Here is a 922,746-nt window from a genome sequence, read left to right on the forward strand (position 1 = left end):
GCGCGACACCGGGTCGGCGATGGGCAGGTTTGTGTCGACCGTCGGCACGTTGTGATCCTCGGTCGCGATCGTCAGGTCCGGCCGGTGGACGGGCCTGCCCGCGAGCCGCAGACCTTCGAATGCCTGCGGACTCGTGACCTCGTGAACGAGGTGGAGATCGATGAAGATCAGATCGGGGTCGTTGCCACCGTTCGCGTCTCCGCGTACGACGACGTGGTCGTCCCACACCTTCTCGGCGAGAGTACGAGGCTTACTTGCGCTGTTCGTCATCACTGCACTCATTCTGGCTGTAGCACTTGTGGTTTCGGGTGGGGTGCGGCGAGGGTCGGCGGGCTGTGCCGTCTCTCGCGTGCATCTCACGATGTGGACCGCTAGTATCGTCCTATGGGAAAGGATAGCGCACCGGAACCGCAGAGCGGAATCGGTGTCCTCGACAAGTCCGTGATCGTATTACGGGCCGTCGCGCAGGCTCCGGCCAACCTCACGGAGCTCTGCGAGCGCACCAACCTGCCAAGGGCAACGGCCCATCGGTTGGCAGTCGGCCTGGAGACGCATCGCCTGCTCGCACGCAACGCCGCCGGACGGTGGTACCCCGGGCCGGCCCTGGGCGAATTGGCGTCGAGCGCGCACGATCCCATCCAGGAGGCCGCACTCATGGTGCTCCCCCGACTGCGTGAGATCACCGGCGAATCCGTTCAGGTCTATCGCCGTGAAGGCTCCGAACGCGTCTGCATCGCGGCCATGGAACCGCCAACGGGACTGCGCGACACCGTACCTGTGGGCACCCGCTTCCCGATGAGCGCGGGCTCGGCGGCCAAGGTCCTGCTCGCCTGGGCCGAACCGTCGACTCAGCGGGCTCTTCTGCACGACAGCGTCTTCAGCGAACGTGCGCTCTACGAGATCCGCCGACGCGGCTGGGCGCAGAGCGCCGGCGAGCGAGCCGCGGGTGTCGCCAGCGTCTCGGCACCGCTGCGCGACGCCAACGGCGATGTGGTTGCGGCGATCTCGGTCTCCGGGCCGATCGATCGAATGGGCCGACGCCCGGGCGCGCGGTGGGCGGCCGATCTACTCGCCGCCGCCGAGGCCATCCAGAAACGGTTAGTGCCAACCGCGCGAGGCTGATTCGGTTAGCGTCTGGGCATGGGAACAAACCAACGTCAACAGATCGTCATGTCCGACGCCGAGATCACCGACTTCGTCGAACGCAGTCGCACAGCAACTCTCGCGACCCACGGCGCCGACGGCGGCATCCACCTCGTCGCCATGTGGTACGGCGTCATCGACGGCGAGATCTGGTTCGAGACAAAGGCCAAGTCACAGAAGGCGGTCAATCTCGGCCGCGACGCACGCTGTTCGGTCCTCATAGAGGACGGCGACACCTACGACACTCTGCGCGGCGTCGCATTTGAAGGACATGCGGAGATCTACGACGATCCCGACCATTGCCACCGCATCGGCGTGAGCGTCTGGGAGCGATACACCGGCCCCTACACCGACGAGATGAAGCCCTTCGTCGACCAGATGATGCACAAGCGCGTCGCTGTGCGGCTCGTCCCGGCGCGCGTTCGGTCCTGGGATCACCGGAAGCTGGGCCTCGACCCGATGCCGGTCGCCGGGTCGACGGCGGTCATCGACACCTCATCGACCTCACCAGCCTGACTGGCGCATTCTGATCGGCGCATTTCGATTGACGCTCTCGATGGTGCGCAATAAAAGGCGGCAACGAAAAAGTGCACCTCTCGGAGGAGAGGTGCACTTTTTGTTGTAGCCCCGACGGGATTCGAACCCGCGCTACCGCCTTGAGAGGGCGGCGTCCTAGGCCGCTAGACGACGGGGCCAAGACTCGATATTCAGTTGTAAAAGCCAGGGTTTGGTGTCCCGGCTTTCGCTGGGGTACCAGGACTCGAACCTAGAATGGCGGTACCAGAAACCGCTGTGTTGCCAATTACACCATACCCCAAAGGTCTCGTTCTCCGTGAGGAAAACAACCTGCGATAGCCTAGCAGAGGCCGACCGGGTTACTACAAATCGCCTGGTCAGACCCGCTAAATGGCCACCTGGCCCACCGCCGAGCGGAGCCGCGCGAGGCTCTTGTCGCGTCCGAGCAACTCCATCGACTCGAACAGCGGCGGGCTGATGTGCGATCCGGTGATCGCCACCCGCACGGGTCCGAATGCCTTTCGTGGTTTGAGCTCGAGTCCGTCGACCAGCGCCGTCGTCAGGGCTTCCTGGATGGCATCGGTATTCCACTCGGCAAGCGAGGACAGCGTCGAGATCGCGGCGTCGAGGACCGGCGCGGCGTCGGCGCCGAGGTTCTTTGCTGCCGACTTCTCGTCGATCGCGAACTCGTCATCGCTGACGTAGAGGAACGAGATGAGCGGCCATGCCTCACCGAGAACCTGGATGCGGGTCTGTACCAGTTCTGCGATCGTGGCGAACTGCTCGTCGTCGATCGGATCGGTGAACAATCCCTGGGTGACCAGGTATGCCTTGAGCCTCGCCGCGAAGTCGTCGAGTGCGAGCATGCGGATGTGCTCGGCGTTGATCGCGTCGGCCTTCTTCTGATCGAAGCGTGCCGGGTTGGAGTTCACGTCGCGGACGTCGAATTTGTCGATCATCTGGTCGAGCGTGAACACGTCGGTCTCGTGGGAGTAGCCCCACCCGAGCAGGGCGAGGTAGTTGAGCAGACCCTCCGGGAGGAACCCGCGGTCGCGATGGTGGAAGAGGTTCGACTGCGGGTCGCGCTTGGAGAGCTTCTTGTTGCCCTCCCCCATCACGAATGGCAGATGTCCGAATTCCGGGACGCGCTCGGCGACTCCGATCCGGATGAGCGCCTCATACAGCGCGATCTGGCGGGGCGTCGACGAGAAGAGGTCTTCACCGCGCAGCACGTGGGTGATCTTCATCATCGCGTCGTCGACGGGATTGACGAGCGTGTAGAGCGGGTCGCCGTTGGCGCGGGTGAGTGCGAAGTCGGGAACGGTGCCGGCCTTGATGGTCGTCGGCCCGCGTACGAGATCGTTCCAGGTGATGTCGTCGTCGGGCATCGGAAGGCGGACAACGGCTTTGCGTCCCGCTGCGCGATAGGCCTCACGCTGTTCGTCGGTGAGGTCGCGGTCGAAGTTGTCGTAACCGAGCTTGGGGTCACGCCCTGCCGCGCGGTGACGTGCCTCGACCTCCTCGGGCGTCGAGAACGCCTCGTAGGCCTCACCCGCGTCGAGGAGTTGCTTGACGACGTCCTTGTGGATGCCGCGACGCTCCGACTGTCGATAAGGCGCGTACGGGCCCCCGACCTCCGGGCCCTCGTCCCAGTCGAGCCCGAGCCAGCGGAGGGACTCGAGGATGGCGTCGTAGGATTCCTGGCTGTCGCGCGCGGCGTCGGTGTCTTCGATCCGGAAGACGAAGGTGCCCTTGTCATGACGCGCCTGGGCGAAGTTGAACAGCGCGGTCCGCACCATTCCGACGTGCGGTGTGCCCGTCGGCGACGGACAGAAACGGACACGGACTCCCTGCGCGCTGCTCATGGAGGTCAGCGTATCGAATGGGTACCGACCGCCGACCGCCTGCTCAGTCGCGGTGGCGACCGAGGAAGTCGACCAGCAGTCGATTCACCTCGGCCGGCTGCTCGAGATATCCGAAATGCCCGGCCTTCTCGACCTGCGCATACTCCGCTGTCGGGATCGCGTCGGCCACTTCACGAGCGAGCTCGACAGGAAGCCGTCTGTCGTCGCTGAATCCGACGACCAGCGACGGGACGGCGATGCGTCGGTACGCGTCGAGTCGGTTGGGCTCGTTCGTGTGGATTCCCAGTTGCGCACGCATGCCGGGCGTCATCTTCTGCTGCGAGAACATCATGACGTCGAGCCAGTCGCGGGTCGTGCGATCGTCGGCGAGTGTGTGCGCCGAGAGATTCAACTCGGCAGTGATCGCTGCCTCGTACTCGGGCGGCAGCTCGACCCCGTTGTCGTAGAGCGCACGCTCGCCCACCGAGAAGGTCTCCTGCAGAACGGTGGTGCGCCCATAGGTCGCCATCATCACCGCGCCGCGGACGAGATCCGGTCGCGCAAGCGCAAGCTCCTGCGTGATCCGTGCGCCGAGAGAGGTTCCGACGACGAATGCCGGTGCAATGCCGAGCGATTCGATCAGGCTCGCGGTGTCGGCGACCATGTCGTCGAGAGTGAAGCCGTCGGCACACTCCGACGATGGCGCGATCCCGCGGTTGTCGAATGTGACGACCTCGTACCCCGCTTTCACAAGCGCGGGAACCTGATTGGCCTTCCACACCCGCCCGGGGCTGCCGCTGCCCATCACCATCACGACGGCGGGACCCGTCCCCGTGCGCTCGTAGGCGATCTCTATTTCGTTGACGTGTGCGACGCCCGATCCGCTCACGGCTTGTCGACCACCGGATTGCTCAAGGTGCCGATGCCCTCGACCGTGACCGAAACACGTTGTCCGGCAACCATCGGACCGATTCCCTCGGGAGTTCCGGTGAGTATCACGTCGCCCGGGAGCAGAGTCATCACGCGTGAGACCCATTCCACCAGTGCGCCGACGTCGTGAAGCATCAGCGACGTGCGACTGCGTTGACGTACCTCGCCGTCGAGCTCGGTGGTGATCGCAGCGTCGGACGGGTCGAACGTGGTCTCGATCCAGGGTCCGAGGGGGCAGAAGGTGTCGTAGCCCTTGGCGCGCGTCCATTGGCCGTCGATCTTCTGCTGATCGCGGGCGGTCACATCGTTGGCGACCGTGTAACCGAGGATCGCAGAAGCGGCGTCGGCAGCCTTCACGTCCTTGCACGGACGTCCGATCACGACGGCGAGTTCGCCCTCGAAGTCGACACGTTCCGACGACGGCGGACGCACGATGGGCACCTCGGGTCCAACGATGGAGGTGTTGGGTTTGAGGAAGATCACAGGACTCTCCGGCGCTTCCGAGCCCATTTCGGCGGCGTGTGCCGCGTAGTTCTTCCCGACGCAGATCACCTTGGACGCGAGGATCGGCGCCAGCAATCGGACGTCGACCAAAGGCCACGATCTGCCCGTGAACGTCGGTGTACCAAAGGGATGTTCGGCGATTTCCTTGGCGATCGAGGAGCCATCCGACTCTTCGATCGAGACGAAAGCCACACCATCAGGACTCGCAATTCGGCCAAGACGCATACCAAGAACACTAGCGCACGCATCGCGTCCACTCTGTGGGACGTGAAATTGAGCCGACGTCGCATCAGTCTTAGAATGTGAACATTGCATCTCATTATTTGAGAGTCGTTCGAGATGCGCGACGACGCCACCTGGCCACCGCTGCCAGGACACACCCGAGGGAGGTCCGCGATGACGACCACGTCCACCATCACCAACACCAGGCGCTGGACCATGCTCGCGTGCTCGCTCATCGCCGCGATGACGACTGCGGTTGTCGTGGGAGGTGTCGCCTACCTCATTCCCGCGCTGCACACCCAGCAGGGCATGTCGCTCGCCCAGGCCTCTGTGCTGGCCACGATCCCGACGATCGGCCTCATGATCGCGATCGTCGGCTGGGGCACGCTGCTCGATCGATACGGCGAGCGGACGATCCTGCTGATCTCGGTCTCCATCACTCTTGTCGGCACATCCGCTGCCGCGATTACCGCGGCCGCCCAGGCGTCGTACGTCGCGATCGCGGCCTGTCTGTTCATCGCCGGAGTGGGTTCTGGTGCGGCCAACGGCGCGAGCGGACGCATCGTCGTCGGATGGTTTCCTCCCGAATTGCGTGGCACGGCAATGGGAATTCGGCAGATGGCACAGCCGCTGGGGATCGGCGTCTGCGCACTGACGATGCCAGTGATCGCCGCACGACACTCCGTCGCGGCCGCGCTGGCGGTGCCCGCTGTCGTGACCGCAATCGGTTTGGCTGCCGTCGTGTTCGGTGTGATCGATCCGCCCACACCGTCGACAACCGGCGCCACCGCCTCAGCGCAACGTCGAAACCCCTACCGCGAGAGCTGGTTTCTGGCGCGGGTCCACGCGGTCAGCGTCTTGTTGGTGATCCCGCAGCAGATGCTGTGGACATTCGTACCGACCTGGCTGATCGTCGCGCGGCACTGGTCACCCGCCGCAGCGGGCATTTTGGTGACGATCACCCAGGTGATCGGCGCGTTGGGCAGGATCGCGGCCGGTCGCTGGTCGGATGCCTGGTTGTCACGGATGCGGCCGATTCGGCTGATAGCGCTCGGCGCGGCGGCGGCGATGGCGCTGCTCGCCGTCGCCGACTGGCTGCACACGCCGTTGGCGCCCGCATTGATGATGATTGCCTCGGTGATCACGGTCGCCGACAACGGTCTCGCATTCACCGCGATCGCCGAATATGCAGGGCCGCAGTGGAGTGGCCGCGGACTCGCTATCCAGAACACCGCCCAGTACCTGGCAACGGCGGCGACCACACCCCTCTTCGGACTTCTGATCGGCGCCGCAGGATTTCCGCTCGCCTTTCTCGTCAGCGCTGTCGCTCCCGCTGTGGCGACCCCACTCATCCCGAAAGACGCAGTGCCGCAGGAGGAGTTGGTCGCCTGACTGCGCGACACATTTCACCACCGGGTGAGACACTCATCGATGCGAGGATGCCTGCGCGAGACTCGCATTCACCAAACCTGCGGCCTGCTGCGCATCGGGAACGACGACGAGTTGACGGCTTCCGTCGGTTCGAGTGATCAACAGGGCCGAGCCTGACCGCAGGACGATCCCGCGTACCCCACGCAACCGCCCGTGCACACAGAGCCGCTCACCGTAACCGCCGAAGTCGCGCAACGCGTTGACCTGAGTGACCTCAGCACGCACGACGTCACTCATCGGGACGGTCATCCGGGGCCATCCGACAACGCCCCGCACGGCGATCCGCTCCCGATCAACAGTCACGCGGGCAGACCACAGGATCGCGCCGGCCAACGCGGCGATGACACCCGGCAGCAACAACCATGGCTCCCGCAGGAGCACCGCGAGCATGACAATCGACACCAGCACAAGGCCGAGGACGACCAGCGAACCCGCCGACGTCGATACCCGACGCTGCCACAAAAAGCGCTCTCCCACTGCGAGTTCGGCCATCGGTAGTTCGCCGACCGGCACAGGTGCTGCCTGCTGGGTCGGGCGCACCAGCGCAGCGGTGATCAGACCCACGACCAGTCCGATCACTCCCGCGACAGCGAGTTCGATTGCCGGAACACCGATCTCGTACACCGTGGCGGTACCGCGTTGGGAGCCAACGCTACCCACGATCCCGAGCACCATGAACACGGTCAGTCCGTTGACGAGTGCGAGCGCCAGTCGTAGCAGCCTACCGTCACGTATGAACCACCCCGCCGCACCTCCGAGAACCGCTCCGAGAACCGCAATCACCACCACGGAGGCGACGACGCCGATCACACTCATCGTGCCGTCGACTCCGTGTGAGTTCCAATGCGTAGCAATCTCTTTCGGCAGCTCCGCGCGCCAGATACGCAAGAGCACCAGCGCGACGGCGAGCACCGCGATCGACGGAAGCGTGCCCAACAGGACCGCTGCCACCCTCCCCGAACGGCGTTGAGACGACGGATGGTTCATGACATCCTCCTGGTGATTTCGACGTTCAGTTCCGCTGGCCCGACTCCGAAGCGGCGGGCCGCGTCGACGAGTCGGTCCAGCGCATCAGCGAGTTCGGCATTGCGCGGCGCATCGCTGGAGACCACAGCACCTCGGCCCCTGCGAAGCTCGACCAGTCCTTCGTCGCGCAATTCTTGGTAGGCGCGCAACACGGTGTGGATATTGACGTCGAGCGATGCAGCGAGGTCGCGAGCGGACGGAAGCCGCTCACCCTGGGCCAGCTCTCCCCGCGCGATGCCGCCACGTACCGACGCGGCGATCTGGGTGAAGATCGGCGCGCGATCTGCGGTATCGATGCGGATGAGCACGCCCCAATCATATAGTTCTAGTTCAAATAGAACAACTATCTTCGCCGCGTCGATCTGCCGCGCGCTGCGCTGCGCAGAAAGTTACGTCCCGTGGGTCGCTCGTATGTACCGGTACATGCGGATGTCCCGAGGGGCGCGGTTTTCTGCGGGTGAAAGTAGCGGGTGAGAGTATCTGCGCGGGTTGAGCCAGTGGCCACAAACGACTCGGGCCGGAACCCGAAGGTTCCGGCCCGAGAAGAGGACAGCTGACTAGAGACGATCCAGGATGCGCTTGCCGATCTCGCCGGTCGACAGCGTCGCGCCGTCGCGGTCGAGAAGATCGTCGGCGACGGCCTTTTCGACGCGGCGCGCCTCGTCGGCGTATCCGAGGTGATCAAGCAGGAGCGCCACCGACAGGATTGCCGCGGTCGGGTCGGCCTTCTGCTGGCCTGCGATGTCGGGGGCACTGCCGTGCACCGGCTCGAACATCGAGGGGTTGGTGCCCGTGGCGTCGATGTTGCCCGACGCCGCCAGGCCGATGCCGCCGCTGACCGCTGCCGCGATGTCGGTGATAATGTCGCCGAACAGGTTGTCGGTGACGATCACGTCGAACCGGCCCGGATCGGTCACGAGGTAGATCGTCGCGGCGTCGACGTGGCAGTAGTCGACGCTCACGTCGGGGTACTCCGCGGCGACGGCGTCGACGGTGCGACTCCACAACGATCCCGCGAACGTCAGCACGTTGGTCTTGTGGACCAGCGTCAGATGCTTACGACGGTTGGTCGCACGCTCGAAGGCGTTGCGCACCACTCGTTCCACCCCGTAGCGGGTGTTGACGCTGACCTCGGTCGCGACCTCGTGCGGGGTGTCGACGCGGATCGCTCCACCGTTTCCGGTGTACGGACCCTCCGTGCCCTCGCGGACCACGACGAAGTCGATGTCCGGGTCGCCCGCCAACGGCGAGGTCACCCCCGGGAAACGATGCGACGGCCGCAGATTGACGTGATGGTCGAGCGCGAACCGCATCTTGAGCAGCAGGCCGCGTTCGAGCACTCCCGAGGGCACCGACGGATCGCCGATGGCGCCGAGGAGGATCGCGTCGTGCTCACATAGCGACGCCAGATCGTCGTCGGTGAGCAGTTCTCCGTTGCGGTGGTAGCGACGAGCACCGAGGTCGTACTCGGTGACCGCCACGTCGGGCACGAGCGTCGTCAAAACTCCGAGTGCCTCGGAGATGACCTCCGGGCCGATGCCATCTCCGGCGATGACCGCGAGTTTCATGACAGATCCACCTGCTCGATCAGAGTGGAGTCGACAGCGTTCGAGATCTCGGCGACCACGGCGTCGTCGACCTTGGTGCTCACGCGCAGCATCATGGTCGCGCCGCCGCCGTCGGCGTCCTGCGAGAGCGCCGCGGCGAGGATGTCGATACCCGCGTTTCCGAGCAGCGTGCCGATCTTGCCCAGCGAACCGGGCTGGTCGACGTAGCTGACGAGCAGGTTGAGGCCTTCGGCCCGCAGGTCGAAGTTGCGGCCGTTGATGTTGACGATCTTCTCGACCTGGCGCGGCTCTGTGATGGCACCCGAGACGTTCTGCACAGAGCCGTCGGCGTAGACGGCCTTGACGTCGACGACGCTGCGGTGGCTGGGACTCTCGGTGTTGGTGACGACCTCGCTGGTCACGCCACGCTCGGCAGCAACCGTGGGTGCGTTGACGAAGGTCACGGGCTCGTCGAGTGCGGCGGAGAAGAGTCCACGAAGGGCAGACAGCGCGAGGACGTCGACGTTGCTCGACGCGAGCTCACCGCGAACGTCGACGACGATCGACGACGGCAGTTCGCTGCTCAGGGCACCGATCAGGACGCCGAGCTTGCGCGACATCTCCAGCCACGGAGCGACCTCTTCGTCGACGGCTCCACCGGTGATGTTGACCGCGTCGGGAACGAAGTGACCTGCAAGCGCGAGACGCACGCTCTTGGCGACGTCGGTACCTGCGCGATCCTGCGCCTCACTGGTCGACGCACCGAGGTGCGGCGTGACGACGACCTGCGGCAGCTCGAACAGCGGCGAATCGGTGCACGGCTCGGTGGCGAAGACGTCGAGGCCCGCGGCACGCACCTGACCCGACGTGATCGCGTCGGCGAGAGCCTGCTCGTCGACGAGTCCACCGCGGGCGGCGTTGACGATGATCACGCCCTTCTTGGTGCGCGCGAGCTGGTCGGCGCCGATCAACCCGAGGGTCTCCGGCGTCTTCGGCAGGTGCACGGTGACGAAGTCTGCACGCTCGAGCAGTTCGTCGAGGCTGACCAATTCGATGCCCAGCTGCGCCGCACGCGCGGGCGAGACGTAGGGGTCGTAGGCGATGACGTGTGTCTCGAACGCGGCGAGACGCGCGGCGACGAGCTGGCCGATGCGACCGAGCCCCACGACGCCGACCGTCTTGTCGAAGATCTCGACGCCGTTGAACGACGAACGCTTCCAGGTGTGCTCACGCAGGGTCGCGTCGGCGGCCGGGATCTGACGTGCGGCCGAGAGCAGCAAGGAGACCGCGTGCTCGGCGGCGGTGTGGATGTTGGAGGTGGGGGCGTTGACAACCATCACGCCACGCGCGGTCGCGGCAGGTACGTCGACGTTGTCGAGACCCACGCCTGCGCGGGCGATGATCTTGAGGTTCTTGCCCGCCTCGAGCACCTCCTCGTCGACGGTGGTGGCGGACCGCACGAGGATTGCGTCCGCGTCGACCACTGCCTCGAGGAGCTTGGGACGGTCAGGGCCGTCGACCCACCGCACCTCGACGCCATCGCCGAGCGCTTCCACGGTCGAGGGGGCCAGTTTGTCGGCGATCAGGACGACCGGACTGCCAGCTGAGGTCACAGTGAATTCTCCGTAGATCGGTTACACAGGAATCGAGACGCCGAAGACGTGTCGACATGTCGAGGGACGTGATCGAAGCGCCAAGGACGTACGGGACTCAGCTTAGAGGGGCGTCCGAGGCGCCTGAACAGCCGGTCTGCGTCGTCGAAGCACTTACTCAGGAAACACCTGTACATTGTGATCGTCATTACGCGGCTGGCGATCGTCAACACGAGTCATCACGAGCAGGTTGCAAAGCAACCGCATCTGGATTCCATGTGCAGATCGTATTGGCCGCTGACCGTTACGGTGTGCATGACCCGCCGCTCAGGCGGGACCGGTGTTAACAAGAGTGGAGCATGTGAATGATGAGGAAGCTGACAGCGATGCTGGCTGTTCTCGCAGCGGTATTGCTTGCCGGCTGGGGGTCCGGTAGCGCCACTGCTGCCCCGGCAAAAATCTACCTCGGCGGCGGCTCGGGAATCCTGGTCCTCAAGGGAGGCAACAGCGCGGCCGCCTGCACCCTCACCACGATCGGCAACGCCAAGACCGGCGAGTTGATCGGTATCACCGCGGGCCACTGTGGCAAGCCGGGACAAAAGGTGGTCTCCGAGACGTTCCAGAGCCGCGGCCAGGCGGGCACCATCACCTATTCGGATCCCAAAGAAGACGTGGCGATCATCGAGTTCGACAGGAGCCGCGTCGTACCGCTGCGCACCGTGAACGGTGTGACGATCAACCGCATCGACCCCACGCCCCTCAGCTTCCCCACCATCGCGTGCAAGCAGGGTCGCACCACCGGCAACACCTGCGGCATCGCGTGGTTCTCCGACGGTGACGCTCACTTCTCACAGATCTGCGTCATCGAAGGCGATTCGGGCAGCCCCGTGGTTGTCGGCGACCGACTCGTCGGCATGGTCAACGCGTACTACTTCGTCGGCTGCATCGGACCGGAGACCGGAACGAACATCGGCCCCGTGCTCGATTACGTGAAATCGACCAGGTACAAGGGTTTCTCGCTGATCTGATCGACTGATCCCAGAACCGACGCAACACCCCGAGGCAAGCAATTTGCCTCGGGGTGTTGCGTTTTCGCGTGAACGACTTCAGGTCGACGCCGAGCGCCACCGGCACAACGACACCGGCCCGGCTCCCTGACGGGAACCGGGCCGGCGCTGAGTGCTTTGAATATCAGGCGGTTTCGGTGATCGGACGATCCACCCAGCTCATCAGGTCGCGCAGCTTCTTGCCGGTGACCTCGATCGGGTGCTCGGCGTTCTTCTTACGCAGATCCTCGAGCTCCTTGTTGCCGCCCTCGACGTTGGCGACGAGGCGCTTGACGAAGGTGCCGTCCTGGATGTCGGAGAGGATGGCGCGCATGCGGTCCTTGGTGTCGGCGTCGATGACGCGCGGGCCCGACAGGTAGCCACCGAACTCGGCGGTGTCGGACACCGAGTAGTTCATGCGGGCGATGCCACCTTCGTAGATCAGGTCGACGATGAGCTTGAGCTCGTGCAGCACCTCGAAGTAGGCCATCTCGGGTGCGTAGCCCGCCTCGACCATGACCTCGAAGCCGGTCTTGATCAGTTCCTCGGTGCCACCGCAGAGCACAGCCTGCTCACCGAAGAGATCGGTCTCGGTCTCTTCCTTGAAGGTCGTCTTGATGACACCGGCGCGGCCACCACCGATGGCCGAGGCGTACGACAGTGCGAGCGCCTGTCCCTCACCCTTGGGGTCCTGGTCGACGGCGATGAGGGCGGGAACGCCCTTGCCGTCGACGAACTGACGACGCACGAGGTGGCCGGGGCCCTTCGGGGCAACCATCGCGACGGTGACGTTCTCCGGAGCCTTGATCAGGCCGAAGTGGATGTTGAGGCCGTGGCCGAAGAACAGCGCGTCGCCGTCCTTGAGGTTCGGCTCGATGTCCTCGGTGAAGATCTTGGCCTGCGAGGTGTCGGGTGCGAGCAGCATGATGACGTCGGCCCACTCGGCGGCCTCGGCGTTCGACATGACCTTGAGGCCCTGCTCTTGCGCCTTCTCGCGCGACTTGGAGCCCTCACGCAGGCCGATCGCCACGTCGACGCCGGAGTCGCGCAGCGACAGCGAGTGCGCGTGGCCCTGGCTGCCGTAGCCGATCACAGCAACCTTGCGGCCCTGGATGATCGACAGATCGGCATCGTCGTCATAGAACAATTCGATCGCCACAGTTGGATTCCCTTCGATATCTACTTGTGCCCCAGTCGAAGTGGTCTCGAGGCGGGGGCTCGTATGTTGTCTTACGACAGGTTGTTTTCTTCAGAACGTCAGCGGTTGGCCGACATGCTCTTGGGTCCTCGACCCAGTGTGACCGCGCCGGACTGCGCGATCTCGCGGATGCCGTACGGATCGAGCATCCGCAGCAGGGCCTCCAGTTTCTCCGACGTTCCGGTCGCTTCGACGGTCAACGACTCGGGCGAGACGTCGATCACCTTGGCGCGGAACAGATTCACGACCTCGATGACCTCACTGCGCACCGAAGCGTCGGAGCGCACCTTGACCATCATCAGTTCGCGGGACACCGACGACGCCGGGTCCTGCTCGACGATCTTGATCACGTTGATCAGCTTGTTGAGCTGCTTGGTGACCTGCTCGAGTGGGAAGTCCTCGACGGAGACCATGATGGTCATTCGCGAGACACCCTTCATCTCGGTCGGGCCGACAGCAAGTGATTCGATGTTGAATCCGCGGCGCGAGAAGAGCGACGACACGCGTGCGAGGACACCGGGAAGGTCCTCGACCAGAACGCTCAGGGTATGAGTACTCACTTCCGACCCTCCTGGCCGAGATTGGTCTGCTGGTTGACGATTTCGTGGATGTCGGCGACGTCCTCCGCGGCCGACTCGTCGTCGTCGAAGAGCGGCCGGATGTCGCGTGCGGCCATGATCTCGTCGTTGCCGGTACCCGCTGCGACCATCGGCCAGACCTGGGCGTCGGCGCCGACGATGAAGTCGATGACGACCGGGCGGTCGTTGATCTCACGCGCCTGGGCGATCACGTCGTCGACGTCGGCTTCGTTCTCGACGCGGAATGCCGCGCAGCCCAACGCTTCCGCGAGCTTGACGAAGTCGGGGATGCGTCGCGAGTGGGTCGAGAGGTCGGTGTTGGAGTAGCGCTCCTCGTAGAAGAGCGTCTGCCACTGACGGACCATGCCGAGGTTGCCGTTGTTGATCAGTGCCACCTTGATCGGGATGCCCTCGATCGCGCAGGTGGCCAGCTCCTGGTTGGTCATCTGGAAGCAACCATCGCCGTCGATGGCCCACACCTCGGCGTCGGGATCGGCCATCTTGGCGCCCATCGCCGCGGGAACGGCGTAGCCCATCGTGCCGAGACCACCGGAGTTCAACCAGGTGCGCGGCTTCTCGTAGGAGATGAACTGTGCTGCCCACATCTGGTGCTGACCGACGCCCGCGCAGTACACGGCGTCGGGGCCCGCGAGCTGCCCGACGCGGGAGATGACGAACTCCGGCGACATCGAACCGTCGGCGGGACGGTCGTAGCTCACCGGGTAGGTGCGGCGGATGCGGTCGAGGTAGGTCCACCACTCGGTGAGATCCTGCGACGTGTCGCTGGTGGCACGCTCGTTGCGCAGCGTCTCGATCAGATCGGAGATGACCGCCTTGCAGTCGCCGACGATCGGGACATCGGCGACGCGGTTCTTGCCGATCTCGGCAGGATCGATGTCGGCGTGGATCACCTTCGCGTCGGGCGCGAACGACGCCAACTGTCCGGTGACGCGGTCGTCGAAGCGTGCGCCGAGAGTGATCAGCAGGTCGGAACGCTGCAGTGCCGCAACGGCTCCCACAGTGCCGTGCATGCCGGGCATGCCGAGGTGCTGCTGGTGCGAATCCGGGAAGGCACCGCGAGCCATCAGCGTGGTGACAACGGGGATGCCGGTCAGCTCGGCAAGCTCGAGCAACTCGGGCGACGCGTTGGCCTTGATCACACCGCCACCGACGTAGAGCACGGGGTGCTTCGCGGCGTTGATCAGTCGAGCTGCCTCACGAACCTGCTTGCCGTGCGGCTTGGTGACCGGACGGTAGCCGGGCAGATCGATCTGCGGCGGCCACGAGAAGGTGGTCTGCGCCTGCAGGATGTCCTTGGGGATGTCGACGAGAACCGCTCCGGGACGGCCACTCTCGGCGATGTGGAACGCCTCGGCCATGACCCGGGGGATGTCGACGGCATTGCTCACCAGGAAGTTGTGCTTGGTGACCGGCATCGTGATGCCGGAGATGTCGGCCTCCTGGAACGCGTCGGTACCGATCAGTGCCCGGCCGACCTGGCCGGTGATCGCCACGACGGGCACCGAGTCCATCTGCGCGTCGGCCAGCGGCGTGACGAGATTGGTCGCACCGGGACCCGACGTCGCCATCATGACACCGGCGCGGCCGGTGACCTGTGCGTAGCCGGTGGCAGCGTGACCAGCGCCCTGCTCGTGACGAACGAGAACGTGGCGCACCTTCTGCGAGTCCAGGAGGGGGTCGTAGACCGGCAGAACAGCGCCGCCCGGAATACCGAAAACCACCTCGACGCCGAGCTCTTCGAGTGATCGAACCACCGACTGCGCGCCGCTGACCCGCTCGGGTGCGACGGTGTTCTGCGGCACGGCGCGGAGCGTGCCCGCCGCCGGTGATTGTTCGCGCAGCACGTTGGCTGCGGTGCCATTACTCTTGGCTGCGGGCTCGGTTGTGGCATCGGCCCCGCTGGCGGCGCGTGCTGTTGGTGCGCTCACTGCACGGTCCTCACATCTTCTGTTCGGCGTCCTGCGACGGACTGGGATTCGATTGATTTGTGATTGCGCATGGAGATCGGTTCACCATGTCGTTGACAACAAAAAACCCCCGACAGCAAGGCTGTTCGAGGGTGGCGCGTCGATGCTTGTTGGGTCTACGAAGTGACCGATCAGGCGACGACGCGCCGGCCGATTACTACGAGAAGATCCTTGTGCATCACGTCGTTCACGGTAGGGCTGTGCACATCACTGAGTCAAACTACGGACACTTGAGTCCCACATCGTGGGAATGCACTGCATGGACGGGCCATCTCGCGAGGATGTCACAATGGGGTCGTGCCTTCGTCTGACCAGCCGACTTCCAGCGACCTCCCCGACGACGTTTCCCCGAGCGAGGACCTGTCTCGTGAGGATCACCTGTCCCACGAGGACTCATCGGCAGAGGACGCAGTCGAGTTGCCACAGGCATTCCGGGTACAGAAGCTGGCGTACTTCGCAGTGCCCGCGGCGTTCGTCGTGGCAATCATCCTTGCGGGCACGTCGCTGGTGTGGCTCGGCTGGACGCTGATCATCCCGATCCTGCTCGCCCTGTGGATCGGACGAATCCGGACCGTCGTCACCGAGGACGGGATCACCGCGGTCGGCACGTTCCGCACCAGGCACATCGCGTGGTCGGACATCGCGGGCCTGCAGTTCTCCAAGTGGGGACCCGTGCGCGCGGTGTTGTCCGACGGATCGAGGGTCCGGTTGCCCGCGCTGATGTTCCGCGACCTCCCGTTGCTGTCGGCGGCGAGTCGCGGCCGCATCCCCGATCCGTACGCCGCGGCCGCAGCAGCAGAATCCTGACATCACCAGCGCTGCTGGCCCGGCCGGATCCCGGCCTTCGCGTTAAGGTTCTTCAGGTGGCAAGCCCCACTGTTTCCGCCCACGACATCGACGACCTGATCAACGCGGGCGAGCTGGCCCAGACGTCTGAATACCTGGCCAGCCTCCCCCACCACGACGTTGCGGCCATTCTGGACAGACTCCCCCGCGAGCACAGTGGTATCGCCTTTCGACTACTGCCCAAGGACGTCGCCGTAGACGTCTTCGACGACCTCAGCCCGCGGTCGCAGCGTCACCTGATCGACGACCTCGGCACCACGGCGGTCGCCGAGGCGTTCGACAATCTCGATCCCGACGACCGCGCAGAACTACTCGATGAATTGCCCGCGGCCGTCGCCAAGACGTTGATCGCGGACCTGACGCCCGAAGAACGTGACGCGACCGGCGTCGTCCTCGGCTATCCGCGAGGTTCGGTCGGCAGGCGGATGAGCCCCGAAATAGTCCATGCCTACGTCGACGAACCGGTCGCCGCGGCTCTCGCACGCGTCAAGGAGCGCGGCTCCGAGGTCGAGACGATCTACACCATCCCGGTGATCAATCGCCATCGCGTCCTCGAGGGCGTGGTGAGCTTGCGCGATCTCCTGCTCGCCGAGCCCGAGACCCTCGTCGGCGACCTCATGCGCAAGCCCGTCGCGGCCAACGCCGACGACGACGCGGAGTCGACCGCACAGCGCTGCGTCGACCGCGGCATCCTCGCGATGCCGGTCGTCGACAGCGAGAACAGGGTCGTCGGGGTGCTGACCCTCGACGACGCAGTCGAGGTGATCGAGCAGGCCCGCGACGTCGACGAGGCACGTGCGGGCGCAAGCGAACCACTCGACGAGCCGTACCTGCTCGCCTCGGTCTTCTCCATCACGCGATCACGGATCGTGTGGCTCTTCGTCCTTGCCATTTCGGCGATACTCACGGTCAACGTGCTCGAGATCTTTGAGGCGACGCTCGACGAAATGGTGGCTCTTGCCCTGTTCATCCCCTTGCTGACCGGTATCGGCGGCAATACCGGTTCGCAAGCCGCAGTGACGGTCACCCGAGCCCTGGCCGTCAACGACGTCACACCTCGCGACGTCGTCCGGGTCGTCGGCAAGGAGTTCCGAGTCGGACTGACACTCGGCGTCAGCCTGGGGCTCGTCGGATTCGTGGTCGCGGGCCTGGTCTACGACTTCCGGATCGGCACGGTCATCGGCGTGACCATCGTGTCGATCTGCACCATGGCCGCGACGGTCGGCGGACTCATGCCGCTGATCGCCAAGTCGATCAAAGTTGACCCCGCGGTGTTCTCCACTCCGTTCATCTCGACCTTCTGCGACGCAACGGGCCTGCTGCTCTACTTCATGATCGCCAAATCGGTACTGGGTATCTGAACCGCTGCAGCTGAAGCGCTGGGCGGCCGGCACGACCGGGCCGTCGGCCGACATCTGTTTTGTTCCCGCACGTCAGCGGGGAGTACCGTTGATGAGCGAACCCGCTTCGCCACGCCCATCGGAGTGACGACGCGAGTTGGCTCAGCCCAGTCGAACCCGGTGCGGACCCGCCGAGGTGTCAGGCCAGACGAACGTTTCCGATCGCACACGAAGACGGTGAGCGAATATTCGCGTCTGGTGTGGCGTTGAGACGTCACAGCGCCGTAGTCGGCGCATCGCGAGTCCACACGGTCCGCCCCGCGCGGACACCGAACGATCGAGGAATTCCCATGCCAGCCCTGAGGTCGCGAACCACCACCGTCGGACGAGAAGCAGCCGGAGCCCGCGCACTGTGGCGTGCCACCGGCATGACCGATGACGATTTCGGCAAGCCGATTGTTGCGATCGCGAACTCGTACACGCAGTTCGTGCCGGGCCATGTGCACCTCAAGAACGTCGGCGAGATCGTGGCCGACGCCGTGCGCGCTGCAGGCGGCGTTCCCCGTGAATTCCACACAATCGCCGTCGACGACGGCATCGCGATGGGTCACAGCGGCATGCTCTATTCGCTGCCTAGCCGCGAGATCATCTCCGACTCTGTCGAGTACATGGTCAACGCGCACACCGCCGACGCCCTGGTGTGTATCTCGAACTGCGACAAGATCACTCCCGGCATGCTCAATGCCGCGATGCGCCTGAACATCCCGACGGTCTTCGTCTCGGGTGGCCCGATGGAAGCGGGCAAGGCCGTGATCGTCGACGGTGTCGCGCAGGCGCCAACCGACCTCATCACCGCCATCTCGGCGTCGGCGAACAACGACGTCAACGATGACGGCCTCACCGAGGTCGAGCGTTCGGCCTGCCCGACGTGCGGTTCCTGCTCCGGTATGTTCACCGCCAATTCGATGAACTGCCTGACCGAGGCACTCGGTCTGTCGCTGCCGGGCAACGGCTCGACGTTGGCGACACACGCCGCGCGTTACGACCTGTTCAGTCGCGCGGGCACCACCGTGGTCGAGGCGGCCAAACGCTACTACCGCGACGACGACGATTCGGTCCTCCCTCGCAGCATCGCGACCACGACGGCCTTCCGTAACGCGATGGCGCTCGACGTCGCGATGGGCGGCTCGACCAACACCGTGCTGCACATCCTCGCCGCCGCTCAGGAGGGCGAGGTCGCCGACTTCGATCTCGATGTCATCGACGAGATCAGCCGAAACGTGCCGTGCCTGTCGAAGGTCGCACCCAACTCGGACTACCACATGGAAGACGTCCACCGCGCCGGCGGCATCCCCGCCATCCTCGGCGAGCTTCGTCGTGGCGGACTGATCGACGACACCGTTCCCACCGTGCACTCGAAGACCATGGCCGACGCCCTCGACGACTGGGACATCCGCGGCGGCAAGGCCACCGACGCCGCGATCGAACTGTTCCATGCCGCACCGGGTGGCGTGCGGACCGTCGAACCGTTTTCGACGAAGAATCGGTGGAGTTCACTCGACACCGACGAAGAGGGCGGTTGTATCCGCGACGTCGAGCACGCGTACACCGCAGAGGGTGGACTGTGTGTGCTGCAGGGCAATCTGGCCGAGGACGGGGCCGTGCTCAAGACGGCAGGCATCAGCGAAGACCTCTGGCATTTCGAGGGTCCCGCACGCGTCGTCGAAAGCCAGGAGGAGGCCGTGCAGGTCATCCTGTCCAAGACCATCCAGGCCGGTGAGGTGCTCGTCGTGCGCTATGAGGGTCCTTCCGGCGGCCCCGGCATGCAGGAAATGCTCCACCCGACCGCCTTCATGAAGGGCACCGGCATGGGCAAGAAGTGCGGGCTGATCACCGACGGCCGGTTCTCCGGTGGCTCGTCGGGTCTGTCGGTCGGCCACATCTCGCCTGAGGCCGCCGCTGGCGGCGTCATCGGTCTGATCGAAGACGGCGACCCGATCCTCATCGACGTCAAGACCCGCGCGTTGAAGGTGCTCGTCGACGACGACGTGCTCGCCGAGCGTCGCGCCAAGATGGAGGCTTCCGAGCGTCCATGGCAGCCCAAGGATCGCCAGCGCACGGTGACGACAGCGCTGCGCGCCTACGCCAAGCTGGCCACGTCCGCTGACAAGGGCGCTGTTCGCCGGGTCGACTGAGCGTCCGGCGAAGACCGCCGACCAGAAGGGCCCGACCAACTGGTCGGGCCCTTCTTCATTACGTTCTGTAGTTATAGCGGGGCTGTCTCTATTGCGGGGCCGTCAGCTCGGGTTGCCCGGAGAGGTGAACGGGTCGGTGCCGTTGCAGAAGATCCAGATCACGCAGGCGACGGCGATCCCGATGACCAGCCACAACACAGAGCCGACGAACGGTCTGCGAGCCCAGCCACGCGGATAGTCCAGCGAGTAGAGCCCCGGCCCGGTGAGGATGATGGCTGCGGCGGCCGCGGCCATCATGAGTTCGAACTCGACGCCGTTTGCGCTCGCGAAGAACTCGAATCCACCGCCGATGGTCGTCTTGAATGCGGCCGCCAGCAGCGCCACGGCGAGAATCGCCGACGCTCCGATCGGCGTGAGCAGCCCGACGATCACCATCAGACCGCCGATCGTCTCGGCGAGCGCGATGCCCGCCGCCAGCGGCTTGGCGGCATCGGCTGCGAACCCGATCGCGGGGTTCGCGGGGTTGAGGAGTTCGTTCTGAAAGCCGTCGAGGCCCGTGCCGTTCCACCAACCGAACAGGCGCGACAAGCCGTGCGCCATCGCGACGACACCGACGGCCACGCGTAACAGCAGCAGCCCGAGGTCGAGGGTGCCGCGTCGCGCGCGTGGCTCCGCGACCGCGACCGAGTCGTCGTGGTCGGCGTGCACCTGCGCAGGCGCAGGGTCGGCGTGGGCAGTGTGGGCGTGGGCAGAGTGGGCGTGCGCACTGTCGAAGGCGGCCGTATCGGCGGGTTCGGGGGTGGCAGGGTCGGACCCGGGGTTGCCCGTGTCGATGATGGCCGTGTCGTGGCGCTCCGGCGAGCTGTCGGCCGAGGGATCGGCGACCTCCGCGTACCCGCGCGTGGGCTGGGGCGTTGGAGGTACAGGCGTTGCAGGTACAGGCGTTGCGGGTACAGGTGTTGCGGGCTCCTGTGCCGCGGCGGGACTCTCGAAGCGCTCGGTTGTGGCGTCGTCGCCGCGTTGCGGCGCGGGCCTGCGGCGCCGGCGCTGTCCTGTCTCCCCCGCGGGCGGCGGCGGGGACGCCACCGAGGGCGGCGTCGACGTGCCTGCCCGTGGCGTCGTCTTCCCGGTCGGCATGTTCTTCGCGGCCGACGGGGTCGCAGAGAACGGGCGGGTGTGCACCTCGTCCGGATCGAGATCGTCAAGTTCGTCGACGCGAGTCATACGTCCGCGAGAATGCCTGTCGTAGAAGGCATCTCGGTCGTCGGCCGGGCGTTGCTGGATGGGGATGCGTCCGGTCGTCTCGTCGTACGGACTCGCCGAGTCCCCGTCGGAACCAACGTAGGGTTCGCTGCTGCCGGTCTCCGCGTTACCGGCCGCCACGCGCCCGGTTCCGGTGCCGCGCCCGTGATCGTCGGAGCCCGACGCCGCTCCGGAGACGTCGTCGGCAGGAGTCCGGTCGTCTCGTTCAGTCACACAGTCGACTGTAGAGCGTCGTCAACGGGCCACCTCCCAACAGCGCGCGGTGAGTCGTCGACCATCGCCTACTGTGGTGTGCATGCGAGAGGGGCGGAACGAGCGGCACCGAACCGCCAGATCCCGGCGGGTGCGCCTGTGGGCACTGCTGACGGGCGCAATGATGCTGGTGGCCGTCGCACTCACCGGGTGCGCCGATTTCTCCGCTCAGGACCGCGACCGCTCGGCAGGCGAATTCTCGGCCAACAACGACTCGCCCCGCAAGCAGCAGCAGACGCCGACACCCGAGCCCAGCACACCGCAGAATCAGGGTCCGCCGCCGACCGGCCCGTGCGTCGATCCCGACCCGCAGGTCATCGCCACATGTCTCGCGTCGACCGGAGGACTGATGCCCGGCGACGATCAGGCAACCACAACGGTCGTCGCCGAACGCACGACAGGCAAACTGATCACCGCAAAGCGATACGGACCGCAACGAGCGATCGCGTCGTTCGACGTCGACGGTTCGGGCGACGGCGGACTCGTCGACTTCGCGTTGTCTCCGACGTACAGCCAAGACCGCCTCATCTACGCGCTCATCACCACCCCGTCCGACAATCGCGTGGTCCGCATCGCGCCGGGCGACGTCGCCAAGCCGATTCTCACGGGCATTCCGAAGGGCGCCACCGGAAACATGGGAGCACTGTACTTCCGCTCCCCCACCGAGCTCCTCGTCGCGACGGGCGACGCGGGTGATCCGTCGGCGGCAGCAAACCCTGCGTCGCTCGCGGGCAAATTGCTCTCCGTCACCTCGTTCGGGTCGGGTGCGAATCCGCCTCCCAAGGTCGTCGCGTCCGGCTTCGGATCGAACGTGGCACTGTGCCACAACGACAGCGGAGGGCTCTACGTCGCTGATCGCACCGCGACCGAGGATCGCTTGCAGATCGTCGAGTCGGGCGGACCCAAGGTGCTGTGGACGTGGCCCGACAAACCCGATGTCGCGGGTTGCGCTGTCTCGTCCGGTCAGATCTTCGTGACCACCACACGCACCCAGCAGATCCTCGCCCTCACCGAACCGACTCGCGACAAGCCGACGATCACTCCGCCCGCTGTCGTTCTCGAGAAGCGTTACGGCGCTTTGGGCAGGATCGTCAGCTCTGCAAGTGGCGCAATGCTTTTCGCCACCGTCAACAAGGCGTCGGGTAACCCTGTCGGCACCGACGACCGCGTCGTGCGCTTCATCCCGCCCGCGTCGTCGGAGAACCGGACTTAGGGTTACGAGCCGCGTTCACCGTCACCCGTTCGTCGTACGGATTTCGCGATACCGCCGATGAGCGGCGTCGGCGCACTCTACGCTGCCTTCACCACTGATCATTCAGCGAAAGGCACGGCCCATGCGTCGTCGCGGTCTGGTTCTCGTACTCTCGTTCATTTTCACCCTCGCCTTTGGGTCTGCCGGTGTAGCGGCCGCGGCGCCGGGATTGGGGTCATCCGATTTCGGCAGTCTCGGAGGCATTCCCGGCCTGCCGGGCACCTCGGCCGGCTGTTCGGCGGAACTCTACAGCCCTGGCGATTGGCGACTCGGCCCGAAGGAGTTCGCGACGGAAGCGCCCGTCGGACCCCAATTGGCCGGCTACAAGCGCCTCGGCAACTTCACCGACGGCAAGGACTTCCTGACCAAGTGGTGGGACCCGGACGCGAAGCCCAAAGCAAACTGGCGCTATCCGGAACAACAGGGTTACGTCATCAGGAACGGCAAGCCCATCAAGCACCGCGCCGCGCTGGACGTCGGCAAGAGCATCGACCGATACGGCGGTGAGGGCGGCAACTTCTTCGCCCCCACCGGCACGAGTTACATCAAACGGTCACTGCCGCCGTCGAATCTCGTCAACAGCTCCAGCCCACGGTATTGCAACTACCACGTGTACCGCGTGGTCAAGCAACTCCCGATCTACACCGGACCGATCGCACCGGCCTTCGAACAACCTGGTCTCGGCACTCAGTACGAAGTGGTTCCACAGCTTCTGCCGAGCCGCCCGGAGTGCGGGACCGATGTCAACGTCGGCTGGCTGCTGTGCGCCGGATACCTGCTGCAGACGTTCCCGCCGGTGACAACCGGATGACCGGTATCGACAGCGGGCTCGGCGAATCGATGACGACACGCATCGTCGAGCTCGGCCGTCGTATGGGGGCGGTCGCCGACGACCTCCCCGAGCTGTCACACCTGCGCGACGACGGTGTTCCGTCATGCTGGCAGCAGGACGGCGTGTGGCATCTGACGGTCAGAGAACGTGCACGCATCCTCTCCGACCGACAGACCACCTCTGCCCACGAGTTCCTCTTCTTCGTCGCCGAACAGATATCGGAGGCGATGTCGCGGCGACTGCACCCGCCCGGCACCCCTGATTTCCGCAGGGTGTCGTGGCAGGCGCAGTACGACATCCTGCACGGCGTCGACCCTGAATGGGCCGACACGTGGCTCACTCAGACGCGGTCACGACTGGTCGACGCGGGCGTCGACGACGATGTGCTCGCTCTTCTTCCGAACGCGAGCTGATCGGCCCGGACCTCGTCAGGAGCAGGCCGCGATGACCAGCTCTTTCACACGGGCCGGGTCGGCCTGACCGCGCGTCGCCTTCATCACGTCGCCCACGATCTTGCCTGCGGCCGCAACCTTGCCGCCACGGATCTTGTCGGCGATGTCGGGGTTGGCGGCCAGTGCCTCGTCGACGGCCTTCTGCAGTGCGGAGTCGTCGCGCACCACCTCGAGCCCGCGGTCGGCGACGATCTGCTCGGGTTCGCCCTCGCCGTCGAGCACCGCGACCGCAACCTGCTGCGCGAGCTTGGTGGTCAGCTTGCCCTCGTCGACGAGTCCGATGACGGTGGCGACCTGCGCGGGGGTGATCGGTAGGTCGGCCAGCTCGGCGCCGCGCGTATTGGCCTGCTGCGCGAGGAATGACACCCACCAGCCGCGCGCGGCCTCGGGAGCGGCACCCGCCTCGACGGTCGCGATGATGAGGTCGACGGCGCCGACGTTGACCAGGTCACGCATGACCTCGTCGGACACACCCCACTCGGTCTGGATGCGCGCGCGTAGTACCCACGGCAACTCAGGCAATGCGCCTCGGATCTCGGCCACCCACGCCGAATCCGGTTGCACGGGAGGCAGATCGGGCTCCGGGAAGTAGCGGTAATCCTCAGCGGTCTCTTTCCGACGCCCCGCCGACGTGGTGCCGTCGGATTCGTGGAAGTGGCGCGTTTCCTGCACGACCTCGCCGCCGGACTCGAGAACCGCTGCCTGCCTTCGCATTTCGTAGGTGACGGCGACCTCGACACTCTTGAGCGAGTTGACGTTCTTGGTCTCGGTGCGGGTGCCGAACTCCACGGCATCCTTGCGCATCAACGACACATTGGCATCGCAGCGCAGCGACCCCTGATCCATGCGGACGTCCGAGACGTCGAGTGACTTGAGTAGGTCTCGCAACGCCGTGACGTAGGCACGGGCGACCTCGGGGGCACGTGCCCCGGCACCGGTGATCGGCTTGGTCACGATCTCGACGAGCGGCACGCCGGCGCGGTTGTAGTCGAGGAGTGAGTGATCGGCGCCGTGAATGCGGCCGTCGCCACCCACGTGCAGTGACTTGCCCGTGTCCTCCTCCATGTGGGCGCGCTCGATCTCGACACGCCACGTCGTTCCGTCGGAGAGCGCGACGTCGAGGTATCCCTCGTAGGCGATCGGGTCGTCGTACTGCGAGATCTGGTAGTTCTTCGGCTGGTCGGGATAGAAGTAGTTCTTCCGCGCGAAGGTGCTCGACGGCCGGATCGAACAGTTCAGCGCCAGCCCGATGCGGATCGCGTATTCGATGGCCTTGGCGTTTGCCACCGGGAGCGAACCGGGCAGGCCGATGCACACCGAGCACACCTGGGTGTTGGGATCGGCGCCGAACGTCGTCGGGCACGCACAGAACATCTTGGTGTCCGTACCGAGCTCGACGTGTACCTCGAGTCCCATCACGGGATCGAACTTCTCGATGACCTCGTCGTAGTCCATCAGTTCGGCGGTCGCGGCAGTCATGGCGTCCAGTTTATGCGTGCGCGCATCGCCGGGTCGGTCGGGTCGTGTGCATCGATAGGCCGCGCGGGGCCATCAACCGAAGATGACCCGCATTTCCTGATACTGGGCTGCCGGGACCTGCTTGTGGTTGGCCAGCGCCTCGTCGAATGTGGTGCGCTCGATCTCGGTGCCACGCAGCACCACCATCTGACCCCAGCCCTTGTCGGCGACGAGATCGGTCGTCGCCATGCCGAGTCTCGTTGCCAGGACGCGGTCGAACGCCGTCGGCACCCCACCCCGCTGCACATGGCCGAGGACCGTTGCGCGGGTCTCGATCCCGGTGCGCTCCTCGATCATCGGCGCGAGAACCTCGGCGATGCCGCCGAGTCGGGGGCGGTTGAAGCCGTCGAGCCCCTTCGTCGAATGTGCGGTCTCCATCTCGGGCAGCTTGAAGCCCTCGGCGACGACGACCATCGGCGAGCGACCACGGTTCTTCACGCTCGTCACCCAGGCGCAGATCTGATTGAGACTCTCGGGGTGCTCCGGGATCAGAATCGCGTGTGCGCCGCCCGCGATGCCCGAGTGCAATGCGATCCACCCCGCGTGACGGCCCATCACCTCGAGCACCATGCAGCGCTTGTGCGAGTTGCCGGTGGTACGCAACCGATCGATGGACTCCGTCGCGATCTCGACCGCTGTGTTGAAACCGAACGTGTAGTCGGTCGCTGCGATGTCGTTGTCGATGGTCTTCGGCACGCCGACGATGTTGATGCCGTCTTCAAAGAGCCGCTGCGACGCGGCGGCGGTGCCGTCGCCGCCGATGGCGATCACTCCGTCGATCTCGAGGTTCTTGAGGACCTTCTTGATGTTCTCCGCGCCGCCGTCCGGCTCGGAGTACGGCCCGAATCGACTGGTACCGAGGATGGTTCCGCCCTCGTGGCTCAGACCGCGCACACGCGCGCGGTCGAGCTCGATGATGTCGCCGTAGACCAGTCCGTACCAGCCGTCACGAAATCCGACGAACTCCTGCCCGTAGACGGTCTCTCCCTTGAGAACCGCGCCACGGATGACCGCATTCAAACCAGGGCAGTCGCCTCCGGAGGTGAGAATGCCGTATCTCTTCGCCATGTCTCTTCGTGCCTTCCGCCGTCCGAGGTCCCGCTATCGGTCTGGGTGATCGGTGTCCAATCTAGTTGGCCGTCGTCCCGTGCGCCGAGCGACAGCGAATGCCGCACAGTTGGGGTTCGTCACTTCACACCATGCTCGTAGGCGTAGACGACGGCTTGGGCACGATCGCGCAGGCCGAGTTTTCCCAGCAGCCCACTCACGTGCGTCTTGACGGTCTGCTCGGTGACGAACAGCTCGCCTGCGATCTCTGCGTTCGACTTTCCCTCAGCCACCAATTCGAGCACTTCACGCTCACGTGGAGTCAGCGATGCGAGTTCCGGTGACCTGGTGCGTCGCTCGCGACGCGAGGTCACCTCGGCGATGAGTCGGCGGGTGATCGACGGCGCGAGCAACGCATCGCCCGCCGCGACGACCCGCACAGCCCGGACGAGCTCGTCGGCGGGCGCATCCTTGAGCAGAAATCCCGACGCCCCGATCCGCAGCGCTTCGTACACGTAGTCGTCGATGTCGAAGGTCGTCAACATCAGCACGCGCGTCTTGCCCGCGGCGCCGTTCGCCGGAACGCCTGCGCCCGTACCGGATTCGACGCCCGCCTGACTCGCCAGAATGCGCTGCGCCGCCCACAACCCATCGCGCCTGGGCATCCGCACATCCATGAGCACCACGTCGGGGCTCACCCTGGCACACAGTTCGACCGCCTCGACGCCGTCGGCGGCATCACCGAGCACCGAGAAGTCGGGTTGGGCGGCGAGTAACGCCGAGAATCCTTGTCGGACCATCGCCTGGTCGTCGACGATGACAAGCGTGATCGGCACCGGATGCACGCTACCTTTCTGTATCCGATGAATGTGTATCTGAAGAATCTGTATCTGATGAAGCTGTATTTGATGAACCAGCGGGGTCCGATGAAGTGATCGCGCGCTGGTTTCCGGTGGGAACCCACGCGCGGACGGCGAATCCGCCGTCAGGGGTGAGCGCGGTGACGAGTGATCCGCCGACGCTGCGCGCCCGATCCGTCATACCGGGGATACCGGCGCCGTTGCCCGCAAGATCCAGCGGCGGTTCGGTGCCCGGACCGTTGACGACTGCGAGCTCGAGCTGACCTTGCGCACCGTCGCGCAGCCAGATGTCTGTCCGCGCTCCCGGCGCATGGCGGGTGGCGTTGGCCAGGGACTCCTGCACGATCCGATACACGGCCAGACCCGACGCCTCGCCGACGTCCGTTCCGGGCGTCGCCAGATGCAACTGCACGTCGGCTCCTGCCCGACGTGTCGCCTCGACCAACGACTCGATGTGTTCGAGCCCGGGGTTGGGCGCTGTCCGCGCACTCGACTCATTCGAGGTGTCGTCGGGTTCACGCAGCACGCCGAGAAGCTGGCGCACCTCGTCGAGCGAGGTGCGCGCCGCGACGGCGATCGCGTCGAATTCGGCCGCAGCGGCGTCGCTGACGTCGGGCAGTCGATACCGAGCGGTCTGCGCCATCACCACCACCATCGACATCCGGTGGGCAACGACGTCGTGGAGGTCACGCGCGATGCGTGCACGCTCCTGCAGGACGGCCGCCTCGGATTCCGCCGCCTTGGTCTCCTGGGTGCGCTCGGCCAGCTGCCTACGAGATGCCAGCAGCCCGCGCACAAGGGCGATGACGATGGCACCGAACGTCAGACCGAAGATCCATCCCGGCCGCTGGTCGTCGGGGGCCGAATTCGTCATCACCAACGTCGACGCCAACCAGATCACCGGCAGCCACCGGAGCGGGCATCGGAGTGCGGCCATGAACGACAGCACCAGGATCGCGATGATGTGCGTCACCTGGATCGACCATGGCCACCCGTTGACGGTGGGAACCACCGACCCGATGATCATCGCCGCGAGCAACGAGATCGCCCATCCCACAACGGGAGCCGACCATGCCAGCGCGACCGGCCATGCGATTGCCGCGGCAACCGCCGGCATCGCGTACGCCGGGACGTCGTGCGTCAGGCTCGACGTCGGCCACGCCACTGCGAACAGCACTGCGGCACACAGGAGGAAGAAGACATTCATGCGCGACGAGAAGTAGCGTCGTAGATCGGGATCCGACAGCGCTGGAGTAGCGCGCACCTCGTCGACGAAGGCGGAACCGGCCTTACGGAGCCCGGTCCGCACGTGCTTCATCATCAGATCACCTCGACGTCCACCGTAGGCGAGCACGTTCCCGATGTCCTCATACCTAAGAGGGAGATCGGGATCGCTCCGGGGTAGCAGGTCGACGACGGCGGGCACTGCGAATGGACTGTGGGACAACCCCACTCGCGGCCGATGTGGGGTTGTGCTCTGCATTTCTAGCGTCGATCACATGACTTCGAGCCACCGACTCCCCCGCAACACCCAGAGACGTCGACGCTGGTCAGCCGCACTCCTGCTCGTCGGCGTCGCCGCGTTCACCGCACTGCCGATGACGCCAGCAGGCCACGCGACCGCGCAGTCGTCGACCATCCAGTCCACGTCCAATAGTGAAGTCTCCGACGGCGGAACCGGAGATCCCGCTGCGGCTGCGGTCGTCCGACAGCTTCTCGATCGCAACGGCGCGGGAGCGATCGCGGCGCTCCCGTCCGACTTCGCATCCAGGATGGGGTACTCGCCGGTGCTCGACGGCGACGATGCGAGCAATCCCGGCGGCGATTGCTCGTCACCTGTACCCATTCCCGCGAGGTTCGAACCACTGTGCCGCACACATGATTTCGGCTACGACATGCTGCGCTACGCGGCGCGGGTCGGAAATCCGTTGGGCCCCTGGGCGCGACTGGGTCTCGACACCGCCCTGGTGACGCGGATGCGCGAAACCTGTCACGATCCGCTGTGTATGGGTGCGGCGGAGCTGGCACGGGTGGGGGTCGGACTCAACACCTGGCATGAAGGCGACGGCCCACCACAGGACCGCGGCAACGTGCTCGCCGCGACGTCGTCGGCCATCGGGCACCTCGTCCACGACGATCCCGATGGCAACAGCGACGTCGAACGCGATGGCACACAGGCATCGTCGGGGGCGACACGATGACGATCCCGGGAACCGATCGAGCACTCAGCGCACCTGCACCTCCTCACCCGGCGATCGCCTGGGCGATTGTGCTCGCCACCGGGATCGGGCTCTGGCCGTCCCCGCTTCCGCGGACGCCGTGGCTCGCAGGTGTCGTCGTTGCCGGGTGCGCAGCCATCGTCGTGAGTGCCACGCTGGTCGGACTGAGACTGTGCCATCGTTCCCGGAGTGCGACTCGATGGTCACCGCTTGTGGCAGCGTGCACGTTCCTTGTGGTCGCGGCTACGGCGAACATGTGGTGGCAGAACGGAATTCGCGGCGAGCTCGGCTATGCCCCTGTCGGCATCGAGTGGGTGGTGTTGCTCGTCGGACCGACAGCCGCGGTTGTCGCCGCGATCGTCTGGCTGCCACGCCTGAGCGCGCTGGCCGTCGCAGGCGCTGTCTCGGTTGCCGCCGGACTGCTCACGCCCGTCTCGGGCTCAGCGTCGGCGTCGACGTTGAGCGCACCGGTATCCAGCGCACGCGACGCGAATGCCCTTGTCCAGCAATGGGTCGACGCGGGCGGCCGCGGTGACGACGCGGTGTTGATCGCGGTCCCGACGGGCTCGGGGTGGATCGACGCCGGCGCGGTCACGGCGATCGGTGAGCGCGTCGGCCGGATGCGCACCATCACGCCCCGCTACGCGTCGTCGCAGTCGTGGCGGGCATTCGTCACCGACCGGGGTGCGGCCGGACGCGCGTCTGTCGCGGTGGTCACGGCAGTAACAGCAACGCTCGATTCTGTTCCCGCACAGCATCGTCCGCGCATCATCCTGTACGGCCAGAGCCTCGGAGCGATCGGAGCGGAGACGGCACGGGTCTGGGCCGACGATCATCGACCCGGCACTGTCAGGGCCACCGTTCTCTCCGGGGTTCCCGCAGACACCATCGCGACGCACGCGCACGGATCGCCGCGCATGGTGGTCGCCAATGCAACCGACCCGGTGACCACGTGGTCACCGGCGGCGATCTGGCGCGCTCCGTCTAGACCTTCCGAGACGGTCACAGTCGGCAGACCGACCCGACGCGTTCCGTGGCTTCCCCTGGTGACGTTCGTGCAGAACTCCGCCGACCTGCTGGGGTCGCTCGACGGCCCCGCAGGCGTCGGCCACCGGTACTCCGGTCCGGATCAGGCGCACGGCCTGCCCGAAACCGATCAGACGATCGGACCGCGGGCGGCCTCGTACGCTGCGCCCACCCGGTAGAGCCGGTCGTCGGCGAGGGCCGGAGCCATGATCTGCAGCCCGACGGGCAGCCCGTCGTCGACCGACAGCCCGGACGGCACCGACATCGCTCCGACACCAGCGAGATTCACCGGGAGCGTGCACAGGTCGAACAGGTACATGCTCAGCGGATCGTCGACCTTGTCGCCGATGGGGAACGCGGTGGTCGGCGTCGTCGGCGAGACGAGGACGTCGACGCTCTCGAAGGCCGTGGCGAAGTCGCGCGCGATCAGCGTGCGGACCTTCTGCGCCTGGCCGTAGTACGCGTCGTAGTAGCCAGACGACAAGGCGTAGGTACCGATCATGATGCGGCGCTTGACTTCTGGACCGAATCCGGCCTCGCGTGTCAGTGCCATGACCTCTTCGGCGCTGTGCTTGCCGTCGTCGCCGACGCGCAGCCCGTACCGCATGCCGTCGAAACGAGCGAGGTTCGACGACACCTCACTGGGGAGGATGAGGTAGTACGCGCCGAGAGCGTAGGTGAAGTGCGGGCAGGAGACCTCGACGACCTCGGCGCCACGCTCGGTGAGCGTTGCGACAGCCTGCTCGAACGACGCGAGCACGCCGGGCTGGTAACCCTCCCCCTGGAGTTCGGTGACCACGCCGACCCGCACACCCGTCAGATCGCCGGACGCGCCCGCGCGTGCAGCGCCGACGACATCGGGCACGGCCACGTCGATCGAGGTGGAGTCGCGCGGGTCGTGTCCCGCGATGACCTCGTGGAGCAGCGCGGTGTCGAGGACGGTGCGCCCGCATGGGCCACCCTGATCCAACGACGACGCGCAGGCGACGAGTCCGTAGCGGGACACCGTGCCGTAGGTCGGCTTGACGCCGACCGTCGCGGTGACCGCGGCGGGCTGACGGATCGAGCCACCGGTGTCGGTGCCGATCGCGAGGGGCGCCTGGTACGACGCGAGCGCCGCAGCGCTGCCACCACCGGAACCGCCCGGGATGCGTGTGGTGTCCCAGGGATTGCGGGTCACCTGATAGGCGGAGTTCTCGGTGGAACTGCCCATCGCGAACTCGTCCATGTTGGTCTTGCCGAGGATCGGGATGCCCGCCGCACGCAGCCGCGCGGTCACGGTCGCGTCGTAGGGCGGGACCCAGCCCTCGAGAATCTTCGAGCCGCAGGTAGTGGGCGCGTCGGTCGTCGTGAACACGTCCTTGAGTGCGAGCGGCACGCCGGTGAGCGGCGATGACGCCTCTCCTGCCGCAACGGCGTCGTCGGCGGCCTTGGCGGCGACGAGCGCCTCGGAGCTGCTCACATGCAGGAATGCACCGAGTTGGTCGTCGATCTCGGCGATGCGGTCGAGGTGCGCCTGGGTGACCTCGACAGACGAGAGCTCACGGGAGGCGATCTTCTCGCCGAGCTCTGCGGCGGACAGTCCGGTGATATCGGTGGCGGCGCGGGTGGCCGGTGTCTGAGAACTCACTGTTCCTCCCCCAGGATCTGCGGAACGGCGAACCGGTCCTGCTCGACGGCGGGCGCACCGGAGAGCGCCTCTTCGGTGGTCAGGCCGGGCTTGACGACGTCTTCGCGCAACACGTTGGCCAGCGCCGCCGGGTGGGCGGTCGGCGGGACGTCGTCGGCAGCGACCTCGGAGACCTGCGCCACATGCGCCAAGATCGAATCGAGCTGTTGCGCATAGAGATCGAGCTCGTCGTCGCTCAGCGCGAGTCGCGACAGCCGCGCCAGGTGCGCGACCTGTTCACGCGAGATCGTCGACCCTGCGTCCTCCGACCCAGATCCGTCAGACATTTGAAGAGATCACGTCCTTCCTCACCAGCAAAACCACCGGCATCGGCAACAGCGCACCGACAACCCCATCAAGCCTAGGCGACGACGGTCTCGGCCGAGTCGACGCGGTACTCGACGACGATCTGGCACGGCGAGGCCGGACCCCGACGCTCGTCAGTGAAGCCACCTCTTGAGGCGACGAGTGATCCACGGCAGCACCAGGTACACCATGAGCGGGGTGTTGATCAGCGTCGCGATCAACGTCTTGAGCACCAGTGGCATCCCACCGAGATGGGGAATCACCAGGAAGTTGATCAGCAGCGACATCGGGAAGAATCCCAGCCAGATGGTGACCGCCTGCTTCCACCGCGGCGGCGGCGCACCCATCACCCGGACCGCGTTGGTCAGCGTCGACTGTGGCTCGAACCACCCCTCGATACCCGAGAGGCGATGCGTCGCATACTCGACGGCCACACCCTCACCGCGAGACAACCACGCTTTGCGCACCGGCGAGGAGTTCCAATCCTCGAGCGCGTCGTCGTCGGCGAAGCGGTAGACGACGTAGTACTCGTCGGGTTTGCTGCTCGACCGCAACCATCCGCCGCCGAGAAAGCCGGGGAACGTACGGGCCAGCGCGATCCCGGCGTCCGTCCAGGTGACGAAGTCGTGTTCACGCCCGGACTCGATGCGTCGCGCGACGGACGTCGTGACGTGCTGTGTGCCGGGCGCGTCGTCGTGATCGGGAACCGAAACCATGTCCTCCATCGTGGCGGCAGCACGCGGCCGATGCCATCCGAGCACGCCCGCGGCCACGGTGCGACAATGTCGCACGTGTCATATCTGCTGCGCGTGTACCTCGAGGACCGCCCCGGCAGCCTCGGACTGCTCGCCGTGCAGCTCGGGTCCGTCGGCGCTGACATCCTGTCCCTCGAGGTCGTCGAACGAGGTGACGGCTACGCCGTCGACGACCTCGTCGTCGACGTCGCGCCCGGCTCACTTCCCGATGCGTTGATCACCGCGGCCGAAAGAGTCACCGGTGTGCGCGTCGACTCCATTCGTCCCTACAGCGGACTACTCGACACCCACCGCGAACTCGAGCTCGTCGACCAGGTGGCCACCGCCGACCACGACCGGCTACAGGTCCTCGTCGACAACGCGCCACGCGTACTGCGCGTGTCGTGGGCGATGGTCGTCACCCGGGCGGCGGGTGGTGTCCTCGCACTCTACGGCAGCTCCGGCGCACCCGAGACGCCGCTGACCAGCGCTGACTGGCTTCCGCTCAGCGAGGCCGCGCAACTCGACCCCGACGCCGACTGGGTCCCCGGCGCCTGGCAGGACATGGACACGCGAATGGCAGCAGCCCCGCTCGGCGACGGCCGAAAAGCGGTGCTGCTCGGCAGGATCGGCGGCCCAGACTTCCGACCGTCGGAGATCGCGCGCCTCAGTTACCTCTCGGGCATCGTCAGCACTGTGCTGCGCACCGAGTCGTAGCCAGGCGGCATTCGGCGGGGATGCCGTCACCGTAACGACGACGCGTCACTCGCGAATTGTCATGCGCGACAACTTGTCTCCGTTGACCGTGTAGGTGAATGTCGACGGACCGTTGAATCCGTCTCCGCCCACAGTCGCGATGACGACGGTGTCGGCACCGGCCGTCGTAGCCTTCGTGACGTCGAGCGTGACGTTCTTGCCGATGAATTCGTTGTCGCTCCAGCCGGTGATCGCGTCGGGTCCGGTGAAGACCCGCCCCCAATCGTCGACGGAACCGTCCGGCGTGAAGGCGTCGAGGAACGCCTGCAGATCACCGGCATTCGTCGCGTCGATCGACGCGGCGACGGGCGCGGGTAGCGAGGTGGTCATGTCATCTCCCTTGATGAATCGGGTCGGGCAGGCACCCGGACACGCGAGCAATCCGTCGGCGCCAGGTGAGGAAGTACAGCCAGAATCCAGTCTGACCGGGTCAGCGCGTGGTGTACCCGCCGTTCGCGAAGATCGTTTGTCCGGTGATCCAATGCCCCTCTGTCGCAAGGAAGGTCACGATCGGCGCGATGTCTTCGATTCGGGTGAGCCGGTTTCCCATCGCCTGTGACTTGTGGAATTCCACACGCTCCGGTGTCTCTTGCGGATAGAAGAACGGCGTGTCCATCGGTCCGGGGCCGATGTTGTTGACCGAGATGCCGCGATCGGCGAACTCCTTGGAAGCCGCGCGGGTGAAGTGCTCGACAGGCGCCTTACCGCCGGCGTACGTCGAGTAGCCGTCGGTGTAGGCCGCGAGCAGAGACGTGACGATGGTGATGATCGCACCGTCGTCGTTGAGCCGCTTTCCTGCTTCCTGCAGGAAGAAGTACGCAGCCTTCGCATTGATGTCGAACATCGAATCGTATTCGGCCTCAGTCGTTTCGACGATGGGCTTGCGAAGCACTTTGCCCACGGTGTTGACCGCGATGTCGACGCCACCGAATGCGCCGACGGCCTCGTCGAAGAGCGCGGCGACCGCGGCAGGAGCGGTGAGGTCTCCCTGGACAATGATCGCCTTGCCGCCCAGTTCTTCGACCGCGGCCGCGGTCTTCTCCGCCTCCGGCCTGCTGGCATCGCTGTTGTAGTGGACGGCGACGTTGGCGCCGAGTCCCGCGAGATCGCGCGACACGAGTCCACCGAGATTCTTCGCACCTGCCGCCACGACGGCACTCTTGCCGTCGAGAGGGCGAGTGAGAACGGATGAGCTCTGATTCTGCGTCATGCCTCCGACGGTAGGAATCCCAAAACTCCAATTCAATCGGATCTTCCTGGACCTTACTCAAGTAAGATTTGCGCTATGGCTGAGTTGGACGACGCTGCCGCGCTGGACACCCGGCGACTTGAACAGTTCGTCGCGGTCGCGCAGGCCGGGACTCTGGCTGCGGCGGCGGAACAGATGTTCCTCACCCAGCAGGCGCTATCGACGGCGCTGAGACAACTCGAGCGCGAGGTCGGCGTGACGTTGTTCGACCGGACAGGTCGACGCCTCGTGTTGACCGCCGCAGGCGAGAATCTCCTCGAGGGTGCGCTTCCACTGCTCGCGGGCGCGCGCGAACTCGCACGGTCGGTCCGACGTCGAGCCGCGGGCGTCCCCGACGCATTCACCATCGGACACTCGCCCGCCCTGTCGAGCGACGAGGTCTTCGCGCTCGTCGAACCCGCACTGCGGCTGCATCCCGCTGTATCGGTGACGCTGGTCAAGACATTTCCCGATCGATTCACCGACCAATTACTGTCGGGCGAGCTCAATGTGGTGTTGCGCCGAGGCGTCGAGACACCACCGCAACTGACGTCGTCGATCGTCACCTACCACCCGTTGCGGCTGGCGATGGCAGCAGACCACCGCTTGGCCGACGCGGACACCGTCTCGGTGAGCTCGCTCCTAGACGTGCCCATCGTGGTGTGGGCACCGGAACGGCATTCCTTCTACACCGACTTTCTGGTCGCGCACCTGCGCGGCGGCGGCTTGGAGCCGACGTTGCGCATCTGCCGCGTCCAAGGTGCGCCGCCCGCGACGGCGGTGCTCGTCGACGACGACGCTGTCGCATTCGTGACCGATCCGGTGGGCACGAGTCACGAAAATCGAGTCATCGTCAAGGATTTCGACGATCCGCCGCTGACCCCTGTGCAGGCGCTGTGGCTCCCGCACACGGTTTCGGAGTTCAGGACCTCACTGCTCAACTCGGCTCCGCGTCGGACTCCGGAAGGGCAGCCGCCGGCCCCTCCCCCGTCTCCAGCAGGTGCTTGAAACCGTCTTCGTCGATCACGGGCACCCCGAGTTGTTCGGCCTTCGCAGCTTTGCTGCCCGGGGAATCGCCGACGACGACGTAGTCGGTTTTCTTCGACACCGAGCCCGACGCCTTGCCGCCGCGCGCCAGGATTGCTTCCTTGGCGCCGTCGCGGGAGAAGTCCTGCAGCGAGCCGGTGACGACGATGGTCTTGCCCTCGAGCGTGCGCACGATGGACTCATCGCGCTCGTCTTCCATCGAAACCCCTGCGGCACGCCACTTCTCGACGACTTCGCGATGCCAGTCGACGGCGAACCAGTCGTGAATACTCTGCGCGAGCGTTCCGCCGAGTCCCTCGACGTCGGCGAGTTGCTCGGGCGTCGCGTCTTCGATCGCCTGCAGCGAGCCGAATTCGGTTGCGAGAGAACGCGCCGCGGTGGGTCCGACGTGGCGGATCGACAGCGCGACGAGCACGCGCCAGAGCGGAACATCCTTGGCGCCTTGCAGATTGACGAGCAGACGCTTGCCGTTCGCCGAGAGTTTGCCGTCCTTGGTGGTGAACAGGTCGACCTTGGCGAGGTCGTCGGCGGTCAGTGAGAAGAGGTCGCCCTCGTTGACGATGACTCCGGAACCCAGCAGCGCTGTCGCTGCTTCGTACCCGAGCGCTTCGATGTCGAAGGCGCCGCGACCCGCGAGGTGGAACAGCCGCTCACGCAACTGCGCGGGACAGGATTTCGCGTTGGGGCAACGGATGTCGGCGTCGCTGTCTTTCTCGGGCCGCAGCGTGGAGCCGCATTCGGGGCAGCGCTCCGGCATCACGAATGCACGCTCGCTGCCGTCGCGCAACTCCACCACGGGCCCGAGTACCTCGGGGATCACGTCGCCTGCCTTGCGGATGGTGACCGTGTCGCCGATCAGCACACCCTTCCGACGGACCTCGGACTCGTTGTGCAGCGTGGCACGCGAGACCGTCGAGCCTGCGACCAACACCGGTTCCATGAAGGCGAATGGGGTGACGCGGCCCGTCCGGCCGACGCCGACCTTGATGTCGAGGAGCTTGGTGGTGGCCTCCTCGGGCGGGTACTTGTAGGCGATCGCCCAGCGAGGTGCACGGGAGGTCGAGCCAAGCCGACGCTGCTTGGCAAAGTCGTCGACCTTGACGACGATGCCGTCGATCTCGTGCTCGACGTCGTGCCTGTGCTCGCCCCAGTACGCGATGCGGTCGAGGATCGCGTCGGCTCCCGACACCTTGGTTGTGTGCGTCGACACCGGTAGTCCCCACGCCCCGATCGCGAGGTAGGCGTCGTGCAGAGACTTGGGCTTCCAGCCCTCGGTGTGGCCGAGTCCGTGACAGATCATCCTGAGCCGACGCTTCGCAGTGATCTGCGGGTTCTTCTGCCGCAACGAACCCGCCGCCGAGTTGCGCGGGTTGGCGAAGGGGGCCTTGCCGTCGTCGACGAGTGATGCGTTGAGCGCCTCGAAATCCTCGACGCGGAAGAACACCTCACCGCGGACTTCGAGCACGTGCGGTATCGGGTACTCGTCGGTCGCGGTCAGCCGCGCCGGGACGTCTTCGATGGTGCGGGCGTTGAGCGTGACGTCTTCACCGGTGCGTCCGTCGCCGCGGGTGACGGCGTGGTCGAGCACGCCGTCGATGTAGACCAGCGCGAGCGCGACGCCGTCGATCTTGAGTTCGCACAGGTACTCGGTGCCGACACCGACTTCTTCCTCGACCCGCGAGACCCACGTACGCATCTCGTCGCCGTCGAAGACGTTGTCGAGCGACAGCATCCGCTCGAGGTGGTCGACCGGGGTGAACGCCGTGGAGAATCCGCCGCCGACCAACTTGGTCGGAGAATCGGGCGTTGCGAGCTCGGGATGCGTGTCCTCGAGTTCTTGCAACTCACGCAGGAGACGGTCGAACTCGCCGTCGGAGATGATCGGCGCGTCCTTGACGTAATAGCGGAACTGGTGGTCGCGAATCTCTTCGGCGAGCTTCGACCACTGCTCACGCAGGTCTGCGCTGGGGTCCCTCGTCGTGGGATCCGTGGTTCCGACGTCTTGTGCCACCCTCAAAGACTATCGAAGGGCACCGACACGCCCTCCCGCTCGGCTACCGTCGCCTATCGTCGACTCATGCCGCACCCCATCGTGTTCGACGACGCCGATCCGCTCCTCGGCCGGGTGCGCGCAATCGCACTCGCGCTACCCGACACCACCGAGGTGGTCGCGCACGGCCGTCCGACGTTCCGCTGCGGGAAGATGTTCGGCACGTACGGCGGCAGCATCAAGGGCGGCGAACGCCACGACCAGTCGTTGCTGTTCATCCCCGACGACGCCGAACGCGACGCCCTCGTCGACGATCCGCGGATCTTCCTGCCCGCGTACGTCGGCGTATACGGCTGGCTCGGAATGCTTCTCGACAAGAAGACCGACTGGGACGAGGTCGCCGAGCTTCTCGATGCGAGCTACCGTCACGTGGCGCCGAAGAAGTCGTTGGCCAAGCTGCCGCCGCTCTGAGGCGTCGACTCGGCTGTCGGACCGACCCACCGAGCTGAATGTGTGTCGAATCCGAGGATGTGTGTGCTGCAGCGCCCACATCTTTCGAAACGACACACATTCAGGTGAGCGCCGGACCCCACACCAGTCCCAACGCCGCCAGCCCCCACGCGGCCGTCACAGCGCCTGCGGGTCCTCCGACAGCAGTTCCCCTGCGCGTGCACAGATGCCGAGGGCCGTGCGTGCCCAGGCAGGCGAGGCTCCGGCCAGACCACACGTCGGAGTCGCGATAACGTTGTCGGACAACACTTTTCGATCCAGTCCGATCCGATCGGTGATCGCGGCCAACCCGCTCGCGACCGTCTCGGCGCGGGCCCGTCGGTCGGCTCGCTGAGCCGACACCACACCCGCGACGAGGACATCGCCGCGTTCGATCAGCTCACCGATCCCGTCGAGGGTCTCGGTGTCGAGTACGTCCGGCCCCGACGAGATCGCGGCGTCGAGCTCCACCGAATGTCCGACGCCGCGCAACCGTCCGATCAGATCCCAGCGTGGCGCCCCGCAGTTGTGCACGATCGCCGGTCTACCCACCTGTTCGACGATGCCCGCGAGCGCGTCCACTACCTCGGGGAGTGGGATCGCGCGGATCGGATCGAGTCGGGTCAGCGGGGTCACCGTGCCGTCGAGGACGGCTCCGATCAGAGGTTCGTCGAGTTGCACGGTCACCTGCGCGCCCAGACGTCTGGCAACCTCCGCGGCGTGCTCGCGCAGTCCCTCGGCCGTCGACTCGACGACGTCATGCCACGCGCCCGCATCGCGGAGCACCTTGTGCCCATTGGGCAGCTCGACCGAGGCGGAGAAGGTGAAGGGTCCGCACACCGCGACCTTGACCTGACGCCCGGTACCGATGAATCCCGCTGTGTCCCAAAGCTCTTCGAGCGCGTCGAGGTCGAATCGCAGGTAGTCCGACGCCGCACGGGTGACGGCCGAGGGTCGTGCCGCGAGTCGGTAGCCCCACGGCCCCGCGTCGATCGGCATGTCGACGAGCAAAGTGCCCATCCGGCCGACCATGTCGGCTCCGATGCCACGTGCGGGCAACTCCGCGAGGTAGGTGAAGTCGAGTTCGCCGCCCACGATCGCCGCGGCCTCAGTCGGATCGGTGCCCGGCATCGAGCCGACACCCGTACCGACACCGGTCGGCAGCGACGTCATCACATCACCGGTCAGTGCGCACTCGACGACGCACCCGCGACCGCCGCGTCGCTGCGACGCACGTGCGAGGTGCCCGCGATACGACCCGAGCCGACGACGAGATCGCCTCGCTCGGCGTCGGGCAGGTACAGCACGGCTGCCTGGCCACGCGCGACGCCGGTCAGCGGCTCACGCAACTCGATGTCGATCCCGGGGCGTCCATCGTCGCCGGTGACCGGTGTCGCGACCGCCTGCGCGAGTCCGCCGTGCGCACGCACCTGCACGATGCACTCGATCGGGCCGCTCGGCACATGTCCGGATGTCCACACGGCCTTGGTGGCACTGATCGACCAGACCTGCAGGTTCTCTGCGGCCCCGACGGTCACGGTGCCGGACTCGGGGTCGATGTCGGTGACGTAGCGCGGACGCCCGTCCGCGGCGGGTGCGTCGATCCCGAGACCCTTGCGCTGGCCGATGGTGAAGCCGTGGACGCCCTCGTGGTCGGCGAGACGTTCGCCCGAGTCGGCGTCGATAACGGCACCGGGACGCACACCGATTCGTGCGCCGAGGAAGGCTCTGGTGTCGCCGGTCGGGATGAAGCAGATGTCGTGTGAGTCCGGCTTCGACGCGACGGACAGGCCGCGCCGCGCCGCCTCGTCGCGGATCTGCGGCTTGGAGGTGTCGCCGACCGGGAACATCGCCCGCGACAACTGCTGCTGGGTCAGAACCGCGAGCACGTACGACTGGTCTTTGTCGTCGTCGACGGCACGACGCAGTTCGCCGTCGGCGAGTCGCGCGTAGTGACCGGTTGCCAGTGCGTCGAAACCGAGCGCAACCGCCTTTTCGGCGAGCGCGGAGAACTTGATCTTCTCGTTGCAGGTCAGGCACGGGTTGGGTGTTTGGCCGGCTGCGTACGCCTCGACGAACTCGTCGATCACGTCATCCTTGAACTTCTCCGCGAAATCCCAGACGTAGAACGGGATGCCGAGAACGTCGGCGGCGCGTCGCGCATCGTCGGCGTCCTCACGTGAACAACATCCGCGAGAGCCGGTGCGCAGGGCCCCCGGCGCCGTCGACAGCGCGAGATGCACGCCGACCACCTCGTGGCCCGCATCGACGGCACGTGCTGCGGCGACGGCCGAATCGACTCCTCCGCTCATGGCTGCCAGTACGCGCATCAGTTCCCCTTACCTGCGGGAGTCGAGACCAGTCCGGCGACGCGGGCGCGGTCGACGACCTCGCCGATGATCTCGGCGACCGACGCGATGTCGGCGTCGGTCGTGGAATGGGAGAGGGAGAAGCGCAGCGACCCGCGCGCGTCGGCCATGCTGACCCCCATGGCGAGCAACACATGGCTGGCCTGGGCAACGCCTGCGGTACATGCCGAACCCGTCGAGCACTCAACACCGTTGGCGTCGAGGAGCATCAGCAGCGAATCCCCTTCGCAGCCCGCGAAAGACACGTGCACGTTGCCGGGTAGCCGACGATCGTCGCGAGGCCCGTTGGCGCTGGCTCCATCGATGGACAACAGCACGTCGAACAGTCGATCACGCATCGCTGAAACCTGCGGCAGCGTCTCGTCGAGAGTGTCGACCGACCGTCGCAGTGCAGCAGCAAGGCCGACGATCCCCGGCACGTCCTGGGTGCCCGATCGCAGATCCCGCTCGTGTCCGCCACCGTGCTGCAACGAAACACACTCGACGTCGCGCCCGAGAAGCAGCGCGCCACATCCGTACGGTCCACCAAACTTGTGCCCGGCGATACTCATGGCGGAGAGCTTGCTGCCCGCGAAGTCGACGGGGACGTGACCGGCCGCCTGCACGGCGTCGGAATGCACGGGGACGCCGAACTCGATGCCGAGAGCCGCGATCTCACTGACCGGCTGGATCGTTCCGACTTCGTTGTTGGCCCACATCACCGAGATCAGTGCGGTCTGCGCCGCGTGCTGCTCGAGCTCGGCACGCACGTGCGCAACCGACACCGCGCCCTCGGCGTCGACCGGGATCACGACGAGTTCGGCGCCGTCGTTGTCGGCCAACCACTGCGCGGCGTCGAGCACGGCGTGGTGCTCGACCGCGGACACCATGATTCGACGACGCTGCGCGTCGCCTCTCCTACGTGCCCAAAAGATGCCCTTGACCGCCAGGTTGTCGGCCTCGGTGCCGCCGCTGGTGAAGGTCACCTCCGACGGCCGCGCACCGAGTGCCGACGCGACGGTCTCGCGGGCTTCTTCCAGGTGACGCCGGGCACGACGACCCGAACCGTGCAACGACGACGCGTTACCCGGCTGGAGATAGCAGGCGGTCATCGCCTCGAGTGCCTCCGGCAGCAGAGCTGTCGTCGCGGCATTGTCGAGGTAGACCGGGGCGCGGGATGACGTGGACATACGCACTCAAGGATAAACGCGCGAACACCCGTGACCAATTCCGTCGTGCGGAGCCGAGTTGCACCGGACCGGTGATCAGCGGGCGACCTGGCCGACACCGAGTACCCCGCCGGGGTCGTGCTGGAGCGCGAGCGCCGCCAGCCAGGCGGCCGTCTCCTCGTCGTAGCAGGACCGGACGCGCTCGGGGTCGGCGCTGGCGGTGAAGTTGGGAAGTCGTCCGCCGGTCGCCCACTCCGACATGTCGCCGATCAGCCGGTCGGCGTGCCCGGGCACGATGTCGGCGATCGGTGGCACCAGGACGCCGACGACGTGCATATTGAGCGCGGCGTCGCGGTGGCAGACCGCACTGTCGGGTCCGCGTTGCTCGGCGAACGCCCCTCCGAGCAGCCTCAGTTCCACCAGCAGTAGCGGCGAAGCGACCTCGGGCCCCGCGTGGTCGAGCAGCGTGCGCACCGCGTCGTCGGGCAGCCCCGACAGCAGCATGCCGTTCTCGTACGCAGGCTTCGGGTCGGTGGGGTCGGCATGGATCATGCCGACGGCGGCGTAGGGCATCGTGCCCACCGCGTCGAGAATCGGGGTCGCCACCGCGCGCATCGGCGCGAAGGTCGACGCCGCAGTGTCAGCATCGGCGACGCTGGCGTAGCGCACGGCGACAGTGAGCTTGCCCGCGAGCATCGGCGGAACCCCCGGCATGTCGGGCAGCCGCAGGAGCGCGATCGACGTCGACGCCTCGCGAGGAAGATCCTGTGTCCATCGTTGCCATGCCGCGAGCACCGCCGCCGCGTCAGCTCCGTCGAAATAGACTGCGCCGCCATAGAATTCCGCGATCGGCAGTAATTCGATCTCCAACTCCGTGACGATGCCGAGCGTGGCCTTCCCGCCGCGGCAACCCCAGAACAGATCGGGATCTGCATCGGCGCTGACCCGCCGGAGGCGCCCGTCACCGGTGACCATCTCGATGGCGCGCACATAATCCGACGACACCCCGACCGACCGGACGAGCGGCCCGATACCGCCGCCGGACAGAAATCCCGCTACGCCAACGCCCGGCGCCGATCCGCACAGCGGCGCAAGTCCGAACTGCGCTGCCGCCTCGATGACCCGCTGCCAGCGCACGCCTGCACCGACCCGTGCTGTCCTCGTTGCGGGGTCGATCTCACACGTGTCGAGCGCACCCGTCCGGACCAACAACGACCGTCCGTCGATCGGCGTCGCGCCGTGTCCAGTGCCATGGACGGCAACCGTCATGTCGTTAGCCGCGGCGAACGCGACTGCCGCGGCGACATCGTCGCTGCCTGCCGCGTCGACGACCGCCCACGGGCGCCTCGACACCGAGGCGTTGAAGCTCACGGTCGCGTAGCCCTCCTCGGTGGGACGGAAGACATTTCCGCGAATCCTGGCGCGCAAACCCGCGATGTCGGCTTGGTCGATCCCTGTCGGTGTCTGGGTCATGGCGATGCTCCTCGAATGTGCACGTGGCGACCGGCTGATCCGGCCGCACTCACACGATGTCGGCACACCCTTGGGATGATCTTGCGGTCTTCTTGGAGTGCACACCAGCCGATGTCCATCGTTCAGCGCACACCAATTCGTGCAGGTCAGACAATGCGCCCAGCGGTCGCCGCCGAAGCGAGTGCGCTCATGCCGGCAGCAGCAGCGAGCGCGGAGATATCGGCGAGCTCGCGCTCACGCCGCGCTCCTGCGGGCGCGCGGGATGCCGCGGCCATCCGACACCGCAGTACCCCTGGCGTACTGGCCTGGGTCTCGGACAATTCTCGCGCACGCCCGAGCGCTTCGATAGCGGCGTCGTCGTCGCCGATCAGGAAATACAACTCCGCGAGGGCGAGGTCGACCGGGCCGATGCACCCGACCTGCCCCACGGTGGCGATGCAGCGCGTGAATCGACCGAGGTACTCGATGAAGGGCTCTGCGCGATCGGTCAATTCGAGTTCGACGACGACGCCGGCCAGGATCACTGCCTGCGCGAGCGACGTCCACATCATGGGTTCTCGCTCCACCAGCCAGGCGTCGATCATCGTGATCGCGAGGTCGACGTCTCCGTGGATACCCGCAACGGTGGCGACGCCCGAGGCCAGCAGCGTCGCAACGGAATTGCCCGGCGCACCGGACACCACGGAGCGCACCCACTCCAGGCGGTCGCTTCCATCGATTCCCAGGACGTCGTCGACGATCTGCTCGAACATCCCCTCCTGCGTTGCCATCGCCATCATCGCGAGCGCACCACTACCTGCGACGTAGAGTTGCGTCTGCTGGTGGACCGCGTACGCCGTCTCGAAATGCGTACGCGCACGGTCGAATTCACCATGCCACACCGCGATGGCCGCCTCCATCCACCGCAGTTGTGCGCGCAGTATCGGTAGGCGCATTCGTTCGCTGCCGACGATCCCGCGCCGTAGGTGCCGTTCGGCGGCGTCAAGGTCGCCGAGTGTCATCGTCGCCATCGACAGCACGGAATCGACGATCACCTCATCGAGCGCCGATGACGCATGCGGAAGTTCGCGAATGGCGACACCGAGTGCGACCGCCTCCTGTGCCCGATCGGCGACACCGGAGTACGTGAGCAGGCGCGCGACCATGACGTCGGCGAGCACGTCGGAATCATCGAGCCGGCGCGCGAGCACCTCCGCACGGGCGAGAAGCGTCGCAGGAATCGCCGCGTCGCGGTTGTAGCAGGTGCCAACGGCCAACGCGCCCAATACCCGTGCGCTGCTCGCGGCGTCGCCGTCGGTGAACTCACCGACGGTCGTCAAGATGTCCTGGAGCGGGCCGGTCTCGGTTCCCGGCGCAACCCACGGCCATCCCCCGCCGGACCTGATCAACGTGGCGGCGAGACGTCCAGCCGTCTGCGGACTCCCCGAACGCATCGCGTCCGTCAGCCGTTCGCCCACCATCTCGAGCACCGTCGCGACGTTTCCGGCACGCAAATGGGCGTCGAGCAGGTCGACGAGCAGGGCATCACGCATTGCGACGTCGGCCACCGCCTGATCGGACGCCTCATATGTGCGTAGAGCGGCATCGAGCCAGTACGCGGCGTTGATCGAATCCCATCGTGACGTCGCGTCGGCCGCGACTCGACGACACGCCTCGATCACGTCGGCGACCTCGGCCAACGGCAGGGCTCGCAGGAGATGACCGGCCCGCCGCGCCAACGAAGCCGAATCCGTCGACGGCGCGAGCACGTCGGCTGTCCGCAGGTGAATTCTGCAGCGCCGCAACGTTTTGATGCCCGCCATCGCTTCTTCGCGCAGCAACGCGTGCCCGAACACGGCACGCCCGTGTCCAGCGTCGGTCACCACTATCCGCTCGTCGACGGCGTCGTCGATGCAGTCGGCGACCTCGTCGACATCACGGTCCATCACCTGAGCGAGAAGAGGGACGTCGATGTCGCCACCGCCGATGACAGCGGCATAGCCGACGACCTCACGTGTCGCGGGGTCGAGCGAGGCGAGGCGTCGATCGAGTACCGAACGGACGGCAGCCGGAACGACTTCTCGGCGTTGCGAATCCGGCAGCCGCGCATACTCTGTGACGAAGAGCGGGTTACCGCCGGTGCGGTCGACGAGCTCGTCGAGCTCGCCCTGCGAGAGCTCGACGTCGGATATCTCTCGTACCAATGCCGTGACCTCGTGGCGTGCCAACGCGGGAACATCCACGACACGACCCCCTGCCCGCACCATCGCCGAACGCAGGCGAGCGATCGCAGGCCCGCCCTCCTCGTCTCGCACCGTGACGACCACCCGCACCGCCACCCGCTGCAACGTGGTCAGGTAGACCAGCAGGTCTATCGACATCGGATCCGCCCACTGCGCGTCGTCGACGATGACGGTGACCGGTCGCGATGCAGCGCGTGACTCGAGGAGTGCCTGTACACGTTCGTACACAGCGAACCGTGCGGCGTCGGCGTCGACGCCGGGTGGAACCGACAACACCGAGTCGGCGTCGGCGTTCAGTCCGCGGCACAGTTGACGCATCGGCCACCACGCCGGAATGCCCTGGGAATCAGGACATCTCACCCACACGACGACGTCGCCGTTGGCCGACGCCATTCGAGCTGCCTCTTCGGCGAGCCTGGTCTTCCCGATCCCTGCCGCACCCCACAGCGCGAGCCATCGCGTGATCGGACCCCGGTCGTCGACGAAAAGCGTTGCCAGCGTGCGCCTCTGCGCATCACGTCCGACAAGGGTGCCTTCCGGCTCGGCCGCCACTCCTTCAACGGCGGCAGTGACGTCCGGAGCCCCGGCGTATGCGTCGCGTGCGCCGACCCCTGGCGCAGCAGGATTTTCGGCATCAGAGTTGTCGGCATCGATCCCGGTGATCGGCGAGGGCACCGTGCCGGCCCCCGACCAGCGGGGCGCGCGCGGCCACGCGGCGATTTCGGCGTCGTGGCGCAGAATGGCGCCCTGCAGATCGCGCAGTTCGTTGCCCGGGTCGAGGCCCAGTTCGTCGTCGAGTCGTCGAACATGCTCTGTGTAGGCCGCGAGCGCATCGGCACCTCGGCCCGCACGGTAGAGCGCCATCATGTGCAACCAGACAGCACGATCGCGGAGCGGATCGAGCGCGCGCAACGCCGCTGTCTCGGTGAGCGCCTGACCGGTGTCGCCGTGTGCGAGCAGCGTCGTGATGTGCGCCTCCGTGACGGAAAGTCGAGTTTCGGACGCCGCAACGGAATCGGCGCCAACCCACTTCTCGTCGGCCATATCTGCCAACAGGGGTCCACGCCACAGTCGGCGTGCCTGTTCGCAGAGTTGCAGTGCGTCATGCCAACGAGCGCCGTCGACCTCGTCGCGAATCCTGCGCGCGAGCGCGAGGTACTCGACAAGGTCGACGGAGTCGTCGGCGATGGTCAGTCGATATCCGGGATTGACCCTCTCGATGGGCGACGGCCCACCGGACTCGCCCCGCAGCGCGCGCCGCAGATTGGAGATGTAGGCCTGCAGGCTCGTCGTTGCGGCGGGCGGCGGATGCGTGCCCCACACCGAATCGATCAGCCGATCAACCGACACCACCGCGCCGCGCGCAAGGATCAACGCGCCCAGGACGATTCGCTGCTTGGGCGATCCCAGGTCGACTGTCTCGCCCGCGCGACGCACCTCGAGGGGACCGAGGATCAGATACTCCCGCATCTCTCCCCTCACACCTGTGGACCGGAATGTCGGAAAAACGGCGATTTCGAGTGTACGACCGGCATCGCAACGATGTTGGCTGTCTGAGCCGGATCGACCGACCCGACAGCATCGACACTCGCACGCGCCGACCGCATTGCCACGATCACCACGACCGCACCGAGTGCCGCGATCGCGGCGCTGATCCACAACGCGCGGCCGAGCGCGTCGACGTAGGCGGCGGGCTGTCCGCCGTTCAAGACCGACACCGCGGGAAATACCGCACCCAGTGCTGCCACGCCGAGCGCGATTCCCGACTGACGGAAGACATCGTTGACACCGGCGGCAAGACCCGCGTCGTCGTGCGCTGCCTCGGCCAACACCACCCCGCTCATCACGGGATTGAACACACCCGCACCGACGCAGGCCACGAGAAAGCCGGGCACCATGATCCAGCCACTGCTGTGCTCGCCGGCACGCGTCATCCAGACCAGTCCGGCGGCGACCGCGACCAGGGCCGTCGAGAGCAGCACCCAGGGCGCGACGCGTCCGACGACGCGATCGGTGAGACCCGCGACGACGAGCATGACCATCGTCCCCGGCAGATACACGAGGCCCGCGGCGATCGCCGACATCCCGAGCACCCCCTGCAGGTAGATGGTCACGTACACGAACACGGCGAACATCGACGCACTGATCGCGAACGTCGCGACCTGAGCTCCCGTAAAGGCAGGGTTGGTGAACATGCGCAGCGGCAGCATAGGTTGCGCGACAACGGATTCGACGACGATGAACGCAACGAGCGCGATCCCGGCGATGCCGAATGCGCTCAGGGTGACCGCATCCGCCCAACCGCGCGCGTTGGCTTCGACGAGTCCATAGGTCAGCGCACCCAGCGCGAGAACAACGCTGAGCTGACCCCAGACGTCGCCCCGTCGCGGACAACTACTCGCGGACTCGTCGATCCAGCGTGTCGCGTAGACCATTGCAATCCCCAGCGGAATGTTGACGACGAAGATCGCGCGCCAGTCGATCCAGTCGGTGAGGACGCCGCCGAGCAGTGGCCCCACAGCGAACGACGCTCCGATGGTCGCCCCATAGGCCGCCAATGCCTTGGTCCGTTCCTCTTTCCCGGGAAATGCGTTCGCCAGCAACGCAAGTGACGAGGCAAACAGCAGCGCGGCGCCGAGCCCCTGGCCGACACGAGCGGCATTCAAGGTGCCGATGTCACCCGCAGCCGCACAGACCGCGGACCCGATGGTGAACACCACGGCGCCGACGACGAAGACGCGGCGTCGGCCGATGCGGTCGGCCCATGCACCTGCGCTGAGAACGATCGTCGCCAACGCCAGCGTGTATCCATCGATCACCCATTTGAGCGAGGTCATCCCCGCGTCGAACTCGCGTGCCATCGCGGGGAGCGCTGTGTTGACCACCGCGATGTCGAGCATGAGCATCGCGGTTGCCACACACACCACGGCGAGCGTCACGCGCTGGACCGGCGTCCACCTCGGCTTTACAACGTCGGCGGGGCTGTCGGGCCGCCAGCTGGAGCCGGTTGCGTGAGCGTGTGCTGTACGAATGTGTGGCCTGTGACTGCGTTTCGTCTGCGCCATGACTTCTGCCTTTGTGTCGATCCTTCAGGGACGACGACAGAGTGCGATGACGCGCTTGGCGATCCCTTGTCGACTTCTTGACGCGGGTAATTACGGCGCAGATGTGGTTGGAGCGTCGACGCTCAGAACTCAGTCACGTTCGAGGTAGAAGTAGAAATGGCGGCCGCCGATGAGGCCGCCGGTGCCGTTCATGATGCCCATCACCGTGGTGTCGTCGACGCGCTTGAAGTGGTCGATCACCGGCTGGCCGTCGTAGACCATCGACGCAGTGACCTCGCCGCGGAACTCGATGGTCCACAGCGACGCTTCACCCTTACCGACGCGGGTGTTGGAATACAGCTCACCCGATTCGTTGCGACATACCAGCGGTTGCACCTCACTGAGCGAGATGAAGTTCTTACCGTGCCAACCGATCTTGGTCAGTAGCCCGTTCATCGCATGCCCGGTGGCGAACTCGCCACCGCGCCAACTCCCGAGCATGTCTGCCGGTCTGAGTGTCTCCAGGTCGGCCCAGACCGCGTCGAGGTCGGCGTCGGCGATGGTGCTGCGAGCGGCACGCAGCTCAACGAACCGCGCCCGTGCGGCCTCGCGGCGTGCGTCGACAGCGTTCTCGGTAGGTGTCTGCGAACTCACGGTCACGAAATCTCCCCGACGGCTGGGCGCACCGATACACACGGCGCGGCTTTTTCTCACCGTATCGGATCGAGCGATCGGGTGTGTCCGCAGTCACCGGCGCGAGTGCCGCCGTTCGTGCCCGTCGCCAACTCACGGATGAGCGTGCGCGGGAACCCCTCCGACGAGTTCGGCGCAGCGTTCGGCGAGTTCACGGCGGTCCGAACCGGGAAGTTGAGACTCGTGCACCTGGACGCGCACCGCGAGACCGCGGGTGCGCAGCACGCGTCGCAGCGTGTCGGCGGGCGAATCGTCGCCGATGAAACCTGGTGCGGCCGTGACCATTCCGGAGACTTCGAATTCAACGTGCAGCGGAATGACAGGCACTCCGGCGTCGATCGCCGCCTGGAAGAACGCGGGTCGGAAGTCACCGCGGGCACGTCCGCACCACGTGGTGCCCTCCGGGAAGACCGCCACCGAGTTGTCGGCCTGCAGTTCTGCCACCGCCCGATCGACGGTTGCGGGCAGGGTACGCAGCGAGCCGCGGTCGATCGAGATGATTCCGAGCCGCCGAGCGAGCGTCGACACGACGGGCATCGACATCACGTCGCATTTGGCGACGAACCGAGCCGGGTTGACGACGGCGACAGCGAGGATGTCGAGATATGAGATGTGATTGGAGACCACGAGCCCACGGGTGCTCGCGGAGAACGGTCGACGATCGTCGATCACCACTCGAACCCCCACCGACCACAGCAGGGTTCGCGCACTCGTGCGGATGTATGCCCGACGCAGGAGGCGCGGCAGGAACACCATGAGCGACCCCACCAGCAGGACGACGGCCGTCGATGCCGCGAGCAGCGCGACCCGAATCGCGACGACGAACACATTCGCCGGGGCGAACGGATTGTCGGCGTGGCAGAGGTCACCGCACGGGCTGGCCGGGTACCACGCGTGACGAGGAGTACCGGTCGCAGGTGACGTGGAGTCGTGGGCGGGAGCAGGATGCACTGTGGGCGCCACTGTCTGCGTTGACAGTTGTCCGGCGGACGTCGGAGGGCTGATGATCGCTGCGGCCGTCATACGAACCTCACTCTCGGGGAGATACTGCGAGTCGCGCGCCTGTCGCACGAAGTCTGTCGAGGTAGCGGGTGTTGGCGTGTTCGCGGTCGATGATCGTGACGAAGTCGCCGACGTCGAAGATCTCGTCGACCGCCGGGTCACCGCACACCGTCGCGCCGAGGCGTAGGTAGGCACGCAGCAGCGGCGGGAGGGTGAGAGTCGACGGTGGCTCGATCTCGCCGAGGGTGCGGCCGTCGATCAGTGGGGTGTGCAGCGGGAAGGTTCGCCACGGCGCCCGGTGGCGGGCGAGCACGTGGTCGCGGACGCCGCGCAGCGTCGAACCCCGCAGTTCCTCACCGGGGCCACCGAGCGGAACCGAGACGCAGCCCATCAGGTAGCGGTAGTCCGCATCGTCGAGGTATCGCAGCACCGCGGCCCAGAGCAGCGCGGTGATCGCGCCGTGGCGATGGCCCGGCGCCACGCATGCGCGACCCATCTCGACGACCGACCCGCCGATCTCGTTGATCTCGGTCAGGTCGAACTCGGTTGCCGAGTACCAGCCGCCCGCGGCGATGGCTCGCGGCGGTGCGAGCAGTCGGGCGCAGCCGAGGACGCCGTACACGTCGTCGATGGCGACGAGGTGCTCGGCGAAGTCGTCGACGTGGTCGGCGTCGCGGCGGGTTGTCGGGTCGCCGATCTGATCGGAGAAGCCCGGCTCTGCGGCGAAGACGTCGTAGCGGAGCCGTTGGACGGCGTCGATCAGCTCCGGGCACTCGGTGAGGACGATCCGCAGGCGCCCGGCATCGACCAGGGTGCGGCTGTGTGCAACACCGCGGGTGTCCAGTACGTCTGTCATGCCCCAGATGAAAGCCAGTCGCAACGACCGGCCTGCTACGTGCGCGTGACGTGTCGGGGCGCGCTCGGTGAACAGAAAGCAGCGATCCCCGGCCCAGGTGGGTCGGGGATCGCTGTGGGTGGTTTCGACAGGCTCAACCAGCGGGCCCGCTGATCGAGCGATTAACCGCTGATCGAGCTTGTCGAGATCACTTGCGCTTCTTGACCTCTTCGGTCAGCTGCGGTGCGACGTTGAAGAGGTCGCCGACGATGCCGAAGTCAGAGATCTCGAAGATCGGTGCTTCCTCATCCTTGTTGACGGCGACGATCGTCTTCGAGGTCTGCATGCCTGCGCGGTGCTGGATGGCGCCCGAGATGCCCAGGGCGACGTAGAGCTGCGGCGACACGGTCTTACCGGTCTGACCGACCTGGAACTGGCCCGGGTAGTAGCCCGAGTCGACGGCGGCACGCGAGGCGCCGACAGCGGCACCGAGCGAGTCGGCGAGTTCCTCGACGACGGAGAACTTCTCGGCGCTTCCGACGCCACGACCACCGGAGACGACGATCGACGCCTCGGTGAGCTCCGGACGGTCGCCACCGACGTTCGGCTCGACCTTGGTGATCTTCACGCCACCCTCCTGCGCCGGGACCTCGACGTCGACGCGCTCGCCCGCAGCAGCCTGCGGTGCGGCCTCGACGCCACCGGGGCGCACGGAGAAGATCGGGGTGTCGCCCTTGGCCTGCGCGTCGACGGTGAACGCGCCACCGAAGATCGAGTGGACGCCGACAGCGCCTTCCTTGACGTCGACGACGTCGGCGAGCACGCCCGAGCCGAGACGCACGGCAAGACGGCCTGCGATCTCCTTGCCGTCGGCGTTGGCCGCGACGAGGATGCCCGCGGGCGATGCCTGCTCAGCGACCGACGACAGGACGTCGACCTTGGGGCTGATCAGGTAGTTGGCGGCGTCGTCGGACTCGGCGACGTAGATCTTCTCGGCACCGGCGGCCTTGAGGTCGTCGATGATGCCGTCGGCGCCACCGGGTGCGCCGACCACGACGGCCGACGGCGTACCGAGTGCACGAGCGGCGGTGATCAGTTCGTTGGTCACCTTCTTGAGGGCGCCCTCGGCGTCCTGTTCGACCAGAACGAGTACTTCTGCCATTGTTTTGCTCCTGGATGTCTGGTGGCCTGCGGCGAGTCTGTCGACTGCGCGGGCCGGTGAGGTGGTCTCGGTGCGTTCGGCGCCTAGATGATCTTCTGGCCGACCAGGTACTCGGCAACCTTCACGCCGCCGTCGCCCTCGTCGGTGACACGCTCACCCGCGGTCTTCGGAGGCTTCGGGGTCGAGCTGGTGACGGTCGTGCCCGCATTCTCGAGGCCCACATCGGAAGGCTCGACGTCGATCTCGGCGAGGCCGACGACCTGAACTTCCTTCTTCTTGGCGGCCATGATGCCCTTGAAGGACGGGAAGCGCGGCTCGTTGATCTTCTCGTTGACGCTGACGATCGCGGGAAGCTCGGCCTCGACGTGGTAGATGCCGTCGTCGGTCTCGCGCTCACCCTTGAGAGACTCGCCCTCGACGGTCAGCTTGCGCAGATGCGTGAGGTGCGGCAGTTCGAGGTACTCGGCGATCATCGCGGGGATCGCACCGACGCGACCGTCGGTGGCCTCATTACCTGCGATGACCAGCTCGACACCCTCGACGGTGCCGAGTGCGCGGGCGAGCACGTACGCGGTCTGAACCGCGTCCGAACCGTGCAGCGCATCGTCCTTGATGTGGATGGCCTTGTCGGCACCCATCGACAGTGCCTTGCGGATGGCTTCGGTGGCACGCTCGGGACCTGCGGTGAGGATGGTGACCTCGCCTCCGTTGGCCTCCTTGATCTGCAGCGCTTCCTCGACCGCGCGCTCGTTGATCTCGTCGAGCACGGCGTCAGCGGCCTCGCGATCGAGCGTGTAGTCGGTCTCGGAGAGCTTTCGCTCGGACCAGGTGTCCGGAACCTGCTTGATCAGAACGACAATGTTTGTCATGGGTCTACGTCGACCTCCTGCGTCGGGTTCGGCAACTTACCGGCGGGTAAGGCCATCGGTCTCCACCCACTTTAGCGTCTCCTATTTTGCCTTAGAACATCGCCTACCTCACACTATGGCGGCGTTCGAACGGGCGGGATGCGACAAGTGCGGCCAGGCGAAGCGACTGCGGCACGTTCTTGGGACGGCCCCGGGTACTAGTCTCATGGGGATGATCGACGCACAGGGCTCGACAACGGACCGTCGGCCGACGGCAAACCTGGACGCATTGGACACCGATGCCCAACTCGCACTGACCGGCGAGCGGACGGTTCCCGGCATCCCGGCAGAGAACTACTGGTTCCGGCGCCACGAGATCGCCTACCGGTTCATCGCGGAGTCGTGCAGAGGGAAACAGGTTCTCGAGGCAGGCTCCGGTGAGGGCTACGGCGGCGCAATGCTCGCCGCCGCGGGCGCGACGGTCACCTGCGTCGACTACGACGCGTCGGCCGTCGAACACACCCGCAGGCGCTACCCGGAACTGACGATGATCGCCGGCAACCTGGTAGATCTCCCCCTGCCAGACGAGTCGGTCGACGTGGTCGTGAACTTCCAGGTCATCGAACACCTGTGGGACCAGGCCGCCTTCATCGCCGAGTGCCGTCGAGTGCTGCGTCCCGGCGGGCGTCTCCTCGTCTCGACGCCCAATCGCATCACCTTCTCGCCGGGCCGCGACACCCCGCTGAACCCTTTCCATACGCGTGAACTCGACGCCGCCGAGCTCACCGATCTGCTGACCGATGGCGGGCTGGAATCCGTTGTGATGCACGGCGTTTACCACGGCGCGGGCTTGGCGGAGTTGGACGCGAAGTGGGGCGGATCGCTGATCGACGCACAGATCGAGCGAGCCTTGGCGGGAGAGGACTGGCCCGCCGACCTCGTCGCCGACGTCGCCGCGATCTCCGCCGACGACTTCGTCATCCTCGAAACCTCCCCCGACAGTGCAACCGCAGACAAGGCCACCACAGACAAGGCCACCGCCGACATCGACGCGTCGCTCGACCTCTTCGCCATCGCGGTCCGACCCTGACGACCCCGGCACACCCGATGACCATTTCCTCACCCCGCACTGCGAGGCACCCACAGAGCAGCGGTAGCGCCGTGCCCGGCCAGTTCACCCTGGTGCTGCACTCTCACCTGCCGTGGCTGGCCAACCACGGTCGCTGGCCGGTCGGTGAGGAGTGGCTCTACCAGTCGTGGGCGGCGTCGTATCTTCCGGTCTTCGCCATGCTCCGACGTCTGGCCGCCGACGGATTCACCGATCAGCTCTCGCTGGGCATCACACCCGTGTTGGCCGCCCAACTCGACGACCCGCACTGCCTTCGCTCGATGCACGAGTGGCTCGCCGACTGGCAACTGCGGGCGGTGGCGGCCGCAGACAATCCGGACCCGATCCGACGCGAGCTCGCCGGGCACGAATTCCGATGTGCGGCAAGGGCGGTGGGCGACTTTGAACGCCACTGGCAACACGGTGCTAGTCCACTGATCCGAACACTGGCCGACAGCAACGTCGTCGAAATCCTCGGCGGCCCGCTCGCCCATCCGTTCGCTCCCCTGCTCGATCCGAGGTTGCGTCGATTCTCGCTCGCCGAGGGGCTTGCCGACGCTCGATCACGATGGGGTACTGCGCCGCAAGGGATCTGGGCGCCCGAGTGCGCGTTCACGCCGGGAATGGAGTCCGAGTATTCCGCTGCGGGCGTACGACATTTCATGGTCGACGGCCCCGCGCTGCACGGCGACACCTCGCTCGCGCGACCCGTCGGGGACTCCGACGTCCTCGCCTTCGGCCGCGACCTGACCGTGAGTTATCAAGTGTGGTCGCCCAAATCGGGATATCCGGGCCACTCCGCCTACCGCGACTTCCACACCTACGACCACACGACCGGCTTCAAGATGTCGCGCGTGACCGGCAAAACCGTTGCGGCGCACAATAAGAAGCCCTACGACCCCGACCGCGTCGCGCCGGTGATCGATCGCCAGGTCGACGACTTCGTCGAACACGTTCGCGCACGCCTGATCTCGGAATCGGAGCGGATCGGCCGACCCGCGCTGGTCGTCGCAGCGTTCGACACCGAGTTGTTCGGGCACTGGTGGCATGAGGGACCCGCGTGGCTCGAACAGGTGCTTCGACGCCTCCCCGAAGCCGGGGTGCGCGTCGGGACGATGGCATCCGCAGCGGCCGATGGCCTTGTCGGAGAAACGGTTTCCCTCACCGACAGCTCGTGGGGTTCCGGCAAGGATTGGCGTGTATGGAACGGGCCGCAGGTCGAGCACCTCGTCGAACTCAACGCAGAGGTCGTCGAGACAGCACTCGACACCGTCGACAAACTTCTCGACGCGGGGACGGGTCGTGATCGCGTTGCCGATCAGATCATCCGGGAGACACTGCTGACCGTCTCGTCGGACTGGCCCTTCATGGTGTCGAAAGACACCGCGGCCGAGTACGCGGTGCGTCGAGCCCACACCCATGCGCACGCCACGCGTGAGATCGCCGACGCCGCGCTACGCGGACGCACCGAGCAGGCAACGCGTCTCGCCGCCAATTGGAATCTCGCCGACGGCCTGTTCGCCGACCTCGACGCCCGTCGGCTCCGCGGAGACGAGCGCGCATGAGAGTGCTACTCGTTTCCTGGGAGTACCCACCGGTCGTGGTGGGTGGGCTCGGCAGGCACGTGCATCACCTCGCCACCGAGCTCGCCGCCATCGGGCACGACGTCGCGGTTCTGACGCGCAAGCCGTCGGGTACCGACGCACTCACTCACCCGACCACCGACACCGTCGTCGAGGGCGTGCGGGTAATCGCCGTTGCAGAGGACCCGCCAGAGTTCGAATTCGGGCAAGACATGATGGCGTGGACACTCGCCATGGGTCACGCCTTCGTCCGCGCCGGACTCGGCATCCTCACTGCAGGCATCCTCACTGCAGACTCGGACTCGCGCTGGACGCCCGAGGTGGTGCACGCCCACGACTGGCTCGTAGCGCACCCGGCGATCACGCTCGCCGAACTGTTCGACGTCCCCCTCGTCTCGACGATCCACGCCACCGAGGCGGGCAGACACAGCGGCTGGGTCAGCGGACGAACCAACCGTCAGGTGCACTCGGTCGAGTGGTGGCTCGCCAACGAGTCCGACGCTCTCATCGCCTGCTCGGCGTCGATGCGTGACGAGGTCACCAGACTCTTCGGGCCTGGGCTGCCCGACGTCCAGGTCATCCACAACGGTATCGACGTCGACACCTGGCCATACGCCGAACGGGCACGCACGCAGGGACCCGCGGAGTTGCTGTTCGCCGGGCGCCTCGAATACGAGAAGGGCGTGCAGGATCTTCTCGCCGCGCTCCCCCGGATCCGACGCACTCATCCCGGCACCACGCTGACCATTGCGGGCGACGGCACTCAGTACGACTGGCTCGTCGATACCGCTCGCCGCCACCGGGTGTCGCGCGCGGTGCGGTTCCTCGGCGGCGTCGGCCACGACGAACTCGTCGACCTGATGCACCGGTGCGACGCGATCGTGTTGCCCTCTCGGTACGAGCCCTTCGGCATCGTCGCGCTTGAAGCCGCCGCCACCGGTGCGCCTCTCGTGGTCTCCACTGCGGGCGGACTCGGCGAGGCCGTCGTGGCGCCGGTGACAGGCCTGACGTTCACTCCGGGCGACGTCGCGGGTCTGACCGCTGCCGTTCGGTCATCCCTGTCCGATCCGGTGCAGGCTGCTGCACGCGCACGACGCGCCCGGGCGCGCTTGACCGCCGAGTTCTCCTGGCGGGAGGTGGCCGAACGCACCAGCGGCGTCTACCTCTCCGCAAAGCGTCGAGTCCGCCATCCCGTCGGACGCCCATTCATCGCCGAAAGGCCGCTCCCGGAACGCGATCCAGGGCAGGCCTGAGCAGACGTGTCAGGCGCCGGGCCCCTGGCGGGCTTGCGCCTTCTTGCGTTCGATGTCGGCAAGTGCGCGTTCGAGTTCGGCGCGCTCCTCGGCATTCGTGGCCCAGTCGTCCTTGCGGTTCTTCACGACGCGCGCGGGCGCGCCCACGGCGATCGAGTAGGCGGGGATCACGCCCTTGACCACGGCGTGCGACCCGAGCACGCACCCTCGCCCGACGATCGTGTTGCGCAGGACCGAAACCTTCGCGGCCACCCAGGTGTCGGCGCCGATGCGGACCGGACCCTTCACGATCCCCTGGTCTTTGATGGGCAGCGTGATGTCGTCGGTCTTGTGGTCGAAGTCGCAGATGTAGCACCAGTCGGCGACGAGCACCGACCCGCCGATCTCGAGGTCGAGGTAGGAGTTCACCACGTTGTTGCAGCCGAAGACCGTCTTGTCGCCGATGCGCATCGTGCCCTCGTGACAGCGGATCGAGTTGCCGTCACCGATGTGAACCCAGCGTCCGATCTCCATCCTGCTCAGTTCCGGCGTCGCATGGATCTCGACGTTGCGTCCGAGGAAGAGCATTCCCCTGAGCACGATGTGCGGGTTGGCCATCCGGAACCGCGCGAGCCGGTAGTACCGAACCAGATACCAGGGGGTGTACGCCTTGTTGCGCAACACCCAGCGGAGCGAATCGAGGGTGAGGAATCGTGCCTGGCGCGGGTCGCGGCGTCGACCTGCTCGCCACCGCGACCGATACGAGGCGTTCCACATCGTCGTCATGACGACTCACCATAATCGACGCCGCTGCCGGCTTCGGCGGCGGAGCCGCGGCTTCAGTGGGCAGCGGAGCCGCCGTGCGAACCAGCGGCGAAGCGTCGCACGATAGGCTCAACTGCTGGCGTCCCGGTGCAGTGCCGGAGACCGAACATGACGGGAGCAGGATGGCTGTGGTTGGCCCCCGGATTCGGGTACCGCGACGGGTTCTGGCGCCGCTGGCGCTCCTGCTCGGTGCCGTGGTGGCACTCAGCGCCTGCTCGGACGGGCACATCGACGTCCGTTCGGTGGCGAGCCCCGGCTGGGCCAGCTACGGCGGCAACGGCGCGAACTCGAACTACACCTATCCGTCGATCCCCGACGACCTCACCCTGAGCTGGACCCGCCCGACAGGCGGCCCGGTGACCGCACCTCTCACGCTGTCCAACCAATCGAACGTCAACGTCACCGCGAATACCGCCAACGGTTGCAACCTGCTCGCCCTCGATCCCAACTCGGGGCGTATGAACTTCTGCAAACGGATGCGTGCGGGCATCGAGGGAAATTCGACGCTGCTCGACCAGTTCGACCAGCCGTACGTCGGTGAGGAGACCACCTTCGTGGCGTTCAACGCCGGCGGCGCGATCCGCTGGCGGATGCCGGTGATCGGCGTACCGCTGTCGGCCAAGTTCGCGGCGCCCGGCGAGGTACTCGTGGTGACCACCCAGGGTCAGATCCTGATGCTCAACACCCAGAACAGCGACTTCACCGCACCCGAGGTGCGCCTGCGCCCCGAGGCCGACCCCGGCGACCCGCTCTGGGGCTACGGCGACTGCGTCAGCAACGGCCCACGCTGCGCCGTGCCCGCACCGCCCGCCGTCGACGAACAGCACAGCCGGTTCTTCCTGAACTTCTGGCCGACGGGTGCGATCGCGTCGCAGATCCGCGGCTTCTCCTACGCGAAGCAGAACGACGGTCGTGTTGTCCGGGAGATCTGGCATGCCGACGTTCCCGGCGGTGTGATCGGCGCACCGACACTGTCAGCCGACGGCAACACCCTCTACACGTTCAGCCGACTCGGCCAGGTCGTCGCGCTCGACGCCGCCACCGGTAAGACCAAGTGGACCTACGACAACGGCGGCTACGGATTCGCATCCATGACCGTCTCCCCCGACGGCCTGATCATCCCGACCGGTGTCATCGGCGCCCCGCTGACCCTGCTCCGCGACCGCGGCGACAAAGCCGAGCAGGTGTGGCAGCGCAAGGATCTCGCCGTGGTGAGCCTGTCGACCCTCACGTCATCGAAGACCGCGTGGACCGTCGTACGCGATCAGGGCAAGAACTCGCTGTCGCTGGTCGAGGTCGACACGTCGAACGGTGCCACGAAGCGCACCGTGGCGATGCCCGGCGCAGAGGGATTCACGACGGGGGTCGCGGTGTCGCCGTCGGGACAGATCGCCACGGCCACGAACATCGGCGAGGTGTTCTTCTTCGACTCGAAGAAGAACATCGACTGATGACAGCCACCACGCCGGACTGGGTCGCGACGTCGATCTGGTGGCACGTGTACCCACTCGGTGCACTGGGCGCCGACACGACCGGCGTCGACCGGACCTGCCGACGCCCGCTGTCGGCACTCATCGACTGGCTCGACTACGCAGTCGCGTTGGGAGTCAACGGGATCGCGCTCGGTCCGATCTTCCAGTCCGCGACCCACGGCTACGACACCCTGGACTACTTCACCATCGACGAACGACTCGGCGACCGAGCCGATTTCGACGCCCTCGTCTCCGCATGCCGGTCGCGCGGCATCAGGATCATGCTCGACGGTGTGTTCAATCACGTGTCACGCCAGCATGATCGAGTTGCCGACGGTTCGAGCTGGGCGCGTCGCCAACGTGACGGCACCGTGCGCACCTTCGAAGGTCACGACGATCTGGTCGCGCTCGATCATCGCAATCCCGAGGTCGCCGACCTGGTCGTCGACGTCATGTGCCATTGGCTCGACGCCGGCGCCGACGCATGGCGTCTCGACGCTGCCTATGCGGTCCCATCTGCCTTCTGGCGCACCGTTTTACCCCGTGTGCGTGGGCGATTCGCCGACACCTACGTGCTCGCGGAGGTCATTCACGGCGACTATCCCGGATTCGTCTCCGACAGTGGTGTCGACTCGGTAACCCAGTACGAGCTGTGGAAAGCCGTGTGGAGCAGCATCATCGATGCCAACATGCACGAACTGCAGTGGGCGCTGACACGCCACGACGAGATGCTGACCACGTTTGTACCGTGGACGTTCGTCGGCAATCACGACGTGACCCGCATTGCGACCCGACTCGCCCAGCGTTCCGCTGATCTCGCCGTCGTGCTCCTGGCCACCCTGCCCGGCACCCCTGCGATCTACTACGGCGACGAATTGGATTGGACCGGAACGAAAGAAGAACGCGTCGGCGGCGACGACGCGATCCGGCCGCCGCTGCCGCAGACACCTCCCGACGACGCGGCGCTGCCCGCAATCTACCGACTCCACCAGCGGCTGCTGGGACTTCGACGCCGCTTCTCCGACATCGAGCACGCGCGCGTGCAAACACTCGACGTGAACCAGGGCCTACTGGTCTACCGCGTGCACACCGAACAGCCGATCACTGTGGCACTCAACGCCGCTCAAGCACCCGGTGACGTGACTGTCGAGCTGGGTACCACCGGCCACCTCGAGTCTGAAGCGTCTCATCGCGAGGGCGACTCGATCCACCTCGAGCCGGGCGGCTGGTACATCGCCGGTACCGAGCTCTCGCAGGACAAGTCGTAATCACATCGCGGCCGCGCAGAAAGTTACGCCTTGTGGGTCGCTCGCATGTACCGGTACGCGCGGAGGACCCGAGGGGTGTGGTTTTCTGCGCGCGACTAGCGCGCCCTGGCGCCGGCCTCGCACAGGAACCCGACGCCCTTGCGGCCAATGCGGGTGAGCACGAGCGCCAGTGATCGCGACCCCTTGAGGCGCAACCGCTTCCGCAACGCGTCGGGGTCGACGTCGAGTCCGCGGACGAGGATCTCCAACGTTCCGCAGTCGTGCGCGGCGAGGGTCTTGCGCAACACCTTCTCCGACGTCGAAACCTCCTCGATGACCTCGAATCCCCTCTCCCCCAGCGGCACCTGCTCGCCGGTGAGGTATGCGATCTGCGGGTCGAGTTGCCGCAACCCGTGCCGCGCGGCGTACTGACGCACCAGTCCCGCGCGGACAACAGCGCCGTCTGGGTCGACAATCCACCGACCGACAGGACCGTGTTGGTCGACGTCGTCGGGCTCGTCGTCGGTGACCTCGAAACCGCCCACAACGCCGTCGCTACCGGTACGCAGCACCGTTGCCCGTGTTCGGTCGACGATCCCCGGTCCGCTCCAGAGGCAGGCTTCACGGACACCACCGTCGAGCGAGGTGATCTGCACTTCCCCGGTGAAACCGAAGCGGTTGCGCAGCGCCCGATAGTCAAGCCCCGGAGCACATTTGACGATCACGACGCGACCCGAGTAGGTCATCAAGACGTCGGGAAGCGGCGGCGTGAGTTGATCGAGCCGGAAGATCCGTCCCGCACCGGACCGTCGGGCAGGGTCGGCGATCACCACGTCGGCCGTCGACGTGGGGGTCAGTGCATCGGCGACGAGAAGCGCAGTCGGAGTGGGCAACTGACCGAGGACGCGCCGATTGTGTTGCGCCATGGACAGTCTCACGTGATCGAGGTCGCTCCCGATCACGCCGGCGATCCCATCCTGTGATGCGAGTTCGACGACCTCACCGCCGATCGAACACGTGATGTCGTGGATCACCGCTCCGGGGAAACGCTGCGCGATCTCGGCGGCGCGATGTGCCGCAACCACACTCGGCGTCGCCTGCTGAAGAGCATCGTCGGTGAGCAGCCACTGATCGGCGTCGCGCAGTTTGCGCGCAGCTCTGCGGCGATCACGCACCGTCTCGATGAGCGCGGCGTCGTGAGGCGCGTAGCGTCGTCGCGCCGCTTCGACGTCGGCGATCATCGACGACGGCGTCAACGCCATACCCGAGACGACGTCGAGCGCCTTCTCGCCGTAACGACCACGAAGGAAGGCGACATCGTCGAGCGTGAATTCGTATCCCACAGTCGCAACTCCCCTGGCGCGTGCCGGTTCCACAGACACCTTGGCACATGAGCGGTGAGCACAGGCGCTCGGGCATGCCCGATATTGACTATTAGGTAAGGCTAAGCAACTATGAGGCCGTGAACAGGAAGAGAATCGTCATGGTCGGCACACTCGTCGGGGCGGCGGCCGTCATCGGAACCGCAGTCGGTGCAGCGAATGCGGAGGCCAAGGTCGCAGAAGGGCGCTACAACTTCTGCGTGAAGACCCAGTACGGAAGCTCCGTCGACGAGCGATGCAACGAATACAGAGTGGTGGGCAACCAACTGATCGGCCCGGCCAATCAGCCGCTGCAACTCATCGACACCCCCAACGGTGCCGTCGCCGTGATCCCACCCGCCAGCGGGCTGGTCATCACGAAGAACGCCAACGGATACAAGATCGTCAACACGATCCTCGGCATCCCCGTCGCGACGTCGCAGTTGACGCCCCTGGGCTGATCCGCCACGCCGCGCCGGGAGCCCGAGCCGCAGTCCGCAGATCACCCGCCGATCACTTCGGCTTGTACCCGCTCACTACCACGTTGTAGAAGAACTTCGGCGGCACAACCTTGCGCAGGACGTTCTCGTCGAGCCAGGTCATCCGCTTCCACCCGCCGAAGGCGAATCCGGCCCAACCCCAACCGAGCTTCTCCGACGGCACGGCGGCCTCGAAGGTGCGGACGGGCCAGCCGAGCATCGCGGCGGCCAACTCTTCGGTCGCGGTCTCGACCCGGGCTGCCCCGGCCGAACGCGCGATGTCTGCCAACTCGTCGGGATCGAAGGTGTGGATGTCGACAACGGCCTCGAGCGCCGCCGCGCGCGACGACTCGTCGAGCTCCTCCTGCGGTCGACGCCACGCCTTGAGCGGGCCGAACTTGGTGACGTGGGTGGTGGCCCACCAGGTGGCCCGGCTCATCCACCGGGCGTAGAAGTCGCCGATCGTCGACGGCTCGCCCGCGAACACGAAGCGTCCGCCCGGCTTGAGCACACGAAGCACTTCGCTCAACGCCTGCTCGACGTCGGGGATGTGGTGCAGCACCGCGTGACCGACGACGAGGTCGAAGGTGTTGTCGTCGTAGGGAATACGCTCGGCGTCGGCGACCCGGCCGTCGACGTCGAGGCCGAGGTTCTCCGCGTTGCGCAGCGCGACTTTGACCATTCCCGGCGAGAGATCGGTGACCGAGCCCTTCTTCGCGACACCGGACTGCAACAGGTTGAGCAGGAAAAATCCTGTGCCACAACCGAGTTCCATTGCCCGCTCGTAGGGCAGCGACTCGTCGGCGGCAACGGCGTCGAACCTGCCACGCGCATAGTCGATGCACCGTTCGTCGAAGCTGATCGACCACTTCTCGTCGTAGGTCTCGGCCTCCCAGTCGTGGTAGAGCACCTGCGCGAGCTTGGTGTCTTCCAGCGCGGCCTTGACCTGCTCCTCGGTGGCATGCGGATTAGGCGCCGGATCGACGTGATCTGCTGCCGACTCGTTCTCCGTGGTCGTCATGTCTCCTACTTTCGCCCTATCCTGTGTCGTCGCGACGGCTCTGGCTGTCGCGACAGCGATTCCTACTCGCCGGTAATGACACGTTGCCGTTGAACCCTACCCGCCGTCGAATGCAGGACCAGCGGTCACTTCCCGGTGAACTGCGCCTTGCCCGGCCCGTTGGCGATGAACGAATCCATGCCGATCTTGCGATCGTCGGTGGCAAAGAGCGCCGCGAACTGCTGTTCCTCGATCTTCAGTCCGGTCTCCAGGTCGACGCCGAGCCCCTGGTCGACCGACCTCTTCGCCGCTGCCAGCGCCAGGCTCGCGGCATTACGGAACTGCCCGGCCCACGCCAGTGCTGCGTTGTAGACCTCGTCGGGCGCGACGACCTCGTCGACCAGGCCGATCCTCAGCGCCTCTTCTGCCCCGACGAAGCGGCCCGTGAAAATCATGTCCTTCGCCTTAGCGGGGCCGACGAGACGCGCCAGTCGCTGCGTGCCGCCGCCGCCGGGAATCACGCCGAGGAGCGCCTCGGGGACGCCCAGCTTCGCGTTGTCGCCCGCGATACGACGGTCGGCGCCGAGCGCCACCTCGAGCCCGCCACCGAGTGCGTATCCGGTGATCGCGGCGACGGTCGGCTTGGGGATCTCGGAGATCGAACCCAGCGCACGCTGCAGGCGACCGGCCACCTTCGACATCTCGGCGAACGTCATGTCGGTCATCTCTTTGATGTCGGCGCCTGCCGCCAACACCTTGGGTCCGCCGTAGACGACGACGGCCTTGATGTCGGAACGGTCGGTCGCCTCGTGTGCCGCCGCCTCCAACTCGGTCTGGACCTGCCGGTTCAGCGCGTTCATCGGCGGACGGTTGAGCAGGATCGTTCCCACTCCCGGATGGTCGTCAGAGGTCTCTAGGGTCACGAACTCAGGCATGTGTCGAAGGCTACCGTCCAGCGACGCCCAGCCGTGATGTGGGCCACCGCCGAGACCCGACGACCTACAGTTGGTGCATGGCACCTTCGCCGTCCTCGAAGTCGTCGGCCGGCGAACCCGTCGAACTGTCCGTTGGTGAGCGCACGATCCGACTCTCTAGTCCAGACCGCATCTACTTCTCCGAACGCGGCGAGACCAAACGCGACCTCGCCGACTACTACACCGCGGTCGGCGACGGCATTGTGCGGGCGCTGCACAACCGGCCGTGCATGTTGCACAGATTTCCCAAGGGGGTCGACGGCAAGAAGGTCCACCAGAAGCGGGTACCCGCGGGCGCTCCCGACTGGCTGAAGACCACCGAGATCTACTTCCCGCGCTTCGGCCGCACCGCCGACGAACTCTGTGTGACCGAACTGGGCAGCGTGATCTGGGCGGTGCAGATGTCGACGGTCGAGTTCCATCCCTGGAACTCACGATGTTCGGATCCGGAGCTGCCCGACGAATGGCGCATCGACCTCGACCCGATGCCGGAGTGCACCTTTGATCGCGTGCAGCGGGTGGCGCACGTCGCGCACGAGGTGCTCGACGAACTGGGTGTGCGCGGTTTTCCCAAAACGTCCGGCGGACGTGGCATGCACATCTACGTGCGAATCGAACCGGAGTGGAGTTTCAACCAATTACGCCGCGCCGCATTGGCTTTCGCGCGCGAGGTCGAGCGTCGAGCACCCGACGAGGTCACCACGACGTGGTGGCGCAAGGACCGCGACCCCGCAGCGCTGTTCGTCGACTACAACCAGAACACGCGTGACCACACCATGGCTGCCGCCTACTCGGTACGCGGCAATCCGCGCGCGACGGTCTCGGCGCCGATCCTGTGGTCGGAGGTCGACGACGTCGCACCCGACGACTTCACCATCGCGACGATGCCTGCGCGCTTCGCCGAACTCGGCGACCTGCACGCGGAGATCGACGACGTCGCCTATCGCATCGATACCCTGCTGGAATGGGCCGACCGAGACGAGGTCGACCGGGGAGAGACCGATCAAGAAGAGACCGGCCCCACCGACGACCCGGACGTCGTCGACCTCGACCGCTGAGACCACGCACGCAGTGGGTTCAGGCGGTAGCTCTCAGAGCGTGATGTCGGGAATCGGTTGATCGGCGAGCGTCGCCATGTACGCGTCGGAACCGGAGAAACTCAAGCCGCTCAACCCATGCCCAGCGCTTACCTCGGGTTCGATCGTCTCGATCGTGCGCTCTGCGGCCAGCAGCTCGTCGACGGTGTCGAACCGCGCGACCTCGGTCAGCTGAGACCAGGTCGGCGGCAGCAGGAAGTGCTTGCCATCGGACCAGGCCACGAGAGCGTCGGCCGCGCCGGCCCACCGCGCGACGTCGGCCTCCGACGTCGCGTCGTCGGCGACCTGCCCCTCGGGCATGGCTGCCAGGAAGAAGCGGGTGTCGTAGCGTCGCTTCTCGTTCTTCGGTGTGATCCAGTGCGCGAGCGGACGCAACAGGTCGGCACGCAGCGTGAGGTCGTGGGCGCGGAGGAACTCGGCAAACGAGATCGTCTTGTCGACCAGCTTGTGGCGTTCGTCGCGCAGCGTCGCCGGGTCGGCGAACGAGCCGTCGGGCCGCGACGCGAGCAGCACACCGCACTCCTCGAAGGTCTCGCGAACCGCCGCGCAGACGAGGGCCTGGGCGAGCTCTTCCGTGGTGCCCAGCTGCTGCGCCCACCAGTCCGCGCCGGGGCCGGTCCACGCGAGATCGGCGTCGGCATCACGGGGGTCGACGCCGCCGCCGGGAAAGACCGTCATCCCACCGGCGAACGCCATCTGCTTGACCCGACGCTGCAGAAAGACCTCGATACCGCCGTCGGCGTCGCGCGCCAGCACGACTGTCGCAGCGTCGCGCAATGGCGCGACGGTCCCCGCATGGTCTGTCGCGGCCTCTGTATCGGTCATGTCGATCTCCTGCTCTGTGCCAACTCCTACGTGGGCCAACTCCTACGTGGGCCACAACCTGTGGTCCGCGTCACCGAATCGACACTATCGCTGCTACCCGACGGCCCGACGGTGGGATCCGGCACGACGCGAACGACGCGCGAAGAAGCGGGAGCCGTCCTTGGTCAGCGTGATCTGCTGACGGAACGTGTCGGAGAGGTTCTTGCTCGTCAGCACATCCCCGAGCAGGCCCTGCGCGACGACGCCGCCTTCGGAGAGCAGCATCGCGTGGGTGAAGCCGGGCGGGATCTCCTCGACGTGGTGCGTGATGAGCACGGTGGCAGGGGCATCGGGGTCCTGCGCGAGGATCGACAGCCGGTCGACGAGCTCCTCCCGACCGCCGAGGTCGAGGCCCGCGGCGGGTTCGTCGAGGAGCAGCAGCTCGGGGTCGGTCATCAACGCGCGGGCGATCAGCACTCGCTTACGCTCGCCCTCCGACAGCGTGCCGAATCTCCGGTCGGCCAGATGCTCGGCGCCCATCGACTCGAGCGATTCGACGGCCTGCGCGCGATCGACGTCGTCATAATCTTCACGCCACCGACCGATCACCGAATAGCCCGCCGAGATCACGACATCACTGACGACCTCGTCGTCGGGAACCCGGTCGGCGAGGCCGGGGCTACTGACGCCGATTCGCGTCGACAACTCGCGAACCTCCACCCGGCCGAGTGGCTCGTTGAGCAGATACGCGGTGCCCGACGACGGGTGCAGTTCGGCGGCGGCCATACGCAGGAGCGACGTCTTGCCCGCACCGTTGGGGCCGATGATCACCCAGCGTTCGTCGAGCTCGACTTGCCAATCGATCGGCCCGACAAGCGTCTTGCCACCGCGCACGAGTGTGACGTCACGAAAATCGACGAGCAGGTCCGGGTCCGAGGATGCAGTGTCACTCACCCGTCCCATCGTGCCCTACCGGGCGGCCTCCCGGATGCTCGGACGCGAGAGAACATGTCGAGGTTTTCCTCGACGTGTTCGCCCACACCGAAACCGCCCACAAAAGGGAATACCTTCGACGCCGTACTCCTTGCCCTTGGTATGTCCGTTGATCTGTCCATCCTCGACCTCGCCCAGGTCGGTCGCAACGAAACCGTCGCCCAATCCCTGGCTGCCTCAACAGAAATGGCCACCAAAGCCGAGCTGTGGGGCTACCGGCGAATCTGGTATGCCGAGCATCACAACATGCGCTCGATCGCGTCGTCGGCACCCGCCGTTCTCATCGCGCACGTCGCCGCACACACCTCGACAATCCGCCTCGGCGCCGGCGGCGTGATGCTCCCCAACCACGCGCCGCTGACGATCGCCGAGCAGTACGGCACCCTTGCCGAACTGCACCCCGGCCGCATCGATCTGGGTCTCGGTCGAGCCCCCGGCAGCGACCAGCAGACCTTCACCGCGCTGCGTCGGGACATGGCATCGGCCGACCGCTTCCCGTCCGACGTCCTCGAACTGCAGGGGTATCTGCGTGGCGAATCGCGCATTCCCGGAGTCGGCGCGACGCCCGGCGCGGGCACCGACGTCCCGCTCTACATCCTCGGTTCGTCGTTATTCGGTGCACAACTCGCCGCCGCGCTCGGACTGCCGTATGCCTTCGCATCGCACTTCGCTCCGCAGGCCCTCACCGAGGCCGTCGCGCTCTACCGTGACCAGTTCCAGCCGTCCGAGGCACTCGCAGAGCCGTACGTGATCGCGGGTGTCTGCGTGATCGCCGACGACGATCCGGATGTCGCGGCAGCGCAGCTCCGCCAGGCCAAGCGCCAGCGAGTGACCGCGCTTCTCGGTCGAGGCGGTCGGCAGTTCACCGACGACGAGGCCGACGCGATCCTGGAGATGCCGCAGGGCAGGCAGATCGATTCGATGCTGACCTACGCGGGCGTCGGCACTCCCGCAGAGGTCCGCGACTACCTCGACTGGTTCGCCGGGCACGCCAACGCCGACGAACTCATCGTCGCGTCGATCGCTCCCGACCGCGACGTGTGGCTGAGCACGCTCGGTCACCTCGCGCCGGCGGTACAGCCCTCCACGCAGCCGGTCTGATCGATCGCGCGTTTCAGGTCATACACATCTTCGCTCTATGTATGATCAACCTCATCACGCCGAGGCCGAGCCCGGCCCGGCGGGCGATGAGGAGTCAGGATGTCCGACCTCAAGGTCCGCAGAGTCAAGTTCGACCTCGCCGGAGACGACATCCCGTTCAACTGGCATCCACAGCGGCCCGCCTTCGCGATGCAGTGCAACGTCGTGTCGTTCTTCGCGCCCGGCTTCGAGAAGCTGATCGTGCGTCGACACGCGAGGCACTGCCGTTGATGCGCGATCCGGAGATGGTCGACGAAGCAACCGACTACGTCAAGCAGGAGGGGCAGCACACTGCTGCGCACCTGGCCCACCTGCGGGCGCTCATCCGACGGTGGCCGGGACTCCGGCACACGATGGACGAGGTCATCGCCTCCTACGACCGGTTACTCGAGACCAAACCACTCGCCTGGCGTCTGGCCTACGCCGCGGTGGTGGAGGCGACCTTCACGCCCTACTTCCGCGTGTTCCTCGATCACGACGACAAACTGTTCGAACCCGGGGATGAGCGCATTTCCTCACTCTTCATCTGGCATTTCGTCGAGGAGATGGAACACCGCAGCTCCGCGTTGCGGGTGTACGACGCCGTCCACGACAGCTATCCCTACCGGCTCAAGACCATCGCAGGTGTGGTCAAGCACTTGAACGAGATGTTGAAGATCGTCGGCGACGGCTTTCGTGAGCACGTGCCCGTCGGTGAAGGCGGCGAATTCGCCGACCTGGTCCCGGCCGGGGTGACCCTGCGGTCGATGGCCGCCGTGTGGCGATTCAACCGGACGCATACGGAATACGACACGACCTACGCCGACGTACCGATGCGCGAGATGATCGAGATGTTCGTCGGACTCGTGCGATCACAGGCGCCCGACCACGATCCGCTCTACGAGCGACTCCCCGACTTCGCGGCCCGCTGGTTCCGACGCTACGACGAGGACCCACGGGCAGCCGCCCGCTGGTATTCGGTCGGCGTCGGTGAGATCGCCAAACGTGTCCCCGACGGCCAGGGCGACGTCGTCGACGTAACGTCGACGGCCTGACCCCTGCTTACTGTCGCGGTTCGAGTAGTGCGAAATCCGCGAAGTCGAAACCCGGCGCGACGACGCAACTGACGAGCGACGCCTCATCTCCGACCGCACGCGCGCGTTGCCAATTCCCAGGCGGGACAAAGGCTTGCGGACGCTGCCCTAATTCGACGTCGGGTCCGACGACCACGGTCTCGACGTCGTTCGGCACGTTCCCGTCACCGCCGAGGTCGAGTTCCACCGGGGCGCCACGATGGAAGAGCCACATCTCCGCACCGCGCACCGTATGCCACGACGACTGCTCGCCCGGCAGCAACACGAAATAGATCGCTGTCGCAGCCACGCGCGTGCCCTCATATCCCAAAGGCAGTGCGCCACCGGGGATCTCGACGCCGCTACGCCAGGTCTCGCGATACCAGCCACCCTCGGGGTGGGGCTGCAGGTCGAGTGCTTGTGCCCACTCGGGTAGCCGCGACGCGTCGCTCATTCGCCGATCACCTCCGCGATCACGGTCACCGACCCGGGCGCGATCTCGGTGAAGCCGGCGTCACGCACCGCAACTGCTCGCTGCTGAGCGTCGGCGGCGAGCAGATCCTTCCACCGATCTCGATCGGCGAGGCACACCGACAGCGGACATCCCGCGTCGCGCCATTGACGCGCCGCCTGCTCGTCGAGGAGCTTCACGGCGAGCATCGACCCGTGGCCGACCTGCGCCGCCAGTTTGCCGACGGTCATCTCGAGATCGGGATTCACCCAGAGGCATACGCCTGCCCCACCGGGCGTCGATGGCAACGCCCCGTCGACGTCGGTGCCGCCGATCTGCAGGCGAGAGATGCGTCGGTCGACGTCGCCGACCCGTCCGGGAACGAACGCGCGCGCATGGGCATCACCCTCACTCGCCGTGACGCCCCACACCTCTTGTGCCGCAAGCCAATGCGCGCCTCGGGCACGGCGCGCGATCTTACGGATGCGCGCATCGCACCACGCCGTCATCGGCTCCGACCACGGACCGTCGGCGCCCGATCGGTCGTCAAGGCAGAGCAAGGCGACAGACCGCGCTGCCGCCGTGAGCAACTCGGTGCGGTCGGGCGGGTCGGACTTCTCGATCCGCAACACCATCTGCATCGCGAGCACGTCGGCGGGATTATCGGGATCGTCGGCGCCGCCCACATAGTCGACAAGACGTCGATAGGCGTCGTCGAAGGGATCGACGACGGACTCCGTAGACGTCATGGCAGCGGGACGCGCCGCAAGACTCCGTCCGCGGCGTCTGCGGCCTCGATTTCGTCGCGGGTCACGCCGAGGATGAACAGCACCGCGTCGAGGAACGGGTGGTTCAACGCGGCGTCGGCGACCTCGCGTAGCGCGGGCTTGGCATTGAAAGCGATTCCGAGGCCCGCGACCGAGAGCATGTCGATGTCGTTGGCTCCGTCGCCGACGGCGATCGTCTGTTCCATCGGCACGCCGACCTGGTCGGCGAATGCCCGCAACGCGCGTGCTTTGCCGGGGCGATCGATGATCTCGCCGATCACCCGACCTGTCAGCCGGCCATCGACGACTTCGAGGGTGTTGGCACGGACGAAGTCGAGTTCGAGGTCGTGCGCGAGGCCGTCGATCACCTGACGGAACCCGCCGGACACCACACCGCAGCGATATCCGAGGCGGTGCAGCGTACGGATCGTGGTGCGCGCACCGGGTGTCAGTTGCAGCGAACCCGCCACCTCGTCGAGAACGCGCGCATCAAGGCCCTCGAGTGCCGCGACGCGTTCCCGTAGCGATTCCGCGAAGTCGAGTTCACCGCGCATCGCAGCCTCGGTCACCGCGGCGACCTCGGCCTCGCGACCCGCATGTGCGGCGAGCATCTCGATGACCTCGCCCTGGATGAGCGTCGAGTCGACATCGAAGACGACAAGCCGCTTGGCGCGTCGTGCGAGTCCGCCTCGCTCGATCGCGATGTCGACACCGTGCTTGGCCGCAACGCCCGCCAAACCCTTGCGAAGGTCGGCGTCGGCAGCGACGCTGTTGCGCCCGCCGACGCTGACCATCAATTCGAGGCCGGTCACCGGATAGTCGGCAACACCCCGGATCGAATCGATGTTGCCGCCCTGGCCTGCGAGTTCGGCCGCGACCGCTCGGAAGGCTCTGGCGGTCACCGGACTTCCGAGCAAGACCACCGCGTGAGTCGACGGACGGTGCCCGGCCGGCGTGCCGCCGACCTCGACGATCACATCCATGCCGATCGAGCCCATCGCCTGCTCGACGACGTCCTGAACCTCTTCGGGGTCGGTGTCGACCGAGACCATGACCCCGAGCGTCAGGCGGTCGTTGATGACCACCTGCTCGACATCGAGCAGACTCACCTGCTGCGCCGCGAGCGCTCCCATGAGGACCGAGGTGACGCCCGGCTTGTCCGGGCCGGTGACCGTGATCAGGATCGGTGTGGATTGCTCCATCGAGGCGTTGTGAGGAACGTGATCAGCGATCGCGGTCGCCGGATGCCTCGTGGCTGCCGGTGGTCAGCGGATCGCGACGAACGTCCTCGGCCACCCTGCTCTCATGCCCGTGGCCACCACCGACGTGCGCTTCTTCACGCATTCGGTCGACCATGTGCGGGTAGTGCAGTTCGAACGCGGGACGCTCCGAACGGATGCGGGGAAGCTCGGTGAAGTTGTGGCGCGGCGGCGGGCAGCTGGTCGCCCACTCGAGCGAGTTGCCGAAGCCCCACGGATCGTCGACGGTCACGACCTCGCCGTAGCGGTAGCTCTTGAAGACGTTCCACAGGAACGGCAGCGTCGACAGGCCGAGGATGAACGCACCGATGGTCGAGATCTCGTTCAGGCGGGTGAATCCGTCGGACGGGAGGTAGTCGGCGTAACGGCGCGGCATGCCCTCGTTACCCAGCCAGTGCTGGACCAGGAAGGTGGTGTGGAAACCGATGAAGGTCAGCCAGAAGTGCCACTTGCCCAGTCGCTCGTCGAGCATGCGTCCGGTCATCTTGGGGAACCAGAAGTAGATACCCGCGTAGGTGGCGAACACGATCGTGCCGAACAACACGTAGTGGAAGTGCGCGACGACGAAGTAGCTGTCGGAGAGGTGGAAGTCCAGCGGCGGGCTGGCCAGCAGAACGCCGGTGAGGCCACCGAAGAGGAACGTCACGATGAAGCCGACGGAGAAGAGCATCGGCGTCTCGAACGTGATGTTTCCCTTCCACATCGTGCCTATCCAGTTGAAGAACTTCACACCGGTCGGCACTGCGATCAGGAACGTCATGAAGGAGAAGAACGGCAGGAGAACCGCGCCCGTGACGTACATGTGGTGCGCCCACACGGCCACCGACAGTGCAGCGATCGCGAGCGTTGCGTACACCAGACCGGAGTAACCGAAGATCGGCTTCCGGCTGAAGACAGGGAACACCTCCGACACGATGCCGAAGAACGGCAGCGCGATGACGTACACCTCGGGGTGTCCGAAGAACCAGAAGAGGTGCTGCCAGAGGATCACACCACCGTTGGCCGGGTCGTAGAGGTGCGCGCCGAACTGTCGATCGACCTCGAGGCCGAGCAGCGCGGCGGTCAGCAGCGGGAAGATCAGCAGGATCAGGACGCTGGTCACCAGGATGTTCCAGGTGAAGATCGGCATGCGGAACATCGTCATGCCGGGTGCGCGGAGACAGACGACGGTCGTGACCATGTTGACCGCGCCGAGGATGGTGCCCAGACCCGACACACCGAGACCCATGATCCACAGGTCGGCGCCGACGCCGGGCGAGTGCACCGCGTCGGTCAGCGGCGTGTAGGCGGTCCAGCCGAAGTCGGCAGCGCCGCCCGGGGTCAGGAAGCCGCCGATGGCGATCGTCGAACCGAACACGAACAGCCAGAAGCCGAAGGCGTTCAGACGCGGGAACGCCACGTCGGGCGATCCGATCTGCAGCGGGAGAACGAAGTTGGCGAAGCCGATCACGATGGGCGTCGCGTACATCAGAAGCATCACGGTGCCGTGCATCGTGAAGAGCTGGTTGAACTGCTCCGTCGACAGGAACTGCATGCCCGGACGGGCGAGCTCGGCGCGCATGAGCAGCGCCATCAAGCCGCCGATCAGGAAGAACGCGAAGCAGGCGGTGATGTACATCATGCCGATCAACTTGTGATCGGTCGTGGTGATCAGCTTGTAGATGAAAGAACCCTTGGGCTGATAGCGCGCAGGGTACGGGCGCGCTGGCACAACCTGGGTTGTGGGCTGGTCTACCGCGGTCACAGATCCTCCTCTAACCGACCGTGAGCTCGGGACGGCAACGAACGAAAAACTACCGCTGGCAATCACACACCGAGCGCTGGTTACCGATCGTAGCCCCTTCACCCCGGCTGGGCCGAGTGGGTCCTACGATCTGTCGTACAAATTCTCCAGAGCACCCCAAAAGAGCATGTCAGTGACCATATTCGGGCGCCGACACGACGTGTCGCACGGCTGATTCCACACCCTGCACCGACGTCGCGCGAACCCGCACGGTCTGCCACGAAAGACGGCTGCGCGGCGGTGCTAGGTTGATCTGCGTGTCAGGCGGTAAGCAGAGTGCGGTCGGTCGAGGTCGTACGCGCAAGGTCAGCGTCACTCTCGGCGCCTTCGTCGTGGCGGGTGCGCTCGCGGTGGGGTTGTCGGGTTGCTCCGACGACAACACGGCCTTGACCACGCCCGACGGCAAGACCATCAGCACCTCGACGACGCGCATCGCCGACGTCAACGTGGTCTCACCCGACCGCGATTACAGCAAGACGTGCCTTGCTCCGACGGCGTCGGACGACCCGCAGGCCGACGTCAACCGGATCGTCGTCACCGATCCCTCGCTCCTCGACGCGATCTGCGCACTGGGCATCGGCTCCAAGGTCGTCGCGGTGACCTCCGCACCCAACAGCGTTCCCGCCTACCTCGGCCCACAGCTGACATCGGTACCCACGATCGGCACCTCGCCCGACGCCGCGACCGTCGGCACAGCCGCACCCGACGTCGTACTGACGACACCAGACACGGCTGCGTCCGCCAAGGCATTCGGGTCCACCAGGGTGGCCACCATCGAGCCCGGCGACTGGCGCGCACAGTTCACCGAGGTCGCAGACGCACTCGGCAGGGCGTCGCAGGGACCGCGGCTGCTCGACGAATTCGACACGGAAGCCCGCAAGACCGGCAAGCGTATGGATGCCGCCCACTCCCGGGTGTCTCTGGTCCGGTTCGGCAACAACTCGGAAGTGATCGCGGGAACCGACAGCTTCGCAGGCCAGATCCTCTCTACCGTGGGGGTGCAGCGGCCGGCGTCGCAACGCACTGCAGGCACCACCGTCCTCACCGACAAGAACTTCAAGGACGCCGACGCCGATCTCATCTACGTTTCCTTCGAGGGTTCGGCGGGTCTCGCACACGGCAAAGAGGTCTTGCTCAGCGACCGCTGGCTGGACATGGGTGCGCCGACCTGGAAGCGGGTCCTCATCGTCGACGACGACGTGTGGTACCGCAGTTCAGGCCTTGCCGCCGCGTGGCTCGTGCTGAACGACGTGAAAGGTTCACTCAATGGCAACTCCGGAAGCTACTGACTCCTCACCCGACGCTCTGACCGCCAAGGCACAGGCGCTGCTCGCACTGCACCAGCCCGGTAACCCCGTCGTGCTGCCGACGGTCTGGGATGCATGGTCGGCACAGATCGCCACCAACGCCGAGTTCTCCGGCCTGACCGTCGGCAGTCATCCCGTCGCCGACTCGATCGGCAAGTCCGACAACGAGGGAATGACGTTCGACGACCTCCTCACCCGTGTCCGGCAGATCACCGCCTCCACTGATCTTCCGGTGTCGGTCGACGTCGAATCGGGGTACGGCGAAAGCGCGTCCCGGCTCATCGACGGATTGCTCTCGGTGGGCGCCGTCGGGCTCAACATCGAGGACACCGTGCATTCCGAGGGCAGGCGTCTGCGCAGCGCCTCCGAGCATGCCGCGCTCATCGGCGAGTTGCGGGCCGCCTCCGACGCCGCGGGAGTTCCCGTCGTGATCAACGCCCGCACCGACCTGTTCATCCGCGCCGACGGCGACGAGTCCGACCGCGTCGAACGCGCGGTGGCACGCCTGCGGTTGTGCGCGGACGCGGGCGCGAGCTGCCTCTATCCCGTCGGCCGCCACACCGACGACGTCTACCGCACGCTCACCGCCGAACTGCCGCTTCCGGTCAACGCGATCGGTAACCCTGCGGCCGATTCCGGACGAGCGCACTACGCCGAGCTCGGCGTCGGCCGCATCAGTTTCGGACCGTTCTGGCAGGCCAACCTCGCCGAACGTGCCGCCGAGCTGTTGACCGCGTGGCACTGAGCGCGTCTCTCGCATTCGCGCCCGAGATCGACCCAGACTGATCGCAACTGTTCCCGCCGGTGCGTGGCGTCGGCAAGGCTCGTCGCATGACTGTCACCGACGAGTACCTGGCCAACAACGACGCCTACGCCGCCACGTTCACCGGCCCGTTGCCCCTGCCGCCGAGCAAGCACGTCGCCATCGTCGCGTGCATGGACGCACGCCTCGACGTCTACCGCGCGCTCGGCATCAACGAGGGTGAGGCACACGTCATCCGCAACGCCGGAGGCGTCGTCACCGACGACGAGATCCGTTCGCTCGCCATCAGCCAGCGGCTGCTCGGGACAACGGAGATCATCCTCATCCACCACACCGACTGCGGCATGCTGACGTTCACCGACGACGAGTTCAAACGCGAGATCCAGACCGAAATCGGTCAGAAGCCCGAGTGGGCGGCCGAGGCGTTTCCCGACGTCGAAGAGGACGTCCGACAGTCGCTCACACGCATCCGGAACAGCCCGTTCATCACCAAGACCAGTTCGCTGAGGGGATTCGTCTTCGACGTCGCGACCGGGCGGCTCGCAGAAGTGGACTGACGGCCACTCACGGCCAGCCGGGCGCCGACTCGACGGTCCCGTCGTCTATCGCGGCGACCAGTTGGGCGTGGTCTCTCTCGGTCTGGTCGGCGTATGCCTGTGCGAAAGCGACCACGGATTCCTGGGTCTTGTCCGACTTGCCGAAGTACTCGTTGATCGCCCTCGCGTCACCACTGCGCGCGTGGGCACGGGCGAGAACATGGCCGCACGCAGTGGCGAAGGTCGCGAGCCGTGGCGCAACCGATTTGCCGTCGGGAATGACCTTTCCGTCACGGAACTGCCTGATGTAGAAATCCCAGTCGCGGATCGTGGACCATCCGAGAAAACTGTCCGACGCACTCTGGATCAGTCGCTGCCCGTTGACCACTCGCTGTCCGTGATTCGGGTACACGCTGGGCCCGAGGAACTTCTCGTACACCGACGGCGCGGCCTGTTTGATCTGGAAGAACAGCGGGTCGCCGGTCTGGTGCTCCTCGTTGAGGGTGAGATAGACACGCATCCCGACGCTGCCGACGCCCACCACCTGCTGCACGACGTCGACGAGATCGAAGCGACGCAGCAACGCCGCGATGTTCTCCCGGATGGAGCCGTAGTAGCCCAGCAGGACGTCGTTGAGTACATCGTCGAACTGCTCCAGCTCGTGCGTACGGTACGGCGGGTCCTCGGTGATGGTCCGTCTGCCGTCGACGAGGTGGGTGAACTTCTTCGACGCTCCCCTGTTGCTCCGCTTCGCGGCGCGTTTGGTGAGGTACTTGTCCAACTGGGCGCCCTCATCCGGAGCCAGGTACCCCACCAGGTCGTCCGCGGAGACCTTTGCCGACCACACGTCGAGGATCGGCCAAGTCGCGTAGGTGGCGATCGAGTCGCGGTAGCCGGTGAATCCTGCGCGAACCGCCTTGACCGCCGTCTTCTCGTCGATGCCGTTGTCCCGGGCGAGGACGACGAGGCTCGCGACAAAGCGCAGCAGGTCCCATTCGAACGGCCCCGGCAGCGTCTCGTCGAAGTCACGGAGGTCAAAGGCGAGTGTCCGCTCGGGCGTGTTCCACATCCCGAAATTCAGCACATGAGCGTCGCCGCACATCTGCACGTGGATGCCGGTGTTCGGCCGCGATGCGAGGTCGGCCGCCATGACGGCCGCGGCTCCCCGGTAATAGGTCCACGGCGACGCCGCCATCCGGCCGTGCCGGATGGGGAGCAAGCGTTGATCGCGAATCTCGTTCTGCGACAGGATGGTGTGCAACGCGTCGTGGCCGCGTGTTGACGGGTCCCACTCTCCCAGCGACGTCCTCGGCACCTTCTTGCGTGCCGCCTTGCCCACCGAGCCTTCCGTAATGGCGTACTCGGTCGGTCCGGCCGCCAGCGCCGCGGACTGTGTTACCAGCTCGCCGTCATTGGTGGGTTGGGACGGGAAGTGTGGCGAGTCGGACCCGGGCGATCCGGACTCCTGGGTGGAAGCGTCGGCTGCGTCCGTCGGAGAGGTCATGCAACCAGTGTGGCGCGTGAGGCGGCACCGCGCGCAGCTTCCACCACTCTCGACCACGACGTGTCGTGGTCGGCCGCTAATCTCGAACCATGTCCGCCATTCCCGATGGGTACTCCGACCTGCCCGAAAACCCCCGCCGTCTCGTACACCCCGCCTTCTCGACCACCCTGGCGCGTCTCGACCACGCGTGCGCATCATGCTGAATTTGAATGTCCATCACGGCGACACGACGTAGCGCGCCACAGGCGCCCGGCTGGCACACACTCTGGCGGCCGGGTATCGGCATGGCCATCTGGCTCGATACCGACGCGGAGCTGCCAGAAGAGCTCGCACAACTGTTGGCGGGCAAGCGTTTTCGACGCGACATCGGGATGATCGCGGCGACCGGACGCCGTGAGTTCGTCGCCGCGATCACACTGGGAACGTCATCGGCGGTCGCTGCGCTCGACGCATCCCGCTCGACGCCCGTGGCGGGCGACGTCCGCTGGTACCGGATGATGCTCGACGGCGTGCGCCGGTTCGTCGCCGCAGGCTCGGTCGCCCCCGTCGTCACTGATCTGGGTGGCGAGACCGTCGTCCGCTGGACGCCCATTCCCACTGCGGCGTGGCGCAGTTGGATGACGGTGATCACCGCCGGCGCGCCGGATGCCCTCACCCACAACGGCGGGGCGGAGGCGCTCGCCGACTTCGCGAGCGAACTGGTCGACCACGCATGCCGCGCACGTCTCGCCGACTCGGCAGCACGGCTGGGCCCCGCGCGGCCGTCGACGCCGGTGCTCGCAGCGCTGGTCGACGACGCCGCGGCACCCGACGCCGCCCGCAGACCCGCCGCGCACACAGCGTGGAACCAGTGGGCGGGCAGCGCACCCCAGGACGAGTCGCTGCTGGTGTTCCGGCTGTTCGAACCCGCGGACCTGCCCGATCCAGACGACACCTTCGGCGCATGGGACGACGAACCCCCTCCCGATCCGCGCTGGCGACTCCAGGTGTGCCGCCGCGCACCCGACGGCCACACCGAACCCGTTGCGCCACACCGCCTCGACGCACACGAGCTCGACCAGGTGACCACCGAACTCGCGTCTGCTGTACGCGCGTTCGGCGAACTCGCGAAGGCCGATCCCGACCGCAACACCCTCGACTTCCTGCTGCCGACAGACAGCGTCGAACATCTGCTGGCGTCAGGCACCGCGCTGCTCGCCGATGCGGGTTTTCCCGTGCTCCTGCCCCGCACGATCGCCGACGTACGGCCCTCCCTCGGAGTACGCGCGGCACCGGTGTCAGGCGGCGGCGCACCCGCACGCATGGTGGGGCTACGCGAGATGCGCGAGTTCGAATGGCGCCTCGCTCTGGGCGACGGTCCGGACGCGATCACGCTCACCGATACCGATCTCGACGAATTGTCCAGGCAGAAGGGCGATCTCGTTCGAGTGCGCGGCGTATGGATGCGCGCGGAAGGTGCGGCGTTGACGCGTGCCGCCACCTTCATCCGTACCCAACGGGCGCTACGCGCGTCCGGCGAGCCCGCCGACATGGGAGAGCTGTTCGGACTCGTGACGGGCACCGCGGACACGCTCCCCGTCCCGGTCGGTTCCGTCCGCGGCCTCGGCTGGCTCGACGACGTCGCCGCCGGCTCGATGCTGCGAGCCCAACCGGTCCCCGCGCCACGGGAACTACGAGCTGTTCTCCGCCCCTATCAGCAGCGCGGACTCGAGTGGTTGGCCCACCTGAGCGACCTGGGCATCGGAGGCGTACTCGCCGACGACATGGGACTCGGCAAGACCGTCCAGGTCATCGCCCTGCTGTGTGCCGAACGCGACGGCGCGCCGACCGACCACACCCCGACGCTCGTCGTGTGCCCGATGTCGTTGGTGGGCAACTGGTCTCGCGAGTTGAACCACTTCGCACCGAGCCTGCGGGTCCACGTCCACCACGGCGCCGATCGTGCCCGCAGCGCCACCTTCGCGTCGACGATCGCCGACGTCGAGGTGGTGATCACCACCTTCGCGATCGCCACCAGGGATCGTGATCTGTTGGCCGCGCAGCAGTGGCGACGCGTCGTGGTCGACGAAGCGCAGCATGTGAAGAACGTCAGAACAGCCGCGGCGAAAGCGTTGCGTGCCATCCCCGCCCGTCACCGACTCGCACTGACCGGCACACCGGTCGAGAACCGTCTCGAGGACCTGCGCGCGGTGATCGACCTCGTCAACCCCGGCCTACTCGGTTCGGCGTCGACGTTCCGGGCGCGGTTCGCCGAACCCATCGAACGCGACCGGGATCCCGATGCACTCCGACGACTCAACCGCGCCACCAGACCGTTCATCCTGCGCAGGGAGAAGACCGACCCCTCGATCATCAGCGACCTCCCGGAGAAGACCGAGATCACCGTGCGCGCGAACCTCACCGTCGAACAGGCTGCGCTCTACCGCGCGATCATCGACGACCTCATGGTCGCGCTACGCGACAAGCAGCAGCGTGCCATGCGCAGGCGGACCGTCCTCGCCGCGCTGACGCGTCTCAAGCAGGTGTGCAATCATCCGGCACACTATCTCGGCGACGGTTCACCCATGATGCGGCGAGACCGCCATCGCTCGGGGAAGCTCGAACTGCTCGGCGACATCGCGACCACGCTCGTCGCCGACGGCGACAAAGCGCTCGTCTTCACCCAGTTCGCGGCGTTCGGAGAGATGCTGGCGGCGTGGTTGTCCGAGCAGCTCGAGACTCCGATTCCGTTGTTACACGGGGGTATCGGCCGCGCTGATCGCGACCGGATGGTCGCGCAGTTCCAAGGCGACTCACGGGGTTCCACACAGGAATCGGCGGCCGACTCTCCCCCGATCCTCGTCGCCACGCTGAAGGCGGGCGGCACCGGATTGAACCTCACCGCCGCTACCCACGTCGTGCATGTCGACCGCTGGTGGAACCCCGCTGTGGAGGATCAGGCAACCGATCGCGCCTACCGCATCGGCCAGCACCAACGCGTCCACGTTCGACGATTCGTCTGCGTCGGCACCCTGGAGGAACGCATCGACGACATGGTCGCGAAGAAACGCGAGCTTTCGCGACTGACGGTGTCGGCGGGCGAGAACTGGATCGGCGACCTCGGCGACGATGAACTGTTCGACCTCTTCCGCCTCCGCGACGAGGCGGTCAGCGAATGAGACACCTCATCTCCACACACGACATCTCCACACACGACCGGTTGAGGCAGACGCGATGAGGCGCGGGACGGTGCCGGTCCGCGGTTACGCGGTGACCCGCTGGTCGCGCGCCTTCGTCGACGTTGTCGAGGGCCGCACCGACATCGCCGACGCCACCGGGACGCAGCGCTCCGGCTCGGTTACCGAGTCAGCGGACAGCCGACGAATCAGCAAGGCGCGACGATACTTTCGCGACCGCCACGTGCATCGCCTTTCCATCCGCCCCGGCCAGGTGACCGCGTCGGTCGAGGGCAGCCAACTCGACCCGTTCGACGTGATCCTCTCGATGCGTACGGTCGACGTCGACACCGTCGCCACACTGCTCCGCAGCCGTGCGGGTGTCGCAGAGGTGATGTCGGTGGCGCGTGGCGAACAACCGCCGATCGTCGGAGAGTTGCTCGGGCCGACGGAGTCAGCCGACGTCGCCTCGCAGTGCAGCTGTCCCGACGAGGCGGTCCGGTGCATTCACGTGCTGGCCGTCGCCTACGAGGTTGCCGCGGAGATCGACCGCTCCCCGCTCGCCCTGTTCACGGTCATGGGCACCGACCTACCGTCCCTGCTCGACGCCCTCGGCAACAACAGCGACACGGATTCCGACGAGTCTGCCGCCCAGGGCACGTCAGGCGTCGGAGATGAAAGCGACGGCGATGGGAGCGACGGCGATCCGAGCACCGAGCACGAGACCCTCAGCGCCGTCGACTTCTTCGGGACGCATGCGCCGCTGCCGCCGCTACCTCGGCCGACACGCAGCAACCCGCTCACCGACCTCGACGGCACGGCGTTGCGCGCGGCCTTACGGGCGTCAGGGGTAGCTCCCGGCGATATCGCCGAAGCCGTCGACGAACTCGGCGATCTCTACGACCGGCTCGTGCAGGAGTAGCCGCTGTTCGGCCGGCCGCGGGCATTCATGCCTGGACGTAGGCGTCCGCGTACTCCTCGCTGGGGGCAACGGGCTCGATGATGTCGAGCAGGACGCCGTCGGGTGCGGCAATGATGAAGTGTCGCTGACCGAAGTCCTCGTCGCGAAGAGGCAACACCACATTCACCCCCGCCGAGCCGGCCAGCCGATTGTGGACGCCGTCGACGTCGCCGACTTCGAGGTTCACGATCACTCCTCGCGGAAGCTCACCGTATCCGCTCGGAACCGTCGGGTGATCGTGAGCAAGGATCGCCAGTTCGTAGTCGCCCAGGCGCAGGCTGACATACCAATCGGATTCGAAGGTCGTCTCGAAGCCGATGAGGTCGCGGTAGAACGACGCCGCGGCCTCGACATCGCGCGACATGAGGACAGGATACAGGCTGGTGACGGCCATTGAGCACTCCTATACATACAATGTGAATGTAACGAGATCAGCTTACATACTGTCTGTACGTAAAGGAAGAGTGTCATGCCCCGTGCCTCTGCGGCCGCCGCTGCTCAGACGGCCCAACGCATCCTCGACTCAGCGACTGAACTGTTCGCCACCCGAGGCTTCAGCGAGGTGTCCCTCGACGACGTCGCCCGCGAAGCCCGGGTTACGCGAGGAGCGGTCTACCACCACTATCGAAACAAGGCCGGATTGTTCGGCGCGGTTGCCGCTGCGCTCCAGTCCGACGTCGCACGGGCTGTCGTCGCGGCGGCGCAGGATGCGGGCACGCAGCCGAGCGAGCAGCTCCGGGCAGGATCACACGCGTTCCTCGATGCGATCACGGACGGTTCCGCCGGACGCATCCTGCTCATCGATGCCCCGGCGGTGATCGGCTGGAAGGAATGGCGTCGACTCGACGCAGCGAACTCGGCAACACACCTGCGCGAAGCGCTACGTGACGTCGGAGTCGCCGAAGATCTTCTCGACGCATCCACCGCACAACTCTCAGGTGCGATGAACGAAGCGGCTCTGTGGACGGCGCAGCACACCGACACCGACCTGGCACGCGAGCGGTCCCATCTGGCGCTGGACAGACTGCTCGCCGCCTACCTGCCCTGAGGCCATTGCAACCCCGCAGCGCACGCCACGAAAAGAGGCCCGGATCTGCAGAAACTGCAGATCCGGGCCTCTCGCCGGTCTTTGTGGACCGTCAGCCAGATCAGGGTGTCAGAAGTCCCAGTCCTCGTCCTCGGTGTTGACCGCCTTGCCGATGACATACGAGCTACCCGACCCGGAGAAGAAGTCGTGGTTCTCGTCAGCGTTGGGCGACAGCGCCGACAGGATCGCGGGGTTCACGTCGATGTCGTCGCGCGGGAACATCGCCTCGTAGCCGAGATTCATCAACGCCTTGTTCGCGTTGTAGCGGAGGAACTTCTTGACGTCCTCGGTGAGCCCGACCTCGTCGTAAAGCGCTTCGGTGTAATCGGATTCGTTGTCGTACAGGTCGAACAACAACTCGAAGGTGTAGTCCTTGAGCTCCTGTCGACGCTCGGGGGTCTGCGTCTCCAACCCGCGCTGGTACTTGTACCCGATGTAGTAACCGTGCACGGCCTCGTCGCGGATGATCAGCCGAATGAGGTCGGCGGTGTTAGTGAGCTTGGCCCGACTCGACCAGTACATCGGGAGGTAGAAACCGGAGTAGAAGAGGAACGACTCGAGCAGCGTCGAGGCGACCTTGCGCTTGAGCGGATCGTCGCCACGGTAGTAGTCCATGACGATCTGCGCCTTGCGCTGGAGTTGCTCGTTCTCCTCCGACCACCGGAACGCCTCGTCGATCTCCTTGGTGGAGCACAGCGTGGAGAAGATGGAGCTATAGCTCTTCGCGTGCACCGACTCCATGAACGCGATGTTGGTCAGCACCGCCTCCTCGTGCGGCGTGGTCGCGTCTGGGATCAGCGACACAGCACCGACGGTGCCCTGGATGGTGTCGAGCAGCGTGAGGCCTGTGAACACGCGCATCGTGAGTTGTTTCTCGTACTCCGTCAACGTGTTCCACGACGGGATGTCGTTGGAGACAGGAACCTTCTCGGGCAACCAGAAGTTACCGGTCAGGCGATCCCACACCTCCGCGTCCTTCTCGTCGGGCACCCGGTTCCAGTTGATGGCCGAGACCCGGCTCACCAGCTTGATGGGTGCGCCGTCTGCGGGACTGTGCGTGCCTGCGGTCATGATGGTCGCCTCCTGCGGCGGGGTTAAGGGTTGTGGAGGTGTGCGGGGTGTGGTGGTTACAGCATGCAGCTGACGCAGCCCTCTACTTCGGTACCCTCCAACGCGATCTGACGCAGACGGATGTAGTAGAGCGTCTTGATCCCCTTGCGCCAGGCGTAGATCTGCGCCTTGTTGACGTCGCGGGTGGAGGCGGTGTCCTTGAAGAACAGCGTCAGACTCAACCCCTGGTCGACGTGCTGTGTGGCGGCGGCGTAGGTGTCGATGATCTTCTCGTAGCCGATCTCGTACGCATCCTGGTAGTAGTCCAGGTTGTCGTTCGTCATGTACGGCGCCGGGTAGTAGACGCGGCCGATCTTGCCTTCCTTACGGATCTCGATCTTCGCCGCGACCGGGTGGATCGAACTCGTCGAGTGGTTGATGTAGCTGATCGAGCCGGTCGGGGGCACCGCCTGCAGGTTCTGGTTGTAGATACCGTCGCGCGCCACCGCGGCCTTCAGCTCACGCCAATCGTCCTGCGTCGGGATGTCGATCTCGGCCTCGGCGAACAGCTCCCGCACACGGTCGGTCGCGGGCACCCACGCCTGATCGGTGTACTTGTCGAAGAACTCGCCGCTGGCATACGTGGACTTCTCGAAGCCTGCGAACGACCTACCACGTTCGCGCGCAATCGCATTCGACGCCCGCAGTGCGTGGAACAGCACCGTGTAGAAGTACATGTTCGTGAAGTCGATGCCCTCGTCGCTACCGTAGTAGATGCGTTCGCGGGCAAGGTAACCGTGCAGGTTCATCTGGCCGAGGCCGATGGCATGCGAATCGTTGTTGCCCTTCTCGATCGAGGGCACGGAGGTGATCGCCGTCTGGTCGCTCACCGCGGTCAAGCCGCGGATGGCCGTGTCGATCGTCTGCCCGATATCGGGAGAATCCATGGTCTTGGCGATGTTGAGTGAACCGAGGTTGCACGAGATGTCTTTGCCCACATGGGAATACGAGAGATCATCGTTGTAGGTCGACGGAGTCGAGACCTGCAGGATCTCCGAGCACAGGTTGGAGTGGGTGATCTTTCCGTCGATCGGGTTCGCCCGGTTCACCGTGTCCTCGAACATGATGTAGGGGTAACCCGACTCGAACTGCAGCTCGGCGAGGGTCTGGAAGAACTCACGCGCCTTGATCTTGGTCTTGCGAATCCGACGGTCCTCGACCATCTCGTGGTACTTGTCCGTCACGTTGATGTCGGCGAACGGCACGCCGTAGACGCGCTCGACGTCGTACGGGCTGAACAGGTACATGTCGTCGTTGTTCTTGGCGAGTTGGAAGGTGATGTCGGGGATGACCACACCGAGGCTCAGCGTCTTGATGCGGATCTTCTCGTCGGCGTTCTCGCGCTTGGTGTCGAGGAAGCGGTAGATGTCGGGGTGGTGGGCGTGCAGGTACACCGCGCCCGCACCCTGCCGTGCGCCGAGCTGATTGGCGTACGAGAACGAATCCTCGAGCAGCTTCATGATCGGGATGACACCCGAGCTCTGGTTCTCGATCTTCTTGATCGGCGCGCCGTGCTCACGGATGTTGCTGAGCAGCAGCGCGACGCCACCGCCACGCTTGGACAGTTGCAGCGCCGAATTGATCGCTCGCCCAATGGATTCCATGTTGTCTTCGATGCGAAGCAGGAAGCAACTCACCGGCTCGCCGCGCTGCTTCTTGCCCGAGTTGAGGAACGTGGGTGTCGCAGGCTGGAATCGGCCCTCGATGATCTCGTCGACCAGCGCACGCGCCAGCGACGTGTCGCCGTCGGCGAGCGTCAGCGCGACCATGCACACGCGATCCTCGAAGCGCTCGAGGTAGCGCTTTCCGTCGAAGGTCTTGAGCGTGTAACTGGTGTAGTACTTGAACGCCCCGAGGAACGTGGGGAAACGGAACTTCTTGCCGTAGGCGTGACCGAAGAGCAGCTTCACGAACTCGCGGTCGTACTTGGCGAGCACCTCTGGCTCGTAGTAGTTCTCCTCGAGGAGGTAGTCGAGCTTCTCGTCGAGATCGTGGAAGAACACCGTGTTCTGGTTGACGTGCTGCAGGAAGTACTGATGCGCAGCCTCGCGGTCTTTCTCGAACTGGATCTTCCCGTCGATGTCGTACAGGTTCAACATCGCGTTGAGCGCGTGGTAGTCGAGCTCGCCCGGGTCGTGATCGGCCGGGCCGGCGTGTACGCCCGACACACTCGCCGACGTAGTGGTGTCCGGGACTGTGGATTCCGAGACGGATGCGGTAGGCGACACGAAGAGACTCCTCGGAGATGGGGTGCGTGTGGAGGTGATGGAAGGTTGCCGGATGGTCGAGACGATAGTGGGCGCTACCGACACTCAGGCGCGGACGTTGACGGCCGTCTCGGGATCGACGAAGGCGTCGCTTCGCGAGAAGTCGACCAGTCCGCTACGGACGCGGTCGACGTCGTCGGAAGTGCCCATGAGCTCGAATCGGTAGAGGTACGGAACGGAGCACTTACGGGAGATGATGTCGCCCGCGAGGCAGTACTCCTCGCCGAAGTTCGTGTTCCCCGCGGCAATGACGCCACGGATCAGCGAACGATTGTGTGTGTTGTTTAGGAATTTGATGACCTGCTTCGGCACGAAACCGTTGCTTCCCGTCGACGACGGTTTGCCGCCACCGTAGGTGGGACAGATCAGGACGTAGGGCTCGTCGACCTCGAACACGGCACCCCCTCGCCGCTCGCCGTCGAGGACCGGGATGCGCGCGACGCGCATTCCCAGCTTCTCGACAAACCGATGGGTGTTCTCCGACACCGATGAGAAGTAGACGATCAGCGGTGACTCGAGAGACGTGTGCGGACTAAGAGATGGTGCTGTGAGAGACATTCGATCCGGCTTCCCCTTCGGATCGTGATGCGGAGGCTTCAGGCTGCGCGTGTTGCCAGAGCTTTGATGCGATCGAGACGGAAGCCCGACCAGTGCTCATCGTCGGCGACGACGACGGGGGCCTGCAGGTAACCGAGAGCCATGACGTAATCGCGAGCGTCTGCATCCTGGGTGATGTCGACGACCTCGTACTCGATCCCCTGCTTGTCGAGAGCCTTGTAGGTGGCATTGCACTGCACGCAGGCCGGCTTGGTGTAGACGGTGATGGCCATCAGATTGCTCCTCGGTCGTGGTGACGTCGTACTGCCTCAGGTGATTCTCCAGTGTGAAGATAGTGATCTGGGTCACCGACCTCACCGCCGTCGCTGAGGGTTACAAGCGATCCCCGTCGTCGGCCTTGCTGGTGTCCCAAACACTACACCTTGTGTCTGACATTTGGTTGCACCACTAGAGCTTGTAATCACATTGATGAAAGTCGCAGGTCGCGGGCCTACACGATCGTGAACTCCGGCGTGTCGCCTCGCGAAACGCAACGGCCGCCCTGGTCGGGACTCACACATTTGTGATTCTTCCGACACGGGCGGCCGTCACAGACTCTCGCCGATCAGCACCTCATACAGCTACGGCAACCTCGGATCCCAGTACCCGCACGGCGTCGACGGCCCCGTCGATGACCTCGGCGGGAAGTCGGCCCGAGTCGCCGAGCTGGCTTCCGGATACTCCGAACTCCACCTCCTCGACGACCTGCCCACCCGCGATCTTCACCGACTTGCGAATGTCCTCACGCGACCACGCGCCCCCGAAGCGCCCCAGCGCCACCCCGATGACACCGACCGGCTTACCGGTCAGCGCGCCCGAACCGTAAGGCCGGGACAGCCAGTCGATGGCGTTCTTCAGCACCGCGGGAGCCGACCCGTTGTACTCGGGCGTGACGATCAATACGGCATCCGCGGCGGCGACCCGCTCCCGGAGCGCGACGACCTCGGGATCGAGTACGCCATCGCCCGAACCCGGCGCGTAGTCGATGTCTTCGTTGTAGAACGGCACACGACCGATGTTGTCGACAACCGAGAACTCGATGCCCGCGGGGGCCTTGTCGACGACGGACTCAGCGAGCTGCCTGTTGATCGACGCCGACCTCAGGCTGCCGACCAACACCGCGACCGTGACGTTGGCGTTCTGTGCTGTGATGTCGTGATCTGGCACGAGACTTCTCCTTTCCATGGCGTTACACTTGCTTGGTAAACCGGACCGCGGTCCGATTTGTTCCACCAGATTCGATCCGCAGTGCGGATCCGTCAACCGTTAGGCTCATCACATGCGTAAAGAGGTCGAGGGAGGACCACGGTCACTGCAGTTGACCCAACCCGACAGCGTCGAACGCGCTGACGCGGCACGTAATCGGCGATTGCTGCTCGCCGCAGCGAAGAACCTCATCGACAACCACGGCGCCGCCGCGGTCACCATGGATGCGGTCGCGCGCGAGGCAGGCGTCGGCAAGGGCACCGTGTTCCGGCGGTTCGGTAGCCGAACCGGGTTGATGTTCGCCCTCCTCGACCACTCCGAATCGGAGCTACAGCAGTCCTACCTCTCGGGCCCCGCACCACTCGGACCGGGCGCCGCTCCCCTCGAACGCCTCCTCGCCTACGGTGCCGCGCGGTTGAAGATGAACGCGGCTCACCTCGACATCCTGCTCGAGGCAGATCTACCGGGGACCGAGTTCTGGAGCCATCCCGTCTCCCAGGCATCGAGCATGCACGTCCAGATCCTGCTGCGGCAGTTGGGTTTCCCGGATCCCGTCGAGGTGACGGCGATCGCCCTGTTGACTCCGCTCGGCGCCACCGCCGTCAAGCACCTGACCGAGGTCGTCGGCCTCGACCTCGAGACGATCATCACGCAGTGGCAAACGATGGTGACCTCGATGGTCGGCGGCTTGCCAGTGCGCTGACGATCACACGCCGCCACACAATCGACCTCGCCGCGCGCGACGCCACGATCGGCCCTAGCCTGTTCATGGTGGAAGGGAAGACAACGTGAAGGCAGTCATCATCGGTGCAGGCATGGGCGGCATGAGCGCCGCCATCGCCCTGAAGCAACTCGGATTCGACGTCGAGGTCTATGAGCAGGTGACCGAGAACAAGCCGGTCGGCGCCGCGATCTCGGTGTGGTCCAACGGCGTCAAGTGCCTCAATCACCTCGGACTCGAGGAAGAGACCGCGGCGCTCGGAGGCATCGTGGAGACCATGAGCTACATCGACGGCCACACCGGCGAGACGATGTGCCGGTTCAGCATGCAGCCGCTGATCGACGAGGTAGGCCAACGCCCCTACCCCATCGCGCGGGCCGAGCTGCAGCTCATGCTCATGAACGCCTACGGATTCGACGACATCAACTTCGGCATGAAGATGGTGTCCGTTGCAGACGGACCTGACGCGGCCACAGTACATTTCGCCGACGGCACCAGTGCCAGCGGCGACATCGTGATCGGTGCCGACGGCGCGAAATCGCTGACTCGCGAATATGTTCTGGGCGGTCCGGTCACGCGACGCTACGCGGGATACGTGAACTTCAACGGCCTCGTCGCCACCGATCCCGCCATCGGCCCGTCGACCGAGTGGACGACGTACGTCGGTGACGGCAAACGGGTTTCGGTCATGCCGGTCGCGGGCGACCGCTTCTACTTCTTCTTCGACGTCCCGATGCCCGAGGGGCAGCCCTTCGAGCGGGGAACCGCCCGCGAGGTGCTCACCAAGGAATTCGACGGCTGGGCACCAGGGGTGCAGACGCTCATCGAGAAGCTCGATCCCGCAACAACGAACCGCGTCGAGATCCTCGACCTCGACCCGTTCGACACCTGGGTCAAGGGCCGCGTGGCGGTACTCGGCGACGCCGCGCACAACACCACTCCCGACATCGGGCAGGGCGGCTGTTCGGCGATGGAAGACGCCGTGGCCTTGCAGTTCGCCTTCCGCGATCATCCCGACGACGTGTACGCCGCGCTCGACGACTACCAGGCCGCGCGTGCCGAGCGCGCGGGCGACCTCGTCCTGCGTGCCCGCAAGCGCTGCGACGTGACACACGCGAAGGACCCCGAGAAGACAGCGCAGTGGTACTCCGAACTCCGAGAAGAGGACGGCACCAACATCATTCGCGGCATCGTCGGCAACATCGTCGGCGGTCCGGTCACCTGAGCACCCAGCAGCGGGTAACCGCGGGGCGCTCTAGCCGCCGGTCTGCTGCGCGCTCTCCGGCGGGTTGACCGCGATGCCTGCCGGATCGGGAGCCACGCCGTCGTGCGCGACGAGCGCGTTCTCGCGCGAGAGCGTCGGCCCCGCGACGAGCAGTGAGATCACATCCCACGGAGCGGGTGTCGGCGATGCGCCGAGTCGCAGAACCGACCCCGTCTTCGCGTCCGGCACACCGTAGCGCACACCGGTATCGGCGACGTAGAAGCGCGATTCCGCACGCGCACTGTCTGATTCGTTGCCGGTGACCTGAACGTAGGCGCCCGACCCCGGTCGCACGTACACCTGGTCGACGCCGGGACCCGATCCGTCGGCGCTCGCGACCCGCACCGGTTTCGACCCGTCCGGCAGCGGCAGCGAGTCCCCGACGAGAAGCGTTGTCCGAGCGGCGTCGGCGTCAGCACCGCGCACCCAGGCCCGGCACACGGTGCCCTCGCTGGGTGTGACGAGATGCGGTGTCGTCGTGGGGAAATCGGCGATCGGCAATTCGTCGCGCATCGGTGTCGATGCGACGACGCCCGGCGCGACGGTTGCCACGGGCGCGGCGTCGTCGCGTTCCGCGAGTCGGAGAATCTCTGCCGCCGCGGCACTGATGGGCTGCACACCACCGCGCAGCACCACGTAGTACTCGACGACACCGTTGGCCGCGGATGTCTTGATGACCGAGCCGACGCGTGCGTCCCCGGCCCACAGTGAACCGACACCTGCGGGTGAACTCATTTCACCCTGCCCCGGAATGTCGGGGAGCGTCAACGGGTCGACTTCGGGAAAGGTGTTGAGTAGTCCGCGACTGATCGGCCGCGGCGTCCGGCCCTCGAGTCCCAGCGCCCGCAGCACCGGAACACTGGAGGTATCCACCTGCGCGCGAACGGGTGTCGGGTGGCCGTCACGGTCGAGTTGGTAGATCAGGAACACACCCGAGCCGTCGGTCACGTACAGGGCGTCGTCGGCGCCTGCGGCGCGGATGTCCGTCCCGAATACCGGTTCGCCCGCGACGACCGACAGCGCTCCGGCCGCCGCGCGTCCCGACCCCGCACCGATCCCCGACGTCCCATCGGCCGCACTCGCATCGATACTGTCGCATACCGTCCACGCGGAGACGCGCGAGACCGGCAGGGCCGACGGCGCACCGGGAATGCCGAGCAGCGGACCGCGCGGGTAGCGGGCCAGCTTCTTCTCCGACGCCGACGCCGGCTTCTCGTCGCTGCCAGTGATGAGTCGTGCCGACGCCAGGTTGAATACCGGGTGCACGGTGCCGTCGATGACGACGTAGGTGCCGCCGGTTTTCGCCGCGATGATGGTCGACTTGCCAACGGAGCCTTGCGGACTGACAAGGCCCCACACCGCAAATCCCGCGAGCACGAGCACGCCGAGAACCGCCCCGACCGCCAGCGCACGCCCCTGTGATCGCATCGGATCGTGCAACATGCGCACATCTCGACGGATCAGCGCGTGATCGAGGCGCCGCAACAGGAATCTGTATCCGTTGACCTGCGCTCTGGTGGTCAGTTGACGCGCCATCGCTTCCCTCCCCCACTTCGTCACCCGCGCACTCCCGCGGCACCGCCTGTGTCAGGGGACTTCTCACGTGACACGTAGCGGCACAACGTCGCGACGGCTGGCCGGCGCGGTAGTAGCCTAACCGAACCAGACCCGCGCAAAACCGACAATCCGACGTTGCACCTCGCCTGTGGACAACGCACGATTCGACGCACAGCGGCGCGGAAAACGCTCTACTACTGGGTGATACGTATATGGGGCCGCCGGTGCGCGGGCTGGTACCGGGTGTGGCGAGAGGGGAGCAGGTACATGGCGTTCGACACGGGGCCGTCCGCACGATCACGGCTACCCGGATTCGCGACACTGGTCGGGATCGAGGCGCTGCTGGCAGCCGGGTTCGTCGGCTGGTGGGTCGCGGGCGGCCGAGCGGGGGTCGCCGCACTCGGCGTGGCAGCGCTCGTGGCGTTGACGCTTGTCCCGATAACAGGCCGACAGTCTCTGGCGGGCAACATGATCCGTCGGCTCGGCTTCTACTGGTCCCGAGCCAGACGTCGACTCCCCGAACTCGCACCCGCCCCATTCGACGTACCGACATCTGGTCGCCGACAGCGCGTCTCGCCGACTGGTCTATCCACAGAAGATGGCCCTCTCGGTGTCCGCTGGGCAGGGGGCACGATGATCACCGTCCTGAGGGTCTCCCCCGCACGCTGCACCCCGACGTTCCTGTCCCCCTTCGGCTGCGAAACGGCAGAACCAGAGCTGCCGCTGGCGACACTCGCCGGGTGCATCAACCCCTTCGACATCCCTCTCTCGTCGATCGACGTGATCAGTCACGGTGTCCGAGTCGGCGGAGCGGGACAAGCGGCCGCTATCTACGAACGCACCCTCGGCCCGCTTCCCGCGACGACGCACCGCAGCACCTTCGTCGTCCTGCGACTCGATCCAACCCAATGCCCCAGCGCGGTTGCCCGCCGCGGCGGAGGCGCGACCGGCGCGCTGCGGACCGCGACCATCACCACGCGGCGGGTGGCGCGTCGACTTCGCGAATGCGGCCTCGTCGCCACCCCGCTCACCGCAGGCGAGATGGATTCGCTCACAACGCAATTGACGCATGGCTCGGAGCTGAGCTCGATGAGAGAAGGATGGTCGCAGGTCATGGCGGGACGAATCCGCTTCCGCACCGCGACCATCGACCCCCGCGAGCTACCGCGCGTATTCGGTACGGCCTGCCCGGCAGCGCTCGCGACGACGCTCACCCTCACTCTTTCCCACGGACAGGACGGCAACCTCCGGGTGCGCGCGCTCATGCGCGTCGACGACGTCCCGGACGCCGGACGCGTCGTCGACACCTGGCCGACAGGGGCGACCCCGCTCGACGGACGGCAGTTCGACGCCCTCGCGGCGTCGCTTCCCTATGCCGCCGCGCATCGGGTGCACCGCGGACTGCACGCGACGTCGGGCGCACAGGCACACGCCCTGCTCGGCGCTCTGCGGATTCAGGTGAGTGGCTGCGGCCAATTGATCGGCGCCGATCACACCGGTCGTGCCGTCACCTCGCGACTGTTCGGCCCCGGCATATCAGAGGTCTCCCTGGTCGGCGATACACGCCTTGCCGCACAGGTCGTGCTGCGGATCGTCGCGACCGGAGGCCGAGTCGTGGTGCACACCTCGCGTCCGGATGGATGGCAGCACCTCGTCGCGCGCGTCGGCGATCATCGAGTCCTGACATTCGCCGACCCCCACGGTGGTCGTGACGGCGGCGGCCGGATTCACCTCTTCGACGGTGTCGCGCCACGCCCCGTGTCGGCGGGTACGACAAGGATCGTCGTCACCCACGATCAGGGGTCGGACAACGAATCTGCCACTACTGCAATCGAATTGAACACGGTCGAAGTGAGACAAGATCGGACACAACCGCACGACGTGACGCTGCGAACATCCGATGCCTGCGTCCGCGTCACGATGGTCGCGACGCCGGAGGAGTCGAGCTTCACCGGCCCGCTGCCCGTGCAGCCGATGCCCTACCCCGGCCGTCCCGAACGGTCCGGACTACTTGTCTGAGAACAGCTTCGCGTCGGGCAGCGGTTAGTGCCGCAGCTATCCGCGCCGCAGCTATTCCTCCGCGAACGACCCCGCGGGGTCGTTGACCGGAACTCGTGCGCGGAAGAACAGCGCCCGACTCGACGACGCTCGCACGACGACATCCGGGTCATCGTCGGGAATCCACGCCGCGTAACCCGACGGGACCGACAGTGGCGTGTCGCCCGGCAGCCGTGCCTCGATGGTTCCCCCGAGCGCGGCAAGGATCTGCGGACCGGGCATGTCGAAGCAGATCGACGACGGTTGGTGAAGGCCCGTACCCTCCAACTCGACACGCGAGAGCCGGAATTCGGGCGCAGGCGTCAAGTAGATCCGCTCGGTGCCGACGGTGCGGATTCTCGGCTTGAGATCGTCGGCGTCGACCGGGGTGAAGTCGAGGACGCGGAGCAGCTCGGGCACGTCGATGTGTTTGGGGGTGAGGCCACCACGCAGCACGTTGTCGGAGTTGGCCATGATCTCCACTCCGGTACCGCTCAGGTAGGCGTGGAGTACCCCGGCGGGCAGGTACAGTCCTTCGGTTGGCGAGAGGTGAATCCGGTTGAGCAGCAACGACGCGAGGACACCCGGGTCGTTGGGGTAGATCTCGCCGAGCTCGAGTGCCGTACGCAGTTCCGGGCCGAACCGCGATCCCGCGTTCAGCGCATCGACCGCTCCCGCGAGTACGGCGGGAACCACGGTGCGCAACCGTGATTCGGGCAAGGTGAGCCACGTGGTGAACACCGCGCGCAGCCCTTCGGCGTCCGGTTGGCCTGCCAGCAATCCCAGGTACGGGTCGAGCTCCGAGACCTGCAGTTCGCGCAATAAGTCGATCGTCTGCGCCGGATCGCGGAAACCGGCCAGCGCGTCGAACTCGGAGATGGCGACGATCAGCTCGGGCTTGTGCGAGGCATCCTTGTAGTTGCGCGTCGGCGCATCGATGGGTATCCCGGCGGCCTCTTCACGCTCAAATCCTTCACGGGCCTGCTCAGCACTGGGGTGAGCCTGCAGCGACAACGGTTCGTCGGCGGCAAGTACCTTGAGCAAGAAGGGAAGTCGGTTGCCGTACCGATCTGTTGTCGCGGCACCGAGCGCCTGCTGCGGATCGTCGTCGATCACGTCGAGCAGCGTGCCATCCGGCCCGCCGTCGGCGCCGAGGACCGTTGCAGGCCCCTCCGCGTGCGCGCCGAACCAGAGTTCTGCCTCCGGATGCGGCGAGGGAACCGGCTTCTGACGCAGCGACGCGATAGCCGTTCTCGACCCCCAGGCGTAGGGGCGGACCACCCCGTCGAGCAGTTTCATCAGTCTCCGATTCCGGTCAGGCGCAGATACACCGCGGCGATGTCGACACGCAAAGCGAGAAGCACATAGCCGACCAGGTCGGCGGGTCCGTCTGCCAGATCCTCGGGACCGACAGGTCCTGCGGGATGCGTAGCCGGATCGGCACCGTCGACGTCGCCGAACACCGCCTCGGCATCCGGAATGCCGACAATTCTGCGCTCGGCATACCACTGCTTCGACGCCGTCGTGACCGCGAGCACCCGCGGCGGTTCGGCCGCCAACGGTCCGTCGATCTGCGGGTCGTGAAAGATCGAGTCGACGGCGGACGCGCCCCCCGCACTCCACGACTGCAGCGAAATGCTCGCCACGGCGTCGATATCGGCTGTGCCGCACACCTTTCCGGACAATGCGAGCAGCGACTTCGCGTTGCGGGCGGCGACCACCGAGGCTGCCGGGCCGTCGCCGGTCCACACGACCCGACGATCTGCCAGCCGAGCTGCCAACATCTTGGCGCGGTTGTGGAACGTTTCGCGGGCGGGATGGTCTGTCGCCGCCTCGTCGTCGAGTGCGTCGGCGATGTCGCTCACCAGCGGCGCCGGACCGGTGAACCGCACATCGGACAGCGACGCGAATACCGCCAGCAACGTCGCGACGTACACCGCGAATCGAAAGCGCGGGTCGACGCGCAGACGAGGCGAAAGGTCGATTCCGCCGCCGCCCAACGCATCTCGCAACGGCCCCTCGATGGGTGCTGCGACGACGACCTCGGCGCGTCGACGCTGCGCACGCGCCGCGGCATCGGCGAGCGCCATGTCGCCCGCGTCGTCACCGGCGACGACGACCACGTCGAGCGGGCCGACCCAGCCCGGCAGGGCGGGTGCAGACACGATGGGCACGTCGACACGGGTTGCCACGCAGGCCACGACGAGCGCGACCGCATCGCGGGCAACACTCGACGTTCCGTGCACGATCACAACGCTTCGGGGCCGTAATGCCGCCAGTGGCTCGAGTACGCCCTCACGCATGGCCTCGGCAACGGCACGCACCTGCGCACCGGTCAACGCCGCCGCCTGCAGTAGACCCTCGGAGTCGCCCGCAATCAGGTCGTCGACATCATCGAGGTCGGCGGCATCCGTACGCATAGAGTCAGCCTAGCGACGCATGGCGTCGCTGCCCACACACAGCCATATTCTGATCCACCAGATCTCGCGGGCGCGTCAGTCGACCGGGTCTGGCAGCACACGAAGGTGCCCCCGCCTGCCAGGACGCGGCTTCACACCCCCGCTACGACGCGCGGCGTCGGACCCCGAACGCACGTCGGGGCTCGGGCGGAGATCGGTCGTAGACGTACCTGCGCGGTGACGGCCTGCCCGAACGTCGTCGAACGCCTCCTGGTCGAAACCCGGCGCACGGCCCACGGCACCCGCGATGCCGCGCGCACCGACCTCGCGCCCACCGACTTCACGTACAGCCTCGGCAAGGGCCGTCAATTCGTAGTCTTCGGCGACCGGCGCCGAGAATCCCCGCTCGCTGCGGAGCATTTCCCACCCGCGCGGCACGGTGATGCGTCGTGCATGCTCGTCACACAGATCCCACGAGTGCGGCTCATCCGACGTGGCGAGAGGACCGATGACCGCCGTCGACTCGGCGTACACAAAGGTCAGGGTCGCAACCGCCGACCGGGAGCAAGCCGGGCGGCAGCATTGTCGGGGAAGCTTCACAGCAGAAAGATTAGTCCCACGCCCCGGCGAACGGTGTTTCGACACGCGGCTCGAGGTCTGACATGGGATGCGAGGGCCGACACGCGGCGCGGACGGCCCGACACGCGGCCCGACGCCTCCGAGTCGACACCGGTGGGTGGAGACTTACAATCTCGGCATGCGTATCGAACGGCGGCGCGCAACGCGCGATCGAGGCCAGGGTTCGCCGGTGCGCTCCTCGGAGAACCGGGTGTCCGATATGCGGCTCTCGGCTGTGCACGCAGCGCGTCGAGCACGCCGCGACCGACGGGGCCGGGGGCTGCGCTCCCCGCTGTTGCCGCAGGGCGTGCCTGCGTGGCGCAGCAAATCGGACGAATTCGACACGGTTGTCCTTGAGGCGTTCGCGGAGATCGACGCTCGCTGGCACGACGAGCTCTCCGGACTCGACATCGCCGTCGACGAAATCCCACGTCTGCTGCCCCGCGACCCCGAAACCGTGCAGTGGCCCGACGAGGTGACCGCCGACGGAGCCGTCCCGCTTGCGCGTCTGATGCCCGCGGGGGTCGATGTCCACGGAGCGCCGACCAGGGCGCAGATCATCCTGTTCCGCCGGCCGCTGGAGAGCAGGGCGAAGAAGGGCGAGGACCTACTCGATCTCGTTCACGAGGTCTTGGTACAGCAGGTCGCAACACACCTGGGTCTCGACGAGGACATCATCGACCGGGGACCCGAGTAAACCGTCAGATGATGCCGCGCTTGAGGCGGCGACGCTCACGCTCGGAAAGGCCGCCCCAGATCCCGAAACGCTCATCGTTGTGCAGGGCGTACTCGAGGCACTCGGCCTTCACCTCGCAGCCCTGGCAGATGCGCTTCGCCTCACGAGTGGAGCCGCCCTTCTCGGGGAAGAACGCCTCCGGATCGGTCTGCGCGCACAGCGCGCGATCTTGCCATTGGTCTTCGATTGCGTCGAACAAGCCCTCGAAGTCGTTGGGCACCAAGGAAAGATGACGGCGCTGCAAGTTCTCGTCAGCGCCAAGTGAAACCTCGGGCGTCCCGATCTCAGGTGTCCCGATCAATGAATCATCAACGGGCCCAAGGGTTGTGTAGTTCGCATCCCCACTCAACGGGGACGCGATCTCTGAATGTCCGTGTGGTTCAAGGGGATTGCCGATCGCGTTGTCGAATGCCATCGTCGGCGCCTCCTGCCTGGGAAGTCGTTGTTCTCTGTCGTCACAGCGGCGCGGCATCGGTGCCACACCACCACTCATACCCGTACATTCTCGATCTTCACCAAGTGTCCGGCGCGATCTGGCACCACCACGGTGTCCGATCAACCTTTCCGAATTCGAACAAGTGATCGAACTTCGTTGCGGTGCACCGATTCTCGATCTCGAACCAGAAATGACACTGATGTGATTAGACACGCCAGAGACGTGTCCGGTCAAGTTGAATCAAAATATTCCTTAATACCATCGACCGACAAGAACTCCCCGTAAGACACGAGTTGTGTTGCGCGGACACATCAATGTCACATCAGATGCGAATGGCGGGCGCGGCGTCGTGGTCCATGATATCGACTCGATCCCGACTCACTAGAGTGGGTCGTTGTGAAGGTGACGGTACTCGTCGGCGGTGTCGGCGGCGCACGATTTTTGTCCGGGGTCCGCGAACTGCTCGGTCCGACGCCGTTTCCGGTTGCCGCGGGCGACTCGGCATCGAGCAACGGAAACGAGATCACCGCGGTGGTCAACGTCGGTGACGACGCATGGATGCACGGCGTGCGCATCTGTCCCGACCTCGACACCTGTATGTACACGCTCGGCGGTGGAATCGACCCGGAGCGCAGTTGGGGTCGAGCCGACGAGTCGTGGCACGCCAAGGAGGAACTGGCCGCATACGGCGCAGACCCGGACTGGTTCGGACTCGGCGACCGCGACCTGGCGACGCACCTGATCCGCACCCAGATGCTCGATGCGGGCTACCGGCTCGCCGATGTGACCGCCGCACTGTGTCGGCGATGGCAGCCCGGCGTGCGACTACTGCCCGCAACCGACGAACGACACGAGACACACGTCGTCGTCGCCAAATCCGATGGGAGCGAAGGCGAACGCGTCGCGATCCATTTTCAGGAATGGTGGGTCAAACACCGTGCGCAGATCCCGACCTTCGGGTTCGCACAGGTCGGGTCGGACGACACCGCACCGGCACCAGGGGTCGCCGAGGCGATCGCCGACGCCGACATCATCCTGCTCGCGCCGAGCAATCCCGTGGTCAGCATCGGGGCGATCGTCAGCGTTCCCGGCATCCGGAGCGCGTTGCGCACCACGTCGGCGCCAGTGGTCGGCATCTCGCCGGTGATCGACAATCGTCCGCTGCGGGGAATGGCCGACGAGTGCCTGTCGGTCATCGGCGTCGAGTCGTCCGCTGAGGCCATCGCCGCCCACTACGGAGCCCGCAGCGCCAACGGCATCCTCGACGGGTGGCTGATCGCCGAGGGCGACACCGCACACGTCGACGGCATCGCCATCGGGACGGCACCGCTGCTCATGACCGACCCGCAGACCACTGCCGTGATGGTCCGTGACGCGTGCGCCCTCGTCGGCGTCGACATTCCGCGGGCTGCGCACCCCGACGCGGCCGGAGACGCTCGATGATGGCCGACGCCGGCGCAGCGTCGCGAAGCGGAGCACTCCGCGACCACCGCGCCCCCGCGGCTCTGGAGATCATCCCCGTCACCGGTCTGCCCGAGTTCGACACCACGACCGACCTCGCAGCGGAGATCACACGCCGCGCCCCGTGGTTACGCGACGACGATGTCGTCGTCGTCACCAGCAAGGTGTTCTCCAAGACCGAGGGTCGGATGATTCCGGCGCCCACCGACCTCGACGAGCGTGATGCGCTGCGGCGCAAGCTGATCGACGCCGAGTCCGTGCGCGTCCTCGCGCGCAAGAACCGCACGTTGATCACCGAGAACAAACTCGGCCTCGTGCAGGCCGCCGCGGGCGTCGACGGCTCCAATGTGCCGACCGACCAGATCGCTCTACTCCCCGAGGACCCCGACGGCAGCGCACGACTGTTGCGCGAAGCCATCGCGAGACTCACGGGTCACCACGTCGCGGTCATCGTCACCGACACGATGGGCCGTGCCTGGCGTACCGGACAGACCGACGTCGCGATCGGTGCGTCGGGAATCGCCGTGAGCCACCCCTACGAGGGCGGCGAGGACTCGTACGGCAACCCGTTGATCGTCACCGACATCGCCGTCGCCGACGAGATCGCGTCCGCCGCAGATCTGGTGAAGGGAAAGCTCGACGGCGTTCCGGTTGCGGTGGTGCGCGGGCTTCGCGTGCACGACGACGGATCGACTGCCGCGCGACTCGTGCGACCGGCCGACGAGGACCTGTTCCGCCTCGGCACCGCCGAAGCCATCACGCAGGGCAGGGTCGAGGCGATCCTGACCCGACGATCTATCCGCGACTTCTCGTCGGAACCCGTTGCGCCCGAAGATCTCCGGGCCGCATTAGCCGACGCGCTGACAGCGCCGGCGCCCCACCACACCCATCCGTTCCGTTTCGTCTGGGTGCGATCTCGTGAGCGTCGAGTCCGTCTGCTCGACGCGATGGGACACGCGTGGCGAGCCGACCTCTCGTCGGACGACAAGTCACCCGAGTCGATCTCCAAGCGTGTGCGGCGCGGCCAGATCCTCTACGACGCACCAGAACTGGTGATCCCGATGCTCATCGGCGACGGCGCGCACACCTACCCCGACTCACGTCGCAACGCCGCAGAGCACACGATGTTCACCGTCGCCGCAGGCGGTGCGGTCGCGAGCTTGCTCGTCGCGCTGTCGGTCCGCGGGCTCGGTAGTTGCTGGGTGGGATCGACGATCTTCGCGCCGGAGGTCGTGCGTCGCGAGCTCGACGTCGACCCCTCGTGGGAACCGTTGGGCGCCATCGCGATCGGATACCCCGCCCAACCGCAGCAGCTACGCGAGCCGGCTCCGACCGACGAGTGGGTGATCGAGCGATGAGCGCTGATTCCCTTCACTCATCGGCCGTCGAACTTCTTCGGTCATGGAATGCGCAGGCGCCCGAACAGGATTCGCTGCGACACGCCTATCTCGCTTTCCTCGACGCGCAGCCGGATGCGTGTCTGCGCCGCAGCGTTCCCGGACATCTCACCGCGTCGACAATCGTGTTCGATGCCACGCACGCCCACGTCCTTCTGACGCTGCATCCGCGTGTGGGCAAATGGATTCAGCTCGGTGGGCACTGCGAAGAGTCCGACGACTCGATCGCCGACGCCGCACTCCGCGAGGCGCGCGAGGAGTCGGGAATCGACGACCTCACACTCGGCGCGCTGGCCCAACTCCACACCCACCCCATCACCTGTTCTCTCGGCGAGCCCACCCGACACCTCGACGTGCGCTTCGCCGCGGTCGCGCCGTCGCAACCGGGTGGCGGGCTTCCCCACTTCGATATCAGCTCGGAGTCAGACGACCTGCGCTGGTGGCCGGTAAACGCGCTACCCGCCGACGACGGCACCGAGATCGAATCCCTCGTCGCCGCCGCGCTGGCGCAGCTCGAGGCCCGACAGCAGCGTTGAGAGCAGAGGGTTGAGAGCACCCTGCCGCGGGCATGCGCTTTAGATGCGGATGCCCTTGCCCACGGTGACCACCTCGCCGTTGCTGACGGCGAAACGATCGCGGTCGGCGGCGATGTCGACGCCGACCTGCTGGCCGTCGGAGACGACGACGTTCTTGTCGAGAATCGCGTGCCGCACGACGGCGCCCTTGCCGATCCGCACACCGGGCATCAACACACTGCCCTCGACGATCGCGCCGTCTTCGACGTGCACGTTCGCGGAGATCACCGACTGCGACACCGTCCCACCCGAGATGATGCTGCCGCCGCCGACGACGGAATCCTGCGCGGAGCCACCCTGCACGAACTTGGCGGGCGGAACATTCAACGACTCGGCGCGGATCGGCCAGTTCTGGTTGTAGAGATTGAAGACGGGGTGCACCGACACGAGATCCATATGGGCGTCGTAGAACGCGTCGAGCGTTCCGACGTCACGCCAGTAGCCCTTGTCGCGTTCCGTGGCCCCGGGAACCTCGTTGTCCTTGAAGTCGTACACGTAGGCGGCCTTGCGGTCGACGAAGCTCGGGATGATGTCGCCACCCATGTCGTGATCGGAGTCGGCATCGGCAGCGTCCTTGATGATCGCCTCGACAAGCGCATCGGTGGTGAACACATAGTTGCCCATCGAGGCAAAGGTGACGTCCGGATCGTCAGGTGTCCCAGGCGGATTGCTCGGCTTCTCCAGGAAGCGGGTGATCTTGCCCGAGTCGTCGGAGTCGATGACACCGAAGGCCGACGCCTCGACGCGCGGCACCCGGATACCGGCGACTGTCACCTCGGCGCCGGACGCAATGTGCGCCTCGACCATCTGCGACGGATCCATTCGGTACACGTGATCGGCACCGAACACGACGATGTACTCCGGCTGTTCGTCGAAGATCAGGTTCAGCGACTGGTAGATCGCGTCGGCGCTGCCCGTGTACCACCGCGGACCGAGACGCTGCTGCGCCGGAACGGGCGTGATGTACTCGCCATGAAATCCTGATGTCCACCAGGTTTGCGAGATGTGACGGTCGAGTGAGTGCGACTTGTACTGTGTCAGCACGCAGATTCGTTCGTACCCCGCGTTGACCAGATTCGACAGCACGAAGTCGATCAGCCGGTACGCACCACCGAACGGAACGGCCGGTTTGGCGCGGTCCTTGGTCAACGGGTACAGGCGTTTTCCCTCGCCACCGGCGAGGACGATTCCGAGAACGTGCGGCTGCGATCTCACACTCCCAACTTAACCGCCAACCACCAGTGGGGCCATACGAATCGCGGGTCCGTTCTCGAGCGATTCCACACGCGAATGGCGAAGTCGGACGCATGGCACTAGCGTCAGGACCCATGAGGGTGGCGATGATGACGCGGGAGTATCCACCCGAGGTCTACGGCGGCGCCGGAGTCCATGTCACAGAACTGGTCCGGCATCTCCGAAGTCTCGTCACCGTCGACGTGCACTGCATGGGCGTTCCGCGCGACGACGCCTTCGTCTACTCCCCCGACCCCGCGCTGGCCGACGCCAATCCGGCGCTGTCGATGCTCTCGACAGACCTTCGGATGACGCAGGGAGCGGCCGACGCCGACATCGCGCACTCGCACACCTGGTACACCGGTACCGCCGGGCACCTCGCGGCTCGCCTGTACGGCATCCCACACATCCTCACCGCCCACTCCCTCGAACCGTTGCGGCCATGGAAGGCCGAACAACTCGGCGGTGGTTACCAGGTGTCGAGCTGGTCGGAACGCAACGCCGTCGAGTACGCCGACGCCGTCATCGCGGTCAGTTCGGGCATGCGCTCCGACGTGGTGAACGCCTACCCGCGGTTGGACCCCGAGCGAGTTCACGTCGTGCGCAACGGAATCGACACGACGCTGTGGTACCCGGTCGAGGAGCCCTACAACCAGGAGTCGACGTTGGTGCGGCTGGGGGTCGATCCGTCGCGTCCCGTCGTCGCGTTCGTCGGGCGCATCACGCGCCAGAAGGGCGTCGGGCATCTCATCGCCGCCGCACATCACTTTGATCCGGCGATCCAGCTCGTCTTGTGCGCGGGCGCCCCCGACACCCCCGAGATCGCAGCACAGACCGAGGCCGCCGTCGCCGAACTGGCTGCCGCACGCGACGGAGTCCATTGGGTGCGAGAGATGCTCCCGCTACCCCGAATCCGCGAAATCCTCACCGCAGCAGATGTTTTCGTGTGTCCTTCGGTGTACGAGCCGCTCGGGATCGTCAATCTCGAAGCGATGGCATGCCAGACGGCCGTCGTCGCGTCGGCCGTCGGTGGAATCCCGGAAGTGGTGCGCGACAACGTCACCGGACGACTCGTCCCCTACGACCCCACCGATGCTGTCGGTTTCGAACACGGAATCGCCGAGGCCGTCAACGACGTGGTGGGAGATCCGGCGGCCGCCACCGCGATGGGCGTAGCAGGACGCGAACGCGCAGAATCCGAGTTCTCGTGGGACTCCATCGCCGAACAGACGCTCGACGTCTACCGGTCGACGCTCGCCTGACACACCGTGACCGTCACCGCGACGGTGACCGGGGTCGTCGTCGATCCCGGCGCGAATGTGTGTGCGGCGCGCTCGATCTCGTCACGATCACGATGAAAGGCCGTCGGCCCCATGGACACGAGGTCGGCGATGGTCGACGCCGTCACGTCGCGACGCTCGCGAACCACCGTCTGCTCGACGGTCTCGAACCGCTGACCGACCGCGGCGGACACGGCGTCGGACTTGTCGGCAGACACCGACAGCATCGACATCGGCTCGATCAGTTCGGCGAGATGGTCCGGTTGCGGGGTGACGATGATCCACCGCCCACCGTCGCGCAGAATACGGGCGGTCTCGTCGACATTGCGCGGAGCGAACACCGACAGCACGACGTCGGCGCAGTCGTCGACGAATGGGAGGTCGCGCCAGACGTCGGCGACGACTGCACCGGCTCCGGGAATTCTGCGCGTCAAAGCGCGGGCACAGTATTTCGAGAGATCGACACCGACACCGCGAGCGTGTTCGACGCTGCCGAGTGAGGCCGACAGGTAGTGGCCCGGCCCGGCACCGAGATCGACGATCACCGGTGAACCCGTGTGGACCGATTGCGCCTGGGTGCCCCGAGCTGCAGCCGCATCGGCGACCGCGTTCACGACAGGATCGAGGACACCTGCGTCGTGAACGCGCAGGCGTGCTGACACCATGTCGGCGGTGTCGGACTTGAGCGAACCCGATCGACCGTCGAGCAGGGACACGTACCGCTGCTTGGCGATGTCGAACGAGTGCCGGAGCGAGCAGAACAGGCGTCGGCCCGGTTCATCGAAGGTGAGGGACTCGCCGCAGACCGGACAACGGAGCAGGTCGACAAAGTCGGTGATATCGCCGTCGGGCCCCGTGCTCCATGGTTCGGCTCGCGACTCCTGAGTCAGCCGGTGACCCCGCGCAGTTCTTCGCCGAGCGCTGCGGCTTCGTCCGCGGTCAGTTCGACGACGAGACGGCCGCCACCCTCGATAGGAATGCGGACAACGATCCCACGCCCCTCCTTGGCTGCTTCCAGGGGTCCATCCCCAGTACGTGGCTTCATCGCCGCCATTTCGCAAACTCCCTTCAGAGTTCTCTCGCCGTGGTGAATTCGACGACAGCGCACGGCTGCCGTGTTAATGATACGTGTTCACTGAATCGGCCCGACCGACGGACGCGAAAACCCCTAGTCGCGGTCGTTCTCCGACGGCGAGTCACCGGCGTGCGTGGAGTCGTAGACCGACCTGCTCTCGGTCGACACCGGCTCCGCGCCGTCACGTGCCTGCAGGGTGAGCACCACCGCACGCAGTTCGTCGATCTCCGCGGCAAGCCGCTCGAGCGCCCAGTCGACCTCACGGGGCTTGTAGCCGCGCACGGTCTGGGCGAACACAAGTGACCGCACATCGTCGCCCGCGATGCCCGCGGCGGGCAGGCGGGTCAGGGTTGTCTCGTCGTCGATCGGCGGCAGTTCTTCTCCACGACCGAACACGAACCACACGACAGCGAACACGGCGGCCACGACCACCACCATGATCAGCAGGTAGAGCAACAGCGTCTGCATGGAGAGAAGTCTATGACCGCCGTGGCGACGCTCAGGTCAGCTGGCCATCTCCTCGGCCGTCGCGTCGTCGCCGCGAATGGTGTTCATCGGCGGACGGTCCTCGAGATAGAGGTCGGTGGTGTGCGGAGTGAAGGTGCCGTCGGGCTCCGCGGTGAACTGGGTGAGCCCTGCGCCCGAGTCCTCGATGCCACAGCGTCGCATCAAGGTGCCGACGATCTGCCTGCTCATGACGCCCAACTCGATGAGCGGGCGGTTGCGATGCGTGCGGACGCCCAGGTTCACCTGGCCGATGCCGGAGAGTCCGTAGAGGTCGTAGGTGTCGATCAGCAGCCCGATCTCCACTCCGTACCCCGGCGCGAATGGGACGGCCGAGAGCAGCTCCCTCGTACCCGCGTACTCGCCGCCCAGCGGCTGGAGCACGGCGGTCAACTCAGGTTTCTGCGATGCGAGCAACGGCCGGGCCACCAGTTCGGTGACTCGCCCGCCGCCGTTGGCGTCCTGGGTGGCTCCGGTCCGCAGCGGACGTCGGTAGTAGCCCTTGACCAGGTGGATGTCCGGGTTGACGAGCAGCGGTCCGAGCATCTTGGGCACGAACATCGGGTCGGGATCGATGAGGTCGGAGTCGACGAAGGCGATGAGGTCGCCGGTGACCGCGGCGATGGACCGCCACAGCACCTCCCCCTTGCCCTTCACCGGCTCGAGTTCCGGGACGGCCTCCTCGCGGCTGATGACCCGGGCGCCGGCGGCGATGGCCCGCTCGGCGGTGGCGTCGGTTGACCCGGAGTCGAGGACGACGAGTTCGTCGACCAGCGTGCCGAGGAGGGGCCGGATCGTCGCGATCACATCGGCGACGGTCTCCTCCTCGTTGAGCGCCGGCAGTACGACCGACACGGTGCGTCCCTGCTTGGCTGCCACGAGTTCTTCGATGGTCCAGTCCGGCTGTTCCCACGTGTGCGTACTCGACCATGATTGCTCCTCGCCGATCGCGTCGGCGGGGGTCGGCCACATGGCTGTGCGGTCGCGATTGTTTGAAGCGGTCGCCCTGTGGCGAGCTTGGGTTCGACGTACCTGTTCGGTCATGCGAGTCCCCTGACTGTTCGGGCGGGTGGCCGTGTTCCCGCTATTGCAGCGACCATGTCGACGACTCGACGTGTGGCGGCGACCTCGTGGACGCGGAAGATTCGAGCTCCAGAAGCGGCGCTCAACGCTGTCGCGGCCAGTGTCCCCTCCACGCGCTCGTCGAGGTCCACACCCAAAGTCTCCCCCACGAAATCCTTGTTACTCAGTGCCATCAGCACTGGCCAGCCTGTATTAACAAGATCTTTTACGTGGCGTAACAGGAGCAGCCCGTGGTGAGTGTTTTTGCCGAAGTCGTGTGTCGGGTCGATAACGATTGAGTCGCGAGCCACGCCCTGCGCTTCGGCCGCTTCGGCCGCCCGGGTCACCTGGGCGATCACCTCTGCCACCACATCGGTCGGTTTCTCGCCGTAGGCGACGCGATGTGGACGTGTCCGGACCGCCATGCCGCCGGTGTGGGAACACACGATTCCGGCACGCCGCGCCGCGGCCACCTTGACCAGATCGGGATCGGCACCCGCCCACGTGTCGTTGATGAGGTCGGCCCCGACAGCGCACGCGCGATCGGCGACTTCGGCGCGCCAGGTGTCGACACTGATCAGCAGATCCGGGTAGCGCTCACGAATCCACTCGACCATCGGCACGACACGCTCGGTCTCGGTCGCGGCGTCGACTTCTTCGCCCGGCCCGGCCTTCACACCACCGATGTCGACGATGTCGGCGCCCTCGGAGACGACCTGCCGGATGCGTGCCTTCGCCGCGTCGTCGGAGAACGACGATCCACGGTCGTAGAACGAATCGGGCGTGCGATTGACGATGGCCATCACCAGGGCCCGATCGGCGGGCACCGGCCTACCGCACAGGGTCGCGTTCATGGGAGCCAGCGTAGCGATCGCCGCGCGTCACGGATCGACGGCGACCGCCGGCACTGGCGCGTTGTGCGCCTGTTCAGTTCTTGGGCACCGCGGCTTTCGCCACCTCGTCGGCATAACCGTCGTAGTACTTGACGTAACCCTCCGAGCGGCCCTTGAGCACGTAGAGCGGGTCGTCGCCGGTGTCGGAGTAGCTCTCGTCGCGAAGTTCGACCTTGCGGTTCTTGAACGTCGACGTGGCCTCGAGCTGGTCGACGACGCGGACGAACAGCGGAATCGCGTACGGGGGCAGGGCGTCGTAGAGGTGCGCCGCGAGTTCCTTGCCGTCGAGCTCACCTCCGTCGCGCAGAGTAATCGCCCCCATGCCCGCTTTGCCGTCGGTTCCGGGGACCTCGGCTCCGAAGACGACGGACTGGCCGACCTGGGAGAACCCGTCGAGTCCAGCCTCGACCTGGGTTGTCGCCACGTTCTCACCCTTCCAGCGGAACGTGTCGCCGAGGCGATCGACGAAAGCGATGTGGGAGAAGCCCTGATCGCGGACGAGGTCGCCCGAGTTGAACCACTCGTCGCCGTCCTTGAACGCGTCGCGGATGATCTTCTTCTCGGTCTCCGCCGGGTCGGTGTATCCGTCGATCGGGACGCGGTCGTTGATGCCGGAGATCAGCAGTCCGATTCCGCCACGCTTGACCTTGGTCAGTCGGCCGTCGGCGTTGCGCTGAGGCTTGCCCTCGTCGTCGTACTCGACGATCGCATACGGCAGTGGGCAGAACCCGGCTGTGCGCTCGACGCTGAAGGCGTTGACGAAGACCAGGTTGAGTTCGCTCGCGCCGTAGAACTCGACGATGCGCTCGATGCCGAAGCGTCGCTGGAACTCGTCCCAGATATCGGGGCGCATGCCGTTGCCGACGATGAGCCGGACGTCGTGCGAGCGATCGGTTGGCTTCTCGGGCTGGGCGAGGAGGTACCGGCAGAGCTCACCGATGTAGCAGAACGCTGTCGCGCGATTGCGGATCACGTCGTCCCAGAATTTCGACGCCGAGAAGTGCTTGCCGATCGCGATACACGCGCCGGCCGCGAGGACAGAAGAGAGCGAGACGCTGAGCGCGTTGTTGTGGTACAGCGGCAGCGGCACGTACATGGTGTCGCTGTGCTTGAGCCGAACGGCAAGCCCACCGATTCCGGAAAGGCTTGCAAGCCAACGGTTGTGGCTCATCACGCTCGCCTTGGGCATGCCCGTGGTGCCCGACGTGAAGATGTAGAACGCCTCGGTGGATGCGGGCAGTTCCGCGGTGATCGAGGGGTTGGTTTCCGGTTTCTGGTCGGCTTCCTTCTCGAACTGCTCGAAGTCGTAGACATGCGACGGCAGCACGTCGGCACTGATGGACTCGAGTGCCTCGCTGCATTCCGGGTCGAAGACCAGGACGCGCGCGCCGAGAAGCTCCACGCTGTGTTCGAGCACGTCGCCGCGCTGGTTGTAGTTCAACATTCCGGCGATTGCGCCGAGCTTGACCGTCGCGAGCATGAGCATCAGGTCGGTCGGGCAGTTCTTCGACAGGATCGCGACGACGTCGCCTTTGGTCACGCCGTCCTCTTGAAGCACCCCGGCGTACCGGTTCACGTGACGATTCGCTTCGCCGTAGGTGATGGTCTTGCCCTCGAAGCGGATGAACGGGCGCTCCGGATGGTCTGCAGCACGCTTGGCGAAGATCGACCCGATCGTGCGCTTGGCGTCGGGCGGCCGCCTGATGAGGCCCGGGGCGGCCTTGATCATGCCGACGGCGTCGGGAGCCATCTTGGCGACACCCTTCAGCAAGTCTGAGATTCCGACGACCTTGGTGGCGTCACCTGACATCTATTTCCACCCTCCGCTACGTGTGCCAACACGCGTCAAAACGTGTTCTTCGACACCTTACCGCTCAGTAGCAAACGCGATGGCGGCCGGCACCGTGTCCGCCACTTTCAGCCTCGCCAGTGACCGCTCTGACACAAACCCCTGGCCCTGCAAACGTCGCAGCCAGTCGAACAGCGGCGCATAAAAATCGAAGGGATCGCAGATGATGACCGGTTTGGCATGCATCCCGAGGTAGCCGCCCGTCCAGGTTTCGAAGAACTCCTCCAGGGTGCCGACGCCTCCCGGCAACGTGATGAATGCGTCTGCACGGTCGTCCATCAGTTGCTTGCGCTGTCGCATCGTCTCGGTGACGACGAGTTCGTCGGCATCGAGGTCGGCGACCTCGCGCTCCATCAGCGCCCGCGGGATGATGCCGATCGTCGAGCCGCCTGCCGCGCGTGTCGCCGACGCGACCGCGCCCATCATCGACACGTTGCCGCCACCCGAGACCAGGGTGTGTCCCGCGGCGCCGATGGCGGTCCCGAGGTCTGCGGCGAGGTCGAGGTAGCGCTCGTCGACCGGACCCGACGCGCAGTACACGCAGATCGCGGTCATCGGGTGGGAGTCGCGTCGACGATGATCTTCACCGCTTCCTCGGGTGTGTCGACGACGTGGAACAGGTCGAGGTCGTCGGAGGAGATCATCCCGCCCGCGAGGAGACGGTCGCGCATCCAATCGACGAGCCCCGCCCAGTGCTCACGTCCGAGCAACACGATCGGGAAGCGCACCACTTTCTTGGTCTGCACCAGGGTGAGCGCCTCGAAGAGTTCGTCGAGCGTGCCGAATCCGCCGGGCAGGCACACAAACGCCTGCGCGTACTTGACGAACATCGTCTTGCGCACGAAGAAGTACCGGAAGTTCATCCCGAGATCGACCCACGGATTGAGATGCTGCTCGAACGGCAACTCGATGTTCAGGCCGATGGAGCGCGAATCAGTATGTGCGGCACCGCGGTTGGCGGCCTCCATGACACCCGGACCACCTCCGGTGATGACCGCGTAACCCGCCTCACCGAGCGCCTTGCCCAGTCGGACACCGAGGTCGTACTCCGGCGTTCCCTCGGGGGTCCGAGCCGACCCGAACACCGTCACCGCCTCGGCGACGTCGTTCATCGCGTCGAAGCCCGCGACGAACTCGGACTGGATGCGCAGCACCCGCCAGGAGTCACGCATGGTGCGTTCTGCTCGAAGCGTCTGATCGCGTGGGTTCACCCACTGCAGCAGCCGCCGATCGGTGGTCTCCGGTCGCTGCAGATCTCGTCGGATGCGCATCGGTCCGACGTAGCAGGCACCCTCCTCGTCGATCACCACCTCGCCGCCTGGCATGTCGCCGCTCGCGTCGGAGTCGGTGGCGCCTTGCGGCGTGCTCGGCACAGCGTCGGACGAAGCATCTTCAGGTACGGATGACATGCAGGTCACGCTAGCAAGCCTGCAGGTGTCACCGATGCTCACTCGCGCATGCGCACTGCCGCCGCGAGGGTCGCTGCGGGTGGCGTAGCCGGCTCGAGACCGCACCTCGTCTGTGACGATCTACCTTCTGCACTGCCGAAGGTGCCGAGTGACAGATGAGGTGCGGACCATCGATGGTCGCGTCGAATGTGGCGCCGACGAATCCGCGACCGCCGTCAGACCAGCGGCGGCGACAGTTGCGCGAAGCCCTCCTGCCGCCGGTACGGGAAGTAGGGATAGGGCGCCTCGCGCTCGGAGACCGCGTCGAGGCGGGCCACCTGGGCGTCGTCGAGTGACCAGCCGACGCTGCCGAGGTTGTCGGCCAACTGCGTCTGCGTGCGCGCCCCGATGATCACGCTCGACACGGTCGGCCGACGCAGCAACCAGTTGAGCGCCACCTGCGGAATGCTCCGGCCGGTCTGCTCGGCGATATCGGCAAGTACATCCACGACGTCGTACAGGAGGTCGTCGTCGACGGGAGGTCCCGCGTCCGCGGTCACCGACAACCGGGACGGTCCGGTCGGCGTCACCCCGCGACGCAGCTTGCCCGTCAGCCGACCCCAGCCGAGTGGACTCCACACGATCGCGCCGACATCCTGGGCCACTCCGAGCGGCATCAGCTCCCACTCGTAATCACGACCGATGAGTGAGTAGTAGACCTGGTGTGCGACGTAGCGGGCACGCGCACGCCGCTCGGCAACCGCGAGTGACGACATCAATTGCCACCCACTGAAATTCGACACTCCCAGATACCGGATCTTGCCCGCACGCACGAGGTCGTCGAGGGCGTCGACCGTCTCCTCGATCGGAGTGCGGGCGTCGAAGGCATGGAGTTGGAAGAGGTCGATGCGATCGGTGTCGAGGCGTCGAAGTGCTGCGTCGACCGCGCTGATAAGGCGTGATCGCGACGTTCCGGCGTCGGTCGGCCGCGTTCCGGTCGGAAGTGCGGCCTTCGTCGACACGATCACATCGTCGCGTCGCCCCTTCAACGCTGCGCCGAGGATCTCTTCCGACGCCCCGTCCGAGTAGACGTCTGCGGTGTCGAACAGTGTCACGCCCGCGTCGAGGCACGCGTCGACCATCGCCCGCGCCTCGTCGACGTCGACACTTCCCCACGCGCCGAAGAAGTCGCCGACCCCGCCGAACGTCGCAGCCCCGAACCCGACCTCAGAGACGACGAGCCCGGAATTCCCCACGGTGCGATATTCCATATTTCCTCCTTAACGGAACCATTTTCCCGTTAAGAACGTAGCGCATGCCGACCCTTAACGGAACCCCTGTTCCGTTAAGGGTCGTCGGTGAGTACGCTCTACGAATGGTCGACACCACGACACCGCGTCCGGAAGGTCGCACAGCACCACCGCGGCCGGGCGGTCGCACAGCGGCGGTCCGGGCCGCGGTGCTCACCGCGACGGAGGACGCACTCATCGACGCGGGCTTCGCGGGTATAGACCTCAGCGCGATCGCCGCTGCGGCAGGTGTCGGCAAGACAACGGTCTACCGACGTTGGGGTACGCCCGAGGCGTTGGTGGCCGATCTACTGGGAGAGATGGCGACACAGTCCGTATCTGCAACGCGCACAGGCAATCTCGCCGACGACCTACTGGCAAACGCACGGCTCGTCGTCGACACGCTGCGCGATCGGAGGCAGGGCCCGCTGTTCGGCGCGCTCATCGCGGCGGCCACCGGTGACGACCGCACGCGCGAGGCGCTCGCCGAGTTCTACCGCACGCGGGTGAGAGAATGGGTGAGCTGCGTCGACGACGCGATCGGCCGGGGCGACATCCCCGACGACACCGACACGTCTGCGGTGATCCGATCCGTGTCGGCGCCGCTGTACTACCTGATGCTCACGGGCGTCCGCACGCCGACCGAGCACGATGCGCGAATGGCGGTCGACGCGACACTCGCCGCACTCGACGCCGGGGCCTTCACGGCAGACACGGTCAGGACAGATACGCCCTGAGGAGATCGGTGACCTCGGCGATCTGGGCCACGGGCACGCGCTCGTCGACGCGGTGCGCGAGGTTGGGATCACCCGGGCCGAGGTTGACGGCCGGGATTCCGAGTGCCGAGAACCGCGACACGTCGGTCCAGCCGTACTTCGCACGGAACCGCCCGCGAGCGGCGTCGACCAGCGCGGCTGCGGCGGGATGGCCGAGGCCAGGCAGCGCGCCGGGCGCGGCATCGGTCAGTTCGAGTGTGATCATCTCGGTGTCGAGATCTTCGGCGAACACATCGCGGACGTGGTCGAGTGCGTCGTCGACGCTGCGGTCGGGTGCGAATCGGAAGTTGATGGTCACCGAGGCGCTGTCGGGGATCACGTTGCCCGCCACTCCCCCGTCGATACCGACGGCCGAGAGGCCCTCGCGATACTCGCAGCCGTCGATGTTGACGTAGCGCGGCTGATAGTTCGCGAGCGTGGTGAGCACTCCGGCCAGTTTGTGAATTGCGTTGTCGCCCATCCACGATCGCGCAGAGTGGGCACGGGTGCCCGACGCGGTGAGCCGAACACGCAGGGTGCCCTGGCATCCGGCTTCGATCTGCCCGGCAGTGGGTTCACCGAGGATCGCTACGTCGCCCGAAAGCCATTCGGGCAGTTCGCGTTCGAGAAATCCGAGCCCGTTGTACTCGGCTGCGATCTCTTCGCAGTCGTAGAAGATGAGCGTGAGATCGTGCGACGGATCGTCGAGAGTTGCGGCGAGGTGGAGGAAGACGGCGTCGCCCGATTTCATGTCGACGGTTCCGCAGCCGTGCAGTACGTCGCCCTCGGCATCGTCGACGGTGCGTCGACTCGGCAGGTTGCCCGCGACGGGCACGGTGTCGAGGTGGCCCGCGAGGATGACCCGGCTCGGCTTACCGCGATTCGTGCGCGCGAGAACGCGATTGCCGTGTCGGAGCACCTCGAACCCGACCGTCTGCTCGCGGAGAGCCTTCTCGACGGCGTCGGCGATGGCCGATTCGTTGTGCGACTCGCTCTCGATGTCGACGAGCGCTGCGGTCAGCTCGACGGGATCGGCGTGCAGGTCGAGGTCGGCGACGGCGTTCTCGGTGGTGCTCACCTCTCCAACTTATCGCGCGTGCGGCCGCCACCCGACTTTCGCATTCCGGCTCACAACCCGTTCGGTAGCAGGCACCGAGCACCGGTGGCATGGTGGACCGCATGCTGGGAACCGTCATCCACGCGCCGTTCGACGTGCGCTTCGAGGAGCTCGATCGGCCCGCGATCGTCGAGCCGACCGACGCGATCATCCGCCTGTCGGCGACCTGCGTGTGCGGGTCGGATCTGTGGACCTATCGCGGCATCAACGAGATCACGCATCCGGTCCCGATGGGACACGAGTACGTCGGCGTCGTGGAGGAGGTCGGGTCGGCGGTGACAAACGTGAGGCCAGGGCAGTTCGTGATCGGCTCGTTCTTCGCTTCCGACAACACCTGTGACATCTGTCGTGCCGGATATCAGACCGGCTGCGTGCATCGCGCACCGGTGCGTGGCGCGCAGGCCGAGTACCTCCGCGTCCCGCTTGCCGACGGCACGCTGGTCGCGACGCCCGAGGTTCCCGACGACGAGATCGTGCCCGACCTCCTCGCAGCGTCGGACGTCCTCGGGACCGGCTGGTTCGGTGCCACCGCAGCTCAGGTCGGGCCGGGCAAGACCGTCGTCGTGGTCGGCGACGGCGCCGTCGGACTGTTGGCCGTGCTCGCTTCGGCGCAACTCGGCGCCGAGCGGATCATCGCGATGAGCAGGCATAAGCAGCGCCAGAAGCTCGCTCTGGAGTTCGGGGCCACCGATATCGTGGCCGTACGCGGCGACGAGGGCGTCGCGGCGGTGAAGGAACTGACGAACGGACTCGGCGCGCACTCGGTGATCGAGGCAGTCGGCACGCAGCAATCGATGACGCAGGCCATCGATTCGACGCGCCCGGGCGGACACGTCGGCTTCGTCGGGGTGGCGCACGGGGTGGAGATTCCCGGCGACCAGCTCTTCTACAAACTCGTCCACCTCCACGGCGGCCCGGCGCCGGTCCGTCAGTACCTGCCGGATCTCATCACGCGCATCATGAATCGAGACATCAACCCGGGCAAGGTCTTTGACCTCACGCTGCCACTGAGCGGCGTGGCCGAGGGCTACGCCGCGATGGACGAGCGGCGGGCGATCAAGGCCCTGCTGCAACCCTGAGGCCCACACTCTGTCCGAAAGGTTCATGTGTGGCCGGCGGCTGTCGCATAGTGTCGCGGCCATGAGCGAAGACATCACGCCACGACCTGTTCTCAACGCCATCTCGTTCGTCGTCGCCGACATGGCGGCGACGGTCGAGTTCTACTCGCAACTCGGCCTCGAGTTCGACCCCGACGCCGCGAACGCCCCGCACGCGCAAGCCACCGTCGCAGGTATGCAGATCATGTTCGACACGCGCGCCGTCGTGCTGTCATTCATGCCCGACTGGTACGTGCCAGAGGGAGGCCACCGCGCAGCTCTCGCGTTCGAATGTTCTTCGCCCGCAGCGGTCGACGCCGAGCACAGTCGCCTCGTCGACCTCGGCTACCGGTCGCTGCTCACCCCGTTCGACGCGGTCTGGGGACAGCGTTACGCGGTCATCCTCGACCCCGACGACAACCCGGTGGATCTCTACTGCGCCCTGAGCTGAGCCGCGGCGGCCACCGGTGGCACGAACGCTGTCGGAGACGCACCGGCCAGCGCGACGAAGTCGCGAAACATATGGGCGTAGTCGGCGTATCCGGTGCGATGCGCCACCGCCGACAGATCCTCATCACCGAGCACACTCATCGCGTGCCGCATCCGGAGAATCCTGCCTAGCGTCTTGGCCCCATACCCGAAGTACTGCAACGACATTCGATGCAGGGTCCGCTCGGTGACGGACAGTTCCGCTGCACACTCGGCGACCCCGACACGACGACGCAGCATGTCGACGAGGTGCCGTGACCAGGGCGGCGGGGCCGCGTGCCGATCAGCGGTGCACAACTCGGTCAGCGTGGCGACCTCGTCGTCGGAGGCTTCCAACAGCTCACACCAGCGCTCGACTCGTGGTCGCTGCCAGAGGGTGTTGGCCTCGACCCGCTGATCACGAAGTTCGACCGCGGGTACCCCGAGCAGACCCTGCGCGTGCCCGGGAAAGAATCGGAGCCCGACCATCTCATGCGGTTGATGTGCGACAAAGACATTCGGACGAGTGTCCGGGCCCGCGAACAACAGGCCATCACCGGTCCAGATGACATCCATGCAGCCGTCTGGCAGAACCGTTGCTTCGCCGATGTCGACGGCACTTCGCCACGCGTGCACTGCTGCGACTCGCTCGGCCGATGACGTCATTCGTCCAGTGTCGCCCACGGCGAGCGACGGTGTCAGCCCGCTGGACACGCTGCCATCGCTCTGGACACAAGGCCCTGCCAGCTTGGGACGAAAGACCCTCTCCCCCAAGCCAACCGAGGTCGAACATTGGACACGTAGACCACTCGTCGAGGAGATGATGTTCGATGTCCATCCGCCGCACGCACACCGACAACCCGCAGCACCCTGCCGCCATCGTCGGGTTCGCGATCTTCCTGATCGGCTTCGGCGCCGCACCGCTCGCCCTGACGGCGCTTGCGTTCGGGAGTGGCACTGCCGCTCTCGTCGCCGCGATCGTGGCGGTGATCGGAATGGCGATCGGGATCGGCATCGTCTCGGCGATGACACGACGCCTCCAGCACAGCCGCGCTGCTACCGGATGCGACGTCGAAAGAGGAGCAGCACTACCTGGAGGTCTACCGCCACCAGGTCGCCTAGCCTAGCGCACGCACGCGAGGTCGAGGTCCCGGGTTGGGCGGGGCGTCGACCTCGCTGCGCTTTCTGCGGTTGACCGTCGGATCTTGCCCTAATCAACCACCGGACTGTGACCTGGATAACACTAGGATGTATGCGTCGTCGAATCGAGGAGATGGCGCCATGACGGCCTTCCACAGATCTCACGTGTCACACGGCAATCATCCGATGGGTGTTGTCGCCTTCGTTCTCGTGCTGGCGGGCTTTTTGTCGCTGGCAATTTCGCTGACCATGTTGGCGACGGGTGAAACCACTGCCGGCATCGTCTGGGCGGTGGTGATGGTCGCGGCATTCGCGGGTGGCGCGGCCGTGCTGATCGCGCTGAGCCGACAGATGTATCACAGCGCGTTCTTCCCGGTGAACACCGAGCACGACCGCGTCGAGTACGACCACATGTATCACCAGCACTGATTCCGGTCGATGCAGGCGACCTGGCCCAGCCCGTGCGGAGGTCGCCGGTAAACTCCTGCCCGTGACGACGAATGGCGCTTTCGCAACAGGCATCGCAACCGTGACCAACGGGGGGTCCGCCGATCCCGGCGTTGTCCTCGACGTCTGGTATCCGGACCCCGAACTCGCAACACCGGATCTGGCCGATACCAAGATCCTCGAGGGCGACGACATTCCCGCCGACCTGAACGATCTGGTCGGCCTCGACGAGGCACGCGGCGTCAAGATCGTCGCGGTCCGCACCTCCATCGCTGATCTGTCGGTCGCCCCGTCGGACGCCTACGACGTCTACCTGCGCCTGCACCTGCTGTCGCATCGACTCATCGAGCCACACGAGGCGAATCTCGAGGGCATCTTCGGCCTGCTGTCGAACGTCGTCTGGACCAACTTCGGGCCGTGCCCGGTGGAAGGATTCGAGAAGGTTCGACGACGCCTTCGCGCGCGCGGACACGTGACCGTACTGAGCATCGACAAGTTCCCCCGGATGGTCGATTACGTCGCACCAGGCGGAGTCCGCATCGGCGACGCCGACCGCGTGCGTCTCGGTGCACACCTCGCCCCCGGCACCACCGTGATGCACGAGGGATTCGTGAACTACAACGCGGGAACGCTCGGCTCGTCGATGGTCGAGGGTCGGATCTCGGCGGGCGTCGTCGTCGGCGACGGTTCGGACATCGGTGGCGGAGCGTCGACGATGGGCACGCTGTCGGGCGGCGGCAAAGAGATCATCTCGCTGGGCAAGCGCTGCCTGCTCGGCGCGAACTCCGGTTGCGGCATTGCCCTCGGCGACGACTGTGTCGTCGAGGCAGGGCTGTACGTGACCGCAGGCACCAAGGTGACGGGTCCCGACGGCGCGTCGATCAAGGCACGTGAGCTCTCCGGGCAGTCGAATCTGCTGTTCCGTCGCAACAGCCTCACCGGCGCCGTCGAGGTGGTGCCGTGGAAGGGCGACGGCATCGCGCTCAACGAGGCGCTGCACAAGAACAACTGACCCGGGGCTGCCGAGTCGGCATTGCGGACGCCTTCGTGGTGGCGTGTGATTTCGACTCGGCAGCTCGCTGCGCTCGCGGCCGGCTCAATCAGCGGGTGAGGCCGGCTCAATCAGCGGGCGGGGCCGGTTCGATCGGCGGGTGGAGCGGCTCAATCAGCGGAGCGGCGTCGGGCCGGGTTGTGGATGTTTGTCGAACGTAAGGATGTGGGTGCTGCAGCACCCACATCCTTACGTTCGACAAACATTTGCCGCGGGAGTGGGCGGATAAGGCGCCCAGTCGGCGGGTCGGGCGGACTTTCAGGCGGTGAGTCGCGCTGCGGCGGCGTCGATGCGCTCGTCGGTGGCGGTGAGGGCGAAGCGCACGTGGTTGACCCCGAGCGGTCCGTAGAAGTCCCCGGGGGCCGCCAGGATGCCGCGCTCGGCAAGCCACGCAACGGTGTCGCGGCAGCCCTCGTCGCGGGTGGCCCAGAGGTAGAGCCCGGCCTCCGAATCGTCGACGCGGAAACCCGCCTCGCGCACCGCGGGCAGTAGGCGCGAGCGGCGCAACTGGTAGCGGGCGCGCTGGGCCTCGACGTGCGTGTCGTCGGAGAGCGCGGCGGTCATCGCTGCCTGGATCGGGAACGGCACGATCATGCCCGAGTGTTTGCGCACGGCAAGGAGTTCGGCGATCAGGTCGCGGTCGCCTGCGAAGAAGCCCGCGCGATACGACGCAAGGTTGGAGATCTTCGACAGGGAGTGGATCGCGAGCAGCCCGGTATGGTCGCCGTCGCTGACCCGGGGGTCGAGGATCGAGACGGCCTCGGTGTCCCAGGACAATCCGAGGTAGCACTCGTCGGACGCGAGGATCGTGTCGTGCTCGCGGCACCACGCAACCACCTTGCGCAGGTGGTCGACGCCCAGCACGCGGCCCGTCGGATTCGACGGTGAATTGATGAACATGAGCGCGGGTGCCGAGCTGCCCATGACCGGGCCGATCTGCAGCGTCGAATCTGCTCGTGTCACCGACGCACCCGCGAGCAGGGCGCTCACCTCGTAGGTGGGGTAGGCGACCTCGGGGATCACGACGTTGTCGCCAACGCCGATACCGAGCGCCGAGGTCAGCCCGGCGATGGCCTCTTTGGTTCCGATGACCGGCAGAATCGACGATTCGTCGAGTCCTGTTGCGCCGTACCGTCGTGCCAGCGCGTCGACGGCAGCCTTGCGCAGCTCAGGTGTGCCGACGGTTGTCGGGTAGCCGGGGAAATCCGACGCCGACGCCAACGCCTCGCGGATCAGCGTGTCGACGGGATCGACGGGCGTACCGACGGAGAGGTCGACGATGCCGTCCTCGTGAGCAGCAGCGGTCGCCTTGGCCTCGGCGAGCGAATCCCAGGGAAAATCGGGTAGCGCCTCACTCACACGTGCCCGACGGGCCGTTCGCAAGTCAGTCCTCGCCCTCGTTCATCGGGGGGAGTTCCTTGATGAACGGCGGGTCGTAGTCGGTCTTGCCCACCTTGCTCGCACCACCCGGCGAACCGAGGTCGTCGAAGAAGTCGGCGTTCGCGCTGACGTAGGGCTCCCACTCGTCGGGAACGTCGTCCTCGTAGAAGATCGCTTCCACAGGACACACCGGTTCGCAGGCACCGCAGTCAACGCACTCATCCGGCTGGATGTACAGACTGCGGCCACCCTCGTAGATGCAATCGACAGGGCACTCCTCGACGCAGGCCTTGTCCATCACGTCCACACAGGGCTCCGCGATGATGTACGTCACCACTCTCTCCTTCTCCGCATAACGTTCATGTGTCCGCTCGCGCCCGCGTGTGCTCACGCGGCGGCAGACCTAGACGCGAGGGCTGATCGCGTCGCATGCGCACACCGTCGACCTCCCCCGAAGCAGGCGCGGAGCACACACGCATCGTCAACCTTATCTGCCTGGCCCAGCCCGGGCCCACATCGCCCCGTGCTATCGCTCACATCTGTCCCGGTCAGGGCAACTCGGCACGACGAAGATCACAGTTTCGACGCTTCCTTCCCTCAGCGAACTCCGATGGGTCGGTTTGCGTTCAGCGTGACGCCAACCCTCCCGCGGCGCAGAGGTCGGGAGCATCCTGTTCTGGTGAGTCTGATCATCGCCCGGAACGGGGCCCAGCAGATCAGCGTGGGATTGGCGATCGCGCACTGTCGACGCCGCTGATCACCCGCCGATCCCCGACCCCTCTCCACCTTCGTCCGGAGTGCTCATGACCTCGACCCTCGATCCCGTGCACCGTGCCGCGACACGACCGACGAGCGCCACCCTTCCCACCAGACTTCGACCCGCCGACCTCCTGCGCATCACCGATCAGGGCGTCGCGGACGTTCTCGACGGTCGATACAACCACCTACTGCCCCCGAGCTGGGACCCCGTCGAACGCTGGTCGACCCGCCTCGAATCCGACGACGACCTCGACCTCTGGCTGATCAGCTGGACACCCGACAGGTCGACGGACCTGCACGACCACGCCGGCTCGCTCGGCGCACTGACCGTGCTCTCCGGCGCGCTGCGCGAGTACCGCTGGACCGGCAACGACCTCGCACTGCGCATTCTGTCCGCGGGCGACCAGGCGTCGTTTCCCCTCGGTTGGGTCCACGACGTGCAGCATCACGCCAGCGCACCTCCGCTGCGCGGCCTCAACCAGGCGCACGCAACCTCGCACCGCCTCGGCTCGGTGAACGAGCCCGGCCCCACGCTCAGCGTGCACGCCTATTCGCCACCGCTGACGGCGATGTCGTTCTACGAGGTCACCGACGCGAGCCGGTTGCGACGCACGCGCACAGAACTCACCGACGAACCTGAATGACCCCGATAACCTTGCGATGTGCCGATGACGATCAATGACCTCCTGCTGAACGCCCGCGAAAGCCTCCAGCGAGTCGACGCCGCGGATCTGCCCGCCGAACTCGAGAGCGGTGCAGTCCTCGTCGACATCCGGCCGGCCGCGCAGCGCGCCGCCGAAGGAGAGCATCCCGACGCCCTCGTCATCGAGCGCAATGTCCTGGAGTGGCGCTGCGATCCCGCCAGCGACGCCCGGATCGACGAGGCAGTCGATCACGACGTGCGGTGGATCATCCTGTGCTCGGAGGGCTATACATCGAGCTTGGCTGCGGCATCGTTGCAGCAGTTGGGATTACACCGCGCCACCGACGTCGTCGGCGGTTACCGCGCGATCATCGCCACGCAGTCAGCCGACTGAACTCTTCAGCGCCGCAGAACTTCCCAGCGCCGCAAGACTTCCCGGCGCAGCAAGCTCGCTCACGCGACGGCGGGCCAGGGGCGACCCGACGGCCTGGCGTCTGCCGCGAGTCCGGTGACCGGGTTGGCGAGCGCGGCCACGTGCTCGGCCAGCGACGCGTCGATCCAGTTCTCGGCGTCGAGCACATAGGGCGGCTGGGCCGTGATCCGCTCGGCGAGAACGTATCCCGACTCGGCGGTGATCTCGGCGAGAGTGGTCAGGTTAGGCCACGGGCGTTCGGGGTTGACATGGTCGGGCGTCAGCGGCGACACGCCGCCCCAGTCGTCGATGCCCGAGGCGATCAGCGCCGCGCACTCCTCCCCCGATACCAGGTTTGGTGGCGCCTGCACCCGCATCCGCGGTCCGAGCACGATGCGCGCTGTCGCCACGGCCGCGAGGAACTCCGTCATCTCGGCGTCGGGCGTGCCACGCATCGCGGTGTCGGGCTTGGCGCGGAAGTTCTGCACGATCACCTCTTGGATGTGACCGGCACGCGCGATATCGGCAAGTGCGAGTAGCGATTCCGCGCGTTCGGTCAGACTCTCGCCGATGCCGACGAGAATGCCCGTGGTGAACGGAATCCGCAGATCGCCCGCATCGCGCAGCACCTGCAGCCGGACCAGCGGGTCCTTGTCGGGGCTGCCGTAGTGCGGTTGCCCCTTCTCGGTGAACAGCCTGCGCGAAGTGGTCTCGAGCATCATGCCCATCGACGGCGCCACCGGTCGCAACACCGCCATCTCCTCGGCGCTCATCACGCCGGGATTGAGATGCGGCAGGAGGCCGGTGTCTTCGAGGACGGCAACCGCCGCTGCGCGAACGTAGTCGAGCGTCGACGAATATCCGCGTGCGGCAAGCCATTCGGCGGCCTGCGGCCAGCGATCCTCTGGCCGGTCGCCCAGCGTGAACAGCGCTTCTTTGCAGCCGAGCGCCGCCCCTTGGCGCGCGATCGACAGCACCTGGTCGATCTCGAGAAACATTCCCTCGCCCGCCCGGGCCAGTTTGCCCGGCACGGTCACGAACGTGCAGTAGTGGCACCGATCGCGGCACAACCGCGTCAACGGCACGAATACCTTGCGCGAGTAGGTGATCTGCCGTTCCCGACCCACCTCGGCGAGCCCTTCGTCACGCATCGCCGACGCGACCGCCGCCACTGCGGTGAGGTCGTCGCCCGACGCCGACAGCAGCGCCGTTGCCTCGGCGAGCCCGACGTCGCCGCCCGCACGCACCACGTCGAGCGCCTCACGTGCGGTCATCGCCTTACCTGCAGTCATGTCAGTTGTCATCCACGCTCACCCCTCGCGGATCTCGACGACATACGGCTCTACATCGAACGTACCGTTTCTCTCTCGGAACGAGACGGCCGTACCAGGCCACAGCAGCGTCAATCTCCCGCTGTCGGGATCGACGTACCAACTGTTGCAGCCGGTCAACCACACCGTCGACGATGCGCGGTCGTCGATCTCGGCGGTGTAGGCGGCTTCGGCGTCCGCGGTGACCTCCAACGATCGGATGCCGTCGGCGGAGAGCACATCGAGCGCGCCGAGAACGTAGCCGAGTTGGGTCTCGATCATGTAGATGGCGGAGTTGTGACCGAGCGCGGCATTGGGGCCGTCGAGCACGAACATGTTGGGAAAACCGTGAACGGTGGTCGACGCGTACGACGTCATCCCGTCAGACCAGTGCGTGTCGAGCCGTTCGCCGCGGGCGCCGGTGATGCGCGTGGAGACCGGGGGTCGAGCGGCCTCGAATCCCGTTGCCATCACGAGCAGGTCGAGGTCGTAGCAACGTCCGCTCGCGGCGCGAGCCTTGGATTCGCGCACCGTGTCGAGCGCGCTCGGCTCGAGGATCACGTTGTCGCGCACAAGCGTCGGATAGAAATCGTCGCTCAACAGGATGCGCTTGCATCCGATCTCGTAGTCGGGGGTGAGGATCGACCGGAGTTCCGGATCACCGATCTGAGAATGCAGATGAGTTCTTGCGCGCGAACGGATCTCGTCGATATCCGGGTGCAGCGCGAGTCGCTGACGGAACGCGGCATCGGCGTCGCGCAGCAGTTGATCGCGCACATCATCTGCGACGGCGGGATCGAGGTAGGTGGCGCGTTCTTCGACGGTGTACTGCCGATCGTCGCGAGGCACGACATACGGTGGCGTCCGACAGAATACGACGAGTTCTTCGGCCTTCTCGGCGAGATGCGGAGCGATCTGCACCGCGGACGCACCCGTACCCACCAGACCGATGCGCGCACCGTCGAGCGGCAGGTCGTCGCGCCAGGCGGCGGTGTGGACCACCTCGCCGGTGAACGAGTCGAGTCCCTCGATGTCGGGGATGCGCGGCTCCGACAGCCGCCCCACGGCGAGAACCAATGCACGGCAGGTGATCTCGCCGTCCGACGTCATGATCGTCCACCGGGCCGCTGCGGGATTCCAGGTGGCGTCGAGTAGCTCGCAGCCGAGTCGGAGTCGGTCGTCGAATCCCTCGTCGATGACAGTCCGTTCGAGATACTCGCGGATCTCGGCACCGCTGGGATAGACCGACGACCAATCGGCAGGCGGACGGAACGAGAACGAGTAGAGATGTGCCGGAATGTCGCAGGCAATGCCCGGATAGGTGTTGTCGCGCCAGGTTCCCCCGACGGCGTCGGCACGCTCGAGAACGACGAACGACTCGCGGCCACGTCGGGCGAGTCCTGTGGCCATCCCGATCCCGGCGAACCCCGCACCGACGATCACCACATCGACGTCGAGCTCTGCGACAGTTCGACGGTCAGGCGTGCTCGAGAGGTCGGCAGTCACCCGCAGGCCCGCACATTCTCGTTCTGCGGCAACGCGATTCGACGCCCCTGCGGCGGTTCGCCGTAATCGGTACGTCGCTGCCGGGGCAGCCGACCGACCGTCTGAGCGATCTCCGCGATGTCGTCGACGGACAACGTCCGACCGGCCTCCTGGCCGGATTCGGGTGAGAGCTCGCCGTCGAGCAGCAAGCCACCGATGTCGTCGGCGCCGCCCGCGAGGACGTCGAGGACGACGTCGCGATCAAGCTTGGTCCAGGCGACCTGGATGTGGTCGATGTGTCCGAGCATCATCAGACGCGCAACCGCGTGGACAGCTCGGGTCTCACGCACGCCGACCGAGTGGGTGGCCGCGTCGGCGAGGTGAGGTGGTGCGTTCTCGGGCAGCAACGGCATGACGATCAACTCGTGGAAGCCGCGGGTTTCGTCGGCGATGCTGGCGAGCAGTCGCAGGTGTGCCACCACCTGTTCGGGCCTCTCGACGTGGCCGTACAGCAGCGTCGCGGTGGAGAACAGCCCTGCACGGTGGGCAGCGCGGATCGTCTCGACCCACTCCGCTACCGGCTGCGGCGCACCTGCGGGATGCAGTGCGGCCCGCACCTCGTCGTCGAGGATCTGTGCCGCGGTGCCCGGTACGGACCCGAGCCCCGCGTTGCGTGCCAGCTCGAGGAACTCCGGGACGTCGAGGTTCATGCGCTCGGCGCCGTCGCGAATCTCGGGTGGCCGAAAGGCGTGCAGGTGCATGTCCGGCGATGCTGCGTGGATTCTTTCGATGATTCGCAGGTAGACGTCGCCGCGATCGTCGCCCGGTACCGCACCCTGCATACAGATCTCGGTGGCTCCGAGCGACCAGGCCTCGGCGACGAGCGCCTCGATCGAGACGGCCGAATCGTCGGCCGCGACAACGGCGGTGTCGAAGTTTCGATTCACCACGAAGGTCATGACGTCGGGATCGGTGACGTCCCTGCGGGCGGCGTCGGCGACTGCGCACAGTTCGAGCAGTTCGTCGCCATCGGCGCCGAGCAAGGCCACCCACTCGGCGTCGGTCACCGACGCCGCGTCGGCTCGCACAGCGGCCAACGCCGACCGAACCGATTCGACTGGGGCGGGGCGGTCACTCGCCCACGCGCGCAACACCATGCAGAACACTCTAACGATCACGCTTACCGCTTCCCCGGCGGACGCCACCCAGAAGACTCAGCGGCGGACGCGGGACCGGGTCAGGCCTCGGCCTCCGGCAGCCGCCTCGACCAGAGCAACGCGACGGGTGCGCCGAGTCCGATGATCACGAGTAGCAACGTCGCGAGTGTGGTGCTGCCCTGCAGCGCGAGCATGACGTCGCCTCCCGGGCCGCCCATGCCCGCCACGGCGAGCACAATCAGCCACGCCACCAGAGGGCCGTACCGCAGCGGGCCGTCGGTGTACTTCGCGGCCAGGCACAGCAGCAGGCAGTTGAGCAGGCCTGCGGCGATCGCAGCGACCGGTACGGGTGTTCCGCCGAGGCGCAGGTAGACGAAGCCGACCGAGAGCAACCCGACGATGAATCCATCGAGGATCAGGAATCCGAGGAGCACACGATCGGCGACACGCATCACGCCACTCCGTCAGAAGCTTGGTCCAAGAAGAAGAGATCCGCAGCACGGCGTCCCGACGTGAGGCGGTCACGGCTCGACCGCAGCACGAAGTGTTCGTCACTCATGATCGGTTGCAGAATGTTGTTGCTGAGCGCGTACTCGGTTCCCGACGGCGCAACGGTCACCTGCGTGGCATGAGCACGCAGGCCCTCGACCTTGCGGTCGTACACGGCGCTGATGTCGATCGCGGCGTCGATCTCGTCGTCGGCGTAGCTGGGCAACTCCCCCGCCTCGGGTATCCGCCATCCGTCAGGAACGCTGCGCGCAGAGGCCAATCCCTGGTGCAGCGCGCTGTGTTCGGTCACCGACTCCCAGACGATGAGCTCGCGCCCGGTTCGGGCCTCGACAAGCGGTATCGCGGCCATCGACGCCGTGTGGACCATCTTGTGGTCGGGGTGGCCGTAGGTGCCCGCCATGTCGTAAGTGACGAGAACCTGCGGGTCGAAGTCGGCGATGACGTTCGCGAGAGTTGCGACGACATCGTCGAAGCGCGCTTGGGCGAGCGCACGCGGGTGCTCCGCCGACGGCGAACCGGCCATCCCCGAATCACGCCAATGCCCCGCTCCGCCGAGGAACTCCGGACGCAGTGGCGCGGCGCCCTCCGGGGTGAGCGCGGCCAGCGCGTCGGTCAGTTCGCGGATCCGATAGCCGCCGAGCTGATCGGCACCTCCGTCGGCGACCAACTGTGCCCATTCGTCGCCGATCACCTCGCCCTCCTCGCCGAGCGTGAACGTGAGAACGCGCACGTCGACGCCGTCGGCGAGATACCGCGCGATGGTGCCACCGGTCATGATCGTCTCGTCGTCGGGGTGCGCGTGAAGCAGCAACATACGACGATCGGATCGCTGGTCGCTCACCGGAGGTTCCATGTGCTCGCCGAGCCGAAGATCGAGACCTGAATCGGTCCGGACAGCGGAACGTCGGTCACCTTGCGCGTCACACCCACCATCATGCTGTCCTGATAGAGCGGCAGATAAATCGACTGCGCTGCGAGCAGGGGCTCTGCCTCGGTCAGCTGAGGCAGCGGGTCGTCGGATGCCATCGCGTCGCGCGCGAGACCGATGAGCACGTTGTCGCAGACCCCCGAGGGGTTGGACGCGTAGACGTCCTGATTCGACGACTGCTGCTGCTGGTCGGGAGCGTCGCTGGTTGGTGTCGGCGGCGTCGAGAGGCTCGGTGCCGTACCCGGCTTGGGCTGATCGCAGTCGACCTGGGACGCCAGTGCAGCGGCAGGCGGCACGCCGAGTCCGGTCCAGCCGACGGCCATGTCGACGCGCGATTCGGTCAGGGCTACCCCGTACAGCTCGTTATTGGGCAGCGAGACCACCGCGGCACGGACACCGGCGTTGCGTAGCTGGTCGACGATGTTGGCGGCAGCCGCGGTCGACCTCGCGTCACCGCTGATCGCACCGACGCGCACGGCCAGGTCGCGCCCGTCCTTCGAGAAACCGGCGACACCGTCGGGTACCGGCGACATCGTCGACGCGGGGTCGGGTGGTGTCGAGGAGGACGGCGCTCCCGACGAGGGGGAAGCAGAGCTGGTGGCCGGTGCACTCGAGGGAGCCGACGAACCGGCGGACGACGTCGACGTCGGGGTGGCCGCCCCACGCCGGTACCCCGCGGAGGCGAGCAATTCGTCGATCTGCTCGGCACCCGGGCGCTGACGGTCGACCGCGAAGTATCCCGGATCCGACGGCGCGAGAACGGTGTTCGCGTACGGCGTGACGACGGTGTCGCCCGCGCCCGCGTAGGTGACGACCGCCGGGTCGATCATTCCCAGGATCGCTCGACGAACCGCCACCGAATTCATCACCGGGGTGCGCGCGTTGACGCTGATGCTCAACGCTCGTGACGTCGCCGAGCGCTGCGTCGCGATACCCGGGACGGCGGCGAGTTCTGCGCTACTCGCAGGCCCGGTGGCCAGCGTCGCGAGCGACGAGTCGCCCGAACGTACGGACTCCACCATCTGCGACGCCGTGCCCGCCCTGCGCAGCACCACCTGGTCGAGGATCGACGGTTTCACCCAGAAGCGGTCGTTTCGGATCAGGCGCACCTCGTCGCGGGTGGTGTCGATCGAGAAGACCGAGAACGGACCCGCCGACACCGGCTTTCCGCTGTCCATACCGGTTTGGAATCCGGCGGGGGCGCCCTTCAGCACGTGACTGGGAAGCAACCAGGTGAACATCTCTCGCCACGCCGGGTAGGCACGCGCGAACTTGACCGTCACCACCTTGCCGCCGCTGCTCGACTCCACGGAGTCGATCAACCGGTAGCCGGCGGGAGCGACGACGTTGGGCTGTCGCGACATCTGTTGCCACAGGTAGCTGAAATCGTCGCCGGTGACGGGCAGGCCGTCGGACCACTGCGCGTTGGTGTGGATCTTGTAGGTGACCGTGAACGGCTGCTGTGACGTGACCTCCGCCGAGGTGAGCAGAGCTTCGGAGCGCTGCCAGACGACGCCGTTCGGCGTCTGAACCGGTTCGAACGCACTCGGCAGCGTCATCGAGGCGATCGCCGTCGTGACAGGGCTCTGATCGGCGGCCAGGTGCGGATTGAATCCCTGGCCGACCGAGTCGGTGGCGACGTAGATCGTCTTCTCCGTCGGGTACTCGGCGGGGGTCTGCGGTGGCGCCTCGGTCTCGCGGACCGGGGGCGGCGGGTCGGACATACACCCGGCCATCGTCGCCACCACTACAGCGCTCAGCACCGCCAACAGGAGGTGCCTACGCCGTCGAGAACGGTCATCCGCTCGCGCCCGCATCGGCGGCCTCCTGCCGGTCACCCACTCACCCCCACCATCACGTCCCGATGTTCACCCAGTACTCACCCCGACACTCGCGAGGTCGACTAGCCGGCCGCCTGATCACGCGACTTGGCCCGCGAACGCTCACGGGCACGCGTCGACGAATCGAGGTGCACCTTACGCACCCGCACGACCTCGGGGGTCGCCTCGACACACTCATCCGCGGCGCAGAACTCCATCGCGCCCTCGAGCTCGAGGTGCATCGGCTTGGCCAGCGTCTCCATCACGTCTGCCGACGACTGACGCATATTGGTCAGCTTCTTCTCACGGGTGACGTTGATGTCGAGGTCTTCCGCACGCGGGTTGATGCCGACGACGTGGCCCTCGTAGGTGTCGTCGCCCGGATTGACGAAGAACGTTCCGCGATCGGCGAGCTGGATCATCGCGAACGGCGTCACGCTGCCCGCGCGGTCACTGACCAGTGAACCGGTGTGGCGTGCGCGGATCTCGCCCGCCCAGGCGTCGTAGCCGTCGAACACGGCGTTGGCGATGCCGGTGCCGCGGGTCTCGGTGAGGAAGTCGGTGCGGAAGCCGATCAGGCCGCGAGAGGGAACCCGGAACTCCATGCGGACCCAACCGGATCCGTGGTTGTTCATCTGGTCCATCCGACCCTTACGCGCGGCCAGCAACTGAGTGACCGCACCGAGGTACTCCTCGGGCACGTCGATCGTCAGGTGCTCGAACGGCTCGTGCACCTTGCCGTCGACCTTGCGCGTGACCACCTGCGGCTTGCCGACGGTGAGTTCGAAGCCCTCGCGTCGCATCTGCTCGACGAGGATCGCCAGGGCGAGCTCACCACGACCCTGGACCTCCCAGGCGTCGGGGCGATTGATGTCGACGACGCGCAGCGACACGTTACCGATGAGCTCGGAGTCGAGGCGGTCCTTGACCATGCGCGCGGTGAGCTTGTGACCCTTCACCCGTCCGGCGAGCGGTGAGGTGTTGGTGCCGATGATGACCGAGATGGCAGGCTCGTCGACCGTGATGCGCGGCAGCGCGACCGGGTTCTCGGCGTCGGCGAGGGTGTCGCCGATCATGATCTCGGGGATGCCGGCGATGGCCACGATGTCGCCTGCGACGGCCGACTCCGCGGGACTGCGCTCGACGCCGACGGTCGCGAGCAGCTCGGTGATCTTGGCGCGCTCGACGACGGGCTCCGCCGTGCCGTCCTCCTTGGTGATCTCACGCATCCAGGAGACGGTCTGGCCCTTCTTGAGGGTGCCGTTGTGGATGCGGACCAGACCGAGGCGGCCGAGGAACGGCGAGGCGTCGAGGTTGGTGACGTGCGCCTGCAGCGGAGCATCCGCGTCGCCCTTCGGCGCGGGGACGTGCTCCATCAGGACGTCGAAGAAGGGGTCGAGGTTCTCGCCCTCGGGGACCTCGCCGTTCGCGGGCTCCACCGTGCTGGCGATGCCTGCGCGGCCCGACGCGTACAGGACCGGGAGGTCGAGGACCTGCTCGGCAGCGGCGGCGGCTTCGTCGTCGAGGTCGGAGGCGAGGTCGAGCAGCAGATCGTGGGTCTCGGAGACGACCTCCGAGATACGTGCGTCGGGACGGTCGGTCTTGTTGACCAGCAGGATGACCGGCAGCGATGCGCTGAGAGCCTTGCGCAGCACGAAGCGTGTCTGCGGGAGCGGACCCTCGGACGCGTCGACGAGCAGCACGACGCCGTCGACCATCGACAGGCCGCGCTCGACCTCGCCGCCGAAGTCGGCGTGACCGGGGGTGTCGATGACGTTGATGACAACCTCGGTGCCGTCGGGCTGACGACGATGCACCGCGGTGTTCTTCGCGAGAATGGTGATGCCCTTCTCGCGTTCGAGGTCTCCGGAGTCCATCACGCGGTCGACGAGCTCGGCACGCTCACCGAACACTCCGGACTGGCGGAGCATCGCGTCGACCAGCGTGGTCTTGCCATGGTCGACGTGCGCGACGATCGCGACATTGCGGAAGTTGGGGACAGCGCTCACTGAGCTCTCTTTCATCTTTTTCGACGTCCCGAAGGCATGTGCGGGCCGTCGGCGATCCGGTTTCGGGCACCGGATGTGGACTCTACGACGCTCAACAGGGTATCTGCTCGGACCATGAGAGCGCGATCACACAGGTGGGAGTGGGTTTTGCGGTGCTCTTTCGGGGGTCGCCGCCGTCACCGCTACCGACCACCCGCCTGGACCAGGATCGCCCCCGCGACGGCGAGGATTCCGAGCAGCTCTGTGAGTGCGGGGACCTGCCGTAACGCGATGAAGCCGACCACCGCGGCGGTCACCGGCAGCAGTGCGAGCAGCACGGCGAATCGTGCCGGACCCACCGACCGTAGGACGACCTGATCGAGGGCATACGGAACCGCTGTCGACAGCACTCCGAGTCCCAGCGCGAGCAGGATGAGCCACCACACGTTCTCGCCGGCCTTCACCGCCGGCACGACGGTCAGCGCCAGCGGCGAGGTCACGATCGCCGCGACAACGAAACCCGTTGTCAGATCCTCGATCCCCGCTCCGCGCACTGCGACGCGACGGCCGAGCAGGATGTAGCCCGCCCAACACGCGGCGGCCACGAGGGCCAGCACGACGCCGAGCACACTCCCCGACCAGTGCACATCGACGATGAGTGCCACGCCGATCACGGCAGCAAACAGTGCCGCGACATCGCGCCTCGTGCGTGATCCGGCCGCCGCCACCGCGATGGGACCGAGAAACTCCAGTGCGACTGTCGTGCCGAGTGGTAGGCGATCGAGCGCGAGGTAGAACGCGATATTCATTGCGGCCGTCATCAGGCCGAACACGCCCGCAAGGCGCAGTCGCGACCACTGCCACGCGGCGCGGCCGGGACGCACCACGATCAGCAGGACGAGCGCGGCCCCGGCGATACGCAACCACGCGACACCCGCGGGCGACACCGCGTCGAAGAGGTCTATCGCGATGGCGGCACCGAGGTACATCGACGTGCCACCCGCGAGCATCAGCGCGGGAGCCAGCCAGCGGACGTCACGCGTGGCGCGGAGCCGCTCGACCCGTTGCCGTCGCTGTTGCGTCACAGCCGACGAACCTACTCCGCGCTGCGGTCACCGCGCACGGCAGTTTGTGCCGACGCGGACTCTGTCAGGACGAGCCGGATGATCCTGCCGAGCCCGTCGTCAGTCCGTTCGACGGCGCCTTCCGCACGCATCCGCTCGCCGGAGCCTTCCCGGCGAATCTGTCGGCGAGCCAGTCGTACGCCTCGTTGTACCCGGCAACTCCACCCGCTATGTGGCCCAACGCAGTTCCTCCGAGTACCGGGAAGGCGATATTCCGGTACTCGAGCGACTTCGGGCCCTTGGCGCACCACTCGGCGAAGAGTGTCTGACCTTGCGAAGCGGGGACGGTCGGGTCAACTGGATTGCTGGACAACAGGATCGGGATGTCGGTGGGCTTGTGCATACCGACCTTCTGCTCGTTCACGCGCGCGGCAAGCGCCGGGGTGGAGTCGATCAGCTCTCCGATCGTCTTACCGCTGGCCGTCCACGTACTCGTCTTGGGTGATCCGATCAGGGTCGTCGCCACGATGCACTGTCCGCGAACAAGATTCATCACACGCTTACCCTCCGCGTTCAGTAGCGGGGGAATCTGTTGTGCCATATCCGGATACAGCGCCATCGCCGCGTCGATCGCCCAACCGATCGCTCCCCCGAGGCGCTGACCGTCGAGGTGATTGAGCAGACTGCGCAGATCGGTTGGCGCCCCGCCCGCGTAGATCCCGACAACGTGCTCGGCGAGGTCGGGGGCGTAGTCGTCGATCAATTCTGCCGCGGCCGCCGTGGCGGCACCGCCCTGCGAATAACCGGCGAGTGCAACCTTTGTCGCGGGATCCACGCCCGGCAGTTGCAGTGCGGCGCGGGCTGCGTCGATCTCCGCATCGCCCTGATCGACCCGCATCGCGAACGTATGGACGCCCGGCGTACCCAATCCGATGTAGTCCGTGCTGACAACGCCGTAACCCCGTGCGAGCAGGTTGTAGGTGATGAGAGCTTCGATCTCGGCCATCGGTCCGCCGGGAGGCGCCACGGTCGGCGAAGAGATCAAACGTGAAGGCGCACACTGGTCGCCCATACCGTGCGCGCCCGGCCCGTAGGACACGAGCGGCCGTGGTCCCGGTCCGGTCCACGGACGCGACGGCGCGAGGTAGTAGCCGCTCACCGCAACCTTCTTACCGAGAGCGTTCGTCGACACGTACATGATCTTCGTCGCCGACGCCGGGATCTTCCCTGCCCGGTTCGGAACGGTGATGAACGTCGACATGGACTGTGTCCGAAGCAGTGTGCCCGCTGCGGGAAGCGGACCGGCGGGCGGCGTGTAGAACGGGTCGCTGCCGTCCGACGATCCCGCCGAGCCACTGTCGGCCGACCCGGACGACCCGAGGGGGGACGCCACGGCGCGTCCGGAGTCGAGCATTCCGCACATTCCGGCCAGCGCAACCGCCGCCGTCATGGCCAGCGCGCAGCCGATGGTCGCTACCGATCGGCGCGCGCTGCTGCGAAGCCGACCCGTACGCCGATACGACATCGCTCCCTCGATTCCCGGTCTGGAACACCCGATTCGGCCCGTCGCCACCGTGGCGGGATAGACGCAAAGCGCGCACCCGCCTGCCTCACGACGCAGCAGTGTAGGACAGTAAACCGCGCATTGACTGGGTCCGCTCGGCGATTACCGAATTGTCATCTACCGAGCCGACAGTCGCCTCAATCGCGCTGGCGTAGGAGCTCAATCGCTCTGGCGCAGGAGCTCAGTCGCTCTGGCGCAGGACCTCGCACAGCTCGGGCACCCACGCGGTATCGGCAGGAACCAACTGGTTCGAGGCGGCCATGTCTTCGAGTTCGTCGACGCTCACCCAGACCAAGCGGGAATGCTCGACGGCCCTCGGCACGCCGTCGACGATCCGTGCCCAGAGCGCGACAAGTGTCAGGTCGTGGGCGAGTTCGACGGTCTCGGCGAGGAGTGCGCCGACCTCGACATCGATCTCGAGCTCCTCCCGCAGTTCACGACGCAGCGCGGCCGCCAGCTCTTCGCCGGGCTCGACCTTGCCACCCGGAAGTTCCCACAGACCCGCAACCTGAGCCGGATAACTCCTCTGCGCCAACAGAAGTCGACCATCGGAAGAGGTGATGGCACCCGCGACGACGGTCCGCATGCTCACGTGCCGATCACCGCAACGTGTTCGGGACGCAACCGCAGCGCGACCGAATCACCCACGCGCACACCGTCCAGTGACACCGCGTCGATTTCTCCCGCCGATGTCGACACCCGAACTCTCTGGCCTGCCGGGAGATCGGCTACCACGACGACCTCGCCACGGACCGAAGCGGCGTCACCGGACGCATGCTGCACTCCTGGCCGCTCCGCGACGAGCGACTCTGCACGAAGTCCGAGTTCGCCTGATTCCCAACCACACTCGATGCCCAGTTCTCTCGGGTCGACGAGGCCCAACGGTGTGCTGATGGCGCCGTCGGTTCGTCGCGCCGGAATGATAGTCGTGCATCCGAGGAACTGCGCGGTCCACGCGTCGACCGGCCTTTTCCACAGTCGCGCAGGTGGACTCGTCTGCACGATGTCGCCCGACCTCATCACCGAGATGGCGTCTGCAACGAGCGCCGCCTCGGTGTGATCGTGAGTGACCAGGATCGCGGGAGTCTCGGTCGCCCGCACCGCGCGGCCGATGTCGACCGCGAGCTCGTCGCGCAATCTGCGATCGAGCGCGGCGAGCGGCTCGTCGAGCAGCAGCAGTCGGGGATGCGGCGCGAGAGCGCGCGCCAACGCGACGCGTTGCGCCTGCCCGCCGGACAGTTCGTCGACAGCACGCCGTTCAAAACCGGGCAACTGTACGAGTTCGAGCATCTCGGCAACACGCTCGGCGATCTGTGACCTGCCCATGTGTCTGGCCTTGAGTCCGTATGCGACATTCGCGCCGACGCTCCTGCCACCGAACAATTGTCCGTCCTGAAACACCACGCCGAAGTCCCTGCGGTGCGGCGGCACGCGGACCAGATCGGTTCCGTCGAGTCGAATGCTTCCTCGCTCAACCTCTTCAAGACCTGCGATGGCTCGGATCAGCGTCGACTTTCCACACCCCGATGGACCGAGCAGCGCGCTCACGAGCCCGTCTGCCCCGACGCTCCAGTCGAGACCGTCGATCACCGTGTGCGAACCGTAGGAGATGCGCACGCCCTCGAGTTCGAGTTTCACAGCGGTGCCCCCGACCGCGGCCTGAGCGCTTCGACGGCGACCATCGCCACGGCCGTCGCCACGACGAGCAGCATCGACGCGGCCATTGCGGTCGCCAATTGTGTTGCGCCGGGACGGTTCAGCGCGGAACCGATCAATACGGGCAGCGTCGTGGTGTCGGCGCGCGCCAGAAAGCTCGTCGCACCGAACTCGCCGAGCGCCATCACGAACGCGAATCCTCCTGCGGCAGCCAACGACCTGCCGATCGCGGGAAGGTCGATGGTGCGCAGTACCCGCAGCGGGCCGGCTCCGAGCGTCGCGGCAGCAGCACGCGCGCGGTCGGGAACGGCGTCGAGCGCGGGCACGATGATCCCGATCACGACCGGTATGGCGATGAGCGCCTGGACGCAGGGAATGATCAACGGCGAGGACGATGTTCGCGCGGGGAGCTCCGACAGCACGATCAGATAGCCGAAACCGAGTGTGACAGCGCTGATCCCGAGCGGGATGAGCGCCAGGATCGCACCGACCGTCCGCGCGGCGCCGCGCGCGGTGTGCAGCGCGGTCGCGGCCATGACTCCGACGACAAGCGCGATCAGCATCGCGAGCAACGCGGAGAGAAACGAATACCGCAGCGTCGCAAGTGGTGTGACACCGTTGACCGGGTCGGCCAGAGCGCGATAGCCGGCGAGTGTCCACGCCCCGTCACGGCCCGGGCGTACCGAGCGGACGGCGAGCACCACGATCGGAACGACCAGGATCAGGACCGTCCAGGCCCACGCGAGGGTCGCCGACACTCGCGCCCACCCCTGCAGTCGACGACGCCGCGGCGCGCGCGTGCTCGTGGCGAAACTTCGCGACCGCGCCGTGACGAGGCGCGTCAACATAAGCGCGACAACCACGACGACGATCTGCAGCAACGACAATGCCACCGCCTCCGGAATCCGGAAGTAGCCGATGGCCTGTTGGTAGATCTCGGTTTCCAGCGTGCGCAGCGTGCCGCCACCCAGGATGATGATCACGCCGAAACTGGTCGAGCAGAACAGGAAGATCAATGTGGCGGCGGCGCCGACGCTCGGCAGCAGGGCGGGAGCGATCACGGTCCGCCACGCACGAAACCGACCGGCACCCAACGTGCGTGCCGCGTCCACGACACGAGTGTCCAGCCCGCGCCACGACGCGCCGACCACCCTGACGACCACCGCGACGTTGAGAAAGGCGTGCGCGGCCAGCACCGCCCACCATCCGGAACCGATGTGCGCGAACGCGAGTGGGCCGTCGAACAACGCTCGAAACGCGACGCCGACCACCACCGTCGGCAAGACGAACGGCACCGTCACGACGACGCTCAGAATCATCGCCGACGCTCCCCGCAGCCTCGACGACAACCAGACGATGGGTACGGCAACCAGCAGCGCCAGCGCCGTCGACGCGGCCGCCTGGGCGAGTGTCACCCCCAGCAGATGAGCCGCGTGCGTTCGCGTGAACAACTCCCCCAGCGACGCCGATCCTGTTGCGGCGTCGCCATTCTGGGTGATCGCGCGCCACACGAGCGCGGCGACCGGCCACACGAAGAGCACCCCGAGAAACACCACGGGCACCGCCGCGAGCAGCCAGCGGCCGAGGCGGTTGCTGTTCAGCGACCGACTGCGCTGCGCCATTGCTGAAGCCACGTCTCCCGATTCTGCGCAATGTATGCGGGCGGTAGATTCACCGTCGACTGCGGGATCGGTGCGCGTTGTGCCCAGCCGTCAGGCAACGGCGTGTTCTTCTGCACCGGGTACACGAACATCGACGACGGAAGCGCCTTCTGCACTGTAGGACTCAGCATGAAATCGACGAGTTTGCGGGCGCCCGCCACATTGGGAGCCCCCTTGAGTACGCCGACGTACTCGACCTGCCGAAAGCAACTGTCGAGCAGCGCACTCGTCCCCGGCGTCGCTGCGGGCGACGAGGCATACGACAGCACTATCGGCTTGTCGCCCTTGCCTTCTCCCGCGGTGAAGAGCTGGTTGTAGGCGATCTCCCAGCCCGACACGATCGTCGCGCCCCCCGCGGACACCTGCTTCCAATAGTCCTGCCAGTTGTCACCGAAGACTCCGACCGTACTGAGTAGGTACGCCATGCCGGGCGACGACGTGCCGGGGTCGATCAGTGCTGCCTGCTTGGCGTAGGTGGGATCGGTCAGGTCGCGCAGACTCTTCGGCGGAGTCTGCCCCTCGCGCCGGTACCACTCGTCGTCGATGTTGAGGCAGACGTCGCCACGGTCGACCGCGGTCAACTCGTTGTTCGAATCGGGCACCGCGTACTGGTCGGCGCCGTCGGCGAGAGCGGGTGACGCGTACGACTCGAGCGCCCCGGCCTGAATGGGACGAGTCGCGAACGTGTTGTCGATCCCGTACACCGCGTCACCCTTGGGCGAACCGGGCGTGAGTGACACCGTCGACGCCAATTGGCCTGCGTCGCCGCTCTTGACGACCTTGAGGGTCTGCCCGGTCTCCTTCTTGAACTCGTCGAAGACCGATTGCGGCAGATCGAAAGAATCGTGGGTCAGCAGCGTGACCTGAGAACTCGACGACGAATCGTCGCCGCACGCGGTCAACATCGACGCTCCGACTGCGACGACCGCTGCGGCAACGGCACCGGTGCGCACCAGCCTTCTGCGCTTACTCCCCTGCCAGCGGGTGCGTCTCATTACGGTCCGGTCTGTCACCAGCGCTCCTCATCTCCGGGCGATCCACACATCTCCTGGTGCTCCTCGCGTGCGAGATTGGCGCCGTCCGACACACCGCCACCTGACACAAACGGAGGTCGGGCGACACCACTGCGTAAAGACACACCACCGAGAAGACCGATCTTGATCGAACTTCTGTCGATCTAACCAGGTGCATCGCGGACATTCCGAGGACCAGCGGGCAGCGCCGGTCCCTTCGTAACATTCGTAACAATTGCATCACCTGTACCAAGAATGCGGCACTCGCAGCGTTAGGCTCCCCTGGACACCGCCCCATCGCCGGGGCTTAGAATGACGCGCCGGCGTTTCCGGACAGGACGCCCGGGTAGGGTCCCCAGTGCACCGAGATTCAGTGCTCGATATCCATAGCGCTCGATGAGTCCCAGTGCCCGATAACTACACCGACAACCGATAGGACTCCGACAAGTGCGTCTCTCAGCACTGACCAGTCGCGCCCGCATCGCAGTGGCCGCAGCAACGGTCGCCGTCGCCGCTTCGCTCGCCGCCCCGAGCCTCGCGCACGCGGCACCTGCGCCCACCCAGGCCACGAAGGTTGACCAGCGCACGCTGGATTCCCTCGGAGCCTTCGCGCCCGCGATCATCGGCTCGGTCACCACCCCCGGACCGGACGGCAAGCTGAATGCGCAGCTGTTGCAGCAGGCGCGCGCGATGGCCGACCAGCCGGGACTCCCACCACAGGTCGCCGCCACCTGGCAGAAGATCACCGACTTCCTCGGCGAGCCCGGCCGCCGGCAGGTCGCCCGGATCGAGGCCGCAAAGCCCGGCGACCCGGAGATCCCGCAGGGTCCGAACGCACCGAAGATTCAGGAGTTCCTCTACCCGACGCTCGGCTTCGGATGCATGCCCGGCGGTGGCAACTCCCTCGGTCGCGCACTCGTGACGGCGGGTCCGCAGAAGGCGCCGGCCCCCGGCCCCAAGCGCGGACAGGCCGGGTACGTCTACACCAGCCTCGGCACCGGTCCCGCAATCAACAACCAGGCCCGCAAGCTGCTGGTCAGCTGGATCAACATCGACAACGGCCGCACCGGCCAGTTCCAGCTCAAGCGCAACGCGTTGATCAACGCGACCGACGGACCGGGCACGTTCACCGGGATCGCATCCACCGGTAAGGGACGCGTGATTTCCACGATCTACGGCGACGTGACCACCAAGACCAAGGGCAAGGTGCTCAGCTGCACCATCATCCCGACGATCGGGCTCGCGATCATCTGATCCGATCCGGGTAGCACTCTCGGCAAAGGCCGGGGAAGCAACACATGCTTCCCCGGCTTTGTCGTTTCCGGCACCCGAGATCCGACCGTCGGATCGCATCGCTCGGGGGCAGCGTCGGGGATCGCGTCGGGGTCGCATGCACATCACAGCTCGGACTCGCGACTTGCAGAGCCAACCTCAACCGTGGTCTCTTGTAACTCTAGAAACATCTGTCACATCAGCACCACGCTACGACGCGTGGGCTGATGGTCGTGTCGAGGAGAAGCATGCTGATGTCGGCTCAACCCACCGCAACCGGTCGCCGCGAGCAGAACCGCCGTCGAATCCGCGTGGGCGTTGCAGGAGCGGTCACGGCAGCCGCGATGCTGCTCGTCGTCCCGGCGACGGCATCGGCGGCACCCGCATCGCCCACCCCGCCGACGACGCTGGCTCCCGATCCTCAGGCGCTTGGCAGCGTTCCCCTCGACCACGAGCTCGCAGAAGCAGTCAAAGTACTCAAGGCCGCAGGCGTCGACCAGATGGCACTCAAGGCGGCCGAGGCCGTGAAGTCCTCGCTCGGGCAACTCTCCACCGCCGACATCGAGAGCAAACTCAACACCCTCTCCGTTGCCCTCGGTGGCGCGTCGGCCTCGCGCGACGTGAGCGCCACCGGCGTCGCACCCCATCCCGTCGCCGGTTCCGACGTCGGGTCCGTTCTCAAATTGCTCGGCATCCAACCGTTCTCGCCCGCCATCGCACCGTTCTGCGCGACGCCGACCGAAGACAACCCGCTCGGGCTCGTGACAGGCGCCGCCGGTGCGGCCCCCGGACCGTGGCCCGCCAAGGATGAGCCGATGAAGGTCGTCGAGCCCCTGGCGCCGCTGCTGAAACTCATCCCCGGCATCACGTTGCCGGAGAAGCTGAACCTCGTCGACAAGGGTGAGACCGCATTCGCATTCGTCCCGGCCACCATGGGCACCGGCACGGCCGACGACGGCCAGATGCAGGTCGCGTGGTTCAACACCTCGACCCTCCAGGGCGGCTTCGAGAAGCTCGCCCCGGTGACGGATGCACGCGCGAAGGCCCTGCAGCCGTTGCTGTCCGGTGTGCGCCTCGCACCGGTCAAGACCGGAAGCGGCACCGTTCTCGCCGCCATCTACGGAACCTCGAACAACGCGGGACGCTCGTGCTTCTTCCTGCCCGCAGTCGGCGTGGTGAACGCCAAGTGACCACGTCATCTCGGCGTCGGAGGCCACGGAGGCGAAATCACGCATCGGACAGATCACTTCGGGTAGCGACGTGCGCAGCCTTGGTCAGCGTGAGTCTCGCAGCAGCACCTGCCCTGGCATCGGCCGCGCCACCACTGTCGGGCGGTAACACGCAGTCCTCATCGGACACCGCCAAGACTTCCGGCGCCACAACGAGTGTCGATGCCACCACGACCACCGGGGCAACCACAGCCACCGCGGCGTCGGCAGGTTCGGTGTACTCGCGCCGGTCGATCCCGCAGCCGGATCTGGTGCCCGGCGCGGCGAATGGCACCGTGTTCACCTACGCGACAACCGGAGCAGATCACAAGCCTCGACAATCCAGTGGTGTGCTCCTGACCCCCTTCGGTTCCGTTCCCGCAGGCGGATTCCCGGTGATCGCCTGGGCACACGGCTCGCGTGGATTGGCGGACGGGTGCGCACCGTCGGTGCGGCCGACCGTCGCCGATCTCGACCAGGCACGCGCATGGCTGTCGCGCGGATACGCTGTGGTGAGCACCGACTACGCAGGACTCGGAACCGCCGGCACGCCACAGTATTTCGACACAGACGCAACCGCCCGCAATATCGTCGACGCCGTGCGCGCCACCCAATCGTTACGCAGCGATGTCTCGCGTCGCTGGGCCGTCGTCGGTCAGGGGCAGGGTGCTGCGGCCGCCGTCACACTCGCTCGAATCGGCCAAACACTCGGTGGCTCCACTCTGGACTTCCGCGGTGCCGCCGCATCGTCGATCCCGGCCCAATTCTCGTCGCTGCTCACCAAACTCGGCCCGGGTACCGTCAACCTGCCCGCCGGGCTGACGGCCGACGCCCTCTACACCCTGAGCGCCATCAGCAGCGCACGCCCGTCCGTCGACGTCGTCGACTACCTCACCGAGAGCGGCAGAAGCTGGTTGAACCGCGCCGCGCAACTGTGCGTCGCCGATCTGACCCGCGAGGTCGACGGCATATCACTGGGATCGCTGTTCTCCAAACCACTTTCGGGAAACCGCGAGCTCGCAGGCGTTCTCGAGGCAGCCTCGGTGTTGCCGGTCCGTGGGTTCACCCGACCGGTGATGATGACGCAGGGCCTCGTCGACCCGTCCGTGATCGTGCCCCTGACACTGAACTACATCAACGACGCCCGGATGGCCGACAGGCAGGTCTCCCCGCGACCGTATCTGACCCTGTCTGCCGACAGCGCAAACCGGATGGCCGACAACGACATCCGGTCGTTCATCGCCACCACCATGCGCTGATGGCGGACCGACAGCGAGCCGCGTCGGCGAGTTTTCCTCTCGCCTACGCGGCGGCGTCGGCTGCCGCGAGCGTCGCGGGAGCATTCGGGACACGACGCACCGCGGCGCTCACCAAGCCGATCCCGCTCGTGCTGCTCGCGGGGCGAGCACTGCTGCGTCGACAGGAACGACACCACACCGGTCTCGGCATCGACGACGCGCTACTCGCCTGCGCCATAGCGTTTTCTGCGGCAGGTGACCGCGCGATGCTCGTCGAAGAGTTCACGCCGACCGACACCGAAGCCGATCGCGTGGCAAAAGACCGTCGACTCGCCACGGGTGCAGCGCTTTTCGGCGTCGCCCAACTCAGCTATTGCGCACTGCTGTGGCGCCGCGGTGCCCGGCCGACGGTCAAGGCGTTCGTACCGAGGATGGCGGCGCTGGGCGAGTCGGCTGCGATCCTGGCCGCCAACCGACCTCGCCCCCTGCTCGTGCTGGCGCCGTACGGCACCTCGTTGGCGTCGATGTCGACCCTCGCGGGCACTCTCGATACCCCGCAGCCTTCGGCTCGCATCGGCGGGCTGTTGTTCCTCGCATCAGATTTCACGATTCTCAACCGCCGCCACCTGATCGCGGGCGCCACGGTGCGACGCCTCAGCGAAGTCTGGGTTCTCGCAAGTTATTTCGCGGCACAGCATCTGCTCACCGATGCCGTCGACATCGCCAGGTCAGCCGAGACCGACTGAATTCAGACCTAACTCGACTGACCTAACTCGACTTGGCCCGCTTCGTCGCCTCGAAGCGCGAGAGATCGTCTGCCGCAACGGCATCCATCTCCTCGAGTTCGAGACCCTTCGTTTCACGCACCTTGGCCCTGACGAAGAAGTACGACGCCGCGGCACAGAACGCGAAGAAGCCGTAGACCCACCCGAGTCCGAGGGTCGAGCTGGCCTCCGGGAAGAGCATCGAGATGGTGAAGTTCGCCAACCAGTTGAAGGCGGTACACACACCGAGCGCGACCCCGCGGATTCGGTTGGGGAACATCTCGCTGAGCATGACCCACATGACCGGACCCCACGTGGCGGCGAACGCGATCACGAAGAGGTTGGCCCCGATCAGCGCCACGACACCCCAGTGCCCGTTGAGCGTCAGGCAATCGGAATTGGTGTTCCCCGGGGTGCACTGCGTATCGCCGACAGAACCGGTCTCCTTGTAGTGCGACTGCGTGAACGCAACGCACGCCATGATGAGCCCGATGAACATGCCGACCGAACCCCAGAGGAGCAGCACCCGCCGCCCGATGCGGTCGACGAACAGAATCGCCACGAACGTCATTACCACATTGATCGCCGACGTGATGACCGACGTGGTGAACGCGGAGTCGGTGCTGAAGCCGACGGACGTCCACAGGCTCGTCGAATAATAGAAAATGGCGTTGATACCGACGAACTGTTGGAAGATCGCCAGCCAGATACCCACCCAGACAAGCGGATGCAGGCCGAACGAGGGACCGCGCAGATCCGACAGCTTGGCCGACGATTCACGCTTGACGGTCAGTTTGATCTCTTTGACACGGTCGAGCGGATGCTGCTCCCCGGTGACCTCCTGCAGGATGCGGGCGGCCTCCTCGTCGCGATTGTGCCCGACGAGATACCGCGGAGATTCGGGGATCAGCAGCGCGAGAATGCCGTACACCACCGCGGGAATGACGCCGACCAGGAACATCCACCGCCAGGCCTCGAGCCCCCACCACAACGTGTTCATCGGGTCACCGCCGGGCGCGGCCTGCTGAAAGAGCTTGTCCGACAACAACGCGGCGAAGATGCCAAGCGTGATGGCCAACTGCTGCATCGACGCGAGCGCCCCGCGATAGCGCGCCGGTGCGATCTCGGCGATGTAGGCGGGAGCGATCACCGACGCGATACCGATGCCGAGTCCGCCGATCACACGCCAGATGAGCAGATCCCATACCGTCTGCGTGTAGGCGGTTCCGATGGCCGATGCTGCGAACATCACCGCACCGAGAACCATCACGCGTTTGCGACCCCACACGTCGGCGAGACGACCGGCGAACCACGCACCGACAACGCAACCGAGCAGCGCGATCGCGACGGCGAAGCCCTTGAACAGCGATCCCAGCCCGAAGGTGTCCTGGATGGAGTCGACGGCGCCGTTGACCACGGAACTGTCGAAGCCGAAGAGGAATCCGCCGACGGCCGCTGCGACGCTGACGCCGATGACCCGCGCAGTGTGTTGATCAGATGAAGGGGCAGAACGAGCTTGTGACATTGCCTGACCTCGCCTCGATGCTCGGTTCGCGGGGCCCCAGCGCCCCAGACGTGATTTTCACGTTACCCAATGTTGTTCAGCGTGAAGGCGTTTTGCACGGCACCACACCCGAAACCGTGACAGGGCGACGAGATCGAGCTCAGATCGTGACAGTCGGGCGTTCAGAAAGCAGTTGCGGTGCCGCGGCACGTCGAGAACTGCGGGTTGACCATCGGCAGGAACGCAATGGCCCCGATCTTCTGTCGAATGACGAACGAGACCGGCCCCGCACCCGGATGAATGTCGATCTGCCAGGAGATGTTTCGTGCCCGGCTCGGCGCACTGACCACACCCGTGCGGCCTGTCGCCAGGTTGCGCCACGAGACCGTGACGTCCATGGAGTACTCAACGAGTCCTACCTTGCTGCGATCGGTTCCGATGAGTTCGATGGCCGGGGGCGGCAGGCCGTCCGAGGGGAACCGGATGCCGCTGAAGACATCGACGTGGATGCGCAACGGCCCCAGCGGCCACGGATTGGCGCTGTCGCACCTCAGCGAGGTCACGAAGTTGGGGTTGCTGTATTCGGGAATCGCCTGCGCACCGCCGACACCGACCGTCGTCAGTCCCGTGACGGCGACCACTGCTGCACCCACGAGCGTCGCGACCCGGCGCATCGCGACCTTGCTTGCACCGACTACCCCTTCGCGCATGGCGCCAGTGTAGAAGTCCCTAGGATGAAGCCATGGCAAAACTGCAGATTGCCCAGGACCCAGCCGCAGACGAACTGCTGTCGACCGACCCATTCGCACTGCTCACCGGCATGTTGCTCGATCAACAGTTTCCGATGGAGCGCGCGTTCGCCGGACCCGCGAAGATCCGGGACAGGTTCGGTTCGCTCGATCCCGAAGCGATCGCCGACGCCGAACCAGAGGCCTTCGCCGACCTGTGCGCCACACCGCCCGCCATCCACCGTTACGGCCGCTCGATGGCGGGTCGGGTGCAAGCGCTCGCCCGCGTCATCGTCGACGAGTACGACGGAGACACCGCGCGGCTGTGGACAACGGCAACGACCGGCAAAGAACTGTTCGACCGCATCCGTGCACTGCCCGGGTTCGGCGATCAGAAGGCGAAGATCTTCACGGCACTACTCGCAAAGCAGCTCGACGTCGCCCCGCGAGGCTGGACCACGGTCGTCGGCGACTACGGTAAGAAGGGATTTCGCTCGGTCGCAGACGTGACCGACCCCGACTCACTGCAGAAGGTTCGGGACTTCAAGAAGGCCGCCAAGGCAGCGGCGAAAGCAGGCGATCAGGCGTCGTCGAAAGGCTAGGGTGTCGTGGTGGTCGAAGAACGTGGCACCGACGCCGACATCGCCCCTGTGGACATCCGCTCGGCCGTCGACCTGCCGTTCCGCCTGGGATTCGCGATAGCAGGTGTGGCACTGACCGCCGCGGAATCGGCAGTCACCATTGCGCGAGTGACTGCGACGAGTGTCCAGCACGAGATCGGACAGGCCATCGGTGTCTCCGGCGCCGAACTCGGCGGCGCACGCGCTCCGCTCGCGCTGCTGGCTCAACTGAGCGATCTGATGTCGCCCGACCGCCCACTTGGCAGGCTTATCGCGCCGGGAGGTCCGCTCGAGCGGCTGGTGACGCCCGGCGGCGTGGTCGACCGCCTCACCGCCAAGGACGGACTTCTCGAGAAGTTGACGGCCCCGGGCGGGATCTTCGACCAGATCACCGACGAGAACGGCATCCTCGTCCGGCTCACCGCCAAAGACGGGCCACTCGACCGGCTCACCCGAGAGGGCGGAGTCGTCGACCAGTTCACCGAGAACGAGGGCATCCTCGAACGCCTGACGTCCGAGGGCGGGATCGTCGACCAGCTCACCGCTCCCGGTGGCGTGCTCGAGAAGGCGACAGAGCCCGGTGGCGTCCTCGACCGGCTCGCGGCCGACGGGGGTCTTCTCGACCAGCTCGTCGGCGAGAACGGAGCGGTCGAGCGAGCTATCACGCCCGGCGGCACGCTCGATCGCATCACCGAACTGACCGAGGTCATCGCAACGCTCGCACCGAATCTCATCGCGATGCAAGACACCGTTCACGAACTCGCAGAGACCGTCGACCTTCTCAACCAGACGGTGGCACCGCTCGGCGGGCTCGCCGACCGGCTGCCGAAGCGGCTCACACGTGGCTCGCGGAATTCCCTTCCGAGCGGCCACGATCCATCGCGGGCGCCGCACGACCAGCTCTGACGCCGCTGGTCCTGACGGCGTCGAGCTGGTCTATCGCTTCGGACAGCAATGTCAGGTAGTCGTCGACGTCGGGGGCGATTTCCGGCGACGTGGTCACGGCGATGGTGACTTGATCGGCGATTCCGTGCACGCCGTGCGTCAGCCCCTGCACAGGAGAGAGCGCAGGGAATCCCGTTGTCGCGAGGACGGGTCTGCCATCGAGCATGAGGTCGCCCGCACCACGGTTCACCGACGACACGACGGTGACTCCGGTGATGCGCTCGGGAACTGCCGTTGGGTCGAAATGGCCGATGCCCCAACGAGTCAACGCGGCAGGAGTCGCGGCGGTGGCCGCACGCGACGCGACGCGCGCCGGGTCCTCGTCGGCGCGGCGGGCGGCGTCGATCTCGCCGGCGATCAGGCGAGCCCGCTGCGCAAGATCCGGCTCGTCGACGTGGAGGTCGACGCCGACGTTGCGGAAGTCGTTGCGGCGAGAGTTTTTCCGGCGGAAGTTGTCGCGTGATGGCCGCTTTGAGTTCCTCGCAACGGTGAGCTCGATAACGAGGCGGCCGTCTGGGTCACCGAGGAACGTCGGCAACGCCAGCGAAATCGCAACCAGCGCCCCGACTGTGACACCACGATCACCGATGCGCAGAGCATCACGCTCCACGGTGAGCGTGCGCAGGGTTCGGTCCGTGCCCGGTGCACGGTTCAGCCGCGAGAGCGGCACTCCTGCAGCCTGTTGCGGTGGAGCCGCCCGATATCGTTGCCAGGCAACGAATCCTCGAGCGATCATCCACGCGAACTGCGCGGGTAGACGCGCCGCACCGATGACCGCACCGGCGACGCGCAACGTCGAATCCGGAAGTGCGCGTATCGGATACGCGCGGTTCGCTGGTATCGGCGCCGCGGGTCCGAAGAGGTCGCGCGTGATCGCCGCGGTGCGTCGACCGTCCCCGAGCGCGTGTGAGACCTGCAGGGCGACGACGACCCCGGCACGAACGCCGCCGCTCGGACCGGCAGAGGCGTCCGAAACCTCGACGCCAGAGTGCTCGGTGCCCGGAACGCCCGACACGTGAGCGAAAAGATGTACCCGCCAGGCCATCTCAGTCGGATCGAGCTGCTCGGACATTCGGTCCGCCAGGATGTCCAGACAGTCCTGCCAGGTGCGCTCGGCGTCGTCGACGACGAACTGGCTCGGCAGAATGTCGGCGTGTACCCAGTAGGGCCGATCGAGAGTGAACGGGATATCGAGGACGCGCAGTCTCAAGTCTGCGACGTCCGCCGCCCTCATCGCGATCCACGCTGCGAGTTCACCGGCGTCGCCCGGACGGTCGTCGGCGAAGACGTAGACGACGAACTGGTCGTTGGGGATGATCGGTGCCATCCAATACGGCACCACATCCGCGGCCGACATCCGTTGCATCCGGCGAGACCCGGTCAGCTCGTGGGTGTTTCGAAGTGGACGAGGCCCTGGACGTGCACGTCAGAACCGTCCACAGCCGACCGGATCAGCTCGATCTCGGGTCCGAGCACGGCGGCGACCTCGTCGTAGGAGTAGGTCGGAGGAGCCGTCACGGTGACCCTGATGAGTTTGCGGCCCCTGTCGTCGAGCGCCTTGGCCGAGACGTCGTCGAACATCGTATGTGTCGCGAGGTCCGCGGCGACCGCGTTCGCGATCAGTTTGGGTGCGACGACCAGGTCGCCGTCGTCGTTGCTGCCTGCGAGTTCGAGGTCGTCGACCTTGCTCGGGCGAATGGCCGTTGAGATCAGCGACCATCCCCAGATCAATCCGATGAGGACGATCCCGAACAGCACCAACGTCCACCAATCGGTGCCGTCGAGGCGTGCGGGCCAGCCCGAATCGAGGTGGTCGGCCCACTCCCGAACCTTGGGCACATCGAGTTGCCACAGCACTGCACCCACTCCGACGACGAGGCAGATCAGACCGATCAGCCCTGCCGTTATCCGATGAAATGACGCGGGTCCGCGGTTCATCGCGATGCCCCCTTCTTGTGTCGGGTGACAACCTTGAGCTTCACGCGCAACGGCTTCTCCAACGACGCCGCGACACCATCGAGCGTGTCGTGCAGCGCCGACTCGTCGACCTCGGAGTCGGTGGTCACGAGCACCTTGGCGCGCCGTCGTCCGACGACCGTTGTCGCATGTTCGACGCCCCGCACCGACAGCGCGGCCGTGCTGAATCGGCGTGCGACATCGCCACGTCGAGTCCAGAGGACCTCGAAATCGCCGAGACTGACGTGCGTGCGCCTGCGCGGCGCCAATGCCGTCCACAGCAGGAGAAGGCCGACGATGATGAAACCGATTGCGGCAGCCCACATCCAGTCCTGCCACGTCGCGCCGTCGAGCCAGTCGGCAGCGGCCTGAAACCACCGGGTGCCCGAGATCCAACCCACTTCGACGAGCAGGTCGTGGATGGCGACCGCGACCAATGCAAGCAGTAGGACGCCAATGATCACCCCGGACACAACGGATTTCGGCCCTGCCGAGGGATTGAAGACCTTGCCCTTGTGCGTGTCAGCGGTATGAGCGCGGATCACGGCACGTGCATGCTTGTCTTCTGCGTGCTTGCCTTCTGGGGTCTTGGCCTCTGGCGTGGCGTCCGGCGCGGCCGTGCTCATGACTCCTCCTCGCTGGGTTTGGTGTCCTGGTCTCGATCGCTGTTCTGGTCCACACGATCCGGCGAATCCCCGGACTCAGCCGACGGATTCGGGATCTCGACGAACCCCGACTGGCGACGCTTTGCCTGCGTGGCCGTCACGATCTCGGCGACCGTCACATCGACGCGTCCGGGACGCACTCCGGTCAGTCGGGTGACCTCGGCGGCGACGTGATCACGAACCTCCGCGCACACCGAGGCAACCGCACACGGCCACTGCAGTGAGATGGTGAGCTTGATGACCGGCGCGGTCTGTGACATGTCGGTCGACGCAGACGGATAGCCGCCCGCAAGCGGGTTGAGCGAATTCAGTACCGACGCACCCTTGCCGTCGGATTCGATCACACCGTCTACCCCGAGAGCGGCCCGCTCGGCAATCTTCTCGCCGACGCGGTCGTCGAGAATCAGACTGCCGCGCGCCCCTGGGTCGGACGAGTCGGCGGCCTCTGGAGACAGTGCGGGCGCTGCCGTGCCGACCGCCGACTTGCCTAGGTCGCCGCGGGTGACGGTGACTGCATCAGCCACGGTTCCGACTCTTCAGCACATGGCCGAGATCGAGCACACCGTCGCGGTGCAGCCCGATGACCAGTCCCACCGCTCCGAGGACGATGGCCAGGATGAAGCCGGTGAAGCCTCCGGTCGTTGCCGCGATTGCGAGGAGCAATCCGACAATGAGACCGACGACAGCGTTGTTACTCATCGTTGTTCACCTCTGTTGATCGAGTTGGATTTGCCTGCGCCGATGTACTCCCGACGGGAATGTCACCAACGGGAATGTCGCCAACGGGGATCTCCCCTGCGGCCGTATCCCCGCCTGATGTGCTCTCGGGGGCGTCGTGGGACTCGGCGGGTCCCACCGAAACGTCCTCGACGACGACGGAGACCGGCACACCCGCTGCTCGCGATGCGGCAGTGACAACGTCGTCGGCGACCGCGCGCAGGTCGTGGTTGATGTCGACGATGATGTGCACCTCGCCGGAGTCGTCGGACATGCGCACACCGCTCACCCGGCTTCCGGGCAGATAGGTTGCGACCTCGCCGAAAACTCCGGCGTGCAGACCCGTGACCCCGGGAACCGCCTGCGCGGCCGCGGCGACCTGCTGCGCAACCGATCCCGCTTGCGAGGACTCGGATTGAGAAGACTCAGACATCACTGGACCCGCGGCGTGCTCGACGAGTCGTCGTCGTCATCGTCGCCGAAGTGGATGTCGTGCACGGTGACATTCACCTCCGTCACTTCGAGACCGGTCATCTGCTCGATCGAGGTGATCACGTTGCGTCGGATGGCTGCTGCGAGTTGGTGAATCGCGACGCCGTAGTCGGCGACGATCGAGACGTCGACGGCGGCCTGCCGCTCCCCGACCTCGACGTTGATGCCCTGTGTGGTGCTGGTGCCCGTGCCCGGGATCACCTCGCGGACCTTGCCGACCATGCGCTCGGTCGCGCCGCCCACGTCGTAGACGCCGTTGATCTCGCGGGTCGCGATGCCTGCGATCTTGGCGACAACCTGGTCGGCGATCGACGTCCTGCCGCGCTCTCCGGCGGGCGCCACCTTCTTGGAGGCATCAGCCAGTGCGACGGCGCTGCTCTTCGCGCCCTCGGTGCCGGTGGTGCCCGACTGGTTGGTTGCGGTTCCTGTGGCTGCGTTCTCGGCCATGACGCTCCTCTTTCCTCATTCTCGTCCCATGTGGACGGTCAGACGACGGGTCCCGACGACCTCGAACGCTCGCGCCGACCTTTCGACGCGCCGTCCGGCGGTAACCGAGACGGGGGCGGTGACGGCGGGATCTTTGACCCGCTTCCTCATCGCGCCCGTATAAGGTCAGTCGTAGTGAATCCGATATCTGCACGCGTGAATTCGCGTGACGCCGGACACAGTGACGAGTCACCGACAGCGGCGGGCCGACACACGGGCGCGCCGGGTGCGACGCTGCGCTCCGCGCCCGGTCCGTCAGCTCCCTCTCCTGCCGCTGCGTTGAGCGACTTCTCCGAGGATGAGCTCGCTGCCGCTGCGGCAGCAGGCGACGCCGAGGCGTTCTCGGTACTCGTCGCAAAACTCTCGCCCTCGCTGCTGCGCTACCTACGCCGCATGGTCGACGATCCGCAGACCGCGGAGGATCTGGCCCAGGACACACTCCTCGACGCATGGCGCGGACTACCCGACTTCGCTTTTCGCAGTTCGTTCAAGACGTGGATGTTCGGGATTGCGCATCGCAGAACCGTCGACCACTGGCGTCGACGCCGAGACATTCCGACCGCGGAAGAACGGTTCGCCGACCTCACCGACCCCCATCCCCTCCCTGCCGACGACGTGCTGCACACCTCTCTCGTCGATGCGCTGCGTCGAGAATTGACGACACTTCCGGAGACATCGCGCGCCGTATGGTGGCTGCGAGAAGCCGAGGGACTCTCACTCACCGAAATCTCACGGGTCTTGCAGATCTCTGTCGGCTCGGTCCGCGGGCACCTACAACGAAGTAGGCGGTACCTCGCGACCCGCCTTGCCCCCTGGCGGCCCGACGCGACCAACGACGAGCAAGCCAGCACAGGCACGACCAGCACAGGGACGGGTCCGATGAGAGGAGGACAACGATGACGCGAACAGGCAGGACGACCCGCGGCGCGGGTTCTCCCGGCACCGAATTCGACGACCGCTACGAGATTCTGGACGACGACTCCGACGAGACCGACGCCTGGCTCGTGGAGGCCAGCCGCCGACTCGAGGAGCCCGACCGTGACATCGCGCAGCTGATCTCCTCGATCACGGGAAAACTCGGTCGCGTACGACGCAACGGCCGCCTCCTCGACACCGATGAGGGCACGGTGCGAGTCAACGACCGCGTCGTCAAACAACTGCTCGCCACACGCGTCCGACATACGCTCGGCCGACTCGTTGTGCTGGTGGAACTCGACGGCCCCGACGGCATCGAGGCCACCCACAGCGCCGAGAGCACCGACGGCCAGCAAGCAGAGGGCAGCCCGAAAAACGGAGTCAGCCGGGTGCGTATCGGACTCATCGCCCGCTATCACGACGATCTCGTCGCCGATTCCGATCGCGTACGCGAGGTCGTCGCGACCGTGCTCGCGTCCGTTCTCGGCCCCTCGACCACCACGACCGCACGCCAACACATCGACGTCCGGTGGCAGGATCTGTACACCAGGAATTGGATCGACTGACCCCGGGCATGCGCGTGTTTTTCTCTCGCGAGTGGCACGAGCGTCTATATGCTGAGCGCGGCGGGTTTCTTCGTCACGACCGTCACAGGGAGCGCCGCGTTCTGGGCAATCCCGTTCTAGGTAGTCCCGTTGTAGGGAAAACTGCTCTTTGGGCAGTGCTGCTGCGTCATCGAGATTGCTGCGTCACACGAGATATCTGCGGGGGCCGACGCCGACAGAAAGGTCGACATGGCGGACGAAGAAACTGGTTCGGACGAGGTAGCCGCACGGAAGCCGACAGCGGAGGCAGAAACGGCGACCGGCGACACGAGCGCATCGGCCTCGACCAGCGGCGAGACGGCTGTCGACGATCCCGGTTCGCCGACCTGGGCACTTCCTCGAGGGACCGTGGTGCTGCTGACCATCGCGGGCATCGTTGTCGCGGTCTTGGGTATCAAATCGATCGGATCGATCGTCGGGCCCGTGTTCCTCGGTTTGATCATGACTGTCGCTGTCGCACCGGTGCCCGGCTGGTTGCGGCGCAAGGGCTGGCCCAAGTGGGCGGCGTTCCTCGCAACGGTCCTACTGGTCTACGGGATCATCCTCGGACTCTTCGGTTCGGTCATCTACTGCGTCGCACGGCTCGCGACGATACTTCCCCAGTACAGCGACAAGTTCAACGACCTCATCGACGACGTCCAGAAAGCACTGTCCGACCACGGCATCGGCGAAGACAAGGTCAACGACATGCTCTCGCATATCGACGCGGGCAAGGTGTTCGACGTCGTCGGCGACGTCGTGTCGAGCACGGCGAACGCGGCGTCGGCCCTCATCCTGGTGCTCACCGTCCTGCTGTTCATGGCCGTCGATTCGATCAACGCCGATGAGCGTTACGACGTTCTGAAGAAGGTTCGCCCCGACGTGGCGCACGCATTCCAGACGTTCGCCTCGGGCACGCGAAACTATCTCGTCGTCTCGACGGTGTTCGGCCTCATCGTGGCCGTGTTGGACACCGGCGCCCTGTGGCTGATGGGCATTCCGCTACCGCTGCTGTGGGGCCTGCTCTCGTTCATCACCAACTACATCCCGAATATCGGCTTCGTACTGGGAGTCATCCCGCCCGCGATCCTGGCACTCCTCGACGGAGGCTGGACCCTCGCGCTGTGGGTGATCGTCGTCTACTCGGCGATCAACTTCGTGATCCAGTCGGTGATCCAACCCAAGTTCGTCGGCGACTCCGTGGGCCTCACCACGACGGTCACGTTCTTGTCGCTGATCTTCTGGGCCTGGGTGATCGGTCCGCTCGGTGCGCTTCTCGCCATCCCGCTGACGCTGCTGTGCAAGTCGCTCCTGATCGACATCGATCCGTCGACCCGCTGGGCCGACGTGCTGGTCTCCTCGGGCCGACCGACCACAGACGAGGTCGAGGACGCGCGACGGCACAACGATCGGGAGGAACGCATCCGCGAGGCAGAGGAGCAGACTCTGCGTGCGGGCGACGGCGGCGAGAGCACGGCCTGAGACAGGGTCATCTCCGAGTCACCGATCTGACCACACCGGCTCTCGCTTGGCGAGAAAGGCCGTCATGCCCTCCTGCGCATCGCACGTCATCGCGTTGGTGGCCATCGTCGAACTCATCGAGCGGTACGCCTGCGGCTCGGACTCGTCGATCTGCCGGTAGAAGGCACGCTTGCCGATCGCCAGCGTCGACGCGCTCGACGACGCGATCTGCAGCGCGAGATCGCGAACAGCGCCGTCGAGAGCATCGGGTTCGACGACGTCGTTGACCAGTCCCCAGTCCGCGGCTGTCGCTGCGTCGATCGGTTCTCCGGTGAGTAGCATTTTCATCGCCCGCTTGCGTCCGATCGCCCTGGTCAGGGCAACCATCGGGGTCGAGCAGAACAACCCGATCCGTACTCCCGGCGTGCTGAACGAGGCAGTCGTGGACGCCACCGCGAGGTCGCAGGTGGCCACCAATTGGCAACCTGCCGCGAAAGCCGGCCCGGCGACCTGCGCGATCACCGGTTGGCGGATCTCGTGAATGGTCGTCATCAGCTCGACACACGTCGCGAAGACCGCTTCCTCGTCGTCGAGCGTTCTGTCGACGAGTTCAGTGAGGTCGTGTCCAGCGGAGAAGGCCGGCCCTTCTGCTCGAACGACGACCACCCGCACGCCCTCGTCCCGATCGAACTCGCGCAGCGCGGTTGTGGCTGCCTGCATCGTCGACGTCGAGAGAGCGTTGCGTCGACGTGGATCGGTCAGCGTGAGGTAGCCGATCGGTCCGTCGTGAGACACGGTGACCGTCGTGGAATTGATTTCCGACATTTCGCCCTCATTTCTCTACACGCATTATTGAGCAACTCGACGATATCTGTGCGCCGGACCACAATATGGAGGTGATCTGTCTCACAGTATAGGCGACCGCTAAACTCGCTAAATAACACAGCAAAACGCCGCAGTGCGCAGGCATTTCACATGAAAATGTCAGATTTATCTTCGCTAATCCTCGCTGCGCAGGTCAGAAAGTCGATGTGACCTTTCCGTGATCACTCCGTAAGGTCGCCGTTGGTCCAAATTCGAGTCACCCGACACCCACTCAATTCGTCCTTACCGGGTGACTGATAGGAGGAACAATGACCACGCGGATGAAGAAGACCGCCCTTCGTGCCGGAATCATCGGCGCGCTCACACTTGCTCCGTTCGGCGTCGCGACCGCGACCGCCTCCGCAGACGGACACGACTGGGATGCCGTCGCCAACTGCGAGAGCAGCGGCAACTGGGCAACCAACACCGGCAACGGCTACTACGGCGGCCTGCAGTTCTCGCAGAGCACCTGGGAGGCCAACGGCGGTAGCGGCAGCGCGTCCAACGCGTCGCGCGACGAGCAGATCCGCGTTGCGGAGAACGTGCTCGCAACTCAGGGACCGGGCGCATGGCCCGTGTGCGGCCAGTACCTCTGATCCTGAGGTCTGCCCACCTGCTGTGAGGACCTGATCGGTTCTACGGTTCTGTAAACGCCCCGCGATTCTGCGGACGCCCGTGGTGTACCACGCGCGTTTGCCAGATCGCGGGGCGTTTGCGCGTCTGACAGCACGCCAGCCACCGTCAAGGCGGCTACGATTCGCGACATGGATGCCGGGCACGGGTCGTCGGAGAGCACTCATCACGTGTCCGACGCCGACCATTCGACGTTGTCGATGTCACTGCTGATGACGCCCGACATGGCCAACTTCACCGGAAACGTCCACGGTGGCACGCTGCTCAAACTGCTCGACGAGGTCGCCTACGCGTGCGCGAGCAGGTACTCACGTCGATACGCGGTCACGTTGTCGGTCGATCGCGTCATCTTTCGTGAACCGATACGCGTGGGCGAATTGCTCATTCTTTCGGCTTCGATCAACTACACCGGACGTACCTCGATGGAGGTCGGTATCAGGGTCGAGACCGAGAACATCCATACCGGGATTCGCCGCCACACCAACAGTTGCTACTTCACCATGGTCAGCATGGGCGACGACGGACGTCCGCACGAGGTGCCACCTCTCACGCCCGAGACCGACGACCAGAAACGACGCTTCGCCGAGGCAGAACTCCGCCGCGCCGCTCTGCGCTCCGCGCGTGACGGATGACCGCGACGGCTTCGACAGCACCACCATCGAACGTACGGTGCCCAGCGGTTGACGCTCACTGCGAGTGGCCATAGCGTCGAAGCCAGGTCGGGTCGTAGGGAACACCGACCACCAGCCCTCAGGTTGTAGCCCCCAACCCGAGCCCCCAGCCCTGGCGGTGATCAATGCACCACAGCAGAACCGAGAACAGCACGCGATGAGAGTCGCGCTGTTCGCAACCTGCTTCAACGACACGATGTGGCCGAACACCCCACGGGCAACCGTGCTGCTGCTCGAACGCCTCGGTATCCGAGTCGAGTTCCCCGTCGAGCAGACATGCTGTGGGCAGATGTTCACCAACACGGGCTACGCCGACGAAGCCATCGGCGGTGTACGACAGTTCGTCGACGTCTTCTCCGGATACGACGCGATCGTCGCCCCGTCGGGTTCGTGTATCGGATCGGTCCGCCACCAACATGCGGCCGTTGCCGCGCGAACCGGCGACACCCGGCTGTGCCTCGACGTCGACGAGATCACACCACGATTCTTCGAACTCAGCGAGTTCCTCGTCGACGTCCTCGGCGTCACCGATGTCGGTGCCTACTTTCCCCACCGGGTCACCTACCACCCGACGTGTCACTCCCTACGGATGCTGCGCGTCGGCGACAAACCTATTCGGTTGCTGCGCAACGTACGTGGCATCGACCTCGTCGATCTGCCTGCCGCCGACCAGTGTTGCGGCTTCGGGGGCACCTTCGCGATGAAGAACGCCGACGTCTCGGTGGCGATGGGGGCAGACAAGTCCAGGCATGTCCGCGACACCGGGGCCGAAGTTCTTGTCGCAGGGGACAACTCGTGCCTCGCGCATATCGGAGGGCTCCTCTCCCGCGAACGGGCGGGTGTACGCACCATGCACCTCGCAGAAATCTTGGCGTCGACCGAGGAGCACCCGGCATGAGCGAGACAGTTGAGTCCGATCAGCACGCCGAGCAGGAAGCGTTGAGCCGGCACGGTTTCGGTCTCGGACATCCGCACGTCGGGGTGACCGAGACATTCGTCGGGATGCCGAAGTTCCCGAAGGCCGCCCGTCACGAGTTGGCGAATACCGTCCAGCGTCGCAATCTCGAACACGCGACGTCGACCATCCGGCACAAGCGCGCAGCGGTTGTCGACGAACTCGCCGATTGGGAGGAGTTGCGGCTGGCGGCGGAGGCGATCAAGAACCGCACGCTACGCCACCTCGACGCCTACCTGTTGGAGTTCGAAGAGAAGGCGACGGCCGCTGGCGCACAGGTGCATTGGGCGCGCGACGCGGACGAGGCCAACCGCATCGTCGTCGATCTGGTCCGCAGCACTGGCGCCTCGGAAGTGGTCAAGGTCAAGTCGATGGCCACTCAGGAGATCGAACTCAACGAGGCGCTTGCCGCCGCGGGCATCGACGCGTGGGAGACCGATCTCGCCGAACTCATCGTGCAACTCGGCAACGACTGGCCGAGTCACATCCTCGTGCCCGCAATTCATCGAAATCGCAGCGAGGTCCGTGAGATCTTTCTGCAGAACATGGCGAAGGTGGGACGCCCCGCACCCGACGACCTGACCGAGGAACCGGCGCGGCTGGCCGAGGCGGCGAGAGTACATCTGCGTGAGAAGTTCCTACGCGCCAAGGTCGGCATCAGCGGAGCCAACTTCGCGATTGCCGACACCGGCAGCCTTGTCGTCGTCGAATCCGAAGGCAACGGACGCATGTGCCTGACGCTGCCCGAGACCTTGATCTCCGTGGTGGGCATCGAGAAGATCCTGCCGACGTGGGCCGACCTCGAAGTATTCCTGCAGGTACTTCCTCGCTCCAGCACCGGCGAACGCGAGAATCCGTACACGTCGGTGTGGACAGGCGTCACCCCGGGCGACGGTCCGCAGAACGTGCACATCGTCCTCCTCGACAACAACCGCACCGGCGTCTTGGCCGACGAGGTCGGGCGCGCCGCGCTGCGCTGCATTCGGTGCTCGGCGTGCCTCAACGTGTGTCCGGTCTACGAGCGCACCGGCGGGCACGCGTACGGTTCGGTCTACCCGGGTCCTATCGGCGCGATTCTCACCCCTCAGCTCCGCGGCACGGCGTCGAAGATCGATCAATCGCTCCCCTACGCGTCAAGCCTGTGCGGTGCGTGCTTCGACGTGTGTCCGGTCCGAATTCCCATACCCGACATACTCGTTCATCTGCGCACCCGCGTCGTCGACGAACATCGGAAGGGGCTACCGACCGCCGAGGCCGCAGCGATGAAAGCCATGGAGAAGGTCTTCGCCGATCACCGCAGACTCGAGGCCGCCCAGAAAGCCGCCACAGCGAGTCACCGCTTCTTCGGCAACCGGCGCACGCTCGGCGCGCTGCCCTGGCCGATGACTCCGTGGTCGAGTGCGCGTGACACCCCGGTTCCACCCGCTGAGACGTTTCGCGAGTGGTGGAAACGCGAGCGCGACAACACTTCTGGAGATGAAGCACGATGACCGCCGCCCGTGAGGAGATCATCGGTCGGGTCCGCGCGGCCCTGGCCGACGTACCTGCCGACGACGTCACACCCGTCGACTGGGCCTACGGCCGACCCTCGAGCACAGGCAATCTCGGCCTCGTCGACCGATTCGCCGAGCGCGTCGCCGACTACAAGGCCGTTGTCGAACGCGTCGATCCAGCACACCTGTCGGATCACGTGAACGCCCTGCTGGAGAACCTCGACGGTCCGGTCATCGCCGACGCCGTCGTCCGCGATCTGCTGTCTGGGGTAGACCCGGCGTGGCTGTCCGATGACGATCTCTCCCCCAGTGAACTCGACGCCGCGTCGGCGGTGATCACCACCGCGGCGGTCGGCATTGCCAACACCGGCACCATCGTCCTCGATCACGGTGCGGGACAAGGTCGTCGGGCCGTGTCACTCGTACCCGATGTTCACCTCTGCATGATCCGCACCGATCAGATCGTCAGCGACGTTCCCGAAGCAGTGGCCCGCTTGATCGAGCAGGGTTCGGCGACCCGCGCCCAAACCTGGATCAGCGGACCGAGCGCGACGAGCGACATCGAACTCGACCGCGTAGAGGGCGTCCACGGCCCGCGCACACTCCACGTCATCATCGTCGAGGCGTAGTGGTCGGCAGCGAGATCGGTTCCTGCCCGGAATCCATCGGGCCCTGGCCGGAATCCATGGCCGGTCGCGGCGGTTGGTACTAGGCATGTCGCCAGATACGCGAAAGATCCGTTTCGGAGTCAACCTGTTGGGAACCGGCACGGGCGATCAGTTCCGTGCGCAGGTGCAAGCCGTCGCCGATTCCGGCGCCGACGTCGTTCTCGTACCCGACCACCTCGGCCTCATCGGGCCGATGCCCGCACTCGTCGCGGCTGCCGCGCAGGCACCAGAGCTGCGGATCGGAAACTTCGTACTCAACGCGCCCTTCTACAGTCCCGCGCTGCTCGCGCGCGACCTCGCAACCGTCGATCAACTCAGCGGTGGGCGGCTCGAGATCGGTCTCGGAGCTGGCTATGTGAAAGCCGAATTCGACGCCGCGGGAATCCCGTTCGGCCGTCCCGGCCAGCGAGTCGATCATCTCGAGGAGGTCGTCGACCATCTGCACATCGCCTTCGACGATCCCGCGCAGGCGCCACCGTTCGTTCAGCCGCATCCGCCGATCATGGTCGCGGGAATCGGCGACCGCGTACTCTCGCTCGCCGCACGCAAGGCCGACATCGTCGCGTTCTCCAACCTGCCGACCGACGACGTGCTCGCCGACCGCGTCGCCCACGTCCGCAGCGAGGCCGGTGAGCGCTTCGACGCACTCGAACTCAACGTGATCCTCTTCGACCTGGCCGTTGGGCGCGAACCCGATGTCACCGCGCTGCGCGGGGCAAACCCCGACCTCGACGACGCCGCACTCCGCGGATCGGTGAACATCCTCCACGGCAGCGCTGCGGAGGTCGCCGACAGGATCAACCACCTCAACGAGACCGCCGGAATCTCGTACTTCACGTTCATCGAACCCTCGCAAAAGGATCTCGACGCACTCGCCGAGGTGATCGGTCTCGTGCGCGGCTGACCGGTCAGTCGATGAGTCCCTGACGACGCGCGCTGGCGACGGCGGCGGTCCGGGAGCCGACGCCGAGCTTGGTGAAGATGTGCACCAGGTGCGACTTCACCGTCATCTCGCTCACGTGCAGCGCCTTCGCGATCTCGCGATTGCTCCGGCCCGTCGCCACCTGTGCGACGACGTCGATCTCGCGTGGCGTCAGCACGGTGTCGGGCGTGGCACGCACCCGCGTCAACAGTCGGGTCGCGACCGACGGCGACAACGCACTCTCCCCCGCCGCCGCTGCCCGTATCGCGGCCAGCAGTTCCGCGGGCGCGGTGTCTTTGAGCAGGTACCCGCTCGCCCCTGCCTCGATGGCGGCGAGGATGTCGGCGTCGGTGTCGTAGTTCGTGACGACGAGAAGGTGCGGCGCCCGCGGCAGGGCGTGAATCCTCCGGGTTGCCTCCACTCCCGACATCCCCTCTCCGAAGCGGAGATCCATCAGGACGACATCGGGTTGTGGGGATCGGGCGGTGTCGGTGCACCAGGCCACCGCGTCGTCGGCCTTCGCCACCTCGCCGATGACGTCGATATCAGCGGCGTTGGCGAGCAACGCCGACAACCCGGCCCGCACGATCGGATGGTCGTCGGCAAGTAGAACGCGGATCACCGGCCGCGCTCCTGCACCGACCGCGCGGCAGCAGGCGCCACGGTGGGAAATGACACAGCGGGAAATGACACGGCGGGAAATGAGACGGCAACGGTGGTACCCGCGTCGTCTGAGGTGATGTCGACCTGTCCGCCGAGAGAGTCGACGCGCCGTCGAATAGTGCTGAGCCCGTATCCCTCCGACGCATCGGCCGCGAAACCCGTACCGTCGTCGACGATGTCGAGGTGCACCTCGTCGGCGGTGTACGTGAGGGTGAGATGCAGCGTGCCTGCGCGAGAATGGCGGACCACGTTCGACACCGCGCCCTGCGCCACACGGACAAGCGCCGCCTCGGTGGGCATGGCGAGTGGTTGTGCGTCGCCCTCGATGAGCACGCTGACGGTGATGCCGTGTCCCGATGCGTCCGCGGCGACTCGTCGGAGTGCATCCGCCAGCGAGGAGCCGTCGAGGGGCGCCGGGGACAGTTCTGCGATGAGGCGTCTGGTCTCGGTCAGTGCGTCACCAGCGGCGTTGCGCGCCAACGCGATCGACGACGCCGCTTGTTCTCCGGTCGACTGTTCTGCCGCGTGCAACAGGAGTTGGATACTCGACAGGCTCTGCGCGACGGTGTCGTGGATTTCGGCAGCGAGCCGTTCACGTTCCTCGGCCCTGCCGATGGCCTGTTGCTGATCGCTGAGATCGGCTCGCGCAGCGACCAATTCGTCGATGAGTCGCTCCCGCTGTCGTGCCTCGGCGAAGAGCTGTGCGTAGCCCGCGGAGATCACGACGGCGACACCCGCACCAAGCACTGGCCCGATGATCGCGGCCGCCGACCATCCGTTGTGCAGCGCGTAACCGACCACCGCGACACCGGTAGCCAACGTGACGGCCACCAAGCCGATGCGTCGACCGAGCAGGTGCAGGTAGAGGAAGAACAGGACGAAGACGAGATACGTGGCCTCCGCGGTGAGTGCCAGTTCGACCAGCCACACCGCGGTGAGTACGGCCAGCCACACCAGCGCACGCCGACGATTGCCCACCACGAGACCGCCCGCGAAATAGACCGCGAGCCAGACCGCAGCGACGATCGCCGCCGCGACGTCGGGCGGAGTCGCGATCAACGCGCGCACGATCACCACCACGGTCAGCGCGACGGCGAGCAGGTGCAGACCCCACCGCAACGCAGCGACAACGGGGGTGAGTGGGGACGGGTGCATGTCGTTCAACGATAGCCGCGCTGGTTGTCCACGCATCCATCGAAAGGAGTAGAGGGTACGTACGGAGGACGGAACCGATGCCATCCCGACAGGCGACGCGCGGGCGGCGTGTGCGGCCGAGCATGAAGTTGTCACCACACATCGACGCTGCGCTCCGGACGATCACACGGGGCCCGGGTACGCAGCGACGGAAAGGACTTCTCGATGTTTGTCGCGCTTCGCGACCTGCGGCGTGCCCGTGGACGGTTCGCTTTGATAGCGCTCGTCGTCGTGCTCGTTGCCGTACTCGTCACGTTCCTCAGCGGACTCACTGCGGGCCTACGCCACCAGAACATCTCGGCGGTGCAGCACCTTCCGGGCAACTCGGTGGTGTTCTCCGACACCGGAACCGCACCCTCGTTCGACGAATCCTCGCTCACCGCAGCGCAACTGGCCGCATGGCGCTCGGCGCAACCCGACAGTGTTGGAGTCGGGATATCCCGGGCGCGGATAGCGCCATCCACCGCGCCCGACTCCCCTGTGCCCGTGGCGCTCATCGGTACCGACCGCGACTCGCCCACACCGGGGAGCGTCGAATTGAGTTCTTCGGTCGCAGAAACGCTGCACGCGAGTGAGGGCACGTCCGTCGAACTCGGCGGTCGACCACTCACCGTTGCGCGGATCGTCGGCGACGACTGGTACGCACACAGTCCCGTCGTGTACCTCTCGCTCGGCGATTGGCAGCAGTTGTCACCGCATGCCGGCGCCGCCACGGTTGTCACCTTCACGGCGTCGAACGGTGCTGACACATCGGTCGCACGGGCGACACAGACGACGGTCATGAGTTCCGATGATGCGCTCTCGGCGCTGGCGTCCTACAAGGCCGAGAACAGTTCACTCACGTTGATGACCATCATGCTGTTCGTGATCTCGGCGTTGGTGATCGGTGCCTTCTTCACGGTGTGGACGGTGCAGCGCATTCCCGATATCGCGGTCCTCAAGGCGTTGGGCGCGTCGACCGGTTCACTCGTACGCGATGCGCTGGGTCAGGCCGCGATGGTGCTCGTCGTCGGGGCCGCGATCGGAACGGCCATCACTGCCCTGGTCGGCGGATTCCTCGGCGGAATACCGTTCGTGCTGACCACCGCCACGACCCTCCTGCCCGCTGCCGCCATCATCGCGCTCGGCCTGATAGGCGCCGCACTGGCGCTCCGATTTCTTGTCACCACTGATCCACTGACCGCACTGGGAGGTGCTCGATGAGCACGATCGTCTCAGCCAAATCTGTTCCTGCCCTTGACATGTCGGCAGTGACGCTGACCTTTCCCGACGGCGCCGGGCGTGTGCGAGCGCTCGACGATGTCAGCCTCGCGGTAGCGCCGGGCGAGATCGTGGCGATCACCGGACCGTCGGGTTCTGGGAAGTCGAGCCTGCTCGCCGTTGCGGGCAGTCTGATCCGACCGGATTCGGGACGTGTTTCGGTTGCGACCCGGTCCGGTGACACCGTCGAACTCAATGGTCTCTCCCGTGGGGAGGCCGCACGGGCTCGTCGCGAGCACCTGGGCTTTGTGTTCCAGCAATCCAATCTCATCGCGTCGCTGACCGCGGTCGAACAATTGGAGGTCACCGCTCATCTCGGCCAGCGATGGTGGTCGGGACCGAGCCGACGCCGCGACGTGCGTGAGCGCTCCCGACTACTGCTCGACCAGGTCGGGCTGGCCGATCAGTCACACAAGCTTCCCGCGCAGCTCTCCGGCGGCCAACGTCAGCGCGTCAACATCGCGCGCGCACTCATGAACACGCCGTCGCTCCTGCTGGTCGACGAACCGACGTCAGCGCTCGACTCGGCACGCGGTGCCGCGATCGTCGAACTGCTCACCGCGATGACGCGGACCCACGGCGCGGCGTGCGTTCTGGTCACCCACGATCCGACGCACCTCGACCGGATGGACGCCGTCTACGAGATGGTCGACGGACGGCTGCGCAGCGTGACCAGCGATCAGGACGTCGAGCCAGGCGTCGGATCGTCGGAAGCGGGACCGTCGTCGCTCAACGGCGTGGGGCTTGTGTCGTTGCGCGGGACGGCGATGTCGAGTGCGCTCACCGCGATGCCGTAGGGCAGAAAGCGGACCCGACGGGTGGGGTCGGTGTTGTGCTGGTTTGCCCGCAGGGCGTCGAGTTCGTTCGCGAAGACCTGCTCGACGCGTGCGCCGCCGTCGGCGTCGGTGACGAAGACCGCCCAGACGCCCGAGCCGGACTTTCCGGTCGTCTCCGGTTCGGGTGCCGCACGGCGCGCGGGCTGCTCGAAGACGGTCGACCACGCCACTCCCGACGACGGTGAACCGAGGAACTTGCCCACCATGTCGCGCAGGCCGTCGCCGGCCTCGCGTGCGAATCGATCGAAGTCCTCCGGATCAATGCCGAATGGATTGTTGCCTGCCATCGTCTACCTCCCTGCGAGCACCCGGCGAACACCGGACTGCCCTCCAGTGTGACGACGATGCCGGTTGCGCGCCACAACGTGGGCAAACCCCCGCTGATCGAGCTACCCTCGCTGATCGATTGCCCCCCGCTGATCCAGCTGCCCCCCGCTCATCGAGCCGACCCCCTCGCTGATCGAGCTTGTCGAGATCACCCGCCGATCGAGCCCCACCCGCCGATCGGGCCCCACCCGCTGATCGAGCTTGTCGAGATCACCCGCCGATCGAGCCCCACCCGCTGATCGAGCTTGTCGAGATCACCGCGGCGCGAGCGCCTCGATCGTCCAGGTGAGGTCGCCCGTGGTCAGCGTGGAGCGCAGCCGGACGTCGAAGGCGGAGTGGAGCAGCTTCCAGACCTGGCGGGCCTGGGGAAGGTCGATCGATTTGTAGTGCGACACCACGATCTCGCCGGTCGGGGCGAGCCACCCCTCCTGCAGTCGGCGAACCGTCGCCAGCGGGTCCGGGAGGTAGTAGAGCATCTCGGAGAACACGATCGCGTCGAACCGCGTCTGCGAGGCCGTCGGATCGACGTCATCCGGGGTAAACGTACTGGCGTCGGCTTGCACGAACGCGGCGCGGTCGAGCCCCTTCGCACGAGCCTTTTCGACGGCATCCTCAGCGGCGTCGACTCCGAGGAACTCGGTGTAGTGCGCGGGCGAGAGACGCTGCGCCAACAGCCCTTCGCCGCAACCGAGTTCGAGCACACGCGGTCGGGGCGTGGTGCGCAGACAGTACCCGGCAACTACGTGGAAGCGCGGAGCCTCCTGCTCGTTGGCAAGGTAGTCCCAGTCGCCGCTGCGGTATTCGTCGTCGCAATCGGCGACGCCGTGTGCCGACGTGTACGGCCGCAGATAGCTCGAGACGAGTCCCACGCCGCGGGCCGCCTGCTTCCGCGCACCGCCGACAATTCCCTCGCGCGCCGCACCCATCGCCAGCCCTGCCTTCGTTTGTAGGACAAATCCGACGAAATGCTACCGGGCATCTAGGCGCGACGGATGTGTGCGGCGCCACAGGATCGCGCTCACCAGCGGTAATCGAGGAACTTCCCGTCGAAGGTGACCACCACGCGGTCGCCGTCGGGGTCGGGCCTCCTGGCGACGTCGACCTTGAAGTTGATGGCGCTCATGATGCCGTCGCCGAACTCCTCGTGGATGAGCTCTTTGAGTGCGGGACCGTACACCGCGAGCGCCTCGTAGAAGCGGTAGATCGTCGGGTCGGACGTCAGTTCGTCGTCGCGCGTCCGAGCGGGTTGTAGCCGAAGGCTCTCTGCGACGCCCTCACCGAGACCGAGTATCTCGCAGACGATTTCGGCCTTCTCGGCAGGTACAGGATGCTTGCCGAGTAGTGCGGCAACGGTCCACACAAGTGGGGCCTCGATGCGCTCGGCGATCTCGGCCCATGTCAGACCGGCACGCAGTCGCGCTGCGACGATGAGTTCGGCGGCGTCGGATTTGGACATGATCGGTGGGTTCAACGGTCGCTCCCTTGCTGGTGATACGGATGGTTGGTCGAACGGATGGTTGGTCGATCTGATGGTCGGTCTATTGCGAGGTGCGGTCATGAAACGACGTCGGCGTCGCCCAACCACGCGCGCAGGCGGTCCAGTGGCCATGTCGTCACAATGCGGTCGGCGTCGATGCCGAGTTTCTCTGCGCGCTGGGCGCCGAGTGCTTTGAATTCCAGTTGGCCGGGTGCGTGTGCGTCGGAGTCGATGGCGAACAGGCAGCCGAGATCGCGTGCCAAGGTGAGCAGGTCGTCGGGAGGGTCGACGCGTTCGGGTCGAGAGTTGATCTCGACGGCGGTGTTGGTGTCACGGCACGTCGAAAACACTTGGTGCGCATCGAATGTCGACTGCGGGCGCGTACCGCGCCCGCCGGTGATGAGCCGACCCGTGCAGTGCCCGAGCACCCGTACGCGAGGGTGTTCGACTGCGGCCACCATCCGTCGGGTCATCGGAGCCGCGTCCATCTTCAGCTTCGAGTGCACCGACGCTGTGACGACGTCGACGCGCTCGAGCATCTCCGCGGATTGGTCGAGTGCGCCGTCGTCGAGGATGTCGACTTCGATTCCGGTCAACACGGCCAGGTCGATGTCGCCGCGCGCGTTGAACTGCTCGATGACGCCGATCTGGGCATCGAGACGCTCCGCCGAGAGTCCGTTGGCGACGGTCAGACGGGGTGAGTGATCGGTGATCGCGAGCCATTGTTGGCCGAGAGCGCTTGCCGCCGATGCCATTTCGTCGATGGATGCACCGCCGTCGCTCCACGTGGTGTGTGCGTGGAGGTCGCCGCGCAGCGCCTCGTAGAGCAGGTCGGCTGCGGGGTCGGCCATGGGATCGGCTCCGACCTGCAACCCGTCGAGATAGTCGGGAAGCACCCCCGACACGGCCTCGTCGATCACGGCTGCAGTCGTCTTGCCGATGCCCGACAACGCGGTCAGCGAACCCGCCGCGGAGCGTCGTCGAATCTCGTCATCACCGACCTCGACGACCGTCGCGGCCGCGCGCCGGAACGCCTCGACTCGGTAGCTGCTCTGTCTGTCGCGCTCGAGTAACCACGCGATCCTCGTCAGCGCCTGCGCGGGATCGATCGGCGCGGCGAGCGGGATCAGTGAGCGCATTCCCCGACAGTAGCCTCGCCCGACCCAGCAGCGCACTCTCGAACGAATTCGACGCCCACTCAACCGCTTTTAGCGCACAGTCGACCGGATAGAGCGCACAGTCGACGGGATCTAGCCGACCGTGATGGCGTCGAGCCGTTCGCGGATGAAGTCGCCGCCGATCACCGGTGGCCTGCCCGCAATCTTGCCGACGGGAGGGTCCAGGGGTGTCACGACGGCGTCGTGGTCGAGTTCGTAGAAGAAGATCAACGAGACGAGGTCCTCCTCCGGGGCGTCGGCCTGCGGCGGCAGCACGCGGTGCCTGCCTGCGGGCCAGCGGCCTCCCGACCAGTACTCGAGCAGGTCGCCGATGTTGACCGTCAACGCAGACGGGTCGTACGGCGCATCGGCCCAACCGCCCTGCTCGCTGTAGACCTGCAGCCCGCCCGCGCCCGGCTCGCGGTCGAGGATGGTGACGGTGCCGAAGTCGGTGTGCGGGCCGATGCGGTACTGACCGGGCTCCGGCTCACCGATGTCGGTCATGGGCGGATAGTGATTGATGTTCGACGTCCAGGTGGCCGAGCCCGCGAGGTCGCGAAACGGGTTCTCGCTCCCGGACAGTCCCAGCGACGCCGCCATCAGGGCGAGCAGGTCGTCGGAGAGCTTCTTGCACGCCGCGGTCCAGGCGGTGAACAGCTCACGCAGTCGGGGCGCCTCGGCGGGCCAGACGTCCGGCGCGAACCAGTAGTCGTCCACCTCGGGAATGCCGACGCGGGTCTGCGCCCCCGAGTTGTAGGTCTCCTTCAGGTCGGGAGGTGTCTCGGTGCCCTCGGAGTAGCCATTGGCCTCCAGGCCCGGCCCGATCCAGCCTCGACCACCGACGCCGACGGCGTACTGCCCTTTCACCTCCGGCGACATGGCGAAGAACTCCCTGGCGGTAGCGCGCAGCGCTGCTGGCAGCGCCGGATCGATTCCGTGGCCCGTCACCAGAAGGAACCCCGCCTTCTGCAGCGACTCGTCCACCGCGGCGCACACGGCCTCGGCGCCTTCGCCGCCCGCGTGCCACTGCGCGAGGTCGACGGTCAGGATCGGACTCGACGTCTCCCCGCTCACCGCAGACTCCCCGTGTCGGAACGTGCCGAGTTCACTCCGGCGTCGACGACACCGATGTCCTCATTCCAGAGCGCGGGATTCCCGGCGATGAAGTCGGTCATCATCGCGACGCACCGCTCGTCGTCGAGAATCGTCACGTCGACGCCGAGGTCGCGCAGCCACTCCTGCCCACCGTCGAAGGTGCGGTTTTCCCCGATCACCACCGCACCGATACCGAACTGCCGGATGAGCCCACTGCAGTACCAGCACGGCGCCAGCGTGGTGACCATGATGGTCGACGAATAGTCGCGCTGCCTGCCCGCCACGCGGAAGGCGTCGGTCTCGCCGTGCACAGACGGGTCGTCGTGCTGCACGCGACGGTTGCGTCCCTCACCGAGGAGGGTGCCGTCGGCGCTGAACAGCGCGGCCCCGATCGGGATCCCCCCTTCGGAGAGGCCGAGTTGCGCTTGTCGGTAGGCGGTGTCGAGCGCAGCCACGGCGTCGAACGCGGACGTCGTCCCATGTCGCGAGAGCATGATTCGACTGTGCGCGGCTACGTCGTCGTGTTCAACCGACAGTCCGTCGTGTCGCGCGCCGACCTCAACGTGCATATCGTCTATCCATGCTTCAACGGCCGGCGTCGACGCTCTCGCTCCGACAGATCATCGACGACTACCTCATCGACGCCGATCCGCACGTGCTCACCGCACACGATCGCCTCGAACGCCCCGTGATCTGGGTGCATTCGAGCGAGATCTACGAGATAGGCCCCCTGCTCTCGGGCGGTGAACTGTTGTTGACGACCGGACTCGGATTGGCTGGCCTCGACGCGGGCACCCGCCGCCATTACGTCCGCGAGCTGGCTGAACGTGGTGTGGTGGCGCTCGCGTTCGAGATCGGACGCAGCTTCGACAGCGTTCCCGACGAGATCATTCGGGAGGGATCCGCGCGGCGGCTGCCGATCGTCGAGCTACGTCGTGTGGTTCCGTTCATCACGATGTGCCGCACCTCCAACACGGCCATCGTGTCTGCAGAACTCGCCGACCTGCGGTTACGTGGCGAGCTCGACACCACCCTGCACGACGACATGGCCTCCGGCGGTGGCGTCGCCAAGATGCTCGAACACGTCTCCGACGCCGCGCACTGCCCGATCGTGTTGGTGGGCACGGGAGGTGCACTGATCGCCGCGCACGGCGTCGACGACGATCGATCAGCGTGGCGGGCCGTCGACGGTCAAATCGCATCGGCGCCGATCATCGCGCGCGGACGCGAGATCGCACGGTTGATCGCAGGTCCGGGTGCCACACCGATCCCCGGCGAACGCGCCGCGATGCTCCTCGACTGTGCGGCGGGTCCACTGACGTCGGCACTCGTACGTGGAGGCATTGGGCGCTCCGCGGTGGCGTCGCGGCTCATCGAGGAATTGTTGGCGTCGCGCCCGATTCGACGAGCCGATCTGTTCGCTCGTCTGTCGGGTTCGGGCGCTCCGGTGTCGCAGTCGACTCAGATCGTGCCGGTTGTCGTCGAGTCTCCCGATTCACGCATGGCCGAGAGTGCGCTCAGTCGTGCCGCGGCCACGCTCGGCGGTGTGGTCTTCGAGACCGTCGACGCCACCGTGTACGGCCTCGTCGTGATGCCGACTCCCACCGGTGACCACGACGCCGTCGACTGCGTCCGCACGGCGTTCACCGACATCGGTGCACACGCCAGCCGCGTGACCGTGGTCGTCGGCCAACCGTGTGCGACCGCTGACGCCGGGCCAGGGCCAGGACTGTCGCTATCGATCGGAGACTCGCTGCGTACCTGTGCCGAAAGACTGGGCAGCGCAGTCGAATCCGTGCAGACCAAGAGTGTTGCCGGGCGCGTGTTCACCGCAAGGGCTCTGGCCGTCGACGCCGCGGCAAGCACCATGTCTGCTGCGGCACGCGACGAACTGATCGACCTCATCGATCCGCTCGTTCGCCACGACGCGGCGTCGTCGACGCATCTTGCACACACACTAGAGGTGCATCTGCGCAACGGCTGCAGTGCAACTCGCTCGGCGCAGGCCTTGCACATTGGACGCCAAAGCCTTTATCAGCGTCTCGACCGTGTGCGCGAGGTGCTCGGATTCGACCCGACAGACCCCGAGATGTATGCATCGATTCTGTTGGCATTCAGCGCTTTACGCGCCGACGGCGCCGGGACCCGCACGCCGAACTGACCGACGCGGGCCCTGCTCCGAGATGAACCTCGGAGCAGGACCCGCGTCGGCGTGACAGCGAGAGGCTGTGTCGTCAGACGTATGTGCGCTGCGACTCCTCGACACTCTTTCTGGCCAGAACCACATACCCCACGAATGCGATTGCGAACCCGACGAACGCACCGATGTCACCCAACTCGGGAACCGCGCGAACCGCGTACCCGACGAACTTCTCCTGATTGCAGAACAGCAGGACCGATCCGACGAGCGCGATGACGAACGCGGCGAGTCCACCCCAGTTCACGTAGCGCGTGTCGTACAGCAGGTCCAACGACGGACGCTTCTTGCGCAGCAACCGATCGGCGAAGACCACACCGAGCCACGGACCGATCCAGTAGGCAACCAAGAGCAGGAATGCCTCGTACGACGCTGCGGCGTCGGCAAGTGCCCACCAGGCCACCAGGAATCCGACGATGCCGAACAGCACTGTGACCAGCGCGCGCTGCGTGTTCATCGGCAGCTTGAATCCCATGGTCACGAACGCCATCGATCCGGAGTAGACGTTGATCGCGTTGGCCGCGACGGCGCCGACCGCGATGGCGAGCAACGTGAGATCCGCGACGAGCGTCGGCAGGTTCGCGGTGAATGCGGCGGTCGGGTTGTCCGACGTCGCCGGACCGATCGTCACCGACGCCGCGCCCACGAGCATCAGCACGGTGCACGAGACGAACAAGCCGAGCGACGCGTAAAGGCCCGTGTGCACCCGCGACACTGTCGGCGGAAGGTAGCGCGTGTAGTCGGCGGCGTAGGGCGTCCAGCCTGCGGTGTACCCGAACGCGGCACCGACGGTGAGCCAGAAGCCCGCCATCGAGAAACCGCCGCCCGACGACGGGGGCGCGTCGAGGTGCGACTTACTGAAGATGATCACCGCGGCGATCAAGAAGATCACCGCCAGGATCGGCGCGGCGATCCGCTCGAATCGCTGCACCAGGTTGTGCCCGAAGAACGCGAACGCGGTCTGCACGATGACGATGATGATCAACCCCACGAGCGGGGTGAATCCGAACAACGACGACAAGGCGAAAGCGCCACTGGCACTGTTGGTCGCGAACCAGCCGACGCCGCACATGACTGCCATGAACGTCGCGGGAAGGATGTTGCCGCGATATCCGAAGGCGAGCCGACCGAGCACCATCTGCGGCACCCCGTGCAGTGGCCCGTCGGCCGACAGCAGGTAGTGGGCAACCGCGGCGAGTCCGTTGCCGAGCACCACCGCGGCCACGGCCTGCCAGAACGACAGACCGAACACGGCCACAGCGAGCACGCCGACGAAGATCGTGGCGAATTCGAGGTTGGGTGCCGTCCACGTCCAGAAGAGCCCGCGCGGCGACCCGTGGCGGGCCTCCACCGGAATCGGCTCGTTGCCACCTGGCTCGACGGCGAGGACTTTGCTGCCGTAGTTCAACTGCGTGACGGCGGCATCGTCGTCGGCGGGTGCGTCTGTACTCATGGCGGATACTGTGCTGCGTCGCGTCGGGAGCGGCAACCGACGGATTGTCCGTTGCACCCACCCGCAGGCGCGACATTTCGACGGTCGAGCATCGATCGACCCGACGCCGAGCTCACTCAGTCGACGCAGGGAATGGCCGAACCGCTGCTCACGGCTCCGCCCGAGTCTGGCGCGGGACCGTCGAGCGACGCCGTCGTCTCGTCGTCGGCAGGGTCGCTCGTCGACGTCGAACCGGAAGACGACTCGGCAGACGGTGACGCTGCCGAGGCGCTGGACGTGGTCGACGCCGCCTTCATACCGAAGGCTGTCTGGATCTGGTCGCGCACCTTTGCGGTGTCGATGATGTTGACGTCCTGGCCGTCGACCGTGTCGTACCGCTCGACCGGAAGCGTGCGGAAGCTGACGCGCTGGCCGCTCGGTGCGAGCATCTGCTGCCCCCACGACGTGAGGTCCCACCCGTCGGAGAGCACCACGTCGTTATTGAGGGCTGTGCTGAGTCTGTTGAGTTTTCCGGGGTCGGTCAGCATTCCGGTGCTCTGTACCTGATGCATCACCGAGAGGAGGAACGCCTGCTGTCGGTGGGTACGGTCGAGGTCGCCGTTGTCGAGTCCGTGGCGCTGCCGCACGAAGGCCAACGACTGCGACGCGTTGAGGTGCTGGCGCCCCGCGGGGAACCGAGCGCCCGAATACGAGTCGCGGACAGAATGATTCAGACAGACGTCGATACCGCCGAGCGCCTTGGATATGTCGTAGAAGCCGACGAGGCTCACTTCGGCGAACCGATCGATCGGCACCCCGGTGAGCTGACGCACCGTCTCGATGGTCTCGGCACGACCGGCCTCACGTCCACGTGATTCGAGGGTGGCCTGATCGGTGATGCCCTGCGCCGTCAGTTCGTCCTCGACCATCGCCTTCTTGCGGCCGTACGCCTCTTTGATCTTGGCCTGGCTGACATCGAGACCGTCGACATCGACGAGGTCGTCGCGCGGAATCGAGAACGCGACGATGTTCTTCCTGTCCGCGGGGATGTGCACGAGGATCAGGGTGTTGGTGTTGTAGCCACCCTCGTCGCCATCTCCGGCATGAAGCTGCTTGAGGACGTCGGGTGACAGATTGTTGCCGTCGCGGTCCTTGCGGGTGTCGAGACCCATCAGCAGGATGTTCTCGGCCCCGCCGCTCGACGCCGGTCCGCCGGCCAATGCTGCCGACCTGCCGAACCCTCCGGCGACGTGTGTAACAGTGCCCCACGCGAGTCCGACGACGCCGAGGATCGCGACCGAACACATCGCGACCGCGATCCGCCCGATTCGCACCGCCGACGACCGGCGCTGGGCGCGGGCCGCTTGGCGTCGGCGCGTCGAGCGGGTGCGGGACGGGCGGGTACGGGACGAGGCGCGAGCGTCATCGTTCGCGGCGGACCTGCGCGTGCGGCGCGAGGTGGTGACCTGCGGAATGGGCTGGGTGAGATCGTCGACCGGCTCCCACCGCGTTCGCGGTTCCGGTCGGGGCGGCGCTTGCTGCCTTACGGCCGGACTCGCAGGGATACGCGACCGTCGTGCAGCGACTTCGCCCGCAGTCAGGCGCCGACCGTCGGAGCCACGGAAACCACGGTCACCGGAGGGTGCGCGGCGCGCGCGATAGCGCGACGTTCCCTCCTGCTCCACCGGTTCCGCCCTTTCTCGATAGTTCACTGCCGCACCCGTGATCGGCATCACAGGCCAACATCACTGGTCGGCATCAATGGTCTTGGGCGGACTCCCCCACCTCGACTGGGTCACCGTAGTGACACCGTCTGTGAGAGCCCTGAGTACTCGACGTTCCGGACGGATCGGACACTGAAACACCCCTGGTGAGAACACATTTCCGCGCTCACAGCTACCTGGCAGCGCAGCCTCAGCCGCACCTCAGCACATCGGCCGCACCATCGTGTTCGTGACCCCAGCCTCCCCAGCCGCAGCTGCGTTTCCCAACGGCACCTCCCGTCTCGCCGCACCGCAGGGAACAGACGACCTCGAGATCGGCGCCGACGGCAATCGCCTGCCCCGCGCGACAACCCGTGATCGTGTAGCCCTCGCTGCACTCCTCGTCGGCACCGCTGTGCTCTACCTCTGGAACATCACCGTCAACGGAAACGCCAACTCGTTCTACGCGGGTGCGGCGTGGGCGGGGTCGCGCAACTGGGAGGCCGTACTTTTCGGATCGGTCGATCCGTCGAACTTCATCACCGTCGACAAACCCCCGGTGTCGCAATGGATCATGGGGATCTCCGGACAGATCTTCGGATACTCGTCCGCGAGCATGCTGATCCCCGAGGCGATCATGGGAGTCGCATCGGTCGCTCTGCTCTACGCCACGGTGACCCGCATCTCCGGCAGGACAGCGGGACTCATCGCAGGCGCAGCCCTTGCGCTGACTCCCGTGGCGGCCATGATGTTTCGATTCAACAACCCCGACGCCGCGATGGTCCTGCTGATGACCGCGGCCGCCTACTGCACGGTGCGAGCGACGTGTCGGGCATCACTGCGCTGGCTCGTACTGGCCGGTGTTGCACTGGGTTTCGCGTTCCTCGCCAAGATGCTGGAAGGATTGATGGTGTTGCCCGCGCTGGGCGTCGTCTATCTGTTGGCCGCCCCGACGACGCTTGGTCGGCGCATCTGGCATCTTGCGGTCGCGGCGCTCGCACTCGTCGTGGCATCGGGATGGTATGTGGTGCTCACGCTCCTATGGCCGGCATCGTCGCGCCCGTACCTCGCTGGTTCGACGGACAACAACTTCATGAATCTGGTGCTCGGCTACAACGGACTCGACCGCATCCAGGGTCGCAGCCACGCGGGCGGTCCCACCGATGCCGCGCTGGATGAATTCATGCGCCAGAACCCCTCTCTCGCACATGGTTTCGGCGGTGGAATGTTCGGTAGCACCCCCGGCATCGGCCGACTCTTCGCCGGAGAGTTCGGAGCGGAAATCTCGTTCCTACTGCCGTCAGCGCTCATCGCGCTGGTGGTGGTGCTCGCTCTTCGCGGCCGTGCACCACGCACCGACCTCGTGCGCGCAGGCGCGCTGCTGTTCGGACTGTGGTTACTGCTCGACGGAATTGTGTTGTCCTACATGAGTGGAACGGTTCACCCCTACTACTCACTCGCGATCGCGCCGCCCATCGCGGGACTGGTCGGAATCGGGGTCGTCGAGGCGTGGCGCGCCCGCGACTCGGCGACCGTGTGGCGCGCGATCACCGCGCGTGTGGGACTGGCAGCAATGATCATCGCGGGCGGCGCCTGGGCATTCGTGCTACTCGACCGCGAATCGTCGTGGCTTCCCTGGTTGCGTTGGGCGGTACTACTTGTCGCCGTCGCGGCCGCAGTACTTGCTGCCGTGCCGACACGCGCTCGTCGGCCCGTCGCTCTCATCGCGGCCGGATGCGGTGTGCTGGCCGTCCTCTCGGCTCCGGCCGCGTTCGCGATCAACGGCGACGCAGTGGCACACACTGGCGGCGGGCCGTCGGTACTGCCCGGGCACAACACTTCTGGGCGCGACACCTCTGGGCACGGTACTTCTGGCCACGGAACTTCTGGGCACAGCTCTTCCGGACACAGCACAGGCGGCGGGGGTATGGGAACCGCCCCGGATTCGCCCCAACTCGACCGTCTGTTGCAATCGAGTTCCGCGCGCTGGGCTGCGGCCACCAACAGGACGTCGAGCGCAGCGTCGCTCGAACTCGACGCCCGCGTCCCGGTCATGGGTATCGGCGGATTCTCCAACGATCCGACGCCGACGCTCGCGCAGTTCCAGAAGTATGTGGCCGACAAGGAGATCGGCTACTACGTGGTGACCACCCCGCGTGAGTCCGGAACCGAAACACACAGCGCGACGACCACGACCGACGGGTTCGGCGGCGGACAACGCGCGAGCGGAAGAGGCAGTTCGGTTACCGCACCCATCGGGAAGTGGGTCACAAGCCATTACGCTGCCCGCACCGTCGGCGACTACACGGTGTACGACCTCAGCGCGCGGCCGGGCACAGGCACGACGTCGGCGTCGGCGGACACCACTTCGGCACAACAGAACTCCGGCACCGCACGGCCGGAGACACATTCGACGACCCGTCGTCGTACCCATCACCTGGCACAAAGCTGAGGAGAACACCGTTGTTTTGTCAGCAAATTCAGAATTTCGCACTGACCATGCTCTCAGTAGCGGACGGCAGTGTGGTCTCGTGAACAGCAACACGCCCGACGAGTCCGACACCTCACCGATCGAGGGACCCCACCCGGATCAGGGACGCCACGGAACCGACCCAGGCACCGCAACCGACCCGGGGACATCGTGGCAGGGCGCACCCTACGAGAATCCTTACACAGAGCCTAATCCCACCGCCGGGCAGTTCTCTGCCACTCATCCCAACGGAGGGCGGTTCCCCGGCGCATACGCGAGCGCTCCGACACCCCCGGCGCCTGCCCAGCGATCCCGCGGGATCGCCAAGCCGCTTGTCGCGACGGCGGTGCTGGCCGGACTGGTCGGTGGCCTCGTCGGCGTCGGAGGGTATGCCCTTCTCGACAACGGCTCGTCGTCGAACGCTCCCGTCATCGCGTCGGCACCCGCCGCGGCAACCAATGCCGCTGACGCGCAACCCGGTTCGGTCACCTACGCCGCACAGGTGGCGTCGAAGTCGACGGCAGACATCAAGGTCGCAACCAGCAAGGGCACAGCGGTCGGTAGCGGCATCATTCTCTCGCCGGACGGCTACGTCCTCACCAACAATCACGTGGTGTCGGGCGTCGGCAGCGGCGCCAAGATCCAGGTGACCACCCCGGACGGAAAGACCTATCCCGCAAGCGTGAAGGGCACCTCTCCCTCGTACGACATCGCGGTCATCAAGCTCGACGGCGCGTCGGGGCTCACCCCCGCGAGCATCGGCGATTCCGGGTCGCTTCAGGTCGGCCAGCAGGTGGTCGCCGTCGGCAGTCCCGAAAACCTTTCCAACACTGTGACGTCCGGAATCGTGAGCGCACTGTCGCGGACCGTGACCGCGGGTGACGAACAGGGCAGCTCGGTCACCGTCTACAACGGGCTACAGACCGACACTCCGATCAACCCGGGCAATTCCGGTGGGCCACTGGTGAATCTGCAAGGACAGGTCATCGCTGTGAACTCGGCCGTCGACACCGGACAGAGCAGCAGTGGCGGCCCGCAGGCATTCGGCCTCGGCTTCGCCATTCCGATCAACACGGCAAAGCGCATCGCGAATGAACTGATGCAAGACGGACAGGCCACCAAACCTGTTCTGGGCGTGTCGGGTTCGCTCGCATCGAGCAACGATGCGGTCAACGGAGCCAAGGTCACGTCGGTGCAGTCGGGCGGTCCGGCAGCCGATGCCGGCATCAAGAACGGTGACGTGATCACCAAGATCGGCAACGCCACCATCGGCAACTACGCCGACCTGATGGCGCAGATCCTCACGCACTCCCCCGGTGAAACCGTGCCCGTGACCGTCAGTTCCGGCGGACAGACCAAGACCGTCCAGGTGACACTGGGCAGCACCGTCGACAAGGAACAGACGACGATCTCCGAGCGCGGCAGCGGCTCCGACGGAGACGGCTCGGACGGAAGCGGTTCCGGTCGGCAGCGCGAGGGCGGTCGCCTGCCGTTCGGTTTCGGGCTGCCCTGATAGCCGCCGCGGCCGGCTGTAGCGTCCCCGCGCTCTGACTGCGCGACGCCCCCCACGCTCGATTTTCCGGTTGCCCAGACGCGCGGATTCCGCGCGTCTGGGCAACCGCAAGCGACGGGCCGGGTAACCCGCCAGCTGTTGCGCGCCGGTTCGTCCTCCGAATCGGGTAAGTCGTCGGGCTCATCGTGAGATCCTCGGCCCATGCGCCACACGCGGATCACGACCCTGATCGCCGTCATCGCCGCGGCTCTCGGCGTGGGCATTGTCGGAGCGGGCACTGCCGACGCCGCCGTATACCGTCGCGCCACTCTCAGCGGGTGCGGCATGCCTGCCACGCCGGTCGACATGTGGACGCGTGCGGGCAACTACAAGACCGTGATCGCGCTCTCCGGACTGCGCGTGACGGCGGCGGCCAGCGGATGGAAGCTGAGCACCAACGTCGGCGCCATGGCCGACAGCGGCGTCAACGTGGTAGCGCCCGCGGGCGGTCTCGCGAGCTTCTACACCGACTGGAACGCCCGCAACAGTCTGAGCAACATGGGCTATCGCTACCGGTGGACCTGCCGCCTCGACACTTTGGTCGCAATGCTCGACCGACAGGGGCTCGACGTCGGACCGCGACACAAGTACGCGATCATGGGAATCTCGATGGGCGGCAACGCCGCACTGATCTACGGCGCCTATCACCACGCACGCATCTCGCACGCGTTCTCGATGTCGGGGTACCTGAATCTGTCGGCACCGGGTATGCGGGAAGCCATCCGGCTCACACTCCTCGACGCCGGGCTCGAGGCGGGCGTCGGTGCGTTCAATTCCGACGACATGTGGGGTCCCCCGTGGAGCACACGGTGGCTCGACAACGATCCGTTCGTCCAGGCTCCGCGCTTACGTGGACTGAGTGTGCGGGTGGCTGCCGGATCGGCCATCTGGGGCAATCGCGACACCAACATCTCCAACTCGCTCAAGGGAACTCCGCTCGAGGTACTCGCCCAGGCACAGACGCGCGCGTTCGAATTCGCGGCGAGTCGGGCTGGTCTCCCGATCACAACCGACTATCCACGTGTTGGCACCCACAGTTGGGGCTACTGGGAGGAAATGGCCTGGCGCGCAAAGAGCGCCGGCTGGTTCAGAGACCGCTGACTCGCGAACCTCACGCGGCGTCGCCGGTCGGTGTGAGGTGAGCGTTACCCGAGGACACGCGCGCGGTAATGATCACGCAAAAGTGTTCCGATGAACTGTTTTCGAACCCATTCGGGACCACCTATTCGGAGACACCTCATGCCAGACCTCTTCTCTCCCTTCACCCTCAAGGGCGTCACCCTGCGCAATCGCATCGTGATGTCGCCCATGACCATGTACTCGTCGCACGACGGGGAGATGGACGATTATCACGTGAGCTACCTCGGCGCTCGCGCGTCAGGTGGCTTCGGGCTGATCTTTCCGGAGCAAATCGCCATCACCCCCGACGGTCGAACCACCACGGAGTGCGCGGGAATCTGGTCCGACGATCAGATCGACGGCCACCGTCGGGTGACCGACATCATTAAACGATTCGGAGCCGTGCCGGCCATCCAACTCGGCCACACCGGCCGCAAGGGCAGCGAAGTGGCACCACACAAGAGCTACCCCGGATTCCCGGGCAACTCGCAGCTACCTGCCGATCACCCCAACGGTTGGCAGTGCATTGCGCCGTCGGCCATCCCGTACGGCGGCGACCACTCCTGGCCCGTCCACGAGCTGACCGTCGACGAGATCAAGGCGCTGCATCGCAAATACGCCGACGCTGCGCGCCGAGCACTCGACGCGGGCTACCAGTGGCTCGAAATGCACTTCGCCCATGGCTATCTGGGCGCCGAGTTCTTCTCGCCGATTGCCAATCACCGCACCGATCAGTACGGCGGTTCGCTGGAGAACCGGGCGCGATTCCACCTCGAGGCGCTCGATGCGGTGCGCGAGGTATGGCCCGATGAGTATCCGCTCACCATGCGGCTCGGCGCAGACGATCTCAATCCGGCGGGAACCCAGTTCGACGATTCGCTGGTCGCGATCGGATGGATGAAGGAGCACGGACTCGATCTCGCCGACATCTCTCTCGGCTTCAACACCGACGAGATGATCGATCCGCCGATGGGCCGCGAAGCATTCATGGTCGAGAAGACCAACCGGGTGCGGACTCAGCTGCAGATCCCCGTCGGTACGAGCTGGAATCTCGGCATTCCCGAGACCGCAGATCAGGTCATCCGCGACGAACTGGTCGACCTGGTATTCCTGGGTCGCCCGGCGCTGTCCAATCCGCACTGGCCGGTGTGGGCCGCACGCGAACTCGGCCACCCGACGCCCTTCGAACTGGTGCCTGACGACTGGCGGTGGTGGCTCGAGAACTTCCGCGGGTACGACGCGAGCATCGGTCTACCGCCCGCAGCGGAGCCTTCCGCGCGGCTGCGTTCCGCCTGACCCGCTCGGTGGTCGCCGACAGCGTCGACGACGTCGTCGGCGACCGCCGCAAGTCACGCGTAGCGACGCGCGATCTCGACCACCTGCCCGCGATAACCGCCGCCGAACACCACGGCGTGCATGAGGACCATCGACAGGTAGTGCAGCGGCACGCGTTCGCGCCAGCCGTCTGCGAGCGGATACGTCTGCTGATAGCCCTCGAGGATTCCATCGAGATACGGAGCACCGAACAACGCGAGTGCCGCGAGATCGGTTTCCCGATGGCCGACGTGCGCTGATGGGTCGATGAGGACACACCCGTCCGGCGACCACATCACGTTGCCCGACCACAGATCGCCGTGGAGGCGTGCGGGAGCGTCGTCGGTATCAAAGTCGCCCTCCCGCAAACGTTCACAGAGCTTCTCGACGATGCCGGCGTCGCCACCGCGCAAACCACTGTCGGGCAATAGCGGCATCAGTCGTCCGTCGGCGTACATCTCGCCCCAGGTGTCGTGAGCCACCAACGAGAGTTCGAGCAGGTGCTCGTTGGGCCCCTGATATCCGGGGCCGTCCCAGCCGGGAGGGCCCTGCCCCCAGCGGGCGGGACCGTCGAGGCTGTGGGTGGTGGCCAGTCGTCGACCGAAATCGGTTGCGGCATCGGGACTCGGCGAACTCGATTCGACGCGGCGCTCGGTCAGCGTCGACTCGTCGGTGGATACGACGTCGACGATGCTCGCGCCACCGGCCGGTACGGCGTCGGCGAGCCACCGCAGGCCGGCCACCTCCCAACGCGCGGGCCGTCCGGAGGTGTGCTTGGTGAATGTCGAGGAGGCCATGACTCCTTGATACCCCGGTATCGCGCGTGCGGAGATCCAGCGGGCATGGAGGCTAATGCGCGCCGTCGGTGTGCCACGCGCCGACGCTGGCCCAGGTGCGGGAGCGCGCCTCGTCACCCACGAGATCTGCCTGCGTGATGGTGAGTTCGGTTGCGCCGGCGTCGAGGTACTCCTGCAGACCGGCGAGAACCGTCGACTCGTCGCCGATGAGGAACAGATCGCCCGCACGCTCGTGACCGGACGCCGCGATGATGCGCTGATACGACGGAATCCGGTCGTAGAACTCACCTGCGGAATACGCTGCGGCACGGGCAGCGTCGACGTCGTCGGTGATGACAGCGGGCACAGCGGCGATCACGCGGGGTGCGACACGTCCCGCCTTCCGAGCCCTCGCCGCGATCGTCGGCACGATGACTTCGCGAATTGCCCTGGGACCAGCCAGGAATGGCAGTGTTCCATCTGCGAGTTCGCCTGTCGCCTGAAGCGCCCGCGGGCCCATCGCTGCCACGACGAGAGGAATCGGTTTATCGACGCCCGCCACGCGAGTGCTGATCGGCGGAGCGGAGATCAGGGTGTCACCGTGAAACGGCTCGTCGGAGCCGTCGAGCAGGGAACGGAGCGCGGTCAGATAGTCGCGGAGCGCAGGGATCGTCGGACCCGGATCGACTCCGAATGTCGGTGTCGTGAACGCCGGAGCACCGAGTCCGACGCCGAGCTGGAATCGGTTGCCCGTCGCAGCGGCGGCGGTCTTTGCGGCACCAGCGAGGTGGATCGGATGGCGCGGGTGAATCGGGACGACCGACGTGCCCACCACGATGTCGGGGATCTGCGCGCCGACGAGCGCGGCGAGTGTGACGGCGTCGTAGCCGAACTGCTGGGCGAACCAGACCGAATCGATGCCCGCTTGGTCGGCTTCCGTTGCCAGTTCGATTGCCCTATCGACGACGTTGGTCGTCGTCGAGTCAGCGGCAAACGTCGATAGCGACACTCCGATACTCATGCATCGAACAAGCCTCGACTCTTCGGGAAGATTCCGCCTACCGCTTTATCGCCCAACGTGATTGGAAACGCTGCTCATCTACGCCGGCTCGCGCAAGATGCCGAAGTGGCGAACCGAACCGGAGACGCCCGGAAGTTCCTTGACCGGCGACCACGTCTGCATCCCGTCAGAACTGTCGGAGTAGAAGTACTTGCCCTGCTTGTAGGCGTCCAGATAGATCCGCCATGCACCGCTGGGCAACTGTGTCACGGCAGGACCTTCCACGAAGGTGCCCCAGTTGCCGGGAGTGACGAATCGGTACGGACCGTACAGCGACGACGACACCGCGTGCTGCACAACCTTTTTGGTCTCGTTCTTGGTGAACGCGTGATACGTCGAGCCGACCTTGACGATCGTCGTGTCGATGTGGTCGGCACCGAGTCCATTGAGTGGAATCGGCGGACTCCACCACCGCAGCGAGGGGTCGAGAGCGGTCATGATGTAGGGCACGAATCCGCCGCCCGTCGACATCGAGAAGACGACGTTGACCCGTCCACCTTCGACGAACCAGTCGGGTGCCCACGCCTTGGTGGTGAACGGCGAGAGCGAAGGACCGTCCGAGGAGCCCGCCGAGCCGGACGATCCCGGTCCGCTCGACGAACCGAGGCCCTTACCGTCGCCGGTGCCGGGAAGGAACGCGCAGCACAGCGGCACCGGCACGTTCCGCACGAATGTCCAGTGGACGCGGTCACTACTGCGCGCGAATCCGATGTTAGCGCCGTCGACCGTCGTGTAGGTGACGTAGTAGAAGCCGTCGGTGTGGCGGAAGATGCTCGGGTCACGCACGCGCCCGGTCGGCGGGCGGTACGCGGGCTTCGCCAGTGGAGTGAAGTCGGTGCCATTCGACGACTGGTAGACGTCCATGTACAAGTCGCTGGTGTTGCTGAACCCCACCATCGTGTAGCGCCAACCCGCTGCGGCGCTGGTGCCGGGGCCGGAGAGCAGCAGGCCGATAACGGCGAGCAGCACCACCGGCAGAGCGGAGAACATCGATCGCATGCGGAAGTTCACCGGTGCAGTATTGACCAGGTCATCGCGCGGGTGCACGCGCTCGAGCGGCTTCCGACGAAATCGTTATGGAAACTGCGCTTGGTTGGATACGGAAAGTCGTTGACAGCAGATCGCGGCGGGCGCCGGTCATTCCCGGTTGAGGGCAACCGCTGACTGCACCAGGGCGACGAATGCGTCGTCGTCCAGAGTGTCGTTTTCCTTGATGTCGATGGCGCGGCGAGTCCCTGCGGTGAGGCTGGCGTTGAAGACCTTCGCCGGATCTGGCAGCGACGCTCCCTTGGCGAACGTGAGCTTGATCTTGTCCTTGTAGGTCTCAAGGGTACAGATCAGGCCGTCGAGCGAAAACGTCGGAACGCCATCCGGATTGGAGGGTTTGCGCCATTTGACCTCTTCGGTGATGTCGGGGTCGGCCCGCATGATCAGGGTGCGCATCTCGTGTGCCCGCGATTCGCGCCAGTCGTCTGCCATGCAGGTCACCGTAGTCGGTGCGCCAACGGGTTTCAGGTACTCGGGTGTCACTGCTTCGTCAGGTCTTGGGCGAACATGACGATGATCCCGCTCGGCCCGCGCACGTAGGTGAGCTTGTAGACGTCCTGATAGTTGGCGACGCCGCGCAGCGGATGGCATCCGTGCCGCGCGGCGATTGCGAGGGCGTCGTCGATGTCGTCGACGGAGAACGCGACACGATGCATGCCGATCTCGTTGGGCAGCGTCGGCGAGGTCTCGATCGCGTCCGGGTGGATGTACTCGAAGAGTTCGAGGCGCCCCGAGCCGTCGGGTGTGGCGAGCATCGCGATCTTCGCGTGGTTTCCGTCGAGTCCTACTGCGGTGTCGGCCCATTCGCCGCTGACCTCGTCGCGTCCGAGGACGGTGAGGCCGAGATCGGTGAAGAACGCAACTGCGGCGTCGAGGCTTTCGACCGCGATGCCGACGTTTTCGAGCGAGATGGGCATGTGGTCGAGGGTAGCGGCGGCGCGCCCGACCACCCCACTAATGGGCGATTGTCCTTGCGAGGAACACGAGGTCGTAGCTCCCGACGTTCTCGCGCTTGAACTCCACGAAACCTTTCCGCTCATAGAGTCGGATGTTCGCGACGCTGTGCTCGCCGGTGAACAACTCGACTCGCGTGACCGATGGTGGCACCCAGTCGTCGACTGAGGCGAGCAACCTGCTGCCGAGGCCTCGTCCCTGCAGATCGGGGACCACCGTCAGTCGGCCGACCTCGGCGACCTCGCCATGCACCGAAAGTCTCAGCGCTGCAACGAGCCTCGCGCCCAGCTTGATCCCCAATGCAGTCACGTGGGGCAGCTCCAGTTCAGCGACGAGGTCGTCGACGGACTGCGTCAGCGCGGGAAGCGTCAGGTCGTCGTGCAGTTGAGCCTCGGTGACGTATGCCGCTCGCTGCAGGGTCAGCAACTCGCCGGCGTCGTCGACGCCGAGTCGCGACACGTCAGCCACGACGAGTTCCGATGTTCGTTTGGAGCTCGCGGATCGTCGAACCGAGAATGCCGCGCGCGAGCAAGCCCTGCCCCAGCGGACCTGACGAATCAACGCCGAGTGCCGGGAGCTGACGCAGGGCTGCCCGCTCGTCATCTGTGAGTTCAGCCAACTGCCAACGTATTTCGTCGTCGACGGCTGACGGGTTGTCGCGGTGTGACAGGTCGACTGCCTTCACCGCGTACGCGGCGGCTCCGAGTGCGTGGGCACCCATGTGTGCCACCGCCGATGCCTGCGCCACTGCTCGTGCCGCGGCGGCGCCCGCCGGCGTGCTCGCTGCGCCCGCCGCCTTGACCGCGACCATCCGCTTGGCGATCTCCTCCGCACTGGTCCCGAGTCCCGCGCTGTAGGCGCGTGTTCGCGCAAGGGCGTCATCGATGTCGGTGCGCGCAGGGTCGTCGGCCTCGAGAAGCGGGAGCACCCGCTCGGCGCATGCGACCGCCCACCTGGCCACCAGTCGACGGTCGGTTTCGCTGAGTGTTTGAATCGATGTCACGGGTTTCCTGATGCGTCTCGGACCATCCGAAGTATCGGGTATGGCCTGCCCTGGTCATCGAGTGCGCTGCGCTCGAACTCGACGAACCCACGGCGACGGTAGAACCCGACCGCGTCGACGTTGTCCTCGTTGACATCCACACGGGTGATTCCGCAGTCGTCGACGGCTTGGGCGAGAAGCACGCTGCCGACACCGGTTCCCCGGTGAGCAGCGTCGACGAACAGCATCTCGAGGGTGTCCCCCGCTGTACCCGCGAAGCCGACGACCTGACCGTCGACTTCTGCGACGACCAGCCGCACGTGCGGAAAGTAGTCAGCTACCAGGTGCTGCTCGATATCGTCTCGGTCCGCCGGCCGCAGAAAGTGATGCGTTGCATCGACCGCGCTACGCCAGACTTCGACGAGCCGCGGATAGTCGTCCGGGACCGCGGGCCGTGTAGTCACGAAGCGGCCCCGAGCACCGCGCGAAATCGCCTGTCGTGCGCAGCTATGGGCATGCGAACAAAGTACGCGGCCGGACCGCGCCGCATGCTGCGGCGTCGTAAAATGCCGCGGCGTTTCAAAGTACAGCGCGGCCCAGCCGGTCTCGGTTCGGCGGACTCAGGAAAGCGCGGATCGGACGATGTCCGCGATCCTCTTCTCCGTGAATTCGTCGAGGGTGTCGAAGTACCATGCCGCCGGCATCAGCGTTCCGTCGATGCCGCCACCCGGGTTGAGCGTGACCTTCTCGGTGAGGGCGAGGTTGATGCGTTCGTCGTTGCGCAGCGTCACCAGCGCAGGCGAACTCGCCGACTTGGCGTACGCGGGCATGCCGTACCAAATTCTCGGCCTCAGCGTTGGCGCGGCGGCCATGATGACCTCGTGCGCCCGCTGAACCAGCGAGCGCTCAGGCTCCTTCATCTTCGCGATCTTGTCGGCAACCGCCGCGAGGTTCTTCTCATCCTTCGATGCCATGTCATGTCCTCTCGTCAACCGATGTCACACATCGGCTGTGAAGTCGGCGCACTGGTGCGCCACACCCCATCCGGACATGTCCCGAGTGAGTCGGGCCTCTCCGCAATGATTCAGGCATCTGTGCCTGGAAGTGCAGTCGGCAGGATCCCCCTGCCGCGAATCAGGCTAACTCACCGCCGCGGGTGGGCGCGAGTAAGTGCGTGGCCGAGCCAACGATGTGAGGGACGACGGCGATAGCCGTCACTCGAGAACGCAATCCACCCCGACATCGACGCATGCTGCTCGCAACCTCTTGTCCCTCGTCCACAGCGTCGCGCCGTCAACGAGAATCGCCGAACCCAGCAGCCCGGCGTCGACCGGGCTCAGCCCGCGGCCCCAGAGCTTTCGACTCTCGACGAGATGCAGCAGTTCGGCATGAGTCAGGACCGGAAACTGGACGAGATTGCTCAGCAGATCGATGATTACGTCTCGGTTAGCGATCGATCCCAGTGCGAGTTCTTCGACAACCAGTGGGTGACAGCCGATCTCATCATCGGCAAGCAGGCTCGGCAGACGCTCGTCCTTGGCGTGCAGATGGTCAATCCAGACCGACGTATCAACCAGGATCATCCGGCCGACGACCGACGACGCGGAGCCGCCTGAGCTGCAGGATCGGTGCCGCCGAGCGCAGCAAGGCGGCGCGCGCTTTCGATGCGGATCAAGGCCTCCAGCCCATCACGAATGAGCGCCGCCCTTTCATGGACCCCGGTCAGCTCGGCTGCTTTGGCCAAGAGTTCGTCGTCAAGGGTCACCGTGGTGCGCATGCCGCATCTCCAATCGCATCAAAATATGTCAATAATGATGCCATCGCGGATGCGCTGTCGCCACATCTCCACACCGCGCACCGTCACCGTGTTTTACGGCGCGCAAGCCGTAGAACGTTGAAGCGGAATACGTCAGACGTTAAACCGGAACTCCACGACGTCCCCGTCGTGCATGACGTATTCCTTGCCCTCCATGCGAACCTTGCCCGCGGCCTTGGCGGCCTGCATCGAGCCGGCGGCGTCGAGGTCGTCGAACGAGACGATTTCGGCCTTGATGAAGCCCTTTTCGAAGTCCGTGTGGATGACGCCCGCAGCCTTGGGTGCGGTGTCGCCCTGGTGAATTGTCCACGCGCGTGACTCTTTTGGCCCCGCGGTCAGGTAGGTCTGTAGGCCGAGCGTGTGGAATCCGGCCCGCGCGAGCGAGCGCAGGCCCGGCTCGTCCTGCCCGATGGAGTCGAGCAGTTCCTGGGCGTCGGCCTCGTCGAGCTCCAGCAGTTCGCTCTCGACCTTGGCGTCGAGGAAAACCGCATCGGCAGGTGCGACGGCGGCCTTCAGTTCGGCCTTGCGCGCGTCGTCGGTCAGGATCGACTCGTCGGCGTTGAACACATAGAGGAACGGCTTGGCGGTCATCAGGTGCAGTTCGCGCACCGACGACAGATCGAACGAATCCTGCTGCGAGAACAGGGTTTTGCCGGAGTCGAGGATCTCCTGGGCCTTCTTCGCGGCGTCGAGCACCTCGGCCTGGTCCTTGTTCTTGCGCGCTTCCTTCTCGAGCCGCGGAATGGCCTTCTCGAGTGTCTGCATGTCGGCGAGGATCAGCTCGGTCTCGATGACCTCGATGTCGGCGAACGGGTCGACGCGGCCGTCGACATGCACGACGTCGTCGTCGGCGAAGACACGGACGACCTGACAGATGGCGTCGGCCTCGCGGATGTTGGCCAGGAACTGGTTGCCCATGCCCTCGCCCTCGGAGGCGCCCTTGACGATGCCCGCGATGTCGACGAACGACACGGTTGCGGGAAGGATGCGCTCGCTGCCGAAGATCTCGGCGAGGCGGTCGAGTCGCTTGTCGGGCAACTCCACCACGCCGACGTTGGGCTCGATCGTGGCGAACGGATAGTTCGCCGCGAGGACGTCGTTACGGGTCAGCGCGTTGAAAAGGGTGGACTTGCCGACGTTGGGAAGTCCGACGATGCCGAGGGTGAGACTCACGGGTGTCCAGTCTACGGTGACGCGTCGGCGTCGTTTGCGTCGCCACCACCGGCGTCGGGTGGCTCCTTGTCGTCGGGCACCCCGACATTCTCGGTCACCGGGGCGCCCTGTGGCGGCAATGCCTCCCCGGCCCGCTCGGCTATTCGTTCGTTGAGGTACCGCAAGACGACGGTGAATGTCGCAGCGGCAGGCACCGCGAGGAACGCACCGGTGATGCCGAAGATCGAACCGCCGAGGGTGACCGCGAGCAGCACGATGACGGCGTGCAGGTTCATCGACTTGGCCTGCAACCACGGCTGCAGGACGTTCCCCTCGAGTTGCTGCACGGCGATGATGATCGCGAGAACGATCAGCGCGGTGGTCAGGCCGTTCGACACGAGCGCGATCAACACGGCAAGGGCGCCCGCCACGAACGCGCCGACGATGGGGATGAAGCCACCCATGAACGTGATCACCACGAGCACCCCGGCAAGCGGCACCTGCAGGATGAAGAGACCGATGCCGATGAACGTCGCGTCGACCAGGCTCACGATGGCCTGCGTGCGGATGAAGCCACCGAGGGTGCTCCACATACGACGCAGCACTTCGCTGATGTGTGTTGCCGACGGGTTCCCGATGGTGCGGTCTATCCACGGGGTGAATTTGGGTCCGTCCTTCAGGAAGAAGAACACCAGGACGATCAGGGTGAATAGGGTGACGAGCACCGAGGTCGCCGTCCCGACCCCACTGAACACGCCCGAGGCGATGGTGGCCGAACTCGACTGCAGTTTGCTGACGATCGCGTGAACGGCGTTGTCGATCTGCTCGTCTCGAACGTTGAGCGGCGGACCCTGCGCCCATTGCTGGAGCCGCTGCACACCGTCGGTGGCGCGGTTGGCCAGTTCGGGCGCCTGCGCAACCACCGAGGGAACGATCAGGCCGATCACGGCAGCGACAATGCCGATCGCGACCAGCATCATCACCAGAGCGGCCGCCGCTGGTGGGACACCTTTTCGACGCATCCATGCGACGGGCGGCCACAGGACCGTGCAGACGATGATCGCCAAGAGAACTGGCAGAAGGATCACCCACAGCTTGCCGACCACCCACAGCAACACCCACACGGCAGCCACGACGAGCACGGCCTGCAGTGCGACGATCGCCGACTCGCGTAGGCCCTCCCGGATCACCGACATCCGGGAGGGGTGCGTGCGTTCGCCAGTCGCTCCGGAGTCGGTCGCGGTCGCGGCGGGCGTTGGGTCAGCGGGTGTGGATTCAGGTGTCGCAGGTACGTTCTCGGACGAAGCGGTCACGCGATGATCCTCACATGAGCCGTCGCCTCACGCGAAAGGCTCCCTCCCTCACGCGGTTCAGTGGCGCGCGAAAGTCCGCTTGAGCCAGCGCAGCAGCGCGTTGATCGCCTCGATCTCGGCGAGCATGGGGGTCAAGATCTCCGGCGGCACCGGAACGTCGTCGTCCGCGGTTCCACGTCGAGGACTTGCCGTCGCAGAAGCTTCCCCGGCGGACGCGACGCCGCCGTCCGCGCGGGCCATGCGAGTCGACGACGTGCCGTCGAGGTGGGCGAGGTCGTCGACGCTTGCACTCGGCTCGGACAGCAGTTGCTCAACGAGAATGCTGTCGACCGTCTCGGCTCCGTACAGTCCGCGCAGTATGTCCAAACCCCACTCGGGATACTCCGCGAGCGGGAGTTCACGGTTGCGACCTCGATGTCGAAAACCGCCGAAGTGTGTGCTCATGCCGATCATGGTGCCACCGAAATGTAATCTACGTCACGTTTTTGTCGGTATTCCGATGGTGTCGCAGCGATGGCCGATTTCCGCCAGAAACCGATCATCGCGCCGTGTCAGAGTGGACGAGTGAGCACCTCGCCGACGACCCCTGACCTCGACTTCGACACCTTCTACCGAGCGTTGTCGGCTCGAGATCGACGATTCGACGGCCAGTTCTTCGTCACCGTGCACACGACCGGCATCTACTGTCGCCCGTCGTGTCCCGCCCGGACACCGCTACCCGCCAACGTCTCCTTCGTCCCGACCGCCGCGGCAGCCCAGACGCGCGGCTTCCGCGCGTGCCGACGCTGCGCACCCGACGCCGTGCCCGGCTCACCGAGATGGAATGCCAACGCCGATCTCGGTGCGCGAGCGATGCGACTCATCACCGACGGCGTGGTGGAACGAGACGGCGTCGACGGCCTCGCCGCGGCACTCGGCTACTCCCCTCGCCATCTCACCCGGGTGCTGAACGACGAACTCGGCGCAGGCCCCCTCGCGCTTGCCCGCGCACACCGTGCGACCAACGCACGCATACTCATCCAGCGCACGACGATGCCGATGGCCGACGTCGCATTCGCCGCGGGATTCTCGAGCGTGCGGCAGTTCAACGACACGATCCGCGAGATCTTTGGCCTCACGCCGACGCGATTGCGCGCGCTCCGCGGTAACGGCGCCACCGATCCCGATGCTCATGCCGAGGGCGGAGTGATCTCGTTACGGCTGCCCTACCGCGAACCCTTCGACGCCTCCTGGCCCGCAACACTCTTGGGCGCGCACGCCGTCGACTCGATGGAAGAGTTCACCGGTGATCCCGCGGGAGACTGGACGTTCGCCCGTGTCCTCACCCTCCCGCATGGGTATGCCCTGGTTCGGATCTCACCGGGATCGGGGCCCAAGCGGCACGGTAATTACCTACGAGTCGATCTCTTACACCTCGACTCCCGAGACCTCGGCGCAGCGGTGTCGCGTGTGCGTCGACTCCTCGACCTCGATGCCGACGCCGCTGCAGCAGAAGACGTGTTACGACGCGATCCGCGCCTCGCCCCCCTCATCGATGCAGGCCCCGGCATCCGGTTGCCCGGGTCACCAGACCCGGCAGAGGCTCTGATCCGCACGATGATGGGCCAGCAGATCAGCGTCGGCGCGGCACGCCATCACGTGGGAGCGCTGGTTTCGGCGCTCGGTGAGACCACCGGGTGGACTGACGGTCCCGGACGTGCGTTCCCGACTGCGACAGCGATTGCCGAGCAAGGTCGGTCGGTGTTGCGCGGCCCGCGTGCGCGCGTCGACGCCATCGTCGCCGCAGCGTCGAAGATCGCGGAAAATTCGGTGGAACTTCACCAGGGGGTCGCTGCGTCTGAGTTGCGTGCTCGTCTCCTGACTCTGCACGGGGTCGGGGTGTGGACCGCCGACTACGTGACGATGGTCGTCACCGGCGACCCCGACACCCTGCTCCACCACGACCTCGTGGTGCGGCATGCCGCGAACGATCTCGGCATCGACCTCACCGTCACTCAGGAATGGGCACCGTGGCGCTCCTACGCATCAATGCACCTGTGGCGCCATCGGCTCGGACAGCAGCTCGGCACGGTCGCCTGACCTGCCGATCCGGCGTGTCCGCGCATCGAACTGCAACGACACGCGCCAGGAGGCAACCATGACAACACTCGACGCCGTACCCACCGACCCCGACACGACAGCCACAGAGCCGTCAACAGTTGACGCCCCAGCGGCCGAATCATCAGCGACCGAGTCATCAGCGGCCCACGCGACCGTCGCGACGCCGACGGGTCGCTTCACGTTCGTCGTCGACGACGCGGGCGCGGTGTTGGCGTCGGGTTGGACCGACGACGCCGCATCACTGTTGCCGTCGATCCACCGCGCGTTGCGACCGGCGTCGTCTCGGTGGTCGCAGGAACTCACCGCCGTGAGCGACGCGGTCGAGGCCTACTACGCGGGCCAACTCGACGCGATCGACGCGGTGGCGGTCCGACAACGTTCGGGCCCCTACGTGGAGAAGGTCTGGGAGTCGCTGCGCGCAGTAGCGCCGGGCAGTCCCACGACGTTCGCCGAACTCGCCGAGGCTGCTGGACACCCGACGGCGATTCGCGCCACCGCCACCGCCTGCGCGAGAAACGCGGCCACGCTGTTCGTTCCGTGCCACCGTGTACTCCGCCAGGACGGCACGGTCGCGGGTTTCCGCTACGGCAAGCCGCTCAAGCAATGGCTGCTCACCTACGAGGACGGCGGGACCCCGACGTTCTGACCACCACGGCCATGAACTGCGAGCCCTGAACTGCGACGACGGAGAATTGTCGGTACCGGACGGCACCATCACTGTCATGCTGTCCGTCACTGTCGCTCTCTTCGTGGGTCTGTTGCTCGGTGCCGTGCTGGGTTGGCTGGCCAACGCGTCACGCTCGGCCGCGGCGGTATCGGCGGCACGCACCGAGGCCGACGCGCTGCGCAGCTCTCAGGAGCTCGCAGCGCGATCGCTGTCGGCGGCAAGCGAAGACGCCGCGCGCAGACAGTCGACGGCGATCGGCACACAGGTCACCCACATCGTCGAGCCGCTGCGCGGGGTGTTGGGCCAGTTGTCGGAAGAATTGCGCAGGGTCGAGCACAACCGGATCGGTGCGTATTCGGGTCTCGCCGAGCAGGTGCGCGGCATGCACATCGCCTCACAGCAGCTCTCGAACGAGACCCGCGCGCTGGCCAACGCCCTGCACACGCCGCACGTCAGGGGCCGCTGGGGCGAACTGCAGCTCGAACGGGTCGTAGAGCTGGCAGGTATGAGCGAGCATTGTGACTTCAGCACGCAGGTGTCGGCCGAGTCAGACATCGCGGGCCAGGTCCGTCCGGACATGGTGATCCACCTGGCGGGCAACCGCGACATCGTCGTCGACGCGAAGGTTCCCCTGCATGCGTACCTATCCGTCGCGGACTGCAGCGATCCGGACAAACAGGCGGCACTCCTGGCCGACCACGCGCGGGCGGTCAGAGCACACATCACGCAGTTGGCCTCGAAGTCGTACTGGACCGCGTTCGCGAACACCCCCGAGATGGTCGTGCTGTTCGTACCCGGCGACCCGATCCTCGACGCTGCGGTGCGTGCCGACCCAGCGCTCATCGAGTACGGCTTCACGCGCAACGTCGTGGTGACGACCCCGACCAGCCTCGTCGCGCTACTGCGCACAGTTGCTCTCGGGTGGCGCCACGACGCCCTCGCCGCCGACGCCGCAACGATCAGAGAGCTCGGCGTCGAACTCCATCATCGACTCGGATCGGTCCTGAGCCACCTCGACCGAACAGGCGCCTCACTGCGTCGGGCGGTTGAGTCGTTCAACTCGACGCTCGGCGCCGTCGACAGCCGCGTCGGGGTGACGGCTCGCAAATTGGCGTCGCTCGAATCTCTCGGAATCTCCTCCGAACCGGAACGGCCCAGCCCTGTCGACGTCGGGGTGCGCCCCACTCCCGGAATGCCCGTATCGCAGTCCGACAACCCCGACCCAATACCCGACGAACCAGACGCGCGCGCAACATCGAGCACTGGTTAAGGGAAATCCGGGGATCACCCGGTACCGTCTAGGAGTGCCTTTCCCGCAGCGAAGCCGCTCCGCGGTGCCCGTCGACCAACAGTCGGTACTGCCCAACGTCAGGGGTATCCCCTGGTGGGGCGCCGTTCTGGTGGCCGCGGCCTTCACCGCTGTTGGCGCGATCATCGACGCCAATCAGAGCGACGCACTGGGTTCGGTCTTCAATTTCTTCTACCTCGTCGGCTGCGTCGTCGCTGTTCTCGCCGTACGCAGACGGGCGCTCTTCACCGCCGTCGCGCAACCGCCGCTGATCGCGTTCGGAGTGGGCGTGGTCACTCTGTACGGCCTCAACGCCGACGAGGCGTCGGGTCTCAAGAGCCTGATCTTCAAGGTCCTCCTGCCGATCGCCAACGACTTCCCGTGGATCCTGTTCACCTTCCTCGTGACGCTGGCACTCGGCGTCGGCCGTTGGTACATCACGCGCGGCCAGTCGCTCACCGATTCGCCGGCACCGAAACGTCGAGCACGCCCGGCAGGCACCGAGCACACGTTCAATAATTCGGCGTCGAAGGACTCGACGCCGCGCACCGCGCAAGCCGGGAAATCCAAGGCCGCGAACTCAAAGGCCGGGAACCCGAAGGCCACGCGTTCGACGCAGCGGGGCGCACCGAAGTCAGACGACGGACAACAATCGGACAGCACTCAGCGTCGGGCGAAGGCTGCTCGACCGGAGTCCGACGCGACACCACGCCCACGCAAAGCGCCCGCACAGGCACCGTCGAGCGACGACCCCCGTCCCCGCCGCCGGGCCTCCGGAGAACCGGGCGAGCGCAGCCGGGGTGAGCGAAACCAGACTGAGCGCGGCGCAGGGCGTGAACGCCAGGCCCGCGACGGCCGCGAGCGTCCGGCCACCGACGACGCCGCGCGCACTCGGACGCCGCGGCCCGCACCGCCACAGGACCCTCGCTCGCGCGCGACTGCCGGGCAGGTACAGCGCACTGCTGCGGGCGAGCAACTCGACGGTCAGCCCGTCCGTGCTACCGCCGCCGCCGATCTCGATCGGTATGAGCCCGCGACGCGATCGTCGGGTTCTGCCGTCTACCAGACCACTCGCGCCCGCAACCAGCGCTGAGCCTCACGCCCCTCTGTCGGCAAGCCAGTCGCCGAGTAGTCGCGCCGCGTCGTCGACCAACGACGGCCAATCCATTGCCTGCTCGTCGGCGCCGTCGCTGACCACTTTGACCAATTGGCACCGGACGTCGAATGCGGCCGCGACATATGCGACGGCACAGCCCTCCATGTCGACGAGGTCTGCGTGCTGGGCCAGGCTTGCGCGGCGTAGCGGGTCGGCAACAAAGGTGTCGCCCGAGGCGAGTACCGAACCGTCGCCGTCCGGAACCTCCCACCGATCGACGATCGGATATCCCATGGCACGCAGTTCCGTCGCGCTGATGTCGTGCTCGACGACCACCGACGGCAGAAACAACCCCGCGTGATGATCGTGCAGCGCTCCCGCTGTACCGATGTTGACGACGAGCCTCGTCGACGGCGCCGATGGGTCGGCCAGTGCGCGGGTCAATGCGGCAGTCGCGCGCATCTTGCCGATCCCCGTGACGAGCAGCCGCGCACCGGGCGGCACGTACTTCGCCTCGGCGTGGGTGGCCGAGACGACGAGAATCGAGGGATCGAAGTCGGGGTGAAGCGGCGTCGAATTCATCGGTCGCCTCCTGCAAGGGCCAGCGTCGCCCGGGCCGCATCGCCAAGCGCCACACCGTATCCGGGTCCGTGTCGAACCGAATGCACCGCCAGGGGATGCATCTGGTGTAGCGGAATCCGTTGTCGCCAGCCGTCGGTCAGTGGATGTGTCCGCTCATACGATTCGACGACGCTGTCGAGGTGCGGGCAGCCGAACAGCGCGAGCATCGCGAGGTCGGTCTCTCGGTGTCCGCCGTGCGCAGCGGGATCAATGAGGACTGCACCGTCGGGCGTCCACACCACGTTTCCACCCCATAGGTCACCGTGCAGGCGTGACGGCGGAGCACCGTCGTCGAACGTTCCGGAGGCGATGAGATCGCAGGCTTGTCGAGTCGACTCTGCGTCACGCCGCGTGACATTGCCTGCGGCGATTCCCGCTTCGAGGAACGGCAGCACGCGCGCAGAGGCATAGAACTCGCCCCAGCGGTCAAGCTCGACGGTGGGCAGGGGCAGCTTCCCGATGAATTGCCTGCCGTCGTAACCATCTGGCGGAGAACCGAATTGGGCCGCGCCCGCATCGTGGGTGCGGGCAAGCATGTGGCCGAGATCCTCGGCTGCCGCGACGGTCGGGCGTGTGGTCGTCAGTCGTTCGAGTTCGATGTTGTTCGCGGACACCGAGATCACGTCGACAACCCGCGCTCCCCCTGCCGCCAGCCACCGCAACGACGCCGCTTCGGCTGCGAAGAAGTCTGGATCGTCGCCCGTCGCAACGGTTTTGACGAAGGAGTTATTCACCCGCGGTCCGCTGTCGTCCTCGACTTCGCGCGTCCTGTTCCGACCGCGTCTCGAGTGTCGTGCCTGCAACGCGCGCGAGGTGGTCGAACTGATTGTTGGCGATGCGCATGACGATTTCGTACGGCAGCGCGAACTTGCGCGCCCACCAGTACCCGAACCGCGTGTCGAAGGAGGTGTAGACCATGAATTTGTTCTTCCGTACACCTGCGAGAATTTTGGCCGCGGCGGTTTCCGGACTGACCGAGATGCGGTGAAAGTGGCCGATGGCCTTGGCAACTCGCGGATCGTCGCGGTCGACTCCGACAATGCTCACGGTGTCGACCAACGGGGTCGCGACAGCGCCTGGGCACACCAGCGAGACACCGATGCCGTGTCGGCGCAGATCGAACCTCAACACCTCGGAGACACCACGGATACCGAACTTGCTCGCGCTGTACGCGGCGTGCCACGGAAGCGCGAGCAGCCCTGCCGCCGACGAGACGTTCACGAGGTGCCCGCCTTGGCCGCGTCGAACCATCTGCGGCACAAAGGATTCGATGATGTGAATCGGCCCCATGAGGTTGACGTCGACCATCGACCGCCAGTGCTTGTGCTGCAGATTCTCGACGGTGCCCCACACGGAGATACCCGCGATGTTCATCACCACGTCCATCACACCGACCTCGGCGTCGACCTGACGCGCGAACGCCGACACCCATTCGTAGTCGGAGACATCGCCCGCGAGGTGAAAGAGCACCGCGCCGCCTGCAGCGGTTATCTCCGCGACTACCTCGTCGAGTGGCTCGGCGTGCAGATCGGTCAGCACCAGTTCGGCGCCCTGAGCCGCCGCTGCTTCTGCCGTCGCCCGGCCGATTCCGCTCGCCGCGCCGGTGATCAGCACCTTACGACCACGCAACGACGGCACCGGAGTCTTCATGACGAGATCACGGATACCCATGGTTTCCAACAGTAGCCGCAGGTTCAGCGGATGCGAGTGCGGACCGACCGATCAGCCAAGCGGTGTATCGACGCTTATCCGATGGGCAGTTTGCCGTCGAACAACCCGTAGATCACGTCGAGCATCGCGTTGAGCACCTGCGCCGACACGTCGGGCCCCTCGGACAGCAGCAGTTGGGTGATCTCTTTCGGGTCACCCGACTTCAACAACTGCTGAACGAACGGAATCACCAGCGAAAGACCGCCATCGGAGCTCGGCGCACTCGACGGCGGGGTCGCGGGCGGCTTGTTGAGCGTGTCGGCCGAAGGCGCTGCGGCGCCCGGGCTCGCATAGTTGAGGATTCCGTTGGTGATCGCCATCGCGTACTTCAACTGGCCGTCACGACCGGCGAGAGATGCTGCTTCGGTCGGGTTCGAGAGGTTACCCATCTCGATGAACACGGCCGGTACCGTCGTCAGGTTCACGGCGGCGATGTCGGACCGGGTCTGGATGCCGTCGGCGACACCCGCGTAGTTCGCAGGCGGGAAGCCAGCCTTGACGAACGCGTCGCGCATGATGGTCGACGCCTTACGTCCCTGACCGCCCTGCACCGCGTTCGCCTTCGCGTCGGGAAGGGGAAGCGTGGGAACGATCATGTGGAAGCCCTTTTTCGCAGCGTCGGCGCCTGCCGTCGTCGAATCGGCGTGGAGGCTGACGGCGACCGCGGCACCCGATCGGCTCGCGGCAGCCGCGCGCTCGTCGACGCATCCGCCCCACCCGGTGTCGTCGGGTCTGCTCAGTACCACTCGTGCACCCTGGCTTTCCAGACCGGCTTTGACCAGTTGCGAGATCTGCCAGTTCACTGTGTGCTCAGCAGCCCCGTTGACGCCGGTGGCGCCGGTGGTCTGGCAGTCTTTCTTGCCGCCGCGGCCGTCGGGCACCTGGGCCGACAGACTGTGGCCCGCGGACCCACCCTGATGTCCTGGATCGAGGAACACCGTTTTGCCGGCAAGGGAGGTGCCGGTCGCCGACGGTGCAGCAGGCGCAGCCATCGCGGTTCCGGCCCCTGTCGTAACGGTGACGGTTGCGGTAGCCGCAAACGCGAGCGCAGCGGCAGCAGCAGACACACGGGTCCGCAGGTGTCGTTTCTGGGTCATCACGGTTTCGGGCACGCTCGGCTCATGCCGGGCGAACCTCACTCCTTCCACACGCAACACTGGTCACAACAGTCACATCTTTAACAGCTAAGCAGCAGAGTGTGCAATGGGGAAATCGGTGACCTGGGGCGATGAGATTCGTTAGGCACCTGTGACGTCCCTGCAATCGGTGGGACTCACTCCTACCTCAGGCAGAGTCGATCAGTGAGCGTCGGGCAGGTGACGAGTGATGTGCAGGATGCCGTACTCGTCGTCGGCCGTTTCGGCTGTCGCCAGGATGGACTCGAGTGCCTCCCGTGCGGCAACACGATCCATGCCTGATCCGATCGCGACGATCCTGGTTCGGGACTCCTCCCCCGACCAGCCGTCGCGCGTAATGCGCACAAAGCCGCCGACGCCGTGGACGACGTAGCGCTCGGGATATCCCGGCAGATCGAATCGGACCACACCCTTGATGCGATAGCACCCGGCGGGAGGCTCGTGCAGCAGCGCTGCGAGGCGTCGCGGATCGACGGCGTCGGCGGTGTCGAGTTCGACCGACTGGTAGGTGTCGTGCAGGTGCGTATGCGCCTCGTGCCCTTCAGGCTGTTCGGCGTGGGCGTGTTCGGCGTTGGCGTGCTCGGCGTCGGGGATCAGCATCTCGTCGAGCGTGAGCTGGCGTGGCTCCGTGACGTCTTCGACTTCGCGCGCAAGTCGATCGAACAGCAGCGCCGGATCGATCCGCCCTTCGGCCACTGCGACGACGGGCGCGGACGAATTCACCTCACGGACCGCGGCCACCAACTCCGAGAGCGCCGCAGCGTCGACGAGGTCACGTTTGTTCACGACGACCAGATCGGCGATGGCAATGTGCGAGTCGACTTCGGGGTGCCGCTCACGCAACTCCACAAAACCGGCGGCGTCCACCACGTACACGAGTCCGCCGTAGCGCATAGTCGGGTCGTCGAGTCCTGCGACGAGCCGAACGAGCGCCTTGGGTTCGGCGATGCCACTCGCTTCGATCACGATCGCGTCGAGCCCGGCCTCCGGTCGCGCGAGTTCCACCAGCGCGGCGTCGAGCCCCTCACGGTCGACCGAGCAGCACATGCAGCCGTTGGACAACGTGACCGCTCCGTCGGCCTGACCCGCCACCAGGAGTGCGTCGATGTTGATGGCGCCGAAGTCGTTGACGAGGACACCGAGCCGTGCCCTGCCCGCGACTCCCCCATCTGTGGTCTCGCCGGCCCCTCCCGCGCGGAGGAGATGATTGAGCACGGTCGTCTTGCCCGCACCGAGAAAGCCTGCGAGCACGACGACGGGCACCGCCTCGGCAGTCATGCGGATGAGTCGGCGAGTCCGTCGAAGCAGTCGGGGCAGACCACTGCCAGCTCGCGTCCCAGCCGATCCGGATAGTTGTCGACGTTGCTCGTCGGCCTACCACACTCGCGGCACCTGCCGACTACAGCGGCATCGTCGGAGAAGTCGACGGTCATACGCTTGTCGAAGACGTACAGCGAGCCCTCCCAGAGGCCGTTGTCGCCGTACTGCTCGCCATAGCGGACGATGCCGCCGTCGAGTTGATAAACCTCCGAGAAGCCGCGCTTACGCATCAGCATCGAGAGCACTTCGCAGCGCACACCGCCCGTGCAGTAGGTGACGACAGGACGATCCTTGAGGTGATCGAGAGCGCCACTGTCGAGGAGCGGAACGAAGTCACGCGTCGTCTCCACGTCCGGTACGACCGCACCGGCGAAACGTCCGATCTGCGCCTCGATCTGATTGCGTCCGTCGAAGAAAACGACGTCGTCGCCGCGCTCGGCAACCAGACGGTGGACGCCATCGGGGTCGAGTCGTTCGCCGCCCCCGATGACGCCATTCTCGTCGACATCGAGTTCATCGGGCGCACCGAATGTGACGATTTCCGGCCGAACCCGAACGACCAGCTTCGGGAAGTCGTCGCCGACACCTTCCGACCATTTGATATCAACATCCCGGAATGCAGGATATTCACGCAATTTTCTGACGTAGCGTTTGACGCTGTCCAGCTCGCCACCGACAGTGGCATTGATACCGTGCGGGGACACGATGATTCTTCCGCGAAGATCAAGCGATTCGCACACGGCTAACTGCCACAGGCGTATCGCTTCGGGATCCGGGAGTGGCGTGAAGACATAGAACAACACGATCTTGGGGGTCGACACAGTGCAAGGGTACGGTCGGCGCCGCGCGCGTTTTCTAGCGGTTCCCGCATTCGCCGCCGCAGCGCTACTCGCCGTTGCGATCACCTCGTGCGGACTGAACACCAGCACCACTCCCTCGTCGATCGTGTTACCGCCAACTGACAACCTGTCGACAGAATCGGATTACCCGAGCTCATCGACCACGATCGCCACCCAAAGCCGTACTGCGACGTTTCTGCCAACCGGGACAATCGGCCGGGCGATAGCGACCGCACCACGCGCCGACAATTCGCGTTATCACCAAGGTTCGACGACCCCACGTGGTCCGGTCATCGAGACGTCGGGGTTTCACTTCACCAGCCCGGATAGAGCTGTCAGTTGCTCCACGGAGATCAATGTCGACGCTTCTCGTCGTGCACTGACATGCCGGTCAAATGACGGCCAGTCATCGGCGCCACGCCCGGCTCGCACACCCCGTTCCTGTGTATGGGCTGAGGATCTCGTCGTCCTGACGGACGAGCGCGCCCAACAGGGCGGCTGCGAGAATGAGCACCCTGTTTTGTATCGCAGTGCAATCGTCGACTACGGAACGACCATTTCGGTCGGCAGATTCTCGTGTCTGATCGATACCCCTGGAATCTTCTGCCTGCAGTCGGACTCGCAATCCGGATTCTCGCTCAGCTCAAAGGGTTTCGCTCCACTCAACGCCGCAGACAAGGCTCCCGGATCGCTTTCGAACTCCGCGGGGATCGAATCTCCGATAGCTACGACTACCGAGCCCGAGCAGCCCGACAACGACACCCCCGCGTCTCCGACGAATTGAAGTAGGCATTGCTTGATCAGCAATGCTCAGTAGTGACGCAAACCGCATTTCGACGCGTGAAGCCTTGCGGCCACTCATACTCACGGCGTCGGCTCGATTACTGATTCCAAGTATTCAAACAAAAGGTGTATAAAGAATGTATATACGTTCGGGGTTCGACGAGTCATGACTTCAGAGTCGAGCCGAACGTACAGCCCGCTCGCCCACAAGAACAGCAGTATGTCGCAGTAAGATCGACCCGCTGCGCCCGTAGGTCCACAGCACAACCCGGAGGGGAAAATGGCAAAGAAGGAAATCGTCCAGGTCATCGATGACGTCGACGGGAAAGTACTCGACGAGTACGAAACCGTCCGCTGGAGCCTCGACGGCAAGAGCTACGAGTTCGATACATCGTCGAAGCATGCCCAGCAGTTCCGGGATGGCCTGGCGAAATACATATCATTTTCTCGCGCAAGCGGCTCGCGCAGCCCCAAGCGGGTTGCGCAGAACGGCGCCGGCGCAAGAAGCAAAGAGCAGACGCAGGCAATTCGCGCATGGGCAACCAAGAACGGCTTCGAGGTCAGCGACCGCGGTCGAATCCCGCTGAATGTGCTCGAGGCATTCGAAGCAGCACACTGACGTCGAGCGGCGCGTCATATCGACTGTCGCGCCGCATTGAATCGACACTTGTATCGCCACTAACGAGTAGGGCGTCTACGCAGCATCGGCGGCGTAGACGCCCTACTTGCGTCGACGGCGGTGAGCCAGACGACCAGCTCGTCGGACAGCCGGTGCGTGACATGAACGGGATGTTCGGGAGCGCCACGGCCTCACCGCTGCGCATGTCGCGTCCACGGGCGACAAGCGAATTTGGTTCCGCCTACGCGCATGGTGTAGTTTCGCCTTTGCGCTTGGGACGGATTTCACTGGGCGCGCATTCACGAATACGGGGCTATGGCGCAGCTGGTAGCGCACCACACTGGCAGTGTGGGGGTCAGGGGTTCGAGTCCCCTTAGCTCCACCGAGAAAACCCTCTCCGACCTGATCGGAGAGGGTTTTTTGCTGATTGGTCGTCGTGTTCGGTGTGCAGTCTGGGGCTTCGCGGTATTGAATCGCCCATATGTCACATGGCGAGACTCCCGCCGAGAGCAGGCGTGGCGCCGTCGTCGTGTTTGTGCTCGTGTCGTTCGCCGTCACGTGGCTCATCTGGCTACCGATTCTGATCACAGCTCGGACCGACGGTCTCGGCTCCATGCCGTGGACGTTCTTCCTCGGATCGGCCGGACCCGCATGTGGTGCCGTCGCCGCAGCGATGTGGGAAGGCGGCACGCAAGGGGTGCGGCAGTGGGCACGGCGAACGTTCGCGGTGAACTTCCGGCCGATCTGGTGGCTCGTCGCCATCGGGATGCCGGTGGCCTACGGAGTGATCGCTTATGTGGTGAGTGCGATCGTTACCGGGGAGTGGCCGGATCTCGACCAGTTCGGCGCCACCGAGAAGTTGCCGGGGCTCGCCTGGCCCATCGTGATGGCGGTGTGGATTCTCACCTTCGGCGTCGGAGAGGAAGCCGGATGGCGAGGTTGGCTGCTCCCAACACTCTCACGCCGGATGTCGATCTTCTGGGCGGCGGCCGTGGTGGCAGTGGTCTGGATAGCCTGGCACCTTCCGGCGTTCTACTTCAATCCGACCTACATGGAGATGGGGGCGGGCATCGTCGGCTGGATGCTTGCTCTTTTCTGCGGGTCGTATCTGCTGGCGTGGATGGCGGTGGGCGCGAACTGGAGCATCATTCCGGTGCTGATCTGGCACGCCGGATTCGACCTGCTCACCGCGGCCGATCAATCGGCCGGGATCATCGCCTCCACGATCAGCGCCATCGTCATGGTGCAGGGCGTCCTCTGCGCGGTGTACCTGTGGCGACGACGACGCGACGCTCACCGGCGCTGCACTGCGTAAGTTGCAGTGGGCCAATGACTCAAGCCCCGCTCAGCTCCACGGAAAACCCTCTCCGACGCGGCTCGGGACGTCGCGTCGGAGAGGGTTTCCGTACAGCTCTGCGCTAGCTGGGTAACAGGCGGATCAGGGCTTTTCGATCAGCTTGTATTCCGAGATCAGCTTGCCGACTTCGTTCTCCTGGAACTTGCCGTACAACTTCTCTCGGAGCAGGTGCGGGCCAGGTAGCTTGACCTCTTCGCCGTCCCGCAGCCGTGAAGTCGCGTTCAGCAACTCCCGGACGTCGTAGGTCGATCCATAGACTTCCGGCACGCCACGCTCGATGTCGAGCAACGTGTAGACGGCCTCCATCGGCGTGCGAACCGAGTACTCCGTGGTGAAGATGCAGTCTCGGCTCTGACTCTCGGAGAACTGACCGATGAACGCGAAATTCACTGCTCCCTCGGGCACCACGGACGGGCGGTCACCGTGCTGGCGTGGCATGAAGAACGCCGTGACGTACGGCATCATGCACGGCACCGCCTTCGCTGCCGTTGCGGCCAACTCGTCGATCTGATTGGTCGGCACACCCATGTGGTAGAGCCACTCGCGCGTGATCTCCTCGCCCGTGCACTCGGAAATCGACTTCTTGACGTAGTCGCCCGGGGTGTCGGAGAACAGCGCGTACACCCACACGACGATCTGGTCGGACGGCTGCTGCTTGAAGTGCGGTTGGCGGTTGACAGTCCAACTCATCAGCCAGCTCGAGTCCCGGGCAGTGACGATGCCGCCGGTGACCACTTTGCCGCTGAATGGGTCGCGTTCACAGATCTTGTGGATGTACTCGGGGATACGTTTGTCCAACGTGGATCTCAATGCGGGTGCGCAAGGATGGGCCAGCTGGTGGATGCGGGGCGACTCTTCTGCTTGGTGGCGTGCCTGGCGGTCGCTAGTCGGCCTGAAAGAATCTGGTGATGAGGTCTGCTGTGGCGCCCCAGTCTCCGTGACGAAGAAAATGACTCAAGTCGACCTTTACGAAGACCGCTTCTGCGGCGAAATAGGTTGTGTCGCCGACAGTACCGTTGGCTTCGATGAAGAGCGCGCGGTCGGTTTCGTCGACGAGGGAGGCGGTGATGTGCACGGGGGTGTGCAGTGGGACCGGGCGTCGATACTCCACGGTGAGGGTTCGGGTGACTGCGGGTGTCTCGGCGATCCACAGGGTGAAACCCATGATGTCATCGCATGCCGCTGAGATGGCTCCGCCGTGGGCGAGTCCCGGGGCTCCTGAGTGGCGCTCGTCGAATTGCAGGTCGGCGTAGACGTGGTCGCCGTGCAGGTGTACCTCGAGGTGCAGGCCATTGGGGTTGTCTTCGCCGCATCCCATGCACCATGGTGCGTGTGCTGGTAGTGGTTTGTCGCCCCTCATAAGTGACCTTTCTGAGCCTTCAATCGGTACCGCCACTGGCAGTTTCGCTCTGTTACCGACGGTATTGTTGTGCAGTCAGGGGTTCGTGATTTTGGCTATATAGGGAGTGGCCAGGTGGAAACCATCGATTCCGACGATGTTGACCCGAGGCGGGTTCGGTCGCGTCAGCGTTTGTTGGATGCTGCGGTGACCTTGCTGAACAGTGGCGGGGTCGAAGCCGTTACCGTGGAGGCGGTCACTCGACTGTCTCGTGTTGCTCGCACCACCTTGTATCGTCACTTCGAGAGCTCCACAGATCTGGTGGCGGCTGCCTTCGAGCGATTGTTGCCTCAGGCCGAGACCCCCGAGACGACGACGTCGATCCGTGATGACCTGCTGAAGCTGATGCAGCGGCAGGCTGAGCTTATTGAGCAGGCACCGCTGCAGTTGACGACGCTGGCATGGTTGGCAATGCTTCCCGAGCAGCCCCGGCAATCCGGGCAATCCGACGGGGATCAGAACGCGCTCGCGCCACTGCGTCGTCGAGTCGTCGAGCAGTATCGAGAACCATTCGATCGAGTTTTGACGAGTGACGTGGCCACGGCGGAGCTCGGCGACCTCGATTTGACCATGGCAGTCACTCAACTGGCGGGCCCCCTTGTCTTTGCCAAGCTCACGGGCATTCGGTCGATGACCGTTGGCGATCTCGAACAGCTTGTCGACGATTTCCTCATGGCCCACCGGCGACACCAAACCTCCTGACCTCCTTCCCCATCTATGGTACTGCTAGTACCGTAACGATACCGTCGGTTTCGTAGACGGGCTGGGTCGAGGGTGAGGTGCTGCGTATGGTGGTCCAACGTCCAAGTGGTGGGCGCTTGGCGGCGCGCCGGTTGGCGGAACGCAGCGAGTACAGCACGACATTGGGGCGGTTGGCACGGTTCACCTTGGCGCACAGATTCCTCGTCATCGGGGCGTGGGTGGCTGTGGGTATCGTCTTGGCGATACTGTTTCCCCAGCTGGAGACGGTGGTGCGGCAGCAGTCTGTTGATCCGATCCCTGCTGGGGTTCCATCGTTTCAAGCACTCGATCAGATGGGTGGTGCGTTCGGTGAGAAGGGCGCCAAGACCACTGTTTTCGTGACCATGGAGAACCCGAACGGGTTCACCGACGTGGCGCGGGAACGCTACGACATGCTCGTTCTGCAGTTGCGCGAAAATTTCGACGATGTGCAGTCAGTGCGGGATTTGCTCTCCGATCCGACGACGGCCGGCCAGGCCTTGAGTGAGGACGGGCAAGCCTGGTACTTGCCTGTCGGGGTCACCGGAACTTTGGGAGGGCCAACGGCCACGCATGCTGTGGAGACCGTGCGCCAAACCGCGCAGCGCGTGTTTGACGGTACGGACACCACTGTCCATGTCACCGGGCCGACGGCCACTTTCAGTGACCAGATCGTCAGTGCTGAAAGCGATTTAGTCGTGATCACTGTGGCGACGGTGGCGCTTATCGCGATCATTCTGTTGATCGTTTACCGATCGCTGTTCACCGCGCTGGTGCCGTTGTTGGTGATCGGTGTCAGCCTCGGCGTGGGCCGCGGGGTCTTGTCCGCACTCGGCGAACTCGGTATGCCGGTATCGCAGTTCACCGTCGCGTTCATGACCGTCATCCTGCTCGGAGCCGGGGTCGACTACTCAGTCTTTTTCATCAGTCGCTATCACGAACGGCTACGCCAGGACGCTACCACTGAGGTTGCGCTCGTGGACGCGACAGCAACTATCGGACGGGTCATCCTGGCTTCAGCTGCCACGGTGGCGCTGGCCTTTTTGGCGATGGTGTTTGGTCAGCTGAGCGTGTTCTCCACCTTGGGTCCGGCATGCGCGATCGCCATCCTCATCGGATTCCTCGCCACGGTCACCCTGCTACCACCGGTGTTGCTGTGGGCGGCGCGATTCGGCTGGGGCGCACCCAGACGAGATCTGACCCGAAAGTACTGGAATCGCGTCGCCGTGCTCGTCGTGCGGCGTCCTGTGCCTCTGCTGGCACTAACCCTGGTCGGGCTAATCGTGCTTAGCGTCTTCGCGATGGGCATCCAGATCACCTTCGACGATCGTGAGGGGCAGCCCGCGACAACCGACAGCAACGAAGGCTACGCGTTGCTCGACCGTCATTTCCCTCAAGACGTCACTATCACTGAGTTCCTCGTTGTAGATGCACCGATCGATCTCCGTACTGCCAGCGGGCTGGCCGATCTTGAGCAAATGGCCTCACGTGTATCCCAGATCCCCGGAGTGACTCGAGTCATCGGTGTTACCCGTCCCACCGGGGACAAGCTCGAGCAAGCCGAGCTGTCCTGGCAGAACGGTCAGATCGGGGACCGGCTGGCGGGTGCGGTCGACGATGGCCAGAACCGCCGAGGTGACCTCGAACAGCTCCGTACCGGCGCATTCCAACTCGCCGACGGGCTTACTCAGCTCGACACCCAGGTACGCACCAACTTGGCCCCCCTGGCCGGCATCCTCGATCAGGCAAGCACAGCAGGGCAGCAAATTCAGCAGTACCAGCCGATACTCCGCCAACTCGCCGCATCTGCACCAGCGCTCGATCGCGCTTCTCAGAATGCCCCACAGCTGGCCGCGCTCACCCGCCAAACATCTGCAGCCCTGGCAACAGTGACCTCGATCCTGCCCATCCTCGATAATGCGCCCTGGTGCACCCAAGTCCCGCAGTGCGCAGCTCTGCGCGCGCAGACCCGCAATCTCGACGCCCTACTGAGCAACGGGACCCTCGACCAGATCGCCACGCTGTCAACACAACTCGCGCAGCTGGATACACCGATCTCAACAGTCACCGACCAACTCACTTCCACCGTCAACTCACTGGGCTCCACGCTGGGAAGCATCAGCAGCCAAGACCTTCCCGGCAAGCTCACCCAACTGCAAACAGGTATCAGTCAACTCGCGGCGGGATCACGCCAACTCGCCGCCGGTGTATCCGCGCTGATCGACAGCAACCTTCAACAACTCGCCGGGATGGCCGCGCTAGCCACACAACTACAAACCTCCGCCCGCGAGACCGCCGGAACAAACTCAGCAACCGGCTTCTACCTCCCACCTCAGGCCAACGCAGACCGCCGTTTCGTCGACGTCGCTCGCCAGTTCGTCTCGCCCGACGGCCATACCGTGCGCTACGCAATACAAACCAGCTTCGACCCCTACAGCACCGAGGCCATGCAACTGGCCGACACAATCACCGATGTCGCACTCGCCGCCAGACCGAACACAACCCTGCAGGACTCCAACATCGCGATAGCCGGGTTCCCCGCCATCAACGCCGATCTGCAACGTCTACTCACCGAAGACTTCCGACTCCTAGCGTTGGCCACCCTCACCATCGTCGGCCTGATCCTGATACTCCTACTCCGAGCACTCATCGCGCCGCTATACCTTCTGGGCACCGTCATACTCAACTACACCGCGGCACTGGGTATCGGTGTCCTGATCTTTCAACACATCCTCAAAACCGATATCGCCTGGCCCGTACCACTACTGGCCTTCATAGTCCTCGTCGCGGTCGGCGCCGACTACAACATGCTTCTTATCTCTCGCCTACGCGAAGAATCCCAAAACAACATCCGCATCGGCGTCCTGAGAACCGTCACCAACACCGGATCAGTCATCACCTCGGCCGGCCTCATCTTCGCTGCCAGCATGTTCGGACTCATGGCCGGATCCATCTCGATCATGACCCAGGTCGGACTCATCATCGGCATCGGCCTGCTGCTCGACACCTTCATCGTCCGCACCATCGTTGTGCCGACCATCGCCACACTTGTCGGCAGAGCAAGCTGGTGGCCGAGTACCCGAACCGACACGCATCCAGTGTCCCGCTAGTACGCACGCACGTGCCGAGATCTGACCGGCCCCGCCAGTCATCCAGCCATCGCGCCCACCTCATCGACTGACACCCGCTCGACGGTCGGCCGCGGCAACCACACCCTACCGTCGCGGATCAGTGCCCAGACCACGTCAACCAGACGTCTAGCGAGAGCGATGAGAGCGTGGACGTGGGAACGCTTCTCGCGTCGTTTGCGCTGGTAGAACTCGCGGGACGGGCCGTCGCGTTGCGAGCTGTTGAGTGCGGCCATGTAGAACACCTTGCGAAGTCCTCTGTGGTAACGCTGGGGTCTACGCAAGGCTCCCCGGCGGTTACCGGAGTCGTGCGGTACCGGAGCAAGACCGGCGTAGGCGGCGAGTCTGGCGGGCGAGCCGAACGAAGTGAGGTCGCCGCCGGTGATCGCGACGAGCTCAGCGCCGCTTCGGGTGCCGATGCCTGGCACGGATTCGAGAATCCGTGCGTGACGGTGGCGGCGGAACACCTCGGTGATCTGCTTATCCAGGTCGGCGATCTGACGGGTCAGCATGACCAACGAGGTAGCCGCGTGTTGCACCAGTAGGGCTGTGGTCGCCTCGCCAGGCAGGGTGACGGTCTGCGCGGCCGCCGCGGCACGGGCTTTGTCGATCATCTTCGGGATCGTGGGTCGGCGGACGCCGTGACTGCGCAGGTGGTCGTAGATCTCGTCGTCAGAGACCGCAGCGATCGCAGATGGCGTGGCGAAGCGGGTGAGGAACGTTAGACCGGTCAGTGTCGAGTAGTCGAAACACCGTTCTAGTGCAGGGAAGATGCGGGTCAGCAGGCCGCGCAGGCGGTTGATGCCTCGCGTACGTTCAGCGACGAGGTCGTTGCGATGTCCGGTCAGCAGGTCGAGTTCGATCGCGACGTCGTCGGGCGCCGAGACGGTGGCGAGATCGCCACGTAGGCGGGCTGTCTGGGCGATCACGACCGCATCGCGGGCATCGGTCTTGCCCTCACCCGCGAACGCACCGGTCATGCTGTGCACGACCCGGCCGGGCACGTAGCGGATCTGCTGGCGCCGCGCAGCCAGCACACCCCTCAGCAGCGCCGATTCCGGTGCGGTCATGTCGATCGCCCACACCACGAATTTCATGTCGGCGACCCGGTCCATGAGCGCTTCGATCGCCGGTTGATCGTTGGGAAGCCGCCGAGACCACAGCACCGTTCCCGCCTCATCGACCGCGGCGGCGTGATGCGCATGCCGACCGACATCAATTCCTACCCAGATCTTTTCGTCCATACTGTCCTTCCGTGTGCGGTTGGCTCGTCAGGGTGGTTTCGCCGGCACACCTTTACACAGCGACAAGTTCGCGAACACATCTCAATCAGCGGCCGAAACGACCCGTCACGGTCCGGGGTGACCTTCCACGCCAAGCCACCAGCGACAACAGGTGATTGTCGAGCCACGCCCCGAACCGCGGACGAACGTCCGAGGCGACCGCCCCGGACGTACTCCAACGTAAAGGTGACTGTGCACGACTCCCACTTGGTCTTGTCGATATCACCGGCGAAGACGTCCGGGTGGCCGAACGCCGGATCTTTCGCGGCGATGCGCCGCCACAGATCCCAGGCCGGCGCCGGTCCGCGGTCCAGTTTGGCCGGAGTCTGATGGTCACCCTCGTCGGAGTTCTCGGTGAGAGATCCGATGGTCATGAAGACCAGGTCGTTCTCCCCGAGATCGACGCTGCCCTCCTCACCCTTGGTGGTGTAGTGAATCTTGGTGGCTTGCTTGCGCGTGCCATCGATCGTGAAGTCGACGTCGGTCACGGTGGTGGAGAACCGGAACGTGACGCCGTGATCGAGCAGCCATTTGTAGAGCGGGAGCACCAGCGACTCGTACTGGTTGTACTTGGTGAACTTGAGCGTCGAGAGGTCCGGCAATCCCTTGATGTGGTGAATGAACCTGTGTAAATAGAGCTTGAACTCCAGTGCACTGTGCCAATTCTCGAATGCGAACATTGTGCGCCAGTACAGCCAGAAGTTGCTGTTCAAGAACTCCTCACTGACGACGTCCTCAATGCGCTTGTTCTCCATCTCCTCTCGGGTGGCGAGGAAGATGCGAACAATGTCCTTTTGGGCCTTGTCGGTGAGCTTGAACTTGAAGTCCGTGCCTGCGTCGACACCCTGCTCCATGGTGACACGCCGCAGCGAGAAGTTCGGATCGTCATTGTTCAGCCAGAAGTACTCGTCGAGGACACTGGCATCGTCCTGCTCGATCGACGGAATCGAGCGAAACAGATCCCACAGACACTCGAAGTGGGTCTCCATCTCGCGTCCGCCGCGAATGACGAACCCCTTCTTGGGTTCCTTGATGCCGTCCAGCGCGCCACCAGGCAGATCGAGCTCTTCGAAGATGGTGATCTTGTCGCCGGACATTTGCGCATCCCGGATCAGGAACGCCGCTCCCGACAGGGAGGCGAGCCCGGCGCCAACGAACCACGCGGTCTTGTCCTCGACTCCGTCAGGCTTGCGCGGTCGTGCGAAAGCCTCATAGTTGCCGGCACTGTAGTGCATTCTGAATGCCTTCTCTCTGTTGGTCAGTGGTCGTGACGGCAACATGTTCAGCGGCAGAGCGGTCGATCCCACGTTCCCGAAGAAGCTGTGATCGATGCCATTCATTGTCGTCACTCTTGCGAAATCCCGACAATTTCCAGGACCATTTTTCAGGCTAGTCCCAAACCGAGTGCCGCGGTCGGAAAGGCACGAACCTGTGCCATCCCGTCTCGATTCCCACGTCTCACCATGGCAGCTTTGTGATCTGAAGAGCGATAGGGGTGAAAAGTGTTCTTCTCTGCTATTTTTCGGTCCCACTTCGTCAGTCGCTGAAGTGATCCCGGCAGGTGCTGACTCCTATGCGAACCGACCTCGTCGCAGAGCGTCGCCGATACGACGACGGCGGGACGACCGTCGAGTGCCCCTAACGCGGCCTGCGCGCATCACAGCCGCGCGTTGGCGAAGGGCAGACGCCCATGGTGGCGACGGAACGCAGCAATCATCGCGGTCTCGATAGCGGCGGCATCGGCGTCCGGGGTCTCACGCCACGCGACGAGAAGATCGCCATGATCGGCGAGCTGCCAGATGCGTCGGCCACCTGAGTGCGCGACGGGTGCACCCGCCCCGTAGCGACGATATTCATCCAGCCGTCGACGCAGCCCGCGTCGGCCGCTCCTGCCGACGTTCGCCTTGCCGATGTACATCACACGGCTTTCGGACACCCAACGGTCTCGGAGATCCGCGACAGGCTCGGTGCCATCGATGCCTTTGAAACGGCCGGCCGGTGATACATCGAGGAACTGCGGCGGGGCGTCAGTAGGTCGCACCACTACGTAAACGCCTGGCCCACGCGGCACATCGGCGCTCGGCAATTCGGCGAATCGAACCCAGCCCGAGAATGGGGAGAGATCGAGCTCTGGCGGAAGGTCACCTACGACCCGGGACTCTCTCATCCGAGCAGTGAACCATCGGCGGTTTGCCGCAGTAGTCAGCCCTGGCGGCCCTTGTACCGAGGGTCCTTCTTGTTGATGACGAAGATGCGCCCGCGACGTCGCACCACCTGGGCGCCGGGCTTGTTCTTCAGCGAGCGAACCGAGTTGCGTACCTTCATGTCACTATTGTAAACGATAGTCGTTTTCATTAGATTAACGCTCCCGTCGCGGGGCGAAGCCCACGCGAAGACGATCGTGTGGATTTCACTATTTGGGATTTCGATATCGCTTAGTGAGACTTTCGGCTAGTCTTGTGGCAGGCGATCCACCCGATGCACGCCTTCCCGGTGACCATCCGCATCACCTCCCCCGTTCAGTTCCCGAGAACAGGAGCGATGTGCGATGCCGCATTCCTCGACAATGCCCACAGTCCCGATCGAGTCAGCAGCACTCCGAGGAGTTCGAGGCTCGGCGATTCGCGACCTCCTCGAGGTCACCGAGCAACCCGGAGTGCTGAGCCTCGCAGGCGGCCTTCCCGCCACCGACCTCATCCCGGGCGACCGCATAGCCGACGCCGCTACACGAATGATCGGCCACCCAAATGCGCTGCAGTACACAACCAGCCGCGGAGTATCGCTCTGCCGCGATGTGGTTGCGAGCGTCGAAGGCGTCGACCCACACCGAATCCTGCTGACGCACGGATCTCAGCAGGCATTGTCGCTGCTCGCTCAGGCACTGGTCGACCCCGGAGACGTCGTTGTCGTCGACGATCCCGTGTATGTCGGTGCCCTACAAGCGTTTCAATGCGTCCGCGCCGAGATCGTGGCCCTGCCGATCACGAGTGACGGTACGAACGTCGGAGCACTTTCGAGGCTCCTCGAACGTGGCGTCCGGCCGCGAATAGTGCATACGGTGAGCAACTTCCACAACCCCTCAGGAGCAACCGCGAGCACTGCGACCCGCAACAGTCTGGCCGATTTGGCCGAGACATACGGATTCTGGATCGTCGAGGACGATCCATATGGACGCTTGGCGTTCGACGGGGCTCCGCCCACACCGATTCCCGGCGATCGCACGATTCGGCTGGGCTCTGCGTCGAAGACACTGGCACCGGCGCTGCGCGTTGGCTGGCTGAACGCGACACCCGCTGTGGTGGATTTAGTGGAACGACTGAAACAGTCTGCAGACCTGTGCGGATCGACGCTCAACCAACTCATGGTGGCCGACTTGCTCTCCGACACAACGTGGTTCGACGCCCACATCGACACGATCGCTTCGGCATACGCGTTCCGCGCACACGCCCTGACGTCTGCTCTCGACGACGAGCTCGGCGATTCGGTCGAATACACCTCACCCAGCGGCGGCATGTTCTGTTGGGTGCGACTGCCCGGTGTCGACACCAGCGAGATCCTGAGTGTCGCACTGTCTTACGGCGTCGCGTTCGTTCCGGGTTCGGCATTCGCCGTCGATGCCGATCTCACCGACAGTGCACGACTCAGCTTCGCGACCCTGCAACCCGACACACTTCGCGAAGCAGTTCGACGACTACGCACAGCCATCGACGACGCCGCCGAGCTTCGCGAATCTCGCGCTACCTCTGGGGCCTGAGGCCGTTCCGGCTTTCATCCGTCGCCCTAAGCAGATGTGCCCAACCACGTCTGCCCCGCCACCGAGTGTGGTGGCGGGGTGTAGACGGGTTGCGGCACAACCAGGTTCGACGTTGCGTCCGGATAGTTCAGCGTGTCGGCCTGGTCGCCGCGGCCGGTTAGGCGGCGTCGGCCAGCGGTGGGCCGAGGCTGTCTGGCGGGTCGGCGCCGTGGGGCGCGATGGGGCCGGCTGGTGGAGCTGGACCCGTTGGCGCTTCCGGATCTGTGGGCGGCTCGGGGTCGAGTTCGAGTGGCCTGGAGAGGTTCCATCGGATGTCGACCCGCCTGCTCAGGAGCGAGGTATCGCCGACAGGCACCCTGCCCACCAGTGCGAGCTCGATCCGCCCGCTGGGCGGGTTGGGCACCAAGTGCGGCAACACAATCCAGGTAACGGTTGTGTCTGTGTCGATCCCGGTACCAGCCGCGCGTGCTGCGGCTGCAGCAGCGTCGTTGCTGGTGTGTTCGGCGGCGAGGTAGTCGTGGAAGTCGGCTTTGACGTCGGCGATGCGGTTGATGCGTTCGGGATTCTCCGGCATACCCGGTTTGGCGTTGAGCCGCCAGGCGACGCGACCGGTGTCGGGTCCTTCGGTGATCATGCGGGTGGTGAACTGGCCGGGTTTCGTGCCGACTCTGCGGTTGTGCACATCACAGGCCGGGACGAGTTGATCGATATCGGTGAGTCCGCCGTCGGCCCAGTCTTTCGCGGCGTGATGCATCTGCACCCGTGACGCGGGCTGGTTACAGCCGGGTGCCGAACACATCTTCCCGCCGGGTGAGGCGAACGAGGCCAACCGTTGCCCGAGCGACGCGATCCGCTTCGACCGACCGAGGTAGAGCGGGACACTGGTGTGGTCACCGAACACCGCCAAATACTGACTCGCTCCGGCAGAGGCGGCCATGTTGATCACGTCCTGAATGGGCAGCAGTGTTCCGGACGTGGTTTGTGCGATCCCCGCCTGCGCTTCCAACTCGTGCAGGCTGGTGGTGACGATCACCTGAATCGGCAACCCCCGATGCGTGTTACCCAGCATCCCCGACTCCAACACCTGCCCGAGCAGTGCGGAGAAGGCGTCGTGGTTGCGTTGCGCAGGCGAGCGTTCATCACGCAGCGCGGCCGCCGCGACCTGCTCGGCATTCGCGGTCGCGATCGGACCGACCGGCGACTCCGGATCATCCGGGTTGTTCATGCCGGGTTTGGCCCACGAGTCGAGCACCGTATCGAGTCGGGCGCGGGCGATCGGATCGAGATCGGCGGTCAACCGTGACATGAGTTGCGCGTTCTGTCGGTTCACCCACAGACGGCGTCGACGTTTACGGTCCTTCGAGGTGGTGAGTGTCCCGTCCGGATCGAGATGCGCCAACAATCGTGACCCGAGGTTGGTGATTTCGGCGGGCGTGAACTGGACCGCATACCCGGCCATCTGCGCTTCGGCGGCAGCTTTCGTCTCGGCCGACACCTCACCGGGGATCGCCTCCAACACCTCCAACACCGCACGCACGTGCGCGCCCGCGACCCGACCCTCCGCCACATACCCAGCCAACGTCGGGCACGACGGTGGTAGTCGGTCACCGCAGATCGTGGTGAACGATCCGGTCGCCGCGATCACCCGATGCCGCGCCGCCGGGTCACCAATGTGCAGACCGTGCCCCATAAAGTTGCGAACATCGCGGAAACCCAGGGCGCGGGGTAGATCGCGGTCGGAGGCTTCCACAATCAACCGATCCGTGACAGCGCCCGCGGTCCGCAACGCCAGGCGTTCGGCCTCCACAGTGGCTTCGACCAGCGCCGCGTCGGATACCAGCGACACATCGACGGCAGCCAACTCATCCAACACCGACGCCAAGCGCGACAGCTTCTCCGCCACCACCGCATCCGCAGAACCCACCGCAGCAGAGGCCAACACAGACGACCCCACAGCCGAAGGCGCGCCACCGTTTTCGCTGTTGTTGCGATTGCTGTTGCCGTTCACGTGCCGCCACCCCCGCCCCACGTCATGTCGAATATGTGTTCTACATTACCCGACAATACCGACAGCGTCGAGGAAATCTCGAACACAAGATCGACTTGTGGATATTCACCGCGCCAGACGCAATGCGGACCCACTCCGCTTGTACAACAACATGATTCGTGTGACCGACTCAGCCGACTAGTTGTAAGACCCGGCCAGGTTGTGAACGTGTAGGCGTTCGATCGGGGTGAGGCCGCCGATGCCGCTGTGGGTTCGGTGGTGATTGTAGTGGTGGAGCCAGTCGTTGTAGGTCGCCGCCCGGGCCCCATCAGAGGTGTAGAGCTGTGCGTAGGCCCATTCCGAGGCCAGGGTGCGATTGAATCGTTCGACTTTGCCGTTGGTTTGCGGCCGGTAGGGGCGGGTCCGTTTGTGCCTGATGTCGGGGCCGAGAGCTTCAGCGAAAACCCTTGAGCGGTAACAGGACCCGTTATCAGTCAGGACTCGGGTGACGGTGATGCCGTGAGCGGTGAAGAAGTCGTTGGCACGGGTCCAGAACCCGGCGGCGGTCTCCTTGCGTTCATCGCCGAGGATCTCCGAATAGGCCAGACGTGAGTGGTCATCGACGGCGTGATGCAGAAATGAGTAGCCGCGGCCCTTCTTGTTGTTGTGCCGATTGCCGATCGTGCGCCCGAGTTGGCGATGTCCACCGCCGTCGGGGATGCGGCCGAGCTTCTTGATGTCGACGTGGACCAGATCACCAGGATTGTCGTGTTCGTAGCGGCGGGGGCGTGGCGCGCGCACCGGCAGGCCGGTGGCTTGGTCGAGATGGCGTAGCAACGGCATCCGATAGCGCGCCAGGACTGCCTCCACGGTCGATTGCGCAATGTGTAAATGCGCCGCGATCCGGGCGGCTCCCCACCGGTGGCAGAAGCGCACCTTGATGATTCGTCGTTCCCGCCGCCGCGCGAGCCGGTTGGCGGATCGGTGGGGGCGGCTGGAGCGATCGGTCATCCCGGCCGCACCGGCCTGCCGATAGCGGTCGGCCCACTTCTTGGCCGTAGCGGGTGAGCAGTTGAACCGTTCAGCAGCTCGCCGCAGCGTCCAGCCGGACTCCACGACGCACTGGGCCAGCGACAGACGGCCACGTTCGGCCAGGAAGGCATTACGGTGTGTCATGAGGGCCTCTTGGTAGTCGGCGTGTGTGTGGTAACCCCACCGATACCGGAGGCCCTCACCTGTTCACAGACGCCACGCCGTTCACAACCTCCCCGGGTGTTACAACTAGTCGATCGAAAAGTCCATATGCGCTTAAGGCTCCCGTCGGATCGCTCATCTGCATACATCAGGTCGCCGACATCACACGCCCGAGGAAGTCCATACTGCCGCAACAAGATTCGCCAATACCCAAACCCGCCACAAACAGAACGAGACCCCTTCGACGCGTCGTCGAAGGGGTCTCGCTCAAGCAGTAGGAGTGTCAGCTCAGGAGAACTTCGCCTTCAGCTTTTCGACGCGCTCTTCGCGCTTCTCCTTCTTCTCAGCCTTCTTCTCGTCGTGGAGCTTCTTACGAGCGGCCTCGGCTGCAGCCTCTGCAGCGTCCTGCTGAGCCTCGAGCTCGGCCAGAACCTCGTCGAGCGGGCGACGCACGATGGCACCGTCGTACTTGGTCACCAGGGCGTCGAGAGCTGCGGTGTCGGCCTCGTCGGTCTGCGCGATGATGGCGTTGCCGCCGGGGCGAACAGTCTTGCCGAACTCCGTGATCGCGTCGTCGAGGTCGTCGGAGCGGCTGGCATCAACGAGCGCGCCGCCTGCGGCACCGAGACCGAATCCGAGCAGAACACCGAGTGGGCCCCCGAGCACGCCGATCAGGCCCCCCTGATAACAAGTGATACCCAGGGTGCCACCAAAACGACAGCAATCGCGCGATTTCGCGCCATTGCGCTCTCGCGTCGCGTCGTCGCAACGTGTTTGAGATCTGCGACCGTTGCAGCGGGGTTGCGACAGCATGGCGCTACCCCGACTATTCACTCGCCTTGCCGAGCAGGGCGTCGAGCCATCCGGTTCCGTTGAGAATTCCGTCAACAGGCACGCCTCCGGAGAGCACTGTCGGTGTGGCAACCTGCCCGCCGGTGGCCTTGGCCAGTTGATTCTCCGACTCCTCAGCCGCCTTCTCGCCCTCGGCGACCTTGGCCCCGTCGGCGATGCATTTCTGCGTCACCCCGTTGGCGCCCTGCTCGGCCGCGACCTTCGCCAGGTCGGCGTTCGACTTATCGGAGTCGCCACCTTCCTTCGGCTGATCTGCGAACAGCGCGGAGTGGAACTTGAAGAAGACCTCTTTGTTTTCGCCTGCGCCAACACATTGCAGTGCGCCCGCGGCACGACTCGAGTAACTACCCGACGCCGACTGACGATTGAGGAAGTTCAGCATGTGGTAGCGAACCCGAAGCCTGCCCGCATCGACGGCGCTGACAATCGCCTGACCCGACTGCTCCTCGAACTGCTTGCACACGGGGCACATGAAGTCCTCGAAGACGTCGATCGTCGTCTTCGAGTCGGGAGCACCGATGATCAACGCGGCGTTGGAATTGAGGACCTGCTCGTTGGCTGTTCCGCCGTGATCGCGATTGCGGTTCCACAGAACGCCGCCGACGACCAGAGCGATCACCACCACAACGGCGATTCCTAGCAACACATACGTCGAGGTGCTCGACGTCGCGCGAGGCTGGTGTTTTGACGTCGATGCGGGTGGCTTACGCCTGTCAGTCACAGATCATCCTTCGTGTGGTCGCCGTGCCCTCCCATGGAGCAGGTGTGCAACACCGATCAGCAGCGTGGCACCACGGGCGAGCCTAACGCACCAGCAATTGACGACAGCACCAACGAGTCACGACAGTGCGGCGTCGACGACCTCCTGCGCTTGCTCCTGAACCTTCGCGAGGTGGTCGACACCCTTGAACGATTCGGCATAGATCTTGTACTTGTCTTCGGTACCCGACGGTCGTGCGGCGAACCAGGCGTCCGCGGTGGTCACCTTCACGCCGCCGATCGGCGCGTCGTTGCCCGGCGCTTTCGTCATCACCGCGGTGATCGGATCCCCGGCCAGATCGGTGGCGGTGATCTGATCAGCGGAAAGGTTCGCCAGCACCGCCTTCTGTTCGCGCGTGGCAGGCGCATCCGTTCTGGCATAAGCGGATTCGCCGTACTCCGCGGCCAGCTCGCGGTAGCGCTCCGACGGCGTCTTGCCGGTCACCGCCAAGATCTCCGACGCCAACAACGCCATGATGATGCCGTCTTTGTCGGTCGACCACGGACTGCCGTCGAACATGAGAAACGACGCGCCTGCACTCTCTTCGCCGCCGAACGCGATACTGCCATCGAGCAGGCCGTCGACGAACCACTTGAATCCGACGGGCACCTCGATCAGTTTTCTGCCGATACCGGCGACGACTCGGTCGATGAGACTCGAACTCACCAGCGTCTTCCCGACCGCGGCATCGGGCGACCAGTTCGACCGATGCGTGTACAGATAGTCGATCGCAACGGCCAGATAGTGATTGGGGTTCATCAACCCGCCGTCGGGGGTGACGATGCCGTGGCGGTCGGCGTCGGTGTCGTTACCGGTCGCGATGTCGTAGGAATCACGCGAATCGATGAGCGACGCCATCGCGTCCGGCGATGAACAGTCCATCCGGATCTGGCCGTCGGTGTCGAGCGTCATGAACGAAAACGTCGGGTCCACAGTCGGATTCACGACGGTGAGCTTGTCGAGGTTGTAGCGGAATCCGATGGCAGCCCAATAGCCGACCGATGCACCACCGAGGGGGTCGGCACCGATGTGAACCCCTGCGTTGCGGATCGCCTCGAGGTCGACGACCGACCCCAGTCCGTCGGTGTAGTTCATGACGAACGAATAGTCGTGCACCAAGTCGTCGCGTCGGGCCTTCTCGAACGAAATCCGTTTGACCCCATCGAGTTTCGCCGTAAGCAGCTCGTTGGCGCGGTTGGCGACCCACGACGTGATCGTCGTATCGGCGGGTCCGCCGGTCGGCGGGTCGTACTTGAAGCCACCGTCACGCGGCGGATTGTGCGACGGGGTGACGACAATGCCGTCGGACTCGACACCGGGATTGGCAGCGTTGAAGGTGAGGATCGCACGGCTGACAGCAGGGGTGGGCGTGTAGGTGTCGTCTTCTGCGGTATAGACGGTCACCCCGTTGGCGACCAGAACTTCGAGTGCGGACTTCCACGCGGGAATCGACAGTGCGTGCGTGTCGAACCCGATGAACAGCGGGCCGGTGATACCCGCGCCCGTGCGGTACTCGACGATCGCCTGTGTGATCGCGAGGATGTGTGCTTCGTTGAAAGCCGAGTCGAGGCTTGACCCCCTGTGCCCCGAGGTACCGAAGACGACGCGCTGCCCGGGATCATCCGGGTCGGGCACCCTGTCGTAATAGGCGCCGACGACAGCGTCGACGTCGATGAGGTCTTCGGGCTGAGCCGGAGTGCCGGCACGAGGAGAAGCCATAGTCCTAGATTGTGCCCGAAACCGGCGCCGCCGTCAGTCCCTTGTTCCGTCAGCGGCATGCTGGAGTCGATGACTCCGCGACTCAACGTGCTCGTCCTGCCCGGTGGCACCGACGACAGCTACCGACCTTTCCGAGCGACCCAGGGAACAGCACTGAGGATGTACCCGTTCACGTGGTCGATCCGCGCGCGGTTCGGCAGCGCCGTCGACGTACGGCAGGTGCGCTACCGCGTGTACGGCTGGAACGGCGGCCAGGCAAGTCCCTTACCGTATGCGCGAGCAGCGCTCGATTCGATCACGCGCGACAACCCCGACGTTCCCGTCGTACTCATCGGACACTCGATGGGTGGACGCGTCGCGGCACACCTCGGCGCCGACCCACGGGTCACCGGCCTACTCGCGCTGGCCCCGTGGTGGCAGCATCGCGACTGGCGTCAGATCCGTCGAGGCGCCCACGTGCGCGCCATCCACGGCGACGCCGACACACTCACCTCAGCTCGACGCACCGCCGAAGGCATAGCCGAACTGCGCGACGACGGTTACGACGCCACGTTCGTCTCGGTGCCGGGGGGTCGGCACGCGATGCTCGACCACATCTCCCTGTGGCAGGGTTCGGCACTCGACCTCGTCGGTCGTGCGCTCGCCGAGGGCGCGTAAGTCCATCGGCTATCGCGGAAACCCGATGCGCGCTGCGCACCGGGCATCGTCCGGTTGTCCCACGCGGTACCGTGTTGCGCATGCCGAGGGCGGGTAGGCGGAAAACGATGTCGGAGAGTCGAATTCTCGATGCTGCATCGGAAATTCTGGAAACCGGCGAGCACTACGCCGACATCCCCGTCGAACGCATCCTCGAGGTCGCCGACGTCTCGCGGTCGACGTTCTACCAGTGGTTCCCCGACAAGACCGCGCTGATTCTGCAGCTCACCGCTCCCCTGCTCGCAGAGTTCGTGGCCACGGCCGACCGCTATTGGAAGGAACCGTCGCAGGCACGTCCGGAGGCCCTCACCGACGTCATCGTCGAACTCCTCGCCTCAGCCCGCCGCTACCGCGTGATCTGGCGTGCGTACCTCGAGACGACCAGCACCGACACCCGCTTCGGCGACAACTTTCGACGAGGCCTGCAGAACTACACAGCCGATATCGCCGAACGAATCCGCACCGAACAGGCCGCGGGTCTCGTGTCCCCCGACATCGAACCCGACCAGACTGCGCGATTCATCGTCGTAGGCATGCAGGCAGGCTTCTCCGACGTCATGCAACTCGCCGACGACGCCCAAGACCACGCATTCGCCGCAGCCATGGCTCGATCGTTCTGGCTCACCATGTACGGCGACGGCACCGCACAAAAAAGCCTCCCACCTGAGTAAACAGGTGGGAGGCCTTCGTGGAGCTGCCGGGAATTGAACCCGGGTCCTCCGTCGCTTCGGTAGGGCTTCTCCGTGTGCAGTCCGCTATATCTCTACTCGGATCTCTCGGTCACGCGAACAAGCCGAGATGACGATCCCAGTCGCTGTGAGTTGTCCCGTTCACTCCCGCGACCGGAGTGGACGGTGAGCTCCCCGAGATGATGCCGGCACCGGGTAAGGGAGCAAAACCCGGGCCGACAGACACGCAGTCGCTGTCAGGCAGCGAGTGCGTAGTCGCGCTGATTCTTATCGGCGCTTAATTGGTTGCCGCGACGCTTAACGGTGGTCTCTGGCCTGCACCGACACGCTTCCCCCACCTCGACGCACGTAGTCGAAACCGATCAGCCCCGAGATGGTTCCACCGGAAACCGGCGGAAGCTCCACTATAACAACCTGCGGCTCGCTGTTCATTCCCTTTTCTCGGCGGCTCGGTTCAAAGCGCCCTCTCACGCGCCGAGCGCTGGTCCGATCACCCGCCAACTGTCGCGCATCTCGGTGGCGAACAGCGACCACGTGTGCGCACCCTGGTCGAACACTCGGTACGTGTGCGGTACTCCCGCGCCGTTCAGTGCCGCGGCCATCTGGTCGGTGCACCAGCGCGTTCCCATCTCCACCTCGGCAGGTCCGGCCAGCAGCGACGGCGCGCCAACGGGAGCGCCGTCGGTGCGTCCCGGTAGGCCAGACGCCGCGCCCGGGTAGATCGCCTTGCCACGCAGCCGCGTCGGGTTCCGCGATGGGTCGTGATCAACCCATGCGGGCGATCCGGGAGGTCCGAACATGTTCAGCGCGTTGCCACCACCGATCGAGGTCGTCGCCAAGACGCCTGCGGTCGCGGGTGGCGCACTGATGGCGGGGCAACCGCTGTACGACGCCGCGGCACGATAGAGCGATCCGCCGCGGCCGGCGATGTCGAGCGCGGGACCTCCGGAGAGCGACAAACCTGCGATCGCGTTGCGGCCGTTCGCCCGCAAGGGACCTGCGATGGCGGCCGGTAGTTCGCGCAGCAGATAGGTCTCCCACTTGTTGACGCCGAGCGCAGGGTCCGGCCGCTGCCAGTCGGCGTACCACGAGTACGGCCCACCCAGTGGCGACACCACGGTCACGTTCTTGCGAGCAAAGAACGATCGGTAATCGGTCTGCTTGAGCCAACTGTCACCTTCGACGCCGCCTGACCGTCCGTTGAGCAGGTAGAAGACAGGCGCCGAGCCGTCGCCTCGCGGTCGCAACACCTGATTCGGGATCACCTTGCTCATCGACGGCGAGTACACGTAGACGATCGACAGTTGGTCGTCGACCCGGTCGATCCGCACCACCGCCGCCGAAGCAGGAGCCGCGACCGCGGTACCCGTGAGCGCTGCCCCCGCAACCGCTATGACAACGGCCAGCAACGTGGCGACGATCGACGTCCCGCGTCGAGAACGCCTCGGCGTCTTCACCGGTCGCCATGCTCGCGTCGCCTGTGACGCCTGTGGCTTATGTTCCGTTTGTGGTAGTCCCCTCGTGATCACCCGGCATGTCTACCGACACTCACAGCAACCTTCCAGACTTGACGCGCCGCTAACGGTCAGTCGTCACCGGATCGCGACCCAAATGAGCGTCCCCAGACACCTTCGAGCCGTTAACGACACCGCACCTCGCGAAGTGATCACACTCAGCGGATCTCGAGGACCACCGTGTCGTGCACGCCGACAGGTACCGACAACTCGCCGTGCTGCGCCGTGAAAGAGCGCCCGGTCCACGCGTCCACACCGGTCACCGACGCATCGCCAACGAGTCCGATGCTTCCCAACGACACCGACAGCGTGCGCGCATGATCGGCGCGGTTGGTCAGCGAGATGACCAACCCCTTCTCGCCGATGGCCCGCGACCACACCTCAGGGTCGTCGTCGACCATCGCACCGGCGACGACTCGCGAATCCTGGTCGATCGCAATGATTGCCGCGTTACGCAACGTGTCGAGAGTCTGCTGCGACATGTTCGTCAGGTCGTTTCCCGCGATCAGAGGCGCAGCCATCATCGACCACATCGAGATCTGAGTGCGCTGCTGCGCGGGTGTGAGCCCAGTTGATCCGACGACCAGCATGTCCGGGTCGATGAACGAACCCGGCTTCACCCGTGCGGTCAACGGCCCCGCGGCGTCGACGATGTTTACGATGCCCTGATATCCCGACGATCCATTCGCGGTCGACCATGCGGGCGTGACGTCGTTGGTCACACGCGTCGTGGTTGCTGTTCCGCCCCAATCGAATTCGGCACCGGGTACCGATCCCGCGACGCCGCTGTTGGGATTGATCGCAAACACGATTCGACGGTCCGTGTCGCGCAACGCATTTCGCATCGCGGTGAACGATGAGACCTGATCGTCGTGAGAAGTGTCGGACGAGCACCAGTCGTACTTGAGATAGTCGACGCCCCATCCGGCGAATGTCTGGGCGTCGGTTGCCTCGTGGCCACCGCTGCCCGTCGCGCCCGGATACGTGCCCTGGAACTGGGTGCAGGTCTTATCCCGTGCGCCTGAATAGATCCCGAAAAGTAGGCCACGCTGATGGAGGTAGTCCCCAAGAGCGGCCATACCCGACGGAAATCGAACCGGATCTGCCTGCAGCCTGCCGGAGGCGTCGCGCTGCGGAGCAGCCCAGCAATCGTCGACGATCACGTACTTGTAACCGGCATCGCGCAGTCCCGACGACACCAGCGCATCGGCCTGCGCACGGATGATCTGCTCGGTGATCCGACATCCGAAGGTGTTCCAACTGTTCCACCCCATCGGCGGAACCCCCGCAAGCCCGGGGATCGCGGGTCCGTCACCGCCGATCCGACCCTCCTGCTGCGGCGCGCACGCGACAGCCGCCAACACAGCGATCACCGCCACGACGGCGGCAACCACCGGGAAGCGCGCTCCACGAGACGTCGACGTCGCGGTCACATGCCCTTGACGCGACGACCCAGCTCGCGTTCGACCTCACGCTGCGCGGTGCGTCGAGCAATGTCGTGGCGCTTGTCGTGTGCCTGCTTACCGCGTGCGAGCGCGAGCTCGACCTTGACCTTGCCGTCGTTGAAGTACAGCGACAGGGGCACCAAGGTGAGGTTGCCGTCGCGGATCTTGCCGATCAGATTGTCGATCTCACTGCGATGCATGAGGAGCTTGCGCTTGCGCAGCGGCGTGTGGTTCGTCCACGAACCGCGCCCGTACTCGGCAATGTTGAGGCCACGCAGCCACACCTCGCCGTCGTCGATGGTGGCGAATGCGTCGACCAACGACGCCTTGCCCTCCCGAAGACTCTTGACCTCGGTGCCGACCAAAGCGACACCGGCTTCGTAGGTGTCCAGGATGGCGTAGTTATGGCGAGCCTTCCGATTCGACGCAATCACGTTGCGCCCCTTCTCCCTCGCCATCACTCAGCCCTTTCTGTCGCTAATCGTCGGCCAGCCGTCGCTCCGAGCCTCCTCGCTACAGCCCGCTATTACTCACGAACATAGACACGCAGCGTGACATACGCCGTCGCGCCTGCCAACACAATTCCGGCGAGGATCAGCCACGGCGACACGAACAACACGTCGCCCGCGGTGATCCTGGCCAGGATGTTGACGCCGTAGAGGTCGTTCAACGCCTTGTCGAAGAAGAACACCTTCGCCGCGAACAGACCGGCTATCGCCAGCAGCGAACCGATGAACGCCGAGACCACCGCTTCCAAGAGGAAGGGTAGCTGCGTGTACCAACGGGTCGCACCGACAAGCCGCATGATCGACACCTCTGTCCGCCGGGTGAACGCCGCGACCTGAACTGTATTGACGATCAGTAGGATCGCCGCCACCGCAAGGACCGCGGCCACCGCGAACGCCGCGTTGCGCACACCGTCGAGCACGCTGAAGATGCGTTTCACCAACTCTCGCTGATCTAGAACGCCGTCGACGCCCAGATCCTTCCGGTCGGCATATTTGTCGAGCACGGCACCGAACTGGCTCGCGTCGCTCATCCGAACCTTGAGCGACGCGGGGTTGGCGTCGGGCGAGATCATGTCGGCGATCTCGGGTGCGCTCTGCTCGAACGCCGCCTTCGCCGCCTTGTAGGCGTCCGCCTTGCTGACGTAGGTCACCGAGCCGACGCCCGGCTCGTTCTCCAGGTTGGTGCGCAGCGTCGAACACGGTGCGCGTTGGCAGTCGGGGTCGGCCGCACTGACGTCGTCGTTGATGTAGAACTGCATCTCGACGCGGTCGAGGAAGATCTTCTGACTCTTGTTCGCCATCTGGATGACCAACAATCCGCCACCGAGCATGCCGAGGGTAATGGCAGTGGTGAGGATCATCGCGACCGTCATCGTGACGTTGCGGCGGAGACCGTTGAGGACCTCTCTGATGATGAAGTTCGCTCGCATGCTGGTGCTACACGTCCTTTGGTCTGTGTGGTGCGCGGCTCGGTGGTACGCGGACTGACGGGCGTCGAAGCGGTCGGTGGCGCGTAGTCGCACTCACCCCGGATCGACGGTCAGCCGATGCCGTACACGCCTTGTGCGTCGTTGCGGACGAGTCTGCCGTTGTCGAACTCGAGTACCCGACGTCGCATCGCGTCGACGATGTGCCGATCGTGCGTCGCCATGACGACGGTTGTTCCGCGCCGGTTGACGCGGTCGAGCACGTCGACGATCTCCTCGCTGGTCTCCGGATCGAGGTTGCCAGTGGGCTCGTCGGCGAGCAGGACCAGTGGCCGGTTGACGATCGCGCGCGCGATGGCGACACGCTGCATCTCACCGCCCGACAGCTCGTAGGGCATACGGTCCTGCTTGCCCTCGAGACCCACGTACTCGAGGACCTCCGGTACGACACGGCGAATGGTCGACGGCTGCTTGCCGATCACCTCGAGCGCAAACGCCACGTTGTCGGCCACCGACTTCTGCTGCAGCAACCGGAAGTCCTGGAACACACACCCGATGGATTGCCGCAGCTTCGGCACCGTGCGTCCGCGAAGGCGGTTCACGTGGAAGTCGCCGACGTACACCTCACCCTTCGTCGGCCGATCCTCTTTGAGCAGCAGCCGGAAGAACGTCGACTTGCCAGAACCAGAGGGGCCGATGAGGAACGCGAACTCGCCTTTGTCGACCTCGAGATCGAGGTCGGTGAGGGCGGGTCGGCTGGATGCCTTGTACTTCATCGTCACGTTCTCCAGCTTGATCACGACAACAGAGTGTAACGGTGACGCCTGAGAGGTCTGTTCAGGTGCGCACCCGCGCGCCGACCCGCCCGGTCAACGCGACGGGACTGCCGTCGTCTCCTGCTGGTTGTTCCGGTTGTTGAAGAAGTCCGAGAAGCCGTTGCCACCGGTCGTGGTCGGTTGCCCACTCTGGGTGCCCGGAACGGCGCCTCCCTGACCGGGCTCTTCGCTCGGACTACCCGACTCACCCGAGACGCCCGACGGCACCGACGTCGAGGGATACGACGAGGACGGCGTCGAGTACGTCGTCTCCGGAGTCGTCTCGACCGACGTGCGGTGATGAGTCGGCTGGGGCGCAGGAGCGTCGACGATTCCGTACCGCTGCGAGGTGTAGCCGTAGACAATGACGCACACGATGAAAAGCACCGACACGATCGCCGTACTGGTACGGACCCCGGTGTGCGGAATGTGGTGCCAGTCGCGTCGGTGGCGCAGACTGTGTGGATTGCCGATCTCGTCCGTGCGCGGCTGCGGGGCCACCGTGCGATCCGCGTCCGAGTCGTCCTTTGCGTCCAAGTCGGCATTCGCGTCGCCGTTGCTGTTGCCGTTGCGTTTAGCGTTTTCCTGCTTGTCGGCGGCGGCTTCTGCCTGCTCGATCTTGGCGACGACCTCCTCGGCCGCTGCCTTCGCGGCGTCGTCGTCGGATCGACCCGCGCTGTGGTCGGGGCCGTCATGACGGTGAACCATCACTTGTCACCCCCCGACGATGCTTGCGCGTCGGCTTCGGAATGACCGCTCGGCGGCGCTGACCCCGCCTGCACCTCTTTACCCGAGGCGACGTTGATACCGCGGCGAGCCAGTGCGCGCACGATCCATGCGCGCAGCGCACGGCTGACCTCGAACTGTTTGCCGGGCAGAGTCCTGGTCACCATCCTGACGGTCATCGAATCGAGCTCGAGGTTTGTCACACCGAGCGGCGACGGCGCGTCGAGAAGCAAGTCGTGCCAGTACGGATCGTTGTAGAAGCGCTGGCCAACCTCGGATAGAACCTCGTTGACCACTCCGATGTCGGAGTCGGCGGGCACCGGAACGTCGACGACGGCTCTCGCCCAGTCCTTCGAGCGGTTGGTGGTCTTGATGACCTGCCCGTTGGGAACGGTGATGACCTCGCCCTCGGATGTACGAAGTCGGGTGATGCGCAACGTCACGTCCTCGACGGTTCCCTCGGCTTCACCGTTGCCGGTGACGGTCAGAGCCACGACGTCGCCGTATCCGTACTGCCGTTCGGCGACCACAAAGAATCCCGCAAGGATGTCTTGGACCACCCGCTGGGCACCGAAACCAAGTGCCGCACCGACGACGGCAGTCGGGCCGACCAGGCCTGACAACGGCACCTTGAACACCGTGAGGATGTGCAGGAACACGATGATGCCGACGACGACGACAAGCGTCCACGACACCACGTCGATCATCGCGCGGCGGTGCTTGGAGTCCTCGCTCTGCACAATCAGATCACTGTTGTGGAACTTGGCCTCGATACGGTCGTTGAACTTCTGCGCCGACCAGCGGATAAACCGCACGACGAGGATGCCGCCGAGGATCCAGATGACGATTTCGAGGCCGTTCGTGGCCATCCATCGGTAGAAGCGCCCGATCACCGACTCCGTCGCACCGGGTGCGAACGCGAGTGTGGTGAGGTCGGCCCGCGCCAGCACCGACGAACCTGCCCGCGCGAAGACCTCACGCATCGGCATCAGCCATCCGCCAGCGGATGCCGGCTTCGATGAACTCGTCGATGTCGCCGTCGAGAACCGTGGTCGGGTTGTTGTTCTCGACGTTGGTCCGCAGGTCCTTGACCATCTGATAAGGGTGCAGCACGTAGGAACGCATCTGGTTGCCCCAGCTCGATCCGCCGTCGCCCTTCAGTGCGTCGAGCTCTGCGCGCTCCTCCTGCTGTTTGCGGGCGAGGAGCTTGGCCTGCAGCACCCGCATCGCCGACGCCTTGTTCTGCAGCTGGCTCTTCTCGTTCTGACAGGTCACGACGATGCCGGTCGGGATGTGGGTCAACCGCACGGCCGAGTCGGTGGTGTTGACCGACTGACCGCCGGGACCCGACGACCGGTAGACATCGACCTTCACGTCGTTCTCGTCGACGTCGATGTGGTCGGTGGTCTCGACGACTGGCAGAACCTCGACCTCTGCGAACGAGGTCTGGCGTCGGCCCTGGTTGTCGAACGGGCTGATCCGCACCAATCGGTGTGTGCCCTGCTCCACCGAGAGCGTGCCGTACATGTAGGGCGACTTGACCGCGAAGGTCGCCGACTTCAAGCCCGCTTCCTCCGCGTAGGAGGTGTCGTAGACCTCGACGCCGTAGCCGTGCTTCTCCGCCCAGCGGACGTACATACGCATCAACATCTGGGCCCAATCGGCGGCATCGACGCCGCCCGCACCCGACCTGATATTGACCACGGCGTCGCGCGAGTCGTACTCGCCGGCGAGCATGGTCTTGACTTCCATCGCTTGAATATCGCTGCGCAGGGATTCGCGCTCGGCGTCGGCGTCGGCAAGCGCCGACGTGCGCGCCTCACCCTCTTCGGACTCCGCGAGTTCGTAGTGGACGGGCATGTCATCGAGTCGCTGCCGCAACTCGGTGACGCGACGCAGCTCCGCCTGGGCGTGCGAGAGTTCGCTTGTCACCTTCTGCGCGTGGTCTTGGTCGTTCCACAGATCCGGGTCGGACGCCTGCATCTCGAGCTCGTCGATCCGCCGACGCAACTCCTCGACGTCGAGGACTTTCTCGACGGTCGTCAGGGTCGAGTCGAGCGATTCGAGATCGGTTGCTACGTCAGGATGCACGGTTTACCAGGGTACCGACTGCTGATTGCCGATGTGCCCCCACTCCTCACGCCGACGGCGGTACCGAGGGCGGCACGTCGGGTGTCTGCATGGGAGGCAATTGGCCGAAACTCCACGTCGTCGCGGTCTTCCCCGGTTTGTAGACCACGGCCTGCTCGGATCCGATCTGCGGCCACGGTTCGCCCTCGGTGAGGATCATCGTTCCGTACACCTCGGTCGGGTTGGTTCCCGGACCGTTGATCGTTCCGGAGATGGTGCAGAACGCTTGCCCCTTGCTGTCGGGTTCGGCCTGATCACTCACGCCCGTGACGGTCAGCGTTCCTTGCGCGTAGCCCGCCGTGTTCCCACCGAATCCGCCGATCCGCTGTCCGCGGAAACGCATGATCATCGCGATCACGGCGACGACGAGCAATATGACGAGAATGACGGTCAACATGGCATCAACCCTACCGACCCGACCGGGCATTTCGGGCGGCGAACGCAGCGTCGACGGTCATCGTGGCAGCCATCAGTCCACAGTTTTCGCAACGCGGCCAAGCGTTACGCTGACCGGGTGCTTCCGACGCCCGGTTCCGACGCCACCGCCGACCTCGATTTCGCGCTCTCTCTCGCAGAGTCCGCCGACGCGCTGACGATGCGGCGCTTCGGCGCGATCGACCTCGAGGTCGACGCCAAACCCGACCTCACCCCGGTCTCCGACGCCGACCTCGCCTGCGAACAGATGATCCGCGAACGGCTCGCGGCTGTCTTCCCCGACGACGAGGTCCTCGGCGAAGAGTTCGGCGGTGACGCGGTCCTGACCGGTCGGCAGTGGGTCGTCGACCCCATCGACGGCACAAAGAACTTCGTGCGCGGCGTCCCGATCTGGGCCACGCTGATCGCTTTGTTGGTCGACGGCGTGCCGGTGGTCGGCGTGGTGTCGGCGCCTGCGTTGAGCCGCCGTTGGTGGGCCGCCACCGGTCACGGTGCGTTCGTCGCGTTCGACCACGGCGACGCGCGTCAGATCGCGGTCTCGAATGTCGCCGACCTCGCGTCGTCGAGCCTGACCTTCTCGAGCCTGTCCGGCTGGGCCGACCGCGGAGTCCGCGACAAGTTCATCGACCTCACCGACCGTGTCTGGCGCGTGCGCGGCTACGGCGACTTCCTCAACTACTGCCTCGTCGCCGAGGGCGCCGTCGACATCGCGGCAGAACCCGAGGTGTCGCTATGGGATCTCGCCCCGCTCGACGTGCTGGTCCGCGAAGCAGGCGGGCGGTTCACGTCACTCGACGGCTCACCCGGTCCCGGCGGCGGCAGCGCGGTCGCGACCAACGGACTTCTCCACGACGAGGTGCTCGCTGCGCTCGAGGCGTAACCCGCGGCGTCCTCTCCGGGCTACCTGCCCGCTCGGATAGTCCGTGCGCAATCCCGCGTGGCGACCGCCGACAGCTCCTAGCGTGTGCGTCTGAGACCCAACGCTCCAGGAGATTCGCGATGCCCAGCTTTCCCGCACTGACCCACGTGGCCATTACCGTCACCGACCTCGACGCCAGCACTCGTTGGTACACAGCGCTGTTCGACGCCGCGCCCGTCCTCGACGAAGATGAGGAGTCGGGCGACTTTCATCACGCGGTGTTCGCGCTCGCCGGCGGAACCCTCTTCGGACTGCACACGCACACCGGCTCGGCGGCGTCGGGAAGCTTTGACGAACACAGGACGGGACTCGACCACATCGCCTTTGCCGTCAGTCGTGCGGAACTCGACGACTGGCTGGTGCGCTTGGACGAGCTCGGCGTCGCGCACAGCGAGATCAAGCACGCGCACTACGGGTCCGGCATTTCTTTCCGCGACCCCGACAACATCGCGCTGGAGTTCTTTGCCCCTCCCGCGTGAGCCGCGACGAGGTCGTCACACCTGGGTCGCCGACTCCTCGCCGAGCACGACGAACTCGGTGCCGGGATCCTTCATCTCCTGCAACCGCGCGTAGTGAACGCTGGTCCCCGCGTCGGAAAGCACAGCCTGATGGATCGGGACGGCGACCCGCGGCGCCATCGCACGCAGGTAGTCGACCGACTCGCTGAGTTTCATCCACGGCGCGGCCGAGGGCAGCGCGAGCACGTCGATCTGCTCGAACGGAATGTAGAACGAATCTCCCGGATGCATGAAACGTCCTGGAGCCGTTGCTGTTCCGAGTACATACGCCACGTTGTCGACGACGGGGATCTCGGGGTGGATCACAGCGTGGCGTCCTCCGGTGAATCGCGCGGTCACCGCGCCGACGCCGACTTGGCCGCCCGCGAGCGCCGCGGTCCACTCACCTGCGACATCGTCGGAGTTGAGTTGCGCGGCGGTCTGCGGATCGGCGATACGGATCGCCTGGGGGTTCTCGCCGACGAGATTCGGCAGCCGCCCGACGTCGCAGTGATCGGGATGCTGATGAGTGATCAGGATCGCGTCGAGTCCGGTGAGTCCTTCGAAGCCGTGCGACATGGTTCCCGGGTCGAAGAGGATTCGCGTCCCGTCCAATTCGACGAGCACGCAGGAATGGCCGAAGTGGGTGATCTCCATGTGTCCACTGTGCTCTCACATATGGGTTTGCGCATTGATCCGAACGAACACCGAGTCACACGACCGAGGGAAACACACCCCATCCAGCAGCGGCGTCGACGATGCGGGCGACGCCGTAGACCAGCCACACACCGATCGCCACCACCAACACCGGCAGCAGTCGACGTAGGCGCAGTCGCCTCAATGCCCCCGGACCGGCGACGAGGCACACGACTCCGGCCACGACTGCAATCGCAGTCGCCGCCAGCGTCAACGGCCCGAACACGTTGTAGGTGAACGCCCCGCTCACATCACCGTGCATGAGGTGCACCCAACTGCGCGTGAGTCCGCAACCCGGGCACGGCAGACCCGTAATCGCACGGAACGGGCAGAAGTCGGGGCCGTGATCGACCGAGTCCAGTGGCCACACGATCGCGGTGAGCAATGCCGCCCCGCCGACGGCGACCACCATCGCCGGTCCGGCACGGCTTCGTCGGCCATCCGAACCCGACGGCGCAGCGGTATGGCGACCAGGGACGTCGGCGCGATCAGTTGACACGTGACCAGCCTAAACCGGCGGGGAGAACACTATGTTCGACGAGCGCGTGACAATCTCCTTACCGAGTAGTAAGGTTCGTACTTACTACCGAGTAAGATACTGCTCACGGTCAGTTCCAGCACCCGTGCGAAGAGAAATGGTTGTCATGACGACTCACACCGAACCCCGCGACACTTCCGCAGTCGGCAAGAACCCGCACAAGCGCAATGCCATCGGTACCGCCATGCGTGTGCTCACGACGGTGACCGGCTCCGACTTCGCGGAGAAGTACCAGATCCGTGAGCCCATCAACCGGATCGCCTACCAGGCGACCAAGACCGGCTTCCAAACCCTCGGCGCCGCCAACCGCGCGTTCAAGAAGGTGCAGGGCGGTTCCGGCGGCGCAGCGCGATTGAGCACCACGCCCAAGGACTACTTCAACCTCAACCCCGACGACGAGCAGCAGATGATCGCCGAGACGGTCAAGGAGTTCGCCGAGGAGATCCTGCGCCCCGCTGCCTACGATGCCGACGCCGCCGCGAGCGCACCTGACGACATCGTCAAGCGCTCCGCCGAACTCGGCATCACGATGATCAACGTGCCCGAGCAGTTCGACGGCGCAGCTTCCGAGCGTGGCGTCGTCACCAACGCCCTCGTTGCCGAGGCAATGGCCTACGGCGACATGGGACTTGCCCTCCCGCTTCTCGCCCCGAGCGGCGTCGCAACCACTCTCACCAACTTCGGCAGCGACAGCCAGCAAAAGACCTACCTGCCCGACTTCGCAGGCGAGAACGTGCCGCAGTCGTCCGTCGTGATCGCGGAGCCGCGCGCGCTGTTCGACGCATTCTCGTTGCAGACCAAGGCAACTCGTGTGCCGAGCGGCTACCGGCTCAACGGCGTGAAGTCGTTCGTGCCTGCCGCCGGTTCGTCCGAACTGTTCATCGTCGGAGCCGCGCTCGACGGCCAGCCCGCGCTGTTCATCGTCGAATCCGACTCCGAGGGACTGATCGTCGAAGCAGATCCGGGCATGGGTGTGCGCGCCGCGGGCATGGGTCGTCTGCTGCTGCAAGACGTCGCCGTCCCCGAGAGCGCACTCCTCGGCGAAGAAGCCGGTGAGGCAGCCCTGGCCGCGTATCGCGACGTCGTACGTCTGTCACGCCTCGGTTGGTCGGCGCTCGCCGCCGGAACCGGCAAGGCCGTCCTCGACTACGTGATCCCCTACGTCAACGAGCGTGAGGCATTCGGCGAGCCGATCTCCAACCGGCAGGCCGTCGCCTTCATGGTCGCCAACATCGCGACCGAGCTCGACGGGATTCGCCTGGTCACACTGCGTGGCGCGTCGCGAGCCGAGCAGGGTCTGTCGTTCGCTCGCGAATCGGCACTCGCACGCAAGCTGACCATCGACAAGGGCCTGCAGATCGGACTCGACGGCGTGCAGTTGCTCGGCGGTCACGGCTTCACCAAGGAGCACCCGGTCGAGCGTTGGTACCGCGATCTGCGTGGCGCAGGCATCGGCGAGGGCATCGTCGTCCTCTGACGGCGGCTGTCTTCCGACGACGAGACCGACCGAGAAAGCATCTGACATGGCAATCAATCTGGAACTCCCCCGGAAGCTGAACACCACGATCGACCAGGCCCACCAGGCCGCGGCCGAAATCTTCCGACCCATCTCGCGCAAGTACGACCTCGCCGAGCACTCCTATCCCGTCGAACTCGACACTCTCGCAAGCCTGTACGACGGCCTCGCCGAGACCGGCCAGGCCGGTGCGGGTGCCGACGGCGGGCGAAGCCAGGAGAAGAAGGCCAAGCCGGAGCGCGAGGGCGCAAATATCAACGGCGGCAACATGCAGTCGGTGATGAATGTCATCGAAACATGTTGGGGCGACGTCGGTTTGACGTTGTCGATGCCCTATCAGGGACTGGGCAACTCGGCCATCGCCGCTGTCGCCACCGACGAGCAGCTCAAGCGCTTCGGCAAGGTGTGGGCCGCCATGGCCATCACCGAACCCAGCTTCGGCTCCGACTCGGCCGCGGTGACAGCCACCGCCAAGCTCGACGGCGACGAGTACGTGATCAACGGCGAGAAGATCTTCGTGACCTCCGGTTCGCGCGCCACCCACATCGTCGTCTGGGCCAGCGTCGATCGCAGCCTCGGACGCGCGGCAATCAAGAGCTTCGTCGTGCCGCGCGAGCATCCCGGCGTCGAGGTGGTGCGACTCGAGCACAAGCTCGGCATCCGCGTCTCCGACACCGCCGTGATCCGCTTCGAGAACTGCCGCATCCCCAAGGAGAATCTGCTCGGCAGCCCCGAGGTGGATACCAAGAAGGGTTTCGGCGGGGTCATGCAGACCTTCGACAACACCCGTCCGCTCGTCGCGGGTATGGCCGTCGGTGTTGCGCGTGCCGCCCTCGAGGAGTTGCGCCGCATCCTGGAGGAGGCGGGCATCGAGATCGACTACGACAAGCCTGCCGAGAACCAGCACGCCGCAGCCGCCGAGTTCATCCGGATGGAGTCCGACTTCGAGGCCGCCTACCTGTTGACGATCCGCGCCACGTGGATGGCCGACAACAAGGAACCCAACTCGCTGCAGGCGTCGATGGCCAAGGCCAAGGCCGGCCGCACCGTCACCGATGTCACCAACAAGGCCGTCGAACTGACTGGCACGCTTGGGTATTCGGAGCGACTACTGCTCGAGAAGTGGGCCCGCGACTCGAAGATCCTCGACATCTTCGAGGGCACCCAGCAGATCCAGCAGCTCATCATCGCGCGCCGCGTGCTGAACAAGAGCAGCGCAGAACTCAAGTGAAACACTGACTCTCGACGGGTCACGAGCCCTGCGGCACCACCGTGCCGCAGGGCTCGACTCTTTCCCGACCGCCGACCGAGCCGCCCCACCGCTGATCGAGCCGCACCCACCGCTGATCGAGCCCCTCCCGCTGATCGAGCTTGTCGAGATCACCCCGCCGACCAGCTCACACCGCCCACGCGAGCGCGAGCCCGACGGCGCAGGCGGCAGTGGCCGCAGCCACCGAGCCCACCGCGTTGCACAGCGCGAGTCCGCCTGCGCGCCGCTCGGCCAGACGCACGGTCTCGACGCTCGCCGTGCTGAAAGTCGTGTAGCCGCCGCAGAATCCAGTGCCGACAATCGCCTGCACCTCCGGCGGCGCCCCGTGGTAGATCACCAACCCCGCGAGCACGCCCAGCAGCAGCGAGCCGGAGACGTTGATGATCAGCGTCGCCCAGGGGAACGTCGTGTTCCGCCAACGTTTGATCGCGCCGTCGACGACGAACCGCGCTACGGATCCGAGCGCACCTGCGATGAGCATCGCCAGCACCGTCACGACACACCGCCTCGCCGCACCGCATTCCTTCGACCCGCCGCACCCGCCACGACGATGCCCGCCCAGGCGCCGAGCACGCCGAGGACAACGCTGAGAACCGCATACGCAACCGCTGCCGCCGGTGCGCCGTGATGGCCGAGTTGGGTGGTCTCGAGCGCGAACGTGGAGTACGTCGTGAATGCCCCGCAGAGTCCGGTGCCCGCAAAGACACGCACATTACGACGCCAGCCGTCGTCGGGACCTACAAGTGCCAGGAACCCCAGCAACGCGCCGAGCACGAACGCACCGCTGATGTTGATCGCGAACGTCGCCCACGGCCATCCGGTGCCGACCGTGGGGAACGCCTCCTCGATCGCATAGCGCAGACCCGTTCCACAGATCCCGCCGAGAAAGACCAGTGCGATCGCTCCGAACTGCAGGTGCAGAGGACGGTCGGCCGGCGCGTCGGGATCGATGTCCGCGATGTCACTGCCCGATCTGTTGCGCGAGCCGCGCCAGGACGTCCGGATCCTCGATGGTCGACGGCACGGCGTACTCCTGGTGATCGGCGATCTGCCGCATGGTCTTTCGCAGAATCTTGCCCGACCGCGTCTTCGGTAGCGCGGCAACCACGGTCACGTCGCGGAACGTCGCCACCGGTCCGATCTCGTCGCGGACCTTCGCGATCAGCTCGTCACGCAGCGTGCCGGGATCGATCTCGACACCCGACTTGAGCACCACGTAACCACTCGGACGCTGGCCCTTCAGATCGTCGTGGATACCGATCACGGCGCATTCGGCGACTGCGGGATGCGACGCCACGACGGCCTCGATGCTTCCGGTCGACAGGCGGTGCCCGGCGACGTTGATCACGTCGTCGGATCGTCCGAGGATGAAGATGTAGCCGTCGTGATCGATGTATCCGGAGTCGCCGGTCAGGTAGTAACCGGGGAAGGCGTTCAGATACGAACTGCGATAACGCTCTTCGTCGCCCCACAATCCGGTCAATGTGCCCGGCGGCAACGGCAGTGCGATCACGATATTGCCTTCGACGCCCGCATCGACCACGTTCCCCTCGGCGTCGACGACACCGACCCCGAAGCCCGGGACGGCGACGGTAGCCGACCCCGCTTTGACCGGCATCGGTTGCAGCCCACGCAGATTGGCCGCGATCGCCCATCCGGTCTCGGTCTGCCACCAATGGTCGATCACCGGTACACCGAGCACGTTCGACGACCAGGCGAGCGTGTCGGGGTCAAGCCGCTCACCGGCGACGAACAGCGCGCGGAGCGACGAGATGTCGTACTGGTCAAGAAGTTTCGCGTCAGGGTCGGTCTTGCGGATAGCCCGGATCGCGGTCGGCGCGGTGAACAGCGCCTTGACTCGATGCTCGGCGATGACTCGCCAGAAGGCTCCCGCATCAGGTGTGCCGACCGGTTTGCCCTCGTACATCACCGTCGTCGCGCCGACGAGCAGCGGCGCGTAGACGATGTACGAGTGACCGACGACCCATCCGACGTCCGATGCGGTCCACCAGATATCGCCTGCGCCGATGTCATAGATGTTGGCCATCGACCAGGTCAGTGCGACAGCGTGCCCGCCGTTGTCGCGCACAACTCCCTTGGGCTTTCCCGTGGTGCCCGACGTGTAGAGGATGTAGAGGGGGTCCGCCGCCGCGACGTCGACGGGTTCGGTGAGACCGGCCGTCTCCATCTCGGCATCCCAGTCGAGCCAGGTGCGCCCCTCTTTGCCCGACGAGCCATAGTCAGCGGCGGAGCCCGCCACCTGCGGGCGATCCTTCACGATGACCGTCGAGACGGCGCTGTCGGAGAGGTCGAGGGCACTTGCCACCATCGGCAGATACTCGACGCTGCGTCCTGGCTCCAGACCGCCCGATGCGGTCACGATCGCCACCGGCTCGGCGTCGTCGATGCGTGTGGCGAGTTCGGGGGCGGCGAAGCCACCGAACACCACCGAGTGCACTGCGCCGAGCCGCGCGCACGCGAGCATGGCAATGGCTGCCTCGGGGATCATCGGCATGTAGATGATGACCCGGTCGCCGCGCGAGACACCCCGGCGGCGCAGCACGTCGGCGAATCGTGAGACCTCTACGAGCAGCTCGGCGTAGGTGTACTCGCGGATCTCGTCGACCATCGCGGAGTCCCAGATCAGCGCGAGTCGGTCACCGTGTCCCGCAGCGACGTGTCGATCGAGCGCGTTGTAGCAGGTGTTGAGTCGACCATCCGGGAACCAGCGATACATCGGCGCTGCCGAATCGTCGAGCGCGACCGTCGGTGGAACCGACCATTCGACGTCGGCCGCGGCCCGCAGCCAGAAGTTCTCCCTGTCGTCGACGCTGCGCGCAAAAGTGTCGTCGTAGCTAGCCATCGAACGCTCTTCTCGCGCTCAGTCCAGGTACTTCTCGACAACGTCGGCAGGCCTTGTTGCCGCGGCGTCGGGATCCTGGCCGGCGTCACGTTTGGCCTGACGCTGCCGCAACAGGTCCCAGGCCTGATCGAGAGATACCTCGATCTTCGACAGGCGCGCGTTCTCCTCGTCCGGCGTGATGTCGCCGCGCCCCACCTTGGCACGAAGTTCGTGCTCCTCGGCGATGAGGTCGTTGATGTGTTCGTGGATTTGCTTGTCGGTCGCCATGACCCCCACGTTAGTCCCGACGATGCGCCACGAGCCGCAAATGTCAGACCGCAGCCTCAAATGCCGCCACGATCTCTGACGAGATGCGACCGCGGTTGCTGATCTCATAACCGTTCTCGCGCGCCCACGCTCGGATCGCCTGCGTGCGCGGATGCGCCCGCTTGGAGGGGCGCTCGTTGCCCGAACCATTCGCAACGCGAGAAACTGCAAGATACTTCTGAAGCGATTGTGCGAATTCCTTCGCATGCGCAGGTGACGTGTCGAACTCGTACTGTTTTCCGTTCAGACCAAAAACAACGGTCACCGCTTCGTCCAATTCAGAACCGTCGAGATCGTCGACGAACCTGACTATCTTCTTTGTCGCCATAGTGGCGGTCCCCTCCCTCGTATTACGCCGGAACCCGACAACCCCGGCGGCACCCGTGACTCGACGCAACCCTTTAGTGACGAGCATCACTACACCAGGTCAGTGCACTGTGTTCGCACACGTCACGCTGCCGACCGCACGGTTCACCCCCCGGACGGACCGTGCGCCTGTTGCCCCTACAACTCTCAGCACACGCATTGTCATCGAATCGGAATGAGTATATCGAATCTCCGATTGAAGGTGCTCATCAACGCGTCGGATTGTCGAATTCACATAAAGCCAAAGTGTGCCGCTCGCATCGCAAAGTGAAAAATCGACGTGAGCCTAAGACTGCCACCACCGGCCGCTCCGGTGTCTAGTAAATCGGGTGTTGTTCATCTGCATCCACTGCGGGGAGGTGTGATGACAGCAATCTATTCCGACGCTGCGGCCTGCCACCGGGTCGCCGCGAATCGAGAAGCTGCCACCCGACGACGTCCCCCGAGATGCTCACGCTGGTCGAACTGACACGGGCCCGGGCCCTTCCTTCGACGCACCATCGAGTTGGGCTGCCGGCCGGGGTCGCCCTCAGTTCTGTTCGTACACTGCCGATTCCGGGGTGGACGGGCCGCTTCAGAGAAGGTACAGGCCAACGGCTCCGCGCGCGTCTCAAAGATCACGTGGCAACGGAACCTGAACATCCCGCACCCGTGGTGACGCTCGGCCCCGCGTCGCGCGATCATGACGCCGCACACGGCGCGGCGTCGGCCACAGATGCGAACTCGACTGTTGCTCAACAACAGTCGCCCGACGTGTCGACGTGGTGGAAGGTCATCGCCGTGGCCAGCCTGGTGACCGGCTAGTGGGGCGCGAGGTGCGCCGAAAAAGTTGTCCACAGATCCCTCTTGCCCGACCGCCGCCGTGCCGGTTTTGTCGGTACCCCTTCGTACACTTGTGCCCATAAGTTCGATCGCCGCGGAGGGGAGGTGATTCAGATGTCCAGTGTGTTGACGTTCACCGATCCGGATGCCGACGTCGCCACGATCAGATCCATGTCGCGAGAGGAGCTCACCGAGACCGGCCGGGAGTTGTTGCGCGAGTCCCGCAAGCACGAGGCCCGGACGGTCCTGGCGGGCGCGGCACTGGCTGAGCGGGTGTATCGCGAGCACCTCGCCGGTCGGTCCGAGACCAGTGTGTGGGGTTCGGTGATCGAGCATGCCGAGAAACTCGGGCGAGCCGAAGTCTCTTTGCAATTCGGTGTCTCTCGAAGCAAGGCCGGGAGTTGGGTGGCGTTGGCGGATCTCCTCGAGAAATTCCCGCTCATCCGCGCCGCCTATCTGAACGGCGACTACTCCACCAACCGGATCTCGATCATGGCGCGCGCCGCCCAACGTGGTGGAGACATCGATCCCGACTACATCGAGGGTGATGACTCGGAGATGTCGTTCGAAGAGATCGTCTTGGACTACGGTTCCCGCGCCACCACCGACCCAGTGCTGTCCCAACAGCTCGACGCCGCGTTGATTTCGATGAGCCCCGACAGTGTCACCGAGGAACGCGACACCATTTCCGAGTTGGTGGGTGACGTCACCATCACCGCAGAGGTGGCGGGCCACTCCAACCTGGATGCGGTCATCCCCGCCCACTATGGGGTGTTCCTCAAATCGCAGATCGACACGCTGATCGATGAACGCACCTGCCGCAAAGATCCCCGTCGGCTCGGGCCACTGCGGGTGATCGCGCTCGGGGAGATCACCGGCGTACCGGGAGCGCACCTCACCTGCGACTGCGGCCTCGACACCTGCCCAGCACGGGTCGCCCTGCTGACCGAGCCCGCCGACGCCGAGGACGCGCAAGCATGCGAAGCCCTGCTGCCCGCACCCGCCGAAGCAGTGGAGCCGGTCGCCGAACCCGGGGTTCCCGACCCGACCAATCCAGCTACCCCGACCGAGGTGCCGGTCCCGTTCGGACGAGCCCTGGTGATGCCCGATGCACCCGTGTTGACAGTGCTCATAGACCCCGACGGTGTGCTTGTACCCCGGTTACAGGGATACGGGCCGATCGATCCCACTTATGCGACCACCCTCGCCGATGTGGCGAAGACCATTCACTACCCCGAATCCGCACGTGCCGCCGGACCACTCATCCCGCAGATCTCCGACCGACCCCAAGCACCACCCGCCGATCCGACCGGCCACGGTTCTCACACCGTGCCACCACCTGGGGCATTGACCTATGCACCCAGCGCCACGTTGCGCGCCGAGGTGCTCGCCAATGACGCCTGGTGCCGATACCCGCTCTGCGGCATGCCCTCCTACCTGTGCGACCTCGACCATTGGCGACCCTTCAACCACACCGACCCCGAGGCCGGCGGCTGGACGGCACTCGACGACCTCATCCCACTGTGCCGGGCCGATCACCAGCGGAAACATCTTGGAGAGTGGGTACCGACGCTCCACACCGACCGCAGGGTGGAATGGCGTAGTCGGCGCAGCGGCCAGGTGATCGTCACCTATCCGCGGTGACATGGTTTCGCGATGGGAGAGAACCCAAATGGCACAAATGAATCCGGCCCCACCGAGACGATTTGCGTCGTCCCGGCGGGGCCGGTTCCTAGTAGCGGGGACAGGATTTGAACCTGCGACCTCTGGGTTATGAGCCCAGCGAGCTACCGAGCTGCTCCACCCCGCGTTGGTGAACACCACGTTACAGGTGCGTTCGGCGCAGATGCAAATCCATTGCGCCACCCCTTCTGACCTGCGGCGATGCGTCCAAAAGTGGCTTCGGCGAGCGTCGTGGTGACCGACGACACATTTGCCCGCATCACCCCGCCGACCGCACGCCCATCAGACCCGCGAGTTGCTGCGCGAGCGGGTTCAGATTCAGCTTGTCGGGGTCCTTCTTCGGCGTCGAGTCCCACGGCTGCGGGGTGTCGGGGTTGGCGGTCGAGACTCGTTGTGCGCCACGGACGGCCGTCGGGTTACCGAAGGGCACGGTGCAGCGCGCCTCGGTGTTGAACGGGAACTCGTCGTAATTGATGTCGAAAGTCGGCTTCTCACGTCGAACACGCGCGAGCATCGCGTCGGTCGACTCGTAGCCCTGCGTGCACGCCGGCGGGTTATTGGTCTCCAGGACGACGCCGAAGTGGATCTGACCGTCGCCCGGCGCCGTCGTATGCCCCTGCGCCGAAAGCAGACTGAGCATCGCGAAGGCGTTTCCGATGTTGTAGCCCGCGGGCTCGATGGTGCGCGCAACCTCGGAGAGTTGCCCGACCACCTTGCCGATGTCGCCACCGTTGCGCTGGATGAGTGTGGAGATCTGCGTGGCCGATGTCGTGCCCGTCGTCAGCAGCCTGCGCAGATCGGGATCCGACGACGCGAGCGTCGCGGTGATTAGATCAAGGCTGCGCGACCACGCCAGGATCTGATCCGACTGCGCCGCTTGCGTCGCGAGCACCGAGTCTGCCGAATTGATCAGCGAGATCACCTGCGGCAGTGAGTCAACCCCGGCGCGCGAGAGCTTCCCCAGCGAGTCGACGAGCCGTGTGAGGTTATCCGCCTGCCCGTTGAACGCCGCGCCGAGCTGGGTGATCACGGTGTGCAGATCGTCGATCGGAATCGACGAGGTGAAGTCGAGCGCCGACGACACGACGTCTTCGATCGGCGGCGGGACGGAAGTCTTGGTGATGACCGATCCGTCGTGCAGGAATGGTCCGGACCCCGACTGCGGTCGCAGATCGACATACTGCTCACCGATAGCCGACCGATTCGCCACCACGGCAACCGAATTCGCGGGAATGTCCGGCCCGGAGGATTCGAGGATCAGCGGCACGGTGACCCCGTCCGACCTGAGCGCCAGTGTGCCGACACGACCGACCGGCACGCCCATATAGGTGACCTCGGCGTTGGTGAAGATGCCGCCGGACTCCGGTAGATGAGCGTCGACCGTGTAGATCCCCACGCCGACAACACGATTGAGATGCACGTAGCGAATGCCCGCGTAGATCGACACCACAAGCCCGGCGATGATCAGCACAGCGATCTGGATTCGAGCGAGCCGACTCAGCGGTGGCATTTTCCCCGACCTCCCCAACGAACAATCGGCACCCGGCGAATCGAGCACTCGCGATTGTCACATTAGCCATCGGCATCGACGATGCTTGCATCGTGAAGGACCGATGTGATGGTCCCGTGAACCACGGCTTTCAGTGCGCCAGAGCACATTTGGGCGCACGATGAGACCGGCAAGACAGGACCCACAACGACTCTCGGCGTCGGACCGCTATGGTCCGACGCCGAGAATCATCGTTGCTCGAGGTCAGTTACCCGCGGGCAGTGACTCGTACTGCTGCACAGCCTTGTTCAGCCGGTCGAGTGCCTCGCCGTAGGCGGTGAAGTCGCCCTTGGTCTGCGCATCCTTGAGCTGGCCGAGTGCAGCACCGATCTCCTTCACCGCGGCCTCACGCTGAGGTGACGAAGGCCCCTGCTGGGTCGGTTGTGTCGGCTGCGCGATCGGCTGTTGGCCATCGTTGCCGACATCGACCGGCCCGTTCTCGGGTGTCGTCGCCTGGGCGGGCGAGATGCCCACCTGCTTGAGCGCCTCGGCCACCGTCGCCGCGTAGCCCACGCGGGCCTCGTCGCTGGCCGCGTTGAAGTAGACCAGCACGCGGTAGAGCTTCGGTATCGCGGAGTCGTCGGTCTTCGACTGCGTGTACATCGGCTCCATGTAGAGCACGCCGTTCTGTCCCACCGGAAGGGTGAGCAGATTGCCGTAGGTGACCTTGGTGGTGTCCTCGACCTGTTTTCGGTCGGATGCCACGGGTCCGGCGCTCTTCATGTTTTCTTGTGCCTGCTGCGGTCCGACGGTCTGCTTGGTCGTCGGCAGCGTCTTGACGGTGATCTTGCCGTAGTCGTCGGGGTCCGACGACGCCGTCATGTACGCCGAGAGGAATCGGCTGTTGAAGCCGTTCATCACGGTCGTCAACTGGAACTCGGCCTGCGGCCCACGCGGCGAGGCCGCGGTGAAGTAGTACGGCGGCTGGCTCAGGCCCTGCTGGGTCGCGTCATCCTTTGTCGGGTCGTTCGGGATCGACCAGAAGTCGTTGCTGCGGAAGAACGTTCCCGGGTCCGACACGTGGTAGCGCGACAACAGCGCACGCTGGATCTTGAACAGATCCTCGGGATAGCGCACGTGCTGCTTGAGGTCTTCCTGCTTGTCGAAGTCGCTGCGCGGCTTGACCGTTCCGGGGAAGACCTTCATCCAGGTCTTGAGTACCGGGTCATTCTGGTCGACCTCGTACAGGGTCACCTTGCCGGTGTACGCGTCGACGGTCGCTTTCACCGAGTTGCGCACGTACGACACCTGCTTGTTGACCTGCGTCCTGCCGGTCTGTCCGCGGTTGAGCTCCTGGGCGTCGGTCGTCGCATCCTGCAGCGACGTCTTCTGCGCGTACGGGTACGTCGCAAGGGTGGTGTAGCCGTCGACGATCCACTTGATCGACCCGTCGGCCATCACCGACGGATACGTCTTGGAATCCACGGTCAGCCACGGTGCGACCTTCTTGACGCGGTCGCGGGGGTCACGGTTGTAGATGATCTTCGAGTTGGAGTTGATCGCGTTCGACAGCAGGATGTTGCGTTCGGTGTACTTGACCGAATAGAGGATCCGGTTGAACCAGTTGCCAAGTGAGACACCCGAATCGGCACTGTAGGTGTAGTTCTTGCCGTCGAGGTCGTACTCGCGGTCGCCTTCTGTGGAGCCGACGATCGCGTAGTCGGGATCAACCTTGGCGATCAGCTCGCCGAAGTAGATGCGCGGCTGACTCACCTTGATCGGAGCATTGGCCTTGTAGTCTTCTGTCTGGTAATTCTCCAGGTCGCTCACCGCGAACACCGGCAGGCCACCACGGTCACTCTCGGCATCCGACGACGCTTCGTCGACGGTGTTCGCCTGCGCGGCAATGAATCCGTTGCCGTGTGTGAAGACGGTGTGCTTGTTGATCCAGTTCTGCTGGTTGGCGTCGAACTTGCTGGGATCGAGTTCGCGTGCGGCGACGATGAAATCGCGCTGCTGACCGTCGACGGTGTAGCGGTCGACGGCGAGCTGCGTCGGGAATCCGTAGAAGTTCTTGAGTTTTTGACGCTGGGTGAATGCGGGCTCGATCACGTTGGGATCGAGGACGCGGATGTTCGACAGCGTTGCGCTGTCATTGTTGACCGCGACAGGATCGGCCGGTTGTTGTGTCCAATTGCGTTGATATTCGACGTTGGTGCCGTCGACGAGGCCGTACGCCTGTTTCGTCGCATCCATATTGCGTTGGATGTATTCGAGTTCTTTCTGGGCCGCGTTCGGCTTGACCGAGAACTGCTCCATTGCCAGCGGCCAACCGACGCCCATGACGAGCGCGGTGAACAACATCAGCACGGTCGCGAGCGCAGGGACACGCAGATCGCGCATCACCGCACCCGCGAAGAATGCGACGGCACAGATGATCGCGACGACCATGAGGATCAGTTTCGACGGCAACACCGCGTTGATGTCGGTGTAGCTCGCGCCGGTGAAGATCTCCTGCTTGCGCTGACTCGACAACAGCGAATATCGATCGAACCAATACGACACCGCCTTGAGCACCAAGAAGGTTCCCGCGAGGACGGCCAACTGAATACGCGCGGCGTTGGTGATCGAGTTGCCTCCGCCACCGAGACGAATGCCGCCGAAGAGGTAGTGGGTGATCAGGCTGGCGAAGAAGGAGATCACCACGACCACGAACAGGATGTTGAGCACGAACCGATAGAACGGGAGGTCGAAGGCGTAGAACCCGACGTCGAGACCGAACTGTGCGTCGCGTTGCCCGAACTCGGTTCCGTGCAGGAAGGTCTGCACCGTGGCCCACGACCCCTGCGCGACGAGCGCGAAGATCAGTCCGATGAGGATCGGCGGGATGATCGCGTACCAGCGGATGTGGCCCATGATCGAGGCCCGGTACCGGGCCAGTGGGTCATTCGGACCGCTCGCGGGCACGAAAACCGGACGCGACCGATAAGCCAGCGCAACGGCTCCGAAGATCAGACCGCCGGCGAGGACGCCGACGATCAGGAAAAGCGCGATGCGTGTCCAGACGATCGTGGAGAACACCTCGGTGTATCCGACGTCGGACATCCACAGCCAGTCGGTGATGATGCTGACGAGCCGTGGCCCCACCAACAACACCACGAGGATGGCGACACCCACCCCGATGGCAATCTTGCTTCTGCGCGACAGTGTCGGCATGCCCGCCGGCCCGCGTACGCCCACTAACCCACTCTCCCAGTGCCATCGTTCTCGGTGCGATCGTTGTTCTCAGCGCGATCATTGCAGGGCGTACCCGGTTCGGTCATTTCGGACATCTCCGGGGCTGCCGCACCTCACAGCGCGATCGTGGCATTCACTGTACTGTCCTCGCGCGGGCGCCATCGGATCCCATGGTCCCGGTACGTCTTAGTGGCACACGAGGCAGTATTGACAGCCATGACCGACGAGCACACCGACCGCGGCCAGTTCTCCCCCGACGATCTCGGTCGCGCACTGCACGACATACTCGATCACGTCGAACTCGGCGGGTGGGGTCAACCGCCGCAGTTGTTCGCTCTGGTGCCGACGAGTCTGATCGCCGAGCAGAATCCCGGCCTGGTCGACGAGGACGACGATTCCGCGCTGAGTCCCGTAGCGCAGGAGCCACTCGAGGTCTCCGCGGGCGACGAACCGTACGCACAGCTCGAAGAGTTCTTGGCGACGGCGACGTGGAGCCCGCCGGTGGAAGGCGTGGCGCTGGTTCTGGAGATCGTCGTGTTGCCTCCGGATGCCGAAGGCGACCTCGACTCCGCATTCGAACCACTCCTCGCCGATCCCGCCGCGAGCGAGTCCGCAGCGCGCGCCGCGGCCCGCAAACATCCGTCGGCCCGCACGGCACGCCTGGCCGTTGGCGCTCTGCGCGGTGGAAAAACGCTGTCGCTGATGCGGTTACAGCCCGCCCCCGACGACGATCCCGATGCGCCGATGGAATTGCTCACGCATCCAGAATTGGCGTCGACGCTGCAGTCGGCGTTGGCTGCCACGCTCGACGACCGCGAGGCGCAGGGGTAGAACTCAGCAGCCTGGTCAGCGCCGGATCAGCAGTGGGGTGCGTCCTTGCCCGCGCGTACGTCGTCGAGTGCCGAGAGCGCGGAGTCGAGTGAGTTGACCTTGACCAGTTGCAAGCCGTCGGGAGCGTCGGACTTGGCTTCTTTGCAGTTGCGTTCCGGCACCAGGAATACGGTGGCTCCTGCTTCACGGGCGGCGAGGGTCTTGTGTGTGATCCCGCCGATGGGGCCAACTGTGCCGTCGTCGGTGATCGTCCCGGTGCCTGCGATGAACTTGCCGCCGGTCAGCTCGCCGGGCGAGAGGCGATCGATCACCGCGAGTGTCAGCATCAGACCCGCTGACGGTCCGCCGATGTCGCCGACGTTGTAGGAGATCTTCAGGTTGGGGTCAGCGTTGACCACATCCGGGGTGAGTCCGATGTAGGCGACGTCGTTGTCGTCGGGGCGAGCGGCGGCGGTGACCGTGACGGTTTGTTTGGTGCCTGCGCGATCGATCTCGATCGGGATCTGTGCACCCGGCTTCTGCTTACGTACGGCCGACTGCACGTCCTCCGAGGTCGAGACCGCTGCCCCGCCGACCGACAGGATCTGATCGCCCTGCCGCAGCACCTTCGACGACGGTCCGTCTGCGGCGACGGAGTCGACGATCAGCTTGGTCGGACGGTCGAGGTGGCGCAGCGCTGCTGCCGTCGCGGTGCTCTCCGACCCGGTCATCTGCTGCTGGTTCTGTTCCTGAACCTGCTGCGTGGTCTGGTCGGGCGGGAAGATCTGCTCACGGGGCTGCACGGTGTAGCGGCCCGAGACCCACAGACGGATCGAGTCGAACAGGGTGAGGCCGTCGCTGACCGACACCGTCGTGAGATTGAGGTTTCCGTCCGTCGGGTCGACGGGGGTACCGGTGATGTCGACGACGGGCTTGTCGTCGAGCTTGCCCAGCGTGTTGACGGTCGGACCTGGTCCGAGGGCGACGAAGGGCACCTGCACCGTTGTGCCGACGACGATGAGAATGAGTAGGAGCAGCGTCGTCACTGCGATGGTGGCGATTCGGCGGGAATGCTGCCGCACCATCGTTGCGGGACCTGTCATTCCGCCCACCATAATCGACGCCACGAGCGGGATATGCAGGCAGGCGTGAGCGGGCGCGCTTGAGTCGATGTCGCGCAGCGTCGAAGATCATTGAGCGAACTACGCTCAAGGCGAACGGCTCGCAGGTCACCCATGGTCGACTCGGACGGTACCGTGGAACCCATGAGTGATTTGCCCTTCGGTTTCTCCCCGTCCGGCGACGGTGACGACAACAACCGCGACAAGAACCGCGACGACAAGGGCAGTGGTGCGTCCGGCGGCGCCTCTGGTGGCGGCGAGTCCGCACAGAATCCGTTCGGCTTCGCGCTCGGCGGTGAGTCCCTCGACCCTGCGGCACTCGGCCAGGTGTTCAGCCAGCTCGGGAGCATGCTCAGCGGGATGGGTTCCGGGACCTTCGGATTCGGCGGTCAGGGCAAGGGGTCGGGGCCGGTCAACTACGACCTCGCGTCGAACCTCGCCCGCCAGCAGATCGGGAACTTCACCCCAGTCCTGGAGCGGGAGACGAACGCCGTCACCGACGCTGTGCGTCTCGCCGACGTCTGGCTCGACGACGCGACCACACTTCCCAGTGGCGTCAGCAAGTCTGTCGCGTGGACGCCGGTGCAGTGGCTCGAAGAGACCATGCCGACGTGGAAGCGCCTCTGCGATCCCGTCGCCCAACAGCTTTCGCGAACCTGGGAGCAGAATTTGCCTCCCGAGGCAGCGCAATTCGCTGGTCCGATGATGGGCATGCTGACCCAGATGAGCGGCATGGCCTTCGGCACCCAGCTCGGTCAGGGACTCGGCCAACTCGCCAAGGAGGTTCTCACCTCCACCGATATCGGTCTGCCCCTTGCACCCGAGGGTGAGGCCGTGCTGCTCCCCGAGGCGATCGCGGCGTTCGCCGAAGGACTCGAGCAGCCGGCACAGGAGATCGTCGTCTTTCTCGCCGCACGTGAGGCCGCACATCTGCGCCTCTTCACGCATGTGCCGTGGCTGCGCCAGCGTCTGTTCGCGACGGTCGAGGAGTACGCGCGTGGCATCACCGTCGATTTCAGCGGCATCACCGACCTCACCGCGAACATCGATCCGGCACAGCTGTTCTCCGATCCGTCGAAGCTCGAGGAGCTGATGAGTTCGTCGGCGTCGTTCGAGCCGACAACAACTCCCGAGCAGAAGGCTGCGCTGAGCAGGCTTGAGACTCTGCTCGCCCTCGTCGAGGGCTGGGTGGAACAGGTTGTGTCACAAGCACTTTCTGATCGAATCCCGAGCACGGCCGCGCTCACCGAGACCATGCGTCGACGTCGCGCGTCCGGCGGTCCCGCCGAGCAGACGTTCGCGACGCTCGTCGGACTCGAGCTGCGTCCCCGCAAGGTGCGCGAGGCGTCGGCCCTGTGGCGCCAACTCGCCGAGGCCAGCGACATCAACAATCGCGACGGCGTCTGGGCGCATCCCGATCTGATGCCCGACGCCGACGACCTCGACAATCCCGCGGGCTTCATCGACCGGGTCATCGGCGGCGACGTGGGCGGCATCGACGAGGCGATCGCCGAACTGGAACGCACGCTCGCCGAGGAGGCAGCGAAAGACTCCGGCGACGAGCCCGAGTCCGGGTCCGGCGATGACAAAAAGGACGACGGCAACGCCTGACGTGCTCGACATCTGTGCATGAAGGCCGGCGCGCTGCGTCGGCTGTGGATAACGTCGCGCTGCTCGGCACGCGCACGGATTCTGCTGGCAGAGTTGCCGCATGGCGCGACGTGCACGTGAACTGCTGACATCGACGGCGGCCGCCCCTCAGTCGATTGCAGCTGACTCGGATGAGTCTCTGCCGGTTGTCATTCCGGGCACCGTCGTGGTGATCCGACCGGGAAATCGGCTGCAGATCGGTAGTGGCCCCGACAGCGGCATCGTGGTCGAACTCGACCGCGAGGTGTCGGCGCGGCAGCTCGCCAACCTACTCGTGAAGCTCGAGAATCCACAGCGAATGTCCGACGTCGCGACCGATCTCGCCGCGACAGGCCTGACGCCCGACGACCTGTCCACCCTGCTCGAACATCTGGTCGCGGCGGGCCGTGCGTTGCAGGGACTCGCGGCGTCGCCTCGGCGTATCGACGACCGGCTGCGTTGTATCCGCGTCCACGGCTCGGGGCCGTTGGGCTCGCATCTCGCGACGTCCCTGGCCGACTCGGGTTTCTCCGTCACGCGGTCGAGCGGACGGCCGTCGCCCGAGCATCCGGTGTCGGGGTGGCCGACGGATCTAGTGGTGCTCACCGACTACCTCGTGCACGACACGATGCTCGTCTCCGGACTCATGGACGCGGGACGGCCCCATCTGCAGGTGCGGATGCGTGACGGGGTCGGGATCGTCGGACCGCTGGTGCTGCCGGGACTCACGAGCTGCCTGTCGTGCATCGACCTACATCGCGCTGACCGTGATCCCGAGTGGCCGATCGTCGCGGCGCAGTTGGTGCGGGTCGCCGGTCACGGCCGGCCCGCCACGGTTCGGGCGACCGCCGCCCTCGCCCATGAGCACATCGAGCAACTGTCCGTGGCGATCTGCGCACCCCTGGGCGCGCGACCACCCGAGCTGTTCGGGCGCACCGTCGAACTTCATTCCGAGCCGACGACGAGGATCGTCACCAAAACATGGGTTCCGCATCCGTTGTGCCGGTGCCAATACGACGTCGCCGCCGGGTGATGGGGCCTGATGGCTGAGGCCGATCCTCAGGTCGGTCCTCTATCCTGTGATGGGGAAAGGACACCATGACCGACATCACACGCGGGCAGCATCGTCGCAACGCACGGTTGGCGACGCTACCCATCGGTATGGCAGGTCGAGCGGCCGCTGGCTTCGGCAAACGGATGGTCGGAAAAGACAAGGACGAGGTCAACCAGGAGCTCCTGGAGAAGGCCGCCGATCAGTTGTTCTCGGTGCTCGGTGAGCTCAAGGGCGGCGCGATGAAGGTCGGCCAGGCCATGTCGATCATGGAGGCCGCGATCCCCGACGAGTTCGGCGAACCCTTCCGTGAAGCGCTCACCAAACTGCAGGCCGAGGCTCCCCCGCTACCCGCGACGAAGGTCCACAAGGTTCTCGACCAGCAACTCGGCACGAAGTGGCGTCAGCGTTTCCGCGAATTCTCCGACGAGCCCGCGGCATCGGCGAGCATCGGTCAGGTCCACAAGGGCGTCTGGTCCGATGGCCGCGAAGTGGCCGTCAAGGTGCAGTATCCCGGCGCCGACCACGCGTTGAAGGCCGACCTCAAGACGCTGTCGAGGATGTCGGGACTGCTGCAGAAACTCTCGCCCGGGACCGACGTCAAAGCAATGATGGACGAACTCATCGACCGCACCGAGGCCGAACTCGACTATCTCGGCGAGGCCGACAACCAGCGAGCCTTCGCGAAGGCATTCGACGGCGACTCCGATTTCGTCATCCCGAAGGTCATCGCGAGCGCGCCCAAGGTGGTCGTGTCGGAGTGGCTCGACGGCACACCACTGTCGAAGATCATCACCTCCGGCGATCAGGCCACCCGCAACGAGGCCGCCGCACGCATGGCGACGTTCGAGGTGAGCTCACCGTTCCGCGTCGGACTCCTGCACGGCGACCCGCATCCGGGCAACTTCTTCATTACCGACGACGGTCGCTTCGGTGTTCTCGACTTCGGCGCCGTCGGCCACTACCCCAACGGGCTACCTCCCGAAACCGGCCCCATCCTGCGGCTCGCTCGTGACAAGCAGTACGACGAACTGACCGAAGAGATGATCAAGGCAGGCTTCATCCTGCGGTCCCGCGCCGACCGGGTGAGCCCCACCGACATCGAGGCATACCTGAAGCCTTACGTCGACCCGCTCTACACCGAGTCATTCCACTTCACCCGTAAGTGGCTCCAACGCGCCGCGGGCAAGGCAACCGACGTGCGCGGCGACGTGTACAAGACGTCGCGAAACCTCAACGTGCCCAAGCAGTATGTGATGGTGTTCCGTGTCCTCGCGGGCTGCGTCGGCATCGCCTCGCAACTCGACGCCGAGGCCCCCTACCGGGCGATCATGGAGAAGTGGGTGCCGGGGCTCGCCGACTGAGTTTTCCGCGTGTCCGAATTGTCGTACCCACCCTGTAGCGTTGTTGTCAGATCGAACACACAAGCGATCACCGACATACCGGCGCAAAGGGGGGGCCATGACCGACATCATCGACGACCACGCCCCGACCTCACCGTTCCCTCACTCGCCGCTCTCGTTCACTCCCGCCGACATCGACACCATCGGTCACCTGTCCGGCGTCGAACTCAACGAGGTCGCCCGCACCACCCAACGCCTCGCACGCCAGGCCGAAGCACGCACCGCGCTCCTGGCCTACCGCATCGGCGAATCGATTGCCGACGACATGCTCGTCGTCGCCGCCACCCGACCGCACACACATCACGCCGTCGACAAAGCCGCGATCGCCGAAATCTCGTTACAGCTCGGCATCTCCCGATCACTGGCGCGCCGCTACGCCATCCTCGGCGCCCACCTCACCGACCTCCCCAACACCGCCACCGCATTCCTCGACGGCCGCATCCGGTTGTCCCGCATCGAAATCGTCGCCGACCAACTGTCGGTGCTCGACTCGTCGCTGCGGGCGAATGCCGAACCCCTCGCCCTCGAACTCGCCCGACGCACCTCCGCCGACTCCACCCTGCGAGATCAACTCTCCGAACTCGTGATCGCCCTCGACCCCGACGCCGCCGCGGACGCCCGCCACGACTTCGCCGACCGCAACCAAAACATCCACATCCGACCCGACACACACGGACACGTCACCCTCGACGGCTGCCTACCCGCCGAACAAGGCCTCCACCTCGCCCAGCGCATCTCCACACTCATCGACGAACGACTCTGTTCTGACGACCCACGCCCACAAGGCCGACGCCGCGTCGCCGCCCTCGCCGAAATCCAAGGCCTCCCCGGCGCCCACCTCACCTGCCACTGCGGCAATCCCGACTGCCCCGCCACACCACGTAACCCCGAAACACCATGCGACACAGCACCGTTCGACGAGGCCGACGTCGAAGTGGCCGCTGACAGCGCGACGTGCGAAGAGCAACCTGCCGAAGAGCCGACAGCCGAGCCCGCACAGCAGACGGCATTGGAGGTGCTCATCGATCCCGCCGGTGTCGAGGTTCCACGGCTCGTCGGCTTCGGAACAATCGACCCCGCCCACGCCGCCGAACTCGCGGCAGGCGTCATCGCACGGACCGTCGTGTTTCCCGACCTCACAACACTCACCACCACAGGGCCGCCGAGTCTCCCAGCGAACCTCACCTCGCCAGGGCTCAACCTCGCCGCGATGGCATCCAACCTCGCCTCATGGGGGCTGCCCGACAATCCCGCACCTCCCGCCGACCCCACCGGACACGGCGGCTACCCAGCCCCACCACCATGGGCGCTGCGATACCGACCACCCGACTGGCTACGCAAACAAGTCATTGCCCTGCACGGAGTATGCCGATACCCCGAATGCGGCAAACCCGCAGAACACACCGAACTCGACCACCTGGTCAAGTTCAACCACACCGACCCCCACGCCGGTGGCTGGACCGTGCTGTTCAACCTCGTCCCCCTCTGCAGACCCGACCACCAACGCAAACACCTCGGCTTCTGGACACCCACCATGCACACCGACCTCTCCATCACCTGGACCAGCACCCGCACCGGCGAAACCATCACCACATACCCCCGCTGACCACCTAGCCGCAGTGCATCGTCTTGTCGCATGAGCCCGATCCGTATGCCAGCCCGATCCGTATGACAGTCTGGGCCCATTTCCGGGGTCAACGTCATACAGATCACCGGACGCTCGAGCAGCACCCCGACACTGCACGCCGGCGACGTCTGTGTGCCGGTCGATCCGGCGACGTTGGCCGAACGACTGAACGCAGCGGGCTTCACCGACGTCGAGGTCGAGACGAACGAGTGGGCGGTTCGCTTTCGCGCGCGTCCCTAACTGTGACGATCCCTGACGGTGACCCACGCACCAGGTCGCAGGTCGCCCAGAACGCAACGCGGCCCCCGCCATCTGCGACGTCGTCTGTCGCATGAGGCGGGGGCCGCGTGGGTCGTGTCCGTCCATGTCAGGCCGCGGTCTTGCGCGGGCGGCCGCGGGGGCGCTTGCGCGCGATCACGGCACCACGCTCGAAGATCTCGCCGCCCCAGACACCCCAGGGCTCGGCACGATCAAGCGCGGCCTGCAGGCACTGCGCCCGCAGGGGGCAGTCGGCGCACATCGCCTTGGCGCGCTCGAGGTCACGAGGGTCTTCGGCGAACCACAGGTCGGCGTCGGCTTCCTGACACGGAAGGGTCGATGCACTCACTGCCGGTGAGGCACTCAGCGCGTTCCCGGCAGCGACCTCGCAGTCCGCCGAGATACAGGACTCCAGAACACATTCGACGGTCATCTGGTACTCCACATCTGTTCGAGGTTGGTCATCGTCTGTGGCGATGGCCCTCGGCCTCGACGTGATGGGAGTCGCCGATCCACTGGTGTGGTGGTTCGGTGATCCGTCACGAGAAAGGCCACGGGTCGCCTTGTGCGATTCACCCGTGGCCGTTGTGGCTGTCGAAACCCTCCTACGTGGAGAGGTCCCGAGTCAGTACGGGGAACCGCTGCATCGCTCGCTTCGCTGCGGCAGTGCTCGCTACCGGTGCTGCCGGTAGGAAACCGGTGGCACCGAGACACGGTGCGGGCTGCAGGTCTGCAGCACGCCAGGCGTGGTCACTGACGGCACATGCGCGCGGCGCATCATGCGTGATGCGATGAGCATCGGGCATCGCTGCGATCGGTTCGAAGAACACAGCAGATGCCGCGTCGTCGACGATCGTGTTCGCAATCACGATTGCGTTGGCGATTCCGTTCACTGATCCACTCCTTTCGGTCTCGATGGTTTCGCGAGGGGTCGTGGCACACATGAGTGTGCCGGTGACCTTCCCGTGCTGACGCGAACCAGACTATGCGGTTCGCTGTAGAGCACACAACCTATTTTTGACCTGCGGTTTTGACGAGTTCGATGACCTCTTCGCCGTACTCGTTGAGCTTGGCGGCACCGATACCCGAGATCGACACCAGCGCAGCGGAATCCGTCGGCCGTTGCTCTGCGATCGCGAGCAATGTCTTGTCGGAGAAGACGACAAAGGCTGGAACCTTCTTCGAGTCCGCTCGCGTACGGCGCCACTCCTTGAGTGCCACGAGCAGACCTTCGTCCAGGTCCGACGGACAGTCGGCGCACCGGCCGAGCAGAGTTGCCGTCGAATCGAGCAGCCGTGAACCGCACACCCTGCACGTCGGTCCCTTGCGCGGTGCTCGCTTCGACGCCGGCGCGATACGCGATGCGGGCGAGTCGTCGGGCACGAGGTCGGCGAGGAACCGCGAACGACGCCGTGCACGACCACCCTCGTTTCGTGCTGTCGCCCACGAGATGTGCAGATGTTCACGGGCTCGGGTGACGCCGACGTAGAAGAGTCGACGCTCCTCCTCGACGTCGTCGAACGATCCCTTGATTGCCTGGCTGATCGGCAGAGATCCCTCGGTCAGTCCGACCAGGAACACAGCGTCCCATTCCAATCCCTTCGCCGCATGCAGCGACGAGAGCGTGACGCCCTGGACAGTCGGTGGGTGCCGAGCCTGCGACCGTGCGTCGAGTTCTGTGACCAGTTCGGCCAACGTGAGTGCGGGATTGTCGGCGAGCATGTCGTCGGCAAGCCCGGACAACGCACGCAACGACTGCCAGCGGGCCTTCGCTTGCGCACCGGTCGGCTCGTCGTCGGACATGCCGAGTTCGCCGAGGACCGAGCGCACGACAGTGACGAGTTCGACATCGTCGCGGATGCCCCGCTGCGCCACGAGCGAGAGCTGCCGCATGGCCTGACGGACCTCTGCTCTGGTGAAGAACGCCTCGCCACCACGCACCTGGTACGGGATGCCCGCCTGGGTGAGCGCCTGCTCGTGATTCTCCGACTGCGCGTTGATCCGGTAGAGAATCGCGATCTCGGAGGCGGGTACGCCCGAGTTCATCAGACGCTTGATGGCCGATGCGACGGCCGACGCCTCGCTCGGCTCGTCGTCGTATTCGGCGAACTCGGGTTCGGGTCCGGCGTCGCGCTGTCCGATCAGTTGCAGTCTCGTCCCGGCGATCCGTCCGCGTGCGGCCCCGATCACCCGGTTGGCGAGGCTGACCACCTGCGGCGTCGACCGATAGTCGCGTTCGAGGCGCACGAGCGCGGCGTCGGGAAACCGGCGACCGAAGTCGAGGAGGTACTTCGGCGTGGCACCGGTGAACGTGTAGATCGTCTGGTTGGCGTCGCCGACGACGGTCAGGTCGTCACGGGGACCGAGCCAGGCGTCGAGCAGACCCTGCTGCACCGGCGTCACGTCCTGGTACTCGTCGACGACGAAACACCGGTAGCGCGAACGGAATTCGTCGGCGAGGCCGGCGTCGGACTCGATGATCGTCGTCATGTAGATGAGGAGGTCGTCGAAGTCGAGGAGGCGATCGCCGTCGGGTGAGACCTTGGCGTCTTCGTAGGCGGCAAACGCTTTGGCCACCTGCGCGGCGGGCGCGGGCGTCTCCCTGGTGACGCGGGTGACGGCGGCGACGTAGTCCTCGGGTCCGATGAGCGACGCCTTGGCCCACTCGATCTCCGACATCAGATCGCGCACCGTGTCGGTGGAGCTATCGAGTCCGGCTTTGCGTGCCGCACGTCCGACAAGTGGGAACTTGTTGTCGAGGAGTTCCCACGAGGCACTGCCGAACGCCCGCGGCCAGAAGTAACGGAGCTGACGCATCGCTGCAGCGTGGAATGTCTGCGCCAACACACTCGGGCCGTCAGCGCCGACCCCGAGCGACCTCAGTCGGCCGCGCATCTCCCCCGCAGCCCGCGCCGTGAACGTCACAGCGAGCACCTGACCGGGATTGACCTGCCCCTGATCGATCAGATACGCGATGCGCCGCGTGATGGTGCGCGTCTTGCCGGTCCCCGCACCCGCCAGCACACACACCGGACCGCGCGGCGCGAGGACTGCGGCCCGCTGCTCGGGGTCGAGTCCGTCGAGGATGCTGCGGTCACGTGCGGCGCGGGGCGGTGAGGGGCTGTCGGACACGGGTTCCACTATGGCACCCCGATACGACGCCGACGCGAGCCCGTTCACCGCTGTCCACAAGCGCGTCGGGCTCACGTCCGACACCTCATCGTCGACTGTGCGCTGCATCCGGTCGACTGGGCGCTGCATCCGGTCGACTGGGCGCTGTGTCTGGCCCACTGTGCGCCCTCGCCGTCGACTGGGCGCCGTGTTGGGCCGAGCGTGCACTTCGTCGGCGTCGAGAGCCGGTCGGGAACACGCGCCGACGAGTTCGTGTTGTGGATGCCATGAGCGAGACATCTGAGAATCAGACCCCCGCCGCGCTGACCATGTACACCACATCGTGGTGCGGCTACTGCGCACGACTCAAGACGGCCCTGCGCAGCTCGGGCCTCGAGTGGACCGAGATCGACATCGAGCGCAACCCCGACGCCGCCGAGTTCGTCGGCAGCGTCAACGGTGGCAACCATGTTGTCCCGACGGTCCAGTACGCCGACGGCACGACCGCCACGAATCCGTCGATCACCGACGTCAAGAAGAAGCTCGGCGTCTGAGACAGGCCCGGTCAGGCGGGCGTGCGGGCCCAGGCCTCGACCAGCGCCCGCGCGATGGATATCGAGCCGGGCAGCAGTAGCCGAGGGGCGTCCTCGCCGTCGGCGACGTCGGGTTCGGGCATGCCCCGCAGCCATTCGTCGCCGCGGTCGAGTGCCTCGAGCACTTCGGCACGCGTGAACCATTGCGCGTCGCCGATCTCGCCGTCGAGAAACTGCAGCGGTTCGTCGGGGTCACCGATCGCGGAGAAGCCGAGCATGAGTGATCTGGGGAAAGGCCACGGCTGAGATCCCAGGTACCGCGGCTCGCGCACGGCGATTCCGACCTCTTCGTGAACCTCACGGATCACGCACTGCTCCAACGACTCTCCCGGTTCGACGAAGCCCGCGAGCGTCGAGTACCACCGGTCGGGCCAGACGGCTTGGCGTCCGAGCAGGATTCGGTCGGCGCCGTCGTGGACGACGGTGATGATCGCGGGGTCGGTGCGCGGGAACTCGTCGATGCCGGTCTCCGGATTGCGACGCACCCAACCGCCACGCGCCGGGACGGTTGGCGAGCCGTTGACGGGTGAAAAGCGCGCTGTCGCATGCCAGTTCAAGATGCCGAGCGCGGTGGCGAGCAGCCCTGCCTCGTCGGCGTCGAGTCGGGATGCCCCGCGTCGGGGATCGGCGGTCTTGCCGTCGAGTCCTTCGACCCTGATCGTCCACAGGTCGGTATCAGTGTGCGCGAGGAACACCGCGTCGACCGGCGGCTCGTCTCCGAACTCAGAACTGTCGATCCACCTCAGCGCCCCGTCGGGCTCCACGGGGTAGCGACCGCCCGTATCGATGCGAAGTACGCGCGCTGTCGGCCAGCCCGCAAGCATGCGGTCGGGCTCGTCACGGACCTCGTCGGCACGATCGAACGTGCCCCGGGACAGCAGCGGCGGTTGGTCGAAGACAAAGGCGCCCATGGTCTCTGTTCTACTCGCTCGCCGGTGGCGAACGTCAGTCGCCCGCGCCCTTGCGGACGTACAGCAGCCGGTCGCCCGCCTCGATCTGCTCGACCTCGCTGTCGTCGACGCGGTGCAGCACACCGTTACGCAGCACGCCCAGGACGATGTCGCGGGTGTGGGCCGGCGAGCCGCCCGTTTCGGTCGGATCGACTTCACGTTCGGCGATCGCATAGCCGGCGTCGGGGGTCAGTAGGTCCTCGATCACCTCGACGACCGACGGCGTCATGGTCGCGATACCGAGGAGCCTGCCCGCCGTCTCCGACGAGACGACCACCGAGTTGGCACCCGACTGCCGCATCAGGTGCGTGTTCTCCGACTCCCTGATCGACGCGACGATCTTCGCGCGCGGATTAAGTTCGCGTGCCGTCAGCGTGGCGAGGACGGCTGTGTCGTCGCGGTTGGCGGCCACGACGATGCTGGCAGCGTGCGCGACACCGGCCAGCCGCAGGACGTCGGACTTGGTGGCGTCGCCGCGGACGGTCACGAGACCGTCGGCCTCCGCATGCTCGAGGACACCCGGGTTGTTGTCGACGACGACGATCTCGGACGGCTTGATGCCGTCGCCGATCATCGCGTCGACCGCGGTACGACCCTTGGTGCCGTACCCGATGACGACGGTGTGGTTGCGCACGTTGTTCCTCCAGCGCTGGATCTTGAGAGCTTGGCGAGACCGCTCGGTGAGCACCTCGAGCGTCGTACCGATCAACACGATCAGGAACAGCACGCGTAGCGGAGTGATGATCAGCAGGTTGAGCAGGCGGGCCGACGGACTGAACGGAGTGATGTCGCCGTAGCCGGTGGTCGACAACGTCACAGCCGAGTAGTACATCGCGTCGAGAAATGAGAGCGGGTTGTCTTGAACGTCGCGGTATCCACTGCGGTCGACGTAGACGAGAATGGCCGTGAAGAAGAGCGCGACGACAGCGAAGATGACCCGACGCCCGATCGCCCGTGCGGGACTCTGCTTGAGCTCCGGAATACGGACGACGCCGACGAGTGCGTAGTCGGGGCCGTCGGACAGCTCCTCGCCCCGCCATCGACGTCGGAATCCGCGTCCGCGCATCAGCCGAACCACCTTTGCTTCACAGGGTGTGAATCTAATGCATCCGCGAGGTGTATCACTGATCCGACTCTCGCGCGAGCAGCGCGACGAGATCGTCATGGTCGGGCAACACCTCGGGCTCGAGGGTGTAGTTGTGCCGGACGTAGTGAAACGCCGCACTGACCCGCTCGACCGGCACACCCGCGAGCTGCGCCCACGCGATCCGATAGGCGGCGAGCTGGATGTCGACGGATTCTCGTTGCGCACCACCGACGGTCGAGTCGTTCGACGCCCCGTCGCGCCGACCACCGGGCACCGCACCCGTCTTCCAGTCGACGACGACCCACGAGCCGTCGGGTTCTGCGAACACCGCGTCGATCCGGCCGCGGATCACCGTGTCGCCGATGACCGTCTCGAACGGGACCTCGACCTCGCTGGGATTGCGCGACGCCCACTTCGACGCCAGGAACGCGTCGCGCAGTGCGTCGAGATCGGCGTCCGGCGAGGCCGAGGAGTCGGCGGCTCCCGGTAGCTCGTCGATATCGAGTAGCCGCGTCGCACCGAACCACCGCTCCACCCATGCGTGGAATGCGGTGCCGCGGCGTGCCGTCGGATTGGGCCGGAACGGTGTCGGACGGCGAAGTCGTCGTGCGAATTCCCTTTCGTCCGAGTCGAGTTCGACGAGTTGACTGACCGACAGGTGCGTCGGGAGCGCGACGTCGACGACGGCTTGGTTACCTCGGTGGTGCTCGGCGAGCAGGGCGTCGACCTCCGCTCTCCACTGCGCGATCTCAGGGTCTTCCGCGATCTCAGGATCTTCGGCCGTCGCGTCCGACCCGGCGGCATTGCCCGCGGGTGCGTCGAAGAGCGCGGGAGCGCTGCGCGCGGCGACCGCGTCGAGGACGAGTCGTGCCGCGGCGTCGACTCCCCCGCGGCGCGCGCCCAACCGATCCGCGGGCCAGGACTCGCGAATGATCCGCTCGGCCAACGGGTTTGCCGCACCATCGTCCGGTGGCGGGGCGAGCTCGTCGATGCTGAGGCCGTCGGAGTCGACGGCAGGGTCGGCGATGGCGTCGGAGACGATGGCGACGAGCTCGTCGAAGAACTCCGACCCACCGCGCGGTTTGTCGCCGGTCTCGCTCCAGTGGTGCGCCGAGACGAGCAGGTCGTGGCGTGCTCGCGTCAACGCGACGTAGAGGAGTCGACGATCCTCCTCCAGCCTGCGCTCGTCGATCGCCTCCTTGTGCAGAGTCAGCGCCTCGGCGAGTTCTTTGCGGTTGCTGATGCCGGCGGCTGCGAGGTCGAAGGTCGGGAAACCCTCCCCCGTCCCCGGTTCCGCGAGGTCGCCACGCAGCGGCCCCGGCAACTCCTTGGCGCTGCGCATCCACGTCGTGTCGGCCCTCCCACCGGGGAAGATCCGTGCCGCGACGTGCGGCAGCGCGACGACATCCCACTCAAGTCCCTTGGCCGCATGCACCGTGAGGATCTGGACACGCTGCTCGGCCACCTCGATCCGGCCGGGTTCGAGTCCCTTCTCGATGGTCTCGGCGGTGTCGAGAAAGGCCAGCAGGCCGGGCAGATTGGCGCCGGGACGGTCGGCGTACGCGGTGACGTACTCGGCAAAGGCGTCGAGATGTTCGCGGCCGGTGATCGCGCCACGCATGCGACGGGCCCTGATCTGAGCCTCGATGCCGACGCCGATCGTGTTCTCGACGTCGGCGACGAGCTCGGGCAGCGGCTGGCCGATGCGCCTACGCAGCGCCTCCAACTGCGCGCCGAACGCCCGGATACGGGCGTATCCCTGCGGTGTGTACGCCTCCGGGTCGCCCGGATCGACGACGGCGTCGGCGATTCCGGCACGGTCGACGACCTCGGTCGGCAGCACGGCGTCGAGCGCGGCATCGAGTTCTTCGCGGCTGGTGACCGCACCACCGGACGCAGCGATGGCGTCGGCGGCGAGATTGGTGGCCCTCCGCCACAGTGCGGCGATGTCGGCGGCACCCAACTGCCAACGCGCGCCGGTCAGGAGCCGCATCGCCGCGGTCCCGGCCATCGGATCTGCCATCAACCGCAGCGTCGCGACGACGTCCTCGATCTCCGGTACATGGAGCAACCCGCCGATACCGATCACCTCGGCCGGAATTCCCCGACTCTCGAGTTCTGCCGCCAACGGTGCCGAATCCTCGTTGCGACGCACCAGGATCGCGACGGTCGGCGGGTCGACGCCGTCACGCTCGGCGTCACGGTAATGACGTTCGATGGCCTCACCCACCCATGCCCGCTCGTCGACGACCGTCGAGGTGAGCGCCATCGAGACGGTCCCCGACGGCGCGTCGGGTCGCGGACGCAGCACACTGACCGGAATTCCTCTGCGCCGCAACTCTTCCGACGTCCGGTTCGCAAGCTCGAGAGTGTGTGAGGGGTTACGCCAGCTCGTCAGCAATTCGAGTCGTTCCGAGGGCCTGCCGTCGGAGCGCGGGAAATCGGCGGTGAAGCGAGGCAGATTCGCCGCGGACGCTCCGCGCCAGCCGTAGATGGACTGGATCGGATCGCCGACCGCCGTAACAGCGACCGTCGGAATGCGTTCGCCTCCAGAGGCTTTCGTAGCCGCACCGCCGAACAGCGTGGACAACAGGATGCGCTGTGAATGGCCCGTGTCCTGATACTCGTCGAGAAGCACGGCCCGGAACGAGCGCCGCTCGCCCGCCGCGACATCCGGATTGCGTTGCACCAGTTGGGCGGCCAGCGACATCTGACTGCCGAAGTCGAGAGCGGACTGTTCACGCATCGCATCGCGCAGCGCTGCCACCATCGGCAGCAGTTCGCGACGCTCGTCGATGACCTCCTGGATCTTGATGAGGTCTTTGCTCGGCGCCGCACGCTGCCGCGGACCGGGCGGCAACGTATCGACCATCGACCGCAGATCGTCGCCCCACGCGGTCAGCGTGTCGAGATCGACGAGGTGTTCTGCCATCTCGCCGTGCAACCGCAGCACGGCCTCGGTCACGCCGGAGGGCACCTTGGTGGTGTGCAGCGGCCCCGTCCAGTTCGACACGATCGAGAACGCGAGTTGCCAGAGCTCGGTCTCACTCAGCAGCGTCGAACTCGGTTCGACGGGCAGCAGTAGCCCGTAATCGGCGATGAGCCTGCCCGCGTACGCGTGATAGGTACTCACCTCGGGGTCGGCGGAACGCAGCCGTGCGGCCAGCATGCCGTCGGGGTCCCAGTTCACCAGGGCGGGCGACCCCGCGAGCATCGAGAGTCGACGCCGGATGCGGGCCCCGAGCTCGCTGGCCGCCTTGCGGGTGAAGGTGAGTCCGAGGATCTCGTCGGGTGACACCAGTCCGTTGGCGACGAGCCACACGACCCGCGACGCCATGGTCTCGGTCTTGCCCGCACCGGCACCGGCGACCACGAGCAGCGGTTCCAGCGGCGCCTCGATCACCGCGACCTGTTCGGTTGTCGGTAGGGGCAATCCGAGCGCGGCGGCCAACGAGGTCGCGGAGACACGCGCGCGCCTCACATCGACGTCAGTCATCGATCACCGCCTTGCCACGCAACTGGGCGGGACAACTCGTGTGCAATGCACAGTGTCCGCAGCCGGGGTTGGGCGTCGCGTCGAACACCGGCCCGACACTCGCTTTGGCCGCCGACCGCACCACGGTGATCCACTCGTCGAGCAGTTCGGGCGTGAGCGGAGGTTGGACACGCTCGGCCGCGCCCGTCGACGCATTATTCGCCGACACGAACACCAAGCGGCCACCCCCGGGTTCGAGCGTGCCGTCGGCGTCGGGCGGAAACTGCGCCGCACCGCCGTGCGCAAGCGCCACCTGGTAGGCGGCGAGCTGTGCGTGCTCCTCGGCATCGGCGCGCGACACCGCGGTCTTCGCGGTCTTCACATCGACGACGACAGGCCTGCCCGCCGAGTCGGCCTCGAGCCGGTCGACGCGACCGCGCAACCGAACCGGTGGATCGTCGTCGATGCCGGGCACCGTGGCGTCGATGGCCGATTCGACACCACGCTCGCGCAGGTCATCGCGCGAAATACGCAGCCAGTCACGGAAATTGGTGAGCATCTCCTCGGCCCGTTCCAACTCGTGCGCCGAATACCACGCGGCTCCGGTGTCGACGCGCTCCCAGATGTCGCGCAGCGCGCCGGTCACCTCGGCCGGGTCGATGTTGCCCGCAACCGCTTGCACGAGCGTGTGCACCAGACTGCCCGCGATCGCGGGCGTGGCATCGCCGTCGCGCCCACCGTTGCGTTCGAGCAGCCAACGCAGCGAGCACCTGCTCAGACTCTCGATGTTCGACGGCGACAGCGTGATCGGCCCGTCGTCGGCGCGCCACAGCGGCGCATCGGTGCTCACCTCTGCCAGACCGAACCAATCACGCGGGTGCGCACCCGGGATGTCGGAATCGGCAAGTGTGGCAAGGAGTTCGGCGGCCGCCCTGGTGCGATCGTCGAGTTCTGGCTCCTGCGCACCGGCGATCACCACGGACCGCAGGGTGGCCACCAGCGACGGGAGCGAGAGAACACGGTCGACGCCGGGATCGAGTGCGACACCCTCGATGACCTGCGGCTCATCTGTGTCGGTGTCGGACGCGCTGCCGAGCGCCGCGGCGATTTCGGCGACGAACCTCGATGGCGATGCGTCGCCGCTACCGTCCTCGACCGCTGTGACGAGAAGTCGACGCCGCGCCCGCGTGCACGCGACGAGCAACAGACGCCGCTCGTCGGCCAGCGCCCCGGCACCTCGCGTGACGACGTCGATCCCGTCGGGTGCGACGCCGTCGAGCAGGTCGACGAGTTCTGCGGTGGCGAGCACGCTGCCCCGACTCCGCAACGAGGGCCAGAGCCCGTCGAGGACACCCGCGACAGCGACGACCTCCCACTCGCGGCCCGCCGCGGCGTGCGCGGACAGCACCGTCACGGAATCGGCTGCCGCAGAGGCGGTTCGGGAATCACGCGGGATCTGCAGCTGGCTCAGGTAGTGCACGAATGCCGCGGGACCGGCAGACGGGAGGGTGTCGGCGAAGTCGCCTGCCGCCTCGAACATCGCCATCATCGCGTCGAGATCGCGGTCGGCCTGCTCACCCGCGGGCCCGCCCCGGATCGCACTGCCGACCCACCGACGCTCGAGCCCACTCGCCTGCCATGCGGCCCACAGTGTCTCCTCGACGCCGCGTCGGGCACGATGAGCACGCAACGCCGCAGCGATCACATCGAGCGCACGGCGCAACGGCGCGGCTTCGGCGTCGGACAGCGCGCGCAGGTAGCGCTGCGCAACCTCGTCGTCGAGCAGCGCCTCCCGCAACGATGTCAGCGAATCACGTTGCGCCGCAGTCACACCCGCGGCGTCTCCCGCCGACGACGCAGCCCGTTCCGCCTTCTCGTCGCACCTGCGCACACCACGACGCAGCCGGCGCATCGCGCCCGGATCGGCGGCCCCGATGGGGCCGGTCAGCAACGCGACGGTGTCGTCGATGGAGAACGTCTCGTCGGGAGAAGGAGCTTCCTCAGCTGCGTCCGAGCGCGCCGCGACCGCGCACAGCACCGTCATCAGCGCCGCGACGGAACGTTGCCGGTGGATCGGCAGATCGGAGGTGGGCGTTGTCAGCGGGACGCCCGCGGATCGGAACGCTCGCCGCAGCGCGGGCAATGCGAGATGGACCGATCGCACAATGACCGCCATGTCGGACCACGGGACACCCTCGAACAGATGGGCACGACGCAGCAGGTCGGCGATGGCTGTGGCCTCCTTGGCTGCCGACGAGAACACCCTGACCGCCGCGCCGGCCTCGCCGTCCGCGGTTGCCGACGCGCGTGGATAGGGATGCGGCCGGGCACCGGGGAGCCGCGATGCGAGCGCACGGCCGACCTCGCCGATGTCGGGATGCGAGCGGAAGTTCTCGCTCAACACGATGTCGCGTTCAGACCCCGGATCGGCCAGTCCGTCGGCGAAACGCGGGCTCGCACCGCGGAATCCGAAGATCGATTGGTCGGTGTCGGCGGCGATGATCGTCGATTCGGTTCCGGTGCCGACGAGTCGGACCAGTTCTGCTGCCTGCGGGTCGAGGTGCTGCGCGTCGTCGACGATCAGGTGCCGGATGCGACTGCGCTGCCCCGCGAGAAGCTCGGGATCTGTCGCGAACGCCGACAGTGCCGACCCGACGAGCTCTGCGGCGTCGACCGCGGGCGCCGACGCACCGGGAGTCGCGAGCCCCACGGCCCCGCGCAACAGCATGTTCTGCTCGTATTGTGCGTATGCCCGCGCGGCGGCGATCCATTCGGGGCGGCGGTGTGCGCGGCCGAGCGACGCGAGTTCTTCGGGGCCGACGCCGCGTTCAGCGGCCCGCATCATGAGGTCGCGCAGTGCCTGCGCGAAGCCGTCGGTGCCCAGCGCGGGACGCAGCAACTTGGGCCAGTAGCCCGCACCGTCTTCGATATCGCCCGCGAGCAGTTCCCGCAGCACGACGTCTTGCTCCGAACCGGTGATCAGACGAGGCGGCGGATTGCCGTGAGCGCTCGCCTGCAACCTCAGGATGGCGAAGGCGTACGAGTGGATCGTGCGGACGAGGGGTTCGCGCAACGCGCCGCCTGCACCTGTTCCGAAGCCACCCGACGCCGCCAACACCCTGCGGGTGATCCGTTCGCGCAGCGCGACCGCCGCGCGCCTACTCGACGCGAGCACGAGGATCGACTCCGGATCCGTGTCGGCAGACAGCAACCGCGCGACGGCGGCGTCGACGACGAGCGACGTCTTGCCTGTTCCGGGCCCGCCGTGCACCCGCCAGGGTTGCCAGCTCGAGCCGTCGCCAGGGGCCGGTGCCTCACCGTCGATGACAGCCTGCACCTGCGCGGGCCAGACCCTCGGCTGCGCGGCCCCCTGCGCACCGTTGGGCCCGGTGGTCGATGCGACGAGATGGGTGCGCATAGCCGTGCCGCCACCCTGCCCCTCACGAGGGCGTGTGCGGGGTGTCTGCGTCCGGGACGGTCCCAGTCCCCCTTGTCGTCGAGCCACGAGTCCATCGAATCACGCGCCTCCGACACCCGTTCCGACGACTTCCCCACCCGGACGAGCAGTCGGGGTGGCGCACACCGAACGCATACGCCGCGGGGCATGATGAGTTCATGGCTCCGCTGCACACCTACGTCTTCGGCCCTCCGGACGGCCCGGCGGTCGTCGCACTGCACGGTCTCACCGGCCACGGCCGACGATGGGAACACTTTGCGTCGAGCAGCATTCCCGAGCTCCGCGTGATCGCTCCCGATCTCCTCGGGCACGGCAGGTCGCCGTGGCGGCCGCCGTGGGGACTCGACGACCACGTCGACGCCGTCGCCACCGCTGTCGAGACACAGCTCGGCGCCACCGAACCGTTCGTGCTGGTCGGCCACTCCTTCGGTGGTGCCATCGCCGTACGCCTCGCCGCGCGCATGCCCGACCGGGTTCGTCGGCTCGTCCTCCTCGATCCCGCCCAGGGCCTCGACCCGGTGTTCGCGCTCGAAGTGTCCACCGACAGCCTCGACAACTGGGACTACGCCAACGCCGACGCCGCGCGCGCCGCGAAGCTGTCCGAGGGGTGGGCCGACGTTCCGACCGACGACCTCGATCGCGAACTCGACGAGCATCTCGTCGACCGTCCACACGGCCGGGTCGGGTGGCGGATCAGCGAGCCCGCCGCGGCGACAGCGTGGAGCGAGATGGCGCGACCGTTCGTCCTACCCCCGCGTGGCGTCGGTACCGACGTAGTCGTCGCCGACCGCGTCGACCCGCCGTTCGTCGGTCGCGCATTCCTCGACGCCTGCGCGGCGGAGCGACCAGACGTCACCGTCCACCACGCCGACTGCGCACACATGGTGCCGTTCCTCGAACCCGACCTGTGCGCCAAACTCGTCCGCGAAGGCAAGTGAAAAGCCGTTGGCCCGGATCAGCGAGGCCGACGTCGAAGTGGTGCGCGATCTCGTCGCGGCCATCCCGGTAGGCCAGGTGAGCACCTACGGCGACCTCGCGGCCGCAGCGGGGCTCTCGTCACCGCGGATCGTCGGCTGGATCATGCGCACCGACACCGCGGACCTGCCGTGGCATCGGGTTGTTCCGGCGTCGGGGCGCCCCGCGGCACACCTGGCAGCGCGTCAATTGGAACGACTGCGCGCCGAGGGCGTACCCGTCACCGACGACCGCGTCGCGCTGCGCGACTGCCGCTGGGAGATCCCGACGTCGTGATGTACCGATCCGGCCGAGAGCGCCGCTAGAGCATCATCCGCACGATGTCGACGACCCGCGCGAGTCCCGGCAGCGCGCCGGCAGTCGAGCGTGGATGCAGGGCGTGTACCGCGAGCCGGAACATGGTGGCGCGCAACATCATCTGCGCCCATTCGGGTTGGTCGGACCACCGCTGCACCAGTTCATCGTCGGCCCCGCCCCACGCAAGCGAGTCGACGACGACGACCGCCGACGCCCACGGAGCCGGACGCCAGTAGGGCACGATGTCGGTGATGCCGGGGGCGGCCGCACCCGCGAAGAGGACAGTGCCGAACAGATCGCCGTGCACCACCTGCGACGGCACGTCGACAGGCTTGCGCAGCGTTCCGAGGGTTTTCAGCATGTCGACGCTGCGCTTGCCGTCGTCGGACGTGGGTTCGCTCATTCCGGCGGCGCGCGCCGAACGCAACGGCACGTCTTCCCACGCGGCGCGGTCGGCCGCGGCGAACACGTCGACGTCGGTGTGCGGCGGTGCCGGCTGCTGCAACAGGAAGCGTGGACGTTCGAGATCGGCGAGCACCTCGTGGAGGCGATCACCGACGGCGAGTACCTCGTCGTGTCGAGGTTCGGGAGACCCGGCGATGTAGGTGTCCGCGCGCCACCCCGATACGACGTACCGCCCGTCGGTCGCGCGGAACGGTCGTGCGACGCGCAGTCCCTCGACGTAGAGGTTCTCGCGCACAGACGCCGACCACGCTGCCCGCGCGTGGTCGGGTACGAGGGACAACACCACCTCGCCGACCCGCCAGCCACCCACCCAGGTGTCGCCCATGGCGATGGGCGGGTGAGAGGTGAGCCCGAACGTGTTGAGCACGTGATCGGGCGGTTGCGGATTCTGCACGTCTGCAGAGATTACCGAGCACAACGCCGTATGTGCTGCAGCGACGCGGGGCGCGCCGGGACTTGCGACGAACGACGCCTAGTAGACCGGCAGTTCCTTGTCGACCTGATTGGCCCACGCGGTGACCCCACCCTGAAGGTGAGTGGCGTCGGCAAAACCCGCACGTTTCAACGCGGCAAGCGCCTCGGCGGACCGGATACCGGTCTTGCAGTAGAGCACCGTCGGACGGTCCTGCGGGATCTGCGCGAGCGCCGTACCGGAGAGGATGTCGCCCTTCGGGACCAGCGTGGCACCGTCGATGTGCACGATGTCCCATTCGACGGGCTCGCGGACGTCGATCAGCGCCAGCTTTTCGCCGGCATCGAGACGCTCCTTCAGTTCGCGCGGAGTGAGCGTCGAACCGTCGGCTGCCTGCGCGGCCTCGTCGGAGACCACACCGCAGAACTCCTCGTAGTCGATGAGTCCGGAGATGCGTTCGCCCTCAGGGTCTTTGCGGATCTTGATGGTTCGATAGGTCATGTCCAGCGCGTCGTAGACCATCAGACGACCGAGCAACGGCTCGCCGATACCGCAGATCAGTTTGATGGCCTCGGTACCCATGATCGAGCCGATCGACGCGCAGAGAATGCCGAGAACGCCACCCTCCGCGCAGGAGGGAACCATCCCGGGCGGCGGCGCCTGCGGATACAGATCGCGATAGTTGATGCCGCGTCCGTCGGGTGCGTCCTCCCAGAACACCGACGCCTGGCCCTCGAACCGATAGATCGATCCCCACACGTACGGCTTGTGCGCGAGCACCGCGGCGTCGTTGACCAGGTACCGGGTCGCGAAGTTGTCGGTGCCGTCGATGATGAGGTCGTACTTCGAGAACAGTTCGATCGCGCCTTCCGGCTCGAGCCGTTCATCGTGAATGTTGACGGTGACGTACGGATTGATCTCCTGGATCGAGTCACGAGCGCTCTCGGCCTTCGGCCGACCGATGTCTGACTGTCCGTGGATGACCTGTCGCTGCAGATTCGACTCGTCGACGACGTCGAATTCGACGATGCCGATTGTTCCCACACCCGCTGCCGCGAGGTAGAGCAGCGTCGGGGAACCGAGTCCACCGGCGCCGATGACGAGCACCCTGGCGTTCTTCAACCGTTTCTGACCGTCCATCCCCACATCGGGAATGATCAGGTGCCTGCTGTAGCGGGCTACTTCGTCATTGGAGAGTTCTGCCGCTGGTGCGACAAGCGGTGGCAGGGACACGTGGACGCCTCCGTCTAGAAATACCGTCTGGAAAGGAAAACCGACTCATCTAGGCAACGACTCGTCCCACACGGGCATTCCCGACAGCCTCGACGCGTGGCGCTCACCTGTCGGGGAACGGCCACGGATTCGGTTTGCACACGAACGCCTTGTCGGCCTGCATGTCGGGGTCGAGCGCCATGATCTGAGAATTCGCGACGCCGAAGGACTGCTGCATCATCACCGGCGCCAGCGCCCCGTTGTGCTTGCACGGCTCGTGGTGCTCGTAGCCGATGCCGTGGCCCACCTCGTGATTGATGAGGTACTGCCGATAGGCGACGTCGTCGCCCTCGTAGGACAGCGCACCCCGCACCCACCGGGCTTCATTGATGGTCACCCGCTTGTCGGGTGGGTAGAAGCACGACGTCTCGAGTTTGATCTGGTAGCCGCACAGCTCTCGCGCGGTGCCAGGTGAACTGAGCGAGACCCGCAGATCCGGCTCGCCGTCGGCGATGCGCCGAAACGCCACCTTGCCGTCGCCGATCCAACTGCGATTGTTGGCGAGCGTGGCGTCGACCATCTTGCCGAAGGTGCGATCACTGCCGTAATCCGACGGCGCGACCCCATCCTCGACCTCGACTGTGTAGGTGTAGACCTGCGGTCCGGTGCCGATCTGCTTTCCCGCACCCGGGACGACGTGGAAGGTCTTCTTACCCTGCTGCGTGTAGGGCCCGCCGTCGGGCAGGGTTCCCGCGGGTAGCGACACGTCCTTGATCGACGACGTAGGAGCACCGACCGGCTTGGTCTCCTTGGTGACGTCGGTGTTGCGCTGGGCTGCCGGCGTGACGTCGGAACTCTGCGCGTCCGAACTCGACCCGTCGTCGCTCACGGTGACCACGATCAGCACGATGGTGAGGATGATCAGGACCGGAATCGCGTACGCGCGCCACCCGTACGTGGAGACGAAGCGACCGAGCGCGCTCTGCTTCTTCCGCTCTGGTTGGGCGTCGCGGTCGACCCTGGCCCGCCCGTTGTCGTCGGTCGGGTCCCACCGCGCCCGTAGCGGCTGATCCGGCAGCGGACGCGACCGCGGGCGGTGGCCCGGGTTGGACGTCACTCCCGAAGGGGGCGTCGTGCCTGTCCGGACCTTTTCGATCCGGGTGGTGTCCTCAACCGACGACCGCGACGCCCGCTGCTGCGAACGTGCCTCACGCGCCGCGTCCCCTGCCCTGACCCGACGTGTCGATGCGCCGCCCCGGCGGGTCGATCCGTTGTCCCGACGGGATAGGTCGACGTCGTCCCCCGACTGTTCGGGCCCACTGTCTGTGTGGCTCACACGGACAACTTTCTCACAGGTGCCCACGCAATCCCGGGAGGCCGACGGCACCCGGCCACCCCTGGGCCACCGGCACGACACCCGACAGTCGACAAAGGGTGCGACCCCGGTCACGTTGCCGAGCGGCCCGAGTACCCTATATCCATGCCACCTACCGCCAACGCATCGTCATCGGGTACCAGAAACGGGACCCGGATGCCCCGCAGCGCACGGCGGCGACAACTCCTCGACGCCGCCAGCGAGATCTTCGTCGAACGCGGCTACCACTCGGCAGGCATGGACGAGATCGCTGTCCACGCAGGAGTGAGCAAACCCGTTCTGTACCAACACTTTCCGTCGAAGCTCGATCTCTACATCGCGGTCGTCGACTCGCACGCCGAGAAGCTCGTGACCGACGTGAACAACGCACTGCTCACCACCACCGACAACCGGCAGCGTGTCCGGGCGGCAGTAGAGGCGTTCTTCAATTTCATCGATGAGGACAATTCCGGTTACCGGCTGATCTTCTCCTCCGACGCTCTGGATCCCGCGGTGATCCGTCGCGTCGAGGGCGCGACCGAGGCATGCGTCGACGCCGTCTACGGGCTCGTCATGCACGATTCCGGGCTCGACCCCTACCGTTCACGGATGCTCGCGGCCGGGCTGGTCGGCGCGAGTCAGGTCAACGCCAGATACTGGCTCGAGGCCAAGCGCCCCATCGCCAAGAGCGAAGCGGTCGACACCACGGTCGCGCTGCTCTGGGGCGGGTTGTCGCGCGTGCCGAAGCATGGCGAATCCGGCACCCCCGAACAGGCCGGGCACGCGTTCGAGACCGACGCCGCACCCTCCGCTGCCGAGTAACCCACGAGATCGGCCCCCTCCGGTCGCAATGACCGTCGGGGGCCTGGACCAGCTCCTGGGTGCGATCAGCTCCCGAATCCGACGCGTCGCGTCTCCGAGCTGCCGACCTCGACGTAGGCGATCTTGGTGACCGGGATCAGGAATCGCGAACCCTTGTCGTCGGTCAGCGTCAGCAACGCCTCTTTGCCGGCGAGGGCGGACTCCACGGCGGCCAAGGCCTTGTCGCCGCTGAGCGTCGACTGGATGGACAGTTCTCGCGGGCTGTCGGTGATGCCGATCTTCACTTCGACGGACATGGCCACCCTTCCGTTGGCGACGTCGCGCGGAAGTCGCGCGACTGATGTGTGAGGCGAGTCGTCGCGCGCGACTTCTCGTCTTGCACGACTCCGGCGCCCGATCACTCGAGCGCCGCAAGCCTTCGGCACAGTGCTAATTCAATGCCTTCGGCATAAGGCTAGTGCAGGGTCGCGCCACACGGACACCCGCTCCGCTGACAGCGAACGAACCCGAACGCGCAGCGGATCGGAACGTCTCAGCCGAGCCCGAGGTCGGCCATGCGTGCGCTGTGCCGGTCGGCGACGACGTCGAAGAATCCCGCCATGCCCTGCAACGACGCCGCGCCTGCGAAGAGCAGGTCGGTGACCTCCTCCTCCGCCGCGAGCACCCATTGCGCGTGAGTGATGGCCTCGCCGAGCAGGCGACGTCCCCACAGCGTCAGCGGCGACCGCAGCGAGGGGTTGGCGTCGATGGCTTTGCGCACCTCCTCGCGCGCGAATGCCGAACTGCCCGTCGCCGACATCACCTCGGCGACCACCGCGCGAGGTCCTGCGGGCAGAGCACCGGAGACCTCCGCGTAGAAGTCGGCTGCCAGTCCGTCGGCGATGTATGCCTTCACCAGCGCCTCGTACCAGGTCTTGGGATTGGTGACGCGGTGGTACTCGTCGAACACCCCGCTGTAGCGCACCACGGCTTCCGCAGGGTCGATGCCGCGTCGGCTCACCTGCTCGGACAGCCTCTCGAAGTGCGCGATCTCCGAAGCGACCATGCGTGCGATGTTGATGCGCCCCTGCACATCGGGCGCCATTGCCGTCTCGTCGATCAGTCGGTGGAAGGCGGCGAACTCGCCCGCGAGCAGCACCGAGTAGAGCTTGCCGATCGCCGGATCCTCCTGATCGACCGAGGTGACGGAGGCCGACTCAGAGGACGAGGACGGCCCAGAGGGTGACTCAGCAGAAGACTCGGATGAAGGCGCGGCAGACGACATGAGGCGATGGTAGGTCGGCTGCGATCGCTTCACCAAGTACACTTGACAACGGTGCACTGACGCGACCGTGACATCTTGGTACGCCGAGGACTCCCATGCACAACAGAATGGGATCATCCGGGCGGGATCGAGATCGTCGCCGCGACACCGCGTGACCTGTAGGCAACGATCCACACCGACCGCGGGGCACCAGACATTGCGCGCGCACTCATCGAGCCCACGCCTTCGCAGTTCGGACTACTCCGGAAGCGAAGACCTGCATGTCACCGCCGACAAATCGCGGTGATCTTCTCAGTGGAGCCTTTTCGTGCGTGCTGGAACAGATGCGAAAGGCACACAAGAAAACATGACAGAACCCGGCGTGCAGACGACCATCGTCGACGACACCCACACCTCTCCCACCTTCGCCGAGCTCGGCGTCGACGAGCACATCGTCGACGCGCTGATCGCGGACGGTAAGACCCACACATTCGCGATCCAGGAGCTCACCCTCCCCCTCGCACTGGCAGGCAGCGACCTGATCGGCCAGGCCCGCACGGGTATGGGCAAGACCTTCGGATTCGGCATTCCGCTGCTGCACCGCCTGATGCACGCCGAGGAGAGCGGCCTGCGCCCGCTCGACAACACTCCCCGCGCGCTCGTGATCGTGCCGACCCGCGAACTCTGTGTGCAGGTCACCGGAGATCTGGAGGTCGCGGCAAAGAACCTCACCGTCACGCTCCCCACGGGCGAGCAGCGCCCCTTCACCATCGCCTCCATCTACGGCGGCCGTCCGTACGAGTCGCAGATCGCCGAGCTCAACAAGGGCGTCGACGTCGTCGTCGGCACGCCCGGCCGTCTCCTCGACCTCGCGCAGCAGGGCCACCTGATCCTCGGCAAGGTCGCCGTCCTGGTTCTCGACGAGGCCGACGAGATGCTCGACCTCGGCTTCCTCCCCGACATCGAGCGCATCATGTCGGCACTGCCCGAGCAGAAGCAGACGATGCTCTTCTCCGCGACCATGCCCGGCCCGATCGTCACCCTCGCCCGGACGTTCTTGCAGCGTCCGACGCACATCCGCGCAGAGCACGCCAACGACTCCGCGGTGCACGAGCGCACCACGCAGTACGTGTACCGCGCCCACGCGATGGACAAGGCCGAACTCGTCGCACGCATCCTCCAGGCCGACGGCCGCGGCGCGACCATGATCTTCACGCGCACCAAGCGCACCGCCCAGAAGGTCGCAGACGACCTCGCCGAGCGCGGCTTCTCCGTGGGCGCCGTCCACGGCGACCTCGGCCAGGTGGCGCGCGAGAAGGCACTCAAGAAGTTCCGTACCGGAGAGATCGACGTGCTCGTCGCCACCGATGTCGCGGCACGCGGTATCGACATCGACGACGTCACGCACGTCATCAACTACCAGTGCCCCGACGACGACAAGACCTACGTGCACCGCATCGGTCGCACGGGTCGCGCCGGCCGTACGGGTATCGCCATCACACTCGTCGATTGGGACGAGCTGCATCGCTGGGAGCTCATCGATTCGGCACTCAAGCTCGGCGTGCCCGAGCCCGCCGAGACCTACTCGACGTCGGATCACCTGCGCGAAGAGCTCGGTATCCCCGAGTCGGCCACGGGCCGTGTCGCCGCGCCCAAGCGCGAGCGCCCCGAAGGCGAACGCGTCGAGCGCACTCCCCGCGCCGAGCGCACCACGAGTTCGCGTACGCGACGTCGCACCCGAGGCGGCAAGTCCGGCTCCAACGCGGCCGCAGCGTCGAACGGCGACAAGAACTCCTCGTCCGAGGCAGACAACGCGTCCGATGCAGGCAAGGCGACGGCGTCCAACACTGACGACGCGGCGTCGGCCGGGACCGGCGAGAGCAAGCCGCGTCGGCGTCGTCGTCGACGCGGAGGCGCAGGCCGCGGGTCCGACGCGACCGCCGCTCACGCAGCAGACTCGGCACCGGCGACCGCCACGGCCGACTAGGACAGCGCCGAGGTGATCCAACCGCGCCCGGGGCGCCCGTGACACGCATCGCCCCCGAACGACGCACCCGCGTCGACCTGGCGGTTTCTGCTGTCATCGTCGTGATCGTCGTCGTGGTCGGCATCATCGTGTGGTCGGTCAGTCCCGTCCGCCATACCGATAGCGCGCAGGCATCGGCGCCCGCACCCGACGTCGCGCGCGCGACGGCGGTCCCGCAGGGATTGCGTGTCGCGTGGACAGCGTCGTCGGACGCTACGCGTGTTCCCGCAGTCTCTCGCTCTGTCGTGATCACCGCCGACAACGGGGGTGACGGAACCGGCACCGTCGTCGGACATGACCCGACGACGGGCCGTGAACTGTGGCGATACGCCCGAGACCTCCCGCTGTGTTCCACCGCCGCGGCGTGGCCGGCGAGCACCGACGAAGTGCTGGGCGTGTACCGCAACTCGCGTGGGTGCTCGGAGGTGACAGCCCTGGCCTCATCGACGGGTCAGCGCAAGGGCGCACGCACCTCCGACGCCGACGACGATCTGAAACTCGTCACCGACTCGGGATACGTACTCGCGCTCGGCAGCCACCGGCTGGAGACGTGGGGATCGAATCTGGTGCGCGGCATCGAATACGGCCGTGTCACCGCACCGGTCAAGCCGGGGACGCAACCCGGCCGGGTCGACTGCAGGTTTTACTCCGGCACCATCAGCGGCGACCGTGTCGCAGTCATCGAACGCTGCAAGAACGACCCCGGTTACCGGCTCACTGTGCTCGGTGCGGTGCTCGACAGCGACGAGAAGGTCAAGCAGTACGGATCGTCGGTGATCACCGACACCGCCTCCGGTCCACCACCGGTGTTGGTTGCCATGAGTAGTTCGGGGATCGCCGTGTACGACGGCGGAGCCAACCGAACTCAGACCCCCGGTCAGGTCGCGGTGCGTCCCGGCGAGGCCACGATTCGCGTCTTCGACTCCGATGGCGTCGAAGGACCGGTGAGCACCGTGCAGGGGCCGGTATCACCGCCCGCGGACAGCGTCGCGCTGACCAGCGATGGACTCGTCACCTACTTCACCGGCGCAGCAACCGTCGTACTCGACGGCCAGACCATGCGACCCACCTATCAGGTCCCGCAGACGCTGGGGCCCGGCGAGACGATGGCCGGTGCGCTCCTGCTCCCGACACGGAGCGGCATCAGCGTTCGCGACCCTGCCAACGGCCGTGAAACAGGCTCCATCGCGTTCCCTCGCGATGGAGCGACCGCCACCACGAGCCTGCGGGTCCTCGGCAGCAACGTCGTCGAACAAACAGGCACGACGGTTCGCGCGCTGGTTGCCACCGACGCGAGCTGACGCTCGACTCGAATCGAAAGCTCAGCTCGGATCGAAGGTCCGCACGTCCTCGCCGGCCTCCCAGTGCTTCCAGAGGTTCTCGGCGAGCTCGCGATATGCCGTGGCGCCCTTGTTCTTTCGACCCCGCATGACCGACGCGCCCGACGCCGACGCCTCCGCGAACCGCACCGTCCGCGGGATCGGCGGCTCGATCACGGGCAAATCGTACCGATCCGAGACATCGGAGAGGACGTCACGACTGTGAGTGGTCCGAGCGTCGAACAGTGTGGCGACGGCACCCAGCATCGTCAGGTTGGGGTTGGTGATCTGCTGGACCTCGTTGACGGTACGCAAGAGCTGTCCGACGCCGCGATGTGCGAGCGTCTCGCACTGCAGGGGCACGATCACCTCGTCGGCCGCGGTGAGCCCGTTGAGCGTGAGCACCCCGAGCGAGGGCGGGCAGTCGATCAGGATGACGTCGAAATCCTCGGCCACCTCCGCGAGCGCCCGCTTGAGCGCGTACTCGCGCCCGGGCCGCATCAACAGCAACGCTTCGGCGCCCGCGAGGTCGATCGTCGCGGGAAGCAGCGTGACGTTGTCGGCTGTGTCGAGGAGAACGTCGGCGATCTCCTCGTCGCCCAGCAGCACATCGTGGACCGATGCCTGGAGTTGATCGGGATCGTGACCCAACGAAAAGGTAAGGCACCCTTGCGGATCGAGGTCGACGACGAGCACCGACGCGTCGAGGTCGGCGAGCGCGGCGCCCAGGGACTCGACAGTGGTCGTCTTGGCGACGCCACCCTTCTGATTCGCTACCGCCAACATCCGCGTCATGCGAACACTCTACGACCCGTCAGATCACAACGTCTCGAGCGCACCGGCTTGTCACACACAATTTCCATCGTGTGATCGAAATCAACGTCCCGGTTCGAAAGCCCCGGTTCGATCCGACATCCGTCCCGAGGACTTTCACTCACTCAGAAGCGTCGAGGTCTCCCGAGATCCAGCGCACCGACGCAGGGTGGAACAACAGCACCAGCGTCACCACCGCCGCGATAGCCAACGGGATCGCGAAACCCACCTGATGACTGGTGAACAGGTAGTAGGCAACCGGGAGAAGCAGAATCTGGGCGACCAACGAGATGGCCCGACCCCACCGACGACCGAGCAGCAGCGCGATCCCGCCGACGAGAACCCCGCCGAAGATGATTCCGAACCAAGCCGCTGTGCCGTATCCGCTGATCGCCGCCTCGTGGTGCCCCGCAGCCGCACGGATCACCAGGACGACAGCGAAGATGACCGCAATCGCGCCCTCGAGCGCCGTGATGGCCCCTGCCACGCGTAACTGAACCGGGCATACCTCGCCCGTGTTCGACGCCGTCTCGGCCTTCTCCCGTCCGTCTCGCGGTGCCGACTTACGCGCACTACGACCGGCCGGGTCCTGCTTTTTACTCACACGACCAGAGTATTGGGTGCACGGAGTACGGGGGCGCAGGGTCGGCGTTCGCTGCGACCCCATATCCTCGGGAGTCGTGCGCGTCATGCTCATCGTCAATCCCTTCGCGACCGCGACCACTGCCGCGGGTCGTGACGCGCTCGTCAACACCATCAGCGCTCGCGTCCCCGTCGACGTCGAGCACACCACGCACCGTGGTCATGCGGGCGAACTCGGCGCGCTCGCCCGAGAGCAGGGATACGACATCGTCGCCGTGCACGGCGGCGACGGCTCGGTCAACGAGGTGGCCAACGGCATCCTCGGATCGCCCACCGATTTCGATCCGAATCTTCCCCGCCCGGCGCTCGCGATCATCCCCGGCGGCAGCGCCAACGTCTTCGCGCGCACCCTCGGGATCGATTCCGACCCGCTGCGCGCGACGCGCCAACTGATCGACCTCGTCGACGCCTCGTCGATTCATCGAATCGGATTGGGGCACACGGATACTCGCTGGTTCCTGTTCAACGCGGGAATGGGCATGGATGCCGTGGTGGTGCACGCGATGGAGGACAAACGCCACGCGGGCAAAGCGGCAACACCCGGCCGATACCTGTGGACGACGGTCAGTTGCTTCATTCGCGGGTCGTCGAGCCAGCCGCCTTTTCGCGTGCAATACGACGGCCACGAGCCGATCGACGGTGTGCGGTTCGCCTTCGTCAGCAACACCACGCCCTGGACGTTCCTGGGCAATCACGAGATCCGCACCAATCCCGGCACCGACCTCTCCGCACGTCTGGGGCTGTTCGCGGCGACGTCGACGGGCGTACTGCGCAACGTCGGACTCGCCACGCGGCTACTCACCCAGCGCAACCCCAAAGCGCCGCACCTCATTCGCGACGACGACGTCGAGTGGGTGCAGTTCGACGCCGACGAGCCGATCGACGTCCAGATGGACGGCGACTACGTCGGCGCGTTCACGTCAATCCACTTCGCCCACCGCGAGTCCGTACTCGGCGTCGTCGCTCCGTAATGGAGGGCCGCGGGCTCGTTGCGCCGCCCGATGGCAAGCACATCGCCCCCGAGCAGCGCAAACTCGACGCCGTATCCAGCCTCATCTGACTCATCGGTCAGATGAATTTCGGGTTACGCGCAGGCAGACGCCAATAGTCGAGTGACCACGATCACGTATCGGGGTGCCAGAATGCGATCTATGCCACTAGCTGCGGAAACATATCGGCAATAATCGAACAACCGGCGTAGCATAGAACATTGGCACGGACGCGAGTGCACCACCCCCCTCCCGCAAAGGGCCACGGAGAGTGATATTGCACACGTGTCAGCGGAACACCATTGACTTCGGCTGGATTCGTGAAAGTATTCACAAGCAACAGCACGGAAACATTTGGTGTGTCTACGTGAACTGATGGTTACAGCCACAAGAAGCAAGATTTCAATGACGAGTGGTGCGCGCAACACACGCACCTGAAGGAGAAGGAATGGACTGGCGTCACAAGGCAATCTGTCGCGACGAGGACCCCGAGCTGTTCTTCCCGGTGGGAACCAGTGGTCCGGCTATCGCACAGATCGCCGATGCGAAGCTCGTCTGCGCGCGGTGTCCCGTCACCGCCGAATGCCTGTCCTGGGCTCTCGAGTCCGGTCAGGACGCCGGTGTGTGGGGCGGCATGAGCGAGGACGAGCGCCGAGCACTGAAGCGTCGTACGGCACGCACGCGGACCCGCAGCAGCGTCTGATCGACTCACAAGCAGTCTGATCGACCCACGGCCCCGAGATATCGGGACCAACAAAAAGACCCGGCCAACGCGCCGGGTCTTTTTTATTGCCTCACGTCGGCGTGCGGGCGTGCAGAGGAACAGCGATACGCGCCTGCGCTCCCCGACCTTCCGGGTTCGGCCCGAGTTCCAGCTCGCCGCCGAGCTCAATCGCGACGAGGGTCTGCACGATCTGAAGCCCCAAGCGCTCCGAATCGTTGATGGAGAAATCGGCCGGCAGCCCGGAGCCGTTGTCGCGCACCGTCACGACCATGCGCCGCACGTCGCGGTCGGCGGAGATCTCGATCCTGGCGTCGTCATGCACCTGAGCTGTGTCATCGCCGCGGTCATCTCCACGCGGGCGCGCGAAACCATGCTCGACGGCGTTCTGGATCAGCTCGGTCAGCACCATCACGAGCGGCATGGCCAGCTCGGCGGGGAGTACTCCGAGTCGGTCACGGTGGCTCACCGAGACCGGCGTCTCCCCGGCGGCGACGTCGACCATCGTGGGAAGCAGCCGCGAGACGGCCTCGTCCATGTCGACCTCTTCGTCGACGCTGCCCGAGAGCAACTCGTGCACGGTGGCGATGGCTGCCACTCGTCGAACCGCCTCGACGAGTGCCGATCGCGCTTCCTCGTTGGACGTGCGACGTGCCTGTAGACGCAACAGCGCAGACACCGACTGCAGGTTGTTCTTGACCCGGTGATGAATCTCCCGGATGGTGGCGTCCTTGCTGATGAGCGCGAGATCTCGACGCTTGACCTCGGTCACGTCGCGGATCAGCACCACGGCACCCGAACTCACCCCGCGCGGACGCAACGGCACCGCCCGGAGCAGCACGGTCGCCCGCCGCGCGTCGGCTTCCATGCGCATCCCGATGTCGGGGTACGGCCCCTCCGGCGGCGCGACGACGCCCGCGGCGACGTCGATCATGGTCGCGGCGTCGTGGGACTCGAACGGGTCGGTCAGCAATGACGTCGTGACTTCTGACAGCCGTCTCCCCGAGAGCTCCGATGTCCACCCCATGCGATGGAACGCCGACAGCGCGTTGGGACTCGCATAGAGCACGACGCCGCGCTCGTCGATCCGCACGAAACCGTCGCCCGCGCGTGGGGTCGAAAGGCCTCGCGGGTTGACCTCGAGGCGCGCGAACGTTCCGTCGGCAACCATTTGGCACAGGTCGTTGGCCGAGTCCTGATATGCCAGTTCGAGCGGCGACGGCAATCGCGGATGGGTGAGGTCGACAGCCCTGGTGAGGACACCGATGACCTCGCCCGAGAATCCGACGGGGACGGCCTCGCGACGAATGGCGACCGGACCGATCCAGGTGGGGTCCTCCTCGCGGAGGATGTGCCCTTCGTCGAATGCCCGCAGCGCCTGCGGGTTGGCGTCCGCACCGACGACCATGCCGACCTGATCGCTCGGGAACACCGTCGACGCGGTGTTCGGGCGACACTGCGCGACCGTCACCACCTCGCCGTTCTCGGCGCGCACGGCGAGCAGGAAATCGGCGAAGGAAAGGTCGGCGAGCAATTGCCACTCGGCGACGACGCGCTGCAGGTATGCCGCTGCGCGGTCGGAGAGTGTTGTGTATTCGGCGAGGAGATCGGCCAGCGTCGACATCGGTGACGGTGTGCGGCTACTCGTAGGTGGCGATGATGTCGCCTGCCTGGATCACGTCGCCCACCTTGACCCTGACGTCTGCGAGCGTTCCTGATTCCTCGGCGAGTACCGGTATCTCCATCTTCATCGACTCGAGCAGGACCAACGTATCGCCGATCTCGATGGGCTGACCAGGGGTTGCGCGGACTTCCAGAACACTCGCCACGATCTCGGCGACAACGTCTTCTGCCATGTGAACAACCTAGTCCACCGCTGTGACAGGGAGGGCGCACACCGCGGTGACAGACTGCCGGCAGGAGATCGCGGCACGAAAAAGCCCGGGCGGACGCGGTCGGTATGACCGTCGATCACGCTCCGGGCGTTTTCTTTGGCACGCAGCTCAGGCGTTGGGGCGCTTGCCGTGGTTGGCTGCGCTCTTCTTGCGTGCGCGCTTCTTGCGTCCGCGCTTACCCATGACGGGCCTCCTTCGTCTCCGATGTGCTCAGTGATTGTCCCACGTCGCACCCCGAATCCTGGAATCGGTACCGGTCAGACCTGGGTCGCTTCGACGAAAGCGGGATCACTCTCCCGAGGAATACCGCGTTTCACGCACGACGACGGTCTTGCGGATCTCGATGCGCAGCCGGTCACGCAGGCTATCGGGTGCACGATCTCCCCCGCACTTGCGGTTGATCAGCGCCTTGAGCTGACTCTCGATGCCGTAGTGCGCCAGGCACGACGGGCACTCGTCGAGGTGTTGCTGCAGCCGGGCGCGAGCTGCGGAATCGCACTCGTTGTCCAGCACCAGCCAGACGTCGGCAATCACCGCGGAGCAATCGAGTGAGGTGAATTCGGGATCGTCGGCGGGCGGTACCGGCGCGACGTCGGGAGTCGAGTCGCTCATCGTGCCACCCCACTCTCGGATGCGGGCTCACGGATGAAGCCTCGGTCACGTGCGACGTCTGTCAGCAGTTCACGAAGTTGACGTCGGCCACGATGTAGACGTGACATGACCGTTCCGATGGGCGTGTCCATGATCTCGGCGATTTCCTTGTATGGGAGACCCTCGACGTCGGCGTAGTAGACGGCCATCCGGAAGTCCTCCGGAAGCGCCTGCAGCGCAGCCTTGATCTCGTCGTCGGGCAGTGCGTCGAGCGCCTCGATCTCGGCAGAGCGCAGACCGGTCGACGTGTGCTCGGCATTGGCCGCGAGCTGCCAGTCGGTGATCTCGTCGGTCGGGTACTGGGCGGGCTGACGCTGCTTCTTGCGGTACCCGTTGATGTAGGTGTTGGTCAGGATGCGATACAGCCAGGCCTTGAGGTTGGTTCCCTCGCGGAACGAGGCGAATGCCGAGAATGCCTTGACGTACGTCTCCTGGACCAGATCCTCTGCGTCGGCGGGATTGCGCGTCATGCGCAGCGCCGCGCCGTACATCTGATCGAGCAACGGGAGCGCGTCACGCTCGAACCGTTCTGTCAGATCGGCATCGGTCTCCGAAGGATCGGCGCGACGAGGTGCCGCCGAACCCGCTGCCGAGGTCGAATCATCAGTTGTCGACGCTTCGGTTTCCGGCGCTTTAGTTTTCGACGCTTGTGAGGCGGTGTCGCTTGTCCTGTCAGCACCGCCGGCAGAGTCGGGGGACTCGGGAGAAGCCACGTAATTCCCTTCGCTGATGACTCCGATGCCGCCGGACCCGGTGAGGGGTCGCGCGGGCGCACCGGTGATGTCGATCAAGCTTACCGACCCGGGTCCTTCTCGCAGCTCACCAGGTCGTGGTTGCCCCGGTCGTTCGAGCAACGTCGCTCCCATCGGCAATCCACCTCCTCGATCTGTTGAATACGCTCAATCTGTTGATGTCGCGGTGTTTTTGTCGCGGTGTCGATATGTGGTGATCGCCCGCTGAACAGGGGTTGCGAGCGCCCTGACATTGTTGGTCAACAGGGCTGCGCCGACAATTGTTCCGCACATGTCCGATTTGTTCCGGCGTCCGCGTCCGCGGCACCGCTGACACATCTGGAGGTTCCGATGGCGGCGACACCCGCGCTCGCGGCGCTCAGCAGGGCCGATGTGCCGCACGAGGTACACAGCTACACCCACGATCGGAAGTCGCAGGCGTACGGAGCGGAGGCGGTGGATGCGCTCTCGACAACACTCGGGGTTGCACCCGAGCAGATCTTCAAGACCCTCGTCGTGGCATTGACCGGAGGTCCCGGCGGCCTGGCCGTCGCCGTCATCCCGGTGCCTCGCAAGCTGTCGCTGAAGGCCGTCGCGGCGGCACTCGGAGCGTCGAAGGCGGTGATGGCCGAGGCAAAAGCCGTCACCCGATCCACCGGTTACGTTCTCGGCGGTGTGTCGCCGCTCGGCCAGCGAACTGCACTGCCGACGGTCATCGACGCTTCTGCACTCGAATGGGACCGCGTCCTGTGCAGCGCGGGCAAACGCGGCCTCGAGGTGGAACTGTCGCCCACCGATCTGATCGCCGCGACGTCGGCCGTCACCGCCGACATCGCGGCCTGAGCGTTCCCCCTCTGTGTCTGCAGGCGTCTCTGTCGGCTCCTCGTGTCAGCCCCCGTGTCAGCCCCTCGTGACAGCATGGACTGCATGTGTGGACGTTTCGCGGTGACGACCGACCCAGCCAAGCTCGCGGCCGAGATCGACGCGGTCAACGAGGTGCCCGCGTCGCCGCCCCCCGCAGACGATCAGCCGAGCGACGATCGGGAGCCGCGCACGCTTGGCACCAACTACAACGTTGCCCCGACGTCGACGATCCTGACCGTCGTCGAACGTCATTCCCACGACGACCCGCACGACGATCCGCGGCTGCGCGTGCGGGCGATGCGGTGGGGACTCGTACCGACATGGGCCAAAGAGGTCGGCAAGGGGCCGTTGCTGTTCAATGCACGTGCCGAGACCGCCGCGGAGAAGAGTTCGTTTCGCAGCTCGGTGAAGTCCAAGCGCTGCCTCGTGCCGATGGACGGGTGGTACGAGTGGAAGCCCGGCCCCGAGAACAGCAAGGGCAAGCCGACGAAGATCCCGTTCTTCATGTCGCCAGAAGACGGGACACGCCTGTTCATGGCGGGGTTGTGGTCGGCCTGGCACGACCGTTCGAATCCCGACGCGCCACCCCTGTTGAGCTGCACCATCCTGACCACCGACGCCGTCGGCGACCTGCGCGAGGTACACGACCGCATGCCGCGCATCATGCCCTACGACAGTTGGGATGCCTGGCTCGATCCCGACCACCCCGCGCCGTCGGAGCTCTTCGCCCCGCCGAGCGAGGCAATCGCCGACGCGATCGCGATCCGCGAGGTCTCGCCACTGGTCAACCGCGTGGCCAACAACGGACCGGAGCTGCTGGCACCGGTCTGACGCTGGTGGCACTCATCAGTCGGGAACGAGTACGGCGGCGCCGTCGAATCGGCCAGCCTTGAGGTCGGACAGCGCCTGGTCGGCCTTCGACAGCGGGTAGGTGTGTGTCGTCGCTGCGACACCGTAGCGGGCGGCGAGCTCGAGGAATTCGCGTCCGTCGTCGCGGGTGTTGGCGGTGACCGAGCGGATCTCCTTCTCGTAGAACAGCTCTCGCTCGTAGTTCAGTGCGGGAATGTCGGACAGGTGTATGCCGGCGATCGACAGCACCCCTCCCCGGTCGAGTGCGCGCATCGCGACCGGGACCAGGTCGCCGACGGGTGCGAAGGTGATCGCAGCGTCGAGAGGGACCGGCGGGGCGTCGTAGGCACCGTTGACCGAGGCCGCTCCCAACGACCTGGCCAGCGCTTGTGCTTGTGCACCACGGGTCATGACATGAACCTCGGCGCCCTGCGCGATCGCGAGCTGTGCGCACAGGTGTGCGCTGCCGCCGAAGCCGTACAAGCCGAGACGACCACCCTCCGGCAGCGAGGCACGCTTGAGTGCGCGATACCCGATGATCCCCGCACACAGCAGGGGCGCGAGGGTGACGTCGTCGACGTTGTCCGGCAGGTGATAGGCAAAGTCGGCGGGGACAGTTGTGTATTCGGCATAGCCGCCGTCGACGTCCCACCCGGTGTATAGCGAAGCGGGACAGAGGTTTTCGCTCCCCCGCTTACAGTAGGTACACGTGCCGTCGGTGTGGTGGAGCCATGCAACCCCGACCCGAGCGCCCCGCTCGAAGCCCAGCGCCCCCTCGCCGGCCTCGACGACTTCACCGACCACCTCATGTCCTGGCGTGACGCCTGGCCGGTGCACCGGAAGGTCGCCTTCGCTCACGTGGAGATCGGTACGGCAGACACCGCACGCACGAACCCTGACCAAGAGTTCGCCCGCACCCGGCGTCGGGACTGGTTTGTCCACCAGCTCGAGCGGATGTTCGTCGACCGGTCCTGGTCGGGTGACTGACCACGCACGCATGTCTCCACCCTATTCCGGCCGCGCGGTGTGTACTTGCTCCATGAACTCTCTCCCCGAGAAGTGGCGCCTGCATCGTGGCGACGCCCCGGTGCTGGTTCGTCTCCTCGTGAGCATTGTGGTGGGCGGGGCGGTCGCGGCTGGGATCTGGTCGGAACGCCCCACCGCCGCACCGCTGGCGGGCTGGGCTATCGGCGCAGGTCTGTTCGTGCTGTGGACATGGTTGGCGCTGTGGCCGATGGACAACGAGGCAACCGAGGCGCACGCCAGCCGCGAGGAGCCCACGCGCTTCGGCGCGTTCGTCATCGTGCTACTGGCAGCTTTCGTGAGCCTCATCGGGATCGTCGAGGTACTGACAAGGAAAGACGCGGTACTCCTCTTCATCGCACTGCTATCGGTGGTGGCATCGTGGGCCGCCATCCACACGATGTACGCAACCCACTACGCACGCATGTACTTCGGCGGCGACGGGGTCAGTGAAAATACCCAGAAGGGTGACGGGCCGCTGATCGACTTCCATCAGTCGGAGTCACCGCGCTACAGCGACTTCGTGTACGTCGCGATCACAGTCGGGATGAGCTATGCGATCTCCGACACCGACGTCGGCTCATCGCGGCTTCGTCGGACACTGGTCTTCCACGCCCTGCTGAGCTACTTCTTCGGCACCGTGATCGTCGCGCTGCTGATCAACCTCACAGCGAACGTCGGATCGTAACGAGGAACCAAACCCTCTCTCCCAGACTGCAACTCAACGATAGGAGTAGGACTCCAACGGGTAGCAGTCCATCTCGCGCAGTGTGGTCAGCGTCGAATTAGGACGCAGGAGCGTCGCCTCGCCGTGTGGGTCGAAGTAGTAGCTGCGCGACGTCGCACAGTTTCCGCGATAGAACACCGACGACTGCAGATGCTCGGTGACCTCGTCGAGGAACGCGTCGTTGGCGGCGTCGGTCACCTCGAAGACCTCGGACTTGCGTCGACGCATCTCGCCGAACAGGCGCGCGATGTGCTTCATCTGCGCCTCGATCGTCGTGAAGTACGAGAGCCCGCTGTAAGAGTACGGACTGTTGAGCGACAGGAAGTTCGGGAAACGCGGAACGGTGATGCCCTCGAACGCCTGGAAACGGTTGTCGCGCCACCACTTTCCGAGGTTGCGACCCTCTCGACCGATCACGGTCATCGCGGGAAAGTTGGTGTCCCACAGGTCGAATCCGGTGGCGAGTACGAGCGTGTCGATCTCGTGTCGCGTTCCGTCGGCACTCACGATCGCGTCGGGTTCGAAGTGTCCGATGCCTCCGGTCTCCAGCGTGACGTTCGGCCGCGCGTAAGCCCGAAAGTACTTGTTGGAGAATGTCGGTCGCTTACACCCGAAGTCATAGTCGGGTGTCAGCGCTCGCCTGGTCGCGCGGTCGGGAACCTGGGCGCGCAGATGCGCCCGGGCCAGCAGTGCCGCTGCCTTGTTGCCCGGTTTGAATTGCTTGAAGTGCAAAACGCCGAAGACCATCAGCATCTCGAGCAGCGAGGTGTTCACCAGACGAGCAGTGCGTTGTGTGAGCGGCACCGTGGCGAACAGATTCTGCAGCGCAGCGGGAATGGGGAAATCGACCTTGGGCACCACCCAGATCGGTGTGCGTTGAAAGACCGTCAGATGCGCCGCGTCGCGTGCGGCTTCGGGAATCAATTCCACGGCCGTCGCGCCGGTGCCGATGATTGCGACCCGACGCCCGGTGAAGTCGAATCCGTCCTCCCAGTCGGCGGTGTGCAGCACCTTCCCTTCGAACGAGTCGAGCCCGGGAAAATCGGGGACGTGCGGTTGCGACAGGAATCCCGTGGCGGTCACGTAGTAGCGACAGGTGCGACTCGAACCATCTGCGGTGTACACGGTCCACAGCCGCGACTGCTCATCCCACTCAGCCTTCTCGACGCTCGTGCCGAACTCCATGTGCCGCTTGAGGTCGTACTTGTCGGCAATGTGCTCGGCATAGCGTTTGAGCTCCGCGCCCGGAGCGAACAGCCGCGACCAGAACGGATTCGGCTCGAACGAATACGAGTACGTCACCGACGCGATATCGACTGCGAGGCCCGGATAGTGATTGACGTGCCACGTGCCACCGAGGTCGTCTTCGCGTTCGAGAATCGCAATCGATTCGACGCCCTGCCGCTTGAGTTCGATGGCGCCGCCCATTCCGCCGAAACCCGCGCCGACGATGACGACCTCATGATCTGGCTGCACCACGATCCGACCTCACTCCCCGAAGTATCTGTGACCTACAAACACAGTAACCCAGGTCACTTCGGAGGCAAAGAGTGGCGGCTTACGGTCGACGGGAGCTCAGCCGATCGATGAGCCGTCGTAGAGGACGTCGAAGAACTGCGTGGCGACGAGCTGCTCTCCCTTCTTGCGATCGACGCCGAGTTGCCTGCGGTACTTGGCGACGTGCTGCAGCGACAGCGCCGAGTACAGCAGCGGCAGGTGATCCTTGCGCTGGTCGTAGACACCCGCCGCACCCTTCGCCGCCGCGCGATTCGTTTTCCAATGCGACGGATGCATCAGTACATCGCGGATTACGGCAGCCTTGATCATCTTCTTGCGTCCCGGCGGGACCACGACCAGCTCGCCCGGATCGAACAGCGCGGCGTCGAATTCCTCGGGTGTGGCGATGGTGCACCCGGCGGTGGGACGCGGATTGCACTCCACCATGTGGTGCACGCCGTCGTCGGTCACCAAGAAGTCGAAGCTGATCTGGCCGTGCCAGTTCAATTCACGCGCGATGGTTTGTGCCGCGTGCAACGACTCGGGAGAATCGACCGACTCGAATACGATTCCGCCCCGATTGTCGATGGCCAACGGGTGCTCATAGCAGGAATGCAGCACCACCTCGCCGTGGTGCACCACGCTCCAACTGCACCGGTCGACACCCTTCAGGTATTCCTGCACCAACCACGGGTCGTCCGCGGTGGGATGTACGGCGTCGAGACTCGTCTCCGCGGCGAGTGGACCGGTATTCGTGACGACGTCGAGCCCGCCGCGGCCGTAGGCGGCGCGCGCGAACCAGTGCTCCCAGTGAGCGGTGGCCGCCCGCAGTTCGTCATCGTTCGTCGCCGTGATCGATTCGGCCACAGGAAGATTCAACGACCGACACAGCTCGGCGAAGGTCACCTTGTCATGCACGCGATGCAGCGTCGAGAAGTCCGGAAAGAACAGCTCGAGGTCGGGGTGCCCCGCCAGCAACCGGTCGCGATGGTAGGCGAGGTAGAACACCTCCTCGAACATCGGCAACAACCAGGTGACGTTCTCGGCGTCGATGATGTCGACGATCGCGGCGATGAACGCCTCGGTCTCCTGGGTCGGCGCGGGCACCGTGAAATGCTTGGAGGCTCCGCGTGAATGGCTCCCCGGTGCGGAACTGAACGTATCGGCGGCAATTACTCGCCGCCCGGTCACGCCGAGCTTGTGAATTTCATCGACGGCAAACGGCATGCGCGACGTGGTGGCAAGAATCGTGGGATCGATGGCTGGCACGGATATACCGTAACGGTCCGATGCGGCTTGTGCGGCGATAGAGGACATTCCCGGCATGAATCCGACGGTGCCTAGCGGCCCTCCCCGATCGATCGGTAGATGTGTGTCGAATCGAAAGATGTGGGTGCTGCAGCACCCACATCCTTACGTAAGACACACATTCACCAGAAACGCACCCGATCCCGCTACGGAATACCGTGGGGTGCTTCGACGCTAGGCCTCGTATGACGCAGACGCCCGGCCCGATGCACTCTCAGAAATCCGCTTCCACACGGCCTGATTCCGTCGAAACACCTTCTGATTCCGTCGAAACACACTCCCTCGAAACGCACTCCGGTGGGGCACGTTCATTCATAGCGGCCATCGCGGCTTTCGCGGTCGTGATGCTCGGCACCACGCTGCCGACTCCGCTGTACTCGATCTACGCGAAGGACCTCGGCTTCGGCGTCACCACGACGACGATCATCTTCGCCGTGTATGCGGCCGGCGTGATCGTTGCCCTGATCTGCTTCGGACGCTGGTCGGACATCCTCGGCAGGCGTCCGCTGCTGATCGCCGGCGCGATCCTCTCGGCGATCAGCGCCGTCGTCTTCCTGACCGCGGGCCCGGTCTGGCAGCTCATGATCGGACGTGTGCTCTCCGGTCTGTCGGCAGGTATCTACGCAGGTGCGGCGACCGCAGCGGTCATCGAACTCGCGCCTGCGAGCTGGCGTCACCGTGCGCCCGCACTCGCGACCGCGGCCAACATCGGCGGCCTCGGCCTCGGCCCACTCATCGCCGGACTGCTCGCGCAGTTCGCCCCGGCGCCGCTGCGCACCGCGTTCATCGTCGACCTCGTCCTGCTTGCGATCGTGTTCGTCGGCATCTGGTTCATGACCGAGCCGGTGACCCGCAAACCGGGAGTTCGTCTGTCGGTTCAGAAGCTGTCGGTGCCACCGGAGACACGCGCGGTCTTCGTGCGTGCCGCAATCGCGGCGTTCGCGGGATTCGCGGTGATGGGCACGTTCACCGGCGTGACCCCGTCGTTCGTGTCGCACGTGCTCGGCATCCACTCGCCCGCGCTCGCCGGGGGCCTGGTGTTCCTGCTGTTCGGTGCGTCTGCCGTCGCGCAGATCGCCGGTCGCGCGATCCCCACCGAACGCGCACTGATCGCGGGTTGTGCGCTCCTGGTCGTCGGCATGGCCGTTCTGGTTGGCGGACTACTCGCGGCCTCGTTCACATTGCTCGTCATCGGCGCGTTGATCGCCGGTGCGGGACAAGGCCTTTCGTTCAGCAAGGGACTCGCCGCGGTCGTCGCCGCCAGTCCTGCAGACCGTCGGGCCGAGGTGATGTCGACGTTCTTCGTCGTCGCCTACGTCGCCATCTCCATCCCGATCGTCGGCGAAGGTATCGCGGCATCTCACTGGGGCCTCAAAACGTCGGGGGTCGTGTTCAACGTGGCCGTCGGCGTGCTCGCGCTCATCGCGCTGGTGTCGACCGCCGTCGCTGTGCGGCGCGAGAACGCCCGCGCCTTCGCCTGATTCCCTTCAGGTCAACCGCCGCCGGGTAAGGCAGTCTGCGGTCGGTCAGTCCTGGAGCAGTGAGCGTCGATCCGCGCCGACGCCCTCCCCCACCAGGGCTGCGACGAGGTCGGCGAACCGACGGCTGCTTGCGAGATCCTCGACGAGCACGACGGTCCCGTCATCGTCTGCGAGCGGAATGCACCAGTTGGGGTACTGATCGCTGTCGGTGCCCGGTTGGTTCTGAATCCGACGCTCCCCGACGGCGTCGACGAGTGCCACTCCGAGCAGCACCGACGGGCTTGCCGCGATGAGCCGGTACAGCGCTTCCACCGTTTCCGCGCTCGTCAGATCGGTGTCCGGATCGAGCAGCCCGCGTGCGCGCGCCAGGTCGAGGATGGCGTCGCGGTCGCGTGCGTCACGGGCGCGTTCCTCGGACTCGGACGTCTCGAGCAGGCCGAGTTCGGCGCGCAGGTCTATGTGCTCGCCCGCCAGGTAGCCCAGCGTCGGTGGCAGGTCATGCGTGGTCACCGAGGTGAGACAGAGTTCTCGGTACTCCTCCGGCGGGATCGGCGCATACGGCCCGTGCTCGAACCACAGAATCGACGTCCCGAGGATTCCGCGCTGCGCCAGCGCGGTCTGCACCGTCGGCTCGAAGACTCCGAGATCCTCGCCGATCACCACCGCACCTGCCCGCTGCGCCTCGAGAGCCAGGATGCCGAGCAGCGCGTCGTGGTCGTAGCGGACATAAGTGCCGCCTGCGGGACCCATTCCGTCGGGAATCCACCACAGCCTGAAGAGCCCGAGGATGTGGTCGACACGGAGGCCGCCTGCATGCCGCAGAACCGTCCTCAGCATGTCGCGATAGGGCGCATACCCGGCGGCTGCGAGTCGGCCGGGATGCCACGGCGGCTGATTCCAGCCCTGCCCCTGCTGATTGAAGCCGTCGGGTGGCGCGCCGACGGTCGCACCGGAGGCCAGTACGCCACCGAGCATCCAGGCATCGGCTCCATGGCGGTCGACCCCGACGGCCAGGTCGGTGATGATCCCGATACTCATACCCGACGACGTGGCCGCATGCTGAGCCGCGGCCAACTGCTCGTCGCAGATCCACTGCAACCACATGTAGAAGTCGACGCGATCGCTGTAGCGTCGACGTACCCGCTTGAGATATCGCGGATCGGACGTCTTGGCGGGCCAATTCGTCTCGTCATTCCCGAAGCGTTCGACGAGTACACACCAGGTGGCGAAACCCTTGAGCCCTTTGCCTTCTCGCTTGCAGAACCGCAGAAACGCGTGCTCGCGACGCTTACTCCGCGGAACGTCGTGGATCAGTTCGAGCACGTCGAGTTTCGCCCGATATGACTTGTTGCGCTTGATTCTCGACGGATCGAGGTCGTCGCCGAAGAATTCCTTCTGCAGTCCCTTGATCCATTTACGTTGCGGTTTCGGCAGGGCGTCGGCCTCGGGGATGTCCTCGACCCTGATGTAGAGCGGATTGACGAAGCGACGTGTTGCGGGCAGGTATGGAGATGCCTCGACGGGTGGGCGTGGTGCCGCGGCGTGCATCGGGTTGACCTGGACGAAGTCGGCGCCGTAGACGCTGCCCGCGACCTCGCACACCTGGGCGAGGTCGGCAAAGTCGCCGACCCCCCACGACGCTGCCGAACGTACCGAGTACAGCTGTAGCGCCAGCCCCCACCGCTGGGCACCGAGGAGATCGTCTGCGGTCGATAGCCGACGTGGCGTGACGATCAAGGGTGCGGTCGCGTTGACGTCGCGCGCCGGATTGGCCCCGACGATCTCGTGATAGCCCTGCGGCAGATCCGACGGCAACGCGAACGTCGCCCGCCCGGTGAGCACACCGTCGACGTCCCGCGGCTGGGTCCACACGTCGAGCTGTGTCGGCGCGAGCGTGTCCCCCGATTCCGTTCGGATACAGACCGCGACCGGATCGCCGTGCGGAACGTGCACAGCGAACGTCGCGTCATCTCCCTCGGTGACAACGGTGACCGGAGGCAGGAACGACCGCCACGGAGCCACATCGAGTTCTGCGAGAGACTGCTCGATCTCCGTATCGGTGGCTGCCGCGACGTCGAGCGAGGCGAGCACCGCAACCAGCGTGTCCCGCGAAACCTCGTGATACTCCTGATCCCAACCGGTGTAGCCGATGCTCACTCCGCAGCGCTGTGCGAGCTCGGCCAGCCGGTCACTCACCTGATCGGTCGTCACGTCTGCATCGTCTCACCGATTCGGCGAGCACGCGCGCTCACCGACAACCTTGCGCGACGACGCAGCACGCAGTTCAATTCTTGTGACCCCGATCACTGCACACTGGGAGTACTCATGGCCGACGACACGCTCACCCTCGACCCCGCAACCACAGCATTGGTGCTCATCGAATACCAGAACGAGTTCACCAGCGACGGAGGCGTTTTGCACGACGCCGTCGCCGAGGTCATGGACTCGACGGACATGCTGGCCAACACTGTCACTCTCGTCGACAAGGCCCGTGCCGCCGGGGTGACGATCATGCACGCACCCATCACCTTCGCCCCGGGCTACGGCGAACTGACCCGGCACCCGTACGGAATCCTCAAGGGCGTCGTCGACGGCAACGCCTTCGTGAAGGGCACGTGGGGTGCCGCGATCGTCGACGACCTCGCCCCGACAGAGGGCGACATCCTCATCGAGGGCAAACGCGGACTCGATACCTTCGCGAGCACCAACATCGATTTCATCCTGCGCAGCAAGGGAATCGAGACGATCATCCTCGGCGGATTCCTCACCAACTGCTGCGTCGAGTCGACGATGCGGTCGGGTTACGAGAACGGCTACCGCGTCATCACGCTCACCGACTGCACCGCCGCGACGTCGCAGGCAGAACACGAGAACGCGATCTCGTTCGACTATCCGATGTTCTCGCTGCCCGTCGAGTCGTCGGAGGTTCTCGCGGCGCTGTGACCAGGTCGCACGCGTAGGCAGCACCGCCGCGGCGATCAGAAGAACTGGTCGCTGCGGCGGATCAGCGAGGTCGCGACGACGCTGATCAGTCCTGTCAGCACCAGGTAGCCAGCGGCCAGCCACGGCGTGCCACCCGCTGCGCCGAGCAGCGCGGTCAGGATGAGCGGCGTAAGACCCGACGCGTAGATCCCGGAGAACTGATAGACCACCGACAGCCCGGTGTAGCGGACCGGCGTCGGGTACAGGCTCGCGAACAACGTGCCCTGCGCGCCGTAGAACAGGGCGTGCACGACGCCGAACACCGCCACGAGTCCCACCGTGAACCAGACGAGGTCGGCGGTGCCGAAGAGCGCGAACACCGGGTACACCGCCACCGAGTAGGCGATCATGCCCGCCAGATACACACGCTTGGGCCCGAACCGATCGGTGAGTACTCCCGACACCGGCAACAGCACGGCCATCACCAGCGCGGCGATCGTCACCGAGATCAGAACCGAAACCTTGGGCAGGTCGAGTTGTGTTGTCGCATAAGCGATCGCGAAGACACCCCAGGTGTTGAACGCCGACCCCTCACCCCAGCGAGCGAGCAGCCCGAGCACCGTGTTGCGCGTATACGGTCGATGCACCACCTCTTTGAGCGGCGCGGACGACTTCTGGGAGAGTTCGTCGACCTCCTGGAAGGCGGGCGTCTCGTCGACCTTGAGGCGCACCACGAATCCGATGATCACCAACACGATGCTGCCGAGGAAGGCGATGCGCCAGCCGTAGGCGAGGAACGCATCGTCGTCGAAGACCACCTGCAGCAGGGCGAACACCGCCGTGCCCAGTGCGAGTCCGAGCGCCAGACCGATCTGCGGAATCGAACCGAAGAAACCTCGACGCCCCCGCGGACTGTGTTCGACGGCGAGCAGCACCGCACCCGCCCACTCCCCTCCGAGCGCGAACCCCTGTACGACGCGGAGCACCAGGAGCAGGATCGGCGCGACGATGCCGACCTGCGCGGCCGTCGGCAGCACGCCCATCAATGCGGTGGCGAGCCCCATCATCACCATCGTCAGCGCCAGCGTCTTCTTCCGGCCGATCCGGTCGCCGATGTGACCGAATACGACGCCGCCGATCGGGCGCACCACGAATCCGACAGCAAAGGTCGCGAACGTCAGCAAAGTGCCGACGAATCCACTCTGGTGCGGGAAGAACACCGTGTTGAAGACCAGACTCGCCGCGGTCGCGTACAGAAAGAAGTCGTACCACTCGACGGTCGTCCCGAGCAGGCTCGCCAGCGCGACCGTCCGCAGCCGCCGTCGCCGTTCGTCGTCTGTCTCGTCTATAGACGGCTCCGTGCTCGCGGCGTTCGTCGATCCGACGAGCCGATCAGATGAGGTCGTGGGAGTCGCAGTCACGGTTGTTCGACGCTACGCACCACTGCGCCGATGTGCCCAGACCAAAAATCACGATGATCCCAACTGGGCACGATCCCGACGAGCCGTCACCGCGCGACGCACACCACGGGTACGTCGGCGCCGAGGCCGCTCAGCGCCAGCGACTGTGCTCGCGGCGAGTAGGTGAAGTCGGTGTGCTCGGTATGGTCGCCGGCGCAGCCATTCTGGATGACGATGTTGTCGACGCGTGCACCGGGACCAGGTGTCAGAAACGACGCCGTGTACGGCGTGGAGACCTCGTCGTAGATCGTGGTGAGGACCGTGTAGTCGATTCCCGGCAGAGTGTCACCGCCGCGGTTGAGTCGAGTGATGAACGCCGACCCCACCTGCTGATCGGCACCACCGGGGCCCGATGCCGCGCCGACCTCGGAGCTTATGTCGATGCCCGCCGCCTGCAGATCGTTCTCGAGACCGACCAATCCGTCCATCGTCGTGCCATGATTCGTCGCGACCATCGTCACCACGTGAGATACCTTGTTGCGCTGCGGATTCGACGCATCAGCACCACCGTGGAATTTCAGGTACCCGCGCGCGATGACACCGCCCTGCGAGTGGCCGACGAGATCGACCTGGCGCGCACCGGTCGCCCGCAGCACCCGATCGACGAAACCAGCGAGCTGCGCCGACGACTCGTCGACGTGCCCTGCGCCGTACTCGCCGCCATGCTGCCGTGCAGGTATTCCGCCACCATCGCGCGCAGACAGAATTCCGAGTTCTGGTGCAAAGACACAGAATCCGTGCCCAGCAAGCATCGGCGCAAAGCCCGCCCACGTCTGATACGCCGATTCCCAGGTTCCATGTACCAGAACGACGGGACGCGGATGGGCAGCAGATGGCCGGCATGCCCAGTTGTTCGCGCCCGGTGGATTCGCTTCGGGATTCGAGAATCGCGCCGCCGCACGGAAGTCGGACTGCACGGGACCCGTACCAACGGGGTCTGCACCGACGCTCGTCGCCGCATCCGCTGTCGGTGCGAGTATCGCTGCGGCCACGAGCACCGCAAACGCTGCCGCGACGACAGTCGACCCGATACGACGTGAACGAATCGGATAAATACGAAATCTGTTGCGTAACATTGATTCCCCCCGGAATTGACTCTTCTCAATCGGAAATTCGGGATTGAGCATAAGGGCAATCGGAGGTCGCCGGACCAGTCATGTGGTGGGTCAGTAGTTGAATGCCCAGTGTGTCGACGCTCGCATTGCGTACCCAGATTGTGGCCGCCGATACCAGCGAGCCGAAATACCGGGCAATCCGGAAATACCAAGCGATTTGGCGTGCCGATCACTACTCGAAGAGAACTCCAGGGTTGAGCAGCCCCGCCGGGTCGAGCGCAGTCTTGATCGCCTTCATCGTGTCGAGGTCTACGGCCGATCGGCCGAGTCCGGTCCACGCAACCTTCGCGCGGCCGATCCCATGTTCGGCGCTGATGCTGCCGCCATGCGCGGAGACAACTCGAAACACCCTGTCAGTCAACGATTCCACCGATTCCTCAGCGACGTCGAGCAGGTTCACATGAATATTGCCGTCGCCCACGTGCCCGAAAAGGATTGGCCGACAATCGTCGTCATCGGCAATCGCGGCGAGCTCAGCGAAGGCTGCAGGCAATGCCCGCAGGGGAACCGAGACGTCGAGCTTGACGACCGGCGTCGTCGTCGACCGTGCTATGGATTCGGTATGGCTTTCACGCACGAGCCACAGATCGCGCGCAGGCCCCGGTTCCACCACCGCATCGACGACGCCCGGCTGACCGTCGAGCACTTGCAGCACAACGTCTTCCGCGTCATGCGGACCCGAGACCTCCAGGAGGACATAGAACTGGGCGGGGCTCGACACGGGCCGTCGGACTCCGTGGTCGTGCACGAGATCGACACCTGCCTGAGTCATGATCTCCGCAGCCTCTGTGGTCAGCCCGGCGTCGGAGACGGCGTCGATCAAGGCGAGCGCCACCGATACGTCGTCGATGGCAGCGACGAACACGACAGTCGCACCGGTCGTCGGAACCAGGCGGACGAGCACGCGCGTGATGACAGCCAACGTGCCCTCACTCCCCGCGAGCAGACCCGGAACATCGTATCCCACATTGTCTTTCACGAGACTGCGCCACCGGCGCAGGATCTGTCCGTCGGCGCGCACGGCCTCGATCCCGAGTAGCTGACTGCGGGTGTTGCCATGCCGGATCATTCGAGTGCCGCCCGCGTTGGTCGCCACCATTCCACCGAGCGTTGCCGATTCACGCGACGCGAGGTCGACGCCGAACCGGAGACCGGCGCTCGACGCCCGCGCGTCGAGCGCCGCGAGTGTCACCCCTGCCTGCACGCCGACACTGCGGCCCACGGTGTCGATCTCGTCGATGTCGGTCATACGTGCGGTGGAGAGCACGATCGCAGGAGTCGACGCATCGGCGGGCGGAATCGACCCGCCGACGAGTCCGGTATTGCCGCCCTGCGGGCAGATCGCGATACCTTCGTCGGCGCACAGCCCGACGACCGCGGCGACCTCGTCAGCGGTGAGGGGACGAACAACCGCGACGGCGGAGCCGGTCCAGCGACCGGTCCAGTCGGTGAGGTAACCCGCCATCGCGTCGGCGTCGGTGAGGACGTGCGACGACCCGACTATCTCGCCAAGTCTCTCGCTGAGACTGCGCGAGACGTCGGGTCTGCCGCTTGCGGAATCGACGGGATCAGGAGCCACCTCCCGATTATGCGGGCTTGATGGCCTCCGCGATCGGCGTGGAGCCGTCGTTGAATTCGATGAACGTGCCGATAGTCGACGGCTCGGCGATCACGGCGGCCGCAACCTGCGCGACGTTGTCGCGGCTGGTGTGACCCTTCTTCCAGTCACCCTTGTGCGTGACGTCGATGCGGCCGGTGCCGGGGTCGTTCGTGAGTCCACTCGGCCCGAGAATGGTCCACTCCAGGTCGGTCTTCTTCAGATACTCGTCGGCCTCAGCCTTCGATTCCGCGTATGCGTAGAACGAATCATCCTCCGGCACACCGTGATCAGGGCCGGCCCCGAAGTAGGAGACCATGATGTATCGGTCGACGCCTGCCGATTTTGCCGCGTCCATCGACCGAATGGCCGCGTCGCGATCGACGGCGTAGGTGCGCTCCGGACTTCCGCCACCAGCACCCGCCGACCACACCACGACGTCCTGGCCGGCCAGGACCGAAGCGAGGCCCGCCGTGTCGAGCTTCTCGACGTCTGCGAGCAGCGGTTCCGCGCCGGTTGCTGAGACGTCGTCGGACTGGGCGTCGTTACGAATGACGGAGGTGACCTTGTCTCCCCCGTCGCTCAGGATCTTGGCCAGTCGCAGTGCGATCTTGCCGTGTCCGCCGATGATGATCACCTGGGTCATGAGAGTCCTCGATTCGTCGGTGAATGTGTCGCCATATCCAACGTACCGACGCCGACGGGTCATCCCGGCCGGAGCGCCGACGCCCTCAGGCGAACACCGTTCGCCGAGTTTACGATTGATTACTTAGCATCAAGCAACTATATTGATCGTGTCTGGGTCCCTTGACCGACTTCCCGTCATCTGGACTTTCGTAGGCCCCAGAAATCGAGCCCAGTCATCTATTGACCAACCGTTATCGACAAACGAAACCAATCGAGAAGGTGATCACGCTGTCCGACTCCACTTCGCTCGTCTCCACGTCGCTCGACGGAGCGGGCACAAAAGATGTCGCAGTGCTTCATCACCACCTTGTTCGCGTCACCCGCGCACTCCGCACCAGCGGAACCGGCAACCTCAGCGTCGGCACGGCATTGGCCCTCTGGACGATCAACGCCCACGGCCCGCTGCGCATGTCGGCGCTCGCCGAGCGTGAGGCGGTCGCACTGCCGACGGTCTCGCGCCTCGTCGCGAACCTCGAACAACTCGGGTACGTGACCAGGACACCCGATCCCGAAGACGGTCGCGCGCGCCTCCTGGTGGCAACTCCAGAAGGCGCGGATGTGATCACGCACGCCCGTACCAAAAAGGCGCAGTTACTCGGAGCCGCGATGGAGCGACTCGATTCGCAGCAGCAGGAGCGCGTCCACGCGGCCATCGAAGATCTCGCCGACGCCCTGGCCGAAGAGATCTCGACCTGACGGGCCCTCACGTCCCTTCGACTTCTCCACTACCGAGAAATCTCGACTACCAGCCATGACTTTGCAGAAGGATTCACATGACCACTGCGGTTAACGACGCCGGGTCCGCGCAACCGGCGCAGTCTCCCACTCACGATCCCCACTACAAGTGGATCGCGCTGTCGAATACGACGCTCGGCATGCTGATCGCGACGATCAACTCGTCGATCGTGCTCATCGCGCTCCCCGACATCTTCAAGGGCATAAATCTCAATCCGCTTCTCCCCGAGAACACCAGCTATCTGCTGTGGATGATGATGGGATTCCTCGTCGTCACGGCCGTGCTGGTGGTGAGCTTCGGCCGCCTCGGTGACATGTTCGGCCGTGCGCGGATGTACAACATGGGCTTCGCCATCTTCACCGTCTCGTCGATCCTGTTGGCGATCACCTGGTTCGACGGAAGCGAGGCGGCCATCTGGCTGATCTTCTGGCGCATCATCCAGGGTGTCGGAGGCGCGTTCCTGATGGCCAACTCGTCGGCCATCCTCACCGACGCCTTCCCGCCGAACCAGCGAGGTCTGGCGATGGGCATCAACGGTGTCGCCGCCATCGCGGGCTCGTTCCTCGGCCTTCTGGTCGGTGGTCTGCTCGCGCCGATCCAGTGGCACTACATCTTCCTGGTCTCGGTGCCCTTCGGCGTCGTCGGAACCATCTGGGCGTACCTCAAGCTGCGCGACACCGGCGTTCGCAAGCACTCGAAGATGGACTGGTGGGGCAACGTGACCTTCGCCGTCGGTCTGGTCGCGATCCTCATCGCCATCACCTACGGCATCCAGCCTTATGGCGGCTCCAACATGGGATGGGGCAACCCCTGGGTCCTCACGGGGCTCATCGGTGGCGCGCTCGTCCTGGCGATCTTCGTACTGATCGAGACCAAGGTCGCGAGCCCGCTCTTCGAGCTTTCGCTGTTCAGGAATCGTTCCTTCGCCTTCGGTAACCTCGCCAACCTGATGGCGTCGATCGGTCGTGGCGGTCTGCAGTTCCTGCTCATCATCTGGCTGCAGGGAATCTGGTTGCCGCAGCACGGCTACGACTACAGCCGAACCCCCTTGTGGGCTGGTATCTACATGGTTCCGATGACCATCGGCTTCCTCCTCAGCGCACCGGTGTCGGGCGCCCTCAGCGACAAGCTGGGCACCAAGTGGTTCACCACGCTCGGCATGCTCATCACGGCAGGCACTTTCGCCGCACTGATCGCCATCCCGGTCGACTTCGACTACTGGGTATTCGCGTTGATCCTGCTGATCAACGGCGTCGGCATGGGCTTGTTCGCCTCGCCCAACCGCGCGGAGGTCATGAACAGCCTTCCGATCACGTCTCGTGGTTCCGGCGCGGGCATGATGACGACGTTCCAGAACGCCGCGATGGTGTTGTCGATCGGCCTGTTCTTCTCGCTGATGATCGCGGGCCTCAGCCAGCACCTGCCGTCGGCCATGTACAGCGGCCTCACGTCCAACGGCATGCCGTCCGACGCTGCCAACGGGATCGCACACCTACCGACCGTCGGCATTCTGTTCGCGGCATTCCTCGGCTACAACCCGATCAAGGAGGTGGGCGGACAGGCACTGCAGGGATTGCCGCAGGCCAGCGTCGACCACCTCACCGGGCTCGACTTCTTCCCGCACCTGATCAGCGATCCGTTCTCCGACGGCCTCACCGCGGCGTTCACGTTCGCCATGATCTGCTGCGTGATCGGCGCGATCGCGTCGCTGTTCACCGGCAGCAAGAAGATGAAGGTCGAGTCGGTCGACGGCACTGCCGCGGAGTCGCGTAAGCCTGCCGAATCACTTGGCGAGGAGCTCGCCGCGGTCGCGGCCGACGCGAGCGAGATGCCCGGCGAGCTGGTGACTCCCGACTCGTCGCGTCGTTCCTGACGGCGCGCCCCGCCCGCGGGTCGAGCCCGATCCGCTGGTCGAGTTTGCCCCGCTGGTCGAGCTTGTCGAGACCCCCCGGGGCGCCTGGCTCGGTAGATGTGTGTCGTTTGTGAAGATGTGGGTGCTGCAGCACCCACATCTTTACGTTCGACACATATTTGGGCCGGAGCGGCCCCACTCCGCTGGTCGAGCTTGCCCCGCCGGTCGAGCTTCCCCCGCTGGTCGAGCTTGTCGAGACCACCCACCCGCCGGTCGAGCCACACCCGCCGGGTCGAGCCTGTCGAGACCACCCGCCCGCCGGCCGAGCTCACGCCCGCTGGTCGAGCTTGCCCCGCCGGCCGAGTTTGCCCCGCTGGTCGAGCTTGTCGAGACCACCCGCCCGCCGGTCGAGCTTCCCCGCTGGTCGAGCTTGTCGAGACCACCCGCCCGCCGGTCGAGCCACACCCGCCGGGTCGAGCCCGATCCGCTGGTCGAGCTCACACCCGCTGGTCGAGCTTGTCGAGACCACCCTCAGTCGTGGAACTCGTTCCTCGGGAGGCGTGCACGGGCGTCGGCCGACCAACGTGCCGCGCGGACCCGCAGGTTCCAGCGAGCAGGGGGCACGGTGAACTCCATCCACCGACCGTCGCCGAGCCAGAGCGCCCAGAGGTCCTCGTCGGGAAAGTCGCCCATCCGCACGTAGATCCGTTCACCCGCTGCGGTCGCGGTCAGCCAGCCCTGGTCGGTCGGGTCGTCGATGAAGTCTGCCTCTGCGGCGAGTACCGATTCCAAGTCGACGACGCGGTCGGCGCGACTCACCATTGCTCTCCCCCTTTGTTGATTCACGCTCGGTTGATCCGCTCGGCGCCCCCGCGCCGCCTCGATTTCCGACTATCAGATCGTCAGTCGTCGAGCCCCACGCTGCTCACCGCGGCCACGACCTCACGGCAGAACTCACGGCCCTCGCGCAACGGGACGATGCCGGTCGTGTGGACCAGGTAGGCAACGTTCCCGCGGGCAAAGACCTCGTACCTCAGCGCGCAGAACCTACGCTCCCCGAGATCGAGGTACGTCCCGGTCTGCAGCGATGCCCCCTCCGTCCGAAAGCCTCGAGGAGTGGTGACGACGTCGTCTTCGTCCCAATCAGGCAGGGCGCGGGCTTCGACGGGCGCGTGGTCGAGCAACGCACCGAGGTCGGTGTGATGGTCGACGATGAACCGGGTGAGCACGATCGCGATGGTGCCTTCGCAGCCGTTCCCCGCGACGAAGAGCCGCAGACATCCCGGCGACTGAGCGGCTTCCCAGGCGTCGTCGAGGTCGATGGTGATCTCGCCGGGCACCGACATCGGATCGGTGACCCGCCGCGCGGAGACCGCCATGCGGGTGAGTCGATCGAGGATCGGGACCGGCGCATCAGCTGCCGACCGTGCGGACTCCGCTGACCGACGCCGCCGTGTCGCAGCAGTGCTGCGCGGCGCGTTCGCGGCGTGCCCACCCAGTCGAGTCGACGTCGCGCCGGGCCGATCGCGGCGAGTCATCCGGGTGAAGAACTCGCCCGTTCGCGTGTCGAATTCACCCGTGCAGGCGCCGAAGTCGACCGGGTCGGCAACCCCCGTCGAGTCGTCTGCGCGCTCGGCAGGGGCCCCAACCTCATACGGATCCGCGGCCTGCACGGCCTCCGGTGTGTGGATCGGTTCGGTGAGCGCGGCCTGCTCGCTCGACCCGGCGGGGTCGGGCGTATCCGGGTCGGTCTGCACGAGGAGCCGGGTCACCGGTACGGCATCGCTGTCAACGGACACCGGACAATGGTACGCACGTAACAATCCCGGTGACCATCTCACGCGAGAGTTGGACGCCCCACACTGGTATTGAATCCGCTGAAATGAATCCTACTGTCGCGCTGGCGAATTCACGGGTGGGTCGTTTGCCGTACTCAGAAGCCCGATGAGCCGCCATCCGACTTCGACGATCGCGATGCCCGGAAGAGCATGTAGCCGCCGTAGATGGCCAGCGCGAAGAGTCCGATCCAGAAGAGTCCCTTGAGTACCGGGCCGATGATCGCGAGCGCAATCAGCGCCACGACGACGATCCCGAGAATCTTCCAGAAGCCCATTCCCGAGCCGTTGTTGTTAGTGCCGTTCGACGATGTGCTGGTGCTGTCATATGAAGTGGTCATGACTCCACGATGCGTGAGATCTGCGGGGAAATCACCTGTTCGGAGCCGATCTGGGGGAAAGATCAGGGGCATCCCCGAGCCGGCTGCGGTGCGGTGTAACTCCACCCCAACGACCCCGGATGCCGCCACGCGCACCGGTCTCGGAACCAGCCGATACAGATGTCGGCGATCAATTCTGCAGAGGCGCTGACGAGATAGCCGTGGGTGCAGTCGTCGAAGCGGTCATCGAGGCGCCACCGGTTTCGCAACGACCGCGGCACCGAGTAGCCGGCAAGTCGTGGATGCTCCATCAGGTCCGTCGAGAGTCTCACCAGGTAGACGCCGCCATGTAAGACGTGCACTTGAGCGCATTCCACGTCGGATTCAGGCGTGAGGGTGGTGTCGAGACCCGCGGGTCCGAGATCGAGTACGGCCGCGTTCGGCATCGCGCGCAGCTCTTCGATCAGCCACGTTCTCGCCTCGGCCCAGGCATGCTCAGCGGACGGCCCGCGCGACACATTGTGCGAAGTAGGGGTGTTCATGCTGCCATGCCTCGTTTCGGCGATCGGATGCGTTCTTACACGCGCACATGACAGTGAAGCACCCACCACTGACAGATTCGCCGAACACGCGTTCGGCAGCGTCGTGTCGCGGCTACTTCTTCTCCGGCTCGTCGCGACCGAGGGCCGCGTCGGTCTGCGCGTCCGCATAGCCGGGCTTCACGACCCAGTTGGCCTCCACGCCGTCGGCGCGCTTCTGCGCCTCGTACTCCTCGGCGATGTTCTCGTTGTCGACGGTGACCAGCGGCGACCCGCCGAATTCCCGATACAACGCGAACACGACCAGCACCAACCCGAGCGCGGCGCACACCCAGGTGCTACCCGGGCCGCTCGACCAGCCACGATCGACGACGTCGACGATCGCCCACACAACGCCGACCAGTCCGATGCCCACCAGCACCGCGAAGACACCCTTACCACGCATCGATCGCACCTTTCGCCTGCATGTTTCTGCCTGCACACTCGACCCCGATCGGTCATAGCCGATCCTGCCACGGCACCACGAGACCGGATGTGCGACGGCACGACTCGGCCGGCCACGGCAAAATGGCCTCATGCCGATTCCCGGATTCATCACCGAACTGCGCTCCCACGTCGGGCATATGCCGCTGTGGCTCTCCGGTGTGAGTGGAGTGGTCCGTGACGATCACGGGCGGATTCTGCTCACTCAGCGCGCCGATACCGGCGAATGGGCGGTCGTGTCCGGCGTGCTCGAACCGGGAGAAGAGCCCGCGCGCGCGATCATCCGGGAGATCGCCGAGGAAACCGCCGTCGACGCGGAGGTAGTTCGATTGACCAGTATCGACGTCACTCCGATGGTCACCTACCCCAATGGCGATCAGACGCAATACCTCGACGTGTGTTTCCTGGTCCGCCACCTCGCAGGCACGCCACGCGCAGCCGACGACGAGAACACCGACGTCGCGTGGTTCGCGCCAGATTCGTTGCCCGCGAACCTGTCCGAGACATCGAAGCTGCGCATCGAGAAGGCGCTAGCAGACACCGCGGAGACGTGGTTTCGGCGCTGAGTCAACTCCGCCGACATCGCGAGATCGCCGAGTCGGCCGCCGACTCACGCGTGAGGTCGATCACGCGCATCGGCCCCGACGCGATGCGTTTGTGATGCGGCGTTGTCCGACTGCTCGTGATCGACACCGGACGGTGACCTTCGGATCGGAATAGCGCCACGGTTGCTGCGCCTTGAAGCAGTTATGGCCGATTCAACGAACTCAGACTCATCGACTACTGACTCAGCGAAGACACCGACCAACGAGAACACCCTCGACATCGAGTCGGCCGCCGTCACCGCGCGGCAGGCCGTGGCCAACGAGTACGGCGAACCGTCGACGGTCGTCGAGATCGTGAAGGCCGAATTGCCACTCCCCGACCCGGGACAAGTCGTCATCGATGTCACGGCGATCGGCGTCAATCCCGCCGACGCCAAGACGGTGCGCGGAGTGATGGGCACCGACGAATCGAAACTTCCCATCCCCATCGGCAACGAACTCGCAGGTGTCGTCCGTGCGGTCGGCGATCCACTCGACGGTCAGACACCCAGCTTCGCGGTCGGCGACGAGGTCGTCGCGTACCCGATCTCCGGCGCCTACGCCGACCACGTCGTCGTCAACGAGAAGTCGGTCCACATCAAACCGGCAGGACTCGACGACGAACATGCGGCAAGTCTCCTGCTGGCAGGTGTCACCGCAGCCGACGCGATTGCCACCGCAGGCGTGCAGGCCGACGACACCGTGCTCATCCACGGCGGCGCCGGAGCCGTCGGCGTGATCGCGGTGCAGTTGGCAGGCAAGATCGGGGCAACCGTCATCGCCACCGCCGCGCCCGCCAATCACGACCATCTGCGCGAACTCGGGGCCATCCCTGTCGCGTACGGCGACGGCCTTCTCGAGCGTGTGCAAGCGGCTGCAGAAAATCCGGTCACCGTGGCCATCGACACGGTCGGCACCGACGAGGCTGTCGACGTGTCGCTCGCTCTGGTCGACGACCGCGACCGCATCGTCAGCATCGCGGCGTTCGGGCGCGGCGACGACGGCATCGTGCTGATCGACGGTTCCACGCCGCAGAGCAAAGAGAACCGCAGTAACGCAATCGACGGCCTGATCGCCGACGCGGCATCGGGCGCTCTGGTGACAGATGTCGCCGGGACGTATCCGTTGGACCAAGCCGCCAAGGCGCTCGACGACATCTTGTCGTCGCATCCGCGCGGCAAGTTCGTGTTGCTGCCCTGACCCCTTCAGATCCATCTATCTCGCCAGGGGTAGGCCTCGGCCACGACGCCGCGCATGCAGACCGAGCGTGCGCGGAATCCCCCGGCGATCGTGTTTCCCATTAGTTCCGTAGACGCGAAAGGTGTTCCATGACAGTCCCACTCATCACTCTCAACAACGGCGTCGAGATCCCGCAGCTCGGTTTCGGCGTGTTCCAGATCGAGCCGGAGAAGACGGTCGACGCAGTGCGCACTGCCCTGGACGTCGGATACCGCCACATCGACACGGCCGAGATGTACGGCAACGAGAAGGAGGTCGGTGAGGGCGTCAACGGGTCCGACGTCCCACGCGACCAGGTGTTCATCACCAGCAAGCTCAACAACGGATTCCACGCGTACGACGACGCGCTCAAGGCCACCGACCAGACGCTCGCCGACCTCGGCGTCGACGCCGTCGACCTGTTTCTGATCCACTGGCCGCTGCCGGAGGTCGGAGATTTCGTCGAAACGTGGAAGGCGCTCGAGAAGATCTACGCCGACGGCAAGGCGCGGGCTATCGGAGTGTCGAATTTTCAGAAGCACCACCTCGAGCGGCTGTTCGCCGAGACCGAGATCGTCCCCGCGGTCAATCAGATCGAGGTGCACCCCTATCTGACGCAGGACGATCTGCGTGCGTTCAACGCCGACCACGGCATCGCGACCGAGGCATGGTCGCCGATCGCACAGGGCGACGTCCTCGACGATCCGGTCCTGAAGAAGATCGCCGAGGAGAAGGGCAAGTCGACCGCCCAGGTCACCCTGCGGTGGCACATCCAGCGCGGCGACATCATCTTCCCCAAGTCGGTCACCCGCTCGCGCGTCGAGGAGAACTTCGACCTCTTCGACTTCGAGCTGTCCGGCGACGACGTCGCAGCCATCGACGGCCTCAACAAGAACAAGCGCCGCGGCCCCGATCCGGACACCTTCAACTACGTGCCCTGACCTGCGGCGCACGCCGGTTTCGCTCCCGCTCGGCCCACCAGCCGAGCGGGAGCGTCGTATTCACCGACCGAGCCCCACCCGCTGATCGAGCTTGTCGAGATCCACCCGCCGACCGAGTCCCTCCTCGCTGATCGAGCCCCTACTCGCTGATCGAGCTTGTCGAGATCACCCACCCGCCAACCGAGCCCCCTTCCGCTGATCGAGCGGGCGCGAGCGCAGCGAGCACCCGAGTCGAGATCACTCCCCCACCCCGAAACATCCCGCGCGCGCCGTCGCGCACAATGAGACGAATGAAGATCTCGCAGCGCGCCCAAGAGGTCGCACCGTTCTACGCGATGGACTTCGCGGGCAGAGCGGCCGCCGTCGAGGCGCAGGGCAGCCCGGTGATCCGGTTGAATATCGGCGAACCCGATTTCGGCGCTCCGCCAGCATTTCTCGCCGCGGCTCGCGAGGTCTCCGACGGCCGTCCGCTGACGTACACGGGAGCACTAGGCCTCCCCGAACTACGCGAGGCGATCGCCGACTTCTATCGCCACCACTTCCGCGCCGACGGCGTGACAGCGGAGCAGGTCGCGGTCACCTCGGGTGCGTCGGCTGCGTTGCTTCTCGCATGCGCGGCGCTGATCGATCCCGGCGACGGTGTGTTGATCGGCGATCCGTCGTATCCGTGTAACCGACAGTTCGCGCAGGCATTCGGTGCGCAGGTCAGCCTGGTGCCGACCGGCATCTCCGATCGATTCCAGCTCACTCCCGACCTCGTCGACGCCGCCTGGTCGGAGAGCACGCGCGGGGTGATCGTGGCGTCGCCGTCGAACCCGACCGGCACGTCGCTCCCCTACGACGACCTCGTCGAACTGTGCCATCGCGTCGCCGAGCGCGGCGGGTGGAGCATCGTCGACGAGATCTACCTCGGACTCTCCGATCCCGGCCCCGACGGCCGGCCGCCCCGCAGCGTCCTCGCCGACCCATCCGTCGGCCCCGATGTTGTTGTGGTGAACAGCTTTTCGAAGTACTTCGGCATGACGGGGTGGCGGCTCGGCTGGTGCATCCTGCCACCCGACATGGTCGACGTCGTCGAGCGCCTCGCGCAGAACTTCTACGTGTGTCCACCCACTCCCGCCCAACTCGCGGCGCTGAGCTGCTTCACTCCGGAATCCCTTGCGGTATGCGAAGATCGACGCCGCGAATTCGTCGCTCGACGACAACTCGTGCTTGACGCACTCACTGCGATGGGCTTGCGCGTGCCGGTCTTCCCCGACGGCGCGTTCTACGTGTACATCGACGTCTCCGACACCGGGCTTGGCTCGTGGGAGTTCTGCGAGCGCGCGCTCACCGAAGCACACGTAGCACTCACTCCCGGAAAGGATTTCGGCGTCGAAACGGCCGATGATCACGTCCGACTGTCGTACGCGGCGTCGACAGCCGATCTCACAGAAGGTCTCCGACGCCTCGCCTCATTCGTCGAAAGTCTGGCGCGATGAAGGTCGACGCCGCAGACCTCGACACCGCCGCACTCGACCACATCATCGACGCCGCGCCCGCGGACGGCGCGCTACCCGGCATCGTCTCAGGTGTCACCACCGCCGAAGACACGATCTACCTCAAAGCAGCAGGTCCACGGGCCGCGGGCCGCGACGAGGCACTGGCCACGGACGCCGTTCTCGCCCTGTTCTCCATGACCAAACCACTGACCGCAACGCTGGCACTGCAACTCGTCGACGACGCCCTCCTCGACCTCGACGCCCCCGCGTCGGAGTACGCACCCGACCTCTCCGAAATCGGCGCCCTCACCGGGTTCGACGGAGACACACCGGTGGTGCGCGCGCCACGTACTCCTGTGACCACCCGCCAATTGCTCACTCACACAGCGGGATTCGCCTACGACTTCTTCGACGCCGACTGCGCGCGGGCAGTCGCGGGCCTCGGCCTGCCCGACGTCGCGACGGCGACGCAGGCATCGCTGCAGGCACCGCTGATGTTCGATCCCGGAACCCGGTGGGAATACGGGACGAACCTCGATTGGGTGGGCAGGGTCATCGAAGGCGCCACCGGACGCCGACTCGGCGACGTCATGACCGAACGCCTACTCACACCATTAGGCATGCGCGACACCACTTTTCGTCGCGGACCGCAGATGCTCGAGCGAAGCGCGAACCTGCACGTGCGCACCGCGGACGGCCACCTCAAGGCCTTGCGCTCGCCGACCTCGCCCGACGAACCCGAACTCGACATGGGCGGCCAGGGCCTGTACTCCACCGCCGGAGACTTCCTCAAATTCATCCGATTCTGGTTGCGCGGCGGCCGATCCGACTCAGGGCAACAACTACTGCGCCCGGAGACCGTCGGCGACGCAATGCGCAACCAGCTCGGAGCACTCGAGATCACACCACTCCCGGGCGTCAACCCTCGCAAAACCAACGATGTCGACTTCTTTCCCGGCGTCGGCAAAGGGTGGAATCTCGTCGCGATGACGAACAATTCGCAGGCCCCGACCGGACGCAGCGCGGGCTCGATGGGCTGGGCCGGGCGGGCCAACCTCTACTTCTGGGTCGATGCCCGAAGGGGCATCGGCGGACTCTGGGCCACCCAGCTCCTACCGTTCTTCGACCCTGCCGCCGTCGCCGCGTCGCAGCAGTTCGAGCAGGCGGTGTACGACTCCCTGCCCTGATCGCGCCTGGGGCATCGAACCGCTGCGGGGCGTCGTAAATGTGTGTCGTATCGAAGGATGCGGGTGCTGCAGCGCCCACATCCTGCGATAAGACACACATTCATGCGCTGGCAGGTTCGACGATCAGCGCCAACTTCACGAGCCAGCGTCGGATCAGTGCCGCGACCCTCCCACCCCGGAGATCGTCCCAGGTCCAGCGCACGACCATGACGCCCATCGCGCGCAGCTCGTCTTCCCGACGCTTCTCGCGCAGCACAACCTCGGTCGCGTCCTCTCCCGGTTTGGGCAGCTTCCCGTACTTCACCTTGCCGTCGAACTCTCCGACGAGGCGCCCGCCCCAGTCGAAATCAGTACGCGCCACGTGCTCGCCGTCGACGTCGCGGAACGTGTGCTGCAGCCGCGCGGCGGGCAAACCCGCCTCGATCATCTGCGCCCTACTCCACGACTCGCCCGGATTCTCCGACCGCCCATCAGCGTGGTGCAACGCTCGGCGCGCAAGGCCCACTCCGCGACGCTTGCCGGTGAGCATCTTCGTCATGAGCTCCCGATCGGCACCGAGCCGCAGAGCCGAATCAACAACCGCGAGCGCTTGAGCGAACGTCGCTGCCCCGCAGGCGATGTCGACAGCCGTTCGTTCGATCGAAGTGACCAGCACGCCGTCAACCTCGACGAGCTCGTCGTCAGACAGCGTCGCGACATGGCGGTGATGGGTCGCGGTTCGAAATCCCGCACCACCCACCGTCGTCGAATGGACGCGCGTCAGCGTCGGCGAGAGCATCTCGAGACCATGCACCGCCGCGGCACTCTGGTGACTCAGCGCTGCGCGAGGTTCAGCTGCCTCTTCCACCCCCGCTTCCGATTCCGATGCGCCCGACTCGGCGGCCTCCGACTCACCCGAGCCGCGATCCCCCGCGCCCTCACCCTTCGCGGCTTGCACGGACGCGAGCGCGACGAGACGGTGGTGTTCGAGCCGCGTCCGATCGCCGCAGACGACGAACACCCCGCGGTGGACACGCTCGATCTCCCGTCGACGCAGCGACGCCCGCAGGTCGTTGTCGGTGTACCCGGCGGCCAGCACCGCGTTCCGATGAATGAGCCCGAACCGGTCCGCTGGATAACAAGCAGCCGGATGACGGGCAGTGGAGTTGCGCGCGGCGGAGGGTGAGTGCATGACATATCCGACGCACCCCGAGCCCGCCCGGTTCCAATTCCGCCCACATCCACCCCGCGCCGCGCTAGATGTGTGTCGAACATAAAGATGTGGGCGCTGCAGCACCCACATCCTTCGATACGACACACATCCTCAACCCGGCTCGACGACGCACCGCCCGCACCCGGGCCGCGCACCCGCCGCCCGCGCCCCGAGCGCCCGCCCCGCTGCCCGCAGCGGCCCACGCCCCGCGACCTGCCGAGACCGCCCGGTTCCAATTCCGCCCACATCCACCCCGCGCCGCGCTAGATGTGTGTCGAACGTAAAGATGTGGGCGCTGCAGCACCCACATCCTTCGACACGACACACATTTACAACCCGGCTCGACGACGACGCGCCGCCCACACCCGAGCCACGCCCCACGCCCGCCAGCAGCCACCCCACCCCCATCGCATGCCCGCTGCGCGATCGTGAATATGTGCCGCGTCTCACAGTGAGACGGCTGTGATGCACCTCACGCGGTTGTATCGAAAGCGCTCCAGTCCAGCCAGGTCGGCACAGCGCCGGCCCATACGAGGAGGCGCACATTGAGCAGGCAGAGCTTGACCAAAGCCCATGCGAAGATCACCGAGTTGTCGTGGGAGCCCACCTTCGCCACCCCCGCCACTCGGTTCGGTACCGATTACACGTTCGAGAAGGCCCCCAAAAAGGATCCGCTCAAGCAGATCATGCGGTCGTACTTCCCGATGGAGGAGGAGAAGGACAACCGCGTCTACGGTGCCATGGACGGCGCCATCCGCGGCAACATGTTCCGGCAGGTCCAGGAACGTTGGCTCGAATGGCAGAAGCTGTTCTTGTCGATCATCCCCTTCCCTGAGATCTCTGCCGCACGCGCGATGCCGATGGCAATCGACGCCGTCCCGAACCCGGAGATCCACAACGGGCTCGCGGTGCAGATGATCGACGAGGTTCGTCATTCGACGATCCAGATGAACCTCAAGAAGCTGTACATGAACAACTACATCGATCCGGCCGGCTTCGACATCACCGAGAAGGCATTCGCGAACAACTACGCGGGCACCATCGGCAGGCAGTTCGGCGAGGGCTTCATCACCGGTGACGCGATCACCGCGGCAAACATCTATCTGACGGTCGTCGCCGAGACCGCGTTCACCAACACCCTGTTCGTGGCCATGCCCGACGAGGCGGCCGCCAACGGCGACTATCTGTTGCCGACGGTGTTCCACTCGGTGCAGTCCGACGAGTCGCGCCACATCTCCAACGGTTACTCGATTCTGTTGATGGCCCTGGCCGACGAACGCAATCGTCCACTGCTGGAACGGGATCTGCGCTACGCGTGGTGGAACAACCACTGCGTCGTCGACGCCGCGATCGGCACCTTCATCGAGTACGGGACCAAGGACCGCCGCAAGGACCGCGAGTCCTACGCCGAGATGTGGCGCCGCTGGATCTACGACGACTACTACCGCAGTTACCTTCTGCCACTGGAGAAGTACGGTCTGACGATTCCGCACGACCTGGTCGAGGAGGCGTGGAACCGCATCGTCGACAAGCACTACGTGCACGAGGTCGCCCGCTTCTTCGCCACCGGCTGGCCGGTCAACTACTGGCGCATCGACGCCATGACCGACACCGACTTCGAATGGTTCGAGGAGAAGTATCCCGGTTGGTACAACAAGTTCGGCAAGTGGTGGGAGAACTACAACCGCCTCGCCTACCCCGGCAAGAACAAGCCGATCGCCTTCGAGGACGTCGACTACGAGTACCCACACCGGTGCTGGACGTGCATGGTGCCGTGCCTGATTCGCGAGGACATGGTGACCGACAAGGTCGACGGCCAGTGGCGCACCTACTGCTCGGAGACCTGTGCATGGACCGACAAGGTGGCATTCCGTCCCGAGTACGAAGGTCGCCCGACCCCGAACATGGGGCGCCTCACCGGTTTCCGTGAATGGGAGACGCTGCACCACGGCAAGGATCTCGCCGACATCATCAAGGATCTCGGCTACGTCCGCGACGACGGCAAGACGCTCATCCCGCAACCGCATCTCGATCTCGATCCCAAGAAGATGTGGACGCTCGACGATGTGCGCGGCATTCCGTTCGGCAGCCCGAATGTTGCGCTGAACGAAATGAGCGACGAGGAACGCGAAGCTCATATCGCCGCCTACATGGCCAACAAGAACGGGGCCGTCACGGTCTGATCCGCGACGGACGCACTCGCCGCGCCGGTCGAGCAAGCCCGAGCTTCGCCCGGCTCGGCGAGTGACCCCGAGCCCCGGGGTAAGGGCGTATCGAGACCACCTCCGCAAGCGTGGTCTCGATACGCCCCCGGCTTCGCTCGCGGCCCCGACCAGCGCGGACATCCCCATAAAGCCCAGGAGACTTCATGGCCGACACGCATCACATCAGCTTCGAACCCGTCGATATCGAGATGGAGGTCGCCGAGGACGAGACCATCCTCGACGCCGCATTCCGGCAGGGAATCCACCTCATGCACGGCTGCCGAGAAGGCCGTTGTTCGGCCTGCAAGTCGTACATGCTCGACGGCGACGTCCAAATGGACGACTACTCCACCTTCGCCTGCAACGACGCGGAAGAAGCCGAAGGGTACGTACTTCTCTGTCGCACATACGCATACAGCGACTGCGAGATCGAGCTCCTCAACTTCGACGAGGACGAACTCCTCGGCGGTGCGCCCATCCAGGACGTCACCACGAAGGTCGCCGCCATCGAGCCGATGACCCGCGACATCGTGTCGCTGAAACTCGACGTCGTCGAGCCGGAAACCGTCGAATTCAAGTCGGGTCAGTATTTCGACCTGTTCATCCCGGGCACCGATGAGAAGCGGTCGTTCTCCATCGCCACCACCCCGGCGACTCCGGATCGGCTCGAGTTCTTGATCAAGAAGTATCCCGGTGGTCTGTTCGCCGGCATGCTCACCGATGGCCTGTCGGAGGGGCAAGAGATCAAGGTGAACGGCCCGTACGGGTCGTGCACGCTGCGCAACGGGCACGTCCTCCCGATCGTCGCGATCGGCGGGGGCGCCGGGATGGCGCCGCTGCTCTCACTGCTGCGACACATCAGTGAGACAGGGCTGCACCGGCCGGTCCGGTTCTACTACGGCGCACGCACCGCGTCGGATCTCTTCCTTCTCGACGAAATCGCCACTCTCGGTGAGAAAATCGAGGATTTCTCGTTCACCGCGTGCCTGTCGGAGAGCACCGACGACGCACCTGACGGCGTCACCGTCATCGGCGGGAACGTCACCGACATCGTCAACGACAACGAAGCGGACCTCGCACGAACGGAGGTGTATTTCTGCGGTCCCCCACCCATGGTCGATGCAGCTCTCGCGCTGGCCGAGCAGCATTCGGTTCCGCGCGACCAGATCTTCTACGACAAGTTCACCAGCCCGGCATTCGACTCCTGATCACGACCATCGCGGTCGAATCAGCCTGAACGACAGGAACGAAAGGTATGTCCGCACCAGCTCAACCGAGGGAACGCAGTTTCCCCTCCATCGAATTCACCGACGCCGAGGCCGGCGCAAGGGAATTCCCGAGCAGCCGCAGCCGAAAGTACAACTACTATCAGCCCTCCAAGAAGCGGGCCACGATCTATGAGGACGTCACCGTCGACGTCCAGCCCGACCCCGAGCGTCACCTCACCCAGGGATGGATCTACGGCTTCGGCGACGGCCCGGGCGGGTATCCGAAGGAGTGGACCGCCGCGCAATCGGACAACTGGCATCAATTCCTCGATCCCAACGAGGAATGGGAACAGTCGATCTACCGCAACAACTCCGCGGTCGTCCACCAGGTCGATCTGTGCCTGCAGAACGCCAAGCGCGCACGGGCATACGACGGGTGGAATTCGGCGTGGCTCAAGTTCATCGAGCGCAACCTCGGCGCCTGGATGCACGCCGAGAGCGGCATGGGTCTGCATGTGTTCACCTCGATTCAGCGGTCGGCACCGACGAACATGATCAACAACGCGGTCTGCGTCAACGCCGCGCACAAGCTGCGCTTCGCGCAGGACCTTGCCCTGTTCAACCTCGACCTTTCCGAAGCCGAGGAAGCGTTCGACGGCTCGGCGCACAAGGAGGTCTGGCAATCGGCCCCCGAGTGGCAGCCCACTCGCGAGGCGGTGGAGCGGCTGACGGCGATCGGTGATTGGGCCGAGCTGCTGTTCTGCTCCAACATCGTCTTCGAGCAACTGGTTGGCTCGCTGTTCCGGTCGGAGCTCGTCATGCAGGTTGCCGCCCGCAACGGCGACTACATCACCCCCACGATCGTCGGTACCGGAGAGTACGACTACGACCGGGACCTCAACTACTCGCGCGCGCTGTTCCAGATGCTCTCGCGCGACGAGAAGTACGGCATCGACAATCGAAAGCTCTTCTCGCGGTGGATGTCTGAATGGGTGCCGCGCAGCCTCGACGCCGCCCGCGCCCTGCAGCCGATCTGGTCGCAGCCGGCCGACAAGTCGGTCACCTTCTCATCCAGTCTCGAACACGCGAAGACCAAGTTCGCCGACGTTCTGACCGCCATGGACGTCGATATCCCAGAGGAGCTGAACAAGTGAGCACCATGCAATTCGGAGCCGATACCGAGTTCTCCAACATGTGCGGTGTCACGCTCATGAACACGCCGATCGGTCGCATCGTGGCCGACGTCATGGGAGCCAAGGACGACGTCGAACTCACCGAGTATCCGTCGATGATCCGTGTCGACGGCGTCAACCGCCTCATCTTCGACTACGACGAACTGACCGATGCCCTCGGCCAGGACTTCGACGGGTCGATCTTCGAGGAGATCAGCTCCACGCACTACGGACGGATGGTGCACCTCGACGACAAGACCATCCTGTTCGCCAGCCCGGAGGACGCCGCCGAGTTCATCGGATTCGACCTCACCGCGTCGTCGTAACGCTTCGCCGCAGGCGCCGAGCCCGTCCATCCGGCGCCTGCGGCGGATCCATAGCGGCGACTCACGTTGCCGCACCGTAGTTTCCGCTACACCTGACAGCCCCAATCTTTACGACAGCCAGATCATCACGACAGCCCAGATCTCAGAGAGCGAGTGAGAAGATGTACGAGAAGAATGGCGAGAAGTACTTCATCGTCGACGCCCACGTCCACCTGTGGGACGGCCGCGAATCCAACCAGCGCAACATTCACGGCAAACAGTTCATCGACTGCTTCTACGACTATCACCGCAACCTGAGTCCCGAAGAGCAGGTGTGGGATTACGACACCTACTGCTACTACGGCCCCGACCGCCTGATGCAGGACCTCTTCGTCGACGGGCCCGCCGATCACGCGATCTTCCAGGCCACGATCCTCAAGGACTTCTACGTCAACGGCTTCGCTCAGGTCGACGATTCGCTCAAGCTTGCGCAGGACAACCCCGACAAGCTCACCTACAACCACGCCTACGACCCGCGCGACGGCGAGGACGGTCTGGTCCAGCTCCGACGCGATGCCGAGGCGATGGACCTCAAGGGCGTCAAGCTGTATACCGCTGAGTGGCATGGTGATTCACGCGGATACAAGCTCGACGACCCGTGGTCGCGGCGCTATCTGGAGGAGTGCCTGAAACTGGGCATCAAGAACGTCCACGTACACAAGGGCCCGACGATCCGGCCGCTCGACCGAGACGCCTTCGACGTCGCGGATGTCGACAAGGTTGCCACCGACTACCTCGATCTGAACTTCATCATCGAGCACGTCGGTCTTCCTCGCCTCGAGGACTTCTGCTGGATCGCCACGCAGGAATCCAACGTGTACGGCGGTCTCGCCGTTGCCATTCCGTTCATCCACACGCGGCCGAGGTACTTCGCGCAGATCATCGGCGAACTCCTCTACTGGATCGGTGAGGACAAGATCCTGTTCTCCAGCGACTACGCGCTCTGGACACCGCAGTGGCTCGTCGAGCGCTTCGTCGACTTCCAGATTCCCGAGGACATGACGGAGTACGCACCGATCACCGTCGAGCAGAAGAAGAAGATCCTCGGACTCAACGCGGCGGCACTGTATCCGCACATCTCGGTTCCCGAGGAACTGCGAATCCCCACCGATGCAGCCGATCCCGGCGTCGACGTCGCCGCTGGTGCCCAGGACACGCCGGCCGCGGAGGCGGTAACCGCATGACCGCGCTCGCACATCGCGGGCAGGCACAGGCATCGGGTATGCCGTTGTCGGACATCGTCATCGAAGCTCTCGACACGGTTGCCGATCCCGAGTTGGATCTGCCCATCACCGAACTGGGGTTCGTGCGCTCGATCAGCCTCGACGACGAGGGTGTCACCGTGCACCTGCGACTACCCACGTCGTTCTGTTCGCCGAACTTCGCCTACCTCATGGCATCTGACGCACTCGATGCCCTGGAAGCGATCGACGACATCGGACGGGTCCGCGTGATGCTCGACGATCACCACGACTCGGACAAGATCAACGCGGGCCTGGCCGCTCACGCGGGCTACAAGGGCACCTTCGGTGTCGAGGCGGAGCAGGATCTCGAGGAACTCCGACTCACCTTCTTCCGCAAGGCGCACACCGCCGCAATGGAACGTGCCGTGACACCGCTGATCTCGTCGGGCGTCGTCGACGTCGAGGGCTGCACGCACCTGCTGCTGCGCGACATCCCCGACGGACCGGAGAAGTACGCACTCTTGCGCAGACGAGTACAGATCGGACTCGGTGTCTGCCCCAACTGTCGGGTCGTCGTCGACGAGGAGGGGCGAACCCTGAGCGCCGACGAGGTTCCGATGCGTATGCGATTCGCACGATCGGTGCGAATTTCCATGGAGGGCAACGCACATTTCTGCCGCGGACTGCTCGCAACCCGCTACGCCGACGACGACGAGTGCGACGGAACCAGCGGGCCGGTCATCACCGACCTGCGCCACCACATGTTCGACGCATCACCAACAGCAACCATCACCGGGAGGTCATCATGAGAGCCGTACAGGTTGTCGGCTACCACGACAAGCTGCAACTCACCGAGGTGCCCGATCCAGTGGTGACCGGTCCACTCGACGTGATCGTCCGGATCGGTGGCGCAGGAGTATGCCGCACCGATCTGCACATTCTCGAAGGGCAGTGGGCCGAGAAGAGCGGCGTCGACCTGCCGTACACGATCGGGCACGAGAATGCCGGATGGGTCGAGGCGATCGGCGATGCCGTCACCAATGTGTCGGTGGGCGACAAGGTGATCCTGCACCCGCTGATCACCTGCGGCCTGTGTCGCGCCTGCCGTGCAGGCGACGACGTGCACTGCGAGAACAACAAATTCCCCGGCATCGACACCGATGGCGGGTACGCCGACTACCTGAAGACAACTGCGCGCAGCGTCGTGAAGATCGACGATTCGCTCGAGCCCGCCGATATCGCGGCTCTCGCGGATGCCGGTTTGACGGCCTATCACGCTGCCGCCAAGGTCGCACGGATGACGCGGCCGGGTGACACCTGCGTCGTGATCGGCGCGGGCGGGTTGGGACACATAGGGATTCAGGTTCTTGCCGCTATCTCCGGGGTCCGCATCGTGGTGGTCGACCGCAATCCCGATGCGGTGGCGCTGGCCGTCGAGGTCGGCGCGCACGAGGGCATTGTCGCCGACGGCACGCAGGTCGAGAAGGTGCTCGCGCTGACCGACGGCAAGGGCGCCGAAGCCGTGCTCGACTTCGTCGGTGAGGGCGGTGCGACGTCGGAGGGCATCGCGATGCTGCGCCAGGCGGGCAACTATTTCGTCGTCGGCTACGGGGAGAACATCAACATCCCGACCATCGACGTGATCTCGACCGAGATCAACTTCATCGGAAACCTCGTCGGCTCGTACAACGATCTGACCGAGCTCATGACCCTGGCGGCGGCGGGAAAGGTGAAGCTACACACCGTCACTTACCCACTGACCGAATACCAGCAGGCGCTCGACGACCTCGACGCCGGCCGGGTGCGCGGCCGCGCGATCCTCGTCCCCTGAGGTTTCGACAAGCTCAACCAGCGGGGACAGCTCAACCAGCGGGAACGCCCCACTCGCTGATCGAGCCTGTCGAGATCACACAGCCCAACCAGGAAACCCCAACCCCCACAACCCAATCGAAAGAGGTGCCAACATGGCCAAGGAGTTGCGCTACAACGCCGAAGCGCGACTGCGGCTGGAGCGGGGCGTCAACGCCCTCGCCGACGCGGTCAAGGTGACATTGGGTCCGAAAGGACGCAATGCGGTGCTGGAGAAATTGACCGGACCGCCGACGATCACCAATGACGGAGTCACGATCGCACGCGAGATCCAGCTGCGAGATCCGTTCGCCAACATGGGTGCTCAGTTGGTCAAGGAAGTCGCAATGAAGACCAACGGCGTCGTGGGTGATGGCACCACGACGGCCACCGTGCTGGCGCAGGCCATGGTTCGTGAGGGACTGCGCGCCGTCGAGCAGGGCGCCAATCCGATGCGGGTGCGCCGCGGTATCGAGCGCGCGGTGACCGCGGTAGTCGGGTCGTTGAACGACCAGGCCGTCCAGATCGGCGGCCGCAGCGACCTGGAACGGATCGCATCTCTGGCCGCAAGCGACGACGAGGTGATCGGCGACGTGATCGCATCTGCTGTCGAGCACGTCGGCAAGACCGGAGTGATCACGACCGAGGAGAGCGACACTCTCGGTCTCGCGGTCGACATCGTCGACGGCATCGAATTCGACCACGGCTACATCTCCGGCTACATGGTCACCAATCCCGAACGCATGGAAGCCGTCCTCGACAATCCCGTTGTCTTGTTGACCAACAAGAAGATCACGTCGGTGCAGGAGATCATGCCCGCGATCGAGGTGGCCAAGCGAGCCGATCGGCCGCTGCTCGTCCTCGCCGAGGATGTCGACGGCCCGGCGTTGCAACTTCTTGTCGGCGGCAACATGCACAAGACGATGCAATCGGTCGTTGTACGCGCTCCCGGTTTCGGGCATCGACGGATCGCCGAGCTCGAAGATCTCGCGGTCGCGCTCGGCGGCCACGTCATCGCCAAGGACACCGGCATCGAGTTGTCCGAGGTGTCGATCGAGCACCTCGGGACCTGCGATCGGGTGACGGTCACCGAGAACGAGACGACGATCGTCGGTGCGCACGGCGACCAGGCGTCCGTCGACGCTCGCGTGTCGCATCTGGAAGCGCAACTGCAGCGAGCTCGAATCGATGCAGATCGCGACGGTCTCGAACTCCGTATCGCGCGTTTGACCGGACGCGTGGCCGTGATCAGGGTCGGCGGCGTGACGAGCGTCGAACTCAAGGAACGCATGCTTCGCGTCGAAGACGCGTTGGCGGCGACACGCGCGGCGGTCGAGGCGGGCATCGTCTCCGGCGGCGGTACAGCGTTGGCACAGGCGCATCGCGCGCTCGAACCGCTCGAGGCGACCGGCGACGACGCCGTCGGCATCGACGTCGTTCGACGGTCACTCGCCGAACCGGTGCGCTGGATCGCCACCAACGCGGGCTACGACGGCGACGAAGTGGTGACCGTCGTGACGGGTCTGCCCCTCGGGCACGGCTTCAACGCGCTCACCGGCGAGTACGCGGACATGTTCGACGAGGGCGTCATCGATCCGTGCAAGGTGACCCGCGCCGCGCTGGAGAGCGCGGCTTCCATCGCCGCACTGTTGATCACCACCGAGACCGCGGTGGTCGAGGAGGTCATGGGCAATCCGGGCGCGATCCCCGCACCCGGATTCGGCGACCTCGCCGAAGGAATGGTGCGCCCGTCCAACATCTACTGACCGGTTGGTAGTCCCCCGAACTGGGCCGGTCGCGATCTGAACTAACCGTTCACGGCGTTGATCGCGGCCGGCCCTTCCCAACGCCGAACACACGCGCACACGACCGGCCGTCAACACATGTCCGTCAGACCATGTGTCGGCTACACTCGGAAGTGAGATATAGATCACAGAGGGGTTACCTACCACGTGATATCCCAGCCACCAGCCCAGGCTCCGACATCACGACACGTCGCCCGCGCCCGCGAGCGATTTCTGAGCGACGACGATGTCGATGTCGACGTCCGCGACGCGATCTTCACGTCGTGGCGACGTTCGCGCGCGCTCAATGTCGATGCCGACCGACTCGAACTCCCCTTCGTTCGTGAACCCAATCCCGAGACACCCCTGATCGCCGCGGCTCGGCCGGTTCTCGATCAACTCGCCAACGACCTCGTCTCCGAACCGATCAGCATCATCCTCACCTCGCCCGACGGCGTCGTACTCTCACGTGCCACCGCCAATCGGGGCCTGCAGCAGATGCTCGACGACGTCAGTCTCGCTCCCGGATACAGCTACAGCGAAGAGCACGCCGGCACCAACGGAATCGGCACAGCCCTCGAGACCCGGCAACCGACGCTGGTGAGCGGCTCGGAACACTACGCGGGCTGTCTCGGCCGACTCTCCTGCGCGGGAGTTCCCATCCTCAATCCCATCTCCGGAGCCATCGTCGGCGCGCTCGACCTCACGTGCCTGACCGAGCAGGAGCACCCGTCGAGTCTGTTGCTCTCGCTGGCGAAGTCGGCGACGTCGCAGATCGTGCAGCGCATGGTCTCGCAGGCCAGTGAGCGTGAATCCCGACTCCTCAATGCCTATCTCGCGACGTGTCGAAGGGCTCCGCAGGCGATGGTGATCGGGCTGTCCGGCGACGTCGTGTTGATGAATCGCAGGCTGCGCCACAGCATGAATCCGTCCGACCAAACCGCTCTCCTCGAGCTGGCCGTCGACCATTCCGTCGACGCCCATTCCCTCGACGCAGCGATCCCGCGGGTCAGTGCATTGCCCAGCGGGAGGGTGGCACGGCTGTCACCTGTCGACGAGCACTGCGACTCCGATATCGCGGTCTTCCGAGTTCACCTCGTCGACGGCAGCCCGACCCGACACGCACGCGTCACTCGAACCTCCGCCACCGCCCTTCCCGGCCTCGTCGGCCGAAGCTCATCGTGGCGTCAGTGCTGCGACAACGTCGCCGGGCACGTGCGCGCCGGACGCTGGATCGCGGTCTCGGGGGAATCGGGCTCGGGCCGCACAGCCGTACTCCGGGCCGCGGCCGAGCGCTTTCTGCCCGGCACGACGAGGGTGTTCAACGCCGACGACTTCGAGTCGCCGGAGACGTTCGACGCCCTCGAAGCCGAACTCGACACCGACGGCTTCGGGGTCATCATCCGTGGCCTCGACCAACTCGACGACGACACCGTGAACGCGATCTCCGATCTGCTTCCGGGTCGCGAGCACGCAGGCTGGCTCGCGGTGACGACGCTGCCAGACGCCGGGAACGCGGCGTCGGTGCTGCTGCCCTTCTTCGGGCACACCGTCGAACTCCCTCCGCTGCGGCATCGCATCGAAGACCTCCACGATCTGGTGCCGACGCTGCTCAAGCAACTGACCCGCGGACGTGAGTTGGCAGTCGCACCGAACGCGATGAACCAGCTCAGCAAGTACTCGTGGCCCGGGAATGTCACCGAGCTACGACAGATCCTGCGCGAGGTGGTCACCCATCAGCGCACCGGCACCATCGAGGCGGCTCAACTACCTCCGCGCTGTCGCTCGACGAGCAGGCACACCCTGACCAGGATCGAATCGCTCGAGCGCGACGCGATCGTACGCAGCCTCGAGGAGAACAACCACAGCAAGGCAGCGGCGGCCGCGGCCCTCGGCATCTCGCGGGCGACCATCTATCGCAAGATCAGGGAGTTCGGGATCAACACCTGACCGTGGGCGCACTCAGTGCCAGTCGCTGACCGCGACGTCGCGCGGTGCGGGTGTGCCCTTGCCCGACTCGATCAGCGCCTTGAGACTCATCAGGAACACGGCCCACTTGGTGCTGCAGTGGTTCATGAATGGCACCTGCTCGCGCCAGCCGTCGTGACTGAACATCACGATGGCGTAGTCGCCCTCCTGGCGAAGCGACCACGTGATGGTCGTGCCAACCCACTGGTCGGGGCCTTCGATCACGCGCCATCGCACCGACTCCGCCGGGACGGTCTCGAGTACCTCCATGTCGAATCCGCCGACCGGTGGAAAGCGGAATTCGAGACGTCCACCGGCCGCACCGTCACCGCGTACGTCTTCTGTCCACCAGCCCGCCAAGCCGTCGATGGTGGTCAACGCGTCGTAGACGTCTGTGGTGGTGGCGCCCTCGACGCCGATTCTGTGCAGGATGCTGCTCATCAGTTACTCCCTTGATCCTTGTGTTCTGGACGGTTCTCTTGTGGATCGTTCTGTTTTGGAAGTTGGTGTTCTGGTTTGCCCTGGTTGCGGGCCTGCTGCAGCGCCTCCGCGATGCCCTTGATGCGGTGGAGCCGGGCATCCCACCCGGCCCCGACGGATTCGAGCTGTGCGGCTGCCTTGGAAAGCTGAGCCCTGTCGACGTCGTAGCGTCGCTCACGTCCCGTGGATGTCGCTTGCACGAGCCCTACTCGGTCGAGGACTCCGAGGTGCTTGGCAACTCCCTGACGGCTGACCGGAAGCTGCTCACTCAACGACGTCGCCGTACCCCCGTCGTCAGCGAGAAGAAGGTCGACGATGCGACGGCGCGTCGGATCTCCGATCGCCGACCACAGTGCGTCGTCGACGTCGCCTACTGATCCGCGACGCGTCACGATGCGGCCTCCACACCGGCAACGTAGGTCACCAGTCGAGGCAGGAAGAAGCTCCAGCCGTCGATGTGTTCACGGAACTGCCGTTCGAGTTCTGCTTCCTCCCAACCTCTTTCACGGAATCCCGTCTCGGTCATCGTCAGCGTCGTACCACTGCCCGACGCGGTGAGGGCGAAGGTGACGAGCAACGAGTTGCCCGCGACCGGGTCGTCGCCGGGCTGGTGAGTCCACCGGAACGAGAACGTGCGTGGAGGATTCGACTCGACGACGGTGAACTGCTGCACGATCTCGCCACCATCGCCGGTACGGAACACCAACTCGCCGGGCGACCCCGGTTCGAGTCGGTATCGAGCTTCATCGGGCCACCACCGTGCGACATGCTCGGGCGAACTCACGACGTCGAACACGATGTCGGGCTCGGCGTCGATGTAGAGCTCTCGCACGAGGGTCCCCACCTCTGCGTCGGTCAGCTTGTCCATGGCTCCTCCTGCAACCTTTGGTTGCGTACGAATCTACGGCTCCTTGACTCAACACGCAACCATTAGTTGCATTCAATGAGCTGCAATGAATCAGACCGGGACCGTCCGGGGAGCCGGCGGAATCAGATCGAGATGAGGAGCCACAGGCGTCTCACTGCGGCGAAGCCATTCGACCGACTACCGTCAAAGAGGTGGACATCGTCGATCAGCGCGTACCCCTGTGCGTCGCTGCGCATCAACTCGCGGCCGCGGGCACGTCGCTGAGCACCGGCGGCAACCTCTCCGTCCGCGTCGGCGATCGCGTGCTCGTCACACCGCAGGGTGCACGCCTCGGCTCCGTCCAACCGGATCAACTGGTAGTCGTCAACATGGACGGCTCGGTGATCGAAGAAACCCGCTACCGCCCAACGGCAGAACTCGGATTCCACCTGGACCTCTACCGGTCGACCTCCGCTTCGGCGATCGCCCACGCCCACCCGATCGCGTCGGTCGCGGTGTCGACGATCACCGAGCTTCTCCCACCGATCCACTACGACGCCGCCATGGTTGGCGGCTCGGTACGAGTTGCTCCCTACGCGGTCTTCGGCAGCCCGGAGCTGAGCGAGGGCGTGGTGGCTGCATTGTTCGAGCGCACCGCGGCATTGATGCGCAACCACGGGTCGGTCGCGATCGGCGGCAACATCGAGACCGCGTGTGAGCACCTCGGCGTCGTCGAATGGCTCAGTGAGGTGTATCTGAAGGCCGTCAGCGCCGGGGCGCCCGCGATACTCAGCGACGACCAGCTCACCGAGGTCGTGGCCACCGCGGCCCGCCGGGCCTACCAGCCCTATCCCGGTCGCGACCGCTGAGAACGCAGCCCAACTCTGCATCGACTGAACCGATGTAATACCCAGGATATCTCTGCTGTACAGATGCAGGTGGTCCGATGATCATTGAGTCAACGACAACGCATGCAACAGCGGAGGTACGAGATGGTGGAGTTGGCTACGCCGGGGACCCAGACACCCGCGGGTACCGCGGCCACACAGGTCGAGGTGCTCGTCGTGGGCGCGGGCCAGGCAGGTATCGCGATGAGCGAGCACCTCACCGCACAGGGAATCAACCACCTCGTACTCGAGCGCGATCGCGTCGCCGAACGCTGGCGTACGTGGCGGTGGGATTCGTTGGTCGCCAACGGTCCCGCGTGGCACGACCGCTTCCCCGGACTTCAGTTCGACGTCGACGCCGACGCGTTCGCGACCAAGGACCAGGTAGCTGACTACCTCGGCTCCTACGCCCAGCGGATCAACGCACCCATCCGCACCGGCGTGGAAGTGACATCGGTCCGTAAGAAGCAGGGCGAGAACGGTTTCCACGTCGAGACTTCTGACGGACCGATCGAGGCGGACTTCGTGGTTGCCGCGACCGGCGCCTTTCAGACCCCGGTCATCCCCGCCGTCGTGCCGCGCGATGCACCGTTCCATCAGATCCACTCCAGTGACTATCACAACCCGCAGCAGCTCCCCGAGGGCGGCGTTCTCGTCGTCGGCGCGGGGTCGTCGGGCGTGCAGATCGCTGCGGAACTGCGCGCGTCAGGCCGCGAGACATACCTCGCCGTCGGACCCCATGATCGCCCGCCACGTAGTTACCGGGGCCGCGACTTCTGTTGGTGGCTGGGCGTTCTCGGAAAATGGGATGCCGCGGCACCTCCGGCGGGTGCAGAGCACGTGACCATCGCCGTCAGCGGCGCGGGCGGAGGGCACACCGTCGACTTCCGGCAGCTCGCCGCCGACGGGATCACCCTACTCGGGCGCGCGCAGGCATTCGACGCAGGCACCATGACGTTTGCCGCGGATCTGCGCACCAATATCGAGAACGGCGACGCAACGTACCTCGCGATGCTCCGAGAGGCCGACGACTACATCGAGCGCAACGGCCTCGACCTCCCCGCGGAACCGCAGGCCCACGACCTGGGCCCACTCCCCGACTGCGTCATCGACCCGATTGCGCAACTCGACCTCGCCGCCGCCGGGATCACGTCCATCGTGTGGGCGACAGGCTTCGCCTATGACTACGGATGGCTGAGGGTCGACGCCTTCGACGAGACGGGCCGCCCGGCACACCAGCGCGGCGTATCGGGCGAACCGGGAATCTACTTCCTCGGACTGCCATGGCTCTCACGTCGCGGATCGAGTTTCATCTGGGGCGTATGGCACGACGCGAAGTATCTGGCCGACCAGATCGCGATCCAGCGGGGCTACCGGGCTTACCGACCGGAGCGAGTCGACGCCGCCGCACCGTCGGACTCCGATGCGCTTGCCGCGCAGGCGGTTTCCTGAACTCCCCGTAATCCGCCAACCCGCAGTCCAGCCACTCCACACACTCAAGCACGGGAGCAACCCATGAGCGCAGCCGTCAGCCCTGACGTCACCCACACCCGCATCCGTCCCTTCAACACCCGCGAGACCTACCCGGAGCAGAACCTCGACAATGACCTGTGCCAGGCCGTCGTCGCGGGCGGCGTCGTGTACCTGCGCGGGCAGATCGGCCAGGATCTCGACACCCGCGAATCGGTGGGCATCGGCGACGTCGAGGTACAGGCAGAGAAGGCCATGAGCAACATCGCGATGCTGCTCGACGAGGCGGGCAGTTCGCTGCGCGACATCGTCAAGGTGACCGTGTATCTCACCGACATCCGTTACCGCGAGACGGTTTACCGGGTGATGGGCCGCTGGCTCAAGGGTGTGTATCCGGTGTCGACCGGACTGGTGGTCGACGCACTCGCGCGGCCGGAATGGCTCGTCGAGATCGACGCGACCGCAGTGCTCAGCGAGCCGAGCGGAGCGGCACGATGACGATGTCGCTCGTCGCGCGTGACCCCGCGAGTGGCGCATTCGGCATCATCGTCTGTTCGTCGAGTCCCGCCGTGGCAGCGCGCTGCGCCCACCCGCGGGCAGGTGTCGGCGTGGTCGCGTCGCAGAACGTCACCAATCCCGCACTCGGCCCCGCGGTGCTCGACCGGCTTTCCGACGGCCTCGACGCCGAGAAAGCGCTCACCGCAGCACTTTCCACGGAGCAACACCCCGAGTACCGCCAGGTGAGCGTCGTCGGCGCACACGGGCAGACCGCGCTACATTCCGGCGCGCGCAGCCTGGGAACCTACGGTGGCGTCGAGGGCGACCAGTCCGTGGCCGCCGGCAATATGCTTGCCGACCTGTCGGTGCTCGAGTCGCTGCTGACCGGCTACGCCGACAGTGTCGCCGACGCATTCGAACAACGACTGCTCGACGGCCTCCGCGCAGCGCTCGACGCCGGAGGCGAAGAAGGACCGGTGCACTCTGCCGGCCTCCTGGTCGTCGAGGACGTGCCGTGGCCCGTCACCGATCTGCGAGTGGATTTCGCCGACGATCCGCTCGACGACCTCGCTTCGCTCTGGCAGATCTGGCAGCCACAAAAGAACGACTACCGTGTCCGCGGCTTCGACCCGACGCGTGCGCCCTCCTACGGAGTTCCGGGAGACCTGTGACCACCATCGACACCACCCCCGACAGGTTCGACGCCGAACTCGGCAGCCGCATCGCGTCGGCGCACCCGGGTCTGATCGCGCTCTCGCACGACCTGTACGAAAATCCCGAAACCGCCTGGGAGGAAACCTATTCGGCGGCTCGGGTCGCCGACTCACTCGCCGACGGCGGCTTCACCATCGTCGAACAGTTCTGCGACCTCCCAACCGCCTTCACCGCAACGCTCGGAAGTGGCGACCTCCACGTCGCACTCTGCGCCGAATACGACGCACTGCCGGGACTCGGCCACGCCTGCGGACACAACCTCATCTCGGCGATCACCGTCGGTGCGGCACTTTCACTGGCACCGATCGTCGACGACCTCGGTCTGACGCTGACGGTCATCGGTACCCCCGCGGAAGAAGGCGGTGGCGGCAAGATCGAACTGCTCGAACGGGGCGGATTCGACGCTCAGCATGCCGCCGCGATGGTTCATCCCGGACCGGCAGATGTGGCACGCGCGCGGCCATTCGCCGTCTCGCACAGTCACATCGACTACCACGGCAAGTCGGCGCACGCTGCCGCCTACCCCGAACGTGGCGTCAACGCCGCAGATGCGTTCACCATCGCACAGGTGGCCATCGGCCTTCTGCGCCAACAACTTCCCGCGTCGGTACGCGTACACGGCATGATGACACGCGGCGGCGAGGCACCCAACTCCATCGCCGAGCACACCGAAGGGCGCTGGTATGTCCGCGCCGAAACGCTCGCCGAACTCGCCGAGGTCGAACCGCGCGTCATGCGATGCTTCGAGGCGGGCGCACTCGCCAGTGGCGCGACGCTCACGGTGACCCCGGAGTCCAAGCCGTACGCCGAGTTCCGCACGGACGAAGAACTTCTCGGCCGCTACGAGCAGCGCGCCCTCGCGGCCGGACGCCGTTTCGGCTCCGGACCAGACGCCACCATGGCGCGTGCGTCGACCGATATGGGCAACGTCTCGCAGGTACTGCCGGCGATTCACCCCTACATCGGCATCGACTCACTGCCCGCGGTCAACCATCAGCCCGAATTCGCCGCTGCCACACTCACCCCGGCAGCGGAGACGGCAATCGCTCAGGGCGCACTCGCTCTGGCGGGAACCGTCGTCGACGCCGCCGTGCTCGACTCGATCCGCGACAGGCTTCTGGCCAACGGCACTCGCACGACACACACAGAGGCACCAGGTGACCACTGACGCCGCGGGTGCGGTTCGCATCGAGCACGACCTCCTCGGCGATCACGAGGTACCCACCGACGCCTACTACGGGGTGCACACGGCACGGGCGATGGAGAACTTCCCGATCTCCGGCGTCCCCATCTCCACTCACCCCGACCTCATCGTCGCCCTGGCCGCGGTGAAACAGTCTGCTGCAGAGTCCAATCGCGAGCTCGGACTGCTCGATCCACCGATCGCCGAGGCGATCATCACGGCGTGCACCGAGATCCGGGGCGGAGCGCTTCACGAGCAGTTCGTCGTCGACCAGATCCAGGGCGGCGCGGGAACGTCGACCAACATGAATGCCAACGAGGTGATCGCGAACAGGGCGCTCGAACTGCTCGGGCACCGACGCGGCGACTATCACGTGCTTCACCCACTCGAACACGTCAACCTCGGACAGAGCACCAACGACGTCTACCCCACGGCCGTGAAGGTGGCGCTGGGAATCGCTGCCCGTGGACTCTCGGACGCGCTACGCGTACTGGCGGCCGACTGTGCCGACAAGGCAGTGGAGTTCGGTGACATGATCAAACTCGGACGTACGCAACTGCAAGACGCTGTACCGATGACTCTCGGGCAGGAGTTCGGCGCGTTCGCGGTCACCATCGACGAGGACGCCGACAGGATGGACGAGGCGATCTCGCTCATCGCCGAAATCAATCTCGGCGGCACCGCGATCGGCACCGGACTCAACGCTCACCCGTCCTACGCCGCGCAGGCATGCGAACGCCTGCGACAACTCACCGGCCTGCCGCTGACCACTGCGGGAGACCTGGTCGAGGCGACGTCGGATGTCGGCTCCTTTGTACAACTCTCCGGTGTCACCAAACGTGCCGCGGTGAAGCTCTCGAAGATCTGTAATGATCTGCGCCTGTTGTCTTCTGGTCCTCGCGCGGGCTTCGGCGAGATCGTGCTTCCCGCCGTTCAGGCCGGATCGAGCATCATGCCGGGCAAGGTCAACCCGGTCATCCCCGAGGTCGTCAACCAGGTGGCCTTCGAGGTGATCGGCAACGACCTCACGGTGACCCTCGCCGCAGAAGCAGGTCAGTTGCAGCTCAACGCTTTCGAGCCGATCATCGCGCGGGCGCTCCTGTCGTCACTGACTCATCTGCGCGCCGCGGTCCACGTCCTCGGCGAGCGCTGCATCCGAGGCATCACCGCGAGAGAAGAACGCATGCGCGCAGCGGTTTACGGCTCCGCCAGTATCGCCACCGCGCTCAATCCGGTTCTCGGCTACGAGGCGACCACCGCGCTCGTCGCGGAGGCCGTGGCAACCGGAGCGTCGATTCCCGATCTCGTCCGACGCTCCGGACTGCTCGACGACGTCGCTCTCGACACCGCGCTACACCCCGACAACCTGTGCCGGCCACACGATTCGGCGCGTCGAGACGTCAGCGGGAATGCTCGTCGACGACGAGATCAGGACACCGCAGCGCTGCCTGCAGATACTGCGTAACGGCGCTGCGGGCACTCGCGGCATCCAGCGCCCTGGTGCGGCCGACGAGATGGATGCCGCATCCGTCTTCGAGCGCCACCGCGCACCTGGCGACCAGTTCGCTGTCGACGTCGGCGAAGACACCCGCCGCGATGCCACCGTCGATTGCCTCGCGGTACAGCGAGGTCTCGAGGTCGAAGAGCGTCGACATCAGTTCGGCATGTGCGGGTGAGCGCGCACTGTAAAGGTGCAACTCATACAGTGCAGGTGACATCGGATCGTCGGGGTCGCAGATTCCGAGCTCGACGAGCCTTGTCAGCGCTGCCACCGGATCGTCGACGTCGGTGGCGGCGGTACGTCGACCCTCGTAGAACCGCGTGACCGCGGCCTCGTGCACCGCGAGCAACAACTCGTCGATCCCGGGAAAGTAGTAGGTGATCGACCCTGGCGACAGACCCGCCGCGTCGGCGACGTCCTTGATACGCAATCCCATGAGTCCGCGCGCGGCGATGGCACTCGTCGCGGCGTCGACGATCTCTGCGCGACGTGCGTGCTGATTGCGTGGACGTGCCATACGTCCCGATACTGCCGCCATGCACCGCGTCGGGGCAACTCCGCTGATTACATCGGTTCTCCCGATGAACCAATTCGGAAGTTCACGCCGTGAGATGTCCGCAACAGGGCTGCCCGACGGGACAAACCGCGATACCGTCATTTCATTCTTTGCGATTGACCTCAAAGAATGACACGAGTCGCCGCCACTGCCCGACGCCGACTCCACAGCCAACAACTGACTCACTGCGCCAGGCGTTTTCACGCCGCAGCACCTCTCGACGGAGATCCACATGCGCGACCATCGCTACGACATCCTTTTCGAACCGGTCCGGATCGGACCGGTCACCGCCCGCAACCGGTTCTTCCAGGTGCCGCACTGCAACGGCATGGGATACCGCGATCCGTCGGGCGAGGCGGCGATGCGGCGGACGAAGGCCGAGGGCGGGTGGGCCGTGGTCTGCACCGAGCAGGTCGAGATTCATCCAACGTCCGATATCGGACCGTTCATCGAGCTCCGCCTCTGGGACGACCAGGACATGCCCGCGATCGCGCGCATCGCCGAGCAGATTCACGAGGGTGGTGCGCTCGCGGGAATCGAGCTGGCGCACAACGGACTCAACAGCCCCAATCTGATCAGCCGCGAAACTCCGCTGGCACCACAGCATCTCCCCGTCGTCTCGTGGAATCTCGATCCGGTGCAGGCCCGTGCGATGACAAAGGCCGACATCGTCGATCTGCGGAAGTGGCATGCGGATTCGGTGCATCGGTCACTGAAGGCCGGCTACGACATCGTCTACGTCTACGCGGGACACGCAATCGGCGGTCTGCACCACTTCTTGTCGCGCCGGTACAACAATCGAACCGACGAGTACGGCGGCAGCCTCGAGAACCGCGTTCGACTCATCCGCGAGATCCTCGAGGACACCCGGGAGATCGCCGACGGGAAAGCCGCTGTCGCATGCCGCATCTCGGTCGACGAACTGCTCGGCGACGACGGCATCACCCGCAGCGAGATGGAAGACGTCTTCGGACTGATCGGCGAGCACCCCGACCTCTGGGACCTCGTGCTCGGAAGCTGGGAAGACGACTCGGTCACCTCGCGCTTCGGCCCCGAGGCCGAGCAGGAACCGTACGTCACCGGACTCAAGCAACTCACCACCAAGCCGGTTGTCGGCGTAGGCCGCTTCACTTCTCCCGACACCATGGTCCGGCACGTGAAGTCAGGCATTCTCGACCTCATCGGCGCAGCACGGCCGTCTATCGCGGATCCCTTCATGCCCAACAAGATCGAACGCGGCGACCTCGCAGATATCCGCGAGTGCATCGGCTGCAACATCTGTGTGTCCGGCGATTTCACCATGTCGCCGATCCGGTGCACGCAAAACCCCACAATGGGAGAGGAATTCCGACGCGGTTGGCATCCGGAGCGCATCTCGGTGAAGGGCTCAGACTCCTCGGTGCTCGTCGTCGGTGCGGGACCTGCGGGCCTCGAAGCCGCACGCGCACTGGGTAATCGCGGGTATCCCGTGACGCTCACCGAGGCGAGCCGGGTGCTCGGTGGCCGTGTGGCCCGCGAGTCGAAGCTTCCCGGGCTGTCCGCATGGATTCGCGTCATCGACTATCGGCTGCAGCAACTCGACCGTCTCGACAACGTCGAGGTCTATCGCGAATCGCCGATGAGCACCGAGGACATCCTCGAGTTCGGCTTCGACCACGTCGTGATCGCGACGGGGGCGTCGTGGCGAGGCGACGGCGTCGGTCGCTGGCACACGCATCCCATCGAGATCGATTCCAGCACTGCGGTCTTCACTCCGGACGACATCATGGCCGGGGCGCGGCCGGCCGGCAAGCGCGTCGTGCTGTTCGACGACGACCACTACTACCTCGGTGCCGTCGTCGCGGAGATGCTCGCGAAGGAGGGCTTCGCGGTCACGCTCGTCACCCCGGTGCCGCAGGTGTCGCAGTGGACCACCAACACAATGGAGGCTCACCGCATTCGCGCGCGGATCATGGAGGCGGGCGTCGACGTGCGCACCGACACCGCGGTGACCGCCGTCGACGCCAACGGCGTACAGACCGCATGCCGATTCACCGGGAGGACAGGGCATCTCGACGCCGACGCCGTCGTCATGGTGACCGCGCGCCTCCCCCACGACGAGCTCTACACACAACTGCACGAGCGCAGCGACGACTGGGCCGCGGCCGGAGTTCGCAGCGTCACCGGTGTCGGCGACGCCTGGGCGCCGTCGACCATCGCCGCAGCAGTCTGGTCGGGACGCCGGTTCGCCGAGGAACTCGACGTGCCGCGCAACGACGATCCGGTGCCGTTCCGCCGGGAGGTCACCCAGTTGTCGATCGAGCCGGTGTTCAGTACGCCGGTCTCGGTGTCCTGACGGACCCACGGATCACAGGAGTGGTGATGTACGCAGATCACATTTTCACCAACGCAGCGGTGTGGCAACCGGTCGGTATGCCACCGGCGACCACTGTCGCCGTGTCCGACGGCACCATCGTCGCGATCGGGTCGGACGTCGACCGTGACCTCGTCTCGGCGTCGACTGTCATCCACGACCTCGCGGGAGCAAGCCTGCTGCCGGGGTTCATCGACGCGCACGTGCATCCCGTGGCAGGCGGACTCGCAGCGCTGCTCTGTGATCTGTCCGAGCTCGCACACGATCGGCGAGGCTATCTCAACACCATCGCCGCCTACGTGGGCTCACACCCCGACGCTCCGGTCATCACCGGAAGTGGTTGGTACGGCGATGCGTTTCCCGGCGGTCTACCCACTCGTGCCGACCTCGACGAGGTCGTCGCCGACCGGCCCGCTGTGCTCTCCAGCCACGACGGACACGGCGTGTGGGTCAACAGTGCAGCACTGGCGAACGCCGGAATCGACCGGCACACGCCCGATCCGACGGGTGGGCGCATCGAGCGCGACGCCGCAGGCGAACCCACCGGCGTCCTCTTCGAGCGCGCCGCCGACAGTGTGCAGGCGCTCGCGCCCGAGATCGACGACGCCGTACTGCGCGAGGCATTGTTGACGGCTCAGCGTCGGCTGCACTCCGTCGGCGTCACCGGCTGGCAGGACGCGGGCGTCGACATCCCGGCATTCGGACTCTCCGACACACTCGCGACCTACCTTGCCGCCGACGAGGCGGGAGAGCTGACCGCACGGGTCTGCGGAGCGCTGTGGTGGGCAGCCGAACAGGGACTCTCGCAGATCGACGTACTCCGCGAACGCCGGGCGGTCGCGCGACACGGCCACCGGTTTCACGTCGACACCGTCAAGGTGATGCAGGACGGGATTTGCGAGAACTGCACTGCCGCAATGCTCGCGCCCTACTCCGACCTACCGACGGGCGCTGATCCCACCGGACTGTCCTTCATCGACCCGGCAGAACTGAACGAGGTGTGTGCACTCCTGGCACGCGACGAGTTCCACATTCACATGCACGCCGTCGGCGACCGCGCGGTCCGCGAATGCCTCGATGCGCTCGGTGCCGCGCGCGCGGCCAATCCGCAGTTCGATGCGGCACACCAGATCGCACATCTGGATGTGGTTGACCCGCAGGATATTCCACGGTTCGCAGCGCTCGGCGTGATGGCGAACATCCAGGCACTGTGGGCTCGCCGCGACATCGAGATCGTCGAGCGCAAGCTCCCGCTACTGGGCACCGACCGCGAGCGATGGCACTTCCCCTTCGGTTCGATCACCACGGCTGGTGGGACGCTGGCGATGGGCAGCGACTGGCCCGTCACCGACCCCAATCCGCTGTGGGCCATACACACCGCAGTGAATCGGACCGGTTCTGATGCAGATCCGCACGCCATCGGCACCGACGCTCGCACCGTGCCCCTCATCGCCGAGGAGGCGCTCAGTCTGCGGACCGCCGTCGACGCCTACACGATCGGCGCGGCGCGCGCCGCACACTGCGCACAACACGCCGGTTCGATCGAGATCGGAAAGGACGCCGACCTGGTCGCACTCTCGGGTGACATCTCAACGGCCCGGGACATCGGTTGCCTCACAGCACAACTGACGATGGTCGGTGGCGATCTCGTTGGCGGTAGCGCACTCGGCGAGGTCGTCGGCGGCAAGGCGCCAGCTCAATGAACAGTGTTGTCACCGAACAGATCTCGGCACAGTTCAGCGACGACCGCGGCACGCCGGGTCGGTCGCGCGGCAATCGCGTTGAGCAGGACCATCGTGAGCGCGGGCGTCTCGTCGGCGATGGGTATCGCCGCAACCTGGTGTCCGTCCAGCGCCATCGGTACGGCGGCCTGCAGGTTGAGCACCGTGTACGCCAACCCGCGTCCCACGAGTGCGCGGCACGTCTCGACGGTCGTCGAGCGGTAGCGCACAACGGGTTCGACGCCTGCGTCTGCAAAGACCTGCCGAAAGTAGTCGCGGCTATGCGGCAGGTCGAGTAACGCCATGGGTTCGTCGGCCAGGTCGGCGAGCCTGACCTTCCGCCGTTTGGCGAGTCGGTGCGAGCCCTCGACCAGCACGTAGGGCGGCACGCGGCGTAGTGGCCATCGCTTGAGTCGCGGGTCGTCGACAAGGTCGTATCCGATACCCATCTCGAATGTTCCGTCTGCGACGCCCTCAGCGAGGTCGGCCATATCGACCTCGGTGGTCAGCAACTCCAGATTCGGCAGCTTCTGGGCTGCCACGGACAACAACTCAGGAAGCAGGTACGGCGCCATGACCTCGAAGCAACCGATTGTGAGGGTTCCGGTCAACGATCCGCCCAATCCGTGTGCGACAGAACGAAGATCGGCCGCCGAGGCCAACAACTGGCGACTGGCGACGAGCAGTTGTCGACCCGCGGGAGTCAGCGTGATGCCCTTGGCGTGGTGACGCACCAGAAGCTGAATGCCCAGTGCGCCTTCAAGATCGGTCAGCGCAGTCGACATCGCCGACTGGGACAGATGCACCGCCGACGCCGCGCGGGTGATACTCCCCGCCTCGGCCACGGCGACGAAATACTCCAACTGACGCAACGTGTAATCAGCCACGACGACCTCACAGACGATCCGGACACGGCATCGGCTCCATCAATGCCGATGCGTAAGAACCCCGACTCTACAGAACCTCGCTTCATCTCGACGGCCATCTGACGCCGCGCGATATCCACCTCTCCGAGGAGTACCTCCATGACACTCTCGCATTCCGACCCGGGACGGACACATTCCGGACAAGTACGCCCCGGTCCCGCTCACCCCGACATCGAACCAGCAGGCCCGCACCTCCGACATTCGTTGCGCCGCTTCGACGTTCCGATCATGATCCTGTCGGCGCTGATCAGCCTCGACATGGTCGGCGAGATCTCGTCGTTCGGCGGCGAGACCTTCACGTGGCTCGTCGTGTTGGCGCTGCTGTGGATGGTCCCCTACGGCCTCGTCACCGCAGAGCTCGGTAGCGCATTTCCCGACGAGGGCGGATTGTTCGAGTGGGTCAAGCGCGCCTTCGGACGTCTACCCGCATCGATCGCCACGGTCATGTACTGGTCGATCAACCCGTTGTGGATCGGTGGGTCCCTCGCCTTCATCAGCACCGAAGCATGGAGCACGTTCATCCATCCGATCGGTTCGGGCACCGCGGGCGACTTCGTCTTCAAAACGCTCTTCGTCGTGGCAGCTGTCGCAGTCACCCTGCTGTCGATGCGGCGGGCACGTGCCGTGCTGCAACTGGGTACCTACCTCAAGCTGATCCTGGCCGCCGTGTTCCTCGTGACCACGGTTGTCTATGGAATTCAGCACGGATTCAACGGAATCGGCTCGGTCACCTGGTCGCCGACGCTCGGCGGCTTCCTCGGACTCGTCCCACTTCTCCTGTTCTCTCTGGTCGGCTTCGAGGTTCCCAGCCAGGCTGGCGGCGAGATGCAGAATCCGCAGCGCGACGTTCCGCGCGGTATCGCGATGAGTGGGTGCATCGGTCTGTTGGTCTACGCGCTCCCGGTGTTGGCTCTTCTGCTGGTGTTGCCGACTGACAAGATCACCGGCATCGGCGGTTTCATGGCAGCCCTCGACACCGTCTTCGGTGTCTACGGCTCGGCAGCGTCGATCCTCGTGAAGGTTGCGGTGATCGCGTTCATCATCGCGCTCGCGATCACGGGCGCCACCTGGGCGATGGCCGCGAACCGCGCGTTGGCTGTCGCGGCAGGCGACGGTGGCTTCTTCCCCTACTTCGCCAAGTTCGACGCGAAGACAGGTTCGCCGCTTCGGGTCGGCATCTTCACCGGAGTCATCGCCCTGGCGTTCATGATCGTCGGCGTCATCTTCTCCGGCGGCGACAGCGCAGCAACGTTCACGGTGGTACTCACCATCACCATCTCGACATCACTGATCGCCTACCTCTTCGTCTTTCCCGCCGCATTCCGCCTGCGCATCAACCATTCCGAAACGCCGCGGCCCTACGCCGTGCCCGGCGGCACGATCGGCATGGGCATCGCGTCGGGACTCGCGACGTTCTGGGCGGCGCTCGGAGTCTGGGTAACCGTGTTCCCCGGCACGCTGGAGAAGCTGTTCGGCCTCGACTACGAGTTCCTCGACACCTGGAACGTGTCCCGTGTCCGCTTCGAGGCGTTCACACTCGGAACGCTGGCGGTGCTCACCGTCATCGCCGTCGCCGGCTACCTCGCGGCGCGAAGGTCGCGCCGGAGCACGTCACTCACTGTCGAGCAGCGATGATCTCCGCAGCGCGTTCGGCAACACTCATGATGGTGCCGACGGGATTGACCGACGTGAGCGTGGGGAAGACAGAGGCATCGACGACGCGCAGACCGCTGACACCACGAACTCGCAGCGATGGGTCCAGCACGGCCATCGGGTCGTCGTACGATCCCATCCTGCAGGTTCCGGATACGTGGTAGACCGTCTGATGCGTGGCCCGCAGTGCCGACGACAGTTCGTCGTCGGACTGCAGGGCCTCGCCCGGGAACACCTCGCGCACAACCCACTTCGACATCGGTGCGGTCGCGGCGATGCGTCGTGCGGCACGAATACCCGCCACGAGCATCGCCTCGTCCACGCCGTCGGGGTCGGTGAAGTACCGGTAGTCGATCGACGGCGGAGTCGACGGATCGTCGTCGACGATCTGGACTCGGCCACGGCTGCGCGGTTTGGCGACGTTCGGCGCGATCGAGATGATCCGTTCAGGCATGTCGACGCCGTAGCTGACGGCGTGGTCAGCGACGGCCTCGACCGGGAAGTGCATGAGCACGTCTGGACGTGCGGGACTCGATTCGTCGACACGCAGCGCAGCACCCGCATCCCATCCGGTGGCACACGTCGACGGCACGTCTCGATCGGTCTCCCACACGATGAGACCTTCGGCGTGATCCATGAGGTTCTCGCCGACGCCGGGTGCGACGACGCGCACCGGCACTCCCGCCCGGGTGAGCACGTCACTCGGACCGATCCCCGAGCGCTGCAGCAGGGCGGGTGAAGCGATCGCACCCGCGCACACGATCACTTCGCGCGTCGCGAAGTGATCGTGTGCGCTACCGTCGCGCGCGACGGTCCGCACTCCGACAGCGCGGTCTCCGTCGAAGAGGATCGAACTGGCCAGTTCATGCTGCAGCACAGTCAGATTGGGCCGCTCGGCAAGTGCTGGGTGTAGATAGTGCACCGACGTCGACGATCGCAGGTTGGATTCGGGGGTATACCCGATGTCGAAGAAGCCGGACCCCTCACCCGTCTCGGCGAAGTCGGCGTCGTGGTTCCAGCCTGCTCGCGCCGGCAGATCGAGAGCCGAGCGAGCAGCGTCGACGACGTCGGCGACGTACGGATTGCGGTCGGCTTCTGCGACGGGCGCAATGGGCGTGACGAGCTTGTCGAAGCAACGGCCGAGCGTGTCGGCATCCCAGCCGTCGGCCCCCAGCGCGACCCACTCGTCCATGTCCGCGCGCAACGGTCGCCACGTGATCATCGTGTTGGCCGTCGCGCAACCTCCGAGGATGTGCATACGCGCCTGCCGGATTCCGGAGTTGCCGCGCTCCTGCGGCACGCTCCGGTAATCCTGGTCGTACTCGCTCTCGAGCATCTCCGCCCAGCGTCGAATCGACCGGGCGCGGGGTTCGTGCTCGTCACTCGGACCGGCCTCGAGGACCGTGACCGTCACCGCGGGATCCTCACTGAGGCGGGCCGCCACGATGCAGCCTGCCGTGCCGCCTCCTACGACGAGATAGTCAGGGGCACTGGGGTTGTCAGGCTGGCTCATGCCGCCGGCTCTGACGCCAGGTTCGCGCTCGCCAACGCCTCGCTCTTACGGGTGGTCATCAGGACGTAGTAGAGGGGGCAGATGACCGCGAGTCCGACAATCCACGAGATGTCGACGCCGCCAATCTCTTTCGCCAGCGGTCCGGTCCACAGTGTTGTCGACAGGAACGGAATCTGCACTCCGATACCGATTGCGTAGCACGCGATGGCGATCCAGTTGAATCGGCCGTAGACGCCGCCGTCGCGACGGAAGAGTGACTCGATGTCGTACTCGCCGTGGCGCAGGAGGTAGTAGTCGACGAGATTGACCGCGGTCCAGGGAATCAGGACGCACAGCAGCAGAGCCAAGAAGTTGGCGTAATTGGCCAGGAAGTCGTCTGCGCTGAGCAGTGCGGGCAACATCGCGAGGGCGAACAGCACGAGCGCGATGACTGCACGACTCTTCGCCTCAGCTCGCCATCGAGGAAAGATGTTCTGTCCCACGGTGATCGTCGAGAGCGCACCACAGTAGAGGTTCATGCCGTTGGTGACGCTGATACCGACGGCGAAGACGAGGAACAGCCCCGTCGAGATCCCATGGGTCAACGTGCCCATGCCTGTCAGGGTGTCGGAGTCGGGCAGTGCGGCGCCGATCAGCACACCGAGCAGCATCGGAAGTACCGACCCGAGAACGCATCCCGCATAGGTTGCCCAGAAGGCGGTCTTCACACCGGTGTCGCGCGGCAGGTAGCGCGTGTAGTCCGAGACGTAGGGCGCATAGGCGATCTGCCACAGCGCCGCCGCGGAGAACGTCGCCATGAAGCCCGCCCAGGTGAATCCGTCGGTGTGCCAGGTATCCGTCGGCAACCCGTTGACGCCGATCATCCAGATGAATGCGAGCAGAAGGGCCACACCTGCGACAACTGACAGCACTGCCGCCATCGAATGAATCAGCTTGTAGCCGATCATGGTCACGACGACGCTGATGGCACCGATGATGAAGATCGCCCAGTTGTCCGGCAGCCCGGTCACTTCGGCAAAGGCCTTGCCGCCGAGCACCGCGTTCGACGCGAAGAAACCCAGGTACATGAAGACGACGAGGACCACGACGAGCAGGCTGCCGAGCGAGCCGAATTGCGCTCGGGTCTGGAGCATCTGGGGCACACCCATCTGCGGGCCCTGCGCCGCGTGCAGTGCCATGACCACACCGCCGACGAGGTTGCCCGCGACCACCGCGATCGCGCCCGCCCAGAACGGCAGCCCGAACACGGTGGTTGCCAGAGCGCCGGTGATGATCGTCAGCAGCATGATGTTGGAGCCGAACCACACGGTGAAGATGTCGCGCGCCCGGCCGTGGCGCTCGTCGTGCGGAATGTGGTCGATGGTGCGGCGCTCCACCGACGGAGCTGCGCCCGTCGACGGCTGAGTTGACGTGTTCATCGGGAGATACCTCTGCTCTGTTGCTGTGTTGCCCAATGCGGGTGTGTCTGTGCGGGAGTCACGGGTGAGTGACTCGGAAGGAGTCGCGGCCACGGCGTCGGGGCTGTTCAGCAAGTATCGGGGTGACCGCTATCACCGGGAAAACAGAAACTTCCGGTCTTTTACATCTGGAGAACAGATGACCTTCGACGCCCTACCACTTCTCGGCGCAGACACAGAGCACAACCACCCCAGCACACCTTGCATCGACCAGCCCGATGTAGAAAGTCAGATAAATCGGCGCCGCCTGATCTATCGCACACCCGGAAACCCGGTCACGATGGAGTCATGACCGATCTACCCGACCTCACCTCCATCGACTGGTCCGCACGCGCCGGAGGGATCACCTTCTGCTCGGAGGCGTTCATCGACGGCCAGTGGGTTGCCGCGCAGTCGGGCGCGGCCTTCGACGTGGTGAATCCGGCGACGGACACCGTGCTCGCCTCCGTCGCCGCCTGCAACACCGAAGACGTCGACGCCGCGGTTGCCGCTGCGCGTCGCGCCTTCGACGACGGGCGCTGGTCGAAGCTGTCCGCCGGCGAGCGCGGGGCGATACTCATCCGCTTCGCCACCCTGATCGAACAGCATGCCGAGGAACTCGCGACGCTCGTGACGCTGGAGATGGGCAAGGCGATCCGCGATTCCTACGAGGTCGAAGTCCCCGGCGCCGCAGCCGTTTTCCGCTTCTACGGCGAGGTGGCCGACAAGATCCCGGGCGAGTTGCCCCCGACCGCCGACGGCAGCGTGGCCATGGTTCGCCGAGTGCCGCTCGGCGTCGTCGGCGCCGTTGTTCCCTGGAACTTCCCGCTCGACATCGCGGCGTGGAAGGTTGCCCCCGCCCTGGCCGCGGGCAACACCGTCGTTCTCAAACCCGCTGAGGAGAGCCCACTTTCGGCTCTCCGCATGGCCGAGATCGCCCTCGAAGCCGGCATCCCACCCGGCGTCTTCAACGTCGTACCCGGCCTGGGCGCCGACGCCGGTCGCGCGCTCGGGCTCCATCCCGACGTGCAGTGCCTGACATTCACCGGCTCCACGGAGGTCGGAAAGAAGTTCTTGGCCTACAGCGCGGAATCGAACATGAAGCAGGTCTGGCTCGAGTGCGGCGGCAAGAGCCCCAACCTTGTGTTCGCCGACTGCACCGACCTCGACGCCGCCGCAGAGATGGCCTGTTTCGGCATCTTCGGCAATCAGGGCGAGGTCTGCTCCGCCAACAGCCGACTACTGGTGCAGCGCGAGATACTCGACGAATTCGTCGACAAGGTCGTCGAGAAGGCCGCGGCGTATCGGCCGGGCGACCCGCTCGACCCGGTGTCGACGACGGGCGCCATGGTGACGCGCAAGCAACTCGACCTCGTCCTCGGCTTCGTCGCTCAGGCACGCGTGGACGGACGAATAGCACTCGGCGGCAACCGAATCGGCGACGTCGGATGCTTTATGGAACCCACCGTCGTCGTCGACCTTCCCGCCGATTCGACGGTGATGACCGACGAGATCTTCGGCCCGGTGCTGTCGGTGATCGCGTTCGATTCCGAGGAGGAGGCCGTCGCCCTGGCCAATGACACTCCGTACGGGCTCGCAGCATCGGCATGGACGTCGAATCTCGACCGCGCCCTACGGATGTCGGACAGTCTGCACGCCGGAACCGTCTCGATCAACACCGTCGACGCCCTCTCTCCCGGAACACCCTTCGGCGGCTTCGGCGCGTCGGGGTTCGGTTCGGACCTGTCGGTCCACGCGATCGAGAAGTTCACCGGACTCAAGACGACGTGGATCGCGCGCGGTTGAGGTTCACGTCCGCGAGGTAACTGACACGGCTGATTCAACAGTGGTGCAGTCCCGCTCACCCGTTTCCTTCCGGCTTATTGAATTCAATAAGCCGGAAGGAAACGGGTGAGCGTGCGGTTGGGCGTCGAATCAGCTTTGGCGCGCCAGCACCATGCGCAGGGCCATGCGCGCGTACGCCGTGCCCAAAGTGCCGGGATCGCGGCGATCACGGCTGGGGAACCAGCGGCACACGTCGACGCACAGCGACGAGATGGCGAGCACGACATCGTCGGGGTCGTCGGCCGCGAACTCGCCGGCCGCGACCCCTCCGGCGACGATGGTCGCGAGAATCGCTGTCGTCTTGCGTCGAACCGCGCTGATCGAGCGGTAGTGATCGGCGGTGAGCGCGCCCAGTTCGTACTGGACCACCTTGGCCAACTCGTGATGTTCGGCCTGCCACCGCGCGAAGGCGCTCACGACGTTCTCCAGACGAACGGCGTAAGGGTCCGACGGGTCGTCGACTTCGCGGAGGGCCTCGTAGACGCTGCGGTGTCCGTCGAGGGCGATCGAGTACAGCAGGTCCTCTTTCGACCGAAAGTGCGGGTACATCGCCGCGGCGCTCATCTTCAACGACGCCGCGATCTGACGGGTCGACGTGCCGGCATAGCCGAGTTGAGCGAACGACACGATCGCCGCATCGCGGATGCGCTGCGCTGCAGCAGACTCCCTCGTCGTCACGTCGCCGTCACCCCATTTCGCTCGTCGAATTCCCGTCGATGGTTGACCCCAACCGGCACACCAGGCAGTATAAGCGAGTGCTCATAAAATGAGCGACTGCTTAGGACGACGATTCCGTCACGTCTGATCGTGTGATCGGATCGTCGTGTCGAGCAGTCAGCAATCCGCTGCCCCAAGGAAAGTGTCATGGCCGAACCGATCTCCAAGCGCGACCTCGAATTCATGCTCTACGAGTGGCTCGACGTCGAGTCACTGACCGAGCGCGAACGCTTCGCCGAACACTCACGCGACACGTTCGACGCCGTGCTCGAACTCGCCGCCGACCTCGCGACCAAACGCTTCGCTCCGGTCAATCGCCTCGGCGACACCAAGGAGCCCTACGTCGGCGACGACGGTGCCGTCGTCTTGCCCGAGGAAATCCAGTCGGGCATCGCCGAGTTCATCAAGGCCGGCCTGGGTGCGGGCTCGTTCGACGAGTCGCTCGGCGGAATGCAATTGCCCACCGTCGTCAGTCTCGCTGCGCAGTCGTGGTTCCAGGCAGCCAACGCAGGCATGTCGTCGTACTCGTTCCTCACGATCGGCAACGCCAACCTGATCGCCGAGTACGGCACACCAGAGCAGATCGACACGTGGGTTCGCCCGATGGTCGAGGGGCGCTACTTCGGCACGATGTGCCTGTCCGAGCCGCAGGCCGGATCCTCCCTCGCCGACATCACGACCAAGGCGACACCGACCGACGACGGCACCTACCGCATCACCGGAACCAAGATGTGGATCTCGGCAGGCGACCACGAACTCGGTGAGAACATCGTGCACCTCGTCCTCGCCAAGGCTCCGGGCGGCAAGCCGGGAGTCAAAGGGATCTCGCTGTTCATCGTCCCCAAGTACCTGCCGGACGGCACCCGCAACGACGTCGCACTCGTCGGCCTCAACCACAAGATGGGCCAGCGCGCGACCACCAACTGCCTCCTCAACTTCGGCGACGGCACCTACGGAACAGCAGACGCACCCGTTCCCGGCGCTGAATCAACTCCGCCCGCTCACTCCGTTCCCGGCGCTGAATCAACTCCGCCCGCTCACTCCGTTCCCGGCGCGGTCGGCTACCTGGTCGGCGAGGAGCACAAGGGCCTCCAGTACATGTTCCACATGATGAACGAGGCGCGCATCGGCGTCGGATTCCTCGCAACATCACTGGGTTACGCGGGCTACCTCGCCTCCCTCGAGTACGCCAAGGTCCGCACTCAGGGACGGCCGGTCGACCAGAAGGACCCGACCTCCAAGCCCGTACCGATCATCGAGCACGCTGACGTCAAACGAATGTTGTTGGCGCAGAAGGCCTATGTCGAAGGAGCACTCGCGCTCGGCCTGTACTCCGGCAAGCTCGTCGATTTGCAGCAGACCGGAGACGCAAACGAGGCAGCCCGAGCGGGTCTGCTGCTCGATGTACTCACGCCGATCTCCAAGTCGTGGCCATCCCAATGGTGTTTGACCGCAAACGATCTCGCCATCCAGATTCACGGCGGCTACGGTTACACCCGCGAGTTCCCGGTCGAGCAGTTCTACCGCGACAACCGTCTCAACCCCATCCACGAGGGCGCGCACGGCATCCACGGACTCGATCTACTCGGCCGCAAGGTCGTCATGAACGGCGGCACGGGCCTGGAACTGCTCGCGAACACGATCACCCAGACCATCGACCGCGCGGCCTCGAACCCCGGCACCGCAGCGCTGGCCGACGAATTACGCAGGCGCGTCGAACGACTCGTGACCGTGACCATGCAGGTGTGGTCCGCAGGCGATGTAGCGGTCTCGCTCGCCAATGCCACCGCCTACCTCGAAGCCACCGGACACATCGTCATCGCCTGGATGTGGCTCGAGCAACTGCTCGCCGTCGCAGACAAGGCCGGAGATTTCTACGACGGCAAACGCGTCGCAGCGCAGTACTTCTTCACCTACGAACTACCGAAGGTCGACGCCCAGTTCGACCTCCTCGCGGCACTCGACCGCACGACGCTCGACGCGCGTCCCGAGATTTTCTGACCCACAACACATCCCCGCACGATCGACCCAGGAGAGACTTCATGTCAGTACTCGATCTGTTCAACGTCACCGACAAGGTCGTCGTCGTCACCGGCGCGTCGTCGGGACTCGGTGTCCGCTTCGCCACGGCTTTCGCGGAGGCGGGTGCCGACGTCGTACTCGCCGCCCGACGCGCCGACCGGCTGACCGAGACCGCTGCGCAAGTAGAGGCGCTCGGACGCAAAGCCCTGACCGTGGCCGCAGACGTCTCCGACCCCGCGGACTGCCAGCGCGTGATCGACAGCGCCGTCGAAACATTCGGCCGCGTCGACATCCTCATCAACAACGCGGGCATCGGTACCGCGGTACCTGCCACGCGTGAAACGCCGGAGCAGTTCCGTTCGGTCATCGACGTCAACCTCAACGGCTCGTACTGGATGGCTCAGGCCGCGGGCCGTGTCATGCAGCCGGGCAGCGCGATCGTCAACATCTCCAGCATCCTGGGCCTGACCACCGCAGGACTCCCCCAGGCCGCCTACGCGGCGAGCAAGGCCGCCATCGTCGGCCTCACCCGCGATCTTGCCCAACAGTGGGGAACCCGAAAGGGTATCCGCGTCAACGCGATTGCACCCGGGTTCTTCGAGAGCGAGATGACCGACACCTACGCACCCGGTTACATCGAGTCGCAGATGCCACGAGTCCTGTTGGGGCGCATGGGAGATCCCTCGGAACTCGCAGCCACCGCGATCTGGCTGAGCTCGGCAGCAGGCGGCTACGTCACCGGCCAGACGATCGCCGTCGACGGCGGGATCACCGTCACCTAGATCAGGTACCGCCTGCAACACCACTCATCGCGGTGGCGACCTCAGACCGTCGCCACCGCGATGAGTGTGTCGCAGTTGATCTCAGCGGGCCCCTCGGATGCCAGCCGTTCGAGGAACACCTGCCGCACCTGTGCGATCTGCTCGTCGTCGAGCGGCGTGAGTGCACCACGCATCCCCGTGCCCACGACCATCTTCCAGGCGAAGTCCGGCGTGCACTCGATGCGCAATCGGTACACCGACGTGTCGACCTTCTGTGCGCCCAACGTCGTGAACCATTGCGAGACAGACTCTTCGGTGTCGATATGACTGATCGGCATTCGACTTCCGCTGCGCGGCCCTTGATGTGAGGTTTCGCCTGCCACCTCCGCGACCGATGCGCGGTAGATGTCGCTGAACTCGCGAAGACTGTCGGCGTGCCAGATCGATGCCCCCATGCGCCCTCCCGGACGCAGCAGACTCAACACGTTACGCACGGCGTCGTCCATGTTCGGAAGGAAGAAGACTCCGAACGAGCACGCCACCACGTCGAAAGGTGTTGCGCAGGGTGGTGTTCCGGCCTTCAATCCCGTGACGTCGGCGACGACGCAGTCGATTTCCAGACCTTCGTCGGCGGCATTGGTACTCGCGATGTCGAGGAGCTCGGCCGCGAAGTCGACTGCGACGACGGTTCCCGCCGGTCCGGTAGCTCGAGCGGCGGGTAATGCACTCGCACCGGTACCCGAACAGATGTCGAGAATCCGCTCCCCCGGCCGGATGTCGAGTTCATCGACCAAAGCCTGACCGGCAGGCCCCCACAGACTCGGGCGCAACGCGTCGAAATCGGTGCCGATCGAATTGAACAAGCCGACCAACCTGGTTTCCGCAGCATGATCTGTCATGCATCCCACCGTAGTGACACCACACCCTTATCGACAATGGTTGTCAGCGAACGGCGAGGCTCGCTGATCGGCGAGCCACGATATTCACCGGTCGCCGAGCGCCGACTCGAGTCGGCCGACGAACTCCGCCTGCGCTGAGTTCAGTTTCACGCGCGCCTCGTCGAGGCCACACCACTGCGCCCGATCGACTTCTGGGAAGGTCTGTATACGCCCCGACCGCGGCGGCCACACCATCTCGAAGGTGTTGCTGACGACGGTCGACACGTCGAGGTCTCCCTCGACGGCGAAGGCGGTGACGACCTTGCCGCTCTTCTGGCGCACGTCGCCGAGCTCGATGACCTCGCCTGCAGGCGCAGCGTGCCCGGTCTCCTCCTCGAACTCGCGCCGCGCCGTGTCGAGCGGAGACTCGTCGGGCTCCGGCAGCCCCTTGGGCACCGACCACGCACCCTCATCCTTACGCGCCCACAGCGGACCACCCGGGTGCGCGATGAGTACCTCGACTCCCTCGAAAGAGCCGGCTTCACCGGCTTCGATTGACGCGGCAACGTCGATGCATCGGAACACCAGGAGCCCGAAACTGCGTCGGGGAGCGCGCTTGTCCACGCAATATATTCTGACGGAAACAAGGACGTCACACGATCGCGTCGTGTCCGAAACGCCCGAAAAGTAGAACAATGATCCGTGACCGTTCTAGACACGATCAAACATGGCAAGAAGGCCGCCCGCGCGGTCGACGACATCCCACCGCTGGCGCGGCTGTTCCCATTGGGGCTTCAGCATGTGATGGCGATGTACGCGGGCGCGGTGGCCGTTCCGCTGATCGTCGGCGGTGCGATGGTCGGCGCAGGGCAGATGCGCTCGGACGAGATCGTGCACCTGATCACCGCCGACCTCTTCGTCGCAGGTATCGCGACGATCGTGCAGGCGGTGGGATTCTGGCGCTTCGGTGTGCGCCTGCCATTGATGCAGGGCGTGACGTTCGCCGCTGTCGGCCCGATGATCACCATCGGCCTCAACCACGGCATCACCGCGATCTACGGCTCGGTCATCGCGTGCGGCCTGTTCATGATGCTCGTGGCGCCCATAGTCGGAAGGCTCATCAGATTCTTCCCACCACTGGTGACCGGCACCATCATTTTGATCATCGGCATCTCGCTGATGAGCGTCGCCGCGGGTTGGTTCGGCGGCGGCACGGCGAAGGGTGAGGACTTCGGTGCTCCCAAGTCCATCGCGTTCGGCTTCCTGACGCTGCTGATCATCATCCTGCTCGAGCGATTCGGGCCACCCGCCGTCAAACGCGTCTCGATCCTCCTCGGCCTCGTCGCGGGAACACTCATCTCGATTCCGTTCGGGATGACCGACTGGAGCCACGTCGGCTCGAGTTCGTGGTTCGCAGTGCCCGAGCCGTTCTACTTCGGCTTCCCCAGCTTCGACGTCAGCTCGATCATCGCGATGATCATCGTGGCGTTGGTGATCATGACCGAGACGACCGGCGACATCGTGGCCGTCGGAGAGATCGTCGACGAGAAGATCACCCCGCAGCGTCTGGCCGACGGCATGCGCGCCGACGGTGCGGGCACCGTGCTCGGCGGCATCTTCAACACGTTCCCGTACACGGCGTTCGCGCAGAACGTCGGGCTGGTGGCGATCACCAACGTCAAGTCGCGCCACGTTGCCACGTGCGCGGGCATTATCCTGGTGATCCTGGGTCTGGTTCCCAAGATGGCCGCGATCATCGAGGGCATTCCCCAACCCGTGCTCGGCGGTGCGGGTGTGGCGCTGTTCGGCATGGTCGCCGCCAGTGGCGTGCGAACCTTGACCAAGGTGAAGTTCAACAACTCCAACATCCTGGTCGTCGCGATCTCCATCGGCGTCGCAATGCTCACCGAGGCGAGCCTGTCGTACACCAACGACGACAAGATCCCCGTTGCGCTCGACCTCTACGGGAAGTTCCCCGACTGGTTCCAAACCATCTTCCACTCGGGAATCTCGGCGGGAGCCATCTGCGCCATCGTGCTGAATCTGGTCTTCAACTGGCGCAGCACATCTCCCGATCCCCTCGACTACCACAACACCGGTGAAATCGACGTCGCGGGCGACAACGTCGGTATATCGGGATCCGACGCACCGCGCGGAGCAGCATTCGACCCACGCGACGCGCTCGCCGCCGCGGACCCGAACACGAGTCCGCAGACGCTACGCATCCTGGCCGAGCACGACCCCGGGCTGCACCCGTTCATCGTCACCAACCCGTCGGCGCCGAAAGATCTGTGCGACGAGATCAAGGCTCTCGGCGACCCGAAGGTGACGAGCTTGTTCGACAAGTGGGACGACGTTACCGACGGCAAGTTCTCCAGCCGCGGACAGGACGCACCGGCCTGAGCTGCGGTAGGTCCAGCATCGGGGACGACGCTGGACCTACCGCAGTACTTTCTCGATGGCCTTGCCCCTGGCGAGTTCGTCGACCAGCTTGTCGAGGTAGCGGATCTTGCGCATGAGCGGGTCGTCGATCTCCTCGACACGTTTACCGCAGACGACGCCCGTGATGAGTTCTGCCCGCGGGTTGAGCTGCGCGTCGTCGAAGAATTCCTCGAAGGTGGTTCCGTCCTCGATGTGACGGGTGAGCGCGGCGTCGTCGAATCCGGTGAGCCAGGTGATGACCTGATCCAGTTCGGCTTTGGTGCGGCCTTTGCGCTCCACCTTGGCGACGTAGAGCGGGTAGACGTCGGCGAAGCTCGTCGTGAAGATGCGATGCATTCCTCGACAGTAACGGGTCGCTGTGCCGTCTCCCCGCGCCACGAGCGGATCAGTCCTATCGTTGGTGCATGTCAGACAGCCCCGATCCCGACAGCCCCGACGTCGACAGCACCGATGCCGACGACCCCGACATCCCCCACGAGCAGCCTCACGAGTCGGCGTTCGCTTTCGGCGACGCCACACCGATCGGCGAGACCGATCGCATCGCCCGCGAGAAGGCGATCTACGAAGCAGGCCGCCACGGGAACGACCTCAATCGTGGCCACGCGCTCGGCGGCAGCAACGGGACAACCGAGGGGCAATGACGCCGTCGGCTTGTCAGCGCAGGTGCACCGGTACCGTCGGCAAGTCCTGACGCGCCGCGATGGCTGGTGTCCGACTCGTCGGTAACCGTGTAGACACTGAAGACATGGAGATCCTGAGTAGTCGCATCCTGTTGCGGTCCCGCGATCCCGAAGCGCTGCAGCACTTCTACCGCCACAAGCTCCATCTCGCGATCGCGCGTGAGTACCCGGGCGGCCTGGTCTTCTACGCGGGCAATGGCCTGATCGAAGTACCCGGCCACATGAGCACCGACCTGCCCGACGGCCACGCGAACGGGGCCGCGCTGTGGATTCAGGTGCGCGACGTCGCCGCGACCCAGCGCGAACTGAGCGCAATGGGAGTCGACATCCGCAGGGAGGCACTGACCGAACCGTGGGGCCTCATCGAAATGCACATCGTCGACCCGGACGGTCGCACCCTCATCCTCGTCGAGGTACCTGCCGACCATCCGCTGCGATTGGACAACCGCTGAGTTGGGCATCCCGGCGGTGCAACCACGACATGCGAGACTGAACGCATGAGCATCTGGACTGCGCCCCTCGCCGACGGCCGAATTCAGGCCACCGTCGACCTGCCCGGCTCGAAGTCCATCACCAATCGCGCGCTGGTGCTCGCCGCGCTGGCCGACGGACCGTCGACAATCACCGGAACCCTGCGCAGTCGCGACACCAACCTCATGCTGTCGGCGCTCACCGAACTCGGGATCGGGGTGCGCGTCGATCCCGCCGATCCCACGACTGTCTCCATCGAACCGCTGCCGATGCATGCGGGCGAGGTGTTCTGCGGCCTGGCCGGAACAGTCATGCGCTTCCTGCCGCCGGTGGCCGCGCTCGCCTCCGGCGACGTCTCATTCGACGGCGACCCACAAGCCAGGCAGCGGCCACTCACCACCATCCTCGACGCTCTGCGCGAGCTCGGGGTGGGCGTCGACGACGACAGCCTGCCGTTCGTGGTGCACGGCACGGGCTCGGCCGACGGTGGCACGGTCACGATCGATGCGTCCGGGTCGTCGCAGTTCGTGTCGGGTCTGCTGCTTGCCGCAGCACGATTCGACAACGGGATCACAGTGCGACACGTCGGCGCGCCGGTACCGTCGACGCCGCACATCGACATGACCGTCGAGATGCTCGCCACCGCGGGGGTTGTCGTCGACACGTCACAACCCGATACCTGGCGCGTACCTCCGAGCGTCATCAAAGCCGTCGACGTCGCCGTCGAACCCGACTTGTCCAATGCCGCAGCGTTTCTCGCAGCGGCCGCGGTCACCGGCGGTGAGGTCAGCATCCCGCGTTGGCCCGCGACAACGACGCAGCCGGGTGCACAGATCGCCGACATTCTCGCCGAGATGGGTTGCACCGTAGAACTTTTCGACGGCGTGCTGACGGTGCGCGGGCCAGAACGCCTCACGGGGATCAGCCGCAACCTCCGCGACATCGGCGAGCTGACACCGACGATCGCCGCGGTGTGCGCGCTCGCCGATGGGGAATCCGTGTTGAGTGGCATTGCCCACCTGCGCGGCCATGAGACCGACAGGCTTGCCGCGCTCGCCACCGAGATCAACAGGCTCGGCGGTGATGTGTCCGAGACAGACGACGGACTGATCATCCGACCAGCGCCGCTGCATGGCGGACAATGGGATTCGTATGCCGATCACCGCATGGCCACGGCCGGGGCAATCATCGGCCTCGTGGTGCCCGGCGTCACCGTCGACGACATCGAGACCACGTCGAAGACGTTGCCCGACTTCCCCGGAATGTGGCAGCAGATGGTCGGACATCCGTGATCTACCGCGCGGCAAAGGCTTTCACAGTGTGTCCTGACGGAGGATGCCGGTGAGCCGCCGCGCGAGCAGCTACGACGAATCCGATGTGCGGATTCGTCCGGGCAAGGGCAGCCGACCGCGCACCAAGACCAGACCGACACACGACGACGCGCAGCATGCGATGGTCGTCTCGGTCGACCGGGGCCGGTGGGGCTGTGTGATCGACGGAGACCCCGATCGACGCGTGGTCGCGATGCGCGCCCGCGAACTCGGCCGCACGCCGGTGGTTGTCGGCGACGACGTATCGATCGTCGGAGATCTCTCCGGCGATTCCGGGAGCCTTGCACGCATCGTGAAAGTGGCGGAGCGTCGAACTGTGTTGCGGCGCACCGCCGATGACACCGATCCGTATGAGCGCATCGTCGTCGCGAACGCCGATCAACTCCTCATCGTCACAGCAATGGCCGACCCTCCCCCACGCACCGGATTCGTCGAAAGAGCGCTCGCGGCAGCGTATGTCGGCGGACTGTCGCCGATCCTGTGTCTGACGAAGACCGACCTCGCCTCCTCGGATGAATTCGCTGCGGCGTTCGCCGACCTCGACCTGCCGGTTGTGCGTGCGGGGCGCGACGATCCACTCGACGACGTGCTGGCGTTACTCACCAATCACCGCACGGCGCTCATCGGACACTCGGGGGTCGGAAAGTCGACGTTGGTGAATCGCCTTGTCCCCGAAGCGGAACGGGCCACCGGGGTCGTCAGCGGCGTCGGTAAGGGGCGCCATACGTCGACGCAGTCGGTTGCGCTGCCACTACCGGGCGACGACGACAAACCACGCGGCTGGGTGATCGACACACCGGGCATCCGCTCGTTCGGCCTGGCGCACGTCAGCGCCGACGACATCGTGAACGCCTTCGACGACCTCCACGAAGCGATCGAGAACTGCCCGCGCGGCTGCACCCACCTCGGTCCGCCCGCCGACCCCGAATGCGCACTGGACTCGCTGACCGGGCATTCGTACCGGCGCGCCATGGCCGTGCGGCACCTGCTGCGCGCGGTCTCCGGGGGCGACGCCGGCGACGCGGAGGCCCAGGGTGACCCCCGGGGCGACGCGGGCTGAGCCGGCGCGGGGTGGTCTCGACAAGCTCGACCAGCGGGCGGGCGGTGGTCTCGACAAGCTCGACCAGCGGTTTAAGGAGTTCGACCGGCGGCGTGCGGCGGGTGGCTAGTCGGGGACGCCGATGCTGACCTCGGAGGCCTTGACGAGCGCGAACACGCGCGATCCCTCGGCGAGACCCAGTTCCTCTGCCGCCTCTTTGGTGATCGACGACGTGACGATCTGGTCGCCTCCGTCGAGGCGAACCTTGATCGTGGCGTTGACGGCGCCGAGTGTCACCGACACCACCTCACCTGCGAGCTGATTGCGGATCGAGAGTTTCATCGCACACCTTCCCTGTCGTCTTACTGCCATGTCGTCGTGCTGCTGTCACTCACGCTGTCACATCGCCTGGCGGCCCGCACACCTCTCGGATGATGTCGAGGACCGCGCTCGCCGCGGTCGTGAGGCTTCTCGATTCCGAGTGCGCGACGTGTATGCCCCACATGAGATCACGGTCGACACAGTGGGCGAGTCCCGCACCTGACTCGGCGGCCGCAACGCTGGCGGGCACGGCGGTCACTCCGAAACCGCTGCGCGCCAACTGAATACCGAACACCTGGTCGGCGACCTCGATGACGGAATGCCGATTCGGGATCTGACGGTCGATGATGGTTCGCGTACCCCAGCCCGGCGGGTAGTCGATGACGCGCTCGTCGGCGAGATCGGCCGCGACGAATCGCCCCGCCAACGCAAGCGGGTGGTCGGGATGAGTAACCAACACCAGCGGCTCCGCGGCCAACGAATGGACCGTGATGCCCGAGAGGTCGTCGACGAGTCCGCCGATCAAGGTCAGATCGAGACTGCCGTCGCGCAACAGCCGGACATTACCCGTACTGCCCTGCGGACTCTGGCGCATGGCGATCGAGATACCGGGATGTCGGCGATGCACGACTTCGAAGGCCCCCGCTAGGTCGATCGTCGCGACGTTGACGAGCGCACCGAGCACCACTTCGCCTCGGATCTCGCCGCGCAGTCCCGCGAGCGCGTCGTGCACCTCGTCTCGCGCACGCAACGCTTCTCGGGCCGGGGCCATCGCCGCCCGACCGGCGTCGGTGAGCACCAGCACGGTGCGTGTGCGGTCGAAGAGTTTCACGCCCAACTCGCGCTCCAGCTTTGCGACGCCCGTCGACACCGCCGACTGCACCACATGCAACGATCGCGCGGCCGCGGTGAAGGTTCCCTGGTCACAACACGCGAGGAAATACTCGAGCTGGCGCAGCTCCATAGCTGACCTCCCGAGGTACCCGGCTGTCACATGCCGGGCTATCAACAAAAGTGATGTCCGTATCGAAATCCATCGCTTTCCATCATGCCGGAGACGGCTCACCATAGACGTATGTCCTCTTCAGAGTGCGCGCCTTCCACCTCGGCCGGAACGTCGGCAGACGACGATCGAGCAGCTGTGCCGAACGGGTCGGAGCTCACGCAACCGGGCGCAACCAAGCAGCCAACCAAGCGGCTCAGTCGGGTCGTCGTCCTGCTCTTCGCAATCACCGCCGGGTCGTCGGCAGGATGCCTTTATTACCTGCAGCCGCTGCTGCACGAGGTCGGCAACGACTTCCACATCTCGACTGCCGCTGCAGGTCTCGTCGTGTCGATCACTCAGGTCGGGTACCTCATCGGCCTGGCCCTCGTCGTTCCACTCGGCGACTTCGTCAATCGACGACTCCTCGTCGGCGGACTGCTCGTGGTGTCGTGCGCAGCGTTGGTGATTGCCGCGTTCTCACCGTCGTATGCGGTCCTGATGATCATGGTGTTCGCGGTCGGTATCTCGGCGTCGGCCGCACAGGTGGTGGTGCCGTGGGCAGCCGCGGTGGCCTCACCCGGCCAGCGAGGCGCCATCGTCGGCACGGTGATGAGCGGTCTGCTCGTCGGCATCCTCTTCTCACGCGTGTTCAGTGGTCTGGTGGCTCAGGTCGGCGGCTGGCGCACGGTCTTGGCGGTCGCCGCGGTCGTGCAGATCGCGATGGCGGCAGCCGTCTGGTGGTTCGCACCGCGCACCCCGGTCAACGCGTCGTCGACCAGCTATCCCCGCGTGCTGTCGTCGATCGTCACCCTGATCCGCAGCGAAAATGTCCTGCGCCACCGCATGCTTCTCGGCGGCCTGAACATGGCCGCGTTCAGCGGGATGTGGACAGCAATCGCGTTTCTGCTCGCCGGCGCGCACGGCTCGGAGTATCACTTCTCCGACGCCGCGATCGGCCTCTTCGGTCTGGCAGGCGTGGCAGGTGCCCTGGCCGCACCACGTGTCGGCAAGCTCGCCGATCGCGGGTACCTACGCCACACCCAGTACGGCGTCTGGGCCGTCGAACTCGTTGGTTGGGCGTTGCTCTACTGGGGAGCGCATCAGGTGATCGTGCTGATCGTCGCGCTGCTGGTGTTCGACTTCGGCGTCTAGGGAGTTCAGATCGCCAACCAGGCCGCCGTCTACTCCCTCGACGACGAGGCACGATCACGCCTGACGACCGCGTACATGGTTGCCTACTTCGCGGGTGGAGTCCTCGGTTCGGCATTCGGCGGTTGGGCGTACCAGACCGGCGGATGGGCGCTGGTGTGTGCGGCGGGCGCTGGAACAGCAATCGCCGGCATGATCCTGTGGGCCGTCTTCGCCCGCGTCGAACGCGACCACCCGGTGCAGGGCGTCGCGGCACACAGCCGCCTGCGCGCGAACGCTGCCAGCAGCTAGGCCCGACCAGCCCGACGACGCAACCGCCGGCGTCGACGCACCTCGCCGATGGCGGTCTTGAGACCCATCGCCTTGTCGAGACCGGCAAAGCGTCGCTCCGACGCGGTCTCGGGTGCGTCGTCGGCCGTATCACGCAAGAAGCGGTCGGGCAGTGCGAGCTTGTTGATGGTCCGCAGCGTCTTGAGGTACTGGACCCACAACGATCCCGTCGTATAGGGCAGGTCGTATTTGTCGCAGAGTTCGCGGACGCGTACCGAGATGTCGGCGAGGCGGTTGCTCGGCAGATCCGGATAGAGGTGATGCTCGATCTGGTAGCAGAGATTGCCCGACATGAATGCCATCGCCGGGCCGGCGTTGAAGTTCGCGGAGCCGAGCATCTGTCGCAGATACCACTGGCCGGGCGTCTCGTCGTCGAGGGTGTCGGCCGTGAATTTCTCTGCGCCGTCCGGGAAGTGCCCGCAGAAGATCACGACATAGGCCCACACATTGCGAATCACGTTCGCGGTCACGTTGGCGGTGAGCGTGTGCACGAAGTTCGGGCCGGTCAACGCGGGGAAGAGCACGTAGTCTTTCCCGACCTGCTTGCCGATCTTTCGCAGGAATTCCTTGATCTGCGGTATCGCAACCTCTTTGGACTTCTTGCCTGCGATGACGTCCGCGATCTCGAGATCGTGTAGTCCGATTCCCCACTCGAACCCGGCAGCCAGTAAGAGGTTGGTCACCGGCTGGATCGCATGCTTGGCCTCCCACGGTTCGTCGCGCGTGACGCGCAGCGTCTTGTAGCCGACGTCGTGATCCATCCCGATGACGTTGGTGTACTTGTGATGGATGTAGTTGTGCGAGTGCTTCCAGTGTGGCGACGCGCAGACCATGTCCCACTCCCACGTGGTGGAATGCACCTCGGGATCGTTCATCCAATCCCACTGGCCGTGCATGACGTTGTGGCCGAGTTCCATGTTCTCGATGATCTTGGCCAGCGCCAGCGAACCGGTGCCGAGCAGCCACAGTGAACGACGGTGCGAACCGAATAGCGCAAGCCGACCCGCGACCTCGAGGGCGCGCTGAGCGAGAATTGACCGGCGCAGATAACGCACATCGCGCTCGCCGCGATCGGCTTCGATCTCGCGCCGCAAGGCGTCGAGTTCGGCGCCCAAGGCCTCGACATCCGCGTCGGTCAGATGTGCGTATTCATTGATGTCGGTGATAGCCATTGCACTCCATTATGTCGCACGCCGCGTGTGTGCAACACCCACCCTACCCGCGAGTAACCGGAGGTAGCGTGGGGTCGCCGTATTCACGATCAGGCAGCGCGCGTTGAACGTTCTGTAACCACCGTCGGCGCTGCCGCACGTCCTCGACGCCGATCACGCAGCGACCGGATCGCGCTACGCAAGCCGCGTCGACGTCCACTCACCGGGTCGACGACCGACTCGAGGCGAACTCCCTCGTCGAGCTCGGTCTTGAAACGACGCTCCGACGCCGTCTCGGGAGCGTCGTCGGCGGTCGCCTTGAGGTACTTGTCGGGCAATGACAGCTTGGCGATCGTCCGCCACGACTTCGCGTACTGCAGCGGGAACGACCCCGTCGTGTAGGGCAGGTCGTACTTGTCGCACAGCGCCTGGACGCGGACGGCAATCTCGGCGAGCCGGTTGCTCGGGAGGTCGGGGTAGATGTGGTGCTCGATCTGGTACGAGAGATTTCCGCTCATGAAAGCGAGCAGGAATCCGCAGCGAAAGTTGGCCGATCCCAACATCTGTCGCAGATACCACTCGGCTTGGGTCTCGCTGTCGATGTCCTGCTTGGTGAATTTCTCCGCACCGTCGGGGAAATGCCCACAGAAGATGACCGCATTACTCCACACGTTGCGGATGACATTGCCCAGCGCGTTGGCGGTGGCTGCCTTGCCGTAGGCGCGGGCCGATGCCCGGACGTCGCCCTTGGTCACCGCGGCGGTTGCCGCAGCCGCAAGACCCGGATAGATCACGTAATCCTTGCCGACCTGGCGACCGATCTTGTTGCCGACGTCGGCGAGGTCGCGGCGGAACTGAGCTTTGGCCTCCGGTGTACGACGCTTCTTGCCGATCTCGAGATGCTGCGCGGCAACGCCCCACTGGAAGAAGAGCGCGAGCAGCGTGTTGTAGACGAGGTTGCCGTAGTTGAACGGACGCCACCGCTGGTCGCGCGTCACACGGAGCAGGCCGTAGCCCACGTCGTCGTCCATGCCGAGCACGTTGGTGTACTTGTGATGGATGTAGTTGTGAGTGTGCTTCCAGTGAGCCGAGGGGCCGGTGTTGTCCCACTCCCACGTGGTCGAATGCACCTCGGGATCGTTCATCCAATCCCACTGCCCGTGCATCACGTTGTGGCCGAGTTCCATGTTCTCGACGATCTTCGCGACGCCGAGCGCTGTCGCGCCCGCCCACCAGCACGAGCGACGCGTCGAACCGAAGATCAGTCCGCGGCCGACCAATTCGAGGCCGCGTTGGAAGCGGATGGTGTTGCGCAGATACCGCGCGTCGCGCTCCCCTCGGTCGGCTTCGATGTCGGCGCGGATCTTGTCGAGCTCACGACCGAGCTCTTCGATGTCGGCCTTGCTCAGATGTGCATACTCCGGGATGTCGGTGATCGCCACGGGCGTCCTCACTGGTCGCGGATGGTCAGGGTCAAACGTGCCGTTGCTGTGGCTACGTTCGCGTAACTTACGCAATCGTAGGTTACGGACGCCAGACTGTCCAGACGTGTTCAGTGTAGGAGCGCAGTGACCTTGATCGCTGTGGTCACGCAGTGGTCGCTACGCTGTGGCGCCGACGAGCGGCCCGCAATTGAACCCCAACCGCTGAGAGGCGATGTCCAGCGCGCGGCGATAGTTCTCGCGCTTGCGCCGATGGGTAAGCATGAATTGGGTCGACGACGCGAGCCGCAGCGGCATCCGAGCCCACCTGTCGAAGTCGACACCGCAGTTGGTGAAGACCTTCAGCGGCACCTCGTCGGCAATCAGCCCGATGTTGTACATCGCAAGACAGCAACTGATCCCGATAGCCGCCTGCGGATGTCGGCGTAACACCGCACCGATGTCGATTTGGTACAGCGGCACCGAATCGAGCTTGCCAAGGAAGGCGAGGTGGGTGAGGAAATACGCGGCATACGTGGAGAACTGGACGATGGCCGATCCGGTGTTGATGGTGAGTACGCGACCACCCTTCGAGACGTACGGATCGTCGTCGGCCGATTTCTCACGAATGAGGTAGCCGGTGCAGTTGACCACCCAACTCCCCGGAACGACGGACATTTCCTCACCACTACGAAACACCAACTGCGGCATGCCATCTCGGTCAACGACATCGGCGAGGTAGTCGGCGACAACACTCCTCAACGCAGCTGAGATCGCGTCACATTCAGATCGTGAGAGGTTGCCGTTCAGGAACCGCTGCGACTCGGGCATCGGACTGATCACATACCGCGCGCGGTAGGCAGCGGTCACCTGCTCATCGTTTGTCCCGTCGTACATGTCGGCGACTGAGCCGAATATCTGGCTGACAGGTTTGGCCGCCCACCATCTCCGCATTCCCGCGGGGAAAGTCGCGTCGCGGTTGTTGAAGTACGTCCCGACACCAGCCACCAGATGTACTTCACGACCGGGATCTCTGGTCGTGATCAGGTAGGCGGTGTCCATGGCGGTCTTGCCGCTGCCAATGATCCAGACCGGGGTATCGGTGTCGGTGAAGTCATCCTGGGAGAAGTCGAAGGAGTCGGGCGAGACCGACTTCACCTGCGCGCTACTCAGCGCGAGAGGCTGATTCGGAGTTACGTTGAATCCTTAGGCGTTGATCAGAATCGGCGTATCGACGACGAGCTCTCCACCGTCGGGGCCGCTGAGATGAACGCTCACGCCGTCGGCGCGTTCGTCGAATCGGTCCATCGTCCATCCGTAGTACTCGTCGAGCGCGATACGTTCGGCGAGTACGTCGCGGCAGTACCGCAGATGGTCGAGGACCTCCGGCTTCGTCGCAAGGTAGTCGGGCGGGCGACGCAACCTCCAGGCGATATCGCCGGCGGTGAAGAACTCATACGGCTGATGAAGTCGGACATAGGAATACGTGTCGTTCCACATGCCACCCGCGTCCGCACGGCGGTCGACGAGAACCACGCGAGCACCCGCGTCGAGGTATTCGGTTGCCACGGCGAGCGCATTCAACCCCGCCACTCCCGCGCCGATAATGCACAGGTCGACGTTCAGTAGCGCTCCAGCGCTGTTCTGAGAAGGCATGATTCACCCGAATTCGGAGTGCGGCGGTGAATCCGTCGCGTTCATCCGATTTTCGCCAGGGTTGCCACTCCACGGATAGCCCCAGCTTGTGGGGACAGTGACACTTGTGGGGACAGCAACGCTGTGGGGAAAGTGACGCTAGTGGGGATAGCGACGCTACTGATCGCCTTCTTCGGCGAGCAGTTCATACCCGAGTAGATCCTCGATCTTGCCCGCCGAGCTCGCGGCAAGCGGCTGCGTGCCGAACTCGTTGAAGCCCGCGCGCAGTGCAAGGCGTTTGCTGCCCTCGTTGGAGTCGGCCGCGAACATCGTCAGCCTGCGCAGACCGAGAACGTCGAAGCTGTGCCGCACCGACGCGGGGAACGCCTCTCCGAGCACTCCGGCACCACGCGCCTCGGGATGCGTGTAGAAGCCGATCTCGGCGCCGACCACCGGATCGATCTTGAACAGCGAGATGTCGGCGAGGTAGTGGTCAGTTTCCTTGTCGGCGACAGCCCAGGTGCAGGTCTCGCCGCGCGCGGCCGTCCACCATTTCCTGGTGCGCTCTGCCGCGGCATGTTCGACGGTCAGCGGGTCGGGCCGGCCGAACAGGTACTTGCGCGAGATCGGGTCGTCGAGCGTCTCTCGAATGCGCTCGTCGTCCTTGGCCTCCAGCGGCCGCAGCCGGAACCGCTCGGTTTCAAAAGTCGTTGCGTGCCAGACGGTCTTGGGTTCGAAACTCTCGCCGGCATGCCACTTGCCGCACCAGGCGTCGACGACGCCGCTGTTCATCTCGAGCCAATCGGGCAGCCGACCGACCAGTGTGAATCCTGCGGCGTGTGCGGCCCGCAGACTGGTGAGGTTGCCCTCGGCGGCCTCCCAGCGCACGACCTCGACGTCGCGGTTGTCGACGGCGTACTGCATCGCCAACACCATCGCGCGCCGCACGAGCCCCTCACCGCGAGCATCGGGGTGCAACCCGAAACCGATGTCGACAATGCGACCGGGTCCGCGGAGATCGATGCTGCCTGCAAACTGGCCGTCATGCTCGATGGCCCAGATCATCGACGTCCCGTTGCGCCATCCCTGCAGTGCATTGATGATGAACCGCTCGGCGTCGGACCGACCATAGGGCGATGGCATCTTGGCCCATCGCATCGTCAACGAATCGGTGGCATACCCGACGATCCGATCGACGTCGTCGGTCTGATGTGCCCGCAGCGTGATGGTGCCATCGGTCAGCACCGGAACATCACTTGTCGCGGTCAGTTCAATCAGTTCAGCTCGCACGCGGATCCCCTCCGTGGTCGACAGCCTCGCCCACAGAGCCTAACGTGTCGGCTCCCCCTGCGGCGGGGAACACCGTCACCGGGCTTCCCGCAGCCCTTCTGACCTGCGCATTCGCCGAGAGTCCCGGCGGTTTGTCACACATCGAGTGTGCAGTCGCCTGCAGCAGCGCTCACACACGTCTGGATTCGTTCGCCCGCGACATGTTCGTCGCCGGACCGCAGATCGCGCACGCAACCCTTGTCGAGCATGACCACGCAGCTCTGACAGATGCCCATGCGGCATCCGAACGGCATCAACACACCCGCCTGCTCACCCGCTTCGAGCAGGGTCGTCGCGCCGTCGACCTCCGCGGTCTGCCCGGTTCGCCCAAAGGTCACCGTTCCGCCCTGCGCGCCGACCGCGCCACGCTCGAGTGCGAATCGCTCGATGTGCAGGCGCTCGGAGGCATCCGCGTCGACGAACGCGGCCTCGACCATTTCCAAGAAGCCGCCAGGACCACACGCCCACGTTTCGCGCGACCGCCAGTCGGGGCTGAGCTCGTCGAGCGATTGTGCGGTGACCTTGCCGTCTGCCCTCGTGTACTGCACGTGCAGGTCGATGAGTCCGCTCTCGTCCATCTCGACGAGTTCGTCGGCGAACAGCAGATCGTCGGGCGTCGGCGCCGAATGCACCACGCGCACGTCTGTCGACTGGCCGCGATGCCGCATCATGCGCAGCATCGAGATGATCGGGGTCAGGCCACTGCCGGCGGTCAGGAAGAGCACTTTGTCCGGCAGTGGCTCGGGCAGGACGAACTCGCCCTTGGGTGCGGCCAATCGCACGACGGTTCCCGGCTCGAGCCCCTTGACCAGGTGCGTCGACAGGAAGCCCTCGGGCATTGCCTTGACCGTGATCGCGATGGTGCCCTCTGTGCGCGTCAGATCGGGTACCGACGTCAGCGAGTACGAGCGCCACGTCCAACGTCCCTCGACGAGGACTCCGATCCCGATGTACTGCCCCGGTGCGTAGTCGAGCGTGAATCCCCACCCGGGCTTGATGCGAATGGTGGCGGAGTCATCGGTTTCCGGAGTCACCGAGACCACCTGGCCGCGCAGTTCGCGCGCCGACCAGAGCGGGTTGGCCAGATGTAGATAGTCGTCGGGCAACAGCGGCGTGGTGATCCGCGCGACCGCAGCACGCGCCCACCGTGCTCCGCGACTACGCGCGGCCACTCCAGACACCGGCTCTTCAAACCGCTCCCGCAGCTCCCGCAGATTCACCGTTCCCACTCCTCGTCGTGCGACCGCGCGTTGGACGGGGAGCCCGCTGTCGGGACCCCGTAGACCTCACGCCAACACTCTAACCTACGCAACCGTAGGTTACGGGGTGAGCGGACTCGGGGGCTACCGCGTCAGAGCAGCTCGAGGAGGAACGGCAGCTCCTGGGTCGCGTACCAACCCAGGTCGTGGTCTTCCACATCACCGACGGCGAGCTCGGCGTCCTGGTCGCCCAAGTCCGCGGCGTCGATGACCACGACCGCGGTACGGACAGCACTCTCGGCGTCGGCGCCGTCGACCAACACAGACGCGATCGCCGACTTCGCGATCGGACCGGCGACCTTCACGACGGCGTCGTCGAGATCGGGACGCAATGTGGCGTCGTCGACGTCGGCGGCAACGACGGCCCGACGAGGCGGTAGGCGGGGTGTGTCGCCGGGCTTGGCAGTCGCCTCGTCGGCTTCGAGGTCGGCCTCGGCGTCGGGGTCGCCCGGCTCGGGGGCTTCTCCGGCCAACAGGCGCAGCGACGCACGCGCTGCCTCGCGGATGGCTGCCTCCGCCAACTCCTCGTCGTCACCGGCAACATACGACTCGCGCAATGCGGGAGTGAGTGCGAAACCCGTTCCGCCGACCGGCCGGAACTCCCCGGTCTCGTCGAGTTCGAGCAGCATGGTCAACGTCGCCGGAAAGTAGACCCTCACCGCGTGTTTCCTCCTACGACATCCTCAGCGCACTACCTGGATTCCGCTGCCAACACTAATGGGCGTCGGCGAGTTCCTCGAACGACTCGCGGACGTAATCGCCGATGAGCGCGGGGTCGTCGATCACACCACGATCGGCGGTGAACCCGAACTCGATCGACCCCGCGTACTCGCACACGCCGACCGACAACGCGCGACCTGCAACGAGGCCGGGCACGACGAACAGGTCGGATACCTTGTGCCCCAAGACATATTGCGGGGGAATCGGCACCGTGTTCATCGCGACGGGCACGTTGTACCCGCGGCGGTCGAGTGACCGGAACGCGCGCGAACTGAGCTCCGCGAATGGCACGACGCCCAGTTCACTCAGCAACGGCTGCGTCGACGGTGAGACCCGTCGTGACGATTGCGCGTAGCGATTGGCCAGTCCCGCGACCTGCGCGAGTCGGACCAGCGGATTGGACTCGCCCACGGGGAGGTCGGTGACGAACCGGGGCTCGTCGGTGACGATCCACGTCTCGGGTGACTCCTCCTGCGCAAGGACCCCGGACTGTCGGGCGCCGAGCGGAAGCACCGCGCGCACGGTGTCGCCGAACTGTCCCTCCGCGTCGATGGACAGCAGCCAATGACGCATTGCGCCAGTGATGATCGCCAGTTCGACGTCGTTGACGGTGCATTCGTTACGCTCGGCGATCTTTGCGACGTCGCGGCGCGGGACCGACGCCGAGACAAACGTGCGAGTCGACGACCCCGGCGCGTTCAGCAGACTCGACGGCGCAGAATCCGTGAGCTGCTGCACCAGGCGTCCTGCGCGGCGGACCGTTCCCACAACCACAGACCTCGCCTCGCCGAGCAGTCCGTTGCCGCCGATGACCGAGTCGATCAACTCCCCCGGACGCGCCAACGCCTCGGCCAGCGCACTGACCGCCAACGAGGCCGTGCCGGGCGGCGGGCCGGGCATCCAGACATCCACGGGCAACGGGGCGACGTCGGGCTCGTCGTCGCAGATGAGTTCGCTCATCTCGGCGCCACCGCCGTCGATCAGACACCGATGCGACTTGGTCAGGATCGCGAACCCGCCGTCCTCGAGTCCCTCGATCAGATACATCTCCCACAGCGGTCGGCTGCGGTCGAGGGGCCGCGACATCACACGGGATACGAGGTCTTCGAGATCGGCGATCGTTCCCGGCGACGGCAAGCCCGATCGGCGGATGTGGAAGTTGATGTCGAAATCGGGATCGTCAGCCCAGACCGGGCGGGCCAGACCGAGGGTGACCTCCAGGACCACCTTCCGGTACCGCGGCACGAGTTGCAGTCGGTTCTCGACGAGCCGCACGAGCGCCGGGTAGTCGAGTACGGGCGGTTCCGACTTCTTCCGTGCGCGGTTGGTCGCGAGATCCTTTGTCGCGGAACGCTTCTTGACGTTGGTTCCAGGAAAGATGATGACTGCACCGAGATGGTTGGTTGCACCCGCACCGTCGAGGAAATAGGAGATAGCCTCGCGCGGAGACAGCCGGTTCGCCACGCGATGATCCTAGCGCTGCGACCACCGTCGCCGACATCGTGATGGCGATACCCGACACGTCTGCCGGCTGCGGGCGGGAGGGTACTCATCCAAGTGTCAACACGACCAACTGCCAGCGGTACTCGACGCGGGTCGCCACCGGACTGTAGCGACCACGAGGCTGGCCCGAGACGCGAACGCGGCACGGTACGCGTTCGATACGCCCGGCGAACGCGCGCGACCTGCCCTGCCGCGAGTATGTCCCGAAGATCTCCGCGGTGCCCGCGTCGCACATCTGGACGTGGACGCGTCGAACCGTGGGTATGCACATGTCGTCACCCGCCGCTCTGGCCCGCGCGAGGGCGTCGATCTGGTCGTCGACCTGCATTCCGACCCGATGCTGCAGGTGAGACGCGGGTCGGCGACGTGAGATGACCTCGAAGATCATCGTGAGGGTGCCAACCGAGAACTCCCGTGCCGCGATGGCCGCCGCGCGGGTCGCTGTGCGGGGAGGCGACTCCTGGCGCTGCATGTCCGCGCCACTGCGAGCGGGAATCGCGGCGGGCGACTCGTCACGTGTTGCGTGGGTCACAGACCCGCATATCTCGTAGTCGGGGGCGGCCATTATCCGGATACGACTCGGCGCCGGACTCGCTTCGAGCGACGGGTGATCAGTGCAGGTGTTGGTCATGAAAACTCGGACGCACGCGAGGTACGTCCGGTTCCATGAACTTCAGAGAATTTTCTAGCGTCGACGTCGCTTGGACTTCGGAGGCTTCGCGCCCTCACGCTTTCCGCTGGCACGCGCGGCGGCTCGACGCTCGCGACGCGACGCGGACACGAGTGCCGGGTCTTCGAGTTCCTCTTCCTCCGAATGCACGGACGTGCCGCCGTCCTCGTCGGGACCCGAGTACGTCATCGGAACGTCGGCCTCGGTGCCGACACCGACGGCACGCAGTGCGGCCGGTGCCTCGCTGTTACCCGACGCACCGTTGCCCGACACACCATTGCCCGATGCCGATGCGCCTGCCATCGCGGGCTGGCGGGCGGCGGCCGCAGCGGCAGTTGCTGCAGCGGATGCGGGTGTGACGGTGGGAGCGGGCTCGGCTTGCACCTGCACGTTGTACAGGTACTGGAGGGTCTCCTCCTTGAGTCCTTCGAGCATGCCGGTGAACATGTCGTAGCCCTCGCGCTGGTACTCGACGACCGGGTCGCGCTGCGCCATGGAGCGCAGGTGGATGCCCTCGCGGAGGTAATCCATCTCGTAGAGGTGATCGCGCCACTTGCGGTCGAGAACGCTCAGCAGGATGGTGCGTTCGAGCTGTCGCATGGCGTCCTCGCCACCGATCGCTGTGATCTCCTCCTCGCGCTTCTCGTACGCCTTCTGCGCGTCGTCGACGAGGATCTCTTTGAGCTCATCGGCCGAGATGTCGTCGCGCTCACCGAATTCGTTCTCGCCCATAACTTCTTGCGGGTCGAGCTCGATGGGATAGAGCGCGCGCAGGGCGGTCCACAGCTCGTCGATGTCCCAGTCCTCGGCGTAACCCTCCTCGGTCGCGCCGTCGACGTACGCTCCGATGACCTCGGCGATCATCTGCATGATCTGCTCGCGGTGCTCGGTGCCCTCGAGGATGACGCGGCGCTCGGCGTAGATGACCTTGCGCTGCTCGTTCATCACTTCGTCGTACTTGAGGACGTTCTTGCGGACCTCGAAGTTCTGCTGCTCAACCTGGGTCTGTGCGCTGCGGATGGCCTTGGTGACCATCTTCGCCTCGATCGGGACGTCGTCTGGCAGGTTGACGCGGTTCATGATGGTCTCGAGCGCCGCGCCGTTGAAGCGTCGCATGAGCTCATCACCGAGCGAGAGGTAGAACCGCGACTCGCCCGGATCGCCCTGACGACCCGAACGTCCGCGCAACTGGTTGTCGATTCGACGGGATTCGTGGCGCTCGGTACCGAGCACGTACAGACCGCCGGCGTCACGCACCGCTTCGGCTTCCTCAGCGGCTTCCCGACGCGCGACGGTGATCGCCTCTTCCCACGCCGTCTCGTACTCGTCGGGGGTGTTGACCGGATCGAGTCCGGCTTTGCGCAGGCGGGTGTCGGCGATGATGTCGGGGTTGCCGCCGAGCACGACGTCGGTACCACGACCGGCCATGTTGGTGGCGACCGTGACCGCTGCGGGCCGACCGGCCTCGGCGACGATCTGCGCTTCCTGCTCGTGGAACTTGGCGTTGAGCACGGTGTGCGGAATGTCGCGCTTGGCGAGCTGACGGGACAGGTACTCCGACCGTTCGACGCTGGTCGTACCGATCAGGACCGGCTGACCCGCCTGGTGGCGTTCGGTGATGTCGTCGACGACCGCGGCGAACTTCGCCTCTTCGGTCTTGTAGATCAGATCGCCCTGATCCTTGCGGATCATCGGCTTGTTGGTCGGGATCGGGAGAACGCCGAGCTTGTAGATCTGGTCGAACTCCGCGGCCTCGGTCTCCGCGGTACCGGTCATTCCCGAGAGCTTGTCGTACAGGCGGAAGTAGTTCTGGAGCGTGATCGTGGCGAGTGTCTGGTTCTCCGCCTTGATCTCGACGCCCTCTTTGGCCTCGATGGCCTGGTGCAGCCCCTCGTTGAAGCGACGGCCGTCGAGCACGCGACCGGTGAACTCGTCGACGATGAGCACCTCACCGTTGCGGACGATGTAGTCCTTGTCGCGATGGAAGAGCTCTTTGACCTTGATCGCGTTGTTCAGGTAGCTGACCAGCGGCGAGTTCGCGGCCTCGTACAGGTTGTCGATGCCGAGCTGATCCTCGACGAACTCGACGCCCGCCTCGTGCACGCCGATCGTCTTCTTCTTGATGTCGACCTCGTAGTGGACGTCACGCTCGAGTAGCGGCGCAATGCGCGCGAACTCGGTGTACCACTTGCTCGATCCCTCGGCGGGACCCGAGATGATCAGCGGGGTCCTGGCCTCGTCGACCAGGATCGAGTCGACCTCGTCGACGACGGCGAAGTTGTGGCCGCGCTGCACGAGATCCTCGAGTGCGTGCGCCATGTTGTCGCGCAGGTAATCGAACCCGAACTCGTTGTTGGTGCCGTAGGTGATGTCGGCGGCGTAAGCGACCTTGCGCTGCTGCGGAGTCATCCCGGTGAGGATCACGGCGGTCTCGAGACCGAGGAAGCGGTGGACGCGTCCCATCCACTCCGAGTCGCGTTTTGCGAGGTAGTCGTTGACGGTGACGACATGCACGCCGTCGCCCGACAGCGCGTTGAGGTAGGCGGGCAACACACAGGTCAGGGTCTTGCCCTCACCGGTCTTCATCTCGGCGATGTTGCCGTAATGCAGCGCCGCACCACCCATGATCTGCACGTGGAAGTGCTTCTGGTCGAGAACGCGCCATGCGGCTTCGCGGGCGACCGCGAATGCTTCGGGCAGCACTTCGTCGAGTGTCTCGCCCTTGGCGATGCGATCCTTGAACTCGTCGGTCTTCGCCTGCAGGTCGTCGTCGGAGAGCGATGCGATCTCGTCTTCCAACGCCTCGACGTGCGATGCGATGGCATCGAGTCGCTTGACCATGCGGCCTTCGCCGACGCGCAGCAGCTTGTTCAGCACCGTGGATCGAGTCCCTTACTCATGTCGACTACTCACGAAATACGGCCTGTGCATGCGAGTGCATGAACGCAGGCCGTATTCCATGGTACCGACGTCGCCTGAAGGGAGCCTGATCGGTGCCCCGTGGCCACCGATCAGACGAGCCGGATCAGTCCGTAATCGAAGGCGTGGCGGCGATAGACCACCGAAGCCTGATCGGTTTCCTTGTCGTGGAACAGGAAGAAGTCGTGCCCGACGAGTTCCATTTCGTAGAGCGCGTCGTCGACGGTCATCGGGACGGCCGGGTGTTCCTTCACGCGGACGATCTGCCCTGGTGTGTGGTCATCGACGCCGTCGTCCCAGGTTTGCGTGCCGTCGACGGATCCGGGGTCACCGGAAAGCTCGTCGACTGTGAGTTGGTCGACTCGCAGCGGCGGTGCTCCCACCTCGGTTGCCTCGGCGACCGAGATCGGCCGACGGTTCCCGTAGTGCACACGTCTGCGGTCCTTCACCCGACGCAATCGGGACTCGACCTTGTCGAGACTGGCCTCGAGCGCGGCGTAGAAGTTCTCCGCGCACGCCTGCGCGCGGACGACAGGCCCCTTGCCGGTGGCCGTGATCTCCACCTGCTGGCACGCCTTGGACTGTCGCGGATTGCGTTCGTGATTGAGTTCGACGTCGAATCGGTAGACGTTGAGGTCGAACCTCTCGAGTCGCGCGAGCTTGTCGCGGACGTAGATCTGGTAGTGCTCGGGTATCTCGACATTCCGCCCGGCGAAGACGACCGTGGCGTTCGGCTCGGCCGGCTCGTCGGACTCGACTGTTCCGGGGGGCCGTACAAAAGCGAATTCTGCGTCGTACTCGTCGGTGGTGGCACCGACCTTTGATTCACGCCGACCTTTGCGATGGACGACTTGCGACATTCGACTACCTCCTGGGTGTGCTACCACAACCCGACCCCGTCTCGAGAACCTCGAGAGAGATCTGAGAGTTCGAAAGCCGTTGTGCGCAAGGAGATCCCGCTGTGACTCGCGTGAAGCACCAGACGATTCGCGGCTACTGAGGTCAGGAAATGGCTACTCATTCATGCCAACCGGCGGTTGACAACCACTGTCAGGGGCTTCACCTCCCGTATCGGGACTCGGCTACCTTCTGCACCCTTGACCGTAGTCGGAAGTTTGCCTGTTAGCCATCGTTATGTCGGCTCGTCACCACGTTGATTCGAATAAGGGACCAATGGCCCAGCGGTGCCCGCGCGACGTGTCCTCCACAGGCTCGAGTGAATCCACAGTTGTGAGTCGGATCGCTGCCGCGCCATGCTTTCCGTCCCCCGGGGCGTGCATGCTCGGCGCCATGTCAGGACTTGCCCAACGGCACGTCTGCGCGATCGCACGCGCGGGCGTCGACCTCATGATCCCGGTGACTTGTGGCGGTTGCGATGTTCCCGGGCCGCGCTGGTGCGCGCGCTGCGCGGCGCTTCTCGCCGACGCTCCCGTGGTGCTGTCCCCGAGGGTCCCGGTCGGAGTGGGGGTGTGGGCACTCGGGCGCTATCGCGGTCCTCATCGCAAGGCGGTGATCGAGCTCAAGGAACACGGCCGACGCGATCTCGCCGCCCCACTGGGGCACGCCCTGGGCGAGGCACTGTGCACGCTCGGCCGCTGGGGCGAGATCCCACCCGCGTCGCGGCTATCCCTTGTTCCCGCGCCGACCCGGCCGCTCGCGGCTCGACGCCGTGGCGGAGACACGGTCACAGCGATCGCCGCGTGTGCGGCCACCGAGCTCGGGCGATACGTCTCGGTGCGCCCGTTGCTGACCATTCGGGCGGGCGGGCGCGACTCCGCGGGACTCGACGCCAGGGCGCGACGTCGAAACCTCGCGCAGCGCGTCGGCATCCGGTCGCCGCCGACTCGTACCGACCGGTCGTCTCACACGGCGACGGTAGTGGTCGACGACGTGATGACCACGGGCGCAACGGCAGCAGAATCGGTCCGCGTACTCGCCGAGTATGGCGTGCGCGCCGACCTCGTCGTCGTCATCGCCGGCGCGTGAGGACGTCTGAGGCTCAGGGCAGCACGGGGATCGCGGTCGGCGACATGGCGGGCTCGACCTCTGTCCAATACCGATCGGGCTGTCCGTTGGTGCTGCCGAGACGCAATATCCCGCGTTGGTCGCCGATGTACACGTTGCTGGCATCTGCGGTGACCGCCCGGACGGGCGGTGCCACGTTTCCGCTGATCAAGCCGGACGCGGGAGCGCCGTTGATCGGCAACTGCACCACCGGGGAGTCGGAGGCATCGCGGGCGACCATGAGAGTCGACGACGTGGCCCACGACAGCGACACGGCCTGATTGCCGACGTTGTACGCGGCGATCCGCGGGTTGGCCAGAGTGACCTGGCCGTCCTCGTTGGTCGCGATGACCGCCAGCAGCACCTGTCCGCCGACGATAAGTGCGACACGGACACCGTCGGGCGACACCTGCAGTTCGGTGATCGGGCCACGGGCAATCGTCGCGATCGACGCGATCGACGCCACGTCGACCGTCGACACCACCTGACCGGAGTTCTGGGAATCGCGCACAACGCGAACAGGTTTGCCGTCGACGACCGCCCACACGGCGTCGTTCCCCTGGTTTCCCCCGAACGATGGACGCGTGATCGACGTACCCGAGGTGAGCGGGGAGACTTCACCGCCGTATGTCCCCAACACCAGTTGCAGGCCGGGCCCACCGCGGGAGGCGACGACCGCCGTCACCGCCTTGCCGTCGGAAGAAATCGACGCCGAGCGGACGTCGCGGCTGGTACCCAGCGATCCGCCCGACGGCGTGGTCCCGGTGTCGGTGACCTTGAGCAGCGCTCCGTCGCGCACGATGTTGAGCCCGACATCGGTGGTTGGCGTCGCGAGCGGGTCGAACGCTTTGACGTCGGCGGGCTGCCATCCGGCGCTGCGCTCCGGGACGAGCGGCGCTCCGTCCGCGTTGATCACATACGGTCCACCGATATCTGCGGCGTTGAGGGTCCAGATGATCTGCGCGGCAAGCGATGTTCGGTCACGAACTCCGAGGGTTCCGAGGCCCGTCAGTTCGACGCGGACACCGCCGCCGGAGATCTGCGCCGCCTGCCCGCGCAGCGCCGACCCCGACGGAAAGCCGTTGTCGACGCCGGATGCGAGGTCCTCTGCCGGGCCTTCGATCAACCTGTTGAGCAGAACCGTCGGGTCGGCGTCCTGGTTGCCGTACAACCACCGCGGGTCCGACACCAGGTGCTGATGGGTGCGATCGGTGAAGTACAGCGACACCGAACGGTAGGTCGCGACGAACCGGCTCCTGTCGATCATCGCGCCGTTGGGCAGCGGGCCGTCGATCAGCCACTGCTCCCCCACGCGAACAAGACTGATCGTGGTCTCGACCCGCCCGCTGGCAGGCAGCAGTTGCCCGTTGGACTTGAGCACTCCGACGTTGTCGCCGACCAGACGCATGCGCACCGAGTTCTGGCTGCGCTGATCGACGAACGTGTTGATCTCGTCGAGGATGATGGCGTCGCCGCGCTCGTCCCACTGCTGCGCCGACGGTGCCGTCAGGAATCGGCGGGCGGCCGCATGCCCATCCGTCGGCGACGCCGTGGCTTCCAAAAACGCACGTACGAGTGCCTCGGGATCCATATCCGACTGCGGAACCGGAACCGCGTTCGTCGGTCCCTCGCGCTTGAAGGATTCGATGGGCTGAGGCGACGAATTGTCGGGCACGCCGCCACACGCCGCGAGCACAATCGCCATCACCAGCAGCCCGACCAGTGCGGCAAGTCGTCGTGACGTAGCGGCGTGGACGCGCGCGTTCACCGTTGCTCCCTGTCGCTCGCGTCGGACCTGTCGTCGGTATCCGGCCCGGCGTCGGCGTCATGACTGTCGTCGGCGTCAGATGTCCCGGCGTCAGACGTCCCGGCGTCGTCGAGTCGCGTGGCACTCGTCCTCGTCGACGACTTCGCGGGCAGACTGCGGACCGGCTGGCCGACCGGTTTGAGCGGCAGCGGGCTGCCGAGAACCTTGTGTCCACGGATCAACGGGATGGTCAGTCGGAAGCACGCACCCTTACCGGGCTCGCCCCACGCGTCGAGACGCCCCTGGTGCAGGCGGGCATCCTCGATGCTGATCGCGAGACCGAGCCCGGTGCCACCCGACCGACGGAACCTCGACGGGTCGGACCGCCAGAAGCGGTTGAACACGAGTTTCTCCTCGCCGGGGCGTAGCCCGATGCCCTGGTCACGCACCGTGATGGCAACGGCGTCGCCGTCGGATCGCATGGTGAGCGTGATGGGTTTGCGTTCGCCGTGGTCGATGGCGTTGGCGAGCAGGTTGCGCAGAATGCGTTCCACACGGCGTGGGTCGATCTCGGCGATGACCGGTTCGGCCGGAAGGTCGAGGATGATCTCGGTTCCCGTGTCGGAGGCGAGGTGCGAGACCGTCGCGAGCGCTCCGTCGATCGGGATGGCCATGTCCATCCGTTCAGCGGCGAGTTCGGCCATTCCGGCGTCGTGTCGGGAGATCTCGAGGAGCTCGTTGAGCAACGTCTCGAAGCGGTCGAGTTCTTTGTCGAGTAGCTCGACGGATCGCTTGCGCACGGGGTCGAGGTCGTCGCGGCCCTCGTAGAGCACGTCGCTGGCCATACGAACGGTGGTCAGCGGTGTACGCAGTTCGTGGCTGACGTCCGAGGTGAATTGTCGCTGGAGGCCGCCGAACTCCTCGAGGTGGGTGATCTGCTTGGACAGACTCTCGGCCATGTCGTTGAACGACATGGCCAAGCGGGCCATGTCGTCCTCGCCGCGCACCGGCATTCGTTCCTTGAGGCGCCCGTCGGCGAAGCGGACGGCGATCCTCGACGCAGAGCGCACAGGCATCACCGCCTGCCGCGATACCAACCACGCGATGGCCGCGAGCAGGCCGAGCAGCACAACGCCGCCGGTGAGCAGCGTGCCGCGCACCAGATCGACCGTGTTCTGCTCGGTGGTCAGCGGAAACACCAGGTAGAGCTCGAGCCCGGGAACCGACGAGTTGGTCGGTGTGCCGATGACCAGCGCGGGGATCGATCCGCCGGTACCGTCGGCGACGCGCGTGTACTGATAGGCGACCTGGCCGCCCTGAACCATGTCGCGCAGGTTGCGCGGAATTTCCGAAATAGGGCCGACGCCGAACTGCGAACCATCGCTGCCCGAGCGAGGCACGATGAGCACACTGTCGAAGGTGCCGACAGTTCCCGACGTCTGGCTGGTGTCGACGTCGCGGTCGGTCAGCAACGACCTCGTCTGCCGGAGCCGGTTCTGCACGGAGGTATTGCCGTCGCCGCTCGCGAGATCGCGTTCGACGGCGACACGCGCACGCTCGACCTCTTCGGTCGCGGCACCCAACTTGACCTCGAGAAGCCGGTCGGTGATCTGACTCATCAGCACGAACCCGAGGATGAGGAGCACGACGAACGACAACGCAAGCGTCGATACGACGACGCGCAACTGGAGCGAACGCCGCCACATGCGGCCGAATGTCCGGCCTACGCCGCCTGCCGCGCGGGTGAACCGACCGAGAGTGCTGTTGACGCGACGTCGAGAACGACCGATCACGGCGGGCCGGCCTTGTAGCCGACCCCCCTCACCGTCAGGACGACCTCTGGATTCTCCGGGTCGGTCTCGACCTTGGCGCGTAGACGCTGGACATGCACGTTGACGAGTCTAGTGTCCGCCGGATGCCGGTATCCCCACACCTGCTCGAGCAGCACATCACGGGTGAACACCTGGCGTGGTTTGCGGGCGAGCGCCACCAGGAGATCGAACTCGAGTGGCGTCAGCGAAATGGGCACACCGTCACGAGTGACCTTGTGTGCGGGCACGTCGATCTCCACCGGTCCGATCGAGAGCAATTCGGCCGGCTCCTCGTCGTTGCGACGCAGGCGCGCACGCACCCGCGCGACGAGTTCCTTGGGCTTGAACGGCTTGACCATGTAGTCGTCGGCACCCGACTCGAGCCCGAGCACGACGTCGACGGTGTCGGACTTCGCTGTCAGCATCACGATCGGCACACCCGAATCGGCCCGCAACACACGACACACGTCGATCCCGTTCATCCCGGGGAGCATGAGGTCGAGGAGGACGAGGTCGGGACGAACCTCTCGAACCGCGGTCAACGCCTGCGTTCCGTCGGAGACGACGAAGGGTTCGAAACCTTCGCCCCGCAACACAATCGTCAGCATTTCGGCGAGCGCGGCGTCGTCGTCGACCACGAGGATGCGAGGCTTCATGACTTCAATGGTGACACTTCCGTGATCGAACCGTCGTGATTGACGCGCCGACGCGCGCTCGCGCGTTCTCACCGCCTCCCCGCCTACCATGCGATCGTGGGAGTACTCATCGCGGTGGAGGGGCTGGACGGCGCAGGAAAGAACACGCTGGTCACCGGCGTGGTCGACGAGTTGACACGACGAGGCGCCGCAGTGTCGACCTTCACATTCCCGCGATACGGCTCGTCGGTTTTCGCCGATGTCGCGTCGGAAGCATTGCACGGCGAGCATGGCGATCTGCGTCAGAGCGTCAACGCCATGGCGCTGCTCTTCGCGCTCGACCGCGCCGACGCCGCAACACAGATCCGCACGGCACTCACCGAATCCGACGTCGTGATCCTCGACAGATACGTCGCGTCGAATGCCGCCTACAGCGCGGGCCGACTGCGACAGGACGCATCCGGAGACGTCGTGCGCTGGGTCGCCGACCTCGAGTTCGGCAGATTCGACGTTCCCCTCCCCGACCAGCACCTGCTGCTCGGAGTGCCCGCGACCGTCGCGATGCAACGCGCACGCTCGCGTGCGGCACTCGACCCGTCGCGAGCACGTGACGCATACGAACGCGACGACGACCTGCAGATGCGCGTCGACTCCGTGTATCGACAACTCGCCGAGCAGAGCTGGGCGTCGCCGTGGATCGAGGTCGGCACAGATTCTGCAGATTCGGTGGAACCAGCAGGCCTCGTTGCGCGTCTGATGCTCGAATGACTGCACCAGTGAATGACGGTTCTGGGGCGGCCGCTCACCTCTTCGATAACGTCGAAGACGACACCATCGGCCAAGGAGCCACATGACCTACCCGCCCGGACCGGGACGCGGCACACCGCCGCCCCAGGGGCAGTACCCGACCTCGCAGCAACATCCATCGGCGCCGCAACCGTACCCGGGCGCCCAGCCATACCCGGGTGCCCAGCCATATGCGGGAGGACCCGCGTACCCGGCGGGCCCCACCTATCAGGGGCCGCATCCAGGCGCACAGCATCCGGGACTGCAGCAGGCCGCGCCGCCCGGGTGGGATTCACCGTTCGCGCAGATGCAGACCACCAAGTCCACTCTGAATCGGGGCCTGATCGCGGGAATCGTGGCGGGTGTCGTGGCGATCCTGACCCTCGGCGTGGTGCTCGTCGTCGCTCTCACGTCGATCAGCAGCGGTTCGACATCGACGGTTGCGACCGCGTCGCCCGGACAGACGGCACCCGGCGATTCTGATCAGGGTGGTGCGGGCACTCAGGGCGGCCCGAACGACGACTCTGCCGACGCGCCCGCAAATGACAAGCAAGCCGTGGCGGTCCGTGCGGCGATGCAGCGCTACCTCGACGCATACAACTCGGGCAACCTGGATCAGATCAAGGCCGCGACATGCACCGGGCTGCGCGACCAGGTTCGGACACCTCAGGGCAGGGGCACCGTGGTGCTCGACGGCATGTCGGCCGTACTCGTCAGCGGCGACGTCGCGCGCTCGCTCGTCGACACCCACGTGACCGACGGCGTCCGAGCCACCCAGACCAAGACCGCCAAGGCGACGTTCAGCAACGAGAAGGGCACCTGGTACTTCTGCCCCAACGCCGAGCCCTCGTTCAGCACATAAGGCACACGTGCGCACCGCTCCCACAACGAGCCGGGGGCGTCGACAACAGTTGTCGACGCCCCCGGCTCGTATCGGTCGGTTCCGGCTCGCATCACCCCTGGTGGGTCGCGAGCGGACCGATCAGTAGCGGTAGTGCTCGGGCTTGTACGGACCCTCGACGTCGACGTTGATGTACTCCGCCTGCTCCTTGGTGAGCTTGGTCAGAGTGCCACCGAGCGCCTCGACGTGGATCTTCGCGACCTTCTCGTCGAGATGCTTGGGCAGCCGGTAGACCTCGTTGTCGTACTCGTTGTTCTTGGTCCACAGCTCGATCTGCGCGATCACCTGGTTGGAGAAGCTGTTGCTCATCACGAACGACGGGTGGCCCGTCGCGTTGCCGAGGTTGAGCAGTCGGCCTTCGCTGAGAACGAGGATGGACTTGCCGTCGCCGAAGATCCACTGGTCGACCTGCGGCTTGATGTTGATGCGGGTCGCGCCCGAGTTCTCCAGGCCTGCCATGTCGATCTCGTTGTCGAAGTGACCGATGTTGCCGAGGATGGCCTGGTTCTTCATCTTCTTCATGTGCTCGAGCAGGATGATGTCCTTGTTGCCCGTCGACGTGACGACGATGTCGGCGTCGCCGATCGCCTGCTCGACGGTGACGACGTCGAATCCGTCCATGAGCGCCTGCAGTGCGTTGATCGGATCGATCTCGGTGACCTGCACGCGAGCGCCCTGCCCTGCGAGCGACTCAGCGCAACCCTTGCCGACGTCTCCGTAGCCGCAGATCAGCACCTTCTTGCCGCCGATGAGGACGTCGGTGCCGCGGTTGATTCCGTCGATCAGCGAGTGGCGTGTGCCGTACTTGTTGTCGAACTTGCTCTTGGTGACCGAGTCGTTGACGTTGATCGCGGGGAACGACAGTTCACCGGCAGCAGCGAACTGGTAGAGCCGCAGGACACCCGTGGTTGTCTCCTCGGTAACGCCCTTGACCGACTCGGCAATCTTCGTCCACTTGGTCTTGTCCTCGGCGAAAGTGGCACGCAGCAGTTCGAGGAACACCTTGTACTCGGCGGGATCGTCGTCGTCTGCGGGCGGGACCACACCCGCCTGCTCGAACTGCGCACCGCGCAAGACGAGCATGGTGGCGTCGCCGCCGTCGTCGAGGATCATGTTGGCGGGCTCGTCGGGCCAGGTGAGCATCTGCTCCGCAGCCCACCAGTACTCCTCGAGCGTCTCGCCCTTCCAGGCGAAGACCGGAACGCCCTTCGGCTCGTCGACGGTGCCGTGCGGCCCGACGACGATCGCGGCTGCGGCATGGTCCTGGGTGGAGAAGATGTTGCACGACGCCCACCGAACCTGCGCGCCGAGCGCGACGAGGGTCTCGATCAGCACTGCGGTCTGCACGGTCATGTGCAGCGAACCGGAGATGCGCGCACCCTTCAGCGGCGCGACGTCAGCGTATTCGCGACGCAGCGACATCAGGCCCGGCATCTCGTGCTCGGCGAGCCCGATCTCCTTGCGGCCGAACTCGGCAAGCGACAGGTCGGCGACCTTGTAGTCGATGCCGTTCTTGGTGTCCACCTGAGGTGCCTCGTTCTGCACCATGGTCATGTCATCCCCTTGTCCGTGAAATCGCATGTCACCGATGTGTGCCGCTGGGCACGCGCCTGTGTGAGGTGTCGCGCCGACTGTTCGCCGACGACCGATTGAGCGGGTACGCGAGATGCGCAACCGGGAGTCACTCCCCTACGAGGCTATCTAACACTTCAGACACTGCTGAGGCTGGCCACACCTCGGGAGCGAGCAACGCGGTGCCTGTGGTCCCGCGACGGCGAGGCTCACGCCTGCTTGTGGACGGCAACTCCTTCGACCTCGCCGCGCTCCCGCTTGCCGACCATCGAATGCCGCATTCCGTAGAGCAGGTAGATCGCCACGCCGATGGCCATCCAGATCACGAAGCGAATCCATGTCAGCGCCGACAGGTTCAGCATCAACCAGAGGCACGCCAGGATCGCGAGCACCGGAATGATCGGCCCTCCCGGCACGTTGAACCCACGTTCGAGGTCAGGCCTGGTCCGACGCAACACCAAGACACCCGCGGCAACGACGATGAACGCGAAGAGCGTTCCGACGTTGACCATCTCTTCGAGCTTGTTGATCGGGAAGAAGCCCGCAACCACGGCGACCACGACGCCGATGAGAACGGTCAAACGCACGGGGGTTCCGAACCGCGGACTTGTCTTGGCCAGACCGCGCGGCAACAGACCGTCGCGGCACATCGCGAACGCGACTCGTGACTGGCCGAGCATCAGGACCATGACGACGGTCGTCAAGCCTGCCAGCGCGCCGATCGCGATCACCTTCTCTGCCCAGGTGACCCCGTTCAACGCGAAGACGTCAGCGAGGTTCTTCGAGTCACCACCGCTGCTTGCGAGCTGCTTGTAGCTCGCCATACCGGTGACGACGATCGTGACGAGCACGTAGAGCACGGTGACGATCAGCAACGACCCGAGAATGCCCCGCGGAACGTCCTTGCGCGGATTGCGGGTTTCCTCCGCGGTGGTGGCGACGACGTCGAATCCGATGAACGCGAAGAACACGATCGACGCCGCGGCGAGCACGCCGTACCACCCGTAGGACGAGTCGCCGCCTCCTGTCATCAGAGAGAAGAGCGTCGAATCGACAGAAGCCTTCTCACCTGCCGCGTGTTCGGCAGGCGGCACGAAGGGTTGGTAGTTGGCAGTCTTGATGTAGAAGAAGCCGACGACGATGACGAGCAGCACGACGCCGACCTTGATCGCGGTGATCACCGCGCTGACACGCGACGACAGCTTGGTGCCGATGGCGAGTAGCGTCGTCACGCCCGCGACGATGAGGATCGCGCCCCAGTCGATGGTGTGTGAGCCGACTTCAACGGTTCCGCCGGAGAAGCCGAACACGCTGCCGAGGTAGCTCGACCACCCCTTCGACACCACAGCCGCACCGACCGCGAACTCCAGGATCAGATCCCAGCCGAGAATCCAGGCAAGGAACTCACCGAATGTGGCGTAGCCGAACGTATATGCAGACCCCGCAACGGGAACGGTCGACGCGAACTCGGCATAACACAGCGCCGCCAGCGCGCAGGTGATCGCCGCCATGATGAACGACAGCGAGATCGCGGGTCCCGCTTTGTCTCCGGCAGTCGACACGGTGATCGTGAAGATGCCTGCACCGATCACCACCGAGACGCCGAAGACGAGCAGGTCCTTCCACGTCAGGTCCTTGCGGAGTTTGTGGTCTGGCTCGTCGGTGTCGGCCATCGACTGCTCGACAGACTTGGTGCGTGTGAACGCATTGGCCATCAGTGGTTCTCCCCTGCATATCTGGTCAGCACTGTCAGGTCAGCATCGTCGACGCATCGTCCGCTTCTCGAGCGACGCAGGATCGGAGTGGACTGTCATCCCCCGACTCGACGGTGTTCTCACGCAACCGGCATTTCGGTTATCGCGGATTCACACGCTACCGACAATGCCGGGAATGTGAGGGCTTAACGCGAAGACGTGTCTGCTCGATCAGCACCGGGTTGAGCCGACCCGCGATCGATGTCGGGCTCGAGGTAGATGATCCTCGCTTGTGGTACGGCAGTACGGATTCTTGCCTCGGCGTCGTCAATGGTGTGCGCGACCGCCACGACATCTGTGCCCGCCGGGATCGCGATCTTGGCGGCGACGAGGAGTTCGTCTGGCCCGAGGTACTGGGTCTTCATGTGGATCACGCGGTCGACCCCACCGGATTCAAGCGCTTCGCGTAGGGCAGCCTCCTCCTCCACCGTCGCGCCCTCTCCGATCAGAAGGCTCTTCATCTCGATGATCAGCACGATCGCGATGACGCCGAGCAAGACGCCGATCGCCAGCGTTCCGATGCCGTCCCACACCGCATTACCCGTGATCATGGTCAAACCGACGCCGAGCAACGCCAACACGAGACCGATCAGCGCACCGGTGTCTTCGAGCAGAACCACCGGGAGTTCCGGGTTCCTCGAGTTGCGGATGAAACGCCACCACGACGCGCGTCCTTTGAGAGGTCGCGACTCGCGCATCGCCGTCGTGAAGCTGTAGCCCTCGAGGCAGATGGCGACAAGCAAGATGACGATCGCGACGATCGGCGATTCGAGGCCGTGATCGTTTGCGTGCGTGATCTTCTCGATGCCCTCGTAGATCGCGAACATCGAACCGAGCGTGAAGATCACCAACGCCACGACGAACGAATAGAAGTATCGAGCGCGCCCGTAACCAAAGGGATGAAGCTGGTCGGCTTCCTGGCTCGCGCGCTTCTGCCCGAGCAATAACAGCCCCTGGTTGCTGGTGTCTGCGACCGAGTGCACACCCTCGGCGAGCATCGACGACGATCCCGTGATCGCGAATCCGACGAACTTGGCCACAGCGATACCGGCGTTTGCAGCGAGCGCTGCGAGAATTGCCTTCTTCGAACCTTCAGCCGACACCGTGTTGTCCTTCCATCGGCGCCTCCTGCCATCGACGCCACTGCCCGTCCGTCGAACAGGCGTCGCCGGAGCCTCTTGTCGCCTGAGACTCTAACCGACTACGCCGCACCGAACATGCCGGAGTTTCACGCGGGTGGGTGTGGGACCACGCAGGCCCCACACCGCCCCGCCTCCCCCAGTCAGGACGCCCCTTCCAGGACGGCCGCATTCAGATGGAGCCGAAACCGCGCCCGATCGCCCCGTCCAGCTCCGACATCGTGTTCGACGCGTTCTGCACGCCGCGGTGGAGGCCGAACAGCTGATCGCGCGACTGGAGGAAGATGCGGTCCCAGTTCGCCTGCGCCTGTTCATACGACGCCTTGGCCGTGGTCGACGTCCAGCTCCCGTCGAGCGAGTGGACCTGCCGCTTGAGTTCGTCGGCGAGGTCGCTCAAGCGCGCGAACTCCGACTGGAGATTGCCGCTGAGGTCGCCGAGACCCGCGAAGTTGTATTCGATCTGTCCCATGTCTGGATTCCCTTCTTATCGCTCGAGGCCAGTGCTTTCGAGCATGGTTGTGTCGAACGTGAATATCGTTGTGTCCGAGATCGTTTGGTCGTGGCGGCTACGTCAGAGCCGCACACCTCCCGGCTGGAACCCACTCGCGACCTGAGCGTCGTTGTCCTCGTAGCCGGCGAAGCCGCTGCTGAGCTTGTTCCGGATGTCGTCGAGCGCGTTGTGCAACGCCAATGCCGACGAGTTCCAGTCGGCGTGGGTATCGGTGAAGGCCGCCGACGCCTTGCCCTGCCACGACGCCGCGCCGTTCGACGACGCCCGTGCGATGCGGCCGATGGTCTCCTGCATGTCCGCGACCACCCCCGCAACCGATTTCGTTGTGGCCATTGCCGATTCGACGTCGACCTTGACCGCCCCCCCGCTGTTGTCACCGAGATTGAGCATCCTGATCCTCCTGTGGTTGAGCACCGAATCACGGTGCCTCGCGGTATCCGCGACTCAGATACCGCTGGTGTGCACGACGATCGGAATCGGTTCCGATGTCGCTTCCCGCACGTATGGCCCGGAGTTCACCGGGACCACCAGCCGTCGGGAAGGGTCTCGATCAGCAGACCTACTGCCTGGCCGATGCGATGACCCGAACCCGGCGACAGCGTGGTCCACACCCTGCCGTCGGGAGATCTACTGGGACCGGCGATGATTCGACCGCGAGACGTGTCGATGACGCCGAGCGCTCCCGGGGACTGCGTGAGCAGGCCGTCGCGCCGGGAGACCGCGACGATCTCTGTACGACGCTCGATAGTCGCGAAAGCACGTGCCACAGTGCCGGAATCGCTCGGCGGCATACCCAATCGCGTCAGTGTTCGCGCAACCTCCCCGGTGGTCAGACAGCGCCCCAGGCGATCTGCGAGTTCGTCGCACGGACACGCGAGTGCACCGAATTCGAGCGGCTCCGCGGGCACTACGGACCGGTCAGCTCTTCCGTCGTCACCGCGATCCGTGCAATGCCGACGTACCAGCGCCGAGATTCCGGCACCGTCGTTGAGTTCCACGACCGTGATGTCGATGGTGTCGCCGCGCCTGACCGCAAAGACATGCTCGCCGTCGCGCCGCGCGAGACACCCACGGATGGTGTCGGATTCGGTGAATGTTCGTATCTCCAACTCTCGCTCAGGCCGGGCGAGTACTCGCAACGCCGCCACAAGCCACGGCGCTGGATCGCCGAGGTCGTCGATGAGTCGAAGCTCTGCGATACGGGAGTCGGCCACAATGTCCGCGGCGCGCGCACGCTCGGCGTCGTCGTCGATGGCGAACAGGTCGAGGACAACCGGCCAGGTGGTAACCCCGAGCCGCATACCGACTCTGCGCAGTGTCGCGACATCCACTCGTCCACCGCGAGTTGCTGTCCAGATCATCGCGTCGACACCTCCCCGAGGCGAAGAGTCTGCTCGAGATAGGCGGGATCTATTGTCGACGAGCCGGATTCGGCGTCGGAGTCGATCGTCACCTGCGAAGTGACCGCCACGCCCGCCTCAGCCCAGGTGGCCGGCGCCTCGTGGGCAATCCCGGCGCCGCCGATGGGCTCGCCGGAAACGGCGGCTACGGATACCGGGCGAGACACACGCTGCTCGTTCGTCGCGGCAACCGCGGGGGCGACGGGCGGTGGCATCGACTCTGGCGACACTGGCCGTTGCGTCGGTGTCGGCGCAGCGGCGGCCGCGGCCTGCGGAGCCGACGCGAGGGTCGTCGCCGCGTACCCGGTTGTGACCGGTGCTGGCGCCATGGTCGCGAACGGCATTCCGCCCCCGCCTACCTGCGTTGCCCCGGTCTGCGGTGTTCCTATCTGCGGCGTCCCCGTCTGGCGCTGCGCCTTTGCGGCGTCCGCTGCGCTGCGGGCCGCCGACTGCTCGGCAACCAGCGCAGCATCGGAGACCAGCAGCGGTGCGCGGCGATCGACATGCCACGGTTGCGCAGAGGGCATCGCAGCCTGCTCGTATGCCTCCATCACCCGAGCCGCGCGCATGCGCTGATCGTGTCGAGCACGCTCGGCATGGGCAGCAGCGCCCGTGATGACTGGCGCAACCGCACTCACCGACCTCGCAAGCTCGCTGAGTCCGTCGACCAGGTCGACCTCCCCCGCAGCGGGCATCGCCAGCCGGGCGACCGCTGCCGCCGCACCCTGCCCCTGCGCCAGAACAGCGTTCGACGCCGCAGTCGCAGCCGCATCGGCAAACCAGCCACCCAACGCGGCGAGCCGATCGAGCGCATCGCTCGCATGGGAGGATTGCCACGATCCGCCCAACCGCGCCAGGATGACGCTGTATTCGACTGCCGCGTCGCCCATCTCAGTCGCAACGACACCCCACGCGCACCCCGCCTCGATCAAGGGCGCAGGACCAACACCGGACGCGAGATCGGAGACGAGCCGATCAGTGGTACGTGCGTCCCAGACAACGCCGGTGAAACCGGTCACTGCACTTCTCCTTTCCCACCGAGAGGGTCACTGCTGCACCGTTGTTCGAGGGCAGCTCTGTCGTGCTGAATACTGTTGCGGGTGACGCGGTAGCGGCACTCAGATGCGCAGTCCTCGTGCGACTGCGTCGTCGGCGTCGGCGACCCCCGTCGCCTGCGCTCGCAATGTGGCGGCGAGTTTGCGTAGTTCGAGGACTCCCGACGCGGCGTCGGCGTCGAATCCACCCGCGACGGCATCGAAGGAGTTCGCGACCGCGATCGACACCTCGTCGCGACCAGCCGGAGTAACCGTCCGCCGGTCGGTGGTACCGATCAACGACCGTTCGACTCGATCGGCCAGCAGGTCGAGGTCTTTTGCGGCAGTGATGAGTTCGTCAGGATCGACGCTCAGTTTCGGATCGGGCACGGCACACCTCCAGGTGTCTCGGACGTTGGTCGTGAATCATTGGTCGTTGGCGAGAAGGTTGATCAACTCCGTGGCTCGATCTCCAGGTCGGAGTCGTGCCACAGGAGGCGGAGTTCGATGTCAGGAGTCGGCGATGGCTCGGGTTGATCAGGTTGATCGCCGATCACCGAGGGGGCCACCTCGCGCGACTCGCCGACCACCTCTTGACCGTGCTCTTCGGTGACGAGGTAATCCGGAATCTCGTGGTGCTCAGCGGCATCCGCCGCCCCGCGCGCCGCGCCTGCAGCCATCATCGGGGCCATCGATGCAGGCAAAGGTGCGGCGGTCGTACCGGTCGCCCGTGTTGTCTGCGACGGAGTGAGCGATGCCGGCTCGGTGGTCCCGATCCCGGCTGACATTCCCGGCCGTGCTGCCCCGAGAGGAGCCGATCCCGCACCCATGCCCCCAACGCCCAGACCCCCGACTCCCAGTGCCCCCGCACCCATTCCGGCTGCGCCGACGGTTGCGTCACCTGATCCGCCGCCCGGTCCCGCGAGATCGGGACCGCCACCGGCGGAAAGGTGTTCGAGCCGGGCGGCGTCGACGCCGTCGCCCGAGGCGATGCTGAGCATCTCGCTGACGGGTGTCATCAACGTAGAGGGCAGTTGTGTCGCTGTGGACACGCGTGGCGAGACCGCCTCGAGGATCGAACTGGCCAGCGCGAACGGTGACTGCGCCGCCGACGTTGCGGCAGTCGGCGGGGCGGTCACGTTGACCGGCGCGCCGTTGACGACCATTTGCGTTGTGGGGCCGAGCAATTGGGCCCGAGTCACCGCAACCGCCGCAGTCGCCTCGGCCAGCCCCTCCGTAGCGAATCCGACCGCTACGCCCTGACCGACCGGCGTCACAAGACCAGGTCCGAGGACCGCGATCTTGCCGATCGTCGCCGCGATGATGCCCTGGACGGCCGCGAGGCCCGCCGCCACGATCCCCGCCGCGGCCTGGATGTCGATCGACATCACCCCGCCCTGTGTCGACAGCGCGGCGCTGTCGGCACTTGCCTGCGCCGTTTTCGTCGTCGCACCCAGCGACGCCTGACCTGCCCACAACGTATCGAGCACACCGAGAGCCTGTGTGGCGGTGGACATCGCGGTATCGAGCACCGTCGACAATCCATCGAAGATCATCGACGGATCGAGCGGCGCGCCGGACAGGTCGCCGGTTCCGAAACCGCCCAGGAGATCGGTGATCGGTTTGAGCAGCATGCCGATGTCGATCGTCGGCAGCGGCGGAAGTCCCGGCATGGGCGGCAACGCCGGGAGCTGAGGAATCGGCGGCAGCCCGAGCCCGGCGAGTACCTCACCAACTGGCCGATCGAGGATCGGTCCGAGTGGCGTGGCGTCGATCATGTCCTGGATCGACATGTCGTTGATGGCAGGAACATCTGGAAGCGATGTATCGATCGCGCCGGGCGGGTGCGGCCCACCCGAGGCGGGTTGCGGCGAGGTCACAGCACCGACCGAATTGCTGCTGCGCCGGCCGCGTCGTTTGCGTCGAATTCAGCGAGTGCGGCTACCGTGCTCGCTGCGGTCGATGCATGGACTGCCGCGAGGCTTCCGACAGCGGCCAGATGGTTGGCCTGGGCGGTGATGAAAGCTGCCAAGAACTCTTGGCCGATGAGTCCGAACACCCCGATCATCGCAGCGGTATTCGCAGCAGCGTTGATCGTGCCCGCCGCGCCAACCGCCGTGCCGATAGCCACGTTGGTTGCCGCAAAGCCTTCCAGCACTTCAGGTGTCACCGTCACGTTGTCCATGTGGTCCCCTCGTTGATGCACGATTGCAGGTTTACAGTTGTCGGAGTCTGGGCGGTCTCGAGGCGTCGGGGATCTGACGGGCACTCGACCCGAAAGGTTCCATCGAATTTGCCGACGTCGCGTCGGTGTCGGTCATCGACTCTCGAGTTGCTCGGTGAAGGCCGCGGTGAACTCTTCGGTGAGCGCCGCACGCGCGGCGAACGCACGTTGAGCGCCGAGAAGCGCTGTAGCGACAATCTGTTCGCCCAGCCGCGTCTCGCCGAGGTCGTTTGCGCCTTCTGCCAGCCACAGACCGGTGAGCGCCCCCTTGCCGTCGACCTCAGCGGTCACCAGCCCGTCTGGCGAACTCTCCCGCACGCTCAATGCGGCCAGCCGATCTCCGAAGTCGGCGAGGTGGCCCAGTTGGGCCCGTGCTCGCGCTTCGAGTTCATCCATTGCACCCGTCATCGCATACCCCTCACACTCGACGCATCCACGACGCCGGAACGTCGTCGCGCTCGTCGTCGAGTTGCTCGGCGTGGGAGAGGTCGTCGGCTGTCGGTAAGCCCATCGCATCGACGACGTCGCGCGAGGCCCCGGCTTCGAGAAGCTCGTCGCGCCAACGGATACCGGCAGCCATCGCCGATTGCCTGCAGAGCCGCAAGATCTCGTCGGCGAGTACGTCGGGTCTCTTCTCGAGTTGCGATCGGTCGATGCGGACACGCGTTGGCAGACCCTGTGGTGTGGTCACCACCGTGATTGCGCCCGATCGTGATCGCGCAGAAGACATTTGGAATGCTGCAGGAACCTTTGCTTGTGGATCGAGGTCGCTCGTCGAACCCGAATCCTTGTTGCGCCCGAAGTCGTTGTGTTTCCCGAAGTCGTTGTGCTGCCCGAAGTCGTTGTGCTGCACTGCCATCTGATCCCGCACTCCCCCTGTGCCTCCGTACGTGACTCAACCGACCGCGCCCCTGACCTCAGTCGTCCGTCGCGTTGTGCGTTGAGATATTGCCACCCCTCGGGCCTCCCGGCCATACCCCGACGCGTGCTTGTGGATAAGTCATTCTGTCGGATTTTTACGTTTCAGAACGAACAAACGTGTAAACAACTTCGAGGGGATCGGTTCCGCCACCACGCGGCGCTGGTCAGCGACTCTCCCCAACGGCCTACACCCCGGGCCACGTGCCGCCGAACGTCGACGTCGGAGCCGCTCTCCGAGCGATCGACCGCCGAGCTAGCGACCCTCTGCGCTATCCACTTCAGCGCTATCCACCTCAGCGCTATCCACCTCAGTGCTGTCAACCTCAGCGCGATGCATCGCCGAGTCGCCGACTTGCGCATCGTCACTCTCAGCGCGGCCACCCTGGGGGCTATCGGCCCCTGAGGCACCTACCCTCGAGCTGCCAACGTGCGCGCCGTCGACCTGCGCGCCGTCGGTCGCGGTCGCATCAGCCGCCTTCAGGCGACGCAGTGCGCGCCACCGTCGTGTTCCCTCGATGAGCGTCGGGACCACCACGGTCAGCACCGACGCCACGATGATCAGTTCGAGATGATCACGGATGATCGGGACGGAGCCGAGAAAATAGCCGAGCACGATGATGCCCGCCGCCCAGACGATGCTGCCCAGAACGCTGAAGAACGTGAACACCGAGTGGCGCATCCCGCTGAAGCCCGCGACAACCGGGGTCAACGTGCGCACGATCCCGATGAACCGACCGAAGAACACCGTCAGCGGGCCGAACCTGTCGAAGAAACGGTGCGTCCTCTCGACGTAGGTCGGTCCGATCGTGCGCATCAGACGCCCCTCGAGCACGCCGCGCCCAAGCCGTCGACCGATCAGGAACCCACACTGATCGCCGAGGATCGCAGCCAACGGAACCGCCACGCAGAGCAGCCAGAGCGGGGCGAAGGGTTCCGGCTGAGCAGCGAAGACACCCGCGGTGAAGAGTATCGAGTCGCCGGGGAACACGAAGCCGATGAGCAGGCCGGTTTCGACGAAGATCAGCACGCACAGCCCGACGAGCCCGCCCGTGGTCAGAAACGCGTCGATGTCGAACGGATTCATTGCCCGCAAGCCTATCGACACCTTGACGCCCGCGATGTGGTCGAGTCCACTCGTTTGCGCTCACGTTAACTCGCTGCAACATGGTGGGCAGACAGCGCCTATCGGGTGTTAACTCGAAGAGAAGGCGTTGTGGTCACATGCCGCCAGCCCAAACATCACGCCGTTGTGATCACGCGAGGAGTCAGTCGTGTCAGAAGCCCCGACCCGAGTCGGCGGAATCAAACGTTCCGGCGGCTCATCGTCTGCGAATCTACGCCCCGTCTCTGACACTGAAATGCGCATCGAATACAAGGTCATCCACGGCTACCGGCGGGCTTATCGGATCGCGGGCAGCGGGCCGGCACTTCTCCTCATCCACGGCATCGGCGACAACTCGTCCACCTGGAACGAAGTCATCCCGATGCTCGCCCAGCACTACACGGTCATCGCACCCGACCTGCTGGGACACGGGCGGTCGGACAAGCCGCGCGCCGACTACTCTGTGCCCGCGTTCGCGAATGGGATGCGCGATCTGCTCGTTGTGCTGGGAATCAGCAAGGTCACCGTCGTCGGGCACTCGCTCGGTGGTGGCGTCGCGATGCAGTTCTGCTATCAGTTCCCCCGGTTTGTCGAGCGACTCGTCCTCGTGGCGGCGGGCGGTGTCAGCCGGGAGGTCAACCCCGCTCTCCGGCTGGTGACGTTGCCGCTGGTCAACAGCGCGCTCACAGCATTACGGGTTCCGGGGGTGCTGCCGGCACTCCGATTTGGTGCCAGCGTGATCGCCGCGACGCCGACGCCGCCGGGAATCCCCGACCTCCCGCACGATCTGTCACCGAAGCGCATGCTCAACGACCACGAGGATCTGCTACGCGTCCTCGGCGACCTCGCGGCGCCCACCGCCTCTGCGGCGTTTCTCCGCACCCTGCGGGCAGTGGTCGACTGGCGAGGGCAATCGATCACGATGCTGGACCGATGTTATTTGACCGAGTACCTGCCCGTTTTGATCGTCTGGGGCGACGACGACACCGTCATCCCCTATGAACACGCCCTGCTCGCGCATTCCGCGATCGGCCACAGCGAGATGTCGACGTTCCATGGCTCGGGTCACTTCCCCTTCCACGACGACCCGGAGCGCTTCGTGCAGGTCGTCATGGAGTTCCTCGAACGCAACGAACCTATGGAGTTCGACTCCCAGGTCTGGCGCAGGCTGATGACCGAGGGCCGCAAGAGCGCCGACATCGTCGGCGACGAACAGACCGTCGAGGCAGTGTTCGACGCCATCGACGACGAGCGCAGCGCAACCTGAGGTCGGCCAACCGACCGACATACGCCAAGTCGTTTACACCGCGTAGCGACACCTGTCAGGGGTCCGTGCGAGGATTGGCGCCATGAGTTTTCCCGACAATTCGAACCAGGAGGCCCGCGGCAACGGGCAGCCTTTCGGTTCGTCGCCGTACGGCGCTCCCTCACCGTTCGGCCCCGCCGCCTCCGGCGACCAGTTCCTCCCCCTCCCGTACGAGAACGGAACCCCGGGTTCGCCCCAATACGGTCCCGCCTACGGCGCCCAGGGATACGGCGCCCATGGATATGGAAGTCAGGGATATGGCGCTCAGGGATACGCGGTCCCCGGTTACGGATTTCATGCCGGTTACCCCGGCGCCCCGGACCCGATGGCGCCCTTTGGCCGTGACCCCTACACGGGTGAGCGCCTCTCGAACAGGTCCAAGGTCGCGGCAGGTCTACTTCAACTGTTCTTGGGCAGTTTCGGCGCGGGACGGTTCTACCTCGGATACACCGGGATCGGCGCAGCGCAGCTCGTGCTGACGGTCGTCGGGTGGGTCACGATGTTCATGTTCATCGGCATATTCATTCTGCCCGCGGTCGGGATCTGGGCCTTCGTCGACGCCATCATGATTTTCACCGGCAGTGTCCGCGACTCGAACGGATACAAACTCCAACCTTGATGCCAAGGTGAAGGTGATCAAATAGTGAGGATGGTGACCCAGTGAGCTACCCGGACGCACCTCGACCCGATCTGTCGAAGTCTCGCGGTCAGGAATCGGGCGCCCCTGGATGGAGCGGCGTCGAGATGCCGCCGACACCGGACCCCGGAAACTACGCTGCCCCACCGATACCGCCACCGCCACCGGGCGATCCGATCCTCGTCTCGATCGGCGACATCCACTGCACGCGCAGCGAGGTCATCACGCCTGCGGGCAACGCACCCCTAGCCGGATCGCGGTGGAGCTTCGTCGACATGTCACGCACCACCAATGAGATTCCGCAGTGGGCTCTCATCGTGGCAATCGTGACAGCCGTCTTGTTCTGCGGACTCGGTCTGCTGTTCCTCCTCGTCAAGGAGGAGCGCACCGTCGGGTTCGTGCAGATCACCGTCTCTGCCGGACCGGTGGCCTACACCGCCGCGATCCCGGTCACCTCCCGCGCGGCCGTCGCCGATCTCGGGGCGCGCGTCAACTACGCGCAGACACTGGCATATTCGGCGTAGCGGCACTCAGTAGCGGCACTCGACTGCCGGGGCCGGTCACTCATCGACACACCGCCGCTCCCGCCAACTAGTCGCCGCAACATCCTTGTGCGCCTTCGGTTGTCGTGACCCGCACGTCGCGGGTGATCGCATTGCGCGCCGCCAGCTCGTCGGCTGCCGGGTAGTCGACGCCGACGAGACACAGGCCCCGCGCCTCGGCGACCGGCACCTTCGCGCTGCGTTCACGCTCGCCCAGAAGCGCCCGACACCAGTCGACGTCACGCCGACCATCCCCCACCGACGCCACCGCGCCGACGAGCGAGCGCACCATCGACCAGCAGAACGCATCCGCGCTGACCTCGCCGATCAGCACGCCTTCTGCGTCGCGCGACCAAGAGAACCGTTGTAGATCGCGGATCGTCGTCGCGCCCTCGCGGCGTCGACAGAATGCGGCAAAATCGTTGAGGCCCAACAACACCGACGACGCCGCGTTCATCGCCTCCACGTCGAGCGGCCGTCGCCATGCCGCGGTGGTGCGCGCGAGCACCGGTTCGGCACCGAACACCGCGTCGGAGAGTCGGTACCGGTAGTGACGCCGCAGCGCCGAGAACCGTGCGTCGAAGTGTTCACTGACCGGCGCGGCCTGCTTCACGCGCACATCGTCGGGAAGCATCTTGGCGAGTCGTCCGACGAGGCGCCCGGGGTCGCCGTCGATGGAACGCGTGTCGAGCGCGGACACGGGAATGTCGGCGTGCGCGACCTGCCCGGTGGCGTGGACCCCCGCGTCCGTCCGGCCGGCGACGGTCAGCCGGACCGGTACCCGCAGCACCGTCGACAATGCGGTCTCGACGACCTCACATACCGTTCGCTGGCTGATCTGTCGCGCCCACCCAGCGAAATCGGTTCCGTCGTAACCGATGTCGAAACGCAGACGAACGGACCCGCCACCTGGTGTGGTGGCGGGTCCGTTCATGTCTGGCGTGTTCAGCCGTCCGACCTACTTGTCGTCGGCCTTGTCACCGTCGACGTCGGCGTCAGCAGCTTCGGCCTCCGGTGCGGTGGCAGCCGTCGACTCATCGTCGACAGCCTCGGCCACGGCCTCGGCGTTCTCGACCTGTGCCGGGGTTGCCTCGTCGGCGACGGCCTCGACGACGTTGTCGGCCTCGGCTGCCGGAGCAGCGGCCTTCTCGTCAGCGGCCTTCTTCGACGCAGCAACACGCGTGGCGCGGGTGGCCTCGGTCGACGCGGTGTTCTCGCGCACCAGCTCGATCACAGCCATGGGGGCGTTGTCGCCCTTGCGGTTGATCGTCTTGATGATGCGTGTGTAGCCGCCCGGACGGTCCGCGAAGAACGGGCCGATCTCGGCGAACAGCGTGTGGACGACGTCCTTGTCGCGGATGTCCTTCATGACCTCACGACGGTTGGCCAGCTTGCCGGCCTTGGCGTGGGTGATGATCTTTTCCGCGTACGGGCGCAGGCGCTTGGCCTTTGCTTCGGTGGTGGTGATGCGGCCGTGCTCGAAGAGCGAGGTGGCAAGGTTCGCCAACATCGCCTTCTGGTGGCTGGCCGACCCGCCGAGGCGGGCACCCTTGGTGGGCTTGGGCATTGTCTTCTCCTAGGAGGACCCGGCGATCGCTCGACGAGTCAGGTTTGGCAGTCGCAGCGACTAGAGCTGCTCGGTCTCCGCGAAATCCTCACCGGAGTCAGCGTCGAAAGACGCGTCGTCCGACCACGTTCCGGTTGCCGGGTCGTAACCGGCGACCTGCGACGGATCGAAGCTGGCCGGGCTGTCCTTGAGCGACAGACCCAGGGTGTGCAGCTTGACCTTCACCTCGTCGATCGACTTCTGACCGAAGTTGCGGATGTCGAGCAGATCAGACTCGGTACGCGCAACCAGCTCGCCGACGGTGTGGACACCTTCGCGCTTGAGGCAGTTGTACGAACGGACGGTCAGATCCAGATCCTCGATCGGCAGGCTGAACGACGCGATGTGGTCAGCCTCCGCAGGCGACGGCCCGATCTCGATTCCCTCAGCCTCGACGTTGAGCTCCCGAGCCAGACCGAACAGCTCGACCAGGGTCTTGCCCGCGGACGCCAGGGCGTCACGAGCGCTGATCGAGTTCTTGGTCTCGACGTCGAGCACCAAACGGTCGAAGTCGGTGCGCTGCTCGACGCGGGTGGCCTCCACCTTGTAGGTGACCTTCAGCACCGGCGAGTAGATCGAGTCGACCGGAATACGGCCGATCTCGGCTCCCGACGCCTTGTTCTGCACGGCAGGCACGTAACCACGGCCCCGCTCGACGACGAGCTCGATCTCGAGCTTGCCCTTGTCGTTCAGGGTGGCGATGTGCAGATCCGGGTTGTGCACGGTGACGCCGGCGGGCGGCACGATGTCAGCACCGGTGACGGTGCCCGGACCCTGCTTACGCACATACATGGTGACCGGCTCGTCCTCTTCGGAGCTCACCACGAGGCCCTTGAGGTTCAGGATGATGTCGGTGACATCTTCCTTCACGCCGGGGACGGTGGTGAACTCGTGCAGAACTCCGTCGATGCGGATGCTGGTGATCGCAGCGCCCGGAATCGAGCTGAGCAGGGTACGACGCAGCGAGTTACCGAGGGTGTAGCCGAAGCCCGGCTCGAGCGGTTCGATAACGAACTTCGACCGGTCGTCGGCGATGATCTCCTCGGTGAGGGTTGGTCGCTGTGAGATGAGCATTTCTTGATTTCTCCTTGTGGCCGACCGCTATTTGACGGCCTAGAAGTGGACCGAAACAGCTTGTGCTGCTTGGTTTTACTTGCTGTAGAACTCGACGATGAGCTGCTCGGTGAGCGGAACCTCGATCTGAGCGCGCTCGGGCACGTTGTGCACGAGGATGCGCAGCGTCGAAGGAACCACCTGCAGCCAACCCGGAACCGGACGATCGCCGACGAGCTCCTTGGCGATCTGGAACGGGGTGGTCTGCAGCGACTTCGGACGAACGTCGATGATGTCGTACTGGCTGACGCGGTAGCTGGGGACGTCCACGCGAACACCGTTGACGGTGAAGTGGCCGTGGGTGACCAGCTGACGTGCCTGACGACGGGTACGTGCCAGACCGGCGCGGTACACGACGTTGTCGAGACGGGTCTCCAGGATGCGCAGCAGCTCGTCGCCGGTCTTGCCGTTACGACGGTTGGCTTCCTCGTAGTAGCGACGGAACTGCTTTTCCATCACTCCGTAGGTGAAGCGTGCCTTCTGCTTCTCCTGCAGCTGCTGCAGGTATTCGCTCTCCTTGATCCGCGAGCGGCCGTGCTGGCCGGGCGGGTAGGGGCGACGCTCGAACGCCTGGTCGCCTCCGATGAGGTCGACGCGCAGACGACGGGACTTCTTTGTTGCGGGGCCGGTATAACGAGCCATGTTTTTCTCTTCCTCCCTTTCCCGCTAGACCCGACGCCGCTTGGGCGGACGGCAACCGTTGTGCGGCTGCGGGGTGACATCGGAAATGGTGCCGACTTCGAGGCCGGCTGCCTGCAGCGACCGGATGGCGGTCTCGCGACCCGAACCCGGTCCCTTGACGAACACGTCGACCTTCTTGACGCCGTGCTCCTGGGCCTTGCGCGCAGCGTTCTCGGCCGCGAGCTGAGCCGCGAACGGGGTGCTCTTGCGCGAGCCCTTGAAGCCGACGTGACCCGACGATGCCCAGCTGATGACATTGCCGTTGGGGTCGGTGATCGACACGATGGTGTTGTTGAACGTCGACTTGATGTGTGCGTTGCCGTGCGGGACGTTCTTTTTATCGCGACGGCGTGCGCCCTTCTTGGGGCCTGCGCTACGTGACTTCGGAGGCATTACTTCTTCTTCCCGGCGATGGTCTTCTTCGGGCCCTTACGAGTACGGGCATTGGTCTTGGTGCGCTGTCCACGGACGGGCAGGCCACGACGGTGGCGCAGACCCTGGTAGCAGCCGATCTCGATCTTGCGACGGATATCGGCCTGCACCTCGCGGCGCAGGTCACCCTCGACCTTCACCGAGCCTTCGATGTACTCACGCAGCTTTGTGACGTCTGCGTCGGTGAGGTCCTTGGCGCGCAGGTCGGGGCTCAGCCCGGTGCCCGCAAGGATCTCCTTGGAGGTGGTACGCCCAACTCCGTAGATGTAGGTCAGTGCGATCTCGAGCCGCTTCTCGCGGGGAAGATCGACACCAGCAACACGTGCCATGTGGCGGATTTCCTTTACTTTTCAGAGGTCTTCTCCCGGTCCGTCCCCTACTCTGCGAGGGGCTCCGGCCTCTGCACGAAGCGAGTTGTACTCGCTGCGCGGTGTCTCGCGGTGGTCCGCGTGACACAGTCCGGAGGTAGGCGGTGACGCGTCTGTCGCCGCTGGTGCTGGGAGGGCTTCACAAGTTCTGCTCAGCTCTGGTGTGTGTATTCAGTTGTGTGTTTCACCAAGCGATCTGGTGGGGTGCTCCGCGGTCGTACGACCGTGGACGTGATCAGCCCTGACGCTGCTTGTGGCGCAGGTTCTCGCAGATCACCATGACCCGGCCGTTACGGCGGATCACTTTGCACTTTTCACAGATCGGCTTGACGCTCGGCTGAACCTTCACGTCAATCTCTCCTGTTGTCGCCCGTGGGCACGACCGAATGGCCGCACCACACGAGGGTTGTCCCGGACCGGTCTCGGCCGGGAAGTCTTACTTGTAGCGGTAAACGATGCGCCCGCGACCGAGGTCGTACGGCGAGAGTTCCACGACGACCCGGTCCTCGGGCAGGATGCGGATGTAGTGCTGCCGCATCTTGCCGCTGATGTGGGCGAGAACCTTGTGACCGTTCTCCAGCTCAATGCGAAACATCGCATTGGGCAGGGGTTCGATAACCCGTCCCTCGACCTCGATGGCCCCGTCTTTCTTCGCCATGTCCTCCGCGATCCTCGGCGGTGTCGCGATCCGCTCGCAGGGCAACAAGTGCCCGGACGAACGATTCACCCCACTGCCCGGTTGAATCAGTGTTTATCCGTTAGTGTGTTGACACCCGCTCCGAGAGCGAGAGCCTGGCAGCGATGTCTCCGGCCGCGCTCATCGGGTAGATGGCATGCGCATACCGGCACGACAAGCGCACCGACGTTCAATCGTACGCGAACTGGCCTAACAGTCCAAACCCACGACGACTGCCGCCCAGACGCGACTCCGACAAATCGTCCGCTGGGGTGACCGCGGGATGAATACCGTCCGAAGAGTCCCGGATCGGGCGGCCACAGACCCCATCCGGCATCGGTCGACGATCACTCTGGATTGAGTGGACCTCACAACACTCGCAGTGGTCGGCATCATCGCGCTCGCGGCGCTGTTCGATTTCACGAACGGATTCCACGATTCGGCGAACTCCATCGCCACCGTGGTCGCGACACACGTCCTCAAGCCCAAGGTCGCAGTCGTGTGGGCCGCCGGGTGGAACTTCCTCGCGTTCTTCGTGATCGGAACCGCGGTCGCCGACACCGTCGGAGAGACGGTCAAGTCGCAGTACTACAGCGTTGCCGTCGTGTTCGCCGCCCTGCTCGCCGCCGTCATCTGGAATTTCCTCTCGTGGCACCTCGGGATTCCGACGTCGTCGTCGCACGCACTCATCGGCGGTCTCATCGGCGCCGCTCTGGTCAAGGGCGGCATCGACGCGATCAAGGCGTCGAGCGTCGAGAAGACCGCGGCGTTCATCGTGATCTCGCCACTCGCGGGTCTGTTGCTCGGCGGTGCGCTCATGCTCATCCTGCGCGCAGTCCTTTTCCGCGCACCCGTCCTGCGCACCGAGAAGCTGTTCCGGTGGTTTCAGCTCGCATCGTCGGGAGCCATCTCGCTTGCCCACGGCGGCAACGACGCCCAGAAGACGATGGGCATCGTCGCGGGCCTTCTCGTGTCGACCGGCCACCTCACCCAGACCGGTTCGTCGCTTCCGGTGCCCGACTGGGTGGCGCTGGGCTGCTATCTGTTCATCGCACTCGGAACACTGTCGGGTGGATGGCGCATCGTCCGGACGATGGGCACCGGCATCACCCGACTGCGCCCGGTGAGCGGCTTCTGCGCCGAAACGGGTGCGGCGATCGCACTCTTCGGCTCGACGGCGCTCGGCGCGCCGGTCTCGACAACCCACACGGTCGCAGGCGCGGTCGCGGGAGTCGGCACCACCAACCGCAACAGCACCGTCGACTGGTCGGTGTTCCGCAAGATGGTGGTCGCGTGGGTCGTCACCATGCCTGCCGCGGCAATCGTTGCAGCCGCGGTCTACGGCCTCACCCAACTGCCGAGCCTCGCGGCGTCGACCATCGTCCTCGCGGTACTCATCGCTGGACTGCTCGTGCTGTTGTGGAAATCGCTGCGCGCCGCGCCCACGGCGAGCGACGTCGAAGCAGACCTCGACAAAGAAGCCGAGGAGGAATTCCCGATGCTCGCGGGAGCCGGTTCGATCATTCCGAGCGGCAAGCCACGACGCCCTCACGCCCACACGACGGAATCGGATGGTGACGCCGACGCACCAGGTAAGGACGACGCCAAGGCCGCGAAGGAAGCCGAGCAGCGGAAACAACTCGAGGAGCTGAACAAGGTGACGGCCGACCAGGTCCCCGAGTTGTCCTGGTAGTCACGCGATCGGGCAAGGCGACGTGTCACGCTGAGGCATGGGCACCATCGACGACTATCTGGCCGAACTCGACGACGACACCGACTGCGCAGTGATCGAGCACATCTACACGATCGCCCGCGAGGTCGTCCCCGACGCCGAGCAGGGCAAGGGCTACGGCATGCCGGCTCTGACCTACCACGGCAAACCATTGCTGTCGGTGATGCGGGCCAAGAAGCACATCGGCATCTATCCGTTCAGCCCGGAAGCGGTCTCGGCAGCGGCTCCGCAACTCGAGGGCTTCGACATGGACAAGGGCACCATACGGTTCCAACCGTCTGATCCCCCGTCCGACGACGCCATCCGCGCCCTCGTCACCGCACGCCGCGATCAGATCGGGTGAGCCGAAGGGACATCCACCACCAGGGGTGCACCACAGATCCGCTCTACACCGCGCGCCAACCTGTCCGAATTTGGCAAGATCTTGTACATGCGTGCATTTCTGCTCCAGTCGGCACTCTCGGGTGTCGCGCTCTGGGTCGCCACTCTGATCGTGCCCGGCCTGAGCTTCCAGTTCCCCGACAACGCGTCGGGCTGGGAAAAATTCGGGATCGTGGTGCTCGTCGCCCTGATCTTCGGTGTGGTGAACGCCTTCATCAAGCCGATTGTGCAGCTCTTCTCGATACCCCTCTACATCCTCACCCTCGGTCTGATCCACATCGTGATCAATGCGTTCATGCTCCAGATCACCTCGTGGATCACGCACAACACAACGCACTGGGGTCTGCAGGTCGACAGCTTCTTCTGGGCAGCGATCCTCGGCGCGCTGGTGATCTCGATCGTCAGCTGGCTGATTTCAATGGTGCTCAAGGAGCCTGTGCGGTAGCTGACCGCGTGCGCCCAGCGTGTCGTCGAGCCTCGCCGGCACCGCGCAGGTGATCGTCTTGGGTACTGCTACGCCGAGATAATCGCGGCCAGTTGTTCGACGGGCGTCTCCGAACCGAGCACCTGAATCGTCACGTGATTGGCGCCCGCAGCAAGGTGCTCGTCGAGTCGAGCCTTCACCTGCGCTGGGGTGCCATGCGCGACGAGGGCGTCGATCAACGCGTCACTGCCCCCGTCGGCAATGTCCTCATCGGTGTACCCGAGACGCTTGAGGTTCCTGGTGTAGTTGCTCAGATGCAGGTACGGCTGGTCGACGGGTGGGCGACCCACGGCACGTGCCTCGTCGGCGTCCTCGGTCAGCACCACCTTGTGCTCGGGAGCGAGCAAGGCGTCGGGTCCGAGGATCTTCCTGGCTTCGGCGGTGTGCTCGGGAGTGGTCAGGTAGGGATGGGCGCCCAGTGACCGCTCGGCCGACATCCGCAGCATGCGCGGTCCGAGTGCGGCCAGCAGTCGACGGTTGGGCGGAACCTGCTTGCCGTCGAGAGCGTCGAGGTAGCGTCCGACAGCCTTGAACGGCGTCGTGTACTCCGACGTCGCCTCCGGATGCCCGGCACCGACTCCGAGGTAGAAACGGCCGGGGAAGTCGCGTTCGAGTGCGTGGAACTCACCGGCGATCACGTACGGGACGGAGTTCCAGATATTCACGATTCCGGTGGCGACGGTGATGTGTTCGGTCGCCTCGAGGATCGTGCGGATGGGGTGCAGATTCTTGGGCGATCCACCGAGCCAGATGGTCCCGTATCCGAGCTCTTCGATCTGGCGTGCCTCGTCTGGCGAGAACTGCTTGAACCAACCCCACGCGCCGTAGGTGCCGAACTTGGCGATGTGTTCTGCCTTGGTCTGCGCTGCCCTGGATGAAGCGGTCATGTTCACAGCGAACCTCATCTCCGCTCGCCGGTATTCCGACGCGTCGAAGTCGTCACCAGATCTTCATCTGATGTCCGACGTACTCGCCCAGCAGCGGGTGGGTGCGGCCGATCTGTGATGCTGGTCGGCATGCGTGCAGTGATCCAACGAGCAAGTCAGGCGAAGGTGACCGTCGACGGCGAGACGGTCGGCGAACTCGACATCGCGCCCGGCGGCTTCGGTCTCGTCGCGCTCGTCGGGGTCACCCACGACGACACTCCGGCACACGCGACGAAGCTGGCCGACAAGATCTGGCGGCTACGCATCCTCGACGGTCCGGACGGACGCGAGAGCTCCGCGGCCGACCTCGACGCTCCGATCCTGGTGATCAGCCAGTTCACCTCGTACGCCAACACCGCCAAGGGTCGACGTCCCTCGTGGAACGCCGCGGCACCCGGCCCGGTCGCCGAACCGCTCGTCGACGCCGTGGTCGCGGAACTGCGTGCAGCCGGAGCGACCGTCGCGACGGGTCGTTTCGGCGCGCACATGGAGGTGTCGCTGGTCAACGACGGCCCGGTGACGCTCGTTCTCGACGTCTGAGGGAGCCGCTGATCGGGTGGGCGAGTCGCCGACCACCGGATACCGTGGTTTGCATGGGCCGGATCACAGCACGACGTCGCGTTACTCGCGTCCGTCGCGGTGCGCAGGCAACACCGCGCGTCGACGTGCTGGCCGTCGAGGAGCCGTTGGAGATGCGAGTCAACGGCGAACGGCTCGCGGTCACGATGCGGACCCCGGGACACGATGTCGAACTCGCGTCGGGATTCCTCGTCTCCGAGGGCGTGCTGGTTCGAGCGGAGGACCTGCTCACGGCCCGCTACTGCGCCGGCGCCGGGAGCGATGGGGTGAACCTGTACAACGTGCTTGATCTCGCGCTTGCGCCTGGCGTCGCGTCGCCCGATTCGTCTCTGTCGCGCGACTTCACCATTTCGAGTGCCTGCGGGGTCTGCGGCAAGGACAGCATCGAATCCGTCACGACGCGTTCGCGTTTCGACGTCTCCGACGATCCGCTGATCGTCGACGCCGACGCCGTGCTCGATCTACCCGGCCGCCTTCGCGAGCACCAGAAGGTCTTCGCGAAGACAGGCGGGTTGCATGCGGCGGCTCTGTTCGACGGTCGCACCGGTGAGCTGCGTGTGGTCCGCGAGGATGTCGGGCGCCACAATGCCGTCGACAAGGTCATCGGGTGGGCGTTGGCACGCGACCTGCTCCCCCTGCGCGGACAGATCCTCCAGGTGTCCGGGCGTGCAAGCTTCGAGCTGGTGCAGAAGGCGATCATGGCAGGCATTCCGATGTTGTCGGCGGTCTCGGCGCCGTCGTCGCTGGCCGCCGACCTCGCCGAGCAGCAGGGGCTGACCCTTGCCGGGTTTGTTCGGGGCGAGTCGATGGTCCTGTACAGCCGTGCCGATCGCGTCTCGTGTAACGACGCGGGCTCCCATGAAGAATTCTCAATTGCGACCAATCAGAAAGGGACGTGATGAAGAGCTTCTGGTGTGGTGCGGTCATTCCGAATTGCGAGGCAACGTTCGAGGCGGCAACCGAGGACGAAATTCTCGACCGTGTCGCCGCGCATGCCGCCGACGACCACGGGCTCGATGAGCTGTCCCCGACAACAGTCGCTCGTGTCCGTGAAGTGATTGTTGATCAATGAGTTCCTCCGACCGCGCCAACACACAGTCTTTGGGGGCGCGAGTCGAGTCGGAGCTAGAGCGTGAAGTGGATGCTCTGATCCATTCGGCTCAGGCCCCGACGGTCGTATTCCAGCCCATCGCCCATCTACCGCAGTTGAGGGTCGTCGGCTACGAAGCTCTGAGCAGGTTCTCGGCGCAACCGCGTGTCAGCCCCGATCAGTGGTTTGCGGCGGCTGCCCGCATCGGACGAGAGGCCGACCTCAGTGCACTCGTCCTCGAAAAGGCACTGTCGACAAGGGCCTCGCTGCCGCGTCGGACTTTTCTGACGGTGAACATCTCCCCCGAGGTGTTGCTCTCCAATGCCATACAGAAATTGTTGGAGGTCGGCCCGCTCGACCGGATGGTATTCGAGCTCACCGAGCACGCCATCGTCACCGACTACGACCAGGTTGCTGCTGCCATCGCGAGAGTGCGCGAGCTCGGCGGATTCGTCGCTGTCGACGACGCAGGCGCGGGATACGCGAGCATGCACCACATCCTGACGCTGCACCCCGATTTCGTGAAGCTCGACGGTTCGCTTGTGGCAGACCTGCACCGCGATCCGGCGAAGTCGGCGCTCGTCGAAATGTTCGGCGAATTCACCAGCAGAATCGACGCCTGGTTGATCGCCGAGGGCATCGAGTCATCTGATGACCTCCATCGGTTGCGCCAGCTCGGGGTGCCGCTCGGACAGGGATACCTGCTGGGAAGACCGGCCGAGGCGATGACTGGAATCGATCCGCTGCTCAAGACGCGGACGCGCGATCTGTGCGAATCGAGAGAGACCGTGGCACCCTTCATCGAAGCGGGCCAGACGGCATCCGCCGACTCCGACGATGCCGTGTTGCGGACGATCTTCGACGCCAACCCGGAGGTCGCGGCAATAGCTCTGCTCGACGCAAGCGAGGCCCGATCCACCTCGCGGCCAGGTGCGGTGAGCGAGATGTCGCTCGGCACAACACAATGCGCGTCAATCGTGCCGCCGATCGACGAGAAGTGTTGCGACGTGCCATGACCCGGCCGAGGCACACGCGGTTCGACCCGCTCGTGTGCTGCGACGAGAACGGTCAGTACATAGGCATGGTGCCCATCGACGCACTGATCTCGTCGCTCGCTGCCCGCTGAGGTGGTCGACCACTCAGAGACGAATACCCGAATCCCCTTCGAACCAGTGCAATTCGCCTGCATCCGGGATCAGGCCGAGCGATTCACCGACCTTGAACTCGTGCCTGTGGTCGGCACGGACGACGATCCGTCCGTCTCGAACGGCGACGTCGGCCGAGCAGTAGACGAACTGCTCGGACCCCAGTTCCTCGACCAATTCGATACGCGCCGTTAGTGAACCGAGCGTCCCCGGACCCGTGACCTGCCACGATTCAGCCCGCAGCCCGACCACCAACCGCTGTGGCGCTGAACGGGGAACGGCGATCTCGGCGTCGCCGAGATGCGCACGGCCGGCGTCGATGTCGACGTCGATCAGACACATCTGAGGTGAGCCCATGAACCCGGCGACGAAGGTGTTTGCCGGGCGCGCGTAGATTTCGCGCGGGCTACCCACCTGTTGCAGAACACCTTTGCGGAGCACCGCGACACGATCGCCCATCGTCATGGCCTCGACCTGATCATGCGTGACGTAGAGCGTCGTCGTACCCAATTCACGCTGTAGTGCGGCGATCTGCGCGCGGGTGCTCACACGCAGCTTGGCGTCGAGGTTCGACAGCGGCTCGTCCATGCAGAAGACCTTGGGACGCCGAACAATTGCTCGTCCCATCGCCACTCGCTGACGCTGGCCGCCGGAAAGTTTCGACGGTTTGCGGTCGAGCAGCTCCTCGAGTTCGAGCATCGCGGCGACCTCGGACACGCGGGTTGCCGTGTCGTTCTTCGACATTCCGGCGTTGCGTAGCGCGAATCCCATGTTCTGCGCGACCGTCATGTTGGGGTACAGCGCGTAGTTCTGGAACACCATCGCCACATCGCGGGATTTGGGTTCGAGACCGATGACGTCCTGTCCGTCGATGCTGATGGAACCCGCTTCCACCGACTCGAGGCCAGCCAGCATACGAAGCGTCGTCGACTTGCCGCATCCCGACGGCCCGACGAGCACCATGAACTCTCCGTCTGCCACCTCGAGGTCGAGATGGTCGACGGCGGGCGACGCGTCAGGACTGAACTGACGCGTCGCCCCGTCGAATGTCACTACCGCCACGTCACGCTCCCACTGCGTCGATAATGGCCGAGTCTCTGTTGACGTGGCCGATACCGATTGTGCTGCTCATCATTTCGGCAACTTCGGCTTGATCTGGGTGTCGTAGATCTGTTGGATCTGCTTGTTCACATCGGCCATGGTGTCGTTGACGTCAGCGTTCTGCAGGCCGATCTTCTCGTAGCCCGTACCGATGATCTTGTCGCCACCGGGCACAAAGACGCGAGCGTAGTTCTGCGGCTTGGTCTTCGGCAACTGGTCGATCGCCGTCTTGAAGTTGGGGTTCTTGTCGAGGAAGGCCACCATCGACGGGTCGTTCAGCGCCGACTTCCGGACCGGCATGTACCCGACGTTCTGCGAGAAGTACGCCGTGTTGTCAGTGTCGGTGATGAAGTTGATGAACTTCAGCGCGTTGACCTTTCGCGCGTCGGAGATTCGCGCCGGGATCGCAAGGCCCGCGCCTCCCGTCGGGCAACCAACCGTTCCGTCGGGCGCAGGCAGGAACGCTGTGCCGAAGTTGAACTTGGCATTCTTGGTGATTCCCGACAGGTCGCCGGTCGATGCCACCGTGGAGGCGATGATGCCGGCGCTGAAATCGCCTGCGATGTCGTTGGATATCTTCGCGTAGCGCTTGGTGTTGATCGACTCACTAAGGTAGTTGGCGGCGGCGATCGTCTTGGGATCGGTGAACTTCAGATCCCACTCGTCGGAGTAGGCACCACCGAAAGTCCACGTGGGACCCTGGAACGTCCAGCCAAGGTAGTCGACGGCATTGCCCCAGCCGTGCGCCTGCTTACCGCCACCGACGACACCCTGGATACGCGGACCCCACTCGTCGAACTCCTGCCAGCTCTGCGGCCCGCGGGCAGGCAGTCCCGCCTGCTTCCAGACGTCGGCGTTGTAGTAGAACAGCGGTGTCGACCTCGCGTATGGCAGTGCCCACGTCTTGTTGTTCCACTTGTAGTCGCCCACAAGCGAATCGACGTAGTCGGAGGTGTTGACGTCCGCCTTGCCGAACAGGTCGTCGAGCGGCGCGATAGCACCGATGAGTGCGAAGTTGAACCACCACACGTCGGACAGGATGATGATGTCCGGCAGCGACCCGCCCGAGAGCGCGGCGTTGAACTTCTGCGCCGCTTCCTCGTAGTTCTTTCCGGCGTCGACCAGTTGGACCTTGATACCCGGATTGGCCTTCTCGAAGCGCGAGATCAACTCCTTCTCGACCGCCGTCGACTTGCCCGGGTGGTTCGACCAGAAGGTCAGGTTGTTGGCGTCACCCCCGTCGTCGGACCCCTCTGAACTCCCCGACCCGGCGCAAGCCGATACCGCCAGGCCTGCCGCCAACGTGACACCAGCCGCGAGAAAACCGCGGCGAGACAACTCGTGCATTCGTGTGCTCCTGTTCCCCACTGTTTGTCGTTCTCTGTCTGTCGCGCAGGTGGTTTCGACACCCGCCGATCGAGCCCTATCCGTTGATCGAGCTCCCACCGCTGATCGAGCTCCCCACCGCTGATCGAGCCGACCCCGCTGATCGAGCCTGTCGAGATCACCCACCCCGTCGATCGAGCCCCCACCGCAGAAGTGCACAGTGGTTTCGACACGGCAGCTCGCTACGCTCGCGGCCTGCTCAACCAGCGGAAATGCGCCGCTGATCGAGCCGACCCCGCTGATCGAGCTCCCACCGCTGATCGAGCCGTCCCCACCGCTGATCGAGCCTGTCGAGATCACCCCTTCACCGCCCCGGAGGTCAGGCCCTTGATCATGTGGCGCTGCAGGAGCAGGAAGACGACGAGCATCGGCAGCATGGCGAGGACCGTCGCGGCCATCACGGGCCCCCAGTTGGTCAGGCCGTCGTTGTTCTGCAACTGCGTCAACCCGACGGGCAGCGTCGCGACGGTGTAGTCGTCGGCCATCAGGAACGGCCAGAGGTATTCGTTCCACTCGTTGACGAGCGTGATGAGCGCGAAGGCAACCATCGTCGGGATCGACAGCGGCAACACCACACGGGTCAGTAGCCGGAAGTGACCGGCGCCGTCCATGCGTGCGGCTTCGATGATCTCCTGGGGTATCGACAGAAAGTGGTTGCGCATCAAGAACGTTCCGAATGCGACGCCCGCAAGCGGCAGGATGATGCCGAGGAACGTATTGCGCAGCCCGAGCTGTGCAATGAATGCGTAGTTGGTGATCGACGTGATCTGATTCGGCACCATCAGCGCGGCGATGATCACGATGAACACCAGGTTCTTGAACGGAAACCGCAGGAACACAAGCCCGTACGCGCTCAGCACCCCGAGTGCGAACTTCACGACGCCCAGGATCGAGGTCACGATCACCGAGTTCCGCATGAAGTCCCAGAACGGAACCGACGTCGTCGCCTCGCTGTAGTTCTCCGGGTGCCACACGGACGGCCACCACACGGCGGGCTGCACGTAGATCTCGGATCGATCCTTGAACGACGCCAACAGGATCCACACGAGCGGTAGCGCCACCAGGAGCACGACGACGACCATCGCGAGGTAACCGAACACCGTGGCAACGCGTTTGCGCCGCGCGTACGCCTTTGCGCGTTGGTCGGGGCCGGCGGGACTCGTCGTCGACGCCGCGTCACCCGACGTCGTCGACTCCGTCATCACGATCTCGCTCATGCCTGCGACCGATCCATCACGCGTACCTGCACAACGGTGACGACGAGCAGCACGACGAACATGATCGTCGCAACCGTCGCTCCGTAGCCGGCGCGGAAATTGCGGAACGTCTCTTCATAGACCTGGTAGACCATCGTCGTGGTGCCGTTGCCGAGCGGGCCTCCGCGGGTCATCACGTTGATGATGTCGAAGACCTGTAATGAGTTGAGCAGCACGGTGATCGAGAGGAAGAACGTCGTCGGACGAAGCTGTGGCAGCAGAACCCGACGGAAGTAGGTGAAGCGGCTGGCCCCGTCGATTGCTGCCGCCTCGTCGAGGTCGATTCGCTTCCCCTGCAACGCTGCAAGGTAGATCACGAACGCATAGCCCAGGTTCTTCCACACGTAGGTCACCGTGACCATGAACAGAGCCCAGTGCGGTTGCTGGTAGAAGTCCGGTGCCGACCCGAGGTGCAGCCGGTGCATCAGGTCGTTGATCAAACCGAAGCTCGGATCGAATACGAACTGAAACGCGATACCCACCGCTGCGCCGGAGAGTACGAACGGCGCAAACACAATGGATCGCACCAGGTTTCGGCCACGCAGCTTCCGGTCGAGCAACAGCGCCAACGCGAGTCCCAGTGCCATACTGCCCGCCACCGCCACAACGGTGAAGACCACGGTGTTGACGACGATGGTCCAGGTATCGGCGCGCGTGAACCATTCCGTGTAGTTCGAGAACCCGATGAAGTCGGCGCCGGGCGACGAAATGTTCCAGTCGTAGAACGACATTCGGATGTTCTCGATGAGCGGTCGATACGTGAACACTCCGAGCAGCACCAGATTGGGCGCTACGAGCGCGATGAACAGCGCGTAGCTACGCCACGACCGGGCGCGCGACGACGGAAGCACCCGCTCGTTGACTGACGACACCCGGGCAGTATTCAGCCCCGATCTTACGGATTGCGAACGAGATGATTGCCCGCCGACGTCCGGAAGGTGTCGCGTGGACCACGTCACATGAATTGGCCGTGAACACGACCGAACCGGGAGCTACTTGCGGTTGCCCACAGGCGCGGAAACCGCGCGTCTGGGCAACCGGAAAGAATGGGCAACCGGAAAGAATGGGCGACGCAAGAACGGGCACCCGGAAAAGTCAAGCAGGGCGCTGCGTCAGAATGCGTGGACCGTCGGCAGTAACCGCGACGGTGTGCTCCCAGTGGGCGGCGCGCGAGCCGTCGTCGGTGACGACGGTCCAGCCGTCGGGAAGTTCGGTCGTCTCGGTGGTGCCGAGCGTGAGCATAGGCTCGATCGCCAACGTCGAGCCGATCACCAACAACGGACCGTGGCCGGGATCGCCCTCGTTCGGCAGGAACGGATCGAGGTGCATCTCGCGCCCGATGCCGTGGCCGCCGTAACCGTCGACGATCCCGAAGCCGCGTCCAAAGGTCTTCTCCGCCTTGCGTGTTCCGGTCTCGATGGCGTACGAGATGTCGGTGAGGCGTGCGCGGTCGACCATTGCGGCGATGCCTGCCTCCATCGACAGCCGTGTCGCGTCCGAGAGGTCCTGGTCGGCCTGCGAGAGTTCGCCCACCCCGAAGGTCCACGCGGAGTCGCCGTGCCAGCCGTCGAGAATGGCGCCGCAGTCGATCGAGACGAGATCTCCCTCGGCGAGCACGACGGTTGACGACGGGATTCCGTGCACCACAACGTCGTTCACGGAGCTGCAGATCGAGCCGGTGAACCCGTGATAGCCCTTGAACGACGGGACCGCACCCGCGCCCCGGATCACAGACTCGGCCACCTCGTCGAGTTCGAGGGTGCTCACCCCGACCTTCGCGGCGTCGCGTACCGCGACGAGTGCTTGCCCCACAACGGCTCCCGCCGCAGCCATGGCGTCTAGCTCGCCAGGGCTGCGGAACGGAACACGTTTGGTCTTACGGAGCCTCATCGCGGATCGATACTCTAGGAGACCTTGACGCCGAGCGCGCTCAGCACTCGCTGGTGGACTTCGTCGACCTCGCCGACTGCGTCGACGGTCTTGACCTGGTCGCCGTAGTACTCGAGCAGCGGCGCGGTCTCTTTGTCGTACACCGCCATGCGGTTACGGATCACGTCTTCGGTGTCGTCGGCGCGACCGCGCGCGAGCATGCGATCCACGACGACGTCGGGGTCGACGACGAACGAGACAACAGCGTCGAGCTCGGTGTCCAGGTCGGCGAGGATCGAGTTGAGCGCTTCGGCCTGCTCGATCGAGCGGGGGAAGCCGTCGAGGATGAAGCCCTTCGACGCGTCGGGCTCGCTGAGGCGTGCGCGGACCATGTCGACGGTGATCTCCGGCGGCACCAGGTCGCCGGCGTCGAGGTACTTCTTCGCCTCGATACCGATCGCGGTGCCCTCAGAGATGTTGGCGCGGAACAGGTCGCCGGTGGAGATGTGCGGAATGCCAAGAGCTTCCGACAGCAGTTCTGCCTGAGTCCCTTTGCCAGCGCCGGGGGGGCCGAGAAAAACAAGTCTCACTTCAAGAATCCTTCGTACTTGCGTTGCATCAATTGACTGTTGATCTGCTTCACCGTGTCCAGACCCACGCCGACCATGATCAACACGGCCGTGCCCCCAAATGGCAGGTTCTGCACTCCCCCGCTGTTGCCGATCTCGAGGAAGAGGTTGGGCAGTACAGCGATGATACCCAGATAGATCGAGCCCGGGAGCGTGATGCGGCTCAGTACGTAGCCTAGGTAATCAGCCGTCGGCTGGCCGGGACGGATACCGGGGATGAATCCTCCGTACTTCTTCATGTCGTCGGCACGCTCTTCGGGATTGAAGGTGACGGCGACGTAGAAGTACGTGAAGAAGATGATCATGGCGAAGTAGACGAGGATGTACACCCAGCTACTCGGGTCGGCGAGATAGCGCGAGACCCACGACTGCCAGCCCGACTCGGTGCCGTCGGCACTCTTGGTGAGCTGCACGATCAACTGCGGCAGATACAACAGCGACGACGCGAAGATCACCGGGATGACGCCGGCCTGGTTGACCTTGAGCGGCAGATAGGTCGACGACCCGCCGTACATCTTCCGGCCGACCATCCGCTTGGCGTACTGCACCGGGATTCGACGCTGGCCCTGCTCGATGAAGACCACGCCCGCGATGATGATCAGCGCCGCGAGACACACGAGACCGAAGACCAGGCCGCCACGGCTGGTGAGGATCGCCCGACCCTCGGCGGGGATGCGAGCAGCGATGCCCGCGAAGATCAGCAGCGACATACCGTTGCCGATACCGCGCTCGGTGATCAGCTCACCGAACCACATGACGAGGCAGGCGCCTGCGGTCATGACGAGCACGATGATCGACAGACCGAAGATCGACTGATCGGTGAGAACGTTGCCGCACTCCTGCGGGAGCAGTGTGCCGCGGTCGGCGAGGGCGACGATGCCGGTCGACTGGAGCAGTGCCAACGCCACGGTGAGGTAGCGGGTGTACTGCGTCATCTTGGCCTGACCGGACTGGCCCTCCTTACGGAGTTGCTCGAACCGCGGGATGACCACGGTGAGCAGCTGCACGATGATGCTCGCGGTGATGTAGGGCATGATGCCGATCGCGAACACCGAGAGCTGCAGAAGCGCTCCACCGGAGAACAGGTTGATCAGCGAGTAGACCTGGTTGCCGCCACCGCTGTTGATGCGATCGATGCACGCGTGCACGGTCTTGTAGTCGACGCCGGGCGACGGGACCGTCGCGCCGAGGCGATACAGCACGATGATGCCGATGACGAAGAGGATCTTCTTCCTCAGATCGGGCGTCCGAATGGCCGCGACGAGGGGGGAAAACACTAACTCCTCCTAGGAACGACCACGCTCGGGTTGTTCGGGGGCCAGACGGACCCCACCCCCACGTGCTCGGCAATCGACGTTGATCGGTGGTTGCGTTGTGCGGCAACCCCAGAAACTCTACCGGCAGCCACGGCCGGCACTTCTGCGGGACCGCACCACCTGAAGTTTTCGGAGCCCGCTCGCCCGACCCGGCGCGCGTTGTACGTGCATGCACACCCGATGAGCTCGACGAACCGGCCCGCTGGCACCACAGCGGACGGCAGAACAGTGCTGCCGTCCGCTGTGGTCAGAAACGAACTCTTACAGTTCAGTGGTGCTGCCACCGGCAGCGGCGATCTTTTCCTTGGCCGACGCCGTGAACTTGTTCGCGGTCACGTTGACCGCGACGCTCAGCTCACCGTCGCCGAGGACCTTCACCAGCTGGTTCTTGCGAACCGCACCGGCAGCGACGAGCTCGTCGACGCCGATGGTGCCGCCCTGCGGGAACAGCTTGGCGATGTCGCCGACGTTGACGACCTGGTACTCGACCCGGTTGGGGTTGGTGAAGCCCTTGAGCTTCGGCAACCGCATGTGGATCGGCATCTGGCCGCCCTCGAAGGCTGCAGGCACGTTCTTGCGTGCCTTGGTGCCCTTGGTGCCGCGACCGGCGGTCTTACCCTTGGACCCCTCACCGCGACCCACACGGGTCTTATCGGTCTTCGCGCCCGGAGCGGGGCGAAGGTGATGGAGTTTGATGGTCATTGCTCTTAAACCTCTTCGACTGTCACGAGGTGTGCAACCACGTTGATCAAACCGCGGTTGATCGGGGTGTCCTCGCGGGTGACGGTCTGGCGGATGCCCCTGAGTCCAAGGGTCCGCAGGCTGTCACGCTGGTTGCTCTTGGCACCGATGGTGCCCTTCACCTGGGTGATCTTCAGCTGTGCCATGTCTTACACTCCCTGGCCTGCGCGCGCCCGGAGCATACCGGCCGGCGCCACATCTTCGATCGGCAGACCGCGACGTGCGGCGACCTCTTCGGGACGCTGCAGCATCTTCAGTGCGGCCACGGTCGCGTGCACCACGTTGATCGCGTTGTCGGAGCCGAGGCTCTTGGCGAGGACGTCGTGCACGCCTGCGCACTCGAGCACGGCACGCACCGCGCCACCGGCGATGACACCGGTACCGGGGCTTGCCGGACGCAGCATCACGACACCGGCCGCAGCCTCACCCTGAACCGGGTGGGTCACGGTGCCTGCGATCAGCGGAACGCGGAAGAAGTTCTTGCGAGCCTCTTCGACGCCCTTCTGGATCGCGGCCGGAACTTCCTTGGCCTTGCCATAGCCGACACCGACCATGCCCTGGCCGTCGCCGACGACCACGAGAGCGGTGAAGGAGAACCGACGTCCACCCTTGACCACCTTGGAGACACGGTTGATGGTGACGACGCGCTCGAGCTGGTTGCGCTCCTGGTCACGATCGCGTCCGCGGTCGTTACGACGATCGCGGCCACCGCGGCGGTCGTTGCCGCCCTGGTTGTTGTTGTTGTCGTTACCGGCGGGTCCGTTTCCGCCGTCACGCTGACGTCCGGGCATCAGAGGTTCCCTCCGGTCATGTTGGTCTTGCTGTTGTTGCTGGTCATCATCAGAACTGCAGGCCTCCCTCACGGGCGGCGTCGGCGAGCGCGGCGATACGGCCGTGGTAGTTCTTGCCACCACGGTCGAACACGACGGCCTCGACACCTGCGGCCTTGGCGCGAGCGGCGATCAGTTCGCCGACGCGACGAGCCTGTGCCGACTTGTCGCCGCCGGCTGCACGCACGTCAGCCTCGATGGTCGACGCTGCTGCGAGGGTCTTGCCCGCGAGGTCGTCGATCAGCTGCACGTGGATGTGACGGCTGCTGCGCTTGACGGCCAGACGCGGACGCTGCGGCGTTCCGCTGACCTTCTTGCGAAGGCGGAAGTGACGATTTCCGGTCGCGGTGCGACGACGGGTCGACACGTCCTTGCCGATGGGCTTGCGGACAGTTTTGGTTGCTGTATCACTCATGGCTTACTTACCCGTCTTTCCGACCTTGCGACGGATCTGCTCACCCTCGTAGCGAATGCCCTTGCCCTTGTAGGGGTCGGGACGACGCAGGCGGCGGATGTTCGCCGAGATCTGGCCGACTTGCTGCTTGTCGATACCCGACACCGAGAACTTGGTGGGCGACTCGACGGCAAAGGTGATGCCCTCGGGAGCCTCGATCGGCACGGGATGGCTGTAACCGAGCGCGAACTCGAGGTCGCGACCCTTGGCTGCGACGCGGTAGCCGACACCGAAGATTTCCATCTTCGTGGTGTAGCCCTTGGTCACGCCGTCGACCAGGTTGGCAACCAGCGAGCGGTTCAGACCGTGCAGTGCACGGTTACGACGCTCGTCGTTGGGGCGGGTCACCACGATGGTGTTGTCTTCCTGCGCCACCTGGATGGGGCTGGTGACAACGTGGCTCAGCTCGCCCTTGGGTCCCTTCACGGTGACCGTCTGTCCGTCGATGGAGACGGTGACGCCCGCGGGGATCTCGATCGGATTCTTACCGATACGCGACATTGTGCTTACCTCCCCTTACCAGACGTAGGCGAGGACTTCGCCGCCCACGCCCTGGTTGGCTGCCTGGCGATCGGTGAGCAGACCGGACGACGTGGAGATGATGGCCACGCCGAGGCCGCCCAGGACCTTGGGCAGGTTGGTGGACTTTGCGTACACCCGCAGGCCCGGCTTGGACACGCGGCGCAGTCCTGCGATGGAGCGCTCACGGCTGGGGCCGTACTTGAGGGAGACGACGAGGTTCTTGCCGACCTCCGCATCTTCGGTGCGGTAATCGGTGATGTAGCCCTCGCGCTTCAAGATCTCGGCGATGTTCACCTTGAGCTTCGACGACGGGAGGGTCACCTCGTCATGGAACGCCGAATTGGCGTTACGCAGACGTGTCAAGAAGTCTGCGATCGGGTCAGTCATGGTCATGGTTGACCGTCAACCTTTCTCGTAGCGGTTCCCATGCAGCGCCGATCGTCAGGATTTCTCCTGTGACCTGCGGTGGGCCTTCCACGAAGTGGATAGTGAATAGGTTCTCGCCGCCGGTGCCCTTGGCATTTCGCCAGCACCGGAGACTATTCAGTTGTAGCCGTGACCCGAGTGCGGACACGCGAAGGTGCACAGGCAACCGTTCTAGTGTAGAGAATCGGCTGGCCAGACCCAAATCGATGGCCGCAGCGACCTTTGCGTCACCGCACGCGATGCGGACGTACGACCATACCGAGAAGGGCTATCGCCGCCACGACGGCCGCGGCCATCATCGCCCACGCTGCGCCGTCGGCACCACCAACCGACGCCAACACCGCCCCGAGTGCGGCGACACCGAACGCCCCGCCGAGTTGACGCGACGCACTGAACAGGCCGCCTGCCGTACCCGCAGAACCCGCAGGAGCACCCGCTACGACGAGCCCGGTTATCGGCACGATCACCAGCGGTAATGCCGCTCCGGCTATCAGCATCGTCGCAATCAACGCCCACAATGGTCCGCCGACGAACATCACCGCGGCGATCGCGACAGAACCCACCACAGCCGCGGACTGGCCCAGCAACGCCGGCAACTGCGGCCCACGCGCGGCGACCACGCGCCCCACAACCGGGCCGAGGACGCATGGCCCGAACGTGTAGGCGATGAGGACGAGGCCCGCTCCCAACGGCGACAACCCGCGTGCGTTGATCAGATACAGGCTCGCGACAAACAGCGTCGACGCCATCACCACCTGAATTGTGAAGCCGTACAACGTTCCTCGCAGGATCGGCGGGATGCGGAGCAGACGCACGGGAATCGCCGGGGCGGCGCTGCGTCGATCCGACCAGTAGAGCAATCCGGCCGCACACACCGTCGGGATCAGCGCCCACGCCGCGATTGGCGATCGCTCCCCCGTTTCGATGATGACGACGACCACGAGCGCGAAGAACACCACCGCGAGTACCTGTCCGCGCACGTCGAGTCGGGCACCGCGGTCGCGTGCCTTCGGGTCAGCCGGAAAGTATCGACTCCAGGCCAGCGCGAGAACTCCCACCGGAACGTTGATCAGGAAGATCCACCGCCACCCACCGGCGGCGATGAGGATTCCACCGACGGTCGGACCTGCCGCGAAACCGCACCCGGTGACCAGCGCGTAGAGGCCGATCGCGCGGTGCCTGTCGGCTGGTTCTGGATTCATCCTCCCGATGAGTGCCAGCGTCGTCCCCGGGATCAGCGCGGCCGCAGCGCCCTGGAATGCGCGCAGGACGATAAGGATCAGCAGCGTCGGAGCGAGAGCGCACAACACGGACGTGAGCACGAAGAGAAATACGCCGACCCGGTACGTGCGCAAGGCGCCATAGCGGTCGGCGATCGCCCCGGAACTCAGCAGCAGTGCACCGAAGGTGACCAGGTAGGCGCTGACGACCCACTGTTGTCCGGCGACACTCCCACCCAGCGACCTGGCTATATCCGGTAGCGCGACGTTGAGGACAGTCGAGTCGACCAGCACCAACAGGTAGCCGAGCGAGACCCCGACGTTGCTGATGGTGCGACCACGCATGACCTCGCCCGAGCGGCGTCGTGATCTGGAGGGTTCGCGAGTTGTCGTTGGCACGGCATCAGGATGCTGCTGACGCCCGACGTCGATCGACCGGAATAGACGCAGGGAGTGTGCGGTTTTTCCGAACACCATCCGATGCGTCATGCCTCCCGGCCCCAAGCGAGGAGTAGCACTCATGGAAATCCGACACGTACGGACCTTTCTGGCGGTCGCCGAGCATCGCACTGTCCTCGGTGCCGCGGCTGCCCTCGACCTGGCCCCATCGTCGGTGTCGCAGCAGATCAGGGTGCTCGAACGCGTCCTCGGAGTGCAGCTATATCACCGCTCGTCGAGCGGGATGCGCCTGACCGACGCCGGACTCGTGCTGGCCGCCCAGGGCCCCGAGTTCCTCGACCGCTGGGCCAGACTCGGCCGTTCCGTCACGGCCGCGGCCACGACCGCGCCCCTGCGTGTCGCGAGCACCGAACACATGGTCGCCACACAGATCCCCGGCATTCTGCGCGAGTTCGGCAACCGGGTTCCCGGCAGTACCGTCGCCGTGGACACACTCAGTGACCCCACGCGCGTCGTCGACGCGGTGGCGTCGGGCAGCGCCGACGTCGGACTCGTACTCGACATGCACGACGACGCGGCCGACCGCTGGCTCCTGCCGGCGACGCAGCGCACAGACGTCTGCTACGCCGACCTGGTCCCCGTCACCACCGCAATCGCGATGGCCTCGGGCCATTCGCTTGCTCGACACAAGCGCCTCACCATCGCCGACCTTGTCGGCGAGCACATCCTGAGCGGCCCCCGACGGTGCGCGACACACCTCGGCATCGAGGACATGCTGCCCGAACCGATGGAATCCATGCCGAGCCTCGTTGTCGCCTTCAGTTGGGCGGCAAACGGCCTCGGAGTGGTGATGGCCCCGAAGTTCGCCATCGGCCGTACGTCGGCCGCCGGGCAACTCGTCGCGGTAGATCTCGACATCGCGCCGCACACATCCTGGATTCGGATGGTGTGGTCGCCCGAGCGTCCGGTCGTCGGCGACTTCCGCGACCTGCTGTACGCGGCAAGCGTCGGAGTCAACGGCGGTGACGAGGTCACTCAACCAGGTGAGATCGCCGCGGCGTCGTGACCCGCCTGCCGTCGAGGGCTAGGCTGCTGCGGTGAATTGGGAACTGATCTCCTGCGGCCTACGCGGCCACGAGACCTATCGTCCCGACGAGTCCGACCTCGCCGATCACCTGCACACCGAGACCAGCGTCGGCGACGCGTGGCGGTGCTTGCGCTGCGGCGATTACGCCGTCGGCTCACCACGCAGCAGCGGTCCCGCCGACCAGGCGCCGGAGGTTCCGCGCGGTCGGTTGCTGCGCGACCTGATCATCATGCGACTGCTGGCCGTCGAGCGCCTGATCCGCGGAGTCTTTCTCGTCATCGCAGGCATATTCGTGATCGAGCTGCGCAACAGCCAACAGACTCTGCACGAGAAGTTCGACGCCGAGATGCCGCTCCTCAAACCGATCGCCGACCAGATCGGCTGGAACATCGACGACTCCAAGGTCGTGCAGTGGATCGAGAAGGCAACCACGTTGTCGACGGCGACCATCGTGCTCGTCGGCTGTGCGCTGCTCGCCTACGGAATCAGCCAGTTCGTCGAGGCGTACGGCTTGTGGTTCGCCAAACGCTGGGGCGAGTACTTCGCGGTGATCGTCACCAGCATCTTCATCCCGCTCGAGGTCTACGAACTCGTCGAGAAGGTGACCGTGTTCAAGGTGCTGCTGCTCGCGATCAACGTCGCCGCGGTGGTCTGGCTCATCTGGAGCAAGCGCCTGTTCGGAGTCCGCGGCGGCGAGGCGGCCTACCGCGCCGAACACAGCGCCGAGAGCCTCCTCACCGTCGAGCGGGCGGCTGGCTGAGCCAGGCCGCGTCGGCGGCGGTCACCGAGCGCACCGCCACATCGCACACCAGTCGGTGGTGGAGGCTATATTCACGTCCGATGACTCACGCCGACAGTGATACGCCGCCACCGTTCGGCCACGCGATCCGTCCCGGACGCGTAGTCCGCCTCGCGGACGTATACGGCCCGGCAATCGACGACTTCGCTGAAGCCGTAGCGCCCGAACTGCCGGTGATCTTGGATTACCGCGGCCCTGACGAACGAACTGCACGGCAGGTCGCCACCGAGATCCTCGAGGCACTCGAATCCGCGCTCATCACCTTGTTTCCCGCCTGGCTACCGGGCAGGTCAACCGGAGAGCAACTCGACGTCGACGACGCAGAGACGCTGGCCCGGCGGCTGTGTACCGACGTCGGCCTGTCGACCGCTGTGGTTGTACCGCTCGCGCGGGCGGGCGCCGCCAACGAACGCACGACGCCGTCGGCGATTCCTGAACAACGGGCTGCCGTGTTGGTCGCATTGCTACGCCACTTCTACGGTCGGCCCGAGGTGGTGCTTGCCGTTCGCGCAAGCAGCGCGCTCTCCCATGATGCGCAGCGAACCGCGGCATCGGCGTGTGCGTGGCTCGCGGAGCATGCCAACATGACCGTCTGGCTCACCGCCGACGCATTACCCGAGGTGCGCCGGGTACCTGTGCTGCGCCTCGGGATTGCCTCATCCACCGCGCCCGTCCCGACCGACCCGTTGCGACCGATATTGATCGTCTCCCGACCGACGGGCGCTCCCGCTCCACACAGCGCTGCGGAGCAGGCGCTCGAATACGCACTGGCCCAACATAGTTGGTCAGCGGGACGCCTCTGGAATCGCTGCCCCACCGATCTCACCGCATTGTCGGGAGTCGCAAGAGTCGACGTTCTGTGGCCGGATGCGCGAGTCATCGTCGAAGTCGATGGCCCGGACCATCGTCGAGCCGACAAGTACGCGCGTGACCGTCGCCGCGACAATATGCTGCAGCGGCACGGCTACGTAGTGCTCCGCTACACCAACGAACAGGTTCTTGGCGACACGTCGTCAGTCGTAGCGGAACTGCGCGAAGTTCTCACCCATCACCATCCGACACCCAGCTCGCCTACTGCACCTGGACCTCATCTGAAGGAGTCACAGTGGACCACCCGAAGCTGACACCGAGCCAAAGCGCGGTGCTCTTCGTCCTCATGGCGGAGTCCACGGAGGTGTCGACTCCTCGCCTACGCGAGCTGGGCCCCAACCTCGACAAGCCTGGACGACAGAAGTTGACCGAACACGGCCTGATCGAGTCGCGCAAAGGCGAGCGCAATGCGCTCTACCACTCGCTCACCGACCGCGGGTGGGCTTGGTGTGCAGACGAATTGCGTGCAGGGCCGCCGGACCGCTCGTTGCCCCCGATCCGCGCGCTGTATGCCGTCCTCAACGCAATCGGGCGTCATCTCGACGCCGAAGACTTCCGACTGTACGAAGTCTTCGGCCGTCCGCGCCCCGTCGTCGAGGCCGCGCCGCCCGCGTCGTCGAAGGCCGCGAACATCGGCGCCCGCATCGTCGCCACATACAAGTCGCTGGCTCATCAGCGCGGCGCGCTCGTCGACGTCGCAGCACTCCGTTCGGCGCTACCTGACGTCGGCCATTCCGAGTTCAACGCTGCGATCCTCGTCTTGCAGGACCGCCCGGGCGTCAGTCTGATCCCTCAGGACGACCGCGCCCGTCTCAGCGAGGCTGACCGAGCAGCCGCTGTGGTGGTCGGCACGCAACCGTGCCACCTGTTCGCAGTCGAGGAGGACTGATGGACAACGACATTCGCCAGGCACTCGAGTCGATCCGACTCGACTGGGCCGACACCCCCGACGACGTATGGGGCACGTCAGGCACCTATCACGTAGCCGGCTTGCACGAGCAGGTCGCCGACGAGACGATGCGTAGTTTCGCCGACGCTCAGCGGTCGGAGTCAGCCAGCCCCATCGGCGTGGTGATCCGCGGCGTAGCGGGCTCGGGCAAGACGCACCTTCTCGGGCAGATCCGTCAACGCGTACAGCAGCACGGCGGCTACTTCTTTTTGGTGAGATTGCTCGACGGCAGCGACTTCTGGAAGTCGGTCACGGTCGCTGTGCTCGAGAGTCTCAATCGCCCCAGCCCGACACATCCGACACAGCTCGCGCAACTCCTCGACCACCTCGCCCGAGAAGCCGACGTGTCGGAGTCAACACGGGCAGCAGTCGTCGGTGAAGCGACGCTCACAGTGCCGGCACTCGAAGAGTTCGTGGCGGGCGTGTATCGGCGTCACCCCCATCGGCGACGGTCGCAGCACATCTTGCGCGCGCTGGTACTGACCGCCTCACAGGACTACGACGCGAGGGACCTCGGTGAGGCTTTTCTGCACCTTGATGTCGACGACGTAGACGAGTTGGCCGAGTGGGGTATCCGCAACGCGACCCTCGGCTACCAAGAAATGGTCCAGAACATCTCCCGCATAGTCGCGTTCGACGCCGCGGCAGTTCTGGGCGTCGACCAGATCGACACGCTCATCGAAGCGGGATGGTCGACCTCCGCTGACGAGAATTCCGTCGTGAACCAGGTGGCTCACGGCTTGATGGCCTTGCGCGAGAATATGAGTCGGACGACCACTGTTGTCTCGAGCATCACGGCGGCTTGGGAACACCTCGAGAGCAGGGTGATGCGCTCCGCAGTCGAACGCTTCCGCAAACCACCGATGCTGCAACGGCCGTCATCGGCCGACTTCGCGCGTGAGCTCCTCGCCAAGCGTTTCGCACCGGGTTTCGCCCAGATCAACTTCACGCCACCCCAGCCACATTGGCCTGTCGACGATATCGCGCTCACCGATGCACAGCGATATACCCCGCGCGAACTGATGATGGCCGTCGACCGGCAGGTTGCGGCGATGCTGCGCAGCGGCACGTTCGCGTCGATCACAACATTGAACGACACCGATACGCCAACACGCGAAGCCAACGACACCGCTCGTGAGCAGTCGACCGACGTCCCTTCCGGGAGCGATACGCTCGTGGCGACAACAGATGTCGGCGCGATCGAGAAGCGCTATCGCGAGTTGGTCGAGCAAGCCGACCCTGCCGTCGCGCTTGACCACACCACAGAGGATGTCATCGTTCCTGACCTGCTGCAGGCCGGGCTCGGCGCATGGATCGAAGCGCTACCCGATGAAGCCGGGAAGTGGCATCAGGACCCCAAGCCGGGGGCAAAAGCTCTGCTGCATGGGCGAATCAGTCATGTCATCGATCCGGCGACGGAGTCCGGAGAGTCATGGAGCTTCCGCGCTCTTGCCGCCACACATCCCCGTGCGGTGCAATCCCGCCTCACCAATGCCAATATCGCCTCTGGGCTCAGCCTCGGCGAGGTCGAGCGCACCCTGGTGGTGCTCAGGCGCCAGCCGTGGCCGACGGGACCCAAGACCGCACAGTTGGTCGATGAACTGCATCGGCGCGGCGGCCGGGTGATCGCCTGGCCAGACGACGACATCCGACGCCTCATGGCATTGGCGCAGTTGCGTTCTGAGCGACCAGCGCAGTTGCACGACTGGATCGTCGATCGTGCTCCGGCAGCCGAGATCGGCTTCCTCTCAGAAATTCTCACACCCGGTTTGACCAAGGCTGTGGCCACAAGCGTCGAGACGCCGGAGGTCGAAACACCGAAAGCCGAGACACCGAAGGGTGCATCATCGGGAGCCCACGCAGCAAAAACCGACGCATTCTCTCCAGCAGCGATCACCCCTGACGAGGCGAGTCCTGTTGTCACAGAGTCGCGTTCGTCCGGTGATCAACGCGCTGTCGACGTGCTGCCGATTGGCGTTCGATCAGTCGACGGCCAACCTGTCGAGACGCCCTTGGAGTCACTCCGCAAGCACGCCGCTATCTTCGCTGGTTCCGGTTCCGGAAAGACCGTTCTCATTCGACGGATCGTCGAAGAGGCGGCCCTGCAAGGTGTTTCGTCAATCGTCCTCGACATCAACAATGACCTCGCACGACTCGGGATGCCCTGGCCAGAAGGTACGCGAGATTGGAGTCCAACCGACCGCGAGGCGGCCGACCGCTATTTCGCCGACACAGAGGTTGTTGTGTTCACCCCCGGGCGGCGCTCTGGTCGACCGTTGAGTTTTCGTCCGCTGCCCGAATTCGCCTCGCTGGAAACCGATTCCGATGAGTTTTTCGCGGCGGTCGACTCTGCCGTCGGCGCGCTCCTCCCGAAGGCGCGCCCCACCGAACGCGGCGCGCGCGCATCACGCTCTGAGGCGGTGTTGCGACAAGCGATGGTGTACTTCGGTCGCCGCGGCGGCGGAAGCCTGCTGTCCTTCGTCGCATTGCTGTCCGAACTACCCGACGGGGTGTCGAATCTCGCCGACGCTCCGCGCCTCGCGATCGATTTGGCGGAGAATCTGAAGGCGTCGATGGCCAACGATCCATTGCTGGACGAAGCCGCGACACCCGCCGACCCGGGTGTGCTGCTCACCCCATCGTCGGGCTATCGCGCCCGTGTGTCGGTCATCAACCTCGCGGGACTCGGAAGTGAGTCCCGGGTCGCGAACTTCGTCGGGCAACTGCAAATGTCGTTGTTCGCGTGGATCAAGAAGCACCCTGCCTCCGATCGCCCCCTTGGCGGCATCTTGGTGATGGACGAGGCGCAGAACTACGCACCGTCGCAGGGCGTCACGACGGCGACGCACAGCACGTTGGCGCTCGCTTCGCAGGCGCGCAAGTACGGATTGGGGTTGATCTTCGCGACACAGGCCCCGAAGGGAATCCACGGCCGCGTCAGCGGCAACGCGTCGACTCAGTTCTTCGGAAAGCTTAACCACCCAAACCAGATCGAAGCTGCCAAGGAGTTGGCAAACAGCAAGGGAAGTCCGATCCCCGACGTCGGCCGACTGTCGACCGGAACGTTCTACACCGCGGTCGACGGTGGCCGCTTCGTCAAAGTCGACACCCCGCTGTGCCTGAGTTACCACCCGCAGAGTCCGCCCACCGAGGACGAGGTGATCGCTATCGCGCGCGCGTCGCTGGACTAGAAGCGCATGGGGATCTGCTGAGTCCGCGGCGGCGCGGCCCTCCAATGCCACCCGCCGCCGGGCGGGGCGTGCAATCGTGAGACATGGACACCACGCGACTCCCAGCCCTCGTTGACGAACTCATCGCCACGGCGCGCGACGCGCACAGTCGCCGCGCTGGGCACACGCTGCACGGCAACTCGGCGCGGCACCTGCGCCAAACCGTGATCGCATTGGCGGCCTCCACCGAACTCGGCGAGCACCAGAGCCCCGGCGAAGCGACGCTTCAGGTGCTCCGCGGCGACGTGACGCTCACCGCGGGCGCCGACGAGTGGCACGGCGTGGCCGGCGACCTCATCACCATTCCCGACGCCCGACACAATCTCCGGGCCAACGAGGACTCGGCGGTACTGCTCACCGTGCTGGCGAACTAGTCTCCGAACGTCGCGCTCCGAGCCATCGCCACCACCATCGCGCCATCCCGACGAAGACGATCACCCAGATCAGCAGCGCCACCCACGCCTCCCAGGTACCCATGGTCTTGATCCACGAGACCTGCCAGGCGATCCCCAACTGTCTGCTGGCCACCCCCCACATGCCGATGGGGAACACGATCGACCACAACGCGGTGCGAAATCCCGAATTGGTACCCGGCCTGCGCGCGTGCCAGATCATCAGTGCGACGAGCAGCGGTATCAACCACGTCCCGAAGATCCAACCCAACAGACAGAGCGTTCCGACGACGTCGTGCGAGACCAGCCGCTGCATGGCGCCCACACCGAGAACCTCTGCACCGGCGAGCACCGAAATCGCGCCTGCACCCATGAACACCCAGTAGGGGGCGACCTCGTCGTCCGCCGACAGGCCGATGATGATCAGCCGCGCGGCGACCAGCACCGCCATCACGACCAGTATCAGCACACCGGTCCCCCACCACAGTGCGGCAACGACCGCATACCAGTCGACACGCTCTTTGGCCGCGAGCGCCCCGAATGCCACAGCAATCGACTGGGTTCCGACGACCATCAGAAACCAGGTGCCGTTGACGTGTGTCCAGGGCAGCGGGGTCGTCGGCGCCGGGGGATGCTCCCGCGACTGCGCGGCGCTGAAGAACGCGGCGATCACCGCGGTGTAGCCGAGTATCACCCACGACACGAGTGCGACCACAGCAAATGTGACTGCGGCCCAAGTACTTCCCGCCGCCAACGATCGCGCCGCAAGCACCCCGCTCGCCGCGGTGAAGGCCAACACGGTGAACCCGTCGGTCGCGATCTCGCGCCGCACCTCGTTGACCACGCCCGAACCGGTGAACCACCCGGCAATTGTGAACACGGTCAACGCGACATATCCGACCACAGCGAAAGCAAAGAGAATCGCCGAAATGAGATTGGCCAGAGTGGCGTAGGTGCCACTACCGAGCGACGCGGCATTGTGCATTGCCGTCGACACGATGCCGGTCGCCATGACGAAAGTGAACTGGCCAAGGCTCGCGTGCGGTACGCGTCGTCGGAGACGGGTGGGCGAATCGGGCGATACCGCACGCGAAACGTTCACACTGACCGACCTTTTCACGTTGAGACACAAGGACCTACACATTGCGAATGTCTATACCCAATCGAAACACGCGGAGCACTCGGCGATAACGTCCGGCCGCGTGTCGACGCCTCAGCCGAGCCGCTTCGGCTATGCGGCGACGAAACCACACACCCTCACCTTTTCATCCGTATGGTGAATTCATGGCCCGATCTACTGCAGTTCAGGGCGATGCAGCCACAGCCCTGCTCAATATCGGCAAATTCTTTACCCGTTGGGACGAAACTTCCGACGGGAGAGTCGTTTTCCGTGACGGCGGCCGATCCGGCGACGTCTTCTACCGCGATCGGTGGAACCACGACAAGATCGTGCGGTCGACCCACGGTGTCAACTGCACCGGATCGTGTTCATGGAAGGTTTACGTCAAAGACGGCATCATCACCTGGGAGACTCAGGAAACCGACTATCCGTCGGTCGGTCCGGATCGTCCGGAATACGAGCCCCGCGGCTGTCCACGTGGCGCAGCATTCTCCTGGTACACATACTCGCCGACGCGGGTTCGCTACCCATACGCGCGCGGAGTTCTGGTCGAGATGTACCGAGCCGCCAAGGAAAAGACCGGCGATCCCGTGCTGGCATGGGCCGACGTCGTCGGAGATCCGTTGCGCCGCAAGTCGTATCAGCAGGCTCGCGGTAAGGGCGGCCTCGTCCGCGTGAGTTGGGACGAGGCCATCGAGATGGCTGCGGCCGCCCACGTGCACACGATCAAGACCTACGGCCCCGACCGATGCTCCGGTTTCTCACCGATTCCGGCGATGTCGATGGTGTCGCATTGCGTGGGGACGCGCTTCATCCAGTTGATCGGCGGGGTGATGACGTCGTTCTACGACTGGTACGCCGACCTGCCCGTCGCGAGCCCACAGGTCTTCGGCGATCAGACCGACGTCCCGGAGTCCGGTGACTGGTGGGATGCGTCGTATCTGATGATGTGGGGCTCCAACGTCCCGGTCACCCGAACTCCTGACGCGCATTGGATGGCGGAGGTCCGCTATCGCGGCACCAAAGTCGTATCGGTCAGCCCCGACTACGCCGACAACACCAAATTCGCCGACGAATGGCTACCGGCACAAGCAGGTACCGACGCCGCCCTGGCCATGGCGATGGGGCACGTCATCCTGTCGGAGTTCTTCGTCGCGAACACCACCGAGTTCTTCGACGAGTACGTGCGCTCCTACTCCGACCTTCCCTTCCTGGTGCACGTCGAGCAACACGAACACGGCCTCGTCGCAGGCAAGTTCCTGACCGCAGATGAGTTGGCGGGAGCCGATGAGAACGACTCCGACGCCGTGTGGAAGACCGTGGTACTCGACGAGCAGACCGGAGCAGCCACGGTTCCCAACGGCTCGCTTGGCTTTCGCCGCTCTGCCGCGGGCGAGGGCAGATGGAACCTCGACCTCGAGGGAATCACACCGGCGTTGACCCTTGTCGGTCGCGACGACGCCCAACTCGTCGAGATCGCTTTGCCGGCTTTCGACGCCCCGGATGGCAGCGGTTCGGTGCTACGTCGAGGTGTGCCGACCACCGTCATCGATGGCCACCGAGTCACCACGGTCTTCGACCTCATGCTCGCGCAGTACGGGGTGCATCGTGACCGAATGCCCGGCGAGTGGCCGTCCGGCTACGACGACGCGTCGACCCCCTACACGCCTGCCTGGCAGGCGGAGATCACCAGCGTGCCTGCGGAGGCAGCGATCCGGGTTGCGCGCGAATTCGCCACCAATGCAGTCGATTCAGGCGGACGATCGATGATCATCATGGGAGCCGGGATCTGCCAGTGGTTCCACGGCGACGCCACCTATCGGGCCATTCTCTCGCTGTTGATCCTGACCGGCTGCATGGGGCGCAACGGCGGTGGCTGGGCGCATTACGTGGGACAGGAGAAATGCCGCCCGATCACGGGATGGATGTCATTGGCCAACGGACTCGACTGGAGCCGACCGCCTCGCACCATGACGGGTACGTCGTACTGGTACATGCACACCGACCAATGGCGCAACGACGGCTATTCAGCCGCGTCACTGGCATCTCCGCTGTCGCGCGGCACGCTCGACCACGAACACACCGCCGACGCCATCGCGCAATCGGCGCGGCTCGGCTGGATGCCGTTCTATCCGCAGTTCGATCGCAATCCGCTCGACGTCGCAGACGACGCACGCCAAGCCGTCGACAGCGGCGATGCCGACTCCGCGTCGAGCTATGTGGCACAACATCTTTCCGACGGCACACTGACGCCGTCGATCAGCGACGTCGACGCCCCGGAGAACTGGCCACGGACGCTGGTTCTGTGGCGGTCGAATCTCATGGGATCGTCGGCAAAGGGCAACGAGTACTTCCTACGAAACCTACTGGGAACACACAACAATGTGCTCGGTGTCGAATCAGCCGACACTCCCCGACCCAAAGACGTTCGGTGGCATGAGAAAGCGCCGGAGGGCAAGCTGGATCTGCTGCTATCGGCGGACTTTCGCATGACGTCGACGACGCTGCTGTCCGACATCATCCTGCCCGCAGCCACCTGGTACGAGAAGAACGATTTGTCGTCGACGGACATGCACCCCTTCGTGCACGCCTTCTCCCCCGCCATCGATCCTCCGTGGGAAGCGAAGACCGACTTCGATCTCTTCCACCGCCTCGCCGCCGCGTTCTCCGAGCAGGCGAAGACGCACCTCGGTGTGCGGCACGATCTCGTCAGCACCCCCATGCAGCACGACACTCCCGGTGAGACAGCGCAACCCAAGGGCACCGTCGACGACTGGCACCGGTCGACGACGGTCGGCCATCCGGGAAAGAACATGCCTGCGTTCGCAGTGGTGGAACGCGACTACACCGCGATCGCCGACAAGCTCGCGACTGTCGGCCCACTCGCCGATACACTCGGCTTCGCCACCAAATCAGTCGCCTACGATGTCGCCGAACAGACGAAGATTCTGGCAGACAGCAACGGGGTGATGCTCGGCGGTGCGGGCGACGGTCGGCCGGCGATCGATACCGATGCGAAACTCGCCGAGGCAATTCTGCGGTTCTCCGGGACCACGAACGGCACTCTCGCCGTCCAGGGCTTCGAGAAACTTCAGAAGCGGGTCGGAAAGACACTCGACGACCTCGCAGAAGGCAACGCCGACAAGCACATCAGCTTCGCCGACACCCAACAGGCCCCGGTTCCGGTGTTCACCTCGCCGGAGTGGTCCGGGTCGGAAACCGGCGGTAGGCGATACGCCCCGTTCACCGTGAACATCGAGCGCCTCAAGCCATTTCACACTCTCACCGGTCGCATGCACTTCTACCTCGACCACGATTGGATGATCGACGTCGGCGAATCGATGCCCATCTATCGACCGCCACTGGACATGCATCGGTTGTTCGGCGAGCCACGACTCGGCCCTGACGGCGCGCAGCAGATCACCGTGAGATACCTGACGCCCCACTCGAAGTGGTCCATTCATTCGGAGTACCAGGACAACCTCCTGATGCTGTCACTGTCCCGTGGCGGTCCGACGGCGTGGCTGAGTCCCGACGATGCCGCAGCAATCGACGTGCACGACAACGAGTGGATCGAATGCGTCAACGCCAACGGCGTCGTGGTGTGCAGGGCAATCGTCAGCCATCGCATGCCCGCCGGAGTCGTCTATGTTCACCACGCGCAGGAACGCACGATCGACGTCCCGAAATCGGAGGCAACCGGTCGTCGGGGTGGAATACACAACTCGGCAACCCGACTCCTCGTCAAACCTACTCACCTGATCGGCGGATACGCCCAATTGTCTTATGCGTTCAACTATCTCGGTCCCGCCGGGAACCAGCGCGACATGGTGTCGACGATCCGTAAGCGCAGCCAGGAGGTGACGTACTGATGCGGGTGATGGCTCAGGTCGGGATGGTGATGAACCTCGACAAATGCATCGGCTGCCACACTTGCTCGGTCACATGCAAACAGGCGTGGACCAACAGGGCAGGCACCGAGTACGTCTGGTTCAACAACGTCGAAACCCGCCCGGGACAAGGGTATCCACGACGCTATGAGGATCAGGAGAAATGGCGTGGCGGCTGGCATCTGAACGGCAAGGGCAAGTTGAGACTTCGCACCGGCGGTCGGATGCAGAAGTTGTTGACGCTGTTCGCAAGTCCCGTTCAACCGACCATCTACGACTATTACGAGCCGTGGACCTACGACTACCAGATGCTCGTCGACGCCCCACTCGGCGACGACTTCCCTGTCGCGCGCCCGAAATCGCTGCTCACCGGTGACGACACGAAGGTCACATGGTCGGCGAACTGGGACGACGACCTAGGTGGCGCACCGGAATTGGGCGGGCTCGATCCAATCGTCGAGAAGCTGCGTCGTGAATCAGAAGATGCCGTCAAGTTCAGCTTCGAGCAGACGTTCATGTTCTACCTGCCCCGCATCTGCGAGCATTGCCTGAATCCCTCATGCATGGCGTCGTGCCCGTCGGGCGCCATCTACAAGCGCAGCGAGGACGGTATCGTCCTCGTCGACCAGGACCGGTGTCGCGGGTGGCGCCAATGCATCACCGGCTGCCCGTACAAGAAGATCTACTTCAACCACCGCACGGGCAAGGCCGAGAAGTGCACTCTCTGCTACCCGCGGATCGAGGTCGGGCAACCGACCGTCTGCTCCGAGACGTGCGTCGGGAGACTCCGGTATCTCGGATTGTTCCTCTACGACGTCGACGCTGTCACCGAAGCCGCCTCCACACCAAACGACACCGACCTCTACGAGGCCCAACTCGACCTGCTCCTCGACCCCAACGATCCCGACGTGATCGCCGGGGCGCGTGCCGAAGGCATTCCCGAGGACTGGCTCGACGCGGCACGTCGATCGCCAATTTACGCGCTGGCCAAGGAGTTCCGCGTCGCTCTGCCGCTTCACCCGGAATACCGCACCATGCCAATGGTCTGGTACGTGCCGCCGTTGTCGCCGATCGTCGACCTGCTCAGCGGGCAGGGCCACGACGCCGAGGACGCGGGCACCCTGTTCGGTGCGATCGACGCATTGCGCATCCCCGTGGAGTACCTCGCCGAACTGTTCAGTGCGGGCGACACCGCAGTAATAGATGGCGTCCTGCGCAAACTCGCGGCGATGCGCGCGTACATGCGTGACATCACGCTCGGCCGCGAACCCGACCCCGACATCCCCGCCTCTGTCGGTATGTCCGAAGAGCAGGTCTACGAGATGTACCGCTTGATGGCGATCGCCAAATACGAAGAGCGGTATGTGATTCCGACGGCCCATCTCGAGCAGGCCGAACAGCTCGACGAGATGGCGTGCTCACTCGACTACGAGGACGGGCCCGGCATGTACGGCTCCGGCGCCTTCGGCGAAGCGAGCGGAACCCCCACTCCGGTGTCGGTGGAGACCTTTCACGCGCTCAAGCAGCGCCAGACGACCGACACCGCGACCAGCTCACATCGCCTCGCCAACCGCACGAACCTACTGAACTGGGACGGTAACGGGTCGCCCGAAGGGCTGTTCCCCGACCGCCCCGCATCCGGCGACAGCAGCAACTCGAAGGCGTCGTCGTGAGGTGGCCTCGCCGCACGACTGCCGCCGATCATCGCGTGACGCGGCAGGTCTCGTCGTGGTGTCTGAGTTATCCCGACGATCAGTTAATCGACCGAATCTCGCTGCTGCGCAGGGCATTGTGTGAGCAGCCTGATCACCCTTCCATTCGTGAGCTGCTGACCTTCGTCGATCATCTCGAGTCGACGCCGCTTCCCACCCTGGTCGACGACTACGTCGACACATTCGACCTGTCACGCAAGCACACGCTGTATCTCTCGTACTGGACCGATGGCGACACGCGACGGCGTGGAGCCGCGCTCGGCGAGTTCAAAGCGCTCTATCGGAGCAGCGGCTTTGTCGTCGACCTCCACGGCGAGTTGCCCGACCACCTGCCGATCGTCCTGGAGTTCGCGGCGCGTGTCGACGCCGACGCGGGACAAGCGGTTCTGGAGAAGTATCGCCCAGCGCTCGAGTTGATCCGATTCGCATTGCGAGACCGTCGATCTCCGTACACGGCTGTGCTCACGGCGATCTGCTCGACGCTGCCCGGCGAGTCACCGGTGGACCGACAGGCTGCGCGCGCGATGACGCCGGCGCTCGGCGTCGAGGCCGTTGGCCTCGAGCCCTACGATTCGCGCCTACTGCCGCTGACCGCGACACATGCGAGAGGTGAGGCGTGATGGACGTATTCCTCTGGGGCGTGTTGCCATACGTCGTCCTGCTCATACTCATCGGTGGCACCATCTGGCGCTACCGCTACGACAAGTTCGGTTGGACCACGCGGTCATCGGAGCTTTACGAGTCGCGGTTGCTGCGGATTGCCTCACCGATGTTCCACTACGGCATCCTCGTGGTCATCGCCGGGCACGCGGTCGGTCTGGTCATCCCACAGTCCTGGACCGAAGCACTCGGTGTCTCCGAGACGATGTACCACTGGGGCGCAGGCTTTTTCGGCCTGCTCGCGGCGGCGGCCACACTGCTGGGCATCGGCCTGCTCATCTATCGACGTCGCACCACCGGCCCGGTGTTCATGGCGACGACCCGCAACGACAAGCTGATGTATCTGGTCTTGGTGTGCGCGCTGATCGCGGGAACCTACATCACAGTTGTCGGCGCAGTGGACCCCACTGGACCCGGGGTCAACTATCGCCAGACCGTCTCGCCGTGGTTCCGATCGATCTTCGTGCTGCAACCCGACATTCGCGCAATGGACGCAGCGCCACTGCGCTTCCACGTGCACGTCCTGATCGGTCTGGCCCTGTTCGCACTCGTTCCGTTCACACGTCTCGTGCACATGTTCACCGCTCCGATCCACTACCTGTTCCGGCCGTACATCGTGTACCGCAGTCGCGATCGACTGCCCACCCCCGGTGACCGCACGTCACGTCGAGGCTGGGAACCGGTGGGAGTCAAGGACCGCGACCGGTGAGCTACGCTCCACTCACTTGCGCTATGACCGGCAACACCTAGCTGAGAGGTTCGCACGTGACCACATCGTCGAATCGACGTCGTTCCCGAACTCGCCTGCTGACGACGGCTGTCGCCGCGATCGCCGCATGTGTCTCGCTTGCCGCGAACTCCGCAGGAACCGCGTCGGCCGCCCCTCAGCAACAGCTCGCCGACTACATCTCCGACGCCTCGCCCACCCCGGCCCGCGCCGAGACCTTCCTGCTCAACGGCGAGAGTCGCTGGCTCATCCCCACCGGCAACGGACCGAAGCAGACTACGTTCCCCGCGGCTTTCGCGCACAGCCTGTCGAATCCCGACGTGGCGCCCGCCGGTGCGAATGACTGGTCGTGCAAACCCCGGGCCGGCCGCAACCCTGTCGTCCTGGTCCACGGAACGTGGGAGAACGCCTACAGCAACTGGTCGATGATCTCCCCCGCGCTCCAGCAGGCAGGCTTCTGCGTCTACGCACTCGACTACGGAATACAGCCGCCCTCTCAAGGCGGTGGCGTAGCAGCAGCATTCCCCGGCGTGTACGGGACCGGCGACATCGTGAAGTCGGCAACCCAGATCAAGACCTTCGTCGACAAGGTGCTCGCATCCACCGGCGCAGCCAAGGTCGACATGGTTGGCCATTCGATGGGCGGGATCTCGACTCGCCAGTACCTGCGATTCGACGGCGGCGCCGCAAAGGTCGCCAACGTCGTGACTCTCGGCGCGACCAACAACGGCACAACGCTCAACGGCATCGGCACACTCGGACGCACCATCAACGATCTCGGCGTCGACATCCTCGGACCACTCGCACTCGGCGTCGGAGTCTCGGGAACCCAGCAGATCTACAACTCGCCGTTCCTGAAGAACCTCAACAGCGGCGGCGTCTACGCACTCGGCGACATCCGATACACGATCGTCGGCACCCGCTACGACGAGGTGACAACCCCCTACTCCAGCACGTTCTTCCCCAAGGGCACCAAGAACACCCGCAACATCACGCTGCAGGACGGCTGCCCCCAGGACACGTCCGACCACTTCTCGCTGAGCTATTCGCCCCGCGCGACGTCGATCGTGTTGCGCGCCCTCGGCGCCGACGTTCCGCTCGTCTGCGCACCGAACGCCTGGCTCGTCGGCTAGCGCTCCGCCCGCGGGCTCTCGGTCCGTATGACCGTTGATCCGTATGACATTCGCGCCCAGAATTCGGGCAGCGCGTCATACGGATCAACGCGACGGCGTCGCTGTCGGCACCTGAGTGGTCGGCCGCTGCGGCTGCTGCGCCTTCGGCGTCGGCGTCGGCGCGCTCATCGTCATCCCGAAGACGATCATCGACACGACGATCGCGGCTCCACCGATCACCACCGATCCCGCGACGGCACCGGCTGTCGCACCCGCCATGAGCCCCGGCAAACACCCGACGATGCCCGCGGCCAGCCCGACAAGGCAGCCGAGAACACCACCGAGAATCGTGCCGACCGACGTTCCGATGGCCATTCCGAGTGACAGTTCCGTGCCCATTCGAGTGATCGCTTTATCGAGTCTGTCTGCGCGGGCATCCGCGTCCGACGTCGCCGAGGTCGGCGGCGTCGAGGTGACGACAACCGTCGTCGTCTCGGCTGCGCGGTGCGGTGCCAGCGACACCGCTCGACTGATCGACGACGGATCGACGTGCAGTCGTGCCGCACCGCCCTGAAGTTCGACGCCCAGCTTGTAAACCCTCTGCGCCACTTCATATTTCAGTGGCGCGCTGGCGGCGACCCTGCCGTGCGGGTCGACGATCTGTATCTGATCGCCGGCCACTCGCAGAGCACCGGAACCGACAGTCAGGACCACGTCGTCGCCCTTCACTGCCGTGTGGAAATCTATCCGATTCGACGCCGGAGGTGGCGACGCGTCACCCCGACCCCCGTCACCGACGAGCCCGGCAACCACGCAGACCACCGTCGCCAAAGCGACCGATAACAAGAACACGAACAGCTTTCCTGACCGCGCGGTCAGAAACTCCCCCGAGCTTCGTACACCATGCTTTTTCATTTTATTCTCCCCCGAAAGCGCTACTTGGTTTTTCTGGTCGGCAGCTTTCGGCAATGGATCGTACGCCAGAATCAATCGATTCGCGCATTTGTGTCCGCCATCACGCAGCACCCTTCAAGACGCTCCACCAATCCGCAGAGGCACGCCGTTGCGGTAAATGGCTTACGACTTTCATCAAGTAGTAAATCCGTTGCGGTAGCTGTTCACGTGCACTAATGGTTAAATCGGACACTCTGTTCGTGATCTCCATCACATGAATATGACAACATTCAATGGCGCATTCATTCGACATCATTAATCGCACACTTCGGAGAATGAAACCGATTTAATGCCGATGATCTGCGGAAACAAGCACATTCACCGCTCACCTTCGATCACCTACTGATCGGTCAGTGAACACCTGTAATCAAGTTGAGCTTGAGGCTCGATAGACAACTATTGGTTGTGCAACCGGCCCCGGCGGGCTAAAAATGCATCACCACACCACGGAATCCCCGAGGTGGCCAATCGATGCAGAGAGCAACAATGAAGAAACAGACCAAGGGTGCAGTTGCTGCGGGGGGCGCGGCAGTTCTTCTTCTCGGAGGGCTCGGATCACTCGCGTATTGGAACGACAGCACGGCAATCGGCGGCTCGACCATCAGCTCAGGTCAGCTCTCGATGAGCAAAGACACGGGAACATGGACCGATCAGAACGGCTCCATCAATCCGACGTCATTCAAGTTCGTTCCCGGCGACACGCTCACGTACACAACGACGGTGAATATCAATGCGACCGGCGACAACCTGAAGGCGAAACTCTACGCCGATACATCGGGATTCACCTCGTCGGGATCTCTCGCTTCAGAAACGACGAAGACCATTTCAGCCAAAAAGAGTGGCGACGCATCGGCGACCGATATCACCCAGGGTGGAACGTCGCTGGCAATCAGCCCGACCGGCGGGGCGTCGGCCTACACGGTGGTGGTGACCCTCAAGCTTCCGTTTGCCTCGGCGACCAACTCGAGCCAGACGGACACGCTCAACCTGAACAACATCAGTCTGCACCTTGATCAGGTTCAAGGACCCAACCAGTCCTAAAGACCAGCGGGTCCTGCCCTCGGCAGTATCCGCTCTCGCGGCGCGCGAACTGGGGAGGGATTGCGCTGCAGGACTGACCGGGCACGACGGCCATTCGCGTTGTGCCCGGTCAGTCCCCCATATCCGACCAAGCAGTATCCGATACACAAGCGGAGAGAACGATGTCCATCACCAGTGGAAGGCATTCGTCACGTGTCGAATCATCTTCGACGCTCCGCCACGCCGCCGACGAACCCGGCTCGGACCAGAAGGGCGACTCCGACTCTGGTCCGCTGGACATGATCAGACTGACGCTGAGCTGGCTCTTTCTGTTCGTAGCCGTGGGATTGTTGGCGGCAGTCGTCGTCGTCCCACGTCTCGCGGGGGCGACGCCGTACACCATCATGACGTCGTCGATGCGGCCACACATGCCGCCGGGAACACTCGTGGTGGCGCGGACGGCTGACCCCGCGCAGGTGCATACCGGCGACGTCATCACCTACCAGTTGCGCTCCGGTCAGGCCGACGTGGTGACCCACCGCGTCGTCGGCGTCGGCCAGGACGGCCGCGGCGAACGGTTGTTCACGACGAAGGGCGACAACAACCCGACCACCGATCCAGCCCCCGTTCGCGCCGTGCAGGTCAGGGGAAAAGTCTGGTACTCGGTCCCCTACATCGGGTACCTGAACCAGGTCATCACGGGTCGACAGCATGTGATCGCTGTGTACGTGGTGGCGGGGCTCCTCCTCGCCTACGCGGTGTTCATGGTGCTGTCGTCTGCGCGCGATCGCCGACGAGCTCGCCGCGAACGCAGACGTGAGACCGCCTGATGCACAGCGCAATACGCATGTCGAAGTCATCCGCGCACCGACGCCGACGCATCACCTCACAACAGAGGATCGTCTTCGGATGTCTTGTGGCACTGATCGTCTCGGCGTTGATGGCGATATCGGTCCGGCAGTCCGGCGCATACTGGACGTCGAATGTCGCGGCATCGGCGTCGACCATATCCTCGGGAGCGCTGGTCCTGACCGCGGGCGGTAGTCACAACCTGGCACTGACGTCGCTCGGTGGGACAGCGCTGAGTCCCGGCAGTAGGAAGACTGTGAGCGTCACTGTCGCCAACGGCGGCGACACCACGCTCGGATACAAACTCACCAACGTCGCGACGTCCGATGGTCATCTGACACTGACGGCCTCGGCGATGCCGGGAACCGATGCGACGAGCTGCGACGGCTCGACTGCGACAACACTGCCGGGTACTGCACTCACCACATCGGGAAACTACCTGACACTGTCGAGCGGGCAGACACAATTGCTCTGTCTGCGTGGCACTTTGGATATCACCGCGGTCGCGGGTGCCACCTACACGGGGTCATACACGTTCGGAGCGATCCAGCAGCAATGATCATCAGGACCCTCCTCTCCTCACGCCTGCGCGCACTGTGCTCACTGGGCATGGTGCTAGGGCTTTGCGCGATCTCGACGATGGCGTCGTGGAGCGATTCGGCAAGCGTGACCACAGCGGCGTTCACTGTGGGATCGGTCGACCTCAAACTCAACGGACAGGATTCGTTGATGTGGACCGCGATGAACCAGTCCGACATGCAGCCCGGTAGTTCACGGGCAGCCAGCCTCACCGTCAAGAACTCGGGGGGCTACAACGTCACCTACAGTGCCATCATTGCTCCCGTGACCACGGGTGTGATGTACGACCACGGGGTTTTCCGTGTGTACTCCGGGGCGACTCCTGTCAATGGCAACGGCGTCGGAAAGTGTTCAGGCGGAACAGCAATCGGCACTCTCGAACCAGGACTGAGCACCACCGAATCGAGCGCAATCCCCACACTGCCGACACATACGGGCTACGTGCCCTGGCCGTCTTGGGTAGCAGGCAAGACATATCCCTGGATCGGTACGCGTGCGCTTGCCGCAGGCCAGTCGGAGACGCTGTGCGTCTGGTTCGCCGTCGACCCAGACGTGCTCTACACCGTAGACGAGAACGACGGTGTAACTGCGGGATTCACGTTCACTGCGACGCAGGCCAACTGAGATGCGCAAGATAGCAAGAGAACTCGTTCTGACTGTCGGAGCAGCCCTCGGCCTTCTGTGCATCGGGTTCGCCATCGCAGTGCATGCGTTCGGAATAGCACCACTGGTGGTCCGCTCGGGGTCGATGGCGCCGACCATGCCGATCGGTTCACTGGCACTCGCCACTCCCGTGCACGGTACCGACGTGCGTCCGGGCGACATCGTATCGATCTCTCGACCAGACGGAAGCCGGATCACACACCGCGTGATCAGCACCGCCGCGGCGTCGCAGGTGGCGGTAACCGCCTACCTGAAAGGTGACGCCAACCAGTACCCGGACCCGGCGCCCTACGTCATCGGAGATGCACATCGGGTCGTCGTGACGATTCCTCTCGCCGGCTACGCGGCGTCGTGGATGCAGACACCCGCGGCCCGGATTCTGCTCGGCGTTGCCTCAATGACACTGGTGTACCTGAATTTTCGACGACGCCGGGGTCCGGCTACGGATGATCCCGGCTCTGCTGGACACACACCCGGGGCTGGGCGCACCAGCGAGGACCGGGTTTCGGAGCCGCGCACGCGAGCGGCACGTCATCGCGCACGACACACCACCGCCACGGCGGGTGTCGCGTCCGCGGTGGTGGTGGCGCTGGCTACGCAGCAGGTCGGAGCCGCGCGTGCCGCATCGCTCGTCGACGTTGCAGTGATGTCCAGTTCGATCAGCATGGGCACGTTCGGAAACTCGATCCCCAATGTCCGCGGCGCCGTCGCAATCGCCACCACGTCAGGTGCGGCAGGCTGCAAGATCAGCTGGACCGCACCGTCATCCGGGTTCTCGGTGCGGGTGTCGTTTCTTCCGAAGGGCGTGGCGGTGCCGGCCGATCACGACCCGACGCCAACCACCTACCAGTCGGAATACACGCTGACCGCAGGCACGCTCAGCTACGTCGCGACCGCGCCGACAGACGTTGTCGGCACCGACACGACGGCCGCCAACGGACAGATCTTCACCATCCGCACGGTGCGCACGTCCGATCAGATGGTCTCGGCGAACTTCGCGTACGGCTATGTGTATCGCGCATCGTCGTCGAGCAACTACGCCTGCGGAGTGCGCTCGGCCGACGGCAACGCGAACTACACCTGGCCCGCAACGTCGTCGGGTGTGCAAAGTCTCGCACTCAAAGCCGGCGTCGCGGCGTCGACCTCGGGTACGACCAGCAGTTCCGCAGCGAGTTCGACGCCCAGCGGTGCGGCATCGAGTTCGGCAGCGGCACAGTCGAGTTCGTCGACGGTCGCGAAGTCGAGCGGCAGCGAGACGTCGAGCACGATGTCGGCTGCAGGGTCTTCGACGCCACCGTCGAGTTCCTCCACGTCGACGTCATCCCCGTCGACCACCACGGTCACCTCGACAGCCGTCGCGGTGTCGGGCACCACGTCACCATCGAAGGCGGTGAGCGCGTCTCTCACCGGGACGACACTCACTCTGACCGATACAGCCTCGGGCGCAACGGTGTTCACCGACGCAGTGCAATCGGGGTCGACGCTCACCTGGGATGCCACCGACGACGTCCTGACCATCCATCAGCCGGACGGCAGCAGCGTACTCGTCAAGAAGGTCGGCTCGGCATGGCAGGCCTACGACGTGACGACGACGACCGTCGCTCCCGCGAGCACGACGACGGCCACCCCGAGCAGCCAGCCCGGTACGACCTCGTCGACCGGCGCCGCGGCTACCACTGGGACTCCCTCCGGCTGACCTCGGGTCATCAGAAGTGTTCGATCCCAACGCATATCACGCCAGACCGTCACGTGCGTGACGGTCTGGCGTGAGGGTCTCTCTGCGGATAGCGGAGGTCACCTGTTCGCGCTCGCGGCAGCAGCCGCGATTGCCTCGAGCACCGGCGGGACGTCCAGTTCACCGGTGACTGCCTCGATCAGCGTCAGCGATGTCGGGTGCGCGGCAGCGTCGACGAGCATGCCGGTCAACTCGGCCTGTGTCGTCGCCCGATGGGTCCGCACTGTCGAGACGTCGCCGCCCAATGCGTACGGCAGCAGCGTCCACCGCCAGGGAGCGATGTCGTTGTAGTTCATCTCCGGACCGTGAATCGCACGCTCGACGGTGTAGCCATTGTTGTTGACGACGATGATCACCGCGGGGATACGCTGCCGGATGAGCGTGCCGAGCTCGGCAACCGTGAGCTGTGCCGCGCCGTCACCGATCAGCAATACCGGTCGACGATGCGGTGCCGCGATCGCCGCCCCGATCATGGCGGGTAGCGTGTAGCCGATCGACGCCCACAAAGGCTGGCCGATGAACACCGCACCACTCGGAAGTCGTTGCGCCGCAATGCCACAGAAGCTGGTTCCCTGGTCGGCGAGGATCACGTCGTTGCCGGTCAGCGCCGCGGCGACAGCCTCCCATAGCTCCTTCTGGGTCAGCGGTGCATGCGGATCGGGCTCGACGTCGCCCATCGACGTTGTAAGTGACACCGGCAGGTCAGGTCGCGGGGGGACGATCTCGGCCAGTACGGCCAGTGCGTCGCGCATCTCGATGCCCGCGAAGGTCTCACCACCGACTACCGCGGTGTGCGGTTGCAGATCGATGCGGACCGCGTCGTCGAGGCGCTGTGTGAAGTATCCGGAGATCAGGTCGGTGAAACAGACCCCGGCGGTGATGAGACACTCGGCGTCCTCGACCGCGGCGCGCACGTCGGGCTGGGTCGCGTCACCGAGGTACAGCCCGAGGTATCCGGAGCCACGCTCGTCGACGACGCGCCGCCCCCACAGCAACGACGCGTAGCGCAGTCCACCGACCTTCAGGAGATGATGCAGTTGATCCACCGCACCGGATCGATGGACAAAGATGTCGGCGAGCACGACCGGCGATCGGTCGGCGATCAATTGTGTCGCGGCGTCGGCGAATCGGGCGAGCTGGTCGACGTCCGTGCGATTGGCAGGTACTTCGAGGACAGTGGTGGGCGGTTCACACGACTGCTCGGCGACGTCGGCGGGCAGCGAGAGGTATCCGGGACGCCCCTCGGCCACCATCGCGGCGAGCACCCGGTCGATCTGTGCGGTGGCCGTGCCGTGCTGCAACATCTCCTGTGCCACAGTCACTTCCGCGGACATGCGCAGCATGTGGGTGAAGTCGCCGTCACCGAGTGAGTGGTGCGTCGCCCGTCCGGCTGCCTGAACCGCCTCGGTGGGTGCACCCACCAGGTGCAGCACCGGGACGTGCTCGGCGTACGAACCTGCCACCGCGTTGATGGCGCTGAGCTCACCGACTCCGAAGGTCGAGCACACCACCCCGACGCCGTTCATCCTGGCATAGCCGTCGGCCGCATAGCCCGCGCCGAGCTCGTTCGCGGTGCCCACCCAACTGATCGACGGATGCTCGTCGACGTGGTCGAGGAGCCCGAGGGTGAAGTCGCCCGGGACACCGAAGATGGTGTCGACGCCGAGATCGGCGAGACGGTCGAGGAGGTAGTCGGAAACGGTGTAGGTACTCGTGACGTTCATGTCCGCGCCTTTCGTCATCGCCGGGGAGCCCCTTGTGGCTCGTTCAGGAAGCGATGAACTCAGTTTTCGCGATCACGGACGTCCCACCCACCCGCCATCTGGCCGATGTTCGGGTGGATTGCGCGCTCCCCCGATCGGGGGAGGCGGGCTGCGACGGCGTCGAATCGATCAGTATGACGCCGAGCCCCGAAAACCGGCACATCCGTCATACGGATCATGCTGCCCCAACACGACGACGACCCCGCGTCCCACAGTGGGGACACGGGGTCGAGGTTTCGACAAGCTCAACCAGCGGCCGCAGCGCGCGCCGCCCGTCGAGCTACGTCAGCGGAGCTGGGTCACCAGCTCGACTTCTGCACGCCCGGGAGCTCGCCGGCGTGTGCCATTTCGCGCAGGCACACACGGCACAGGCCGAACTTGCGGAACACCGAGTGCGGACGGCCGCAGCGGTTGCACCGGGTGTAGGCCCGCACGGCGAACTTGGGCTTCTTGTTGGCCTTGTTGACCAGAGCCTTCTTTGCCATCAGTTGTCCTTCACGGAGTTGTCTTTGAACGGGAAGCCCAGCTGGCGCAGCAGCGCGCGGCCTTCCTCGTCGGTGGTGGCCGAGGTGACGACGGTGATGTCCATACCGCGCGGCCGGTCGATGTTGTCGATGTTGATCTCGTGGAACATCGACTGCTCGTTCAGGCCGAAGGTGTAGTTACCGTTGCCGTCGAACTGGCGGTCCGAGAGTCCGCGGAAGTCGCGGATACGGGGAAGCGCGATGGACACGAGGCGGTCCAGGAACTCCCACATACGGTCGCCACGAAGCGTGACGCGTGCGCCGATCGGCATGCCCTCGCGCAGCTTGAACTGTGCGATCGACTTGCGTGCGCGACGGATTTCCGGCTTCTGGCCGGTGATCAGTGCGAGGTCGGTGACCGCGCCGTTGATCAGCTTCGAGTCGCGAGCGGCGTCGCCGACGCCCATGTTCACGACGACCTTGACGACGCCCGGGATCTGCATCACGTTGGCGTAGTCGAACTCGGTGTTCAGCGCATCCTTGATCTCGGCGCGGTAGCGCTGCTTGAGACGCGGCTGGGTCTTTTCGGTGGTGGTCATATCAGATGTCCTTCCCGGTCTTGCGGGAAATCCGGACCTTCTTGCCGGTCTCCTCGTCGACGCGGTAGCCGACGCGGGTGGGATTGCCCTCGGAATCGACGACCATCACGTTCGACACGTGGATCTTCGCTTCCTGGGTCACGATGCCGCCCGACGCCGCGCCACGCTCGTTGGCCGACGCAGCGGTGTGCTTCTTGATGCGGTTGACGCCCTCGACCAGAACACGCTCTTCCTTCGGGAAGGCCTGAATGACCTTGCCCTTGGCGCCCTTGTCCTTGCCCGAGACGACGATGACGGTGTCACCCTTGTGAACCTTCATGTCAGATCACCTCCGGTGCCAGCGACACGATCTTCATGAACTTCTTCTCACGCAGCTCGCGGCCGACCGGGCCGAAGATGCGGGTACCGCGGGGGTCGCTCTCACCCTTGAGGATGACGGCGGCGTTCTCGTCGAAACGGATGTAGCTTCCGTCCTGACGACGGCGCTCCTTGGTGGTGCGCACGATGACAGCCTTGACGACCTCTCCCCGCTTGACGTTGCCGCCGGGGATGGCGTCCTTGACAGTGGCGACGATGACGTCACCAATGCCTGCGTAGCGCCGAGACGAGCCGCCCAGCACGCGGATGCACAAGATTTCCTTGGCTCCGGTGTTGTCGGCGACCCGCAGGCGAGATTCCTGCTGAATCACTCGTTAGTCTCCTTGACCTGGATGTAGTCGACACGGCGGATCCACCGAGGTGGGCCACCGCATCTGTACGCCGAATTTCCGACCCGACGCACACGGTCTGCTACCACCGGACACACGCCTGCCTGGGGTTTTGTTCCGATCTTGCGATCACAACGCACCACCGGGTGGGTTCGCGAGCCGATTCGCGACGCTCAACGCGCCGCAGGCAACCCCACAAGTGTAGGCGAACGCGCAGGTCCGGGCCAAATCGCTGCCGACAGGCATGACCACGACGGCCCCTTCGCCATCCTCCACGCCCGCCCGCGCTTTCGATTTTTCTCCAAGCCGCACCCATCTGCGGCGCTTAGTCGCGCGAAGCACGGTCAGATCCACCGGGCACAGGGCCACCACCACCGACCGATCGCCGCGCTTGACCGCGACGGTCACCTCACGAGGAGGCACAGTGAGCACCGAGGTGAGCACGACTCATTTCACAAGCGGGCATTCCACGGGCGGGCAGCACCCGTCTGCCGACGCGCAGAGCCGACCGCTCCCTCTGACCGCGGCGCAGCGCGGCATCTTCTTCGCACAGCAGCTCGACCCCGACACCCCGATGTCGGTCGCGGCCTTCGCCGAGTTCTTCGACGACGTCGACGCCGAGGTGATGGACCGGGCGGTGCAACTGACCGCGAACGAAACCGAATCGGGCCTGTTGCGTGTCGTCGACGACGAGGACGGCGAACCTCGCATCGTCGTCGATCGTGGCAGGGACATCAGGCTCGGGCTCGTCGACTTCTCCGACGACGACGAGCCGCGTGCGCGGGCTCTCGAATGGATCGACAACCACCGGTCGCGCAACGTCGACGTCTACACCGATCCGCTGCTCGAAACGTATCTGCTGCGTCTGGGCCCGAACCGCGCGCTCTGGTACTGCTGGGGCCACCACATCGCGTTCGACGGCTACGCCGCGATGTACATGATGGTCCGGGTCGCCGCCCACTACACCGCGATCACCGAGGGTCACGCCGCGCCCGCACCGTCGAGCGCGACGATGGCGCAGATCGCCGAGATCGACCGCGAGTACCACGCCTCCGATGCGTTCACCCGCGCACGCGACCACTGGCAGCAGCGCCTGCGCCCCGATGGAGCCGACGCTCCCGAGCCGACGTCCCTGTCGCCTGCGAGTGCACCGGCAGCGCCGGTCGCCATCGTCGAGAGCATCGAACTCGACGCCGACCTCGTCGCGGACATCCGTTCGCGCGCCGCAGATCACGGGGTGCGGGCAGCGTCGGTGATCACCGCGGCGGTCGCCATCTACCTGGCACGCCTCAACGATCGCGACGACGCCCTGCTGAGCCTCCCGGTGGCATGCCGCGACACCGACCTCCTGCGCACCTCGGCGGGCCTCACGTCGAACGTCCTACCCGTCGGCATCGAATTCGACGCCACGACGACCGTCGCCGACGCGCTGCGGATCATGAACTCCGACATCAAAGGCGCTGTGCGACATCAGCGTTTCCGGCACGAAGAGATCACCTCCGAGATCCTCGACGACTCCGACGGCAGGCGCGGATTCTTCGGGCCGATGGTCAACGTCATGCTGTTCTTCGAGCACATCGACTTCGGCTCGCTGCGCGGCGAACTGAACGTATTGTCCACCGGCCCCGTCGAAGACGCGTCGATCAACGTCTACGACGGCTTCACCGGCGGCATGCGACTCGACCTCGAGGCAAACCCGAATGTGTACACCGCCGACGACGTCTCGGTGCATCACAACCGCATCGTGGACTTCCTACGACGATTCGTCTGCGCCCCAACCGACCTGCCCGTCGTCGACATCACACCCATGACGGCCTCGGAGTTGGCGGCCATCGACGACGTCGCCCACGGCCGTAGCGTTGCGGCAACCGACTCGACGCTCATCTCGCTGCTCGACGCCGCGCTCGAACAGGGCACCGCCACGCACACCGCACTGATCGAACCCGGCGTCGAGACGCTGGACACCGCGACGTTCACCGCACGCGCACGCAGTGCGGCGGCCGGACTCGCCGCGCGCGGAATCGGCCCGGAATCGGTTGTCGGCGTTGCTCTTCCACGAAGTGCCGACCAGGTGGTTGCGCTGCACGCGGTCATTCGCGCGGGAGCAGCATTCCTGCCCATCGATCCCGCAGAACCCACGCAGCGCCTCGCGCACATCCTCGACACCGCCAAGCCCGCGCTGATCATCGCCGCACCCGGCTGGGCCGGAGCCGACACTCCGGTGGTCACCGTCGATGAACTGACCGAGCCATCACCGTCAACAGCGCGGCCCCGCGCACCCCGCCCCGATAACCCCGCCTACGTGCTGTTCACCTCCGGCTCGACGGGCAGGCCCAAGGGCGTCGTGATCGACCACCGCGCCATCGTGAATCGCCTGCGATGGATGCAGGATCGCTATCGCCTCACCTCAGACGACCGGGTGCTGCAGAAGACACCGGCAACCTTCGACGTCTCGGTGTGGGAGTTCTTCCTGCCGTTCGTCGCGGGCGCCACGCTTGTCGTCGCACGGCCCGACGGCCACCGCGATCCGTGGTATCTGCGCGACGTCATCGCCGAAGAGTCCATCACGACACTGCATTTCGTGCCGTCGATGCTGTCGGCATTTGCCGACGCGCTCACCCTCGACGAGTCGTTCACACCGGACGCTCTGACGTCGCTGCGACGCATCTTCACCAGCGGTGAGGCACTCACGCCCGCGACCGTCGGCTCGATCGGCGAGCTCACGTCAGCGCCGGTGCACAATCTCTATGGCCCGACAGAGGCGGCCGTCGACGTCACCTATCACGACGAATGCCGCAGCGACGCGGGCGATATCCCGATCGGTCGGCCCGTCGACAACACGTCGACCCACGTGCTCGACCATCACCTGATGCCGCAACCCGTCGGCGCGATCGGTGAGCTCTACCTCGGCGGCGTCCAACTCGCTCGCGGCTACGCGAGCCGTTCCGACCTGACCGCCGCACGGTTCGTAGCCGATCCGCGTCAGCCCGGCGCACGTCTGTATCGCACCGGCGACCTCGTGCGCCGACGTGCCGACGGCGAGATCGAGTACCTCGGTCGCGCCGATTCACAGATCAAGATCCGCGGTCAGCGCGTCGAGTTGGGCGAGATCGAGTCGGCGCTGGCGGCAGTGCCCGGCGTCCGCAGCGCGGCGGTCATCACGTTCGACGACGCGGCCACAGGTGGCGTCGAACTGGCAGGCTACGTCGCGGGCGCAGATGACCTCGACTCCCGCGACCTACGCGCCGAGCTGACTGATCACCTTCTCCCCCATATGGTCCCGACGACGATCACCGTGCTCACGGATCTACCGACGACCAGCAACGGCAAGCTCGATCGCGCCGCACTGCCGGTGCCGACTCGCACGTCACCGCAGAGCGAACGGATCGAGCCGGTTACGGCACTCGACGTCGCCGTCGTCGAGACGGTGTCCGCGGTGCTCGGTGTGCCTGGCCGGGTCTCGTTGTCCGATAACCTTTTCGACCTCGGCGGCAACTCGCTGTCAGCCACGAGGGTGAGCGCACGCCTCGCGCGCCGCACCGGACACCGACTGCCGCTACGCACCGTGTTCGACGCCCCCGACCTCGCCGCGCTCTGTCACGCACTGCGCGCAGCAGGAGTCGACGACGAGCTCACAGCCACCCAGCCCGTCGACGAGATCGCAGCGTCGACCGACGGACAGGTCGCGCTGTCACCCGCACAGCAGCGACTCTGGTTGACCGCTCGCCTCGACCCGGATTCTGCTGTCGCCTACCACATTCCGTTCAGCGTGCGTCTTGTCGGCGCCCTCGACGTCGACACTCTGCGCGCCGCGGTGAACGACGTCGTCACACGGCACGAGCCGCTACGAAGCACGGTGTCGGAGCACGACGGGCATGCCTTCCTCGACATTCACGCCCCCGACGACGCCGCCATCGACATGACTATCGACGAGGTCGACGAGGTAGATCGACGCGCCGCCGAGGTCGCCTCACAGCCGTTCGACCTCACGCGCGACTTCCCCATCCGCACACGGCTCCTGCGCACGTCCGCCGACGACCACACGCTGATCGTCGTCATCCATCATCTCGCGGCGGACGGATGGTCACTCGCCCCGTTCGCGGCCGATCTCGCCACCGCCTACAGCGCACGCGTCGACGGTCACGCGCCCGACTGGGAACCCCTGCCCGTCGAGTACTCGACAGTCGCGGCCACCGAACGTGCCGCGCTGACCACCACCGACGGCACAGACCTCGACTTCTGGCGCAGTCGTCTCGCCGATGCTCCCGCCGAAACCGAACTGCCGCTTGATCGTCCGCGCTCGGACCGCGCAAGTGTCGTGGGCAATGTCGTGACGATGAGGGTGCCCAGCGAACGTCACAGCGCGTTGACGGCGCTGGCCGCCGACAGCGACGCGACCCTCTTCATGGTCGTGCACGCCGCGGTCGCCACGCTGCTGCGCGGCTATGCCCGTTCCGACCAGATCGTCGTCGGCACACCCGTGTCCGGTCGAGGCGACGCCGACCTCGACGCTCTCGTCGGAATGTTCGTGAACACCCTCGCACTGCCGACGCACGTCGACAAGAACGCATCCTTCCTGGCTGTACTCGGCCAGATCCGCGACGCCGACCTCGACGCCTTCGACCACGCAGCGATCCCCTTCGATCACCTTGTTACCGAACTGAATCCACAGCGATCGGCACAGGTCCATCCGTTCTTCCAGGTCTCGGTCGCAGTGGACAATCGCGATGACATCACCATCGACCTCCCCGGTCTGAGGGCAACGGGCTCGCCGATCGATATCGCGACCACCAAGTTCGACCTCTCGTTCACCTTTGTCGAACACACCGACGAGCACGGGCAACCGTCCGGCATCGACATCGAAATCGGCTATGCCACCAGACTGTTCGACGCCGCGACCGTGACCGGCCTCGGTTCGCGACTGGGCAGGATCATCACCACGGTGACCGACGACCCGACACTCGCCGTCGGCGACATCGCCGTTCTCGACCAGAGTGAGCGGCTCGGACTGGTACCTGCGGTCGGCGCGGGAACCCGCCCCGTCGAACACTTCTCGTCGATCCTCGCCGCTGCGGTTCGCTCGGAGCCCGACCGAATCGCCGTGACCGACGGCGAGACATCACTCACCTATCGCCAACTCGACTCCGACGCCGAACTTCTCGCACAGCGCCTCCGTGACAACGGAGTGGGTCCGGAAGACTTTGTCGCAATTGCACTTCCACGGGGCGCGGAGTGGGTGCGCGCAGTGTGGGCGGTGACCCGATGCGGAGCAGCATGGGTACCGATCGATCCCGCCTACCCGCACGCTCGCATCGAGTTCATGCTGACCGATTCCCGCGTGCGCCTGCTGCTGAGCGACGCAGACTCGCTCCACAAGCTCGGCGACGCGGCCAACGGCATCACGACCATCACGCTCGACGAGATCCACGGTCCGGGCGGCGACACCCCAACGCCACAGCGCGACGACGCACCAGACCTCTCCGTCGACCAACCCGCGTACATGATCTACACCTCGGGCACCACCGGCACGCCGAAGGGCGTCGTCGTCAGCCACCGTGGTTTGGCGGACTTTGCCGCACAACAGGTGTCACAGTTCGGGCTCACCGCCGACAGCCGCACGATGCACATGGCGTCGCCCAGCTTCGACGCCTCGGTCCTCGAACTCCTCATGGCGTTCGCAGGCGCGTCGACGATGCGGATCGTCGGGCCAGATCCCGTCGCCGGTGGCGAACTCACCGATCTGATGCGCTCCGCGGGCATCACCCACGCGTTTCTCACGCCGTCGCTGCTGACCACCATGAATCCCGAGGCCGTGCCGGAGCTCGAGGTGCTTGTGATCGGTGGCGAGCATCCGAATGCCGAAGCGGTCCGTCGATGGGCGCAGACCACGACGATCTTCAACGCCTACGGGCCGACGGAGACGACGGTCGTGGCGACAGTCTCGGACCCGATCGTCGAGCAACCCACGACGTCGCGCTCACCCCGCGTCACGATCGGCAGGCCCATTCGCGGCGTCTCGACGGTCGTTCTCGACGAGCGACTCGTCCCTGTCGCACCCGGCACGACGGGCGAACTCTACGTCTCGGGAACTCACCTGGCCCGCGGCTACCACGGCGTGCACGGACTGACCTCGAAGCGATTCGTGGCCAATCCCTTTGGCGATCCCGGCGAACGGATGTACCGCACCGGCGACCTGGTGCGCTGGACCGCCGATCATCGCCTCGAGTTCCGCGGCCGCGCCGACGACCAAGCCAAGGTACGCGGGCATCGCATCGAATTGGGAGAGGTCGACGCCGCGCTCACCGCGCTCGACGCCGTGCAGTCCTCGGTGAGCGTCGTCGACGGTGAAGGTGCGACGGCGCGCCTGATCTCGTTCGTCGCGTTCGACGGGGTCGATGCCGGCCAGCACACACGCGCGGCGCTGCTGACCGAACTGCGAGAACGTTTGCCGCGGCACATGATTCCCTCCGCGATCATCGCTGTTCCCGAGATCCCCAGGACTCCCGCGGGCAAGATCGACCTGCGCGCCCTACCCGCGCCCGGCGACGCCGACACCGCACGCGAGTCCGAGCCTGTCGCACCTCGTTCCGACGCCGAGCGCATGATCTGCTCCGTGTTCGCCCGGGTACTCGACCGACCGGTCGCCGACGTCGGTGTCGACGACGACTTCTTCGAACTCGGCGGCAACTCACTACTGGCGACGCAGCTGGTGGATGCGCTCGGACAACACAGCGGCTCACGCCTGGCCGTGCGCGACGTCTTCGATCATCCGACCGCTGCGGAGCTCGCACTTCTGTGCGCGGACGCGGCACCCGCGGAACACGATCTCCTGCAGCACGATCCGACAACCGAGATGTTCTGCGGACCTGCTCAGCGGCAGCTCTGGTTCCTCAACACGCTCGGCGCCGACGACGATGCGCCCGACGCGTCGTACTCCATCGCCTTCGCACTCGACATGCGAGGCGCACTCGACGTCGACGCGCTCACCGGCGCGCTCCGCTGGGTGATCGCCCGCCACGAGCCGCTGCGCACCGTGTATCCCGAACGTGACGGACTGCCGACAGCGGTGGTCGCCGCGGGCAGCGACATCACGCTCGACGTCCAGGACCTCTCGGCGTCGCAATGGCGTGTAGCTGCGGAATCGCTCGCGCAGCGTCCATTCGACCTCACGCGCGATCTGCCCATCCGCGTCGCGCTGCATCGGCTCAGCGACTCCGCTGACCACCACAAGCTGACCGTCGTCGTGCACCACATCGCCGCCGACGGCGCGTCGATGGCGCCACTCGCGCATGACCTCGCGGGCGCCTACGCGGATCTGTCCGACGGTCGATCACCGTCGGCAGATCCGCTCCCCCTCGACTATCGCGATTACCTGCGGTGGCAGCGTGACCGGCTCGACGCGCGCCTGTCCGACCTGACCGCTTGGTGGCGCACCGAACTCGACGGTCTCGATCCCGCCCCGGTACTGCTGCCCGACGTCGCGCCCGCGAAAGACGCAGCAGCGCAACGCGGCGCCGACGTCGTCGAGGTGGCCCTCGGCCGCGATGTGCGTGCGCGCCTCACCGAACTCGGTAGCTCGACGACGACCGAGTTCATGGCGATGCACGCGGTGCTCGTCGCTCTGCTACGTCACCACAGCGCCGACCAGGACGTGCACACCAGCGGTTCCGACGCCGACATCGTCATCGGCACGCCCGTCGCGGGACGAGCCGATTCCCGTCTCGCGCAACTGGTCGGAATGTTCGTCAACTCGGTCGCACTGCGCACCCGCGTCGACGGCACGTGGTCGGCAGCCGAACTCGTCGACGAGGTGCGCCGATCCGACCTCGATGCCCTCTCCCACGCGGACATGCCGTTCGACGCCGTCGTGGCGGACCTACGTCCCCCTCGGACGGGCCGTCACCCGATCTTCACCATCTCACTGACCGTCGACGACGATCCGCTCGCGACAACGGACTCCGCGCTACGCGGGCTACGCACCGGGATCGAAGAAGTCGACACCGGCGCAGCGCGATTCGACCTCGAGGTGCAATCGCGCGGCGATACCCTACGTCTGACGTACGCGACCGACCTGTTCAGTCGCGCCCGAATCGAGTCCCTGGCAGTCGATTTCGTCGAACTCGCACATGCACTGATCGCGCACCCGGACCGCAGCGTCGACGACCATCTCGTCGCAACGCGGCCTGCGCGTGACGTCACGACGCCCGACCCGGTTCACCTCGGTGACCTGCTCGAGCTCACCGCCACCCGCCACCGTGATCTCATTGCCGTCGAGGACGGCGACGTCGCGCTGACGTATGCGCGCCTCGACGAGATCTCGGCACGATGGGCGAACGCTCTCCGGGCCGAGGGCGTCGGGCCGGAAGACGTAGTCGCTGTGGCACTCCCCCGGTCGTGGCGGTTCGTCGCCGCGCTCTGGGCCGTACTGCGCGCGGGCGGCGTGGTGCTCCCCATCGATCCGCGGTATCCGACCGAACGCATCGAGCACATGCTCCGCGACTCCGACGTCGCAGTCGGAATCACCGACACCGACGGGGCACTCGGAACCGCACTGCTCGACGCGTCGTCCGACCTGCACTGGTTCGACACCGGAGCACTCGATCGCGGCAGCGCGGCACCACCGGCTCCCGCGCCGCGTCGACCCGACGCCGCTGCGTACGTGATCTACACATCCGGCTCGACCGGCACACCCAAGGGCGTCACGGTGACGCATCGGGGCATCGGCGCGTTCAGCCAGAGTCAGCGCGACCGCTACGACGTTCATTCCGGCGATCGCACATTGCATTTCGCGTCACCCGGCTTCGATGCGACGTTCCTGGAGTTCCTCCTCGCCTTCGACGCGGGTGCGACGATGGTCATCGCGCCGCCGACCATCTTCGGCGGAGACGAGCTCGTCGAGTTCCTCGCCGAGCACGCGGTGTCGCACGCCTTCATCACACCCGCCGCGCTCATGGCAGCCACACCTGCGCCGCTGCCGCTGCTCCGGACGCTCGGCGTCGGGGGCGAGGCGTCGCCAGCAGAACTCGTGGCAGCCTGGGCACCGGGAAGGCGTTACGTCAACTGCTACGGCCCCACCGAGACCACGATCGTGGCGACGATGTCGCAGCCGTTGAGTCCCGGCGAGGCGATCACGATCGGCGAGCCGGTTATCGGTTGCACCGCACTGGTTCTCGACCATCGACTGAACCCCGTGCGCGACAACGTACCCGGCGAGCTGTACCTCGCAGGACCGGGAGTCGCACGCGGCTACCTCGGCCGTCCGGACCTGACCGCTGCACGATTCATCGCCGATCCGCGAGCGCGCGGCGGGCTGATGTATCGCACCGGCGACGTGGTGCACCGCACCACCGATGGGTCGTTGGTGTTCGACGGCCGCAGCGACAATCAGGTCAAGGTGCGCGGTTTCCGCATCGAGCCGGATGAGGTGAGCCACGCGCTGACATCACATCCTGACGTCGACGCCGCGCTGACACTCGTGCACGGAGAAGGCGCCGAGGCACGCCTGGTCGCCTACGTCACCACGACCCGTCCCGACTCACTGTCCGACCGCGAACTCATCGCACATGTTGCGGCGAGTCTGCCGCGGCAGATGGTGCCGTCGAGCGTCGTCGTGCTCGATCGATTCCCGTTGACTCCCAACGGAAAGATCGACAGTCGCTCGCTACCCGCACCCACCGCACCGGCGGCGGTTGCTGTGCGAGAGCTCGGTTCGACGGCCGAGCAGCGGGTCGCCGACGCAATGGCCGACGTCCTCGGCGTCGAGCGCGACACCGTTGGCGCAGATACCGACTTCTTCGCCGCGGGCGGAACGTCGTTGCAGGCAACGGCTCTCGCCGCCAAGCTGCGCAGCGACGACGGAACCAGGCTTCGCGTGCGGGAGATCTTCGATCGCCCGACGGTTGCCGCGCTCGCGGAACTCGTCGGCCGCGACGAGCACGTCGAGCAAGGGAGTCATTCCGCCACACTCATTCCTCTGCGCGGCAGCATCATTCCGATCGCGCCGATGCAGCGTCGACTACTATCGCTGGCTCGCACGCAGCCGGCGTCGACCGACTACCTGATGCCCTTCACACTGCGCCTGACGGGACCCCTTGACCGTCAGACGCTCCGCGACACACTGGTCGATCTCGTGTCGCGGCACGCCGGCCTGCGTACCGTCTACCCCTCCGAAACAGGCGGTACGCAGGTCGGAGGTGTTCTCGTCGGGGCCGATCGCGCGATCGGGCATCTGCAACCGCTCGGCTACAGCGACGACAGCGACGCGTCGGCATTGATCGAGCACCTGTGCGCCACCCCGATCGACATCTCGGCACAGCCAGGGATGCGCGCGCATCTCCTGACGCGGATCTCGCAGGGCACCACCAGCGAGCACATCCTCGTCCTCGTCATCCACCACGCCGCGGCCGACGGCGCCTCGCTGCCGATTCTGATCGACGACCTCGCCACGGCCTACTCCGAAAGACTCGACGGCCGTGACACCTTCTGGGAGGCTTCGGCTTTCGACTATCGCGACTACGCCGCGATCGTCACCGCGGCCGACCGTCGAAGTGAGAGGGAGGACGATCTCGCCTACTGGACGGGCCTGCTCGCAGGCGCCCCGGCCGACTGCGCACCAAAGCCGACCCGCCCCGCGCAGACCCATGCCGACGCACACAAGAGTTCGCCGTCGGTTGCCGGTTCGGTATCGATTCCGCTCGATGACGGGCTGCGCAACGCCGTGATCGATTGTGCGCGAGCCTATTCGACCACCCCGTTCACTCTGCTCCACACCGCACTCGCCACCCTCCTGCACCGACTCGGCGTAGGCGATGACGTGGTGATCGGCACGCCGGTGGCGAATCGGGGCATCGCTGAACTCGCAGATAGCCCGGACACCGACCTCGGCCGTGTGGTGGGAATGTTCGTCAACACGCTCGCCCTGCGCACTCGGCTCGACGGCACCGAACCCGTTCGCGACCTGCTCGCGCGGGTGCGAGACGACGACCTCGATGCGCTCGACCATCGCGACGTACCCTTCGACGACGTCGTCGCAGCGGTCAATCCCGACAGGTCGGTCGGCGGCCATCCGCTCTTCGAGGTCGCACTCTCGGTCCACGACTACGGGGCAGACGTCGCGCACGGACAGGTCGACCTCGCACCGGGGCTGTGCGGGGAAATCGGCGAGATCGGCGCCGCCCAGGCCAAATTCGGTCTTCAGTTCACGATCGCGCACCTGCACTCTCCCGACGCTTCCCTCGAGCTGACATTCGCCGCCGATCGGTACCGCGACCACGATGCCCACGACCTCGCCATCAGGTTCCTGCGGGTGGTCCGTGCGATCACCACCGACACCACGCGCGCGGTCGGCGACATACGCATCACCGATCCGCTCGAGGTTGCGGATGTCGCCCCCGCGCGCGGACCGGTCAGCGGCGAGCCGATGACATTCGGCGAGATTCTCGACGACGCCGTGTCACGCAACCCCTACGGCATCGCCGCCACCGACGGCCACACCAGCATCACCTACCGCGAGCTCGACGCCCGCGCGCACCGACTCGCACGAGTGCTGCTCGCCAGCGGCGTCTGGGAATCGGTCGCATGGGCGACGAGCGAACCTGTTGTGGCCATGGCCATTCCCCGGTCGATCGAGGCACTCGTTGCCATCTGGGCCATCGTGCGGACAGGAGCCGCCTACGTGCCCGTCGACCCGACGTACCCGCCGGAGCGGATCGCGCACATGCTCACCGACAGCGGTGCGCGACTCGTGGTGACCGACTCGGCGACCCGCGAGCGCATCCCCTCCTCGACGATGCCGACACTCGTCGTCGACGAGCAGTCGGTACTCGACCGGCTCGCGCGCACATCGGCGGCTCCCCTCGACGTGGCCGAGGCAGTACCCGCAGGCGTCGACCAGTTGGCCTACATCATCTACACCTCCGGCTCGACCGGGCGCCCGAAGGGCGTTCTGGTGCCGCACTCCGGACTACGTGCGGTCCGAGACGAGTTGCGGGCGAGGATGACACCGGACGAAAGATCGCGGGTGCTCCATTTCGCGTCACCGAGCTTCGACGCCTCGGTGCTCGAGTTCCTGCTCGCCGCAGCGGGCTCCGCATGCCTGGTCATCGCTCCGACCGATGTCTACGGCGGTAAACCGTTGGCGTGGTTCCTTACTCGGACCGGGGTGACCCACGCATTCATCACACCCGCCGCGGTGGCGAGCATGTCCCCGACCGACGTCCCGACGCTGACGTGCCTCGCGATCGGCGGCGAGGCCTACGGAGCAGATCTCGCGCGGCGGTGGTCGGCGGGGCGTCGGATCATGAATGTCTACGGCCCCACCGAGACCACCGTGATCACCACCTCGAGCGATCCGCTGCGCGCACACGACGAACTGACCATGGGCACACCGAACAACGGCGTGAGCGCACTCGTACTCGATGCGCGCCTGCATCCGGTGCCCGCGGGTGTCGTGGGTGAGTTGTACCTGATCGGGTCGCAGGTGACCCGCGGCTACCACCGTCGTCCCGGGCTCACCGCGTCGCGGTATCTGCCCGCCCCGATGGTCGCCGGAGACGAGTTCGCCGGTTGCCGCATGTACCGCACCGGAGACCTCGTCCGGTGGACGCACGACGGCAGACTCTCCTACGTCGCCAGAAGCGATGGCCAGGTACAGGTTCGGGGCTTCCGCGTCGAACTCGGAGAGATCGACGACGCGCTCACCGCCGACCCTCGTATCGATTTCGCGGTCACAGTGCTGGCCGGAGCCGGCCAGTCCGGGGACGACTCCGCGTCGACGGAGGGCGGCACCACCTTGCACAGCTACGTGACGCTCGCCGAGCGAGCCGCCCACGCCGGCACCTCGCATCGAACCGCTCTGGGCGATGACCTGAGAAGTTCCCTGCGAGAACGCCTTCCGCGCCATATGGTGCCTGCGACGGTCACTGTTCTCGACGAGATCCCACTGACCCCCGTCGGCAAGCTCGACCGCACGGCGCTCCCGGCCCCGGAGATCACGCGACGTGGGCGCGCCCCGCGCCCTGGCACCGAGACGACCATCGCGGCGATCTTCATCGAGGTACTCGGACTGCCGGACGACGAGATCGCCGCAGACGCAAGCTTCTTCGATCTCGGCGGAAACTCGTTGCAGGCAACGACCCTGACCGATCGTCTTTCGAGCGCTCTCGGCGTCGAGATACGCGCACACCAGGTGTTCGCGGCACCGACAGTCGCAGAACTCGCCTCACAGATCGACCCTGCGTCACACGAACCGGACAACGGCACCGCGGGCTCCCGCTCCGCCTGGGAGGTACTCATCCCGCTGCGGTCGGCGCCGCGCGAGTCTGCGTCAGCAAAGGCACCGCTATTCGTCGTACATCCGGCTATCGGACTCTCCTGGGCATTCGCATCGCTGCTACCCCACCTGGAACCCGACCGTCCCGTGTACGGACTCCAGCACCCGACGCTGTCCGGGCAGCCTGCGCCGTCGTCGCTTGGTGAACTCGCCGCGTACTACGCCGAACAGATCCAGTCGGTCGCGCCGTCCGGTCCGTACCATCTGCTCGGCTGGTCGCTCGGCGGGATCATCGCCCAGGAGATCGCGGTGATCCTCCAGGGGAGCGGAGAAGTCATCGGCGATCTCACGATCCTCGACTCGTACGTCCTGTTCGACCGACCCGACCTCGTCACCGAACCCTCCATTGGTGAGCTCATGAGCGAATTCGGCATCACCACAACCGATCCCACCGCTTCACCCGACGTCGACGACGCCTGGCACGCGGTGCGGTCGGCCGGCGGGATGCTCGCAGGGCTGTCGAGAGCCGAATTCGGCACGGTGCACCGCGTTTTCGAGCAGGCGGGCTCCCTCGCGAATCCGTGGCGTCCGCGAGTGTTCCACGGAGACATCACCTTCGTCTCCGCCACCAGGGCACCTCAGCGGGGTGCACGAGCCGTCGACGGATGGCGTCCCTACGTCGACGGGCACATCCGCAACATCGATGTCGACTGCACCCACGCTCGAATGCTTCTGCCGCACAACGTCGTCGACTTCGCGCATGCCCTCGCACCACAACCGCGTCGGACATCGAGGCATCGCATCGACGACGCGCCAACTGCGCGCCATCGGTGGCGCCACACCAGTGGCGTCACGTCAACCGAAGACATCAATTGAGGAGGAATCACTCATGACCAATCCGTTCGACGACGTCAACGGCGTGTTCCTGGTGCTGGTCAACCACGAGAACCAACACTCACTGTGGCCCCAGTTCGCGCCTGTCCCCACCGGCTGGCGCAGCGTGCACGGGCCGTCCGGCCACGACGACTGCCTGCGCTACGTCGAAGAGAACTGGACCGACCTGCGCCCGAAGAGCCTGATCGAAGCAATGGAAGGGAGTAAGCGTGCCGACCACGGGACGACACAGGATGACTGAACCCAGCACCACGGATACGCCCGATCGCGACAGGACAGACACCGGGTCGTCCGACACCGGGGCCACACAGAACGCACTCGAGATCCGCGGTGTACGAAAGGTATTCACCTCCGGACTGCTGCGCCGAGGCCGCGCTGTCGTCGCCGTCGAGGATCTCGATCTCACGATTCCGGCGGGCACCGTCCACGCTCTCCTGGGCCCCAACGGTGCGGGCAAGACCACCACCGTTCGCATGGTGGCCACTCTGCTGCGCCCCGATGCCGGCACGGTCACCGTCTCGGGGATCGATGCACTGCGCGAGCCCGACCGGGCGCGCGAAATCATCGGCGTCTCAGGGCAATACGCCGCTGTGGACGGCACCCTCACCGGCTTCGAGAACCTACGCATGGTGGCGCAGCTCTACGGCCATCGTCGACGCGACGCGTCTGTCCTTGCGCGCGACATGATCGCCGAACTCGGACTCGACGACGCCGCCGACCGACCGATGCGCACCTACTCGGGCGGCATGCGGCGACGACTCGACCTCGCCGGAGCGCTCATCAACCACCCGCGCCTCGTCATCCTCGACGAGCCGACCACGGGACTCGACCCACGCGGCCGTCGCCAGATCTGGGACCTGATCGCCGCGCAGGTGGATGCGGGAACCACCGTGTTGCTCACCACCCAGTACCTCGAGGAAGCCGACACACTCGCCGACGAGATCACCGTCATCGACCACGGAACAATCCGCGCGCAGGGCAGCGCAGACGAGCTCAAGAACTCCATCACCCCGGAAATTCTCACCGTCGAGTTCGACGGCGAGCCGACAGCTTCCGAATCCGCCGTCGTCGCAAGAACATTGGCGGCAATCGGCGTCGGAAACCCACATCGATCCGAAACAGGGACGTGGACGGTGCCCGTCGCCGACGGTGCTGCCGACATACCGGACGCCATCCGTGCACTCGACGCCGGAGGCACGCCGGTGCGCAGCGTCTCCGTTGCCGGACCAACACTCGACGACGTCTTCCTTCAACTGACCGACCACACCATCAACGCCGATGGCGACACGGCGACGAACCTCGAGACAAGGGAGCCCGCCGATGTTCACTGACACAGCAGTCATCGTCGAGCGCAACCTGCTCACGGTGCGACGCATCCCCACCCTGCTCGTCAGCGCGACCATTCAGCCGCTGATGTTCGTGTTCCTCTTCGCCTACGTCTTCGGTGCGACGTTCGGAGGACACTCCTACCGCGAGTACCTGATGGCCGGGATCTTCACGCAGACCGTCGTTTTCAACGCGGCGTTCACCACGGTTGGACTCGCCAACGACATGTCGGACGGAATCATCGACCGGCTGCGCTCGATGCCCATGTCGCGACTGGCCGTCATCGCAGGCCGGGTGGGCTCCGACATGCTGCTCGGCCTCGTCGGACTCACGGTCATGGTGATCAGCGGCCTCGTCATCGGCTGGCGGGTCCACGGCTCGCTCGCCGACGCGGCAATCGCATTCGGAGTGATCATCCTGTTCGCGCTCGCGATGGCATGGGTGGGTGCGGTCACCGGACTGATCGCGCCCAATGTCGAAGTGGCGCAAAGCATCGGATTCTTGTGGATGTTTCCGGTGACCTTCCTGTCGTCGGCCTTCATCTCGGCGGCAAGCCTGCCGGGGCCGCTTCGGACGATCGCCGAGTGGAATCCGGTGACAGCCGTCGCCACGACGAGTCGCGATCACCTCGGCAACGGCGCGCCGTCGAACTTCGTGCCACCGTCCGGGTGGGTCGCCGACCACGCGCTCGCCTACTCGATCGGCTGGAGCGTGGCGATCCTGGCGGTGTGCATGCCGTTGTCGCTGATGCTCTATCGGCGCGCGGCAAGCAGATGAGTCATCGGCCCGATGGTCGCGCCGATGTCGATCCGACACGACGCCGTATGGACCGAACCGCCACACCCGAGCTCGGGCGTGGCTACGGTGGTGGAGTGACATTGGGCCACGCAGCGACGGGAGACGACGACCGCCCCGCAGGCTCGACGTCGGAAGCCAGCACCCTTCGTGATCTGCTGACCGCCTCCTCCGGCGGCGACCGCGCAGCATTTTCTCAGCTCTACGACCTCACCAGCGCGCGCATCTACGGCCTCGCCCTTCGGGTGATCCGTGACGTGCACTATGCCGAGGAGGTCGTACAGGAGTCGTACCTGCAGTACTGGCAGAAGGCCGACCAGTATCAGCCGTCGCGCGGCTCGGTGATCACGTGGATGATGACGATCGCGCACCGGCGCGCCGTCGACCGCGTCCGCACCGAAGAACTCCAGCAGCGCAAAGCCGCCGAGTACGGCGCAGGCAACGCGAGCACCCCGCACCCGATCCCGCTCGAGGTGGTCGTCGACCGCGAGGAGACCCGCACCCTGCACACGTGCCTCGATCGGCTGACAGAGCTCCAGCGCGCCAGCATCGAGATGTCGTACTTCAACGGCATGACCTACCCCGAGGTCGCCGCGGTCATGTCCACTCCGCTGCCGACCATCAAATCCCGCATCCGCGACGGCCTCCGACGGCTCAAGAAATGTCTGCACGGAGAAGCCGATGGCTGACACCGACTGGCTCGATGACCACGTCGAGCTGTACGCCATCGACGCGCTGACGCCCGCCGAGACCGAACGCGTGCGCCGCGAACTCGACGACCTCAGCGCCGTCGAACTCCGGATCTACCTCGCACGCATCACCGACATCCAGTCGGCCATCACCGACCTCGCGAGCGGATTCGCACTCGCCGCACCCCCAGAGATGCGCACGACGGTCCTCGACCACGTGTTCAGCGCCGACGCCGAAGGGCCGAGCAGCACCGACACCGACCACCCAGGTACCTCCGACGCCGACCACCCAGGCGTCTCCGACACCGACCACCCAGACGTCTCCGACGGTGACCCCGCGACCGTTGTTCCGATCGACCGCGCGCGCAGCAGGCGCGGGCGTGTCGCAGTCGCGGTCGGCGCTGCAGCGGTCGCGGTGGCCGTCGCGCTCGGTGCTGGTGTACTGATCGGACGATCCACCGCACCGGAGCAGACGACGACAACCACCGCCCAACAGGTCTCCGACATCCTTGCCGCACCTGATGCGCGATCGACCGTCTCGTCGCTCGCCGATGATCGAGGCACCATCACCGTGGTGAGTTCGAAGTCGGCGAACCGCGCTGTCGCCGTAGTGCGCGACCAGCGCAACCCCATCCCCGCGGACCAGACGTTCCAGTTGTGGCTGATCGGCAAAGCGGCCACCCCGGTCTCAGCGGGCCTCGTCGCGGGTACCGGCTCCAGCGCCCCACAGGTGATCGATTCGCTCGACTCCTCGACGGTGCTCGCGGTGACGATCGAGCCACAGGGTGGATCGGCTCAACCGACGACCGATATCCTGACGCAGGTCGCGCTGTAGCGCGACACACGCCTGCGGGTCGACGTTTTAGAAAACGCGGCTTCGCAGACGTCACGAGTGATCGCAGGAGCAATGATGCGTCGACAACACCTGATCTGGCTGACCCTTGGGCTCACGCTGGCCGCGTTCCTCGGGGCGACGGCACCCGCGCAGGCGGCGCCGACGTCGAGCATCGTCAGTTCCACCGACGATTCACCCCAGCAGGTGACGCTGATGGTGCATTCGGCGTCGATGGATCGGATCGTCCCGATCACGGTGTTGACGCCGAAGAACCGCACGCGTCCCGCGCCGACGCTGTACCTGCTCAACGGCGCAGGTGGTGGCGAGGATTCAGCCACGTGGGACGCCCGCACCGACTACAAGAAGTTCTTCGCCGACAAGAACGTCTACGTTGTGACCCCGATCGGCGGTGCGTTCTCGTACTACACCGATTGGCAACGCGACGACCCGGTCCTCGGACGCAACAAGTGGCAGACGTTCCTCACCAAAGAACTGCCACCCCTGATCGACAAGCGCTTCCCGACCACCGGAAAGGTTGCCGCAGCAGGCATCTCGATGGCCGGCACCACGGTGTTCAACCTCGCGCTGGCGGCCCCGGGGATGTACCGCTCGATTGCCGCGTTCAGCGGCTGCGCTCGCACCAGCGACCCCGTCGGGCAGCAGTACATCCGCTTCGTCGTCGAGAACCGCGGCGGCGGCAACATGGTCAACATGTGGGGGCCGCTGAATGGACCCGGTTGGCGCGCGAACGATCCCTATCTCAACGCGGCGAAGCTGCGCGGCACCAAGGTCTACATGACCGCGGGCACCGGACTTCCCGGCAAGCACGAACAATTGTCCGACCCGTCGATCGACGGCGACGGGCTGGTGCTGGCGAACCAGGCTCTGCTCGGCGGAGCGATCGAGTTCGGCATCGATCAGTGCACACGCCAGATGGCCACGCGCCTCGCTCAGCTCGGCATTCCCGCCAAGGTCAACCTGCGCTCAGGCGGAACCCACTCGTGGGGCTACTGGCAGGATGACCTGCATCAGACCTGGCCGTCGATCGCCCGAGACATCGGGGCGTAAGACCTCACCAGAGGTCGAGGCTGGTGTAGCCGTCCTGGAGCGCGCGAGCCAGCAAATGGGTCTTCGTCGGGGCGGGACGGCCGGCGGCCGTGTACTTCGCGCGGATACGCGCGAGGTGGGTGCTCACGGTCGAGGCGGAAATGAACAGCGTCGCCGCAGCGTCTTCTTTCGACTCGGCACGCAGCCAGGTCAACAACACCTCGACCTCGCGGCGCGACAGCACCGGCCGGCGCATGGCGGCGACGTCGTGGCCGTGGCGGTAGTCGTCCATGCGGGCGATCTCGGTGCGAGCGGACGCGGTCGACGTCGCGACGCGATCAACTACGACGCCGGGCACAGGCGATGGCGCCGCGATAGGCCCCCCGGTCTGAGAAACTACGGTCACCAGTACGTCCTTACACATCATGTCTTTACGACAGCGATCCCCAACTCACAGCAAATAGTAAGGATTGGGTCTGACATGTCGGTAGTCCCCTAAATGGGGCCTTTGTTGCATTCGCAACAATCGGCGCTGGATTGCCGCACCCAAATGTGTGTCCAATCGAAAGATGTGGGTGCTGCAGCAGCCACATCTTTCGATAAGACACACATTCAGGCCGGGGAGCCATCACTCCGCCGACGGTGTGCCAAACTAGAACACGTTCTCGTTTGGCCGTCGCTGTCAGAAAGGGGCCTCATGCCCTCCCCGTCGACCCACACCGTCGCAGGTACCACGCTCACGATGCCCGTCCAGGTCAGAGATGCGCGGTGCATCGTCGCGGGATTCACCGCCGACGCCGACGCGATGGCGCGGGCCATAGCAGCGTCGGGCGCATCGTCACTCCGTCCACTGCGGATGCGCCCGGGCCGCGGAATGGTGATGCTGGTATTCGTCGACTACGTCGACGGAGATCTCGGCCCATACAACGAGTTCGGTGTGTGTTTGCTCGTCGAGAATCCGGCGCAACGTCCATCGCCCATCAATGCGCTCGGCTCGGTGTTGCGCGGCGATGCGCACGCATTGATTCATCGGCTTCCGGTCGACGGCGAGTTCACCCGTCAGGCAGGGCGCGGGATTTGGGGCTTCCCCAAGTTTCTCGCCGACTTCGACGTCGACCATGACAGCTCGCGCAAGCGCGGCAGCGTCTCGCACGACGGAAGCCTCATCGCAGCGCTCGAGACCGCACCGGGCCTGCCGGTCCCCGCGGGCTCAGGGGATGCGGAACTCACCGCCTACTCGTGCCTCGACGGAACGCTGCGATCCGTACCCTGGCGGCTGGGATCACTGAGCGGTGTCCGCGCACGGATCGGCGGCGCCACCCTGACGCTCGGCGGTCACCCGATCGCAGAAGAACTACGTGACCTGAAGTTGGCCCGGCACGCCGCCATGACGATGTCGGTGGCACACCTGGCCATGACATTCGACGACGCCACCGATCTCTGAGATTCGGCTCGCCGATCGCACCGGGCACGCGTCGTCGACTCAGCTGTTCCTAGACTGGCGTCATCAGCCCCACAGCCAAACGGTCCACAAGCCGAAAGGCGCCAGCCGAAAGGCACACGAGCCATGAGCAACCTCGAAGCACACCCGGCCGAGATCGACTGCCAGACCGAGGCCGAGAACGCCGATCCCGATCATGACGGATCGCTGCGTGTCGAAGTGCTCACCGCGCGCGACGTACCGCTCGGCGGGCCGCGTGCCATGACGGTGCATCGCACCCTGCCGCAACGGGAACGGTCGCTGATCGGAGCGTGGTGCTTCGCCGATCACTACGGCCCCGACGACGTCTCGGCCACCGGCGGCATGGACGTCCCACCGCATCCGCACATCGGATTGCAAACGGTCAGTTGGCTTTTCACCGGCGAGATCGAGCACCGGGACACCATGGGCAATCACGCGATGGTCCGGCCGGGCGAACTGAACCTGATGACCTCGGGACACGGCATTGCCCATACCGAGGTCTCCACACCCGACACCACGGTCCTTCACGGCGTGCAGTTGTGGGTCGCGCTTCCCGCCGGGGCCGCGAACACCGCACGCGACTTCGCCCACTACGCACCACCGGCGATCACCGTCGGCGACGTGACGGCACTCGTCTTTCTCGGCACCCTGCTCGGCAGCACGTCGCCCGTCGAGACGTTCACGCCACTGCTGGGCGCTGAACTGCGCATCCCGCCGGGAGCAGACGTCACGCTCGACGTCGACCCCGGATTCGAACACGGATTCCTCATCGACTCCGGTCGCGTGGAGATCGTCGATTCGACGACCGGACCGCTCGAGCGGACCGAACTCGGCTACGTCGGAGTCGGCGCCGAGACCATCGTCCTCGCCAACCGCGGCGACGACGACGCGCGGGTCATCGTGCTCGGGGGTGCACCGTTCGACGACGACATCATCATGTGGTGGAACTTCGTCGGGCGCAGCCACGAGGAGATCGTCCTCGCGCGCGAGGAGTGGATGGCGCACAGCGAACGCTTCGGTCAGGTGCAGGGCTACACCGGCGAGGTGCAACACCTGCCCGCGCCGACCCTTCCGGGCACACGACTGCGCGCCCGGGAGAACACTCCCGGGCGCGCATAGTCCAGTCCCGTTCGCCCAGTCTCTATCACTCAGTCGCCTGCCAGCAGACGAGCGAAGTTGGCGATCCCCGCCTCCTCGCCCGCGTGTACCCGCTGCTCGCCGCGATCAGCGTCCGACGTCTGCGACGCGGCGGCCTGCCGAACAGTTCCGGTGGGCATGAGCGCCACCAATTGTGTTGCGGCCCGGCGGATTCGGTCGGACAGCGTTGCCGTGTCGCCGGAGGTCGACGCCCAGTCCTCCGACGCCGCGTAGACGCCGGTCGGTACGACGACGGTGCGCAGGTAGCCGAACAACGGACGCAGCGCGTGGTCGAGGACCATCGAGTGCCGGGGACTGCCCCCGGTTGCCGCGATGAGGACCGGCTTGCCCTCCATCGCGTCGACGTCGACGAGGTCGAAGAACGACTTGAACAAACCCGAGTACGACGCGTTGAACACCGGGGTCGCGACGATCAGCGCGTCGGCGTCCTGGACGGACCGGATGGCGTCGCCGGCAGCACCGGTCGCGAAACCGGTTGCCAGCGAACGCCCGATGTCGACGGCGAGGTCGCGCAGGTCGATGATCTGCACGTCGACGTCTCCGCCCTGCGACCGCACGAGCGACGCGGCCTCGTCGGTGAGCCGGTCGACGAGCATCCTCGTCGACGACGGTTCGCTGAGCCCGGCGTTGACCGCGACGAGTGTCAGCGGCTTCATGCGTTCACCTGTGTTTCCTGCTCTGCAAGCTCCTCTGCGTCGCGCGCCGCGACGAGCGAGGCGTGCGTCGGCGCGTCGGGAACATCTGCCGGGCGGCCTTCTGCGAATCCCTTGCGGAGTTCGGGGAGCACCTCGCCGAGCTCGTCGAGCTGTTCGAGGACCGTCTTGAGCGGCAGTCCCGCGTGGTCGACGAGGAACAGCTGGCGCTGGTAGTCGCCGAAGGTGTCGCGGAACGAGAGCGTGCGGTCGATGAACTCCTGCGGGCTGCCGACCGTGAGCGGCGTCTCGCGACTGAAGTCCTCCAACGACGGTCCGTGCCCGTACACCGGCGCGTTGTCGAAGTAGGGACGGAACTCGTTGACGGCGTCCTGGGAGTTCTTCCTGATGAAGAATTGACCACCGAGCCCGACGATCGCCTGGCTCGCCTTGCCGTGTCCGTAGTGCTCGTAGCGCTCCCGATAGAAGTCGATCAGTCGCTTCGAGTGCTCGGCGGGCCAGAAGATGTGGTTGGCGAAGAAGCCGTCACCGTAATAGGCGGCCTGCTCGGCGATCTCCGGACTGCGGATCGAGCCGTGCCAGACGAAGGGCGCAACGTCGTCGAGCGGACGCGGCGTCGACGTGAACGACTGCAGCGGGGTGCGGAACTTGCCCTCCCAGTCGACGACGTCCTCGGTCCACAACCGGTGCAGCAGGTGGTAGTTCTCGATGGCCAGCGGGATGCCCTGCCGGATGTCCTTGCCGAACCACGGGTACACCGGGCCGGTGTTGCCACGACCGAGCATCAGGTCGACGCGGCCGTCGGCGAGGTGTTGCAGCATGGCAAAGTCCTCGGCGATCTTGACCGGGTCGTTGGTGGTGATGAGTGTCGTCGCGGTGGAGAGCTGCAGCTTGCTCGTCTGAGCTGCGATGTAGGCGAGCGTCGTCGTCGGCGACGACGAGAAGAACGGTGGATTGTGGTGCTCGCCGAGGGCGTACACGTCGAGACCGATGTCCTCGGCCTTCTTCGCGATAGCCACGGACGCCTTGATGCGCTCGTGTTCTGTCGGCTCGACTCCCGTCGTAGGGTCGGCCGTGATGTCGCTGACGGAAAACAGTCCGAACTGCATGTCATGCCTCCTGGAATGACGGATACGAAACCTTTCACTCGCCATAACCGGACCACGGTCCGGTTAATTCCCACGTGTAGTGCCGCCCCTCGTCGATGCAAAGCGATCGGTTAGTGTGGCCTTACAATTCGTCGTCAGGAGTAGCAATGAAGCTTCGGAAGTCTCTCGCGGCAGCCATGATCGCGGGCGCCGCACTTGTCGCTGTAGCGGGCTGTTCAGGTTCGGACAGCGCCAGCGATACCGTCGCAAGCGCCACCAGCAAGGTCACCGAGGCGACGAGCCAGGCCGCCGCGGCGATCGCCGGCCTGACCAATTCCGACGCCCAGGACATCCTCCGCAAGGCCGTCGACCCCAATACCTCGTCCGACGAGCTCGAGAAGGTCGTCGACACCAGCAACCCGGTCACCAAGACCGCGATCCAGGCGTACGCCAAGGGCGCGTCGGCAGCGGGCTACGGACCCGATGTGTACACCGTGACCGAGGTCAAGAAGACCGGCGACAACGCTGCTGATGCCAGCGTGGAGGTCAAGAGCCCGCACACGTCCAACCCCGCGAACATCACGCTCTCGTACGTGAAAGTCGATGGCGAGTGGAAGCTGTCCGGCAACGCCGTCACCCAGCTCACCTCGATGATGGGCCAGCACGGCGGCTGATTCGCCAGACGCCGCTGATTCGCCAGACGCCTCAGTACAGATCCACACACTCCGCGCCGTTCCGGACTCTTCATTCCGGGGCGGCGCGGTGTGCATCGGTAGACTCACTACGAGGAGGGCCGATGCGAACCGAACACCACACAGCGCCGATCGAACCGGCAGCAACCGACCGTTACGAGCGCTGGCCGCAGTCGAACGTGCTGGAGTCGATGTCGCTGCCCTCCGTTCCGGATGCTTCATCGACGCCGGATGCCCTGGAGGCGTACTCGGGGCCGGACGCCGCGCCATCTGGCCGTGGCGACAACGCGCCGCGATCACGACGCAATCCTGTGCCCATCGAAGGCCTCCGCGTGCGGACACGAGATACATCTCGCGATACCCCACTACCGGAGGTAGGCGACTACTGGGACCTCGCCCACGCTCAACGCGTGATCCTCACGCCGACGGTGATACCGACGGTCCATCCGGTACCTCTCGCCAGTCAGGTGCCCGCGCGACCGCGGACATCGCCGCTGACCACAGCGTCGTTGGTGACCGCATTGGCAGCGTTCCCACTTATTCCGGTGTTGGGCATCGGCGGGGTCGTCGGGCTCTTGTCGATGGTGCTCGGTGCCGCGGGCGTTCGCCAGATTCACCGACACCCGACCCGCTATCGAGGCAGTGGCCGCGCAGTCACCGGAATAGTCCTCGGCACGATCGCCGCGGTGATCGGCATTCCGATCATGCTGCTGGTGCTGGTGATCGCAGGCTTGTGAGTTGGTGCCGCGGCCAGTGAGATGGTGCCGCGGCCAGTGAGTTGGTGCCGCAGGGCGGGAGCGTCAGCCCACGGCCCGGAGCGAACCACCGGAGAACGGCAGATTGCGACCGAGCCAGGCGAGCACCTGATCGATCATCGCCCCCTGCTTGACGGGATCGCTGACCGTGGCAATCGACGGGAGTGAGTGAAGCAGTGCCGCGTAGATCGCGGCCTCCGACGACATACCGTTTCGCTTCATCACCTTTTCGTACGACGACATGCTCTCCGCAAGCTCGGCGTACGTCGCCGAATCGCCCCCCAAGCGAACAGCCGTCATCCACGGCGTCGCCTCAGCGCGCCGCTTCACGTCGTTACGCAATTCCGTCATCATTCGACCTCGAGCACCCCACGCGTCGACATCTCCGACCTCAGCCATCTTGCCTCCCAACGATGGCGTCGATCCTTTCGAACAGAATGCACCTAAGCGACTTGTTCGGAAGACGAACCACCGTACTATGTGACGAATTCCACTCGGATTTCGTGTTTCTACAAAACCCGATGCTACTGAGGCGTCAGCAGGTATCCAATGTTGCTGATGTGACTGGTGTGAAAGCGTTATATGCGTGTCACCGGTCGGCGATTACGTCGTCGTGTCGCAGCCTCTACAGGGGCGTCTGCCCTTCGCGCCGACTAATCGGCCTCCATCGCTTCGATGAGGCTCTTCGGGCGCAGGTCGGTCCAGTTCTGCTCGACGTACTCGAGGCACGCGGCCCGGCTGTCCTCTCCGAACACCTTGGTCCATCCGTCGGGGATGTCGGCGAATGTCGGCCACAGGGAGTGCTGGTTCTCGTGGTTGACCAGGACGAAGAATCGTCCGTTCTCGTCGTCAAAGGGATTCGTCATTGTCGCTTCCTTTCCTCACCATCGTCTTCGATGTTCGTTATATGTTGCTCGTGCGTGTTGCCCGCCAGTCGCAGAGCCAGGACCGGCCCGATGACAGCGAGTGCGTCCGCATTCGCCATGCCGAGGTGGTCGGCGTCGACGTCTACGTTGACAACGTCTCCGTCGACGTGTGGTTCCCACGACCGCGCGACAGCGGATGGGTCTTCCTTGTCGCGTGTCGCCGTGAACACCAGCAGCGAGCCGTCGAACCGGTCGGGGCGGAATTGCTCCACCAACTGCTCACCACCCGCGAAACTGTCCATCACCCACTGCACCTGCTCATCACGCAGCAGTCCCAGCGATGCGATCTTGTCCCGCACGATCGCTGCGACCTCATCGGCAGAGCTCGCCTCAATATCTTCCCCGAGATCGAATAGGTCGCGCCAGCCCCCCAGCAAATCGCCGACGAACTCGCCGCCGGGACGCACCCGCTCGGCCGACTCAGACCCGTTCACCTGGTCGACGGACACCGGCGCCGAGTCCATCACGCCGAGGAAGGCGACCTCCTCGCCTGCTTCCCGCAACGCCGTGGCCATCGCGTACGCGACATATCCACCGAGCGACCATCCGAGCAGGTTGTACGGCCCTTCCGGCTGCACACGACGGATCTCGGCGAGGTACCTCTGCGCCAGCTCTTCGACAGACGAGGCAAACGGTTCTCCGGACACGGCGTGCGGGTCCTGCAGGCCGTACACCGGCCGATCGGCCAGGTAGGGCACGAATCCGCCATAGAACCACGCGAGTCCGCCCGCCGGGTGCACACAGAACAGCGGAGGCTGTGAGCCGCGCGCGAGCTCGATGAGAACCTCACCTGCCGGCGCGGTGGCGCCTTCGATTCGGGCCGCGATCCCGCGCGGCGTCGGATCGTTGAACAACCAGCCGAGTTCGAGATGATCGCCGTGCACTCGCCGCAAGAGACCGAGTGCACGGGTCGCCGACAACGAATCGCCGCCGAGGTCGAAGAAGCTGTCGGTCGCGCCGACGTTCTCGACGCCGAGGATCTCGCCGAACACCTCGGCCACCGATTCCTCGATCGGCCCGACCGGGTCCACACGAACCCCGCTCGGGCGCTGCGGTTCGGGAAGCGCGCGCTTGTCGAGTTTGCCGACAGCCGTGAGCGGAAACGCATCGAGCACGGTGATGCTCGACGGCACCATATGGGCGGGCAACCGTTGCGAGAGAAAGTGCCGCAGCGTCGTCGACACGGATTCCTCGGGATCGCTGAGGGAATCATCGGGGCCCGGGGAATCGTCGAGCACGACGTACCCGGCGAGCGCTGTCGCCACCGCTCCCCCGACTCCGACGACGACGGCCGATTCGACCTTCGGATGAGCCGCCAGGGCCGCCTCGATCTCACCCAGTTCTATTCGCAGACCGCGAAGCTTGACCTGAGCGTCGCTTCGACCCGCGTACTCGAGTGAGAGTTCACCGGTCTCGTCGCGCTGCCAACGGACGACGTCGCCTGTGCGGTACATGCGTTCGCCTGCGGCGCCGTTCGGGTGCGCGACAAACCGCTCCGACGTCAGTCCCGGCCGATCGAGATACCCGCGAGAGAGCGGTAGTCCGGTGATGTAGAGCTCTCCGGAGACTCCCTCGGGTACGGGATGTAGGCGGGCGTCGAGGACTTCGAACCCTGTGCCGTTGATGGGACCGCCGAGAAGCACTCTGGCACCCGGCCACGTCGGCCGCGCGAACGTCACACTGATCGTCGTCTCGGTCGGACCATAGATGTTGTGCAGGCTGAGGTGGCCCGACCAACCGTCGACGATCGACGGCGGCACGGCTTCGCCGCCCACGGCGACCCCCGCCAGATCCGGCAGTGCAGCCGGATCCATGGTCGACAACACGGTCGGAGTGAGGAACGTATGTGTCACCGCACGTTCTCGCATGAACTGCTCCAGTGCCTCGCCACCGACCGCGTCCGCGGGGCGGTATGCGATCTGGCCGCCGAACGCTGCAGCGAGGAGGTACTCCAGCACCGAGGCGTCGAAGCTCGGCGACGCGAAGCCCAGCACAACCGGCTTCTCGACCTGCGGGAAGCGGGACGATTCCGCTGCGGCGTAGTTGGCCAGGCCGGAGTGCGTGACGCTCACACCCTTGGGCCTTCCGGTCGATCCCGAGGTGTAGATCACGTATGCCGTGTTGTCCGGTCGCACCGGCTTCAGGAGCTCGTTCGCGGCGAGCGACGTGGTGTCCTGTGACGAGATTGCGCGCGAGACGGCCGGGTCGTCGAGGTCGACCCAGTCGAGTCCCGGCCGCGTCGGCAGCGAGCGCGAGCGGGTCAGGCCCAGTACGGCGCCGGAATCCTCGACCATCGTCGCAACTCGTTCTGCGGGATAGTCCGGATCGATCGGCACATACCCCGCGCCGGTCTTGGCGACTGCCCAGATCGCGGTGAGCAATTCCGTGGAGCGTCCGATCGCCAGACCGACGAGCGACTCGGTCCCGATCCCACGTGCGATCAGCCACCGCGCGAGGCGAGTGGACTCGGCGTCGAGTTCGGCGTAGGTCAACTTCGAACCGGCAGCGTCGCTGACCGCTGTGCGCGGTCCGTATGCCGCTGCGGCTTCGGCGAACAGGTCGGCTAGCAGCCGCGGTCGTGCCCCTTCACCACCGTCGACCGGCGTGAACTGTGCCCTCTGTTCGTCGGTGACGAGGGTGATGTCGGCGGTGAGGCGTGTCGGGTCAGCGGCCATCTGGCGCAGGATCTCGACCAGCGCGGTGCTGAATACCTCTACCTGGTGATCGTCGAATGCCGCAGGCAGATACTTGAGCGTGAGCGAGATCCGCCCGCCCGGCAACGGAGCCGTCGCCATGTTGAGCGGGTAGTGGGTCGCGTCGGTGCCATCGAAGTCGAGGATCTGCAGGCCCCCGGTCTGTGCGGGGTCGGCGGTCGCGAGCGAGTCGCCGTCCACCGGGTAGGACTCGTGCACCGTGAGGGTGTCGAACAGCAGGGGGACGTCGGCAAGCGCCATCAGTTCGGTCAGTCCGATGTGCTGGTGGTCGAGCACGGTCACCTTCGCCTGCTGCAGACGCGCGAGCACGTCCGCGACGGGTGCGTCCGGGTCGACGTCGACGACGGCGGGCACGGTGTTGATGAACAGGCCGACCATCGACGCCACGCCTTCGAGATCTGCGGGGCGGCCCGAAGTGGTCTCACCGAATGTGACGACCCGGTTCCCGGTCAGTCGAGACAACAACACAGCCCAGGCCAGTTGCAGCACCGTGGCCACGGTTGCGCCCTGCGCCCTGGCGAGCCGCTCGATTCCGTCGACGATCTGCTCGTCGAGCAGCGCGGAGTGATCGCGCGGAAGCATCTCTCGAGCACCGGACACGCCGGGAGCCACGAGGGTCGGACCGTCGACCGGCGCGAGCACGCCCCGCCACGCCGCCCGAGCGGCATCGGGGTCGGCGAGCGCGATGCGGCGCGCATGATCGCCGAAGTCGCCACCACCGGGTTGTGTCCCGGTGTATGTCGACCCGGTCGCGTAGAGCGCGAGCAGGTCGGCGAGGACGAGCGGACCCGACCATCCGTCGATCAGGATGTGGTGATTGGTGACGATCAGGTGCGCGTCGTCGCCGTGGCGGACGAGCGTGAAGCGCATCAGCGGGGCGGACTCGAGATCGAATCCGCGACGTCGCTCCACGTCGGCGTACTGCTCCACCGCCGACATGTCATCCCCGGCCGACGACGCCGATACCTCGACGACCTCCCACGGCACGGCGACCGTCTCGGGGATCACCGTGACCACGGCGCCGCTCCTGCAACGCACGAACGCCGAGCGCAACGCCCTGTGGTGATCAAAGAGTGCTGCTGTCGCACGACGAAGCCGCTCGACGTCGATGTCCCCGCCGAGGTGGAGGATTCCCTGCACCACGTAGACATCGACCGCGTCGTCGCCCGCGAGCTCTGATTGGACGTGCAGACCCCTTTGGAGCGGCGTCATCGGCCAGACGTCGGCCGAGCCGAAACGGTGCGCGAGCTCGTCGAGGTCGTCCTGGGTCACGCCGGTACCGGGCACGTCCGAGGGCGATAGTCCCGGCCCGCCGGGCTGTCGCGCCGCGGCGGTGACCGCGGAGAGTTCGGCCGCCCATCGATCACCGAGATCCTCGATGTCCGACCGAGAGAATGCGCCACTCGGGAACAGCAGGTCGGCCGACAGTTCGCGGCCGCTGTCGGTCGTCGCGGTGCCGACGTTGACAGAGAGCGTGTTCATCGCAACCATGCGACCCGACACCGACGCGGGCAGCGCGGGTGCCGCGGGATCGGCGGTGAACGGCAACACCGCCGCGTCGTCGCTGCCGCGGACGCCGGCTCCGAGGTAGTTGAACGCGATACCGGGCAACGCGGTCTGCGCCAACCGTGCGTCACCGTTGCGCGAGAGGTTGTTGCGCAGCAGGCCGAATCCCAGACCGTGCTCGGGCTGCCCGAGGCGTTCCTCCTTGGCCGCCTTGACGGCGTGCACGACGTCATCGCCGGGGTCGACGACGATCGGGGCGATCGACGTGAACCATCCGACGGTGCGGGAGAGGTCAGCGGTGCTCGGCGACGAGCCGTGGGCGAGCACGTCCTCGTAGCGTCCGTGGCCTTCGACCAGGATCGATACCGGAGCATCGTCGACGATTCCGCGAGCACGCTGCCACGACCTGATCGCGCGCGCCAACGCACCGAGCAGAGCGTCGTTGACATGGCCACCGAACTGTTCGGGGACGCTGGTGAGTAGCGCCTCCGTGTCCGCGGTGCCGACGGCGACGGTCACCGTGGAGAGTGTGGCGAATCGATCTCGGTCGCGCTCGACGGTGACGCCGAGATCGGTGGGCTCGCGGTCGACGCGCGCCAGCCAGTAGTCGACCTCGCCCTCGTGCTCCGCGGTGCGTTCGGCCAGCGCGGAGTGCCACGCTCGTGCCGAGGTGACCTCGGGACGCAACGTCGCGACACCACCGCTTTCCGACGCCGCCCACGCCGTGATCAGATCCTCGATGAGGATCGGCCACGAGACCGCGTCCACGCCGAGGTGATGGATCGCGAGCACCACCCGCGCACCGTCGGCTCCCACGACGTGTGCGGCGGACACCAGGACCCCGTCGGCCGGTGACAGCTCACGCAGTGCGCGAGCATGTGCCGCCCGCACCGCGGCAGCGAATTCCGGGCTGCCGCCGGCTGCATCGACCCGCTCGCCGACGACACTCGGTGTGGCGTCGGATCCTGCTGTGGCCACCCATTCGCCGTCGACGTACCGCAGTGTCGACGACAACATCGGGTGTGCCGAGACAACCGTCGTGAGCAGTCGCCGCAGCCTCTCGGTGTCGAGACCTTCGGGCGCGATGAGTGTCATCGACTGCGAGAAGTCGGCGAAATCGTCTGGCTCGTCGGACAATTCGATCACCCACGCAGCAACCGGCGAGACCGGAACGGCACCCGTCGGCCCGTCCGGCAACTCGGCGAGCATCGGGAGTCGTTGTGCATCGGCTGCTGCTGCCACGGCAAGAGCGCGCACCGACTTGTGCTCGAAGATGTCGCGCGGGGAGATCGGAAGGCCTGCTGCACGTGCGGCCGACGAGAGCGTGATGGCGAGGATCGAGTCACCGCCGAGCGCGAAGAAGGAGTCGGTCATGCCGACCTTTTCGACCCCGAGCACACCGGCCACGAGGCCGGCCAGAGTCTCCTCGGCGGGCGTCGCCGGCACGACGTCGTCGCCGCCGACGCCGTCGATCGTGGGCTGCGGCAGTGCTTGTCGATCCAGTTTGCCGTTCGCGGTCAGCGGCAGACGATCGATCGGCATGATGATTCCGGGAATCATGTACGTCGGCACCGCGCGCGCAACCGAGTCGCGGACCTCGTCCACGTCTATCGAGTCGATCCGGTCTGCGACCACATAGCCGACGAGTTGCTCGCCACGTCCGGGGATGTCGACGACCGTTGCCGCGGCAGCGTTGATGCCGGGGGCAGCGGCCAATGCTGCCTCGACCTCGCCGTACTCGATGCGGAAGCCACGCAGCTGCACCTGCGCATCACCGCGCCCGAGATACTCGATGTCGTCGCCGATGCGGCGGGCGAGGTCGCCGGTGCGGTACATCCGTTCGCCGCCCGGATCGAAGGGGTCGGCGACGAACCGCGTGGCGGTGAGCTCCGACCGTCCCCGGTAACCCCGCGCCAATTGGCCACCCGTGACATAGATTTCGCCGACGACGCCCGGCGGGACCGGATGCAGTCGCGAGTCGAGGATGTGAATGCCCAACGAGCTCAACGGCCTACCGATCAGCGAGCTGTCGCCGTCGAGGACCGACGCTCGGTCCATGGGCCGGATGCTGACATGCACCGTGGTCTCGGTAATGCCGTACATGTTGACCAGTTGAGCTGTGTCCGAGGGGTTTTCGGTGAACCAGCGGTCGACCTGATCGAATGCGAGCGCCTCGCCGCCGAACACGATGTAGCGCAGGGCGAGATCAGGTCCGACGCGCCGTCGAGCGTCGATGAGTTGGTAGAAGGCGGACGGCGTCTGGCTCAGCACCGTCACCCCTTCGCGGCCGAGGAGTTCGACGAATGCGTCCGGGTCACGTGCGACGTCGCGGTCGACGATGACCAGACGCGCACCCGACGCGAACGGGCCCCACAGTTCCCACACCGAGAAGTCGAACGCATAGGAGTGGAACATGGTCCAGACGTCGGTCGGGACGAACTCGAAGTCGGTCGCGGTGGTGTCGATCAGGGTGAGCACGTCGCGGTGAGTGATCTGCACGCCCTTGGGCTTGCCGGTGGATCCGGACGTGTAGATGACGTACGCGCCGGAGTCGGGTTTGATGACCGGCGTCGGCGTGGGCAGACCGGTCCCCTCGCCCACCAGGTCGTCGACGTCGACGGCCGCGACGGCGTCGGGCAACTGCCCGAACAGCTCGTGATCGACGGTCGCGGCGTCGGTGATGATCAGGTCGATGGCGGCGTCGGCGACGATATAGGTCAGGCGTTGCACCGGGTTCGTCGTATCCAACGGGAGATAGCCCGCACCCGCCTTGAGGACACCCAGAATGGCGACGGCGAGGTCGACGGTGCGTGCCGTTGCGACACCGACGAGATCTCCCGCGACGACGCCGCGCTCGACCAGTGCCGCGGCCACTGCCGTCGACCGGCGGTCGAGTTCGCCGTAGTCGAGCGACTGTCCGGCCGCGCTGACTGCTGGCCGGTCATGGTGTGCGCGTACGGATTCGGCGAACAGGTCGACGAGGCTCAGGTCTGCGCGCGGCGTGTTCGTTATCGGCGCCGGAAGTGCGGCGAGCGTCGCCTTCTCGTGATCCGACAGCAGCACGACGTCGCCGATCGGCAGGCTCGGATCGGCGGTGCAGCCGTCGAGCATCCGGACGAACCGGTCGGCGATCGTGTCAACCGTCGAGCCATCGAAAAGGTCTGTGGCATAGACGATCTGTGCCGTCCACGGCTGACCGTCGGGAGCGTCGGCGATACCGAAGGTGAGGTCGACCTTGGCCGGGGTGTGCTGCGGCGCGATGGGCGAGATCTGCACTCCGGCAACATGTGTGGCGTTCAGTTCTGCCGCGAACTCCGGCAGCACCGACTGATGGAACGTGAGCAGCACCTGGGTGAGGGGCGCGAACGCTTCCGAGCGCACCGGGTCGAGACGATCGATCACCGCTTCGAACGGCACGTCGGCGTGGGCGAACGCGTCGAGGTCTGTGGTCCGCACAGACTCGAGTAGATCGGCGAACGATGCACCGGGGTCCACGTCGCTGCGGAGTACGAGGGTGTTGACGAACATGCCGACCAATGCGTCGAGATCACGTTGTCCGCGACCGGCAATCGGTGTTCCCACCGTGACATCGGTCGTGGCGGCCAGTCGGGACAGGAGCGCAGCGAGTGTCGCGTGCACGACCATGAACGGTGTCACACCGTGCTCGCGTGCCACCGCCGACACCCGGCCTGCGATGGCGGCCGGTATCGCGAACCCGACCTGCGCGCCCCGCTCGGAGGCGACGAGGGGTCGCGGACGGTCGGTCGGCAGTTCCAGCACATCCGGTACGCCTGCCAGCGCGTCCTCCCAGTAGGACAGTTGACGCGCGACCACCGACGTCGGGTCGTCCGGCCGCCCGAGCACCTCGTGCTGCCAGATGGCCACATCGGCGAACTGCACCGGCAGCGGCGCGAAGTGCGGTGCCGAGCCTGTCGCGCGCGCCGCATACGCCGCCATCATGTCGCTGACCAACGGGCCCATCGATTCGCCGTCGGCAGCGATGTGGTGGGCCACCAGCGCGAACACATACTCGTCCTGCGCGGACCGCCACACGCGGCACCGCAGCGGCTCCTCGACACTGACGTCGAAGCCGTCGGTCACCGCGGCCTCGAGCTGTGCGGCGGAGTCGACGACGCCCCAATCGAGGCGGTCCGACACGGTGTCGACGCCGCCGATGATCTGCACCGGAACGCCGTCCACCGCGGGGAACACCGTCCGCAGCACCTCGTGACGCTCGACCACGTCGACGACGGCTGCCCGCAGCGCAGCGAAGTCGACGTCGCCGCTGAGCCGAAGCAGCACCGGGACGTTGTAGGTGCTCAACGTGGGATCGAACTGGTTGATGACCCACATCCTGGCCTGCGCGAACGACAGCGGAATGCGGGCCGGACGGGGCACGACCGGCACGACCGGCGAGAGTCCCGGCTCACGCTGCGCCGCAAGCGCGGCGAGACCGCGCACGGTTGGCTGCTCGAAGACGTCGCGCACGGTGATGTCGGCGTCGAAGAGTTCGGAGATCCGCGCAGCAACGCGAGTGGCCGACAACGAGTTGCCGCCGAGGTCGAAGTAGCTCTCCGTGACGCCGATGGTCTCGCTACCGAGCACCTCGGCGTAGACGGCGGCGACACGCTCCTCCGCGTCGGTCGCCGGTGCGACGCTGCTGTGCTGCTGCGCTTCTTCGGCAGGCGTGGGCAGCGCGGCGACGTCGATCTTGCCTCCGGGCGTGTGCGGTAGAGCATCGAGCACGGTCAGACTCGCGGGAACCATGTGCGAGGGAAGCCGCGTGGCGATGTGGTCGCGGATGGCCGCGACATCGACGTCGGGTGATGCCACCACGTACCCTGCCAGCGCGCTCGCGACGGCGCCTCCGACACCGATGACCACCGCGGCGTCGACGTCGGGGTGGGAGGTGAGTGCCGTCTCGATCTCGCCGAGTTCGATCCTCAGCCCGCGCAACTTGACCTGTGTGTCGATGCGGCCGGCGTACTCCAATTCGCCTGTGGCGGTGATCCTGACGAGATCGCCCGTCGCGTACAGGCGCGCGCCCGGTGTCGAGCTGAACGGATTCGCGACGAACGCCTTCGCGGTCAGTCCGGGGCGTCCGAGGTAGCCGCGCGCGAGCGAGTCGTCGGCGCTGAGATACAACGCACCCGTGACGCCCTGCGGCACGCGGTGCAGTCGCGAATCGAGAACATACGCGGCGAACCCGCGTATCGGGCGTCCGATGGTCACCGGCAGCCCGCGCTCGACCACGGCCGCTGTTGCCCACACCGTCGTCTCCGACGGCCCGTAGAGGTTGAGCGTCCGGAGATCGGGATGAGCCGACGCCCACCTGTCGATGAGTTCGGGTGGGCACGCCTCGCCCGCCGATGCGAGATTCCTCAGGCTCGCACCGAATTGCGGGTCGACGGTGGCGAGCACCGTGGGGGTGATGATCGCGTCGGTGACGCCGCCGCGTTCGATGACACGGCCGAGCGCGTCCGACGCGTACTCATCGGCGCCTGCGATCACCAGGGTGTGGCCGAGGCCGATGCCCCAGAGCATTTCGAGTATCGACGCGTCGAAGCTCGGCGATGCGACGTGCAGCACCCGGACGTCGGATGCCGTTGTCGAGGTCCCGGAGATCTCCGCGAGTGCGTCGACGAGATTGGCGATGCCGCGCTGGGCGACGCCGACCGCCTTGGGGCGACCTGTCGATCCGGAGGTGTAGATGAGATACGCGAGATCGTCGAGTCTCACCGGTGCGCGGCGCTCGTCGTTCGTGACGGGACCGTCTGCGACCCCGGGTGCGATCAGGGCGTCGATATCCATCCAGGTGCACGGCGATTCTCCGAAGCCGGGGATGGTATCGCGGTCGCTGATCCCAAGGGTTGCACCGCAATCGGCCAGCATGAAGGCGATGCGGTCCTCGGGATACGACGGCGCGATGGGCACGTACGCTGCCCCGGTTCGGAACACACCGAAGACGGCGACAACCGAGTTGATCGAGCGGTTCATGCCGACGGCGATCACGTCGCCGGGTCCGACACCCGCGGCGATCAGCCTTCGGGCCACTCGATTGACCGCCTTCTCGAATTCGTCGTAGGTGAACTGCTGGTCACCACAGATCAGTGCGGGACGGTCCGGATCGATGACGCGGTCGTCGAGGATGTCGACGAGTACACGCGGCGTCGAGACACCGCCATCGGCCGCAACGCCATTGGTGCCCAACGAGTTCCGACTCCGCACCCCGAGTGACACCACCGTGTCGTCGTCGACCGCGAGGTCGATGTCGCCGACGGCGATCCGGGGGTGTGCCACCATCGATTCCAGCACCGTCAACCAGCGATCGGCGAAACCGCGCACCGTCGATTCGTCGAATAGTGCGCTGGCATAGATGAATTCGGCAGTCATGGGCGAGACGGCGCGTCGGTCTGCCACGCCGACCGTGAGGTCGAATTTGGCTGTTGGCGCAGCGATGTCCAGCGGTTCGGCGACCAGTCCCGCCGCCTCTATCTCGGCCCGCGGATCGACGTCGCCCGACACATGGGTGAAGGCGATCTGCACGAGCGGCTCGAATGCGGTGGAACGCGCGGGCGACAACTCGTCGATGAGATCCTCGAAGTTCACGTCGGCATGCGCGAAGGCATCGAGATCGGTGGTGCGCACCGACGCGAGGAAGTCCTCGACGGTCAGCCCCGGATCGACCTCGGTGCGCAGCACCAACGTGTTGACGAACATCCCGACGAGATCGGCGAGGGCGGAGTCGGTACGGCCCGTGATCGGGGTTCCGATGACGACGTCGTCGGTGGCGGCCTCGCGCGACACCGTGATCGCCAGCGCCGCATGGAGGACCATGAAGCCGGTGATCTCGTGTTCCCGCGCGAAGGCCTCGATACGGGTCGCCAACGCGTCGTCGACGGTCAGCGAGACCACACCTGCGTCGCTGTCGCGCACCGATGGCCGCTGCCGATCCCTCGGCAGGTCGGTGACGATCGGCAGTGCCGCGAGTTGCGTTCGCCAGTAGTCCATCTGGCTACCGATCGGGCTCGACGGATCGTGCACGCTGCCGAGGGCAGCCTGCTGCCAGAGCGCATAGTCGGCGTACTGCACCGACAGCGGGGCCTGCGCGGGCACGGCCTCGCTGGTGCGGTGAAGGTAGGCGGCGAGAAGATCGCCGACGAGTACCGGAACCGATCCCCCGTCGAACGCGATGTGATGAACCGTGAGTGCCAGCTCATGCTCACCGTCGGAGACCCGCAGTACCCGACCCCGGATCGGGAGTTCACGCGTGACATCGAATCCCGTTGTGGCAGAAGTGATCAGCTCATCACGATGAGAGGCGACACCCCAATCCACCTCGTCGCGTGCCTGCGCGGCGGCAACGATGTGCTGCACGGGGCCGTCACCTGCATCCGGGTAGATCGTACGCAGCACCTCGTGACGTTCGAGAACGTCGCCGACTGCTGCGGACAGGGCGTCGAGGTCGAGACTTCCCTTGAGGCGCAGCACAAGTGGAATGTTGTAGGACGCCGACGTCGGGTCGAATCGGTTGATGAACCACATGCGCGACTGCGCCGCGGACAGTGGTACCCGCGCCGGTCGTGCCACCGCTGTCACGCGGGGCAGCACCTGGTCGCGACCTTCGATCGCTGCGGCGAGTTCTTCGACGGTAGGCGCATCAAACACATCACGCACCGACACCGACACCCCGAACACATCAGCCACCCCAGCAGCCACCCGCATCGCCGACAACGAATTACCACCCAACAAGAAAAACGACTCCCCCAACCCCACCCGCGACACACCCAACACCCGCTCAAACACCTGCGCCACCAACACCTCCGACGACGACACCGGCGCCACAAACCCCACCTCCGGCACCACCACCGGCGGCAACGCCCGACGATCCAACTTCCCCGAACTGTTCAACACCAACTCATCAGTCACCACCCACACCGACGGACACATATAACCCGGCAACACCCCAGACACATACTCACCCACCACATCCACATCCACCGACCCCGGCGACACATACCCCACCAACTGCTGCCCACCACCACCATCAACCACCGCACACACCGCATGCACCACACCCGGCGCCGCAGCAACCACCGCCTCCACCTCACCCAACTCCACCCGCTGCCCACGCAACTTCACCTGAAAATCCGTACGCCCCAAATACTCGATCTCCCCACCAACACCCCACCGCACCAAATCACCCGTCCGATACAACCGCGAACCCCCACCACCAAACGGATCCGCCACAAACCGCTCAGCACTCAACCCCGCACGCGACGCATACCCACGCGCCACCTGCACACCACCCAAATACAACTCACCAGGCACACCAGGAGGCACCACACCCAACCGCGCATCCAACACATACGTGGTGGTGTTGCTGATGGGCTTGCCGATGGTGACGTGGTCGCTTCCCGTCACGTCGACGTCCGTCACGTCGACCGCGGCCTCGGTGGGACCGTACAGATTGTGAATCCTGGTGTCCGGCAACTGTGCGTGTGCCTCGAGTGCCACCGCGGTGGGCAACGCCTCACCGGACGTCAGCAGCCATCGCAACGACCGGAGTTGTGTAAAGCTCTGTGCCGGAACCACATCGAGGAACACCGACAACATCGACGGCACGAAATGCACCGACGTCGCCCGCGTCGCCCCGATCAACTCCGCCAGATACAACGGATCCGCATGACCACCCGGCCGCGCCACCACCACCTGCGCACCAGACATCAACGGCGCGAACAACTCCGGAACCGACACATCAAACGTCACCGGCGTCTTCAACACCACCCGATCGGCGTCGGTCAGTGAGAAACGGTCGATGCACCACCACAGGCGGTTGGCCGCGGAACGGTGCGAGACGGTGACACCCTTCGGCCGACCCGTCGACCCCGACGTGAACAACGTATACAACGCCGCATCACCCGACAACGACCCCAACCGCTCACCATCAGACACCGCAGCCACCGACACATCCACCGACCCCGACGCATCCACCTCAACCACCCGCACACGATCACCCAACTCCACCACCGCCGCAGGCACCGCACCCGCAGCAACCACCACCACACCCACCCCAGCAGTACCCACCATGTACTCCACCCGCTCCACCGGCGCCTGAGTATCCAACGGCACATACTGACCACCCGCAGCAACCACCGCATGAATAGCCACCACAAACTCCACCGACCGCTCCAACGACACCCCCACCGCCACCTCAGGCCCCACACCCACACCAATCAACTCACGCGCCAACACCGCCACCCGCGCACCAAACTCCGCATACGACACCACCCGACCCTCACACCACAACGCAGGCGCACCCGGCGACCGAACCACCTGCGCCGCAACAGCATCAGCAACCGTCTCGACGGTCGGCTCCGTAATCGGCCCGGTCGCGGCGGACAGGACGGCAGCCGTTTCGGCAGGCGAGATCAACGTCGTGTCGCCGACGGCGTCTGCCGGGGCCGCCGTCAGACCGGCCAACAACGCGAGGTAGCGGTCGGCGAACGTCGAGATGGTCGCGTCGTCGAACAGGTCGGTGGCATAGACGATCGAGCACTGCCAGTCATCGCCCGAAGGCGCGGTTGTCACCGTGAGCGCGAGGTCGAGTTGCGCCGGGACACTTGGGACGTCGACCGGCTCGACCTCGAGCGCGTCGACACGCACCGTGGGATCTGCGACCGCGCCCGCCTCCATCGAGAGCATGACCTGAGCCAGCGGCGCGAATGCCTCGGAGCGCACCGGATCCAGCGCGTCGACGATGGTCTCGAACGGAACGTCCGCGTGGGTGAAGGCATCGAGGTCGGTCACCCGGATCCGGTCGAGCAGATCGACGAACGACTCGGCGAGGTCGACCTCGCTGCGCAGGATGAGAGTGTTGACGAACATCCCGACGAGCGGATCGAGCACTGCGTGTCCGCGCCCGGCAACCGGTGTCGCGACGGCGATGTCGGTGCTTCCCGACAGGCGCGCGAGCAGTACCGACAGCGCGGCGTGGACAACCATGAACGAGGTGACGCCGCGTTCGGCCGCTGTTGCGGCGATTCGATCCGCGATCTCCGCGGGGATGGCCACCTGCATGCGAGCACCGCGATGAGTGGCGACTCGCGGGCGTGGACGGTCCGTCGGCAGATCGATGACGTCGGGGAGTCCGGCGAGCTCTGCGACCCAGTGGGCGAGCTGTCGCCCGACCACCGATTCAGGATCTGCTGGATCGCCGAGGACCTGGTGTTGCCAGATCGAGTAGTCGGCGAATTGCACTGCCAGCGGGACGAATTCGGGCGTCGCGTCCGCCGAACGTGCGACATACGCAGTGACCAGATCAGCGACGAGCGGACGCATCGACTCACCGTCCGCCGCGATGTGATGGGCGACGAGGGCAACGATGTGCTCGTCGGGGCCCACCGGTGCCACGCGCACCCTCAGCGGCAACGATTCGGTGACATCGAACCCGGTGCTCACCGCGTCGGCGAGCGCCTGTTCGTCCGAGACGACGGCCCAGTCGAGTTCCGCCGCGACGCGGTGCGCCGGGTGGATCACCTGCACCGGGGTTCCGTCGATGGCGGGGAACGTCGTCCGCAACACCTCGTGACGAGCGACCACATCTTCCACAGCGCGGCGCAGCGCGACGAGATCGAGCTTCCCGCGAAGTCGCAGGAGCGCCGGGATGTTGTAGGTGGCGGTCCCGGGTTCGAACTGGTTGATGAACCACATCCGCGACTGCGCGAACGACAACGGGATCTCCGACGGCCGTGGCGACACGGCCTCGATCGGCGCGAGACCGCGATCCCGAGTCGTCACGAGGTCGACGAGTTCTTCGACGGTAGGCGCATCAAACACATCACGCACCGACACCGACACCCCGAACACATCAGCCACCCCAGCAGCCACCCGCATCGCCGACAACGAATTACCACCCAACAAGAAAAACGACTCCCCCAACCCCACCCGCGACACACCCAACACCCGCTCAAACACCTGCGCCACCAACACCTCCGACGACGACACCGGCGCCACAAACCCCACCTCCGGCACCACCACCGGCGGCAACGCCCGACGATCCAACTTCCCCGAACTGTTCAACACCAACTCATCAGTCACCACCCACACCGACGGACACATATAACCCGGCAACACCCCAGACACATACTCACCCACCACATCCACATCCACCGACCCCGGCGACACATACCCCACCAACTGCTGCCCACCACCACCATCAACCACCGCACACACCGCATGCACCACACCCGGCGCCGCAGCAACCACCGCCTCCACCTCACCCAACTCCACCCGCTGCCCACGCAACTTCACCTGAAAATCCGTACGCCCCAAATACTCGATCTCCCCACCAACACCCCACCGCACCAAATCACCCGTCCGATACAACCGCGAACCCCCACCACCAAACGGATCCGCCACAAACCGCTCAGCACTCAACCCCGCACGCGACGCATACCCACGCGCCACCTGCACACCACCCAAATACAACTCACCAGGCACACCAGGAGGCACCACACCCAACCGCGCATCCAACACATACATCGACGTGTTGGCCACCGGAATCCCGATGGGAATCAAGCGATCTCGTGTGGTGACATCGGCGTAGCCGACTTCGACGGCGGCCTCCGTCGGGCCGAAGAGATTGTGGATCGACACGTCCGGCAACAATCGATGGGCTGCGGCAACGGTGGCAGGCGGCAACGCCTCGCCCGAACAGAAGACCCACCGCAGGGAGTCGAGTTCGCGAATACGTTGCTCGGGGACCACATCGAGGAACACCGACAACATCGACGGCACGAAATGCACCGACGTCGCCCGCGTCTGACCGATCAACTCCGCCAGATACAACGGATCCCCGTGACTACCCGGCCGCGCCACCACCACCTGCGCACCAGACATCAACGGCGCGAACAACTCCGGAACCGACACATCAAACGTCACAGGCGTCTTCAACACCACCCGGTCGCCCGCCGACCACGGATATTCGCCCAGTCCCCACCACAACCTGTTGAGCACGGAACGGTGCGAGACGGTGACACCCTTCGGCCGACCCGTCGACCCCGACGTGAACAACGTATACAACGCCGCATCACCCGACAACGACCCCAACCGCTCACCATCAGACACCGCAGCCACCGACACATCCACCGACCCCGACGCATCCACCTCAACCACCCGCACACGATCACCCAACTCCACCACCGCCGCAGGCACCGCACCCGCAGCAACCACCACCACACCCACCCCAGCAGTACCCACCATGTACTCCACCCGCTCCACCGGCGCCTGAGTATCCAACGGCACATACTGACCACCCGCAGCAACCACCGCATGAATAGCCACCACAAACTCCACCGACCGCTCCAACGACACCCCCACCGCCACCTCAGGCCCCACACCCACACCAATCAACTCACGCGCCAACACCGCCACCCGCGCACCAAACTCCGCATACGACACCACCCGACCCTCACACCACAACGCAGGCGCACCCGGCGACCGAACCACCTGCGCCGCAACAGCATCAGCAACCGTCTGTGCCGCGGGCACCTCGACCTGCGGCCCGACAGACCACCGTTCGACGGTCGCCCGCTCGGTGCTGTCGAGCAACGAGATGTCGGCAACCAACGACTGCGGTCGACCCGCGACGGTGCGCAGGATGACACCGAGCGCGTCGGCGAAGACGCGGATCTGCTCGTCGTCGAATGCGCTCGGCAAATACTTCAGGGTGATCGACAGTCCGCCATCGCTCATGGGCGACGTGACCATGTTCAGCGGGAAGTGGGTGGAGTCACTGACCACCACCTCGGCGATGTCGAGTCCTGTGCTCGACGGGTCGGTCGTCGAAATCGACTCGGTGTCAACGGGATAGGACTCGTGGACGGTCAGCGTGTCGAACAGGGCACCGTCGACACCGGCGAGCGCGATCAGCTCCGGCAGTCCGAGGTGCTGGTGATCGAGCACCGCGACCTTGGATTTCTGTAGTGCTGCCACCACGTCGGCGATCGGCATCGACGGGTCGACGTCGACGACCGCGGGCAACGTGTTGATGAACAGGCCGACCATCGACGCGGCGTCGTCGAGGTCGGCAGGTCGGCCGGACACGGTCTCGCCGAAAGTGACGACGCGTTCCCCCGTCACCCGTGACAACAACACCGCCCACGCGAACTGTAGAACCGTCGCCAGCGTCGAACCCTGCGCTCGTGCAACGGATTCGAGCCCGGAGACAAGTTGCGAGTCGACGACCATCATGTGGTTGCGCGGCAATGAGTGAGCGGTGGCCACCGCGCCGGGCGCGACGAGTGTCGGCCCGTCGACCACTGCGAGCACGTCACCCCAGGCCGCGAGCCCTGCAGCATGGTCGGCGCCCGCGATGCGCCGCGCGAAGTCGCCGAAATCGCGTGCCCCGGTGCGCTGTCCACCGGTGTACGTTCCCCCGGTGGCGTAAAGCGACAGCAGGTCTGCGAGGACGAGCGGACCCGACCAACCGTCGAACAGGATGTGATGGTTGGTGATCACGACCGTGACGCCACCCGAGTCACGAACCGCCACGACCCGTAGCAGCGGAGGCGCTGCGAGGTCGAATGGTGTGACGCGCTCGGCGGCGACCACCTCGTCGACCGCCGCGTGCCGCCGCGTGTCGTCTACCTCGCCCAGATCGATTGTGCGCCAAGGAACGTCGACCGACGGGTGCACGACGGCCACCACCGCACCGCCCGCGGTCTGCAGGTAACTCGTCCGCAGGGCGGAGTGGTGGGAGAACAGCCCTTCGACGGCGCGGCGGAGCCGAGTGTCATCGACGGGCGCAGCAAGGCGCAGAACGGCCTGTCCCACATACACATCCACGGCGTCGTCACCGCCTGCGTCGGCGAGCGCCGACTGCAGGAAGAAGCCGTGCTGCAGCGGCGTCAGCGGCCATATCGCAGCACCGGGATATGCCTCTACCACGGTATCGATATCGGCCTGCGTGATACCTGTGCCGGGCAGATCCGAGGGCGACGGCCCCGGATCACCGAGCACGGCAACCTCGGTGACGATTCCCTCGAGTTCGCGGAGCCATGCGGCGGCGAGAGCTGCGACATCGTGCTGGGTCAACACATTCTGCGCGTACAGGAAATCCGCGGACAGAGCACGTCCGTGCTCGCCTGGACGTACCGCGATGTTGACCGTGAGTACGTTCGTCGCAGGCATCATGCCGGACACGGTCGATGCCAGTGCTGGTGCGCGGGTGTCGACCGCGAACGGAACGTCGGTATCGACCTCGGTGACGCCCTGGCCGACCGCACCGAGATAGTTGACGCCGATCGCCGGAAGTTCGCAGCCCCACAACGGACTTCGCTGATCCGCGCGTAGTAGTCCGAAACCGATACCGTTGCCGGGTCGGGTCAGCCGCTCCTCTTTCGCTGCCTTGACGGCGTGAATCCCGTCGGTACCGGGATCGACGGCGAATGGCGCGATGGTCGTGAACCATCCGACCGTTCGCGACAGATCGGCCCGGCGTGGCTCCTCGGCGTCGAGGAGCACATCCTCGTAGCGTCCGTGCCCCTCGGTCACCATCGCGACGGGACCGTCTGCCGCAAGCCCACGATCGTCCTGCCACGAGCGCACAGCACGCGCGAGCGCGGCGATCAACACGTCGGCGGTGGTCGCGCCGAAGGCCGTCGGCAGGTCTGCGAGTACGGCCTCGGTCAGTTCCGGATCGAGTTCGACGGTCACCGGTGCGGGCGCGGCCTGACCGAGCGGAGTCGGGACGTCGAAACCCGGTGTGCGAAGTCCGACGCGAGGCATCCAGTAGTCGAGCTCGTCGTCGGCACGCACCGCGGTTGCCAGCGCGTTGTGCCAGGCTCGGGCGGAGGTCACCTCTGGCCGCAACGCCATCTGTGCGTCGGAGCTCATCGCACCCCATGCGGTGATGATGTCTTCGACGACGACCGGCCACGACACGGCGTCGACCGACAGATGGTGGATGGCGAGAATGACACGCGCGCCGTCGTTTCCGGACACGAGGACTGCCGCGATCACCCGCCCCGCAACGGGGTCGAGCTTGCCGAGGGCCGCCGCGTGCTCAGCACGGATCAGCGCCTCGAACTCCGTTGACCGAGTACTGACGTCGGCATGTACGGCCCGCACCTCTGCGCGCGAGTCGGGTGACCCAGCGACCTGACTCCAACCGTCGTCGGTGTGTCGGAGCTGCAGTGCGAGCATCGGGTGGACCGCCACGACGGCGTCGAGGACGGCCGCGAGCATGGCCGGACTCAGATCTGGAGGAGCGATCATCACCACGGACTGCGAGAAGTCGCGCAACCGCGCGGGCTCCCCTGCGGTCTCGAGCAACCACGCGGCCACCGGACTCAGCGGCACCTCGCCGGAACCACCGCCGTCCGGCTCGGGCAGGAGGGGCACGCTCGCCCGGTCGTCGCTGCCTGCGCGAGCCATTGCTCGAATCGTCTTGTGTTCGAAGATGTCTCGCGGCGACAGGGCCAAGCCCGCGTCACGGGCGGCCGACGCCAGTCGGATCGACATGATCGAGTCTCCGCCGAGCGCGAAGAACGAGTCGGTGACACTGACCCGGTCGATCCCCAGCATCCCTGCGACCACTGCGGCCAACTGACGTTCTGCGGTCGACGCCGGCTCGACGTAGTCGTCGCCGTCGGGGAGCTCCGGTGCCGGGAGTGCGCGTTTGTCGAGTTTGCCGACGGGCGTCAGCGGAAGCTCGTCGAGGACGGTGATGGTGGCGGGCACCATATGCGCGGGCAATTGCTGTTCAAGGTGTGCGCGCACCGCGGACAGATCGAGCCCGGCATCTGCCACCACGTAGCCTGCGAGCGCCGTGGCCACGGCACCACCCACGCCGATCACGACCGCCTCCGAGACATCCGGATACGACGACAAGACGGCTTCGACCTCGCCCAATTCGATGCGCAGACCTCGCAGCTTCACCTGGTCATCGCTACGCCCGGAATACTCGAGCTCCAGGTCGCCGTCCTCGGTGCGGCGCCATCGCACCACATCTCCGGTGCGGTAGAGGCGGTCGCCGCCACCGCCGAAGGGATCGGCTACATAGCGCGCAGCAGTCAGTCCTGCCCGGTCGAGGTAGCCGCGGGCAAGCGCGACACCACGGACGTAGAGCTCGCCGGGAACATTCACCGGAACGGGCTGCAACGCGTCGTCGAGGACCACCAATCCCACACCGCCGATGGGTCCGCCGATGCGCACCGGGTCGCCGACGCGGCGTCGGCTGTTGGCGACGGCGACCGACGTCTCGGTCGGGCCATAGGCATTGAAGAAGGCGACCTCGTCGGCCCACCGGTCGACGAGTCGCTGCGGCAGCGCCTCACCCCCCGATGCCAGGAGCTGCAAACCCGGGACGGCTGCGGGATTGATCGTCGCGGCAACGGTCGGCGTCATGAACGCATGCGTTACCCCGGCCTCGCGCATGAACTCTTCGAGCAATTCCCCGCCGATCGCGCCCTCGGGCCGATAGGCGAGCGTCGCTCCCCCGGTGGAGGCGATCAGCCACTCGAGGATCGACGCGTCGAAGCTCGGAGACGAATAGCCCATCACCACAGACCCTGCTTCCGCCCCGTAGCGGCTCAGGTCTGCTGCGTAGTTGTGGATACCTCGGTAGGTGACAGCGACACCTTTGGGCCGACCGGTCGACCCGGACGTGTAGATCACGTAGGCGAGGGCGTCGAGGTGACGCGGACGCACCAGCTCGTCCGACCTCAGAGGCGCCGAGGCGGGCTCAGCCGGACCCTGCCGAACGGCGACGACGTCGGAGACGATCGACCACGTCACCGAGGAGGGCAACTGCTCACGCAACTCCGATGTCGTCAGACCGAGGGAGACGCCCGAATCGCTCAGCATGTAGGTGATGCGGTCGGCCGGGTAGTCGGGGTCGATGGGTACGTACCCCGCACCGACCTTTGTCACCGCCCACAACACGGTGAGAAGGTCCACCGAGCGTCGAATAGCCAGTGCCACCAGCGATTCGGTGCCGACACCCTGCGAGATGAGCCACCGCGCGCAGGCATCCGACCGGGCGTCGAGTTCAGCGTAGGTCGCGACGGCGCCCGACCCGTCGGTGACCGCGGCGCAGTCGGCATACCGTGTGGCCACATCGGCCAGGACATCCGCCAGCAACCGCGGTGTTGCCGCCTCACTGCCGAAGATCGACGACATCTCGTCGTACTCTTGATCGTCGAGCAGTCGTGAGCGGCCTACCGGCAGCGCCGGTTGTTCGGTCAGCTCGGTGAGCAGTCGAACGAAACGGTGGGCAATCGACTCTGCGGTATCGGCATCGAAAATGTCTGTGGCGTAGACGAGTTCGCCAGACCAACCGTTACCGGTGTCCCTCAACCCGAACGTCAGATCGACCTTGGCCGGAATCTCGTCGACGTCGACCGGCTCCACGGCAAGGGCCGGAAGTCGTGCCGCGGCGATACCGCGTGCGGCGAGCTCGGGCATCGCGTTCTGATCGAATGTGAGCATGACCTGGCTCAGTGGCGCAAAGGATTCCGAACGTGGCGGGTCGAGCGCCTCGACGACGGACTCGAAGGGGAGGTCGGCATGCGCGAAGCCTTCGAGGTCCACACCGCGCACGCGATCGAGGAACTGGGTGAAGGTCAATGTGGGGTCGACGCCCACACGCAGGACGAGCGTGTTGACGAACATTCCGACCAGCGGATCGAGCACCGGCTGCCCGCGACCCGCGATCGGGGTCGAGATCGCGATGTCATCCGTCCCCGACAGTCGGGCGAGCAACGCGCTCAACGCCCCATGCACGACCATGAACGGGGTGACCCCGGACGCGCGTGCCAACTCGACCACACTCTCGGCCACGGTTGCCGGGACGTCGAATGACGCACGCGCACCACGCATCGACGCAACGGTCGGGCGCGGCCGGTCTGCGGGCAGGTCGAGCACGTCCGGCAGTCCGCGCAACTGTCGTGACCAGTAGCCGAGTTGGCGTCCGATGATCGAGTCCGTGTCGTCCGCGGAACCGAGAACGTCGTGCTGCCAGATGGCGTAGTCGGCGAACTGGATTTCCAGAGGCGCGAATTCCGGTGCGGCCCCGGCGGTTCTGGCAATGTAGGCCGTGATGAGATCCGTGACGAGCGGACGCAACGACTCGCCGTCCGAGGCGATATGGTGCATCACCAATGCGAACACCCACTGTCCGGGCGCCTGCGCCCACAGAGCGGCACGCACCGGCCAGCCCGTGGTCACGTCGAAACCCGTCATCGCGACGGTCTGCAGCTCCGACCACGAGTCGACGTCGCGCCACTCGAGTCGCTCATCGATCTCGTCGACACCGCCGATCACCTGAACCGGTTCGTCGTCGACTGCGGGGAACGTCGTCCGCAGCACCTCGTGGCGCTCGATCACGTCGCTCAGTGCTGCGCGTAGGGCCTGCACATCGAGATCGCCCTCCAGCCGCAGCAGCGCCGGAATGTTGTACGTCGGCAACGACGTGTCGAACTGATTGATGAACCACATGCGACTCTGCGCAAACGACAACGGAATTCGCTGCGGGCGCGGCAGTGCCACCACCGCGGGCAGACCGGCGGCACGCTGAGCCGACAGTTCGGCCAGACCGCGGACCGTCGGGGCATCGAACACGTCGCGCACGGAGAGGTCTACCCCGAGGGCGTCGGAAGCGCGGCCGACGATGCGGGCAGCGGCAAGCGAATTGCCGCCGAGATCGAACAGCGAGTCGGCGACGCTGACCCGTTCGAGATCGAGTACGTTCGCGACGATCTCGGCGAGCATCTTCTCGGTCTCCGTGCCGGGGGCGACGTACTCCGAGTCGACCACGATCTCGGGTTCGGGAAGCGCACGACGATCCAACTTGCCGTTCACCGTGAGCGGCAGACCGTCGAGCAGCATCACCACGTCGGGAACCATGTAGTCCGGCAGCAGCGCCGCGGCATTGGACCTGATCGCCGTCGGAGACACCTCGGCGCCCTCGCCGAGAACGGCGTAACCGACGAGTTGTTCGATTCCGTTCTCACGCGTCGTCACCGCAACGGCGACAGCATCCACCCCCGGGGTGGAGAGCAGCGCCGCTTCGACCTCGCCGAGCTCAATCCTGAAGCCACGCAACTTGATCTGGGCATCGGATCGACCGAGATATTCGAGGGTGTCACCGTGACGGATCGCGACGTCGCCACTGCGGTACATCCGTCGTCCGTCACCGGCGAACGGGTCCGCCACGAAGCGCACGCCCGTCAGTTCGGGGCGGCCGAGGTACCCCCGCGTCACCTGCGTGCCACTGACGTAGATCTCGCCGGGCGTTCCGTCCGGCACCGGCCGCAGGCGCTCGTCGAGCACGTGGATCTCGAGGCCCGGCAACCCGTCACCGACGTCCGATCCCTTTGCTGTCGAGACGAATTCGGGATCGAGCGCACGGAACGTCGAGTGCACCGTCGTCTCGGTGATGCCGTACATGTTCACCAGCACCGGCCCCGGGCGTCCAGCGCCAGCCATGCGATCGGCGTACCAGCGTGTCACCTGCGCGAAGTCCAGCGCCTCACCGGCGAAAACCATGTACCGCACCGACGATGACAACTCGTCGGAAGCGACAGACGTCTCGCCACGCGGCCGCACGGCGGCGGCGAGCTGATAGAACGCCGACGGCGTCTGCGACACCACGGTCACCGAGTGCGCCGCGAGCAGAGCCGCGAACTCCGCCGGGCTGCGCGTTGTCAGGTAATCCACGACGAGCAGACGTCCGCCGAACAGCAGCGGTCCCCACATCTCGAACACCGAGACGTCGAACGCGTACGAGTGGAACATCGTCCACACGTCGTATTCGGTGAAGCCGTAATGCTGTTGAGCTGCAGCCAACAACGCCACCACCGACCGATGTTCGACGACGACGCCCTTCGGCCTACCGGTGGAACCGGAGGTGAAGATGGCGTAGGCAGCCAGCCGCGGGTCGAGTGCGGCAGGCAATTCCCCCGACGCGTGACGCGAACGGTCGGAGAGCTCGGCCGTCGTGGTCAGGGCGACACCGAGGAGGTCGAGCGTCGCGTGGCCGCCCTCGCCCGAGATCACCACGACCGGGGCCGCGTCGTCGACGACCATCTGCAGGCGATCTGCCGGGTGCGAGGTGTCGAGTGGGAGGTAGGTCGCGCCGACCTTCAGGATGCCGAGGATCGCCACCATGACGTCGACGCTGCGGGCGGTCGCGAGTCCGACGACCGAGCCCTGTTCCACACCTGAGGCGACCAGTCCCACGGCCACGGCGTCGGAGAGCTCGTCGAGCTCCCGATAGGTCAGCTCGGCACCGGTGGTGTCGGTGACGGCGAGCCGACCGGCGAAGCGCCGCACCGCGAGTCGAAAGAGACCGGGCAACGACTGCCAGTCGTCCCCACCGAGTGTGTCGACGGCCGCCGCACGTATCTGCGCGAGATGCTGCTGCGTGAGGGCGGCCGAAGCGGCCGGGTCTGCGCCGGGTGTGGTCACCAATGGTGCGATGGTGGCTGCGACGGCGGCATCGGGGTCGATACCGCGTCCGGCGAACACCGTGGCCATCGGCGCAACGCGCGCTTCGAGCTCGCCGAACGTGAGCGTCGCCGGTGTGGACAGTGCGAGGGCATGCGGTTCGGTCCGTGCGGTTACCCCGATCAGATCACGTATACCGGGACGGCGACCCCACCCCGAGCATGTTTCTAGTGCGTTCGCGTCGATTCCCGTCACGGCTGTGTGGAGACCTTCCGGCTAGATGGGATCTATAGGGGTGGATTTGTCGCGCGCCGCGACCCTGTGTGCGCGGGCGTGCAACGAACTCAGTACATCGTCGAGCTCGGCGGGCCCAGCGGTGGCCAGTCCGGGAACCAACGTCATGAGTGCCATCGTCAGTGCCGAATCAGCATCGGGCACAACCGCGCTCAGCGCCGACACGTGCGTCGACAGATCACCGAAGCTGACCGCACAGACGTCGGGCAGGATCGCCGCATCCGGATCGCAGGTCACAGCATCTGCGATGAGATCGAACAGCGACGCCTGCTCATCACCTTCGGCGGGATCATCGGCCTGATCGGAGTCGATGACCATGCTGGCGTCGCCGACGACGCGCTCGGGGTCGTCGACGAGTTCGGCGAGCAGCCGGACGTATCGGGCGGCCATCCGCTTCACCGTCTCCTCGTCGAAAAGAGCTGTGGCGTAGGTGAACTGGGCACGCAGCGCCCCGCCGCGGGCCTCCCGCTCCGGATCGTTCGGGAAGAAGGTGAGCGCCAGGTCGACCTTCGCAGATGTCAATTCCTCGCGCACGGGCTCGACGGTGAGTCCGTCGAGACGGAGCACCGGGAATTCGACGTTCTGGAACGCCAGCATCACCTGGAAGATCGGGTTGTGCGCGGTCGGCGGCCGCGACATGATCCGTGCGACGATCTCGTCGAAAGGGATTGCGGCATGCGACATATCGGCGAGGTCGTCGCCGCGGACACGGTCGAGCAACTCGAGGAACCGCTCGCCGCCGTCGACCCGGGTACGCAGCGCAAGGGTGTTGACGAACATTCCGACGACGTCCTCGAGCAGCGGCTCACCGCGACCCGCGAACGGTGTGCCGATCACGATGTCATCTCGGCCCGAGAGCCGCGCGAGCAGCACCGCGAACACCGCGTGTGTGACCATGAACTGGGTGGTGTGGTGTTTGCGGGAGGTCTCCTCGAGCTTGGCGACCACGTCGGACGGGATCTCGAATTCGACTGCGGCGCCTTCGAAACTCGGTGTCTTCGGGCGCGGTTTACTCGCAGGAAGCTCGAGGATTTCCGGCAGGCCCGACAGCCGCTCCTGCCAGTAGGAGAGTTGGCGCTCCTGCTCGGACACCCCGTCGTCGACCACCGCAAGTCGTTCGGAGAGCCACATGCTGAAGTCGGCATACTGCACGGCCAGGGGCTTCCACGCGGGTTCTGCCCCACCGTGCCGTGCGGCGTACGCCGCCATCAGATCACGCGCGAGCGGCATCATCGATGCACCGTCGGCGCTGATGTGATGGACCACGAAGACGAGGACGTGCTCGTCCGGGGAGACCCTGAGCAGCACCGCCCGGACCGGTGGCCGCACGGTGATGTCGAAGCCGGCACCGGTGATCTCGGCGATCTCAGCGCTCAGGGAGCCCGCGACGTCGCGTACCTCGAGCAGCACATCGTTGTCGAGCGCGTCGGCGGGCATGATCACCTGCACCGGTTCACCGTTGATCATCGGATAGACGGTGCGCAGAGCCTCGTGACGCCTCCCGAGGTCGATCGTGGCACGGGTGAGCGCCGGGACGTCGAGGTCGCCGGACAGCCGCAAAGCCATCGCGACGTTGTACGCGGCGGACTCGGGTTCGGCCCGATTGATCAGCCAGAGGCCCCGCTGCATGCCGGACACGTGCACGAGTTCGGTGCGGCTGCGCGCGTGGAGCGCAGGCATGCCCTGCCCCGTCGGCCCCGACGTCAATGCCGCGGCGAGCGCGGAGACCGTCGGACGCTCGAAGAGCAGCTTCACCGGCACCTGGCGGTCGAGAAGCGCCGCCAGGCGTGCCGTGACCTTGGTCGCCGAGAGTGAACTGCCGCCGAGATGGAAGAAGTCGGCATCGGCGGAGACGCGTTCGAGCCCGAGTACCTGGCCGAACACACCTGCGACCACCATCTCCAGCTGCGACCCCGGCTGGCGATATGGGGCCGCGGTCCCGAAGTCGACCGCCGGCAACGACTTTCGATCGATTTTCCCCGATGTGGTGAGCCGGAACTCGTCTACGACGACGAGCGTGTGCGGCACCATGTAGCCGGCCAGTCGCGTGGCCGCATGCTCGAGGATGTGCGCAGGATCTGCGGACGCACCTTCGGCCAGCGTCGCGTAAGCCACCAACACATCGTCACCGTTGGGCGCGGGCACGCCGAGGCACACCGCGTCGGTGACGAGAGGATGGTCGACGATTGCCGCCTCCACCTCCCCCGGTTCGATACGCAGTCCGCGGATCTTGAGTTGGAAGTCGGTGCGTCCGATGTAGCGCAGATCGCCACGCATTGTGCGGATCACGCGATCGCCCGTGCGATACATCCGCTCACCGGGAGCGAATGGGTCGGCGACGAACCTCGACGCCGTCAGGTCGCTGCGGCGATGGTAACCCCGGGCGAGTTGGACGCCACGCAGATACAGCTCGCCGGGAACGCCCGTGGGGACCGGCCGGAGCGCGCGGTCGAGCACGATCGCACCGACACCAGGGATGGACAAACCGATCGACACCTCGTCGTGCTCGGTCATCGGTCCGGCCGCGGTGGCCCAGATGCTGACTTCCGTTGGGCCGTAGAGGTTGTGGAATCTGCGCCCCGCCCTCGCCCAGCGTCGCATCAGGTCTGGCGGGCACGCCTCCCCGACACTGATCACCCGACGCAACTTCGGCACCGCCGCCGGCTCGATGGTGCCCAGCGCCGATGGGGTCATCACCGTGTGGGTCACGCCCTGATCCCTCATCAGGGTGGCGAGTTCGTCGCCCCCGAACACCCCCGCGGGACTGATGACCAGGCGGGCACCCTGCCCGAGCGCCATCAGGATCTCGAAGATCGACGCGTCGAAACTCGGTGACGCGACGTGCAATACGCGCGACTCGCTGCTCACTCTCAATATCGTCTGCTGGTTGGCGACGACATTCGACAGTCCGCGGTGGCTCAGCGCCGCAGCTTTGGGACGTCCGGTCGACCCGGACGTGTAGATCAGATACGCGAGGTCGTCGAGATGCGGTGTGCGGACCAATTCCGCGTCGCCCAGCGGCGCACCGCTGTGGCCGGCAAGTCGGAACTCGGTGTCCTCGTGACCGATGACGAGCCAGTCCACTGCGTCCGGGAGGCGCGAGGCGCTCTCCTCGACGCTCAACCCGACCGCCGCTTCGCTGTCGGCGAGGATCTCGGCGATGCGCGCAGCGGGCAGCGCCGGGTCGATACTGACGAATGCCGCGCCCGAGGCGGCGACCGCCATCATCGAGAGCACCGACTGATGCGAACGCGGAACGCAGATCGCGACGATGTCACCGGGACCGACACCCATCGAGACGAGTTCGCGGGCGAGCTGATTGGATCGGGCCACGAGCATCGACCAGGTGATCTCCGACGTGCCGGCGATGGCCAGCGAGTGCGGGTCGGCCTGCTCGGCGCCCGCCCTGAAAAGGTCTCGCAGCAGTGCGGGCTCCGCGAGTGCCTCGACACCGGAAATCAGCTCTGCCCGGTCCTCGTCGGCGACGATGTCGATGGTCCCGACCGAGCGCGCAGGCGCGGCGACCATCGTTCGCAACACCAAATCGAGTTGTGCGGCAACGCGTTCCGCGGTGCGACGCTCGAAAATGTCAGCGGCGTAGGAGAGTTCGAGATCGTAACCACCCGAGTCAGCCTGATCGGTCACCGTGATCGACAGGTCGAACTTCGCGGCGGGCACCCGCGCGTCGATGAGTCGGGCCGATTCGTCGAAGTGATGCAGCGTGGTCGCGTGCCCCGGGTGCATCGTCAGTGCGACCTGGAAGAGCGGGGTGTGCGAGGCGGAGCGTTCCGGACTCACCGCGTCGACGATCCACTCGAACGGGATGTCGGCGTGCCGAACCGCGCGGGTCTTGGTCTCGTGGGCGCGCTCGAGGAGGTCGGCCACGGTGTCCACAGACGACACCGCGGTGCGTAGCACCACCGTGTTGACGAACATTCCGACCAGTTCCGCTGTCGCCGGCTCGTCTCTGCCCGCCACAGCCGTGCCGATCGAGACCTCATCGACCTCCGCCCACCGCGACAGCACGATCGCCAGCGCCGCGTGCACCACAGTGAACGGTGTGACGCCGCGATCTCGCGCGAGGCCCCTGATGCTCGTCGCGAGTTCGGCATCGATGACTGCATCGATGTAGCCGCCCGCCCCGGTCGGCAGGTGCGGCCGAGGGCGATCGGTGGGAAGCATCAGCAAATCGGCCATGTCCGCGAGCTCGGTTTGCCAGAACGACAGGCCCTCGGCGGCACGTTCGGTCGGCGACTCCAACTCGCCGAGGAGTGTGCGCTGCCAGATGGCGAAATCGGCGTACTGGACCTCCAAGGGTTCGAGGTCGGGCTTCGTGCCGTCACGAAGGTGCGTGTAGCCGACCACCAGGTCGCGGATCAACGGCTGTAGCGAGAACCCGTCGCCTGCGATGTGGTGCAACACGGTGACGACGACGTAGCCCTCGCGATCACGCAGGATGCGGATCCGGAACGGGATCTCACGTACGAGATCGAAGCCCCGTGCCGCCTCGGCTGCGATCAACTCGTCGAGACGATCCACCGCGTCGAACACCTCGGTGTCGAGGAACTCCATCGCCTCGGCAGTCGTGAGGATCTCCTGCACGGGCTCGCCGAGGTGGGAGCCGAAACGTGTGCGCAGCGTCTCGTGACGCTCCACGAGAAACTCGATCGACGCGTGCAATGCGTCGACATCGACTTCGTGACCGAGTCGCACGGCGCCGGGCATGTTGTAGGTCGCGGCGCCCGGGTCCATGCGATTGACGAACCACAGCCGAGTCTGCGCGTGCGACAACGGAATGACCGCTTCCCGTTCGAAGCGGCGTAACACCACATGTTCGGGCTCGCCACCGAATTCGGTCATATCTGCGATCCCACCGATGTCGACAGCCGAGAACACGGTGGTCAGATCAACCTGGAGATCTCGTTCGCTACGCGCGCGCGAGACGAGACGCGCGGCCATCAGCGAGTCGCCACCCAGCGCGAAGATGTTGTCGCGCAATCCGATCCGCTCAACACCGAGGAGCTCGGTGATCAGTGAGGAGAGCGCGAGCTCGACTCGCGTTCGTGGCGCGACGTACTCGACGGAGCGGTTCAGTTCGGGTACGGGAAGCCGCTTCCGATCGAGCTTGCCCGAGGGGTTCAACGGGAACTCGTCGAGTCGCATCGCAGCAACCGGGACCATGTGCGATGGCAGATGCCCGCGGCACCATGCCAGTGCGGCACTCTCGGTGACGTCCGTGCTCTCGGAACGGACGTACGCGACGAGCACGGGTCCCGCGGCGAGGTCGGTACGAGGCACCACCGCACTCGCATCGACTCCGGGCATGGCGTCGAGGACGGCCTCGATCTCACCCGGCTCGACGCGTTGTCCACGGATCTTGATCTGGAAGTCGGTCCGTCCGAGATAGTGCAGACTCCCATCGTCTGCCCACCTGACCAGATCGCCGGTTCGGTACATCCGAGTGCCCTCGGGCCCGAACGGGTCGGCGACGAATCGTTCCGAGGTCAGCCCGGCACGACCGACATAACCGTCGGCCAGTTGGATACCGGCGAGGTAGAGCTCACCCGCGACACCGACCGGCACCTGAGCCAAGGCGCCGTCGAGGACATGAACCCGAGTGTTGGCCACCGGCGTACCGATGGGCACCGGACCGTCGTCGCTGCCCACCGTGCACTCGGTGACATCGACCGCCGCCTCGGTGGGGCCGTAGAGATTGACCAGATCAGCGTGCGATCCGTCGATCACCCGCTCGGCGAGACTCCGCGGAAGAGCCTCACCTGAGGTGAACACGAACCGGACCGTCGACGGCAGAAGCGTCGAGTGCCCCTCGTTCGCCAGCACCTCGGTGTACACGTCGAGCATCGACGGAACGAAGTGCAGGACGGTGATCCCGCGCGAGATGATCAAGTCACGCAGATACGCGGGATCGCGGTGGCCACCCGGCTTGGCGATCACCAGCCGAGCACCCCGCCCGAGCGCCCAGAGCAGCTCCCACACCGAAACGTCGAAGGTGAACGGAGTCTTGTAGAGCACGACGTCATCGGTCGCGAGGCCGTAGTTGTCCTGCATCCAGGCGAGTCTGTTGATGACCGCCTCGTGGCTGACCTGCACGCCCTTGGGCACGCCGGTCGAGCCCGAGGTGAAGATGACGTAGGCGGCAGTTGCCCCGCCGCCCACAGTTCTCCTTGCGCCGTCGTAGATCCTGCCGTCGCCGAACCCACCAGGTCCGAACCCGACGTTGACGAGGTACTCGTCGTCGATCACCACTCGCGCGCCGACGGCATCGGCGATGAGCGAACGGCGCTGGTCGGGCTGCGTCGGGTCGACGGGGACGTACGCCGCGCCCAGGGTGAGTACCGCGTAGATCGCGACGACCTGGGCGGGCCCACGGTCGAGCGAGACGACAACGTGATCGCCCTGGTCGACTCCCGCCGAACGCAGCGTGGCCGCGAAGCGCCACCGCAGTTCATCGAACTCCCGGTATGTCCACTGATGGTCGCCGAACTCGACCGCGGTGGCCGTCGGTGTCTCACCGACCGCGGCCTCGAAACCGTCGAGCAGGTGGGCAGACGGCGTCGGGAGCGGCCGGAGCGGGCCTACGCCGAGGTCGAGGAGATCCGCGCGTTCGCCGGGGAGCAGCAGATCGAGGTCGCCGATGGGAGTGTCCAGGTGCGCCAGGACGCGATCGAGGAACGCGAGGAAGCGCTCGAGGTGGCCGCGCAGTTCGGCCTCGTCGTAGAGATTGGGGTTGCCGTGCAGGTCGACGCCGATCCGTGCGGTGGGACTCGCTTGGTACAGGTTGAGCCGCAGATCCTCGAGGATGCCCGACGCCAGGATGTGGTAGTCCACGGTCGCACCCGCCATCTCGACGGGCTTGTCGAAGAACATGATGTTCACGATCGGACCGAACGACGCGGTGTTGGCGTCCTGCAGTCCCGCGTCGAGGCGGATGTCTTCGAACCGGTAGCGCTGGTGCCGGAGCACACCGGTGAACTCGAGCTGCGCCTGGTCCACGAGGCCGCGCATCGACAGTCGCCTCACGTCGCGAAATCGCACGGGCAACATGTTGGAGACCATGCCGGCCGCACGCTTGATCTTTGCCGTGGCCCGGCCGGTCACCGGAAGGCTGAGAACGACATCGTCGGTTCCCGCCATCCGGGCGAGAAATGCCGAAAATCCGGCACTCAGTAGCACCGCAGGCGAACTGTTGAGCGACGCGGAAAGACGCTCAATGGTCTGCTGGCGCGCGGAATCCATCTCGGTGGCGGCAACGGCATTGCAGGGCGAGAGTGGAGCCGCTGCGGATTGCTGAGCGAGGGTGACTCGTTCAGGAAGATCATGGACGCGATCTGCCCAGTATTCGCGGTCAGCCTGGCGGCGGGTGCCACTGAGATACTTCTGATCGTCGGCAACCAATTCATCGAGCTTGGCGCCGGGTTTGGAGACGTATTCCGCACCCGTGACCGCCGCGTTGTAACGGTTGAGAATCTCGTATACCACGGTCAGCGCTGCGTATCCGTCGAGGGCTATGTGATGCGCACGCACGTACCAAAAAATGCGATCATCGGCGACGCGAAGAAGTGCACCGACGACGAGGGGGTCCGACAGCAGGTCCATATTGCCGCGATAATCGGAATTCATCCAGTCACGGGCGCGAGCGACCGGATCGGCTTCGCCGCGAAGGTCGACAACCTGCAAATGGTTGTCGATCGACTGGTCAACAACCTGCATCGGCACACCGTCGACCTCGACGATCCGCGTGAAGGCCATCTCGGTCTCACGACCTGCGTCGACGATCAACTGGCGAAGAAGTTCCTCATCGAGCGGCCGATCATCATCCCTGATGTCGATGTACTGCGCGACGGTTACCGAGTAATCAGGAGAGAGACTTTCCGCAAACCACATGCCGCGCTGCGCGGCCGTCAACTCGAGCAGCGGACCACCGAGGCCCGCTTCACGACGATCGTCCGCCGTGTGCTGTTGGCTCATATCCTCACTCCCGGGTTGTACCGACTCGCCCCGATCCCCGCTGGCTACGCCGGCTGGCTGCGGCCGGCCTGCCCTGGAAACCGATCCCGCCATTTACCCGACCTAGTCTCACCCAAGGTGTATTTCTACGGAAGGAAACGCTAGACAATTCAATCGAAGGAAGTAGTTCAGAATTGATTACCAGGGCGGATTAGGTGACAAAAATGCTTTCCCGACTTTGATCGCTCATCTCCACCTCGTCGTTACACATGTCCCCTGAACGGGGTAACTTTCTCGCGCATCGAAATCGATCTGCGGAAAAGTAGATCAGGTAGACATTCGACATGTAGTCTGCGCTCATTGCGGAATCCGGATCATTTTGGCGATCCGGAATGCGGTGGTGCGCAGGTCACGCCACCGGTACAGATGGTCATCACATGGGAGAGGAGTGCCGAATGGCACACCCGTTCCGCAGACACGTTGCCTCGCCGAGCACCGGCTCGGGCGCTCGGCATCGTGCGGCCCCCGAGGTCGCCATCACCGCCAATGGCCTGCGTAAACGCTTCGGAGACCACACCGCCGTCGAAGATGTCACCTTCGACGTCGAGAAGGGGTCGATCCTGGCGCTCCTCGGACCGAACGGTGCAGGAAAGACCACCACGGTCAACATGCTGTGCACCCTGCTCAAGCCGGACGACGGCTCGGCGACCGTCGCCGGTCACGACGTCGTGGCCGACGCCGCGGCGGTCAGACGATCCATCATGCTGACCGGCCAGTTCGCCGCACTCGACGAGTCGCTCAGCGGACGCGCCAACCTTGTCCTCTTCGGCAGGCTGATGGGGCTGACGAAGCGGGCCGCGCGCGAGAGAGCCGACGAACTACTCGTCGACTTCGGCCTGACCGACGCCGCCGAGCGCCGCGTCGGAAAGTACTCGGGCGGTATGCGACGTCGAATCGATATCGCTTGCGGCCTGGTCACCCGCCCTGAGGTGGTCTTCCTCGACGAACCGACAACGGGCCTCGACCCGCGCAGCAGGCAGGACGTCTGGCGGCTCGTCTCCGCACTTCGGGATCAGGGCGTCACGATCTTGTTGACCACCCAGTACCTCGAAGAAGCCGACTCCCTCTCCGACCACATCGTGGTGATCGACAAGGGCCGGGTGATCGCTTCGGGAACCGCGGCGGAGCTCAAGGCCGCGACCGGTGCCTCGCACTATCAGGTGACACCAACCGTTGCGGAGGAACTCGAACCCCTGCTCGCCTGCCTCGGCGATCTCGGCGCGACGCGAGCGAGCGCACAGTCGGACGATGCGACAGTGAACGAAGCCGACTCGATCTCCGTGTCCGTGCCGGCGCCAGAGGGTGCCGACACCTTGGTCGAGATCGTTCGTCGAACGACGCTCGCCGGAATTCGTCTGTCCGACATAACATTACGGCGCCCGAGCCTCGACGAGGTATTCCTCGCACTCACCGGTCCCGACGCCACGTCCGACAACGACCTCCACGAGGAGCACCCGTCCGACCGGAGCGCGAGCGCATGACCCAGGCAGCTCCGAAGAAGCTCACCGCTCTCGTCGCTGCACCCGAGTCGGGAACCGAGCCGCACGCTCGCGCACTGACACAACTCTGGGTGCTCGTCGGACGAGGAGTCGGCGGTATCGTCCGCAACGGCGAGTTCATCTTCGCGTTCGTCGCCCCGGTGCTGCTCGCGGTCTGCTTCTATCTGCCGCTGCGGTCCATCATGGACTCCGATCCGGGGATGGACTACGCACAGTTCCTGATGCCGATCATCGCGCTGCAGTCGGTGGGTTTCGTCGCGTCCGCCGCCGCCATGCGGGCCGCGAACGATGCAACGAAAGGCGTGCACACCCGCTTCCGTACCCTTCCCATGCGCTCATGGGTTCCGGTGTCCGCGCGACTGGGCACCAACGGACTCCTGCTGACTCTCTCGATCACGTGTGCCACCGCAACCAGCCTGGTCATGGGATGGCGCCCCCACGGCTCGGTGGCCGAGACAATCGGACTCTTCGCCGTTGCATTCGTGGTCGGGCTACTCATCGCAGCGGTCGCCGACGCCATCGGCCTGTTGTCCGACAGTCCGGAGGCGACGAGCCAGGCGCTCTCACTTCCGATACTGATCCTGGGCATGATGTCCACCGGCTTCGTTCCCGAGAGCCAGTTTCCCGAATGGATCGCCCCCTTCGTGCGCAATCAACCGATCTCGCAGTTCGCCACGTCGATGCGCGCACTCGGTGACGGAAGTGCCACCCGGGAGATACTCATGCCGACGGTCTGGTGGTGCATCGGCTTGGCCGCCGCAGCGGTGGTACTCGGCGTCTTCGGAGCCAGAAAGGCCGCTCGATGACCACTCAGATGCCGGTAGCGGCCCCTCGGTCCGAACGCTCGTTGCGCGCATGGGCATCGCAGAGCGGCGCGCTGACGTGGCGCCAGGTGTCGGTGATGGTCGGCGACAAGGGGATGCTCGTCCAACTCGTCGTGGTTCCCGTACTCACGCTGCTCATGTTCAAGGTGGTGCTCGGCGACGCGATCGGCGGTGCAACGGGACAGGACAGCTCGTACTCGACAGTGCCCCTGGTCATTCTCGTGAGCGCCATGTTCGGTTCCGTTGCCGCGGGCGTGCGTCTGAACTCCGAGCGCGGTACGGGATTGTTGACCAGGCTGTACGTCCTACCGATCCATCGCGCCGCAGATCTCACCTCACGGCTCGGCAGCGAGGTGGTCCGCATCGTCGTCGTGACCGGGCTCCTCCTCGCGCTCGGTACGGCCATCGGCTTTCGGATCACCGGCGGTGTCGCCTCGGTCATCGGGATCATCGCCGTCACGCTGATGTTCGGCATCGCTTACGCAACCCTGGTACTCGCACTCGCAGTGAGCGCAGGACCATCCGCTCCGCTTGTCCCCCTACTGTCGTTGATCTCGAGCGTGTTGATGTTCTTCAATTCGGGCTTCTCCCCCATCGACGCCTACCCGGGATGGCTGCAGCCGATCGTCGCGAACCAACCCATGACGCCGACGATCGAGGTGATGCGATCGCTGGCAAGTGGCGGACCGGTGGCGCACAACTTCGTCAAGGTGGCGATCTGGTCGGTCGCCATCATCGCCGTCTGCCTCATTCCGGCGCTGCGCGGCTATCGACGCGCAGCCACCGCGCACTGAACCCACTTGACCCACAGCACGCACTCGACCACGCAGCGTGCTGCCTCGCGCTACCGTCGGATTCATGACAACCGACAAAACCGGAGCCGAAACCAACGTCACCCACCTCGCGGACGAGAACCGCTATCAGATCAGCGTCGACGGCAGGGTCGCGGGCCTCACCGCCTACCGGGACCGCGATCATGGCGGGAGCGCCGAGCGCGTTTTCTACCACACCGAAGTGGGTCCCGATTTCGGCGGACGCGGCCTGGCCACAATCCTCGTCAAGGAGGCGCTCGACGACTCGATCGCCGCGGGCAAACTGATCGTCCCCGTGTGCCCGTTGGTCCGACACTTCTTGTCCGAGCATGCAGAGTATACGGACAAATCACGCAAGGTGACCACAGACGACATCAACTGGATTCAGTCGGTGACCACGTAGCAGCAATCGGGCCAAAAGTCCCTGGTCCGGCGTGCATCGTCGAACTTATTCTGAATGTGTGAGCGGGGGTGGACGACCGCTCACCGCGACGGTCGAGCTAGTCACCGGCCACCTCTCCGGGTGAATAGCAGCGCACCGATCACCGACCCGCCTGACCATGTCGTCAGGCGGGTCGAGTCGTTTCTGCCGTCGGCACACCGCCACATACCGACGACAATGGCCCGCCCCTGGAAAGGGACGGGCCATTGCCGACTGTGAAGTTGTATGGAGGCGGCTCTTACTTGGCCTTCTCCAGCACCTCGACGAGACGCCAGTGCTTGGTCGCGGACAGCGGGCGGGTCTCCATGATCCGCACGCGGTCGCCGACGCCGGCATCGCCCTTCTCGTCGTGGGCCTTGACCTTGCTCGTGGTCCGGATGATCTTGCCGTACAGCGCGTGACGCTTACGATCTTCCAGCTCGACCACGATGGTCTTCTGCATCTTGTCGCTGACGACGTAACCGATGCGCTCCTTGCGACGGTTCCGCTCAGCGGTGTTGGTTTCGGTCACCTTCTGGTCCTCACTCATGCGTCATCACCATCCGGTCCCGACGCCAAACCAAGCTCACGCTCGCGCATCACGGTGTAGATGCGTGCGATCTCGCGACGCACGGTCCGCAGACGACGATTGTTGTCGAGCTGGCCGGTGGCCATCTGGAACCGAAGGTTGAAGAGCTCTTCCTTCGACTCTTTGAGCCGGTCGACCAGATCGGTGTCGCTGAGATCACGAAGCTCAGCTGCTGCAACTCCGAGTGCCATCAGAACTGCTCCTCTCTGGTCACGATCCGGGTCTTGATGGGCAGCTTGTGCTGTGCGCGGCGCAGGGCCTCGCGAGCGGTCTGCTCATCGGGGTAGGTCATTTCGAACAGCACGCGACCCGGCTTGACCGGGGCAACCCACCACTCGGGCGAACCCTTACCGGAACCCATGCGGGTCTCGGCGGGCTTCTTGGTCAGCGGGCGGTCGGGGAAGATGTTGATCCACACCTTGCCGCCACGCTTGATGTGCCGGTTGATGGCGATACGAGCGGACTCGATCTGACGGTTGGTGATGTAGGCGCTCTCCAGAGCCTGGATGCCGAAGTCACCGAACGTCACCTTGGTGCCGCCCTTGGCCTGGCCCTTGAGGCTCGGGTGATGCTGCTTGCGGTGCTTGACCCGACGAGGGATCAACATGCCTCAGCCCTCCTGCTTTTCTGCTCCGGCGCCGGCGCCAGCAGTTGCCTCGGCAGGAGCCTCCGCTGCCCGACCTGCGTCGGTGCTGGTGGCCGTGGTGCCAGAGGCACCGCTGCGGCGAGGACGGCTGGGACGACGCGGACGACGATCTTCAGCTGCCGGCGCGGCTGCGGACAGCTCGCGCTTGCCACCGACGATGTCACCCTTGTAGATCCAGACCTTCACACCGATGCGGCCGAAGGTCGTCTTGGCTTCGTAGAGTCCGTAGTCGATGTCGGCGCGCAGCGTGTGAAGCGGCACGCGACCTTCGCGGTAGAACTCACTGCGGCTCATTTCTGCACCGCCGAGGCGACCCGAGCACTGGACCCGGATGCCCTTCACGTTCGGCTGACGCATCGCCGACTGGATCGCCTTGCGCATCGCACGACGGAACGCCACGCGGTTGCTCAGCTGCTCCGCGACGCCCTGCGCCACGAGCTGGGCCTCCGACTCCGGGTTCTTGACCTCGAGGATGTTCAGCTGGACCTGCTTACCGGTCAGCTTCTCCAGGTCGCCACGGATGCGGTCGGCCTCGGCGCCACGGCGGCCGATGACGATGCCGGGACGAGCGGTGTGGATGTCGACGCGAACGCGGTCACGCGTGCGCTCGATCTCCACCTTGGCGATGCCTGCACGCTCGAGCCCCTGCGAGAGGAGCTTGCGGATGGCGACATCTTCCTTCACGTACTCCGCGTACTGCTTGTCGGCGTACCACCGTGAACTCCAGTCGGTGGTGATGCCCAGACGGAAGCCGTGCGGGTTGATTTTCTGGCCCACTGTCAGGCTCCCTTCTTCTTCGGCTGACGCGACCGGCCGCGTGCGGACGATGCCTTCTCAGGAAGACTCTCGACCACAACAGTGATGTGGCTGGTGCGCTTGCGGATACGGAACGCGCGGCCCTGTGCGCGCGGCTGGAACCGCTTGAGCGTGGGGCCCTCGTCAGCAAAGGCGGTGGCGACAACGAGGGTCCGGCGATCCAGATCCAGGTTGTTCTCCGCGTTCGCGACAGCGCTTGCGAGAACCTTGTAGACGGGCTCCGACGCCGACTGCGGTGCGAACCGCAGGATGTCGAGCGCCTCGTCGACGTTCTTGCCGCGGACCAGGTCGAGTACACGACGGGCCTTCATCGGCGTCACGCGAACGAACTTGGCCGTGGCCTTCGCGGTGGGATTATCGGTCTGCGTAGTCATTACCGGCGCTTCGCTTTCCGGTCATCCTTGATGTGACCCTTGAAGGTACGGGTGGGGGCGAACTCGCCCAGCTTGTGCCCGACCATGTTGTCCGAGACGAACACCGGGACGTGCTTGCGACCGTCGTGGACGGCGAAGGTGTGACCGATGAAGTCGGGGATGATGGTCGAACGACGCGACCAGGTCTTGATGACCTGCTTGGTGCCTTTTTCGTTCTGCGTGTCCACCTTGGCAAGCAGGTGGTCGTCGACGAACGGGCCCTTCTTGAGGCTGCGTGGCATTCTCTAACTCCCTCCTGTGCTTATCGCTTGTTCTTGCCGGTGCGACGGCGCCGGACGATCAGCTTGTCGCTGGCCTTGTTCTTACGGGTACGGCCCTCAGGCTGACCCCACGGGCTGACCGGGTGGCGACCACCGGAGGTCTTGCCCTCGCCGCCACCATGCGGGTGGTCGACCGGGTTCATCACGACACCGCGGACGGTCGGGCGCTTGCCCTTCCAGCGCATACGGCCGGCCTTGCCCCAGTTGATGTTCGACTGCTCGGCGTTGCCGACCTCGCCGACGGTTGCGCGGCAGCGCACGTCGACGCGACGGATCTCGCCCGACGGCATACGGAGGGTCGCGTACGCGCCTTCCTTACCGAGGAGCTGGATCGAAGCGCCCGCGCTGCGAGCCATCTTCGCTCCGCCACCCGGACGCAGCTCTACAGCGTGCACCTGGGTACCGGTCGGGATGTTGCGCAGCGGCAGGTTGTTGCCGGGCTTGATGTCGGCGGCGGGACCGCTCTCCACCACGTCGCCCTGGGACAGACCCTTGGGCGCGATGATGTAGCGCTTCTCGCCGTCCACGTAGTGGAGCAGTGCGATGCGGGCGGTGCGGTTCGGGTCGTACTCGATGTGAGCGACCTTGGCGTTGACGCCGTCCTTGTCGTTGCGACGGAAGTCGATCAAGCGGTATGCGCGCTTGTGACCGCCGCCCTTGTGCCGGGTGGTGATCCGGCCGTGTGCGTTACGTCCACCGCGACCGTGCAGCGGACGAACCAGCGACTTCTCGGGGTAGTCGCGGGTGATCTCGGCGAAATCAGCGCCGGAGGATCCGCGACGACCCGGGGTCGTCGGCTTGTACTTACGAATAGCCATGAGTTCTCAGTCCTTCTCTGAAGTCCCGGTCAGCCGACCGGTCCTCCGAAGATCTCGATGGGCTTGCTGTCTGCGGTCAACGTGACGATCGCGCGCTTGGTGGACTTGCGCTGGCCGTAGCCTGCGCGGGTGCGCTTGCGCTTGCCCTGGCGGTTCGCGGTGTTGACGCTCGTGACGGTCACATCGAAGATCTGCTCGACGGCGATCTTGATCTGCGTCTTGTTCGAGTCCGGGTGAACCAGGAAGGTGTAGACGTTGTCCTCGATGAGTCCGTACGACTTCTCCGAGATCACCGGCGCCAGGATGATGTCACGCGGGTCAGCCTGCGTAGCCATGCTCAGGCCTCCTCTGTCTCATTGGCGACGGACTTGGCCGTCGACGTGTTCTGTGCGATGAACGCGTTGAGCGTCTCGACGCTGAACACCAGTTCGTCCGACTCGAGGACGTCGTAGGTGTTGAGCTGATCGGGAGCGATCGGCAGCACGTTCTTCAGGTTCGCAACGCTCTTCCACGCGGTCAGATCTTCGCGGCCGAGCACGACGAGGAACTTACGTCGGGTGCTCAGTGCCTCCAGGAACTGCCGAGCGCTCTTGGTCGACGGCGCCTGGCCTGCGACGAGCTCGGTGATGACGTGAATGCGCTCGTTACGAGCACGATCACTCAGCGCGCCGCGCAGTGCGGCTGCCTTCATCTTCTTGGGGGTGCGCTGGCTGTAGTCACGCGGCTGCGGGCCGTGGACGACGCCACCACCGGTGAACTGCGGTGCGCGGGTCGAACCCTGGCGGGCGCGACCGGTGCCCTTCTGGCGGTACGGCTTGGCGCCGCCACCGCTGACCTGTCCACGGGTCTTGGTTGCGTGTGTGCCCTGGCGAGCGGCGGCCTGCTGGGCCACCACGACCTGGTGCATCAGTGCGATGTTCGCGGGTGCGTCGAAGATCTCGGCGGGCAGATCAACGGTTCCGTTGGTCTTGCCGTCGGCGGTCTTGACGTCCAGCGTCAGCTTCGTTGTGGTTTCGGTGCTCACTTCGCACCACCCTTCACAGCGTCACGGACGACCACGATTCCGCCCTTACGGCCGGGGATGGCGCCCTTGATCAACAGCAGACCGGCCTCGGCGTCCACCTTGTGGACGGTGAGGTTCTGCGTGGTCACGGTGTCGTTACCCATGCGACCGGCCATCCGCATGCCCTTGAAGACACGACCCGGGGTGGCGCAGCCACCGATCGAGCCGGGGGCACGGTGCACGCGGTGCGCGCCGTGGCTGGCACCGAGGCCGGAGAAGCCGTGGCGCTTCATCGCGCCGGCAAATCCCTTGCCCTTGGAGGTGCCGGTGACGTCGACCAGCGCACCGTCGGCGAAGATCTCGGCGGTCAGTTCCTGACCGACCTCGAACTCGCTGGTGTCGGCGACGCGGATCTCGGCCAGGTGGCGACGCGGCGTAACGCCTGCCTTCGCGAACTGGCCCGCGACCGGCTTGGTCACCTTGCGGGGATCGATCGCGCCGTACGCAAGCTGCACGGCGGTGTAGCCGTCGCGGTCCTGGTTACGGAGCTGGGTGATGACGTTCGGGCCTGCCTGAATGACAGTGACCGGAACGACACGGTTGTTCTCGTCGAAGACCTGGGTCATGCCGAGCTTGGTGCCCAGAATTCCCTTGGTCGCGCTCTGATTACTCATGATTTCTCTTCGCCCCCGCCCTACTGGATGTTGACGTCGACACTGGCCGGAAGGTCGATGCGCATGAGCGCGTCGACGGTCTTCGGCGTCGGGTCGAGGATGTCGATGAGTCGCTTGTGAGTACGCATCTCGAAGTGCTCGCGGCTGTCCTTGTACTTATGCGGCGAGCGGATGACGCAGTACACGTTCTTTTCGGTGGGCAACGGCACCGGGCCGACGACGCGTGCACCCGTACGGGTCACGGTCTCCACGATCTTGCGCGCCGAAGCGTCGATCGCCTCGTGGTCGTAGGCCTTGAGCCTGATGCGGATCTTCTGTCCCGCCACGCTGTGTCCTCTTCCGTCAGTTGTTCTCGACAGACAAACACCGCGCACCTGGGGCCGACACCGGTCGGCGGGCACATAGATCTCCGCGTGAGTCGGGGATCGACGCTGTTCATCTGTCGTTGTACGTTGGCTCGTCGCTGGTACGAGCCGGTTTGCTCCGGCACCCGCGGTCGGGCGTGTCGTGACCGTGAACCGGATTCGGCGCACGCGTTACACGCCCTTGGTCCCGAACTCGGGGGCCTTGGGAGGTATTCACCCGATCGGGGCCGCAGTAAAACCACGTCCGCCGGTCAAGGCAACCCGACAAGTATGCACCAGGTCGGGGCCTCGATTCAAATCCAGGTCGGAGCCAGTGGATTCTCTCGCTAAGGGCATGCGACGATACCCACCTACTTCCCTACTTCTCACCGACCGATTGGGGAAACGTGGACATCAGGCTCGACGACCCGACCGCCCCCTACGTCGCCGACCTCCTCGAGCACCATCTCCGTGAGCTGCAGTCGGTGATGTCGGAGTACGCCTTCGCCCTCGACGCCTCCGGCCTGTCAGCTCCCGGCGTCAGCTTCTGGACAGCGTGGACCGTCGAACCGGACGACCAACAACTCGCAGGGTTCGTCGCCCTCAAAGAGCTGGACTCGACGCACGGCGAGGTGAAATCGATGCGCGCCGCTCCCGCTGCTCGGGGTACCGGCGTCGGCCGCGCGCTGCTGACGCACGTCGTCGACGAGGCCCGTCGACGCGGATATCAGCGAGTGAGCCTGGAAACCGGCACCGCGGAGCTGCACGTTCCGGCGATCTCGCTGTACCGCAGTGCCGGGTTCGTGTCGTGCCCGCCGTTCGCCGACTACCGGGCCAGCCCGCACAACCAGTTCATGACGCTGCCGCTGTAGCCGTTCATGACGCTGTAGCCGGTTGATGACGCTGCCGGCACAGGCAGTTCGTGCTCAGCCCGCCGACTTCGCGATCTCCGCGCGCGCCGCAGCCACCAACTCCTCATTGGTGTGTGCGTGTCCCCATAGCCCCCAGCCGCCAGGCACTGCCTCGGTGAGAAGCACCCAGGTGCGGTCTGCGAGCGAGTCGTCGCCCGCTGCCCGCACCACCAGATCTGTGAGCTGGGCGACGACGGCCACCTGCTGCTCGCGGGTGAGCGCGCCCGCATTGGTGAGCACCTGGACGCGGACATGATGCGCATTTCCGTTGACGTCGGAGAAGGAACCCGGCGGCAACTCGTGCACGAAGGCTGCGGTGTTGTCGCGGAACATCGAGAGGTCCGGAACTCCTTCGACGGCCATCACCGTCTTCGCGGCGTCGGCGGCCAGCTGCGCGGTGTCGGCGAAGGTTCCTGCTGGTGCGTAGATATCGATCATGGGCATGGCAATGCTCCTGTGCTCTCGGATGGGTTCTTGTCTCACGCGACGGGTACGGTCGGCCGGTCGAAGCGCGCGAGTTGGCCGCCGGTGATGCGTTGCTGGTTGTCGGGGTCGTCGAGCAGCGTGTACGGGAACACCTGCGCCGGCGCGCTGACCGCGTCGAGTCGAGAAAGCTGCTCGGGTGAGAGGTCGACGGCGAGTGCCGCGAGATTGCTCTGCAATTGCTCCACCGACCGCGGCCCGATGATGGGCGTGACGCCCTGTGCGGCGACCCACGCGATGGCGACCTCCCCCGGTGTCGCGCCCACCTCTTTCGCCACGGCGATGACCTCGTCGAGGATCGCGGTGCGCTGCGTCGAGTTCTCCGGCTGGAAGACCTTGCCGCCGAAGCCTTGCGCGCGGCCGGTGGCACCGTCGCGGTATTTGCCGGTCAGCACGCCACCGCCGAGCGGCGACCACGCCGCGAGCCCGAGTCCAAGGGCCTTGCCCGCCTGCACCAGCTCGGCCTCTGCGGTGCGTTCGACGAGACTGTGCTCGAATTGCAGCGCCGCGATCGGCAGGGTTCCGCGGATCTCGGCGATGGTGGCAGCGCGTGCCACGCGCCAGGCCGGGAAATCCGAGAGCCCCGCGTACAGAATCTTGCCTGCGCGCGCGAGGTCGTCGAATCCGCGCAGCAGTTCCTCCACTGGTGTGACGCCGTCGGAGTAGTGAGCCCACAACAGGTCGATGTGGTCGGTATTCAGTCGTCGCAGACTCTGCTCCACCGAACTCACCATCGCCTTGCGACTGTTGCCGGTCACGAGGATTCCGGCCGACGGGTCGGCGCGCTGGGTGAACTTGGTGGCGAGCACGAACTCGTCGCGTCGACCCTGCAGCAGCCGGCCGAGGATCTCCTCGGACTCGCCGAACTGATAGCTGTCGGCGGTGTCGAGGAAGTTGCCGCCCGCGTCGGCATAGGCATCGAGAATCTTCGACGACGCGTCCGGCGTCGAACCATGACCCCAGCGGGTACCGAAGTTGCCGGTACCGAGGATGACCTCGGAGACGCGCAGCCCCGTGTGCTCACCGAAGACCCGGTAGCACAGGGATCGGTCGCGAATAGCGTTGTCACTCATTGTTTTTCCCGTCCTGTCGAGATCTGTGTGTCGAAGTGATCGGGTCAGGCAACCGCAGATGCGGCTGCCGTTGCCGCCCGCTCGATGACGTCGGCGACGACGTCGGGGTGCGAGATCATGACGACGTGGCTCGATCCGGGAACCTCGGTGACCTCGGCGCCCGCTCGCTCGTACATCCACCGTTCGAGGTCGGGGTTGATGGTGCGGTCGGCGCCCGCGACGATCCCGTACGACGGCCGGTCCCGCCATGCTGCGGCCGCGGCCGGAGCGTCGAGCGCCTCAGCACGGATGGGCACCTGCGCGTGCGCCATGAAGTCGGCGTCGCGGGCTGGCAGGTCGGCGGCGAAGTCGGCGCCGAACTGCTCGGGATCGATCCTCAAGAACCCCTCGGCTCCGGCGATCACCGCGGTGCTCGCAGCCGGAATGCGGGCGTGCAGCGAGTTGGTGGACTCCCCCACATCGGGAACCAGAGCCGCCACGTAGACCAGTGCTGCGACGCGCGGATGCGCACCTGCCTCGGTGATGACCTGCCCACCCCAGCTATGACCGACCAGAACAAGCGGCCCGTCGACGGTATCGATGGCACGCAGCGTGGCCGCGACGTCGTCGGCGAGGCCGGTTTCCGGTTCCTGCACCACGGTGACGAGAAAACCCTTGTCCACCAACCGTTGATAGACCGGCTGCCACCCCGATCCGTCAGCAAAGGCGCCGTGAACCAGAACGATGTTGCGTACCGCGGATGTCGTTGCCATGAGAGTCCCCTTCGCGTGATGACACAGATGTGAGCGTCAGAGTTTTGATTGTGGTCGCAATCTAAACACAGAAAGATTATGCTCGCAATCAATAGTTCGGACGACAAGTGAGGTGAAGGCGGTGCGGGTCTCGAAGGCCAAGGCCGAGCAGAATCGACGCGACCTACTCGACGCAGCGGGAAAGCTGTTTCGCGAGAAGGGGATTCCATCGACCGGAGTGGCCGAGGTGGCGGCCGAAGCGGGGCTCACCCACGGCGCCCTGTACAAACACTTCGACAACAAGGACGCACTGGCGGCCGCCGCGTTCACGCAGGCAGCCACCGATGTCAACCAGCGGATTCGCGAATGGAAAGACGTGCACGATCCGTCGTACGAGGACTACCTCGACGTCCTGATCTCCACCCGGGTGCGCGACAACATGGCCGACGGATGCCCGATGATCGCGTCGGCGAGCGAGATCGGCCGACAGCCCCCAGCCGTCGGCGACAGCTTCGCCTCCGCATTCACCGACCTCGTCTCGCTCATCGAATCGTCACTGCCGGACACCATGTCCGACGACGCGCGCCACACCCTGGCGACCGCGACCGCCGCCGCACAACTCGGCGCGGTCGCCGTGGCGCGGGCGGTGGCCAAGTCCGACGATGCGCTTTCGCAGGAGGTCCTCGACGCCACGCGCGCAACTCTTGCCGACGCGGTTCCGGACTGAACACGATCGAGCGACGTCGGCCACCAAATGTGTGACATTTGCGAACCAATCGAGTCGGAATGTCGCCACGGGCGGTCCGAATCCGCGACACGTGATTAGCGTGGACGCAGGGACATCCACATCCGGCCCGCCCAGCCCTCGGGTCGATGACAGGTCCGCACATGAGTACGGTCATCCCCCCGCGCGCCGACAAACCCCCACACGCTGACAAACCCGTCGGGACGCCACGCGCCGTCACGCCGATGCCGACGTCGAAACGTCCACGTCCGAGCAACGTCACACTCAAGGTGACCATGGCGCTGACCGGCACGGTGTTCGCACTGTTCGTGCTGGTTCACATGATCGGCAACCTGAAGGTCTACACCGGCCCCGGCCACTTCGACGACTACGCGCACTGGCTGCGCACCCTGCTCGAACCCCTCCTGCCCTACGAGGGCATGTTGTGGATCTTCCGCGCGGTCCTCGTGCTCTGCCTGGTACTGCACGTCGGAGCGTCGTTCATCTTGATCGGGCGCTCCCACAAGGCCAAGGGTCGCTTCCGGCGCAAGGGCATGAGCATCAAACGACTCCCCGCGACGCTGATGCCCTACACGGGCCTGGTCCTGCTGATCTTCATCGTCTTCCACATCCTCGACCTGACGACCGGGACCCGACCCGCGGCCAGCGACCACTTCGTGTCGACCACCGAGACCAGCTCGCACGCTTATCACAACCTCGTCGAGAGTCTGCAGCGCTGGCCGGTGGCCGCGTTCTACATCCTGGTGATGGTGCTCCTCGGCACGCATCTCGTGCACGGGCTGTGGAGCGTCGTCAACGACCTCGGCGCGACCGGGCACCGCACTCGACGCCTCGGCGCTCTCGTCGCGCTCGTCGTCGCGGCCGCGGTGATGATCGGCAACATCTCGATTCCCATCGCCGTTCTGGCGGGATTGGTGAGCTGACGATGACGCACACCGCACCCGACGCCGCGACGTCTGATCTCGAGGCCGACCTCGACGACCTCCGCCGCATCGGCACCGACCTGACCGGCGGAGTCCCCGACGGCGACCCGGCAACCGCGTGGCAGCGTCGACGCGACGCCTACAAGCTCGTCGGCCCGCTCAATCGGCGCAAGTTCACCGTGATCGTGGTGGGTACCGGCCTGGCCGGAGCCGGATGTGCCGCAGCTCTGGGCGAACTCGGCTACAACGTGTCGTCGTTCACCTTCCACGACGCCCCGCGGCGAGCCCACAGCGTCGCCGCGCAGGGCGGCATCAATGCCGCCCGCGCACGCAAGGTCGACAACGACTCGGTGCACCGATTTGTCGTCGACACCGTCAAGGGTGGCGATTTCCGTGGCCGCGAGGCCGACGCCTTCCGCCTCGCGGAGGAGTCGGTGCGGGTCATCGATCACCTCAACGCCATCGGCGCGCCCTTTGCCCGCGAGTACGGCGGATCGTTGGCCACCCGCAGCTTCGGCGGGGTGCAGGTGTCGCGCACCTACTACACGCGCGGCCAGACCGGCCAGCAGTTGCAGGTCGCGGCGTCGCAGGCGTTGCTCCGACAGGTCGCGGCGGGCACCGTCACCCTCCACACCCGCCAGGAGATGCTCGATCTGATCGTGGCGGACGGCCGCGCACAGGGCATCGTCGTCCGCGACCTGGTGACCGGCGAGATCACCGCGCAGACCGCGCACGCCGTCGTGCTCGCGACCGGCGGGTACGGCACCGTCTACTTCCAGTCGACGCTCGCGCGCAACTGCAACGCGACGGCGTCGTGGCGTGCCCATCGTCGTGGTGCGCTGCTGGCATCGCCGTCGTTCATCCAGTTCCACCCCACCGCGCTGCCGGTGAGCGCGGAGTGGCAGTCCAAGACGACGTTGATGAGCGAGTCGCTACGCAACGACGGCCGCATCTGGGTTCCGAAGAAGGAGCACGACGACCGCCCGCCCGGCGACATCCCCGACGCAGAGCGCGACTACTACCTCGAACGCCGCTACCCCGCCTACGGCAACCTCACCCCGCGCGACGTCGCATCGCGGGCGGCCGTGACCGAGATCAACGGCGGGCACGGAGTCGGGCCCCTGCACAACAGCGTCTACCTCGACTTCGCCGACGCCCTTGCGCGCCTTGGCAAATCGACCATCTCCGAGCGCTACGGCAATCTCTTCTCGATGTACCGCGACGCCACCGGCGAAGACCCCTACGAAGTCCCGATGCGTATCGCGCCTGCGGCTCACTTCACCATGGGCGGCCTCTGGTCGGACTTCGACCAGATGTCGTCGATCCCAGGTCTTTTCGTCGGCGGAGAGGTGGGGTGGGGCTATCACGGCGCCAACCGCCTCGGCGCCAACTCGCTGCTGTCGGCATGCGTCGACGGCTGGTTCACCCTGCCCTACTCGGTGCCGAATTACCTTGCGCCCCTGCTCGGAGACGAACCGCTGCCACTCGATCACGAGGCTGTGCAGCACGCGGTCACATCGGTGCGTGATCGGATATCCCGGCTGATCGCGGTCGACGGAACCACCGGCCCCGACCGCTTCCACCGCAGGCTCGGCGAGATCCTCTATCGCGGCTGCGGCGTCATGCGCAGCGCCGACTCGTTGACGACGGCCATCGCCGAGATCCGCGAGCTGCGCGACGAATTCTGGTCCGACGTACGGGTTGTCGGCAGCGGCGCGCAGTTCAATCAGGAACTCGAACGGGCGGGCCGCGTCGCCGATTTCATGGAACTCGCAGAACTGATGTGCCTCGACGCGCTCGATCGCGACGAGTCGTGCGGCGCGCACTTCCGCGTCGAACACCAGACCGCGCAGGGCGAGGCGCTGCGCGACGACGAGCATTGGACCTTCGCCTCCGCGTGGGAGACCACGCCGACCGGGGAGCAGATCCGCCACCGCGAACCACTCGAGTTCAGTGCGGTGCCGTTGCAGACACGAAACTACAAGTGAGACTTGATCAGTGAGGATGCCGGCATGAGAATCACCATCGAAGCCTGGCGGCAGGCCGACGCCGACGACGACGGGCGTTTCGAGACTTACGTGGTCGACGACGCGACAGCCGAGATGTCACTGCTCGACGTCCTCGACCGCCTCAACGATCATCTCGTCGACGCGGGCGAGCAACCCATCGCCTTCGACTCCGACTGTCGCGAAGGCGTGTGCGGCGCCTGCGGGATGATGGTGAACGGGCGCCCGCATGGTCCGACACCCAACACGCCGTCGTGTCGGCAACACCTCCGACACTTCGACGGCGCGACGCACCTGCGCCTGGAACCCTTGCGCGCGAGCAGTTTTCCGGTCATCCGCGACCTCGTCGTCGACCGGTCCGCACTCGACAGGGTGATCGAAGCCGGCGGGCACGTCGCGGTTGCGGCGGGTCAGGCCCCCGACGCCGACGCCGAACTCGTCGACCACAACACCAGCGAGAAGGCCCTCGACTACGCGGCCTGCATCGGCTGCGGCGCGTGTGTTGCCGCCTGCCCCAACGGTGCCGCGCACCTGTTCGCGGGCGCCAAACTACTCCATCTGGCCGCGCTGACCCAGAGCAAACAGGAGCGTGGCAGGCGGGCGCACGCGATCACCGGGCAGATGGAACAGGACTTCGGCCCGTGCTCCACCTACGGGGAGTGCGCAGACGTCTGCCCGGCCGGGATTCCGCTCGACGCCGTCGCCGGGGTCAACCGCGAGGCGTTGCGATTCGGATTGCGCCGCAAGGCGAATTGAGCGTCACCAGATCCCGATGAGCTTCATCCACGGCGCGCCGATCGCGGTCCAGATGATGATGTTGACCACCGACATCAGGAAGCCGACGCGGAACCACTCACTGGTCTTGATGTAGCCCGACCCGTACATGACACCGGCCGGACCGGACGAGTAGTGGGCCAATCCGCCGAACAGGCTGCCGATGAAACCGAAGACCAGCGCACTGAACAGCGGCGGCGCTCCGGTGGCGACCGCCGCACCGAGGAACACGGCATACATCGCGACGATCTGCGCGGTGTTCGACGCGAACAGATAGTGCACGTAGAAGTAGACGAGCGTGAGGACGGCGAACGCCACCAGCCACGGCAGGCCGTCGACGCTGGAGGCCACCTTGTCGCCGACCCAGTCGATCACCTTGAGCTTGCGGAGTTCGTCGGCCATCGCGACAAGCACACCGAAGAAGATCAGCGTCTGCCACGCTCCGGTGTCGGTGACGATGTCCTTCCACGTCAGCACGCCGGTGACGAGAAGAATCGCGATGCCCGCGAAGGCGGTGGTCGTGGCGTCGACGTTCAGTTGTTTGCCAAGACACCACAGGATGAGCAGCAGCACGAACGTGGCGGCGAGAATCCACTCGTTGCGCGACATCGAGCCACTCTTCTTCAGTTCGTCGCGCGCGAGGGCGGGGGCCTCCGGTGTCTTCTTGAGCGTCGGCGCGTAGATCTTCGACATCACCCACGGCGTCGCGATGAGGCTGACGAGACCGGGAACGATCGCGGCGAGTGCCCAGTTGCCCCAGGTGATCTCGATCTTCATCTTCTCCGCGGCCTCCTGGGCCAGCGGATTGCCCGCCATCGCGGTGAGGAACATGGCGGAGGTGACCACGTTGACCTGCAGCGCCGTCAGCATCAGGTAGGCGCCGAGCTTGCGCCGCGAGGCGTCGGTCTTCGGCGTCGAGTCGACGAGTTCGGCGAGCGATCGCACGATCGGGTAGATCACTCCGCCCGCGCGTGCGGTGTTCGACGGCGTCGCGGGAGCAAGGATGAGATCGGCGATCCCCATCCCGTACGCCAACCCGAGACTCGACTTGCCTATTGCGCGCACGAAGATCAGCGCAACCCGACGCCCGAGACCCGTGACGATGAACGCCTCGGCGATGAAGAACGACGCGACGATGAGCCAGATGGTCGTGTTCGAGAAGCCCGCGAGCGCCTCTTTGGGCGTCATCGTCTTGGTGACCATCGCCAGCGCGAGCCCGATGATCGCCACCGAACCCGTCGGCAGCGGCTGCAGGATCAGTCCCAGGATCGTCGCGACGAAGATCCCGAGCATGTGCATGCCGTTGGCGTCGACGCCGGCCGGAGCCGGGATGAAGTAGATGATCACGCCGACGATCAGTGGAATGCCACCGCGCCACCAGGTCGGGCTGAGATGGAAGTGGTGCGGGTGTTCGGCGTGGTCGGTCGAATCGGGCTGGTCGCTGGTACTGGGCTGGTCTGGGGAATCGGACTGGTCGGTCGAACTGGGCTTGTCGGTCGAATCCGGGTGGTCTGAGGGCGGTGGGTCCTTCTCGGAAGGAGGCGTCACCTCATCAAGGTTCCTCGCCCGAGTAGCATCCGGGCAATGTCCGACGCCAAATCGTCATCTACGCCAACGCCCGCGACGCGCCCTTCTCTTTCGCCCACCTACGCGCTGCGCCGAAAACTGCCCGACAACGGGCTCGGAAAGGCACTCTTCTCCCTCGGGATGTCGGTGCGGGTGCCGTACTTCGGCACGATCCTCCCCTACGTCGACGAGATGCGGCCCGGATACTGCAGGGTCACAGCACCCAAGTGGTTCGGCGTCTACAACCACATCCACACCTTCCATGCCATCGCGGCATGTAACCTCGCCGAGGTCGCGATGGGCATGCTGATGGAGGCGACGACACCGACGACGCATCGATGGATTCCGAAGGGGATGACCGCCGACTACCTGACGAAGGCGACCACCCGCCTGTCAGCCGTCGCCACACTCGCCGAACCCGTCGACTTCGCTGTCATCGACTCCGGACGCGATGTGGTGGTGTCCATCTCGATCACCGACACGCACGGCGTCGAGGTCGTTCACTGCGAGATCACCACCTGGGTGACGCCGACCGCGTGACCTGGCGCTCCACTTGCCCTGCCGGGCCATGACGAAACTCCTAGGCTGAACAAGTCAAGCAACCGAGAGGACTGACTATATGTGTGGCATCTGCGGTGAAATCCGGTTCGACGGCTCGGCGCCCGACGCCTCTGCCGTCGACACCATGACCTGCTCGATGACCCGTCGCGGTCCCGACGGTTCAGGACTGTTCGTGAAAGGGTCGGTGGCTCTCGGGCATCGACGACTCAAGATCATCGACCTGTCGGAGCGCGGCGCGCAGCCGATGGTCGACTCCGAACTCGGCCTCGCAATGGTGTTCAACGGCTGCATCTACAACTACAAGGAACTGCGCGCAGAACTCGAGGGCAAGGGCTACCGCTTCTTCTCCCACGCCGACAGTGAGGTGATCATCAAGGCGTTCCACGCCTGGGGCACCGACTGCGTCGATCACCTCATCGGGATGTTCGCCTTCGCCGTCGTCGACACCGATTCCGGTGTGGTGACCCTCGCGCGCGACCGGCTGGGGATCAAACCGCTCTATCTGTCGGAGACTCCTGGACGTCTACGCTTCGCGTCGTCGCTGCAGGCACTGCTGCGCGCCGGTGATGTCGACACGTCGCTCGATCGCGTTGCGCTGCATCACTATTTCAGCTTCCACGCGGTGGTTCCCGCACCCCACACCATCTACAATGGCGTGCGCAAATTGCCGCCCGCCACAGTGCGCGTCATTCAACCCGACGGACGCAGCACCGAACGTCGTTATTGGGAACCGGTTTTCGCGCCCGATCCCAGCCGTGCCGACTGGGACGCGGTGCGCTGGCAGGACGAACTGATGGATTCGCTGCGCACCTCGGTTCGACGTCGCATGGTCGCCGACGTTCCGGTCGGCGTGCTGCTCTCCGGCGGAATCGATTCGTCGTTGGTCGTGGCACTTCTCGCCGAGCAGGGGCAGAAGGATCTCGCGACGTTCAGCATCGGATTCGATTCCGCGGGAGGCGAATCGGGCGACGAGTACGCCTACTCCGACCTCGTCGCCGAGACGTTCGGCACCGACCACCACAAGATCCACATCGGCACCGATCGCCTCCTGCCCGCCGTCCCCGACACCATCGCGGCCATGAGCGAGCCCATGATCAGCCACGACTGCGTCGCGTTCTATCTCCTCTCGCAGGAGGTCAGCAAGTCGATCAAGGTCGTGCAGTCGGGGCAGGGCGCCGACGAGATCCTCGGCGGTTACTCGTGGTATCCCCCGCTGCAGGGGATCGCACGCGAAGAGACCACCAAGGCCTACCGCGAGGTCTTCTTCGACCGCTCGCATGCCGACGTCCTGGCGCTGCTCAACGATCAGTACCTGCTCGGCGACAGCAACTACGACCCCAGTTGGGAATTCGCCCTCGCACACCAGTCCGCTCCCGGTGCGGATTCGGCCGTCGACGCCGCGTTGCGTCTCGACACGACGGTGATGCTGGTCGACGACCCGGTGAAACGAGTCGACACCATGACGATGGCGTGGGGCCTCGAGGCGCGCGTGCCGTTCCTCGATCACCAATTCGTCGAGCTCGCCGCGACATGCCCGCCCGACCTCAAGCTGAATCCGAGCGGCAAGGGTGTCCTCAAGGAGGCATCTCGAAAGTTGTTGCCCGCAGCGGTGATCGACCGCACCAAGGGATACTTCCCCGTCCCCGGCATTCGCCACCTCGAGGGCGGAGTGCTCGATCTGGTCACCGATACCCTGCGCGCGCAGTCGGCGAAGGACCGCGCGCTGTATCGACCGGAGACCCTCGACCGGTTGTTTGCCGATCCCAACGGCACGCGCACCACGCTCGATTCCAACGAGCTGTGGCAGCTCGCCGTACTCGAAATGTGGCTGCAGGCCATGGAAGACATCACGCCACGGTGAGCGCGGACGACATCACCGACACCGGAATCGTCGACGAGCAGGCCGACGCGACGACTCTCGTCAACTTCGACGATCGTGGGTGGCACACCTACGGGCCGTCGGTCTCGCCGGACGGCAGGGCGTTCGCCTATATCGTCGACGACGGCGCGGGCTATCCGCGTGCGGCACAACGTGTGTTGTCGCCCGAGGGTGTCGGCGAGCTGCGCTGGGTGAGCGTCCCCGCAACCGGTCCCGTCCGCAAGCTCGTGCACTCGATGGACGGCGAATGGCTCGCCGTCGAGTTGGCGCCGAGTGGCGGTGAGCACCACCAGGTCTGGGTTGTCACCACCGATCCCGACGACAACAGGTCGCATCGCATCGGCAGCAACCGTCAGGAGACCGAATCCGATTGGTCGAACAGGGCGACGCTCGGTTCACGACGTTCGTTCGGCACGGTCTCACTCGTGGGTTGGGACACCGATTGGGTGTTGATCACCGCGACGACCCCCGACGGCACGGCGTATTCGGTTCGCGCACATCCCGGTACGGGCGCGACCGAGATACTCGACGTCCGCGTCGGCGGCGCGCTGATCGACTCGTGGAAGGGCGCGGCGCTCCTGCGTGTCGGCCCTCGCGGATTCCGCGACATGCTGCTGCTCCGCCGTAACGAGGCTGAGGACGCGGCCGATTCGGACGAGATGTCGATGTCGACCATCCTGCCCAACGATCCCGGCTCGGTGACCGACCAGGGTTATATCCTCGACCAGGGATTCGACCACCCTTCACTCGTCTTCGTCGGTCCCCCACAGGATTCCAGTCGCGATCTCGACAGCGTGCAGGCTTTGGTCACGAGCGATTTCGACGCCAAGTTCCCCCGCCTGCTCGGCGTCGAGGTCTCCAAGACCGGCAAACGTTTCCGCGTCCTCGCCCAGCGCGCGGGCGCAGGACTCGACGAGTTCGCGGTCAGCAACGACCAGTCGACAGTCGCGATGCTCTGGAACGTGGGTGGCCGAAGCGAGCTGCAGATTCTCACGCTGCCGGATCAGACCTTGCACGATCCGATCCCGCTACCCGGCGACGTCGCGTCGGATCTGTCGATCAGTGCTGCCGGAACCATTGTCGCGCTGACGATTTCGTGCCCACAGCACTCGCCGCTCGTACACCTCGTGCACACGCCGACATCGTCGGTGACGCCGATCCGCGACGACGTGATCACAGGCACCGGCCCGTCGTCGGCGTTGCGTCCGGAATACCGCGAGTTCTCCGCGCGTGACGGAATGCCGTTGTCCGGATGGCTGTATCGCGCGAAGAGTACCGATGCGGGCCCACCTCCATGCCTGCTGTACTTTCACGGAGGTCCCGAGGCCGAAACCCGCCCCGACTACCAGTTCTTGTTCGGGCCACTGGTCGACGCCGGAATATCGGTGTTCGCACCCAACGTGCGCGGGTCGTCGGGTTACGGTCGCCTTTTCTCTCACGCCGACGACCGGTACGGCCGTTATGCGGGCATCGACGACGCAGCCGATTGCGCGGCACACATGTGTTCGTCCGGCGTTGCCGACCCCGACCGCCTCTACGTCTCCGGCCGCTCGTATGGCGGTTACCTCACGTTGGCGGCGTTGACCTTTCATCCCGAGGTGTTCGCCGCGGGCATCGCAATCTGCGGCATGAGCGATCTCGAGTCGTTCTTCCGGAACACCGAACCGTGGATCGCCGTCGCGGCGTACACCAAGTACGGGCACCCCGAATCCGATCGCGAACTACTCCGCGATCTCTCACCGATCCACCGCATCGACGACATCACCGCGCCGCTGCTGGTGGTCCACGGCGCACACGACACCAACGTGCCGGTCAGCGAATCCCAGCAGATGGTCGACGAATTGCGTGCCCGTGGCGGGATCGCCGAGCTCCTGATGTTCGACGACGAGGGCCACGAGATCGTCAAGCGCCATAATCAGCAGCGGCTCACCGAGGCTGTGGCGCAATGGATCACGCGTCACCCGTCTGCGGCGGCGGCACATCACGAAGTTCGTGACCGCAAGCAGGGGCACGTGCACCATGAGTAGCAAGATGACCAACCGCCTACTCGTCCAGCTTGCTGAGACCCGGTCGGGTAACGACCGCGCAAACGTGCTCGAGGAGATGCGTCGACTCATTCTTTCCGGAGGGGCGCCTCCCGGCACTCAGATCATGCCCGCCGACATCGCCGACGCGTTCGGAGTCAGCGCGATCCCCGTCCGTGAAGCACTGAAAACCCTTGTCGGCGAGGGGCTTGTCGATCACCAGCGTAATTCTGGATACCACGTCAGCCAACTGTCCCTTGCCGAACTCAAGGAGATCTACTTCGTTCGCGGAGTTCTCGAACAGGCCGCTCTCGCCCGGTCCGTCTCGAACATCACCGACGCGCAGATCGCAGCGGCCACCGAGTTTCACCAGGAACTGCTGACTGCGACGAAGTTCAACGACGGCAAGGCATTTCACGACGTGTCACGGCGGTTCCACACCACGCTGACCGCCCCCTGCGAGATGCCGCGCCTGCTCAACATGTTCGACGCGACGTGGAACCTCACCGAACCGTTCCAGGTGATGCGCTCCGTCGACGCCCCGACCCAGGCGAAGCTGAACTCCGACCACGCCGACCTGCTCGCCGCCTTCACCGCCCGCGACACGTCGGCCGTCCTTGCCGCCGCGAGCGTTCATCACGCCAGGCTCGAGGAAGCGATCATCGAGACAAGCGAATCACTCGGCGTGCGACCGGACCTCGCCTGACGGAACATTCCGGGACGTCGGCTCGGCTTCGGTGTCCGCCTCATGACCGGATGCCGCGACGGAGATGTCGGAGGTTGCCGACGCGACGTGGCCGGAAGAGACCTCGCGCGGAAAGGCAAGGCGTACCGACAGATACGCGAACACCGGTCCCAAGAAGTTCATCGCGACGACCGATACCCATGCGGCCCAGGGATTTCCCGCGTCGAACCCGAATCCACCGAAGAAGGTCGCAAAGTACGAGGCGAAGCCGAGGAACATGCCCGGGATCAACGCGAGCGCCCCGATCCTCCCGGAGAACATCAACGCCGAGTTGACCACGAAGATGATCACCGCAAGCACGAGGTTCTGCGCAAACCGCCCCTCCCCGGCGATCGTGCCGATGTGCGTATCGATGAGCACGATGACGAGTGCGAACGTCGACCCAACCGGCATGGTCAGCCACAAGCGCCTGGCGTTCGCCCAGGACGGACCGCCGAGCAAAAACGTTCCGGCCCAACCGATGAAGATCGCCCACGGCGGTAGGTTGAGCGCGGTCCCGCCGATGAACGCGGTCAGGCCCGCGAGGATGGATGCAACGATCTCGTGGGGAATGCGGTCACGCATGGACAACCTCCAGCAGTTCGGTGGTACGGGTGGTACGGGCGACGATGCGCCCGTCTTTGATGACGAAGCAGCGGTCCGGCCGATCGAGCAGCGCGTCGGCGACGCTGTGGGTCGACAGCACAACGAGATCCGCCCTTCGGCCCGGCGCGATTCCGTACCTATCCGCGATACCGACGATGTCGGCGGCGGAGTAGGTGGCCATGGTCAGCACCCTGGCGAGGTCGTCGGGACCGGACAGATGCGAGACCTGCGCGAGAAACAGGCCGATGTCGAGTAGGTCAGCATTTCCGTAGGGCGTGAAGGCGTTACGCACGTTGTTCGACGAGAAGGCGCATTGCACACCCGCGTCCCACAGATCGCGCACCGGAACCACACCTCGTCGAATGTTGTGGGTGTCGGTGCGCCCGCCGAGGTGAATGTCGGTCGCGGGCAGGGGAACCACCGCGACTCCCGCCGCCGCGAGGTCGGCGAGCACGGCGCGACGTTCACCGGCGGGTAGGCCAGCCAACGATGTCATGTGCCCCACCGCGACTCGCCCCGCCATACCGCGTGCTGCGGTGACCTCGGCTATCCGTGCGGCCAGACCGAAACGCGGATCGGAAGCGTCGTCGGCGAAGTCGGCGTGCATGTCGACTCTCACCCCGAACTCCTCGGCGAGGTCGAAGACCATATCGATGTGGCGGTGACAGTCGACGACGTCGGCTTCGTTGTACGTACACCCACCCACCACGTCGGCACCGCGCCGCAGTGCCTCGCGCATCAGGTCGATGGTGCCCGGCGCCTTGAGAATTCCCTCTTGCGGGAAGGCGACGATCTGCAGATCGATGCGCCCGCGATACTCGTCGCGCAGTTCGAGCAGTACCTCGACGCCGAGCAACCCGATGATCGGGTCGACATCGGGATGCGCTCGAATCAGACTGGTGCCGTTGATGATCGCCTGATCGATCACCTGCCGCGCACGGGCGGCGACGGCGTCCGGGGTGAATCGACTCTTGAGCGCGCCGGTTACTGCAATCGCGCCCGCGAGCGTGCCGTCGCGGTTGGGTTCCTCCTTGTCGAGGAGCGCCTTGTCGAGGTGCATGTGCGACTCGATCAAGCCCGGAATCACCACGCGGCCCGCACATTCGATTGTCTCGTCCGCCTCAGCCGTGCTCTGCGAACAGATCTCGCGGATGTGCCCGTCGTCGATCTCGATGTCGACGAGTGGGGCATCGTCAGACAACCGTACGTCGCGCAGAACCAGGTCCATTGGTCGCTCCTTCGGTGTTCGACGCCGCGTCGATCGGCGTCAAGATCTGTCTCCACCTTCGATCGGAGTTGTTTCCTCGCACTGCACGAGTCGTAACGCATCGGTTAAAGTTGGTCATACCAAGAGACCAAGTTCGACTGAAACAAGGAGAGCGCATGCTGCGTCGCGGACACACACTCAGTGCCAGCACTGCCGCCTACCTGGAGAAAATGGTGGTCGACGACCTCTCTCCCGGCGACAAGTTGCCGCCCGAGCGCGTACTCGCCGAGAATCTCGAGGTCTCCCGTACCACGATCCGCGAAGCACTCAGCGACCTCGAGCAGCGCAGGCTCGTCACCAGGACGCCCGGTCGCGGAACAGTCGTCGCGCCACGCTCGGCCAACGCCACTGCGCTATTGGAGACGATGAGCGACGACGCGGAAGAGGATCACGTCGCCGAACTGCGGATGCTGATCGAACCGCAGGTCGCGGGACTCGCCGCCGACCGGGCCACGGCGTCGGATCTCGTTGCGCTCGAATCAATCCTGGCGTCGACCCACACGGGCCTCAACCCCACCGAATCACTCGCCCAGGATGTCGCCTTCCACATGCAACTCGCTCGAGCAGCACGCAACCCGCTGCTGGTGTCGCTCTGCCAACTCAGTGCGGGGTGGGTCCAGACGGTCCGCGCGCGCTCGCACGCCACCCGCGAAGGTCGACGCAACTCCTACAACGGCCACCGCGACATCCTCGAGGCCGTACGCGCCAACGACCACCACCAGGCGGTCGCAGCCATGACCGCACACCTCGAAGAGGTCGTCCGACTCGTCGAACGGAGCAATCAGTGACGATTCAGAAAGCCGGGACTATGCAGAAAACCGGGACCGTGCACGCCGCGAGTGAGAACGTCATCCTCCCAGCGGGTTCAGGCCCGATCATCGGCGATGACTACCTCGACTGCCGACCCGACGACGTGTTCTGGGGCGATCTGCCCTGCGCGGCCGACACCGCCATCATGTCGATCGACCCGGGCACCAGCGTCACCATCGACACCCTCAGCCACGAAGGCATCCTTTCCGACCAGGGTCGTGATCCCCGCGCCTTCTTCGGTACGCACGGCGTCGACCCCGACATGGTGCTCGACGAGGCAGTCGCCCTGTGCGCCTCCGACCGCACGCATGTCCAGGGCGTCGACGGACCGCATGTCGTGACCGGGCCAATCGAGGTGCGTGGAGCGCAGCCGGGCGATCTTCTGGCGATGACCGTCGTGGAGACCAGGCGTCGAGTCCCCTACGGCGTCGTGTCGAATCGCCACGGTCGCGGTTCACTGCCTGGCGAGTACCCGCTCGGCGGTGCGACGTACAGCGCATTCGTGTCGGTCGAGGGCGAGGGCGACGATGCCCGCGGAGTTCTACCCCTGTCGACGTCGAATCCACAACTGGCCGCGCGCTTTCCGCTTGCGCCGTTCCTGGGCATCATGGGTGTGGCAGCCGCGGGCGACGTGCGACTCAACTCGATTCAGCCCGGTCCGCACGGCGGCAACCTCGACCTCACGCTCCTGACCGAGGGTGCGACCCTCTATCTGCCGGTGCAGGTTCCCGGCGCGCTGGCGTATGTCGGTGATCCGCACTTCGCGCAGGGCGACGGCGAGGTCGCGCTGACCGCGCTCGAGGCGTCACTACGGGCGACCATCCGATTCGACGTGATCCCTGCCTCCGACGTGACCGCGCGCTTCGGCGAACTCGTGGCACCGATCGCCGAAACCCGAGACTTCCTGATTCCGACGGGCCTCGACCCCGACCTCGACGTCGCCGTGCAGAATTGCGTGCGCTCCGCGATCTCGCTGCTGGGCGTGCGGTACGGCATGGAACCCGCGCAGGCCCTCGCCTATCTCAGCGCCGCAACGGATTTCAACATCTCTCAGGTCGTCGACCTGGTGAAGGGCGTGCACGCGCGGATTCGACGATCGGATTTCGCGCAGTGACCGCACCCGACGACCTCGACGCCGTCGTACGTCGATTCTGGGCAGCGGCAGCAGCAGACGACCACAGCGCCATGCACCGGTTTCTGTGCACCGACATCACCTGCGTCGCAGGCCCCGGGGTACTCCACGGTGTCGCCGACACCCTGCGTTCGGGCGCGCTCACACACGCCATCGGCAGCCTGATCGACGTCCATACCTGGAGTTGCGGAATCGATCTCGGTAGCGCACTCGTCGTCTACGACGTTCCCGAAGGAGGCAGGGCCGTGCAGTCGCAGGTGTGGCGACGTCACGACGCGACCTGGCGCCTCGTCACGGTCCACACGAGCACGCCGCGTCGCGGATTCGATTCGACGGTGTGGCGAGTCGTCGGCGATCCACTCATCGAGGCGGCAGCACCGGGACCGCTGACCGGAACGACGGTCGCTGTGAAAGATGTTTTCGCAGTTGCCGGTTTCCCCACCGGCGGCGGGGTACTGAACCGCCCCGGGTCTGTCGGAGGCTCTCGAACCTGTGAAGGATGGAGAGCATGGCAGCACCACGCAAGTACAGTGAGGAACTCAAGGACCGGGCCACCCGGATGGCATGTGAAGCGCGACGAGATCCCGATTCGTCGAGAGGTGCGATCAAGCGGATCGCCGATCAGCTCGGAGTCCATCCCGAGGCGTTGCGCAATTGGGTTCGTCAGGCCGAGATCGACGGCGGGGTCCGCCCGGGCACCACGAGTGAGGACGCTGACCGCATCGCGGCGTTGGAGCGGGAGAACCGTGAACTGCGGCGAGCGAACACGATCTTGAAGCAGGCTTCGGCTTTCTTTGCGGCGGAGATCGACCGCCCACAGCGTTGATCGTGGAGTTCGTCGCGGCTCACCGCGATGAACACGGAGTCGATCCGATCTGTGCGGCATTGCGCGATACGTCCGCCCAGATCGCTCCGTCCACGGTACGAGCCCACCTGAGCCCCCAGAAGACCGAGGCGCCTCGTGTGGTGCGTGACCGGGATCTCCTTACCCAGGTCCGCGCGGTGCATGCCGACAACCTCGGCGTCTACGGTGCCCGCAAGGTGCATGCCCAATTGCGCAGACAGGGCCATAGTGTTGCCCGCTGCACCGTCGAGCGATTGATGAAAGCCGATGGGCTGCAAGGGATAGCGAGACTCAAGACACGCAAGACCACGCGCAGCGAGGGAGCTGAAACACCCCGGCCGGCTGACCGGGTCAACCGTCAGTTCACCGCGGCGGCACCGAACGCGTTGTGGGTGGCGGACCTGACCTACATCCGCACCCACTCGGGCTGGGTGTACGCGGCGTTCGTCCTGGACGTGTTCTCGCGGATGGTCGTCGGCTGGCAGGTCTCGACCACGATGCACACCGACCTCGCATTGGACGCCTTAGACATGGGATTGTGGGCACGGTCGCGTGCCGGCCACGACGTGGCCGGGCTGATCCACCACTCCGACCGCGGAGTGCAATACCGAGCCATCCGCTACACCGAACGACTGGCCGAAGCCGAAGCGGTGACATCTGTTGGCTCCAAGGGGGATTCATACGACAACGCGATGGCTGAGGCGTTCAACTCGCTGTTCAAAGCCGAATGCATCCGTAACCCCGTGATGCGCCCGCGAGGCGGCTGGGCAGGTGTGGGCGAGGTCGAGATCGCCGTCGCTGAGTACGTCGAATGGTTCAACCACCGCCGCCTGCACGGCGAGATCGGACACGTCCCACCCGTCGAGTACGAGAGCGCCTACTGGTCGACCCACACCGTCACCAGCTACCGTGAGAACCCGGTCCCCGCAAACGCTGGAACCAACTAACCGAGCCTCCAGCAAACCCGGGGCGATTCATACCCGCATACGAACGGTCGGTCCCGGCCGCAACCGAGCACTCCGCGGCCGTTGCGCGGCTGCTGAACTCGGGTGCACACATTCGCGGCATCGCCCGCACCGACCAGTTCGCCTACTCGATGGCGGGCGACAACCAGCATTACGGAACACCTCCCAACGCCGCGGTCCCGGCAGCGCTTCCCGGGGGCTCGTCGAGTGGCCCGGCAAGCGCGGTAGCCCACGGCGACGCCGACCTCGGGCTCGCGACCGACACCGCCGGGTCGATCCGCACTCCCGCGTCGTATCAGGGGCTGTGGGGCCTGCGTTCCACGCACGGGTCCATCTCCACGCGCGGGTTGTTGGCGCTGGCACCGGATTTCGACACCATCGGCCTGCTGAGTCGCGACCCCGACCTTCTCGCACTGGCGACCACGACACTGCTCGACGCCCGGTCGACGACCGACATCGGTTCCGGCATGCCGACACTCGACGATCTCGACATCGACGACGGTGAACTCGCCCGCCTTGCCGAGGCATTCCGCGTACACCAGGCATTCCAGGCATGGTCTGTCCACGGCGACTGGATCACCGCGCATCCAGGTGCACTCGAGGGATCAGCGGCCGCACGTTTCGCCGTGGCTGCGGCCATCGATGCCGACGACGACGCCCGGGCCCTTGACGAACTAGCGGCCCTCGCAGCGCAGTTCGACGAGCAACTCGGCGATGATGTCCTCGACATTCCCGCAGCGGCAACGGCCGCACCCCGCCGTTGGGCATCCGACGCAGAGGTCGAGAAGACCCGAACGGCCACACTGCAACTGACCGCGATCGCGGCGGCAACCGGTCGACCCGCGGTGACGTTCCCGGATCGCGAGACGTCGGATGGCCCCATCGGACGCAGCCTCGTCGGTCCGCGCGGCAGCGACACCGCGCTCATCGCTCGGGCGATCGAACTCGCGTCCGCCAGTCCCGCCGCCACCCCCGATCAAGGAGGATTCTCGCGTTGCTGACCCGCATTCACGCGATCCCCACCGAACGCATGCACCTGTCATTGATGCTGGCGCTCACGTTCACCACCGGCATCAACGACGCCGTCGGCTATCTCGGCCTCGACAAGGTCTTCACCGGCAACATGACCGGCAACGTGGTGATCCTCGGCATGGCGCTCGCGGGTGGTTCCGGCCTGCCCATCCTCGGACCCGCAATGGCCCTTGCGGGCTTCATGATTGGTGCAGCTATCGGTGGGCGCACACTGCGACACGCCGAGCGTCGATGGACGCTTGGCACCACGGTCCTGTTCGCAACGGTCTCCGCGACGATGGTCGCCTTGGCCATCACGCTGTTCATCTCCGGCGACCAGCCCGAACATGCGGTGATGATCACGGTGACGACAATCGCGGCCACCGCGATGGGCATTCAAGCCGCCGCGGCGCGCGCCGTCGCCGTCAAGGACGTGACGACCGTCGTCGTGACCTCGACCATCACCGGCCTCGCCGCCGACTCCTTCTTCGGGTCCGGCAAAGGCGGTGGAACAGGTCGACGCACCGCCGCGGTCATCTCGCTGATCGCGGGCGCGGCACTCGGCGTGGTGTTGATGCGCGTCCACATGGGCACAGCACTACTCGTCGCGGGTGTGGTGATCGCCGTGGTCGCCGTCGTCGGTGCCGTCCACGATTCGCCCACCGGCCGAAGGCACCGCTCCGCGACGCACTCCGCCGCCAATGCGGACTGACGTGCGAATATATTCGGTGTGACGCGGAATATATTTGTGTGTTAATTGTCGGGTAACAAAGGGTTCTTAGTTTCGACTCAGGCACTTCGGAGACCACTCCGATGTCACCAATGCCCCGAGGAGAATCATGAGCGCTTCATCCGACGCGCAGATCGCCACCGAGCACCATAGTGCGGCGGGCGAAAGCATCATCAAGGTCGGCTACGACCAGCAATTGACGAATGAGGATCTGGCTCCGCTGAAAGAGCAGAGCTGGACCTGGTACAACATCTTCGCGTTCTGGATGTCGGACGTGCACAGCGTCGGCGGGTACGTATTCGCCGGAAGCCTTTTCGCACTGGGCATCTCGTCGTGGCAGGTGCTCGTTTCACTGTTGGTGGGCATCGTCGCCGTCAACATACTCTGCAACCTGGTGGCCAAGCCGTCCCAGCAGGCCGGCGTGCCGTACCCGGTCACCACGCGAATCTGCTTCGGCGTCAAGGGCGCCAATATCCCGGCAATCATCCGCGGCTCCATTGCCGTTGTCTGGTACGGAATTCAGACATATCTGGCATCGACGGCATTCGGTTTGCTGGCGCTGAAATTCTGGCCGGCACTCGAGCCCTACGGCGAGAACGGTTCGCACGCGTTCCTCGGCCTGTCACTACTCGGCTGGGCCGGCTTCGTCGTGATGTGGGTGCTGCAGGCGCTCGTCTTCTGGAACGGCATGGACACCATCCGCAAGTTCATCGACTTCTGCGGACCTGCCGTCTACGTCGTGATGATCGCGCTCGCGGTGTACCTGATCGCCAAGGCGGGCTGGAGCAATGTGCACTTCGATCTGTCGGAGGGCTCCGGTATCAGCGGAACGTGGCCGACCATCACGATGATGATCAGCGCATTCGCCCTCGTGGTCTCCTACTTCTCGGGCCCGATGCTCAACTTCGGCGACTTCTCTCGCTACGGCAAGACCTTCGGCGAGGTCAAGAAGGGCAACTTCTGGGGTCTCCCGGTCAACTTCCTCTTCTTCTCGATCCTCGTCGTGTGCACCGTCTCGGCGGGCGCCACCGTGATCGGTCGCGACGCCGACGGCAAGATCGTCACCGACCCCGTGCACATCGTCGACCAAATCGACAACACCACGGCCGCCGTTCTCGGCGTACTGACCTTCGCGATCGCCACCATCGGCATCAACATCGTCGCCAACTTCGTCTCCCCAGCATTCGACTTCTCGAATGTCGCGCCCACCAAGATCTCCTGGCGCATGGGCGGCATGATCGCGGCGATCGGCTCGGTCATCATCACGCCGTGGAATCTGTTCAACAACCCGAGCGCAATTCACTACACGATGGACACCCTCGGGGCCGTGATCGGACCACTGTTCGGCATTCTCATCGCTGACTTCTACCTCGTGAAGAAGCAGAAGATCATCGTCGACGACCTGTTCACCATGAGCCCCGAGGGCGCCTACCACTACCGCGGTGGTTGGAACCCGGTTGCGGTCATCTCGGTGGTGCTCGCATCGATCATCCCGATCTGCTTCGTCATCTGGGGCACCTCGTACGAGGCCAGCTTCACCTGGTTCATGGGCGCCGCAGCAGGTTTCATCTTCTACTACGCCGGAATGAAGTTGGCCTCGCCGTACTTCCTCCACGGCATGCACGTCCCGGCAGCGACCATCACGACCGACATGGAGGTCGCCGCCGACGGCACCATGCTTCCCGGTTCGCCGACGGCAAGCCCTGCCGCCGAAGCAAAGGACACAGCGGATTCGACGTCGAGCGCCGAGGCCGAACCTGCATCCTGACACCCGCCTCGTGGCGACACCGCATCCGACGCAACTGCGCGGATCGCGATGTCGCCACGAGGCTCTGGTCAACACCTCAGAACGACGCCACATGAGAAGGCAAGGGAGACAACCACACCGATGAAGTTGTGCGTCATCAACCCCAACACGACCGCGGAGATGACCGCGGTGATCGCCGCCGCAGCACGGTCGGTGGCACGGCCGGACGCCGAAATCGTCGCGATCACCTCCGAAGCCGGCCCCTCGTCGATCGAGAGCCACGTCGACGAGGCACTCGCTGTCCCGGGACTACTTCGGGCCATCAGCGCCAACCCCGACGCCGACGGATATCTGGTTGCGTGCTTCGGCGACCCCGGCCTCGACGCCGCTCGTGAACTGGCTGTGGCACCGGTCCTCGGGATCGCCGAGGCCGCAATGCATCTCGCCGCGCCGCTCGGCCGAGGGTTCTCGGTGGTCACCACATTGCACCGGACGATCGGACGAGCCGCAGATCTCGTGGCGCACTACGGATTCAGCACGCAGTGTCGCGGCATCCATGCGTGTGAGATCGCCGTGCTCGACCTCGAGACCAACCCCGACACCGCCGAGATCCTCGCGAAGGCATGCCGTGAAGCGCTCGCGACGGACGGTTCCGACGCCATCGTGCTCGGATGCGCGGGCATGGCCGACCTCGCGGCCGAACTCTCCGCCGACCTCGGAGTCCCCGTCATCGACGGCGTCGCCGCCGGTGTCGGGATGCTCTCGGCGATGGCCGCGATGGGCCTGCACACGGGTACCGCGTCCGGCGAGTTCGCCGCACCACCGGTCAAGGAGTACCGCGGTCTGCCGCCCGAGCTCGATCCGCGATGACCCCGCAGGTTAGGGTTGATCCCCATGACCGTCCCCGCCGATCGATCGGCGTCCGACCACGACGCTGAAGTCACCGAACTGGCCTTCGCGGCAGCTCGTGGCGACCGTCGGGCGCTCGAGCAGTTCGTGCGGGAGACACAGCGTGACGTCTGGCGATTCGTCGCACATCTCGCCGACCCCCGCGTCGCCGACGACCTGACGCAGGAGACCTACCTCAGGGCGATCCGCTCGCTTCCACGCTTCGCGGGCAATTCGACGGCCCGCACCTGGCTCCTCGCCATCGCGCGACGCGTCTGCGCCGACGACGTACGCCGCGCAATGTCGCGTCCGCGCATCGCGGGCGGCGTGGACTGGATCGACGCCGCGGATACCCGGCAGCCGCGCTCGACGGGGTGGGAAGACGTCGTCGACGTCAATCTCCTGCTCGACGATCTACCTCCGGAACGACGTGAAGCTCTCGTGTTGACGCAGGTCCTCGGGCTGTCGTACCAGGAGGCTGCCGAGGTCACCGGCTGCCCGGTCGGTACGGTGCGTTCGCGCGTCGCCCGCGCACGCGAAGCGCTGATCGGCGCGGCCAACACTCCTCATCGGGGTGAACGCACCAGCTGACCTGCAGGCGACGCCGGTCAGGACCTAAGCCTTATGCCTTTTCTCAGGCAGGTTTGCGTACCCTTGAGAACGGCGACGGACCGTTATCCAGCCGTATCGGCGCATTCGTGTCGCGACGATGTGGTCGGTCCTCACCCCAGATGACGAGCGAAAGAGATGTGAGGGACCTGTGGCCGACAAGCGTCGCAAGCCGATCGTTGACCCGCGAGCGGCAGAGAAGCGCCGTTCCCTGCTGATGAAGATCGGTGCAGCCGTAGTGCTGGTCGCCCTGGCCGTCGGAATCGGCGTCTGGGTGCTCGTCTCGAACGAGTCGGCCACCGGATCGTCGAGCAATGTCACCGTCGCCACCGACAACGCCTACCGCGTCACCACAGCACCCAAGGGCACCACCCCGCCCGTCACGGTGACGGTTGTCGAGGACTTCCAGTGCCCCGCCTGCCGCTCCTTCGAGACCCAGTTCGCCGGTGCCATGGAGCAGATCCGCAGCAATCCGAAGGTTGCCGTCGACTACATGCCGATCGCCATCCTCGACCGGATGTCGACCACCAATTACTCGTCACGCGCAGCCAATGCCTCGGCGTGCGTCGCGCAATCGACCGCAGGTGACGGCAACTTCGACACCTGGATCAAGTTCCACAACGCGCTCTACGCCCAGCAGCCCGAAGAGGGTGGTCCCGGCCTGACCAACGATGAGCTCAACTCGATCGCCAAGCAGGTCGGAGCGACAAACCTCAAGCAGTGCATCGGCGACGAGCAGTTCAGCGGCTTCGTGAAGGACACCACCCAGAAGGCGCTCAACTCGGGAGTCAACTCGACGCCGACCATCAAGATCAACGGACAGCCGGTCCAGCTCAGCACCCCGGATGCCCTCATTGCAGCGGTCAACGAGGCAGCGAACAAGCAGTAGCCGACCGACACCATCGCACCCGATACGCGAGGCACCAACCATGAGCACGACACACGCCGACGACAACGCGCACGTCCCCGTCGACACCGACAAGGAGTCAATCGACGCAACGCGCGCCGACGCCGACTCGGAGGTCGCCCGGTCCGACACCGGCGAACAGTCGGGTTCACGAGGTCTGACCGGCCTCGTGCACGTGAGCCGACCCACCGGGTGGGTGCTACTCATCCTCGGGGTCCTCGGATTCGTCGCGGCGTCGACGCTCGCCATCGAGAAGATTCACCTTCTGCAGAACCCCGACTACGTGCCGAGTTGCTCGCTCAACCCGGTCATCTCGTGTGGCTCGGTCATGGAGAGTTGGCAGGCGGGTCTGTTCGGGTTCCCCAACCCGCTGATCGGCATCGCGGCGTTCGCGGTGGTCATCGTCACAGGCGTGCTCGCCGTAGCCGGGATCGCCCTCCCCCGCTGGTACTGGCTCGGCATGACACTCGGAAGCCTCGCGGGCTTCGTGTTCGTCAACTTCCTCGCATACTCCGCGCTGTACAAGATCCACGCGTTGTGCCCGTACTGCCTGGTCGTGTGGGTCGTCGTGCCGATCATTCTCGTGCTGAGCATCAACCGTGTCATCGGCGACAGCCCACGCGGCCGCGAGATTCGCGGTTGGCTGTGGGTCGCGCTGCCCGTCTGGTACGCCATCGTGATCGTCGCCATCCTCGTCGAATTCTGGGACTACTGGCAGACCCTGATCTGACGCGGTAGACGCCTTCGGGAAAATCCTCGGGAACTGTCCGGCACCCGCAGACGACATACTTGTAGGAGTACGTGCGCGGCCGGCGGATCGTCGTAGACGGGTGGTCGCAAACGGTCGGGTCATCCCCGACGCCGCGGCGCGCGTATACGGACGAAGAGATCGAGGACGATGTGACCACGCTGGAATCCCGCACGAGCTCGACCGGAGAACCCGAGTCGGCCCACGCAGGAATCGCCGACGCCGGGAACGCACTGCAACGAATCCAGCTCGACGTGACGGGTATGACCTGCGGCGCGTGCGCAGCGAGGGTCGAGCGCAAGCTCAACAAGGTCGACGGCGTCAAGGCGTCGGTGAACTACGCAACGCGCGTCGCGACGATCGACGCCGCCAACGACGTGAACGCCGACACGCTGTGCGAGGTCGTCGACGCGAGCGGTTACGGCGCAAGCGTCCGCAGCGACACTCCCACCCCCATTCCCGACACCGATGGCGACGAGGCCAAACGCCTGTTCCGTCGACTCGCCGTCGCGCTGATCCTCTTCATCCCTCTCGCAGACCTGTCGATCGTGTTCGCCGTCGTGCCGTCGACGAGGTTCACGGGATGGCAGTGGCTGCTCCTGGCGCTGGCGCTACCGATCCTGACGTGGTGCGCGTGGCCCTTCTACCGCGTCGCCGCAAAGAACCTCCGCACCGGCAACGCGACCATGGAAACGCTTGTCACGCTGGGTGTTCTCGCCGCGGCCGGGTGGTCGCTCTACTCGATGTTCTTCGCCACGGACACCGAATCGGCGGCGTCGCAGGGTGTGTGGGCTGCCATCTGGAGCGCCGACTCGATCTATCTCGAGGTCGCGACCGGCGTCACCGTGCTCGTCCTTGCCGGCCGCTACTTCGAGGCGCGAGCACGCTCCCGTGCGGGCGGCGCACTGCGGGCATTGGCCGCGCTCGGCGCCAAGGACGTCTCGGTCCTGCTGCGCGACGGCACCGAGATGCGCATCCCCGCGGGTGAACTGTCGGAGGGCCAGCGTTTTGTCGTCCGTCCGGGCGAGACGATCGGCACCGACGGCCTGGTCATCGAGGGATCTGCCGCCGTCGACATGAGCGCGATGACGGGCGAATCGAAGCCGGTCGACGTCGAGCCGGGTGAACCTGTGATCGGCGGAACCACCGCACTCAACGGGCGCCTGATCGTCGAGGCCGCGGCCGTCGGACCCGATACCGCGTTCGCAGGCATGATGCGTCTGGTCGAGGAGGCTCAAACCGGTAAGGCCAACGCCCAGCGCCTCGCCGACCGTGTCGCCGGTGTCTTCGTGCCGGTCGTCGTCGCGATCGCCGTGGTGACGGTTGGTGCGTGGCTGCTCGCAGGCGGTCCCGTCGAGCGTGCGGTCGCCGCAGGACTGGCAGTGCTGGTCATCGCATGTCCGTGCGCCCTGGGTCTCGCCACGCCGATCGCCGTGATGGTCGCGACCGGCCGCGGTGCCCAGTTGGGCATCTTCCTCAAGGGCTATCAGGCGCTCGATACCTCCCGCTACATCGACACCGTCGTCTTCGACAAGACCGGAACCGTCACCGAGGGCGCACTGTCGGTGACGCAGGTGTACAGCGACGACGAGGCGCAGCTCTCCGATGAGCGCCTGCTTGCGCTGGCGGGTGCCGTCGAATCCGCGTCCGAGCATGCCGTCGGTTCGGCGATCGTCGCCGCGGTCGACGAGGCGGACCGCCTCGAGGTCACCGACTTCCGCGCCGAACCCGGACGCGGCGTTGTCGGAACGGTCGACGGGCATCGGGTCACCGTCGGGTCACCTCGCTGGGTGTCGCAGTCGGTCGACGACGCGGGTGGCGTGATTCCGGCGGCGACCGCTCGTCGTCGTCGAGACGCAGAAGCCAAGGGCGAGACCGCGATCTACGTGGCCGTCGACGACCGACTGAGCGGACTGATCGCCGTCGCCGACACCGTGAAGTCCAGTGCCGCACCCGCCATCGCCGCCCTGCAGGCCGCGGGCATGCGCACCGTGCTGCTGACCGGCGACAACTCCGGCGCCGCACACGCGGTCGCCGACGAGGTCGGTATCACCGACGTGGTCGCCGAGGTGCTTCCCGACGCCAAGGTCGACGCGATCCGCGAACTGCAGGAGGCTGGGCACTCGGTGGCGATGGTCGGCGACGGCATCAACGACGGTCCAGCCCTGGCCACCGCAGATCTCGGCGTCGCGATCGGTCGCGGCACCGACGTCGCGATCGGGGCTGCCGACGTCGTGCTGGTGCGCGACGACCTGCGGGCCGCCCCCGCCGCGCTGAGCCTGGCGCGTGCCACCCAGCGCACGATCCGAACCAACCTGATCTGGGCGTTCGGCTACAACGTCGCGGCCATCCCGATCGCCGCGGCCGGCGTGCTCAACCCGCTGATCGCGGGCGCGGCGATGGCCCTGTCGTCGTTGTTCGTCGTCTCCAACAGCCTGCGACTACAGCACTTCGGCGCACGGAAGTAGCGCCGGTCCACGGTGTCGGGTGCTATCCCGCGTTGCGCTTTGCGCGCAGCGCGGCAAGGTCGGTGACGTCCGACGCCGTGTCGCCGTCACGAGCGGCGTCGTCGACATTCGTTGCGGCACTGGGTATCTGACGTGCCACCCGGCCACGACGTCGTGAACTGACCCGCGCGGCAACGGCGAGCACGATTGCCACGACCGCGAGCGCGATCTGCACCGCGGGATACCACAGCGGCGCGGAGCCACTGAGATAGCCGACGCTCAAGACGACTGCGGCGACGGCACATGCGACGGACGCGGCGTGGAGGGCAACGACCACCCGGCTCATCTCGTCGGCGTTGCGACGACGCGTGATGCCGTCGGCGTTTCGACGACGCTGTGTGCCATCGGGTTCGGATGTCTGCGACGCCTCGAGGATCGTCGTGCTGAGGTCCGGCGCCAGGTCGGCCGCCGCGAAGTTCATGCCCTGTGCGGTGCTGTACCAGCGCTGGCATGCGGGGCACTGAGCGAGGTGCTCATCGACGCGCGCAGCGGGCACCGACTCACGCTCGCCGTCGATTCGCGCCGACAGCGACTCCCGCGCCACCTCACATCGCATGGTGTCATTCTCCTCGCGCGGTCAAGCCGTCGAACGTCTCGACCCGACAGACCAGATGGAGCCTGCTCATCGACGCGACTTCGACAACTCGTCGAGCATCGCGTTGTAGGAGTCGAGTTCGGTGTCCTCGTAGGTATCGGCATGACGATCGCCGCGGTTGGCCTCGCGCCGATCGACCTTGGCCCACTGCGCCACGATGGCCACGACGACCAGCACGACGGGCACCTCGCTCGCGCCCCATGCGATCGCGCCACCGAGCCACTGGTCGTGCAGTCGGTCGGTCACCCACGGCAACATCAGTTCGCTGTAGAACTTGTCGCCGACCACCGTCGACATCGTCATCAACGCGATGCCGAAGAACGCGTGAAATGGCATGACCGCGAACAACAATCCGATACGGGCGAGGAACGGGATTCGACGCGGCCCCGGGTCGATACCGATGATGACCCAGTAGAAGAGGTAGCCGACGATGATGAAGTGCACGGTCAGCAGCACGTGGCCCCAGTGATACCGGGTGAGGGTGCCGAAGATTCCGGTGAAGTAGACGACGTAGAGCGACAGTACGAACACCACCAGCGCCACGATCGGATTCGACAGCACCGCCGTCACCTTCGAGTGCAGCACGCGCAACAGCCATTCGCGCGGGCCGGGAGGCTCGTCGCCGTGAGCCGCCGGGAGCGCACGCAACGCAAGGGTCGCGGGCGCGCCGAGCACCAGGAGTACCGGCGCGAACATGTTGAGCGCCATGTGTTCTGCCATGTGCACGCTGAACATCGCCGAGCCGTAGGCACGCACCCCGGACCCCGTGACCACCACGACGACCAGACAGCCGAGCACCCACGAGATGGTGCGGCCGACCGGCCACTCATCGCCACGACGCCGCAGTCGGCGCACACCGGCCAGATACAGAACTGCTGCGGCAAGAGCGGCGACACCGATCAAGAGGTCGGGGCGCCAGAAGGTCGCCAACGTCCATGTCGTCGCCGGGCCGGGCAGTTCGTATCCGAGGAACACGTCCCATCCGGTGAACTTGTGTGCCAGCAGCCCCGGCGCGACGCGGGTGTCCATGACGGTCCAGCACGCGACCGCCGCCAGCATGAGCACAGCGCCTGCGCTCACGATCCGACGCCCCGCGCTGCTCTCGGTATCGGCGTCGCCCTGTGGCGAGACGTCGTTCTGCTTGGATGCACGGTAGGCGGAGACACTCGTCGCGAGTGCCACGGCCACCAGCACGATCATGACGATCGCGGCCAAGCCGAAGGCGGTGTCGAATGCGTAGCGCACCGGCAGGAGGAAGAGAGTCAGCGCCAAGCCGTACACGAGCGCAACGGCGTCGCTGATGACGAGGATGAGCGCGCTGCGCCGGGATACCACAGCCCGCGCGACGTCGGAGGTGATGCGCGGCGCGTTCGCCCACGCCACTCGGAACCCGAGTGACACCCCGACGGCGAGCGCGAACCCGATACCGAGACTGGTGTTGTAGTCGTGATTCGGCCCCTGCCCCGCGTTGCTCGCAAGCGGCAGGGCGACCATCGCGATCACCGCGGGTATGAGGAGGACGACGTGCATCATCCACCCGAGCGAGAACCTGATGAGCACCGCGATCACGGTGGCGCACACCGCCATCACGATCCACGCGACAGCGGCCTCGCTGACCCCGATCCCCTGCCCGAGGAACCCCTCACCCACCAATCGCCACGGGGTCGTTCCGGAGGCGTCGGCGGCGGCGACGCTGACCATGAGCCACGACAGCACGGCCCAGCCGATGGAGAGCCTGCCGAGCATCAGATGCGCCCGGTATCCCGTCACATCGATGCTGCCGTGCTCATCCGGATTCGACGCGGTGATGATGAAGACAAGGCCACCGAGGGTCAGTGCGGCAGCGAGAAAGCCGAGGAAATAGCCGACGACGTCGGCTGTGGCGGTGAAGGTACCCGGGAACGGGTCGCCGCTTTCGAGATGACGGGCGTTTCCACTGATGAGCGCGTAGATCACGACGCCCACCAGGGCCACGGCGAACGCTGCGCCGAGAATCACGGTTGGCCGGATGCGTGCCGCGTCGACGCGCGTTGCGCTGTCGGCCCGCGTTGCACCTTCGGCCTGCGTTTCACTGTCGGCGGCGGTCATCTCTTCCTCCTAGCCCGCCGAGAACCAGCGAGTACGACGTTTCGCTGGCCTGACGTCTTGGCCAGTCTACGACCCCGCGTCGTGGGTCCCGCTGCCCGGGCGAGCGCGGGAGGTCCGGGTCACACGCAGGTCAGCGGAGAACTCCGGGCACTGGCGGGCCGTTCGATCAATCGAGATGAGAAGGCATTCGTACGTTCTTGGCAGCCAGAAGTGTCGCGAGCGCCTGCGGGATCACGGCGAGCGCGAGCACTCCGAAGGCGAGCGACCACGATCCCGTCACATCGTGAATCCATCCGATGGCGATCGGGCCGGCTGCCGCGAGGATGTAGCCGACGGACTGCGACATCCCCGACACCTGGCCGGTCTGCGTGGCAGACGAACTGCGCAGCACCATGAACAGCAGCGCGAGGCTGATGGCCGCGCCCGGTCCCGCCATCACCATGCAGACCCAGAGCACCGTCGCATGATCGGTGAAGACCAGCCCGACGAACCCCGCCGTACAGACCGCGAGAAATGCGAGGGTCACCAGACGTTGGTCGGCGAACCGCCCCGCGACGATCGGAGCCACCAGCGACATGATGAGCGCGACCACCTGACCGATCGCCAGCACATTGCCCGCGCTCGACGGCGTGCTCCCGTTGTCGATCAGGTACTGCGGCAGCCATGCGCTGAACGTATAGAAGATGAACGACTGCGCCGCCATGTACACCGTGATCGCCCATGCGATCGGATTGGCCCAGAGGCCAGGCGCACGGGGCCCCACCGCGACCGTATGCACCCGACGCAGCTGCGGTACCCACACCGCCATCGCGACGACGGCCAACAGCGCCCACATCGCCAACGACGCCCGCCAGTTCTCGTCAAGGGCTGTGTCCATCGGCACCATGACCGCCGCGGTCACTGCCGCCCCACCCGACAGGGTCATCGAGTACAGGCCGGTCATCAGACCGGATCGATGCGCGAAATCGCGCTTGATGAGGGCGGGCAACACCACGTTGCACACACCTATTGCCGCGCCGAGAACGGCCGATCCCAGGAACAGCGTCGCCACAGAGGGTATGAGACGCAACAGGATTCCGACGATCAGCAACGCGAGCGACGCGAAGATGGTGCGTTCGATTCCGAATCGAGCTGCGATCCGTGGCGCGATGGGCGCGGTCAGTCCGAAGAACAGCACCGGCAGAGTGGTGAGCAGACCCGCTGTGGCACTGGAGAATCCGAGGTCGTCGCGGATCACGTCGATCAACGGCGCGACCGACACGACGGGCGGTCGCAGATTGGCCGCAACCAACATGATCGCCACAGCCGCGAGAATTGCTGCGCCGCCTCGCAATTCACCCGGGTTGAGCCTGATCGAATGTTCGGAGGGCGTTTCGGACGTCGACGGGGTCGGCGATGTGGACGTCCGGCTCATCGGCGCACGCTGCCCTCTGCCTCGGCCAGGTAATCAACGACTGCAGCACGTGCGGCCTGCTCGTCGCCGGCATCTATCGCGGCGACCACGTCACGATGGCCTGCCGGATGGGCGTTTGCCACGACCGACAATCCGGCGATGTCGGCGTGGGAGCGGTGCATCACTTCGAGAACACCCGAGTAGATCTCGATGAGCAGCGGATTGCCCGACGCCGCAACGAGTTCGGTGTGGAAGTCGATGTCGGCGCGCGCGTACGCGTCGATGTCGCCCGTCGCGAGGATGCCCTCCGCCGTGTCGAGCGCCTCGCGTAGTGTGCGTTTGGCGTCTGCGGTTGCGTCGCGTGCGGCGCCCGCGGCGGCCTCCGACTCCAGTGCACGACGAACCTGCAACACGTCGAGCATCTCCGACGTGGCAGTGCGGGTCATCGCAGCGGCAAATGTGTTAGCGCTGCGCACATACGTGCCATCGCCGCGGCGCGGCACGAGCATGCCCGAGTGCTCCAACGCACGCACAGCCTCGCGAATCGTGTTGCGCCCCACTCCGAAATCACGGACCAGCTCGGGCTCTGCCGGGATACACGCTCCCACGGGCCAGACGCCGTCGCGGATGAGCCGCTCCATCCGCTCCACCACCAGTTCGCTGGTGCGCTTGGGACGCTCGATGACCTCAGACATGAGCACATCCTAACATCCCATGTTTGCGCCTCAGTCAGCGGCGACCACGTCCCCGATCACCGCCGCGACCATCATCGTGGTGGCATGAGGTCCGCTACGGCCTGCGGCCGGGAGGATGGAACCGTCGACAACGCGAAGGTGCCCGACCCCTCGCACTGCGCCGAGCCAGTCGGTGCGCTCGCCCATCGGCATCGACCCCCAGGCATGTTGTGAGGTGCGCAGCACGGGGTCGATGCCGATCGAGTCGGCGACGACGAGCCCACCGAACTCCGACGACCTCAACATCTCGACCACCTCGTGCGCGGTTCGCGCCATATCGCGCAGTACCCGATCTTCCGGCCGGTCGAGCCGAACCCCGGCGTCCACGCCGTCGAGATACACCTCGCCCGGCGCACCCGGCGCCATCGCCGCCACTCCGACAGCTGGACCGGATAGCGTGAGACCTCCGACGTACCGCGCGAAATCGTCTCGGTAACAGCGGATCTCGAGCCCGTCGCCGGTGTGCACGACCGTCGGCAGCAACGGGCCCGGTTCGGGTTGCTCGCGGAGGCGATATCCGACGAGCACCTCGCGGTGCTCGTGTACGCGCATGTGCTCGCCTGCGACGCCCGACCTCAACAACACCGCGGCGCTGCCGAGGGTTCCGGCGCACAGGATCACCTCGCGTGCGCGGATGTCGCGACCGTCGCACACCACACCGACAGCCTTCGCATCGGCGAGCAACACCCTCTCGACCTTCACGCCCGTACGGACCCGCAGATTCGGCCGGTTCAGGTGGGGACGCAGGTAGGCGTCCGCGGCGGTCCGTCGAATCCCGACGACGCTGTTCGAGCGCACTCGATTGACCCCTACCAGCGGCCACGGGTCGTCGAGCTGTCGGGTCGAATATGTTTCTCCCCAATATTTCTCGAACGCGAGCGCGGTGGGCGCGAGATCAGCGTCGGGGAAGGGATGCACCCCCATCTTCTCGTCGACTTCGGCGTACGCCTTGTCGATGACATCGGGAGTCCACGGCCCCTGCCAGGCGTCGAAGTCGTCACGATGAAAGCGCATGAAGTAGGCGCCGTTGACGGCCGACGATCCGCCGAGTCCGCGCCCACGGACCACCGGCAATCCGGACGACTCACGATGCTGGGTGACATAGCGCTCGCCGTCGGAGATCGGCAACCTACGGAGGTCGAGGACACTGGCATCCGGCCACTCCGACGGGCCCTGCTCGAGCACGAGCACCGATCGCTTCTCGTGACGTGACAGTCGCTCGGCGAGCACGCACCCGGCGCTGCCCGCGCCGACTATCACGACGTCGACGCTGTCTCGGCTCGCAGTCGATGTGGGCACGGCACAGTCGAATTCGACGCCGCTACGGCGTCAGTACCGGACGCAACGCCGCGAGTTCACGATGCGTGACCACCCCTTGCCAGAGCCCGGTGCCGTACGCGAGATCGTCGAGACGTCGGCACAGCAGATAGCCGAACGGCCCCATGGTCGGCGCCACCGCCGGTTCCGCGGCGACGGAGCGAATCCACTCCACGACGCCTTCGGCGATCGCGATCTCGATGACGATCCGTCGGAATCTCGGTGAGATCAGCGCCAGCAGCAACGCGACGGGCCAATAGTGACGACACACCGCGCCCGCCGCCTGCAGCAGTCCGAAGAAGGTTGCCCGCGAGGTCATCTGTGCGGACACACGTGTGGCCTCCGGCAGTTCGCCCAGTCGTGTCCGGAGCCGATGCCCCACGCGGAGCAGGATCACCACCGCCACCGCGAGACCGATCCTGGTGTGCGTGAGCAACGCCGCCACCGCTGCGGCCATCGACATGGACATCACGACCGGAGCGACCGACTCGCCGTGACGCTCGGCGAGGAAGGCCGCGCCGGTGCCGTAAAACCGTCGTCGTCCGAGCACGGTGCGCATGCTGGTGCGATGATCGTGCGCGACCGTCGCGATCGGGTCGTAGCGAATACGCCAGCCGTTCTCATGCGTCCGCCAGCACAGGTCGACGTCCTCGGCGACGCGCAGCGATTCGTCGAATCCGTCAAAGGCGCTCGCACGCACCAACATTGCCGCACTCGGCACATACGCGATCGGAGTTCCCGGGACGACGCCCGCCTCGCTGGGCCCCATGTCGAGGGAAGAATGGCCGTTCTCGTAACGCTCGGCGAGTGATCGCTTGTGGTGGTCGCCGCCCTCGTCGTCGCGGTCGAGCCCGACGATGCGCGGCGCGGCGATCGCCACTGCCGGATCGGAGAAGTGACCGAGCAGCATCATCAGCCAGTCGCTGTGCGGGACCACGTCGGAGTCGACGAAGGCGATGAACTCGGTGTCGGCAGCAGCGGCGCCGGCATTTCGTGCGGCCGCCGGTCCGTGGTTCTCGTCGAAACGGAGCACGCGCACCTGCGGACCCTGCGCGACGATGGGAGTCCGCGAACCGTCGTCGACGACGATCACCTTGACGCCACCGACGGCGTTCAGGAGACGGTCGACGCCGGATTGGTTGTCGCGCACCGGAACAACGATCGTGACGTCGTCGGTCGACGGTCCGTGCATGGGGCGGGGGTTGGCCATTCCCGCGTCGAGGAGGCGTCGCGCCAGCGTTCGGGTCGGGCCGTCGCACACCTCGATGCGACCGTCGACAGATGTCATCCCGAGCGCGGCGTCGGACAGCCGCATCAAGCGAGTCGGCGAGCCGCCGACGAGGTAGCGCAGATCGCCGTGCCGGGCACATCGCAGGTCGATCTGGACCTGGAAGCCGTTCGGAAGGTCGCGGCTCGGTGCGGGCGCCGCGGGCGCATCGGTGGGTGCGTTCATCGCAGGCGCCCGTTCTCGGCGACGTCCCATTCTCGGATCGCGGCACCGAGTCGACTCACCAGTCCATCGACCAGCGCGGCACCCTCGTTCGCCGACGCCGTCGTCGGATCGCCCAGAACGCCGTTGGCACTCACCGAGGCCACACCCCCGTCACGCATCGCCGGTAGCAGCGTCGCAACGGGCTCACGATTGCCGACCACGACGCTGTCCCGACGCACGGAATCGGGCGAAAGGTGAAGCAGCACCGATGTTTCCGTCGTACCCGCGTGCGCGTCGGCTCCGTCGAAGGCGCACGGATACCACGCGACGTCGCGGCCCTCGTAGCGGAGCAGACCGATCGCGTCGACCAGAGTCGATGCGTTACCACCGTGGCCGTTGACGAACACGATGCGCTGCGCCCACCGGCAAGCGCTACGCCCGTACTCGACGAGCACACCGCGCAGCGCGTCGTGACCGAGAGAGATGGTGCCGGGAAAACCCTCATGCTCACCGCTCGCGCCGTAGCCCAGGGGCGGCGCGATGAGTGTCGACGGGTCGTCGAGGTTCGCGTGAACACGCGCCACCACCGCACTCGCGATACGGGTGTCGGTGTCGAGCGGTAGATGTGGCCCGTGTTGTTCGAGCGATCCGACCGCGACCAGGAGCGTCGTCGCAGAATTCTCCAGTTCCGGCCAAGTGCACGAACTCAAAGTCGCCGGACGCGTCATTGGGTCGACTTTACCGATGTGAAGCGCGCGAGGTAACCGCCGCCGAAAACTTTGTTGACCTATTTCTTCTGAGTGCGCATCGAGGCGTTCTGCGGACGTGCGCCCACGGTGATCGATCGCCCCCGGCCCTGCCTAGCGATCGCCCCCGGCTCTGCCGAACGATCGCTCGGTATGGCATTCTGAGGCCACGGCGTGACGCCCACCACACAGGTGGGCGCACCAATTCGAGTGGGAGGAATTCCATGAACGCACCGTCGACGCCCGACGCGGCAGGCCGGCCGGCATCCGCTTCGGCAGGCGCGCAGAACGCGGGCGCATCGTCGAAAAGCGTTGGTACAGGTGGTCCGCTGAACGGTGTACGGGTCGTCGAGTTCGCGGGCATCGGTCCCGGCCCGCACGCCGCGATGATGTTGGCCGACCTCGGAGCCGACGTGATCCGCATCCAGCGGCCAGGTCAGCTACCCGATCCGGCGCGCAACGCCGACGCACTCCTGCGGGGCAGGCGCGTCGTCGAGGCCAACCTCAAGGATCCGGCCGACCGGGAGGAGATCCTGCGACTCATCGGTAAAGCTGACGTTCTGCTCGAGGGTTTCCGTCCCGGCGTCATGGAACGACTGGGCTTTGGTCCGTCGGATCTGGAGTCGGTCAATGAGCGCCTCGTCTACGGACGCATGACCGGTTGGGGTCAGGAAGGCCCGCGCGCGACGCAGGCCGGTCACGACATCAACTACATCTCGCTCACCGGAATGCTGCACGCAATCGGTCGGGCAGGCGAGCGTCCGGTGCCGCCGATGAACCTCGTCGGCGACTTCGGCGGCGGTTCGATGTTCTTGGTGATGGGTGTCCTCGCGGCGCTCGTCGAGCGCGCGTCGTCGGGTCACGGGCAAGTTGTCGACGCCGCGATGGTCGACGGCGCTTCCGTTCTGGGACAGATGATCTGGGCGTTTCGAGGCACCGGTTTGTGGAGCGACGAGCAGGGCACGAACATGCTCGACACCGGCGCGCCGTACTACGAGGTCTACGAGACGTCGGACGGCAAGTACATGGCCGCCGGGGCTATCGAGCCGCAGTTCTACGCGGAGATGCTCCGCGGCCTCGGCCTGACCGATGCCGATCTTCCCGGGCAGAACGACGTCGCCAACTGGCCGAAGCTGAGGCAGATCTTCACCGAGACGTTCGCGTCGCGTACTCGCGACGAGTGGGCCAAGATCTTCGACGGAACGGATGCCTGCGTGTCACCGGTGCTCACGTTCGCCGAGGCGCCCGACGATCCGCATATGGCCGCCCGCGCCAACCTCGTGGAGATCGACGGAGTCCGCCAGGCACAGGTGGCTCCACGGTTCTCGCGGACCGCACCGTCGACCCCGCGTGGCCCCGATCGTGAGGCGGTCGACGCCGCCGCCGTCTGGACGGACTGAGCTCGACAGATCCGACCGCGCGCGATAACTAGAACGTGTTACAGTTCTGCCCATGGGACAGTTCGACGGCACAGTCGTCTACATCACGGGTATCGCGCGCGGTCAGGGTCGTAACCACGCCATCCGTTTTGCGCGCGAGGGCGCATCGATCATCGGTCTCGACATCGCCGACACCGTTGCCGACTACATCACCTACCCGCCGTCGACAGAGGCCGACCTCGCCGAGACCGTAAGGCTCGTCGAGGAAGTCGGCGGCAAAATCCTTGCCCGCCAGGGTGATACGCGCGACCTCGCCTTCCAGGAGCAACTGGTCGCCGACGGCGTCGAGCAGTTCGGCCGACTCGACCATGTCGTAGCCAACGCAGGCATCCTGTCGTGGGGCTTCACGTGGGAACTGCCGGAGCAACAGTTCGCCGACGTTCTCGACGTGAACGTCACCGGCACGTGGAAGACCTTGCGCGCCACCATCCCGGCACTGCTCGACAACGATGCCGACAACCGGTCGATCGTGGTCGTCTCGTCGGTGGCGGGACTCAAGGCCATGCCGATGCAAGCCGCATACAGCGCGTCGAAGTATGCGCTGACCGGCCTGGCCCAGACCACCGCGAAAGAGTTGGCGCCCAAGAACGTTCGCGTCAACTCGGTGCACCCGTACGCGGTCGACACCCCGATGGGCATCGCCGACACCTCCGCCATGCGAATCTTCGAAATGGGCGAGTACACACGCTATTTCATCTCGATGATGGACCACTTCCCCGTCGCCTCCACCGATGACATCAGCGACGCCGTGCTGTACCTGACCTCACCGTCGGCCCGCGCCGTCACCGGCGCCCAGTTCCAGATCGACATGGGCAACTCGAAGGTCTGAGCCGCGTCGGGCGTACGCTCCGCACTGCCGACTGGGCGCTCCAGACCGTCGACTGGGCGTCGCAGCGAGTGACGAACGTCGCTCCCCCACTTAGTTATTCAGCAAGCAGGTCACATCCGGCGCACAGTCGACACGACGCAGCGCACGGTCGACGGTCAGAGGCGCACAGTCGACTCAACGCAGCGCACGGTCGGCGAAATGCGGCGCACAGTCGGCAGTATTAAGCGCACAGTCGGCACGACGGAGCGCACAGTCGACGGGCAGAAGTGCGCGCTCGACCGTGCGCCCGCGTGCGGGTCAGGCGTCGCCGAAGGACCGCTCGAAGCCCGGCTGGATGATCAGGTCGTCGCGCGAGAGTTCGTGAACGCTCTTGTGGCCCAAGCCCATCACGACGCCGTCGAGTCCCATGCGGAGCAGGTCGAGCACATTCTCGACGCCCGCCTGGCCGTTGGCTGCCAGACCCCACAGGTAGGCGCGACCGACCATCACCGCGCGAGCGCCGAGGGCAACGGCCTTGGCGACGTCGCTGCCGCGTCGGATACCGCCGTCGAGCAGCACCTCGATCTGGTCTCCGACAGCGTCGGCGATACCCGGAAGAAGACGGATCGTGGCGGGAGTGCCGTCGAGGTTGTTACCACCGTGGTTGGAGACCGACAGCGCTGTGGCGCCGATGTCGACGGCGCGCTTGGCGTCGTCGAGCCTCGTGACGCCCTTGACCATGAACGGTCCGCCCCACTGCTCGCGCAGCCACTGCAGGTCGTCCCAGGTGGGCGGCGGGGTGTTCATCCACTCGCCGTAGGCGCCGAAGAACGTCGGTCCCGGCTGTCCCTTGCCCTTGGAGACGTTCGGCGCGGTCAGGTCCGGGATGATGATCTTGCCGTCCTGAATCCAGTCGAGTGCATAGCGTGGCTTGACCGCGATCTCCGGTGCCAGCCGCAGCAGCGCCTTGAAGTCGACCTTTTCCGGGATCTCCGGGCTTCCCCAGTCGCGACCGATGTTGAACACCCAGTCGGTGGTGACGATGAGTCCCTTGGCGCCTGCCTCCTTCGCGCGCATGGCGCGCGCGAGGATGTCGTCACGGCTGCCGAGCCAGTAGATCTGGAAGAAGATCTTGTCGTTGACTGCCGTGACCTCTTCGATCGGGTGAGATGCAAAGCTACTCAACCCCATTGCGGTTCCACGGGCCGCTGCTGCCCGGGCCACCGCGACCTCGCCGTCGGGATCGACGGCCTGCACGCCCGTCGGGGAGATCATCACCGGGAACGAGAGTTCCTGACCCATGACGGTGGTCGCCAACTCGCGATCGGGTTGGGCGCCGACAACATGTGGCGTGTACTCGATCTCGTCGAACGCAGCGACGTTGTCGTGGGTGGTGTGGCCACCCTGCGTTCCCGCTATCAACGACGAGTAGACCGACTTCGGCAAGCGCTTCTTTGCTCGACGCTGCGCCTCTTGGACCGTCTCGAACCAGGGGTTGCGCGCCCAGGGATTGCTGACCATGGTTGTGTTCCTACCTATTTCATCATGCCGCGGGCACGTTCGGATGAGCCCGGTGTCGGACCGAGCGGGGTGCGTGCTCGTGCTGGGTTGTTACAGCGAGAAACCCGCGAGCGGGTTCTCGTCGCAGTTCTTCGACGGCGGGCCGCCGACCGGCGCCAAGTCACCGTCGGGCCTGCGAGTCATCAGGGTCAGGGGCGTCCCACGCGAATGATCTTTGTTCGCAGTGGGTTTGGATCGCTCGCCGGCGAGCAGCTCCTCACCGAAACCCTGCACACATTCGGGATCGGGTCCCGCGAGCGGCAGACCCGTGAAGAACTTGGCCGCCATGCAGCCGCCGCGGCAGGCGTCGAAGTGCGCGCACTTCGTGCAGGCGCCGGCGTTCTGCGGCTCGCGTAGTTCGGTGAAGAGGTCGGAGTTCTGCCAGATCTCCTTGAACCCACCGTCAGAGACGATGTTGCCCGCGAGGAAGTTCTCGTGAATCGCGAAGGGACACGCGTAGACGTCGCCGACAGGATCGATCAGGCAGACCACGCGTCCGGCGCCGCACAGATTCAGGCCGGGTAGACCCCCGCCGCTCCCCGATCCGAATGCCGACAGATGGAAGAACGAGTCGCCGGTGAGCACGTTCTCACCATGTGCCACAAGCCATTCGTAGAGCTCGCGCTGCTGAGACGGCAGCGGGTGCAGGTCATCCCAGACGTCGGCGCCACGACCCGACGGACGCAGCCGCGTGATGCGTAGCGTGGCGCCATAGCGATCGGCGAGCGCCTTGAACTCGTCGAGTTGCGCGACGTTCTGCCGCGTCATCACGACGCTGATCTTGGCGTCGCGGAAGCCCGCATCGGACAGATTCTCGAGCGCCCGTACCGCCATGTCGAAGGAGCCCGGTCCGCGGACTGCGTCGTTGACCTCTGCAGTGGCACCGTCGAGCGAGATCTGCACGTCGACGTAGTCCGACGCCGCCAGCCGCTGTGCGACCGCCTTGTCGATACGTAAACCGTTGGTGGAGAACTTGACTCCCACCTGATGACTGGTGGCGTAGTCGACGAGCTCCCAGAAGTCCGGTCGCACAGTCGGTTCGCCGCCGCCGATGTTGACGTAGAACACCTGCATGCGCTGCAACTCGTCGATGATCGCTTTGCACTGCTCGGTGGAGAGTTCGCGGGGATCGCGTTTGCCCGACGACGAGAGGCAGTGCACGCACGCCAGATTGCAGGCGTAGGTGAGTTCCCAGGTGAGACAGATCGGGGCGTCGAGGCCCTTCTCGAACTGGTCGACGAGCCGACCGACCTTCGGCGGGCGGGCCGACGTCGCGATCGCGGTGGTCGCAGCGAGTTCAGTTGCGCTGGGCGGCAACTCGAGTGTGGTCATGGTGGCTCCTTGAAGCTTGCGTGGACGAGCAGGCACGAAGAGGGCTGGTCTTCTGCGGGCTGAAGTTCAGGCCACGCCAGAAAATCATTGTCGGAAGATCAGCGCCGACAGATCATCTCCGACGACGCGAGCGCGCCGAGGGCCTGGAGGTAGAGCGGTCGCGATGCGCTGTCGATGCCCGCGGCGTGCAGCGCGTCGTCGGCGCTGTCGTGATCGCGCAGGGACTCGACAATGCCGACCACCGCGAGATTCTTGAGGAACGAGAGCTTGCGGGTTCCGAAGTGATAGAGCAGCGCACCGAACGGCTCGGGCCGCAGCGCGACCTTCGGGTTGAGCTGCCACGCCTGCGTCGGGTCGAACGCGTGGGACGTCGGTACCGGATCACCGGTGGCCGCGTCGCGACCCCCGGTGACCGGAAGGGATGTCGGTGCGGACATCAGTAGACCCCGCACATCCCGTCGATCGACACCTCTTCGACGAGCGACTCGCCCACGAGTTCGGCGTCGACATCTGCCGGAACGCCGGTGGTTGCCGCAACATCCTGTGCAGACTTGGCTGACTGATCTGCCATGATCCAGACCTCCTTGTGTTGGTGAAGTGAAGTGGATCACGCCACACTATAATGGCACCGGGTGCAGGAAAACACCTGAAAGCGAAAACTATCCGGATGGACAGGTGAGGATGAACCCTTCGGACCCCACCCCGACCCGCGCTGTCGCTCCAGGCGGCAGAGCCGCAGGGTCACCGGGTCGCAGGCCGATCACGACGCGCGACGAGATCAGCACGATCGCGATCGACATGTTCACCGAGTCGGGCTTCGAGAACACCAGCGTCGACGACATCGCCGACGCCGCCGGCATCGCCAGGCGCACACTGTTCCGGTACTACCCGTCGAAGAACGCGATCTGCTGGGGCGACTTCGACGCACATCTCGACGAGATGCGCACCCTGCTCGCCGAGATCCCCGCGGACCTCCCCATCGCTGCGGCGTTGACCGACGCTCTGGTCTCGTTCAACGCCGTCGACGACGACTACCTCGAACACCACCGTCGTCGAATGTCACTCCTTCTGGGAGTACCCGCGCTGCAAGCACATTCGATGCTGATGTACGCGGAGTGGCGTCGTGTGGTTGCCGAATTCTGCGCCCGCAGACTGGGACTCGACGTCGACGACCACGTTCCGCAGACCATCGGCTGGATGTGCCTCGGCACCACCCTCGCCGCCTACGAGCAGTGGCTCGCACACCCCAACTCCGACCTCACCGCACTGATCGTGTCGGGCTGCGAGACCCTGGCCGACGGCGTGAGCGCTCTTCACTAAAGGCGCCCGCCGACTCCGTGTGCACATACACGTGTTTCAGACACACGCGAGCAAAGCTTTCCGCGCATCTGTCAGAAACACGTGTTTCTGCGTCACCGCCCACGTATTCTGCGCTGGCCTAACAACATCGTTCTTCCGGAGGTCGCAGTCGTGAGAGTCGCCGTATCCACCAGAGCGGCGCTCGCCGCGGCCGCCGCTGCACTGAGCCTGGCGGTGGCGGCACCGCTCGCCGACGCCGCTCCTCCCGCGCAAACGCCGGCCGCATCCCAATCCGGTTCCGCCGGAACGATTATCGGCACCCAGGCGCGTCCCGACGGTTGGCGTGGCGCCGCCCACGGCCTCGCGATCGACTACTGGACGCGCGGGGCAGACGGCAAGCCTGTGCCCGCCAGCGGCGGACTCCTACTGCCCGCGGGCAAGGCACCGGCCGGAGGCTGGCCCGTCGTCGCCTACACCCACGGCACGTCCGGCTACGGGCCGGGCTGCGGCGGTCAGAGCGGCCCGGACGCGAAGGCGGACAGGTTCACCTCCCGCCTGTTGGCGTCCGGCTACGCGGTCGTCGCGCCCGATTACGTCGGCCTCGGGCGCTTCGAAACCGGCGTGCACCCCTACCTGAACAACGACTCCGAGGGCGCGGCAACCATCGACCTCCTGCACGCGGCACGCGGCGTCGAACCGAGTCTCGCCAAGAAGTGGGTGGTAGCCGGTCCTTCACAGGGTGGGCAGGCCGCACTGGCCACCGCGCACATGCAGAGCAGGTACGGCGCGCCAACCGATTTCCGCGGCGCCATCGCCGTCGACCCCGAATCCGACGTCGAGAAGGTGATGGCCTTCCTCGGTCCGTACGTCCCGCCGGCGCCTGCCGTACTGGAGAAGGCCTACGGCTACCTGCTCGCCGTCCTCGCGGGCAATCGCGTCGCCGACCCGGCCGTCGACGTCAACAGCTACCTGTCGCCGTATGGACGCAGCCTCGTCGACAAGGTCGGCAACGGCTGCCCGGCCCCGACCGTTCCAGCGGGAACCGCGTTCGGCAGCCTGCTCGCCAAGCCGCTCGGTTCTCCGGAACTGCGTGCATCTCTCGACAGGTACATGGCGGTGCCGACATCGGGGTACACCAAACCGACGCTGCTCCTGTTCAACGCACTCGACCTCACCGTTCCCTCGCCGCTGCATGCCAAGCTCGAAGCCGACTTCGTCGCCAACGGCGTCGACCATCGGACCGTCCTGGGGACCGGTAGCCACACCGAGATGAACGCAGCCCAGTGGGCGGCGTGGGACGACTTCCTGCGGACGGCACTCGCCTAGTTCGCGCCAGACTCTCGCTCCCCGACGGTCCTGCCCCGACAAGCCGACGGTCCAGCCGATACCCTGGGCCGATCGGCTACGCTAGCCTGAACTAGAACGTGTTCTCGTTATGAGTCGAGAACGACAGCACGCAGGAGAGTCCGCGAGATGGCAGAACTGACCCCGCATGGATCACGCAGCGTGATCCTGACCGTGGCCGACGTGATCGACGAGACCGCCGATGCGCGTTCGATCGTGTTCGAGATCCCCGACGAACACAAAGACGCATTCACCGACTACAAGCCGGGCCAGTTCCTCACCCTTCGCATCCCCAGCGAGCAGACCGGCTCGGTGGCACGTTGCTACTCGCTGGCCTCCTCGCCCGCGACAGACGCGCTGCCCAAGGTGACGGTGAAGCGGACCGTCGACGGCTACGGCTCGAATTGGGTGTGCGACAACCTCGCCGCGGGCACCCAGATCGAGGTACTCCCACCGTCGGGGGTGTTCACTCCACGCACTCTCGACGACCCGCTGCTCCTCATCGCTGCCGGCAGCGGCGTCACTCCGGTGATGTCGATCCTCAAGACCGCCCTCGCGTCGTCGAGCGTCCCGGTGGTCTTCTTCTACGCGAACCGCAGCGTCGACGACGTCATCTTCTCGACGGAACTCGACGAACTCGTCGGCGCCAACGCGGATCGGCTGACCGTCGTCCACTGGCTCGAGACCGACAGGGGCCTCCCGACCGACGCCGCGCTCGCCGAGATCTTCTCGCCCTATGTCGGGCACACCGCATACATGTGTGGTCCCGGCCCGTTCATGGACGCGGTACACCGCGCTCTCGACACCGCCGGGTTCGCACACCACGACGTTCACACCGAGGTGTACAACTCACTGTCCGGCGATCCCTTCGCCGACCACGAGCTCGCCGAGGTCTCCGCCGACGAACAGGCCGCTGCGGCCACCGTCGAGGTCGAACTCGACGGCGAGACACACGAACTCACCTGGCCGCGGAGCCGATCGCTCATCGACATCATGCTCGACGCCGGGCTCGACGCCCCGTACTCCTGCCAGGAGGGCGAATGTGGTTCGTGCGCCTGCACATTGACCGAGGGTAGCGTCGAGATGGACAACGACGGCGCGCTCGACCCCGAAGACATCGAGGACGGCTACATCCTGGGTTGTCAGGCACACCCCACATCCGACCGACTGCGAATCGAGTTCTGACATGGCGCCAGACGTCTCCTCCAACCGTCTGGCACGCGTGCTCGGCGGCATGCTGCTCGGAATGGGTGCGTTGCACTTCGCCGCACCCAAACCCTTCGACGAGATCGTGCCACCCGAGATCGCCGGGGCACTCGGCACCGACGCCCGCACACTGACCTACGCGTCGGGTGTCGCCGAAGTCGGCATCGGCGCCGGATTGCTTGTGCCGCAGACCCGTCGACTTGCGGCGGGATCGGCTGCCGCACTGTTCGTCGCGGTCTACCCGGCCAACATCAACATGGTCCGCATGTGGTGGCACAAGCCTCCGGTGTACAAGGCGATCGCGATAGGCCGACTCCCCCTTCAGATTCCACTCATCGCAGCAGCCGTGAAAGTCTTCCGCCACTCGAAGTGACCACCGACGACCACAGCTTTCACCGCACCGACGACGACCGCCTCGACGCGCGGGCGCTGGTTCTGCTGACCCTTGTCGCGGCCGCGGCGGGCGTGGTCGCCGGCTTCGTGGGCGGCGCGTTCCGCTGGCTGCTCACCCGACTCGATGACTGGCGGGTCGACGTCGTCGACTGGTCTGATCATCACGGACCCGTGGGGTGGCTTGTCCCGCTGGCCATCTCGGCTGCGGCCGCGGCTGCCGCGACGTGGATTGCCATCAAGGTGCCACGCGCAGCGGGAAGCGGAATTCAACACGTCGAAGCCGTCGAACGTGGACAAGCCGAGCCACCCACGTTGATGGTCGTGCCTGCCCGCTTCGTCGGAGGGCTGCTGTCGATCGGCGTCGGTGGCCTCGTGCTCGGTCGCGAAGGCCCGACGGTGCACATGGCCGCAGCAATCGGCGCTGCGGCAGGACGTTTCGCACGCGCGACGAACGACGAGATCCGTGGCCTGCAGACAGTCCTGTCCGGCGCCGGTCTGGCCGTGGCGTTCAACGCACCGATCGGCGGCGCGATGTTCGTCTTCGAGGAGGTCGCCAAGAAGGTCCGCATCCGAGAGGTCGTGTGGACGCTTGCAGCGGTCGCGACAGCGGTCACGTGCTCACGCGTCGTCCTCGGTGACATGCCCGACTTCAAGGTCTCGAACGTAGCAGCTCCTGCTCTGGGTACGTTGCCGCTCTTCATCGTCTTCGGCGTCCTCGTCGGACTCCTCGGTGTCGGCTACAACTGGCTGATCAGAGCATGCCTGTCGTGGTTCGAAGCGCTGCACCGCATTCCGGCGGTTGTGAAGGCCGCGGCGATCGGCGCGACCATCGGCGCACTGCTGCTGGTCTCACCCGACCTGGCCGGTGGCGGCGACTCACTCACCCAACGCATCCTCGACGGCCACCGGATCGCGATCCTGTCACTTCTCGGATTTCTGGCCATCCGGTTCATCGCAGGCCCGCTCTCCTACTCGGCAGGCACACCGGGAGGACTCTTCGCACCGATGCTCGCGCTCGGCGCACTGTCCGGACTTCTCTTCGCCTGGTTGATCAACCTCTTCTCGTCCACCCTCGCCACCGAGCTCGCACTGCCCCTCGTACTGGTCGGCATGTCGAGCCTGTTCGCCTCCGTGGTCAGAGCCCCGTTCACCGGCATCATCCTGGTGATCGAGATGACGACGGTCACCAGCGCCGCCCTCCCGATGCTCGCTGCCGGTGCCGGCGCCGTCGTGATCGCCTCGCTCGTCCGCAGCCCACCGATCTACGACGACCTCCGCGAACGCATGCTACGAGCCGACAAAGCGGCCAAGCATCCACCCTCAACGCAGTAACAACCGGGGGCCCAGCGCTGCAGCAACCGTGGGCCCAGCGCTGCAGCAACCGTGGGCCCAGCGCTGCAGCAACCGTGCGCTCAGCGCAGCAGCAACCGTGCGCTCAGCGCAGTGACCGGTAGTGGGCCCGCGCCTCTGGATCGAGGTGTTCGACGGCGTATCCCAGTGCGGTACGGCCCATGTGGGCGGCGTGGTCGTCGAGGTAGGACGTGAGCGCCGTGGCGTCGACGCGCTTGCCCATCTCGCGCAGCATCCACCCGAACGCCTTCTGGATCAGCGGGCGGCGGTCGTCGATCACCAGCGGCGCAACCGCCGCAAGCGCCTGCGCATCGCCGTGTTTGATCCATGCGAAGGTCCCGATGATGCCGATCCGCTTCTCCCACAGATCATCTCGCGCAGCGAAATCCACCAGCACATCGACATCGCCGTGCTGCCACGACCATTCGCCGAGTATCGGATCGGCAGACGAGTCGACGAGGTCCCAGTTGTTCACCGCCCCCGCGGCCACCGCCGCCAGGTAGTCCGCGACCCACAGGTCGGCCTCCGCGGCATCGGCACGGTCGAATCCGTCACGCGCGCAGAACAATCCGGCCAGTCGCACCTCGTGGAAGCGCGAGGTGAGCAGAGTACGGACCTCGCCGCGACTGATCCCGCGGAACCGCTTGGCGATCGCCCGCAGTTGGGGCACGCGGACACCGAGAAACTCGTCATCGCCGCCGTAGCCGCCCGGATGCGCCTGGAAATACGACGCCATCGACGTGGCGCGCTCCGGATCGGCCAGTTCGTCGATCGCGGCGATCACGTCCTCGGCGGAACCTCCCGCGCCAGCTGTGCGAGGACTCACGCGTCGGTCACAAGCTCCGAAATCGGCGTCGGTGTCAGCAGTTTCGGACGTGTCTTCATCACGGCGCCCACCTTGCCCGCGCCGACGACCGCGGTGAGTATGCTGCCCCTGCTGTAGTAGGCGAGGAACTTCTTGCCGTCGTCGGAGACGATGTGGACGTCGTCGTCTGCGCGTGGTTCGCCGAGCACCTGGATCTTGACGTCGAACTGATCGCTCCAGAAGTACGGCACGGCGGCCGTCGCACCTTCTCCACCGGTGATGTCGGCGGCCACGACCGCAGCCTGCTCGACCGTGTGGTTCCAGTGCTCGACCCGTCGAGGATCGCCCGCATCGTCGAGCCAGTTGGCGACGTCGCCGACGGCATACACGCCCGGCACAGACGTGCGTCCCTGTGCGTCGCAAGCGATTCCGCCGCCGACCTCGCGGGGCGCGAGTTCGATGTCCGAACCGTCGAGGTAATCGGTCACCGGCGTCGATCCGATTCCGGCGACGACGAGGTCGGCGGGCAGGACCGACCCGTCGTCGAGCTTAATTTCGCGGACTGCGCCGCCCTCGCCCGCCACGATCTCGGCGACGCCGACTCCCGTACACACGGTGACCCCATTGGCCTCGTGCATCCGCGTGACGAGCGCTCCGATCCGCGGCCCCAGCGCGAGCGCGAGTGGTGTGGGCGCCGGTTCCACGATGGTGACGTCGATTCCCTGCGACGAGAGGCTTGAGGCCACCTCACAGCCGATGAATCCCGCGCCGATCACCACCGCGTTCTGCGCCGCATCGATGGCCGATCGCACCGCGAGCGCATCGGCGAAAGTGCGCAGGGTGTGCACACCCGACATCTCATCGGTGCCTGGGAACGTACGCGGCCGCAGTCCTGTCGCGAGCACCAATGTCTCGTATTCGACGACGCCGCGCTCGCCCTCCTCGTCGACCACCGTCACGGTCTTCGCGTCGGTGTCAACGGAACCGACGGTGGTACCGAGACGCAGCGTGATATCGGAATCGGTATAGAAGGCAGTCGGTTTGAGGTCGACCCGGTCGTCCTTGCCCAGCAGCACCGACTTCGACAGCGGCGGACGATCATACGGCGGGTGCGATTCGGCACCGATCAGCGTGATCGGCTTGTCGTACCCATCGGCGCGGAGGTTTTCGGCCACTCGGATCGCTCCGAGTCCCGCCCCGACGATCACGACACCCGATGTTGCGCTCATGAGATCCTCTCGTTCGGCACGGTCACACTCCCCGATAGACGGCCGTCGGCGAATGATGCCCCGCGTCCGAGCGATGCCTCTGCATCAGCGAGTGATGTCCCCGACGGGTGTGAGGTCGGCCAGTAACCAGTTCCCGTCGACATTACGCATGTGCGCCCACCGAGCAATAGGGGTTCTGGTCGGCGAATTCTCGTCGCTCGGCCCGGCAGAGTTCCCGAGCGTCTCGTCGACGAAGACCAGGACACGCGCGGCCGACGTGGTGTACGACGCAACACCCGCATCGACGACCTCGGCTCCGACGGTCAGCCCGCCCGCGACGGCGCCGGGCAGCACGGCGTCGGGACCGCGGACTGCGTACCGGGTTGCGAGTGGATCGGTCAGCCCGGCGGCCACCGTTTCTCGTTGCTTCTCCGACGCATTCGGTGCCACACGCAACGTCTGTTCGACGATCCGTTCGGTGGCCGTCAGCAGCGCCGTGCGCTCCGCGTCGTCCGGTGCTGGCCTGTCGGTGTACGCACGGGTCCACGACACCGCAGCGACAACCAACGCCACGACGACGATCAGCGACGCCGCGAGAAGCACTCTGCGCGCACGACGCGGCAGGCTGTGGTGGACGACGAGCGGTCTCATGCGGGCACCAGTGCTCATTTCACCACCACCTCGGCGGTCTTCCACGTCCCGCCGACGCGTTGCAGCGACAGGCGCACCGTGAGCACGTCGGTGTCCGGGTCGGCGCCGAGCAGAGCGGGATCGGAGGCCTGCGCGGTGACGAGCGCGTCGGCACGCGCCCCGTCCGACGTCGACGTCGGGTCGCTGATCAAGCCGGCCGCGATCACCCGCCCCGACATCCCGGTTTCGGTAGAGGACACCGCGGCGACGAGTGCATCTCGTGCCTTGCTGAGCCGATCATGCTCTGCGCCAGTACTGTTCGCGATGATCCGGTCGGCGTATCCGGCCGCGTCTTTCGGCGTTGCGGTCAGCATCGCCGTCACCGCTCCGCGTGCGGCGTTCAGCGCGTCACGCTGCCCGGCTGCGCGCTCGTCCTGCCGGTGATCGACCACTGCGAGGACGGCGATCGCCACCAGTCCGCAGACGATGAGCACTGCGGCACAGGCCAATCCGATACGCAGCGAGCGAGACCGGCGTCGGGCACGCGCGCGTAGCGCATCCGCCGCGGCGATCCGCGCGCGTCGCGCCGCCCGAGTTGCCTCGTCGACCCGAGAGGTAGCCGCCCGAACACGCTCGTTATCCGACGATCCCGGCTCGCCGTTCTCGGATTTCTTGATGTCGCTCACGCGAGCACCTCGACTCCGGTCACGAGCCAGCGACCGTCGATCTCGACGAATGATGCACTGACCGTTCGCTTCTCGGTGACCGGAGCGGCATCTGCACGAGTCGTGGTGACCATTGCGGTCATCAGCACCGTTCCGCTGTCTGCCTGCGCACTCGACACCGCGACGTCGCCGGGCCGCCATTCGACGGCCGTCACGCCGCCCTCGGGTGCGCGGCCGAGTTGCGCGGCAAAGCCTTCCGCGAAGTCGCCCGTGACGAGACTGCGGGCGCGGGCGCGGTCGGTCTGCCACGTCGCCGAGTGCACGGTGAAGACCGCGGCAACCGTCGACCCCGCCTGCTCGCGCAACTCGGTACGCGCCTGCTCGACGGCGCTGTCGTGTGCCACCGCGCGCGATGCCACAACGACGCCAGTCGCCACCGCGGCGAGCAGGATCGCAGCACACAGCACGAGGACGACGGCACGGCGTGTTCCAACAATCCGGGTTCCGATAATCCAGGTTCTGATAATCCGGGTTCCGATAATCCGTTGTCGGCGAGTCTCACTCGTTGGCTCCCGTGAATCCCCAGCGCTCATGTCCCCAGCGCTCGTCTCCCCGGCGCTCACGTTCCCAGCACTCATGGCAGGTACTTGACGGCGCTCACCTTGAGCGCCCCGTCGTCGGGCACGACCAACATCGTCAACCGGAACTCGCGCACCGGCGTCTGCTGCTGACCGCGATAGCTGACTGCGGCCGCGACGAGGACCGTCGCGTCGTCGCCGGAGCGCGCCGAGACCGCCGACGCGTCGACCGTCGCATCCCCGACAGTTCCGGTGCGTCGCACGTACTCGGTGTAACTGCTCGCAGACTGGGCGAATTCGTCGTGGAATCCACCGGTCGCGTGGTCGAGGATGCGCCGTGCGCGGGCGGGGTCGGCAGGATCGGCCGACAGCAGCAGCGACGCCACCTCGGTGGCGGTGTGCCGATAGTCGTCGTCGGTGTATGCATGCGCCGCCCGCACCCACGCGGCCACTCCGACGCCCGCCGCGACGACGGCACCGATCACCACCAGCCCGACGAGCACCCACCAGCTCCGACGCACACCGGGCCGCAGCCCCGCGTCGACCTCGGCGTCGAGCAGGTCGTCGAGCGCGCTTCGCAACTCGGCGCGCGCACCACGCTCGTTGTCGAGTAGCGTCCGATCGCTCACCACGGACTCGCCGACGGACACACCTCCCGACGCCGAACCCGAACCTGCGCGCCGCATCATGACGCACGCCCTCCCTGTCTCACACTGCGCGTATAGAGCCGCGCCGCTTGCTCACTGCCTCGTCCACTGAATCCGCAGACGCGGGCGTCGCATCCACCCTAGGGCGTCGGCACGGACTCTCACCAGATCATCGGCGCCAGGAACGTCGCCGCGAAGTGACGCACACTGGTCGGCTCGCGCCGCGAATCGTCCGACGATGGCATCTCCAGATACGAGATGACCAGTCGCACATGAATTTCCACAGCTTGAGCAAGATCGTCGGCGGGCATCTGCGCGCCCGCGTCACGCAGCACGGCAGCGATACGCGCCGTAGCGACCTCGACGAAGAGCGCACCGAGTTCGGCGGTGAGACGCTTCACGCCATGATCGGCGAGAATCAACCGGTTCAGGAGCGGATCGTCGGAGATCATCTGGGCGCCCCGATAGAACGCCTCGACGACGGCGTCGGACGGTCCGAGTCCGGCCACCGCGGCGTCGAGTGTGCGCATCCCGCGCTCGTACCGGTCGGCCGCGACCGCGTGCAGCAAAGCGTCCTTGTTCGGGAACCGGCGATACAGCGTGCTTCTGCTGACCCCGGCGCGCGCGGCCACCGCGTCGACGTTCGCCTGCGCGATCCCGGCAATCGTGAACTCGTCGGTCGCGGCGGCGAGGATCGCCTCCTCCTGATCCGCGGGACTGCGGGTGTTGCGACGCTTGCGCTGTCGGAGGTCGCGGGGCGGCTCTCCCGACCCGGCGGTCCCTCCCAGAGTCTCGGCAGCGTTCGACGCCGCCTCCCGCGGACCGGTCATCGCCGCCACAACGCAACTGGCAGCCGGTCCTTGGGAACCGGTAATGCGCTGTAGTCCATCGGCATCCGATAGTCGCCGGGCACCGACCACTCGTAGCCGCGCAGCAGTTGGTGCATGATCGTCTTGATCTCCATCTGTCCGAAGTACAGGCCGATGCACTTGTGCACGCCGCCACCGAAGGGCGCCCACGCCATGCGGTGCTGTTTGTCCTCGGCACGGTCGGGCCCGAACCGCTCGGGGTCGAATCGGTCTGGCTCCGAATAGATCTCAGGGTCGCGATGATTGGTCAGTTGCGAGATCGAGACCATCGTGCCCTCAGGGATGAAGAAGTCGCCGATGCGGGTGTCGGCGATCGCCGCCCGCGGCTGGGAGGGTACCGGCGGACACAGCCGCAACGACTCCTTCATCACGAGGTCGAGAGTGGTCAGCGAGCCGAGGTCGTCATAGCCGAGTTCGTTTGGCAGCTCGTCGGATTCGTCGCGTGCACGTTGTTGCCACTCGGGGTGTCGGGCCAGGTGGTACGCCATCTGGGTCATGGTGATCGTCGAGGTGTCGTGTGCGGCCATCAGCACAAAGATCATGTGGTTGACCACGTCATCGTCGGTGAAGCGTTGTCCCTCTTCGGTTTCGGCGTGGCACAGCACCGAGAACAGGTCGGGGGTCTCCCGCGCCCGTTTGTCGGCGATCGCGGACGAGAAGAATTCTTCGAGGACTCGACGCGATCGCAGGCCCTTCCACCAGCGGCCTCCGGGAACGGGTTTGCGCACCAGCGCGACTCCCGCGCGCACCGTCTCGATGAACGCCTTGTTGAGGCGGTCGGCCTCGTCACGGGGCAGTTCGACGCCGAGGAATACCTCGAGCGCGACGTCGAGCGTCAGTGCTTTGAACTCGTTGGCCAACAACACCTTTCCCGTGGGGAACCGCTGCATGCGATCGATGATCATGGGCGACATCTCCTGCATGTAGCCCTTGAGCGCCGTGTTGGAGAAGACCTGCTGCATGAGCAGCCTGTGGTGACGGTGCTCGTCGAAGTCGAGCAGCATCAGACCGCGATTGAAGAACGGGCCGATGAAGTAGCTCCATGCTGGTCCGTTGGCGAAGGCGCGGTCGCGGTTGCGCAGGATCTCGTCGGCGGCGTCGGCTCCGGACGCGACCACCACCCTCAGGCCCAGCGCGTTGATCCCGTAGATCGGACCGTACGTCGCGCGCCGCGCAGCCGAGTAGCCGAACGGGTCACGCCGCATCGACAGCACCTCGAGCATTCCGTTGCGGTCGGCACACGGCACCGCACGCAGTCCACTTCCCGCAGGCGCCGGAGCGATGATCGTCATGTCGCAGCCTTCCGTCCAGGTGGTCAGAGCAGGTGGATCTGAGCAGCTGGACCAGCTATACAACCGACCCGCACTCGAAGTGAGCGCACTGTCGATGTGATCCAGCTCTCACCTCATTGGAACAGATCGGCGCAAATGTCTCTATGGTTTCGCGAAGTCCGGCTCGACTCCGCGTCGACGCAGCACCTCGTGGCACCGGCGCACACGATCGTGCCACCACGCGACCCGCTCGGGATCGGCATCGGCGCCGGACAAGAGTTCGACGTCAGGGCCAAACCACCGCGGGGCGACGACGCCATGTTCCGGCAGGAACGGCTCGGCCACGTCGACGGTGAACAACGAGCCGGTGCCGAGTCCGCATGCGAGGTCGAGTCGGTCAAGCGCCGCCGCGGCAGCCACTCCCGCGGCCATCCCCGCCGCGGTGTCGAGTGCGCTGGACACCACGACGGGCAGTCCGATCTCGTCGGCCAACCGCAGTACCGCACGCATGCCGCCGAGGGGTGCCACTTTGAGCACCGCGACGTCGGCCGCATCCGCGGCGACAACACGCATCGGGTCGGCGGCCTTACGGATTGACTCGTCGGCGGCGATCGGTACGTCGACCGCCCGACGCACCTGGGCCAACTCATCGACGGTCGCACACGGCTGCTCCGCATACTCGACGTCGCCGATCGCACGGATCGACGAGATCGCTTGCGCCACAGACCACTTACCGTTGGCGTCAATCCGGACCCGAGGGATCACCGCACGCGCCGCCGCAACGCGGTCGACATCGTCGGACAGCGACTGACCGGGCTCGGCCACCTTCACCTTCGCCGTCGTCGCTCCCGGGTAACGCGCCAGGATGTCGGCAACCTGATCGGCCGCGACGGCAGGCACGGTCGCGTTCACCGGTACGGAATCCCGTTGTGCAGCAGGAGGTCCGAGGTAGGCGGCCTCGATACCGGCTGCCAACCACGCCGCCGACTCCTCATCGTCGTACTCGACGAACGGGCCGAACTCGCCCCATCCCGCCGGTCCGCGAAAGATCAGCGCCTCGCGGCGGGTGATACCTCGGAACCGTGTCCGCATCGGCAACGCGACGACCCGTGCGGTCTCGAGGATCTCGTCGACCGGGGGTAGCCGCGGCCCGCTCGTGGCGGCATCTGTGGCCGTCATGTCCCCGTCGTTCTTGTCCCTGCCGTTCATGTCCCCGCCGAGAGGAAGTCGCCTGCCAGACTCACGAACCGCGAGCTCTGATCGCGGTGCACCGAATGACCCGCGTCGATGATCTCGAACGAGCCGTCGGGAATTCGCTCGCTCAGCGACCGAAGATGCCGGGGCGGAAGGAAACTCCGTTCGCCGCCGGAGATCACCAGCGTGCGCGCACTCACGTCGTCGAGTGCCGCCCACCACTGTGGTGCGGCGACCGCAAACTCGGCATTGACCTGGTCGGTGACCGATCGGTCGTACCGCAGGAACGGCCGCGGATCGGCGAGCAACTGCCCCAGGCCGCGTATGCGTTCGCCGAGTGTCGCGTCGACCGCGATCTCCTCGGCGAGGTCGGCGTCGTCGCGGGGCATCGGCGGGACCTCTTCGAGCACGAGGCGTCGGACTCGCTCGGGCTGGTCCATCGCGACACGCAGCGCGGTGTGCGCACCGAGGGAGTGCCCGCCGAGGTCGACGGTGTCGAGACCGAGTTCGTCGAGGACGAACGCGACGTCGGACCGAAAGTCATTGAGCCCGTATGCCTGCTCGCGACTGCTCACGCCGTGCCCGCGCAGATCCATCGACACCACAGCGCGGCCGCGGCGTCGTAGTGACTTGGCGAACATCCGCCAGGTGGTGTGGTCGGAGGCCATGCCATGCACCAGGACCACCGGCACGCCGTCGTCGAGTGACCCCGACACCTCGACGGCGAGCGATTGCGCTCCGGATGTCGTGTGTCCGGACGTCGTAGCTCCGGACGTCGTATCGGTGTCGATGCGGGGCCGACGGAAAGTACGCACGTCTACCAAGAGTAGTCACGGGGCGTGCCACAGACCTGCGGGCGGCCGGTCACCGCCTACACGGCGAGGTGTAGTCGAGCCCGCGGATATAGGTCCGCCACTCCTCCGGGGTGATCGGGTCGGCGCCGTGAGCGCACTGTTCGTCGATGATCTGCGCCGGGCCCAGCGTCCAGGTCTCCATGAAGCCTCCCTGCCCTGCCGCGACGATGCGGTCACCGGGGAGGAAGCGGACGTCGTACACGCGTCCGGGATACGACCGCAGCACCACATCGGCCTGACCGTCGGCGAGGTTCCACACCCACACCTCCGAGTTGCTTCCGCCCGCGATCACCCGCTTGCCGTCCGCGGAGAATCCGGCACTGTAGAGCTGTCCCGCAGGTCCGGAAAGCTCGATCGTCCTGCGCGGATGGCGTCTGTCGGAGATGTCGGCCACCTCGACGTTGCGTTCCTCCGACGTCGCGACGATCGAGGTGCCCGCGGCGTCGAACCGTACCGAGAGCGCCGAGGCCTTGAACCTGATCGGATCGGGATATGCCTGCGGCGCAGCGGGATTGGAGAGATCGATGAGTCGCACCGGCCCCGTCACCGTTGCCACGGCAGCCGTACGCCCGTCGGGACTCAAAGACGCCCACGCGATCCCGCCTCCGGCATCGAACCTGGAGACGACACGCGGCGCCGACAACGTCGTGGCGTCGATGACCGTCAGACTGTTGCCATCGGTGGCGCCGGTGATCGCCAGGCCCGACTTCTCGCTGTAGTCGACGGTCTCGTTGAGCGTCGGTTGTGCTGCGACACTGCCGACGACGCGTGGCTGCCGGGGGTCGGAGTAGTCGGCGAACTGTACTGTCCCGGTGACCGTTCCGGTGGTGACCACGCGACCCGACGGAGACATCACCACCGCTCCCGAGTACACGAGTCCCTCGGCGGGGATCAGATCCGGCCCACCACGCACGATCGCGGATGGCTCGACGCGCCACTGCGTGATCCGACCGTCGGTGCCCGTGTCCGCCGCGACGATCGTCGTCGCATCGCGGTTCGCCGGTATCTGGTAGACGCTGTTGGAACCGACCGACGTCATGCCGAGGACCGGAGGCCAGTCCTGGACGCGCCCGTCCTCGCTCGACGAGACGATGTGATCGCCCGCGAAGACCACTGACACCGAGTTCGACGACCCGGTCAACACTCGAGGCGCCGCAGCCGGATTGGTGCGGTCGAACACCCGAATCGTGTTGTCGGCACCCGCGCCAATGACTTTCGTACCGTCACCGTTCAACGCCACCGCATTGACGTAGCTGTTGAAGCCGCCGAAACGCGCCACCGAGCGTGGTGCTGCGGGATTCGCGACGTCGAACTCCTGGATCACCCGACTCCGCAGCCCCGCGAGAAGTCGTGTCCCGTCGCGGGTGTAGACGAGTCCCTGCGCGAGTTCGTTGTCACGCCATTCGTCGAGTGGGATCTCGCCCGTCGGAACGATCGCGTCACCGTCGACCCGCCAGAGATCCACTCGACGATTCGCACTGCTGGTCGCGAGCGACTTCCCGTCCGCGCTGAACGCTGCCGCCCCCGCGACGCCCGCGACCTTCGGGGGCAACGGAAGCGACCGCCACGTCTGCCCCTGGGCCACCCACGCCTCGACGCCCCTGTCCGGAACCGACGCGACGACAAAACGGCCGTCCGGACTGACGGTGAGTCGGTTGATGTCTCCACCGACGTCGGGAAAGTCGTAGCGCCGCACCGGATGTGCGGGATCGGCGATGTCCCAGGCGGTGATCGTTCCGCGTCCGCCGAGTAGCAGCGTGCGGGCGTCGGGCATCAGTGCGACACCTGCCAACCGCCCGCCACCGCCGGGCGCACGGAACTCGGCGACCTTCGACTGCACCCCGTCGTCGTCGACTCTGAAGAGTCGGACCTGACCGCCCGCGCCGGCGGCCGCGATCAGTGAGCCGACGCGCGACATCAGTACCGAGCCCGGGTCACCGAGATATCGGGTCGGCACGCCGCGGCCCGTCGCATCGATCAGTCGCGATCGCGCCTCCAGTGTCGGTGATGCCTCGTAGGCGATCATCGCCAGTTGCGCCGCCATGAACGGATCGCGCTCGCCGAGTTCTGCCGACTGCACCGACAATTGGCGGCTCAGTGCCTCGTTTCTCGCATTCTCGGCAGCCTCACGCTGATGGACCGCATTCACACCCGCTGCTACGGCGGCGACGGCACCGATCACCGCGACGACCCCGAACACCGCGGCAAACAGTGCCACGCGCCGCAACTGAGAGGATCGACGCCTCTCGCGGTCGGCCTCTGCGGACCGTCGAGCAGTCGCGGCAGCCAGAAACTCGCTGCTGACCGGGTCGATCGGATCGCCGTCGGACTCCTGCGCCAGATGATCGAAGACCTCCAATCGCGGCCCACCGATCAGCATGTCGTCCGGCCTGCCGTCGGCGTCCCACGGCTCGGAGTACGCACGCAGTCTCCGACGCAACAGGAGTTGTTCCCGGTCGTCGTCGATCCACTCGCGCAACCGCGGCCACGCGGTCAGCAACGCCTCGTGGGTGACCTGCGCATGCGACGACGACACCGTCACGAGGCGAGACGCCGCATAGTTCTCCAGCACGTGCGCGGCGGGCGAATCCCCGTCCGCGGTCAGTTCGTCGAGCGGAACCCGACGTCGGGTCACCCCGTCCTCGTCGACGTTGACCATCGCGAGCAGCATGCGTCGCGCGATCTGTTGCTCGTCGGCGGACAGCTCTCCGTATACCTTCTCCGCCGCCTGCTCGACCGCGCCACCGATGCGCCCGGTCGCGAGGTAGTCGCGCACCGTCATCCGCCGACCGTCGGATTGGTCCCAGGTCGCGAGCAGCGCGTAGGAGAGCAGGGGCAGATCACCGGCTGCCGTCGACCCCGCCGCGGGTACGGCGTCGTCGAGGAGCATGTCGACGAGGTCGGGCTCGACCTCGACATCGGCGACGCGCGCTGGTCCGACGATGACCTCGCGCAACTGCTCACGCTGCATCGGCGGAACCACCAACTGGGAGTTCTCCAGCGTCTTGGGCACCCACGGCACGACGCGTCCGTAGAAATCGGCACGCAACACCCCGACGGGGACGATGTCGGAGCCCGGCGACTGCGCGGCGTCGAGGATCCGCGTGATCGCCTGCTTGCGCACGTCGTCGGAGTTCTGCGTCCACATCTCCTCGAACTGGTCGATCACGAGCAGCGCGGGCCGGTCGGTGTGCTCGTGCGCGGCCAGCTCGTCCATCGCGGCGTCGAGGGCCGCCAACGCGTCGTCGCCCGGCGTCATCACCGTGCACCGCCAACCGGCGAGCGGCCCCTCGTGGACGACCTGTGCAAGCAGACCCGCACGGACGAGCGACGACTTTCCGACACCCGACATTCCGACGACCATCACACCGCGCGCCATATCGCTGGCTTCGCGATCGGCGCTGCGCGTCGCGACGATGAGATCGACGAGTCTGGCCACGAGGACGTCGCGCCCGAAGAAGTAGCGATCGTCGGCAGCGTCGAACGTCGCGAATCCGCGGTACGGGGAGTCGGGCCGTGTGCGTCGACGGCCGGTCCTCCGCGCGCTGCGCTCGACGGCCTCCCACCAGGCGGCAACATCGTCGGGCTCCGTGACACCGCAGACGCCGAGAACCCTCTCGAACATCTGACGGCTCGCGCGGGTCGGGGCGTGCTGCCCGGCGAACCAACCGGCGACGGTCCCCAGTAATGCGTCGGCGTCGGCCGCGACATCACGCACACTCAGACCCGCTCGAACACGCAGTTCCGTGAGTGCGCGACCGAGTTCGTCGCGCGTCGTCACCGACTCCGGCCTCATCAAACCTCCTGCGCTTTTGTGCAGGTCAGCGTATCGACAGTCGTATCGACTTGGTGTACGGACGCGCCACAGACACCGCGCCGGAGGCACTGCGGTGAAGATAATTCAACCGTTGAGACGACACCTTGGTCGCACAATCACCGTCGGCCTCACGGCGCCCATTCGCACTCGGCGTGAACGAGGGAGTCCATGCACAAGACATCGTCAGTCCAGAATCGACCAGTACCTCTCCGTCAGATCGATGCCGATGCTGCCGCCCCGATACCGTTGCGCGCGCGCCTGTCCGCGCGCGAGGTCGAGGTGCTCGTGGCGTGGCTGCACTCGGAGTCCAAGGAGGAAGCCGCTCGACGGCTGTATCTGGGTGCGACGACCGTCAACACCCACATCTCCCGAATCCGGGCGAAGTACACCGCCGTCGGCAGGCCCGCCCCGTCGAAGGCCGCGCTGTTCGTCCGGGCCATCCAGGACGGCTACGTCGACCTCGCCGATTGGTGACGCCGGCTTCGGTGTCGGATCGCCGATCGTCGGTATGACGGATCGTCGGTGTTGCGGATTGTCGGTGTTGCAGATCGTCGGTATTGCGGATTGTCGGTATGACGGGTCGTCCACATTGCCGATCGTCCACATCGCCGATCGTCCACATCGCCGATCGTCCACATCGCAGAGCGTCGATGTCACGCCCGCGGCCGCGTTGGTGTGACGGGCAACCGCTCCCCATCCTCGGTCACGGGCGTGACATCGGCGTCGCACAGGACGTCCACGAGACTCTGACCGATCCGCGCGTCGCATCCCCTGAAAACGCGCGGAAGCATCGGTCACCTGTCGTGGAACCACCTGCTGTTCTTGGCCCGCCAGACCATGTCTTCCCAGTACGCCCACGTATGGGTGCCGGTACTCGGGAAGTCGGTTGTGACGGGGATCTTCTGTAGCGCAGCGGCGACCTCGAAGGCGCGCGTCTGTGCCAGCGCCGCGACCTCCAGCGGGGTTCCCTTGATCGACGACACCGCATCGGTGTTGTGGCGCCCCCACGTTGCCGAACCCGAGGCGATGCGGATCTTCATCCCTCGCATCCTGGGTAGCTGGACGAGCGGGTCGTTGCGCTCCCAGCGCGGATTCCACGGCGGACCCCACATTGCGTCCGCGCTCAGCGGTCCGACGCCCGCCTCGACACCAGCGTCGATGAGCGCGACGCGAATCGCCTCGCGCATGGTCGGCGCGGAAAGGTTGAGGTAGCCCGACATCGAGAAGATGTCGGAGACGCGGTTGCGGTGGTAGGCGCCGTAGATCATCGCGGCGTTGCCGCCCATCGAGATCCCCATCATGGCGTACTTCTGCTTCGGACCCACCGCGAGACCGCGTGCGTCGAGAGCGCGGATGATGCTGTCGAGGCGGCAGGTCCAGCGGTACCGGTAGGCGATCTTGCTTCCCGGGCTCTTGGCCTCCCAGTCGGAGTAGAAGCTCGCGAGGCCGCCGACCGGCTGGATGACATTCACTCCGGAATCCGCCATGCGCTGGATGTGCGTCTCGTGGCGCCATCCACTCATATCGCTCGTGGCGCGCAGTCCGTCGAGCGCGATGACCGTCTTGTAATTGCCCGAACGCGTCCACATGTCAACGGGGGTGGCAGGCATCCCGCAGCCGCCGACATAGAACCGTCCGAAGGATGCGGCATTAGCCGATCCAGCATTGACCAGTCCGACACACAGTGCCGTCGCCACGAGCACCACCAGAACGATCACACGTCGCACGGACATGACGGACCACCACGATCTCCTACGCACCGGTGAACCGTATTGCGACCGCCCACACCCGGGCCAGGCCAATCGGGCGTCGTGACCACAGGTCTCCGACATTGAGACCGGTCAGTTACCAAAGTGGCGGATGTGACTTGTGTTAACTAGAGTTACTCGTTTGGTTAGTTTCGATGACACCTCTGCAGTCGAGTCGACAACGCCGGAACACCGCTGATGTCCGCCGAACGCAGGACACGGATTCGCCCTTTTCCACCGCTGGACCGTGCCTGAACGTGGAAGATGATTCCCGCACGAGCCGCCGTAGGCCACCTGAACCCGGCGCCGTAGGCCACCTGAATTGGCGAGAGGCCAGACATGAAGTCTCGATTGCGGGAAACGTCGCTTCGGACGACGCCACGACCACGAACGAGCGGGAGTCGACGACTCGCCACACTCGCCATCGGTGCGGCGATCGCCATCAGCACGGCATTCGGAGGGGGTATCGCCACCGCCGCACCCAAGGTCGCGCCGCCACCGGCAGGGTGCGGACTCGACTCGGACTCCGGAAAGACCGACCCCCGATTCACGCTCTGGGACGACGTGAAGGGTGAGACGGGCGTCAAGCCGTTCAAGCCCGGCAACCTCGACGTCGTGACGCCCGCGGCGAAGTACCAACCCGACAAAAAGCACCCCAAGCGTTATGCGATACGCCTCGGCGGCGATCATCCCGGGCACGGCGACGACTACCTGCTGGTTCCGACCAATCGCATCAAGGGCATCGAATGCTCGTATCTGTGGGACGGTTCGCAGTTGAACCTCTGGTACTCCGCGTGGGCGGAGGCGCAGAAGTGGGTCGCCAAGGTACCCGCGAAACCCCTTGCCATTGGCGTGAATTCGGCGGAGGCGCGTGGCAAGGATCAGCTTCACATCCATCTCGCGGTGGCCAATCCCGCGACCGTGTCGGCGCTCAAGGCGATCAAGAACCCACAGCGGAACCTCGATAGGTGGACCACGACCAACGTGAACCTCCCGGTGAATGATCCGCATAAGACGAAGACGAGCGCGCAGTTCCGCATCGTGAAGTACACGGGCTCGCTGCCGAATCTGTTCCGAGTCCTGCACAAGCAACTTCCCAAGGGCGAGGCGATGTACACGCAGTCGATCGCCGTCATCGACGCCGGCACGCCCAACACGTACTACGTCCTCAACAGCACACCGAATCTGCCGGGCGTCTCACCAGCCCACGGAACCGGACTCGCCGACTATGTCTACGGGTGGGGCGTGTAGTCGTTCACGCGCTCGACAGCGTGTCGTCGAAACAGTTGGTCGACGGTCACGAATCGGTGACGAAGTGCGCCGAGAAGTGGCGATTTGCGACGCCACCCCGATACTGAGATGACCTGGCGCGGTGAACATTCCACGCCACGCAGCTCTTCGATACGAAGAAGAAGGAGGTGGTCATGAACAACGACACCGAGACAACAGATGACGTACACGATCACCTCCATGTGACCCAGTTCTGACATCCTGTCTGACCTTTCCTGGTCCACGGGTCATCCAGCGCGGCAACAACTCCCGACACGGCTGATAGCCACGCCCGGTACGCCGCACTCCTATCTGCCCGACCCCGCCACGGGGCCTGTCGGGCACCCCACATATCGACCTGCCAGCGCCGCGGATGTGCGCGATGGCGCGTTACCGCTCCGATGGCGACACATGGTCGACCCTTCACGAAAGGTGGTGGAACACATGCACAGTCACAACACCTGGGGAATCTCCGGCCCGGTCTTCCTCACCATTTTCGCCACAGCCTCCGTTGCATGCTTGGTCTGGGCGCTCTGCGACATCTACCGCGCACGACGCATCCGCCTCGACGATCCGATCGACCGACTGACACCCACCGAGATCGGCATGCTGGTGTCCGATCGCAACGCTTACCTCGCGGCGCTCACCCAATTGCTCACCCAGGGCTACATCGACTCCGACGGTCAGCCGAACCCGACGCCGTCACGCACGAAATCCCGACTCGATCAATTGTCCCGCACGACACTCGAGGCGCTCCGTAACCAGTCGGGAAAGCGCAAGGATGTGGCCAAAACAACCCGATCTGCCCGCGTCGACCTACGAAACGAATTGCGCGTACGCGGCTACCTCACGGAACCCTCGGCCCGAGGTGTCCGAATTGCGTTGGTGCTCTTCATGGTCATCGGGGTGATCAGGATGTTCGCAGGGCTGAGTAACGCAAAGCCGACCGGCCTGCTGGTCGCCGTCCTCGTCGTCGACATGGTGTCCCTGATGTTCGTGTCAGGGCTCCAGCAACGACGCACGATCCGCGGCGACAAAGCCCTGGACGCCGCGAGATCGAGGAACCGACACCTTCGACCTGAACTGCGGCCGGCCGTACGCACGTATGGTCCGACGGCCGCAGCGGTCGGCGTCGCGCTCTTCGGAATTCGCATCGTCGAGCTCATCGACCCCCTCTTTGCAGCGAACGCGACAGTGTCGAGGGGCCACATCGCAGCCTCGTGGGGCACGGGCGGCTATTTCGGAGGCGGTTTCGATTCGACGAGTAGCTGCAGTACGTCGAGCAGTTGCGGTTCGTCGAGCAGTTGCGGGGGCGGTGGCGGAGGCTGCGGCGGGTGAGCAAGTCACGCCCGCGTACCAGGCAGCACGATACGAGAAGGGCACGACACGAAAAGGAGCAGTCCCATGACAACTGAATTGCCTGCCGGAATCGGTATCGGTTGGCGTCCGGAGATCTCCGGGGTGATCGCACAACTGTCGGGCCTCGGATTCTGTGAGGTCATCGCGGAGTCGGTACCCGTACTCGACGACCCCCACTGCTGGCTTCCCGACCTCATGGCACTGAACGTCCCGATCATCCCGCACGGCGTGGGACTCTCACTCGGAGGTGCAGAACCCGTTACCGCACAGCAAATCTCAGTACTGACTCGCTGCGCCGAGACTCTCAACGCACCATTGGTCAGCGAACACATCGCCTTCGTCCGAGCAGGCGGTGTCGAGGCGGGACACCTCCTCCCGGTCCCACGTAGTCGCGAGGCCCTCGATGCGCTGACCGACAATATTCGACGCACCCAGGACTGCCTACCCGTGCCACTTGCGGTGGAGAACATCGCGTCGCTGTTCGAGTGGCCCGACGACGAGTACACCGACGCCGAGTTCCTTGCCGAACTCGTCGAGCGCACCGGCGTGTACCTCCTCATCGACGTCGCGAATGTCTATGCGTGCGCTGTCAATCGGGGTTCCGATCCCGCCTCGGACCTCGCAAGACTCCCCCTCGATCGGGTCGCATACTGCCATGTGGCAGGCGGCGAGCCCGACGGCCAGCTCTACCACGACACCCACACGGCCCCGGTGCCAGACGACGTGCTCGCCTTGGTCACACAACTCGCGGCAACAGGTCGTACCGGCGCGTTCCTGCTCGAGCGTGACGGGCACTATCCGCCGGCAACCGAACTCGTCGATGAGTTGAACGCCATCGCCGACGCCGCGGACGTCGACCGGCCGATGTGGAATCGCCCCTGGGAGAACGCATCATGAACGCGCGCGACACCATCGAATCGCACCCTGTCGAATCGCACCCAGACGGCATACCGACACTCGCCGAACGCCAGAGCGCTCTGGTGAGCGCGCTCGTCTCGGGCGGCTCGCCTCCGCCGGGATTCGACGTCGATCGTCTGAAAGCAACGGAGAATGCGTTGCTGCGCAAGCGATGTGGTGAAGTCGCGCGGCGGCTCCCGCAAGTTCGTGCACATCTCGGGACACAGTTCGACGACGCTTTCGTCGCCTGGGCACGCGGGCGGGCGCCGACCGGATCCTCGCGCGACGCAACCGGTTTCGTCGCACACCTGACCGACACCGGACTGTGGTCGCCACCCCGAGCGCGTCGTCGAATCCTCTGGCGGGGCCGAGGAAAATGAAAGGCGCCCGGCCACTTTCGTGACCGGGCGCCTTTCGTTGACTCAGTGAGTCAGATCATCGGTGAAACTAAATCACTTGATGATCTTGGTGACTCGACCCGCACCAACGGTGCGGCCACCCTCGCGGATGGCGAAGCGCAGGCCCTCGTCCATGGCGACAGGCTGGATGAGCTTGACGCTCATCTCGGTGTTGTCGCCCGGCATGACCATCTCGGTGCCCTCGGGGAGGGTAACGACGCCGGTCACGTCCGTGGTACGGAAGTAGAACTGCGGACGGTAGTTGTTGAAGAACGGGGTGTGACGGCCGCCCTCGTCCTTGGACAGGATGTATGCCTGGCCCTCGAACTCGGTGTGCGGGGTCGTGGTGCCCGGCTTCACGATGACCTGGCCACGCTCGACGTCCTCACGCTTGAGGCCGCGGAGCAGCAGACCGGCGTTGTCGCCTGCCTGAGCCGAATCGAGCAGCTTGTGGAACATCTCGATGCCGGTGACCGTGGTCTTGGTCGACTTCTCGCGGATGCCGACGATCTCGACTTCCTCGTTCACGTTGACCTCGCCGCGCTCCACACGACCGGTGACCACGGTGCCGCGGCCGGTGATCGTGAAGACGTCCTCGACGGGCATCAGGAACGGCTTGTCGGTCTCGCGAACCGGATCCGGGATCGACTCGTCGACAGCGTCCATCAGGTCCTCGACGGACTTGACCCACTCGGCGTCGCCCTCGAGAGCCTTGAGTGCCGACACCTTGACGACCGGAGCGTCCTCGTCGAAGTCCTGGGCGGCCAGCAGTTCGCGGACCTCCATCTCGACGAGCTCGATGATCTCTTCGTCGTCGACCATGTCGGCCTTGTTCAGGGCGACCAGGATGTAAGGAACACCGACCTGGCGGGCCAGCAGCACGTGCTCGCGGGTCTGCGGCATCGGGCCGTCAGTGGCGGCGACCACGAGGATCGCGCCGTCCATCTGAGCAGCACCGGTGATCATGTTCTTGATGTAGTCGGCGTGACCCGGGGCATCAACGTGCGCGTAGTGGCGCTTCTCGGTCTCGTACTCGACGTGGGAGATGTTGATCGTGATACCACGAGCCTTCTCCTCCGGAGCCTTGTCGATCTCGTCGAAGGCAGATGCCTTGTTGAGCTCCGGATACTTGTCGTGCAGGACCTTGGTGATGGCCGCGGTCAGGGTGGTCTTGCCGTGGTCGACGTGACCGATGGTGCCGATGTTCACGTGCGGCTTGGTCCGCTCGAACTTCGCCTTCGCCACTTGTTTGTCCTCCTGGACTGTGTTGCTCTACTGGGCGGATCCCAGCAGGGGTTTTCTCTTACGTTGTCCGCGTCGTACGAACACCCGTATTGCGTGCCCGCACGGGTCACATTGCGTGCCCGCGCGGAACACACTGCGTGCCCGCACGACGCGTGCGCCGTTGGCGCGCGGTCAAAGCCGGAGACCGGCCGGCGAATTACTCGCCGGTGGCCTTGGCGATGATCTCCTTCGACACGTTCGCCGGAACCTCGGCGTACGAGTCGAACACCATGGAGTAGTTAGCTCGGCCCTGGGTCCGCGACCGGAGGTCGCCGATGTAGCCGAACATCTCCGACAGCGGCACCTGTGCCTTGACGACACGTGCACCACTGCGCTCCTCCATGGCCTGGATCTGGCCACGGCGGGAGTTCAGGTCGCCGATCACGTCGCCCATGTAATCCTCAGGAGTCGTGACCTCAACGGCCATGATCGGCTCCAGGATGACCGGGCTCGCCATCTTCGCAGCTTCCTTGAGGGCCTGCGAACCGGCGATCTTGAAGGCCATTTCCGACGAGTCGACGTCGTGGTACTGACCGTCGAGCAGCGTGACCTTCAAGTTGACCAGCGGGTAGCCGGCGAGGACACCGTACTGCATGGCATCCTGCGCGCCGGCGTCGACCGACGGAATGTACTCGCGCGGGACGCGACCACCGGTGACGGCGTTCACGAACTCGTAGGTCGCACCATCCTCGGCATCCACGAGGGGCTCGAGCTTGATGATGACCTTCGCGAACTGGCCCGAACCGCCGGTCTGCTTCTTGTGCGTGTACTCGTGCTTGTCGACGGCCTTGCGGATCGTCTCGCGGTAGGCAACCTGGGGCTTACCCACGTTGGCCTCGACCTTGAACTCGCGCTTCATGCGGTCGACGAGGATGTCGAGGTGGAGCTCACCCATACCGCCGATGACGGTCTGGCCGGTCTCGTCGTCGAGCTGCACGGAGAACGTCGGGTCCTCTTCGGCGAGCTTCTGGATCGCGGTACCGAGCTTCTCCTGGTCGGACTTGGTCTTGGGCTCGATCGAGACGTTGATGACCGGGTCCGGGAAGCTCATCGACTCGAGGACGATGGGCGCGCTCGGGTCGCACAGGGTGTCGCCGGTGGTGGTGTCCTTGAGACCGATCATCGCGTAGATGTGGCCCGCGGTGGCGTCCTCGACCGGCATTTCCTTGTTGGCATGCATCTGGAAGAGCTTGCCGATGCGCTCCTTCTTGCCCTTTGTCGCGTTGAGCACCTGGGTGCCCGCCGTGATGTGGCCGGAGTACACACGAACGAAGGTCAGCTTGCCGAAGAACGGATGCGCGGCGATCTTGAACGCCAGTGCGGAGAACGGCTCGTCTGCGCTGGGCTTACGAGAGAGGATCTCCTCTTCGTTGCCAACGGCGTGACCCTCGACGCTCGGCACGTCCAGCGGGGACGGCAGGTAGTCGATGATCGCATCGAGCATCGGCTGAACGCCCTTGTTCTTGAAGGCCGAACCGCAGATGACCGGGTAGTACTCACGCGCGATCGTCAGCTTGCGGATGGCGCCCTTGATCTCCTCGACCGAGAGCTCCTCACCGCCGAAGTACTTCTCGAGCAGAGCCTCGTCGCTCTCGGCGACGATCTCGAGCAGCTTCTCGCGGTACTCCGCAGCCTGGTCGACGAGATCAGCGGGGATCTCCTCGATGGTCGGCTCTGCACCGATCTCGACGGTGCCGCGCCAGGTGATCGCCTTCTGCTCGATCAGGTCGACGACGCCGTCGAAGTTGTCCTCGGCGCCGATCGGAAGCTGAAGAACCAGCGGCTTCGCGCCGAGGCGCTCCTCGATGGTGCGCACGGTGAAGAAGAAGTCGGCGCCCAGCTTGTCCATCTTGTTGACGAAGCAGATACGCGGGACGTCGTACTTCTCGGCCTGCCGCCAGACCTGCTCGGACTGCGGCTCCACGCCTTCCTTGCCGTCGAAGACGGCAACGGCACCGTCGAGCACGCGCAGGCTGCGCTCGACCTCGACGGTGAAGTCGACGTGGCCGGGGGTGTCGATGATGTTGATCTGGTTGCCGTTCCAGAAGCACGTCACGGCGGCGGAGGTGATGGTGATCCCCCGCTCCTTCTCCTGCTCCATCCAGTCGGTGGTCGAAGCACCGTCGTGGGTTTCACCGATCTTGTAGTTGACACCGGTGTAGAAGAGGATTCGCTCGGTCGCGGTGGTCTTGCCGGCATCGATGTGGGCCATGATGCCGATGTTGCGGACCTTTTTCAGGTCGCTGAGCACTTCCTGTGCCATTCCGTTCCCTTCGGGAAATCTTGGGACTAAAGGCTGTCTTGTTTCTAGCCGCGGCTGCGCAGCCCACCCTCGCAAGCTCGGGTGGACTGGCCGCTCTTCGCTCCGCTCCGAGCGGCCAGTGCCCGTGGGCGGTTACGTCACCAGCGGTAGTGCGCGAACGCCCGGTTGGCTTCTGCCATCTTGTGGGTGTCCTCGCGACGCTTGACCGAAGCGCCGAGGCCGTTGGAGGCGTCGAGCAGCTCGTTGGCCAGGCGCTCGACCATGGTCTTCTCACGACGCTGGCGGCTGAAGGTCACCAGCCAACGCAGTGCGAGGGTGTTGGCGCGGTTCGGCTTGACCTCGACGGGCACCTGGTAGGTGGCACCGCCGACGCGGCGGCTCTTGACCTCGAGGGTCGGCTTGACGTTGTCGAGCGCGCGCTTGAGGGTGACGACCGGATCGGTGCCGGTCTTCTCACGAGCCTGCTCGAGGGCCTGGTAGACGATGCGCTCGGCAGTCGACTTCTTGCCGTCGAGGAGGATCTTGTTCACGAGCTGGGTAACCAGCGTCGAGCCGTAGACCGGGTCGTTGACGAGGGGGCGCTTGGGTGCGGGTCCTTTACGTGGCATCGCTTATCAGCTTCCCTTCTTGGCGCCGTAGCGGCTGCGAGCCTGCTTGCGGTCCTTGACACCCTGGGTGTCGAGCGAGCCGCGGATGATGCGGTAGCGAACACCGGGGAGGTCCTTCACACGACCGCCGCGCACGAGCACCATCGAGTGCTCCTGGAGGTTGTGGCCTTCACCCGGGATGTAAGCGGTGACCTCGACGGAGCTCGTCAGGCGCACGCGGGCGACCTTACGGAGCGCGGAGTTCGGCTTCTTGGGGGTGGTGGTGTAGACGCGGGTGCACACGCCGCGACGCTGCGGGCTTCCCTTGAGGGCCGCCGTCTTCTTCTTGGCGGTCTTGTCGTGACGGCCCTTGCGGACCAGTTGGTTAATCGTTGGCACTTGTGAGTTTCATTCCTCTGTTGTCGTCGTGTCGTGGTTTGTGCTCCGGGCAAGCGCTCAGAGTGGATAAATCCGATTCTGGTTGCTTCCACAACTCGCCCCACCGGCACTTCTGTGCTGGTCAGTACAGTTATTGCTACCCCGAGGTCGGGCGTGTCAAGCACCCGACAGCGGACTGGCTTGGTGTAGTCCGGCGCGCCTGGCGTGTGCCGAGGCCTTCTCTGGGAGAGAATGATCTCGATCCGATCGCCACCGGTAACCCGGCGAGGGCATGCGGACGTTGCCCGGGCAGCCGGGCACCGACGATCCACTCTACCGACCTGATTTCCACAGGTCAAAAAACGGATCCACAGTCCGACCTGCAGCTCTCCGGGAGCTGAACAGTCGGTGACGTATACGGGCTTCCAACGACCGTCAACGGTCTCTTGTTCCCGGCATCGTCGCTGGTAGGGACCCGATACGCGCGAGGGTACCGCTGCATCAGTGCGCGAGAAGAACCTTGAGCAGCACGACCACGGCGGCGAGCGCAGCCGTGAGGAGACCCGCGACGATCACCTTCATGCTGACCTCTTCTCCGCGCACACGCGCGACGACGATCGGCACGCTCGCAATGCGCAGCACCACGACCGCTCCCGCGATCCCGTGCGCCCACGCCGTCGGCAACACATCCGCCCAGCCGAGCGCCAAAGCGATAGCGGGAAGGATCGCCGACGAGATGATCGGCGTCGCATCACGCAGCTCGTGGCGCACGTGCCGACGGGCCGCGTCGCCCGGTCGCTCATGCGTGGGGGCCTGGGCGTCGGGGGCTGCCGAATCGTGGGCCTGAGCGTCCTGACCGTGTGCCTCCGGGATGCTGCTGCCCGCGACCAGGTCGGCGAAGACGTGGGCGACGTAGGTGGTGAGGCCGGTCCCGAGCACCAGCCAGGTCGCATCGCCGTTCTCGACCGCGTGAGCCGACGCCGTCACCAGCGCCGCCAGCACCATGATGTTGCCGTAGACGTACGCCGACAATCTCGACGCCGCGCGTCTGGGCGGAAGCGGGTCTCCGCGACGCCTGGTGAGAATTCCGCGCCACTCGGCGCGCGGGGTGCGTCGGGTCGGCCGGCTCTGCGAGGTCATGGCCCGATGCTGTCACGCCACGACAGACGCGGGCGCGAGTAGACGGATGCGGGGCATAACTGGCGTCAGCGTCGTTTCCCCTACTTTCTGCCCGCTGATCGAGCCCCATGCCGCTGATCGAGCCCCATCCCGGCCGGGCTGGATGTGTGTCGAATCGAAGGATCTGTGTGCTGGAGCACCCACATCTTTCGATACGACACACATTTAGCGTTATGGGCGGTTCCCCGCGCCTACTTCGCCTGCGGCAAACGGGCGGTGGCGCCCTTGCGGGCGGGGTTCGAAGGCGGGGGCACCATCGGCCCGATGTCGCCGTCGGGGGCGGTGTCGAGGTCGACCACGACCGGGGCGTGGTCGCTGGGTTTGGTGCCCTTGCGCGCGGCGCGGTCGACCCACGCGGCCTTCGCCCGGGCGGCCACATCGGCGCCGGCGAGGATCAGGTCGATACGCATGCCGAGGTCCTTGTGGAACATGCCCGCCCGATAGTCCCAGTAGCTGAACACCCGCTCGTCGGGCCAGCGATCGCGCACGACGTCGCGCAGCCCGAGTCCCTCGATGTCTTCGAGCGCCGACCTCTCGGCGACGGTCACGTGCGTGTGGCCGGCAAACGCGGCCGGGTCGTAGACGTCGGCGTTGGCGGGCGCGATGTTCACGTCGCCGCACAGCATCGTGTTCGACGGAGCGTCGACGCCCGTGCCGGCCGCGACGACCTCGCGCAACCGCTCCAACCACGACAGCTTGTACTGGTAGTGATCCGAGTCGGGTTCGCGGCCGTTGGGTACGTACAGCGAGTAGATGCGCACTCCCCCGCACACCGCCGAGACAGCGCGGGCCTCCGGCGCCGACGCGGGGTCGGGGAAGCCGGGCGCGCCGTCGAAGTTGGCGACAACGTCGTCGAGTCCGACCTTCGACAAGATCGCGACCCCGTTCCACTGCCCCTGCCCCACGTGCGCGAATTGGTAACCGCGCTCAGTGAATTCGGGGCCGAGGACGGTGTCGAACACGTCGTCGGAGAGTTTGGTCTCCTGCAGGCAGACCACGTCGGGTGAGCGTTCGTCGAGCCACGGCAGCAGTCGCGGGATGCGTTGTTTGACTGAGTTCACGTTCCAGGTCGCCACGCGCATACACACCACGCTAGTCAGGTCGTGGTGCCCGGATGCCGCCGACCTACGCCGACACCCGCCGATACCGCAGCACCGATCGCGCGTCGTCGGGTTGGCGCTCGCCGAGATCCTCACCACGGACGAAGCGACCCCAGATGGCGCGCAGTATCCGGCCGGCCTCGTCGACCTGCGACCACGTCGCACCCTCGAGCAACTGCGCACCCGCCCACTGTTCCTCGACGCCGAAGAGCAGGGGCAAATCGACGCAGTGCGCGGCGCCGAGCGCGTTCCCCGGTGCGTGCCAGTGCAACCGATAGTCGACGACGCTGCCGCCCGCCGCCGCGTGTTTACGCGCGAAGTCGGCGGTCGGTGCGGTGTAGACCTTGCGGGTGATCAGTGAGGTGGCGAAGCGTCGAATCGGTCTGCCCAACACCGGGAAGTGCGACGCCGTCTCGGCGATCGGAACGCCGGGGACGAAGAACTCGATCTCGTCGCGGGTGCAGCCGACCAGCAGGTCGATGTCGGGAGCCGACGCCGCCCACGCATCCTCGACGTCGGGCTCCGCGGGAAGCGGCTCAATCCCGTACTGCACACCCAACGGCATCGCTCCCGTCAGCCCGTACCGCGGCCCGTCGACGATCAGCTTCTGCTGCGTCGCGAGAATCTCGCCGATAGGCGTCTCGGCGTCGAAATGGCTTGTGCGCGCGAATACCTCGCGGGCCATGTCACTGCGGTTCCAGCGGATACCGAAGGGTGCGCTCTGCAGGATCGCCCGTCGAAAACGCCGGGCAGCGCGCGGCACGGTCATCAGGTGCGCCACTGCGTCGGCGCCTGCGGATTGCCCGGCGCAGGTGACCTGATCGGGGTCGCCACCGAACGCCGCGATGTTCTCGTGCACCCAGTCCAGCGCCGCGATGAGGTCGAGCAGTCCCAGGTTCGCCGGACGCTCCTGCGAGCCGTCCCCGAGGAACCCGAGCACGCCGAGCCGGTAGGTGACGGCCACAACGATCACGTTGTGCTCAGACACCAGCGCGCTCGGGTCGTGGTGCGGCTCGTCGCCCGCGCCGAGCACATACGATCCGCCGTGCACCCACACCAGCACCGGTAGCGGGGCGTCGAACTCCCGAGTGGGCCGCGTGATGGTCAACCGCTGGCAGTCCTCGTCGGCGACGAGACTGGTCGCCGGACCGCCGAGCATCATCGTCACGAGCGGACTGGACACCTGCGGGCACGCGGCTGCGGGGTCATCGCTGCGGTGCGGAACCGTCCACGGCGCAACCGGCTCCGGCGCCGCAAACCGATCGGCACGGGCGTACGGGATGGCCCGCGCACGAATGACTGGACCGTCGACCGTGCCGACGACCCGACCACGGGGCGCATCGAAGGTTGCGATCTCGGTGGACTCGACGTCGTCAGTGGATTCGACGTCGGCAGTGGATTGGACGCCGTCAGTGGATTGGACGCCGTCAGGTGCCGGAGTTGCCATTCCCCCACCGTAGTGAACAGTTCGGCCATGAACGGGTCGGTGCGCGCATCCGGCGACGACCCTGGCACGCAACCTTTCATTCGCGACGATTCTGTGTCATGTTGTGACCATCGACACATCGTTCGCCTCATCGGAGAGTGCGCCGCAACGCGCTGTGATCGCGCAGTCGTGGCGCCGCTCCGCGCTGTCCGGCGTCCAACCCGACAGCCCGCTCCCCGAGCTCGTCGACGACGCCTCACGCTCGGATGTCCTACTCGACGCCGCTCGCCCAGTTCTCGACGACGCCGCCGCACGCCTCGCAGACACCGGCACGTCACTACTGCTCGTCGACCATGAGTGCCGGATGGTCTCCCGCGTCTGCCTCGGCACCACCGTCGACCGTGCACTCGACAGGGTCGGCGCAACACCCGGCGTCGACCTCGGCGAGGAGACCGTCGGCACCACGGCGCTGGGCACGCCCGCCGAGATACGTCGGGGATTGGCCGTCAACGGACGCGAGCATTACCTGGAGCAGTTCAAGTCGCTCAGCTGCTTTGGCGCGCCCATCATCCACCCGGCCACCCGTCGCCTCGCAGGCATCCTGTGCATGACGGAGATCGCCGACCGCATGAACCCTCTTGCCGTACCCCTCGTGACCGGCATCGTCGGCGATATCGCCGACCGCCTCCTCGACCGCTCACGCGCCCAGCAGCGTCGGGTTCTCGACGCATTCCAGCGCGCGGCACCCCGTCGCGACGTCGCCGTCGCTGCGATCAGCGAAGACCTGCAACTCACCAATTCACGTGCGGCAGAACTACTCTCGCCGACCGATATCGCGGCATTACGTGCGGTCGCCGCCGACCCCGCACTACGGGAGACCACCCTGCAACTGGTCCTTGCATCCGGCGTCGACGTCGAGGTGCTCGCCACACCCGTCGTGGGTGCCCGCGGGGCGGCGCTGTTCGGTCTGCGACCCAACGCGTCGACCGCACGGCCGATGGTCCGCACCGACCTGCCGTCGACGCGACAGGCCACCACCGCGATCACCGGCGAACCCGGAACCGGACGCAGCACCAGAGCTCGCTCGATGGCCGGACCCGACGCCATGACCGTCGACGTCGCCGAGCTGTTGATCACCGGCGACCAGCCGGACATCGGCGCCCTGATCGGCGATTCACGACGCCGCTCACGCGCGCTGATCGTCGACGGCGTCGACCTGCTCGACGACAGGTCGCTCACCATCCTGGCGGCCGCGTGCCGCACGGCGGACAAGACAGCGCCGCTCGTCCTCGTCGCCGGGCCGCCGGATCAGTCGCGAACCACCGTCGCGGCACTGACTGCCAGGTGCGCCACGCGCATCGACGTCCCCGCGCTGCGCAACCGCACCTCCGAACTGGCCGACATCGTCGACGAGATGCTCACCGACATCGCCCCGGGAACAGCACCAGGTTCACCCCCGGTGCACTCGGTCAGCGCGCCGACGCTGGAGGCCCTCGTCTGCCAGGAGTGGCCCGGGAACCTCGTCGAACTGTCCTCGGTGCTGCGGCGGGCCGTGCGCTCGTGCGAGGCTCGTGGCGCGCGGGCGATCGAACCCGCCGATCTGCCCGCCGACCATCGCACGACCAGCCGGGCAGCCCACCTCTCCGGACGCGAACAAGCCGAGCGCGCAGCCATTCTCGAGGCACTCGACCGGCACACCGGCAACAAGGTGCACGCGGCCCGCGACCTGGGCATCAGCCGCACCACCCTGTACGCGCGCATCCGCGCACTGGGGATCTGAGGGCCGCCTCGCGCTAGGATGAACCCGAACTTATCGAGCGATAGTTAGGGTCCTCATGACGGCGTCGACCGCGGGAGCGGATGCTGACACGACGCCGCCCGGTTGGCGTCGCGTCGACCCACCGGAGCTGTCACCGATCCTGCAGGCAGCGCTCGAGGCGTTCTACGACAACGGATTTCATGGCACCTCCGTGCGGCAGATCGCCGCGAAGGTCGGTGTCACGGTCCCTGCCCTCTACTACCACCACAAGAGCAAAGAGGGCATCCTGCTGGCCCTTCTGGAGTACTCGACCGGCGACGTGCTCGCGCGAGCCCACGCTGCCAGGGCTGCTGCAGCGGGAGACCCGGTCACCGAGTTGGCCAACGTCATCGAATCGATCGTCCTGGTCATGACGGGTCGAGTCCGGCTGGCGGCTGTCGAAGGCGAGATTCGATATGCGAGCTCCGAGAACCGGTTGCGATATCGCGTGTTTCGCAAGGGGATCGAAGATCTGGTCCTCGACATCGTGCAGACCGGAACAGCCACCGGCGTCATGCACGTCAGCGACGTCGCCGAAACCACCAGAGCGGTTCTCGCCATGTGCCAATCGATCCCGCGATGGTTTCACGACGACGGGCCGCTGACCCCGCAGTTGGTGGCGGAAAAGTACGTCGACATTGCACTCCACACGGTGGGCAGCCTGCCGCGGGCCGACTCCGATTAGACGGGTCGACGCGCCGGCCCCCTCTTCGCGGGTCACCCGTCGGCACGGTCCCGACGTGTGTTCATCGCAGTGTTCAGTTTCTGGACACTTCGTCCCGCGCGAGCAGTGGCAGAACTATAGAGAGATCCGCGTCTATGACGCAGATCACGATCTGCACGCTCGAGCAGGAGGACGCATGACCGCTGTCGCACCCGAACTGGCAACCAAGGTCCGGGATTTCATCTCGACCGATCGACCGATGCTGATCGGAGGTGAGTGGGTCACCGCCGCATCCGGTGCGACCTTCGAAACAATCGATCCCGCCAACGGACGCACGCTGACATCGGTCGCCCGCGGCGACGCCACCGACATCGACCGCGCTGTCCGCGCCGCGCGCAAGGCATTCGACGACGGCCCGTGGTCGCGCATGAAGCCCAACGAGCGTGAGCGTCTGCTCTGGCGCGTCGGCGACATCCTCAACGAGCGCGCCGAAGAGTTCGGCCAGCTCGAAGCCCTCGACAACGGCAAGGCCGCCACCATCGCGACCGCCGTCGACACCGCCTGGTCGGCAGACATCTTCCGCTACAACGCGGGTCTGGCAACCAAGATCACCGGCAGCACCGTCGACGTCTCGATGCCGTTCGTGCCGGGCGGCGAGTTCCACGCCTACACGCTGCGCGAGCCCGTCGGCGTCTGCGGCCTGATCGTTCCGTGGAACTTCCCACTCCTGATGGCGTCGTTCAAGCTGGCCCCGGCGCTCGCGGCGGGCAACACCGTCATCCTCAAGCCGGCCGAACAGACCCCGCTGACGGCGCTGTTGCTCGGCGAAGTGTTCACCGAAGCGGGCTTCCCGCCCGGCGTCGTCAACATCGTCACCGGCTTCGGCGACGCGGGCGCCGCACTCGCCGCGCACGACGACGTCGACAAGATCGCCTTCACCGGTTCCACCGAGGTCGGCAAAAAAATCGTCGACGCGTCGAAGGGCAACCTCAAGAAGGTCTCGCTCGAGCTCGGCGGCAAGAGCCCCAACATCGTCTTCGCCGACGCCGACTTCGAGCAGGCCGTCGCCGGTTCGGTCGCAGCGTGGATGTTCAACCACGGCCAGTGCTGCGTCGCCGGAACGCGACTCTTCGTCGAACGCCCCATCTTCGACGACTTCACCGCCGCCGTCGCAGAAGCGGCGTCGAAGGCCAAGATCGGGCCGGGCCTCGATCCGACGACCGAACTCGGACCGCTCGTCAGCCAGGAACAATTCGACCGCGTCTCGGGCTACCTCGCTGCGGGCCTGGCCGACGGCGCTCGCGCACTGACGGGCGGAAAGCGTTGGGGTGACGAGGGTTTCTTCATCGAGCCCACAGTGTTCGTCGACGTCGAGCCCGATTTCTCCATCGTCCGTGAGGAGATCTTCGGTCCCGTCGTCGCGGCACTGCCGTTCGACGCCGACACGGGAGTGGCTGCGGCAGCGAATGATTCGATCTACGGGCTCGCCGCAGGCATCTGGACCACCGATCTGTCGAAGGCGCACAAGACCGCTCGCCAGCTCAAGGCGGGTTCGGTGTGGGTCAACCAGTACAACGGCTTCGACACCGCAATGCCGTTCGGCGGCTACAAGCAATCGGGCTGGGGACGCGAGCTGGGCCAGTCGGCGATCGAGCTCTACACCCAGACCAAGGCCGTCAACGTCGCGCTCTGATTCGACACCCCGATCCACCACTGATTCACAAGGAGAAATAGCCGTGAAAACCAAAGCCGCCGTACTGCTCGACGCGGGCAAGCCATTCGAGATCATGGAACTCGACCTCGACGGCCCCAAGGAAGGCGAGGTACTGATCAAGTACACCGCCGCGGGCCTGTGCCACTCCGACCTCCACCTCACCGATGGCGACCTGCCGCCGCGCTATCCGATGGTCGGCGGCCACGAGGGGTCGGGCATCATCGAGGAGATCGGCCCCGGCGTCACCAAGGTCAAGCCGGGCGATCACGTGGTCTGCTCGTTCGTACCGAGTTGCGGCACATGCCGCTACTGCTCGACGGGCCGACAGTCGTTGTGCGACATGGGCGCCACCATCCTCGAAGGCATGCTGCCCGACGGCACGTTCCGCTTCCACGGCGGCGGCCAGGACTTCGGCGGCATGTGCATGCTGGGCACGTTCAGCGAGCGCGCGACGATCAGCGAGCACTCGGTGGTCAAGGTCGACGACTGGCTGCCGCTGGACAAGGCCGTCCTCGTCGGCTGCGGCGTGCCGACCGGGTGGGGTTCGGCGGTCTACGCGGGCAACGTCCGCGCGGGCGACATCGTGGTCATCTACGGCATCGGCGGCATCGGTATCAACGCGGTGCAGGGCGCTGTACACGCCGGAGCCAAGTACGTCGTCGTCGTCGACCCTGTCGCGTTCAAACGTGACACCGCCGTGAAGTTCGGCGCCACACACGCTTTCGCATCTGCGGCAGAGGCTCAGGAGAAGATCACCGAACTGTCCTGGGGTCAGGGTGCAGACGCCGCGATCGTCACCGTCGGCACCGTCGACGAAGACGTGGTGTCCGCGGCGATCGGCTCCATCGGCAAGGGTGGCCAGGTCGTGATCGTCGGACTCTCGAGTCCCGCGAAGTTCACGGTGCATTGGCCCGGCATCGACCTCACCCTCAACGAGAAGACCATCAAGGGCTCGTTGTTCGGTTCGGCCAATCCGCAGTACGACATCGTCCGCCTGCTCCGCCTCTACGACGCCGGCCAGCTCAAGCTCGACGAACTGGTCACCCAGACCTACACGCTCGAGCAGGTCAACGAGGGCTACCAGGATCTGCGCGACGGCAAGAACATTCGCGGTGTGATCATCCACGACGACTGATCACCCCCTGGTGTCACGGGCCCGCCCCGCCGTGACTCCACCCCCTACCCGGCCCGGCCGCGACGGACACCCCGACGCGGCCGGGCCGTTCCATTTGAGGCGCCGATTCGGCGCGCTGCCGATAGCCTGCTGGGGTGAAAGAGCCATCTGCCACGTCAGCTACTGCGAATCCCGGTCCGAAGGCGACGCTGAATCTGCGTCGTATCGGGGTGGCCAGTTGGTGCGTACTCGGCATCATTGCCCTCGTAGTCGTCGCTGCGCTTGCGCTGGGTGCGGTGAGTGGAATCCTGATCCCGCTCGTCGTCGCGGTGATCATCAGCGTGGTACTCGAACCGCTCGTCGCTCGACTGACCCGCATGGGCGTGCCATCCACAGTCGCGGTCTTCCTCGCGCTGCTCGTCGCGATCCTCGTCGGCGCCGGGACGATCACGATCGTGATCTGGGGCGTCGTCGACCAGTGGTCGGACATCTACGGTCAAGCGCTGCTCGGCTGGCGCTCGTTCACACGGTGGGTAGGCGAACTCGACATCGACCCGCGGTGGCTCGAGGACGCGCGCACCGCGCTCGAGAGTCACACCCGCGAGGTGGGGCTCGGTGCTCTCGCATCGCTCAGTAGTACGTTCTATGGCGCCATCACGCTGCTGATCGGCATCTTCTTCGCACTCTTCTTCCTCTTCTTCGCGCTGCGCGATGCCGACCGTTTTCCCGCATTCCTGGCACGCATGACCGGCGCGGATCCGGCCGAGATCAACGGGGTCGTCACCGTGACCCGACAATCGGTTCGCGGCTACTTCAGGGGCACAGCGCTCACGGCTGTGCTGACGGCACCGATCTTCATGGTCCCGCTGGTGATTCTTGGTGTGCCGCTGGCAATTCCGATCTTCGTGCTCTACTTCTTCCTATCCTTCATCCCGTTCGTCGGCGCCTGGATCACCGGGGCGTTCGTGGTGTTGATCGCACTGGGTTCCAACGGCCCCACTGCCGCACTGATTCTCGCCATCACCTTCGTCATCTCCAACGGCACCGTGCAGAGCGCCGTCAGTTCGTGGGCACTCGGCTCGTCGTTGCAGCTTCACCCGATGGCCGTATTGCTCGCGACGATGGTGGCAGGCACCGCCGCCGGGTTGCTCGGCATGGTCCTCGGAGCCCCACTTCTCGCGGCGACGGTCAAGTCGGTGGAAGTCATCCGCACTCATCGCAGCGCTGCTGGGGACGTCGATTCCGGTGAACCCGACGCCGACGGTGATGTGGGCATTCCCGCGGCCGACGGAACCTGAGACGGCCGCCGGAAATTCGCAGCTCGACCAACTATCCTCACCGCATGCAGGCGGTCACACCCACCACGCGTGCCGCGATCCGAGCCGAAGTCACGCATATCGTGCGGCATCCCGGCGATCTCCTGTTGTCCGTGGCGTCGAGCGCAGCGATCGTGCTGTTCCTCTGGTACGTCGTCCCCCGATCGTGGTTCTTCACCTTCACCGGTCCTGAGGGTCTGCCGTATGCGCTCGCGGGATGGATGTACACCGACGCGTTCGTCACCAACGTACTGACCAGCGACCCGGAACGAGCTCTCGCCGCGATCGACGATCCCGCCGAACTCACCGCACTGCTGCGCGCGAAGGTTCTGGCTGTCTGGTTGATCATCGGTCCGCTGTGCACCGTCATCGCGGTGGCAATCGCGCTGACGCAACACACGCACTGGCGGTTCGCCATCGAGGTCATACTCGCGGTCGCGGTGGTGCCTTTCGGTGCGCTCGCGGTGAGCGGCCTGGTCGGCGTCACGTTTCCCTACCATCAGCGCTCTCTCCGGTGGCGCTGGCAGAACAGGCGGCGTTTCCGTCAGGTGATCGTCCGCTGGGGGCTGTTGATCGCCATGCCGAACCTGATCTTCCCGCTCGCGTTCGCCCTGATCGTCGTCGCTCCGGTCGCCATCTGGAAGCTCACGAACCGCCAGGGATGGGACACCGCACAGACCGACACCGAGTTCGCGCTGTGCGCGATGCTGGCTGTCCTGGTCACCGCGGCGATCTGGTACGGCGCACATCGGTTCGGTGTCTGGTGGGTGAGCAGGCACCGCGATCGTCTCCGCGAGTATCTCCTCGACGTCGAGCGGGGCTGATTTTGGTTGAATGGTGATATGGCCCACGTCACATCTGAAGACGGCACACCCATCGCGTACGACACGATTGGCGCCGGCCCCGTGGTCGTCGTGGTCAACGGTGCGATGTCGAAAGCGTCCGACGCCGCGCCGCTGGCGCAGGCACTCGCCGACGCGGGCTTCACCGGCGTCGTCTTCGATCGACGCGCCCGTGGAGACAGTGGCGACACCCGGCCGTACTCGCCGGAGCGCGAGGCCGAGGATCTGGCCGCCGTCATCTCCGCAACCGGCGGCAGAGCCGCCGTACTCGGGCACTCGTCGGGCGCGATCCTCGCACTGTTCGCCGCGTCGCGGGGCGTACCGATCGACCACCTCTTCCTCTCCGAACCTCCGTTCCGCTTCGGCGAGGACGACCCCGCAAACGACCTCCCCGACAGACTCCAACAGATGGTCGACGACGGCCGGCGCGCCGACGCCGTGACGACGTTCCAACTCGAAGGCGTCGGCCTCCCACCCGCGATCGTCGAGCAGATCCGGGACAGTCCGATGTTCGACGGCCTGCTGGCGATCGCACAGTCGGTGGTCTACGACGCGACGCTCGCGCGCGACCTCTCGCAACCGACCCCGCAGATGCTCACCATCACCATGCCGGTCACGATCCTCCTCGGCTCCGACACCTTCCCGCTCCTCGAAGCGGCCGCGCCACGCCTGGCCGAAGCGATCAGCGGCGCCGAACTCGTACGCGTCCCCGAGTCCGTGGGACACCGCCCCGACCCCGCCGCCACCGCCCACGTCATCGCCGCGCGGAAGAACTGACACGGGATCGACTGGGCGCCTTATAGCTTCGACCGTGCGCTCCAAACCGTCGACTGGGCACTCCAAACCGTCGACCGTGCGCTCTAGAACGCCGACCGTGCGCTACGCCGACGCTCCCGCGGAATCGCGTCTCCGACGCCGCGGCAGGATGAGCCACGCCGCGAGGCTCCCGACCACCAGCAGGACCGCGCCGAGCAGGAAGCCCGCCTGAAAACCCTCGCGCGGCACCGCGTACCCGCTGGCCACGGCCACCAGGACTGCCAGTCCGATGGTGCCGCCGAGTTGCCGCGAACTGTTCACCACGCCCGAGGCCACGCCGACGTCGTCGGGTGACACCCCTTCGGTTGCGACCGCTCCGATCAGCACCATCGAGCCGCCGATCCCGACAGCCGTCACCGCGGACGGCAGCAGGATTCCGAGCCAGAAGTCGAATTGCGCAGGCATCGTCGCGAACAGCCCGAGGCCAATGGCGGCAACAATACCGAAAGCCACGATCGCCATCCGCGCTCCGATGCGCGCGGAAAGTCGTTGTGCCACCGAGATTCCCACGACGACGAAGACGCAGAACGGTAGGAAGAGCACTCCCGTCAGCGCACTCTCGACACCCCATACGGTTTGGATATAGAGCGAGCAGAAGTAGAAGGCGGCGAGTTGCCCCGCGGCGACCATGAATCCGAACACGTTGGCGCCCAGCACGCTTCGTTTTCGCATCAGGCCCGGAGGCATCAACGGATGCGACGCCGATCGCTCGATCGCCACGAAGATCGCCAATAGCACTGCAGCGGCGACGAATCCGCCGACTGCCTGCCACGATCCCCACCCGCGATCGCCACCAGCGCTCACGGCATAGACAAGGGCAGCAACGCCGAGGGTCACGGTGACCGCGCCGGGAACATCGAGCCGCGTGGTACGTCCGACGTCGCGACGCGAGATTCCGCGCAGCGCAGCGACCATCGCGATGACGATGATCGGGACGTTGACGAGGAGAACCGCTCGCCACGACCACCACTGCGTGAGCACCCCGCTGAGCACCACGCCCAGCGCACCTCCCGCTGCACCGGCACCACCCCACAGGCCCATCGCCCGTGCGCGAACGGCTGGGTCGTCGATGGTGGCCACCAGCGCCAACGACGCCGGAGCCAACAGCGCTCCCGCGACACCCTGCACCGCCCGCGCGGCGACGAGAACCCCTGCGCTCCCGGCACATCCGCCGACGATGCTCGCCACCGCGAAGACGGACAACCCGACGAGAACCGAGGTTCGACGCCCCCACAGATCGCCGATCCTCCCGCCGAGGAGCATGAACCCTGCGAAGGTCAACAGGTACGCGGTGACCACCCACTGCAAACCCGCGTCGGTGAATCCGAGATCGGCGCGCATGGCGGGCAGCGCGATGTTGACGAGCGAAATGTCCATCGCCACAAGGAATTGCAGCAGGAACACGGTGGCCATGAGTGCACCGCGACCCTGCGCAACACGACCATGTGCAACCCGAGCCGTCTCCTGATCTGCCATTGAATCGCCTCTTCCCGCGGCTCGGATCTGTTTACGTACGCGTACGTTTACGTACTAGTACGTGATCGTAGCGTCTCAGCGTCACCTCGCCAAGAGCACGGCGATGGGATGATGGGACGATGCCTGCAGCCCGGTCCCTCCAACTCGACGAGATTGTCGAGGCAGCCATCCGCATCCTCGAGCAGGACGGTCCGCAGTCGTTGAGCATGCGACGCCTTGCCTCCGACATGGGCACCAAGCCGATGACGCTCTACAACTACGTTCCGAACAAGGCAGCACTGCTCGGTCTGGCACTCAACGACGTCGCGGCGCGCATCCCGTGGGCCGAACCGACGGGCGCTCCTCGTGACCGCATGATCGCCGTTGCGGTCGACATGTACGAGAAGATGCGCAGCATAGGGTGGGTCGTGTCGATCCTGCGCGAGGGCATCATCGTCGGCACGCCTGCACTTGCCCTCGCCGACGCCTTCCTCTCGGCCGCATCCGAACTCGGGCTCGACGACGGCGCAGCGCTGGACACCTGGCGAGCCGTCTGGTACCTCGTCGCCTCGGAATTGCAGTGGCAGGACACGCTTTCCAGGCGGTCCCCCGACGAGGTGTCATGGCACCAATCCATCGACGACAGCGACCTCACCGAGTTTCCGACGGTCAGCCGACTACTACCCGACTGGGCCGGCCACTCCGCCGACTTCGACATCCGCGACGCGATCACAGCACAGGTCGACGGCGCGCTCGCACAACGCAGCACGCGGCGTCGCGCATCGACACCGAGCGACTAGATCTCGAACTGCACTCGGGCGACCTGCTCGCAGACCTCCACGATCATCGCGCGGTAGCGGTTGTGTTCGGGATCAGCGTCGTAGCGCCGATAGGCATCGGTGTCGACCCAGTCGTTGGTGATCGCGAAACTCCAACCGCCAGCACGTAATCCCACATCCAAGCCGACACGGTTCGCCAGCAGGCCCGGTAATTGCAGCGCACCGATTCCGGCCAGCCCCTCGTCGAGTTGCCTGCGATCACTCTCGGCCGCATCGCCGTCCGCTGACCGCAGCCGACCCACCACCACGTTGCGAATCATGTAACGAATCTAGCCGCATCTCCCGTCCGATACAGAAAGCCCGACTGGCACAATGCGAGGTGTGAGCAGAGGTGACCGTCAGGTGTGGATCCGCATCCTTCGCTTCGTGGCCGCTGCCGTTGGCATCGCTGCGATCGCGTACGTCCCGGTCACCGCGTCCGACGGTTTCGGCTTCGCCAACTACTTCAGCTACTTCACAATCCTGAGCAACGTGGCCGCGGCGATCGTGCTCCTCGGCGGTGCACTGTTGGCACCAACCGGGTTGTGGTGGCAGTGGTTTCGCGGCGGCGTCACCACCGCGATGCTGATCACCGCGATCGTCTACGCACTTCTGTTGTCGGACATCGACGTCAATCTCTCCGGCGAGTGGACCAACACCGTGCTGCACCGCCTGATCCCGCTCGTTCTACTCCTCGACTGGGCACTCTTCCGACCCAGGTCGCTGCCCGCCCTGTCCTGGTTGACGTGGTTGGCTTTTCCACTCTTCTATGGCATCTACACCTTGACGCGAGGTCCCATCGTCGACTGGTACCCGTACCCGTTCATCGATCCACGAAGCCAGGGGTACCTGTCGATGACGCTCGGCGTGGTCGTCGTGTTCATCGGGATGACCGCGCTCTCAGCGGGCGTGTACTGGCTCGGCACACGCGGCACGAGCAACCGACTGCACGACGAGCCGGTCCGCTGATCTCACCTGTCCTGAGAGTCGACGTCGAGCGCATCGGTGACCATCTCCACCCAGGTGTCGACCACCTGCGCGCGGCGTCGTGAATCGTCCGACAGCGTGTCCGCGAGTCCGAGACCGCGAGCGAGGTCGAGCGTCACCTGTGCAGCACGGTGCGCCCGGGGATTCGTGCCATCGGGGTCGAGCGCGGCAACAGTCACCCGATGCGCCGCTCGGGCGAACTTGGCCTCCATCGGCAGAATCAGTTCGCGCAGCGCGGGATCCGACGCGGCCGCCGCCCAGATCTGCAACGAAGCCTTGAATTCGGTCCCGGTGTAAATACTCACGGCCTGTTCGACCGCGATCCGCACGCGCCGTGACTCGTCCGCGTCGGGCCGGATCAACGTGTCGGCGTTGAGGGTGAGGTCGTCGAAGATCTGCTCGAGCGTCGCCGAGATCAATGCCTCGCGTGTGGGAAAGTGGTGCTGCGCAGCACCCCTGGACACCCCCGCGCGCTGGGCGACCGCGGCCACCGTGGCCGACGCCCATCCCTCGTGAGCCAGAACCTGTATGGCCGAGCGCAGCAGCCGTTCCCGCGTTTGGCGCGAGCGCTCCTGCCGGGGTTCACGGTTTGCCGTCGTACGCGGAGACGTCATGTTCTCGTTGCCCCGGTGTCGGCTTGCGTGACGGTCAGATCCCACGGCGGCCGACGCTTCGACAGAAACGCTTCCATCCCCGCCCGTGCGTCGTCACCCGAGAACAATGCCGCCGATTCCTGCGCACGACGCTGCGCCAACCGCGCGAACTCGTCGCGCACCGTCGCGGTGGTGAGTTCCTTCGACGCGGCGAGTCCGACCGGCGACGCACGTCGGATACCGTCGAGGATCTCCCCCAGTGACTGCGCGAGAGCCTCTGTGCTGTCACAGGCTTGAGTGACGACTCCGATCGACGCCGCGATCGAGGCGTCGAACTTCTCCCCGGTCAGGAAGTATCGACTAGCACCTCGAGCCGTCATCTTCGGCACCAGCACGAGCGAGATCACCGATGGTGCAAGGCCGAGCCGTGTCTCGGTCAGCGCGAAGGTGCTCTTCGGTCCGGCGAGTGCGATGTCGGTGGCACCGAGCAGACCGAAACCTCCTGCCCTGACATGCCCGTCCACGTGTCCGATCACCGGTTTCGGCAGCTCGAGGATCGTGCTCATCAACTCGACCATCGACGACGTCGCCTCGGCAGACGCCTCCTCGGCAGAGGCGCCACGCTTGAGCGCCTCGCCGAGATCAGCGCCCGCACAGAAGGTTCCGCCCGCATGTGTCAGCACGACGGCCCGCACGTCCTCGTCGGTCGCCGCCCTCGTCAGCCCCGACGACAGTTGGGTCACGAGCGCGCGACTCAACGCATTGCGGTTGCCCGGCGAGTCGAGTGTGAGCGTCATGACGCCGGCGTCGATCCCGATGTGTACGACTTCGCTGTCTGTGGCGGTCATCGACCTGCGCCTTCCTGTGGTCCTCGGGCAGAGTTTGGTCTGATGTGAATGGCGGATCGGAAATAGAGGTGTCAGTACGACTTCGGCAGTCCGAGGCTGGTCTGCGCAACGAAGTTCAGCACCATCTCGCGACTGACCGGTGCCACACGCGCAATCCGTGCGAGCGAAAGCAGCGGCGCCACACCGTATTCGGTTGTCAGACCGTTGCCACCCATTGACTGAACAGCTTGGTCGACGATCTTGACGCACGCCTCGGCGGCCGCATACTTCGCCATGTTGGCCGGCTCGGCAGCACCCCAGTCGTCACCCGCGTCGTAGAGTGTGGCGGCCTTCTGCATCATGAGCTTGGCCATCTCGAGTTCAATCTTCCCCTGCGCCAGCGGATGTGCAATTGCCTGGTGCGCGCCGATCGGGGTCTTCCAGACCGTGCGCTCTTTCACGTAGTCGACGGCTTTGCCCAGCGCGAAACGTCCCATCCCCACCGCGGACGCCGCAGCCATGATGCGTTCTGGGTTCAGACCGGCGAAGAGTTGGCTCAGTGCCGCGTCCGGGGAGCCGACGAGTGCGTCAGCAGGCAGGCGCACATCGTCGAGGTAGAGCCCGAACTGCTTTTCCGGGTTCACCAGTTCCATGTCGATCATCTTGTATTCGAACCCCGGTGCGTCCGTGGGCACGATGAACAGCGCGGGCCGCAACTTGCCGGTCTTCGCATCCTCGCTCCGACCGACGATGAGCACAGCATCTGCCTGATCGACTCCGGAGATGTACACCTTGCGCCCGTTGAGAACCCAGTCCGACCCGTCGCGCGACGCCGTGGTGGTGATCTGGTGCGAGTTCGACCCCGCGTCGGGCTCGGTGATACCGAAGGCCATGGTGATCGATCCGTCGGCAAGCCCCGGCAGCCACCGGTCGCGCTGCTCGTCGGTGCCGAACCGCGCAATGATGTTGCCGCAGATAGCCGGTGAGACAACCAGCATCAGCAGGCCGGTGCCCGCCGCTGCGATCTCCTCCATCACGATCGACAACTCGTACATGCCTGCGCCGCCACCGCCGTACTCCTCGGGAAGATTCACCCCGATGAAGCCCAGCTTGCCTGCCTCCGACCACAACTCGTCGGTCTTTCGGCCCTCGCGGGCGCACTCGCGGAAGTAGTCCTGCCCGTACTTGGTGGCCAGTGCGGCCACCGAGGCACGCAGATCGGCCCGTTCGGCCGTTTCGACGAAGCTCATGCGGATGTCTCCTGAGGTGTGAGTGTGCTGGAATGCTCTGTGGCGCTGTCGCTGTCGGCCTCATCGGTGATGATCGCGAGCACGTCACCGACGGCGAGCTGGCGTCCCGGTTCGACGGCGAGCGTGCTGACAACACCGTCGGCGGGCGCCGCGACGGTGTGCTCCATCTTCATCGCTTCGAGCCAGATCAACGGCTGACCGGCTGTAACGCGGTCGCCCTCGGAAACCGCAACGCGGATCACCGAACCCGGCATCGGCGCGAGGAGCGAACCCGGTCGCGCGACTGCGCTGGGATCGACGAAGCGCGGTGGCCGCCGGAAGTGCACCGACGCCCCGGCTGTGTCGACGTAGACGTCGTCGCCGTATCGCGCGACGTCGAAGGTCCGTCGAATCCCGTTGTGGGAGAGAACGACCTGCCCTGTGCTCGCCGACACCACCTCGGTGTCGGCGAGGTCGGGAAGCTCGACGCCACCACTACGCGTGCACCGGTATCGGACCTCGTGCTCGACGTCGTCGTCGGTGCGGAAGATCTTGCGCGAGTACTGCGACGGCATGTTCCGCCAGCCTGCTGGCAGACTTCGTTGAACGCGGGCGCGTTCCCGGTTGACGGCCACCTCCGCCAGCGTCGCGGCTACAGCGGCCAGCGTCACCGTCGACTCGTCGGCCAGCGGCGTCGACAAGACGTCGAGGCCGATCTGCTCGAGATATCCGGTGTCGGTGTCGCCACTGACGAATGTCGACTCCCGCAGGGTGTTCACCAGCATGTCGCGGTTGGTCGTCGGGCCGTGGAGCGCCGCGTCGGACAGCGTTCTGGCGAGAATCGCAGCGGCACGACCACGTGTCGGCGCCCAACTGATGACCTTGGCCAGCATCGGGTCGTAGAACGTCGAGATCTCCGAGCCTGATTCGATACCCGCGTCCACACGCACGCCCGGACGGTCGAGTGGTCCGAAATGCGATTGTGCGTCGAGCTCGATGCGGTGCATGGTTCCCGACTGCGGTTGCCATCCCGCAGAAGGGTCCTCGGCGTAGAGGCGCACCTCGATCGCGTGTCCGCGAGTTCCGGGCTCCTCGACGTCGAGGTGCTCACCCATCGCGACGCGCAGTTGCCAGGCCACGAGGTCGGTCCCGGTCGTCAACTCCGTGACCGGGTGTTCCACCTGCAGACGCGTATTGGTCTCCAGGAAGTAGAAGCGACCGGTCTCGTCGGCGAGGAACTCGACGGTTCCCGCACCCGTGTAGCCGATCGCCGACACGGCCTTCCTCGCGGCGTCGTAGAGGCGTTCGCGGAGATCTCCGCCGATCCGTTCGACGAGAGGCGCGGGCGCCTCCTCGATCACCTTCTGGTGACGGCGCTGGATCGAGCATTCCCGCTCTCCGACAGCCCAGACCGCGCCGTGCTCGTCTGCGAGCACCTGCACCTCGATGTGATGTCCCCGTTCGACATACGGCTCACAGAAGACTGTCGGATCACCGAACGCCGACGCCGCTTCGCGTTCGGCGGCGGCAACCTGCTCGGCCAACTCGTCGACCGACCGTACGATCCGCATACCGCGTCCACCGCCGCCCGCAGACGCCTTGATCAGCAGTGGCAGGTCGCTCTCGGTGACGGCGGCAGGGTCGATGTCGCCGAGGACCGGCACGCCGGCGTCGGCCATCAACTTCTTGGCGTTGACCTTTGATCCCATCGCGTCGATCGCGCCGGGCGGCGGCCCGATCCAGGTCAGTCCCGCGTCGATCACCGATTGCGCGAACTCGGCGTTCTCCGAGAGGAATCCGTAGCCGGGATGAATCGCATCCGCGCCCGCGAGCTTGGCGGCCTCGATAATCTTGTCGCCACGCAGATAGGTCTCTGCCGACGTCGATCCCGGAAGCGCCACAGCGACATCGGCTGCGGCAACGTGCGGCGCATCGGCGTCCGGATCGGAGTAGACCGCGACGGTCCCGATGCCCATCTGACGACAGGTCGCGAACACGCGTCGCGCGATCTCGCCGCGATTGGCGACGAGTACCGAGGTGATCGTTGAATGTTGTTCTGTCATCTCACACCTCACATCCGGAAGACGCCGAAATTCGACGTCCCCTCGACCGGACCGTTATGGATCGCCGACAAGCACAGCCCCAGAACAGTTCTCGTGTCACGCGGATCGATCACGCCGTCGTCGTAGAGCATGCCCGACAAGAACGCAGGCACCGACTCGGCTTCGATCTGCGCCTCGATCATCTGCCGCATCCCCGCGTCCGCGGCCTCGTCGACCGTGCCGCCACGCGCCTCGGTCGCCGCGCGCGAGACGATCGAGATGACGCCTGCCAGTTGCGCGGCTCCCATCACCGCCGACTTCGCGCTCGGCCAGGCGAACAGGAACCGCGGATCGTATGCGCGCCCACACATTCCGTAGTGACCCGCCCCGTAACTGGCGCCCATCAGCACCGACAAATGCGGCACCTTCGAATTCGACACCGCGTTGATCATCATCGCCCCGTGCTTGATGATGCCGTTCTGCTCGTACTCCTTACCGACCATGTAGCCGGTTGTGTTGTGCAGGAACAGCAGTGGCGTATTCGAGCGATTGGCGAGTTCGATGAACTGCGTGGCCTTCTGCGCCTCCTGGCTGAACAGCACGCCTTGCGCGTTGGCCAGGATGCCGACGGGATAACCGTGGATGTCGGCCCACCCCGTACACAACGAGTTGCCGTATTCGGGCTTGAACTCGTCGAAATCACTGTCGTCGACGACCCGCGCGATCACGTCGCGCGGGTTGAACGGGATCTTGAGATCGGGTGGGACGATACCGAGGAGTTCTTCGGGGTCGTAGCGCGGTTCCCGCACCTGTGCGCGCGGTTGCCCACCGGCCTTGGTCCAGTTGAGCCGCGACACGATCCGACGCCCGATCCGGATCGCATCCTGTTCGTCTGCGGCGTAGTAGTCGGCCAGACCCGAAGTACGCGCATGCATCTGAGCGCCACCGAGGGACTCGTCGTCGCTTTCCTCGCCGGTGGCCATCTTCACCAGCGGCGGTCCGCCGAGGAACACCTTGGAACGGCCGTCGATCATCACGACGTGATCGCTCATGCCCGGGACGTATGCCCCGCCGGCCGTGGAGTTTCCGAAGACCAACGCGATCGTCGGAATCCCCGCTGCCGACAGCCGTGTCAGGTCACGGAACATCCGACCGCCGGGAACGAACACCTCTTTCTGCGTCGGTAGATCGGCACCACCCGACTCGACGAGCGAGATCACCGGGAGTCTGTTCTGCATGGCGATATCGTTGGCGCGCAACGTCTTACGCAGCGTCCACGGATTCGATGTCCCGCCCTTGACCGTAGGGTCACTGGCGACGACGAGACATTCGACCCCTTCGACGACGCCGATACCCACGACGACCGACGCTCCGACGTGGAAGTTCGACCCGTATGCCGCGAGCGGACACAGTTCGAGGAAGTCCGAGTCTTCATCGAGCAGCATCTCGATGCGTTCCCGGGCAGTCATCTTGCCGCGCTTGCGATGCCGCTCGACGTATTTTTCACCGCCGCCCGCGAGCGCCTTGTCGAGTTCACCGTGTATCTGGTCGAGCTTCTCCATCATCGAGTCGCGCGCGGCGGTGAAGTCGTCACTCGTCGGGTCGATCGTCGAACGCAATGCGGTCATCGTGTGCTCCCCTGTGCGATGTAGCCGAGTCGTTTTGCCGCGAGTCCGGTCAGAATCTCGGTGGTTCCCCCACCGATCCCCAGGATGCGCATGTCGCGATATTGACGCTCGACTTCGGTGCCCGTCATATAGCCGAGGCCGCCGAAGAGCTGAACAGCCTTGTCGGCAACCCACTCCCCGGTCTCCACAGCCGTGTTCTTCGCAAAGCACACCTCGGCAATGAGGTCGTCGTCGGAGGCAACCTTCCGGTTGACGACTCCCCGCGAGTAGGTCCGCGCGACGTCGATGCGGCGTGCCATCTCGGTCAGCGTGTCCTGCACCGACTGTCGGGCAGCGAGCGGCTTGCCGAAGGTCTCACGTTCGCGCGTCCAGTCGAGGGTGAGGTCGAGGCAGCGTTGCGCACTCGCGTACGCCTGCACGGCGAGTGCCGATCGTTCGGTCACGAAAGCCGCTGCGATCTGGGCGAAGCCGCTGTTCTCGGCGCCGACGAGGTTGGCCACCGGAACGCGTACGTCGACGAAGGCCAACTCCGCGGTATCCGAACTGCGCCAACCCATCTTGTCGAGCTTGCGCGTCACGGTGAAACCCGGTGTGTCCTTCTCGATCACGAGAAGCGAGACCCCCGAGGCGCCTGGTCCGCCCGTGCGTACCGCGGTGACCACGAAGTCGGCTCGCACCGCGGAGGTGATGTAGGTCTTGGCGCCGTTGACGACGAACTCGTCGCCATCGCGCTGTGCCCGCGTCGTCAGATGTGCGACGTCGCTTCCGCCGCCCGGCTCGGTGATCGCAAGGCTGCCGATCTTCTCGCCGGCGAGCGTCGGCCGCACCCATCGGTCGATCTGGTCGGGATCGCCGGCGGCGATCAGGTGAGGCAACGCGATTCCGTGCGTGAACAAGGAGGCGAAGACGCCCGCGGCACCACCCGCATAGTGGAACTCTTCGCCCAGGATCGACGCATCGATGAGATCGCCACCACTACCACCGAACGATTCGTCGATCCCCAGTCCGAAGAGGCCGAGTTTGGCTGCTTCGGAGTGTAGTTCGCGGGGAAGCAAGCCCTCGCGTTCCCACTCATCCTGGTAAGGCAGCACGTGCCTTTCGACGAATCCGTTGACCGCGTCACGCAGAGCGCGTCGTTCCGACGTCTCCCACTGCGGATCTATTAGTGGCACAGGTCAGTTCCTTTCCGATGACTCGGATGATGGCGCGGTAGAGGATGTCTCGGCGACGAAGCTCAGCGGAATGGGCACGGGTCGCGAACGCAGCCATTCGCCCATTCCCTTGGCTTGCGGATCGAAACGCACATTGTCGGCGACACCGCGTCCGAGCACACCCTCGATGACGAAGTTCAGCGCTGACAGGTTCGGCAGCCGGAAGCGCTTGACCTCGAGGTCGGCGATCTCCGGGAGAAGCTTCTTGATCAGGTCGACGTCGAGTGTCGCGTCGAGCCAGTCGAAGTGTTCCGGGTTGCGCACCCACACACCGATGTTGGCGCTGCCGCCCTTGTCGCCGCTGCGCGCTCCGGCCACCAGACCGAGTGGCGACGCCGCGGTGGGCCCGGGATCGTCGACGTCGACGACGCTGCGCGGTTCGGGTTCGTCTGCGGGCACCTGGGTACGCAGTGGACTCGGTTCGATGCTCTCGCTCACGCCGTCGGCGAAGGACACGCGATGGTCGACGAGCTTCGCGTCGACGTAACCCGGCTCGAAAACGCCGAACGGAGAACCCTTTCCGGGTGGTGCGAGCATCGTGAACCCGGGGAAGGTCGCCAGCGCCAGTTCGACTGCGGTGTTGCTGAACGCTCTGCCGACCTTCTCGGGATCGGTGTCGCGGGCAACGCAGCGCAGCAGCGCCGTCGCCTGTTCCTCGCTCTGCGCGTCGGGTCGGTCGAGTCGTGCCAACTCCCACGACATCTGCTCGGGCACCGACGCGAGCTCTGCGCGGAACTGATCGCGGAACAGTTCGGCCTTGTCCTCGATGTCGAGTCCGGTGATCGCGACGGTGATCTCGTTGCGGATGCCTGCGAGATGGTTGAGCGAGACCTTGACGGTCTCGGGCGGCGCCTCGCCCTTGACACCACTGATGGCGACTCGATCCTCACCGTCGGAACGCAGCGTGATGGTGTCGAGCCGGGTGGTCACGTCCGGTCCGAGGTAGCGAGGACCACCGACCTCGTACAGCAATTGTGCTGTCACGGTTCCCACCGTCACGGCACCGCCGGTGTTCGGATGTTTGGTGATCACCGACGTACCGTCGGACGCGACCTCCGCAATCGGAAATCCGAGGCGACCCATCCGGGGCAGCTCCGTGAAGAACGAGTAGTTGCCGCCCGTCGCCTGCGCGCCGCATTCGATCACGTGACCGGCGACCACGGCACCAGCGAGGGCGTCGAGATCGCCGTACTCCCAGTCGAATGCGCTCGCTGCGGGTCCGACGGTCAGCGAGGCATCGGTGATGCGCCCGGTGACGACGACGTCGGCGCCCGAGTCGAGCGCCGACTTGATGCCGAACGCACCGAGGTATGCGTTTGCCGTGAGCGGTGTGCCGAGTCCGAGATCGTCTGCGCGGTCGAGGATGTCGTCACCGTCGACGAAGGCGATCGATGCGTCGACTCCGAGCTTGTCCGCCAGTTCGCGCAGCGCAACCGCGAGGCCGTGCGGGTTGAGGCCACCCGCATTGCTCACGATCCGCACGCCCTTGTCGACGGCGAGCCCGAGGCACTCCTCCATTTGACGCAGAAATGTCTTGGCGTAACCCGTTTTCGGGTCCTTCAAGCGATCGCGGCCGAGGATGAGCATGGTCAGCTCGGCGAGATAATCGCCTGTCAGATAGTCGAGTTCACCACCCTCGAGCATCTCGCGCATTGCGCTGAAGCGATCGCCATAGAAGCCCGAGGCGTTGCCGATTCGGACGGGGCGGTTCGATCGGCTGGTGCTGGTGCGACTTGTGGTTGAAGTCATCGCTACTCCGATTCGGATGGTCGACGGTGCTGACAGTTCTTGTGCTCGGGCGTTCAGAAGGTTGCGGCGTTGCGCGGGGCACGGCCCGCTCCGGGAGGACCTGCGAAACACTGTGCGATTGCGGCCCATTCGCGGGCGCGCTCGCCGTCGAGTTGCAGGTCGAGGTCTGCGAGTGCACGTCGCTGGGTGACGAGCTGACAGAAGTCGACGGCGGGCCCGCGCACGGTGCCGTCGACGGCGTCGGGATCATCGGGTCCCCACGTCCACAGCTCGCCCGACGGAGCGACCAGTTCGATCCGGAAGGGCTGCTGCGGCGGTGTCATCCCGTTGACCGCATACGCGAAATCACGCGTGCGGACACCGATGTGAGCGACGTGCCGGATGCTGTCGGCCGGTTCGAGTTCGACGCCGAGCGCGTCGGCGATGTCGAGTCCGTGCGCCCAGGTCTCCATCATCCGTGCGGTGGCCATCGACGCCGCAGACATCGGCGGCCCGAACCACGGGATCTTCGCGCCGTCCGGGACGTCGACGAGTGCCTGCCCCAGTGCGGCCCGCGCGGCGCGCCAGTCGTCGAGCAACTCGGCCCTGGGGCGTGCGGCGCCTTCTTCGGCGGTCACATCGGTGAAGCCGTCGATGTTGCGCATCGCCTCTGCGATTACCTCGGCGAAGGCTTCGGGGTCGGTGGCCGCGAGGAGCGCCACCTTGTCCGTCCAGTAGAGATGCGCAATCTGGTGCGCGACCGTCCACCCCGGCGCCGGAGTATCGGTGTGCCACGCAGCGTCGTCGAGCGACGACACCAGCGCGTCCAGTTCATCTCCTGCGGCGGCGAGGTCAGCCACGAGATCACCCACGATCGACATGTAAGCAGCGTCACACAGTCGACGGTAAAAAGCAATCACGCTTGCTTGTTTTTGTCATCCGGCCAGTTCGGAGGCCCTGTCATGTCCCCGACGTAGGCTTGTCGACGATGAGTATTCGACCGCCCCGCATCAGTCGGCTACCAACTCCCCACCTCGAACCGTTGAACGCGCAGGATGTCGCCGTCGGCGACGCGATCGAGGCTTCTCTGATCGCCGACACCGACCTCGCTGGCGTCGACTTCGGCGACGTCTCGCTCACGACGTGCTCCGTGGTGCGCACGTCGCTCGACGACGCCGACCTCACCGGCGTCCGCATCGTCGACAGCAGATTCGACGAGGTGAGCAGCGCACGCGTGTTCGCGCCGCGCTCGATGCTGCACAACGTGCGCATCGAGAACAGCCGAATCGGCGCGCTCGACCTCTTCGGCGGAAAGATGCGTTCGGTGATCATCTCCGACTGCAAGCTCGGCCTGGTCAACCTCAGCGGCAACGAGGCCCGCGACGTGATCTTCCGGTCGTGCGTCATCGACGAACTGGACGTCTCGGAGGCCACGTTGACGCGTGTCGCCTTCGACGACACCACCGTCGCCTCACTCGACGTCCATCGCGCCACGCTGACCGACGTCGATCTCCGCGACCTGCGCGTGAACAACGTGCGCAATCTGGGAGGGCTTGCGGGCGCGACGATCACCGCCCATCAGGCCGTCGGGCTTGCCGAGCAGTTCGCCGCCCACCTCGGTATCGCCGTCGAATAGCGCTTTCTCAGCGGAAGTGGATGTCCGCGGCGCCGACGGCGAGCAGCGTGCCGTCGGGGCCCGTCATGCGCGTCGAGAACGTCGCGATTCGACGCCCCACCTTCAACGGCTCGACGTCGACGATCACGCGACTGCCGTCGACCGGCGGTGAGCGGAAGTACGCCACCGAGAGATCGCCGACGCGATACTCCTGACCGGCACGAGCCTTCTGCTGCCCCGCGAGCGAGCACGCCGCACCGACGATGGTGCCGATCACGCCACCGTGCATGGTGCCGAACATGTTTCCCATCCATGCCTCCGTGTCGACGACGAGTCGCAGGGCGTTCGACGGCGCGCCGTCGACATCGATGGTGGCGTTGAGCAACTCGGCGAGCGGACCACGGTCACGCTCTCCGCGAGCGATCTGCGCGACGATGGTCTCGCCGTCGAGATCATCCGGAATCGGTTGTGCAAGAACAGCATCGAGCGACGCGGCGTCCGGGATATCGTGCGCCAGCTCGGCGTTGTCGAAATCGTCCGGAACGGCTCGGCCCACGGCGACGTTGCGCGCGGTGCCGACACAGAAGTCCTCGGTGCCGTCGCCGACGCGGATCTCGGTGACACCGACCTTGGCGTCGTGCATCAGCAGTTGCGCGGTGCCGGTGAGGTGGTCGGTGAGTCCTGCCCGGCCGACCGTCGACAACACCAGGCGAGCCTGCATGCACGGCGAGTCTGTGGCGCGGTGATACGGGATGCCACCGATGTGGTCGAAAAGGACCGCATACGCGGGGAGGTCGATGAGTCCGCGATGGTCGGCGAATCGTGGGCCGAGTTGCTGCTCCGCAACGACCACGCCGTCGTCGATTCGCATCGCCCCGACGCCGAACGCCGCGACCGGATCGCGCACCACACCTGTCGTCGGCACGGCTACAGCATCGTCGTGCTTGTTGTCGTTCATGCGTTCACTTCATCACCCCGCATCCCGGGGCCGGATTTCGGCCCCGGGCCGCAGGGAGTCCGATCACACTCAGATGACCCCGAGTGTTCGCAGCCCGCGCGCGTAGTTGGCGACAACTTGCGACGTGATGTGCGGGATGTCGGCGTATTCGGCCGTCGCTGTGGTCACCTGTCCCGAACGAACCGCCGCGGCGAAAAGCGGCGCGTTCACCACACCGGCGTCGACAGGTTCGACCGGCTGTGCGTAGTTGTGCAGCAGCGGGATCAATGAGTGTCGACGTTGCTTCTCCGGCAGATCGGCAAGGGCGTCGGAGAAGAGTCGGTACCAGTGGTCGTAGTCGTCGACGAGTGCGATCTCTTCGCCGGACTCGGTGAGCCAGCCGACAAACGTGTCGAGGTCGATCCCGTCGGAGTGCGGATTGACGGCGTTGTACGTGACATGACCGTCGCCGACCGCGAGAGCCGAGATAGCCGCGGCCAGGAAGTCGACGGGCAGTGCGTCGTAATGCGCTGCTCCCCGACCGCCGTCGGCGTCGAGCCGGTAGAACGACCGTGGTGCGAGGCCTGTTGCCATGACGCTCATCAGCAGGCGCGTGAACATGTCCGGGAGGTTGAGCTGGCCGAGGTCGCTGTCGTCGGCCACGATCATGTCGCATCGGAACACGCTGACGGGCAGCCCGAAACGGTCGTGCGCGTCTGCCAGCAGCACCTCCCCCGCCCACTTGCTGTTGCCGTAGCCGTTCGCGTAGCCGTCGTGTACCACGCGCGTCGCGCTGAGTTCACGAATGTCTGTGTCCTCCAACAACTCCGCGGAGCCGACCTGGTCAGCTACCCCGACGGTCGAGATGTAGACGTAAGGCTTGCGAGTCGTCGTCAACGCGAGGCGGATGAGCTCTGCTGTTCCAGAAACGTTCGGGCCGAACAACTCCCGGTAGGACAGCAGATGATTGACCAGTGCGGCCGGGTCGACGATCAGGTCGACATCGGCGGCAAGCCGGTTCCACACCTGGTCGTCGAGTCCGAGATTCGGTGAATCCTTGTCACCCGCGAGAACTGTCAGGTGGTCTGGCGCCAACCGCAAGTAGTCGGCGCGCAGCGGGCCGTCGCCGACATCGAAGACCGCGTCGAGGCGTCGCCGGGCGGTCTCGTCGTCGGAGGCACGGACCAGACAGGTCACGTGGCCGTCGACGCGTGCAACGCGCCGCAACCACTCGACGGCGAGGTATCGACCGAGGAATCCGGTTGCTCCGGTGAGTAATACCTCGCACACGGTCTCGTCGGCGGCCGGCACGCTCGACGCTCCTACCAGTGTCGCCTCGTCGAGAAAGGCGTCGACGGTGAGCTCGTCGGCACGCAGGTGCCGCTGGTCGGCGTGCACGGTGTCTGCCGTGGGGCGCGCATCGCCCTCCCGTCCGTCGATGTAGTCGGCGATGGCCGCGAGGTCGGAGGACGGACTGGTCAGCACACCGACCGAGACCTGCGCGTCGAAGATGTCGCGAAGTGTGTTCCCGAGGGTGACGGCGGTCAGCGAGTCACCACCGAGATCGGTGAACTTCGAGTGCGCAGTCACCTCATTCTCGGCGAGATCGAGTGTGGCCGAGACGATGTCGATCAGCACATCGAGCGTCGGCCTGCCCGCCGCAGATGCCCGCGCATCGCGGAGCCGATCGGCGCGAGCATGTGCGAGATGCAGGTACAGGTCTTCGAGAGCGGGACCGTACGCCTCCTTGAGGCGAGGCCGCGCGAGCTTGCGAATCCCGGTCAACAGGCCGTTGGCCTCAGAGAACGCGGTACGTTCGACGATGATGTCGCGCGGGATCTCCACCGGCGCAAGGCCGTTGCGCTCCCCGATGTCTCGGACAGCCCGCAACAGCGTCGCGTGTAGTTCCCCGTCGTCGGAAGCGGCGTCGACGGCGTCATCGGTTGGCACGACGACGGCCAGCAGGTACGGGCGTGAACTATTGCCGTACACGTAGATCTGACGGATCGGCGGTGAGGTCAGCGCGCTTTCGACGCGCGCAACCGTCACGAACTCGCCCTGCGACAACTTCAACACGTTGTTCCGACGGTCGAGGTAGACGAGCTGATCGGGTCCGGTTTCTGCCATGACGTCGCCGGTTCGATAGAAGCCCTCGTCGTCGAACATTTCCGCGGTGAGTTCCGGTCGACGATAGTAGCCGGCGAAGATGTCGGTGGTCTTGACGAGCAGTTCGCCGCGCGGGTGCGGGGTATCGGTTGTGCGATAACCGAGTTCGGGAACGTCGACGAGCATGTAGTCGAGAACCGGCGGCCGGATCACCGCCCCGTTGCGGATGACGCCACCCGCCTCGGTCGATCCATAGCCCTCGACAAGCGGAGCGTCGAGCATGCTTTCGACGAAGTCGACGACCTCGGGCGAGATCGGCGCCGAGCCGGTCACGGCGAGTTGTGCGCGTTCGAAGTAGCTGCGCCGCATCGCGGTCAGGACGTCGGCGTGCGAATCCGTCTCGGCGCCCTCGATTTCGGACAGATACTGCTGGTGCAGCATCTCCCAGATACGCGGCACGAAATGCAGTTCGGTCGGCGCGACGGCCGCGAGGTCGTCGAGGAGCTCGGACAGGTCGGGCCGCGCGGTGAAATAGGCTGTTCCGCCGTTGCCGAGCGTTCGCATGAGCGTCGCTCTGCCCATCACGTGACTCATCGGCAGAAAGTTCAGGGTGACCCAGGCGTGGTCTTCGCTCGCGGCGTATTCGTCTGTGGCACGGTCTGTTTCGAGGCCGAATCCCTGTCGGATCAACCGAAGCACTGCGTCCTGCGTGTACATTGCACCCTTCGGGGCGCCGGTGCTGCCGGAGGTGTAGATCAGCAGGGCAAGGTCGTCGGGTTGTGCCTCGACGCTCGATTGCGGCGCCGCCTGGGCGTCGTACGCCGCCGACGGCTCGTCGTCGAATTGCACGAGGTGCACTGAGATTCCGAGCGGCTCCGCTACAGCGCGCGCACTCTCGACGGCATCGAGTGCGGCTTCGGAGACGTCGAAGACGACGAGATGCGTGAGGTCGGCGCGCAAGCCCTTCTCGATCAGTGCGGTGATTCTGGACAGCGAGTTCGTCGACACCGCAAGGACTTTGGCCTCGGTCTCGTCGAGGATGTCGGCGAACACGGAATCTGCGGCCCCTGATTGCAACGGCACCTCGACAGCGTGGAGTGGACCGAGAATTGCCAGACTCACCGCCGTGTAGTCGGCGCTGGTGAACCCCAGCGTGGCGACCCGATCACCGGACTCGACACCGGCCGCGTCACACAGGAGCGATGCGACAACCGAAACCCGACTACCGAGCTCACGGAAACTTACTGTGGACCAGCGTGATTCGCGATCCGCGTCGTGGAATCCGAGCGCGGGACGGTCGGCGTACCCCTCATAGAGAACTCGAAGCGCACCCTCGACCGACATCGCCTCCAGGAGGCGGGCAGCGACGTCGGAGTCGGGGCTCTGCGCCGACACCGCGGCAGCAGGATCGGTGGATAGCTGGGTGGACATCAACAACCTCCGAACAATGGACGATAATTAGACATGCGAAGTAATACATCTCCACTGTTCTCCCCTGAATCGACGTTCTGCCACGATCGGTGAGCCATCTCACCCGCAGATGCCGCGAATCCGACACTTCTGCGCCGTATGCGCGTATCGCGTCGACCCGGGGCGCGCGGCCGCAAGTCAGTCAGAAAGTAGGGGAAGGACTCTTTCCCCGACCCCCCGACGTTTCCCCGCGCAACGTCTCGAGAAAAGGTACGAGACCCGCGGAAGGATTCCTTCCCCTACTTTCTGCACGCAGGCACCGCGGGCGGCCAGGCCCTCGCCCCACCCCAAGCGCCCCCTGCCGCCGCGGGCCGCGCGCTGGTACCGTAGATCCCAACTGTGACAGAAGGGGCTGGTGATACCAGTGGGACGAACAATTCATCGCGCTGCGCTCGCAACCGCCGTCGGACTAGCGGCAGCGTCGACGCTCCTGGCCACGGCCGGATCCGCGCACGCGGCGCCGGCGGCCGATCCGCAGATCCCGGCGTCGTCGATCTCGCAGACCCCGAACGCTGGCATCGCGACCAGCGGCGACGTCCCGTTTGCGGCGTTCGTCGCCCCGATCGCGGCGGCGTCGCCCGACCCGGACACCCTGCGCGTATGGCTCGAGCCGATGCCGGGCAACGCCTGCACCGCCGGCCTGCGCTCAGCTGTCGTCGGGTTCGAGTGGCACAACACGGCCACCAAGAAGTCCGGGACCACCACATTCCCGGCGTGCAAGGAGGGCAAGCCTGCGCTCAGCCCCGCACTACGGACCGGGCCGGGACCGATCTCGTTCACCACGAGCGTCGTCGGACGCGGCGGCGCGACCTTCACCCTGAGTCCCGGAAGCGGCACCATCTCGCGCTGACCACCACGTCGCGAGGCGTCGCCACGCGTTGGTAGACAATTTCTCGAATCTGTATACCTCGTCGTAGAACAGGTTCTAGATTTGGCGCATGGCGCAGACCGTGACTGAACTCCTGATCGACCGTGACAACGACGACTCCCTCGCGATCCTGTACGACGACAGTCGCTGGACGTGGCGCGAATACCTCGACGACGCGCGGCGCACCGCGGCCACCGTCCTCGGCCGCGCCGACACCGAGCGCCCGATGCACATCGGCGTCCTGCTCGACAACAGTCCCGCGATGCTCATCGCGCTCGCCGCAGGCGCACTCGGCGGGTACGTGACGGTCGGGATCAACAACACTCGACGCGGCGAGGCTCTCGCCAACGACATCGTGCGCGGCGACTGCCAGATCCTGCTCACCGACGCCGAGCACCTTCCACTCCTCGACGGCCTCGACCTCCCCGGAGTCGAGGTCATCAACACATCATCCGCCGAGTGGCCCCGACTTCTCGCCGACGCGGGAGAGCTGACCCCGCACTCGGTACCGACCGCGACCGACCCCTTCATGCTGATCTTCACCTCGGGCACGAGCGGCAACCCGAAGCCGGTTCAGTTGGCGCACATGCTCGTTCCCTTCGCCGGGCCGCCCCTGGCCGAGCGCTTCGGCATCACGTCCGACGACATCTGCTACCTGTCGATGCCGCTCTTCCACTCCGCAGCGCTCCTCGGAGGCTATTGCGTCGCAGCCGTTTCCGGCGCGGCGATGGTGCCCGCCAGATTCTCTGCGTCACGATTCCTCGACGACGTCCGGCGCTACGGCGTCACCTACATGAACTACGTCGGCAAACCTCTCGCCTACATCCTCGCGACTCCCGAGCAACCCGACGACGCAGACAACACACTGCGCGCCGCGTTCGGCAACGAAGCCACCGACCGCGACATCGACGACTTCGCAAGACGCTTCGACTGCCAGGTCTGGGACGGGTTCGGCTCCACCGAGTTGGCGATCATCATCACCCGCGAACCCGGAACTCCGCGCGGCTCCGTCGGCAAGGGTTTCCCAGGCGTCGCCGTCTACAACCCCGCAACCGGAACCGAATGCCCACCAGCGCAATTCGACGACACCGGTGCACTCGTCAACGCCGACGACGCGATCGGCGAGATCGTGAACACCTACGGCGCAGGCATGTTCACCGGCTACTACAACGACCCCGCGACCACGTCGGAGCGACTCCGCGACGGCATGTACTGGTCAGGCGACCTCGCCTACAAGGACGGCGACGGATGGCTCTACCTCGCGGGCCGAACCGGCGACTGGATGCGTGTCGACGGCGAGAACATGACGGCGGGCCCCATCGAGCGAATCCTTCTCCGCCTGCCTGACATCAGTCAGGTCGCCGTCTACGCGGTTCCCGACGATCAGGTTGGCGATGCGGTCATGGCTGCCGTCATTCTCACCGACGGCAGTTCCCTGGCCCCCGACGAGTTCGCGCAATTCCTTGCAGCACAGCCTGATCTGTCACCCAAAGCATGGCCTCGGTACGTCCGGATCGCCGATGACCTGCCGACGACGGCAACCAACAAGATCGTCAAACGCCAGCTCAAACACGAAGGCTTGAGCGCGGGCGACGACACCCTGTGGGTACGCGAACCGCGCGGCACGGAATACCGTGCGGCGTCGCCCGCGAGCGTGTGACATCTCGGCGGTGACACCGATGCTTGCGGAGAAGTCCATGCTCTCCGAACTCGGCTACTACGCACTCTCGAAGCATCCGGTCAGCCCTGCCAACCTCGTCGATGAGGCGAGGTTGGCGGAGCGCATCGGGCTCGGCACCGCGTTCGTGTCCGAAAGATTCAACATCAAGGATGCCGCCGTCCTCAGCGGAGCACTCGGTGCAGCGACGACCCGCATGGGAATCGCTACTGCCGCAACCAATCACAACACCAGGCATCCCATCATCACCGCCACGATGGCCGCAACCCTCACCGAGCTGACCAACAACCGGTTCGCACTCGGCCTGGGGAGGGGTATCGCCGCGCAATGGCAGATCCTCGGAATCGACGACGTGACCGGTGCACAGTTGGCCGATATCGCCGACGTGCTGCGTCGACTCTGGCGCGGCGAGATGATCGTCGGCCACGACGGCCCCGCAGGCTCCTATCCACTGCTGAATCTCGGTGTCACCGTGGCGTCCGTGCCCATTCTGCTGGTGACCATGAGCCAGCGGACTCTCGAGTTGGCAGGACGTATCGCCGACGGCGTAGTCCTGCACACCTTTCTCGACGACGCCGCGACGTCGAACGCAGTTGCCACCGTGCGCGATTCGGCCAGACGTGCGGGCCGCGATCCGGACACGATTCGGATCTGGTCGGTGTTGGCAACCGTCGGCGACGAGCTCGCGGACGAGGACCGGCTACGCAGGCTCTACGGCCGTCTCGCCACCTACCTGCAGGGCTACCCCGATGCACTGATGCGCACAAACCGCTGGAGCACAGCGGATCTCGATCGTGTTCGCGCGACGTCGGCATTCTCTGACGCCACCGGACCCATCGACGCCACCGCGACGGCCGAACAGCTCGACGAACTCGCGCAGGCGATTCCGCAACATTGGGTCGCCGACAGCGCCGTCGGGTCGTCGTCCGACCGCGCCACAGCGATAGCCAAGCAGTTCGACCTCGGCGTCGACTCTGTCATCCTGCACGGTGCGACCCCGACCGAGCTGGCGCCGGTGATCGACGCTTACCGCGCGAAGCGCCCGCCTGCCATGCGTGAGCTGCCCGCGAATCCAGGACGGATGACACCGCGGGGAGCAGGCCAGTGACCACTCACCTACCCGCCGAAATACCCACGGACATCAGCAACGTCACCCCCGACTGGCTGACCGCTCTGCTCCGCGCACGCGGCTACGACGACGCACAGGTTGTCGAAGTCGACGCAACGCCCGTCGGAACCGGACAGATGGCGAGTTCGTTTCGCCTCGCGCTGCGCTATGCAACGCCGTGCCGCCTTCCCGACACAATGGTGGCCAAGCTGGCAACGGGACCGGCCGCCCAGCGCGAGTTCGGCTCCGGCGCTTTCCGAAACGAGGTCCGCTTCTATCGCGAACTCGTCTCGACCTTCCGGGTGCCGACGCCCGCGGTATTCGCAACGATCTGTTCCGATTCGGGAAGTGAGTTCGTCTTGCTCCTCGAAGACATCGCCGACGGTCGCCAAGGCGATCAGATCGCCGGGTGCAGTGCAGACGAGGTCCGATCTGTCGCGGTTGCGGCCGCCGGGTTGCACGGTCCGCGCTGGGACGACACAACACTGCTCGACGACTTTCCCCTCCCGACGCCGGACGATTGCGACGTGATGGAGTCACTCCTCGACCCGATGACCGACGTGTTCCGTTCACGTTTCACCTTGAACGCTGCGCAGTCGTCGGTCGTCGACTGGCTCGTCCGCGACGCAGGTCCGTGGATACGAACACCTGCTGAGCACTTCGCGCTCATCCACGGCGACCTGCGCGCCGACAACGTCATGCTCCGTGGTGACGGGTCGCTGTCAATACTCGACTGGCAGACGATCACCACAGGCAATCCGCTGCGCGACATCGCTTTTCTTCTCGCGACGAGTCTCACCCCGGACGACCGCAGAGTGCATGAGCGACGCATCGTCACCGACTACCACCACGCGTTGCGCGCATGGGGCGCTGCGCTGTCGACACCCGGCAACCAGTCGAGCGTCCTCGACTACACATTCGACGACTGCTGGCGCGACTACGTCGACAACCTCATCCAGGCTCCGCTGATCATCGTCTTCGGCGCCGCAGCGGCACAACCAACCGACAGAGGTGACACGATGTTCAGTGTGATGCTCGAACGCACGGCGGCAGCCGTCGCCGATCTCGACCCGGAGCGTCTGAGATGACCAGCCTGGTAATCGGGGCGAGCGGATTCCTCGGTTCGACGCTGACGCGTCGGTTGGTCGAATCGGGCGAAGACGTACGAATCCTGGTGCGCCCCAGCAGCGACACACGCACGATCGACGACCTCGACGTCGACCGACATGTCGGGGAATTGAATCACGCAGACTCAGTCGCCGATGCGATGTCGGGGTGTACCGACGTCTATCACTGTGCCGTGGACACCCGGGCATGGCTCCTTGACCCCGCACCGCTGTACGAGACCAACGTCGAGCTCCTCCGCTCCGTACTGGAGGTTGCTGCACGTATTTCACTGCGCCGCTTTGTCTTCACCAGCACGATGGCGACGATCGGAATACCCGAGTCCGGTCTTGCGGACGAGGCCACTGAGTTCAACTGGGACCGCAGGGCAACAGACTATGTGCGGTCGCGGGTCGCCGCTGAGCGACTCGCACTCAGCTATGCGCGTGAGCACGACGTACCGCTCGTCGCGATGTGCGTCTCGAACACCTACGGCGCAGGCGATGTCGTACCCACCCCCCACGGGTCGTTCGTCGCGGGCGCCGCACTCGGGAAGCTGCCCTTCGGCATACGTGGAATGCGTTGTGAGTCGGTCGGTATCGACGATGCAGCGGACGCGCTCGTCCTCGCTGCGGAGCATGGACGCAATGGCGAACGCTACATCGTTTCGGAGCGGTCGATCGATCTCGGCGAGGTCATCCGTGTTGCAGCGACAACCGCTGGACGTGCCGCGCCCAGACCTGTGCTGGGCCGCGCCGCGCTCTATGCCGCCGGCGCGGTCGGGTCGGCGAAGTCGACACTTACCCGTACCCCGGGCAAGTTGCGCATCGGTACGGTGCGTCTGATGCACTGCATTCCAGAGATGAGCCACGACAAAGCGGTTCGCGAACTCGGATGGCAACCGCGACCGGTCACCGAGGCGATAGCCGACGGCGCACGGTACTGGATCGAGCGTGCAGAGCAGCGTCGACGCCGCGCCGGCGAGCCCACCGAGCGACCGGCATGAGCGCCGCTCCGCGGAATTCGGGCATCAGCACAGGTACGCGACGATCGCCTCGACAAGTCCACGACGCCCCGCCTCGACGTCGGTGTAGGTCGACAGATTCGATTCCGACCACAACCCTCGCAGGGCACCTGGCAGAAATGACTGCACCCGTTGCGATTTGGTCGCGTCGACGTCGAGTCCGTCGAAGAAGCGCGCATACGCCGCCGCCCACCGCTGCTCCCATGCCGCCATAGCCGCCGCCGTTGCGGGATAAGATTTTTCGAGAGCCGAGGGGTCGCCCGGAAGCATCTGCCGCAGGTTTTCCACCGCGCGTCCCTCCCTGGCCGCGAGTGCGCGCCAGAATCGCTCGACCATGATCTCGATCCGCTCGGGCGCCGACATCGTGGCGTCGAGCGGATCGGGTGCAGGCTGCCAGACGTCGACGATGTGGTCGAGCACCGCGGCCCACAGTCCGTCGACGTCTCCGAACTGGTGCTGCATGGTCCCCCAGGTGACACCCGCCTGTCTCGCAACGAGATTCGCGCTCACCGGGTCTCCGCCACGGGCTGCGGCGAGCGCGTCGATCGCGGCGTCGATCACCTGTCTGCGGGTCTCGATACCCCGCTTGTTCAGCCGCGTCCCTTTGGCACTGACAACCATCTTTCGAATACTAGCGAATTCGACGGCCTCACCTCGGCCACGAAATCACGATCACATAGATCTATCTATGTCTTTCCCGGATCGCCACACCTCATAGAGCCCTGTATGACACTATTCGCTCAATGTGACCCCGGCCACATTGCACTTCGTTAGTCACCTGAGCCTTCTGCGGTGATCCGCCGGCTCAGCCCACCTCGAGATGAGGAAATCACATGAGTAAGAAGCGGACTCTCCTGACCGCGATCCTCGGCCTGCTCGGCGTCGTCTGTCTCGTCGTCGCGGCACTTCTGCCGACCGTCATCCGCAGCAACACCGCGCTGTTCCCCACCAATCTCGACCGCACCGCGGTACTGGCTGGTCAGGGCACACTCATCGACAGGGCATCGTTCACCACGGCAACGCCGGTCGCCACCACCGCCGACGTGCCCATCGAGATCATCACGCGTAACCAAAGCTCACCCGGTGCAACCGACGACACGGCGGCCACCACGACCACGGTGACCAGTCGCCGGTCCGACGTGGCAGGCCAGGCGGGAGTGTTCGGACTCGATACGTTGGCGGGCACGATCGATCGCACGACATACAAGGTCGCGTCGAGTCCCGAACCGACCCTGATCACCGCGCCTGCGACAACACCGTCGAACGAGTCCAGTTATGCCGGAACACTGTTCACCTTCCCCATCGGCACGGACAAGTCGGACCACACGCTCTATGAGCTCCGCGGGCACACCCCGATCACCATGAAGTACGTCAACGACACACGAGAGATCAACGGCGTCAAGACCTATCACTTCCGTGGCGAGGTCACAGGGGTGGACACCACACAGACGCACGGCGTCAACCAGCAGACTCAGATCACCATGCCCGCATTCAAGTGGGGCATCCCCGGCGGAGCCACGGAGCCGGTCACCATGAAGCTCTTCTACAGCAACACCCGCGACATGTGGGTCGAGCCGACGAGCGGCACCACCGTCGACACACACACCACCCCGCACGCGTATTACGCACGGTCAGCCGATGATTCGTTCAAGGTCGACGCGATCAACGCCGACCTACGATTCGACGACGCCACACTGACGGCGCTCGCCAACGACGCCAGGGACGCGCGTCAGACTCTGCGCACGACGTTCTTCTGGACGCCGATCGCACTGGGGATCGTCGGACTCCTTCTTCTCGTCCTCGCGGCCGTGGTCTATCTGCGTCGCCCGCGCAGGACTTACGACGATCCGCAATCGCACGGTCCCACCGCAACCGAACCGCCGCTCGTCGGTTCCGCGAACTGATCTCGTAGATGCCGAGTTGGTATGGGGTTTGTGCCGCAATCGGGCGCAAACCCCATACCGATCTTCTCGACACACTCACTCGGAGAGCAGACCGGCCAACTCCGCCAAACTGTATGGCTCCGTGTCTTTATGGTCGCGGTAGGCGACAAACGTCGGCTGGTGCGGATCGTATCGACCGATGAAACCCCCCGACGCCGTGAAGATCTGGCCGGTGATCTTGGCGGCGGCATCGCTCGCGAGGAATGTGTAGAGCTGGGCAACGTATTCCGGCGGTGCCGGATCGAGCGCCGCGTCGCGGGTGAAGTCGTCCAGTATGCCTCTCGCATGCAGGCTTTCGATGTGTCTGACGTAGTCCGGTCCCGACGACAGTCTCGACTTCGCTCCGGGCATCACGACATTGACGCGCACTCCGGAACTCATCAGATCGCCCGACGCGGCGAGCGCGAGAGCGTTCACGCCGCCTTTCGCCGCGGGATAGCCACTTCCGCCGAACGTTCCCAACGACGCGGCCGAGCCGGTCAACACGATCGATCCCGACCGCTGTCCGACGAAAACCCGTGCAGCAGACTGAGTCAGGAAGAAGGCGCTCATCAGATGCGCGTCGACCTGCTCGCGGAACTCGGCGGGCGTGATGGTCAGAATCGTCGACCCCGCGGGTTCGGCTATGCCGGCACAGTTGACGGCGATGTCGAGTGCGCCGAACGCATCGAGTGCCGCCGTAACCATGCGCTCGGCGACGCCCTCGTCGCCCGCTGACCCGCAGACACCCACCGCGTAGCCACCGCCACCCGTGATCTCGGCGACCGTGTCGTCGACGGCTCTCGCGTCGCGGCCATTCACCACCAGCGAGACCCCGCGCCCTGCAAGGGCATACGCGACGTTCAGACCGATCCCCCGCGTCGAGCCCGCGATGATCGCGACGCGCCCGGACAGGTGCGCGTCGATCGGGACGTCGGCCGCCATCAGATCTCGATAGCGCAGTGCGCGACCATCAGACCGGACTGCCGATCGGAGTGATAGGTAGTGACCGACCCCTATCGACGAACTCCCATGCGGCACCGGAACTGAATCGTGCGATGGCCACCTCGCCGGACTCCGACCGTTCGTCGTCGGTGAGCGCGAACGTGACCTCAAGGGCGTGGCCGGTGTCGGTGACGGCCTCGACGTTCCAGTGCGCGTCGACACCCGTGGCGATCGCCTGCAGTGGTTCGAGGTGCTCGGCGTCGAACAGTGTGAGCCAACCGCCATCGGATCGTGCGTCGGACTCATGCGGAATGGCCAGTACGACACCATCTCCGACGACCCGCGCCGTCACGCCGGTGTACTGCACGGGTCCGAGCACGGGGATCAGCGAGATCACGGTGGCCAAACCCTGCGCGTCGGGGGCGAGCGCCAATGCGCTGCGCAGTCGATCTGCCGCCAGGCCGGCGATACCGGTCAGCTGTTTGCGATAGATCTCGTCAACCTGTTCGGGGCTGTCGGCATAGCGACGCAATGACACGAGGAAGCCAAGGGCGAGCAACTGATGCTGCAGCGCAACCTCTTCCGCGATCCGGACGAGCGCGGTATGCGACCATTCGCGGAACTGGAGGTCGTCACACAGGTCTCCGCGATAGTCGACGCGCCCGTCCGTCGCGGTCGTGTCGATCGCGCTCAACTCGACGGATGCCGCTCGTCTGGTGAACATCTCCTCGGCGTCGGGTGGCAGTGGAAGCTCGTCGCGTTCTGGTTCGATTGTCACGGTCCATGCGCAGTGCGGGTGTTGGTCGGCCGGCCTGCGAGGCGGCCGGTGAATGGGCCTGATCCGCGCCCGACGATTCGTCGCGATGGCGGTGGCGTCGAAGGTCGGGTCCTCGATGTCGTGACACATCGCGGTCACGTAGTCGTCGCCGAGCGGCTCGACATCCATCAGTGCCCCACAGTGATTGAGCACGAAGGAGCCGTGGTACTCGTCGTCGATCTCGTAGCGGAAGTCCATGAACTGCGGCGGCGCACCGATGTCGAGTTGCAGGCATTTGAACATGTCGGCAACACCGTCGCCATCGACGCAGAGCGCGTCCCGCATGCGATGGGTGTAGACGGGGCTCGCGGCCATCCACTCCTCAATGGCGATCTGCGCCATTGTCTCCCGACCGAAAGCACTGATGAGATGGGCCATTCCGCTGCGGTCGATCAACTGACCGGACAGCAGGAGTTCAGGCACGATCGTCGCGAGTTGCGGAGCGGTGAGATCCGAGTACGTGCGGGCTGTTGACATCTCGTGAATCACCAGAACTCGACGGGCGCCTTGCCGAACGGATACCAGCCGGGCTGGTCGCCGGTGGCCTTTTCGATCCGCTTGAGCATCCCGTCGCTCATCGCGTTCTCCTTCAGCAGTTCGATGAACAGCGCCGACACATTGCCGTAGTCGAAGAAGTCACGCTGCCAACGGAATTGGAAGTTTCCGCCGTATTTGAACCAGCTTCCCTGAATGCCTTCGAGTGCGTACGGGGTCCCGTCCTCACGCTTACGGTCGTAGACCTGCTTCCACAGGCCGATCATCGAACCGGTGCGGTCGTCGATCACCCATTCCTGATACGGATAGGTCCACCCTTCGAGACCCTCCATCTCCTGACCGAGCGCGATCTCGCGGATCTCATCGCGGCCGACGGCCATGAAGTCCTTGTCCGGACCATAGTTCCAACCGTAGGTGGCGTCCTCGGTATAGAAGTCGGCCAGCGGTTTCCAGTCACCGGCCTGCTCGGCGACGATGTTCGCCTCGAGCCACCGTTCCTTCATCTCTTCGAGCTCTGCACGGTCGAATGCCATGACGTCACCTCTCGTTCGCTGTTCTTCAGGCACTGCTGTGTTCTCAAGTCGCTGTGTTCTCGGGTCGCGCTGTGTTCTCACGCTGTGCTGCGCTTCTCACGCCCTGCTGTCTTCGACGATCCGCAGGGCCTGGGTGGGGCAGTACTGCACGGCGGCTTCCACCTCGGCGCGTTTGCTCTCGTCGGGCTGTGGTTCGAGGATGTCGACGTGATCGACCTCGGCCTCGAACACGTCCGGTGCCTCCATCTGACACATGCCGTGCCCCTGGCAGATGTCGAGGTCGACCTCGATGCGCATGTCGCCCTCCTACTTCTGCCGTCTGCGGTAGCGCACCCGGCACGGCTGTGCGAGTTGCACCACCATCTTCGAGTGGTCGTTGCGGTAGGAATCCGACGGCTGGGACATCTCGAACTCGTAGTTCTGAAACAGCACCGAGAAGATCGCCTTGAGTTGCATGATCGCGAATTGTGCGCCCACGCAACGGTGTCGGCCGGCGCCGAAGGGAATCCACGTCCAGCGGTTGGCGAGATCTTCCTGACGCGGCTTCACATAACGGTCGGGGTCGAAGGCGTCGGGCTCGGGAAAATCGTCGGGCAATCGATTCGATACCGCGGGCGATACCGCAATCGTCTGCCCCGCACGAACTTCGAAGTCGTCGACCTGAAAGTCCTGCTGCACCAGGCGCATCAGGATGATCAGCGGCGGGTGCAGGCGCAGCGACTCCTTGAGCGCGTTCTCGAGCTGCGGCATCTGCCTGGTGTGAGCGAAGGTGTACTCCGGTCGCTCGCCCGCCGGTGTGTCGCGGTAGATCTCGTCGAGTTCGTCGTAGACGCGCTGCATGTAGTCGGGGTTGCGCAACAGTTCGATCAGGGTCCATGCGGCGGTGCCCTGTGTGGTGTGGTGACCCGCGAACATCATCGAAATAAACATCCCGGTGATGGTGTCGGCGTCGAAGCCCACCTGGATGAGCACGTCCATGAGGTCGCGATCATCCTTGTCCTCATCGGAGCTGTCATCGCGGCGCGCAATGCGCTCGTTCATGATGCTCTGGATGAAGTCGACGAGCTCCGCCCGCGCGGAGTCGCGCTTGCGGAAGCTCTCGATGTCGGCGTGCATGTCGACGTAGGCGATCGGGTCGGTGCCCTTCTCGAGGTCGTGGAACAACTCCGAGACCCGCTTGTCGAGTTGTTCACGGAACTTGCGGCCGATCAGACACGCCGACGAGGTGTAGAGCGTCAGTTCACCGAAGAACTCCAGCAGATCGATCTCGCCTTCGTCACCCCACCGGGCGATGATGCGTTCGACCTCGTTGGGAATCGTCACCGCGTGCTGCTTCATGTGCGGGCCCTTGAGCGCCGCGTTGTGGATCGCTTTGGATCGCTCCTCCGGACTCGCGTCGAAGACGACTCCCTCACCGAAAACCGGTGTCATGAAGGGATATGCCGCCGCTTGGTCGAGGTCCTCCTCGGGTGCGCGGAAGAAGTCCTCGTTGGCCGCGGCACCTGACACCAGCACCACCTCGCGGTCGGCGAGCTGGAACTGCCCGACGTCTCCGCACTCGTCGCGCACGCGCCAGAACAGTCCGATCGGGTCGGCTGCCAGTTCGTCGAGGTGTCCGTGCTCTCCGTCGCCACCGGACACTCGTTTCGGTGTCGTCAGTGTGCTCATTTCGTGCCTCCGGTCGTCTGGTCTCCGGTCATGTCTGCTCCCCCACCGCTCTTGTTGCGGGGGATGGCGCCCTCGGCCTCGACCTCGACGACGCGCATGTGCGCACCGCGCGGCATGCCGACGATCGCCGAGATCGCCTGGGCAATATGTTCTGGTGCAAGGAAATTGCCGTGTCTGGCAAGTCCGTGGGTGATCCACGAGTTGAGCATCTTCTCCATCACCTCGGGCGCGAGATTGAAACCCATGCCGGTGATGGTCTGGCCCGGACGGACGATGCTGGCGCGGACGCCCGTGCCCTCGAGTTCGAGTTGCGCTGTGGCAACCAAACCGTCGACGCCCGTCTTCGCCGCGACATAGGCCGACGACCATGGCCGTGGACGCACCGCGACGTCGGATCCGATGAAGACGAAATCGCCACGGCCGCGGTCGATCATCCCGGGGACGATGTTCCGATAGAGCCGATGTGCACCCACGAGGTGAATGTCGACCTGAGACGCGAAATCCGTTTCGCTCATCTCATAGGAGAGCCCGACGTCGAGGTCGCCGGCTCCGGCAACCGCGATCTCGATCGGACCTAGCGCTGCTTGGGCTTTCGCGACGCAGTCACGCACCGACGCGTCGTCGGTGACGTCGAGTGGGACGGCGACCGCCTCGCCACCGGCACCCGAGATCATGTCGGCGAGCTCCTGCAGCTTGTCGACACGTCGAGCAGCCAAGGCGACGGGATAGCCTGCGGCGGCGAGGTATTCGGCCGTCGCGGCCCCGATTCCCGACGACGCCCCCGCAATCAGTACGGGCCGACGCTCCGGATGAGGTATGTGTGCCATCAGCGCACCGTCACCTTCACCGGGAGTGACGCGAACCCGCGCACGTTCACCGAGTGCACACGTTCGGCATTGGAGATGTCGATGTCGACCGAGCGAATCGACCGAACAACCTCGGCGAGACCGATATTCGCCTCGAGCCGCGCGAGATGCGCGCCGAGGCAGAAGTGTGCTCCCATACCGAAACTCATCAATGCCGGGCTGCAGTCACGGCCGATGCGGTACGACGACGCGTCGTCGAATACATTCTCGTCGCGGTTCGCCGAGCCGACGAGGAGTAGTACCCGCTGCCCTTCTGGAATGACCTGCCCACCGTAGGTGACGTCTCCAGCGACTCTGCGCAGCACCATCTGGGTCGAATTGTCGTAGCGCAGTGTCTCTTCGGTCCACTGCGGCACCGCTTCGGGATCTGCGAGCACCTTGGCGAGCTCATCAGGATTGCGCCAGCCCCAGTACAGCGCGTTGGCAAGCAGTTTGGTGGTCGTCTCGTTGCCGGCGACCACCATGAGGACCATGAATCCGACGATCTCGTCCTCGGTCAGTGTGGTCTTCTCGCCGGTCTCGTCGTCGTCGATCTCGGCGGTGATGAGCGCGGAGACGAGGTCGTCGCCGAGGTTGCTGCGCCGCTCGGCGATGAGCGCGGAGTAGTACTTGTGCAACTCGAGGTAGGCGTAGACGGCCGCCTCGGGGATGTCGAGGACACCCTCCTCGCGGTGGAGCAACAGGTCGGACTGCTTCCGCAGGTACGCGCGGTCGGATTCGGGAACACCGAGCATTTCCGATACGACGTCCATCGGGAGCAGTCCGGCGAAGTCGGCGACGTAATCGAACTCGCCCTTGTCGAGGCACGAACTCCAATGATGGTGTGTCAGTGCGGTGATCCGGCCGGCGAGATCGTTGACCCGGCGCGGGGTGAAGCCCTTCGATACGAGTTTGCGGATTCGCATGTGCTTGGGATCGTCCATGGCGAGAAACGACATCGACTTGTGTGCGTCCGGTCCGTACGACGAGGGGTCCATCGACACGCCCCACGCGTTGGACAGATTTGTGCTGTCGCGGAATGCGTTTCGCACATCGTCGTGACCGGCAAGCGCCCAGAAATCCAGGTCCGAGTTGTAGTACACCGGCGCCTGCTCGCGCAGTCGTGCGTACGTCGGGTACGGATCCTCGTGGAAGTCGTAGGCATAGGGATCGAAAGGAATCTGCTGCTGCATCCCCGCGACCATTGCGGTCTCGGTCATCGATGAACCTCCATTGACGGTATGTGCATGTCGAGGGCGTGCCTTCAGGGCAGAGCCGCGCACCTGGCGCGACCCGCCTAGGGCTGCGCCGACAGGATCAGGCGTGCCGCGGCGACGAGCCGCTCGGATGTCTGTTCGTAGGTCAGATGTCCCATGCCTGCGTGGACGAGACCGCCCGCGTAGAGCATCTCCAGTGCGTCGACAACCGGACCGGGATGTTCGACGTCGACCTCGAGCGCCTGCGCGAGTCGTGTCCGGATGAAGCCACCGATCCGCAGTCTCAGGTGTTCGACGTCGGGGTCGGTACCGAGTAGTGCGACCGTGACCGCACCGCCGAGTTGCCCCTCGCCCGCGACCACGAGTGACACGTTGCGCAGGATTTCGGCGACCCGATCCTCTCGCGACAACGAGGCGTCGGCCTCCGGTACTCCTTCGGCCAGTCGGCGCCAAAAGACCTCTGACACAAGGTGGCTCTTCGACGAGAAGTAGGTGTACGCGGTCGCGGGTGCGACCCCTGCACGCTTGGCAACCACCCTTACCGTGAGGCCGTCGAAACCGTCTGCATTGAGCACGTCGACCGCGGCGTCCGTCAGCCGCGCAACCGTCTCGGCCTGCTGTGCGGTCAGTCGGCGACGCGTGGATTCCTGCGACACGGGGCTGGACATGTGACCGACGCTACACTAGGTTTGAACTCGAGTCCAGACACCTGTCCAGATAGTCTTCCAGTCAGCGTTGGAGCCCAGTTCATGTCTCTTCGTCCAGCATCAGCGTCGGATCTCCTGATCGACGGCAAGCTCATTCCCGGCAGCGGCGGCGTTTTCGACGTCATCAATCCGGCGACCGAGGAGGTCATCGGCCAGGCGGCCGACGCGACCGTCGACGATATGGACGCGGCCATCGCCGCCGCCCGCCACGCCTTCGACACCACCAACTGGTCGCGCGACGCCACCTTCCGCGCACACTGCCTGCGGCAACTGCGCGACGCATTGCTCGCCCACACAGACGAACTGCGCGAGCTCACCGTCGCCGAGGTCGGTTGCCCGGTGTTCCTCACTCACGGACCGCAGTTGGAGGGGCCCATCCGCGACCTCGGATACTTCGCCGATCTGGCGGAGAGCTACAAGTGGACCCGCGACCTCGGCGAGGCAAAGCCCATGGGAATCAAGAACACTCGCGAGATCCGCAAAGAGGCAGTCGGCGTCGTCGGAGCAATCACACCGTGGAACTTCCCGCATCAGATCAACTTCGCCAAGATCGGACCGGCGCTGGCAGCGGGCTGCACCGTCGTGCTGAAGCCGGCACCCGATACACCGTGGTGCGCCGCTCTGGTCGGCAAGGTGATCGCAGAAGAGACAGACTTTCCGCCGGGCGTCGTGAACATCGTGACGTCGAGTGATCACGCCCTCGGTGCGCAGTTGTCGACCGATCCGCGCGTCGACATCGTCTCGTTCACCGGCTCGACCGCCACCGGCAAGAAGGTGATGGCCTCGGCGGCCGAGACACTCAAGAAGGTCTTCCTCGAACTCGGCGGCAAATCGGCATTTATCGTGCTCGACGACGCCGACCTTGCGTCCGCGGTCTCGATGGCCGCGTTTGCCGTCGTGACGCATGCGGGCCAGGGCTGCGCGATCACCACTCGACTCGTCGTCCCGCGTGAGAAGCTCGCGGAGGCAACGGCATTGGCGCGCGACTCGCTTGCCGGCTTCGCAGCGGCCGACCCCACCGATCCCGGCACCATCTGCGGTCCCGTCATCTCGGCGACGCAGCGTGAGCGTGTGGAGTCCTACATCGAGCTCGCGCAGACCGAAGGCGGCACGATCGAGATCGGCGGCGCACGACCCGCCGACAAGGACAAGGGCTTCTTCGTATCGCCGACCCTGATCTCCGGCCTCGACAACTCGTCCCGCACGGCGCAGGAGGAGATATTCGGCCCGGTGCTCGTCATTCTCGGCCACGACGGCGACGACGACGCCATCCGCATCGCCAACGACTCCCCCTACGGCCTCTCGGGGGCCGTCTGGGGAACCGATCGCGACCGCATCAACAGGGTCGTCGACGGCGTCCGCACCGGAACGATGTCGATCAACGGCGGCATCTGGTACTCCGCCGACGTCCCGTTCGGCGGCTACAAACAATCGGGTATCGGCCGCGAGATGGGCGTCGCGGGCTTCGAGGAGTACCTCGAGACCAAGGCCATCGCGGAGCCTGCGTGATCTCGACAAGCTCGATCAGCGGGAAACAGCTCGATCAGCGGCTCCCACCGCTGGTCGAGCGGGCGCGAGCGCAGCGAGCACCCCGGTCGAGACCACCCACCCCAGCGCGAGCAGGCACGCCACCACCGCTGGTCGAGCGGGCGCGAGCGCAGCGAGCACCCGAGTCGAGACCACCCACCCCACCCCCAACCTCGAAGGAGACAGCAGCGCAATGACTTCCGCACGATTCACTGATCGCACCTACATCGTCACCGGAGCCGCGGGCGGCATCGGCGAGGCGTACGCCCGCGGCCTCGCCGCCGAGGGCGCGAACGTCGTGATCGCCGACCTCAACGACGACGCAGGCGAGAAGGTCGCCGCCGACATCGGCGGACGGTACGTCCACACCGACGTCTCCGACCCCGACTCCGCGCAATCCCTCGCTGCCGCAACGGTCGACGCGTACGGCTCCATCGACGGCCTGGTCAACAACGCGGCGATCTACGGCGGCATGAAGCTCGACTTCCTCATCACCGTGCCGTGGGACTATTACAAGAAGTTCATGAGCGTCAACCTCGATGGCGCACTCAACGTCACCCGCGCGGTGTACGGACACATGCGCAACGGCGGGGCCATCGTCAACCAATCCTCCACCGCCGCATGGCTCTACAGCGGCTTCTACGGCCTCGCCAAGGTCGGGATCAACGGGCTGACGCAGCAGTTGGCGACCGAACTCGGTGGCCAGAACATCCGTGTCAACGCCATCGCTCCCGGCCCGATCGACACCGAGGCGACACGCGAGACGACGCCCAAGGAGATGGTCGCCGACATCGTCAACCGTCTGCCGCTCAAGCGATTCGGCCAGCCCGAGGACCTGGTCGGGATGTGCCTGTTCCTGCTCTCCGACGAGGCCAGTTGGGTCACCGGACAGATCTTCAATGTCGACGGCGGGCAGGTCATCCGCTCATGACCACCGACTCCGCGTCCCGTCTTGGCTATGTCGGGCTCGGCAACATCGGGGGCCCGATGGCCGGCCGATTGGCGAAATGGCAAGGCGGACTGACAGTTTTCGACCTTTCCCCCGATGCTGTCGTCAAGGTCGTCGACCAGGGTGCACGCGCGGCGTCGTCGTTGTCGGAGCTCGCGGCGTCGTCGGACATCATCGGCATCTGTGTGCGCGACGACGCGCAGGTCCGCACGGTAGTGACTGACCTGCTCGAAAGCGCAGCGCGCGGAACGATCCTCACGGTCCACTCGACGATCAGCCCCGAGACCGCCGTCGACCTCGCTGCCGTCTGCGCCGAACGTGGAGTGACGCTGCTCGACGCCCCGATCTCCGGTGGCGCACCCGGCGCGGAGCAGGGCCGTCTCGCCGTGATGGTCGGCGGGCCGCGAGATGCCTACGTACGCCTGAAGGAACCCTTCGCGCTGACCTCCGACATGCTCGTCCACGCGGGAGACGACGTGGGTGCGGGCACCAAGATGAAGCTCGCTCGCAACCTGCTGCACTTCATCTCGTTCGCGGCAACCGCGGAGGCTTCACGGTTGGCGCAGGCAGCGGGCATCGACGTCGCCAAACTGGGCAAGGTGGTCCGCCACACCGACGCCATCACCGGCGGCGCGGGCGCGATCATGCTGCGCGACACCACGGCACCGATCGAACCCGACGACTTCTGGTACGGCATCTTCACGCACGTACGCGAGCTGGGCGAGAAGGATCTCTCGCTCGCGCTGAGCCTCGGCGACACTCTCGACGTCGAACTGCCCTTGGGGACAGAGGCACTCGCCGATCTCGCCACAGGTCTCGGCGTGCCACACAGCGAAGGAGAGAAATGACCGACGACGCAATCTCGACCCCGGACGCCCAGACCGAGCAACGCAAACGCGGGCTGGATCTGATGTCGCAGGTCTACGGGTGGGAAATGTCAGACGGCCCCGGCCTGCACTTCGCGCACACTGCCGATCAACTCTTCGCCGAAGTCTGGTCGCGGCCGGCGCTGAGTATCCGCGATCGACGGCTCATCCTGCTCGGCGCTCTCGCCGCGAGCGGACAGGTCGACGTCGCCGAGATCCAGGCGGGCGCCGCGCTCGGCAACGAAGAACTGACGCCCGAGCAGCTCGAAGAGATCGCGCTGTTCCTCTGCTACTACGTCGGTTGGCCGCTGGGCACCAAGATGAACATGATGTTCGGCCAGGTGATCAGCAAGTACCGCAAGTCGCAGAGTAGGCCGGGCTAGCCTCGAGGGATGACTGCGACGATCGCTTTCCGTGAGTTGACCGGCGGAGCGGGACAGACCAGCGTGATGTCTGCGTCCCCCGGCCCAGACCTCGCCGGCCATGGATATTCCGAACTCGAGTACGCCGCCAGCGGGATTGCCCGACGCTTCGTCGAAAGACCAGACGGTGAACTCGACGGTGTCGAACCTGCACCGTTCACCACACGCATCCTCGTACGTCGACCCGACGCCGCGCAGTTCAACGGTCACGTCGTCGTCGAATGGTTCAACGTCAGCAGCGGCGCCGACTCCGCACCCGAATACACCTACGTCGCACAGGAATTGGTGCGGTCAGGGACAGCGTATGTCGGCATCTCGGCGCAGTACACGGGCATCGCGGGTGGCCGAGATTCCGTCGACCTCGAAACGACGGGCGCGGGAACCGCAGGAGTCCAGGGCGATTCGCTGGAGGCGAAGGACCCGGAGCGCTATGCGGGGCTGCATCATCCGGGCGACGGGTACAGCTACGACATGTTCGGGGCGATCGCACAAGCCCTGCGCGACAACGATTCCGATCGGCACCCCCTCGTCGGCCTCGACGTGCGTTGGGTGACCGCGGCAGGCGAATCGCAATCTGCGATGGCGTTGACAACCTACGTGAATCGGATCGCACAGAAACACGATGCGATTGATGGGGCGCTGATCCACTCGCGCCCACTCGGACAACTGCCCCTCGGCGAGCCGGGCAGACCGATCGACATCTCCCCCGCCTACGCGGGGCCACCGCAACCGATCCGCTCCGACGCCACAACCCCGGTGTTCGTCGTACAGACGGAGACCGATGTACTCACCGACTTTCGCTATATCGAAGCGCGACAACCGGATACGGACGTCTTCCGCGCGTGGGAGGTCGCCGGGACATCGCACGCCGATCTCGTACAGATCGGCGAGTACGAAGATCTTCTCGGATGCCCGCAGCCGGTCAACCGCGGCCAGCAGGTGTTTGTGCTGCGCGCAGCGGTGGCGCATCTGCGCGAGTGGATCGAGAACGGAACGCCGCCACCGACTTCCGCACCGCTCGACGTCGACGTCACCGCCGCATCGCCGCACTACGTGCGCGACGACGTCGGGAATGTGCTCGGGGGCGTTCGCACACCATGCGTCGATGCACCGACCGAGGTGCTCAGCGGCGTCGTCACCGGCGACGTACCGCGCATCTGCGTGCTCTTCGGCTCCACCACACCGCTATCCGACGACGAACTCGCAACGCGCTATCCGACTCGCGACGACTATCTGCGTGCGTATGAGGCATCGACAGACGACGCCATCGCGCGCGGAGTGATCAGTCCTGCCGACCGGGACGAAGTTCTGGCCGACGCCCGTCCGGGACCGCTGACGCGCTGACAGGACTGTGCATGTCTGTGTCGTTTCCGATCGAAGAGAGCCACCCGTGGACTTCACGCTAGAAGACATCTCCGACGATGAGATCGCCCGACGCCGAGCGGTTTTCGAGCCGCTGGTCGCATCGGTGCGCGACCTCGTCGACGCCGTCATCCGCACCGAGGTCGACGACGAGGTGGTCGTCGACGCCCAGCGCACGGTGTCGGGCGTCGTCGACGCGCTGCGCGCCCAGCAGATGGACGGCGCCTACGGCGTGCGCTACACCAGCAACCTGGTCGGCATGGCCTGGGGCAACGCTGTGATGGGGATGCGCAACGCGATCGCACCGCCCGTGCATTCGACGCCCGACGGCGGCGGCGTACGTGCCGAGTTCACCCTCGGTGCCGCCTACGAGGGCCCACCGGGGCATGTTCATGGCGGAGTCTGCGCTCTGGTCCTCGATCAGGTCCTGGGTGAAGCCGCTGCCGCCGACAACAAGGCGAGTTACACCGGCACGATCGAGTTCCGCTACCTACGGCCGACTCCGTTGGGACAGTTGGTCGCTCGCGCCGAGATCGTCGAACGAGCGGGTCGCAAGAAGACAGTGCGCGGCACATTGTCGGATGCCCGCGGGATCACCGTCGAAGCCGAGGGACTCTTCATCGTTCCGAAGGACGTGCCCGAGTTGTAGTTCGCGACGGCGCTCGCGGCGTACGGTGATTTTGTGACCGACCCAGAAACCGGAACAGCAGACACGGCCGCCCACGACCACGACAGCCCGCCTGCACCGTTCACGGCTGCGGAAGCCGCGCAGGTACGGCAGTTCTGGCGCGACCTGGGGCTACCCGGGATCATCGATGTACACACGCACTTCATGCCTCGTCGGGTGATGGACAAGGTGTGGGCCTATTTCGATTCGGTGGGGCCGATGATCGGTCGGGAATGGCCGATTACCTATCGCGCCGACGAGGACGTGCGTGTCTCGGCGTTGCAGGCCTTCGGAGTTCGCGTTTACACGTCGATGATCTACCCACACAAAGCCGACATGGCCGAGTGGCTCAACGGCTGGGGCGCCGATTTCGCCTCGCACCACCCCGACTGTCTGCACACGTCGACGTTCTATCCGGAGCCCGACGCAGCGTCGTACGTCTCGAAGGCGATCGAGCGCGGAACGCGAGTCTTCAAGTCGCACATCCAGGTCGGCGACTACTCACCGCTCGACCCGAGCCTCACGAGTGTCTGGGCGCAGATCGCCGACGTCGGGGTGCCAGTCGTGATCCATTGCGGTTCGGGGCCGACGCCCGGCCGTTTCACCGGACCCGAACCGATCGCTGCGCTGCTGCGGCAGTTCCCGTCGCTTCCGCTGATCGTCGCGCACATGGGTACGCCGGAGTACGAGGCATTTCTCGATTTGGCCAACACCTACGAGAACGTTCGGCTCGATACGACGATGTCGTTCACCGATTTTTCCGAGGAGGGTGCGCCCTTCCCGGTCGAGCTCCGGCCACGCCTACTCGAACTCGGCGACAAGATCCTGTTCGGCAGCGACTACCCGAACATCCCGTATCGCTACACCGAGGCGCTCGACGCACTGGTGCGACTCGACCTCGGCGACGACTGGTTGCGCGGGGTGTTCTACGACAACGCGGCGTCACTCTTCGGCGTCGGCGCGTGAGGTGACCGGCTCGCTCAGCGCGATTGCGACGCCGCGATGCGGGCCTGCACCTCGGGTCGCCGTAGCGGCGGCACCGTCTTGGGTGGTTGACGACGCTCCGGGAGCGCGTCGAGCAGTGTTTCGGTTGCTGCCGTTACCGCCGCGACCGCAGCCTCGAACGCCTCGGCATTCGCGGCCGACGGGTGCCGGACTCCGCTGACCTTGCGGACGTACTGCCGGGCCGCGGCCTCGACCTCGTCGTCGGTCGCGGGCGGCTCGAGCCCGCGCAGCTCGGTGATGTTGCGACACATGGTGGCTCCTCTTCTCGGTTGGTGGTCTCGACAAGCTCGACCAGCGGGCCGGCGCTCGACCAGCTTCCCGCTGGTTGGTGGTCTCGACCAGCTTCCCGCTGGCTGGTGGTCTCGACCAGCTTCCCGCTGGCTGGTGGTCTCGACAAGCTCGACCAGCGGGCTGCGCTCGACCAGCTTCCCGCTGGTTGAGCGAGCGCGAGCGCAGCGAGCACCCGAGTCGAAACCACTCCCGCGGGCTCAGCGCGACACCCGCAAGCGGGTGGTCTCGACAAGCTCGACCAGCGAGGTGACCTCAGTCCGCGACGTGCACGACCGCTTTGCCCAGGATCCGCCCCTGGGCGAGATCCGTCAACGCCTGTGGGAGGTCGGCGAGTGGGTAGCGGACGTTCACCGGCGGCCGGAGCCCCGCCTCGATCATCTCCGTCAGCTCGTCGTGCAGCAGCGCGGGGACGTCTGGATGGGTGCGGACGTACTCGCCCCAGGCGGCGCCGACCACGGCGATGTTGCGGAACAGCACGCGGTTGAGCTTGACGGTCGGGATGCCACCCGCGGCGAAGCCGATCACCACGTACCGACCGTCGGGCGCCACCTGGCGCAGCGCCTCGTCGAAGACATCGCCGCCGACGGGATCGATCATGACGTCGACGCCCTCCGGCGCAACCTCCTTGAGCCGATCTCCCCAGCCGTCGGACAACTGCACCACGTGGTCGGCGCCCAGATCGCGCAGCATCTGCTCGGCGCCGGTGCGATGCACGATCGCGACGACCATCGCGCCCATCGCCTTGGCGACCAGAATCGACGCCACGCCAACACCACCGGCGGCACCGAGGACGCCGACGATCTCACCCGGCGCGGTCTGTGCGCGCAGTTTCAATGCGAACAGCGCGGTCTGGAAGTTGATACCCATGGCGGCGCCCTCGTCGAATGAGAGCTCGTCGGGCAGTCGAAGCAACTGTTCGGGTGCCGCAGTGACCTGTTCGGCGAACCCGCCGACGATCGACGCGACCAGGACACGGTCGCCCGCGCTGAATCCGGAGTCTGCGGGTGCCTCGCGCACCACGCCCGCGACCTCGGTCCCCGGGGTGTACGGCACGGGAGTTCTCAACTGGTACTTGCCCTGGCTCATCAGGAGGTCGGGGAAACACACGCCACACGACTTGATGTCGACGAGTACCTGGCCCGCACCGGGCGTCGGATCGTCGACCTCGGTCAACTGCAAACCGTCTGGTCCGGACTCTGCGGTGAGCACCTGTGCTTTCATGCTGCCAACCCTACGCGGAGCGAACGCTCGCACGGTTAGGATCTGGGACATGAGTGCACTCTCGGCGTCTCAGCCGACGTCAGCCCCCTCGGCCATTCGACTCAAGGTCGCAGACGACGCGCCCGGTTTCATGCCGCTCGACGAGGCGCAAACACTCTTCGAGATCGCCGGAGAGTATCTCTCCCAACCTGATTCGACGAAGCTCGGTATCGAGATCGGCACCTACTGCGGAAAGTCGACGGTGTTCCTCGGCGCCGCGGCCGAACGTGTCGGCGCGACCATCGTCACCGTCGACCATCACCGCGGTTCCGAAGAACACCAACCCGGCTGGGAGTACCACGACCCGACGCTGGTCGACCCGCACACCGGCACACTCGACACCTCGGCACGCTTCCGCCGCACGATGTTCGACGCCGATCTGGAGAAGACGGTGATCGGAGTGCTCGCACCGTCGACCGTCGCGTCGCGGATCTGGGGTTCACCCGCCGACTTCGTGTTCATCGATGGCGGGCACTCAATGGAGGCCGCGCAGAACGACTTCGACGGTTGGGCGCCCTGGGTACGGATCGGTGGCGCGCTGCTGATCCACGACGTATTCCCCGACCCCGCCGACGGCGGGAGGCCGCCGTACGAGATCTACTGTCAGGCACTCGCCACGGGCCAGTTCACCGAGGTGCGCGCAGAGGGTTCTCTGCGCGTGCTGCGTCGCGACACCGGCATCGTCGGGAAAAAGCTGCAGCGCTGATGCGCATCGACCCCACCACGCCGGTCATCATCGGCGTCGGGCAGTCCGGCGATCGCATCGATACGCCCGACTACCAGGCGTGGTCGAGCATCGATCTCGGCGCCTCCGCGACGCGAAATGCTCTGGCCGACACCGGTGTTGCCTCTGCCGTCGCCGACGCGATCGACGTGATCGCCGCTGTTCGCGAGATGGAGAACATGCCGCACGTGCCCAGTCCGTTGGGGCGCTCGAACAATTATCCGCGGTCGGTCGCGCGGCGTGTGGGCCTGACGCCCGAGCGAGTACTCGTCGAGGTCGTCGGCGGACAGTCGCCGCAGTCCCTGGTAACCGACCATGCCGAGACAATCGCGAGGGGCGGCGCCGAGTGCGTGCTCGTCGTCGGCGCCGAGGCCACATCGACGGCGCGGCACTTCGCCGACCGTGACGACCGACCCGACTTCAGCGAGGAGATCGACGGTCAACTCGACGATCGCGGACCGCATTTCGAAGACTTCATCGACATGACGATGGTCCGGCACCGGCTGACGTCGATGCCGGTCGCGTATGCGCTCGCCGAGAATGCACGACGCAACAGGCTCGGTGTGGGCGTCGACGATTATCGACGCGCGATGGGCAGCCTGTTCGCTCCGTTCACCGAGGTGGCAGCGGCCAATCCCTTTGCGGCATCGCCCGTGATCCGCAGCGCTGACGAGTTGGCAACGGTCACCGACGCCAATCGCGTTATCGCACAGCCGTATCCGCGCTTGGTTGTGGCACGCGATCTTGTGAATGTCGGCTCTGCCATCATTCTCACCTCGGCGGCCAACGCCACGAAGATGGGTGTACCACGCGAGAATTGGGTGTTCCTCCATGGACATACCGATCTTCGCGAACACGCACTGCTCGCCAGAGCCGACCTCGGCACGAGCCCTGCGGCCGCCATCGCGACGTCCGGAGCGCTCGAGATGGCGGGGATCGGCGTCGCCGATCTTGCGACCGTCGACCTCTACAGTTGCTTTGCCATCCCTGTCTTCAACATCTGCGACGCACTGGGATTCGACGTCGATACCCCGACCGGCCTGACGGTGACCGGCGGACTGCCCTTCTTCGGCGGACCGGGACACAACTACTCGAGCCACGCGATCGTCGAGACCGTCGAGCGACTGCGACGCCAACCCGACGCGTTCGGTCTCGTTGTCGCCAACGGCGGCATCATGAGCAAGACGTCTGTCGGCGTCTATTCGACGACGCCGACCACCTGGACACCTCGGTCAGATCGCCCGTTGCAGGCCCGCGTCGACAATGCCGACCCGCTACCCGTCGCCGAGTTCTTCACGGGCTCAGCAACTCTCGATACCTACACCGTCGACCATGGCAAGCGTGGGCCAATCGGTGTGGTCGTCGCGACAACGCACGACGACCACACCCGCGTGGCCGCACTCACCTCCGACGACGCACTGCTCGCGCTCCTCGAGGTGGGCAACCCGTTCGGCGTCGAGCTGACGATCGAGGCGACCGAGGGTGCCAACAGCGCCCGCCTGGCCTAGCTCACCGCGGCGTCGAGCTCGCGGAGATCGACCGGAGTAGCCAAATGCCTTGTCAGAAAGGCAATCTGGTGGTCGACGACCCTCTCGAAGGTCACCGGGTCGACCTCGGCGAAGATGCCGAAGTGATCGCACGGGTAATGCCGTACCTCCGCACGCGCCTTGAACGCGGCCTTCGCGGCGGCGTGCGGAGGTGCCCCCCGATCGAAGTCGGCGATCTGCACGAGCTTCGGCGCGTCGATCCGATCGACGTACTTGTCCGCCCGGTAGGACCCGAGTTCAAGCGACACCGATGCGTCGACCTCGTTGAGCCACGACGGGCCGGCAATGGCTTTGTAGCTCTCGTAGAAGCCGGAGCTGGTGAGAGCCGCTTGCTGACCCGGCCGACCAACGATCGGCAACATATGTGGCGCGCCACCGACTTTCGACGACGCCGCGCTCGCGATACCGTCGATACTCTGTCGCAGCATCGAGAAGACACCGACGTGTGGAAGGTGGTGACGTCCCGCGGCCAGGCCGCTGACCATGGGTACAGCGGAGATCACCGCGGCCACGTCGGTCCGGTCTGCAGCGGCCAACAGCACGTGACCACCCGACTGCGACAGCCCCCACAGCACCACGCGACCTGCGTCCACACCGGGTTGACCTGCTGCGGCGTCGGCCGCAGCGTGATAGTCGGCGATCTGACCCGCCATCGACACCCGTTGGCGGGGTGAGCCTTCAGACAGACCGAAGCCCCGGTAGTCGAAGGCGAACACCGCGAGACCTGCGTCGGCGAGGCGTCGAGCGAAGGGTTCGAGTCCCGAATCCTTGGTGCCCCCGAAGCCGTGTGCCATCACCACGACGGGAACACCGTCGGCCGTCGCGAACGGTGACGGTGCCGCAGGCGGGAAGAACCAGGCATGACAGTCGGTTCCATCGCTATTGAAGGTGACGTCTTCTCTGATCTGCTGGCTCATCGTGATCCCCCGTCGCTTATGGACACCAATTCTGTTGCGGTTTCGGCTGATTCCGTCGAAGGATCACCATTGTGCGGCGAACGCTCTGCGACACCCGCCCAACTCGGTGCACCGATTTCGGCGGCGCGTCGTCGACCTGCCGGTAGCTCTTTGGTGCGCATGTCGTGCTCGTACAGGAAGTAGTCGAGCTGCTGGGTGTGCCGCGCGCTGTGCACCATGTGGCCGGTGTAGAACTCCTGATCCTCGGCGATGACCCTGCGCATCTCGTCGACGGGCGGTGGCTGATACTGACCGACCGCGTACGCGCCGACGAGCCGCGCCTGACATTCGACGAACGGGAACAGCGTCGGTGTCGCCTGTGCGAAGCCAACGAACAACGCGTCGTCGACGCCCGGGTAGATCATCCGCTTGTAGAGATCGATCTGATTGCCTGGGGCACTGATGAAGTCGGGATCGAAGAAGGGGAACGTGATGTTGTAGCCGGTCGCGTAGATGATCACGTCGAAGTCGGCCGACGACCCGTCGACAAAATGCACGGTGTCGCCGTCGAGACGCGAGATATCACCCTTCGCCGTGACGTCGCCCGCGCCGAGACGGAACGGCAGCTCGACCGATTGCGTCGGATGCGCCTCGAAGAACTTGTGATTGGGTTTGGGGAGCCCGTAGTTCTCGGGACGGCCCGCGGTGAGGGGCTGGAAGACCTGGGCGATCTTGCGTTGCCAAGCGAACGGGATGTGCGGCGAGGTGCGATAGTACTTGTCGGCAGGCTTGCCACCCAGGTACTTCGGGACGATCCACGCACTCGAACGAGTGGAGATGGTGACCGAGTTTTCCAGTGTGCGCGAAGACAATTCGACCGCGATATCGGCAGCGCTGTTGCCCAGCCCGACGACCAGGATGCGCTTGCCGTAGAGATCGAGCGGCGTACGCGGATCAATGTACGAGTGCGCATGCATCTCGACACCCGCGAATTCGCCAGGGAAGTCGGGCAATCGAGGATCCCAGTGGTGCCCGTTGGCGACGACGAGAAGGTCGGCGTAGCGCGTCTCACCCCGCTGCGTCGAGAGTTCCCAACCGCCCCCGTCGAGGCGATGCGCGTGGGTGATTCCGTTGCCGAACTCGATCTTCTCTCGGAGTCCGAAGGCGTCGGTGTAGTCGTCGAGGTACTGCTTGATCAGGGTGTGGTGTGGGAAGTCGGGATAGTCATCGGGCATAGGAAAATCACGAAAAGACAACTGGTGCTTGGACGTGTCGATATGCAGTGACCGATACGCGCTGCTGTGGCCGTTCGGGTTGCCGAAGGCCCAGTTGCCCCCGACTCGATCCGATGACTCGAACGTGGCGAATGGCACGCCGTAGTCGGCCAGCATCTTGCTCGCGGTCAGTCCGCTGATGCCCGCGCCGATCACAGCCGTCTGCGGTGGACGTGCGCTCATATTGCCCTCTCGATAGTGGTGACGACGCGAGGAAGTCGCGACGACATTGCGGTCTAGTTGACAGATTCACAATTGTGTCTACTCCCCACCGTCTTGCTCGGTGAACACTTTGGCAAAAATGTCTACTTTCGTTGATAGAGTTCGCCGCAGATCCCCGCGCGACAGCGCGTCCGACAATCGAGCGGAGAAGACATGCCACCAGTGTTGACTGTCATCGGCGTCGGCGGAATGGGCGAGGCCATTGCGCGTCGCCTCGGATCGGGTCGGCCGCTGCTGATCGCCGACTACGACGCCGAGCACCTCGCCGACGTCGAGTCCGCGTTGCGTCGCGGCGGCTTCGACGTCACAGCGCAGGCGATCGATGTCGCCGACCGCGACCAGGTCGCCGCACTCGCCGACCGTGCGGCTTCGCTCGGCGAGGTCATGTCTCTGGTACACACCGCAGGCGTGTCACCGGCGCAGGCGACTCCCGAGCGGATCGTCGAGGTCAATCTGGTGGGCGCCGCATACGTCATAGAGGAGTTCGGCAGGGTGATCGCCGACGGCGGCGCCGGCGTGATCATCGCCAGCGTCGCGGCACATATCTTCGCCGACGCGGTCACCCCCGAACAGGGCACAGCACTCGCGACGCTTCCGGCCAGCGAACTGGCCGGGTTGCCGATGTTCGCCTTTCCCGACATGCAACCCGAGTTCGCCAGCGGTCTCGCCTACGGATACAGCAAGCGCGGAAACGTTATTCGGGTTCAGTCCGCTGCGCCGCTCTGGGGTGACCGTGGGGCGCGCATCAACTCGGTGTGCCCCGGCGTCACCGCGACGGAAATGGGATGGCGCGAGTTCAACGCCGAGTTCGCGCATTCGAGTTACGAGGCCATGATCGACAAGTGCGCAGCGGGCCGGTTCGGCACGGCCGAAGACATCGCGTCGGCCGCCGAGTTTCTCCTCGATCCGGTGCGCTCCGGTTTCATCACCGGGACCGATATCCTGGTCGACGGCGGTGTCGTCGCCGGCGTACGCAGCGGCCGCATCCAGTTGACGTGAACCGGGATTGACGTGAAGTAGGGAGGCATCGTGCAAGCAGACACCACCGGAACACCCCGCGCGGTCGAGGTTGCGTCTGCAACCGACCGGATGCTCGACGCCGCGGAAAGCCTGTTGGCAGACAAGGGAATCCGCGCCACCACAATGCAACAGGTCGCCGACGTCGCAGGCGTGTCCCGCGCCTGGCTGTACCGACATTTCCCCGATAAGCAGACCATGGTCGGCGCGACCATCGTCCGACTCAACGAGACCTTCTGGACCAACGCCCGCAGCGAGCTCGACACGATCGACGGTTTCGCCGAACAACTCATCGCGGGTGTGCGAATCGGACGTGGAGCTTACGACGACCCGGGCGCGTTGCTCCTGCGCCTACGCACCGCGGAGCCCGACGAGTTCGCTGCCTGTGCCGGGGCAGGCGTCGCGGGCCTCGTCCCCGACCTCGCCGACTTCTGGCGGCCCTACGTTGAGGCCGCGATCCGCGCGGGAGAGGTCGACTCGGGGCACGACGTCGACACCACATCGGAGTGGATCGCGCGAATCCTCATCAGCCTCGGGACCGTCCCCGGCGCGACGATCGACCCCGACGACCCACGATCCGTCGCGGTATACATCCACAATTTTGTGATGCCGGGGCTTCGCGCCCAGCCACGTGCGTGATTGGGTGACCATGCGGTCGATAGTCGGCCGTCACTACCCCCTTCAGGAGCGTGTCCCGTGAGCAGCGGATCATATTTCCCCGACGCCGAGGTCGACGAACTGTCGCCGCAGCTACAGAAACTCTTCGGCAAGGCATCCGAGCAACTCGGCTTCGTACCCAACGTCTTCACGGCGTATGCACACCGCCCCGAGCGATTCTCCGCCTGGTTCAACCACTTTCGGCAGGTCACCGAGCCGTCGGAGACGCTCTCGGGCGCAGATCGGGAGATGATCGCGGTGGTGGCGTCGGGGATCAACCGATGCACGTACTGCCTGGTGTCGCACGGTCAGGCGCTACGGCATGAGCTGCACGACGAAGCCAATGCCGACCGGATCACGTTCAACTGGCGTCACGCCGAACTCAGCGAACGGCAGCGCGCCATCTGTGCCTTCGTCGAGAAGCTGACGAGCGCGCCCGCGACCGTCGAGCGTTCCGACGTCGACGCTCTCGCCGCCGCAGGTTTGGGTCCCGACGACATCTGGGACGTCGTCGAGCTGACCGCGATGTACAACTTCACCAATCGGATCTCCTCGGCCCTCGGCATCGTGCCGAACGTCGAGTACCACTCGCTCGACCGAGGGCCGGCCGCCGGCTGAGGTGATCTCGACACCCACCGCTGGTCGAGCGGGCGCGACACCCACCGCTGGTCGAGCGGGCGCGGCACCCACCGCTGGTCGAGCGGGCGCGAGCGCAGCGAGCACCCGAGTCGAGACCACCCCACCGCGGGGCGAGTGATCTCGACAAGCTCGATCAGCGGAAGGCAGCTCGATCAGCGGGGGTCTCACCGCTGGTCGAGCGGGCGCGACACCTACCGCTGGTCGAGCGGGCGCGAGCGCAGCGAGCACCCGAGTCGAGACCACCCACTGCGGGGCGAGTGATCTCGACAAGCTCGATCAGCGGAGGGCAGCCCGATCAGCGGGCCTCACGACGAGCGGGCGCGACACCTACCGCTGGTCGAGCGGGCGCGAGCGCAGCGAGCACCCGAGTCGAGACCACCCACCACGGGGCGAGTGATCTCGACAAGCTCGATCAGCGGAGGACAGCTCGATCAGCGGAGGGCAGCCCGATCAGCGGGGGCAGCCCGATCAACGGGCCGCGGCGGGGGTGAGGCCCACCTTGCCCGCGAGCTTGGCCAGGTAGGCGGTGGCTCGTTCGACGCTGTCGTCGGGAAGTCCGTAGAGCACCGTGGTGACGCCGAGGTCGCGGAACTCCTCGAGACGTTCGGGGATCGGCTTGAAGTCCAGGACGACGATCTGCGGTTCGCCGGAGCGTCCGGCGTCGGCCCAGATCCGTCTCAGCAGCGCGACGGAACCGGCGATGTCGTCCTCGCCGGGCGTCGTGATCCAGCCGTCGGCGCTGCGAGCGATCCACGTGAAGTTCTTCTCGTTGCCTGCGGCGCCGACGAGCGTCGGGATCGCCCCCTGCGGCGGCTTGGGCCACGCCCAGCTCGTGCCGAAATCGACGAACTCGCCGTGATACTCGGCCTCGTCGACCGTCCACAGCTCGCGCATTGACTCGAGATACTCCCGCAGCATCGTTCGACGACGCTTCGACGGAACGCCGTGATCGGCGAGTTCGTCGAGGTTCCACCCGAATCCGACGCCGAGCATCAGCCGGCCGTCGGAGATGTGGTCAAGGGTGGCAAGCGTTTTCGCGAGCGTGATCGGATCGGACTGCACGGGCAGCGCGACGGCCGTCGCGAGCTTGATTCGCGAGGTGACCGCTGCTGCCGCAGCGAGCGTCGTCCACGGATCGAGGGTGCGCATGTAGCGGTCGTCGGGCAGTGACGAATCGCCGGTCTGCGGGTGCGCGGCGTCGCGGCGGGTGGGGATGTGACCGTGCTCGGGAACGAAGTAAGACGCGAACCCCGCCTCCTCGATGAGCGGTGCGACCACCTGCGGCTTGAGCCCACGATCACTGGTGAACTGAACGATCCCGAAATCCATACCGCAAGAATAGGCAGACCACTGGACACCTGTCTAGAACATGTTCTAATTTCTGCGGCGCCGGGAATCGACGCTCAGAGCACTCCTGCTTCGCGGAAGATCCCGTTGGCCTCACTGCTTCTCGTGACCGCATCGACAGCCAGGACAACCGCCGCCGACGTCCAGCAACTCTTCTCGACCGGCCAGCGCTTGCCGTCGTCGAAGACGAGTCCGGTCCAGTACGAGCCGTCGGGGTCGCGGAGATGCTGAATGGATGCGATGAGCTTCACGGCGTCCGCGGTGTCGCCCAGCGCATCGAGTGCGATTGCGAGTTCGCAGGTTTCGGCACCGGTCACCCACGGTCGGTGGTCGACGCACCGCGCACCGAGACCTGGTACGACGAACTCATCCCAGCGTCGAGCAATCATCTCCTGACCGGCACGACCGCGCACAGCGCCACCGAGCACCGGGTAGTACCAGTCCATCGAGTGCTCGGACGGCTTCTCGAAAACCTCTGGCCTGCACTGGAATGCGTCGCGCAACGCCTCGCGGGCGCGTACCCACTCGTCGTCGGGTTGCTCCACCTCCACCGCGATGCGCACCGCGCAGTCGAGCGCCTGAAAGATGCTGGCATTCCCCGTGATCAGCGCCTCGTCGAACATGGTGCCGGTCGCGTGATCGCCCGCCCAACGGAAGGCGCCGTCGGGCCGCTGGAAACGCAGGACGAGGTTGATCGCCGACCACACGACCGGCCACATGCGTTCCAAGAACACGACGTCACCGGTGATCTGGTAGTGATGCCACACGCCGACGGCGATGTAGGCGCAGAAATTGGAGTCGGTGCCGTGGTCGGTCACGACACCCGAGTCGAAGCGCAGCGGCCACGACCCGTCGTCGCGTTGCGTGTGCAGACTCCAGCCGTACGCGGCCTCCGCTTCCGCGTGAAAACCGGTGACACTCAACGCCATTGCCGATTCGATATGATCCCAGGGGTCGGTGCGTCCGCCGGGGAACCACGGCAGCGCGCCGGAATTCTCTTGCATGGCGGCGATGGCGGCGCCGGTGGCACGCATCTGCTCACCGGTCACAACACCGGCAATGGCGAGCGCACCGACGTGCGCCTGTGCGGTCATCGACCGGGAGATGGGTCGACGACGCTCGACGGCGGGGTCACGACGCCGCGCTCTCCGGCTTCCGCAGATACAACGCGACCGACTTGCCGATCACAGGGTTGAGAACCTGCTCGCCCACGCGGGTGAGAGCCGGTGCCGACATCATGTCCCACACCAACAGCTTGTGGTACGCCTGTACCAGCGGGTTCTTGTTATTGTCCACGCCCACAGCACATTTGAGCCACCAGTAGGGCGCGTGCAGGGCATGTGCGTGATCGGTTCCGGTCACCTCGAGGCCCGCCGCCCGCAGTTTGTCTGCAAGCTCGGAGGCCTTGTAGATACGGACGTGGCCGCCCTCCACCTCGTGGTACGCGTCCGACAGCGCCCAGCACACCTTCTCGGGCCAGTACCGCGGCACGGTCACAGCGCCGATGCCGCCGGGCTTGAGGATGCGCGCCATCTCAGCAATGGCAGCCTCATCGGACGGGATGTGCTCCAGGATCTCCGACATCAGCACGACGTCGAAGCTGTTGTCTGCGTACGGAAGTCGCAGAGCATCGCCGACCTCTGCGCGCGCCTTGGCGTCGGTGGGAACCTGACCTTCAGCCATCATCGCGTCGAACATCTCGGCCACATCGGCCATATCGCTCTCGGACTGGTCGAATGCGATGACATCTGCACCGCGACGGAACATCTCGAAAGAGTGCCTGCCCTGGCCCGCACCGATGTCGATCACCTTGGTGTGTGACCCGACGCCCAACCGGTCGAAATCAACTGTGAGCATGACTCCCCTTCTCCGAATCCATCGTTACCCCTTGCGAGTTCGCGTCCTCATTACGCACCCGCGCGAGAACCGTCTCGTAATGTGCCGCCGTCTTCGCTGCGACAGCAGCCCAGCTATAGCGATCTTCTACCCGCTCGCGCGCGGCCACACCCATTGCGGCGCGGGCGGATTCGTCGTCGAGCAGCGTTCCGATCGCCTGCGCGAGTCGCTCGGAATCGCGCGGAGGCACCAGCGTAGCCGACCTGCCATCGGTACCGACAACCTCGGGGATCGCGCCCGCGTGCGTGGCAACGAGCGGCGTGCCGCAGCTCATGGCCTCCACTGCCGGCAGGGAGAACCCCTCGTACAGCGATGGCACGCAGGCGACCTCGGCGGACGCGAGTAGCTCTGCCATCTCCGAATCCTCGAGCCCGGACACCACGCGCACCCGCGACGAGATGGCGAGGTCGTCGATCATCTTCGCCGACGGTCCGTCGGGGTCGAGCTTGGAAACCAGCGTGAGTTCGACGTCGCGCTCGGCGCTCAGCTTGGCGATCGCCTCCAGCAGATACGACACTCCCTTGAGAGGAGCGTCGGCGCTGGCGACGCAGACCACGCGGCCGGGCACACGCGCCGCAGCGGCCTCGGGCCGGAAGATTGCGGTGTCGACGCCGAGCGGGATGGTCGTGATCCGACCGGCCTCGATGTCGAAGGCCTTGCGGATGTCGACCTCGCTGCTCCGCGAGACCGTCAACAACTCCGGAATCCGACGCGAGACCCGACCCTGCATCCGCAGGAACGAATGCCACCGCCACGCACTGACCTTGCGCCACCCCTTGGCCGCCTTGACCGCCAACGAACGATCACGCGTGATCGGATGGTGGATCGTCGCGATCAGCGGATAGCCCTGCTTCTGGATCTGCAGCAGGCCGTAGCCGAGGCACTGGTTGTCGTGCACGATGTCGAAGTCGTCGCGACGGTCGGCGAGCAGCCGGGCGACACGAAGGCTGAACGTCAGCGGCTCGCCGAAGCTCGCCGTCCACATCGCGCCCACTTCGAGAGCGTCGATCCAATCACGGAACTCACTGGGCCGCGGGGTACGGAACGGGTCGGGTTCGTCGTAGAGACCCAGGCTCGGGACCTTGGTGAGTGTGACGCCCGCGTCGATCGCCGACTGGTCGAGCTCGGGATACGGCTGTCCCGAGAAGATCTCGACCTGATGCCCCAGCAGCGCCAATTCTCTGCTGAGGTGGCGTACGTAGACGCCTTGCCCACCGCAATGCGGCTTGCTGCGATACGACAGAAATGCCACGCGCACCTTGTGTTTCCACCTCTCCATTCACGGACCGACGACGGCCCGATGCTGCTACGGCTCGCCGCCCCATTCGACAACCGATCCGGCCGACTCGACGACGCCGCTGTCACGATCTCGATTCGGCTGCCTCTCGGGACGCCGATTCGAGTTCATCGATATGCACCAGTTTCACACGACGCCGCCCCGCCGACTTGCCAGCACTGCGTTCAGTGGCGTCGATGTTCTTCCAACCAGGGAGGTCGATGCGATGGGCGCCGCGGTCGGCCACCAGATCCGCGACGTCGTCTGCCGAGGTAGATGCCTGCGGCAGGACGCCCTCGACAAAGTCGGCGATCACCGATTCGGCAGTCTCCTGCCCGCACAGCCGGTTGCGCCCGATACCGCCTGTCGCGCCACGCTTGATCCATCCGGTCACGTACAGGCCGCGGACGATCTCGCCGTCGACACTCGACTGCACCCTGCCCTCGACGTTGGGTACCACGCAGCGCACCTCGTCGAACGGGACGTCGTTGATGGGCACTCCGCGATAACCGATCGCGCGCAACACGAGTCCGGTCTCGAGGTCGACGCCGTTGTCGGTCGGAACGATCGCGACGTTCTCGCCTGCCTCGGTGTAGACATTGCGCACGGCGTGCAGTTCTTCGACCTTCCCGTCGCCGGTCAGCTCCGTCGGCGACGTCAGGAAGCGGAAGACGATGCGCTTGTTGCCCTCGGTGGTGGGGCGCTGCGCGAACTCCTGCGCGAGCCGCAGTTTGGTCGCGATCGTCGAATCCAATTCGTCGTCGGAGTGCGCGGCCTCCGACACCGGGTCGAGTGTGAGCTCGTCCGGATCGATGATCACGTCGACGCCGTCGACCTCACCCAGCGCGAGGAACTCACTGTTGGTGTAGGCCGCCTGCGCGATCCCGCGTCGCCCGAGGAGCACCACCTCGCGAATGTTCGACTCGCGGAGCGCTGCGAGGGCGTGATCGGCGATGTCGGTCTTGGCGAGGTCGTCGGGATCGGTCACCAGAATGCGGGCGACGTCGAGCGCGACGTTGCCGTTGCCGACGACGACCGCGCGCTCGCCGGACAGATCGAAGCTGAGGTCGGCGAAGTCGGGATGACCGTTGTACCAGGCGACGAACTCGGTCGCCGACACCGAACCCGACAGGTCCTCGCCGGCGATACCGAGCCGCTTGTCCGTTGGGGCTCCGACCGCATAGATGACGGCGTTGTAGCGGGCGGTGAGTTCGTCGTGGCTGATGTGTTTACCGACCTCGACGTTGAGGAAGTAGCGGAAATTGCGCTTGGCCGAGGTCGCCGCGAAGGTCGACTCGACGCCCTTGGTGGCAGCGTGGTCGGGGGCGACTCCCGCGCGCACCAGCCCGTACGGCGTGGGTAGACGGTCGAACATGTCGACAGAGATCTGCGGTTTACGGACCAGTTCCTCCGCGGCATAGAACGCGGCAGGCCCGGCGCCGACGATGGCGACGCGGACATCTCCCGCGGGGAGCTTGGGGGCCTTCTTCGGGGGAACCAAGCCACCGTCGACGTCGTGATCCTTGTAGTAGTCAGCGTTGATCTGCAGGTAGGGCTCGTCACGCTCGTCGAGCTGGTCGTCGGGAATGATCGCCTCGACGGGGCACTCGTCGATACATGCCCCGCAGTCGATGCAGGTGTCCGGATCGATGTAGAGGCTCTCCGCGGTGAAGAATGTGGGCTCATCCGGCGTCGGGTGGATACAGTTGACCGGGCACACCGCGACGCAGCTCGCATCGTTACAACAGGGGCGTGTGATCACATGGGCCATCTGTGCTGTCCTCGAAGTCAACACGTAGAACGTGTTCTAGTTTTGTGGTGACTGTATCTTAACGACCACACCGTGAGCTACCCGATCGTAACCGTGGCGTGTGAGCCAGCCGACACAGCCGACAGAGGACATCTATTGACCCGCGACAACAGCCAGGCCACCGGCGCAGCACTCCCCGACCGCAAGGACGGCGCGCGCTTCTTCGAGGCGACGTACCGCGTACGGACCGGCGACGTCGACCAAGACATGCGCGTACGACTCGACGCCGTCGCCAGGTATCTGCAGGACGTCGCCAACGACAACATCGAGGCAACCGAACTCGGCGACTCGGATCCGTTCTGGATCGTGCGGCGGACCGTCGTCGACGTCATCAAGCCCATCTCGTGGCCTGCGACCGTCACCGCACAGCGGTGGTGCGGGTCGCTCTCGACACGGTGGACCAACATGCGCGTCCGGCTGACAGCCGAGCACCAGACCAATCGGTTCAACCCGGAACCACGCGAGTCCGGATTGATCGAGACAGAGGCGTTCTGGATCAACGTCAACGACCAGGGCATGCCGTCGCGAATCTCCGACGACGCGTTCGAGCTGCTCTCGTCGATGACCGACGAGCACCGCCTGCGCTGGAAGTCGCTGAATCCGGAGAAGGCTCCCGACGCCGAGGGCGCGTCGGCCGACGACCGCGAACACGTGTTGCGCAGCACCGACTTCGACCCGTTCAAGCACCTCAACAACGCCGCGTACCTCGAGGCGGTCGAGGACGAACTCGTCGATCATCTCGATCTGATCGACGGACCGCACCGCCTGGTGATCGAGTACCTGCGTCCGATCGTCCCCGGCACGCCGATCACGTTGCGGCGCGTCCGGGAACCCGAACGACTCCTCCTGTGGATGCTCATTCCCGACGACGACGGCGAGGACCAGGTCGCAGCCACCGTGTCGGTGACGAAGCGCTCAGCCGACCAGGCGGCCGGCGATCAGGAGACCGTTGATCAAGCGGTTGTCGATCGGGAGGCCGGCGATCGGGCCGCGGCGGATCGGTCAGTGACCGCCTGACACGCAGAACTCGTTGCCGGCGGGATCGGTCAGCGTGGTCCATCCGAAGCCACCACCAGGGATCTCCCGGTCGCCGAGCTTGGTGGCCCCGTTCGCGACGAGAGTGTCGACGATGGCCGGATAGTCGGGCGACGCGAGGTCGAGGTGGATGCGGCTCTTCCCGGGCGTCGGGTCGTCGACTTTCTGGAAGCCGATCGCGGGGCCGCCGTCACGGAGCGCGACGACGACGAAGAATCCGTCGTTCTCCGCGACGATCGTGCCACCGAGATTGGTGGCCCACCAGGTGGCGAGCGATATCGGCTCGAGCGTGTCGACAGTGATCATGGCAACCGAGAGAGTCATGGACTCACCTTAATCACGATCGGCGTATTAGTCGAACATATGTTTGCTTCTTGTTCATTTGGCGAGCCGTACGTCGAGCAGGTCACCGCTCTCCGACGCGACCACCAGGGCGCGCGAATCCGTGGGTTGCACGGCGATGGCCGTCGCCGGTCGGCCGAGTGCAATGCTGCAGTGTGCGCCCGTGCGTACGTAGACGAGGATGAGCGAGCCGAGCGTCGACGTGACAGCGATGGTGTGCGGGTCCAGCGCGGTGAGGTCGTCGAGCAGGCCGGGCAGCGGAGCCGTGAGGTCGGCGACGACACGCATCGAGCCGGGATCGTCGAGCGGTACCGCGACGACCCGTCCCGTTCGACTTGCCGTGAAGGTCAGGTAGAGGTCGTTGCCGATGACCACCGCGCCATTGGGGCTGATCCCGTTGACGGCCGGCGAGGTGGCCAACGCCGCGCGGGCCCTATCCGTCCAGCGTCGGTCGATGGCACCACCGGGCGCGACCCGGACAACTCCGAGCGAACTGTCGACGACGTATCCGAACCCGTCCGCGTCGAACGCCAGCCCGTTGGGCATCGCGAACCCGCGCGCGTAGACCGTCGGATTAGGTTGAGCTGCAAGCGGATCAAGCTTTACGACGACGCCGTTGCGCTCCGTGCCGAACGACAACTGGTCACCCGAGTTCACGTACAGATCACCGCCTGGACCGACGCGCAACGCGCCGGGCGCCCACACCGGGACGGTTGCGGTGCGCCGTCCGGAGCGGTCATAGCGTTCCACCGAATTCTCGTAGAGACGTGAGACCCAGAGGTTGCCCGAGGGATCGAACGTGAGATTCTCTGCCCAACCCGTCGGAGACGGCGAGGCAGTCCTGGTGGTGACCGTCGCGCCGGCACACCGGGTGCCCGGGGCCGCGTCGGCGACCGATCCGACACTCACGATCGCAAGTGCCGCCAGCGCCGGTACGAGCAGCGCACGCAAGAATCGAAACCCGGAGTCTCCCATGGGCATAGATCATGCCTCGGCGAGCGCGGCGGCGCCGGTCGGTCATTGCTGGCTGCCGTCGCGGCAGCGACTATTGACCACCGTTGAGGAGTAGTTCCATCAGCTTCGTCGGGGCGGCGCACGGGTCGGCAGCTGCCGCTCCGCCGATCGGTTCGACCCAGAACGTGTAGACGCCACGTGTGGGCGCGCGACTGGTCACGCCGCACACCCCTGGGCGCTTGGGGTCGCGTTGCGTGAACGCAGCCTGACTCACGATCCGGACGTTCTCGGTTGTGTAGCCGAGCCGCTTGGCGGTGTCTTTCTCGACGTTGAAGTCGCCCCATTCGAACCAGTTGAAGGTGACGTTCGCGGCGACCGGCCCGTCGACGATCCATCGGCAGATCGCGCCGTTGAAGGTGCCCCGAGCCGACGTTCCGCCGACCGCTTTGGCGATCTGAGCTGTCGAGAGCACCTGGCATTCGAGGGTCAACTTGTCGAATCGGTCGGTGTCGACGTTGCCGGGCTGATCGGCGTTGGCCTGTTCGGACGAGACTGCCTGGCCGTCGACGGTGCAGCCCGAAAGCGCACCGACAAGCACGGCCAGAGCGACAAGCAACGGCACGACGACGCGTCTCACGCGCCTCATGACGCACGCTCGATCGACATCGCGGAGAGCTCACGCGTGGCGTCGCAGATCTGTTGGGTGTCGGGGGCCTGCGCGCTCAGTGATGAGGTACCGGCGCTCACCGACCACTCGAAGAAGTCGGCACCGAAGGCGATTCCGATCTCGCAGATGCCTGTGTCGGATGCGATGAATCCCTTGTGTCCGTTGATCTCTATGTCTTTGGTCGACTCGCGGGAGAGTTGCTCGGTGGCGCGCTCACGTCCGATAGGTGAGCCGCGATACCAGTTGAACGATGCCACCGGTCCGGTGCGATCAGCGCTCGACGACCACTCACACACCGACGAATTGTTCACCGTGTTGGTCAGCGTGCCGAGTTTTGTGAGGTTGTTGACCTCCTCTGTGGTGACGCCTCCGCATTCACCGAAGAACGGACCCGACCCCGCCTTCGCCGGCGGCGCCGCAGCGTTGCCGTTGCTGTTGCCTCCCGAATCGTCGGAGTCCGACGAGCAGGCACTGCCGATCAGCGCGATCACTACCGCCAACGACACGAGGAAGCCACCGCGCATCAGCTTGTCGATCTCGCGTCGCTCGCGTTTCGTCGGCCGGCCGGCACCGCGATCGCGTCGTGGCTGACTCGCCAGGATCTCCTTGGCAGGCGGGGGTGGGCTCTTGTCGATGTAGCAGGCCGACGCCGCCGCGGGCGACACTCGCTTGGTGATCACCTGGGTCACCTCGACGATGCGCTCACGACCACCCAGCCGGAGGCGCACCTCGTCGCCGATGCTGACGTGCTGCGCGGGCTTCGCGGTCGCCCCGTTGACACGAACATGACCACCTCGGCATGCGTCCCCTGCAGCCGAACGTGTTTTTGTGAGCCGGATGGCCCAGATGTAGGCGTCGACGCGTGCGCTCACCGTCGGGGCCTCGTTGCCCACGAGTGAGCGTCACCCGTCCGCAGTCGTCCTCGCACCGGTTATGCCCTGCTCACTTCTGTCGCGTCAGCACGTAGTACCCGCCTGCGACCATTGCGACGCCGAGCACGATCGCCAGGAACCAATTCGCGAAGATTCCTACCAGGAGAAAGACCACGATGCCGGGTGACATTGCCACAAGGCTCATTCCGGGATGCTCGCGCACCACTTGCGAGACTGCCTTGCTCTTTGCGGGATCGATCGCCATGACTTCCTCCTAGCGTGCGCCACCGTCGACCGCTTGACTCCGGTGAGCGAGCGGTCGGCGACACATCGGGCCTAACCTGCTTCGATGGCTCCACTGTAGCCAACGGGGTTCTCGAGTCTGCCGACGTTTCAGGGTCAAATGGGGTTTTGCGGTCAGTCGTCGCGCCGGGGTGGTTCCACCTCGTCGACGTCGAGGTGTTGTTCGACGTAATCCGCGCTCGGAACGTCGTCGGCTTGTGGCGGTTCGACTCCCGCAAGGGGGTCGACGAACTCGTCGAGCGGCGCATCGTCGGCAAGCGATTCGCCGGGCTCGTCGTCGAGTGGCGCTTCGGGGTCGACGACGCCTTCGGGCAGGTCTTCGCCTGAGATCGGTCCGCTCATCGTCGTCTCCTCGTGTCGAGTGATCGGCCTCTTCCGTTGTAACAAACAGTCAGATCGCGTGGAAGGCTACTGTCCGCCCGCGGCGCTAACGGTCGACTGCGCTGACCCCGATGCGGCTTCCGAGGCATTCGCGTCGGGGGCTTGGGTGTCGGGGGCTTGGGTGTCGGGGGCTTGGAGGTCGGAGGCCTTGGTGTCAGAAGAGTCGGTCGTGGCTTCGGCACTCGGGGAGCTGTTCGACGCCGCGTCGGCCCGGTCGCCTGTGCCGTCGCTCGAACGGTGCTTGCCCACGTAGTCGCCGAGCGAGCGATGCTTGCCCACGTACCCCGAGGCGCCGAGACTCGACGAATTCCCCTGCGCGGCATCAGCTGTCGATTCCGGTACCGAAGGAGCGTCGAATTGCTTTGTTGCCGTGCTGCTTTCGTTGGCGACGATCGGTGCGCTCGACGCCGCCGGGGTCTCGGTGTCGGTCTCTGTGGGAGCAGTGGCCTCGCTTGTGCTGCTCGCACGCAGGGCGGTGATCTTCGACGTGCCGGCGGCGCTGCTCGACCCGCCGAACGGGCCCACCGACGGCACCCCGAACGGGAACGCGATCTCGGGGATGTCGACTGTCGGCAACAACTGTGCCGTGTCGACGTAGCCGAGGGTGATCACGGGAAGTCCCAGATGATTCGGCTTGACCTTGCCGTTGACCGTCACCGTCGGATTGAACGTCACCGACGAGCCGAGCCAGTGCACCACGATGGGCGCCTGCGTGCCGTAATCGCTTGTGAGGGTGAGCAAGACGGGCAGACCGTAAGCATCCGTCCGATCACCTCCGACGGTGAGCCTGGTGAAGTCCTTGCTGAGAGTAGGAGTTCTACCCTGCAGCAGGTCGCTGATCACGTCCGCGAAAACGCCCGCCGGATCCGAGAGCACCGCGGTCGGGTCGGTCAGTGCGAACTGAACCTCGGGAATCGTCAGGTTGTGCTTGGTCTCGTCGAGCTCGGAGTAGCGAAAATCGAATGTCCCCAGGACATTGCTGCATGCGCCGACGCCTTCGGCATAACCTGCGGTCAATCCTCCGTAGCAGCCAACCGACGCCACGCCCGGCACGCTGGTCAAGCGCGGTCCGTCGTGCCAGGCCGTGACATCTGTAGCATCCGTCGTCCATGCGTTCGCCATTCCGAGCACGGCGAACGACCAGGCAGTACGTCCATCTGTCGCCCCCGCGGTCGCGAGACTCACCGGCAGGTAAGCGATCGCCGTCGCCGTGCCCTCGCGACCCGCCAAAGCGAACTCGTAACCCGACCCCTTGACGACGGCCGATCCATGCGCCGTGTTGTTGCCGCTCGGGATGACGGAGATCTCGTCCGGCAGGACCACCGCGACCCCGAGCTTTGTCGCGGCGTCGCAGTTGGCGTTTCCTTTCGTCTCGCCGGTGGCGCAGACGTCGATGTTCCACACGCCCGCGACCGTCCCGGCCCCATCGACAATCGAATTGACGATGTCGTCGGCGACCCCGGCCTCAGCGTGCCCCGCCCCGACCGTCTGCCCGAAGCTCAGCGTGGTTGCGGCGGCCACCGCCACGGCGCCGGCGGCGGCTCGCTGACCGGCCTTGCGCTTGCGGCGTCGATCCTGCTTCTCCGCTCGACGAACTCCACCGCGCCCCGCACCGTTCACCGCCGATTGAGCCATGTGGCTTGCCCCCTCCGAGACATCGGCTCGAGTACCGTCCCCGAGCTAGGGAGGATTCAATCACCACGATTCGGCGAGAACGGACGGTTTCAAGAAAAGTGCCTCACCACCGCGTGCGGTCGAGCGGACGCCCCGACTCGCCGGCCTGCGCGTCGCATCCGAATCCGACCACCCAGCTACCATCGGCGAGCTCGACCTTGCCCAGCATCATCGGTTGCGGCAGCGCGGCGAGGAACTCGCCCAGCGCCGCGGGCGACAGGACCCAGCTCTCCCCTTCGATGACACGACCCGCATCGAGGTCGCGGATCAAACCCGGCTTGGGTGGCGTCGTATCCAGTGCCACAAGACGATACGACGGCGCTGTGCGTACTTCCCTACCCCAGCGCGCGCCGCGGTCGCTGAGCTCGTGCGTCAGCGGGCCACCAGCCATGTGCGCGCCGAACACGGCGAGCTCGACCGATGGCGCTACCCGCTCGGGCCACGTCGGTGCCGACGCGCCGTGCTGGGAGTCGGCTGCCGAAACCCGCAGTCGCCGAGCAAGATCGATGAGAACCGCGTCCTCGTGAGCACCCGCGAGGAGCGTGATACCGAACTCGGATCGGGTTCCGTCGGCTTCGTCGACGACGCCTGCCGGGACCGCCAATCCGCAGAGGTCGAACAGATTGCAGAAGTTCGTGTACGTGCCCATCCGGCTGTTGACGCCGATCGGGTCGGCGACGACCTCGTCGATCCGTGGGTGGAACGGCGCGGTCGGCACCATCAGTGCCGTCGCGTCACCCCATTGCTCCATCGCCAACGCCCTGAGCTCGGCGAGTCGACGTCGCGCACGGAGCAGATCGACGGCGGTGTAGCCGGATGCCTTCGACACGATTTGCGCCACAACGGGATCGAGTCCGATATCGTCGGAGTCCGCTGCGCTGTCGATGAACTCACCGACGGCGTCGTAACGCTGGGACACGAGGGCGTCGTCGTAGAGCAGTCGTGCTGCGGCGAGGAAGGGCGTCAGGTCGACGGTCTTGATCGTGAAGCCCGCAGCCTCGGCCGCGGCCACAGCCTCACGGAAGGCGTCGCGCCAGCGGTCGTCGAGCTCGGGGAGGTCGGCGGGCACCGCAATGATCGGAGCCTCGGGCGCTGCAAACCGACTCTCGCTGTCGAATGGCCGCTCGCCGGTTGCCTGCGCCATCACTGCGGTGGCCAGGTTCGCAAGCTCGAGGTCGGCGGCAAAGATCGTCGGGACGTCGTAGTCGGCACACGCGGGCACAATCCCGTCGGTGGAGATCGCGCCAACGGTCGGCTTCACGCCGACGATCCCCTGCAGACCTGCCGGAACACGGCCCGACCCTGCGGTGTCGGTACCGATCGCGATGTCGGCGAAACCGAGTGCGACGGCAACCGCAGAACCGGAACTCGACCCGCCGGAGATTCGATCGGTACGCCGTGAATCACGCACGGCGCCATAGGGACTACGGGTTCCGACGAGACCGGTGGCGAACTGGTCGAGATTGGTCTTTCCGATGACGACCGCGCCGGCCTTGCGCAGCGCGGCAACCGTGGGCGCATCTGCGTCGGGCACGTAGGCATACCCGGGACACGCTGCGGTCGTGGGCAATCCCGCGACGTCGACGTTGTCTTTTACGGCGAGAATCGCTCCGGCCAGCGGTCCATCGCTCGCCACGGATTGCTGGTAGTCGCTTGCGACGTCGGCCTCCGGGCGAAGGGTGATGAACACCTCGGGCCGGTCGGTGTCGCGGATCGCGGTGTAGATGTCGTCGATCTTGGTCATGCAACCTTCCCCTTCGGATCGGAGCTGTCGGTCTCATTCTGCTCGGTCGTCGTGAACTCTCCGGCCAAGGACCATCGTTCACGCTCTTCGGCGCGCGCGTACTCCATCGTCGTGCGGGACGCGGCAATGGCGTCGGCGTTGTCGGCGAGGAAGCGCTCGTGTTCTGCCAGTGAGAAGGTGCCCTCGGTGATGCGCACGCTGTCGCCGCGGCCCGCCGCGACGTCGGCCCGCATGTCCAGCAGTTCGTCGGCGCCGACCGGGTACCACTTGATGCGGTCGAAGAAGCGGAGCAGCCAAGGATGTTCGGGATCGAAGCCTGGAGCCTGCTGCGGATAGCGATGGTTCCAGACCTGCGTGGTGCGGCCGACGAACTGATAGCCGCCAGGCCCCTCCATCCCGTAAATACACAGGTAGGCGCCGCCGATGCCGACGGCGTTCTCGGGAGTCCAGGTACGTGCAGGGTTGTACTTTGTCGTGACCAGTCGATGCCGCGGATCGAGCGGAACTGCCACGGGCGCACCGAGATACACGTCGCCGAGACCGAGGACGAGATAGTCGGCGTCGAACACGATCCGATGCACGTCGTCGACCGAGTCGAGTCCGTTCATGCGCCGGATGAACTCGATGTTCCACGGACACCAGGGTGCGTCGGAGCGTACACCGAGCATGTATCGCTCGATCGCCTCGCGCGTGGCCGGGTCGTCCCACGACAGCGGCAGATGCACTGTGCGACTGGGCACTACGAGTTCCGACGCTGCCGGCAACTGGCTCTCACACTCGATGAGCCAGTCCCGCATGGCGAGCTGCGACCACTTCGTCGGATCTGCTTTCACCTGAAGCGATCTGATCCCAGGCGTCAGGTCGACGAGGCCCGCGGGATTCTCCGCTTCGATCCGCTCGGCGAGCGCGTGCACGCGGGCGCGAAGAGCGAGATCGAGGCGCATGTCGCCGTATTCGACGAGGATGTTGTCGTCGCCGCTGCGGCGGTAGGTCACCGACGTGGTGCCGTCGGCCGTCGTCGTGGTTCCCAGGATTCCGCTGTCGGAATCGCCTCCGCGAGAGAGCACGTCGACGAAGCACGCTCTGCGTGCGAGACCCAGTTCTGCCGGCGACGCCGCCTCCGCCGCCTTGACCGCGACGAACCGCACCGTGTCACCGGGCTTCAGCTGCCCGAGTTTCCAGCGCTCCGACGCCGTCACCGTAACCGGGCAGACGAACCCGCCGAGGCTCGGTCCGTCCGGACCGAGCAGGATCGGGGTGTCGCCGGTGAAGTCCAGCGCTCCAACCGAATACGCGTTGTCGTGAATGTTCGAGGGATGCAGTCCCGCCTCGCCGCCGTCGGTCCGCGCCCACTGCGGTTTGGGACCGACCAGGCGAATACCGGTGCGGTCGGAGTTGAAGTGCACCTGATAGTCGGTGCCCATGATCTCGGCGATGTCGGTGGGAGTGAAGAACTCCGGGGCCGAGTGCGGTCCGACCGTCACACCGAGCTGCCATGCATTCGTGAACGCGGGCTGCTCCTCGGTGAGAATCCGCGTCGGGTTCCCTGTCGGGAGACCCGCGCGCGCCAGAATGTCGCCGTCGGCGAGGACGCGACCGTCGAGTCCGCCGAACTTGCCCATCGTGAACGTGGAACGGCTGCCGAGGTACTCCTCAGCCTCGACACCCCCGGAGATCGCGATGTACACACGAAGCCCCAGGGAGCCCACGGCTCCGATGTCGAGCACACCGCCCGCCGGCACTGTGAGCGGGACCCATTGGGGCACAACGACTCCGTCGAGGGTCAACGCGACCGGAGCGCCGGTCACGGCAACCGTTGCCGACGTCGAGAAGCGCAGGCGCGGTCCGAGCATCGTCACTTCGAGCCCCGCGGCGTCGACCGGATTACCGACGGCCATGTTGGCGAGCCGGAAGGAAAGGTCGTCCATCGGACCCGACGGCGGGACCCCGACCTTCCAGTAACCGACGCGGCCGGGCCAATCCTGGATGGTGGTCATGGGTCCGGCGCGTAGCACGTCGACGCCGTCGAACTGTGTTGTCTGACTGTTCATCTCGTCTCCTGGCGGTCGGTACTCGGTCAGCCCCGCGGCCGCGTGACGATCACGCGGACGGCAGTCGGGTCGAATCCGTTGCAGGGGTTGTTGATCTGGGGGCAGTTGGACACGAGCACGAGGGTGTCGACCTCGGCACGGAGTGCGAGGCGCTTGCCCGGTGCGGACAGTCCGTCGACGATTCCGAGTGCACCGTCGGGGTCGACGGGCACGTTCATGAAGAAGTTGACGTTGCCGACGAGATCTCGCTTGCCGAGGCCGTGACGTGAGCCGCCGATGAGGAAGTTCTCGACGCAAGCGTGCTGATGCTTGGTGTGGTGGCCGTAGCGCAGCGTGTTGGACTCCTGCGAGCACGCACCGCCGAGGGTGTCGTGATTGCCGACCTCGTCGGCGACGATCGTCATCATCGGCTGCGACTCCTGGTCACGGATGACCGTGCCGGTCGTGAGGAAGATATTCCCCTGCGCGGCAATGGTTGTCTGCGCCGAGTAGCGGATCGAGTGGTCGTGACCGCCGTAGAACAGCGTGTCGACGGCCTGGTTGCCGTGGAGGTCGACGATGGTCGCAACGTCGCCCGCGGCAACGACTTCCGACCAGGGAGCGCGCTCTGCGACGATGCCGTCGTAGATGACGTCGCCAGGCACGAGCGCGAGGTCGGCCGCCGGGGCGGTGGTGGGATTGATCGTGGTGGTCATGATTGGTCCTTGCGTTCGGATGTGTTGAGTTCGGGGGTGGGGGTGGTGGTTTCGACACGGCATTTCGGCGGTCGAGCCGGGCGCCAGCCTCCCGCTGGTTGAGCCGGGCGCGAGCTTCCCGCTGGTTGAGCCGGGCGCGAGCGCAGCGAGCACCCGAGTCGAAACCACTGGCATTCCGCTGGTTGAGCCGGGCGCGAGCGCAGCGAGCACCCGAGTCGAAACCACTCGGCGTCAGAAGCGCGTCGCGCCGTACACGTCTTCGCTGTTGGCGACGGCGCGCTGGTATTCGGGGTCGCGGTCGGCGACGCCGGCGAGCAGCGCGTCGAGGTCGTCGGTGGCACGCCATGCGAGCACTTCGAGGGGTCCCGAGCGGAAATCCGCGCTTGGGTCGAGCGGGTGCGCGGTGTTGGCGATCGCCACGATGCACGGCAGGTGCAGAAGCAGGTCGACGCTCTTGCCTGCGCCCGCGCTCCCCTGGAACTCGAACGATCCCTCGTCGTCGACCTTCACTCCCTCGAAGAGCGAGAGCGATGGCGCCACATCGGTGGGCGTCAATCCGTTCTTGGCCGCAGCCAGCTTGAGGAGCTCACGCCCCGCGGGAGTCGTCGAATATGCCTCTCCGTGGCCGTATTTGGCGGCGTTGTCGGCGAGTGTGGTTGTGCCCGTGAGCGCGTCGTGGTGCGCGCTGGTGTCGTCGACGATGGTGGCGAGCACCCTGCCCTGATCGCTCAGCAGTGGGTGGCCGGTGGTGAGGTAGGCCTGCCAGGGCACCTTGACGGTGTCGGCGACGTTCAGGCGCTCCCACGGGGCGTCGACGCGCCACAGGAGCAGGTGTGCACACGCGTCACCGGTGATGTCGCGCAATCGGATTCGCGTTCCGCGGGCGAGCACCTTGGTGGTGTACCTGCCGCCGGGAACGGTCTCGGCCCAGGTGAGCGTCGACGAGTCGACGTCGGTGATCGTCGTCGGCCAGTCGGTGGCAGGCACCACGGGCATGGAGTCGGTGATGGCTCCGGCCTGTGCACGAGCATGCGCGCGGGCACCGGCGGTGGAGGATGTGGAGGTGGTGGTCGAGGTGGTCATGTCGACGTCCTTCGAGAATGAGCTGGCGAGGTTCCGGGCCGTCCCGGTGGTCGGCTGCACGGACTCGATACGGTCCGGCAGGGCGTCGTCGCTCGGTTGACAAATCTATCAGTTGATCGATATTGCGGCAATCGCTACGAGCGCTTCCGTCCGACGAGTGCGTCTTCGGGTTCCGGCGCTCCCGGCTGGCCCTTGACCTTGAGGTACGCGAGGAATCCGACGATCAGCGTCGCCGCGACGAAGAGGATCGCGAAGTACTGCAGTACCCAGTTGCCGCCGTCGGGGTCGTAGACCTCCGCGCGAGGCCAGGCGATGTTCACCATCAGCAGACCACCCATGACGACGGCGATGATGTTGACCGGGATGCCCCACTTACCGAGGCCGAAAACCGGTCGGCCGTGGCTCAATTCGGTTCCGCGCAGGCGATGGATGAGTGCGGGCACCGTGACCATCAGGTAGGCGAGGTACACGATGACCACCGACACGCTGGTGATCGCAGCGAAGACGCCCGCCTGCCCGAGGTTGACGAGCAAGATCAGAATCGCCAACGCCGAGACGACGATGCCGGTGATGACGGGAGTTCCGGTGCGCGGGTTGACCTTTGCCAGTGCTGAACCGAAGGGAAGACGGTTGTCGCGCGCCATCGAGAACATCACTCGGGAGGCCGACGCCTGAATGGCGAGAGTCGCGGAGAAGATCGAGATCGCGACGATGATCAGCAGCGCCTTACCGAGGACGGTGTTGAGTTGCGAGGTGATGACCCAGGCGATTCCCTGAGCCGAGAGTTCCGGCGCACCGAGTGACGGAGCGGCCATGAGCGCACCGATGATCATCAGACCTCCGCCGACGAACGAAACGAGCAGCGCGTTGATGATCGCCTTCGGCGCGGTGCGTCGAGGATCTTTGGTCTCTTCGGAAAGCTCTGCAGCGCTGTCGAATCCGTACATCACGTAGCAGGCCATGAGCATCGAAGCGAGGAAAGCCGGGAAGTAGCCGAGTCCCTGTCCGTGTTCTCCGGTGTTCGCGATCGCCGCCGCCGGGGAGCGTTCCGCCTTGATGAACATCGCGACGACGAGCGCCACGACGCCGATGATCTCGATGGTCACGCCCGTGACGGTGATCTTGCCCATGAAGCTCACGCCGACACCGCTGATGATCGTGCAGCCGATGATCGTGATGGTGCCCAGGATGATCGCATTCGTAGCACCCGAGACGGACGTGAGACTTGTGTCGTCGCCGACGAATTGGAAGCCCGACCAGATCTCGGGAAGCACGCTCTGCATCGCGATGGCCAGTGCCGCCACACTGACGATGTAACCGACGAGCATGAACCAGCCGGCAAACCAGCCGACTCCGTCACCGGCGAGTCGTCGAGACCATTGATAGACGGCACCGGCGACGGGGAACTTCCCGGAGAGCTCCGCGAAGACGAGGCACACGCAGAATTGGCACACGAAGACGATCGGCCAGGTCCAGAAGAACGCGGGACCGCCCAGACCGAAGCCGAGCGCGAACAGCGCGAACACGGTGGTGAGGATCGAGACGAACGAGAGCCGGAGGCGAACGCGGCATATCCTCCGATGCCGCGGTGCAACTCCTGCTTGTAGCCGAGTTGGGCGAGTGAGTCGGCGTCGTCGACGTCGCTCGAGGGCGAGGTGCCGGCGGGAGCCTTGGAGTCGGGTTGTGCGGTGGAGGTCATCGTGAGTTCCTTCGAGGTGAGGCTCCACATTGAGCGGGTTTATCTGCCAGTTGATAGATAACGCTCGAGCTTTTTCTATCGGGTGACAGATATGTTGCGGGGATGGAAACTCACGCTACGAGCGTGTTACGAGGTCCAGGTCGCTTCGACCCCACGCATTGCGGCCGGCTCAGATCGCGAAATCGCCGCGAATTGGTCGGACTAGACTCGATGACGCTATCGCCGCAACCCACGCCTCGGCACGAATGAAAGAGCTTCCAGATGAGTACTGCGTCCCGGCAAGGCCGAGTGGCGCCAGGCCCCGGCCGACCGCGCCTCGTCGAACAGCGCAGGCGAGGCGCCACCGCGCGTGAGGAAATCCTCGACGCCGCAGCCGAACTCTTCTGCCGCCACGGATACACCGGGACGTCGACTCGCATGATCGCCGAGGCCGTCGGCATCCGCCAGGCGTCGATGTACCACTACTTCAAGAACAAGGACGACATCCTCGCCGCACTGCTCGACGCCACCGTCGTCGGATCTCTCGAGCGCGCAAGAGAACTGCTCGACGACGACCGCGCACCCCTCGACCGACTCCTCGACCTCGCACGATTCGACGCCACACAACTCGTCGACGAACGCTGGAACCTCGGCTCGCTGTACCTGCTTCCTGAGGTGGGCGACGACCGTTACGCCCAATTCCGCACAGCGCGAAGCGAACTCGCCGCCGCCTACGAAACCCTCGCCGCCGCTGTACTCGACGACCCCACAGACACCCGCAGCCTGCTCCCCTTCCGCCTCGTCGAATCGATGATCATGCTCCGCTCCGACGAGCAACGCGACGAACTCGACGGCCGCACCGCCGCCGACCTCGTCGACACGATTGTGGGCGCGATCGAGATGCTGCTCACGCACAGCAGCCGCGCCTGACGCTCGGGAGGGTCGGCGCGATCGGCAGTGCAGACGCGCGGAGCCCCGGGCGGCATCCGGCGGCGTCGACGGCAGATAGGCTGACAGCCATGGCAGGGCACAGCATGGAGTTCGACCCGATCGCCGAGGCGAAGGCAAATTGGACGTCGGCCGGCTGGGGCGACGTCGCAGACGGGATGGTCGCGGTGACCTCCGTGATGCGGGCCCACCAGATCCTGCTGGCCCGCGTCGAATCGTCGCTCCGCCCTTACGATCTGACCTTCTCGCGCTACGAATTGCTTCGGCTGCTTGCCTTTTCGCGCAACGGTGCACTGCCGATCACCAAGGCCAGCGACCGCCTGCAGGTGCACGTCACCAGCGTCACCCATGCGATTCGACGCCTCGAGGAGGCGCAACTCGTTCGACGCCTCCCCCACCCCACCGACGGCCGCACCACGCTCGTCGAGATCACCGACTTGGGCCGCTCGACTGTCGAAGACGCCACCGCGACGCTCAACCGCGAGGTGTTCGCCGACGTCGGAATGACCTCGGACCAGATCAGCGGCCTCGTCGACGCGATCCACGAACTGCGCCACAACGCAGGCGACTTCTGAGCCTGGATCGCGCCGGACCTGCATCGCGCCCGAACGTCGTCGATCAGTATGACAATCTCGCCGGATTTCTGGCCTTCTCGTCATACTGATCAGGCTGCTGCCGCTTCGAGGGCCGCCTCTATCGAACTGATCACGTAGTCGGGCCGCTCTACTAGGTCAGACCACGTGAAGTTCAGTACCGTCCAGCCCTTGGCGATCAGGGCGTTGCGTCGAGTGCGGTCATGCTGAAGAGTCTTCGCGTCCCGGTGGTATGCGAAGCCGTCGATCTCGACGGCGAGCATCGCGGCGGGAAACGCGACGTCGATCAGGTAGTCGCCCTCCGCCGCGAAGCCGTTCGGCCGCCGATCGAGCCCACCCCGCCGATCGAGCCCACCCGCTGATCGAGCCCCACCCCGCCGATCGAGCCTGTCGAGATCACCCACCGGGCCCAGTGCTCTCGACCCGGATGCGCCGCTGGTCGGGGCCCGCGCCACCTTGCCCAACGCCCACCAAACACCACACCCGCACAGCGCGTACACAACTCGGTCGTCAGCGCGACGCCAAGACAATAATCTCCTCGGCGCCCCGCTCACGTCACGATTGTGTACGCACCCCGGCTCCAACTAGACCTTGCGACCCGTTGCACGCCAGCAGCCCGGCCGGGCTAGACGTGTGTCGAACCGAAGGATCTGTGTGCTGCAGCACCCACATCTTCCGATACGACACACATTTCGGGCTGCGCGTCATACTGATCCGCGGCCGTAGCGGGTTGCGCCGCCGACGGCGTGGTCTCGACAGGCTCGACCAGCGAGTCGGGCTCGACCAGCGAGTTCAGCTCGGGCGGCGGGTGGTCTCGACAGGCTCGACCAGCGGGATCGGCTCGACCAGCGAGGTCGGCTCGGCGAGTTCAGCGCAGGGTCGTGATGATCGCAGAGAAGTCCAGGTCGGAGTGCTGTTCGGCGAAGGAGCGGTACAGCGCGGCGGCGTGCTCGCCGAGGGGGGCGCGCGAACCGGTGTCGGCGATGGCGTCGAGTGCGAGGCCGAGGTCCTTGTTCATCAGCGCGGTGGCGAAGCCCGGCTTGAAGTCGTTGTTCGCGGGCGAGGTCGGCTGCGGGCCGGGGACCGGGCAGTTCGTCTCGATGGCCCAGCAGTTTCCGGTCGCGCCGGTGACCACGTCGTAGAGCGCATCGTCGGACAGGCCTAGCTTCTCGGCCAGCACGAACGCCTCGCCGACCGCGATCTGCTGAACCGCGAGCAGCATGTTGTTGCACACCTTCGCGGCTTGGCCGGCGCCGGACTCACCGCAGTGAATGATCTTGCCCGCCATCGGTTCCAGCGTCGGTCGTGCGGCGACGAACGCTTCCTCGGTGCCGCCGACCATGAACGCCAGCGTGCCGGCGACCGCGCCCTTCACGCCGCCCGAGACCGGGGCGTCGACCTGGGCGAAGCCATGATCGGCTGCGCGCGAATTGATTTCGCGTGCGTCGGCGACGGAGATCGTCGAGCTGTCGATGAGTAGCGCGCCCGTTGCCGTGGCGGGGAGGATCTCGTCGTAGAGCTTCTTGACGATGGCTCCGCTCGGGAGCATCGTGATCACGACCTCGGCGATGGCGACCGCCTCGACCGCCGTGGGAAAGGTCTGCACGCCCGCGGCTTCGGCGGTCTTGACCGCTTCGGGAACCGGGTCGTACCCGTGCACTGTGTGTCCGGCCTTGACGAGGTTGGCGGCCATGGGGCCGCCCATGTTGCCGAGTCCGAGAAAGGCGATCGTCGTCATTGTCGATTCTCCCTGTGTTGAAGTATGTGTGGTCAGGTGGAGTTGGTCAGGACTCGCGGAACCGTGCTGCCACCGACCTACCCACGACGACGCGCATGATCTCGTTGGTCCCCTCGAGTATGCGGTGCACGCGCAGGTCGCGGACGATTTTCTCGATGCCGTACTCGGTGAGGTAGCCGTATCCGCCGTGAAGCTGCAGGGCCTGGTCGGCGACCGTGTAACAGGCGTCGGTGACATAGCGCTTCGCCATTGCGCACTGCTCCACCTTGTCGTGCGCATTCGCGTCGAGAGACGACGCCGCGTGCCACAGCATCAGGCGCGAGGTCTGCAGCGAGGTGGCCATGTCGGCAAGGGTGAAGCGGATCGTCGGCTCGTCGATCAGGTTGTTCCCGAATGCCTTTCGCGACGCGACGTACGACGCCGCTTTGTCGAAGGCAGCCTGTGCCCCACCGAGAGACGACGCTGCGATGTTGAGCCTTCCCCCGTTGAGCCCGTTCATCGCGATGCCGAAGCCGATGCCCTCCTGCTCGCCGAGCAAGTTGGTGGCGGGCACGCGCACCTCGTCGAGGATGACCTGCGCCGTCGGCTGGGCGTGCCACCCCATCTTGTGCTCCTGCGCGCCGAAACTCAGCCCGTCGGAGCCTTTTTCGACGAGGAACGTCGAGATTCCCTTCGGGCCGTCGCCACCCGTGCGCGCCATGACGACATACAGATCCGACGACCCGGCTCCGGAGATGAACTGCTTGACGCCGGACAACACATAGTGGTCGCCGACCTTCTCCGCGCGCGTCGACAGCGCCGCGGCATCGGAGCCGGCGCCCGGCTCGGTCAGACAGTAGCTCGCGATGGTCTCCATACTCGCCAGGCGTGGAATCCAGTGCGCACGTTGCTCATCGGTGCCGTAACTGTCGACCATCCACGTGCACATGTTGTGGATGGAGAGGAAGGCGGCGACCGCGGGATCTGCGTAGGCGAGTTGCTCGAAGATCCGCACGCCGTCGAGTCGACGCAGTCCGCTTCCGCCGGCGTCCTCGTTGCAGTAGATGGCGCCCATCCCGAGTTGGGCCGCCTCGCGCAACTCCTCGACCGGGAAGTGATCGGTCGAGTCCCACTCGAGAGCATGTGGCGCAAGCCTTTTGGCCGCGAATGCCGCAGCGGTCTCGACGATGACGCGCTCGTCGTCGTCGAGACCGACCGCGGTTCCGGCCGGAGCGGTGGTGGTCATCGCCCTCAGTCCATCGTCGGGATGACGAACTCGGCCCCGTCCTTGACGCCCGACGGCCAGCGCGACGTGACCGTCTTGGTCTTGGTGTAGAACTGGATCGAACTCGGTCCGTGCTGGTTGAGATCGCCGAATCCGGAACGCTTCCAACCACCAAAGGTGTAGTAGGCCACCGGAACCGGGATCGGCACGTTGACGCCGACCATGCCGACGTCGACACGCGCGGTGAAGTCACGGGCGGCGTCGCCGTCCTGGGTGAAGATCGCGACACCGTTGCCGTACTGGTGATCCGACGCCAGAGCGAGCGCCTCCTCGTAGTCGCCGGCGCGCACGATCGAGAGCACCGGCCCGAAGATCTCGTCGGTGTAGATCGACATGTCCTTGGTCACGTGGTCGAAGAGCGTCGGGCCGATGAAGAAGCCGTTCGACAGATCGTCGTCGCCATAGGTCTGTTCGTCGCTGCTGCGGTCGCGGCCGTCGATGACGAGTTCTGCACCCTCCTCGACCCCCTTGCCGATGTAGCCCTTGACGCGCTCGAGTGCCGCTGCCGTGACCAGCGGGCCGTAGTCGGCCTTGGGGTCGAGGCTGTGGCCGACGCGCAGTGCGTTGACCTTGTCGATCAGCTTGGCGCGCAACCGTTCTGCTGTCTGCTCCCCGACCGGGACGGCGACACTGATCGCCATACAGCGCTCGCCTGCACTGCCGTAGCCTGCGCCGATCAACGCGTCTGCGGCCTGGTCGAGATTGGCGTCGGGCATGATGATCATGTGGTTCTTGGCGCCGCCGAAGCACTGTGAGCGCTTGCCGTTCGCGGCAGCGGTTGAGTAGATGTACTGCGCGATGTCGGAGCTGCCGACAAAGCCGAGCGCCTTGACCTCCGGGTGGTTCAGCAGTGCGTCGACGGCCTCCTTGTCGCCGTGCACCACCTGGAACACGCCGTCGGGAAGACCTGCCTGCGTGAACAATTCGGCGAGACGCACCGGGACCGACGGGTCACGCTCACTCGGCTTGAGGATGAAGGCGTTGCCGCATGCGAGTGCCGGCCCGGCCTTCCACAACGGGATCATGGCCGGGAAGTTGAACGGGGTGATGCCCGCGACCACGCCGAGGGGCTGGCGGATCGAGTGCACGTCGATGCCCGAGCCGGCACCCTCGGTGAACTCACCCTTGATCAAATGCGGTATGCCGATGGCGAATTCGATGACCTCGACGCCGCGCTGGATGTCACCGAGGGCGTCGGCGTGCGTCTTGCCGTGTTCGAGCGAGAGCGTCGTCGCGATCTCGTCGGCGTTCTGATTGACAAGGTCGACGAAGCGCATCAACACGCGGGCGCGGCGCTGCGGGTTCCACGCGGCCCACTCCTTCTGCGCTTCGACGGCGGTTGCGACAGCGGCGGCGACGTCGTCGGTGCTCGCGAGGGGAACGGAGGCCTGGACCGCGCCGGTGCTGGGGTTGAAGACGTCGGCGTGGCGTCCGTCTGTCACCTCGACGCGCGCACCGTCGAGGTAGTGCGGAATGGACGGTACGGATACATCAGCGGTCACCGGTGATCACCTGTTCTGGGTTGTGGAGGTTCGGATTGTGGACGTCGAGTGTCGTGACGCTTATGGGGCCGGGAGATGTGAGCCATCAGACCCTGTACTCACACATACTAGGACATCCAAGTAATTTCGTAAACGCCTTCCGACAAAGGAGCCGAAGAAGGCTCCGGTGCGCCCAAGTGGACAGTTAGGGTAGCCTTCGTTTGGTTGCGATCGCCCGTCGATCGCGCCCACATCCATCACGCGAAGAATCAAGGGAGTAGATCGTGTCCGTCGTCATCCTCTACGGCACCGAGACCGGCAACGGAGAGCTCGTGGCCGACGCCATCGCCGATGTCCTGGCTGCCGAGCACGATCCGTCGATCTACGACATGAGCGAGTTCGCCGTCGAGGATCTCGACCCCGACGACTTCCTCGTCGTCGTCTGCTCGACCTACGGCGAGGGCGAACTGCCGACGGGTGCCGAGCCCTTCGCCGAGGAGATCACCGAAACCACCCCGGACCTGTCCGGCGTGCGGTTCGGCGTGTTCGGACTCGGCGACACCATCTACGGCGAGACCTTCAACCGCGGCGGCGAGCTCATGGCCGAGCTCCTCACCCGCCACGGAGCGACCCAGGTCGGAGAACATCACCGCCACGACAACTCGTCGTCGATCAAGCCGGCGAAGGCCGCAGCCGAATGGGCGCAGAGCATCGCGAAAGTGATCGAGTCCGTCGACGCCTGAACGCCCCCGGACGCGCGGCGGCGTCGACTCCCGTCAGGCGACCCTGCGGATCGGCGAGGGTGCCGAGTCACGCAGTTGCGCTTCGCGTTCTTCGCCTCGCACCGCCGACGATTTCGCGAGCTCGACGACGGATCGGACCATCGCGGCGAGCACGATCCCGAGGAACAGCGCGGTGGGCACCGACACCTTGAGGTTCTCACCGAGGAGCACCACGCCGAGGGCCATCGCCACCGCGGGTTCCATCACGTTCATGGCCGGGAACGACGTCTGCAGGTCGCCCGCGCCAAACCCCTTCTGCTGGGCCACCACGGCTCCCGTTGCCACCAGAACCAGCAGGTAGATCTCAGGCTTGGCGAAGGTGTGGATGCCGTGGTGTATCGCCTGGTACACCACCGTCTTGACCAGGAGCGCCGACACTCCGAACAGTGTCCCCGCGGCCAGTCCGTAGAACAGCGCCCGGTAGTGCGGGGTGGATCGCTCGGCAAGGACGACACATCCGACGACGACCGCCGCGACCGCCGCGACGGCCCCCCACACCACCATGTCGTTGGGTCGTCGAAGCGACGGCTCGGGGCGCGAGATGAGCAGGAAGGTCGCGACACAGCCGACGAGAATCGCACCCCAGGCCCACTCCTTGGCCTGCGGATGCCGATGGTCGGCCCACGCTTCGAGCGGCAACGCGAACAACACCGCCAGCACGACGAGCGGCTGGACCAGCAGTATCGAACCCAATCCGAGAGCCGACGCCTGGAGCGCGAACCCGGCGATCGCGATCGCCGCTCCGAGCCACCAGCCCGGCGTGATGGCCCCCGACGCCCGAGAGGCACGCTGCCGGAGCACCGTACCCCCGGCGATGAGGAGTGCTGCGGCAGTAGCCAGCAGCGCGGGAAGCCAGGAATGCACGAAATCCAGGCTAACGGTGTCGTAGCGGCTTTGCGTCGGTGTCCCCCACTAATCTGAAGAGATGCGGGGCACACATCACGGCACTTCCGGGCACGACGACGCACGCGCGATCGCGTGGTTCCGGACCGAACTCGAGCAACTCGCAACCCTCGACGCCGAGACGATCACGAAGGTCCTCGACGCCGCGCACACCGACCACACGACCGTCCTGTCGATCATCGCCGACTGCCTCGACGAGGCCTACGAGTTCGACGCCCAGGCCGATGAGGCGTCGACAACGGGCGACGACGACCACGCGCAGTTCTGTCGGCAAGAGTCCGCGGCGTGGCGAGCCACGGTCACGGTGCTGCGTATCGCCGACGCCCGCCAGCGCGGCGATCACGACGCAGTCCGCTCGCGGAACATCGCATGAGCGCAGCACCCCGCACGCTGGTACTGATGCGTCACGGCAAGTCGGGTTACCCGCCGGGTGTCGCCGACCACGACCGCCCGCTCGCCGACCGCGGCCGTCGAGAAGCAGCGCTCGCAGGCGAGTGGATTCGCTCAGAGGATCTCCGAGTCGACGCCGTGCTCTGCTCGACCGCGACACGCACACGCGAGACGCTCGAGCGCACCGGCATCAGCGCGCCGACGACCTTCCTCGACGAAATCTACGGCGGATCACCCGTCGACATCCTGGAGGTCTTGCGGGTGTACGCGCCGGCCGATGCGTCGACCGTTCTCGTCGTCGGACACGAACCGGGCATGCCGAAGACGGCACTCACCCTCGACCCGGATGGATACATCGAACGGTTCCCGACCTCGGCATACGCCGTGGTAGCGGTGACCCTCGACTGGGATCGCCTCGGCCTGGACGCCGATCCCGATGCCGAACTCCTCGGCGTCCGGGTACCGCGCGCCGAGGCGTAGTACGTCACATCTGACTCGACCCGAGATGCCAGAAGTGCTATCAATGGATTGCGCAATTTATCAATCCATCATTTCATCGCCCACATCAATCACCGAGGAGGTCGGCAGATGACGACCAACTGGCCGCAACCGCTCTACGAAATCAAGGCAAATCTGTTCAAGGGACTCGCGCACCCGGTTCGGATCCGCGTGCTCGAGGTGCTCAGCTCCAACGGTGCTCCGACGCCCGTCAGCGAACTGCTCACGATCACGGGGCTCGAACCGACGACGATGTCGCAGCATCTTGCCGTTTTGAAGCGGCATCGCGTTGTGCACAGCGAACGCGTCGGCAACGCTGTCTTCTATAGCCTGGCGAACCCCAAGGTCGCGGACCTTCTCGTGACCGCGCGCGGCTTTCTCGCCGACACGCTCGGTGCTGAACGCGACCAACTCGATTCGATGGCTGCGCTCCCGCCCGTCGTCGCACAGTGAGCGCGACGGCCACAGGGCCGAGGCGCCGAAGCTCTGCGTGGCTGCATGCGATCGCCCCGCGCCGCATGCTGCGACTCATCCCCACCACCGGCGACTACGCCGGGCTACGTCGTTCGTGGAAGTCCGACGTCGTCGCCGGTGTCACGGTCGGCGTTGTCGCACTCCCGCTTGCCCTTGCCTTCGGTATCAGTTCGGGCGTCGGAGCGGCCGCCGGCCTGATCACCGCTGTCGTTGCAGGCCTCGTCGCCGCGATCTTCGGGGGGTCTCACGTGCAGGTCTCCGGCCCAACGGGTGCGATGGCCGTGATCCTCGCGCCGATCGTTGCGGCGCACGGGATCTCGTCGATCGCATTGGTGACGGTGATGGCTGGACTCATCGTGCTGATCGCGGGGGCCGTCGGTCTCGGGCGGGCTGTCACGTTCATTCCGTGGCCGGTGATCGAGGGGTTCACACTCGGCATCGCCGTGATCATCTTCTTGCAGCAGGTTCCCGCCGCGTTCGGCGCCGACGCACCGAAAGGCGAACGCACGCTCCCGGCAGCCATTCACGTTGTCACACATGCCGACTGGAGCGTCGCGCTCCAAACCCTCGGCATCGTCGCCGTGATCGCTGTGCTGATGGTCGGGTTGCCGCGCATCCATCGGAGCATTCCCGAGTCGTTGACCGCCGTCATCCTAGTGACCGTGATCGTCGGGTTCATGCACCTGGGGGTGCGGCGAATCGGCGAACTCCCCTCACATCTGCCTGCACCCGCGCTACCCCACCTCGACGTCTCGACCATGAAATCCCTTGCGGGAGCTGCTGTTGCCATCGCAGCACTCGCGGCGATCGAGTCGCTGCTGTCAGCGCGGGTCGCCGCAACGATGTCGCCGACCGGCCCATACGATCCCGACCGCGAACTCACCGGCCAGGGACTCGCGTCCGTGGCGTCGGGGATGTTCGGCGGCATGCCCGCCACCGGGGCGATCGCGCGGACCGCGGTCAACGTACGTTCGGGAGCACGCACACGTGTGTCGGCCATCGTGCACTCCGTGTTCCTCCTCGGAGTGGTGTACCTGGCAACGGGCCCCGTCTCACAGATCCCGCTGGCTGCGCTGTCGGGTGTGCTCATGGTGACGTGCTTTCGGATGATCTCGTCGTCGACGGTCCGAAAGATCATGCGTTCCACACGATCCGACGCGCTGATCTTCGCGATGACGGCAGTCATCACCGTGTGCTTCGACCTCATCGAGGCGGTACAGATCGGCATTGTCGTCGCAGCGTTCTTCGCACTGCGGCAGGTCGCGAAGCGGTCGAGCGTGACGCGCGAAGAGCTACCGGGACCAGCACAACCGGGCGATGAGGCCATCGCACTGCTCCGACTCGACGGAGCGATGTTCTTCGGTGCGGCAGAACGCATCTCGACGGCCATCTCGTCCGGCGCCCACTCCGACGCCACGGTACGGGTGGTGATCATCCGGATGTCGCATCTCGGGATGCTCGACGCGACAGGGGCCCACACGCTCGCAGAGATCGTCTCCGACCTCGAGGGTCGCGGAATCACCGTCATCATCAAGGGCGTGCAGGACGACCATCTCAAGCTACTCGAAGGCGTCGGGGTGATCGACGAACTCCGTCACGAGAATCATCTGATGACCAACCTCGACGACGCGATCACCCATGCCCGCGAACATGTCGCGAACGATCGGGTCTCTCCTGCGGGCTAGCCACCTGTGATGGGTGGCACGAACACGCACGGCACCGGACGCGGATGTGCGGGGTCGAGCGCGTTGAGGACGTGCGCGACCGCTCGACGGTCGGACACGATCGACAGATGGTCGGCGAAGTCGAGGTCGCACCCGTCCTGTAACTCGATGTTGCGTACCGACGTCCCGGGACCGCCCGGCAGAATTCCCACCCAGTAGGGCGTGACGATGTCGTCGAATCTGGTGACGATGTTCGTGTAGCGCACTCCGGGAAGGTAGGGAGTCGGCTGCCGAACGGCGTGGTTGAAGTCCAGATCGCGGGGCGGCGCAACGCAGTCGGGGCAGTTCGGGCGTTTCGGTGTCGGAACACCGAGCGCGCGTCGGAACTCGGCCACCGCCTCACCGCGAGCATCGTCGTCGTCGGGTCCCTGGCGCCAGTACGGCGCGAGTGAGATGTAGTGCGCCACATGGCCGCGTCCGCCGAGGTACTTCATCCAATAGGTGGGGATCTCGGTACCGAGTGAATGCCCGACGACGTCGACCTGGTCGCTGTGCGTCGCAGCCATGACCTTCGACATGAACGACGCGAGTTGCCATGCGCTGTCTTCTTTCGGGCCGAGGCCACCGAGCGCCGATGCGGGCCATTGCGTCGACAGGGCTCCGTATGTCATGGCGAAGACGCAGTAGCCCTCGGTGGCCAACACGGGTGCGAGCGTCGCCCAATTCGTCTGCTGTCCACCACCACTGCCGTGTACGAGGACGACGGGTCGGGGATGGCGCGGCGTCGGACGGCACGAGAAGTCGTTGGTGCCCGGCAGTGAGCCACCCGGGTGCGCGAGCTCTGCCCGTGCGCCGTCGAGAAAGTTGTAGGTGACAGGGGGCCGGGGCGCGGCGTCGGCCGATGCCGGGCCGAGCACGAGTGCGAGCACGGCTGTCAACGTCACCGTGATGGTCGGCCACACTGAGCGAATTCTGTTCTGCTGCATCAGGTCACCTCGAGGTCGAGATCGGTGTCGACAGTGGGCTGAGCGTCGAGGGGTACGAGATCCATGCGTACTCCGAGCAGTCGCACGGGGCGGTCGGCGTCGAAGCGGTCGAGGAGGTCGAGAACGACCGGCGTGAGTTCTGCGATGTCGAGGGTGGGTGCGGCGAGTTTGCGCGACTTGGTCCTGGTGTAGAAGGTCGACGTCCGCACGGTGACCGCGATCCGGAACGGTACGCGGTCTTCGTCGATCACCTGGTCGAGCAGTTCTCGTGTCAATTGTCGCGCCGCAGAGTGTTTCTCGGCCACCGATGTCAGATCGGCCGGGAAGGTCCGCGACTTGGAGTGCGAGCGCGCCTCCCACGGTTCTGCGGTGATCGTCGAGTCGCCATGGCCCCGGCACAGCACGTAGAGCCAATTGCCCTGGTGCGGACCGAATGTGGAGATGAGGTCGTCGCGCGGCGTCGCGATCAAGTCGTCGACGGTGTCGATGTCGTTGGCGCTGAGCTTCTGCGCGGTTTTGGGTCCGACACTCCATAGATCCCTGGTGGGACGCTGCCCCATCAGTTCGATCCAGTTGCGGTCGTCGAGCAGAAAGACCTTGTCGGGCAACGGTTGCACCGGCAGGAAGGTCGAGACGCCTGCGGGGTCTCGCGGAGGCAGACGGTCGGGCTTCTTCGCGAACTCGGTGGCCATCTTCGCCCGCTGTTTGTTGTCGCTGATCCCCACAGAAGAGTCGAGGCCGGTTGCGCCGAGAACCGCGGTGCGCATGCGGGTAGCGATCTCGGTGACCGCGGCGTCGTCGACGCCCTCTCTTTCGACGCCCTCTCTTTCGATGCCCTCTCTTTCGACGCCCACGTATGCCTCGTCCCAGCCCCACACTTCGACCGGATACCCGAGTCCGCGGATCGTGTCCATGACCTCCGCCGACGCGGCGTCGTATGCCTGCGTGTCGAGGGGAATGAACACGGCGTCGGGTAGCTTGCGGTGCGCGGTGCGCAGGGGCATGCCCGCGCGGACGCCGTGCGCGCGAGCCTCGTACGACGCACATGTCACGACCTTGCGCGGTTCCGACGGGTCGCCGTTACCACCGACGATGAGCGCGACATCGGCGAGCTCGGGACTCCGCAGACGCTCGACCGAGACCTGGAACTGGTCGAGATCGAAGTGCAGGAGCCACCGGAAGCGTTGCGGCCGGTCGGTGCTCACACGTCAAAGCCTACGGTCGCGCTGCGCACCGCGCCGCGAAACGTTCGCTGCTGGTCAGCCCAAGCCGGCGACGCGGACAGCGTTGCCGCCCAGCCCGACGTGCTGGCAACTGGTGCGCAGGGCGTGGGCGTTGTAGCGGACGATCGCGAGGTCGGTGGCACCGTCGTCCTCGGACGTCGGCGATGCCGGAGCCGGGACGGCGAAGAACGCGCTCGCCTTGCTGACGTACACGGCGAACAGGTCGCGGTCGCGTGCTGTGAAGGTGGGCAGGGCGTGGGCCATGACCCGCCCGAGCACAGCGCGGTCGCGGTGCAGTGGCGGCGGCACGAGGTTGAGGTTGCGGGAGGCCGTCGCACAGTTCGTCGGGTCGGTGAGTGCATGCACCGCAACAAAGAGGAAGGCCAGCCGCACCATGTCGACCTTCGCGACGTCGTTGCTGTCCCGGTAGTCGTCGACGATGCTCTGCAATGCCCGAACCGGCAGCACCACGGGAGCATTGTTGAGTTGGTCTGCGGCACTCTCGTCGTCGCCGATCGAATCGATGAGCATGCCGATCAGCACGTCGACCGCGGTCTCGTGCCGATCGACCGCCTGACGCAACGCTGCCGACGTCTCGTTGATCAGTCCGAAGCGTTCCGGCTCAGCGAGCAGAACGTCGAGTCCGGGTATGACGATGAGCTTTTCGACCTCGATCGCCTCGATCAACACCGCAGGCCGCAGGAAGGCGCGCGCGCGTTGCTGTCGTCGCGCACCTCGCCCCTGCCGCTGCGCTTCGGACGAGCGCGAACCCCTCGAACGCACCTGTCCTGTATGTGTGGACACTCCGATATCCGTAGCCGTCTCGGTCATGAACCCGCCCCCTTCGTCGACACTCGATCGGATGACAGATCAGCATGAAAAAGGGGCCACCACCGCCGAGCAGAGCGCACGCTTTAGCGAACACCGTCGTGGTGAAAGTGACCCCAAAAGCATCGCTACCAGCCGGTAGCTTACTGACCCGTAGGTAACGGTAGAACACGGCCGTAGGTCATGTCCACATCCCGACGTGACTGTCGACACATTCGTCCAAGCGTCTCACAGAGGGCCTTCGACCTGCGCAGATGCGAGGACTAAATAATTGCTGAACCAAACTTCATATTGAAATCAACGGATGATGTGCCGCGCCCGAGACGCCTCGCGTTACGACAACAAATCCGAGCGTCTGTCGTCCAGGTAGGTGAATCGCTCGCGCGCGTCGTCGAGCACTTTTCGCTCGACGTCGACGACCAGCAGTTCTGGTTCGCGCTCGGCACGCGCGAGCACCCGACCGTCCGGGCCAATGCCCTCGCTGAGGCCACCGTATGCGAGGTCGCCCTCGACGCCGCAGTAGTTCGCGTATGCCACATAGACGGTGTTCTCCAGCGCGCGGGCCGGGAGCAGCACCGTCTGGACGGCGTCGAACTCGGGCATGTTCGCGGTGGGAACGCAGATCACCTCGGCGCCACGGACCGCGAGGTCGCGCACCAGTTCTGGGAACTCGACCTCGTAGCAGATGAGCAGACCGAGACTCCAGCCGCCGATGTCGATCACCGGGGGCGGGGCGATACCCGCGGTCACGGCGTCGCGGTCGACGTCGCCGAACAGATGCGTCTTCCGGTGCGAGGCAAGGGAAATGCCGTTCGCGTCGACGAGTCTCACGGTGTTGTAGACGGCCGAGTCGTCGAGTTCTGCGCATCCGTACAGGATCGCGATCCGGGTGCGACGCGCGACGTCACCGACGGCGTTGCCGAGCCTGCCGTCGACGGGGTCGGCGAGGCGTCGCGCGGTGCTCGGCGCGATGTTGTAGCCGGTCAGGTACATCTCGGGCGTGATCAACAGGTCGGCGTCGAGTGCAGCGGCCTCCGTGGCAGCTTGCTCAAGTCGGTCGAGATTGCCCTCGACGTCGTCGGCGACAGAGTGGCACTGCCACAACGCAATTCGTAGTCGATCGGTGGTCATCCAAGTCTCTTTCTGCGATGGGACGCACTTCTGTGGCGGGACGGCGGTCACGGCCCTATGTCGATGGGTCCGAGTTCTGCGAACAGATCACCCGGCCCGGGATTGGACGGGTGCGAGGCGCCGCCGAAATGAGTGATCACTCCCCAGACCGCGTTGAGGCCTGTCTGCACCGCGCCCTCGACCCATGCGGGCGTGAACGAGACGTCGTCGCCCGCGATGAAGATGCCCCGCTCGGCGTCGGGCAGATTCTCTTGACCGTGAAAGTGGTTGTACATCCGGGTGTTATAGCGATAGTGGCCGGGCAGTGCGCCCTTGAACGCGCCGAGGAAGTTGGGGTCGTCCTCCCACGAGACGGTGATCGGGCGGCCGACGATGTGCGACGCGATGTCGAGGTCGGGGTAGATCTTCTTCAGTGCCGCAAGCGAGAGTTCGACGCGGCGGTCGACCGGATGCGGCAGCACTTTCAGTGCGTCGCTCATCCACGTGTACGAGAGGCAGATGACGCCGGGACGGTCGGGGCCGTTGTCGAACAGGTAGGTGCCGCGGGTGAGGCGATCGGTGAGCGTCATGCTCAAGACGTCACGGCCGGTCGCAGGGTCGGTGTCGGTCCAGAAGGGACGGTCGACCATGACGAACGTCTTCGACGACTGCATGTAGCGGGTGCGGTCGAGCGCCATCCAGAGGTCCTGGCTGAACAACGATTCGTCGCACTCGATCTCGGTCGACAACAGCCATGCCTGGCAGGTGGCGACCACGGCGGAGAACTCCCGCGAGTCGCCCCAGCGGTCGGTGACCTCGATGCGGTCGGGGCCGAGTCGTCGGATCGCGGCAACGCCCGCGCGTGGCGCGCCACTGTGCAGCGACGACAGGCTTGTCCCGACCGGCCAGTGCGCGATGCGATGGGGCGTGGCCGACCAGAGGCGACGCGGAACCTGTTCTGCCCCACCGACAATCAACCGCTGGTCGGTGTCACAGTTCGTCACGACGACGCGCAGGATCTCCAGCATCGAGTTGCCGAAGTCCGAATCCCACCCGCCTGTCCCGAATCCGACCTGCCCGAACAACTCTCGATGCCGAAACGTCGCGTTACCGAACTCTTTCGACGTCGCGAGGAAGTCGTAAAAGCTGCGGTCGTCCCACTCTCGGACGAGTTCGTTCCACATCGATTTGAGCGTGGCGGTGTCGCGAGCGCGGATCGCATCCTGCAGCGCAGAGAATCCCGCGATACGTTCGAGCGCCGAATCCCAGGCGTCGGAGATCTCGCGGTAGATCGGCGGTAGGTCGTCGAGCGTCTCGGCATAGAACGTCTCGCCACCGAGATCGATGACGGTGCTGCCCGCGGCCTCTGTCAACGGGTTGGGAAACGGGCGCGAGCGCAGACCGAGTGCGTCGACATAGTGGAAGAACGCGCTCGACGAGACGGGGAACCGCATGCCGCCGAGCTCGGCGACCTCGGGCTCTCCCGGCACGAACTGCTCGGAGCGCAGCCGGCCGCCGATGCGATCGGGCTCGTACACGACGGGCCGCAGACCGACCCTCATCAACTCGTACGCGGCGACCATGCCCGCCATACCGGCGCCGATGATCGCGACCTCCGCGCCCAGCGCGTCGTCGGGCACGCGACCGAGACCCGCGGGATTGCTGATCCAGTCGTCGTATGCGAACGGGAAGTCGGGGCCGAAGATGGTGACAGGTGCGTCTGGCTGCACGTATCAACCCTATGGTCTGGCGCGCTGACGTGCGGGACTTCTGCCTCGTGCGCACGGTCGGCGTGATGGAGCGCACGGTCGACGGTCTCGAGCGCACAGTCGACAGTGACCCAGGTCATCCAAGATCTGCGGGAACCGCAAGCGGGGCCGAGGCGACTACTCCTCACAGTGCCGTCGGAAAACCGGCGGCAGTGCAGCCATCCCGAGAAGGAAGTCACCGAAGCCGTGGTCAGCCCTCCACCCGTGGATTCCGCGCCAGACAAGCCAGCCGAGTCCGAGACCGTCGAACCCCAGACCGGCGAATCAGAAGCCGTCGAACCAGATCGTGATGCGCGAGGCGCGCGGCCGGCCCCGTCGGCGGCACAGCGGTGGCGTCCGCTCCTGCTGCGCTGGCATTTCTACGCTGGCATCCTGATCGGCCCGTTCCTGCTGGTCGCGGCCGTGACGGGCACGCTGTACGCACTCATCCCGCAGGTCGACCGGGCCGTCTACAGTCATGAGCTCACCGTCGACAATGTCGGCACACAGCGGCTTCCGCTCGGCGATCAGGTCGCTGCGGCGCGTCGAGCTCATCCGGAGGGAAGCATCGCGTCGGTGACGCCTGCACCGAAGGCCGACTCGACGACGCGGGTGACACTGAGCGTCGACGACCTGCCGTCTGACCGAACACGCACCGTCTTCGTCGATCCGTACACCGGTGATGTGCGCGGATCGCTGACCACGATGGGCGAATGGCTGCCCGTACGCACGTGGTTCGACGACCTGCACCGCAACCTGCACCTGGGTGTCGTCGGCCGCAATTACAGCGAGATCGCCGCGAGCTGGCTCTGGGTGACGGCGCTGGGTGGGCTGGTCCTCTGGATCGGCTATCGACGACGGACCCACAAGCTCAACCGTGTGCTCACCCCTGACCGCGATGCCCCGAAGCGTCGTCGAACATTGACCTGGCACGGGGCCGTCGGCACGTGGATCATCATCGGACTCGTCGCGCTGTCGGCGTCGGGGCTGAGTTGGTCGCGGTATGCGGGTGCGAGCATTTCTGAGTTGCGCACCGAACTGTCGTGGACGACGCCCGCGGTCTCGACGTCGCCCGCGTCGTCGAGCGAAGGTCATCACCACGGGGGTGATGCGACAGCCGAAGCCCCGCCGACGATCACGCCGTCGGACTTCACCGCCGTCGACAACACCGCCACGCAAGCGGGTCTGCGCGCACCGATGGTCATCACGCCGCCGTCCGCGGAGGGCGCGGCGTGGTCGGTGAACGAGAACAACCGCGGATTCCCCACCCGGTACGACGCGATCGCGGTGGACCCCAAGACATTTGCTGTCGCCGATCGGGTGAACTTCGCGCAGTGGCCGTTCATGGCGAAAATGACCGACTGGGCCATCAGCGCACATATGGGCCTTTTCGGCATCATCAATCAGATCATCCTGGTGCTCTTGGGAATCGGACTGATCAGCGTGATCGTCCGCGGCTACCTGATGTGGTGGCGGCGGCGTCCCACGAGAGGTGGACTGCCCAAAGCGCCGGGGCGAGGGTCGCTGAGTTCGCTCCTGCCCGGTGAGGCGGTTGCGCTCATCGTCGTGGTCGCAGTACTCGGGTGGTTTGCGCCGTGGTTCGGAATTCCGTTGGCGCTGTTCGTGATCGTCGACGCCGTGTGGGGCATCGTTGCTTCGCGCCGCGGTTCGGGGACCCCTCCGCACGGAAGCGAGCACGGCCCCTCCGATGAGCAACCGGCTACGGCAGCAACCGAGAGTGCCCGATGATCGACAATCTCGCACTCCGCTGGGTCGTCACGATCCTGTTCGCGATCTCCGCGGCGTTGACCGTGTACGCAATGGTGCGCCAACCGCTTCGCTGGCCCGCCTACGTCGGACACGTGCTGCACCTGATCATGGCCGTCGCGATGATCGTGATGGCGTGGCCGTTCTCGATGAGCTGGCCGACCACAGGCCCGACGGTCTTCTTCATCGTCGCTGCCATCTGGTTTCTGGCGACTCTCGCATTCCCGAGTTCTGTTCTCGCCGAACCGGAATGCGGGTGTGGCGATGTGTGCACCTGCGGGGCGAACTGTGGTTGCGTCCCCGCGACCGACTCGGTGTTCGGACGATCTGTCGCCGTCTACCACGCGGTCATGATGGGCGCGATGGCGTGGATGTACGCCGTGATGAACGGCAGCCTGCTCCCTGGGAGTACCTCGGCAAGTGCTTCGGGCGCAGTCGAATACACGTCGGCGCTCGGCGAGCTCGTGCTCGCCCACGACCACGGTTCCGGCGGCATGGACATGCCGGGAATGGACATGACCGGCACCAGCCAACCGGCGTACATCACTCCCATCAATTGGATTCTCACGATCGGTTTCGCCATCGCCGCCGTGGTGTGGTTGTACCGCTATCTCGATCGACGACGCCGCGCGGGCACGACGTCGGATGTACTCGCCTTCGCGGGCGACATCTCGCAGATCTGCATGGCCGCGGGGATGTCGATCATGTTCGGCGTGATGCTCTGAGCGTTGGGGGACGCGGCGTCGTAAAGGGTTCTGCGGGAACGTCGTTGGCTGGTGTGCGATCGTCTCGACCCGCTCGCGGCACCAGCATCACACCCACGAGACAGGCGATCACGAAGCAGCACAGCGTGATCGGCGGCCATGCGGACACCTCGACGGTGTCGGTCTGGACGTCGACTGCCCCGCCGAAGACCGACGAATACACCGCCGCATCCATGAGGAACCACACCACCGCCGCGATGCCGACCGCCGACACCCCGATCACGGCGTACCCGGCGCGAGCGTGCCGATAGCCCGGGCTGACTGCCCACAGCGCCAGCGCGACGAGGAGGCAGGCTGCCACCAGCGCGATGGCTCCGCCAAGACTCACGACGCCGCGCGCGGCAAGCTCTTCGGGTGCTCCCGAACGTGTGACGGCCTGGTCGGTCAGATCGGTCGACGCCGGAATGACCGACCCCTGCGCCCGAACCCACGTCATCGTCGTGGCAACGCCTCCCACCGTTGCCACGACGAGCAGCACGACCGACCAGCGGCGTCCGCTTGGTGGGGTTGGGGACGAGGTCACGGTGTCGGCTGCGCGGGGACGGCCGGAGCCTGACCGCCCGTGCCGTCACTCCCCTGGTTGCCGTCGCTCTGGTTGCTGTTTCCCTGAGTACTGCTGCCCTGGCTTCCGGAGCCCGCGTCGCTCTGCGTGAGATTCGGGGTGCCGCTGCCCGACGAGCCGTCCTGTGCCGCGCCTGCGATCCCGGCGACGTCGGTGATCAGCCACTTGCTGTCACGGTCGAGCGTGATGGTGTAGGGGGTGACGGTGTTGAGTCCCTTCGGATTCTGTGTGCTCGTCATGTGCGTGGAGACGAAGACCTGCACGATGAACTGTCGATCAGCCCTGATGTCAACGGTTTTCGCTGCTATCAGCTTCGCGGTCTGCACCCACTGGACCTCTTGGATGAGTGGTGTCAGCGTGTTCACCGCGACGTCGAAGCGCGAATTGAGTTCCGGCGCAGTGCCATTCTTGAGTGCTGCCGACCACGGTTGCAGGTTGTTGAAGTCGAATGTCGCCGCGCCGACCGCGTACCTACCGGCGACGGTCTCGGCTGTCTGTTTGTCGGCGGTCAGTTGGCGCTCGGCGGCGAGGTCGTCGGATCGCTGCACGAGGAGGTAGGCGAGCACGCCGACCGCGACTAGCGCGGCGACGCACAGCATGCTGACCGCCGCGACAACCGGGGGGCGACGCACCGTCAGGTACTCGGTCAACTGAGCTCGCGCGGATGGCTTTTCGACAGGAGACTCTTCGGGAGAAGGCTTTGCGGCGGGAGTCTTCTCGGCAGCAGCCTTCCCTGCGGAGGGCTTCTCGGCAGTAGCTTTCTCGGCGGGCGTAGCGGTGGTGTCATTCGCGCCCTCGTCGTTCTCCGGCTCGGCGTCGTTGGTCGTGGTGTGCAGGTCGGTTGTCATGGGCTGACTCCTTGTCGGCTCGGGCTGTCATCTCGGCGGGGTCACGGTTAGTTGCAGGCTGTCGCCGGGCAGGACCTTCATTGCCTGCTCCAGCAGCGTCGCGATGTTGATCTGGGCCAGCACCGAACCCGACTGCCGTGCGGCGGGGAGCAGTGTGTCGGCGATGCTGCCCAATGGGGGTGCGATGGTGTTCACGAACTCAGCGGACCGATTCAATGACGGTTTCCAGCGATCTCGGATCTTCTTTCCGCCGTCGGTGGAGACCGCGAATGGCTTGACCGCGGTCACGACGTCGCGGACGCTGGTGCCCGCGTACACGAGTTGGGGAGCAGTCGGACGCAGCGACGGGCCGATCCAGGCGCCGTCCTGCAGCATCGTCGTCGAGTTTCCGATGATCTTCTCGATGGCCGGCTGTGAGTAGATCATCGTCGCCGCGAGTACCTGCGCGGCTGGTGTGAGGCGTTCGACGTCGGACTCGGTTCCGGCGAGTGCTGCCGCGAGAGTGTCGACGAGATCGTTGACGAGTGTCGGGTCGACCTGATCGAGCAGCGTCTGTGTCGAGCCGAGGAGTTCCGGTACCGATGCCGGGACGTCGACCACGGTTGCGGTCAGGGTCTGACCACTACGAATCGTTTGGGCCGCATCGTCTTTCGGGGGGATGAGGAAGAGTCCCGACTCCCCGATCATCGATTGGTTCTCGATGACGAGTTTGCTGTTCGACGGTATCTGATGCGTGGCGTCGTAGGAGATCTCGATGTCGATGTCGTTGCCGCCGGTGTAGGTCACCGACGACACACTCCCGATCGACACTCCGCGGAGCAGGACAGCCGAACCGGCGTGCAGGCCATTGGATTTGGGTGCGGTGATGGTGACCGTCGTCTGGTCGGAGATGACCCGCATCTTCAGTACGCCCACCGAGAGGTAGGCGACCGCGAGGATGAGCACCGCAATGGTCGCCATGATGGAGAACATGTAGCGCGCCTTCATCGGACCGCTCCGATCATGCGCAACACCGCCGTCACCGACCGAGTTGCTTCCCGACGATCCCCACCCACGGTGATCTTGTCGACGGAGACCCCACCGTTCTTGGCGAACGGGAGGAGCTTTGTCTGCGTCACGTCGACGACCTTGCCGATGTTGCCGTTGAATTCGGTCGAGGACGCGGAGTAGCTGCGCAGCAGGGGCGTGATCTTCTCCAGGAACGGGTTGAGCTCGGCGAGCCTCGGCGTGAGCCAGCTCAGACCGATCGCGAGAGCGCTGGAACCCGCGACGAGTTTGAATCCCTCACTGATCGCGTCCATGACAGATCCCAGGGTGAACTGGCCCTGCGGACCCATCGACATCGCGAGAAGAGCTGGGTCAGAAGCTATCTGGCGGCTGGTTTCATCGAGTGTGTCGATCATCGAGTTCAGCTCGTCGGTGCCGCGTGCGAGATCCTGGATATCGTGGGCGCCGACGCGTGATGCTGCGGGGAGGTCGCCGTTCTCGATGTCGACGGACTCGTTGACCTTGCGGATCGAATCCTGCACTCGCATCACCGAACCGCCCGCCATGAAGTCGGCGAGATTGGTGATGATGTCTTCGATCTGGGGGCCGGGGTCTGTGTCGTGTAGACCGATGACGTCGCCGTCGTGCAGGAGGGGCGCGCTCGAGGATGCGGGCGGTATCAACGCGACGTAGATGTCGCCGAGCATCGTCGACTGTCGCAGTTCGGCTTTCGAGCCGCGCAACACCTGGGCTTGTGGCGTGATGCCGAGGGTCAGCCGCGCGGCGTTGGGGACGAGCTCGATGGATTCAAGCGTCCCGATCTGGGTGCCGCGTGAGAGCACCCGCGCACCCAGCGGGAGGTTGACGACCGAGGAGAAGTCGACGTAGAGCGTCGTCGAATTCGACGACGACGAGGTCAGTCTCGGCAACAGATTCGCGGGATTGGTCCCACGTCCGACCGCGACGACGACAACTGCTGCCACCACGGCCAGTACACACAGGACAAATGAGACTCCACGACGCATCATCGGCCGAGACCTCCCTGGATCGCAGCGCCCACGAGGCCGGTGAGATCGACGACCGCCGTCTGTCCGGTGCGGACGTCGCAGCTCCCGGCACCGCTGCGGTCGAGGAGTCCGCACAGCGCCGCGCTACTCGGGGTCCTGGTGAGCACCTTCGGCCCCGACACAGACACCGGAACCCCTCGCGCGGACCGGCTCATCATGGCCAACGCCGACGTCGCGATTCCCGGGATCTCACGCAGAAGCACAAGCAGGTCAGGGGTTTTGGCGACACCGAGATCGATCAGCGGTTTCGCGACGTCGGCGGTGTCGAGCAGCGGCGGTAGGAGGTCGCCGAGAAGATCGTCGATCGCGGGCGCGGCCTCAGACAATCCATTGAAGATATAGACGAAGTCTTCGATCAGCCTGCCCATCATGAACGTCAACGACGCCGAGTTGGTCCCGATATCGCGCAGATCATCCCAGTTCTGGGTGGTGACATCGGTGAGCGTCGCCAGATTGTCGAAGATCGAGCGCATCTGCGCGAGGAACTCGTCGGGTGCTGCCATCAGGCTCGACATGTTCTTGATGGACTTGTTGATGTCGCCGCCGGTCCCGTTGATCTCCCGCGAGGTGACCGAGATGAGCTCTCCCACCGGCTTTTTCGTATCTGTACCCACTCCCCCGACCTCGTTGAACATCGTCGTGAACGACTGGAACGCATCGCTGACCGAGATGGGCGTAAACGTCCGAGAGAGCGGAACACATGTCTGCGCGGCTAGTTCGGGGCCGCCGTGTGCGTCGGTGCCAACGAGTTCGAGACGACGGTCGGCGAGCACCGAGTTGTTGATCGCGACCACTTTGAGATCGGAAGCCAGCGGCCGGTCGTCGACCTTCATGTGCACTGTCACGTAACCGTTTTCGGGGTTCAGCGAGGTCACTGTTCCGACCTTGACGCCCCGGATGTTGACCGCATTTCCCGCATAGAGGCCGGCCGAGTCGGGTAGCTGGGCGCAGAGTGCACGCGCGTTGTTCGACGTCGACCTCAGGTAGACGACCACCGCACCGACAAGCAGCGCGACGACGAGGATCGCGGCGACCAGTGCGATCGCCCTGCTGTCGATTCGGCGCGCTCGTGCGGTCAACATGTGCGGCCCGCGATGGGTATGCAGATCGACGAGTCGTCGATCACCTGATCACCGAAGTCGAGTGTCACGCCATTGGGATGCATTGTGCGACTGAGCTTGTCGGCGATGCCGCGCAGCTGTGTGATCGCGACACTCATCTTTGCCGCGATGTCTTTGGTCTCGCCCGCGGAGGCGATGATCTTGCGCAGGGGCGGCTTGATGCGCGCCTGATACGGCTCGCCGAGGACGTCGCCGACGTAGAGCACGAGCGACGCGAGGGCGTCGTAGGTGATGATGCCACGATCCTTGTAGCCGATGATGAGCGGCAGTACGGCGTGAATGCGTTTGATCATCTCGACGAGCGTGGCTCGTTGTGCCGCCATGGCTGTGCTGTATTCGCCGCCGATGTCGGCGACGCTCTTGATCTGATCCTGCTGCTTGTCGAGCAAGCCCGTGAGGGTGTCGACGTCGGACATGATGCCGCGGATGGCGCCGGGCGCGGCGTCGAGGCTGTTGGTCAGCGCCATCGCCGTGCCGCGCATCGTCGGCGCGTCGATGCCCGAGGTGGTCTTGGCGGCGGAGTCGAGCACCTCGGAGATCGAGTAGGGCACGGAGGTACGCGAGACGGGAATCACTGAGTCGCCCAACGGTTTATCTCCTGCGGGCAGCAGTGCGACGTATGCTCCGCCGACCACCGTCAGCATCCGGACGTCGAGGGAGGTCTGGTCGCCGAGGAATACGGTGCGGTCGACGGAGAGCGAGACGTCGACTTTGTCGTCGGACAATGCGACATCGGTGACCTTGCCGACGGTCACGCCTGCGATGCGTACCTCGGTGCCGCCCTTGATGCCGCCGCTCTCCGACATCACCGCGTGCACGATCGCGCGCCCGGGAGGCGAGATATAGAGGACGCCGACGACGACCACCAGCACGGCCACGACGGCGACAACCCCGACGGCCCAGGAGATCTCGGCCCTGCGGGAGACCTGGTCGCGGACAGCGAAGTCGGATAGTCGACTCAGGCCTTGCACAACGTCACCTTCCCTCCGCCGAGCAGGACCTGCCCCATCTCCGGCAGCGCCACCTCGCCGCGCGAACACGTCGCGTCGAAGCCCAGGTGGCTCATCGACGCGTTCACGGTCGCCAGGAAGGTCGGCAACGCGCCGAGCACCTCGGCGAACTGGTTGGTGTCGGGGACGAGTTGCATGATGCGCGCAGAGACGTTGTCGTGGCCACCGAGAGTGAGGTCGAACAGGTTCGAGAGCAGGTCGACGATCGGCGGAAACACTCTGGCGCCGTTGCCGAATGCGGACTTCAGCAGATCGAGCTTGGTCTCGAGAGTGTCGAAGAGTACGCCGAGGCCTTTCATCAGCACCCCGATGATCTCGGACTTGCCCTGCAGCGCAGCGGAGACGATGCCGAGGTTGTTGACGACCGTGGAGATCAGGGCCTTCTTGTCGGTAGCGAAACGGGTGAGACGTTCGACGTCGGCGAGGACGTCGCCGAGTCCGACGCCGTCCTCGCCCTGGAGCAGATGGAGCATGTTGGTGGCGAAGGTGTTGAACACCTCGGGGTCGGCGCCCTGCAGCAGCGGTCGTAATCCGTTGAACAGCTTGGTGATGTCGAAGGAGCCACTCGTCTTGGCAACGGGGATCACCTGACCGGGGTCGAGTGGCGCCGCATCCGTTGGCGTGGTCGTGCTGACGGTCCCGTTGACCTCCGCTTTCTGTGCAACTTCTGCTTTGGTGACCGCGAGGTAGCGTTGGCCGACGAGGTTCTGGAATCGAATCGCGAGCTGATCGCGACTGGTGAGCCGATTCTCTTGGCGCACGGTGAAAGTCACCATTGCCACGCCGGTGGACTGGAGATCGATGTCGGTCACCTTGCCCACCTGGACGCCGCGCACGCGGACGTCGGCGTTCTTGTGCAGCCCGAACACGTCGGAGAACTCGGCGCGGTAGGTCTCGACGTCGCCGCCGACCGGCCGATTGATCGCCTGCACGATCGCATAGAGGGCGAGGATCACGACGGCCGCCACGAGCAGCAGTCGTTTCGTCGCCGACGACGCGTTTCTCACGAACCTCCACCCACTCTCGACAGCAGTTGGTTCAACGGTGCCGATGCTCCGGGCACGACGTCGAGGTGCGCGGTTACCGACAGGGTGGTTCGCCCCGTCGTCGGATCGGTGTGGAACGCATTGCCGAAGTGATCGATCAGCGTGCCGACCTGCGCGGGGGTGACACCCGAAAGTCCTTGCCCGAGCGGCGTCGTGAATGCGTTGGTGAGGTCCATGAACGCGCCGAACGGCGCGAGGCCGTTGAACAGTGATCCCATGCCGCCGAACAGATCTCCGATGTCGCCGATCATCTGCGCGACCTGCAGCACGTAACCGTGGTCGAGGAGGAGGGGGTTGGAGTTGAAGATGTTGAGTCCCTTGATTGCGCCCGCTGCCGCAGCACCGACGCCGCTGAACGCGTCTGCGGCAGTGGGTAAGAGCGCATTCAGACGTGTGCGCTGCCCTTGCTGCACCGTTTGCAGAGTGACGGTTGCCGCGGTCAGAAACGGTGACAGGCGAATCGTCGTGTCGCTCACCTGCTTGAGTAGGTCGCTGAGTTGTGGGGACAGCACGGGCAGGGTGAAGGAGCCCGCACTGCGCACGGTGGCCGTCACGGTGTAGTCCGACGGCGCCTGTGCGAGCGTGATGGTGCTGCCACTGGTGACCGACGAGCCCGAACCCGTCGGGTTCAGACGCACGGCGTCGGAGCCGAAGAGGTTGCGCGACACGAAGCTCACCGCCGTGTTCTCGGTCAGTTCGCCTATGGCGTCCCGGTTGACGCAGACCTCCATGCGCGTGACGTCGCGGCGTGAAATGTCGAGGCCGCAGACCTCTCCGACGGTCTCGCCGCGGATATCGACCGGGACGCCCTCCTGCACGCCGTCGGGAAGCGATGGGGCGTCGATGGCGAAGCGCACGGAGTCGTCGCCTCCGCTGAAGGGCTTGATGGCGACGAGAGCGACGACGGCTACAGCCACGAGCACGGCGAGCATGCCTCGCTTGCGCAGCGCGGCCGGGGAGAGTTCGCGTGCCCTGCTCATGCGAAGTTCAGCCCCGAGTTCAGACCCCAGAACATCAGCGACATCACCATGTCGGCCGCGACGATCAGCACGAGACTGGCGCGGATCGCCCGGCCGGACGCGATGCCGACTCCCTCGGGACCGCCGCTCGCGAAGAAGCCGTAATAGGTGTGCGCGATGATCACCAGGACCGCGAAGACGACGACCTTGATCGTCGAATAGACGACGTCGACCGGACTCACGAACGCCTCGACGTAGCGGTCGTAGGCGCCCGCGGAATTGCCGTAGACGACGCTGACGACCAGCCGCGAAGACAGATAGGCCAGGCAGAGCGAGATCAGATAGAACGGCACGATGGCGAGGACGCCCGCGATGACGCGTGTGCCCACCACGAACGGAATCGGCCGGATCGCTTGCGCCTCAAGGGCATCGATCTCCTCCGAGATGCGCATGGAGCCGATCTCGGCGGTCATCCGGCATCCCGCCTGCGCGGCGAACCCCACTGCCGCGACGATCGGGGCCATCTCACGCGTGGCGGCGTACCCGGTGATGAGGCCTGCCATCGGAGAGAGGTTGAGCGATGAGAGCGAGGTGACACCGAGGATGCCGATCATGCCGCCGACCGAAACACCAAGGATTGCAAGCACACTCGCGATCCCGCCGCCGACGAGGATCGAGCCGTTGCCCCAGGTGGTCTCGGCGAACGCCGCGAGGGTCTGGTTGCGATACGCGCGCACCGTGTGCGGCAGACCCGCGATGGTGTCGAGCACGAATGTCACCTGGCGGCCGATGTGCTCGAACGGGCGGCCCGCGTCGTCGGCGACTCTCTCCAAGCGCGGGAACTTGGTACTCGGGATGTAACTCCCGGCGCGTTGCGCCATGTCAGATCACCGCCATCTCAGATCACCTGCGGCGGGATGAAGAGCGTCGTGACCTGGGTGATGATCACGTTGATCACCATCGACGCGACGATGCCGAGCACGACGGCCGCGTTGACAGCGTCAGCGACGCCGCGGGCGCCCCCGGCGGCCTCGAGCCCCCGCCTGCTCGCGATGACCACCACGACGAAACCGAAGATGACCGACTTACCCAGGCAGATCCACAGGTCCGTGGTCGACGCGTAGCTGCCGAACGACTGCCAATACGAGCCCGCGATGACCCCCTGTCCGACGATCGCCACGATGAAGCTCGCGGCCACCGCGATCACGATGATGAGGATCGAGAGAACCGGGGCGACCAGCACCATCGCGACCATCCGCGGTGCGACGAGCCGGCGCGTGGGATCGATGCCGAGGACTCGCATGGCGTCGATCTCCTCGCGGACCGTGCGAGCTCCGAGATCCGCCGTGATCGCCGACGCCCCTGCACCACCGAGCAGAAGGGCGGCGGCCATCGGCGCGCCCTGCTGGATGACACCCATGCCGCCGACGGCTCCGGCCATCGAGGTGGCGCCGAGGTTGCTGGTGAGGCCGCCGATCTGCACCGCGATGATCACTCCGAACGGTACGGCCATCAGCAGGGCGGGCAGGACCGTGATGCTGAGCAGGAACCACGCCTGAACGGTCGCCTCGCGGACCGGAAACCTGCCGCCGACGATGTCTGTCGTCGCGATGACAGAGGTGCGCACGCCCAGCCTGACCGTGCGGACGAAGCCCTGCACACTCTGCGCCATCGGCACGCGCAACCCCCATAAACTCAATCAAGCACTTGTTTGGTTTTGGGACGTATTAGACATCCCGGTTTCATTCTTCGCGCCGAGGCGAGTATCACATATCCATGTGTCCGCTGTCACACCCCCATTCGTGGTTGCGCTGTCAACTGCAGAAACACAAGCTCGTCGCACGCTCGATGCTCGATACCGTCGATGTCGAGTGTTTGAGATCGTGAAACGTTGGAGTGAGTTATGGTTCACGAGTGTCAGAAGTAGGCTCAGCCTCGACCGCGGCGTCGACCCACGCGGGTTCGGCGATGACGATGCTGGGTGCGTCGCGTCGTCGACGCGCCGAGGAACAGGAGCGTCGGATCATCGACGCGGCGTCGTCGGAGTTCGTGCGCTCCGGGGTCCGTCGAGCCAACATCGACTGCATCGCCCGCGACGCAGGCGTCAGCCGCAGCACGCTGTATCGCCGTTTCCCCAGCAAGGATGCGCTCCTGGCCGAGGTCGTGCTGCAACTGCGCAGGGACTTCTTCTCCGAGATGCAACAGGCTGTTCGCGACCTCGACCCGCGCGAAGCGGTGATCGAGGGGTTCCAGGTGTCCATCACGCGGGCTCGCAGCAATGAACTCGTCACCCGCATACTCGCCGACGAGCCGGGCGCCGCCGACCTGATCATCGGATTCGACGGCCCGTACGTGGTGGAAATGGTCGGGCAGTTCAGTCAGAGCATCGTCGACTCCCTGCGTGCCGCGGGCGCCAACATGCCTGACGCCGACCTGCGGCTCGCGTCGGAGACGCTGTTTCGGCTGATCATGTCGTTCGCGCTCACCGACTCGCACACCGTCGACATCGACGACGCCGACGCGCTGCGCGACTACGCGTCGAAGTTCCTCGCCCCGATGTTCTGGTGATCTCGACAAGCTCGATCAGCGGGGGTTGCGCGCGATCAGCGGGGGCGTCGACTGGGCGCTCGAGACGGCCGAGTGGGCGTCTCGTCGCGTCGACTGGGCGTCTCGTCGCGTCGACTGGGCGCTCGCGCCGGCCGAGTGGGCGTCTCGTGGCGTCGAGTGGGCGCTCGAGCCCGTCGAGTGTGCGTCTCGTCGCGTCGACTGGGCGGCGCCGGGTTTCTATTGCGGACCCGATATGACCGCATTGGCTGCGATGCTCGGTTCGTCGAGTGATTGGCACTCGGCTCGAACCTCGAAGCGTCCCACCTGAAAGGCCACAATCATGGATTGGACACTGGAAGTCGCGTTTCTGCCCGTCACCGACGTCGATCGAGCAAAGGACTTCTACACCAGGATCGGGTTCAACCCCGACCACGACTCGTCCCCCACCGACGAGATCAGGTTTGTGCAGATGACACCGCCCGGCTCGCGCTGCTCGATCGCTTTCGGCCGGGGCATCGTCGACGCCGCGCCACCCAACGCCGGAACACTGATGCTCTGCGTGTCCGACATCCAGGCTGCGCGGAAGGAGCTACTCGACGCCGGCGTCGACGCCAGTGAGGTCGACGTCCAGTCGTGGGGCCACTTCGTCTACTTCGACGATCCTGATGGCAACCACTGGAACGTGCAGTACTTGCCCTACCGGTACGAGTGAGCGCCCGACGCATCGTCACGCAAAACGGCCCCGCACCTTGTGAGGTGCGGGGCCGTTTCGGTGATCTCGACAGGCTCGATCAGCGGGTTACCGCCGATCAGCGAGAGCGAGCTCGATCAGCGGGTTACCGCCGATCAGCGATGATCTCGACAAGCTCGATCAGCGAGAACTACAGCTCGATCAGCGGGTTACCGTCAGCGGTAGTCGCTGCCGAAACCGTAGTCGTCCAGCGGAACCGCAGCGCCGGCGGGAGCACCGAAGGTGCCGTCCGGGCTGTAGTAGGTGTCGTCGTAGGACGGCACCGCGTAGGCGGCCGCGCGGGCCTCCTCGGTCGGCTGGACCTCGATGTTGCGGTACCGGTTGATGCCCGTACCAGCCGGGATCAACTTACCGATGATCACGTTCTCCTTCAGACCGATCAGCTTGTCGCTGCGGCTGTTGATGGCCGCATCGGTCAGGACACGCGTGGTCTCCTGGAACGACGCCGCCGACAGCCAGGACTCGGTCGCCAGCGAGGCCTTGGTGATACCCATGAGGACCGGACGTCCGGCGGCGGGCTCGCCACCCTCGGACACGACCTGACGGTTCGCGGCCTCGAACTCGGCACGCTCGGTGAGCGAGCCGGGCAGGAACTCCGTCGAACCCGAGTCGATGATCGTCACACGACGCAGCATCTGACGCACGATGGTCTCGATGTGCTTGTCGTGGATCGACACACCCTGGCTCCGGTAGACCTCCTGGACCTCGTTGACCAGGTGCACCTGCACCTGACGCGGACCCATGACGCGCAGCACCTCGTGCGGGTTCGCCGAACCCTCCATGAGCTGCTGGCCCACCTCGACGTGGTCGCCGTCGGCGAGAAGACGCTCGGAGCCGTCGTCGTGCTTGAAGACACGCAGACGCTGACGCTTCGAGATCTTGTCGTAGACAACCTCTTCCGATCCGTCATCGGGGATGATCGTGATCTTGTAGAAGCGGTCGTCGTCCTCCAGGCGAATCCGTCCGGAGACCTCCGCGATCGGTGCGACACCCTTGGGCACGCGCGCCTCGAAGAGCTCCTGGACACGCGGCAGACCACCGGTGATGTCGTCACCGACGCCACCCTGGTGGAACGTACGCATCGTCAGCTGGGTACCGGGCTCACCGATCGACTGTGCGGCGATGATACCGACGGCCTCGCCGATGTCGACGAGCTTGCCGGTCGCCATCGAACGGCCGTAGCACATGGCGCAGACGCCGGTGCCGGTCGCGCAGGTCAGGACCGAACGGACCTTGACCTGGTTGATGCCTGCTGCGAGCAGAGCCTCGATGGCCGGATCGCCGAGGTCGTGACCACGTTCGACGATGACGTTGCCGTTCTCGTCGACCGCGTCGGCGGCCAGGGTGCGGGCGTACGCCGAGGTCTCGACGTGCGCGTCGCGGATGATCGAACCATCCGGCTGCTTCTCGCCGAGCAACACGTTGATGCCGCGCTCGGTGCCACAGTCGGTCTCGCGGACGATGACGTCCTGGCTGACGTCGACCAGACGACGGGTCAGGTAACCCGAGTCGGCCGTACGAAGTGCGGTGTCGGCCAGACCCTTACGAGCACCGTGCGTGTTGATGAAGTACTCGGCGACGGTCAGACCCTCGCGGAACGAGGACTTGATCGGACGCGGGATGAACTCACCCTTCGGGTTCGTCACCAGACCCTTCATGCCCGACAGGTTTCGCACCTGGGTCATGTTTCCGGTCGCGCCGGACTTCGGGATCATGGTGATCGGGTTGTCGTCCGGGTAGTAGTCCTCCATGGCCTTACCGACTTCCTCGGTGGCCTGCTTCCAGATCTCGACCAGAGCATCACGACGCTCGTCCGGGGTGAGGGCACCACGCTGGAACTTGCGCTCCAGTCCGTCGGCCCGCTCCTCGTAACGCTCGAGGATCTCAGCCTTGGCCGGCGGCACGAGCACGTCGGCCATCGACACGGTGACACCCGAACGGGTGGCCCAGTAGAAGCCGACGTCCTTGAGCTTGTCGACGGTCTGCGCGACGACGATCATCGGGTAGCGCTCGGCGAGATCGTTGATGATCGCGGCCTGACGCTTCTTCGGCATCTGCTCGTCGACATACGCGTATTCGACGGGGAGCAGCTCGTTGAAGAGCACGCGACCCAGCGTCGTCACGACGTCCCACGGCTGACCGAACTTCCAGCCATCCGGGAACTGCTCGGCCTCGATGTCGGCAGGCGGACGCTGATCGGTCAGACGCACCTTGATGCGCGACTGCACGGTGAGCGCACCGCGGTCGACGGCCATGATGGCCTCAGCCGGGCTCGAGTAGACGCCACGCTCGATGTCGTCGTCGGTTGCCGGGGTGTACTCGCCTGCCGCGCCCTCCTTGAGGGTGGTCAGGTAGTACAGACCGGTCACCATGTCCAGACGCGGCATGGCCAGCGGGCGACCCGACGCGGGCGACAGGATGTTGTTCGACGACAGCATCAGGATGCGTGCCTCGGCCTGCGCCTCCGCACTCAGCGGGAGGTGCACGGCCATCTGGTCACCGTCGAAGTCGGCGTTGAACGCCTCACACACGAGCGGGTGCAGCTGGATGGCCTTGCCCTCGACGAGCTGCGGCTCGAACGCCTGGATACCCAGGCGGTGCAGCGTCGGAGCACGGTTGAGCAGCACGGGGTGCTCGGCGATGACCTCTTCGAGGACGTCCCACACGGCCGGGCGCTGACGCTCGACCATGCGCTTGGCGCTCTTGATGTTCTGCGCCTGGTTCAGGTCGACGAGACGCTTCATCACGAACGGCTTGAACAGCTCGAGAGCCATCAGCTTGGGCAGACCACACTGATGCAGCTTGAGCTGCGGGCCGACGACGATGACCGAACGGCCCGAGTAGTCGACGCGCTTACCGAGCAGGTTCTGACGGAAACGACCCTGCTTGCCCTTGAGCAGATCGGACAGCGACTTGAGCGGACGGTTGCCCGGTCCGGTGACCGGACGGCCGCGGCGGCCGTTGTCGAACAGGGCGTCGACAGACTCCTGCAACATCCGCTTCTCGTTGTTGACGATGATCTCGGGAGCACCGAGGTCGATCAGTCGCTTGAGGCGGTTGTTGCGGTTGATCACACGACGGTAGAGGTCGTTGAGGTCGGAGGTCGCGAAACGGCCACCGTCGAGCTGCACCATCGGACGCAGCTCCGGCGGGATCACCGGCACAGCGTCGAGGACCATGCCCAGCGGCGAGTTGCCCGACTGCTGGAACGCCGCGACGACCTTGAGTCGCTTGAGCGCGCGCAGCTTCTTCTGACCCTTACCGCTGCGGATGGTCTCGCGCAGCGACTCGGCCTCGGCGTCGATGTCGAAGGTCTCGAGGAGCTTCTTGATCGCCTCGGCGCCCATCGCACCGGTGAAGTACTCGCCGTAGCGGTCCTGCAGCTGGTGGTAGAGCTTCTCATCGATGATCAGATCGCCCGGGGAGAGCTTCACGAACTTGTCCCACAGCTCTTCGAGAGCGTCGAGCTCACGCTGTGCTGCGTCGCGCATCCGCTTCATCTCGCGGTCGCCACCGTCGCGCACCTTGCGGCGCACGTCGGCCTTGGCACCCTCGGCCTCGAGCTCGGCGAGGTCGGCCTCGAGCTTCTGCTGACGCTCGTTGAGGTCGGCGTCGCGCTGATCGGCGACAGCCTTCTTCTCGACCTCCATCTCAGCCTCGAGCGTCGAGAGCTCGTTGTGGCGGAGCTCGTCGTCGACCGAGGTGATGACGTATGCGGCGAAGTAGATGATCTTCTCGAGATCCTTCGGCGCGAGGTCGAGCAGGTAGCCCAGGCGGCTCGGGACACCCTTGAAGTACCAGATGTGGGTGACCGGTGCGGCCAGCTCGATGTGGCCCATCCGCTCACGACGCACCTTGGCCTTGGTGACCTCGACGCCGCAGCGCTCGCAGATGATGCCCTTGAAGCGCACGCGCTTGTACTTGCCGCAGTAGCACTCCCAGTCGCGAGTAGGTCCGAAGATCTTCTCGCAGAACAGGCCGTCCTTCTCAGGCTTGAGCGTGCGGTAGTTGATGGTCTCCGGCTTCTTGACCTCGCCGTACGACCAGTTGTGGATATCGTCGGCCGTTGCAAGACCGATTTTCAGTTCGTCGAAAAAGTTGACGTCGAGCACTTGTTACCTTTCCAGAGCTCTGTCAATAAAGGGCCGTTGGCCGCCGGTCACGGAAACTCCGTGACCGGCGGCAGCGAGATCAGTTCGCGAGGTCGTCGACAGTGGCCGACTCGTTGCGCGACAGGTTGATGCCGAGGTTGGCGGCTGCGCGCTCGAGATCCTCGTCATCGGTGTCGTGCATCTGAATCGCCGCACCGTCGGAGCTCAGCACCTCGACGTTCAAGCAGAGTGACTGCAGCTCCTTGAGGAGCACCTTGAACGACTCGGGGATGCCCGGCTCGGGGATGTTCTCGCCCTTGACGATGGCCTCGTAGACCTTGACGCGGCCGACCACGTCGTCGGACTTGATCGTCAGCAGCTCCTGCAGGGTGTAGGCAGCGCCGTACGCCTGCATGGCCCAGCACTCCATCTCACCGAAGCGCTGGCCACCGAACTGGGCCTTACCGCCGAGCGGCTGCTGGGTGATCATCGAGTACGGACCGGTGGAGCGAGCGTGGATCTTGTCGTCGACCAGGTGGTGCAGCTTGATGATGTACATGTAGCCGACAGACACCGGGTACGGGAACGGCTCGCCGGAACGACCGTCGAACAGCATCGCCTTGCCGTCGCCGTTGACCATGACCTCACCGTCGCGGTTCGGAAGCGTCGAGGACAGCAGTCCGGTCAGCTCCTCCTCGCGGGCGCCGTCGAACACCGGGGTTGCGGTGTTGGTGTCGGGCTCGGCCGAGTACATGTCCTCGGGCAGCTTCGACGCCCAGTCGGGCACACCATTCGCGACGTTGATGTTCCAGCCGGTCTTGGCGATCCACCCGAGGTGGGTCTCCAAGATCTGACCGATGTTCATACGACGCGGAACACCGTGGGTGTTCAGGATGATGTCGACAGGGGTGCCGTCGGGCAGGAACGGCATGTCCTCCTGCGGGAGGATCTTGCCGATGACGCCCTTGTTGCCGTGGCGGCCTGCGAGCTTGTCGCCGTCCTGGATCTTGCGCTTCTGAGCCACGTACACGCGGACCAGCTCATTGACACCGGGTGCGAGATCGTCGTCGTCGTCGCGGCTGAAGACGCGGACGCCGATGACCTTGCCGGTCTCACCGTGAGGCACCTTGAGCGACGTGTCGCGAACCTCGCGAGCCTTCTCACCGAAGATCGCGCGGAGCAGACGCTCTTCCGGGGTCAGCTCGGTCTCGCCCTTCGGGGTGACCTTGCCGACCAGGATGTCGCCGTCGCGGACCTCGGCACCGATACGCACGATGCCGCGCTCGTCGAGGTCGGCGAGGACCTCGTCGGAGACGTTCGGGATGTCACGCGTGATCTCCTCGGCACCGAGCTTGGTGTCGCGGGCGTCGATCTCGTGCTCCTCGATGTGGATCGAGGTGAGCACGTCCTCCTCCACGAGCCGCTGGCTCAGGATGATGGCGTCCTCGTAGTTGTGACCCTCCCACGGCATGATCGCCACGAGCAGGTTCTTGCCCAGTGCCATCTCGCCGTTCTCGGTGCACGGACCGTCGGCCAGGACCTGACCTGCCTCGACACGCTGTCCCTCGTCGACGATCGGGCGCTGGTTGGCGCACGTGCCGTGGTTGGAACGGGCGAACTTGCGCATCCGGTAGGTGTCGCGGGTGCCGTCGTCTGCCATCACGGTGATGTAGTCGGCGGAAACCTCTTCGATCACACCGGTCTTGCCCGAGACGATGACGTCGCCGGCGTCGACCGCCGCACGCAGCTCCATACCGGTGCCGACCAGCGGCGACTCGTTACGGACCAGCGGCACGGCCTGACGCTGCATGTTCGCACCCATCAGGGCGCGGTTCGCGTCGTCGTGCTCGAGGAACGGGATCATCGCGGTCGCGACCGACACCATCTGTCGCGGCGAGACGTCGAGATATTCGACGTCGCTCGCGCCGACGAACTCGACCTCCGAACCCTTCTTACGGACCAGCACGCGATCGTCGGTGATGGTTCCGTTGAGGTCGAAGTTGGTGTTCGCCTGGCCGATGAGGAAACGATCTTCCTCGTCGGCGGTCAGGTACTGGATGTCGTCGCTGACGACGCCATCGACGACCTTGCGGTACGGCGTCTCGATGAAGCCGAACGGGTTGACCCGTGCGTACACCGACAGCGAACCGATCAGACCAATGTTCGGACCTTCAGGGGTCTCGATCGGACACATGCGGCCGTAGTGCGACGGGTGGACGTCGCGGACCTCGAGGCCCGCACGCTCACGGCTCAGACCACCCGGGCCGAGTGCCGAGAGACGACGCTTGTGCGTCAGACCCGACAGCGGGTTGTTCTGGTCCATGAACTGCGAGAGCTGCGACGTTCCGAAGAACTCCTTGATCGCCGCCACGACGGGACGGATGTTGATCAGGGTCTGCGGGGTGATCGCCTCGACGTCCTGGGTCGTCATGCGCTCACGCACGACGCGCTCCATACGCGAGAGTCCGACGCGGATCTGGTTCTGGATGAGCTCGCCGACGGTGCGCAGACGACGGTTGCCGAAGTGGTCGATGTCGTCGACCTCGATCGGAACCTCGAGGCTGTCGGGTCCGGCGACCTGCGAGAACGACACGGTGTGCGGGTCGGCATCGTGCAGGCGCACGAGGTACTCGACGGTCGCGGCGATGTCTTCGCGGGTGAGGACCGACTCGCCCGTCATCGGGTTGTCGGTGAGGCCCAGCTTCTTGTTGACCTTGTAGCGGCCGACGCGGGCGAGGTCGTAGCGCTTCTCCTTGAAGAACAGGTTCTCGAGGAGGTTCTCGGCCGACTCGCGGGTCGGGGGCTCGCCCGGACGCAGCTTGCGGTAGACCTCGAGCAGCGCCTCGTCCTGGTTGGCGGTGTTGTCCTTCTCCAGGGTCGACATCATGATCTCGGAGAACCCGAAACGCTCGCTGATCTCTTCGTTCGTCCAGCCGAGAGCCTTCAGGAGCACGGTGACCGGCTGACGACGCTTGCGGTCGATGCGCACGCCGACGGTGTCGCGCTTGTCGACGTCGAATTCCAACCACGCGCCACGGCCCGGGATGACCTTCACGGTGTGGAGGGTCTTCTCGGTGGCCTTGTCGATGGAGGCGTCGAAGTAGACGCCCGGGCTACGGACGAGCTGCGAGACGACGACACGCTCGGTGCCGTTGATGATGAAGCTGCCCTTGTCGGTCATGATCGGGAAGTCGCCCATGAAGACGGTCTGCGACTTGATCTCACCGGTGTTGTTGTTGATGAACTCCGCGGTGACGAACAGGGGCGCCGCGTAGGTCATGTCCTTGTCTTTGCACTCCTCGACGGAGGCCTTGACCTCGTCGAAGTGAGGGTCGGAGAAGGAAAGCGACATCGAGCCCGAGAAGTCCTCGATCGGCGACAGTTCGTGGAGGATGTCCTCCAGACCGCCGACGGGGTTCTCTTCGCCACGGGCGATGGCCTTGGCGCGCCACTCGGGGGAGCCGACGAGCCACTCGAAGGAATCGAGCTGTAGATCAAGGAGGCCCGGTACCTCCAGAGGCTCGCTGATTTTCGCGAACGATGCGCGGTGCGGCGCATTCGGGATGGTGGTTGAGGTGGACTGGCGATCGACTGCCAAGGTGCGTCCTTCCAACACGAGGGTTCTGCCTAGCGGTGTGTGCAACAAGCGCTAAGTGGCTTGGTGGGCCGTTCGCTGGTGACAACCTTCGATCGCGATCACCATGCACACACCAGAGGAGAATGTGGCCAGAAGGAGAATCGACAGATGGACAGGAGGCAGCCAGCGCAACGTCCAACTGTAGCAGAAAATAGACGCACTTTGTCAAGTAGCGTCTGGAAACGATTTCGCACTGGTGGCTGCCCGCGCTGCAATCGCTGGTCACAGATTGGCCCGCCAACGCCGCCACGTCAAGCGGTACGCGCCAATTTGTGTAAGAAAATTAGCGCCTCACCTGCGTGATGCCGCGTTGAGGGGTCAAAGCGCCGACTGTTCAGCATCACGACGCGCGTAGAACACGCGCTGGCCACATGGCCGCGCTGGGCAGTTTTGCACGACGAGGAGCCGCGCTCGGGCAACTCAGATATCTGCGACCTTGGCGATGAGCCACGAGTCGCCGTGCTTCTCCATGTTCACCTGGTAGCGCGGGGTGAGGCTCTGTGTCGGTACGCCGTTCTGGGTGCCGGACAGGATCATGTTGACCACGATGACAGCGCGGGAACCGTCGCCGCTGCCGGTGAGGTCGCGCACGCCGATCGCGTCGATCTGGCAGTCGGTGGTGGCTTTGGCCAGCTCCATGACCTGTTTGAGGGGCGCGACCTGCTTGTTGAACTGTGCGAGGGCCTCCCCTGTCAGTCCCGACCTCGCGTTGTTCGACCACTCGTCGAACTTCGTTCCGTTGGCGGAATTGGCGGTGCAGACCTTGGTCTGGGCCTGTGACACCAGTTCGCTGGTTGCTGCCTGGTCGATGAATGCCTTGTTCGAACCGATTGTCGCGCCCGGGTGGACTGCCAGCACGATCGCGGCGATCGCGAGCACGCCCGTGATGATGCCGAGAACCGTCAGCGTGCGGCGGCTCAGCTTCACAAACGACGACGGTGAAGCGCCCCTGCGTGGTTTCGAGCCCTGATGCGTCGACACCGGCGTCGTCGAACTCTGCGACGCTGCGGTGTTGGGTTTGATTGTCGAGACGCGGGCGACACGTCGGGTCTTCGCGGTCGGCCGTGCCTCCGCGACGTCGGAGTCGGACTTCTCGAGCGACGGGCCGGTGCCCGCGGTGGTTTCGGCGGCTTCCGTGGTTTCGGCGGCATCCGTTGTGTCAGCGGCCTCTGCCTTTTCGGCTGCGTCGGCGCTCTCTGCGCTGTTGTCAGCGACGTCGGTGCTCTCAGCAGCCTCGGTCGTCTCGACGACTTCGGCATCTGCGCTCTCGGCGGCCTGGGCGTCGACCGGCGAAGTCTCCGCGCCCTCGGGAGTCCCCGTAGTCTCCGGGGTCTCCGTGGGTTCGGGCGTCTGCGGGTCGCCGGCGGCCGAGGAGCGGCCGCGGCCGGCGACTCGTGGCCGGTATGCGGAGGGTCGACGGGACGGGCCGTTGCCCGGCTTACGCGGTGGGCGTGCCATCAGTTCCCCCCTCCCTGTTGCTGATTACCGGAGCCCGACTGTCCCGGCTCCTCTACGTTGATCCCGTCCAGCGGAGAGATGTTCGACGCCTTCCAGGTGCCGTCCACGTCCGTCATGGTGACCGAGAAGCCCATCGTCTGGGTCACGCCGGCCTCGTTGGCCCGCTTGGCCGTGGCGTCGACGTAGATCAGCACCTTGGCCGTGCCGGCGTCGGCGTTGACCTCGGTCGGAGCCGACCGCTTGAGCCGGGACGTCAGCGTCGCGGCTTGCGGCCCCGCCTGCGTGATCTGCTGATTGAGCGTCGTCACGTCCTGAGCGGTGATCTGCTCCTTGGCTTTGCCGGTCAACGAGCTGTCGACGCGACGCTTCCAGTCAGCGGTGTTCTTCGGGTCGACGGTCGTGACGTTGATGATCGCCTGCTCGGCACCCGACACCGCCTCGTCGCGCGCGGTCTGGATCGGCTTCTCTACGAAGTACACCTCGTACGCGCGGTAGCCGAAGAAAGCGACACACGCAGCGGCCACAAGCACCGCGACGATGGCGAGCACGCCGACGAGCGGGTGACTGCGCCACGTGCTGTCGTTCGCGTTCGTCGGCTCCGACGCCTGTGTCGGGTCAGTCATGGTGGTCATCGGGCGTCACTGTAGCGAGCACACCTGAGAGAGAGCCAATTCGATCGACACACATCGTCGACGACGCGGCGCTCCCGCCGGTCAGCCACCGAATCCGTCGGTGCCGAACCCACCCGGCTTCACCGGACGGACGCCCATCATCGCCGCCAACTGCGTGGCCAACGGCGTCAGGTTGAGCTTGTCCGGATCCTTCTTCGGGGTCGAATCCCAGGGCTGAGGTGTGTTCGGGTTCGCGTACTCCACGCGTTTGGCGCTGCGCACACCGGTCGGATTTCCGAACGGTACGTTGCAGGACGCCTGCGTGTTGAACGGGAACTCGTCGTAGCGGATGTCGAATGTCGGGTCCTTCTTACGGATGTTGTCGATCATGGCGTCGGTCGACTCGTAACCACGGGTACATGCCGGCGGGTTATTGGTCTCGAGCACGACGCCGAAGTGGATCTGCCCGTCGCCGGGTGCCGGTGAATGGCTGCCTGCCGACAGCGCCGACAGCATCGCGAACGTTCCGTTGGTCATGTAGCCGGCAGGTTCGATCGTGCGTGCAACCTCGGAGAGCTGTCCGACGACCTTGGCGATATCGCCGCCGTTCTTCTGGATCAGATTCGAGATCTGCGTCGCCGACGTCGTTCCGGTGGTGAGCAGTCGTCTCAGGTCAGGATCGGACGCCGCGAGCGTCGCCGTGACCAGGTCGAGACTGCGCGACCACGCGAGGATCTGATCGGACTGGTCGGCCTGCGTGGCCAGCACGACGTTGGCGTTGTTGATCAGCGAGATCGTCTGGTCGAGGTTGTCGACGCCTGCACGCGAGAGCTTGCCGAGCGAGTCGACGAGCCGCGTGAGGTTCTCGGCCTGACCGTTGAACGCCTTACCGAGCTCGGTGATCACCGTGTGCAAATCGTCGATCGGGATCGACTCGGTGAAGTCGATCGCCGACGACACGACGTCCTCGAGCGGTGGCGGAACCGATGACCGGGTGATCGTCGAGTTGTCGGCGAGGTAGGGCGAGCCGGTCGACTGCGGTTGCAGGTCGACGTACTGCTCACCGATCGCCGAGCGGTTCGCGATCACCGCGACCGAATCAGCCGGAATCTGCGGCGAGTTCGAATCGATGACGAGTGCGACGTTCACGCCGGTCTTCGTCAGCTCGAGTTTGCCGACACGACCGACCGGGATGCCCATGTAGGTCACCTCGGCATTGGTGAAGATGCCGCCGGAGTCCTTGAGCGACGCCGTCACCGTGTACGTGCCGATGCCGACCGTCTTGTCGAGTCGTGCGTACTTTGCACCCACGAACGCGATCGCGACCAGGCCGACGACCACGAACAAGATGAGCTGGATCTTCGCGAGTCTGCCGATCATCTATCCGACCCCCAGGAGTTTCAGCGGACCTTCGATGAACCTCTGGTCGCTCGACGCGGGTGCCGGGAAGTTCGCGGGCTTCTGCGCCGACGCCCCACTGCCACGCGGGACCGTCGCCGATGCCGGGTATCGGCCACCCGACGGTGGCGTGTTCGGACCCGGCGTCGCATTGCGAGCAGGCGGCAACAACGTGATCGTCGGCCAGCCGTAACGCGGGCCATTTCCGTTGATGTACGGGTTGCTCGGGTTCACCGGGACGCTGTGCCGCTGTGGCGGCGAGTACTTCGGCGTCCCCTGTCCGACGCCCAACGCCTCGAGCTGGTTCAACAGCCGCAGGTCGAGCGTCATGAACAGGTTGGTCGAGTCGCCCTGGACAGCAGGCAGCAACGAATCCGGGAACGGGTGCGTCAGCATCAGCGGTGCCGCGGTGATCAGATCAGGGGCAGCCTTCGCGAGCTCAGTGAGCACGGGACGCAGTGCCTTCAGATCTGTGATCAGCGCGTCGTGCGACCGTCCGAGAACGTCGGTGCCGACCTGACCGAGCTTGTCGAGCTTGGTCAGCAGGTCGACGAACTGCGGACGCTGCTCCTCGAGCACTGCCACACCTGCCGGCAGTTCCTTGAGGATGCGATCGATCTGCGTCGTCTGCGCTGCAGCCCTGTCCGACAACCTGTCGAGGCCGTCGATCGCCCCGAGAATGGAGTCGCGCTGGCGGTTGAGGCCTGCCATCAGCGAACTGGCGTTCTGGATCAAATCGTTGACCTTGTCGGCACGACCGTCGAGCGCTTTGTTGAGCTCTGTGACGATCGGTTCGAGCTGGTTGATGCCACCGCCGTTGAGCAGCATCGACAGTGCGCCGAGTACCTGTTCGATATCGGTTGCGGTCCGCGTGCGATCCAGCGGAATCGCCGCCGACTGGTCCTGACGCGGCAGCGACGCGCTGTTCGCGGGCTCGGTCAGCGCGACGAACTTCTCGCCGAGCAGTGACGTCTGCTGCACAGCCGCACCGGCCTGATCGGACAGATCGATGTCGTTCTTCACCTTGACGGTGACGAGCGCGAACCATTCGTTCTTCGGGATCTCGACGCTGGTCACACGTCCGACGGGGATACCGTCACGCTTGACCACCGACTGCGGAACCAGGTCGAGGATGTTCGAGAACTGGATCTTGTAGGTGCGCGGATTGTCGCCGACGTCGACGCCGCCGGGCAGCGGAATCGACTGAATCCCGTTCGACCCGCAACCCGCAACCGTCAGCACCGCGGTCAACACCGCCACCGCGGCGATGACCCCGCGCCACGCACGCGGAACGAACCCACCGATAAGCCGAGTCATCAGTTACCTCCCGACCGTGGCGTGGCCGACGGCTTCGCCGATGCCGGCGTCTTGGTCGCCGGGCCCGGGTTCGCCTGCGGGTCGGGTGTTCCGGGGACCGTTCCCGGTACCGGGTACCGCTGCAGCTTGTTGTTGCTCATGATGCCGAACGGCAGCACCGGCAGGATCGGGGTGAGCACGTCATTCGTGATCTGCTTGCCGATCGTCTTGCACTGGTTGATGAACGGCTTGAGCGTGTCGCTGAACTGATCTGCTGCGGGATTGCCCGGCAGCAGCGCACCGAGGTCGAGGAACTGGCACGTTGCCTGTGTCGGGTCCTGCAGGTCCGGCAGCGTGAGACGCATGGCGATCGTGCCCGACTCCGCGTCGTAGGCGTTGATCAGGTTGTTGATCGTCAGCGGCAGCACGGTCAGCGTCTCCTTGAGACTCTGCTGCGTGTTGACGAGCGCCTGGGTCGTCGGCTTCAGGTCGTTGACCGTCTCGCCGATCTGCTCGCGATTGTCGGCGACGAACGTCGCGACGTCGCCGAGCGCGATCGACAGCTTGTTCAGCGCGGCCGACAACTGCTGCCGCTCCCCCGCGAGGAAGGTGTTGAACGACGCCATCTGGTTGTTGAACTGGCGAACCTGGGAGTCGTTCTCCTTCAACGCCCCGACGAACACGTCGAGGTTATTGACGGTGTCGACGATGTTGCCGCGCGAATCCGAGAGGGTCGTCGTCGCCTTGGACAGATTCTCGATGGCATCGCCGAGCTTGGCGCCGTTGCCCTCGAGGTTCTGCGCACCGACCGCGACGAGGTCGCTGACCGCTCCGTCTTTGTTGGCTCCGTTGGGACCCAACGCCTTCGACAGCTTTTCGACGCTCTCGTAGATCTTGTCGACCTCGACCGGAACCATCGTCTGCTTCTCGGTCAGCGTGATGTTGCGCGGCGCCTTGGGGCCACCCGAGTACGCGGGCGTCAACTGGACATACCGGTCGGCGACCACTGACGGGATCACCTGAACCGCACGGACATCGGCAGGCAGGTCGACGCCACGGTCGACGGTCATCGTCACCTTGACGGTCTGGCCGTCAGGGGTGACCGAGTCGATCTTGCCGACCGGCACACCGAGAACCCGGACGTCAGAACCCTTGTAGATACCGACCGTCCGCGCGAACGTCGCGGTGATCTTCGTTGTCCCCATCGAGCTGAAGACCCACCACAGCGCACCGGCGACGATCAGCGCGAGGATCAACCCGAGCACGATGATCACGATGTGGCGTGGAGTAAACCAACGTCCTGGACCGGAGGTCTTGGACAGATCCGGGGTGGTCATCCGGTTGCCTCCGTTCCACCGTTGTTCTGGTTCGCCTGCTTGTTGGGCAGACGTGTCGTGTTCTGCTGCGGCAGTGCGGGCGGCAGGAGGTTGGTCACCACGGACTCGAACCACCGACCGTTGCCGAGCACGTTCGCGTACAGCCGATAGAACGGCGCCATGTACGTGATCGTGTCCTGCAGGTTCTGGTTCTGCTCCTTGAGCAGGTCGTTGACACCCTTCAGCGAGTCGAGCGCCGGACCGATCTGAGCTTGGTTGTCCTGGACGATCCCGCTCAGCGAATCACTCAGTGCCGTCGTCGTCTTCAGCAACGCCGAGATGTTCTTCTGGCGGTTGTTGAGCTCGTCGAGCAACTGGCCGGCGCCCGCGATCAGCTTCACGAACTCCTGGTTGCGATCGGCGAGGATCTTCGACGTGCTCTTGGTCGCCTCGAGTAGCTTCTGCACCTCTTGGTCGCGGCTGGCAATCGTCTGCGACAGACGCGTGACGCCTTCGAGCGCAGGTCCGACGTCGCCCGACGTTCCGGAGAACGTGTCGGAGATCGCCTTCATCGACGTCGCGAGCTGATCGGTGTTCAACGTCTCGACCGAGTCGGCGGCGTCGGAGAACGCCTCGATCACGTCGTAGGGCGACACCGTATCGGTGAGCGCGACGCTCGGGTCGGCGATCTTGCTGCCGCGGGGATTGAGCGACAGGTACTTCTGCCCCAGCACCGTCTTGATCTGGATCGACGCCTGGGTCTGATCGCCGATCCACGTGTTGTTCACGCGGAACTTCACGTCGACGCGGTTGCCGTCGAGCGACACGTCGCTGACCTCACCGACCTTGACGCCTGCGACCCGAACCTCAGCACCTGCGCGCAACCCGGCGGCCTCGGTGAACTTGGCCGTGTACTGGGCGCCCGCACCTACGAGCGGCAACGAGTTCAGGTAGAACGCCGACACCGCCATCATGAGCAGGATCAGGATGCCGATCGCACCGATACTGACGGGGCTGCGATGCCCACCAAATCGCTTGTGCCCCGGCTTCTTCTGGGCTGTTCCGTCTGCCATGCTCACCCCCCTGGCTGGTTGTCTTTCCAGCAACGGCTAGCCGCGCTGGTGTACAGGACATGGTTGATGTACGGAAGCGGAACGAGCGGCTGCGTCAGCAGCGTCGACTTGCCGTTTCCTGCGACGACGTCGATTCCGCACAGATAGAACTGGAACCACGAGCCGAATGTCGCTGCGCGCCCGATCTTCTGGAGCTTGATCGGAAGGTTGGTCAGGATCTGCGCGACGTCGTCGCGACGCTTGTTGACCTGGTCGGCCACCTGCTTGAGGCCTGCGATGTCGCCCTGGATGGACGGCCGCGTCGATGTGAGGATCGACGCCGTGACCGCAGTCAGGTTGGAGACCGACGTGATCGCCGAACCGACCGAACCGCGTTGTGCGGCAAGGCCCGTCACCAACTGCTCAGTATTGTCGAGGAGCGCGGTGAACTGCTCGTCATTGCGGTTCACCGTGTCGAGAACCTTGGTCAGGTTGGTGATCAGATCGCCGATCACGGCGTCCTTGTCGGCAATCGAGTTGGTCAGGTCGGCGGTATCGCTGATCAGACTCGACACGTTGCTCGACTCACCCTGGAAGACCTTGATGATCTCGTCGGAGAGCTTGTTCACGTCTTCGGGCTGAAGCTGCCGGAACAGCGGCTTGAAGCCGTTGAACAACTGCGTCAGGTTGACCGCGGGATGCGTGTTGTTGTCGTTCGGGTTCGCGCCGAAGGTGTGGCCCGGGTTCACCGTCTGCGACGCATCGCCCGCACCCTTCTCGACCGAGAGGTATCGCAGACCCGTGAGGTTGCGGTACTTGATGTAGATCTGCGCGCCCTCGGGCAACTGACGGTCGACGTTGAACGAGACCTGCGCCCGGTTCTTGTCGTAGACCTCCACGTTGCTGACCTGGCCCACACGCACACCGGCGATGCGCACGTCGTCGCCCTTGTTGAGCATCGACGCGTCGGAGAACACGGCCTTGTAGTCGTTGTCGGCCCCACCACCGATGTTGGCGATGGTCAGCGCGAGCAACGCAGTCGCGACCACGGTGACCACCGCGAAGACGATCAGCTTGGTCAACGGCCCCACAATGGACTTCATTTGATGTGCACCTGCGCTCCCTGCAGTGGCGCAGCACCGATCATGGTGGTCCAGGTGGGCACGTCGTCGGGCTCAGTCCCGCTGGCCGCGCCGTAGATCACCTTCAGCTGCGCCCGGTAGGTCGGATCGTCGAACGAGTTCTCGCGGATGGTCCCGACGGGGGTCTTGGTGAACTGCGGCTGCGGCAGCTTCTGGACGGCCGTCGGGCCGGGGTTGCGTGACGGCGGCTGGTACGAGCCGTCGGCGAGGCTACCGCCCGGGTACTGCGGGAACGGACGGCCGTTGGTCGGCGGGTCGTAGCAGACAGCCGGAGCGTCGGTTTCGAAGAATCGCGGCTCGTCCTGGTTGGGTAGGTACCGACCACGCGGGTTGACGAACTGCAGGTTCACACGCACACCGGGATTCTTGGTGCCCTTTCCGACGATCTTCTCCGATTCGGGGATCAGCGTCGCGAAGTTGTGGAAGGCGCAGACGAACGTCGGCGACTGCTTGGCGAGTCCGGTCAGGAACGGCTCCGAGTTGGTGACGAGATCGACGAGGTTGTTGCCGTTCTGCTGCAACCAATTGGTCGTGTCGGTCGACGCGGTTCCGAGAGTTGCGATCAGAGTCCGCAGATCTCCCTGACGGTCGACGATCGTCTTGTTGGTCGTGCGGAAGTTGTCGAGTGCGTCGATGACGTCCGGCAATGCCGTCGAATAGGTCTTCGAGAACGACGCGAGTCCCTGCAACGTGCCCTCGAGTGAGTCGAGGTTCTTCGGCGTCGACAGTCGGCCGAAGATCGTGTTGAGCTCTTCGAGCGTCGTACCGATCTGCTCACCACGACCCGACAGAGCCTGCGACAACGCGGTCAGGGTCACGTTGAGGTCCTGCGGCGGGATCGCGTCGAGGACGGGCAGCAGACGGTCGAGGAGATCCTGGACCTCTTTCGCATTGCCGCTGGTGTCGGTTTGGATCGTCGCGCCGTTGTCCAGCGTCTGACCCGCCGCCTGCTCGGGAACCTGAAGTGCGACGTAGCGCTCACCGAACAACGTCTTGGGCAAGATACGGGCGGTGGTGTCGGCCGGCAGTTGCGCGGCCATCTCGGGCTTGAGGCCGAGCGTCACGTTGACCGTGCCATTGCCTGCGGGTTCGACGTCGCGCACCTCCCCGACGAGAACGCCGCGTGCCTTCACATCAGCATTCGCGGGTAGTGCGTTACCCACCGAGTCGGTCTTCAGCGTGACGTCGGTGAACGTCGTGAAATCCTTGTTGAATTTCATGATCGTGAGCGTGAAGAACAGCGCGACCACGATGAAGAACACCAGTCCGAGCAACCGGCGACGAATCACTGTCATCGCCTAGCCCCCCACTCTCACAGTCGTCGTCGTCCCCCAGATGGCGAGGCCGAGAAAGAAGTCGAGCACGGCGATGAGGACCAACGCCGCTCGCACCGCGTGTCCGACGGCCACACCGACACCCGCGGGGCCACCACTCGCGTAGTAGCCGTAATAGCAGTGCACGAGAATGATCACGAACGCGAAGACCAGCACCTTGCCGAAAGACCACAACACGTCTTCTGGCGGTAGAAACAGGTTGAAGTAGTGGTCGTACGAGCCGCCGGACTGTCCGTTGAAGACAGTCGTCACCACTCTCGAGGCGAAGTACGCCGATAACAGTCCGAGCACGTACAGCGGGATGACCGCGATGAAGCCTGCGATGACACGCGTAGACACCAGGAACGGGATCGACGGGACGGCCATGGACTCGAGCGCGTCGATCTCTTCGGAGATCCGCATGGCTCCGAGTTGGGCCGTGAAGCCGCAACCAACGGTCGCCGACAACGCGAGACCTGCGACCAGGGGCGCGACCTCTCGGGTGTTGACGTACGCCGACAAGAAGCCCGTGAGCACCTGCGAGCCGATCTGGTCGAGCGCGGCGTAGCCCTGCAGACCGACCACGACGCCGGTGAACCCCGACATCAACACCATCACGCCGACGGTGCCGCCGATCACGGCGAGACCGCCGGAACCGAAAGCCACTTCGGCGAGAATGCGCAAGACCTCGCGCGTGTAGTGCACCAGGGTGCGCGGAATCCACGCGAGCGTGCGTCCGTAGAAGGACATCTGCTCGCCCGCACCGTCGAGCAGCTTCAGCGGTTTGCCGAGCTGCTTGCGCGCCTCGTACATGTAGTACTCGGGGCGGCTCTTGGCGATAGTCACTCCACCGGCCATGGTCAGCTCCCCTTCGGCGGGACGATCTGCAGGTAGACCGCAGTGATGATCAGGTTGGCCAGGAACAGCAGCAGGAAGGTGATGACGACGCTCTGGTTCACCGCGTCACCGACGCCCTTGGGTCCGCCCTTCGGGGTGAGTCCCTTGTACGACGCCACGACGCCCGCGATCACACCGAAGATGGCTGCTTTGAGGAGTGAGATCCAGAGGTCGGGAAGCTGGGCCAGCGCACCGAATGACGCGAGATACGCACCCGGCGTTCCGCCCTGGACGACCACGTTGAAGAAGTAGCCACCACCGATACCGACGACGGCGACCAGACCGTTGAGCAGGATCGCGACCAACACCATCGCAAGCACACGAGGTACGACGAGTCGCTGGATGGGGTTGATTCCCAGCACCTCCATCGCGTCGATCTCTTCGCGAATCGTCCGCGATCCGAGGTCGGCGGCGACGGCCGAGCCCGCGGCACCCGCGATCAACAGCGAGGTGACCAACGGCGAGCCCTGCTGGATGACGACCAGCACCGACGCGGCGCCGGTATACGACTCAGCTCCGAGCTGCTTGATCAGCGAACCGGTCTGCAGAGACACGATGGCGCCGAACGGAATCGCGATGAGCGCAGTCGGCAGGATCGTCACGCTGGCGATGAACCATGCCTGCTGAATGAACTCGCGCCACTGGAATGGGCGCACGAAAGTCTGGCGTGCTACATCGACGAAAAGCTGGACGATATTGCCTGTCTGGGCGAGTGCACCTTCACCGGCCCGCGCGATTCTGTCGACGCCACGCGTGGTGGCATTCGTCATACCTAAGAGCCCCCGCCGTAGTGACGCCCACCCTCGGGACGTTCCGACTCGAGTTGCTGAGTCTTCGCTTCCTCAGGCACAGCCCACTGTTGGGTCTGCGCATCGTCTCCGGCGTAATCGTTTCCGTACCCACCCTGATTGCGGTCACCGTGATCGATGACATCGGTGGAGGTGTCGACCATGACGTTTTCGCTACCGACCTGCGCCCCGCCGTCGGTGTCGGACCATTCGACGCCCTGCGTGTTGGCGGCGTGGGCGCGGGATTCCTCGCGGATCTGGTCTTCCTGCTCCATCGACTCACGGATCGCGCGTTGCGCGTTCTCCGGCAACGACGGCAACAACTCCAACACCCGTTCGCGGTGACGGGCCACGGCCTTCCGCTCGGGCATACCCGGATTCGGCTGCACCTGCGGAATGATCTCCGAGAAATCATCCTTCGTACCACCACCACCGATGCCGGCGGCCTGCATAGCCTCTTCCTGCTTCTGCACCGCCTCGTCCTTCTCCTCCGACATGCCGATCGGACCAAACCGATCACCGGAGAGGAACTGCTTGACCACCGGCTGCTCCGAGGTCAACAACTGCTCACGCGGCCCGAACATCACCAGCTCCTTACGGAACAACATGCCGATGTTGTCCGGAATCGTGCGGGCGATGTTGATGTTGTGCGTGACGATCAGGATCGTCGCGTCGATCTGCGCATTGATGTCGATCAGCAACTGGGAGATATAGGCGGTACGCACCGGGTCCAGACCCGAGTCCGGCTCATCACACAAAATGATCTGCGGGTCGAGCACCAACGCCCGCGCCAACCCGGCGCGCTTGCGCATACCACCGGAAATCTCACCCGGAAGCTTGTCTTCGGCGCCCGCCAGACCGACCAGATCGATCTTCTCCATCACGATCTTGCGGACATCGTCTTCCTTCTTCTTCGTGTGCTCACGAAGTGGGAACGCGATGTTGTCGTACAAACTCATCGACCCGAACAGCGCGCCGTCCTGGAACAACACCCCGAACAACTTGCGGATCTCATAGAGCTCCTTGGCCGAACACTGCGTGATATCCGTGCCATCGATCACCACCGAACCCTGCTCGGGATGCAACAGACCAATCAGCGTCTTCAAAAACACCGACTTACCGGTACCCGACGGCCCCAACAGGGCAGACACCTCACCCGACGGCAAGGTCAACGTCACATCACGCCAGATGTTCTGAGAACCAAAAGACTTGGTGAGCCCCTCGACGCTGACCTCAACACCCACTACATCCTCCAAGAAACTCGGGTCCCGAAGCGCGGCAGCCAAGGCAACACATCGGACGCAGGCGGCACAACGCAGGTGGACTCAACTGTGGTTGGGGTCACTCTAGCGGACAGTTCCCCCGTAGCCACACCGCCTCTCGGCGGTTCTCAGGTTTGGCCAATTACTGGCCGGTAACCTGACTGCCCAAGAGAGTATCCCATGCCACCGACATAACAAAAGTAGGTCGCCGGTCACATTGCACGGCAACTGTGGGCCAGACAGAGACAGCAACGAGCCCGGGACAGCAATGCTGTCCCGGGCTCGTATGAAGAGCGTGGCTGGGAGCCCTGAGAGCCCGTCTTACTTGACGGACACCTTGGCGCCGGCCTCTTCGAGCTTGGTCTTGGCGGCCTCGGCGGCCTCCTTGTCGACCTTCTCCAGGATCGGCTTGGGAGCACCCTCGACGAGGTCCTTCGCCTCCTTCAGGCCGAGGCCGGAAACGACCTCACGCACGACCTTGATGACCTGGATCTTCTTGTCGCCGGCACCCTCGAGGATGACGTCGAACTCGTCCTGCTCGGCAGCAGCCTCGGCGCCGGCAGCGGCCGGGGCACCTGCAGCGGCAACGGCGACCGGAGCGGCCGCGGTGACCTCGAAGACCTCTTCGAACTTCTTCACGAAATCGCTGAGCTCCAGCAGGGTCAGTTCCTTGAACTGATCGATGAGCTCGTCAGCGGTGAGCTTCGCCATGGTGGCGTCCTTCCTGTAAGTCCCCACGCGGGGCATCTTGTCTTGTTCAATCCCCGCGCGGGGGAATGCTTGTGTGCTGGCGGATGAGTACCGAGGTACTTATTCGCCTGCGGATTCCTTCTTCTCCTGCAGGGCGGCAGCGAGTCGTGCCACCTGCGACGCCGGCTGATTGAACAGTCCGGCGGCCTTTGCCAAGTTGCCCTTCATGGCACCGGCGAGCTTGGCCAGCAAGACCTCACGGGTCTCAAGGTCGGCGATCGTTTCGATCTCGGCAACGGACAGCGGCTTGCCGTCCATGTACCCGCCCTTGATGACCAGAGCCTTGTTGTCCTTGGCGAAGTTCTTGATCGCCTTCGCGGCCACCACCGGCTCACCTTCGATGAAGGCAATCGCGGTCGGACCGGAGAACAGCTCGTCGAGTCCCTCAACGCCCGCCTCAGCAGCGGCGCGCTTCACCAGGGTGTTCTTGGCGACGGAGTAGGTTGCGCCCTCGCCGAGGGAACGTCGCAGATCGGTGATCTGGGTGACGGACAATCCACGGTATTCCGTGACGACCGTCGCCGTTGAGCCCTTGAACTGCTCGGCGATCTCAGCGACTGCTGCGATCTTTTCGGACTTGGCCATACTTCGCCTCCTTCCTCATCACTCGAGTTGGTCAGAGTTCGGACCAGATACCCGCAAGGAGGGGCGAAACAAATAAACGCCCCGGCACGCAGATGGCACGGGGCGTAGTTTCTCGGCAGAGCGCCAGGCGCTCACCACTATTCCTCGTTCTCCCTGCGTGGGCCGCCGACCTCACGTCTTTCGACGCTGCAGTCGTCCTTCGATCGGAATCGCTCCCGATGACCGACGGTCTCTGGTTGAACCGATACGACGTACATGTGCACGTCACACCGAAGTAATAGGCTACCCGACCATGGGGAATGCATCCAAATCGTCCGCAGACGGTGTACCAGAACCCAATGTCCCAGAGCCCAACGCATCTGTTGTCACCGAACCCAACGCACGAGCGGCGATCGCGGCCGACGCCATTCTCGGCCGACATCTGAGGCACGCATGGTGGGTCCCCGGCACCCGCCTCGCGACGATCGCCTGGCCGCTCGGGAGACTACCGCTCGACGTCGTCCGCAGTCGCTTCGGATTCTGGCACTACTGGTGGCACGCACACCTTCTCGACCTCATCGTCGACGCCGCGATCCATCGCCCCACCGACGACATGTCCTACGACCCGCACCTCGCCGACGTCGCCAATCGACTGCTCCGCGGAATCCGGCTGCGCAACCTCGGCCGCTGGACCAACAACTACTACGACGACATGGCCTGGCTTGGTCTGGCGATCGAACGTGCCGACCGCCACCTCGAACTCCACCATCCCAAAGCGCTACGCACCCTGAGTAAACGCATGTACGACGCCTGGGAGCCCGAGCGCGGCGGCGGAATCCCGTGGCGCACCGTCGACACCTTCTTCAATGCGCCCGCGAATGGTCCGGCGACCATCCTGCTCGCGCGCACAGGCCACCTCGACCGTGCGCTGGCGATGTGCGACTGGATGGACACCGCCCTCGTCGACCCCGACTCCCACCTCGTGATCGACGGCATCAGGCCGCAGGGCGACGGATTCGAGCGCGTCACCGCCATCTACACCTACTGTCAGGGCGTCGTACTCGGGTCCGAGGTCGAGGCGGCACGACGCACCCGTGAGACCGTTCACCTCGACCGGATCGATCGACTCCTGACCGCGGTCGAGGCACGCGAGTGCCCCGACGGCGTGATCCGCGGCGCTGGCGGAGGCGACGGCGGATTGTTCATGGGCGTACTCGCGCGCTATCTGGCTCTGGTCGCCACCGATCTCCCTGCCGATCTTCCCGGGGCGGATGAGTTGCGTCGACGCAGCGCCGCACTCGTACTCAGCAGCGCCGACGCCGCGTGGTCCACGCGTGCAGAAGTCGACGACACCGTGGTCTTCAGCGCCGACTGGCACCAGCAGGCGATTCGGCCGACCAGGGGCGGTACCGACGCCGCATTCATCGCGGGAGCGGTCAATTCGTCGTCGGTTCCCGAACGCGATCTGTCGGTTCAACTGTCCGGTTGGATGGTGCTCGAGGCCGCTGCCGCAATAGATCTCGGCCTATCCGAACAAAATGTTCGCCCCTGACCTGCGATTATGGCACTGAGCGCCAAATTGACGCCCCCTAGTTAGCGTTCTGAGACACGACATGCACTATTGTCGAGGTCCGGAGTGATGTGGACCACATTTGGGTGGGGTTGTGGCTGTGCCACAACGCGGTTCGTGTCACTCCTACCGACACGATGAAGTGACGGCATCCGCGGCGGCACGCCCACCGGACAACGACCGGCTGACGCAGGTGCAGTGACCTCAAAGGCAGGCTGATGCACCATGGCGTTTCAGTTGAGACCGACAGCGGACGAGCACGCGGCGACAGAGCGCGCGCGCATCGAGCCATTTCCAGTTGACCCTTCATCACTGCGCCGATCCAGCACCGACACACCCGTCTTCGGCACACTCCCCCTCGGCGACCCCACCGGAGGCGCCAGTGCGATGCGCTGGCGCGAGCAGGTTGACGGCCCGCAGGTCTACCCCCGCGTCTCGATCGACCGCGATGTCACTCTGACGATGAGCGACGGCGTCGAGTTGCGGGCGACGATCGTTCGGCCCGCCACACGTTTCGGCGAGGTGGTCACGACGCCCTATCCGGCGATCATCAACATCAACCCCTACAACCGCGCCGCGATCGACTTCATCGACACCACGATGCACGCACCCGTCCTCGGAGGTGCCGTGCGCGCGGCTGCGCGATCGGTCGACGCGACAGGCACGGCACTCGAGGGGCTGACCACTCTGACCCAGATGCTCGCAGGCGGCGTGATCGACGTCTTCGGGATCAATCGAAACCTGGTGCGCAGCGGGTACGCCCAGATCATCGTCGACGTTCGCGGCACCGGCGCCAGCCACGGCAAATGGGAGATCCTCGGCCCGCGTGAACAGCAGGATTCCGTCGAGATCATCGACTGGGTCTCCGAGCAGGAGTGGTGCAACGGCAAGATCGGACTCGCGGGATGGTCGTACTCCGCCATCAACTCGCTGCAGGCCGCCGACAAGCGGCCACCCCAGCTCGGCGCGGTGTTCGCGGTCGAGGGCTGCGACGACATCGTGCGCGACATCTACATCACCGGCGGCATGCCCTCAGCCTTCATCCCGGCATGGCTGTCTGTGGTGAACATCCTGAAGTGGGTACCGAATCCGTCGACGCTCATGCGAGATGTTCTGCGCGGCAACCACTTCCGATGGCTTCGTGACCGCGTCGCGTCACCGGCCACTGAAATCCCTTCGCTCCTCTGGGGATTCCTCACCGCCCGCGACGACCGCATCTTCGACGACCCGTACTTCGACGCCCGCGATCCGCAGATCGACCGGATCGAGGCGCCGACGCTCACCGTCGGTGCATGGCACGACCTCTTCGGACGCAGTGCCACAGGCATTTACGAGCGCCTCAACCTCGAACCGGGCCGCAAGCAATTGATCGTCGGAGACGGTTATCACTTCGACGTCGGGTCCGGCTACGGCGGCAAGTTCGCGCCACCTCGTCTCGACGTCCTCGAACGCGCGTGGTTCGACCGCTGGCTCAAGGGGCACGCGAACGGCGTCGAACACTACGGACCGGTGACACTGCGCCAGCAGGGCGGCACGTGGACTGCTGGTCAGTCGTTCCCGCGCCAGGGCGTTTCGCCGCGTCGACTCTATCTCTCCAGCGAGTGTTCTTCCAGCGCAACACATTGCGTGCACGACGGCAGCCTGCAGTCCACCCCGTGCCCCGACTACGCCTCGCTACATGTCCGCCCGGATGTTCGCGGCCTCGTCTCACGCGACATGACGCAGGTGACAGCGGGCGCGACGATGGCCCTCGGCCGGCCCTTCAACGCCGACGCCCGATTCCAGGAGCGCGGTGCACTCTCGTTCACCAGCGCTCCCGTCACCCAGCAGACACCGATCAGCGGTTCGATGAATCTGCGGCTCAACGTCGCCACCACGGCACACGAGGCCATCTGGGCCGTCACCGTCAACGACGTCGCGCCGGACGGAACGTCGAAGGTACTGACCAACGGCGCCCTGTCGGCGTCGAATCGGGCGCTCGATCCCAGCAAGTCGACCTACGCCTCGGACGGCAGTCTCGTTGGCGCGCACCACTTCTTGTCGCGCAAGCGCAAACTGCCCGTGCCGCCCGACGCCCCGGTGCGCATCGACGTCGATCTCGTCCCGACCGACGCCGTCCTCGAACCCGGCCATCGGCTACGAGTCGACGTGTACGCGGCAAGTTTCCCGCGTTACCTGACCGTCGTGCCGGACCTGGTCAAGGCGCGCGGCCGCAGGCAACGCCTGATCCTCGACCCCGAGCATCCGAGTCACCTGACTTTCCTTGCAGGCGAAGGGCTCTGAGGCTCGTTCGTCGAAGAGGCGCGTTCATCGAACCCCTCACAGACCCGAATCCGCGAACACCACGCGGTAGACGAACTCGGCCTCCGGTCCGAGAACCAGCCCGACCAGTTCGGTCAGCGTCGTTGCGAACTGCCGACCATGGGCCGGGCCGTCCGAATCGTCGAGGTGATGCGCGATCTCGTGGAGCACGACCAGTTCACGCAGCGCCCAGCGCCCCTCCGCGGAGTCGGGGATGGCGATCTCACGCAGATCCGAGTCCAGGTGCCGCGCGTAGTGCGCCGAGCGGTGTCCGCGGCGCGCCCGCACCGTCACCGGCGTCGACGCGGCGTCGAAACGCTGCGCCACCGACGGCATCGACAGCACGCGACCGACGTAGTCGCGTATGGAATCGACCGAGCCGAACTGCGCCTCGACGGGCAGTGTGAGTTCCGTGCCCGCGAGCTGCACCGTGTGCGTACCGCCGGCACGCTCGAACAGCCGGAACACCATGCGCTCGGCCTCGTAGAACCGTTCACGTCGGGTGTCACGCGGCGGCACGACGCTCCCCGACCCTTCGCGCCCGGCGACCGCACATTCCGGGGCCGACCCCGCCGTGACTAGGCTCGACGAGGTCAGCACTTCGCACCTCGACACGCAGGGAGTCCACGCGATGACGCCGCGCTCGCACACCATCGGGAAGTCTGCCGCGATCGCGATCGTCGGCGCCGCGATCGTCGGGGGTGCACTGACCGGCTGCAGTTCGTCGTCGGGTGAGGTCTCCACGGTGTCGGCGGCCTCGACGTCGTACGTCGACAACCCGGTCGACCCCGCCCAGCTCAACCAGGTGCTCGACCGCATCGCCGCCACCGGACTGCCCGTCACCGGCCGTCACGACGCGACCGCCGCGCGGTGTCCGGCGGCCGGATGCAGCAGTGCCGTCGAGTCCGACCAGGTGATCCTCATGCAGTTTCCGAGCACCGGCCGCGCGCAGCTCTACGCGGGCGCACATCCGGGAGACTTTCAGGTCGTCGACCTCGTCATGACCTTTCCCGAAGGCACCGACGCCGCCCAGAACGCGCGCTACAAGGACGCCCTGCAGGGCGAGATGCGCTGAGGCGCGCACCCTAACCCTCGAGTGCCCCACGGGCAGCGCCGAACTCGCGATCGGCACCGATCTTCGCTCGACGCCCCGCGCGGTCGCCCGCCTGACGCGCGCCCTCCGAGTACCCGGACGACGCACTCGTCGGCCGCCAGGTGCCGCGCGCCGTCGACTCTGTCTTGTAGAAGCTGCTCACCTCGAGTTCCTTGTCGCGCAACGCAAGTGCGGTCGACGTCGAGCCCGCGGGAAGTTCGCGAGAGTCGTCACGCGCCACCGCCTCCTCCCGTGCGGCGTCGCGTGCCTCGGTCAGTCGCACGCCGATCCGCTCGGCGAACGCCGACTGAAAGTTCAACCGCGCGGTGATCGGGGCGAGCGGTTTACGTTCGACAACTCTCCGCGACCGCCAGCCCGTCCCCTTGCGCACCACCCGCGCCGACGTCTCGCCCCGGTAGTCGCCAGACCGCAGGTAACCGTCGCTCGCCGCGACCATCTGGATCAACAACGACGTGTAGAGCGCCTCGCATGTGTCGATGTCGGCCTCGTATCCGTACGCCAGCACGAAGGTGTTGTTGCCCGCGACGTCGACCGTCACGTCGTTGGCACGCGCGATCGCGACGAAAAGCTGCACGTACGTGCGCAATCCACGTTTTCCGGTCTCGCCGATCGCGACCTGTCTGGTGATCGGCGTCGTCTTTCGCCGTGCCGCTGGATCGTGCGCACGGGCGACCGCGAGGTCGATCGACGCCGACGTCGCCAATCGTTGCGCGGCCTGCATGAAGGTCTCGGCCTCATGCTCGTTGTCGGTGTTCTCGGCCTGCCGCAGCAACCCCGCGATCCGGGTGAGGAGTTTGTCGTCGCGCATACAGATCAGACTAGATCGACTGCCGTTTGGTTCCACTCCGCGCAGGATTTCTCGAATTCCTTGACTTTCCCAATAGGAAAGTAGACACTACTTTCCTATACGGAAAGTGGCTCACAGCACCCACGGCCAAGACCACCCACCGAGGAGACCCTCATGGACATCACTCCCGACCAGGCGCGCGAGGCGCTCGGGTCCGTCGACGGAGCACGTCGCCGGGTCGCCGACGACCTCGGCCTCCCCCGCAGCTACTGGTGGGCGATGGCAGCCTCATGGATCGTTCTCGGTGTCATCAGCGCATTCGCTCCCCAGTGGGTCACGACCGTCGCCACCATCGCGTTCGGCGCCGCGCACTCGGCGATCGCGTCCCGACTCTTCGACGGCCGACGCGCAAGTACGCATGTGCGCCCCGCCCGAAGCGTCGCCGATCGTCGCATCCCGCTGATCGTCATCGGCATGCTGCTGACCGCGGTCGCCGTGACAGTCGCGGCAGCACTGGTGCTCGACGCCGACGGCGCACGGCACCCGTCCATCGGGGCGGCGGTGTTCGTGGCGGTGATACTCGGCTTCGGCGGACCGCAGATCTTCGACGACATCCGCAGGCGAGTGGGCGCGTGAGCACACCGAAATTCGACGAGCTGATCCACCCGAGCACCCGACTGACGCTCGTCGCGACCCTCGCCGCCGCCGATTGGGCCGATTTCGGCTACCTCAAAGAACGGCTCGCCCTGTCCGACTCAGCGTTGTCCAAGCAGCTCGCCACCCTGGAATCCGCAGGCTACGTGAGCACCGAACGTCCGAGCACCGGCCGTCGACGCAGCGTCCGGGCCCGCCTGACTGACGCCGGACGCGAGGCGTTCACCGGCCACGTCGCCGCGCTCCAGGCCATCGTCGGCGGCACGCAACAAGACAGCGCGCAACAGGCCAGCACGGAATAGACCACGCCGCGCCCGACCCCGAACTCACCGAGCGGCGCTACAGCCCGAACTTGTCCTGCATCTCCCGCAGCGTCTCGGCGGACTTCATCAGTCCCTCGTGCTCGGCGTCGGACATCTTGATCTCGAGTCGGCTGCCCGCGCCGTTGCGGTCGATGAGCGTCGGGAGTGACAGACATACGTCGTCGAGCCCCTCGTACCCGCCCGTGACGGTCGAAATCGGCATCACGCGGTGCTCGTCGTTGAGCACCGCCTCGATGATGCGCGTGGTCGCGAGCCCGATGGCGTAGTTGGTCGCACCCTTGCCCTCGATGATCTTGTACGCCGCGTGCACCACCTCGTGCTGGATGCGTTCGCGCGCCGGTGCGTCGATGGCCTGGCCGCCCGGCAGGGGCTTCCACTCGAGCAACGGCACGCCGCCGACTGACGCCGAACTCCAGAGCGGGATCTCGGAGTCGCCGTGCTCGCCGACGATGTAGCCGTGCACGTTCTGCACCGCGACGCCGACGTGCTGCGCGATGAGGAACCGCAGACGAGACGAGTCGAGCACCGTGCCCGATCCGAACAGCTGATTGCTGGGCAGCCCACTGTATTTCAGCGCCGCATAGGTCACGATGTCGACAGGGTTGGTGACCATGATGTAGATCGCGTTGGGCGCAACCTTGATGGCGCCGGGCAGGATGTTCTTCGTCAGATTGATTGTGGCTTCGGCCAATTCGAGCCGCGACTGCCCGGGCTTCTGCTTCGCGCCCGCGGTGAACACGACGACGTCGGCGTCGGCACAGACCGACACGTCGTCGTCGCCGATGATGTCGGCGCGCGGCACGAATTCGAGTCCGTGCGAAAGGTCTAGGACTTCCGCGGTCACCTTCGACGTGTTGATGTCCATCAGCGCGATCGTGCGCGCGACACCGCGAATCAACGACGCGTACGCAATCGCGGTACCCACAGCGCCTGCGCCGATGATGGCCAACTTGCTCGGTCGGGCTTGTCTCACGTTCAACCGCCTGTGTCTCGTGCTGCCCCGAAATCCTGCCCCTGGTGCCGATTATCGTCGGCCGACGCCGCGCCCGCAGCCTGATCGCCGATCATTTCACTCGCCGTCCACACCGCAGTTTCGCGATGGGTATGACCATCACACTCATGAATTCGTCGCGATGTCCGTTTCTGGCATGCGAAATCGCCACGGAGAGCTTATGTTCTGCTGGTCTTGCGCATCGCAACGTGGCGTCGCACCATCACTTACCGGGGGAGCTCACCCATGCCTGAAGGCCATGACACCCTTGCCGAGGATCTTTCCGACGACGAGGCCCACCTCGCGAGACTCGGCTACACCCAGGAACTTCACCGCTCGTGGTCCGGTTTCTCGAACTTCGCGATCTCGTTCTCGATCATTTCGATCCTCTCGGGCTGCTTCACGTCGTTCGGACTCGGATGGAACAACGGCGGACCGGCCGCGATCGCATGGGGCTGGCCGATCGTCTCGATCTTCATCCTGCTGATCGGATTCTGCATGGCCGAGCTCGTCTCGGCATATCCGACGTCGGGCGGAATCTATTGGTGGGCAGCCAAACTCGGTGGCGCCAAGGCGGGCTTCTACACCGGGTGGCTCAACCTCATCGGCCTCGTCGCCATCCTTGCCTCGGTGGCGTACGGCGCAGCTACCTTCCTCGACCTCACCATCGGCACATTCAGCCAGTCGTGGCTCGACGGCTACAGCCTGACCCGAGTGTTCGTCATCTTCCTGATCATCCTGGCGTGCTCAGCCCTGATCAACATCTTCTCCGGTCACCTGCTCTCGATGCTCAACAACATCTCGGTCTGGTGGCACGTATTCGGTGCTGCCGCAGTCATTCTCATCCTCTTCCTGCTCCCTGATCAGCACGCGTCCTTCTCCGACGTCTTCGCCAAGACCGTCAACAACAGCGGCATCTTCGAAGGCAAGACGTCGGGCTTCGGCTTCATCCTGTTCGTGCTGCCCATCTCGGCGATCCTCACCCAGTACACGATCACCGGCTACGACGCCTCCGCCCATCTCTCCGAGGAGACCAAGGGCGCGGCCAACGCTGCGGCACAGGGCATTTGGCGTTCCATCGCCTACTCGGCCGTCGGTGGGTGGATCTTGCTGCTCAGCTTCCTGTTCGCCGTCCAAGACGCCGATGGTGTCTCCAAGGGTGGCGGCGCCGTCGCGACGATCTTCACCCAGGCACTCACCTCGAAATGGGCGGGCGTCGTCCTGATCATCTCCACCGCGGGCCAGCTCTTCTGCACCGCCGCGTGCCAGACGAGTGCGTCGCGAATGATGTTCGCGTTCAGCCGCGACGGCGCCGTGCCCGGCCACAAGCTCTGGTCCAAGGTCCGGTCGAATGGCATGCCCGCCAACGCCGTTGTCGTGACAGCCGTCATCGCCGCGATCATCACGCTGCCCGCACTGGTGCCGGTCGACATCAACGGCGCACCCGTACCCGTCGCCTTCTACGCGGTTGTCTCGATCGGCGTCGTCGGGTTGTACCTGTGCTTCGCTGTCCCGATCTACTTCCGCTGGAAGGCAGGAGACTCGTTCGAGGCCGGCTCGTGGACGCTCGGCTCCAAGTACAAGTGGATCGCACCGATCGCTCTCATCGAGATCGCGCTGACCTCGCTCGTCGCCATGTTCCCCACCTCGCTCGGCGGCATGCCGTGGGACGCGAGCTTCGAGTGGAAATACGTCAACTACACCCCGCTGCTCGTCGGCGGCGCACTGATCCTGCTCTACGGCTACTGGCACCTGTCGGTGAAGAAGTGGTTCACCGGACCGATCAAGCAGGTCGACGCCGCGCCCGTCGACGTCTGAGGCGGTGCGTGATTAGCCTCGAACGTGGCACAGTCACGCCGCGCACGCGGCCCGTCGGAAGAGGACAGCGTTGTCACTTCACGAAATCGAGTTCACGTCGGCCAACGGTCGCGACACCATCTTCGGTTGGGTCTACGAGCCCGCGACCAAGACGCGAGGCATCATCCACATCGTCCACGGACTCGGTGAGCACTCGCGCCGCTACCTACGGCTCATCACCAAGCTGCTCGACGCCGGGTTCGTCGTCGTCGCCGACGACCACGCCGGACACGGCAAGACGGCCATGACCTCGGGAGTCTGGGCCGACGCCGGAGACGACGCCGACAAGGTCGTGGTGGCTGATGAGCGCACCCTGCGCGACAAGGTGCGTGAGCTCTACCCCAACCTGCCCTACGTCGTCTTCGGGCACTCCTGGGGTTCGATGATCGCGCGCGGTCTCGTTGCCGACGGCGGCGACTGGCTCAAGGGACTCATCCTCTGCGGCATCGCCGCGCAGATCCACGGCATCGACGACGTCCTCGACCGCGACGCCCTCGCCGCGGAGTCCGACCCTACGTCGACGGCGACGGAGACGTACGCGGGGCAGATGTTCGAGGGATTCACCGCGCGCTTCGGCCCCGACGCCTTCCCCACGGCATGGGTGGCGCGCGATCCGGGCGTCGTCCGCGACCACGCCCGCGACCCGTTCAACAACTTCGGCGCACCCATGTCCGTGCGATTCATCCGCGGATTCGTCGATCTCTACGACGCCGTCAACGCCGACACCTGGTACCCGACAGTCCGCTCCGACCTGCCCATCCTCATCCTTGCCGGCGACGCCGACCCGGTCGCCAACTTCGGCGAGGGCGCCTACCACGTCGGCAATCAGCTCGCCGCGAGCGGACACGCCGACGTGCGCACCCGCATCTACACCGGCTACCGGCACGAGGTACACAACGAACCACCGATCCGCGACGAGGTCGCCAACGAGATCATCGCCTTCGCCGAGCGCGTCGTCGGATAGGCAGCGTCGTCGGATAGACAGCGCCGTCGGATAGGTCCCAACGCAAAAGCCCCCGAACGCCACTGGCGTTCGGGGGCTTCGAAACTGTTGCGCTACAACAGATGACGCTCTCAGTCCTGAGGAGCCTCGGTGAAGTTACGCGTCACGGCCGGGTCGACCGGGATGCCCGGGCCCGTCGTCGTCGAGACGGTCACCTTCTTGATGTAGCGGCCCTTCGCGGCCGACGGCTTCGCACGCATGATCTCGTCGTACGCAGCGCCGTAGTTCTCGGCGAGCGCGCTCGGCTCGAACGACGCCTTGCCGATGACGAAGTGCAGGTTGGCTGCCTTGTCGACGCGGAAGTTGATCTTGCCGCCCTTGATGTCGTTGATCGCCTTGGTCACGTCGGTGGTAACCGTGCCGGTCTTGGGGTTCGGCATCAGGCCGCGCGGTCCGAGGACACGCGCGATACGGCCGACCTTGGCCATCTGATCAGGGGTGGCGATCGCGGCGTCGAAGTCGAGCCAGCCGCCCTGGATCTTCTCGATCAGGTCCTCGGCGCCGACCTCGTCGGCACCGGCTGCCACGGCCTCGGCGGCCTTGTCGCCTGCGGCGAACACGATGACGCGGGCGGTCTTACCCGTGCCGTGAGGCAGGTTGACGGTGCCTCGAACCATCTGGTCTGCCTTACGCGGGTCGACGCCCAGCCGGATTGCGACCTCGACGGTCGAATCAGTGTTCTTCGACGACGTTTCCTTCGCCAGCTCAGCAGCCTCCAGCGGGCTGTAGAGCTTGTCCTTGTCGACCTTTTCGGCCGCGGCCTTGTAGGCCTTGCTGCTCTTGCTCATTGCTCTGTTCTTTCTCCGTATTGATGATTCGGGTTGGTGGTGTGTGGGCCGAGCCGGCCCTCCCACTCAGCGGCTTTCTAGCCTTCGACGGTCAAACTTGCGCGAGTTCGCAAGCTCACTCGACGGTGATTCCCATCGATCGCGCAGTACCGGCGATGATCTTCGCGGCCTGGTCGATGTCGGTGGCGTTGAGGTCTTCGGCCTTGGTCTTGGCGATCTCGCGGACCTGGTCCATCGAGACCTTGCCGACCTTCTTGGTGTGCGGCTCGCCCGAACCCTTCTGCAGACCGGCGGCCTTGAGCAGCAGCTTGGCTGCAGGCGGGGTCTTGAGCTTGAAGTCGAACGAGCGATCTTCGTACACGAAGATCTCAACCGGCACGACGTTGCCACGCTGCGACTCGGTCGCCGCGTTGTACGCCTTGCAGAATTCCATGATGTTCACGCCGTGCTGACCGAGCGCCGGACCCACTGGCGGGGCCGGGTTTGCCTGGCCTGCCTGGATCTGGAGCTTGATGATCCCGGCGAGCTTCTTCTTCTTGGGAGGCATCCTTGTTCCTTGTTTGTTTCTTGCAGATCCACGTCCGCTGGAGGCGTGGAAGCTTGTGTGTTGCTCCGTACGGAGCAGGTATCAGATCTTCTCGGCAGGTATCAGATCTTCTCGACCTGGTTGAAGCCGAGTTCGACGGGCGTCTCGCGACCGAAGATCGACACGAGCACCTTGACCTTGCGCTGCTCGGCGTTGACCTCGCTGATCGACGCGGGAAGCGTCGCGAACGGGCCGTCCATGACGGTGACCGACTCGCCGACCTCGAAGTCGACCTCGACAACCGCCGTTGCGGCCGCTGCGGCCTGCTCGACACTCTCGGCGCCCTTGGCCGTGGCCTTCTTCGCGGGAGTGCGCGGCAGCAGGAACTGCAGCACTTCGTTGAGACTCAACGGCGACGGCTTGCTGGTCATTCCGACGAAGCCCGTGACACCCGGGGTGTTGCGCACTGCGCCCCACGACTCATCGTTGAGGTCCATGCGCACCAGGATGTAGCCGGGCAGCACCTTGCGGTTGACCTTCTTCTGCTGGCCGTTCTTGATCTCGGTGACCTCTTCGGTCGGGACCTCGACCTGGAAGATGTAATCGCCGACGTCGAGGTTCTGCACACGGGTCTCGAGGTTGGTCTTGACCTTGTTCTCGTAACCGGCATAGCTGTGGATGACGTACCACTCACCGGGTGCGCGACGCAGTTGCTTGCGCAGTTCCTCGGCGGGGTCGACCTCTTCCTCGGCCTCGGCAGCGTCGGCATCAACCGCGGCGTCCTCGGCAGCTTCTGCCTGCTCGACGGCCTCTTCGCCACCGTCGACGGCTGCGGCGTCGTCCTGTGCGGCCTCGACCTGCGCCTCGGTGCCCGGATCGTCGGTCTCGTCCACGGTCGCTTCGCTCCCGGCGTCGGTGACGTCGGTCTCGACCGCGTCGGTCGGGTCGAACTCGTTATCCGGGGTGCTCACTGCAGCCCACGCTCCTCTTTCATGAAGTTGGTCGTCCGTCGGATGACCCGGTCGGGAGCGGGCTCACCTGAGTGAGCCCGAATCAGCCGAGGATCCAGAGAACTAGCTTGGCGAAGCCGATGTCGATCCCGAAGATGAACGCGGTCATCACCACCACGAACACGAGCACGATGATCGTGTACGTGATCGTCTCGCGCCGCGTAGGCCAGATGACCTTCTTCATCTCCGAGACGACCTGCTGCATGAACACCCAGATCCGCACAAACGGATTGCTGCTCTGCTCGGACGCCTTCTTTACCTTGCGTTCCTTGACGGCGACCGCGGATCCACCTTCGGAATCCGCATCACCATCTGTCGTGTCGACGGCACTCGCCGACGAGCGACGACCGCGTCCCGAACGCTTGCCCTTCGGACGAAGATCGTCCGACGACGCATCCGAGGCTGCGGCATCCGCGTCCTCGACGGCGTCGTCGCGGGTCTCGAGCTCCTCCGCTGCCGAATCGGCGGCGTTGGACTGCCCGTCGTTTTTGGCGCGGGCCGCTCGATCTCGCTTGCTCACCTTCGAGGTCCTCTCGTCAACGTGTGCCCTCTCCAGGGCAGGGGCGACAGGACTTGAACCTGCAACCTGCGGTTTTGGAGACCGCTGCTCTGCCAGTTGAGCTACGCCCCTTTGCGACTGCGTCGACTCGTACGAGTTCTGCAGTCGCCGGTCATGGTCGACCTGCCGGAACCAGCCTACCGATCCGAAATCGATGGGCCGTCGCCGACAAAACCAACGCGCCACCCTATGGGCGGCGCGCAAGTCAAGGGTAAACCTGACACTTCAGTGTAGAACACCCGCCCCGCTTAACCCAAAACACTTCCTGTAGCGATCCATCCCGACCTGCGTCGATCCGCGAATTTTCCGGTTGCCCAGACGCTCGGATTCCGCGCGTCTGGGCAACCGCAAGATTTCGGCCGACGTGGAACCCCACGGCATGGAACCTCAGGGCGCCCCGTAACGTCCGATATCGCATGACCACGCTCGCGCAGCATCTGTCGACGCACGACGGCGTCATCACTCTCACACAGGCTCGAGCGCTCGGCGTCAGCAGGCACGCGGTGCAGCGTCGACTCTCCGCCGGCACGTGGGTGCGTGAGGCGGAGGCGACGTTTCGCGCCGTCGACCATCCGCGCACATCGCGAGTACGAGTCCGGATTGCGGTCGCATCGGTCGGCAAATCCGCGGTGCTCGTCGGGTCGTCGGCCGCATGGTGGCAAGGCCTGACCAGCGCTTTTCCGTCGAAGATCAGTGTCGCCACCCAGGTCAAGGGCCGCCACGCCGGTGCGTCGTCGGGCGTTCTCGTCACGCATCGCCGTCTGCACGAACCAGACGTCGTCGTGGTCGATGGGCTGCGCGTGGCGTCGGTGGCAGCCACCCTGCTCGACGTCGCCGCCGCCGGCGACACCTCGACCGTCGACAACGCACTTCTCACCCACCGCGTCACCATCACCGAACTCGACGACGCGCTACGCCGCTACCCGCGTCGTCGCGGTTCACCCGAGGCACGACGACTCTTCGACGCACTGCGGTCCGGAGCGCGATCCGAGGCCGAACGCACCACCACCGCGCTGTTCGACGCGCACGGCATCACCGGGTGGACGGCCAACACCGAGGTTCTCGGGTACCTGCTCGACTTCGTGTTCCGCGACGCGCGACTCATGGTCGAGATCGACGGCTTCGCGTTCCACCGCGACGCCAAGACCTTCCAACGCGACCGGACCAAGCGCAACGCCCTACTCGCCGACGGCTGGCGAATGTTGAACTTCACCTGGGACGACATCACTCGACGCCCCGACGCCACTGCCCGCCAGGTCCTCGACGCCCTCGCCGCAGCGGCTGCCTAACACGACCCCGCGAGGATCTCGACGGCCTCGGTGTAGCGGTCGGGTCCCGCGGCGGCGTAGCTGAGTCGCACGTACGGACCGGTCGGCTCGGCCGGGAACCACTCGCGGCCGGCCACCACCGACAGCCCGCGCGCCAGCGCCCGCGCGGCGACCACGTCCGGGTCGGTGGGCACGTCCCCAGCGCCGACGTCGGGCAGCCGAACCCACAGGTGCAACCCGCCCGGCGGTGTCGTGGCCGTCAACGACGGTTCGGCGCGCAGCGCGTCGAGCAAAGCGTCGCGACGCGCACCGAGTCCGCGTCGCAGCCGCTGCAACGATGTGCGCCACGTGGGCCTGGTCACGACGTCGAGCGCGGCGAGCTGCAGGATCGGCGACACGTACAGATCGGAGAGCGCCAGCGCACTCTCGATGCGCTGCCGCACCGGGCCGCGCGCCATCACCGCCGCGACTCTGATCGACGACGACATGCTCTTCGTCAACGATCTGAGGTAAATGACGTGCCCGTTCTCGTCCGCGGAGACGAGTGTTCGCGGCACGGTGTCGATGCCGAAGTCGTGCGCCCAGTCGTCCTCGACGACGAAAGCCCGATGCGCCGCCACGACGTCGAGTACCTCGGCCCGCTGCTGGGCCGACCACTGCTCGCCGGTCGGGTTGGCGTAGTTGGGCTGGGCGTAGAAGACGCGCGCACCCGACGTCGCGAACGCGGTGTCGAGGTCGACGGCGCTCGGTGCGCCCCCGGTGCGGGCGACGGGAACGATCACCAGACCGGCCTGCCGTGCCGCCGCGATCGCACCCCAGTAGGTCGGCGACTCCATCACGATCGCCTCGCCCGGAGCGGCGATCGCCCGCATCGTCGCGGCGAGCGCGGCCTGCCCGCCCGAAGTGATCACGACGTCGGAGTCACGCCAACCGCCGGCACCGCCCTCGACCCCGGCAAGCTCGCTCACGAACCAGCGACGCAACTCCGGAACGCCCGCGACAGGCGGTCGCGTGAATGCCTCAGCCCTTCGCGACACACGACGCACCGCTGCCGCGACAGGTTCCTGCGGTAGCAGCTCGTCGTCGGGGTATCCGCCGTGCATGGCGATGGTGTCGTGCGGGACCATCCGCAGCGTCGACCCTGTTGCGGGGATTCCGGAACGTTCCGGCCCGAGCGCTGCGGTTTGCCACCCAATGTCGCGCCTCGGGGCGGAACGTCGAGAAGCGACGAATGTTCCCTCACCAGAACGTGTTTCGACGATACCGTCGGCAACGAGCGCCGCGAGAGCACGCTGGACCGTAACCGGACCGGCCCCGAACTGCTTGGCCAGCGCTCGCGTCGACGGCAGCCTCGATCCCGGCTGCTCGCTCTCGGCGAGCAATCTCAGGTGTTGCGCGATCCGCGAGCTGCTATCGTCAAACATGAGAGACAATAGTAGCGCTATCGCGTCGAGTTCGACGCCGCTATCGCACCGAACACCGTCGAGCGGTCTGGTCTGGGGCTTCGTCGGGGTGGCCGCGTTCTCGTTCTCGGTGCCGCTGACGCGTATCGCCGTCGGTTCCGGCGGCGACGCAGGACTCGACCCGCTGCTGGTCGGATGCGGCAGGGCCGTCGTAGCGGCAGCACTTGCCGTCATCGCGCTCGGAATCACGCGCACCCGCTTCCCCACCGCCCGGCAGTGGCTTCGCCTGCTCCCGGTCGCCGCGGGCGTCGTCGTCGGATTCCCGCTGTTCACGTCTCTTGCCCTGCGACATTCCGATTCCGGTCACGCCGCGGTGATCGTCGGACTACTTCCCGCGATGACAGCCGTCGTCGCGGTCACACTCACCCGCGAACGTCCCGGAGTGCGGTTCTGGATCGGCGCGTCCGCGGGTGCCATCGCAACGGTCACGTTCGCGCTCCTCGCGCACGGCGGAGCGTCGTCGAGCGGCATCGACGACGTCTACCTGCTCTGCGCGGTGGTGCTCGGCGCGGTCGGGTACGCCCAGGGCGGCATTCTCGCGCGCGAACTCGGCGCGTGGCAGACGATCTGCTGGGCGCTAGTGCTCGCGCTGCCTGTCATGGCGATGGTCTCTGCCCGCTCGATCCACCTGCAACCGCCGACGCACATCAGCGCGTCGCAGTGGGCGTCGTTCGGATATCTCAGTGCCGTCAGCATGTTCCTCGGATTCTTCGCCTGGTATCGCGGACTCGCGATCGGGCCGATGACCGTCGTCAGTCAGACGCAACTCGTTCAACCCGTCCTTTCGGTGGCGTGGGGCGCGTTGCTGCTGCGCGAGGGGGTTTCGCTCGGGGTCGTAGCCGGTGGCATCGCCGTGATTGCCTGCGCTGCGTTCACTGTCAGGAGTCGATCCCGCGACAGTTCCGTGCGCCGCAGCCCGATGTCCCGCCTCACTGTTCGTCGGCTGCGTATCGTGAGCTGATGACACAATCTGCGGGACAACGACGCGGTTTTGCCATCCTCTCGCTCGCCTCGGGCGCTCTCGGCGTGGTGATCGCCATCGTCTCGGCGGGCAAGCAATTCCCCGTCGGACTCATCGCGCTGGTGCTGCTGCTCGTCGCTGCGGGACTAGCCGTCGACGGCCTGTTCAACATCGGGAACCGACGCCTCGCCGAACTGGTCATCGCGGTGATCCTGGCTGTGGTCGCCATCGTCATCGTCGTGCTGCGCAGTTGGTGGTTGCTGATCGGCACGCTCGTCGTGATCGCGCTGTTCGCGATCGCCATCGCGGCGGCGTCGCGAGCGTTCCGCGTCTCGGTGCCGTTGCCCGTCGTCGCACCCCCGAGCGCTCCCGTGCTCATCTACAACCGACGCTCCGGCGACGGCAAAGCCGACCGGCTGCACCTCGCCGACGAAGCTGAACGTCGGGGTTACCGGACCATCGAACTGGTCAAGGGCGACGATCTGCGAGCCCTCGCCGAGGGCGCCATCGCCAACGGCGCCGATGCACTCGCGATGGCGGGCGGCGACGGTTCGCAGGCGGTCGTCGCCGACGTCGCGGCGACGCACGATCTGCCGTACGCGTGCATCCCGTCGGGCACCCGCAATCACTTCGCACTCGACCTCGGCGTCGACCGCGACGACGCCGTCGGAGCCCTCGATTCCTTCGTCGAAGGCGGCGAACGTCGCGTCGACCTCGGAGTCGTCAACGGACAGGTCTTCGTCAACAACGTCTCGCTCGGCGTCTACGGCGAGGCCGTCCAACGCGAGAGCTACCGCAACGCCAAAGCCAAAACGCTGCTCGACGTCGCGTCGCAGGTCCTCGGACCCAACGCCGACCAGCCATCGGTCTCCTGGCACGACCCCAACGGCACAGAACACGAGTCCGTCGCCGCAATCATGGTGTCCAACAACCAGTATCGCCTCGGGCACATCATCGGATCGGGTACCCGACCGAGCATCGAAGACGGACTGCTCGGCGTCGCAGTCATCGCCGACCCGACGTCGCGTCCCGGTTCGACACGGCTACAACACCTGTGGAGCGAATGGGTGGCGCCGACGTTCGAGATCGATTCGGACACGGACCTCAACGCGGGAATCGACGGCGAGGCCGCAACATTGACCGCGCCCGTGCGCTTCGAGATCCGCCACCAGGTGCTGCGCGCCCGCATTGCCCGCCAGCACCCCGGCGCCTCACCGTCGGCCGACGTGCCCGACGGCGCACTCGACTCGGTGCGCGCTCTCTTCCGCATCGCCCTCGGGCAGCCGGTCCATGTGGCGACCCATCAGGCTGCCTGACCACTCCCGCGCGCCGAGCGCCTCACCCGCTGGTCGAGCGCCTCACCCGCCGGTCGAGCTTCCCTCGCTGGTCGAGCCTGTCGAGACCACCGCCGTTCGAGCGCCACACCCGCTGGTCGAGCCTGTCGAGACCACCCGCCGGGCCGCAGGCGTCAGTTGAACTGCACGTGCGCCTGCGCGCGCCCGAAGATCTTGCGGTCGCCCTGCTTGGCGACGATGCTGATCACGCCGCGTCGAGTCTCAGGGTCGAGCGACTTGATCTTGCCCGTGAAGTCGACGTTCGCGTAGGTGTCGGGATAGACGTACACCGGGCTGGTGAAGCGCACGTTGTACTCGTAGACCGCGGCCGGGTCGCCGATGAACTCTGTGATGAAGCTGGCGCCGAGGCCCATCGTCTGCATGCCGTGCGCGACGACCGTCTCGAGTCCGATGACCTTGGCCAGCTCGTCGGAGAAGTGGATCGGGTTGGGATCTCCCGCGACACCCGCATAGTTGACCAGGTTGCCGCGCGTGAGGGTCTTGGTCATCGGGGTCAGCTCTTGGCCGACCTCGAGGTCGTCGAAGTTGATCGCCGAGTACGGCTTCGGCGCAACCACCGGGTCCGGATCGTTGTAGCGGTCGAACGGTCCGTGCACGCTACGCGGCAGCGTCGGCTCCTTGTCGACCTTCATCATGACGTGCTCGAGCTCATCGAGGACCTCGGGATCAGCGTCGACGGCGGCCCGCGCGACAAGGCTGGTGAATGTCGTCATGACCGGCTCGTCGTGCTGATTCCAGATGATGTTCTTGGTGACCATCACGTCCGCGCCACCCATCTGCCGGAACGACTCCAGCGAGACGTCGCAGATCAGTCGGTCGCCCACCTTGATGGGCTGGTGAAAGATCAGCCGCTGGTCGGTCTGCATGATCTGCCACAGGTCGTAGCCGGTGACGATGTCTTCGAAGAGCCGACGCTGCGCGATGATCCCGAGCACCGAGACAAATGTCGGCGCGGCGATCAGGGTGTCGTGACCCATCTCCGCCGCAGCCGCCTCGTCCCAGTGGACGGGATGTGCGTCCTGCACCGCGCGCGCGTGCTTGCGGATCTCTTCACGGCCGACCTCGTAGTAGTCATCGACGGTGTAGTTGAAGCCGACCATCGACTTGGTGTGCGCCGCGATCTCTTCCGGAGTCAGTTTCACACCGTTCTTCAACGCATCGATCCGTTCCTGGATCTCGCTATCGGTGATCTGTGACATCGGTGGGACTCCTCACGCTGCACTTGGCTGTACGTCCGACGGACGGAGGGCTGACCGCTCATCGTCGAGACGCATACTCGCTGGCAACTGTACTGAACTTGTTCATCTGAACGACAACTGCGGGCTGCCTCGTGTGAGACAGCCCGCAGTTGCACAAAACTTGTGGGTGCGCATCTCGCGACGACGCACAACGCCGAACTACGCAAACCGGATTCGACGATCCGATCGCGCACCGACAACCTGCCTGACACCGTCGTTCGACGACGCTCCGGGCCATCGGCCTCAGCGACAAATCAGCGCGACTCTTTGTGCGCCTGGTGCTTGCCGCAGTTCGGGCAGAACTTCTTGATCTCGAGGCGATCGGGATCGTTACGACGGTTCTTCTTGGTGATGTAGTTGCGGTGCTTGCACACCTCGCAGGCCAAGGTGATCTTGGGCCGGACGTCAGTTGAGGAAGCCACTGGGTTCGCCTTCTTTCGGATGGGTCTGGGTCGTCGGAGCACTAGGCGCCGCCTCGCCCGACCCGGGCCGCGCGACAAGCCTTACGTGTAGCGGTGGAGGGACTCGATCCCTCGACCTCACGATTATGAGTCGTGCGCTCTAACCAGCTGAGCTACACCGCCATGGTGACATGAACGCCGTCAGCGTGGACGCAGTCCTCGCGGTGGCGTTGCGGCGTCGGGCGTTCAAGTCCTACCGAGCCCCCTGACGGAATCGAACCGTCGACCTTTTCCTTACCATGGAAACGCTCTGCCGACTGAGCTAAGGGGGCGTTTCCGGCAGCCCTTGCGGGCGTCCGGAGAGCCTTAACGAGGTTACACACCGATGCGGCGGCTCACCAAATCGCTGCTCTCACAGCTCTCCGATGGACCGCCGACCAGACGTTCACCTCGTTGTGGCAGATGCAGGATTCGAACCTGCGTAGCTTTCGCGACGGATTTACAGTCCGCTCCCATTGGCCGCTCGGGCAATCTGCCGTGCTGTTTCCCACGACCTTCACGACCGTAAGAACAACGCCGAGAAGAATACAACGAACCCCTGTCTTCGACGCAAACCCGCAGGTCAGCCCGACGCCCCACGGCTGGTCGAGCGACCCGTCCGCTGGTCGAGCTTGTCGAGACCACCGCCGGCCGAGCGACCCGTCCGCTGGTCGAGCTTGTCGAGACCACCCGCCGCCCGAGCTGCTCCTCGCTGGTCGAGCTTGTCGAGACCACCCGCCGCCGGTCGAGCTGCTCCTCGCTGGTCGAGCTTGTCGAGACCACCGCCGGCCGAGCTACCCTCTCGCTGGTCGAGCGCCCCTCCGCGGGTCGAGCCTGTCGAGACCACCCGCCGCCCGAGCTGCACCCCGCTGGTCGAGCTGCACCCCGCTGGTCGAGCTTGTCGAGACCACCCCACTCGGCCCGGGCCCGAGCGGCGTCGGGCTACGCTGTGATCCATGGCTGATTCATCGTTCGACGTGGTGAGCAAGATCGACCGCCAGGAGGTCGACAACGCCCTCAACCAGGCCGCGAAGGAACTCTCGCAGCGCTACGACTTCCGCGGCACCAACACCGGCATCGACTGGTCCGGCGAAGAGACGATCGTCATCACCTCCGACGCCGAAGAGCGCGCCCAGGCGGCCCTCGATGTGTTCAAGGAGAAGCTGATCCGCCGCGACATCTCACTCAAGGCGTTCGACGCCGGCGAGGTCCAGTCATCGGGCAAGACCTACAAGATCTCGGGCAACCTCGTGCAGGGCATCGACTCCGAGCACGCCAAGAAGATCTCCAAGAAGATCCGCGACGAGGGCCCCAAGGGCGTCAAGGCTCAGATTCAGGGCGACGAACTACGCGTGTCGAGCAAGAAGCGCGACGACCTCCAGTCCGTCATCGCACTCCTCAAGGGCGAGGACTTCGGCATCGCCCTGCAGTTCGTCAACTACCGCTGAGCTAGTCAGATGCGCGGGCCCGCTCTCGCTCCGAGCCTCTCGCTGCGCTCGTCGATTCTCACTCGGCGACCCGCTAGACCCCCCGCCGCGCCATCTCCTGCAGGCGCCGGATGCGCTCCTCGGTCGGCGGGTGCGTCGAGAACATCTTGGCCATGCGGTCGGTGGCGCGGAACGGACTCTCGATCATCGCGTGGCTCTGCGCGGCGATGTCGGGCTGCGGGGGTAGCGGCGCCACCTGGATGCCGCCGGAGATCTTGGCGAGCGCCGACGCCAGCGCCAACGGATCGTTCGTGAGTTCAGCCCCGGACTTGTCGGCCTGAAACTCCCGCGACCTCGACACCGCAAGCTTGATCAGCGTCGCGGCAAACGGTCCGAGCAGAGAGATGAGGATCAGCGCAATCGGGTTCGGTCCGTTGTTGCGGTTGCCCGACATCCCGAAGAACATCGCGAAGTTCGCCAGCCCGCTGATGATCGCGGCCATCGCGCCCGCGACGGAACTGATCAGGATGTCGCGGTTGTAGACATGCGAGAGCTCGTGGCCGAGCACCGCGCGCAGTTCCCGTTCGTCGAGGAGTCGCAGGATCCCCGCCGTACAGCACACCGCCGCGTTCTTCGGATTACGTCCCGTCGCAAAAGCATTGGGCGACTCCGTAGGGCTGATGTAAAGCGCGGGCATCGGCTGCCGCGCCTGCGTCGCGAGCTCGCGCACCACCCGGTACATCACGGGTGCCTCGACCTCCGTCACCGGCTGCGCGTGCATCGCCTTCAGCGACATCTTGGCGCTGTTGAAGTACACGTAGCCGTTCACGGCGATCGCAAGGATCACCGACCCCCACAGAATCGTCGGACTCCGGAAACAGGCACCGATCGCGACGATCAACGCCGACATCGTTCCGAGCAGAAGTGCCGTCTTCACACCGTTTCGCATCAGATCCTCGTTCGAACTCGCCGCCGACGCGATGCCGGGGCTCTCAGTTTCTCAAACGATCCAGGGTCCGGTTGGGTTTCCGTGCGGCGTCGGCGAGTTACCCGGTGCGCGCGATCGTGTAATCGACCAGCGACGTCAACGCGGCATGCGCGGGCCCCTCAGGAAGCGCGCCAAGAACCTGCCCCGCCTCGTCTGCGTATCCGCGCAGGGTCGCGTTGGCCTGGGTCATGCCACGCGACTCGACGAGCAGGCCGAGCGCCTCGGCAACCTCGGCGTCGTCGGTCAGCGGCCTCGCGGCACCACCGTCGACGACGAGCAGCTCGCGCAACCTGTTCGACGCCGCGTCGTCGTCGGCCAATGCGTAGAGCACCGGCAGCGTGTGCACACCCTCACGCAGGTCGGTTCCGGGCGTTTTGCCCGAATCGCCTGTGGCTGAACGGATATCGATGATGTCGTCGGAGAGCTGGAACGCCGTGCCGACGATGTCGCCGAGTCGGGAGAGCCGCTCGACGTCGTCCAAAGTTGCACCGGAGGTCATCGCACCGAACCGACCGGCAGCCGCGATGAGCGAACCGGTCTTCTCCCACACCACCTTCAGGTAGTGATCGATCGGGTCGACGTCGCGGGCGCCGATGGTCTCGCGCATCTGACCCGTTACCAGCTCGGCGAAGGTCTCGGCGATGATCCGCACCGGGTCGGGCCCCAGCGTCGACACCAGGCGCGACGCGCGGGCGAACAGGTAGTCGCCGGAGAGGATTGCGATGCTGTTGGACCACCGCGCATTGGCGCTCTGCGCGCCGCGTCGCATTGGCGCCTCGTCCATCACGTCGTCGTGATAGAGCGTCGCGAGGTGGATCATCTCGACGACCGTCGCGGCCGTGATCACCTCGCTCGCGTCCGGACGCGGCCCGAACTGGGCGGCCAGGATCGCGAACATCGGACGGAAACGCTTGCCACCCGCCTTGGCCAGGTGGCTCGCAGCCTCGGTCATGACGTCGTCGCCGGATGCCAACTCGGACAGCAACAATTCCTCTACCTGGCCCAACGATGTCCGCACCATGCCAGCGAACTCTTCGGAACCCAGATCCAGACCCGCGAAAGTCGACTTCACTCCGCCGAGCCTAGTCGGTGGGCGCGTGTGGCGAGCGTGCCGGGAGGCCACATACTGGTCGAGTGACGAGCCAGATCCCCGAGAGCGCCGACGTCCTCGTCGTCGGCGCGGGACCGGGCGGGTCTGCCGCCGCCGCCCACGCCGCCGCCGCCGGACTCGACGTCGTCCTCCTCGACGCCGCCACCTTCCCCCGCGACAAGACATGCGGCGACGGCCTGACGCCGCGCGCGACCGCCGAGCTCATCGAACTCGGATTCGCCGACCGCCTTGCCGCCAGCCCCCACATCGACGGCCTCGAACTGCACGGCTGGGGAGCCACGCAGCGCGTGCCGTGGCCCGCGGGCCGCTTCCCCGCGTACGGCAGCGCCATCACGCGGATGGAACTCGACGACGAGCTGCGCGCACTCGCCGTCGCCCGCGGCGCCCGAATGTTCCAGGGCGCCAAGGCCGTCGACGTCGAGATGTCCGGCGAGCGCATCTCGACGGTCACCGTCGACGACGCCGACGGACCGCACACCGTCCGCGTGCGCGAGGTCATCGTCGCCGACGGCGTGCGCTCGACGCTCGGCAAGAAGCTCGGCCGAGAGTGGCACCGCGACACCGCATTCGGCGTCGCAGCACGCGCCTACGTGCCATCGACACGCGCCGACGACAACTGGATGGGCTCGCACCTCGAACTGCGCGCCCCCGACGGCGAGCTCCTGCCGGGCTACGGCTGGCTTTTCCCGCTCGGGAGCGCAGGGGGCGGGTCGGATCAGCACGACACCGCGAACGGCCTGCTGAACGTCGGTGTCGGTGCACTGGCGACGTCAAAACGCCCGGCGCACATGGCGTTACGGCCCATCCTCGACCACTACGCGCGCATGGTCGGCGACGAGTGGCAGATCACCGGGAAGCCCGCTCGCCTGACGTCGGCGCTGCTGCCGATGGGTGGCGCGGTATCGGGCGTGTCCGGGCCCAACTGGATGCTCATCGGAGACGCCGCCGCGTGCGTCAATCCGCTCAACGGCGAGGGCATCGACTACGCCCTCGAGACCGGCCGCCTCGCCGCCCAGCGCCTCGGCAGCCCCGACCACACCGTGCAGTGGCAGCAGACCCTCGTCGAGCATTACGGTCTGGCGTTCTCGGCTGCTCGACGCCTCGCCGGCGTGCTGACCGTCCCACGCGCGGTGCCGCTGCTCGGCCGACCGGGCATCCGATCGGCAAAGCTGATGTCGCTCGTCGTACGTGTGATGGGCAACCTCATCACCGACGACGACGCCGATCTGGTCGCCCGGGCCTGGCGTGCCGCAGGCCACGTCTCCACGCGCATCGACGACCGGCCTCCGTTCGCCTGAATCCACCCCGCAACTCCATGTCGAGGCGTCGACCATTGGTTTGAGACGTTTTGCGTGATACGTTCCATTGAGAATGTGTCATGCACCACAACGTCGACAAGGGAGCCCCTCATGCCTCTGCGGACCCTGCCTCTGCGGACACTGCCATCGCGGCTCTCCGGCACCATCTCCGCGCGCCGACGCGAGCGGTACCGTCGCCGCGACGAACTCGCCGCCGTCGATCCCGCCGACGACCCGCGCACGTACGCCCTTGAACTGTCGGGCAAGGAGTTCGTCTGGGCCACGACGCAAGCGCTCAGCTTTGCCCTGTTCCGCACCTACGCGGTGCCGTCGATCGGCGAATTGCTCTACAAGACAGTCCAATTCACCGACGAAACCCAGAAGCGCTACGACGACACGGTGCTACTCCTATCTGCACCCGTCGAGCACGGTTTCGCTCCGGGCAGCCAGCGGCACGCGGCGGTCCGTCGGATCAACCAGATGCACGGCCGCTACGACATCTCCAACGACGACATGCTCTACGTCCTCGCGACGTTCGTCGTCTGTCCACCCCGCTGGATCAATGCCTACGAGTGGCGCACACTCAGCCAACGCGAGATCGACGGGCTCACCAACTACTACCGCCTACTCGGAAAGCACATGGGAATCAAGGACATTCCCGACACCTACGCCGAGTTCGAGTCCCTCATGGACACCTACGAGCAACAGCACTTCGACTTCCGCGAAGGCTCCCGCGCCGTTGCCGACTCGACCCTCGACCTGCTGACCACCTTCATGCCGTACCGACTCCTTCCCGCCCCGCTCGTCCGACGACTCGCCCGCGCACTCATGGACGAACCCCTCCTCGACGCCTTCCACTACCCGCACCCGACACGCGCCGAGCGTGTACTCGTCGCCGCAGGACTCAAAGCCCGCGGCCTGGCAATCCGCTACTTCGCCACACCCCGCACCGAACCGGTCTTCGGCATCGACACCGCCGAGGTCCGCGGCTACCCGAACGGCTACCGCGTCGAGGACCTCGGCACCTTCCCCACGGGATGCCCTGTCGCGCACAAGAGCTCGGCCTAGCGCCCCCCGAATCCGGCCCGCTGACCGGGCCCCGCCCCGCTGATCGAGCTTGTCGAGATCACCCTCCCGCAGCCACACCGACCCGCCGCACGCCCGACCCGGCCCGCTGACCGGGCCCCGCCCCGCTGATCGAGCTTGTCGAGATCACCCACCGCGTGCAGTGGTCTCGACCTGGGTGCTCGCTGCGCTCGCGTCCGCTCGACCAGCGGAGCTGCGGTTTCGCCATCGTGCCCCCGTCCGCTGATCGGGCCCGCGCGACACCTTGCTCGACGCCCGCCAAACCGCCACACCCGCGGCGCGCGTACACAACTCGGTCGTCAGCGCGACGCCAAGACAATAATCTCCTCGGCACCCCGCTCACGTCACGATTGTGTACGCACCCGGCCGCCCTAGGCCTTGCGCGCCGTGCACCCCCAGCGATCTCGCCGGTCAGGTTCTGCCAGCGCACGTCGCTGAGCCCCGCGGCGCTCAAGAGCTGCGCCGAGCAGTGCCCGGCGGCTAAATGTGTGTCGAATCGAAGGAACTGTGTGCTGCAGCACCCACATCTTTCAATAAGACACACATCTACGAAGCCAGCACCCGTTCGCGCCCGAACCCGGCCCGCTGATCGGGAGCCCGTGCTACGCCCGCCAAACCGCCACACCCGCAGCGCGCGTACACAACTCGGTCGTCAGCGGACGCCGAGACAATAACCTCCTCGGCCCCCCGCTCACGTCACAATTGTGTACGAACCTGGCCGCCCTAGGCCTTGAGGCCCGTGTGCACCGCGGCGATCCCGCCGGTCAGGTTCTGCCAGCGTACGTCGGTGAACCCCGCGGCGCGGATCAGGTCGCCTAGCCCGAACTGGTCGGGCCACGCCCGAATCGACTCCGCCAGATACACGTACGCCGCCGGATTGCTCGACACCTTGGTCGCCACCGCGGGCAGCGCCTTCATCAGATACTCCATGTAGACGGTGCGAAACGGCCCGAAGGTCGGGGTCGAGAACTCGCAGATCGCAAGTCGCCCACCGGTTTTCAGCACACGGCTCAATTCTGACAGCGCAAGTGGAACGTCCTGCACGTTCCGCAGCCCGAACGAAATCGTCGCGGCGTCAAACGATCCGTCGGCAAACGGCAACGCCAGCGCGTCGGCCGCGACCTTGGGAACGTCGCGGTCGGCGCCCGCCTTCAGCATGCCCAGCGAGAAGTCGGCGGCGATGCACGTCGCTCCCGACTCCCCCAGTTCGACGGTCGAGACCGCGGTCCCCGCCGCGAGATCCAGGACCACGTCCGACGGCCCCAGCGCCAATGCCTTGCGTGTCGCTTTGCGCCACCGACGGTCCTGCGCGAAGGAGAGCACAGTATTCGTGATGTCGTAGCGCTTCGCGACGCCGTCGAACATGGCGGCGACCTCGGCAGGCGCCTTGTCGAGACCGGCGCGGTCGGTGATGGCCATGCCGACCACGCTACTACCCGGCCAACAGCTCCGAATCGGTCAGTCCGCTCTGCCCGGCGATCACCGCGCGGTAGTGCCCGACCAGTTGCTCGCAGATCGCAGGCCAGGTCCGATCGCGCACCGCCGCGAGCCCTGCCCGCCCCATCGCCGCGCGATGCGTGTCGTCGCGCAGCACGTCGATCACCTCGGGCAACTTCGCCGAGTACGACGCCGGCTCGAGCAGATACCCCGTCCGCCACGCCGACACCAGATCGCGCGGCCCACCGGCGTCCGGCCCGACGACCGGCAGCCCGCTGGCCATCGCCTCCTGGATCGCCTGGCAGAACGTCTCGTGCTCGCCCGCGTGCGTGAACACATCGAGGCTCGCGTACGCGCGGGCCAACTCGACGCCGCGTAACTCCCCGGTGAACACCGCGTCGGGCAGCAGTCGCGTCAACCTCGCACGCTCCGGTCCGTCGCCGACGATCACCACCCGCACCGAGTCGTCGTGCGCGAGCGATGCCAACCGCTCGACGTGCTTCTCCGGCGCCAACCGCCCGACGAATCCGACGACCAACCGCTCCCGATCACCCATCCACTCACGACGCAGCGCCTCGTCGCGCCGAGTCGGATTGAACAACTGCGTGTCGACGCCGCGCCCCCACCGATACAGGCGCGGAACACCATGTGCACCAAGCGATTCCAGTGTCGCACTCGACGGAACCAACGTACGGTCACACATCTCGTGCAGACGCTTGGTGTAGCGCCATGCCGCGCGTGAGGCCACGCCGAGCCGGTACGCATCGGCAAAACCCGCGATGTCGGTCTGGAACACCGCGACCGTCGGGATGTCGAGCCGTCGAGCAACGACAGCCGCGGCCCCACCCACCACAAACGGCGACGCGAGATGCACGACGTCGGGCTGAAAATCACGCAACGTCCGATACAGCACCGGCGCGGGCACACCCACCGGCAACGACGACACCCGCGGCACCTTCACCGACGGCAACAGATGCACCGGCGTGCGCCGACCCACCAGTCGCGGACCACGTTCGACGCCGCGCGCCGAGTCGGGAGCGATCACGACGGCCTCGTGGCCCTGACGTTCGAGGTGGTCGATGACCCGGAGAACCGAGTTCACGACCCCGTTGACCTGCGGAAGGAAACTCTCGGCGGCGATTGCGACGCGCATGCCGCAAGAATCAGCGGCCGAGGTTTCCGGCAACCTCGGCCGACGTGTCGGGTCTCGAAACTCCGCGTGAAGTCTCGGCAGCCGACGAGTTGGACTCAGCGCCAGTCGAAGACGCGTCGGCCTCGGCCTGCGCACCGGAGCTCTGTGCACCGTCGTCGTCCCGCGCAGCGCCGTCGGCCTGCGCACTGGCGCCCTCCGCGTCGGCCTCGCCCCGCGCACCACCGTCGGCCTGGGCACCAGCGCTCCCCGCGTCGGCCTCGTCGCGCGCGGCGCGCAGGGCGGCACGGCGTCGGCCCCAGCGTCGGGAGAACTCCGCGACGCCGAGCATAAGCGCACCGACGACGATCCAGCCCAGCACGGCCACCGACACCGCGGGCACGATCGACAGCACAGCGGTGCGCCCGGTCGGTTTCGCGAGGTCGGGGTTGGCGGTGCTGTAGTCGACGCGAATCCGCTGGCCCGCGGTCAGCTCCGTCGGATACAGCAGCCCGAGCCGCGGACTGTGCACCGAGCCGTCGGGCGTCTGGAAGTACGCGTTGGCGTGCAGCCGGTCGGCGTACACGACGTCGGCGGTGACCGTGGCCTTGTGCTTCTCGATCTCCGCGTCGTTGCGGAAGCACGCGACGATGAGAACCAGGCACATCGCGGTCACGACCATCCCGAGCGTGAGCAACACCTTCTGCACACGTCGCAAGATGGTCGGATTCATGGCTGCCAGGATAACCGCCGGGTCCGACGCCCCCGTCGGGCGCGGCTCCTCGCGCAGAAAACTACGTCCTGTAGGCCGTCGACCTGTACCGGTACACCCCGACCACCCCAGGGGTGCACTTTTCTGCGCGCACCCCAGCCAGCCCAACCCGCGCGGCCCACCTCAAAACCAGGCCCAGCCCGAAAGCCAGCTCCGACCCCTACCCCGCCACCCGCGCGGCGATGGCGGAGTGGACGTCGCGCAGTCGGCCGCGGTCGGTGACCACCTCGACGACCTCGATGCCCCCGGCGTCGTCCGGCAGCTCCTCGCCCAGCACGGCGGCGAGCTCGCCCAGCGACACCCGACGATGCGCCACCCGCATCCCGGCGCACAGGGCGGCCAGGTCGGTGCGGTGCGGCGTCCCGAAGACCCGCTCGTACGCCCCCGACAACGCGCCGGAGTCGAGCCGCGGATCGCCCTGCTCGAGCAGCCCGAAGATCCCACCGCCGTCGTCGTTGGCCACGACGATCCGCAGCGACGACGGGCGCGGCTCACCCGGCCCGATGATCAGCCCGGTCGAGTCGTGGATGAACGTCAGGTCGCCCATCAGAGCGACGGTCGACGCCGCGCCCCCGGCTAGCGCAGCGCCGATCGCCGTCGAATTGGTCCCGTCGATCCCCGCGACGCCGCGGTTCGACAGCACGCGCACACCCTCGGACACCCGACCCGCCAGCGCGACGTCGCGAATCGGATTACTCGCCCCGACCACGAACTGATCACCCGCCGACAACGCAGCACTCACCACGCGCGCGACGTGCAGCCCGGTCGGCGGCCCCGGTTCGTCGAGCACGGCGTCGACAGCTCCCAGCACGCGCTGCTCGAGGGCGGCGCACTCCTTGAGCCATTCCTCGCGCGGCTCGCCGCTGACCTCCGCGCGCGTTCCGGTCGCGTAGACATTGCCCGACACGTCCGGCCAGCGCGGTCCCGTGGTCAGCGCATAGACGCGCACCTCCGGGTCGGCCAGCAGCCTCGACACCCCGCGATGCAGCGTCGGACGCCCGCAGATGATCGCCTGCTGCGGCTTGATCGACCCCAGCGCCAGCGGGTGCAGCGGCGTCGTGGCGTGCGGCGCGGTCGGCTCCGCGACGGTCGGCACGCCCGCCAACTCCGGATGCACACCCGACCCGTGCCCCGAGATCACCACGGTGTCGAGCGAGAGATCGATCAGCAGCGGAACGTCGAGCTTGGCCACCGGTGCCTGTGTCCACGGCACGCCGCCGGGTCGTCCGGAGAACGCGCCGAGATCCTCGGACGTACTCGCGACGTCGGGCACCAGCGGCTCGCGCAGCGGAATGTCGAACTGCACGGGCCCGGGATTTCCCGTCCGGGCACCGCGCGCAGACGCCAACACACGCCCGACGGCCGAACGCCACTGGCTGTTCGCGTCGAGACCCTCCTCCGCGAGCCCGATGCTGATCGCCGCCCGCACCTGCGTCCCGAAGATCCCGAACTGCTCGACGGTCTGATTGGCGCCAGATCCCAGCAGCTCATACGGCCGATTCGCACTGACAACAACCAGCGGCACCCGCGCGTAGTTCGCCTCGAACACCGCGGGCCCCATGTTGGCGACGGCCGTGCCGCTCGTCATCACGATCGGCACCGGCTGCCTCGACGACACCGCCAACCCCAACGCCAAAAACCCCGCCGACCGCTCGTCGATCCGCACGTGCAGCCGCAGCCGACCCTCCCGGTCCGCCAGGTACAGCGCATAGGCGAGCGGCGCATTGCGCGACCCCGGACACAGCACGGCCTCCCGCACACCCCCGCGGATCATCTCGTCGACGATCACCCGCGCCTGCAACGTCGACGGATTCGGCCCGCCCGCCTCCGCAGGCGTGGAACTCGCCGCGCCCGGCATGGAGTTCGTCGACTCTGTCGAGGAATTCATGAGCTCCAGCCTATGTCCGCACCTAAAGTGATCTCCGATACGTGCCGTCGGCTCGACGGAAGGTTGGCAAGTGGGCTTCTACACCGATCACGTTCTGCCGCGCGTCATCAACGTGACGTGCGGGTCGTCGATGCTCGACCCTCTTCGACGCCGCGCCTGCACGCCACTCTCGGGTCGCGTGGTCGAGATCGGCTTCGGCTCCGGCCGCAACGTCGGCCTCTACCCGGCCGCCGTCACGTCCGTCGACGCGATCGAACCCTCCGACGTCGCGTGGAACATGGCCGTCGAGCGCGTCACCGCCTCGCCCATCCCGATCCGCCGCGCCGGACTCGATGGCCAGCGCCTCCCCTTCGACAACGACACGTTCGACGCCGCGCTCTCGACCTTCACCCTCTGCACCATCCCCGATGTCGACGCAGCACTCGCCGAGATCGCCCGCGTCGTGCGCCCCGGCGGCACCGTCGTCTTTCTCGAACACGGCACCGCGCCCGACGACGCGGTCCGACGCTGGCAGCGACGCCTCGAACCGATCCAGAAACGCACCGCAGGCGGCTGCCACCTCACCCGCGACATCCCGAAACTGTTGACCGACAACGGTTTCGACCTCACCGCACTCGACCAGTTCTACCAACACGGCGCACCCCGACCGTTCGCCGCACTCAGCCTGGGCAGCGCAACCGCCCCCTGACCCAAACCCCCGATCGCTCCACCCGGCCGCCCGATCACCCTCTCGCTACGCTCGACTAATGACCCGCTGGTTCCTGCTCGCCGCCTTCACGGTCGGCGTCAGTGTCCTGCTGGACCTCATCGACGTCGACGCCGCGCCGCTGTTCGCCGGACTCCTCGTCGCCGCACTACTCGCGATCGTCGGATACGCCCCGCGCCCACGCACGCCCGCCGAAACAAGCACCCAAACGGCCACCGCACCACACCCCGACAGCGCAACAGAACCCGCCGACAAAGCCACCAAACCCGACGCCACCGACCCGCCGATGGTCCCCCGCGCGGCGATGTTGGCGGCGCAGGGCACGGTCGGCGTCTACATCGGCACCATGGCCGATCCGACGACCATCTCGGGCCTCGGCTCCGCCTGGCTGCCGGTACTCGTCGTGGGGCTCGGCACGCTCGCGCTGTCGGTCGCGGGCGGCGCGCTCCTCGGCCTGCACCGCGAGGTCGACGCCCTGACCGGCTCACTCGCTCTGGTGGCCGGCGGGGCGTCGGGTCTCGTCGCGCTGACCCGCGATCTCGGTGGTGACGAGCGCGTCGTCGCGGTCGTCCAGTACGTCCGGGTCGCACTCGTGACCAGCACCATTCCGCTCGTCGCGTCGCTGGTGTTCCACGCGTCGTCGTCGAATGTCGTTGTCGCCCGGCCGACCTGGACAGAACAGGCCGCGGGCGTCGCGCTCCTCGCGATCTGCATCGGGGTCGGCCTCCCGCTCGGAAAACTCATCCACCTCCCCGCAGCGGGCCTCCTCGGCCCGATGGCCCTCGCAACGGCAGCAGAACTCACCGGGATTGCAGGCGACGCCGCCGTTCCCTCGGTCCTGCTCGCCGCCGCATACGCGGTGATCGGCTGGCAGGCGGGCCTCGGGTTCACGCTCCCCCGACTCCGCGCCATCGGCCGCATTCTGCCCGCCGCAATCGTGCTGATTCTCGCGATCGGCGTCGGCTGCGCGCTGCTCGGCGTGCTCCTCTCCTGGTGGACGGGCGAGTCGATGTTCGACTGCTACCTCGCCACCACCCCGGGCGGCATCTACGCGGTGCTCGCGGCAGCGACGGCCGCGGGCTCCAACGTCGCATTCGTCGTCGCAGCGCAGATCCTGCGCGTACTGCTCATGCTGTTCGTCGCGCCCTTCGCGGCACGCGCGGCCGCCCGCAGGCTCACCCCCTGAAACCCGCACCTGACCTGCGACGCTCCACCCTCACGACGGCGCAGCCCATTGTTACTGTGACCGGAGTCGCATATACATTGAACTCATGACCGGTGAAAGCCAGCCCGAAAACACCCAGTCGTCAGCCTCGACGAGCCCGTCCGAGGCACCCGATATCCGCGAATTCGACGTCGTCGTCTTCGGCGCCACCGGATTCGTCGGTGAACTCACCGCCCGCTACCTCGCCGAGCATGCTCCCGCCGGAACACGTATCGCGCTCGCGGGACGTTCCGAGACCAAACTCGCCGACACCCGACGCCGCCTCCCCGACGCCGCTCGCAACTGGCCGCTCATCGTCGCCGACTCGTCGTCGCCCGCATCGCTCGACGCCATGGTCGCCCGCACGCGCGTCATCTGCACCACCGTCGGGCCGTACCTGCGCTACGGCGAGGCACTCGTCGTCGCCGCGGCCACCGCGGGCACCGACTACGTCGACCTCACCGGCGAGGTCCCCTTCGTGCACTACTCCATCCAGAAAGCCCACGAGATCGCGGAGGCCACCGGAGCCCGCATCGTGCATTCGTGCGGATTCGATTCCGTCCCTTCCGATCTCGCCGCTTACGAGCTGTATCGCGGAGTCACCGACGCCGACGCGGGCGAAATGACCGACACCACCATGGTCGTGGCTGCGATGCGCGGCGGCGTCTCGGGCGGAACCATCGACTCGATGCGCGTGATCGCCGAGCAGGCAAAGGATTCCAGCGTCCGACGCCTCCTACTCAACCCACAGGCGCTCTCGGGCGCACCCGCCCAGACCCCGCGAGCCGCGCTGTCGTCGGAGCCGAGCGACATCGGAATCATCAACGCGCACAAGGTCGACGAATCGCTGCGCGGAACCCTTGCACCCTTCTTCATGGCTTCGCACAACACGCGCATAGTTCGACGCTCCAACGCACTCCTCGACGGCGCGTACGGCAAGGACTTCCACTACGCCGAGACCATGTCCGTCGGCGGCGTCCCGGGAGTGTCGACGGTCATCGCGGGCGCCGTCGGTATCGGGTCCGGCGCGTTCCTCGGCGCGATGTCGTTCACCCCGACGCGCGCGCTCCTCGACCGCGTGCTTCCGAAGCCGGGTTCCGGTCCCAGCGAAAAGGCGCGGGAGAACGGCTATTTCGTGATCCGCACCTACACCCGCACCACGACCGGTCGACGCTTCCGCTCCACCTTCTCGATGAAGGGCGACCCTGGATACAAGGCCACGGCCGTCATGCTCGGCGAGAGCGCACTGACACTCGCACTGAACCGCCACCAGTTGCCCTCGCGCGCAGGCGTTCTCACACCCGCCGTCGCCATGGGCGACGCACTGATCGACCGACTCCACACCGCGGGCGCGACCATCGAGGTCACCGAACTGCACTGAAGCCAAACAGCTGAAGCGAAAGAACTGCACCCCGACCCAACACCCGCACGGGGCCAAAGAACCGCACCGCCGCGGCGCCGACCCCTAGATCAGCCGCCGCTTGTGGCGCAGCATCATTCCGTCCGCCTCGTCGAACAGGGTCCGCAGCGTCCTGGCGTCCTCCGGCCCACACTGCGCCCACCCGAGCGCGACGCCGAAGTGCGGCACTCGTGCACGTAGATGTTCGACGCGCGATCGGAACTGCGAGACCTCATCCGGTCCGCCGCGCGCAACCAACGCGAACTCGTCGCCACCAACCCGGGCGGCCAAATCGCCACCGTCGAGCACCCACCTGAACGACTCGCCGATACCGGAGAGGTGACTGTCACCGACGAAATGTCCGTGAAAGTCGTTGATGCCCTTGAGGTTGTTGACGTCGATGAAGGCGACAATCACATGATCTCCCGACGCGAGGGCCTCGTCGACAAAGGTCTGTCCGCGCTCGGTCAGTCCTCGACGGTTGAGCAGACCCGTGAGCTCGTCGGTCACCGCCATATGCGCGATGGTCTCGGTGGCCGCCCCGAGGCGACGCTCGGTGCGTCGCCAGGTCAGCGCGATCACGAGCGCGAGCACGTCAGCCTTGAGCAACTGCACGGCTACGACGCCGAGCGGAGCGGCCTGCGGATAGCGCCACGCCAACAGCAGCGCCGCCACATTTAGCCCGACGATCAGCGCGAGCGCGATGCGCGGATACGGGACGAGTGCCCCGATCCCGACGATGACCAGCAGCGTTCCGATCGACGGGTAGGCGACGTGCGTGCAGAGCACGTAAGCGAGAGGATTCGCGGCAACGAGCAGCGCAGCCGCAGTGACCAGCACCGGAGCGGTGCGCGACGTGATCGCACCCGGCCGCCGCCAGATCATCCACGCGGCAACGCCGAGCACGACGGCCGTGACCGCCGCAACCGATGATGCAGGACGTGCTCCGGGCGTTGTGTCGAGCGTGACCTGCACAAACGTAACCACTGCGAACAGGAGTGCTCCCAGCGCGACGGTGATCGCCAGGCGGTCGTCGACCACCGAATGCCGGTCCATGCCTGTCAATCTCCCTGGTACTCATGACCCCTGGGATATGGACAACCCCCGACGTAGACGCCCCCGACCCTGGTACCTCGAAATGTTACGGCTGACCAGGCTTCAGCTCAATAAATAGCGAATCCAGCTCGGCACACAGACGGTCACCGTCGTGGAGGGTGCCCTTCACGAAGGCCTTGCGCCCTTCGCGCTTGTCGACCCAGGTGCGGCACGTCAGCGGCGTCGACAACGGTGTCAGCGAGCGGTATTGGACCGTCAGGTATGCGGTGCGGGTGACCCCGTTGATCGCGAGCGCCGACGCCATGCCGCCGAGGTCGTCGAATGCGACACCCACCTGGCCTCCGTGCGCCGCGTTGTTGCCACCGAGGTGAAACGGCCTGAAGGTGACCTCTGCGACCACTCCGTCGGCGCTCGCCGACGAGATCACGTACGGCGGGAGGGTGATGTTGCCGCGCGCAGGCAGGTCGACGCGGGTCCCCGCGGGAGTGTGCCACTCGTCGACCTGGACCTTCTCCAGTCGTTCGTTGAGGGCGGTTATCTGCTCGAGTAGCTCGTCGGTCTCCGCGCCCTCGGGACTCGCGTAGCGGGCGAGGTCCATGAGCCGTCGGATCTGCTCGTTGAGCTCGGCGTATCGGGGTCCGCCGCGGTCGGTCGTGACCTCGATCCTTGCGCGGAATCCGCCCTCGTGGGGCGACTCCTCTTCGGAGCGGATGTCCCAACCGTCGCGCGTGTCAGATGCCATCTGGCCACCGTATATGGCCGGTCAGCCCTCGTGCTTGTCGGATTCGGAACCGCTTGCGAGCTGGGTCGGACGGGGCGCTTCGCGCCGGTCACGCTGCCTGATCACGGCACCGACCACCAGGGCGACGACCACCGAGATCGTCACCCAGGCGACGATCACGATCGCGATCACCTCGAATGACATGCATCAAGGGTGCCAGATGGGGCTTCGCGAAGGCCACTCATCGGACAACTAAGGTCAATATTCATGACCTCCGGTGAGACCCAGCACGCATCAGACCAGCCCTTCGACCCCAGCCAGTGGACCACAGTCGAAGGCTTCGACGACCTCACCGACATCACCTACCACCGCCACGTCGGCACGAGCCGCGCCGACGGAATCGTGCGCATCGCCTTCAACCGGCCCGAGGTCCGCAATGCGTTCCGCCCCCACAGCGTCGACGAACTCTACCGCACCCTCGACCACGCTCGACGCAGCCCCGACGTCGGAACAATCCTGCTCACCGGCAACGGCCCGAGTCCCAAGGACGGCGGCTGGGCCTTCTGTTCCGGCGGCGATCAGCGCATCCGCGGACGGTCGGGCTATCAGTACGCGACCAGCCACGACTCCGACGTCGCTCGCGCCGACGCCACCGGGGTCGACGAGGCGCGCGTCAAGGCCGAGGGCGGCCGACTGCACATCCTCGAGGTGCAACGACTCATCCGCACCATGCCCAAGGTCGTGATCGCCGTGGTCAACGGTTGGGCCGCCGGCGGCGGGCACTCGCTGCACGTCGTGTGCGACCTGACCCTCGCCTCACGTGAGCACGCCCGCTTCAAGCAGACCGACGCCGACGTCGGCTCGTTCGACGCCGGATACGGCAGCGCCTACCTCGCCAAGCAGGTCGGCCAGAAGTTCGCCCGCGAGATCTTCTTCCTCGGCGAGGCGTACGACGCCGAGACCATGCACCGCATGGGCGCGGTCAACCGCGTCGTCGACCACGCCGACCTCGAACACACGGCCATCGACTGGGCACGGGCGATCAACGGCAAATCGCCGACGGCCCAGCGCATGTTGAAGTTCGCGTTCAACCTCACCGACGACGGACTGATGGGCCAGCAGGTCTTCGCCGGCGAGGCCACTCGCCTGGCGTACATGACCGACGAGGCCGTCGAAGGCCGAGATGCGTTCTTGGAGAAGCGTTCTCCGGAGTGGGACGCCTTCCCGTACTACTACTGAACCCGCACCCGCACGACTACTACGGCGCCGACCCGAACGGCTCGGGCGCGCCGAAGTAGATGCCCTGCGCGAACTGGAAACCCAACTCCTCGACGCCGGTGAAGTCGGCGTGGTGCTCGACGCCCTCCGCGACCGTCGAGATATTCATCGTCTCCGCCATTTCGCAGATTGCGCGCACCACAGCGCGGTCGGCTGGATTGTCGGCGATCGCCGAGATGAGCGCCCGATCGACCTTGACGACATCGACCGGCAGGTCCCGTACGTATCGCAGCGCCGAGAATCCCGAGCCGAGGTCGTCGATCGAGATGGTGCAGCCGCTCTCGTGTAGTCGTTCGACGGCACGCTGCGCCTCCGTGTCGAAGTCGATGACCTCGTTTTCCTGGACCTCTATCCAGATCTGACCAGGGCCGAGGCCGTACTTGTCGATCTCGGTGACCACGTGATCGACGATCGTCTCGTCGACGAGCTGCTGCCGCGAGAGGTTGATGCTGACGAACGCGTCGGTGCCGCATAGCGGTTGAATCGACTCGTGGAGCGCTCGGACAGCCTGAGTCACCCCGTTGCGACCGATGGGCAGGATCGTCGACGTTTGCTCGGCGACGGCGAGGAAGTCGCCGGGCAAGAGCACTCCGTCAGCGGTGACCCACCGCAGCAATGACTCGAACCCGACGGTTGCGCCATCAGCAATCCGCACGATCGGTTGGTAGAACTGTCGGAACTCTGCCTCCGACGAGTTGGTCAGCCTCACCGCGAGGTCGAGGTCGTCTTCGAGCCGCTCATAGACTTCGGGTCCGGCGATTGCCATGCGACGCTGCGATTCCAGAGCCAGGCAGAGCGCGGCATCGGCTGACCGAACGAGGCTGTCGGCCCCAACGCCTGACACCGAGGCACCTGACACAGATCCACTCGAGATGCCATAGGCGAAGTCGACGAAGACGCTCACCCCGTCGACTTCGGCTGTCGTGGCGGTGAGGCCCGCCTGTAGAGCGACGAGCAGGGCGTCGACGCCGGGGCCCTGCGGTAGCTGCAGGAGCCATTCGAATCGGTTGCGGGTGTCCAGACCGACGTCTCGCCCCAGAGATTCCACGAGTCGAGAAACCACCGTGCGCGCTGCCGCCTCGGTCTGCTCACGGCCGTAGACCGCGCACGCCCGGCGCTGTGGATCGGCGAGGATGGCGACGACAATCCCGGGAACGTCGTGCCCCCCGTACTTGTCCGCCGCCCTCTCCACGCGAGCAGTTTACGATTATCCAAGCGGGCAGGTGTGAATTGGATCCAAGTACCGCTATTCAAGTTCAATTGATCACCGCTTTGGTCTAGCAAATACGTGTTCTGATCTGCGGTTTTGCCGCCCGAGAATCGTGGCTTTCAGCCCTCCATCAAGCGCTTTTTCGTGGCCGTCCGTCCTCGGTTCGAGCCAATCAGGGGAGCCTCGACTAAGGTCGACGAGGTCAGATTCCCGGCCGGAGGACTTGCCACGTGACGTCGCCCGACCCGACGGACTCCTACGTCTCCGAGCCCCGCAGCGGACAGAAGACACCCCGCCGTCGACGGCGACTCTCCGGCCGTCTGATCAGTTGGGTGCTCGTGATTGTCGTTGTGGTCGTACTCGCCTTCGACGGGGTCGGTTATCAACTCTTCTATCGGGATCATTCCGACCCGCTACGCAAGGTCGACGCGATCGTCGTGCTCGGCGGCGAGCACGACGGCCGCGAAGACTACGGTCTACAACTCGCCCGCGAGGTCTACGCCAACACGGTGCTGATCTCCGACCCCTACCTGAACGACGGCTATCACCGGGGCGGCGCGGAACTGATGGAACGCGTCTGCTCGGCGAGCACCGAGTCCATCGAAGTCATCTGCTTCAACCCGGATCCCTCGACGACGCGTGGTGAGGCCATGTTCACGGAGCGGATGGCGAAGGAGCGACATTGGCGCTCGGTCATTGTGGTCAGCTGGCGCTACCACCTCTTCCGCGCCCGCTACATCTTCGGCCAGTGCTTCACAGGCGACGTCGTCATGCGGTCCGTGCCGCGCGACTACGGCCGGTCGATCCCACTATGGACGGCGACCTTCGCCTACCAGTACGTCGGCTTGGCCAAGGCTGCCGTCCTCGGCTGTTGACGTCGAAGTGCGCGAGTCGGCTCGCGCGAGTTCTGACGTGTAGACCAGAAATACGATGAGCAGCGACAGATCTGCGGTCGACACCGGAATGGTGATCGTCGAAAAGTCGAGCTGCAATGCGACCACCGAGAATCCGATGAATCCGCCGCCGTAGAAACCCCATTCCCAGCGGCGCGAACGCAGGCACTGATAACCGAGGTAGCAGCCGTAAATGAGCATCGCGACAAATGCCAGACCGACCAGAATTCCACCACGATAGACAGCGAGCAGGGGTGCGTTCGCGACGTAGTTGGTGGTGAATGACGTTTCAGGATCGATGAACTCGGCCAGTCCCCAACCTTTTCCGAAAACCCAGTGCCCGGCGACAGTACTCGGATACTCCTTCAGTGCATCCAGACGCGCACTCGACCCCTCGTCCTGGCTACCGAACGACGAGAACACGCGCTGGCGCAGTTGCGGCACCGCAGCCAGCGCGGCAAAGGTGGCCACACCGAGTCCGACGATGGCAAGCCGCTTGCGATTCGACATCGTCTGGAACACGAGCATGAGCACGACACCGACGATCACCGAGAAGAGACCCGCACGGCTCAGCGTGAGCAAAAGCGCCAACGCCAAAATCACACCGAGCACATTGCGCGCGCGCCCGTCGAACAGGACAACACACATGACCAGCGCTACGAAGAATCCGATTCCGGCGGCATTGGGGTCGATATACGTCCCCGCAAGCCGCTGCGTCGCACCTCCGGAGTGATAGACGAAGCGCAGCGCACTGGGGTCGTAGCCGAATAGCTTGAACGGCTTCATCACTCCCGGATAGACCAGCACCCCCGCTGCGACAATTGCGCAGGCGGCGCTGGCCACCACGTACACGCGACCGAACGTCCGTAGCTGGAGTCGCGGAAGGCGCAGAAGCGCGACGATGAGAATAGTTACCGTGAACCATTTCACATATTGGGCTATGTCGGCGAAACCGACGTAGGTTGCCAACATCGAGATTCCACTGACCACAATGAGAACGATCACGAACCAGTCCATTGTGGTCAGCGAGCGCATCTCGATGGGGTGGATCGCGGTCGCCAATATCACAGCGACAGCGAACGCCAATGTCAACGGAACGTGAACACCAGGTAAATGCGCGACCGGCATGAATCCGAGAACAGCGGCGAATGCCCAGAGAAACCAGGTCGGATGCGCCAGGCCAACGTAGGCACCGACAACGACCAGCAGTAACACGATGACAAGAAATGCGGGTTTGGTTCCCACCATCAACGAACCAAACGCCACCACGGCGGCGCTGAGCACCAACAGGGTGCCGAGGATCCATGAGCGCCTAGGTGATTCCACGAGCCACATAGTGACACACCCGATCGTGTAACACTGCGCTCGTCGCGATCGACCAATGTCTGAGGGCAATCCCACACAGCAATTGCCCAAGAACCATGATCCAATCAACTGTCCATTGTTCGACGGTTGAACGAAGCGCCTGCGCGGCGCTGCCCAGAGAAGGGAACCGGTCAGGTGCCACTCGGCGATTACTGGCGCATCATTGTGCGGTTTTGGTGGGTTCTCGTAGTGGGAGCGCTGGTTGGGGCTTTCGCGGCTTTCGCTTACAGCACGTGGATCTCTCCCGGAAAATACGAATCCACCGCTCGGTTGTTCGTGACCGCGGAGGGTGGAACGTCAGTCGGCGAGAGCTACCAGAACAACCTGTTCGCCCAGGACCGGGTCAACAGCTACGCAACAATTGCGACGAGCGATCAGGTCGCGCAGCGAGCCGCCGAAACTCTCGGCGGCCAGGTCGGCGCCGGGGACCTTCGTGGGAGCGTGACGGCCGTCCCGGTCAAGGACACCGTGATCCTGACGATCACCGCCTCCGCTGACGACGCGAAGCGAGCTCAGGCGTACGCCCAGGCGATTGCCAATTCCACGACCGCAGTGGTTCAGGAACTCGAGACGTCGCGTCGCGGCGACTCCCCTTCCGCGACAGCAGTTCTCTACGACGACGCGAGCCTCCCGTCATCCAAGAGCGGTCTGTCGTGGTGGCTCTGGCTCATCATCGGAGCGGTCGGCGGACTCCTGATCGGCGCACTCGTCGCCGTGGCGATCGGCATCTACCAACGTCGTCGCATTGACAGCGAGTCCGACATCGCCGACGCCACCGAGAAGTCCGGCATTCTCGCCGTGATTCCCACCGACCCGGAGCTCACCGACCATTCGTCACTGGAGCCCGCGACCGGACCGACGTCGGATGCGTACCGCCGGCTCGACGCCAACCTGCGATTCATCGCCTCGGGAAGTACTCGACATCGCACCGCGCCGTCGGCGATCACCGTCGTTGGTCCGACCCGCGGCGTCGGCACGACGACCACCGCGGTGAATCTTGCGTCGTCGTTCGCCGCGCGCGGGAAAACCGTGTTGATCATCGACGCCGACCTCGCCGATCCCACTCTCACCGCCGACCTCGGTCAGCGGCCTACCGAAGGCCTGACGACCGTGGCAGTGGGCGAGGTATCGCTTCACGATGCGACGCTGAGTCTCCACGACGGCGTCGACCTCCTACCGAGTGGGCCGGTTACGTCTGACCCCTGGGGCGCCATCGGCGGAGACGGCTTCGACGCTGTCGTTCAGTCCGCGATCCATTCCTACGACTACGTGATCATCGATGCCGGCCCGCTGTCCGCGTCGCCGGAACCCCTCACGATCGCCGCGCGCACCGACGGCGCACTGCTCGTGACTCGACGCGGCGTCACCACGAGGAAGCAACTCCGCACATCGACGAAGGCGATCGAGACTGTCAACGCTCCGCTGCTCGGCGTCGTGCTCACGTTCACGGCCAAGGTCACTCGCAAGCAGGCTGACAGCGCGGCAACGGACAACAACAGCGGTTCACCGACAAGCGATTTCACCGCCGAGCGGGTGTCGGCATCGAAGGTCGACGCAGCCGAGGTGCACGCGGACTCGTGAGCCCTGCCGCACTGATCTCGACCTTCATCACGCGCCGTCGCGCAACGTCTGCGCTCGCGGTCGGCCTGGTCTGCGTTCTCGCGATCGCAGTGTCGGGATGCGCACGATCGACCGACGACACCCCGCTGACGCTCTCGCCGGCGGCTGCTGCGTACCCCGCGTCACCGCTGCCATCGGCATCGCTGACGACGCCCCGCGACACCGGCAAACCGGGTGCGGTTCTGGCCGTCGAGGATCCGCCCCGCGGACCGATCAAGGCCATCAACAATCGTGACGCCGTCGTCAAGCGAATCATCTACCGCTCGACCTCTGGAATCGACAACTCCGCAACCGAAGTGTCCGGAATTCTCGTCGTCCCCAAGGGCACCCCACCCGCAGGCGGCTGGCCACTCGTCGCATTCGGCCACGGCAACTCCGGCATCGAGAGCACCTGCGGCCCTTCCGAATACGCCAATCTACTCGGCAACGACACCATCATCGAGGCGTTCCGACTCAACGGCTATGCCGTCGTCATGTCTGACTACCAGGGCCTCGGGTACGGCAAGGAAATCCATCCCTTCCTCGACGCGAAGACCTACGGCAACAACCAGATCGACGCCGTCAGAGCTGCACAGGCGATCGCGCCCGACGTGAGCAATCACTGGGTGTCATTCGGGGTTTCGCTCGGCGGCATGGCGGCGTGGGCTGCCGGAGACCGCCAACCCGACTACGGGAGCGACACCAATCTCGACGCGACCGTCGCATTGGTTCCCGTCGGAGATATGAGGGGCCTCGCCGACCGAGCCGCGCAGGGGACACTGACACGCGATCAATACCCGCTTCTCGTCTATGCACTCGACTCGCTGGCGAAAACATTCCCCGACCGTTTCAACCTCGACGACTACCGCTCCGAGCGGGTCAAGTCGGAGTGGGACACCTTGGTCCAGTGCGTTCCCGATTCCACCGGAGATCTGACGGCTACCCAGCGCGCCCTGAGTGAACTGACACCGCAAGACCTGATGCCCAAGAGCGCTGCTGCCACCACCGCGCTGCGCGATCAACTCGCCGACTACGCACTGCCTGTAGGCCGCACCAACTCACCCGTTCTCGTCATGTACGGCACCGATGACCCGCTCATCCCTCCGCAGTGGACGGAGCGTGTCATCGGAAAGTCCTGCGAGGCAGGTGAAAACCTCACAATCGTCAAACGCGTTGGGGATACCCACGCCGGACTCGATTCCGCGCAGGCAATTCCGTGGATGAAGGGCGTGTTAAACGGCGACAAACCCGAGAGCAATTGCGACAACCGCCCATGAAATCACCATCGACGCGGACCGTCGGCGAATACGCACATATCCTCCTGCGCGGCGGAATTGTGTTGATCTGTGCCGCAATCGCAGGCGGACTCGCAGGCTGGCTGGCAGCCGAGATGACACCGAAAACCTATGAGTCGCAAGCACGCTTGTTCATCGTTGCCCCCGGTTCGGCAACCGTGTCCGGCGCCCGCACGAGTGGTCTCGCCGGACAGCTACGCGCATCCTCCTATCGTGAACTGGCCACCAGCGACCAACTGTTGATGCGTGTCGCTGCCGCACAGTGGCCGGGTATCGATCCGGGGACTCCCCCTGCCGACCTCCGCGAGCGCGTCGTCGCGTCGATAGAACCGACGAATGCCGTGCTGACCATCACGACAACTGGGGATACACCACAAGCCGCACAACAACTTTCCGCGGCGCTCGCCGGAGAGATGCCCAAGCTGGTTGTCGAAGTCGACAACCTGAATGGCCGCGCACCCTACGAGCTGAAGACGATCGACGCCGCCACCGATATGGGCGTGAACTCGCCGAAGTTGCTCACCTATATAGGCCTCGGCGCCGCCATTGCCGTCGTGTTCACCGCGGTGGCACTCCTCGCATTCAGCCTGCTACGCAACAAAGTCGACGATGCGCTTGGTGCGTCGAACACCCTCAGAGCGACCCGAGAGTTGGAGAAATCGCAGTGAATCGCCCGACCGTACGCGTGCGGATGTTCGTGAGTTGGTTGGCGCTGGCCATCGCAGTCGCGGCAGCAGTGACCGCCTGCGGCTCCGACGAGCAGTCTGCGACGACATCACCCGGACGTCCTCCCGGCGTTCCGGTGGAAGTGCCACGCGCCACCGCCACCGGGCCCGGAACTGTGTCGTGGGCGCAAACCATGCCGATCCTCGACCGCCGGATCTCGGCGGCAACGAGTCTTGCTGTGCGCGTGGAGTACTCCTCGACCGATCGCGACAACAATCCGACCGTTGTCACCGGCGGCCTGTTCGTGCCGGCAGGCCAGGCACCCCAGGGCGGATGGCCGATCATCGGATTCGGCCATGCGACTGTCGGTGTTCTCAGTGAATGCGGGCCGACGCTGGACTCGAGCCTTCGTGGCGCGGCCGACCTCGTCTACGTTCTGCTTGCCCAGGGATACGCGGTGGCAGTCAGCGACTACCAGGGGCTGGGCACCCCCGGCGACGCAGAACCCACGCACCCGTACCTCGACGCGACAACCGAGGGACACAACATCATCGACTCGGTGCGCGCGATGAGGCAGATGTCGCCGTCGAATACCTCCGACAAGTGGGCGGGATTCGGGGTGTCGCAGGGTGGCCAAGCCGCGTGGGCGTCGAACGTTCTCGCCGCCTCCTACGGTAAAGGCCTCGACCTCGTCGGCAGCGTCGCCATCTCGCCTCCCGCCGACATCTCAAAGCTGTCGGATAAGGCCTGGTCGTCGAAGCTGACCAAAGATCAGTACGGGTTGTACCAGTGGTTGCTGTTGGCACTCAAGCACGAGAACCCCGACCTCGACCTCGACAGCTATCGGCGAGGCTCCGCCACCACGAACTGGAACGCGTTGTCGCAGTGCGCAGCCCGCTACAGCCAGGAGCGACAGCAGGCAGCTGATGCACTCACCGATGCAGACCTCCGTCCGGACTCCACCACGAGCCGCGAACAACTCGAACAACTCTTACGTGAGCGAGGCCTCCCTGAGGGCCTACCCACCGCCCCGATTCTGGTCATGTACGGCGGAAAAGACACCCTGATCGACGCCGACTGGACTACCGCCGTCATAGGCGCGAATTGCTCAGCGGGAGCCAATCTCGTCGTGTCCTTCCAACCCGATCGCGGACATGCCGACGTCGATCCCGGAATTGCCATCTCCTGGCTCGAGCAACGAATGCAAGGATCGAGGACCCCAGCGGGATGCACGAATATCTGACGCGACACGTTTCCACTCTCGTTGTATCGTTGACAAGTGAGTGATCACTCCGCGACAGCACCTGAGCAGTCTGTCGAAAAGAGCGCATCATCAGGTCGTCACCGCATGCCTGAAAACAACACGCACAATCCCCCACAGATGCGGGACCCGCAGGTCACCGAGGCTGAGGACACCACCGAAGCCAAGCCCTTTCGAGCACGAATTCGCGGCCTCGACGGTCCTCGCGGAATTGCGTGCATGCTTGTGCTGGCCCAACACGTCGGCGGCCACTATTCCCCGAACACGTTCTTTTCCGGCCACCTGCAGATATTTGGTCAATCACTGATCTTCTTCTTCGCACTCTCCGGATTTTTGCTGTATCTGCCAATTCTTCGCCGCCTGTTCACCGGTGGCCAGTCACAGCCTGACGTGGCGTCGTACACCCGACACCGAATACTGCGGGTATTCCCGGCATATCTGGTCATCTTCCTCGTAGCGAGCTACCTCATGCGGGCGGTATATCTGGAGAACGCTGCGGTCGCGGAATCAAGCGGGAAGTTCGCCGGAATCGGGATGATGACCGATCCGGCCATGATCACCGCCAACCTCACCCTCGTGCAGAGCTACATCCCGTCGATGCTGCAGACGGGTATCAACCCGTCATGGTCATTGACCATGGAGATCGTGTTCTACGTGGCATTGCCACTCATTGGCCTGCTGGTCTTCACGTTGCGCCGCCGATACGGGTGGAATCCGCTCTTGCTGGCCCTCATCGGCCCCGTCGTCCTGGTGATCCTGGGTACCGTCGGGAAGTTCTTTGCCCTGTGGCTCGCGAGCCGACTCGGCATCACCGACATCATCATGCAGAACTGGGGGCCCAACTGGGTTGCCGTCGTGCTGCGCAGCTTCATCGCTTCGTCCGACAACTTCGCATTCGGCATGATCGCCGCGATTCTGTTCGTCGGGGCAGAGACCGGACTCATCTCGCGTCGTCGCCTGAAACGAGTGCGACCATGGACCGGACTTGCCATCCTCCCACTGATTCCGATCACCTATGTGCTCATTGCCATGGGCTCGCCCTTCTCCAGCACCGCGACGGCCCTCGCATCCGGTTTGATCATCTTGTTCATCGTCATTCCCTTTGCGCGCGGCGAGGATTCAGCATTTGCCCGGGCACTCGACTGGGTCCCGTTCGAGTACTGCGGCCGGGTATCACTGAGCATCTACCTCTGGCATTTTCCCGTGCTGTTGGTCCTGGGCAGGTGGGGATGGATGCACGGCGACACCTGGTCGGGCCTGGCGTTCAATTTCGTTGTGGTCAGTGCGGTGAGCATCGCGCTCGCGACGCTGTCGTTCTACTTCGTCGAGAAGCCTGCGATCAATTACGCCATTCGGTCCCGACGTCGCTGACATGGCCCCGGTCCCGTGAGCGGCGGGGTGCGGGTGATCGGCATCCTGGTGGCCGCGCTGATGGTCGTGCAACTCGGCGGCGCCGTCGTCGGCTATCGCCTCTTCACCGATCCACCCGCACGGCCGCCCGTCCATTCAGACGCCATCGTGGTGCTCGGCGGTGAGCATGATGGCCGCGAAGCTTTCGGAATCGACCTCGCCCGTGCAGGTTTCGCGGACACCGTACTGCTCTCCAACCCGTATCCGGACGACGACCCCACGATGCGTGCGGCCTGCCAGTCGTCTGACCGCCAGATCACGATCATATGTTTCACACCGCGGCCGTCGACGACAACCGGCGAGGCCCTGTTCACTCGCGAACAGGCGCGCGCCCATCATTGGAGCCGAGTGACGGTCGTGAGTTGGCGCCATCATCTGTTTCGCGCCGGTGTGATATTCCGGCAGTGTCTCGGCATCGACGTACAGCTCGTCGCAGTTCCCCGCACCTACCACTTCTCGCTGGGGGCTTGGGCTTTCGTCTACGCCTACCAGTTCGCCGGAACCGCCCGGGCAGCACTCACCGGATGCCCGGCCGACTGACAAATCCTCACCTCACTCCGGCGAAACCCTGACTCACAACGACGTATACGAGGACGGCAACCGACGCTGCCGCGAGGATGTACAGCATCACGAGTGCCGCGGACATCAGTGTCGACAACAGCAACTGCGTGACCTCCGAATCGCGTCGTCGGGAACCCGAGTCCATCGATTGGCGACGGGCGCAACTCGTCGTTGCGTCGACTGCCGCTGCTACAACCAACGCGTAGGGCGCGAGAACGGCACATCCGCCGAGCACCAGAACGGAACGCACCTGGCCGGAGAACGGCAGCCCCCATGCTGCGCCTGCACAGGCAGCGGCGAGCACGCCGAGGAGTAAGACTCTGCCGAGCGCATCGGACTCGCCTCGCGACGCCGAAAAATACCACCACACCACTGCCGCAACGAAACCCGTGAGCAGCAGTCCCGACACTTCGACGATCATCGCTGCGACACCACCCGGCCGGCGACGTAGGCAATCACCGACGCAGGTGGAGTAATCGCAAGGACCACCAGCCCCTGCCAGATGGGGTAGTACATCAGCCCGAGCACTGCGGTCGAGGCAAAACCCGACAGCCCAACCGCGATTCCCGTCACGAAGAACTCCGAGCGCTGCCCGGACATGCGAACAAGCGCATAAATGAAGCAAGCACATATGGGCGCTACCGTCGCAATTACGATCGGCGACACCGGAAAGTACCGATCGATGAGATATCGCCCGGCCGCAGCGCACGCCGCACCGACACCTACCAGCACGGCCTGCCTTCGCATGGCATTCGTCACCGGCCCAGATCGCGATGCCACCACCGGGTCAGGCTACCCGATCTCGGGTTGTGCGGCCCGCCGAGCGCATCGCGTAGCACTTAATCGAAATAGTGACAGGAAACGTTACGCGTCCTATTTCACACCAATTCCGACTTGCACCATGAGCGTGAATCGTTAGGATTTACTGAGAGGACGCTCGGCGTTGATGAAGTCCTTAAAAGCTCGATCACGCATACGATCGATCACTCTGCACCAAATCCCGACCTTCAATGAATTTGCGCCTGCAACAAATTTCCGCCTGACCGTCAGCAGGTGTCAGTAACAACTACTTACCCGTCGGAGGACTTGTGGCCATTCGTCCTTTGCCTTCATCACCCCGTACGGATAGTCCATACCCTCGGTATCTTCGGGTGTTCCGCCCGGCCGCATCTCCCGGCGACCGGTCATGGCTGGATCGATATTCGTCCCGACTTCGCGCCACCGAGCTGATCATCGTCACGATCAGCGTGGCCTGCGCGACCGTCGCACGATATGGCGGCCCGGCGGCAGAATACGGCGCGCCCCGACTGCTGAATCCGGTGGGAGATATTAACCTTCCATTCATCGTGCTTCCATTGGCTCTCATTGCACTGTGGAGTATTGTCCTCAAGGTTTCGGGCACCTCCAGTCGACGGGTGATCGGCGCCGGACACGCGGAATACACCCGCATTCTCAAATCGAGTGTGATCGCGTTCGGCATCATCGCCATGCTCGACCTCGTCTTCAAGTTCGACGTGGCGCGCGGTTTCATCGCCATCGCCCTCCCCTTCGGCACTCTGGCACTGCTCATCGCACATTGGGTGTGGCGCAAAGCAATCGCGCGCCGATGGGGGAAGGGCGTCGACCAGCACCAGGTGTTGGTCGTCGGATCGAGTCGCTCGGCCACGCCACTCATCGAACACCTCTCGGCTCATCCCCGGCTCGGTTACCACGTGGTGGGGCTATGCGTTCCAGAGGATTCGTCGAAAGCGCATGCGTCGTCACTCGAAGTGGGCGAGCGCAAAGTCCCGATCGTCGGAACCTTCGACGACGCCCGAGAGGCCGTGGCACTGTGCGGCGCGACCACAGTGGCAGTCACGTCCGCCGAGGTTCTGGGTCACTCCGCCATGCGGGAGCTCTCCTGGAGCATGGAGGGGATGAACGTCGATATCCTGGTTTCCCCGGGCGTCACCGACGTCGCCGGACCTCGGATGTCGGTCCGCCCGGTGGCCAACCTTCCGCTTCTGCACATCGAGAAGCCTCAGTATCACGGCGCCAACCGCCTACTGAAGGCAACGGTCGACAGGGTCGGTGCCGCGCTTCTGCTCTTGGCCTTCGCGCCCGCGCTGCTCGTGGTGTCGATCGCAATCAAGCTCAACTCTCGCGGGCCTGTCTTCTACCGGGCAGAACGCATAGGACTCAACAACATTCCGTTCCACATGTGGAAGTTCCGGTCGATGGTCGTGGATGCCGACAGGCTGCGTAGCCAACTCGCCGACCAGAACGAAGGGAACGGGGTGCTGTTCAAGATCCGGGACGATCCGCGGGTCACCCGGGTGGGGGCGTTCCTACGCCGGTACAGCATCGACGAGATCCCACAGCTCTTCAACGTCTTGTTCGGTTCCATGAGCCTCGTCGGGCCGCGCCCTCCCCTGCGTGAGGAGGTCGACACGTACGACGATCCGACGGCGCGCCGCATGCTCGTCCGTCCGGGGATGACCGGGCTGTGGCAGGTATCCGGCAGGTCGGATCTGTCCTGGGAGCAGTCCGTGCGCCTCGACCTTTCCTACGTCGAGAACTGGTCGATCACACACGATCTGATGATCATGTGGAGGACGGCACGCGCTGTGATCTCCAGCGACGGCGCGTACTGAAACCCAGCCGACAGGCCGGTTTTCAGCGAGACTCTCCCATCGACGACAGCTCGGCATACGCTGCATACATTCGGTCACCCAGTTCCCGCTGACCGGCGCGGCTGTAGTGAATGATCTCGGTCGGCGACTTGCCCATCCCGGTGGGTCCCGGCACAAAAGCGCAGCTGTCGACTGTCCGTGGCAGGGTCCTGTGCACGTCGTCGATGCCCGCATACTCGGCGCGTCGACTCTCGATCTCCTCGGGAACCATCTGGCCGAGGACGAATGGAGCATCGCCGAAGCGAGACCGGAGCCCGGTGACAACGGACTCGAGTCGCGCTCGATAGGCATCGGGCGCCAGCAGCGGGACGTCGGACTCGCCCTGGTGCCAGAGAAACGCAGCTACCCGGGCGGATGGCCCCGCCGCCGCCAGTGCGCCTTCTATCTGCGTCACCGCGAACGTGAACAGGTTGACCCGCGCCGACGTATCAGCAGGGTCCCAGCTGTAGCCGTTCTTGGGATAGAACGACGTGTCACCACGCCCGCACGGAACGAGCAGCACCGGCCGACCGGTGTCGGCGGCCAAGCGTTCGCCGAACGACCGACCGAAACCGACGCCGCGCGCGGGCATCTCATGCAGTAGCGGGTCTGTGGCAAGCAGAATCTGTCCCTTACGTCTTCCGCACCCCGGCCATTGGTGTACGGGCAGCGTTCCCGGCGACATGTCATCCGGCTGGACTTCGTTGTCGCCCACCGCATTCGACTGGCCGAGAATCGGGACCACCAGATACGGGGAGTCGACCTGTGGCGCAGGCTCGCCGGCCGCCAGCAGCCGCAGCACCTTGTCCTTGGCTCGGCGCACCGCCTGTTCTCGTCGACCGGAATCGCCGTGACGCGCCAACTGATCGGGTGAACCCGGCGTCAGATCGAATGCGGGTGTGGCTGTGTTCGGTTCCTGCACGGTCTCATCCGATCAACAGTTGTTGGGGGCCGGCTTTCCGGCGAATCGGTCGAGCAGCCAAGGGATCACAGCATCGCCGTTGATGTCTCCGTGCCCCTTGCCCGGCTGCCGATCGATGGTGATCGTATCTCCCAACTCACACCCGCGCCGGATGGCGGCGTCGGTCCATGCGACGTCGATGAAGGTGTCGGCCGTCCCGTAGGTGATCTGCAGCGGTGCCGCGGAACGGTTCTTCGGCAGCGCGTATGCAGCCAGTACATCGCGCAACTGTTGTGCCGCAGCCGGATTCTGCGGACCGATATCGTGCGGTCCGAGGTTCTTGGCGATCTCGTCTCGCCGTTTGGCGAGCGACCTGTCGCACGCCGACAACGTGTTCCAGCCCTCGACAGCTGCACCCTTGCGGAAGTCGTCGCGATGGAAGTTCGGGTCCATACGCGCTCGGGATTCGACGATCCATTGCAGCACAAGCTGTTGGTCGCGGGTGAGGGTCCCGGCGAGCGCCTTGTCGACGAGCCCGGTGAGGTCTGCCGCAGGTACAAGCGCCGACGCTCCGAGCAGGTCGAGTTCCGGCGCATACGATGGCGCTGCATCTGCCGCCCCCCACACCGCACCGCCTCCCTGTGATCCGCCGTATGCCGCCCACCGCTTCGACGATTCCGGGAACACCGTGCGCAATGCACGCACCGAGTCGATCACATTGTGCCCCTCGGTGACGTTGTCGAGGTACGGGTGCACGCCCGGCGCTCCGAGCCCCTGGTAATCAGGTACTGCCACAGCGTATTTCGCACTTGTCAGGCCCAGCGCAAGCGCCGCGGCGCCATCCATACCCGAGCTGCTCGACGGCGCGCACGGCTGATTGATTCCGCTTGTCCCATGGCCGAACGCGATGATCGGCCAGCCCCCGGCCGGGGCGGCGCCGTCTGGTTTGAACACGGTCCCGGATACCCGCTGGATCACGCCGGAGGCATCACGCGAGGCGTAGAGAACGTGCACGGCATGGACTTTGGCGAGTTTCAGCCTGAGCGGAATATCGAAGACCTCGCGCGCCGAGATGACCGCGCCGGGAGCGTCGACGGTCTGGTGGATTCCCAGATCGTTGCTTCCACGATGAAGAAGGGGCCGCGCGATTGCCACCACTATGAGCAGCCCGAACACGGCCATGAGCACCACCACCGCGATGAGAAGGTTGCGCACCCATTTCCTCACGAAAACCTCACCACCGCTTCACCTCCGGGCCTGTACACAATGGAACCGTTCTCGCACTGCACGATTGTCTCGCCGTCGATGACCTGCTGCTCGGCAATCGGATACCCCACGTCGGGCAACCAAGCCTTCAGCATCTCGCCCGACAGCGAGTGGACTCCGGTTCGGGGTTTGTAGAACACCCTTGTGCCGCCGGGCGAATCGATGTCCTGCGTTGTGCCGGTGAACGCGCCTGACGGCGGGTAACCCAGGAGCGCAACGTAGTCGACCAGGACGGCAGGCACCGCGTAGCAGCCCGCTGACCCACAGATCACCCGTCCCGAGGCGTACCGCTGCACCGTTTGGGCAATTCCTCTGCGCGAAGTCGTCTGATACACGGGTGTTCTCGCCTCGCCGAGCATGCTTGCGGCTTCCGCAGCGGCCGAGCGCACCCGGTCGACCGTCGGATTGCTGATCGTGTCCTGCGCGACAAGCGATTTCACCTTGGCGAAAGCGAGTTTGGGCGTGAAGTCCGAGCGCACGACTCCGTATGATGTCTCCGCAGCAACCGTGGTGTAGCCGAAGTCCGTCGTCGACCCGTTGTCGACGTCCGAGACCGCACGATCCACCAGTTCGTGAATGAAGACCGGACCGCCGTAGGGCAGTTGAGCCCAGTCTGCTGCCAACTCCGTGATCAGGCCTGCCTGGCGCGATTCACTGCCACCCGGCCCCCCCGAGGGGTATCCCACCTCGGTGGCCCATATCTTTTGGCCACCGTCGCCGCGCTCGACCATCTCGGCACGAATGTCAGCGAGCATCGACACGAGCGAGTCCCTGTTGTCCGCGTTGACCGTCAGCCCGTTGGGGTAGCTGTAGGGATGCACCGACAACGCGTCGAAGTGTCCTCCGGCGCCCGCCCGATACATGCGATCGATGAACACTCGCGCATTCATGCTGACCTCGGTGTCTGGCGCCAATCCCACGGCACCCCCGATCACCAATGCCGTCGAATCCTCCGTCTTGATGGCGGTATAGGCGGCCCGCAGCATCGAGGTGTAGAACTCTGGGTCCGGTCCGGGACGGAAATAGGGCGTTCCGTTTGGCTCGTTCCAGATCTCGTACGCCTTGATTCGTCCCTTGTAGCGCGACGCCACGGTTCCCGCGAAATCGCCGTACTCGGCCGCGGTGTTGGGGCGATACGTCACCAGGTCGCTGTGCCCCGATGCCCATGCGGGCGTGTAGTCGATGATGCCCAACACGTCGATACCGCTCGACCTCAGAGCGTTCACCACGCGATCCAACGGAGCCCAATTGAACACTCCCTCAGCGGGTTCCAGCAGGGGCCAGGACAAATCCAAACGCACCATCCGAGCGCCGGAGTCGACAACCATCGCGACGTAGCGCCGCAGTTCGTCGTCGGATGCCCACAGCAACCGTCCGCCTCCGGAGAACGCCATTTCGGGCCTTGTGGGCGGCGGCGCCTGCACGTGCACCTTCTCCGAACCGTCCGTCTGATTCGACGTCCGCACCGCTCCACACGACACCGAGCTCACGACAGCGACCACCGCTGCGAGTGCGACGAGAAGGTGACGCGGGAGCGATACCCGGCTCACCGGATCTGGGATTTGACCGCCCAGAACGCCGGCTTCTTGGAGTTGTTGATACGCGTGACACCGAAGTTGTCTTCGACGTTGGACGGGTTGGAACCCGGATCCTGGATGCAGTGCAGGAACATCGGACCGATGTAGGGCCTCGACGCCCCTTCGCGCAGCGCACTTGTGAGGATCGCGCCTTGCGCTGCGTCGCTCACCGCACCGTTACCGGTACCTGTCGGTGCACCGAATTCGGTGATCCAGATCTTCTTTCCACCGTCGCCGTTGGCGCGCATGATGTCGTACATCTGAGCAGTCTGCGCCCACCGCGCATTCGGGTCCCGGTCAGCGGTGAACGGGAACGTGTACGGGTGATCGGCAACAGCGTCCATGAAGCCTCGCGCGCCCGCCGCATACATCTGCCTGAGGAACTCGACGGGTGGAGTCGTATATGCACCGAGGTTCAACGCCGTCGTACTCGCGAGTCCACCGCTGAGCACAGTCGAGGAAGGATCAATCGCCTTGATCCGCGGGTAGGCCGCGCGCAGTAGCGACGCATAGCGCGCGGGATCGACCGGAGTGAACATGTTGACGAGGTTGGGCTCGTTCCAGATCTCGTACGCATCGACCCTGTTGCCGAGATGACGCGCCGCAGCCGCAGCGAAGTTGCCGAACGCGGCCGCATTGGGCGGAGTGCCGGGTAGCCCGTTACCGCCGGCCCACGTCGGCGCGCCGAGCAGAATGATGTCGACCCGGAATCCGCGCGCCTTGGCGCCATTTACCAGTCGGTCGGTGTTGGACCAATCGAACTTTCCGGGCGACGGCTCGATATCAGGCCAGTACGCGACCATCCTCGACCACGTAGCTCCCAACTCCGATGCCGAGTCGTATGTCGCAGCCAACTGCGCATTCGACCTCTTCAGCGAATACCCGCCCTCGCTGAAGCCGAACTCGGCTCGCGGGAAGGCGTGTGCTTGGCCGGACGTGGCGGTCGTGAGGGCACCAACAACTGCGACCAGGAGCGCTATCACCATCATCGGCCGTGCCCAGCGAGGGGCCACACGGGAGACACCCCCCTTCTTCGACGCCGAAGGGCCTTCGTGATCTCGTCGTTCGATCGCCTTCATTGCGATATCCAGTCCTTGTTCGTGAATGTGAGAGGTTCGTGAATGTAAGGGGTTCGTGAATGATGGTGATTCCATGATCTCATCTGCCTGCGGGCACGGGGCTACGAGCAATCAAACCGAGCACGGACTCCTGCGGCACGCCCGCGTCCCACCGCGAGGCATTCCTTTCATACAGTTCCGACCCGTTCTTCGTCGAATAGTCGGTTTCCAGGAGAAACCGTCGACACTCGGCGATGAATTCGTCGTCAGAATCACACGGGTCGAGGCCCAGCACCGGCCCGAGTGATCCGATCGCGGCCGACGTCCCCACAACGGGGAGGCCCTTGGCTGCGGCCTCGAGGATCTTGACCCGCACACCGCCACCGGTCGAGACCGGCGCTATCAGCGCGCGGCACGTACCCAAGAACTCCTGTAGGTCGTCGACGAAACCGAGGTCCCGAACCCCGTCCGGATACTCCGGATCGGCAGCGCCCGGCTTCTTCGCCCCGATAATGCACAGTTCGGCGTCGCTGATGCCCTCAGAGATCTTCGGCCACAGTCGCAGGGCTGTGAGGAATGCTTCCTGATTGGGAGGCCAGTCTCTCGTTCCCATGAACACCAATCGCCTCGCGGTGCTCGTCAGATCCAATCGGGGCGCAGGCGGCAATGTCAGGTCGATCCAGCGCGCCAGTGGAACTCCCTGGTCCCGATAGAACTCGGCCTCTTCACGATCGTAGGTTCCGACGGCGTCCGCAGCCCTCGCCACACGGACCTCGTCCCGCAGTATTCGTGGCGCCTCCACACGTCCGACCCAGCCGCGGGTCGCCTTCCAGACCTCCGACTCGGTGTTCACCGTGTTGACCACGAACGGGGTCTTGCCCGCATGCCGAGAGCGAAGAAACGACTCGGCCATATAGCTGTGCTCGGCGATGAAGACATCCGATTCGCGCGAGTTGATCTCGGCGACAAGCGCTTCGACGTCGTAACGCACATGGCAGAGGCTCTGCATACGCCGCGCGCTACGAGCCAGCAGCGAGCGAGCACTGACGGGCGGCTTGGGCACGCGCGTAACGCTGCGGTCCTCAGCCGGGCCCGTCTCCCCGGATAAACACACTGCCTCGACGTCGTAGTGCTCGGACGCGATCCCGAGCAAGATGCGCGACAGTGCGATGTCGCCACCATGCTCGGTCGTCGGATCCTTGGAGAGCAGAAAAGTTACCCGCTCCATAGCACCCCCCTCTCGTTTTCAAGCTCTTCACGACGATGTCGACCGCCACGTTCCGGCGCTGGCGTCTCTGGGATGTCGCCCGATTCCAGTGGGCCAGAACGAGAGGCCCGGCTGAGGACCACGAGCAACAGTGCGTCGGCGACGACCGACGCGATCGCGCCCGAGACAGCACCCAGCCCAGCCATCGCCAAGACGGCCACCAGTCCGAGTTTGACCGGCGCGACAGCGCCTGCCGAGATGGTGCGCACGGCGTCGCGCCGTTGGAGATACAGCAGCGTCGTGTAGACGAAGTTGAACACTCGCAGGAACACGAACGCCGACATCACGATCATCGACACGGCCAGCTGGGTGGCCACCGGAGTGAACAGGAGCACCACGCCCACAGTCAGGAGTACGAGTGACGCCCCTGTTGCCACGACCAACACGTGCTTCTTGGGCGGCCCGGCGGATGCGTGTCCTCCTGCGGCTCGCAGCTTCTCGTGGTAGGTCACGCCGAACGATTGACCGATCTGTGCGACCGCCCAGGCGAATGTGCTCGCCACCGAGTAGTAGCCGGCCACATCGCTGTTCGTGAGGAATCCCAACAGCAGGATGTCGCCCTGGATGTACACCGCGTTGGCAAGGTGTTCGGTGAACAGCACCGCGATGATGCGCGGAGCGCCGGGAGCCTCCGGCGCGACGCCCCAGACCATCCGAATCGAGGCGCAGGCGATCACCAGATACGGTGCGGCATAGAGCAAACTGGCGCCGACCAGGCTTGGCTGCGGAGCCAGCATGAGGTAGCCCGTACCGAGCGCGATACTGGTCGTTTGCCGGATCGTATCCATCCGCATGACGCGGTGCGGGTCGCCGTCGCGGAAGGCACGGCTCTTGTAGGCGTTGAAGACGATCTCGCCGCCGCCGACGAGCAACGCGAACCATGCGAGGTAATTGACCGGGATGAGCGCCACTCCGGCGGCCATTGCCGTCAGACCGACCAGAACCCGGCCCGATCGTTCCGAAAGGAAGCGGGACTCACTCTCGCGAATGGCGCGGACACTGAACGGGTTGTCGACGGGGGCTGCTGCGATGGCGGCGAGGGCGAACGCCATGGCGTACTGCCCGTATCCGCCGATGCCGAGCTTGGCGATCAGGATCAACGTCCACAGCAGTCCGATCCCACGCCCGCCGTACGTCCACATCGCCGCGACGAGTGCCTTCGTGAGATGCGAATGCGACTGTGCCAGAGCGCGAGCCGCCGCGAACCGGCTCACCGCGACCACGTTTCCACGAGCGCTTCCGCGATCTGCTTGGGCGTGCGTTCCTTGCACAGGCGCACGAGCTCATCGTGGAGGGTTCCGATTCGGGCCGGGTCGTCGAGCAACTGTGTGGCCTGCTGAGCCATGAGGCCGGCGAGGTCGTCCGCTTCACCGGGGACGACGATGGCTCCGCCCTCTGCGCCGAGTTCACCGAGCGCGCCGTGATCGGTCGAAATGTACGGCGTTTGATGGGAAATGCTCTGTGCCGCAACAGCTGATGCCGGATATGCGATTCCGTACGGGCTGCGTCGCCCATACGGCATCAGCAGCGCCTGGATGGAGCCGAAGAAGTCTGCGAGCTCGTCCTCATCGAGCGTGCCGAGGACGGTGACGCCCGGTGACGACGGAATCGACTCCGTTCCACGGCCCGCGATGCGGACCTCGATGTCGTCGGGCAGCACCTCGCGGATTCGGGAAATATGTTCAAAACCCTTGCCTCGGTACACAATCCCGAAGAGCCCCACCGCACGCGGACGCAACGAGGGCTCGGGCAGTTCGACGCTCGTGGTGGTCGGGTGGTAGGTCCGCGCCACGGTTGCCCCGGGGAAGCGACCGCGAATCGACTCAGCGCCGATCTCACTGAGCGCAAAGTACTCACGTCGAGCGCCGAGGTACTTCTCGATCTGATGCGACACCGGGCGCGCACCGAAATGCAGGCCGTGGTTGAGCACCCTGCGGTCCGCAAGAAACTTCGTCCGAAACGGCCACCACACCAGGTTGGGCGGATCATGTACGACGGCCGTCGATCGCACGCCCAGACGCGCAGTTGGCCACAGGGATTCGACGGAACCGCCGGACAGCTCGCTGTGCACGATCACGTCGCGACCACCCGCACCGGCGATCGCCTCGACGATCTGTGCACGACGCGCGCGCAGTTGTCCGACTGTGTCCGATCCCGGCTTACCGTGGCGGATCTCGACGACGTCGGGGACCAGGTCACGGATCGCAGGCAACAAGAAATCAGCAAATGCGCCGACGCCACCCGCGGCCGTCTCCGGCGCAACATAGATCACCCGTAGTCCTGCGTTCACAGCAGCGGCATCCTCTCCGGTCCGACCGTCAGTACAGCAGCGGCCGATAAAACGGCCGGTACTGCAACGCATCGGGATCGCGCATAGAGCGAACCTTCGCAGGCACACCGGCAACCATCTCGAGGTCGTTCACCGACTTCGTCACCAGCGCGCAGGCACCAACCACCGCGCCTCGGCCGATGTCGACGTTCGCGAGCACGGTCGACCGACTTGCCAGCCACACGTAGTCGCCGATCCGCACCGGATTGAGAATCGGCGCAAAGGTGGGGCTGTTGGGATCGTGGTGCCCGGCGATGATCTGTGTGTCCGACGCGATGACCACGTTGTCGCCGATCAGAATGCCCGATCGAGCGTCGAACAGGCATCGGAATCCGATGGAGCAGTAGTCACCGATCCGCACCTGGTCGATGTCGAAGAAGAGGCAGCCACGGAGAATCGACGTCCCCTTCCCGATCTTCGCACCGAAGGCTCGCAGAAAGCCCTGTCGCACAGTGTGCGACGGGATGTGCGTGATCAACGAGTTGTAGAGCAGGATGCCGATCCTGTTGCGCGCCTTGCCCAACTTGCTGATGTCGTTGAAGTCGTAGCGCGGCGTGAAGTCGTCTCGCTGCGGCAGCGTGATCGTCGGGCCGTTCTGCTCAGAACCCGTTGATTCATCCTGCCGGGCGCTTTCCACCGTCATGCCATCTCTTTCTGCGCGTAGTGATTGACCATGGACTCTACGATTTGTTCGAAGGTCCGCGTCGGTGCCCAATTCAACTCGGTACGCAACCGCGTCGAGTCGCCGACCAGCACGGCGGCGTCGTTGGGTCGCCCGAGGTTGTCTGCCACCTCGACTCGCTCTGCCCAATCCTCGATACCGACGGAAGCGAAGGCGGCGGCAACGAAGTCGGCGACCGAATGCAGCGTTCCGGTAGCGACCACGTAGTCCTCGCCGCGTCCGGTAAGTGCAACCCGACGCATCGCGTCCACATAGTCGGGCGCCCACCCCCAGTCACGCTGAGCGCTCAGGTTGCCCAGTGAGAGCGTCTCGGGGCTTCCGGCACCGATCCGCGCGACTGTTTCCGCGATCCGGCCGGTCACAAAGGTGTTGGGGCGCTTGGGCGATTCGTGGTTGAACAAGATCACATTCGACGCCGCGAGCCCCTTGGCTCGATAGGCGACACAGAGTGTGTGACCGAGCGCCTTGGATGCGCCATACGGTGTGATCGGTGCGATCGGGGCCGTCTCGTCGATCGGAACGCGGCCAGATCCCGCGAACACCTCTGCGCTCGACGCGTTTACGAACGTGACGGGTTTACCCGACACCTCCTGAAACCGAAGTGCCTCGGCAACCGCAACAGCAGTGCCCATGGAGTTGGTGCGAGTCGTGCCAACCGGGTCTTCCCACGACCGCGCAACCGAAGACACGCCCGCCAGGTGAAAGACGTGATCGGGCCGCACAGCGTCGAACAGCATTCGCATTCTGTCGCCATCGACCACATCAGCGATGTGGACGCCCACCCTGTTCGCGATCAGTTGTTCAACGGTCTCGTCCCCGATGTTCGGCTCGCGGTGAACCGTACCGTGCACTTCGAATCCCTCGGACTTCAGCAACTGGCTCAGATACCAGCCGTCCTGGCCCTCGACACCCGTGATGAGCGCTATCGGCGCTGACGCACTCATGCGTACTGCACCAGCTTGTCGACGTGGTGCCGCATCTCCGAACTGAACATCTCTTCACTGAACTGGGACGTGTGGTTCGCGATCACGCGTGGATCCCATTCGATCTCTTCCAACGCGGACACCGCCTGAGCAATCGAGCGCGGATCGGGATTGTCGAAGTAGACGCCGGTCACACCTTCGACGACGGTGTCCAAGAAGCCACCCCAACGCAGCACAGCGCAGGGCTTTCCGTAAATCGCGCCCTCGAGAGGCGTGAGTCCATAGTCTTCGAGACTCGCCGCAACCACTGCTCGGCAGTGTCGATACAGCCACGACATCTGCGCGTCCGAAAGGTCTTGGAGAAAGGTCACATTCGGAAGGTCCTTTGCCACAAGCGCGTCGCGTTCAGGTCCACGACCTACTACGACGAGCTTGCGTCCGCTACCGGCGAAAGCATCGAGCACCTTGTCCACATTCTTGTAGGCCAACAATCGAGACACGCACAGGTAGAACGAATCCTCTTCTCGCACAAGTGGCTCGATCTCGCGGACCGTCTCCATCGCGGAATCCGGCAGTGCGGTGAGTGTGACCGGCGCAGGCAGTACGGCCGCGTCGAGTCCGTACACGTCGTTGATCCTGCCGGCGACGGCGCGTGAGATGGCGAGGTACTGATCGCACTGCGCTGCTGCTCTACGGTCCCAGCGACGTAGTGACGACGCCATGAGTGCCAGCGTCACCCGCTTTGCCAGTCCGGCCCCGTCACCGAGATACGCATCGGTCTGGTAGAGCCATCGGGCAGGCGAATAGCAGTACACGATCTTGCGCCCGGTCGTCTGAAATCCGTGTGCCCAGCCGCTGGAACTCGCGATCACGACATCTGCGTCGATCTTTACCGACCGTGCCGCAGGCGGCAGCGCGAGGAGTGCCGCTCGATGGTTTCGACGCAGCGGGCCAACGTGGTTGAGGAAGCTCGGCCGGATATCCATGGAGGAAAACTCCGGATACGTGCCATCCGCGTCGAAGAGGGTGGTGTAGATGGGCGCGTCAGGGAACGCTTTTGCCAGAGCCAAGACAACCTTCTCGGCGCCACCCCTTTGCGTGAGGTAGTCGTGGGCTATTGCGAGGCGCATGATTTCTTAGAAACCGCCATTCGTGGACGTTGACTTCAAGAGCGGAATACACAGTGTTCAGAACGGTTTCATCGTTGAAACCGCCGACCATCTCCCGATACACACCGCGCAAGCGTAACCCAGTCGTGGAGACTATTCGCTCCAGCAAGCGGCTCCGCCATAAAAGCCCGGCGCCCAAAATGCTTGACACGCGCAGCCGAACGAATCGGACATTATGGCCATCTACACGTGTCTATCACACCATTCGGCACGAGAATGGAGTTCGTTACCGCCATGTGCGCACCGTCACTATTTGGCACTGACATCGGCAAATGAAGTCCACACGCGACGCGTCGAACCAGCTCACCGCATGTTTCCATTGGGTGAACGGGAGGAAACTTCTTGGGTGCGACGCGCCGAGCGTTGCGCGCCCGATCGACGTCGCGAGCTACAAGCCAAACACAAAGCCCAGGCGCCGATACCGCAAGTTTTCTGTGAGGTTGAGTTCACGAATTCGCCACCCCAGGCCCACCTGAGCATACGAAACGTGCCTTAGGCATTAAGTCCATATCGTCGCTATAGTCGCGAATGTTTCAGGTTTCCTGATACGGTTTTGCCATCTCCTGTGACTACTGCCACTGCGCTTGCCGAGGTGGCGAAAATCGGTTGTAATTCAAGCGCGCACACTATGCAGACTCTCCTGTTGCTCCTGCTTAGTCCAAACCTTCAGACGCCGGATCGCTACGGCTGCTGGCAAGCATTGAGGTGAACACACGTTGAAAACCGCACTGATCACGGGCGTGACCGGCCAGGACGGGCTCTATCTCTCTGAGTTGCTGCACGAGAAGGGCTACGAGGTCTACGGACTGATCCGTGGGCAGAACAACCCCAAGCTGCCGGCACTGCGACGCAGCCACCCATACGTGAAGATCCTCAGCGGCAACCTTCTCGACCTGGCGAGCCTCATCAGGGCACTGGCAAAGGCCCAGCCCGACGAGGTGTACAACCTCGGCGCGGTGTCGTTTGTCGCGTACTCCTGGGACAACGCCGAATTGACCAGTGCGGTAACGGGTCTCGGTGTTCTCAACATGCTCGAGGCGGTGCGCTTCTACTCCGACGACTCCGGCAAGGACGTGCGCTTCTACCAAGCGTCGAGCTCCGAGATGTTCGGCAAGGTGCAAGACGTACCCCAGCGTGAGTCGACGCTCCTCTGGCCGCGCTCGCCGTACGGCGTCGCCAAGGTCTACGGGCACTACATGACGATCAACTATCGCGAGTCGTACGGCATGCACGCGAGCTCGGGCATTCTGTTCAACCACGAATCACCGCGACGCGGGCCCGAGTTTGTGACCAGGAAGGTCTCACAGGCTGTGGCGCGCATCAGCTTGGGCCTCCAGGACAAGCTGGTGCTGGGCAACTTGGACGCGAAGCGCGATTGGGGCTTCGCCGGAGACTACGTCGACGCCATGTGGCGGATGCTCCAGCAGGACGAGGCCGACGACTACGTCATCTCGACCGGAGAGACACACACGATCCGCGAGTTGCTCGACGTCGCTTTCGAGACCGTCGGCATCACTGACTGGGAGCGCTACGTCGAGACCGACCCCCAGTTCTTCCGCCCCGCGGAGGTCGATCTCCTCATCGGCGACTCCACCAAGGCACACGAGAAGCTCGGCTGGAAACCTCGCGTCGACTTCAAGTCACTGGTCCGGATGATGGTGGAGTCCGACGTCGCCATCGAGGCGCCCAGCCCCGCCGTCGCCATCTGACACCTCGTCGGCTGACACTTCGGTCGCCATCCGGCTCCGTCCAGTGCAGAAACCCGGGGAGGCAGCCCTTCCCCGGGTCTTGTGCGTTTCCGTGGGTAGTTTCGGGAGAAACGTCGACAACTCGGGGAAAGAACCCTTCCCCTACTTTCTGCACGGGCCCGAGCCCGCCCCAACCCAACCCGACGACGCGGCGGAAGCGTCGACGAACAGGCAGTCACGGCCAAGCGTCGGCCGCCGTGAGCGCTGTGGCCGCGAACCTCGACCTTGCCGACTCAGATCTCGCATCGCGCAGAGCGGCTGTCGAGCCGAACACGATGTCGACGTTCTGATTACGGAACCGCCCCGCGAGCCGTAAGCGTATAGTGCGCAGCCAACCTGAAAACCCTCTGTGAATCCGCCGATAGAATCGGCACATCATTTTTCAGTAACCCCCCATTAACTCGACCGAATCGGTTTTCGTATCTACTCTGTAGCTTAGGGGGGCAACTGACAGGAATCTGCCCGATGCCCGCATCACGTCTCCGCACCAGGTCTTTAACACTCTGTGCCGCAGCACTTCTCGGCACAGGTTTGGTCGCCACAGAGTTTCCCACCATCTCGCCGGCGGCGAAGTCTTCCGTTTCCCAGATTCGCACCGTCACATTGCCTTATACTATGGCGGCGGTTATCGATGAATCGTCAACTACCATAGGTATCGCCGACTCATCGCTGTACTCGATGAGCAGCGCCGACCTGAATGCGACCCTTGACAAAATCCAATCGCTGGGCGTGACAAGCGTGCGTGTACTCGTCCCGTGGGCCAGCGTCGAGAATCGTCAGGGCGTGTACGACTGGACCCAGCTCGATCAACTTGTCAACGCCGCACAATCCCGAGGGATCAGCTTGGTGGCGACGGTGGCCGCAACACCGTGGTGGGCAGGCAACATCATCAGCGGTCACACCGATCCGGCGGTGTACGCAGGCTTCACCACTGCCGTCGCATCGCGCTACAAGGGCAAGATTTCGGGTTACGAGGTGTGGAACGAACCCAATTCGACACTCTTCTATAGCCCCATCGATCCCGCTGCTTACACGGCAATGCTCAAGGCCGCCTACACCGCCATCAAGGCGGCGGACCCCAACGCCGTCGTGATCGCCGGCGTCGTCGGGGCGGCCGTTACGAGTGGCATCACGCTGAACCCGGTCGACTTCATCTCTCAGATGTATGCGGCGGGCGCGGCGGGATACTTCAACGCCCTCTCGTACCACCCGTATCAATACGACGCGTCGTACTCGAGCAACGACCACCCCGACGCCCCATCGCTGCAGATCGCGGCGATCCGCGCGCTCATGGCGCAGTATGGCGACTCCGCGAAGAAGATCTGGATCACCGAGTACGGACAGCCGACGACCGGCGCGTACACCGAAGCACGACAAGCCGCGTTCATCCGGGACTTCATCGAGACCTGGCAGAAGCAGGCCGGCGCCGGACCTATCTATATCTACGAAACGCGCGACACCAACACCGGGAGCAGTAGCACTGAGGAGAACTTCGGGCTCTTCCATACCGACTGGACCGCGAAACCCGCGGCCCAGGTCCTGGCCGAGCTCATCGCGAAGTACGCATCCGGATCCAATTCGGGCACACCTTCGACCGGCGGCGGAAACACGGGCGGTGGGAACACAGGTGGTGGAAACACGGGCGGTGGCAACACTGGCGGCGGAACCACGGACCCAGGGGCAGCGCTCAATGATGCTTTCCAGCAGATGATGGCCGCATTGGCTGCCCAGTTCCAGCAGATGCTGAACGACTTGGCAGCAGCACTGGGCAACGCGTACGGCGCCAATGCCGCCACGACCACAACTGTCACAAAGCTTGCCGCACAGGCAAGTAGCGCGTCGGCCACGACGACGACGGCGACAACAACGGCGGCGACAACGACCTCGACGGCCACCGCAACATCCACACCGACAGCGACAACCACACCGTCGGCAGCAACTCAATCGACGACACAATCCAAGGCGTCGTCGAGCGCAACCGCCACGCCAACGGCTACCGCAACACCTACGGCAACCGCAACGTCTACGGCCACACCCAAGGCAACCGCGACACCGACAGGCACAGCAGCGCCTACTGCAACCTCGACCTCAACACCCACGGCAACCGCAACGCCCTCGGCCACACCCAAGGCAACCGCGACACCAACTGCCACAGCAACGCCCACGGCAACGGCGACCGCTACCAAAAGCTCGTCGGGCACATCAACGAAAACCAACTGACCGCTGACTGCGGACGAAGGCTGGCTCAGCTCGCGAAGATCTCCGCGAGCTGGGCCATGTCTTCGACCCGCTCCTTGTGCGTCGGCGCCACCGGAGCCGCGAGGATGCATGTGACACCCGCCGCGCGGAACGCCGCGACCCGCTCGGCCACCAGCGAACGCGGACCGATCAGGCTCATCGCCTCGACCAGATCGGCGGGAACCGCCGCGGCGGCCTCGACCTTCTTGCCGTCTAGGTAGAGGTCCTGGATCTCCTTGGCCGCGTCGGCGTAGCCGTATCGCACGGCGAGCTGGTTGTAGAAGTTCTTTCCGCGCGCGCCCATGCCGCCGATGTACAGCGCCGCCTGATGCCGCACCATCTGCGAGGCGTTCTCGATCTGCTCCGCGTCCTCGGTCACTCGCGCGGTCGCCTGCACCACGATGCCCAGCTCTGGCAGCGACGGATCGCGCTTTGCCTTGCCCGCTGCCAGCGGTTCACCGAACGCGACGTCGACGTGCTCGGGGTGGAACAGGAACGGCTGGAACTCCTCGAACATCTCGGCCGCGACCTCAGTGTTCTTGGGGCCGATAGCAGCGAGCAGCATCGGAATGCGTTCACGCACAGGGTGATTGATGATCTTCAGCGGCTTGCCAAGCCCCGTTCCGCCATCCTCTTTGGTGAACGGCAGGGTGTAGTGCTTGCCTCGGTACTCCGTCTTCTCCCGACGCCAGATCAGTCGACAGATGTCGGCGTTCTCTCGCGCGCGCCCCACCGGGTAGTCGTACTTCACGCCGTGGAAACCCTCGATCACCTGCGGCCCCGACGCTCCGATGCCCAGCACGAAGCGACCACCACTGATGAAGTCGAGTCCCGCGGCGGTCATCGCCAAGTTCGACGGCGTGCGCGAGTACATCGGCAGGATTGCCGACTGCAGCTCCATCTTCTCGGTGCGCGCCGCGATGTACCCCAGCTGGCTCACGGCGTCGAAGCTGTATGCCTCAGGCACCGCGATCCGAGCGACACCGGCGGCCTCGAAGTCGACGAGGTTGTCGATGGTCTCGCGAAAATCGCCGGCGTAGTTGATGGGCATACCGAGCTTGATGGCAGAAGCGGTCATGGTTTCGGATTCTTCCACAGCGCTTCGACGCCGCACTAGGCCCGCCCGAGCGCTCGTTCAACCGTCGCCGCTCCGCTGGTCGAGCGCCGCTCCACTGGTCGAGCTTGTCGAGACCACCCCGTCGCTGGGAGTGGTCTCGACTCGGGTGCTCGCTGCGCTCGCGCCCGCTCGACCAGCGGGGTGAGGTTTCGCTCGTCGGCCGCACTCACCGCCGGTCGAGCGCCGCCTCCGCTGGTCGAGCTTGTCGAGACCACCCGCCCGCGGTCGAGACCACCCGCCCCGCGGTCGAGCGTCCCGCCCGGCGGTCGAGCCTGTCGAGACCCCCACACACAAAAATCGGACATTAGCTGCGCAAATGGTGTCTGCCCACGGTCGGTTCGGTGAACACTAGGTGAACACAGTGTGCGGGTAGGCAAACCCGCAGGTCACAAACTTACGGCAGTCGAACGTAATTTATGCGAAACCTTAAGGCGGGTCGCATGATATTGCCCATGAGCGGAGAGATGCTTGTCCTCGTGTTGCTGGTCATCACAGCACTTGGCTTCGACTTCACCAACGGATTTCACGACACCGGAAACGCCATGGCGACGTCCATCGCCACCGGCGCCCTCAAGCCCAAGGTTGCGGTCACAATCGCGGCCATCCTCAACCTTGTCGGCGCGTTCCTCTCGGTCGAGGTCGCGGCGACAATCACCAAGAACATTCTTCACCTACAAGACAAGTCCGGAAATCTGATCCCCGGCATCGACGTCAACCAAGCGCTGCTGATCATCTTCGCCGGCCTCGTTGGCGGTATCCTCTGGAACCTCTTCACCTGGCTCTTCGGCCTACCGTCGAGCTCGAGCCACGCATTGTTCGGCGGACTCATCGGGTCGGGCATCGCGGCGCTCGGCATGAGCGGAATCGACTGGCACGGCGTGCTGTCGAAGGTCATCATCCCCGCGCTCGCATCGCCGTTCATCGCTTGCGCGGTTGCCGCGGTCGGCACCTGGCTGATCTTCAAGATCACCGCATCGGTCCTCGTCTCCAAGCAGGAGAAGGGCTTCCGCAGCGGCCAGATCGTCACCGCCTCCCTGGTGTCGCTCGCCCACGGAACCGGCGACGCACAGAAGACGATGGGTGTCATCGCACTTGCCCTGATCAGCACCGGTCACCTGAGCGCGTCGTCGGTGTCACACGGCCTGCCGATCTGGGTCGTCGTCAGCTGCGCCGGAGCCATCGCACTGGGTACCTACCTCGGTGGCTGGCGCATCATCCGCACGCTGGGCAAGGGCCTTGTCGAAATCAGCTCGCCGCAGGGCATGGCTGCTGAAGCCAGCTCCGCCGCAATCATTCTCACCAGTTCGGCAGCAGGCATGGCGCTGTCGACGACTCAGGTCGCCACCGGCTCGATCCTCGGTTCCGGCGTCGGCAAGAAGGGCGCACAGGTTCGCTGGGCCGTCGCCGGGCGCATGGTGATCGCATGGGTCACCACCCTTCCGGCAGCCGGACTCATCGGTGCGATCTGCTACGGCCTCGGCCACCTGCTCGGCGACGTCCTCGGCGCGGTCGTCATCTTCCTCGTCCTCCTCGCGGCGTCGGGCTACATGTACTGGCGCGCACAGCAGAACAAGGTCGATTCCAACAACGTGAACGACGATTGGGACGAAGAGACCAACTCGATCATCCCGCCGGCCGGCCAGGACGGACCGCGTCAGCTCCCCGATCCGACAGCAATGACGTAGGCAACCAGAGACGACGACGGACGACAAAAGGAAAAGCTGAATCTCATGGACATCCTCGAATCGATCTTCAAGGTCTTCGCGATCGGTCTGGTTCTCGGCGCAGGTCTGCCCGCTCTGTTCGCTGTCGGCATGGTGTGCGAGTCGCGCGGCGAAGGCGGACTCAACGCCGACGGCACCACCTCGGCACCCAATCCGGCACTACGTGCACTCGGCTACGTCTTGTTCGCGATCGTCGCGGCCGTGATCGTGATCGGTCTGCTGTGGATTTGCCGCCAGACACTCAACTACTACTTCGATATCAAGATCTTCCCCTCGTGGGCATATAAGAAATAGGCCCCCGCGCCACTCGACACTTCGATTTCGAACCGAAAGGCATCATGGCCAACACCTCGCTGTTCGAGTCCGCCGTCAATTGGATTCGCAAGGGCTACCCCGAAGGCATCCCAGCCACCGATTTCCCGCCGTTGCTCGCACTGCTGACCAAGGTGCTCGACGAAGATCAGATCATGCGCATCTGCATGGAGCTCGCCGCCGAGCAGGGAATCGGGACTCCGCTCACCGAAGAGCAGATCTCCAACGCAATCGCCAAGGTCTCCGACCAACCGCCGACCGAATACGAGGTCAACCAGGTCGCGTCTCGACTTGCCGCGGTTGGCTGGCCGTTGGCAGCGGAGTCAAAGGATCAGGTCCACGATCTGAACTGACCCAACTGAGATCACGGTGAGCTGAGGCTGCTCAGCCATCACAAGTCACACCGGTCCGCGCCTGCCCCGAGCAGGCGCGGACCGCTTAGAATCGCAGACCAGAACGCGTAAGGCGTCTGTGTGTGCGAGAGGGGGACCGCGTGGCCGATCGGCCGCAATTTCTGAAGAAGATCATCGACTGGTTGCGCGCCGGATATCCCAACGGCGTCCCCACCGACGACTACATCCCCCTCGTCGCCCTCCTCCGCCGACAGCTCAGTGAAGAAGAAGTCGACGAGGTCTCGGGCGAACTCATCCGCGAGTCCGCGCCTCCGCCTGAACCGATCTCCAAGATCGACGCCGGGGTCAAGATCTCCAAGGTCACCCACGAGCTGCCCCACGAGGCCGACATCGATCGCGTCCGCACCTACCTCGAGTCACGCGGCTGGCCGTTCGACGACCACCCCCTCGACCCGCCACCGCCCGACGCCCCCGAGCCGGAGTAGCTTTGCTGCGGTGACCCGCATCCTGCGACCACTCCCCCTGCCGGCCGACGCGACGGTCCTGGACCTCCGCGACGAGCTGCTCGCCCTGGTCGAGCTCCCCTCCTCGCCGGCCGAACCATCCTCGCTGGTCGAGCCGTCCTCGCTGGTCGAGCCGTCCTCGCTGGTCGAGCTTGTCGAGACCACCCCCTCGCCGGTCGAGCTCGCTTCCCCGCCGGTCGAGCCCCCACCGCTGGTCGAGCTTGTCGAGACCACCTCGCCGGTCGAGCCCCCACCGCTGGTCGAGCTCGTCGAGACCACCTCACCGCCGGACGAGCCCCAACCGCTGGTCGAGCTTGTCGAGACCACCCCCGCCGCCCTGCCCGTGCCAACCGCAGACCCCGCCCACGCGAAGCGCCTCGCGGACGCTCTCGCCGCCGACACCCCCATCGACGACGCCATCTCGCTCGTCATCTCCACCTCGGGCACTACCGGCACCCCCAAGGGTGCGCAACACACGCCCCACACCCTCGCCGCATCTGCGGCAGCGACGCACAAATACCTTGGCGGGCAAGGTAATTGGCTCCTCGCACTCGCGCCGCACCACATCGCCGGACTCCAAGTTCTACTCCGCGCACTCGCAGCAGGTTTCACGCCGGGCGTCCTCGACGTCTCGTCCGGTTTCAACCCCGACGCCTTCGCCGATGCCCTCGACGCCCTCGACGGTCCGCGCCGCTACACCTCGCTGGTCCCCACCCAACTCCTCAAAGTCCTCGACTCCCCCCGGGCCACCGCAGCGCTCCGCGCCGCCGACGCGCTTCTCGTCGGCGGCGCGGCGACTCCCGCACCGCTCCTGCGTCGCGCCCTCGACGCCGGGCTACCCATCGTGCGCACCTACGGCATGAGCGAGACCGGCGGCGGCTGCGTCTACGACGGCATCCCGCTCGACGGCGTCACCATCACCCTCATCAATCCGAACCCCGAAGGCGTTGGGCGCGTTGCACTCTCGGGCCCGATGGTCGCCCACGGATACCGCAACCTCCCCGACCACCCGGCTTTCACACTCTCGCCCGGCGCAAGGACTTTCATCACCGACGACCTCGGCCGCGTCGACGACGGCGTCCTGAGCATCATCGGCCGCGCCGACGAAGCCATCACCACCGGCGGACTCACAGTGGTACCCCAGGTGGTCGAGGCCGTGATCCTCGACGACGACTCCGTACGCGAGTGCGCCGTCGTCGGACTACCCGACGACCGCCTCGGCGAGAAGGTTGTGGCTTTCGTCATCCCCTCTGACACAAGCAGATTCGACGCTGAGCGCATCCGCGGCGCCGTCGTCGAAAGACTCGACCGCTACGCCGCTCCCCGCGACATCATCGAGGTCGACGATCTCCCGCTGCGCGGTCCGGGCAAGATCGACCGACGCGCATTGCGCGCTCGCTTTAGTTGACCTGGGTTCAGGCGTGACGTCCCCGCCCGCGGCTCGTCGCCTTCGCCTTTACCCTTTCCCGGTGAAGTCCATGACGCCCTCCGTTGTGCCAAGCCTGGACAGAACAAGCCTCACACGCGGAGACTGAGGTCCTTAACCCCTACTTTCAAAAACGACGAATCCGACGGAATCCTGGGGAATCGATGTGAGTTTCGTCGCCTGGGGGGATTATTCTCGGTGTAGTTGGCGATCTCGGATAAGGTAGCATCGAGTAAATAGGGGGAGTTAGTTTGATGCACGTATTAAATCGTGCCCAGTTGACGCGTGGGGTCGTCGCACTGTGGCCGATAACTCTGGTGTGCGCCGTGCTAGGTGCGCTGGTGGGAGCGTTGTCGCAGACGGGGGACACCACGCAGTCGGCGGAGGCAATGGTTCGGCTAGAACAGCCTGCGAGCGTGTCTGCTGTGATCAGCGGACAGCCGACTTCCACCGACGATCTGCAGAGCTATGTCAGTGGCGAGATCGCGTATCTTTCGGGTTCGGGATTCCGCGACAGCGTGAAAGCGAAGCTGGGAACAGCGACCAATCCGACGATCAGCGCGGTGCAGAACAGTAATTCTGCCGTTGTGACCATCTCGTCGTCGTCGCCGACTGAAAGCGAAGCCCAACGCACCGTCGACACCGCGATCTCGACCTACCTGGATCACACGTCACAGCAGCTGCGAGATCGCAATACTGCGGCACTGAACTCGATCAATGCGCTGATCACCCAACAGCAGAACGCCGGTCGTACCGCGGGCATCCCAGAATTGCGGACCCAAGCCTCAGCGCTGCAACTGCAGATGGCAGCAGGCGCTCCCGCTTCCGTCGTTCAGCCCGCGACCGAAACCGAAGGAAAAGCGTCGAACTGGTCGGTCATGGCCATCATCGGCGGTGTAGTCGGAGCCATCATCGGGCTGGGCAGCGCACTGATCTGGCGCAACCGAAAGCGCTTCATCACGTCGGCGTCTGACGTCAGCGATAACGCCAAGACGATGACTCCCGTGATCGTGCCGCAGCGATCAGGAAGTGTTCCCTCGGACGCTGAGAAAGAGGCGGCCAGAAGCCTCTTCGCACAATTGGGCTCACCCGACAGCGGCACGATTGCCGTGGTTGGGCTATCAACCGGGTCAGGAGCACGTCGCGTCGGCGAACTACTCGCGGGCGCATCTGCGCATCACGACGCCGTGCAGGTACTCGAGTGTCTGCCGCTCGGCACCGACCCCGACCTCGCCGATCACCTCAGCCATGCCGACTACGTCGTAGTCGTCGCCCAGCAGTTTCTCGACCGCCTCCCGACGCTGGCATCCACTTTGAGTTTGTTGCCCGACCCCTCGCGAGGATTCATCGCCATCACGCGCCACCGATGGTGGCCGCGAAAGTCCGATACGCAAACCGACGAGACCACCGCGCGTCCGCCGGCGGTCGTCGACGGCGAGCAGTTCCAGACTGCGACCGATGCCACGACGAGCGGCGTCGTATCCGCACCATCCGCGTCGGCAGACTCTGCGGTGTCAAAGGACCACGTCACTTCTGACCGGAGCGACATCGATCCGCACGAAGAAGGCCCACACGAAGAAAAGGTCTCGCCCCACGCGGACGGCGACAACAACGACGACGACGCAGATCCCCGCGACACGTCCAACGGAGACGGAGAAGGCTCCAACGGGGCTGGTGTGCGCACGTTGCGTGACCGTGTCCGTACTGAAGTCGCAGCTGCAGATTCGATCTGATCGCAATGACTTCGCCAAGAATCTCACTCGTGTGCAGCACGATTGGTCGGCCGCGTGAATTCGGTCGATTACTCGACTCCGTCGCCAACTCGACGATTGCCGAAGACGTAGAGTTCATCGTCGTCGATCAAAGCGATGAGCAGGAATGCGCAGCCATGCTGACATCTGCGGGGCTTCCGGGCCCTGTCCATCCCGCGCGAAGCCCACGGGGAGTTTCGACCGGACGCAACGCAGGTACCCAAGTTGTCACCGCGCCCGTGGTCGCATACCCGGACGACAACTGTTGGTACAAGCCGGACACGTTGGAAGCCGTGGCTCGGATTCTCGACGAGCAGCCCGAACTCGCAGGGGTCAGTGGCATGCAGGTCACCGAAGATGGTCAGCCGTCGATGCAGCGGTGGCTTCGACGACCGACGACTGTCACACGGCTGAATTTTCCACGCACCAGCATTTCGAGCACCCTTTTTTTCCGCACGGAGGCGCTGCCGTCACGCGCTCCCTTCGATGAGAGCATCGGCGTCGGTGCACCCGGGCTCCGCGGCGCAGGTGAAGACTCAGACCTCGTACTTCGCCTCATCGCCGCCGGGCACTCGCTCTCCTACGAGCCGTCGGTACAGATCCTGCAGGACGATGATCGTCACGCGATCACCGAGGCATTCGTCGACAAGATGTTCAAGTACGGCGTCGGCAACGGCCATCTCTGGCGTCGTCACCGGCTGTCGCTTGCCCAGTTCGGATACCACGGCGCGCGCAAAGTGGTGGGCAGCGCGGTTCGCGACGTTCGGGGTGACCGAGTCCACGCGCGAGCCGATCTTGCTTATCTCAGGGGCGAACTCGTCGGCTACTTCGGTAGGGACAGGTGAGTTCGCAGAGTTCGCGGGCAGTCTGGTGGATATCGCCGACCGCCATCGCGCTGGTGGTTGGTTCGCTTTCACTGATCCCGACCGTATTCATCAGCGACCAGGAGTTCCGTGCCCTCTGGCGGTCTGCACGGACGCTCGATAACGCAACGGTGGCGATGTTCGGCTCAGGCGTCCTCGTGTTGGCTCTGGCCGCCTTGATCGGGATGACACTCGTACGGCGCCGGCCCGTGGCGCGCGGTGAGTGGCCCCCGATGCAGCCGAACACACTTGCTCTGTTGGTTCGAGCGAGTTCAGTGATGTTCGGATTAACAGTGTTCGGGTATCTCGGTTTCGGCTATCTGATCGCCAAATCGGGCATCACGCCTGCAGAACTCCTCAACGCGACAGCAGCAGACGGAACACCGACAAAAGATGCGATCGGAACAATCGCAGGGGTCACGACTCTCACCCAGTTCGGCGTGCCCGCGGTGGTCGTGGCCGCACTCGTACTGACACAGGGAAAGAGCAGACGCCAGATCGGCATCATCACGGCTGTGATGCTTCTCGCGATCGGACGCGCCTACGTTTTCTCCGAGAGACTCGCCGTGCTCGAGCTGGTTGTCCCGCTGGCTGTCATCGGTAGTGCGTATCTCGGGAACCGAAGCCGGCGCGGAAATGTCCTCGCCCAGTGGATTCCGCTCGCCTCACTTCCGGTGCTGCTTCTCGTTTTCGGATTGTTCGAATATTTCCGATCGTGGTCGTTCTATCGCACACGCACCTCGAACAGCTTCGTCCAGTTCGCCGCCGATCGACTCGCCGGGTACTACGCCACCGCGATCAACAACGGTCAGATCATCTACGACAACATGCGGTGGCCAGGGCGGGTGCCCTACGACACACTCGAGGTCGTGTGGACGGCACCCGGTATCCAACACGTGTACAGCACGCTGCCTCCACACCGCAGCGCCTTCCCTCTCGGTCCGTCTGATTACAGGCCTCTCCTCGCGCAGCACGGCAATCCAGAGTTCAACAATCCCAGCGGATATACCGGACCATTTACCGATTACGGACATTTCGGAGGCCTCGTTTATTTCGCGATCGCTGGCATAATTGTCGGCGTCACATATCGCGCCTTCTGCAACGGATCTCTGATTGGCATGCTCATGTACCCGGTGATGTTCACAGGATTGCTCGAAATGCCCCGCTACCTCTACTGGGCTCAAGGCCGAGCGGCGCCTGCTTGGGTGGGATTGCTTTTGGTCGCGTATCTCGCGACGAGAGTAAACAAGTCGAGAAAGCCGGGACCATCTGACGCCCCGGATTCGTCAACCTATCTGACCGTTTCTCAGCCAGAAGGTGTGACGCGATGAGGGCTTCGTGGCGGCGTGCCGTCCTACCAGTAGGTTTGGCGGTGCTCTTCATGATTACAGGATGCGGTTCGGCTGCCACTGCGCCACCGAATACTGACCACACCCAGGAACTGCAGAGCAGGTTCGACGCGCTGGCCCCCGGTTCGACGCTCCAATTGGACAGCGGAACGTATCGCCATTCCGGAGTGCTCAAGATCCGAGTGCCCAACGTGACGATCAAAGGTAACGGCACAACCCTTGCCGCCACGAATGATCTGACTTCGTCAGTCCAGGTGACTGCCGATGGCGTGTCCATCTCAGGAATCACATTCGGCGGCGCGACCAGTGGCACACGCCAGTCCGGACTCGATCAGCACAAGCTCGTGATAAGTGGCACGAATGACACCGTCCGCGACGTGAACATCCGCGGCTCCGCAGCGGCGGGACTCTTCGTCGACGGTGCAAAGGGATTCACCATCGACCGGGTAAACGTGTCGGACACACTCGCCGACGGCGTCCACATGACCAACGGAGCGAGTGGCGGCTCTGTGAGTAACGTGACGACCTCGGGCACCGGCGATGACGGGGTCGCCGTAGTGAGCTACGGCGACAACGGCCTGTGTTCGGACATCAAGGAATCGAACATCACCGTCAACGGAAACCGCTGGGGTCGAGGAATCACAGTTGTCGGGGGCACCCGCGTCGCGATCACCGGTTTCAACGTGTCCAACACCTCCGGCGCGGGCCTGTATATCGCGAGCGAAGGCAACCCCTACTACACCCAGTCGGTTTCACAGGTGTCTGCATCGAACGGACGGATAACGTCCGCCAATATCGGAACCGTTGTGCACGGTTCGATCCTCGTCTATTCGGGAAATGCCGGCCGCAGTGTGAGCAACGTGCGGGTGTCCGGTGTGACAGTGACGTCGACACCGGCAAAAGCGGGACGCGACGTCGCTGTCCTCGCAGACAGCGGCGGAACCGTCAGCAACATCTCTTTCACTCAGATCACGCTGGTCAATGACTCGGTTCAGCCCTTCGTCACCAATGCACCCCGTTCAGCCACATCCACCTCTGGCTGGACGCGCAACGGCACCCCGATCGAGGTTCCGTGACCGATAGCACGAGCAACGCGCGACTCTTCCACGTCACCGAGTCGTTCGCGAGCGGGACAGCAGCCGCCATCGGCGACTACGTGCGCAACTATCCCGAAATTGAGCACCACCTCCTGTACTCCACACGCGCCGAAGCAACAGTCGACACGGCGTCGTTGACCCAGTTCGCCTCAGCGACAGAGCTTCCGGCGGGCACCCCGAACCGAATCCGGTTCCTCAACCGCACCTTGCGCGAGGGGCGCCCAGCTGCCGTTCATGCTCACTCCAGTAAGGCGGGGGTGTATGTCCGGTTGGCGCTGCGCAACTCACCTCGCTCACCCATCGTCTACACACCACATTGCTACGCGTTCGAGCGACGTGACGTCCCCACCGTTGTTCGATCCGGATTCCGGTTCGCCGAATGGCTTCTGTCCTTCAACACCTCCGCAATTGGCGCATGTTCGCCGCGCGAACGCGAATTGTCACAATGGCCGATCTCGCGCCCGCGAGCCGTCATGGTGCCGAATGTGACGCCCGCGCACATCCCACGTCATCAACGAACGTCAGCAGAACGTCTGCGCATCATCGGCAACGGGAGGCTGGGTCCGCAGAAAGACGCACGCTTCTTCGCGGAAGCGGTGACAACCGCTCGACAGTCGGGTGCCGACGTCGAGGCTACGTGGATCGGCGGCGGCGACGAGGAGCACGTCGATTTGCTGCGCGCTGCCGAGGTCGATGTGACGGGATGGCTCAATCGTGAACAGGCGCTGAAGACGCTTGCCTCAGGTGATGTCTATCTCCACACCGCTCGATGGGAGGGATTTCCGATCTCCATCCTCGAGGCAGCGGCAGCCGGGCTTCCGGTGATCGCACGTGCTCAGCCGTATATCCATGGATTCGACATGCCGATGACGATCGAACGCCCGTCGCAACTCGGACGTCTGCTGAAATCTCTTGGCGATCCCGAAACCTACACCGAGCAAACCGAATTGACGCGACGTGCAATCGCCGACAACTCCGACGACGCGCAACGCACAGCACTGCGTCGACTCTACGATCCGCTATTTGAAAACATGACATGAACGAGATTCACATCAACGGCAAGTGGCTCGCGCAATCGTTGACGGGTACTCAGCGGTATGCCAATGAGATGGTCCGCGCGCTCTTGACGCTTGCGCCAGAACGCCGATTCGTCGTCGACGTTCCTGCCGACGCATCGGTTCCACAGTGGCTGACAGACAGCGGTGCCCGGGTGGATCGCTCTCGCTGGAGCGGCGTCGCTTTCGAACAGCTTCACCTACCGATCGCCAGCCGCGGCGCGCTTCTCCTCAATTTCGCCGGCCCTGCACCGCTGCTCAAACGCAAGCAGTTGGTGACGATGCACGACGCGACGCCGTTCCGGTTTTCGGCGACCTTCCGGCGGTCCTTTGTGGCCTTCTACGCTGTGATGTACTTCCTGCTGTCACGCACGGCAGCACATCTCGTCACGGTGTCCCGCTTCAGCGCGGGCGAGCTCGCCGAGTACCTTCGCGTTCCTGCCGAGCGCTTCACGGTGGCGCACTGCGCCGCCGACGGTTTCGACAAAGTCGCGGAGCGGGCGCCTGAGCTGGCGGACACAACGGACGTGAGCAGTTCTTTCGTCGTCGTCGGTACGCTGGCGCAACACAAGAACCTTCCCGACCCGGTCAATGCGCTTGTCTCCGAAGGCTATTCGACCATCGTCGTGGGCGCGTCCGGCAATCCCCAGGTCTTCAGCGATGCTTCCCCATTCGCGACCGGCGCGACAGTCGCCGGTCGTCTTGACGACGCCGAGCTCGCATACCTGTATCGCCACTGCCGCGCATTGGTCTTCCCCTCCCGATACGAGGGCTTCGGTCTCCCCGTTATCGAGGCGCAGACGTCGGGATGTCCCGTGATCTGCAGTGACGCCGCCGCGATCCCCGAGGTTGCGAGTGACGCTGCAATCTACTTCGCTCCCAACGACACCCAGGCCATGCTTGACGGTGTGCGCCGCATCTCAGAAGACAGTGGCTTACGCGCGAAGCTGATTCGCATGGGTCACGAGAACACGCAGCGATTTTCGTGGCACCTCTCCGCAGAGCGCGTACTAGAGGCCATTTCACCTTCGTCCCGCTGACAGCGCGGCTGACCGGCCAAGCCGGCAACCCGTCAGCGGAACGTCGCCAATGATGCGCGTACGTCGAGGCTCGGTCGTGGCGTGTCGTCGAGAACGCTACGCGCGCTGAGCCATTGGACTACGGCGGTCAACGTCACCGCGCACGCCGAGACGATTGCCAAAGCCATCGGGCCACCCGCGAACGCCGCCGCGATACCTGCGGGCACGGCCACTACCAGCACGGCGAACGCCGACCACGCGGCGCGGTCGATGTTGTCACTGATGACCAGCATCGTGATGTTCCCGCCCAACGCTGTTTTCGCGATCCCACCCGCGGCGAGGACCAGGAGCAACGGTCCCGCAGCGGCCATCGAGGGGCCGTAAGCCCACGAGACAACGGTCTCTCCGAGAATCGCCAGAAATGCAACGATCACGAGCGTCACGAGTGAACCGAGTGTGGCCACCGCCGCAAGTATCGACACCACTCGCTCACGATTCCCCAAGACCCACTCCCGCGCGACAGCCGGCGTCACGGCGAGGGATGCGAGACTCTCCAGAATCGTGACCTGCAGGGCCAAAGTGGCTGCGGCCGCATAGATTGCCGCGTCGTGCGGTGCGAACGCGAAGTTGGCGAGCCAGATCGTAGCCGGAAGACACACGAATGCGGAGAGGTCGAGAACGAAGAGTTTGGCGCCATGACGAATCGGATCGCGCAGGGCGCGCAATTGACCACGCGTCGTCAACGACACTTCTGCGCGACCCACGGTCAGCGCAATTGCCAACTGGATCGTGGCCACGGCGGTATATACGCCGAGAACCTCCGTCAGCGATGATTTGTCGAACGCGAAAAGTAGCAGAGCCACCGCGGGGAGCACGATCGTGCTGCGAATATGGTGAGTGGTCAACACGGCCATTCCCACCCGCCCGTGAGCGGCGAAGATATCGCTGAGGGTCAGCCGCATCGACTCGACGACCACCACCGCTACCGTGAGTAGCAGCACCGGCCAGTATTGCGAATCACCGCGTAGTGGCCACGTCGCGATCAGTCCGATGAAGGGTGCCGTGATCAACGACAGCACCGCGGTTGCGCGCAAGTGGTCGGAGGCGATTTGTTTGGCCTCATCTGCTGTCTTTGCCGCCGGTAGTAGCCGTATAACGTTTGGCCCCAACCCCAATCGACCGACCATGGGGCCGATCGACAAGGCTGCGAGGATCGCGAAGAAGACGGCGGCCTGCCTTGCATCGAGCGCTCGATACGCAACGATGGTCATCAAGAAGGTGCATAACAAACCTGCGCCGGCGGCTACGAACCGGAGGCTGAAACTACGGCGCACCTCGGTCGTGGGCTTCTCGGCGGCGGTCACCATGTATAGCCAGACAGGTGCATGAGCGGATTCGCTGTGTAAAGTGAGCACGCAGTTCTGCGCCCTGATCGGACGGAGGTGACCCGATGCCGCTGAAACGCCGATTCGACGCCCGCTGGGAGATCCCTCTCTTCATAGTCTCCATCGTCGCAATGATTGCGCTCGCCGTTTCGCTCATGAGGAAGGCGCTGGCAGACCGGATCGACGCCGACGGCGCTGTCGATTGCGGGAAAAACCTCTGCCATCTGTCCTTCGTCGATTTCCGCGACGCTACGTGGCGCCCCGTTTCCTGGTTCGTCATGGGCAACAATCCCTATGACACTCAGACGTACCTTCAACATTTCCCCAACTCTCTCGATTACCCGACGTACGCACCGGGCCATCTGTTGCTCTGGGCTCCCCTTGGATGGGCCGATTGGAATACCACCAGCGTCGTCGCTGCCGTGATCGGGATGACCGTGATCATCGCGACCGGTTGCTGGCTCGGATTGCGCGTGGCCGAGAACATCCCCGCGACGCTGATCCCGGCCGGACGCGAGGGCGCCATCAGGCGCGGGATGCTGGCGACGTGGGGAGTGATTCTTCTTCTGCTCTCCCGTCCGGTGAGCCTGGCCTACTACCTCGGTCAGCCCAGTATCGTCTACGTCTTGCTTGCAGTCCCTGCAATCATGGTGCGCAACAAGTACATCGGCGTGATACTCGTCGCATTGTGTTGCATGAAGCCACATATCGGGCTGGCCGTAGTCGTCGTTCTGATTGCGCAAAGCAGATGGCGACGAGCATTGCTCGGCGTCGGATTGAGCGCAGCCCTCTCCCTCGCCGCAGTTTTGGTGATGGCCGGCGGTGTCTCCGGAGTGCCGCGCTGGGTCGACAGCCTCGTCGGAAACATCAGCGAGTCGTCGTCGAGACGAACGGCGGATTGGCTCGATGAGCGAATCGATATCGTCGGGAGCCTCCAGCACGCCGGATTGGGCATTTCGACCGCGACCACAGTCGCCATCGCCATCGCAGGTGTTGTTGCCGCGTACTTCTTGGTTCGACGAACGTCGTACCGTTTCGAATCGATTTCCGTCCTGCTGGGCCTGACACTTGTCACGGTGACGCTCTACCACCTCAGCTACGACGCAGCGTGGCTGATCGCGCCGATCGTGCTCGGTTCTCTCGAAGTAGCGTCCGATCCCCGACTGCGCAAGCGACTTGCACCGGGATTGGCCCTGTTGTTCTTCGGGGCAGCCATTTCGCACTACTACATATTCGATCGGCTCGGTAACGAACTCGGTGTCGCGAACTTCTCCATCTGGCTGATGCGCGTGACGTTGTACGCGGGCGCGGTACTGCTGATCGCCGGACTGTGGACAGTATTCCGGACGCGGCAACACCCGCATTCGTCGGCGGATAACGTCGATCCTCGGGCTCATTCGACGCATGCTCACCCGATCTCCGCGGAGGCAAGCGACACCCCGGGCGCCGACATCGCCGCCACGTGATCGCCGGTACCCACCACGTCAAAATTCGCCTGCATCGTTTGAACCACCCAGGTGATGAACGCGACCTTGTCCGACGCCGCGACGCCCATGCCAGGAAAGAACTCCATCGCGGGCGCGTCCCGCCGGTCGAGGATGTCGGTGGGATGAATGAGCATCGACATCCCGACCCCGCGCGCCCTACATAGGCGCACCGCGGCACGAAAATAGCCGCGCGCAAGTCTCGGCGAAATCGAGTACAGCTGAATGAGGTACGAACCGTGCATGGGCACACGAGCAACCGGAAAGGTTGTGACCGGCAGTTCTACGATCTGACCACCTGCGGCCCGCAGTCGCTGGGGATGCAGACTCCATCGCGCCTGCCCGAATCCGCCGAACAGGTCGGCACGATCTTCTCGTTGTTCGTCTGACAATTCGGTGCTGCGGAAGTGCTGATACCGCGCGAGTGGACCGATCCACGTCGGCAGCACACTCGCGTCGTACTGATAGCCCCGCTCTATGAGCAGCCTGAACAACTCCGGAGTGTGGCTGTAGCCAGGCGCCCGAAAACCAACTGGCGCAGGGGCTCCTGCCGCCACGATGGCTTCGTGCGTCCTATCGACCTCTGCGGCAAGCCGCTGCGCGTCGTACCTCTGCAGCCACGGCTCATGTTCGTACGAATGGTTTCCCACTTCGTGTCCACAACGAGCAAACGACGAGACAGCTTCTGCGCCGTCATCGCGAGCCGCATCTGCGCCGATGACGAAAACCGTTGTGCTCTGGTTGAGTTCACCGAATAGCTCGACGATCCGCGGTACCGCCACGTGAAGATAGCTCGGTCGGGCTTCCCACTCGGGATCTCCGTGTGTCTTCAAGTACGACCACACGTTGTCAAGATCGACCGACACACTCGCGAGGGTTGTCGAGTTCATGTCATCCTTCCGGCACATAGGTCTGAAGTCGACCAGCGCGCGCCGCAACGTCTTTCGACATTGCGCGTACCTGGCTCTTCTCAATTGCTGCCATGGCTATGACCCCACCAACGCAGGCCGCAAGACCGACGATCACCCACACCGCCAAACCATCGCCTACACGGTCGCCGAGCAGCAGAAATCCGACGCCCGACGCAGCCAGGAGGGTCACCGCATCCATCACCGAGCCGACGAGGGTCGTCGAACCCCGCGCCAGCGCGAGCCCCATCTGCAGTTGCCCGACCACTGCGGTCACCACCACAAGCCACGCGAGCGGATCAGCGAGGAGCCCGAAGCCGACGTGCGACGCGACGGGTCTCCCCGCCACCGCCAGAATCGCAAAGCTCACACCGGCCAGACACGCAAGCGGAACCGCGCCGGCACTCCGTGAGGCAAACCACGTCGCTCCAGCGACTACAAACGCAACAGTCACGAGACCGACAAGTGCCAGACCGCCGATCTCGTAACTGTTCGACGGACGCGAGACAACCAACAACAGAACGATCGCGCTCGCCATGACGCCGAATACCGCCAACTCGCTTGCGGAGGTTCGCCGCCGCAAAAGCACGAATCCCAGGAGCGACGCCAGGGCCACAGACGCGCACACGGCACCCTGGACGAGGTACAGGGGCAAATGCGCTCGAGCGAGAAAAGCAAGTGCAAAACCCGTTACCTGACAGGCGAATCCGACGATATACACCGGATCACCGATCAGACGGGTGAGCCCACGAACGCCCGCTCCGGAAGGAGCGGAACGTCTTGCGCCCACACTCTGACAAAGCAACCCGGCTGCATAGGCCCCCACCGCTGCAGCAAGGTAGAAATAGTCGATTATCACGTCAACTCGAATCCGCCCCGTTCACTATCCCGAACTCGGGAATGTGGGTAGTCTAGCGCGCGTGCCGACCGTTCATCTAGTTGCCGGAACCCGCCCGGAAGCCATCAAACTGGCTCCTCTTTATAGTGAGCTTTGCGAACTATCGTTCGATGTGCAGTTCGTCGCAAGTGGGCAGCATCCGACAATGGTGAGGGACTCGCTGCAGGCGTTCGGCATCACCCCCGACCTCGCACTCGAGATCGACCGTGGTGACGGCGGTCTACCGACCCTTACCGCGGCGTTGATCACCGGCCTGTCCGACCTGTGGGCGGCGAAGCGTCCCGATCTTGTTGTGGTACAGGGCGACACCACGACAGCCTTGGCTGGAGCACTTGCAGCGTTCTGGGCAAAGATCCCGGTTGCACACCTGGAGGCAGGCCTGCGGTCACATGATCTCCACTCGCCGTTTCCCGAAGAGGCAAACCGCAAGCTGATTGGACAAGTCGCGGATCTGCACCTGGCGCCGACGCAGCGAGCAAAAGACAATCTCATTTCCGACGGAGTCCCCGAAGCCCGGATCTACGTGACCGGCAACACAGTCGTCGACGCCGTGATCCGCATCGCGGCAGATCTTCCAGAGGCCAGCGCAACCACTGGGCCCGTGGTTCTGCTGACAATGCACCGCCGCGAGTCCTGGGGCTCGCCCCTCGACCAGGTACTGAAGGCGGTTGCGCAGCTGCTGACCGAGTACCCCGACCTGGAAGTGATCTGCCCAACGCATCCCAACCCCTCTGTCCGGCAACAGGTTCACCAGGTACTTGGCGGACACGACCGTGTCACGCTCACCGAGCCACTCCCCTACGAGGCGCTCGTAGGAGTGATGAAAGCCGCTACGGTCATCCTCTCCGACTCCGGCGGGATCCAAGAGGAAGCACCCACGTTCGGTGTGCCCGTCCTCGTGGCACGGACGGTTACGGAACGAATCGAAGCGATCGAGCACGGGTGCGCCATCTCGGTGGGAACTGACACGAACACCATTCTCTCGACCGCACGCAAGCTGCTGGACAGCCCAGACTTGCGCTCCTCCATGGCATCTCGCGGAAACCCCTTCGGCGACGGACTGGCAGCATTCCGGAGCGCGAAGGCGATCGCGCAGTTATTCGATGCACGGGTCGAGCTCCCACCCGAGTTTTCAATGAACGCGCAGCAGGTCACATAACTCTTCGCAAACCGAAGAAACGTACATCACTCGTCGATCGGCCAATAGACGCCGCCATGGCATTCCGGACAGAGTGGTGTTAATGTGAATCCACCATTCGTTATCCGACACGGGGAAGTCGGATCATTCCTTGGGGGGAAGTATGGTCATTGAATCCTTTCCGGATCAGACCACGAGTGTCATTCATTCGGATGACATTCATTCGAACAGCGCCCAGAGCGTGGGTCTCAAGAGCCGTGGCCCTAAGAGCCTGGTTCAGACACGAACGCTCCATCTGGTCCTGCCGGCCTACAACGAAGAAGACTCTCTTCGACCACTTTTCGAGCGGCTACGCCGAACGGAGTTGCCAATCCACCTGAAGGCGTGGGTGATTGACGACGGATCGATCGATCAAACAGCCGCCATCGCCTCCGAAGGGCTCGAAGGACTCGATGTTCAGCTCGTAAAGCACCCGGTCAATCAAGGTTTGGGGCGGGCAGTCCAGACGGGCATCCGTGCAGCACTCCGGGTCGCCTCCTCAGACGACATCATCGCGATCATGGATGCCGACAACACTCACGATCCTGCGCTGCTCGATGCCATGATCGCAGCGATCGACGCCGGTGCCGACCTGGCTGTTTCGTCGAGGTTCACCCCCGGCGGCGACGACACCACAGCACCGCCTTTCAGGCGTCTGCTTTCGCGCGGAGCTGCGACCGTCTTCTCCCGGTTGATCGCGATCGAGGATCTCCACGACTTCACCTGCGGGTACCGGGCCTATCGAGTGTCACTGCTGCGCCGTGCAACTGAGTACTGGGGCGACAGTCTCGTCACCGAGCAAGGTTTCGCCTGCATGGTGGAGTTGCTGATGAAACTTCGGCATCTCCAGCCACGCGTCGTCGAGGTCCCGATGGTGCTGCAGTACGACCTCAAACAGGGCGCCTCCAAACTCAAACTCGCGCTGACGCTGCGACAGTACGCGAAACTCGTACTGCGCGAACAGATCACGCCTGTGCCTGATCTGGCAGCACGAAATTGATCTCCCAGAGTTCGACCGGCGTCACCGTCATCGGCGGAGGCATCGCCGGTCTGGTTGTCGCGTACCGGTTGGCCCAACGCAACGTTCCGGTGACCGTGCTCGAACAGGGCACGCAGCTCGGCGGACTCGGCGTTGAGGGCGAAATCGGAGGTCATCCGATCGAGCGCTTCTACCACTGCATCATGCCCAGCGACGACGCGTTGCTCGAGCTCCTCGACGACCTGGGCCTTCGCGAATCGATCGAATGGCGCTCCACCACCATGGGGATGCTGGTAGATCGTCACCGTTACCCGTTCAATACTCCGCTCGATCTGCTCAGGTTCCGCGCCTTGAGCATTCTCGAGAGAGTGAGGTTCGGTGCGGTGTCGGTGACGCTCCGATACCTCGGGCGAGGCAAAGACCTTGACCACATGACCACCGAGGCATGGCTATCGGAACTGTACGGCCCCGCTGTCTGGGCCAAGCTGCTCAAGCCCATGCTCGGCGCGAAGTTCGGGGATGCGTTCTCACTCGTGCCGGCTCGCTACATCTACGAGCGCCTGGGCAGAGAGAAGAACGTCGCCGTTCGCGGCTATCCGAGTGGCGGATACCGATCAATCGTCGAAGCGCTCTGTCAGGCGATACGCGACCGCGGAGGCATCGTCGAGACCTCCGCTCGGGTAACCGCCGTGACAGAGACCTCCAGCGGCGTCGAGGTAGCGCTGGATGACCGCGTGATCACCAGCGACTTCCTGGTGTCGACCGTTCCCATTCCGGTGCTCCATCAGCTCGCTGACGAGAGCCTCCGAGCAGCTCTTCCCCCGGCCGAGCACACTTATCAGGGCGTCGTCAACGCTGCGTTCCTGCTTCGCAAGCCGCTCGACGGACACTACTGGAGCCCTGTGATCGGTTGCGACACAGAGTTCGACGGCGTCATCGAGATGTCCGCGCTGTCCGGAACCCATCGCTACGGCGACCATTCGCTGGTTTACACAATGAAGTACACCACTCGAGACTCGCCTCTCTTCAGCGAGGATTCCGATGCGATTGCGGCCCGCTGGACAAGCCAGCTATGCGCCCTATATCCAGACCGGATCGCCAGCGACGACGTCCTGGCAGCCAAGGTCTTCGCCGCCCCCTTCGTAGAGCCGATCCCGTTTGTCGGTCAGTCACAACAGATTTCGGATGGCCATGTACCAAACACAAGACTCAGTATCGCCACAACCACTCAGCTCTATCCAGACGTCACGAGCTGGAACTCTTCGACTCGCCTTGCCGAGAGCGTCGCGCGACGAGTCGCAACGGCCGCAGTCTCGGTCGGCACGCCGTAACGTCACCACCCGCTTTCACGCACGTGTAGTGAGAGCGGCCGAGATACTCTCCATCGCTGGGGGGATCGCCTTCGCCGTCGCGATCAGCAACGACGTTCCGGTGGCGAAGTCCGTCGTCGAGCGCGTGGTGTTCGGTATCGGCATGGGGGCCTGCTGGGTGCTGCTGATGGCACGCGAGGATTCGACCAACCAACGGATACTCGGGCGTGGTCTCGAAGAGTTCGTTCGCGTGTTCGTGGCCACCGCCAAACTATTGGCGGTCGTCGCCGTGGTCGTACTCGTACTCGGGGTTCCGATTCCTCGCCAGACGCTTCTGATCGCAATCATCACCGGCTTCGTGGGGTGTATGACAGCGCACGCAGTGAGCTCGCTGTACATCGCTTCGCGGCGCCGACGCGACGGGGCGTCGTCGACGCGTGTGTTGATTGTCGGCGGCCCGGAGTCCGCGGTCCGAATGAGCGACACGATGACGAAGAACCCGTCGTTGGGCTACATTCCGGTCGGAACTGTCGAGCCGCCCGCTCCCGCCATCCAGGATCCGACGATGATCGAGGATCCCGGCTATATCGTCGATGCCGCCCTGAGTGCCGCAGCAGACTACATCGTCATCGCCTCGTCGACCCCGCTGGAAACAGAATGGCTGCGCGCGCTGCGTTTTGGCCTGTCCCAAGCCGGTATCGGCCTGTTGATCGCTCCGTCATTGGTCGGACTGGCACGTCCCAAGATCACCTTGGAATCCATTGCCGACGTCCCGCTCATCCACGTCGACGAGCCTGGCTACAGCAGTCGTTCCGGGTGGGGTAAAGCGCTGTTCGATCGATTCGTCGCCGCGACCGGACTTCTCATCCTCTCGCCGATACTGCTGGCAATCGCGATTGCTATCAAGGTCTCCGATCGCGGCCCTGTCTTCTACCGTCCGGAACGGATCGGCCGTGACGGCGAGTCGTTCCGAATGTGGAAGTTCCGTTCGATGTATCAGGACGCCGATAAGCGGCTGGCCGAGTTGCGCGGCAGCGGCCCCCAAGCGGATGACATGTTCTTCAAGATGAAGAAGGACCCGCGGATCACCCCGGTCGGCCGCATCATCCGCAGAACGAGTATCGACGAGTTCCCACAACTGATCAACGTGATCCTCGGCGAGATGAGTCTTGTCGGGCCGCGGCCACTCGTGCACGGCGAAGGACACACGTTCCCTGGGTTCGTCGAGCGACGCCAACTCGTGAAACCCGGAATGACCGGCTTGTGGCAGGTCTCCGGCCGCTCGGACACCACCGACGAGCAGCGTGTCGAGTTGGATATGTACTACGTCGAGAACTGGTCGATCGAGCAAGACGTCCGAATTCTCTTGCGTACCGTCGTCACGGTTGCCCGTGGCGAAGGAGCCTACTGACCTACGACCGACCGCCGAGCCCACTGCACAAGGGCACCGACTTGCGGCGACAGTTCACGATAGACGCGCTCGAAATCGGCTTTCGGTTGACCCATCGGGTCGAGGATGTCGAGGTGCGCGGAGTTGGTGTCGATTCGCCCACGTGCCGCCATGATCGCGTCGATACTCGGCGACGCGTCGGTCGTCGGGGTGTCGCCGTCGAGCACCGACACCAATTCGACGAACTCGATGAGCGTGAACATCCGCTTCCAACGGACCGGCAGCATTCGTTGACAGGCGGCACGATGCTCGCGAGTCATGCAGAGCACGATGTCTGCGGGCGCCAGTATGCGCGGTTGCAGATATCGGGACTCGAAACCTGTTGCATCGACGCGATTTTCGGCGAGTACTTCGCTGGCGAAGGGGTGCATCGCCTGCCCGTTGAGTGCTCCGACACCTGCGCTCGAAGCCGTCAACTCGACCCCTTGCTCTACGGCCACAGCACGGCAGATCCGCTCCGCCATCGGCGAACGACAGATGTTGCCGGTGCATACGAAAAGCGCGTCCATGCGCTCAGCCTATCGTCTCCGCATACGGGGTTTTTGATCGTAAATCTTGCCGCGTGGTCGTCGGTAAACTCGGATCTCTCGGACGATTACTCCCGTAGATTTGTGCGCGACTCACGTGTCTGTCGCTCGAACGTCCGACAGCATCAGTTAACCTCAACGCATGGCAACCATCCGCTCAGTCGCATTTGTTGATGATCTGGACGGTCGGGAGATCGACCTCGACGACGTCCACACGGTTCTCTGGTCCTGGCTCGGCGTTGAATATCAGCTCGATATTTCCAGCGCAAATCTCGACAAGGTCGAGAACGGCCGTGTCACCGTCGCCAAACTCCTTGAGGCTTCCACCAGGATCGGCGGCCGCAAGCAGTCCACGGCGCCTCGGGTGACCACCAAGAAGTCATCCGGCTCGTCCAAGTCGGCGGCGTCGACGAGCGATATTCGGGAGTGGGCAATCGAAGAAGGCTACGAGGTGGGCCCGCGTGGTCGGCTTCCCAAGGAAATCGTAGAAGCGTTCGAAGCCGCTCACTGAGCCATCACGCTCGGGGATCAGCTCAGATCCCCGAGCACGAACTTCCCAGATCCAACCGCCGTCCGACGTCGGCTCCGTGCAGTTTCCATGGTGAATTCCCTTGCCGCGCACCAAGTACGAAGCGTCCTTCCACAACAGGACTCCAGTGGAAAATCGCGACGTGTCTGCGTGGCACGACGTCGAAGGTGAATCGCAATAGCTTTCCATTGGCCAACCGCGTCGGTTGCCGGACAGAGAATGTCACCGGGTCGTCGTTTGTCACCCGCGCGGTGAGTGTGTACGTGCAACCCGCGCCGTATTTACCGGTTCCGCCGGGTTGCGCGACCGTCAAGGTGCGCACCGCGGCGTCAGCATGTGCAGGCATGACGCCGACCAACGCTCCCGCCGTAATCAGGGCAACGACCGCCGCACGGATCATCGAAACTGGTCGCGTAATGCGTGCCATTCACTCTCCCCATGCGTATCGGCGGTGCAACGCGCTCAGACTATCGACTATGTGAGACACATAGGGGATTCACAGCATTTACCGACGTCAGATCGGCTCGTCGTTATCATTACGCGGCAGAATCTATCGAGTGCGCGTCCCCGACTTCTTCCACGCCCTTGTCCTTCTCAATCTTCTGTTCGCCTGCGGGTTGTGGGCGCTCATGAGGCCATCGGGGCGTGCGTCGTTGGTGCTCGCAGGCGTCGCGGTCGCCTGGATTATCTGGAACGGCCCCATCGAGGGAGCCACCCTGATCGCATTCTCCTCGCGACACGGCGTCACCGAGTCCGATCTGCTGTCGCTGGTCGCATTCTGGATCGCCGGCTCCTCCTACGAGCGCATGCGCCGCAACTCGGCTGAGCCCACCCGCTGATCGAGCGCCTTAACCGCTGGTCGAGCGCCTTAACCGATGGTCGAGCTTGTCGAGACCCCCGCCGCTGGTCGAGCGCCCCACCGCTGGTCGAGCCTGTCGAGACCACCCCGCCGCTGGTCGAGAGCCCCACCGCTGGTCGAGCCTGTCGAGACCACCCGCCACCGCTCGAGCCCCCACCCCGCTGGTCGAGCCCCACCCCGCTGGTCGAGCCTGTCGAGACCACCTCAAAGATCGTTGCTCGCCGACCACCCGGGGCTCGGAGTCATAGGCGCCCACGGCTGCGCGCCCTGGCTCGCCGCCCGATTCGGCACCGACGCAGGAACATTCGACGCGCACGCCCGCTGGTCGGCAGTCGGATTCGGATAGACCGCAGCAAAGTCGTAGCGCGAGACGTACCACCCGCCAAAGACGTTGCCCCCAGGCGTCCGTTGCGATCCCCGCACTCTGACCGGCGGCGCGCTGGCCTGCTGCCGGAAGTCGATTTCAACCGGTCGCGGCGTATCAACCCGCGAGCTCCACGGCGACGCCCCGCTGCCGCTGCGCACCGACGAATACCCGTACCGGCACAACACAATTCGCGTCCCATACGCACTGTCTTCTCGACGCAGCGCCGAGAAGAACACAGTCCCGACCGAGGGCTTGGCATCCGACACCTTCGACGGATACACCGTGATCATCTGATCAATGTTCGACGGCGCCGCCTCGGAGAACCCCGGGTACCCCCAGCTCGTCGACTGCGCGGCGTTCGCGATCTCGAACGATTCGACGAAGGCGCGAACAAACGTGCCCTCGGGGCCCGAGAGGTCGAGCGCACCACCCGGGATCCACCGGAAAGTCGTGTTGAAGTCTGTCGGAACGTGGTCGCTGGGCGCGGGCGCCGCCGAGACTGCAGTCCCTGACTCGGTGGTCACTCCACATCCGACCAGCGCGAACAAAACGCACAGGGCGGCCGACATCGTTGCGATCACTCCGCGATGCTTCTGCGCCACGACGATCACCCCTTCGGCTTCGGCCTGGCCCCGGGTTGTCGGCTTAGTTGCAGGGTAGGCATCGCAACCGCCACGCATGGGCAGTGCCGCGCATCAGAAAGGCGAAGATAGTGCAACAGAATGGAGTAGCTGAGGATTCCTAGGCCGCCAAACGAATCGATAGCCTGCTCACTACCGCAGCGGCCGGCCTACACCGTGTAGCCCCTTTGGAGGACACCCTTGCGAAGCCGAGCAAACCGTTCGCGAGAACCTCAGGGCAGCATGCGAGTCGTACACGTGCGAAATGCTTTCGACCGGCGGTTTCCGTGTTGACAACATAGGGGCCCTATGACAATCTGAGTGCAATTCTTAGCTGCCGCTAAGGCGAGTCCACACCGCTGTGGGCGCCCCCCTGATCAGAGCTCACCCGGAGGCCTCATGGCTACTGCATTTGCGCCCACAGTCAAAACCAGATTCTCCTCAAGGATGCGTATGGGCGCTGCGGCCGTGGCAGTCGCGTCCGCTGCCGCGTTCACTCCCGCAGTTGTGCATTCAGCACCCATCGCCGCCGCAGCGCCTGCGGCGCAGGTTGCATACATCACCAAGGGTGTTCCTTACGTCGTCAAGGCGTCTGCTGCACCCACGGCGGCGGCGCAACCCCTCAGCAACTGCCAACCGAACAACTTCGGCTGCTACCTCGTTGAAGGATTGAGGACCGCCGGCCAGCAGTTCAGGCAGGGTGCGGCCTACTGGACGCGGGGCGTAGCCAGCGTCGTCGGCACCGTCACTTACGTAACCACTGCAGCAACCGGGCAGGTCTTCAAGGCCATCGGTCTCAACCGTATCGGCTCGATCTTCACCTTCATCGCGAACACCATTGCGAGGATCACCAGGGTCGGTCCGTACGGCACGTAATCAGATGTGAAAAATACTCGTCAGTTCACGTGACCACGTGGACTGGCGAGTATTTTTATGTGGATTTCGCGATTTGTGCTCATCATGCGCCGAAACTTCGACGGCGCCCTAGTGCAGGGAACTAACTTCAGTGGGACTCTCCCCGCGTCGGTCGACTCATGACGGCTCGACCGACGGTTCTAAGGCGACCGACGAGAACACAACGACTACGAGCGACATCTTTAGACGACGCAATCTCGTGATTGCCGGGGTAGCAGTGCTCGTCATCGTCGCGGCGTACTGCGTGTGGCTCGTGTTTCAGGCGCAGTCGGTCAAGAGCAACCTCGAGCAGGCCCGCACGCTGTCGCAACAGTCCAAAGATTCTCTGCTGCATGAAGACATGTCGTCCGCGTCGAAGCTGGCTGGTCAGGCGGAGCAGCATGCCCAGGACGCGAAAGACACCACTCACTCGGTGTCGTGGAGCGTGGCAGCAGCCGTGCCGTGGCTCGGCAGCCCGCTCAAGACCGGGCAACAGATATCCGACGTCGCCGCCGGCTTGACCTCCGAGGTCCTGAAGCCTGCAGCGCAGATGGGCGCCACCGTTGCGCCCGGTTCACTGCTCGCCGGCGGGCGCGTCGATGTGGCCAAACTACGCGATGAAGCGCCCCAACTCACAAAGATTTCCGCAGCCGCAACCCGACTCGATAAAGACGCACAAGCGATACAGAATCCGCATTATGTCTCTGCTCTCGATACCGCACGGTCTCAGGTGCAATCGCAAACTGCCGACATAGCGACCCTGCTGAAGAATACTTCGATTGCGGCAAACATTGGCCCTGCAATGCTCGGCGCCGACGGTCCGCGGTCATACTTCATGGCATTCCAGACGAATGCCGAGGCGCGCGGCACAGGCGGCCTCCTGGGCGGATTCGGCATCCTGCGATTCAACGACGGCAAACCGACAGTCGACGACCTGGGCGCCAACAGCGAGCTCAACAAGACGTTCACACCGATCTCCCTCGGGCCAGAGTACGAGGAACAGTACGGCTACACCAACCCGAGCACCGACTTCCGAAACAGCAATCAGAGCGCGCATTTTCCCTACGCAGCTCAAATCTGGAAGTCGATGTGGAAGCAGCAGTCCGGCACAGACGTCGATGGCGTCATCGCCCTGGACCCCATTGCGCTGAGCTACATCCTCGGTGCCACCGGACCGGTCAAGATGCCCGACGGCGAGGTGATCACCAAGGACAACGTCGTCGAACTCACGGAGTCGACGGCATACACCCGGTATCCCGATGACCAGGCAGCCCGTAAGCAGTACCTGCAGGGCATCGCAATCGAGGTCGTCAAGAAGGTGACCGGGCCCCTCGAGTCTCCGCAGGAGGTGCTGCGCGCGCTCGGGCGCGGCGTCGGCGAACACCGGATCTCCGTGTGGAGCGCGTCGCCCGAAGAGCAGGAGCAACTCGAGCAGACCCCGCTCGCCAACACCGTTGCCAACGACAGAGCTCCGCACGCGCAGTTCGTCGTCAACAATCTTGGCGGCAACAAGATGGACTACTACCTGACTCGCCAAATCGAGTACAGCGCAGAGGGTTGCACCCCCGGCACACGAAGGTCGACCGCGACTATCCGGCTGACCAACACGATCAAAGACACGTCGGGACTACCCGACTATGTAGTGGGCAAGATGGGATTTCTACCGGGCTTGGCCTCAGGCGTACCGCGCGGTTCGATGATCACCTCCGTGCGTCTCCTCGCCACTACGGGCGCCGAGGTCGTCAGTGTTAAGGTGAACGGCTCGCCCGTGCAGGTCATCGGCTCATCAGAACGCGGACACCCCACGTTTGAAGCCACGTTCGCCGTGCCACCCGGCGAGACCGCCGAATTGACGTTCGAACTGACCGAACCCAGCACGCCTGGGAAGGCGCAGGTCCCGGTACAGCCACTCATCGACAATCCCACGCCTAAGGTGTCTGTGCCTGAGTGCTCCGAATAGCGCGTAGCGAACAAAACGCGAAAGAACCAGCGCCGCCAGCACTCACAACTCGCTACTTGGTCTGAACGGAATATCCTCCTGGCATCCCTAGACGAGCGCGACCAACTCTGCGGCCCTTCCGAACGATCGGTAAATGTCGCTCAGCCACGCAAGCACCTGCCCGGAATGCGACGCCCCGTGAGACCACCTTTCCCTCCCCTAGGCGATCAGCGCTCCTCATGAGGCGATGTCACGGAAAGGAGCGTCGTACTTCGACGCTGTCCGCAGACCTTTAGCACCGCCGAGCGCTCACCCGTACACTTTGGCGCTGTCGACTCCGGGCTCGATAACCGACTTGCGATTCGTACCTCGGACTACGCACTATAGCTGCCAACCAAAAGGCATACACATGAATTGCAAAAGATACGTTAACTGCCCCTACACAACAACTAAAGTATCAAGACTAACCGACACTGAGATCTCCCAATCATCCGCTCGACTACACAACTTCGCGGTCACGCGGGCGGCCACTGCTCACTCTCGGAACAAAACGTACGGCTATAGTGCCAAAACCGACGAGCCTTCCTCGAATGCTGATCATTAGCGTCACGCGTAAGGTCCAACTTACTAAGCGCAGCGAAGACAAAGCTCCTAAGTAGAAACCCAGCCGACACGGTCCACTTCCACAGCTCTCTGCGAATTAGACCCGGCGAGGAGGTCACACAGTAGACTTCGTACAAGTTTCTCAACCATACCGTCGATAACTGGCTATCAACGCCACGCGTACTCTTGCCAACAGAGTGGTCAACACGAACGCGTCCATCAAGGATAACCGATAGCCCAGAACGCCTCACTCTCGTACAGAACTCGATATCCTCGCCATACATGAACCAGCGTTCACTCAACCCATTCATTCGGTTCCATGTATCGCGGCGCACGAGCATACACCCCCCCGTGACCCAATCCACCGCACGCACCTCACCGAGTACGTCATTCCGAAGTATGTAGTGACCGCGAAAAACTGGCACGAAACCACCGAGCCGAGATAGACCAGTTGCGTGCATCGCCATGCGCCACACAGAAGGATAGTATCCCGCAGTGGTCGTTGGCGCATTCTGCTCGCCCACCATGGGACCCACAATGGCAGACTGCTCGGAATCGAAGTCGGACACAAGAAGAAACAGATCCTGCAAAGACAGTGAAGCATCCGGATTGAGTAACAATACGAATGGCGCCGAAGCGCGTTCAACGCCTTCATTCACCGCTACGGCGAACCCGCCATTATTTGATCTCTCCACGATTACGCTCGGCGAACCAGACCCGATAGACGCAAATTGGGAGAGGGTATCGTCACTGGAGGCGTTATCGACCAATATAAACTCGACGCGCGGATCGCCAAGAAACGGCTTAACTGCCTCTTGGATGAGATGTCCGCTATTATAGCCCACTATGACAATCGAAACAACAGGATCGCGCTGCGAAACGTTCAAAACAGAACCACCTCGAATCAACGAAAAACGGTAACACCATTGGACAGAGCTCTCTCTTGGGACCGCCGACATACGACTCGCTCTAGGTCTGCGAAATGAGACCTCTTATTCCCGCCACCACGTCGCGCCACCTATACCGCGACAATTCGAACTCTGACGCGGCCAGCGGGATACTGTTGCCATCGAGGAGCTTATCAATCGCGTCTGAAATCTCAGAAACACTAGTTGGATCGACATAGAACGCGCTATTGCCACATGTCTCACGAAATACCGATATATCACTAACCAGACACCGCGCACCCAGCTTGAGGGCTTCGACTGGAGGCATACCGAACCCCTCCCCCAACGAGACATAGACAAACAGGGAACAATTCTCATATAACCATCTCAGTTCAGCATCAGAAACGTATCCTACAAATCGAATTTGACACCGCGAAGTGCGGGGATCAATCGCATTCAACGAATCTGCGCTCACACCGTCCGGCTCCCCGACTATAACAAGGTCAAACTCAGCCGAACTGGACGTCGATGCAAACGCCTTAACAAGAGACTCGAGATTCTTGCGTACATTCAGCCGGCCAACAGAGAGAACGAAAGGGCGACGGGAGTCATCCAACAAGTTCATCTCAGGGGGAGTCGGTGACGATTCCAGCAGATCCTCACCAACACCAAGACCAACCGGAACGACACCCCGTATCTTAGGGGAACTCGCTCTAATACGCTCCGCTTCAGTCCGAGTTGTCGCAACCACATAGTCTGCCCGATGAGCTAGCAATGGCATCAATGCGAAGTACGCACGCTCCTTGCGCGTGAACCATTCAGGACTACTGACAAACAACATGTCGTGTATAAAAACTAGGGACCTACGATCGCAACGGACCGCGAAGTTTTGGGTGACTATTGCATCTACGCGCCTCTTGTTGGCAGCTCGCGCGAGAAAAAGGGTTGACGACAGAGCATGCGGACGTACCCGGGTCGGAACCAACGTAACGTTATGCGGGAAATCCGATACGTCAACTTGACACCCCCTAGGAACCCACGTCCACGCGTAAATGACATCCTCAGGGTAAAGCTCTGCCCAATTGCTTAACAACTGCCGAACGGTCCGCCGCAACGATTCAGTACCGCCTCGGAACAACCAGTACGTATCCAGCATTATCCTCATATAGCACCACGCCCTCTATCGACAGAACGAACAATACGATGCGATTCAAACGGAACTTGCTCATTGCCCTCAGTAGTCCCGCTAGCCCGCCGCGGTCGTGGAATAGTCGGACCTCCGCTCAATGCAAAAAACACCGAGATCCACATTATTGCACCAGCACTGGACTCGTACGCGATAGAAGAGTAGAACTGGATGCTCACTATGACGATCAACGCCGACACCACTCCAGGCGTAATGCCGTGCCGAAATACACCCGATATAACCAAATAGAGCATTAAGCCAAAATAGACTGTCGTCGCTAGTATGCCGAAGGCAACGCTATAAAGAATGAATGCGGACTCCGCCGACGTCTTGAGCCCAAGATCCTGAAGAAGAGTATTAGATGGGCCGGCACCCGTGAAGATGAACTGCTTCCAGGTCGATCCGAATACTGACCAAGCCAAGCTTCGCGCATTGGCTGACCCACCATCATCCTCGATACGACTCATCACAGCATCAACAAGACCCCAGCTCGATGCAACGAAGTATCCGACTGCCATTACAACGGCGAGGATCCCCTTAGATCTCCAGGGCACGACAGCAATTAAGTAAAGCGATGCGACCAAGCCGCCAATTAAAGCGAGACGAGATTCCGTAAGCAGCAACGCGAGAATTATCGAAATGTAGCACGCGCCCGTCAGAACGGCACTTCTAACATACGCTAGAAATGGTAGACCGGCCGCCAGGAGCAACCCGAGATTTAAAGGATGGTCGGTCGTCCCCATTTCCCTACCAGATATTACTGGCCACCAATACTGCGACGAGAGGGCGCTTTCCCACGGTTGCTGCATGAACTTCATCCACACTAGGATCGACACAGCGCTTTCAAAGACGCACACGACAACGACCGCAATAGTCGCGCGCTCCAGGAATCTAGGCTCTTCACGCGCCGCTTGGTACAGTACGCAGAACAGGATATAGGGAGCCACTATTTGATTTACTATGAGCCCGCCCACGACGTGCGTGCCTGACGACAGGGCTACTAGAACGATCATCACAAAAACCAAGTGAAACACGACGTGCAGAGGAGGAAGTACACGTGGCGCGGTAATGTGATTCTTGATCGCAGGTCCACCGAAGCGAAGAATCACTACACAGCAACCTGATGCGATGACGAAAATCGAACCGACGTGCAAACTGGGAAGGCCATGTCCAACTCGAACAATTCCAACAACAGAAGGAATCGCCAGATAGAGTGCGCACGTTATAGCTCCAATTACTGATAAACGGTCGACGAAGACCATTCCAAACAGAATTCCCAAAACTACTGTGAGCGTCGCAACGATCATCTCTGTAGGCCCCCATCAACGCGCATAGAAATACACTGGTGGAATCTACTCGACGCAGCTGTCACTTGAGATATCGGCACTTCTGAATCTCCAACGAGATCGACATACTCTGGCACGCACATTCTCCCAGCTAGCCGCTGGAACGATCTGCGGCGGCCGGGTCATTCGAGCCGTACGAGTACCAGTAGCCGCTGCCCTCGGACGTTCGCTTTGCGTCTGTAAGCACTACGCCGACTACGGGAATTTGAGTCAGCGATATCAGGTCTATAGCGCGAGCAAGGCGCGCCGCGTTAGTGCGTCCCGCGCGAGCAACCAGAAGGGCGGCATCAACCCATTTAATTAGAGATATCGAGTCTGCAACCGGTAGCAATGGGGCCGCATCCACTATGACATAGTCGTAATTCTCTGCAAGTTGGCGCAGCAGGTCGCCCATGCGCTGCGTCTCAAGCAGCTCCGCTGGATTCGGGGCATGAGGACCGGAACCAATCACATCCAGACCTGGGTAGTGGCTGGCAGTTATAACGTCAGAGAGCCTGGCTCCGCCGCTCAGCATCGTAGTGATACCCACACTGCCGTTCGTTCCCAGCCTGTTCGAGATTTGCGGGCGACGAAGATCTGCATCTACCACGACTACACGATTATCGGATTCAGCAAGAGCTATCGCGAGGTTGATGGCCACCGTGGTCTTGCCCTCTGAAGCTTCGGCACTGCCGATTAAGATTACCCGTGGTGGAGAATCCACGTTTATGAACGCGAGGTTAGAACGAATCTTGCGAAACTCCTCGGTTGCATGACTAGATCCTGCGTGAAACTCCAAGATCCCCTTATCGCGTAACAGCGGATCAGTCGGAACACGGCCAAGCAAGGGCTTATCAACGATCTCAACTAGGTCCGATTCGCTACTGACACGCGAAGAAACTTTTGGCCAAATGATGACCCCAAGCGAACCAATGACTGCTCCGAGCAGTAGGCCTGCCAATACGTTTCGGTACGTCTGGGGTGAAGTCGCATCTGTGTTCGGCGTAGCCGGCGTCACCACTGTCAACTTAGCGAGCGGGCCTCCACCGTTGGATGGTGATTCAAGAACCGACACGTAGTCGACCAGAGCGCTCGACACCGCGTTAGCAAGATCTGCGGCCAAACTCGGGCTTTCCGCTGTCGCAGTGACATATACCAAGACAGTACTCGCAGAAGAAGATGCTGAAACATCGGCTTTCGCCGTAGTCCTATCTATCGGTAACGCCGAAGACTGCAAAGCCTTCGCAAGGACGGCATCCGACGTCGCTAGTTTCGTATACGAAATGACGCGTTGCTGCGAAGCCAACGAGCCCTGATACGCCGCTGCTGAGTTATCACCTACGCCCGAGGTTACGTACAGCGTCGCCGTTGACTCGTATTTGGGCGTCTGGAGCAGTGAAACTCCTAATGCGAGTACTGCACAGACAAGGGCACTTACACAAATGACTGCCCAGTTTGTCCAAAGTAGGAACAGTATGTGCCTGGCTGAGATAAACCCACGATCCCGTCTTGAAACTTCGGTCATTGTGTTCTCCTAATCCTTTGAACATAATCGTTGGGCATGATTTTGCATTTCAGCAGAATCTGTCATTAGGAGTACAGCCACCAATCAGCAGCCACACGACCGTGTACCTCAGGTAAGTCAAATATCACATCGTCTGCTGATGCAGCATTTAGCAGTTCGCCTACTATTGCAGCAGCAATCTGCTCTTTTTCCGCCTCGGCAGGAATAACGCTATGCCCGTGCTCTGTTAGCCATGTCGATATGCCGGTTTCCTCCGAGGCTACGACCTTGCACCCGTGTGCAAGTCCTTCGAGGATCGGTAGTCCGACCTGCTCCTTCCAGTACGGGTGCGGTTGCGACAGAAGCACTATCACGCTTGCCTCGCTGAGCCGCCGATGTATCTCGCTCCTTGTCGGCGATATCGCAACCTCAACGCTACTGTGTGCACTGGCCGCACCACGCACCTCCTGCTCATAAGCGCCCTGACCAAGCACAGACAACGTCGAAGAGGGGGCCTTGGCGAGAACTTCTCCCCAGGCGTCCAGCAGTCTTAGAACACCCTTCCGTTCGTCGAATGCACCTACGAAGATGACTGCATTTGCAGCTCGGGACAATGTCGTGCAGTGACATGGAGCCGGCAACTGCCAGATAAGTTCGCGCCGCCTGGCCAGTCGATGCCCAAAGAACGTCTCATAGTTGTCCAAGGACGCGTTCGTTCCGAAGACCGCGCTATCATCTGCCGACGATAGTGGATACCGTAGGATTCCGCAGATGGCTCGACTGAGTTGGCTTGGGAGTCGAAACTTCGCGCTGAGCGCATCGACAATATTTTTGTTCTCAATTGCGTAGTAGGCCACGCGCACAGGCCTCCGAAGAATATGGCGACGGACACCTAACGCTATCCGGTAAAAGATCAACCGAGCCCACGAGGCTACTGATAGGGGCTCGTTCAATTCCACCGCGTCGAATCTAGAATCAAGCAAGTGCTTGATGACGCGCATCGGAGACGCTTGCTCGACTGGTGCATCAAAATTTTCCGGGACTTCAAAATCATAACTTGATTTAAGGTAAAGCAGCTTTCCTGGCTCGCACTGACCAAGGATCTCAAAATGAAACGAGCGCACAGAGTCCCATACCCGTAGCAAATGTTTCACTTCTCGGCCTTCAGGCATTCTAGCTCCGTTCCGTCTTATTACTAATTCTCCAGATTGGAGATCATTGCGATAACGAGTACTCCACTCAATACATCGGGCTCTAGCTGCCGTGGCGGCCTTGCCAAGTGGTCCTAACGCGTCCGATCTCTAGCGAGACTAACTTCATCATCTTCGCCCAATCATTTGGATAGACTTTGTAGAAAGACATCACTCTACCTTGCAGCTTGAGCTTGACAAATAGTATGTTTAAGTTTCCAGATACGATGTTTCCAACGAGTGTCGCGATCGCAGCACCAGTTGCGCCGAGTGGTGGAACAAGAAGCACAACTAGCACAATGTTGCTCGCTAAAGCGATCAATAGGCTTACAGACCTGAGGACAGGATATCCTGCCCCAGATAGAGCTACGCCGGCTATCGAACCGGGATTCCCAGCGACTACCGCGAGCAGTAGGATCAGTGTGGCGGTTGTCGCAGACGCGAAACTATGACCGAACAGAATCGGAAGGAACACAGGCGTCGCCGCTGCAACTACAATCGATAGCAAGGCTACTAGCACAGTCGATGCAGACGACATGCGCGCAGCCAGGTCTGCACCCTTATCACTCGTCGAAGAGAAGCGGGTGTACAAAACGTCGCGCAGGCTACTGTTCACTATTAGAGGCAGCTCGCTCACGCTGGCGGCCACAGCATACAGACCGAGTTCGTACGCGCCACTCAGCGGCGTCATCAGCGTTTGGTCGAGCCTCGACAGAAGAATCCCAGCCACCGAACCAAGCCAAACGGAGGACCCGTACGCGAGTAGGCTCCGATGTCCGGCGTAGAACCACCGCTCGTTCGGTGACCTGCTGCTGGGAGGAGACTCAGCCCGTCGTCGCCCTACTTTGACGACGAACGGTATGTAGACCAAGAATGCGAGACCTACTGACGCTGCGATCGCTATGGACGCGCTCATGACCGTTAGGTTCCCGGTCCACCACAAAAGGGTCAGGGCTGACAGACGCCCCACCGCGACGAACGATCTCTCGGCGGTTATCAACTTCCAACGCGAGTATGCTGCGGCCACTGCCCTAAAAACGTTAGTGGCCAAGGCAGGGCCTATCGCAGTCGCTCCCCATGCGATAATTGTGGAGAGATCTCCTTGCCCGCCCGATAACCAGTTTCGTAGTAGCAGAACGCCGATGGTGGACACTACAATCGGCACTATAGTCAGCACAAGTGCGTGTCGAATAGCACTCGAAACAATTTCGGAGTTCCGCGCCACAAAGAAGGTCAGAGCCTCGGGCAGGCCGAACGAAGCGGCCGCCACAACGAGCAACAACGGCGCCGTTGCCGCAGCAACTTCTCCCCTCCCCTCTACGCCTAGAGACTGCGCGAGGATAGGCCCCGCAGCAAATGCTGCAATGGGAATTATCAGGTATCCGACTAGATTAACCGCCGTTCCGTAGATGAGCGACCTCGATGCGATATTTGGTTCGCGGTTCTCCCTCAACGCCGTTGAACTCACCTCCTCTGGGTGGACCGATCTGCGATTACAGCTTCGGACGCTGACACGATCTACTATCTTCAACTAATTGCTCAATGGTCTGCCGTTCGAGCGGAACAGCGCAGTCAGCGAGGCTGATTTCCGTTATCCCTTTGGTCCACGACAACCTCGTAGGAGGACTCATGCGCTCCTAATCTTATCTATATCGGTTTGATTATATAGGCGTCGGATCGTGCGATCATTGCCACCATTCGACACGTTGTCGACGGATAGTGCAACGCCTCCATCTCTGATCACCGACCAGAATACGACTGAAGATTTATAGACTTGTCGAACCTTCACTCCGGACCGCAGCGCACATCGATGAAGCCAAATATCATCGGCTGACGGTGCAATCTCGTATCCGGCGGTACCCCACCGTGCAAGTACGGTGCCCATTTTCGGCGGATATATCACTCCAGATGCTCCTGTTGCCAGAGCCGAGAACGATGCAGTTGCAGATCGCGGTCGGTCCCAGAAATCGTAACTCTGGATTTTTTTGCCAGAGTCATCGATCTTGATTCGGTGCGCGCGATAGCATGTGACGTGCTCCGGAGATTGTCTATATGCGATGAATAGGCACTTGAGCCACCATCGAGGAAGCAGAAAGTCATCGTCAACGGTACAAAACGGCAGAGACGATTTGTTCTCGTCAGTTTGCATGACGTAGGGCAAGTATTTCTTGTGTGGCCCGTAGTTTGCTGTTTTTGCAATCTCGAGCCCACGTCTCTGCAGCCTCCTCAGGGTGCTAGGAGGCGCCTCTAACAGTTGAGGCTCATCGAGCCATAGTATGACTCTCGAAGGTCTCTCTGTGCCCATGGCGATGGATTCAATTACGAGGTACACTTTGTGTGCCCGGGCACCATATGTCGTAAGATTCACGACAATGGGGACGTCCCCAGTTATACGCCGACGGCTAGTTCTGTTTCGGACAAATAGGTTTGCCGTCAGGAGAATTCTGGCTCCCCTCTGAGCGTTTAAGTACCACTGGGAGCCGAGCTCGGCCGCACCCTCAGCGGTTCCGTTTCGTAGGCCACAACGAACGTCAGAAATTGGCCGGAAAACTTCCGCCGCTGCCAAGCAAGTTCTTTTCAATAAGCCGGTTTGCGATGGAGTCATGGACACTATCCTCGTATTTTATAACAATTTCTTGGGCTAATTTTCTAGTTTCTCGAATGCATCTGACCCTCCGAATCAACGGGTTGCTAGTTTTTCCTTCTGTCCATCCGCTAGGTCGTGTTCTTCGCAGGCTGTTCGGAAATTTTTTAACTGGCCACACGCTCATCTTCGCCGCGGGCCAGGATGTCGAGCAGATAGTTGCCGTAGCCCGACTTGCGCAGCTTCTCGGCGCGCGTTGCCAGCTCATCGTCGGACAGATAGCCCTGCCGCCACGCAATCTCCTCGGGCACAGCGATTTTCAGGCCTTGCCGCTGCTCGACGGTGCGCACGAAGTTGCCCGCGTCCAACAGCGAATCGAAGGTCCCCGTGTCGAGCCACGCGGTGCCGCGCGGCAACACCTTCACCGCGAGCTTGCCCTGTTCGAGATAGTGGGCGTTGACGTCGGTGATCTCGTACTCGCCTCGCGCACTCGGCTGCAGGTCACGCGCGATCTCGATGACGTCGTTGTCGTAGAAGTACAGCCCCGGCACCGCGTAATTCGACTTCGGGGACGTCGGCTTCTCCTCCAACGACACCGCCCGCCCCTGCGCGTCGAAATCGACGACGCCGTAGGCCGACGGATTGGCCACCCAGTAGGCGAAGATCGCGCCACCGTCGATCGCCTCGAAACCCTTGAGCTGCGATCCAAGGCCCGGCCCGTAGAAGATGTTGTCACCGAGCACCAGAGCCACCGACTCGTTCCCGATGTGATCGGCACCCAACACGAACGCCTGCGCCAGACCATCCGGCGACGGCTGTGTGACGTACGAGATGTCGATACCGAACTGACTTCCGTCGCCCAGCAGTCCGGAAAACGCGGCCGAATCGTGCGGGGTGGTGATCACCAGAATGTCGCGAATACCCGCCAACATCAGCGTCGACAACGGGTAATAGATCATCGGCTTGTCGTACACCGGGACGAGTTGCTTACTCACACCCTGCGTAATCGGGTGCAACCGCGACCCGGTACCACCGGCAAGAATGATTCCACGCATACGAAGTTCCCTATCCGACGCTTGGCCGGAAGCCATCTCGCCGAGGCGACGTAATGCCTGAGTGAGCATCACCTCGCCGCTCTACGAGATCAGTCAGTACCGCCTCGTACTTGGCGCATACCAGGTCCCAGGTGTAGTGGGCGGCCTGTCGCTCACTCGCGGCGATTGCGATCCGCGTTCTGAGGCTGGCGTCGCCGAGAACTCGACTCACCTTGGCAGCGATATCTTTGGGTTCAGGATCCGAGAAGACAGCAGCATCGCCGAGCACCTCCCGGTTGTAGGGAGTGTCTCGGGCAACGATTGGTGCTCCGCATGCCATGGCTTGCACAAGCGCAGGGTTCGTGCCGCCGACGCTATGACCGTGAAAATAGACTCCAGCATTTGCCCACAATGCGTGTAAGCGCTGATCATTATTTACGTGGCCTACCCAGGATATGTTCGTGTTCTTCTCTGCAGCGGCCCGCACCTTGTCTTCGATCTCGCCGCCATAACCCGAAGATCCTACGATCACGACTCTCGATCTCGTGGCGATCTGCTCTGCCGCTTCTACGAACTGCGTTATGCTGTTTTCCGGCACAAATCTTGCCACGTACAGAACATACGTGCCACGCGGGAACTCGGGGTCTGGAGGGGCTTCATCTACACTAGTTCCGCCATACGGGATGAAGGTTCCTCCACGTCCAAACTCTACGTTCCATCGACGCCCGATCTCCAGGGCGTCGAATACGAGCTCATCCGCCCACCTCGCTGTCATACGGGCTCCCGAGCGGAAGACTTTTTTGGCGGTGGCCCCCCATTTGTCCCGGTCCCACTCGATACCATCTACATTGACTGCGGCTGGCACGCCCCGCGCTCGAAGGAGGGGTAGCCAGAATCCATTGGCAACATTCATGATCAAGGCAGCGTCGGGCTTCTCCCCTACGGCCGCGTGAATCGAACTTGTCAAGCCAAAGGTCAGAGTACTGGCGGACTTGGACTCGAGACCTCGTGTAAACACTTGTCGTATGTTTCCATGGTTGATATCGCCACCGTCTCCCGGTGAGATGCGTTCGACCCCATCTCGACAGTAAACGTCAACGTCCCAACCGTGTTCGGCCAGGTACGGGACTAGGTGACGCAAGAGCGTTTCGAACCCGCCATAGTAGCTGGGAAAGCCTCGGGTACCGATGATAGCGACTCGATTTCTCGTGCTCACCTCCGGATGTTCCTCTCGCTTTGGTTTGAATGCGTCGCGGGTGTCACCACGGTTTGTGCCATTTTTGTCATATCCGGTATTCCCATCCGGCCGCTTCCCATGCGGTGCGCGGTAAGCACATCCGACCATCGATTACCTTCTTGGTGCGAACGGCGAAGCCAGTCGCCACAGGGTCAAGGGCGACGAATTCGGGCCACTCGGTGAGTACCAGCATTACATCGGCGTTGCGGCACGCTTCAATCGCCGAGTTCGCGTAGTCAAGGGTGGGGAATAGCCTTCGAGAGTTCTCGATCGCTTTCGGGTCGTAAACGGTCACAGAAGCACCCTGCAGTTGAATTTGACCTGCAACGTTTAGCGCGGGCGAGTCGCGCACGTCATCCGATTCGGGCTTGAATGCGGCACCGAGAACTCCGATTCGCGTTCCGAGCAGAGACCCTCCGCAAGCTGTTCGAGCTAACTCGACAATTCGAGTTCGCCGTCGCATATTTACGTTGTCTACCTCGCGGAGAAAGGACAGCGCTTCGGCCGCCCCGAGCTCACCCGCGCGCGCCATAAAGGCCCTTATGTCTTTCGGCAGACACCCTCCGCCAAAACCGAGTCCGGCATTGAGGAATTTCCGGCCGATCCTCTCGTCGTATCCGATCGCATTGGCTATGGCTTGCACATCCGCTCCGGCCGCGTCGCAGACTTCGGCCATGGCGTTGATGAACGAGATTTTCGTCGCCAGAAAAGCGTTTGCGGATGTTTTGACGAGCTCGGCGGTCGGCGGATCGGTGGTAATGAAGGGCGTGCCATCCTCAATTATTGACCCATAGACTTCGCGTGCGACATCTTCCGCGCTACCGCCGATGAATCTGCCCAGCACCAGTCGATCTGGATGGAGCGTGTCGTTTACCGCGAAGCCTTCGCGAAGAAACTCTGGGTTCCAAGCGATCTCGACACTGATGTCCTTCGCAAGCTCGTCTGCACGTTCTGCCAGACGTGCAGCCGTCCCGACCGGGACTGTAGATTTTCCGAGAATAACCGCGTCGCGGGTCAAGAGCGGGACGAGTTGGTCGACGGCCGAATCCACGTACTGGAGATCGGCGCTGTACTCGCCCTTCTTCTGTGGCGTTCCCACAGCGATGAAGAAAACGTCAGCAAAATCAGCGGCTTCGTCGTACGAGCCGGTCACGCGTAGTTGACCGGTCTCAATGTGCTTTTTGAGGAGCTCCGGAAGTCCCGGCTCGTAGAAGGGAACCTCGCCGGCGGCGAGCAGTTCGCGCTTCTCTGGAACGACCTCTACGCCGAGGACTTCGTGACCCAGCTCGGCCATACACGCAGCGTGCGTCGCCCCAAGGTATCCCAGGCCCAGAACAACTAGCTTCATCAGTACGCCCCCTCTTTCGCCACAACCGCCTGTGCGGTGCGCCACAGAATCGCGATGTCCTGCATCATCGACCAGTTCTCTACATACGAGAGATCCAGCCGCACAGACTCTTCCCACGTCAGGTCTGACCGGCCCGACACCTGCCACAGCCCAGTTACTCCTGGCTTCACCAGCATCCGACGGGACACTCGACCGTCGTACTTCTCGACCTCGTCGGGCAGCGGTGGTCGAGGCCCCACTAGGCTCATGGAGCCGCCGAGCACGTTGAAGAGCTGCGGGAGTTCGTCCAGGCTGTATCGACGAATGAACTTGCCGACCCTCGTCACCCGCGGGTCGTCGCGCATCTTGAACAACACGCCTGCACCTTGGTCTAGGTGGGCGAGATTCGCCTTCTTTTGATCGGCGTCCTGCACCATCGACCGGAACTTCCACATGCTGAACGGTTCGTTGTTGAGGCCTACCCGCGTGGCTTTGTAGAAAATCGGTCCGCGCGAGTCGAGTTTGACCGCCAACGCCACACAGAGCATCACCGGCGCCGCGAGCAACAGCGCGAGGCTCGCACCGAAGCGGTCAAAGAAGCCCTTGCGGAACTTGTTCGCGCCCTCGTAGCGGGGCTTGTCGATGTGTAGCAGTGGCAGGCCGGCGACCGGGCGGACCATCATGCGTGGCCCAGCCACGTCCGTAACGCCTGGCGCCACAAGCATTTCGACGTGGATGCCTTCGAGGTCCCAGGAGAGGTCCTGCATTGCCTGATGACCGAGTGCCTCGGCGCTCGTAACCGCGACAGTGGTTGCTCCCGTGTGCAGCACAGCGTCGCGTACGTCGTCGAAGTCGCCGAACACAGGAATCATCTGCTCTGCTACTCGGAGTTCTTCGGGCGTTCCGCGTCGGCTCGGCGGTAGACACACGCCCACTACGTCGTATCCGAGTGTCGGGCTCTTAAGTAGACGCTCGACAAGAGGCTTGGACGGGCTGACCGCTCCCACCACCAGCACTCGCTCGAGGTTCTGCGACTTGGCGCGCTGCCGAATCAGGTCTTTACGCCACATCCAGCGCGTGAGGAGGAGTCCAAGCGTTCCAGCAGGTAGCGCGACCAGTAGAAAGCCGCGTGCGATGTTGAGTCGGAACACAAGATCAAGCATCGCCAGCACGCCGAACAATGACAGGCATGCAGTGATCACTCGGCTGTACTCCTGCGGTCCCGAGCCCACGATGCGGCGATCGAGCGACTGCGTCGCTCGTAGCGCGAGGAGCCAGCAGACGATCAGCGCGATTGACACTAAGGTCGCGGGCAGGCCCCATCCGCCATTCGGCTGCAGCGGGTCGTCGGATCCAAAGCGGAAGATCTGCGCGGCGAGCACAGCGACGGTCACCACGACTGCGTCGCTCCAGCTGACCCGTGTCAGGTACGCCGTCACCCATGCCCGAGGCGATGCGAAGGATGTCCTCGCCGAGGTGCGGAAAAACCTACGCGACCCGTTGCCAAATGAAAGCTCCCGTTCGGCGGTCATGACGCAACCCGGTCGCTAGACGAGCGCGGCGTCGACCGCCCGAAGCGGCCAGCATCGATCTCGACGCAACGAAGGAACACTTCCTTCTCCTTCTTGACGCGTGAGGTACTCACGACAGAACCAACCCCGACGGTGGAGCGCATACGTTCAGAGTGTTTCGCACGCGTACGAGAAAGATACGATGCTCGTAATTGCGACACAATTCGGGGGTCTCTTTTCGCTCGGTGTGCGTGTTTCATGGATGTAACTGCGGTCACAGCGTTGTGCGAATACTTCTGCACTACAACAGATCCCACTGACACTGTGAGCGCCCTGACCGTCACATGTGCGTGTTGCTTAAGTTGTTCGTGCATGTAAACCGCACGTGTACGAAACGGTGTCGGTCGCGTAATTCATCTGATCGGACTACACACTGTTCGGCACGTCCTTCAGTCCTAGGGGTTCACGGTTGGGGCACCGACTTCATCGATCGGTATCTATTGCTTTCGGTAACTAGACGTCATGGCGTGACCGCGCGGACATTGTCGCGCGCTTCGGACGACCAGCGAGTAGCCGCCGCGTCGTGCCAGCATCGTCAGCGGATAGAAAGCGATACTCGGCCGCGCCTGCATAGAAGCGTTGAGCGTGCACACGCTCGAGCAGAAGCATTCGTTGCGGCTTCTGATCCGCTCGGTGCTGGATTGGTGCGGCGGTACTCGCCGCTAGCCAGTCGACACACGCAGGCACCAAGCGATCAGCCCGGATGCGACGTGTGACCTCCCGACGATCGTCAGCGCGGTGCCCCGCGAATGTGAGTACACGTCGCGGTACGACGTTCTCACCTACGTCACGACACTGATCGACAGCACCGTCACAGCATCCGGCAAGCCGTGGACTCGACCTGCCCCTGTCCCCCCATGCTTCCCCCGGTTTACACCGAAGCATGATCCAACACCGTTCTGTGAACATCAGATGAAGAGATTTTCTTACGCGTACGACGCGACGCTGCGATCGATGCGAGAAACATAACCTGAGTCAACGCAGCACGCAATTCATACCTGTGAGTAAGGTAAGCGAGCTCACGCGCCAGCGCGGACCCTCAGCCCAATGACTAGCCCTGACCTGCGGACGGACGTGCGCGAGTGGATCGTCGACGCACGTCGGCTCAGACGAGACGAGCTGTTCGAAACGTCCGCGCGGAAGTAGAGGAATCCGCACGATTTCGATTTTCTGATTTTTCTTTGTGCTTCCCGCACAAGGGTTTGAAGGTGATCAGCAAACGTTTTTCCCACCACACAGCGATGGGCTCACACCCCACAGTCGGCTGATGTCGCCACCGCTCTGCCTCGGACCGCCACTGGCGTGCCTGCTTGGCTTGTGTGAATCTTGATTCAGTGACTGTCACACCGCAGCAACGCCGAGCAAGCATCGTCGACGCCGCCATCCGCATCCTGGATCGCGACGGCGCCGACGCACTCAACATGCGGCTGCTCGCCGAGGAGATGGACCTGCGGCCGATGGCGGTCTACCACTACGTCAGCAGCAAGGCCGAGTTGCTGTCGATGGTCATTGCCGAGGTCACCAGCAGGGTGAAGTGGCACAAGCCGGAGAGCGGCCCGCGTGACCGCCTGCTGGCTCAGCTCTACGACACGTATGCGGGCCTAGCCGCGATCCCGTGGCTACCCGAGCTCCTTCATCAGGGCGCCAGCACGGGTGTGCCGCCGTACGCGATGATCGACGCCTTCATCTCCACCGCCAACGACATGGGACTGAACGACGAACAGGCATACGACCTATGGCGAGCGGTGTGGTCGCTTATCGGGTTCGAGCTGCAGTGGCATGAGGTCAACCGCGCGTATGCCGAGAAGAAGTCGTGGCTGGAGACAGTCGATCCGGGCACCGTCGAAGAGAAGTACCCTGCCCTCGCGCGCGTGCTTCCGGTGTGGAGTTCGTACGCGGCGAGCTACGACGTGCGGACGCACATCGCAGCTCTCGTCGACGGGACCATCGCGCGGTATGCGGGTGAAGCGTCGGACGACGCGTGACGCCCGCGGCTCATCCAGAGCAGACTGCCGTGTTCTGTTGTGAGGAGAACGGGCTCAGCGTCGCGGTCTGCGACTCGGCCGCCTAGGAGGGCTGTTCACCTTACGTATTGACCGGCGTCGTCGGGATACTCCTGCGCGAGTGGTGCGATCGGCCCGCGTCTGCAGCATCATGTGACGGTCGTCGTCTGGAGGTTGCGCAATGGGTGAGCCGGGTCGCCTCGTCTTCTACTACGGTCCGATGGGCGCGGGTAAAACGACGCTCGCGCTGCAGACGCACTTCAATCAGGGCCAACAGGGCAGAGTCGGTGTGCTTATGACCAATCGCGATCGCTCGGGCCAGTCGCTGGTGACAAGTCGGATCGGACTTGTCGCCGACGCCGTGCTGATCGACGACGACACAGACGTCTTTGCGCTCGTCGAGGGCTTCCCCAGTTCGCGAATCGACTACGTCGTCTGCGACGAGGCGCAGTTCATGAGCGTCGCGCAGGTCGATCAACTCGCGCGAATCGTCGACGAGAGCGGTCTCGACGTCTTCGCCTACGGACTCCTCACCGACTTCAGATCAAAGCTGTTCGACGGCGCTGCACGTCTCGTTGAGGTGGCAGACGAGATGCACCGGCTGCAAGCCGTCGTGCTGTGTTGGTGTGGCCGAACAGCATTCATGAACGCGCGCATCGTCGACGGCGTGATGGTGCGGACCGGAGACGTGGTCGCCGTCGGAGATACTGCCGACGGACCGATGCAGTACCGAGCGCTGTGCCGGCGGCATTTCGTGGCGGGCCGGGTGGCGAAGTGAGTCGAGTACAACACACTGGGCACCGCTGCACGACACCGCGAAATGTTAAGTGCCAGAACTACTTGACAGTCACCGTCTTGCAACTCACCTGGGGATTGGTCCAGCCCTCACCGATATTGATGCCATACGCACAGACGGTTTGAGGCCGACGGCGTTTCGTGTAGACGGTGGTCTCGAACCCGTGGTTGCCGGTGATTCCGTACGCGGTATTGACGTCGGGTCGCGACTTGGTTGCCGTCAGGACGTTCGCGTAGCTTCCCGATTGGCCCGGTTGCGGTCCCACATTCATGTGGACGTCGATGTTTTTGCCGCTGCCACTCGGGTCAAATGCCCACCCGCGCACCTTGACTGCGCCAAAGCCGAGCGCTTTCACCTCGTCGGGGCTGCCGCGCGGGTGTGGATCAGCGATGCTGACCGTGCGACAACCGAGAAGAACATTGCCGCCGCCGCCGACATTGATCCCGCACAGACACACCGGCACGTTTCCCGATTTGCTCACGGCGAAGGTCGCGTCGAAGCCGTGGGTTTCCAGGCACGCCGATCGTCGAATTGACTTCCGGGCCAGCACTATTCAAGACGACGGGATGTTCCTCGGTGTTCGGCGCACCCGCCTGTCCACCGACGTGAGCATGCACCTGAATGCTTGCGCCGGCATCGTCGCGGTCGGGTGCCCAACCTCGTATCCGCACCACTCCTGCACGCGGCGACGCCACTTCATCGATCGACCCGATCGGATTGTTGGACGGTGGCGTCAGGTTCTTGGGACGCAGAAGACCGGTCAAGTAGGCCTTGCTCATCGATCCGATATGCGTGGCACCTGAATTCTGCGTCAGAATCTGCAACGACCCACCCTGGTCAGCGAGCACGATCGCGACATGACCCGCTCCCCCGGTGCCATTCGACAATCCCGAAACCCACACCGCGACATAACCTTTCACAGCCGGCGTCGATGGTCCGAGCTTGCTGTAGTGCGACGACGCCGCGCTCCCGTACAACTGGGCCGCGTACGCCACTCCCACCTGTTCACCTTCGTCTTTGCACTCCGACCTCTGAGCTGTGAACCCGGCCGGATCAGAGTCGGCGTGCACACCGTTGCTCGTCGTGAACACCGGCGACCTCAAAGCCCGATGAACCAATGACCGACGGATTTCGACGCTGCATCGCATTGCCGCTCGTGAGCGCATTCTGCTGATACGACGACGCGCAGTGGACCGTACGCACTCCTCCACGTTCGCTCTAGTCCGGCTCGGGCGAGTGCTCGAACCTCGGCACGTAATTGGTCGCCTATACCACTCGCCACCGACAATTTCGCCGCCTGAAACCGAGTTATCCACAGGCCTTCTACCAGCAGAAATAGCCCTTGATTCGAACGTCCATTCGTGTACCTTGGAGTCATGCCCGATTCGTCGCCAATAGCCGTTTTAACTGACTCTGTTCTTGCCGACCCCGTCTTCGCCGACCCTGTTTCCACCCACTCTGTTTCCGCCGCGCTGCGCGACGCTATCGCCGTGGTTCGCGATGCCGTGAGCGCCAACCACGACGACGCCACCCTCGCCTGCGAGACTATCCGCGCGTTGATCGAATTGCGCAACGTCACCGAGCACCAGCTCGCCGCACATACGGCCACGCTATGTAGGCTCGGCGTCGATAAACGCCAGGGCCGCAAGATGACTGAACTATTGGGCGAACTCGGAGTGGCTCCCGCCGACGCGCACCGATGGGTACGCATAGGTCGGGCCCTCGGCAGCCTCGGCACTGTCGACGGGTTCTCCGCAGACGGCGCGTTCTCGTCGGCACATGTCGACGCCATAGTGCGCGGACTAGCCCATATCGAGCAACGCAGCGCCACCCCTATCGATAGAGACGAGCGGCGGCAGTTCGCATCTTCGCTTGCCGCTCAGGCATTCTCGACAACAACACCGGCCGACATCTTTGAATACGCCCGCACAGTCGGCAATATCCGATCCGACGACACCGGCGGTCTGCCAGCCGCCGAAGACCGTTGCATCAACTCGGTGACCACCACCAAAGTCGACGGCCGACTCCGCGTCAAAGCCGATCTCGACGCCGTCGTCGCCGAGAAACTGATGACTGCTATCGACAAGTTCTCGGCGCCGCAACCGCAACCCGACGGCTCGCACGACCCGCGCGGTCCCGAACGTCGTTGCGCCGACGCGCTCGAGATCATCCTTGATCTCGCCGCCAACGGCGCGGCCACCGACGCATCGTCGAACATCAACGGCGACAACGTGATCACTCAACCGTTCGCCGGCCTGGCCTCCCCCACACAACTCGGATTGACCATTCCCGCAGCAACTCCCGAACTGTCGACGCTGCCGTTCATGGGCGCAGTCACCGAAGCCACCGCCCGACGTCTTGCCTGCGACGCCGACGTCACTGTCATGATCACCGACGGCGAAGAAGTCCCGCTGGCAGTCGGCCGCACCAAACGCCTCTTCACCCGCACCCAACGCCGAGCGCTGAAGAAGCGCGACCACAGCTGCATCAAATGCGGGGCGCCCGCCTCATGGACTCGCGCTCACCACATCACCCACTGGGCCGACGGCGGCGACACCGACCTCGACAACGGCTGCCTGCTGTGCAGTTGGTGCCACGACGACGTGCACCACCGCGGCTGGGACGTGGTCATGGGCCACGACCGCCACCCCTGGCTCATTCCACCGACCACCGTCGACCCCCAACGCGAACCAATCATGTCCTATCACCGACGCACCATGAACCTCGACAACCTGCCCGCCGCAGCATGACCGAGCCAGACACGAGCGAGCCCGGCGTCATCCAACCCAGCACGATCCATCTGAGCCTGGCCCACCGCCACCACCACTGACCCGACACCGCCCTCAGAGACCACACACCTCCGCACCCGAGACCACACCCCTGCGCACCCGCACCGCGGGACCGCGCACGAACCTTGAGAACTCCATACTTCTGCGCGGCAACACGCGGGGCAGCCTTCCGACACGCGGCTGGCTGCCCCACGAGGCCTTGCCGCAACACCGAGCGCTACCCGGGGCTTCACGCTTCACTCCGCGCATACGTCGTACGTCACAACACCTCGACGACGTCCGGTATGCGCGTTCGCGTAGAATTCAGTAGCACGCGATTGAATTTCGAGAAGGGCGCAAACCATGGCAGACACCGCGGCTCGACCAAGGGGCTGGCAGTACGTCCGCTATTGCTATGGCGCAGTGCTGCCGGACTCCATGCGTGCCTGGGTCGCCAACGACCTGGCAGGCAAGGGCGCCCCGATGCGCATGGTGGTCCGCTGGGCCATTCCCTGCATCATCCTGATGCTGCCGATGCTCTTCGTTCCTGCCGACTGGGGCGTCCGGTTCATCATGTTCTCTCCGATCCCCATCGCGTACATCTTCTTCTCGATCGCCCTGAACGTCATCTACCGCAGGCATCGACTCGAGCAGCACGGATTGAATCCCGATCTGGTCAAGCACAACGAGCGGGTTCGCAACGCCGACCTGTACGACGAGTACCACCGGAAGTACCGCGGCAGCGCTCGATAGATCCGCTTCGCCGAGGTGTTCACACTTCGGCGACTTCCGGCGCAACCGATGCCGCGCCTGCGGTGAGATCAGTGAGGGCCCGCTACGTCAGGTCGCCCACATCTCGACCGGCAACACCACGTCGTCGCGTCGGCTCACATGGGCACCGTTCTGGTGCTCGTCTTCTCCTCCTGGGTGGCGCGACGCTCAAGCTCGCGCACATCCCTCGCAGCCCACGGCTCGAAATCCGAACTGCCGCAGAACAAACTGGCCCGACCGATCATCGGGAGCCTGGTCGTCGGCTAGCCGATCTACTCGCAGGCAACCCCGTCGCCGTCACGATCGAGACTCGACGAGTAGCCCGGCTGTCCCTCGTACAACGGAGCCGCGCCGGCCGCTCGTGCTGCCGAGCAGCTTCCGTAGGACGCGCTACCGGCCCCGGAATCGGAGTTCGCGGTTGGCGTCGTTGTCCTCGGCCCCACCAGTCCGCGCGGCGTATTGGCCGAATCGTCGGTCTGATCGGCGACCTCGGTGGTGGTCTCCGTCGGAGATGGCGTGACTGTTGTGGTGCGCCAAACAGTCTCGTTCGACGCCGCCGTGGTGGTCTCGGTCAGCGTCGTCGTCGACGTCACGGTCGGTGCCGCCTGTGTGCTGTCGCCACCACCGCCGAGCGCCGCACCGATACCGCAACTGGCCATCATGAGAAACAGTGCCCCGACGCCTCCCCCGACAATCGCTTTGCGACTGATCTTCGACGACTGCCCCGTAGGAGCAGGTTGATAGGGATAGCGTCCGGTCATGGTCACCGCCTGTGATCGACAATAAGCCTGCACAGTCTGCACCCCACGACGGCCACCAACGCGTCCGATGGCGAGGTTCGACCGTTCGGACTACGCCACCCGGACTACTGCCTGCGGCCGCCGTCCGCGACAGGAAAGGTCCTGTCGCGGAACTCACCTCGGGAACGATGCACGCGGAAAGTCGCGTCCTCCGAACGACGTACTCGGCCATTCGGGAGGTGGGACAATCCTCTTTCATGGCCGACGATGACCAGGCTCCCGAACCGTTCGTGCTCCTGACCCACGGGGTCAGCGGAACCGAATCTGCGGTCATCCTCGACAGCGCGCGGGTCGTCGAAGTTTCCGGCGAGGGATTCAAGGGCGTCTTCACGACATATCCCGAACGACCAGCCCACGTCCGACGCCCCCGTAACCGTGTGGCGTACCGGTGGGGAAACATGACCTCCGGCATGGCCATACAGGCAATCTGGGCACTCTTCGGCCCCTTCGCACTGGTCAATGTTGCGGGGTGGATGTATCCGAAAGCCGCACAGGACAATCCGATCGCACAGTGCTGCGTCGTCGTGCTGCGTGCACTGCTACGACTACTCGGACTTGCCCTGACGGTCACGATGATCGCGCAGTTGACATTCCTGATCGACGGCGTGCTGTTTCGCCGGATGCACGACGGCGCCTGGCGCGACTGGGCCGTCCTCGGCTGCCTCCTCGCGATCTTCCTCGTCGGCGGCTTCGTGAGTCTGTACGGCGACAACGACAAAGACGTGGACGGGCCCACTGACTCGGCACCCACTGACTCCGTGCCCACTGATTCCGTGCCCGCGGATTCGGCGCCCACGAACCCAGCGCGTTTCAACGAATCGCCCTCGGCCACCGACCCCGCCGAGGTTCCGCTCATTGCGACCGATGCGTTCGTCTCGCCCTCGGACGGCAGGGCAACGGTGTTGATCACCACACACGCCGTTGCCGGAATCTGCACTGCCACAATCGTGTTGGGCGACCACACCGTACCGCGCGCCATCTGGGGACTCGTCGTCGCCATGCTCACTGCGGTCATCGTGGCCACAGCTCTATGCGTCGACCCTCGCGCGACATCGACGCCCGAATCGTGGACGAAGGCATTCGTGTCGTGGCCTGCGGTGCTCTGGGTCGTCGCATCGTCGACGCTTCTCGTCGTGACGAACTTCGCCGCGAAGCCACCGCACATCGTCGGCGATGCGATCACCTGGCTGTTCTGGCTCGACGCCGCGCTGGTCGGCGCAGCCATTCTCACGACCGTCGGCGCGCTGGTGCTACCGCGCAATCTGAAGGCGTGGTGGGGTGCCCGTGAGAAGCCGACAACTCCCTGGCTCAACGGACTACACGCTCCTCTCGTCGCTGCGATCGGCGTGCTGTGGGGAGTCGGGCTGGGCGTCGGGTTCACCCGACTGGCCGCGCTCGTCATCGATCACAGCAAACCCGATCACGAGAACCCGGTGCCGTTACCCGACTCGTACGCCAGCACTGCCTGGATGTGGGGAGTCACTGTCGTCATCTGGGGTCTGGGAACCGTCGTGTTTCTCGGCGGGGTAATCGTCGTCGACGGTCGAGCCCGAGCGAAGCTTGCTGGTCCACAACTGGCCGACCTCGAGTTGCTCGACACGTCGCCACGACGCTCCTTCGGCCGGCGCATCAGGTGGGGCGTGGCCTCCGCAAAGCTCCGCATCCCGGTCTGCGTTGGCACACTCGCTCTCTGCGCGATGATCGCGGGCATCGTGGCCACCGCCAGCACCAGCCTTGTCCGCCGCGGCGAAGGTCTGCAGTGGGTCGGCATCGGCGCACTCGGTCTCGTCGGTCTGCTGCTTCTGCGTGCGATGTTCAACGCCGCACAGAAACCACGAAAGGCAGGCCGATCCCTGGGCGTGCTGTGGGACCTCGCATCCTTCTGGCCCCGCGAGGCACATCCACTCGTGCCACCCGCGTACGCACCGCGCGCGATTCGCGACCTGGATCGATTCCTGAGCACGAGACGTCATCGGCGGTTGATCCTGGCCGCGCACAGCCAGGGCTCAATGATCATGTACGCCCTCGCGCACCGCATCACACGGGAGCAAGGCCCGGAACGCACACGGCTCTCGCTGTTGACGTACGGCTCGCAACTGGGGTGGGCATACGGCCGAGCCTTTCCCGCGGCGTTGAGCCATGAGACCCACCTCATACTGCGAAAAGCGCTGGACAACAGGTGGATCAACCTCGTCCGGTTCACCGACTACATCGGCGACGGCGTGGTCAGCTACACCGAAGACGGCAAACTGAAGCGCTACGCCAACGAATTCGTCGTTCCACGAGAAGTGTTCAGCGGGTGCTATCTAGTCAGAGAGAATGGTCGCATCGTCGAAGCCTTGCTTCCCGATCCATCACCCGACGACTACCCCCACGACGCCGTACACCAACACTCGGCGTACACGTCGGACATCACGTGGGACGTCTGGATCAAGAAGCTCGACCCTGGGCCTGGGGCCTAACATTGCGGGGTGCCCCCGATACCGCTGCCCCGACGCGACATTTTGCGTCTGGCCGCGCTGGGTGGACTCGCAGCCGTGGCGGCGTGCACCTCCACACCTGAACAGCCGACATCGCCTACCTCGCAGCGACAGTGGGGCGCATTCATTCCCGAGGTCCTCCCCCGCGAGGGCGTGGCGTCGACGCCGATCGCGCGACTCACCGAATTGGCGGGCAGCAGCCCACACTATCTGCACCGGTTCGTCTCCTTCGGCGACTCACTACCGACCGCAGACCTCGACGCCATCGCGGCGTCGGGTGCGGTTCCGCTACTGAGCCTGGAGCCATGGGACCCGGGCGGCGGCACTGTGCAGCCGCTGTTCTCGTTGGCACGCATCGCGTCCGGAGTGTTCGACGGCGAACTGCGCAAATGGGCGTCGAGCCTGACCGTCTGGGGCAAACCAGTCCTGCTGCGCTTCGCGCAGGAGATGAACGGCACCTGGTATCCGTGGTCGATCGGCGTCAGCGGCAACACCGCAGAACAGTATCGGGCAGCGTGGCTACGGATGCACTCGATCTTCGACGACGCGCACGCCGACAACGTCCGCTTTGTCTGGGCACCCAACGTACTCACTGCTGGCACAACCGATTTCACGTCTGCGTTTCCCGGCCACGACCACGTCGACTACCTCGGCCTCGACGGATACAACTGGGGCGACGGTTCCGGACATCGATGGCAGTGGCCCGAGGAACTGTTCCCCGACAGCCTGAGCACTCTGGCCCGCCTCGATTCCGACCGCCCGATCCTCATCACCGAGGTGGCGAGCACCGACGGAACGACACCCGACGCAAAGGCCGACTGGATACGACGCTTCTTCGGCATCGTCGAAGCCACCGATCGCCTCGAGGGAGCACTCTGGTTCCAGGTCGACAAGGAACGCGACTGGCGATTCAACTCGACGCCGCAGAGCCTCAACGCTTTTCGCGAGGCCATTGCCAAGCTTCAGGGCACTTAGCGGGCGGTGTAGTCGAATCGCTGCTCGTCGAGTCTGCTGACGAGCGCAGGCTCGAGAACCGTTGCGGCCGTGTTCGTCAGGTGTGAGTCGTCACGGTAGAACATGATCTTGTTGCGCGCCGGGAAGCACGTATTGCCTTCGCACAGTAGGTCGTTGACACCGATCGAGGTGATGTCGGTGTCCTTGCCACGCGCCTGGGCGTCGAGTATCGGCTCGATGCGGATGAAGCCGTCGAGTCCGAAATCGCACCTGTGCCAGTTGTCCAGCGCACCCGACATGCAGTCGGCGATCTGGAATCCCGGATACGGTGTGTCCTCGATGTACACCAGGCGTGCGCCGGTGGCGCGGAGTCTCGCGAGCGTGCGGTCCCACGCCTCCTGCGACGATGGGTAATCAGGAACGTAGGTCGACAGCGACGAGATGATGATGATCTTCGGGTGGAGTTCGTCGATCGCATCGAGGGAGGACGAACGCCAGTCGAGACAGTCCTGCTTGTTGAACGGATCCTGCTGGCGCGGTCGAGGAGTGAGATCCTGTGCGGGACAGGCGGCCTTGGTGAACTGGTGTATCTGCCAGCCGTGCGCATCACCGATGCTGCGGAGGGCCTCAGACCACTGCTCGGCGTGGCTGTCACCGAAAAGCGCCACCGGAATACCATCCGCGCGCCCGAAGACGCACGACCGCGTGGGGTTCTGCTGCCCTACCGGCACAAGACATTCGGTGGGCGATGGCCTGTCGTCGTATGCCTGGAACGGGTTGGGCGTCACCGGCCCACTCATCGTCGAGCGCGCCTGGCCGAACACGGCGTCGTAATTCAACGACGCGTGCGCGACGGTGTCGCGGCTCGCCGCCTTCACCACGAGGACACCGGCAGTCAGCGACACCGACAGCGCGACGACCAGTCCGGTGAGTCCGACAGAGATCGACGCCGACGCGTTACGACGGAGTTCGGCGTTGGCGATGATCGGTTCCTCGAAGTACAGCGTCGACAACGTCGCTATCACAAGCGATCCCACCGAAACGGCCACCAGCACCGGCCATGAGCGAATGCCGGTCTGCGCCTCGAAGATGACGAGCACGGGCCAGTGCCACAGGTACCACGAATACGACACGCGCCCGAGAAAGCGCAGCGGCGCAAGCGACAGCAAACTGCCGACGAGCGGCAGACCCGTACCGGCGAGCTGACCCGCGACAATGACGAGTCCCGCCGACAGCGTCGGCAGCAGCGCCGCGGTTCCGGGATAGGGCGTGCGCGAATCGATCAGCACACACGCCGCGACGATGCCCGCGAAACCCGCCCAGCCGAGCACGACGGCGAGCAACGTGACGGCGGGGTGGTCTCGACAAGCTCGACCAGCGGTAAGGGCATCTCGACCAGCGGTAGGGGCATCTCGACCGGCGGCGGGTGGTCTCGACAAGCTCGACCAGCGGGCCGGGTGGTCTCCACCAGCGGTAGGGGCATCTCGACCAGCTCGACCAGCTCGACCAGCGAGGGTGGCGAGCCACGGCGATGCGACGGCGATGAGTGCGCCCACGCCGAACTGCCAGATGCGGGTCTGCGTCGCCATGTAGGCGTACGCGGGGTCGGCTGCGGTTGTCTGGATGCACCAGACGAGCGAGACCACTGTGATCACACCGACGACCACACCGATCGAGACTCGGGGCGAAAGACGTCGGCGCAGAGCGGTTCTCGACACCGCAACGGCGGCGGCAAAGATGATCAACGGCCAGCCGAGGTAGATCTGCTCCTCGATCGACAGTGACCAGAAGTGCGTCGCGAGGCTGCCGTCTATCGCACCCGAGAGGTAGTCGGCGTTCTGCGCGATGAAGTGCCAGTTGGCCACGTTCGCTGCCGCGGCGAGAAGATCGAGCGACTGCTTGAACACCTTCAGTAGCGGCATCGTGATGATGGCGGCCACGAGCGAGACGACGATCACCAATGAGGCCGCCGGAACGATGCGGCGGCAGCGTCGAGCATAGAAACCCTTGAACGACACCGTCTTTGTCTGCTCGAACTCGTTGACGAGCAGCCGGGTGATGAGGAATCCGGAGATGACGAAGAAGATGTCGACACCCACGAATCCGCCAGGGATGAACGGGATACGCGAGTGAAACGCCACGACGACCAGCACGGCTATGCCGCGCAGACCCGCAATGTCGTCGAAGAACTGTCGCTTGGGAACCGCGGGGGTGGCAGGCGCGAGGATGTCGGTCAGTCTCACGTCGACCACGGGAGCATGATGTCGAAGACGCCCATCGCGAGCACCCCGATGAAGACGATCGCGAGCGTGTAGCCGACCACCTCGAACACAGTGATGCGGTTCCAATTGGGTTCGGTGGGGCGACGTTCCGTCACCTCGGGACGCTCAGGAGAGCGACGCTGAGGAGCCTGCGGCCCGAACTCGGGTTCACTCATGCCGCGCGCTCCGTGACGTCGGACGCCTCAGCAGTCGCGGTGGCAGCGCCTATCTCGTCAGACACCTTCGACGATGCACGCTGATGTGAGATGAGTATCTTGATGAACTCGGACAACAACGGCAGGGCGAGATAAGTGTAGGCCCCCACGAATCCGACGAGCATGAAGAATTCCCAGAGCCCGTATTCGCGCACGTCACGCACGAGGAGAACCCAGAAGAGCGCGAGTGATCCGCCGAGTGCGACAACTCCGAGCAGACTGATCGACCGCGCAAGTGAATTCGTCTTTCCGACAACGCTTGTGGGTACCCAGCTCTTCTCGCGTCCGGTGAGCTTGTGCCAGATGGCAACCGTATGCGCGAAGCTGTACGCCATCTGAATCCGCAGCACCTCGAATCGCCACCTGCTGCGCGACACCAACGGAAAAAGAACCACGTACACCCACAGTCCCAGCAGGAACGGAACGAGTTGCGCCGGATGCACATCGGCCGGATAGAACGCGACCATCACGATCCCCGGAATGAACAGCATGAAGACGTTCATGGCAGTCGTCAGGTAATAGAACACACCTGCCAAGGCCGCGAGGCGCTGCCGGATCGTCGGACGGACGGGAGCCGTGGTCAGCGCCGGATTCGGGAGGCGCGACAGCGATCCCATGCACCAGCGGTACTGCTGGTTGAGGAATCCGGCGAGATCCGCGGGACACAACCCCCGCGAGAGCACCACCGGGACGTAACTGACCCGATAACCGGCCTGCTGCAGATGCCGGCCCGTGTGCAGATCCTCGCTGTGGTCGATCGGCGCAAACCCGCCAACGGCCTCGAGTGCCGACCGCCGATACACCGCAGAGGTGCCGACACACGTCGCCGCATCGAAGCCGTCGCGTGACGGCAGCACCCAGCGGTAGAAGAATTCCTGTGTCGCCCCCGCGGTCCGCTGAATCCAGTTCATTGATTCGGTGGTGGCGAAGGTCTGCGGACTTTGCACCACCCCCACTCGCGGATCGTCGAGGTAGGGCACGAGATGCCAGAGAAAGTCGGGGCGCGGACAGAAGTCGGCGTCGAAGATCACGATGAGATGCCCGGAGCTGATGCCGAACGCGTGTCTGAGGTTTCCCGCCTTGCGTAGCTCACCGCGGTTGGGCCGGACGATGTAGGTGAAGCCGTACTCCTCGGCGAGGAATTCGACGCCTGGCCGCGCGGCGTCGTCGAGGACATAGAACTTGATGCGGCTCCCCCACGACAGGCGCGAGACGTTCTCGTAGGTGTTGCGCAGAATGGCGAGACTTTCGCCGCACGTGGGCAGAAAGACGTCGACGCGTGGGTACCGGGCGTCGTCCGGCTCCCAGGTCGCCGCGAGTGTCTGGTGCGAACGCCACTGCACGCGGCGTCGGGCCATTCCGGTGCATGCTGCGAAGACCACACTCGCCGCGTTGAGCGCGAGCACGATCAGCGCGGGCCAGAGCAGCGGGTGAGCCGTCGCGAAGACGAACAACGACGCGCCCGCGAGGACGAACGCGGCAATCAGGAACAGCTGGACCCACCTCATCTGCGGACCGAGATAGGCGTAGACCTCGCCGTCGCGCGGAACCGTCACCACATTGGGGTCGCGCAGAGGTGTGGGCGGAGTGCCATGACGGCGCCGCGTTGCTGCCGCGCCGTCACGCGTGCTGATCTGCACTCCCACGCGAAACAGAATCATGGACGGGGCACCCCCGCGCAAGCAGACGGCACCGTGTTCGCACGACCCGCTAGATTCTCCGTGTGAGAAAAGCGTTGGTCTTCGCGTGCGCGTGCGTGGTCACGCTGTGCGTGGCTACTGCCTGCGGAAACGACGCATCACGTTCATCAGTGACGAAGACCACACAAGCACGCGGTGACGTGCTCACGACGTCGCCCGGCCTGAACTCGTGGACGGCAGCGCTGCCGCCGCACACCCGTGTCACCCGTTTGAATTACACGTCGACGTCTGGAGTCGACGACTCGCAGACCGCGGTCACCGGGGCGGTGTTCGTCCCGGGTGGCTCATGGCCCGCCGGCGGGTGGCCACTGATCGCGTTCGCGCATGGCACGACGGGGCTCGCACGCGACTGCGGGCCGTCCGACCATCCGGACATGTTCGGCGAGGTCTCGCTGATCGGCTCGTTCGTCCGCGCCGGATACGCCGTGGTGACCATCGACTACCAGGGGCTGAGCACCCGCGTCGACGCCCCGCCGCACCCCTACCTCGAGCCGCGCACCGCCGCATACAACGTGATCGACGGCGTACACGCTGCCCGCTCGGTCGAGCCGACGATCGGGGCGAAGTGGGTCGTCGTAGGCCCGTCGCAGGGAGGCGCAGCGGCGTGGGCAACAGCCGAGCAGTACGGAAAGTACGAAAACTCAACGCAGACAGGCGAACTCGTCGGGGCCGTCGCGATGTCGCCGGTTCTCGACATGACCGGTTACGCCGACGCCGCAGCCAACGGCACACTCAACACCGCACAGCGATTCCTTTATCCCCTGATCGTCGTCGGGGCGTCGCGGGCGGATTCGCGCATCGACCCTGGCACATATCTTCCAGGACTCTCGACGCACGACGTCGACGCCAGGATGTCTTGTGCCAGCGGTCGGACCGCTCTGGCCGCACAGTCGCACAGCCCCGACGCGCAGGCATTGGGCTCTGCGGCGGCGCAGGACTCATCGGACGCTACTGCGCTGCTTCGAAACACTCTGCAGCGCTTCGCGTTACCGTCGGCACGAACAGACGTGCCCATTCTCGCGATTTACGGCAGCGCCGACGAGATCAACCCTGTGCACGTGACCGAGGCCGCACTTGCGCGAGCCTGCAGTCTCGGAGATAAGGTCGCGCGCGATCGGCGCGAAGGACTCGGACACTCGTTTGATCCGGGCCCCATTCTCGGCGAGTGGATTGGCGCGCGAATGCGTGGTTTGCACGTCCAGAGCGACTGTTGACCGACGGGCCGCTATTGTGACCCTTCGGGGCGTGGGCAAGAAGATGGAGTGGTTAATCGCATGGGAAGTCTGCTGAAGCGAATCTGGGCTTCCGCACCGATCTGGGCCTGGGTGGTCATGATCGTCTGTGTTGTCGTGCTGATCGTCGGACTTGTGGTGTCGGGGAACCGCACAAGCGGCGTCAGTTCGACTGCGTCGAGCGGTACGCCATCGGATGCTGCGCCGTCGAGTACCGCACCGACTGCGACCCCGGCGACGGTCGCGTTCATGGACAGCGCGAAGTCGTCGCCCAAGACCCCCAAGACCCTTGTGCTGCTCGGTGATGCAACGGGTGCCGATCAGCAGGGCTGGGCGCCGGCGCTCGGTTCGGCGATCAGTAAGGCACTCGACCGGCCGGTCGCCACCAAGTACTGGAACACCTCCACCGAGGCCTACGGACCCATGACCGGCCTCGGCGAGGGCACCAACGGTCCGATCGGTTACTGGAACGGCAGCACCGCGGGTAAGGGCCCCTCGTATGCGCAGGAGAACCTCGCGAAGCTGATCCGCCCCGAGGTCACACCCGATCTCATCCTGCTCAACTACGCGAGCTCGCCCGATCAGGGCACGCCGCTCGCCGCGCAGGTCCAGCCGTTGATCGACCAGCTCACCAAGAAGTATCCGAAGGCCAAGATCGCAGTGATCAAGCAGAGCGTCGAGGGCGCGTCGTCGGATCAGAGCGCCGGATACGCCGCCGCCATGGACGCCGAGGGCATCCAGGTCATCGACGTCCACGGCGCGTTCCCGTCCGATCAGGCAACCAAAGCCGTACTCACCGCGTTCGGGTTGTCGAGCCAGTAGCCGGGTGCGCTCCTGTGACGAGTGGGCTGCTCTAGCGCGTGCCTGCTGTGACGAGTTCACCGTGATCGAGCGTGTGGCCGGTGGTGCCCCGCGTCCGAGCTCACCGTCGGGTCTAGGGTTCTAGGGTGGCAACCCCAAAGCAGTGGATCGCCGGGGCGCGACCCCGCACACTCCCCAACGCGATCGCACCCGTCGTCGCCGGTGTCGGCGCAGGCCTGCACATCGGCGGCGTGAACTGGTGGAAGGCTGCGCTCGCCGCAGTTGTCGCGATCGCGTTCATCATCGGCGTGAACTTCTCCAACGACTACTCCGACGGCATCCGCGGCACCGACGACGAGCGCGTCGGCCCGATGCGCCTCGTCGGCTCTGGCGCTGCATCACCGGAGTCGGTCAAGCGCGCGGCGTTCCTGTGCTTCGGGATCGGGGCCGTCTGCGGTCTGGTACTCGCCGCGACGACGGCCTGGTGGCTCGTGATCGTCGGAGCGATCTGTATCGCCGGGGCGTGGTTCTACACCGGAGGGTCGAAGCCGTACGGCTACATCGGACTCGGCGAGGTCGCGGTGTTCGTCTTCTTCGGGCTCGTCGCCGTGCTGGGGACCGAGTACGTCACCGTCGGGACCGTCGACTGGGTGGGACTGGCGTGCGCCGTCGGGGTCGGCTCGCTCTCGACGGCGGTGCTCGTGGTCAACAACCTGCGCGACATCCCCACCGACCGCGAGTCGGGCAAGAACACCCTGGCCGTGCGCATGGGCGACGCCGCAACCCGACGCTTCTACGGCGTGCTGCTGCTGGTTCCGCTCGTGATGAGCGTCGTGCTCGTCGCGGCCACCCCGTGGGCGTTGCTCGGGCTGCTCGCCGCTCCCCTGCTGTGGAAGGCATACCAGGCGGTCCGCGCGGGAGCCGTCGGCCCGGGACTCATTCCGTCGCTCGGCGCCACGGGCATGGCCATGCTCGCGTGGGCCGTGCTCACCGCCGTCGGGCTGGCGGTCGGGTAGCGGGCGGGGCGCGGGCTGTCGGGGTGCGCGCGGGCGGCCAGAGCCGCAGAAAACTACAGCCCATGGGCGGTGCACATGTACCGGTACAGGCGAGGCGCCCCAAAGCTGCAACTATCTGCGCGAGTCGAGCTGCTCGAAGAACTCGTCGGACGTCAGGATCGTCGTCGAGCAGCGACCCGGGGCCCGGACCCCGACCGGACCGCAGAAAACTACAGCCCATAGGCGGCGCGCATGTACCGGTACAGGCCAAGCGCCCCAAAGCTGCAACTATCTGCGCGAGTTGATCTGCGCGAAGAACTCGTCGGACGTCAGGATCGTCGTCGAGCAGCGACCCGGGGCCCGGACCCCGACCGGACCGCAGAAAACTACAGCCCATAGGCGGCGCGCATGTACCGGTACAGGCCAAGGGCCCCAGAGTCGTAACTATCTGCGCGAGTTGATCTGCTCGAAGAACTCGTCGGACGTCAGGATCGTCGTCGAGCGCCGCCGCGGATTGAGGTGCACCCCGTTGTGGACGGCGCCCATGATCGTCGCCTCGACGTGGGGCCACCGGCTGACGACGTCGTCGTAGGTGAACGGCATGTACACGTAGTTGCCCGCGGCCTGCACCTGGTTTCGACGACGGTCCTCTTGGAAACTCTCCTTCTCGGAGTGAAACGCATAACCGTCGACCTCGACGACCAGCCTGTCTCCGATCAGCATGTCGACATGCCCGACGCCCGGAATGTGTGCCTGCGTCGTCAGCCGTACACCCTTGCGGCGGATACGAACCCGCGTGATCGACTCGATGCCCGACGCAGCCTTGGGGTCACACTCGCCGAGCAGTCGCCACACCGACTTCGGCGCACCGTCGAACGCCGAGTGGATCTCTTCGACGGTGGGCACGACGAGGTCGGACTCCACCTCGTCGTCGCCGTCGGACTGGCCGACGAGCGAACCCGCGCCACCGGGCTTGCCTGCGAGCGTGCCCGCGCCGCCGGACTTGCCCGCGAGCTCGCCCGCGTCGCTGGGTTTTCCGACGGGTTTGCCTGCGTCGTAACGATATCGGCGGTGGAGCACCGAGTCGGTGACGACGATCGTCTGCTCCTCGGTGAGGCATCGCAGTGCGTGACGCAAGGCGGTCACCGGCTCGTCGACCGCGGCGTCGACCCTCATGTGTCCGCCGTACTGGCGGCAGAATCGTCGGGGATGTCGACGATGCGCCGAGGCCGTCCCGCGCACGTGTAAAGCCTTGACGCGCGGCGGAATCCAGAACCCGTGCAGCTTGAGCGCCGCCACGCACGTGAGGCAGCCGCCCGCGCGGACCGCCTCGACGACCAGCGGGTCGGCACCATCGGTGGCCATCCAGCCGTGGCGCAGTCGCAGGAGTTGGCCCTCTTCGACGCCGCGTCGAACATCTCTCGGCGACATTCCGTCGCGGAGCAACGCGGCAACCCGGTGCACTCCGAAGTCATCCATGGCGACACAGTGTGCACCGGATTCGGGCACGCGCGGGAAATCTCTCCACAGGGTCGCGGGTCCGCGCAGAAACCTACGACTCAGGGGTGGTCCACCTGTACCGGTACAGGCGAACCACCCCTGGCGCGTAACTTTCTGCGCACGGACAGGCCCGAGATCAGACCCCGAGAGATCAAACCTCCGCGTCGACCTCCGGCAGGCTCGCCAGTACGGCGGCCTTGAGATCGTCTGCGCTCGTGGCAGATTCGACGACGGCCCGCGACGCCGGGTCGTTCACCTCCAGGATGCCCAGGAGTAGATACTCGGCGCGGAGCTGGTCGTTGCGCTCACGGGCGATCTCGACCGCAGCCCGGAAGGCGTCGCGGGTCTCGGACGCGAAGCGGGGTCGGCCACCGCGACCGCGCGGGCCGCGCCGTCCGCGACCGGGCTCCCAGGGGCCCCGACCGTCGGACTCGCCGTCGAACTGCCCGGGACCGAACTCGGCACCGAACGGCCCGTCGGGCCCGAAGGGGCCCCCAAACGGACCACCCGGGAACGGACCACCCGGGAAGCCCCCGGGCCCGCCGCGACGCGGGTCGAATCCCTCGCGCGGATCGAAGCCAGGGCCGAAGCCCCGACCGCGGCCCCTGCCATGACCGTGACCGTGTCCACGGCCCCGACCACGCGGACCCCCGCCACGCGGACCGCAATCGCGGCCACGCGGACCACGGCCACGCTCGGGTCGCTCGGCCCAGCCTTCGGAGAGGTCGTCTCCGAAGCGGTCGCGCACGGCGGCGCGGACCTTGTCGAGGTCGATCCCGATGCTCTTGAGAGCCTCGCGATCCTCCTCGTAGCGTTCGGCGGCGCTCTGCTCGGCGGCTTGCTCCTCGTCGGCGTCGTTTTCTTCGTGGTAAGCCCGCACGACGTCGCGCGCCGCGTCGAGCTTCAGACCCTGCTCACCGAGCAGCCCGAACAATGGCGAACGCGCGTTGCACAGCATGCCAAGGATGAGGTGGTCGTTGCCGAGCTGGCGATGTCCCAGGTCGGCGGCTTCTTGCGTGGCAAATGCCAGCATCATCTTGTCGTCTCGACTGAATCGTCCAAACATGATGGTTCTCCTTTCGGCCCTCTCAGGCCTCACGTTGTGAATGCTTCTGGTGCACGGCCTGGCGGCTGATCTGCAGAATCTCTGCAATCGCCTGCCAGCTCCAGCCCTTGGATCGAGCGTTCGCAACCTGTACTTCCTCGAGCCGGTCAGCCAGGGTCCGCAGTGCGCGGACAGCGGCGAGGCCGATGGCCGGGTCGTCGCTCGCGGCGGCTCCGGCCAGATCTTGCTCTGGTGTCGTTGGTTCGTCGTGCATGATGTCAGGTTATGTTGACACCACCCCGTTGTCAACAATTATTGACAACCAAATTCGACGCTACTCCTCGACGATCGCCTCGGTGATGTTCATCCGAGCCGCGCGAGCCGCTGGCACAAACGCCCCTACCAGGCACAACACGATCGACACTGCGACGAAGAGCAGAGTCGACGGTCGAGGCGAGTAGGTGATGTTCAGCGACGTCGTCGCGGACAGGATCTTGTCTGCCAAGAAGTGCAGGCCCGTACCCATCACGAGTCCGGTGACCGTGCCGACCACCGCTATCGCGCCGGCCTCGGCGACCACCATGCGGGAGATGAATCGACGCGACGCCCCCATCGCACGCAGCACACCGAGCTCACGACGACGTTCGAGTACCGACAACAACAGTGTGTTGAGCAATGCGATCGCGGCGGCCACCGACACGATCCACTGGATGGCGACAGTGAAGGCACCCGCCTGCTGCGCCTGCTGCTGGGTTGCCGCCAGCGCCTGTGCTCCGGTGTAGACGTATGCGGTCCCCGACCGCGGCAACGGATGCGCATCGACGATGCGCTGCAACTGCTCTTGCACCGCAGCGCGGTCGGCGGTCGGCTCGACGTCGATCTGTAGATACGTGTCGCCGGTCCGGTTGAACCACTGCGCGAGAAGCGGATTCGACATCGCGGCGGTACCGGAATCGATGGAGATGTAATCCACGATGTCGCGGACGACGAGATCGTGATAGCCGGTTGGTGTTGCTAGGCGCAGCGTCGAACCGATGTCGGCGTCGAGGGACCGGGCGAGCACGCTCGACAGAATGATTCCACGACCGTCGAGGACGTCGGAAAGTGCTTGCGGTGTCGTCTTTTTGGTGAACGGCGCCGTCGATCCGGGTTCGAGTCCCTGAACGAGAATCCGAGCCTCACCCACGTTGACGTTGGCCCACTGCGCTCCGACAACCCGCGACACTCCCTGCACCGCGCGCACCTCGTCGGCGATCGCGTCGGGTAACGCTGCGCCCGCGGGGATCTCGTCGCGCGGCGTCGAAGAGACGTAGAAGTCGGGGTCACCGAGCCCGTCGAGCGAATGTGAGATCGACGCAACGAGATTGTCGAGCGCACCCGACGTGCCCATTCCCACCGCGATCGCGACCGCAACGGTCATCAGCGTCGCCCAGGCACGACGCGGCGCACGTTCGGTGTTGACCGCGGCGAGTTGTCCCGGACCGCCGAACCGCCTCGCAACCGACACGACGAGCCGCACGAGCGGGCGGGTGAGCGCGAAGCAGACCAGCAGCGCCCCAACGGCATACACCGCGCCCGCGACGATGGCCGGGCGGCCCGGAACGTCGACGGCGATGAACCACGACCCGACGAGCAGCGCTACACCGGCGACCGCTGCCAACACGGTCAGCGGTCCGCGCTGCGGTCCGGTGTCGGCGACCTGTCCAGACACCATCGCCTCGACCGGCGACACGGCGAACACCGATCGCGCGGCGAGCGAGGTCGCGGCAACACAGGCAAGCACACACGCGATCACCGCGACGACCGGCGCATAGGACGGCAGGTGATAGTCGACGACGATCGAGACCGAATCCCGTTTCGTCGTCGGAACCCTTGAAATGGCCCAGCGGCCGGCGAGGATTCCGATCGGTACGCCGATCAAGCCGCCGACGAACCCGAAGACCGCAGACTCCGCGAGCAGGTCAGAGACCAGGTGAGATCGCTTGGCGCCCAACGCGCGAACCATCGCCAACGACGCCCGGCGTGACGCCACAGCCATATTCATTGTGTTGAACACGAGGAATGCGGCGATCACAAGGGAGATGAGCGACACGAGCAGCGTCGAATCACGTGTCACCGACCCGGCAACCTCAGCTTGTTTCGCGCGGAATCCCGGATCGACAACCACAGCACGCCCATCGACGACGCGCCGCACCTCGTCACGCAGCGTGCCGACATCGACGCCCGGCGCTGCGACGACGAGGATCGACGACACCTTGCCGCTCAGCCCGGTGAGGCGTTGAGCCAGGCCGAGATAGGCGAACATGAAGTCGCCGTTGTTGAGTCCCGCACCGTCGACGACCCGCACCACCCGGACGTCGACTCCGTTGACCGATAGTCGTTGCCCCAGAGACAAACCCGTACCCGACCCGACGATGACGCCGTCGTCGAGGTCGCCCGGGCTCAGCCCGGTGGCTGCGGCCTCCTGGACACCGCCGGCAAGGGCACGCGCACGAAAGTCAGATCCCACCAGCGCAATTCGCTTGTCGTCGACGACCGCGGTACCGCGAATTACCGGCACCACCGACTTGGCGTCGGGAACCTGTGCGCGGATATCTCCCGCAACCGACTCCTCGATTCCCGAGTCTGCGATCGACGCGACCTCGAGCTGTGCCGTGCCGTTGATCGCGGCGTCGAAGTCTCGGATCGATTCGCTCAGTGACCCGTATGTGCCGAGTACCGCGATCAACAGCGCCGACGAGACCGCGACCACGATGAGCGAGGTGACAACGCGCAGACGGTGATCACGCAGCTCACGCAGGTTCAGGACCCGCACACGCGTGAGCGCGGCGAACAGCTTAGTCACCATCGGTTGCGACCCTGCCGTCGCGTACGACGATCGTCCGATCGGCGACATCTGCGGCGTGCGGATCGTGAGTCACCATGATCACCAAGCGATTCGGCGCGTCGTGTGCAACCTCGGACAGCAGTTCGAGGACAGAGTCTCCGGTGTGGGAATCGAGGTTGCCGGTCGGCTCGTCGGCGAGGAGGATCGACGGCTCCATCATCAACGAGCGCGCGATCGCGACGCGCTGCATCTGTCCACCCGACAACTCCGACGGTCGGTGATCGATACGGTTGCCGAGCCCGACGCGGTCGAGAAGTTCGACGGCCCGCGGCTTTGCGCGTCGCAGCGACTGACTGTCGAGAAGCCTTGGTAGCGCGACGTTCTCCCACGCCGACATCGTCGGCACGAGGTTGAAGAACTGAAACACGAACCCGACGCGATGTCTACGGAAGGCCGACGCCGCGTTGTCGTCGAGGCTCGCGAGGTCGACGCCGTCGACCTCGATCGATCCCGACGTCGGGGTGTCGAGTGCCCCGATGATGTGTAGCAGCGTGCTCTTACCCGCACCCGACGGCCCGACGATGGAGACGAACTGCCCACCGTCGAGCGTGAGGTTCACCCCGTCGAGCGCGCGAACCCGCTCGTCGCCGAGGCGATACTCCCTGACCAGGTCATCTGCTTGCACCACGCATTGCGCCACGCGATCGATGGTATGCGACGCGACGTGCGGTGCATCACACCCCGACGTTGGCGATAACCGTCGCCATCGCATGCGTCGACGTGTGCGACAGCGACAACGACGGCTCGCGCCAGTTCTTGCGTTCGGCGACAGCAGCCAAGCTTCCGGTCAGCCGAATACCGGGCACCGGACCGTTCATCACGACCTCGATCTCATGCAGCGGGGTCGCGGCGTCGGAGTCGATCAGTGTTTTGATGACCGACTCCTTCGCAGCGAAGCGTGCCGCGAGACGCTGTGCGCGCGTGGACCCTTCGCATCGCGCGAGCTCCGCATCGGTGAAGACGCGCCGTAGATAGCGGTCTCCGAACTCCGTGATCGAGGCACTCACATCGGCGACGTCGACGAGGTCGCAGCCGACAACGAGGCTCATACTCCGGCAGCGACGAGGGTGCTCAGCGCCGAGGCAAGGCTGTTCACGCTGGAGAAGGTCGACTTCTTCAGAATCTCCTCGGGAAACTCGACGTCGTAAAGATCTTCGAGTCCCAACATGACGTTCACGGTTGCGTGTGACGTCAAGCCGACGGTGAATAGGTCGGTATCGTCCGACACCTCTTCTGCCGCGACCGTTAGTTTTCCATACTTGTCCAGTATGCACCGAATGTCGCTTTTATTGATTTCCATTGTTCCCTCCCGAGCCGATCATGATCCCCACCGATGATTAAGCTGCAAAACCTGGCGTTGCAGATGTCACATCGTGCTCGTATACTACAGGCGCATTGAAAAATGGACCACAGGGGGAAAGACGGGTCCGTGCATTTGGGGGATTTATCAGTCCGTGAATCCCGCTCCGTTTTCGCATTTTGGGAGGAATGTGTTGACCACAGGAGAATTGGATTCTGCATGCGCGTTGGACGCTTCGACGGTCGTCGAGGTCGCCGCTGCTGCTGCCGACGATGTCGATCGCAATGGACGCTTTCCACGCGAGGCTGTCGACGCACTGCGCCAGAACGGGCTCTTGTCGGCATCGCTGCCGGTAGAGTTCGGCGGACGCGGAAGCTCGATCAGCGAACTCGCAAGAGTGACAAGACAACTCGGAGCTGCCTGCAGCTCGACCGCGATGATTTTCGCCATGCACCACTCGCAGGCACTGACTCTTCGCTTCCACGCCGCGACACCCGCTGCGGCCGATCTGGCTCGCGAAGTCGCACGCACCGAAGCGCTACTCGCCTCCGCGACCACTGAGATCACCACGGGCGGTGACGTACGGTCCTCGACTTGCGCCGTACAGACAAATGGCGATCGTGTCCATCTCGAAAAGAATGCACCGGTCATTTCCTACGGCGAGTATGCGGACTACATCTGCACCACCGCACGGCGCAACAGCGACAGTCCGCCCGGAGACCAGGTGCTCGTCGTCTGTCCGCGCGCCGAGACCGAGCTCACCAAGACGTCGGAGTGGGACACCCTCGGCTTCCGCGGTACCTGCAGCCCCGGCTTCATCCTCACGGCCGACACCAGCGTCGATAACGTGATTCCCGTTGACTACTCCATCATCTCCGCGCACACCATGCAGCCGTCGTCGCACACGTTGTGGGCTGCGGCGTGGCTCGGCATGGCCGACGCCGCAATGGCCAAGGCGCGCACCGAAGTTCGTGCCGCCGCACGCAAGACGCCTGGCACAACGCCGCCCCAAGCGACTCGACTCGCCGACCTCCTCGAACTGCATCAGCGATTCGAGAGCTCGGTTTCCGACGGCATCGCACAATACGAAGAATTCCTCGCGGCCGGACACCTCGAACCGACCATCGGATTCTCGGTCACGATGAACAATCTCAAACTGACTGCGTCAACGGCCGTCGTCGAAATCGTTGCAGGTGCACTGACCATCTGCGGCATCAACGGTTACCGCGAGAATCACCGCGCCTCGATGGGGCGTTTGCTTCGCGACTCATACGGACCAGCACTCATGGTTTCCAACGACCGGATCCGGGCGAACAATTCGCAACTGGTCCTCGCACTACGGGGGTAATCCAATTGACTGACCAACTCGTCGTCGACCTTCCGGTCGCGCATCGCCAGTTCCGTGATCAACTGATCGCAGCGGGACATCTCATTCCCTCCGGGCTCGACGGCCTATATGGTCGCGGTGCCGAATACGAGGCTGCTTTCGCCGGAGTCGACCGCATCATGTGGCAGGCGGGCGTCGACGCCCACGGCGAGGAGAACATCACGCGCTTCCGGTTCCCGCCGATCTTCCCTCGGGAGGCATACGAGAAGACCGACTACATCGCGTCGTTCCCGCAGCTGACCGGGGCCATCTCCACCTTCACCGGCGGCTCGGCAGAGCACCGTTCGCTGCTTCTCGACCGAGAAGCCGGCCTGCCGTGGGACGGCCACCTCTCGTCGGCGGGCACCATGCTCGTCTCGGCGGCATGTCACCCGCTGTACTCGACGCTGCCGAACACGTTGCCAGAGGGCGGATCTCGCTACAACGTGCACGGATACTGCTTCCGCCACGAGCCGTCCGACGACCCGCTGCGCATGCAGGCCTTCCGCATGCAGGAGTTCGTGTACGTCGGCGACCCCGAGGGCGCGAAAGAACACCGCGCAACCTGGACGCGGGTGGCCCACGAGATCTTCGTCAAACTTCACCTGCTCGCCGACGACGTTCCCGCCAACGACCCGTTCTTCGGCCGTACCGGCAAGATGCTCGCGTCGAATCAGCTCGAGGAGAACCTGAAGACCGAACTCGTCGTGCGTCTGTACGGCGACCTCGACGACGGCACCGCCCTGCTGTCGTGCAACAACCACCAGGACCACTTCGGAACCGGTTTCGACATCTCCACCGCGGACGGCGAGCCTGCACACAGCGCGTGCGTCGGTATTGGCATGGACCGGATTACGTTGGCACTGTTTGCTATTCATGGGATCGACAGCTCCGATTGGCCTGTCGAAGTTCGCGCAGCACTTGCGCTCTAGTCCATGAAGATCGTCAACGCGCCGACATACCTGTCGTCAGATGCGGGCCCGCTCTTCGGCGTATATACCTACCCCGAGGACGGGCTGGTTCGCGGCGCGGTACTGGTGTGCCCACCCCTGGGGAAGGAACTCAACCACACCTGGCGCGGCTTCAAACGGCTGGCCGAGTTCCTTGCCGCACAGCGCCTGCTTGTCCTTCGAATCGACTACACGGGGACGGGTGAGTCCGCGGGTTCTCAAGAAGATCCGTCAGCCGTGGACCTCTGGGATGACAGCATCACCACGGCATTCGATCATCTCGTGCGAATGGGTGCCGGACCGATTTGCGTGATTGCACACCGCAGCGGCGCGCTCTTGGCGCCGTCCAACGAACGAGTCCAGCAGGGCGCGCATAGCCTCGTGCTCTGGGATCCGATCCAGCGCGGGCGACACTTCATCCGCACGCAGCAGATGCTCTACGCGGTCCTCGCTGAAGGCCAGGACGCACCGACCCCGGGTTCCGAAGAATTGGTTCACCTGGCCGGGCTGACGCTCCACCGCGATGCCGCGCGCGCGTTCTCGCGTAAGACCCTCGATCCGGCGGCAGTTCTCGGCCAGCGAAAGGGGAACGTTCTCGCGTTGATTCCGGACGACGAATTGGATTCGTCGCTGGCGCACACAATCACCGCTGCGGGAGGCACGGTCACAGGGCTGAGCGATCAAGCCCCGTTCATCCAGGCAACCGAAGCACTTCTCATCGATTTCCCGGAGGAACTCGAACACATCCAACAGTGGGTGTCCCGACACATGCCCACGCAGCGAAGGCGAGTCGAACCCGTTCCGGTCACCGAGGCGGTTGTGGCAACGACGCCAGACGGTCGCGCGATACAGACACGGGTGCGCACGACCCGCGACGGCATCGTTGTGTGGGATACCGCTTTGGCAGGTACCCACGGAACCGCCGACCGTGTACTCATCCCCCACCCGATCGGCCACGACATCCGCAGCGGCCCAGCCAGGTTGTACCTCGAGCTCGCGAACGACGTCGCGGCCCGAGGAGGCCGTACCGTCCGTTTCGACAGGCGGGGCGTCGGAGAGTCCGGCACGACGTCAACCGACGACACGTTCGTGAAGTTGTTCACGCGTTCATACATCCGCGACGGTAACCGAATTCTGGACGAGCTCAACCTCTCTCGGATTCACGTCATCGCTCACCTGGGGATCTGCGCCGGAAATTGGATGTCGGCGCACGCCGCGATCGAGACAGCACATCGACAGTCGGCGCGATCGCGAACCGTTGCCGTGATCGCCAACGTCAACCGGTGGGATGTCTGGCCCAACGTGCCCCTACCGTTCCTGCATGGGTCGAACTCGGCTGCAGCAAAGCTGGAACTCCAGCGGCAGCGGGTGGTCTTCCGTGGAATACGGGACCTCACTGACGTGTCCGGAAGGATTCGGTCCATCCGCCTGCGTGCCGCGTTAGCGCGATTGCGGGTCTTCCAGATGCCGGAGACGATGATCGCTCATGTGCAACGCGCTGGTGCCGACGTTCGACTCATCCTCGCTCCGAACGACTATCGGCAGTTCACACGTCTGGGTGGGCCACGAGCGCTAGCCCGCCTCGGCATCTCGATACCCGTCGCCGATCTCGCCTACGGCGATCACAGCGGCTACCACATGCCGACACGAGAGCTCTTGAAAGCCAACGCACTTCGCGCTCTCGGACTGCACGACAACACCTCGAGAGAGATCGCCGGCCCCGAGTCGGCGTGACGCGGCGATCAGCCCGTCCACTCCCCCGTCCGGTAGAACTCGTCGAGAACTGCGGTCGGCGGCGCGAGGTCGAAGCCTTGCGCCGCGACCCAGTCGTCGTCGAAATAGGTTGTGGCGTAACGGTCGCCGGAATCGCACAGTAGCGAGACAACGCTGCCAGCACGGCGCTGTGCGACCATCTCCGAGATCACCTGCGCGACACCCCACATGTTGGTTCCCGTCGACGCGCCGACGCGACGCCCAAGGCGATCCGACAGATGGCGTGCGGCCGCGATCGACGCGGCGTCGGGTACGCCGATCATGCGGTCGATGACCTGCGACACGAACGACGGCTCGACGCGTGGCCGACCGATGCCCTCGATCCGCGAGCCGGTTTCCGACCGCAGCGATCCGTCACCGGTTTCGTACGCGGGCAGGAATACCGAGTTCTCCGGGTCGACGACGGCCAGCCACGTCGGATGTCTGCGGTAGCGCAGGTAACGACCAAGCGTCGCCGACGTTCCGCCCGTACCGGCACCCACCACGATCCACGTGGGCACCGGATGATCCTCGGTGGCCATCTGCGCGAAGATCGACTCCGCGATGTTGTTGTTCCCACGCCAGTCGGTTGCACGTTCGGCCATCGTGAACTGGTCGATGAAATGTCCGCCGAGTTCGCCCTCGAGCCGCAGCGCCTCGTCGTACACATCCGACGCACGCTCGACGAAGTGGCAGCGACCGCCCTCGCGCTCGATCAGTGCTGTCTTGGCGGGTGACGTTCCCGACGTCATCACGGCGATGAACGGCACCCCGATCAGATGCGCGAAGTACGCCTCACTGACCGCCGTCGATCCCGACGACGCCTCGATCACCGTGGTGCCCTCGGTGATCCACCCGTTGCAGATCGCATACAGGAACAGCGAACGGGCCAGCCGATGCTTCAGCGAACCCGTGGGGTGTGTGCTTTCGTCCTTCAGATAGAGGTCGACGCCGACCTCGGTGCCCGGAGCACCGTTGCTTCCGTCGTCGATCCAGCGCGACCATCCCGGAAGCTCGCAGCGCAGCAGATGCGTATCGGCACTGCGCCGTGCGTCGGCCTCGATCAGTCGCACGGCGTTGTCGGCCCAGCGTCGATCTGTGCGATGGTCGACGGATCGCGCCGGGTCGAGAGTCGCACTCATCGGGCGTTCGGCGGGTCTAGGGGCTGTGTTTTAGAGCTCATTTGCCGTCTGCCCCACGCAGGCGCGTCTGGAGGTCGTCGTGTTTACGACGACGCTCGGCGTCGACCGCGGCGATCTGGGTGTTGACGCGTACGCGCAGTTTCTTGAACAACACCATGCCCAACGGAAGCGCGATGAGGACACCGAACACCGCGGCTACCAACAGCGGCACAGTGACGCCCGCGAGCGCACCGATTCCCATGATGATCGCGGCCACAACCACCACCAGTAGCAGTCGCGCCACGGTGTAGAGAAGGATCGAGACGAGCAACGTTCCCATGCCCACACGGCTCTGACCTGCGATGTCTGTGTTGTCTGGTTTGTGCGTACCCGCTTGAGTGGGCTCCTGCTTGTCGGTCACATGTTCAGGATACTTGGGTGCATAATCGGTGTTTGCAGGTCACAGGCACCTTTTGACTCTCTTTACCTCGTAATGACGGTTCGAGTACCTGGGCGTTTTGCGTGTATTCATGTCTCAACGCGCAATCACCGCGCGTCTTTGGAAGAGAAACCCGAAGGGGAGAACAATGACCGCTCTCAGCCCTGGTGTAGCCACCGTCATCACCCCCGGCCTCGCAAGCCAGCACACACTGACCCCCGGCCAGGTTGCCGCGATGTTCAACGTGAACCCCAAGACCGTCGCACGGTGGGCGAGCTCGGGCATTCTCGGGTCGATTCGTACCCCCGGCGGCCATCGTCGTTTCCGCGAGGAGGACGTTGTCGCACTTCTCAATCGTCGCGTCGGATAGCCACCACGCGCCGCTGGGCTCACCGATCTCCCACACCGGGGCGCGTATCCTGGTTGATGGGAGGTTGCCATGACGTTTCTTTTGGCCATCGTCGGCTTGGCCGCGATCGGTTTTCTGTTGTGGCGCGCGTTTGGGCCCGCTCTGGCAGAACGACGTGACACGACGACGGGGAGGCCGACGTCTCGCAGCCACGGACCCGTAGGGCCCGACGACGACGTGGATTTCCTTCGCGATCTCGACAGGCGCACGCGAGGACCCAACGACGAACTGTGACGCACCCTGCACCGGGGATGCACGACGCACACCTACACGGTGTGGTTACGATTGCGGTCCGTAGCAGACACAGCGCCAGGGGGAATAGCGTCATCGACATCGACACGTCGGGCGAGTTCTGAATCATGACCACTCGCCCGGGCACGGCTCCCGACGGCGACGACAGTTTCGCCGCCAAACTAGCCGAACTGTTTGAGCATTCTCGCGATGAAGACGGCCGACGGTATACCGGTAAGCGGATCGCGGAGAAGGCCAATCAGCACGGCCACTCGTTGAGCGACGCCTACATTTCGCAGTTGCGCACAGGTAAGGCGCGTACGCCGTCGTTCAAGACAGTGGAGGCCATCGCGAGCGCCTTCGAGGTCAGCGTGACGTACTTCCTCTCGAATCCCTCCGAGGACCTCGACCGTGTGCAGCGGCAGCGCGACTACGTCGAGATGCTCGCCACGACAGAGACACATCTGTCCGGAGTCGACCTGGCAAGCCTCTGCCCCGACACCATCGACGTCATGATCGATCTGCTCAAAATGGTTCGCGCACAGGCGTTGTCAGAGCGCAGCGCGCGGACAACCGGTGGCCACCGCTCCGCGTAGCGGGCTACTTCACCGTTCCGCGTAGGCGGGCTACTTCACCGTTCCGCGTAGGCGCGCGTTACCTCACCGTTCCGCGTCGGCGGGCTCTGTCACAGGCCGGCGTAGGAGTGCAGGCCGGAGACGACCAGGTTGATGATGAACAGGTTGAACAGCAGCGCCACGAATCCGGCGACGTTGATCCATGCCGCGGTGCTGTTGCGCCATCCGGCAGTTGCGCGGGCGTGCAGGTAAGCGGCGTAGATGATCCACGCGATGAACGAGACGGTTTCTTTCGGATCCCAGCCCCAGAAGCGGCCCCATGCCGACTCCGCCCAGATGGCGCCGAACACGATTCCCAGGCCGAAGAGCGGGAACCCGAACACCACACACTTGTAGGCGAGACGGTCGAGTGCCTCTGCGGTCGGGATGTGGGCAACAAGTCGACGCAGTCCGCCGACGACGCCGCCACCGGTCTCGGAGACGGTCTCGGCCGACGCTCCCCAGCGCATCTTGACCAGGTACAGAATGCTGGCGACGCCGGAGACGAGTAGCACGCCCGAGCTGATCGAGATGATCGAGACGTGGATGGCAAGCCAGTACGACTTGAGCGCTGGAACAACGGGCGCGGCCTGCGTGTAGAGCCATCGGCCCGCGATGAACATCAGCAGGGTGACCGGGAGCAGCACGAAAGCCAGTAGCGGGCGGGTGATCTGCTTACGCAGGATGACGAGCCCGGCGACCACGCACGCGGCGCAGGTCAGCGAGATGAACTCGTACATGTTGCCCCAGGGGGCGCGGTCGGTGGCGAGTCCGCGGGTGACGATCGACGCGATGTGCGCGATGAGTCCGACGAACACGACCGGATAGGCCATGTTGCCGATCTTCTCCGACAGCGTGCGCGGAGCGGGACCCTCGATCTTGCCGGGGGCGCGCTGCGTCGTCGAACCGCCTCCCGCTGCGACCAGTTCTTTGGCCGCGGTGAGCTTGCGGGAGCGTGCTCCTGCGAGTGCGGCGAGGAACATGAGCATCGCCAGGACGTAGATGGTGATCGCCGTACCAAACAGAAGGTCGGAGTAGCGCGCCAACGTTTCGTCGATCTGGTCTGTTCCGTTACCCATCGCTGGCCCTATCTCTACTGCTGCAGTCTGCTGGAAGCGTCCGCGACTACAGGCGTCGTAGTCTCCTGTTGTCGTCGGTGAGCAGGCCGCGTGCCTGCTCGTCGAAGCCCTCGCCCCAGCCGGCCTGGTCGGTGCGAGCCAGTCCGGCAATCTCTACTACCGTACGTCGTCGGTCGCCGTTGTCCGAGTCGGGCACCAGACGCGCCCAGATCCTGCGTCGTTTGACGATCAGCGAGACCACCAACCCGACCAGCATCACGATCGACGACACGAGCACCCAGGTCTGCGCAGGATCGTGCGAGACCTGGACGGAGATCCAGCGCTTGTAGCCGTCGAAGCTGACCTTGGTGCCGTCGGGGAGGCTCGCGCTCTCGCCGATCTTCAGGTTCGCCTGGGCCTCACGGTTGAGCCTGCCCTGGTGCATCATCGTGGGGTCCAGCGAATAGGCGTTCTGCGCACGGCCGGTGTCGAGGCCGGTGTCGCCACGGTAGATGCGGATCGCGACCTGCGGGTCGTTCGGCTCCGGCGACGAAGAACTGAGCAGCGTGCCGTCGTAGCTCGCCGTCGGCGCGAAGAGCCCCTCGAGGGCGATCTGATTCTTACGGCGGGTGTCCTCGTCGGGATACAGGCCAGCCGGGGTGTCGAAGCGCGCGGCGCCCGACGACAGCATGGTCTGCATCACCTCGGGGATGAACAGGGCGGTCTGCGTGCGCTTCTCCCCGTTCGGGAAGGTCACCGTGAAGGTCGGCGCGAACCCGTTGCCCAGCACGTACACGCGATCGCCCGAGACGCGCAGCGGATCGTTGACGCGCACCGAGCGCTCCTGCCACTGCGACGACGGTGTGCGCGGGTCGGTGGTGTAGCGGATCTTTGCGTCGTACATCGACGGCTGACCGTTGGGGAGGAAGGTCGCGGAGAAGTCGTCGACGCGGATGCAGAACGGTGAGAGGTTGGTGCCGTCGACCAGCGCGCCCGCACGGAACGAGTCGTAAACCGCCGTCGACGTGTTGCACAATCCCTGCTCGCCGTCGGCGACGAGACTGCGCGTGCCCTCATAGCCGTACACCTTGCCGACCGCGATGGAGACGAGCAGCGCCAGCAGCGCGAAATGGAAGACCAGATTGCCGAATTCGCGCAGGTATCCCTTCTCGGCCGACACTTCGACGCAGCCGTCCGGATATGCCTTCGACGGCTCGCGCACGGTGATCTCGCGTCGCCAGCCACGCAGGTTGCCCGAGATGCGTTCGGCGAGTTCGGCGGGCTCGCCGTCGACCGTCTCGGTGATGTGTCGCGGCATGCGCGACAGATTGCGGGGTGCGGCAACGGGTTTGGCGCGAAGACTCTTGGCGTGCTCGATGATGCGCGGGGTGAGGCAACCAACCAGCGAGATGAACAGCAGGACGTAGATGGCCGTGAACCACGCGCTCTTGAAGACGTCGAAGAGCTGGATCTTGTCCATCCACTCGCCGAGCCAGCCGTGGTCGGAGATGTACTGAAGTGTCTTCTGCTCGTTGAGTTCTCGCTGCGGCAGCAAGGCACCGGGGATCGCGGCGAGCGCGAGCAGGAACAACAACACCAACGCGGTACGCATCGACGTGAGGCTGCGCCAGAGGTTGCGCAGCGGCCACAGCACCCGACGCTTGACCCAGTGCGGACGCTGCGGGGCCTGCGGCGCGGGGGTGGACGGTCGGTCGATGGTCTGTGTCATGTTCGCCCTGCTTCTATACCGGAAGCTCGGTGTCGGAGATGAAAGCGTCGCGGACCCACACGATGAACTGGTCCCACAAGCCGGTGACAAGAGCCACTCCGACCGCGATCAGCATGATGCCGCCGACGATCTGGATGAGTCGGGCGTGCGTGCGCAACCAGCCGAGGCTGCGCAGTGCCCACGCGGACGAGAACGCGAGAATGACGAACGGAATGCCGAGGCCTGCGCAGTACGCGATGATCAGCGCGACGCCCTTCGCAGCTGTCGCGCCCTGCGTGCCACTCGCGGTGGCGATGACCGCGGCGAGTGTGGGACCGAGGCACGGGGTCCAGCCGAGCGCGAAGACCGCGCCGAGCAGTGGGGCCCCGACGATGTTGGAGACGTTGCGCGGCGCGAAGCGGAACTCGCGCTGCATCATCGGGACGAGTCCGACGAAGACGAGGCCCATCACGATCGTCACCACCCCGCCGATGCGTTGCAGCACATCATGATTGACGATCACGGTGCTCGTGATGCCGAGGACCGTCGCCGTCGCGGCAACGAAGACCACCGTGAAGCCGAGGACGAACAGCGCTGCCGCGATCGCCACCCGTGAGCGTCCGCGCTTGGGTGACTCACCGACCGTCACCGCTGGCGCCTCCGCCCCGACGAGGCCTGCGAGGTACGAGAGATAGCCGGGGACAAGCGGCACCACGCACGGAGACGCGAAGGAGACGAGACCGGCGATCACGCACGCGGCAAGCGCCAACAGCAGCGGGCCGCTGGTGACCGTGTCGGCGAAAGTTTGTCCCATTCCGCTCACGGCTGCTTTCCGGAGTCTTCCGCGGCGATCTTCTTCACCATCGCGTCGAGTTCGTCGGCGCTGACCGTGCGCAGGTAGACCGCGGCCGGACGGTGCTGCCGGTCGAGGACGACGGTCGTCGGGACGACCGAGGTGGGTGTGGTCATCGAGGCGAGCGTCGCGCCGTCGAAGTCGTAGATCGAGGGGTACCCGACCTTGCGGTCGGCGACGAAGTCTTTGGCCGACTGTCGGTCGTCGCGCAGGTTGATGCCGACGAAGGCGACGCCGTTGTCCTTGTTCTGGTCGTAGACGGTCTCGAGATCGTCGGCCTCTGCGCGGCACGGAGCGCACCACGAGCCCCACACGTTGACCACCGTGACCTTGCCTGCGAAGTCCTTGTCGACGTCGATCTGCTTGTCGGTCACGAGGTCGGGGCCGATGAGGTCGGCGATCGGCTTGCGCTCGGATTCGGGGTAGGTGATCGTCGTCTGTCCCCCTGGCGACACGAATTGGAAGGTGTCGCCCTGCGCCACGGCGTCATTACCTCCGCTGCAGCCGCTGAGCAGCACGCCGAGCGCGGTCAGCACGGCGAACAGAGCTGCGGTGAAGGTCTTACTGCGCATGTGTCGAATCCGGCTCATGCCCCGGTGGCGAGCGGGTCGGAATGCCCGGCGGGTTCGGAGTAGATGATGTCGACGAGAGCGTCGTCGTCGTAGATGAGGCTGGTCAGCGAGGCAAGTGAGCATTGTCGACGGCGGGGGTCGTGCCAGAGACGCTGGCCCTCGAGGAATCGTCGAAGGGTGTAGACGGGCAATTGGTGGCTGACGCAGACGGCCTCGTGGCCGCGAGCGGCGTCGCGCGCCTTGTTGGCGGCCGCGAGCATGCGGTGCGCGAGCTGGATGTAGGGCTCGCCCCACGACGGGGTGAACGGGTCGCGCAGCTTGACCCAGTGTCGGGGCTTGCTCAGCGCGCCGTCGCCGACGGAGACCTTGAGGCCCTCGAACACGTTCTCGGCCTCGATGAGTTGATCGTTGGTGAAGATCGGCAGTCCGTGTGCTGCGGCGATCGGGGTGGCGGTCTCCTGCGCACGCTGCAGTGGGGAGGCGAAGACCGCGGTGATGTCGTGGTCGGCGAGCGTGCCCGCGACCTTCTCCGCCTGGGCGCGGCCGGTCGTCGAGAGGCGGAATCCGGGCAAACGGCCGTAGAGGATGCCGTCCGGGTTGTGCACCTCTCCGTGGCGCATCATGTGGACGATCGTGTGCATCAGTCGGACTCCCCCGATTGCGTGGCGTGCGCTGCAGCGCGGGCTGCGGCCGGCAGCGCGTCAGCGATTCGACCAAAAGCATCCTCGTCCAGCGCCGCAGAGACAAACCAGGCTTCGAATGCGCTGGGCGGTGCGTACACGCCCGCGTCGAGGAGTGCGTGGAAGAAGGGCGCGAAACGCCAGGTCTCGGTGTTTTTGACCGCGGCGTAGTCGGTGATGGGCGTCGAGGTGTCGGAGGTGAAGAACACACTGAGCAGGTTGCCCGCCATCTGCACCCGGTGGCCGACGCCCGCGTCGGTGAGCGCTTCGGTGAACAGCGCGGCCAGCCGGTTGGCGTTGGCGTCGAGTGCGGTGTAGACGTCGGCGTCGGCGTGGCGGAGCGTCGCGAGTCCCGCGGCGACGGCGACGGGGTTACCGCTGAGCGTGCCCGCCTGATAGACGGGCCCGGTGGGCGCGAGGTTCTCCATGATGTCGGTGCGACCGCCGAACGCCGCAGCGGGCAGTCCGCCGCTCATCACCTTGCCGAAGGTGTAGAGGTCGGCAGCGACGCCTTCCAGTCCGTACCAGCCTGCGGGGCTGACACGGAAGCCCGTCATGACCTCGTCGATGATGAAGAGCGCGCCATGGCGTCTGGTGAGATCGCGCAGTCCGGCGTTGAAACCGTCGACAGGGGCGACCGCGCCCATGTTGCCGGCCGCGGCCTCGGTGATCACGGCTGCGATCTCGTCTCCGTAGGTGGCGAACGCTTCGGCTACGGCGTCGAGATTGTTGTAGGGCAGGACGATGGTGTCGTGTGCCGCCGCACCCGTGACGCCGGGCGTCGTCGGCAGGCCGAGCGTCGCGATACCGGAGCCCGCGTCGGCGAGCAGAGCGTCGACATGACCGTGGTAGCAGCCGGAGAACTTGATGATCTTCGAGCGTCCGGTTGCGCCGCGCGCGAGGCGGATCGCCGACATCGTGGCCTCGGTGCCGGAGTTGACCAGGCGAACACGCTCGACCGGGTCGACTCGGTCGATGATCTCTTCGGCGAGTTCGATCTCGCCCTCGGTCGGCGCGCCAAAGGAAAGACCGTGCGCCGCCGTCTTCTGCACCGCCTCCACGACCGCCGGGTGCGCGTGGCCGAGGATCATCGGGCCCCAGGAGGAGACGAGGTCGACGTAGTCGTTCCCGTCGACATCCGTCAGATGACAGCCCTGCGCTGAGGCGATGAATCGCGGAGTGCCGCCGACCGCCGAGAACGCGCGCACGGGCGAATTGACCCCACCGGGCGTCGCATCCTGGGCCCGACGGAACAATTCAGCGGAACGGGCTGCGACCTCAGCGGAACTCCTCACGGCCTACAGTGTTCCAAACCGCAACGATCGGCGACAATTCGCCCTGGTCAGGCCGCACAGGCACTCGGATGGCGACTGCAATCGCGCGGCGCCGGGTTGGAGAAACTCGCCGGGCCGCAGGCCGCAAACTACGTACACAATCCGGTCGCCAGCGCGAGGCCACGACAATAATTGTCTCGGCGCCCCGCTGACGTCACAGTTGTGTACGGACCCGGCCTGCGCGGGGTTCAGCATCCCGTGAAGTCGGGATCGTCCCAGTAGCCGAGGGCGTGATCGGCGCCGGAGTCGGCCGCCTGGCGCGTCAGCTCGGGCGGCTCGGCCAGCGATTTGAGGTGGTCGCGTCGGCGGATCATCGCGAGAAGCGTGTCGACCACTTCGTCCCAGGTGAACATCAGCCGCTTGTAAGAGATTCGCCACGGGATGTAGCCGAGACGGTGAGCGGTCTCGTCTCGGACCCGGTCATTCTCGCGTTGCTCCGGCGATTTGTCGTGGTAGGCGACGCTGTCGACCTCGACGATCAGCCTCTTTCCGATCAAGAAGTCGACCCTGCCGATCCCAGGAATCTCCACCTGACTCTCGAATGCGATCCCCAGCGTGGTCAGGCGGAACCCGAAGATGGACTCGGCCCCGGAGTCGAGGCAGTCGACGCACCGGTCGAGGAGTCGCCTGATCCGAACGGGCATCGACGAGAACAAGGCCTGTAGGTCGGTGAACTCGAGAAGCCCCTGATGCAGCACGGAATCGCACGCGGCGACGATGCCCTCGTCGCCGAGGCAACGGACCGCGTACTGCAGCGCTGTGGCCACGTCGTCGAGCGGGTAGACCTCCCGTGGCGCCCGTCCGTAGCGGGTACACGCGTGATGTGTGCCGGCAGATCCGCGCGCGGCGACGTTGCGGCCGCGCACGTGGACGAGGTCGCCGTACGGGGCAACCCACACGCCGTGCAGATCGAGCGCGCTGGCACAGGTGCAGACTCCGCCCGCGCTCACTGCCGAGACGACCGTCGGGTCCGCATACGAGGTGGCGTACCAGCCTCGACGCAGCAAACGCAGGTCGCCAGAGTCGACCATTCGCCGTACCTGCGCCTGGCTGAAGTCGCGGCGGGTCAGCTCAGCCCAGGAGAAGACGCCGCGCCACTGGTCGCTGTGCTCGAGTCCGGTCACGGACCACAGCGTCTCGCGCGGATCGCTGCGAACCAGCGGCGAAGCCGGCGAGATGAACGATGCTGTGGACACGCGGCGGGCTGTGGATTGCTCGGTGAGTCCTGTGCCGCCAACCTTCGGTGTGCTCACCGGCCCAGCGCGGCGCCCACCTGGTCGGCGATGGCCCGCTGGCCGTCGACGTTGGGGTGCACCTTCACCGGCGCCGACGACCCGACTTGCGGTTCTATCCAGCGCACGCCCTCGGGCTGGCAGGCGTCGTGACCCTCGGAGACCGTCGACATATCGACGAACGTCGCGCCGGTCTCGGTGGCTGCTCGCGCGACCGCGCGGTTGAGCGTCGCCTGCAGGTCGCGGATGTACGCGACGTCGCCCGCGGCGATGCGCATCGTCGGATAGCAGCCGGTCGTATCGGGCAGAATCCACGGATACCCGACGATGACCACGCGTGCGTTCGGGGCGCGGTCGGCGACGGCGTTCAGCGCTTTCACCAGCGCCGGATAGGTGTTCGACTGCACCCCGCGCACAAAACTGTCGCCGTACCGGGCGCGACACGGCGCCCCGGTCGGGTCGGCGGCGGCCACCTCACCGCAGTCGGCGATGGTTCCGGAGAAGATGTCACCGTCATTGCCGCCGATCATGAGCGTCACGATCCGCGTTCTCTCCCCGAGCGCGTCGAGCTGCGGATCGACACCGAAGTATTGCGCCGCAAAGAAATCCGACGTCGTCGCACCCGCGCAACTGACATCGTCGAGGGCAAGCCCCCGTCGCTGCGCAAGCACGTGTGCATAGTTCGACGACGACCGCTGACACTGCAGCGGCGAATCCTCGACGAGCGGACGCACCCCCGTTCCCGCGCTGTAGCTGTCGCCGAGGTTGACGTACGCGGCGCTGGCGGCTCTTCCGCTGCTGCTTGTTGTTCCCGTGCCGGCGGACGTCCCCGCACTCGCGGTCGTCCCGGAACTCTCCGCCGAATTCGAGCCGCCGTCGGTGCACGCCGTCGCCAACAGCAGCGTCGCGAGGACCACGAGAAGCCAAGGGCGGCGGGTGCTCACGCGCTCTCACTCAGCAGTGTCAGCAGTAATTCGGCGCGGGTGCGGGCATCCGAAAGGTCGACGGCGAGCATGTCCTCGACCCGCTCGATACGGCCGCGCAATGTATGCCGGTGCACGCCGAGCGCAGCCGCCGCGGCACCCCAGTTGCCGTTGGCCTCGAGGTAGGCCAGCAGGCTCTGTTGAAGATGTCCGGCGTTCGCGGCGTCGTATGCGACGAGCGGGGCGATGCGCTCGGTGTAGCTGTCGCGCAACACCTCTCGCACGGTGTCGCTGGCGAGAAGTGAGCGTAGGTCGTAGAGGTCGAGGAGCTGACCCGCAGCCGCCGAACGACACGAGAGGCGAGCCTGCCGTACCGAGTCTGCGACGTCGTCGACCGGAACCGCGGGCCCCAGCCCGCCGCGGACTGTGCCTGTCGCACTGAGCATTCCGAGTAGACCGGTGGCGAATTGGATGTGATCGTCGCCGCGGATCAGGCCGACGAGTTCGTTGTCGCGACGGTGCACGAACACAGGCCGCCACCGGCGCTCGAACTCGACGGCGAGGCGTCGAGCACCATGCTGTGCATCGTCGACACTCTCGAAACGGAACACCACCGCGCGTACCCGACCCTCGGGATCGGCTGCCCGAAGCAGCATCTCGCGCGATCGCTCCCCGACGTGGCGGTCCATGGCGAGCGCGAGCACTTCACCCTGCAGTTCGCCGACGTCGCGTCGAACCTCTTGCGGCTTGGCATATTCGATGACGAGCAGCGAGACGGCGTGGCCGATCAGCATGCGGCCGACGTCGTCGAGTGGGCTCGAACCGATGACGCCGAGATGTCCGAACGTCGTTGCCCCCGAACCGACTCGCGCGACGGTGAGCACCGAATCATCGGTCACGCGGACGGCACCCGCGGATGCGGGGTCGCGCATCACTATCGTGCGAAGCTGTTCGAGTTCAACGGCATTCGCCTGTCCGGGAGCTTCCGCAACCGGGGTGTGCCCGGCGTCGAGCAGGATCACCCGCTGGCCAACCGCATCAGCGAGCTCCCGTACGAGTCCCTTCGACCCCGATACCGTTGCGGCCCTTGTCATGCGAGGTTGCGCACGCGTCGCGGACACCAGCCGCGCCGACCGCTGCGCGGCGATCTGATCGAGGACCGCCCGTGTGATGGCCGAGAACGGTATCGCGAGCGGAACCTCGAACAACGGGAGACCGAACTCGTCGGCGGCCGCGAGCAGACCGTCGGGCACCTCGTCGAATCCGAGACCGACACCGAACCCGATCGCGGCGGCACCGACGGCGTTGAGGCTGCGTACGAACTCGCGCTGCGCGGCAGCGTCGTCGGCGTTCAGTCGCATGCCGGTGGTCAACAGCACCTCGCCGCCCTGCAACCAGTCGGCGGTGCTCACGAGTTCGGAGCTCACCGCGCAGTCGAGGTCGCGGTCGAGGCCCTCGGCCCCGGCGCGCAGCGAGAGCTCGAGTCGACGCTGGGCCATCAGCCATCGAACAGTGGTCACCCACCCACCGTAACCGCCGACTGGACATTGTGGCAGTGCGACGCCGAAAGGCTGTACAACTTGTCAGGTCCGCAGGTGGGGGTGGCAGGCGAACACTGGTGTCCATGACCACAGCAACCGACATTGTCTACCGGCTGCCCCAGGAGCGGAAGCTGGTCAGCGAACTGCCCGGCCCACGCTCGATGGAGATCGGGCAACGCCGACTCGGTGCCGTCGCCGCGGGCGTCGGCTCCAGCGTTCCCGTCTTCGCGGCCGACGCCGACGGCGGAGTGATCGTCGACGTCGACGGCAACTCGCTGATCGACCTCGGCTCCGGCATCGCCGTCACATCCGTCGGCGCGAGCAACTCAGCCGTCGCGGCGGCCGTCGCCGAGCAGGCAGCGCACTTCACGCACACCTGCTTCATGGTGACGCCGTACGAGGGCTACGTGGCCGTCGCCGAGAAGCTCAACGAGATCACCCCGGGCGACTTCGAGAAGCGCACCGTGCTGTTCAACTCGGGCGCCGAGGCCGTCGAGAACGCGGTCAAGATCGCCCGCCTATCGACACGACGCAACGCGGTCATCGCCTTCGACCACGCCTACCACGGGCGCACCAATCTGACGATGGCGATGACGGCCAAGAGCATGCCGTACAAGCGCAACTTCGGTCCGTTCGCGCCCGAGGTGTACCGGATGCCGATGAGCTATCCCTACCGCGACGAACTCGGCAGCGACGGTGTCGCCGCGGCCAAGCGCGCGATCTCGATGATCGAGAAGCAGGTCGGCGCAGAGACCACCGCCGCGATAGTCATCGAACCGATCCAGGGCGAGGGCGGATTCATCGTTCCCGCACCGGGATTCCTCTCGACGCTCGCCGAGTGGTGCACCATGCACCGCGTGCTGTTCATCGCCGACGAGGTGCAAGCCGGATTCGCCCGCACCGGAACGTGGTTCGCGTGTGAGCAGGAGGGCGTCACGCCCGACCTCATCACGATGGCCAAGGGCATCGCCGGCGGAATGCCGCTGTCTGCGGTGACCGGCCGCGCCGACATCATGGACACGGTGCACGGCGGCGGACTCGGCGGCACCTACGGCGGCAATCCCGTTGCGTGCGCTGCGGCGCTGGCCGCCATCGACCAGATGGAATCGCTCGACCTGTGCGGCCGTGCGCGGCACATCGAAACCATCATCACCGAGACGCTCTCGGCCACCAAGGACGAACTCGACGGTGCGGGCCTGCCCGTGATCGGTGAGATCCGCGGTCGCGGCGCGATGATGGCCGTCGAACTGGTCACGCCTGCCGAGGACGGAAGCGCAACTCGCGAACCCAATCCCGACCTCACCGCCGCGGTGGCCAAAGCGGCGCTCGCCCAGGGCGTCGTCGCGTTGACCTGCGGCACCTACGGCAACGTGCTACGTCTGTTGCCACCGCTGGTCATCGGCGACGACCTGCTGCGCGATGGCCTGGCGGTGCTGTGCCAGGCACTCAAGGACAACGCCTGACCTGCTAGTTCGTTGCCAGATCACTAAGGAGAGTCGTGTCCCCGCATCCCCTGGACCAACCGCATCCCCTCGATCCGCTGACCGCCGACGAATTCCGTTCCGTCACAGCCCTACTCGGTAGCGAGCAGGGGGTCGGCGACGGTTGGCGCTATGCGTCAATCGAACTCGCGGAGCCGACGAAGACCGAACTCGCCGCATTCGACGCCGACGGCACGCTTCCGCCGCGTCGAGCGGTGGTCGTCTGCTTCAACACAGGAGAGAACACGACGTACAAGTCGTTCGTGTCGATCTCGGGTGGCAGCGTCGACTCGTTCGAGCTGATTCCCGACGTCCAGGCGAACTTCACCGTCGACGAGTTCGAGGAATGCGACCGCGTCCTGCGCGCGCACCCCGACGTCCAGGCGGCGCTGGCTCGACGCGGGATCACCGATCTGGACGGCGTTTTCATGGATACGTGGACCTATGGTGGCGCGGTGATCCCCGACGAGTACCGCGGTCGACGCCTCGGCTGGTCGGACACCTGGGTGCGCAACAGTGAGGGCACGAATCCGTACGCGAACCCGGTCGCGGGACTGCACTGTGTGATCGACGTGAACACGATGGAACTGCTGCGCATCGAAGACACCGGCGGATTCGACCAGCCGGAAGTGATGGGCGAGTACGTTCCGCGCCATATCCCACAACGCATTCGGGACACATTCAACCGACCCGAGCTCAAGCCACTGGAGATCACCCAGCCCGACGGTCCGTCGTTCACGCTCGACGGCAATCAGCTCACGTGGCAGAAGTGGTCGCTGCGTGTGGGTTTCAACTACCGCGAGGGCATGACCCTGCACACCGTCACCTACGACGACGGCGGGAACGTGCGCAAGATCGCGCATCGTCTCTCCTTCGCCGAGATGGTCGTCCCCTACCGTGATCCCAGCGAAGACCATTACCGCCGTACGGCTTTCGACATCGGCGAGTGGGGCCTCGGCTTCATGACGACGTCGCTCGAGCTGGGTTGCGACTGCCTCGGCGAGATCCGATACCTCGACGCCACGCTGCACAACAGTGCGGGTGAGCCATACACCATCACGAACGCGATCTGCATCCACGAGGAAGACAACGCCGTGCTGTGGAAGCACGTCGATCACGACGCAGGCGCCGAGGTGCGTCGTATGCGTCGGTTGACGGTGAGTTTCCATGTCACCGTTGCCAATTACGAGTACCTCGTCTACTGGCGCTTCTATCAGGACGGCAACATCGAATGCGAGGTACGCGCCACCGGCATCATGGTGACCACACCGATGCCTCCGGGAGTGACGTCGAATCCACACGGCACGACGGTCGATAACCGCACGTACGCCCCGTTCCACCAGCATTTCCTCGTTGCGCGAATGGATCTCGACATCGACGGCTCCGACAACACCGTGTACGCCAGCGAGACCCTCGTCGAGCCGATGGGTCCCGACAATCCGCTCGGTCTCGGTCTGGTGCAACAGAACACGCCGCTGCTCACCGAGACGGAGGGCATGCAGGACCCCAACTTCGCGACGCAGAAATCGTGGAAGATCGCCAATCCCAACAAGACAACAGCGTTGGGCCTGAATCCCGCGTACAAGCTGGTTCCGACAGGCGCATTCCCGGCGATGTTCGACCCCGCGTCGCCGATCTTCCAGCGTGCAACCGTCATGGGACACTCGCTCTGGGTGACCCCGAACCATCCCGACGAGCGTTGGCCCGCAGGCGAATTCGTCAATCAGTCCGAGCGCGACACCGGACTCGGCGAGTGGACCAAAGCAAATCGACCGATCGAGAACACCGACGTCGTGCTGTGGTACACGTTCGGAATCCATCACATCACCCGTCCGGAGGACTGGCCGGTGATGCCGGCCGACACGGTGTCGTTCTGGCTCAAGCCATTCGGCTTCTTCGATCGCAACCCCTCTCTCGACGTCGAGGCGTCGCCCCCGACTCACTGCCATCACGAAGGGAACTCGCATGACCAGCACCCAGGTGCTTGACCCGCAGGCCGTACTCGACGGAATACCCACCGGCCTCTGGATCGACGGCAAGGAGGTCGAGGCCAAGGGCGGCAAGACATTCGACGTCATCAACCCAGCCACCGAAGAGACGCTGACCGCAGTTGCCGACGCCAGCGTCGACGACGCCGTGTACGCACTCGACCGCGCTGTCGCCGTCGCGGATTCATGGGCAGCGACTCCTGCTCGCGAGCGTGGCGAAATCCTGCGTAGCGCTTTCGAATTGGTCGCCGACCGGGCCGACAGCCTTGCCATGATCATGACGCTCGAGCTGGGTCGTGCACTGCCGGATAGCCTTTCGGAGACCAAGTACGGCAACGAGTTCCTGCGCTGGTTCGCCGAAGAGGCCGTTCGGATCGACGGTCGCTGCACGCAGTCCCCCGCGGGCACCGGTCGAATCCTGGTGAGCCACGGGCCTATTGGGCCGTCGCTCGCGATCACGCCGTGGAACTTCCCGTTGGCGATGGGCACGCGCAAGATCGGCCCGGCATTGGCTGCCGGCAACGTCATGCTGGTCAAGCCAGCACACGAGACACCTCTGACCATGCTGGCATTGGCCGAGATCTTCGCCGAAGCAGGACTGCCCGCGGGCGTGTTGTCGGTGCTGCCGACCACTGACGCACGCGGCGTAGCGTCGGCCATCATCACCGACGACCGGATCCGCAAGATCAGCTTCACTGGTTCGACACCGGTGGGTCGAAATCTGATGGCACAGGCCGCGGAGCGGGTGCAGCGGACGTCGATGGAGCTCGGCGGCAACGCACCATTCGTCGTGTTCGACGACGCTGACATCGACAAGGCTGTCGAGGGCGCGTTTCTCGCGAAGATGCGCAACGGTGGCGAGGCATGCACCGCGGCGAATCGCTTTCTGATCCAGTCCGGGGTTGCGGAGGAGTTCACCGACAAGCTGATCGAGAAGATGTCGGCGGTACGACTCGGACCCGGCTACGAGGAGGGCGTGACGCTCGGACCGCTCGTGACCGCGGCGCAGCGCGACAAGGTCGCCGCGGCGGTGGAAAGTGCTGTCGCACATGGTGGTCGGGTTCGCCTTGGCGGCAAGGCTCCGGAGGGCAAGGGGTACTTCTACCCCGCGACGGTGATCGATCAGGTCGACGCGTACGCACCGGTCACCCGCGACGAGATCTTCGGCCCCGTCGCGGTGATCAGCACCTTCGACTCCGAGGACGAGGCGATCGCCGCAGCGAACTCGACCGTGTACGGCCTCGCCGGCTACTTCTTCACCCGCGACCTCGACCGCAGCATGCGCGTCGCGTCGAAGCTCGACGTCGGGATGGTCGGGGTCAACCGTGGCGTGATCTCCGACGTCGCAGCACCCTTCGGCGGCGTGAAGCAATCGGGCATCGGCCGCGAGGGCGGCTCCGAGGGCATCGACGAGTACCTGACGACGAAGTACGTAGCGCTCTGAGGTCGACTGGGCGCTCGAGAGCGTCGACTGGGCGCTCCAGACCGTCGACTGGGCGTCTCAGAGCGTCGACTGGGCGTCTCTTCGTGCCGACTGGGCGCCCCGGTCTAGTCGAAATACGCACCTCGCCGGTGAAGCGCCTGTCGGATCTCAGCTAGGACGGCGTACGGGTTGTCGCGGAGCTTGGCCTTGTCGACGTAGATCATCAGCCATCCGTCGTCGTGCAGCCGTGCGCGACGTTCGGCGTCGCGAACCTGCTGACCAGGCCTGGTGTGGTACTCGCCGTCGTACTCGATACCGATCTTGAGTGCCTCGTATCCCATGTCGATGCGCGCGTAGACCTCCCCTGTTCCGTCGCGAACCTCGATCTGGAGGTCGGGCGCCGGTAGTCCGCCCTCCAGAATGGTCAAGAGCAGCCATGCCTCCGTGGGCGACTCGATTCGGCTGTCGATCAGCGGTATCAGTCGCCGCAGTTGCACCACGTTGCGCCTGCCCTTCTGCGTAGCTGTGTACTTTGCCAGCGCGGCGACGTCGAGGTCGGTAGCGCGTGCCAGGGCGTCGAGGTACCCGAGCGCGCGTGACGCGAACCGAATGCGGCCGATGTCGAAGGCCGTCCTGATCACGCTCGTGACCTTGATTCCGTCGATGGTCACGATGTCTGCAGGGTCGAGGTCGAGGCGATGAGTGACGGATCCCTTCGCGGGTCGGCCGGAGCAGCTCGTGCCGCGGATCAGTTCGATGGTGAAATCCTCGTCGTACCAGACACTTCCGTGCATGATCAGTGCTGCCATGCCAGCGACCACGACGTCGCCCTGAGCCTGCTGAGCGACCGCGACGATTCGTTGTCGAGCCGTCATCAGCGTCGACTTGGCTATGTAGCCGCTGCCGCGAAGCCGACGGAACGTCGAGTCGAACTCACTGGCGCTGATACCGGTGACGCTCAGAGTTGCCCTGCGCTTCACGACCTCAGGCGAATCTACGTGTGATGCATCGAATGGAGTCATGGTGCTTGGACGCAGAGATAGTTCGATTAGATCCATCCGATTTCTGGCGCGTCCAAGTCGACGCCCCCCGGCTACGCCCACTCGGCAGTCTCGAGCGCCCACTCGGCACTACGAGACGCCCACTCGACACTCTCGAGCGCCCACTCGGCACTACGAGACGCCCAGTCGACACGCCCAACCGCAACGTTACATTCGTGAGAATTGTTGCTGAAGTGATCCCTGTGGCCTTTAGCGCGCACAACCTTCTCCGTACGATGGCCGCATGCGTCTACGAACAGATCTCCGACTGCGTAGCGCCGCGGTGCTGCTGGCCCTGACGACAGTTCTCGCGGGCGGCGTGGTCGCCGCTGCTCCTGCCCACGCCGACATCAACGCGGGCAGCGTCGATCTCGGCAGCTCAGACCTGTTGAGTGCCAACAGTGTGTTCCTGTGGCAGAGTCCGCCGACTCGATACATCGTGGTGCTCGGCGCAAAGCAGGGGGTGTTGGGGCAGCCGCCCGCGATCCTGCAGCAGCGCATGAATGTCGGTGCCCGGCTTGCGCGCACCCATCCATTCAACCGTGTGATCGTGTCCGGCGGCGACACCTGGTGGCTGCCGGTGTCCGAAGCGCAGTTCATGAACATCGGCCTGATCCATCGTGGGGTCCCGATGTGGCAGATGGTGAACGAGTCGGCGTCGACCTCGACAGTCCAGAACGCCGAGTTCACTGTCCGCATGCTCAAGTCGCTGGGCGCCACCGGAGCGGTGGTCGTTACCAACAACTTCCACATGCCGCGCGCGATGAAGAACTTCCGCGACGCCGCCAAGGCGCAGCGCGCCAACCTGCTGTTCCAACCGGCCTACGCAGGCTGACGACACTGATACGACGACGCCCCGTCGAACCACCGCGCGACCCGCGGTCAGACCCCGGCTGCATTCAGCCTCGAATCACTGCATCCGATAGATCGATTTCAGCTGCTGGTAGGCGGCGAGACCCTCGGCGCCGAACTCGCGTCCGATCCCACTGCGTTTGATTCCACCGAACGGTGCGCCCGGATCGGGAATGTAGCCGTTGATGCCGACGGTGCCTGTTTGCATGGCCGCTGCCACCGATGTCGCGCGGTCTTCGTCTGTAGACCAGACGGTTCCGCCAAGTCCGTAGTCCGAGTCGTTGGCGATCGCGATGGCATCCGCGTCGGAGTCGTAGGCGATGATCGACAGCACCGGGCCGAAGATCTCTTCCCGGGCAACCGTGGCGTTGTTGTCGACGTCGGCGAATACCGTCGGCCGCACGAACCATCCGCGGTCGATATCCGTCGGCATCCCGGCGCCACCCGCAACGACGCGAGCGCCCTCCTTGATCCCGATATCGATGTAGCGCGAAACACGCTGCTGCTGTGTGGGACTGGCCATCGGGCCGACGAGTGTGTCGTCGTCGGTGGCGTCGCCGATCTTGACCGACGACACCAACGCCGCGACCGCGTCGACAACCTCGTCGTAGCGTGACCGTGGGGCCAGCACGCGGGTGCCGAGGAAGCAGACCTGACCATTGTTGGCCATCGTCGCAGCGAAGAAGGCCTCCCCCATCCGGCTCAGGTCGAGGTCGGCGTCGTCGAGGATGACGGCGGCGGATTTGCCGCCCAGTTCCAGGCTGACCGGCCGCAGCAATTTCGCGCATGCGGTGGCGACGGCGGTTCCGCCCGCTGTGGAGCCGGTGAATGCGACCTTGTCGATACCGGGATGCGAGACAAGGTACGCGCCGAGTTCCCGTCCGCCCGGAACGATACTGACCACGCCTTCGGGAATCTGCGCTGCCGCAATGGCTTCCGCCAACTCGAAGACGTCGAGAACAGTCTCGGGCGAGGGCTTGATGACGATGGAGCACCCGGCCGCCAGCGCTGGGGCCAACTTGGTCATCAGCAGTGTCTGCGGCACGTTCCACGGCACGATCGCGGCGACCACACCGATCGGCGAACGACGCACCGTGGTCGATTCAATGAAGATCCCGTCGCGACGCTCCTCAACCGGCTGCTTGCGGATCAATTCGGCATAGAAGCGCAGGATGGCTCCGGGGAACGGCGCTTCGAGTTGCCGCGCGATGCTGATCGGCATGCCGTTCTGCTGTGAGATCAGATCGATGATCACATCGGCGCGCTTCTCGAACTCTTCAGCGAGCCGTTCAAGTGCCTCAGCACGGCGCGCGGGTTCCCAGTGCGACCAGCCGGACGGATCGTCGAATGCCCTGCGCGCAACGGCAACTGCGGCGTCGACGTCGGCATCGGTGGCATCGGGAACAGAGCCGATCACCTCTTCGGTACTGGCCGAGCGCACGTCGATTCGACTCGAGCCCAACGGCTTTACCCACCGGCCGCCGAGGAACAACGAGGAATGGTCAATGGTCATGATTCTGCCTTTCGTGATGTATGTGGACCCCGGATCAACCGAGGGCGTGCGCCTCGTGTGCTTCGGCGACTTCGCGCGGTTCCTGCTGCGCGGCCTGCCCGGCAGGATGTGGGCATCGGGCCGGAGCGCGGTCTACCGCGCCGGCGGCCGCAGCCTCTGCCTTGCGGCGACGGTAGATCTCGGGGAGCGACTCGATCGGGTCGGGTAGCACCTTCTCGCTCATGAACAGGCCGAACCGGACTCCTCGCCGCGACGCCGCCACCGCCCACTTCGACGGCCGTTTCATTCCGTGCGCCGTGATGACCGGGTCCGGCAGCATCGAGACCACCAGCGTCCGGGCGACGGGGTGCAGGAGCTTCGGGAAGTGCCGCTTCGCAAAGGGTTCCAGCACCCTTTCGGCAACTTCAGCACCGTATTGATTCGACGGCCAGTCCCGGCCCTCGTATTCGTCCATGTAGTCGTTCATGGCCGCGAAATCGCTCGGGAATCCGGTCAGTTCGCCGCCGGTCTCGGCATTGCGGAACAACTTGCACATCCGCGACCAGAATTCCCACGACGCCTGCTGCTGCTTCTCGGTGAACCCGGCCATCCCCAGCCGCAGCCGGAGGCGATGCATCATCGCGCCCTCGTAGCAGAGCGTGTAGATGTAGTCGTCCTCGTGGCCGAAGTTGCCGGGAAACTTCTTCGCGTAGTAGGCGTGCAAGTTGTTGAGCGAACGGACCGAGCGCGCTGTCGACTCGTGGTCCGGGCCGTTCTCCCACCACACGAGCATGTGTCGGCTGGTGTCATCCATGCGCCTGTTGGGGTTGGTGTACATCTTGCCCTCGCCGTGCCGTAGAACGGCTTCGGCACCCCAATCCGTGATGAGAAAGTTGGGGAAGGTGAAGGCGTAGATGTAGTCCATCAGGAAGTCGTTGACGTAGTACACGCTGCTGAGCTTCCAGATTCTGTCGTAATCGATTGCGGGATCGAGTGATTCGATTTCCTTCGCGATCCACTTGTACGGCTTTGTACGTGCCATGTTGAGGGTTCCTCTCTTCTTCGGCGGCTAGGCGCCGATCCGGTCGCGGACCGGGGTGATCTCGGCGGGTGGCTTCGGCCCGCGGTTGGCGCCACGGGTCGGGCAGGCGACCGCGCCGTCAGAGCTGACGGCGACGGTCAGCGCACCTACGCGGTTGATCTCGACGGAGATCGAATCCCCGTCATGGATCTGCCCGATCCCTGCAGGTGTACCGGTGGTGACGATGTCGCCGGGAAGCAGTGTCATCACCGACGACGCGTAGGCGATGAGTTCCGGTACGCCCCAGATCAGGTCGGCGATGTCGGCATCCTGGCGCAGCACGCCGTTGACGGTGGTGCGCAGTCGCAGATCAGCGGTCGAGCCGACCTCGTCGGGTGTGACAAGCCACGGACCCACCGGGGTGAAAGTATCGAAAGACTTTCGGGTGGAACGGTCTTCGCCGCCCCGCATGGTGATGTCGAGCAGGCACGTGTAGCCCGCGATCACGCCGGCGGCCTCCTCGACCGACACATCTCGCGCGGTCGTTCCGATGACGACGGCGAACTCGCCCTCCTGATCGAAGCGACGGTCGTCGTAGGGCAGGCGGATGATTCCACCGTGGGCGATAACCGACGTCGGCGCCTTCAGGAACACGCCGAGTGCGTCGATGTTGAAGTCCTCGTTCATCTCGCTCTGGTGGTCGCGGTAGTTCACCGGTGCGGCAACGATTTTTCCGGGGTCGGGGATCAGTGGAGCGACGGTGACGGCGCTGCTCTCGTGGTCGTCGCAGCGCGCCAGCAGTGCGTCGTCGAGCACGAGTCCGTCGTCGATCGCGTGGAGGAGGCGTCGAATGGGGCTGTGACCCTTGCCCTCTCCGGCGAACGGGGTGAGGTCGGCGATGCCCGCGTCGGTGAGCACACCGACCCGGTCGGCACCGGCGGAAGTACGGAAGCTGATGATCTTCATAGGGATTTGAAACCTTTGCCGTAGAGGTGAAGTGGAGTCTCGGGGTTGTCACCGGGTGGTGCTCAGCGGGCCGCGAGAACGGGCTCCCGATCGAGGTACAGCCAGTCGAGTTCGGTGTAGTCGTCGGCGGCGCGAGCTCGAAACACCCTGTTGCGCAGGGCGAGCATTGCCGGGTCGTCGGTGTGCCAGGTCCGACCCCATGGCCGCGCGATGGTCTGGCATCGAACTGCGAGGGGTACACGGGCCTGTTCGTAGTTCTTGAACGCGCGCCCGAGGTCCTTCGGAAAGGTCTCGAGGCTGCGCGCGAGCTCTAGCGCGTCTTCGAGTGCCTGGCAGGCACCCTGCCCCAGATACTGCAGCATCGCGTGCGCGGCATCCCCGATGAGCACGCTGTGGTCGGTGCTCCAGTCGCTGATCGGTTCCCGGTCGTACACTGGCCACGCGCGCGAGGTGTCGAGCCGGGTGAGGCTGTCGGCGACCTGGGGACAGGCGATCGAGAACATCTGGTCGAACTCTTCCAGCGATCCCCAATCACTCTCTCCACGTGCGAATTTCGGGCTCTCGTAGACGGCGACCTGGTTGTAGAGCTCGCCGCGTCGGACCGGGTACTGCATGAGGTGGATGCCCGGTCCGATCCAGAGCGCGACGTCGTCGGTGCTGATCTCGTCGGCGATCTCACCGATGGCGATCGCTCCGCGATGTGCGATGTGCCCGCTGAACACCGGTTCGGAGGTGTCGAGGAGTTGTCGGACGCGGGATCGGATGCCGTCGGCACCAACGAGGAGACCTGCCGTGTAGGACGTCCCGTCGTCGAAGGCCACTTCGGCGTGGTTGGGGTGCTCGGTCACCGCGATCACACGCCGGTTGGTCTCCAGGGTGATCAGATCGTGAGAGCGGCAGGCGCGCAGGAGAATATCGAGGATATCGCTGCGGTGGGCGACCAGATAGGGATAGCCGTAGCGTCGCCGGAACGCGTCGCCGAAATCCAGTTCGGTGAGCACGTCCGCAGTCACCGCATCCCGCACCACCGCACGGCGCGGATGAACGGCGATGGCCGTCAGCTCATCGAAGACACCAAGTCGATCGAACGCGCGAGTCGCGTTGGGCCCCAGTTGAAGTCCAGCACCGACCTCGGTGAATGCGGCGGCCTGCTCGACGAGGCGGACCGGCCTGCCGGTCCGGGCGAGTGCCAGCGCGGTACCGAGACCGCCGATGCCACCGCCGACGACGAGGGTGTCGAAGTGTCGGGTGCTCATGTGTTTGCCTCCGTCGCAGAGCGATACAGCGACAGCGCCTCGAGAACCGGAGCGTCACTGGTGGTGAAGATGTCGAGTTGGGTGTGCGCGTGCAGTCGATGCTGCGCCCACGACGGAATCACGAAGATGTCGCCGGACCCGAGAGTGAAAGATTCGCCGTCGATGTCGACGGTGCCGCGACCGTCGAAGACCGCGCACACGCGGGACCCGGTCTGCCGATCCGTCGGGGTCGCGACTCCGGCGCGAACACGCCGCATCTCGCAGCGCAGCGTCGGCATGACATCTCGATCACGGACCGGGTCGCGGAATCGGAGGGAGACATCGCCGGTGGTCGACGTCTCCGCGAGCGCCGACAGCGCGGCATCGGTTGCGGCCCAACGGTAGACGGTCAGCGGTGAATGCGCGGGCAGCTCCTCGCGCGCATCGACCGGCGCAAGACCGGCACCCTGCCCGTATCGTCGTTCAGCGGCAGACCGCGGCGCGACGCTCTGATCGACTTCCTCGCTTCGGCCCTCTTCGAAGAAGATCGCATCGAGTGCGGCGACCACCGGCAGGTCGAGGACATCGAGCCACATCATCGAGCTGTTCCCGGGATTGTGGTGCTCGTGAAAGGTCCACGACGGCGTGAGGACCAGGTCGCCTCGGTTCATCACCACGGGGTCACCGTCGAGCACGGTGTAGACGCCACCGCCGTCGAGGATGAAGCGCAGCGCCGCCGGGGTGTGCCGGTGAGCCGGCGCGAGTTCGCCGGGGAGCAGGAATTGCACAGCGGCCCACAACGTGGACGAAATGTACGGGGCACCCCCGAGTCCGGGATTGGACAGGGCAAGTACACGCCGGTCCCCGCCTCGATCGATTGGCACGAGATCACCAGAGCGAGAAGCGAGTTCACGCAAGTGTTCGGCTTGCCAGCGGAACGGCAGACTCGCGACGCGCGGCGTCGGTGTCAGCAAGCCCCTCATCTCCCAGAGCGGCTGCAGATGATGCTGCGCGATGTCGGCGTAGAGCGCGTCTCGTTCGGGATCGGCGGACCCATAACGGCGAGCGCCGTCAGTATTCGCCTCGGTCTCAACGATTGTCATTAGAGGGCGACCTCCCGGCTGCTAGATAGTACGTGTACAAACTATCTGCGCTGTTTGTGACTGTCAACACCTCCATGGTCAGAAGAGGTCGGGTTCACGGGTCGATACGCGTGCAGACCAGTAGGACTCAGCGCAGCGCTTCGAAGTCCCCGTCCGAGCTTTCCGACGGAGCGCAGCGGGCAACAGCTCGCATCAATCGCACGAACTCCACCCGCTCGGTTCCGTCGAGGGCATGCAGCAACTCGTCTTGCACTCGCAGAACCGTCGCGGTGATACGAGGCAAAGCGGTTGTAGCGCGAGCACTCAGCGCGATCATCATCCGCCGCCGGTCTTCGGGCGAGGGTTCACGCTCGATCCAGCCACTATCGGAGAGTCGCGCCATCATCTCGGCCACCGTGGACGAGTCGAGCGACGCCCGTTCCCCGATCGCCACCTGGTCGATGGTGCCTGCATCGGCCACCGCCACCAAAACCGCATACTGCGGTCCGGTGAGCTCTTGCCCGAAGTGGTTGGACCACAACGAGGAATGGACCTGTTGGGCACGCCGAATGAGGTAACCGGGGGTGGCCGACATCGCCAAGGTGGGCACGGCGGAACGCTGCGGCTTCTGCAACTCTGCAATCTCCGACACCCCCGAGATCATCCGGAGAAGTCGAATCAGATCGTCGGAGTCGTTGTCCGACAACGTCTTGAGGAGAGTGCGCTGGACCCGCCGTGCGCGTGTCGTGAGGTCCGGGATCGCGGCCAGCCCGGCGTCAGTGAGCTCGAGGATGCGACGGCGAGCGTCCTCGGGATCACGACGACGGGCGATCAGCTCCTTGCGTTCGAGCCTGCGCACCACTCCTGCACAGGTCGACTTATCAAGGGAGGCAATCTCTCCCACGGTCTTTTGATCAACCCCGGCCCACCCGGCCACCGCGACGAGCGTGGCATATTGCGGTCCGGTCACTTCGGAGCCGACCTCGTTTGACCAAAGTTCGGTGTGAATGCGTTGCGCGCGGCGGATCAGGTGCCCGGGCGAATCCATCAGATGCAGTGTCATCGGCGGCCGCGCCGGCATCGGACTCCCTTCGACGACAAGACGCTCACCGACCGGTCGTCGGAGTCACCGGACGGCAATTCATGTAGAGGGTAGCCGGACAACGCCAAGGACGAAGCGTCACTCATCGAGAGACCAGATCAGCGGGTAGGCCGACCCCCGTGCCGGCGAGCGGTACCGACACGACGCGCAGGGGTATGCACTCGACACGAGTGCCCGCTCGTCTATTCGGCGAGCGGGCACTGTGCAATTGCGTAATGCTGCGTCAACGACCTCAGCGCAGCAGCGCGCGGCTCATCACGACGCGCTGGATCTGGTTGGTGCCCTCGTAGATCTGCGTGATCTTGGCGTCGCGCATCATGCGCTCGACCGGGAAGTCGCGCGTGTAGCCCGCGCCGCCGAACAGCTGCACGGCGTCGGTGGTGACCTGCATCGCGACGTCGGAGGCAAAGCACTTCGACGCCGAGCTGATGAAGCCGAGGTTCTTCTCGCCGCGCTCGGCGCGAGCGGCCGAGGTGTAGACCATCAGGCGCGCTGCCATGATGTTCATCGCCATGTCGGCGATCATGAACTCGACGCCCTGGAACGTGCTGATCGGGCGGTCGAACTGGCGACGCTGCTTTGTGTATTCGATGGCCTGGTCGAGTGCGCCCTGCGCGATTCCCACGGCTTGCGCGCCGATCGTCGGGCGGGTGTGGTCGAGGGTCTCGAGTGCCGTCTTGAAGCCGGTACCCGGCTCGCCGATGATGCGGTCGGCCGGGATGGTGCAGTCCTCGAAGTACAGCTCCGCGGTGGGCGAACCCTTGATGCCCAGCTTCTTTTCAAGCGGCCCGACCGTGAAACCCGGATCGTCCTTGTGCACCATGAACGCCGAGATTCCGTGAGCACCCATGTCGGGGTCAGTGACCGCCATGACGGTGTACCACGTGGACTTGCCGCCATTGGTGATCCAACACTTGGTGCCGTTGATGACCCAGTTGTCGCCGTCCTTGCGCGCACGCGTCTTCATCGCCGCTGCGTCAGAACCAGCCTCACGCTCCGACAGGGCGTACGACGCCATGGCTTCGCCGGAGGCAATGGAAGGCAGGACCTGCTGCTTGAGCTCTTCCGATCCGTTGAGGATCAGGCCCATCGTGCCGAGCTTGTTCACCGCCGGGATCAGCGAAGCAGAAGCGTCCACTCGGGCCACCTCTTCGATCACGATGCATGCGGCCACCGAGTCGGCACCCTGGCCCCCGTACTGCTCAGGTACGTGGATCGCGTTGAACCCCGAGGTCGTCAGCGCCTTCAGCGCTTCTTCGGGGAATCGTGAACGCTCGTCTACGTCTGCCGCGTGCGGCTCGATCTCCTTGAGCGCGAGTGCTCGAATCGCCTCGCGGAGCGCAAGATGCTCTTCTGGCAGCTGGAATAGATCGAAATCGGGGTTGGCATACCCCATGAGAGCCTCCTCATTCAGTCAACGATGACATGATTTTAGGATGATGATGCGTTCCCGTGAACGCGACACTGAGTGTCATATTACTCGCCCTGCAAGCCCATTGTCGACACTCGGTGCCACCCTTACGTCCATTCGACACGATCACCGCCCGCGCGCTTCGCGCGGTACATCGCCGCATCCGACGAGCTGAGCGCAGCGCAGAGCACGTCGGCGCTCGACGACACCGTCGATGTCGGCCAGAGCGTCACCAGACACAGCCCGACGCTCGCGCGCACGTCGTACTGCGGAGACGATTGAGCGATCGCTTGCCGTATCAGATCGCCGATCTGCTCCACCCGTGTGAGCGAAGGCTGCGGACACACGACGGCGAATTCCTCCCCGCCGGTCCGCGCCACCAGGGCCCGCGGCGAGACGACGTCCCCGATCGCGCGCACGACGTCGCAAAGAATTCTGTCTCCGGTGCCGTGGCCGAACGTGTCGTTGATGCGTTTGAAGTTGTCCAGGTCGATGGCGATGAAGATCGCGCGGCGTTCGTCTTCGGTGGAGAGGTCGCGAATGAGCAGGTCGAATCGGCGCTCGAGACCCCGCCGATTGAGCGCGCGGGTGAGCGGGTCGTGGTCGGACTCTGCGGCGTCGTCGCGCAAGACGAGTACCGCCACCTGCTGGCCGAACGGAACGGTGACGATCGTGACCGCCGCGATCATGCAGATGAACAGACCGAGCATCGCGTGATGGTCAACGACAACAAGCGCATACAGCACGGAGATGAACACGCCCGCGACAACCAGGATCACCGCCAGATGTCGGACACTGTGGAAAAGCGAGACATACGCGGCCAGTGCCGCATACGCACATGAGCCGACCAACCCGACGAGCGGCATCCCGATCACGAACAGCGAGATGCCGTACAACATGCACATCGCGTAGACGCGAATGAGAGAGCCCCGACGCGACGGCCAGGACGGAGCGATCAGCCAACTGATCCCGATGATCAGGGCAATCACGTTGTCGGCGACGAGGACGGCTCGTGCGATGGTGGTGTCCGGTCCACCGTCGACCGCGAGCAACAGCATTGCGCCGATGGCCACGAGCACAACGCTCAGGCCGACGCAACCGCGCACAAGTGCGCCCATCCCGCTGGATTTGATCGACGCAACCACGGCGTCGTAACCGTCTGGCGCCATCCACGCCCGACGCAGCGCGTGCGAGTACCGCTGAGTCTGAACACTCACGGAGACTCCTCGAAACTGCTCCCCCGGGTGCCGCGCCACCTACAGCACATGGCAGGCAACGCCGACCACGGACCACATCATGGCACTTCAGCGACCATTTCGCGCTTGAATCACTCGCGACCCGCTCGTATTCATATGATCAGGTGATCGAAGAAGTGTCAGGTGCCAGAGTCAGGGATCGTCGAGCCGATCTTTTCGCTGACCGCCCGCGAGATTTCGAGTGCCGACGCGCCTGCGGGGAAGGTGATCACAGCTACCTCGGGCCGTCCGCTGGCACCGAGGGCCATCCGAATGCGTTCGAGGTCTCGACGCAACCGACCGAGCGTCGCGTCCGCGTCGCCGCGGATCATCGACCGCAGAAGGTAGTTGTGCGCCGACGTGATCGCTGCGGCGAACGCGACGATGTCGACCGGCGACTCGTCGGGTAGCCGACTGCGCAGATACTCCTCGAAAACCCGCTGGTACCGATACGTCGTCACCAACTCGCGTTCACGCAGTGTCGGCACCTTCGATACGACGTCCATGCGTCGAACCGCCAGGTCACGGGTGTTGTGAAAGTGCGTGAACACCAGCTCGGCTGCTGCGCACACCGCAGTCGGCGGGTCGACGTCGTCACTGTCGGCGAGTTGCGCGGCCACGTCGGTCAGCAGTTCCTCGTGGTCGGCGAAGATCATGTCCTCTTTCGACCGGAACTGTCGAAACAGGGTTCGGCGCGACACACCCGCGGCGGCCGCGATCTGATCGACCGTCGTCGACTCGTAGCCGTTTTCGCTGAACAGACGGATCGACGCCGCGACGACCTGGGTTCGGAGATCGACCGATCCGCCCGCTGTGTCACTCGGTGCCATGGATTCAGTATCGCTGGTGGCCAACCCGTTGTGCCAACGCGCAGCCGCCCGGCGTGTGCGAAAGGAGCACCGATCGTCGGATGGTCGACCGAGAAGTCACTTCTGTAATTATTTTCGAATATCTATTGCGTTACCGAAACTGAGCGAGTAGACCTGATGACAGGTGATGCGCGTCACACCTTCGATCGGTAGCCAGCGCGACCGAAAAGCTCCTACTTCGAGCCACGCTGCGCACGACATCTCGCACATGAAAGTGACACCCATGAGCAATCCTCAACCGAACACTCGGGCGGCTCTACGCGAATCAGCCGCCCCTGCAACCACACCGTCCGAGCCCGATGCCGTTGCCGACGTCGTCGTGGTGGGCGGCGGAGGTGGCGGCCTTCCCGCAGCACTATTCAGTCGATGGCTCGGCGACGAGGTCATTCTCTTGGAGAAGGCCGACCAGCTCGGGGGTACCGCGCGTAAAGCCGCATTTTGGTACTGGGTACCCAACAATCGCCCACTGCGCGAAGCCGGTCTGACCGATCGTGAAGAGGACTACCTCCGGTTTGTCGCCCGACTGTCGCGACCAACGATGTACGACGCCACGGAGCCGACGCTCGGCGTTCCGCAAGAAGAGTACGACGCATACCGTGCGATCTACGAAAGCGCCTCCCCCGCAGCAGAATTACTCAACTCGCGCGGCGCACTACCGTACCGCCACGTTCCCGATGCGTACGACTACTGGTCGGAGATCGACGAGAACAAGACCCCGCAGGGCCGAGTACTCATCCACACCGACGCAAAGGAGTCGATGGCCGACGGAGGTGCGCGCAGCATCGAGAGCATGACCGAGTCCGCGGTGCGCGACGGAGTCGATATTCGGCTCGGGTTCAGAGTCCAGCGCACCATCATCGAGGACGGAAGGGTTGTCGGAGTTCAGGCGACATCAGCTGCCGGCGAGAAGATTTCGGTGCTGGCCCGCAAAGCGGTGATCTTCGCGACCGGCGGATTCACGCACGACGCCGAGTTGCGTCGCAACTTCTTGTCGGCGCCGCTGTATCCGGGGTGCGCGGCTATCACCAACGAGGGCGACTTCGTGAGGATCGCGGCATTCGCAGGAGCGCAGACACGAAACATGAACTACGCGTGGATGTGTCCGATCTCGTTGGAACGCGCGGTGAACAATCCGTCGTCGCTCATCGGAAGTTTCTGCGTCGCAGGTGATTCGACGTTGTTCGTGAACAAGTACGGCAAGCGGACGATGAACGAGAAGTTGCAGTACAACGAACTCGCGCAAGAATTCTTCACCTGGGATGCGCAGCGCGCCGAGTACCCGAATCTCGTCATGATTCAGATCTGGGATCAACGCAGTCAGGACAACAGTGCGGACACGGAGTACGGGCGTCTGATTCCTCCACCCGGTGCCGACGACGCACACGTCATCAGTGGCGCCACGCTCTCGGAACTCCGCGACAACATCGCCGATCGTCTCGAGCGCTACCGCGACCGAACCGGTAATGCTGCACTGGCAGAAGACTTTCTGGCCAATCTGGAGAGCTCGATCGCGCGGTTCAACACGTTCGCACACAACGGCGTCGACGAGGATTTCCATCGCGGAGAGAAGCCCGTCCAGCTCATGTTCAACGGCGCGGTCAAAGACGAGCCGGGGCACACGAATCCGACGATGTGGCCGCTCTCCGACTCGGGCCCCTATTACGCAGCATTGCTCGTCGGCGGCACACTCGACACCAAAGGCGGACCGAAGACAGACACCAATGGTCGTGTACTTGACGACAATTCAACGCCCATCCCAGGTTTGTACGGTGTCGGCAACTGCGTCGCCTCCGCATCTGCCCAGGCGTATTGGGCAGGTGGCGCGACACTCGGGCCGATCATCGCCTTCGCCTATCGCGCCGCCCACGCCGCGCATTCCGAACCAGCCCGACACAATCGCGACGTCCACGCCGCTACCGATCACGTCGCTCACGCGTGATCACACTCTGAAAGGAAGAACCGATGACAATTTCAACCCAGACGATGACGAGAGAGCAGCGGAAGTCCGTCGCAATCGAGTACTTCAAGCGGTTTGACAACGGCGGCGACGTGCTCGGCCTATTCGCCGACGACGCAACCGTGTACTTCCCCAAATGGGGTGTCGCAGAAGGAAAAGAAGAGATCGCGCGGATGTTCGGCGATGTGGCGAGCCTCTTCGTCGAGATCCACCACTACCCCGAGTATCTCAAGTTCATCATCGAAGACGACATGGTCGTCGCAGAGGGAATCACCTCCGGAGTGACCTCCGACGGCACCGAGTGGCGCGCAGGTGTCACTCACGCGGGCCGGTGGACCGACGTCTTCGAGATCAGGGACCACAAGATCCAGCGCTGCTACATCTACCTCGACCCCGACTACGCCGGGGCCGACACCGCCCGCTACCCGTGGCTCGCAGACGCCGAAGCGATGGCGTGAACCGAGCGAAGAAGAGGAGCACGATGACTTCACTCGAGGGCAAGGTCGCGCTCATCACCGGCGCAGCGCGCGGTCAGGGCCGACAACACGCAATTACCCTCGCCGAGGCGGGCGCCGACATCGTCGCCATCGACCTGTGTGCGCAGATCCCAGCCATCCCGTATCCGATGGCGACAGCGTCGGATCTTGACGAGACCGTCGCGGCAGTCGAGGGGATCGGTCGGAAGATCGCCGCACGGGTCGGCGACGTGCGAGATCTCGAAGCGATGTCGGCGCTCGTCGACGACGCGCTGGTCCAGTTCGGCCAGATCGACATCGTCTGCGCAAACGCGGGCGTGTACTCGTTCGGGCCGTTGTCGAGCCTGGAGATCGATCCGCAGCGGTGGTCCGATGTGGTCGGCACGAACCTCACCGGGGTGTTCAATACCGTCAAAGTGGCGGCGCCATCGATGATCGAACGGGGCGAGGGCGGGTCGATCGTCCTCACCAGTTCGACGGCAGGCATCAAAGGTCTCCGTTCGATGGCCGACTACACCGCGTCGAAGCACGGCGTCGTCGGACTGATGAAGACCTTCGCGAACGAGCTGGCCCCCCACAGCATTCGGGTCAACTCCGTTCATCCGACCGGCGTGCGAACAGATATGGTCGACAACCCGCAACTCGCCGCCTGGTACGACGAAAACCCGGACATGGCCAACAATGTCAGCGGCAACCTGCTCCCGGTCGACCTAGTCGAAGCGCAGGACATCAGCAACGCTGTGCGCTTCCTGGCATCCGACGACGCGCGCTTCATCACCGGCGTGCAGCTACCTGTGGACGCAGGCTTCACCGAGAGGGCTTGAGCCGTCGGGCTGGGCCGGCCGCCGGCTCAGTCCGGCTCGCCCAGGTCCTAACCCCATAGGGCAAGTGTCTGCCTGTACTGGAGTACGGCGTCTGGGACCATTTTCAGTTTCACGTACATTCACGCTCTGGAGGTGGGTGTGTCAGCGTTGAGGTCGCGAGCACTACGCGCAACACCCCAACACATCCCCGCGGGAACGCAGCCCACCCAGAGGACACCCCATGACGATGGCACAAGACATTGACTCGACGTCAGCAGAGTTCCCGACGCTCTTCAGTCCGCTCGAACTGGGCCCGATCACGCTGAAGAATCGGATTTTCTCGTCCGGCCACGACACCGTCATGGTTCACGACGGACTGGTCACCGACCAATTGGTCGCCTACCACCGCGCACGAGCAGAAGGCGGTGCCGGGCTCATCGTCACTCAAGTCGCCGGTATTCACGAGACAGCCCGATACACTTCGCATGTCTTGATGGTCACCGATGACGACTGCATTCCCGGCTACACGCGCCTCGCGGAGACCGTGCACGAGTTCGGATGCAAGATCATTTCCCAGATCTTCCATCCCGGCCGCGAGATCATGGAGTCGTCCGACGGCGCGCTTCCCGTCGCCCTCGCACCGTCGTCAGTACCGAATGAGCGCTTTCATGTCATGCCGAAAGCCATGACACAGGATGAGATCGACGACATCACTCGTGGTTACGCTGACGGCGCACTACGCCTGCGACGAGCCGGATTCGACGGCGTAGAGATCGTCGCCAGTCACGGCTACCTTCCCGCGCAGTTCCTCAATCCGCAGCTCAACCTCCGGGGCGATGCCTACGGCGGCACTCTCGACAACCGGATGCGCTTCCTGCGCAACATTATTCATACTGTCCGCGAAGCTGTCGGCCCAGACTTCGTGGTCGGTATCCGAATCTCCGCAACCGACAAATCATTCGACGGCGTCGACGAATCCGAGGTAATCGAGATATGTCGCCGCCTGGATGCAGAAAAACTGCTCGACTACTTCAACATCACGGAGGGGACGTCGTCGACGCTGGCCGGTTCAACACACATCGCACCGCCCATGGCCTTTGCGGCCGCATACACGGCACCCTCGGCGCGAACGATTCGTGATGTTGTGACGGCACCCGTTTTGGTCGCGGGTCGGATCAACCAGCCGCAGGAAGCCGAGGCAGTGCTGGCGACCGGGGCCGCCGACGCGTGCGCGATGACGCGAGCGCTTATCTGCGACCCTGAGCTTCCCGTAAAATCGCAGAACCACCAGGCCGAAGACGTGCGCGCATGCATAGCTTGCAACCAGGCATGCATCGGCCACTTCCACCTCGGGTATCCGATCTCGTGCATCCAGCGGCCCGAGACTGGACGCGAACTCGAGTTCGGCACGCTGAAACCAGCCGACACGAGCCGGTACGTGATGGTGATCGGTGGCGGTCCAGCCGGCATGAAGGCGGCGTCGGTGGCAGCTCAGCGCGGCCACCGCGTGGTGCTCTTCGAGGCGTCAGGCCGGGTCGGCGGTCAGGTACTGCTTGCCGAGCAACTGCCCCAGCGGGCCGAATTCGGCGGAGCAGCAACAAACCTCGAACGAGAGCTGCAGCGATACGGTGTCACAGTCAAGACGAGAGTCGAGGTTGACGTTGAGATGGTGCGCAGCGAGAACCCCGATGTCGTCATCGTCGCGACCGGAGCGACGCCGTATCGACCCAGCAGCCTCGAACTCGACGACGCGATGCCTGTTGCTACGACCTGGGACGTGATCAACAGCAGCGCAAGCGGTCTTCCAAAGGGACACATCGTCGTCGCCGACTGGCGCTGCGACTGGTCTGGACTAGGGGTTGCCGAGATGATCGCGCGCAGTGGTGGTCGAAAAGTCACGCTGTGCGTCAACGGATACACGGCGGGCGAAATGCTTCAGCAGTACACACGCAACGCAATGCTCGCATCGGCGATGCGAGCAAAAGTGACCATCATGCCGAACACCCGCCTGTTCGGCGCCGACGACGACACCGTCTATCTGCAGAACACACTGACCTCTGACCCCGTCCTCCTCGAGGATGTATCCGGTTTGGTCATCAATCTCGGTCATATCCAACAGAATTCGCTTCTCAACTCGCTTCGCGACTCGACACCTTTCGAGGTTCACGGCATCGGCGATTGCGTGTCGCCGCGCACCGTGGAAGAAGCAACGTTGGATGCACTGAAGGTATCCGCCGTGATCTGAGTGGGTGATCAACCACTCCGACTGATGCGGTGGGCAACGAGCGCACTCCAGAAGGCTGCGATATCAGCAGAACTCTTGGTGCTGCGTCCGGTCAGCGACTCGATCTTCTTCAGTCGATAGCCCAGTGTTTGTCGATGGATCATGAGCCTCTCTGCGGTTTCCGACCAACTGCGGTTACACGTGAGATACGCATCGAGCGTGTCCACGAGATTCGATTCCGCCTCGGCGTCGTAGTCGATGAGTTCGCCGAGAACTGCTCGCGCTGCGAAGTGAGCCTCGCTGAGTGTTCTTGGCAGGAAGAGCGGTGATGCAGACGAGTATTCGGCGACGGTACTCCCTTCTGCCCGTGCGGCATGCAATGCCCAGCGGGACTGCCGCAGACCATCGCCGATGCGTGCGATCGCGGACGTACGGGCCGACACTCCCATCGCCTCGATGCGCGTCTGTAGCCTCTCGACAACTCGGTCGAAATTGGCGTTGCCGACGAGCAGGTAGCCCTCCTCACCGACAGCCAACGTCATCTTCGGAATCGCCTCATCGCCGATCATCGTGCGAACGAAGCCAAGATCAGCGATGTCGAAGCAAAGGACAACCCACTGCGTGTGGGCAAGTCCAATTTGTTCCAAGAGTGATTCGGCAGCGTCGGGGCCGACCGACCCGTCGACTATTTGCCGGAAAAGACTCTCTTCCGACGCATCGCTTCGTTCACGGTCTCGTGTGTCACGTTCGATTTCGACCGCGACAAGGCTCTGGGCGTGAAGCAAGACGAATGCGTCGACGTCGATATCGTCGGGCCCCTCGGCAATCAGCATGCACGTTCGGTGCGTGGCCAGTGGAAACGCAGTGCCAAGCAGGTCCTCGCCGTCGACCACAGGTAGTCGCGGCGGCAGACGGTGCAGGCTGTCGGCCACAGCAGTCCGAATCAGCGAGATCGTCTCGTGTGGCAAACGTGTGCGGCGGCTCAGCACCTCGGAGCCGACCTCGACATCCACGACGTGGACCTCGATACCGAGTTCGCGCGAGATCTGATCCAGCAGTGTCGACTTGCCGAGGGTCGCTGAACGAGTGGCCTCGTACAGCTTACTCAATCGCGCGATCCGGGTGATCTGATCGCTCTGGGCCGCTACCGCGACCGTGCGGCCGATCGCGGCAAACGGCGTCGAATGGCCGACCAACAACACCGGGTACCCGAGCCTGTCGGCCTCGGCGAGCATCTCGGTATGCAACGGCGGCGCCTGTTGATCATCGCCGATAGCGATCCCCGCGGTGCCGCGGTCGGCAAGCGACGAGATCAACCTGCGCTGGTCCTCGACACCCTCCGGAATGCACATGCCCGTGGTCATGAGGAGTTCGTCCACGCCGACCCAGTTCCACGGGTCCGGCAGTTCGCAGACGTGAGCCCACACCAGCCGTCGACCAAGCCCTGCCTTTCCCGCGAGAGGGACCGTCGACAACTGCCGCATCGCCACCAGGTCACTGATGGTCAGGTCCGGCATGTCCCATACCTCCGTACATCGACTACATCCGTACATCGACAAGATTCGACTCGTCAGATTCTGACTGGCAGATAGCCAGCTACCTACTTTTCATACTGCAGTCGCATTCTAGGATAGATGTGAGCGCGCTTACAGTTTCGGAAGACATCCAGCCCATCCGAGTTCTGAAACTGCCTCCCATCAGGGACAAAAGCAAAAGGGTCCACCAATGAAGACATTCAGTGTGATCGACGAGGCCCCCACGTCGCGCTTTCACCGCAAACTGTTGCTCGCCTGCTGCGGAGGCCCGTTCCTCGATGGTTACGTCCTCAGCATCATCGGCGTCGCGATGGTCGGTATCAAGGACGACCTCCAGCCGAGTAGCGCAGAAGTCGGGCTGATTGGAGCGGCCTCGCTCATCGGCATCTTCTTTGGTGCGACGTTGTTCGGCGCTCTCACTGACCGAATCGGGCGCGAGAAGATGTACGCACTCGATCTCACAGTGCTGGTGGTCGCCTGCGTCGGATGCATATTCGTGCAGAATGCGTGGCAGCTCATCGCGCTACGCCTGATCATCGGGCTGGCCATCGGCGCCGACTATCCAATTGCGACGTCGTTGCTCACAGAATTCACTCCGTCTCGCAAACGCGGATTCATGATTGGGCTGACCGGAGTGAGCTGGTCTGTTGGCGCTGCGACTGCCTATATCGTCGGTGCGCTCATCGTCGGAGCGACCGGCGGTCATCAAGACTGGCGCATCATGCTGGGGACCGCAGCGGCGATGGGGATCATCGTCGTCATCGCGAGGCGTGGCATCCCCGAGTCGCCTCGATGGCTACTGAACAAGGGACGCGTTGCCGAGGCTGAAGCAGTCATCGAACAGATCTACGGTCACAAAGTCGACCTCACGACCGAAGAGCCGGAGACGCAGAAGGGTTCGTTCGTCGACATTCTTCGCGGCGGATACCTCAAACGCACGATCATGTGCGGAACCCTCTACCTGGCTCAGATAACTCCGCAATACGCGATGCTGACGTTCCTTCCAGTCATTCTCGCAGGGTTCTCGGTATCCGACACGGGCTCGGCGGGTCTCGTGGTTGAAACGGTCATCATCGCGCTGTTCGCCGTCGGCACGATCCCAGCGCTTCGCTGGGTGGAGACAATCGGCCGCCGGAAGATGACGATCGTTCCCTTCGCGATCATGGCTATGCCCCTACTGGTCCTCTGGCTGGTCCCAAATGCTCCCATCTGGGTCGTCGTCGTCACTTTCTGTGTATACGCGTTCGCCTCCGGCGGGCCGAGCATCCTCGAGTGGATTTATCCAAATGAGCTGTTCCCCACACAGATTCGCGCAACAGCGGTCGGTGCCGCTGTCGGCATCAGCCGCATCGGCGCCGCCGCAGGGACCTACCTTCTACCGATCAGCATCGACCACTTCGGAATCGGCACGACTATGGGCTTCGGCGCTCTCCTGACCCTCGTCGGCCTCGCTGTGTGCTACGCCTGGGCACCGGAGACAGCCGGCAAAACCCTTGAGCAGACATCGTCGATCGGCACAAAGAGCGCCGCAGCTGCCCCTCTCGCACAGCCAGCCCGCGTCGACTGACCCTCGCGCTCGGTCAGCCGAACGACACCCGGGCCGACGACGGCGTCGACCCGGGTGTTCTCGGCTACATTTTCGACGACCACTCGCCCGTCAGAGGAGATCGCGTGACCGTTCCGTCGTCGCAAGGCCCCGACACTTTGCCGTCAATCCCCCGCTTCGACGCGACGACGCCGCCTCCACCCCCGGGTGTGGTGCGCAGCCAGATGATCGCAGGACCCGACATGTCGTCGCGGGCGGCGAAATCCCTGTTGCTCTGCCTGCGCCGTCAGCTCGTCGTCCAGGCTGCTGTCTTCGGCGGGTTCGGCGTTCTGCTCGTCGTCTTCGGTGCGTTCATGGCGGCAAACGACTCGTCGTCCTCGGCACTGTTCTATGGCTGCGCGCTCCTGGTGCTCACGCCCGCGCTGCCGTTCTTGGCCTACCGTCGGATCATCGCCGTGTGGGCGAGATTCGCTCCAGCGGGCACGCCGATGTCGAGTGAGTTCTCGTTCGATCGCCTCACCCTGACGGCGGGCCCGACGACGAACTCAGTGCATGCGTCGGCGATCACCGGAGTCGCACACCTCGGGACCATGTTCGTGGTGAGGACCCGCCAGTTCGCGACACCCGCCATGGTCTTCCCCGAAGAACTCGTGCCGCCTGCAGTCGGCGCCGACCTGCTCGCGCGCTACGCGATGTGATCGGCGGCGCAGGTCAATTCGCGGCGTTCTTGCGTAGCTCGAACTTGAGTACCTTGCCTGTCGACGTGCGCGGCAACTCGTCGGCGAAGATGATGTCGCGTGGAATCTTGTAGCCCGCCAACAGGGTTCGTGCATACTCGATCAACTCGTCGGAGCTCAGCGACCGCCCCTCCTTCAGCAAGACATACGCCCTCGCCCGTTCGCCCCACTTCTCGTCGGGGACACCGACGACCGCGACGTCGAGCACGGCATCGTGGCTGACGAGCGCTTGTTCGACCTCGATCGTCGAGATGTTCTCGCCACCCGAGATGATGATGTCTTTGGCTCGATCGCGGAGCTGAATGTAGCCGTCCGGGTGCATCACGCCGAGGTCGCCGGTGTGAAACCATCCACCCTCGAACGCTTGTCGAGTCGCATCCGGATCTTTGAAGTACCCGGCCATGATGTTGTTGCCGCGCAACACGATCTCACCGATCGTCGAGCCGTCGGCGGGGACGTCGACAAGTGGCACGACGCCGCGCTCGACGACACGCGCGGGTTCTGCCTGAACCATTCCGACACCCTGCAGCGATAGTTTCGCGGCCCTGTCGGCGGGGTCGAGATCGTCCCAGGCTTCCTGGTACTCGCAGATCGTGTACGGGCCATAGCTTTCGGTGAGGCCGTAGACGTGGACGACACCGATGTCGAGCGCCGCAAGCGCTGCGATCACCGTCGGAGACGGCGGTGCGCCCGCCGTGGTGATCCGGAGCGGCGCGTCGAGGCGGTGCGCGCGTGGTGATCCGGCGATCGTGATGAGAACCGTTGGCGCACCGCACAGATTGGTGACACCGAGGTCGTCGATGGCGTCCCACACCGCGTCTGCGCGCACCAGACGTAGACACACATGCATCGCCGACGCAGCGGTGACCGCCCAGGGCGTGCACCACCCGTTGCAGTGGAACATGGGGAGCGTCCACAAATACCTTGTACTGCCGGTGAATTGGTTGTGGTGCATCTCGCCCAGCGAGTTGAGGTAGGCGCCCCGATGCGTGTACATCACACCCTTGGGCTTGCCCGTCGTCCCCGACGTGTAGTTGATGCTGATGACCCGGTCTTCGTCGTCGACAGTCCACGGGAGCGGCGTCGAATCAAGCTCCTCGGCGCCTGCGAGAAAGTCAGCGTACGAGCGAAGTCCACTGATGCCCGACGATTCGACGTCGCTCGGGGTTGGACCGAACTCGAGGTCGGTGATCTCGACGTACGACGTCACGTCGGGAACTTCGTCGGCGATGGAAGCGACGGTGTGGCGGAACTCGGCGTCGAAGAACAGGGTGGTGACGCCGGCGTGATTGAGGATGTAGACGAGTTCGGGGCCTGCCAGGCGTGAGTTGAGTGCGACAAGAACTCCGCCTGCGAGCGGCACCGCGAAGTGCGCGACGAGCAACTCGGGCACGTTGGGTGCCAGGTAGGCGATCCGCTCACCTGGCCTGATCGTCGACTCGAGGACCCGGGCAAGGCGCTGCACCTCGTCGCCGAACTCCGTGTAGGTCGCCGAACGCGCCCCGTAACGGATGGCGGTGCGATCGCCGAACACCTCGACCGAGCGCTGCAGGAAGCGAAGGGGCGTCATTTCCGAGCGATTGGCGGTCCCGGAGTCGATGCGCCCGAACTCGGCGTCGAGTTGCGCGGTGACAGCGACATCGGTTGTCTGTGACGACACAGTGTTCTCCCTGCTTGGCATCGATGACACGCGGGTGAGGCCCGCGACGTTGACGTGCTCCTACGATATGGACCACACTCGTGTGCACGCCACCCCCGGAAGGAGGTGGCATCGGGGGTCGCAACGTCGCGGATGCTCACGCCAGGCAGGGCACAACACGACAACAGTCAATCGCTACTCAAAGCCAGACGGAGTTCCATGGGGGGACGCATCTGATGAAAACCGACGTCGACGCCACAAGCATGTCTCGACGCACCGGCGGGTCGCGACCGGTCACCGCGTTGGGGGCTGCACTTGTCGGAGTCGGCGTCGTCTCGGCGTTGGCGTCGCATACGCCCACTCCCCCCGACGTTCAGGTGCCGACCGTGACCGCCGACAATGGCGTGAGGCTCGCCGGGAACTCCGTGGCGAACATTCCGACGAACCTCCTTCAGACGATCGCCAACATGCCTGCTGTCGAGTACGAGGGCATGAACAAGACGAGTGAAGCGCTCGAGAATTCCAGTAACTGGTGGCTCTACATCCCGACCAACGTCATCGGGTTCGACCAGCAGGACAAGCAGAAACTCGAAGGCACCACCCTGATGATGGTGCCGATTCCGCTTGTCGCACAGGCGAATTTCGAACAGTGGTGGATCACCATGGCCGCCAACGCGCCCATGACGGAGAACTGCACCGGCATCCCCGGGCCGTGTTCGGACGTCTTCTACTTCGACCAGTACGGGCAGGTGCCCACCTGGCAGCTGGTCTTGGGTTATCGCTTCCCGGAGATCCGCAACACCATCGATCCCAACCACGAGACCTACACCACTCCCGAGGGCAAGGTTGTCGAGATCCAGCCGGATTGGTCCGGCAAGTACTACAAGCTCGACCCGTGGGGACCGCAGAAGGCGATCTGGGAAACACTGACGCAGGACCCGACCGGCTATCGACCCGCGCCCACCGCCGACCAGTGGCTCAAGGCACTCAATCGCCTGGGCAAGGCGTCGTGGATCGGTCTGAACCCCAACGTCGAGGGCACGTATTGCCTTCCCTGCCAGCTCGGCGGGATCAAGGGCGCGCCGGATTCGCTGCCGAAACAGTATCTGTTCGGCAACTACTACTCGTTCTTCGATTTCGGGCAACCGCAGACCGAACACAACTGGGTGTACAACCGGCCCGACTACGACGAGAAGTCACGCCTCGACTACATCGAGGTGCGCAACGGGCAGGACCCGAAGGTCCAGCAGCAATTGCTCGCCGATGCCCGCGCTGCGACCACACCGGAAGCTCTGCGCGAGAGCACCGCGGAGTTCTACAAGAACATGGACGCGGTCGGCAAGCAGATCAACGAGAACATCGCGATCAACATCGAAGGCCTGCAGAAGGCATTCGGGGTCACGCTGGAATCCGGCCAGGATTTCCTCGATCAGATCGCGGAATCGTTTGGCGCGCAGCCAAAGTCGGCGTCGAACCAACCTCGTGTCGAGGTACGCAGCCAGATCACGATGAGCAGCACGCGTGCCACCCAGGGCTACGACGAGCGCGTGGCTCACCCGACAGCATCGAACTCCGCCGCGCCGCAGGTTGCTCACGCCAAGCCGGCAACGCGTCCGGCCCCGACAGACCCGTTCTCGACGCTCCGGACGCAGGTCGCCGATGTCAGCAAGCAGGTGTCCGACGCGGTCGCCCCGCTGTTGCCGTTCGGCCAGCATTCGAGCGCTCACGCGGCGCCTGGCAAACATGCTGCCGTCGACGGTTTCGCAGGCGGAAAGCACCGGGCCGTCGGTGTTCATCGCGCGTCGTAAGCCTGTCCTCGCGGGTATCGACCCCCACGGTCGGAATCGATCCGTAACGTAGAGCTCATGTCGACCCCAACCGAGAGTCCCTCGACGCCAGCAACCGACGACGATCCCAGCATCGACACGCCAGTCGCCGACACCAGCGAACTGTCCGAAGCCGAACGCGGTCTGCTCGTCGACAACCTGCGCTACGTACTCGACGGACGCTGGCGAGCCACCCGAGATGAAGTTCGACGACGCGCCAACCGCGCCGACCTGCTTCCCGATCCGTCGCGAACTCTCGAACAGGCGCGTGCGCGCATCCTCGAGGAGATGCGCGAACTGTCCGACGAAGGATTCGCGGCTGCCGGATTCGGCGCCGACCACGGCGGCACAGGCGACGTCGGGGCGTCGATCACCGCGATCGAGATGCTCGGCTACGCCGACCTGTCCCTGATGGTCAAGGCGGGAGTGCAGTGGGGTCTGTTCGGTGGCGCCGTCGAAAACCTCGGCACCGCAAGGCATCACGAGAAGTACGTCGCCGACACCATCAGCCTCGACCTCCTCGGCTGCTTCGCCATGACCGAGACCGGTCACGGTTCCAACGTGCAGGAACTCGAGACGACCGCGACGTACGACGCAGCCACCAAGGAATTCGTGATCCACTCGCCGACGCCGTCGGCCCGCAAGGATTACATCGGCGGCGCTGCCGAACACGCCCGCATGGCATCGGTTTTCGCGCAGTTGATCACTGCCGGTCCCGGCCAGGAGCCGGAAAGCTATGGCGTGCACTGCTTTGTGGTGCCGATCCGCGACGCCGACGGCAACGACCTCCCCGGCGTGACGACGAGCGACTGCGGCTACAAGGGCGGACTGCCCGGCGTCGACAACGGACGCATCATGTTCGACGAGGTGCGCATACCGAAGGACAACCTCCTCAACCGCTATGCCGACGTCGAGGACGACGGCACGTACTCGTCGCCGATCGAGAACCCCAACCGACGCTTCTTCACCATGCTCGGCACACTTATCCGTGGTCGGATCACGGTAGCGGCCACCGCCGGAGCCGCGTCACGTAAGGCGTTGGCGATCGCCACACGATATGGCTTGGTGCGCAGGCAATTCGACGCCCCGGGCGACGAAGAAGAGATCGTCATCCTCGACTATCTCGGCCACCAGCGAAAGCTGCTGCCGCTCATCGCGAAGTCGTACGCCATCGCATTTGCACAGAACGAGCTCACCGAGGAACTGCACGAGGTGCAGTCCGACACCCCGGCCGAATCGCCCGACGGCTCTGCCGACGATTCCAAGGCGGGTCGCCAGCGCGAGCTCGAAGCCAACGCCGCAGGACTCAAGGCTTACGCGACATGGCACGCATCTCACGCGATCAATGTCGCTCGCGAAGCATGCGGCGGCGCAGGCTATCTCGACGAGAACCAGATCTCGATCATCCGCGGCGACATCGACGTCTTCACCACGTTCGAGGGCGACAACACCGTGCTCACCCAGCTCATCGCCAAGGAAGTGCTTTCGGCCTACGCCGACGACGTCCAAGGCCTGTCAGCGGGCGGTTGGGTGCGGTTCATCGCGTCGATGGCGCGCGACGTCGTCGTCGAGAAGACCGCTGCGCGACAAGTGGTTCAGACACTCCTGGAGAGTTCGGACGAAGACACCGAGAAGTCGGCGCTCACCAACCGCGGTACTCAGCTTCGACTGTTCCGCAACCGCGAGGACCATTTGGTGCGCACCTGCGCGCAGCGTCTGCGTCGAGCTACCAACGACGACAACGATGCGTTCGAGGTGTTCAACAATGCGCAGGACCATCTGCTCAAGGTCGGGCAGGCTCGCACCGAGCGGATCGTGCTGGAGGCGTTCGTACAAGCCATCAACGACTGCGATTCACGCGCCGCGGCCGAGGTACTCGGCAAGGTGTGCGATCTGTTCGTCTACTCAGCCCTCGAGGCCGACCTCGGCTGGTTCATGATGCACCGCCACATCTCCGTGGAGCGCGCCAAGGCGATTCGACGCGGCGTCAACGAACTCTGCCAAGACCTTCGTCCCCACGCGGCGACGCTCGTCGACGCATTCGGCATCCCCGAGGAACTCATGGGCGCGCCGATGATCGACAACCACTGAGTGGTCGGGGGCTGGGTTAGCTGCTCGGCCCCCGCGGGGACACACCGAGTTGCACCGCGAGGTGCGCCTCGGTGAGTTCCTGCCGGAATCGTTCGACGTCGCGGGCCCACGCCTGGGCGAGCTTGCCGTCGACGAGCTTTACGCCGACGCCCTTGCGACGTCGCGGAACACCCGCGAGTTCTCCGAGCGCCGGAGCGCTCTCCCACTTTTCGTGTTCGGCGCCATTGTTGGCCGGGTAGATCTTGTCGATGTCGGCGAGCGCCATCAGCAATGTGCCCTGCTGCAGCGTGGTCTCGGTTAGTTCGACGCCGACGTGACGGCGCGCCGCATACACCTGGACGATCGAGAACAGCGTGATGATCGCTCCAAGGACCGAAATCCACAGCCAGTGCACGCGGCCGGGGCCTGCGATGTCCATCGCGAGCACGGCACCCGCGAGCACCGGGCCGATTGCCACGACCCACCAACTTCCGCCCTGCTCGACGAACAACGTCTCGCCACGATCCTCGGGAGCAGGGATCGGGTTCGCGGGGTCCTCGGGCTCGGCGGGTTCTTCACCGTCGGCAAGATCTGCGGACTGTTCGGGTTGTGCAGCTTCTTCGGACTCGTCGGTGGGGGCTTTGTTGCCGTCGGTCGATTCCTTGCTGCCGACATCGCCTTCAGGCTCGACGCTGCTATCCGCTGACTCTGCGGGTTCTGCGCTGCCATCGGCGGGATCGTCAGCGGCAGAGCTCACGCTCTGTCCCGTTTCCGGTCCTGCTTGTTCCGCGCGGACGCGGCGCCGTTGGCGCCCGATCGGTTCTCGGCGGGGCGTGTATTGCCGCCCGGCCTGCTCTTGCCGTTCGCGACGCGACCCTTGCCGCCCGACTTACCCTTGCCCGACGTCGACTTCTCCGGGCACTCGGGTGGGCTGCCCGCGTTGAACCACGCGTCGGCTTCCGGCCGGTAGGCGAACAACGACCCCAAGAGTCCAATGACTGCTGCGAGCAGCGTGAACGCCAGGGCTGGATCGCCGAAACTCAGGAAAACCAGCATGATCACCACGACCAGCGTCAGCGCCGCCAACGAGGAGCGCCAACGAGCATCCCCGACGTAGGCCTTGCTGCCGAGCAGCACGTACGCCACGCCGACCGCGATCACGATGATCCCGATCCCGATCGGAAGCAGCGTCGGGCCGTCGGCAAAGATGCCTGCCAGGATGTAGACGACACCGAGCAGTCCCAACAGAACGCCGGACGCTATCCAGCATCGATACGCCCAGGTCACCATCTTCGGGCGTTTACTTGCGTCAGGAAGGGTCACTGCTTTGCTTTCTGTCTGTCGACGGCTCGCTGTGCGGCGTCGACTCGTTCTCGCGGCTGTGGAGACGCGCCTCGACGGATCGGTCCCCCTCTTCGGAAGCGTAGTCGCCGTGGCCCGTTCCCGACGGCGTGCCGACTGTATTCGGATCTTTCTGCAGCGATCCGGTCTGGGGTGTTGCGTTTTGGGGTGACGTGCTCTGGGGTGACGTGCTTTGGGGTGATGCCGCCTCGGTGGTCGTCGGCGGCTGCCAGCCCCGGAGTCGCGCCTCTTCTTCCCAGGACGTCGGCGTCGGCGAGTTCTGGGGATAGTAGGCGTTGTCGGGATACTGGCCACCGGCCGGAGGCTGGTCGGGTGCTTGTCCGTACGACGGAGGCGCGACCTGCGGGTACGGCGGTGTCTGCTGGTATGGCGGTGTCTGCTGGTACGGCGGAGCTTGAGAGTAAGGCGGGGCCTGCGGGTACTGGGGTGGGTACGCGGGAGGCGCGGGGTACCCGGGCGGCGTGGTTTGCGGTCGGCGGTAGTCGGCCATCGCGCGGCAGTAGGCGTCGGACTCACGTCTCAGCAAGAGGATGGTCGCGCCCAGCGCAGCGATGCCACCGATGGTCAGGGGGATTCCGGTCCACCAGGGATCGACGCCCCCGATCAGCGAGAACGCCATGTCGATGAGAACGAAAACTCCCATCGCACCAAGCAGGACCCGCGCCCAGTTGTATCCCTTGCGCACAAACCAGACGAAGGTCAACGAGATCGCGGACAGGACCACCGCGGTGATCACCGTAATCGCGATCAGGAAGCCCGAGGACGTCATGAGGTCTACCTCTGCGCGCGGGGTATCGGCGGGGAGGTCGGAGGCTCGCTGGTTCATCATGTCGCGCAGGGTCGGATACTGCGCGACGGCCGTGACTATCCTGGCGATGACCACGACAATCCACAGCTCACACGCGATTGCCACCGAGTCGGGCAGCTTCGGGCGCTTGTTCTGCCCGTCGGGCTGCGCGGACGCGGGGTCGCGACGCGGATCGAGAAAATGCGACATAGCTCCAGCGTAATGAACGCAGCTTGGTGCGCGATGAGGACCTGCGGAGCGCGGCCGCGTACACAACTCGGACGCCAGCGCGAGGCCACGACAATAATTTCGATCACCCCCCGCTGACGTCACGATTGTGTACGCACGCCAGACCACGACCGGCGCCGATACCCGACGGCTGCGCGAGGTGGTCTCGACTCGGGTCCTCGCTGCGCTCGGGCCCGCTCGACCAGCGGTTGTGGCCGCGCCGTCCAGCCAGCGAGGACGGGTCCGGCGGCCGGCGCGTGTGGTCTCGACTCGGGACCTCGCTCCGCTCGGGCCCGCTCGACCAGCGCGAAAGCGCGCCGCGCGACCAGCGGGAAGGCGGCCTAGGCCAGCTTGGCGGCGACCTCGGTCGCCCAGTAGGTGAGGATGATCGAGGCGCCGGCGCGCTTGATCGAGGTCAGCGACTCGAGGATGGCGGCGTCGCGGTCGATCCAGCCGCGCTCGGCGGCGGCGGTGATCATCGAGTACTCACCCGAGATCTGGTAGGCCGCGACGGGAACGTCGGAGATCTCGGCGACGTCGCGGACGATGTCGAGGTAGCTCATGGCGGGCTTGACCATCACGATGTCGGCGCCCTCGTCGAGGTCGAGGCGCACTTCGCGGAGCGCCTCGGTGCGGTTGGCCGAATCCTGTTGGTAGGTACGACGATCGCCCTGCAGCGACGACCCGACAGCCTCGCGGAACGGGCCGTAGAACGCGGACGCGTACTTCGCCGAGTACGCGAGAATGCCTGTATCGGTGAGGCCTTCGGCGTCGAGGGCGGCGCGGATCTCGGCGACCTGGCCGTCCATCATTCCCGACGGACCCAGAAGGTGCGCACCGGCACGGGCCTGCGCGAGTGACATCGACACGTAGCGCTCGAGAGTCGCATCGTTGTCGACGCGGCCGTCGTCGGACAGCACGCCGCAGTGCCCGTGGTCGGTGAACTCGTCGAGGCAGGTGTCGGCCATCAGCACGGTCGAGTCGCCGAGATCGTCTGCGAGAACACGCAATCCGCGATTGAGAATGCCGTCCGGATCATCGGCGCCGGACCCGACTGCGTCCTTGTCCTCGGCCTTGGGAACACCGAACAGCATCAGCCCGCCGACGCCCGCGCGCACGGCTTCGTCGGCCGCTTTACGCAGCGAGTCGAGCGTGTGCTGCACGACGCCGGGCATCGATCCGATCGGGCGCGGATCGTCGATGCCGTCGGCGACGAACATCGGCAGCACGAGATCGGCTGGGCGCAGCGCGTTCTGCGCGACCAACCGACGCATCGCCGGTGTGGTGCGCAACCTGCGGGGTCGAATAATCGGTGCCATACGCCCCACCTCTACGACCGCGACCGCCGCGACTTCTTGCGCGGAGGAGGCAGCGCGCCCTCGGCCCGCAGGCGAGCGGCATGCTCGGCGAGGGCGTCGACCAGTTCGGTCACCGATGCCGACTCCGGCTGAACGTCGACGCGCAGTCCGAATTCGGTTGCGGTCTCGGCGGTCTTGGGACCGATGCACGCAACGATGGTGCGCGCGTGCGGCTTTCCGGCGATGCCGACGAGGTTGCGGACCGTCGAGCTCGAGGTGAAGCAGACGGCGTCGAATCCGCCGGTCTTGATCATCTCGCGCGTCTCGGCGGGCGGCGGTGCTGCCCGCACGGTGCGGTACGCGGTGACGTCGTCGATCTCCCAACCGCGATCGCGCAGACCCTCCGAGAGGGTCTCGGTGGCAATGTCGGCGCGCGGCAACAGGATTCGGTCGACCGGGTCGAAGACGTCGTCGTACGGCGGGAAGTCTTCGAGGAGCCCGAGGCTCGACTGCTCGCCGGACGGAACCAGCTCGGGGTTGATACCGAACGTCCGGACCTTCTCGGCCGTCGCTTCGCCGACACAGGCGATCTTCACGCCGGAGAACGCGCGAGCGTCGAGTCCGAACTCGGCGAACTTCTCCCACACGGCACGCACCGCGTTGGTCGAGGTGAACACGACCCACTGGTAGCGACCGTCGACGAGTCCCTTGACGGCGCGCTCCATCTGCGCCGGGCTGCGGGGCGGCTCGACGGCGATGGTCGGCACTTCCTTGGGCACAGCGCCGTGGCTGACGAGGCGTTCGCTCATGTCGCCTGCCTGGTCCTTGGTGCGGGGCACCAGCACGGTCCAGCCGTAGAGTGCGCGCGACTCCCACCAGGAGAGCTTGCCGCGCTGGCTCACGACCTTGCCGATCGTGAGGATCAGCGGTCCGCTCAGCGCGTTGCCCTGCTCGTTGAGCGTGGCCAGCGTCGCCTCGATGGTGCGCTGCGCGCAGGTGGTGCCGTTGATCGTGATCGCAACGGGCGTCTGCGGGGCGAGACCGTGCTCGGTCAATGCGCTGGCGGTCTCGGCGAGGTGGCCCGACGTCGCGTGCAGCACCAGCGGTCCCGGTGCTGCGGCGAGCGCGGCCCAGTCGACGCCTTCGGCGCGGACGTCGGCCTCGGTGTGGCTCGAGCCCAGCGGCATGCCCGCATAGCTCGGGACCACGGAAGCCGCGGGCAGTCCTGGCAGCACCTCGAATGCGACCGAGGTGCGCGAGACGGCGTTGACCTCGGACAGCACCGAATCGGTCGTCAGCGGATCACCGGAGACGACGCGGACGACGTCGTCGCCCTCCTTCGCTGCGGCGACGAGGGTGCGAGCGACCTCAGCGGGATCGCCGAGTGCGGGATGGACGATCTGGTCCTGCTCCTCGACGGCGTCGTCCGCGGCGGTCGACGAGTCGTCGGACTCGTTCTCGTCGGTGGCCTCGTCGGCCTTCTTCGTGTCGTTCTTGGTGCTCTTACGCGCGGATTCCGCGAGCTCCTGCCGGTGGGCGGAGCCGATCATCGCCACGACGGCTGCTGGAACGTCGGGATCGATGAAGGCGGTCGTCGCATTCGCGATCACTGTCCGCGCACGCACGGTTAGCAGGTCGGGATCGCCGGGACCCGATCCCACGAAGAGGATTCGACCCGGATTGGCCTTCTTCGTACGGCTCATGCGTTCGCACTCTCCTGCCCTCGTCGAGAGGGCTGCAGTTCTTCTCTGCTGCTCAGGAGTTGACGAGTTCGCCCGCTCCCAGATCCAGCAGTTCGGCGGCGAGGCCTCGTCCGAGTTGTGTGGCGTTGTCGACCGGACCCACCACCGAAGCGCGGATCACATCGGATCCGTCCTCGGCCGCCACCGCCGCACGGAGCGACAGTTCGGCGAAGATGCGCCCGTCCTCATCGATCGACTCGACCACTTCGGCTATCGCACCGACCGGTGCGGTACATCCGGCTTCGAGAGCCGCCAATACCGCACGCTCGGCGTCGACCGCCACGCGGGTGGCCTCGTCGTCCAACTCGGCGAGAATTCTCACCAGTTCGGCATCGTCGGAGCGGCACTCAACTGCCAGTGCACCCTGCGCCGGTGCTGGTAACAGCACCACGGGATCGAACGCTTCGGTGACCTCTTCGGCCCTGCCGATGCGGACGAGTCCGGCACGGGCGACAACGACTGCGTCGAGTTCGCCGCCGGCGACTTTGCCCAACCGAGAATCTAGGTTGCCTCTTAGGGGGCGGATTTCCAAACCGAGACCCAATGCTTTAAGCTGTGCCGCCCTTCGCGGGGAGGACGTACCGATCGTCGCGCCGGGAGGAAGCGCCCCGAGTACGAGGTTACCCCTGCTGACCAGCGCATCTCGTGGATCTTCCCGAGGTGGGACAGCCGCGATCACCAGGCCCGGATCGGGTGCTGTCGGCAGGTCCTTGTAGGAGTGGACGGCGACGTCGACTTCGCCCGCATGCAGCGCGTTGCGGATGGCCGTCGTGAACACTCCGACGCCGATCTCGGCGACCGGGGCCGCCGACGCGTCACCCGCCGTCTTGATGATGACCAGCTCGGCGGGATGCCCGTTGGCGGTCAGGGCGTCGGCGATGGTTTGAGATTGGGTACGGGCGAGCAGCGAGCCTCGCGTACCGATGCGAATGGGGCTCAACGCTCTCCCTGATCGGCCGACGTTTCGCCGACTCCATGCTTGTCGCCCAGACCGCTCTCCGGCGCCGATACGGCTTCGGCTGCGCCCGGCTTGAGCTCGAAGAGTTCACGCAGCGCCTCGGCGTAGTGATCGCCGTTGGGCGTCGAAGCGAGCTGTTTGACCCGGACCGTGGGGGCGTGCAGGAGTTTGTCGACGACGCGTCGAACAGTCTTGGCGACCTCGTCGCGCTGAGCGCCCTCGAGGTCGGGCAGGCGGGTCTCGAGCCGGAGAATCTCCGCCTCGACGACGTCGGCTGCGCGTTGACGCAGTGCCGCGACGGTCGGCGTGACCTCGGCCTGACGCTGCAGGGTCAGGTAGTCGGAGAGCTCGCCGCCGACGATCGAGCGGGCAGCGGCGGTGTCGTCGTGAGCGGCCTGTGCCTCGGAATCGCCGCGCAGACTCTCGATGTCGATGACGTGGACGCCGGGCAGGCGCGCCGCGGCGGGATCGACGTTGCGGGGCAGCCCCAGGTCGCAGATGATCAGCGGCTGCACAGCAGTACGTGCGGCCAGTGCCGAATGCACCTCGCCGACGCCGACGACGGTCCCGATGGAACCCGTGCATGCGACGACGACGTCCGCGGAGGCCATCACGGCAGGCAGGTCGTCGAATCCGACGCCGCGCACGGCGACTCCGGGATGATTGGCCGCGATATTGCCTGCGAGGTGCTCCGCGTTGGCGACGGTCCGGTTCACCACGACAAGCTCGCGGACGCCTTCACGGGCCAACTGGGCGGTCGCAAGACCCCCCATGGCGCCGGCGCCGATGACTACGGCTCTGCGCAGCGACTGCTCGGGATCGATCTCTGGCGCCGCCTTCTGCAGCAGATGCTGGGCGCGATGCAGCGCAACCGACACGACCGACGCTCCCGCGCGGTCGATCCCGGTCTCGGAGTGCACCCGCTTGCCGACGCGCAGGGCGTGCTGGGCGAGCTCGTGCAGGGTACGGCCGGTGGTCTTGTTGGCGTCGGCGTCGAGGTAGGCGTTGCGGATCTGACCGAGGATCTGTTGCTCGCCGACGACGATCGAGTCGAGGCCTGCGGCGACGGTGAACAGATGCTCGACGGCGGCCTCGGAGTAGCGGACGTATGCGTGGCGGGTGAGGTCGTTGATGGAAAGCCCGGAATGATCGCCGAGCACGTCACCAACGGCTTCGAGTGCGGGGTGGAATGCGTCGACGACGGCGTAGATCTCGACGCGATTGCAGGTCGAGACGAGCATCGCCTCGGAGATCGCACGCGACGACAGCAGGTCGTCGACGAGCTTGGGCCGGTCGTGGTCGGCGACCGCGAGTCGCTCCAGAACGTCGACGGGTGCGCTCCGATGGCTGATTCCGAACAGCAGAACACTCACCGCGTCACCGTCTCCATCGCAGATCTCGCACTCATCATCCTTGACCCACACTCCGTATGTCTGTTCTGGGCACGTCCGCGACGCCGACCCCCGGCAGTTGGTCAACAGCCAGATCGTCGCCGGACCCCTTGGCCCTGAGCGGCACGTCCACAGGCAGGTCGACATGGCCCTGCTGCCCATCTTCCCCGACAGACAACGGGGTGCGTGACGCGTGGAACGTCAGCACCTGCAACTCCAAGGCTAGATCAACCTGTCTGACGACGACATCGGAGTCCGTCGACAACGTTGCGGCGGTCACGTTCAGCAGTTGCCGGATTCCCGCGGCGATCAACGCGTCAGCTGCGCGTTGTGCCTTGTCAGGACCGGTGGCGATCACCCCGATGTCGACCTGGCCGATCGACGGATCGTTCGCAAGAGAAGCGAGACCGGCGCACGGGGAGACCACCACGTCGTCGACGACGGTCCCTATGACGTCCGGATCGTCGTCGAACATCGCGACGACCCGGAAGGTGCGGTCGGTGGCTGTGTGCGCGACGAGTAGGCGACCGAGGGTGCCTGCGCCGACGAGCACGACGGTGTGGACGGTGTCGGTGTGCAGTGCGAGCGCGATGCGGGCGGTGAGGCGTCCGACGTCGTATCCGACGCCGCGTACGCCGTTGGCGCCGACATGGGACAGATCTTTGCGGAGGATGGCCGGGTTGACTCCCGCCGCGGTCGCCAGTTGGCCGCTGGAGGCGATCAGAATGCCCCGCTGCCCCAGGGAGCGCAGAACGTGGAGGTAGGTGGCCAGGCGCGTCACCGACGGCTCGGGGATGCGATCAGACGCCGACCCGATAGCCATTGCGCACACTCACTTTCGACTAACCCGACCGAAGGATCAGCGTAATACGCGGCCTTCGACGCTCGGCACGCGACCCGCGGCGGGAGTTCGGAGAGTTCGCGGGTTCAGGGTTGGACGCGCGCTCGGGCGTTCAGCGCTTGGCGGCGTCGAGGTCGGCGCGCAGCCGTGGCTCGTCGACCTCCCAGTAGCTGTGCTCTTCGCCGTCGAGCAGGACGACGGGCAGACGGTCGCCGTACTCGGCGCGTAGCTCGGCGTCGCCGGAGTTCGCGGCGGCGTCGACGTCGACGATGTCGAACTCGACCGACAGTTCGCCGCAGATCCGATCCAGGTCGGCGCGGGCGGCCTCGCAGGCCGAGCAGCCGTCGCGGGTTAGCAGCGTGATGGACATCGAACGAACTCCTTCGACGTTGGTGCCAGAACAGTCTGACACCATGACTACTCTGTTGGTGAGCAGGCCTGAGCGAGGCGGCATTCGTTGAGTGGTTGTGCATTCGTGAGAGGTGGAGGGTGGGCGTGACCTCTGAGGGCGAGGAGCCGAACGGCGAGGTTCCCGATTCCGGGTCCGAGGTGTCCGACGTCGGCGACACTCCGAACGAGGGCGCCTCAGACGGCGGAACGCCAGGTAGCGACGCCCCGTCGGGCGGCGCGGGCGCGTCCGATTCCGCAGATGCCGAGGCGCGGCCGGTACGCAGTGGCGAGGACTGGGAGTCACACGCCGACGACGTCGACGGTTCCGTCGGCGACGATGACGACGAGATCCATGCCGACGACGAGTTGCAGGACGAGTTCGACGACGAAGAATCCCGCCGGGTCACGACCTGGATCTCCGAGCGGGCCACCGCGGCCACCGGACGGTTCCGGCAGACCGCGCAGGAATTGCGACAGGCCCTCGCCGGCGAGGCGTCGGCGCAGGCGGCCGTCGACTCGCTGCGCGCCCGGCCACCGAGCGAAACCGAACCCGACGTCGACGTCGACCTCACCGCCGCGGCGTTCTTCGACGTCGACAACACGCTGGTGCAGGGAGCGTCGATCGTGCACTTCGCGCGCGGACTCGCTGCGCGAAAGTACTTCTCGTACTCCGACATCTTCGACTTCGCGTGGACGCAGGCGAAGTTCCGCATCACGGGCAAAGAGAACGCCCAAGATGTCGCAGAGGGTCGGGAAAAGGCGTTGTCGTTCATCGCCGGTCGCGAGACAGCCGAGCTCGCCAGACTCGGCGAGGAGATCTACGACGAGTACATCGCCGACAAGATCTGGCCTGGCACAAGGGCTTTGGCTCAGCGCCATCTCGACGCCGGTCAGCAGGTGTGGCTTGTCACCGCGACTCCGGTCGAGCTGGCGCAGACCATCGCTGACCACCTGGGCCTCACCGGCGCACTCGGCACCGTCGCCGAGAGCGTCGACGGCAAGTTCACCGGACGACTCGTCGGCGATATCCTGCACGGCCCGGGTAAGGCACATGCCGTGCGCGCGTTGGCAATTCGCGAAGGACTGAACCTCAAGCGGTGCACCGCGTACTCGGACTCACACAACGACGTCCCGATGTTGTCACTGGTCGGGCGCGCCGTCGCGATCAACCCCGACGCCGACCTGCGCGACGTCGCAAAGGTGCGCGGCTGGGAGATGTACGACTTCCGCACCGCCCGCAAGGCGGCGAAGTACGGGGCGTCGACGGCCCTGGTCGTCGGGGCCGCGGGCGCCGCGAGCGCCGGCGCCGTGAAGTTACTGCGCAACAAGGGCTGACGCCGAGGGGTCGGAGGGTCGTCGGGGTTCAGACTTTGGACGTCGGGCTTCGGCGCGTGCCAGCGGAAAGTAGGGGAAGGATTCTTCCCCTAGAAACCTCCTGCCGGCCGGGGCGTCGAAAGTAGGGGAAGGAATCTTTCCGGCACTTCCTGACCTCTCCCCCGGAAACTTCGCGGGGACGAGAACGAAACCCGAGAAAAAACCTTTCCCCTAGAAACCTCCGCCGGCCCGTGCGCCACAATCCGAGGAAAGACCCCTTCCCCTAGAAACCTCCCGCGGGCTCGACGGCCAAAACTAGCGGAAGAACCCTTCCCCTAGAAACCTCCCGCCGGCCCGCCGACCTCAGAGCGCCGCGACGGGGCTCGACGGGTCGATGAGCACCTTGGCGTGGTGCTCCGCGCCGCCGAGGATCTCGAAAACGTCTGCGACGGCGTCGAATCCGATGATGCCGGTGACCAGCGGTGTCACGTCGACCTTGCCGTCGGCGATGAGGTGCAGCGCGGTGCGGAACTCGGCGGGGTCGTAGTAGATCACGAAGCGCAGGTCGAGCTCTTTGTTGATCGCCATCGCGGGTCGGAAGCGGTCGGACTCCATGCACACGCCGACCACGACGATGCGCGTCCGCAACGGCACGCCCGACACGATGTTCTCGATCATTCCGGGCACGCCGACGCACTCGAAGACGACCGGCCCCTTCGGGGTGGCGCCGACCTTGTCGCCGAGTTCGATTGCCTTCCACCACGGCAGGCCGGGGATGCGGCGCAGGATGTGCATGGCGTCGAACGCGGTGCCGAGCAATTGGCCTGTGCGCGTGAGGTATTTGCCCTTCTTGGCGGCGATGTCCCACGGGGAGTCGACGGTCGGGTCGACGACGATGTCGGCGCCGCAGCGTCGGGCAAGATCTCGACGCCCCGCCGACAGGTCGGAGGCGATGACGGTCTTGACGCCCTTGGCCTTGAGAACCAGGATCACCGACAGCCCGATAGGTCCGCAGCCCACGACGACGGCGACGTCGCGCTTGCTCACGTCACCGCGGTTGACCGCGTGCACGGCCACCGACAGCGGTTCGGTCAGGGCGGCGTGGTCGAGTGGCACGCCGTCGGGCACGGGCATCGTCATGTCCTCGGAGACGACGACGTACTCGGCGTAGGCGCCGGGGGCGTCGGCGCTGAGTCCGACGAGGTGCTCGGTCTCGCCGTGCTTGATGATCGGTAGTGCGGCGACCAGGGTTCCGGGCGCCCACTTCTTGCGGCACTTGGGGCCGTACTCGGCGATCTCGCCGATGAATTCGTGGCCCATCACGACGTGATCTGTCGAGCGCATGAAGCGGTCGTAGCCGACTTCGGCGGTGACGTCGGCGGTGTCGTCACCATGCGTGCGGGCGTGCAGATCAGAGCCGCAGATGCCGGTGCGCCGCACCTTCAACAACACCTGGCCTGGACCTGGCTGCGGCTTCTCGATCTCCTCGACGCTCAGCTTGCCCTCGTGACACACCACTGCCCGCATCGGCTTCCTCTCGTGCGATGTTCCAACACTCGTTGTAACGTTCTACCGCACAATACGCCGACGCTGTGACGCGGCTCCCTGCCCCGGGTCCGGCCAATCAAGAACAAGTCCGGACGGGACAAGCCCGTCGAAGCCGCCAGAGCCTCGTCAGGAGAAGATGCGCGACGAGATCTCGGCGAACTCGGTATCGGTGACGACGCCCGCCGACCGCAGCGACGTGAGCGCGTTCATGAGTTGCGACTTCGGATCTGCGGCAACCGGCTGGGCGGCGGGCGCAGGAACAGGCTGGGCAACCGGCTGTGGGGCAACAGGCTGCGCAACCGGCTGCGGCGCGGCGTGTGCTGCCTGCTGAGATGCGGCCTGAGCGGCCCACCTGTCCTGTTGGCGACGCTGCACCCGGCCGTGCACCGAGCTGGCGACGGCCGCGCGGCCCGCTGTGCGAATCAGGCTCATGATCAGTTCCCTTCGAGAGCGTCAGTGGCGTCGAGAGCGTCGATCAGGTCGTCGACGAGGACCGGCCCCTCGGTGAGCACGGTTCCGCCGTCGGCACCCCATGCGCCGATAACGGGGAGAAACGATAGGTCCTCGTAGACCACGATGGCGGCGACCTCGCCGGCGGCGAGCGATTCCGCGGCAGCAGCGACGTCGTCGTCATCGATCAGGTGCGAATCGGCACCCGAGAACTCATCGAGGCCGACGCTCGCGGCGTCGAGTCGCAGCACCTTGCCGTCGGCGTCGCGGCTGACGAACTCCGTGTCGAGAACGTTGACCCGACCCGCAGCAACCAGGTCGGTCAGCACCGCGAAGCCGGCCGACGGCACAGGCGCCGACGGAAAACTCACGACAATGAAATTGATGGGGCCCAGGTCGGCGTCGAAACTCACGCCCTGAGAGTAGCGCCCACCGCTCGCTGCCACTCAGCCGAAGTACACGCTCCCCCGACGGCTGAGCATGCGGAACAGTGTCTGCTGAATCTCTTCGCGGACGTGGTCGGTGAGGTCGAAGACAACCATGGGGTCGTCGGCGGACGACTCGTCGTAGCCACCAGTCTCGATGGGACGCCCGAAGTGGATGTGCCACTTCGACGGCAGCGGTACCAGACCCAGCGGTCCGAGGAGTGGGAACGTCGGGGTGATGGGCAGGTACGGCAGCCCGAGGATGCGGGCGATCGGCTTGAGGTCGGCGAGCATCGGGTAGATCTCCTCCGACCCGACGATCGACACCGGGATGATCGGGCTGGCGTTGCGCAGCGCCGTCGTCACGAAGCCTCCGCGACCGAATCGCGCGAGCTTGTACCGATCCTTGTAGAGCTTGCCGATCCCCTTGTAGCCCTCGGGCCACACGGCGGTGAGTTCGCCCGCCCGCAGCAGGCGGTCGGCGTCGTTGGTGCATGCGAGGGTCGCGCCGATACGGCGAGCCACCTCACTGACCACTGGTGTGTCAAAAGCCATGTCGGCGGCGAGGATTCGCAGATGCCGACCGGTTGGGTGATTGTCGTGCACGGCGAGGCTGGTCATCAGCGCGTCGATGGGCAATGCACCGGCATGGTTGGCGACGAGCAGAGCGCCACCGGTGAGCGGCAGGTTCTCCACGCCGGTCACCTCGACACGGAACCACTTCTCGTACACCTGGCGGATCGCGGGGAACCAGACCGACTCGGTGAAGTGCGGGTCGAAGCCGAAGTCGTCGATCTCGTAGTCGCCGGTCATCCGCTCACGAATGAAACCCGCTGTGGCAGTGAGTGAATCAGCAACTGCACCACGGATACCACCGAGACTGAACAACGGGCTGCGCGCAGGTCCACGCTGCTCGACGCCGAGGGCGTCGGTCTCGAGCGCGACGTCGTCGTTGATGGGGGTGACCGCAGCGGGCGGACGGCCGAAGCCGTCGGTGTTGGGGTGGCCGATACTCGACGGCGCCGTTGCCTGCTGGCTCGGGTGGCGACCGCGGCCGCCATCGCGCGTGCCTCCCGGCTGATCGCGACGAGACGCTTCGATGCCCGCCCTGGAGTTGCCCACACCGGAGCTTGCGTACAACTGGATCACCTTTGCCGTCCGTGCATCACCAGAAGACGTCACGTGATTCGACAAGGCGTTCCACCCCCAACGGGTATGACGCAGAAGAACGGGAGGGGGGTGCCTGGTGTCGCTGCGTCGACGCACCGGGCCTGACGCCCGAGTTTACGGGTTCGTCCCTGATAGTGCACGTTCCGCCGCCGTATTTGCATTGTCATTGAATGCGTCAAATTGGGGATTCAAATTGACGCCGAAAACAGACAGTCTGTGCGATTTGTGCGCGAATTGTTCAGGCAAGACGATGCGCCGCCGATACGACTTGTCGTTCCGCTTTTCGCCACGTATCCGGCGCGATCACAGGAGTCACACCGCTGCGGTCAACGAAGTCGTCGAGCGTCTCCGACGTCGAGTACCGGGGCGCGAATCCGAGCTCGGTGCGCATCCTCGTTGTGTCGAGAACCCTTCCGTACGTGAGGAATTCGGTCTGCGACGACCGCAGACGAGCTGAGCGAAGATTCTGCATCACCCCGGTGATCGGCGCGAGCAGCCCGCTCACCACGGGCAGTTCCACGTGTCCGACGCGTCGAATGGCCTGCGTCAACGTCACCACTCCGTCGCCTGCGATGTTGAAAGTTCCCGGCCGCCCACGCAGCGTCACGTGTTCCATTGCTGCGAGTGCGTCCTCTTCATGCAGAAATTGCAGACGTGGTTGATAGCCGATGACAGTCGGAACCACCGGGAGCGAAAGATAGGAACTCATCCTCGTGTTGATTCGAGGACCGAGCATCGCCTGCAGTCGCATGGTCGTTACGTCGATGTCCTGGCGTCGTCGCGCGAGTCCGCGCACGTAGCCCTCTACGTCGAGCATGTCGCGTCCGTAGCCGCGTCGGGGTTCACGCTTGGCGGGCGTCTCCTCGGTGAAGTACGCGGGGTCGCGGGGGCTCGCACCGTAGACCATCGCCGTCGAACGCAGGATGAGCCGTTTGACCGAGGGGCTTCGCTGACACGCACCGCACACCTGCATCGCGCCGAGGAGATTGAACTCCTTGATGGCCGCTGAGTGCGGAGCGGTCTCCATGATCGACGTCGCGGCGTGCACAACGGTATCGACCTCGTAGTGCGAGATCGCCTTCGCTATCGCGGGCCTGCGGATGTCGAGGCGAAGGAACTCAGCGCGCCCCATTCGCCGCATCAGGTCCTTGCGGGGCACCCGTGAGTCGACCGCGAGGACCCGCTCGACGTCGGGATTGGCCGCCAGTGCGGCGACGAGGTATCCACCGAGAAAGGTCGACGCCCCGGTGACCAGCACCGTGCGCGGAACCTGTTGGACGTCGGATTGAGAACCATCGGGCATGAACGCAAGGCTAGCCCGACGAAAAAGAACCCGCACTCAGGCGGGTTCTTTGGCGCGCGGTCGAGGTGACCGCGAACGTATCGGTGGAGCGAATCCGCGCCGACTTACGCGGCGCGAACGCTCACTTACCGAGTTTGCGACGCTGCACGCGGGTACGACGCAGAAGCTTGCGGTGCTTCTTCTTCGACATGCGCTTGCGGCGCTTCTTGATCACTGAACCCATCGGGGCACTTCCTTACTCACACGGTCTCACGCGGTTTCACGGCACGCTGTCGTCGACACTCACACTTGGGTGGTGAGGCCTGCCCGCCGGAACCTTGCGGCGAGATCAGCTACGCGATCATCAACACTACCGGTCGAGGTCGCAAAGAGAAAAATCAGGGGACCTCTGGTGAACACCACAACTCCTGCCGACGGCGCGCTGCGCGCGTTCGGCAGGAGTTGCCTCGTAGTTCGCGGTCGGACTAACCGGCGTCGAAGTAGGACGTCTCCAGGTAGTCATGCACAGCCTTGGCGTGCACACGGAAGGAACGACCCACGCGCACGGCGGGGAGTTCCCCACTGTGGACGAGGCGATAAACGGTCATCTTCGAGACGCGCATCAACGATGCGACCTCGGCCACGGTCAAGAACTGCGACCCTGAAGCCGCGTTGCTGACCGCACCTGACCTGTCACCAGGAGTCTCTGCTGCCATGAGTTACTCATACCTCCGGAGCACGCGTCGCGGCCGCCGGCTTCCCCTCCGGCGGACACCAGACACGCACGTGCTTAAAGCAGCTTAGCGTGGCAGATGTGAAAAAAGCGACGTAAGTGGCCTGGATCGGCGGCATTTCTGGCCCTCGACCACAACATGCTGGGGTTTTGGCCGGTAAAAGCCCCAAATATTGGGAGCCGACACCCGGCGTGGTCGGCTGTTCAGCCTCCCAAACCCTCAACGTCGGGTCGACGTCCCGCGCGCGCACTGGCTTGCGCACACGCCTCCGTGGCCCGATACATCGCTGCTCGCGCACCGTTTTCCTCGAGCACGCGGATCGCGGCCGCGGTGGTTCCACCGGGCGATGTCACGGCTGCGCGCAGGTCGACCGGAGAGACCCCGGAGTCGCTCATCAGGATCCCCGACCCGCGGATCGTCTGCACTGCCAGTTCGCTCGCCTGAGCGCGGGTGAGGCCGAGCGCAACGCCTGCGTCGATCATCGATTCGGCGAGGAGGAACACGTAGGCGGGTCCGGAGCCCGAGATCGCGGTGACCGCATCCATCTGCTTCTCCGGGACGACGATGACCTTGCCGACGCTCTCGAGCAGCCCGACGACCGCGGTGAGCTGCTCTGGGTCGACGTGGCGCCCCGGCGCGACCGCCGACATCGCTTCGTTCACGAGCATCGGCGTATTCGGCATGACCCGCACGACCGGCACGCCCGCGGGCAGCGCGTTCTCGTAGCGGGCGATCGGCACTCCCGCCGCGAGGCTGATGGTGACGCGCTCGGATTCGCCGTCGTCGTCGACCCGCGCGAGTTGGCGCAGCACGGCGTCGACGATGTCGGGTTTCACCGCGATGAAGACGTATTGGGAGCCCTCGACCGCGGTGGGGATATCGGTGACCAGTACGCCGTACTCCTCGGAGAGCTCGCGGGCGCGTCCCTCGTTGGGCTCGGCCACGGCCAGGTTCTTGGGCTGGTGACCCGCTGCGATGAGTCCGGCAAGGAGCGCCTCGCCGATCTTGCCGCCGCCGATGACGGCGATCCGTTCACTCACGTCGTGGTGCCTTTCTTCTCAGCCGTGACATCTGTGGTCAGCGGAATTCGGGTCAGCCGGGTTCGTATCAGCTCTGCCGCTGCGGGATCAGCGCGAGCTGACGCGACTGCGCGACCACGGTGCCCGTCGAGTCCACCACGAGGTGGTCCTCTTCGAACATTCCGGGTCCGACCTCGGTACTCGACGCCGCGAACCGCAGCCAACCCGGCGCGGGATGTCGTCGGACATAGGTGGTCAGCTGGACGGTCGGCGCCCACCCGAAGAGCGCGAGGTTCATCACCACCGGCGGCGAGATGTCGCAGACCAGCACGGCGAAATCGACGTCGGGCTCGGCGTTCTTCGGACGCGTCCACCCGCGCACGACCGGCTCACCGGTCTCACCGCGCGCGACGGGGAAGCTCGTCGGATCGAGCACCAGGTCGAGTGCGGCCCCTAGGTGCATGACCTCACCGACCGGCGAGCCGTCGATGGAGATGCCGCCGGGCTGCGGATCGACGGGCAGGTCGTCGAGCACCGACGGCGCCGAGTGATGCGGCGTGCCGCTGTCGGGTCGCGCGAGGGTGACCGACGACGACACCATCAGTCGTCCGTTCTGCGCGAGGTCGACGGTCAGCAGGGTGACGGTGCGACCACGTTTGCGCAGCGTCACCGCCAGGTCGACGTCGGCGGGATCAGGCGCCGCGAGGTAGTCGCTGGCGATGGCGACGGGCACGAGGTCGGCTGCCGACGGCATCGACTCGTCTGACCCGACGAGTTCGTCGTATGCGTGCAGCGCCGCTCGGGCGACCAGCATCTGCATCGTGCCGCCGTGCACCTTGGGTCCGATCGTGAACGTCGGGTCGATACTCGCGCGGTAATTCACATCGCCGGGGCCCTCGGTGGGACGCAGGGTCAACAGCCCAGCGATCTTGTCGCTCATTCGGTTTCGGTCTCCTGGATCGGTGCAGTGCGGACGGGATCGCGTCGAAGGTTGGTTCGCGCGAAGTCGAGGGCGCGCCCGAGGAGGGCTGCGCGTTCGGGTTTGGTGCGTGCCGATCCCGTGCTGACCTCGAGCACAACAGCCCCGGCGAAGTCGCTCGCGGCAAGGCGTCGGCACACCTCGACGCAGGGTTGCGATCCGTCGCCCGGGATCAGATGCTCGTCGGTTGCCGCACCGCTGCCGTCGGCGAGGTGGAGATGGCTCAGCGCCGGCCCCATGCGCTCGAACAGATCGACCGCGTCGACTCCTGCCGTGGCGGTGTGCGAGAGGTCGAGGGTGTAGTGCGCGTACCCGTCGTCGGTCGGGTCGGTGGACTTCCCGAACGCCGACGCCGCGCGACCCGGTCCTCCCCCACGTGCGTTCAACCGCTGCGCCGAGCGCTTACCCGCGCCGAAGAGTCGGTCGGCGCGCATCGGGAACATGTTCTCCACCGCGACGTCGACGCCGCTGTTCTCCTCGAGTTCCGTCACGAGATCGTCGAATGCTGCGGTGTACGCCCGCTGCCAGCGGAAAGGCGGATGTACGACGACGGTCGGCGCTCCGAGATCCTCCGCCGCCGACACTGCCCGCGCCAGCTTGGCCTGCGGATCGCGACCCCATACGCGCTGCGAGATGAGCAGGCACGGCGCGTGGATCGACAGCACCGGAACCTGATATCGCTCGGACAGGTACTCGACGTGAGAGATGTCCTGACTGACGGCCTCACCCCACACCATGAGTTCGACGCCGTCGAAACCCAGCTCGGCCGCGTACGCGAATGCTGCCTCGGTGTTCTGCGGATAGACCGACGCCGTCGACAGCCCGATGGGGATGTCGGCTACAGGAGTGACCATCAGATCCTCACGTTGCGAGCAACACCAACGGGCCGATGGTCACGATCAGTCCGACGCCCAGCGCCAGCAACGTGGTGAACAGGTCGCGGGAGTGCCGCACGGCGTGAGTGAACGAGACGATACCGAAGATCACCAGCACCGCCAATACCAGCGCGAAGTAGACGTTCCAGCGCCAGAGCTCGGTGAATCCCCAGAACAATCCGACACCGACCGCCAGCCCGAGGATCGCCTCGCCGATGACCAACAGCCACGCCTTCGCAGGCGAACGGCCTTCCCCGTCGTCGGAGTTGCCGGGCTGCGCGTCCTTGGACGTTGCCGCCTTCGACGTGAGGGTTTTGGATTTGGGGGCGGCGGACGTCGGGGTAAGGGGCGCCGCTGCGCTGTCCGTTTCCGTCTCGTCTGCCGCGCTCTTGTCCGCTGGGCTGTTGTCGGCTGGGCTCGTGCCGACTGCGGGCGCGAGAGCGGCGGCGCCGACTCCGGTCACGCCTGTCGTCGCGACCTCGGGTGAGTCTGATTCGAGCGCCTCGGCCGCATCTTGATCGGCATGCTCACGGGCGTCGCGCTCGTCGTCATCCTCGCGGACGCTGTCGAATGACGAGTAGCCGTACGCGCGGTCGCCGTCGAACTTGCCTGCGTCGAACTTGCCGTTGTCGTCGTAAGCACTTGCGTCACTGGGTCGTTCGACGTCATTCGCTGTCTCGACGTCGGGAGTCACGTCGCGTGACTCCTCGACGATCCCGATGGCCGTGGTCTCCTCCACGAACGCGGCGCCGGAGGTGTGGCGATCGTCGTCGACGAGTGAGTCGGACTCGACGTCGGTGCGGTCGTCCCGCGCGGCGGCCTTGCGCCCGAACCACCCGCGCTTGCGCTTGGGTTTGTCGCCGGAGCGTCGGGCCGCGCGCTTCTTCGATGACGCACTCTTCTCGTCGTCATCGTCGTATTCGGCGAACGACCGGTATGCGTCGAAGTCGTCGTCGATGACGTCTGCGAACCTGCCGGTGCGCGCAGGCGGCGGCGCATCGAGTTCTACGACGTCGACGTCGTCCGCCTCGACGAGCCGCACGCCATCGGCGGTGTCGTCGTCGCCGACGATTGGGATGATTCCGGTGACAGCGTTCGCGTGCTCGTCGCTTACGCGTTCAGCGTCGGACGTGCTGCGCGATGCCCGCTCGGCGATGGCGGCGGAACTGAAGTCGCGCGTCTGCGGCGGAGCGTCGTAGACACCGCGGTCGAAGCCGGTCGACGCGCCGGCGGGGTCGGCGGAATCCTGGAGCGGTCGGCGGTCGGTCGCACGTCGCGGGACCGGGCTGCTCGACCGCGGGAAATGCGGCGCGGAGTCAGGCGACTCCCAGGCATTCGGCGCGCCGGCCGCCGGGGTATCGGTCTTCGGGGCCTGAGTCTTTGGGGCCTGGGTCCTCGGTGCGCTTGTCTTCGGGGCTTCGCGCTTGGGCCCGTCGGTGATCCGCGGGATCTCGCCGGTGAGCTCAGACACCGAGACGGCTCCGTCGCGCCCAGCGCGGCGCCTGCCACGGCTTTCGGTGAGGCGCTTGGCGCGCTCCTCGTCGGCGATGGCGGCGTCGCGACGTGCGAGCAGTTCCGATACGGAGATGGGCCTCGACTCCGACGCCGAGTCGTCCGATCCGCCCGTGGGTGACCCCGGTTGCTTGGCCATCGAAACTCGCTCTCCTCCTCAGGCCGCCTAGCGCAGGCCCTGGGTTGCCGGTGTCGAACCCGCCGACCCTGTGCGGGTCGCTTCAGTGGGGGTCGTCCCGATCTGTTCTTGGTTGTCCGCCAGCTCGGTGTCGAGACGACGCAGGATCACGCCCTCGCGCAACGCCCACGGACAGATCTCCAGTGTATCGACCGACAGCGCCCGCATCGCCGCCTCCGCGACGAGCGCGCCCGCAACGAGTTGACCAGCACGATCGGCGCTGACGCCCTCGAGTTCTGCGCGGTCGTCGCGGGTCATCCGTGAGATGAAGGCGATCAACTGGCGCAGCCCGCTCGCGGTGAGTTGACGCTTGACCCGCAACCCGGCTCCCGACGGCGCCGCGCCGGTCAGACGCGCGAGCGAGCGGAACGTCTTCGACGTCGCAACCGCGATGTCGGGTTTGCCCGCGGCACGCAGTTCGCGCGCGGGGTCTCTGAGCTCGGCGTCGAGCCAGTCACGCAGCACGCCGATACGTCGACGGTCCGGCGGATCGTCGGGCAGCCACTCGCGGGTCAACCTGCCCGCGCCCAGCGGCAGGCTCAACGCGACGTCGGGTTCCTCGTCGACGCCGTTGGAGATCTCGAGCGATCCACCTCCGATGTCGAGCGCGAGGATGCGCCCGGCGCTCCAGCCGTACCAGCGCCGCACGGCCAGCGAGGTCAGCCGCGCCTCGTCGCGACCGCTCAACACGGTCACTCGGACACCGGTCTTCGCTTCGACGCGGTCGAGCACTTCTTCGGAATTGGTCGCATCGCGCACCGCAGACGTCGCGAACGCCATCGTCTGCTCGCACCCCGACGTGGCGGCGATGTGGGTGAACTCGTCGACCGAGTCGATCAGCGATCGGGCACCGCGCTCGGTGAGCCTGCCCTTCTCGTCGATCTGTTCGGCGAGCCGCAGAACCGACTTGGTTGAGCTCATCGGTGTCGGATGGCCGCCGCGATGGGCATCGACGACGAGCAGGTGGACAGTATTGCTGCCCACGTCGAGCACTCCTAAACGCACGCATACACGGTAGTGCTTCGACGATTCGCCATGTTGCGTGGGTGGCGAAACACACGGGCGCGATCAGACGCCTCGCTGCCGATACGACTACCGTGAACGCGTGCCAAGCCCCACCCCGTCCGCACAGATCTCGCCGGCTCCCGAGGTACCACTCGACTTCGCGCGCGAATGGTATGAGTTCTTCGATCCCGCGGACCCAGAACACCTCATCAACGCCGACCTGACCTGGCTGTTGTCGCACTGGACGTGTGTCTTCGGAACACCGGCGTGCCAGGGGATCATCGACGGCCGACCCGATGACGGCTGCTGCAGCCACGGCGCCTACCTGACCGACAAGGACGACCGGAAGCATCTCGCGAAGAGCGTCGCCATGCTCACTCCCGACGACTGGCAGTTCTACGAGAAGGGATCCGGCAAAGATCCCCTCGGCAAGAAGGGGTATCTCGAAGAGGGAGACCTCGACGACGAGCCCGCACTCAAGACGCGAACTCACAAGGGCGCGTGCATCTTTCTCAATCGTCCCGGTTTCGACCGCGGACCCGGATGTGCACTGCACGCGATGGCGCTGCGCAAGGGCATCGAGCCGTGGAGCGTGAAACCCGATGTGTGCTGGCAACTTCCGATCCGGCGCGAGCAGGACTGGGTGGAGCGCCCCGACGGGACGCAGGTCCTCAAGACCACGATCACCGAGTTCGACCGTCGCGGCTGGGGCGAGGGCGGACACGACCTCAAGTGGTACTGCTCGGGTTCGCCCGACGCCCACGTCGGCGCGACGCAGGTCTTCGAGTCCTACGCCCCGGAACTGACCGAACTCCTCGGCAAACCCGCATACGACGAGTTGGCTCGGGCGTGCCGACGCCGCAACGGCCTCGGGATCGTCGCGGTCCATCCGGCGACAGCCGCGGCGACCACGCGCCGGACGACCGACATCAAGTACGAGGAACTGGGTTAACCGCCGCGTAGTCGCCGCTGATCGGGCACACTACCGAGCATGCGATTTGGGATACCAAATACAGCTCGGCAGTTGCTGAAGGCAGACGAGTACGAGTGGCTGGTGTCCTACCTCGTCGCGCGCGGCCTGCTCCGCTGGAGCAGGTGGCTGGTAGCGATCGACGGCGCCACCATCGGGGTGACTGCGATGCTCGCCGCCCTCGCTCCCCCAGGCGTGCTGTGGCCGTATGGCAACCTCGTGATGGCGGGTCTGGCCGTCGCCGGCATCTGCTGGGCGGCACGGTGGCTTTTCGGGCGCTGGCCGTCGCATCTCGAATCCTTGGTATTGATCGCCGCAGCCGACATCGGTGTCGCGACAGCATGTTTCGCTCATCACAACCTCGTGCTCGGCGTTGCCGCGACACCGCTGTTCGCGGCAACAGGGGCCTACATCGCCTTCTTCCACAGCACCGCAGCCAATATCTGCCATATCGTCTTCGCGGTCACCGTGGTGGTCACTGCCGTGGTCGCAAGCGGTTTTGTTCAAGGCCTGCAATGGCTTCCGGTCGCGATGAGCAAAGGCTTGATCGCCCTGTTGCTGACAGCGCTTGTCCTGCCGTTCCTGCGCATCGCCTACAGCATGTTCCGGTCCAGTGCTGACGCGTCGGCGGTCGACTCGCTGACCGGATTGCTGAACAGGCGCGGCCTTCGACAGGAGGTCGCGAAGGCCGAGATCGAATCACCCGACTCGACCCCGTGGACGGTCGTCGCGGTCGATCTCGACAACTTCAAGGCCGTCAACGACATCTACGGGCACCAGCGAGGCGACGACGTCCTCGTCGCAGTAGCCGATGTTCTCCGACGTTGCCAGCTCCCGGGTGCGCCCACACTGATCGTCAGACTGGGCGGCGACGAATTCGCCATGGTGTTGCGTGCAACGAAGACCGATGCGGAGCGCCTCGCCGCCCGCGTCCTGCAGACAATCAGCCAGGATACCGATCTCGGCGTGTCGGCGAGCGTCGGCGTCGCCACCGGCACCCCGACCAGCGACGTGTTCGAACTGGTCGCGTCGGCGGACACGGCGATGTACACGGCAAAACGATCAGGCGGCGACCAGGTGGCTCAGGCCACGCTCGGGCCGGGTCAGAACTCCAGCAGTCACGACCCGGACAGCCGGGAGTCGAGCAGTCAGGGCTCGAGTTTGTAGCCGAGTCCGCGGACCGTCACGAGGTGCTTCGGGCTGGCCGGGTCGGGCTCGATCTTCGAACGCAGCCGCTTCACGTGGACATCGAGAGTCTTGGTGTCGCCGACATAGTCTGCACCCCACACGCGGTCGATGAGCTGACCGCGGGTGAGCACTCGGCCCGAGTTGCGCAGGAGGTACTCGAGGAGGTCGAACTCCTTGAGCGGCAACGTGATCTGCTGTCCGTTGACGGCGACAATGTGGCGCTCGACGTCCATCCGGACAGGACCTGCCTCCAGAATGCCGATGGCCAGGTCGTCGTCGATTCCGTCGCCACCGCGACGCAGCACGGCACGGATACGGGCGATGAGCTCGCGCGCCGAGTACGGCTTGGTGACGTAGTCGTCGGCACCGAGTTCTAGTCCGACGACCTTGTCGATCTCGCTGTCGCGCGCGGTCACCATGATCACCGGCACGCTCGACCGCGTGCGCAACGACTTGCAGATCTCCGTGCCGGACATGCCGGGCAGCATCAGATCGAGCAGAACGATGTCGGGGCTGACGCGATCGAAGGTGCCGAGTGCCGCAGCGCCGTCGTTGACGACGGTGGCCTCGAATCCCTCCTTGCGCAACAGGAATGCCAGCGGATCGGCCAGCGATTCCTCGTCCTCGACGATCAGAACGTGAGTCACCTGTCGGTTTCCTTCGGTCGTGCGAGTGGCGCAGACGGAACCGTCTCGCCCTGGACCACGGCTACAGCTGCCGTAGGTTCGATTATTTCGGTACCGGCTATTCCGGTGCCGCCCACGTCGGTGTCGTCGTCGCCCCAACCGATCTCGGTGCTCATGTCCTGCGGAATGCACAGGGTGAACGTCGAGCCCGTGCCGGGCTTACTCCAGAGCGAGATGACTCCACCATGATTGGCGGCGACGTGTTTGACGATTGCGAGCCCCAGGCCGGTGCCGCCGGTACTGCGTGACCGCGCCTTGTCGACACGGAAGAAGCGCTCGAAGACTCGTTGCTGATCGGCCGGCGCGATCCCGATGCCCCGATCGGTCACGGCGATCGCCACCATCGGCCGTCCGTCGTGGCGGGTCACCCGCCTGCTCACCGAGACGGTTGTGTGCGGCGGTGAGTAGGAGATGGCATTGACGATCAAATTGTTCAGTGCCGTCAACAACAGCATCCGGTCGCCGCGCACCGTCAGGCCGGCCGGGGCGTCGGCGCGCAGTGAGATCGACGCCGCTTCGGCAGCCACACAGGCTGATTCGATCGCGTCGTCGATCAGTGTGTCGATGTCGACGAGTGAGAAGTCGGCGGTCTCGCCCTCCTGCAGTCGCGATAGTGCGAGCAGTTCGGTGACCATGTTGCCCATGCGCGTGGCCTCGGCGACCACACGATTACCGAAGTGCTGCACCGAATCCGAGTCGTCCGACGACTCCAGCAGCGCCTCTGTGAGCAGGCTGATGGCACCGACGGGCGTCTTCAGTTCGTGCGACACATTGGCGACGAAGTCGCGGCGGGTTGCCTCGACGCGCAGGTGCTCGGTGTCGTCGGCGCCGTAGACAACGGCGTAGCGCTCCTCGCCCTCACGGACCAGCCGCGCAATACAGCTCACGGATTCGACGGTCTTGCCGCGTGCACGTCCCGTCGAGAGAAATCCCAACGCCGACGCGGGGGGTTCGAAATCGAAACGACGCTCGGCCTCGGTGTCGAGAACCTCTTTCGCCGCCTCCCATACCGAATCGTCGAGCAGCCTGTCGCGCACGAGAGCCAATTCGACGGCGCGATGGTTGTAGAGGACGACGTCGCGGAACTGGTCGACGACCGCGACCGCGGTGTCGGAGTTTCGTACGATCAGTCCGAGCAGTCCCGCGGTGGTCATCCGACCGTCCTCGGTGACGCCGTGTACGTCGGTCTCGCGCAGCTCCGCGCTCTCGGGCACCACCCGCGGGCGCTCGGCGAGAGTCAACGAGTAGCTGGGCTGATCGTCGGCGATCTCGGGAACGACGGGGGCCGCAACGTTGATCGCGTGGTTCGGATCGTCGCGGGTGCTGTCGAGCCCGCTGCGTGACATCGCGTCACGACGCCAGAAACGACCGAGCGCGAATCCGACGAGGACGGCTGCCACGAGGACGACGGCAACTGTTACGCCGCCCACGAATACACCGGTCACAACGTCAGCTTACGTCCCACCAAACTGCAGGAACACTCAGTGCGGGACAGTTCGACCGCTGTTCACGCACCGTTCCACCCGCATTACGTGACAGCGAGAACTCCATGATTCAGGAGGTGACCGACGCCACCAGGTCGGCGTACTCGGGGTGCTGGTCGATGTAGTGACGAACGTACGAGCAGACCGGCACAACCTGCTTGCCCTGCGACCGGATGTCGTCGAGGACGGTCCGAACGAGCTGGCCGGCGTACCCGCGTCCCGAGTAGGCGTCGAGGATCACCGTGTGAGTCAGAATCACCTGGTAGGGCTCCGACACGTAGTCCAGGTACCCGACCAGCCGATCGGTGGGTTCGACGTCGCGCGGATCGGACTCGGGATCGGTGAGGATCGCCTCGTACCTCTCCTGCGGTGCCGAGTGGACTATGCGCAGGGTTCCAGAATCGGCCATGCAACCAATGTAACCGCGGTCACAGCAACCCGCCCGTGACAATTGGGTTACGGACTACTTCTTACCCTGCGCCGCGACGGCCGCAGCACCTGCGGCAGCAGCCTCCGGATCGAGGTACGTGCCGCCGGGGTTGAGCGGTTTGAGGTTGTCGTCGAGGTCGTAGCGCAGCGGGTTGCCGGTCGGGATGTTGAGCGCGGCGATGTCGGCGTCTGAGATGCCGTCGAGGTACTTGACCAGCGCGCGAAGCGAGTTGCCGTGCGCGGCGATGAGCACCGTCTTACCCGCCTTGAGATCGGCGGCGATGTCGGATTCGAAGTACGGGATGAGTCGCTCGACCACGTCCTTGAGGCACTCGGTCAGCGGAACCTCGGGGAGGTCGGCGTACCGGGGATCATTCGTCTGGCTGTACTCCGAGTCGGGTTCGATCGGCGGCGGCGGGGTGTCGTAGGAGCGGCGCCACAGCATGAACTGCTCCTCGCCGAACTTCGCGAGGGTGTCGGCCTTGTTGAGACCCTGCAGAGCGCCGTAGTGACGCTCATTGAGACGCCAGTCGCGGACGACCGGAATCCAGATCCGGTCGGCGGCGTCGAGCGCGATGTTCGCGGTGGTGATCGCGCGTCGCAGGAGCGAGGTGTAGAGGACGTCCGGCAACAGATCGTGCTCGACGAGCAGCTCGCCCGCGCGCGTCGCCTCCGCTCGACCCTTGTCGGTCAGCGCGACGTCGACCCAACCGGTGAACTGGTTGGACGCGTTCCATTCGCTCTCGCCGTGCCGCATGAGAATCAGGGTGCCGTTGCTCATAGGGGTCAGTTTTCCATACAGAGGCTTTGCACGGGGGCTTCACCCGAGCCTCCACACGGGGTCGACGGGTCACCGACAAGAGCGGGCCGCCCTCGGAAGTATCCGAAAGCGGCCCGCTGCCTTGCGATCTGGGTGGCTACTTGCGCAGATCCTTGCGCAGGATCTTGCCGGAAGCCGACTTCGGGACGACCTCGATGAACTCGACGGCGCGCACCTTCTTGTGCGGCGCGACCTTCGCGGCGACGAAGTCGATGACCTCGGCTTCGGTCAGCTCCACATCGGACTGCTTGACGACGAAAGCCTTCGGGATCTCCTCGCCGGACTCCTCCTCGATGACACCGATGACTGCCGTGTCGGCGATCTTCGGGTGCGTGAGCAGCAGCGCCTCGAGCTCGGCCGGCGGCACCTGATAGCCCTTGTACTTGATGAGCTCCTTGAGGCGGTCGACGATGTAGACCGACCCGTCGGCGTCGAGCTGGGCCATGTCGCCGGTGTGGAGGAAGCCGTCGGCGTCGATGGTGTCGTTGGTGGCCTGCTCGTTGTTGAGGTATCCGAGCATCACGTTGGGTCCGCGGACCCACAGTTCGCCGGGCTCGGACAAGCCCTCGCTCGGCACCGTGAACTCTTCACCCGTTGCCGGGTCGACGACCTTGTTCTCCGAGTTCGGAATTGGCCAGCCGACGGACGAGAGCGGCGGCTCGTCGAGCCCCAGCACGGCCTGCGAGTCGACTGGGATGAGGTGGCTGACGGGCGAAAGCTCACTCATGCCGTAGCCCTGCAGCATGTGCAGATTCAGTCGCTTGGCGACTGCCTTGCCGAGCTCGTCGTCGAGCGGCGCCGCACCGGAGAGCATCGTGTGCAGCGACGAGAGGTCGTAGTTGTCGATGATCGGATGCTTCGCGAGAGCCACCGCGACCGGCGGCGCGATGAACGCGTAGGTGACCTTGTAATTCTGGATGTTCTCCAAGAATTCGACGAGATCGAACTTGGCCATCACGACGAGGCTCGCGCGGGCGCGCAGTGCGGCATTGAGCAGAACGGTCATGCCGTAGATGTGGAAGAACGGAAGCACCGCGACGATCACATCGTCGCGCGCCATCCCCTGCAGTGGGGCGATCTGCGCGACGTTGGCGACGAGGTTGGTGTGAGAAAGCTTGACGCCCTTGGGGTTTCCGGTGGTACCCGAGCTGTAGGGCAGGACGGCGACGTGCGTCGCCGGGTCGAATGAGACATCCGGCGCCGGCAGATTGGGGCCGAGCAGGTCGGCGGCGTTGGGATGGCTCGACGCCTCGACGCCCTCACCGTCGAGGATGACGACGGCGTCGTCGGCGATGCCGACCTCTTTGGCGGCCTCGAGAGCCTGCGCAGCCATCGGCGAGATGGTGACGAGCATCTTGGCACCGGAGTCGGTGAGCTGCTTGGCGATCTCACGTGCTGTGAACAGCGCGTTGATCGTCGTGGCCGTCGCACCCGCGCGCAGCACTCCGTGGAAGACGGTGGCGAACGCGGGAATGTTCGGCGACAGGATTCCGACGACATCGCCGACGCCGATGCCGCGCGCCGCGAGAGCGCCTGCGGCGGCGTTGATCTGGCCGATCAGTTGGCGGTACGTGGTCTTCGTGTCGGTCTTGGGGTCGACGAGCGCGACGCGGTCTAGATCGTCGTCGGCGATACTGCCGAACAGGTAGTCGTAGACGCTGACATTCGGGATCTCGACGTCGGGGTAGGGACTCTTGACGCTCATGGCACCTCCGTTGGTAAATCAGTCAAATAGGATCTTACCAACGGCTGTTGCCACGATGTGACGGCCCTCTCTGCATCCCGCCTGCTCGCGCACCGTCACTCGTCGAGCTGCGCGCCTCCCGCGGGACCGTCCTGCGCGGCGTCGACCACCGAGGAGGGCTCGTAGCGACCTTCGAGCGGCTCCCCCGGCTCGGGTAGCGATTCCTTGTCGATGAGGTGCTCGAAGGCGAGCAGATTGCGGAGCGACTCTCCACGCGAGACACGCCATGCCCATTCGCGGCGGATCGACGTCGCGAACCCGAGCTCGAGGAGCGTGTTGAAGTCGCCGTCCGCGGCTTCGAGAACCTGTCCGAGCACGCGGTCGATCTCGTCAGATGTCAACGCGTCCACCGAGATCCGACCCACCAGATAGATGTCGCCGATGTTGTCGATGGTGTAGGCGACACCGTAGAGCCGACGATTACGCTTGAGCAGATAGCGGTAGACCGCCTCGTGATTCTCGTCGGCGTGACGACAGACGAACGCCTCGACGCGCACCCCGTATGGACCCGCGGTCAGCAGGACCGTCGTCTTGAGCTTCTTCTCTCCGGGCAGATCGAGGATGACGTGTTCGGACTGTGCTCCGCCGGAGCTCTTTCGGCTGTAGGGGATGTCGCGCTCGGTCAGCGACTTCTCCAACAGTTCGAGATTCTCGATGTGGCTCATCGCTATCACTCCTGACGACGCTGGGTCGGTTGGATGTTCGGATCAGACATTCGCACGATGACGACGCCGCCACCGTCTCGACGCGCGCCGCGCGGCGCCGGTCGGGCTCACCCGTGCGCCAGGCGCCGCGGCAAACGAGGCCATCGCGCGGGAGTAGCTCTCCTGCAACGCATCTGCGGTGTGTTCCCAGGAGAAGTTCTCGGCGTGCGCACGTGCGTGTCGACGCATCGCGGCCAGTTCGTCCGGAGAACCGATCATCTTCTCCAGCGCGTTGGTCCAGTCGCCGATGGCGTGGCCGTTGACCAGGACGCCGCTGCGTCCCGATGAGACCGCGACCGACAGCCCACCGACATCCGCCGCGATCACGGGTGTACCGCAGGCCTGCGCTTCGATCGCGACGAGGCCGAACGACTCCGAATAGCTGGGCACCGCAACCACATCCGACGCCCGATACACCTGCGCGAGCTTCGCGGACGGCTGCGGCGACAGGAAGATCACCTCGTCGGAGATACCCAGTTGCGTGGCGAGATCAACCAGCGCAGAAGGTGTTTCGAGACCAGAACCCGACGGACCGCCGACGATGAGCACCCGCACGGGCCGATCCCCACCCCGCGACCGTTCGATCAGCGGAGCCGCGGCGCGCAGCAAGACGTCGGGAGCCTTCAGCGGCTGGATACGCCCGACGAACGTCAACAGCGTTGCCTCAGAGGGTAATCCGAGTTCGGCGCGCGCCTGCTCCATCGAGCCAGGGGTGTAGCAATCGAGATCGGCTCCCGGCGTGACGATGTCGATTCGCGCCGGATCGGCGTGATACATCGAGACCAGTTCATGCGCCTCGGTCGCGGTGTTCGCGACCAGACGATCAGCCTCGTCGACAACCTGCTGTTCACCGATCACGCGCAGCATCGGTTCCGCGGTGTCGCCCGCGGCAAGTGACGCATTCTTGACAGCGGCAAGGGTGTGCGCGGTGTGCACCAGCGGAACCCCCCAGCGGTCCCGCGCGAGCCAGCCGACCTGCCCCGACAACCAGTAGTGCGAGTGGATCAGGTCGTAGTAGCCGGGGCGCTGCTGCGCCTCTGCCCGCAGCACGCTGGCGGTGAACGCGCACAACTGCGTCGGCAGATCGCGTTTGTCGAGTCCTTCAAATGGTCCCGCGACAACGTTGCGCACCGTGACGCCGGGCGCGGCCTCGACGATGGGCGCATCCGACGACGACGTCGCTCTGGTGAAGATCTCCACCTCGACGCCGCGTCGGGCGAGGCGCTGCGCGGTCTGCCACACGTACACGTTCATGCCGCCGGCGTCGCCCGTACCGGGTTGCGCCAGCGGAGAGGTGTGTACCGAGACGAGCGCGACTCGCCGCGGCCCCCTGAAACTCATTACTCCACTGTAGAGAAGGTCCGACGGTCGACGATCCTCAGCACACCCGAACAACGCAGGTAGACGGGCGCTGCCGCGCTCATCGTTGCGTGCGGACCGACCCCGCAGCGCGGCGTCGTCGATCATCACCTACACTTCTTTCGGTAACGATTGTCATTAGCGAAACGGGTAGGCGAACGATGAAACGCGCAGTCCTGGCACTAACCACGGCCCTTGCTGTCGGCGGGGCGCTGACTCTTGCCGGTTGTTCTGGCGACAACTCCGGCAGTTCCGACGGCAAGCCGACCGTCGTGACCTCGACAAACGTGTGGGGTGCCGTCGCGTCGGCCGTCGCGGGAGACAAAGCGTCGGTGACGGTGTTGTTCAACGATCCGACCGGCGATCCGCACGAGTTCGAGCCGTCCGCGGCCGACTCGGCAAAGGTCGTCGACGCCGACGTGGTGTTGATGAACGGCGGACACTACGACGAGTACATGGAGAAGGCGTCGCAGAACGCCAAGGGCTCCGTGATCAACGCCTTCGACACGATGACCGGCCACCACGAGGACACCGACCACTCCGCGCACGGCGAGACCAACGAGCACGTCTTCTACAACCTGCCCGTCGTCGGCCAGGTGGCCACCGAACTCGCCGACGACCTCGCCGCGAAGGACGAGGCCAACGCCGCCACGTACCGCGACAACGCCAAGGCGTTCAACGAGAAGATCGACGGTCTGCGCGGATCGCTCGCCGAGATCAAGAAGGCCCACGACGGCACGAAGGTCGCGCAGACCGAGCCGCTCGCGGCGTATCTGCTCACCGAGGCGGGCCTGCGCGATGTTGCCCCGGAAGGCTTCACCGCGGCCGTCGAAGAGGGACAGTCGCCGTCGGCCGCCGACCGCGCCGCGACGGAGGATCTGCTCCGCAAGCGTGAGGTGCAGGTGTTCATCTACAACACCCAGGCCGTCGACGCGGTCACCGAAGCGTTGCTGTCGATCGCGAAGTCTGCCAACGTTCCTGTTGTGGAGTTCACCGAGACACTGCCCGCGGGCCAGAACAGCTACATCGACTGGCAGCAGAAGCAGATCGCTGCGCT

Annotated in this window: 831 protein-coding genes, 8 tRNA genes, 1 other RNA gene, 4 pseudogenes and 1 other annotated feature (2 of these 845 running past the window's edge); of the genes and pseudogenes, 336 read left to right on the plus strand and 508 right to left on the minus strand. The window is 65.2% G+C overall.

Translation table 11 applies throughout. The annotated features are described in order from the left end of the window. Positions 1 to 270: the 5' end (the start) of a 3-isopropylmalate dehydratase large subunit gene (leuC, locus tag RND64_RS14255; protein ID WP_049698614.1), read on the minus strand. Its footprint begins 1,158 nt before the window's first position; the window shows 270 of its 1,428 coding nt (coding positions 1-270); its start codon is at positions 268 to 270; its stop codon lies beyond the left edge, outside the window. A 114-nt stretch (positions 271 to 384) separates the two neighbouring features. On the opposite strand from leuC, the gene RND64_RS14260 reads away from it, so the two are divergent. Both RND64_RS14260 and RND64_RS14265 read left to right on the plus strand, forming a co-directional pair. Then, complete coding sequence (locus RND64_RS14260; protein WP_049698386.1) at positions 385 to 1,122, plus strand: IclR family transcriptional regulator; 738 nt, start codon at positions 385 to 387, stop codon at positions 1,120 to 1,122. Positions 1,123 to 1,140: 18 nt separating this feature from the next. Next, the gene (locus tag RND64_RS14265) at positions 1,141 to 1,659 is read left to right on the plus strand and encodes a pyridoxamine 5'-phosphate oxidase family protein (RefSeq protein ID WP_049698387.1); all 519 of its coding nucleotides are present in this window, start codon (positions 1,141 to 1,143) and stop codon (positions 1,657 to 1,659) included. A 106-nt stretch (positions 1,660 to 1,765) separates the two neighbouring features. Here the strand turns inward: RND64_RS14265 and RND64_RS14270 are convergent. From RND64_RS14270 to RND64_RS14290, 5 genes are all read right to left on the minus strand, one after another. Further along, positions 1,766 to 1,838 (minus strand) — tRNA-Glu (locus RND64_RS14270). A gap of 50 nt (positions 1,839 to 1,888) precedes the next feature. Further along, positions 1,889 to 1,960 (minus strand) — tRNA-Gln (locus RND64_RS14275). Positions 1,961 to 2,045: 85 nt separating this feature from the next. After that, positions 2,046 to 3,524 (minus strand): glutamate--tRNA ligase, encoded by a 1,479-nt coding sequence (gltX, locus tag RND64_RS14280; RefSeq protein ID WP_049698388.1) that lies wholly within the window; start codon positions 3,522 to 3,524, stop codon positions 2,046 to 2,048. A 43-nt stretch (positions 3,525 to 3,567) separates the two neighbouring features. Next, entirely contained in the window at positions 3,568 to 4,392 is an 825-nt protein-coding gene (locus RND64_RS14285) for an alpha/beta fold hydrolase (protein ID WP_049698389.1), read from the minus strand. Beyond that, positions 4,389 to 5,162: a fumarylacetoacetate hydrolase family protein gene (locus RND64_RS14290; protein ID WP_049698390.1), complete on the minus strand. Its 774-nt coding sequence runs from the start codon at positions 5,160 to 5,162 to the stop codon at positions 4,389 to 4,391. The genes RND64_RS14285 and RND64_RS14290 overlap by 4 nt, the downstream gene beginning before the upstream one ends. A 171-nt stretch (positions 5,163 to 5,333) precedes the next feature. On the opposite strand from RND64_RS14290, the gene RND64_RS14295 reads away from it, so the two are divergent. Then, positions 5,334 to 6,551 (plus strand): MFS transporter, encoded by a 1,218-nt coding sequence (locus tag RND64_RS14295; RefSeq protein WP_049698391.1) that lies wholly within the window; start codon positions 5,334 to 5,336, stop codon positions 6,549 to 6,551. 33 nt (positions 6,552 to 6,584) lie between these two features. Here RND64_RS14295 and RND64_RS14300 read toward each other — a convergent pair whose 3' ends face one another. From RND64_RS14300 to serA, 4 genes are all read right to left on the minus strand, one after another. Beyond that, the gene (locus RND64_RS14300) at positions 6,585 to 7,577 is read right to left on the minus strand and encodes a hypothetical protein (protein ID WP_049698392.1); all 993 of its coding nucleotides are present in this window, start codon (positions 7,575 to 7,577) and stop codon (positions 6,585 to 6,587) included. Continuing rightward, the gene (locus tag RND64_RS14305; protein ID WP_049698393.1) at positions 7,574 to 7,924 is read right to left on the minus strand and encodes a GntR family transcriptional regulator; all 351 of its coding nucleotides are present in this window, start codon (positions 7,922 to 7,924) and stop codon (positions 7,574 to 7,576) included. The genes RND64_RS14300 and RND64_RS14305 overlap by 4 nt, the downstream gene beginning before the upstream one ends. Before the next feature lie 249 nt (positions 7,925 to 8,173). Then, positions 8,174 to 9,184: a 3-isopropylmalate dehydrogenase gene (locus RND64_RS14310; RefSeq protein ID WP_331436082.1), complete on the minus strand. Its 1,011-nt coding sequence runs from the start codon at positions 9,182 to 9,184 to the stop codon at positions 8,174 to 8,176. After that, positions 9,181 to 10,776, minus strand: a complete 1,596-nt coding sequence (serA, locus tag RND64_RS14315) for a phosphoglycerate dehydrogenase (RefSeq protein ID WP_049698395.1) — start codon at positions 10,774 to 10,776, stop codon at positions 9,181 to 9,183. The genes RND64_RS14310 and serA overlap by 4 nt, the downstream gene beginning before the upstream one ends. A gap of 344 nt (positions 10,777 to 11,120) precedes the next feature. On the opposite strand from serA, the gene RND64_RS14320 reads away from it, so the two are divergent. Next, on the plus strand, positions 11,121 to 11,783 hold the full coding sequence (locus RND64_RS14320; RefSeq protein WP_049698396.1) for a peptidase S1 family protein: 663 nt from the start codon (positions 11,121 to 11,123) through the stop codon (positions 11,781 to 11,783). Positions 11,784 to 11,946: 163 nt separating this feature from the next. Here the strand turns inward: RND64_RS14320 and ilvC are convergent, their stop codons facing one another. The 3 genes from ilvC to RND64_RS14335 form a co-directional block, all read right to left on the minus strand. Then, positions 11,947 to 12,960 carry a ketol-acid reductoisomerase gene (gene ilvC / locus RND64_RS14325; protein ID WP_049698397.1) on the minus strand — a complete coding sequence of 338 codons (1,014 nt, stop codon included), beginning with the start codon at positions 12,958 to 12,960 and terminating at the stop codon, positions 11,947 to 11,949. Positions 12,961 to 13,058: 98 nt separating this feature from the next. Beyond that, positions 13,059 to 13,559, minus strand: coding sequence for an acetolactate synthase small subunit (ilvN, locus tag RND64_RS14330; RefSeq protein ID WP_049698398.1), 501 nt, complete (start codon positions 13,557 to 13,559; stop codon positions 13,059 to 13,061). Next, the gene (locus RND64_RS14335) at positions 13,556 to 15,526 is read right to left on the minus strand and encodes an acetolactate synthase large subunit (protein ID WP_049698399.1); all 1,971 of its coding nucleotides are present in this window, start codon (positions 15,524 to 15,526) and stop codon (positions 13,556 to 13,558) included. Before RND64_RS14335 ends, ilvN begins: the two co-directional genes overlap by 4 nt. A gap of 399 nt (positions 15,527 to 15,925) precedes the next feature. Here RND64_RS14335 and RND64_RS14340 point away from each other — a divergent pair, with 399 nt between their 5' ends. The 3 genes from RND64_RS14340 to ilvD all read left to right on the plus strand — a co-directional run bounded on the left by RND64_RS14340 (position 15,926) and on the right by ilvD (position 19,946). Continuing rightward, on the plus strand, positions 15,926 to 16,372 hold the full coding sequence (locus RND64_RS14340; RefSeq protein ID WP_414652041.1) for a PH domain-containing protein: 447 nt from the start codon (positions 15,926 to 15,928) through the stop codon (positions 16,370 to 16,372). 56 nt (positions 16,373 to 16,428) lie between these two features. Next, positions 16,429 to 17,772, plus strand: a complete 1,344-nt coding sequence (gene mgtE, locus RND64_RS14345; protein ID WP_049698401.1) for a magnesium transporter — start codon at positions 16,429 to 16,431, stop codon at positions 17,770 to 17,772. Between the two features lie 329 nt (positions 17,773 to 18,101). Further along, entirely contained in the window at positions 18,102 to 19,946 is a 1,845-nt protein-coding gene (ilvD, locus tag RND64_RS14350; RefSeq protein WP_049698402.1) for a dihydroxy-acid dehydratase, read from the plus strand. A 102-nt stretch (positions 19,947 to 20,048) separates the two neighbouring features. Here ilvD and RND64_RS14355 read toward each other — a convergent pair whose 3' ends face one another. Next, positions 20,049 to 21,422, minus strand: coding sequence for a DoxX family protein (locus RND64_RS14355; protein WP_235434312.1), 1,374 nt, complete (start codon positions 21,420 to 21,422; stop codon positions 20,049 to 20,051). Between the two features lie 82 nt (positions 21,423 to 21,504). On the opposite strand from RND64_RS14355, the gene RND64_RS14360 reads away from it, so the two are divergent. From RND64_RS14360 to RND64_RS14370, 3 genes are all read left to right on the plus strand, one after another. Next, positions 21,505 to 22,674 (plus strand): PQQ-dependent sugar dehydrogenase, encoded by a 1,170-nt coding sequence (locus RND64_RS14360; protein WP_231894270.1) that lies wholly within the window; start codon positions 21,505 to 21,507, stop codon positions 22,672 to 22,674. A gap of 121 nt (positions 22,675 to 22,795) precedes the next feature. Continuing rightward, on the plus strand, positions 22,796 to 23,524 hold the full coding sequence (locus RND64_RS14365; RefSeq protein WP_049698403.1) for a TNT domain-containing protein: 729 nt from the start codon (positions 22,796 to 22,798) through the stop codon (positions 23,522 to 23,524). Then, on the plus strand, positions 23,521 to 23,958 hold the full coding sequence (locus RND64_RS14370) for an Imm63 family immunity protein (protein ID WP_049698404.1): 438 nt from the start codon (positions 23,521 to 23,523) through the stop codon (positions 23,956 to 23,958). Before RND64_RS14365 ends, RND64_RS14370 begins: the two co-directional genes overlap by 4 nt. 15 nt (positions 23,959 to 23,973) lie before the next feature. Here the strand turns inward: RND64_RS14370 and gatB are convergent, their stop codons facing one another. The 4 genes from gatB to RND64_RS14390 all read right to left on the minus strand — a co-directional run bounded on the left by gatB (position 23,974) and on the right by RND64_RS14390 (position 28,743). After that, the gene (gene gatB / locus RND64_RS14375) at positions 23,974 to 25,476 is read right to left on the minus strand and encodes an Asp-tRNA(Asn)/Glu-tRNA(Gln) amidotransferase subunit GatB (RefSeq protein WP_049698405.1); all 1,503 of its coding nucleotides are present in this window, start codon (positions 25,474 to 25,476) and stop codon (positions 23,974 to 23,976) included. Between the two features lie 72 nt (positions 25,477 to 25,548). Then, complete coding sequence (locus RND64_RS14380; RefSeq protein WP_005205247.1) at positions 25,549 to 26,583, minus strand: ATP-dependent 6-phosphofructokinase; 1,035 nt, start codon at positions 26,581 to 26,583, stop codon at positions 25,549 to 25,551. 119 nt (positions 26,584 to 26,702) lie between these two features. After that, on the minus strand, positions 26,703 to 27,398 hold the full coding sequence (locus tag RND64_RS14385) for a LuxR C-terminal-related transcriptional regulator (protein WP_049698617.1): 696 nt from the start codon (positions 27,396 to 27,398) through the stop codon (positions 26,703 to 26,705). A 10-nt stretch (positions 27,399 to 27,408) separates the two neighbouring features. Continuing rightward, positions 27,409 to 28,743, minus strand: a complete 1,335-nt coding sequence (locus RND64_RS14390) for a sensor histidine kinase (RefSeq protein WP_053117416.1) — start codon at positions 28,741 to 28,743, stop codon at positions 27,409 to 27,411. A 178-nt stretch (positions 28,744 to 28,921) separates the two neighbouring features. On the opposite strand from RND64_RS14390, the gene RND64_RS14395 reads away from it, so the two are divergent. Together RND64_RS14395 and RND64_RS14400 are read left to right on the plus strand one after the other, a co-directional pair. Further along, positions 28,922 to 29,623 carry a hypothetical protein gene (locus RND64_RS14395; protein ID WP_235434313.1) on the plus strand — a complete coding sequence of 234 codons (702 nt, stop codon included), beginning with the start codon at positions 28,922 to 28,924 and terminating at the stop codon, positions 29,621 to 29,623. After that, the gene (locus RND64_RS14400; RefSeq protein WP_049698407.1) at positions 29,620 to 30,846 is read left to right on the plus strand and encodes an alpha/beta-hydrolase family protein; all 1,227 of its coding nucleotides are present in this window, start codon (positions 29,620 to 29,622) and stop codon (positions 30,844 to 30,846) included. The genes RND64_RS14395 and RND64_RS14400 overlap by 4 nt, the downstream gene beginning before the upstream one ends. On the opposite strand, the gene gatA is transcribed toward RND64_RS14400, so the two are convergent. The 3 genes from gatA to RND64_RS14415 form a co-directional block, all read right to left on the minus strand. Further along, positions 30,798 to 32,297, minus strand: a complete 1,500-nt coding sequence (gatA, locus tag RND64_RS14405; protein WP_049698408.1) for an Asp-tRNA(Asn)/Glu-tRNA(Gln) amidotransferase subunit GatA — start codon at positions 32,295 to 32,297, stop codon at positions 30,798 to 30,800. The two genes, RND64_RS14400 and gatA, sit on opposite strands and share 49 nt — an antisense overlap. Beyond that, positions 32,294 to 32,623: an Asp-tRNA(Asn)/Glu-tRNA(Gln) amidotransferase subunit GatC gene (gene gatC / locus RND64_RS14410; RefSeq protein ID WP_049698409.1), complete on the minus strand. Its 330-nt coding sequence runs from the start codon at positions 32,621 to 32,623 to the stop codon at positions 32,294 to 32,296. The genes gatA and gatC overlap by 4 nt, the downstream gene beginning before the upstream one ends. A gap of 153 nt (positions 32,624 to 32,776) precedes the next feature. Next, positions 32,777 to 33,367 (minus strand): antibiotic biosynthesis monooxygenase, encoded by a 591-nt coding sequence (locus tag RND64_RS14415; RefSeq protein WP_049698619.1) that lies wholly within the window; start codon positions 33,365 to 33,367, stop codon positions 32,777 to 32,779. A 57-nt stretch (positions 33,368 to 33,424) separates the two neighbouring features. Between RND64_RS14415 and RND64_RS14420 the strand changes: the two genes are divergently transcribed. Further along, the gene (locus RND64_RS14420) at positions 33,425 to 34,093 is read left to right on the plus strand and encodes an amino acid-binding protein (protein WP_331436083.1); all 669 of its coding nucleotides are present in this window, start codon (positions 33,425 to 33,427) and stop codon (positions 34,091 to 34,093) included. Positions 34,094 to 34,138: 45 nt separating this feature from the next. Here RND64_RS14420 and RND64_RS14425 read toward each other — a convergent pair whose 3' ends face one another. Next, complete coding sequence (locus RND64_RS14425) at positions 34,139 to 34,462, minus strand: nuclear transport factor 2 family protein (RefSeq protein WP_049698620.1); 324 nt, start codon at positions 34,460 to 34,462, stop codon at positions 34,139 to 34,141. A gap of 100 nt (positions 34,463 to 34,562) precedes the next feature. Further along, complete coding sequence (locus RND64_RS14430; protein WP_049698411.1) at positions 34,563 to 35,342, minus strand: SDR family oxidoreductase; 780 nt, start codon at positions 35,340 to 35,342, stop codon at positions 34,563 to 34,565. Between the two features lie 75 nt (positions 35,343 to 35,417). Between RND64_RS14430 and RND64_RS14435 the strand changes: the two genes are divergently transcribed. Then, complete coding sequence (locus RND64_RS14435; protein ID WP_331436084.1) at positions 35,418 to 36,368, plus strand: LysR family transcriptional regulator; 951 nt, start codon at positions 35,418 to 35,420, stop codon at positions 36,366 to 36,368. On the opposite strand, the gene ligA is transcribed toward RND64_RS14435, so the two are convergent. After that, a complete protein-coding gene (ligA, locus tag RND64_RS14440; RefSeq protein WP_049698413.1) occupies positions 36,298 to 38,418 on the minus strand; it encodes an NAD-dependent DNA ligase LigA in 2,121 nt (706 codons plus the stop codon). The genes RND64_RS14435 and ligA overlap by 71 nt on opposite strands. A 66-nt stretch (positions 38,419 to 38,484) precedes the next feature. Between ligA and RND64_RS14445 the strand changes: the two genes are divergently transcribed. After that, a complete protein-coding gene (locus RND64_RS14445) occupies positions 38,485 to 38,868 on the plus strand; it encodes an MmcQ/YjbR family DNA-binding protein (RefSeq protein WP_049698414.1) in 384 nt (127 codons plus the stop codon). A 156-nt stretch (positions 38,869 to 39,024) separates the two neighbouring features. Here the strand turns inward: RND64_RS14445 and RND64_RS14450 are convergent, their stop codons facing one another. The 11 genes from RND64_RS14450 to RND64_RS14500 all read right to left on the minus strand — a co-directional run bounded on the left by RND64_RS14450 (position 39,025) and on the right by RND64_RS14500 (position 53,703). Then, complete coding sequence (locus RND64_RS14450; protein ID WP_049698415.1) at positions 39,025 to 40,059, minus strand: vitamin-B12 independent methionine synthase; 1,035 nt, start codon at positions 40,057 to 40,059, stop codon at positions 39,025 to 39,027. An 11-nt stretch (positions 40,060 to 40,070) separates the two neighbouring features. Further along, entirely contained in the window at positions 40,071 to 41,216 is a 1,146-nt protein-coding gene (gene mnmA, locus RND64_RS14455; RefSeq protein ID WP_049698416.1) for a tRNA 2-thiouridine(34) synthase MnmA, read from the minus strand. Continuing rightward, a complete protein-coding gene (locus RND64_RS14460) occupies positions 41,216 to 42,424 on the minus strand; it encodes a cysteine desulfurase family protein (protein WP_049698417.1) in 1,209 nt (402 codons plus the stop codon). Before RND64_RS14460 ends, mnmA begins: the two co-directional genes overlap by 1 nt. Before the next feature lie 75 nt (positions 42,425 to 42,499). After that, on the minus strand, positions 42,500 to 43,876 hold the full coding sequence (locus RND64_RS14465; RefSeq protein WP_049698418.1) for an FAD-binding oxidoreductase: 1,377 nt from the start codon (positions 43,874 to 43,876) through the stop codon (positions 42,500 to 42,502). 146 nt (positions 43,877 to 44,022) lie between these two features. Next, on the minus strand, positions 44,023 to 47,568 hold the full coding sequence (locus RND64_RS14470) for a BTAD domain-containing putative transcriptional regulator (protein ID WP_049698419.1): 3,546 nt from the start codon (positions 47,566 to 47,568) through the stop codon (positions 44,023 to 44,025). A gap of 8 nt (positions 47,569 to 47,576) precedes the next feature. Next, entirely contained in the window at positions 47,577 to 49,037 is a 1,461-nt protein-coding gene (locus RND64_RS14475) for an MFS transporter (RefSeq protein ID WP_049698420.1), read from the minus strand. A gap of 255 nt (positions 49,038 to 49,292) precedes the next feature. Next, positions 49,293 to 49,802, minus strand: coding sequence for a DUF4334 domain-containing protein (locus RND64_RS14480; RefSeq protein ID WP_049698421.1), 510 nt, complete (start codon positions 49,800 to 49,802; stop codon positions 49,293 to 49,295). Between the two features lie 126 nt (positions 49,803 to 49,928). Then, a complete protein-coding gene (locus RND64_RS14485) occupies positions 49,929 to 50,858 on the minus strand; it encodes a lysophospholipid acyltransferase family protein (protein ID WP_049698621.1) in 930 nt (309 codons plus the stop codon). 7 nt (positions 50,859 to 50,865) lie between these two features. Next, complete coding sequence (locus tag RND64_RS14490) at positions 50,866 to 51,768, minus strand: GNAT family N-acetyltransferase (protein ID WP_049698422.1); 903 nt, start codon at positions 51,766 to 51,768, stop codon at positions 50,866 to 50,868. Between the two features lie 112 nt (positions 51,769 to 51,880). Beyond that, positions 51,881 to 52,834 carry an electron transfer flavoprotein subunit alpha/FixB family protein gene (locus tag RND64_RS14495; protein ID WP_049698423.1) on the minus strand — a complete coding sequence of 318 codons (954 nt, stop codon included), beginning with the start codon at positions 52,832 to 52,834 and terminating at the stop codon, positions 51,881 to 51,883. 83 nt (positions 52,835 to 52,917) lie between these two features. After that, complete coding sequence (locus RND64_RS14500; protein ID WP_049698424.1) at positions 52,918 to 53,703, minus strand: electron transfer flavoprotein subunit beta/FixA family protein; 786 nt, start codon at positions 53,701 to 53,703, stop codon at positions 52,918 to 52,920. Positions 53,704 to 53,908: 205 nt separating this feature from the next. On the opposite strand from RND64_RS14500, the gene RND64_RS14505 reads away from it, so the two are divergent. The 3 genes from RND64_RS14505 to RND64_RS14515 are packed head-to-tail and all read left to right on the plus strand — an operon-like array spanning position 53,909 to position 57,626. After that, positions 53,909 to 54,772 (plus strand): class I SAM-dependent methyltransferase, encoded by an 864-nt coding sequence (locus RND64_RS14505; protein ID WP_414651973.1) that lies wholly within the window; start codon positions 53,909 to 53,911, stop codon positions 54,770 to 54,772. A 17-nt stretch (positions 54,773 to 54,789) separates the two neighbouring features. Continuing rightward, positions 54,790 to 56,355 (plus strand): 1,4-alpha-glucan branching protein domain-containing protein, encoded by a 1,566-nt coding sequence (locus RND64_RS14510; protein ID WP_049698426.1) that lies wholly within the window; start codon positions 54,790 to 54,792, stop codon positions 56,353 to 56,355. After that, positions 56,352 to 57,626 carry a glycosyltransferase family 4 protein gene (locus tag RND64_RS14515; RefSeq protein ID WP_049698427.1) on the plus strand — a complete coding sequence of 425 codons (1,275 nt, stop codon included), beginning with the start codon at positions 56,352 to 56,354 and terminating at the stop codon, positions 57,624 to 57,626. The genes RND64_RS14510 and RND64_RS14515 overlap by 4 nt, the downstream gene beginning before the upstream one ends. A gap of 9 nt (positions 57,627 to 57,635) precedes the next feature. On the opposite strand, the gene RND64_RS14520 is transcribed toward RND64_RS14515, so the two are convergent. After that, positions 57,636 to 58,391, minus strand: a complete 756-nt coding sequence (locus RND64_RS14520) for an acyltransferase (protein ID WP_049698428.1) — start codon at positions 58,389 to 58,391, stop codon at positions 57,636 to 57,638. Positions 58,392 to 58,552: 161 nt separating this feature from the next. On the opposite strand from RND64_RS14520, the gene RND64_RS14525 reads away from it, so the two are divergent. Further along, positions 58,553 to 59,881: an outer membrane protein assembly factor BamB family protein gene (locus tag RND64_RS14525; RefSeq protein ID WP_049698429.1), complete on the plus strand. Its 1,329-nt coding sequence runs from the start codon at positions 58,553 to 58,555 to the stop codon at positions 59,879 to 59,881. Next, complete coding sequence (locus tag RND64_RS14530) at positions 59,881 to 61,170, plus strand: alpha-amylase family glycosyl hydrolase (RefSeq protein WP_049698430.1); 1,290 nt, start codon at positions 59,881 to 59,883, stop codon at positions 61,168 to 61,170. The genes RND64_RS14525 and RND64_RS14530 overlap by 1 nt, the downstream gene beginning before the upstream one ends. Positions 61,171 to 61,265: 95 nt before the next feature. Here RND64_RS14530 and RND64_RS14535 read toward each other — a convergent pair whose 3' ends face one another. After that, positions 61,266 to 62,492 carry a THUMP-like domain-containing protein gene (locus RND64_RS14535; protein WP_049698431.1) on the minus strand — a complete coding sequence of 409 codons (1,227 nt, stop codon included), beginning with the start codon at positions 62,490 to 62,492 and terminating at the stop codon, positions 61,266 to 61,268. A 119-nt stretch (positions 62,493 to 62,611) separates the two neighbouring features. Here RND64_RS14535 and RND64_RS14540 point away from each other — a divergent pair, with 119 nt between their 5' ends. After that, positions 62,612 to 62,971 carry a hypothetical protein gene (locus RND64_RS14540; RefSeq protein ID WP_235434315.1) on the plus strand — a complete coding sequence of 120 codons (360 nt, stop codon included), beginning with the start codon at positions 62,612 to 62,614 and terminating at the stop codon, positions 62,969 to 62,971. A 52-nt stretch (positions 62,972 to 63,023) separates the two neighbouring features. Here RND64_RS14540 and RND64_RS14545 read toward each other — a convergent pair whose 3' ends face one another. Continuing rightward, positions 63,024 to 64,010 (minus strand): class I SAM-dependent methyltransferase, encoded by a 987-nt coding sequence (locus RND64_RS14545; protein WP_049698432.1) that lies wholly within the window; start codon positions 64,008 to 64,010, stop codon positions 63,024 to 63,026. 125 nt (positions 64,011 to 64,135) lie between these two features. Next, positions 64,136 to 64,924, minus strand: a complete 789-nt coding sequence (locus tag RND64_RS14550) for an enoyl-CoA hydratase/isomerase family protein (RefSeq protein WP_049698433.1) — start codon at positions 64,922 to 64,924, stop codon at positions 64,136 to 64,138. 77 nt (positions 64,925 to 65,001) lie between these two features. Between RND64_RS14550 and ligD the strand changes: the two genes are divergently transcribed. Further along, positions 65,002 to 66,021, plus strand: a complete 1,020-nt coding sequence (gene ligD / locus RND64_RS14555; protein ID WP_049698434.1) for a non-homologous end-joining DNA ligase — start codon at positions 65,002 to 65,004, stop codon at positions 66,019 to 66,021. Between the two features lie 33 nt (positions 66,022 to 66,054). Here the strand turns inward: ligD and RND64_RS14560 are convergent, their stop codons facing one another. Beyond that, complete coding sequence (locus RND64_RS14560) at positions 66,055 to 66,885, minus strand: NUDIX hydrolase (RefSeq protein WP_049698435.1); 831 nt, start codon at positions 66,883 to 66,885, stop codon at positions 66,055 to 66,057. 93 nt (positions 66,886 to 66,978) lie between these two features. Beyond that, the gene (locus tag RND64_RS14565) at positions 66,979 to 67,827 is read right to left on the minus strand and encodes an ABC transporter ATP-binding protein (protein ID WP_049698436.1); all 849 of its coding nucleotides are present in this window, start codon (positions 67,825 to 67,827) and stop codon (positions 66,979 to 66,981) included. 132 nt (positions 67,828 to 67,959) lie between these two features. On the opposite strand from RND64_RS14565, the gene RND64_RS14570 reads away from it, so the two are divergent. The 3 genes from RND64_RS14570 (at position 67,960) to RND64_RS14580 (ending at position 70,031) form a co-directional block, all read left to right on the plus strand. Further along, positions 67,960 to 68,958, plus strand: a complete 999-nt coding sequence (locus RND64_RS14570) for an LLM class flavin-dependent oxidoreductase (RefSeq protein WP_049698437.1) — start codon at positions 67,960 to 67,962, stop codon at positions 68,956 to 68,958. 99 nt (positions 68,959 to 69,057) lie between these two features. Then, positions 69,058 to 69,228, plus strand: coding sequence for a hypothetical protein (locus RND64_RS14575; RefSeq protein ID WP_235434316.1), 171 nt, complete (start codon positions 69,058 to 69,060; stop codon positions 69,226 to 69,228). After that, positions 69,228 to 70,031: a metal-dependent hydrolase gene (locus tag RND64_RS14580; protein ID WP_235434317.1), complete on the plus strand. Its 804-nt coding sequence runs from the start codon at positions 69,228 to 69,230 to the stop codon at positions 70,029 to 70,031. Before RND64_RS14575 ends, RND64_RS14580 begins: the two co-directional genes overlap by 1 nt. A 7-nt stretch (positions 70,032 to 70,038) precedes the next feature. On the opposite strand, the gene RND64_RS14585 is transcribed toward RND64_RS14580, so the two are convergent. From RND64_RS14585 to ctaD, 4 genes are read right to left on the minus strand one after another with little or no spacing between them, the layout of a single operon-like run. Beyond that, positions 70,039 to 70,503, minus strand: a complete 465-nt coding sequence (locus tag RND64_RS14585; RefSeq protein ID WP_049698438.1) for a cupin domain-containing protein — start codon at positions 70,501 to 70,503, stop codon at positions 70,039 to 70,041. Next, complete coding sequence (locus RND64_RS14590) at positions 70,500 to 71,249, minus strand: peptidyl-tRNA hydrolase (RefSeq protein WP_049698439.1); 750 nt, start codon at positions 71,247 to 71,249, stop codon at positions 70,500 to 70,502. Before RND64_RS14590 ends, RND64_RS14585 begins: the two co-directional genes overlap by 4 nt. After that, a complete protein-coding gene (gene serB, locus RND64_RS14595; protein WP_049698440.1) occupies positions 71,246 to 72,469 on the minus strand; it encodes a phosphoserine phosphatase SerB in 1,224 nt (407 codons plus the stop codon). The genes RND64_RS14590 and serB overlap by 4 nt, the downstream gene beginning before the upstream one ends. A 22-nt stretch (positions 72,470 to 72,491) precedes the next feature. Continuing rightward, positions 72,492 to 74,270: an aa3-type cytochrome oxidase subunit I gene (gene ctaD / locus RND64_RS14600; RefSeq protein ID WP_049698441.1), complete on the minus strand. Its 1,779-nt coding sequence runs from the start codon at positions 74,268 to 74,270 to the stop codon at positions 72,492 to 72,494. Positions 74,271 to 74,566: 296 nt separating this feature from the next. On the opposite strand from ctaD, the gene RND64_RS14605 reads away from it, so the two are divergent. From RND64_RS14605 to RND64_RS14615, 3 genes are all read left to right on the plus strand, one after another. Beyond that, positions 74,567 to 75,598 (plus strand): ABC transporter substrate-binding protein, encoded by a 1,032-nt coding sequence (locus tag RND64_RS14605; RefSeq protein WP_235434318.1) that lies wholly within the window; start codon positions 74,567 to 74,569, stop codon positions 75,596 to 75,598. Continuing rightward, entirely contained in the window at positions 75,576 to 76,361 is a 786-nt protein-coding gene (locus tag RND64_RS14610) for an isocitrate lyase/PEP mutase family protein (protein WP_049698443.1), read from the plus strand. The genes RND64_RS14605 and RND64_RS14610 overlap by 23 nt, the downstream gene beginning before the upstream one ends. Before the next feature lie 86 nt (positions 76,362 to 76,447). Continuing rightward, positions 76,448 to 76,936, plus strand: a complete 489-nt coding sequence (locus tag RND64_RS14615) for a beta-class carbonic anhydrase (protein WP_049698623.1) — start codon at positions 76,448 to 76,450, stop codon at positions 76,934 to 76,936. A 7-nt stretch (positions 76,937 to 76,943) separates the two neighbouring features. Here the strand turns inward: RND64_RS14615 and RND64_RS14620 are convergent, their stop codons facing one another. Beyond that, positions 76,944 to 78,419 (minus strand): DUF2252 domain-containing protein, encoded by a 1,476-nt coding sequence (locus RND64_RS14620; RefSeq protein ID WP_235434319.1) that lies wholly within the window; start codon positions 78,417 to 78,419, stop codon positions 76,944 to 76,946. Between the two features lie 209 nt (positions 78,420 to 78,628). Here RND64_RS14620 and RND64_RS14625 point away from each other — a divergent pair, with 209 nt between their 5' ends. Continuing rightward, entirely contained in the window at positions 78,629 to 81,577 is a 2,949-nt protein-coding gene (locus RND64_RS14625) for a DEAD/DEAH box helicase (protein ID WP_049698444.1), read from the plus strand. Positions 81,578 to 81,632: 55 nt separating this feature from the next. Further along, on the plus strand, positions 81,633 to 82,496 hold the full coding sequence (locus tag RND64_RS14630; RefSeq protein ID WP_049698445.1) for an SWIM zinc finger family protein: 864 nt from the start codon (positions 81,633 to 81,635) through the stop codon (positions 82,494 to 82,496). Between the two features lie 25 nt (positions 82,497 to 82,521). Here the strand turns inward: RND64_RS14630 and RND64_RS14635 are convergent, their stop codons facing one another. Beyond that, a complete protein-coding gene (locus RND64_RS14635; protein WP_049698446.1) occupies positions 82,522 to 82,929 on the minus strand; it encodes a VOC family protein in 408 nt (135 codons plus the stop codon). A 75-nt stretch (positions 82,930 to 83,004) separates the two neighbouring features. Here RND64_RS14635 and RND64_RS14640 point away from each other — a divergent pair, with 75 nt between their 5' ends. Further along, positions 83,005 to 83,583 carry a TetR/AcrR family transcriptional regulator gene (locus RND64_RS14640; protein ID WP_049698447.1) on the plus strand — a complete coding sequence of 193 codons (579 nt, stop codon included), beginning with the start codon at positions 83,005 to 83,007 and terminating at the stop codon, positions 83,581 to 83,583. A gap of 108 nt (positions 83,584 to 83,691) precedes the next feature. On the opposite strand, the gene nrdF is transcribed toward RND64_RS14640, so the two are convergent. The 5 genes from nrdF to RND64_RS14665 all read right to left on the minus strand — a co-directional run bounded on the left by nrdF (position 83,692) and on the right by RND64_RS14665 (position 88,763). Further along, a complete protein-coding gene (gene nrdF, locus RND64_RS14645; protein WP_005206006.1) occupies positions 83,692 to 84,693 on the minus strand; it encodes a class 1b ribonucleoside-diphosphate reductase subunit beta in 1,002 nt (333 codons plus the stop codon). Between the two features lie 56 nt (positions 84,694 to 84,749). After that, on the minus strand, positions 84,750 to 86,960 hold the full coding sequence (nrdE, locus tag RND64_RS14650; RefSeq protein WP_049698449.1) for a class 1b ribonucleoside-diphosphate reductase subunit alpha: 2,211 nt from the start codon (positions 86,958 to 86,960) through the stop codon (positions 84,750 to 84,752). 84 nt (positions 86,961 to 87,044) lie between these two features. Further along, on the minus strand, positions 87,045 to 87,557 hold the full coding sequence (gene nrdI, locus RND64_RS14655; RefSeq protein WP_200903228.1) for a class Ib ribonucleoside-diphosphate reductase assembly flavoprotein NrdI: 513 nt from the start codon (positions 87,555 to 87,557) through the stop codon (positions 87,045 to 87,047). Positions 87,558 to 87,595: 38 nt separating this feature from the next. After that, complete coding sequence (gene nrdH / locus RND64_RS14660) at positions 87,596 to 87,829, minus strand: glutaredoxin-like protein NrdH (protein WP_005174646.1); 234 nt, start codon at positions 87,827 to 87,829, stop codon at positions 87,596 to 87,598. Positions 87,830 to 88,169: 340 nt separating this feature from the next. Further along, positions 88,170 to 88,763, minus strand: a complete 594-nt coding sequence (locus RND64_RS14665; RefSeq protein WP_049698450.1) for an NADPH-dependent FMN reductase — start codon at positions 88,761 to 88,763, stop codon at positions 88,170 to 88,172. Between the two features lie 112 nt (positions 88,764 to 88,875). Here RND64_RS14665 and RND64_RS14670 point away from each other — a divergent pair, with 112 nt between their 5' ends. Together RND64_RS14670 and hpxO are read left to right on the plus strand one after the other, a co-directional pair. Then, on the plus strand, positions 88,876 to 89,505 hold the full coding sequence (locus RND64_RS14670) for a TetR/AcrR family transcriptional regulator (protein ID WP_049698451.1): 630 nt from the start codon (positions 88,876 to 88,878) through the stop codon (positions 89,503 to 89,505). A gap of 85 nt (positions 89,506 to 89,590) precedes the next feature. After that, entirely contained in the window at positions 89,591 to 90,748 is a 1,158-nt protein-coding gene (hpxO, locus tag RND64_RS14675) for an FAD-dependent urate hydroxylase HpxO (protein WP_049698452.1), read from the plus strand. 30 nt (positions 90,749 to 90,778) lie between these two features. Here the strand turns inward: hpxO and eccB are convergent, their stop codons facing one another. After that, the gene (eccB, locus tag RND64_RS14680) at positions 90,779 to 92,323 is read right to left on the minus strand and encodes a type VII secretion protein EccB (protein ID WP_049698453.1); all 1,545 of its coding nucleotides are present in this window, start codon (positions 92,321 to 92,323) and stop codon (positions 90,779 to 90,781) included. A gap of 288 nt (positions 92,324 to 92,611) precedes the next feature. On the opposite strand from eccB, the gene eccE reads away from it, so the two are divergent. Then, entirely contained in the window at positions 92,612 to 94,363 is a 1,752-nt protein-coding gene (eccE, locus tag RND64_RS14685; protein ID WP_049698454.1) for a type VII secretion protein EccE, read from the plus strand. Positions 94,364 to 94,414: 51 nt separating this feature from the next. Here eccE and manA read toward each other — a convergent pair whose 3' ends face one another. From manA to RND64_RS14700, 3 genes are all read right to left on the minus strand, one after another. After that, a complete protein-coding gene (gene manA, locus RND64_RS14690; protein ID WP_049698455.1) occupies positions 94,415 to 95,680 on the minus strand; it encodes a mannose-6-phosphate isomerase, class I in 1,266 nt (421 codons plus the stop codon). Then, complete coding sequence (locus tag RND64_RS14695) at positions 95,680 to 96,801, minus strand: hypothetical protein (protein ID WP_049698456.1); 1,122 nt, start codon at positions 96,799 to 96,801, stop codon at positions 95,680 to 95,682. Before RND64_RS14695 ends, manA begins: the two co-directional genes overlap by 1 nt. A 75-nt stretch (positions 96,802 to 96,876) precedes the next feature. Continuing rightward, positions 96,877 to 97,380: a DUF3499 domain-containing protein gene (locus RND64_RS14700; RefSeq protein WP_049698457.1), complete on the minus strand. Its 504-nt coding sequence runs from the start codon at positions 97,378 to 97,380 to the stop codon at positions 96,877 to 96,879. Between the two features lie 238 nt (positions 97,381 to 97,618). Here RND64_RS14700 and RND64_RS14705 point away from each other — a divergent pair, with 238 nt between their 5' ends. Then, complete coding sequence (locus tag RND64_RS14705) at positions 97,619 to 98,095, plus strand: metallopeptidase family protein (protein WP_049698626.1); 477 nt, start codon at positions 97,619 to 97,621, stop codon at positions 98,093 to 98,095. Positions 98,096 to 98,099: 4 nt separating this feature from the next. On the opposite strand, the gene RND64_RS14710 is transcribed toward RND64_RS14705, so the two are convergent. Continuing rightward, positions 98,100 to 98,357: a WhiB family transcriptional regulator gene (locus tag RND64_RS14710; protein WP_197494574.1), complete on the minus strand. Its 258-nt coding sequence runs from the start codon at positions 98,355 to 98,357 to the stop codon at positions 98,100 to 98,102. 609 nt (positions 98,358 to 98,966) lie between these two features. On the opposite strand from RND64_RS14710, the gene cofD reads away from it, so the two are divergent. Genes cofD through RND64_RS14725 form a run of 3 tightly spaced genes read left to right on the plus strand, consistent with a single transcriptional unit; the run spans position 98,967 to position 101,964 of the window. Beyond that, the gene (gene cofD / locus RND64_RS14715) at positions 98,967 to 100,013 is read left to right on the plus strand and encodes a 2-phospho-L-lactate transferase (RefSeq protein WP_331436086.1); all 1,047 of its coding nucleotides are present in this window, start codon (positions 98,967 to 98,969) and stop codon (positions 100,011 to 100,013) included. Then, positions 100,010 to 101,389 (plus strand): coenzyme F420-0:L-glutamate ligase, encoded by a 1,380-nt coding sequence (locus tag RND64_RS14720; RefSeq protein WP_331436087.1) that lies wholly within the window; start codon positions 100,010 to 100,012, stop codon positions 101,387 to 101,389. The genes cofD and RND64_RS14720 overlap by 4 nt, the downstream gene beginning before the upstream one ends. After that, positions 101,386 to 101,964, plus strand: a complete 579-nt coding sequence (locus RND64_RS14725) for an NUDIX hydrolase (RefSeq protein WP_331436088.1) — start codon at positions 101,386 to 101,388, stop codon at positions 101,962 to 101,964. The genes RND64_RS14720 and RND64_RS14725 overlap by 4 nt, the downstream gene beginning before the upstream one ends. 39 nt (positions 101,965 to 102,003) lie before the next feature. On the opposite strand, the gene glgC is transcribed toward RND64_RS14725, so the two are convergent. Further along, positions 102,004 to 103,218, minus strand: coding sequence for a glucose-1-phosphate adenylyltransferase (glgC, locus tag RND64_RS14730; protein WP_049698462.1), 1,215 nt, complete (start codon positions 103,216 to 103,218; stop codon positions 102,004 to 102,006). 113 nt (positions 103,219 to 103,331) lie between these two features. Between glgC and glgA the strand changes: the two genes are divergently transcribed. Further along, positions 103,332 to 104,498, plus strand: coding sequence for a glycogen synthase (gene glgA / locus RND64_RS14735; protein ID WP_331436089.1), 1,167 nt, complete (start codon positions 103,332 to 103,334; stop codon positions 104,496 to 104,498). On the opposite strand, the gene RND64_RS14740 is transcribed toward glgA, so the two are convergent. The 9 genes from RND64_RS14740 to RND64_RS14780 form a co-directional block, all read right to left on the minus strand. Further along, a complete protein-coding gene (locus RND64_RS14740; protein WP_442903976.1) occupies positions 104,477 to 105,406 on the minus strand; it encodes a putative RNA methyltransferase in 930 nt (309 codons plus the stop codon). The genes glgA and RND64_RS14740 overlap by 22 nt on opposite strands. Beyond that, positions 105,403 to 105,570 (minus strand): DUF3117 domain-containing protein, encoded by a 168-nt coding sequence (locus RND64_RS14745; RefSeq protein ID WP_004019232.1) that lies wholly within the window; start codon positions 105,568 to 105,570, stop codon positions 105,403 to 105,405. Before RND64_RS14745 ends, RND64_RS14740 begins: the two co-directional genes overlap by 4 nt. A gap of 114 nt (positions 105,571 to 105,684) precedes the next feature. Next, positions 105,685 to 106,059 carry a DivIVA domain-containing protein gene (locus tag RND64_RS14750; protein ID WP_049698464.1) on the minus strand — a complete coding sequence of 125 codons (375 nt, stop codon included), beginning with the start codon at positions 106,057 to 106,059 and terminating at the stop codon, positions 105,685 to 105,687. Between the two features lie 36 nt (positions 106,060 to 106,095). Then, positions 106,096 to 107,139, minus strand: coding sequence for a glucosyl-3-phosphoglycerate synthase (locus tag RND64_RS14755; RefSeq protein WP_064870330.1), 1,044 nt, complete (start codon positions 107,137 to 107,139; stop codon positions 106,096 to 106,098). Continuing rightward, a complete protein-coding gene (gene folP, locus RND64_RS14760; protein WP_331436090.1) occupies positions 107,136 to 108,011 on the minus strand; it encodes a dihydropteroate synthase in 876 nt (291 codons plus the stop codon). Before folP ends, RND64_RS14755 begins: the two co-directional genes overlap by 4 nt. Positions 108,012 to 108,084: 73 nt before the next feature. Then, complete coding sequence (locus RND64_RS14765; RefSeq protein ID WP_331436091.1) at positions 108,085 to 109,860, minus strand: long-chain-acyl-CoA synthetase; 1,776 nt, start codon at positions 109,858 to 109,860, stop codon at positions 108,085 to 108,087. Positions 109,861 to 109,917: 57 nt separating this feature from the next. Further along, positions 109,918 to 110,454: a TIGR00730 family Rossman fold protein gene (locus RND64_RS14770; protein WP_331436092.1), complete on the minus strand. Its 537-nt coding sequence runs from the start codon at positions 110,452 to 110,454 to the stop codon at positions 109,918 to 109,920. Beyond that, on the minus strand, positions 110,451 to 111,224 hold the full coding sequence (locus tag RND64_RS14775; protein ID WP_064870417.1) for a TIGR00730 family Rossman fold protein: 774 nt from the start codon (positions 111,222 to 111,224) through the stop codon (positions 110,451 to 110,453). Before RND64_RS14775 ends, RND64_RS14770 begins: the two co-directional genes overlap by 4 nt. Positions 111,225 to 111,523: 299 nt before the next feature. Continuing rightward, a complete protein-coding gene (locus tag RND64_RS14780; protein ID WP_331436093.1) occupies positions 111,524 to 112,558 on the minus strand; it encodes an aldo/keto reductase in 1,035 nt (344 codons plus the stop codon). A 104-nt stretch (positions 112,559 to 112,662) separates the two neighbouring features. Here RND64_RS14780 and RND64_RS14785 point away from each other — a divergent pair, with 104 nt between their 5' ends. Next, entirely contained in the window at positions 112,663 to 113,313 is a 651-nt protein-coding gene (locus RND64_RS14785) for a TetR/AcrR family transcriptional regulator (RefSeq protein ID WP_331436094.1), read from the plus strand. Here RND64_RS14785 and dapE read toward each other — a convergent pair. Next, positions 113,294 to 114,409, minus strand: coding sequence for a succinyl-diaminopimelate desuccinylase (gene dapE / locus RND64_RS14790; protein WP_331436095.1), 1,116 nt, complete (start codon positions 114,407 to 114,409; stop codon positions 113,294 to 113,296). The genes RND64_RS14785 and dapE overlap by 20 nt on opposite strands. Positions 114,410 to 114,510: 101 nt before the next feature. Here dapE and RND64_RS14795 point away from each other — a divergent pair, with 101 nt between their 5' ends. Both RND64_RS14795 and RND64_RS14800 read left to right on the plus strand, forming a co-directional pair. Further along, complete coding sequence (locus RND64_RS14795; protein WP_331436096.1) at positions 114,511 to 115,527, plus strand: zinc-dependent alcohol dehydrogenase family protein; 1,017 nt, start codon at positions 114,511 to 114,513, stop codon at positions 115,525 to 115,527. A 61-nt stretch (positions 115,528 to 115,588) separates the two neighbouring features. Beyond that, positions 115,589 to 115,996 carry a VOC family protein gene (locus RND64_RS14800; protein ID WP_064870336.1) on the plus strand — a complete coding sequence of 136 codons (408 nt, stop codon included), beginning with the start codon at positions 115,589 to 115,591 and terminating at the stop codon, positions 115,994 to 115,996. On the opposite strand, the gene RND64_RS14805 is transcribed toward RND64_RS14800, so the two are convergent. Continuing rightward, a complete protein-coding gene (locus tag RND64_RS14805; RefSeq protein WP_331436097.1) occupies positions 115,978 to 116,679 on the minus strand; it encodes a helix-turn-helix domain-containing protein in 702 nt (233 codons plus the stop codon). The genes RND64_RS14800 and RND64_RS14805 overlap by 19 nt on opposite strands. 164 nt (positions 116,680 to 116,843) lie before the next feature. On the opposite strand from RND64_RS14805, the gene RND64_RS14810 reads away from it, so the two are divergent. The 3 genes from RND64_RS14810 to dapD all read left to right on the plus strand — a co-directional run bounded on the left by RND64_RS14810 (position 116,844) and on the right by dapD (position 118,612). Next, on the plus strand, positions 116,844 to 117,140 hold the full coding sequence (locus tag RND64_RS14810; protein WP_331436098.1) for a hypothetical protein: 297 nt from the start codon (positions 116,844 to 116,846) through the stop codon (positions 117,138 to 117,140). A gap of 154 nt (positions 117,141 to 117,294) precedes the next feature. Then, a complete protein-coding gene (locus RND64_RS14815) occupies positions 117,295 to 117,582 on the plus strand; it encodes a hypothetical protein (RefSeq protein ID WP_064870338.1) in 288 nt (95 codons plus the stop codon). A gap of 61 nt (positions 117,583 to 117,643) precedes the next feature. Continuing rightward, positions 117,644 to 118,612 (plus strand): 2,3,4,5-tetrahydropyridine-2,6-dicarboxylate N-succinyltransferase, encoded by a 969-nt coding sequence (dapD, locus tag RND64_RS14820; RefSeq protein WP_082938049.1) that lies wholly within the window; start codon positions 117,644 to 117,646, stop codon positions 118,610 to 118,612. 297 nt (positions 118,613 to 118,909) lie between these two features. Here the strand turns inward: dapD and dapC are convergent, their stop codons facing one another. Both dapC and fdxA read right to left on the minus strand, forming a co-directional pair. Continuing rightward, on the minus strand, positions 118,910 to 120,034 hold the full coding sequence (gene dapC, locus RND64_RS14825) for a succinyldiaminopimelate transaminase (protein ID WP_331436099.1): 1,125 nt from the start codon (positions 120,032 to 120,034) through the stop codon (positions 118,910 to 118,912). A 1-nt stretch (position 120,035) separates the two neighbouring features. Then, positions 120,036 to 120,368, minus strand: coding sequence for a ferredoxin (gene fdxA / locus RND64_RS14830; protein WP_049698476.1), 333 nt, complete (start codon positions 120,366 to 120,368; stop codon positions 120,036 to 120,038). A gap of 466 nt (positions 120,369 to 120,834) precedes the next feature. Between fdxA and RND64_RS14835 the strand changes: the two genes are divergently transcribed. Next, positions 120,835 to 121,434 (plus strand): cysteine dioxygenase, encoded by a 600-nt coding sequence (locus tag RND64_RS14835; RefSeq protein ID WP_049698631.1) that lies wholly within the window; start codon positions 120,835 to 120,837, stop codon positions 121,432 to 121,434. 24 nt (positions 121,435 to 121,458) lie between these two features. Then, on the plus strand, positions 121,459 to 121,827 hold the full coding sequence (locus RND64_RS14840) for a rhodanese-like domain-containing protein (RefSeq protein ID WP_442903949.1): 369 nt from the start codon (positions 121,459 to 121,461) through the stop codon (positions 121,825 to 121,827). Between the two features lie 59 nt (positions 121,828 to 121,886). Here RND64_RS14840 and cofG read toward each other — a convergent pair whose 3' ends face one another. The 13 genes from cofG to RND64_RS14905 all read right to left on the minus strand — a co-directional run bounded on the left by cofG (position 121,887) and on the right by RND64_RS14905 (position 137,983). Beyond that, a complete protein-coding gene (gene cofG, locus RND64_RS14845) occupies positions 121,887 to 123,119 on the minus strand; it encodes a 7,8-didemethyl-8-hydroxy-5-deazariboflavin synthase CofG (RefSeq protein ID WP_331436672.1) in 1,233 nt (410 codons plus the stop codon). Positions 123,120 to 123,155: 36 nt separating this feature from the next. After that, on the minus strand, positions 123,156 to 124,661 hold the full coding sequence (locus tag RND64_RS14850) for a flavin-containing monooxygenase (protein WP_331436101.1): 1,506 nt from the start codon (positions 124,659 to 124,661) through the stop codon (positions 123,156 to 123,158). Next, a complete protein-coding gene (locus tag RND64_RS14855; protein WP_331436102.1) occupies positions 124,658 to 125,797 on the minus strand; it encodes a radical SAM protein in 1,140 nt (379 codons plus the stop codon). Before RND64_RS14855 ends, RND64_RS14850 begins: the two co-directional genes overlap by 4 nt. 80 nt (positions 125,798 to 125,877) lie before the next feature. Further along, positions 125,878 to 126,249: a facilitated glucose transporter gene (locus RND64_RS14860; RefSeq protein ID WP_331436103.1), complete on the minus strand. Its 372-nt coding sequence runs from the start codon at positions 126,247 to 126,249 to the stop codon at positions 125,878 to 125,880. Next, positions 126,249 to 127,121, minus strand: coding sequence for an N-acetyl-1-D-myo-inositol-2-amino-2-deoxy-alpha-D-glucopyranoside deacetylase (gene mshB / locus RND64_RS14865; RefSeq protein ID WP_331436673.1), 873 nt, complete (start codon positions 127,119 to 127,121; stop codon positions 126,249 to 126,251). The genes RND64_RS14860 and mshB overlap by 1 nt, the downstream gene beginning before the upstream one ends. A 23-nt stretch (positions 127,122 to 127,144) precedes the next feature. After that, positions 127,145 to 129,052, minus strand: coding sequence for an ABC transporter family substrate-binding protein (locus RND64_RS14870; protein ID WP_331436104.1), 1,908 nt, complete (start codon positions 129,050 to 129,052; stop codon positions 127,145 to 127,147). Positions 129,053 to 129,138: 86 nt separating this feature from the next. Continuing rightward, positions 129,139 to 131,064 (minus strand): translational GTPase TypA, encoded by a 1,926-nt coding sequence (gene typA / locus RND64_RS14875; protein ID WP_064870355.1) that lies wholly within the window; start codon positions 131,062 to 131,064, stop codon positions 129,139 to 129,141. 182 nt (positions 131,065 to 131,246) lie between these two features. Next, positions 131,247 to 132,032 carry an EamA family transporter gene (locus tag RND64_RS14880; protein WP_331436674.1) on the minus strand — a complete coding sequence of 262 codons (786 nt, stop codon included), beginning with the start codon at positions 132,030 to 132,032 and terminating at the stop codon, positions 131,247 to 131,249. A 160-nt stretch (positions 132,033 to 132,192) separates the two neighbouring features. After that, positions 132,193 to 133,632: a lipase family protein gene (locus tag RND64_RS14885; RefSeq protein ID WP_331436105.1), complete on the minus strand. Its 1,440-nt coding sequence runs from the start codon at positions 133,630 to 133,632 to the stop codon at positions 132,193 to 132,195. A 220-nt stretch (positions 133,633 to 133,852) separates the two neighbouring features. Then, complete coding sequence (locus tag RND64_RS14890; RefSeq protein ID WP_331436106.1) at positions 133,853 to 134,263, minus strand: NUDIX domain-containing protein; 411 nt, start codon at positions 134,261 to 134,263, stop codon at positions 133,853 to 133,855. After that, positions 134,260 to 135,309, minus strand: coding sequence for an ABC transporter ATP-binding protein (locus tag RND64_RS14895; protein ID WP_331436107.1), 1,050 nt, complete (start codon positions 135,307 to 135,309; stop codon positions 134,260 to 134,262). The genes RND64_RS14890 and RND64_RS14895 overlap by 4 nt, the downstream gene beginning before the upstream one ends. Next, positions 135,306 to 136,949, minus strand: coding sequence for an ABC transporter permease (locus RND64_RS14900; RefSeq protein WP_331436675.1), 1,644 nt, complete (start codon positions 136,947 to 136,949; stop codon positions 135,306 to 135,308). Before RND64_RS14900 ends, RND64_RS14895 begins: the two co-directional genes overlap by 4 nt. After that, the gene (locus tag RND64_RS14905; RefSeq protein ID WP_331436676.1) at positions 136,925 to 137,983 is read right to left on the minus strand and encodes a thiamine ABC transporter substrate-binding protein; all 1,059 of its coding nucleotides are present in this window, start codon (positions 137,981 to 137,983) and stop codon (positions 136,925 to 136,927) included. The genes RND64_RS14900 and RND64_RS14905 overlap by 25 nt, the downstream gene beginning before the upstream one ends. 465 nt (positions 137,984 to 138,448) lie before the next feature. On the opposite strand from RND64_RS14905, the gene RND64_RS14910 reads away from it, so the two are divergent. The 4 genes from RND64_RS14910 (at position 138,449) to RND64_RS14925 (ending at position 142,465) form a co-directional block, all read left to right on the plus strand. Further along, a complete protein-coding gene (locus RND64_RS14910; protein WP_331436108.1) occupies positions 138,449 to 139,255 on the plus strand; it encodes an Rv1157c family protein in 807 nt (268 codons plus the stop codon). A gap of 266 nt (positions 139,256 to 139,521) precedes the next feature. Next, a complete protein-coding gene (locus tag RND64_RS14915; protein ID WP_442903950.1) occupies positions 139,522 to 140,463 on the plus strand; it encodes a hypothetical protein in 942 nt (313 codons plus the stop codon). A gap of 89 nt (positions 140,464 to 140,552) precedes the next feature. Then, positions 140,553 to 141,740 carry an alpha/beta hydrolase gene (locus RND64_RS14920; protein WP_331436110.1) on the plus strand — a complete coding sequence of 396 codons (1,188 nt, stop codon included), beginning with the start codon at positions 140,553 to 140,555 and terminating at the stop codon, positions 141,738 to 141,740. After that, entirely contained in the window at positions 141,740 to 142,465 is a 726-nt protein-coding gene (locus RND64_RS14925) for a lysoplasmalogenase (RefSeq protein ID WP_331436111.1), read from the plus strand. The genes RND64_RS14920 and RND64_RS14925 overlap by 1 nt, the downstream gene beginning before the upstream one ends. Positions 142,466 to 142,487: 22 nt before the next feature. Here the strand turns inward: RND64_RS14925 and RND64_RS14930 are convergent, their stop codons facing one another. Together RND64_RS14930 and RND64_RS14935 are read right to left on the minus strand one after the other, a co-directional pair. Next, on the minus strand, positions 142,488 to 144,008 hold the full coding sequence (locus tag RND64_RS14930) for a sugar porter family MFS transporter (protein WP_064870363.1): 1,521 nt from the start codon (positions 144,006 to 144,008) through the stop codon (positions 142,488 to 142,490). Positions 144,009 to 144,169: 161 nt separating this feature from the next. Beyond that, entirely contained in the window at positions 144,170 to 144,697 is a 528-nt protein-coding gene (locus tag RND64_RS14935; protein WP_331436112.1) for a hypothetical protein, read from the minus strand. Between the two features lie 32 nt (positions 144,698 to 144,729). Between RND64_RS14935 and RND64_RS14940 the strand changes: the two genes are divergently transcribed. Both RND64_RS14940 and RND64_RS14945 read left to right on the plus strand, forming a co-directional pair. Beyond that, positions 144,730 to 145,317, plus strand: a complete 588-nt coding sequence (locus RND64_RS14940; RefSeq protein WP_270486788.1) for an HhH-GPD-type base excision DNA repair protein — start codon at positions 144,730 to 144,732, stop codon at positions 145,315 to 145,317. A gap of 9 nt (positions 145,318 to 145,326) precedes the next feature. Beyond that, positions 145,327 to 146,241, plus strand: coding sequence for a hypothetical protein (locus tag RND64_RS14945; RefSeq protein ID WP_331436113.1), 915 nt, complete (start codon positions 145,327 to 145,329; stop codon positions 146,239 to 146,241). Here the strand turns inward: RND64_RS14945 and RND64_RS14950 are convergent. The 7 genes from RND64_RS14950 to RND64_RS14980 are packed head-to-tail and all read right to left on the minus strand — an operon-like array spanning position 146,171 to position 150,557. After that, entirely contained in the window at positions 146,171 to 147,637 is a 1,467-nt protein-coding gene (locus tag RND64_RS14950) for a WS/DGAT domain-containing protein (protein WP_442903951.1), read from the minus strand. The genes RND64_RS14945 and RND64_RS14950 overlap by 71 nt on opposite strands. 23 nt (positions 147,638 to 147,660) lie before the next feature. Then, positions 147,661 to 148,218, minus strand: a complete 558-nt coding sequence (locus RND64_RS14955; protein ID WP_049698495.1) for a hypothetical protein — start codon at positions 148,216 to 148,218, stop codon at positions 147,661 to 147,663. Beyond that, positions 148,215 to 148,862: a DUF6286 domain-containing protein gene (locus RND64_RS14960; RefSeq protein ID WP_053117402.1), complete on the minus strand. Its 648-nt coding sequence runs from the start codon at positions 148,860 to 148,862 to the stop codon at positions 148,215 to 148,217. Before RND64_RS14960 ends, RND64_RS14955 begins: the two co-directional genes overlap by 4 nt. Further along, positions 148,859 to 149,425, minus strand: coding sequence for an Asp23/Gls24 family envelope stress response protein (locus tag RND64_RS14965; protein WP_049698496.1), 567 nt, complete (start codon positions 149,423 to 149,425; stop codon positions 148,859 to 148,861). The genes RND64_RS14960 and RND64_RS14965 overlap by 4 nt, the downstream gene beginning before the upstream one ends. Next, on the minus strand, positions 149,418 to 149,600 hold the full coding sequence (locus RND64_RS14970; protein WP_049698497.1) for a DUF2273 domain-containing protein: 183 nt from the start codon (positions 149,598 to 149,600) through the stop codon (positions 149,418 to 149,420). Before RND64_RS14970 ends, RND64_RS14965 begins: the two co-directional genes overlap by 8 nt. Continuing rightward, a complete protein-coding gene (locus tag RND64_RS14975) occupies positions 149,593 to 150,051 on the minus strand; it encodes a hypothetical protein (protein ID WP_049698498.1) in 459 nt (152 codons plus the stop codon). Before RND64_RS14975 ends, RND64_RS14970 begins: the two co-directional genes overlap by 8 nt. Then, positions 150,051 to 150,557, minus strand: a complete 507-nt coding sequence (locus RND64_RS14980; RefSeq protein WP_049698499.1) for an Asp23/Gls24 family envelope stress response protein — start codon at positions 150,555 to 150,557, stop codon at positions 150,051 to 150,053. Before RND64_RS14980 ends, RND64_RS14975 begins: the two co-directional genes overlap by 1 nt. Positions 150,558 to 150,731: 174 nt before the next feature. On the opposite strand from RND64_RS14980, the gene RND64_RS14985 reads away from it, so the two are divergent. The 3 genes from RND64_RS14985 to RND64_RS14995 all read left to right on the plus strand — a co-directional run bounded on the left by RND64_RS14985 (position 150,732) and on the right by RND64_RS14995 (position 153,577). Further along, positions 150,732 to 151,496 carry an RNA polymerase sigma factor gene (locus tag RND64_RS14985; protein ID WP_414651965.1) on the plus strand — a complete coding sequence of 255 codons (765 nt, stop codon included), beginning with the start codon at positions 150,732 to 150,734 and terminating at the stop codon, positions 151,494 to 151,496. After that, positions 151,493 to 152,077 (plus strand): hypothetical protein, encoded by a 585-nt coding sequence (locus RND64_RS14990; protein WP_049698500.1) that lies wholly within the window; start codon positions 151,493 to 151,495, stop codon positions 152,075 to 152,077. The genes RND64_RS14985 and RND64_RS14990 overlap by 4 nt, the downstream gene beginning before the upstream one ends. 228 nt (positions 152,078 to 152,305) lie before the next feature. Continuing rightward, positions 152,306 to 153,577 (plus strand): AI-2E family transporter, encoded by a 1,272-nt coding sequence (locus tag RND64_RS14995; protein WP_049698501.1) that lies wholly within the window; start codon positions 152,306 to 152,308, stop codon positions 153,575 to 153,577. Positions 153,578 to 153,595: 18 nt separating this feature from the next. Here RND64_RS14995 and RND64_RS15000 read toward each other — a convergent pair whose 3' ends face one another. Continuing rightward, complete coding sequence (locus tag RND64_RS15000) at positions 153,596 to 154,381, minus strand: enoyl-CoA hydratase (protein WP_049698502.1); 786 nt, start codon at positions 154,379 to 154,381, stop codon at positions 153,596 to 153,598. Positions 154,382 to 154,689: 308 nt separating this feature from the next. Here RND64_RS15000 and RND64_RS15005 point away from each other — a divergent pair, with 308 nt between their 5' ends. From RND64_RS15005 to RND64_RS15030, 6 genes are all read left to right on the plus strand, one after another. Then, complete coding sequence (locus tag RND64_RS15005; protein WP_049698503.1) at positions 154,690 to 155,016, plus strand: transglycosylase family protein; 327 nt, start codon at positions 154,690 to 154,692, stop codon at positions 155,014 to 155,016. A gap of 168 nt (positions 155,017 to 155,184) precedes the next feature. Continuing rightward, the gene (locus RND64_RS15010; protein WP_049698504.1) at positions 155,185 to 155,685 is read left to right on the plus strand and encodes an acyl-CoA thioesterase; all 501 of its coding nucleotides are present in this window, start codon (positions 155,185 to 155,187) and stop codon (positions 155,683 to 155,685) included. A gap of 196 nt (positions 155,686 to 155,881) precedes the next feature. Next, positions 155,882 to 156,622, plus strand: coding sequence for a (Fe-S)-binding protein (locus RND64_RS15015; RefSeq protein WP_049698638.1), 741 nt, complete (start codon positions 155,882 to 155,884; stop codon positions 156,620 to 156,622). 104 nt (positions 156,623 to 156,726) lie between these two features. Beyond that, positions 156,727 to 158,169, plus strand: coding sequence for a LutB/LldF family L-lactate oxidation iron-sulfur protein (locus RND64_RS15020; protein ID WP_049698639.1), 1,443 nt, complete (start codon positions 156,727 to 156,729; stop codon positions 158,167 to 158,169). Continuing rightward, positions 158,166 to 158,801 carry a LutC/YkgG family protein gene (locus RND64_RS15025; RefSeq protein ID WP_049698505.1) on the plus strand — a complete coding sequence of 212 codons (636 nt, stop codon included), beginning with the start codon at positions 158,166 to 158,168 and terminating at the stop codon, positions 158,799 to 158,801. The genes RND64_RS15020 and RND64_RS15025 overlap by 4 nt, the downstream gene beginning before the upstream one ends. 85 nt (positions 158,802 to 158,886) lie before the next feature. Then, a complete protein-coding gene (locus tag RND64_RS15030) occupies positions 158,887 to 159,744 on the plus strand; it encodes a TIGR03621 family F420-dependent LLM class oxidoreductase (protein ID WP_049698506.1) in 858 nt (285 codons plus the stop codon). 4 nt (positions 159,745 to 159,748) lie between these two features. Here RND64_RS15030 and RND64_RS15035 read toward each other — a convergent pair whose 3' ends face one another. Together RND64_RS15035 and RND64_RS15040 are read right to left on the minus strand one after the other, a co-directional pair. Beyond that, positions 159,749 to 160,384, minus strand: a complete 636-nt coding sequence (locus RND64_RS15035) for a response regulator transcription factor (RefSeq protein WP_049698507.1) — start codon at positions 160,382 to 160,384, stop codon at positions 159,749 to 159,751. Then, complete coding sequence (locus tag RND64_RS15040; protein WP_049698640.1) at positions 160,381 to 161,580, minus strand: sensor histidine kinase; 1,200 nt, start codon at positions 161,578 to 161,580, stop codon at positions 160,381 to 160,383. The genes RND64_RS15035 and RND64_RS15040 overlap by 4 nt, the downstream gene beginning before the upstream one ends. A 204-nt stretch (positions 161,581 to 161,784) precedes the next feature. Here RND64_RS15040 and RND64_RS15045 point away from each other — a divergent pair, with 204 nt between their 5' ends. Both RND64_RS15045 and RND64_RS15050 read left to right on the plus strand, forming a co-directional pair. Further along, entirely contained in the window at positions 161,785 to 162,822 is a 1,038-nt protein-coding gene (locus RND64_RS15045) for an ABC transporter permease (RefSeq protein ID WP_049698508.1), read from the plus strand. Next, positions 162,819 to 163,676 carry an ABC transporter ATP-binding protein gene (locus RND64_RS15050; RefSeq protein ID WP_049698509.1) on the plus strand — a complete coding sequence of 286 codons (858 nt, stop codon included), beginning with the start codon at positions 162,819 to 162,821 and terminating at the stop codon, positions 163,674 to 163,676. Before RND64_RS15045 ends, RND64_RS15050 begins: the two co-directional genes overlap by 4 nt. Here the strand turns inward: RND64_RS15050 and RND64_RS15055 are convergent. The 6 genes from RND64_RS15055 to RND64_RS15080 form a co-directional block, all read right to left on the minus strand. Continuing rightward, the gene (locus tag RND64_RS15055) at positions 163,559 to 164,002 is read right to left on the minus strand and encodes a hypothetical protein (protein WP_152930035.1); all 444 of its coding nucleotides are present in this window, start codon (positions 164,000 to 164,002) and stop codon (positions 163,559 to 163,561) included. The genes RND64_RS15050 and RND64_RS15055 overlap by 118 nt on opposite strands. Positions 164,003 to 164,296: 294 nt before the next feature. Further along, a complete protein-coding gene (locus RND64_RS15060) occupies positions 164,297 to 164,968 on the minus strand; it encodes a class I SAM-dependent methyltransferase (RefSeq protein WP_049698511.1) in 672 nt (223 codons plus the stop codon). Positions 164,969 to 165,060: 92 nt separating this feature from the next. Further along, positions 165,061 to 165,513 (minus strand): cyanase, encoded by a 453-nt coding sequence (gene cynS, locus RND64_RS15065; protein WP_162491223.1) that lies wholly within the window; start codon positions 165,511 to 165,513, stop codon positions 165,061 to 165,063. 83 nt (positions 165,514 to 165,596) lie between these two features. Then, on the minus strand, positions 165,597 to 166,658 hold the full coding sequence (locus tag RND64_RS15070) for a PHP domain-containing protein (RefSeq protein ID WP_049698512.1): 1,062 nt from the start codon (positions 166,656 to 166,658) through the stop codon (positions 165,597 to 165,599). A gap of 111 nt (positions 166,659 to 166,769) precedes the next feature. Continuing rightward, the gene (locus tag RND64_RS15075) at positions 166,770 to 167,750 is read right to left on the minus strand and encodes an isopenicillin N synthase family dioxygenase (protein ID WP_049698513.1); all 981 of its coding nucleotides are present in this window, start codon (positions 167,748 to 167,750) and stop codon (positions 166,770 to 166,772) included. Beyond that, a complete protein-coding gene (locus RND64_RS15080; protein ID WP_049698642.1) occupies positions 167,747 to 168,265 on the minus strand; it encodes a nucleoside deaminase in 519 nt (172 codons plus the stop codon). Before RND64_RS15080 ends, RND64_RS15075 begins: the two co-directional genes overlap by 4 nt. Before the next feature lie 86 nt (positions 168,266 to 168,351). Between RND64_RS15080 and RND64_RS15085 the strand changes: the two genes are divergently transcribed. Then, a complete protein-coding gene (locus RND64_RS15085) occupies positions 168,352 to 169,932 on the plus strand; it encodes a helix-turn-helix domain-containing protein (RefSeq protein ID WP_049698514.1) in 1,581 nt (526 codons plus the stop codon). A gap of 73 nt (positions 169,933 to 170,005) precedes the next feature. Here the strand turns inward: RND64_RS15085 and RND64_RS15090 are convergent, their stop codons facing one another. Next, the gene (locus RND64_RS15090; protein ID WP_049698515.1) at positions 170,006 to 171,421 is read right to left on the minus strand and encodes a purine-cytosine permease family protein; all 1,416 of its coding nucleotides are present in this window, start codon (positions 171,419 to 171,421) and stop codon (positions 170,006 to 170,008) included. Positions 171,422 to 171,537: 116 nt separating this feature from the next. Next, positions 171,538 to 173,112 (minus strand): LCP family protein, encoded by a 1,575-nt coding sequence (locus RND64_RS15095; RefSeq protein ID WP_331436116.1) that lies wholly within the window; start codon positions 173,110 to 173,112, stop codon positions 171,538 to 171,540. Positions 173,113 to 173,353: 241 nt separating this feature from the next. Here RND64_RS15095 and RND64_RS15100 point away from each other — a divergent pair, with 241 nt between their 5' ends. The 4 genes from RND64_RS15100 (at position 173,354) to RND64_RS15115 (ending at position 179,540) form a co-directional block, all read left to right on the plus strand. Next, positions 173,354 to 175,555, plus strand: coding sequence for an ArnT family glycosyltransferase (locus RND64_RS15100; protein WP_049698644.1), 2,202 nt, complete (start codon positions 173,354 to 173,356; stop codon positions 175,553 to 175,555). A gap of 79 nt (positions 175,556 to 175,634) precedes the next feature. After that, positions 175,635 to 177,086 carry a S1C family serine protease gene (locus RND64_RS15105; protein WP_049698516.1) on the plus strand — a complete coding sequence of 484 codons (1,452 nt, stop codon included), beginning with the start codon at positions 175,635 to 175,637 and terminating at the stop codon, positions 177,084 to 177,086. Positions 177,087 to 177,287: 201 nt separating this feature from the next. Next, entirely contained in the window at positions 177,288 to 178,226 is a 939-nt protein-coding gene (locus RND64_RS15110) for an alpha/beta hydrolase (RefSeq protein WP_049698517.1), read from the plus strand. Positions 178,227 to 178,364: 138 nt separating this feature from the next. After that, positions 178,365 to 179,540, plus strand: a complete 1,176-nt coding sequence (locus RND64_RS15115; RefSeq protein ID WP_049698518.1) for an NADH:flavin oxidoreductase/NADH oxidase — start codon at positions 178,365 to 178,367, stop codon at positions 179,538 to 179,540. Between the two features lie 53 nt (positions 179,541 to 179,593). On the opposite strand, the gene RND64_RS15120 is transcribed toward RND64_RS15115, so the two are convergent. From RND64_RS15120 to RND64_RS15185, 14 genes are all read right to left on the minus strand, one after another. Further along, entirely contained in the window at positions 179,594 to 180,355 is a 762-nt protein-coding gene (locus tag RND64_RS15120; protein ID WP_331436117.1) for a fructosamine kinase family protein, read from the minus strand. Positions 180,356 to 180,407: 52 nt separating this feature from the next. Next, positions 180,408 to 181,355: a TIGR03564 family F420-dependent LLM class oxidoreductase gene (locus RND64_RS15125; protein WP_064870389.1), complete on the minus strand. Its 948-nt coding sequence runs from the start codon at positions 181,353 to 181,355 to the stop codon at positions 180,408 to 180,410. 78 nt (positions 181,356 to 181,433) lie between these two features. Further along, complete coding sequence (locus RND64_RS15130) at positions 181,434 to 182,393, minus strand: arabinofuranosidase (RefSeq protein ID WP_197494577.1); 960 nt, start codon at positions 182,391 to 182,393, stop codon at positions 181,434 to 181,436. 138 nt (positions 182,394 to 182,531) lie between these two features. Next, positions 182,532 to 182,873 carry a DUF1801 domain-containing protein gene (locus tag RND64_RS15135; RefSeq protein ID WP_049698520.1) on the minus strand — a complete coding sequence of 114 codons (342 nt, stop codon included), beginning with the start codon at positions 182,871 to 182,873 and terminating at the stop codon, positions 182,532 to 182,534. A 47-nt stretch (positions 182,874 to 182,920) separates the two neighbouring features. Next, entirely contained in the window at positions 182,921 to 183,358 is a 438-nt protein-coding gene (locus tag RND64_RS15140; protein ID WP_064870390.1) for a VOC family protein, read from the minus strand. A gap of 37 nt (positions 183,359 to 183,395) precedes the next feature. Continuing rightward, entirely contained in the window at positions 183,396 to 183,863 is a 468-nt protein-coding gene (locus tag RND64_RS15145; protein WP_064870391.1) for a GNAT family N-acetyltransferase, read from the minus strand. After that, positions 183,856 to 184,398, minus strand: coding sequence for a putative immunity protein (locus RND64_RS15150; protein WP_197494573.1), 543 nt, complete (start codon positions 184,396 to 184,398; stop codon positions 183,856 to 183,858). The genes RND64_RS15145 and RND64_RS15150 overlap by 8 nt, the downstream gene beginning before the upstream one ends. After that, the gene (locus RND64_RS15155; RefSeq protein ID WP_082938055.1) at positions 184,395 to 184,868 is read right to left on the minus strand and encodes an acetyltransferase; all 474 of its coding nucleotides are present in this window, start codon (positions 184,866 to 184,868) and stop codon (positions 184,395 to 184,397) included. The genes RND64_RS15150 and RND64_RS15155 overlap by 4 nt, the downstream gene beginning before the upstream one ends. A 129-nt stretch (positions 184,869 to 184,997) precedes the next feature. Next, entirely contained in the window at positions 184,998 to 185,351 is a 354-nt protein-coding gene (locus RND64_RS15160) for a DUF1801 domain-containing protein (RefSeq protein ID WP_064870393.1), read from the minus strand. Positions 185,352 to 185,591: 240 nt separating this feature from the next. Continuing rightward, on the minus strand, positions 185,592 to 185,960 hold the full coding sequence (locus RND64_RS15165) for a type II toxin-antitoxin system VapC family toxin (protein WP_064870394.1): 369 nt from the start codon (positions 185,958 to 185,960) through the stop codon (positions 185,592 to 185,594). Continuing rightward, positions 185,957 to 186,154 carry a type II toxin-antitoxin system VapB family antitoxin gene (locus RND64_RS15170; RefSeq protein WP_064870395.1) on the minus strand — a complete coding sequence of 66 codons (198 nt, stop codon included), beginning with the start codon at positions 186,152 to 186,154 and terminating at the stop codon, positions 185,957 to 185,959. Before RND64_RS15170 ends, RND64_RS15165 begins: the two co-directional genes overlap by 4 nt. A gap of 132 nt (positions 186,155 to 186,286) precedes the next feature. Then, positions 186,287 to 187,366, minus strand: a complete 1,080-nt coding sequence (ychF, locus tag RND64_RS15175) for a redox-regulated ATPase YchF (RefSeq protein WP_049698527.1) — start codon at positions 187,364 to 187,366, stop codon at positions 186,287 to 186,289. A gap of 11 nt (positions 187,367 to 187,377) precedes the next feature. Further along, complete coding sequence (locus RND64_RS15180) at positions 187,378 to 188,658, minus strand: AI-2E family transporter (protein WP_064870396.1); 1,281 nt, start codon at positions 188,656 to 188,658, stop codon at positions 187,378 to 187,380. A 57-nt stretch (positions 188,659 to 188,715) separates the two neighbouring features. After that, on the minus strand, positions 188,716 to 189,102 hold the full coding sequence (locus tag RND64_RS15185; protein ID WP_231894280.1) for a hypothetical protein: 387 nt from the start codon (positions 189,100 to 189,102) through the stop codon (positions 188,716 to 188,718). A gap of 69 nt (positions 189,103 to 189,171) precedes the next feature. Here RND64_RS15185 and RND64_RS15190 point away from each other — a divergent pair, with 69 nt between their 5' ends. From RND64_RS15190 to RND64_RS15205, 4 genes are all read left to right on the plus strand, one after another. Beyond that, positions 189,172 to 190,737, plus strand: coding sequence for an Ada metal-binding domain-containing protein (locus tag RND64_RS15190; protein WP_082938056.1), 1,566 nt, complete (start codon positions 189,172 to 189,174; stop codon positions 190,735 to 190,737). Between the two features lie 58 nt (positions 190,738 to 190,795). Beyond that, the gene (locus RND64_RS15195; RefSeq protein WP_064870398.1) at positions 190,796 to 191,404 is read left to right on the plus strand and encodes a methylated-DNA--[protein]-cysteine S-methyltransferase; all 609 of its coding nucleotides are present in this window, start codon (positions 190,796 to 190,798) and stop codon (positions 191,402 to 191,404) included. Between the two features lie 76 nt (positions 191,405 to 191,480). Continuing rightward, positions 191,481 to 192,695, plus strand: a complete 1,215-nt coding sequence (locus tag RND64_RS15200) for a DNA recombination protein RmuC (RefSeq protein ID WP_064870434.1) — start codon at positions 191,481 to 191,483, stop codon at positions 192,693 to 192,695. Positions 192,696 to 192,729: 34 nt separating this feature from the next. After that, on the plus strand, positions 192,730 to 193,806 hold the full coding sequence (locus tag RND64_RS15205; protein WP_231894281.1) for a DUF6542 domain-containing protein: 1,077 nt from the start codon (positions 192,730 to 192,732) through the stop codon (positions 193,804 to 193,806). 3 nt (positions 193,807 to 193,809) lie between these two features. Here RND64_RS15205 and RND64_RS15210 read toward each other — a convergent pair whose 3' ends face one another. The 6 genes from RND64_RS15210 to trhO form a co-directional block, all read right to left on the minus strand. Further along, positions 193,810 to 194,391 carry a nucleosidase gene (locus tag RND64_RS15210; protein ID WP_064870400.1) on the minus strand — a complete coding sequence of 194 codons (582 nt, stop codon included), beginning with the start codon at positions 194,389 to 194,391 and terminating at the stop codon, positions 193,810 to 193,812. After that, entirely contained in the window at positions 194,388 to 195,164 is a 777-nt protein-coding gene (locus RND64_RS15215; protein ID WP_064870401.1) for a fructosamine kinase family protein, read from the minus strand. Before RND64_RS15215 ends, RND64_RS15210 begins: the two co-directional genes overlap by 4 nt. After that, a complete protein-coding gene (locus RND64_RS15220) occupies positions 195,157 to 196,101 on the minus strand; it encodes an SDR family oxidoreductase (protein ID WP_049698533.1) in 945 nt (314 codons plus the stop codon). Before RND64_RS15220 ends, RND64_RS15215 begins: the two co-directional genes overlap by 8 nt. 74 nt (positions 196,102 to 196,175) lie before the next feature. Continuing rightward, positions 196,176 to 197,237 carry an N-acetylmuramoyl-L-alanine amidase gene (locus RND64_RS15225; protein WP_064870435.1) on the minus strand — a complete coding sequence of 354 codons (1,062 nt, stop codon included), beginning with the start codon at positions 197,235 to 197,237 and terminating at the stop codon, positions 196,176 to 196,178. Between the two features lie 201 nt (positions 197,238 to 197,438). After that, positions 197,439 to 198,554: a CobW family GTP-binding protein gene (locus RND64_RS15230; RefSeq protein ID WP_064870402.1), complete on the minus strand. Its 1,116-nt coding sequence runs from the start codon at positions 198,552 to 198,554 to the stop codon at positions 197,439 to 197,441. Continuing rightward, positions 198,551 to 199,417 carry an oxygen-dependent tRNA uridine(34) hydroxylase TrhO gene (trhO, locus tag RND64_RS15235; protein ID WP_064870403.1) on the minus strand — a complete coding sequence of 289 codons (867 nt, stop codon included), beginning with the start codon at positions 199,415 to 199,417 and terminating at the stop codon, positions 198,551 to 198,553. Before trhO ends, RND64_RS15230 begins: the two co-directional genes overlap by 4 nt. Before the next feature lie 1,081 nt (positions 199,418 to 200,498). Here trhO and RND64_RS15240 point away from each other — a divergent pair. The 3 genes from RND64_RS15240 to RND64_RS15250 all read left to right on the plus strand — a co-directional run bounded on the left by RND64_RS15240 (position 200,499) and on the right by RND64_RS15250 (position 202,152). Beyond that, on the plus strand, positions 200,499 to 200,837 hold the full coding sequence (locus RND64_RS15240; protein WP_064870405.1) for a histone-like nucleoid-structuring protein Lsr2: 339 nt from the start codon (positions 200,499 to 200,501) through the stop codon (positions 200,835 to 200,837). A gap of 309 nt (positions 200,838 to 201,146) precedes the next feature. Continuing rightward, positions 201,147 to 201,219: transfer RNA gene (locus RND64_RS15245), tRNA-Ala, on the plus strand. 99 nt (positions 201,220 to 201,318) lie between these two features. Then, complete coding sequence (locus RND64_RS15250; protein ID WP_064870406.1) at positions 201,319 to 202,152, plus strand: CPBP family glutamic-type intramembrane protease; 834 nt, start codon at positions 201,319 to 201,321, stop codon at positions 202,150 to 202,152. A 123-nt stretch (positions 202,153 to 202,275) separates the two neighbouring features. Here RND64_RS15250 and RND64_RS15255 read toward each other — a convergent pair. Together RND64_RS15255 and RND64_RS15260 are read right to left on the minus strand one after the other, a co-directional pair. Further along, positions 202,276 to 202,998 (minus strand): annotated as a pseudogene (locus RND64_RS15255) (oleate hydratase); the annotation flags it as partial. Between the two features lie 79 nt (positions 202,999 to 203,077). Next, positions 203,078 to 203,554, minus strand: coding sequence for a PaaI family thioesterase (locus RND64_RS15260; protein ID WP_006896186.1), 477 nt, complete (start codon positions 203,552 to 203,554; stop codon positions 203,078 to 203,080). Between the two features lie 114 nt (positions 203,555 to 203,668). Here RND64_RS15260 and RND64_RS15265 point away from each other — a divergent pair, with 114 nt between their 5' ends. Together RND64_RS15265 and RND64_RS15270 are read left to right on the plus strand one after the other, a co-directional pair. Beyond that, positions 203,669 to 204,295, plus strand: a complete 627-nt coding sequence (locus RND64_RS15265) for a TetR/AcrR family transcriptional regulator (RefSeq protein WP_006896187.1) — start codon at positions 203,669 to 203,671, stop codon at positions 204,293 to 204,295. Positions 204,296 to 204,381: 86 nt separating this feature from the next. Then, positions 204,382 to 207,423 (plus strand): MMPL/RND family transporter, encoded by a 3,042-nt coding sequence (locus RND64_RS15270; RefSeq protein WP_006896188.1) that lies wholly within the window; start codon positions 204,382 to 204,384, stop codon positions 207,421 to 207,423. Positions 207,424 to 207,461: 38 nt separating this feature from the next. Here the strand turns inward: RND64_RS15270 and RND64_RS15275 are convergent, their stop codons facing one another. The 4 genes and pseudogenes from RND64_RS15275 to ykgO all read right to left on the minus strand — a co-directional run bounded on the left by RND64_RS15275 (position 207,462) and on the right by ykgO (position 211,049). Then, positions 207,462 to 208,685, minus strand: coding sequence for an IS110 family transposase (locus tag RND64_RS15275; protein ID WP_006896189.1), 1,224 nt, complete (start codon positions 208,683 to 208,685; stop codon positions 207,462 to 207,464). Positions 208,686 to 208,909: 224 nt separating this feature from the next. Further along, positions 208,910 to 209,959, minus strand: a pseudogene (locus tag RND64_RS15280) (oleate hydratase); the annotation flags it as partial. 422 nt (positions 209,960 to 210,381) lie between these two features. Then, positions 210,382 to 210,891 (minus strand): hypothetical protein, encoded by a 510-nt coding sequence (locus RND64_RS15285; RefSeq protein WP_064869993.1) that lies wholly within the window; start codon positions 210,889 to 210,891, stop codon positions 210,382 to 210,384. A 35-nt stretch (positions 210,892 to 210,926) separates the two neighbouring features. Further along, positions 210,927 to 211,049: a type B 50S ribosomal protein L36 gene (gene ykgO, locus RND64_RS15290; RefSeq protein WP_039856405.1), complete on the minus strand. Its 123-nt coding sequence runs from the start codon at positions 211,047 to 211,049 to the stop codon at positions 210,927 to 210,929. Between the two features lie 223 nt (positions 211,050 to 211,272). Here ykgO and RND64_RS15295 point away from each other — a divergent pair, with 223 nt between their 5' ends. Further along, complete coding sequence (locus RND64_RS15295; protein WP_156525423.1) at positions 211,273 to 212,478, plus strand: aminotransferase-like domain-containing protein; 1,206 nt, start codon at positions 211,273 to 211,275, stop codon at positions 212,476 to 212,478. Between the two features lie 157 nt (positions 212,479 to 212,635). Here the strand turns inward: RND64_RS15295 and RND64_RS15300 are convergent, their stop codons facing one another. From RND64_RS15300 to pgm, 5 genes are all read right to left on the minus strand, one after another. Further along, a complete protein-coding gene (locus RND64_RS15300; protein ID WP_082943100.1) occupies positions 212,636 to 214,486 on the minus strand; it encodes an HNH endonuclease signature motif containing protein in 1,851 nt (616 codons plus the stop codon). Positions 214,487 to 214,663: 177 nt separating this feature from the next. Beyond that, on the minus strand, positions 214,664 to 215,641 hold the full coding sequence (locus RND64_RS15305) for an IS481 family transposase (protein WP_064868226.1): 978 nt from the start codon (positions 215,639 to 215,641) through the stop codon (positions 214,664 to 214,666). 306 nt (positions 215,642 to 215,947) lie between these two features. Beyond that, positions 215,948 to 216,472 (minus strand): DUF1269 domain-containing protein, encoded by a 525-nt coding sequence (locus RND64_RS15310; protein WP_269449555.1) that lies wholly within the window; start codon positions 216,470 to 216,472, stop codon positions 215,948 to 215,950. Between the two features lie 13 nt (positions 216,473 to 216,485). Then, positions 216,486 to 217,232, minus strand: a complete 747-nt coding sequence (locus RND64_RS15315) for a DsbA family protein (protein WP_049698544.1) — start codon at positions 217,230 to 217,232, stop codon at positions 216,486 to 216,488. Positions 217,233 to 217,349: 117 nt separating this feature from the next. Then, positions 217,350 to 218,990 carry a phosphoglucomutase (alpha-D-glucose-1,6-bisphosphate-dependent) gene (pgm, locus tag RND64_RS15320; protein WP_049698545.1) on the minus strand — a complete coding sequence of 547 codons (1,641 nt, stop codon included), beginning with the start codon at positions 218,988 to 218,990 and terminating at the stop codon, positions 217,350 to 217,352. Between the two features lie 69 nt (positions 218,991 to 219,059). Between pgm and RND64_RS15325 the strand changes: the two genes are divergently transcribed. After that, the gene (locus tag RND64_RS15325; protein WP_064868253.1) at positions 219,060 to 219,647 is read left to right on the plus strand and encodes an alpha/beta hydrolase; all 588 of its coding nucleotides are present in this window, start codon (positions 219,060 to 219,062) and stop codon (positions 219,645 to 219,647) included. 107 nt (positions 219,648 to 219,754) lie between these two features. Next, positions 219,755 to 220,357, plus strand: coding sequence for a TetR/AcrR family transcriptional regulator (locus RND64_RS15330; protein ID WP_064868229.1), 603 nt, complete (start codon positions 219,755 to 219,757; stop codon positions 220,355 to 220,357). A gap of 15 nt (positions 220,358 to 220,372) precedes the next feature. On the opposite strand, the gene ssrA is transcribed toward RND64_RS15330, so the two are convergent. From ssrA to RND64_RS15380, 10 genes are all read right to left on the minus strand, one after another. Next, positions 220,373 to 220,745: a transfer-messenger RNA gene (gene ssrA / locus RND64_RS15335) on the minus strand. Positions 220,746 to 220,842: 97 nt separating this feature from the next. After that, complete coding sequence (locus RND64_RS15340; protein WP_331436118.1) at positions 220,843 to 221,832, minus strand: alpha/beta hydrolase; 990 nt, start codon at positions 221,830 to 221,832, stop codon at positions 220,843 to 220,845. 215 nt (positions 221,833 to 222,047) lie between these two features. Further along, entirely contained in the window at positions 222,048 to 223,268 is a 1,221-nt protein-coding gene (locus tag RND64_RS15345; protein WP_082937809.1) for a glycoside hydrolase family 27 protein, read from the minus strand. A gap of 50 nt (positions 223,269 to 223,318) precedes the next feature. After that, entirely contained in the window at positions 223,319 to 223,792 is a 474-nt protein-coding gene (gene smpB / locus RND64_RS15350; protein ID WP_064868235.1) for an SsrA-binding protein SmpB, read from the minus strand. 68 nt (positions 223,793 to 223,860) lie between these two features. Next, a complete protein-coding gene (ftsX, locus tag RND64_RS15355; protein ID WP_064868256.1) occupies positions 223,861 to 224,772 on the minus strand; it encodes a permease-like cell division protein FtsX in 912 nt (303 codons plus the stop codon). Between the two features lie 110 nt (positions 224,773 to 224,882). Beyond that, positions 224,883 to 225,569 (minus strand): cell division ATP-binding protein FtsE, encoded by a 687-nt coding sequence (gene ftsE, locus RND64_RS15360; protein ID WP_064862384.1) that lies wholly within the window; start codon positions 225,567 to 225,569, stop codon positions 224,883 to 224,885. Positions 225,570 to 225,638: 69 nt separating this feature from the next. Then, positions 225,639 to 226,292: a hypothetical protein gene (locus RND64_RS15365; RefSeq protein ID WP_064868238.1), complete on the minus strand. Its 654-nt coding sequence runs from the start codon at positions 226,290 to 226,292 to the stop codon at positions 225,639 to 225,641. Next, positions 226,292 to 227,293 carry a mechanosensitive ion channel family protein gene (locus tag RND64_RS15370; protein ID WP_331436678.1) on the minus strand — a complete coding sequence of 334 codons (1,002 nt, stop codon included), beginning with the start codon at positions 227,291 to 227,293 and terminating at the stop codon, positions 226,292 to 226,294. The genes RND64_RS15365 and RND64_RS15370 overlap by 1 nt, the downstream gene beginning before the upstream one ends. Next, entirely contained in the window at positions 227,286 to 228,401 is a 1,116-nt protein-coding gene (gene prfB, locus RND64_RS15375; RefSeq protein WP_064862386.1) for a peptide chain release factor 2, read from the minus strand. The genes RND64_RS15370 and prfB overlap by 8 nt, the downstream gene beginning before the upstream one ends. A gap of 46 nt (positions 228,402 to 228,447) precedes the next feature. Further along, entirely contained in the window at positions 228,448 to 228,837 is a 390-nt protein-coding gene (locus RND64_RS15380; RefSeq protein WP_331436119.1) for a hypothetical protein, read from the minus strand. A 117-nt stretch (positions 228,838 to 228,954) separates the two neighbouring features. Between RND64_RS15380 and hisN the strand changes: the two genes are divergently transcribed. Both hisN and RND64_RS15390 read left to right on the plus strand, forming a co-directional pair. Beyond that, positions 228,955 to 229,755, plus strand: coding sequence for a histidinol-phosphatase (gene hisN, locus RND64_RS15385; protein ID WP_064868241.1), 801 nt, complete (start codon positions 228,955 to 228,957; stop codon positions 229,753 to 229,755). A gap of 119 nt (positions 229,756 to 229,874) precedes the next feature. Further along, positions 229,875 to 230,273, plus strand: a complete 399-nt coding sequence (locus tag RND64_RS15390; RefSeq protein ID WP_331436120.1) for a VOC family protein — start codon at positions 229,875 to 229,877, stop codon at positions 230,271 to 230,273. Between the two features lie 15 nt (positions 230,274 to 230,288). Here RND64_RS15390 and RND64_RS15395 read toward each other — a convergent pair whose 3' ends face one another. Together RND64_RS15395 and RND64_RS15400 are read right to left on the minus strand one after the other, a co-directional pair. Further along, the gene (locus tag RND64_RS15395) at positions 230,289 to 230,948 is read right to left on the minus strand and encodes an MBL fold metallo-hydrolase (protein ID WP_331436121.1); all 660 of its coding nucleotides are present in this window, start codon (positions 230,946 to 230,948) and stop codon (positions 230,289 to 230,291) included. Positions 230,949 to 231,003: 55 nt separating this feature from the next. Next, a complete protein-coding gene (locus tag RND64_RS15400) occupies positions 231,004 to 231,486 on the minus strand; it encodes a DUF2752 domain-containing protein (protein WP_331436122.1) in 483 nt (160 codons plus the stop codon). 145 nt (positions 231,487 to 231,631) lie between these two features. Here RND64_RS15400 and RND64_RS15405 point away from each other — a divergent pair, with 145 nt between their 5' ends. Next, a complete protein-coding gene (locus tag RND64_RS15405) occupies positions 231,632 to 233,002 on the plus strand; it encodes an acyl-CoA dehydrogenase family protein (RefSeq protein WP_049699081.1) in 1,371 nt (456 codons plus the stop codon). 46 nt (positions 233,003 to 233,048) lie between these two features. Then, positions 233,049 to 234,272, plus strand: coding sequence for an acyl-CoA dehydrogenase family protein (locus RND64_RS15410; RefSeq protein WP_049698991.1), 1,224 nt, complete (start codon positions 233,049 to 233,051; stop codon positions 234,270 to 234,272). A gap of 166 nt (positions 234,273 to 234,438) precedes the next feature. Here the strand turns inward: RND64_RS15410 and crcB (RND64_RS15415) are convergent, their stop codons facing one another. Genes crcB (RND64_RS15415) through RND64_RS15435 form a run of 5 tightly spaced genes read right to left on the minus strand, consistent with a single transcriptional unit; the run spans position 234,439 to position 237,808 of the window. Continuing rightward, on the minus strand, positions 234,439 to 234,807 hold the full coding sequence (gene crcB, locus RND64_RS15415) for a fluoride efflux transporter CrcB (RefSeq protein ID WP_049698990.1): 369 nt from the start codon (positions 234,805 to 234,807) through the stop codon (positions 234,439 to 234,441). Beyond that, on the minus strand, positions 234,804 to 235,316 hold the full coding sequence (gene crcB / locus RND64_RS15420; RefSeq protein WP_049699080.1) for a fluoride efflux transporter CrcB: 513 nt from the start codon (positions 235,314 to 235,316) through the stop codon (positions 234,804 to 234,806). Before crcB (RND64_RS15420) ends, crcB (RND64_RS15415) begins: the two co-directional genes overlap by 4 nt. Then, on the minus strand, positions 235,273 to 237,174 hold the full coding sequence (locus RND64_RS15425; RefSeq protein ID WP_049698989.1) for a propionyl-CoA synthetase: 1,902 nt from the start codon (positions 237,172 to 237,174) through the stop codon (positions 235,273 to 235,275). Before RND64_RS15425 ends, crcB (RND64_RS15420) begins: the two co-directional genes overlap by 44 nt. An 18-nt stretch (positions 237,175 to 237,192) precedes the next feature. Then, positions 237,193 to 237,441 (minus strand): DUF2630 family protein, encoded by a 249-nt coding sequence (locus tag RND64_RS15430; protein ID WP_049698988.1) that lies wholly within the window; start codon positions 237,439 to 237,441, stop codon positions 237,193 to 237,195. Between the two features lie 43 nt (positions 237,442 to 237,484). Beyond that, the gene (locus RND64_RS15435; RefSeq protein WP_049698987.1) at positions 237,485 to 237,808 is read right to left on the minus strand and encodes a histone-like nucleoid-structuring protein Lsr2; all 324 of its coding nucleotides are present in this window, start codon (positions 237,806 to 237,808) and stop codon (positions 237,485 to 237,487) included. Between the two features lie 659 nt (positions 237,809 to 238,467). On the opposite strand from RND64_RS15435, the gene RND64_RS15440 reads away from it, so the two are divergent. Both RND64_RS15440 and RND64_RS15445 read left to right on the plus strand, forming a co-directional pair. Further along, positions 238,468 to 238,650, plus strand: coding sequence for a hypothetical protein (locus tag RND64_RS15440; RefSeq protein WP_152930059.1), 183 nt, complete (start codon positions 238,468 to 238,470; stop codon positions 238,648 to 238,650). Positions 238,651 to 238,782: 132 nt separating this feature from the next. Beyond that, positions 238,783 to 240,312, plus strand: coding sequence for an HNH endonuclease signature motif containing protein (locus RND64_RS15445; RefSeq protein WP_049699079.1), 1,530 nt, complete (start codon positions 238,783 to 238,785; stop codon positions 240,310 to 240,312). Between the two features lie 92 nt (positions 240,313 to 240,404). Here the strand turns inward: RND64_RS15445 and RND64_RS15450 are convergent. The 3 genes from RND64_RS15450 to RND64_RS15460 form a co-directional block, all read right to left on the minus strand. Continuing rightward, a tRNA-Met gene (locus tag RND64_RS15450) sits at positions 240,405 to 240,478 on the minus strand. A gap of 132 nt (positions 240,479 to 240,610) precedes the next feature. Further along, positions 240,611 to 241,861: an MCE family protein gene (locus RND64_RS15455; RefSeq protein WP_049698985.1), complete on the minus strand. Its 1,251-nt coding sequence runs from the start codon at positions 241,859 to 241,861 to the stop codon at positions 240,611 to 240,613. Between the two features lie 243 nt (positions 241,862 to 242,104). After that, complete coding sequence (locus RND64_RS15460) at positions 242,105 to 245,080, minus strand: UPF0182 family protein (RefSeq protein WP_049698984.1); 2,976 nt, start codon at positions 245,078 to 245,080, stop codon at positions 242,105 to 242,107. A gap of 213 nt (positions 245,081 to 245,293) precedes the next feature. Here RND64_RS15460 and RND64_RS15465 point away from each other — a divergent pair, with 213 nt between their 5' ends. Then, complete coding sequence (locus tag RND64_RS15465) at positions 245,294 to 245,908, plus strand: PPA1309 family protein (RefSeq protein ID WP_049698983.1); 615 nt, start codon at positions 245,294 to 245,296, stop codon at positions 245,906 to 245,908. Positions 245,909 to 245,934: 26 nt separating this feature from the next. On the opposite strand, the gene RND64_RS15470 is transcribed toward RND64_RS15465, so the two are convergent. Further along, positions 245,935 to 246,972 (minus strand): YlbL family protein, encoded by a 1,038-nt coding sequence (locus RND64_RS15470; RefSeq protein ID WP_049699078.1) that lies wholly within the window; start codon positions 246,970 to 246,972, stop codon positions 245,935 to 245,937. A 180-nt stretch (positions 246,973 to 247,152) separates the two neighbouring features. Here RND64_RS15470 and RND64_RS15475 point away from each other — a divergent pair, with 180 nt between their 5' ends. From RND64_RS15475 to RND64_RS15490, 4 genes are all read left to right on the plus strand, one after another. Continuing rightward, positions 247,153 to 248,619, plus strand: a complete 1,467-nt coding sequence (locus RND64_RS15475; RefSeq protein WP_049699077.1) for a zinc-dependent metalloprotease — start codon at positions 247,153 to 247,155, stop codon at positions 248,617 to 248,619. Positions 248,620 to 248,719: 100 nt separating this feature from the next. Next, positions 248,720 to 249,670, plus strand: coding sequence for a hypothetical protein (locus RND64_RS15480; protein ID WP_049698982.1), 951 nt, complete (start codon positions 248,720 to 248,722; stop codon positions 249,668 to 249,670). 65 nt (positions 249,671 to 249,735) lie between these two features. Next, entirely contained in the window at positions 249,736 to 251,052 is a 1,317-nt protein-coding gene (locus RND64_RS15485) for an ABC1 kinase family protein (protein ID WP_049698981.1), read from the plus strand. Between the two features lie 97 nt (positions 251,053 to 251,149). After that, positions 251,150 to 252,697 carry an HNH endonuclease signature motif containing protein gene (locus RND64_RS15490; protein ID WP_235434347.1) on the plus strand — a complete coding sequence of 516 codons (1,548 nt, stop codon included), beginning with the start codon at positions 251,150 to 251,152 and terminating at the stop codon, positions 252,695 to 252,697. 388 nt (positions 252,698 to 253,085) lie between these two features. On the opposite strand, the gene RND64_RS15495 is transcribed toward RND64_RS15490, so the two are convergent. The 3 genes from RND64_RS15495 to RND64_RS15505 all read right to left on the minus strand — a co-directional run bounded on the left by RND64_RS15495 (position 253,086) and on the right by RND64_RS15505 (position 256,108). After that, a complete protein-coding gene (locus tag RND64_RS15495) occupies positions 253,086 to 253,409 on the minus strand; it encodes a WhiB family transcriptional regulator (RefSeq protein WP_049699075.1) in 324 nt (107 codons plus the stop codon). Between the two features lie 172 nt (positions 253,410 to 253,581). After that, on the minus strand, positions 253,582 to 253,869 hold the full coding sequence (locus RND64_RS15500) for a hypothetical protein (RefSeq protein ID WP_049698980.1): 288 nt from the start codon (positions 253,867 to 253,869) through the stop codon (positions 253,582 to 253,584). Positions 253,870 to 253,987: 118 nt separating this feature from the next. Next, entirely contained in the window at positions 253,988 to 256,108 is a 2,121-nt protein-coding gene (locus RND64_RS15505) for an ATP-dependent DNA helicase UvrD2 (protein WP_331436679.1), read from the minus strand. A 266-nt stretch (positions 256,109 to 256,374) separates the two neighbouring features. Here RND64_RS15505 and RND64_RS15510 point away from each other — a divergent pair, with 266 nt between their 5' ends. After that, positions 256,375 to 256,641: a mycoredoxin gene (locus RND64_RS15510; RefSeq protein WP_049698979.1), complete on the plus strand. Its 267-nt coding sequence runs from the start codon at positions 256,375 to 256,377 to the stop codon at positions 256,639 to 256,641. 11 nt (positions 256,642 to 256,652) lie between these two features. On the opposite strand, the gene nudC is transcribed toward RND64_RS15510, so the two are convergent. Genes nudC through RND64_RS15530 form a run of 4 tightly spaced genes read right to left on the minus strand, consistent with a single transcriptional unit; the run spans position 256,653 to position 265,610 of the window. Next, positions 256,653 to 257,591: an NAD(+) diphosphatase gene (gene nudC / locus RND64_RS15515; protein ID WP_049698978.1), complete on the minus strand. Its 939-nt coding sequence runs from the start codon at positions 257,589 to 257,591 to the stop codon at positions 256,653 to 256,655. 34 nt (positions 257,592 to 257,625) lie between these two features. After that, positions 257,626 to 258,696, minus strand: coding sequence for a potassium channel family protein (locus RND64_RS15520; RefSeq protein ID WP_049698977.1), 1,071 nt, complete (start codon positions 258,694 to 258,696; stop codon positions 257,626 to 257,628). Between the two features lie 55 nt (positions 258,697 to 258,751). Continuing rightward, positions 258,752 to 262,213: an ATP-dependent DNA helicase gene (locus RND64_RS15525; RefSeq protein ID WP_049698976.1), complete on the minus strand. Its 3,462-nt coding sequence runs from the start codon at positions 262,211 to 262,213 to the stop codon at positions 258,752 to 258,754. Further along, the gene (locus RND64_RS15530) at positions 262,206 to 265,610 is read right to left on the minus strand and encodes an ATP-dependent helicase (protein ID WP_270486899.1); all 3,405 of its coding nucleotides are present in this window, start codon (positions 265,608 to 265,610) and stop codon (positions 262,206 to 262,208) included. The genes RND64_RS15525 and RND64_RS15530 overlap by 8 nt, the downstream gene beginning before the upstream one ends. A gap of 197 nt (positions 265,611 to 265,807) precedes the next feature. Between RND64_RS15530 and RND64_RS15535 the strand changes: the two genes are divergently transcribed. Together RND64_RS15535 and RND64_RS15540 are read left to right on the plus strand one after the other, a co-directional pair. Then, a complete protein-coding gene (locus RND64_RS15535) occupies positions 265,808 to 266,587 on the plus strand; it encodes an alpha/beta fold hydrolase (RefSeq protein ID WP_049698974.1) in 780 nt (259 codons plus the stop codon). Positions 266,588 to 266,594: 7 nt separating this feature from the next. Then, positions 266,595 to 266,900 (plus strand): MGMT family protein, encoded by a 306-nt coding sequence (locus RND64_RS15540; RefSeq protein ID WP_049698973.1) that lies wholly within the window; start codon positions 266,595 to 266,597, stop codon positions 266,898 to 266,900. Positions 266,901 to 266,925: 25 nt separating this feature from the next. On the opposite strand, the gene RND64_RS15545 is transcribed toward RND64_RS15540, so the two are convergent. From RND64_RS15545 to RND64_RS15555, 3 genes are all read right to left on the minus strand, one after another. Further along, positions 266,926 to 267,780, minus strand: coding sequence for a TIGR02569 family protein (locus RND64_RS15545; protein ID WP_049698972.1), 855 nt, complete (start codon positions 267,778 to 267,780; stop codon positions 266,926 to 266,928). A 78-nt stretch (positions 267,781 to 267,858) separates the two neighbouring features. Continuing rightward, a complete protein-coding gene (gene moeZ / locus RND64_RS15550; RefSeq protein WP_049698971.1) occupies positions 267,859 to 269,031 on the minus strand; it encodes an adenylyltransferase/sulfurtransferase MoeZ in 1,173 nt (390 codons plus the stop codon). A gap of 103 nt (positions 269,032 to 269,134) precedes the next feature. Beyond that, complete coding sequence (locus RND64_RS15555) at positions 269,135 to 270,166, minus strand: DUF3152 domain-containing protein (protein WP_414651998.1); 1,032 nt, start codon at positions 270,164 to 270,166, stop codon at positions 269,135 to 269,137. A 324-nt stretch (positions 270,167 to 270,490) separates the two neighbouring features. On the opposite strand from RND64_RS15555, the gene RND64_RS15560 reads away from it, so the two are divergent. Next, on the plus strand, positions 270,491 to 271,186 hold the full coding sequence (locus RND64_RS15560) for a TetR/AcrR family transcriptional regulator (RefSeq protein ID WP_049698969.1): 696 nt from the start codon (positions 270,491 to 270,493) through the stop codon (positions 271,184 to 271,186). A gap of 65 nt (positions 271,187 to 271,251) precedes the next feature. Here the strand turns inward: RND64_RS15560 and RND64_RS15565 are convergent, their stop codons facing one another. Next, complete coding sequence (locus RND64_RS15565; RefSeq protein WP_049698968.1) at positions 271,252 to 271,482, minus strand: DUF3107 domain-containing protein; 231 nt, start codon at positions 271,480 to 271,482, stop codon at positions 271,252 to 271,254. Between the two features lie 236 nt (positions 271,483 to 271,718). Beyond that, the gene (locus RND64_RS15570; RefSeq protein ID WP_049699073.1) at positions 271,719 to 272,450 is read right to left on the minus strand and encodes a ferritin-like fold-containing protein; all 732 of its coding nucleotides are present in this window, start codon (positions 272,448 to 272,450) and stop codon (positions 271,719 to 271,721) included. Positions 272,451 to 272,796: 346 nt separating this feature from the next. Here RND64_RS15570 and RND64_RS15575 point away from each other — a divergent pair, with 346 nt between their 5' ends. Continuing rightward, complete coding sequence (locus tag RND64_RS15575) at positions 272,797 to 274,416, plus strand: DEAD/DEAH box helicase (protein ID WP_049698967.1); 1,620 nt, start codon at positions 272,797 to 272,799, stop codon at positions 274,414 to 274,416. Between the two features lie 38 nt (positions 274,417 to 274,454). Then, complete coding sequence (locus tag RND64_RS15580; RefSeq protein WP_049698966.1) at positions 274,455 to 275,756, plus strand: Rv3212 family protein; 1,302 nt, start codon at positions 274,455 to 274,457, stop codon at positions 275,754 to 275,756. 21 nt (positions 275,757 to 275,777) lie between these two features. Here RND64_RS15580 and RND64_RS15585 read toward each other — a convergent pair whose 3' ends face one another. After that, positions 275,778 to 276,569: a ParA family protein gene (locus RND64_RS15585; RefSeq protein WP_049698965.1), complete on the minus strand. Its 792-nt coding sequence runs from the start codon at positions 276,567 to 276,569 to the stop codon at positions 275,778 to 275,780. A gap of 139 nt (positions 276,570 to 276,708) precedes the next feature. After that, a complete protein-coding gene (locus tag RND64_RS15590; RefSeq protein WP_053117445.1) occupies positions 276,709 to 277,191 on the minus strand; it encodes a hypothetical protein in 483 nt (160 codons plus the stop codon). A gap of 85 nt (positions 277,192 to 277,276) precedes the next feature. Between RND64_RS15590 and RND64_RS15595 the strand changes: the two genes are divergently transcribed. Together RND64_RS15595 and RND64_RS15600 are read left to right on the plus strand one after the other, a co-directional pair. Then, on the plus strand, positions 277,277 to 278,200 hold the full coding sequence (locus tag RND64_RS15595) for a diacylglycerol/lipid kinase family protein (RefSeq protein ID WP_049699072.1): 924 nt from the start codon (positions 277,277 to 277,279) through the stop codon (positions 278,198 to 278,200). Positions 278,201 to 278,666: 466 nt separating this feature from the next. Next, positions 278,667 to 278,921 (plus strand): WhiB family transcriptional regulator, encoded by a 255-nt coding sequence (locus tag RND64_RS15600; protein ID WP_005170735.1) that lies wholly within the window; start codon positions 278,667 to 278,669, stop codon positions 278,919 to 278,921. A 91-nt stretch (positions 278,922 to 279,012) separates the two neighbouring features. Here RND64_RS15600 and RND64_RS15605 read toward each other — a convergent pair whose 3' ends face one another. The 5 genes from RND64_RS15605 to RND64_RS15620 form a co-directional block, all read right to left on the minus strand. Beyond that, the gene (locus RND64_RS15605; protein ID WP_049698963.1) at positions 279,013 to 280,563 is read right to left on the minus strand and encodes a sensor histidine kinase; all 1,551 of its coding nucleotides are present in this window, start codon (positions 280,561 to 280,563) and stop codon (positions 279,013 to 279,015) included. Positions 280,564 to 280,579: 16 nt separating this feature from the next. Further along, the gene (locus RND64_RS15610) at positions 280,580 to 280,795 is read right to left on the minus strand and encodes a biotin/lipoyl-binding carrier protein (protein ID WP_049698962.1); all 216 of its coding nucleotides are present in this window, start codon (positions 280,793 to 280,795) and stop codon (positions 280,580 to 280,582) included. A gap of 147 nt (positions 280,796 to 280,942) precedes the next feature. After that, positions 280,943 to 281,017, minus strand: coding sequence for a 50S ribosomal protein bL37 (locus tag RND64_RS23150; RefSeq protein ID WP_109239415.1), 75 nt, complete (start codon positions 281,015 to 281,017; stop codon positions 280,943 to 280,945). Positions 281,018 to 281,122: 105 nt separating this feature from the next. After that, on the minus strand, positions 281,123 to 281,446 hold the full coding sequence (gene rsrA / locus RND64_RS15615; protein ID WP_049698961.1) for a mycothiol system anti-sigma-R factor: 324 nt from the start codon (positions 281,444 to 281,446) through the stop codon (positions 281,123 to 281,125). Continuing rightward, entirely contained in the window at positions 281,443 to 282,198 is a 756-nt protein-coding gene (locus tag RND64_RS15620; RefSeq protein WP_231894367.1) for a sigma-70 family RNA polymerase sigma factor, read from the minus strand. The genes rsrA and RND64_RS15620 overlap by 4 nt, the downstream gene beginning before the upstream one ends. Positions 282,199 to 282,567: 369 nt before the next feature. Between RND64_RS15620 and ybaK the strand changes: the two genes are divergently transcribed. Together ybaK and RND64_RS15630 are read left to right on the plus strand one after the other, a co-directional pair. Beyond that, complete coding sequence (gene ybaK, locus RND64_RS15625) at positions 282,568 to 283,059, plus strand: Cys-tRNA(Pro) deacylase (RefSeq protein ID WP_049698959.1); 492 nt, start codon at positions 282,568 to 282,570, stop codon at positions 283,057 to 283,059. 84 nt (positions 283,060 to 283,143) lie between these two features. Continuing rightward, positions 283,144 to 283,911 carry an SOS response-associated peptidase gene (locus RND64_RS15630; RefSeq protein WP_049699071.1) on the plus strand — a complete coding sequence of 256 codons (768 nt, stop codon included), beginning with the start codon at positions 283,144 to 283,146 and terminating at the stop codon, positions 283,909 to 283,911. Between the two features lie 15 nt (positions 283,912 to 283,926). Here RND64_RS15630 and RND64_RS15635 read toward each other — a convergent pair whose 3' ends face one another. Then, entirely contained in the window at positions 283,927 to 284,928 is a 1,002-nt protein-coding gene (locus RND64_RS15635) for a zinc-binding alcohol dehydrogenase family protein (RefSeq protein ID WP_049698958.1), read from the minus strand. A gap of 40 nt (positions 284,929 to 284,968) precedes the next feature. Here RND64_RS15635 and RND64_RS15640 point away from each other — a divergent pair, with 40 nt between their 5' ends. After that, a complete protein-coding gene (locus RND64_RS15640) occupies positions 284,969 to 285,640 on the plus strand; it encodes a DUF1345 domain-containing protein (protein WP_049698957.1) in 672 nt (223 codons plus the stop codon). A 33-nt stretch (positions 285,641 to 285,673) separates the two neighbouring features. On the opposite strand, the gene RND64_RS15645 is transcribed toward RND64_RS15640, so the two are convergent. Next, positions 285,674 to 287,155, minus strand: coding sequence for a flavin-containing monooxygenase (locus RND64_RS15645; RefSeq protein ID WP_049699070.1), 1,482 nt, complete (start codon positions 287,153 to 287,155; stop codon positions 285,674 to 285,676). A gap of 99 nt (positions 287,156 to 287,254) precedes the next feature. Then, positions 287,255 to 288,493, minus strand: coding sequence for a hypothetical protein (locus tag RND64_RS15650; protein WP_049699069.1), 1,239 nt, complete (start codon positions 288,491 to 288,493; stop codon positions 287,255 to 287,257). A 176-nt stretch (positions 288,494 to 288,669) separates the two neighbouring features. On the opposite strand from RND64_RS15650, the gene RND64_RS15655 reads away from it, so the two are divergent. Beyond that, entirely contained in the window at positions 288,670 to 289,965 is a 1,296-nt protein-coding gene (locus tag RND64_RS15655; protein ID WP_082938136.1) for an MFS transporter, read from the plus strand. Between the two features lie 45 nt (positions 289,966 to 290,010). Here the strand turns inward: RND64_RS15655 and malQ are convergent, their stop codons facing one another. Then, positions 290,011 to 292,176 (minus strand): 4-alpha-glucanotransferase, encoded by a 2,166-nt coding sequence (gene malQ, locus RND64_RS15660; protein WP_049698956.1) that lies wholly within the window; start codon positions 292,174 to 292,176, stop codon positions 290,011 to 290,013. Between the two features lie 114 nt (positions 292,177 to 292,290). Here malQ and RND64_RS15665 point away from each other — a divergent pair, with 114 nt between their 5' ends. Further along, entirely contained in the window at positions 292,291 to 292,908 is a 618-nt protein-coding gene (locus RND64_RS15665) for a cysteine hydrolase family protein (protein ID WP_049698955.1), read from the plus strand. Positions 292,909 to 292,943: 35 nt separating this feature from the next. On the opposite strand, the gene RND64_RS15670 is transcribed toward RND64_RS15665, so the two are convergent. From RND64_RS15670 to RND64_RS15685, 4 genes are all read right to left on the minus strand, one after another. Beyond that, on the minus strand, positions 292,944 to 294,308 hold the full coding sequence (locus tag RND64_RS15670; protein WP_049698954.1) for an MFS transporter: 1,365 nt from the start codon (positions 294,306 to 294,308) through the stop codon (positions 292,944 to 292,946). Positions 294,309 to 294,394: 86 nt separating this feature from the next. Continuing rightward, complete coding sequence (locus tag RND64_RS15675) at positions 294,395 to 295,423, minus strand: esterase/lipase family protein (protein WP_049699067.1); 1,029 nt, start codon at positions 295,421 to 295,423, stop codon at positions 294,395 to 294,397. Between the two features lie 211 nt (positions 295,424 to 295,634). Beyond that, on the minus strand, positions 295,635 to 297,041 hold the full coding sequence (locus RND64_RS15680; protein WP_049698953.1) for an FAD-binding oxidoreductase: 1,407 nt from the start codon (positions 297,039 to 297,041) through the stop codon (positions 295,635 to 295,637). Between the two features lie 7 nt (positions 297,042 to 297,048). Further along, the gene (locus RND64_RS15685) at positions 297,049 to 297,705 is read right to left on the minus strand and encodes an SDR family oxidoreductase (protein WP_049699066.1); all 657 of its coding nucleotides are present in this window, start codon (positions 297,703 to 297,705) and stop codon (positions 297,049 to 297,051) included. Positions 297,706 to 297,965: 260 nt separating this feature from the next. On the opposite strand from RND64_RS15685, the gene RND64_RS15690 reads away from it, so the two are divergent. Next, complete coding sequence (locus tag RND64_RS15690) at positions 297,966 to 298,442, plus strand: MarR family winged helix-turn-helix transcriptional regulator (protein WP_442903952.1); 477 nt, start codon at positions 297,966 to 297,968, stop codon at positions 298,440 to 298,442. A gap of 77 nt (positions 298,443 to 298,519) precedes the next feature. Continuing rightward, complete coding sequence (locus RND64_RS15695) at positions 298,520 to 300,355, plus strand: MFS transporter (protein WP_049698952.1); 1,836 nt, start codon at positions 298,520 to 298,522, stop codon at positions 300,353 to 300,355. Positions 300,356 to 300,865: 510 nt separating this feature from the next. Here RND64_RS15695 and RND64_RS15700 read toward each other — a convergent pair. The 5 genes from RND64_RS15700 to RND64_RS15720 form a co-directional block, all read right to left on the minus strand. After that, positions 300,866 to 301,156, minus strand: coding sequence for a hypothetical protein (locus RND64_RS15700; protein WP_049698950.1), 291 nt, complete (start codon positions 301,154 to 301,156; stop codon positions 300,866 to 300,868). 80 nt (positions 301,157 to 301,236) lie between these two features. After that, positions 301,237 to 302,133, minus strand: coding sequence for a hypothetical protein (locus RND64_RS15705; protein WP_049698949.1), 897 nt, complete (start codon positions 302,131 to 302,133; stop codon positions 301,237 to 301,239). A gap of 134 nt (positions 302,134 to 302,267) precedes the next feature. Beyond that, entirely contained in the window at positions 302,268 to 302,510 is a 243-nt protein-coding gene (locus RND64_RS15710; protein WP_049698948.1) for a hypothetical protein, read from the minus strand. Positions 302,511 to 302,572: 62 nt separating this feature from the next. Next, positions 302,573 to 303,031: a hypothetical protein gene (locus RND64_RS15715; RefSeq protein WP_049698947.1), complete on the minus strand. Its 459-nt coding sequence runs from the start codon at positions 303,029 to 303,031 to the stop codon at positions 302,573 to 302,575. A gap of 112 nt (positions 303,032 to 303,143) precedes the next feature. After that, positions 303,144 to 303,473, minus strand: coding sequence for a hypothetical protein (locus RND64_RS15720; RefSeq protein WP_049699064.1), 330 nt, complete (start codon positions 303,471 to 303,473; stop codon positions 303,144 to 303,146). A 130-nt stretch (positions 303,474 to 303,603) separates the two neighbouring features. Between RND64_RS15720 and RND64_RS15725 the strand changes: the two genes are divergently transcribed. The 5 genes from RND64_RS15725 (at position 303,604) to RND64_RS15745 (ending at position 308,922) form a co-directional block, all read left to right on the plus strand. Next, positions 303,604 to 304,077, plus strand: a complete 474-nt coding sequence (locus RND64_RS15725) for an NUDIX hydrolase (protein ID WP_049698946.1) — start codon at positions 303,604 to 303,606, stop codon at positions 304,075 to 304,077. Positions 304,078 to 304,260: 183 nt separating this feature from the next. Next, a complete protein-coding gene (locus RND64_RS15730; protein ID WP_049698945.1) occupies positions 304,261 to 305,295 on the plus strand; it encodes an NADP-dependent oxidoreductase in 1,035 nt (344 codons plus the stop codon). 128 nt (positions 305,296 to 305,423) lie between these two features. Next, positions 305,424 to 306,254, plus strand: a complete 831-nt coding sequence (locus tag RND64_RS15735) for an aldo/keto reductase (RefSeq protein ID WP_049698944.1) — start codon at positions 305,424 to 305,426, stop codon at positions 306,252 to 306,254. 290 nt (positions 306,255 to 306,544) lie between these two features. Then, positions 306,545 to 307,735 (plus strand): aminotransferase class I/II-fold pyridoxal phosphate-dependent enzyme, encoded by a 1,191-nt coding sequence (locus tag RND64_RS15740; RefSeq protein ID WP_049698943.1) that lies wholly within the window; start codon positions 306,545 to 306,547, stop codon positions 307,733 to 307,735. Further along, the gene (locus RND64_RS15745; protein ID WP_049698942.1) at positions 307,732 to 308,922 is read left to right on the plus strand and encodes a serine hydrolase domain-containing protein; all 1,191 of its coding nucleotides are present in this window, start codon (positions 307,732 to 307,734) and stop codon (positions 308,920 to 308,922) included. Before RND64_RS15740 ends, RND64_RS15745 begins: the two co-directional genes overlap by 4 nt. 100 nt (positions 308,923 to 309,022) lie before the next feature. On the opposite strand, the gene RND64_RS15750 is transcribed toward RND64_RS15745, so the two are convergent. Beyond that, positions 309,023 to 310,093 carry a hypothetical protein gene (locus RND64_RS15750; RefSeq protein WP_049698941.1) on the minus strand — a complete coding sequence of 357 codons (1,071 nt, stop codon included), beginning with the start codon at positions 310,091 to 310,093 and terminating at the stop codon, positions 309,023 to 309,025. Positions 310,094 to 310,659: 566 nt separating this feature from the next. On the opposite strand from RND64_RS15750, the gene RND64_RS15755 reads away from it, so the two are divergent. From RND64_RS15755 to RND64_RS15795, 9 genes are all read left to right on the plus strand, one after another. Continuing rightward, on the plus strand, positions 310,660 to 312,297 hold the full coding sequence (locus RND64_RS15755; RefSeq protein ID WP_049698940.1) for an aromatic/alkene/methane monooxygenase hydroxylase/oxygenase subunit alpha: 1,638 nt from the start codon (positions 310,660 to 310,662) through the stop codon (positions 312,295 to 312,297). Between the two features lie 185 nt (positions 312,298 to 312,482). Then, positions 312,483 to 313,526, plus strand: a complete 1,044-nt coding sequence (locus RND64_RS15760) for a 2Fe-2S iron-sulfur cluster-binding protein (RefSeq protein WP_049698939.1) — start codon at positions 312,483 to 312,485, stop codon at positions 313,524 to 313,526. Positions 313,527 to 313,573: 47 nt separating this feature from the next. Then, complete coding sequence (locus RND64_RS15765; RefSeq protein ID WP_049698938.1) at positions 313,574 to 314,680, plus strand: aromatic/alkene monooxygenase hydroxylase subunit beta; 1,107 nt, start codon at positions 313,574 to 313,576, stop codon at positions 314,678 to 314,680. Between the two features lie 5 nt (positions 314,681 to 314,685). Beyond that, entirely contained in the window at positions 314,686 to 315,024 is a 339-nt protein-coding gene (gene mimD / locus RND64_RS15770) for a propane 2-monooxygenase effector subunit MimD (RefSeq protein ID WP_200903249.1), read from the plus strand. A gap of 161 nt (positions 315,025 to 315,185) precedes the next feature. Then, the gene (locus RND64_RS15775) at positions 315,186 to 316,247 is read left to right on the plus strand and encodes an amidohydrolase family protein (protein WP_049698936.1); all 1,062 of its coding nucleotides are present in this window, start codon (positions 315,186 to 315,188) and stop codon (positions 316,245 to 316,247) included. After that, a complete protein-coding gene (locus tag RND64_RS15780; RefSeq protein WP_064870690.1) occupies positions 316,244 to 317,056 on the plus strand; it encodes a metal-sulfur cluster assembly factor in 813 nt (270 codons plus the stop codon). Before RND64_RS15775 ends, RND64_RS15780 begins: the two co-directional genes overlap by 4 nt. Next, the gene (locus tag RND64_RS15785; protein ID WP_049698934.1) at positions 317,053 to 318,078 is read left to right on the plus strand and encodes an NAD(P)-dependent alcohol dehydrogenase; all 1,026 of its coding nucleotides are present in this window, start codon (positions 317,053 to 317,055) and stop codon (positions 318,076 to 318,078) included. Before RND64_RS15780 ends, RND64_RS15785 begins: the two co-directional genes overlap by 4 nt. A gap of 133 nt (positions 318,079 to 318,211) precedes the next feature. After that, positions 318,212 to 319,861 (plus strand): chaperonin GroEL, encoded by a 1,650-nt coding sequence (groL, locus tag RND64_RS15790; protein ID WP_049698933.1) that lies wholly within the window; start codon positions 318,212 to 318,214, stop codon positions 319,859 to 319,861. Between the two features lie 186 nt (positions 319,862 to 320,047). Continuing rightward, positions 320,048 to 321,829, plus strand: coding sequence for a sigma-54-dependent Fis family transcriptional regulator (locus RND64_RS15795; protein WP_064870691.1), 1,782 nt, complete (start codon positions 320,048 to 320,050; stop codon positions 321,827 to 321,829). A gap of 12 nt (positions 321,830 to 321,841) precedes the next feature. On the opposite strand, the gene RND64_RS15800 is transcribed toward RND64_RS15795, so the two are convergent. The 3 genes from RND64_RS15800 to RND64_RS15810 are packed head-to-tail and all read right to left on the minus strand — an operon-like array spanning position 321,842 to position 323,195. Further along, the gene (locus tag RND64_RS15800; protein WP_331436123.1) at positions 321,842 to 322,288 is read right to left on the minus strand and encodes an SRPBCC family protein; all 447 of its coding nucleotides are present in this window, start codon (positions 322,286 to 322,288) and stop codon (positions 321,842 to 321,844) included. Beyond that, a complete protein-coding gene (locus RND64_RS15805; protein ID WP_331436124.1) occupies positions 322,288 to 322,719 on the minus strand; it encodes an ArsR/SmtB family transcription factor in 432 nt (143 codons plus the stop codon). Before RND64_RS15805 ends, RND64_RS15800 begins: the two co-directional genes overlap by 1 nt. Next, positions 322,716 to 323,195 carry an SRPBCC domain-containing protein gene (locus RND64_RS15810; RefSeq protein WP_331436125.1) on the minus strand — a complete coding sequence of 160 codons (480 nt, stop codon included), beginning with the start codon at positions 323,193 to 323,195 and terminating at the stop codon, positions 322,716 to 322,718. The genes RND64_RS15805 and RND64_RS15810 overlap by 4 nt, the downstream gene beginning before the upstream one ends. A 191-nt stretch (positions 323,196 to 323,386) precedes the next feature. Here RND64_RS15810 and RND64_RS15815 point away from each other — a divergent pair, with 191 nt between their 5' ends. The 6 genes from RND64_RS15815 (at position 323,387) to RND64_RS15840 (ending at position 329,391) form a co-directional block, all read left to right on the plus strand. After that, positions 323,387 to 324,043 carry a class II aldolase/adducin family protein gene (locus tag RND64_RS15815; protein ID WP_064870695.1) on the plus strand — a complete coding sequence of 219 codons (657 nt, stop codon included), beginning with the start codon at positions 323,387 to 323,389 and terminating at the stop codon, positions 324,041 to 324,043. A 123-nt stretch (positions 324,044 to 324,166) separates the two neighbouring features. Next, positions 324,167 to 325,513, plus strand: coding sequence for a flavin-containing monooxygenase (locus RND64_RS15820; protein WP_331436681.1), 1,347 nt, complete (start codon positions 324,167 to 324,169; stop codon positions 325,511 to 325,513). Between the two features lie 63 nt (positions 325,514 to 325,576). Next, positions 325,577 to 326,029 carry a RidA family protein gene (locus RND64_RS15825; RefSeq protein WP_064870697.1) on the plus strand — a complete coding sequence of 151 codons (453 nt, stop codon included), beginning with the start codon at positions 325,577 to 325,579 and terminating at the stop codon, positions 326,027 to 326,029. Further along, the gene (locus RND64_RS15830; protein ID WP_331436126.1) at positions 326,026 to 326,700 is read left to right on the plus strand and encodes a DUF1028 domain-containing protein; all 675 of its coding nucleotides are present in this window, start codon (positions 326,026 to 326,028) and stop codon (positions 326,698 to 326,700) included. The genes RND64_RS15825 and RND64_RS15830 overlap by 4 nt, the downstream gene beginning before the upstream one ends. A gap of 50 nt (positions 326,701 to 326,750) precedes the next feature. Continuing rightward, positions 326,751 to 327,911: a M20 family metallopeptidase gene (locus RND64_RS15835; RefSeq protein ID WP_331436682.1), complete on the plus strand. Its 1,161-nt coding sequence runs from the start codon at positions 326,751 to 326,753 to the stop codon at positions 327,909 to 327,911. Then, complete coding sequence (locus tag RND64_RS15840) at positions 327,901 to 329,391, plus strand: aspartate ammonia-lyase (protein ID WP_331436127.1); 1,491 nt, start codon at positions 327,901 to 327,903, stop codon at positions 329,389 to 329,391. Before RND64_RS15835 ends, RND64_RS15840 begins: the two co-directional genes overlap by 11 nt. Here the strand turns inward: RND64_RS15840 and RND64_RS15845 are convergent. Continuing rightward, entirely contained in the window at positions 329,327 to 329,944 is a 618-nt protein-coding gene (locus RND64_RS15845; protein ID WP_331436128.1) for a TetR/AcrR family transcriptional regulator, read from the minus strand. The genes RND64_RS15840 and RND64_RS15845 overlap by 65 nt on opposite strands. A gap of 271 nt (positions 329,945 to 330,215) precedes the next feature. On the opposite strand from RND64_RS15845, the gene RND64_RS15850 reads away from it, so the two are divergent. Together RND64_RS15850 and RND64_RS15855 are read left to right on the plus strand one after the other, a co-directional pair. Then, positions 330,216 to 332,318, plus strand: a complete 2,103-nt coding sequence (locus tag RND64_RS15850) for an oxidoreductase (protein WP_331436129.1) — start codon at positions 330,216 to 330,218, stop codon at positions 332,316 to 332,318. Between the two features lie 26 nt (positions 332,319 to 332,344). Beyond that, a complete protein-coding gene (locus tag RND64_RS15855) occupies positions 332,345 to 334,039 on the plus strand; it encodes an amidohydrolase (protein WP_331436130.1) in 1,695 nt (564 codons plus the stop codon). On the opposite strand, the gene RND64_RS15860 is transcribed toward RND64_RS15855, so the two are convergent. Continuing rightward, positions 334,033 to 334,944: a LysR family transcriptional regulator gene (locus tag RND64_RS15860; RefSeq protein WP_049698920.1), complete on the minus strand. Its 912-nt coding sequence runs from the start codon at positions 334,942 to 334,944 to the stop codon at positions 334,033 to 334,035. The two genes, RND64_RS15855 and RND64_RS15860, sit on opposite strands and share 7 nt — an antisense overlap. Positions 334,945 to 335,082: 138 nt before the next feature. On the opposite strand from RND64_RS15860, the gene RND64_RS15865 reads away from it, so the two are divergent. Continuing rightward, positions 335,083 to 336,618: an APC family permease gene (locus RND64_RS15865; protein ID WP_331436131.1), complete on the plus strand. Its 1,536-nt coding sequence runs from the start codon at positions 335,083 to 335,085 to the stop codon at positions 336,616 to 336,618. On the opposite strand, the gene RND64_RS15870 is transcribed toward RND64_RS15865, so the two are convergent. Beyond that, positions 336,599 to 338,149: a GMC family oxidoreductase gene (locus tag RND64_RS15870; protein ID WP_331436132.1), complete on the minus strand. Its 1,551-nt coding sequence runs from the start codon at positions 338,147 to 338,149 to the stop codon at positions 336,599 to 336,601. The genes RND64_RS15865 and RND64_RS15870 overlap by 20 nt on opposite strands. Continuing rightward, on the minus strand, positions 338,146 to 339,567 hold the full coding sequence (locus tag RND64_RS15875) for a purine-cytosine permease family protein (RefSeq protein WP_331436133.1): 1,422 nt from the start codon (positions 339,565 to 339,567) through the stop codon (positions 338,146 to 338,148). The genes RND64_RS15870 and RND64_RS15875 overlap by 4 nt, the downstream gene beginning before the upstream one ends. 327 nt (positions 339,568 to 339,894) lie before the next feature. Here RND64_RS15875 and RND64_RS15880 point away from each other — a divergent pair, with 327 nt between their 5' ends. Next, entirely contained in the window at positions 339,895 to 341,391 is a 1,497-nt protein-coding gene (locus RND64_RS15880; protein WP_331436134.1) for an aldehyde dehydrogenase family protein, read from the plus strand. Positions 341,392 to 341,520: 129 nt separating this feature from the next. Here RND64_RS15880 and RND64_RS15885 read toward each other — a convergent pair whose 3' ends face one another. Further along, a complete protein-coding gene (locus RND64_RS15885) occupies positions 341,521 to 342,108 on the minus strand; it encodes a TetR/AcrR family transcriptional regulator (protein ID WP_331436135.1) in 588 nt (195 codons plus the stop codon). Positions 342,109 to 342,294: 186 nt separating this feature from the next. Here RND64_RS15885 and RND64_RS15890 point away from each other — a divergent pair, with 186 nt between their 5' ends. Together RND64_RS15890 and RND64_RS15895 are read left to right on the plus strand one after the other, a co-directional pair. Then, positions 342,295 to 344,148, plus strand: coding sequence for an acyl-CoA dehydrogenase (locus tag RND64_RS15890; RefSeq protein ID WP_331436136.1), 1,854 nt, complete (start codon positions 342,295 to 342,297; stop codon positions 344,146 to 344,148). 41 nt (positions 344,149 to 344,189) lie between these two features. After that, positions 344,190 to 344,951: an SDR family NAD(P)-dependent oxidoreductase gene (locus tag RND64_RS15895; RefSeq protein ID WP_049698915.1), complete on the plus strand. Its 762-nt coding sequence runs from the start codon at positions 344,190 to 344,192 to the stop codon at positions 344,949 to 344,951. Positions 344,952 to 344,992: 41 nt separating this feature from the next. Here RND64_RS15895 and RND64_RS15900 read toward each other — a convergent pair whose 3' ends face one another. Next, a complete protein-coding gene (locus RND64_RS15900) occupies positions 344,993 to 345,829 on the minus strand; it encodes a class I SAM-dependent methyltransferase (RefSeq protein ID WP_331436137.1) in 837 nt (278 codons plus the stop codon). An 84-nt stretch (positions 345,830 to 345,913) separates the two neighbouring features. After that, positions 345,914 to 346,432, minus strand: a complete 519-nt coding sequence (locus RND64_RS15905) for an NUDIX domain-containing protein (protein ID WP_442903953.1) — start codon at positions 346,430 to 346,432, stop codon at positions 345,914 to 345,916. A gap of 78 nt (positions 346,433 to 346,510) precedes the next feature. Here RND64_RS15905 and RND64_RS15910 point away from each other — a divergent pair, with 78 nt between their 5' ends. Further along, on the plus strand, positions 346,511 to 348,211 hold the full coding sequence (locus RND64_RS15910; RefSeq protein ID WP_331436138.1) for a nucleobase:cation symporter-2 family protein: 1,701 nt from the start codon (positions 346,511 to 346,513) through the stop codon (positions 348,209 to 348,211). Positions 348,212 to 348,247: 36 nt separating this feature from the next. Here RND64_RS15910 and RND64_RS15915 read toward each other — a convergent pair whose 3' ends face one another. Beyond that, the gene (locus tag RND64_RS15915) at positions 348,248 to 348,586 is read right to left on the minus strand and encodes a DUF2200 domain-containing protein (RefSeq protein ID WP_049698913.1); all 339 of its coding nucleotides are present in this window, start codon (positions 348,584 to 348,586) and stop codon (positions 348,248 to 348,250) included. A 68-nt stretch (positions 348,587 to 348,654) separates the two neighbouring features. Between RND64_RS15915 and RND64_RS15920 the strand changes: the two genes are divergently transcribed. The 4 genes from RND64_RS15920 to rsgA all read left to right on the plus strand — a co-directional run bounded on the left by RND64_RS15920 (position 348,655) and on the right by rsgA (position 351,792). Further along, positions 348,655 to 348,891 (plus strand): hypothetical protein, encoded by a 237-nt coding sequence (locus tag RND64_RS15920; protein WP_331436139.1) that lies wholly within the window; start codon positions 348,655 to 348,657, stop codon positions 348,889 to 348,891. Positions 348,892 to 348,995: 104 nt separating this feature from the next. Beyond that, positions 348,996 to 349,382, plus strand: coding sequence for a VOC family protein (locus RND64_RS15925; RefSeq protein WP_049698911.1), 387 nt, complete (start codon positions 348,996 to 348,998; stop codon positions 349,380 to 349,382). A 45-nt stretch (positions 349,383 to 349,427) separates the two neighbouring features. Further along, entirely contained in the window at positions 349,428 to 350,693 is a 1,266-nt protein-coding gene (aroA, locus tag RND64_RS15930) for a 3-phosphoshikimate 1-carboxyvinyltransferase (RefSeq protein WP_331436140.1), read from the plus strand. 49 nt (positions 350,694 to 350,742) lie between these two features. Then, a complete protein-coding gene (gene rsgA / locus RND64_RS15935; protein ID WP_331436141.1) occupies positions 350,743 to 351,792 on the plus strand; it encodes a ribosome small subunit-dependent GTPase A in 1,050 nt (349 codons plus the stop codon). A gap of 105 nt (positions 351,793 to 351,897) precedes the next feature. Here rsgA and RND64_RS15940 read toward each other — a convergent pair whose 3' ends face one another. Both RND64_RS15940 and RND64_RS15945 read right to left on the minus strand, forming a co-directional pair. Beyond that, complete coding sequence (locus RND64_RS15940) at positions 351,898 to 352,113, minus strand: TOBE domain-containing protein (protein ID WP_005202233.1); 216 nt, start codon at positions 352,111 to 352,113, stop codon at positions 351,898 to 351,900. A 49-nt stretch (positions 352,114 to 352,162) separates the two neighbouring features. Further along, entirely contained in the window at positions 352,163 to 353,056 is an 894-nt protein-coding gene (locus RND64_RS15945) for a LysR family transcriptional regulator (RefSeq protein ID WP_331436142.1), read from the minus strand. Between the two features lie 111 nt (positions 353,057 to 353,167). Between RND64_RS15945 and RND64_RS15950 the strand changes: the two genes are divergently transcribed. Next, entirely contained in the window at positions 353,168 to 354,229 is a 1,062-nt protein-coding gene (locus tag RND64_RS15950; RefSeq protein WP_331436143.1) for an MFS transporter, read from the plus strand. Between the two features lie 75 nt (positions 354,230 to 354,304). Then, positions 354,305 to 354,517 (plus strand): hypothetical protein, encoded by a 213-nt coding sequence (locus RND64_RS15955; protein ID WP_331436144.1) that lies wholly within the window; start codon positions 354,305 to 354,307, stop codon positions 354,515 to 354,517. Here the strand turns inward: RND64_RS15955 and RND64_RS15960 are convergent. From RND64_RS15960 to hpf, 11 genes are all read right to left on the minus strand, one after another. After that, positions 354,514 to 355,728, minus strand: a complete 1,215-nt coding sequence (locus tag RND64_RS15960; protein WP_331436145.1) for a fatty acid desaturase family protein — start codon at positions 355,726 to 355,728, stop codon at positions 354,514 to 354,516. The genes RND64_RS15955 and RND64_RS15960 overlap by 4 nt on opposite strands. A gap of 89 nt (positions 355,729 to 355,817) precedes the next feature. Beyond that, positions 355,818 to 357,149 carry a fatty acid desaturase family protein gene (locus tag RND64_RS15965; protein WP_331436146.1) on the minus strand — a complete coding sequence of 444 codons (1,332 nt, stop codon included), beginning with the start codon at positions 357,147 to 357,149 and terminating at the stop codon, positions 355,818 to 355,820. A gap of 159 nt (positions 357,150 to 357,308) precedes the next feature. Then, positions 357,309 to 358,286 (minus strand): hypothetical protein, encoded by a 978-nt coding sequence (locus RND64_RS15970; protein ID WP_331436147.1) that lies wholly within the window; start codon positions 358,284 to 358,286, stop codon positions 357,309 to 357,311. A gap of 48 nt (positions 358,287 to 358,334) precedes the next feature. After that, the gene (locus RND64_RS15975; protein ID WP_331436148.1) at positions 358,335 to 358,784 is read right to left on the minus strand and encodes an NAD(P)-binding protein; all 450 of its coding nucleotides are present in this window, start codon (positions 358,782 to 358,784) and stop codon (positions 358,335 to 358,337) included. Between the two features lie 156 nt (positions 358,785 to 358,940). Next, the gene (locus RND64_RS15980; protein WP_331436149.1) at positions 358,941 to 360,053 is read right to left on the minus strand and encodes a GNAT family N-acetyltransferase; all 1,113 of its coding nucleotides are present in this window, start codon (positions 360,051 to 360,053) and stop codon (positions 358,941 to 358,943) included. 134 nt (positions 360,054 to 360,187) lie between these two features. Then, positions 360,188 to 361,312 carry a ferredoxin reductase gene (locus tag RND64_RS15985; RefSeq protein WP_331436150.1) on the minus strand — a complete coding sequence of 375 codons (1,125 nt, stop codon included), beginning with the start codon at positions 361,310 to 361,312 and terminating at the stop codon, positions 360,188 to 360,190. Between the two features lie 131 nt (positions 361,313 to 361,443). Further along, positions 361,444 to 362,010 (minus strand): DUF6912 family protein, encoded by a 567-nt coding sequence (locus RND64_RS15990; RefSeq protein ID WP_331436151.1) that lies wholly within the window; start codon positions 362,008 to 362,010, stop codon positions 361,444 to 361,446. A gap of 55 nt (positions 362,011 to 362,065) precedes the next feature. After that, positions 362,066 to 363,535: a wax ester/triacylglycerol synthase family O-acyltransferase gene (locus tag RND64_RS15995; protein WP_049698903.1), complete on the minus strand. Its 1,470-nt coding sequence runs from the start codon at positions 363,533 to 363,535 to the stop codon at positions 362,066 to 362,068. 85 nt (positions 363,536 to 363,620) lie between these two features. Further along, positions 363,621 to 364,106: an Rv3235 family protein gene (locus RND64_RS16000; protein ID WP_331436152.1), complete on the minus strand. Its 486-nt coding sequence runs from the start codon at positions 364,104 to 364,106 to the stop codon at positions 363,621 to 363,623. A gap of 153 nt (positions 364,107 to 364,259) precedes the next feature. Next, entirely contained in the window at positions 364,260 to 367,121 is a 2,862-nt protein-coding gene (gene secA / locus RND64_RS16005) for a preprotein translocase subunit SecA (protein WP_331436153.1), read from the minus strand. A gap of 134 nt (positions 367,122 to 367,255) precedes the next feature. Continuing rightward, on the minus strand, positions 367,256 to 368,023 hold the full coding sequence (gene hpf, locus RND64_RS16010) for a ribosome hibernation-promoting factor, HPF/YfiA family (RefSeq protein ID WP_049698900.1): 768 nt from the start codon (positions 368,021 to 368,023) through the stop codon (positions 367,256 to 367,258). Positions 368,024 to 368,453: 430 nt separating this feature from the next. Between hpf and RND64_RS16015 the strand changes: the two genes are divergently transcribed. After that, positions 368,454 to 369,149 (plus strand): ComF family protein, encoded by a 696-nt coding sequence (locus RND64_RS16015; protein WP_331436154.1) that lies wholly within the window; start codon positions 368,454 to 368,456, stop codon positions 369,147 to 369,149. Between the two features lie 13 nt (positions 369,150 to 369,162). On the opposite strand, the gene lpqB is transcribed toward RND64_RS16015, so the two are convergent. The 3 genes from lpqB to mtrA are packed head-to-tail and all read right to left on the minus strand — an operon-like array spanning position 369,163 to position 373,381. Then, a complete protein-coding gene (gene lpqB, locus RND64_RS16020) occupies positions 369,163 to 370,872 on the minus strand; it encodes an MtrAB system accessory lipoprotein LpqB (RefSeq protein ID WP_442903977.1) in 1,710 nt (569 codons plus the stop codon). 59 nt (positions 370,873 to 370,931) lie between these two features. Beyond that, the gene (gene mtrB / locus RND64_RS16025) at positions 370,932 to 372,707 is read right to left on the minus strand and encodes an MtrAB system histidine kinase MtrB (RefSeq protein ID WP_331436155.1); all 1,776 of its coding nucleotides are present in this window, start codon (positions 372,705 to 372,707) and stop codon (positions 370,932 to 370,934) included. After that, the gene (mtrA, locus tag RND64_RS16030; RefSeq protein WP_005170551.1) at positions 372,704 to 373,381 is read right to left on the minus strand and encodes an MtrAB system response regulator MtrA; all 678 of its coding nucleotides are present in this window, start codon (positions 373,379 to 373,381) and stop codon (positions 372,704 to 372,706) included. Before mtrA ends, mtrB begins: the two co-directional genes overlap by 4 nt. Before the next feature lie 96 nt (positions 373,382 to 373,477). On the opposite strand from mtrA, the gene RND64_RS16035 reads away from it, so the two are divergent. Both RND64_RS16035 and RND64_RS16040 read left to right on the plus strand, forming a co-directional pair. After that, the gene (locus RND64_RS16035) at positions 373,478 to 374,128 is read left to right on the plus strand and encodes a dTMP kinase (RefSeq protein ID WP_331436156.1); all 651 of its coding nucleotides are present in this window, start codon (positions 373,478 to 373,480) and stop codon (positions 374,126 to 374,128) included. Positions 374,129 to 374,210: 82 nt separating this feature from the next. Beyond that, entirely contained in the window at positions 374,211 to 375,008 is a 798-nt protein-coding gene (locus tag RND64_RS16040; protein ID WP_331436157.1) for a hypothetical protein, read from the plus strand. 120 nt (positions 375,009 to 375,128) lie between these two features. Here the strand turns inward: RND64_RS16040 and ahcY are convergent, their stop codons facing one another. From ahcY to RND64_RS16105, 13 genes are all read right to left on the minus strand, one after another. Next, positions 375,129 to 376,601 carry an adenosylhomocysteinase gene (gene ahcY / locus RND64_RS16045; protein WP_049698896.1) on the minus strand — a complete coding sequence of 491 codons (1,473 nt, stop codon included), beginning with the start codon at positions 376,599 to 376,601 and terminating at the stop codon, positions 375,129 to 375,131. A gap of 227 nt (positions 376,602 to 376,828) precedes the next feature. Next, positions 376,829 to 378,334, minus strand: coding sequence for an APC family permease (locus RND64_RS16050; RefSeq protein WP_049698895.1), 1,506 nt, complete (start codon positions 378,332 to 378,334; stop codon positions 376,829 to 376,831). A 185-nt stretch (positions 378,335 to 378,519) separates the two neighbouring features. Next, on the minus strand, positions 378,520 to 379,476 hold the full coding sequence (locus RND64_RS16055) for a cation diffusion facilitator family transporter (RefSeq protein WP_049698894.1): 957 nt from the start codon (positions 379,474 to 379,476) through the stop codon (positions 378,520 to 378,522). A gap of 208 nt (positions 379,477 to 379,684) precedes the next feature. Then, positions 379,685 to 379,981, minus strand: coding sequence for a WXG100 family type VII secretion target (locus tag RND64_RS16060; protein ID WP_049698893.1), 297 nt, complete (start codon positions 379,979 to 379,981; stop codon positions 379,685 to 379,687). Positions 379,982 to 380,083: 102 nt separating this feature from the next. Further along, complete coding sequence (locus RND64_RS16065) at positions 380,084 to 380,413, minus strand: WXG100 family type VII secretion target (protein ID WP_049698892.1); 330 nt, start codon at positions 380,411 to 380,413, stop codon at positions 380,084 to 380,086. A 125-nt stretch (positions 380,414 to 380,538) separates the two neighbouring features. Further along, complete coding sequence (locus RND64_RS16070) at positions 380,539 to 381,384, minus strand: ESX secretion-associated protein EspG (protein WP_049698891.1); 846 nt, start codon at positions 381,382 to 381,384, stop codon at positions 380,539 to 380,541. After that, positions 381,381 to 382,442, minus strand: coding sequence for a PPE domain-containing protein (locus RND64_RS16075; protein WP_049698890.1), 1,062 nt, complete (start codon positions 382,440 to 382,442; stop codon positions 381,381 to 381,383). Before RND64_RS16075 ends, RND64_RS16070 begins: the two co-directional genes overlap by 4 nt. Before the next feature lie 99 nt (positions 382,443 to 382,541). Continuing rightward, the gene (locus RND64_RS16080) at positions 382,542 to 382,847 is read right to left on the minus strand and encodes a PE family protein (RefSeq protein WP_331436158.1); all 306 of its coding nucleotides are present in this window, start codon (positions 382,845 to 382,847) and stop codon (positions 382,542 to 382,544) included. A 62-nt stretch (positions 382,848 to 382,909) separates the two neighbouring features. After that, positions 382,910 to 384,337: a hypothetical protein gene (locus tag RND64_RS16085; RefSeq protein WP_235434345.1), complete on the minus strand. Its 1,428-nt coding sequence runs from the start codon at positions 384,335 to 384,337 to the stop codon at positions 382,910 to 382,912. Next, the gene (locus RND64_RS16090) at positions 384,334 to 384,642 is read right to left on the minus strand and encodes a type VII secretion target (protein WP_049698888.1); all 309 of its coding nucleotides are present in this window, start codon (positions 384,640 to 384,642) and stop codon (positions 384,334 to 384,336) included. Before RND64_RS16090 ends, RND64_RS16085 begins: the two co-directional genes overlap by 4 nt. Before the next feature lie 132 nt (positions 384,643 to 384,774). Further along, complete coding sequence (locus RND64_RS16095) at positions 384,775 to 385,089, minus strand: YbaB/EbfC family nucleoid-associated protein (protein ID WP_082938142.1); 315 nt, start codon at positions 385,087 to 385,089, stop codon at positions 384,775 to 384,777. 10 nt (positions 385,090 to 385,099) lie between these two features. Continuing rightward, positions 385,100 to 385,552 (minus strand): hypothetical protein, encoded by a 453-nt coding sequence (locus RND64_RS16100; RefSeq protein WP_197494628.1) that lies wholly within the window; start codon positions 385,550 to 385,552, stop codon positions 385,100 to 385,102. A gap of 303 nt (positions 385,553 to 385,855) precedes the next feature. Further along, positions 385,856 to 386,686, minus strand: coding sequence for a DedA family protein (locus tag RND64_RS16105; RefSeq protein WP_414651976.1), 831 nt, complete (start codon positions 386,684 to 386,686; stop codon positions 385,856 to 385,858). A gap of 274 nt (positions 386,687 to 386,960) precedes the next feature. Between RND64_RS16105 and RND64_RS16110 the strand changes: the two genes are divergently transcribed. The 3 genes from RND64_RS16110 to RND64_RS16120 all read left to right on the plus strand — a co-directional run bounded on the left by RND64_RS16110 (position 386,961) and on the right by RND64_RS16120 (position 389,171). Then, positions 386,961 to 387,971, plus strand: a complete 1,011-nt coding sequence (locus RND64_RS16110; protein WP_231894362.1) for an alpha/beta fold hydrolase — start codon at positions 386,961 to 386,963, stop codon at positions 387,969 to 387,971. A gap of 82 nt (positions 387,972 to 388,053) precedes the next feature. Beyond that, positions 388,054 to 388,629 carry a TM2 domain-containing protein gene (locus RND64_RS16115; protein WP_049698886.1) on the plus strand — a complete coding sequence of 192 codons (576 nt, stop codon included), beginning with the start codon at positions 388,054 to 388,056 and terminating at the stop codon, positions 388,627 to 388,629. 41 nt (positions 388,630 to 388,670) lie between these two features. Beyond that, the gene (locus RND64_RS16120; protein WP_049698885.1) at positions 388,671 to 389,171 is read left to right on the plus strand and encodes a hypothetical protein; all 501 of its coding nucleotides are present in this window, start codon (positions 388,671 to 388,673) and stop codon (positions 389,169 to 389,171) included. A 67-nt stretch (positions 389,172 to 389,238) separates the two neighbouring features. Here RND64_RS16120 and truA read toward each other — a convergent pair whose 3' ends face one another. The 8 genes from truA to infA form a co-directional block, all read right to left on the minus strand. Beyond that, complete coding sequence (gene truA, locus RND64_RS16125; protein ID WP_049698884.1) at positions 389,239 to 390,123, minus strand: tRNA pseudouridine(38-40) synthase TruA; 885 nt, start codon at positions 390,121 to 390,123, stop codon at positions 389,239 to 389,241. Between the two features lie 24 nt (positions 390,124 to 390,147). Then, positions 390,148 to 390,756 (minus strand): 50S ribosomal protein L17, encoded by a 609-nt coding sequence (gene rplQ / locus RND64_RS16130; protein WP_005207983.1) that lies wholly within the window; start codon positions 390,754 to 390,756, stop codon positions 390,148 to 390,150. Positions 390,757 to 390,816: 60 nt separating this feature from the next. Beyond that, positions 390,817 to 391,869, minus strand: coding sequence for a DNA-directed RNA polymerase subunit alpha (locus RND64_RS16135; protein WP_005207982.1), 1,053 nt, complete (start codon positions 391,867 to 391,869; stop codon positions 390,817 to 390,819). Between the two features lie 75 nt (positions 391,870 to 391,944). Beyond that, positions 391,945 to 392,550 (minus strand): 30S ribosomal protein S4, encoded by a 606-nt coding sequence (gene rpsD, locus RND64_RS16140; RefSeq protein ID WP_005207981.1) that lies wholly within the window; start codon positions 392,548 to 392,550, stop codon positions 391,945 to 391,947. A gap of 24 nt (positions 392,551 to 392,574) precedes the next feature. After that, complete coding sequence (rpsK, locus tag RND64_RS16145; protein WP_005207980.1) at positions 392,575 to 392,982, minus strand: 30S ribosomal protein S11; 408 nt, start codon at positions 392,980 to 392,982, stop codon at positions 392,575 to 392,577. Then, entirely contained in the window at positions 392,982 to 393,350 is a 369-nt protein-coding gene (gene rpsM / locus RND64_RS16150) for a 30S ribosomal protein S13 (RefSeq protein ID WP_005207979.1), read from the minus strand. Before rpsM ends, rpsK begins: the two co-directional genes overlap by 1 nt. A gap of 274 nt (positions 393,351 to 393,624) precedes the next feature. Beyond that, on the minus strand, positions 393,625 to 393,738 hold the full coding sequence (gene rpmJ / locus RND64_RS16155; RefSeq protein WP_005207978.1) for a 50S ribosomal protein L36: 114 nt from the start codon (positions 393,736 to 393,738) through the stop codon (positions 393,625 to 393,627). An 87-nt stretch (positions 393,739 to 393,825) separates the two neighbouring features. After that, a complete protein-coding gene (gene infA / locus RND64_RS16160) occupies positions 393,826 to 394,047 on the minus strand; it encodes a translation initiation factor IF-1 (RefSeq protein ID WP_005170487.1) in 222 nt (73 codons plus the stop codon). A gap of 379 nt (positions 394,048 to 394,426) precedes the next feature. Between infA and RND64_RS16165 the strand changes: the two genes are divergently transcribed. From RND64_RS16165 to RND64_RS16175, 3 genes are all read left to right on the plus strand, one after another. Next, entirely contained in the window at positions 394,427 to 395,758 is a 1,332-nt protein-coding gene (locus tag RND64_RS16165; RefSeq protein WP_049698883.1) for an inorganic phosphate transporter, read from the plus strand. Positions 395,759 to 395,795: 37 nt separating this feature from the next. Continuing rightward, positions 395,796 to 396,140, plus strand: a complete 345-nt coding sequence (locus RND64_RS16170) for an iron chaperone (RefSeq protein ID WP_049698882.1) — start codon at positions 395,796 to 395,798, stop codon at positions 396,138 to 396,140. A gap of 87 nt (positions 396,141 to 396,227) precedes the next feature. Further along, positions 396,228 to 396,623: a phage holin family protein gene (locus RND64_RS16175; RefSeq protein WP_049698881.1), complete on the plus strand. Its 396-nt coding sequence runs from the start codon at positions 396,228 to 396,230 to the stop codon at positions 396,621 to 396,623. Positions 396,624 to 396,691: 68 nt separating this feature from the next. On the opposite strand, the gene RND64_RS16180 is transcribed toward RND64_RS16175, so the two are convergent. Further along, entirely contained in the window at positions 396,692 to 397,549 is an 858-nt protein-coding gene (locus RND64_RS16180; RefSeq protein WP_049699050.1) for an LLM class F420-dependent oxidoreductase, read from the minus strand. 129 nt (positions 397,550 to 397,678) lie between these two features. On the opposite strand from RND64_RS16180, the gene dtd reads away from it, so the two are divergent. Genes dtd through RND64_RS16200 form a run of 4 tightly spaced genes read left to right on the plus strand, consistent with a single transcriptional unit; the run spans position 397,679 to position 400,273 of the window. Further along, positions 397,679 to 398,128, plus strand: a complete 450-nt coding sequence (gene dtd, locus RND64_RS16185) for a D-aminoacyl-tRNA deacylase (protein ID WP_049699049.1) — start codon at positions 397,679 to 397,681, stop codon at positions 398,126 to 398,128. Between the two features lie 53 nt (positions 398,129 to 398,181). Then, positions 398,182 to 399,066 (plus strand): formate dehydrogenase accessory sulfurtransferase FdhD, encoded by an 885-nt coding sequence (fdhD, locus tag RND64_RS16190; protein WP_049698880.1) that lies wholly within the window; start codon positions 398,182 to 398,184, stop codon positions 399,064 to 399,066. After that, positions 399,066 to 399,239 (plus strand): DUF1059 domain-containing protein, encoded by a 174-nt coding sequence (locus tag RND64_RS16195; RefSeq protein WP_064870713.1) that lies wholly within the window; start codon positions 399,066 to 399,068, stop codon positions 399,237 to 399,239. Before fdhD ends, RND64_RS16195 begins: the two co-directional genes overlap by 1 nt. Beyond that, positions 399,236 to 400,273 (plus strand): EAL domain-containing protein, encoded by a 1,038-nt coding sequence (locus RND64_RS16200; protein WP_231894363.1) that lies wholly within the window; start codon positions 399,236 to 399,238, stop codon positions 400,271 to 400,273. Before RND64_RS16195 ends, RND64_RS16200 begins: the two co-directional genes overlap by 4 nt. Positions 400,274 to 400,396: 123 nt before the next feature. On the opposite strand, the gene RND64_RS16205 is transcribed toward RND64_RS16200, so the two are convergent. From RND64_RS16205 to RND64_RS16270, 14 genes are all read right to left on the minus strand, one after another. Continuing rightward, complete coding sequence (locus RND64_RS16205) at positions 400,397 to 401,464, minus strand: ABC transporter ATP-binding protein (protein ID WP_049698879.1); 1,068 nt, start codon at positions 401,462 to 401,464, stop codon at positions 400,397 to 400,399. 69 nt (positions 401,465 to 401,533) lie between these two features. Further along, complete coding sequence (locus tag RND64_RS16210; protein WP_049698878.1) at positions 401,534 to 402,850, minus strand: ABC transporter substrate-binding protein; 1,317 nt, start codon at positions 402,848 to 402,850, stop codon at positions 401,534 to 401,536. Positions 402,851 to 403,185: 335 nt separating this feature from the next. Further along, the gene (locus RND64_RS16215) at positions 403,186 to 404,106 is read right to left on the minus strand and encodes a carbohydrate ABC transporter permease (RefSeq protein WP_152930055.1); all 921 of its coding nucleotides are present in this window, start codon (positions 404,104 to 404,106) and stop codon (positions 403,186 to 403,188) included. Beyond that, positions 404,103 to 405,017 carry a carbohydrate ABC transporter permease gene (locus tag RND64_RS16220; RefSeq protein ID WP_197494630.1) on the minus strand — a complete coding sequence of 305 codons (915 nt, stop codon included), beginning with the start codon at positions 405,015 to 405,017 and terminating at the stop codon, positions 404,103 to 404,105. The genes RND64_RS16215 and RND64_RS16220 overlap by 4 nt, the downstream gene beginning before the upstream one ends. Positions 405,018 to 405,240: 223 nt before the next feature. Next, on the minus strand, positions 405,241 to 406,035 hold the full coding sequence (gene map, locus RND64_RS16225; RefSeq protein ID WP_049698877.1) for a type I methionyl aminopeptidase: 795 nt from the start codon (positions 406,033 to 406,035) through the stop codon (positions 405,241 to 405,243). A 14-nt stretch (positions 406,036 to 406,049) separates the two neighbouring features. Beyond that, entirely contained in the window at positions 406,050 to 406,604 is a 555-nt protein-coding gene (locus tag RND64_RS16230; RefSeq protein ID WP_049698876.1) for an adenylate kinase, read from the minus strand. Next, entirely contained in the window at positions 406,601 to 407,920 is a 1,320-nt protein-coding gene (secY, locus tag RND64_RS16235; protein WP_049698875.1) for a preprotein translocase subunit SecY, read from the minus strand. The genes RND64_RS16230 and secY overlap by 4 nt, the downstream gene beginning before the upstream one ends. Positions 407,921 to 408,220: 300 nt before the next feature. Beyond that, positions 408,221 to 408,661 carry a 50S ribosomal protein L15 gene (rplO, locus tag RND64_RS16240; protein ID WP_049698874.1) on the minus strand — a complete coding sequence of 147 codons (441 nt, stop codon included), beginning with the start codon at positions 408,659 to 408,661 and terminating at the stop codon, positions 408,221 to 408,223. Between the two features lie 5 nt (positions 408,662 to 408,666). Then, positions 408,667 to 408,846, minus strand: a complete 180-nt coding sequence (gene rpmD, locus RND64_RS16245; RefSeq protein WP_005208385.1) for a 50S ribosomal protein L30 — start codon at positions 408,844 to 408,846, stop codon at positions 408,667 to 408,669. Positions 408,847 to 408,849: 3 nt separating this feature from the next. Beyond that, on the minus strand, positions 408,850 to 409,491 hold the full coding sequence (gene rpsE, locus RND64_RS16250; protein ID WP_005170418.1) for a 30S ribosomal protein S5: 642 nt from the start codon (positions 409,489 to 409,491) through the stop codon (positions 408,850 to 408,852). Between the two features lie 49 nt (positions 409,492 to 409,540). Beyond that, positions 409,541 to 409,945: a 50S ribosomal protein L18 gene (rplR, locus tag RND64_RS16255; protein ID WP_049698873.1), complete on the minus strand. Its 405-nt coding sequence runs from the start codon at positions 409,943 to 409,945 to the stop codon at positions 409,541 to 409,543. A gap of 3 nt (positions 409,946 to 409,948) precedes the next feature. Beyond that, positions 409,949 to 410,485, minus strand: coding sequence for a 50S ribosomal protein L6 (gene rplF, locus RND64_RS16260; protein ID WP_005208387.1), 537 nt, complete (start codon positions 410,483 to 410,485; stop codon positions 409,949 to 409,951). A gap of 15 nt (positions 410,486 to 410,500) precedes the next feature. Further along, entirely contained in the window at positions 410,501 to 410,899 is a 399-nt protein-coding gene (rpsH, locus tag RND64_RS16265) for a 30S ribosomal protein S8 (RefSeq protein ID WP_005170410.1), read from the minus strand. Positions 410,900 to 411,159: 260 nt separating this feature from the next. Continuing rightward, positions 411,160 to 412,551: an MFS transporter gene (locus tag RND64_RS16270; protein WP_160318049.1), complete on the minus strand. Its 1,392-nt coding sequence runs from the start codon at positions 412,549 to 412,551 to the stop codon at positions 411,160 to 411,162. Positions 412,552 to 412,672: 121 nt separating this feature from the next. On the opposite strand from RND64_RS16270, the gene RND64_RS16275 reads away from it, so the two are divergent. The 6 genes from RND64_RS16275 (at position 412,673) to RND64_RS16300 (ending at position 419,860) form a co-directional block, all read left to right on the plus strand. Further along, positions 412,673 to 413,617: a LysR family transcriptional regulator gene (locus RND64_RS16275; RefSeq protein WP_049698871.1), complete on the plus strand. Its 945-nt coding sequence runs from the start codon at positions 412,673 to 412,675 to the stop codon at positions 413,615 to 413,617. Positions 413,618 to 413,648: 31 nt separating this feature from the next. Continuing rightward, entirely contained in the window at positions 413,649 to 414,398 is a 750-nt protein-coding gene (locus RND64_RS16280; RefSeq protein ID WP_049698870.1) for a DUF2127 domain-containing protein, read from the plus strand. Between the two features lie 80 nt (positions 414,399 to 414,478). Further along, positions 414,479 to 415,561 (plus strand): DUF559 domain-containing protein, encoded by a 1,083-nt coding sequence (locus RND64_RS16285; protein ID WP_049698869.1) that lies wholly within the window; start codon positions 414,479 to 414,481, stop codon positions 415,559 to 415,561. Then, positions 415,543 to 416,196 (plus strand): MarR family transcriptional regulator, encoded by a 654-nt coding sequence (locus RND64_RS16290; RefSeq protein WP_049698868.1) that lies wholly within the window; start codon positions 415,543 to 415,545, stop codon positions 416,194 to 416,196. Before RND64_RS16285 ends, RND64_RS16290 begins: the two co-directional genes overlap by 19 nt. Then, entirely contained in the window at positions 416,196 to 419,447 is a 3,252-nt protein-coding gene (locus RND64_RS16295) for a helicase HerA domain-containing protein (protein WP_049698867.1), read from the plus strand. Before RND64_RS16290 ends, RND64_RS16295 begins: the two co-directional genes overlap by 1 nt. Positions 419,448 to 419,530: 83 nt before the next feature. Beyond that, positions 419,531 to 419,860, plus strand: coding sequence for a cupin domain-containing protein (locus RND64_RS16300; protein ID WP_049698866.1), 330 nt, complete (start codon positions 419,531 to 419,533; stop codon positions 419,858 to 419,860). Here the strand turns inward: RND64_RS16300 and RND64_RS16305 are convergent. Beyond that, positions 419,841 to 421,022, minus strand: a complete 1,182-nt coding sequence (locus RND64_RS16305; RefSeq protein ID WP_083444361.1) for a tellurite resistance/C4-dicarboxylate transporter family protein — start codon at positions 421,020 to 421,022, stop codon at positions 419,841 to 419,843. The two genes, RND64_RS16300 and RND64_RS16305, sit on opposite strands and share 20 nt — an antisense overlap. A gap of 140 nt (positions 421,023 to 421,162) precedes the next feature. Here RND64_RS16305 and RND64_RS16310 point away from each other — a divergent pair, with 140 nt between their 5' ends. Genes RND64_RS16310 through RND64_RS16330 form a run of 5 tightly spaced genes read left to right on the plus strand, consistent with a single transcriptional unit; the run spans position 421,163 to position 429,120 of the window. Further along, entirely contained in the window at positions 421,163 to 424,870 is a 3,708-nt protein-coding gene (locus tag RND64_RS16310) for a nitrate reductase subunit alpha (RefSeq protein WP_049698864.1), read from the plus strand. After that, positions 424,870 to 426,561 carry a nitrate reductase subunit beta gene (narH, locus tag RND64_RS16315; RefSeq protein WP_049698863.1) on the plus strand — a complete coding sequence of 564 codons (1,692 nt, stop codon included), beginning with the start codon at positions 424,870 to 424,872 and terminating at the stop codon, positions 426,559 to 426,561. Before RND64_RS16310 ends, narH begins: the two co-directional genes overlap by 1 nt. Then, positions 426,558 to 427,220, plus strand: coding sequence for a nitrate reductase molybdenum cofactor assembly chaperone (narJ, locus tag RND64_RS16320; RefSeq protein ID WP_049698862.1), 663 nt, complete (start codon positions 426,558 to 426,560; stop codon positions 427,218 to 427,220). The genes narH and narJ overlap by 4 nt, the downstream gene beginning before the upstream one ends. Next, a complete protein-coding gene (gene narI / locus RND64_RS16325) occupies positions 427,220 to 427,969 on the plus strand; it encodes a respiratory nitrate reductase subunit gamma (RefSeq protein WP_049698861.1) in 750 nt (249 codons plus the stop codon). The genes narJ and narI overlap by 1 nt, the downstream gene beginning before the upstream one ends. Positions 427,970 to 428,025: 56 nt before the next feature. Continuing rightward, the gene (locus RND64_RS16330) at positions 428,026 to 429,120 is read left to right on the plus strand and encodes an esterase/lipase family protein (RefSeq protein WP_049698860.1); all 1,095 of its coding nucleotides are present in this window, start codon (positions 428,026 to 428,028) and stop codon (positions 429,118 to 429,120) included. 84 nt (positions 429,121 to 429,204) lie between these two features. On the opposite strand, the gene RND64_RS16335 is transcribed toward RND64_RS16330, so the two are convergent. Beyond that, on the minus strand, positions 429,205 to 430,014 hold the full coding sequence (locus tag RND64_RS16335) for a hypothetical protein (RefSeq protein WP_152930053.1): 810 nt from the start codon (positions 430,012 to 430,014) through the stop codon (positions 429,205 to 429,207). Positions 430,015 to 430,539: 525 nt separating this feature from the next. Between RND64_RS16335 and RND64_RS16340 the strand changes: the two genes are divergently transcribed. The 5 genes from RND64_RS16340 to RND64_RS16360 all read left to right on the plus strand — a co-directional run bounded on the left by RND64_RS16340 (position 430,540) and on the right by RND64_RS16360 (position 434,860). Further along, positions 430,540 to 431,094: an alternate-type signal peptide domain-containing protein gene (locus tag RND64_RS16340; protein ID WP_053117434.1), complete on the plus strand. Its 555-nt coding sequence runs from the start codon at positions 430,540 to 430,542 to the stop codon at positions 431,092 to 431,094. A gap of 161 nt (positions 431,095 to 431,255) precedes the next feature. After that, the gene (locus tag RND64_RS16345; protein ID WP_049698858.1) at positions 431,256 to 431,903 is read left to right on the plus strand and encodes a signal peptidase I; all 648 of its coding nucleotides are present in this window, start codon (positions 431,256 to 431,258) and stop codon (positions 431,901 to 431,903) included. Positions 431,904 to 431,920: 17 nt separating this feature from the next. After that, a complete protein-coding gene (locus RND64_RS16350; RefSeq protein WP_152930052.1) occupies positions 431,921 to 432,481 on the plus strand; it encodes a hypothetical protein in 561 nt (186 codons plus the stop codon). Beyond that, positions 432,478 to 433,125 carry a SipW-dependent-type signal peptide-containing protein gene (locus RND64_RS16355; RefSeq protein WP_152930051.1) on the plus strand — a complete coding sequence of 216 codons (648 nt, stop codon included), beginning with the start codon at positions 432,478 to 432,480 and terminating at the stop codon, positions 433,123 to 433,125. The genes RND64_RS16350 and RND64_RS16355 overlap by 4 nt, the downstream gene beginning before the upstream one ends. 1 nt (position 433,126) lies before the next feature. Further along, the gene (locus RND64_RS16360) at positions 433,127 to 434,860 is read left to right on the plus strand and encodes a signal peptidase I (protein WP_049698855.1); all 1,734 of its coding nucleotides are present in this window, start codon (positions 433,127 to 433,129) and stop codon (positions 434,858 to 434,860) included. 98 nt (positions 434,861 to 434,958) lie between these two features. On the opposite strand, the gene RND64_RS16365 is transcribed toward RND64_RS16360, so the two are convergent. From RND64_RS16365 to RND64_RS16390, 6 genes are all read right to left on the minus strand, one after another. Next, entirely contained in the window at positions 434,959 to 436,623 is a 1,665-nt protein-coding gene (locus tag RND64_RS16365) for an alpha-keto acid decarboxylase family protein (RefSeq protein WP_049698854.1), read from the minus strand. A 338-nt stretch (positions 436,624 to 436,961) separates the two neighbouring features. Then, the gene (locus RND64_RS16370; RefSeq protein ID WP_005170384.1) at positions 436,962 to 437,147 is read right to left on the minus strand and encodes a type Z 30S ribosomal protein S14; all 186 of its coding nucleotides are present in this window, start codon (positions 437,145 to 437,147) and stop codon (positions 436,962 to 436,964) included. Next, positions 437,147 to 437,725: a 50S ribosomal protein L5 gene (gene rplE / locus RND64_RS16375; protein ID WP_005208408.1), complete on the minus strand. Its 579-nt coding sequence runs from the start codon at positions 437,723 to 437,725 to the stop codon at positions 437,147 to 437,149. The genes RND64_RS16370 and rplE overlap by 1 nt, the downstream gene beginning before the upstream one ends. Before the next feature lies 1 nt (position 437,726). Beyond that, entirely contained in the window at positions 437,727 to 438,044 is a 318-nt protein-coding gene (gene rplX, locus RND64_RS16380; RefSeq protein ID WP_005208409.1) for a 50S ribosomal protein L24, read from the minus strand. 1 nt (position 438,045) lies between these two features. Beyond that, positions 438,046 to 438,414, minus strand: coding sequence for a 50S ribosomal protein L14 (gene rplN, locus RND64_RS16385; protein ID WP_005208410.1), 369 nt, complete (start codon positions 438,412 to 438,414; stop codon positions 438,046 to 438,048). Between the two features lie 147 nt (positions 438,415 to 438,561). Beyond that, positions 438,562 to 438,840 (minus strand): hypothetical protein, encoded by a 279-nt coding sequence (locus RND64_RS16390; protein WP_049698853.1) that lies wholly within the window; start codon positions 438,838 to 438,840, stop codon positions 438,562 to 438,564. A 16-nt stretch (positions 438,841 to 438,856) separates the two neighbouring features. Between RND64_RS16390 and RND64_RS16395 the strand changes: the two genes are divergently transcribed. From RND64_RS16395 to RND64_RS16425, 7 genes are all read left to right on the plus strand, one after another. Continuing rightward, positions 438,857 to 452,578: a non-ribosomal peptide synthetase gene (locus RND64_RS16395; protein WP_331436159.1), complete on the plus strand. Its 13,722-nt coding sequence runs from the start codon at positions 438,857 to 438,859 to the stop codon at positions 452,576 to 452,578. A 13-nt stretch (positions 452,579 to 452,591) separates the two neighbouring features. Continuing rightward, a complete protein-coding gene (locus tag RND64_RS16400; RefSeq protein WP_049698851.1) occupies positions 452,592 to 452,837 on the plus strand; it encodes an MbtH family protein in 246 nt (81 codons plus the stop codon). Continuing rightward, a complete protein-coding gene (locus RND64_RS16405; RefSeq protein WP_331436160.1) occupies positions 452,830 to 453,927 on the plus strand; it encodes an ATP-binding cassette domain-containing protein in 1,098 nt (365 codons plus the stop codon). Before RND64_RS16400 ends, RND64_RS16405 begins: the two co-directional genes overlap by 8 nt. Next, the gene (locus RND64_RS16410; RefSeq protein ID WP_331436161.1) at positions 453,917 to 454,699 is read left to right on the plus strand and encodes an ABC transporter permease; all 783 of its coding nucleotides are present in this window, start codon (positions 453,917 to 453,919) and stop codon (positions 454,697 to 454,699) included. The genes RND64_RS16405 and RND64_RS16410 overlap by 11 nt, the downstream gene beginning before the upstream one ends. Before the next feature lie 47 nt (positions 454,700 to 454,746). After that, the gene (gene sigK / locus RND64_RS16415) at positions 454,747 to 455,406 is read left to right on the plus strand and encodes an ECF RNA polymerase sigma factor SigK (protein ID WP_331436162.1); all 660 of its coding nucleotides are present in this window, start codon (positions 454,747 to 454,749) and stop codon (positions 455,404 to 455,406) included. Further along, positions 455,399 to 456,241 (plus strand): anti-sigma factor, encoded by an 843-nt coding sequence (locus tag RND64_RS16420; protein WP_331436163.1) that lies wholly within the window; start codon positions 455,399 to 455,401, stop codon positions 456,239 to 456,241. The genes sigK and RND64_RS16420 overlap by 8 nt, the downstream gene beginning before the upstream one ends. Before the next feature lie 75 nt (positions 456,242 to 456,316). Then, positions 456,317 to 457,309 carry an alpha/beta hydrolase gene (locus RND64_RS16425; RefSeq protein WP_049699044.1) on the plus strand — a complete coding sequence of 331 codons (993 nt, stop codon included), beginning with the start codon at positions 456,317 to 456,319 and terminating at the stop codon, positions 457,307 to 457,309. 4 nt (positions 457,310 to 457,313) lie between these two features. Here RND64_RS16425 and RND64_RS16430 read toward each other — a convergent pair whose 3' ends face one another. Continuing rightward, complete coding sequence (locus RND64_RS16430) at positions 457,314 to 457,694, minus strand: LuxR C-terminal-related transcriptional regulator (protein ID WP_270486877.1); 381 nt, start codon at positions 457,692 to 457,694, stop codon at positions 457,314 to 457,316. Between the two features lie 291 nt (positions 457,695 to 457,985). On the opposite strand from RND64_RS16430, the gene RND64_RS16435 reads away from it, so the two are divergent. Both RND64_RS16435 and RND64_RS16440 read left to right on the plus strand, forming a co-directional pair. Continuing rightward, positions 457,986 to 458,732, plus strand: coding sequence for an acetoacetate decarboxylase family protein (locus RND64_RS16435; protein WP_331436164.1), 747 nt, complete (start codon positions 457,986 to 457,988; stop codon positions 458,730 to 458,732). Between the two features lie 123 nt (positions 458,733 to 458,855). Then, positions 458,856 to 459,869, plus strand: coding sequence for a pirin family protein (locus RND64_RS16440; RefSeq protein WP_331436165.1), 1,014 nt, complete (start codon positions 458,856 to 458,858; stop codon positions 459,867 to 459,869). Between the two features lie 29 nt (positions 459,870 to 459,898). Here RND64_RS16440 and RND64_RS16445 read toward each other — a convergent pair whose 3' ends face one another. Both RND64_RS16445 and RND64_RS16450 read right to left on the minus strand, forming a co-directional pair. After that, positions 459,899 to 460,564 (minus strand): FMN reductase, encoded by a 666-nt coding sequence (locus RND64_RS16445; RefSeq protein ID WP_331436166.1) that lies wholly within the window; start codon positions 460,562 to 460,564, stop codon positions 459,899 to 459,901. Then, positions 460,561 to 461,670 carry an LLM class flavin-dependent oxidoreductase gene (locus tag RND64_RS16450; protein ID WP_064870736.1) on the minus strand — a complete coding sequence of 370 codons (1,110 nt, stop codon included), beginning with the start codon at positions 461,668 to 461,670 and terminating at the stop codon, positions 460,561 to 460,563. The genes RND64_RS16445 and RND64_RS16450 overlap by 4 nt, the downstream gene beginning before the upstream one ends. 146 nt (positions 461,671 to 461,816) lie before the next feature. Here RND64_RS16450 and RND64_RS16455 point away from each other — a divergent pair, with 146 nt between their 5' ends. Then, positions 461,817 to 462,323: a hypothetical protein gene (locus RND64_RS16455; RefSeq protein WP_064870737.1), complete on the plus strand. Its 507-nt coding sequence runs from the start codon at positions 461,817 to 461,819 to the stop codon at positions 462,321 to 462,323. A 122-nt stretch (positions 462,324 to 462,445) separates the two neighbouring features. Beyond that, on the plus strand, positions 462,446 to 463,078 hold the full coding sequence (locus RND64_RS16460; RefSeq protein ID WP_331436167.1) for a DUF4190 domain-containing protein: 633 nt from the start codon (positions 462,446 to 462,448) through the stop codon (positions 463,076 to 463,078). A 63-nt stretch (positions 463,079 to 463,141) separates the two neighbouring features. On the opposite strand, the gene RND64_RS16465 is transcribed toward RND64_RS16460, so the two are convergent. From RND64_RS16465 to RND64_RS16480, 4 genes are all read right to left on the minus strand, one after another. Beyond that, positions 463,142 to 463,495, minus strand: a complete 354-nt coding sequence (locus RND64_RS16465; RefSeq protein ID WP_231894366.1) for a hypothetical protein — start codon at positions 463,493 to 463,495, stop codon at positions 463,142 to 463,144. 254 nt (positions 463,496 to 463,749) lie between these two features. Next, a complete protein-coding gene (locus tag RND64_RS16470; protein ID WP_049698840.1) occupies positions 463,750 to 463,962 on the minus strand; it encodes an MbtH family protein in 213 nt (70 codons plus the stop codon). Further along, positions 463,959 to 488,948, minus strand: coding sequence for a non-ribosomal peptide synthase/polyketide synthase (locus tag RND64_RS16475; protein ID WP_331436168.1), 24,990 nt, complete (start codon positions 488,946 to 488,948; stop codon positions 463,959 to 463,961). Before RND64_RS16475 ends, RND64_RS16470 begins: the two co-directional genes overlap by 4 nt. Before the next feature lie 21 nt (positions 488,949 to 488,969). Next, complete coding sequence (locus RND64_RS16480; protein WP_064868411.1) at positions 488,970 to 496,976, minus strand: non-ribosomal peptide synthetase; 8,007 nt, start codon at positions 496,974 to 496,976, stop codon at positions 488,970 to 488,972. Positions 496,977 to 497,410: 434 nt separating this feature from the next. Here RND64_RS16480 and RND64_RS16485 point away from each other — a divergent pair, with 434 nt between their 5' ends. The 4 genes from RND64_RS16485 (at position 497,411) to RND64_RS16500 (ending at position 500,553) form a co-directional block, all read left to right on the plus strand. Beyond that, entirely contained in the window at positions 497,411 to 498,496 is a 1,086-nt protein-coding gene (locus tag RND64_RS16485; protein ID WP_331436169.1) for an ATP-binding cassette domain-containing protein, read from the plus strand. Continuing rightward, complete coding sequence (locus RND64_RS16490) at positions 498,493 to 499,320, plus strand: ABC transporter permease (protein WP_049698837.1); 828 nt, start codon at positions 498,493 to 498,495, stop codon at positions 499,318 to 499,320. The genes RND64_RS16485 and RND64_RS16490 overlap by 4 nt, the downstream gene beginning before the upstream one ends. Then, positions 499,317 to 500,132 carry an ABC transporter permease gene (locus RND64_RS16495; protein WP_049698836.1) on the plus strand — a complete coding sequence of 272 codons (816 nt, stop codon included), beginning with the start codon at positions 499,317 to 499,319 and terminating at the stop codon, positions 500,130 to 500,132. The genes RND64_RS16490 and RND64_RS16495 overlap by 4 nt, the downstream gene beginning before the upstream one ends. 64 nt (positions 500,133 to 500,196) lie before the next feature. Beyond that, complete coding sequence (locus RND64_RS16500) at positions 500,197 to 500,553, plus strand: GNAT family N-acetyltransferase (RefSeq protein WP_049698835.1); 357 nt, start codon at positions 500,197 to 500,199, stop codon at positions 500,551 to 500,553. A 277-nt stretch (positions 500,554 to 500,830) separates the two neighbouring features. Here the strand turns inward: RND64_RS16500 and rpsQ are convergent, their stop codons facing one another. Genes rpsQ through rpsJ form a run of 11 tightly spaced genes read right to left on the minus strand, consistent with a single transcriptional unit; the run spans position 500,831 to position 506,137 of the window. Beyond that, entirely contained in the window at positions 500,831 to 501,121 is a 291-nt protein-coding gene (rpsQ, locus tag RND64_RS16505) for a 30S ribosomal protein S17 (RefSeq protein ID WP_005203958.1), read from the minus strand. Then, positions 501,118 to 501,351 (minus strand): 50S ribosomal protein L29, encoded by a 234-nt coding sequence (rpmC, locus tag RND64_RS16510; protein ID WP_005203954.1) that lies wholly within the window; start codon positions 501,349 to 501,351, stop codon positions 501,118 to 501,120. Before rpmC ends, rpsQ begins: the two co-directional genes overlap by 4 nt. After that, on the minus strand, positions 501,351 to 501,767 hold the full coding sequence (rplP, locus tag RND64_RS16515) for a 50S ribosomal protein L16 (RefSeq protein ID WP_005203950.1): 417 nt from the start codon (positions 501,765 to 501,767) through the stop codon (positions 501,351 to 501,353). Before rplP ends, rpmC begins: the two co-directional genes overlap by 1 nt. A gap of 3 nt (positions 501,768 to 501,770) precedes the next feature. Further along, a complete protein-coding gene (gene rpsC / locus RND64_RS16520) occupies positions 501,771 to 502,583 on the minus strand; it encodes a 30S ribosomal protein S3 (RefSeq protein ID WP_005203947.1) in 813 nt (270 codons plus the stop codon). A 2-nt stretch (positions 502,584 to 502,585) separates the two neighbouring features. Next, positions 502,586 to 502,996 carry a 50S ribosomal protein L22 gene (gene rplV / locus RND64_RS16525; protein WP_005170314.1) on the minus strand — a complete coding sequence of 137 codons (411 nt, stop codon included), beginning with the start codon at positions 502,994 to 502,996 and terminating at the stop codon, positions 502,586 to 502,588. Continuing rightward, positions 502,996 to 503,277 carry a 30S ribosomal protein S19 gene (gene rpsS / locus RND64_RS16530; protein ID WP_005203946.1) on the minus strand — a complete coding sequence of 94 codons (282 nt, stop codon included), beginning with the start codon at positions 503,275 to 503,277 and terminating at the stop codon, positions 502,996 to 502,998. Before rpsS ends, rplV begins: the two co-directional genes overlap by 1 nt. Positions 503,278 to 503,297: 20 nt before the next feature. Beyond that, complete coding sequence (rplB, locus tag RND64_RS16535; RefSeq protein ID WP_049698834.1) at positions 503,298 to 504,134, minus strand: 50S ribosomal protein L2; 837 nt, start codon at positions 504,132 to 504,134, stop codon at positions 503,298 to 503,300. Positions 504,135 to 504,163: 29 nt separating this feature from the next. Beyond that, the gene (gene rplW / locus RND64_RS16540) at positions 504,164 to 504,469 is read right to left on the minus strand and encodes a 50S ribosomal protein L23 (RefSeq protein WP_005203935.1); all 306 of its coding nucleotides are present in this window, start codon (positions 504,467 to 504,469) and stop codon (positions 504,164 to 504,166) included. 2 nt (positions 504,470 to 504,471) lie between these two features. Next, positions 504,472 to 505,158 carry a 50S ribosomal protein L4 gene (gene rplD / locus RND64_RS16545; RefSeq protein ID WP_005203933.1) on the minus strand — a complete coding sequence of 229 codons (687 nt, stop codon included), beginning with the start codon at positions 505,156 to 505,158 and terminating at the stop codon, positions 504,472 to 504,474. Continuing rightward, entirely contained in the window at positions 505,155 to 505,811 is a 657-nt protein-coding gene (rplC, locus tag RND64_RS16550; protein WP_049698833.1) for a 50S ribosomal protein L3, read from the minus strand. The genes rplD and rplC overlap by 4 nt, the downstream gene beginning before the upstream one ends. A 20-nt stretch (positions 505,812 to 505,831) precedes the next feature. Further along, positions 505,832 to 506,137, minus strand: coding sequence for a 30S ribosomal protein S10 (rpsJ, locus tag RND64_RS16555; RefSeq protein ID WP_003938093.1), 306 nt, complete (start codon positions 506,135 to 506,137; stop codon positions 505,832 to 505,834). Positions 506,138 to 506,562: 425 nt separating this feature from the next. On the opposite strand from rpsJ, the gene RND64_RS16560 reads away from it, so the two are divergent. Further along, positions 506,563 to 507,027, plus strand: coding sequence for a GNAT family N-acetyltransferase (locus tag RND64_RS16560; RefSeq protein ID WP_049698832.1), 465 nt, complete (start codon positions 506,563 to 506,565; stop codon positions 507,025 to 507,027). Between the two features lie 54 nt (positions 507,028 to 507,081). Here RND64_RS16560 and RND64_RS16565 read toward each other — a convergent pair whose 3' ends face one another. The 3 genes from RND64_RS16565 to RND64_RS16575 are packed head-to-tail and all read right to left on the minus strand — an operon-like array spanning position 507,082 to position 509,374. Then, complete coding sequence (locus RND64_RS16565; protein WP_049698831.1) at positions 507,082 to 507,510, minus strand: tautomerase family protein; 429 nt, start codon at positions 507,508 to 507,510, stop codon at positions 507,082 to 507,084. 35 nt (positions 507,511 to 507,545) lie between these two features. Beyond that, positions 507,546 to 508,622, minus strand: coding sequence for an aldo/keto reductase (locus RND64_RS16570; RefSeq protein ID WP_197494451.1), 1,077 nt, complete (start codon positions 508,620 to 508,622; stop codon positions 507,546 to 507,548). Between the two features lie 44 nt (positions 508,623 to 508,666). Next, positions 508,667 to 509,374, minus strand: coding sequence for an alpha/beta fold hydrolase (locus RND64_RS16575; protein WP_049698830.1), 708 nt, complete (start codon positions 509,372 to 509,374; stop codon positions 508,667 to 508,669). A 121-nt stretch (positions 509,375 to 509,495) separates the two neighbouring features. On the opposite strand from RND64_RS16575, the gene RND64_RS16580 reads away from it, so the two are divergent. The 4 genes from RND64_RS16580 (at position 509,496) to RND64_RS16595 (ending at position 513,783) form a co-directional block, all read left to right on the plus strand. After that, positions 509,496 to 510,080, plus strand: coding sequence for a TetR/AcrR family transcriptional regulator (locus tag RND64_RS16580; protein ID WP_049699040.1), 585 nt, complete (start codon positions 509,496 to 509,498; stop codon positions 510,078 to 510,080). A 161-nt stretch (positions 510,081 to 510,241) separates the two neighbouring features. Beyond that, on the plus strand, positions 510,242 to 511,021 hold the full coding sequence (locus RND64_RS16585; RefSeq protein ID WP_049698829.1) for a succinate dehydrogenase cytochrome b subunit: 780 nt from the start codon (positions 510,242 to 510,244) through the stop codon (positions 511,019 to 511,021). Positions 511,022 to 511,023: 2 nt separating this feature from the next. Next, complete coding sequence (locus RND64_RS16590; RefSeq protein ID WP_049698828.1) at positions 511,024 to 513,009, plus strand: fumarate reductase/succinate dehydrogenase flavoprotein subunit; 1,986 nt, start codon at positions 511,024 to 511,026, stop codon at positions 513,007 to 513,009. Positions 513,010 to 513,033: 24 nt separating this feature from the next. After that, positions 513,034 to 513,783 (plus strand): succinate dehydrogenase/fumarate reductase iron-sulfur subunit, encoded by a 750-nt coding sequence (locus RND64_RS16595; RefSeq protein ID WP_049698827.1) that lies wholly within the window; start codon positions 513,034 to 513,036, stop codon positions 513,781 to 513,783. A gap of 3 nt (positions 513,784 to 513,786) precedes the next feature. Here the strand turns inward: RND64_RS16595 and RND64_RS16600 are convergent, their stop codons facing one another. Continuing rightward, positions 513,787 to 515,349: an anion permease gene (locus RND64_RS16600; protein WP_049698826.1), complete on the minus strand. Its 1,563-nt coding sequence runs from the start codon at positions 515,347 to 515,349 to the stop codon at positions 513,787 to 513,789. Between the two features lie 36 nt (positions 515,350 to 515,385). On the opposite strand from RND64_RS16600, the gene RND64_RS16605 reads away from it, so the two are divergent. The 4 genes from RND64_RS16605 (at position 515,386) to RND64_RS16620 (ending at position 520,537) form a co-directional block, all read left to right on the plus strand. Then, positions 515,386 to 515,907, plus strand: coding sequence for a hotdog fold domain-containing protein (locus RND64_RS16605; protein WP_049698825.1), 522 nt, complete (start codon positions 515,386 to 515,388; stop codon positions 515,905 to 515,907). A 79-nt stretch (positions 515,908 to 515,986) separates the two neighbouring features. Then, the gene (locus tag RND64_RS16610) at positions 515,987 to 517,789 is read left to right on the plus strand and encodes an N-acetylglutaminylglutamine amidotransferase (protein WP_049698824.1); all 1,803 of its coding nucleotides are present in this window, start codon (positions 515,987 to 515,989) and stop codon (positions 517,787 to 517,789) included. Further along, positions 517,786 to 519,834, plus strand: coding sequence for a S9 family peptidase (locus tag RND64_RS16615; RefSeq protein WP_152930050.1), 2,049 nt, complete (start codon positions 517,786 to 517,788; stop codon positions 519,832 to 519,834). Before RND64_RS16610 ends, RND64_RS16615 begins: the two co-directional genes overlap by 4 nt. Continuing rightward, complete coding sequence (locus RND64_RS16620; protein ID WP_197494452.1) at positions 519,827 to 520,537, plus strand: GntR family transcriptional regulator; 711 nt, start codon at positions 519,827 to 519,829, stop codon at positions 520,535 to 520,537. The genes RND64_RS16615 and RND64_RS16620 overlap by 8 nt, the downstream gene beginning before the upstream one ends. On the opposite strand, the gene RND64_RS16625 is transcribed toward RND64_RS16620, so the two are convergent. Both RND64_RS16625 and RND64_RS16630 read right to left on the minus strand, forming a co-directional pair. Beyond that, positions 520,508 to 521,140 carry a DUF1097 domain-containing protein gene (locus tag RND64_RS16625; RefSeq protein ID WP_049698823.1) on the minus strand — a complete coding sequence of 211 codons (633 nt, stop codon included), beginning with the start codon at positions 521,138 to 521,140 and terminating at the stop codon, positions 520,508 to 520,510. The two genes, RND64_RS16620 and RND64_RS16625, sit on opposite strands and share 30 nt — an antisense overlap. After that, complete coding sequence (locus tag RND64_RS16630) at positions 521,133 to 522,389, minus strand: amidohydrolase family protein (RefSeq protein ID WP_049698822.1); 1,257 nt, start codon at positions 522,387 to 522,389, stop codon at positions 521,133 to 521,135. Before RND64_RS16630 ends, RND64_RS16625 begins: the two co-directional genes overlap by 8 nt. Positions 522,390 to 522,544: 155 nt before the next feature. On the opposite strand from RND64_RS16630, the gene RND64_RS16635 reads away from it, so the two are divergent. The 11 genes from RND64_RS16635 (at position 522,545) to RND64_RS16685 (ending at position 535,287) form a co-directional block, all read left to right on the plus strand. Next, positions 522,545 to 523,216: a FadR/GntR family transcriptional regulator gene (locus RND64_RS16635; protein ID WP_064868441.1), complete on the plus strand. Its 672-nt coding sequence runs from the start codon at positions 522,545 to 522,547 to the stop codon at positions 523,214 to 523,216. Next, on the plus strand, positions 523,213 to 524,352 hold the full coding sequence (locus RND64_RS16640) for an acetamidase/formamidase family protein (protein ID WP_231894072.1): 1,140 nt from the start codon (positions 523,213 to 523,215) through the stop codon (positions 524,350 to 524,352). The genes RND64_RS16635 and RND64_RS16640 overlap by 4 nt, the downstream gene beginning before the upstream one ends. Positions 524,353 to 524,878: 526 nt before the next feature. Beyond that, a protein-coding gene (locus RND64_RS16645; RefSeq protein WP_287014881.1) for an IS3 family transposase occupies positions 524,879 to 526,161 on the plus strand; the annotation gives its coding sequence in 2 pieces (ribosomal slippage) (positions 524,879 to 525,167 and positions 525,167 to 526,161; 1,284 coding nt in all). Next, positions 525,157 to 525,285, plus strand: a sequence feature (AL1L pseudoknot). (Overlaps the previous gene by 129 nt.) A gap of 29 nt (positions 526,162 to 526,190) precedes the next feature. After that, positions 526,191 to 527,180, plus strand: coding sequence for an amidase family protein (locus RND64_RS16650; RefSeq protein WP_331436685.1), 990 nt, complete (start codon positions 526,191 to 526,193; stop codon positions 527,178 to 527,180). Continuing rightward, positions 527,174 to 527,902 carry a DUF1275 family protein gene (locus RND64_RS16655; protein WP_049698819.1) on the plus strand — a complete coding sequence of 243 codons (729 nt, stop codon included), beginning with the start codon at positions 527,174 to 527,176 and terminating at the stop codon, positions 527,900 to 527,902. The genes RND64_RS16650 and RND64_RS16655 overlap by 7 nt, the downstream gene beginning before the upstream one ends. A 127-nt stretch (positions 527,903 to 528,029) precedes the next feature. Further along, positions 528,030 to 529,688, plus strand: coding sequence for an NCS1 family nucleobase:cation symporter-1 (locus RND64_RS16660; protein ID WP_049698818.1), 1,659 nt, complete (start codon positions 528,030 to 528,032; stop codon positions 529,686 to 529,688). Between the two features lie 120 nt (positions 529,689 to 529,808). After that, positions 529,809 to 530,537 carry an aspartate/glutamate racemase family protein gene (locus RND64_RS16665; RefSeq protein ID WP_049698817.1) on the plus strand — a complete coding sequence of 243 codons (729 nt, stop codon included), beginning with the start codon at positions 529,809 to 529,811 and terminating at the stop codon, positions 530,535 to 530,537. 24 nt (positions 530,538 to 530,561) lie between these two features. After that, entirely contained in the window at positions 530,562 to 531,146 is a 585-nt protein-coding gene (gene sigC / locus RND64_RS16670; RefSeq protein WP_049698816.1) for an RNA polymerase sigma factor SigC, read from the plus strand. A 169-nt stretch (positions 531,147 to 531,315) separates the two neighbouring features. Beyond that, complete coding sequence (locus RND64_RS16675) at positions 531,316 to 532,053, plus strand: DsbA family protein (protein WP_049698815.1); 738 nt, start codon at positions 531,316 to 531,318, stop codon at positions 532,051 to 532,053. 40 nt (positions 532,054 to 532,093) lie between these two features. Further along, positions 532,094 to 532,801: a vitamin K epoxide reductase family protein gene (locus tag RND64_RS16680; RefSeq protein WP_049698814.1), complete on the plus strand. Its 708-nt coding sequence runs from the start codon at positions 532,094 to 532,096 to the stop codon at positions 532,799 to 532,801. Between the two features lie 230 nt (positions 532,802 to 533,031). Then, positions 533,032 to 535,287, plus strand: coding sequence for a heavy metal translocating P-type ATPase (locus RND64_RS16685; protein WP_442902895.1), 2,256 nt, complete (start codon positions 533,032 to 533,034; stop codon positions 535,285 to 535,287). A 22-nt stretch (positions 535,288 to 535,309) separates the two neighbouring features. Here the strand turns inward: RND64_RS16685 and RND64_RS16690 are convergent, their stop codons facing one another. The 7 genes from RND64_RS16690 to mftE all read right to left on the minus strand — a co-directional run bounded on the left by RND64_RS16690 (position 535,310) and on the right by mftE (position 543,613). Then, positions 535,310 to 535,882, minus strand: coding sequence for a zf-HC2 domain-containing protein (locus RND64_RS16690; protein WP_064870182.1), 573 nt, complete (start codon positions 535,880 to 535,882; stop codon positions 535,310 to 535,312). Positions 535,883 to 535,948: 66 nt separating this feature from the next. Beyond that, positions 535,949 to 538,009: a cytochrome c oxidase assembly protein gene (locus RND64_RS16695; protein WP_064870180.1), complete on the minus strand. Its 2,061-nt coding sequence runs from the start codon at positions 538,007 to 538,009 to the stop codon at positions 535,949 to 535,951. A 166-nt stretch (positions 538,010 to 538,175) separates the two neighbouring features. Continuing rightward, positions 538,176 to 539,423, minus strand: coding sequence for a CynX/NimT family MFS transporter (locus RND64_RS16700; RefSeq protein ID WP_082938047.1), 1,248 nt, complete (start codon positions 539,421 to 539,423; stop codon positions 538,176 to 538,178). Beyond that, positions 539,420 to 540,097: a FadR/GntR family transcriptional regulator gene (locus tag RND64_RS16705; RefSeq protein WP_049699034.1), complete on the minus strand. Its 678-nt coding sequence runs from the start codon at positions 540,095 to 540,097 to the stop codon at positions 539,420 to 539,422. The genes RND64_RS16700 and RND64_RS16705 overlap by 4 nt, the downstream gene beginning before the upstream one ends. A gap of 30 nt (positions 540,098 to 540,127) precedes the next feature. Continuing rightward, positions 540,128 to 541,435 carry a mycofactocin system GMC family oxidoreductase MftG gene (mftG, locus tag RND64_RS16710; protein WP_235434344.1) on the minus strand — a complete coding sequence of 436 codons (1,308 nt, stop codon included), beginning with the start codon at positions 541,433 to 541,435 and terminating at the stop codon, positions 540,128 to 540,130. Between the two features lie 22 nt (positions 541,436 to 541,457). Beyond that, a complete protein-coding gene (gene mftF / locus RND64_RS16715) occupies positions 541,458 to 542,906 on the minus strand; it encodes a mycofactocin biosynthesis glycosyltransferase MftF (protein WP_049699032.1) in 1,449 nt (482 codons plus the stop codon). Next, positions 542,903 to 543,613 (minus strand): mycofactocin biosynthesis peptidyl-dipeptidase MftE, encoded by a 711-nt coding sequence (gene mftE, locus RND64_RS16720; RefSeq protein WP_049698811.1) that lies wholly within the window; start codon positions 543,611 to 543,613, stop codon positions 542,903 to 542,905. The genes mftF and mftE overlap by 4 nt, the downstream gene beginning before the upstream one ends. 242 nt (positions 543,614 to 543,855) lie before the next feature. On the opposite strand from mftE, the gene RND64_RS16725 reads away from it, so the two are divergent. Further along, positions 543,856 to 545,031 carry a CaiB/BaiF CoA transferase family protein gene (locus RND64_RS16725; RefSeq protein ID WP_049698810.1) on the plus strand — a complete coding sequence of 392 codons (1,176 nt, stop codon included), beginning with the start codon at positions 543,856 to 543,858 and terminating at the stop codon, positions 545,029 to 545,031. 52 nt (positions 545,032 to 545,083) lie between these two features. Then, the gene (locus RND64_RS16730) at positions 545,084 to 545,899 is read left to right on the plus strand and encodes a mycofactocin-coupled SDR family oxidoreductase (RefSeq protein WP_005203891.1); all 816 of its coding nucleotides are present in this window, start codon (positions 545,084 to 545,086) and stop codon (positions 545,897 to 545,899) included. A gap of 297 nt (positions 545,900 to 546,196) precedes the next feature. On the opposite strand, the gene mftD is transcribed toward RND64_RS16730, so the two are convergent. From mftD to mftA, 4 genes and pseudogenes are all read right to left on the minus strand, one after another. Then, on the minus strand, positions 546,197 to 547,399 hold the full coding sequence (gene mftD, locus RND64_RS16735) for a pre-mycofactocin synthase MftD (protein WP_005203889.1): 1,203 nt from the start codon (positions 547,397 to 547,399) through the stop codon (positions 546,197 to 546,199). Positions 547,400 to 547,489: 90 nt separating this feature from the next. Further along, complete coding sequence (gene mftC / locus RND64_RS16740; protein ID WP_049698809.1) at positions 547,490 to 548,770, minus strand: mycofactocin radical SAM maturase; 1,281 nt, start codon at positions 548,768 to 548,770, stop codon at positions 547,490 to 547,492. Positions 548,771 to 548,868: 98 nt separating this feature from the next. Next, a complete protein-coding gene (gene mftB / locus RND64_RS16745) occupies positions 548,869 to 549,207 on the minus strand; it encodes a mycofactocin biosynthesis chaperone MftB (protein ID WP_049698808.1) in 339 nt (112 codons plus the stop codon). Next, positions 549,207 to 549,281, minus strand: a pseudogene (mftA, locus tag RND64_RS16750) (mycofactocin precursor MftA); the annotation flags it as partial. The gene mftB and the pseudogene mftA, both read right to left, overlap by 1 nt. A 170-nt stretch (positions 549,282 to 549,451) precedes the next feature. On the opposite strand from mftA, the gene mftR reads away from it, so the two are divergent. The 5 genes from mftR to RND64_RS16775 all read left to right on the plus strand — a co-directional run bounded on the left by mftR (position 549,452) and on the right by RND64_RS16775 (position 554,344). Further along, positions 549,452 to 550,090 carry a mycofactocin system transcriptional regulator gene (gene mftR / locus RND64_RS16755; RefSeq protein ID WP_049698807.1) on the plus strand — a complete coding sequence of 213 codons (639 nt, stop codon included), beginning with the start codon at positions 549,452 to 549,454 and terminating at the stop codon, positions 550,088 to 550,090. A 150-nt stretch (positions 550,091 to 550,240) separates the two neighbouring features. Continuing rightward, positions 550,241 to 551,395, plus strand: coding sequence for a lipase family protein (locus RND64_RS16760; RefSeq protein WP_049698806.1), 1,155 nt, complete (start codon positions 550,241 to 550,243; stop codon positions 551,393 to 551,395). Positions 551,396 to 551,542: 147 nt separating this feature from the next. Next, complete coding sequence (locus RND64_RS16765; protein WP_049698805.1) at positions 551,543 to 552,598, plus strand: ferredoxin--NADP reductase; 1,056 nt, start codon at positions 551,543 to 551,545, stop codon at positions 552,596 to 552,598. Position 552,599: 1 nt separating this feature from the next. After that, a complete protein-coding gene (locus tag RND64_RS16770; RefSeq protein ID WP_049698804.1) occupies positions 552,600 to 552,992 on the plus strand; it encodes a DoxX family protein in 393 nt (130 codons plus the stop codon). After that, positions 552,989 to 554,344 carry a chloride channel protein gene (locus tag RND64_RS16775; protein WP_049698803.1) on the plus strand — a complete coding sequence of 452 codons (1,356 nt, stop codon included), beginning with the start codon at positions 552,989 to 552,991 and terminating at the stop codon, positions 554,342 to 554,344. The genes RND64_RS16770 and RND64_RS16775 overlap by 4 nt, the downstream gene beginning before the upstream one ends. 103 nt (positions 554,345 to 554,447) lie before the next feature. Here the strand turns inward: RND64_RS16775 and RND64_RS16780 are convergent, their stop codons facing one another. The 11 genes from RND64_RS16780 to RND64_RS16830 all read right to left on the minus strand — a co-directional run bounded on the left by RND64_RS16780 (position 554,448) and on the right by RND64_RS16830 (position 566,879). Further along, entirely contained in the window at positions 554,448 to 555,188 is a 741-nt protein-coding gene (locus RND64_RS16780; protein WP_049698802.1) for a DNA alkylation repair protein, read from the minus strand. Then, entirely contained in the window at positions 555,185 to 556,396 is a 1,212-nt protein-coding gene (locus tag RND64_RS16785) for an NAD(P)/FAD-dependent oxidoreductase (RefSeq protein WP_049698801.1), read from the minus strand. Before RND64_RS16785 ends, RND64_RS16780 begins: the two co-directional genes overlap by 4 nt. Positions 556,397 to 556,480: 84 nt before the next feature. Continuing rightward, positions 556,481 to 557,044, minus strand: coding sequence for a hypothetical protein (locus tag RND64_RS16790; protein WP_083444358.1), 564 nt, complete (start codon positions 557,042 to 557,044; stop codon positions 556,481 to 556,483). Next, a complete protein-coding gene (locus tag RND64_RS16795; protein WP_053117427.1) occupies positions 557,041 to 557,691 on the minus strand; it encodes a hypothetical protein in 651 nt (216 codons plus the stop codon). Before RND64_RS16795 ends, RND64_RS16790 begins: the two co-directional genes overlap by 4 nt. Beyond that, positions 557,688 to 558,074, minus strand: coding sequence for a hypothetical protein (locus RND64_RS16800; RefSeq protein WP_235434343.1), 387 nt, complete (start codon positions 558,072 to 558,074; stop codon positions 557,688 to 557,690). The genes RND64_RS16795 and RND64_RS16800 overlap by 4 nt, the downstream gene beginning before the upstream one ends. Before the next feature lie 230 nt (positions 558,075 to 558,304). Next, entirely contained in the window at positions 558,305 to 558,937 is a 633-nt protein-coding gene (locus RND64_RS16805) for a hypothetical protein (RefSeq protein ID WP_083444357.1), read from the minus strand. A 119-nt stretch (positions 558,938 to 559,056) separates the two neighbouring features. After that, positions 559,057 to 559,725: a TetR/AcrR family transcriptional regulator gene (locus RND64_RS16810; protein ID WP_200903244.1), complete on the minus strand. Its 669-nt coding sequence runs from the start codon at positions 559,723 to 559,725 to the stop codon at positions 559,057 to 559,059. Continuing rightward, on the minus strand, positions 559,722 to 561,056 hold the full coding sequence (locus RND64_RS16815; protein WP_049698798.1) for a cytochrome P450: 1,335 nt from the start codon (positions 561,054 to 561,056) through the stop codon (positions 559,722 to 559,724). The genes RND64_RS16810 and RND64_RS16815 overlap by 4 nt, the downstream gene beginning before the upstream one ends. 141 nt (positions 561,057 to 561,197) lie before the next feature. Continuing rightward, positions 561,198 to 562,214 carry an o-succinylbenzoate synthase gene (locus RND64_RS16820; RefSeq protein WP_049699028.1) on the minus strand — a complete coding sequence of 339 codons (1,017 nt, stop codon included), beginning with the start codon at positions 562,212 to 562,214 and terminating at the stop codon, positions 561,198 to 561,200. Positions 562,215 to 562,240: 26 nt separating this feature from the next. Beyond that, positions 562,241 to 563,044 carry an alpha/beta fold hydrolase gene (locus RND64_RS16825; RefSeq protein ID WP_414652000.1) on the minus strand — a complete coding sequence of 268 codons (804 nt, stop codon included), beginning with the start codon at positions 563,042 to 563,044 and terminating at the stop codon, positions 562,241 to 562,243. A 49-nt stretch (positions 563,045 to 563,093) separates the two neighbouring features. Then, on the minus strand, positions 563,094 to 566,879 hold the full coding sequence (locus tag RND64_RS16830) for an nSTAND1 domain-containing NTPase (protein ID WP_049698797.1): 3,786 nt from the start codon (positions 566,877 to 566,879) through the stop codon (positions 563,094 to 563,096). 189 nt (positions 566,880 to 567,068) lie between these two features. Here RND64_RS16830 and RND64_RS16835 point away from each other — a divergent pair, with 189 nt between their 5' ends. After that, positions 567,069 to 567,374 carry a LuxR C-terminal-related transcriptional regulator gene (locus RND64_RS16835; RefSeq protein ID WP_049698796.1) on the plus strand — a complete coding sequence of 102 codons (306 nt, stop codon included), beginning with the start codon at positions 567,069 to 567,071 and terminating at the stop codon, positions 567,372 to 567,374. Between the two features lie 320 nt (positions 567,375 to 567,694). Here the strand turns inward: RND64_RS16835 and RND64_RS16840 are convergent, their stop codons facing one another. Further along, positions 567,695 to 568,633 carry an alpha/beta hydrolase gene (locus tag RND64_RS16840; protein ID WP_049698795.1) on the minus strand — a complete coding sequence of 313 codons (939 nt, stop codon included), beginning with the start codon at positions 568,631 to 568,633 and terminating at the stop codon, positions 567,695 to 567,697. A 354-nt stretch (positions 568,634 to 568,987) separates the two neighbouring features. Here RND64_RS16840 and RND64_RS16845 point away from each other — a divergent pair, with 354 nt between their 5' ends. The 4 genes from RND64_RS16845 (at position 568,988) to RND64_RS16860 (ending at position 572,553) form a co-directional block, all read left to right on the plus strand. Beyond that, the gene (locus tag RND64_RS16845) at positions 568,988 to 569,899 is read left to right on the plus strand and encodes a CDP-diacylglycerol diphosphatase (RefSeq protein ID WP_235434342.1); all 912 of its coding nucleotides are present in this window, start codon (positions 568,988 to 568,990) and stop codon (positions 569,897 to 569,899) included. Positions 569,900 to 570,361: 462 nt separating this feature from the next. Beyond that, positions 570,362 to 571,255, plus strand: coding sequence for a TIGR04222 domain-containing membrane protein (locus tag RND64_RS16850; RefSeq protein WP_160318047.1), 894 nt, complete (start codon positions 570,362 to 570,364; stop codon positions 571,253 to 571,255). Between the two features lie 66 nt (positions 571,256 to 571,321). After that, a complete protein-coding gene (locus RND64_RS16855) occupies positions 571,322 to 572,173 on the plus strand; it encodes a DUF692 domain-containing protein (RefSeq protein WP_049698792.1) in 852 nt (283 codons plus the stop codon). Then, the gene (locus RND64_RS16860) at positions 572,170 to 572,553 is read left to right on the plus strand and encodes a hypothetical protein (RefSeq protein ID WP_235434341.1); all 384 of its coding nucleotides are present in this window, start codon (positions 572,170 to 572,172) and stop codon (positions 572,551 to 572,553) included. Before RND64_RS16855 ends, RND64_RS16860 begins: the two co-directional genes overlap by 4 nt. A 72-nt stretch (positions 572,554 to 572,625) precedes the next feature. On the opposite strand, the gene tuf is transcribed toward RND64_RS16860, so the two are convergent. The 7 genes from tuf to RND64_RS16895 form a co-directional block, all read right to left on the minus strand. Next, a complete protein-coding gene (gene tuf / locus RND64_RS16865) occupies positions 572,626 to 573,816 on the minus strand; it encodes an elongation factor Tu (RefSeq protein ID WP_049698791.1) in 1,191 nt (396 codons plus the stop codon). 196 nt (positions 573,817 to 574,012) lie between these two features. Then, positions 574,013 to 576,118, minus strand: coding sequence for an elongation factor G (gene fusA / locus RND64_RS16870; RefSeq protein ID WP_049698790.1), 2,106 nt, complete (start codon positions 576,116 to 576,118; stop codon positions 574,013 to 574,015). A 137-nt stretch (positions 576,119 to 576,255) separates the two neighbouring features. Further along, positions 576,256 to 576,726: a 30S ribosomal protein S7 gene (rpsG, locus tag RND64_RS16875; protein ID WP_005170081.1), complete on the minus strand. Its 471-nt coding sequence runs from the start codon at positions 576,724 to 576,726 to the stop codon at positions 576,256 to 576,258. Between the two features lie 6 nt (positions 576,727 to 576,732). Next, positions 576,733 to 577,104, minus strand: a complete 372-nt coding sequence (rpsL, locus tag RND64_RS16880) for a 30S ribosomal protein S12 (RefSeq protein ID WP_005170078.1) — start codon at positions 577,102 to 577,104, stop codon at positions 576,733 to 576,735. 480 nt (positions 577,105 to 577,584) lie between these two features. Next, entirely contained in the window at positions 577,585 to 578,223 is a 639-nt protein-coding gene (locus tag RND64_RS16885) for a hypothetical protein (RefSeq protein WP_049698789.1), read from the minus strand. Positions 578,224 to 578,453: 230 nt separating this feature from the next. Then, on the minus strand, positions 578,454 to 579,344 hold the full coding sequence (locus tag RND64_RS16890) for an exodeoxyribonuclease III (RefSeq protein WP_290725835.1): 891 nt from the start codon (positions 579,342 to 579,344) through the stop codon (positions 578,454 to 578,456). A gap of 43 nt (positions 579,345 to 579,387) precedes the next feature. Continuing rightward, positions 579,388 to 580,809, minus strand: coding sequence for a carboxylesterase family protein (locus RND64_RS16895; RefSeq protein WP_083444355.1), 1,422 nt, complete (start codon positions 580,807 to 580,809; stop codon positions 579,388 to 579,390). Positions 580,810 to 580,912: 103 nt separating this feature from the next. On the opposite strand from RND64_RS16895, the gene RND64_RS16900 reads away from it, so the two are divergent. From RND64_RS16900 to RND64_RS16930, 7 genes are all read left to right on the plus strand, one after another. Then, positions 580,913 to 582,568 carry a sigma-54-dependent Fis family transcriptional regulator gene (locus RND64_RS16900; protein ID WP_049698787.1) on the plus strand — a complete coding sequence of 552 codons (1,656 nt, stop codon included), beginning with the start codon at positions 580,913 to 580,915 and terminating at the stop codon, positions 582,566 to 582,568. Between the two features lie 55 nt (positions 582,569 to 582,623). Continuing rightward, positions 582,624 to 583,271 carry a TetR/AcrR family transcriptional regulator gene (locus RND64_RS16905; RefSeq protein WP_049698786.1) on the plus strand — a complete coding sequence of 216 codons (648 nt, stop codon included), beginning with the start codon at positions 582,624 to 582,626 and terminating at the stop codon, positions 583,269 to 583,271. Positions 583,272 to 583,446: 175 nt separating this feature from the next. Next, the gene (locus RND64_RS16910; RefSeq protein WP_049698785.1) at positions 583,447 to 584,943 is read left to right on the plus strand and encodes an aldehyde dehydrogenase family protein; all 1,497 of its coding nucleotides are present in this window, start codon (positions 583,447 to 583,449) and stop codon (positions 584,941 to 584,943) included. 43 nt (positions 584,944 to 584,986) lie between these two features. Then, positions 584,987 to 586,099: an NDMA-dependent alcohol dehydrogenase gene (locus RND64_RS16915; RefSeq protein WP_049698784.1), complete on the plus strand. Its 1,113-nt coding sequence runs from the start codon at positions 584,987 to 584,989 to the stop codon at positions 586,097 to 586,099. A 134-nt stretch (positions 586,100 to 586,233) separates the two neighbouring features. Next, positions 586,234 to 587,376, plus strand: a complete 1,143-nt coding sequence (locus RND64_RS16920) for an AI-2E family transporter (protein WP_049698783.1) — start codon at positions 586,234 to 586,236, stop codon at positions 587,374 to 587,376. Positions 587,377 to 587,420: 44 nt separating this feature from the next. Further along, positions 587,421 to 588,218, plus strand: coding sequence for a hypothetical protein (locus RND64_RS16925; protein WP_049698782.1), 798 nt, complete (start codon positions 587,421 to 587,423; stop codon positions 588,216 to 588,218). 18 nt (positions 588,219 to 588,236) lie between these two features. Further along, entirely contained in the window at positions 588,237 to 589,013 is a 777-nt protein-coding gene (locus RND64_RS16930) for an alpha/beta fold hydrolase (RefSeq protein WP_049698781.1), read from the plus strand. Between the two features lie 102 nt (positions 589,014 to 589,115). On the opposite strand, the gene RND64_RS16935 is transcribed toward RND64_RS16930, so the two are convergent. Next, a complete protein-coding gene (locus tag RND64_RS16935; protein ID WP_049698780.1) occupies positions 589,116 to 590,528 on the minus strand; it encodes an MFS transporter in 1,413 nt (470 codons plus the stop codon). A gap of 119 nt (positions 590,529 to 590,647) precedes the next feature. On the opposite strand from RND64_RS16935, the gene RND64_RS16940 reads away from it, so the two are divergent. After that, positions 590,648 to 591,307 carry a TetR/AcrR family transcriptional regulator gene (locus RND64_RS16940; RefSeq protein ID WP_049698779.1) on the plus strand — a complete coding sequence of 220 codons (660 nt, stop codon included), beginning with the start codon at positions 590,648 to 590,650 and terminating at the stop codon, positions 591,305 to 591,307. Here the strand turns inward: RND64_RS16940 and RND64_RS16945 are convergent. Next, positions 591,304 to 591,606: a Dabb family protein gene (locus RND64_RS16945; protein ID WP_049698778.1), complete on the minus strand. Its 303-nt coding sequence runs from the start codon at positions 591,604 to 591,606 to the stop codon at positions 591,304 to 591,306. The genes RND64_RS16940 and RND64_RS16945 overlap by 4 nt on opposite strands. A 61-nt stretch (positions 591,607 to 591,667) precedes the next feature. Between RND64_RS16945 and RND64_RS16950 the strand changes: the two genes are divergently transcribed. Further along, positions 591,668 to 592,294 (plus strand): Pr6Pr family membrane protein, encoded by a 627-nt coding sequence (locus tag RND64_RS16950; protein WP_231894191.1) that lies wholly within the window; start codon positions 591,668 to 591,670, stop codon positions 592,292 to 592,294. A gap of 2 nt (positions 592,295 to 592,296) precedes the next feature. On the opposite strand, the gene RND64_RS16955 is transcribed toward RND64_RS16950, so the two are convergent. From RND64_RS16955 to RND64_RS16990, 8 genes are all read right to left on the minus strand, one after another. Continuing rightward, positions 592,297 to 592,926, minus strand: a complete 630-nt coding sequence (locus RND64_RS16955; protein WP_049698776.1) for a TetR/AcrR family transcriptional regulator — start codon at positions 592,924 to 592,926, stop codon at positions 592,297 to 592,299. Then, complete coding sequence (locus RND64_RS16960; protein ID WP_049698775.1) at positions 592,923 to 593,753, minus strand: enoyl-CoA hydratase family protein; 831 nt, start codon at positions 593,751 to 593,753, stop codon at positions 592,923 to 592,925. Before RND64_RS16960 ends, RND64_RS16955 begins: the two co-directional genes overlap by 4 nt. Before the next feature lie 71 nt (positions 593,754 to 593,824). Then, positions 593,825 to 594,982, minus strand: coding sequence for an acyl-CoA dehydrogenase family protein (locus RND64_RS16965; protein ID WP_005206603.1), 1,158 nt, complete (start codon positions 594,980 to 594,982; stop codon positions 593,825 to 593,827). After that, a complete protein-coding gene (locus tag RND64_RS16970) occupies positions 594,979 to 597,024 on the minus strand; it encodes an acetyl/propionyl/methylcrotonyl-CoA carboxylase subunit alpha (protein ID WP_049698774.1) in 2,046 nt (681 codons plus the stop codon). Before RND64_RS16970 ends, RND64_RS16965 begins: the two co-directional genes overlap by 4 nt. An 8-nt stretch (positions 597,025 to 597,032) precedes the next feature. After that, entirely contained in the window at positions 597,033 to 598,631 is a 1,599-nt protein-coding gene (locus tag RND64_RS16975) for an acyl-CoA carboxylase subunit beta (RefSeq protein WP_049698773.1), read from the minus strand. Further along, entirely contained in the window at positions 598,628 to 599,803 is a 1,176-nt protein-coding gene (locus RND64_RS16980) for an acyl-CoA dehydrogenase family protein (protein WP_049698772.1), read from the minus strand. Before RND64_RS16980 ends, RND64_RS16975 begins: the two co-directional genes overlap by 4 nt. Positions 599,804 to 599,806: 3 nt before the next feature. Then, positions 599,807 to 601,591 (minus strand): acyclic terpene utilization AtuA family protein, encoded by a 1,785-nt coding sequence (locus RND64_RS16985; RefSeq protein WP_049698771.1) that lies wholly within the window; start codon positions 601,589 to 601,591, stop codon positions 599,807 to 599,809. A 53-nt stretch (positions 601,592 to 601,644) separates the two neighbouring features. After that, positions 601,645 to 602,451 carry a TIGR03084 family metal-binding protein gene (locus RND64_RS16990; RefSeq protein ID WP_049698770.1) on the minus strand — a complete coding sequence of 269 codons (807 nt, stop codon included), beginning with the start codon at positions 602,449 to 602,451 and terminating at the stop codon, positions 601,645 to 601,647. Positions 602,452 to 602,558: 107 nt separating this feature from the next. On the opposite strand from RND64_RS16990, the gene RND64_RS16995 reads away from it, so the two are divergent. Further along, on the plus strand, positions 602,559 to 603,206 hold the full coding sequence (locus RND64_RS16995; RefSeq protein ID WP_049698769.1) for a pentapeptide repeat-containing protein: 648 nt from the start codon (positions 602,559 to 602,561) through the stop codon (positions 603,204 to 603,206). Positions 603,207 to 603,213: 7 nt separating this feature from the next. Here RND64_RS16995 and RND64_RS17000 read toward each other — a convergent pair whose 3' ends face one another. Beyond that, entirely contained in the window at positions 603,214 to 604,143 is a 930-nt protein-coding gene (locus RND64_RS17000) for a PaaI family thioesterase (RefSeq protein ID WP_049698768.1), read from the minus strand. 69 nt (positions 604,144 to 604,212) lie between these two features. Then, the gene (gene car / locus RND64_RS17005) at positions 604,213 to 607,659 is read right to left on the minus strand and encodes a carboxylic acid reductase (protein WP_049698767.1); all 3,447 of its coding nucleotides are present in this window, start codon (positions 607,657 to 607,659) and stop codon (positions 604,213 to 604,215) included. A gap of 403 nt (positions 607,660 to 608,062) precedes the next feature. On the opposite strand from car, the gene RND64_RS17010 reads away from it, so the two are divergent. The 5 genes from RND64_RS17010 to RND64_RS17030 all read left to right on the plus strand — a co-directional run bounded on the left by RND64_RS17010 (position 608,063) and on the right by RND64_RS17030 (position 613,462). After that, positions 608,063 to 608,548 (plus strand): hypothetical protein, encoded by a 486-nt coding sequence (locus tag RND64_RS17010; protein ID WP_235434340.1) that lies wholly within the window; start codon positions 608,063 to 608,065, stop codon positions 608,546 to 608,548. Between the two features lie 88 nt (positions 608,549 to 608,636). After that, on the plus strand, positions 608,637 to 610,226 hold the full coding sequence (fadD1, locus tag RND64_RS17015) for a fatty-acid--CoA ligase FadD1 (protein WP_049698765.1): 1,590 nt from the start codon (positions 608,637 to 608,639) through the stop codon (positions 610,224 to 610,226). Positions 610,227 to 610,245: 19 nt separating this feature from the next. Then, the gene (locus tag RND64_RS17020; RefSeq protein WP_049699023.1) at positions 610,246 to 611,352 is read left to right on the plus strand and encodes a TIGR03857 family LLM class F420-dependent oxidoreductase; all 1,107 of its coding nucleotides are present in this window, start codon (positions 610,246 to 610,248) and stop codon (positions 611,350 to 611,352) included. Further along, positions 611,349 to 612,440 carry a phosphotransferase family protein gene (locus RND64_RS17025; protein ID WP_049698764.1) on the plus strand — a complete coding sequence of 364 codons (1,092 nt, stop codon included), beginning with the start codon at positions 611,349 to 611,351 and terminating at the stop codon, positions 612,438 to 612,440. The genes RND64_RS17020 and RND64_RS17025 overlap by 4 nt, the downstream gene beginning before the upstream one ends. Beyond that, entirely contained in the window at positions 612,437 to 613,462 is a 1,026-nt protein-coding gene (locus RND64_RS17030; RefSeq protein ID WP_049698763.1) for an NAD-dependent epimerase/dehydratase family protein, read from the plus strand. Before RND64_RS17025 ends, RND64_RS17030 begins: the two co-directional genes overlap by 4 nt. 24 nt (positions 613,463 to 613,486) lie before the next feature. On the opposite strand, the gene RND64_RS17035 is transcribed toward RND64_RS17030, so the two are convergent. Then, positions 613,487 to 614,101, minus strand: a complete 615-nt coding sequence (locus RND64_RS17035) for a TetR family transcriptional regulator (protein ID WP_049698762.1) — start codon at positions 614,099 to 614,101, stop codon at positions 613,487 to 613,489. Positions 614,102 to 614,313: 212 nt separating this feature from the next. Here RND64_RS17035 and RND64_RS17040 point away from each other — a divergent pair, with 212 nt between their 5' ends. After that, positions 614,314 to 615,384 (plus strand): porin PorA family protein, encoded by a 1,071-nt coding sequence (locus RND64_RS17040; protein WP_049698761.1) that lies wholly within the window; start codon positions 614,314 to 614,316, stop codon positions 615,382 to 615,384. Between the two features lie 75 nt (positions 615,385 to 615,459). Here the strand turns inward: RND64_RS17040 and RND64_RS17045 are convergent, their stop codons facing one another. From RND64_RS17045 to RND64_RS17080, 8 genes are all read right to left on the minus strand, one after another. Beyond that, positions 615,460 to 616,347 (minus strand): SDR family NAD(P)-dependent oxidoreductase, encoded by an 888-nt coding sequence (locus tag RND64_RS17045; RefSeq protein WP_049698760.1) that lies wholly within the window; start codon positions 616,345 to 616,347, stop codon positions 615,460 to 615,462. 28 nt (positions 616,348 to 616,375) lie between these two features. After that, positions 616,376 to 617,641 carry a hypothetical protein gene (locus tag RND64_RS17050; protein WP_049699022.1) on the minus strand — a complete coding sequence of 422 codons (1,266 nt, stop codon included), beginning with the start codon at positions 617,639 to 617,641 and terminating at the stop codon, positions 616,376 to 616,378. Positions 617,642 to 617,649: 8 nt separating this feature from the next. After that, a complete protein-coding gene (locus tag RND64_RS17055; RefSeq protein ID WP_049698759.1) occupies positions 617,650 to 618,192 on the minus strand; it encodes a nuclear transport factor 2 family protein in 543 nt (180 codons plus the stop codon). Positions 618,193 to 618,288: 96 nt separating this feature from the next. Then, positions 618,289 to 618,489, minus strand: a complete 201-nt coding sequence (locus tag RND64_RS17060) for a ferredoxin (RefSeq protein ID WP_049698758.1) — start codon at positions 618,487 to 618,489, stop codon at positions 618,289 to 618,291. 9 nt (positions 618,490 to 618,498) lie between these two features. Beyond that, entirely contained in the window at positions 618,499 to 619,860 is a 1,362-nt protein-coding gene (locus tag RND64_RS17065) for a cytochrome P450 (protein ID WP_049698757.1), read from the minus strand. Continuing rightward, entirely contained in the window at positions 619,857 to 620,687 is an 831-nt protein-coding gene (locus RND64_RS17070) for an SDR family oxidoreductase (RefSeq protein WP_049698756.1), read from the minus strand. The genes RND64_RS17065 and RND64_RS17070 overlap by 4 nt, the downstream gene beginning before the upstream one ends. Continuing rightward, positions 620,687 to 621,925: a cytochrome P450 gene (locus RND64_RS17075; protein WP_049698755.1), complete on the minus strand. Its 1,239-nt coding sequence runs from the start codon at positions 621,923 to 621,925 to the stop codon at positions 620,687 to 620,689. The genes RND64_RS17070 and RND64_RS17075 overlap by 1 nt, the downstream gene beginning before the upstream one ends. A gap of 77 nt (positions 621,926 to 622,002) precedes the next feature. Then, positions 622,003 to 622,590: a TetR/AcrR family transcriptional regulator gene (locus tag RND64_RS17080; RefSeq protein WP_049698754.1), complete on the minus strand. Its 588-nt coding sequence runs from the start codon at positions 622,588 to 622,590 to the stop codon at positions 622,003 to 622,005. An 81-nt stretch (positions 622,591 to 622,671) separates the two neighbouring features. On the opposite strand from RND64_RS17080, the gene RND64_RS17085 reads away from it, so the two are divergent. From RND64_RS17085 to RND64_RS17115, 7 genes are all read left to right on the plus strand, one after another. Further along, a complete protein-coding gene (locus RND64_RS17085; RefSeq protein WP_049698753.1) occupies positions 622,672 to 624,138 on the plus strand; it encodes an aldehyde dehydrogenase in 1,467 nt (488 codons plus the stop codon). 211 nt (positions 624,139 to 624,349) lie between these two features. Beyond that, positions 624,350 to 625,087: an SDR family oxidoreductase gene (locus tag RND64_RS17090; RefSeq protein WP_049698752.1), complete on the plus strand. Its 738-nt coding sequence runs from the start codon at positions 624,350 to 624,352 to the stop codon at positions 625,085 to 625,087. Then, positions 625,084 to 625,953: an NAD(P)-dependent oxidoreductase gene (locus tag RND64_RS17095; protein WP_049698751.1), complete on the plus strand. Its 870-nt coding sequence runs from the start codon at positions 625,084 to 625,086 to the stop codon at positions 625,951 to 625,953. Before RND64_RS17090 ends, RND64_RS17095 begins: the two co-directional genes overlap by 4 nt. Further along, on the plus strand, positions 625,950 to 626,354 hold the full coding sequence (locus RND64_RS17100) for a carboxymuconolactone decarboxylase family protein (RefSeq protein WP_049698750.1): 405 nt from the start codon (positions 625,950 to 625,952) through the stop codon (positions 626,352 to 626,354). The genes RND64_RS17095 and RND64_RS17100 overlap by 4 nt, the downstream gene beginning before the upstream one ends. Positions 626,355 to 626,363: 9 nt before the next feature. Continuing rightward, on the plus strand, positions 626,364 to 627,737 hold the full coding sequence (locus RND64_RS17105; protein WP_049698749.1) for an alpha/beta hydrolase domain-containing protein: 1,374 nt from the start codon (positions 626,364 to 626,366) through the stop codon (positions 627,735 to 627,737). Between the two features lie 46 nt (positions 627,738 to 627,783). Beyond that, a complete protein-coding gene (locus RND64_RS17110; protein ID WP_049698748.1) occupies positions 627,784 to 628,404 on the plus strand; it encodes a PaaI family thioesterase in 621 nt (206 codons plus the stop codon). Positions 628,405 to 628,437: 33 nt separating this feature from the next. Then, positions 628,438 to 629,388, plus strand: coding sequence for an amidohydrolase family protein (locus tag RND64_RS17115; protein ID WP_049698747.1), 951 nt, complete (start codon positions 628,438 to 628,440; stop codon positions 629,386 to 629,388). A 14-nt stretch (positions 629,389 to 629,402) separates the two neighbouring features. Here RND64_RS17115 and RND64_RS17120 read toward each other — a convergent pair whose 3' ends face one another. Next, positions 629,403 to 629,678, minus strand: a complete 276-nt coding sequence (locus RND64_RS17120) for a DUF2277 domain-containing protein (protein ID WP_049698746.1) — start codon at positions 629,676 to 629,678, stop codon at positions 629,403 to 629,405. 292 nt (positions 629,679 to 629,970) lie between these two features. Further along, positions 629,971 to 630,939, minus strand: a complete 969-nt coding sequence (locus RND64_RS17125; protein ID WP_049698745.1) for an NADPH:quinone oxidoreductase family protein — start codon at positions 630,937 to 630,939, stop codon at positions 629,971 to 629,973. A gap of 49 nt (positions 630,940 to 630,988) precedes the next feature. On the opposite strand from RND64_RS17125, the gene RND64_RS17130 reads away from it, so the two are divergent. After that, positions 630,989 to 631,684, plus strand: coding sequence for a class I SAM-dependent methyltransferase (locus RND64_RS17130; RefSeq protein ID WP_049698744.1), 696 nt, complete (start codon positions 630,989 to 630,991; stop codon positions 631,682 to 631,684). Beyond that, positions 631,684 to 633,210, plus strand: a complete 1,527-nt coding sequence (locus tag RND64_RS17135; protein WP_049698743.1) for an acetyl-CoA acetyltransferase — start codon at positions 631,684 to 631,686, stop codon at positions 633,208 to 633,210. Before RND64_RS17130 ends, RND64_RS17135 begins: the two co-directional genes overlap by 1 nt. Here the strand turns inward: RND64_RS17135 and RND64_RS17140 are convergent. Beyond that, a complete protein-coding gene (locus RND64_RS17140; protein WP_049698742.1) occupies positions 633,207 to 634,166 on the minus strand; it encodes an alpha/beta hydrolase in 960 nt (319 codons plus the stop codon). The genes RND64_RS17135 and RND64_RS17140 overlap by 4 nt on opposite strands. Then, the gene (locus tag RND64_RS17145; RefSeq protein WP_049698741.1) at positions 634,163 to 635,602 is read right to left on the minus strand and encodes a flavin-containing monooxygenase; all 1,440 of its coding nucleotides are present in this window, start codon (positions 635,600 to 635,602) and stop codon (positions 634,163 to 634,165) included. The genes RND64_RS17140 and RND64_RS17145 overlap by 4 nt, the downstream gene beginning before the upstream one ends. A gap of 192 nt (positions 635,603 to 635,794) precedes the next feature. Here RND64_RS17145 and RND64_RS17150 point away from each other — a divergent pair, with 192 nt between their 5' ends. The 3 genes from RND64_RS17150 (at position 635,795) to RND64_RS17160 (ending at position 637,933) form a co-directional block, all read left to right on the plus strand. Next, complete coding sequence (locus RND64_RS17150; RefSeq protein ID WP_049698740.1) at positions 635,795 to 636,640, plus strand: SDR family oxidoreductase; 846 nt, start codon at positions 635,795 to 635,797, stop codon at positions 636,638 to 636,640. Positions 636,641 to 636,730: 90 nt separating this feature from the next. Further along, positions 636,731 to 637,297 (plus strand): TetR/AcrR family transcriptional regulator, encoded by a 567-nt coding sequence (locus tag RND64_RS17155; protein ID WP_049699021.1) that lies wholly within the window; start codon positions 636,731 to 636,733, stop codon positions 637,295 to 637,297. Positions 637,298 to 637,354: 57 nt separating this feature from the next. Next, positions 637,355 to 637,933: a peroxidase-related enzyme gene (locus RND64_RS17160; protein WP_049698739.1), complete on the plus strand. Its 579-nt coding sequence runs from the start codon at positions 637,355 to 637,357 to the stop codon at positions 637,931 to 637,933. A 489-nt stretch (positions 637,934 to 638,422) separates the two neighbouring features. Here the strand turns inward: RND64_RS17160 and RND64_RS17165 are convergent, their stop codons facing one another. The 5 genes from RND64_RS17165 to RND64_RS17185 all read right to left on the minus strand — a co-directional run bounded on the left by RND64_RS17165 (position 638,423) and on the right by RND64_RS17185 (position 644,244). Beyond that, positions 638,423 to 639,283: an LLM class F420-dependent oxidoreductase gene (locus RND64_RS17165; protein WP_049698738.1), complete on the minus strand. Its 861-nt coding sequence runs from the start codon at positions 639,281 to 639,283 to the stop codon at positions 638,423 to 638,425. Between the two features lie 74 nt (positions 639,284 to 639,357). Continuing rightward, positions 639,358 to 640,395, minus strand: coding sequence for a prenyltransferase (locus RND64_RS17170; RefSeq protein ID WP_049698737.1), 1,038 nt, complete (start codon positions 640,393 to 640,395; stop codon positions 639,358 to 639,360). A 37-nt stretch (positions 640,396 to 640,432) separates the two neighbouring features. Beyond that, the gene (locus RND64_RS17175; protein ID WP_049698736.1) at positions 640,433 to 641,158 is read right to left on the minus strand and encodes a class I SAM-dependent methyltransferase; all 726 of its coding nucleotides are present in this window, start codon (positions 641,156 to 641,158) and stop codon (positions 640,433 to 640,435) included. Then, entirely contained in the window at positions 641,145 to 642,455 is a 1,311-nt protein-coding gene (locus tag RND64_RS17180) for a glycosyltransferase family 4 protein (RefSeq protein WP_049699020.1), read from the minus strand. Before RND64_RS17180 ends, RND64_RS17175 begins: the two co-directional genes overlap by 14 nt. A gap of 103 nt (positions 642,456 to 642,558) precedes the next feature. Continuing rightward, complete coding sequence (locus RND64_RS17185) at positions 642,559 to 644,244, minus strand: FAD-dependent oxidoreductase (RefSeq protein ID WP_049698735.1); 1,686 nt, start codon at positions 644,242 to 644,244, stop codon at positions 642,559 to 642,561. A 135-nt stretch (positions 644,245 to 644,379) separates the two neighbouring features. Between RND64_RS17185 and RND64_RS17190 the strand changes: the two genes are divergently transcribed. Beyond that, a complete protein-coding gene (locus tag RND64_RS17190) occupies positions 644,380 to 645,300 on the plus strand; it encodes an acyl-[acyl-carrier-protein] thioesterase (protein ID WP_235434339.1) in 921 nt (306 codons plus the stop codon). Here RND64_RS17190 and RND64_RS17195 read toward each other — a convergent pair. From RND64_RS17195 to RND64_RS17250, 12 genes and pseudogenes are all read right to left on the minus strand, one after another. Then, the gene (locus RND64_RS17195; protein WP_049698733.1) at positions 645,286 to 645,642 is read right to left on the minus strand and encodes a VOC family protein; all 357 of its coding nucleotides are present in this window, start codon (positions 645,640 to 645,642) and stop codon (positions 645,286 to 645,288) included. The genes RND64_RS17190 and RND64_RS17195 overlap by 15 nt on opposite strands. A 54-nt stretch (positions 645,643 to 645,696) precedes the next feature. Further along, positions 645,697 to 646,641 carry an SMP-30/gluconolactonase/LRE family protein gene (locus RND64_RS17200; RefSeq protein WP_200903243.1) on the minus strand — a complete coding sequence of 315 codons (945 nt, stop codon included), beginning with the start codon at positions 646,639 to 646,641 and terminating at the stop codon, positions 645,697 to 645,699. Positions 646,642 to 646,705: 64 nt separating this feature from the next. After that, positions 646,706 to 647,260, minus strand: a complete 555-nt coding sequence (locus RND64_RS17205) for a DUF3558 domain-containing protein (RefSeq protein WP_049698731.1) — start codon at positions 647,258 to 647,260, stop codon at positions 646,706 to 646,708. Beyond that, positions 647,257 to 648,153 (minus strand): DUF3558 family protein, encoded by an 897-nt coding sequence (locus RND64_RS17210; RefSeq protein WP_049699019.1) that lies wholly within the window; start codon positions 648,151 to 648,153, stop codon positions 647,257 to 647,259. Before RND64_RS17210 ends, RND64_RS17205 begins: the two co-directional genes overlap by 4 nt. A gap of 70 nt (positions 648,154 to 648,223) precedes the next feature. Further along, on the minus strand, positions 648,224 to 648,418 hold the full coding sequence (locus tag RND64_RS17215; RefSeq protein ID WP_049698730.1) for a hypothetical protein: 195 nt from the start codon (positions 648,416 to 648,418) through the stop codon (positions 648,224 to 648,226). A 152-nt stretch (positions 648,419 to 648,570) separates the two neighbouring features. Continuing rightward, on the minus strand, positions 648,571 to 648,798 hold the full coding sequence (locus RND64_RS17220) for a hypothetical protein (RefSeq protein ID WP_049698729.1): 228 nt from the start codon (positions 648,796 to 648,798) through the stop codon (positions 648,571 to 648,573). 66 nt (positions 648,799 to 648,864) lie between these two features. After that, positions 648,865 to 650,472 carry a hypothetical protein gene (locus RND64_RS17225; protein ID WP_053117424.1) on the minus strand — a complete coding sequence of 536 codons (1,608 nt, stop codon included), beginning with the start codon at positions 650,470 to 650,472 and terminating at the stop codon, positions 648,865 to 648,867. 103 nt (positions 650,473 to 650,575) lie between these two features. Then, on the minus strand, positions 650,576 to 652,255 hold the full coding sequence (atzF, locus tag RND64_RS17230) for an allophanate hydrolase (RefSeq protein ID WP_049698728.1): 1,680 nt from the start codon (positions 652,253 to 652,255) through the stop codon (positions 650,576 to 650,578). Then, complete coding sequence (locus tag RND64_RS17235; RefSeq protein ID WP_049698727.1) at positions 652,252 to 654,306, minus strand: 5-oxoprolinase/urea amidolyase family protein; 2,055 nt, start codon at positions 654,304 to 654,306, stop codon at positions 652,252 to 652,254. The genes atzF and RND64_RS17235 overlap by 4 nt, the downstream gene beginning before the upstream one ends. 26 nt (positions 654,307 to 654,332) lie before the next feature. After that, positions 654,333 to 655,001, minus strand: a complete 669-nt coding sequence (locus tag RND64_RS17240) for an urea amidolyase associated protein UAAP2 (protein ID WP_049698726.1) — start codon at positions 654,999 to 655,001, stop codon at positions 654,333 to 654,335. Positions 655,002 to 655,232: 231 nt separating this feature from the next. Next, complete coding sequence (locus RND64_RS17245; RefSeq protein ID WP_049699017.1) at positions 655,233 to 656,084, minus strand: urea amidolyase associated protein UAAP1; 852 nt, start codon at positions 656,082 to 656,084, stop codon at positions 655,233 to 655,235. Positions 656,085 to 656,218: 134 nt separating this feature from the next. Then, a pseudogene (locus RND64_RS17250) lies at positions 656,219 to 657,783 on the minus strand (amino acid permease). 261 nt (positions 657,784 to 658,044) lie between these two features. On the opposite strand from RND64_RS17250, the gene RND64_RS17255 reads away from it, so the two are divergent. Together RND64_RS17255 and RND64_RS17260 are read left to right on the plus strand one after the other, a co-directional pair. Beyond that, positions 658,045 to 658,692: a TetR/AcrR family transcriptional regulator gene (locus RND64_RS17255; RefSeq protein ID WP_049698725.1), complete on the plus strand. Its 648-nt coding sequence runs from the start codon at positions 658,045 to 658,047 to the stop codon at positions 658,690 to 658,692. 89 nt (positions 658,693 to 658,781) lie between these two features. Next, entirely contained in the window at positions 658,782 to 659,285 is a 504-nt protein-coding gene (locus RND64_RS17260) for a MarR family transcriptional regulator (protein WP_049698724.1), read from the plus strand. An 89-nt stretch (positions 659,286 to 659,374) separates the two neighbouring features. Here RND64_RS17260 and RND64_RS17265 read toward each other — a convergent pair whose 3' ends face one another. The 4 genes from RND64_RS17265 to RND64_RS17280 all read right to left on the minus strand — a co-directional run bounded on the left by RND64_RS17265 (position 659,375) and on the right by RND64_RS17280 (position 663,807). Next, entirely contained in the window at positions 659,375 to 659,707 is a 333-nt protein-coding gene (locus RND64_RS17265; RefSeq protein ID WP_372495492.1) for an endonuclease domain-containing protein, read from the minus strand. A 464-nt stretch (positions 659,708 to 660,171) separates the two neighbouring features. Beyond that, positions 660,172 to 661,041 (minus strand): 3-hydroxyisobutyrate dehydrogenase, encoded by an 870-nt coding sequence (gene mmsB / locus RND64_RS17270; RefSeq protein WP_049698723.1) that lies wholly within the window; start codon positions 661,039 to 661,041, stop codon positions 660,172 to 660,174. Positions 661,042 to 661,087: 46 nt separating this feature from the next. Next, positions 661,088 to 662,266, minus strand: coding sequence for an acyl-CoA dehydrogenase family protein (locus tag RND64_RS17275; RefSeq protein ID WP_049698722.1), 1,179 nt, complete (start codon positions 662,264 to 662,266; stop codon positions 661,088 to 661,090). 5 nt (positions 662,267 to 662,271) lie between these two features. After that, entirely contained in the window at positions 662,272 to 663,807 is a 1,536-nt protein-coding gene (locus tag RND64_RS17280; RefSeq protein ID WP_049698721.1) for a CoA-acylating methylmalonate-semialdehyde dehydrogenase, read from the minus strand. Between the two features lie 263 nt (positions 663,808 to 664,070). On the opposite strand from RND64_RS17280, the gene RND64_RS17285 reads away from it, so the two are divergent. Beyond that, complete coding sequence (locus RND64_RS17285) at positions 664,071 to 664,529, plus strand: flavodoxin domain-containing protein (protein ID WP_049698720.1); 459 nt, start codon at positions 664,071 to 664,073, stop codon at positions 664,527 to 664,529. Between the two features lie 33 nt (positions 664,530 to 664,562). Here RND64_RS17285 and RND64_RS17290 read toward each other — a convergent pair whose 3' ends face one another. Next, the gene (locus RND64_RS17290) at positions 664,563 to 665,432 is read right to left on the minus strand and encodes a DMT family transporter (RefSeq protein WP_064866711.1); all 870 of its coding nucleotides are present in this window, start codon (positions 665,430 to 665,432) and stop codon (positions 664,563 to 664,565) included. Positions 665,433 to 665,493: 61 nt separating this feature from the next. On the opposite strand from RND64_RS17290, the gene RND64_RS17295 reads away from it, so the two are divergent. The 4 genes from RND64_RS17295 to RND64_RS17310 all read left to right on the plus strand — a co-directional run bounded on the left by RND64_RS17295 (position 665,494) and on the right by RND64_RS17310 (position 668,518). Beyond that, positions 665,494 to 665,844 carry a hypothetical protein gene (locus RND64_RS17295; RefSeq protein ID WP_049698718.1) on the plus strand — a complete coding sequence of 117 codons (351 nt, stop codon included), beginning with the start codon at positions 665,494 to 665,496 and terminating at the stop codon, positions 665,842 to 665,844. Next, the gene (locus RND64_RS17300) at positions 665,841 to 666,341 is read left to right on the plus strand and encodes a SixA phosphatase family protein (protein WP_049698717.1); all 501 of its coding nucleotides are present in this window, start codon (positions 665,841 to 665,843) and stop codon (positions 666,339 to 666,341) included. Before RND64_RS17295 ends, RND64_RS17300 begins: the two co-directional genes overlap by 4 nt. Before the next feature lie 108 nt (positions 666,342 to 666,449). Further along, positions 666,450 to 666,812, plus strand: a complete 363-nt coding sequence (locus tag RND64_RS17305; RefSeq protein WP_049698716.1) for an ArsR/SmtB family transcription factor — start codon at positions 666,450 to 666,452, stop codon at positions 666,810 to 666,812. A 65-nt stretch (positions 666,813 to 666,877) separates the two neighbouring features. After that, on the plus strand, positions 666,878 to 668,518 hold the full coding sequence (locus RND64_RS17310; RefSeq protein WP_049698715.1) for a SulP family inorganic anion transporter: 1,641 nt from the start codon (positions 666,878 to 666,880) through the stop codon (positions 668,516 to 668,518). Here RND64_RS17310 and RND64_RS17315 read toward each other — a convergent pair. The 5 genes from RND64_RS17315 to RND64_RS17335 form a co-directional block, all read right to left on the minus strand. Further along, the gene (locus RND64_RS17315; protein WP_049698714.1) at positions 668,515 to 669,483 is read right to left on the minus strand and encodes an esterase/lipase family protein; all 969 of its coding nucleotides are present in this window, start codon (positions 669,481 to 669,483) and stop codon (positions 668,515 to 668,517) included. The genes RND64_RS17310 and RND64_RS17315 overlap by 4 nt on opposite strands. Continuing rightward, positions 669,483 to 670,688 carry a DNA polymerase IV gene (locus RND64_RS17320; protein ID WP_331436171.1) on the minus strand — a complete coding sequence of 402 codons (1,206 nt, stop codon included), beginning with the start codon at positions 670,686 to 670,688 and terminating at the stop codon, positions 669,483 to 669,485. The genes RND64_RS17315 and RND64_RS17320 overlap by 1 nt, the downstream gene beginning before the upstream one ends. A 54-nt stretch (positions 670,689 to 670,742) precedes the next feature. Continuing rightward, positions 670,743 to 671,510, minus strand: coding sequence for a hypothetical protein (locus RND64_RS17325; protein WP_235434338.1), 768 nt, complete (start codon positions 671,508 to 671,510; stop codon positions 670,743 to 670,745). A 357-nt stretch (positions 671,511 to 671,867) separates the two neighbouring features. Beyond that, positions 671,868 to 672,665: a carbon-nitrogen hydrolase family protein gene (locus RND64_RS17330; RefSeq protein ID WP_049699015.1), complete on the minus strand. Its 798-nt coding sequence runs from the start codon at positions 672,663 to 672,665 to the stop codon at positions 671,868 to 671,870. A gap of 47 nt (positions 672,666 to 672,712) precedes the next feature. Then, positions 672,713 to 674,374: a flavin monoamine oxidase family protein gene (locus tag RND64_RS17335; protein WP_049698711.1), complete on the minus strand. Its 1,662-nt coding sequence runs from the start codon at positions 674,372 to 674,374 to the stop codon at positions 672,713 to 672,715. 243 nt (positions 674,375 to 674,617) lie between these two features. Here RND64_RS17335 and RND64_RS17340 point away from each other — a divergent pair, with 243 nt between their 5' ends. Then, positions 674,618 to 676,141 carry a PepSY-associated TM helix domain-containing protein gene (locus tag RND64_RS17340; RefSeq protein WP_049698710.1) on the plus strand — a complete coding sequence of 508 codons (1,524 nt, stop codon included), beginning with the start codon at positions 674,618 to 674,620 and terminating at the stop codon, positions 676,139 to 676,141. After that, the gene (locus RND64_RS17345) at positions 676,138 to 676,884 is read left to right on the plus strand and encodes a DUF5134 domain-containing protein (protein WP_049698709.1); all 747 of its coding nucleotides are present in this window, start codon (positions 676,138 to 676,140) and stop codon (positions 676,882 to 676,884) included. Before RND64_RS17340 ends, RND64_RS17345 begins: the two co-directional genes overlap by 4 nt. On the opposite strand, the gene RND64_RS17350 is transcribed toward RND64_RS17345, so the two are convergent. The 10 genes from RND64_RS17350 to RND64_RS17395 are packed head-to-tail and all read right to left on the minus strand — an operon-like array spanning position 676,862 to position 686,201. Beyond that, positions 676,862 to 677,446 (minus strand): hypothetical protein, encoded by a 585-nt coding sequence (locus RND64_RS17350; RefSeq protein WP_152930049.1) that lies wholly within the window; start codon positions 677,444 to 677,446, stop codon positions 676,862 to 676,864. The genes RND64_RS17345 and RND64_RS17350 overlap by 23 nt on opposite strands. After that, positions 677,443 to 678,333, minus strand: a complete 891-nt coding sequence (locus RND64_RS17355) for a hypothetical protein (protein WP_049698708.1) — start codon at positions 678,331 to 678,333, stop codon at positions 677,443 to 677,445. The genes RND64_RS17350 and RND64_RS17355 overlap by 4 nt, the downstream gene beginning before the upstream one ends. Positions 678,334 to 678,360: 27 nt before the next feature. After that, positions 678,361 to 679,320, minus strand: coding sequence for an MlaD family protein (locus tag RND64_RS17360; protein WP_049698707.1), 960 nt, complete (start codon positions 679,318 to 679,320; stop codon positions 678,361 to 678,363). Next, positions 679,317 to 680,303: an MlaD family protein gene (locus RND64_RS17365; RefSeq protein WP_235434337.1), complete on the minus strand. Its 987-nt coding sequence runs from the start codon at positions 680,301 to 680,303 to the stop codon at positions 679,317 to 679,319. The genes RND64_RS17360 and RND64_RS17365 overlap by 4 nt, the downstream gene beginning before the upstream one ends. A 41-nt stretch (positions 680,304 to 680,344) precedes the next feature. Then, complete coding sequence (locus RND64_RS17370; RefSeq protein WP_049698705.1) at positions 680,345 to 681,469, minus strand: MlaD family protein; 1,125 nt, start codon at positions 681,467 to 681,469, stop codon at positions 680,345 to 680,347. Continuing rightward, on the minus strand, positions 681,463 to 682,479 hold the full coding sequence (locus RND64_RS17375; protein WP_049698704.1) for an MlaD family protein: 1,017 nt from the start codon (positions 682,477 to 682,479) through the stop codon (positions 681,463 to 681,465). The genes RND64_RS17370 and RND64_RS17375 overlap by 7 nt, the downstream gene beginning before the upstream one ends. Further along, positions 682,467 to 683,525: an MlaD family protein gene (locus RND64_RS17380; RefSeq protein ID WP_049698703.1), complete on the minus strand. Its 1,059-nt coding sequence runs from the start codon at positions 683,523 to 683,525 to the stop codon at positions 682,467 to 682,469. The genes RND64_RS17375 and RND64_RS17380 overlap by 13 nt, the downstream gene beginning before the upstream one ends. Beyond that, a complete protein-coding gene (locus RND64_RS17385) occupies positions 683,522 to 684,544 on the minus strand; it encodes a hypothetical protein (RefSeq protein WP_049698702.1) in 1,023 nt (340 codons plus the stop codon). Before RND64_RS17385 ends, RND64_RS17380 begins: the two co-directional genes overlap by 4 nt. Then, positions 684,541 to 685,404 (minus strand): MlaE family ABC transporter permease, encoded by an 864-nt coding sequence (locus RND64_RS17390; RefSeq protein ID WP_049698701.1) that lies wholly within the window; start codon positions 685,402 to 685,404, stop codon positions 684,541 to 684,543. The genes RND64_RS17385 and RND64_RS17390 overlap by 4 nt, the downstream gene beginning before the upstream one ends. A 17-nt stretch (positions 685,405 to 685,421) precedes the next feature. Then, positions 685,422 to 686,201 (minus strand): ABC transporter permease, encoded by a 780-nt coding sequence (locus RND64_RS17395; protein ID WP_049698700.1) that lies wholly within the window; start codon positions 686,199 to 686,201, stop codon positions 685,422 to 685,424. Positions 686,202 to 686,437: 236 nt separating this feature from the next. Between RND64_RS17395 and RND64_RS17400 the strand changes: the two genes are divergently transcribed. The 3 genes from RND64_RS17400 to RND64_RS17410 are packed head-to-tail and all read left to right on the plus strand — an operon-like array spanning position 686,438 to position 687,782. Beyond that, positions 686,438 to 687,091: a TetR/AcrR family transcriptional regulator gene (locus RND64_RS17400; protein ID WP_235434336.1), complete on the plus strand. Its 654-nt coding sequence runs from the start codon at positions 686,438 to 686,440 to the stop codon at positions 687,089 to 687,091. Between the two features lie 25 nt (positions 687,092 to 687,116). After that, a complete protein-coding gene (locus tag RND64_RS17405; protein WP_049698698.1) occupies positions 687,117 to 687,398 on the plus strand; it encodes a hypothetical protein in 282 nt (93 codons plus the stop codon). A 12-nt stretch (positions 687,399 to 687,410) separates the two neighbouring features. Next, positions 687,411 to 687,782, plus strand: coding sequence for a VOC family protein (locus RND64_RS17410; protein WP_049698697.1), 372 nt, complete (start codon positions 687,411 to 687,413; stop codon positions 687,780 to 687,782). A gap of 194 nt (positions 687,783 to 687,976) precedes the next feature. Here the strand turns inward: RND64_RS17410 and RND64_RS17415 are convergent, their stop codons facing one another. From RND64_RS17415 to rplJ, 15 genes are all read right to left on the minus strand, one after another. Beyond that, positions 687,977 to 691,933, minus strand: a complete 3,957-nt coding sequence (locus tag RND64_RS17415; protein ID WP_049698696.1) for a DNA-directed RNA polymerase subunit beta' — start codon at positions 691,931 to 691,933, stop codon at positions 687,977 to 687,979. Positions 691,934 to 692,012: 79 nt separating this feature from the next. Further along, positions 692,013 to 695,510, minus strand: coding sequence for a DNA-directed RNA polymerase subunit beta (rpoB, locus tag RND64_RS17420; RefSeq protein ID WP_049699013.1), 3,498 nt, complete (start codon positions 695,508 to 695,510; stop codon positions 692,013 to 692,015). Between the two features lie 459 nt (positions 695,511 to 695,969). Beyond that, positions 695,970 to 697,007, minus strand: a complete 1,038-nt coding sequence (locus RND64_RS17425; RefSeq protein ID WP_049698695.1) for a hypothetical protein — start codon at positions 697,005 to 697,007, stop codon at positions 695,970 to 695,972. After that, complete coding sequence (locus RND64_RS17430) at positions 697,007 to 697,639, minus strand: hypothetical protein (protein WP_049698694.1); 633 nt, start codon at positions 697,637 to 697,639, stop codon at positions 697,007 to 697,009. Before RND64_RS17430 ends, RND64_RS17425 begins: the two co-directional genes overlap by 1 nt. 81 nt (positions 697,640 to 697,720) lie before the next feature. Further along, the gene (locus RND64_RS17435; protein ID WP_270483894.1) at positions 697,721 to 698,998 is read right to left on the minus strand and encodes an MCE family protein; all 1,278 of its coding nucleotides are present in this window, start codon (positions 698,996 to 698,998) and stop codon (positions 697,721 to 697,723) included. After that, positions 698,999 to 700,333 carry an MCE family protein gene (locus tag RND64_RS17440; protein ID WP_270483896.1) on the minus strand — a complete coding sequence of 445 codons (1,335 nt, stop codon included), beginning with the start codon at positions 700,331 to 700,333 and terminating at the stop codon, positions 698,999 to 699,001. Next, complete coding sequence (locus tag RND64_RS17445; protein ID WP_270483898.1) at positions 700,333 to 701,649, minus strand: MCE family protein; 1,317 nt, start codon at positions 701,647 to 701,649, stop codon at positions 700,333 to 700,335. The genes RND64_RS17440 and RND64_RS17445 overlap by 1 nt, the downstream gene beginning before the upstream one ends. Next, entirely contained in the window at positions 701,646 to 702,701 is a 1,056-nt protein-coding gene (locus RND64_RS17450) for an MlaD family protein (RefSeq protein WP_270483899.1), read from the minus strand. Before RND64_RS17450 ends, RND64_RS17445 begins: the two co-directional genes overlap by 4 nt. 2 nt (positions 702,702 to 702,703) lie before the next feature. Then, positions 702,704 to 703,783: an MCE family protein gene (locus tag RND64_RS17455; protein WP_270483901.1), complete on the minus strand. Its 1,080-nt coding sequence runs from the start codon at positions 703,781 to 703,783 to the stop codon at positions 702,704 to 702,706. Next, entirely contained in the window at positions 703,780 to 705,117 is a 1,338-nt protein-coding gene (locus RND64_RS17460; RefSeq protein WP_270483903.1) for an MCE family protein, read from the minus strand. Before RND64_RS17460 ends, RND64_RS17455 begins: the two co-directional genes overlap by 4 nt. Before the next feature lie 3 nt (positions 705,118 to 705,120). Then, entirely contained in the window at positions 705,121 to 705,993 is an 873-nt protein-coding gene (locus tag RND64_RS17465; RefSeq protein ID WP_005209184.1) for an MlaE family ABC transporter permease, read from the minus strand. Positions 705,994 to 705,995: 2 nt separating this feature from the next. Further along, the gene (locus RND64_RS17470) at positions 705,996 to 706,802 is read right to left on the minus strand and encodes an MlaE family ABC transporter permease (RefSeq protein WP_005209182.1); all 807 of its coding nucleotides are present in this window, start codon (positions 706,800 to 706,802) and stop codon (positions 705,996 to 705,998) included. Positions 706,803 to 706,804: 2 nt separating this feature from the next. Next, positions 706,805 to 708,064 carry an ABC transporter ATP-binding protein gene (locus RND64_RS17475; protein WP_270483906.1) on the minus strand — a complete coding sequence of 420 codons (1,260 nt, stop codon included), beginning with the start codon at positions 708,062 to 708,064 and terminating at the stop codon, positions 706,805 to 706,807. 339 nt (positions 708,065 to 708,403) lie between these two features. Continuing rightward, positions 708,404 to 708,793, minus strand: a complete 390-nt coding sequence (rplL, locus tag RND64_RS17480; protein ID WP_049698687.1) for a 50S ribosomal protein L7/L12 — start codon at positions 708,791 to 708,793, stop codon at positions 708,404 to 708,406. Between the two features lie 99 nt (positions 708,794 to 708,892). After that, a complete protein-coding gene (gene rplJ, locus RND64_RS17485) occupies positions 708,893 to 709,417 on the minus strand; it encodes a 50S ribosomal protein L10 (protein ID WP_049698686.1) in 525 nt (174 codons plus the stop codon). 292 nt (positions 709,418 to 709,709) lie between these two features. Between rplJ and RND64_RS17490 the strand changes: the two genes are divergently transcribed. Continuing rightward, complete coding sequence (locus RND64_RS17490) at positions 709,710 to 710,948, plus strand: glycoside hydrolase family 76 protein (protein ID WP_331436172.1); 1,239 nt, start codon at positions 709,710 to 709,712, stop codon at positions 710,946 to 710,948. Between the two features lie 243 nt (positions 710,949 to 711,191). Next, positions 711,192 to 713,249, plus strand: coding sequence for a CocE/NonD family hydrolase (locus tag RND64_RS17495; RefSeq protein ID WP_331436173.1), 2,058 nt, complete (start codon positions 711,192 to 711,194; stop codon positions 713,247 to 713,249). Between the two features lie 36 nt (positions 713,250 to 713,285). On the opposite strand, the gene RND64_RS17500 is transcribed toward RND64_RS17495, so the two are convergent. After that, entirely contained in the window at positions 713,286 to 713,786 is a 501-nt protein-coding gene (locus RND64_RS17500) for a TIGR04338 family metallohydrolase (RefSeq protein WP_331436174.1), read from the minus strand. A 112-nt stretch (positions 713,787 to 713,898) separates the two neighbouring features. Here RND64_RS17500 and RND64_RS17505 point away from each other — a divergent pair, with 112 nt between their 5' ends. After that, the gene (locus RND64_RS17505) at positions 713,899 to 714,342 is read left to right on the plus strand and encodes a hypothetical protein (RefSeq protein ID WP_331436175.1); all 444 of its coding nucleotides are present in this window, start codon (positions 713,899 to 713,901) and stop codon (positions 714,340 to 714,342) included. A gap of 10 nt (positions 714,343 to 714,352) precedes the next feature. On the opposite strand, the gene RND64_RS17510 is transcribed toward RND64_RS17505, so the two are convergent. Continuing rightward, entirely contained in the window at positions 714,353 to 715,189 is an 837-nt protein-coding gene (locus RND64_RS17510; protein ID WP_270483917.1) for a DUF2786 domain-containing protein, read from the minus strand. 153 nt (positions 715,190 to 715,342) lie between these two features. On the opposite strand from RND64_RS17510, the gene RND64_RS17515 reads away from it, so the two are divergent. Further along, a complete protein-coding gene (locus RND64_RS17515; RefSeq protein ID WP_331436176.1) occupies positions 715,343 to 715,804 on the plus strand; it encodes a hypothetical protein in 462 nt (153 codons plus the stop codon). Then, positions 715,801 to 716,124 (plus strand): transcriptional regulator, encoded by a 324-nt coding sequence (locus RND64_RS17520; protein WP_331436177.1) that lies wholly within the window; start codon positions 715,801 to 715,803, stop codon positions 716,122 to 716,124. Before RND64_RS17515 ends, RND64_RS17520 begins: the two co-directional genes overlap by 4 nt. A gap of 37 nt (positions 716,125 to 716,161) precedes the next feature. On the opposite strand, the gene RND64_RS17525 is transcribed toward RND64_RS17520, so the two are convergent. After that, positions 716,162 to 717,118, minus strand: a complete 957-nt coding sequence (locus RND64_RS17525; protein WP_331436178.1) for an L-lactate dehydrogenase — start codon at positions 717,116 to 717,118, stop codon at positions 716,162 to 716,164. A gap of 264 nt (positions 717,119 to 717,382) precedes the next feature. On the opposite strand from RND64_RS17525, the gene RND64_RS17530 reads away from it, so the two are divergent. Both RND64_RS17530 and RND64_RS17535 read left to right on the plus strand, forming a co-directional pair. After that, positions 717,383 to 718,954: an amino acid permease gene (locus RND64_RS17530; protein ID WP_331436179.1), complete on the plus strand. Its 1,572-nt coding sequence runs from the start codon at positions 717,383 to 717,385 to the stop codon at positions 718,952 to 718,954. Between the two features lie 70 nt (positions 718,955 to 719,024). Beyond that, on the plus strand, positions 719,025 to 719,957 hold the full coding sequence (locus RND64_RS17535) for an alpha/beta hydrolase (protein WP_331436180.1): 933 nt from the start codon (positions 719,025 to 719,027) through the stop codon (positions 719,955 to 719,957). 110 nt (positions 719,958 to 720,067) lie between these two features. Here RND64_RS17535 and rplA read toward each other — a convergent pair whose 3' ends face one another. The 5 genes from rplA to RND64_RS17560 all read right to left on the minus strand — a co-directional run bounded on the left by rplA (position 720,068) and on the right by RND64_RS17560 (position 722,951). Beyond that, positions 720,068 to 720,784 carry a 50S ribosomal protein L1 gene (gene rplA / locus RND64_RS17540; protein WP_005209149.1) on the minus strand — a complete coding sequence of 239 codons (717 nt, stop codon included), beginning with the start codon at positions 720,782 to 720,784 and terminating at the stop codon, positions 720,068 to 720,070. 115 nt (positions 720,785 to 720,899) lie between these two features. Continuing rightward, entirely contained in the window at positions 720,900 to 721,331 is a 432-nt protein-coding gene (rplK, locus tag RND64_RS17545) for a 50S ribosomal protein L11 (RefSeq protein ID WP_005209147.1), read from the minus strand. 101 nt (positions 721,332 to 721,432) lie between these two features. Then, positions 721,433 to 722,281, minus strand: a complete 849-nt coding sequence (nusG, locus tag RND64_RS17550) for a transcription termination/antitermination protein NusG (RefSeq protein WP_270483927.1) — start codon at positions 722,279 to 722,281, stop codon at positions 721,433 to 721,435. An 82-nt stretch (positions 722,282 to 722,363) separates the two neighbouring features. Next, entirely contained in the window at positions 722,364 to 722,840 is a 477-nt protein-coding gene (gene secE / locus RND64_RS17555) for a preprotein translocase subunit SecE (RefSeq protein WP_270483931.1), read from the minus strand. A gap of 38 nt (positions 722,841 to 722,878) precedes the next feature. Then, positions 722,879 to 722,951: transfer RNA gene (locus RND64_RS17560), tRNA-Trp, on the minus strand. Positions 722,952 to 723,295: 344 nt separating this feature from the next. On the opposite strand from RND64_RS17560, the gene RND64_RS17565 reads away from it, so the two are divergent. After that, on the plus strand, positions 723,296 to 724,168 hold the full coding sequence (locus RND64_RS17565) for a DUF559 domain-containing protein (protein WP_270483934.1): 873 nt from the start codon (positions 723,296 to 723,298) through the stop codon (positions 724,166 to 724,168). Here RND64_RS17565 and RND64_RS17570 read toward each other — a convergent pair. Beyond that, on the minus strand, positions 724,165 to 725,571 hold the full coding sequence (locus tag RND64_RS17570; RefSeq protein WP_331436182.1) for an aminotransferase-like domain-containing protein: 1,407 nt from the start codon (positions 725,569 to 725,571) through the stop codon (positions 724,165 to 724,167). The two genes, RND64_RS17565 and RND64_RS17570, sit on opposite strands and share 4 nt — an antisense overlap. On the opposite strand from RND64_RS17570, the gene RND64_RS17575 reads away from it, so the two are divergent. Further along, complete coding sequence (locus RND64_RS17575) at positions 725,570 to 726,571, plus strand: DMT family transporter (RefSeq protein WP_331436183.1); 1,002 nt, start codon at positions 725,570 to 725,572, stop codon at positions 726,569 to 726,571. The two genes, RND64_RS17570 and RND64_RS17575, sit on opposite strands and share 2 nt — an antisense overlap. Next, on the plus strand, positions 726,571 to 727,887 hold the full coding sequence (locus tag RND64_RS17580; protein ID WP_331436184.1) for a diacylglycerol/lipid kinase family protein: 1,317 nt from the start codon (positions 726,571 to 726,573) through the stop codon (positions 727,885 to 727,887). The genes RND64_RS17575 and RND64_RS17580 overlap by 1 nt, the downstream gene beginning before the upstream one ends. Positions 727,888 to 728,039: 152 nt before the next feature. Here the strand turns inward: RND64_RS17580 and RND64_RS17585 are convergent, their stop codons facing one another. The 5 genes from RND64_RS17585 to RND64_RS17605 form a co-directional block, all read right to left on the minus strand. Beyond that, a complete protein-coding gene (locus tag RND64_RS17585; protein WP_331436185.1) occupies positions 728,040 to 729,125 on the minus strand; it encodes a fused (3R)-hydroxyacyl-ACP dehydratase subunits HadA/HadB in 1,086 nt (361 codons plus the stop codon). A gap of 293 nt (positions 729,126 to 729,418) precedes the next feature. Next, a complete protein-coding gene (rpmG, locus tag RND64_RS17590; RefSeq protein ID WP_003929651.1) occupies positions 729,419 to 729,586 on the minus strand; it encodes a 50S ribosomal protein L33 in 168 nt (55 codons plus the stop codon). Between the two features lie 88 nt (positions 729,587 to 729,674). Further along, positions 729,675 to 729,748, minus strand: a tRNA-Met gene (locus RND64_RS17595). A 76-nt stretch (positions 729,749 to 729,824) separates the two neighbouring features. Beyond that, positions 729,825 to 729,897 (minus strand) — tRNA-Thr (locus RND64_RS17600). A gap of 124 nt (positions 729,898 to 730,021) precedes the next feature. Then, positions 730,022 to 730,102 (minus strand) — tRNA-Tyr (locus RND64_RS17605). Positions 730,103 to 730,560: 458 nt separating this feature from the next. Between RND64_RS17605 and RND64_RS17610 the strand changes: the two genes are divergently transcribed. Continuing rightward, positions 730,561 to 731,052, plus strand: a complete 492-nt coding sequence (locus RND64_RS17610) for a YajQ family cyclic di-GMP-binding protein (protein WP_049698670.1) — start codon at positions 730,561 to 730,563, stop codon at positions 731,050 to 731,052. Positions 731,053 to 731,125: 73 nt separating this feature from the next. Here the strand turns inward: RND64_RS17610 and htpX are convergent, their stop codons facing one another. Beyond that, entirely contained in the window at positions 731,126 to 731,980 is an 855-nt protein-coding gene (gene htpX / locus RND64_RS17615; RefSeq protein ID WP_005209130.1) for a zinc metalloprotease HtpX, read from the minus strand. A 97-nt stretch (positions 731,981 to 732,077) separates the two neighbouring features. Then, the gene (locus RND64_RS17620) at positions 732,078 to 733,091 is read right to left on the minus strand and encodes a polyprenyl synthetase family protein (protein ID WP_270483974.1); all 1,014 of its coding nucleotides are present in this window, start codon (positions 733,089 to 733,091) and stop codon (positions 732,078 to 732,080) included. A gap of 62 nt (positions 733,092 to 733,153) precedes the next feature. Here RND64_RS17620 and RND64_RS17625 point away from each other — a divergent pair, with 62 nt between their 5' ends. Beyond that, positions 733,154 to 734,428 carry a geranylgeranyl reductase family protein gene (locus RND64_RS17625; RefSeq protein ID WP_270483975.1) on the plus strand — a complete coding sequence of 425 codons (1,275 nt, stop codon included), beginning with the start codon at positions 733,154 to 733,156 and terminating at the stop codon, positions 734,426 to 734,428. Positions 734,429 to 734,539: 111 nt separating this feature from the next. Next, positions 734,540 to 735,496 (plus strand): oxygenase MpaB family protein, encoded by a 957-nt coding sequence (locus RND64_RS17630; protein WP_414651979.1) that lies wholly within the window; start codon positions 734,540 to 734,542, stop codon positions 735,494 to 735,496. Between the two features lie 741 nt (positions 735,497 to 736,237). Here RND64_RS17630 and RND64_RS17635 read toward each other — a convergent pair. The 4 genes from RND64_RS17635 to menD all read right to left on the minus strand — a co-directional run bounded on the left by RND64_RS17635 (position 736,238) and on the right by menD (position 740,710). Next, the gene (locus tag RND64_RS17635; RefSeq protein ID WP_331436186.1) at positions 736,238 to 736,933 is read right to left on the minus strand and encodes a demethylmenaquinone methyltransferase; all 696 of its coding nucleotides are present in this window, start codon (positions 736,931 to 736,933) and stop codon (positions 736,238 to 736,240) included. A 13-nt stretch (positions 736,934 to 736,946) separates the two neighbouring features. Next, complete coding sequence (locus RND64_RS17640) at positions 736,947 to 738,104, minus strand: glycosyltransferase family 4 protein (RefSeq protein WP_331436187.1); 1,158 nt, start codon at positions 738,102 to 738,104, stop codon at positions 736,947 to 736,949. Positions 738,105 to 738,114: 10 nt separating this feature from the next. Next, complete coding sequence (locus tag RND64_RS23155) at positions 738,115 to 738,813, minus strand: hypothetical protein (protein WP_442903954.1); 699 nt, start codon at positions 738,811 to 738,813, stop codon at positions 738,115 to 738,117. A 199-nt stretch (positions 738,814 to 739,012) separates the two neighbouring features. Beyond that, entirely contained in the window at positions 739,013 to 740,710 is a 1,698-nt protein-coding gene (menD, locus tag RND64_RS17650; protein WP_331436686.1) for a 2-succinyl-5-enolpyruvyl-6-hydroxy-3-cyclohexene-1-carboxylic-acid synthase, read from the minus strand. A gap of 100 nt (positions 740,711 to 740,810) precedes the next feature. Here menD and RND64_RS17655 point away from each other — a divergent pair, with 100 nt between their 5' ends. The 3 genes from RND64_RS17655 (at position 740,811) to RND64_RS17665 (ending at position 744,031) form a co-directional block, all read left to right on the plus strand. Next, a complete protein-coding gene (locus RND64_RS17655) occupies positions 740,811 to 741,428 on the plus strand; it encodes a class I SAM-dependent methyltransferase (RefSeq protein ID WP_331436188.1) in 618 nt (205 codons plus the stop codon). Positions 741,429 to 741,486: 58 nt separating this feature from the next. After that, entirely contained in the window at positions 741,487 to 742,632 is a 1,146-nt protein-coding gene (locus RND64_RS17660) for an AbrB family transcriptional regulator (protein ID WP_331436189.1), read from the plus strand. Positions 742,633 to 742,717: 85 nt separating this feature from the next. Beyond that, on the plus strand, positions 742,718 to 744,031 hold the full coding sequence (locus tag RND64_RS17665) for a saccharopine dehydrogenase family protein (protein WP_331436190.1): 1,314 nt from the start codon (positions 742,718 to 742,720) through the stop codon (positions 744,029 to 744,031). 84 nt (positions 744,032 to 744,115) lie between these two features. Here RND64_RS17665 and RND64_RS17670 read toward each other — a convergent pair whose 3' ends face one another. From RND64_RS17670 to RND64_RS17680, 3 genes are all read right to left on the minus strand, one after another. Beyond that, a complete protein-coding gene (locus RND64_RS17670; RefSeq protein ID WP_331436191.1) occupies positions 744,116 to 745,105 on the minus strand; it encodes a GGDEF domain-containing protein in 990 nt (329 codons plus the stop codon). Positions 745,106 to 745,190: 85 nt separating this feature from the next. Continuing rightward, positions 745,191 to 745,847, minus strand: coding sequence for a PaaI family thioesterase (locus RND64_RS17675; RefSeq protein ID WP_049698661.1), 657 nt, complete (start codon positions 745,845 to 745,847; stop codon positions 745,191 to 745,193). A 21-nt stretch (positions 745,848 to 745,868) separates the two neighbouring features. Beyond that, positions 745,869 to 746,030, minus strand: coding sequence for a hypothetical protein (locus tag RND64_RS17680; RefSeq protein ID WP_197494623.1), 162 nt, complete (start codon positions 746,028 to 746,030; stop codon positions 745,869 to 745,871). Between the two features lie 63 nt (positions 746,031 to 746,093). Here RND64_RS17680 and RND64_RS17685 point away from each other — a divergent pair, with 63 nt between their 5' ends. Further along, a complete protein-coding gene (locus RND64_RS17685) occupies positions 746,094 to 747,065 on the plus strand; it encodes a 1,4-dihydroxy-2-naphthoyl-CoA synthase (protein ID WP_331436192.1) in 972 nt (323 codons plus the stop codon). Between the two features lie 19 nt (positions 747,066 to 747,084). On the opposite strand, the gene RND64_RS17690 is transcribed toward RND64_RS17685, so the two are convergent. Further along, a complete protein-coding gene (locus RND64_RS17690; RefSeq protein WP_270483994.1) occupies positions 747,085 to 748,296 on the minus strand; it encodes an EAL domain-containing protein in 1,212 nt (403 codons plus the stop codon). A 248-nt stretch (positions 748,297 to 748,544) separates the two neighbouring features. Between RND64_RS17690 and RND64_RS17695 the strand changes: the two genes are divergently transcribed. Further along, positions 748,545 to 749,189 carry a YdcF family protein gene (locus RND64_RS17695; RefSeq protein ID WP_331436193.1) on the plus strand — a complete coding sequence of 215 codons (645 nt, stop codon included), beginning with the start codon at positions 748,545 to 748,547 and terminating at the stop codon, positions 749,187 to 749,189. Here RND64_RS17695 and RND64_RS17700 read toward each other — a convergent pair. Then, complete coding sequence (locus RND64_RS17700) at positions 749,124 to 750,542, minus strand: O-antigen ligase family protein (RefSeq protein ID WP_442903955.1); 1,419 nt, start codon at positions 750,540 to 750,542, stop codon at positions 749,124 to 749,126. The two genes, RND64_RS17695 and RND64_RS17700, sit on opposite strands and share 66 nt — an antisense overlap. Positions 750,543 to 750,707: 165 nt before the next feature. Here RND64_RS17700 and RND64_RS17705 point away from each other — a divergent pair, with 165 nt between their 5' ends. The 6 genes from RND64_RS17705 to RND64_RS17730 all read left to right on the plus strand — a co-directional run bounded on the left by RND64_RS17705 (position 750,708) and on the right by RND64_RS17730 (position 757,343). Beyond that, positions 750,708 to 752,153 (plus strand): AAA family ATPase, encoded by a 1,446-nt coding sequence (locus RND64_RS17705; RefSeq protein WP_331436195.1) that lies wholly within the window; start codon positions 750,708 to 750,710, stop codon positions 752,151 to 752,153. Continuing rightward, a complete protein-coding gene (locus RND64_RS17710) occupies positions 752,150 to 753,448 on the plus strand; it encodes a lipase family protein (RefSeq protein WP_331436196.1) in 1,299 nt (432 codons plus the stop codon). Before RND64_RS17705 ends, RND64_RS17710 begins: the two co-directional genes overlap by 4 nt. Next, the gene (locus RND64_RS17715; RefSeq protein ID WP_331436197.1) at positions 753,445 to 754,134 is read left to right on the plus strand and encodes a hypothetical protein; all 690 of its coding nucleotides are present in this window, start codon (positions 753,445 to 753,447) and stop codon (positions 754,132 to 754,134) included. Before RND64_RS17710 ends, RND64_RS17715 begins: the two co-directional genes overlap by 4 nt. Continuing rightward, positions 754,131 to 755,375 (plus strand): lipase family protein, encoded by a 1,245-nt coding sequence (locus RND64_RS17720; RefSeq protein ID WP_331436198.1) that lies wholly within the window; start codon positions 754,131 to 754,133, stop codon positions 755,373 to 755,375. The genes RND64_RS17715 and RND64_RS17720 overlap by 4 nt, the downstream gene beginning before the upstream one ends. Positions 755,376 to 755,480: 105 nt before the next feature. Next, on the plus strand, positions 755,481 to 756,764 hold the full coding sequence (locus tag RND64_RS17725; protein WP_270484009.1) for an acyltransferase family protein: 1,284 nt from the start codon (positions 755,481 to 755,483) through the stop codon (positions 756,762 to 756,764). Between the two features lie 15 nt (positions 756,765 to 756,779). Then, complete coding sequence (locus tag RND64_RS17730) at positions 756,780 to 757,343, plus strand: YdcF family protein (protein WP_331436199.1); 564 nt, start codon at positions 756,780 to 756,782, stop codon at positions 757,341 to 757,343. Between the two features lie 7 nt (positions 757,344 to 757,350). On the opposite strand, the gene RND64_RS17735 is transcribed toward RND64_RS17730, so the two are convergent. Together RND64_RS17735 and RND64_RS17740 are read right to left on the minus strand one after the other, a co-directional pair. Beyond that, positions 757,351 to 757,785 (minus strand): hypothetical protein, encoded by a 435-nt coding sequence (locus RND64_RS17735; RefSeq protein ID WP_270484011.1) that lies wholly within the window; start codon positions 757,783 to 757,785, stop codon positions 757,351 to 757,353. Further along, complete coding sequence (locus RND64_RS17740) at positions 757,782 to 757,964, minus strand: hypothetical protein (protein WP_152930047.1); 183 nt, start codon at positions 757,962 to 757,964, stop codon at positions 757,782 to 757,784. The genes RND64_RS17735 and RND64_RS17740 overlap by 4 nt, the downstream gene beginning before the upstream one ends. A gap of 746 nt (positions 757,965 to 758,710) precedes the next feature. Between RND64_RS17740 and RND64_RS17745 the strand changes: the two genes are divergently transcribed. Continuing rightward, a complete protein-coding gene (locus RND64_RS17745; protein ID WP_331436200.1) occupies positions 758,711 to 759,997 on the plus strand; it encodes a sugar transferase in 1,287 nt (428 codons plus the stop codon). 22 nt (positions 759,998 to 760,019) lie between these two features. On the opposite strand, the gene RND64_RS17750 is transcribed toward RND64_RS17745, so the two are convergent. The 10 genes from RND64_RS17750 to RND64_RS17795 form a co-directional block, all read right to left on the minus strand. After that, positions 760,020 to 760,937 (minus strand): sialate O-acetylesterase, encoded by a 918-nt coding sequence (locus RND64_RS17750; protein WP_331436201.1) that lies wholly within the window; start codon positions 760,935 to 760,937, stop codon positions 760,020 to 760,022. A gap of 12 nt (positions 760,938 to 760,949) precedes the next feature. Continuing rightward, on the minus strand, positions 760,950 to 762,131 hold the full coding sequence (locus RND64_RS17755) for a lipase family protein (protein WP_270484020.1): 1,182 nt from the start codon (positions 762,129 to 762,131) through the stop codon (positions 760,950 to 760,952). 8 nt (positions 762,132 to 762,139) lie between these two features. After that, entirely contained in the window at positions 762,140 to 763,732 is a 1,593-nt protein-coding gene (locus RND64_RS17760) for a cellulase family glycosylhydrolase (protein ID WP_331436202.1), read from the minus strand. Then, positions 763,729 to 764,838 carry a cellulase family glycosylhydrolase gene (locus RND64_RS17765; protein WP_331436203.1) on the minus strand — a complete coding sequence of 370 codons (1,110 nt, stop codon included), beginning with the start codon at positions 764,836 to 764,838 and terminating at the stop codon, positions 763,729 to 763,731. The genes RND64_RS17760 and RND64_RS17765 overlap by 4 nt, the downstream gene beginning before the upstream one ends. A gap of 79 nt (positions 764,839 to 764,917) precedes the next feature. Next, positions 764,918 to 766,045 (minus strand): glycosyltransferase family 4 protein, encoded by a 1,128-nt coding sequence (locus RND64_RS17770; RefSeq protein WP_331436204.1) that lies wholly within the window; start codon positions 766,043 to 766,045, stop codon positions 764,918 to 764,920. After that, on the minus strand, positions 766,033 to 767,298 hold the full coding sequence (locus RND64_RS17775; protein ID WP_331436205.1) for a hypothetical protein: 1,266 nt from the start codon (positions 767,296 to 767,298) through the stop codon (positions 766,033 to 766,035). Before RND64_RS17775 ends, RND64_RS17770 begins: the two co-directional genes overlap by 13 nt. Then, complete coding sequence (locus RND64_RS17780; protein WP_331436206.1) at positions 767,295 to 768,374, minus strand: glycosyltransferase; 1,080 nt, start codon at positions 768,372 to 768,374, stop codon at positions 767,295 to 767,297. The genes RND64_RS17775 and RND64_RS17780 overlap by 4 nt, the downstream gene beginning before the upstream one ends. A gap of 28 nt (positions 768,375 to 768,402) precedes the next feature. Next, a complete protein-coding gene (locus RND64_RS17785; RefSeq protein WP_331436207.1) occupies positions 768,403 to 769,056 on the minus strand; it encodes an acyltransferase in 654 nt (217 codons plus the stop codon). Beyond that, a complete protein-coding gene (locus RND64_RS17790) occupies positions 769,053 to 770,039 on the minus strand; it encodes a GDP-mannose 4,6-dehydratase (protein ID WP_331436208.1) in 987 nt (328 codons plus the stop codon). Before RND64_RS17790 ends, RND64_RS17785 begins: the two co-directional genes overlap by 4 nt. Further along, on the minus strand, positions 770,036 to 771,148 hold the full coding sequence (locus RND64_RS17795) for a glycosyltransferase (protein ID WP_331436209.1): 1,113 nt from the start codon (positions 771,146 to 771,148) through the stop codon (positions 770,036 to 770,038). Before RND64_RS17795 ends, RND64_RS17790 begins: the two co-directional genes overlap by 4 nt. Before the next feature lie 755 nt (positions 771,149 to 771,903). Here RND64_RS17795 and RND64_RS17800 point away from each other — a divergent pair. Continuing rightward, positions 771,904 to 772,896, plus strand: coding sequence for a GDP-mannose 4,6-dehydratase (locus RND64_RS17800; RefSeq protein ID WP_064865251.1), 993 nt, complete (start codon positions 771,904 to 771,906; stop codon positions 772,894 to 772,896). A gap of 504 nt (positions 772,897 to 773,400) precedes the next feature. Next, on the plus strand, positions 773,401 to 775,155 hold the full coding sequence (locus tag RND64_RS17805) for an endo-1,4-beta-xylanase (RefSeq protein ID WP_331436210.1): 1,755 nt from the start codon (positions 773,401 to 773,403) through the stop codon (positions 775,153 to 775,155). 25 nt (positions 775,156 to 775,180) lie between these two features. On the opposite strand, the gene RND64_RS17810 is transcribed toward RND64_RS17805, so the two are convergent. Continuing rightward, positions 775,181 to 776,251: an LLM class F420-dependent oxidoreductase gene (locus tag RND64_RS17810; RefSeq protein ID WP_049700874.1), complete on the minus strand. Its 1,071-nt coding sequence runs from the start codon at positions 776,249 to 776,251 to the stop codon at positions 775,181 to 775,183. A 491-nt stretch (positions 776,252 to 776,742) separates the two neighbouring features. Between RND64_RS17810 and RND64_RS17815 the strand changes: the two genes are divergently transcribed. From RND64_RS17815 to RND64_RS17865, 11 genes are all read left to right on the plus strand, one after another. Further along, positions 776,743 to 777,975 carry an inorganic phosphate transporter gene (locus RND64_RS17815; RefSeq protein WP_331436211.1) on the plus strand — a complete coding sequence of 411 codons (1,233 nt, stop codon included), beginning with the start codon at positions 776,743 to 776,745 and terminating at the stop codon, positions 777,973 to 777,975. 45 nt (positions 777,976 to 778,020) lie between these two features. Continuing rightward, positions 778,021 to 778,308 (plus strand): hypothetical protein, encoded by a 288-nt coding sequence (locus tag RND64_RS17820; protein WP_049700840.1) that lies wholly within the window; start codon positions 778,021 to 778,023, stop codon positions 778,306 to 778,308. A gap of 44 nt (positions 778,309 to 778,352) precedes the next feature. Continuing rightward, positions 778,353 to 778,679 (plus strand): DUF3349 domain-containing protein, encoded by a 327-nt coding sequence (locus RND64_RS17825; RefSeq protein ID WP_064867113.1) that lies wholly within the window; start codon positions 778,353 to 778,355, stop codon positions 778,677 to 778,679. 140 nt (positions 778,680 to 778,819) lie between these two features. After that, positions 778,820 to 779,164, plus strand: a complete 345-nt coding sequence (locus RND64_RS17830; protein ID WP_331436212.1) for a DUF3349 domain-containing protein — start codon at positions 778,820 to 778,822, stop codon at positions 779,162 to 779,164. A gap of 10 nt (positions 779,165 to 779,174) precedes the next feature. Further along, positions 779,175 to 780,590, plus strand: a complete 1,416-nt coding sequence (menE, locus tag RND64_RS17835; protein ID WP_331436213.1) for an o-succinylbenzoate--CoA ligase — start codon at positions 779,175 to 779,177, stop codon at positions 780,588 to 780,590. A gap of 434 nt (positions 780,591 to 781,024) precedes the next feature. Beyond that, complete coding sequence (locus tag RND64_RS17840) at positions 781,025 to 782,341, plus strand: hypothetical protein (protein ID WP_270484043.1); 1,317 nt, start codon at positions 781,025 to 781,027, stop codon at positions 782,339 to 782,341. Positions 782,342 to 782,346: 5 nt separating this feature from the next. Beyond that, entirely contained in the window at positions 782,347 to 783,204 is an 858-nt protein-coding gene (locus RND64_RS17845) for a glycosyltransferase (RefSeq protein ID WP_270484045.1), read from the plus strand. Further along, positions 783,201 to 784,553, plus strand: a complete 1,353-nt coding sequence (locus RND64_RS17850) for an O-antigen polymerase (protein WP_331436214.1) — start codon at positions 783,201 to 783,203, stop codon at positions 784,551 to 784,553. The genes RND64_RS17845 and RND64_RS17850 overlap by 4 nt, the downstream gene beginning before the upstream one ends. 50 nt (positions 784,554 to 784,603) lie before the next feature. Further along, entirely contained in the window at positions 784,604 to 785,647 is a 1,044-nt protein-coding gene (locus RND64_RS17855; protein WP_270484048.1) for a right-handed parallel beta-helix repeat-containing protein, read from the plus strand. Then, the gene (locus RND64_RS17860) at positions 785,644 to 786,708 is read left to right on the plus strand and encodes a glycosyltransferase (protein ID WP_270484049.1); all 1,065 of its coding nucleotides are present in this window, start codon (positions 785,644 to 785,646) and stop codon (positions 786,706 to 786,708) included. Before RND64_RS17855 ends, RND64_RS17860 begins: the two co-directional genes overlap by 4 nt. Then, positions 786,705 to 787,763 carry a glycosyltransferase family 4 protein gene (locus tag RND64_RS17865; protein ID WP_270484051.1) on the plus strand — a complete coding sequence of 353 codons (1,059 nt, stop codon included), beginning with the start codon at positions 786,705 to 786,707 and terminating at the stop codon, positions 787,761 to 787,763. The genes RND64_RS17860 and RND64_RS17865 overlap by 4 nt, the downstream gene beginning before the upstream one ends. A gap of 32 nt (positions 787,764 to 787,795) precedes the next feature. Here the strand turns inward: RND64_RS17865 and RND64_RS17870 are convergent, their stop codons facing one another. Then, positions 787,796 to 789,013, minus strand: coding sequence for a lipopolysaccharide biosynthesis protein (locus RND64_RS17870; RefSeq protein WP_235434468.1), 1,218 nt, complete (start codon positions 789,011 to 789,013; stop codon positions 787,796 to 787,798). A 179-nt stretch (positions 789,014 to 789,192) separates the two neighbouring features. Here RND64_RS17870 and RND64_RS17875 point away from each other — a divergent pair, with 179 nt between their 5' ends. Further along, positions 789,193 to 790,593, plus strand: coding sequence for a glycosyltransferase family 87 protein (locus tag RND64_RS17875; RefSeq protein WP_331436215.1), 1,401 nt, complete (start codon positions 789,193 to 789,195; stop codon positions 790,591 to 790,593). Here RND64_RS17875 and RND64_RS17880 read toward each other — a convergent pair. Both RND64_RS17880 and RND64_RS17885 read right to left on the minus strand, forming a co-directional pair. Further along, entirely contained in the window at positions 790,536 to 791,501 is a 966-nt protein-coding gene (locus RND64_RS17880; RefSeq protein WP_049700828.1) for a polysaccharide deacetylase family protein, read from the minus strand. The two genes, RND64_RS17875 and RND64_RS17880, sit on opposite strands and share 58 nt — an antisense overlap. Before the next feature lies 1 nt (position 791,502). Then, positions 791,503 to 792,057, minus strand: coding sequence for a hypothetical protein (locus RND64_RS17885; protein WP_290727296.1), 555 nt, complete (start codon positions 792,055 to 792,057; stop codon positions 791,503 to 791,505). A 382-nt stretch (positions 792,058 to 792,439) separates the two neighbouring features. Here RND64_RS17885 and wecB point away from each other — a divergent pair, with 382 nt between their 5' ends. From wecB to RND64_RS17905, 4 genes are all read left to right on the plus strand, one after another. Continuing rightward, positions 792,440 to 793,576, plus strand: a complete 1,137-nt coding sequence (gene wecB / locus RND64_RS17890; RefSeq protein WP_049700826.1) for a non-hydrolyzing UDP-N-acetylglucosamine 2-epimerase — start codon at positions 792,440 to 792,442, stop codon at positions 793,574 to 793,576. Positions 793,577 to 793,718: 142 nt separating this feature from the next. After that, entirely contained in the window at positions 793,719 to 794,594 is an 876-nt protein-coding gene (locus RND64_RS17895) for a glycosyltransferase family 2 protein (protein WP_083444481.1), read from the plus strand. Further along, on the plus strand, positions 794,591 to 795,904 hold the full coding sequence (locus RND64_RS17900; RefSeq protein ID WP_049700825.1) for an FAD-dependent oxidoreductase: 1,314 nt from the start codon (positions 794,591 to 794,593) through the stop codon (positions 795,902 to 795,904). Before RND64_RS17895 ends, RND64_RS17900 begins: the two co-directional genes overlap by 4 nt. A gap of 28 nt (positions 795,905 to 795,932) precedes the next feature. Next, positions 795,933 to 797,294 (plus strand): sugar transferase, encoded by a 1,362-nt coding sequence (locus RND64_RS17905; protein ID WP_049700824.1) that lies wholly within the window; start codon positions 795,933 to 795,935, stop codon positions 797,292 to 797,294. On the opposite strand, the gene RND64_RS17910 is transcribed toward RND64_RS17905, so the two are convergent. Further along, positions 797,288 to 797,842, minus strand: a complete 555-nt coding sequence (locus tag RND64_RS17910; RefSeq protein ID WP_049700823.1) for an arsenate reductase/protein-tyrosine-phosphatase family protein — start codon at positions 797,840 to 797,842, stop codon at positions 797,288 to 797,290. The two genes, RND64_RS17905 and RND64_RS17910, sit on opposite strands and share 7 nt — an antisense overlap. Before the next feature lie 160 nt (positions 797,843 to 798,002). On the opposite strand from RND64_RS17910, the gene RND64_RS17915 reads away from it, so the two are divergent. Then, on the plus strand, positions 798,003 to 798,371 hold the full coding sequence (locus RND64_RS17915; RefSeq protein WP_049700822.1) for a histone-like nucleoid-structuring protein Lsr2: 369 nt from the start codon (positions 798,003 to 798,005) through the stop codon (positions 798,369 to 798,371). A 22-nt stretch (positions 798,372 to 798,393) separates the two neighbouring features. Here RND64_RS17915 and RND64_RS17920 read toward each other — a convergent pair whose 3' ends face one another. Next, positions 798,394 to 798,816: a hypothetical protein gene (locus RND64_RS17920; RefSeq protein WP_049700821.1), complete on the minus strand. Its 423-nt coding sequence runs from the start codon at positions 798,814 to 798,816 to the stop codon at positions 798,394 to 798,396. A 130-nt stretch (positions 798,817 to 798,946) separates the two neighbouring features. Between RND64_RS17920 and RND64_RS17925 the strand changes: the two genes are divergently transcribed. Continuing rightward, complete coding sequence (locus RND64_RS17925; RefSeq protein WP_049700820.1) at positions 798,947 to 799,228, plus strand: hypothetical protein; 282 nt, start codon at positions 798,947 to 798,949, stop codon at positions 799,226 to 799,228. Between the two features lie 224 nt (positions 799,229 to 799,452). On the opposite strand, the gene RND64_RS17930 is transcribed toward RND64_RS17925, so the two are convergent. Next, positions 799,453 to 800,226, minus strand: a complete 774-nt coding sequence (locus tag RND64_RS17930) for a hypothetical protein (RefSeq protein WP_049700819.1) — start codon at positions 800,224 to 800,226, stop codon at positions 799,453 to 799,455. Positions 800,227 to 800,688: 462 nt separating this feature from the next. Here RND64_RS17930 and RND64_RS17935 point away from each other — a divergent pair, with 462 nt between their 5' ends. Then, positions 800,689 to 801,111: a hypothetical protein gene (locus RND64_RS17935; RefSeq protein WP_049700818.1), complete on the plus strand. Its 423-nt coding sequence runs from the start codon at positions 800,689 to 800,691 to the stop codon at positions 801,109 to 801,111. Positions 801,112 to 801,241: 130 nt separating this feature from the next. Continuing rightward, on the plus strand, positions 801,242 to 803,089 hold the full coding sequence (locus RND64_RS17940) for a DUF4012 domain-containing protein (protein WP_331436216.1): 1,848 nt from the start codon (positions 801,242 to 801,244) through the stop codon (positions 803,087 to 803,089). A gap of 494 nt (positions 803,090 to 803,583) precedes the next feature. Here the strand turns inward: RND64_RS17940 and RND64_RS23160 are convergent, their stop codons facing one another. The 10 genes from RND64_RS23160 to RND64_RS17980 form a co-directional block, all read right to left on the minus strand. Further along, positions 803,584 to 804,630 (minus strand): glycosyltransferase, encoded by a 1,047-nt coding sequence (locus RND64_RS23160; protein ID WP_416259119.1) that lies wholly within the window; start codon positions 804,628 to 804,630, stop codon positions 803,584 to 803,586. A gap of 10 nt (positions 804,631 to 804,640) precedes the next feature. After that, positions 804,641 to 805,723: a glycosyltransferase family 4 protein gene (locus RND64_RS23165; protein ID WP_416259120.1), complete on the minus strand. Its 1,083-nt coding sequence runs from the start codon at positions 805,721 to 805,723 to the stop codon at positions 804,641 to 804,643. Next, positions 805,720 to 807,051 (minus strand): O-antigen ligase family protein, encoded by a 1,332-nt coding sequence (locus RND64_RS17945; protein WP_270484071.1) that lies wholly within the window; start codon positions 807,049 to 807,051, stop codon positions 805,720 to 805,722. Before RND64_RS17945 ends, RND64_RS23165 begins: the two co-directional genes overlap by 4 nt. Before the next feature lie 130 nt (positions 807,052 to 807,181). Beyond that, positions 807,182 to 808,594, minus strand: coding sequence for a polysaccharide biosynthesis tyrosine autokinase (locus tag RND64_RS17950; RefSeq protein ID WP_270484073.1), 1,413 nt, complete (start codon positions 808,592 to 808,594; stop codon positions 807,182 to 807,184). A 65-nt stretch (positions 808,595 to 808,659) separates the two neighbouring features. Then, the gene (locus tag RND64_RS17955; RefSeq protein WP_270484076.1) at positions 808,660 to 809,745 is read right to left on the minus strand and encodes a glycosyltransferase family 4 protein; all 1,086 of its coding nucleotides are present in this window, start codon (positions 809,743 to 809,745) and stop codon (positions 808,660 to 808,662) included. Between the two features lie 82 nt (positions 809,746 to 809,827). Then, positions 809,828 to 811,231 carry an oligosaccharide flippase family protein gene (locus RND64_RS17960; RefSeq protein ID WP_270484079.1) on the minus strand — a complete coding sequence of 468 codons (1,404 nt, stop codon included), beginning with the start codon at positions 811,229 to 811,231 and terminating at the stop codon, positions 809,828 to 809,830. A gap of 1,283 nt (positions 811,232 to 812,514) precedes the next feature. Next, the gene (rfbA, locus tag RND64_RS17965) at positions 812,515 to 813,402 is read right to left on the minus strand and encodes a glucose-1-phosphate thymidylyltransferase RfbA (RefSeq protein WP_270484081.1); all 888 of its coding nucleotides are present in this window, start codon (positions 813,400 to 813,402) and stop codon (positions 812,515 to 812,517) included. 10 nt (positions 813,403 to 813,412) lie between these two features. Then, on the minus strand, positions 813,413 to 814,726 hold the full coding sequence (locus RND64_RS17970; protein ID WP_270484083.1) for a glycosyltransferase: 1,314 nt from the start codon (positions 814,724 to 814,726) through the stop codon (positions 813,413 to 813,415). Continuing rightward, positions 814,665 to 815,966, minus strand: a complete 1,302-nt coding sequence (locus RND64_RS17975; protein WP_270484085.1) for a UDP-glucose dehydrogenase family protein — start codon at positions 815,964 to 815,966, stop codon at positions 814,665 to 814,667. The genes RND64_RS17970 and RND64_RS17975 overlap by 62 nt, the downstream gene beginning before the upstream one ends. Next, the gene (locus RND64_RS17980) at positions 815,966 to 817,477 is read right to left on the minus strand and encodes a sugar transferase (RefSeq protein WP_270484088.1); all 1,512 of its coding nucleotides are present in this window, start codon (positions 817,475 to 817,477) and stop codon (positions 815,966 to 815,968) included. Before RND64_RS17980 ends, RND64_RS17975 begins: the two co-directional genes overlap by 1 nt. A 1,373-nt stretch (positions 817,478 to 818,850) precedes the next feature. On the opposite strand from RND64_RS17980, the gene RND64_RS17985 reads away from it, so the two are divergent. Further along, the gene (locus tag RND64_RS17985; RefSeq protein WP_331436217.1) at positions 818,851 to 819,501 is read left to right on the plus strand and encodes a TetR/AcrR family transcriptional regulator; all 651 of its coding nucleotides are present in this window, start codon (positions 818,851 to 818,853) and stop codon (positions 819,499 to 819,501) included. Positions 819,502 to 819,700: 199 nt separating this feature from the next. Then, complete coding sequence (locus RND64_RS17990; RefSeq protein ID WP_064866510.1) at positions 819,701 to 820,297, plus strand: thymidine kinase; 597 nt, start codon at positions 819,701 to 819,703, stop codon at positions 820,295 to 820,297. A 58-nt stretch (positions 820,298 to 820,355) separates the two neighbouring features. Here the strand turns inward: RND64_RS17990 and RND64_RS17995 are convergent, their stop codons facing one another. Beyond that, a complete protein-coding gene (locus RND64_RS17995) occupies positions 820,356 to 820,796 on the minus strand; it encodes a hypothetical protein (protein ID WP_156525474.1) in 441 nt (146 codons plus the stop codon). Between the two features lie 895 nt (positions 820,797 to 821,691). Between RND64_RS17995 and RND64_RS18000 the strand changes: the two genes are divergently transcribed. The 3 genes from RND64_RS18000 (at position 821,692) to RND64_RS18010 (ending at position 824,121) form a co-directional block, all read left to right on the plus strand. Then, positions 821,692 to 823,065 (plus strand): HNH endonuclease, encoded by a 1,374-nt coding sequence (locus RND64_RS18000; protein WP_082937910.1) that lies wholly within the window; start codon positions 821,692 to 821,694, stop codon positions 823,063 to 823,065. Positions 823,066 to 823,446: 381 nt separating this feature from the next. Next, on the plus strand, positions 823,447 to 823,836 hold the full coding sequence (locus RND64_RS18005) for a DUF5313 family protein (RefSeq protein WP_049700807.1): 390 nt from the start codon (positions 823,447 to 823,449) through the stop codon (positions 823,834 to 823,836). 138 nt (positions 823,837 to 823,974) lie between these two features. Continuing rightward, positions 823,975 to 824,121: a hypothetical protein gene (locus RND64_RS18010; protein WP_156525475.1), complete on the plus strand. Its 147-nt coding sequence runs from the start codon at positions 823,975 to 823,977 to the stop codon at positions 824,119 to 824,121. 5 nt (positions 824,122 to 824,126) lie between these two features. Here the strand turns inward: RND64_RS18010 and RND64_RS18015 are convergent, their stop codons facing one another. Next, on the minus strand, positions 824,127 to 824,615 hold the full coding sequence (locus RND64_RS18015) for an excalibur calcium-binding domain-containing protein (protein WP_082937922.1): 489 nt from the start codon (positions 824,613 to 824,615) through the stop codon (positions 824,127 to 824,129). Between the two features lie 236 nt (positions 824,616 to 824,851). Between RND64_RS18015 and RND64_RS18020 the strand changes: the two genes are divergently transcribed. Both RND64_RS18020 and RND64_RS18025 read left to right on the plus strand, forming a co-directional pair. Beyond that, positions 824,852 to 827,116, plus strand: a complete 2,265-nt coding sequence (locus RND64_RS18020; RefSeq protein WP_064866515.1) for a hypothetical protein — start codon at positions 824,852 to 824,854, stop codon at positions 827,114 to 827,116. Positions 827,117 to 827,125: 9 nt separating this feature from the next. Continuing rightward, positions 827,126 to 828,109, plus strand: coding sequence for a glycoside hydrolase family 26 protein (locus RND64_RS18025; protein WP_231894155.1), 984 nt, complete (start codon positions 827,126 to 827,128; stop codon positions 828,107 to 828,109). Here the strand turns inward: RND64_RS18025 and RND64_RS18030 are convergent. The 3 genes from RND64_RS18030 to RND64_RS18040 are packed head-to-tail and all read right to left on the minus strand — an operon-like array spanning position 828,106 to position 832,225. Next, positions 828,106 to 830,331, minus strand: a complete 2,226-nt coding sequence (locus RND64_RS18030) for an acyltransferase family protein (protein WP_231894157.1) — start codon at positions 830,329 to 830,331, stop codon at positions 828,106 to 828,108. The genes RND64_RS18025 and RND64_RS18030 overlap by 4 nt on opposite strands. Continuing rightward, positions 830,328 to 830,525 carry a hypothetical protein gene (locus RND64_RS18035; RefSeq protein ID WP_049700804.1) on the minus strand — a complete coding sequence of 66 codons (198 nt, stop codon included), beginning with the start codon at positions 830,523 to 830,525 and terminating at the stop codon, positions 830,328 to 830,330. Before RND64_RS18035 ends, RND64_RS18030 begins: the two co-directional genes overlap by 4 nt. Continuing rightward, complete coding sequence (locus RND64_RS18040; protein ID WP_331436218.1) at positions 830,522 to 832,225, minus strand: glycosyltransferase family 2 protein; 1,704 nt, start codon at positions 832,223 to 832,225, stop codon at positions 830,522 to 830,524. Before RND64_RS18040 ends, RND64_RS18035 begins: the two co-directional genes overlap by 4 nt. 149 nt (positions 832,226 to 832,374) lie before the next feature. Here RND64_RS18040 and RND64_RS18045 point away from each other — a divergent pair, with 149 nt between their 5' ends. From RND64_RS18045 to RND64_RS18055, 3 genes are all read left to right on the plus strand, one after another. Next, entirely contained in the window at positions 832,375 to 833,478 is a 1,104-nt protein-coding gene (locus RND64_RS18045; RefSeq protein WP_331436219.1) for a lipase family protein, read from the plus strand. 60 nt (positions 833,479 to 833,538) lie between these two features. Continuing rightward, the gene (locus tag RND64_RS18050; protein WP_331436220.1) at positions 833,539 to 834,318 is read left to right on the plus strand and encodes an SGNH/GDSL hydrolase family protein; all 780 of its coding nucleotides are present in this window, start codon (positions 833,539 to 833,541) and stop codon (positions 834,316 to 834,318) included. A gap of 125 nt (positions 834,319 to 834,443) precedes the next feature. Then, on the plus strand, positions 834,444 to 835,313 hold the full coding sequence (locus tag RND64_RS18055) for a 1,4-dihydroxy-2-naphthoate polyprenyltransferase (protein WP_049700801.1): 870 nt from the start codon (positions 834,444 to 834,446) through the stop codon (positions 835,311 to 835,313). A gap of 423 nt (positions 835,314 to 835,736) precedes the next feature. On the opposite strand, the gene RND64_RS18060 is transcribed toward RND64_RS18055, so the two are convergent. From RND64_RS18060 to RND64_RS18090, 7 genes are all read right to left on the minus strand, one after another. Continuing rightward, positions 835,737 to 836,771: a hypothetical protein gene (locus RND64_RS18060; RefSeq protein ID WP_331436221.1), complete on the minus strand. Its 1,035-nt coding sequence runs from the start codon at positions 836,769 to 836,771 to the stop codon at positions 835,737 to 835,739. A 172-nt stretch (positions 836,772 to 836,943) separates the two neighbouring features. Then, complete coding sequence (locus tag RND64_RS18065; RefSeq protein WP_270484116.1) at positions 836,944 to 837,858, minus strand: Clp protease N-terminal domain-containing protein; 915 nt, start codon at positions 837,856 to 837,858, stop codon at positions 836,944 to 836,946. A 22-nt stretch (positions 837,859 to 837,880) separates the two neighbouring features. Further along, entirely contained in the window at positions 837,881 to 838,111 is a 231-nt protein-coding gene (locus RND64_RS18070; RefSeq protein ID WP_005208515.1) for a hypothetical protein, read from the minus strand. Positions 838,112 to 838,171: 60 nt separating this feature from the next. Beyond that, entirely contained in the window at positions 838,172 to 840,685 is a 2,514-nt protein-coding gene (locus RND64_RS18075; RefSeq protein WP_270484119.1) for an FtsX-like permease family protein, read from the minus strand. Beyond that, positions 840,675 to 841,352: an ABC transporter ATP-binding protein gene (locus RND64_RS18080; protein WP_197494499.1), complete on the minus strand. Its 678-nt coding sequence runs from the start codon at positions 841,350 to 841,352 to the stop codon at positions 840,675 to 840,677. Before RND64_RS18080 ends, RND64_RS18075 begins: the two co-directional genes overlap by 11 nt. A 46-nt stretch (positions 841,353 to 841,398) precedes the next feature. Beyond that, positions 841,399 to 841,773: a holo-ACP synthase gene (locus RND64_RS18085; protein ID WP_270484120.1), complete on the minus strand. Its 375-nt coding sequence runs from the start codon at positions 841,771 to 841,773 to the stop codon at positions 841,399 to 841,401. Then, on the minus strand, positions 841,770 to 842,024 hold the full coding sequence (locus RND64_RS18090; RefSeq protein WP_270484122.1) for an acyl carrier protein: 255 nt from the start codon (positions 842,022 to 842,024) through the stop codon (positions 841,770 to 841,772). Before RND64_RS18090 ends, RND64_RS18085 begins: the two co-directional genes overlap by 4 nt. 208 nt (positions 842,025 to 842,232) lie before the next feature. Here RND64_RS18090 and RND64_RS18095 point away from each other — a divergent pair, with 208 nt between their 5' ends. The 3 genes from RND64_RS18095 to RND64_RS18105 are packed head-to-tail and all read left to right on the plus strand — an operon-like array spanning position 842,233 to position 846,074. Next, positions 842,233 to 843,372 carry an acyl-CoA dehydrogenase family protein gene (locus RND64_RS18095; RefSeq protein ID WP_331436222.1) on the plus strand — a complete coding sequence of 380 codons (1,140 nt, stop codon included), beginning with the start codon at positions 842,233 to 842,235 and terminating at the stop codon, positions 843,370 to 843,372. Between the two features lie 5 nt (positions 843,373 to 843,377). Then, a complete protein-coding gene (locus tag RND64_RS18100) occupies positions 843,378 to 844,322 on the plus strand; it encodes an amino acid--[acyl-carrier-protein] ligase (RefSeq protein ID WP_270484125.1) in 945 nt (314 codons plus the stop codon). A gap of 3 nt (positions 844,323 to 844,325) precedes the next feature. Further along, entirely contained in the window at positions 844,326 to 846,074 is a 1,749-nt protein-coding gene (locus RND64_RS18105; protein WP_270484126.1) for a hypothetical protein, read from the plus strand. A gap of 8 nt (positions 846,075 to 846,082) precedes the next feature. On the opposite strand, the gene RND64_RS18110 is transcribed toward RND64_RS18105, so the two are convergent. Then, entirely contained in the window at positions 846,083 to 847,234 is a 1,152-nt protein-coding gene (locus RND64_RS18110; protein ID WP_270484128.1) for a PLP-dependent cysteine synthase family protein, read from the minus strand. Between the two features lie 37 nt (positions 847,235 to 847,271). After that, positions 847,272 to 847,634, minus strand: coding sequence for a DUF4229 domain-containing protein (locus RND64_RS18115; RefSeq protein ID WP_082937908.1), 363 nt, complete (start codon positions 847,632 to 847,634; stop codon positions 847,272 to 847,274). Positions 847,635 to 847,800: 166 nt separating this feature from the next. Between RND64_RS18115 and RND64_RS18120 the strand changes: the two genes are divergently transcribed. From RND64_RS18120 to RND64_RS18130, 3 genes are all read left to right on the plus strand, one after another. Continuing rightward, positions 847,801 to 848,022: a BldC family transcriptional regulator gene (locus RND64_RS18120; protein WP_049700793.1), complete on the plus strand. Its 222-nt coding sequence runs from the start codon at positions 847,801 to 847,803 to the stop codon at positions 848,020 to 848,022. A gap of 69 nt (positions 848,023 to 848,091) precedes the next feature. Then, positions 848,092 to 848,295, plus strand: a complete 204-nt coding sequence (locus RND64_RS18125; RefSeq protein ID WP_270484131.1) for a hypothetical protein — start codon at positions 848,092 to 848,094, stop codon at positions 848,293 to 848,295. A 125-nt stretch (positions 848,296 to 848,420) separates the two neighbouring features. Then, a complete protein-coding gene (locus tag RND64_RS18130) occupies positions 848,421 to 848,888 on the plus strand; it encodes a transcriptional regulator (protein ID WP_064866533.1) in 468 nt (155 codons plus the stop codon). An 89-nt stretch (positions 848,889 to 848,977) separates the two neighbouring features. Here RND64_RS18130 and ccsB read toward each other — a convergent pair whose 3' ends face one another. The 9 genes from ccsB to RND64_RS18175 form a co-directional block, all read right to left on the minus strand. Further along, positions 848,978 to 849,985 carry a c-type cytochrome biogenesis protein CcsB gene (ccsB, locus tag RND64_RS18135; protein WP_270484135.1) on the minus strand — a complete coding sequence of 336 codons (1,008 nt, stop codon included), beginning with the start codon at positions 849,983 to 849,985 and terminating at the stop codon, positions 848,978 to 848,980. Between the two features lie 46 nt (positions 849,986 to 850,031). Next, positions 850,032 to 851,693 carry a cytochrome c biogenesis protein ResB gene (gene resB, locus RND64_RS18140; RefSeq protein ID WP_049700790.1) on the minus strand — a complete coding sequence of 554 codons (1,662 nt, stop codon included), beginning with the start codon at positions 851,691 to 851,693 and terminating at the stop codon, positions 850,032 to 850,034. Between the two features lie 13 nt (positions 851,694 to 851,706). Further along, positions 851,707 to 852,486, minus strand: a complete 780-nt coding sequence (locus tag RND64_RS18145) for a cytochrome c biogenesis CcdA family protein (protein ID WP_270484137.1) — start codon at positions 852,484 to 852,486, stop codon at positions 851,707 to 851,709. 5 nt (positions 852,487 to 852,491) lie between these two features. Further along, complete coding sequence (locus tag RND64_RS18150; protein WP_049700788.1) at positions 852,492 to 853,097, minus strand: TlpA family protein disulfide reductase; 606 nt, start codon at positions 853,095 to 853,097, stop codon at positions 852,492 to 852,494. A gap of 14 nt (positions 853,098 to 853,111) precedes the next feature. Continuing rightward, on the minus strand, positions 853,112 to 853,738 hold the full coding sequence (locus RND64_RS18155; protein WP_049700787.1) for a histidine phosphatase family protein: 627 nt from the start codon (positions 853,736 to 853,738) through the stop codon (positions 853,112 to 853,114). After that, a complete protein-coding gene (gene hemL / locus RND64_RS18160) occupies positions 853,738 to 855,072 on the minus strand; it encodes a glutamate-1-semialdehyde 2,1-aminomutase (protein WP_331436223.1) in 1,335 nt (444 codons plus the stop codon). The genes RND64_RS18155 and hemL overlap by 1 nt, the downstream gene beginning before the upstream one ends. A gap of 227 nt (positions 855,073 to 855,299) precedes the next feature. Next, positions 855,300 to 856,307 (minus strand): type IV toxin-antitoxin system AbiEi family antitoxin domain-containing protein, encoded by a 1,008-nt coding sequence (locus RND64_RS18165; RefSeq protein WP_331436224.1) that lies wholly within the window; start codon positions 856,305 to 856,307, stop codon positions 855,300 to 855,302. 53 nt (positions 856,308 to 856,360) lie between these two features. After that, positions 856,361 to 857,287 carry an SGNH/GDSL hydrolase family protein gene (locus tag RND64_RS18170; RefSeq protein WP_331436225.1) on the minus strand — a complete coding sequence of 309 codons (927 nt, stop codon included), beginning with the start codon at positions 857,285 to 857,287 and terminating at the stop codon, positions 856,361 to 856,363. Then, positions 857,284 to 858,786, minus strand: a complete 1,503-nt coding sequence (locus tag RND64_RS18175) for a PucR family transcriptional regulator (protein ID WP_331436226.1) — start codon at positions 858,784 to 858,786, stop codon at positions 857,284 to 857,286. Before RND64_RS18175 ends, RND64_RS18170 begins: the two co-directional genes overlap by 4 nt. Positions 858,787 to 858,890: 104 nt before the next feature. Here RND64_RS18175 and gabT point away from each other — a divergent pair, with 104 nt between their 5' ends. Genes gabT through RND64_RS18190 form a run of 3 tightly spaced genes read left to right on the plus strand, consistent with a single transcriptional unit; the run spans position 858,891 to position 863,720 of the window. Continuing rightward, positions 858,891 to 860,270 (plus strand): 4-aminobutyrate--2-oxoglutarate transaminase, encoded by a 1,380-nt coding sequence (gene gabT / locus RND64_RS18180; RefSeq protein ID WP_290727366.1) that lies wholly within the window; start codon positions 858,891 to 858,893, stop codon positions 860,268 to 860,270. Between the two features lie 35 nt (positions 860,271 to 860,305). Next, positions 860,306 to 862,276: a primary-amine oxidase gene (locus RND64_RS18185; protein ID WP_331436227.1), complete on the plus strand. Its 1,971-nt coding sequence runs from the start codon at positions 860,306 to 860,308 to the stop codon at positions 862,274 to 862,276. Further along, complete coding sequence (locus RND64_RS18190) at positions 862,254 to 863,720, plus strand: NAD-dependent succinate-semialdehyde dehydrogenase (protein WP_331436228.1); 1,467 nt, start codon at positions 862,254 to 862,256, stop codon at positions 863,718 to 863,720. The genes RND64_RS18185 and RND64_RS18190 overlap by 23 nt, the downstream gene beginning before the upstream one ends. A 104-nt stretch (positions 863,721 to 863,824) precedes the next feature. Here the strand turns inward: RND64_RS18190 and RND64_RS18195 are convergent, their stop codons facing one another. Then, positions 863,825 to 864,679, minus strand: coding sequence for an endonuclease domain-containing protein (locus RND64_RS18195; protein ID WP_331436229.1), 855 nt, complete (start codon positions 864,677 to 864,679; stop codon positions 863,825 to 863,827). Between the two features lie 304 nt (positions 864,680 to 864,983). On the opposite strand from RND64_RS18195, the gene RND64_RS18200 reads away from it, so the two are divergent. Further along, complete coding sequence (locus RND64_RS18200) at positions 864,984 to 865,574, plus strand: YdcF family protein (protein ID WP_331436230.1); 591 nt, start codon at positions 864,984 to 864,986, stop codon at positions 865,572 to 865,574. A 75-nt stretch (positions 865,575 to 865,649) separates the two neighbouring features. On the opposite strand, the gene RND64_RS18205 is transcribed toward RND64_RS18200, so the two are convergent. From RND64_RS18205 to RND64_RS18245, 9 genes are all read right to left on the minus strand, one after another. Further along, the gene (locus RND64_RS18205; protein WP_331436231.1) at positions 865,650 to 867,104 is read right to left on the minus strand and encodes an aldehyde dehydrogenase; all 1,455 of its coding nucleotides are present in this window, start codon (positions 867,102 to 867,104) and stop codon (positions 865,650 to 865,652) included. A 34-nt stretch (positions 867,105 to 867,138) separates the two neighbouring features. Further along, positions 867,139 to 868,125 carry an oxygenase MpaB family protein gene (locus RND64_RS18210; RefSeq protein ID WP_331436232.1) on the minus strand — a complete coding sequence of 329 codons (987 nt, stop codon included), beginning with the start codon at positions 868,123 to 868,125 and terminating at the stop codon, positions 867,139 to 867,141. A 27-nt stretch (positions 868,126 to 868,152) separates the two neighbouring features. Beyond that, the gene (locus RND64_RS18215) at positions 868,153 to 869,070 is read right to left on the minus strand and encodes a fumarylacetoacetate hydrolase family protein (protein ID WP_331436233.1); all 918 of its coding nucleotides are present in this window, start codon (positions 869,068 to 869,070) and stop codon (positions 868,153 to 868,155) included. Positions 869,071 to 869,132: 62 nt separating this feature from the next. Next, positions 869,133 to 870,326 carry an FAD-dependent monooxygenase gene (locus tag RND64_RS18220; protein ID WP_331436234.1) on the minus strand — a complete coding sequence of 398 codons (1,194 nt, stop codon included), beginning with the start codon at positions 870,324 to 870,326 and terminating at the stop codon, positions 869,133 to 869,135. Then, a complete protein-coding gene (locus RND64_RS18225; RefSeq protein ID WP_331436235.1) occupies positions 870,323 to 871,408 on the minus strand; it encodes a cupin domain-containing protein in 1,086 nt (361 codons plus the stop codon). The genes RND64_RS18220 and RND64_RS18225 overlap by 4 nt, the downstream gene beginning before the upstream one ends. A 127-nt stretch (positions 871,409 to 871,535) precedes the next feature. After that, positions 871,536 to 872,435, minus strand: coding sequence for a MarR family winged helix-turn-helix transcriptional regulator (locus tag RND64_RS18230; protein ID WP_331436236.1), 900 nt, complete (start codon positions 872,433 to 872,435; stop codon positions 871,536 to 871,538). Positions 872,436 to 872,721: 286 nt separating this feature from the next. Beyond that, entirely contained in the window at positions 872,722 to 873,885 is a 1,164-nt protein-coding gene (locus RND64_RS18235) for an acyl-CoA dehydrogenase (protein WP_049700780.1), read from the minus strand. Positions 873,886 to 874,007: 122 nt separating this feature from the next. Continuing rightward, positions 874,008 to 875,117, minus strand: a complete 1,110-nt coding sequence (locus tag RND64_RS18240; RefSeq protein ID WP_331436237.1) for a GGDEF domain-containing protein — start codon at positions 875,115 to 875,117, stop codon at positions 874,008 to 874,010. Positions 875,118 to 875,275: 158 nt separating this feature from the next. Beyond that, positions 875,276 to 875,965, minus strand: coding sequence for a TetR/AcrR family transcriptional regulator (locus RND64_RS18245; protein WP_049700857.1), 690 nt, complete (start codon positions 875,963 to 875,965; stop codon positions 875,276 to 875,278). Positions 875,966 to 876,227: 262 nt separating this feature from the next. On the opposite strand from RND64_RS18245, the gene RND64_RS18250 reads away from it, so the two are divergent. The 4 genes from RND64_RS18250 to RND64_RS18265 all read left to right on the plus strand — a co-directional run bounded on the left by RND64_RS18250 (position 876,228) and on the right by RND64_RS18265 (position 881,485). Further along, on the plus strand, positions 876,228 to 877,943 hold the full coding sequence (locus tag RND64_RS18250; RefSeq protein WP_331436238.1) for an FAD-dependent oxidoreductase: 1,716 nt from the start codon (positions 876,228 to 876,230) through the stop codon (positions 877,941 to 877,943). A 23-nt stretch (positions 877,944 to 877,966) separates the two neighbouring features. Continuing rightward, positions 877,967 to 878,419: a nuclear transport factor 2 family protein gene (locus RND64_RS18255; RefSeq protein WP_331436239.1), complete on the plus strand. Its 453-nt coding sequence runs from the start codon at positions 877,967 to 877,969 to the stop codon at positions 878,417 to 878,419. A gap of 23 nt (positions 878,420 to 878,442) precedes the next feature. Then, positions 878,443 to 879,261, plus strand: a complete 819-nt coding sequence (locus tag RND64_RS18260; protein WP_290727378.1) for a mycofactocin-coupled SDR family oxidoreductase — start codon at positions 878,443 to 878,445, stop codon at positions 879,259 to 879,261. Between the two features lie 226 nt (positions 879,262 to 879,487). Further along, positions 879,488 to 881,485, plus strand: coding sequence for an oxidoreductase (locus RND64_RS18265; RefSeq protein ID WP_331436240.1), 1,998 nt, complete (start codon positions 879,488 to 879,490; stop codon positions 881,483 to 881,485). 8 nt (positions 881,486 to 881,493) lie between these two features. Here RND64_RS18265 and RND64_RS18270 read toward each other — a convergent pair whose 3' ends face one another. Next, on the minus strand, positions 881,494 to 882,981 hold the full coding sequence (locus RND64_RS18270; RefSeq protein ID WP_331436241.1) for a PucR family transcriptional regulator: 1,488 nt from the start codon (positions 882,979 to 882,981) through the stop codon (positions 881,494 to 881,496). A 208-nt stretch (positions 882,982 to 883,189) separates the two neighbouring features. Here RND64_RS18270 and RND64_RS18275 point away from each other — a divergent pair, with 208 nt between their 5' ends. Together RND64_RS18275 and RND64_RS18280 are read left to right on the plus strand one after the other, a co-directional pair. Beyond that, positions 883,190 to 884,566 (plus strand): MFS transporter, encoded by a 1,377-nt coding sequence (locus RND64_RS18275; RefSeq protein ID WP_331436242.1) that lies wholly within the window; start codon positions 883,190 to 883,192, stop codon positions 884,564 to 884,566. Between the two features lie 104 nt (positions 884,567 to 884,670). Beyond that, a complete protein-coding gene (locus tag RND64_RS18280; protein WP_331436243.1) occupies positions 884,671 to 885,243 on the plus strand; it encodes a hypothetical protein in 573 nt (190 codons plus the stop codon). Between the two features lie 13 nt (positions 885,244 to 885,256). On the opposite strand, the gene RND64_RS18285 is transcribed toward RND64_RS18280, so the two are convergent. After that, the gene (locus tag RND64_RS18285; RefSeq protein ID WP_442903956.1) at positions 885,257 to 886,942 is read right to left on the minus strand and encodes an AMP-binding protein; all 1,686 of its coding nucleotides are present in this window, start codon (positions 886,940 to 886,942) and stop codon (positions 885,257 to 885,259) included. A gap of 215 nt (positions 886,943 to 887,157) precedes the next feature. Between RND64_RS18285 and RND64_RS18290 the strand changes: the two genes are divergently transcribed. Both RND64_RS18290 and RND64_RS18295 read left to right on the plus strand, forming a co-directional pair. Beyond that, entirely contained in the window at positions 887,158 to 888,729 is a 1,572-nt protein-coding gene (locus RND64_RS18290; protein ID WP_331436244.1) for a hypothetical protein, read from the plus strand. Positions 888,730 to 888,786: 57 nt separating this feature from the next. Continuing rightward, a complete protein-coding gene (locus RND64_RS18295) occupies positions 888,787 to 890,838 on the plus strand; it encodes an acyl-CoA dehydrogenase family protein (protein WP_331436245.1) in 2,052 nt (683 codons plus the stop codon). 16 nt (positions 890,839 to 890,854) lie between these two features. Here the strand turns inward: RND64_RS18295 and RND64_RS18300 are convergent, their stop codons facing one another. The 9 genes from RND64_RS18300 to RND64_RS18340 all read right to left on the minus strand — a co-directional run bounded on the left by RND64_RS18300 (position 890,855) and on the right by RND64_RS18340 (position 899,794). Further along, positions 890,855 to 891,574: a hypothetical protein gene (locus tag RND64_RS18300; RefSeq protein WP_290727392.1), complete on the minus strand. Its 720-nt coding sequence runs from the start codon at positions 891,572 to 891,574 to the stop codon at positions 890,855 to 890,857. Beyond that, positions 891,571 to 892,140: a hypothetical protein gene (locus tag RND64_RS18305; RefSeq protein ID WP_082937907.1), complete on the minus strand. Its 570-nt coding sequence runs from the start codon at positions 892,138 to 892,140 to the stop codon at positions 891,571 to 891,573. The genes RND64_RS18300 and RND64_RS18305 overlap by 4 nt, the downstream gene beginning before the upstream one ends. Further along, positions 892,127 to 893,176, minus strand: coding sequence for a DUF998 domain-containing protein (locus tag RND64_RS18310; RefSeq protein ID WP_049700775.1), 1,050 nt, complete (start codon positions 893,174 to 893,176; stop codon positions 892,127 to 892,129). The genes RND64_RS18305 and RND64_RS18310 overlap by 14 nt, the downstream gene beginning before the upstream one ends. Positions 893,177 to 893,535: 359 nt before the next feature. Next, positions 893,536 to 894,513 carry a porphobilinogen synthase gene (gene hemB, locus RND64_RS18315; protein WP_270484152.1) on the minus strand — a complete coding sequence of 326 codons (978 nt, stop codon included), beginning with the start codon at positions 894,511 to 894,513 and terminating at the stop codon, positions 893,536 to 893,538. A gap of 11 nt (positions 894,514 to 894,524) precedes the next feature. Continuing rightward, positions 894,525 to 896,195, minus strand: coding sequence for a bifunctional uroporphyrinogen-III C-methyltransferase/uroporphyrinogen-III synthase (locus tag RND64_RS18320; RefSeq protein ID WP_270484154.1), 1,671 nt, complete (start codon positions 896,193 to 896,195; stop codon positions 894,525 to 894,527). 52 nt (positions 896,196 to 896,247) lie between these two features. Then, entirely contained in the window at positions 896,248 to 897,174 is a 927-nt protein-coding gene (gene hemC, locus RND64_RS18325) for a hydroxymethylbilane synthase (RefSeq protein WP_270484157.1), read from the minus strand. Further along, entirely contained in the window at positions 897,171 to 898,565 is a 1,395-nt protein-coding gene (locus tag RND64_RS18330; RefSeq protein WP_049700853.1) for a glutamyl-tRNA reductase, read from the minus strand. Before RND64_RS18330 ends, hemC begins: the two co-directional genes overlap by 4 nt. A gap of 34 nt (positions 898,566 to 898,599) precedes the next feature. Further along, positions 898,600 to 899,406: a redox-sensing transcriptional repressor Rex gene (locus RND64_RS18335; RefSeq protein ID WP_290727402.1), complete on the minus strand. Its 807-nt coding sequence runs from the start codon at positions 899,404 to 899,406 to the stop codon at positions 898,600 to 898,602. A gap of 130 nt (positions 899,407 to 899,536) precedes the next feature. Continuing rightward, positions 899,537 to 899,794, minus strand: a complete 258-nt coding sequence (locus RND64_RS18340; protein WP_290727404.1) for a glutaredoxin family protein — start codon at positions 899,792 to 899,794, stop codon at positions 899,537 to 899,539. A 119-nt stretch (positions 899,795 to 899,913) separates the two neighbouring features. Between RND64_RS18340 and RND64_RS18345 the strand changes: the two genes are divergently transcribed. Continuing rightward, positions 899,914 to 901,149, plus strand: coding sequence for an HAD family hydrolase (locus RND64_RS18345; RefSeq protein WP_331436247.1), 1,236 nt, complete (start codon positions 899,914 to 899,916; stop codon positions 901,147 to 901,149). 342 nt (positions 901,150 to 901,491) lie between these two features. Here the strand turns inward: RND64_RS18345 and RND64_RS18350 are convergent, their stop codons facing one another. The 12 genes from RND64_RS18350 to RND64_RS18405 all read right to left on the minus strand — a co-directional run bounded on the left by RND64_RS18350 (position 901,492) and on the right by RND64_RS18405 (position 912,305). Continuing rightward, a complete protein-coding gene (locus RND64_RS18350; protein ID WP_331436248.1) occupies positions 901,492 to 902,655 on the minus strand; it encodes a zinc-binding dehydrogenase in 1,164 nt (387 codons plus the stop codon). Between the two features lie 147 nt (positions 902,656 to 902,802). Further along, entirely contained in the window at positions 902,803 to 903,108 is a 306-nt protein-coding gene (locus RND64_RS18355; protein ID WP_331436249.1) for a hypothetical protein, read from the minus strand. 2 nt (positions 903,109 to 903,110) lie between these two features. Beyond that, a complete protein-coding gene (locus RND64_RS18360) occupies positions 903,111 to 903,539 on the minus strand; it encodes a DUF6325 family protein (RefSeq protein WP_331436250.1) in 429 nt (142 codons plus the stop codon). 33 nt (positions 903,540 to 903,572) lie between these two features. Next, positions 903,573 to 904,745: a lysophospholipid acyltransferase family protein gene (locus tag RND64_RS18365; RefSeq protein ID WP_331436251.1), complete on the minus strand. Its 1,173-nt coding sequence runs from the start codon at positions 904,743 to 904,745 to the stop codon at positions 903,573 to 903,575. Positions 904,746 to 904,959: 214 nt separating this feature from the next. Further along, the gene (locus RND64_RS18370) at positions 904,960 to 906,024 is read right to left on the minus strand and encodes an NAD-dependent epimerase/dehydratase family protein (protein ID WP_049699841.1); all 1,065 of its coding nucleotides are present in this window, start codon (positions 906,022 to 906,024) and stop codon (positions 904,960 to 904,962) included. A 121-nt stretch (positions 906,025 to 906,145) separates the two neighbouring features. Beyond that, positions 906,146 to 906,247 carry a 30S ribosomal protein bS22 gene (locus RND64_RS18375; RefSeq protein ID WP_003402602.1) on the minus strand — a complete coding sequence of 34 codons (102 nt, stop codon included), beginning with the start codon at positions 906,245 to 906,247 and terminating at the stop codon, positions 906,146 to 906,148. A 241-nt stretch (positions 906,248 to 906,488) separates the two neighbouring features. After that, positions 906,489 to 906,719 carry a helix-turn-helix domain-containing protein gene (locus RND64_RS18380; protein WP_005204681.1) on the minus strand — a complete coding sequence of 77 codons (231 nt, stop codon included), beginning with the start codon at positions 906,717 to 906,719 and terminating at the stop codon, positions 906,489 to 906,491. Positions 906,720 to 906,940: 221 nt separating this feature from the next. After that, the gene (gene proC, locus RND64_RS18385; protein ID WP_049699842.1) at positions 906,941 to 907,777 is read right to left on the minus strand and encodes a pyrroline-5-carboxylate reductase; all 837 of its coding nucleotides are present in this window, start codon (positions 907,775 to 907,777) and stop codon (positions 906,941 to 906,943) included. A gap of 67 nt (positions 907,778 to 907,844) precedes the next feature. Then, positions 907,845 to 908,696 carry a thioesterase family protein gene (locus RND64_RS18390; RefSeq protein WP_064866548.1) on the minus strand — a complete coding sequence of 284 codons (852 nt, stop codon included), beginning with the start codon at positions 908,694 to 908,696 and terminating at the stop codon, positions 907,845 to 907,847. Continuing rightward, positions 908,693 to 909,589 carry a sugar phosphate isomerase/epimerase family protein gene (locus tag RND64_RS18395; protein WP_049699844.1) on the minus strand — a complete coding sequence of 299 codons (897 nt, stop codon included), beginning with the start codon at positions 909,587 to 909,589 and terminating at the stop codon, positions 908,693 to 908,695. The genes RND64_RS18390 and RND64_RS18395 overlap by 4 nt, the downstream gene beginning before the upstream one ends. Positions 909,590 to 909,596: 7 nt before the next feature. Next, positions 909,597 to 911,261 carry a hypothetical protein gene (locus RND64_RS18400; protein ID WP_331436252.1) on the minus strand — a complete coding sequence of 555 codons (1,665 nt, stop codon included), beginning with the start codon at positions 911,259 to 911,261 and terminating at the stop codon, positions 909,597 to 909,599. Positions 911,262 to 911,288: 27 nt separating this feature from the next. Then, complete coding sequence (locus tag RND64_RS18405; RefSeq protein ID WP_049699846.1) at positions 911,289 to 912,305, minus strand: Ppx/GppA phosphatase family protein; 1,017 nt, start codon at positions 912,303 to 912,305, stop codon at positions 911,289 to 911,291. Between the two features lie 127 nt (positions 912,306 to 912,432). On the opposite strand from RND64_RS18405, the gene RND64_RS18410 reads away from it, so the two are divergent. Beyond that, positions 912,433 to 913,257 carry a hypothetical protein gene (locus RND64_RS18410; protein ID WP_416259124.1) on the plus strand — a complete coding sequence of 275 codons (825 nt, stop codon included), beginning with the start codon at positions 912,433 to 912,435 and terminating at the stop codon, positions 913,255 to 913,257. 72 nt (positions 913,258 to 913,329) lie between these two features. Beyond that, positions 913,330 to 914,442 carry a GGDEF domain-containing protein gene (locus RND64_RS18415; RefSeq protein ID WP_331436253.1) on the plus strand — a complete coding sequence of 371 codons (1,113 nt, stop codon included), beginning with the start codon at positions 913,330 to 913,332 and terminating at the stop codon, positions 914,440 to 914,442. On the opposite strand, the gene RND64_RS18420 is transcribed toward RND64_RS18415, so the two are convergent. The 7 genes from RND64_RS18420 to mshA form a co-directional block, all read right to left on the minus strand. Then, positions 914,424 to 915,110 carry a response regulator transcription factor gene (locus RND64_RS18420; protein WP_049699848.1) on the minus strand — a complete coding sequence of 229 codons (687 nt, stop codon included), beginning with the start codon at positions 915,108 to 915,110 and terminating at the stop codon, positions 914,424 to 914,426. The genes RND64_RS18415 and RND64_RS18420 overlap by 19 nt on opposite strands. Next, positions 915,107 to 916,594 carry a sensor histidine kinase gene (locus RND64_RS18425; protein ID WP_331436254.1) on the minus strand — a complete coding sequence of 496 codons (1,488 nt, stop codon included), beginning with the start codon at positions 916,592 to 916,594 and terminating at the stop codon, positions 915,107 to 915,109. Before RND64_RS18425 ends, RND64_RS18420 begins: the two co-directional genes overlap by 4 nt. 109 nt (positions 916,595 to 916,703) lie before the next feature. Then, positions 916,704 to 917,042 (minus strand): GNAT family N-acetyltransferase, encoded by a 339-nt coding sequence (locus RND64_RS18430; RefSeq protein ID WP_049699850.1) that lies wholly within the window; start codon positions 917,040 to 917,042, stop codon positions 916,704 to 916,706. Positions 917,043 to 917,096: 54 nt separating this feature from the next. Then, positions 917,097 to 917,843, minus strand: a complete 747-nt coding sequence (locus RND64_RS18435) for a phosphoglyceromutase (RefSeq protein ID WP_049699851.1) — start codon at positions 917,841 to 917,843, stop codon at positions 917,097 to 917,099. Positions 917,844 to 917,979: 136 nt separating this feature from the next. After that, a complete protein-coding gene (locus tag RND64_RS18440; protein WP_270484183.1) occupies positions 917,980 to 919,587 on the minus strand; it encodes an AMP-binding protein in 1,608 nt (535 codons plus the stop codon). A 95-nt stretch (positions 919,588 to 919,682) separates the two neighbouring features. Continuing rightward, positions 919,683 to 920,291, minus strand: a complete 609-nt coding sequence (locus RND64_RS18445) for a YbjN domain-containing protein (protein WP_049699853.1) — start codon at positions 920,289 to 920,291, stop codon at positions 919,683 to 919,685. A gap of 42 nt (positions 920,292 to 920,333) precedes the next feature. Further along, the gene (mshA, locus tag RND64_RS18450; protein ID WP_049699854.1) at positions 920,334 to 921,671 is read right to left on the minus strand and encodes a D-inositol-3-phosphate glycosyltransferase; all 1,338 of its coding nucleotides are present in this window, start codon (positions 921,669 to 921,671) and stop codon (positions 920,334 to 920,336) included. A gap of 179 nt (positions 921,672 to 921,850) precedes the next feature. On the opposite strand from mshA, the gene RND64_RS18455 reads away from it, so the two are divergent. After that, on the plus strand, positions 921,851 to 922,746 hold the 5' portion of the coding sequence (locus RND64_RS18455) for a metal ABC transporter solute-binding protein, Zn/Mn family (protein WP_270484189.1). The gene runs 22 nt beyond the window's last position; the window shows 896 of its 918 coding nt (coding positions 1-896); it begins with the start codon at positions 921,851 to 921,853; its stop codon lies beyond the right edge, outside the window.

Source organism: Gordonia sp. w5E2 (genome assembly GCF_036540975.1).
Classification (GTDB): Bacteria; Actinomycetota; Actinomycetes; order Mycobacteriales; family Mycobacteriaceae; genus Gordonia; species Gordonia jacobaea.

Coding starts and splice junctions, on each gene's coding strand:
- RND64_RS15560 (WP_049698969.1), top strand. CDS start 270,491: ATGCCACCTACCGCCAACGCATCGTCATCGGGTACCAGAAACGGGACC.
- RND64_RS15170 (WP_064870395.1), bottom strand. CDS start 186,154: ATGCGCACCACGGTGACCCTTGACGACGAACTCTTGGCCAAAGCAGCC.
- RND64_RS15225 (WP_064870435.1), bottom strand. CDS start 197,237: ATGACCCAGAAACGACACCTGCGGACCCGTGTGTCTGCTGCTGCCGCT.
- RND64_RS16355 (WP_152930051.1), top strand. CDS start 432,478: ATGATCATCAGGACCCTCCTCTCCTCACGCCTGCGCGCACTGTGCTCA.
- RND64_RS15940 (WP_005202233.1), bottom strand. CDS start 352,113: ATGAAACTCTCGATCCGCAATCAGCTCGCAGGTGAGGTGGTGTCGGTG.
- RND64_RS15735 (WP_049698944.1), top strand. CDS start 305,424: ATGACAGTCCCACTCATCACTCTCAACAACGGCGTCGAGATCCCGCAG.
- RND64_RS17055 (WP_049698759.1), bottom strand. CDS start 618,192: ATGGCATTCGACCGTGCAGAGCTCGAAGAGATGAAGGAACGGTGGCTC.
- RND64_RS14510 (WP_049698426.1), top strand. CDS start 54,790: ATGACCATTTCCTCACCCCGCACTGCGAGGCACCCACAGAGCAGCGGT.
- RND64_RS14880 (WP_331436674.1), bottom strand. CDS start 132,032: ATGTACCTCGGTGCCGCCATCGCGATAGACCTCTTCGACGCGGTGTCG.
- hpf (WP_049698900.1), bottom strand. CDS start 368,023: ATGTCGCAAGTCGTCCATCGCAAAGGTCGGCGTGAATCAAAGGTCGGT.
- RND64_RS16450 (WP_064870736.1), bottom strand. CDS start 461,670: ATGCAGTTCGGACTGTTTTCCGTCAGCGACATCACGGCCGACCCTACG.
- RND64_RS18015 (WP_082937922.1), bottom strand. CDS start 824,615: ATGACCGGACGCTATCCCTATCAACCTGCTCCTACGGGGCAGTCGTCG.
- RND64_RS15855 (WP_331436130.1), top strand. CDS start 332,345: ATGTACGCAGATCACATTTTCACCAACGCAGCGGTGTGGCAACCGGTC.
- RND64_RS16490 (WP_049698837.1), top strand. CDS start 498,493: ATGACCCAGGCAGCTCCGAAGAAGCTCACCGCTCTCGTCGCTGCACCC.
- rplW (WP_005203935.1), bottom strand. CDS start 504,469: ATGGCTACGCAGGCTGACCCGCGTGACATCATCCTGGCGCCGGTGATC.
- RND64_RS14445 (WP_049698414.1), top strand. CDS start 38,485: ATGCCGCACCCCATCGTGTTCGACGACGCCGATCCGCTCCTCGGCCGG.
- RND64_RS17770 (WP_331436204.1), bottom strand. CDS start 766,045: ATGGAGCGGGTAACTTTTCTGCTCTCCAAGGATCCGACGACCGAGCAT.
- RND64_RS16400 (WP_049698851.1), top strand. CDS start 452,592: ATGACCAATCCGTTCGACGACGTCAACGGCGTGTTCCTGGTGCTGGTC.
- RND64_RS15055 (WP_152930035.1), bottom strand. CDS start 164,002: ATGGCAGGCAACAATCCATTCGGCATTGATCCGGAGGACTTCGATCGA.
- RND64_RS15260 (WP_006896186.1), bottom strand. CDS start 203,554: ATGAGGGGCGACAAACCACTACCAGCACACGCACCATGGTGCATGGGA.
- RND64_RS18000 (WP_082937910.1), top strand. CDS start 821,692: ATGCCCGATTCGTCGCCAATAGCCGTTTTAACTGACTCTGTTCTTGCC.
- folP (WP_331436090.1), bottom strand. CDS start 108,011: ATGAACGCGACCCTGTGCGGTAGGCCGGTGCCCGCCGATCGGGCCCTG.
- RND64_RS18210 (WP_331436232.1), bottom strand. CDS start 868,125: ATGGCACGTACAAAGCCGTACAAGTGGATCGCGAAGGAAATCGAATCA.
- RND64_RS18255 (WP_331436239.1), top strand. CDS start 877,967: ATGACAATTTCAACCCAGACGATGACGAGAGAGCAGCGGAAGTCCGTC.
- RND64_RS15745 (WP_049698942.1), top strand. CDS start 307,732: ATGAAGGTCGACGCCGCAGACCTCGACACCGCCGCACTCGACCACATC.
- mftC (WP_049698809.1), bottom strand. CDS start 548,770: ATGACCACACTCGAGTTGCCGCCCAGCGCAACTGAACTCGCTGCGACC.
- RND64_RS15510 (WP_049698979.1), top strand. CDS start 256,375: ATGAGCGAGACATCTGAGAATCAGACCCCCGCCGCGCTGACCATGTAC.
- RND64_RS17425 (WP_049698695.1), bottom strand. CDS start 697,007: ATGGCACGCCCACCGCGTAAGCCGGGCAACGGCCCGTCCCGTCGACCC.
- RND64_RS17565 (WP_270483934.1), top strand. CDS start 723,296: ATGACCACGCTCGCGCAGCATCTGTCGACGCACGACGGCGTCATCACT.
- RND64_RS18150 (WP_049700788.1), bottom strand. CDS start 853,097: ATGCGCAGTAAGACCTTCACCGCAGCTCTGTTCGCCGTGCTGACCGCG.
- RND64_RS16575 (WP_049698830.1), bottom strand. CDS start 509,374: ATGGCAACGACATCCGCGGTACGCAACATCGTTCTGGTTCACGGCGCC.
- menD (WP_331436686.1), bottom strand. CDS start 740,710: ATGCCGGGCGCGGCGAGTTCCACGCCTGCGGAGGCGGGCGGGCCGAAT.
- RND64_RS15720 (WP_049699064.1), bottom strand. CDS start 303,473: ATGCGTGGTAAGGGTGTCTTCGCGGTGCTGGTGGGCATCGGACTGGTC.
- RND64_RS14485 (WP_049698621.1), bottom strand. CDS start 50,858: ATGACGGCCGCAGCGATCATCAGCCCTCCGACGTCCGCCGGACAACTG.
- RND64_RS14300 (WP_049698392.1), bottom strand. CDS start 7,577: ATGAACCATCCGTCGTCTCAACGCCGTTCGGGGAGGGTGGCAGCGGTC.
- RND64_RS18270 (WP_331436241.1), bottom strand. CDS start 882,981: ATGCCGGACCTGACCATCAGTGACCTGGTGGCGATGCGGCAGTTGTCG.
- RND64_RS18060 (WP_331436221.1), bottom strand. CDS start 836,771: ATGGATGACTTCGGAGTGCACCGGGTTGCCGCGTTGCTCCGCGACGGA.
- RND64_RS14390 (WP_053117416.1), bottom strand. CDS start 28,743: ATGATGAAGCACGTGCGGACCGGGCTCCGTAAGGCCGGTTCCGCCTTC.
- RND64_RS16180 (WP_049699050.1), bottom strand. CDS start 397,549: ATGACCGCTTCATCCAGGGCAGCGCAGACCAAGGCAGAACACATCGCC.
- RND64_RS14940 (WP_270486788.1), top strand. CDS start 144,730: ATGGCAAAACTGCAGATTGCCCAGGACCCAGCCGCAGACGAACTGCTG.
- sigC (WP_049698816.1), top strand. CDS start 530,562: ATGACCGTCCCCGCCGATCGATCGGCGTCCGACCACGACGCTGAAGTC.
- fusA (WP_049698790.1), bottom strand. CDS start 576,118: ATGGCACAGGAAGTGCTCAGCGACCTGAAAAAGGTCCGCAACATCGGC.
- RND64_RS16440 (WP_331436165.1), top strand. CDS start 458,856: ATGAGCAACCTCGAAGCACACCCGGCCGAGATCGACTGCCAGACCGAG.
- RND64_RS14860 (WP_331436103.1), bottom strand. CDS start 126,249: ATGCGTGTCGCCGATCGTGTGCTCCTCGGATTCCTGATCCTCGATGGA.
- RND64_RS14960 (WP_053117402.1), bottom strand. CDS start 148,862: ATGAGCACGGCCGCGCCGGACGCCACGCCAGAGGCCAAGACCCCAGAA.
- RND64_RS17505 (WP_331436175.1), top strand. CDS start 713,899: ATGACGCCGCGCTCGCACACCATCGGGAAGTCTGCCGCGATCGCGATC.
- RND64_RS18350 (WP_331436248.1), bottom strand. CDS start 902,655: ATGCGGGCAGTGGTGTGTCACGAGGGCAAGCTGAGCGTCGAGGAGATC.
- RND64_RS17715 (WP_331436197.1), top strand. CDS start 753,445: ATGAAATCACCATCGACGCGGACCGTCGGCGAATACGCACATATCCTC.
- RND64_RS17235 (WP_049698727.1), bottom strand. CDS start 654,306: ATGAACAGTCAGACAACACAGTTCGACGGCGTCGACGTGCTACGCGCC.
- RND64_RS16105 (WP_414651976.1), bottom strand. CDS start 386,686: ATGAATCCGTTCGACATCGACGCGTTTCTGACCACGGGCGGGCTCGTC.
- RND64_RS15875 (WP_331436133.1), bottom strand. CDS start 339,567: ATGAACACGTCAACTCAGCCGTCGACGGGCGCAGCTCCGTCGGTGGAG.
- RND64_RS16910 (WP_049698785.1), top strand. CDS start 583,447: ATGACCGCTGTCGCACCCGAACTGGCAACCAAGGTCCGGGATTTCATC.
- RND64_RS16365 (WP_049698854.1), bottom strand. CDS start 436,623: ATGAACGTCACGAGTACCTACACCGTTTCCGACTACCTCCTCGACCGT.
- RND64_RS15920 (WP_331436139.1), top strand. CDS start 348,655: ATGTCAGACAGCCCCGATCCCGACAGCCCCGACGTCGACAGCACCGAT.
- RND64_RS17120 (WP_049698746.1), bottom strand. CDS start 629,678: ATGTGTCGCAACATCACCGAGCTGCGCGGGCTCGAGCCGCCCGCGACC.
- RND64_RS14955 (WP_049698495.1), bottom strand. CDS start 148,218: ATGAACCGCGGACCCGCGTCATTTCATCGGATAACGGCAGGGCTGATC.
- RND64_RS16295 (WP_049698867.1), top strand. CDS start 416,196: ATGGACAACGACATTCGCCAGGCACTCGAGTCGATCCGACTCGACTGG.
- RND64_RS15870 (WP_331436132.1), bottom strand. CDS start 338,149: ATGAGCCAGCCTGACAACCCCAGTGCCCCTGACTATCTCGTCGTAGGA.
- RND64_RS17820 (WP_049700840.1), top strand. CDS start 778,021: ATGGACATCCTCGAATCGATCTTCAAGGTCTTCGCGATCGGTCTGGTT.
- RND64_RS14470 (WP_049698419.1), bottom strand. CDS start 47,568: ATGCGGGAGTATCTGATCCTCGGTCCCCTCGAGGTGCGTCGCGCGGGC.
- rplL (WP_049698687.1), bottom strand. CDS start 708,793: ATGGCGAAGCTCACCGCTGACGAGCTCATCGATCAGTTCAAGGAACTG.
- mmsB (WP_049698723.1), bottom strand. CDS start 661,041: ATGACGACGATCGCCTTTCTCGGACTCGGCAACATGGGCGGCCCCATG.
- RND64_RS15525 (WP_049698976.1), bottom strand. CDS start 262,213: ATGACTGACGTCGATGTGAGGCGCGCGCGTGTCTCCGCGACCTCGTTG.
- RND64_RS15520 (WP_049698977.1), bottom strand. CDS start 258,696: ATGCGCGGACGCGGATTCCGACGTCGATGGCGGGGCGAGGAGCTGTCC.
- RND64_RS16810 (WP_200903244.1), bottom strand. CDS start 559,725: ATGACCGGTCCGCGGGAGGCGGCGTCGAACGCTGCCGAGACTCTGGGA.
- RND64_RS14975 (WP_049698498.1), bottom strand. CDS start 150,051: ATGTCTGAGTCTTCTCAATCCGAGTCCTCGCAAGCGGGATCGGTTGCG.
- RND64_RS17510 (WP_270483917.1), bottom strand. CDS start 715,189: ATGCGCGACGACAAACTCCTCACCCGGATCGCGGGGTTGCTGCGGCAG.
- RND64_RS16955 (WP_049698776.1), bottom strand. CDS start 592,926: ATGACGTCTCCGCGTACGACGGCAAACCGTGAACCCCGGCAGGAGCGC.
- RND64_RS17865 (WP_270484051.1), top strand. CDS start 786,705: ATGAACGAGATTCACATCAACGGCAAGTGGCTCGCGCAATCGTTGACG.
- rplA (WP_005209149.1), bottom strand. CDS start 720,784: ATGAGCAAGAGCAGCAAGGCCTACAAGGCCGCGGCCGAAAAGGTCGAC.
- RND64_RS18220 (WP_331436234.1), bottom strand. CDS start 870,326: ATGAGCACCCGACACTTCGACACCCTCGTCGTCGGCGGTGGCATCGGC.
- RND64_RS14545 (WP_049698432.1), bottom strand. CDS start 64,010: ATGACGACCACGGAGAACGAGTCGGCAGCAGATCACGTCGATCCGGCG.
- RND64_RS17685 (WP_331436192.1), top strand. CDS start 746,094: ATGACCTCCGGTGAGACCCAGCACGCATCAGACCAGCCCTTCGACCCC.
- RND64_RS16845 (WP_235434342.1), top strand. CDS start 568,988: ATGAAGTCTCGATTGCGGGAAACGTCGCTTCGGACGACGCCACGACCA.
- truA (WP_049698884.1), bottom strand. CDS start 390,123: ATGAACGGACCCGCCACCACACCAGGTGGCGGGTCCGTTCGTCTGCGT.
- RND64_RS15610 (WP_049698962.1), bottom strand. CDS start 280,795: ATGGCAGAAGACGTTGTCGCCGAGATCGTGGCGAGTGTTCTGGAAGTC.
- RND64_RS15565 (WP_049698968.1), bottom strand. CDS start 271,482: ATGTCCGTCGAAGTGAAGATCGGCATCACCGACAGCCCGCGAGAACTG.
- RND64_RS14525 (WP_049698429.1), top strand. CDS start 58,553: ATGGCTGTGGTTGGCCCCCGGATTCGGGTACCGCGACGGGTTCTGGCG.
- RND64_RS14720 (WP_331436087.1), top strand. CDS start 100,010: ATGATGGCCGACGCCGGCGCAGCGTCGCGAAGCGGAGCACTCCGCGAC.
- RND64_RS15685 (WP_049699066.1), bottom strand. CDS start 297,705: ATGACCCAGGTGATCATCATCGGCGGACACGGCAAGATCGCACTGCGA.
- RND64_RS14930 (WP_064870363.1), bottom strand. CDS start 144,008: ATGTCACAAGCTCGTTCTGCCCCTTCATCTGATCAACACACTGCGCGG.
- ahcY (WP_049698896.1), bottom strand. CDS start 376,601: ATGACCATGGTGCAGAACGAGGCACCTCAGGTGGACACCAAGAACGGC.
- RND64_RS15480 (WP_049698982.1), top strand. CDS start 248,720: ATGGCGCGACGTGCACGTGAACTGCTGACATCGACGGCGGCCGCCCCT.
- RND64_RS15600 (WP_005170735.1), top strand. CDS start 278,667: ATGGACTGGCGTCACAAGGCAATCTGTCGCGACGAGGACCCCGAGCTG.
- RND64_RS17370 (WP_049698705.1), bottom strand. CDS start 681,469: ATGTTGACCGCACGAGCGCGCCGAATCGACAGCAGGGCGATCGCACTG.
- RND64_RS16360 (WP_049698855.1), top strand. CDS start 433,127: ATGCGCAAGATAGCAAGAGAACTCGTTCTGACTGTCGGAGCAGCCCTC.
- RND64_RS16630 (WP_049698822.1), bottom strand. CDS start 522,389: ATGGACCTGGTTCTGCGCGACGTACGGTTGTCTGACGATGCCCCACTC.
- RND64_RS16860 (WP_235434341.1), top strand. CDS start 572,170: ATGAACGCGCGCGACACCATCGAATCGCACCCTGTCGAATCGCACCCA.
- RND64_RS16680 (WP_049698814.1), top strand. CDS start 532,094: ATGAGCACGACACACGCCGACGACAACGCGCACGTCCCCGTCGACACC.
- RND64_RS15535 (WP_049698974.1), top strand. CDS start 265,808: ATGGCTCCGCTGCACACCTACGTCTTCGGCCCTCCGGACGGCCCGGCG.
- rsrA (WP_049698961.1), bottom strand. CDS start 281,446: ATGAGCGACTCGACTCCCGACGTCGCGCCGGTACCGCCCGCCGACGAT.
- rpsH (WP_005170410.1), bottom strand. CDS start 410,899: ATGACCATGACTGACCCGATCGCAGACTTCTTGACACGTCTGCGTAAC.
- RND64_RS15070 (WP_049698512.1), bottom strand. CDS start 166,658: ATGCGCTCACTGATCCCGCTCGCCGCGCCGATCGATCCCGCGCAGGCG.
- RND64_RS15390 (WP_331436120.1), top strand. CDS start 229,875: ATGCCCAGCTTTCCCGCACTGACCCACGTGGCCATTACCGTCACCGAC.
- pgm (WP_049698545.1), bottom strand. CDS start 218,990: ATGGCTTCTCCTCGTGCCGGCACTCCGGCTCAGCCCGAAGACCTCATC.
- RND64_RS16350 (WP_152930052.1), top strand. CDS start 431,921: ATGTCGAAGTCATCCGCGCACCGACGCCGACGCATCACCTCACAACAG.
- RND64_RS16050 (WP_049698895.1), bottom strand. CDS start 378,334: ATGGCCAATGCGTTCACACGCACCAAGTCTGTCGAGCAGTCGATGGCC.
- RND64_RS17455 (WP_270483901.1), bottom strand. CDS start 703,783: ATGAAGTCCATTGTGGGGCCGTTGACCAAGCTGATCGTCTTCGCGGTG.
- eccB (WP_049698453.1), bottom strand. CDS start 92,323: ATGGCGCGTCAACTGACCACCAGAGCGCAGGTCAACGGATACAGATTC.
- RND64_RS17390 (WP_049698701.1), bottom strand. CDS start 685,404: ATGGCGCAACGCGCCGGGAGTTACATCCCGAGTACCAAGTTCCCGCGC.
- RND64_RS18050 (WP_331436220.1), top strand. CDS start 833,539: ATGGGAAGTCTGCTGAAGCGAATCTGGGCTTCCGCACCGATCTGGGCC.
- RND64_RS17665 (WP_331436190.1), top strand. CDS start 742,718: ATGACCGGTGAAAGCCAGCCCGAAAACACCCAGTCGTCAGCCTCGACG.
- RND64_RS18120 (WP_049700793.1), top strand. CDS start 847,801: ATGACCGCTCTCAGCCCTGGTGTAGCCACCGTCATCACCCCCGGCCTC.
- RND64_RS15410 (WP_049698991.1), top strand. CDS start 233,049: ATGGCAATCAATCTGGAACTCCCCCGGAAGCTGAACACCACGATCGAC.
- RND64_RS14590 (WP_049698439.1), bottom strand. CDS start 71,249: ATGACGTCTACGGAGTCCGTCGTCGATCCCTTCGACGACGCCTATCGA.
- RND64_RS15975 (WP_331436148.1), bottom strand. CDS start 358,784: ATGCCTTCTCAGAACAGCGCTGGAGCGCTACTGAACGTCGACCTGTGC.
- RND64_RS18440 (WP_270484183.1), bottom strand. CDS start 919,587: ATGAGCGTCAAGAGTCCCTACCCCGACGTCGAGATCCCGAATGTCAGC.
- RND64_RS18320 (WP_270484154.1), bottom strand. CDS start 896,195: ATGAGCCGTACGAAGAAGGCCAATCCGGGTCGAATCCTCTTCGTGGGA.
- RND64_RS17215 (WP_049698730.1), bottom strand. CDS start 648,418: ATGGCGATCGATCCCGCAAAGAGCAAGGCAGTCTCGCAAGTGGTGCGC.
- RND64_RS17220 (WP_049698729.1), bottom strand. CDS start 648,798: ATGAGCGGACCGATCTCAGGCGAAGACCTGCCCGAAGGCGTCGTCGAC.
- RND64_RS14950 (WP_442903951.1), bottom strand. CDS start 147,637: ATGTCGGCCGCGGATGTGGTGCCGTATTGGATGGCACCGATCATCCCC.
- RND64_RS16110 (WP_231894362.1), top strand. CDS start 386,961: ATGCGCATCGAATACAAGGTCATCCACGGCTACCGGCGGGCTTATCGG.
- RND64_RS18340 (WP_290727404.1), bottom strand. CDS start 899,794: ATGTCCATCACGCTGCTAACCCGCGACGGCTGCTCGGCCTGCGAGGCC.
- RND64_RS14550 (WP_049698433.1), bottom strand. CDS start 64,924: ATGCCTGAGTTCGTGACCCTAGAGACCTCTGACGACCATCCGGGAGTG.
- rpmC (WP_005203954.1), bottom strand. CDS start 501,351: ATGGCACTCGGAGTTGCAGCAGCTGAGCTTCGTGATCTCAGCGACACC.
- RND64_RS17170 (WP_049698737.1), bottom strand. CDS start 640,395: ATGACCGCACAGGCGCACGTCGGTGCGCTCGCCATTGCCGGTGTTGTG.
- RND64_RS14380 (WP_005205247.1), bottom strand. CDS start 26,583: ATGGCGAAGAGATACGGCATTCTCACCTCCGGAGGCGACTGCCCTGGT.
- RND64_RS17255 (WP_049698725.1), top strand. CDS start 658,045: ATGAGTACTGCGTCCCGGCAAGGCCGAGTGGCGCCAGGCCCCGGCCGA.
- RND64_RS17440 (WP_270483896.1), bottom strand. CDS start 700,333: ATGACTCGGCTTATCGGTGGGTTCGTTCCGCGTGCGTGGCGCGGGGTC.
- RND64_RS17020 (WP_049699023.1), top strand. CDS start 610,246: ATGCTTGCGGAGAAGTCCATGCTCTCCGAACTCGGCTACTACGCACTC.
- RND64_RS18130 (WP_064866533.1), top strand. CDS start 848,421: ATGACCACTCGCCCGGGCACGGCTCCCGACGGCGACGACAGTTTCGCC.
- RND64_RS17920 (WP_049700821.1), bottom strand. CDS start 798,816: ATGGCACGCATTACGCGACCAGTTTCGATGATCCGTGCGGCGGTCGTT.
- RND64_RS15890 (WP_331436136.1), top strand. CDS start 342,295: ATGGCCGAACCGATCTCCAAGCGCGACCTCGAATTCATGCTCTACGAG.
- RND64_RS16765 (WP_049698805.1), top strand. CDS start 551,543: ATGGCAGAACTGACCCCGCATGGATCACGCAGCGTGATCCTGACCGTG.
- RND64_RS14515 (WP_049698427.1), top strand. CDS start 56,352: ATGAGAGTGCTACTCGTTTCCTGGGAGTACCCACCGGTCGTGGTGGGT.
- RND64_RS17275 (WP_049698722.1), bottom strand. CDS start 662,266: ATGACCACCACCGCTCCGGCCGGAACCGCGGTCGGTCTCGACGACGAC.
- RND64_RS14435 (WP_331436084.1), top strand. CDS start 35,418: ATGGCTGAGTTGGACGACGCTGCCGCGCTGGACACCCGGCGACTTGAA.
- RND64_RS14925 (WP_331436111.1), top strand. CDS start 141,740: ATGGCGGACCGACAGCGAGCCGCGTCGGCGAGTTTTCCTCTCGCCTAC.
- RND64_RS17700 (WP_442903955.1), bottom strand. CDS start 750,542: ATGTGGCTCGTGGAATCACCTAGGCGCTCATGGATCCTCGGCACCCTG.
- RND64_RS17045 (WP_049698760.1), bottom strand. CDS start 616,347: ATGGCGGCCGACGTCCCGATCGACGCGCACCTGTCCGGGCGCGTCGCG.
- RND64_RS18075 (WP_270484119.1), bottom strand. CDS start 840,685: ATGGTGACTAAGCTGTTCGCCGCGCTCACGCGTGTGCGGGTCCTGAAC.
- RND64_RS15295 (WP_156525423.1), top strand. CDS start 211,273: ATGCCGCATTCCTCGACAATGCCCACAGTCCCGATCGAGTCAGCAGCA.
- RND64_RS17575 (WP_331436183.1), top strand. CDS start 725,570: ATGAGAGACAATAGTAGCGCTATCGCGTCGAGTTCGACGCCGCTATCG.
- rpsK (WP_005207980.1), bottom strand. CDS start 392,982: ATGCCTCCGAAGTCACGTAGCGCAGGCCCCAAGAAGGGCGCACGCCGT.
- RND64_RS17660 (WP_331436189.1), top strand. CDS start 741,487: ATGACCCGCTGGTTCCTGCTCGCCGCCTTCACGGTCGGCGTCAGTGTC.
- ykgO (WP_039856405.1), bottom strand. CDS start 211,049: ATGAAGGTACGCAACTCGGTTCGCTCGCTGAAGAACAAGCCCGGCGCC.
- ligD (WP_049698434.1), top strand. CDS start 65,002: ATGGCACCTTCGCCGTCCTCGAAGTCGTCGGCCGGCGAACCCGTCGAA.
- RND64_RS14705 (WP_049698626.1), top strand. CDS start 97,619: ATGCGGCTCTCGGCTGTGCACGCAGCGCGTCGAGCACGCCGCGACCGA.
- RND64_RS18390 (WP_064866548.1), bottom strand. CDS start 908,696: ATGAGCGACAAGATCGCTGGGCTGTTGACCCTGCGTCCCACCGAGGGC.
- RND64_RS16310 (WP_049698864.1), top strand. CDS start 421,163: ATGGCCCGATCTACTGCAGTTCAGGGCGATGCAGCCACAGCCCTGCTC.
- RND64_RS15530 (WP_270486899.1), bottom strand. CDS start 265,610: ATGCGCACCCATCTCGTCGCATCGACCACCGGGCCCAACGGTGCGCAG.
- rplF (WP_005208387.1), bottom strand. CDS start 410,485: ATGTCGCGTATCGGTAAGAATCCGATCGAGATCCCCGCGGGCGTCACC.
- RND64_RS17225 (WP_053117424.1), bottom strand. CDS start 650,472: ATGGCTCAATCGGCGGTGAACGGTGCGGGGCGCGGTGGAGTTCGTCGA.
- RND64_RS15030 (WP_049698506.1), top strand. CDS start 158,887: ATGTCGCCAGATACGCGAAAGATCCGTTTCGGAGTCAACCTGTTGGGA.
- RND64_RS17150 (WP_049698740.1), top strand. CDS start 635,795: ATGCCACCAGTGTTGACTGTCATCGGCGTCGGCGGAATGGGCGAGGCC.
- ybaK (WP_049698959.1), top strand. CDS start 282,568: ATGGCGGCGACACCCGCGCTCGCGGCGCTCAGCAGGGCCGATGTGCCG.
- RND64_RS14320 (WP_049698396.1), top strand. CDS start 11,121: ATGATGAGGAAGCTGACAGCGATGCTGGCTGTTCTCGCAGCGGTATTG.
- RND64_RS15725 (WP_049698946.1), top strand. CDS start 303,604: ATGCCGATTCCCGGATTCATCACCGAACTGCGCTCCCACGTCGGGCAT.
- RND64_RS15250 (WP_064870406.1), top strand. CDS start 201,319: ATGTCACATGGCGAGACTCCCGCCGAGAGCAGGCGTGGCGCCGTCGTC.
- RND64_RS17640 (WP_331436187.1), bottom strand. CDS start 738,104: ATGCGCGTCGCAATCGCCGCCGAGAGTTTCCTTCCGCAGGTCAACGGG.
- RND64_RS15915 (WP_049698913.1), bottom strand. CDS start 348,586: ATGCATCGCATCTTCACGACGAGCTTCGCCGACGTCTACCCGCTCTAC.
- RND64_RS14995 (WP_049698501.1), top strand. CDS start 152,306: ATGGCGGACGAAGAAACTGGTTCGGACGAGGTAGCCGCACGGAAGCCG.
- RND64_RS18065 (WP_270484116.1), bottom strand. CDS start 837,858: ATGTTTGGACGATTCAGTCGAGACGACAAGATGATGCTGGCATTTGCC.
- RND64_RS15945 (WP_331436142.1), bottom strand. CDS start 353,056: ATGGAGCTGCGCCAGCTCGAGTATTTCCTCGCGTGTTGTGACCAGGGA.
- rpsQ (WP_005203958.1), bottom strand. CDS start 501,121: ATGAGTGAGGACCAGAAGGTGACCGAAACCAACACCGCTGAGCGGAAC.
- RND64_RS14725 (WP_331436088.1), top strand. CDS start 101,386: ATGAGCGCTGATTCCCTTCACTCATCGGCCGTCGAACTTCTTCGGTCA.
- RND64_RS16410 (WP_331436161.1), top strand. CDS start 453,917: ATGTTCACTGACACAGCAGTCATCGTCGAGCGCAACCTGCTCACGGTG.
- RND64_RS16625 (WP_049698823.1), bottom strand. CDS start 521,140: ATGCGTGACCGCATTCCCCACGAGATCGTTGCATCCATCCTCGCGGGC.
- RND64_RS16790 (WP_083444358.1), bottom strand. CDS start 557,044: ATGAGCACTGGTGCCCGCATGAGACCGCTCGTCGTCCACCACAGCCTG.
- RND64_RS17060 (WP_049698758.1), bottom strand. CDS start 618,489: ATGCGCATCGAGGTCGACCTCGACATCTGCCAGGGGCACGGCATGTGT.
- RND64_RS16040 (WP_331436157.1), top strand. CDS start 374,211: ATGACCTACCCGCCCGGACCGGGACGCGGCACACCGCCGCCCCAGGGG.
- RND64_RS15080 (WP_049698642.1), bottom strand. CDS start 168,265: ATGCTCTCGCGACATGGGACGACGTCCGCGTTCGACGCCGTGGCTGCG.
- RND64_RS17815 (WP_331436211.1), top strand. CDS start 776,743: ATGAGCGGAGAGATGCTTGTCCTCGTGTTGCTGGTCATCACAGCACTT.
- RND64_RS18380 (WP_005204681.1), bottom strand. CDS start 906,719: ATGGCAGCAGAGACTCCTGGTGACAGGTCAGGTGCGGTCAGCAACGCG.
- RND64_RS16725 (WP_049698810.1), top strand. CDS start 543,856: ATGAACGCACCGTCGACGCCCGACGCGGCAGGCCGGCCGGCATCCGCT.
- narI (WP_049698861.1), top strand. CDS start 427,220: ATGGACGTATTCCTCTGGGGCGTGTTGCCATACGTCGTCCTGCTCATA.
- RND64_RS15780 (WP_064870690.1), top strand. CDS start 316,244: ATGACCGCGCTCGCACATCGCGGGCAGGCACAGGCATCGGGTATGCCG.
- RND64_RS14900 (WP_331436675.1), bottom strand. CDS start 136,949: ATGGCGCAGCGCAGTCGGTCGCTGAACAGCAACCGCCTCGGCCGCTGG.
- RND64_RS17050 (WP_049699022.1), bottom strand. CDS start 617,641: ATGTCAACAGCCCGCACGTACTCGGATCTCACCGCTCCGCAACTCGCG.
- RND64_RS15200 (WP_064870434.1), top strand. CDS start 191,481: ATGCTGTCCGTCACTGTCGCTCTCTTCGTGGGTCTGTTGCTCGGTGCC.
- RND64_RS16200 (WP_231894363.1), top strand. CDS start 399,236: ATGAGTTCCTCCGACCGCGCCAACACACAGTCTTTGGGGGCGCGAGTC.
- RND64_RS17135 (WP_049698743.1), top strand. CDS start 631,684: ATGCGCATCGACCCCACCACGCCGGTCATCATCGGCGTCGGGCAGTCC.
- RND64_RS17245 (WP_049699017.1), bottom strand. CDS start 656,084: ATGACCACCTCGACCACCACCTCCACATCCTCCACCGCCGGTGCCCGC.
- fadD1 (WP_049698765.1), top strand. CDS start 608,637: ATGGCGCAGACCGTGACTGAACTCCTGATCGACCGTGACAACGACGAC.
- RND64_RS17515 (WP_331436176.1), top strand. CDS start 715,343: ATGGACATCACTCCCGACCAGGCGCGCGAGGCGCTCGGGTCCGTCGAC.
- RND64_RS15485 (WP_049698981.1), top strand. CDS start 249,736: ATGACCGACATCACACGCGGGCAGCATCGTCGCAACGCACGGTTGGCG.
- RND64_RS16495 (WP_049698836.1), top strand. CDS start 499,317: ATGACCACTCAGATGCCGGTAGCGGCCCCTCGGTCCGAACGCTCGTTG.
- RND64_RS15595 (WP_049699072.1), top strand. CDS start 277,277: ATGCTCATCGTCAATCCCTTCGCGACCGCGACCACTGCCGCGGGTCGT.
- RND64_RS15380 (WP_331436119.1), bottom strand. CDS start 228,837: ATGTTGACCGTCATTCTCGTCATATTGCTCGTCGTCGCCGTGATCGCG.
- RND64_RS15285 (WP_064869993.1), bottom strand. CDS start 210,891: ATGAGAGAGTCCCGGGTCGTAGGTGACCTTCCGCCAGAGCTCGATCTC.
- RND64_RS16420 (WP_331436163.1), top strand. CDS start 455,399: ATGGCTGACACCGACTGGCTCGATGACCACGTCGAGCTGTACGCCATC.
- RND64_RS17295 (WP_049698718.1), top strand. CDS start 665,494: ATGCGGGGCACACATCACGGCACTTCCGGGCACGACGACGCACGCGCG.
- RND64_RS18205 (WP_331436231.1), bottom strand. CDS start 867,104: ATGACCATTGACCATTCCTCGTTGTTCCTCGGCGGCCGGTGGGTAAAG.
- RND64_RS16945 (WP_049698778.1), bottom strand. CDS start 591,606: ATGATTCGCAACGTGGTGGTGGGTCGGCTGCGGTCAGCGGACGGCGAT.
- RND64_RS18275 (WP_331436242.1), top strand. CDS start 883,190: ATGAAGACATTCAGTGTGATCGACGAGGCCCCCACGTCGCGCTTTCAC.
- RND64_RS16090 (WP_049698888.1), bottom strand. CDS start 384,642: ATGGACAACGTGACGGTGACACCTGAAGTGCTGGAAGGCTTTGCGGCA.
- RND64_RS15630 (WP_049699071.1), top strand. CDS start 283,144: ATGTGTGGACGTTTCGCGGTGACGACCGACCCAGCCAAGCTCGCGGCC.
- RND64_RS16065 (WP_049698892.1), bottom strand. CDS start 380,413: ATGCTCAATCTCGGTGACAACAGCGGGGGGGCGGTCAAGGTCGACGTC.
- rplC (WP_049698833.1), bottom strand. CDS start 505,811: ATGAGTAATCAGAGCGCGACCAAGGGAATTCTGGGCACCAAGCTCGGC.
- ccsB (WP_270484135.1), bottom strand. CDS start 849,985: ATGGGTAACGGAACAGACCAGATCGACGAAACGTTGGCGCGCTACTCC.
- RND64_RS16215 (WP_152930055.1), bottom strand. CDS start 404,106: ATGAGCGAGATCGTGATGACGGAGTCGACGACGTCGGGTGACGCGGCG.
- RND64_RS14810 (WP_331436098.1), top strand. CDS start 116,844: ATGTCCATCCGCCGCACGCACACCGACAACCCGCAGCACCCTGCCGCC.
- RND64_RS17195 (WP_049698733.1), bottom strand. CDS start 645,642: ATGACTCTCTCGGTTGCCATGATCACTGTCGACACGCTCGAGCCGATA.
- RND64_RS18445 (WP_049699853.1), bottom strand. CDS start 920,291: ATGAGCCACATCGAGAATCTCGAACTGTTGGAGAAGTCGCTGACCGAG.
- RND64_RS16785 (WP_049698801.1), bottom strand. CDS start 556,396: ATGAGCGCAACATCGGGTGTCGTGATCGTCGGGGCGGGACTCGGAGCG.
- RND64_RS15900 (WP_331436137.1), bottom strand. CDS start 345,829: ATGACAGATCATGCTGCGGAAACCAGGTTGGTCGGCTTGTTCAATTCG.
- RND64_RS17585 (WP_331436185.1), bottom strand. CDS start 729,125: ATGTCACAGATCACCGATAGCGAGATCCAGGAACGGATCGATGCGTTG.
- RND64_RS14365 (WP_049698403.1), top strand. CDS start 22,796: ATGCGTCGTCGCGGTCTGGTTCTCGTACTCTCGTTCATTTTCACCCTC.
- RND64_RS17360 (WP_049698707.1), bottom strand. CDS start 679,320: ATGAAGGCGCGCTACATGTTCTCCATCATGGCGACCATTGCGGTGCTC.
- RND64_RS17630 (WP_414651979.1), top strand. CDS start 734,540: ATGCCTCTGCGGACCCTGCCTCTGCGGACACTGCCATCGCGGCTCTCC.
- RND64_RS15020 (WP_049698639.1), top strand. CDS start 156,727: ATGCCGAAGTTCCCGAAGGCCGCCCGTCACGAGTTGGCGAATACCGTC.
- RND64_RS15090 (WP_049698515.1), bottom strand. CDS start 171,421: ATGAGTACAGACGCACCCGCCGACGACGATGCCGCCGTCACGCAGTTG.
- RND64_RS15130 (WP_197494577.1), bottom strand. CDS start 182,393: ATGCGATCGATGTTCTCCGCTCTGCCGGTGGTGCTGCTCGCCGTTATC.
- RND64_RS17740 (WP_152930047.1), bottom strand. CDS start 757,964: ATGTCCGGGCAGCGCTCGGAGTTCTTCGTGACGGGAATCGCGGTTGGG.
- RND64_RS18190 (WP_331436228.1), top strand. CDS start 862,254: ATGACCAGCACCCAGGTGCTTGACCCGCAGGCCGTACTCGACGGAATA.
- RND64_RS16690 (WP_064870182.1), bottom strand. CDS start 535,882: ATGCGATGTGAGGTGGCGCGGGAGTCGCTGTCGGCGCGAATCGACGGC.
- RND64_RS15655 (WP_082938136.1), top strand. CDS start 288,670: ATGACGCAGACGCCCGGCCCGATGCACTCTCAGAAATCCGCTTCCACA.
- rplE (WP_005208408.1), bottom strand. CDS start 437,725: ATGACCACCACCGAAAAGACCCAGCCGCGTCTCAAGCAGCGCTACCGC.
- rpsD (WP_005207981.1), bottom strand. CDS start 392,550: ATGGCTCGTTATACCGGCCCCGCAACAAAGAAGTCCCGTCGTCTGCGC.
- RND64_RS15750 (WP_049698941.1), bottom strand. CDS start 310,093: ATGCACTCACCCTCCGCCGCGCGCAACTCCACTGCCCGTCATCCGGCT.
- RND64_RS15895 (WP_049698915.1), top strand. CDS start 344,190: ATGTCAGTACTCGATCTGTTCAACGTCACCGACAAGGTCGTCGTCGTC.
- RND64_RS14765 (WP_331436091.1), bottom strand. CDS start 109,860: ATGTCAGGTGACGCCACCAAGGTCGTCGGAATCTCAGACTTGCTGAAG.
- RND64_RS16895 (WP_083444355.1), bottom strand. CDS start 580,809: ATGGCAACTCCGGCACCTGACGGCGTCCAATCCACTGACGGCGTCCAA.
- RND64_RS15325 (WP_064868253.1), top strand. CDS start 219,060: ATGACTCCGCGACTCAACGTGCTCGTCCTGCCCGGTGGCACCGACGAC.
- RND64_RS14450 (WP_049698415.1), bottom strand. CDS start 40,059: ATGACGTCGCTGCCGACCGGTGTCGGTACGGGTGTCGGCTCGATGCCG.
- RND64_RS14870 (WP_331436104.1), bottom strand. CDS start 129,052: ATGCGGGCGCGAGCGGATGACCGTTCTCGACGGCGTAGGCACCTCCTG.
- RND64_RS16445 (WP_331436166.1), bottom strand. CDS start 460,564: ATGAAGCCGCTGACACTCGTCGCGGTCAACGCCGGGCTCAGCGAACCG.
- RND64_RS18010 (WP_156525475.1), top strand. CDS start 823,975: ATGGGCACCGTTCTGGTGCTCGTCTTCTCCTCCTGGGTGGCGCGACGC.
- RND64_RS15865 (WP_331436131.1), top strand. CDS start 335,083: ATGACACTCTCGCATTCCGACCCGGGACGGACACATTCCGGACAAGTA.
- RND64_RS15050 (WP_049698509.1), top strand. CDS start 162,819: ATGAGCACGATCGTCTCAGCCAAATCTGTTCCTGCCCTTGACATGTCG.
- aroA (WP_331436140.1), top strand. CDS start 349,428: ATGAGCATCTGGACTGCGCCCCTCGCCGACGGCCGAATTCAGGCCACC.
- RND64_RS17970 (WP_270484083.1), bottom strand. CDS start 814,726: ATGGTCGGATGTGCTTACCGCGCACCGCATGGGAAGCGGCCGGATGGG.
- rplQ (WP_005207983.1), bottom strand. CDS start 390,756: ATGCCCAAGCCCACCAAGGGTGCCCGCCTCGGCGGGTCGGCCAGCCAC.
- rplO (WP_049698874.1), bottom strand. CDS start 408,661: ATGACCATCAAACTCCATCACCTTCGCCCCGCTCCGGGCGCGAAGACC.
- RND64_RS15040 (WP_049698640.1), bottom strand. CDS start 161,580: ATGCACCCGTCCCCACTCACCCCCGTTGTCGCTGCGTTGCGGTGGGGT.
- RND64_RS17300 (WP_049698717.1), top strand. CDS start 665,841: ATGAGCGCAGCACCCCGCACGCTGGTACTGATGCGTCACGGCAAGTCG.
- RND64_RS14750 (WP_049698464.1), bottom strand. CDS start 106,059: ATGCAGACGCTGTTGCTCTACCTGCTGATCATGGTGGTGGTCGTGGCC.
- RND64_RS16940 (WP_049698779.1), top strand. CDS start 590,648: ATGCCTGCAGCCCGGTCCCTCCAACTCGACGAGATTGTCGAGGCAGCC.
- RND64_RS16610 (WP_049698824.1), top strand. CDS start 515,987: ATGTGTGGCATCTGCGGTGAAATCCGGTTCGACGGCTCGGCGCCCGAC.
- RND64_RS16405 (WP_331436160.1), top strand. CDS start 452,830: ATGACTGAACCCAGCACCACGGATACGCCCGATCGCGACAGGACAGAC.
- RND64_RS14695 (WP_049698456.1), bottom strand. CDS start 96,801: ATGCGTACGGATGCCGCCGACCTCGATGATGTCGACGACCTGATTGCG.
- mimD (WP_200903249.1), top strand. CDS start 314,686: ATGCAATTCGGAGCCGATACCGAGTTCTCCAACATGTGCGGTGTCACG.
- RND64_RS18395 (WP_049699844.1), bottom strand. CDS start 909,589: ATGGTCACTCCTGTAGCCGACATCCCCATCGGGCTGTCGACGGCGTCG.
- RND64_RS14425 (WP_049698620.1), bottom strand. CDS start 34,462: ATGACCACCTCGCTACCCGCGCCCGTCGCCGCGTCGATCGACGCGACG.
- rpsE (WP_005170418.1), bottom strand. CDS start 409,491: ATGCCCGGACGTCAGCGTGACGGCGGAAACGGACCCGCCGGTAACGAC.
- RND64_RS15115 (WP_049698518.1), top strand. CDS start 178,365: ATGCCAGACCTCTTCTCTCCCTTCACCCTCAAGGGCGTCACCCTGCGC.
- ilvD (WP_049698402.1), top strand. CDS start 18,102: ATGCCAGCCCTGAGGTCGCGAACCACCACCGTCGGACGAGAAGCAGCC.
- RND64_RS15125 (WP_064870389.1), bottom strand. CDS start 181,355: ATGAGTATCGGAGTGTCGCTATCGACGTTTGCCGCTGACTCGACGACG.
- RND64_RS17790 (WP_331436208.1), bottom strand. CDS start 770,039: ATGAGTGCGTCAGCGCCGATAGCGCTCATCACGGGTGTCGAGGGCCAG.
- RND64_RS16285 (WP_049698869.1), top strand. CDS start 414,479: ATGACTCACGCCGACAGTGATACGCCGCCACCGTTCGGCCACGCGATC.
- map (WP_049698877.1), bottom strand. CDS start 406,035: ATGAGGCTCCGTAAGACCAAACGTGTTCCGTTCCGCAGCCCTGGCGAG.
- RND64_RS15830 (WP_331436126.1), top strand. CDS start 326,026: ATGACGATGTCGCTCGTCGCGCGTGACCCCGCGAGTGGCGCATTCGGC.
- RND64_RS15715 (WP_049698947.1), bottom strand. CDS start 303,031: ATGAACACCCCTACTTCGCACAATGTGTCGCGCGGGCCGTCCGCTGAG.
- RND64_RS17795 (WP_331436209.1), bottom strand. CDS start 771,148: ATGCGCCTCGCAATAGCCCACGACTACCTCACGCAAAGGGGTGGCGCC.
- RND64_RS15005 (WP_049698503.1), top strand. CDS start 154,690: ATGACCACGCGGATGAAGAAGACCGCCCTTCGTGCCGGAATCATCGGC.
- RND64_RS18090 (WP_270484122.1), bottom strand. CDS start 842,024: ATGGAAATCAATAAAAGCGACATTCGGTGCATACTGGACAAGTATGGA.
- RND64_RS15575 (WP_049698967.1), top strand. CDS start 272,797: ATGACAGAACCCGGCGTGCAGACGACCATCGTCGACGACACCCACACC.
- RND64_RS17880 (WP_049700828.1), bottom strand. CDS start 791,501: ATGAACTCGACAACCCTCGCGAGTGTGTCGGTCGATCTTGACAACGTG.
- RND64_RS16985 (WP_049698771.1), bottom strand. CDS start 601,591: ATGACTTCAACCACAAGTCGCACCAGCACCAGCCGATCGAACCGCCCC.
- rplP (WP_005203950.1), bottom strand. CDS start 501,767: ATGTTGATCCCTCGTCGGGTCAAGCACCGCAAGCAGCATCACCCGAGC.
- RND64_RS15165 (WP_064870394.1), bottom strand. CDS start 185,960: ATGATCCTGGTTGATACGTCGGTCTGGATTGACCATCTGCACGCCAAG.
- RND64_RS17990 (WP_064866510.1), top strand. CDS start 819,701: ATGGGTGAGCCGGGTCGCCTCGTCTTCTACTACGGTCCGATGGGCGCG.
- RND64_RS15025 (WP_049698505.1), top strand. CDS start 158,166: ATGACCGCCGCCCGTGAGGAGATCATCGGTCGGGTCCGCGCGGCCCTG.
- RND64_RS15160 (WP_064870393.1), bottom strand. CDS start 185,351: ATGGCATCGAAGGATGAGAAGAACCTCGCGGCGGTTGCCGACAAGATC.
- RND64_RS15820 (WP_331436681.1), top strand. CDS start 324,167: ATGGTGGAGTTGGCTACGCCGGGGACCCAGACACCCGCGGGTACCGCG.
- RND64_RS16660 (WP_049698818.1), top strand. CDS start 528,030: ATGAGCGCTTCATCCGACGCGCAGATCGCCACCGAGCACCATAGTGCG.
- RND64_RS15110 (WP_049698517.1), top strand. CDS start 177,288: ATGCGCCACACGCGGATCACGACCCTGATCGCCGTCATCGCCGCGGCT.
- groL (WP_049698933.1), top strand. CDS start 318,212: ATGGCCAAGGAGTTGCGCTACAACGCCGAAGCGCGACTGCGGCTGGAG.
- RND64_RS14805 (WP_331436097.1), bottom strand. CDS start 116,679: ATGACGTCATCGGCCGAGCGAGTCGCAGCAGTGCACGCGTGGCGAAGT.
- RND64_RS17680 (WP_197494623.1), bottom strand. CDS start 746,030: ATGTCATTCGAGGTGATCGCGATCGTGATCGTCGCCTGGGTGACGATC.
- RND64_RS18105 (WP_270484126.1), top strand. CDS start 844,326: ATGAAGATCGTCAACGCGCCGACATACCTGTCGTCAGATGCGGGCCCG.
- RND64_RS15570 (WP_049699073.1), bottom strand. CDS start 272,450: ATGTCGTCTGCCGCGCCTTCATCCGAGTCTTCTGCTGAGTCACCCTCT.
- RND64_RS14835 (WP_049698631.1), top strand. CDS start 120,835: ATGACCTCGACCCTCGATCCCGTGCACCGTGCCGCGACACGACCGACG.
- RND64_RS17260 (WP_049698724.1), top strand. CDS start 658,782: ATGGCAGGGCACAGCATGGAGTTCGACCCGATCGCCGAGGCGAAGGCA.
- RND64_RS18265 (WP_331436240.1), top strand. CDS start 879,488: ATGGCACAAGACATTGACTCGACGTCAGCAGAGTTCCCGACGCTCTTC.
- rplB (WP_049698834.1), bottom strand. CDS start 504,134: ATGGCTATTCGTAAGTACAAGCCGACGACCCCGGGTCGTCGCGGATCC.
- RND64_RS16965 (WP_005206603.1), bottom strand. CDS start 594,982: ATGAGCTTCGTCGAAACGGCCGAACGGGCCGATCTGCGTGCCTCGGTG.
- RND64_RS15585 (WP_049698965.1), bottom strand. CDS start 276,569: ATGACGCGGATGTTGGCGGTAGCGAATCAGAAGGGTGGCGTCGCCAAG.
- RND64_RS14500 (WP_049698424.1), bottom strand. CDS start 53,703: ATGACAAACATTGTCGTTCTGATCAAGCAGGTTCCGGACACCTGGTCC.
- RND64_RS17145 (WP_049698741.1), bottom strand. CDS start 635,602: ATGAGCGCACGTCCACCGCAGACGGCTGTGATCGGCGCGGGCATCAGC.
- RND64_RS17895 (WP_083444481.1), top strand. CDS start 793,719: ATGGTCATTGAATCCTTTCCGGATCAGACCACGAGTGTCATTCATTCG.
- RND64_RS16970 (WP_049698774.1), bottom strand. CDS start 597,024: ATGACAGAACAACATTCAACGATCACCTCGGTACTCGTCGCCAATCGC.
- RND64_RS18400 (WP_331436252.1), bottom strand. CDS start 911,261: ATGGCCAAGCAACCGGGGTCACCCACGGGCGGATCGGACGACTCGGCG.
- RND64_RS14885 (WP_331436105.1), bottom strand. CDS start 133,632: ATGTCGTATCGGCGTACGGGTCGGCTTCGCAGCAGCGCGCGCCGATCG.
- RND64_RS14360 (WP_231894270.1), top strand. CDS start 21,505: ATGCGAGAGGGGCGGAACGAGCGGCACCGAACCGCCAGATCCCGGCGG.
- RND64_RS14430 (WP_049698411.1), bottom strand. CDS start 35,342: ATGACGCAGAATCAGAGCTCATCCGTTCTCACTCGCCCTCTCGACGGC.
- RND64_RS17090 (WP_049698752.1), top strand. CDS start 624,350: ATGACTTCCGCACGATTCACTGATCGCACCTACATCGTCACCGGAGCC.
- RND64_RS16340 (WP_053117434.1), top strand. CDS start 430,540: ATGAAGAAACAGACCAAGGGTGCAGTTGCTGCGGGGGGCGCGGCAGTT.
- RND64_RS16905 (WP_049698786.1), top strand. CDS start 582,624: ATGACGGCGTCGACCGCGGGAGCGGATGCTGACACGACGCCGCCCGGT.
- RND64_RS14465 (WP_049698418.1), bottom strand. CDS start 43,876: ATGACCCAGACACCGACAGGGATCGACCAAGCCGACATCGCGGGTTTG.
- RND64_RS16015 (WP_331436154.1), top strand. CDS start 368,454: ATGTCAGGACTTGCCCAACGGCACGTCTGCGCGATCGCACGCGCGGGC.
- RND64_RS16855 (WP_049698792.1), top strand. CDS start 571,322: ATGACAACTGAATTGCCTGCCGGAATCGGTATCGGTTGGCGTCCGGAG.
- RND64_RS17165 (WP_049698738.1), bottom strand. CDS start 639,283: ATGGATTTCGGGATCGTTCAGTTCACCAGTGATCGTGGGCTCAAGCCG.
- RND64_RS14265 (WP_049698387.1), top strand. CDS start 1,141: ATGGGAACAAACCAACGTCAACAGATCGTCATGTCCGACGCCGAGATC.
- RND64_RS14420 (WP_331436083.1), top strand. CDS start 33,425: ATGTCGCACGTGTCATATCTGCTGCGCGTGTACCTCGAGGACCGCCCC.
- RND64_RS14310 (WP_331436082.1), bottom strand. CDS start 9,184: ATGAAACTCGCGGTCATCGCCGGAGATGGCATCGGCCCGGAGGTCATC.
- RND64_RS14635 (WP_049698446.1), bottom strand. CDS start 82,929: ATGGCCGTCACCAGCCTGTATCCTGTCCTCATGTCGCGCGATGTCGAG.
- RND64_RS17330 (WP_049699015.1), bottom strand. CDS start 672,665: ATGACCACCGATCGACTACGAATTGCGTTGTGGCAGTGCCACTCTGTC.
- RND64_RS17075 (WP_049698755.1), bottom strand. CDS start 621,925: ATGACCGAGACCGCAATGGTCGCGGGGATGCAGCAGCAGATTCCTTTC.
- RND64_RS14585 (WP_049698438.1), bottom strand. CDS start 70,503: ATGAGCGACGCGTCGCGGCTACCCGAGTGGGCACAAGCACTCGACCTG.
- nrdF (WP_005206006.1), bottom strand. CDS start 84,693: ATGACCGCAGGCACGCACAGTCCCGCAGACGGCGCACCCATCAAGCTG.
- RND64_RS17870 (WP_235434468.1), bottom strand. CDS start 789,013: ATGACCATCGTTGCGTATCGAGCGCTCGATGCAAGGCAGGCCGCCGTC.
- RND64_RS15270 (WP_006896188.1), top strand. CDS start 204,382: ATGGTGGTCCAACGTCCAAGTGGTGGGCGCTTGGCGGCGCGCCGGTTG.
- RND64_RS17435 (WP_270483894.1), bottom strand. CDS start 698,998: ATGATCGGCAGACTCGCGAAGATCCAGCTCATCTTGTTCGTGGTCGTC.
- RND64_RS16960 (WP_049698775.1), bottom strand. CDS start 593,753: ATGACCGCCACAGACAGCGAAGTCGTACACATCGGGATCGACGCCGGC.
- RND64_RS15800 (WP_331436123.1), bottom strand. CDS start 322,288: ATGAGCAGCATCCTGCACAGAATCGGCGTCGAGGGCGCCACCACCACA.
- gltX (WP_049698388.1), bottom strand. CDS start 3,524: ATGAGCAGCGCGCAGGGAGTCCGTGTCCGTTTCTGTCCGTCGCCGACG.
- RND64_RS18355 (WP_331436249.1), bottom strand. CDS start 903,108: ATGAGCCTGATTCGCACAGCGGGCCGCGCGGCCGTCGCCAGCTCGGTG.
- RND64_RS17725 (WP_270484009.1), top strand. CDS start 755,481: ATGCCTGAAAACAACACGCACAATCCCCCACAGATGCGGGACCCGCAG.
- RND64_RS18310 (WP_049700775.1), bottom strand. CDS start 893,176: ATGTCGCATTTTCTCGATCCGCGTCGCGACCCCGCGTCCGCGCAGCCC.
- narH (WP_049698863.1), top strand. CDS start 424,870: ATGCGGGTGATGGCTCAGGTCGGGATGGTGATGAACCTCGACAAATGC.
- RND64_RS16605 (WP_049698825.1), top strand. CDS start 515,386: ATGTCCGACGCCAAATCGTCATCTACGCCAACGCCCGCGACGCGCCCT.
- RND64_RS17735 (WP_270484011.1), bottom strand. CDS start 757,785: ATGATCGTCGAAGTGTCGGGACTGCTGCTCACGGGTTTCGTTGCGGCA.
- RND64_RS15675 (WP_049699067.1), bottom strand. CDS start 295,423: ATGTTACGCAACAGATTTCGTATTTATCCGATTCGTTCACGTCGTATC.
- manA (WP_049698455.1), bottom strand. CDS start 95,680: ATGAAACTGCTCGACGGGGTGGTCCGCCCCTACGCCTGGGGGTCGAGA.
- RND64_RS16135 (WP_005207982.1), bottom strand. CDS start 391,869: ATGCTCATCTCACAGCGACCAACCCTCACCGAGGAGATCATCGCCGAC.
- RND64_RS14785 (WP_331436094.1), top strand. CDS start 112,663: ATGGTCGACACCACGACACCGCGTCCGGAAGGTCGCACAGCACCACCG.
- RND64_RS16345 (WP_049698858.1), top strand. CDS start 431,256: ATGTCCATCACCAGTGGAAGGCATTCGTCACGTGTCGAATCATCTTCG.
- RND64_RS15455 (WP_049698985.1), bottom strand. CDS start 241,861: ATGCCACCGCTGAGTCGGCTCGCTCGAATCCAGATCGCTGTGCTGATC.
- RND64_RS16850 (WP_160318047.1), top strand. CDS start 570,362: ATGCACAGTCACAACACCTGGGGAATCTCCGGCCCGGTCTTCCTCACC.
- RND64_RS14625 (WP_049698444.1), top strand. CDS start 78,629: ATGTCCATCACGGCGACACGACGTAGCGCGCCACAGGCGCCCGGCTGG.
- RND64_RS14415 (WP_049698619.1), bottom strand. CDS start 33,367: ATGGAGGACATGGTTTCGGTTCCCGATCACGACGACGCGCCCGGCACA.
- RND64_RS15370 (WP_331436678.1), bottom strand. CDS start 227,293: ATGCGTGAGGTCTTCGCGCGGGCAGGTTCGTCGGTGCTGGCGCGGGCC.
- RND64_RS16195 (WP_064870713.1), top strand. CDS start 399,066: ATGAAGAGCTTCTGGTGTGGTGCGGTCATTCCGAATTGCGAGGCAACG.
- RND64_RS14615 (WP_049698623.1), top strand. CDS start 76,448: ATGACTGTCACCGACGAGTACCTGGCCAACAACGACGCCTACGCCGCC.
- mftD (WP_005203889.1), bottom strand. CDS start 547,399: ATGGTCAGCAATCCCTGGGCGCGCAACCCCTGGTTCGAGACGGTCCAA.
- hemB (WP_270484152.1), bottom strand. CDS start 894,513: ATGGCACCGATTATTCGACCCCGCAGGTTGCGCACCACACCGGCGATG.
- RND64_RS15470 (WP_049699078.1), bottom strand. CDS start 246,972: ATGGTGCGGCAGCATTCCCGCCGAATCGCCACCATCGCAGTGACGACG.
- RND64_RS16830 (WP_049698797.1), bottom strand. CDS start 566,879: ATGAGGCCGGAGTCGGTGACGACGCGCGACGAACTCGGTCGCGCACTC.
- RND64_RS14395 (WP_235434313.1), top strand. CDS start 28,922: ATGACTTCGAGCCACCGACTCCCCCGCAACACCCAGAGACGTCGACGC.
- RND64_RS15010 (WP_049698504.1), top strand. CDS start 155,185: ATGGATGCCGGGCACGGGTCGTCGGAGAGCACTCATCACGTGTCCGAC.
- RND64_RS18200 (WP_331436230.1), top strand. CDS start 864,984: ATGCGTCTACGAACAGATCTCCGACTGCGTAGCGCCGCGGTGCTGCTG.
- RND64_RS16485 (WP_331436169.1), top strand. CDS start 497,411: ATGGCACACCCGTTCCGCAGACACGTTGCCTCGCCGAGCACCGGCTCG.
- ftsX (WP_064868256.1), bottom strand. CDS start 224,772: ATGCGAGCGAACTTCATCATCAGAGAGGTCCTCAACGGTCTCCGCCGC.
- RND64_RS16635 (WP_064868441.1), top strand. CDS start 522,545: ATGCTGCGTCGCGGACACACACTCAGTGCCAGCACTGCCGCCTACCTG.
- infA (WP_005170487.1), bottom strand. CDS start 394,047: ATGGCGAAGAAAGACGGGGCCATCGAGGTCGAGGGACGGGTTATCGAA.
- RND64_RS17530 (WP_331436179.1), top strand. CDS start 717,383: ATGCCTGAAGGCCATGACACCCTTGCCGAGGATCTTTCCGACGACGAG.
- RND64_RS14575 (WP_235434316.1), top strand. CDS start 69,058: ATGTCCGACCTCAAGGTCCGCAGAGTCAAGTTCGACCTCGCCGGAGAC.
- RND64_RS16835 (WP_049698796.1), top strand. CDS start 567,069: ATGCACAAGACATCGTCAGTCCAGAATCGACCAGTACCTCTCCGTCAG.
- RND64_RS17070 (WP_049698756.1), bottom strand. CDS start 620,687: ATGGCACACATACCTCATCCGGAGCGTCGGCCCGTACTGATTGCGGGG.
- RND64_RS16115 (WP_049698886.1), top strand. CDS start 388,054: ATGAGTTTTCCCGACAATTCGAACCAGGAGGCCCGCGGCAACGGGCAG.
- RND64_RS14755 (WP_064870330.1), bottom strand. CDS start 107,139: ATGACCGAACAGGTACGTCGAACCCAAGCTCGCCACAGGGCGACCGCT.
- rpsM (WP_005207979.1), bottom strand. CDS start 393,350: ATGGCACGTGTTGCTGGTGTCGATCTTCCCCGCGAGAAGCGGCTCGAG.
- RND64_RS17240 (WP_049698726.1), bottom strand. CDS start 655,001: ATGACCACCACGATCAATCCCACCACCGCCCCGGCGGCCGACCTCGCG.
- rplX (WP_005208409.1), bottom strand. CDS start 438,044: ATGAAGGTTCACAAGGGTGACACCGTCATCGTCGTCTCGGGCAAGGAC.
- RND64_RS17675 (WP_049698661.1), bottom strand. CDS start 745,847: ATGGCATCTGACACGCGCGACGGTTGGGACATCCGCTCCGAAGAGGAG.
- RND64_RS14800 (WP_064870336.1), top strand. CDS start 115,589: ATGAGCGAAGACATCACGCCACGACCTGTTCTCAACGCCATCTCGTTC.
- RND64_RS17140 (WP_049698742.1), bottom strand. CDS start 634,166: ATGAGCCAGCAGATCAGAGAAGACGTCACCTTCAATAGCGATGGAACC.
- RND64_RS15490 (WP_235434347.1), top strand. CDS start 251,150: ATGACCGACATCATCGACGACCACGCCCCGACCTCACCGTTCCCTCAC.
- RND64_RS17430 (WP_049698694.1), bottom strand. CDS start 697,639: ATGACCACCATGACTGACCCGACACAGGCGTCGGAGCCGACGAACGCG.
- gatC (WP_049698409.1), bottom strand. CDS start 32,623: ATGTCTGACGGATCTGGGTCGGAGGACGCAGGGTCGACGATCTCGCGT.
- RND64_RS18215 (WP_331436233.1), bottom strand. CDS start 869,070: ATGAAGATCATCAGCTTCCGTACTTCCGCCGGTGCCGACCGGGTCGGT.
- smpB (WP_064868235.1), bottom strand. CDS start 223,792: ATGGCGAGGGAGAAGGGGCGCAACGTGATTGCGTCGAATCGGAAGGCT.
- RND64_RS17810 (WP_049700874.1), bottom strand. CDS start 776,251: ATGACCGCTTCTGCCATCAAGCTCGGTATGCCCATCAACTACGCCGGC.
- RND64_RS17345 (WP_049698709.1), top strand. CDS start 676,138: ATGATCGACAATCTCGCACTCCGCTGGGTCGTCACGATCCTGTTCGCG.
- RND64_RS17205 (WP_049698731.1), bottom strand. CDS start 647,260: ATGAGGCGCGTGAGACGCGTCGTCGTGCCGTTGCTTGTCGCTCTGGCC.
- RND64_RS17765 (WP_331436203.1), bottom strand. CDS start 764,838: ATGAAGGCGATCGAACGACGAGATCACGAAGGCCCTTCGGCGTCGAAG.
- RND64_RS15650 (WP_049699069.1), bottom strand. CDS start 288,493: ATGTCCTCTATCGCCGCACAAGCCGCATCGGACCGTTACGGTATATCC.
- RND64_RS17945 (WP_270484071.1), bottom strand. CDS start 807,051: ATGATCGTTGCGACGCTCACAGTAGTTTTGGGAATTCTGTTTGGAATG.
- RND64_RS18250 (WP_331436238.1), top strand. CDS start 876,228: ATGAGCAATCCTCAACCGAACACTCGGGCGGCTCTACGCGAATCAGCC.
- RND64_RS16730 (WP_005203891.1), top strand. CDS start 545,084: ATGGGACAGTTCGACGGCACAGTCGTCTACATCACGGGTATCGCGCGC.
- RND64_RS14935 (WP_331436112.1), bottom strand. CDS start 144,697: ATGCGCGAAGGGGTAGTCGGTGCAAGCAAGGTCGCGATGCGCCGGGTC.
- RND64_RS15740 (WP_049698943.1), top strand. CDS start 306,545: ATGAAGATCTCGCAGCGCGCCCAAGAGGTCGCACCGTTCTACGCGATG.
- RND64_RS16435 (WP_331436164.1), top strand. CDS start 457,986: ATGCCCTCCCCGTCGACCCACACCGTCGCAGGTACCACGCTCACGATG.
- htpX (WP_005209130.1), bottom strand. CDS start 731,980: ATGCGAAACGGTGTGAAGACGGCACTTCTGCTCGGAACGATGTCGGCG.
- RND64_RS14745 (WP_004019232.1), bottom strand. CDS start 105,570: ATGGCGGCGATGAAGCCACGTACTGGGGATGGACCCCTGGAAGCAGCC.
- RND64_RS15000 (WP_049698502.1), bottom strand. CDS start 154,381: ATGTCGGAAATCAATTCCACGACGGTCACCGTGTCTCACGACGGACCG.
- RND64_RS15240 (WP_064870405.1), top strand. CDS start 200,499: ATGGCAAAGAAGGAAATCGTCCAGGTCATCGATGACGTCGACGGGAAA.
- RND64_RS18435 (WP_049699851.1), bottom strand. CDS start 917,843: ATGAGCAACGGCACCCTGATTCTCATGCGGCACGGCGAGAGCGAATGG.
- RND64_RS17785 (WP_331436207.1), bottom strand. CDS start 769,056: ATGACGGTGGAAAGCGCCCGGCAGGATGAATCAACGGGTTCTGAGCAG.
- RND64_RS15960 (WP_331436145.1), bottom strand. CDS start 355,728: ATGGCTATCACCGACATCAATGAATACGCACATCTGACCGACGCGGAT.
- RND64_RS16930 (WP_049698781.1), top strand. CDS start 588,237: ATGGCCCACGTCACATCTGAAGACGGCACACCCATCGCGTACGACACG.
- RND64_RS16935 (WP_049698780.1), bottom strand. CDS start 590,528: ATGGCAGATCAGGAGACGGCTCGGGTTGCACATGGTCGTGTTGCGCAG.
- RND64_RS16335 (WP_152930053.1), bottom strand. CDS start 430,014: ATGAAAAAGCATGGTGTACGAAGCTCGGGGGAGTTTCTGACCGCGCGG.
- RND64_RS16815 (WP_049698798.1), bottom strand. CDS start 561,056: ATGACGATCATCGCTCCGGCGCCTGCGGGAAGTGGACTGCGTGCGGTG.
- RND64_RS15405 (WP_049699081.1), top strand. CDS start 231,632: ATGACGACTCACACCGAACCCCGCGACACTTCCGCAGTCGGCAAGAAC.
- RND64_RS14855 (WP_331436102.1), bottom strand. CDS start 125,797: ATGGTGTTGCGCGCGTGGGCGAGTGACCGCCCCGCCCCAGTCGAATCG.
- RND64_RS17410 (WP_049698697.1), top strand. CDS start 687,411: ATGGATTGGACACTGGAAGTCGCGTTTCTGCCCGTCACCGACGTCGAT.
- RND64_RS18335 (WP_290727402.1), bottom strand. CDS start 899,406: ATGGCTATCGGGTCGGCGTCTGATCGCATCCCCGAGCCGTCGGTGACG.
- fdhD (WP_049698880.1), top strand. CDS start 398,182: ATGGGCCGGATCACAGCACGACGTCGCGTTACTCGCGTCCGTCGCGGT.
- RND64_RS15430 (WP_049698988.1), bottom strand. CDS start 237,441: ATGGCGACCGACAAGCAAATCCACGAACACATCAACGACCTCATCGCC.
- RND64_RS14610 (WP_049698443.1), top strand. CDS start 75,576: ATGGCAACTCCGGAAGCTACTGACTCCTCACCCGACGCTCTGACCGCC.
- RND64_RS15445 (WP_049699079.1), top strand. CDS start 238,783: ATGTCCAGTGTGTTGACGTTCACCGATCCGGATGCCGACGTCGCCACG.
- RND64_RS15330 (WP_064868229.1), top strand. CDS start 219,755: ATGTCGGAGAGTCGAATTCTCGATGCTGCATCGGAAATTCTGGAAACC.
- RND64_RS16620 (WP_197494452.1), top strand. CDS start 519,827: ATGAGTAGCAAGATGACCAACCGCCTACTCGTCCAGCTTGCTGAGACC.
- RND64_RS17030 (WP_049698763.1), top strand. CDS start 612,437: ATGACCAGCCTGGTAATCGGGGCGAGCGGATTCCTCGGTTCGACGCTG.
- RND64_RS17910 (WP_049700823.1), bottom strand. CDS start 797,842: ATGGACGCGCTTTTCGTATGCACCGGCAACATCTGTCGTTCGCCGATG.
- RND64_RS15775 (WP_049698936.1), top strand. CDS start 315,186: ATGTACGAGAAGAATGGCGAGAAGTACTTCATCGTCGACGCCCACGTC.
- rpsG (WP_005170081.1), bottom strand. CDS start 576,726: ATGCCACGTAAAGGACCCGCACCCAAGCGCCCCCTCGTCAACGACCCG.
- RND64_RS16175 (WP_049698881.1), top strand. CDS start 396,228: ATGCGTGCATTTCTGCTCCAGTCGGCACTCTCGGGTGTCGCGCTCTGG.
- RND64_RS15605 (WP_049698963.1), bottom strand. CDS start 280,563: ATGTCGACGCTGGCCGATCTCCTCGCCGAATACACAACACTCTCCGAC.
- RND64_RS15730 (WP_049698945.1), top strand. CDS start 304,261: ATGGCCGATTCAACGAACTCAGACTCATCGACTACTGACTCAGCGAAG.
- RND64_RS14290 (WP_049698390.1), bottom strand. CDS start 5,162: ATGCGTCTTGGCCGAATTGCGAGTCCTGATGGTGTGGCTTTCGTCTCG.
- RND64_RS15635 (WP_049698958.1), bottom strand. CDS start 284,928: ATGCGTGCGTGGTCAGTCACCCGACCAGGACCGGTCGACGAACATCCG.
- rplK (WP_005209147.1), bottom strand. CDS start 721,331: ATGCCTCCCAAGAAGAAGAAGCTCGCCGGGATCATCAAGCTCCAGATC.
- RND64_RS14460 (WP_049698417.1), bottom strand. CDS start 42,424: ATGTCCACGTCATCCCGCGCCCCGGTCTACCTCGACAATGCCGCGACG.
- RND64_RS15425 (WP_049698989.1), bottom strand. CDS start 237,174: ATGGCTAGCTACGACGACACTTTTGCGCGCAGCGTCGACGACAGGGAG.
- RND64_RS18085 (WP_270484120.1), bottom strand. CDS start 841,773: ATGAGCCTCGTTGTCGGCTGCGACCTCGTCGACGTCGCCGATGTGAGT.
- mftR (WP_049698807.1), top strand. CDS start 549,452: ATGAACCCTTCGGACCCCACCCCGACCCGCGCTGTCGCTCCAGGCGGC.
- RND64_RS14905 (WP_331436676.1), bottom strand. CDS start 137,983: ATGAGACGCACCCGCTGGCAGGGGAGTAAGCGCAGAAGGCTGGTGCGC.
- RND64_RS15825 (WP_064870697.1), top strand. CDS start 325,577: ATGAGCGCAGCCGTCAGCCCTGACGTCACCCACACCCGCATCCGTCCC.
- RND64_RS15060 (WP_049698511.1), bottom strand. CDS start 164,968: ATGGGTGCGGCGCGCGAGGGAATTGTCGGCGGTGCGCGGAAGCAGGCG.
- RND64_RS16975 (WP_049698773.1), bottom strand. CDS start 598,631: ATGACCGCATTGCGTTCGACGATCGACCCGACGAGTGACGACTTCACC.
- RND64_RS18020 (WP_064866515.1), top strand. CDS start 824,852: ATGGCCGACGATGACCAGGCTCCCGAACCGTTCGTGCTCCTGACCCAC.
- RND64_RS14295 (WP_049698391.1), top strand. CDS start 5,334: ATGACGACCACGTCCACCATCACCAACACCAGGCGCTGGACCATGCTC.
- RND64_RS15135 (WP_049698520.1), bottom strand. CDS start 182,873: ATGGCAGACGACTGGCGCGAATCGCGGGCACACGAGATGCGCACCCTG.
- RND64_RS15475 (WP_049699077.1), top strand. CDS start 247,153: ATGAGTGATTTGCCCTTCGGTTTCTCCCCGTCCGGCGACGGTGACGAC.
- lpqB (WP_442903977.1), bottom strand. CDS start 370,872: ATGGCGATTGTGCTCGCGGCGTGTGGCGGCGTGCCCGACAATTCGTCG.
- RND64_RS17155 (WP_049699021.1), top strand. CDS start 636,731: ATGCTCGACGCCGCGGAAAGCCTGTTGGCAGACAAGGGAATCCGCGCC.
- RND64_RS16700 (WP_082938047.1), bottom strand. CDS start 539,423: ATGAGCCGGACGTCCACATCGCCGACCCCGTCGACGTCCGAAACGCCC.
- RND64_RS16885 (WP_049698789.1), bottom strand. CDS start 578,223: ATGACCTCGCAGAGCCGGCCGACCCGACGCACCCCGCGCGCCGAGTGG.
- RND64_RS14570 (WP_049698437.1), top strand. CDS start 67,960: ATGTCCGTTGATCTGTCCATCCTCGACCTCGCCCAGGTCGGTCGCAAC.
- RND64_RS18235 (WP_049700780.1), bottom strand. CDS start 873,885: ATGGGGTATGCCAACCCCGATTTCGATCTATTCCAGCTGCCAGAAGAG.
- RND64_RS16470 (WP_049698840.1), bottom strand. CDS start 463,962: ATGACGAATCCCTTTGACGACGAGAACGGACGATTCTTCGTCCTGGTC.
- RND64_RS17450 (WP_270483899.1), bottom strand. CDS start 702,701: ATGGCAGACGGAACAGCCCAGAAGAAGCCGGGGCACAAGCGATTTGGT.
- resB (WP_049700790.1), bottom strand. CDS start 851,693: ATGACACAGACCATCGACCGACCGTCCACCCCCGCGCCGCAGGCCCCG.
- mtrA (WP_005170551.1), bottom strand. CDS start 373,381: ATGAAGCCTCGCATCCTCGTGGTCGACGACGACGCCGCGCTCGCCGAA.
- RND64_RS18035 (WP_049700804.1), bottom strand. CDS start 830,525: ATGAGTGAACCCGAGTTCGGGCCGCAGGCTCCTCAGCGTCGCTCTCCT.
- gatB (WP_049698405.1), bottom strand. CDS start 25,476: ATGACTGCCGCGACCGCCGAACTGATGGACTACGACGAGGTCATCGAG.
- RND64_RS17085 (WP_049698753.1), top strand. CDS start 622,672: ATGTCTCTTCGTCCAGCATCAGCGTCGGATCTCCTGATCGACGGCAAG.
- RND64_RS14815 (WP_064870338.1), top strand. CDS start 117,295: ATGACGGCCTTCCACAGATCTCACGTGTCACACGGCAATCATCCGATG.
- RND64_RS14990 (WP_049698500.1), top strand. CDS start 151,493: ATGACGCGAACAGGCAGGACGACCCGCGGCGCGGGTTCTCCCGGCACC.
- RND64_RS17100 (WP_049698750.1), top strand. CDS start 625,950: ATGACCGACGACGCAATCTCGACCCCGGACGCCCAGACCGAGCAACGC.
- RND64_RS17610 (WP_049698670.1), top strand. CDS start 730,561: ATGGCTGATTCATCGTTCGACGTGGTGAGCAAGATCGACCGCCAGGAG.
- RND64_RS15845 (WP_331436128.1), bottom strand. CDS start 329,944: ATGGCACGTCCACGCAATCAGCACGCACGTCGCGCAGAGATCGTCGAC.
- RND64_RS17915 (WP_049700822.1), top strand. CDS start 798,003: ATGGCAACCATCCGCTCAGTCGCATTTGTTGATGATCTGGACGGTCGG.
- RND64_RS14565 (WP_049698436.1), bottom strand. CDS start 67,827: ATGGGACGGGTGAGTGACACTGCATCCTCGGACCCGGACCTGCTCGTC.
- RND64_RS16805 (WP_083444357.1), bottom strand. CDS start 558,937: ATGATGCGGCGCGCAGGTTCGGGTTCGGCGTCGGGAGGTGTGTCCGTC.
- atzF (WP_049698728.1), bottom strand. CDS start 652,255: ATGACCAAGATCGACGACATCTACACCGCGATCCGCGACACCGACCGG.
- RND64_RS17845 (WP_270484045.1), top strand. CDS start 782,347: ATGACTTCGCCAAGAATCTCACTCGTGTGCAGCACGATTGGTCGGCCG.
- RND64_RS15120 (WP_331436117.1), bottom strand. CDS start 180,355: ATGGCCTCCTCGACATTCACCAAGCACACCTCCGGACGGCCCGCGCGT.
- RND64_RS18225 (WP_331436235.1), bottom strand. CDS start 871,408: ATGACAATCGTTGAGACCGAGGCGAATACTGACGGCGCTCGCCGTTAT.
- RND64_RS15190 (WP_082938056.1), top strand. CDS start 189,172: ATGGCCGATTTCCGCCAGAAACCGATCATCGCGCCGTGTCAGAGTGGA.
- RND64_RS17035 (WP_049698762.1), bottom strand. CDS start 614,101: ATGGTTGTCAGTGCCAAAGGGACGCGGCTGAACAAGCGGGGTATCGAG.
- RND64_RS17065 (WP_049698757.1), bottom strand. CDS start 619,860: ATGAGCACACTGACGACACCGAAACGAGTGTCCGGTGGCGACGGAGAG.
- RND64_RS18245 (WP_049700857.1), bottom strand. CDS start 875,965: ATGGCACCGAGTGACACAGCGGGCGGATCGGTCGATCTCCGAACCCAG.
- rfbA (WP_270484081.1), bottom strand. CDS start 813,402: ATGCGTGGAATCATTCTTGCCGGTGGTACCGGGTCGCGGTTGCACCCG.
- RND64_RS16590 (WP_049698828.1), top strand. CDS start 511,024: ATGACGCACACCGCACCCGACGCCGCGACGTCTGATCTCGAGGCCGAC.
- RND64_RS16170 (WP_049698882.1), top strand. CDS start 395,796: ATGGGCACCATCGACGACTATCTGGCCGAACTCGACGACGACACCGAC.
- RND64_RS16665 (WP_049698817.1), top strand. CDS start 529,809: ATGAAGTTGTGCGTCATCAACCCCAACACGACCGCGGAGATGACCGCG.
- RND64_RS14530 (WP_049698430.1), top strand. CDS start 59,881: ATGACAGCCACCACGCCGGACTGGGTCGCGACGTCGATCTGGTGGCAC.
- mnmA (WP_049698416.1), bottom strand. CDS start 41,216: ATGCGCGTACTGGCAGCCATGAGCGGAGGAGTCGATTCGGCCGTCGCC.
- RND64_RS16095 (WP_082938142.1), bottom strand. CDS start 385,089: ATGACGGGTGCAATGGATGAACTCGAAGCGCGAGCACGGGCCCAACTG.
- RND64_RS15785 (WP_049698934.1), top strand. CDS start 317,053: ATGAGAGCCGTACAGGTTGTCGGCTACCACGACAAGCTGCAACTCACC.
- RND64_RS16070 (WP_049698891.1), bottom strand. CDS start 381,384: ATGATCTGGACAGCAACTCGCGGTGGACGAGTGGATGTCGCGACACTG.
- nrdH (WP_005174646.1), bottom strand. CDS start 87,829: ATGGCCATCACCGTCTACACCAAGCCGGCCTGCGTGCAGTGCAATGCC.
- RND64_RS15925 (WP_049698911.1), top strand. CDS start 348,996: ATGGAGATCCTGAGTAGTCGCATCCTGTTGCGGTCCCGCGATCCCGAA.
- RND64_RS17355 (WP_049698708.1), bottom strand. CDS start 678,333: ATGACAACCGACCTGCACACCACGACCAACGACGCCGAGCCGGAGAAC.
- RND64_RS15760 (WP_049698939.1), top strand. CDS start 312,483: ATGGCCGACACGCATCACATCAGCTTCGAACCCGTCGATATCGAGATG.
- eccE (WP_049698454.1), top strand. CDS start 92,612: ATGGCGTTCGACACGGGGCCGTCCGCACGATCACGGCTACCCGGATTC.
- RND64_RS14260 (WP_049698386.1), top strand. CDS start 385: ATGGGAAAGGATAGCGCACCGGAACCGCAGAGCGGAATCGGTGTCCTC.
- RND64_RS15435 (WP_049698987.1), bottom strand. CDS start 237,808: ATGGCGACAAAGAAGATAGTCAGGTTCGTCGACGATCTCGACGGTTCT.
- RND64_RS17040 (WP_049698761.1), top strand. CDS start 614,314: ATGAGTAAGAAGCGGACTCTCCTGACCGCGATCCTCGGCCTGCTCGGC.
- RND64_RS15395 (WP_331436121.1), bottom strand. CDS start 230,948: ATGGAGATCACCCACTTCGGCCATTCCTGCGTGCTCGTCGAATTGGAC.
- RND64_RS14630 (WP_049698445.1), top strand. CDS start 81,633: ATGAGGCGCGGGACGGTGCCGGTCCGCGGTTACGCGGTGACCCGCTGG.
- RND64_RS17570 (WP_331436182.1), bottom strand. CDS start 725,571: ATGTTTGACGATAGCAGCTCGCGGATCGCGCAACACCTGAGATTGCTC.
- RND64_RS16480 (WP_064868411.1), bottom strand. CDS start 496,976: ATGAGCCAACAGCACACGGCGGACGATCGTCGTGAAGCGGGCCTCGGT.
- RND64_RS14640 (WP_049698447.1), top strand. CDS start 83,005: ATGCCCCGTGCCTCTGCGGCCGCCGCTGCTCAGACGGCCCAACGCATC.
- rplJ (WP_049698686.1), bottom strand. CDS start 709,417: ATGGCCAAGTCCGAAAAGATCGCAGCAGTCGCTGAGATCGCCGAGCAG.
- RND64_RS18155 (WP_049700787.1), bottom strand. CDS start 853,738: ATGCACACGATCGTCCACATGATGCGCCACGGAGAGGTGCACAACCCG.
- RND64_RS17445 (WP_270483898.1), bottom strand. CDS start 701,649: ATGACCACCCCGGATCTGTCCAAGACCTCCGGTCCAGGACGTTGGTTT.
- RND64_RS18070 (WP_005208515.1), bottom strand. CDS start 838,111: ATGCACGACGAACCAACGACACCAGAGCAAGATCTGGCCGGAGCCGCC.
- RND64_RS14770 (WP_331436092.1), bottom strand. CDS start 110,454: ATGACCGCGATCTGCGTGTACTGCGCGTCGGGTCCGGTCGACGAGCGC.
- RND64_RS23160 (WP_416259119.1), bottom strand. CDS start 804,630: ATGTCGGCGGTCCCAAGAGAGAGCTCTGTCCAATGGTGTTACCGTTTT.
- RND64_RS16275 (WP_049698871.1), top strand. CDS start 412,673: ATGGAAATCCGACACGTACGGACCTTTCTGGCGGTCGCCGAGCATCGC.
- RND64_RS17635 (WP_331436186.1), bottom strand. CDS start 736,933: ATGGCCATCACCGACCGCGCCGGTCTCGACAAGGCGCCTGCCGAGGTC.
- RND64_RS18005 (WP_049700807.1), top strand. CDS start 823,447: ATGGCAGACACCGCGGCTCGACCAAGGGGCTGGCAGTACGTCCGCTAT.
- RND64_RS15640 (WP_049698957.1), top strand. CDS start 284,969: ATGAACTCTCTCCCCGAGAAGTGGCGCCTGCATCGTGGCGACGCCCCG.
- RND64_RS17875 (WP_331436215.1), top strand. CDS start 789,193: ATGCCGCTGAAACGCCGATTCGACGCCCGCTGGGAGATCCCTCTCTTC.
- mftE (WP_049698811.1), bottom strand. CDS start 543,613: ATGACGCGTCCGGCGACTTTGAGTTCGTGCACTTGGCCGGAACTGGAG.
- RND64_RS16705 (WP_049699034.1), bottom strand. CDS start 540,097: ATGTCTGAGGTCATCGAGCGTCCCAAGCGCACCAGCGAACTGGTGGTG.
- RND64_RS23165 (WP_416259120.1), bottom strand. CDS start 805,723: ATGAGGATAATGCTGGATACGTACTGGTTGTTCCGAGGCGGTACTGAA.
- RND64_RS16695 (WP_064870180.1), bottom strand. CDS start 538,009: ATGACCGCCGCCGACAGTGAAACGCAGGCCGAAGGTGCAACGCGGGCC.
- RND64_RS17955 (WP_270484076.1), bottom strand. CDS start 809,745: ATGCCTGAAGGCCGAGAAGTGAAACATTTGCTACGGGTATGGGACTCT.
- RND64_RS18145 (WP_270484137.1), bottom strand. CDS start 852,486: ATGGGACAAACTTTCGCCGACACGGTCACCAGCGGCCCGCTGCTGTTG.
- RND64_RS14670 (WP_049698451.1), top strand. CDS start 88,876: ATGCGTAAAGAGGTCGAGGGAGGACCACGGTCACTGCAGTTGACCCAA.
- mshA (WP_049699854.1), bottom strand. CDS start 921,671: ATGAGTTTCAGGGGGCCGCGGCGAGTCGCGCTCGTCTCGGTACACACC.
- RND64_RS18295 (WP_331436245.1), top strand. CDS start 888,787: ATGTCGACCCCAACCGAGAGTCCCTCGACGCCAGCAACCGACGACGAT.
- RND64_RS16455 (WP_064870737.1), top strand. CDS start 461,817: ATGAAGCTTCGGAAGTCTCTCGCGGCAGCCATGATCGCGGGCGCCGCA.
- mftB (WP_049698808.1), bottom strand. CDS start 549,207: ATGTCCGCACCGACATCCCTTCCGGTCACCGGGGGTCGCGACGCGGCC.
- RND64_RS16565 (WP_049698831.1), bottom strand. CDS start 507,510: ATGCCCATGATCGATATCTACGCACCAGCAGGAACCTTCGCCGACACC.
- RND64_RS17105 (WP_049698749.1), top strand. CDS start 626,364: ATGACTGCGACGATCGCTTTCCGTGAGTTGACCGGCGGAGCGGGACAG.
- RND64_RS16500 (WP_049698835.1), top strand. CDS start 500,197: ATGACAACCGACAAAACCGGAGCCGAAACCAACGTCACCCACCTCGCG.
- rplV (WP_005170314.1), bottom strand. CDS start 502,996: ATGACTACGCAGACCGATAATCCCACCGCGAAGGCCACGGCCAAGTTC.
- RND64_RS16300 (WP_049698866.1), top strand. CDS start 419,531: ATGGACACCACGCGACTCCCAGCCCTCGTTGACGAACTCATCGCCACG.
- RND64_RS15700 (WP_049698950.1), bottom strand. CDS start 301,156: ATGGTGAGTCGCGCCGACCGCGTCGTCGACTTGGAATCGGTACTCGCC.
- RND64_RS17885 (WP_290727296.1), bottom strand. CDS start 792,057: ATGGCGAGCGCGATCGTTCTGTTGTTGGTTGTCTCGCGTCCGTCGAAC.
- RND64_RS14970 (WP_049698497.1), bottom strand. CDS start 149,600: ATGAGTAACAACGCTGTCGTCGGTCTCATTGTCGGATTGCTCCTCGCA.
- nudC (WP_049698978.1), bottom strand. CDS start 257,591: ATGGGCGCCTTTGTCTTCGACCAACCGCCGCTGCTGTCCCGGGGCACG.
- RND64_RS16460 (WP_331436167.1), top strand. CDS start 462,446: ATGCGAACCGAACACCACACAGCGCCGATCGAACCGGCAGCAACCGAC.
- RND64_RS15310 (WP_269449555.1), bottom strand. CDS start 216,472: ATGCTGTCGCAACCCCGCTGCAACGGTCGCAGATCTCAAACACGTTGC.
- RND64_RS15045 (WP_049698508.1), top strand. CDS start 161,785: ATGTTTGTCGCGCTTCGCGACCTGCGGCGTGCCCGTGGACGGTTCGCT.
- RND64_RS17310 (WP_049698715.1), top strand. CDS start 666,878: ATGCTGCGACTCATCCCCACCACCGGCGACTACGCCGGGCTACGTCGT.
- RND64_RS16210 (WP_049698878.1), bottom strand. CDS start 402,850: ATGCACGAGTTGTCTCGCCGCGGTTTTCTCGCGGCTGGTGTCACGTTG.
- RND64_RS17185 (WP_049698735.1), bottom strand. CDS start 644,244: ATGGCCCATGTGATCACACGCCCCTGTTGTAACGATGCGAGCTGCGTC.
- RND64_RS17950 (WP_270484073.1), bottom strand. CDS start 808,594: ATGACCGAAGTTTCAAGACGGGATCGTGGGTTTATCTCAGCCAGGCAC.
- RND64_RS17385 (WP_049698702.1), bottom strand. CDS start 684,544: ATGAGCAGGGCACGCGAACTCTCCCCGGCCGCGCTGCGCAAGCGAGGC.
- RND64_RS16060 (WP_049698893.1), bottom strand. CDS start 379,981: ATGGGACAGATCGAATACAACTTCGCGGGTCTCGGCGACCTCAGCGGC.
- RND64_RS16990 (WP_049698770.1), bottom strand. CDS start 602,451: ATGTCGATCGTGGGTGATCTCGTGGCTGACCTCGCCGCCGCAGGAGAT.
- RND64_RS16425 (WP_049699044.1), top strand. CDS start 456,317: ATGCGTCGACAACACCTGATCTGGCTGACCCTTGGGCTCACGCTGGCC.
- sigK (WP_331436162.1), top strand. CDS start 454,747: ATGGACCGAACCGCCACACCCGAGCTCGGGCGTGGCTACGGTGGTGGA.
- RND64_RS14780 (WP_331436093.1), bottom strand. CDS start 112,558: ATGGAATATCGCACCGTGGGGAATTCCGGGCTCGTCGTCTCTGAGGTC.
- RND64_RS16370 (WP_005170384.1), bottom strand. CDS start 437,147: ATGGCAAAGAAGGCTCTGGTCAACAAGGCCAACAAGAAGCCCAAGTTC.
- RND64_RS17200 (WP_200903243.1), bottom strand. CDS start 646,641: ATGCCCATGGGAGACTCCGGGTTTCGATTCTTGCGTGCGCTGCTCGTA.
- RND64_RS17975 (WP_270484085.1), bottom strand. CDS start 815,966: ATGAAGCTAGTTGTTCTGGGCCTGGGATACCTTGGGGCGACGCACGCT.
- RND64_RS14505 (WP_414651973.1), top strand. CDS start 53,909: ATGGGGATGATCGACGCACAGGGCTCGACAACGGACCGTCGGCCGACG.
- RND64_RS17825 (WP_064867113.1), top strand. CDS start 778,353: ATGGCCAACACCTCGCTGTTCGAGTCCGCCGTCAATTGGATTCGCAAG.
- RND64_RS16820 (WP_049699028.1), bottom strand. CDS start 562,214: ATGACGGCCACAGATGCCGCCACGAGCGGGCCGCGGCTACCCCCGGTC.
- RND64_RS16995 (WP_049698769.1), top strand. CDS start 602,559: ATGAGTATTCGACCGCCCCGCATCAGTCGGCTACCAACTCCCCACCTC.
- RND64_RS18260 (WP_290727378.1), top strand. CDS start 878,443: ATGACTTCACTCGAGGGCAAGGTCGCGCTCATCACCGGCGCAGCGCGC.
- RND64_RS18375 (WP_003402602.1), bottom strand. CDS start 906,247: ATGGGTTCAGTGATCAAGAAGCGCCGCAAGCGCATGTCGAAGAAGAAG.
- gabT (WP_290727366.1), top strand. CDS start 858,891: ATGACCACAGCAACCGACATTGTCTACCGGCTGCCCCAGGAGCGGAAG.
- RND64_RS18430 (WP_049699850.1), bottom strand. CDS start 917,042: ATGGCCGATTCTGGAACCCTGCGCATAGTCCACTCGGCACCGCAGGAG.
- RND64_RS17855 (WP_270484048.1), top strand. CDS start 784,604: ATGATTACAGGATGCGGTTCGGCTGCCACTGCGCCACCGAATACTGAC.
- RND64_RS17935 (WP_049700818.1), top strand. CDS start 800,689: ATGGGCGCTGCGGCCGTGGCAGTCGCGTCCGCTGCCGCGTTCACTCCC.
- RND64_RS17130 (WP_049698744.1), top strand. CDS start 630,989: ATGAGTGCACTCTCGGCGTCTCAGCCGACGTCAGCCCCCTCGGCCATT.
- cofG (WP_331436672.1), bottom strand. CDS start 123,119: ATGACCGCACGTGAGGCGCTCGACGTGGTGCGTGCGGGCGGCGACGTC.
- RND64_RS14580 (WP_235434317.1), top strand. CDS start 69,228: ATGCGCGATCCGGAGATGGTCGACGAAGCAACCGACTACGTCAAGCAG.
- RND64_RS15210 (WP_064870400.1), bottom strand. CDS start 194,391: ATGAATTCGACGCCGCTTCACCCCGACTTCGATCCCTCGATTCTCGTC.
- mftF (WP_049699032.1), bottom strand. CDS start 542,906: ATGAACGCACCCACCGATGCGCCCGCGGCGCCCGCACCGAGCCGCGAC.
- RND64_RS18370 (WP_049699841.1), bottom strand. CDS start 906,024: ATGCCCGATGGTTCTCAATCCGACGTCCAACAGGTTCCGCGCACGGTG.
- nrdI (WP_200903228.1), bottom strand. CDS start 87,557: ATGTCTCTCACAGCACCATCTCTTAGTCCGCACACGTCTCTCGAGTCA.
- RND64_RS17125 (WP_049698745.1), bottom strand. CDS start 630,939: ATGAAAGCACAGGTGCTCACCGCAGAGTCCGGACCAGACGGTTTGCAG.
- RND64_RS16595 (WP_049698827.1), top strand. CDS start 513,034: ATGAGAATCACCATCGAAGCCTGGCGGCAGGCCGACGCCGACGACGAC.
- RND64_RS15275 (WP_006896189.1), bottom strand. CDS start 208,685: ATGGACGAAAAGATCTGGGTAGGAATTGATGTCGGTCGGCATGCGCAT.
- RND64_RS15220 (WP_049698533.1), bottom strand. CDS start 196,101: ATGGGTATCCGTGATCTCGTCATGAAGACTCCGGTGCCGTCGTTGCGT.
- RND64_RS15140 (WP_064870390.1), bottom strand. CDS start 183,358: ATGCCCATCTCGCTCGAAAACGTCGGCATCGCGGTCGAAAGCCTCGAC.
- RND64_RS17080 (WP_049698754.1), bottom strand. CDS start 622,590: ATGTCCAGCCCCGTGTCGCAGGAATCCACGCGTCGCCGACTGACCGCA.
- RND64_RS15465 (WP_049698983.1), top strand. CDS start 245,294: ATGACCGACGAGCACACCGACCGCGGCCAGTTCTCCCCCGACGATCTC.
- RND64_RS16305 (WP_083444361.1), bottom strand. CDS start 421,022: ATGTGTAGGTCCTTGTGTCTCAACGTGAAAAGGTCGGTCAGTGTGAAC.
- RND64_RS17980 (WP_270484088.1), bottom strand. CDS start 817,477: ATGACCGCCGAACGGGAGCTTTCATTTGGCAACGGGTCGCGTAGGTTT.
- RND64_RS17305 (WP_049698716.1), top strand. CDS start 666,450: ATGACGACCAACTGGCCGCAACCGCTCTACGAAATCAAGGCAAATCTG.
- RND64_RS17580 (WP_331436184.1), top strand. CDS start 726,571: ATGACACAATCTGCGGGACAACGACGCGGTTTTGCCATCCTCTCGCTC.
- RND64_RS15950 (WP_331436143.1), top strand. CDS start 353,168: ATGTCCTCTTCAGAGTGCGCGCCTTCCACCTCGGCCGGAACGTCGGCA.
- RND64_RS15665 (WP_049698955.1), top strand. CDS start 292,291: ATGGCCGACGACACGCTCACCCTCGACCCCGCAACCACAGCATTGGTG.
- RND64_RS14495 (WP_049698423.1), bottom strand. CDS start 52,834: ATGGCAGAAGTACTCGTTCTGGTCGAACAGGACGCCGAGGGCGCCCTC.
- RND64_RS15185 (WP_231894280.1), bottom strand. CDS start 189,102: ATGAGCACACACTTCGGCGGTTTTCGACATCGAGGTCGCAACCGTGAA.
- RND64_RS16570 (WP_197494451.1), bottom strand. CDS start 508,622: ATGAGTGACAACGCTATTCGCGACCGATCCCTGTGCTACCGGGTCTTC.
- RND64_RS17670 (WP_331436191.1), bottom strand. CDS start 745,105: ATGGACCGGCATTCGGTGGTCGACGACCGCCTGGCGATCACCGTCGCG.
- RND64_RS17495 (WP_331436173.1), top strand. CDS start 711,192: ATGGCGTTTCAGTTGAGACCGACAGCGGACGAGCACGCGGCGACAGAG.
- RND64_RS15230 (WP_064870402.1), bottom strand. CDS start 198,554: ATGACTGCCGAGGCGGTGCCCGTCGTCGTGCTCGCAGGCTTTCTCGGT.
- RND64_RS14400 (WP_049698407.1), top strand. CDS start 29,620: ATGACGATCCCGGGAACCGATCGAGCACTCAGCGCACCTGCACCTCCT.
- RND64_RS18110 (WP_270484128.1), bottom strand. CDS start 847,234: ATGAGTGCGACTCTCGACCCGGCGCGATCCGTCGACCATCGCACAGAT.
- RND64_RS17000 (WP_049698768.1), bottom strand. CDS start 604,143: ATGAACGACAACAAGCACGACGATGCTGTAGCCGTGCCGACGACAGGT.
- RND64_RS14915 (WP_442903950.1), top strand. CDS start 139,522: ATGCTGATGTCGGCTCAACCCACCGCAACCGGTCGCCGCGAGCAGAAC.
- RND64_RS15710 (WP_049698948.1), bottom strand. CDS start 302,510: ATGACCACTTCATATGACAGCACCAGCACATCGTCGAACGGCACTAAC.
- RND64_RS16465 (WP_231894366.1), bottom strand. CDS start 463,495: ATGGCTGAGGTCGGAGATGTCGACGCGTGGGGTGCTCGAGGTCGAATG.
- rpsS (WP_005203946.1), bottom strand. CDS start 503,277: ATGCCACGCAGCCTCAAGAAGGGCCCGTTCGTCGACGACCACCTGCTT.
- RND64_RS17460 (WP_270483903.1), bottom strand. CDS start 705,117: ATGACAGTGATTCGTCGCCGGTTGCTCGGACTGGTGTTCTTCATCGTG.
- RND64_RS17470 (WP_005209182.1), bottom strand. CDS start 706,802: ATGACGAATGCCACCACGCGTGGCGTCGACAGAATCGCGCGGGCCGGT.
- RND64_RS15195 (WP_064870398.1), top strand. CDS start 190,796: ATGACAACACTCGACGCCGTACCCACCGACCCCGACACGACAGCCACA.
- RND64_RS18230 (WP_331436236.1), bottom strand. CDS start 872,435: ATGGATTCGCCCGGGCACCTGATCCGCCGCGCGCAACGCATTCACACC.
- RND64_RS16925 (WP_049698782.1), top strand. CDS start 587,421: ATGCAGGCGGTCACACCCACCACGCGTGCCGCGATCCGAGCCGAAGTC.
- RND64_RS14520 (WP_049698428.1), bottom strand. CDS start 58,391: ATGACGACGATGTGGAACGCCTCGTATCGGTCGCGGTGGCGAGCAGGT.
- RND64_RS14620 (WP_235434319.1), bottom strand. CDS start 78,419: ATGACCTCTCCGACGGACGCAGCCGACGCTTCCACCCAGGAGTCCGGA.
- RND64_RS15365 (WP_064868238.1), bottom strand. CDS start 226,292: ATGGTTCACCGTCATGACGGCCCCGACCACAGCGCGGGTCGATCCGAC.
- RND64_RS16840 (WP_049698795.1), bottom strand. CDS start 568,633: ATGTCCGTGCGACGTGTGATCGTTCTGGTGGTGCTCGTGGCGACGGCA.
- RND64_RS14795 (WP_331436096.1), top strand. CDS start 114,511: ATGCTGGGAACCGTCATCCACGCGCCGTTCGACGTGCGCTTCGAGGAG.
- rplR (WP_049698873.1), bottom strand. CDS start 409,945: ATGAGTGATACAGCAACCAAAACTGTCCGCAAGCCCATCGGCAAGGAC.
- RND64_RS15765 (WP_049698938.1), top strand. CDS start 313,574: ATGTCCGCACCAGCTCAACCGAGGGAACGCAGTTTCCCCTCCATCGAA.
- RND64_RS15810 (WP_331436125.1), bottom strand. CDS start 323,195: ATGGACAAGCTGACCGACGCAGAGGTGGGGACCCTCGTGCGAGAGCTC.
- serB (WP_049698440.1), bottom strand. CDS start 72,469: ATGGAGCAATCCACACCGATCCTGATCACGGTCACCGGCCCGGACAAG.
- RND64_RS17805 (WP_331436210.1), top strand. CDS start 773,401: ATGCCCGCATCACGTCTCCGCACCAGGTCTTTAACACTCTGTGCCGCA.
- RND64_RS16770 (WP_049698804.1), top strand. CDS start 552,600: ATGGCGCCAGACGTCTCCTCCAACCGTCTGGCACGCGTGCTCGGCGGC.
- RND64_RS14840 (WP_442903949.1), top strand. CDS start 121,459: ATGACGATCAATGACCTCCTGCTGAACGCCCGCGAAAGCCTCCAGCGA.
- RND64_RS14775 (WP_064870417.1), bottom strand. CDS start 111,224: ATGCCAGGCGGCGAGGTGGTGATCGACGAGGAGGGTGCCTGCTACGTC.
- glgA (WP_331436089.1), top strand. CDS start 103,332: ATGAGGGTGGCGATGATGACGCGGGAGTATCCACCCGAGGTCTACGGC.
- RND64_RS15015 (WP_049698638.1), top strand. CDS start 155,882: ATGAGAGTCGCGCTGTTCGCAACCTGCTTCAACGACACGATGTGGCCG.
- RND64_RS14560 (WP_049698435.1), bottom strand. CDS start 66,885: ATGACCGATACAGAGGCCGCGACAGACCATGCGGGGACCGTCGCGCCA.
- RND64_RS17175 (WP_049698736.1), bottom strand. CDS start 641,158: ATGCTCACAGTTGATTTCGACCGGTTGGGCGTCGGGTCACACACCAAG.
- RND64_RS15955 (WP_331436144.1), top strand. CDS start 354,305: ATGGTTGCCTACTTCGCGGGTGGAGTCCTCGGTTCGGCATTCGGCGGT.
- dtd (WP_049699049.1), top strand. CDS start 397,679: ATGCGTGCAGTGATCCAACGAGCAAGTCAGGCGAAGGTGACCGTCGAC.
- RND64_RS18290 (WP_331436244.1), top strand. CDS start 887,158: ATGAAAACCGACGTCGACGCCACAAGCATGTCTCGACGCACCGGCGGG.
- RND64_RS15495 (WP_049699075.1), bottom strand. CDS start 253,409: ATGACCGTCGAATGTGTTCTGGAGTCCTGTATCTCGGCGGACTGCGAG.
- RND64_RS18040 (WP_331436218.1), bottom strand. CDS start 832,225: ATGATTCTGTTTCGCGTGGGAGTGCAGATCAGCACGCGTGACGGCGCG.
- RND64_RS15880 (WP_331436134.1), top strand. CDS start 339,895: ATGACCGATCTACCCGACCTCACCTCCATCGACTGGTCCGCACGCGCC.
- RND64_RS15085 (WP_049698514.1), top strand. CDS start 168,352: ATGCTTCAACGGCCGGCGTCGACGCTCTCGCTCCGACAGATCATCGAC.
- RND64_RS17490 (WP_331436172.1), top strand. CDS start 709,710: ATGGGGAATGCATCCAAATCGTCCGCAGACGGTGTACCAGAACCCAAT.
- mshB (WP_331436673.1), bottom strand. CDS start 127,121: ATGTTGCTGCTTCACGCGCACCCCGACGACGAGACGATCATGACCGGT.
- rpmD (WP_005208385.1), bottom strand. CDS start 408,846: ATGGCACAGCTGAAGATCACCCAGGTGAAGGGCACCATCGGTGCCAAG.
- RND64_RS17095 (WP_049698751.1), top strand. CDS start 625,084: ATGACCACCGACTCCGCGTCCCGTCTTGGCTATGTCGGGCTCGGCAAC.
- RND64_RS18125 (WP_270484131.1), top strand. CDS start 848,092: ATGACGTTTCTTTTGGCCATCGTCGGCTTGGCCGCGATCGGTTTTCTG.
- RND64_RS15305 (WP_064868226.1), bottom strand. CDS start 215,641: ATGACACACCGTAATGCCTTCCTGGCCGAACGTGGCCGTCTGTCGCTG.
- RND64_RS23155 (WP_442903954.1), bottom strand. CDS start 738,813: ATGAATCCGACCATCTTGCGACGTGTGCAGAAGGTGTTGCTCACGCTC.
- RND64_RS17315 (WP_049698714.1), bottom strand. CDS start 669,483: ATGCAGCAGAACAGAATTCGCTCAGTGTGGCCGACCATCACGGTGACG.
- RND64_RS17465 (WP_005209184.1), bottom strand. CDS start 705,993: ATGGCCGGTGGAGTGACTATCGCCAAGAGCCGCCCCGAGTACTACATG.
- car (WP_049698767.1), bottom strand. CDS start 607,659: ATGTCCACCCAGCTATCCACCGATCCTGCTGCCGCGGTGTCGGCGCAG.
- RND64_RS16890 (WP_290725835.1), bottom strand. CDS start 579,344: ATGCGCGTGGCGACCTGGAACGTGAACTCAGTCAAACAACGCATCCCG.
- RND64_RS15850 (WP_331436129.1), top strand. CDS start 330,216: ATGCGCGACCATCGCTACGACATCCTTTTCGAACCGGTCCGGATCGGA.
- RND64_RS14370 (WP_049698404.1), top strand. CDS start 23,521: ATGACCGGTATCGACAGCGGGCTCGGCGAATCGATGACGACACGCATC.
- RND64_RS14980 (WP_049698499.1), bottom strand. CDS start 150,557: ATGGCCGAGAACGCAGCCACAGGAACCGCAACCAACCAGTCGGGCACC.
- RND64_RS15695 (WP_049698952.1), top strand. CDS start 298,520: ATGACCACTGCGGTTAACGACGCCGGGTCCGCGCAACCGGCGCAGTCT.
- RND64_RS16585 (WP_049698829.1), top strand. CDS start 510,242: ATGAGTACGGTCATCCCCCCGCGCGCCGACAAACCCCCACACGCTGAC.